Origin of the sequence: Paraflavitalea devenefica (genome assembly GCF_011759375.1) — a bacterium.
GTDB classification, from domain to species: Bacteria; Bacteroidota; Bacteroidia; order Chitinophagales; family Chitinophagaceae; genus Paraflavitalea; species Paraflavitalea devenefica.
Window position 1 is genome coordinate 1 of sequence record NZ_JAARML010000004.1, and the last position, 855,357, is coordinate 855,357.

Genomic DNA, 855,357 nt, shown 5'->3' on the forward strand with positions numbered 1-855,357 from the left:
TACTGGGGAATAGACTGAAGGTAATAATGGAGAGCCGTATACATGGAGACGTGTAAGTACGGTTCGGGGGCGAGCACAGGTAAACCTGTCATAGAAATATGGAAAGGCGACAGGTGCTTAGCCTACGGCACGGTGGCCGGGGCTGTGAGCCAGGCCGTGGTGGAGCGTGAAGAGGAATGATGTACCCGTTTTAGTCCTTATCCTTTGATCCAACAACCCCGCCCTCGCGGGCGGGGTTTTAAACATGAACTACCCTACCATCATTTTTTATATATTTATTTTATGACCGACAACTATCCTACTTTCTGGCAATGGTTTGCCAACAACCATGAACGTTGCCTTGGCCTGCTGACCAATGCCTGCCCTGCACCTACCCTTACTAAGGAAGAATTTGAAACGGTCTTCCATCAATATTGCGGCCAGGGCCTTTATGCCAACCTGGAATGGAACCAGGAAGACAACTTACCCCGCATTATTATTTCAGCACGGGGCGACTACCGGCATTTTGCCGGGGTAGAAGCACTGGCAGCCGCAGCGCCGCTTTCCCTGCCCTGGGAGGTGATGGCTTTTGAACCGCCCCGTAAGCCGGACTATTGCATCCACGAACGTTTCGGCCACCTGGCGTTTGATGTTGATGACCTTCTCTTTCTTCCGCTTGAATTGTATAAGGACATCGACAATGGACCACCGGTGATCACTATTTATACAGATATCGACAGGCCGGCCGGCAAAAAATACCAGGCAGCTACCGAACAAGTGATCTATAATGTACTGGGAGAAAAAAGCACTGTGCTTGACATTTCGGGTATTGTGGTGGAACGGCTCTCCAGGCTGACGGAAGAACAACAAGTAGAAACAGCCCCTATTGATCTGCTGTCTGAGTTTATCGTGGACCTTTCGCCACCGGTTTTGGGGGTTGATGAAGATGGGAAAATACACTATGTGGAGCAGGAGTAGTGAAGTCTTTTCTGTTCTTACAACCTACGCGGATAAAAATTGTTCTCATTATCAATCCAATGCATTTTTACCTTTATTTAAAAGTCTGCGATTTGTTTATTATCACTCAAACCCTTTATATTTGATCTTATTACGGTCCAAGGTAGTTGTAATGAACTCACAGAGATTAGCAGCAAGACCTTCCTTTTTATTTTTCTCACTCACCAACCATATCTCCCTTTCAGCGATGCCTTTTTAATCCTTTTGTGTATTTGTTGGATCAGCACCCAGCTCATTCGCTGAATAGTGATTGCTATCGTTATTGTTTTTTTGTTTTAATTATTAAATGGGTTAAGGCCTGGTTAGGAGCTTTTGTTTCTGGTGAATAGATGATGCAGATGCCGGTCGGAACAGCTCTTTCAAGAAAATCAATTCCGCCCCTCACTTATGCAAAAAACATAAATTTGCATCTAAGAGAGATGAAAATGAAGTTTCTGTTTATAATCGCACTTTTAATAAATACAGCTGTAAAGGTTCGTGCACAACAATATGAAGAACCAATTCACAAGGTAGTAACCTTGCATACCATTGCCTTTGCAGATACATATGACCCAGCTATTGGAAAGTTCTGCCAGCAGGACCTTAACAATATAAGCAGGGAGTTTGAATATATTGCTGTAGCAGCCAATTTAAAATATGAAGATCATAATAAACACATTCTCACAATCAATAACTTTTCTACAAAAGCCATCGACAGCATTCTAAAAACATCCTGGAAAGGTGAAACTTTCAGCCAATATGATGTGCTCATCGTGTATTTCTCAAGTCATGGCTATAGAGTTTCTGAAGACACCACCTTATTTCCCAACCTTGCCATAGAAAACGAAGCGTTTAAAGGAATTAACTCGTATTCACTCCACCAACACATTAGAAACCAAGTACGTTTTAACCTTCAAATAACTATTATTGATGCATGTAATAAAATAGCGCACGAAATCAAAGAAACAGTCAATTATATAAAGACACCAGGGTTGATTCAAAACCAACAACCACCTGAATCGACAATTCAACCTTCGAGCATTCCGATAATTGTAAATTCAATAGACAGAATTAATTATACCGAACTATTCAGAAATGTTTCCGGTGAGGTTATTATTACAAGCAGTCAGCCTGGTTATTATTCCTATCCAGATCCAAGAGGCGGAAGTTTCTTTACAAATTCTCTCATAAACTCTTTGCACCGGGAAAAAAGCCTTAAAAACAATACAAAAAACTGGCAAAACATATTTGAGGATGCCAAATCAGAAACAGTAAAAAACATCAAGGCCTTTAAGGGTTTCTCAAATTGGGCTGATTATAAACCTGTCTGGAATGACACAATAAGCCTTATTGATTATGTGCACCCCAATTACGGAGTATATATGACTGCAGGGAAGGAATTTGCAGAAAATGAAAAATACCAACTCAAAGTATCCTATGTAAAGGATAGTGCAAAGCGCGATACCATTGTTAACTGTTTTATAAATCCGAAAGGAGAATGGGGCAGATCTGCAGAAACTATGCTTTCTGAAATGCATTCTGTACAATATAAAATTTATTCTAAAAACGCTGATGGCAGCTATAGTTTGCAAACGATGAGTTCCAACAACAGGGACAATAATTTCAACATCCAGCTTAGAGGGAAGCAGGAAGATAAAATAATGGCAGTTATTAAATTTAATAGTGGCCTGCATTGCAGACTAAATATCATGCATTTTTAATTACAAAAAGCGCCCTCATATCAACCACAAACTCATTACTTCATGTATCCGGTTCAACCTTACTATATTTCCCAAACCAAAGCCAAACAATCCCGGCACCGGGGAATTCCTTAGAACGAACAAGGTCTTTTCGGCAAGCTACGCAATAGTAACATTGTTTGCTACTTTACAACTACTGCTACAATCACAAAAACTACCATCCTCATTATTTTAATGGGATACCTTCATAACACCATCATTCCTCATTAAAACTATCCCGGTTATGAAACTCGGCTCTATACAATTTTTGCGGGGCATGGCGGCGACGCTGGTGGTGTATGCGCATTCCATCGATCTGACGCAGCGGTATGGCAAGCCGTGGCAGGGACGCTTCCACTACCTAAGCGATGTGGGGTGCATCGGGGTAGACCTGTTTTTCGTAATCTCTGGCTTTATCATTACTTATGTAGCAGGTAAGTACACCGGCGCCAGCGAAGGCACCCAATTCCTGCAGAAACGCTTTTACCGCATCAATCCCATTTATTATATCGCCAGCATCGTCTACATTCTCAGTCTCATGATCAGATCCTGGATGGCCCATAAAACCTACCCTATCTGGTCGGAGAAGTTTATCAATTCCGCCTTAGATACCTTGATGGTCATTCCATTGGGCGATGGTTATTCGCCCCTGCTAATGATCGGCTGGACCCTGAGCTTTGAATGGCTGTTCTACATCCTGTTTTTCCTCACGATTCTCACCCGCGTTAAAAGGAAGATACTGTTATTGTCCGCCATTATCGGTGTGCTCATCTTGCTGCGCTATGTGCTGAGGCCCACCGACCTTCGGTTTGCTTTTATCACCAACCCCATCATGCTGGAGTTTTTAACGGGTGTACTGCTTTGCCAGCTTTACCTGCATCTAAAGAAAATTCCAGTGTGGATACCGGTGCTACTATTGGTGGTGGGTATTGCCGGATATGTAGTATTGGTATTTTATAATAACCCATTGATAGCCGCTATCATGCCTATTATGAATGGCAGCCTAAGCCTGGACAGATTCCTGTACTGGGGCCTGCCCAGCGGTTGCATTGCCGCCGGCTGTATTTTCCTGGACAAAGCCGGAAAGCTGAACAGACTTTGGAATAACCGCTTTTCCATGTTGTTGGGTGATGCCTCCTACTCTATTTACCTGGTACATTTCACTGCCTTCTCGCTGCTTGGTATTTTGTACCGGCAAGTGGGATTCTTTTTGCCACCGGACTTAAGTATCTTTTTCCAGGTATTGGTGGCCCTAGGCATCAGTATTGCCTTTTATTGGTGGGTGGAAAAGCCGTTGCTCAAATGGCTGCAGAAACCTTCTAGGAAAAACAAGCCGCTGGAAACCTTTCCTACTCCGTCTGCACAACCACAGGCGACCTAGAACCAGCAGCCCTGTTAACCTACAATTTTTCCTGTAATTTGATCAGTATAAAAACTGCTGTGACCGGTAATATCTGCTGCATAGTATTGGGTAGTATCATTAAAAATTGTCCATTTGTAGTGGTTAGGTGAACGTATCACACGTTCTATAGTGATTAACCTCGCTTTTTGTATCAAACCATCATTTTATCATGCGGTTATTTATAGTACTGATTGCAGCCATTGTACTTTACATTAATACACAGGGACAATCTCCCGAGCAATACCTTTACCGAGAACCTGTGGCTACCGGCAGCAAGACTCCTATTGATTTCAATGGCATCGAGCAATGGAAAGCAGTTTTGTCGGCAGTTGACTTCCGCAGTGCCACCCTCAGCCGCGATGGCCGCTATTGCAGTTATGCTACTAAGGAGGGCGTAGTAGTACAATCGACAGAAAATGACTGGCGGCACATAGTGCTGGGCATCAAACCGGGTTTCTTCGCAGGCAATAACCGGCAGTATATTTTCCAGTCAAAAGACAGCCTTTGCTTTCTGTCATTGGGCAGTGATGCAAAAACCGTGATAAGCGGCGTAATTGCTTACCAGTTGCCCCAAAATGATGACTGTAATGAGTGGATTGCCATTATGCTGAAGGATGGTTCCTGCATCCTAAAAAACCTCCTAAACGGTAAGGAGCGTCACTTTAACAACGCCGGGATACCAAGCTTCACCCATAAAGACTGGTTTGGCTACCTTAATAAAAACGGAAACTTGTCGGTAATGCAACTTGCCACTGGTAAAACAACATGGCACGATCATGTAAGCAGTTATGACTTTGATGAAAATGGGCGGGTATTGATTTTACTAGCACATGATGGTGAGAGAAGAAACTTGCAATGGGTAAACCCGACCTCTGGCCAATCAAAGGAAATATGGTCAACCTCCGACAAGCATATTGGAATAGGCGGGCACTTAGTAGATGCCTCCGGTAGCCGAATAGTATTTCTTGTGGAAGCAAAGCAATCTGGTAAATTGACGCCAACTATCTGGTATTATCAAAAAGGTATGGAACAAGCAGCGGAAATGGTCAATCATCGAACAGTTGTCAGCCTCAATGCTGACCTGGAGCTTGTTCCCCAGTTACCAAGATTTAGTGCGAATGGTAAATATATTGTATTCGATCTGAAAGAAACAGAAAATGATAACCAAAAAACCAGTCCAAATGCGGTGCAGTTGGATGTATGGCATTATAAAGACAAGTTTATGATGTCTGCACAACTTGAAGATATAAACATCTCATCTAAAAAGAAAAATAGGAAGTCACGAATATGGAAAGAAAAAATATACAGTGCGGCTATCGCAACCGAAGGAGCTAAAGAGACTTTATTATTGTCTACGCCCGAAGAACCATTACTCACGCTCCGAGGAGATTATGCTTTGACCATAAAAAATGAGAATACGAGCCGGCTTTGGGAAAAGTTGCCACCAAGTTATTTTGTTGTATCGTTGAAGAATGGCGGGCGCCGGCAACTTAAAAGGAGCATTACTCATATTTTTTACCCTCCTAATGATAATAGCTGGATTCTCTGTTTTGATGGAAGAGAGCGGCAGTACCTTTGTTATAATTTTTCCACAGACAGTTATCAAAACCTTTCTGCTGCTATTCCTTATAATTTAGCAGGAGGAGTTTTTGAATTTTTTAAATTTATCCAATCTAAAGTACCCGAAAGCCAGAATTTTTGGTGGTTAGAAGGAAGGAAGTCAGTATTGGTCAATGATTATTATGATATCTGGGAGCTGGATGTAACTGGCAAAAAGTCTCCTGTAAATATAACTGGGGAATATGGGCGCAAAAATAATATCCGATTTGATATCATTCCTTGCCAGGGAGAACGTGAACCTTATTCTCCCAATATTAAAGTTCGTCCTGATATCCGCTTGTTGTTGTCGGCTGTCAATATGACGACAAAGGAAACTGGTTTTTATGCGATCCGGCCGGACAGACCTGGCGATCCTGAGCCATTATCCATAGGTGCTCACGTGCAATATTTACCTGACAGGTTAGCATATGGAGATGTATCAAGAGGGCTATTGCCTTTAAAGGCTCATGATGCAGATGTATGGCTGGTGCAGCGGATGACCAACTCAGAGCCTCCTAATCTGTATGTGACCCGGGATTTGAAAACAATGAAGAAACTCACGAATGTATCCCCACCCCAAAGGTATAATTGGCTTACTACGGAACTGGTATCTTTTACTCAGCAGGATGGCAGCATAACCAAAGGATTACTTTACAAGCCTGAAAACTTTGATGAGAATAAGAAGTACCCTGTATTAATCTATTATTATAAACAGGAAACTCTGCGCCTGCATGATTACCTCGAGCCTGATTATACAAAGTCTGCTCATATTAATATTCCCTGGTTTGTAAGTCGCGGATATCTCGTATTTATACCTGATATTTATTTTAATAAGGCTTTAAAAGGAGCTGCTGCACTTAATGCCGTGGAAGGCGCGGCCACCTGGTTAGCCAGACGGCCGTTTGTGGACAGTACAAAAATGGCCATATCAGGCCATAGTGTAGGCGGTGCACTCACAATCTATATTCTTACTCATAGTACCCGGTTTGCTGCAGTATTTGAAGGAGCTGGGGCTAGTGATTTGGTAACGAATCAACTTCAACTTACCGATCTTGGAACCCCCAGAATGCAATCTCAAGTAAGTGAGGATTCAATACAAGGTTCCGATATCTGGACACATCGTGACAGGTATCTTGAAAATCCCATCCTGCATGTTGACAAGATAATGAGTCCGCTTTTGATGTTTCACAATAAAGTTGATGGAGCTGTACCTTTTCTGCAAGCGTTAGAATTATTCGTCTCTATGTGGCGGATGGGAAAAAAAGCTTGGTTATTGCAATATGACCAAGGCAACCATGGTGTGATCCTTAAAAAGGATGCCCAAGACCTCACGATACGTGTGACTCAATTCTTTGATCATTATCTGAAGGGAGCACCTGCTCCAGTATGGATGACTCGTGGTATTGATGCGCGGCTGAAAGGCATTGAAACGGGATTGGAACTGGATAAAGCAGACGTTCAGCCATAACACAACCTGAAACCCTAATACCAACCGCTCCGTTTTAAAAAACGCAACATAGGATCGAGCCATTCCTCTACCGGCAGGCGCTGGGTGAAACCATGATCGCCCCGGGGGTAAATGTGCAGTTCTGCGTTGACATTTTTTTGCCGCAAGGTCTGGTAAAAAACCACGCTGTTTTCCACCGTTACCACCCCGTCGTCGCCCGCATGGGTAATATAGGTAGGGGGCATTTGTGGAGTAACATTGGCTTCGGCGGAAAAATAACGTACCTGCTTATCTGTAGGTTCCTTACCCAATAGTTTTACCCGTGAGCCGCGATGCGTGAGCCCGGCTTCCATACTGATAACGGGATACACCAGAATCATGAAAGCGGGACGCAGCCCTGTATGCTCGGGATTAGGGATGTAACTGGTATCGTAATGTGTGCACAACATGGCCGCCAAGTGACCACCTGCCGAGTAGCCAATGATGCCCACTTTGTTGCTATCGATGTTCCATTCCTTGCTTTTGCTTTTTACCAGCCTGATAGCTTGCTGTGCATCCATGAGGGGCGCCAGGCTTTTATCGCGCATGGTAGCGTCTTTGGGCAAGCGGTATTTGACCACGAAGGCAGCAATGCCTTTTTGTACAAAGGCTTCTGCAATGGGCGTCCCTTCTGTATTGGTGGCCAGGAAGGTATAGGCCCCGCCGGGGAAAATGATCACAGCCGTGCCGGTAGTGGTAGCCGCAGAAGGGAGGTAAGCGGTAATGGCAGGCACTTCATTGGCTGCTACGATGCCGATACTATTGGGAATGCTATCGGTGTACAGGGGCAGCACCTGCTGCGCCTGGCCAGCACCCGCGAAAAAAAATACAATGATCCATAATGTGTTTATTCTGCGCATACAAAAACGGACAGACGTTTTATTGGCCTGTCCGTTTTAGAACGTATCAGGATATGGGACTAACTATTCCTTTTGTAAAGCTCCTATATTTTGTCCTCCAGCATTTTCTTTTCTTCGGGCTTTACGTATTGTCCGTATTTATCGAGGTATTCTTTGGCTACGGGCTTCAGGTTTTCCCAGTCTTTCTGGTTGAGCAGGTGGATGGATTTGGCACGTAGGAATATTTCATCACCCGGTGCACCATAGGGTTTTACTTTTTCGGCTATTTCATTCCAGTTGGGCTTTACCTGTGGATTGGGTACGTAGGGGGCAATCACATCCTGGTAAATGATGTTCATGAGTTTGGTATGCAGAGGGCGGTTGGGATTGCTTTGCAATTGCTGCTGCAAGATACCAAAACCAGGATCTGTTACTTTTTTGGTGCTGCCCTCAATGTATTCCTGGTCTTCAGGTGAGTACGGCGTTTTCAGAGAAGCGAAGAAAGCGATATTGAAGCGGTTCACGCCGGCACGGTCGCCAGTTTGTGCAGCGGCCAGGGCCAGTTCTTTGAGGAAGGCAGGATCGGTTTTGCCATTCATGTATTGGTCCAGCATGGCTGCATAGGCTTCGCCCGGCTCTGTGAGGTCGGCATCTGCGATGGTCACCTCCGGTAAAGAGCCTATTTGCGGATTGAGCGGCTGGTGTATTTTCCGCAACTCCTTCAAGGGTATTTTGATCACCCCGCGATCATAAGTCATGAGACCGTTTTGTTCCCCTTCCACATCATAAGGCTGGGTATAGATGCTGGCACTCAGACCTTCCTTTTGCAGTAACTGCAGGTGCTTGGTCATGATGCTGTACTTGGCTTTGAGACCGGCAGGTTTTTCATTGATATACCCCCAGGCACTGCTGCTGTTCCACTGGTGGTTGGGGATGAATACGCCGATGCCGCCAAACTCGCCCAGTACGCGGGCCTTGCCAGGCATGGAGATGCTGATCATGGGATCGGGATAACTGTGCACATCCGTCATATCCGCCGCAACATAGGCATTTGGACTGGGGCTACGTAGCTTTTCATTTACGTATAGGATCTCGCCGCTGTGACCGTTTACAAGACGGGATGGATCGGTAGCTTTTACCCATTTAGTAAGCCGTTCCTGGTCGTACTGCCCCCATTTTTCGTTGAACAATACCCAGGTGGTGATAGCAGGATGATTGCGCAGTTGCTCCATCATTTCCTTCCCCTGTTGTTCGAATATCTTTTTGGCCCCTTCGGGCAGGCGTGGATTGGGCTGTACAAAATCCTGCCATACCAATATGCCTAACTTATCGGCATGGTAGTACCAGCGGGCAGGCTCTATCTTGATGTGTTTGCGGATGGTATTAAAACCCATGGCCTTGATGGCTTCTATATCGAAACGCAGCGCAGCATCGGTGGGGGCGGTATGCAGTCCATCGGGCCAGAAACCTTGATCGAGGGTGCCGAGGTTGAAGTAAGGTTTGCCGTTGAGGAAGATGCGTTCTGTGCCTTCTTTATCTTTCTCCACACTTACCTGCCGCATGCCAACGTAAGACTTTACTTCATCAATCACTTTTCCACCTTTCTTCAGGCGTATTACCAGGTCGTGCAAGTAAGGGGTTGCGGGCGACCATAGTTGCGGCTGGTTGAAATTCAATGCGCCGGTATATTGACCACTTTGTCCCTGGCGAAGCGTAGCGGCCGTATTGGTTTGTGGTATAGACACTTCCAGTATACAGCCCTTGCATTCTCCCTTTATCTGACTACTGATGCTTAAACTTCCTTTCTCTAATGTAGTGCCAGACAGTTGTGGTGTCAGTTGTAGGCTGGCTATATAAGCTGTCGGCACCTGCTCCAGCCAAACTGTTTGCCAGATGCCGGAGCTGGGCGTGTAATAAATGCTTTGCGGTTTCAATACCTGCTTGCCGCACGGACCGATGCCGGCATCGGAGGGATCGTATACTTTCAACACCAGTTCGTTGGCGCCTTCTTTCAAGGTAGCCGTAATATCGAAGTTGAAGGCAGTATATCCTCCTTCATGTGTGCCTATTTCTTTTCCATTGAGGTATACCCAGCACTGATAATCCACGGCACCAAAGTGCAACAGCAGTTTCTCCCCTGCTTTCAATATCGGCTTATCGAAGCTTCGGCGATACCAAAGACGTTGCTCTGGCAGTAAAACTTTTTTTACACCGGAGAGTGCAGACTCCAGGGGGAAGGGAACCAAAATATGTCCCTGCCAGTTAGTTGGCGTGGCAGCATCCGCTGGCTGAACAGCATACTCCCACAGGCCATTGAGGTTGGTCCACTGTTGCCTTTCCATTTGCGGGCGGGGGTATTCATTGTGGGGCTTACCGGCCTTTACTTCTTTGGCCCAGCGGGTATGCAGGGCAACGGGTTGCATTTTCCAGGTTTGCGCGTTGGCGCCTATTGCTGCCAGCAGGCATAACGCTGTCCATCCATTTTTCATTTGGCTCATGCAGTTTAATAGTTTGTTTACAGATGGCTCATCAGCGGCCATCTAATTATAACGAATCAGCTAAAGGTTTAACCATTGGCCTTTCCGTATTCAATGTAGTATAGTTATTCAATGCAAAAGGGTGAGCCGCCCTATGAGGGCGACCCAACCTTTTAAAAAACTACCGCTTGCAGCACGTATCGTTCCAATCTCATTATTGCGCTACAGTACATTGCATACGATTCTACCGGTGAACGGTTTTTATACAGGAACTCTTCCAGGCAAATTATTGCTATACCATAGCCGGACCGTTATTCATTATTCAACCTAAACAGTACCATTCGAATTTCTTTTTACGCATAACTAATAACAACATTCAAGCTTTCTAACGAGCACCGTACCACTACTATTCATTCATGTATAGGACCGACTTTTTACGGGATGTGCACCAGCATATCCATGCAGGCGAACCTATATCATACCTCATCCTTATGCAAAAAAAAGCGATCATCATTGGCGCCGGACCAGCCGGCCTGACTGCTGCCTACGAATTATTAAAGCGAACTGACATTACGCCTATCATCCTGGAAAAAAGCGGCGATATCGGCGGCATTTCCAAAACGGTGAACTATAAGGGTAACCGCATGGACATTGGCGGGCATCGCTTCTTTTCCAAGAGCGACCGGGTGATGCAATGGTGGCTGAATATACTGCCGCTGCAAAACAGTGCCGACAAATCCATCAACCTTCAATACCAACATCAATCTGCCAGCTTTCAGCCTACAGCCGAACACGTGACTAATGATCAGGATAGTGATAAAGTAATGCTGGTACGCCGCCGGCTTTCACGCATTTATTTTCTACGTAAATTCTTTACCTATCCCATTACTTTATCCATCGACACCCTGAAAAAGCTGGGCCTGGTGCGTACACTGGCCATCCTCTTTTCGTACCTGCGGGCGCAGCTTCTTCCCCGCAGGCCGGAGCAAAACCTGGAGGACTTCATGATCAACCGCTTTGGCAAGGTGCTGTACCGGTTGTTCTTCCAGGAATATACCGAAAAGGTATGGGGCGTTCCCTGTAAGGACATCTCGGCCGAATGGGGGGCACAGCGCATCAAGGGCGTGAGCATCAGTAAGGCCATTGCCCATGCTGTGAAGGAGATCACCAAACGGAAAAAGAAAAGCAACGACGAAAACATTGCACAAAAGGACACCGAGACCAGTCTGATCGAGCAGTTCCTGTATCCCAAACTGGGGCCGGGACAATTGTGGGAAGAGGTGGCCCGACAGGTGCAGGCCATGGGTGGCATCATTCACATGCATCACGATGTAAAAGAAATCTATACCAATAATAACCAGGTAACTGCTATTGTAGCTGTGAATAACCAAAGCGGAGAATCGCTGTACCTGGAAGGAGATTATTTCTTCAGCACCATGCCGGTGAAGGAATTGATCGGCGGTATGCAGGGGGCCGTACCGGCCAACGTACGTGAAATAGCCAGCGGGCTGCTGTACCGCGACTTCATTACCGTGGGGATATTGTTGAAACGCATGGCTACGCAGCACCAACGAACCGGGACCTGGGAGCAACTTAACCTGAAGGATAACTGGATCTATATACAGGATGCGGGGGTAAAAGTGGGCAGGCTGCAACTGTTCCACAACTGGAGTCCACACATGGTGGCCAACCCTGACCACATGTGGATCGGCATGGAATTCTTCTGTAATGAAACGGATGCCTTTTGGCAACTGCCGGATGAACGCATCAAAGCCGTTGCCATAGCGGAACTGGAAAAAATAGGACTGATAGCAGTGGATGATGTACTGGATAGTACCGTGTTGCGCGTACCTAAAACTTATCCAGCTTATTTCGGCGCTTACGAGCGGTTTGATGAAATACGGGCCTATACCGATACGCTGCAAAATCTTTTTCTGGTAGGGCGTAATGGAATGCACAAGTACAATAATGCCGACCATAGCATGTTGACAGCGATGGTGGCTGTGGACCATATCTGCGCCGGTATCTCCAGCAAGGATAACTTATGGGCCATCAATACGGAGCAGGAGTACCATGAGGAAAATAAAGAACCTGACGAAACAACTGCAACACCAGCTAGCAGTGAGCCGATCCCTCCCCAAAAACGCCCCCCTATTAACCAGGAGTTGGCAACAACAGTAAGCTTCAAAGATTTTCTGTTTCACAACAAACTGAACCGCCGCTTCCTGTGGTTTGCGTTGATAGCGGTGATTGCGCAGTTTGCTATTTTCAAATACTTCTATCCCTTTGCCAGCTATATTCATGGCGATTCCTTTGGGTATATCCGTGCAGCAGCTAACAATGCAGATATCAATACGCATCCTATTGGGTATTCACGTTTCCTACGGTTGTTTAGTGTATTCAGTCGGTCGGACCTGGCATTGACAGCCTTTCAATACCTCCTGGCACAAGCCAGCGGTTTGTTCTTTTTATTTACGCTTTTTTTCTTTCACCAGATCAGCCGGGTGACGCAGTTTATCCTGGTAGGCGTACTGGTACTTAATCCCCTGTTCCTGTACATGGCTAACCTGGTGAGCAGCGACTGCCTGTTTATGAGCCTGAGCTTTACGTGGTTTTCCTTGCTGCTGTGGGTCGTGCACCGCCCCAGCAACCGCATACTCTTCTGGCATACCGTGGTGTTGGCCTTTGCTTTTACCGTTCGGTATAATGCGCTGGTGTATCCGACCATTGCGTTTATCGCTTTTTTACTGGCCAGGCTGGCCTGGTATAAGAAAGCTATTGGCATTGCCCTTCCCGCCTTGCTGATCGGTCTGTTCATCTTCTATACCGGCAATAAATACAAGGCACTTGCCGACACCTGGCAATTTTCACCATTTAGCGGGTGGCAGGCTGCCAACAATGCGCTGTACACTTACCGGTATGTAGACAGCGCCGACCGCAAACCCGTGCCTGCCAAATTCAAAGTACTGGACAGCATGGTGCGCCGTTACTTCGATACGCATCGTGATGTAAAAAAATATCCAGGCGAAAATATAAAAGCCAGTACGGTATATATGTGGACGAGGCATTTACCCTTGCACCGGTACCGGGACCAGGTAGCCCTAAAAAGGAAAGACACCGCCGCCACAGAATTAAAGAAATGGGCGCTGATGGGCCCGTATTTCCAGGAATATGGCACTTATATCCTGAAGCAATATCCCTTACAATATGCCGAACACTTTCTATGGCCCAACCTGATCAAGTATTATGCCCCGCCCACCGAGTTTCTCGAAAAGTATAATGACGGGAAAGATAGTGTAAGCTCGATTGCCAGTTCCTGGTTTGGATACAAAAGCAGGAAGGTGAGTAGCCGCATCGAGGACCCAAAAGCCTATATACTGGATGTATACCCCATACTTTCAGGTAGCATGAACGTGGTATTGCTGTGCTGCCTCATCTGCTTTGTTTGGCTCCGCGGATTCCGACATCAGGCTATTTACAGTAAACCACTGGTATTAGTGACCAGCTTTTGGCTGGTAAATGCCGCCTTTACCATCGTAGCTTCACCAGCAGCCATCCGATTGCAGGCTTTCCCCATGCTGCTGGAAACCAGCTTTGCCATCATCCTGGTGGCCTGGCTATGGAAACTGGCGGCGCAGGCAGAGCCCGCCATCCAGGTACCCAAGCCAATGATCACACCACAGCCATCCATTTAAAACATACCATTTATTACACCATAGCCTAAATATTATCCAGTTATGAAACTCGGCTCCATACAGTTCCTGCGCGCTATTGCCATCCTGCTGATCGTATATGCACAGTCTATCCATCTTTCCAAACAGACGGGGCCATCACATCAGCAAAATTTTTACTATCTTTCCCAGATAGGTTACATAGGCATTGATCTTTTCTTTGTGATCTGCGGATTCATCATCACTTATACAGCCCATCGTTACAGCGGCGCCCGGGAGGGTCTGCAATTTCTGCAAAGACGTTTTATCAGGATTAATCCCCTCTTCTATATAGCCAGTATACTATTCTTTGGTGTACAATGGTTCCAGGTATGGGCTACCAATAATCCTAATAGCTTTTTGCTAAATAATAAAATGATACCCGGCCTCGTAGACAGCCTGTGGATTATTCCCACTACTGATAAGCTATCTCGGTATAAACTTTACCTTCCAACGGGCTGGACTCTGGCTTTTGTATGGCTGTTTTACCTGGTTTTTTCCATTACTATTTTTGCTAACCTACGGAAGAAAGCTATCGCAGTTACCGTCACTATCTGCTTACTTGTAATTGCAGGTTCTCTATTCAAGCCAACCGATCTCCGGCTGACATTTGCCACTAATATCATACTTCTCGAGTTTCTATTGGGCATGCTCATTTGCCAGCTTTATATGAAAGCCGGTATGCTACCGAAATTCGTGCCCGTGACCTTTTTGCTTGCGGGGATAGCCTGGTGCATGGTACTTGTGTTTTATAATTACGGGCATATCAGCACCCCTAATCTCATCCTGAATGGGACTTTGAGCTTGCAACGGTTCCTTCTTTGGGGCCTACCTAGCAGCTTTTTATTGGCGGGGTGTGTTTTACTCGAAAAAAACAAGCAACTTCAACGCATATGGAACTATAAGCCTGCACGCCTGATCGGCAATGCCTCTTACTCTATTTACCTGGCGCATTCCATCATATTTACTTTACTTGCCACTTTATATAAAACAAACACCATACTGTTGCCAGACGTTAGCATTTTTGTGCATCTTGTCGTTGTTGTGATCACAGGCCTTGTTGTTTATCGCTACCTGGAAAAGCCTTTTATTCGGTGGCTTCAAAAGGTATCCCAGCATCCCAGTATAGAACATTCCACCACGCAACCACAATCCGCCTGATCTTAAAAATATTCTCTCATTGTTTACGGGAAGGATCCACCGAAGGTAATGAGAGCATGTGGCGAAGCCGAAAACCACTATAACAGAGTAGGCATTCATTACCAACCAAAGTTTAGCTTTTTACGCCTTAAAAAGCACCTTTATTATGAAAAAAGTAAGATTCATGCTGCTGGCCATTGCCGTTATCGCCATCGCCGGTGGAACGCTCGCTTTCAAAGCAAAGTTCAGTGAAGATATTTGTACAGGTGATGCCTTGGCATTAGGGGGAGGTGTCTTTACCTGCAAGATCCAAAACCATCCAGTATTACCTGATCAGACAGCAACCTGTGAAGACATTGACGCATACGAGTTAGTGCCTGATAATGAGCAAACTATTCCAGTTTGCACTACCGAGGTTGAGGCATGCGAAGAAGACAACACATTCTGTGCCCTAACTACACTTGACCTAATAGAAGATTAATTCGCCTTTGATGTTATGAAGCAGGGCTGTCCGCCAGCCCTGCTTTTTTTCTCAGCCACCAGCCAGGAGTATACTATCCAATGCGGTACAACAGATACTACCATACGCAGCAGATTTTATACTGATCAAATTACAACTGCAAAATACCTTGCATCCTGGCAGCAACGATAAGATGCTCAGCACCAACTAATGAAAAATGATCCGGCAACAAGCCATACCAAACCTATCCTTCCAACAATGGTTAATCCAGATAAAAGAAAACAGGCTATTGCTATGGCTGTCAACAACCATCATCATTCTGTCATTTACCTGTTTGAAAATCCTTTATCCCTATCCTAATTTCATTCCTCCCGATTCTCATTCCTATATAGAAGCAGCCTCTCAGAATAAAACTATCAATGTATGGCCCACCGGTTATTCCAAATTCCTGCGGCTGGCGAGTTGTTTTACCAACTCTCATTTTATCCTGGTGCTCCTTCAATACCTGTTGTTGCAAAGCAGCCTATTGTACCTGCTTTTTACCGTTCAGTATTGGCTTAGCCTGCACAAACGGGCGTTCCTGGTCATCCTTGTGTGCAGCCTGATCAATCCCCTATTGCCTCATATCAGCAATTTTGTATCCAGCGATTGCCTGTTCACCGCGCTTAGCCTGCTGTGGCTTACCCAACTGATCTGGATCATTTTCCGACCTGGCATGCTGCTATTAATCAGCCATGCATTCGTATTGTTATTGGCCCTCATGATACGCCATAACGCGCTCTACTATCCCGTTATCAGCCTGCTTGCCATCTGGCTTACCCAAGTTCCCCCTGCCCTTAAGCGTACAGGAGCCACCGCCATTGTTCTACTATTAAGTACCTATATCGGGTATACTCAATTTCAATACGAAAAATTATCGGGCAAAGTCCAGTACTCCCCCTTTGGCGGATGGCAATTGGCCGCCAATGCCCTGAATGGATACGCTTATGCCGAACCAGCCCCCAAACGTATTCCCTTTAAATTCCGGCCACTGCACACCATCACCAACCGGCATATTGACTCCCTGCGGCGGCTAAAAAAAAGACCGGATGCATCCATTGGCATCTATTACTTGTGGAATGATCAATCACCTTTACAACAATACCTACGGGAAAATAAACATAAACAGGATAGCGGTACCAGTCCCTTTAAACAGTGGGCAGCCCTTGGGCCCCTGTACGGTGCTTATGGCCGTTTCCTGATCGCTAAACACCCGGCCCCCTTTCTACGTCACTTTATATGGCCCAACCTGAAAAGCTATTATTCCCCCCCAACCGGCTTTATGGGCTATTACAACCTGGGAAGACGTACCGTACCACCTGTGGTAGTATCGTGGTTTGGCTGGAAAAACAACCAGCTACCCAGTTATTTCAACGACAAAAAAATCCAAACAGCCGAAGTATTTCCCCTTCTGCTACCAATCCTCCATTTAGCTTTTTTTATCGGTTTCCTTATTCTCCTTTTTGCAGCAGGATTCAGAACAAGTTTAAGGTATGCTCATGGCTTACTGTGGTGGATCTTTCTTATCTGGGGCGTCAATATGTGTTTCAGCGTATGTTCGGCTCCTATAGAACTCCGGTATCAACTATTTTCTATGATCATGACCCTTATCTTTTGTATTGTGCTCATCGAGCGTATTGTTTCAACGACAGGCTTAACAGTGAAAAGAAACTCCACTCCTATTCTAACCAACGCAATTTCTGAACCAGTAACACTTACGCCCATCAATATCAAACCATAAAAATAATACCATGAAAAAGATAATTGCCCTTGCGCTCATCACCGGTTTAGCCGGCTGCTTCAGCAGAGAACCAGCAAAAACAGGGCTGGAAGGAAAGCCATTGCCTTCCTTTAGCCTGCAATTGAGCGATAGTGTTGGTTTCGCTAATACCTCCGCTGCCCCCCTTGACAAACCAGTTGCCTTGTTTTATTTCGGGCCTCATTGCCCCTATTCGCGGGAACAGGCCAAAGAGATCGCTGAAGATATTGACCGGCTGAAAGACATCCAATTTTATTTTGTTACCACGGCTTCCTTAAAGGAGATGAAAAAATTCATTGATAGATATCAGCTTAGCCGATTCAAGAATGTGATAACAGGCAGAGATACATCTGGATTTGTAAAAGATTACTACGAAATAGTCGGTGTACCCTATATGGCCCTGTTCACCAAAGACAAAAAACTCAATAAGTCCTATTACGGAAAAATCTATACCAACCAAATTATCGAAGGGGTTAAAGAATAACTCCAACGAAGCATCGGGGCCGTCCGTATTTTCCCTACAAACAGCCCGATGCTTAACATACCAAGCACATACAATTCTAACTATCTACTTTTTTACCGGCCAAGTGGGTTTATCTGAACGCATTTTGGATAACACTGCTGCAAAATTGTTAACCTTAGCAGCGAAATATCTGTTACCTTGATCGGTGATCTGTTTTTCTTTTACCAGGCCCAGCGCCCTTTCTTCCCAATAAATGGCTTCCGTTTTTTTACCTGCTTTGTACAGCAGATTGGCATAAGTATCGTAAGCTTGAAAATCCGGCCTTGCCTTTACGGCCTTTTCCATATGATTGGCTGCACGCTCCAATACCCCTTGATCATTTATCCGCAAAAAAAACTGCCAGCAATAGTGATTCACTAGGGTGTAGGTGGTATTGCTTTTTGCACTGACCGTGTCCAATCCATATTTATCCAGCTTTTCCAGATAGAACTGGGCCAACAACGGATAATTGAAACGCTGCTCATACCACATGATCTTCGCCTCCAGGAAAGCCCTATCCACATATTTTTGGGGGAATTTGGCTGTCAATTTTTTATACAGGCCTGCCCAATCCGCTTCGGCCGTATCTCTTTTTCCTCCCAGCATATTAAATGATGCCTGAACCCCCAGGAAAGGAACTGCTATCTCCCTAACTATCGTCCTGCTAACGACATTATCGGCATAGCCTTTAAAACCTATTGCCTTATCTGCCTTTTTCCCATTGGGATAAAATACTTTAAACAATTGTGCCGTGCTGCTCCAGGACAGACTTCCGAGGTATTCGATATTCTCTTTCGTGTAAACCTGCCTTTTTTTTACACTTTTGAGATGAGCCATGTAATCACTGTGCAATTGTTTAAACAACTCAACCTGCCCCAGTTCCTGACTAACCCGGATCATGTACAACATGCGATTATAGTTCTTTTTACCTGCCTTGTATTCCTCTTCGAGCCTGTTAAATTCTTCATATTTATCGACGTACACCTGACCGGGCTGGACGGCTGTAGCGGCAGTTGCAATAAATTTCTCTACTCTCTGAAATCCTTTATCTATGTACACCACCTGCCCCTGCGGCGATAAAAAAATATAGGTAGGAAATGCCATTACCCGGTATTGATCTTGTATGGCCCGGGCATCTGCATACCAATTTTTCACCTCCTCGTTATCATTTTTGGTTTTATCCATCTGGACCTTTACGGCAATAAACCGCTCATTGATAAAGCTACCCACCGTATCGTTCACATACACCGATCTATCCATTTGCTTACAGGGACCGCACCAGGTAGCAAAACAATCCAGGAAAATATACTTATTTTCCTTACGGGCCTTTTCCTTTACCTCTTGCCAGCTAAGCCCATTTGTCCATTTGATCCCTCCACCAGGGAACTGCTGTGCAGCAGCACTGAAAAAAAACATCAACATCAAGAGCCATAAACCAAACCATCTTGTCATATACTTGTTTAAATTGGAACGTATACCCTCCTTATTTAACCACGTATTCAAAAAAACAGCTCCATTGCTCTAGTAGCTTCTTTCGATCAAATAAACTGATAATCAATCCTCAACCTGCTGAAAAATGCCATTTCGGCCCCAAGGCACAGTAAAACATTGTAAAAAAACTCGCCAACAATATAGTTGCCCTTTTCGAGTTGTTCGTTTTTATCTATAGTACCGGCTTCACAAAAAGATCACCTATCTGCGCCGGAAGTCACTTCACGGTATAGAAACCCGTTAAACCTTCTCAATCATTTGCGCTCATCCAGCCTATTAGCCATTGCTTATCCGTACGAAAAACCAAACTGCTAACAACATTAAGGTACTTAAAGGTTCATCTATGCTACGCTCTGCTTATGGTAAAGGCCCGGGCTGTTTTGTATGCTCTATCACAGCTCCGTTCAGGCGAACAATTAGATTTTGTTTGCTCATCTTGGTTAGTTTGCATCTACAATCGTTTTTTACCGGCGAATCGCAGGTAGTCTCCCTTTCCTTTAAGGAGGCTCCCTTACAAAAAGTATTTGCCGAGATCAGGAAACAAACCGGTTATTCTTTTGCTTATTTCGAGACAGACCTGGCCAGGGCCAAGCTGGTCAATGTCAATATCACCAATGCGCGTGTACAAGACGCACTCCGTACTATTTTCCAGGACCAGCCGCTTACCTATACTATCATCGAGAAGGTGGTGGTGGTAAAACAAAAAACTGTTGAAAAAAAAATAAACCAGGAGCAAAGCTCCCCGCCCCCATTTCTGCCCATTGAGGTAAGAGGACGGGTGCTGAATGAACGGGAAGATCCCGTAGCCGGTGTTACCGTACAGGTGAAGGGGACAAAAACCGGCACCGCTACCGATGGAGAAGGAGAATTTTTCCTAAAAAATGTGGAATCGAATGCCACCCTGGTTCTTACCGGCGTAAATATAGAACCAGTGGAAAAACCCATCAATGGTCAGCGTAACCTGGACTTACGGGTAAAAGGAAGATCGAGCAAACTGGATGAAGTGCAGGTGATTGCCTACGGCAGAACTTCTCAAAGATTCAGTACTGGTAACGTCACCACCATCAAAGCAGAAGATATTGAGAAACAGCCGGTCTCCAATCCCTTATTTGCCTTACAAGGCAGGGTACCAGGCCTATTGGTTACTCAAAATACCGGGCTTGCCAATGGAGCCTTCAAAGTCCGTATCCAGGGACAAAATAGTATAACAACTTCCAATAATTCTCCATTGATTGTGGTAGATGGTGTTCCATTATCCAATGACCTATTAATATCCTTATTGGCAGGACCTTTAGCCGTTGGTACTACCCCAGAGAGCCGAGGTAATAATCCCGTGGGTTTCATTAATCCTGGAGATATAGAATCCATCGACGTGCTCAAAGATGCCGATGCTACCGCCATATACGGTTCCAGAGCCGCCAACGGCGCGGTCCTAATTACTACCAAGCGCGGCAAAGCAGGCAAAACAAAAGTAACCGTAGGCGTTCAGCAAGGATGGAGTAAAGTAACCCGCAAACTTGACTTACTCAATACCCGGCAATACCTGGATATGCGCTATGAAGCCATCCGGAATGATGGTTTAACTATCGGTAATACAGCAGCTTACACTGACCTGGTATTGTGGGATACCACCCGCTATACCGACTGGCAGGAAGCATTGATTGGCGGAACAGCCAATTACACCAATATCAGCACCTCTGTTTCGGGCGGCAGCCCTACTACCCAATACCTTGTAGGAGGGACCTATAACAAGCAAACGACTGTTTTCCCAGGTGCCATGGCCAGTAAAAGTGGGACCCTACACTTTACTATCAACACCGCTTCTACCAACCAAAAATTCAAACTATCACTTACCGGTAACTATACAGTCAACGACAATGGCATACCTGGCGCAGACCTTACTTCTATAGCCCTTCAGTTGGCACCCAATGCCCCCCCCCTTTATAATGCGGACGGCACCCTGAACTGGGCCCTCAATGCAGCAGGTAATGCTACTTGGGAAAACCCGCTGATCAACTCCTTTTACAGGGATTATGAACATGTTTCCAAGCAATTGCTGAGTAATGCCCAGCTTAGCTATACCATTCTACCGGGTTTACTTATCAAGAGCAGCTTGGGCTATAACAGTACGTTGGTAAACTCCTTCTATGGCAGTACTGCAGAAGCTGTATCCCCTGCCAACCGACGGAATACAGCAAGATCATCTATTTTTGGTAATTCGACCGCCACTACCTGGCTTATAGAACCACAGCTAACGTATAATAAAAAGTGGGGGAAAGGAATACTTGATGTGCTTGCCGGTACCACCTTACAAAAAACTGTGAACGATATACAAACCATTTCGGCTTCCGGTTTTTCCAGCGATCTTCTGTTAAAAGACATTTCTTCAGCACTTGACGTCACCTCGGATTATCGTCAGTCAATTTACCTCTATAGCGCCCTGTTTGGAAGAATTAATCTCAATTGGGATAACCGGTATGTCATCAATGTAGCAGCCCGCCGTGACGGGAGCAGCCGTTTTGGGGCCAATAACCTCTTTAATAATTTCTGGAGTGTGGGTGCTGCCTGGATATTTACCGAGGAAAAGGGAATCAAAGAGCTTTTGCCGATGCTTAGTTTCGGTAAAATCAGGGCCAGCTATGGCACTACCGGCAGTGATGGTATTGGAGACTATCTATTTCTCAGCAGGTATGCCTCCACAACCTCGGGCATTCCTTACCAGGAGGTCTCCGGGCTTCAATCTACCGGCCTCGAAAACCCCTATATTCAGTGGGAGGAAGTGCGTAAACTGCAAGGCGGCATCGATCTTGTTTTTTTTAATGACCGTATTTTATTGAATGCCACTTTTGCCCGTAACAGAAGCTCCAATCAATTGGTCAATTATGCCTTGCCAGCCATTGCCGGCAGAACAAGTGTACGTATAAATCTTCCAGCTTTAATACAAAATACCAGTTGGGAGTTTTCGTTATCTGCCACCCCCCTCAAAACCAGCAAAATAACCTGGACAAGCAGCCTTAATCTTACTATTCCCCGTAACAAACTCATCGAATTTCCCGGTATCGAAAATACCAGCTATGCCACAGGCACCAGTGGGGTAATTATTGGACAACCGCTAGGAGCTACTTATTATTTCCACTATTTGGGTGTAGATCCTTTAACAGGTCGTTACCTGTTTGCAGATCAAAAGGGGAATCCTGTGGTAGTTCCTTCCGGCCAGGCACTTTCTGTTCTGTTATCCTTTCAACCACAGTATTATGGCGGTTGGATGAATACGATCACTTACAAAAGATTATCCCTGGACTTCCTCTTCCAGTTCATCAGACAACTAGGCAACAATTCCTTCTATCTTGGCCCCGGAGCAATCCCTGGGAATTTTAGTGTTGGACTGGGAAATCAGTCCGTGTCCGTATTAAACCGCTGGCAAAAGCCAGGCGATAATGCCCCTATAGGCCGATACAGCACATCATCCTTTGCAAAGACTATATCACTATCCGATGCCGGGTATTCGTACGATGCTTCTTATATACGGCTTAAAAACGTATCGCTTTCCTGGCAGCTTCCACCGGGTTTATTAAAGAAAGTGAGCTTGCAGAGTGGCGTTCTCTATTTCAGGGGGCAGAACCTGGCCACTATTACTCATTATACAGGACTTGATCCGGAATCGCAAGGAACATCTTTACCTCCCCTGCAAGTATGGACCCTGGGTTTCAATGTAAGTTTTTAGATTTTTAAAAAAGATGAAGCAAATGAATACATTTATATTACCCATCCATTATAAAAAAACAGGCAGATTCCCTTTCTCCCTGCTATTTTTTGTGTGCCTTGTACAGATCGGGATTTCCTGCAAAAAGCTGATAGAAATACCTGCACCCCTCGATTCCATTTCATCGGCCAATGTATTTACCAACGATGAAACAGCGATTGCCACTGTTATCGGCCTCTATACCAATATGAGTAAGGTTACCAACAGCAGCACGGGTGGTTTTGCCGGCCTCAACGGCCTATCGGTATCGGCAGGTTTATCGTCCGATGAATTAGTATTACATAATGGGCTGGTAAATACCTCAAAATATCAAGCTTATAATAATAATGCACTGGATGCAGTAGCAGCAGGAGGATTTGGCGCAGAACATTGGAATCCTTTATACAGTTACCTTTACGAATGCAATAGTGCTATAGAAGGTTTATCCGCTCCGGCCGCCGAAGTATTAACCCCCGCCATTCGAAAACAATTATTGGGTGAGGTCAAGTTCCTACGGGCTTTTTTTTATTTCCAACTGGTCAACTTGTATGGCGCTGTTCCCTTGGCGCTTACCAGAGACTACCAAGTGAATGCCCTATTGGCTAAAAGCCCTCCTCAACAAGTTTACCAACAGATCAAAAACGATCTGACGGAAGCTCAAAGCCTTTTGTCGGAGCATTACCCCAGCTCTAAAATACTGACAGAATCCGGAGAACGGGTACGACCTACCAAATGGGCTGCCGCTGCTTTACTGGCCAGGGTGCATCTTTATATCAAGGAATATCAACAGGCTGAGTCGGCCGCCTCCTTAGTAATTGATCATGCGGCCCTGTTCGAACTCCCCCCCCTTAATAATGTTTTCCTTAAAAACAGTAAAGAGGCCATCTGGCAACTACAACCTACCACCACTTATTTCAATACGGAAGAAGGACGTCTCTTTGTGATCCTTCCGGCTGGCCCCAGCAATACTCAACCTGTGTACCTGAGTGAACTACTGCTGAACACCTTTGAACCCGGTGACGAACGGGCTGTACCGGGTAACTGGATCGACAGCACCATTTATAAAGTAAGCGCCACCGTGAATGACACTGTTTATTATCCTTATAAATACAAAAAATCGACCCTTGACTCCGCCATCTCCGGCAGCACGGCCCTTTCCAAAATGACCGAATACCAGATGGCACTAAGGCTCGGGGAGCAATACCTGATCAGGGCGGAAGCCAGGGCACAGCTCAACAAACTGGAGGAAGCCAAGGCCGACCTGAATGCCATCCGGCTAAGAGCAGGTCTTGAAGAAACTACCGCCACCGACCAAACTTCGCTCCTCACCGCCATACAACACGAACGACAGGTAGAACTTTTCACAGAATGGGGGCATCGCTGGTTTGACCTGAAACGGACCGAAATGGTGGATGCGGTAATGACCATCGCAACACCCTACAAGTCCCAGGGGCTCACCACCTGGCAATCGTACCAGCAATTATACCCCATTCCGTTACAAGATATTAACAGAGCTCCCAACTTAGTTCAAAACCCCGGTTATTAAACAATGCCATTTACTACTATGAGAAATATACCTATTGGACTGCTGGTTGTCACCCTACTGGCTTATGCCTGTAAAAAAGAAACCTTTACCACCACTCCCGTGGCGTCACTAAAAATTATCAATACCGTTACCGGTGGCAGCATTGTCAAATTAGGCAGTTATCCCACTAATATCGCCAATAATGCCCATGCAGATTTCGGCTTATTCCCGGATAGTACTATATATGTGTATCCAAATGGAGATTCCTTACATCCCTGGTATAATCATGCCAGCAAGGACGTATTAATCGAAGAGAATCAATACTATTCTTTATTCCTTGGCGGCACTCCTACAGACGTTACTGCCAAACTGATCAAAGAAAATATACCAGTACGCGCCGACAGTACGGCAGGCATCCGCTTTATTCATTTATCGCCCAATAGCGGCCCTGTTAATGTGGTACTTTCTACCACTCCCCAGGTAAGCGAGTTCTTCAACATCGGCTATGGAGAAATCACCGATTTTAAATCTTTCCCGGCCACTGCTGCTAATACGAGCTACACTTTCCAAATAATCAATCCCAGCACTAACAAAGTCATCACTTCTATTACCATGACTGGCGCGACAGTAACTACTTATGTACCGAGGTTTAAGAATGTGACCCTGGTATTCAGGGGAAAGACAACAGGAACGCCAGCGGCGGGGATTACGCGGGTGAATCATTATTGAATAACCAAGAAAACCTTTTTAACCTACTTGAAATGATCTTCCATTTTTATACTACTCATCCGGAAACCAATAATAAATCCTTGCGGGTAAAAGAACGCCTACAAGCAAGAACACTAATACAATGATCATACTATACTCGACGACTCATTTTTCCCCGGCATAAATTACTATTGTTTTGCCGGGGTTTCATGATTAACATCCATACCATAAAGTAATAGCCGCTACTATAGTGTACAACAAGCCTTATTCATTTATTCTACGCATTATTATTCCCCATTCATGCATTGCTAATATGAGGGCATGTCGGCTTTTACCTGATTGCCATTGCATTTCTCAATCCCCCAGCATCCTTACCATCCAAACCGTAGTTACAGCTATCCATCAACTCCATTTCTTAACCATCAAATTCGTTAACTACATTCTACCATGAAAAAGCAAGAAAACTGCATCAGTAATACAAGAGAAAGAAACAAGCCTATCAACGGCCATCACTTAAAAGGAACAGTATTGATACGAAAAATGTGCCGCAAAATAAAAAGGACCATGCCGGTTAGACAAGTCAATTTCCTGTAATTAACCCAAAAGTCACAAGTGTAAAAATACAGACAATGAAAAATGAAAAGCGTTCTGCATCAGCGCTCTCACCACTTGGCAAACGAATGACAAGCCAGGTAATTACTTCTTTCACCAAAGAAGTGGAAACCTACTCCTATCACGTGAACAACCTGACAATAAAGAGGACTGTATTCCAGAACGAAATGAATGACTTTCACCGGCATTTCAACCTCTACTTCAAAACCTTTTTCAGTAAGAAAGAACAAATGGCTTATAAAAGTCTGGTCAAAGCTACCAATAAGCGTGGCCTGGCTGTACCCGAAGCTCACACACAGCGACTTGCTTACCTTACCGAACTATTGGATTGCCTCAAAAATCATAATGGCCATCCCTTTACCGGTGGACCAGGCCACCCAACCGGGAAAAAAATTAAGGCCCCAAAAACCATGAAACTAACCGGGAAATCCCGAAAACCAGGCGCCAGCAATACAGCTCCTTTTTTTCCGGGATTTCCCAGGCCCTCCAATGCACCTGCCCCTGTATTCATTATCACTTTTGTAAATCATATTATCCATTGCCTGCGGCAGTTGCAAACACAAAGCATCCGGCAGCCTGGTGTGCGTATGACCCAGGCAGGTAAAGGTAAAAGAGAAGAGCATATCCGTGACATTCTGCTCCTCTACCTGTCCGGTCATTATGCTCATGTATCCGTAGAAGTATTGAAGGGGAATGGGAGAATTGACATCGTTGCCTATGATAAAGTGCACAATATAGAGTTGAAATTGGAAGTGAAAGGATGGTGGAACCCGCGAAAGATCAAAATTATTACTCAAATACTGGGGTACCTGACAGAATTTGAAGATTACGCTTTTGTGATTGTGATCAACGACACTAAAAAAGATATCCGCTATTCTTACCAAAACATCGTGGTAAGGAAAAAGAACCAATTTATACCTGGCTCCTGGAAAAACCATGTTTACCCGGGAACCAGCTATACTTACTATAGTTCGGAACACGAGGTGGGCAGCAGTATCAAGAAAATATATCACTTTATTTTTTCGCTCTAGTAAGCGGGATTCTGCTGCCAGCCGACATTTGTGGAGTTGATGGTACGCCACCACCGAATTACAAACACATGGGAAGGCCAAGGCCACTTCCGACTGTACAAGCTGGGAAAGGAAAACGGGAAGCTACAGTGCGTGATTTTACAGGGACTTCTCTCGCAGGCAGTATGTAGTAGAGCAAAGCGAAGTATTAACAGCCTACTGCGGAGCCAGGGAATGCCTTTTTGAATGTTGGATTCTCTTTTCCCAACCGACGTTGGGACTGTCTTTTCGACAGGTGGCTTCAGACATTTTTCATAGCTACTGGTTCCCTGGCTTGCAGTTTGTTAGCTGGTTTAATGATTAATGGATTCAATCAGCAAAAAAATTAAGGTGGTTTAATGGTGTTATATCAAAAAAACATTGGGAATCGTAAACAAACGGAGGAGGGAAAGCTCCTCCGTTAGAAAAAAATAGCAATCTCTGTGATAGCGCATGCTTACACAATGCGGCTCCTATGTCTGGTTTGTATTCTCAACTACACGAATGCCGAACACGATCATGGTTTTGTTAAACCTGTTTCTGTACCAAAACGAATAAGAGAAAAAGGGCAACTATTGGTTGTAGAAGTTTTTTTAAGAATAATTGATTCCCAATATGGTTGGTGTAACAAGCTGTTAGCGGTTAGGCGTTTGTTTCGATAGCAGATTTCTCCGCTTCGCTACGAAATGACAAAAGAATGTGACGTTTCGCCTATCGGCCTCAGGGGGCATACTCAGTGAGGCTTCGACAGGCTCAGGGGGACAAAAGGCGAAAGCCCTCCCGGCGAGGCTGTAATAGCCTGCCGGTGAGGGCTTTTATGAAATAGAAATGGGGAATCAGAGACCTTTATTTGGTTACGATCACTGTTTTACCCTTGATCTCAAAATGCACCTTGCTTGTTTCCTGCAAAATAGTAAGCATAGTAGACAAAGGTACATTACGGGGTATACCCGCCGTAAATTGATCGTTAATAGGGGTTTTAATATCAACCGATTCAATACCTGCATACCAGCGCTTGATCTCCTTCATCACATCGGTAAAGCTGGCTGCTTTGAAGTCGAAATAGCCGTTCTTCCAGGCTATGACGCTTTCGACGTCAACCGTCTGGACCATGATTGAGGAGGATTTATTGGATTGAGAGGAAAGCCATGCCTGCTGTGTAGGTTTCAAGATAGTTCCGGGTTTCGCGTTTGGTGTTCCGGGTTGGCTGCCGCCGGCACTTACTTGCACACTACCTTCCAGCAACGTAGTTTTTATAGTTTCTTCATCACCATAGTTCCTCACGTTAAAATGGGTGCCCAGGACCCTTACTTCCGCATTGCCGGTGGATACGATGAACGGTTTTGAGGGGTCTTTGGCTACTTCAAAATAGGCTTCGCCCGTTACTTCCACCCGCCGTTCCTTGCCGGCAAATACGGTAGGATAACTGATGCGGGACTCTGCATTGAGCCATACCTTGCTTTTATCGGGCAGGGTAAGGGCATAAAATCCACCGGTAGGTGTGGTCACCGCATGATAGCGCACAGCCGCATTTTTACCGGCCTTCCGGCCGTTTTCTCCGGCCGGGTCATATACCAGGGCATCGCCCTTTTTATTGACAGCAGCCCCATCCTCTTTGGCCAATACGCCATCCTTTGCCTCATCGAGCGTAATGGTGCGTCCATCGCCCAAAGTAAGGGTAGCTTTATTGCTGCCGGGTTGAATATCATCGCCCTGGCGAACCACTACCTGATCTTCCTGCACCTGTTTATCGCCTTTGTTCAGGAACAGGTAGGCGCCCGTGGCTATAACACCGATAGTGATGGCTGCCACCATCCACCGCCAGGGCTTCCTGCGGATGGCGACCACCGGTGTATACTCAAAAACGTTTTTATCCAATAAGCGCTGCCAGGCTGCTTCTGCATCAATCTTATCTAACAACTCCAGGCTGGCCGCTACCTGCACCCGGTCCAGACACCGGTCCACAAACTGCCGGTTGGCTTCCGAGGCATTGGCCCAGGCATCCAGTTCCTCCTGCCCTGCTCCGGAAATCTCTCCCTTTTGCCGGGCCAGTATTAGTTGTATGATCCTGTTGACAGCGGCTTCTTGCATGGTATTGCTTGTTGATTTGTTAATGGTTATGGGTTGTTTAGTGCGGAAATAACCGACGCACCCTTTCAGGAACAACAGTATTTTTCCTAATATAAAACGGATAAGTCCACTAGGGCAACTATTGGGGGCGGTTAAAAGTTTGGTGGCGGTCCCGGATTGATGATTAATCCTCTACAGCGCAGAGTACGGCAAAGAAGTGCAGCAGGGTGGCTACGGGCAGGATGTCTTTTTTGAGCAGGGCTGATTTCAACATAGCTACCGCTTTTGTCTTTTGATTGCGCACTGTTTGTTCGCTCAAATTGAGCGCCAGGGCTATTTCGCGGGTAGAGAGGCGGTCGAAGAAATACATATTGAATACTTCCCGGCAGCGCTCGGGCAGTTGTTTCACCTGCACATATAATTGCTGAATGTATTCAGCATACATCATGTCATAATCATCCCGGTTCATTTCACTCACATAATCGGAGGTATAAAGGATCTCCTTATGGATGCGGGCATGAATCTCCTGGCTGCGGAGATGATCATAGCAGTTATTTCTCACGGTTACATACAGAAAAGAGCGGATGCTGGGGACATTGTCGAAGTTCTCGCGGAGCTTCCATAGTTTGACAAAGGTTTCAGACACGATGTCTTCTGACAGCAGGTTGTTGCGCACCAACTGATCGGCAAAATATACGAGGGCCTTATAATTGTTTTTCCAAAGCAGGTTCAACGCTGCCGTATCGCCATTTTTAAATGCAGCGGCTAACTCTACCTCATTTTTGATCTCAGAAGGAATCATAATGCTGGCTCAGCTATTAATCAAAACCATTAAAAAATGAATGACTGTACAGGAAATTCTGTACGCATCAAAGGATAATGTCCAAGGCTTTTTCACTGGTCAAAAAGGCAAAAAAGGTAATGGCCAATTCCTGTTATTTAAAATGAAGGGGGACCGGGTTCAGAGAATAATAGGTTTAACGGTATTAATGGGGTGACATTGACTGACAAGCAATGATAATCGAAAAACAGGTAATTTTAAAATCCCCGCTCACTTTTTTTGCCTGTGTGCCCTGGCCCAACTACCTCAAAATTACGGATTACCTGCAAAAACAATGCCCTTGATGCCTGCCTATCATGAAATTACGTATACCCTATGCCCGTGTGGTTTGCGGGATATTTCCAGCGGAATTATTCCACAAAATTCAACAAAATGACTACCCGATTTCTTGTAAAAGGAGTGAGACGCGCAAGGATGGTATTTCAAGCGTCATGTATTCACCTACACAGTGTACCCTGCACACAAAAAAATAATTGAACACAGCACCGGGACATTCCGCACCATTGCAGTACTACTATCAGTACTGCCGCCCCAAAAAAACTTCGACAACCTTGGTGACGAAATGATCATTTCCCAGTTGTACCTATAGAACATCACCTGTAACCATTACTGCTTAGCTGAGCGACCGTGGGATACACCTACCCAAACTTAGCCATAAACGATAACATATGACTGAAGAAGAGCTGATTAAACGATTGAAAGCCGGCGATGAACTTGCCCACAAGAAGATCTTTACCCTGTATTACGAGGTAATCCTTGTCTTCGTAACACGGTTTGTCCCGAACCCCATAGACGCCGCCAAAGACATCACCCAGGAAACATTTATAGCCCTGGCCCTTAATGCACCAACGCTGCCCAAACTGGCTACTTTATCGGATGTCCGCGCCTTTTTGTACGTGGTAGCCAGGAATAAGGCGATTGATCATTTAAAAGCGAAAATGAGATCCGATGAATTCCTCAGGGAATATTTTGCTTTCAATGGGTGCGTTGCCGATCCTAACGAGGCGGCCACGTTTGTACGCGAAAACGAGATACATGCTCAAATTACCCAATACCTGCAATCACTCTCCGACCAACAACAGGCCATCATAGATCTGCTGATCAGTGGCAATTATACGATTAAGCAGATCAGCGAAAAGCTGGAAACCAGTGAAGGGAATGTGCGGAATCAAAAACATAAGGTCGTTCAAAAGCTCCGGGAACTCATCAAAACCTATGAATCGAATACGAAAGTGGTTGATACGCTTATAAAAATTATCCTGTACATCTGGTCATTTATTCATGCCATTTTCTGATCAAATTTCACCATTCGCCATAAACCTTACTTAAACTTTCCTATAATGTCATACAACATAACTACTCCGAATCATGTGATCTCAGCCATCTGTCATTTAACAGATAACAGGGAACTGCCGGAAGAAGATCGCAAAGACTATATTGAATTTGAGAAAAACCACCCCCTCGACCATTTTACTATTAAAGGGGAAATTATCAGCAGGCTAACCACCACCAGTGACCTGGCAGAGCAGGATTGGCCGGATTACCAGGTTAAATTACGGCAGGCCCTTTCCGTGACAGCCCTGCCGGCCACCACCATTCCCAGGCGCCGGTATATAAAACCTATCATCTGGTCGTGCGCAGCCTGCCTGGCGCTGGTTGGTAGCCTGCTCCTGTATTACTATTTCAAGGTAAGCCTCCCACCAGGGAGCCAACCAGGTGATCAAAACCAGCAACTGGCTGCCCTTACTCCCAAGCCTCCCCGGGCCACGTTGATCTTAGGGGGTAATAAGACGATCAACTTAGAAGAAGTAAAAAATGGCTGGAGCAATCAACAAGGAGGTATCAATGTTATTAAACAGGCACCCGACTCCTTATCATACGAACCATTCAGCAACCCTGAAACCGGCGTGTACATGAACACCCTGGTGCTACAAAGGGCCGGTACGTATAAGGTACGACTATCCGACGGCACCCTTGTTCGCCTGAACGCACAAAGCAGTATCACTTTTCCGAGCAGTTTTACCGGCCCGGTACGGGAAGTAACTTTAACCGGGGAAGCCTACTTTGAAGTGGCCAAGACCAATAAGCCTTTTATCGTTAAACAAAATGACAATAAGATAGAAGTGTTGGGCACCAGGTTTAATATCAGCGCTTACCCGGAGGAAAACAAGGTAAAAACAACGCTCCTGGAAGGTAGTGTGCGGATCATCACCCCCGGGCAAACACCCCGTATGCTTATGCCAGGACAGCAGGCCATTATCCAGGAAAATGCAACAGGCATTGACATAAAGGAAATAGCCAATCCCGAGCAGGCAGTGTCGTGGGTAGATGGCAATTTTAGTTTTGAACGGTTACCCTTACGGGAGATCATGTACCAGGTACAACGCTGGTACGATGTGCAGGTGATCTATGAAGAAAAGCCCGATCCAAGTCCCATCACTGTTACCAAAATATCCAGGGGTTTGTCATTAACGGAGTTCCTGGATGCACTCAAAGAAGGAGACCGGTTCTCCTACCGTGTATCTGTGGATAATAAACATGTTTTCATTACTAAATAATTGTACCATTAGCCTTTTCCATTGATGTATTCCAATCCTACGAATGGCCGTGTCCTAAACAGTGCTATTCCAAATCCTTGGTAATTTCTCCCGCCTTTGCCAGGGAGGGCTGATGGTATTCACCCTCCCCGCAAAGCGGCCATTGATGAGCATCCAATATTTTATTCACCTGCAGCAATGGCTATTGGCTGCAGCTCCTGAAAAACCCCTATAGCCCTAACTAATCGTTTCCCACCTTTTATAATCTTTCCTGCAGACGACTGCATGCTGCATCATGCAACGTACTTCCGTGGCTTTATCCCATGATGTGCTGAACTATTTGCCTATTACCCCGACCGGAGTAACCATTACACCATCCTATTCATTCACCATAAACCAAATTCAATCCCAACATGTAACCATTAAAGTATTTAAATTATGTACAAATTATTGAAAACTACGTTTTGGTTAAGTATCGTGATTATTGGTAACGGGAAAATAGCTAGTGCTCAGCATCCAGTTCATCAGAAAAGCCATGCAGTATTTGAATACAGCGCCGTGAAGAAGCCATTCAGAAAGGTATTGAGCGATCTGCAACGCCAATTTAAAGTAGATTTCAGCTATACCGAGAATGATATTGCAGGAGCCAGGCCGGTGACCATCCACTACAAAGCGCCCAGCTTTGACAAACTGCTGGATAGCATTTTAGCAACCCAACCCATCAGGTACGAGTTCAAAAGGCAGCTTTACTATCTCATGCAAAAGAGCATTATCCGTGCGGCCAAACAAGGGGACATGGGTTACCTGGAAGAAATATCGGGTATTGTTCTTGATCCGGAAGAACGGCCTATCGAATTTGCCAGCATCGGATTTGAAGATAACAGGAGTGTAACCAAGACCAATGAGAAAGGCGAATTCTACCTGCGTACCAACGAAAGGCACCGGCATTTAAAGATCTCCTGCCAGGGGTATAGCGTTAAACTGGTATCGCTGCCCGTGGACCCCCGGCATAAGATCACCCTGACGCTGGAGTACCGGACGATGCCCTCCTTCACCAGCAATTATAAAACTTTCAAAAAACCGGTTACCACAGAAGGCGCCGATCACCTGGATGAAACGATGCTAGGCCCCGTAAGACCTAAAAACGTGGCGGTAGCCCTATCCGGTTTGGCGCCGGGGACGCGGGTACAACTTCAAAATGGCTCGCATGGCACCCACGCCCATATCAGCATCCGGAACAGCAGCAGGATCTATGATGGTTTACTGGCCAATAATACGGAAGTAAATGGCCCCCTGATCATCCTGGACCGTGTGCCGCTGCCCAATATGATCATCAGTCAACTGGATTATATCGGGGGCAGCCCCAATGCCACCGGTCCGGCCATGGGCGGTGTATCTATTTTACGGCTGATCAACCCCGATAATATAGAATCCATAGAAATATTGAAGGATGCGGACGCCACCGCCATTTACGGCAGCCGCGGAGCGAACGGCGTTATTGTTATCAATACGAAGAAAGCCAAAGCCGGTATGCCTTCCGTTACCGCCCATGCGCGTTATGGGTTTGGGCGGGTGAGACAGTATTATACTTTTTTGAATACCCCCCAGTTCCTGGCGGCCAGAAGAGAAGCGCTGGCCAATGATAGCTTACCGGCTACTGAATCGAACGCGCCGGACCTGACCTTGTGGGACAGCTTACGCTACCAGGATTATAACGATTTCTTTTTAGGGGGAAGCGCCTCGCATGTGAATGCTTCCGTATCGACCAGCGGCATTACCGACCATTTAAATTACCGTTTGGCACTCAGCTATTATAAAGAAGGCACTGTGTTACCCGACAAAAAGGTGAACCAGGATTTCTATGACCAGGACCTTCATGTACAAGGGAGGGTGGAACAAAAATCGAGAAACGGTAAACTTACCATTGGTCTGGATGGGCAATATTTCTCCGCCAAAACGGTGTCTATTGGTAATGACATCACACAGGCAGTGAGGCTGGCTCCCAATACGCCTGAATTAGTAGATGCGCGGGGTAACCTGCTATGGCCTAAAGGATTGTTGAACCCGATGGCTTATTTACTGAATAATTACACTATTTCCATCGAAAATCAATTGTGCCATGCGGGTATTGACTACCAGGTGAATCCCCATCTTAAGCTGATCTCCAACCTGGGGCTCAATATTATTAATACGGACGAGACCCTGAAGATCCCCATTAAAGCACAGGATTCTTCCACCAACCCCACCGGCACTGCTGAGTTTGGGTCCATATTCGTGAAAAATCAATTGCTGGAGCTGATGGCCGAGCATAAGTATAGCTGGAAGGCGCTCAACATCACTTCGCTGGCAGGCGCCACCGTGGTGAAACAAAAGTATGTGCGGGAAAAGATAGTGGGCACCGGGTATACCAATGACCAAACCCTGCCCACGCAGCAAGCTGCCGCCGTGATAAAAGCCAGTAATAAGATCACCGAGTATGGTTACCTGGGTTTCTTTGGCAATACAAAATTGGAATATGATCATAAGTACCTGTTGAATATCACTGTGCGAAGAGACGGCTCTTCCCGGTTTGGCGCCAACCGGAAGTATGGCCTGTTCTGGGCAACCGGCGCCGGCTGGGTGCTATCAAAAGCCAGGTTTTTGACATTACCTTCCTTCATCACGTTTGCTAAGATAAGAGGCAGTTACGGTGTAACGGGCAATGACCAAATTGGTGATTACGGGTTTAAAGATATTTATGCGCCGGTCTCTAATTCCAATCCCTATGCCGGGATACAAGGTTTTATGCCTACCCGGCATCCGAACGACAATTACGGTTATGAGGAATGCAAGAAGCTGGAACTGGCCGCAGAATTCACGATCAGGAATATGCTCAACGTTAGTTTCTGCTATTATAACAATACATCGGGCAAGCTGTTGCTTTCTGAAACGTTGCCCAATTTCACGGGAATTGGAAGTATGCTCATTAACTCTGATGCCAGGGTCAATAACCAGGGCTACGAGTTACAGCTCCAGTTGAAGGGAGACACTTCCCGGTCATTGTATGCCTTTTTTACGCTTTCAGCAACGTTGCCCCGTACCAAACTCACGGCTTTCCCCGGATTGGCCTTTTCGAATCATGCCCAAAAACTTGTATTGGGCAGGTCGCTGAGCGTTCAGCAAGGTTTTACGGCGCTTGGCGTTGACCCTGCCACAGGCGTCTATGACTTTGTAAACCAAAACAAGGACAGTACGCTGGATATTAATGATTATGTAGTGAATGGCGACCTGGACCCCAAACTGTATGGCGGACTCCAGGGCCTGATCGGTTACAAGCGGTTTGCCCTTGACTTTTGCTGGGAATTTGCCCTGCAAAAAGGCATTAATCAATTCCTGACCTTTTCGGCCATGAAACCGACTATCAATGGATATTCAAATGTTCCGGTTGAGTTCCTTGACCGCTGGCAGCGTCCCGGCGATGTTGCCCAATACCAACAGTATACTACCCAATCCGGATCACCGGCTTCGGCAGGCTGGGATAGAAACAGGAACAGCAACAACTACCTGGTCAATGCCCATTTTATCCGGTTAAAAACCATCAGCGTTTCTTATTCTTTCCAGGACCTACGCCTGCGGCGAAGCCTGGCAGCCTGCACCAAATTGTTTGTTGCTGCTGAAAATGCCCTTGTATTGACCAGGTATAAAGGCGCTGATCCCTCTTCGCAAAACTTTGCCGGCCTTCCGCCGCTGAAAAGGTACTCGCTCGGATTTCAAATTAATTTTAAATAACCCCTTTATGCAAAATAGGATTGTCCTACGATTTATTGTTTTGCTATTGTTGATGCTTCCCTTCCTGGGTTGCCGTAAGATTATTGATATGCAGCCCATCACGGAAGTGGATGCGAGTATGCTTTATGCAGATGACCAAACGGCTGTATCGGCTGTGGTAGGTTTGGAAAACCGTTTCATGACCAGCATATCGATGTTCAATGGCAATTTGTCGCGGTACCTGAGTTTGTATGGCGATGACCTGAAAAGGATCAGCAAATTAGCCAGCGATAGTTTATTTTATAACCATTTACTTTCGGCCGATAATGAACAGGTAGCGGAATTCTGGAATTCGGGCTATAGTTATATTTTTCATTGCAACGCCATTCTGACTTCCCTTCAACACAGTGAAAAGATCACCCCTGAGACCAAAAACCAGTTGCAGGGCGAAACGAAGTTTATCCGGTCGTTGGTGTATTTCTACCTGGTAAATCTCTTTGACAGCATTCCTCTTGTGCTGGTCACCGATCCACAGGTGACCAAACATTTACCCCGGGCAGCGCCTGCGGCCATTTATGCGCAACTGGTGGAAGACCTTCAGGACGCCCAGGCTTTGTTATCCAATGAATATCCTGCCAATCGCCTCCTGTTTGCACCCAGGACACGTGTGAACAAGGGAACTGCGGCGGCCCTGTTGGCAAGGGTTTATTTATATAGGAAAGATTACGCGCATGCAGATACGCAGAGTACGTGGGTGATCGGCTGCGGGCAATATACCCTCGAACCCGATCTCAATAAGGTATTTCTGAAAGACAGTCCCGAGACGATCTTTGCCTTACACCCTACCATTAACAATTATAATACCGTGGAGGGAAAGTTGTTTGGATTAAACCCCACTACCAACAAAGCCGCTTTTGAAATTACTCCGGCTTTATGGAACAGTTTTGAAGCTGCTGACCAACGTGCGGTTAAGTGGATCACCACTGCTACTATGAGTGGTAAAAAATATAAAATACCCTATAAGTATAAGGTGTACGAAGCGGCGGCTATTACAGAATACAATGTATTATTCAGGCTGGCCGACCTGTATTTGATCAGGGCTGAAGCAAGAGCGGCATTGGGCCATCCCACGGAGGCCGTTCAAGACTTAAACACGATCCGGGCCAGGGCAAATGCTACGCTGCTGTCCTCCTCCCTGACTGGTGCACCCTTAAAGGATGCGATAGAAGCTGAAAACCGGCGGGAGTATTTTACAGAATCGGGCCATCGCTGGCTGGACCTACGCCGGTGGGAAAGCCATGATGCCAACGCACCCCATAAAAGACGGGCAGACGATGTGATGGAAGAAATCAACCCCCAGCATTGGGCTTCTTACAAGATACATTTCCCGATACCGGGGGATGAATTGCTAAAATCCAAATTTCTTACGCAAAACCCGGGTTATTGATACTGTAGGACAGGATCACCTGTCGGACCAAATGATCGTTGTAGGATAGAAGAAGTGGTCACCCCACTCGTAAGGATAAAGTCCACTACTATGGACAGAAGCAAAGGTGTAGCCCGGAAAGAGCGCTTCGAGCCTGTCAATTTCAATGTAAATAGCAGAAGTGGTGCCGGTAGGATCTGTCAGCTCTTCATCCTTGTACCAGGTATAATCGGTGAATTCTTTGGAAGGAGGAGGAGGGGCTGATGGATGCTGCCTGGATGATACGTTGATTGCTAACAGTAAGGCAATGCAGACCGCAATGGCTGCGATACGATTCTTTTTCATAAAAAGCATTTGTTTAAATGAATAAAAAATAGATACGCTGCTAATCAGGCATACAATACACCGGGTAGTGAGTAAGTTAAAAAAAGGGAGGATGACTGCTGAACTTTTGCAGCCTGCGACAATCATTGCGGGATTCTGACAGCAAAGTTAGTATCCTAAACGAAAGGAATACCCTGCTGGCATGTAGAAAAGTGGTGTTGCGCTCCTGGTTTCGTTACAAACCGTACTTTTTTTGATTTCGGTCAAGCAAATTACCGACTGGATAACATTGGCAAATTTTTGATAATAGTCAACCCATTCCCGCCCGGCAAACCCCGGCTGAATAAACAATAAGGTGTACCTTGTATTCAACGCGATGATGGAGGGAAAAGCAATGATGAATAAGATCCCATAAGGAGCTTATTTATTCACACTGTAAAACCTCTATTATTATGAAACGAGTGATGCAACTGGTGACAATCACCCTGGTTATTTTTTTGTGCCTGGGTAATCCCTCCACCGCCCGGCACCAAGCGGCCAACAACACTTCTTCGGCCTTTTTCCCGTACACCTGGTATTATGACGTAGACATGAATGATCCTGTCGGCGCCGTTTCCTACGTTAACACCGAAATGGAGCGCCTGCGGGATATTTACCCGGGTAATGTATTCCAGAGCTCTCATTCTTCGGGATTGAGAGAGTATGAATACGGGTATTTTTATTATTACCCCGCGGCCATTATTTGGACTGACCTGCCCTATGCGCTTACGAATAGCCAGGGTTCTGGATCAACCCGCCGTTAAGTTTGAGCTGACTGGCAGGAATAGGCCAAAGTTCCAGGAAGGAACCCTGTGTGGGCTTATATCCTTTCATGACCTCCTGCCACCGGGAAGTGGCCGGGTTTTGTACACCCGGCCACCTCTTTAGATCTATGAACCGGTGTGACCATTCGGCAAAGAACTCCACCCGCCGCTCCTGTTCGATGGCGGCCATGACCTGCTGCCCATTCCATCCTGTGGGCAAAGGGGCCAATTGCGCCCGGGCGCGGACCTTGTTCAGATCGCTCAGGGCGCCATCCGGCCCTTGCAGCAGGTCCAGGCGGGCGCTTGCTTCGGCACGGATGAGGTATAGCTCGGCCAGGCGCAACACCACACTGTATTCTTTGACGGGCGTGCCCGACTTCACTTTGTATTTGTAAGGATACAAGAGGGTATCACTGCCCTCGGTATAAGCACCCATCCAGGCGCTTTTCCTGCCATCGCCGGGCTCCAGGCTATCCAGGAAGGTTTTGGTGGCGACATACGGCGGCATGCCGGTATTGGGCAGGAATAAAGCCCCTTCGGCACTGTTCACGCCCTCCACGACCGGCTGCAATTGGAAGATGGTTTCCGGACTATGGATCAAGAATGTGGTGGCCAGGTTGGCATTTAAGCTGAACGGTCCGGCTTCAATGATCTCCCCCGCGATTGCTTTGGCAGCCGCCCAATCGCCCTGGTATAGTAAGACTCTTGCCAGCATGGCTTTGGCGGCCCACCGGGTAATGCGGACATTGCCGGGCGTGGTGGTATCCGGCCGGAGACGGACCAATGGCAGCAAAGGGATAGCTGCCTGCAGGTCGGCCAGGATCTGTTGATAAACAACCGGCACCGGGCTGCGTGGCAGCCAACTGGTGGTATGGTAATCAGTGGCAAGCACCAGGGGGACATCGCCAAATAGGTTGATGAGGCAGCTATAACTCATTGCCCGCACACACCTCGCCTCTCCCATCATTTCCCGCCTCAATGAATCGGAAACAGCCGTAGCACCCGACAGCCCTTCCAGGATGGCGTTGGCCAGGTACAAGGTGGTATAGGAACGGGACCATAGGTTGTCTATCACCATGCTGGATGGCAGTATGGCATGGTTGTAGAAAGGAAGATCGATGACCGTAGCTTTAGTCGTTGGCCACAGCTCATCGGCATACAAAGCCGTTAGCTTGGTACCCTGCCCATTGGTGATGCTCACGCCCTGCGCCATGGACGCATACATACCCGCCCTTGCTGCCATGGCCGCTTCATCGCTGTTAAAGACCCGGGAACGCACGACCACGAAATCGGGATCTTTGACTTCCACAAATTTTTTGCAGCCTGTTATCGTCACCAACAGGCTTATGACCGGGATAAAAAGGAAGGTTTTATGTTTCATACAACTACATTGAACGGGTTAAAAACTGACCTGTACCCCTGCGGTAATGGCACGCAGGGAAGGTAAATTGAAGGGAAACTGCAGGGAGGGATCGCCACCACGGTAGCTGGTGAGCGTCCATAGATTGCGGCCCTGTAGGTAAATACGCGCTTCGGAAAATTTCACCTGCTTCACCCAACCCGCAGGAAGATCCCAGGACAGGTAAACCGACCGGAGGCGCCCGAAAGAAGCATCGGCCATGACCTCCTCCGATTCCCGGTAATATTGCGTGGCCTGTTTCACAGCCGCAGTATTCGCTACTGTCCATCGCTGCAAAGGCGACTTGTCGCCCGGCTGTTGCCAACGCTGCCATACCGCTACCGGCTGGTTGGTGAGCTGGGTGGCCGGCGCCCAACGGCCTGGTAATATTTCGGCATATACGTAATACAATGGATTCACGGCCTGCTGTTGCCTGGCTTCCAGGAAAACGGCGATGCGAAACTGCCCGAGCCTGCATTCATTGAACCAACTGGCATAGCCGATAGGCTCCCGGTGGCCGATGATGTCCTTCTTTGGGGTGGTGGCCGGTACTATAAACAATCCGGAATCGGGGTCAACCCCCAGGAAGGGATACCCCTGTTGCACACTCAAAGGTTGTCCCACCACCAACGTAGTATGGTAGGCTGTATTTTCAATGCCGGGAAAGTCGATCAGGCGGTTGCGCGGCAAGGTAAGCAGGAAGGTGCTGGTAAAGCTGTATTTCTTGTTCCATTGCCAGGTGGACCTTACCGTCAATTCCCAACCGGTGTTTAATACCCGGGCCGGCGAATTGATGATGATGGAACCCACAGGGCCAACCTGACCGGGCGTTTTAACGGAGATGAGCTGATCGGACGTAATATTGTGGTACCAGGCAGCATTCAAAAAGATCCTTTCCCCGAATTCCAACTCCAGGGCGATCTCCTTCTTCCGGTTCTTTTCCCAGCCCAGCCTGGGATTGGCCTGTTGGTTGGGGTAAAGCACCGAGGTGCCATCATAAGACAGGAGGTCGTCGGGGCGTTTCCAGGTTTCCAGGTAGCCATAATCCTGTATATGATCATTGCCGGCTGCGCCATAGCTGGCCCTTAGTTTTCCATGCGTGAGGAGCGGGATGGCCCGTTTGATGGCCAGCTCTTCTGAAAATATCCAGGCTGCGCCGAGGGCGCCAAAGAAAGCCATGTTACGTTCGGACCCAAAGCGGGAAGAGGCATCGAGCCTGCCCGTGGCATTGAGGAAGTACCGGTTGCGCCAATCCATGTTGAACCTGCCATAGACGCCATGGTACCGGTAAACAGCCGCGTATTGATTGACTGTTATGCCGGAAGCAGCCCCCGGCTGACCCAGCTCCGCATCGCTCTCATACCCTGTTCCCCAGAAGCTATTCCACTCATTCCGTTCTTCCTGGAAGGTAACGCCGAGGAGACCACCTACGGTCATGTGATCACTGGTATGGGAATACGCCAATTGGGGTTCTGCAATCCATCCTTTGAACTGGTTGCTGCCCGTGAATGCTTCCCCTTTGGGGTTTTCCAATGGGTCACGGCCTTCAATGGGCAATTTCAAATCTTCCTTTACGGGTAGCCACTGGTAGCCGAGCGTGGTGCGGAAAAGAAAGTTTTTCCACAAGCGATACTCTACCTGAAGACTGGCCGTAAATACGTTGATGCGGGTATGATTGATATTGCTGAACTGCCCCAGGGGATTTACAAAAGAGAAACCGTTCTTCACCCATACCAGTTTGCCCGCTTCATCCCTTAAACGTGGCAACAAGGGCACCAACTCTGCGCTGTACATCGGATCGGCCCCGATGGTTTTGTAATAGAGATTGCTATAGTGCAGGGACAGGCCTGCCTGCAAGCGGCGGTTGGGCGACCGGTATTGCAGATTGCCATAAGCAGCAAAGCGTTGCTGATACAGACCGGCCGGCATGATGCTGGTTTCCCGGTAGAAGTTAGTACTGCCATAATACCGCAGCAGGGTATCACCCCCACTCATGGAGCCGTTGATGTTGATGAGGTGGCCCGTACCACCCACCAACAGTTCCGGGATATTCTGGTAGTCGTTGGTATCGAGTAAATGCAGGTCGGGCGCATTGGCGGGCGTGGGTTGTACCCCGGCTGCGGCAATGGCTTCTTTCCGCATGGCTGTATATTGCCGGTTGTTGAGCAGCCGGGGCACCAGCGTGCTGACCACTGCCCCTTTTTCGATGTCGAAGTTGAAGGAAGGCTTGCCTATTTTCCCCTGCCGGGTAGTGAAGAGGATGGCTCCATGGGCTCCCCGTGAGCCATAGATGGCTGTTGCATCGGCATCTTTTAACACCTCCACACTTTCAATGTTTTTCGGGTTAATAGCCCCCTGTGCGCTGATGCCTCCTGCAGCCGTGCCGCCTGCCTGTGGATTGCCTGCGATGGAAGGCAATACCGTAACCGGCCTGTTGCCCGTGATGAGGGGTATTTTATTGAGTAATAATAAGGGATCGTTCAGCGGCTGGTTATCTATGCCGGGGATGGTGCCAATGCTTTGCCGGCCCCTGATCTGCACCCGTACAGCAGCGCCTGGCGCACCACTGGCCTCTGTGATCATTAATCCCGGCACCCTGCCTGATAGTTCTTTGATGGAATTGATGCCTCCCCGCTGCAGGTCTTTCCCCGGTACCCGGGATACCGAGGCCGTATTGTTGCGCTGCGCAATGTTGTGGTAGGCCATGACCACTACTTCATCCATCATTCCGAAAGATGGTTTTAGTGTTATCCGCGGGAAGGCAGCGGGATCTGTGACCCTGATGGACTTCTTTTCGTACTGTTTGTGGGAAAGATCAATATGCCCGCTGCCTGCGGGCCATGGTAATTCAAAGATGCCTTCGTGAGAGGTTAAGACATATATTCCCTTTTCCCTGTTGAGCACGGAAATGCCGCCCAGCGGTTCTCCCTTATCATCGGTCACTTTTCCCTGCAGGGTATCGGCCGTGTTGAACTGGTTCACCCGTTGTTCGTCTTTATACAGCCGGATAAATCCTTCTTTCTTGTCGAAGGTATAGCCTAGCCCCATCCGGCCCAACACCGTATCCAATATCCTGTACAGCTCAATATTTTTGCGCTGGTAAGTAATGGGCTTCGGATTACTGGTAAATGCTGTGCCGTAAATGAGCTTGAAGCCGGAATGCTTTTTAATGTAGATAAAGAAGGAATCAACAGACACGTTTCGTAGATCGGGCGAAAGCCTGATCGCCGTATCCTTCTGCGTGATCACTTTATCCTTCTGTGCTACTGACTCCCTTACCATAACCATGCATAAGAGCAAGGTCAGGAATAATCCCTTACGTGCATTTTCTTTCATCATTCACGGTTTAAGGTTGAATGTGATGGAAGTACAGGCCAGGCATACTTAGCCGCCTGTACCACTAGGTATATTTGCGTACAGTAAAAAGGATAAAACAGGACGCAGTGTGTGCCTCCCTGTGCGATGCACACCAACATAAGGTTTAAAGGCCACGATGACAGCGCGGCAGCGAATATGAAACGTTTAATGGGGGAAAACAACCACCGTTATGAAACTGGCGGGATAAACGAAGGCCAAATGGCCCGTTAACGGTGTGAGCCTTAACCAGTTTCAGGAGTTTCCCTATAGGATGAAAATTGTCTACTGTTTACTGACATAGATCTTCCTGCCCTTCACTTCAAAATGCACCAGCCTGGATGCTTCCAGGTTCTCCAGCAGGCTCGTTAGCGGAGCACTGCGCGGGAATTCGTCAATCACAAATTGCTCATCGTTCAATGGGTCTATGTATACCACCTCTTCCACATCGTACCACCTTTTCACCTGCATCATGATCACAGAAAGCCTTGTATTGTGGAAAGTGAAGTGTTTGTGTTTCCAGGCTGTAGCTTCTTCTATACTTATTACCGGTTGTATGGTAATACTTTTTGCATTGATCACTGCCTGCTGCCCCGGCTTTAACAGTTTTTGCCGTGCGCCATTGGTGAGGCTGACCGAACCTTCCACCAGGGTAGTGGTGACAGCGGGCTCTTCCTTATAGGCATTTACATTGAACTGCGTACCCAATACTTGTATCGTTTGTCCTTTGACGCGTACGATGAACGGCTGGGCTGGTGACTTTTTGGCTACTTCAAAGTAGGCCTCGCCTTCTTCGAGTTCAACGATCCTTTCCCCATTGCCAAAAGCTACCGGATACCGGATAGCTGTAGCTGCATTTAACCAGACGTTGGTGCCATCTGGCAGTTCTATACTGTATTCCCCTCCGGCAGGCACCCCTAACCTGTTCTGCCCATCGACAAGGGATAGCGTCGCTTTCCTGCTACCGGGTGAAATGACTGTAGCTGCTGCTGTTGGTGTGGATGTTTCTTCAAAGCCTTTGTTTTGCGACAGCAACCATCCTAACCCGGCCAGTATTACACCAATAAGAGAAGCAGCTACTGTCAGAAAGCGATAAGTTGGCCACCGACGCATGCTCTGAACAGTAGCTGATTGCTTCTCATCATCGGGAAAGGCAATGGGTAACGGTAAGTCAATATTGTATTTTTGTTTGAATTGCTCCCAGGGAAGCACCTGCCGCTCGGACCATGTTAACTGACACAAACTGAGCTCATCAAACGAAGCTTCCTGCTGCAGGGGGTGTAAGGTGCGCCATTGCTCCCACATCCGCTGTTCTCCCGCCGTGAGCTTTTTGTCTTCTTTGCGCTTTAGATAAATGCGCAACAAGCTGTATTGATGATTTTTCATTGTATAAGGTTTTTGGTCTGCAGGCAAATGCCTTTCCTATTACTACGTAAACAGCAGGATTTCATTAGCATCATAACAAAATTTTTTTTTGATCAGGCATTTGTGCTTATCCAAAACAATATCAATAAGGCGGCGCCGGGCGATATGGTTTGTTCTTTACCTTTTACCAGTTCGCGTAGCTTATTGAGTCCGCGGGTTTTATCAACCCGGACACTGTCGACAGGCCGGCCCAGGTATTCGGCTATCTCCTCTACACTTTTTCCTTCTATGTAATGCAACCGGATGATCTGCTGTAATTTAGAAGGCAGCTCCAGGATCAGCGCCTTTACGTGTAAGAGCGCATCCCGTTGTTCCAATAGCATTACCAATTCCTCCTCATCCACGACATCGTGCTCTGAAGCGTCTACCGGATTGCCCCCATTATTTTTTGATTTTCTCCAATGATCTGTGCAGGCGTTGATGGCAATGCGGTATAGGAATTTTTTCATCGAGAGTTTATCCCGCAGCTTTCCCGGTTCCTTCCGTACTGTTTCTAACAAACGCGCAAAGCTTTCAGAAGCAATTGCTTCGGCGTTTACTTCATGACGGGTCTTTTTCAGACAAATGAAGATCAATGCAGAAAGACATTCTCCGTATAATTCCATCCACCATGTTTCAGTATTGGGCGCAGGAGCGCCTTCATAATCAGGAGTGCTTTCCATATTATACTAGTTAAAGCTATTGTTACCCAACGGCCAGCATTCTGCGCAGATGAGCATCACATAGTATAAAACGATTAACCCGGCTATTTGTCCCGGTTTGGGAAAGATTAAAATTTAAAAATCTATTTGCAAACCAGCCGTGATGGTGCGCAGGGAAGGTAGTTTTTCCATACCACAAAGGAAGTGTTAGTTGTTCCGGCCTTCCAGCATGGGCACAAAAGAAAAGTTCTCGAAGATCTCCTGGGTAGCACTGCCATCGGCCTGCTTGGTGAGGCGTAGCATGCGTTGTACATGGCCTTCCCCTACGGGAATAACCATTTTGCCGCCGGTCTTGAGTTGCTGTACCAGCTTGGGAGGGATATACGGCGCGGCAGCGGTGACGATGACTTTATCGAAAGGCGCAAAGGTGGGCAGCCCTTCAAAGCCATCGCCATAGAAGTATTTGATGTTGGGGTATTTACTGCGGAGCACGAACTTACGGTGCTCATCAAAGAGCTTTTTCTGCCGCTCAATGGTATAGACCTGCGCCTGCATTTCGCCCAGCACAATGGCCTGGTAACCACTGCCGGTACCTATTTCCAATACTTTCTCATACGGCTTCACTTCCAGCAACTGGGTTTGGTAAGCCACGGTATACGGTTGCGAAATGGTTTGCCCTTCGGCAATGGGGAAAGCGCGGTCTTCATAAGCGATCTTATCAAACGCTGAATCCATGAAGTAGTGCCGGGGGATGTGTTGGATAGCGGACAGCACGCGCTCATCGGTAATGCCTTTGTCTTTTAGGATCTTTACCAGTTGCATGCGGAGGCCTTTGTGGCGGTATGAATCTTCGTAGGTTCTCATAAACGGCACAAAGATACGTTGTTATAACCTTCTTTTTATCTTGCTATGCCGGGGTTCTTGATTGGTTGTAGCTCGTTGTTAAAAAAACCTGGAGTGTATACAGGCTGAAGCCTGATACACCCACAGGTTTACTTGCTATATTCGAACTTAAAACTGAAGCTTCTAAATTGCTCATGAAAGCGGCTTCGGCAATCCTTACAACCCTTCGACAAGCTCAGGGTGACATGCTCTGACAATTCTATAAGCGTGTCAGCCTTGCTACGTAGCCGCCGCCTTTGGTGAGGGGCATGGTGAGTTTGGTGGTGTTGGTGACGGTGATGGTTTCCTGAGAAAAGTCTTTGGCATTGCGGTCGGCATTGGGGCCGTCTTTCCAGACCTGCATGCGGTATTGGCCTTCGGGCAGGAAAGAACAATCTAATTCCAGCTCGCGCGGGGTCCAGTCGGTCATGGCGCCCACAAACCAATCGCCATTCGCTGCCTGGCGGGCAATGGCCACATAATCGCCCACCTTTGCCTGCAGCGGAACGGTATTGGTCCACACCGCCGGCACGGCCTGCAGGAATTCCATGGCCTCCGGCTCGCGGTAGTAATGCGTAGGCATATCGCACAACATCTGGAGCGGACTTTCATAGATGACATACATGGCCAACTGGTTGCAACGGGTACCCAGCGTAAGCGGCTCGCCCGGCACCGCCGCCCAGGCATTTTTTTGTGCATTGAGCATGCCACCGGGCGTGAAGTCCATCGGCCCCGCCGCCATGCGCGTAAAAGGAATGGTGGTCGTATGCTCCGGATCAATAGAACCGGCAAATTTGCTGATCTCATTGCCCAGCACGCCTTCGGAAGTCATGACATTGGGGTAGGTGCGCAACCAGCCTGTTGGTTTATACGCGCCGTGGAAATCCACCAGCAGGTGATGCGCTGCGGCTGCCTTGGATACTTTCTCGTAGTAGTTGACCATGTCCTGGTCGTCGCGCTGCATAAAATCAACCTTAATGCCTTTGATGCCCCATTGCTGAAAAAGGGGCAGGATGGTATCGAGCTGCTTATCGAGCACCAGCCAGCTTGTCCACAGTAAGATATCTACTTTCCTGGCGCGGGCATAGGCCACCAGCTCTTCTACGTTGATACCGGGCGATTGCTTCAGCAGGTCGCGGGTGTCGCACCAGCCTTCATCGAGCAGCACGTATTCAATACCGTATTTGGCGGCAAAGTCGATGTAGTATTTGTAGGTATCATTGTTGATGCCGGCGCGGAAATTGACGCCATAAACGTTGTTGTAATGCCACCAGTCCCACTGCACTTTGCCGGGCTTCACCCAACTGTAATCGCCGGTAGCAGGACGGCCCAATTGATATGGCAACTGGTTGGTGAGCATATCTTTATCCGTGCGCGCGATCATGACGATGCGCCAGGGAAAGGCTTGCGGTCCGCTGATGCGGGCTATGAAATCTTCGCGACTGTTCACGCGCTCATCCCTATCGCTGGTAATCTTTTTCTCTTTGGGATAATGGGGGAATACGCCCTGTACTTGTCCATTGCCTTTGCCGCGCAGCCAAAGCCCGGCATAGTTGAACAAGTCAGCTTCTGTAATGAGCAACTTGGCGCCTTTCACGTCAAACAGCGCCGGCAGACTGGCCAGCTTTTTTTCATCGATGCTGTCAATGCGGTAGTTTTTATACTGCCGTTCATTGTGGCTGAAGAAACTTTCTTCCTGGGGGTACCAGGCACGGCCATCAGCATCCATGCCAAAGAGGGCTTGCTCATTTAATACCGTATACGCTGTTTTATGGTTGGCGATCCAGTGCCAGGCAATGCCATTGTTGTAGGCCCGCCATTCGAGGCTGAGGCCATTAGAGAAGTCAATGTGTAATTGGTTGTAGTGGTCGTGGAGTTCAGCTGACTTTTGTTGTACAACAGGTTTTAGAATTTCATCTTTAGCAGTTATTTGCGCTTTGCTCACTTTCCATTGGGCGTTTTTATCGGCAGTGGTGTGGAAGGTGATGGGAGCAGTCGTCATAAGCTCTTTGCCGTCGAGGGAGACGGCATATGTGATGCTGTCGGTGATGGATAGGTTTATTACAATGGTTTTGTCGGGAGAAGACAATGTGTACTTCTTTTGGGCAAAAGCGTGGCTTATGCAGCTTATTAAGCAGCTGCAGGCAATGATGTGTTTTAGCATGCGTGTATTTTTGTTATCCAGTATTAGGGCCGGTAAGACGGAAAGGCAGGAAGAAAAACCTTTGCGTCTTACCGCCTTCCTCCGAAGGAGTCCTTCGGACCGGCTATACCAATAATGCCGGTTTTTCTTTGTAGGTTTTCCAGAGGAATTCACCGAAGAGGGTGTTTGCCCAGGCGAACCATTTGCGGGTAAAGTTTTTGGGATCGTCTTTGTGGTAGGCCTCATGCATGAAACCCGTATCGCCATGCGTCTTTTGCAATAAGCTGATACAAGCCTTGATCTCTGCGGCATCATTGCTCGTCAGCCCACGCATAGTGATGGCCATGGGCCAGATCATGTCCTGTCCCACGTGCGGACCACCTATCCCCTCTCCCGCTGTTCCCTTGAAGAAGAAAGGATTCTCCGCACTCAATACCAACCGGCGCGTATTGCGATAGATCGGATCCGTATTTTTCACCGCCCCCAGGTAAGGCAGGGCCAACAGGCTGGGCACATTGGCATCGTCCATGAGGTTGTAGCTGCCAAAACCATTGACCTCATAGGCATATACTTTACCAAAGGTCTTGTGCTCTACAATAGCATGTTGCAGTAAAGCCTTCTCTACTTCCGCGGCCAGCGCTCTTAACTCCCCGGCTGTTTTGGTATCCTTCGCAATAGCCGTGATCATCTCCGCCGCCTGCCGCAGGCTGGTGACCGCAAAGAAATTGGACGGAATGAGAAAGGAATAGACCGTTGCATCATCGCTGGGACGGAAGGCAGAACAGATGAGCCCTACCGGCTTCACGGGATAACCATAACCATTCATGGGCAGGGTATCGGTAGCAAAAGGCGTGGTACGCTGGAATTTGTATTTGCCATTGCCCGTTTTCCGTTGCTGATCGCGGAAGGTATCATAGACCGCCTTGATGGCCTGCTGCCACTGGCTGTCGAACGGCGCCGTATCGCCGGTGAGCTTCCAGTAGTGATAGGCCAGACGGATGGGATAACATAAGGAATCAATTTCCCACTTGCGCTCATGCACACCGGGTTTCATATCGGTATGGTCTTTGGTCCACTCCCCTCTTTTTTCGGGATCATTGTAAAACGCATTGGCATAGGGATCTTTGAGGATGCAGGCCGTTTGGTGATTGATAACACCCGCCACCAGCAACTGCAACGGCTTATCTTCTTTCATGAACTGCAGGTAGGGCCATACCTGCGCGCTGCTGTCGCGCAGCCACATGGCATCAATATCGCCGGTGATGACGTAGGTATCGGGACGGCCGTCTTTGGTGGTATGGAAGACGGTGGTATCGAGAGTATTGGGGAAACAGTTCTCAAATAACCAGGCCAGTTCGGGCTGCTTTACTTTGGCTTTGAATTCGGTGATGGCTTTTTCCACCGCCGCACTGGAGAAGTTGCGTTTGCCGGCAGGGACGCGGACAGTGGGGAATTGATCCAATGCCGCAGCGTCCGTCGCCTCCGCTGAAGCTCCGGCGAGAGACACTGCGGGGAAGATGAATAAGCCGGCGCTGGCGAGGCTTGTTTGCTGTAAGAATGTTCTTCTTTTCATAATGCAAGGGTTGTATAGCTTACTAATTTTTTAACGGAATGGTTTATCTATACCGTTTTAGCTGCTAAGATAAGGATTCTTCTTTTCCTATTACTGGTTCGTGAGGACACGAACCAGGGCGGGTAGGACCACTCACTTCTCCAACAGCGCATAGACGCACCACAATACCGGGGCCTGGCCGTGCATGTCGCCGGTGATGCGGCGGCGGTCAAGGTAGTATTGGCGGTCGTTCTTTTTGTTGGTGCCCTCGCATACTTCCCGTACATCGCCCTGCTCATCGATGCAGGATACCAGCGCCAGCCATCCCTTGCGGGCTACGGGCTCGTATTCCTTTTTATCGAGCCAGCCCTTTTTTACTCCCGTAATGAGGGCATAGGTAAACATGCCTGTACAGGAACTCTCGGCCCAGGAACCGGGATCATCTACCAACTGACCCCACATCCCATCTGCCCGCTGGTACTGTTTGAGCGTAGTCATCATGGTACGGTAAGCCTGCAGGATGCGCGGGTAATGCGGATTGTCTTTAGGCAGTGAACGCAAGAGCTCCGTCATACCGGCGGCCATCCAGCCATTACCCCGTCCCCAAAAGAAAGGTACATCCTTCGCATGAAAGAAGAGCCCATTGGATTGCTGGATGCTATCGAGGTACAGTGCCATTTCCTGCGCGGCCCGGTCAATGTATTTCCGGTCGCCGGTAATACGGAAGGCCTGCGCCTGTATGGCCGTGATCATGTACATATCATCAATCCACAACCGCGTTTGCCAGGTATACCCTTTATCCAGTAGGGCACGGTATTCAGGCTTCTCGTTGGCCGGCATGTTCCATTGCTCATCGGCAAACCATTTGCCCATACTCCCGTAGATGGTATTGCCCGTTTGCCGGTATAGTTCCAATGGCAAGGTACCAAATACGGTATGATCTACATGATCGGGTTTCGGCTGCAACCTGTTCTTTTCATACAACAAGGGCAGGAAGCGGTCTTCCAGCTTTGCTGTTAATGCCTTGTCCTTTGTAAGGCCCGCCACGCGCAGCGCGCCATACCAGGTACAAACTTCCGAATAGGTGATAGCACCCGGCGGCCCCGGCATGCCGAAGTTGGTATGCGGCGTAACAAGATACCGATCGGTGATCCGCTTACCTACTTCCTGGGGCGCAGCACCTTTGGGCCAGCTCTTTAATCCGCCCCGCTCCTGTGAGACGGTCAACTCCGTGTGTACCGTTATGGGTGTACGGACAATTCTTTTGCCGCTGGTAAAATCAAGGACCAGTTCCTCCTTGTTGCGGCTGATGGTGAGCTGAGGCGCTGTAAAGGGAACACGGGAATATTGGTTTTCAAAGCGGGGATATTTATCCAGCGGGATGTGCGCTCCTTTGACGGTAAAGGGAGCCGACCAGCCAAATTGCACAGCGCCCAGCGAAGGAGAGGCATAGCTGACGGCCAATGAATCGCCTTGTACGGTAGCGGCACTGATGGCATTGATGAAGGCTGTAAAACTTTTCCACTGGCTTTGTGCTCCCATTTCACAGATCCAGGCATTATCAGGCGATGTAGTTCTTAACTCAACGGGTTGCCCTTCTTTGTTGTGCTCCCATTGCACCGGATGCTGGGAATATAAAGCGAGGTAGCCGTTGTTCTTCCGGGCAAAGACCCAATGGCCTTTTTCCACTACTTCATCAAAGGCGTGCTTCGGGAAGTAAGCATGCGAGAAAGGCAGGGCCGCATTGGGAGCAATATGATAGATACTGATGAGTACATTGTTGTATTGCGCGGCCCTGGGCAGGGTGGCATTGCCGGCCCAACAGTTGGGCGCTATGCCTTCGGGATCGCGCGAGCCGGGATGGTTGGTAAAGACGATGGCTTCTGCCCCCATGGTGGCCTGCCAGATGTGCTGCTGGTAACCCGCACTGCCCGGCCGGTAATCCTGTGTACAACTCAACATATAATCGGGCGTGCGCAGGGTTTCAATATTGGCTTCGGACAAGGCAAAGCGGTCGAGCCGGGGGTTGATGACCTTGCCATATTGCTGCACCTGCTTCTCATATTGCTGTAGGTAGTGCTGGTAGTTTTTATAGGGCCAGGTATTGTATTTCTCCGACAACTGTTTAGACATGTTAATGACCAGTGGATGGATAAATTCCTGCATGCCCCAGAAGAGGTGTGTATCCAGTTCATCGTCGTATTTGAGTCCGTAGCCGGCGGCTTCTTCCACGTTGATGCTTTGGCGTTGCCGCGTGCGGATGGTTTGGGTGTAATCCGTAGCGATGGACTGAATGAGCTCCGGACAACGGTAGGCACTGGTAGCGAGTGACACGGCGCCGAGCGATACCGGTGAATGGAAAACACCTACGCCAAAGAGCAACTTCATAGCGGAAGCCGTGGATTCCTGCGTGCCATGGCGGATGGGGATGGAATACGCGCGGCCATGCGTGGAACCAAATGTGCCCTGGTAGTTGTTGAGGCTCATATCATACATCAACACATCGAGCAATAAACCGGCGCGGGCGCGAATGGCGGCGTCTTCGGCAAAGTCGTATAGGTTGGCCAGGATCATGATGTCTACATCATAATAGGCATTGGACAGCCATTCACTGAAACCAAAGCGGCTGCGGAAATTAAGCCAGCGGTCCAATCGTTCTTTAGCATGTGCCGTATGTTGCCTGCCATCCATGCCATTGGTGAAAAGCTGGGTGGCCAGTAATTGTCCGGCCAGCAGTTCATTGCTGTGGTAGAGTCCCTGGTGGTTCTCGGTATGGTAACAACGGTATTGAATGTCTTGCCGCGGATCATCCCACCAGTATTTGAAATCGAGCAGGCATTTTTCGATGTCTTTTACCAGCGCCGGAGAAAGCTGCGGCTGACGCCGGTGCAGGTATAGTAACCGGGCGAGCCCGCCAATGGTGAAATCATTGCAGTCTTTCCCGGTATACACAAAGGCAATGCCTTCGCGGATGATGGATTCGTTGACCGGCAGTCCCAGCTCCAGCCGGGCGATCTGGCTGAATACGCCATCGCGTCCGCCGGTGTGGTCGTTGGCGGCGCAGTATTGGAGATAGGCGGTGCGGCGCTTGGACGCAGCGTCTTCTTGCTGTTGCGGGGCGACTGGTGGAGTTTGGGCCAAAGGCCCAGGAATAGAGTTGCGAGACTGCAAGTCTCGCAGAGCGGCGTCCTTTGCCGCAGTGTCCGTCGCCTCCGCTGAAGCTTCCCGCTGATGCGGGACAAGGTCGGCGAGAGACACTGCGGGGAATATCAATAAAAATAATAATTGTTTCATTGGGTATTTTCTTTTGCCGCAGCGTCCCTTTCAGGAGACGCTGCGGGGAATAGAATTCTGGATTCTGTATCCTGTATTCTATATTCTGTTTTCCCTACTTCCACACGCCCAGCCTTTTCAGTTCATCGATGGCTTCGAGGAGCATGAGGCCGCTGAGCTGGACGGAGCAGTCCAGTTTGGCGGTGGTGGGTTGGGCGCTCCAGTTGGGGTGAAAGATGAATTCTGGTAAACGGGTGGCCTTGCCCAGCAGGCTTTCGCCGTTGGTTTTCAGGTATTGCAGGTATTGCGATTTGGTGTAGTCATCGAGGTTACCCAGCAGGATGAGCTGCGTGAAGTAACGGATGAAGATACCTTTGAACAATCCGCCATCACCGGTATTCTCTCCTTTCAATACACCATTGGGCGAGAATTTCACCTGGTCGTTCATGACATAGTTGGCAGTGCGGATGGCATCTTTGCGTAGTTGCTCCTCGCCGGTAATGGTATAGAGTTCCAGCGCCCCACCCAGCCAGGTGCCCTGGTTGTAGGTGAGCACCATGCCTTCATTGAAGTTGCCATAACCATCCCATACAACGCCGCGGGCCGCTTCTACGAGGTTGGCCCTTTGCCAGGTATAGATCTTTTTGGCCCAGTTGAGGTCGTCCTGGTTATTGTTCAGTTTGTAGAGCCGCACTGCCAGTATGATGGCAGGGCCATTGGAGCAGGCATTTTTGGAAGCCGGTGAATTTTTCTCCCACATGATGCCGCCGCCATTGACGGTGGTCCAGCCACCTTTGATGGTGGTCCACAGGGATTCGGCGAGCGTTTTGTATTTACTATCATTGGTAGCGGCATAGGCCCGTAAGCAGGCCAGCGCCATCCATTCCATATCGTCATAGAAGTTGTTGGTCCACTTGTTGCCATTCTTTTTGTACATGCCTTCGAGGAGCGCATCCATCTTAGCCGTATAAGTGGCCTCTTTGGTACGGTTGTACCCATCTACCAATACATCCAGCGCATGGGCATTCCACCAGTAGTTGAAGCCGGTATGGCCATCATTGTTCTGGTTGTAATATTTTTCATTGACCGACCAGAACTGGGTGTTGAGGGATTGCTGGGCACTATCGGCAGATTTTGCGTAGTCGAACACCACTGGCTTTATTTCTGGCGGGGTGTTGGGTTTATCGGGATAGCGGTCTTTTTTTTCACAAGCCGTTGTTAATACAATGCCTGCTAATAGAAGTTTATATGGTAAATGCATATTGTTTTTTTAAAAGCTAGTGGTGAATGGCGAGTGGGCCTTAGTACGCAGCTCGCTGATTAAGCAGGTGCATCGAAGCAGATGCCCACTCGCCACTAGCTACTTACCACTTGCCTATTTATAAATTATCTGATGTGTATAATTATCACCCGTAAATTTCACGAGGATATCTGCCTTCGCTGCTTCTTTTTCAAACTTCCAGGTATAGTCCCACTGGGTAGCGTCGTTGGATTTGAAGTAGAAGTAGCTGGCGGCCGTGGAGCTGTTGGGTTTGCTGTTGTCTTTGGTAGCGCTGGCCTGGAATACGTTGGTGGTATTACCAGTCATGTCCTTTTCCACCACCCTGAATTTATAGCGCTCATCCTTACCCCAGCTTTCCTGTTTGAATACGATGGGTATGTCGGCCGCCTTCCAAATACCGCCGCCATCATAGGTCAGTACATTGGTGATCTTGTTGTGTGCCGCAAACCACAAGCCTACTTCCTGTATTTCGGTGAGCTGGGCCGTGGCGGTATTGAAGTTGAGGTTGAGGCGGTACGTTGTTTTGGCAGCAGCCGGGCTATTGGCTCCCTCCCCTTCTTTGATGAGCGTACCATCGAGCACAAAGCTCATGGTAGCGCCGGTGGTTTTATTGACCAGGCTATAGGACCCTGCATCGAGGGAAGTGTACAATTCAAATACGCCTTCGGATAGTTTTTTCAAGCGGATAGCTTTGGAGAGATCGGTACCGCCTTCGGTAGCGCTGCCGGTGAGGAAGAGCTCTGCCGGGTTCTCTGCAAAGCCGATGGGCCGCTGCAGTTCCAGCACTTTCGCGTCTTTGGCCGTATCGCTGGCCACTCCATTGGATGCTACGACGGTCCATTTCACTTTTCCTTTCTCCAGGGGTTTGATGCCTGCTTTGTTGGCCACCCGGTTCAGGTCGCGGTGGGATAAGCGCAAGGTGCTTTTGGCGCCGAGCGCATCGGGCGTAAATGCAAAGACCGGTGTGGAGAAATTGCCGTCTTCTTTATCGAATAAGACTTTGTAATAAACGGGGGTTTGGTTGCCTGTTTTAGCAGACGTCCATTCAAACGTGACGATGGCATTGCTGAGCGGGTCCAGCATGAGCGAAGTATGGCTGGCCGGCGCGGCCATCGTAATGGTGGTGATGGTGGTGTTTACTTCGGTGGTCCAGTAGTCTTTGGAGCAACCCGAAGCCAGGGTGGAGAAAACGAGAACTATATATAATATTCTTTTAAGCATGTTAATCATTTTTATGAATGTTTAGCTTGAGGCAAGTGGTAAGTGGCGAGTGGCTCCATTCACCACTAGCCTTTCTTCCCTACCAACCCGGGTTGCCTACTAAATTCTGGTCCTTGTTGAGCTCATCCTGTATGATGTTCCAGAGGTACATTTTGGGTTGGAAGATGCGTGTTTCAAAGACCATCCGTTTAGTGAAGTCGGTGGTATTGGTGGCATTGACATCCATGCCATAGAAAGGGCCACCATCTGTTTGCGTGGCGATCTTCCAGCGGCGGGTATCGAAGTACCGGAATTGTTCGAAGGCCAGCTCTACCCTTCTCTCCTTGTGGATAGCGGTGCGCCATTCGTCCTGACCAGCCGGTTCGGGTATTTGTCCGGCATCGGCGCCATAGAGCGGAATGCCGGCCCTTTCGCGGATACCGTTAATGTAGGTTTTGATATCCGGATGACCGGGGCTGTATTCATTCAAGGCTTCTGCATAGTTGAGGTAGATCTCGGCCAGGCGGAAGATGACCACCGTGCGGGCAGCGATCTTGATCTGATCGCCGGTGAGGCAATAGGAATTGGGGTTGATGAGCTTCCTGACGATGTAACCGGTACGGCTCCAGTTGCGCCCGGTATACTGGCCACTGTTACCGCCTTTATACATTTGCACGGTGATGGGTCCTGAGCCGGTGCCACCGGTGCTGTTGATGTAGTTGTTGATCCACTTACTCAGGTTGAAGGTGATGGCCACATAGAAGCGGGGCTCACGGCCTACGTACATGTTGGAAGCGCCGGCTGCATAGTAGCTGGTGGCGGTATTGGTGAAGCCGGTTTCGGTATAACCGGATAATGGATCCTCAATAGGCCTTCCATTGGCCATGAAGTAAGCATCCACTGCCTGCTGGGTAGGACCATGCGAGGACCAGCCGCCGATGCTATAGGGTGTGCCATATTTGTCGATGTTATAGAGTGCATCGCCATCTACTTTGGCCATGATGATCTCCGGATTCCAGTCTTTCAGGAATACGTTCTTGAGTGATTCATAAGGCTTGATCTTCCCCGTGCCATCCAATTCTTTGTAGAGGGTGTAATCGGGCATATCAATGACCGCTTTGGCTGCATCGGCTGCTCTTTTCCATTTGTTCACATCATAGGCCTGACTGATGAGCTGCGTGCCATCGGGATTTTTAAAACCGGCATAATCAGTATTGCCATTGAAGAGCGGACTGGCGGCATAGAGCAGCATCCTGGCTTTCATGGCAAGGGCCATGCCTTTTTTGATGCGGCCATATTCCTGGGAGCTTCCCTGGGTAAGGGGCAGGTTGGGAATGGCATCGTCTATTTCCTTTTCTATGAAATCGACGCAGGCATCGTAGGGACTGCGTGCAAAGTTGAAGTCTTTGATCGGTGCATCGGGCGGAACGGGCGCATCGGACAGGATAATGAACGGACCATACTGCGCCAGTATCCGCGAATAGAAATAGGCGCGTAGCGCTTTAGCTTCTGCTTTGTACTGCGTTTTGAGTTCGTCGCTGATCTCGGGGCATTCGTGTACCCGCTGCATAAAGTAGGAAGCCCTGCGGATGCCCTGGTAATAGTGTTTCCAGAAGTTAAAGCTGCCGCGGTTCCTGTCCCAGCTTCCGAGGTTCATGGAATAGGTATCGTCGTCGGTATAGGTAATGTCCAGCTCATCGGACAGTCCTTTCCAGGGATCATTTTCCCAGCGGATATAGGCGTATACGCCGGCGAGGTATTGCTCGGTAGACGCTTTTTTCTCGAATACATCATCAATGGTCTGCTTATCATCGGGCACCTGGTCCAGGAACTTTTTACAGGAGCTTACTCCGCCAATGATGAGCAGCAGCAATATAGTATAGCTAAATATTTTCATTCGCATAAGAATCTTTTTAACAGTTAGAAAGTGACATTGACGCCTACACTAAATGTTTTGATGTTGGGATAGCGGGAGCCGGAACCACCGCCCAGCTCAGGGTCCCACATTTTAAAGGGACTGATGGTAAAGAGGTTGTACCCGATGAAGTACACGCGCATGTTCTGCACGCCCAGCCGGCTGAGCGATCCCTTTTTCAAAGTATAACCCAGATCCAGCGTCTTTAACCGTAAGAACCGGCCATCCATTACCCAATGGCTGCTGGTGGCATAGTTCTGGTTGATATCGGTGCCATAAGACAGGCGGGGATAGAAGGCATTCTGGTTGGGATTCTCCGGCGTCCAACGGTCGTGGATATTGGAATACAAGCCGCCGGAAGTCAATCCGTTCCGGAAAGGCATGAAGTCGCTGTTGAAATAAAAATCCACCATACCGGTGCCCTGGAAGAAAGCGCCGAGCGACCATTGTTTCCAGGCGATGGTAGAGCCAAAGCCATAGATGATCTGCGGCAACTGGTCGTGCCCGATCTTCATTTTGTCATCGGGACCGATCACGCCATCCCCGTCCAGGTCTTTGAATTTGATATCGCCGGCCTGCACTACCCCTGTTGTGCGCGCCACTTTGGGATCGTCTATTTCTTCCTGTGTATAGTATCCTTCGGCTACATAGCCCATGCGGTGGAATACGGGCAGTCCTCTTGTTTCGAGCCAGGGATAAGGCTTGGACGGACTATCGTCTTCGATCACCTTATTTTGGTTAAAGGTGAAGGTGCCGCGTACAAAGATGCTGAAATCGCCCAGGCGTTTGTTGTAATCGGCAGTCATGTCAATGCCCTTGCTGTTCACGATACCGAGGTTACCGACGATCGGGTTCCTGATGCCGAGGAAATCGGGCACCACGCCGCGGGGGCGGAATATGTTTTCCCTTCTGCGGTTGAAGAGGTCTACCTGCAGGGACAGGGCATTGTTGAGCGTTTTTAATTCGAGGCCGAGGTTGAGGTCTTTCTCCGTTTCCCAGGTCACATCCACCGGGTATTTGTCGATATCAATCCCGCCGATGGAATTGCCTCTGTCCTGACCATACGCATAGCCGGTAGTTCCTATGACGGTACCTACATAACCAAAGCGCTGGTTGTTCACGTTAATATTACCATTACCGACCAGGCCGTAGGAAGCGCGCAGTTTAACGAGCTGGAATACTTCGGTCAGGTTGCCATAGAAGTTTTCGTTGGACAACACCCATCCCACAGCAAAGGAGGGGAAGAACCCATATCGTTTGTCGGGGTTGAATGCTTCAGAGCCGTTATAGCCGAAAGTAGCTTCGGCCAGGTAGCGATCGTCATACGAATACGTAAAGCGGCCTACGGAGCCCATGCTGCGGAAAGGAATGGAATTGAGCAGGTCGCCGGCGGTAGCGCTTACCCGGTCGCTTTGGTTGTATAATAACATGCCGCCTACCCGGTGACGTCCGAAGGTATTGGCATAGTTGAGGGCGCCTTCAAAGTAGAACTGGCGGCTGCCGCCATTGCTGCGGGAGAAAGACAGGTAATCCTGTCCCTGGCCGGATACCTCATATACGAGGTTACCATTTGCATCCCGGCTGCGGGCATAGAAGGTACTGGGTGTTTTGGTACGGCTGAGCGTATTGGAGTTGATGGCATCAAAGGCATAGAGTATGCGGGCCGAGAGACCTTTGGTGATAAAGCCCAGGTCCTGCTTCACCTGTATATCGGACATGGTTTGGTTCTCATAGGTGGTAGCATACCCGCGGTTGACCAGCATGCCATAAGGGCTGTTCAAGCCACCGCCGGTAGAAGTGAATGGCTCCTTGCCGTCGGGGTACATGGTAGGATATAAGATGGGATAGGTTTTGATGGCCATGTAAAAGATGTCGCTGGTATTGGAGCCCGGGTAGTTGCCATTGGAGATCCAGCCCTTGATGCCGAGGTCGAGCGTCGTGGTTTTGGTGGCTTTGAGCGTAAGGGCGGAGCTGAAGTTGAAGCGCGTGAATTTAATGGTAGAATTGTATTGCTGCAGGCCGTCTACTTTGAACAAACCTGTTTCATCGTAGTAACCGGCCGATACATAGAAGTTGGATTTTTCATTGCCACCCCGGATGGTGAGGTTGGCTTTGCGGTTCTTACCAAAGTCGTTGAATATTTCTTTGAACCAGTTTACGTTGGGATAGAGATAAGGATCTTCCTGCGTATAGGTTTTGCGGATCTGTTCTTCTGCATATTTGGGATCGCTGCCCCTGGTCATCAGTGCTTCATTGGCCAACTGCATGTAGGTAACGCCATCGGCTGTTTCGGGCAGGCGGGTGAATTTGGTAAAGCCCTGGTAGAGGTCGAGGCCGATCTCTGTGCGGCCGGCCTTGCCTCTTTTGGTGGTGATGAGTATAACGCCATTGGCGCCCCGCACTCCATATACGGAGGTGGAAGAAGCATCTTTTAAGATGGTGAAGCTTTCAATATCGTTGGGGTCGAGGTTACTGAACTGACGCTCTACCCCATCTACCAACACGAGTGGCGCATTGTTGCCCGAAGTGGCCACCCCACGTATGAAGAGTTCGGCGCCATCGCGACCCGGCTCTCCAGAGCGTTGTACGCCTACCAGTCCGGCAATACGGCCCGCCAGCACGGTACTGATATTGGCCACCGGTTGCTTCAGGTCTTTTACATCAAGGTTGGACTGCGCGCCGAGCGTTTCTATTTTACGTTGCCGCTGGCCGTAAGCTACCACCACCACATCGGTGAGGTCATTGGCGAGCGATTGCATGGTGACTGTTACCTGTGCTTTTTTATTCACTGGTATTTCTGTACTCTGGTAACCGATAAAGCTGAGTTGCAGGGTAACCGAATCATTCGCTACCAGGAGGGTAAACTCGCCCAGGCGGTTGGTCATGGTACCATTGGAAGTGCCTTTCTCGGTAACGGACACTCCATCGAGCGGGTCGCCTTTTTCGCTCAGCACTTTTCCCCGCACCACGGCCGAGCGCGGCGGCAGGTTTTTCGGTGTAGCTGCTGCAATTACAGACTCCACTTCCTGCTTCCTGATGATGATGTTTACATCCTGCTGGTAAAAGGTGAGCGACTGGTTTTGAAAGATGGTTTTGAGCACCTGCGCTACCGTTACCTGCCGGGCTTCATAGTTTACCTGGAGGGTATTGTCGAGATCGGCATCGCGGTAGGTGAAATGGAAGTCGGTTTTGGTCTCCAGTTGACGAAGCACCTGTTTGATCCCTACCCCTCTGAATTGTACATCCACCTTTACCTGGTCCATGCTTTGACCACTGCCGCTGCCGGCCATGAGCACCAGGCCTGCTACCAGGGGAATGGATAATAGAAAGATCCTCATAAGCAACCGTTTAATGACAAGTAGATGGTCCGTTGCTGCGGGTATGCTAAAAACGGCACCACTACCTGTGCATTTAGCTATTAAATGCATAGATTTACATCGTTTTATTTAATTCCACAATGAGTTTAATGAAACAGCAACCGTTGGCGGCGGCATCCGCTGACGGTTTTTTTATTACAAGAGATGACAGGCGCTAAGGCGCATTACATGGATTCATATAGCAATCGTTTTATTACTTCTTGTTAATGATGTAAATCCCGTTCTCTTTGGACAGTTTTGTATCGGTGGCCTTGCAGATGATGTCCAGCGCTTCTTCCACGCCGATATCCCGGCGGAAGGAAGTGGTGAAGATCTCGGCTCCCAGCGTGCTATCGGCCAATTCAATGCTGACATTGTAATTCCGCTCCAGGTCGTCCAGGATATCCTGCACGGGCCGGCTGGTATAGCTCAGTCGCCCGGTGGTCCAGGCAGCTACCATGCTTTCCTTCGTATTTCCAACAACAGCCTCCTGCACCGCCGTAGGTACTTTCACTTCCTGCCCTACCGTGAGGGTGGCCATTACTTTATCATTTTTGCTTACTTCCACTTTGCCCCGCTTGACCGACACCACCACATCCGGCTGACCGGGATAGGCTTTGATGTTGAAAGCAGTGCCCAATACTTTGGTGATGACGTTGCCGGTATGAATGAGGAAAGGATGATCTTCCGCATGTTTTACGTCAAAGAAGGCTTCGCCGGAGAGGTATACTTCCCGCTTCTCCCCGCTGAACGATTCCGGGAAATCGAGCGTGCTGGCCACATTGAGCCATACCTGTGTACTATCGGGCAAGAGCAGGTATTTCATCTCTCCCCGCTGGGTGATCTTGTGTACCGCATTGGCCGGCACCTGGGCTACTGAAGGCAGCGCTTGCTGGTTACGGAAGAACCACCAGCCCCCGGCCGACAATACCAGCATCGCTGCGGCAGCTATCGCCAACCTGCGGTACCGGTGACGCATGGGACGTATGATGCCTGGTTCTGCGGCGACCTCTTCGTTGGTACCTGTTTGCAACAGGCCCTGGTTGTCTACATAGGTAACTGACTTTAAGGAGCGCGCCGTAGACTGGTATACCTGCGCCAACATGTGGCGCACGGTTTCCTCGTGCTGGTTTTCCTGCAGGAGGTCCATGAGTTCCTGGTATTCCTGCTGCGTGCAGGTACCTGCAATGAATTTATTGAATAGTATTTCGATCCTGGCTGGCATTGTTTAGTTGACGTACGCGGGGAAAGAAAGTACTAGTGAGGGGGAAAGTTTTTTTGCCTGGTTCGTGAGGACACGAACCAAGGCGGGAGAGCCGCAGCGTCCTCCGCTGGCGCGCGGGTGCCTGGCGGGGAGAGACACTGCGGGGAATAAAGACGAACCAGGGCGGGCATAAAAAAGCCGGAAGGAGAAGTCCTTCCGGCGTGCTCTGAACCAAAAACCTGTTACATAGAAAAATTCTTATAACCCTTTTTGTATGATGAATTTCTTCAGCACCACTTCCCCACCGGCCGTTAAGACCCTGATGAAGTAGTTGCCATTGCTATAGCGTGAAACATCGGTGGTGAAGAGCTTTTTGCCGGCCGGCATGGTCAGCTTTTGCTGTTCGAGCACTTTGCCCGCAGCATCGGTGATGACCAGTTGGCCCTGTTGCCGGCTGGCGGCCGTTATTTCCACCTGCAGGGTAAGCTGCACCGGGTTGGGCATCACCCTTACCTGGATACCTGCGCCCTCCAGCGTAGCTGTTACTACTTTGGAATAGCTGCCGCGGCCATCGAGGTTGACCTGGCGGATGCGGTAACTGTAGTGTACGCCCGGCGCCACGTCCTGGTCATCCACGGCATAATGGGATACTGTATTGCTGTTGACTTTGCCGGGGACTTTGGCGATGGGCCGGTAGCTGCCGCCATCATCGCTTCTTTCCACTTCAAAGAAAGCATTGTTCATTTCCATGGCCGTGCTCCATTTGATATTGATCTTTTCGTTGTTCACGGGCGTAGCCTGTACGTTGAGCCAGGTAACCGGCAGCGCCTGCTGCAGGTTGACCAGCCAGATACCGCCAAAGGTGGAGAAGCTGTTGATGCCGGTGAAGTCGATATAATCCGTACCATCTACCAGTCCGGTAGGCAATACCCCGTCTGCCCATTCCTGGCCGCCGGCAGCAATGCCTCCGGCGGTGAGTCCGCTCACCACTTCTGCAGCAGTTTTGCCGGAAGCCTTGAACCATTTGAAGAAATGCGCATCGGTGAGGCCATTGGCGGTTTTAAGTGATTCCATGCTGTTGGTCTCCACGCTTTCTGCGCCGGCCTTTTCATCGGGCGCATAGAACATGCGGACGATAAAGCCCGGTGTGGGATTGGCCACTGCATCATAGCAGTTGCTGCAATCCACCTGCAGGAGGCGGCGCATGAGGCGGGCCGCTTTGACGGCATCTCCCTTGCCCAGGTCGGCAAACGCCGCATCCACATCTACCCTTGCCGTTATGAGTGTTCTGTTGATCAAACCGGTGGGGTCATAGATCGCAGCAATGTATTTGGAAGCATCTACAGGGTCCCTGAATAAGATCCAGCCATTGACATAACATTTATCCGGCGCTGCAATAGTTTCTGCATTGTAATTGGTGAGGAGGGCCTGCGTGGTAACGCATAGATCATTGGTGGCAAAGGTGAAGTAATCGCCACTGCTGAAATCATAGGTCGTTTCCCAATTAGTGCCGTTGAGGGTCATGGGCACTTCAATAGCACCGGTGGTGAAATCGGTGGTACTGTTCACCAGCAAGTATACAATACCATCTCTTTCCAATGGTAATTTGACTGCTTCCGCGCTGCTATTGGCCGGTACCTGTATGGTCACGGTACCGATGGTACCGGTTTCCTGTACTTTCCAGGTACGGGCAATACGTTCCCGGCCGGCAGGTGCACCGGTGGCGGTGAAGGTCGCCCGTGCGGCGTTGTCATCCCCCAACAGCAAGGCCGTATTGTTTTCCATGACGTTGGTATTGCCGGCATTGGTGGTGTTGATACCCAGGCCATGGCCTACTGTTACCAACGCTTCCGTTGCATTGACGCTCTTTGATTGTTTCTGGTGCAGGCCATTACAATCATCACGGCCGATACCGGTGATATTGAAACCATAGCCTGTATTGGTAGTGGTATTCCAAACAACCGTGCCAGCCGGATCAACATAATTCTGTGCTAGTGTGATGCCATATTTAATGGCCAGGTAGCTGATTATTTTCGCACGGTTGGGAGGGGTAACGGCTCCCATATAAATGACCGCTTCCGCCATCCGTCCTTTAAAGAACTGATCGGTAGCGCCTGCATATCTTCTGGCGCCTATGTTCAGATAATCCATTGTTGGAAAAGCAGGAACGGAACCGGATGCCACATTGGTACCGTTCATTTGCAGGACGGAAGATCCTAAAGCGGCACGGGAGACAGCGGCTATTTGTGGAATGCCATTGGAAGTAGTGGGGTTCGTAATTTCCGCATACGGCGCTCCTGCTCCAAACGCCAATTTGTTGGCCACAAACCTGAACTCAGTGCTATTCGTCGATGAAGCACTGGTTCCTAACCCAACAAAATTATGATTACCGGCCACTGCATCGGGCAATACCACGGCAAACATGGCATCGCTGGAGCTTCCACTATAGCTGATGGCATTATTATTCAGTACATCATTGGTTCCATCGAAGCTCAGTGTGGGATTGAAGTTGATGAGGTTGCTGGTGGTATTGTACACAGGTTGTGCACCAGTGGTAGCCTGTGTTGCATCTTTACCGGAAGCACTTTGATCGGTCCAGGCGCTTACACCGGTTCCCAGCGTAACGCCTTTATCGCCCCTGTACCAGGTGTAGAGATTGGTGGTCACACCACCCGGGGCCTGGTTGGTGAGGTCGGTAACGAGGGTGAAGTACTGACCATTGTTGAAGTTGGTATTGTCGAATGTCACCTGCTGCGTAGCCGCATCGTAGGTAGTGGCATCGATCACGGAGGTACCACCATTGCCGAAGTCGCCATCGTCATCGATGAGCAGTTTCAGGTCGCCGGACGTAGTGCTGGAAGGTACCTGTCCTGCGAGGAATAGCTTCAGTTGCAGGTCGTTCACCGTACCCGTTTTCTGCACTTTCCATTCGCGTTGCAGGCGCGTGATCCTGCTGCATCCGCTGGGGTTTAACAAGGTAACAGGATATTCGGTGGTTTGCGTATTGCTGAGCCCGTTATCGCCCCATACCAGGAAGCTCAGGTCATCGTCTAAAGTACTTGTGTTGTCTTTATTGGTAGTCGCTATGCTGGTTAATCCCATAGCCACCATATTGCCGTTGCTGGTGGTGTTCACACTGCGGCTTTGTTTCTGGTACAAATCAGTATTATCGTCGCGACCGATACCGGCTATATTGTTCAGGTAACCGGTATTATTCGCAGCCGTCCAGTACGACGTAGTGCCATCGGTAGCGATGTAATCGCCGCTCATGGTAATACCGTATTTGAGGGCCAGGTAAGCATTTACCTGCCGCAGTTCGGCGGCGGATAATGTCCGGTTGTATACTACCACCTCATTGATGTTACCATCAAAGGCCAGGTCGGCTGATGTAGCACGATTGCCCAGGCGAAGATTATTGGTGAGGAAAGTATAGGCCTGTGCAAGTGCTCCATCCGCATTTCCATTGTTATACAGACTGAACAGGTTACCTGCTGACCGGGTGATTCCCGTCAAATAAGGGATATTGGCTGTGCTGTAAGTGCCTGTACTCTGCACGGAGCCCACGTTTGAGTTTCCTGCAACATATTTGCCGGCACCGGTAAAAGAATTATAAAAAGCATTGGTTATAGCTCCCTGCTGTGCAATGATGGCATCCTGAGTTGTTGCCGTACCTCTTACCTGTACACTTGCCAGCGTAAAAAGGCTGGTACCACTGATACCGGCGTTGGTAGCAAAGTCCATATAATCATCCGTGCCGTCGAAATCAAAGGCAGGGTTATAGTTTACTGAATTCGTAACGGCTACTGGCTGACTGGCTGCTGTAGCCTGTGTGGCGTGGTTGTCATTGCCGCTGTAGTCGTTCCAGTTATCAACTGTGGAAACACCGTCATCGGCACGCAGCCAGAGTTGCACACCCACATTTACATAACCCGGACCGTTGAGTTCCTTGGCAAAGCTGAAGTAAGCGCCATCGGGTAGGTCGGCGCTGGACAACAGCACGGTACCGGTGGCATCCAGTTGATAAGCCACATCGGCGCCATCAAACACATTGTCGGTGGCACTCACGATAAGGTACACCTTATCATTGCCACCTGTGAGTTTGAAGCTGATATCGGTATCGGCAAAGTTGGTCTTGTCCACTTTCCAGGTACGGGGCATGCGGGTAGTGAGCGATGCCAGTCCGCTGATGGCAGTGGTATACTGTGTAGCACCACCATTATCGGCAAACACCAGGTAGGAATTGTCGTTGATAATGGTATTCGCGTTGTCGAAGTTGCTGGTGGCTACAGAATCGCCCATGGCAATGGCCACGATACCGGTATCTGTACTGAGACTTTGTTTCTGGTACAGGTTGGTGCAATCATCGCGGCCGATACCGGTGATGCGGATATTGTAACCGGTATTATCGGCAGCCGTCCACATACGGGTAGTGCCATCACTGGCGATATAATCAGTAGCTACTGTTTGATTGAGGGTGATGCCATATTTTAAGGCGAGGTACGAGTTGACACGTTGCAGTTCAGGTGCTGTGAGCTCCCTGTTGTATACGATGATCTCGCCTAATTTGCCATTCCAGTATTGGGAGTTGGTGGTAGCGCTCAATCCTACATACGCCGGCTGCGCAGCCGTTGTATTCCACGTGGTGGTGAGGGAAGTATTCAGCGCCCCGTTCACATCGAGACGGGCAACAGTGCCTGTATAACGGCCGCCGAGGATGCGGGTATTGTTTACAGGCAGTGAATTGGCGGTGCCCGTTATATTGTAGGTGGGCGAGTTATAGCCTCCAAACCCGGCCACGCTGGTGCCGCTTGCCTGACCCAGGTACAGACCTGTACCTCCACCATTGGAGCCATAGGCGAACATCATGCCATAGGTAGAGCTCACCACGCTGGTTGCCCCTACTCCAATGACGGTGCGCGCATTGGCGCCAAAGGAATATTTGCCTGTGATGGAAGCATTGGGTATAACCAGGTTATCCGTGGTTCCATTGAACGTTAAGGATGGGTGATAGTTGAGACCAGCCGTATTGAGGTCGGGCTGATTGGCGGTGGTGGCCTGTGCTGCATTGGTTTGGTTGCCGCTGAAGTCGACCCAGCTATTGGGAGCGGCTGCATAGTCGGCCCTGAGCCAGGTAGCAATGCCATTGTTCACACAACCGGGACCTACTATTTTGGTACCAATGGTAAAGAAAGCGCCATCGGGCAGGTCGGCCGTATTGATGGTAACGGTGCTGGACATGGTATTGATCGCATATTCTACCGTACCGGCGCCAAAAGCAGGATCGGTGGCATGTACCAGCAGGTAGCGTTCGCCGCCTGGTGTTAGTTTAACAGTAATGTCCTGGTCGTTCCAGTTGGTGCGGTCTACTTTCCATACACGGGCCATGCGGGAAGTGGCATTGGCCACACTGGTCACTGCTACTGAGAAGGTGGCAGCACCGCCATTATCGGCCCAGGTGAAGAAGGACAGGTCATTGATATCTGTTGTATTGGAGGCATTGTCGGCTGCTACTGTGCTTCCGGCCGCTATCGTAACCAATGTATCGCTGGCTGAGCGGGATTGCTTCTGGAATAAGGCAGTTTTGTCATCGCGACCGATACCCGCAATGTTATTGGTATATCCTGTATTCTTGCTCACTGTCCACATCTTGGTAATACCATCAGTAGCGACATAATCGGTGGCGCCATTGTTGAGCGTAATGCCGTATTTAAAGCCCAGGTAAGAATGGACCCGTTGTAATTCAGCAGCCGTCAACGCGCGGTTGTACACAACGACCTCCGGTATTTTACCGGCAAAGGCTACATCGGCCGAAGCAAGGCGGTTACCCAACCTTACATTAGCCACATTATAGCTGTGGGTGGAGGTAATAGTGCCGTCTGCCCCGCCATTGTTGTATAAAGCAAAGTTGTTGCCACTGCGGGTACCTGTTACCAGGTAAGGGAAGTTCGGTAGGTTATTGGTGGCCGTACCTGTTAAGGTGGTACCTGTTCCCGTACGGTGGATCTGGTTTTTGTTGACAGCATCTATGCCAAACAGGAAGCCGCCCGTAGTGGAACCTTGTTGCGATAAGAAACCGTCCCAGGTAGCAATGGTTTCGCGCAAACCTAACCCCACCACCGTAAACGGATTGGTGCCGGTAAGCGTGAGGTTGCTGGCGAAGTCCATATAATCATCTGTGCCATCGAACCGGAAGGCGGGGTTGAAGTTGGCCGCATTGCCGGTAAGGGCCGGTTGATTGGCCGCTGTAGCCTGCTGTGCATCGATGTCATTGCCGCTGTAATCGAACCAGGTGTTATTCACCGACGTACCATCATCTGCGCGCAACCATAGCTGTATGCCTGCATTTACAAAACCGGGGCCTTTCAATTCTTTGGCAAAGGTGAAGTAAGCGCCATCGGGCAGCAGGTCGCTGCCAATGGTAATGGTACTATCGGCATTGATGGGCAGTTCCTGATCAAAAGTAGCGAAGGTGGCATCGCTGTTACTGATCAACAGGTAGCCATTGGATATGCTGCCATGCAACTTAATGGTGATGTCCCTGTCGGCCCAATTGGTCTTGTCCACTTTCCATACCCTTGCCATCCGGAAGGTTACTTTCTCTCCTGTTACCGGCGTAGCATAGGTAACTGCGCCATTGTTATCGGCCCAGGTGAAGAATGATCTATCGTTGGTGATGGTATCTGTATTCTCCGCATTGCTGGCTGCCAGTTCACTGCCCACGGCAACAGTAACCAGGTTGCCGCTGGCAGCGGTATTGATGCTGCGGCTTTGTTTCTGCAGCAGGGTTCCGTTCTCATCACGGCCAATGCCGGCAATGTTATTCTTATAAGTGCCATTATCCGAAGCATCCCACATGGTAGTGACGCCATCGCTGGCGAGGTAATCGGTAGCCACTGTTTGATCCAGCGTGATACCATACCTCAATGCCATGTAGCTGTTGACCTGCTGGCGCTCGGTAGCATTCAATTTACGTTTGTACAGGATCACTTCTGAAACAGGTCCGTTGAAATAAGAACCGTACCCTACCCCAAGGGCATTGGAGGGACCTGTTTGAGCAAAACTGGTGGTATAGGCAGCCGGTCCGCTGTACACTTTTCCATCCAGTGAGGCGGTCCAGGAGTTGGCGGCGGTATTCACATTGAGGATGACCGGCAATGCCATGTTTTTACCTGTGAACGCAAAGTTCCTGCGGGCATTGGTACCAAAATGCAGGTACATGTTATCATTGGTATACCGGTACCAAACTACGGTTGTACCACTGTTGCCGCCCAGTTGCCAGGGGAAGCCTTCCACGTTATTGACCGCTGAAGATTGAACAGAGAATACTTCCCCCTGTGTGTAGGTGTTGGTGAACTGCGGGAAGTTAAAATAGTTTGCGTTCGTAGGTCCAGGGAATGTAATGACCGGGTTATAATTCATGGCCGCAGGACTCCAGGGAAGTGCGTTGGTATTAATCCTGTTCCATATACGCATGGAAGATCCCTGGTCTTCCCAACTGACGGCATTGGCGCCAGACAGGGTAACCCCGTTGTCGGCCTTTGCCCATACATCCAGGCTAGTAAGTACACCACCCGGACTTTTCTGCTGACGGCCGAAGGTGAAGTAAACACCATCGGTGAGCAAGGCAGAAGAAAGGGTTACGGTACCCTCATTGTTCAGGGGCAGCTCCTGGCTTACGGTGGCAAAAGTGGGATCGGTACTGATGAGCAGGTAATTGCCCAGCTTACCATTGGTGAGCTTCACGGTAATATCCTGATCGGCCCAGTTGGTCTTTTGCACTTTCCATTTGCGCACCATGCGGGTATTGGCAAAAGTGCCGGTAAAGGTTTGCGTGAAGGCAGTGGAAGCGCTATCATTGCCCCATATCAATACAGAAAGGTCGTTGGTGATCTCCCCTTCATTGTCTTTATTGGTGGCGGCAATGGACGAACCAATGCCAATGGTTGCTACTTCATCGGTATGAAAGGCTTTGGCCTGCTTTTGTTCCAGGATGGATACATCATCTTTCACCAGCGCTGCGATCTCTTTGCTGTACGCTGCATTGGCCGTTACATCCCATACGAGGGTGCCATTGCTCAACAGGTAATTTTGTTTCATGGCTATACCATATTTGAGCGCCATGTAGGACTGCACCTTTTGCAGCTCAGCGGCTGTGAGCGTACGATTGTACGTAAATACTTCGGCAAAATCTGTTTCACCCATGTAGTACCAGGTGTTGCCGGCAGCGCCGCTGGGATTGGGCCCATAGCCACCGCCTACAAACCACTGACTGATGGCAAAATTTCCTTTATTGTAAGCGCCGCTACCTAAACTGGCGCCATTATAATAGGCTGTATGGTTAGTAGCAGAAGTGAGCGACGTGAACACACCGGGCCTGTCGAACGCTTTTACGCCGGTAGTACCCGGCGTGGGAGGATTCAATACAGTATTACCCCTGTAGGATTGAATGTTGGTACCGTTGCGCCAGAATTCTATCTGTGCCGCATTGGTATTGTAATCAACACCGGACTGCGAGTACAATACAAAGAAACGATCGTTGGAGGCGGATATTGATTGGGGGTTGAATACACCTACCGACGTGATGGCGTTGCTGGTGATCCAGGATGGTGCAGCAGAAAGTACCCCTCTGATGAGATCCCCATCCATATCGGCTACCGGATTGAAGTTGATCCCATTGAGCTTGGTAAGCGGGTTGTTCACGATCGTAACAGCCGATGGCCCACCGCCACCGCTTAATTCATCCCAGCCGGAGATCAACTGACCGCTGGCCGAGGGCACTGTGCCGCCGGAGAGTATCTCATCGCCGCGCAGCCAAAGCTTGATGCCGGAGTTTACGCCGGCAGGGCCTACGACCTTCACGCGGATCTTGTTGCTGAATTCGGAAGTACCGCAGTTGTTATTCAACTTCAATGTAGCCGACCAGGTACCATACGGTGCAGCATTGATTTCGGGGAAGCTGCCGCTAACGCCGGTGAGCGTTTGGGTGCCGGAAGCCAGTCCGGTACGGGTAGTGACATAATGTTGCCCTCCTACCCCGGTTACTTTGGCGGCATTGGAAAATAGTTCCAATGAGCAGTTGCCCGATCCGCAAATGGCGGGCATTTTTACCGAGATGGTGTATACGCCAGGTGTTGTTTCGGTAGAAGAAAGTAGCTGGGGTGTATTGGCGCCTTCATAACTACAGTTGCCCCCGGACACCAGTTGGATGCCGAGGCCTACGTTGTTGTAAATGCTGTTTTGAGAGATCACTACTTTACTGACCTGCTGCACGTAGATGGCACCCAACGAAGATTGTGTACTATAAATGGTGTTTTTGCTGATGAGGAATTTTGCTACCGTAGAGGCTACATTGCTGGCGGCAAAAACGCCGATGGCCTCGCCGTTATTGGTATTGAACGTATTTTCTGTGATGCGGACTGAGTCGACATCAGATGTGGCATTCCGTACATAGATGCGCATACCACCTGTAGCAGTAGTTCCCTGGCCATTCCTGGTAAAGGTGTTGCCTTTGATGGTGAGGTTATCGGTATTGGCGGCATGGTTGGCGGCCACATGCAGGCCGGAACCATCGTGCTCTAAAAAGGTATTGTTGGTAATGTTGATATTCTGGTTGCTCACACTGCCCAGCACTATGCCATAATCGCCATCATTAGTGGTGTTGCGGAAGTCGGCATTGAATACGTTCTTGTCAATGGTAAGGGTATTGACATTGGTGGTGGTTTCAAACCGCAGCATCTGGGTGGTTTGTCCGCCATCGAGGTTATCGAAGGTGGAGTTCTTTACCGTGATATTGGTGAAGGTGGCGTTACCTTTAAAGTAAAGCGGGTAGATCTCCGCATCCCGGAAAGTGGAGCTGTCAATGGTGATGTTGCTCGCATTGCTATTGAAGATGACGGAATAGTCGCCATCATCGGTGGTAGCGGGGTCGTCCATATCCAGCAAACAATTCTTGATGGTGGCTCCATTCACCACCCCGAGGAACTGCAGGGCGCGGCCCGATCCGCCTCCCCCACCCGAGTGTTTATAACCATCGATCATCATATTGGTGACCGTGCTATTGAAAAGGATACCATAGTAATTATCCTGGGTACCGGTGATGGTCACATTCTTTATGGTCATGTTGGTTACCGCACCATTGGCCATGATGCCGTGGTTGGCATAATGGGTGCCGGTTTGGCTCAGCGTGAGCTTTTCGAGGGTAATGCCACTCAGGGCAGCAGTGAGCAGTACCGGCTCCAGTCCGGTATTGCGTAGCACTAAGTTTTTGATGGTACTGCCGCCGGAGCCTGCGCCCAGGGTGATCAGCCCGATGTAATTATCCCCACCGGGGCCACTGATGGTAATAGTATTACCGCCATCCATGGTAACCTGCCGGGTAATGGCAGGCAGGGTGGTAGTAATGTTGATCACGCCGGAGACGGAGAAGACGATGGTGTGCGGACCGGAGGCATCCGCATTGGCATTGAGGATGGCCTGCCGCAGTGAACCGGCCCCGGTATTGAGCAGGTTGGTAACTGTGTAGGTGGTAGCCATGGACTTCGACGCCACCAGCATACCCATTAATACGATCAGGAAAGCCCTGTACCACTTACGCGTGCGCGGTAAGGTGAGTTGTAGAGGTTTACGCATAGGTTATTGATTTGTAAAGGTTGATTGTTTACAATGGGATACAGATCAGAGCTACCAATGGAACCGGTAAACAGGTGGAGCGATCAGCAGGGGTTAACACTGCCAGATCAGGTTTACTCAGGCCAGCGAAAATAGAAGGGTTTCCGTTCCTGCTGTGTAGGCGTATTTGAAAAATCGTGTAGTAGGATTACTACAAATTATAAGCTGAGCAGGCTTTGCAGGTTCTTTTTTACGTAGTTCCGGATAGATTTAAAGGCTTCTGCGAGGTGGTTGCGTACGGTATGGGGGGATATTTGCAGTTCCCGGGCGATCTGTTGTTGTTTGAGGCCTTCCTGCTTGCTGAGGAGGTAAATGGTTTTACGCTGGGGCGGTAAGCGGTGGATGGCCTGCTGGATGAGGGTATGGTATTCTTTGGTCTCCAGTTGATCGGGCATAGCCTCTCCGGCCTGCCGGATGCGCAGCCATAACTCCTGGCGTGTTTTCTCGCGGGTGGCGGCCGCGCGCAGGTAGTCGTATACTTTATTTTCGGTGAGGCGGTAGAGGAAGGCGTCCATGTTCCCGATCTCGTGCAGTTGCTCGCGGATGGTCCACAGTTTCAGGAATACGTCCTGCACGATGTCTTTGGCCTGGGCGTCGGAGCGCAGGACTTTTACCACAAATGCATAGAGCTTGTGCTCATGTTCCCGGAACAACTCGTTGAAGAGTTGCTGGAGTACATCGTCATTTTGGTCGTGGTATGGCGAAGCGGGGCTCACGGTTTGCAGCAATTAACGACCGCAATATAATTTTATTTTGGAAGAAATGGTAGTGCTAAATCGGAATAGCTTGGGTATTTGGATCAATTGGCATGGCTATAGAATGGTGGATGATGATTTATTTGCATAGTTGGTGAATAATGCTTCCGGGAGGGCTGCCAGGGAAAGATGGGAAGGTTTCAGGATCAGGGGATTATGCCTTTGCTAAGGAGTTGATTTTCTTTAAGAAAGTACAATATATTTGTCTATATTTGCGGCTCGCAAAAAAGGTCCGGTAGCTCAGTTGGATAGAGCAACTGCCTTCTAAGCAGTAGGTCATTGGTTCGAATCCAATCCGGATCACAGATTCAGCATTAAAGGCGTCATTACCTGACGCCTTTTTTTATGCAAACACCCATCCCGCCTGCGTTTCTTAAAAACTTTTGAAGCAATTTTATTATTGAGCATTATCATCCCGCCCCATAACATCAGTCATGGTATTGCTATAACCGGGACAATATTTTTGTTCCAAATGCAAGATGTATGAAAGGGATTATCATTTATAAAGGCAAATACGGGGCAACCCGTGAATATGCAGACATGCTGTCAAAAGAACTGAACCTGCCAGTGTTTACGCCTACTATAACCGGCGGACAATTGATAGATGCCGATTATGTACTCATCGGCAGCGCTGTGTACATTGGTAAACTGCAGTTACAAAGCTGGCTTATCCGCAACCAGGAATGGCTGAAATCAAAGAAACTGTTCTTTTTTATTGTATGTGGCACCCCTGCAGCCGCCAAAGAAAAAACGGCTAAGATCATTGCCGATAACATCCCACGCTCTTTAAGGAACAATCCTGTTTTCTTCCTGAAAGGCCGGATGATCATGCGTAAACTGTCGTGGACAGACCGCCTGCTGTTGAAGCTGGGCGCCCGGCTGGCCAGGGACCCACAGGAAAAGAAAGCCATGCTGCAGGACTTCGACGGTGTGGAAGCCGCGCGTATCCAACCCCTGATACAGTCCCTGCAAACATGGGAGTCTGAAAAAAGGCAGGAAACCCTGCATACGCTTTATTGAGCATAATCAGATGGCGCGCTGATAGGCATCATGGAAATTGCCTCGCTTATTCCTGTACTTAGCTTAAAAATCCACTGTTATGTTTGGTAACTTATCTCCTGCAGAAATTGAAAATGTATTGAGCCGGCAAGTGGTAGGCCGTATTGGCTGCCATGCAGAAGGTATTACTTATGTAGTGCCCATCAGCTTTGCGTATGACGGGCAGTTTGTGTATTGCTACACGCAGGAAGGCATGAAGGTGACCCTGATGCGGCAGAACCCGCAGGTATGCTTCCAGACGGATGAACTGGAAAATATGGCCAACTGGAAAAGCGTGATCGCGTGGGGCAGTTTTGAAGAATTGCCGCAAGGCAGGGAACGCAGGGAGGCGCTGGATAAATTGCGGGACAGGGTATTGCCCATGGTCAGCAGTGAACGGGTACGCCAGTCGGCCGACTGGCCCTTTACGAACAATATTACGGAACCTGTACCCGGAGTAGTCTTCCGGATCCGGCTAACGAAAAAAACGGGCCGCTTTGAAAAGTCGACCCAATCGGCCCTGCTTGCTTAAGCAATTATTATAACTACTAAATCAGCCGTTATGAACCAGGTGTTACAATATCCCGCAGAATTTTTAAAAGAAACCGGGCATGCGCCTTCGGTTTGCCTTGTTTTGCCCTTTGAGCCTCAGCTCTATGACAAGAGCACGATCACCTGCCGTTTAAAAACTATGCTGGCCAAAGCGGAAGGGCGCCTGCTGCAATTTTATTCCACCCATAAGGCCATACCCGTACTTACCAAGGTACAACAACTAATTGCCGGCATCAATTATAGTAATTACAGGAAGAGCATTGCTATCCTTGCTACTCCTTTCGCATCCAGGCTTTTTTACCTGGATTTCCCGGTTACAGAAACCATCCAGACCGGTGAATATTTGAACATCCGGGAAGTGGTGAAGGCAAAAAGCAGGGAAACTCAATACCTGGTCATGGTATTGGGCAACCATTGGGCCAGGATGTATACAGGCACCTCTACCACCCTCACCTGCATTAAGCAAAACCGGGAAGCAGGTGATCCTGCCAGCGGCTATGGCAACCATTTTTTGCATAAGATGGACCAGGGACTTGGTTTTATGCTGAGCGCCTATCAACTGCCCGTGTTTATCCTGGGGCAGGAACAGGTACTTGAGCCATTCAAACACATCACCACCCATACAGAAAATATTATTGGCTACCTGCCAGGAAGCTTCGATACATCAAATGAAACAGCTATTCTTATGACTTTACAATCCGAACTGCATCACTGGAACAAACACAAACACCGGTACTTAATACAAAAACTGTACAAAGCCCATAAAGACGGGAAGCTATCCTGTGGCATCAAGGAAGTCTGGAACACAGCTACCCACCGGAGGGGGCAATTACTGGTAGTGGAAGAAAACTTTACGAGCCCTTGTCGCATGGAACGGGAAGGAGCTTCTGCCTTTACACGTTCTGCCGATGATCCTTATAATATGAAAGACCTGGTAGATGATATTATTGAAAAGGTATTAAAGGATGGCGGAGATGTGGAGTTTGTGGACCAGGGCACATTAAGCAGCTTTCAACAGATCGCATTGATCGAGTTTCGCCAAAGCGAATAACAACAGATGAAATCAAACTGAAGTATGAAAAAGATAATGGTTGCATTCGACAGCGCACATTACTCAGCAGGGGCCATGCAGTTTATTGCAGGTATGCACAGACTTGAACCTGTATCGCTTACCGGTATTTTCCTGCCACAGATAGAATATGCAGCACTATGGCAGTGAAGCTTCCACTTACGCTATTAAACAGTTTGTCTACCTGTTCCCTGCCTTATGCGACCGCAAAACGTTGGTCATTTATGTAGATGAGGATGTGGATGTAACCATGCCGGCTGAAAAAAAGATCAAAGACCTGGTATGCCAGCATTTTGAGCAATGCGCTTACCTGACCCTGCACCTCGATGCACGGCAATACCTCAGTACCTGGATCAGTGAGCAGCATGGCGGCATCCTGGTAAGTGGAGCGTTTGGCCGGTCTTCCCTGTCGCGGTTATTCAAACGCAGCTTTATACATGATGCTATCACCGAACATCAACTGCCGGTATTTATAGCCCATCACTGATGGCCACAAGCCAAGCCTGCCTGATAAAGACAGGCAAAAAACAGGAAGGATGCCTTGTTTGCAAAAGTTTGGTTTAACTTCCGGGAAATTTAAAGGGTTGTATGTTTACTGAGAAGCCTTTGAATGTACTGTTGTTCTGCTGTATCGTGATGATCACGTCGGCCGTATTGCAATACCTGAACCCCGGTGTAAGCTTTTACGATAGCGGACTGATCATTGCTGTATTGCTCACCGTATTCCTGAAGAACGACCGGTATACCCAGGTATTTGGCGCGCTGAGTATAGGGCTGGTAGTGATTTCCTTCTTTTATGACCATCCCGGCATGACTACCCAGCATGTGATGATGCAACATTTATTCTCTGCCATGATCATGATGATTACCACCATGGCTGTTTTGTATGTTAAGAAACTATACCGTTCCAAAGAATCCGACGAAAGACAGGTGAATGCTTTGTTTGAGCATGCTACAGAAGGCATCATTCTTACCAATTCCACGGGAAAGATCGTATTGATCAATCCCGCCGCCGCCCGGCTGTTTGAATATGAGCGGGATGAACTATTAGGTATTGCCATTGAAGCACTGATCCCTACCCGGTTCCACGACAAGCATGTACACTACCGGCAGGGTTTTTATAAAAATCCGGCCAACAGAACGATGGGACATGGACGTGATCTTTTTGCCAAAACCAAAACCGGCCGCGAATTCCCGGTAGAAGTGAGCCTCAGCCATTACCGCCAGAAGAACGAGAACTTCGTGATCGCCTTCCTGGTGGATATTACGGAACGTAAGAAATCGGAGCAGGAGTTATTGGACCAGAAGAAGCAACTGGAACAGATCACCGCCGACATGCGGAAGCTGAATACAGAGCTGGAATCCAAAGTGGAAGAAAGAACACTGATCTTAAGAGAAGCCCTGCAGGAACTGGAGCGCTCACAACGGGAGCTAAATGAAGCACTGAACAAGGAAAAAGAGCTGAACGAGATTAAGTCGCGCTTTGTATCCATGGCCTCCCATGAGTTCAGAACACCCTTAAGCACGGTATTGTCTTCCGCAGCCCTGATCGGCCGGTACACACAAAGCGATGAACAGGATAAACGCGACCGGCATATTAAACGCATTAAAGATTCAGTACGTCACCTGAACGTGTTGCTGGAAGACTTCTTATCACTGGGCAAACTGGAAGAAGGCAGGATCAGGTCAGAATGCGCCCCTTTTAATGTACGCGAGTTCCAGGCCGAAGTGGTGGATGAAATGAAAGCGATCCTGAAAGAAGGCCAGGTGATTGAACCCAGCTTTAGCGGAGCTGATGAGTTTGATACTGACAGCCGCCTGCTAAAAAATATCCTCATTAACCTGTTGAGCAATGCAGTCAAATTCTCCGGGGAGAACACCGTCATCAGGCTCAATATTGATAACCCGGGGCATTGTCTGCAGGTAGCCGTTGTTGACCAGGGCGTTGGTATTTCTGAAGAAGACCAGCAACACCTGTTCAGCACTTTCTTCCGGGGCAAGAACGTACTGAACATTGAAGGCACCGGACTGGGCCTGCACATTGTAAAACGGTATGTGGAATTATTACAGGGTAACATCGAGCTGACCAGCAAACTCCAGGAAGGCACCCACGTAACGATCACTATTCCTCAATGACAGGATACACCCCCGCCGGGAATTACCGGCAGCCGGGGACTGATAAAAGGAATATCAAGATTTAGCCCTCTTAGTATCAACAGCATACCCACCAACACCGTGAATACCGGCACCAGCTTTCGCAAATACAAGCGGACAGATTGGTTGAACCATACACTGAAGTATCCAATGCCTGTCATGGCCGGCAATGTACCCAATCCGAAACACACCATAAAGAGTGTGCTCATCGCACTATTACCGGTACTGATGGCCGCCGCTACCGCCAGGTAAACCATGCCACAGGGCAATAAGCCATTGGCCATGCCCAGCAGGTAAAAACCGGCCTTGCCTGCCCGCTTCCAGAGATAGAGGTTCAGCCTGGTCACTGCCTGTTGTAATACACGGGCAGGCCAAAAAGAAGTTTGTTTTCCTGACCTGGCAGCTAACCACCATAGGATGATCGTTATTCCCAACATAACAGAGAGCCATTGCTGCCAGCCTGCTACCTGCAACCTTCTGCCCGCCAAACCAAACAGGGCGCCCAGGATGCCATAAGTAGTAAGTCTTCCTGCGTTATAAGTGATAACAGCCAGCATCCGCCGGAAACCGGCCTGCTGTGGTAAAGGCAAAGCCATCACCAATGGCCCGCACATCCCTATGCAATGCAGGCTGCTCACCATACCCATGCCGACTCCCGCTATGACTACCGGTGCTGTCATCAGTGGATGGTTAAAGGTTCCTCGCTGTAGTAATTGGCCCCGTCTGTCTTCCAGGATATTTTTACCACATAACTGCCCGGCGCCAGCGTTTCTTTGCTCAATAACTGAGAAGCTGCGCTGTCTGTTTGCAGCACAAACTGCCGGTCGTACCGGGCATCAGCCGGACAATACAACACGATATTCCCTTCCACCTTCCTGTACTTCATTTCGGCAGGCAATGTGAGGCCAATAGCTTCCTTACTTTCCAACAGTATTACTTTGCCGCTGAGGGCATTGGTCTTTGCCCGGCTGTCGATCTCTTCCTGATAGGCGATCTCATCACGGTAGTATTCTTTAGACACGAGATTCACCGGCACTTTCATGCAACGGTATACCATGAATGACATCATGGCTCCAAAGCCTATAAATACCAGTATTAATTTATTTCCCCAGTTCATCATCGTAGTTTTATTATTGATCGCTTACCGGCCCCAGGAAGCTGGTATGTATTATGTCTATTCTTTTATTACCCTGGTAAAGGCCGATGTTCAGGGTTGATTTCCTTTCCTGTATTAATCGCTTTGGCAATACAATAAAAAAGGTACCGGCGCTTTCTTCCTCTTTCTTCACTGCTACCGTAGCGCCTCCTATGATTTCTATCCTACCGTTGCTTTCTTCCAGTTGCAGCCGCAATGGAATATCAGCAGTGGTTTTGTTGGCCACCTTAATGTTATAGAGATTGGATACACTATCAGTTCCCCTTTCCTGGTACAGCATACCGGGCGTGCGCATGACCGTTGCATCCACATCTTTGCGTGACATTAAGAGAATACCCAGCAAGATAATGAGCACTGATAAGAGGCCCGTGTAGAGCTTCATGCGGGTGGTGTAGTGGAGGGGTTCTTTGCCGGCAATACCACTTTCCGAAGCATACCGGATAAGCCCCTGCGGCTTTCCGGTCTTGTCCATAATGGCGTTACACGCATCTATACAGGCGGTGCAGCCTACACATTCCATCTGCGTGCCATTGCGGATGTCAATGCCGGTGGGACATACTTTTACACATTGAAAGCAGTCTATACAATCGCCTGCATCCAGCGTAGCTTTTTTGGTGAATTTGGCTCTTGGCTCTCCCCGCTTGTAATCGTATGCCACGAGCATGGAATTCTTATCCAGCAGTACGCCCTGCAATCGTCCATAAGGACAAACTACCGTACAGGCCTGCTCCCTGAAGAAAGCATATACGGCGAAGAATACGCCGGAGAACAATATTACGGATGTTAACCCTCCGATGTGCTGCGCCACCGGTTCTGTGATGATCTTGTATAATTCTTTTATGCCAATGATATACGCCAGGAAAAAGTTGGCAATGATGAATGACAGGAGATAGAATACTCCATATTTGATGGCCCGGCGGGTGATCTTTCCGGCTGTCCAGGGCTTCGTTTTATTCAATTTCTGTTGTGCAGCGCTTCCTTCAATAACATATTCAATTTTGCGGAACAGCATTTCCATGAATACTGTTTGTGGGCATACCCAGCCACAAAATAACCGGCCAAAGGCGGCTGTAAACAGGATGATAAAGATGACAAAGGTGATCATAGTAAGGCCGAAGATGAAAAAGTCCTGCGGCCAGAACACCTTGCCGAAAATAATAAACCGGGCGGAAGGGATATTGAACAGGAACAGGGGCCTGCCATTTATATGAACAAAAGGCAGGGCCACAAACAAACCAAAGAAACCAAGGCTCACCCAGGTACGCAGGTTGTACAACCTGCCGGCCGGCTTTTGGACATACACCCATTGGCGCCTGCCGCTGGCATCTACGGTAGCGATCCTGTCTCTGAACGATTCCTGTGTTGTTTCTTTTACTGCCGACATATTATTTTATTTACCCGATGCTGCTACCTTGGTTGAATCACCTGCTTTGGCGCCTTCTTCCTGGTAAATGGTACCCTGCGCGGCTTTGGCATTGGGCGGATTGGTGCCTTTGATCGATCTGATATAACTGGTAAGCTGTGCAAGCTGCACGGGTGAATAATCATCTTTCCAGCTCTTCATGCCCTTTTCCGGTACCCCATACTTGATGGTTTTAAAAATATCCTTTACGCTTCCACCATGCAGCCAGTAATCATCGGTGAGGTTGGGTCCTACTCCACCCTCTCCCTGCTTACCATGACAAGGAAAGCAGGTGGTGGCATAGATCTTCTGCCCTGCAGCAAGGTCGTCACTGGCGGGCAGGTATTCTACCGTGTTCTCATCTACGTTATTGGCTGCTTTTTTCAGGAATTCGGCGCGCTTTACTTCGGCCGCCTTTACCGCCAGTTGATACTCCTCACCACTTGAGGGCGCCGTATGCGATACATGGTACCGCCACAGGTAGATACCGGCAAAAATGATGGTGAGGTAGAACCCATAGAGCCACCAGGGCGGCAGGCGGTTGTCGAGCTCCCGGATACCATCGTATTCATGGCCGAGGTCGAGGCTGGATTCCTGTTCCACCGGCCTGAACTTGTTAAGTCTGGCCCACCAGTTCAACGCAGGTTTTACCGGGGCGCCAGCCAGGACTGCTTTCTTCTTTTTCCTGATCTCCAGCAACACGCGCAGGTTGTACAACAGTGCACCAATAACAATGAGTTCAAGGAAGATAACGCCTGCCATGGTATAAAAAGCAGTATCACTGATGTTGTGGGCCTTAACTACCACGCCGGCACCTGTTTCCTCAGCCTGCACAGCCAGGCTACCCAGTAATGCTGCAAGTACAGTGGCCGCAGCGGTTACAGGGTTGCTTTTTTTTTCTGCTGTGGCCTCTTCCTGTTTCGACTTTTCCAGGTAAACCTGTGCACTGCCCAACACTACCCAGGCCAGGAGACCAATAATGAGGGCCAGGAGGATCATGATAATGATCATCGTTACTACAAAAGGATCTTCTATCGCAGCAGGCGCCGGGGCCTGTGCAAATAAAAATGTATGGCAGCTTACAGTAATTGCCAATAAGCATATCTTTTTATAGAGAGACATAACGGTTCTTTTTCTGTTAAACGGTTGTATCGAGGGGAATTTTGCTCACTTCTTCTATCAGCTTCTTATCGGCTTTGAAAACCCATATAAGCATGATAAGGAAGAATAAACCAAATATGAGCAGCGAGCCGAGGCCATAAATGCTTACGCCGCTGATCTTTTCGAGGTAGTGAATGAATTTCATACTGCTATTGTTTTACGGTTTCTGCTGCGGGTGTGGCCTTGATATCTTTACCCAATCTTTGCAGGTAAGCGATGAGGGCCACGATCTCAGCATTTTTACTGGTCTGTATTTTATCGCCTTTGAGGCTGGCGCTGATGGCGCCTGCCTGCTCCATCAGTTCTTTGTTGGCCTGCTGGTCGTATCCCTGCGGATAAGGCACCCCCAGCGTTTGCATGGCGCGTATTTTGGCTGCCGTGCTGCCCGTATCTATCTTATTATCGAATAACCATCCATAGGACGGCATGATAGAGCCGGGTGACATGGACTGCGGATCGAGCATGTGGTTGTAATGCCAGCTATCCGGGTATTTGCCACCTTCCCGGGCGAGATCGGGACCGGTACGCTTAGACCCCCACTGGAAAGGGTGATCATACACAAACTCACCGGCTTTGGAATAGTCACCGTATCGCGCTACTTCATCCCGGAACGGGCGGATCATTTGCGAGTGGCAGGTATAGCAACCTTCCCGTACATAGATGTCACGGCCATGCAATTCCAGGGGCGTATATGGTTTCACACTACTGATGGTAGGTACATTCGATTTTACCAGGAAAGTGGGGATCATTTCGAGGATACCGCCGATGGCTACGACCACGAGGCTGAACACCAGTAATTGCATGGGTCTTTTTTCAATCCAGCGGTGCCAGTATTCTTTACCATGCGTAAGGATCTGTTTGGGTAAGGCGGGAGCTTCCGCCGCTTCGTTGGCCATAAAGTTGCCCTGCTGAATGGTTTTGCGCAGGTTATAGATCATGATAAAGGCACTGCCGATGTAGAGGGCGCCCCCCACACTACGGGTAATGTACATCGGTATGATATGCGTTACTGTTTCGAGGAACTGGAATTTCAGTTGTCCTTCTTCTGTAAAGGATTTCCACATCATGCTTTGGGCAAAGCCTGCCCAATATAAAGGCAGCGCGTATAGTATAATACCAATGGTGCCGATCCAGAAGTGTGTGCCGGCCAGTTTTTTGGAATAGAGCGTGGTATTCCACATTTTGGGTATGAGCCAGTACAATACACCAAAGGTGAGGAAGCCGTTCCAACCGAGCGCACCGATGTGCACATGGGCAATGGTCCAGTCGGTGAAATGGGATATGGCATTTACATTTTTTAAACTCAGCAACGGGCCTTCAAAAGTGGCCATGCCATAGCAGGTGATAGCTACTACCAGGAACTTCAGCACGGGATCTTCCCGTACTTTATCCCAGGCGCCCCTTAAAGTGAATAAACCATTCAGCATACCACCCCAACTGGGGGCAATGAGCATAACGGAAAATACCACTCCCAATGACTGCGCCCAATCGGGCAAGCTGGTGTATAGTAAGTGGTGAGGACCTGCCCAGATGTAGATAAAGATCAATGCCCAGAAGTGGATGATGGAAAGGCGGTAGGAATACACCGGCCTGTTGGCTGCCTTCGGGAGAAAGTAATACATGAGGCCAAGGTAGGGCGTGGTAAGGAAGAAGGCTACGGCGTTGTGCCCATACCACCACTGCACCAGCGCATCCTGCACCCCGGCATACCAGCTATAGCTTTTGAACAAAGAGACCGGCAGCTCAAAAGAGTTCACAATATGCAGCATGGCTACCGTAACCCAGGTGGCAATATAAAACCAGATAGCTACGTACAGGTGGCTTTCGCGGCGTTTGATGATGGTGCCGAATATGTTGATGCCGAATACCACCCATATAAGGGTAATCGCAATATCAATCGGCCATTCCAGCTCTGCATATTCCTTGCCGGTGGTGAACCCGGCCCACAGTGTAATGGCGCCGGCGACAATGATCAGTTGCCATCCCCAGAAGTGGATCTTACTGAGCAGGTCGCTGAACATTCTTGCTTTGCAGAGGCGCTGCAAAGAATAGTACACGCCCATGAAGATGCCATTGCCTACAAAAGCAAAGATCACTGCATTGGTGTGCACCGGGCGCATGCGGCCAAAGCTGGTGGCGGGAAGGCCAAGGTTGATTTTTGGATAATACAAGGCAATGGCTGCCCATAACCCGGCCAGCATCCCCACGATGCACCAGAACAGGACAGCATAAGCAAACCATTTTACAGTCTTATTGTCGTAATAGAATTTTTCTACCGGCATATTGTGATTGTTTACAGTGTTCTTTTCAGGAGTTTACAGAAGAGTTATCTGCTCCCGGTTTGTCGTCAAATAATATCCTGACAGGCGGAGAGAACTCATCATCATATTGCTTATTCTTTACGCTCCAGATAAACCCGGCGAGGAACAGGGCCGATACGGATATGCTGGCTCCCAGCAGGATGATAATTACTGTCATATACAACGAATTAACGGGGTCAAAACTATTCTGCAATGCGGGCAATAAGACTGACACAGCTTATTGCAGCACCTGATTTTAATCAGGTATCGTAAGGTGAGCCGCCCGGAAAGGGCGACCCACCTTATCACAATTCCAGCTCTTTCGCCACCAGCTTGCTGCTGCCGAAAGTGACCAGGAGAATACTGAGGCTACTGGCCGGCATGAGAATAGCTGCGATGAGCGGAGAGAGAGTCCCCTGTACAGCGAAATACAGTCCGATAGCATTGTATACGATGGACAGGAAAAAGCTGGCCATGATGATATAGCGGTTGGCTTTGCACAACCGGATCAACCTGTCGAGCTTCAGCAACTGTTTTGCCTCGAGGATGGCATCGCTGGCGGGCGTAAAGTTGTTGGTATCTTCTGCCAGCGCAATACCCGCATTGCTTTGCCGCAAAGCACCCGCATCGTTCAATCCATCTCCAATTACCATTACCCGCTTGCCGGCCTTTTGCAATTGTTCCACATGATGCAGTTTATCTTCCGGCTTCTGGTTGAACAACAGGACCGCTTCAGGACCAAACAGCCTGCGAAGGTTTTTCTCTTCCCGGTTATTATCGCCGCTTACGAGGGAGAGGGCGTACCGGTTACGCAGCTTTTTCAACAGTTGGGGCACTTCATGACGATAATGACTGGTAAATACAAAGCTCCCCTTGAATTGATAATTCCAGTTGATGAATACACGGGTGCCGCTGGTATTGGCTGCGTTACCTGCCTTTGCATAGAAGGCACTGCCCAATTGAATGAACGTATCGTTGACGATACCGGCCACCCCTTCGCCCGGCACTTCCTTAAATGCAGCCACCTGCAGGGAGGGATCGCCCGGCAACCAATTGCTCAATGCCCGGGTGAGTGGATGATTGGTTTGCGCGGCCACCGCCGCTATCATCTGCAATTGTTTTTGGGTCAGTCTTTCTCCTTCATAACTGACGTCCATTTCCTGTGCGGACGTAAGCGTACCTGTTTTATCAAATACAATATGATCGGCTTTGGCGATGTCTTCTATAGCCTGTGCATCGCGCAGGTAAAAATGGTTGCGGCCGAGGATGCGCAATATATTGCCATTGGTAAATGTGCCGGATAATAACAAGGCGCAGGGACAGGCTACGATCAGCATGGCTGTCACCGCATTGACTATCCTGGCGGGGTCATTGAACCACCAATAGAGGGCAGTAAGGGCGGCAAGGGTCAGCAGCACCCATGTAAAATACCGGCTGATGACATGCACAAAAGAGTCCTGGTCTTTATTTTTCTTCTGCCGGAGTGCGTCCTGGTTCCATAAGCGTGTTAAATAACTCTGGGCCACTTCCCTGGTTACCAGCACTTCAATGTTGCCTCCTTTCTGGCGTCCGCCTGCATACACGATCTCCCCCATTTCTTTGGGCACGGCCATGGATTCACCGGTAACAAAACTATAATCAATGGTGGCGCTGCCCCGCACGAGAATACCATCTGCAGGGATTAGCTCCTCACTGTGAATGCGCAGGGTATCGCCTGGTTTTACTGCGGGCAGGGCAACAGCCAGTTCCTTGTTTTCCTTCACAACAGTAACGGCCACGGGGAAATAAGAAGTATAATCGCGTTCAAAGGACAATTGACGGCAGGTTTTATCCTGCAATACTTTTCCTGCCAGCATAAAGAATACAATGCCTGTCATAGAATCAAAATAACCGCCGCCGGTGCCAGACAATATTTCATAAAGGCTTCTCCCGAAAGTGATGAAAATGGCCAGTACAATCGGTGCATCAATATTGAGGAAGCGGTGCCGCAGGCTCTTCCAGGCAGATGCATAAAATGGCTGGGCGCTGTACAGGAATACCGGCAGGGCCAGCGCCAGGTTGAGCATACGGAACAGACGTTGCAGGTGCTGTTCGGAAGCAGCCAATCCGAAGTATTCCGGGAAACTAAGCAACATGATATTGGCAAAGCAAAATCCCGCCACGCCCAGTTGGCGTATGTACTTTTTATGGTAACCAGGTTTTGCCTGGTTCAGGTCGGCCAGGCTGATATAAGGTTCATAACCGATCTGCGTCAGCAGTTCAGCGACCCTGCGCAGGGTGACTACCTGGTGGTTAAAATCTATTTCTACCTCTTTCCGGTTAAAATTGACCCGTGCCGCCAGGATACCAGGCTGCAATTTGTACAAGTGTTCCAGCAGGTACAAACAGGAGCTGCAATGAATATGGGGCAGGTAGAAGGTAACCCGGGTTTGTTCATCATTCTGAAAGCTAATGAGCTGCTGTGTGATGCGGCTGTCGTCCAGGAAAGCGAATTTATCTTTTCTTACCGGGATCTGCCGGGTAGCACCAGGCTGCCGGTTCAGTGTATAATAATCGCATAAGCCCTGCTGGTTGATCAACTGGTAAACGGATTTACAACCGGCACAACAGAAATGAATATTGCCCAGGCTATTTTTTTCACCTGAACATTCCTCTCCGCAATGGGCACACTGCAAGCCGGTATGGGATGTTTGTAACATATAATTAATAATGTTCGAAATTAGCTGCCACTGCGTGCCTGCTTGCTGAGACGGGTCAAAACCAGGTATGATTTTGGTCAGCTATGCGTTGGTTTAACGGAAAAGTGTTTACTATTGCAGGGCAAAATCATTCCGGCAAACCAAACATTCTTTATGCGCTCGCTGCTCATTATTGATGACCACGATGATATCCGAGAAAATATTGCAGAGATCCTTTCCCTGGCAGGCTATAAAACGTTCAGTGCCGAGAACGGTAAAAAGGGCGTGGAAAAAGCCTTGCAGGAAAAACCCGATCTCATTATTTGCGATATTATGATGCCGGAACTGGATGGCTATGGCGTGCTGCACCTGCTGCGCAGGAACCCGGAAACGGAGTTCATCCCTTTTATTTTCCTGACCGCTAAAACAGAAAGGGCTGATTTCCGCAAAGGTATGGAGATGGGCGCCGATGATTATATTACCAAACCCTTTGATGATATTGAACTGCTGAACGCTGTGGAAACAAGGCTGCGCAAAAGCGACATCCTGCACAAGAAATACGCCAGCGGTGAACGGGGCGCTACGGCGATGATCAATGACCTGCGCCAATCGGGCCTGCTGAATATGCAGCTTGACAACTATGAAGCTTATAACAGCGCCAAAAAAACAACCTTGTATACAGAAGGGAAAAGGCCCAAGTACCTGTTTTACCTGAAATCCGGAAAAGTAAAAGTGTTCAGGCAGCATGAAGATGGCAAAGAATACATTGTGAACCTGTATACTGCCGGCGACTTTATTGGCTACCTGCCTCTGCTGGAAAACAAGTCGTATGAAGATTCAGCCGAAATATTGGAAGAAGCAGAAATAGTACAAATACCGCGGGAAGATTTTTTACAGGCCGTGTACAACGATATGAGCATTGCAGGCCGCTTTATCAAACTAATTGCACAGAATGTACAGGAAAAAGAAGATCGCCTGCTGAACCTGGCCTATGGCTCCCTGCGCAAGCGTGTGGCCAAGGCATTGGTAGATATTCACCAGAAATTCAACAAGGAAGCCACGGATAAAAGCCCCATCAACATCTCCCGCGATGACCTGGCCCACTATGTGGGTACAGCCACCGAATCGCTGATCCGTACGCTGAGTGATTTTAAATCTGAAAAACTAATTGAGATCAAAGAAGGAAAGATCATTATCAGTAACCTGGAAAAGCTTAAAAACCTGTTGTACTGAATTTTACCCTGCTTATGATTCATCCCTCTTTATTGTAGCCGGATTCATTGATGCAGACGGCGCCAGGGAGATTTCCATTCCATGGTCATTCTGCTGCTTCAGCGTCCATCCGTCTGTCATAGTTGTTTCCAGCCACAGGTTGCCGCTCTTGCGAAATACCTGCAGGTGAAGGCCCAACTGGTCTTCAAACAATTTTTCCAGTTCCTGCACCGTCATACTTTCCGGTATATTGATCTGTTCAGGCAGTTGCCTGGCCAGGTCGCCCAGGTACAGAAAAGACGGTAATTTTTCCTGCCTGGGTGAAGCACCCTGGTATCCATGTTTATGTTTGAATAATTCGAGTTTTAAAAAAGGGAATAAGCCATTAAACTCCCGCTGTACATCACTCACCTGGCTCTTATTGTTGATACGCATGATCATATAGTTTCTTTTTAAAAATCAGCTACCTTTTCCGGCATACTGTTATAGCAAAATTACTGGTTGAATAACGCCGTATAGATGATGTGACCACGGCGGTCAACTGATTTTAGTCATGCCGGGGTGCCCCTGACAGGAATCATAATATTCTGTGACAGTAATCAATAGCCCCTGTCTTCACCACGGGTAATTTTATGCCTTTTAACAACCTTATTGTATATGAACCAGGGAAAATTTGTTACCGCATCAGAAGCCGTTGGATTGGTCGCCTCGGGCAACCGTGTTTTTATTCATGGAGGGGCCGCTACTCCTGTATGCCTTATGAAAGCATTACAGGAAAGGTATAGCGAGCTGGATGAAGTAGAACTGGTGAGCATCACTAATATGGGTGATATTGATTTCGACAAGCCGGAATTCAGCAGGCATTTCTTTTTCAACTCCCTCTTTGTATCGGCCAATACCCGGGATATTGTTAACAGCCATGATGGCGATTATGTGCCGGTGTTCCTGAGCCAGATACCCCAACTGTTCAGGAAAAACATATTGCCGATCGATGTGGCGCTGGTACAGGTGTCACCACCAGATAGTCACGGCTATTGTTCATTGGGAACTTCAGTAGACGTAGCCCGCGCAGCAGCAGATACGGCAAAAACAGTAATTGCCCAGGTAAATCCCCGGATGCCGCGCACCCATGGCGATGGTTTCATACACGTTGATAAGTTTGATGCGCTGGTATGGCATACGGACGAACTACCGGAAGTGAACTATGCCGCCAAAACCAATCCAGCAGTTAAGGAGATCGGTAAACGGGTAGCTGCCCTGGTAGAAGATGGCGCTACGTTACAGTTAGGTATCGGCGGTATACCCGACCAGGTGTTGCAGAACCTTACCAACCATCAAAACCTGGGACTGCATACAGAAATGCTTTCCGACGGTGTTATTCCATTGATCGAAAAAGGTGTTATTAATAATTCACAGAAAAGGCTGAACAAAGGCCGGTCGGTGACGGGCTTTGTATCGGGCACCCGGCAACTATATGATTTTGTGCATGACAACCCGGGCATCCGGGTGATGGACATTTCGTATGTGAATGATACCAGCATCATCCGCCAGAATCCGAAGGTGACCGCTATCAACAGCGCCATTGAAATAGACCTCACCGGGCAAGTGTGCGCCGATTCCATTGGCACCTTCCAGTTCTCCGGCATTGGCGGGCAAATGGATTTTATCCGCGGCGCTTCCCTGTCGGAAGAAGGCAAACCCATCATTGCCCTTCCCTCCACCACTTCAAAAGGCGAATCGCGCATTGTACCCTACCTGAAGCAAGGCGCCGGCGTGGTCACTACAAGAGGACATATTCATTGGGTAGTGACAGAATACGGGGCTGTAGACCTGTTTGGGAAAAACCTGAAACAAAGAGGTAAAGCACTTATCAATCTTGCCCATCCCAACCACCGGGAGGCGCTGGAGCGTAGTTTCTTTGAAAGGTATAAGTGCTGTTAGATTGCTTTACTGAATTGATGGCCGGTGGATACTGACCTGTTTCTTTGCAGGTAGAGGTCAAAGGCGCTGCAGGCATTGCGGATAAAATAATGGCCGGCAGCAGTAAGCTGCATGCCTTCGCGGTTAAATATTAATAAGCCGTCTGCTGCCATTTCCTGGAGAACCGGGAAACTCAACGATTCCAGGATAGTAAGATGTTCCGGGGCAAAGCGTGTGGTGCCGTTACAAGCCACTTCTTTGATGTATTGACGAAAAGCCAGGTCTTCTTCGTTGAGCAAAAAGCCCCGTTGAATAGCCAGCCTGCCACCATTAACAGCAGCATAATAATCATGTAACGACTTATTGTTTTGCGCAAACCCGTTGTTCAGGTCGCTGATAGCCGATACACCCAATCCCAACAACAGGCCACTGTGCTGCGTGGTATAACCCATGAAATTGCGGTGCAGCTTCCCGGCGACTTTGGCTTTGAACAACTCATCCTGCGGCAATGCAAAATGGTCCATACCAATATCTGCATAACCTGCTGCCGTTAAAAGGTCTTTCCCCTGCAGGTACAGGCCCAGCTTTGCTTCGGCGCCTGGCAGGTCCTCCTCACTGAACAAACGTTGGCCGCGGCTGGTCCAGGGCACATGGGCATAACTATAAAAGGCAATGCGATCGGGCCTTAAGGTAAGCACCTGGCTAATGGTTTGTTCAATACTGGCGGCAGTTTGCAAAGGCAGACCATAGATCAGGTCGAAGTTAACGGCCGTGAAACCGGCGGCCCTTGCCGCATCTGTGGCCTGTTGCACCTTTTCAAAAGGCTGGATGCGGTTGATGACCTGCTGTACCCGGGGATCGAGGTCCTGCACGCCATAGCTGATGCGCCTGAAACCCAGCCGGTATAACTGGTCCAGGTGTTCACGGGTGGTATTATTGGGATGACCTTCCAAACTGAATTGTGCATCGGGCGGCACATTGCCATTTACCAGGATACGTTCCAGCAGCCCGGCCAGCCGTACAGGTGAAAAGAAAGTAGGTGTACCACCACCCAGGTGTATTTCCCGGAGTTGCGGGCGCTCACCCATCCATTGCCTGTACAAGTCCCACTCCTTTAACAGTGCACTTATATACACTTCTTCTACTGCATGATTGGTAGTAATCTTCTTATTACAACCACAGTAGGTACAAAGCGATTCACAAAAAGGCAAATGGATGTACAGGCTGATGCCATTGGCAGTATTATGCACTGTAAATGCCTGCTTAAAGAGTTGCTGCCATTGTTGCGGATCGGTATCATTATTCCAGAATGGGACCGTTGGGTAGCTGGTATAGCGGGGCACCGGCTGGTTATACTTCCCGATCAGGGCAGGGGAAATGGTAACTGCGTTCAACATACTCCAAAAATAGATCAGCTTATTCCGCTATATCCTGACATATTTCATTACTTGTTGTGATCTAAGTCATATTTAAGGTTTCCCCCTGGTTATACTTTTGTCCGGTCAATTATACCACAGACACAGCAGTCACTGCTGATCTTTCTCTAAAGCCAAACATACTTGTATGAAACTCAAAATGATCACTGCTGCCACCATCATCTATGGAGCTTTGCTTTTCACCGCTTCCTGCGGTAATGAAGGAGTAAAGACGGAAACCACCGATCCGGCCGCTACCTCGCCCCAGGAGCTAGCCAACAACCAACCTGAAACACATGGTATTGAAATAAAAGAAGGAGATATCACTATTACCTCTCCTTTGCAAAAAGACCTCGTTAGCGCCGGCAAGAGTATATATGAATTAAAGTGCCAGGCCTGCCACAAACTCAACGAAGAAAAACTGGTAGGACCAGGATGGAAAGATGTTACTAAAAAAAGAAAGCCCGTCTGGATCATGAACATGATCACCAACACAGAAGCGATGCTGACCAGCGATCCAGAAGCGCAAAAGTTGCTGGAACAATGCCTGGTAAGAATGCCCAACCAGAACATCTCAAAGGATGAAGCAAGACAGATCCTTGAATTCATGCGCGAAAATGATGGTGAAAAATAACGCCGGCCTCATTTAGTAATAAAAAACTTACATACTTAAATACATCAATGATATGAAACATATTTTCCTGAAAAGGGTGTTACCAGTAGCGTTCCTGTCAGCCGGACTTACGGGGATGCAGGCTTGCAAACCCAAAGGGACACAGTCGGCCGTAACCGGCGACGCCGCTTCAAAAGCATACGTGGCGCCAGGCAAGTACGATGAGTTTTACAATTTTGTTTCCGGGGGCTTCAGCGGACAAATGTCTGTGTATGGCCTTCCATCAGGCCGCCTGTTGCGGGTAATCCCGGTTTTCTCCGTAGACCCTGAAAAAGGCTGGGGCTACAGTGAGGAAACAAAACCCATGCTCAATACTTCCAATGGCCTCATACCCTGGGATGATCTGCATCATATAGCCCTCTCAGTAACCAATGGTGTTCATGATGGTCGCTGGGCTTTTGGCAATGCCAATAATACGCCCCGTATAGCCCGTATTGATCTTACCACCTTCCGCGCCGCTGAGATCATTGAAATACCCAACAGCGCGGGTAACCACTCCTCCCCCTTCATTACCGAAAACTCTGAGTACGTAGTGGCCGGGACCCGGTTTAGTGTACCCATTGGCGACAATCAGGATGTGCCCATCAACTCCTATAAAGATAACTTCAAAGGCACCGTAAGTTTTATTGGCCTCAACAAGGACTCGGGTGATATGCACATCGCTTTCCAGATCCTTACACCGGGCATTAATTTCGACCTGGCGCGTGCCGGAAAGGGAAAATCAGCAGGCTGGGTTTTCTTTAGCTGTTACAATTCAGAAAAAGCCAATACCCTGCTGGAAGTAAATGCCTCCCAGAAAGATAAGGATTTCATTATGGCCGTTAACTGGAAAAAAGCAGAAGAATATGTGAAAGCCGGCAAAGGGGTGAAGAAAGCTGTGAGGTATGCCCATAACAAATACAATGAGCAAACCCATACTGCTATCTCTACCATTGAAAAAGAAGTGCTGACACTTGATCCAAAAGATTGCCCGGATATGGTTTATTTCATGCCCTGTCCCAAATCGCCCCACGGTTGTGATACCGACCCTTCCGGCGAATATATTGTAGGCAGTGGCAAACTGGCGGCCATTATACCGGTGTTCTCCTTTAGCAAAATACAACAGGCCATTACCGGCAAAAATTATGATGGTACGTTTGATGGCATCCCGGTGTTGAAATATGAAGCGGTATTGCACGGTGAAGTGCAAAAAACCGGTCTTGGCCCCCTGCACACAGAATTTGATGACAAAGGCAATGCCTATACTTCCTTCTTTGTTTCTTCTGAAATTATAAAGTGGAACATCAAAGACCTGAAGGTGCTTGACAGGGTACCCACTTATTATTCCATTGGTCACCTGTCGGTTCCCGGAGGACCTACTGCCAAACCTTATGGTAAATACGTAATAGCTTATAATAAGATAACGAAGGACCGTTACCTGCCTACAGGGCCTGAATTGACACAAAGCGCCCAGCTCTATGATATCAGCGGTGACAAAATGAAGTTGATATTAGATTTTCCCACCATTGGCGAGCCGCACTATGCGGAGGCCCTTCCCGCTGCGCTGATAGCAAAGAACAGCCGGAAAATATTCAAGATAGAAGAAAATAAGAACCCTTACGCCACACTGGGCGATAAAAACGCGCGCGTGGAACGCGTAGGAAAAGATATACACGTGTACATGACCTCCATTCGCTCTCACTTTACACCTGATAATATTGAAGGCGTAAAACTGGGAGAAACCGTGTACTTCCACGTTACTAACCTGGAGCAGGACTGGGATGTTCCCCATGGCTTTGCCGTGAAGGGGGCTAATAATGCAGAGTTGCTGATCATGCCGGGAGAAACCCAAACCCTGAAGTGGGTGCCGGAGAAGGCGGGCATCTTCCCCATGTATTGCACCGACTTCTGTTCTGCCCTTCACCAGGAAATGCAGGGTTATATACGGGTAAGTGCACCCGGCGCCAATGTGCCCCTCAGTTTCAGCACCGGCTCAACAGAACCGGCTGCAGCGCAACCGTCCAAAGATGGTTCAACAGTAAAAAATTAGGTTAAGGTTCTCTGAAGTCCCCCTCTCTTCCGGGGACCTGGTCCCCGGAAGTTCTTAAAGTTACGATCATGCAAAAACTGAGCATACTGTCCCGGATACTGGTGGCCTTTGCGGCAGGGGCGTTGGTGGCAGTGTTCTTCCTGCCCGCGTGGCGGATAGACCTCTTTGCCCCGCAGTATCCGGAAGGATTGACCATGCGTATCTGGATAAATGGCCTTTCGGGAGACGTGGATGTGATCAATGGCCTGAACCATTACATCGGCATGAAACATATTTCGGCAGACATGTTCCCGGAGTTTACATTCTTACCTTATGTAGTCGGGTTCTTTATGTTATTGGGCATCACCATAGCAGTGAGTGGCAGCAGGAAACTCCTTTTGGGTTACCTGGTTCTATCTGCTATAGGCGCTGCCCTGGCCATATTTGATTTTTACCAATGGGGATATGATTATGGCCACGACCTTGACCCCAAAGCCCCCATACAGGTGCCCGGCCTTTCTTACCAGCCGCCCCTGTTTGGACACAAAAGACTATTGAACTTCGATGCATATTCATTTCCGGATGTAGCCGGGTGGATCGTGATAGCAGCTTCTGCACTGGCCTTTGCCGTGTGGCTGGCAGAATGGTACCACGCCCGGAAAAAAGTACCTGCAACAGTACTTAAAGGTTCTCCCGCCATCCTTTTATTATTATGCTGGTTGTTACCTGCCTGCCAGGCAAAACCGCAGCCATTTACTGCCGGCAAAGATGTTTGTGATTTCTGCCGCATGGGCATCAGCGACCTCCGGTTTGGAGGTGAATTGCTGACGACCAAAGGCAAGGTCTATAAGTTCGATGACCTGCACTGTGTGGCGGCCTTCCTGCGATCAGGAAAAGTAACCGGAACAGATATTGACCAGCTATTGGTGATCAATTATGAAAAGCAGAACACTTTTCTCAACAACCGTCAGGCAAGCTTTGTGATCAGTTCTACCATCAATAGTCCTATGGACAGCCACACCGCCGCCTTTGAAAGCAGCCAGGCAGCCAGCGCTTTCTGCGAAGGAAAAGAAGCAGCCATACTAACCTGGCCATCACTGATCGAAAAACTCCAATAACCCATGCGACCGGTCCTTTCCATACTTGCGCTGCTGCTCTATCAAACCACTTTCAGCCATCTGATCGTAGCCGGCTATGGGCAGCCCATTGGCACCTTGAAGAAGGCTGTGGGTCTGGCCAGGGATGGTGACAGCATCCTGCTGAAGCAAGGTGTTTATAAAGAAGGGAATATCCTGCTCACCAGGCCGGTAACACTCATCGGTGAAGCCAATACTATCCTCGATGGAGAAAACAAGGTTGAATTGCTCACCATCAGCGGCCACAACATCACGGTAAGGGGGATCACTTTCCGGGATGCCGGCTATTCGGCCCTGAATGATTTTGCCGCCATCAAAGTAATCAACAGCAACCGCATCTTACTGGATAACAATAAAGTGCTGAATGCCTATTTCGCTATCCATGTTTCCAACACCATCCAGTGTACCATCCGGAACAACCAGGTTGCCGGCCGGCCCAGATCAGAACAACTGACGGGGAATGGTATTCACCTCTGGAAATGCCAGCAGGCCAGGATTGAAAACAACCAGGTACAGGGACACCGCGATGGCATCTATTTTGAATTTGTAACAGAGTCGGTCATCAGCAATAACCGCAGTGAAAGAAATATCCGCTATGGCCTGCATTTCATGTTCTCGCACAGTGACCGCTATACCGGCAATACGTTTAAAAACAACGGGGCCGGTGTGGCCGTGATGTATTCCAAAAAGGTGATCATGGAGGACAATCATTTTGAAGAGAACTGGGGGCCTTCCGCCTTCGGCATCCTGCTCAAGGAAATCACCGATAGCCATATTAGCCGCAATACCTTTAAAAAGAATACAGTCGGCATTTTCATGGAAGGCAGCAGCCGGATGGAAGTGAAGAAAAATGTCTTCAGTAGTAATGGTTGGGCAGTAAAAGTACAGGCCAGTTGCGATGACAATACCTTTCAACACAATAATTTTTTCGGCAACAGCTTCGATATCGCTACCAACGGCACCCTGGTGCTCAATACCTTCAACAATAATTACTGGGATAAATATGATGGGTATGATCTCAACAAGGATGATCTGGGCGATGTTCCCTATCACCCTGTAAGCATGTATGCCATGATAGTAGAACAAAATCCTACCACCCTGATCCTGATGCGCAGTTTCCTGGTTTCCCTGCTGGATAAAGCAGAAAAAGCCATTCCCAGCCTAACCCCGGAAAACCTGGTCGATTATCAACCCATGATAAAGCCCAATAAATTATGATACGGATAGAACACCTGAAGAAACGTTTTAAAAAGCTGCAGGCGCTGGATGATATCAACGCGCTTTTCCGGGAAGGTCAGGTGATCTCCCTGATCGGCCCCAACGGGTCGGGCAAGACCACCCTGATCAAAACCATCCTGGGCATGGTTACGCCCGATGAAGGCGATATTTTCGTTGATCAGCAATCCATTCGTAACAACCCCGTCTACCGCGTTCATATAGGGTATATGCCTCAGATAGGCCGTTACCCCGATAATATGAAGGTGGGACAGTTATTCGATATGATGAAGGCCATCCGCAGGATGCCGGATAGTGAACTGGATACTGACCTGCTGGTACGGTTTAACCTGGTTTCCATCTTCGATAAACCCATGCGCACCCTCAGCGGTGGTACCCGCCAAAAAGTAAGTGCGGCCCTTGCTTTCTATTTCAATCCCCGCATCCTGATCCTGGATGAACCCACAGCCGGCCTCGACCCTTTATCGTCAGAAATACTGAAAGAGAAGATCCTCGAAGAAAAGAAAAAGAACAAGCTGATCCTGATCACCTCACATATCCTCAGTGACCTGGATGATCTGACTACGCATGTCATGTATATGCAGGAGGGAAAAATGCGGTTTTTAAAAGATATAGACAGCCTGCGGGAGGAAACCGGCGAACACAGGCTGGGCAAGGCGATAGCCCGGGTCATGAAGGCAGCACAACCAGACGCGTTGTGGATCAATGAAGTGTTGGCCGTAAAACAAACCACCCGTAACCTGTAAAAAAGAAGTTATGCTCACATTAACACGGTATGTTTTGTACGATATTATACGCAGCAAGGTAGTTATAGCCTATACCCTGTTTTTATTCCTTGTATCCTTCAGTCTTTTCCAGCTCGAAGAAAACAACAGCAAGGCCATCCTGAGCCTCCTCAACATCGTGCTAATCGTAGTGCCGTTGATCGCCATGATCCTGACAACCATCCACTATTACAACTCCTATGAGTTTATAGAATTAATGTTATCCCAGCCTTTGAGCCGGAAAAAAATTATTGTCAGCGAATACGGCGGCGTGGCCTTGTCACTGCTGTGCGCTTTTATGATCGGCACCGGCATTCCCGTATTGCTGTTTTCAGCCGACAGCACGGGTCTGGCGCTCCTGGTTACCGGGAGCGCCCTTACGCTGGTGTTTACCTCACTGGCATTCCTGGCGGCTGTCCGGTCGCGCGACAAGGCCCGGGGTATTGGCGCCTCCCTGTTGCTCTGGTTCTATTTTGCCCTTATTTATGATGGGCTTGTATTGCTGATCTTGTTCACCTTCAGTGAATACCCGATGGAAAAATTTACCCTGGTGCTTTCATCTCTTAATCCCATTGATCTTGCCCGGATCTTTATCATGCTCAAGATGGATGTAAGCGCCTTAATGGGATATACCGGCGCGCTGTATAAGGATTTCTTTGGCAGCGGTATAGGTATCCTGTTTACCATGAGCATTTTATTGGCCTGGATTATACTGCCCTTTTTGTGGGCATTGCGGTTGTTCAGGAAAAAAGACCTATAAAATAATTCAGCTCCCTTAATATTAAACATATCCAAGTAATTTCTCTGTATGATCAACCATGAATAATGGAATATTAAGCACCCCATCATCCTTTTTTAAGTTTCTTAATGAATACCGGATACGGACAGAAGGGTGATACTGATTATGATAAATGGCAAGACTCTTGCTGCGTATATTTTCGTCTGATTTTACTTCTATGGGAATAATTTCATTCTTCGCCTGAATTAAAAAATCTACTTCTGCCTGATTTCCTGAAGTCCAATAACGTGGTATGCCTTCAAAATTCGCGATTAAATGTTGCAGTACATAATTTTCTGTCAATGCACCTTTAAATTCAGTAAATAACCTGTTCCCTTCTTTTATAGCTATAGGGTCTAATAGCGAATGCCTGCGCAGCAGGCCAACATCAATCAAATATAACTTGAATGCCGAAAGATCATCATAGGCCGAAAGAGGCAAACCAGGCTTTGAAATGCGGAAAATCCGGTGCACTAATCCTGCATGTGAAAGCCAAAGCAATGCATCTTCATATTCGCGGGCACGAGCACCACTCTTCACAGACTGATACAGGAATTTTTTATTATCCCTGGCCAGTTGGGAAGGGATAGAAGACCAAAGGTGATTGATCCTGGGAATATCCCTATTAGCTGCATGTTTTGAAAAATCCAACGCATAAGCATTGATTATATTCTGCAACACCCGCTGTGTTTTTTCCACGTCCTCTTTTTCCAACAATGCTACTACTGCTTCCGGCATTCCCCCGCAAATGAAAAACATTTTTAGTTTATCCACCAGTGGATGGAAGAAAATATCCGGAAGTGGTTCAATTTGATTAATACTTTCTAAAAAGGAAAATAACTTAGGATCAACAGTGGACAGGAATTCTGAAAAACAGATAGAGTTTAATTGTAAAAAATCTACTTTTCCTACCGGGAAAGAGTTTCCGCGTGACATAGCAACCCCCAGCAAGGAACCAGCACAGGCTATTGGGTATTCCGGAGCGTTTTCACAAAAGTATTTTAACGTGTTGAGCGCTTCATTACATTCCTGTATTTCATCGAATATAATAAGCGTTTTTTCCGGTTTTATAGCCTGTCCATGCACCAATGATAAATTTTGCAGAATACGCTTTACATCCTTGGTATTTTCAAAGAACTGCTTCAAATCCGGCTGCTCTTCGAAATTAAAATAGGCTACATTATCAAACTCCGATGCACCAAAATGCTTCAGTAACCATGTCTTCCCTACCTGCCTTGCACCCTGCAAAATGAGTGGCTTCCGGTCCGGGGCCTGCTTCCATGCGGATAATTGTCTTTGTATATTAGCTCTCTTTATTTCCATTTTCACTAATTAAGTGCCAATTTTGTGATAAAAAACACATAAATGGCACATAAAATGTGCAATATAGGAAATATTCATAATTTCAGCATAAAAACCTAATGCGTTTTCAACTCCGCCTTACCCCACTTCCAGCACTTTGGCGCTGCCCACATAAGGTGCGCGCTAAATTTAATTGTCGTCCCTGAGCAGGCCATACATGATACCCACCGCCACTACCATAGTAAAGTTAGTATCGGGCGGCAACACATCGCTGGTGATGGCTATTTCCAGGACAGGCGATCCTTTTAGCAAGGGGAAACACCTGGTATCTGTATATACGGCGTTGTTTACCGGGTATTTTACATGCTATGTACTGTTTCGGGCCGCGCCTGCACAATAAATAGTTCACCGCTATCGCCATCTTTGGCCCACTCGATATCCATCGGTTTACCGTAATGATCTTCTATCTGCAAAGCCCATCTGGCAAACGTGTCGATCTCAGCATCCGACAATACAAATTGTTTACGTTTATCCAACGGTGTATCTATATTGACGTGCCTGACAGGTAGATGACGCCTTTAAAACCCGATTCGGGTGCTGCATCAACTCGTCGAGCGGTCCATTCAACTTGTTGTGTTCAAGGAACAAGCGGAAAGCAGCAGCCGTGGTAGCAAATCCATCCGGCACATGAATGCCTGCCTTGCCAAGCCTTGAAAGCATTTCTCCGAGGGAGGCATTCTTTCCACCCACTGCAGCTACCTCCTGCATGGTAACCTCATTTAATTGCCTGATATAGGTGCTCATGATAACAGTCATTTTAGGAGATCAAACCATTTCTTCCCTGCTTTTGCCCACCAACGCCCGGAGAGCAGGGAAAAGCCCCAGGACACAGTATTGACCAATACTTTGTTGCTACTCTTCAACGCCTGCCATTGATGTTCCATTTTTTCTTCCAGCCTGATGCGCTTCTGCAGCAGCTTTTGCTGTTCTGCTTTGAGATGCCGGATATTTTTAATCTTCTTCATCGCCCGCGTCGTTTTTAAATAATTGATGAATGATCTTGTTCATGACCGGGATGCGTATCATCCTTTCTTTAGCTGTCCACGTGATAACGCCAATAAGCAGGTAAACACCGGCTACGATGAGGAAGCCACTCCAGGGCTTACCTATCCAGGCCGATAAGGCCAAAGCGCCTGCGATACTGGCAAAGACCAGTACAAATAAAAATACCACAGCAACGATAGCTCCGGCGACGAGATCAGAAATGATCAGCGATGTTGTTTCCGCGGCGCTTAGCTTCACCGAATCCACACGTGTATTCACATATTCTTTTACAGAAGCGGCCAATCCGCGGATACCTGTCGTTGATCCTTCCATAGTACTGTGCTTTAAGGTTCACCATTAAGCCAGCCCATTACCGGCTTCTTCCATTTCCTTTTTGATTTCATCGAACTGGTTGCCGGCTTCCTTGCATTTTCTCTTAAAGCCCTCTGCCAGTTTCTTTCCTTCTTCGCCAAGCTTACGCCGGGTTTCGGACCCCTTATCAGGTGCTAATAAGATACCGGCAATAGCGCCTGCTGCGGCGCCGATGGCAAATGCGGCGAGTATTTTGGAGGTATTGTTCATTTTTTATGCTTTTTAAGGTGGAATAATAGTGCTAAATTATCTACCGGTTGCCAATTGGCCTATGACAGGGATCAACGGGCGCACTGATCATCCTCAGCCAAAACCCTTTTACAGACATTTAGTTTTACCCAATATGGATACGTATCGTTTAACAAGCCGTTCATTCGGCAAGCTGCTGCAGGTCACCGTGTTCCTGCTGGTGATCCTGTACTTTGGGAGAACGCTGTTCATACCGATGTGCTACGGCCTCCTGATCGCCATTGTCTTGTACCCTATTTGCAGATGGCTGGAGCAAAAGGGCTGGCCGCGCAGCCTTGCCATTACGGCGGGGTTGCTGATCGTAGCAATATTGTTTGCCGCCCTGCTGACGCTATTGGTCATCCAACTTCAGGTTTTCTGGAAAGATTTCCCGGCACTGCTGGCCAAACTGAAGCCAGCCTTGTTACAGTTGCAGGCCTGGATCACCTCTTTTGGTATTTCCACGCCTGCCCAGCACCAGTGGTGGCAGCAAACCCTTCAACAGGCAGGCAGTAATATGGGTAGTTTTATTAAAGGGGCCTTGTCGGCCGGCATGGGCGGGATCGTGATCCTGTTCCTGGTACCAGTATACACCGCTTTATTCCTTTACAACAGGCGGGTATTTGTGCAATTCCTGTCCAGGCTGGCAGGAACTGAATACCGTGAACAATTACAGCATGTATTGAAAGAAGTGATCCATACTTACTTCAATTTTATCAAGGGCATGGTGATGGTATACATCATTGTGGGCATCCTCAATAGCATTGGTCTGTTGGCATTGGGTATTCCCCATGCCCTATTATTCGGCATGCTTACAGCGATCATGACCATTATTCCTTATGTAGGCATCTTTATCAGCGCTCTGCTGCCTATATCAGTTGCCTGGATCACCAGGGATTCTATTTGGTATCCTATGGGTGTGGTGGCCGTATTCGGCTTTGTACAATACCTCGAAGCAAATGTGATCTTCCCCCGCGTGGTGGCGGCACAGCTAAAAGTAAGCACCTGGGCCACCCTGGTGGCCATTATTGCCGGCGGCATTTTATGGGGTGTATCCGGCATGATCCTTTTCATCCCCTTTACCGGTATCCTCAAAATTATCAGCGATCATTTACCGGCTACTTTCCTGGGTCATCTGAATGTACTGCTGGACCGGAGTCCGAAAAAATAAATCTTTTTCATGACTGTTAATTCTTCTTTTCTACTAATGCTTTACCACATTTCGGGCATACGCCTTCTTTGGTGAGGGTCACTTCAGGGTGCATGGGGCATGTATATGCCTTTGTCACTTCGGCCTTCATCTGTTCTTTAGGCGAAAGTTGAAGCTTCCTTCCACATTGGGGGCACTTACCCGGATCATGCTTGGATACATTTACATGAACAGGGCAAATGTAATTTTTTGTTATTGCCTTTTTTATTCGTTCCTTACCAGACAATTTGAGGGCCATGCCGCATTGAGAGCATTTTCCAGGCTTATCACTCTTCACATCAGGATGCATAGAGCAGGTATAAAAGGTTTCATGTTTTGTAGTATCCGTCTTGCCCGCTTTTGTTTGTGCGAACAGGGACAGGGAAGTAAGAAAAAGCCCAATAATTAGAATAAGAATCTTTTTCATATTTTTTTATTTAAGGTTTTTAAGACAGGTTGTAAGAAGCACAGATTATTGCAAGAACTGGTAAATATCTGGCTCTGACGCTGATCGTATTGTCCATTACAGGTTATTTGTTGTGGGCAATGAAAAGGGGCATTTTCACTTCGGTCATCAACAGATCGGCCATGCTGGGCCGGAACCACCGGGATACCATGCCACGCCGGTAAGCGCCTAACACCAACAAGGCATTACCGCCATAAGTGCGCAGGTGACGCAGTATCTCTGTTTCGGGATCACCCTTTAACACAGTATACCTGGCAGCCGGCAAATGACGTTTCATGAATTCTTTCATGAGCCTGTTATCGGGCACATGGGAAGAATGCCCCGGTTTGTTGACAGTTAACACCTCTATTTCATCTATATTGAGGTCGGCCAATACATAACAGAACATCCGGGTGGCAAACACCGAAGAAGGCTCGCCATCGTACAGGATGCTTACTTTTTCGATGGGCTTATATTGGCCAGGCACAACCAGGACCGGGCACTGTACGCCTTCCAGCAATTCCCGTACAAACCGGGTGGGCAGGTCCTCCGCATAATGCGTTAAGGTTTCATGGCCCTCAATGATCAGCAGGTCGGCATAAATACTTTCATGCAGCAATTCCTGCAAAGCAATATTACGATCATGGTGAATGGAATAATTGATCGAAGCGTTATCACAAGCAACTTTGAAGTATGCTACCGCCTCTTCTCTTTTATTTACATCTCCCTCTTCCAGTATAGCTCTTTTATGCTCAGATACTCCTTCAGCCCCTGCCAATTCGTAAATTTTATAACTATGGTAAGTTACATCATCGAGGAAAACACCTACGAGGTGTGCCTGTTGCCGGGCTGCAATAGCAACTGCGTACTGTACAGCCGATTTCGCCAGTTTTAAGCCATCGAGGGCTACAATTATCTTTTTCATACCCTTTGGTTTATTGTAATAAAACATATAGGATAAAGACCAATTACACCTTGCTGCTGGTATTCACGGGCTGTTCATGATCATGCAGGGCCATCAAAGGAATATGGCTGTGCAATACGAACTGTTTGGTATGGCTTCTGTGGATGAGCGCATCCCATATGTTGTGCCGGTGTGGCAATACCACCAGTAAGTCCACCTCATTCCTTTCAGCGAAACTGAGGATCGCATCGTCTGTATTTCCTTCAATAAAATGAAAACTGGGCCTTACATTCCTTAGTTTTTTCCCCAGCCAGCCAGACATAAATACAGCCTGTGGATCATAGGTCTGTTCGCCGGTGTTAAGGATATGCAATGATGCATTAAAATCAGTAACCAACTGGTTGATCTCATCGAGCGGAACAGTTGCTTCCGGATCCTGCAGGTCGCAGGCCAGACCAATCTTCTTTACCGCTTTGAACTTCGCTTCCAAAGGGACCGTAATAACAGGCCAGGCCAGGTGTTTCATAGCGCTGATTGCATGGCTGCCAAACAGGAAACGCTCTGCAGCAGTAGTTCCTTTACAACCCATTATTACTGCATAAGGCTGTACGCGGTCGCATACCGTGCCGAGCTCTGTCAGGAAGTTGCCCATTCTTAGTTCTGTATTCACCTTTACCTGCCCACCGGTCCTTTGTTCCAGTTGTTTTTTAAACCCGGCCAGCCCGTCTTCTGTCCGCTTCTCCCAATCAACCAGGCCTGCAGGGACCGCTGTGTCGCCATAATTCACGGGCAATGGGTAGATATGCAACAATAGCACTTCTGCCTGCAACGCCTGGGCCATATCCATGGCATAGGAGGTGGCATTTTTTGCTGTTGACGAAAAGTCTGTAGCTATGATCAGGATTTTCATACACTTACTTTTTTGGTTGAGTATTTGATGATGGCTCTCCAAAACTACGGGAAGCAAAAGGCTGTTTACCTGACCTTGCGCTGGCTGCAGGATGATTTAATCAGTCATTGCAGGCTGATAATACTCATAACGGACCCTGACTACGGTCCTTGTCCGGTTATTGCTGTAGTATAGTATTACTTCGTACCAAAGCAGCTTCAAATGAGGGGGTTACGTTGGCTTTGCCAATGGCAAATAATAGCCGGGCATCCTTTAATGCATCCAGCACCTGGGAACTGTGCACTTCCGACAGGATGAGCTTTGTATGGCGCTGTTTCGAGGCTGTGTACACTTCCCGGATCGCCTTAACACCGGTTGCATCAATGATAGGAACTTTTCCCATGCGGATGATAAGCACTTTAGGCGGCTTTTCAATAACCCGCATAGCATCCTTGAATTTATAGGCCGCGCCGAAGAACAGTGGACCGGTGATCTCAAAAACTTCCACGCCTTTCGGAATATCGTATCCGCTAAAAACTCCGTTGCCTGTTTCCTGTTCATCCTGCCGGCCGGTGAGTATATTAACTCCAGAGGTTTGTATCATCTTTCGCATGAACAGGAAAGCGGCCAGCACGATACCGATCTCTATAGCTACAGTAAGGTCAATCAGTACCGTTAATAAAAAGGTAGTAAGCAGCACGGCAATATCACTGCGTGACCCTTTCAATACTGCCCGGAAACTATGCCATTCACTCATATTATACGCCACTACCACCAGGATGCCGGCCAGCGTAGGCATAGGGATCAGCGCCGCCCATTTACCGGCAAACAACATGATCAACAACAGGGTGATGGCATGTACAATGCCCGCCACCGGTGTACGCCCGCCATTTTTAATATTGGTGGCAGTACGCGCAATGGCGCCCGTGGCAGGAATGCCGCCAAATATGGATGAGCCTATATTGGCTGCACCTTGAGCCACCAGTTCCATATTGGACCGGTGCCGGCCGCCCATCATGCCATCGGCTACTACGGCCGACAGCAACGATTCAATACCTCCCAGCAGGGCAATAGTAAAAGCAGGTTGTACCATGTTTTTAATGGTAGTAAAATCAAGCGCTGGTATGGCGGGAGCCGGTAAGGAAGAAGGAATGTCGCCAAACCGGGCGCCAATCGTCTCTACCGGTAACCTCAACAGTGATACAGCCGCAGTAGTAGCTAATATAGCGATCAGTGAACCCGGTATCTTATGCGTGATCCGTGGCCATAACACCACAATCAAAACGGTAATACCCGCCACCAGGAAGGCATACCAGTTTACGGACGACAGGTGGAGCGCATAACCTTTCCACTTGTCTATAAAATCTGCCGGTACGGCACCCATCTGCAATCCGAAAAAATCCTTCATCTGTGAGGAAAAAATAAGCAGGGCAATACCACTGGTAAACCCAACGATCAGAGGATAAGGAATGTATTGAATTACCGTTCCCAGCCGGGCTATGCCCATTAGCACCAGTATAATACCGGCCATGAACGTTGCAATGATCAGCCCGTTGATTCCATACTGCTGTACAATACCATAAACGATTACAATAAAAGCGCCGGTAGGACCACCGATCTGTACGCGACTGCCGCCAAGGGCGGAAATGATAAAGCCGGCAATCACGGCGGTATACAACCCTTTTTCCGGCGAAACCCCGGAAGCAATGGCAAAGGCAATGGCCAATGGCAGGGCCACTATGCCTACAATTATGCCAGCCATCAGGTCCTTACCGAACTGTGCAGTACTGTAATGCTGGAGCGTATCAATCAGTTTGGGCCTGAACATGATCATTAATTTACAGGCTGGGTACCACTGTTAAAAGCACGTTTTAGTTGGTTAAACTGCAGGATGGCCATTTTAATATTGGTCCATTGCTGCGCATTAAAATCCATGGGGCTAAATTCCTTTAAATGCAGAAGTCCCTTGTCTACAAACCTCGCAATAATATGACCATTAACTTTATGCGTTTGCATGCTTTTGATAGCTGTATCTATATATCTTTTTACATCTTCCTGGGAATCTGCAAATAAGATCTTGTTAACAAGCTTGTAACAATAATCCTCCATAGTAGTGTTCATGACGTTCGTTTTTTTAGGTTCGTAACCGGCTATCTTTTTACCCAGCACTTTAATAAAGTGTCAAAATGTGCTTCCGCCAATGTATATCCCTTGGGTATTTCATCGCCCCAGCTACAGTAGGTTACGATGCGGGTGCCTGCCGGCATTTCTTCCAGTTGTTTATAGAGGTAATTACTATAGTAGGTGTAGAGCTCTCTTGAATAAGCAATGCTGTCATCTATCCTGTCGGTTGCGGAAAGGTTCTCAAAAAAGGAATTATAGAAATAAAAATGATCATATTGCTTCAGGTCCAGTTGGGTAAAATTGCTATGGATGAAATGCACATTGTTCAATCCAAGCCTGTCTCTTACAATGGCCGCCTGCATGACCAGGTCTTCACGCTGTTCTACGCCATAATAATGAGCGGCAGGCCGATAACAAGCGCCGGCCAGGCAAAACTTGCCAATACCACTTCCAATGTCCAACACATTGACCACCTCATCCTGTACCAGGAACTGAACAGCTTTGCTGATCACCGGTAAAGGCGACCAATGCAAAGCGTCCAGTTTTTGTATAGGGAGGGGAAAAAGGTGGCGGAAGCTTGATTCTTCCACAAAGTATTTGCTTAAAGCGTTTATATCAGGTATGGAAAGCATACAATACTATTTTGACACATTATTATACTATTTAACCCCGTTCCTGGTTGTCCGGCTTTTCCGTATCCCAGTTGGCATTATACCGGACAAAAAACGACAGCCAAATCGCTCTCGACAGCCGCTGCAAATAGGGCTGCAGCAGAACGAGCATCCCTATATTAATGCCCAGCCACCAGAAAAAACGGTTGTCATGTACCGAAAACCCTATCAATACCCACCAGGCTACAAAGGTGGTCACTGATAGTGCTACCGTGAGCGCATAACTCACGTAGCTGGTCCCGTAATAAAATCCAACTTCTATTTCCATCCGTTGGTTACAGACGGGGCAGTGGGTATGCATTTTCATAAACTGCTTCAGGTTGTAGGCATTCCTGGATTGAAACATATCGCCTTGCCTGCAACGGGCGCATTTATGATGTAGCAGGCTCCATAGGTAGCCTGGCTTCTTCCTTAGCAATACCGGAGCGCTATTTTCTTTTGTTGCCATATTTTAATAATACCTATAAAGACAGCATCCAGGTTTTCCAGGATGGCGTTCTTAGCAGTGTATGAATAAAGCCAATGACGAACCGGTGGTTCATCTGCACATTAGCGTTCTCCACCGATTCGATAGTATCTTCAAGATAAAAGATGACTGTTTTGAGATAATGCTCAATTCCGGTATCACTCAGGCCATTTTCTATATGCTTACGGATATGCCGGATAATTATCCTTTCACAATCGAGGTATCCGCTCACCTGCTTTAGCGCTGCTGAGATCAGACCGTTTTCATAATCAATATCTATATTGGCTGTTGTCATCTTGTTATTTTACGCAGTATATTATCCTCCCCATGGGTAAACGTCACGTTTTTACCCAAAATTTCAATAAGGTGCCAACATGTGATTCGGCCAGGCAAAAGCCGGGTGGCACCCTGTCTTCCATTGTGTGAAAGGTGGCCAGCCGCGTACCGGCCGGCATGGCATCCAGTTTTTTATAGAGATAGCGGGTATAATAGTTATACAGGGCCGTAGAAAAAGTGATATTGTTGTCTATTTTATCGGTATCCGTAAGATGCTCATAAAAGGAATTGTAAAAATAGAAGTGGTCATACTGGCTGAAATCAAGCTGTGTAAAGTTGCCGTGTATGAAATGTACGTTCTGTAATCCCAATATATCCCTGGCCGTGTTGGCATGTGCTACCAGGTCTTCCCGCTGTTCAATACCAAAAAAATGGGCCGAAGGTTGATGATAGGCACCTGTTAGACAGAACTTACCCACGCCACTGCCTATATCCAGTACCTTAACGCCCGGCGAAGGAGTAAGGAATTGCACCACTTTTTCGGCAATGGCCAGGGAAGTCCAGTGCCTGCGTGCCAGTTGTTGCATTGCCAGTGGATACAGATGGTGAAATTGCTCATCCGAACCAAACCAGGTTGCTTTGCGCAATGGCAGGTCGGTAATTGGATTCTTCATTCAGTATTTTCTTTTGATGTATTGCCTGTATTGATCCTGGAGCATCAATCCCTGCCGCTCATAAGGTTTATCCGGTACGATCAGTGCAACCCAGCCATTGTTTTCAGGCTCCTGCAATAACAGGTCCTGGCGGCCGGCCATCAGCGCATCATTAAGGCTGATCACTTTACCATCTACCGGCATCCGGATAGCAATCTGATAGTCATCATATTGAATTGTTGCAATTGTTTCCCCTTGCTTTTTCAAACCTTCGGCATCAACGAAAGAAAATTGCTCTACCTGGAGAATACCCTTTAGCTTAAACCCACATACGCCTACGTAGGCTACGGAGCCCTGGAAGTCAATCCATTCATGGTCATTCGTATAGTACAAGTCCCTTTTTTGCGCTTTTCCTATATCCATACAGCAAAGCTATCAGCTTTATTTCCAGTATGCAGTGCATCTTTATCACTCTAAAAAGTGACATTTATCAATTTTTTATCCGGTAACTTTGGATATTAATATGAGTATCAGTGGCATTTTCCCTATAGACAAGTGGGATTTCAAGAGTCAGTCGGTCCTGGCCGACCTGCCGGAAGAAGATTTGACCCTGCTCAGCGCACACCAAAGTGAGCACATGTACAGCAAAGGGGAAATCATCTTCCGGGAAGGCGCTTATCCTTCCGGCATCTTTTATATCAAAAAAGGTAAAGCTAAAAAATACAAGGTGGCCAAAGAAGGCAGCGAGCACATCATCTATGTAGCCAATACCGGTGAGTTGTTAGGCTTTCATGCCATATTGGAAGGCGACCGTTATCCCGATTCAGCGGCCTCTCTGGAAGACAGCAGTATCATATTTTTTCCCAAAGAAGATTTCCTGGAAGTATTACAGCGATCTTCCGTGTTAAGCAGGAGATTATTGAAAACCCTCAGTCATGAATTTGCTGTGATAGTCAATAGCCTTACCTTATTTACCCAACGCTCTGTACGGGAAAGGCTGGCGCTGCAGTTGGTAGTACTCCGGGAAAAATATAAAGTAGACTTTCAGCCCGGTATGCCTGTTGAGATCAACCTGTCACGTGAAGACCTGGCCAACCTGGTGGGCACTGCCCGGGAAAACATTGTCCGTATACTGAGCGAGTTTAAAGAAGCCGGTATCCTGGAAACGAAGGGCAGAAAGATTATTGTGAAAGATGTAGTTGCATTGATAAAGATCGCGGACTATAAGTAAATGTATTCCGTAAACGAAGAGGTTTACTGCCTGGTCATGCATTTACCTCACTCTACACCTCCTCCACAATCACAAAGCCCCATGCAGGCAGTTCTATAGAGTTGTTGGGTGTAATCTTTTTTCCCGTTAGCAGCAATACACCTGCCCCATAAGGATAGGTAACCGTTTGTGGCCGGGCAGCATAATTAAAGTAATAGTGGATCTTTTTACCGAGCTGGTTGGTGCCCGACTTTACAATTAAAGGAAACTTTAGTTCCTGGTCGGTGCTCCATAGTCCGGCGTTCTTCACTGCCTGTTCCAGTATCTTTTCCATCATGGGTTTGCTGGGCAGGCAGCCGACGTAAGTAGCCACGCCCTTTCCATAGTTGTTTTGTGTAACAGCCGCATACTTACTCCACACCGGATGGTCATAGTAAGCCAGCACTTTTGCGGTGACCGGCTCCAGTAACTCCATCCATTTTTCCACGTAGTTCTGGCTCTTCCCCACCTGGAAGGGATCGTCCTTCAGTGATACATTCTCCGGCGCAGTAAACAAGTTGTACCGAATGCCACAAGCCTCACTGATAATACCGGGCTGCCGTATAGACCGCACTTTCACATATTGATCGGAGAACCCACTCTTGAAAGTAAATACCACATGCCCTCCCCTTTCTATGTATTGATTAAGCCGGCGCAGTAAGCTGTCGGGTGCTGCATACAAGGCAGGCACAATAATCAGTTTGTAATCATCCCAGCTTTTAGACGAGGGATCTATAAAGTCTACGCCTACGTTCATTTTGTACAGCGCATCATACATGGGCCGCAGTATGCCATTATAATTCTCGCCTGGCTGAAAGGCATTGAAGCCGGTCAGCGCTTCATTGCTGAACAGCATCGCTACCTGATGTTTCTTCTTCAGGTTGACGAGGTGATCACTCAGCCTGGCAAAATCGGTGCCGATGGTAATGGCTTCCTCATACAGTTCATTGGGTTCCAAGTCATGGCTCAGCAATCCTTTCCAATAAGTTTCGGCCGAGTTGTGGATGGAATGCCAGTGCCAGTAAGACACCATATTGGCGCCGGACGCCAGGTGACTGAAAGCCTGTAATCGAAGCTGACCGGGAAAAGGTACCCACTGGGGAAAGCCTTGCGCTTCTGTTTCAATGACGAGGTAATTCTGTCCGCCCTTCATAGAGCGGGTAATATCGCCGCCAAAGGAAATCTCTGCGCCGGTCAGGCGGTCTTGCGAAGGATGGTAAATATCAATACCTGCTATGTCCAGTACTTTGGCTGCCGCGAAATGATCTACTTCAGGTTGTATACCGTAAGAATGTCCCCGCCAGTCCAGGTCGAAGTTTTGCGTAATAAACTGGGCCGGTTTCTTGTACTCCCGTACGATCCTGGCCTGCCAGCCCAGGAAGTTGGTGACCAGCAAACGTTGGAAGCGGGCGAATTCAGCGCTGAGGCTGGCATTGATGCTGCCATTGACAGAAGGGAAATCATTCCAGTTGTTGATGCGGTTGCTCCAGTAGTCCAACCCAAAGGCGCGGTTGATGCTGTCGAGCGTAACAAATTGCTGCTTCATGTACGCCACAAACTGTTGCTGTACATTGGGGCCGCTGGTGCCATAAGCTTTCGTTTCATTGTCTACCTGGTAACCGATAATGGCCGGATGGTCTTTCACATGCGCCAGCAGTTTGCGGATGGCGCTTTCTGCATGTTTCAGGTAATGGACATTGGTAATATCCATATTCTGCCGGGCGCCGTATTGGTTGGGACCCCGTGGCGTTATGGCCAGTACATCCGGATGTTTTTTGACCAGCCAGGTGGGCACTGCATAAGTAGGCGTGCCGATGATGACGCTGATCCCTGCTTTATGCATGGCGTTGAGCACCCGGTCTATGTGTTTAAAATTATAGACCCCTTCCTGCGGCTCCATCGTGCTCCAGGTAGATTCTGCAATACGCACCACATTGATACCGGCCTTTTTCATCATGTTCACATCCTTCTCCAGCCGGTCGTAAGGCATGTATTCATCGTAGTAGGCCACGCCAAATAATAACTTGTTCTGTTTGGGCTGGGCAAAGACAGCATAGCTATTGGCCAGGGCTACCAGTAGTATAATGGTTGCGTAAAGACTTCTTATTGGCATAAATGACACTAATTATAGTATACCGGATAAAGGTATCAAATAATTAGTGTCATTTTAACGCTTTATATCAATTCTTCACACAACGGCAGGGAACGCCATATCCCCGGATCATGGGACTGATGAATACATTATAGGCATTGTCGAAGAATAAATGGCTGGCCACATTGTTATTGGCTGCCTGACTGGTCCAGTAATAACCGCCTACAAAATTGGGCACCAATGTTCCGTTCTCATAGCTCCTGTAGCCTGATTCAGTCAGTTTCAACCGTGAACCAAAGGCGGAACTGGCATCGCTGATCAGTTCAGCATTCACCACATTGGTCCATTCGGCCGCAGAAGGCAGGTGCCAGCCTGTTCCGATAGCTGCACAGGGGTCTTTGCCATTGGTAGTGGAAGACACCGTGCCGCTCCAGGTATTGCCGGCCAGGCCGCCGGTGCCCCACCAGGTAGTAGCAGTGGTATTCCCTTTAATGAAATGAGGATTGCCGGCTGACAGTTGCGCCGGATTTTGAAGGGTAAGACTTCCCGTGATGGAGGGACTATTGGGCACCTGGTGCCCGTCGTCCCAACGGCCCCATTGAAAGTAATGGCCAAAGGAAGCAGCATCATTGCCATTAATCGCTACCTGGGGTGAACCAATGTTTTGTTGCAGCCATATTTTACCATCTGCTGCCCGTACGGTAGCATAATTCACCTGCTGGCCTCGATAGGTAAACGTTACACATCCGGTGGAGCCGGGCGCTGTGCCCGGATCTGCACAATTACCGGAAGGCGGTGCATTCAATACCGCAATCGGGAGATTACAGGTAATACTGCCGCCGATGCTTACAGGAATCGTCATATTGCCGGGACTGATGGGTGTGCCCGAAGCAGTAAGCACGATACTGCCGCTGCCCATGGCCAGTGTACCTGCCGGTGCGGTTAACTGAATGCCATTGACTGTACTGCTGGTAAAAGCCAGGTAATTGCCCCCGGGACTGTTGATGTAATTTAGTTTGATGGTAGCAGTGGTGGGTGTGCCTGCCACGAAATTACCGGTTACCGTCGGGTTACTGCAATTGCTGAAATAAAAATAAACCGGGGCAGGTGGAACAGGTCTTTTCCTGGCTGTGGTTTCCACCTCCTCTTTGCCGGAGGTAGTAACTGCTTTTTTACAGCCTGGCGGGATCATTAATACGCTCATCAATCCTATCAACGATACGACTGCTAAACGTACTACCCTTGCGGGGATCGTTGTGTTGGTATTATTACTCATAAAAAAAGGTTTTTAGATTAACTATTCCTGATAGTTAACCATGCTGATAAAAATGGCACAAAGGGATGTCCGGGAATGGTAGAAAGTAGCCCACAGTTTTGAAAGGGCCGGAAGTTGATTGGTTGCGTCTGTAGTATGGGTAAACGGTATATTGGTAAGGAAGGTTGCCTTACGGGTATGATTATACTGGTAAACCCCTACCCTCCCTTGCATTATAAAAGAATGCCCAGCAAAGTTTTGAAGATGCCGGCTACCTGTTGGTCAATATCAGTTTTGCCGCAAAAGCTGCCGGGATACAACTAAAGCGGTATGCCAACCAGTTGACGTATTAGCCTGACAACTCCTTCATTGAACGGCATTTAAGCCGTATCTAAGCTTTTATTTATTTAGGTTATAAAGAACAATTATTATTCAAATATTCCAGAGATATTCCAGATCACTTAGATGTGGGTTATCTCTGAAATATCTCTGGGTTATATGTGGATTATCTCTGGATTATCCTACTGTTTACCAGGAAACTAACATTGGCTATCAGGGACTTAGGATAATGCTTTACTTAACCGTAAAAGCAGCCCCAGGCTTTCCCTTTTTGTGCTATTTTCACCCGGTAAGGGGACACCGGTAAGTGGTATAAATGCCTTCATTTGTAAAAAGAAACCGTGGATATCAGGGTCGCCATATTTGAAGACAATAAGATGATGCGGGATGGCTTTGAAGCCATCTGTAATGGTACACAGGGGCTTACCTGTTGTGGTACCTATACAGACGGGAATGACCTGCTGTACAAAATAGAACGCAGCAACCCGGACGTCGTATTGATGGATATTCAAATGCCGGGACAGGATGGCATTGAGGCTACCCGGCAGGTGGTAGCCCGGTGGCCGGATATTAAGATACTGATCCAGACCGTCTTTGAAGATGATGACAAGATCTTTCATGCCATCTGCGCAGGCGCTTCGGGCTATATACTCAAATCAACATCGCCGGCACGACTGGTAGAAGCCATCCAGGAAGTGTATGCCGGTGGCTCGCCGATGAGCCCTTATATTGCCAGCCGGGTGCTAAAATTGTTTCAGCAATTTGCGCCTGCCGCCGCTACGGATGAGGAGAAGTATGTGCTCAGCAACCGGGAAAAAGAAATACTATCGCTGATGATTGACGGATATAGCTTCCACCGCATTGCCGAAAAGATCTTTGTGAGTTATGAAACCGTGCGTACCCATGTGAAGCGCATCTATAAAAAACTGCACGTAGCCTCTGCTTCCGAAGCAGTGGCCAAAGCCATCCGGCAAAGGTTGGTGTAACCGGTTGCCAGCCCTTTTTAAATTCACCCTCCGGGGGTATTGCACGCCCCTCCCACTCTTCCCAACTTTATCGCATCATTTCCGATGGATACCAACCGGGTTATTCCAATATCCCACACTTATGCTATGACAACAAATGATGCGCTATGAAGCAACTATATTCTACTATCGTCTTCTGCTTTCTCCTGTTATCTGGTCAATCCCTGGTAGCACAGTCAACAGGCGATTACCGCAGCGCCGGTTCCGGCAACTGGAATGCACTGGCCTGGGAAAGATACAATGGTACTGCCTGGGCAGGCGGCGCAGCAGCCCCTGACACCGCAGCCGGACAGATCAACATCCTCGCCGGGCATAGTGTTACGGTCAGTGCTCCTGCTACAGCCGATCAATTGGTGGTGGATGCAGGCGGAACCCTTGTTATAGAAGCCAACTCCGGACTCGCATTGGCCAATGGTGCAGGCGAAGACCTTGTTATCAGCGGGACTGTTCTCATTATCGATGGCAGCCTGGCCGACCGGGGCTCCACATTCGTAGCCACAGGCGGTCACCTGATTTTTTTCGACGCTTTCTCCAGCTCGGTAGGAGGCATGATCACCAATAATGGCACCATTGACTGGAATGGTGGAGATATTTTCTGCAGTGCCGACACGATGATGATTAATAATTCGGTGTTTAATATCAGGAGCAATCAAATCATGCGTTTCAGCAGCAGCTCTGCCGGCAGTGAGTTCATCAATAACGGGACCATTAATAAGGAAAGCAGTGATACCACGGAGTTTATACTGGGCGATGTTTTTACCAACACAGGAGTTATTAACCTGCATGCGGGAACACTGATTACACGGAATATTTTTACCAATACAGGCAATCTTGTCTTTAACAGCGGCTATTTTATTTTTGAACACACTTTTATCCATAATGGCGGCAACATAACAGGGATAGGGCATTTTACGAATTCAAGCAGGCTTGACCTGAATATAAACCAGGCATTCCCTGCCGCCCTTGAATTTACCATGCACCCGGGCAGCACCGTGGATGGCCCTGGTGATTTAACGCTCAACCAGGATTTTACCATAACGGGCAGCATTTTGGGGCCGGGTATATTGGTTGTTCATGGAAACACGGTGTGGAACAGCAATACACTTGGGCGCCGTTTCATGGTTGAAGGCGGACGGACCCTTACATTGGCAACTCCCTCCTCAAAAAGCTGCGCCAGCTTAATCACCAATAATGGTACCATCGAATGGCAGGATGGAACTATTTTCTGCAGCGCTGACACGGTGATCGTTAATAATTCCCTGTTTACTATCAGGGGCAACAATAGCATGCGTTTTAGCAGCAGCAGTGCAGGCAGTGAGTTCATCAATAACGGAACAATCAACAAAGAAAGTAATGACACCACTGAGTTTATGCTGGGCGATGCTTTTACCAACGGGCTGACCGGTATCATGAAAGGCAGTGGAACTATTCTTATGAATTATCCTGTTTTCATTAATAACGGGATGCTTGCTCCCGGCCACTCACCGGGATTATTATCCTTTAATAGTGCTCAGCCATTGTCGGACAACAGCACTTTACAAATTGAAATGCAGGATGGCAGCGGGGCCGGCACCGGCCACGACCAGTTGACCAGAAACAGCGATCTCATACTGGCAGGCACCCTGACCGTAACAGAATCAACTACAGTGCCCACTGGTACCTACACGATCATCCGTGTTACCACAGGTACCGTGAGCGGCGGTTTTGACCAGGTGAACCTGCCCATCGGTTATAGCCTGGTCATCAATACCGATAATGTACAACTGGTCAAACACCTGGTAGTAACACCGGTGAAGCTGGTTGCTTTTAAAGCAGCACCTCAAAACCACCAGGTATTGCTGCAATGGATCACCGAAAATGAAGTCAACAACCAATACTTTGACGTGGAGCGCAGCCATAATGGAGCCGACTTTATAGCCATTGGCCGTGTAAAGGCATCTACCGCTACTACCTATAGAAAAGAATATCCCTTCACCGACCAATTGCCTGTTACCGGCATCAATTATTACCGCTTAAAACAGGTAGACATAGACGGGCGGTTTGAGTATTCCCCCATCGTAACGGCTGTGATGGACCAGCAACAGGACTTTATTGTTCTCCACCCTACTATCGTGAAGGATATGCTGCACATCAGGCTTTCCACAGACAAAACGGTATTGATCTCCATCCTTGATCCCGGGGGCAGACAGGTCATTCACCAACAGGCAAAGAGGCAATCCCTGTTGCTGATACCTGTACAGCACTTGCCGGCGGGTATTTATTACCTGCAGGCAACAGATGGGGTAAGAAAAACGGTATTGCCCTTTCTGAAGCAATAAACATTTATACCAATCCATTCACTTTTCTATTTTATCTTAGTATCCTCATCCCGGAATCATTTCCTGTAACTGCTAAAACAACGATCAGAACCATACGATGAAAGGCTATTTCAGCATATTGCTGATTTTAGGCATGGCTGTCTGTCAGATCAGCGCCTACGCTCAATCGAATACAACAGATAGCCTGCTGAACCTGTTGCACAAAGCCAAAGAAGATACCAACAAGGTGAATATACTGTACCAGCTCAGCGAAATTTGTGAGGAAGCTGACATTTTAAAATACGCCGTGCCAGCGCTCGAACTGGCCGAAAAGATCAATTATAAAAAAGGCATTGCCAATGCGGCTACCAATGTCGGCTATGTATATAGTATTCAGAGTGACTATGCAAAAGCATTGAGCTATGCACAAAAAAGTTTAGCCATAAGAGAAGAGATCGGGGATAAAAAAGGTATTTCGGTCTCGTTGACCAATATTGGATATGTATATTATAACCAGGGAGCCATTCCAAAAGCACTGGAATATTTTATAAAAAGCCTGCAAATAAAAGAAACAACAGGCGACGAAAAAGGAGCTGCCAATGGCCTTAACAATGTGGCGCAGATATACAACTCACAAGGCGATACGGAGAAAGCCATAGAATACTGGCAGCAATGTATGGCATTAAGCACTAAAATTGATTATAAGTTTGGATTGGCCAATGCGCTCCTCGGCCTGGGTCATTGCTATCAAATGCAAGGTAACTACGCCCAATCATTGGCCTACTTTGAAAAATGCCTCACCATCAGGAACCAGATCAATAACAAAGAAGGGCAGGTAAATGTGCTGGCCAGTATCGGCTCCCATTATGCCAGGCAGGGAATGGACCAGAAGGCACTGGAGTACCTCCATAAAAGCTTACAAATAGCTAAGGAAATAAATGACCGCCAGGGCACTTCCATTGCCCTGATCAACATTGGCAATATACTGGCAAAGCAACAGCAATATACACCCGCAACGGTGTACCTGGAAGAAGCATTACAGATCGGCACAAAGACCGGTGAGCCGAAAAGTATGGCCCTGGCCAGCGAAGCGCTCAGCAAAGTCTATGCAGCTACCGGCAGCTATAAAAAGGCTTATGAGATGCAAGCATTGTTTAAAACAATGTCGGACAGCATCAGCAGTATAGAAACGAAGAAGGCAGTACTAAAAAAACAAATGGCCTACGAATTCGATAAAAGGGAAATGGCGCACCAGGCAGCGCAGGAGAAGAAAGACATCCTCAATAATGAAAAAATACAGCAGTATAAGATCATCCGCAATTTTTCCATCGGAGGGGCTGTACTGATATTGATCGCCGGCCTCTACCTCATTTACCGCTACCGGGAGAAAAACAGGACTGCCAAACACCAGGCGCTGCTACAGGAGCGGCTGCGCATCAGCCGGGAACTGCATGATGAAGTAGGCGCCACCTTAAGTGGTATTGTCATGTACAGTCACCTCACCAAACAACAGGTACAAGCTGACAACGCCGGGGCGGTTGAAAAGTCATTGACCATTATGCAACAGTCGTCAGAAGAAATGGTGGGCAAACTCAATGAGATCGTATGGCTGGTCAATCCTGAAAAAGATACCTTGCCCAAACTGGTGCAGCGCCTGGAAGAATATGCCCGGAACATCGCCACCGCCAAAAACATGAAAGTGGAATTTACCAGTCCGCCGGCCTTGCCGGAGGCGGGGCTGAGCTTTGAGCGGCGCAGGAATATTTACCTGATAGCCAAAGAAGCGATCAACAATGCGATCAAGTACAGCGGCGGCAACCTGCTTTCCCTGCTCGTGCAGGTACAGGCAGAAAAGCTGACCATCCTCATCAGCGATAATGGGAAGGGATTTGATACGTCGCCCGTTTACCCCGGGAATGGATTGGTCAATATGCGCAAAAGGGCGGAGGAATTAGGCGCCCGGCTGGTATTGACTTCCGCAGCCGGCAAAGGCACTACCATTGCCATTGAATGCCAGATAGGTTAAGAAATGATTATTGCTGGGTTATTTCTATTTAAAGTTTATCTGTTATTTACGGATAAAAATGATTTATTTGCAATATGTAGCAAGCAGCCTAAAGCCGTACGAAAATGGAGAGAATACCCCCTGGTCTGCATTGTTTGGCAAAACCAAGACTAACATTATTGCTTTTTCTCACTATTACCTTATTGGTAATAACAGGTATGGCCCAAAATAAGCCTGTTAAATACATTGGTATTGAAAACGGGCTCTCCAACAACTCCATCACCAGCATTTACCAGGACCGTTTTGGGTTTCTGTGGGTAGGCACCTACGACGGTATCAACCGGTATGACGGGTACGGTTTCAAAGTATACCGCCACCGCCTGAATGACTCCACGACCCTGGTCAATAACCGCATCACCAATATTGCAGAAGACGAAGAGAACCGGCTATGGATCGGCACCAAGAAAGGCGTGAGCACCTGGTGTAACCCTTCACAACGTTTCGCCCCCGCGTACTATTATCCGCATAACCAGGCCGGGCAGCGTACACCGCAGCTCATTGATATACCAGCCAATGAGTTGATTGCCGACGGCAAAGGCAATGTATTCATCGGCAGCAGCGGCAAAGGCCTCCTGCTGTACCAGCAAAAGACCGGCATCGTGAGCCAGGTGCCGGTGGTGAATGGCGAGCAGGAAGCGCTGTATGATTATAATGTACAAGGTATGCGCAAAGGGATGGATGGGACCGTTTGGGTTTTTGTCAATGGAAAGGGCCTTTGCCGGTACGATTACGGACAAAACCAGGTGGTGCTGGTGAGCAATTTCATTGGCACCTGTTCCTTACTGGAACCCGATAAAACCGGCCGGTTATGGCTGGCCTGGGGAAGGGACCTGTATGAATACCGGCCAGCTCAACATACGCATGCTTACCGGGGCAGGCCCTCCAATGATAACATCAGTTGCCTGCTGCCCAACGACGATGGCAGCATCTGGATAGGCACTGATGGCGGTGGTATTATGACCCTCGACACCGCGAAAAATGCGGCCTTCACCCCATTGACCAGTGAAGCATTCCAAACCAAATTAAGCAGCAACGCTATATCGGCTATCTACCAGGACAGGAAGGGCAACCGGTGGGTAGGCACCTTGCGGGGCGGGCTCAACTGCATCGGCACCGGCAAAAAGACCTTCACGGCCTTGAACCACGATCCCAATAATCCCAATAGCCTGCCCGGCAATTTTATAGCCGCCTTTGAACAGGACCATGAAGGACGGCTGTGGATTGGCACCGATGGCCATGGCATCAGCATCTGGGACCGGCGGCTGAACCGGTTCAACAACCTGAACCATGGCAACAGTTCACTGTCCAGTAACCTGATCACCTGCATCCGGAAAACCTATGATGGCGATATGTGGGTGGCTACTTATGGCAATGGTGTTGACCGGTACGATAAAAAGACAGGCAGGTTTGTTAACTATGGTTGTATTAATCATAAAGAGAGGCTCAGCGATCACAATGTATGGACCTTGTATGAAGATAAGGATAGCACCTTGTGGGCAGGTACCATAACCGGTAGCTTATACCGGCTGAACCGGCAGGCCAACCGCTTTGATCTATTCGATAACCAGTTGGGCGATATATTAAGCCTGACGGAAGACAGGCAAGGCAATCTATGGGGAGGCAACTTTGGGTGGCTGATCAAAATTGACCGGGTGAACAAACGCCATGAATATTTCCCCACGGAAAATCCGGTGCGTGTCATTCATGAAGACCGGAACGGTAACCTCTGGGTAGGCACTGAAGGAAGCGGTTTGTTGTTGTTTGACAGGGCAACCAAAAAGTTCAAAGCCTTTACAGAAGAAGAAGGGCTGGCCAATAACGCCGTACTGAATATGCTGGAAGACAAGAGCGGCTATCTCTGGCTCAGCACCTTCAATGGCCTTTCCAGCATGAACCTGGAGACCCGCCAGTTCAGGAACTTCTCCCAGTCCGACGGACTACTGTCCAACCAGTTCATCTACAACGCCGCCTTTGCCGCTCCTGATGGCCAATTCTTCTTTGGCGGCATCAAGGGCCTGAATTTCTTTCATCCCGACAGCGTAGCGCTGAGCTATACCCCACTCCAGTTGCTGGTAACCGACCTGCGCATTGACAATATACCGGTGGCGCAGGACAACAGTTTTACCAAAGGGCAGGTATTATACACTTTACAGACGCTTAGGTTACCTTATAATAAGGCAGTATTATCTATTGACTTTGCCTCGCCCGAATTCAACAATCCCGACCAGGTGTCGTATGCCTATTATATGGAAGGATGGGATAAAGGCTGGAATTATAGTGGCAAAATACGTACGGCCAACTACAGCCACCTCAACGAGGGACATTATAAACTACATATCAAGTCGACCAATGCAGGCGGCGTATGGAGCAATGAGGAACGGGTCATCGCCATTACCGTGCTGCCGCCCTGGTACCGTAGCTGGTGGGCCTTGTTATTGTACGCCGGTCTGGCAGTAGGGCTGATCACTATTTATGTAAGGTATAAGAGCAAGCAATCACAACTGGCTTATGAAGTAAAGCTGGCGCACCTGCAGGCCGAGCGGGAAAGTGAGCTCAACCGCCGCAAGCTCGACTTCTTCACCAATATCGCCCATGAGTTCCGTACGCCCATCACCCTTATCATCAATCCTATCAAAGACTTCTTATACAAGCCGGATGCCGGCGCAGGCCCGGCAGAAATGAAAATGGTATACCGCAACAGCAAGCGCCTGCTGAGCCTGGTAGACCAGTTGTTGTTGTTTAAAAAAGCGGAGAGTGGTGTGGATGACCTGCGGGTGGTAAAGCTGAACCTGGCCCATGTGTGCCGGGAAGTATTCCTTTGCTTTACCCAACAGGCCAAAACCCAGCAGATAGACTACCGGTTTGTAAGTGGGACTGAATACATAGAAGCGTATGCCGACCGGGAAAAGATAGAGATCGCCATTTTCAACCTGCTGTCCAACGCCATGAAATTTACCCCGCCAGGCGGTTCCATCCGTATGCAGTTGGAAGAGCAGGATAATGCCATTACCATCAGCGTGGAAGATACTGGTTGCGGTATACCCGATGAAGTAGGCGCCAGGTTGTTTGAACGGTTTTACCAGTCCCGGCACAACGAGTCGTCCTTAAAAGCAGGCTTTGGCATCGGGCTATTTCTGGCAAAGAGTTTTGTGGAAGCCCATAAAGGGCGCCTTACTTATACCACAAAGCTGGAAGAGGGCACTACCTTTTCCATCAGCCTGCTGAAAGGTCCCGCGCATTTTGAGGCCAGGCAGATAGCCGGTGTGCCGGCGCCCAAATCAGTAATGCTGGAAGAACTGAATGTACAGGATGCAACCCCATTGCCGGAAGTGCCCGCAACGACTCCCTTTCCGCAAAGGGATACCAGTATGGATACACTGATCACCAGTGGCCATACCATGTTGATCGTAGATGACAATGAAGGTATACGCGAATACCTGCACCAGGTATTCCAGGGAAGCTTCCGCCTGTTTGAAGCCAGCAATGGCAAGGAAGGGCTGGCGATGGCCAAGCAGCACCTGCCCGATATCATCATCAGCGATATTGTGATGAATGAGATGACGGGTATTGAGTTTTGTACGGCTATCAAGGAAGACCCGGCGCTCAGTCATATACAGGTGATCCTGCTTACCGGCAGTTCATCGGCCGAGATAAAACTGAAGGGCGTGGAGTGCGGCGCCGATGATTATATTACCAAGCCTTTTGAGCGGGATCTGCTGCTGGCCCGGGTGACCAGTCTGCTGAAAAGCCGCAATAACCTCCGGAAATACTTTTACAATGAGATCACCCTCCGCAAGAACGACCTGAATATTTCAGAAGATTATAAAGTATTCCTGGAAAGATGTATTGAAACCGTGGAGGCGCATATTGACCGGGATGATTTTTCCATCAAGCTCTTTGCCAAAGAAATGGGCATGAGCCATTCCAACTTGTACAAGCGGGTAAAGCAGGTATCCGGTCAGTCCATCAACAGCTTCATCCGGTTCATCCGGCTGCGCAGGGCGGCAGAGCTGTTGATCAGCACCGACTGCAATGTGAATGAAGCGGCCTTCCAGGTGGGAATCTCCGACAGCAAATACTTCCGCATCCAGTTTGCCAAGCTGTTTGGCATGAACCCGTCGGAATACAAGAAGAAATACCACCAGGCTTTCCAGAAAAATTATACGGTGCATGAAAAAGCCATCAAGACTAAACCGGACACTGAAGAGTCGTAACTCGGTGTCAGGCTGAGCTTGTCGAAGCCCTTCGACAGGCTCAGGGTGACAGCTCAGCTCATTTTACCAATCTGCCCCTGTTATTTGGTGATTCCTCCCCCATAATAGCGGCGATTCCGGCCCCATTTTGCAGGAAATATACATTAATGAAACCTGCTACCCCCCTTCCCTGCCTGGCGATGCTGCTATGGATGTCGTTGCTGGCCTGTAGTAAAGACAACAATACAACGGAGCCCCCGCCTGCCACCACCGAGGTAAAGCTGCCCACCCTGGTGGCCGATAGTGTGGGCAGTATCACCACCTCTACCGCCAGCTTTTTTGGCCGCATCACGGATAAAGGTGGCGGTGTGATCACCGACAGGGGCATTTATTGGGGCAAAACAGCCAATCCCACCCAAAACAAGCTGACCGCCAACCTCTATAAAAGCAATGGCGAGTTTATCGTCGATATCAAAAACCTGGAACCCAACACCACCTATTATGTGCGGGGTTATGCCATCAACAGCAAGGGCACGGCCTACACACCCGACGTACCCTTTAATACCACAGGCGTTCCGGTAGCGGAGATGTTTACCGATACGGCGTATGCGGCCGGGGCCACCACCCTGTTTGTGGCAGGCAAGGTAATAGATACCAAAGGCATCGGACTGAAAGAAACCGGTATCTGCCTCAGCAAGAACAACAATCCTACCATTGCCGATACCAAAGTGGCGGCCGGCAGCAATGAGCTATCGCTCTTTTTACGCTTCAATGGCCTGGAGCCCGCTACCGACTATTATATCAGGGCCTACAGCACCAATGTATATGGCGCCACCGCTTATGGCAGCCCTGTGAAAGTGGCCACCATCCAAAAAGGGAATGTGACCTATACCCTGGCGCAAAATGCCAATCCTACTGCTGAAGAAAGCGCCGCCTATGCGCGCATTAAAACAGCTTTTGACGAAGCGGTAGCTTACTACAATGAATTTACTTCCAATACCAAAACCCTCTCAGTCACCTATAATACCGGCGTAGCCACGGCCGATGCCAATTTTGCCGGCAATATCCGGGTAGGCCCCAATGCAGGTTACCAGCGCACCGGCACCGCCCTGCACGAGATAGCTCATACGATGGGTGTGGGACAGCACTGGTACTGGACCAGCAACCTGATCATAGGAGGTGTGTACCAGGGTGTACAGGCCAACAAGCTGCTTCGTTTTATGACCCGCAACCCGGCGGAATCCCTGAAGGGCGACAACCTGCATTTCTGGCCTTATGGCATCAATGGCGCCAGTGAAGATACCGGCCAGGAGATGCTCTACATCACCAATGTCCTTGTGATGCAGGGGATGAAGAAAGATGGCCTGCCCAGCAATTAGTTATGGGGGGAGATTAAAATTTCAAATTACGAGTCAGACCCTGCTATTTGGCGATTTACCCCCCATAAAGCGGCCATTTAAAGGGGCATTTTGCAGTTGCCACTACCCCATTATACCTGTCCTGACATTCAGCAATTCATCAAAACTTATTTCCAAAACAACCTGTTTATGACAAAAAAACACCGGTTAAGAAGGTTAGGAAGCTGTGGTCTTTTCTTCCTCCTCTTGCTCGTTTTTGCCCATTTGGACGCTTCGGCCCAGTCTGAGATCACGGTGTCGGGCAAGATCCGGAGCGATTCTGCCACGCTCGAAGGCGTATCCATATCCCTGAAAAACAATCCCGCCAAAAGCACCCAATCGGGTAAGGGAGGCCTTTATTCTATAAAAGTGCCTGCCAACGGCACGCTGGTATTCTCCTACGTAGGCTACCAAACGCTGGAACAGCCCATCGAAGGGAACAGTAAGATAGACGTGAAACTGATCGCTGATGACAAAGCCCTGGAAACAGTAGTGGTGAGCGTAGGCTTTGGCACCCAGAAAAAAACAAGCATGGTAAGCTCTATTACCAGCGTGGAGCCCAGGGAACTCAAAGGCCCTACCAGCAACCTGACCAGCATGATCGCCGGCCGGATATCCGGAGTAGTTGCTTATCAACGGAGCGGTGAGCCCGGTTCGGACAATGCTTCCTTCTTCATACGCGGCCTGGGTTCTTTCGGCGCCGGTAAAGTAGATCCCCTGATCCTGGTGGATGGTATCGAATCATCCAGTACCGACCTGGCCCGCCTGCAGCCTGATGATATTGCTACTTTCTCTGTACTGAAAGATGCCACTGCCGCGGCCGTATACGGAGCAAGGGGCGCTAATGGGGTGCTGATCATTACCACCAAATCGGGTGTGGCCGGCTCTACCTCGCTTACCGGCCGGATAGAAAATTCCGTATCTACCAATACCCGCAACTTCAAGCTGACCGATAATATTGCTTATATGGAGCTGGCCAATGAGGCCGCTTTGACCAGGAACTCTCCCGGCGGTTTGCCTTATTCACAGACCAAGATCAACCGTACCATTGCCGGCGACAATCCCCTGTTGTATCCCAACAACAACTGGATCAACATGCTCATCAAGGATTATTCAATGAACCAGCGCTACAACTTTGGTTTAAGCGGCGGCAGCCCCAAGGCGCGCTATTACCTGGCCGGTACCTATAATGTGGACAATGGTTTATTAAAAGAAAACTCGCTCAATGGGTTTGATAACAACATCAAGCTCCGCAACTATTCCATCCGGTCCAATATTGACCTCCGGTTTACCGCCACCACTACCGCCTCGGTAAGGTTGTACGGCCAGTTTGATGATTACAACGGGCCTATCGGCGACCGGCAGAATGATGGCAGGATGGCCAACGGCGGACAGAAAATATTCAACCAGGCTATCTGGTCCAACCCGGTCATGTTCCCGGCCATTTACCCGCAGGAATACCTGCCGCATATCAGGCACCCGTTGTTCGGCAACCAGATCATCCCGGGTACGATTAACACCATGTACACCAATCCTTATGCCTCCATGTTGAGCGGCTATGCGCAAATGAACTCCTCTACCCTGCAGGCGCAGGTAGAAGTAAAGCAGGACCTGGTGGCTATTACGCCGGGTCTGTCGGCCAGGGCCATGGCCTATACCAGGCGGTATGCTTACTTCGACATGCAGCGGAGTTACACCCCTTTCTACTATAGCGCACAGACCCTCGACGACAAAACCCTGTCGGGTCTGCGGGCGCTCAACGATGGCAGCACCGGTTCCGTTCCCCCTACCGGCACTGAATTCGTGACCTATAACCCGGACAACGAATTTAAAATGGTGAACAGCGTATTCTATACAGAAGCCGCCCTCAACTACAACCATACTTTCAACAATGTGCATGAAGTATCGGGCATGGTCATTGGCATCGTACGCAATTACCTCAACGGCAATGCCGGCAGCCTGGAAGCCAGTTTGCCTGCCCGCAACCTCGGCATATCAGGCCGTTTTACCTATGGCTATGATAACCGCTATATGGCCGAGTTTGATTTTGGTTACAATGGCTCTGAGCGGTTTGATGAAGCAAGCCGTTTTGGTTTCTTCCCTTCCTTTGGACTGGCCTGGAATGTTTCCAATGAAAAATTCTTTGAAAAGGCCAATAAGATCATCACCAACCTGAAGCTGAGAGGTACCTATGGATTGGTAGGTAACGACCAGATCGGACGCTCCACCGACCGTTTCTTCTACCTCTCCAGCGCCAATATGAGTAACGATGGCTATGGTTACAGGTTCGGCCTCGATTACAACTACTGGCGCCCGGGTATTTCACTCAACAGGTACGCCAATCCCGATATTACCTGGGAAAAATCAGAGCAGTTGAACGTTGGTATGGACCTCACTTTGTACAAGGCGCTGACCATTACCGTAGATGCTTACAGGAACATCCGTTCGCAAATATTGATGGCCCGTTCTTACATACCCACTACCATGGGCCTGCAGGCAGGCGTTTCGGCCAACGTAGGGAAAGCTCAGACACAGGGAGTGGATATCATGCTCAACTACGATAAAACCATCAACAAGGACTGGTGGCTACAGGCAAGGGGCAACTTCACCTATGCCACCAGCAAGATCCTGGTGTACGATGAACCTCCCTATTCCGGCGACCTCGCGCATTTGCTACATACAGGCAGTTCCACCTCGCAGGTTTATGGACTAATCGCCGAAAGACTGTTTTATGACCAGAAAGAAGTAGGCAACTCCCCCACCCAATCCTATGGTGATGTGATGGCCGGTGATATCAAATACCATGACATGGATGGCGACGGGCAGATCACCAACAATGATATGGTGCCGATTGGTTATCCCACTACGCCGGAGATCATTTATGGCTTTGGTTTTTCTGCCGGCTATAAAGGATTTGACCTGAGCACCTTCTTCCAGGGATCGGCCCGGTCTTCCTTCTTCATCAACCCGCAGAATATCTCCCCCTTCGTACGCAATGGCGGTTCACAGAACGGCCTCCTGCAGGTGGTTGCCAATGACCACTGGAGCGAAGACAACAGGAACAGTTATGCTTTCTGGCCGCGCCTCAGCAACTACTTCGTGGCCAACAACAACCAAACCTCCACCTGGTGGATGCGCAATGGCGCCTTCCTGCGATTGAAGACACTGGAACTGGGCTATACACTCCCTTCAACGTTCCTGAACCGCGTAGGCTTTAAAACAGCCAGGGCCTATATAAATGGCAGCAACCTGTTTGTATGGAGCCCGTTTGATATGTGGGACCCTGAAATGGGCGGCAATGGCCTTGGCTATCCTGTACAAAGAGTGTTCAACGTGGGCATCAATTTCAATCTCTAAAACTGTGAACATGTTCAAGCATAAATATATTTTCCTCCTTACTGTTTGTTCCACTTTCTTACTGCCTTCCTGTAAGAAATACCTGGACATCGTGCCCGATAATGCACCCACCCTCGATTACGCATTCACCCTGCGCAATGAGGCCCAGAAATTCCTGTTTACCTGCTATTCCTACCTGCCGGGCTCTACCGATCCGCAGGCAAGTGTGGGCTTCCTGGGCGGTGATGAAATATGGTTCCCGCTGGAGTATCGTGAGTTCGACGAAACCATCTGGAACTGGGAAATAGCCCGGGGCAACCAGAACAGCAATAGGCCCTACGTGAACTACTGGGATGGAGACCGCTACGGTATCAAGGGTTTTGAGGCCATCCGGCAATGCAACATCTTCATAGAAAATGTATCCGACCTCAGCAAGGTGCCCGACCTTCCACAACCTGAACGGGAAAGATGGCTGGCCGAAGTGAAATTCCTGAAAGCCTACTATCATTTCCTCCTGCTGCGTATGTATGGCGCCATACCATTGATAGATGTAAACATCCCTGTATCGGCCAAACCCGAAGATGTAAAAGTCAGCCGGGTACCATTTGACAGTTGTGTAAACTACATCGTAAAACTGCTGGATGAAGCGGCTGCTGTGCTCCCTTCTTTCATTGCCGACAGGAACAATGAACTGGGACGCATTACCAGTCCCATTGCCAAAGCCATCAAGGCCCGTGTGCTTGTTACAGCCGCCAGCCCCCTGTTCAACGGCAACAGCGATCTCGCTGCTTCCCAAAACACCAATGGCCAGGCCCTGTATGCTGCAGCAGCAGATGATACCAAATGGACAAGGGCGGCACAAGCTTGTAAAGAAGCCATCGATATAGCAGAACAAAATAATTTCGGGCTTTATTATTTCCCGCCCTCTTCGTTCAAGCTATCGCAGCAAACCATTACGCAGATGAATATCCGCCAGGCGGTGTGTGAAAGATGGAATATAGAAAAGATATGGGGCAACTCCGGCCGGCAGGCCAACAGGCTGCAAACTACCTGCATGGGGCGGGTACACGCCGATGTGGCTTCCAATACGAACCTGCGGGCCATGTTCAGCGCCACCATGAAAATGGCGGAACTCTTTTATACCCGCAATGGCGTACCCATTTCAGAAGACAAAACATTGAATTACGAGAACAGGTATTCCACCCGTATGGCGGTAGACAGCGAACGTTATGTGATGGAGCCGGGCTATATCACTGCCCGACTCAACTTCGACAGGGAAGCACGTTTCTATGCCAACCTCTGTTTCGATGGCGGTACCTGGTACCTCTACAGCAGTCCTACCCAGTCTGATTCCGGCACGTATGTATTGAAAGCAAAGGCCAACCAGTACGGTGGTACGGATATCGGCGGCGGCATCAACCAGACCGGTTACTTTATCAAGAAACTGGTGGACTGGAACTTTTCTTTCAGCGCCAGCGGAGTAACCGTAAGGCCTTATGAATGGCCGGAAGTGAGACTGGCCGATCTGTATCTTTTGTATGCGGAAGCGGTCAATGAAGCAGGCGGCAATACTGAAGAGGCTTACAACTATCTGAATAAGATACGCGCCCGTGCCGGCCTGCCCACCATACAGGATGCATGGACCAATTATTCTACCAACCCTACCAAATATACTACCAAAGCAGGCCTGCGTGAGATCATCAAGCGGGAAAGAGCCATTGAACTGGCTTTCGAAGGCAGCCGGTTCTGGGACCTGCGCCGGTGGAAGGATGCGGCTTATGAGCTGAACCAGCCTGTAAAAGGATGGACCATCTCAGGCACCAGCAATGATACTTACTACCAGGTAAGGACCTTGTTCCAGCAAAGGTTCATAGCGCCACGTGATTACCTCTGGCCTATCCGCCTGAGCAATCTCTCTGTAAACCCCAACCTTGTACAAAACCCGGGCTGGTAATAAACTATTTAGACCTGACAGGTTTTGGAAACCTGTCAGGTCTTATAAACCTAAAAGTTATGAAACAATATCTCAAACTATCGTTGCTCACTGTAAGCATAGGATGGCTTGTTTATTCCTGTGCCAAAGTAGACACCAATTCACCCCTCACGCCCAGTCTGGGTGCGCCGGGTGTTGTTACCAATGTAACCGTGAAAAATGACAGCGCCAAAGCCATCCTTACCTATACCCTGCCCAATGCGGCAGACATTGCTTATGTAAAAGCAGTGTACAGCCTCGCCACCGGCCATATAAGAGAAGTAAAGGCCAGTGTATACGACAACAATTTAGTGCTTGATGGTTTTGGAGATACCCTTCAACACGAAGTGAAGCTGTATGCCGTGAATAAAGCAGAAGTAGCCTCCGCCCCTGTTACGGTGACGGTGAAGCCCCTGGAGAATCCTATCTGGGGTGTTTTCAGGAATATGAAAGTATATCCCGACTTTGCAGGCATCAGGGTCATCACCAAAAACCCAACCCGGTTCAACATCGCCATTGAGATACTCCAGGACTCATTGGGTCAATGGTTCCCCTACAACGGTATCTATACGTCCACCGATTCTATCAACAGTGCGATCAGGGGCATGGACACTATACCCAAAAAGCTGGCCTTCTTTGTGCGGGACCGCTTCCTGAACCGTACCGATACCCTCTTTCAAACCCTTACCCCCTTCTATGAAACGGCCATTGCAAAAAGTAGTTACCGGGAGTATACCTTACCGGGAGATGCAGTTTCTGCCTGGGCCTCCAACAGGGTATCCAACCTTTGGGACGGGAACTGGGAACATTGGCCCGGATGCAATATCACCACAGATCAAGGCAAGCCTTCGGTGGTCACCTTTGAGATCGGCAAGCTTGCCCAACTCAGCCGGATCGTGATCTGGGACTATGCAGAGTATTTAAATTCCGGCAGGGGCTATTACTATGCCGGTAATCCACGGAAGTTTGAGATCTGGGCCAGCGCCAATCCTCCGCTGGACGGAAGCTGGGCCAACTGGACCCTCATGGCTACCTGCGAGGAAATAAAGCCTTCCGGTCTTCCCTATGGCCAATTAACCAATGAAGACCGTACAGCAGGTATGGCCGGATTCAATTGGGACCTGCGGTCTGATGTGTCTAAAATGCGGTATATAAGGATTAAAGTGAACCAAAACTGGGCAGGCTCCTACTTCCAGTCATTGAGCGAAGTGCAGGTGTATGGCGACCCACGATAACCTATAAACAATTAAACAGTCTTCCATGAAATATACATACAGGTATCCGGCAATGCTGCTTTGCATGATAGCAATCCTGCTCATGACAGGCGCTTGTTCCAAAATGGATGAATACAAAGAGAAATACGTACCCAAAGGAGAGATCACCTATACGGGTAAAGTAGACAGCATTCGTATGTTCTCCGGTAAGAACCGTGTTAAATTCAAAGCGCTCCTGAGCCCCGACCCGCGGGTAACACACTACCGGGTATACTGGGGCGGAAGAGCGGATTCCATTACCTTCCAGGTGACGCAATCCGGAGGAGCTATTGAACAGATCATCTCCAACATTCCCGAGAGTGAACAAACTTTTGAGTTCATCACCTTCGATGCGCAGGGCAACAGATCTATCTCTGCTTTCAAAAATGTTGCTTCCTATGGTAGCCGCTACCAGGAATCATTGTTGAACAGGCGGATCATCAACAGCGTATTGAACTCCAACCTTCAAACGGCTATTACATTGGTAGGTATGGATAAGGCGACCGGCGTTTTCAATACAGAAGTACGCTACCTGAAGACCACTGGCGACAGCGCCTCCTGCCAGGTACCTTTAACAACTACCGATACTTTCCTGCTTGACCATAAATATGGCAGCGAAGTAAACTTCCGCACCTGGTATCGTCCCGACAGCACCTGTATAGACACTTTCTTTACAGCTTATACCGCTTACCAGCCTATATCAGGCGCCGCCTGGATAGACCTGAGCTCTCAACTGGTAAAAAACTACGGGAGTCCCTTTCAGCGGGGAACCTGGGATGGCAGCCGGTGGGGCGTGTTGGCCGACTGGACTACCTCGCCTGATGTAAAAAATACCTCCAGCGGAACTTATGGAGGATACGAATTAAGAAGCGGTGTAGGCGTATTATCCATGGAAGGCGGATGGGGGCTCCCGGCTGTTCCCAATGGCAAGATATACCAGGTGGTGCACCTGCCTTATGCAGGAACATGGCGCTTTGGCGCCCATGTGGATGCGCTGGGCAGTGCAGGCACCAAGTATCTGGCCGTGAATGAAGGCACTACCATGCCCGACTTCGCCGATGTTACTACCGCCACTTACTACTATAATTTTTCTACGGTGGCAGGAGGTTCCAAACCCTACATAGAGTTTACCGCAGCAGCTCCTATGGATGTATGTATCGGGTTTGTGGCCAGCATGCCTAATACCGGCAGTTATTATAAAGTCAAGAGTGTTTCACTGAGCTATTATAAGCAATAGTACCTATGAACAATCCGTCACTATGATATGCTTCGTTCACGGGAGGGGGGTTAATGCAGTCCCCCCTCTTTTATAGAGCAGCCATAAAAAAATAAGTTACCTTCCGCTCAATGAAAGCAATAATACCTGGAATGAAACTTTTCTACGGGCTGTTGTTATGCATGCCTGCTGCGCTGCCGGCGCAACAGCCAACTGCTGTGCGCTTCACCATCCATACTGCTGACAAAGTGCAGACCATTGACAACATTGGCGCCTCCGGTTGCTGGTTCTCTGAAGGCATTGGCAAATACTGGCCTGCACAAAAAAAAGAACAGATTGCCGAATGGCTGTTCAGCAAGGAATTTGACGCGCAGGGCAATCCCAAAGGTATTGGCCTCTCAGCCTGGCGCTTTAACATTGGTGGCGGAACAACAGAACAAGGCGACAGTAGCGGTATCAAAGATTTCCGCAAACGGGTAGAATGTTTTCAGCATCCTGATGGAAGCTATGACTGGAGCAAGCAATCGGGTTATATATGGTTTGTAAAAAAGGCCAAAGAATATGGTGTGGAGAACCTGATCGCTTTTTCCAACACACCGCCGGTACAATTCACGAAGAACGGACGTGGCTTTAAAACTGAACGTGATTTTATTACCAACCTCAGGCCCGATAAATACGGCGCCTATGCAGGTTTCCTGGCCGATGTGTTGAAACACTTCGATGCAGAGGGATTACATTTCAATTACATTAGTCCGGTCAATGAACCACAATGGGACTGGAGTAATAAACCGGGCCAGGCCAGCCAGGAAGGAAGTCCCTGGCGCAATAGGGAGATCCATCAGGTAGTGACCGCATTGGATAGTGCCCTGACTGCCCAGAACCTGTCGTCCAAAATCATGATCACCGAAGCAGGTACGCTGGATTATTTATTCAGGAACAATAGCAGCGCCTCTACACAGATACAACAGTTCTATGGCCAGGGGAGCCCGCTGCAATTGTCGCAGTTAAAGCACATGACCGGGTTTGTGGGTGGACACAGCTATTTTACCGATGCCGGTGATACCAACCGCATCAAAGTGCGGCAAATGCTCAGAGACACCGCTAAAAAATACGGCATTGATTTCTGGCAAACGGAGTATTCCATGCTGGCCGATGGCTACAAGGAAGGCGCCAAAGGAAGACGCAGTGCTATAGATTGCGCATTGTTCCTGGCCAAAATGATCCATACCGATCTGGCCGTGGCCAATGCCTGCGCCTGGCAATTATGGAACAGTTACGAACCCGGCAGTGCAGCGTTTGATACCCGCTATTACCTGGTAGCCTTAAAGCCCAATGATACCCATACCGATGGTGAGTACGATCAAACAAAAGGGTTATGGGCCATGGGCAACTACAGCCGATTTATCAGGCCCGGCATGCAGCGCGTTCATATTGTACGCAGTGATAAAATGGATGACCTTACCGCTTCCCAAAACATCATGCTCTCCGCCTATACCAGCGAAAAGCAGCTCGTACTGGTGGCTATTAACTATACCATCACGGAGAAAAATATCCTGCTGGATATAAAAGATGTTGGCAAAGTAAAGTCTGTGCAGCGGTTCGTGACTTCGGCCGCAGCCGGTGATAACCTGAAGGCTTATCCGATTACAAAGCTCAAAGGCAATATCACTTTACCTGCCCGTTCCATCACCACTTTTGTAGTCAATAAATAGTTGGTTGCTTGTCCAACCACCCGTTAAGAAAAAACGTCCTTGCCAATGATGATATAACTGATAACTAAAATCAAGTATACACTAAGACTATGAAAAGAAAAATTGTCCTTGGCATGCTGACATATATCCTGGGCGCAGGTACTATGTATGCACAACCTCAACAACCTGTCCGTGAAAGTAAAAACGAACAACCATCTTCCTTCAGATCCAACGCGCTTTGGTATGATACCAATGGAGAGCCCATGAACGTGCATGGTGGCGGCATGCTGTATCAGGAGGGCACCTGGTATTGGTTTGGCGAAAAACGCGGCCGCAGCCGGTCGGAAGGCGTCAATGTATATTCCTCCAAAGACCTCTATAACTGGAAATATGAAGGTATAGCGCTGGCGCAGGTTACCGATACCACCAGCGATATTGCACAAGGTTGCCTGATGGAACGCCCCAAAGTGATCTACAATAAAAAGACCCGCCAGTACGTCATGTGGGTACACCTGGAATTGCGTGGCCAGGGATACGCAGCAGCACGGGCTGCCGTGGCCGTTAGCCCTACTCCGGTGGGACCTTATCAATTTCTCAAAAGCTTCCGCCCCAATGGCAACATGTCGAGGGATATGAATCTGTTTGTGGATGATGATGGCGCGGCCTATCATATCTATTCTTCCGATGAGAACATGGACCTGCGGATGGCCCGCCTTTCTGATGACTACCTCTCTCCCACCACGCAGGACAGTCTCCTCTTCAGGCGGCAGCGCGAAGCCCCGGCCTTATTCAAAAAAGACGGATTGTATTACCTCATCACCAGCGGTTGTACCGGCTGGGCGCCCAACCAGGCCAGCCTGCATACAGCCAGTTCCCTGTTTGGGCCCTGGCAACTGATCGGCGATCCTATGACAGGGCCGGGCGCCAATAAAACCTTTGGTGGCCAATCTACCTATGTACTACCCGTACCCGGCAAACAGCATGCTTTCATTTATATGGGCGACCGCTGGAATCCGCAAAACCTCAAGGATAGCCGTTATCAGTGGCTGCCCATACAGTTTAAAGAGGGCCAGGTGGTGATAGAATGGATGGACAACTGGGACCTGACCTGGTTTGATAAAATTAAATAACATTTTCATGAACATACACCGTAAAAGCCTGCTGCCCATGGTGGCATTGGCTAGCTTTGCCCTGCTTTCTTATGGACAATCGAGTCCCACGCTCAATGGTGAGGGCAATAAGGGAAAAAAACATTACGATACCACGTCGGCACAACCCGGCGTACCCTGGCTCGATGAACAGATCATAGAACAGAACCGCCTGCCCATGCACGCCTCTTTCTTTTCCTTCGAAACGGAAGCAACGGCCGCAACAGGTGACTGGACACAATCCGGCAATTACCAAAGCCTTAATGGCGACTGGAAGTTTAAGTGGGTGGAGCGGCCTGCCGACCTGCCCGCCAACTTTGAAAGGAAGGATTATGATGACAGCAACTGGTCTTTGTTCAAAGTGCCCGGCAACTGGGAGTTGAATGGCTATGGTTTTCCCCTCTATACCACATCGGGTTTTGAATTCAGGTACCTTATGCGCCGCCTGGAGCCGCCTGCCGTTCCTTTAAGTTTTGATCCCACCGCTATTTACCGGCGGGAGGTGATCATTCCCGATGGCTGGACAGGCAAGCAGGTGGTATTGCATATTGGCGCCGCTAAATCCAACCTTACTGTATGGGTGAACGGAAAGTATGTGGGTTATGGAGAAGACAGCAAGCTGCCCTCGGAGTTTGACATCACCCCTTACCTCGAAAAAGGCAGGAACCTCATTACCCTGAAAATAATGCGCTGGTGTGATGCCAACTATATTGAAGACCAGGATATGTGGCGGTTAAGCGGTATTACCCGCTCTTGCTACCTCGTAGCGCGCAACCCTGTGCACCTGTATGATGTGGAACTGCGGCCAGACCTTGACAAGGATTATAAAAACGCTACCCTGCAGGTAAGCCTGTTGCTGAATAAGCCGCCTGTTCATGCCGTAACAGCAGAACTAACATTGCTGAAAGACAACAAAGTGGTGGCCACGCAGTCGCACACATTTGACTCCGCCAAACTTGCATTTTCCCTACCGGTGACCACTCCCCTGCTATGGAGTGCAGAAGCGCCGGAACTATACCAGGCCATCATAAAAATAAAAGATGCCGGCAACCGGTTACTGGAAGTCACCCAACAACAGGTAGGTTTCCGGAAGATGGAGATCCGGCATGGCCTATTGCTGGTGAATGGACAACCGGTCCTCATCAAAGGCGTGAACCGCCACGAAACAGATCCCCGCACCGGCCATGTCATATCCCGCGAAGCCATGATCAGGGATATACAGTTGATGAAGCAATACAACATCAACTCAGTACGTACCAGCCATTATCCCAACAGTGAGTTATGGCTTGACCTCTGCGATCAGTATGGCCTGTATGTGGTGGATGAGGCCAATATAGAATCGCATGGCATGGGTTATGACATTACCTATACCATGGCCAACCGTCCTACCTGGATGAACGCACACTTGCTGAGGGTGCAGCGCATGGTAGAGCGGGATAAAAACCATCCCTCCATCATTCTCTGGAGCATGGGCAATGAAGCAGGCAACGGTTATAACTTCTACAATTGTTACTTATGGATGAAGCAGCGCGACAGCAGCCGGCCCATACAGTATGAAAGGGCGGTGGCCGATTACAGGAGATTTGTATGGGAATGGAACTCCGACATTATAGACCCTATGTATCCTACTCCCGGTGGTTTGCTGGAATATGCCAGGAACAACCCGCATCCAAAGCGTCCCTTCATCATGTGTGAATACGCTCATGCTATGGGCAATTCATTGGGCAACTTTACCGATTACTGGCAAGTGATACGTGCACACAAGAACATCTTCCAGGGAGGTTATATCTGGGATTTTGTGGACCAGTGTTTCCAACGCGTAAATACCAAAGGGGATACTGTGTATACTTATGGCGGCGACTATGAACCCCAGGAAGCCATCACCGAGTGGAACTATGCAGCCAAAGGTATTTTCTATGCCAACCGCACCCCTTATCCGCATGCCTGGGAAATGAAGAAAGTGTACCAGGACATCCATACCAAACTGGTGGGCCAGGATTCAGTGTCCATTTACAATGAAAAATTCTTCACCGATCTGTCCAACGTATCCCTGCAATGGGAAGTAGTGGTCAATGGGAAGCAACAGCAGTCTGGAGTAGTAACGGACATCAACGTATTGCCCCAGCAATCCAACACTTTCTATATCCCCTATAAAAAGCCAGCCACGGGCGAGGCATTCCTCAACCTTGTTTTCCGCAGTAAACAGGCACAGCCACTCGTGCCCGCAGGGCATGTGCTGGCTACAGAGCAGCTGGCCATCAGTCTGCCCTATCCCACCTCCATCGCCATCAACAACGAAGGCAGCATCATTAAAAAGGAGGATGCAGCTACTTTACAGATCAGTGGCGGTAAAACATCCGTACTATTTGATAAGGCCACCGGCTTTATCAAACAATACAGCCATAAAGGAATTGACCTGCTGGATACAGGCTTCCGCACCAGGCCCAACTTTTGGCGGGCGCCCAACGACAATGATTTTGGCGCCAATACACCACAAAAGCTCAAAGCCTGGAAAGATGCTACTGTAAAACAGGAGTTGATTGCCTTCAGCGATAGCATCAGCAATGGGTTGGCAGTGGTGAAAGTCAGTTACAGGCTACCCGGTGTATATGCTACTTTGCAAATAACCTATACCATCAATGCAGCCGGTAAAATACTGGTGCAGCAAAGTGTACAGGCCAATAATGACTCTATCGCGAAAGTAGCGGTCATGCCAAGGTTTGGCATGCAATGGATATTGCCGTCCGGCTTCAACCAGGTGGAATACTATGGACGAGGGCCGCACGAAAACTACCAGGACAGGAACTTCAGCGCCCATGTGGGTCTGTACAGACAAACAGTAGATGAACAGTTCTTTCCGTATGTAGTACCCCAGGAAACAGGCAATAAAACCGACCTGCGCTGGTATAAGATCAGCAATGCAAAAGGGAAAGGACTGCTCATTACTTCCGATTCCCTGCTTAGCATCAGCGCCCTGCATTATTTTGACAGCGACCTGGATGATGGTATGGAGCGCCACCAGCGCCATGCTACCGACCTGGTGAAAAGAAAACAAACACAACTGAATATTGACTGGAAGCAGATGGGCGTAGGCGGTATAGATAGCTGGCGCTCCATGCCCATGCAGCCCTACCTGTTGCCTTATGGCAATTACCATTTCAGCTACCTGCTACAGCCTTTCTGAGCAAACTGTTATTGCCGGTTGTTGCCCGTATAGATCTCTTTCCTGTTTACAGCCGCCTCCTTTACATAGGTGGCGGCTACTTTATGCAGGTCATTATTGAGAATGCTCACCTCCTTTACCCGGCCTTCGAACGACAGGAACGGAATGGGCACGGCATCTGGTTTACAACTGTATACAAACAGGTCCTCTACGTCTTTACACCGGATAAAAGCAGTTGCCCGGGCCGATAGCTGTGCTTTTACATTATCCATATGTACCTGCCGGGCATCCTCCAGGAAGATGGCGGGGCGGGCATCCTCCGCAAGGGTGGTTAATTGAACATCCTGCAGCAGCAGGTTGTTCACATGCCGCAGGTTGAGCCCATAGGCGGGCGTTACGCCAAAGTTGGTATATTCAGGATAGCTGTTGGGTTCATCCTTCATCACCGCTTTACTATCCTCCTGCGTTCCCCCGCCTGCAAACTGGAAACGTACATGGCTCAAAGTGATGTTCTCTATGAGGTATCCGGGTTGACCAACGATAGAGATGCCAATCTTAGGATTGGCCGCTACTTTATAATAAGGCGCCGTGGTATCGGGTTTCCATAACCCGATACTATCAGCAATGAGGTTGGAGATGGTCACATTCCGGAGAACGCCCGGCTTGTCCCCACTCCTTTTCCCCAGTTTGATAAAGAGACTGCCATTCACCTTTTGCATGGTGATATTGTTCATCACGATCCGGTCGATCATACCTCCATCTACCATTTCTATGGCAATCCCTGACAACCGCGTATCATAAATAACACAATTGGATATCGTCACATCCCGGAATCCACCCACGCCTTTGGTGCCAAACTTAATACCATTGGATTCACTTTTAATAATACAATTATTGATCACCAGGTTTTTAACGCTCCGGGCTGAATGGCTTTTAGGACAGATGGCATCATCCCCACAATCAAAATAGCTGTTGGAGATGGTTACGTGGTGACAATCGTCAATATCAATACCATCATTATTGGCCACTGCCCGGCTGATGACCTTAATATCATCTACCGTTACATAATCGCAGGCAATGAGGTGAATATTCCAGCGGGTACCATTCCTGAGTGTAAATTCTTTAAGCTTTACATCGGTGCATTGGTTGATGGCAATGGTATTGGGACGGCCGGGTAAGCCATTGGCAAAATCCTTGCTGTAAAAAGCCGGATCATCACCATTCCCATGGATCGTGCCGCGGCCATAGATGCCAATATGATGTTGTTCATTGGCAATGATGAGCGCATTGGCAGGTTGGGCATAGTCGCTTTTGTGGGTACTGCCGCTCAACACCGCAGAGGGGCTCAGGTACAACACCACATTGTTCTTTAAGAAAACAGAGCCGGTCCTGAAAACCCCGTTGGGGACTATTACCTGGCCTCCTCCATCCGAGGAACATTGATCAATGGCCTTTTGAATAGCTTGTGTATTGGTGGTCTTTCCATCTCCCACTGCCCCAAAATCCACTATATTATAATCTTTAGGGACAGGATCCGCTCCATAGGTGGTGCAGATACAAAACATTAATAATAGAAAAATGGCTCCTTGTTTCATGCGCTAAAGAAATTGTATGACAAATGCGTCCATAAAAAAAGTTGTGCTATTGAACCATGCACTGGTTCAATAGCACAACAGGATGCTTAATTATAACTTAATGATCTGTATAGAAGCCGGTGCAGACTTCCCTTCCAGGCGCAGCATATAATTGCCGCCGGGAAGATTACCCAGATTCCTGGTGAGTCTTGTATTACCTGCCGGTACTGTCCATTGACGGAGCAGACGGCCATTCATATCCAGCAGCTTCAGCGTATGAAAGTGATGGTTGCCGGTTTCAATGGTGACCGTTTCCTGTACCGGGTTGGGATAGACCCGTAGTGTCTGCTGCTTACTCACTTCATCGCCGGGTACAGTGGCCATCCTGGCTATGATAGAACTGTTGCTGTCCGGCGCAGGTGGTACAGCGCAATTGTCAATCGAGAACCAGTTGAACTTAAAGCTGCCCTGGTGCACAATTACATTGGCATAACTCATCGACGGCAGTGTCATCGTATCCGTAATGGTAGCCCATTGACCATTGGTGTTGGGCAGGCTGATGATACCGTACGTTATGCCGGTATTGGCCAGTTTCACTTTGGCCGGTGCAGTGGTCAGCACCCTGAAGCTCACATTGTACCTGCCTTTTACCGGTATGGCCAGCACACTATAACCAAACCAATGGTTATAGGCAAGACCGGTGAAATTCTGGCCCCCGCTGGTATCGGTAGTAGGTTCCAGTGTAGGCACGCCGGAGCGTGAGGTACTGATCTCTGCTTCATAGCGCTTGTTGAAAGTACATCCGTAACCGGTATAGAAGGTAGCCGTTCCGCTGATGCTGTCTTTCGTAGCAGTAACCGTAAAAGTACCCGGCTCAGTGCCTGCAGTCACCGCACCGGCCTGTGTAACGGTGTTGCCGCTTCCTGTTACCGACCAGGTAGAGCCGGTAAACGCGAAGGTGCTGCCATACTGGTCATATCCTTTAGCTGTATATTGCTGGGAAGCGCCAAACGGAACGGTAAGGCTATCCGGTACTACCTTGATGCTGGCCAGTTGCGGCGCAGCCAATACCTTCACTTTTGCATAGCCGCTCTTACTTTTATAGGATGCCTTTATTAAATAGCCACCGGGGGTATTACTTGCGGTGAACACGCCTTTGTAGTCCATCACACCGCCCGTTGCAGGCACAGACCAGGTAAATGGAACATCAAAACGGCTGCTGTCGCTGCCATAAGCCGCTGCCTTGAACGGTTTCTTTCCACCTACAAAAACACTGGTGCTGTCGGGCGTCACCACGATGCGTGACAGCGAAACATCCGTAGCCTTGATCACCTTCAGCCAGTTAAAATTCCAGCCGGAGGTGGTGGATTGTATCAGCAGGGTCTTTTTACCTCCCGGCATCTGGAAAGGTTCGGAAGTAACAGTAATCCAATTCTGCCAGCCTCCGCTGGCCGGCAGTTTCATGGTAGTAAGCAACGTATCACCCATCATCACTTTCACCGTACTGGCCGTATTAACAGCCACCCGAAGCTGGAGGCGGTAACTACCTGTCCAGGGCGCCTGAATATCATACTCCATGAAAGAGGACGAACCAATGAAACTTACGTTCAGCACGCCGCTGGTATCGAGCGCAGGTTCCGTACGGGTGGTATTGGAATAATCAAAAGCTTCTGCTTCAATCCTGGCCGGTACAGGCTTGTAATTCGCGGCCCTGATGGTAGCATTGGCGGTGGCGGATAAGGTGTCGCCATTATAGATAGCGGTGGCCTTTATAACACCCTCCGACTGGATAGTGGCCAATCCACCTGCGGTAATGCAATTACCTGCACCTGTAATGCTCCATACCGGCGTAAGGTTCATCGGAAAATCGTTCTGGTCAAAGATCTTTGCCGTGTATTGATATTTCCTGCCGGCTACAAAAGCGCGATTGGCGGGGCTTACCACGATACTGTCCAGCACCGGCGTACCCAGTCCTTTTTGATAAACACGTACATAATCTACCAGCATGCTGTCGGGCCAGTGGGCTTCTGTGATCGCTCCACCCATACCACCACCGATGGCTACATTGAGGATGATGTGGAACTTTTGATCGAAAGGCCAGTCTTTCCAGTCTGTTTTAGGATTCACATAAGTGTACACCTTAACGCCATCATACGTGAAGCGCAGGGAGTCTTCACTCCATTCCAGCGCATATACATGGAACACGGTATCCGCATCGGGGATGAGTTTTGACGCGGAGAGGTGGCCGCCATTGGTCCAGTTATTATTCTGTGTGTGAACGGTAGACAGCACGGTACCGAAATTATTCCCTACATGCTCCATAATATCAATCTCACCGCTCTTGGGCCAGGCGCCGTAGGTATCGACGGTAGGCATCAGCCAGATGGCCGGCCAGGAGCCCTTTGCACGGGGCAGGCGTGCCCGCACTTCCACCTTGCCATATTTGAAGTCTACTTTGTTGCGGGTAATGAGCCGGGCTGAAGACCAGGGCTCAGTCGTATTGTAATTGGGATAATCCTTTTTACCGGTGATCACCAGGCTACCATTGCGTACACGGGCATTGTCGTAAGAAGTATCCGTATACACCTGTTGCTCTCCGTTGATCCAGCCTTTGGGGCGCGGGTCTACCGTCCATTTGGTGAGGTCGGGCACGCCCGTGCCGTTGAATTGATCTTCGAAAATAAGGGTGTAATTGGGATTGCCTTCAAAAACTACATTGCCCAATGCTGTGTACTGTGCGGCGCCGGAGCCGCCCAGCTCCGATCCGGCAATGATAAGTTTGAAGGTGAAGCGGGAATAGTTGGCTGGTGAGTTACCAGCCAGTACAATATTCACCGTGGTATCATTCACCCGGTGGAGGCTGTCAATTGTAACGCCAGGCGGCAGTTGCTGCGCTACCCAGTTTGCCTGGTTCAATACCGTATCAAAAGTATTGTTATGCACCGTTGCCTGTATAACGGCGCCCTGTTCCTGTCCCATGGAAATCCTATTATCGGCCAGGGAGACATTTACCCGGTCGGGGCCTTGCACCAGGTCGAAATGCAGGATGCCGTTGGCTTTCCGGCCGTCTATGAATTGGACTACAAGGGTGTTAAAGTCGGTCCTGTTCTTAACGCTTTTAAAATCAAAGACGGCTTCTTCCCAGGTATTGACATTCTTGATGCGATAGGTCAGGAACACCGCTTTGCTATAATTGCTGCCGGGTTGCAGCTTGAACATAACATCTTCTATCACGTTGCTGTACACCATCATTTTGAAAACGCTGTTGGTGCTAAGATCAAAGGAATCGGGCAGACTGCAACTGGCCGACATCCATTCAAAGCTGGTAGTGTCTTTGGTAAATCTGGCTACCTGCGAGCTGGTGTTGAGTCCTGTCACAGCGGGATTGGGTATACTAAACTCTACTTTACCTGTAGTGGTATTGCCGGCATAATACGTCCACCTGCCCGAGCAGGGACCATGTCCTTCCATATCGTCCAGCAGCAGGAACTGGGCCTGTGCCTGGCCGCCCAGCAGCCAGCCAAGGAGCATGATCAGTGTGAGGAATGTTGTTCTTTTATGGGAAAGTAGAGACAATACTGTAGCCTTCCCCTGTACAGGGAGGTTGGTCATTATCGGTTTCATAATGGCAAATTTTTCGTTAAAACCTGTTATAAATTAGGATTGATCATCGCATCGGCGCCGGGTATAGGTAATACATAATCTTCTTTGGTGATGGGGCCGGTAGGCTGCAGGTCCTCCGCATGTTTATTGGCGTTGGCTGCTTCCACCCTTTCAAGCCGCACCAGGTCGAACCAGCGGTTCCATTCACCGGCAAACTCCCAGGCCCGTTCATCAATGACGGCATTGATAAAATCATTGTCAGCCAGGCCGGCAGGAAGATCGCTTAAACCAGCACGCTGGCGCACCGCATTAATGGCGCTATAGGCATCGGCATTCACGCCGCCGCTCCTGGCCTGTGCTTCGGCATAAATGAGCAGCACATGGGCATAGCGTAGCAGAAGAACCGGGCTATTGGACATATACGTGGCCTTGGTGCCGGACTGAATGGTGAACTTCTTGTAATAAGGATGTTTAGTGGTGGTCTCCTGCCAGGAGATGGTGTTGCCGCTCACGACAAAGCTGGTAGAAAAAGTAGCGTCTTTCCGGCTGCCTGCAGGGAAGTTATTGAAGAAATTCAGCTCCGGGAAGAAGTCGCTCCAGCCACCTTCATTTTCGGGCATGGTGCTGAGGCCATAGAATGAATTATAAGTAATCCATTGCCCCCTGGTGAACAAGGTGAATACATCTTCTGTAGTGCCGCCGGCAAATATCTTCAGAAAGCCACCCTGGTAAAGATCAAAATTGTAAGTAGCTTTCTTATCTATCACTTCTTTTGCCTTGGCGGCTGCCAGCGCATATTTAGCAGCATCTTTAATAGGCCATCCGCCCTGCGTAAGGTATACATCGGCCAGCAATGCTTTCACAGAACCTTTATTGGGGCGACCCTGCCCGCGTTTAGTATCAGGCACCCATTCTTCTGCTTTTTGCAGGTCGGCTTCTATTAACTTGTATATTTCTGCCGGCTCGCTTTTTTTAAGGTTAAGATAGGCCGACTGGTACTGTTCAGAAGGAATAATGGGCACAGCGCCCCAGAACCGGGTAAGCCAGTAATAACACAATCCACGTAAAAAGTACGCCTCTCCTACAATGGCTTTAATGGTTGCTTCTGTCCCGTCCTGTACTTTCGTATAGTTGTTAATGATATTGGTGGTAGACTGTATGGTTTTATAACAGCCGCGCCAGATGGGCACCATGCGGCTGTTGAGGTCAGCCACGCTGAAGCGGTCAAACTCGCGGAACTCTTCTTTATTGGAACCTGGATGGGTAGTAAGGTCATCCCCGCCCATCGACATGGCTATCTGCGCCACACTGGTAAAGCCGCTTTCCCAGGGCACCATCAGGCTGCCGTAAGCGCCGGTAAGCGCTGATTCCAGCCCCGCCTGGTTACTCAGGGCTATTGATCCTACTACTAATCCCTGCGGATCTTCCGTCAATTGTTTGGAACAACTACAGGTCAGGGATACTATTGCAATGAAACAGATCTTTTTCATACGTTCACGTTTTGATCGTTAAAAACTAAGGGTACAGCCGCCGGTAAAAGTGCGGGTATTGGGATAAGAGCCATAATCAATGCCCTGGCGGAAATCGCCGCCCGAAGAATTCGCTTCGGGATCAATACCCGTATAATTGGTCAATGTCCATACATTGGTAGCGCTCACAAAAACTTTCAATCCTGCTATACCACCCAGCGTTTTCTTAGGAATATTATACGACAGGCTGAGGTTCTTCAAACGCAGGAAATCAGCTTTTTCCAGGAAGCGGGTGGATTGGGTGAAGTTTTTGTTGGTAGTGCTGAAAGCCGGGATATCCGAAGTTTCGTTTACACCTGGTACATAGCGGTCCTTAATATCCACATGGGTGGCTTCACGTGCATCACCGCCCAGGTACATGGCAGCCGCTTTGTTATAATTCAGCTTATCAAAGCCCAGCATGGCGTGGAAAAAGATATTCAGTGAAAATCCTTTATACGCCACTGTATTATTCCAGCCCAAAGTAGTAGTGGGAACACCAAAGCCGATCACACCATAATCGCCGGCATCAATTACATTGTCATTGTTCTTGTCCAGGTACCGGGCATCACCGGGTTTGGCGCCAAAAGGTCCCGCCTTTGCTTCATCACCAGGCTTCCAGGTGCCCAGGTAAGTAAGTCCCCAGATAGCACCCAACGGCTGACCAGGCGTTACTACAAATTCTGATTGGGGCGACATACCACCACCGATCCGGCGGTTATTGGGATCGAATATGATCTTACTGTTGCCAACAGATACAACGCGGTTCTTAACCAACGTGGCATTGAACCAGGTGTGCCAGGTTACTGGTCCTTTGTCCAATACGGCCGCTTCTATACCCAGCTCAAAACCTTTATTCTGTACTTCGCCTACATTACGGGTAATCACATTACCACCCAAGTACATCGGCAGCTTTTCATCCAGCAACAGGTCGCGCGTATCTTTTGTAAAATAATCGGCGGTGAAGGAGATCCGTCCATCCAGTATGCCGGCATCAATACCAATATTCTTTTGCTCGGTGGTTTCCCACTGCAGGTCGGGATTGCCGATATTACCCAGTATAATACCGGTTTGCGAAGTACTGTTGGTAAAGGACGCCGTTCTGTTGGAATAGGAAGAAAAAGTGCTGTAGGCATCTACGCCCTGGTTGCCTGTAAGTCCCCAGCTACCACGGATCTTGAGGTTGCTGAATAGGGATATATCCTTCATGAAGGATTCCTCCGACAATACCCATCCTAATGCAACAGACGGGAAATAGCTGTACCGGTTATTCTCCCTGAACCTGGAAGTACCGTCTCTCCTGATAGCGGCCGATACCAGGTACTTATCTTTATAACCATAATTCACACGGCTGATCAGGGAAAACAACGCCGATTTGGAAGTGCCTGAAGAAGGCGTACCCGGCGTGCCCAATCCTAAATTATTCCATAGGAAGGGTTCGTAATTCAGGTTGGAGCTACCGGCATACTGGAAGTTGTAGGTAGACTGCTGGTATTCCATAACGGCCGTAACATCGAGGTTATGCACTTCCTTAAACACCTTGCGGTAGTTAAGGATATTGGAGTTCTGTAACCTGATCTCTTTGTTGGCGCGCAGGTTGGCAATGGAACTACCGGAGTTCACCACCTTGCCCGCAAAGTTCTTGTTTTCATATCCCAGGTAATTGGCGCCATACTGCAGGGTGAAAGCTAAACCGGGAATAATAGTATACTTAAATCCACCGGTCACATTGGCCAGCATCCTTTCAGTCACGGCCAGTTGCTCAGTAGTTAAGGCTACCGGATTAAAGAACACCGAACTTACGGGATCACTGATGGTATAGCCACCCAAAGGCGTACGTACCGGTACGGTAGGCGACCAGGTGCTGGCTTGCGCCAGCGGGCTATGGGCGCCATCTGCCGGAATCTCTGTATTCTGTGATGTACTGTAAGAACCGAGGATATTGAGGTAAGTGGATACCTTATCGCTCAATTTGGCATTGATATTGGAACGCAGGGTATACCGTTTGAAAGATGAATTGTTGATCACACCGTCCTGGTTATAATAATTGCCGGAAATGAAGTAACCGCTTTTGTCGGTACCTCCCGACAGGTTGAGCAGGTATTCCTGTCCGCCTGCACGGCGAAAAATTTCATCCTGCCAGTTGGTTCCTCCTTTTACCCTGAACTCCTCTATTTGCGCAGTAGTGAATGGAGCATTGGTGCCCACTGCCAGCGCATGCGCATTGGCTGTTTCGGCAAACTCAGCAGCATTCAGCAGGTCCTGCTTCTTCAGTACTTCCGAGGAGGAAAAGCGGGCTGTAAAATTCACTTTCAATCCCCCTTTAGTCCCTTTCTTGGTAGTAATAATGATCACCCCATTGGCGCCACGGCTGCCATAGAGTGCAGTAGCAGCCGCATCTTTCAGTATCTGTAAAGACTCTATATCTTCGGGGTTAAGGGAAGAAAAATCGGCGCCCACAAATCCATCTACTACATACAGGGGACCATTATCACTGTTAATAGAGTTGGAGCCGCGGATGCGAATACGCACGCCGCCGCCCGGCGAGCCGGCCACATTGGTCACCTGCACACCGGCTGCACGGCCCTGCAACACCTGGTCCAGCCGGCTTACCGGCTGCTCCCGGAAAGAAGCAGTGGAAACGGAGGTGATGGCATTGGTAAGGGCTCCTTTTTTCTGTTCGCCATACCCCACCACTACCATTTCCTTCATATTGGAAGGCGCCACTTCAAGCGTTACGGCAATAGAAGTCCTGCCCTTCACGGGTATCTCCTGTGCCGTAAAGCCAAGAGAAGACACCAACAGTACCGCATCGGCATTGGCCACGCTGATCTCGTACTCACCATTGTCATTGGTAACAACGCCTTTACCAGTGCCTTTTACCTGTATAGCAGCGCCGGCCACCGGATCGCCCTTACCATCGGTGATCCGGCCCTTTACGATGATATCCGTTGCTACCTCAAAAGTGTTCACAACAACAGGCTTGCGTTTTACAATAATGGTCTTATCGCTCATGGCATACGTAAGCGGCTGGTAGCGGAAGCATTGTTCCAGCACCTTGTCGAGCGGCTCATTACGCACCTGTAAGGTCACTGTTTTAGCAATGGATAACTGTTCATCGGTATACAGGAAAGTATAACCGGTTTGCTTCCTGATCTCCTTAAATACCTTGCTCAGCGGCGTATTGCGGAGTGAAAGGGAAACCGTTTGTGCAATGCCTTCGGCCTGCGCCTGTAGCATGACAATCGTTATCAAAAGCACGGTTAGTTTCATAATCAGTAACGGTTTGGCCAATAATCGTGGGTAGTTGGCCGTCCCGGCATAGCCGGGAGGCCCGCTTTGGGAAAAAAGCGTCAAATGCATACATTTGTTCTAATGAGGGTTAATAAATGGATTGTCAGTTTATGGACCCGAATCGTTACCGGGTCCCGCCCGCCAGCAGGATCCGGTTTTTTAGGCCCATGTAGCACCAGGAGTGTATTAAGGGCTCATAATATGGCAAGTTTTCAGGTGAATAGAATTTGATTTAAGGTGTTACGATGATCTTCCGGCCGCTGATCTCAAAATGTACTTCTTCTGTTTTTTCCATCATATCAAGCACCTGTGACACAGGTACGTTGCTGGGTATCGTTCCCCGGAAATGTGCATTGGGTACATTACCCCTGTATTCCACGGCCACATCGTACCAGCGGGCCAGCATGCGCATAGCAGCATGAATATCCTGGCCTTCAAACTGGATCAGTCCGTTCTTCCAGGCAATGGCTGCTTCTACGTCAACATCATTGATGATTGATAATTGATGATTGATTATTTGCGCTTGCTGACCCGGTTTTAAAAATGCAGAAGTCTGAGGTCTGAGGTCCGACTTCTGACTTCCGGTTTTCACCTTCACGCTTCCTTCCAGCAGGGTGGTCTTCATCATCGCTTCATCTCCATAAGCATGGATATTGAAATGAGTACCCAGCACCTCTACCTGCATGCCATTCAGGAGTACGTGGAAAGGCATCTTTGCATTTTTCTCCACTTCAAAATAGGCTTCACCGGTGATCTCCACCTTCCTTTCCTGACCGGTAAAAGCGGTGGGGTAACGGATAGAAGAAGCTGCATTCAGCCATACCTTACTCCCATCGGGTAATGTGAGGGTATATCGCCCGCCCCTTGGCGTAGCCAGTGTATTAAATCCGACTTCTGACTTCAGACTTCTCCGAAGGAGTCCTTCCGGACCGGCCTCCGACTTCCTGTATTCCAACTCTCCCTCTTTCGACTTCACCACCTGCATACTTCCCTGCTGTACCAACGTGCCATTGGCCGCTGAATCCAATACAATGGTAGAGCCATCTGCCAATGTTAGTATGGCTTTATTACCTCCTGGTTGTATGGCTGGTTGTGTTGATTGATTTTGTTGTACCACTACCGGTATAGTCTTATCACCACGGAACAACCACCAGGAGCCGGCGCCTATAGTGAGCACCACCACGGCAGCAGCGGCATACCTCCACCACCGGCGGCGGAACTGTCCGTATACTACCCCAGGTTCTGCGATTGTAGCAGGCGCCGGGGTCTGCAGCTTTGCCCATACTTCTTCAAAAGCTGCCTGGCTATTACTTTCTCCCATACCAGGCTCCTGTACCTCTTCCTCATAGAAGGATGCCAGTAACTGGTCCAGCAGCGCACGGTTGCGCTCGTCCTGTACAAGTGCCTGCAACTGCCTGATCTCTGCAGGCGTCATCTTCTTATCGTGCAGGAATTTTTCGAATAATTCCTGTAAAAGATCCTGTCTTGACATAATGGCCTTATTAATGTCCTCCGCGTGTGGGCGGGCTTTTTAGCAATGGACTATCAATAAGGACGTAAAAGAAAGCAGGGGGAGGACGTGCGCACTAAAAAAAATTATGACAGGCAGGAATAAAGCAGGAGGAGGAGGATAACCTGTTCATCGCCATACTTCGACAGGTATTTCCGGATGGCGTACAATGCCCGCACCATATAAGCTTTTGAAGTAATACGGGTAATATTCATTCGCAGGGCTATCTCCGCATGGCTCAGCCCCTCAAACCGGCTTAACCTGAACACCTGCTGCAGTTGCGGAGGCAGGTTATTAATGGCCCCGTTCAATAATTGCTCTAACTCTTTGTACTCTGCTTTTTCGTGGGGCGTGATGGCGTCATCGCTGAAATAAGCAACCAGGTAATCTTCGTTGCCGGTGGTAAATACTTTTTTCCGCAGGTGATCAATCGCCAGGTGACGGGAAACAGTGGAAAGGAAGGCGCTGAAATTGGTAAGGGCCGGCAGCTTATCGCGGTTATTCCAGATCTTGATGAAGGTTTCCTGCGCCAGGTCTTTGGCCAGTTCGGGCGACTTGGTCAGTCGTAGCCCTATTGCATATACTTTATCCCAGTACCGCTCAAATAATTGCCGGTAGGCCTGTTGGTCTCCGGAGGCAATAAGCAGCAATAGTTCCTGTTCGTTGTATGGTTCAACAAATGGCAAGTCGCAGATATAGCAAGTTAGGGTCTCAAAATAAGTAAAAAAACAATAGAACCGCGCTCCTGTATCTGCGTCTTCGTGATGGGAAGGTTCCCTTTTTAATTTATCTCCCTGTAACTACATTAAGCCGCAGGCTTTGCCAACTCTTCGTTCAGGCGGGATGTTTGCTTCGTGTCTTTCATGAACAGGTATACCAGTAAGGAGACCATGACACAGCCTGTTATATACCAATAAAAATAAGGTTCATGCCCACCCTTTTTCAGCCACAGGGCAATATACTCCGCACTGCCGCCAAAAATGGCTACCGTCAGCGCATAGGGTAACCCTACTCCCAATGCCCTCACTTCTGCCGGGAACAATTCCGCTTTTACCACCGCATTGATGCTGGTATACCCGCTGACAATCACAAGGGCTGCCATCAGCAATATAAAAGCGCCGCCCAGTGAGGAGGTATGGCTCAATGCCGTGAGCAGCGGCACCGTACATATCACCCCCAGTACGCCAAAGCCTATCAGCAAGGGCTTGCGGCCTATCCTGTCCGACAAACTGCCCAGCACAGGCTGCAGTAAAGCAAACAGTAATAACGTGATAAAGGAGAGCATGGTGGATTGCTCTTTGGTGAGGTGCACTGTATTCACCAGGAACTTTTGCATGTATGTGGTATATGTATAAAAGGCCAGCGTACCGCCTAATGTCAACCCAATTACCGTAAGCACAGCCCGGGGATGTTTCAGCAGTTCACGGATAGTACCCTTTTTCGACTGTTGCTGCTTTTCCTTTGATACAAAAGAAGGAGTTTCATGCAGGCTGCTGCGCAGGTACAAGGCTATTACTGATAAAATGGCGCCAATAATAAAAGGGATGCGCCAACCCCAGGCATGCAACTGCGCTTCTGTCAACAACCATTTCTGCAGTAGCAGTTGAATGCCGAGGGCTATCAACTGTCCGCCGATCAATGTAACATACTGAAAGCTGGAATAAAAGCCCCGCCGGTGGCGGGTAGCCATCTCACTTAGGTAAGTGGCCGATACGCCGTATTCACCGCCTACACTGAGTCCCTGCAGCAAACGCGCCACCAGTAGTATAACAGGTGCCAGTATACCAATAGTGGCATAGGTAGGGGTACAGGCAATGAGTAAAGAACCAAACGACATCAGTAATACCGACCCTGTCATGGCCCGTTTACGGCCCATTTTATCGGCTATCCGGCCAAATAGCCAACCGCCTATCGGGCGCATCAGAAAACCCAGCGCAAACACACCGGCTGTATTCAGCAATTGGGCCGTAGCGTTATCAGCCGGGAAAAAGGAAGCAGAAAAATACAAGGCAAAGGCCGAATAAGCATACCAGTCGTACCATTCCACCAAGTTGCCGATACTGCCGCCAATAATTGCTTTGAGCCTGTCGAGGGATATCTTTTCAGTAGCTGGACGCATAAATTTCATCTTGTTGATGGGCTGCCCGTTTTCCGGAAACGGCAAACGGCTATATAACAGCGGTAATGTACCTTACTTTCAGGTGTTTATACCTTTTTTCCGGTACATTTTTTTTCGTAAATATGCCAGATGAAGCATACCCCCGATCCTTCCGACTTTGACCAGCTCCGGAAACACGTCATCAGTTTATTCCCGGAACAGCCGGATTCACCGGTAGTATCCGTAGCACAACAGGAAGAAGAGATCCATTCCATCAGCCGTACCATCGGTGGTGAAAGGTTCTACTTTGTGGTGGACATGACCAGCTTTGAGATCAGTCAAAGCGGCGGCATACAGCGCTGGCTGGGGTACTATGAAAAAGAATTCACCCTGAAAAAATACTGGGGACTCGTACATCCCGGACTGCAAAAAGCAGCGCATGCCGTATTCCTGCAAATGGCCAATATACTCTGTATAGGTAAGTTTGACCTCGCATTCATGGTACAACGCTATAGCAGCCTTACGGCGATCAAACATGCGAAAGGCCATTACCTCCTCCTGAAAAGGACCGCTTCGGTATTCCAATACGATACAAAGAACCGCCTGACGGAATACCTCAATGAGTTTACCATCATCGGCCAATACAATGGCGAGCCCCTCTCCCCTTCTTTTTTTACCGACAAAGGCGAACAGGAAACCGAGCGGGGCGAGATCATCATGAAAAAAGTATTAGAAAACTTCCTCGGCATGAAGGTCTTTTCCGTCAATGAGCTGCAGGTGGCCCGTATGCTCGCTTATCAGCCAGGCATCAGTCAGCAGCAAATTGCCGATACCCTGGGTGTACTGCCCAGTACCATCGTCACGTATTACAAGCGTTTCCTCCAAAAAGCGCGGGAATACTTTCACCATGATTTTTCCTCCGCGCTGGAAGCAGCCATTTATCTCCAAAAGGCAGGATTACTGTAATATTTATTGTTTTGTCACCTCCGGGGGGACAACTTACCTGCACGGATTTTCCAAATTTTGAAGCCGGTCAGCATACACACCGCAGCCGGTAGCCGCATGCTGCCCATTCTTCCTTTCCCCTGTTGAAGGACCACGCAAACTATCCTTTTTATAAGACCGGTCATATTGTATACTGAAGCAATATGATGTAATCAATTTTTACACCCGTTAACTCATCAGATTATGAAAAGGTGCTTCACCCTAATCTTATTGGCCGTTGGCCACTACTGCACAATGGCCCAGACCTCCGTTACACTCGCTTCCCAAAGACCACCCGAACTGGATGTAAGCCAGTACAGGCAGGTAGCCGTTGGTGATATTGTGGGCCCCCTGGGCACCAAAACAGAATTGAGCCTGGACCTGACCGATGCCCTCTCTGCCCGGCTCTTCAATGCACAGGCACTGGAAGTAGTAGAGAAAAACACGCTGGATAAAATACTGGGTGATCAAAAATTCCGCGACCTGCAGGTGATTGACGAAAAAACAACCCGGGAGCTGAACAAAAAGCTGGGCAATGCCTTGCTCATCACCGGCAGGCTGCAAAGCAATAACCTGGAACAAAAACTCATTTACCAGGACCAGTCTATTATTGTAAACGGATGCAGCCGTAAATATTATTATGAAGTGAAAGGGACTGTAAGCATCCAACTGAAAATCTTTGACCTGAAGAATGGAAAGCTTATTTACAATGATGCAGTAACCAAACCGGTTGAGAAGCAGACCAAGGAAGACTGCTCCGTTCCCAACAAACTCGATGTGGGCGAAATAACCAGGCAGGCCACTAAAGACCTGGGCGAAGAAATTGCCCGGCTGATAGTGCCCTATGAGGTAAAAACAACCTTACAGTTCTCTGATCCCGGTCTTTTTAAAAGCCCTTTTAAAAAGCTAAGGGAAGCGGTAGGCTTCCTGCAGGACAGGAAGTATGATGCCGGCCTCAGCATCTTCAAAGAATATACAGAAGACAAAAGCCTGAAAGGTAAACACCAGGCGCCTGCTTTCTTTAACTATGGCCTGGCATTATTATATGCAGGAAAATATGAAGAGTCACGCAAAGCATTTGAGCAGGCAGCCAATGCCAATGCTACCTTCCGGGGTAATGTGCGGGAAGTACTGGTGCTGATAGACACCGAAGAACAGGCAGCCCGGAAAATGGCCCGGCTTACAGAAGAAAAACAGAAGATGGAACAGGCCGCTTTAGCAGAAGCCCAGAAGCCAAAGGAAACAGAAAAGCCCACTGCCAAACCTGCCGCCGCATCCAAAACACCCGCTAAGACAAAGCCCAAAGGTTTTTAATCTTATAACCCTACATCACCCACTTACTACACCTGTAAACCCCTCCTGATTTATGAAAAGAGCATTACTTATTATTCTTGCAGCCATACTGTTTATTCAATCAGCCCGGCCCAACACCTTCCGGGTAAACAATACCCTGACCACTGATCCGGCTCAGAAACTCTTTAAAACAATACCAGAAGCACATAACGCCGCTACTGTACTGGCAGGAGACACCTTGCTCATAGAAGGTACGGCTGTGGTGCATCCGGCATTTACAATGACCAAACGCCTGGTACTGATTGGCACCGGGTACCTGCTTACTGAAAATGCACAAACCCAATCAGCCGCCGCGCAATCCATCGTATCAAAGATCACCATTAAACCCTCAGCAGCCGGTACGATATTGATCGGGCTTAACTTTTCAGATTATTATACGGAGAATGCGCCCTTTATAGAAGCCAGCAATGTGATCATCATGCGCTGTTTTATTCCCAACTGGCTTTACCTCACAGGAGATATAAACAATGTACAAATACTGCAAAACTTTTTCCTGGAGGGTGGCATAGCCAACTATTATACAACAGACAAGTTTACCAATGTGGTACTGAAAAACAATTTCATTAGTGACCCCGTCAATATTACTTCCAATTCCTCTTATCAACGGACATTTGCGGCCGTGGAGTATAATATCTTCCAGAGCACTGTTATCCTCACCACTTCCCTCTTCCGGAGCAATATTATCACCGGCATCGGTGCCGTGGTTACGGTAAGTTCGGCCCAGGTACAGAACAACCTCGTCAGCAGCAACCAGCTTCCGGCCTCCAATGGCAACCAAACCTATAACGCCACGCAACTCTTTGCCGGGCCTACCGGTAACAGTACCGATGGGCAGTATAAAATAAAGACCAGCTCTCCCTACCTCACAGCCGGTTACAACAATTCCCAGCCGGGCATCTATGGTGGCAGCATGCCTTACGTCCTGTCGGGCATGCCGCCCATCCCTGCCATCTATGAACTGGTGGCCGATGGCTTTGGCAGCAAGCAAAACGGTTTACCCGTAACCATCAAAGCAAAAGTAAACCAGTAAGTATATGCGGTATCTATTTCTGTTATCCCTCTTACTGGGTATAGTACAACCTTTGATAGGCCAGGTAACCCGGCTGGAATACTTTATCGACCATGATCCAGGCTGGGGCAACGGTACTGCCATCAATATAACAGCCGGCAATGATATACAACAAAACTTTACAGCGCCGCTCACCAATGTGGAGGTGGGTTACCATACCCTGTACCTACGCGCCAGGGATGCCCAAGGCCGCTGGTCGCTTACTGCCTGGCATGCCTTTTATGTCTTGCCACCAGCCGGCAATACGGTTACAGGAGCCGAATACTTTTTTGATACGGATCCGGGTGCAGGTCAGGGTATTGCCCTTCCTGTAACAGGCAGCGCCAACACCACACTGAATTACACCATTCCCCTGGACAACCTGTCGTATGGATTTCATACACTGTTTGTACGTATGCGCGATAATGAAAGCCACTGGTCACTCACCCAGCAAAAACTGGTTTACCTCGATCAGTCGTCCGACACCACCCGCATTAAAGCATTTGATTATTACTTTGAGCGCAGCGGTGTACTGTCCAGCACCTATACCTATACCCTGCCCGCTCCTGCTCTTGCAGTCAGCCTGGACTTCACCGCCAACCTCAGTGAGCTGGAGCCTGAAAAAGAATATACCATGTATATATGGGCCGTTACCAATACCGGCCAGAAAAGCCTGGTACATAAAAAACAGGTGAAAGTATGTGCGGGCAATGTGGCAAAAGCCGGGTTTGATTTTATCACAGAAGGAACGCAGGTAAACTTTATAGATTCAGCAGCAGGAGTCACCCGCTACACATGGCACTTTGGCGATAAAAAATCAGATACAATAAGTACTCCCTTTCATATATACGATTCAGTAGGTAGCTATATTGTTAAACAAATTGTCTCTAATTTCTGCAATGCAGACTCTCTAACCAAACAGGTTGTCATCAGGGGGCTCAAAAGCATTAGCAGCGATAAAGGCGGCAATACGGGATTTGTAACAGTTGATATAAGAGGTGCAGGGTTTGCAAAGGACATGATCGTATACCTGCACAAAACAGGCGAACAAAACATAAAAGCAGATACCCCTGTTATACAGCATACCGGCCTGTTGTCTGCCGCCTTCAACTTAACAGGCAGCAAAAAAGGAATATGGGATGTCATTGCAGTATTCCCGGACGGTAAAAAAGATACCTTATTCCAGGCTTTCACCATCGAAGATGGAACAGAACCCAAATTAGCTGTAAAAATATCCGGCAATAGCATACTGCGCATCGGGTTTCAGCAGGTATACAATGTTACCTATACCAATACCAGCAATACCGACGCAGCCATTGTTCCTTTGTACATTGGTGGTTTGCCATTGGGTACTGACATTGAAGTCCTGAATCCATTGTTCAAACTTGACGGCATGCCGGGAGCCGATACGCTGCACTTATCAGATTATCCGGTGCCCCCTACCCATCATGATACATTATCCAATAGCAGCTACCGGCTATTTTTACTTGACCGTATACCAGCACATTCAACAGGCACACTACAATGCGTCTTCCATGTACCGGATACTACGCCGCTGCACATATTGCCCCAAATAAAGGTTAGTCTGGGCAAACCTTTAGCTGTACCTCCGGCCCCCAATAGCAGCGGACAGGCAGATCCGGCCCAAATGATCGCAGATATCAACTATTGCCTGGAGCAGGTAACAGGCATAGCGATGAAGAAAATACTGGAAAAAAGATTCGGGGCAGATAAAGACTTCACAGGTATCTACACCTGTTTCTCAGACACCGCCATCAAAAAGGTATTATCTTATTTCTATACAGCAAGCCCCAAAAGAACAGATCAAAAAACAATCGCCAAGGTCCTGGACTTCTCAGATCTAGCATTATCTATGACTGTACAGGGATTGGGCTGTGCAAGGGTAGTTGTATCTGCGATAGGCCTTGGCGCCCCCTATGTAGGTCAACCTCTGATTGTAATACCGGCCGTTGTCCTGAACCAAAGATTACAGGCTATTCAACACTATGTAGAATATGCAGCCACCGTGGCTGAAATAGCCAGGGTATCCAAAGACTGTGTCCCGGTATTTAAATATGATGCGGTGGACGTGCTCAATGTGATCATCGGAAACGCCTGGGACCCTAATGCTAAATATGGTCCCGGTGATGGCTCGCAAAATCATTTTACGACTTCCGGCAAAATGCACTACACCATCGGCTTTGAAAATGACCCGGCAGCCAACCTGAACGTACAAACTGTTACAGTGACAGACACGCTAAGCAGCCCGCTCTATAACCTGGGAAGTTTCGGATTTACAGGCGTCACTATTGGAGATTCTGTATATACATTAAGAACCCCTGTGCAATCTTTCTTCCACGATTTTGATTTCATTGCCCGGTATGGAGTAAAGGCCAGGGTAGTGGCGACCTTTAGTCCCGCAACAGGTATCATACAATGGAAATTCTATACCATTGACCCTTCTACTAACCAAATCACCACCCATGCATTGGATGGCTTCCTGCCGCCGGATAAAATTTCACCCAAGGGGCAGGGATATGTTTCCTTTGTAATAGATCCGGTTGGTGGTATACAATCGGGGGATGCCATCAGTAACAAGGCTTATATCAAGTTTGACTACAACCCTGTTATCATTACCAATACCTGGCTAAATGTTTTTGACCTGAACAGCCCGGCGAGCAGGATACAAAACCTTCCCGCCCAAACAACAGATACGACATTCACCGTGCGTTGGGACGGCACAGACGACAGGTCGGGCATAAGGAGTTACGATATTTATTATGCCATTAACAATGGGCCTTTTCAGTTATGGCTATATGACATAACAGCGAAAGAGGCCATCTTTACAGGCACTAAAGACAGCCTGTACAAATTCTACAGCATTGCCAAAGACTATGCCGGCAATATAGAAAATAGCAAAACCCAGGCAGAGGCAAGCATCCTGGTAACAGGCAAGGTAACGGGCATCAACGATCCGCCAGGGGATGGCTTTTATGTACGCTCCTACCCCAATCCTGCCACCACCACTACCTGGCTGGAGTTTAGCCTGCCGCAGCCACAACAAGTACGGATCGTGATCAGGGACCTGCAGGGTAAGGAGATCAGCGCCATAGCCAACCGCCTGTTTACTACCGGTACGCACAAGCTGAAATGGGACGTGCGGCACCTGCCGGCAGGTATCTATATCATTGAATTTGACAGCAAAAAATCCAGGAAAAGCAGTAAGCTGGTGAAACAGTAAGCGCTTTTATCCTAAATTAGTTATGTATATTTTATAAAACATTGAATCCCCGGACAACCACCTTCATCATAATTGTATTATACTTCTGCCTGACTGGCCTGTCCACGCAGGCAGAAATTTATTCTGATTCCTCAAAGGTTATAAAACTGCTGGCGCTGGCCGAAAAGGAAAAGGACCCTAAAAAAGCGGCTATTTATGCCTTGGAGAGCCTCTCTATCAGTACCCGGCTGAACAATCACCTGCTGATGGCCAAAAGCTACCGGCAACTGAGCTATCTATACAGGCCGGAAAGAAATGCCCGGCTTTTTGTAATGGACTCTCTCTTTATGCATTATGCCGGCCGCTCCGGTAATACTGCCCTGCTCTTTGATGCATTACAGCTATGCGCCAAAGACTACCTGAATACTAACCAGGTACCGCAGGCAGAGAAATACATCGCTGGATTGGATTCTCTGGCGCAGGAAGCCGACACTACCTTCCGGAAATGTATAGCAGCACAGGTAAAAGCGTTTTATCACTTTAAAAGGTTCAGGCCCGTAGAATCTCTTGCACAGGCAGAAAATGGCCTGCACTATGCTCAGCTCCTGCAAAACAAACGCTTAATAGGCCGCTCCTTTTGCCAGGTAGGCGATGGTTATTTATACCGGTTCAAACATGACAGTGCCGCCATGTACTACTTCAAAGCAGTAGAGGAATTGAAGAAACTTAACGAGGAAGAGGAACTGGCAAGGGTATACGGCCAACTGGCTTTCCTGTACCAAACCACCGGCAACTCCTCCAGGTCAGTCCCTTATTATGAAATGGCCTATGCTGTTTTTGAAAAAGCAGGTGCTCCCCTTGAGGCGGCCTACATTTCTTTAAAGATGAGCGACGTTTATTTTAACCAGCGCAAATATGACACTGCTTTCATTTGCATCAATAAAGCATTCCGTACTTTCCGGCAATACAATTACGGGCAAGGACTCGGTCTCTCTTATTCCTACCTGGGGCGCTATTATGCCAAGGCGGATCAAAAGGACAGCTCAGACTACTATACTACATTATCCAAAGAAACCCTGAAACAGTACAACAATTCCCTCCTGAACTTTTACGCTGCAGGATACGAGACTTCCAATGCGATAGATACCCGCAATTTTAAAAAAGCGGATACCCTGATCAAAAAAATGATGGGGCAATTATCTTCAACAGTACCCAAAGAACTTTTACAGGGAGCTATAGATATAGCGACTACTGAGGGTTATAGTCCTCCCGCTAAAGAAAAAATACAAAAGATGTTGCTTACGGGCGACACTACCCTGTTGATGGATGATACCATGACATTCAACCCGGCTACAGGCACCCAGCCTGTATTTGATAGCTTAATCACCCAGCAGCAACACCGGAAAATTGCTGAGGTAGAAGCCAGGTTCAAAGTAAGAGAAGCACAGGACAGCACCAAACTTGCTCAAAAGGAAAGCCTGTTGACAAAGCAACAGCTCAACCAACGCAACCTCATCCTGCTTTTTTCCTTCCTATTGCTGGCCGTATCGGGCCTGTTGCTGTATGTGCAGGTAAAGAACCGGAAAAGGGCCCTGGCCGATAAGCAGCGGGCCATCGAAGACAAAGCAACCATTGAACACCTGAAGGATGAACTGGACCACCGGGTAGGCAATACGCTGAATAATATTTCCTTTATCATCAGCCTTGTTAAGACCCGCTCCTCGGATAAACCTTCTTTTGAATTGCTGGAAGAAAAAGTAGACCCGCTCATGGTGCTTTACCGGATGCTCAGTGACAACAAAACAGAGGATGTAGCGCTGCAGGAATACTTTGAAAAGATCTGTAAGGGATTAAAAGCCTCCTATGACCATGAGGATAAAATAACCCTGTACATCAATGCCCCCGTAACCATGAGCGGCAGTAAAGCCGGTAAAGTGGGCCTGATATTAAATGAACTGGTCACCAACTCCTTTAAATATGCTTTCACAACACAGACTATGGGGTCCATTTCAGTGACATGCAGTATCAATAACGATGAGCAATATTACCTTTCCATAACCGATTCAGGACCCGGCATGCAGCAGTCGGCCAGCCACGGCACCCAAAAAGGACTACATTTGGTGAGAGCGCTGGCCTACCAGTTGAAAGCTACTATCCGCGAAAAGCAGGAAGCTGGTGTTGGCTTTGAATTTTTTTTCCTCTAATACCTTACAAATGGCTGCTAAAATAAAAATACTACTGGTAGAAGATGAAGCCTATAGCTACATGCATGTACAAAACATATTGGAAGCCGAAGGCTATGAAGTGCTGGCCTATCCGGGAAAACCATTCATTGACAACTATGAGGATGCAGTAGCGGTGACGCAAACCGACATTCCCCATATCGCCATTCTCGATATTGATCTTGGGAAAAATAAAAAGGACGGTATTGAAATAGGCCAGTTCATCCGGGATACCTACTATAGCCCGGTTATCTTCCTGAGTGCCCATAACAACGATGAAAACCTGCGGCGGTCGGGCATGATGCGTGCAGATGGGTTCGTGGTAAAACTGGGCAAGCCGCTTGAGTTGCAACAACTGAAGGCGGATATTAAGCGCTTATTACCATTGGCAGAAATAGCGGATCAAATACGAAAGGAAGGCGCTTCTTTCTATGTAAAAGAGCTGAAAGGAAGTAAAGACACAGGAATGGGATTTAGAAGGACCCGGATACTGTGGACTGAACTATCTTTCGTACGTACCACTACCATGGTGAAAAACAGCGTGGTGCTTTATCTGTCAAACGGCCGGGAGTTCCTGTACCACAAGTCGCTTACAGAATGCCAGGCAGAGCTGCCGCCACATTTCCTCCGTTTCAGCGGCCAGGAGATCATCAATGCTAAACTGTTTACGAGTCAGGGTAAAAGTGATTGGGTATACTACATTGGCGACAAGCGCTATGAAGTATCCGAGGCATACCGCACTCAAAAAACATTGGCCATACTCAAAGGCCTCTTCCTTTAACTACCTGTTTATCCCTTCAGTTCCCCTGTTTTTCCCTCCTGCTTGGCATCCCCCTGCCATCACTCCATTTTTACAGGGTAAATAACAATAACCGGTTATTATTTCTGAAACAAGACTGTACAGCATCATAAAGCTTCCGGAGGCTACGGAAAACAGCATTCTGTAACCTTAAAATTAGCGCCATGTATACGCTGAAAAATTATGACCTGAGCGATGTGAACTCCATCGGCTCCGTATCTGATTCGCTCTATGAGATCTTTAAACTGACCTTAAATCCCGACCTCACCATGCGGGAGTTCCGGCAATACCTGTTCGGACAGCACCCCGATAACCTGGAGATCAGTTTCATCTACAGCGAGGGTAACCTCGCTGGCTTTTGTACATCTGCCGCCTATCCCAGGAAAGTCAGGGGAAAGAAAGTGGTAGTTTTAAGATCGGCCTTTGGACTGCTGGATTGTTATAAAAAAGGCAGGTTCCCCCTGCATGGACTCTTCTACAAATACATGCGGTATAAACTGAAGCACCTCTTCACACCGGTATATGTAGCTGGTTTCATGGCCAATCCGCTCATGTATGCCATGATCTGTAAATATACCCTTACCTGCTATCCCAGGAGGAACAAGCCCGCTTCTCCGGATATCCTGGAATTTGCCGACGACCTGCTGGACTCTATGAACCTTAGCCGCAAAAAGGTAGCCCCCTTTGTATTGAAAATACATTTCCAGGTCAAGTTTAAGGAGTGTGATATTGAACGGTTTGAGGCCAGCACCGATGCAGATGTACAGCACTTTTTAACCATCAATCCCGGTTATAAAGAACAAATGGGCGTAATGGTGCTGGTACCCGTTACCATCCCCAATATGACCTATACATTTGTAAAGTATCTTTTCAGGAAGGTCAGGAAGCTGCTTAAAAAGAACGTTGTCAATACCGGAAAGGTGAAATGGGGAGTGAATTAACTCCCCGTTACCCGCCTTTTGTATACGCCTGCCGGCCGTTCGGCTCATTTTACCCCACCTGCCACTGAAAAGGGTTTAACTTAATCATAGAAACCGCTGCAGGCAGTAAGGGCTTTTTGCCGTTCATGTGTCTCAGTAATATGATACTGATCCTGCAAAACGAAGCCGTTACAAGTGCCGTTAAACAAAAACAGGCGTATACCCAGGTGGAAAACCACTACCAACAATGCTTTCATGCCTATTTCGAACGGTTGTTCGACTATGCCTTTGCCATAGTAAAAGACAATGCGGAAGCAAAAGACATTGTCCAGTCGGCCTTCATTAAACTATGGGAGAAGCGTACAGCGATCAACTTCCCTGCAGCAGCCCGCTCCTACCTGTATACCACTGTTTACCGCCTCGCATTAAACACCATACGCAACCGTAAGATCAGGGACGGCCATCATCAACAGATCGCTCCCACTCTCCTGACCAGCGGCACACCTACCGCTGAAGAAAAAGAAATACGAGCGCGAATTCAACAAGCCATTGATACCCTGCCACCAAAATGTAAAGAAGTATTCTCCCAAAGCCGGCTCGAAGGAAAAAGATATACTGTCATTGCCACGGAAATGAACATCTCTGTCAAAACAGTAGAAGCCCAGATGGGAAAAGCCCTCCGGTTACTCCGGGAACAATTGGCCGACCTCATTATTAGCTGGATCATCTGGCTGCTTATCTGAATGTATAACCCAATGCTTACACCATGAATGCAACAAATAAAAATACCATGATGGACCTCATCAGCAAATACCTGGCCGGTGAAGCAAACGCCGAAGAAGCCATGCAACTGGAGGACTGGCTGGCAAATCCGGAAAATGCCCGGGAATTCATACGGATCAGAGCGCTCTGGCATCAGCTTCCGGGTGCTGCCACACCTCAAACGCCGTCCACACAGCAGGCATGGTCCGAACTGGAAGCCATGCTGCCACCAGGCAAAAAACCGGCTGTAGTAAGGTTATTGTTCCACCGGTATGCAGCAGCAGCCATTATCGGTCTATTGATCATCCTGCCATTCGTTTGGTTCAACCACAGCAAAGAACCCCGGTCGCAGGCATCCAATGATCCCGTCTACATTACCCAGACAACCACAGGTGACATAAAAACAACTACCATGCCCGATGGCACCACCATCACCATCAATCAACATAGTGCAGTAAAGTATACTACTGGTTTCAACAAGTACGACCGCCAGGTGACCTTAAGGGGAGAAGCTTATTTCAATGTGATTCCCAATAAGGAGCATCCTTTTATGATCAGTATAGCCGACCTGACGATCAAAGTGGTGGGCACATCCTTTAATGTACGGGATATTACGCCGCCCGGGCTCATTGAAGTACAGGTGCAATCGGGCGTGGTAAAAATGTATACAACGCAAAAAGAGATCATAGTCCATAAAGGACAAACAGGCATCTACAATCAGCAGGCCCAGGAACTATATGTAACAGATACCCTTGACATCAACAGCATCGGTTATGCCACCAAAACATTTTCATTCAATGATATTGCTTTAACGGATGCGTGCCGGTACCTCGAAAAGGCATTCCATGTGACCATCGTGCCCGACGCACAAAAAATGGCCGCTTGCCGGCTTTCCGCCCGGTTCAACGACATGCCATTGGACTACATACTCAACGTTATCAATGCTACACTCAATACAACCAGCAGCCGGCAAGGCGATACCATCCACATCACCGGCAATGGTTGCCGCTAATACAAACTTAAAAACACCCATAAACATGTCTGCCCTCTTCGTCATCGCCATTACGGTATGCTTCCACCTTTCCGCTAGTACACAGGTAAGCCGTACCGCCTTCGATAAAAAAATCGTGATCACCACAAGATCAATACGCATCGACTCCTTACTAAAGGTCTTTTCCCGGCAAACCGGCGTGGAGTTTTCTTTCAATCCTACCCGGGTCAATCCATCAAAAACCCTGACCGTTTCCACACAACACCAAACACTATCACAATGGTTAACTACACTCAGGCAACGGGTAGGTGTACAGCATAAAGTGGTAGGCAATCATATTATCCTGTTTGACAACGGCCCTGCCACCGCTCCTGCCCAAAGTAAGCCCGCTCCCAGGCCTTCCACTACGCCGGTTAAACAAACAACTACAATCAAGCCGCCTCCGCAAAAAACAACGGTTGTCATAATAGACAGTAGTCGCACGCCTGCGCAGAATACAACCACTCGTCAGCCCAAAGCAGCCGCCACGGTTATTGATACCACCCATACAGTATCGCCTGTAAAACAGCAACCTGCTGTCAAAAATGCTGTCCCTCCCACTGCTCCCACTCCATTGACGAAGCCTGTGTCCAATAGCTCATCCAGAAAGCCAGCTGCGGCAATCAGACCAGATACACAACAACCTGCCACTTCCCGGAAAGAGGAACGCTCACTGCCCAACGATGATGGGTTTGAGCGGGAAGTCTTCCAGCTAATGGGAGGTTATAGTCACCATGGCAGCGGGGATATGAAAGGCATTGTATTCGGCGCCTCCTATACCAGGTACCTGAGCTATAAGTTTTCACTAAACCTTAATATACGGGGTACCATCAATCACAGGCAGGATAACTATTCTTATCCCGGTCCTACACCCGGTACCCGCACAGAGGGAGCTATACGGTTTACCACAGCCGGCGCTCAAATGGGTGTAGATGCACAACTAAGTGTGCTCAGGAGCCAGCGCCATGAGGTCATGTTTAGCCTGGGCGCATTTGGCAGGTACCAGTCTGCCTCACCTGATGGGTATAGTGTCACCCCGCCACAAACATCGGGCATCCCGGAAGTGTTATTTAGCCTGTACAACTGGAACAAACAGAATACCATAGCCGCAGGCGGGCTGCTGCAGCTCCATTATTACTTTACCTTCAATCACAATATTCTCTTTGGAATAGCAGGAGGCTTTCAAACAGACACCAATGGCGATGCCATCCCCCAGGCAGGCTTAACCATCGGCAAGCGGTTTTAAAGGGTATAAAAAAAGTCCCACCAACCTGGCGGGACTCACGACATATCTTACAACGGCAGCTTTAGCGCTGTTGTTGATTATTTTCAAAATCAAACTGGGGATTCTGTGCAGCCTGGAATGCCGCCGGATCGCCATAAGGACCAAGATAACGGGCATCGCCAAATCCAAGGATCGGATAAAATACAATACCCAGAAACAACAGTCCCACCGTAAATCCTTCATCTTTGCCAAAGCTTTTGGAAAGCATGTTTAATGCCCAGATAGCAAATATGAGATTCACTACCGGGATAATCATCATAATAAGCCACCAGCCTGGTTTACCTACAATCTTCAACAGAATGTAAATATTATAAATGGGAATGATACAGGCCCAGCCGGGCTGACCAGCCTTTTCATAAATTTTCCACTGGGCAGCAATAAGGAATACAACAAACGCAAGCCAGAGAATAATAAACATAGCCATAGTTATTGGGTTTAGTTGGAATGCTAATATAACAGTTAGCTGTAACTTATGCAAGATAACAATTCATTATTTCTTATTGCGTAGAAGAAAGCATATTGCCAACCCTCTAACAAAATGATTATCAGCCCACTTTACAACTCCCCCTTCCACTACCCCCCGGGTAATTACACCATCACATTCCCGAAATCCTGTATCTTGCCCTGTAGCAATACCTAAACATCCTGTATGAACTTTTTGAAAAAAATGCTGGGCGCCAAAGACAAAACAGTGATCACTGACAACAATAGCTTCTGGAACTGGTTCCTGCTCCATGAAAAATCGTTTTATGAAACCGTTAAAAGCAGGCACAATATTGAAAGTAACTTTCTGAATAAGATCATGGCCCAACTACAGCAGTTAAACCAGCAGTATTACTGCGCAGCGGGTATGTGTGATGAAAATACCGCAGAGCTCATCATCACACCGGAAGGAGATGTCAAAACATTCGTTTTTGTGGAAGAACTGGTGGCAGCGGCTCCTGCTATCACCGGCTGGAAGTTTACCGCTCTAAAACCCACCGTTGGATTGGACCAGATGAGCATCAGGATGGATGGATATGAATTTGACCAGCACAAAATTCATTTCTTCAGCAACGTACAGGAAGATTACCCGGATGAAATAGATATAACGCTCGTACATCCGGATTATAAGGAAGCCGATGAGCAGATATTCGCCAATGGGGCACTCATCTACCTTGATAATGCATTGGGGGAATTGAATGCCGTTACATTAATTGACAACATAGAGATCACCGGCGCCTGCCCGCCAGATAAGGAATTGATCCCTATGGAAAAATTAGAGGCATTTTTACAATGGCGGGAAAAAGAATTTGTAGAAAAATACAAAGGCAAAAGGTATAACACAGAAAATGATGAATACGCAGTCATAGAAGGCCAGGATAGCAAAGGACTACCCTTACTGGCCGTTGTAAACAACCGGTTATTGCATTGGGATGCTAAAGCCTCCCACCCCTGGATGATGGTCATTGAAATAACCTATAAGGCCGATAGTAGCGGTATGCCGGATGATGACACTTATTCTTTAATGACCGGATTTGAAGAGGAACTGATAGCCCTGCTTCCCGATTCAGCAGGCTACCTGAACCTGGGAAGACAGACCTACAACGGCACACGTAAAATTTACTATTCCTGCCACGAATTCAGGCATGTGTCAAAAACAACAGCGGCATTGCTCCATAAGTACCGGAGTGAATTATCCATCTCCTACAATATCTACAAAGACAAATACTGGAAGACCATGAACCGGTTCACCCAATAGCTAAAATAAATTATGCTTCTTCAGCAGGGCCGCCGCTCGCCTGGATCGTCATTTCCGTTACGTTGCCGGGTTTGTTTTTCCAGTAACTGCCAAACAACACCACCGGTTTCCGGTAAGCATTCGGTAGCCTATGCTCCCAAAGGTGTTAATTAGCCTGCCAACTTACCTTAATTTACAGCAGCGGCAACAATCAACCGTTGAACGCACTTATATTTGAATGCTGGGATGGCAATCCCATTTTTAACACTTAAAACTATATGACAAACTTTCTCCCGAAACAGCAATGGACAATGGCCGCCCTGTTGGCGGCAGGCACTTTTTCCAATTGTTTCAGCCAGGACAAGACCTTCCAGTCAGAAAAAACAAGCTTCCGCACTGAAATCATTGAAACAGGAATTGGCGTACCCTGGGGTATGGAATTCCTGCCAGATGGCGATATCCTGGTAACCGACGTATCTGGCAAGATCAGGACGATCCACGACAACAAGTTGCTTCCCGAACCTGTACAGGGCGTACCCGTTGTATACCATCGCGGACAGGGCGGTTTGTTCGACCTTGAATTGCACCCTGACTATAAGAACAATGGCTGGATCTATATTTCCTATGCAGCGCCCGACAATGCAGAAAAGCCCACAGGAGGTATCACCTATGTGATGCGCGCTAAACTGAAAAACAATACCCTGACCGATCAGCAGGTCCTGTTCAAAGGTGCCCCCTTCAGCCGCGGCGGTGTACACTTTGGCGGCAGACTTGAATTTGGAAAAGACGGTTACCTCTACTTTTCTATTGGAGAAAGAGGGGAAAAAGAAAAAGCCCAGTCGCTGGAAACCATCAACGGAAAAGTTTACCGTATTAAAGATGATGGCAGCATTCCTGCCGACAATCCGTATATCAACACACCCAAAGTAATAAGTCCGGCGGTATATTCCTGGGGACATCGCAACCCACAGGGACTGGCATTGAACCCGGTTACCGGTGAAATATGGGAAACAGAACATGGTCCGATGGGTGGCGACGAGCTCAACATCATTGGCAAAGGCAAGAACTATGGCTGGCCTGCCATTACTTATGGTATTGATTATAACGGTAAGCCCATCTCTGCCGATTCAGTGAAAGCAGGTATGGAACAGCCCGTTATCTTCTGGCGTCCTTCTATTGCTACCAGTAACCTCGTATTCATCAAAGGCGATAAATATCCTGCCTGGAAAAACAACCTGCTCGTATGCGGAATGAAATTTGAATACCTGGAACGCCTCGAGATAAAAGACAACAAAGTAACCCACCAGGAACCGCTGCTGAAAGGCATTGGCCGTGTACGCAACGTAGAGCAAAGTCCTGAAGGTTTTATCTATGTAGCAGTAGATGGGGGTAAAATTGTTAAACTCATACCTGTACAATAACTACGCATAGCATGTTTGCAAAACAAATAACCATTGCAGGGTCCATGCTGGTTGTCATAGCGACGCTGGCATGGGCGCCTGTGCAGGACAAAAAACTGGAAGAGAGCAAAGCCCGCGGTAAGGCCATCTATGAAGAGCTGTGCATCACCTGTCACCTGGCCGATGGCAAAGGCATGCCCGGCGCCATTCCACCACTTGTTAAATCCGATTACCTGCTGAAGACGCCGGCCAAAGCGATCTATGCCATTAAATATGGATTAACTGATCCTATCAAGGTTAATGGTGTTGAGTACACCACTCCTATGCCATCTCCCAACATCAGTGATGAAGAAGTAGCCGATGTGACTACCTACATCCTCAATAACTGGGGCAATAAAGGCAAGCCCATTACAGTAAAGGAGGTAGAGAAAGTGAAGAAATAAGAGTCCGGCATCCGTTTTTATACAACGGATGCTGCACTTATTTAATCACCTGTACAGGAGAACGGAAAACCAAAGAGATGGTATAGCGCTTCAGGATATACTTACTGGTAAAATTATTATCCTGTGCATAAAAAGCATCGGTGATCATCACTGCTCCGCCATAAACGGGACCGGTTTTGCTTGTAGGCCATTTGCTGAAAAAACAATTGGAAAGGGAGGCATTGACCTCTATCCTGGATATTTTTTTGAAAGACGCAGTACTCCGGTAAATAGCGGCCGAATCAAGCGCTTCCTCATAAAATTTGGTACTTACAATACCCGCTTGCCTTATCATGGCCCTGAAGCCACACAACATGGATTTTGGAAAGTAAGGTGTTCTGGAAACTGCCGTCAGCAAACAGGTATCCCCGTGTACTGCGGCCATCCCACTCATCATATCATATTCAGGCCGGCTGTTACCGGAATAGCCTGGATGAGCTACCACTGTCCCTACTTCCCTGCCATCCACTTTAATAACTGAATGATCAATAGGATCCTTTGGGGGAGGTAGTTTAATCAACTCATGCTTATTCAGCGTATCCACAATAATTTCTGTTACAATGAAAACACCCATGCGCGCGCTATCATCTGCAATAGCTTTACTTACAAATGCCGGCTGGTTAAGGAAGGCAGAAGAGAAATAATATTCAGCTTGCTTATCAATATTTTGACCCAGGGTGGTCAAAACGATAAAAACATTCAAAACAAATAACAACAGGTTTTTCATAGTAAACGGAATAGCGTTTCAGGATAAGTGAACCCTCAAACATACTCATTATTTTAGAAAAGTAAAAGCGGCTGCTATAACCCTGTTTTTTGCCGTGCCAGCAGCAATACAATCAAAACAATAAGGGATAAAAGTGTGCCCACAGGCAAGTACCAAAGTGTCAATAGGGAGATAACCAATCCCAACTTATACGCCCATGCCTGGCTGGTGAATACCCCGTACAGGAATATCAGCCACACAAGGCCATACGCCACAAATAAGGGACCTAGTTTAAATACATTCACATCCAGCTTATAGAAAAGATTAGCCCAGGGACCAGGCTTTTCAGGGCCAATGTATTTTCCTTTGAGCATTACAACAATGCCGTCGAGCAGCATAAAGCCGCCGTTAATGAAGGCTATAATAGCCAGGAGCACCTTCATAGCAATAGTTTTTTCCTGAATCCTGCCAATATTTTGTATACAATGAAAGATTCATAGGCAAATTTATGGTTCAATATTACTTAATCTACCATAAATTACCCCGGCATATACGGCCCGCCGGTTTCACCCCAGCCCCATTTGGGCATGGGCTCCTGTTGGCCTACAGGGTTTTCTGGCAATTGGGAATTGATCACGGCCAGCCTACTCCCCCACTCCAGGTAGCCTACAAAGGCCGACCTGAATTCAGGATCAGCCGCCAGGCCCATTTCATCTGCTGTTTCCAGCAACAGGTGCAGCCAGCGTTTTCTCAGCTCTTCTGTCAGCATTTTGCCAATATGATGTTGTACCATCCGGGCATGGCTACCGCCATCTCCTTCTGTATACAATTTGCCGCCGCCAAATACCTCTGCTATAAAATGCGCCACATGCTTTGCATGAGCCGGCGACATATGCCTGAATACTTCCGATAACTTTTCATCTGCCTGTACTTTAGCGTAAAACAGTTCTGTAAGCTGTTCAAACTTTTCCAGACCACCGGCCCATTCGTATAAAGTAGGTATCTGCTTCTCCATATAATTTACTTTGTCCAGACCGTAGCTATCTGGTCATAATGTTTCATTTCCTCAAAATTATTAAGAAAGATCAATAGATTATTAAAAGATCGGTGTTTGTACAAGAAGATCTTATCCTATCGCTATCCCCACACATAAGGATGCAATAACAAGTCCATGAACAATGGCAGAAAGTAAATACTCCTTTCCTTTTCTGACAGTTTGGAAAAAATTCCAGGCAAAAAGAAAGAGGCAAACGGGGAAGAATATAAAAAAGCCCAACATTATCCAAAGTGGTGGTACGCAAGGGCCACCCTTATCTACTATTGAAATAAGATAAAAACCAGTAAAAGATACTGCATAAAACAACAGGGTTTGCAATATTTTCCTTGAGAATACCATCTGCATTAATTAGTCCGTTTTTTAACTTCAGGATCAATCAGCTTCACCAATGTGCCATTATTTACAATTCCGTAATCTTCAAATAAAACTCATCTGCAGTATTTTCATGAGCAGTCCACTGGCCATTTCTCCTGATCAGGATCTGGTTGGATAAAGCAGTATTGTTATCATCATTAATAGCATTGATATACAAAGTACCTGCCGTAAGGCCCATCTGGCTCAGGGTCATCCTGTTCGACACAGGCGATAATAGTAGCACGTCTTTTCTCGGCGCCGCAAAGGCAATGACATCATCTTTGGCTACATCTTTCATCTTATCCAGGAAGTTGGCCCCCGCCAGCAGGCTCACATCATAGGTTCCATCAAGGATAATCCGGAAGAAGGGCAAACCATCCGGGTTGTTTTCATTGCTGGTCTGAATGGTCTGTATCTGCAAATTACCCTCAGTCTTACCAAATAAGTTCCTCAGCCCGGCCTTTTCAAGGTCTTCAAAACTGAGCCGGTATTTTTCAACCATCCCGTAATTAATATATTGAAATTCCTTATCAGCATCTATTACATATACCACCAGCAGGTCGCCTGCAATCGGCTTTGTACACAGCTCACTGCCTGCAGGCATCTGCAGGGTAAACTTTGACTCATTTTTATTCCTGACCAAAGGGAAAATACTCCGGCCAAGATTAATATACCCCTGTCGCTCCAGGACGGTATCATAGGGCACAGTCGGGTTTTCCTTTGCTGGTTTTTCAGAGTCCTTCTTCCCAAATAGTCTTTTGATAAAACTCATATAGGATATTTTTGAAGGTGGCTAAGGCCGAAAGATACCTGCAATCACCGGCATTTGCAAGGAAGCCGGAACAAAAGCTGGTCAAAGCTCTGCTCAAGAGAACTATGCATAACAAACGGATTACATAACCAGTGTAGTAAAGCCTGAGGTAGTATTATTCAATTGGCTTTATCATTCACACTTGGATCAAACCTGGATTTCAGTGCTGACAAACTCCATGTTTGTGATTGCCGGTCCTTACTGTCAATATCGCCTGAAGCTGTTTTTTGCGCAAAGTCCACTGTCAGCCAGTAGGCGCCGCAACTGCTGATCGTGTAATCTGTGGCCAGCTCATTTTGGTGCCCACCCTTGGTCCTGCCCGGAGAAAAGGCAATGACATAATACTGGTCTTCTTTGAATGCAGAAAGATAGGGTCTGCACAAATTACCCGGGTCTCCCCACACTATTATCTTTTTCCTGTTCTCGCTCCCCTTATAAACTTCTATGATCTCCACTTGCATTGACATAGGCGTTTTTACTGCATATATGTCTTGAAAAGTTAAATACTTCGTCACTTTAACAAGGGCCACCAATGGGGTTGCAGGCGCCATCTGTAAAAAGGGGCCTTGATAATTACAACTGCACGACCAGGCTTTTACCGTTAAAAGCAGCAGCACTACTGACAGGGAGATAAGATGCTTCTTCATGTCTTTATTTTGAAGGATGCAGCAAAGAAAGAAATTCCATAAAACGATCCTGCAGAGAAGCAGCCGCTGGCTTTTATTGTTTTCCAAACTTTGAATTCCTCCACGCCTCCAGCAACAATCGCTCCTTCTCCTTGTCTACAGCCATAATATTGATGGAGAAATCTTTTTTGCCAAAAAGCCGGCTGTACATCCAAACATTCAGTACCATCTTATTGGGAAGTGTAATAGCGATCTTAAATCGTTGGAATGTCAGTCCGCTGATCACTTCGGTAGAGAAAGCAGAATCAAGCTTGGCATTGGGCAATTGCGCCTCAAATGTTCCGTAGAGAATATCATTCACATTTTTCACGCTTTCGGGATAGTCACCGTCTTCCTTCACGTCATAAGACTGGTAATTAGATTCCAGGTAATGAAGCCGGTTGCTTCTGAAAACAAAAATGGTTTTGGCCCTGTTCTCAACTTTTTCGCCATAGGTCTTTTCAATAGCATCTGCGCCTTTATTCTCCAGCCTGGCCCATTCTTCTGCTGTTACAGATTCAAAACCTTCGGGAATAACAATCGTCCAGTTAAACTCCTTATTGTGGATTTCTTTTTTCGCGGTTTGTGCGGCTGCAGGGCAGCTCAATAAGATCGCAACAAGTCCTGATAGTAAAACGGTATTCAGTTTCATGGTTGGGTTGTTTTCACAAAATAGCTATCCCTGCGGTAAAAATATAGTCGTTTTTGAACATTTTAATCGTAGTGTCAGTAGTTGTCACCCATATGTTTCCCATATAGTTCCCATATCATTCCCATATGGTTCCCATATCAAGCCCATATGGAGGCCATATGACAGTCATATAGGGTCCATAGGAAGTCCAGGGTAAGCCGAAGGTAAGCCCAGGGTAAGTTCATGATAAAGCCATATCAGGGCTACAGCAGGACCCTATTAAACCAATATACGATTAAAGCGCATTACAGCCCCACTACGCCCCGATCGCCATTCTACCAATAAATGAGCCGCCACTCAACATCAACAAGCCGTAAACGCCCCGTAATTGCCTTTAACGCGAAGCCGTTCTTTTCCCGCACTAACAGGTAAGCGAATTGTCCCGGATTGGGAAAGATTGGTAGTGGAGTTGCCTGGTAGTGGTCAGAGAATGCTCTGAGATAGTACTGTGCATAGAGCTATCCCAGTACTATCTTAGTACTATTTCAGAGCACCCCACACCCTTTCCGGCTCCCCTCGCCTACCCTTTGTGCAGCAACTATATAGCCTATCGCGGGGTCTTTTCTTGCTTGCCCGTAAAATATCTTTTATATGATCATCGTTTAATAGCCGGCAGTATTTACCGGAAAACCCCTTTGGGCAATCCAGTGCAATACTTTAAACGGATCTTGTAGGGGGATCCGTTAGGGCCACTTTATAGCTAAACACATATACACAATAAACATTTATCAAATATCATTTTCGTTAGCCATTGATGAAATAATCATGTAAGGTTGTCTTTGTCAGCGGCACTAATTTGATGTTTCCTAATCCAAATCCATTTCTGGTTATGACAAACCTCTACAATCCTTTTACCCGACTCCTGCCCTTTTCCGTTAAATTATTGTTGTTGCCGGCAGGCTTCATTTTATGGGCAGGCTTTGCCAATGCCCAGGCGCCGGTGATTAGCTCGGTAAGCCCGGGCAGCGGCCCTTTAGGCAGCACTGTTACCATCACAGGTACAGATTTTGGCAGCACCATCGCCGATAACAAATTATTCTTCGGCCCGGTGCAGGCTACGATTACAGACGCCAATGCCAATACGATTACTGCCCAGGTGCCCGCAGGCGCCATCTACCGGAACCTCCGGTTGACCACCAATTACCTGACCACGCAGAGCACCGTTCCTTTTAAGGTTACCTTCCCCGGCGAAGACATTATCAACAGCACCTCCTTTGGCAGGCTTGCGGATGTCGATGCCCCCAATACCAGCGGCGCTACCGTAACTGCCGATTTTGACGGTGATGGAAAAACCGACCTTGTTACCGGTACCACTACGGCAACCCTGCTCACATTCAGGAATACCAGTGTAGGAGATAATATCTCTTTCCAGGCTGGCACCCAATCAGGATCAGGCTCCGTAAAATGGCTTTCTGCCGCAGATATCAATGGTGACGGGAAAACTGATATCGTTGCGATCAAACACGGGAACACTACCAATCCTTTGGTCGTATTCAGAAATACCAGTACGCCCGGCACGATCTCTTTTACAGTAGACAATACAGTCTCCTACCCGGGATATTCTCCTGCCGCCCTGGCCATAACAGATATTGATGGCGACGGAAAACCCGACATTATAGGCGTTAATGAATTGAACTCCTCTTTTTCAATAGTAAGGAATACAGGTGTTAACGGCAGCTTCGCTTATGCAGCGGTCCAACACTTTCCGCTTCAGAATAGTGCTGTCAGCCTCAGGATCGTAGCAGGCAGATTTAGCAATGACACAAATACCGACATTGTCATACTGACCAATCTTGGTATCAGCACATTCGTCAACAACAGTACGCCTGGCAATTTCCAGTTTGACGCCGAACAGGTGTATACTGCCGGCACTACCAACAGGAGCATGACTTCAGGAGATGTTAACAATGATGGTTTGCCCGATCTGGTGATTTCTTATGTAACCAGCAGCAGCCTGTATAAAGTAGGCGTATTAACCAGCTCATTCACAGCCGGCGGCTTTACTTTATCGTCCATATATGAACTGGGCGCCCTGAAAGACCCGGTAGACCTGGTGTTGGAAGATTTTAATGGAGATACCAAACCCGATATTGCTGTAGCCAACAAAAACACCAACGCGGTATCCGTTTACAAGAATACTTTTAATGGCACCACGGTTACTTTCGGTGCATTTGAGTACTATACGGTTGATGCCAGTCCTTTGGCAGTAACCATTGCAGACTTCGACGGTAATGGCAAGCCCGACATCAGTACTACCAACAGGCCCGGTACTTCTATTTCTATCCTGAAAAACCAAATAGGAGCGCCGGTCCTTGAAAACATAACGCCAACAACGGGTGGTCCCGGCACCGTCGTAACGCTTACCGGCTATAACTTTAGCAATATAACCGGTGTGTATTTTGGTAATACGCCGGCAGCTTCCTACACAGTTGTATCATCAGATACCATCCTGGCTGTTACAGGAGAAGGCTCAGACGGCCTGGTAACCATTACCACGCCTGTCATGCAAACCAGCATTAACGGATTTACTTTTGCTAAACCGTCCATCACCTCCTTCTCACCGGCTTTTGGTCCGGCCGGCTCAGCAGTGACCATCACGGGCATTGGTTTCAGTACAAACCCTGATAGCAATACCGTTTGGTTTGGCGCTGCTAAAGCCACCGTCACCAGTGCCACCCCTACCAGTCTCACCGTACTGGTACCGGCAGGAGCTACCTGGGCGCCGATGTCTGTTACCTGTTATGGCGCTACTGCTTATAGCAGCACGCCTTTCATCCTGGCATTTGGCGGGAGCGCAACACTGGACTCTACCTCCTTTTCAGCAAGGGTTCACCTGAAGATCAATAACTTTTCTACGGTTTCTATAGAAGGAGTTGCTATCGGCGACTTTAACGGAGATGGCAAATCAGACCTCGCCGCTAATGCAAACGGCGCAGTGTATGTTTTCACCAACAATGGCACGGTCGAAACTCCCTCCTGGTCCTCACCCATCCAGATCAATTCAACCGGCGGCCCGGCCATCCTGGTAGCCGACTTCAATGCGGATAGGAAACTGGACCTGGTGACAGGTGGTGCAGGTGGAACGGTATATATCTTACTGAACACCTCTACCGGTAGTACGATCTCCTTTAGTAAGCTCAGCTTTGCAACGGATGTGGTAGACGATTCCCGGTTGGCCGTGGGAGATTTTGACGGCGATGCCAGACCAGATATAGCCCTGGCGCCTATCTACTCGCCCAACATCATATTATTACGCAATACCAGCACTAACCAAGGTACCAGCTTCAGTACCCTGACAGGCCCTGCCTTAGCAGGAGAAAATCCCCAGGATATTGTTGCAGCCGACCTCAATGCAGATGGTAAACCAGAACTGGTGGTAACCGACTACAATGGTCTGCAGGCCGCTGTGTATAAAAACACCTCCACCAGTACCATTTCCTTTGCTGCGGCCTATCCGCTTGCACTGGATGGCTACTCAATCGCCTGCGCAGCGGGTGACCTGGATGCAGATGGCCTTCCTGACATCGTGGTATCCAAATTGAAACAAAACTCCCGCACAGCCTTCTCGGTATTTAAGAACAACAGTTCTACCGGAGGCGATATGTCCTTCACGCTCAGTGGTGAATATCCGTTGGAGTATGAAGCCTACGCCATGACCATTACAGATATCAATGGCGACAGCAAGCCTGAGGTGATTGCCGCCAATGGAACCTATAATTCCAAAGTTTCTATATTCAGGAACATCTCTACCAGCGGCACGATCACACTGGCCTCCGGCGTCAGCTATGCAACAGGCACCGAACCGCTGGCTGTATTGGCAGGAGACCTGAATGGAGACGGCAAGCCTGATCTTGTTACCGCCAACAGGTTATCTAACCTGTACACTTCTACAGGAGGTCTTTACATCCTGTACAACCTGATGCCGGGAGAAACACCCAATCCGGACAGGCAGGCTTCCCCATTGGCCATCAAAGCAGGTCCCAATCCATTTATCTCAGATATCACTGTACAAGTGGAAACGCAGCTTGATAAAGCCAAACTGCAATTGGTAGACATGAGTGGTACCATCCTGCAAACCTGGGAGTATAAAACATTACCGGCCGGCGCTTCTGTCCGCATATCAAAACCTGGCCTCAAACCTGGCTTCTATTACCTGGTGCTGGCAACACCCCAGGGAAGAAGAGTTCTTAGAATTGTAAAACAATAATGAATAAATAAATAGCAAAGAGGGTGTCTCAAAAATAAAGAGGCACCCTCTTTTGCTTTTATAATTTAATAAAAATTTTTGTCACAAAATCCCGCTAATGCACTCTATCCTGCAAAAGCATATTTCATGACAAAAGAAAGCAATCGGCAGACGGTTAAAACACTACACTATTTTTCCGGCATCACCCTTTCCCTATTTATTGGTATTCACCTGCTTAATCATTTGTTCTCATTCGCTGGGCCGGAAGCGCACATGGCGCTGATGGAGAAATTCAGAAAAGTATACCGGCATCCGGTGATTGAGACCGTATTGGTTTTGGTGGTGCTGGTCCAGGTTGTATCGGGTGTCAAATTATTATTTAACCGGAAGCCAAAGATATTGGCAGAAAAAATACAGATATATTCAGGGCTTTATCTTTCGCTTTTCCTGATAGGTCATGTAGGTGCTGTCATAGCCAGCAGGCAGATTGAGCATCTGGATACCAATTTCCATTATACGGCTGCAGGGTTCAATATGCATCCTGCCAGATTGTTCTTCATACCCTATTACTTTCTGGATGTTTGTGCTATAAGTCTGCATGTAGCATCCATACATTATTTGAAAACCAGGTCGAAGTGGAGTTCCTGGCTGATAGGAGGAACCGGTATACTGGTCTCAATGCTTATCGTTGCAGGATATACGAACTTCTTTCAATGGCGGGAGACGCCTCCAAAAGAACGGGCGTTTATAGAGAAATACTTTGGCAAAGGATAGCGATATCAGGTAAGGTATTTCATTTTATCGGGGTTTCTGATGCCGAACAACTGAGTGATCTGGTTATTCTGATCAAAAACTGGTATCAGGACTGTATCAAGATCGGCTGTCAGTGTGTTCTCAAACAGAACCCCGGTTTCCATATTCACTTCTTTTATCGTATATGACAAGTTCCCGCCAAATTTAAGGGCGCCCCTTGTCAGATATAGCATTACATTATCCAGCCCAGAGATGGGTCTGGTTGCTGTAGATGCTTTGCCACCACCGTCCATAAAGAGGGTGACCTCTTTTGACAGATAGGTTTCCAACTGTCTGACATCGCCGTTTAAACATGCCATAATAAATGCCCTGATCATTTCTTCCTTTTCCAGATTAGTGGGGCTATATTTTACTTTGCCGGTTTTCAGCTTTTCTTTAGCCCGGTGTAATTGTTGCCTGCAATTGGCCTCACTGATACCAACCAGGGACGCTACTTCATCGTAGTCGTAGTCAAAACTTTCGCGCAATAAAAAAACAGCTCTTTCCACAGCATTAAGTTTCTGAAGCAACACCAACAATGCATAGGAAATATCATTTTTTTGCAGATCCGGAAAACGTTCATAGGCCAATGGTTCGGGAAGATTGATCCCCGGATACACAACATTCTTTCTTTTATCAAGTATAGCGAAGCATCCATGAACCACTGAACGGACCAGGTATCTTTCGGGATCCCTTATCTGGTCAAAAGGCTGCCGCGAAAAAGAGATGTATACATCGTTTAAAACATCCTCAGCATCACTTGCGCTTTCGGTCATTTTATACGCCAATCCATGTAGTCTGGATCTCTGCTTTAGATAGAATGATAAATGAGCCTGGTTGTCTGACATTACAACACGAATAATGGAATAAAGCTCAAAAGTAATTCTAATTGTTTATACTGTTGGTGCAAAGAGGGAACTCCCACAGAGCCTGTCCTGCTCTGCGGGAGGACGCTGCGGTTTACTGCTGTATCACCAACTTTCTTGTCGCCGTTTGTTGATCATCACCCGTCACCCGTACCGTGTATACGCCCGGCTTCAGGTTATTCACCTGTAATGATGACTTAATGGCAGATTGATATACTGTACGGCCGGCTACATCAAAGATTGCCACCTTGCCCGGCGTCAGTGATTTGATCGCAACGCCGCCGCGCGAAGGATTGGGAAATACCTGTAGTGCAGCTACCTCGCTTTCACCATCTGTCAACTCTCCATGTAGAGCAACGCCACCTGCATTGGTAACCGTACCTACGGAAGTCCAGTTAAAGACTTCCCAGCCACTGATGGTAGCACGGTTACAGGTCATAGCCTGTGTACCATTTTCAGAACTGACGTACATATTATTATTGCCGCGCAGGGAAATGGTATTATCCGCATTCACTACCCAGGTAAAACGCTCCCAGCCGCCGGGCGTGGCACGATTACAGGTAATTGCAGCCGCGCCATTTTCAGATGATACATATTTGCTCATACTGCGCAACATAATCGTACCATTACCGCCATCCAATACAGAAAATCTTTCCCAATCGCCAACAGTGGCCCGGTTGCAACGCATGGCCTGTGTACCGTTCTCACCGGATACGTACATATTATTCGTACCACGCAAAGTAATGACCTGCCCAATGGGCGCCGGGGAAGAAGTGTTGGAAGTAATGCTGAACCAGTTGATATTAAACCCGCCTGCCGGGGCAGCAATACCCACTTCCTGCTGGCCGGCCGGCAACTGCACCGTATGGGAAATCGTTTGCCAGGTTTGCCAGCCACCAGTAGCAGGCACAGCAATGGTACCGAATACGGTGCTACCGCCAAAACGCTCGAACCGTATGCTGCCACCGCCATTCTGGCTTGCTACCCGGTATTGAATAGTATAAGTACCTGCTGCAGGAACATTGATGCGGTAACCCAGCCAGTCGTTGGCATCTATATAACCAACATCCAATCCACCACCGGCATCGGTACAGGTTTCTGTTTGTATGCCGCTCATGGCGCAAAATGCTTCCGCCTGTACAGTACCGGGCACTGCATTGTAATTACCGGTACAGGTAGTGGAACTGCCCCTGCGTGGATCAACGGCTGCCAGCGGCCCGCTGTTCACGACCGTATTGGCAAACTGTATATTGTTCAATACACCACTCATAGCCGAAACGCCATCGGTAAGATAAGGAGGGCCTATAATCCGTCGCAACGCAGCATTGGGACTGGAACTGGTCCTTTTATACGTCCAGTGACACCAGCCTATACCGGCAGCATTGAGCTTATCTACATTCTGCCGCAGCCAGGCATCAGAATTTTCACCGGTCTCCCCTACCCATACCGGCACATTCCAGCGGCTACGAAAATCCGTAAGGTTAATGAGGCGGTTGATCTGGTTAGGGTTGCCATCCCGTATATTGTCATCCGCTTCCGGTATCCAGTAGCGGTGGGCATTGTACACCAGGTTGCTTTGGTTGGTGAACTTATTAGGTTCCATCCAGTCATAGTTATTTCCAAAGCCATTACCTTCTATCATAATAAGGTGCGTATCGCCCAAAGTGCGGATGGCATTCACCAGCCTGTTGGTGAGGTTAAAAATAGTCTGTCCGCCACCGGGCACATTATTGGGCTCATTGATCAGGTCCCAGAAAGCCACCGTATTATTGTTAATATAACGGCTTACAATAGCCTGCCACAGGCGTACGGTGATATCCTGGTAAATGGACCTGTTCCACAGATCATTGCCCACCAGCGCATCGGATATATTGGCGTCCGTTCCCTGTGCGCCCGGTGCGGCATGCAGGTCTACTATTACGTACATATTCCGTGCAGCGCACCAGTTCAGGCAATTCTCCAAGGTCCTGAACCCTTCTGTATTGGGATCGGTGAACAATTGGTTGTTGTTGTACCAGGTGGTGAGGGAGTTCACGTAATTGGTGTAGTTCGCTGAATTACGCGCCACCGTATTCCGCACGGCTCTTTGTGAGGCGGTGAGAAACAATTCATAGTGCATAGGAATGCGTACACAATTAAAACCCTGGTCGGCAATCCAGTTAATATCAGCCTGCGTAATAAAATTGTCGCGCCAGCTTTGATAAAAAGCATCCACCTGCGCATCGGTTTGTCCCTGGTTATACAGGATACGCTTAAACGACCATTGGGTGCCGCCCGAGCCGGGATTCATCATATACCCTTCCTGTAAAAGCCAGCCGCCCAGGCCCACTCCTTTCAGGAGCACCTCCTGGTTGCCGGCATTTACAATCCGTTGTCCATCTGCCCGCAGCCGGGATAGCTGCGCAGTAGCAGTATGGCATACAATAAGCATCGTTAAAAGGCTGCTGCAGGTAAAGCGCAGCCAGGCTTTCCGTAGATTACAACTCATGATTTTTATTTTTTAGGATGAAGGAAAAAAAGTGGAAGCATTCAACCTGGAAAGGTAAATGTGTTCCACTTTCAAGTGATTGCTTGCGAAACGCGAAGCGTTATCTATCAATAACGCTAACTGCCTGTGTGAAAAAATTTACTTCGTACCGCCCCACTCTTTTATTTGTTCAATCTTCGTATTCTCTAATTCCAGTATAGGGATCGGCAGGTATTCATGTTTACCGGCCTGAAAACCCCTTGGGCCCAGTACAGCAGGCGCATCGCCCCAGCGCACCAGGTCCAGCCAGCGATGGCCTTCACCTGCCAGTTCCAGCCTTCTTTCCCCTTTAATATTATTCAGCGTCAGCGGCACACGGTGTAGGTTATCGCCGTAAGCGCGATCACGCACAGCATCGAGCAACGCAGCCGCCCTGGTAAGGTCGCCATTGCTCATGAGCAGCGCTTCTGCTTCCAGCAGGTAAATATCCGCCAGCCGCATATCATACATATTCTTGGGGAAGTTCAGCTCCATATTACCGGCGCCTGTCCATTTGAATGACTCACGGCCTGCTGTCTTTTCCAGGAAATACCCGGTATTCATATGTCCCTTCTGGTAAGTAACCTTACCATCGGCTTCCAGTTGTTTCAGGTTGGCAACGGTGGCAGTTACACGGGGGTCATCCTTGATCGCATCAAACAAGTTGTCCGTAATGGGCAAAAAGCTCCAGCCCGAAACATAGTCAGGCGCGGTAGCGTCTTTGCGGTTATAACCGCGGGGGCCGGTCATAATATTCAGTACATTCCCTTCTGTGCAGGATACACAACCCCAACCACCGGCTGAAGTATTGGTATAGGAGATCTCAAAAATAGACTCACTGTTAAACTCATTGGCCAACTGGAACAGGCCGGCAAAGGTGGTAAACAATTTATGCCCATAGGGACCCATACCACCCGGAGTTCCGGTTACACCGGCAAACTCAGCAGCCGCTGCTGCATATTTCTTTTGCCACAGGTATACCTTACCCAGCAAAGCCTGCGCAGCCGCCTTGGTAGCGCGGCCGGCCTGCGTAGTTAACGTAAGGGTGGCAGGCAGTTCAGGCAATGCTTCTTTAATATCCTTCTCTATTTGCGCATACACCGCTTCAGGCGCTACCTGCAGCACATCGTACATTTTTTCGGGCGCTACCGGTTCGGTGAGCAAAGGAATGGCTTTGAAGAAACGCACCAGGTCGAAATAGAAATAAGCCCTTAAGAACTTAGCTTCTGCTGTGAAGCGTTTTTTAAGGCTTTCATCCATCGGTACGCCGGGCATCTTTTGCAACAATACATTGGCCCTGAATACACCGGAAAATCCTTTGGCCCACAATTCTCCCTGCGGACCCACAGAAGGAGAAAGTGTATAGTTGGATATTACCTGGTAATTGGTAATATCATTGGGGCCGCCGCCACCGGCATAATGATCGTCCGAAGCGCAATCCATCGTGCCTATCTTGGTTACATAACCGCCGCCTTGCCAGCCCACCACATCATATACCGCCACCAGACCATTATACGCTTCTGATTCATTGCGGTAATATTGATCTTCGAGGAACTGTCCCCGGGGTTTGGCTTCCAGCCAGCTCTTGCCACAGGAGATGGTTACCACACCAGCGGCCAACAGGATACTATATGTTATTTGTTTTGTTTTCATTTTACTTGGTTTAAATAGGTTTAAAAGCCGAGGTTAATACCCATCATTAAAGAACGTGCCTGCGGATAAATGCCCCTGTCAATACTAAATACGTCACCGCCAATCTCAGGATCATAACCGGTGTACTTAGTAATGGTAAACAGGTTCTGGCTCATCACATACAGGCGTACTTTTTGTAAACCAGCTTTCCTGATAATATTGTCAGGCAATGAATAACCGATCTGCAAGGTTTTCAACCTGAAATAACCACCGTCTTCGAGGTAGAAGTCGGAAGGGTTATTAAAATTCTTATTGGGATCATCCACATTCAGACGGGGATAAGAATTGGTAGAGCCTTCTGCTGTCCAGCGGCCAAGCGTTTTGGCTTGCCAGTTGGCATTGCCGATATCCAGACGGCGCAGCCCCTGGAAGATCTTATTGCCGGCAGCACCTTGTCCGAAGATCACGGCATCAAATCCTTTATACGCAAGATTGATGGTAAATCCATAAGTCCAGGTAGGTATGGGATTGCCCAGGAATACACGGTCGGCCTCATCAATAACACCACTCTGGTCAGTATCCTGCCACCTGAAGTCGCCGGGCTTAGCATTGGGCTGTATCTTTTTACCGGTCTTATCTACATAACTATCTACCTGGGCCTGGGTTTGGAAAATGCCCAGGGTCTTAAGGCCATAGAAAGAACCGATCGGCTCTCCTACCTGTGTGCGGGTAATGGAACCAAAGTTCATAGACTGGAAGTTGGCGCCACCGGAAAGGAACTTGATATTATTACCCAGGAAGGTAACCTCGTTCTTCATATAAGATACGTTGCCATTGACAGAGAACTTCAGTTCTCCCAACCTGTTATTATAACCCAACTCCAGTTCCACACCACTGTTCTTCACACTGCCGATATTAGAGGCCGGGTTGCCAATAGCCCCCACATAACCGGGAATGCGCGGGTTTTGCAGGATGTCTATTGTTTTCTTACTGAACCAATCAAAGGTGACAGTAAACTTATCAAACACCACCGCATCAAAACCTACGTTGGCATTGCTGGTCTCTTCCCATTTCAGGTTGGGATTGGAAGGCGCGTTGGGACTATAGCCAATAGCATAGCTGCCGGAAGTACCAATGCTATAGTTACGGCCGCTGCCCACGGTAGACACATAGGCAAAGTCGCCGATATTATCATTACCTACCACGCCATAACCACCACGTATCTTCAGGAAGTTGATGCGGGCATTCACCGGGAAGAAGTTCTCTTTGGTAGCCACCCAGCCCACCATAAAGGAAGGGAACACACCATATTTATTATTGGGACCAAAGCGGGAAGAACCATCTCTTCTCACCAGTGCCTGGAACAGGTATTTTTCCTGGTAGTCATACGTCAACCGTCCAAAGAGTGAAGCAACCATATGATCTATTCCTTCCGAACCATCTGAGTTGCGCTGATCGGCAGGCACTTTGAAGTTCTGCGACGCTTCGTCAAAATTATCGGCCGGTACATTAAAGAAGGTGACGCTGGTCATCCGGGTCCGGTTGTCCAGGTAAGCACCCTGTCCCACCATCAGGGAGGCATTGTGATCGCCAAAACTGCGGGTATAGGAGATCGTGTTTTCCAGGTTGTAATCAAAACGCCTGTTATTCGTTCTCCGGAAATTGGTTTGCGTAGTGCTGTTGGTAGGGTTCAACCAGAAGACAGGCGTAAAGGCCTCATCGCCCCAGAAGGCCAGCTTCAGGCCAAAATTGGAGCGGATCTTCAGCCCCTTGATGGGCGATGCTTCGAGGTACATATTACCTACGATGTTATCGCTCCAGCTATAATTTCCCAGACGGGTTTGTATATACGCCAGCGGGTTGGTCATTTCCTGGCCTACTGTAGTAGAGATCCCAAAGGGATTGCCGTTGGCATCACGACGTACGCCTTTATTGGTATAAGGAGCAGCGGCAATGACAGCAGGATCGGTTACAATAGCCGGTGTAATGGGGTCCAGGTTGATGGCGGAAGACAAAGGGCCGCCAAACTCACTGTTGGTATTGCCCAGCCCGATGGATTTGTCATGGGCATAGCCAATATTCTCGCCAAACGTCAGCCATTTGGACAACTTATGGGTAGAGTTGATGCGAACGTTCAAACGTTTATACCGGGAAATATCCGTAGCCACAATACCTTCCTGGTCCAGGTAACCGAGCGATAGATAAAAGGTCGACTTATCACTGCCGCCACTAAGGCTCAGCTCATGGTTATGCCTTTTGGCGCTGTTGTTGAAAATAAGGTCCTGCCAATCGGTCCCTTTACCAAACGCTGAAGGATTGGCATAGGGCGCAGGCTTGCCTGCATTCACCGCCGCTTCATTACGCAGGGTCGCATATTGGGTGGCATCCAGCAGGTCCAGCTTTTTGGCCGGCGCCGATACACCATAAAAACCATTGTAATTAACAACGAGCTTACCGGCCTTCCCTTTTTTGGTAGTAATGAGGATAACACCTGCCGCAGCACGTGCTCCATAGATGGCCTGGGAAGCCGCATCTTTTAATACTTCAATAGACTCAATGTCGGACTGGTTCAGGTAACCGATGCCGCCATTGTCTACCACTACCCCATCAATCACCCACAGCGGATTATTATTATTGAGGGTGGTAATACCCCGCACCCGTACTGTAGCAGCCGATCCGGGCTGGCCGCTGTTGGCTGCGATGGTCACCCCGGAAGCCCTGCCCTGTAGGGCATCTTCCACCCGGTTGATGGGCATATTCTCCAGGTCGGAGGCCTTTACCCGGGAAATGGCGCCGGTGGTAACGCTTTTCTTCTGCGTACCGTAACCGATCACCACAATATCATCCAGGTCGGCGGCTTTGGGCGCCAGGAGGATGGTAGCAGGTACCTTATCCGCAGCATATTCCTGCTCCGAGAAGCCAATATGCCTGAACACCAGCACCTCTCCTTTGGAGACGCTGATACTAAACTGGCCATTAACATCTGTAAGTGTTCCGCGGGAAGTGCCTTTTACGGAGATGGAAGCGCCGGCAATGGGTGTGCCGTCTGTGGCGTTGATCTTACCGGACACCTGTTGTTGCTGTGCCCAGACGGTGGGCGAAAGTAACAGGCATAGGAGTAGCAATGCGCAAGCAATTGATTTAATCATACACAAGCAGTTTAAAGTCGGTGATAAGAAAATGAGTTCAATGCCCCCAAAGGGGTATCACCAAATTACTCTCCACACTGCCTGAAAATCGCATACTGACCTACGTCATTACTACTACAAAAAAATTTAAGCACCTGGTTATCAATATCTGCGTTTTACGCCACCCCTACTACATTACATTTTTCGCCTATTTTTACGGCAAACGACTGTTGCATGAGATTGCTGCTATTACCTCTTTTTGCCTTGCTTTTTTACCAGGCGCCTGCTCAAAACACCATCGGTTTTCCGGACATCATTAATTATGGCAAAGAAAAATACCAGGGAGGCGGACAGAACTGGGACCTGGCCATTGATCACCGTGGCCTGCTGTATTTTGCCAATACAGAAGGGCTGCTCACCTTCGACGGACAATTCTGGCAGTTGTATCCTATTGCCAATCATACCCGCCTGCGTTCGGTGAAAGTAGATAAGCGGGGATATATCTATGCCGGGGCACAGGATGAATTTGGTTATTATTTCCCCGATCAAACCGGCACACTCCGCTACCATTCCCTCAAGCACCTGTTGCCTTCCGGCCGCAAGGAAATAGCCGATGTATGGAATATTGAACTGTATGACGGCGCCGTCTTCTACCGGGCCTATGACATGATCCTGGAATACCGGAACAACCGCATCAAAGTGCATACAGCGCCCAAAGAGTGGCGGAAAATGTATAAAACCAATAAAGGATTGTACGTGCAGGATATGCAGGAAGGATTGATGAAGTATGAACAGGGACGGTGGAAAACAGTATGCACCCACCCGGCCCTGCAGCATATGCTCATCACCGCCGTACTGGAAGATCAGCCCGGCACCCTGCTGATCACCACGCATAAAAACGGACTGTTTACCATTACAGGCAACCAGTTGACCCCACGCAAAACAGAGGCCGACGGTATTTTTGCCGCCAGCCGTATCTATGATGCTATTTCCCTGGGCGGACAGGAAATAGCGGCAGGCACCACCTCCGACGGTTGTTACATTATCAATAAAACAAGCGGCAAGATCATCCAGCACTTCGGCATGGAAGAAGGTTTGCAGAATAACAATGTGCTGAAGCTCTTTGCCGATGAGCGGCAGAACATCTGGCTCGCACTGGACAATGGGATTGACTTCATCCGGTATAATACGTTCATTAAGCAGATCTATCCCGGCAAAAAGAACCTGCTCACCACCTATGCAGCGCAGGTATTCGACAACCAGCTCTTCGTTGGCACTTCTGATGGTTTGTACAGTACACCGCTGTGCAGGAATACCGACTTCAGCTTTTCCAAAAACCACTTCCGGCAGGTGAGTAACAGCAAGGGGCAGGTATGGAACCTTTCTGTGATCAATAATAGGCTGCTCATGGGCCATCATGAAGGCACTTTCCTGGTCAGCGGCAATATCGCTACCAAACTGACAACCGAAAAAGGATGCTGGCTGTATAAACCATTTAATACCTCCTCCTCTCCTTATAATGTACTGATCGGTGCTTACAATGGCCTGTATGGTGTGCGGACGGGTCAGCAGGGATTTATGTCGCCTGTTCATTTTGATGGATTAAATGAGTCGCTCCGCTTCCTGGCTATAGACAATGAGGATACCATCTGGGCATCGCATCCCTATCGTGGCGTGTATAAGATAACCTTGCCCAATGATGATGCTCTTCATTATACCTTATATACCGGTAAGCATGGACTACCCTCCGATTACGACAACTTTGTTTTCCGCATCCGTAACCGCGTGGTAGTGGCTACCCGCAATGGTATTTACGAATACGATCCCGGTATTAACCGTTTTAAAAGATCGGCCTTGCTCTATTCCATCCTGGGCAATGTGGCGGTACAATTCCTGGCAGAAGATGCTAACGGCAATATCTGGTTTACCTCCAACCGCCGGCCGGGTATCATTGATTACCATAAACCTTCCGGCAACCAGCCCTATTCCATCATCTACTTTCCCGAACTGCAGCGGAAGATCGTGCCCGGCTTTGAATTCATCTATCCTTATGATGAGGAGAATATTTTCCTGGCAGCAGAGAAAGGTTTGTACCATATCAATTACCGTAAATACATGCAGTCGGCCGCGGGGCCGGCCATTGCCATTGGCCGGATAAAAGCTACCGGCAAAACAGACAGCCTGCTCTTCGGTGGCTACTTTTCCAACGACAGTTCCTTATTATCGCATCAGTCCAGCGACCGGAAAGTGAGTCTGCCTCATGGCTTCAATGACTTTCATTTTGAATATGCGTCCCCGGCGTATGACCAGGGCAGTAATATTGAATACAGTTACCGGCTGAATGGCTTTAACACTACCTGGAGTGAGTGGACCGCCAAAACAGAAAAGGAATATACCAACCTTCCCTATGGCGATTACACTTTTGCCGTGAAAGCGCGCAATAACCTCGGCATAGAATCGGCCCCCATCCAATATAGTTTTACCATCCTGCCGGCTTTTTATCAAACCACCCTTGCCAAAGCCATCTACCTGTTGCTCTTTATCAGTTTGCTGTACCTGCTGTACAGAAGGCAAAAGCAAAAATTCATCCTGCAGCGGCAGAAATACCAGCAGCGGCAGGCACACCTCATCTCCCTGCACCAACTGGAACTGGAAAGGAATGAGAAGGAGCTGATCAAAGTGCAGAATGACAAGTTAGCCAGTGACGTAAACTTCAAGAACCGGGAGCTGGCCACCGTAACGATGCACCTCGTAGACCGTGGACGGGTACTGTCCAATATCAAGGAAGTACTCACCACCACCATTAAGAAGCTGGAGCCTGCGGTGGCGCAGGATCATTTTAAGCGGGTGATGCGGTTGTTTGAAGAAGCGGAGAACAATGAAGAAGACTGGGAACATTTCTCCCGTCACTTCGACCAGGTGCACAGCAACTTCCTGGCGCGGGTGAAGAAGCACTTCCCCACCCTCACCACTACCGATCTGAAGTTATGTGCTTACCTGCACATTGACCTTACCTCCAAAGAGATCGCCCAGTTGCTCGGCATCTCCGTCCGCGGCGTAGAAACCAGCCGCTACCGCCTCCGCCGCAAACTCGGCATCCCCGGCGAGGTATCCTTAAATGCTTATTTGCTGGAGGTGATTGAGAAGGGGTAGGATTTGCAACTGTACCGCTATGCGAGGCTTGCAGCCTCGCATTATTATTACATTGCTTTCAGCAATATCGTTGCCGAAGGCAACAAAATAGGCCTTCGAGGCTGCAAGCCTCGAAGAGCGTAAGGAGCGTAAGAACAAAATTCCGTTACCTAAAACAAGGCAAATACATAATAATATCATCATATATTTGCTGCCATAACCAATATCTAACATTGCCATGACTTATGAAAAAGCCGATGGGTATAAGATCCGTAACCAGACTGCCACCCATTTTCTAACATTCACTACCATGGGCTGGATTGACATTTTCAGCCGCCAGCGCTACAGAGATATTATCATTAACAGCTTCCAGTATTGTCGTCAAAACAAAGGCCTGCGCATAGGTGCTTTTGTGATCATGTCTAACCATGTTCACACCATCTGGACGGCAGACAAGGCTAACTTGAGTGATGTTGTCAGGGACTTTAAAACATTTACCAGCAAAGCTATTACACAGAGTATAGCAGATGAACCGGAGAGCAGAAGAGAATGGCTGTTGTACATGTTTAAATTCTATGCTGCGCCAGTAGCCTCAAATGATTATTATAAAATATGGACCAACAATAATCATCCGGAAGAAATACACAGTGGGGATTTTATGAGAGCCAAACTAAATTATACCCATAACAATCCTGTCCGTGCAGGTTTGGTAGCAGAACCACATGATTATCTGTATAGCAGTGCTCCCAATTACCAGGGTAAAAAAGGAGTTATGGAAATAGACTTCCTGTTTTAAGAAGCAGCGCTAATATTTGCGACGCTATGCGAGGCTTGCAGCCTCGCATCATTATTACATTGCTTTCAGCAATACTGTTGCCGAAGGCAACAAAATAGGCCTTCGAGGCTACAAGCCTCGAAGAGCGAAGCAGCAGAATTACCAATCATAAACCATTACAATGAAGTTAATAATTGATCTTAACAAGATTCAAGGCAATGCAAAGAAAGAATGGTTAATCTGTACCCTGAAATTAATGAGTATAGACTTTCATACATCCACAAAGCCACAGACTCTTGATGAATACAATCAAGATATTGAAGCAGGAAATATAGAAATAGAAAAAGAGAACTTTGTTACCGCGACCAACCTGAAAAAAGAAGCTGACAAGTGGTAGCAACTCTTTCCAAAACGGAAAGAGTTGCTCTTTTATACTACATTGGCTGTAGATTTCGTCCTCTTCAGTATGTGCATCTATTGCACATACTGGTTCAGCAACAAGGAAGGTTCATTACAGCGTCTTACGAAGAAACATCACTACGGCTACTGAACTTGTGCAAAAAATGCACAAGTTGCCCCCTTTTTTGACTTTCAAGAATTAGTTGGCAGCTGATCTTTTACCAGCTTCACATGATTGAGGCTATGCGAGGCTTGCAGCCTCGCATCATTATTATATTGCTTTCAGCAATACCGTTGCCGAAGGCAACAAAATAGGCCTTCGAGGCTGCAAGCCTCGAAGAGCGAAGAAGCGAAGAGCGAAACACAGTAGGAACCTCCTTCTCCGCATCATGCCGTATAATAATACGGTCGTCAACAACAGTATAGGAAAAGGAATAAGGAGTCAATAGCTTTTTCAGTAATACGCCTACCGGCTCATTGTTGGCGGTGATGCTGACTTTGCTTTTATCCAGCGCCTGGCTGTTGACATATACAAAGGATATATCGGCCACATCGCTGATCTTGTTCAGGGCACTGCGTAAAGTAACATCTTTGAGTGCGATAGAGATCTTTTTGGCACTTACATCCTGTTGTACAGCACCAGATACCCTGAAGCCGGAGACCATACACAGAAAAGGAAGAATAAAAACGGATAATCTCGTCGTATCCAGGAATACATTTTTGCAAGCAATGAGTTTATTTTTTTGCATAGAGTTTTGGGTTGATTGTTTTAAACGATAAAAAAGGGAGGGAAAGTAGACACAATCCCCCACGGACCTTAAAAACGGACATAATCAGGGTACGCCTTATTACCTATCAAGTATGAGAGCAAAAAGTAAAAAGTAAGTGGCGGGCTCCGCAGTTCACCACACATTCTTCGGGCATCCATCATAGAATTTGTTACCCAGCACAAAACCCACCATGATCTCATGGGTGCCTTTGGTAAAACTATTCAATCCCGAAATGGTATGATCATACGCATAGCCCACATTGAGCGTATTGGAAATATTCAGTCCCACCATACCGGCATAGCCATCCTCTGTCCGGTAACTGGCGCCGATCCACAACAGGTCGCGGTACTGTAATTTGGCATTGATATCTACCTGGGGCGGTAATGGATTAATGTATTTCACCAGCACAGAAGGAATGAAGTTGAAGTCCTCCCCCACCAGGAAACGGTAACCGGCGGTGGCAAATATATGCGGCACAATACGCCCGTCTTCCTTCTTCACGGCATTATCAGCAAATACCACCTTCTGCGGTATGATCTGCTGGGCAGATAAACCAATAAAGTAATCAGCCGAATAGAGGTACAGACCAGCCATGAAATCAGGCCGCAGTTGATTGATCACGCCACTGTTGTAAACAGCCGGATCTACCGGTACCTGGAATTGCAGCTTATCGGTATTTAAACTGATGTTCGAAATGCCTGCCCCGAAACCTGCCGCCAGGCTGGTACGCGGACTGATGCCAATATGATAAGCATAGGTGGCATAGGCAGAAAAATGGTTCAGTGGACCTGTACGGTCATTGATCACCTGCAGGCCAACACCGTGATGCGGTTCTGCCGCGGTATAGTTTTCCCAATAGGCCTGCCCCCGTGGGTTCTCGCCCGGCACGGCAAAGGAAGTGGCCGAAGTACGGTAGTCATCCTTGCCTATGGGTGTATGCAAGGTTAAATAAGTCGTAACGGGCGCATCCTGTATGCCAGCCCACTGGTGCCGGTGACTTATTTTAATATCCGTATAGTTCTCAATACCTGTAAGGGCAGGATTGATGATATACTGGTTCAGGATATACTGTGTGTAATGCGGCTTCTGCTGTGCGGAAACCGGTTTGTATAAGGATAGAGCCAACAACACGAATACTATCTTTCTCATACGCACTATTTTTATTATTTATTATTCATTATTGATTATTGCTTGCATTGTATCATGCTATATTATTGGTTGCTGTGCTGCGGCCAATAATTAATAATCAATAATCGTTAATTTTTTAACACCTTAAACTCTGTCCGCCTGTTCTGCTGCCTTCCTTCAGGGTTATCCTTGCCGTCCTCATGCTTATTAGGCGCCACAGGCATGGAAGCTCCGTAACCTTTGGACTGCAGGCGGTCCTTGTCAATTCCTTTACTGATCAGGTAAGCGACTACACTGGCGGCCCGCGCTTCGGACAGCTTCAGGTTATAGGCATCTGAACCTTTATCATCGGTATGGGCGCCGATCTCAATCACCATGGCAGGATGATCATTCAACATGGACACCACTTTATCCAAAGCCGGATAAGAAACTTCTTTTAAGACCGACTTGTCAAAATCATAATACACATTGTCTATGACGATCACGGCTTCCACAGGAGGTGCCTCTTTAATGAGACACAAAGCAGGATTGAGCAGATTGTCAGCTTCTTCGTTGAGCGGAGCATTAAAATGCAAGGCACCGGTATCATAACCATGCAGGGTAGCGATCGCTTTCAACGGCTGGAATTCTTCCATGGTAAAAGAATAGCTGCCATCGGCGCCGGTGGTTTTGGTAAATACTGTTGTATGGTTGATGGTATCCACAATTTGGATAACAGCGCCAGCCAGTGGCTCATTGTTATCACAGGTGACCACCAGCCCGTTTACCTGTTTCAATGGCTTGATCTTTCTGAGGCTGAACAATTCGAGGCAGCATTCAGCTGCACGGTCAGAGCTCAGGAATACATCTTCAAGGATATTCCGGGCGCTGCCACGGCTCACGAAATAGACATCGTCCTTTACAGAGTTGACCGGGTAACCAAAGTTCACCGGTGCGCCCAAACTGGCCAATGTGCCCTTGCTGTAAAAGAAATCATAACCACCCATGCCTATCCGGCCATTACCGGAAAAGACCAGTGTGCCGGAAGCAGCGTGATAATAAGGCGCCAGTTCATCATGGGCCGTATTGATCGCTTCACCCAGGTTAGTACTACTGACAGGCTTGCCTGTCGCATCCAACTCTGCATACCACAGATCAAAACCACCATGACCACCGGGCTTATCGCTGGCATACAATAAATACTTTCCTCCTTCCATTACATAAGGCTGTTGCGCATTAAAGCCGGGTGTATTGATCAGGCTGTCCAGCAATACCGGGCTGCTCCACCCATTGCCATTCCTGCTGCTGTGGTAAATGGCTGATTTCTTGACACCCTGCACAAGAGTCCAGCGGGTGATGAAGAGCGTATTCCCATCCGGTGTGATGCTTACCACCCCCTGGTGATAATCATTTGCCTGGGGCAGATCAGTTTTGGTAATAGTACCAATGGCACCTGCTGAATACAGCGCCTGGTAAAGGCGGTTGGTATATACCTGCTTTTTACCGCCTGCTGCACTATCAGCGCGGGTGGAAGTAAATAACAGGGTATTTTCATTCAGCCAGGCCGGTGCATAATTGGCGCCTTTCGTATTCAGCGGCTCATCAGCTTTGGTAAGCGTATACAACTTCAGGTCCTTCTTAGCCAGTTGCTCCTGTACAAAACGAAGGCTTAATATTTCCTTGCGGGCAGCTTCACTATACGCATCATCTGTTTTATACATATCCAGGAAATGGGTGAAGGCCTTCTCTGATTCTTCATATTGCCCCAACGCCCGCAGGGAAGTAGCATAATGATACCCTGCCAGCGGGAAGGCGCTCTCCCCTTCCTCCAGTGCCTGTTTATAATAGCCGGCTGCTTTGGAAGGATAATTCAGCCGGCGGTAGCTTTCTGCCAGGTAGAACACTGCCTGCTGCCGGCTGCTCACTGCCACCTTTTTAGTCGTAACTGTTGTTTGTGCGGTATAGGGATTAAAGCCTTCTTTTTTAACAGCCGGTTTGGAAGTGTTCAGGTACTTCTCGTAATACTCCGCTGCAGAATTATAGTCAGCCTTTTTATAATAGTTGTCCGCCGCCTTCAGATAGTCATAGGTAAACTGTGCTTTGGCAGCAATCATGCACAGAAGAACAGCAGATGTGAAATATATTTTTTTCATGGTCACTAATATTATTATTAATTATTGATTACTAATTATTGCGTTATTGATTATTGCTGCGTAAAAAGCGATCGGCGCAGAGGAATAATCAATAATAAATAATCAATAATCACTATAACCTCGGACATACAAATTCCACTTCCGGTGTTTTTGCTGACCGTTTTCCGGTAAAGGACAGTGATATTTCAAAACTGTTGGAGCCACCGGCCATACGGCCCAGGTCGGACGTATTCACATCATAGCTCACTCCCAGCACCATATTTTTCCAGGTAAAGCCGGCATACGGCGATAAGGCATCTTTAAAACGGTAGTTAGCGCCCAGCATCACATTTACATCCAGTTCAGGAAATGCCTTTAACTGTGCATACGCGCCAACCATTTTTTCCTGGGCCTTTCCCTGGAACATATACAAAAGATTGGGTGTAAGGCTCAGCACATCCGTTAAGATCAGCCGCACACCGCCATGCATGGTATAGCGCACCGGGATACGTGCATTGCCGGTTTCACTGAACTTGTCATCGGGCCTGTTGATATGGGACACTGCAAAGCCACCGAAGATATTGGCCTTCTTACCGGGTTGTGCGTCGAAATAAAGAATACCGGCGCCTGCATCGAAGGAAACGGCCGATGTACGACTGAAGGATTCCATAGAGGTATTGCCGGGATTATAACCTGTTATAGGATTCCACTGATCGCCAAAAGTGAGCTTGGAAGGATTGAAACGCCGGCTAATGATGCCCAACTGCATACCCATCACAATGCGGTGCTGTTCATTGGCGCCAAACCGCACACCGGTATAAGCATAACTGCCATAAGCCGTGGTATAATTATAGCCGCCGTCGCCGGCTTTCTGATTCAGGATACTGGCGCCGAAATTAGAGTTCTTGCTGGTCGTAAACTCTGCCGACAGTCCCGGCGTGGAGAAAGGACTGCTGAGGTTTCCCCACTGCGTACGGTAAATACCTGATACCCGGTAATCGCCATCAAACGATCCGGTCAAAGCAGGATTCAGCCAGGCAGGATATACATAATACTGCGAAAAGTGAGGATCTGTCTGGGCGCTCATTTCATGGCCTGAACATACTGCTATCAGGAACAGCCATAACATTTTTACAACACGTCTCATATCAGTTAAATTTTGGTATTGACATATATGGTTTACTATCTCAAAATGGTTACCGGCCCTGTCATAGGCTGGAATCCGTTCTTCAGATGAATGACATAATAATAGGTAGCTACCGGCAATGGTTTTCCGTTCATGGTCCCATTCCACGGATTGCTATAGCCACTGGCATAATGTACCCGCTGCCCATACCGGTTAAATATTTCTACGGTGCAGCCTGGATAATCGGCCAGGTTCTCAATAAACCAGGTATCATTCACGCCATCACCATTGGGCGAGAAAGCATTGGGAACCTTAACAGGCCGCAGGATCTTTACCATTAGCTCATCCGTTGCCGTACAATTGCCTTCACCGGTAGCGGTTAAGCGGTAAGTACGGTCTTGCTGCGCCACCATGACAGGCCTCAAGGTGTTGGCATCTGAAAGATCAGTGGGCGGAGACCATTGGAAGCTCACTACTGTAGAGTCATTAACCTTGGGATTGAACCTGATCTGGGTACCCTGTGCCACCACAAATGGACCTCCCGCATCAATAACCGGTTGCAGGTATACGGTAGCTTCATGGGTAACCGGATCAGAAGCGCATCCCGCTTCATTGGTTACCTGCAGCTTCACGGCATATTTACCCGGCAGTGCATATTCATAACGGGGGTTGCGGCTGGTGGCCACACGGCCATCACCAAACTCCCAGCTCCATCCCCTCACGGTACTGTTGGGCGCCGTGCTCAGATCGGTAAACCGGTGCTCATCACCCTGACACAGGGCTGCCGGTTCTATACGGAAGTCCGCTACCGGTTTATTCAGGAACTTATCGGGTGTAAGCAGTTTGGCAGCCGCATCGGTACAACCATACACAGATATGGCCGTCAGGTTTACATTGTAAGTGTTACTGACTGCATACGTATGTTCGGGGTGAGTAGTTGATCCTGTACCACCATCGCCGAAGGTCCATTGATAATTCAAGGCCGCATTATCAGCAATCGTGGTAAGGTTATTGAAGGTAGCTGTACCGCCGGGCACACATATTCCTGCAGGCAACTCAAAGTCGGCCACGGGTAAAGCATGTACCGCTACAGGAAGTGTAGCATTACCAGTACAACCATTGTTGCTGGTGGCGGTCAGCTTAACAGTATAGGTATTGTGGGCCGCCCATGACCTGGTGAAGGTATTCCCATTGGCGTAAGAAGCCGTATTGCCATCTCCAAAATCCCAGTCCCAGGTGGTAATACTTCCGGTGGGAATGGTAGAGTTATCATCAATGGTGGCTGCCTGGTTAAGACAGATATCACTGGTTGCTGTAAATACTACATTGGGCTTGGGATGCACCACCATGGTATTCGGATAAGTTGCCGTACATCCACCGGTAGAAGTAAAGGTATACGTAATGGCATGTGTACCGGGGCCTGCTAATGCAGGGGTGAAGCCACCGGCGGCAGTGGTGCCCGGACCGCTGTATATGCCCGTACCGGTAACACCATTGGTAACGCTGGCTGTAGCGACGGAAATGATACCCGGTGCATTTTCACAGATAGCTGCGAGTGCGAAATAAGCCAGTTGAGGCGTAACCCCCAGGGTTGCCACAACAGTGGTATCGTCTGTACAGCCGTTGGAGGATGTAGCAATAAGCGCAATATTGTAGGTACCATAGTCAGCATAATTATGTGTTGGGTTTTGTAAGGTGGAGGTATTGTTGCCCGGCGTAGAATTCGGATCGCCAAAATTCCAGGTATAACCTGTGATGGTTTCACCGGCAGAAGGGGTTGATATATTGGTAAACTGCGCCAGTCCATTCACCGGCAGACAAACGGCTGGCAACGTAAACTCAGCTTTGGGTTTGGCCATTACCACCATACTGTTGCTGGAATCTACCACCACACAACCACCGGCAGAAGTAAACGTATAATAGATCTTATGCGTGCCGGCGCCGGCTATGGAAGGACTGAAATTGCCGGCAGCATCAGTGCCTTTACCGCTGTACACACCGGTTCCGCCGACCCCGTTGGTAACACTGGCCGTAGCGATGGAAACAGTGCCGGTGGTGCTTTCACATACAGGCGGCAATGGCGGATAGGTTAACTGCGGCCGCACATTAAAGGCAGCCGGTACAGTAACGGTTTTGGTACAACCTTTGGCAGTAGTAGCGCTAAAGGTGATAGTATAAGTACCATAGCTGGTATAAGTATGCGCAGGATGCTGCAGGGTGGAAGTATTGGGGTTGGACGCCGTGGCATTGGGATCCCCAAAATTCCAAGCCCAGGTAGTGATAGGTTGCCCATCCGGCGTAGAGGATGTATCGGTAAACTGCGCCACGTCATTTGCAGGCAAACATCCCAGTGGGTAGGTAAAACCGGTATTGGGTTTGGCCAGTATGGTAATCACCTTCCTGATGGTATCGCCGGAACAATTACCGGCACCGGGTACAGAAGCCAGGTGCTTCACGGTGTAGGTGCCGTAGTCAGGATAATTGATGGTTTGTGGCGTATTGGAAGTAACCGTTGCCGTATTCCCATTACCGAAATCCCAATACCAGGAGGTAACGCCGGCAGTAGTAGATGTATCTGTGAAGGTGATACTTCCTCCTTCGCAGATAGAATCCTGTGCAGCTACAATGCTGGCATTCGCTATAATACCGGCCAGTGTAATGGGTTTCGTAGTATCGCCCACACAACCCTCGGGGGTAATTACTTTCAGGTAAATATTATGGGGGCCTGTACTTTGAAAATAATGACGGGGGTTTTGCACACTGTCTGTACCGCCATCAGGATAGATCCAGCGCCAGCGGTCAATGGTATAACCATTACCGGAAGTATTTAAGGCCGCAAAGATCACCGTATCCAGCCGGCAGCCACCCTGTGTAAACGTGAAATCAGCCGTAGGTTTTGTCTTTACGATAATCTCCAGCGAAAACTCTTCTGTACGGGTACAAATATCCACCGTGGGTGATGTAGCGATCAAAGGCAGGTAATGAGTACCGGCCTGGATGAATGTATATGGCTGCGGAAGTGTATACTTGTAATACCTGAAGCCATTGATGTCAACAGAATCCACCGGCATTGGACTATTGTCCGTTACATCTGCATTGGGTGTTACCACAGCAGCGCCCAGGCTGCTGAGCTTCCATTCCAGTTTAGTAGGTTTATAGGCTATCAGTGCAGATATCTCCACCGGTGTTTTGGTACAGGTAAAAACATTCGACTTCCTGGTACTGTCGTATACATTATGGATATCACTCACGCCATTCAGGTTGAGGATATTGGTGCCCGCATTGAAGGCATAGCTCTCTGCGCTACCCAATCCATAGGTAATGGCATTAAATCCCGAATCGCACTGAACGATACATTGCGCCTGCGCCGACGGCCAACCTTTGACCACCACGGTATACCCGGGATAGGAATGTGCATAGGTATGACTGAATACCGATGAATTATCAATCCTGAGTGATGATAGTCCCCCATTGGGTACAATCAGGGTAAGGAAGTTGGAGTAAATGACCTCTTTGTTGTTCCTGAAAAATCCTACCCGCTTACTCGCCTGCTCGGTAGGACTCAGGATCACCATTTCAGGATCGCCATCTGTACCCGGACCGGGATTACAGCCGCCGCCACCACCGCCGATAAACTGCGCCACCATGACCGGTTTATCGGAAGTGATATAATCAGCCGTGCTGCTGGAGAATTTATAATACTTATTATTAATGAGCCCTGTAAGTTGTGTACCGTTTACTTTAACCACTGTAGTAGGATCTTTCACTACCACTTTGTATACGCTGGTTTGGAACAGGCTGGCATACAAATTGGCGGAACCACCCGATTTCGAGAAAGGCGCCGTGAGGTATAACATACCCCATGCCTGCTCAGGAAACAATTGCTGCATGTCATTATCCCTGCCGGGACTGTTGCCGCAGGGAGTTGTTTCTCCGCCTGTGCGGCTGCTGCCGCCAAAAACAGCAATGGGATGACATAGTCCGTCGGGACCGGCAATTGATTTTACGGTGGTGCCGGTCAATTCAGGACCATTGCCGGTGGCACAGTCGGCCTGACCTACCAACTGGTATATCTCTCCTTTGTTCATGACCACTTCAAATGGAACATTCGCCGGCTTGCCCGCACGCGAAGGCGCCGAGGGGGTTATACGCACTCTTGTATTGTTGTCTTTTGCTACCACGTACATCCAGGAATAAGACTGGCTGGCATCGCCCTGCTCACTATTCACAGAGGTATAGGAATAACCCCAGGTATGCACCGGCATCAACATGGTAGCTCCTGATGAAACACTACCGTAAATATGTGCGTATGCCACAATGGGCACATTACTGACAATGTGAATACCTCTTTTCTGGAAGAGCCCCTCCCCTCCGGTACCACCGGGCGGTGGTTTGGTAAACAACCGGGCGTCATAAGCAGGATCACTGCCACTGTTTACTGCATCAGTAGCTCCTTTGGGAAGGTTTTCTGTAGCGATAACCGTATTGGCCGGTATATTATAGGTTCTTGTCCATTGAGGAGGAAATGGGGCGCCGCCGTTATCGATCGTTACGGTAACCACCGCAGCTTGCTCTGCACTGAGGTATAACACCATATTCATCGTGTTACCACCATCTCCCGAACCACCGCAGGGAGGTTCCATATATTGGTGATGGCCATAACCTACCCAGAACTCTTTACCCCTGTTGCTGAAAGGCTGGGCGCTGGCTATAAAGGGAACAATGCTCCCTAGCAATATGGCTAATACCCTGTTCATATTTTTACATCTACTCATAGGATTAGCGTTTTAGGATCATTATTGCTTAATGATCAATTTATTTTCCCATGTACCGTCTTTGTATTTTATCATTAACAGATAGGTGCCTTTCTGCAATTCCGTCAATGGAATAGTGGCCCTTACACCCGTTGCGCTGAATGATCTTATTTTTCTTCCGTCTATGCCTGTTACCTCAAGCTGTATGATATTTTTGGGTGCTAACACATTTACCACCGATGCAGCGGGATTGGGATATAACAGCAAAGTGTTCTTTGCAATGTCACTGCTTGTTTTACTACTCACCGAACCGGCCCTTGCGTATACAGCATTGCATTCATACAGGAAAGGAGAAATGGTAGCCTGTCTCATACGTTCACATCCATATTGACTCCCCACAGTTCTCACCGTAGCCGTGAATGAGCCGGAAAGAGAGGCAGGATCGAATTCGATGTTGGGATTGGTGGGCGAAGGCTGCTTATACCGGAAGCCACCTGGTGCATTGCTCATGTCCCATACATATTGTGTTGAAGGAATGGTATAATAGGAACTGATCAGCGTGGTTATCCAGCCGGAAGGCGAAGAAATGGTGGCGCAGGCAGTACCATTCATGATCGCTTGTGGCTTTAGTGTTATAAACAGGCTTTTTGTTTCATTTAAAATGGTATTGGTGAGCCTTATTTCAAAAGTAGTAGGAGCATTGAACCCGACAAATCCGATCACCGGATTATAGTCCTGCAAAGTATTATTGGGAACCGGTGCAACAATCGTTGTATTACCCGAAATGGTAGGCACCAATTGATGGTCCCTGTATATTTCCCAGATATTTCCATGTGGCTGATTTGAGCTCAAATCAAAAGCTATATTACCTTCATCGGTGAAACGGCAAGCGCTGAAGACATTGTACAAACTACAGGAAGCAGATGATAAGAAATCTGTCGTTAGCTTTCCTGGGCTAAAAATATTGATACCATCAGGGTGTACGTCGTATGTTGCAGTAGCCCTTGCCATTTGCAGTCTGCCTGTATTCAATGGAGTTAAATCAATCGATGCCGTTATCGTTGGGTTATTGTCGCTACACCCATTGTTCGATGAGCCTGGAGAAGGCGGAACGGTCATACTTGCAGTATAAATTCCTGGCCGGCCTCCAGGAACATTTATCTTACTTCCCTGCCCAAGAACATTTCCATATGGATCCCTCCACGTATATATGGCATTGATAATTCCGCATTTTACCGATAAGGTTACATCACAATCATTGGGATCATCCAGCTCAGTGGTTATGGCAAAATCACTGGCTGCCTTCAATTCAGGATATGCAAATGCTATAGCAGAAATATAGGTATCGGGATTAAAATTGTTGGGAAATGTTTGAAATGGACGGTACCCTACTGAAGGATAAATGAGTATCATATCATAATCATCATTGGGTGTAAACCCTACTGCATACTGCTCCCAGGAAGTATGGGCAATATAATTTAAACAAACTACCTGCTGGGAATTGGCAGGAATATTCGGCAGCTCGTAATCATTACGAAATGTAGCAGGTGCATCTTCGCAGTGCATTAAAATAATATTCAACTGGTCCATCGGCCCGGTTTCCCATCCTCCAAATCCGAGAAAATCGGCCTTCTGCAACAGGAAGCTCAATGTGTAATAATTTCCGGGCGTCACTTGGGGGATTTTCTGCGCAATGCCTTCGCCGCCTATTTCCTGCCGCACATAATTGGCCCTTGCTATCATCCATGCAAAATTGGCATTAGGCACCCCGGTGGGGTTAACTGTTGAAGTCCATGGCGGGTTAACATCAGGCGTTCCGTGAGAAGGAAGCCAGGAAGCCACATCCCCATCAAAAATAGTATAACAGGTACTACAGTTTGCTCCGGACGGAATAGAGAAAGTGTTATTGGAACTATGATTACAGGAGTTCGCGGCAACCGGCGTGCAATCTATTGTTGAACGCAGGTTCGCTGTTCCGGCATTCGCATTCTTCCTGCCGATAATTTTTGACAGTCCGGTAGTATCTTTCTTTTGGGCCAGACAGTTGTCCGTTATACTGATTGTAAGGATCACAAAAAGTAATCGTAAGCAGTTTTTTCTCATACTAATCCTTTTGGTGTTATGGTTAACTTATTCATCAAATAAACCACCGGGGATCATAGGAAATATATGATCACCCGGCAGTCTTATTCTAGCGGATCAGATTGATTGATCCTTTTCTATTGATAACCGTCCCATCTGTTAAAATCATTTTGCATACATACATATACACCCCTGATGGTTGTATCCTGCCCTTATAAGCACCATCCCATGCTACGGATTGATTCCTTGATTCAAAGATCTTTTCGCCCCACTGATTGAATACCATAAACTGCATTTCCTTGATCTTGTAGCTGTACACTTTCAATACATCATTGAGACCATCGCCATTGGGCGTAAATGAATTGGGAATGTAAATACCATCAGGCAGCACCTGTTGTGATAAGGGATTCGATACAGCCTCTTTACAACCTATTGCTTTCACCAGGAGGGTAATGGTTTGTAAGGGTTGCAAACCACCTACCGTATGGGTGAGGCCTGTAGCGCCCGATGTGGGTGTAGTCCAGGTATTGCCACCATCGAGTGAAACCTCGTAGCCGGATGCGCCCTGTACGGCATTCCACTTAAACCGCACGAGATCGGTAGCCACAGAGTCGGCGGTAACAATGGGTGCTATTGGTACCGGTGTAGCAGTCACCATCACTTTTGTCCTTCCGGAACTACAGCCTCCGGCAGAGGTTTGTTGTACATAGTAGGTAGCATTGGTGGTAACGTTGGTCGCTACGAAACTGGTGCCGGTTGCAATGGCCGTTCCACCTGTTGGAACATCATACCAGGTGTAGGTTGTTCCTGCCACCGGCGATTGTATGGTAAACGTTGCATCAAAGCCCGTACAGACCGTTAACGAATCATCTACCACCTGCACATCGGCATTGGTACAGGCATTTAACGGGGTCGACAGGCTATTCTGGCAGTTTAAAGCACCCACCGCCTGTACAACGATGCTTACGGATTGTAAGAGGTTTAAACCTGTAATGGTATGCGTGGTACCTGTTGGACCTGAACTGGGTATAGTGAACGGATCATTATTGACAGAAACAGTATAGGAAACAGCTCCCGGTACGGGCACCCAGTTAAAGGTAATGGAGCTGATACCGGACGCTCCTACTGTTACAATAGGTTGGGGCAGTAAGGATGCCGCTGATACCACCACCCGCTTACGATCAGTGCTGGCACAGCCTGCTGCCGATACACCTTCCACATAATAAACCGCCGTTGCTGTAACATTACTTACCGCTAAGGTGTCGCCTGTGTATATAGCCGAACCACCTGTTTGTGAAGTATACCAGTTATAAGTACTGCCAGGCTCGGGATTTTGAATAACAAATGCTGTATCACCACCCGGACATACATTTAAAGAATCGGCTGCCAGGTTCACCACAGGTCTTGGATTTACCAGAACGGTATCCTGGTTGCTTCCGATACAACCATCGGGTGTAGTAGCCTGCAGTTTTACAATAAAGGTATCTGCCGCATTGTAATTATAGCTGGCATGCTGGCCGGTGGCAGTGGTATTATCATGGAATGTCCATTTCCATTCGTCAATAACAATACCATTATCTGTCATATTTTTACCGGTAAACTGCGCCACATCATTTACACAACCGGAGTAATTGACCGTGAAGGTTGGTTTTGGCTGCGGCACCACCTGTACATAGAGGATATCCCGGCCGGTATGATCACAGGACTCAATATCAGGATGCTCATAAATAATCTCAACACCATATACACCAGGTCCGGCAAAAACATAATCCTGCCGTACCGGGAATACATAATAGCGGGTTCCATTCTTCACCACAGAATCGGTGGGGACAGGGTTGATAAACGTGCTGTCTGCATTGGGCAAAAGACCTGCCACCCTGCTAAACTTCCAGGTAAGTGACAATGGTTTCACCGGCAGGTAGGCAGTGAACCGGAATGGCGCACCATCACAGGTAAACTCATTCCTGTTGCTTGTTGAGTCTAATGTATTCTTAATATCACCCAACGCATGCAGTGTTTTCACCAGCGTTCCGGCATTATAACCGTAGCTTTCCACGCTTCCCAGGCCATAGGTGATCGCGGTAAAGGCGGAATCGCATGTTACCCTTACCTGTTGCTTGGCCGAAGTCCAGCGTTTTACCACTACCGTATAATTCACATTCAGTAAACCATTCTGCGGATGCGGATAGGTATAATCCGGCGTTACAGGCGTAGTACCGGCGATCATTGACAGAGAGCCTACTCCGTTGGTTGGAACAATAAGGGTCAAATAGTTGATGGTAATGGATTCCTCATCATTACGGTAGAAAGCGACCTTATCAATCCCCTGCTCAATAGGACTTAAGTAGATCATTTCCGGATCACCCACATCTCCGGTTACACAGGCGCCGGTCAGGTACTGCGCTACCATGATGGGCTTATCTGCTTCAATATAATCGGCTGTGGAACTAACATACTGGTAATAAAAATTATTCGTAAGCCCGGTTAATACTACGCCATTCTTCTTCACCACCGTGGTGGGGTCCTTCACCGCTACACGGAAAATATTGGGTTGCAAACCACTGGCATTGGAACTGGTAGAAGATGGAGCTGTAAGGTATCTTTTGCCCCAGGCTGTTGACGGGAAGTTTTGCTGCATATTAAAATCACCGCCGCCTGCACCACTGGTAGGACAGTCAATATAGGTACGGCTGGAGCCGCTGAAGGAAGCAATTGGGAAACATTTACCCTGATCATTGGGTATTGATTTAATAATGCTGCCACTAAGCTCGGCAGTAGTAGAGCTGGATATTACCTGGAACACCTGTCCTTTCATTAAGGTAACGGTGTAGGGCGTTCCCGGCGTCATACCTGCATTTTGCAGAGGCACACCCGGTACACTGGTAATTTCTACTTTAGTGCTATCATTATCAGCCACTACATAGAAATAAGAATAGCCGCCTGTTCCCCAGCTTTGGGTAATGCCTAGCATTCTATACTCATATCCCCATACGCCCACTGGCATCAGCATGCTGGCGCCCGAAGAGGTGCTACCAATAACATGCGCATACGCTACTATGGGTACATCGCTCACAATACTAATACCCCGGTCAGATTTTCCTGGTGTATTCAGGTAAGCGCTCATCACACCGGCCTTGGGCAGGTATTCTGTTGCCGTGACTGAATTGGCAGGCACAAAATAATTACGCACCCAGTTGGTTCCATTGATCCTCACCTGTACATTGGCAGCCTCCTGTGCACTCAGGTACAATACCATTTGTTGCGTTGTACCCGCATTGAGCTCGTTGATGGGATAAGCCACCCAGAACCTTCTGCCCCTATTGGAACTGTCTTTATCAGGCAGCACAGGTGGTGCATAGGGATTTACAAGGCCCGTGAATTTATCCAGGAAATTGACGCCTGACTGGGTGATCGTTTTCTTAAGCACATCAGTCCGGCTGTTGAAGCCTACTACCCAGAAATTGGAAGCCGTGGTTTTACCCAACCCGAGCATGTGCTGATCAGGGATAGACCCCTGCCAGGGATCAAGGTAAAACAGCTTCATATCATAATCATAATTACCCCCGCCGGCAATATCCACCTTGGTATAGAAATACATAGAGTCGGTGCCGGCTACAAGACCGGCAGGTACAACACCGGAGAACCTCCTGGCTTCCACAGCAGTGGAGGGAGCAGTTGGCCCCCAGGTGATTTTCATCACCGTATCTGTTCCGTACATAAATGTTTGTAACTGTCCTGCCACGGGAACAGCCGGTGTGGCAGTAAGTACGGTGGGTAATGCGGTGGGATAGAATTCATAAGCCCCCAGGTCGGGTACACCAGCCGTTAAAGTGGTGGGCCTTGTATTATTGTTAAAATCATAATTATTACCTGCGATCTGTACACCGCGGCCATGCATGGCCCATACATCGGGGTTGCCCAATGCTGGCTGCAGATCGGTATTGCTCACAAAGGCAGGCGCATACACAATGGAATTTACATCCCAGTACGAAGCGTTCTTCCAGTCGGCCAGGGTAGCAAAAGTACCTGCGGGACTACCCCTTTGCGCCAGAACGCTGCCTGTTGTATACAACATGTTATAATCACTCAGGTAAGAAGATTCGGTATTGGTCACAAACAATGCCTTACCGCCTCCTTTATGGGAGAAGATATTATTGCGTACCTGGAAGCTGCTGGTAGCTGAAGTCACGAAATAGGCCGCAAAGTTGTTGGTGGCGGAAGTGGCGTCGCTGTTTACGGTATTATTGAAATAATTGGCCGCATTGAAATTGTCGTGGTACAATCCATACGAGCTGGCCCCGCTTGTGTTGATCGAGATAACATTGTTCACGACATTAACGCCTGGTGAACTGGCCAGGTGCAAGCCATACAGGATGCCCCGGTTGTTTACAGCAGTTATTTTATTGTTGGTCACTTTACCCGGCGCTGCAAGCGCGGTATCGCTGTTTCTCACAGAAATACCATAGACCGTAGTGGAAATATTGTTGATGGTTACCTTGTTGCCGGTAATTGTATAGGAAGAATCGCAATCAGTAGCAAACAGGCCATAGGCTACGGTATTGGCCGTATCGGTCAGCGCAATGGTATTATTGCTCAGCCTGATCCTTTTGGCCGTAGCAGCATAAATACCATACTGGAAAGCACCGTTGACGGTATTGTTGTCTATTACGTGATCGGCCGTGAGGTTAACGCCTGTGCCCGTACCAGCCAGGTAGATACCGCTTGAACCGTTGCTGATATGATTGCCGCTGATAACATGGTTGCGGCCCTTCATGTTGTTGGCATAAATACCCACCACATTATTGGTGGCAGTGGTGGCTGCGGGCGCTACAATGTTACAGTTCACAATGCTATCATAAGAAGCGGTGTTGGCCAGCTCCACTACCCTTCCGTTAGCCACATCGGTACCGGTGATGGCAAGGTTTTTAAAGATGAAATATTTGGTGCTGTCTAATTTGAGCGTATAGTTGGCTGCAGCAGTGCCGGCATGAGTGAGGTTTACATCACTGGCAATGCCACTGGCACTCCGGAAGGTCACCGTATTGATGGCTGAAGTATTGGGAATATATGGTATTAAGATCTGCTCATTATAGGTACCGGAGGCCACGTCAAATATTACAGGCCCTGTAATACCACACAGCAGGGCACTTACCGCACTTTGGAAAGTGGGGAAGTTTTTGGGTCCTGCTGGTCCGCCGATTGTATAAATACCCGTCAGCAATACCGTATTCAAGGTCACCTGTGTCGTACTGGTATAAGTAGTAACGCCATTGCAGGTTACTGCTGCCCGGTACAATGTGCTGGTAGTAGTTACCGTATGGAATTCAGGGAAGTATTGAACCGGGCTGATCGAATCCCAGGTTACTCCATTATCGCCGGAAGAGAACCACTGGAAGGTGATGGACCCCAGCGGTGAATGTCCTGTTACATTCAGCACAATGGGTGCCTCCAGGCAAATACCGGAAGCAGGCGTTACTGAAGCAGCACCGGCCACAGGCGGATTGGCGCATGGCTGTGGTGCGAATTCATAAGCGCCCATATCGGGCGTAGTGGCATGACGGGTCACATCCAGGATATCTGTAGCAATACCCACAGGCATACCCTTATTATCAATAGCCGCCAGTTGGGGTTTCAGGTCACCTGCATCCGGGGCTGTATACAGCGGGTTAAGCTCAAAAGAACTGGAATCCTCGTTGGTGGCTGTTATCCAGTTGGCCAATGTTGGCTGGTTGGCGGAATAGTAACCTATATAAGCATTGGTGCCAGATACGTAGAAGTCATTGTGATCAGAGAGCACGTTGCTGGCCGTTGTATTCAGGTAGATAGCATGTTTAGTACCGGTACCTCCACGGGTAACAGATACCGTATTGTTCATGAACTGAATGCCACTGGCCGAAGTTGTTTGATAGAAGCCGGCGCTGGCCGAAGTAGTGGTACTGGTATCGTTATCTATAGAAATGGAATTGTGGTAATACAACACGTTATTGGAACCTGTGTTGTGCAAGGGGTAAATAACACCTTTGCCGTCCAGTGCATAGAACAGGTTATTGCTCACGGTATCCTCATTGCCCGAAGAAGCATCCACCGAGTTATGGGCTATACCATAGAGCCCGGCTGTAGCGGCAGGCGACCCGCCGAAGAACCTGGTAAACCTGTTTTTGGAAATGCTTAGTTTAAAGCTGGGCGCGCTGGTGAGGTAAATACCATAGACATTGGAGGCTGACCCGGTACGGGTTGGCCGCGTAAAGGTATTCCCTTCAATCAGCGTATTGATGGTACCTGCAGCATATAAACCATAGGCATAGAACTCTTGGATGGTATTGTTAGTGAACGTATTGCCCTTGATATAACTGGCAGTAGTTGTACTTCCTGCCAGCGTTACGCCATAGTAACCACCAATAATCGTATTGCGGTCGAAAAGATTAGCATCACATAAAGTATTGCCGGTTGCAGTGGGACTGCCGGCATTGGCGCTGATTGCCACAGCGGCAAAATCGGTGCTGGTAGCCGTAGTAGAAGCAATGACCGTACACCTGCGGAATATATTGGAGTCGGCATTGTTGATCAATTGTACACCATATCCGAAAGTAGCACCGCCACTGGCATCAATGATCAGGCTGTCGAAAATGATGTGATCGGCGCCGCTTAGTTTGATCACGGCTTTTTCATTGGCATCGGTGGCATTGAAAGTAATGGTATTGCCGTTGCCATTGAAGGTAATAGTATTGACAGTAGAAACGCCGGCAATGCTGTCGAGCCTGAGCTGTTCATTATAGGGACCTGTACCAGTTACGACATTAAAGACAACTGCTCCGCCAATACCACAACTCATAGCCGCTTTGGCATCAGCAAAGGAGTTGAAGTTACCAAAAGCATTACCAGGTACATAATTCGTAACTGTATCCTTGCTGATGGTATAGGTACCGGAAGGCAAGGCAGGGTTCACCACCAGTTTTACCGTATCACTGTATACCACAGAGCTACCGCAGGCAATGGCTGCCCGCAGGTACAAGGTAGTCATGGCTGTAATAGCAGTATCCGGCGTAAGTTTGGGTGCTCCGATGGAATTGAACGGCAGCGCCAGGGAACTGGTAGACTGCCACTGGAAGGTTTGGGCCGAACCGAAAGCACCGATGTTCAGGTTCAGGTAAACAGGATTATACTGGCAAATCGTATCCGGATTTACACTGGTGTATCCATTGACAGGCGGTGTGCTGCAAGGTGGCGGTGTAAACTCGTAGGCGCCAATATCCGGCGTGGAGGCATTCCGGGGTAAATGCAGGATATCATCCGGAATACCTATCCCTAATCCTTTATTGTCTATACCTGCATTGCCGGGTGCATAATTTTCGGCACTTCTGTTCACAAAAGCCGGGATGGCTGTTACAGAAAACAGGTCCCGGGCAGGAGAAGCTGAAACGGCAGCCCTCCAATTAATAATATTCAGGTAGCTGGCATTGCTGTAATAGCCAATATAGTTGTTACCGCCGGTTGCATTGATATAATAATCATTGTTATCAGCAAAAGGCAGGTTACCGTTCAGGTAGATACAATGTTTATCACCTGTTCCGCCCCTTGTTATGGAAATAAGGTTATTGTAGAAAGCCAGGCCGGTAGTAGTGCCGGTATTGTAGAATCCCCTGGTAGTGGCTGTAGACGTGGAAGTATCATCATCCAGCGAAACAGTATTGTGCAGGTAATAGATATGATTAGAGCCTGTATTGGCTATTCCATACACGGCGCCATTGCCATTTACATCGTAGATAAGGTTGTTGCTCACCGTATCTACATCAGCCACATCTGCATCAGAGTTATTAAAGTTGATACCGTAGAAATCAGCCGTGCTGGCAGGCGCCCCGCCAAACGGGTTCTTGATACGGTTCTTGGAAACCTTACAGGCCGTATTGTCCTGTGTAGTAAAGAAAATACCGGTAAAGCTACCTACGTCTGCACGGCTGGGCCTGCTGAAGGTATTGAGTTCTATTAAGGTTTTATAGCTGCCGGCTACATAGATGCCGTACCGGTAAAACTCTTTCACATCGTTTTTAGTGAAACTATTGCGTCCGTTACCGCCACCATTATAGGTAGCTACGAGTGTAATACCATAATAACCACCAACAATGGTATTGCCGGAGAAAATATTATCATCGCTCAACACCGTGCCTGTTGCTACAGGGCCAGCATCACTGCCATTGATAACAATACCCGCAAAATTCTCCGTAGTGGAAGTAAGTGAACTGTTAATGATACAGTTCCTAACGATGTTGGAATCTGTATTGCTCATCAGTTGCACACCATAGCCATAAGTGCCTGTATTGGCATTGATGACCAGGCTATCGAATATGATATGTCTTGTTCCTCTTAATTTGATAATGGCCCGTTCATTGGAATTGGCTGTAGCAAACCCAATGGCCGCTACCCCATTACCTTGGAAGGTAACCGTATTAACAGCGGAAGCGCCGGGTATGGGGTTCATGATCAGTTGCTCATTATAGGGATCATTGTTTACACCTGTCTTTACTGTAAAGAGTACGGGACCATTGATACCACACCTGATGAAATTATAGGCATCATTGAAGGAGTTGAAGTTCAGACCGCCTGTCGGGAAGTGATTGTCAATGGTATAAAACAGGCCGCTCACCGGTGTGGGAGATATTACCTGTACGGCAGCAGAAGTATCGGACAAACCAGACAAGCTACAGGTAGCAATGATACGATACCAGGTAGTACCGATCTGCGTAGTGGTCACAGACAGGCCGGTATCAGCAGCGCTGGTATTAGACCAGTTGGTATTATCGGTAGAACGTTGCCATTGGTAGGTAAGGCCATTACCGGTAGATATACCTGTTACGCTTACTTTGAACGGTTCTGTACATACGGTAGTAGCTGAACTGACCGCTGTGCCACCTTCTGGCTTACCGCTGCAATCGGCCCAGTCAATCACCACTATGTTATCCAACCCAATATCGGTAGTACTGGAAGCATCCACCGCTTCAAAACGAAGCACGGTGGTAGCAGAAGCCGAGGTAAAGAAAATAGCTTTGGTCTTCCAGGTGGCAATGGTCCGTACACTGTCTAATCGTATAAAGGAAGTACCGCCATTGGTTGACAGGTAAACAGACAGGCTGTCATTACCTGATGTGTTGATATAATCAAACGTCAACCGTTTGAGCGCAGAAGCAGTATTGGCATTAATATACAGGTCGAGTTGTGACTTGGTGGTATTGACAGCGCTGTAGGAATGGAAACGGGCAGAATGAGCGCCATCGGAAGCAACAGGCGTATAACCACCTAAGGTTAGATTGGTCCACCCTGCTGAAGCGCCCTCATCATCCCTGCGCCAGGCATTATTGCCGGAAATGAGATTATTACGCCAGTAATTATTGGGCACGTCCTTCACACCACAAACACTTGTCCACGTTTCAAAACTTTCTGTATAAGGAAGCGTAGCATAAGCCGGCGCAGTAAAGGTTATAAGTACTGAATCCGAAAAACTGCTGTTACCGGAACAGATGATCTGGCGCCTGAACCAGGTATTGGCGCTAATGCCTGCAGCGTTATAAGTAGCGCCGGTGCCATTGGTGGTGATATTATCCCAGGTAGTTCCATTGGTAGATTTCTGCCATTGATAGGTTAACCCGGCTGCAAAGGTGGCGCCGTTCACGCTGAGCGTAAAAGGCGTGGTGGCATTACAAACGCTGGTAAGCGTAGAAACCGTCACACCACCAACAGGCGTACCGCTACAGTTGGGGAAATCAACCAGCTTGATATTATCCAGGCCAATATCGGTAGTTCCAAAATCGGATGTGGCTTCAAACCTTACCACTGTAGTAGCGGATGAGGAATTGAAGAAGACAGTCTTGGTTCTCCATACGGTAGTCGCACGCGAACTGTCTACCCGCACAAAACTGGTGCCGCCATTGGTAGATATGTAAATGACCAGGCTATCACTGCCGGAAGTATTGATGTAGTCGAAGGTCAGCGCCTTAGTGGGAGCAGCCGTAGCACAATTCACAAAAAGATCAAACCGTCCTTTGGTGCCGTTGCTGGCATTGTAGGAATGGAAGCGTGCGGAATAGGTTCCCGCAGAACTTTCAGGTGTATAAGTGCCCAAAGTAGGGCCAGCCCACGCTCCCGATACACCATCATCATTCCTGCGCCAGGAGTTATTGCCGGTGGCCGGCGCGTTGCGCCAGAAGTTATTGGGTATATCCCGCGTATCGCACATATTGATCCAACTGCTTTCAAAGCTTTCCGTGAAAGGTAATGCTGTATAGGCCGGCGGCGTCAGGGTAACAAATACAACCGAGGAAATGCTGCTGCTGCCGGAACAGGTGATGATCCTGCGATACCAAGTATTGGCAGCAATGCCTGTGGGGGCATAAGTAGCCCCGGTAGCATTGGTAATATTTGCCCAGGCGCCGGAAGCCTGGGTGCTGTCCTGCCATTGATAAGTCAATGCCCCGGCAAAAGTGCCGCCATTCACACTGAGTGTAAAAGGAGTAGTAGGACTGCAAACACTGGCCAAAGAAGAAACAGCCGTACCGCCAACTGGTGTACCGCTACAATTGGGGAAATCAGCCAGTTTAACATTATCCAGGCCAATATCGTTGCCAAATGAATTGGTAGGGGTAGCCTCAAAACGCACGATCGTAGTAGCGGACGAGGAATTGAAGAACAAAGTTTTCGTTCTCCATACAGTAGTAGCACGCGCACTATCTATCCGTGTAAAGGTGGCGCCTCCATTGGTAGATACATACACGATCAGGCTGTCATTGCCTGATGCATTAATATAATCAAAGGTCAGTATTTTGGTAATGGCGGGCGTATTACAATTCACAAAAAACTCCAGCCGCCCATTTGTTCCACTGGCATTATAGGAGTGGAAGCGGGCGGAATAGGTTCCTGCTGAACTTTCCGGGGTATAAGCTCCAAATTCAGATGACCAGTTGGCGGAAATACCATCATCATTCCTGCGCCAGGAAGAATTGCCGGTAGCCGGTGTATTGCGCCAGAAATTATTGGGTACGTCTTTGGTGTTACAGGCGTTGATCCAGGTATTTTCAAAGCTTTCCGTAAAAGGCAGTGTAGCATACGCAGGTGGTGCCACTGTAACAAGTGCAACAGCAGAAAAACTGCTGTTACCGGCACAGGTAGTTCTTCTCCGGTACCAGGTGTTAACCCCTATGCCTGTAGATGAATAAAGATATCCCGTAGCACCCGGGATATTGGTCCAGGCGCCGGAGGCCTGGGTGCTGTCCTGCCACTGAAAGGTTAAACCGGTAGCTGAAGTAGCCCCGGTTACATTTACTGTAAAGGGTATGGTAGGGCTGCATACGCTTGCCAAAGAGGCAACAGCCGTACCGCCAACCGGTGTACCTGTACAGGCAGAAGCGATCGTCCAGCTAAAAGCGATATTGGGCCTGTTCGTAGTAGTATTGGTAATTGAAGAAGTCTCGGTACTACCACACAGGTTGCCTGAATTATCAAGGGCTATAGAATGTGATCCGTTGAAAGACAATCCTGTTGTCCAGGGAACAGTCACATTCTGGGTATAGTGTATCACGCCATCATTGGTATTGGTGGGAAGACCATTACAGATCTCTATGACAATATTCTCTGCGCCATTCCAATAATAAGGAATAGCGAAGTTGAAGGTATTGATACCGAGAGTGGGCGTATAATCAATGGGACCAAAAACAGTATTGGAGATATTTTCCCAGCCGGTGGCTGATGTGTTTAAAGTACCCACCACAGTACCGCCGATCTTGATGGTAAGCTCCTGGATTTCTCCTCCAAAAGTGTTGAGGTTGGTAACATCGAATTTAATGGCATTGATATTACCAGCCGTCATACCAGCGGCGTTTAACTCCGACGCCAGGTAGAGGAACTGGGCGCGCCCACCCTCAAACCAGTCCTGCAGGGGAGCCGGATAATTGGTCCCGGTATTGCCGGCAGTCCCTGTACCAATATTAATATCAGTCTGGGCATGCAGCCGTATGGCTGAGCATACGATCAATAACAGCAACAACAGTCTTCCGCGAAAAGCAGTTATGGAAAATTTTCTCATGTAGCTATTGTTTTGGCAATGATTATATGAATACACATGCTTGCGCATGTTTTTTATTTTCATAAGACACAGATAGGCACTCCTAATCCAACGCCTGCCACTTGATCCAGGAGCGTGCATCCCTGGCACACACCATATCATAAGTAGAAGGACTGGTTTGTATAAAGTAATACCCTTCAGCCTGCGTATATTCAGTCCCAACACTGCTCATGATGGAGATACTGCCGCTGGAAGGCGCTGCACCATAAGTACCCAGCAGGCTGAAGATGATGCGCCCATCGGGTGTAAACACCGGAGGCCGGAAGGCCGGTCCATAGGCAGCCAAAGCATTATTATTCACATAGGCAATACCGCCAAAGTCATAAGTAACACCGCCGCTTGTGCCAAACCGCGGGTAATACATCGTATAGTAATAGTTGGGAATGCTGAAAATGTTGAGGGCGTCCAGCTTCTTGCTTTTGGTAAAGCCCGTAACAGAGATCCAGTACGTACCCTCTAAGATAGCCGACTGCCTCCACCGGGTGGGCGCTGTAAGGTCTACTACGATAGGAGCAATAGCGGATGAGATAGATGCCGGTGCTCCATTTACCTGCAACCATAACTTATTATCAACACTGTCCCAATTCATGTGGGTAAATCCGGTAATCATCCCCGAACCTGTATTGAAAGGAGTAGTCAATTCTACACCGCTGGGGCTATAGGTAAAAAGAGTGGTAAATCCATGCCTGCTTCCGCTGCCGGAATAGGTGTAAAAAGTAATGCGGCGGCTGAGGGGATCAACATTCAGATCAAACTGCTGTCCACCTACCTCAAGCCGGGTAAAATAAGTAAGGAACTTACCCACATGTTGCAATGTCAAAGATTTTGCCCATGATTGGTTTTCCCATGCTGTCCGCTCAGCCCGTGTTGCTTTCTGCAAAATGAGTTTGGAACCATTAAACCTTCCTGTCATTTTAATACTGTCGGCAGTGACTGTATCAATAGCGAACTCAAAGTCATAATAAAGCCCGCCACCATAATCTCCCCCGTTCACAGAACCATCCGGGTCAGACAATAAATGCAGGTAAGAATAGGTATCGAAAATAAGGCAGGGTTGCTGCAACGCTTTCAGCCGGTAACTGCTCTGCCCTGTTACACTGGCAGAGGTAGTATCAAAATCGGCCTGCATAAATACCCGGTTGGAATCATTGAAGCGGAAGTAATAATGATAAGTAGCACCATTGGCTGGAACAATGGTGGCCTTCCAGCCGTCGGCTGCAGCCAAAAGGGCAGCCTGGTATTTATCGAGTGTTTCATTGATCCGCTCATCGGGCGATTTATCAAAAACCGGATCATCATCTTTGCTGCAGGATGATAGCCCAACCACTATGAACAGGAGATATAATAAATTATTTTTCATTCTTCTTATCACTTTATTAAATAAGGATTCCGGTTATTATCGGATCAAACTTTCAACAGAAGCCCTTGTACGCGTCTGCAGGCTATAAAAATCAATACCCCATACGTCTTTAAAATAGGTCACCGCGATTGCCTCTTTTTGCCGTAACCGGCTTTTGGCATCGGCCTGTGTGGTGCCATTGATGCTGGTGCCTGCAGGAATGCTGTTCACGATCCTGTCAAAGCCTGCTTTGCCTTCTACCAGCATCATGGCAATCATTTCCACAAAATCCTCGTCAGGAGCCGACATGGCATAATTTGTCACAAAACCATCTCTACGTGCCGCAGCATCGGACATATTGGTCCAATTGGCGGTGTACAACCCTGTTGTGATCCTTTTAAAATCCTGGGTATACATAATATTCTGGTGGAGAATATGGCCAAACTCATGTTCAATGGTGTGGAACATCATTTTTATATTGGCAGAATCAGCAGGTTGATAGCTGGGCATTGCCTTAGTCCTGAAATCATTCAATACATACAACACTACCTTACGTCCGCCTTCTGCGGTTCCCAGTGTTATGGTCCCATCCGTATTATAGCTGGCGCTGCCTGCCAATACAAAAAACTTAGGACAGTATTTCTTGATGAAAAGCTCCCCTGCTTCCGCCACATAGTTATCGATCCACACTTTTTTTACTGCTTCCATGACCGGAATGATCTTTTCCTCCTTAGGGGGCACCAATGTTTTATTCAGTTCCAGTTCAAACTGGTCCCACTTGTACTTAACAGCAATATTGTAGGGCTTTGTGAGGTTATCATAGATCCAGTAATCTATGGGGCCTTTCACCCAGGTATCCCCTCCCAGTCCGGGTATTTCATCAATATTATTCAGATCATCTTCCTTTTTGCAGGCTGTTATCACAGAAATGCAGGCAAGGAGTAAGAATACACGCCTGCTGTATCTTAACACATAAACACGTATTTTCCTCAGCATGCTTTTCACCGGATGCAACCAGCCTGCTGTATCGTCATTCTCTATATTATCCCAAAAAGCAGCCTCATGACGCCTGTATGCAGCATCATTCCGGAGTGCACCGGCCCTTACAGAGATCGGGATTATTTTAGCCTGCTGTTCCATATCATTGTTCGTTTACTTTTTGTAATTGCTTTCGTTTTAACGTGGGTTCAGGTCCAGACCGGAGAGCTTGGCCGATTCCGGGATCTGGAATACCCTGCGCTTATCATCAGGTTCCAATGTGAATGACTCACCTTTCCACACACTGTGCTTCACCGGCAGCTTATGCCGCAACAGATCGAACCAGCGCATGCCTTCCTGTACAAACTCGGCCCTTTTAAAATCAAGTACGCAAGCCACTACACCCGCCTGTGTACCGGAAGCGCCATAAAAATTCTGGATGCGGTAAGCCGTGAGGGTGTGGGATGAAGCATTATAATTGGCAATACGGGTGGAAGCATACGCATTCAGGTCATCAACAGCCTCTGTTATCTTATTCAGTTGTGCATTGGCCTCCGCCCTGTTAAACAATGCTTCCTCGGCAGTAAACAAAGGCACCATTACATAAGGATACCCTATCTCTGCATTGACAGATATCCTTACAAAATATTCATTCACTTTTGGCAACACATAGTTATTGGTGCCTCCCTCATAGAGCTGATAATTAAATGCCCAGGTGCCGCCTGTTACATTGCGGCCTAATATCACATCCGACAGGCTATCGTTCAAGCCATACCGTGTACGGTAATAAGTACGCGCCCATAAAGAACTGGTCTCTGCCAGCAGCAGGTTGGCAGGCTCCGTAGTTTTGGCATACCGCGCCCACAGTTCATTATAGGTGATTGTTCTGTAAGTAGTATTCCAAGGCCGCAGCAAGGGAGTGATATTATTACCCGGGAATACCAGGTTGGTATGTTCTACCACCTTTGCATAATCTTTCTTAAACAGGTAGAAGCGCGAAGCAAACACGTTCGCCGCTACTTTGGTAAAATGATAACGCGGTACCGAATACAGTTTATCATTGATCAGCGGTAACCCTTGTGTCAGGTCCTTCTCGATCATCTTATATACGTAGCTGACCGTTTTACGCTCATAGTCTTTGAACACAACATTCTCCGGCTTGGTTACATAAGGAATTCCGGGATCGCTATCAGCAGTAGACAGATCATACGCTTTTGAAAAGAAAGTGACCAGCATGAAATGGGCATAAGCCCTTGCCACCAGGGCCTCTCCCTTTTGTGCCGTATAATTCTCCGGATCGGGCGCTTGTAAACAGGCTTCCAATGCCTGATTAGCTGCAGCAATGGCCGCATAGCAGGCATTCCAGTAAAACTCCGGCGAGTCCTGCTGGTTATAAGTAACATCCCTGAAAAAGAAAAGATCTGTATTGGTCTGGTCCACGCCGCCAATCCCTTTATCGGCCACATTATCCGATATTGATTCACAAAATGCCATATAGTTGGCCTGCGGATAAGCAGTAGCCAACAACTGGGATACACTTTCGGGACTGGTTAAGGACGCTCTGTTATCCGGTGGATGGTCCAGGAACTTATTACAACCGGATAATATCAGCCCCAGGCAGGATGTTATTAATATGTTTCTTACGGTTCTCATGCGTTTATAGTACATTTTTACAGGCCTGCTTTTATGGATAGTGTCAATTGCTTCTGAACAGGTTGCGCCACCCCGCCTGAATTAAAGAACTCAGGGTCCTGTCCTTTCAGTTTTTTATCAGAATAGATCAGCCAGGGATTGGTGGCTACCAGTGTAAAAGAAAGATTGGTCAATCCTGCTTTTTTGATCAAAGCCCCTCCTGCATTCCAGGTCAGCGAAGCGGTCTTCAGCCGTATAAAATCGCCCCTTGCCACCCGCTCTGTTGAATAATTATAATTGTTATAGGGATAGGCGCCACTGGCACTAATGTAGTTGGCGGTGAATGCATCGAGGATAGAAGGTACATTGGTAACCTTTTCTTCGCCAGGCATGATCCACCGGTCATAGAACTCTTTGGGCATGGCATCCAGGTCGGAATAGGTAGTTTTGAAAGCAGGATACAACCTGATCTTATTACCGGCCTGGTAAGTAATGAAGATGTTTAAAGAAAATGCGTTATAGGTGAAAGTGTTGGAAAACCCGCCGGACATGGTAGGGTCAACAGGACCTTCATATACCAGGTATTTTGTTTCTTCATCCTGCAGGTACACATCTGCACTGCTTTTACCAGCCTGGTTAATAAACAATGGTATGCCGGTATGTGGATCTAACCCTTCATACTGAATAGAAAATAGCCCGCGCACCGGATAACCTTCCTTGGCACCGCCTTCTGCTACCACCAGGCTGAAAATATTGGGTATGTTTTTGACATTGGTGATCTTGGTAGTATTATAACCAAACGTGAAGTTGGATTTCCAGCTCCAGTTTCTGGCATTGAGCACGGTACCACCCACCAATACTTCAATACCACTTGATTTCATATCGGCATAGTTGGCTGCTTTGTATGCTTCACCGCCGATACCGGAGGTTTTGATAAGACTGATGAGGTCAAAACTTTCCCGCTGGTACGCATCCACACTTACGTTCAACCGCTTATTGAAGAAACCGGCATCTATACCCAGGTTGGTAGTATATAGCTTTTCCCAGGTAAGTTCAGAGTTCTCCAGGTTGGCCAATTGTATCACGGACTCTACTTCTGTGAGATAAGGACGTTTGGTATTAATATTCTTTAGTACAATATTGGAATTGGTAGCAGGCCCCATACTCGCTGTAAGGCCGTAGGCGCCTCTTACCGTGAGGTAATCCATCCACCGTACATCCTGCATAAAAGACTCACGGTCCACATTCCAGGAACCAGCTACACTCCACGTAGGCAGCCAGCGGGCCGTGCTTGACTGACCCAGCCGGTTAGATCCATCATAGCGCACGTTGCCGGTGACATTATACTTCGAATCATAAGAGTAAGAAGCCGAACCATAGAACGCAACAAAACGGTCATAGTCCTTACTCATTCCATAATAAGGGAAATTGTTCTCTATCGTTTGTTTCAGGATGCGGTAGTCGACAAAGGGAACGCCGCCATTGTCGTATTGATATCCATAGCCGGTACTGGAAAACTGTTGCCTGTCGGCATATTTCATTTGCTGACCACCAAATATGCTGACATTATGAACCCCTGCAAATGTTTTGCTATAATTAAGGCTGTTCCTGAAATCAAAGTTCAGCAACTGATCTTCTGCACGGTTATAGAAACCGCCAAAAGGCAATACCACTACTTTTTCTGCTTCGGGATTATCAGGGTCCTGGTATAAGAATTTATTTAACCGGCGGACGGTGGAAGTGCTGGCAGCACGGTATGCCTCGGCCATATTGGCGTTCTCCGTGATCTGGTGCTCACGGGAAGATTTTACAAAACGTACAGCGCCGACAAACTCATAACGCAGATTCCTGGTGAGCTTATACCCCAGATCGGCCTGTAACCGCAGGTCAATTACATTGAGGTCAATATAATTGTTCTTTAACTCATTGATGATATTAAAGGGAGCAAAATTGCGGCGGAAATACTCCAGGTTACCGTCTTCATCATAAGCTGTTAAAGTACGGCTGGTATTCAGTGCATAGCTGAAAGGGTTGATATCGAAATCACGGTCAAACTTCCCTTCTACCGGGTTGCTATTGCGCGCCAGGGCGCCGGGCGCTCTTTGCTGCCTCATAGAACCCACTACTGCAAAACCAGCAGTCAGCTTATCATTAAACTTGTAATTGTTACGGTAGTTCAGGGTATAGCGCCTTACCTTGTCGGCAATGGTCCATCCGTTATCACCATAAAAGCTGGTGGAAAAATAAGATTGCAACTTATCAGTACCCGAAGAAATACTCAGGGAATGCTCCTGCATAAAATTATTCCGGAACAACAGGTCGAACCAATCTGTGTTGGCCTTTGCGTATCGCTCTAAAAAGGCGGCTTTGGCTTCCGGCGTATTTTCGAGTGGGAAATTGCCATTATCATCAGCATGCAGCATTTCGTACATCTTACCATATACACCATTATCAGTTCTGTCCAGGATATTAGGCGTTAATGCTCCTTTACGCTCCAGTTCTGCCAGCACAGACATTTGCTGGGCAGAGTTCATGATATTATAGTCGGCGTAAACGGGCTTAAACTGGGTGCTTAAATTACCGGTATAATTGATAGAAGTTCTGCCAGCGCGGCCTTTTTTGGTGGTGATCACTACTACCCCATTCATGGCTCTGGCGCCGTACATGGCTGTTGCAGCAGCATCTTTCAATATATCGAACGATTCAATATCATTGGCATTCAGGCCCGCTACTGCCGAGCCAAGCAAGGTAGCAGGATCGCCGCTTGACAACTGGTCGTTGGAAATATTGACGATATCTTCCAGCACTACACCATCCACCACCCATAAGGGTTTATTATCGCCATTAATAGAAGTAGCCCCCCTTACACGCACTTTGGGAGCTGTTCCAAAAGTACCGGATACATTTTGTACAGTTACCCCTGCCGCCCGGCCTTCCAGCATCCGGCTCACATCTGTAGTACCATCCATTCTTACATCATCGGCCTTCAAACGCACTGCTGCTCCTCCAAATCTTTTCTTATCTACCTGCTGAAACCCAGTAACCACCACTTCCTGTAAGTTGGTGGCTTCCTCTTTTAATTGTATGCGCAGCGGCTTATTTTTAAAATGGCTAAGCTTTATTTCTTCTGTGCGATAGCCGGTTACACTAACCACCAGTATCGCATCATCGTTGATGTTCTTTAATTCAAATTCGCCTTTATCATTGGTAGCCACTCCTCTCGGAGAGCCTTTGACCGTAACCGACACACCAGCCAGCGGCAACCCTTTTTCAGAGGTTACCACACCCGACACATCTTTATTAACAGACGCCTCAACCGGTGCTGCTACCATTGGTACCGGCTTCGCCGGTTTACCAGACCGTATAATGATACGGTTGTCAACGACAGTATAATGTAATGAATAGGGCGTAAGCAATCTTTTCAATACATCGCCCACTTTCTGGTTACGGGCTACAATGCTCACTTTATTTTCATCCAGGGTGCTGTTGCTTACATATACAAAAGAAACCTCCGCCAGGTTACTGATCCTGTCAAGCGCCTCCTTCAATAACACATCTTTCAGTTCAATAGATATTTTTTTATCCAGTGCATTTTGTGCACTTACCCCTGAAGCCTTCAGATTGGCCATGGTGCAAAAAAGAATAGAAAGAACAAGCAGGGATGACTTCATAATGCTTCCGGTTAAACAGGCATCAACGAAAGGTATTTTAAATCGCATAGGGTTTATCTTGGTGGGTGATCCGGGCAATAAGCCGCCATGCCGGTAACTTACCGGCGCTGCCATGAGCGGTTGCCACATTCTAGTAAAAGGCTGATAGATTGATTATCGGGGCCCGGAGAATAAAGACATTCTAACCGGGATGAAAATGCCGGAGGTATCTTCTCATACAGTGACTTTTGGTTAACGCCTGATCAATTTATTCACAAAACAGGCTGCATTAATGGCGGGCCATTAAATGCAGACGGGTGGTTTCTTTCAATAGGAGCCATGATGATGGCCAGGACATTTTCTAATGCTTGCAACGTGACGGGATAAGAAATAAGTTACTCAACCATGCCCCCGTTATCATTCTACCGGGTAGCTATTCTAAATACAACGACCCTTAAAAATCGGGGGGTAACCTGCAGCGCTTTTTTTTGGAATGCCCATATTTACTTATTCATTATATACAGGAGGCGCACTTACAGGCAAAAAATTAAAACGCCTGCCGGATGGTTCAGGCAGGCGGATGAATATGGGTGCTGACTGGTTCCTGTCAATCATTGAGCAATGCAACAAAAAAAGCGATATAGATATGTGCTTTTTTACGTATGTAATCATTCAGGTTTACCATGGCCGCCTGCAGGTGTTCTTTCACTGTATTGCGGGAGATCTTTAATTCGCCGGCAGCCTCTTCATAGGTTTTTCCTTCCAGTTTGCACAGTGTCACTACTTTACGCTTCTGCGGGGACAATTGTTGAATGGCGCTTTCCAGAAGCTGGTATTGCTCTTCATACCGGATGATCCCGGCCGGCATGCCGCTGTCCGGCTCTATAGCAGCCAGCTTCTTTTGCAGTGTTTGTTCCCTCAGCCTTTTACGCGTATGGTTCACTGACAGGTTGAAGCTGATCACAAAAAGCCAGCCCGCTACCGATTGTTCAGTCTTAATAGTGTGTCTTTTTTCCCAGAGTTTAATGAATACCTCCTGCAGAATATCTTCGGCCGCTATTGCGTCTTTGGTGAATTTGAGGATGTTACGGTAAACTACTTCGTGGTATTGCCAGTATAAAGCATCAAAGGCGCCTACATCGTGCTGCTGTAGCCGCGCTATAAGTTCAGCGTTAGAGTTACTCATGCGTCAGTTTGGGTTTACTTACGTTACGTTTTCATGTTACACCTGCTATGATCCCGGTAGACATCAGAAAGGAATGTGCCTGGATACTAATTCATATAGCAACAAAAAACAGTTGAGATAACGTCTGGACTGTTGAGATAACTTAATTCTTATCAAATTCCCGGAAAGAATAGCAATATAATTATATTTTTTTTATTTTTCTATGCAGGGCATACGATTTAATTAAAATTCGTTACACAGCGTCTTTACTATCCTGTACCTGCATGCCCATCCCGCTTACACAGAACCACTCCACCACCCTACCGGCACAAAACCGCACGCTTCCTTCGGAAAATACGCTCTCCCCAACGTACCTATGCCCGTAAGCCGGGGCAGGCCTGGCCGGACCGGCTATACAGGCAAAGAAAAAGCTGTCCCGGACAAGGACAGCTTCACGGACGAACGCGGACATAAATGCTCTATTTTCCAGGGATATTGTTCATGGCTAATCTTTCAGCTCCAGGTATGCCTTTACCTGCTCATAATTGTTCCAGTCAATGGCACTGCGTGCGCCCACACCACCCGGCGCCAGCACATAACGGTATTGCCATTGTTTTACACCTGATGTATTGGTATAAGTAGAGGCATTATCGGTAGCATACAGGTTAATCTTGCCTGCTGTAAAATACAGGTTCAGGTTTAATAAGCCGGTCAGGGCAAAGAGGTCGGTTACCGGTAAAGGGAAAACCGCCGGCTGCGTAGGCGTGCCTGCATTCACATATACCTTAATGATACCGGATGTCAGTATCGCATTATCAATTTTTGGTGCGGCGATCTCAGCCTCCCAGGCCAGGGTATCGCCGGTGGTTGAACTGACGGCAGGGGTATAAGCAACGTCGAGCCAGCCTGAATAAATAACATTGGCGCTACCCGCCTCTCCTTTATCCCCTTTGTCGCCTTTACTTCCTGCCGGGCCGGCAGGACCTTCTTCCCCTTGCGGACCAGCATCGCCCTTTTTACAGGCAGTGAACAACAGGCCTACGGATAATACAAAAACAGCAAAATGCTTTAAAGTACAGTGTTTCATGTTTTACTATTTAGGTGTTGAGTTTTTTATAACAAATACTATATACAGCAGGCTTTACCGCAGACAAAAGATTGCCTGTTAGCAGACCTGACTATTCCTGCTACTACAATGAGTAATTTTTGTTGAATGATATGATCTCCCGTCGTGGTGTAAACTGACTCTATCCCTTAGTGACAAGCGCCACCGGTAATGATATATCTGTTGGCTAAGCTATCTTTTTTGACTTTTGCATTTAATGTTACTGTTACAAACCGCAATGCCTTTTCCAATTCGTCGCTGGTATAAAAACTACCATAGAAAATGCAATGCTTAACGTTGCCATTCAAAACGATGGAGGTATTATAAAACCGTTCCATGTCTTTTACCACTGTCGCCATCGCCACACCATCATAAATGAATTTACCGTTGTGCCTCCGTTCATAGAACAGGGCCTCTTCTGCCGCTTCTCTTTTTTCCAACTGGCCGGTAGCTTTATTGTACACAACGCTTTGGTTAACGGTCACTTCTATTTCGCCTGATCCTTTTCCCTGCGCTGCAGTCTGTACTTTTACACGGCCTGTTACCACTACTACCTGTGCTTCCTGCGCACCATAGGCCCGCACTGAAAAAGAAGTCCCCAGCACCGTGGTATGTATAAAGCGCGTATGAATAACAAAAGGGTGTTCCGGGTTCTTTGTCACTTCAAAGAATGCTTCCCCATCCAGCTTTACCACTCTTTCTTTCCCCTCAAAGGTTGCAGGATATTCCAACGTGCTACCCGGCTCCAGCGCTACTGCAGAGCCGTCGGGCAATTGCACCTTTTTCCGTTCCCGGGTCCCTGCTGCTACCTGCAGCATTTCTACCGGGTTGAAGAAGCTGTTCAGGTTGTCCTTAAAAAAATATACAGTACCTGCTATCAGGACAATTAAAGCAGCCGCAGCAATTTTTGAGCGGTACCAACGCACCACGCGGGTATGTACTGCCGGTGGTGTTTGTATCTGCTGGTGTATTTTATCCAATATATTTTCCGACAGTTTCCTGTCCAGTATATTCTTCACCGCATGGATATCTGTATTGAATTCTTCTGCAGCCACGGCCTCCAGTTCAGAAAGATCATTGGCATCCAGGTACCGAAGCATCCATTTTTTCTCTTCCTGCGTCCAATCTTTTGCGTTCAATAAGTATTTCAGATATTCCTTTGTATTCACAAAACGGGGGTATTTATTATAAAATACAATCAATCCAAAAGAGACAAAAGAGATAAGGGTGGTTATCAACAACTATTCTTTTTACCGGGATAGTTTAATTAAATACAATAAACTATCGCAAAAGGAGGGTAGCGTGCTTAAGTTTTTTTTAAAACAGTGCACTTTTAGCAAAGTAAAAATAAAAAACCAATCCAGCTACAACCGAAAATACCCAATAACCCTTTGTTTACCGCTTATTAATTAAGTATTTCTATTAATTATAGGGTTCCTGTCCTACGGTAGCAGCCGTTATACCACAGCTCCTTATTGATAATTATCAAATCATTATCTATTATTTATACAACAAAAGGGCCAAAGTAGCCAAATAGGTTTTATCTATCAACCAATAGAAAACGATGATCAGGCTCTATCAGTCCATGCCTTACATTTGCACCACTTTACAGCTACACGATTAGCCTGCCTGCGAAAAGTCTTATCCCCATTTTATTTATTGGTATATAAAATAAGCATAATTAATATGTCCAACAGAGTATTGTCAATTGGCAGCCCGTTCCCTGCCTTCAAAAAGAAAGCAGTAGTATCTATCGAAAAAGGAAAAGAGTTTACAGAATTAACCAATGAAAGCGCCAACGGACAATGGACCGTCATGTTCTGGTGGCCAAAGGATTTTACCTTTGTATGTCCTACAGAGATCGCTGAATTCAACAAGAAACACAGCGAATTTACAGATCGCGACACCGTGCTGATCGGCGCCTCTACCGACTCAGAGTTTGTACATGCTGCCTGGAGAAGGGATCATGCCGACCTGCGCGACCTGAAGTTCCCCATGCTGGCCGACACATCCAAATCACTGGCAGAAGAGCTGGGTATCCTGGACAATGAAGAAAAGATCGCTTACCGCGCTACTTTCATTATTGACCCGCAGGGTATCGTTCGCTGGGTAAGTGTTTATGACCTCAACGTAGGCCGCAGCGTACAGGAAGTACTTCGTGTACTGGATGCCTTACAAACAGATGAATTATGCCCCTGCAACTGGAATAAAGGACAGGAAACCCTGACCGCCCAGTTGAACATGAACTAAAATCCGAGGTCTGAAGGCTGAAGTCAGATACCGGACTTCAGACCTCAGACTTCAGACTTCAGACTTCAAATTATTACTATGAGCATTACCGCTACTATACAGAACGAAACATTTCAGAACCTCGTCAACGACCTGAACATCCCGCATTACGTTCCGGGTGCCAATGCACAGGCATTGCTGAATGTAAATGCCCGCTTTATTAAGGACCTTAAGATCAATACCGGCAATGTATTGAACAACAGCCAACACCTTAACCGTAAGGAAGCCCTGTTGCTCGCTTTGGCCGTTGCCGTGAATGAAAAGTATGAGCTGCTGAAGGAAAGCTTTACCAGCCTGGCCAGGGAAGCCGGCGCTACAGAAGAAGAGATAGCAGAAGTAGTGGCCTGTACTTCGTTGATGAATACCAACAATGTATTCTACCGTTTCCGCCATTTCATGAACAAGGAGTCTTACAATAACCAGCCCGCCGGCATCAAAATGAGCATTATGATGAACCCGGTACTGGGTAAGGAATTCTTTGAACTGCTCAGCCTGGTGGTATCCTCCATCAATGGTTGCGAAATGTGCGTTACCTCACACGAGCAATCCGTAATACAACACGGCAGCAGTGAATCACGTGTTTTTGAAGCCGTGAAGCTGGGTGCTGTGATCAAAGGACTGATCAGCGTATTGGCATAATCCCTCCTGCGTATAGAACCCGTAAAAAGGCGCTCACCCGGCGCCTTTTTCATTTATAAGGCCGGTTTTCGGTAAAAGCTATAGAGCTCTTATAGAGCTGCTATAGAGCAGTTATAGAGCTTATATAGTGGGTTACTTCCGGAGATCATCCGGTGGAGATCCGGAGGCGATCCGTAGGGTAAGGTAGGTAGCCGCAGGTTTCCCCCCTGTACTGAACACTTTCAGTACGTCGTTATTTACGCCGGCCACCACTACCCTGTCTCCGTTTTTCATTTTCACCACTGCCAGGTCTTTTACATCCCCGTTGAGTATAAAACCACTGGCAGCCGGTGGTACCGCTTTGAACTGCTTGTTCTTTTGCCCGCGCAGGTAACATCCCCAGGAAGCATCATACCGGCCTGTCATCACCTCCGCCTGGTATTCATTGCCTGCCAGCAACAGATCAAGGGTACCATCCCCGTCAATATCGTCGCAGATGATCGCATTAACAGGAGCAAACTGCGCCTCTGCCGGCAGGTAACGCTTTACAAATTTTCCATTGCCGATGTTTTCCAGCCAGCAACTGGCAGTTTCATCACACACCAGTTGTAGCAGGCTGTCTTTTGCTTTACCCGGAAAGATGGCCGCAAAGGAAGCCTGTGCATAATCCCTATGATAGAGAAACTGCTTTTTGATAGCAGGTACCTGGTCGGCAAACTGCCTGCGGTTAATGGCCGGGAAAGACGCCCGCTTACCCTTGTTGTCTTTGAAGTAATAAAAAGGTATCGGATCAATACTGCCATTGCCGTCCATATCTTTAGCATATAGGTGCATGGGTTCTTCCTTACTTACGCGGAAATCACAATTCAGCCCCATATTGCCGGCCACCAGGTCGGTATCTCCATCGCCGTCCACGTCAGCGGCTGCCAGGCTTCGCCACATGCCTTCCATCTGTTGTAAACCGGTAGCCTGAGTGACCTCCTGCAAACGTCCCCTGTTATTCTTAAAGAAACGTACAGGCATCCATTCGCCGGCTATTATCAGGTCGGTTTGCTGATCATTATCTATATCTGTCCACACAGCACCGGTGATCATCCCCGGTTGCTGCAGGGCAGCACAAACAGTAGCTGTTACATCACTGAATGAACCTTTGTTGTTGTGCAGTACAAAGCTTTTGGGCGATAAGGGATATTGCCGGGATACACGGCCACCAATAAACAGGTCGGGTAAGCCATCATGATCATAGTCACCGGCACTTATACAGCCGGCTATGGTACGTACATGAGCAGGAATAGCAGACGGGCTCACCTTAAAATTCCCCTTGCCATCATTCACATATAATGCAGGTTGGTTATACACCGACGTTTCTTCAAAGCGTACATCACCGGTACCGGTCAACAGGTCCTGGTCGCCATCTGCATCGGCATCAAAGAACAGGCAATCCAGGTCTTCCTGCATCTTCACACTATCTGTAAGGGCCCGTGAAGCAAAAGTGCCGTTGGCCTGCTGGATAAAGAGCCTGCCGGAGAAGTTAAAAGCGCCTCCCACGAAGAAATCGGCAAGGCCATCTTTGTTTACATCGGCTGTCGTAATAAAAGGACCTAACTGCGAATATTTTTGCGGCAGTAAACGTTGGCTGGCAAAATCATTGTAAATGCCTTCTGTGTGCTTATAAGCAATATGGGTAGCCAGCGAAGCCTCTTCAAAAACCGGCATAGGCTCCACCGGATGTGCCCCTGGCGCCTGCGCATTTTTTACAAATAGTGTCAGTGAAGTATCGGCCGGGACATTTCTCAACACCTGCCTTTTTTCATTTGGCCATATCACTTCAATGGAGTCTATGCTAACTATCGAAGGCTTCTGGCTACTGGATGCTGAATGCTGGATTCTTGCTGACTCTTTTCCCAATCCAAAAAACAATCGCTGATCTACTGAGGAGAAGTATCCCCTCACGGGGTTCTGTTCCTGCATTTGTACCTGCCCCTGGCTATGCAACAATACTTTGGCGCCAAAGCCATGCGGGTTGGTACTATCCCCTCTCAATACAATCCCCAGGTAGTGGGCATTAACAGGCCTGCCAGGTTGAATGGTATTGTTGATAAACACAAAGGCTGCTTTATTGATGTTATTCACTACCATGTCGAGATCGCCGTCATTGTCGAGGTCGGCCCACGCGGCCCCGTTAGACATGGAAGGTTCATCAATGCCCGCCTGGGCAGAAGCATCTGTAAACGTATAATTTCGGTTATTGAGGTAAAGGTAGTTGGGGAGGTTAATATGGTTCAGCGAAGCCAGTTTCGCATTGATGAGCTGGCGCTGTTCCTGCGGACTTCTCTTATTGGCAAATACGGTAGAACTGAACTCTATAAAATCGGCATTGATAAAATCCCGGCCAATGCCATTGGTGATATGCATGTCTTTCCACCCGTCATTGTCAAAGTCGGCCATCAGTACACTCCAGCTCCAGTCGGTAGTAGCGATCCCCGCCATTTGACCTATCTCACTAAAGAACGGTATACTGGTATCACCAGCCTTGTAGCAGCCATTATTCAGTTGGAGCATGTTGCGCATAAAACCCGGCTCATACCCCGCCGCCCGTTCGGCCTGGTAGCGTTCATAGTTCATAAAAGAGAAAGTGGTCTTACGCCGCTGATTGGTTTCCGGCATCATATCCAGTGTTACCAGGTCGGGCAGGCCATCATTATTGATATCGGCCGCATCAGATCCCATACTGGAATAACTCTGGTGATGCATACTGCGGGCAACAACATTGGTAAAGGTACCGTCATGGTTATTGAGCCATAGGATATCATCCGACAGGAAATCATTGGCCACATAGATATCCGGCCACTGATCATGGTTAAAATCGCTGACAGAAACGCCCAGTCCATACCCATCATCTTTGATACCAGCCGCCAGCGTAACATCCGTAAATACCGGATGGGTACCTCCTGCAGGTATACCGTCATTCCTGTATAGCTTATCATTGGCCGGAGAATGGCCGGTACGGTTACGGGGATAGATCGTATTGGCATTCGGGCCGTTCAGCAGGTAATTGGCCAGGTACATATCCAGGTCGCCATCCCGGTCATAGTCGGTAAAAACAGCCTGCGTGGAATAGCTGGTATCGGCCAGTCCATATTCCGCAGCCGATTCTGTAAAATGCCCGTTGCGTTGGTTAATGAACAGCAGGTTGGCGGCACGTTGTGAAAGGTTTTTGCCGAACACCGATACATAAATATCATCGTAACCATCATTGTTGATATCCACTACGCTCACACCGGTAGCCCATACCTGCGTATGCAGCCCGGCCTGTTCTGTAATATCTTCAAAATGATGATTTCCTTTATTGATATAGAGGCGGCAGCTTACCTGGTTGCCGGTAAAGAAAATATCGGGCAACCCGTCTTTATTAAAATCACCAATACCTACCCCACCTCCCATATAGCCAAATTCATTGATGAAGGATTGGGAGGAATCGTTCTCCTGCAGATCGTTGCTGAAATGAATACCGGTTTCCGATGCCGGCAACTGCGTGAAGAGGGCAGGCGTTTTTTCCTGCCTGCAGGCAAGAGCTGTTAATAACAGGATGTACAAGCAAGGAATTCTTAACATAGGTGGTCTTTTTCTTAAAAAACCAGGGGCTACTATTACATAACCCCTGGTAATGAATGCAAAATAAAGGCTCCCCGTTATCAATGAATACTCAATAGCCTGCATTTTGTTTGTCAATGCCACCGGCCGCCAGTTTCGGATTATTGTCTATTTCCGCCTGCGGTATCGGCAGGAACTCATCCCTTGCTTTGTAGTAAGAGATGGGGTCGGTAGTAAAGTATCCTTTCTTCCGCCAGCGCAGGATGTCACGATTGCGTATTTCCTCACCGCCCAGCTCCACTGTTTTCTCGTGAATAATGGCCCTGGCGATCTGTGTTTTGTTGCCGGTAGGATACTGTGTTGTAGGATAATGCGGCATCGCCACACTGGCCCGGTCGCGCACCTGGTTCAGGTAACCGATAGCCCCGGCAGGATTGTCCAGCTCATTCTCACATTCGGCCAGCATCAGTAACACTTCCGCATAACGGATGATGCGTTGATTAATGCCGCCGGGGTGGAAGCCATTGTTATCCTTATAGATGAGCATAAACTTACGCCAGCTTATTTTTTTGGTAACGCCATTCACCACCGAAGAATTACCATTCTGCTCAGCATCTGTCAGCGTATTCGCATTGTTATTGTATTTGTCGCCGGTCTGGTACACCGACATGGCAAAGCGGGGATCTGTTTTAGCAGCGCCGGTAGCGGTATTCTCAAACTCATTCAGGAATTTGTTGGAAGGGATCAGGTTGCGCCAGGCAATGGGAGAATATTCCTGGTTGCGTACGGTACTCTGGGGCTGCGCATTGGGTTGGTCATCGCCTGTATAGCCCCAGTTGAAGTTATTATCACCCCGGTCGAAGAACACGGCTTCAAAGATAGACTCACTGTTAAACTCATGTTCTTCATCAAAATTATCGAGGTAATTATCCCGCAGGCTATAGATGCTGTTACCAGGATTTACTGCCAGTAAAGCCGTTTTCGCATTGGCATAATCTCCCTTCTGCATGTAAGCCCTGCCCAGCACTGCATTCGCAGCTCCCCTGGTAGCCCGCCCGTTATCGGTAGTAGTGGCCGGAAGGCCGGCGGCGGCATCTTTCAGGTCCTGGAATATCTGTGTGTATACAGCATCTGCAGCGGCCCTTGGCTGAAACTGATCAGGAGCAGTTACCTGTTTTATATATAAGGGAACAGGGCCCCATTGGGATACCAGCTCAAAGTAAGCCCATCCACGGAAAAATTTTGCTTCGGCCACACAACGGTCGCGTAAGGCCGCATTATCCGTTACGTTAGGACCATTGTCAATGACCGTATTGGCCCGGTGAATAACTGTATACAGCCCGTTCCATACATTATTCATCACTGCATTGGAGGCCACTGTAGCGCCATTCAGGAGCTGTGCCCTGGGCAATTCCAGTTGACCGCCTCCGGCCGACACATCGTCACTGCGTGTATCATGCAGGAAAAACCATTCCCGGCCTATTAATGCAGCAGAGTGGAAAATGGAATAGATAGCATTAGTACCCCCCAATAGCTCTGTACTATTCTTAAAATAAGTATCTACTGTAGGGGAATTCGGGTTGCTTTTATCGAGTTCTCTGTTACAGGCAACCACCACGATCGCTGTAATGATACAGGCCAGGGTCGTTACTTTATATACAAGAGCATATTTCATATGAAGCTTTTTTTGAAATACTGTATTATTTTAAGTTTTCTATTACCGTCTAAAATCCGACCTGCACGCCAAACTGGAATGACCTGGCTGCCGGGTACTGACCATAATCAATACCATTGGTCAGCGTGGTATTCTTGGACCCAATCTCCGGGTCCCATCCATCATAACCGGTAATGGTCAGCAGATTCTGGGATGAAATATATACCCTGAAACTGCTGATAGCGCCTTTGGTAACAGACTGTAGTACACTGTTGGGAATAGTATATCCTACAATGATGTTCTTCAGGCGCAGGTAAGAGCCGTCTTCTATCCAGCGGTTGGAAGGCCGTACATTCTGGTTGGGGTCGCCGCTCACAGCACGGGGTATATTGGTATTGGTATTGGAAGGTGTCCATGCCCTCAGCACAGCCGTACCGGAACCAAATAAACGGGCCATCCCTTCACTGATAATGCGGGCAGCATTGAAAATCTTGTTGCCCTGTACGCCCTGCAGGAAAAGGGAGGCATCGAAGTTCTTGTATTTCGCGCCATAATTAAGTGCATAGGAAAACTTAGGCAGGTAACTGCCAAGGAACGTACGGTCGGCATCGGTAATCTTTTCATCGCCGTCAAGGTCTGCAAACTTCAGGTCGCCGGGAGCGGTGCCCGGAGCCTGTGTGGGGTTCTTGGTAACCTCATCGGCTGTTTGGAAAATGCCGGTCACTATATATCCGTAATACGATTGTATGGCCTGTCCTGCCTTTGTACGGGTAATAGCTGTACCACCACCAAAGTCCTGGTCGCCCCCCTGATCAATAGTCGCTGTTTCCGTATTCAGGCTAAGTACTTTATTCCGTATAAAGCTGATGTTACCGGTGATGTTCCAGGTAAATTCACCCTGTGTCTGGTTATACCCTGCCTGGAATTCCAGTCCATTATTTCTCATGGAAGCAACGTTGGCCAGTACCCCTACCCCATTAAAGCCAAAGGAAGGCGGTGTAGGTACATTCAGGATCAGGTTATCGGTTTTGCGGGTAAAATATTCGGCCGATAAAGTGATCCTGTTATTCAGTAATCCCAGGTCAAGGCCAATATTCAGTTGTTTGGTCTTTTCCCATTCGAGGTCGGCATTGCCCAGGGCATTGTAATAAGAGGCATTACCGGTGGAGTTCACGTTATTGAATGGATAGGTGGCCCCATTGGCAAATACGGTTACCTGCCAGGGATAGTCATTATTCAGGGCGGCCACTGCATTCAGACCTGTAACACCATAACCCGCCCGTACTTTTAACTCAGAAATATAAGGAGCCGTACGCATGAACTGTTCCTGGTCTATCCGCCATCCCACAGAGGCGGAGGGGAAATTGGCATATTTCTTACCCGGCGCCCACAGGGATAATCCATCCCGGCGGATAGCTGCGCTTAGCAGGTACTTACCGGCATATTCATAATTCACCCGGCCTACCATGGATTGCAGGAAGTTTTCACTGCGCGTGGAAACATAGCTCACATTGGTGGCGCCCCGCAATACTTCAATAGCATTGCTGTTCTGGTTACCGAAAGCGTTCTCTGTAGAACTCTTGGTACTCTGTACTTCAAATACGCCTACCGCATTGATATGGTGCTCACCAAAGGTTTTATCGAAAGTCAGCTGTTCTGTAAATAAGGTGGTAGTAGAGGAGTTGCGCATATCCCGGATAGTGGCTACAGCCGCATTACGCCCCTTGTCGTTGAAGATGGGACTAAACTGGTGCTGGAACAGGTTCACATAATCTACCCCGAAGGTAGAGCGGAATTTAAGCCAGGAAGTAAAGTTGATCTCCAGGAAAGCCGTACCCAGCACTTTCACTGTTTTATTGGTAGCATCGCCCAGCAGTTCCGCATCTTCTATGGGATTCGTGGGATCCGCACCGTCAACACTGTTTTCCGCGTTGCGGTATCCGCCCAAGGTGGTGGGATCATATACCGGCAGGTAAGGCAGGTTGCGGATAACATTTACCAGGCGGGTCCTGTTACCGGATGTATTGTCATAACGTTGTTGGGAGTAAGAAATGAACAGGTTCTCACCAAAGGTGAATACTTTACTAATGGCATGGTCGGAATTGATGCGGAAGTTGCCCCGTTCATAATTCACGCCCCGTGCAATACCATCCTGCTTAAAGTAACCGGCAGAAGCAAAGAAGCGGGAAACATTGTTACCGCCGCCCAAAGAGAGGTCATGCTGGGTAATAATACCGTTTTTAAAATAAGCATCCTGCCAGTCAGTATTCGTTTGCGCATAGGTTTGGGTAGTACCGTCATAAATAGGTTGGTTAAAGTTGGCTGCTTCTAGCCGGGGTGGTCTGCCGATACCGGCCGCTCCATTCAATGCCCGTTCATATTCCAGGTATTGAGCGGTATTCAGCAGGTCTATTTGTTTCCAGGCACTTTGGGTACCTATATACGAGTCCAGGTTAACACGTAGCTTGCCATCCCGTCTGCCCTTTTTGGTGGTGATGAGGATGACGCCATTGGTAGCCCTGGAGCCATAGATAGCAGCAGCGCTGGCATCTTTCAATACTTCTACCGATTCAATGTCCCGGCTGTTGAAGTTGCTGAGGTTGCCGGTAGGGAAACCATCAATCACATACAACGGATCAGAAGCAAAGCTGATGGAACTGATACCCCTGATGCGCACAATAGGCGTAGTGCCCGGTTCACCATTGTTGGTGACCGTAAGCCCTGCCACACGTCCCTGCAGGGCAGATTCCACACTGGCCACCGGCAGTTCGGCAATGGTTTTACCGCTTACAGAAGCAATGGCCCCTGTTAAAGAGCTGCGACGCTGTGTACCATAACCCACAATGATCACCTCATTCATATTGATCATTTCGGCTTGCAGCGTTACAGCCACCTCATTCTCCTGCCCTACTACCACGGAAAAGGACTTGTAACCCACCATAGAAAACAGGAGCGTCTCCCCTACGTCTGCATTGATAGAAAAAGTACCCTCCAAATTGGTAGAGGTACCCTTGGCAGTCCCTTTTACAACTACCGAAACCCCGGGCAATCCTTCCCCTTTCTCATTGGTTACTTTTCCCGTTATTATTTTAAAAGGTATTTCATGGGTAGCCTCCGGTCTATCCATGGATCCTTCCTCATAAAAAGCAATGTTTACACCCACACCATCGCCCTTACGCATCAGCACCACCTGGGTGCCGGATACCTGGTAACAAATATTCAGGGGCTGGAGTAATCCATCCAGCACCTCGCCCAGGCGGCGGTCACGGGCTACAACAGATACTTTTTGACGGGTTGGAATACGCTGGGCGCTGTAGACGAACTTGATCCCGGCGAGCTTACTGATCTCACCCAGGACAATTTTTACTTCCTTCTGCTCGGCAATAAGATTGATCTTTTTGTCCAATACCTCCTGCCCGTTGGTGGGGTTGGCATATATGACTACCTGGAGTGTGGTAATCATCAATAATGGCAGCAGTCCTATTCTCATAAACCCGTAAATTAACTGGTAAACGAGCTGTTTTTTCATATTTTTGCAGTGTTTGGTTAAAGCAAATCGGTTTAATCAAAACAGGTCCCCGCACGCATTCAGTGGCTGTGGGGCTAAGAATCGGGGCTGATATTGTTCGCAGCAATACCGGCCCTTTTTATTTTGAGCTATTAGCTGTTAGCCTTTAGCTGTTAGTGTAAACATCTATTGACATCCATTGGATTGGATCACCACCTGTCCGTCAATCACTTCATACGAAGCGCCGATGGCGCTGCATATCAGGTCCAGCTTGTGGTAAAAAGTTTCGTTCCTCAGATCGGCCGTCACCGTACATTTCTCAAACAGCTCACTATCGTACACAATACTGATGCCATAGGCCTTACTCAGTTCATTGAATACACCGATAAGACCGGCTTCCTCATATTCCATCTTCTGCTCCTTAACGCGGGGTATTATCAGCAGCGGATCATCCAGCAATACTTTCTGGAATTTCTGCGCTGTTTTTTCATACACCAGCTGCTGGTTGGGCGTTAAGATCACCTCGCCGGGTTTATGATCAGTAGCACTGCGGCGGGTATTGGTAACGGCCTGTGAATACACAGTGACCTTACCGGTACGCACAATAACCTGTATGGTAGTATCTTTTTCAAAGGAGCGTACGGTAAAGCTGGTGCCCAATACTTTGGTCACGATCTCATTGGCAAATACCCGGAAAGGGCGGTCAGGGTTTTTGGTTACTTCAAAGAACGCTTCACCCGACAAATACACATCACGGGTAGCCGAGCTGTCGAAGTGATTGGCATACCCTACCCGGCTTCCCGGCGCCAGGGAAATGGCACTTCCATCAGGCAATGCTATAGTAATGGGTTTATCAGAGGTATTTACATTCTCTATGAGCTGACGGGAGGCTGTCATTTTTTCCCAGGTAAAGGATGCTGCGGCAGTGCCCCTGCCGGAGAAAAAATACAAGCCACCTGTTACACAAGCCACTAACACGGCAGCCGCTACTGTATACCAGGTACGCCACTTTACCCGGTTTACGGTTCTCACCGGGGCTTCTGCAGGTTGCTGACGGATGGTTTGCAATAAGCGCGCTGTTTCCTGCTCTATTTCCGGCTCCGTAAGCACCGGCGGGGCGATGTATACAGATTCCAGTATGCTCCGCGCCTCCGCTACCAGCAGGTGTTTATCAGGATTCCTGGTAAGCCAGGCATGCCAGGCAGCTTCATCTTCCGGACGCCGTTCATACACCCAGCGTATAAAGTCCTCATCCATAACGAAGTCCGTAATATCGAACAAGCGATAATCTTTCATGCCTGGAGGTTGTTGTAATAAGAAGTTCCGCGGATGGAGAAAATCTACTGGGAAAATGGAAAGTTTTTTTGGAACTATTTCGTCAGGTACTCTGCGTGCCAGAGGCCATGCAGCTTTTGTAAGGCTTCGTGTAAGAGGTTGTATACTGATTGGCGGCTGATGTTCATGAGATCAGCGATCTGTCCATGGTCAAGACGTTGATAGAATTTCAGGTAGATGACCTCATGCTGCCGTTTGGAGAGTTGCTGCAGGATGTTACGGAGAGCCGCCGCCTTTTCCTCGGATACCTGTTTTTCAATGATGAAACGCTCCACGGAAAACTCCTGGTAGAAATCATAGCTCTCCTGCCCGTCAAGGGTATCCGTCTTATACACTTTCCGGTGCAACGATTTGAGTACCTTATTTTTAGCGGCCCGTAGAAGATAGTACCTCAGAGAAAGTATGGGTGCGGCAGTGTCCCTTCGCTGCCAGAGGCTGATAAAGACTTCCTGTATGCAATCCTTGATCAGTCCCTCATCTTTTGTAAAGCGGGAAGCGTAGCTATACAGGTCTGTATAGTACTTCTTCATCAGCGCGGCAAGAGCCTGCTCGTCGCTGCATTGCAAACGTTGCAGCCAGTCTTGGTCTGCTTGTGCATCATTCTCAGACATTAGCAATCACCTGGTTAGTGAGGACGTGGTATACAATATTAACACATAAACCATATACGAAATCCAGTCTATAGAATAACACTTATCAACTGCTGTTGCAAAAACAAGTTTTGTATGTCTGGCAGACAAGCAGTCTTTCATTAGGAAGCACGGTTTATTATATAATGACATTCGCATCCGGGCGCCTGCTCGACACATGTTAAAAAAACACCGATAAATGCTAAAAATGTATCAGTAGAAGGCGAGTGGCGAGTAGTAAATGGCGAGTGGACGTTTGCTTCGCTGGTCAAAGGCCCACTTGCCACTCGCCACTTACCACTAGCTTTTCTAACAACAAAAAAGGGTGAACTGCCATTGGAAGGCGATCCACCCTTTGTATTGAAAACGTTTGATTCTATTTTACATAGCCCAGGATCTTGAGCATGCTTTGAGCAGTTTGCTCTTTGGCATAGACCCAATCCACCAGCTTACCATTTTTATCGTGTCCCACGATAACGTGTTTGGGCGAAGGGATGAGGCAGTGCTTGATACCGCCGTAGCCGCTGATCTGGTCCTGGTAGGCGCCGGTATGGAAGAACCCTAAATACAAAGGTTCTCCGTTATTTATTTTGGGCAGGAACACTTCATTAACGTGCTCTTCAGAATCGTAATAATCGTGGCTGTCGCAGGTTATACCGCCCAGCACTACCCGCTGGTATTCCTGGTCCCATTTATTAATAGGCAGCATGAGGAACTTCTCTCCGATACCCCAGGTATCCGGTAGCGTGGTGATAAAAGAAGAATCGATCATATACCAGGTTTCCCGGTCATTCTGCATCTTCTGGCCAATCACACTGTAAATATGCGCCATGCTCTCTCCTACCGTATAACTGCCAAACTCTGTAAAGATGTGCGGCATCGGTACGTTGTTCTTCTTACAGGCTTTCTTGATATTGCCAATGATCTCGTTGATCATGAACTGGTAATCATATTCAAAGCCCAGGGAATGCTTGATAGGGAAACCACCGCCGATATTGATGGAGTCCAGTTCGGGGCAGATCTTCTTCAGTTGGCAGTACAGGTTGATGACTTTATTGAGCTCACTCCAGTAGTAGATATCATCTTTAATACCCTTGTTGAGGAAGATGTGGAGCATCTTTAACTGGAACCGGTCTTCATTGCCTTCAATCTTGTCTACATAGAACTCCAGTACGTCCCTGGCACGGAAACCCAGGCGGGAAGTATAGAACGGGAAAGTAGGTTCTTCTTCTGCAGCTATCCGTATACCCAGTTTGAAAGGTACCTTAACCGACTTTTTATATTGTTGCAGCTCATCCTTATTATCCAGGATGGGTACTACATTCTTAAACCCTGTATTCAATAAGCTGGCTATACGGCTGGTATAGGTCTTTTGCTTATAACCATTACAGATGATGAACGTGTCCTTGTTGATCTTTTTCTTCTCATACAGCTTCTTAATGATCTCTATGTCGTAAGCGTAAGAGGTTTCCAGGTGAATATCGTGCTTCAGGGCTTCTTCCACCACGAACGAGAAATGAGAACTCTTGGTACAATAACAATAATTGTACTCTCCCTCGTACCGGTGCTTTTTGATGGCATTGGCAAACATCTTCTTGGCCTTTCTGATCTGCATGCCGATCTTGGGCAGGTAGGTCAGCTTCATGGGCGTACCATACTTATCAATGAGCCCCTTCACATCAAGACCATTAAAAAAAAGATTGTTGTCTTTTGTTTCAAACCCTTCCTGTGGAAAGTTAAAGGTTTGCGTCACCAGGTCGGTGTACGAGTTGTTCATGAACTGATTCTGGCTGATGGCAGTGAATTTAAAAAGTTAGCAAAAAAACACACCGTTCAAAAAAAGTATACAAAAGTAATAGTTTGACTGATTTTACAAACAAAAACATTACCGGTTTGGAAGTTGGGACCTCGAACAGCCAAAAAAAAGCCGGGTGTTGTTGAACACCCGGCTTGTATGTTACGTAAACGTTAAGCGGCTTATTTTACAGAAGCAACCAACAGCTTGAAGGTCTCCGGCTCATTCATGGCCAGATCGGCCAGTACTTTACGGTCGAGGGTGATCCCTTTCTCGTTCAGCTTGTGAATGAAAACAGAGTAAGTAAGGCCTTCCGGACGAACGGCGGCGTTGATACGGGCGATCCACAGTGCGCGGTATTCCCTTTTCTTCAGCTTACGGCCTACATATCTGTATTGCAGACCTTTTTCCAATACGTTTTTGGCAACGGTATATACGTTTTTACGTTTGCCATAAAAGCCCTTGGCTTGTTTTAAAATCCTTTTGCGGCGTGCCCTGCTTGCTACAGCATTTACTGAACGTGGCATATCTTAATAAGTTTGAAGTTAAAGTTGATAGTTTAAACGGCCGGGTTCCTATTTCAGCCTCAGGAGACGTTTTACGAAATCCAGGTTGGCTTTGTGCACGATACCATCTTTACCCAGGGCACGTTTACGCTTGTTGGACTTTTTGGTCAGAATGTGGCGTTTGAAAGACTTCTGGTGAGTGATTTTACCGGTGCCGGTTACTTTGAACCTTTTCTTGGCACTGGAGTTTGTTTTAACTTTAGGCATTTTTACACCTTTAATTGTTACACCCTGCTGGCGCCCCCGATCCTCCGGGGAACTTTTTGGGCCTTGTGGGCAATATAGCTTCTACTCTCTCAAAAGAATAAAAACTGAAAATGGAGCGCAAAGGTACGGAAAGATGTGCTCTTAAAGAAGGAAAACAGGCAAAACTACCCAACTTTTCCCTATTTATTGATTCTCAGCCCTGAAGCCTCCTACTTTGAGACTTCTGGAATATATTGAAACCCTTATCTTTAACCCTCATATTTCCTGCACACATGAAAAATACACTGCGGTTCCTTGCTTTTGCTATTCTCCTGCTCCATCTGTTTAGTTGTAACAAAACCCGCTCCGGCAAACCCCGGATCCTGGTTTTCTCCAAAACCACCGGTTACCGGCATGCTTCCATCCCCCAGGGCGTTACTGCCATTATGAAACTGGGCCAGGAAAATGGTTTTGAGGTAGACACGACTGAAGATGCTGATCTTTTTACGGAAGACTCCCTGGCCAAGTATGCTGCTGTGGTGTTCCTCCATACCACCGGCGACCTGCTGAACCAATACCAGGAAGCCGATTTTGAACGCTATATCCAGTCTGGCGGCGGCTACGCAGGCATCCATGCTGCTGCCGACGCGGAGTACGACTGGGGCTGGTATGGCCGGCTGACCGGCGCTTATTTTGAGAGCCATCCCGAACAACAGGTGGCTAAGCTGCTGGTAAAAGACTCCACGAATATTGCCACCAAACACCTCCCCCACGTATGGGAAAGGAAAGATGAGTGGTACAATTTCAAAAACCTGAACCCTGATGTGCATGTACTGCTCACGATAGATGAAAAGAGCTACCAGGGTGGTAAAAACGGCGATCATCATCCCATGGCCTGGTACCATGACTTTGATGGCGGCCGCTCTTTTTATACCGAACTGGGCCATACAGACGAGTCCTTCGTGGAAGAGAATTTCCTCAAGCATCTCCTGGGCGGTATTCAATATGCCATCGGCAAGAATTATAAGCTGGATTACTCCAAAGCCAAATCACTCCGCACCCCGGATGAAGACCGGTTTACCAAAACGGTACTGGCGCAGGGTGAGTTCTTTGAGCCCACCGAAATGACCATCCTCCCCAACCTGGATATATTGATTGCCCAACGGCGCGGCGAACTGATGCTGTATAAGAACAAGGATTCTGGTTCCCATATAAAACAGGTTGGGTTCCTCAATGTATACCACAAGGCTGAGGTGCCTAATGTGAATGCCGAAGAAGGCTTCATGGGCTTACAGGCGGACCCTAATTTTGAAAAGAACCACTATATCTACGTATTCTATAGTCCCAAAGACACATCGGTCAACCGTCTCTCCCGTTTCAAATTTGAAAATGATACGCTCGATATGAAGTCGGAGCACATCATTCTCCAGTTCTATTCCCAACGGAATATATGCTGCCATACCGGCGGCTCTATCGCATTCGGACGGGAAGGCAATGAACTGTTCGTATCTACCGGCGACAACTCTACTCCCTTTGATGAGCCCAAACAGCCCTACGTGAATCATGGGTTTGGCCCATTGGACGATCGCGCCGGACATGAGCAATACGATGCCCGCCGCTCTTCCTCCAATACCAACGACCTGCGGGGCAAGATCCTGCGGATAAAGCTGAAAGAAGACGGCTCGTATGAAATACCGGAAGGCAACCTGTTTGCCAAAGGAACGCCCAACACCAAACCGGAGATCTATGTAATGGGCAACCGCAACCCTTACCGGATATCCGTAGACAAGAAAAATAATTACCTGTACTGGGGAGAAGTAGGTCCGGATGCCAATAACGACAGCCTGGACACACGCGGTCCCCGTGGTTATGATGAAGTGAACCAAGCCCGCAAAGCCGGTTATTTCGGCTGGCCATTGTTTGTAGGCAATAATTACCCTTACAGGGCTTATGATTATGCCACCGGCAGTTCCGGACAGCCTTATGATCCTGCCAAACCGGTGAATAATTCACGCAATAATACCGGTCTCCAGGAACTGCCGCCTGCTCAGCCTGCCTTTATCTGGTATCCTTATGGCAACTCCAAAGATTTTCCACAGGTAGGCACCGGCGGCCGTAATGCGATGGCAGGCCCTGCTTATTATACAGACATGTTCCCGGAAGCTACCCGCCTGCCTGCGTATTATGACAATAAGGTATTTGTGTATGACTGGATACGCGGATGGATAAAGGCCGTAACGCTGAAACCCAATGGCGACTTTGATAAGATGGAACCTTTCATGGAGCATACGAAGCTCAACTCGATGATCGATTTTGAGGTAGGCCCCGATGGCCGGTTGTATATGCTGGAATATGGTACCGGCTGGTTCAGCAAGAATGCTGATGCCGGCATTTCGCGTGTTGATTACAATGGCGGCAACAGGGCGCCTAAGATAGACAGCCTGCAGGTAAATAAAGTATCCGGCGCGCTGCCTTTGGCACTTACCGCTACCGTGAAAGCGACAGACCCGGAGAAAGATAAGCTGATCTATACCTGGCATATCGGCGACTCTACAAAAGAAACGACTGAGCCGAAGCTGGAATATACGATCACTAAACCCGGTGACTATGCTGTTTCAGTAGAAGTAAGTGATGACAAGCAGGCAACTGCCAAAAGCAGCGTGGAGAATGTGTATGCCGGCAATGAAGCCCCTTCAGTAAGTATCACCCTGCCGGGCAACAAGAGCTTCTATTTCCCCGGCAAACCTATACAGTATAGTGTTACCATTGCAGACAAGGATGATACTGCCCAGGCAAAAGACCTGAGTAACCTGATCGTTTCGGCCGACTACGTGGAAGGCAGCGACCGGGCGGGCGCCTCCCAGGGACACCAGGTGCTTACAGAAGCTACGATGGGCAAGAACCTGATGTTATCGCTGGATTGTAAAACCTGTCACAAGACAGATGAGAAGTCGATCGGTCCTTCTTTCCTGGATGTAGCCAAACGGTATGAAAAAGACCCCAACGCGGTGTCTTACCTGGTAGACAAGATCATTAAAGGTGGCGGAGGCGTATGGGGCGAAGTGGCGATGGCTGCGCATCCCAATCTGAAGGAAGCCGACGCCCGCCAGATCGTTACCTGGATACAGTCGCTCACGGCTACGACACAAAACAAAAAGTCCCTGCCTGCTACCGGCACTGTACAGCCTACACTGGGCAAACCGGAAAAAGATAATGGCGTTTTGTACCTCTCTGCCAGCTATACCGACAAAGGAGGTAATAATATCAAGCCGCTCTCGGGTAATGATGTGGTGACCCTGCGCAGTCCCAAAGTCACTTTCCGGCGAGTAAAGAAGATGGATAAGTACACGGGAGAAAATATGAATGGCACGCGCCTGATGATCGCGCCCAAAGCAGCAGGCTGGTTTGTATTGGAAAATATTGACCTTACCGGCATTACCGGCGCCACCCTCCAGTTGGTGTGGTCAAAGCCCGCTCAATCGGGTTACAGTTTTGAGCTGCGTCTTGACGCACCCGACGGCCAGCAACTGGGCTCCTTCACCTTGCCCGGCGGCGGACAGGCAGCCAATGAGAAAACACCATTTATCAGCAAAGCCCTGACCTCCCCCTTTGCAGCAGTAACAGATGGTAAAAAGCATAACCTGTACATTGTAAGCAAACCAACCGATGCCGCTGAGCCCAACCAGGTAGCTGTGCAGTGGATACAGTTTAAATAATTTCGGGTTTAGGGTTTAGGGTTCCGGGTTGCTCCGCGGTTCTAACTTTCTAACTAAAATACAAGCGGCTGTCTCTTTTGGGAGACAGCCGCTTTTTTGCAAGGACACCCGTAGTATCTCTTGTTGTTTATTGTTTCAATAGCCGGATGGTCTTGCCATTGACCAGCACCAGGTAAGTACCGGCTGAAAAGCCGCTGATGTCTATATCGGTAATGCCTGCCTGTATAGCTTGCGTTTTTACCAATTGTCCGGCCAGGCTGTACATACTTACCGTACCCGGGTTGTTGACACTGATCGTAATATGGCCCTTTGCAGGATTGGGATAGATCAATATGACTTCTACTTCTACCGACTGGGACAAGATGACAATACGGCTATGTTCATGCCTGCCATCCATATCCGTCATTCTCAAACGATAGTACGCCCGTTGTTGAGACTGCGGCAAGTTATAGGTGTAATAACTATTGCTTCCTTTGGCTGCCACTGTGGCTACTGCCTGGTAGCTGATGCCATCCGTACTTTTTTCTACCGTAAAGTATTGGAAGTTCACTTCGTCGGCTGTATGCCATTGCAGGTAGGCCATCCCCTCCTGCAGTTTACCCGTAAACGATACCAGTTTTACGGGCAGGGCGGCCGATACCCATTCCAATGCGCCTATATCAATGCGTGCTCCGAAAATACGCATATTGCCATAGCTGTCGGTACGCGGCAGGCCAAGGCCGGTAGTATCGGGTATACCTGCATCTATGATGGCGCTGGTTGCTTTCATGCGCATCCCATCGTCGCTGGTACCCCATAAGCCATCTGCGCCGGCAGGATCGGCACTATTTACAAAGGGATCGGTAGTGCTTTGTATGTTACCAGTACCGGTTATGAGGTCTTGCGTATAGTTATAAGAAAACAAAGGGACAGATGATCCGTAAACATAGCTGTCATTGCTGGTGGGGGCGGTATTATTCCAGCATATGGTGTTAATGATCTTCGTGTTGGAAGAGAAATGTGCTAATGCCCCACCAGCATTATTGGCCTGGTTGCCTGCAATGGTACAATTGATCAGCGCCACCGCACTGTTGTATTCATTGCATACGGCACCGCCCTCGTAGGCTATATTGCCGATGAAGGAACAGTTGCGCAGCACGGTGGACGAGTTACCGTTATTAACAGCACCTCCCCTACTACCCTTATTGCCTATGAAAATGCAGTTATTGACCGTAGGAGAAGAATTATAATTATACATACCTCCTCCCTCTGAATGATAATCTCCTCCTGTAATGATAAAGCCATCCAATACAGCAGCGGCTGTTAAATTATTACCCCAGTTCTCGATCACCTTGTAGTGGTTGCCTTTCAAAATACTGTTGTGCCCGGCTGCCAGGTTGCGTTGGGCAAGGCTGGTTTCTGTTCCGGCAAGGCCTCCATACATTTTCACGCCTTCCACCATCCTGAATGGAGTACCGATCGCAGGCTGATAGGTACCTGTTGCCACCCATATTTGTTTGATGGTATTATTCTGGCGCGCGGCTTGCAGGGCAATAGAAAGATCAGTCAAAGACGCATTCCAGCTTCTGCCATCATCGGTGGCAACACTGCTCCGGCCGGCGTTTACATATAACACACCCTGCACATCGGCTGTATAATCAAATGTTTCATAGACGCCGGCATCTATAGCGGCGCCGTAGATACGGGGAATGCCGAGGATATCAACAAGGGGCAATCCCAGTCCTGCAGTATCTGTTGTTCCTGCATTGATGGCGGTGCTTCCTGCTAACAGGCGCAGGCCATCATCGGTGGTTCTCCAGGTACCATCTGCTCCGGCCGGACTGGCACTGTTTACAAAGGGATTAGTGGCGCCTGTTATATTGCCGGCGAAAGAAGTTTGTGTATAACAATGCGTGATGGTATTGCCATCAGTGTTCATGATATTGATGTCGGCGCCTGCCGGCGCCGTATTATTCCAGAACACACAATTGGTAACTTTTGCTGCGGAGCCTGAGAGATGCAGGGCTCCTCCCATGGCGGTGGCAGCATTACCGGAAAAGGTGCAATTGGTAATGACGGGACTGGAACCGTCATTTTGTATGGCAGCTCCATAACCACCTGTGTTGTTGGCAAAAATACAGTTACGGATAACAGGATTACTTCCGCCATTGTACATACCGCCCCCAAAGTACATATCGTTGCCGGTGAATATACAGTTGCTCACAGTAGGCGACGAGGGGTGATTGCTCATTCCTCCGCCGGTTATGATAAAGCCGTCGAGCAAGGAGGCCATTGTGAGGTTGCTGGTATTGTCAATGACGCGGTTGGTGTTCCCTTTCAGAATGCTCTGTTGCAGTGCTGCCAGATTGCGTTGCGATAAAGCAGTTTCTGTAGCTGCAAAACCGCCGTATATTTTCAATCCTTCCACCATGCTGAAGGAAGTTCCGGCAAGGGGTTGATAGGTTCCTTTGGCTATCCAAAGTTGCTTGATGGCACTATTCTGACGCGCAGCCAACAGGGCCGCCGGCAGATCGGCCGTTGCGGTGCTCCAGCTTTTACCGTCTGCCACTGTGCTGTTGACCTTACTGCTGTCAATATAGATGATACCAGCCGCATCGGGATCGGGAATGGTATACTCATAAGCGCCCATATCGATGGCAATACCGCTTACCCGCGCTTTCTCCCTGATATCATTCGCTGGCAAACCAAGACCTGCTATGCTGGGCGTGCCTCCATTGATAGCTGTACTGACCACCAGTAAACTCAACCCATCATCTGCCGTTTGCCAAATGCCGTCTGCACCGGCAGGACTGACAGCATTGGAAAATGGATTGCCTGCGCCTTGTATATTACCAGCGCCGGCAAAAGCGTTTTGTGTATAACAATAAGTGATGGAATTGCCATCGGTGCTCATGATATTGATGTCGGCACCTGCCGGCGCCGTATTGTTCCAGAACACGCAGTTGGTGACTTTTGCTGCGGAGCCTGAAAGGTGCAGGGCCCCTCCCATAGCGGTGGCGTTATTGCCTGCAAAGGTGCAATTGGTAATGACGGGGCTGGAACCGTCATTTTGTATGGCAGCTCCATAGCCGCCTGTGTTGTTGGCAAAAATACAGTTACGGATAACAGGACTGCTCCCGCCATTGTACATACCGCCCCCAAAGTACATATCGTTGCCGGTGAATATACAGTTGCTGATGGTAGGCGACGAGGCGTTATTGCTCATTCCTCCACCGGTTATGATAAAGCCGTCGAGCAAGGAGGCCGTTGTGAGGGAATTGCTGCCGTTGTCAATAACGCGGCTATTGTTGCCTTTTAATATACTGTTCTTTTGCGCGGCCAGGTTACGCTGGGCCAGGGCCGTTTCCGTTCCGGCGAAGCCACCGACTATTTTCTTTCCCTCCACCATGCTGAAAGATTGGCCGCTCAGCGGCTGGTAGGTTCCTTTTGCTACCCATAGTTGTTGTACCGCCGGGTTGATGCGGGCTGCATACAAGGCGAGGGAGAGATCGGCGGTTGCGGTGCTCCAGCTTTTGCCATTTGCGATGGTGGTGTTTACCTGGCTGCTGTCGATATACACGATACCACCGGCATCCGGTTCGGGTAGGGGAAATTCATACGCACCAATATCAATCGTTCCGGCTGTTATACGTGTAAAATCCAACAAGTCTTTTTCCGGCAATAACCAGGACGAAATGTTTGTTGTTGAACCGGCATTAACGGCTGTACTTCCTATGGCCAGTCTGAGGCCGTCGTCGGAAGTTCCCGCTATGCCATCTGAACCAGCCGGATTGTCACTGTCCGCAAATGGATTATTGCTGCTCACGATGCAATTGGTTCCACCAATATTGGTGGAGGAATAACAGTTTTCGACGAAGTTCCAGTCATCATTGTTGTAGTTGAATATATCCTGCGATACCCCCTGGCTTTCATTTTGCCAGAATATACAGTTGATGATCGTGCCAAGGGACTCTTCGCAGTACAAGGCCCCGCCATTGACAGTACTGGTATTCTTAAGAAATGTACAGTTGTAAATACGGGGTTCCGCATAGTTGTCATTGTATAAGGCCCCGCCCTCAGCGGCGGAATTACTGCTGAAAACGCAATTGACGAGACTATACATAGCCCCCGCCGTACTATAGACAGCACCCCCATTAAGACCGGTATTGCTGTTGAAAATACAATTCCGGATCACCCCGGAGGAGTTGTCCATGTTAATAGCTCCTCCATTATACGAAGCGCCGCCTCCTGCTGTAAGGGTAAAGCCATCCAGCTCGGTAGAATTATCCAGGTTCTTACCCGTGTTGTTAATAATACTCCTGTTGTTGCCTTTTAATATGCTTTTATTGATCGTTGAAAGAATACGCTGTGCCAGGCTGGTTTCTGTACCGGCAAAACCGCCATATATTTTCACTCCATTCTTCATCACATAAGAAGTATTGGAAGCGGGTTGGTAGGTACCCTTCATGACGAACAGACTATCGCCGGAAGTGCAGGCATTGATCGCGGTCTGCAAATTGGTATAGGCGTTGGCCCAACTGGTGCCATTGTTTGCACCGGAACCGGTGGGTTTTACATATCTTTTTGTTTGTGCCTGTCCTGCAAGGTTAATACCGCAGCATAAAAGAATCAGGAATAGTATTCGCGCCTGGGTTGTAGTGCGCCTGCCTGCAGATGCCTGGCGCATTAGGGTGTAGGGAGTCATAAGTGGCGCAAATGTATTCCGGGCAATCCCCCGGAACGAATCCGGCAGGCATTCATTTGTCCCGGTTTATAATACAGGACAAAGTTTAGCAGATAGTACTTAGTAAGCGGTCATCGCCCAAAACCCTGCGCATACTCTACCGGACTTTTGCCGGTGAGTTTTTTGAAGGAGCTGTAGAAAGCGCTGCGGGAGGAGAACCCTGCATCGTAAGCCAGGGCCTCGATGGTATAGCTTTGCATATTCTCCGGCAATACCATCTGTTCTTTAATATGGTTGATACGATAGGTATTGATAAAATCTACAAAGTTGAGCTGGTAATGGCTGTTGAGCAGGGAAGATAATTTATGCGTAGTGATTTCCAGCGCAGCAGCGAGAGAAGCAAGGCTGATATTCTTTTCGGTGTAAGCCTGTGATTCCCGGAGATATTTTTCGAGTTGCCGGCAAAGCCTTTCTGTTCCTGCACTCTTCTGCACGGACAACGTATGCTGCCGGCGGATCTTTGCCAGGGTGTGGGGCTTTATATCGAGCAGAGAGGCTGCATTCTCCAGGGGGAGCCGGTCAATGTAACCCGGATTGGTTTGCATGAAATAGAGGAAACGTTCCTTCGCATTGCCTACCCGGATAATATGCGCCCGCTCCTGTGCATCCTGGTAGTATTTCTGTACAAAGACGCGGAATATGTAATTGAAATCGAAATGTTTTTCAAAGAGGGCAAGCATGACCTCATTGGCCAGCGCTACCAGGCGGGTAGGTTCAATGGCTACGATCCCTTCCCGTGTCGGTTGCAAGCCATACAAACCGGAAATGGAGCTCACAAATTCATTTTCTACCGAAATATAAGTAGTGATCTTTTTACCCTTATGGGTAGCATGCCCCATCAAAGCCCCTTCCAGGATGAAATACATATAGTGGCAACGATCGCCTTCTTCCACCAGCGTATCGCCTTTAGCGAGCTGCAAGGATACCAGGTGCGTATAGAATTCTTCGCGCAGCGCATCGCTGACAGGATAGGCACGGTTGAGCAGGTCAAGTACGATCTCCACATCTTTCCTGGCTGCTTTTCCATGGGTGGTTGGGTACATGGGACAAAATTCGGAATACAGGCTGAGATTTGAAGTCCGGGGGATATTTATTTTCCTGTTACTATAATTATTGGCGTCGCACCGGTGAGCTGCTGCGCCTTTTTGCATACCAATAATCTATTCCCAGTACAACGATGAGTATGACCAGCCCAAAGAATTCACGGGTATCTTCAATCCAGGGCTTCTGGGCTTTCATGGTCTGCGCAATGTTTTCCGCCTGGTGTTCCCTGATCCAATCCAATACCCCATCATCGGTAAAGAACAGGAACACCGCATAGATACTGTAGACCAGGATGCCAATGATATAGGCCCGGGGATAGTAATTGCCCCGGAAGGCCATCCAGCATAATACGGCGCCATAGCCGTAAATAGGGATCCATACATAAGGATCGGGGTCATTGTATTGGAGGGCGGCGCTGAAGACAAACAGTAAACAGAAAAGCAGGTTGAAGATTTTCATGCTGTTAATATACAAATGAAGAAACAAAAATACTCCGCAGGGTCCCTTGCAGGAGACCCTGCGGGGAAGGTTAGATTTTCATGCTGTAATATACAAAGCGGGTGGTAAATGGCGAAGGCCCTTTCCATAAACAATTTCCGGGAGAAAAACAACTACATGTAATACGACTAAAAGGGGCCTTGTACAGCCCTGGCAAGGCAATACTTTTACCCCGTCTAATCAAAAACCACACTCATGAAAAAGCTTTTTTTGCTGCTGCCGCTCCTGCTTACCCTACAGCTTACCCATGCCCAGATACTGAAGCGTATCGGCAGGAATGCACAACGAAAGGTAGAGCAAAAGATTGATCAGAAAGTAGACAAAGCCATTGATGATGCGGTGGATGGCAAGCCGAAAACCAAAAAAGAATCCGGCAAGTCCAATGACGATGCTGCTGGTACGGAAGGGACCGGCAACCAGAGCGGCGGCAATGGCAAGTCTGGCACCCTCAAAAGTTATAGCAAGTTTGATTTTATTCCCGGCGAAAAGATACTGGTGGAAGAAGACTTTTCCCAGGATGCCATTGGTGATTTTCCCGATAAATGGAATACAAACTCTACCGGTGAACTGGTGAATGTAGAAGGTAAAACCGGCAAGTGGCTATCACTGTCCAAAGACGGTGTATTTATGCCGGAATTCATCACTTCCCTGCCGGAGAATTTTACGCTGGAATTTGAAGTGATGTGCAACCCGGAATACAGTTATTATTCTACTCCCTTTCATCTATACATGGCGTCGCTTGCCAACCGGAAAGATTTTCAAGGATACAAGTTTTTAGGTCCTGCCAAAAAGGAAGCCGTGGAAGTATGGGTACACCCTAATGATGCAGGCGGCCAACGCGGGCATTCGGGGTTTGTGGTATGGAATGCCGGTAAAGAGAGTATGGAGAATGAAAGCAGCACGGCGCAGTTCCATAAAAGCAATAATTATGTAAAGGTATCGGTATGGCGGCAGAAACAACGGTTGCGGGTATACCTGAATGAAGAAAAGGTATGGGACGTACCCCGTGCTTTTGATGCAGAGAAGAAATACAATACCCTCCTGTTCATGACCGGCAGAACACATGATGCAAACGACCGCTACCTGGTCCATAACCTGCGGCTGGCTGTGGGCGCTCCTGACACACGTAATAAGCTCATTACAGAAGGGAAGTTTGTCACAAATGGTATTTTATTCGACGTGAACAGTGACCGCATTAAGCCGGAGTCCTATGGCGTGCTGAAAGATATTGCCGGTGTACTGGCAGAGAACAGTACCGTGAAGGTAAAGATCATCGGGCATACGGACAGTGACGGTGACGACAAGTCGAATATGGACCTGTCGAAGCGCCGGGCGGCAGCGGTGAAAACGGCCTTATCCAGGGAATTCAATATTGATGCTGCCCGTATGGAAGCCGATGGCAAAGGAGAGTCGCAACCGGCCGACAAGAACGAAACGCCTACCGGCAAAGCCAATAACAGGCGTGTGGAGTTTATAAAACTATAAATGCAGCAATAAAAAAAGCATCCTGCCCACGCAGCAGGATGCTTTTCGAATATGATCGCAGCGCTTATTGCGCCTCTTTCGTTTCTTTCTTCTTTTGCTTGCCCTTGGGGGAAAGGATCATCAACATACGCTTGCCTTCCAGTTTGGGCATGCCCTCGGGCTGCCCTACTTCGGCCAGGCGCTCAGCAAACTTCAACAGTACGAGCTCGCCCCTTTCCTTGAACATGATGGCGCGACCCTTGAACTGTACATAGGCTTTTACTTTATTGCCTTCCTTGAGAAAGCTTTCCGCATGGCGGGCTTTAAAGTCAAAGTCATGGTCATCTGTACCAGGCGTAAAACGGATCTCTTTTACTTCGGCCGTTTTACTATTGGCCTTCATCTCTTTTTCCTTCTTCTTCTTCTCGTACAGGAATTTATTGTAGTCGATGATTTTACATACTGGTGGATCAGCCTGTGGTGAAATCTCTACCAGGTCAAGTCCCTGCTCCTGTGCCATCTTCTGTGCTTCCTGGGTAGAATATACACCTACTGTTACATTGTCGCCCACCAACCGTACCTGCGGTACGCGGATCATGTGGTTGGTACGATGTTCTTGTTGTTGTTCTTTTCTAAAACGTGGATTGAAATTACCTCTCGGAGGTCTCGGTGGAAATGCCATTTACAATTTTTACGTGAACTAAATTTTTATTTATTGTTTTGTTTTATGGTACGGTTATTAAATATACTAATCTTTTACATATCACTTATTCTCCTTTCCGCGCTTTAATTTCCGCACTTATTTCGGTAATGAACTCTTCGATGCTCTTTACTCCTGCATCCCCTTTTCCCTGCCTGCGGATAGCTACTTTGCCTTCATTCATTTCCTTCTCTCCCACTACCAGCATGTAAGGTACTCTCATAAGCTCGGTATCCCGGATCTTCTTGCCAATCTTCTCGTTGCGGTCATCGACCTCTCCACGAATATCCGCATTTTTCAGGGATTCTAAAATAGAATTTGCATAGGGTAAAAACTTATCGCTGATGGGCAATACTTTCACCTGAACCGGCGCCAGCCAGGCCGGGAATTTGCCCGCATAATGCTCCAGCAGGAAGCCGATGAAGCGCTCATGGGTACCCAAGGGGGCCCGGTGGATGATGAGCGGGGTTTCCGGGGAATTGTCCTTATTGGTGAATTCCAGCTTGAACCGCCGTCCCTGGGCAAAATCCACCTGGTTGGTAGCCAGGGTAAACTCGCGCCCAATGGTGCTCCAGATCTGCACGTCAATTTTGGGGCCGTAAAAGGCGCCCTCATCCGGCACTTCTACATAGGGGATGTTCGATTCTTTCAGTACCTGCCGTACCATTTCCTCGGTTTCCAGCCACAGTTCCGGCTCATTGATGTACTTCTGTCCCAGTTTGGAAGGCTCGTGCAGCGAAAGGCGCATGACATATTTGTCAATGCCAAATATCTTGAAGTACTTGATATACATGTCATTAACAGCCCTGAACTCGTCGGCAAACTGCTCCCGGGTACAATAGATGTGGGCGTCGTTCATGTGCAGGCAACGTACCCGCATGAGGCCAAACAGCTCCCCGCTCTGCTCATAGCGGTAGCAGGTGCCATATTCCGCCAGGCGCAGGGGCAGTTCCTTGTAGCTCCTCGGCTCGGCCGCGAAGATCTTGTGGTGGTGCGGACAGTTCATCGCCTTCAGGTAGTATTTCTGCCCTTCCAGCTCCATCGGCGGGTACATACTGTCCTGGTAATAAGGCAGGTGCCCACTGGTCAGGTACATGCTTTCCTTGGCGATATGGGGCGTTACCACCCTTTTATAACCGCCTTTGAGCTCGGTTTCCTTGGCCAGTTTTTCCAGTTCTTCAATGATGATGGTGCCGTTGGGCAGCCACAGGGGCAGGCCCGGACCTACATCATCATCCATGGTGAAGATGCCTAATTCCTTGCCCAGCTTCCGGTGGTCCCGCTTTTTGGCTTCCTCCAGCAATTGCAGGTATTCATCCAGTTCCTTTTGGGAAGGGAAGGTAACCCCGTAAATGCGGGTCAGCATTTTATTGTTGGCATCGTTCTTCCAGTAAGCGCCGGCAATATTGGTGAGCCTGATCGCCTTGATAGGACCGGTGGTGGGGATATGTGGTCCCCGGCACAGATCGGTAAAGCTACCCTGTGTATAGAAGGTGATCTCTCCGTCGGTCAGGTTGCTCAGGAGGTCCAGCTTGTACTCATCCCCTTTCTCGGTGAAGTATTTAACCGCTTCTGCCTTGGGCATGGCTTTGCGTACGTAGCTGTTGTTCTGTTTGGCCAGCTCGTTCATTTTCTTTTCCAGCTTGCGCAGGTCTTCTTCAGCAATCTGGCGGCCGCCCAGGTCAATATCATAATAGAATCCTTTATCAATAGCGGGTCCTACCCAGAATTTGGCGCCGGGAAACATGTCTTCCACCGCTTCAGCCATGAGGTGGGCCGAAGAATGCCAGAAGGTGCTCTTACCACCATCATCATCCCAGGTGAGGAGTTTCAGCGCTGCATCCTCATAAATAGGCCGTGTGGCATCCCACACCTGTCCGTTCACACTGGCGGCCAGCACTTTTCTGGCCAGCCCTTCACTGATTGATTTGGCGATATCCAAAGCAGTCACCCCTGCTGCATACTCCCGTACTGCCCCGTCTGGTAATGTAATTTTGATCATTGTTATTTATTGCCGTTTCTGTTGTTTTTATAAACTGCGGTATGAGCTTTGCTGTTGATGCTGCCTCAATTAGATGCGTGGTAAACAATGGTATCGGTGAAACCCGTATATTGAGCCCGCATCCGGCTGTCCCATATCCGAAAGACCGCAAATTTAACGAACTTTTGCAGACGAGCACGTACGATATTTATCGTAATAAATTACAATTTTATTAATTTGCCTCCGTGAGGTTACCATTCATGAAGCGATTTCTACTTTTTGCGATTTGCTGCGTAAGTATTTCTGTGTCTGCCCAGGATTTAACGGGCATCTGGAGGGGGAGCTTCCGTTCAGCGGCCAAAAACCGCCTGATGGAAATGCTGGGACAGGAAGAACGATATAAGTTTGAAGTACAGGTTGATCAGCATGATAAACGTTTCAGCGGCGTTACCTACTCTTACCTTACCACTGTATTTTATGGCAAAGCCACCTGCCAGGGTACTGTAAATACCAAAAACGGAAAAGTATTACTGGAAGAGCTCAAGATCGTGGAACAACGCATGAGCAGCGGCAGCGATATTTGCATTATGACCCTCTTTCTTCAATATTCCAAGATCGGCGAAGAAGAGTTCCTGGAAGGTACGTATACCAGTATTAAAACCCGCGACTCCACCGATTGCGGCAAAGGCACTGTTTTCCTCCGTAAAGTAATCACCTCCGATTTTTATAAAGAACCTTTCCTGGCAGAACGGGAAAAGAAAGTGGAAAAGAAACAACCGGTCATTACCCCCAAAACCGACAGTGTGGTGGTGAAGAAAACCACGCCAGTCACCAAACCGTCGACCACTACTACCAAAAAACCGCTTGCCAATACACCGGCCGTGAAGAAGCCGGCCACCACGAAAACGCCCAACAGCAATACTACGGCAAAGAAGAACACACCGGTAACCAAACCACCAGTCAATAAACCTGCTACCACCACGCCCGCAGAGAAAAACCTGACCACCAAACCGGTGCTGATTGATTCTATGAAAAAGGTAGACAAACCAGTTGTAGTACCTCCGGTGGTAACACCGAAGATCTTGCTCACCCGGGAAAATGAGCTGGTAAAAACAATTATCACCAATGTCAACGAGATACAGATCAGGATTTACGATAATGGCAGCGTGGATAATGATACGATTTCCGTATACCTGGATAAAAAGCTGGTGCTTGCCAAACAACGCTTAACAGAAAGGGCACTCACGTTGAAAGTAAAACTCGACGATCAAAATAATTACCATGAGCTGGTGATGGTAGCAGAAAACCTGGGTGAAATACCACCCAATACTTCCCTGATGATCGTGGATGCCGGCAAGCAGCAATATGAAGTACGCATCACTTCTACAGAGCAGAAAAATGCAGTGGTGGTGTTTAAGTATAAGCCCTAGGAAAACCCTGAAGTCGGAGGTCGGATGTCAGGGTCAGCGGGTTCGTACAGGTACAGCCTGCTGCCCGGACAGCAGCTTCAGATTTCTGTTCTCAGACTTCGGGCTTTCACCGCTCACATAAAACAGGATGGCTGGTATTATAGTTGTTGCTAATTTCCCTTAAAATCCCCCGGATGCGTCGTTCTTTTCTCTTTGCATTATTGGTTATTGGCAGCAGCTCTTTAATGGCTCAATCTATTACCGGCATCTGGCGTGGGAAACGTACACAAGGCGCACAAGGGTGTTTTCCTGAATATTTCCTGGAATTGCATATTACCTGGGCCAATGATAATTCACTGATGGGTAATGCCTATAGTTACGTTGATACCAAACAATTCACCAAGATCAATTTTACGGGCCGCTATAACCCGTTGAATAAACGGATGGTGATCACAGAAAATGCCGTACTGCAATACAGTGTGCCGGCCAACTGTATCCCCTGTATTAAGACTTACGATCTTACCTGGTCAAAGAATGGCGCCCTCGAAGTCCTGCTGGGCGATTGGAAGGGCCATGAGATGGGCAATAACAATGTGTGCCCGCCCGGCAAGATCACCCTCAACCGTGAAAAAACACCCACATTCCCGGTTGATGTATATCAAAACGACACGCTGATGAACCTGCAGAAAAACCTGAAGCTGCAGGAACGCCAAAAAGAAGTGGTGCAAACCGTGGTGATTGATACGTCTGTTATCAAGATCGAATTGTATGACAATGCAGAGATAGATGATGATACGGTAAGTATTTTTCTCAACAATTCTTTATTGCTGCACAAGAAACGGCTTACCGACAGGCCGCTCACTTTTCAGTTCAATGCCTTCCCCAATACAGAATATGAGCTGATGATGTATGCCGAGAATTTAGGCCGCATACCGCCCAATACTTCGCTCATGGTCATTACCGCCGGCAAGAAACGTTATGAGGTCCGGTTATCCTCCAGTGAACAAAAGAGTGCGGTGGTGAAGTTTAAGTATACGCAATAGGTTACGGGTTTGGCGTTCCGGGTTTCGGGTTCTGCAACCTGGAATAATTGACTAATAGCTATTTTGCTGCAATTATTAATGGCAAGAACATGTTGTACTTGCAGTATGTTACACATAAAGAACCCGAAACGCCAAACACGAAACACTAAACTTAAAATCCTTGTCTTCCCTGTGTTGCTGGAGTGGCTGGTTTTCTTGGCAGCTTCTCATCGCGCTGGGCCGCATGGTACACAAAGGAAGCTATGATGGTGGCAGCCTGCTTCAGGTCGTCGGCCTGCAGGTGGTCATAGGAATCCATGTTAGTATGATGCGTACGGGTATTGTACTCAATTTCATCCTGGATGAACTGGAAGCCCGGCAAACCAATACCATCAAAAGCCAGGTGATCGGTACCGCCGGTATTTTGCAAGGTAACGGTAGCAGCGCCGAGGTCTTTGAATGGCTCCAGCCATTTGGCGAAGATGGTTTTCACGCCTTCATTGCCCTGCAGGTATACGCCCCTTACTTTACCGGTACCATTATCGAGGTTGAAATAAACCGACAGTTTATCACCGGCAGCATTGTAGCGGCGGGTAGTGGTATCTGTAAAATGATTGCGTACATAATTCCTGGAACCATGCAGGCCCTGCTCTTCCCCACCCCATAAGGCAATGCGAATGGTACGGCGTGGTTGTATGTTGAGCGCTTTGAGAATGCGGATCGCTTCCATCATGACGGCACAACCGGCTGCATTATCCGTAGCGCCTACTGATCCATGCCAGGAGTCGAGGTGCCCACCCAGCATGACCAACTCTTCTTTAAGCTTCGGATCAGTGCCCTTGATCTCTGCCACTACATTGTATCCTTTCAGGTCGTTGGTATAGAATTTTGATTTTACGTCTACATCTACTTTCACCGGGATGCCGGCATTCACCAGCCTTTGCAGCGACATATAATCTTCATACGCCAGCATGATATCGAGGAAGTTTTCAGGCGCTGTTCCTGCATAAGCGCCTCCACCCTGTACAAAGAGGGTACCATCGCGTCCGCGCGGACTGGTGCTCAGTAAAGCAACAGCACCTTCTGCTTTGGCCATCTCCCTGATTTTTGCCTGGAGCGCCATAGCAGTACCGAAGTTACCACGTGGACCACCACCGGCACGGCCACCACGATCCTGAACAGTCTTAGGATCGAAGGCGGCCATTTTGCCCAACTCTTCTTCATTCCGGCGACTGGCATCTGCCGCATAGGTTGGTTTTAATGTATCAGTACGGGACACCAGGATGAGCTTGCCTTTGAGTTTGCCTTTATAAGAAAGTAATTCTACAGAGTCTTTAGGGGAAAGGATGATCACTTCTGCATTCTTTAAGCCCCGGGTGCTGGAAGTCCATGTTTTGGGGAAAGCGATCAGGGGCCTGTAATACGGAGCAGTCATGGCTACATAGGAACGTTCGAGTTCCCAGCCTTTACCCCATTCGCCCCAGGCTTCCAGTTGGGCATCTGCTGCACCGTATTTGGTCAGCTCCGATTTGGCCCAATTGGCAGCGCGCATATAACCGGGTGAGTTGTTGAGCCGTGGACCACTCACTTCCGTGAGGTAGAAAACAATGTCCATTACTTTGGAGTTATTCAGGCCCTCGGCGCGGATCTTTTGGATCATATCTGTATCCAATTTTTCCTCCTGGGCCATAGCCAGGCAACTGGCAACAATAGCAGAACACGTGAACAGGAATTTTCTCATGTGCAATGAATTTAGCGATTAGACGGGTAAACTATCGTTTTCCTGCTGTAATGAAGACAGCAAACGTACAATTTGCTGAAATTAAGGATAAGCGGCGTAGGATAAATGCTAATGAATAGGTCACCAGAGACCCAGAGAAAAACATGTGTGTTGTATTTATAGATGACATCCAAACAGCTATAATATACGTTAATAGGATACTAAGCTGAAGGCATGAATTATGAAAAATATGAGCACATTATAGCTTCGCCAGATAAATTGGAATTCCAGTTTATTAGTGAAGGGCCAAAAGGGAAAATCACTAAAGTGATTCAATTTACACAAACGCTGCATGAAGAGATCTATAATCTCGCATTCGGAAACTTAAAAAGTGATGGTTGCGTTGATGATGAAACGACTAACGATAATGGAGACCGAAATAAGATATTGGCAACTGTTGCCGGAGCGGTATATGAATTTAGCTCCCATTACCCTGATAAATTTGTTTTCTTTTGTGGAACTACTCCACAAAGAACCAGACTTTACCGGATGGCCTTGACAATCAATATGGAAGCATTAAAGAATGATTTCCGGATTTATGGAGTGCTCAGGGGAATTGACACTTTTGAAAGGGTTGCCTTCCATAAAGGTGTAGATTATTTCGGGTTTATGGTTAAAAGAAAAAAGATGTAATTTTAGGGTTATGAAAAAGACCAAGAAAATGAAAGGAGCCGAAGCCATTGGCGTGAAGGTGAAAGTATCCAAATCGCTGGAGAAATTCTCCGGCAAGGTCTTGTTCCCAGAAAAATTGGAAAAGGCCAATAAAATAATCGGAAAGCTAAAAATGGGCTGATTTTTATATGGATAAATTATTATCTGCCACCTAAAAGGTGGCATTTTTATTTTCGCAATATTGGCAGCCTATGCTTTAATTTATAGCTTTATCCTATGAACCTGAAGCAATTCAAACCACTCCATTGGGTGTATAACCTGTTACACTATAAAGCGCTGCAGCACAATAAGGCAGCGTATAGCAGGTATGGCATCCGCAAACCGCTTACCGCTTCCATTTCCAGCAAAGACTTCCCCGACAAGGAATCCCGCGCCTGGCTGGATACCGGCGATTCGACCGTGCTGGCTCCCCAAAAAGAAGGGTTCTATCAATTCCAGCCCGCCATACGCGAAAAGATATTGCAATGGAGCGCCAATGGCTACCTGATCCTGGAACAGTTGATAGATACCGCCACCTGCGATGCCGTTAACCAGGAAATAAGTCTGTTGCAGGAAAAAGGCAAGCTGGGTTTTACATATGGCAACAAGCTGATGTTTGCCAATAAGAAATCAACACTGATCAAAGGCATTACGGTAAGCCCTGCCCTCACGAAGTTGTTGCAGTTCCTGTTGGATAAAGAAGTAGTGCCCTTCCAGACAATCAATTTTATTCATGGCAGCGGTCAGCGGGCGCATTCCGACAGCATCCACATGACCACTTACCCGCTTGGCTACCTGATTGCTGTATGGATAGCGCTGGAAGATGTGACGTATGAGAATGGCCCCCTGTTCTATTATCCCGGCAGCCACAAGCTGCCCTACCTGCTGAATAATGATTTCAATGAAGGTTCTACGCTGCTCACCCTCGGCAAAAAGGATTATCCCGATTATGAAGATGTACTGGAAGAGCTGGTAGCCACCAACCATTATGAGAAGAAAGAGTTCCTGGCCAAAAAGGGCGATGTACTGATATGGCATGCCAACCTGGTGCATGGCGGCGCGCCCATCCTCAATAAAGCACTCACCCGCAAAAGCATGGTGATCCACTATTACGCCAAAGATGTGATCAAGTACCACGAGATCACGGAAAGGCCGTCGTTGCTAGAAGAATAGCTCCATTACAATGGATTTGGGGCTTACGTGGCGGTTGACGCTTACAGTTTATCCTGAGGAAATTTTGAATCTGTTTTTGGATTCAGCGGCCTTTTTTGGTAAATTGTATGAACACTGATTTATCCGTTTATGATATGAGCAGGCGTATTACTTTTAACATCCTCATTTCGATCAAACCCTTACCGGGACTGGGTTTGCCAATCCAAAACAATATAAACCCGCGTTCCGCCTGCATTTGACCCTTGTTGTGTTACTTCTCCTTTACTACTCCTTTACTACTGGCTTACTGCTGGTTTACTTTTCCTTTGCCTTTACCCGGAGATTGCTATCAGATTGCCCGGGGACTGCCATGGAACTACTATTAGGATAGCTATTAGGAGTAATCAGGTAAAGCGGGCCAGAGGCCCGGGAATAGGGCTGCGAGGCTGCAAGCCCTCGCAGAGCAGGTTACCTGGGCAGACAGGTCAAATAAGACATACTAAAACGGACATTTGTTTCACTTTCGTGCAAAAAGACCGTTTTGGAACATGGGTGATTTGGAAACCGTTATGAGCAGTTGTAAATTAGAGAAAAACACATGTATGGCTAAAGTTATATCTCCTTTTAAGCTCAGCGGGTCACTCGGTGACCTTACCTATTTCGAGAATGAGTATGGCCCCCAGGTGAAGGAAAAGGGCGGCCCTACGAAATGGCAGGTAAAAAACCTGGACAGTATGGCCAATACCCGCCACAATGCGGCCGAGTGGAAGCGGGCCACGGCGGCCTCCAAACTCACACGGCTGGCCCTGGGCAGCCTGCGGCATTCGGTGAAGAATATAAAGCTCAGCGGCCGCATGATTGGCCGGTTACTGGCGGTCCTCAAGGCCGACCAGGTCCATGACCGGGGCGAGCGGGTGGTTGCCTCCGGCGACCTGTCGCTGTTAACCGGCTTTGAGTTCAACTATAAACTGTCGCTGGACGACGCCCTGCCCTTGAATATAGCCAATTGCATGGCCGTTCAGCCAGGCAAGGTAGCGGTGAATATCCCGGCATTCCGGCTGCGTAAGAAAAAAAGCTTGCCGGTGGATGCCACGCATTACCGGCTGGTATCGTGTATACTGACGATCGATTTCGAAAAACGGACCTTCCGGCAAGACAAACAGGAAGGGGCACTACAAGCGATGGGCCGGCAGACTGGAGAAGGTTTTTGTATTGAGCAGGTGGTACAACCCGACAATGAACAAGGTTGCTTCTGGCTGATGGGGATCGAGTTTTATAAAATGGTGAATGAGCAACCAGTAGTAGTAAAAGGTGGCGCCTTGCGGGTGATGGAGTGGATTGGGCAGGCGTGTGAAGAAGAGCCTGTTATGGTAGTTCAGGATGTTGCAGATGAGGTGGTATTGACTGAAGCGTATGCCGGGAAAGTAGAGCCTGTTGAGGCTGAGATGGAGGAGATTGGTGCAGCGTACAAGGAAGCCATGGAGGAGGTTTTAGCTGCGTGCCTGGAGAGAACAGGATTTGCTGAAGCGGATGCTACTATTACAGCGGTTGAGCAGTCAGCCCTGTTTCCGGAAACGGATGTGGTGGAAGTTGAAGCTACAGCAGCAGCACCTGTTGAATTTATTGCAGACGAAGTGGATACGGTATTGATTAGTGATGATGTGGAATTTGAGAAATCTTTGCGGGTGTTGTTGCCGGTAGAGGGTTATCAGCGGCGAAAAGCATCACGCAGTAGTTTGGCAGAGCCATTCTATGAACCCGTGTTGTGGACGGAAATGGAATATGCTCTTATTGCTGATATTATGGATGCTGCGGTGGACTAGCCTATTGTAATAAATTGTTCTAAACTATCTTTTAAAAACAAACACCCATTGTCTTATAAATTATTACAAATTGAATTTCAACTAGTTAATAATTTTAATAAATTTCTAACCTGTTACAATTTTTATAAATTAATAAAATTAATTTAATTTTGTAACATCCTTTAAAAATCGCTAACCGCAAATTATCTATGTCAAAAACTGGTTTAATAATGAAGTCCCTTAGGGAAAAGTTTGGGTATGTGCAGGAGAATGTAGCGGAGTTTCTGGGAGTTTCAAGAGAACTGGTAAGTATGTATGAAACTGAAGAAAGAGATGTACCAATTGAAGTCATCGAGAAACTAAGCAACCTTTTCTGCGTCGACCCGGAAGCCTTTTTCGCTGAGACAGTGGAAGAAGCAGTAGCCCAGGTGGCTTTTGCCTTCCGAAAAGATGAAATTGACTCAAAAGATCTGGAAGAAATCGCCGCCTTTGGCAAGATTGTAAAGAACTATCTAAAGATTAAAAAATTAAATGGTCAGCTTTAATGATAAGATACTGGAGGTAAGAGCCACTAAATTCAGGGACTCACTAGGAATCAGCAATGCTGACCCCATTGACCTATATAAAGTTCTGGCAGAGCTGAATGTAGTTACCAATTTTCGTCGCATGGGACCAGAATTTTCCGGCATGGCGTTGAAGATAGGAAAGGATAGCAAGTTTATCCTGGTAAATAGTGAACAGGCCAGATCAAGGCAGCATTTCACCATTGGCCATGAACTGTATCACTTGTTTGTACAACCTGACTTTAGCTTTATGTTGTGCAAAACAGGACGGTTTAACAAAAAAGACCGCGAAGAATACAATGCAGATGTTTTCAGTAGTTTCCTATTGATGCCAGAAGTTGGTGTGCTGAGTTGCATTCCCGAAGAGGAACTGGCAAGAGGAGGCCAGATTAGCCTGCCAACGATAGTGAAGCTTGAACAGCATTTTGGAGTTTCCCGCCGCGCGCTACTGGTCAGGCTGGACAAGCTTGGTCTGATAGACTATGAAGGTTATAGCACTCAATACCTGACTGGAATAAAAAGAAGTGCCAACCAACTGGGTTATAGTACCAGATTATATGAAGCTGGTAGTGACTATAATATGATTGGTGACTATGGTATGGTTTGCAAAAAGCTCTTTGAAGAGGAAAAGATTTCAGAAAGTCACTACTTCAACCTGATGTTCGACATTGGAGTGAACATTGATCAAAAATTTGAGGAAAATGACGACGAATGGTGAACCCCAGATACTGCTCGATTGCGACGTTGTGATTCACTTCCTGAAAGGTGGCAAGATACTGGAATTACCAACCATCTTTCCCGGCCGTTTCGTTATGCTGGATAAAGTGCACAATGAGCTACTGAAACGTAACAGCAATGTACTAGCCATAGGGGTATTTCTGGCGGCTGGCAGCGTACCGGTGATCGCCATGCCGACAGAACCTACAATCATAAAGGAATATTTGACGCTAAAAAAGTCGATGGGTGATGGAGAAGCTGCTTGTCTGGCTGTAGCAAGATTCAGAAAAGAATACGTGGCCAGCAGTAATATCAACGATATTGCTGCCTATTGCAAGACCAACAGGATAGTTTATTATACGACTATGGATCTTTTGCAAGAAGCAACTGTCAAAAAGATTATGACTGATACAGAGTGCAATCTATTTATAGCCGAAGTAAGAAGTAAAGGCAGCCGTATGCCGTTTAATACTATCGTTGACTACCGGAAATCAAAAGGCATTGGAATCCATAAATATTCATGATTTGGGAGCCTTGTGTTATTGTAAAACCCACTTAACCTAAAACTTAAAATTCCACGTCACTGCGGGGATAATCGGGAACAGGGATACCTGGCGGGCTTCTACTTTCAGGCTCCCATCGTAGGGGCTACCTTCCTGGTCGAAGTAGATGAAATAAGGATTGAGGCGGCTATACACATTGTAAATGCTGAACACCCAGTTTTGCTCCCATCGCTGGCCGGGCTTCTTCCGGGGCGTAAGGGTGGCCGATATATCCGCACGGTGATAGGCATCCAGCCGGTATTGGTTTACTTTGCTGTATTCCTGGGTAAGCACACCTCCTATCACGTAAAATCTTTCCGGCAAAGTGGTGGCATTGCCGGTGCCGTATACAAACACTCCCGATATTTTCCATTTTTCATTGAACTCATACATGGCCACTACCGACATATCATGCCGGCGGTCGTATTTGGCCGGGTATCGCTCCCCTTCATTAAGGCCGGCAAATTTTCTCCAGGTCCACGATAAGGTATAACCCACCCAGCCCGTAAGCTTCCCTTTTGTCTTATTCACAAAAAGTTCTGTGCCATAGCTCCATCCTTTTCCAAACGTAAATGTCTCTTCGGGATCTTTTAAAGAAGGCGTATATCCTTCCTGGTATTCAATCTGGTTATCCATGCTTTTATAGTACAGCTCCAGGGATGTTTCGTAGGTATTGTCCTTAAAGTTTTTAAAGATGCCTGCTGCATAGAGCCAGCTTTGCTGCGGCTTTACCCGATAGGTACTGGGCACCCACAGGTCGGTGGGCAAGGTAGAGCCCGCATTGCTCACCAGGTGAATGTATTGGTTGTTGCGGGTAACGGCCGCTTTCAGGGAGGTTGCATCATTGAGCGCATAGCGAATGGTAAACCGCGGTTCCAATCCGCCATAGGTCTTCACTGCACTGCCGCGGCCATAAACGGTACTGTCCAGCTTATTACCATCTGCATCCCGCTGAAAAATCTTGTACGGACCTACCTGTGTGAACCCGGTATAACGTAATCCCATATGCACTTTTATTTTTTCACTCAGCTCCCAGTCGTCCTGGATATAGATGCCCGACTCCAGCGCATATTTCTTACTCTCATTGTTGGGTTCAAAAACTGTAGAACCCTGGTTGCCACTCAATATATTGGGGGTAAACCGGTGATAGGTGTACAAGCCACCGAAACGCAGCTTGTGGCGCGGAGCCGGATAGAAATCTATGTCTACCTTTCCATTCAGGTCGCGGATGCCGGAAGAGAGCTTGATAGAAAAATCATTTTGCGCAGCACCGAAAGAAAACGCATAGTCATTGTATACAAGGGTGGTATTGGCAAAGAGTTTCCGGTTGAAGACATGGTTCCAGCGCAGCGTGGCCGTAGAATTGCCCCAGGGAATTCTTGCATTGAAGGAGCGCCGGGAATTGCGGAAGTCAAATACGTCCCTACCAAAGTAACCGCTGAGGTATAGCCGGTCTTTTTCAGAGAACTTATAGTTCACCTTCATGTTCACATCATAGAAGTAATAACCGGAGCCATAAAAGGCATTGCTCTTGCCAATGAATGGTTTTATCAGCAGGTCAATATAGGTTCTCCGGGCAGAGATGATGAAAGAGGCTTTGTCTTTTTTGATAGGTCCCTGTATAGACAAGCGGGAAGCAATAGCCCCTATCCCTCCTTCCACTTCCAATTTTTTCATGTTGCCTTCCTTCATGGCAATGTCGAGCACAGAAGATAAACGGCCGCCATATTGGGCAGGCATCCCGCCTTTGATGAGTGATATGTTTTTGATGGCATCGGCATTGAAGATGGAGAAGAAGCCAAAGAGGTGACCGGTATTGTACACAATGGCATCATCCAGCAGGATGAGGTTCTGATCGGGTCCACCGCCGCGTACATAGAGACCGGTATTACCTTCCCCGGCATTGCGTACGCCGGGCATAAGTTGTAATGTTTTGAGCAGGTCTACCTCCCCCAGCAATACCGGCACTGCCTTCACCTGGTTCATAGACAGGTCTATTTTTCCCATCTGCGCATTTTGCACGTTGCCATCGCGGCGGCGGGAAGATACCACGACTGATTCCAGCATTCCCTGTTGCAGCAAGGGGAAGTTGAAAGCAATATTCCTGTTGAGCGTAAGGGCCATCTGCACTGGCTGGTAGCCGGCAAAGGACACGAAGATGTTATAGTCGCCTTCCGGCAAGGTAATGGAATAGAAACCGTATTGGTTGCTGGTGATGCTTTTGCCCTGACCGTTCACCGCAATGGTAGCGCCGATGAGCGATTCGCCGGACAGGGAATCTTTTACATAACCGCTTAATGTGTATTTGGACTGCGCAAAAGCAGGAATGGTGATAAGGCAGATGAGTATGACTACAGCGCAATGCCGCATATATTTTCCAGCTATTAAGGTGAGCCGCCCTCCTGCGCTGCATTGCAGAACGGCAGGGCGACCCACCTTATAGCATTTATTTTTTCGCGTAATTCAGCGAGTCTTCTGTGCTGCCGCAATGCAGCATTTCATTCCCAAAATAAGGATTCATGATAATAGTATCATTACTCATCCAGTAAGCGCCCTTATCATTGAAAGCCATGGGACAATATTGCCAGTATACTTTTTCCCCATTGTATTTCACGGTACGGGTAAGGCTCCAGACGGCATCGGCGATCATTTCAAATTGTTTGCGTTTGTCGTCCAGGGTCTTGCTGTCTGCCAGCACTTTAGCGGTAGTGCTGAGGTTAGCGGTATAACTTTTAGCGGTTTCTTTGATCATGCCGGAGGTGTCGCCCTGGATCTCGCTCACTTTCAGGCTGTCGGAAGCCAGGATGAGCTGGTGGGCAGCAGCGGTAGCTTTGGCGGTATCACTGGCCACGAGTGCGTCTTTTACAGCATAATACGCCTGTAATAATTGGGCATATGACTGGTTAAAAGTCCCGGTATTCTCCGCAATGGATAAGGCTTTTTGCTTTTCACGGGGTTTCTCCTCTTTGCCACCCAATAGTTTCCAGGCAATTAGCCCCACTACAGCCAGCAACAGGATGCCAATGATCAGTTTCTTCATTGATGAAAAAGTTTTGCCAAAGTTAACAGATTTGGGGAAAGAATGTATGGTCTAAAGCCTGAGTTATGAGTGGTAAATTACCTGATAATTTGTAACTTGCGGGGTTTCTGAACCTATAAATTATTATATGCTGGCAGGATTTACGAATATGACGTTTGAGTTTGGGGCACGTGCCATTGTGGAAGATGCAACCTGGCATATTCAACCCAATGAAAGAATAGGCCTGATCGGGTACAATGGTACCGGTAAATCGACCCTGTTGAAGCTCCTGGTGGGCGAATACCTCCCTTCTGCAGGCACCGTAGAACGGAGCCGCGGCACTTCCATCGGGTACCTGCACCAGGACCTGCTGAGCTTTGATACGAACGATTCCATCCTGGAAGTAGCGCTGGGCGCCTTTGAACGCGTGCGGCAACTGGAAGTGGAGATCGAGGAAGTGGGTAAGGAACTGGAAAAGACCGGCGATGAAGACCTGCTGCACAAGTATACCGACCTGCTGCACGAGATGGAAACACTCGGCGGCTATAATATCCACCACAAAACAGAGGAAATATTGCAGGGCCTGGGCTTTGCCAATGCCGACCTGCAACGTCCCTATAAAGAGTTCAGCGGTGGCTGGCGTATGCGGGTACTGCTGGCCAAGATGATCCTGCAGGCGCCCGACCTGCTGCTGCTTGATGAGCCTACGAACCACCTTGACCTGCCCTCTATTGAATGGCTGGAAAAGTACCTGGTGCACTACCAGGGATCGGTGGTGATCATCAGCCACGATAAGTATTTCCTGAACCGGATGGTGACGAAGATCATTGAACTGTACCAACGCCGCCTGCATATTTATAACGGCAATTATTCTTTCTATGAAACAGAGAAGGAACAAAGGCTGGAACTGATGCAGCGGGCGTATGAGAACCAGCAGGATTATATCCGCCAGCAGGAAAGGTTTATTGAACGCTTTAAGGCCAAAGCCTCCAAAGCAGCGGCGGCGCAAAGCGCCATGAAGCGGCTGGACAAGCTGGACAGGCTGGAAGATATTGGCATCGAACGGCCCAGCCTGCGCATCAATTTCCAGGTAGATAAAACACCTGGCAAGGTATTGTGTGAGTTAAAACACATCGGCAAAAGTTTTGGCACGAATAAGATTATCGAGCATACCGGCGCAGAGATTAACCGGGGCGATAAGATTGCCCTGATCGGGGCCAATGGTAAAGGTAAATCCACCGTATTGCGCATTATTGCCGGCGTGGAATCTTTTACCGGCGACCGCCGCTGGGGTCATAATGTGGATGAAAGTTTTTATGCCCAGCACCAGTTGGAAGCCCTCAATGTAAATAACACGATCCTGGATGAGATGAAGGAGGCGGGCAGCCAGAAAACAGAACTGGAATTGCGCACGATCCTGGGTTGCTTCCTGTTTAGCGGCGATGATGCCGATAAGAAGATCAAGGTGCTGAGCGGTGGAGAAAAAGCACGGGTAGCACTGGCCAAAACGATTATCAGCAAAGCCAATTTCCTGATGCTCGATGAGCCTACGAACCACCTGGATATGCATACGGTAGACCTGCTGATCGAGGCCCTGAATAAGTATGAAGGCAGCCTGATACTGGTGAGCCACGACCGTTATTTTATTTCCAAAGTAGCTAATAAGATCTGGGAGATCGATAATTACCAGATCAAGGATTTTGATGGTGGTTATGAAGAATGGGTGGAATGGAAAGAGCGTATGAAGAAGAAGAAGGAGGAAGAAGCCAGAATTCAGCATTCAGAATCCAGAATGCAGAAGGCTGGCACCGGAAATCAGAAGTCGGAAGTCAGAAATCCGAAGTCTGAAGAGAAGCCGAATACGCAGCCATCATCCGACGTCAGACCTCAGACTTCAGCGCCAGTTCAGCCACCTGCCAAACAGGAGCCAATTAATAAAGAGGCTAAGAAGGAGCTGCAAAAAAAACAACGCCTTTTTAAAGAACTCGAAGAAAAAATAACTACCTTAACAACAAGAAAAAGCGAACTGGAAACATTATTGGCTTCTCCCGATGTGTTTTCAGACAAAAACAAGTTCCTCTCTGCAGAACGCGAGTATAAAAGCGTTACTGAAAATCTTAAAGAAGCCTCTGATCAGTACGAAAAAGTATTTGAAAGCATCATTGACCTGGAATCCCAATAACCCGGACTGAGCGTCTGTACAGTATTTATTCCCCGTTAACACTTTGCCGTGGATGCCTTGTTGTGTCCGCGCCATGAGATCCCCCCATGTTCCTGCGTGATCCCCTGCAGATGGGTGATTACACCGTAGCTGATTGGCTGCGCGTAGCATGTTATTGTTCACTAAAATCAGATAAAATAATGAAAACAATTCAAACGAAGCTTGCGTTGCTCTCCCTGGTGATGGCCGTAAGCAGCCTGGTATTGTATTCCTGTAAAGGCAAGGTGAAAGACAGTGATATACAGCAGGCCATTGCCGCCAAAGCCCAAACGATGACCGGCCTGGAAAAGGTAACGACTTCCGTGAAGGATGGTGTGGTTACGCTCAGCGGGGAGACTACTGATGAAACAGCCAAGGTAGCTTATGAATCGGCCATCAAAACGGTCCCGGGCGTAGAAAAAGTGAGCAATAATATTGTGGTAGTGGCTCCTCCCCCGGCGCCGGAACCTGTGGTGATCTCCCCCGACGAAACACTTAAAGCGGCCGTGAATGATGCCATCAAAGCCTATAGCGGCGTGAAAGCGGAGGTAAAGGATGGCGTGGTAACCCTTACCGGCGAAATCAGGAAAGCCGAGCTCACCGTGCTGATGCCTACACTGCATGCATTGAAGCCCAAGAAGATCGAGAATAAACTAACCGTTAAAAAATAAATGGAGGAACCAAACCATGGCACTGCAAGATAAATACAAAGAGCTGGTGGATGCTGCCAAAGCATCCGGTATTACAAACCTGCAGGTACGTGAGCAGGACAATGTGCTGTATATTGATGGCGAAGCACCTTCCTTCACGGTGAAAGATCAGCTATGGGCTATTTATGATAAGATAGATCCTGACTACCGCGCTGCCGATGTGGTGATGAATATAACTGTAGCCGCTTCTGCTGCACCGGAAGAATATGAAGTGGTGAAAGGAGATAACCTCACTAAAATAGGTAAAAAGTATGGGATTGGCTGGAAGGAGATCTATGAAGCCAATAAGGACCAGATCAAGAACCCTGACCTGATACAGGTGGGCTGGAAGCTGAAGATACCAAAGAAGGCATAGACTTCGCACTCGCTCGCCTCCGGCGAGTGAGGCTATTGGCAAGCCTCTGGCTTGCTACAACAAGCCAGAGGCTTGTAAATACCCGTCACCAGCGGGACGCTGGCGACTGAAAGCCAGACAGTATTTTAACTTTTCTTTCAAACAAAGCTGTTCCATTTAAACGGAACGGCTTTTATTTTGTTAATTGTAGCTGTAACTTACACTTCAACCTAATGCCGCCATGAAGTACAGTTTTGTGGGTATTCTTGTTTTGTTCACCCTGTTCTCCGGCGCACAGCCTACCCCTGCTGCCCGCCCCAGGATTGGCGTTACCCTCAGTGGCGGCGGCGCCAAAGGTCTGGCCCATATTGGTATCCTCAAAGCGATCGACTCTGCCGGCCTCCGGGTGGATTATGTTACCGGCACCAGCATGGGCAGCATTATCGGAAGTCTGTACGCAGTGGGCTATTCTGCTGATTCCATTGAAAGGATTGCCCGTACGATCGACTGGGACCTGCTGCTCAGCAATCAATCCTCCCTGCGCAGCATTTTCATGGAAGAGAAAGATGAGTATGCGAAGTATGTGATCGAGCTTCCCTGGGTTAACCACCGGTTCCGCTTACCCGGCGGCGTATTGCAGGGGCAGGAATTATGGCTGAAGTTTTCCGAACTGTTTTTCCCGGTATATAATGAAAAAGATTTCTCCAAATTCAGCATCCCCTTCCGGTGTATCGGCACGGATGTAGGTACCGGCGAAGCCGTAGTGATGAAGGAAGGAGAGATCATCAGCGCTGTTCGTTCCAGTATGGCCATCCCCTCCGTATTTACGGCTGTGGATTTTAATGGCCGCAAGCTGATTGACGGAGGCCTGGTGCGCAATTTCCCGGTGAAGGATGTAAAGGAAATGGGCGCCGATTTTGTGATCGGCAGCAATGTAGCCACCGGGCTGATGCCTTCAGACAAGGTGCGTAATGCCTTACAGGTATTGTTGCAGGTAGCTTTTTTCCGGGAAGCAGAAGACAATAAGAAGGAAGTGGCGCAATGCGATATTTATATCCCTTTCGATATGGAAAGGTTCAGCATGGGCAGCTTTGGCGATTCAAAGGAGCTGATGGAGCTGGGCCTGCAGGAAGGGCGTAAGTTATACCCGCGCTTTAAAAAGATCGCCGATTCACTGGAAGCATTGTATGGCCCTGTACCACCCAGGGTAAACCGCCTGCCCCAGGTACCTGCCGTGGTGATCTCCTCATTTGAGGTGCGCGGGGTTGACAAAACGTCGGCAGAGTTCTTTATCCATACCATGAATTTTGAGATCAATGAGTTTTATACTGCCCGTAAGCTGGCCAATATGGTGCGGCAGGCTTATGGCACCCGGTATTATAGCCGGGTTACTTATTCATTGGAACCTCAACCGGATGGCACCTCGAAGATTATTTTTGATGTGACAGAGTATCCTTTCACGTTTGCCAAGCTGGGCCTTCACTATAACCGCTTTACCGGTGTGGGCCTGATTGTCAACCTCACCTCGCGGAATTTCTTTACGACCAACTCCAGGAGCCTCGTATCAGTGAATATAGGTGAAACGTTCCGCATCCGTGGCGAGCACCTGCAATACCTCGGCAGGCTCAAGAACGTAGCGCTGCTACTGGAAACACAGTACGATAATTTCGATATCGGCACTTACAGCGAGTCGAAGCAGAACGGGTTGTATAACCTGAACTTTTTTAAGTTCGGCTCCAAACTCCAGTTCTCAGCCAAACGTCAGTTTACGGTGGGTGTGGGCAGCCGTTTTGAATGGGTGAAGTACAGTCCCAAGATCTCCACAGAACTGGAATTTAAAGGAAGCAAGAAGTTCTTCACCCCCTTTGCCTACCTGGCGCGTAATTCACTGGACAAAAGTATTTATCCCAGGCGGGGCTTTAAACTGGATATGGAAGTGGGCTGGGTAGCGCCGCAAAACTCCCATATCCGTTTTTATGAGAATGGCGCGGAGGTCCCCCCGGGCGTTATTTTTATCAGCGACCGCAGCTTTTACCGCTCCAGCCTTAACCTGGAAACTTATACCCCCCTCAGCAAGCGCACTACCCTGTTGTTCAATGTACAGGGCGGCGCCAATTTTGATTATGCCGATAATGTGCTGAATGAGTTTGTGATCGGCGGCCTGACGAGGACATTCCGCAACCAGATCACTTTTGCCGGCCTGCCGGAAGGCGCTGAATATAGTTCCAGCGCGGCAGCACTGCAGGGAGGATTAAGGGTGCAGGTGTTTAATAATACTTACCTGATGGGCCGCGCCAATGTGCTGTTCAATAATTTTATTGAAGACCCTGGTTTCTTTGTAACGCGTGATTTCTTCTCGGGCTATGCCCTTACCTTCTCCTATAATTTCGCGCTTGGTCCGCTGGAGATCAGCGCCATGTATTGTGACCAGACGGGGAAGATACAGTCGTATGTGAATTTGGGGATACCTTTCTGATCTACTGACTATGTGCTTTTACAAAATCGCTGACGAGGTAGCTGACGAGTTTGCCGGTGCTGTCGTCTTTGCGGCCATCGGTAAGCTGGGTGGCGCCTTCGCAAATGTGCAGGTAGGCGGCATTACAGTCGATACCGGTGAAGGTAAGGTATTGCCGGGCATGGAGCGGCAGGATGCCTGCCGGCGTGACGGCACTGGACAAGGTGTGCTCTATGCAATCCAGGTCGAGCTCAATGCCGGTATAGTTATCATCTGTAAAGCTGGCGGCATGGGCTACGGCCTGTATGAAGTTCCTTTTCTCATGTACAAAAATGTCTTCGTAAGTAATAAAGTCCAGGAAGGGGTTGTTGACAATATCAAGCCATACGTTCTGGGGCAGGTAGTTTTCATGCAGGCCTACCACACAATATTTTTGCAGGTAGCCATCTTCTTCTGCATACCGGAAACCGTTGCCGCTGTGCCGGCCTTCGGCCGGCCGGAAATCGGCATGGGCATCGAGGTTGATACAGTTGATCTGCGCCAGGGGCAGCAGCCCTGCTTTGTGTAATCCTTTGGCAGCGCCTTTGATGAGGGGATACGCATTGTTGTGTCCGCCGCCAATGACAATAGGTATCTTTTTATAAGACGTAATGATCTTGATCAGTTCTTCCACTTCTTCATCAATGGTGATGACAGCATGGCGGTAAGCATCTATTTTTTCGTCATGACCATGGGCATTCTGTTCTATCAGGTATTTAAGATCACCGAAGTCAAAATGCCCCAGCAGCAGTAATTCGTTGCCCACCAGGAAGTCATTGCTCTGGATGTTTAAGAAAGCAGCCAGAAAAGGTACCCAGATAGAATCGGTCCCCCCTACTCCATGATTGGCCCGCACACCAATGTCTTCCGGGATGCCCAACACTACATAGTCGGCTATTGATTGCGTGAGGGAAGTTTCCAGTTGATGCTTATCGGCCAGTACCTGTATACTTTCACCGAGCCTGGTTTCAAATTTCCGCAGCTTTGTGAGGGACAATACATCCTGCTTATCGTAAAATTTAAAATGCTTCATAAATGAATTGTTGGAAAATTATTGTATATCCAATCTTCTTCTCGGTCTGAAAAAGTCGAGGGGGCGGGAACGGAAGTATTTCCACAATATACCCAGGAATTCAGGATAATCGCGCAACTTGATACCCCTGGAGCGTACCGCTACAATGAACGCCAGTGAAAAGCTGACCAGGAAGTTCAGGAAGCCGATACCCAATACGCCGCTCACTACCACGGCCATGTAACTGAAAGATACATTATTCCAGCCTACGCCGTACAAGCCAATGGAAGTATTGGCGGCGGCAATGGTAATATGGCGGATGTCGAACCCGATACCGAATAAGTCGCCCGCTGTAGTGGCAAAGCCCAGGAAAAAGCCGAGCGAGATGTTACCGGCCAGGCCGCCTGCATGCGCATCGAGGTAATTGGCAATACGCTGCAGCCGTTTCCGTGAAGTATATTGACGCAGAAAAGGGTGTTCGGCCAGGCGGCGGCCCACGCGGCCATAGTTGACTTTGTTCTGTACATATCCCGCAATGATACCACTGAGGAACAGGAATACGCCCGTATTGCAGGCATACAGCAGGGAAAAGCTATGCCAGGGATGCTGTGCTTCCAATAGTTTCACCGCCTTTTCGCCTGCCACGAGCGGTACGCCAAAGCAAATATCATATAACCAGGCCAGCAGGAAGGTACCGGGAAACACTACGATGAGGTTACCCACAAAAGAAGCGATCTGGCTGCGGGATACTTTTGATACAGTAACAGCGAGGTTGTACAGGTTGGGCGTGTTATCGCCTTTCCTCGTATCGAGGGAGCTGGCTACTGCGCTGGCTGTAAAGGCAGGCTGTTTGGTAGCGAGCGTGGACTTTGTTTCTTCTATGACCACAAAGCCCAGGCTGTAGTTGATACTGTAGGCAAAGCCATGCCAGAACGGCGCCATGTGGACCTTTCCCAGCAATATTTTAACGATGGCCACAAAACATACAATGAACCCACCCCACATGGCGCTCACGATCATTTGCCAGTACTCGAGGGGCGAAGAAGTAATGTATTTATTGCCTTTCTTTCCCTTGTGCTCCGCTATCTGGTACGCCAGGTAACCGGTGGTTTGGGAAAGGAATTCCCACAAGCTGTTCTTACGGTTCTCATTGCGGATGGCCTTGATGAAGAGACTGGCCAGGCGGGAGGTATCCATTTTTTCATCGAGGTCTACAATATCCAGTACCAGTTGCATGCGGTCCAGCTTCTGTTCCAGTTGGAAAAGAATAAAGGTCTGTGACAGGCTGGCCCCTCTTTCGGCTGTCTGGTCACGGATGTGCTGTATTACCTGCATGCCTTCCGCAAATACGGCTTTAATACGCTCCAGCAATGGATGCAATTTTTCCCGCGAGCCATTATTGAGCAATAGTTCCTTTAACTCGTATACGAGGTATTGCTGTTCGGCAAATGGATTATCCGCCTGCGGGTGTTTGAAGGGAGCATTGCGCACAACGGCACTTTCCCATCCCAGTTGGGCCACGCCTGCCGAGAGTATTTGCAAAGCTGTCAATGCCTGTTGGGTAATCACCGGTGCACGTCCCTCAAAAGAAAATCCTATCGCATCAAAGAATTGCACCCACCTGTGGTGTCCGATTTCCTCCACCCATTCATAATCGTCTTTACGGTAGAATAGACGGTCCAGCACATACAGGAAATCATTGGGGTCCTGTAAGGCGGGCAGGAATTTATGCTTGAGGCGGGCATATAATTCACGGCCGGCGCCGCGTGACACGGTGATGCCGCTTTCTGTAAGCAGGGGCAGCAGGTTGCTGTTGATCAGTTGCGCGAGGATGGAAACGCGAAGTCCATTGAGTACAGCAGGATGCTCATACAATACATGCAGGGCTTTTCCAAAGTTCTCCACGGCTTCACCGGGCTTGCCGGTACGGGGACGAATCAGGTGCATGAAAGATACCAGGTAATCCAACCCGGCTTCCCGGTCTTTGATAGAGACGGTTGGCTTTTGCTCCAGGAACTGAACAAATGGATCGACTTTCTTTTTTCTGCGGATCATCATAACCACTCCCCTTTTATCATTACTTTATCAATCAGGTTAGCACCAAAAGCATAAGGATAATAGGCCAGTGAAGGAATGGGTTTTGTAATAATAAGGTTGGCTTTTTTACCTACGGTAATACTACCCAGCTCCTGGCCCAGTTCCATGGCGTAAGCTCCGTTGAGCGTGGCAGCATTGATGGCTTCCTGCGGCAGCATTTTCATTTGTATGCAGCTCATGGCCACCACGAGGTTCATGTTACCACTAGGCGATGAGCCCGGATTAAAGTCCGACGCCAGGGCAATGGCACAACCGGCATCTATTAAAGTCCGCGCAGGCTGAAAAGGCATGCGCAGGAAAAAGGCGGCGGTGGGCAATAAGGTACCGATGGTATTGGAATGGGCCAATGCCTGTATAGCAGCTTCATCCATCGTTTCGAGGTGGTCTACGCTGATGGCGCCCAGTTGCACCCCTACCTGTGTACCTCCAGAAAGGTGCAGTTGATTGGCATGGATCTTAGGTTTGAGCCCATGCGCCATGCCGGCGCGGCAAATGGTTTCCGTTTCTGCCGGGGAGAAGAACCCTTCTTCACAAAAAACATCAATATAATCGGCCAGCTTGTCCCGGGCAATGACCGGCAGCATATCCTGTATGATACTATCAATGTATCCCTGGTGGTTATTCTTGTATTCGGATGGGTAGGTATGTGCCCCGAGGAAGGTGGCCTTAATGGATAGCGGGGACTTTTCTTGTAGCTTTTTGATCACCCGCAGCATTTTCAATTCTGCTTCTACGGTTAGTCCATAACCACTCTTGATCTCAATAGCGCCTGTGCCGAGGCGGCTTACTTCTTCCAGGCGCTTCCAGGCCTGGTTAAACAGCTCCTCTTCTGAAGTATCATGGAGCTTACGGGCTGAGTTCAGGATACCGCCTCCTTTGGCAGCGATATCAGCATAGCTCATGCCCCTGATCTTATCTACAAACTCCTCTTCCCTGCTGGCGGCAAAGACGATATGCGTATGGCTGTCGCACCAGGCAGGCACGACGAAGGCGCCTATCGCGTCGACAACAGTTGCTGGTTGTTGGTTGCTGGCTGGTAAGTCTTCCATACGGCCATAGCCGGCAATGGTATCCTCTTCTATGAGCAGGTAAGCATTGTCTATACAGGGAAGATCGGCCAGCTCCCTGCCCCGCAGTACAGAAGTGTGTTCACGAACATTGACAAGTTGACGAATATTTGTAATGAGTAGTGAAGACATGGGGTAAAGATAACAAAGGCAGGCTACAGAAAATCCACCTTATCTACTTTCCGGGCAATACGAAAAGCGGCATTGATAAGGCCCACATGGCTGTAAGTTTGGGGGAAGTTGCCCCATTGTGATCCATCTATATGCACATCTTCACTAAAGATGCCCAGGTGGTTGCTGAAGCCTAAGAGCTTGTCCAATATACGGATGGCATCGTCTGTGCGGCCCACGCAGGCCAGCGCATCCACGTACCAGAAAGCGCATACCAGGAAGGTGGTTTCGGGAAAGCCAAAATCATCGTAGTGTTTGTAGCGATAGAAAAGACCATGATCGGCCAGCAGTTCTTTTTCAAGGGCGGCAATATGGTCGCGGGCCCTTTGTGAGTTATGGTCCAGGTAGTTCATGGTAACCATGGTAAGGGTACTGGCATCGAGGTTGGGCGTACCAATGGCCTGCGGGTATACTTTGCGTTCTTTATCATACGCTTCTTCCAGCAGTTTATTGGCGGCGGCGGCCAGGTCCTGCGCCTGCTGCATGAGCGGCATGTCATTGAAGACTGCGCCGATCTTATAGGCAGCCTTGGCGCCGGCCCAATGGAATAACAAGGTATAGGTATGTACCTGCACCTGGTTACGGAACTCCCACAGGCCAGAGTCGGGCATGGTGAGTGTACGTTCTATCTGGTTCAGCAACCAGGGTACAATGGTGCGGTAACTGTTCTTGCGCATGAAGGTAAGCCGCTTATCGGTGTACAGCGGCAGCAGGCTTACCAATACCTGTCCATATACATCATGCTGTACCTGCACATAGGCTTTATTGCCTACGCGCACCGGCTTATTGCCCATATAACCATGCAGGTCGATGGTGAGCTCTTCCAGGTCTTTCTCCCCGGCAATGGAATATAAAGGTTGCAGGGAACTGCCGGCATTGGCCAGAATGTTATGGATGAAGTCGAAGTATTTTTCCAGCTCTTCAAAGTGACCGATCTGGTTAAAGGCCCGCAAGGTATAGTGCGCATCGCGGAACCAGCAGAACCGGTAATCCCAGTTGCGGGTACTATCGTGAAATTCGGGCAGACTGGTAGTGCCGGAAGCAATGACGCCGCCTGTATCCTCATACTGGTGCAGTTTAAGCACCAGGGCCGAGCGGATGATCTCTTCCTGGTAGATATCCGGCAGGTAACAGCTCTTGATCCATTGCTGCCAGTGCTGGATGGTCTTGCGCAGGAACTCTTCACAGGTTTCTTTCAGGGGCGCTTCGAGGGGCGATCCATAGGTCAATACCACATAGCGGTCCTGGTCGAGCAGGAAAGGCCGCTTGTCCTGGATATAAGTAAGTGAAATATCAGTGGTAAGGCGTACGGGCTGTCCCAGGTTCATGTAACGGATATGGTTGCTGCCGGTAGTGGTTTCCGGCACTACCTGTCCGTAGTCGCCCCGCGGATCACAGGTGACCCGGATAGCGGGATCACCACTGATGAGCTCTATCTTACGCACCATCATGAGGGGCCTGAACTGCCGTTCATGAATGGTCATGCGCGGGGCACAATCTTTCACCACGAAGCTGCCATCAGCCGCGGTGAACTCCGTGCACAATACGTTGGTATTGGGAACATAATACTGCCGGCTGGTATATCCTTCCATAGCGGGCTGGATAGAAAAGTGTCCTCCCCTCCCTTCATCGAGCAGTGACCCAAAGAGGAAACTGCTGTCGAACCTCGGCAGGCACATCCACTTTACATCTGCTTTCGTATCAATATAGGCCAGGTAGGAGCAGTTACCTATGATGCCCATGTTGTATTTATGCACCGGCATATTCATTCTCGGTTAAAGGGGTCATCAAATGCTCCAGCAATGGCAATACTTTTCTTTGCGAGAATACGGTGTATTGCGCGGCGGTAATGCCATTGCTCACCTTGATACTATAGGCTTTGTTGCCCAGCGCCTTGAACATATCCTCGTCAGTCGTATCATCTCCTATGCACAAGGTAAAGTCGGGATTGAGGTCGTTCACGATCCGCAGGGCCATTACGCCTTTATCAAAGCCCGACATACGCACTTCAATGACTTTATTGCCATCAATGACCTGCAACATGGTATTTTGCACCAGTTGCGACAGGTTGTTGATGAGCTCACGGGAACGGCTGAAACCAAGATCGGGATGGGTATTCCTGTAATGCCAGGCAATGGTGTTGTTCTTTTCCTCAATGAAGGAACCCACACAGCGGCTTACAAACATTTGCATGATGGGGCGTATTTCATCTTTCCATTGATCCGACACGGGGATCGCCTGCTGCCACAACTCGTTCTTCATTTTTACGCTGGCGCCATGTTCTGCCACCAGGGTAACAGGCAAATGGCCCAGCCATTTTTCCAGCATCTCTGCATCACGTCCGCTGATGATAACCACATGGTTCTTTTCATCTTTTGCCAGCCGGTACAACAGGTCTTTTAGTTCTTTATCAGGTACGGCTTCCTGCGGCAAGCGGGTAAAGGATACCAGGGTACCATCATAATCCAGCAGCAGGCAACGTTTCTGCGCCTTCTGGTAGTGCTGGTGTATGCGTTTTAATATTTTATCGTCCAGCAGCTTGGTCTGCAGCTTCAGTTGTTCTTTCCGTACATTGACAAGCTGATCCAGGAAATCATTCACCCACTTGATGACGTCATAATCCATTAACCTTTTTTGCATAAGCGCCATGCGGTTCTTTTGTTCATGCAGCGGCATGTTCAATGCTTTTACAATGGCATTGGATACATCCACAATATCCGTTGGGTTTACCAGCAAGGCTTCATTCAGCTCACTCGCAGCGCCTGCCAGCTCACTCAGGATGAGCACGCCGCGCTGGGTAGAGCAACTGGCCACATATTCTTTGGCCACGAGGTTCATACCATCACGCAAAGGGGTAATGAGGGCCACGTCTGCCGCCTGGTATAAGGCGCAAAGCTCACTGAACGGAAGATGATTATACCGGTAGATGACCGGCTGCCAGCTTATGGAAGAGAATTTACCATTGAGCGTACCTATCTTTTCTTCGATCTGCCGTTTCCGTTCCAGGTAAGCCGGTATCTCATCCCTGGAGGGTACGATGTTCAGTACAAACACGACCTGTTCCAGCCATTCGGGATGTTGCTGGAGGAAGTATTCAAATCCATTCAGGCGGTCCATTAAGCCCTTGGTGTAATCCAGCCTGTCTACCGAGAAAATGATCTTCTTGCTTTCAAAGTTCCTTTTGATATCATTGCGCAGGTCCAATACTTCTGCATCATACGCAGCCTGGTGGAATTTCTTATAGTCAATCCCTATGGGGAACAGGTCGGCCTTTACCAGCCTGTCCTGGTATTGCATGGTATAGAAATAATTGTCTACCCCCAGCAGCATTTTTACGCTCTGCATGAAGTGCTGTACATAATCGTGAGTATGGAAACCGATCAGGTCGGCGCCCATCAGTCCGTGCATCAATGAAGTCTTCCATTCTGTGGGCATGAGCCGCAATATTTCATAGGAAGGGAAGGGAATATGAAGAAAGAAACCAATATTAATATTGGATTGTTGGGCGCGCAACATGTCGGGCAGCAGCATCAACTGGTAATCGTGTATCCATACGGTGTCGCCCGGTCTTACTACTTCACTTAGACGTTCTGCAAAAATGCGGTTCACTTGTACAAAAGCATCATAATACTGCGTTTGGTAATCCACCAATGAAGGGAAGTAATGGAACAGGGGCCATAATACGGAGTTGGCAAAGCCATTGTAATAATCTTTGTACAATGCTTTATCCACAAATAAGGGATAAGCTGTAAAATCATATTTGGCCATTCGGGGCGCTACTTCCGACTCCCAGTCTTCGCTGGAAAAATCGGCGACCCCCATCCATGCCTTTTCAGTGATCGTGCTATTGTCTGCCTGATCGCTCTCAAAATAACTTTTAATAGCGCTCACCAGTCCGCCAGAACTCTGCCGTATCGTCACCTGGTCACCATCATGATCTACCGAAAATGGCAATCTGTTTGAAACAATAATTAGTCTACCCATAAGAAAATGAATTAGGGGGTACGGATTAAATGATTAAGTTGTTCATAGTATGTTTTCAAAAAGGAGGCCAGTTTGGTCAATCGACACCACCAATCAATCAACCTATTGCTTAGTAAAGCATTACAAGGAGGTCCAACCTATTGATATCAGGCGGTCGCAGGCATGTGAAGAAAAGATTATGCTCCAGCAAAAGTAAAAGCAGGGCATTAGGGAGGACTTATAATGATAGTACAATGTCCTTAAAATGGGGAGGTTTTGGGACAAAAGACCGCAGTGTCCCCTTCGGGAGACACTGCGGGGAAAGAAAAGATTATGCTCCAGCAAAAGTAAAAGCAGGGCATTAGGGAGGGCTTATAATGATAGTACAATGTCCTTAAAATGGGGAGTTTTTTGGACAGAAATTTCCAGCTGCGAGCTATGAGCTGCGAGCCCTTACTTCAATCGGCTTTTCTGTATTTCGCTCGCTGCTCATAGCTCGTGGCTCGCAGCTTTTTTACTATTGAACATTATCTAACCTTATTTGTATGTCCAATCCAAACGTTGTAGCTGTCTTTTTGGCTGTTTCATACCCGGCATCAGCATGACGGATAACGCCCATGCCGGGATCATTACGCAATACACGGCTCAGGCGGGCAGCCGCTGCATCGGTACCATCGGCCACAATGACCATACCGGCATGGATACTATATCCCATGCCTACCCCGCCACCATGATGCAAGCTTACCCAGGAAGCGCCACCGGCTGTATTTACCAGTGCATTCAGCAGCGGCCAGTCGGCCACAGCGTCACTGCCATCCATCATCGCTTCTGTTTCCCGGTTGGGAGAAGCCACTGAACCGGTATCGAGGTGATCACGGCCAATGACAATGGGCGCTTTCACTTTGCCTGTTCGCACCAGTTCATTGAAAGCGAGTCCTGCCTTCTCCCGCTCTCCCTGTCCCAGCCAGCAAATACGTGCCGGCAATCCCTGGAAAGCGATCTTTTCTTTGGCCAGCTTCAGCCAGCGTTGTAAAGAGGTATTGGCCGGGAACATTTCACTGATGACCTGGTCTGTAACGGCAATATCAGCGGGATCACCACTGAGGGCTGCCCAGCGGAACGGGCCTTTGCCTTCACAGAACAGCGGCCGTATGTAAGCCGGTACAAAGCCGGGAAAGTCAAAAGCGTTTTGCAATCCTTTTTCCTGTGCTCTTGCCCGTATGTTGTTGCCATAATCGAAAGTAATGGCGCCCTGCTTTTGTAATTCCAGCATGAGCTGCACATGACGGTACATGGATTCGTAAGCCAGTTCGATGTATTGTTTGGGATTTTGTTCACGCAGCACTTTCGCCTGCTCATAGCTGATGCTATGCGGCCAGTAGCCAATGAGCGGATCATGTGCAGAGGTTTGGTCGGTCAATGTGTCCGGCACTACCTTGCGGGCTATCAATCTTTCCAGCAGCGTTACTGCATTACAGCATACGCCAATGGAAATGACCTCTCCCTGTTGTTTGGCCATGAGGGCGCGGTCAATGGCTTCATCAATATCCGCTACCTGTATATCGAGGTATTTTGTTTCGAGCCTTTTGTCTATGCGCCATTTTTCCACTTCGGCAATGAGGGCCACCCCTTCATTCATGGTGATGGCCAGGGGCTGTGCGCCGCCCATGCCACCGAGTCCGGCCGTTACATTCAGGGTGCCTTTCAGCGTGCCGCCAAAATGCTTGTTGGCGGCTGCAGCATAGGTTTCATAGGTGCCCTGCACAATACCTTGTGAACCGATATAGATCCAGGAGCCGGCCGTCATTTGCCCGTACATCATGAGCCCTTTCTTTTCCAGCTCATCAAAATGTTCCCAGGTGGCCCAGCGGGGCACCAGTTGTGAGTTGGAGATGAGTATGCGGGGTGTATCGGGATGTGTTTTAAGTATACCAACGGGCTTACCGCTTTGTATAAGGAGGGTTTCATCATTTTCCAGATCTTTCAGTCCTTTGATAATGCCGTCGAGCGCTTCGAAATTACGGGCGGCTTTACCACGGCCGCCATATACAATGAGGTCGTCGGGCCGTTCTGCCACGCGCGGGTCGAGGTTATTGAGCAACATGCGTAGGGCCGCTTCCTGTATCCATCCCTTGCAGGTTAATTGTGTACCCGTAGGTGTTTTGTATTTAACGGGATCGTATTGGCGGGTTGCTGTATTGTTCATAAAACAAGTTTTTTCATTAATAATAACGTAGCATCGGGCCGGGAAGACGGGAAGACGGAAAGAGTGACAAAATCAGATACTAAACCCTTCATAGCCTTTATTCAATTCTACACCCGCGAGGGAAGTATAGGTATTCACCGCATCCACAAACGAAAAGTCACTGATGATGTTCCTGATCTTGTTGATGTCTTCGGCAAAGATCCTGTCCTCTTCTGCAAAACCTACAAAACGGCGCACATAATCATGGGCAAATTCCAGGATGGCACTGCTCTTCAGCGGATGCCGGAACTCAATAGCCTGACAGGCGCTTAGCAATTCAATAGCCAATATGAATTCCAGGTTATCCAATACTTTATTGAGCTTCCTGCCACTGATACTGCCCATGCTCACATGGTCTTCCTGTCCGAGCGAGGTAGGGATGCTGTCGGCACTTGCCGGGAAACACAGGGTTTTGTTTTCTGTTACCAGTGCCGCCGTGGTGTATTGCGGGATCATGAATCCGCTATTGAGCCCTACATTCTTCATGAGCAACATAGGCAGTCCCCATTTGCCTTCCAGCAACAGGTAGCAGCGGCGGTCGGCAATGTTGCCGATCTCTGCTGCAGCAAAGCAGGCATAATCCAGGGGCAATGCCAGCGGCTGTCCATGGAAATTGCCGCCGCTGATGGTATCATCGGCCGCCAGGATGATGGGATTATCCGTAACGGCATTCAGTTCTATTTCTGTCAGCTCTTTCAAATGCAGCCAGGCATTGCGCGAAGCGCCATGCACCTGCGGCATACAGCGCAGGCTATAGGGGTCCTGCACACGGCCGCAATCCACATGACTTTGCATGATGGCCGAGTTGTGTAATAAGAGGCGTAAGCGCTGCGCCACCAACTGGGTGCCGGCAAAAGGACGCAACTGGTGCAGCCGCTCATCGAAGGGCGCCTGGGTACCGGTCAACGCTTCAAGACTCATGGCCCCGATGATATCTGCCGCTTCCAGGCAGTAGTGCATACGCTGTACGGCCTTCACCGCAAAGGATAGAATGAACTGGGTGCCGTTGATGAGCGCCAGGCCTTCTTTGGGACCTAACTGGATAGGCAGCAGGTTAAACTGCTGCAGGACCTCCTGCGCCTTGTACCGCGTGCCTTTGTAATACACTTCTCCCAACCCGATCAGCGGCAGGAATAAGTGTGCCAGTGGCGCCAGGTCGCCGGAAGCGCCCACACTCCCCTTTTCCGGCACTACGGGAATGATCTCCTGCTCTATATGCCAGTTGATGCGTTCCAGCGTTTGTAACTGTACACCGGAATAGCCTTTAGCCAGGGCCTGCATTTTGGTAATGAGCATGAGTTTGGCCATCTCCACCGGAATGGGATCGCCCACCCCTACACTGTGGCTTTGCAGTATTTTGTGCTGCAAGGTGCGGGTATCTTCGTCAGATATCCGGGCATTGGCCAGTATGCCGAAGCCGGTGGTAATACCATACACGGTTTTGTTGTCGTCTACGATCTGTTGCACCTGTTGCTGACTGGCCGTGATACGTTGGCGCGCTTCTTTACTCAGGATGCCTTTCAGTTCGCCCCTGGCAATGGCGAGCGCTTTACCAGTTGTCAATACATCAATACCGTATTCAAATATTTTATACATAGTCAATCGTTACAACGTTAAGCGTTCATAATGCGTTCTACCCGGTCGAAGACACTTTGGCTGGCCATGTGTTCCTCCACTTCCGCGATGGCCTTGAGCAATACTTTGCTGTGGCGGCCTTCCTGTACCAGTTCTTCCATCGCCTGCGTCAAAGCAGTCCATACCGGCGCTATCTGCTGTTGCAGCTTTTTTCCTTTGGCCGTGAACTCCACCACTTTCCTGCGGGCATCATCGGCGGCCGTGGTGGTTTTCACCAATCCCTTTTGCTGCAGGGCGCTGATGAGCTGGCTGACCGAGGAATGGGAGATGGCCAGTTCATCGGCAATATCCCTGATAGAGACAGACTCTTTCCGGGAAAGGATGTAGAATACGGGGAACCAGGCTGCATCGAATTTGAGCTTGTGGGCTTCATAGATGCGGTTCACATCACCCAGGAATGTTTCACTGAGCCGCCGCAGGCGGCTGCCAAAGACAAGGAAACCGAGGGATTCGTAGAAGTTCATAAATTGTATAAGTACTTATACAAATATAGGGATTTGGTGGAAATTACGTAGTGGAGCTATGCGAGGCTTGCAGCCTCGCATGGTTATTTCGTTGCTTTCAGCAACACGGTTGCCAAAGGCAACCAAATAAACCTTCGGAGCTGCAAGCTCCGAAGAGCGACCCCAAGCGCGCAAAATTGGTAAAAGAATGGTGAGCTTGTATGCGATTTGTTCGTAATTTCCGCCACGCTAATTCTACCAACTCAAATAGATCAAACTAAGACTGATGAAAACCAACACCGGCGTTTCGCTTGGATTAATGATGTTCCTGGAATATTTTATCTGGGGCTCATGGTATGTAACCATGGGCACGTACATGGGAGAGCATTTACAGTCATCGGGTTTACAGGTAGGCGCCGCCTATAGTGCGCTGGCAATTGCCACGATGATATCGCCCTTTTTTGTGGGACTGGTAGCTGACAGGTTCTTTGCCGCACAACGTATCATGGGCGTGTTGCATCTCCTCGGTGCAGCGCTGCTCTTCCTGGCTACCAAGGTTACCGGCAACAGCCCCTTTTACTGGGTAATACTGTTCTATTCGCTGCTGTATATGCCTACTATTGCCCTATCCAATAATATTGCTTTTTCCCAGATGACTGATCCCGGCAAACAGTTTCCCTGGATCCGCGTTTTCGGCACCATTGGCTGGATTGTGGCTGGTATTATCATCGGCCAGTTGGGCATCGAAAAAACAAACACTACGTTTATGATTGCAGCCGCTGCTTCGGCTGCATTGGGTTTATTTAGTTTTGCCTTACCCAATACACCGCCCAAAGCCAGCGCCAACGCTACCGTAGCCCAAACACTGGGCAAGGATGCTTTTGTACTGTTCAAAAGTAAATCCTACCTGATCTTCTTTATTGCCGCCATCCTGGTGTGTATACCACTTTCTTTCTATTATGGTTTTGCCAATCCTTTCCTGAATGAAATGGGCCTGGACAAACCCGCCAGTAAGATGATATTGGGGCAGGTATCTGAAGCGGTATTTATCCTGGCCATCCCCTTCCTGTTTAATAGCATTGGCGTAAAGAAGATGCTGCTGCTGGGCATGAGCGCCTGGATATTACGCTATGTGGCCTTCGCCTACGGTGATGCCGGCAGCAATACCTGGATGCTGTATGCCGGTATCATTTTACACGGTATCTGCTACGATTTCTTCTTTGTAACCGGTTATATGTACACCGAAAAGAAAGCCGGCGAAAAGATCAAGAATGCTGCCCAGGGCCTGTTCACTTTTGCTACTTATGGACTGGGTATGTTTATCGGTACCTGGTTCTCCGGCTTCATAGTAGACAACTACACTATTGCTGGTGATCCGGTGACCCACAACTGGAAGAGCATCTGGTTTGTTCCGGCCGGTATTGCCATAGTTGTGTTATTGTATTTCATCCTGTTCTTCCGCGAGAAGAAGGACATAACCCAGGCCGCTTAACACCACGACGGCAACCATCAAACAATCAACTAAAAACCATAAATATATTTTTATGCAACGCATTGCGATGTTAGGTTCCGGATTTATCGGCCGCTTTTATGCCGATTCCATTCAAGGCTATAGAAGCAAGGATAAGATCGTGAGCATTTATTCCCGCCGCGAGGAAAGCGCCAAAAAGTTTGCCGCCGATTATAAGGTGCCGCACTGGACTACCGATATGGAAGCCGCCATTGCCCACCCCGAAGTAGATATGGTGTGCATTTCCCTGCCCAATAACCTGCATGAGGCAGCCGTACTGCTTTGCTGCAAGCACAAGAAAGCGGTGATCACTACCAAACCACTGGGCCGCAATGGCGAAGAAGCCAAACGCATGTTGGAGGCTGTAGAGAAAGCCGGTATTTTCAACGGTTACCTGGAAGATCTTGTTTATACGCCCAAGTTCATCAAGGCTTTGGAGAGCGTTAAGAATGGCGCACTGGGCCGCATCCTCTGGGCCAAATCACGCGAAACGCACCCCGGCCCCCACAGTGAATGGTTCTGGGATATAGAACAGGCCGGAGGCGGTTGTATCCTCGACCTCGGCTGCCATTGCGTGGAGATCACCCGCAGCTATATAGGCAAAGACATTAAACCCGTAGAAGTGATGTGCTGGGCCGACACCCAGGTAAAACCCATTGATGCGGAAGACCATGCCATCGGACTGGTAAAGTATGAGAATGGCGCCATCGGCCAGTTTGAAGTAAGCTGGACTTTCCGTGGCGGTCTCGACCTGCGCGATGAAGTGATGGGATCAGAAGGCACGATCTGGATAAACAGCTTCCTGCGTACCGGATTTGATATGTTCACCACCGGTAAAGGGGCCGACTATGTGGCCGAAAAAGCAGAAAGCAATACCGGCTGGCTGTTCCCGGTAGGCGATGAACTGAATGAGCTGGGTTATAACCATATGTTCATGGATATGTTCAATGCCATAGAAGCAGGAACTGCACCCAAAGAATCTTTTTATGACGGCTATGTAGTGAACTGTATCCTTGATGCGGCCTACCGTTCGGCCAAGAGCAAACAATGGGAACCCGTAAAGCTCGACATCTGGCGCGGACGTACCGGCGTATCCAAGGACAGTCACCTCACGGAGTACGACGCCGACCATTACCTGGTGAAAGAAGAAATGACCCACTATGGCGCCAAGAAGGTGATCATTAAAAATAAGAAGACGGGCAAGATCAGTGAGAAGGTACTTGAGTAGCTGTTACTTTATGCCGCAGAGTCCCCTACGGGAGACTCTGCGGGGGATTAGTTGGAGTAAATTTATTAGTTTAGAGGTGGTGTCTTTTATAAAGCACCACCTTTATTATTAAACCGATTGTCCATGCCTGCCGCTAACCAAACCTTCCGATGGAATTTCATTGTTGTGCTACTTCTCATCATTTCGTGCAACACTCCTTCCGAAAAGCGCACTGGCTGGCCTGTATACGGCGGCAGCAAAGAAGCCATCCACTATTCTTCCTTAACAATCATTGACACCAACAATGTAACACAACTGCAACCCGCCTGGACTTATCGTACCGGTGATGCGGATACGGTACACCACTCACAGATACAATGTAATCCTATTGTAGTGAATGGTATTTTATACGGTACCTCTCCCACCCTGAAACTATTCGCCGTGGATGCCGCTACCGGAGCGCGCCGCTGGACTTTTGACCCCGCAGACTCCACCCTACAAAACAGTGTCATGCAGTTTATACTCAATAATAACCGTGGCGTCACGTATTGGTCGAAGGGCAATGACCAGCGCATCCTATATACAGCCGGCTCCTTCCTGTATGCTGTCAATGCCCTCACCGGCAAACTGATTGACTCCTTTGGCCATCAGGGAAGAGTAGACCTGCACGATGGCCTGGGCAGGAATGTGAAAGACCTGTTTGTCACCGCTACTTCACCAGGCATTGTTTATAAAAACCTGTATATACTGGGTTCACGGGTAGATGAAGGCGCTGCGGCTGCACCGGGACATATACGGGCTTATGATGTGCGTACCGGAAAACTGCAATGGATCTTTCATACGATCCCGCAGCCCGGCGAGTTTGGTTATGATACCTGGGAAGACCCTATTGCGTATAAACATATTGGCGGCGCCAATAGCTGGGGCGGTTTCTCACTGGATGAAAAAAGAGGTATCCTGTTTGCCCCTACCGGCTCTGCTTCTTTTGATTTTTATGGTGGCAGACGCCGGGGTGCTAACCTGTTTGCCAACTGCCTGCTGGCCCTGGATGCCGCCACCGGCACCCGCAAGTGGCATTTCCAGTTTGTGCACCATGATGTATGGGACCGTGATGTACCGGCCCCACCGGCACTGGTAACGGTCAACAAAGATGGAGTGAAAATTGACGCCGTAGCACAGGCCACGAAGCAGGGCATGATCTATGTGTTCGACCGGGAAACCGGCAGGCCCCTATATCCCATAGAAGAAAAAGCCATTGATACGAACACCACGCTGGTGCAGGAGAAGATATGGCCTACGCAACCCATTGTATCCACACCCAAACCTTTCGTACGGCAACGCTTCACCGCCGATGAATTGAACCCGTATTTGCCGGACAGTTCTATAGCCAGGCTGAAAAAGGAATTCTCGGGCTACCGCTATGGAGAAATGTATATGCCGCCCGGCAAACAAACGATGGTGCTGCTGCCAGGACTGGATGGCGGAGCAGAATGGGGCGGCCCTTCTTATGATCCGGAAACAGGCTACCTGTATTTGAATGCGAATGAAATGGCCTGGCTGCTCACAATACGGGATAATAAACCGGCCACTACACAGCGGGAGAACTACGGACAGGCCGGCAGGCGCCTGTATGAAACGCATTGCATGAGCTGCCATGGCGCCGACCGCAAGGGATCGGGCAATAATCCTTCCCTGCTGGATGCAGCATCCCGGTACAAAGAGCCCGATCTTCTTTCCCTCATCAATACCGGCCGGCGCATGATGCCTGCCTTTAATCAATTGGCAGAAGAAGAAAAAGAAGCGATCGTTTCTTTCATTGTGGAAGCGAAGGAACGGAAAAAGAAAGCATTCATGATGAAGGCAAAGTCTGTAGACAGTTTCCTCAACCTACCCTATGGTGTTACCGGCTATTATAAGTTCCTGAGCCCTGAAGGGTATCCCGCCATCAGGCCACCCTGGGGCACTTTAACCGCCATTAACCTGCATACGGGTGAACACGTATGGAAAACCACGCTGGGCGAATATCCTGAACTGAAAGCGAAAGGCGTACCTCCTACCGGCACCGAGAATTACGGCAGCTCAGTAGTCACCGCCGGCGGCTTGTTGTTTATCGCAGCCGCCCGTGATGGCAAACTGCGGGCATTCAATAAATATACTGGCAAACTATTATGGGAATATACCTTGCCTGCCCCGGGCTTTGCCACACCGGCTGTATATGAGGCAGGCGGACGGCAGTTTATCGTGATCGCCTGCGGCGGTGGTAAGTTGGGTACACCATCCGGTGATACGTATATAGCTTTTGCATTGCCAGCAATGAAATAAAAAATCCCGGCATCTGGTGTTGCCGGGACATGACGGACCATTAATCATAAACTATCTTATGGCTTGGAGCCTGCAGGCTTCGGCGCTGTTGTAGCCGGTGTTGTTCCTGCCGGTGCAGCCGGTTTAGTAAGGCTGATATTCAGTTTCTTCGCTACCAGTGGCAGCACATCATCGCCCGGAGGAAACGCGATCAGTTGCTCTTTGGAAAGAATATAAGTATAACCATTTTCTTTAGCTACGGTTTGCGTAGTGGTCACCGCTTTCTCCTGGATAGGGGCCAGCAACTCCTGCTCTCTTCTTTGTATCATTTGAGGCCCTTCCTGGTTAGTGAAGTTCACCGATTTCAGGTAAGCTTCATTCAGTTGCTTGCGCTTCACCTGTTTTTGAGCAGAAGTCCATTTGGCAGAGTCGGCCACAAAAATACTGTCCAGCCTTTGATAGGCTTCCTGGTATTCATTGGCTTGTTGCTGTATTGCTTTTTGATAGTCGGCCATATCCTCATTGGCTTTCTTGAATTCGGGCATGGCTACAATCAGTTCCTGCAGGCTGATATAGCCCACCTTCACCTGCGCATTCACCTTACCTGTAGTCAACAGCAGGGCCAGCGCAACAATTACGAAAGAAAAATGCTTTTGCATGAGAGTTGTTTGTTAGTTGTTTTATGTAAGTCATTAAAAACAGGTAATTCGCTGCCTGAAAACAGGGCAGTTTTCTTCCTGATACAATTTCAGCCTATTTCAATTGCATATCTTTTATAATACCATCAATGCGGGCATTGAGCTCAGTATGCACTTTATCAAAGTTGGCGGCATTGTCCAGCTTCGTATTGACACTGAAGTAGAACTTGATCTTGGGCTCTGTGCCACTGGGACGGGCTGAGATCTTACTGCCATCGGCCAGGATGAATTGCAACACATTCGATTTGGGCAATTTGATCTCCCACTCCTCTCCTGTTTGCAGGTTCTTCCCTTGGCGCAATTCATAATCCAGCAGCTTCACCACCGGAGAACCATTGATGGTTTGAGGCGGATTGCTGCGATAGGTTTCCATCATATCGGCAATCTCCTTCTGGCCATTCATGCCTTTTTTGGTAATGGAGATCAGGTGCTCTTTAAAGAAGCCATATTGCACGTACAGATCAATCAGCTTATCATATAGTGTGCGGCCTTTGTCTTTTTCATAAGCCGCCATCTCACAGAGGAAGGCTACGGCAGATACCGCATCCTTATCGCGCAACTGGGAACCGATCATTAATCCATAGCTTTCTTCACCGCCGATCACATAGTTCTCAGCCGCTTCTTTTTCCTTGATGAGCTCGGCAATCCATTTAAAGCCGGTGAGTACATTGTAACACTTGATGTTATTCTTAGCGGCAATATTGTCAATCATATCGGTGGTAACAATTGTTTTCACCACCATATCATTGGCCTGCGCAATGCCTTTTGCTTTGCGTGCTTCAATGAGGTAGTTGAAGGCCAGTACGGCGGTTTGGTTACCATTCATCAGCACCCAGTTGCCCTGCTTGTCCTTAATGGCAATACCTACACGGTCGGCATCGGGATCAGTACCCAGCAGGATATCGGCATCCAGCTCTTTGGCTTTCTTCAGACCAATGCTCATGGCTTCACTCTCTTCGGGATTGGGATATACTACCGTGGGGAAGTTCCCATCGGGCACTGCCTGTTCCTGTACGATGGTGACATTGGTAAATCCAAAACGCTTCAATACTTCGGGCACCAGGGTAATACCGGTGCCGTGTATGGGCGTGTACACGATCTTCAGGTCATGCTGCCGGGCAATCACTTCCGGATATACGCTCAGGCTTTTTACCATGTTGATGTAGGCCTCATCCAATTCTTTTCCAATGAGGGAGATGTTGGCTTTGCCGCCTTCCCATTGTACATCATCCACCGAAGCGATCTTTTCCACTTCAAGGATCACATTTTTATCATGGGGCGGCACCAATTGTCCGCCATCGCTCCAATAGGCTTTATAACCATTGTATTCTTTGGGATTGTGGGAAGCAGTACATACTACCCCGCCCTGGCATCCGAGGTGACGGATGGCAAAAGACAATTCAGGTGTAGGACGCAGCGCTTCAAAGAGGAATACTTTAATACCATTGGCGCCCATCACATTGGCTACGATCTCTGCAAAGAAGCGGCTGTTGTTGCGGCTATCATGTGCAATGGCGATGCGTATAACACCACCGGGATATGTTTTTTTGAGGTAATTGGCAAAACCTTGTGTGGCCATGCCCACCGTATATTTATTCATACGGTTGGTGCCTATGCCCATGATACCGCGCAAACCGCCGGTACCAAATTCAAGGCTCCGGTAAAAGCTTTCTGTCAGCTCATTGGGATTTTCCGCCTGTAACTTTTTGATCTCCTCTTTGGTGGCCTGATCGAAATTGCCGGTCAGCCAGGCGCTCACTTTGTCCTGTATTGCTACATCCATAATAACTCTTTTTTATGTTGTGGGGGACTAATATCGTTACAATTGGTAAGATTACAAAACAGGGCCGTATTTTTATTGTAAATTAGCCGCCAATAAGTTATCATTAATTTTGACAGTGCTTTCCCGCAAAATACCCATACTTAAAATACGAGCTGTCCTGATTGGTTTACTGATCACAGGAACGTTGGCGGCGCAAGAACCCTCTCTACCTCAAAAGACTCCTAATACTCCCCCACCTACTATTCCGTGGGAAGATACTACCACCAAAAGTATTGACGCTAACCTGGGGCCGATGCACCCTCCGCCTGTACAACATCCCAATAGAAAGTGGCTGGTAGCAGGCGCCCACGCAGCCCTCTGGGGCGGTTCTTATATAGCCCTGAACAAAGCCTGGTATGCTGATTATCCGAAAGAATCATTTCACTTCTTCAATGATAACCGGGAATGGAGTCAGATGGATAAAGCCGGCCATGTGTGGACAGCTTACCAGATGAGCCGGTTCTCGGGCGCCCTGTGGCAATGGGCAGGTCTGAACCCTAAAAAAAGCGCCTGGCTGGGCGGCATCAGCGGGGTGGCCTACCAAAGCATTATTGAGATACAGGATGGATTTTCCAGTGAATGGGGCTTTAGCTGGGGCGATATGGCAGCTAATGTAACCGGCTCTGCCCTCTATGTAGCCCAGGAGCTGTTATGGCAGGAACAACGGCTGCAGGTAAAGATGAGTTATTGGCCCTATGATTATAACAGCCCTGAACTCACTGCCCGCCGGAACCAGCTTTTTGGGAAAAGTATCCCGGAAAGGATGCTGAAAGATTATAATTCACAAACCTACTGGCTCAGCGCCAATCTCCATTCTTTTATGCCCGACAGCAGGCTACCCAAATGGCTCAACCTGGCCGTGGGGTATGCAGCCAAAGGTATGCTGGGCGGATACGACAACAAGTGGGTAGACAAAGCCGGCATAGTCCATAACAGGAATGATATAGCCCGTTGCAGGCATTTTTACCTGAGCCCCGATATAGACCTCACCAAAATAAGAACGAAGAGTAAATTCCTGCGCTCTGCCTTTTTTGTGCTTAATATGATCAAGATACCTGCCCCTGCGTTGGAGCTTAGTTCGAATGGGAAGTTCCGGGGACATTTAATTCACTTCTGACAGTATTAATCTACAATCAAAAGCTGGCAACCTGTTTGGGTAGAAGAACGGTGTGGCTCGCTATTATCGCCCACAAGATAGGTCATGCCTGCAGTGAGTTTGAAATGGCGGCCATCTTCCAGTTCTGTATCCATTTCTCCTTCCAGGCAATGGAGCACATGGCCTTTACTGCACCAGTGATCGGCTATATACCCGGCAGAATAAGCAACCCTGCGTACACGGATGTTACCCATAAACAGCACCTGCCGCACCACCGTACCTTGTTCACCAGGCAGCTCTTCGCGGGGAATAGCAGTCCAGTCAATGGTTTGGAAGTTGAACGGGGGTATCTCCATTACGGTTGTTTTACGCTTTCAGTTCTTCTGCCCATTTATCTCTGTCATCCGGACTGAATTTCCAGGGGGCAAAGTTGTTTTCGATATTGCCAAACATGCCATTCCATTCCTGGGGCGCATTGCTTTCTTCCATGATAAGGGAGCGGCGCAGTTCGAGGATGATTTCCAGTGGACTAATGCTGACAGGACATTCTTCCACACAGGCATTGCAGGTGGTGCAGGCCCTTAATTCTTCCGTGGTGATATAGTTGTGTAATAACGTTTTGCCGTCGTCTTTAAATTCCCCGTTGGTATTGATGTTCTGTCCTACTTCTTCCAGCCGGTCGCGGGTATCCATCATGATCTTACGGGGTGAAAGGGCTTTACCGGTCTGGGTGGCTGGGCAAGCACTGCTGCAGCGGCCGCATTCGGTACAGCTATAGGCATCCATCAGGTTGCGCCAGCTAAGGTCCATCACATCTTTAGCGCCGAATTTTTCAGGTGGTGTAGCGTTGGTAGGCGCCAGTTCAGGCTGCATGGCGTACAATACTTCATGCTGTATCTCCGGCATATTGCGCATCAGTCCCTTGGGTTCCAGACGGGTATAATAGGCATTGGGAAATGCCAGTAAGATGTGCAGGTGCTTGGAGTATGGCAGGTAATTCAGGAAAGCAAAGATGCCGAGGATGTGCAGCCACCAGCAGGCACGCTCTACTGCCACCAGTGCTTCATTGCTAAGCCCGTTCAGGAGAGGATGCAGCCATTGTGAAAAGGCAAAATTGCCGGTGATATGCTCTGCATAGTGCCCATAACCGCGGGATTGTAATAAGGTATCTGACGCATTGAGGGTAAGGAAGAGCGTCATGAGGATGATCTCGGTAATGAGGATGTAATTGGCATCACTCCGGGGCCATCCATCCAGGTCCTTACTGATGAAGCGTTTTAATTTAAGGATATTCCTGCGGGCCAGGAAAGCTACGCACACAGCAATCACTCCTATTGCCAGGAACTCAAAGGCATTAATGAGGAAGGTATAAAAACCTCCCAGCCAGCCGGCAAACAGGCGGTGTGTGCCAATGACGCCATCAATGAATATTTCCCCTACTTCGATATTGATAATGATAAAGCCTGCATAGATGATAAAGTGCATGAACGCCACCAGCGGCCTGCGGAACATTTTCTTTTGCCCTAAAGCCAGCAGGAATACGTTTCTCCACCGATCGGACGGATGGTCATTATAGGGCTCGTCTTTGCCCAATAGAATGTTCCTACGGATCTGAATGGCCTTACGGGAAAACAACCAAACGGCCACAACGGCCGCAATAACAAACAATATCTGCTGCAGGTATGACATGCCTTATAGATTGGACAGCGCGAAGATAAGCAAGGTTTCAGGATTTGCAGGTCTATAACCCGGATATTCCCCTATAAGTAGTTCACAGGCAACTCACAATGGTGCTTTTATGCGGGTTTCTACAAGAAACTTTCATGCCGCGGGATGGTACGGCCTGGGTAACTGCAAAATTGCTATTCCGTCGCAATTTGTATTTTAGCGTCCTGAAACTTTAAATGAATGGCAAAGAACTATATCCTGGATGCAGATACAGCCAACAGGAAGATGCAACGGATGGCGTATGAGATTGTAGAGAATAACCTGGAAGAGCGCCAGCTTATCCTGGCTGGTATCCGGGAGAGCGGCAGCGTGATAGCCCGCAACATACAGCAATTGTTGAAGCAGATCAGCGACCTCCCCACAGAGCTGATCACGATCGCGCTGGACAAAAAGAAACCTGCAGAAGTTATCGTAAGTCCTTCCCTCGATTTTAACGATAAAGTGGTGATCATTATTGATGATGTGGCCAATAGCGGCAAAACACTGCTCTATGCCATGAAGCCCCTCCTGGCCTTTCATCCGCGGAAGATCCAGACACTGGCGCTGGTAGAACGCACCCACAAAGCCTTCCCGGTAAGTACTGATTATGTGGGTCTCTCTGTAGCTACCACTTTACAGGAACATATTTTTGTAGAAACGGAAGGAGAACAAGTGAAAGGCGCTTATATGGAGTAGAAATGTCAGGCTGAGCCTGTCGAAGCCGTCTTAAGCACCCTTCGACAAGCTCAGGGCAACAATAATTATCTACAGCTTCTCCGCCGGGTCTTTATGCCGCCACATACGCCAGCCTTGGATAATAGCGGTAATGGCGAAGATGCCACCAATGATCCAGTTCACCACATTTTCGTTGGCATTCAACCGGTCTAGCATCAGGTGACCGCCATAGATGAAGATACAATTACCGATGAAGGTGCCGGTACCTATGCCCAATATATACATATTGTAATGATCACTCTGAGGCAGTAAGACTTTTTTGGTAAATAATACCGTACTCCATCCAAACCAGAAAGGTATCTGCATGGGGTTGACCGCGCTCATGGTGATGCCCAGGAAAAAACGGTGCATGGTGCTGCTGAGGATCACGTTCTTTCCGGAACCAGACGGATGAGCTGCCGCTACAAATGTGGTAATGGCCAGGGCAGTAATGATGAGCAGGGTAAGCCATTCCAGCCAGCGGAACAGCCTCTTTTGTTTGCGCACCCAATCCATGGCCACCAGTGATAGCCGTACATATACCATCTCTACCAGCAAAGCACCCAGGGCAAAATAGAGGGCGGGCCGTATGCCATCCGTGACCGAGATCTGCATAGCAGCCACATTCAGGGTACCCAGGGGTAAGGTCCCTAAAAAACTAATAAAAAGACCCGTACAAAGTATGCGTAACAGTTTCATGTTGTCGTAATCATTCAGTCATCGCCGCCAGCTTCTGCGACCATTCCTTGTCCTCCCGGAACATCTGCACGCCCTCTTTCCAGGTAAGGTACCGGTGCCCCCGCCGGTGGTTCATCCGGCTGATGCGTCCCAGAATAAACCAATGCCGCACGATCTCCTTCCACGCAAAAAAGATAGAATGCCGGGGATCATAGATATGGGTAGGCTCTGCACCGGCGCCATTCACTTCAATGATGGCAAAGTTGCGGGCCTGCTTTAACTCTTCCAGCGTATTGTAGCGCACATCCAGCCGGCCATAATAAAACTCCGGTATCTGTTTGCAAATGGTATCTATCGTAGCCTGCAGTTCCGCATCCACCAGGTGTGAATGGTCCAGGAACAGCGAGCCCCGGGAATGATTACCATACGGCGACACGATCCGCTTCTCCCCTGCCGGCAGCACTTCCTGCAAGCCTTCACCATGCATATTTTCCAGGCTGGCCATGTACATCAATGCCCGTTTATCCTGCTCCAGCAATTGCCGGATGGTATGCCGGCCATTGCCGGTTACCGATAAGAATTCCTTTTTTACGATACCTGAAATAACGCCACTGGCTTCACCGGGATACCGGTAATAGAAAATACCCACTTCATTTTTCCAGGGCACATATTCCTGGATATGGAAGTCCAGGCAGGCCTGCGCTGCATACGCTTTTACATCGGCCTCCTCTTTCAGCACCTTTACCCCACGGCCACGGCCACCTACATTGGGCTTGCCGATGAGTGGGAACGACAGCCCTTTACGTTGCAACTCTTTCCATACAATGTCCCCATTGGCAGGCAGGTCGAAAAAGGCTGTTTTAGGGTGGTATTGTTCCGGTATCAGGGCCACCAGGTCCTGTTTGGATTCATTGAGAAAACCGCCATTTTTAATGCGCGGATTGGCAGCAGCAAAGAAGAAGAAGGAACGGGCGCGCAGGCAAATCAATATCCAGCATGGATAGATCCACAGGTAAACGGCTGTAAAACTCCAGTATTCCCAGTTCAATAATCGAATGAAAAAAGGTCTGTGCAGGATGCTGCGTAAAACATTCATTATCGGCCTACCATTGATTTTTCAATTGCTAATTCCTGCGCAAAAGTCTGATTATTTTTTAAATCAAGGTAATGAATGTCTATAGCGTGGCCGGTAATAGCCAGGGAAGTAACGCTTACCGTGAATACTTTTCCATCGCGGTTCATCATAAGATCGTTGTGTTCATCACCATCACCGGTAAACTGGTGGAAATGCAGGATCTCTTCCTGCAGAGGGATCTCCTGTTCCCGCAGCCAGCTTTCAAACCAGCGGCGGCGCTTATTGATCACCTCCTCATTGTATAAAGTAACGGAGCTCCATATATGCGGTACGGTGGCATCCAGGTCCTTTTCGTATTTCTGTATTCCATCCCAGCGGCATTCATACAGGCGCCCGTCTTCCCAGATCACCGCCGTAAAAGGCTCTATATTGTCCAGTGACAGGGATAGGAAACAATGATAGGGCATAGCGCTGTTGATCAGGTCCAGCAGAATGAGTCCCCTGCTTTTGCGGTAAGGAGGTTGCGGCGTATGGCATATCCAGCCGCCATTGAGGAATACGATGGCATTGCCATTTTCATGGGCGGCTATCCAGGTACCACCGGCATCGGCATCTTTGGGAAATAATATTTTGCCCGAAGAACAATCATACACGGCGGGGGCCAGTGCGGGCGAGCGCCAATGTTTTTCATCCCGGTTAGAGGTAAGATATACCTTGTCTGCAGCCGGAATAAAGGTTACTGTGCACATTGCTGCTTTTTATACTTAACCGTAGAAGAAGCTACGCCGAAATTCTCCGGCAGGGTAATGGTCGTGACCTCGGTGAGCCCTACGCGGATGAGCGCCATATGATGGATGGTATGCTCCAGGTTGTAGGCTACCTCCCGGAAATAGTTGGTGTCAATAGTAATAGGTTCGGTAGAATGATCGTCATACGTGGCCTCCAGGATGAGTTCTTTGTTGGACCTGCCCAGTCCATTGTGAATCTCCAACAACAGGCGACTGGCCAGCGCTTTATCGGTTTCGATATCCAGGTCACGTTTTCTTTTTTCATAATTCACCACGCCATGCTCATACCCTTTCTCAAGACACTGGAACAATTCGATCACATGACGCACGTGCTGTCCAATGGTATTATTGAACAACGTTTTACATGGCTGAATATATTCTTGCTGAGAAATCTGTTCTAAAGACTCAGCAAGCTGTACAAATACTGTATTGACAGCTTGTTGTAATTGCATCGGTCGGTTCTGTTTAATTGCAAAATAGGATTATTTCAGCGTACCGTCAACGTTCTAACTGATTTTTAATCAACACCTCATGCACAAATTATGCCCTTTTGACAAGCACATTCAAGGAAACCGTCAGCTTATCGGATATAGTACTGGTTTTGCCGACAGTAAAAGGTTTTCTGCGTAGGCCCGCTGTTCCTTCCATCCTGTACCCGTCTGCAGTGGGTGTAACGGTAAAGGGGAAAGAAAGCGGCAAAGATCTGTCCTTGATAGTCAGAATACCTTCCATAAAAAATGTGCCAGCCCTTCCACCTGCTGTAACCTTTGTAGATACGAATTTTATTTTTGGATAGTTCTTAACATCGAAAAAGTCTTCCTGCCGCAGGTGTTCATCCCGTTTGGCATTGCCGGTATTCACGGAAGCAGCGTCAATTTCCACGTTAAAACGACTATTTTCCGGCTGGTTGGGATCGAAAGTGATGGTACCCTGCAAACCTGAAAAAGACCCATTGACCTTAATGCCCAGGTTTTTGATAGAGAAGGCGATCCGGGAGCTGTCGCCCAGGGGAACATAGGTCTGGGAATGGGCAACTGTAAAACAAACAATACCTGCCAGTAACACAACTATCTTTCTGATCATACAACCGTGCTTCTTTTGTTAAAAGTATTTATAAAAACTACGGTCTCCATACCTTTCGTCACAAAGCTGGATTCATTTCAGCTTCAATAACCGGACTACCTGTTGCCGGTAGATCACCAGCAGGATAAAACAGGCAACAAAAGTGATCACTGCGTAAATGAACAATACGGCATCCCCATCGAATACAATGCCCAGTTTGGTAAGATGGAAAAAGATAGCGCCGGCCATTAATCCAAGTCCCAGGCCTGCTCCATACAGGGTGGTGCGGGGAATCAACAACAGTATGGCGGCGATCAATTCCAATATCCCGGTGCCAATACGCCCCCATGGCTCCATACCCAGTATAGTGAATAGTTTTACTGATTGCTCATGCCCTGTAAATTTAAAATACAGGGTTTGCAGCATAATAAGAGCCGCCAACAAACGTAATATCCAGGTAAAAACAGACAAGCGTTTCATGTAGATGTTTTAATACATCAAAATTACCTGCACGTCCGGTGGCCGTTTGTCAACTACCCGACATTTGCCAGCTTTTGCAATTTTTTCACATCCGGGAAGCGGATCTCCTGCCTGCTGAATGTAAGAAGTCCCTCAGCAGCAAGTTCATTGATCAGGGTGGTAATGGTTTGCCGGCTGGCGCCAATCAGTTGAGCAATATCTTCATGTGTGAGGTAGTTGGGAATATGGACAGCGCCTGCCACTTGCCCATCAGGGTCCGGATGCTGCACCACCAGTTGCCACAGGAAATTCACCAGTCGCGTTTTAACGTCCTTATTCAGCAGGTTGATCAGCCTGTTTTCAATGGTGCGGAGTTTGGAGCCTACCTGCTTGCTGTATTTTAAGGCCAGTTCAGGTTTTTTGGCCAATAATTGCTCAAAAGCTTCGATCGTAAAAGCGCAAAGGCTCACATCCTGCTTATGGGCCTGAGCAAACTCGCCCTGCAGGTTATTGCGTTCGAGGGTAAGCTGACCGAATATTTCGCCTTTTTCTATAATCTCTTTGATCACCTCCTTGCCCTGCTCATCAATATACCCAATGCGTACATGCCCTTCCTTAATAAAATACAGCTTATTGTGGTGGAATGCTTCAAAATAAATGTACTCGCCTTTCTTTGCTTCCAGGAAATTATGCACCACATTCAATGCTTCATATTCCTCATCGGAAATATGCCGCCAGAGGTCGTAACGGCGTATCAGTATTAATTTATCATCAGACAGCATAACAATAGCATGAACAATTCTGTTTCAAATGTAGTGAATGTTCCGGGTTTGGTATTTTGTATTAGATTTACACCCAAATTTCGAATTGATGCAGGTACCAACAATGGCTGAGATGATGGCCAATGGAACAACACCGGATATATTGTTTTGGGTAGGATGCGCAGGAAGTTTTGATCAGCGTGCCCAGAAGATCACGAAGGCTTTTGCCACCATTCTCACAAAAGTAGGTATTAATTACGCCATTATGGGCAAGGAAGAAATGTGTACAGGCGACCCTGCCCGCCGCGCCGGCAATGAATTTATGTTCCAGATGATGGCCTACCAGAACATCCAGCTATTAAATGGCTATGGCATTAAAAAGATCGTTACAACCTGTCCCCACTGCTTCAATATATTCAAAAATGAATACCCTGTACTGGGTGGCAGCTATGAGGTGATCCACCACACTACCCTGCTGCAACAACTCATCAATGAAGGCAAGATCGTATTACAAGGCGGCGGCGCCTTCAAGGGTAAGCGCATCACTTATCATGACAGTTGCTACCTGGGCCGTGCCAATGATATCTATGAAGCTCCCCGCAAAGTGCTGGAAGCCCTTGATGCCGAACTGGTAGAGATGAAGCGTTGCCGCAGCAAAGGCCTGTGCTGTGGAGCCGGCGGCGCCCAGATGTTTAAAGAAGAAGAAAAAGGCACTACGCGCATCAACTTCGAACGCACCAATGAAGCCCTCGATACCGGCGCCAACATCATCGCCTCCGCCTGCCCCTTCTGCAATACCATGCTCACCGATGGCGTAAAGAACAAGGAACAGGAACAAAATGTACAGGTGATGGACGTGGCCGAGCTCATCGCCCAGTCGCTGTAGTTTTTCGTATCTTTGCCCGATGAACTGGAATTATCAATCTTTGTTACCCGCTGATTTTGCGCCCGACTCCAGGGTGTGGATATACCAGAGCAGCCGCCTCCTGGGTATGGGTGAAGCCCTGCAGATAGAAGACCTGCTCAATGAATTTGTGGCCAACTGGAAATCGCATGGCACTCCTGTAAAAGGTTTCGGCACCTTGTTTTTTGGACAGTTTATCGTACTGATGGCCGACGAAAATGCCACCGGTGTAAGCGGCTGCAGTACGGATAGTTCCGTACGCCTGATCAAACAAATAGAAGAGCTCTATAAAGTTCAGTTGTTTGACCGCCAGTTACTGGCCTTCCAGGTAAAGGAAAAGGTACAATTGCTGCCCCTCTCCCAGTTGCAGCATGCGGTTGACAATAACTTCATTTCCCCCGATACACTTTATTTCAACAACCTGGTACAAACCAAAGAAGAGCTGGAAAACAAGTGGATGATACCGGTGAAGGATAGCTGGCTTACCCGCCGGATTGCCATCAAAGCATAAGTAGTACGATATAATATTTGTTAAATTGTTACAGCTGTTAATCACCTTAACAGAACCTTTAAACGGGGCATAGTAGCTTTATGGAAACCCATCCATATGCTAAAATTCTACTTATTGCCGGTTACCGGTTTATTGTTGTTGATAGCTCCCTCCTGCCAAAAACGCCATGATCCCAACAATGGCACCATCCTCCGACAAACAGTGATTGACCGGCCAAGTGTCGGTATAGTAGCCACTAACTATGTGTACGATGAAGTGCATGACCTGGTGAGGTTACACATAGTGACCAACCCTGGTGAGCGGAACGCACGCACGGAGGCATTAATGATAGAAATGAGCCTGGAGGGCTACCTCCTTAGGTCTTACTATACAGAGTCAGGCAATAGCGCCTACAACATAGAAGAATATACTTACAGCAGGCAGCTCCCCGACACCGTCCAGTCGACCATTACTACCCACCGCAATCTGCCGCCTGCTTATACCCGGCAGGTGATACTGGACATTTATCAACGCGTGATCAGCGACAGTATACGCACAATTGCCAATGGAGATGTACACTTTACTGCTTATACCTGGGATGCAAACGGTAATATAGCTACCGAAAGGACCGGCCTACTGGTAAACGGGATCATCAGGGACAGCAGTAAGATCACTTACACCTACGATACCCGCCACAACCCCTTGCGGAGGTTCGGTGTACCTTATTACCTGGCTACCCGCGACGCTACGGTATTTAATACCAGCAATGTTCAGACCTGGGATGATGGTCAATTCCGTTATTCCTGGAAATACCGGTACAACACCAATGACCTGCCCCTGGAGCGGGTTCTACCCATTGCAAGTGGAGAAAGAAAACATCTTTTTTATTACCGGTAACGGAAAATTGCCTGGGATAGCACTTCAAGTAAAATTTATATTACCGGCAAACTGTGGCCCAATATTTACCAGATCGACTTCCCGCATTAAACCGCTGCTCCCTGCCGTACAACTTCTATTTTACTCATCTTATCTTGCCGCGACCGGGCAACCTTGTCAAAAACAATTCACCCCTCATATTTTGCCGATTGTACAAAATGCCCTAAATTGCCTAACCAACCAAAACCAACACATGAGACAACTCTTACCATCAGGGATCGCCATGACAGGGCGCTACCCACCTTAGCCATTTATTTATTGTTTTAGTTTTTACATCCTCATAAGCCGGGTCATTTCCAGTTGCCCGTCTGCAGGTTTTCTATGGTTACATCCTGCAAAAACCTGTTATTTCTTCCTGACGATTGCTGCTCTACTGAACATTGCTTTCACCTGCTTCTGTCGTATGAATGGCTGTTGCCATGATTAACAAATCACTCCCGTTGCATACGCGGAGCAATACCTTGTTTTGTCATTTCTGCACATCATTAACTTCTATCCTATTGGCCATGATTAACAGGTAACAGCCTGTAACAGGCAGGCTATGTATTGCATAGCCACTTCATCCCATAACCTACTGTCCTATTGCCATGATCAACACTGCAACAGCCCGGGCACCTGCCGGGCAGGATATTGTATTGCTATAACCGACCGGCATCATTCCTTATTATAAAATCAAATCAAGCATGAGAAAAACGCTTTCATTACTGACCTGCTTCATGGCCTGCTGTGCCATCGCCCTTGCACAGGGCACAAGAGTCACCGGTAAAGTAGTAGACTCTACCGGCGCACCGGTGGCATTCGCCTCCGTAACCGTAAAAGGAACCAAAACAGGCGCCACCACAGATATGGATGGCGCATTCAGCATTACCCTGCCGGAAAATAAAAAGATCCTTATTTTCTCGGCCATTGGCTACCAGTCGCAGGAGCTCACGCCAGGGTCAGGTCCGGTTATTATTAAGCTCACCCAATCATCTGTTGATGCTTTAAAAGATGTTATTGTGAGTGGCGTGGCAAGCGCCACCTCCCGGAAGAACATGACCGTTTCCGTAACCAAGATTGATGAAGACCGCCTCAATGTTGTTCCGGCCACCTCTGCCGCCAGCGCCCTTTCGGGAAAAGTAGCCGGGGTGCGGGTAAACTCTTCCGGCGGTACGCCCGGCGGTGGTTTGGACCTCCTGTTGCGTGGCGATAACAACCTGAACATTGGCTCCGGCCCCCTGATCATGCTGGACGGCGTGATCCTGAGCGGCTCGCTTACGGATATTAACGTGGATGATGTGGAATCCATGGAAGTGATCAAAGGCGCCTCTGCCTCCTCCCTGTACGGCTCCCGCGCAGGCAATGGTGTTATTGCCATTACTACTAAACGTGGTTCCAAACTGAATGCCAATACCTCCAAAATAACCATCCGCAATGAAATAGGCTTTCAGAGCCTGCAGAAATACATTGACCTCTCAGAAAGCCATCCTTTCACCCTGGCCAGCGACTGGGAAACCTATAAAGGGCAGTACACCAAATACAACGGTGTCACTTATCCGGATGGTTATATGGGCGGCTTCAACCCGGCTATTTCAGGCGCACGTAAGGTGGATGCAGATCATTATATGGACAATCCTTTCGGTGTAACCAAAGATCAGCAGAAGGAGTTTTTCAGCACAGGTATGAACTATACCAATTTTGTGGGCATTGCCACCAAATCAAGGCTCACCAACCTGTATGCTTCTTTTGAGAACAATGCGCAGGAAGGTATTATCCAATATACCAACGGTTACAAACGGCAGAACTTCCGGCTGAACCTGGACCACCAGGTAGCCCCCTGGCTTAAACTATCGGCCTCCAACCTGTACATCAATACCAACTCACAATCGCCCGGTGACGGTGGCGGTATTTTCTTCAACATCGTATTGGCCGAGCCCGACAATAACCTGAACCTGCCCCACCCCGATGGTCAGCCGTATTACATTCGCCACAACCATTGGAGCAATGAACGCAATCCCCTGTACTCTGTATGGAAAAATAAACGGGAAGACTATACCCGTCGCTGGATAGGTAATTATTCAGTAAACCTGAAGCTGACCAAATGGCTCAATATAGATGCCTCCCGTACCATTGAAATTGAGAACTACCGCTACACCAGCTACAATCCTTATGATACCTGGACCTTAGGCGCTGCCGGCGGCGACCTGGGCATCATCTACAGCAAAGGCAGCCTGTACAAATATTCCTATGAATCCAATACCCAGAATACGCAAGCGACCATCAACCTCACCCATAAAATAGGCGATCTGGCCATTAATGGCAAACTCTCTTACCTGTATGAAGACAGGCATGAAGAAGACTATAGTATAAATGGCTCACGGTTTAAACTTCGTGATCTGCCTACCCTCGAAAATTTTGATCCGGCCAACATTACAGACTACGGTTCTACCATGTACGATTACAAAGCGCAAAACTATTTTGCCATCCTCTCCCTTAATTATGACAACCGCTTTTTACTGGATGGCATGTACCGGTATGATGGTTCTTCCCTGTTTGGTAAAGATGAAAGATGGCATCCTTACTTCCGGGTATCAGGCGCCTATCGTATTTCACAGGATGTTACCATTCCTGGTATTGATGAATTGAAAATAAGGGCAGCGCATGGAACCGCCGGTCTTCGCCCCGGGTTCAACTGGCAGTATGATGTCTACTCCCTGAACAATGGAACGACCTCTTCTTACCAACGGGGAAATGATTCCCTGAAACCATCCAAAACAGCAGAAAGCGAAATAGGGCTCAACGTGGAATTCCTGAAGAAATTCTATTTTGAAGCTACCTATGCACAGTCAAAAACAACCGATCAATTCCTGAATGTCCCCCTCATACCTTTTTTGAATTACGGTTTTGTTGGCCAATGGCGGAACGCCGGCACCATCGAATCCAAAACCCTGGAAATTACGCTAGGAGCCAACTGGCTTAAAAAGAAAGATTTCACCTGGAATACCAACATCGTATTCTCAAAGATTAATCAAAAGATCACTGAACTGCCTATCCCTCCGTACCAGGGAGGAGCCGATGGATTGTTTTACATCAGACCAGATGAAGATTATGGGGCTATTTATGGCTATGACTGGGTAAGAAGCCTGGACCAAATGGCAAAGCAATTGCCCACTGGCAAAACGATCGCCGACTACGAAGTAAACTCCGATGGCTATGTAGTACCTGCCAAAAGTCAGGGTACCGTAACCGAAAAACCGGTTAAGCTGCTGGATGACAAAGGCAATCTGGCTTTTGTAAAGATCGGTAACGGAAATCCGGACTTTAATATGGGTATTTCCAATACCATCGGTTATAAAGGATTCCAGTTGTATGTACTGGTGGATATCAAGAAAGGCGGCGACGTGTACAACAGGAAATCCCAATGGCTTACCCGCGATAGCCGCAATGGCATCATGGACATGGCCGGCGTAGATGGTTCCAAAAAGAAAACCTACGACTATTTCCAGGCTTTTTATGATGTCAATACCAATAACTCCTATTGGGTGGAAGATGCCGGCTTTATCAAATTCAGGGAAGTGGCATTGGGCTATACCTTTTCACAAAAAACATTGGGTGTATTCAAGGGAATTGTAAAAGGCGCTTCTGCCCGTATCATCGGCAGGAACCTACTCACCATTACCGATTATTCCGGTTACGACCCCGAGGTAGGTTCTATCAGGAACCCGTATGACGGCACAGGCACTTATCCCAACTTCCGCAACCTCGCCTTTTCTTTATCCCTTGAATTTTAATTCCAAAAAAATAAAATTATTATGAATACACTCAAATATAGTATCGGACTTGCAGCCCTGCTTAGTATAGCAATGGGATGCAAAAAAGAACTGGATGTCAAAAACAACAATGAACCAAGTGCAATTGAAGTCTACGCCACTGGTGATGACGTAGAAAGTGTTGCCAGTACTTTGTTTAACAATGCTTATAAATCATCACACGCTTATGCCGGCGTTTATATGTTTTTAGCCACCTCGTCGGACAATACCACCTGTTCCTGGGGCAACCAGTCCATGCGCGATATGAGTTGGGAACCCCGCAATGCCTGGAACAATGCGCCTAATTATACCTACCAGGGTACTACGAAGACTTTTTTTGATGGCATCTATGAGGTAGCGGTCAAAGCCACTAATATTATGAACGCTATAAAAAGAGGTGTAGATATGGGCGACAATGAAAATATGGTCAAAGCCTTCTGCAAATTCGGCCAGGGAGTGGTATACGGCAACATGGCATTGGTTTTTGACAAGGGATTCATAGAAGATGAAAATATCACCAATCCCAATGCCACCCCCGCTACCGCCGCTACCTATAAGCAGGTAGCTGCCGCAGCCGTTGCTTACCTTGATACCGCCATTCTATTAAGCGCCACCCCCTTCACCATACCCAAAGACTGGATGGGAACTGCAGCTGATCTTTCCAATACAGATTTTATCAAGCTGTGCAATTCTATGGCTGCCCGCATACTGGCCAACGTACCACGTAATAAGACCCAGTTGGCCGAGGTAGACTGGGCTAAGGTAAAAGCCTATGCAGATGCAGGTATTACCGGTGATTTTACCATACAAATGGACGGCTACACCAAGTGGTATGCTGAAGCAGCCGACTACCTCACTTCACCAGGCTGGGGACAAACAGACATGTACGTTATACACCTCATGGACCCTGCCCAACCCCAGCATTGGGACGACTCCCCTTCTTTTCCCTGGCCTGCGGCATCTACCAACCCACCCGACAAAAGATTGCTTTCAGATTTTCAATACCTGAGCTCTACACCGCTCAACCCTACCCGCGGTTATTATCACTTTTCCAATTACAGAGCCAGCCGTTATGACGCCTCCTTTGCGCTGGGCGATGGCCCTATCCCGGAATTTATGAAAGCAGAAAATGACCTCTATAAGGCAGAAGCAAGGGTATACCTCAATGACCTTGCAGGTGCTGCTACCATCATTAATGCCGGCACACGGTCTACCCGCGGCCAACTGGCGGATGTAGCTGCCGTAAAAGAAGATCTTATTCAGGCCATTCACCATGAAAGGCACGTGGAGTTAATGAACACCGGATTGGGACTGTCTTTCTTTGAAATGCGCAAACTGAACCTGCTGCAGAAAGGCACGCCGCTGCACTGGCCTTTACCTGCCAAAACACTCGAAACCTTCCGGGAAACGCTTCCCTTCTATACGTTTGGAGGCGTGGCCAATGCCGATGGCACCAATACCTCCAACGGAGGCTGGCGATAAAGTTTTTCTCATGTGAGCAGTATAGGGGTTGACCGTAAAAGGTCGGCCCCTTTTTATTATATCTTTATGGTCAAAATCAATAGCCATGACCAGTCAACCATTCAGCGGTGGCATCAACATCGCCATTAAGATCCCCAAAAGTAAATATGAAGCAACGGTCGCTTTCTACAGGGACATCCTGCGGTTAGGGGTACAGGAAAAGCCTATTACTAATCCTACCGTGTCGAGAACACATGAAGTAAGATTTGGAGACAATATCGTTTGGCTCGATTGCGTAGACAACTATACCCATTCCGAAACCTGGTTGGAACTGGTGACGCCCGATGTACAGGAAGCCACCGAATACCTGAAAGCCATGAACGTTCATACCTGTGATGAGTTGGAACAGCTCCCGGACAACAATGCCCACTGGATCATGGACCCGGCCGGCACCGTACTGATCGTTAACCAGGAGCGCCCCACCGGTCAATAGCAGCTTATGGCATTCTACGATCTCTCCAAACAGGAGCGCGAACAATTGGTCACCACCATCAGCAATGACCTGTTGCAGGAGTTTAAGGCCGGCAAACTGAAAAAGACGATCCCCTATTTTGCAGATGAAGATACCTACATCAGAAAGTCGGCCTACCTGGCAACCGGGCGCATATATGCAGACAGCAAAAAGCATCAATCCAGGATCATAAAGCTCCTGGGTGAACTCTTGCAGCACGATGATTACAAAGTACGTCAGACGGTGATCAATGCTGCCGGGGAGATCGGCAAAAAAGATTTTGCCGCCGTACAATCCTTTTTCGATACCGGCTTATTTGATCAGCATCACTCACCCCGGAATGCGGTGATTGGCTCCATCAAAAAAATGGGTGAGGTAAACCCGAAGCCTGTATTGGCATGGGCAAAAAAATACCTCCATCATCCGGATAAGGAAATACGACGGGAAATATGTCACGGCATAGAACTGCGGGGCAGGAAGTACCCGCAGGACATCCTGCCCCTGCTGAAAGAACTGCAACACGATAAAACAGCCAGGGTGCGCGATACACTGGTGCACGTGATTGGCCAGATTGCTTACAAGAAAGGTTGCCTTGCTACAGTCATTGCGCACCTGAAAACCTGGGACAATGCCCCGCTGGTAGCAGACGCCCTCGAAGAGATCATAGACGTACACCACCGCTACCGCGACTTCGCCGTCCTGACCCAGGAGCAGGCGAAAGCGTATATTGCGGAGCATTACAGCCAATAACCCTTACCCCATGTTCCAGTTCAACAAACGGTATTTCCTTATTGCTATCCTACTTTTCATCATCGAGGTGCTAATAGCCCTATATGTTCAGGATGCTATTATACGTCCCTATGTGGGTGATTTTTTAGTAGTCATACTGTTGTACTGCCTCCTGAAAGCTTTCCTGAATATTTCACTGCTGCCGGCAGCCATCAGCGTATTACTGTTTGCTTACCTGATAGAAATCCTGCAATACTTCCACCTTGTTCACCGTCTTGGCCTTCAGCACTCAAAGCTGGCAACAACCGTCATCGGCAGCTCCTTTGAGTGGATTGACCTAATCGCCTATACAGCAGGAATCATCTTCACCATCATTGTTGAAAAAAGATACCGCCCGGCTGTTCAACGGTCTTCCTAACAAAAGACCAGGCACATTCTGTAATTCTGCCCTTAATAATATTTTTCTCCCCCTCTCCGCCTAATTTGGTCAGCCCTCCTTATATTTGCAACATTGTTGAATAAATACAGTGGCGACATCTCCTACATACAGGCACCTGATGGCAGCATTTTTACTGCTGCTGTATAGCTTTATCGCCACGCCTGTGCATTGGTGGCACCACCACCAGCAAGGCAAGGCCAATACACATATTACTGCTGCCGTCAATGATGACGCCACTACCCTCACACAAGATACCGGTACTTCGTATGCCAGTCATTGTAACGTTTGTTCGCACAGCTATTCCGTATATGCTGTAGCAGAAGCGTGCCAGTATACCCTGCCAAACCTCTCACACAACAGCCCCACCGGCGGCTATATCGAACACGCATTCACCATCCCGGTATTGCTGTTCTCCAATAAGGGACCTCCTGCTCCTCTTTCCTGATCACTATTGTTTAATCTTTTAACAATCCGGGCAACCCGTTGCCAGGGTAATGCGCCTGCCTGTATGCCGCTATAACTGCATACAGCCATTACTATTCATCAAATCATACAGCTATGTATACTTTAGAGGCCATCCACCTCACCAAACAGTACAATGGCCATACGGCATTGAATGGGTTAAACCTGTCACTGCAGGCAGGAGATATATTTTGTTTGCTGGGCCAGAATGGTGCCGGTAAAACCACTACCATCAATATTTTTCTTGGCTTCACCGCTGCCACCCAGGGTGAAGCAAGGATCAAGAACATTAGGGTAACACCCAATGGCAATGAAACCCGTAAGCACCTCGCGTATATCCCGGAAGTGGTGATGCTATATCCCAACCTCACCGGCGTAGAGAACCTCGACTTCTTCAGCAAGCTGGCCGGCTTTCAATACGCAAAGGAATTGTTACGGGGCTTTCTCACACGGGCCGGCCTACAGGAAGCTGCACAGGAGAAAAGGCTGCATACCTACAGCAAGGGCATGCGGCAGAAAGTAGGCATTGCCATTGCCCTGGCCAAAAACGCCGACATCATTTTTATGGATGAGCCTACCAGCGGCCTCGATCCCAAGGCCACCCAGGAGTTTACGAACATCGTAAAACAACTGGGCCAGCAGGGAAAGACCATCATGATGGCCACCCACGACATTTTCAATGCCGTGCATGCAGGAACTAAGATCGGCATCATGAAAGAAGGCACACTGGTACATACCGTTGAAACAGCCCACGTAACTGCCAATGAACTGCAGCAGCTATACCTCGAAACCATTTAACCCATTTAAGCACAAGCAACTCATACCATGAAATATTTATTAACTGCTCTCTTATTTGTTCTGCCTGGCATCGCCCTATCGCAGGTAAGCTTTTCGGGAAAGGTTATGGCCGCCGGCCAGCAACCGCTTGGCGGCGCTACCATCCTGCTAAAAAATAACCTGACCAGTAAGACTGCCATCAGCAATGAGGCAGGTCAATTCAGCTTCGAAGCAATAACGGCCGGCGAATACACCCTTACCGTAAGCGCTATCGGGCATGAAGGGTATACCCGTCTCATCCGGGTAGATGATACCCTTGCCCAAAAAGGTTACACAGTACTACTCACCGGGCAATCAAAAGAATTACAAACTGTGGAAGTGCTGGGACGCAGCAGTACCGGCTATAACAGCGCCTATTCTTTTTCCGCTACCAAAATAGCCGCACTGAACAAAGACATTCCTCAGTCCATCACCACCGTCACCAAAGAGCTGATCAATGACCGGCAGGCTTTCAACCTGGCAGATGCTGTTAAAACAGCCAGTGGTGTTACCCCGGCCAGCTACTATAACCAGTTCACCATACGGGGCATCAGCCAGAATGAAGAAGGCGTTATTCTAAATGGCATGCGCACCCGCCAATACTACTTTAATCAGCCATTAACAGCCAATATAGAACGGGTGGAAGTGATCAAAGGACCGGCCAGCGCCACCTTCTCCAGTGTTGACCCGGGCGGCAGCATCAACCTGGTGACCAAAAAACCGTTGACCGTTGACCGCAAAGAGATCAACCTCAGCGTAGGCAGCTTCAGCACCATCCGGGGTACGCTGGACTTTACAGGTCCGCTGAACCCCGAAAAAACATTATTGTACCGCATCAATGGCGCTTGCCAGGATGCCAAAAGCTTCCGTGACCTCCAATTCCAGAAAGCCTTGCTGATATCCCCTTCCTTCTCCTACGTCCCCAACAACCGCACGGCTGTCAATGCAGAACTGATCTATAGCAACATCAACAGCAGGCTCGACAGAGGCCAGCCCATCTTTGGCGCTGTTGACGGAAAGACCAACCTCAACAGTACGCCCATCAGCTTTAACCTTGGCGCGCCCAACGATTTTTTCAAATCGAAAGAAGTGATACTCACCGGCAGCCTCGCCCACCAATTCACCAGCCACATCAGCTTTAACACCACCTACATGAAGCAGACCTGGACAGAGGACCTGCAGGAACACCGCACCACCAATGCCTTTGCCGTTGATATTCATAACCAACCCATCCCTACCCTCGCCGCCATGCAAATGGTACAAAGACAACAATCCTGGAACACCGACAATGTGAACAGTTACTTCACCTTCGAAGTCAGCACAGGCACTGTAGCACACAACTTATTGATCGGCTATGACCTCCTCCGTACCCACAAACAAAAAGGCGGCGGACAGAATGCAGCAAGGGGATACTTATTGACCAATGGGAAAACGGTTAACACTTACAATCCCGCCAACCAGGACCAATACCAGTTCATCACCATTGACGGTATTCAAATGCCCCGTCCCAACGTAGACCACTTCAACCTGGCCAATCCCGTTTACACCATCCGCAATGTGAATGATTATATTTTTACCAAATCGCCGCTAGCCCCTGCGCTCATTCAGTCAGATGCCCTGTATATCCAGGAACAACTGAAATGGAACAGGTTCATCCTGCTGGTAAGCCTGCGGCACGACTGGTTTACCGATATCACCAATTACAAAGCAAACAATACCATTGAGGTAAAAAAATCAAGGATAGTGCCCCGGATTGGACTCACCTATGCCGTTACCACTAACATAAACGTGTATGCTACTTACCTGGAAGGTTTTCAGCCGCAGGCCAATACCGTCACCTTATTGCCGGTAGCTGCTCCCGCAGGCAGCACCTTCGATCCCATCACCAGCGACCTGAAAGAGCTGGGCGTGAAAGCCGCCCTGTTTAACAATTGCATACAGGTGAATGCAGCACTGTATGAGATCAACCAGCGCAACCTGTTGATGAATGCCAATGATCCCGCCAATCCCGATCTGCTGGTACCCCGTGGTGCGGAAAGAAGCCGTGGTTTTGAAATGGACGTCGCCGGTTATCTCCTGCCCAACTGGCAGCTCAATGCCTCCTACAGTTATATTGATGCGGAGATCAGGAATGACCGGGACAAATCACTGATCGGCGCCCGGAAACAAAATACACCGGAACATAGCGGCAGTGTGTGGACGCGGTACAACTTTAAGCAACAATCCGGGCTCAAAGACCTCGGCATTGGTATCGGCTTTCAATACAGCGGCGATAAAATACCCTGGTTTACCAGGGCCTTCACTGTGCCTGCCTATACCCTGCTGGATGCAGCCATTTACTATACGCCCAATAAGAGCAATATGCAGATTGCGTTAAATGTCAATAACCTCACCAACCAGGAATATTGGCTGGGGGCGCAAAACTACCTGCGCTTATTTCCCGGCGCACCCCGCAATGCTATGCTCACCGCTACTTATAAATTTTAAATGAATAATGTCAGGCTGAGCTTGTCGAAGCCCTTCGACAGGTTCAGGGTGACACTGGCTTTCTAAATAACACTGTATGCGAAAAACTGTGCTCCTGCTCATAGCCCGCCAACTATGGCGCCAGGCATTCAGGAATAAAGGCATCTTCATCCTGACCGTTATCATCGGTCTCCTGCTGGCCTATGCCGCTTTTACCGGCTGGAAAAACGTAGCCAGGCAGAATGCCATCCGGCAACAGTTCCAGGAAGAAGCAAGACATGACTGGGTAAACAACCCCGACAAACATCCGCACCGCATGGCGCACTATGGCCACTTTGCCTTCCGCCCCCAATCATCCCTCAGCTTCTTTGATTTTGGTATGGAAAGCTATATGGGCAGTACGATATTCCTCGAAGCGCATAAGCAGAACTCCGTCAACTTTTCGGAGGCAAGCTTTTCCACCGGCCTGCTGCGCTTTGGAGAGATCAGCATGGCCATGATCCTCCAGGTATTGGTACCCCTGCTCATCGTTTTTTTAGGGTTCAGCAGCATTGCCGCAGAGCGGGAAAACGGCACCTTGAAGATCTTGCTCAGCCAGGGAATAAGCTGGCAGGAACTCATCGCCGGGAAAGGCCTGGGCATCATCAGTATTGTATTGGTATTGTACCTGCCAGTGCTGCTGGTGTCTGTCCTGCTTTGGATGAGCTTCATCCAATTCCGGGTATCGGCCCATGAACTCATCAGCATAGGCTGCATAGCCGGCGCTTACTTCGGCTACTTTGTTGTTTATAGCCTCATAGCAGTGCTGGTATCGGCGACGAGTAAAACGGCCAAAGCAGCTTTGGTGAAATTAATCGGTATCTGGCTGCTCTTTACCATTGTATTGCCCAGGGCCACCCAATCGCTGGGTGCTTACGGCTACCCTGCTCCTTCTACCATTGCTTTCCAGGCAGCCATTGAAAAAGACATTTTAAAAGAAGGCGATAGCCATAATCCCGATGATGCGCATTACAAAGCCATCAAAGATTCATTGCTCAAAGTCCACCAGGTAGATTCTGTAGAAAAACTGCCCTTTAATTACAGCGGGTTCATCATAACCGAAGGGGAAAAGATCAGCGCCACCATCTACAACAGGCACCTGGCGCAGCTCCTGCAACGGTACGACCAGCAGAACAGCATCGCCCGGTATGCAGCCTTTGTCAATCCCTTCATGGCCATTAAATATTTCTCCATGGCTGTTACGGGAACAGATTACAATTCGTACATCCGCTTCCAGGACCAGGCGGAGCGCTATCGCTACTATATGGCGCAACGCATGAATGAGCTGCAAATAAAATACATCCCCAATAAAAAGCCTGGCCCCGCCGACCGGCCCTATACCATCAGCAGTCAGCATTGGGAAGAGCTGCTTGAATTCCATTACGAGCCGGCCTCTCTCGGGACTGTTATTGGCCATGAGCGTATTTGCATCGCAGCATTTATAGCCTGGTTCCTGCTGCTGCTTATTATCACCCGTGTACTGTCACAGCAACTAAAAGCCATTTAACATGATCTCCTTAGCTTTTAAAAACTTCATCAGGTCTGGCAGTGTTATCACCGGACTCACCTTCCTTTTTATTACCGGCCTCGTGAGCCTGTTCATTGGCAGGCAATTCCTGGCCAAACAGCAGGAACATATCGCCGATGTAAGCGCCTGGCAACAGGAGCATATCAACAGGCATACCCAATACTTTGACAAAGAAACCGGCTTGCTCCTCTATTACCTGCGTTTTGCCATTGCCAATAGAACGGAGCCTATCAATGCCTTGTCTATCGGGCAAAGGGATGTTAACCCTTCTGTAAAAAGCCTTACCATCCGTAACCTGGAAGCGCAGCAGTATGATACGGACCTGTACAATCCCGCCAGCCTGTCATTGGGCAATCTCGACTTCAGCTTTGTGGTCATTTACCTCTTCCCGCTGGTGATCATCGCACTTACCTATAACCTCTTATCGGGCGAAAAAGAGAACGGTACCTGGCCACTGCTTACGGTTCAATCAGGCAGTCCGGTGCGGATACTGGTCAAATTGCTGGCGATGCGGGGCGCTGCACTCTTTGCTGTTTTTATATTGCTTATGATAGCCGCCATTGGTCTCTTATCCCTGCCTTTTAATACGGTCCTGCTGGCCTTCTTTAGTGTGAGTGCCCTGTACCTGTTGTTCTGGCTGTCGGTAAGCTGTTGGGTAATATCCTGGCAAAAGGGTTCGGCGGTCAGTGCGGTCAGCCTGCTGACGGTGTGGGTGCTGCTCACCATTGTGGCGCCGGCCGTCATCAACAATTACCTCATTAACAAATACCCCGTACCAGAAGCCCTTGATACGGCGGTGAAGCAACGCAGGGGTTATCATGAAAAATGGGATATGGACAAGCGGGTGACCATGAATAAATTCTATGCGCATTATCCACAGTTCAACAAATATCGGTTGCCCGAAGGGCAATTTAGCTGGTTATGGTACTATGCCATGCAGCAAATGGGTGATGATGACGCGCAGCCCCAAAGCCGGGAACTACAAGATAAACTACGTCGCCGCGAATTAGCTGCCAACCAGGTTGCCAGGTTCATTCCCACCTTGCATGCCCAGTTACAAATGAACAACCTGGCCCAATCGGGCTTAGGTAACCATTTGCAGTTCCTGGACAGTGCAGGCCGATTCCATGAAAAAATGCGGTTGTACTTCTACCCGAAGATATTTGAGAACACTTCCGTTAAGCAGGAGAACTGGGATCAGTTCCAGGTGGAATGGTTTACTGCTGAACAGAAAACCAATTGGTGGACGCTGCTGCTACCGCTGATAATAAGCTCCCTCCTTTTATCCGCCTTCAGTGTCTTCCATTTCAAAAAACGCAGGGAATAAATGCTTTTATGCCTATCTTTATCACTCCAATAGTTCAACCTTCGCAAGTCCTGTAGTGTGCAGGCGAATACAGCCATCTATTTTATATTATTTCCGCCGTGGTTTGTGTCTCCACAAACCACTAAAACGTCATTAAAAACATGAAAAAGAACGTAACCATCCGTATTGCCTTTACTGTATTGTCAGTAGTCACCGGTACCCTTTCCCTGCACGCACAAAAAACACCCGGGGAACTAAGTAAGCTCATCCTGGAGAAAGACAGCATTTTCTGGACAAGTTATAACAAGTGTGATACAGCGCTGAACGCCCAATTCTTTTCGGAGGATGTGGAATTTTACCATGACAAAGGGGGCATCACCTACGGGCGCCATAACCTGGTAATGAGCCTTCAGAACAATCTCTGCAGCAATCCCAACTTCCGCATAAGAAGAGAGGCCGTACCAAACACCCTGAAAGTATATCCCCTGGAGAAGAACGGCGTCATCTACGGCGCTGTCATGACAGGTGAACATTATTTTTACATTACACAAAACGGGAAGCCGGAATCCCGGGAGGGCCATGCCAGTTTTACTCACCTGTGGCTGCTTAAAGATGGTGCCTGGAAAATGCATCGTATCATCAGTTATGATCACCATCCGGCCGCATCCAGATAACACAAGATAAAAAGCCTTGGCGTTTTATATCTATCTTAACACGTTATAGGTAATATTGACAGGAAGGCTTCGTTTCGGGAAGAACGAAGCCTTCTTCACATGAAAATACCGACCACCTATTTAACGCTATTCACCGCCTTGCTGTTTTCTCTTACCACCATAGCACAGCAAAAAGTGCGTGCACCCAACAGGAAAGCGCAAAGCGCCTCTCACCATAAAGGTGATACCATTTATTTTGCATTGCCCTTCCGTTATTCCTACAATGATTCAATACCAGGCATAGGGAGACCCCTCCTGCCCGACATTGGATATGTATTGGTCAGGTCGGGCAACAAAGTGGTAAGCTGGAAATACATATCGTATTGCAACGGTGATTGCACCAACTTTTTGTCGGCCACATCAGACTGGATTTACCTGGATAACGATACCCTTTTCTCCTGGCTCAGTAAGAACCTCGAAAGGATCAGGCAGGAAGAATTACATCCATTCATATACCAGACAAAGGAGCATAACCTTGTCTATTACGAACCGCTCCAGAGTAGCCACCAGGAAGCAGTCACTTTTTTTATTAGTATTGGCGGCTCCGGAAAAGAGATCAGGAAAAACATCAACCTTAGGCATGTAGAACAACACACGGGACAGGGGTACATGAAGAACATTAATTACGCTTACAATAGCAACACCAGGCTTTACCGATTATACCTCATGCTGGAACAGCGCTTTAAGGCATGGGACATGAAATACACTTTCTCCAGGGTAAAATAAGCGGGCAGCGGCGAGTCAACAAATACAAATAAATGCGTACCTTAAGCCCTGTTCCAAACGCATACCCTTTAACATGAGCTTCCTCAATAAATTGTTTAAATCCACGCCTGCCCCTCCACCACAACCGGAGATGCCGGTGGGCGAATCCTTCGACAGCTTTAAAGGCAAAATATATCCCTGGGTGAAAGTCATGTTTGACAAGGACAGCAGCAACAAAGGCACAGCAATTCCCGGTCTTAAGATTGATGTCGTCATGAAACCCTGGCTGGGCGATCTGGCTATTTTTTATGCAGTAGACAGGGGCAATATGTTTAGCCTGATGCAACAAAAAGACATGCCGCCTGGTATGTCGCTGGATGAACTACACAATATAGCGGTCGATAACCTGGAAAAGGATATTCAATTCAAACTAAGGGAAACCAACTTTGGCGGCTATGGCTTCACTGCCGGCGGGGACCATGAGGCGGGCGCCATTTGCGTGCCTGGCATCTGGAAATGGGTGGCGGGAGAATTAAACGACAGCCTCGTTGTAGCTGTTCCGGCCAAAGACCTCATTATGCTGGTACCGGCCGGCAACCCCGAAAAAGTAGAAACCTTGAAAAACCTGGTCGCCGAATTCCATAAAACCGGCCAGCGCTTACTCACCAAACAGCTTTATCATTACGATAGCGCCTCTGCTAACTGGACCCTTTATTATAAAGGGGAGTAACTACTTGTTCATTTTATATTCCTCTTAACACTCCCCGCAAAATAATGTTGGGAGAGCTGGCGTTTTCCTTCAAATCTCCTTTCCATACATGAAAATTCCTGCAGGCTACTTATACGTATAAAGTAATCAATTAGCTTCAGCTATTTCTTTCAGCGCTACCAGGATACCTTTAAGTGTTTGGGGAGCAAAAATATTGGGCCGGTTGTCTTCCTGTATAATTTCGATATGGGTAACCCCATTGGTATTTGTCAGCACATAAGTTGTAACACAGCGATTACCTATAGTATCTTCCAGGCCGGGCTTTGGTGTAAACAGATTATATTTTACCAATTCGTTTGTACGTACGTCTAAAACTGTTCCCCACTGTTCTAATGTTTTTCCTTCGTATTCGGCGCTGAAACGGATATCTCCCCCCACCTTCCAGTCTGTTGTCAGCACCTTCCCGTATTGCCAAAGTTTTACCAGTTCAGGTTTTGTAAGCGCATCAAACACTTGTTGCGTGGAGGCTTTTGTGCTAACGGATGAAGTGTATATTGCCATTGATTGGGTGATGTATTGTTTTTTTAATAATTTCAGGTCAAAACAAATAAACAACAAAGACATTGTTTTTGTTTTATGCTTATGCATCCCTGCTTACACCTGTACACTATTGGGCATTCCAACCATCCGGCCGGAATCTTTATACAATTGCTGCAACAGCATCATATTACCAGTCTCATAGATGTAAGGACCTCCCCTTATTCCAGGCACAACAGACAGTTCAACAGGGAAACCCTGCAATCCGCATTGGAAAAAGAAAACATCACCTATTTATGGATGGGAGAAACGCTTGGCGGCAAAAGGGAAGACCTCCAATCTTCCATGGGCATCCGGCAAGAAGAACTGTTCCACCAGGATGCTGCCTATCAAAAAGGGATTGAAGCACTTATTCGCCTCGCAGCGCAGCAACCTACCGCCATCATGTGCAGTGAAGAAGACCCGCGGCACTGCCATCGCCACCGCATCATCAGCACTACCCTGCTCTACCGTAAAACACCTGCCGCCCGGGAAGTGCCCGAAATACACATTCACCATATCCGGGGTAATGGCTCCATTGAAGATGCTGCAACAATCCCGGTAGTGTACCAGCCACCTTTATTCTAGTATTACCTTACTCTATTTCCACCTCACTTTCAGCCCCACTTCATACTGCTTGTTATAGCCGTACTTATTAGCGCCGTTGTAGAAAAAGTTCAGCTCACCATATTCTTTCAACAGGATACCTACTCCCCCTGCAGCATTGCCTGTACTTTGCCAGAATATACCCGCATGAAAGATATTTTCATATTCATATTGCATACCGGCAGTAAAAATATTGTCCTGCTTATAAAATAGCTTATACGCAACCATCGGCTGCAAGTTCGTTTTCCCGTCACATTCAAAACGGTAGGCTGCCTGTACCTGCGCTACAGAAAGATCAGCAGAACGTTTGTCTGCACTTTTTAGCACATTGCTCAGGTTCCAGGCAGCAGCCCCCAACTTCAGGCCAATTCCTTCATAAGCAATCCCAAAATCACCATCAAACTGAATTCCTTTTTCATTAAAGCTTTTAACGGCTTCATCCACCTGTCCGCCCTGGGCCAATGCACTATTGTCCAGCCTTTCTTTATAAAAGCCCACATTCAATCCCATGCTTAATTTGCTGGTTCCTGAAAAACTGATACCATAAGCATAGGACAGCGCACCCATATTGCGCTGCAGCATGCCGCTTTTATCAGCAATGAACCGGATACCCACTGCCGCCTTCTCGCCCATTTTCATGTCGCCGGCAAGGCTGATCTGCCGGGGAGCGCCTTCAAATCCTGCCCAGGATTTATGCAGTAAAGCATAGGCTCTTGAACCTTCCTGACCGGACAGTGCAGGATTCCACAGGTAACCATTCCGATAATATTGTGATAAGGGATTGTTGAAAAAACGCTGTGCTGTAACCCTGGTAGTATTCAGCAGGCTGAACATTGTCAGCATCACAGGGATAATATGCTTCAGGTCCTTTTTCATATCGCAGAATTTAACGCCTGGCAGCGTTCGGCTGCCAGACAAATGTTTTTTAGTGAACAATCGTTACTGAGCCTTTTACCTGCAGCTCATTATTTACCTTCAGCACAAAGAAATAAGTGCCATTTGCCAACGGAGTACCATTCATTCTTCCATCCCACTCGTTGTTATAGCCATTTTTCCGGTACACCAGTTTTCCCGCAGGATCAAATACCTGGAGCTGGTTATTGGGATAACCTGACAGGTTTTTGAACACCAGTTTATCGTTTACGCCATCTCCGTTGGGCGTAAGTACATGATTGTATTCAACAGTTAATTGATCAGTTACCGTTACCAGCACAGACTTTGCAGACTTACAGCCCCTGTTATTGGTGAGAGTAGCCGTATATCTGGTGGTGGTAACCGGCTGTACCATTACCTTGTTACCGGCAGCAGCACTGATATTAATAACCGGCAGCCAGGTGAAACTACCTGCCCCCGATGCTGTCAGCTCGGCAGAAGCGCCCCTGTTGATCGTAACATCTCCACTCAGGTTGATGGTGGTATCAGCATCATACCGTACGGTCACAGGCATAGAAGTGTCTGAAGGACAGGTTTGCGCGGATATAGCAATCAGCCTGTATACGCCCGCACTGCTTACTGTATAACTTACCTGTTTGGCATTGGCAGCAGCGCCCCCCTGGTAAAACCATTGATAGGATGCCGCCTGGTTAACTGCACCAGCCTGTAATGTAATTTTATCACCGTAGCAGATGGTGGTATCGGCAGCACTGGTAATTACAGGTTGTGCAGGCTTAACCCCATTTACAGTTACCTCAGCCGTTGCTGAAGCCTGGTTACCATGCTTATCTTTCACCGTCAGGGTTACCGTATTGGCTCCGATGTTGGCACAACCAAAACTGGTCCTGTTTAACTTCAGCGAATCGATACCATATTCATCATTACTGCCGTCATTGATACTGGCGGCGGTAATCGTGGCTACTCCTGAAGTGCTGAGATCAATACTGATACTTTTGGTAATTACTTTGGGAGGCGTAACATCTTTTCCTGTAATAAAGGACCACACATCACCTGTTATCCGCTGGGTGGCATTCGCTGCATCCACACGCCAGTAGTAAGTAGCGGATGGTATCAGCGTATCAAGGGACGCTTGCGGCTGGGTAAGCCCGGCCCTTTTCAACACCAGGCTATCAGGATGCTTGCCAACGTATACATCGTAGGTCAGTGCAGTACCGCTGTTATCTGCCCAACCAAGCACTACTTTTTCCGGACCTGCACCGGGCAATTGATTGGCCGGAACCGGTGAAGTTACTTTCTGCAGGAAAGGGGTGCCGTAGTACAGTTTACGTACCAGGGAATCGGATAGCGCATAGTTATACATCCGCAGGTCATCAATTTTATCGTGGTAAGATGCTGCAGCGGTATTGCTGCCTGCATCGCCACCGATATATAATACATCGTTGTCTTTACCTACCGCACCACCTGGTTCAGTTTTGGTACTTGCCAGTATTCCGTTGATGTATACTTTTATCTGTTTGCTTTCGGCATCACGAACACCTGTCACATGTATCCATCCTTTATTGAACAAGGCATAGGCGCCCGAGTTAACCGTGATATCAATATTGGTCTTAGCGCCGGAAGCACTGCCCCCGGTATCAATGGCAAACGTAAGTTTGGTATCATTTAACTGCAGCCCATACCACTTGCCTTCGGCCCTTGCACCAGCTGGCGGGTTGGTATTGCTGAAATTACCCTTGTGCACCAGGTAAGCATTGTATTTATTGGAGCTGCTGTAGGCAGCCATATTTACCCACAGGGAAATGGTGAAGGAACTTTCATCAAACTTTATCTGGGGTTGTGCAGGTACTGTAATGGCAGAGCGGGTGCCCCCTGCGGCTGTTCCGAAATCAAGCGCTCCCTGCCATTTACCGGAAGCGGCCCAGGTGGCATTGGTCATATTCACCAGTTCACCGTGATTGGCAAAACCACTGCTGTCGAAAGCAGTTGTACCGGCAGTTGCATCAAAGGCATACTGCGCTACCAGTCCTTTTGCATAGCCTGTTTTAAAGCTCCATACATCACCTGTAGTAGTTCCCAGCAGGCCAATGGCATCCACCCGCCAGTAATAGGTGGTCTGCGTTTTCAGGTTCTTAATGGTCCATGCGGCAGTGGCCAGGGAAACGCTGTCGCTCAGTTTGGTGAGTGAAGCAGCATCCGTTCCGAAATAGAAACGGTATTTGGAGGTATTGACCCCTCCTTTCCAGGTAAGCTTCAAGGTATCGGAAATGCCGTCTATGGTTTTATCATTGGCAGAAGGCGAGTAAGGTTTCTGCGCCACTGCACTTCCATAATACAAAGTAACAATCTCAGGATAGCTAAGCACATAGTTATAGATCTTCAGTTCGTCCAGCATGCCTTTGTAGGGTGCAGGCTTGTTGGTAGAAGCAAGGAATTCCAGTTCACCGATATTACCTATTACCAGTGCGCTGGCTTCACCGATGCCTGATAATGATTTGGAGATGGCGGACTCTTTTACCAGGGCTCCATTAAGATATACCTGCAGTTTCTTGTTCAGCGTATCGCGGATAGTCACCACGTGTACCCAATCGCCGGTGAAGAAGGGTACGCCATCCGTCTGTAATTCATCCTTTCCACCGCCCCCGGCATCGTTATCATCATCCAGGGCAAACCGGAATTGCTTATTCTTGAATTCAATATCAAAACGTTTACCGGTAGCACCGGTCGTTGTGTTTTTAGTGATCGATCCCTTGCACAACAGGTAAGCGCTGCTATTGTTATCCGGCGGCAACAGGGAAGGGCTTGCCTTCATCCAGAATGACAAGGAGAAAGGTCCCTTGTTCAAATAAAGCTGGTCCTGGTTGGGAATGCTTACCACATATTTATCGGGAGAAGCAGTTGCAAAATCCAGTGCATTGTTCCTTTTACCCGGTACACGAATGGAAACATTATCATCATCCAGCCCCAGTACCCCATGGTTCTGGTAAGAGGAAGAGTCGGTTACCTGTGTCCCCTCTCCTGTTTCATCAAAGCTCCAGTAACCCACCAGTCCTGCCGGTATTACTTTGGTAGTACGGAACGACCATACTTCCCCTTCCGCATTTCCTTTGGCATTACTGGCATCAATACGCCAGTAATAGGTTACCAGTTCATTAAGACCGGTTACTTCATAAGAGGGACTGGTGGTATAGACGATCTCTGCTTTTTTAACAAGATTGGCGGGATCGGTACCGAAATACACCGTATATTTTTCTGTATTGCTGCTGCCCGACCATTTTAAGGTAACTTTTCCGGAAACCAGCTCCGCAAATTGAAACCCGTTGACAGGTACAGGCCCCGATGCCAGTGAAGGTGCCGTTGGTACAGGCGGGGTTTTTACCGATACAGGTGTACTATAGGCTGAAGTGCCGGCCGTGGCCACTGCTTTGATACGATAATAATAGGTTGTATTGGGCGCCAGCCCGTTGTTATCAGTATAGGTTACTGAACCGGCAACCGGGTGGGTAATATCAGTATAATTTATACCATCCGTTGTACGTTCAATAACAAAATAATCTTCATTGCTGGCATTATCGGTCCATTGGACTATAATAGTGCTGCTAGGTACCGGTAATTCCGATGAAGTGGCGCTTAAGGTAACCCCTGATGGTGGTTTTACAAATACCGGAGCTGGTGTAACGATCAATGAGTTGATATAAACCTCAATATTCAGGTATTGCGGATAAGCGGTACTATAGGCAACAGCATCGCTCTTATTGTTTTTGTTCAAACCGTTGGCATCTTCCCACGCATCAGGCATGCCATCACCATCTGAGTCAAGCGGCGGATTGGCGCTGAAAACATCCCCCAGTCCGCCATTAGGGAGGGGCAGGTTGGTTTCACGATATACATACAAGCCCTGTGTACCTTTCGATCTCACTTCATTGACCATCAGGTCATCGACCTGGTCACGGCGGGGATAACAGGCGCCCACACTATCACAGATCCACTGATAAGCCTGTTCGGCGGTGAACATTACCGGTGCGGGATAATTATAGGGCGTGGCCTTAAAACCACTTGCTTCAATACCGGGATAGCCATTATTATCATAAGGCACCAATGTTCCGTCGAGTATCCCGTTTTTATCATTATCAAAATAGTTACCGGCCCCATACAGGTTGAACGTGCCTGTACCTCTTGAGAACGGCGTGGTTTTATTGGGTGGGGTTAAGGGACCGCCTACAAAATAGTTGTTGATAATATTGACTTCCGACACGCCGGAAGAACCTCCCATAATATAAGCATCGCCCGACCAGCCATAATTCATATTGGTATCTAACCGGTTGCCGTTGCCCCAGTCATACACCACGTTATTCACGAATTCATTGACGCCCTTTACTTTGGGATTCCGGGTTTTATTACTGATATACAGGTTCCTGATCAGGCTCACTTTTCCGCCATCGGGCGTTTGTATCAAACCTCCGGCAGAATGGTTTTCACGATGCAGCCCCTGTCCTATGATGGAGTTCTGGACCGTAATACTGTCGGGCGCTGTATTCTTGCCATCCCAGTTAATGGAAAAGACTTCGTCCATGCCCCAGGTAAAGGACATGTGATCGAAGATCATATTTTTACCATTGGCAAGACCAGAGGCATCATTGCCTGAGTTATTGGTAGCACCAAGGCGCACACGCAGGAAACGGCAGATGGTATTGGTGGCGCCGGTAAAAGTAATCCGCTTATTAAAAAATACGATCCCGTCCCCCGGCGCTGTTTGTCCGGCAATGGTAACATTGGCAGCTACGCTGACGTCAGACTGCAGCCTTACAATACCACCTACTGCAAATACCACAATACGGCCCGACTTACTCACTGCATCACGGAACGACCCTGTACCATTGTCGTTAAGATTGGTAACGATGTATACCTCCTGTGAAGCGGCACCGCGTGCTCCTTTTGCAAAGCGGCCAAAACCATCGGCTCCGGGAAAGGCCGGTGTCTGGGAAAATGCAGGGTACTGCATTAAAAGCATGATACTGCAAATACACAGCAACCTGTACCTGTTACAGGCAGCAATCGTTTTTCTCATAGCAAGAATGGTTAAAAAGATCAGTAATAAACAGCCGTTAGAAGTGTTCTTATTTATCCTTGGCCGCTGCCAGGCTATTCAGGTACACTTCTACATTGGTATAACTTTTATTAAGGGTGAAAAGATTTCCGTCTGCAGGATCCGAGGGCTTCAATCCTTGCTTTTTTTCCCATGCATCAGGCATACCATCGCCATCCTTATCGGCCGGCGCTGCAGCCGCAGTGATAGCCGGTTGACCGCCCGCCTCCTCTTCCGTCATAAATATTTTTCCCTGTGTGCCTTTTGACTGCAGGTAACCGATCAGCCTGCTGTCTACCGCATCGCGTTTCAGGGAAGCGCCTGCTGCTGCAGCCACTTTTTCGTAGGCAACTGCCGCAGCATGCCGGGTCACCTGCACGGAGGAATGCATAGTAGGCGATGTTACCAGGGTGGCAGTGGCTGCCACAAAATCAGTATCAATGACCGTTCTTCCGTTCAGTTTCCCATCCCGGTTATCATCAACATAATTACCGGTATGGTATACATGATCGGTGGCAGAAAACTGTCCCATAAATTTGCCCGAAGAGTTGGGGCCGGCGATAAAATAATTATTGATCATATCCTGGTAATGATCGCCGGCTGAATGTCCGCCAACGAAACCATTACTGCCCCAGTTGTAAACAATATTGTTGATATACTCTATTCCGGCTTTCGCTTTCGGATTACGGCTTTGGTTATCGATCCAGAGGTTATGATGTACGGTTACTTCTTTGGGGCCTTCAAACAAAGCGCCGAAACGCTGCGGCTCTATGCTTTCTCCTATCATACAGTACTGCAGTGTTACGCGCGAACTGTTTTTGATGTGCAGGTTATCCCACCTGCCCCACTGAATGGACACATGATCGAATATAATATCCTGCAAATTGTCGGCAACCACTGTACAGGACCCTCTGGACATTTTAATACTTCCCCTGAACCGGATATGACGTACAATGGTGTTGGAAGAAAAAGAAATTCCGTTCCCATATACCACTACCCCCTCACCCGGTGCCGATTGCCCGGCAATAGTAATATCGGAAGCGGCCTGGATCTTATTACCGATGCGGATCACACCGGCCACATCAAATACAATGATCCTGTGTGGGGCGCTTACAGCATCCCTGAAAGACCCTTTACCCGAATCCTGCAGGTTGGTGACGTGATATACCTTTCCTCCACGCCCGCCGGTTGCCTGCGCTCCAAAACCTTCGGCGCCCGGAAAAGCAACTGTTTGCGCCTTAGCCGTTGTTAAACCTGTTATACAGAGCAGGAGTAATAATCTATTTGTTTTCATTGTAAGGTAATGTTTCGGGTTTTGCTTCCGCTATTCCCATTTAAACGGTAAATACCAGTTTGCTTTATTCATCAGTTTTGTACGCACGGCCGATGCCTGCGGGTTATGCTCGCTCAGTAGTTTGTCATAAATTTTATCGGCCAGGAAAGCAGGATCATTTCTTCTCAAGGCAATACGCAACAGGTCGGGCCACCTTTTGCCTTCGTAAGCCAGTTCCAGCGCACTTTCATGGATGATGTTATCTTCCAGCGCCAGCGTACTGTCGCCCACCACTGGTGCATTGTACAGGTTAGCGCGTCCGCGGATGCCTGCATTCATACACCAGTCGGCGGCAATACGCGGATTATCGCTTTTACGTCCATCGAAATTGTAGGGAAAACTTTCGTTGTTATTCAGGTTGGTACCAATAAATCCCTGGTTCAGCAGCCTGTCGGCCAGGTAGTGATGGTCATCACGATTGGCAGCTTCTGCAAACTCCAAGTGCAGGGTTGCTGCCCGGTACAAGAACCATTTTCCTTTCTTTTCCAGCGTATTAACAGGGAAAAAGCCGGTACCGCTAAGATAGTTGTATAGATACTTCATCACCACAGGTCTTTCACCCAGTGTACGGTAACTGAATATGCCGCCTCTTGCATCGTAGGGAAAATCATTTTTCTGTACCTGGCTGTTCCATAGGCTCATGGCTGCCTGGGAGGGTTTCAGCAGGTACGCGCCGCCGCGTGGTGAGAAGAGGTTAATAAAAGGATTTTCGGGTTTGAATAAGGTATTGTCGTAAGGAAGGAACCAGATCCATTCATAATTAAATAAGGCATCCTGTCCGCGGGCAAACATAGAACGCCATCCCTGTGCATTGTTATCTACCAGCATATTCTCATCTTCCTCCCTGTACCGTATATACCCCACTGCCAGATCGTTGTTATCGGCCTTGGAAGAACCGGTAAGCCGCCATGTGTACAACTGCCCCGCGCCGCCCGTTTCCATCACACTTTTAAATGCCTGGGCTGCTTTCCGGTAATCGCCGGGCTGACTGCGCCACAGGTACAATTGCCCCAGTAATGCCTTTTTATTGATAAAGAAATTGCCGGTGTAATACCCGTCAACAGTAGTTATCAGGGTTGGGCTTGCTGTATAGGGCTCCAGGTAAGGCAATGATTCCATCGTTACAATCAGGTTGCTGATCAGCTCATTGAAGGTAATGCGTGGCATCAGACTGATATTGCGGATATCATCGTTGGTAGATAAAGGATCTGTTACATACGGCACATCGCCAAAATGTATGCCCAGTTGCAGGTATACCCAGCAACGTAACGCCGCAATATCCGCATACCGCATATTGTATTCTTCCTGTTTCAGCTTTTTATCCCGCAACATGTTATCAAAATTGTACAACACATCGTTGCAGTTCACGATCACTTCGTAAAAGGGACGCGGATTAGCGTAAGGATTACCGGTCTGTACATGGTGCTCGTTTAACTGCCGCAGGTATTCATCGGCATTCTCAGTGGTTGTCAGCAGGTCGGCCCGCAGTTCATTCAGTACGACATAATTACCGGCAAGCCCCATCAGCTTCCCATATGCGCCCATCACTGCTGCATTGGCATCATATATATTCTGGTAGGCGTTGTTGGCCTCCAGCACATCTTCTGGCGTTACTTCCACCAGTTTCTTGCAGGAGAACAAACCTGCTGATGTTATGGCCAGTGAAACAGTAATTATTGATAGCTTCCGGAACTTCATATCAGGTTACAATTGTGATATTTATTAATTACAGGCCCAGTTTTATACCTGCCTGCAGTGAGCGGTGCTGTGGCTCCAGCATTACATCTGTTCCCTGTGCAAAAGGACCAGCACCTGCGCTGAACTCAGGGTCATATCCCTTGTATTTGGTCAGGGTGAATAAGTTATTGCCGCTGGCGTAGATAACAAGATCTCTTAAAAAACCTTGTTTCAATGGCCATGCATAGGCTATTGACAGGGTACGCAATCGCAAATAGGAACCGTCTTCTATCCAGCGGTCACTGAAACGGCTGTTGCCGGATGGATCGCCCCAGGCTGCCTTTGGCATAGCTGTTACCTGTCCGTTCGTTCTCCACCGGTTGATCACCGCCCCTGTCTGGTTGGAATAATCACTCATGGATTCTAACTGACGGCGTGCGTAGTTGTAAATATCATTACCCTGTGAAAACGTGAACAGCAGGTTTAGTGTCCAGTTTTTCCAGGTAAGGGCAGAAGTAAAAGCCCCTGTATAATCAGGATTGGGATTACCAATGAGCTGGCGGTCATTTTCGTCGATCAGGTGATCGCTGTTCCGGTCTGTGAAGCGGATATCACCTCCGGTAAATGCGGTAGCTGTTCCATCGGCCTTTTTATTGGATAAACCGGATGCTGCAGCTGCTGCATCGGAACTGAAAACGCCATTGGTCTTATAACCATAAAATGCATTGGGCGCAGTACCAATAGCGGTAATCATGGTGCCCTCCGCATAACTGGTGATAATGCTTTCTACAGGCAGTTTGGTTACCACTGTTTTGTAATGACTTACCTGCACCCCCACATCCCATTTCAGGTCTTTGCGGTTCAGAATACGACCATTTGCAGACAATTCCCAACCGGTATTTTTTAGGGCGCCTGAATTCGTTACCGTGTAGTTGAAACCACTGGCGCCGGGCGCTGGCTGATACACGATCATATTATCCGTTTTATGACGGAATACGTCCACACTCAGGTTCAGCCGCTCATTCCATACAGCCATGTCTGCGCCTGCATTGAGTTTGGTAACAGTTTCCCATTGCAGGGCGGGATTACCGGGGTTGCCAACTACAAGCCCCTGTATGCCCAACAGGTTTTGTGAAGTATAATATTTACGGGCAGTGAAATTGCCGATATCTTCATTACCCGACTGACCAACAGAAGCCCTCAGTTTCAACAGGCTGAGCCAATCCTGGCCGGCCATGAATGATTCGGAAGACACCACCCAGGCAGCAGCCAGTGAAGACATCAGCGGGTAGCTGTTGTTTCCCCAACGTACCAGGCTACCGTTTGTAATATGATCGCCAAATTTGGATGAAGCATCCGAAGCCAGGTTCAGTGACAGGAAGTATTTACTGCGTAAGTTGTATTCCGCATTGAGATAGGTACTTACCCATCTTGATTGTCCCAGGCTGCCGCCAATTACGCGTAAACTATTTAAGCCATAGCCCACGCCGGTAAACTCATCTGTAGCAGAATTATAGCCTAATCCATAGTCTACTTCAGAAGAGACCGTGTTGTAGCGGAAACCCAGATTGGCAGCAAAACGATGAATACCATGATAGGTTTTATCGAACGACAAACGGGTATCGTTATAAAAACCATTGTAACGGATCACCTGGTTACCGGAGCGGTTTTTTACCACAGCATTGCTGAGCGTATCACGTATGATACCGTTTGCCGGAATAAAGAGCGCCTGCCTTGCTTCGTCTTTCACAAGGTTTAACAAGGTGCTTACAGAAAATTCATTGGTGAGCTTGTATTTAAAATGTACGCCTACTGACCAGCGATAGTTTTTGCTGGTAGCCTGTACGTTGCTTATAATGGCCATCGGGTTGCTCACATTAAAAGTATCCCTGTCGGCCAGTGCAGGCGACTCAATACCGTTATCGGCTACCTGATTAGCAGCAAAAAATGGTGCTTTTACCAGTGAGATATAAATGGGATTGGTGGCACTGTTGATACCCAGGTTTTTAAGCTTCTGTTCATTCCTGGTAACACTCAGGTTGGCGCCTGCTGTCAGCCTCGGGCTCAGGTTCAGGTCAGCATTAAAACGCATGTTGAGCCGTGTAAGCCCGGTATTGGAGATCACACCATTATTACCCAGGTATCCCATCGACAGGGCATATTTCGCAATATTGTCGCCACCTGTTATCTTCAGGTAAGCATTCTGAAAATAGCTGTTCTCAAATATTTTATCCTGCCAGTTGTTATCATAGTGGTTCCTGTAATAACTGGGATTGTTCTTATCATCATTCATGTAAGGCAGTGCATCAATATCTTTTGACTCCAGGCCCTTCAATTGCAGCATTTCAGAAAGATACGTCCGGTAATCAGCCGCATTCATGACCGGTAACCGGGAAGGCGCAAAATTGATACCGCCATACAGTCCTGCTTCAATACGTGTGGCTTCCTGGCGCGCTCTTGCTGTAGTGATAAGAATAACACCATTGGCGCCTCTTGTGCCATATAAGCTGCCGCCATCTTTAATAACAGTAATATTATCAACATCCTTCATGTCAATATAGGCCAGCGGGTTGGTATAAAAACCGGTCAGCATGGTATTGCCATAGCTGGCAATATCGAAGATGGCGCCATCTACCACCACCAAAGGTTGATTGGTTGCATAGAGTGAATTAAACCCGCGCATCAGCAATTCGGCGCCTGTATTGGGTGTTCCTGAACGGCGTATAGCCTGCAAACCAGCCACCTTTCCCTGCAACCAGGCATCCGGTGCATCAGCAATGGCGCTCCAGTTGCCGGCTGTTTGTACACTCCCTGCAGCACTGGTAAGCTGCCTGCCGGTAGTAATGTTCAATGGCATGATTATATCATCGCTGTAAGTATTATAGCCGTTGGAGTACAAAACAATATTGGCAACACCCCTACCCCTCAGTTCCTGTTCCTTTATTTCATATCCGTCTGCATCAATGCGTATTACAACATGGTAGTCGGGCACTTTCATGGAGAAGTTGCCGGCACTGTCGCTGATGGCCGCATACAATTTTCCATAGCTGATCCTGGCGCCCGTCATAGGTTTGCCGGTTGCGGCATCGCGCACATTGCCGGTAACTGTTTGTTCAGCCGGCAATTTTTGTTGTGCCTGTACCACCGTGGTCACCAGGAGCAGTGATATTACTGCCGGCAATGCTTTTATCCTGAACATGAAATTCTTTTTTATCCGCATTTTTAATAGTCGTAATTGTTCTGTCGATGCCATACACGTCTCTTTGATCAGAATACCGGTACCAGCTTTATATAATCCAGGGTAAGGTTATAGGGAATACCTGTCCCCACCGTAGCCGGCGCCAGCAAACGCAAACGCCGGGTTGCAGGTGTCAGTTCATTCTTATTATCGTTTAGGGAAGTGATCAGGGTATTGAAACTGGTATTGGTGTATTCTCCCAGGTATATCTCCGTATAGTTCAATGGTGACACCGCTTTTTGCACATTGAAGTCTACAGCCAGTGTATCACTTGCTATACGACCTATCTGCAATAGCTGCTGCAGGGTCGAATCCGTTCCGTAAGGGTCATCGCCCTGGCCTGAAAGTGTTTTATCGTTCAGCGCTACCCAGTACACCTTATATTTTGTGGTGTACAACTGGTTACAATTGTAATCAACATAAAACCTGGCGCCGCTGGATCCGAGGTTGAGGTAAATATCCTTAAAAGGAATACCGGTAGCCGGGTTCATCCTTTGCCGGTAGAATATTTTTGTAATGTATTTGTCTTCGGTTGATCTGAAAGCATAAGGCTCTTCGCCCTGGACCATCGTTACCGGTATCTTTTCTTCAATGGCCGTTGCTGCAGCATTTACAATATAAACGATACCATTGCTCATGGGGTAAGACGCCGTAACCGCTGCTGCTTCCAATGGAACATGTACATTGAATTTAGACAAAAGGGTGGCCGGCAGCTGCGCAGGCGTGTATACACCTTTTACAGTCAGGTCCTTTACTACATTCCACGATGCGTTGCCGGTAGTAACAGAAGCATCTGTACTCTGGAAATAAGGCTTCTGTTTAACTACCTCATCGGCAAAAGCAGTGTTGGTGAAAATAATATATGTATAAAGACTGTCTTCATTATCGAGGTTATACACTTTCTCCCGGTAATAATTGCTTTCTACCATGCCTGTTCCCGGTTTGTACACCGGCTCACCGGTTACCGGGTTAATACTATCCAGTTCGGCCTTGGTAACATCCTGGTAGGTGTATTGCAGGGAACTGACATAAGCGTTCTGCTCGTAAGTAGCGCTGGTAGACTGTATATACTGCCATATATTCTGTAATGGCGGAACTATTTTGTCAATTACGTTCAATACGCCGTTCTTAACATAAATATCGGCCTGGGTAATATTGGCATTTCCGAATTTTTTACCATAGCACCATATCTTTTTCCCGTTCAGTACAGGCACACGTACTGAATCTGCCGCCATACGCGTAAACATTAACTGCCCGGCAATGTACTGCTGTAAGAATGCACGCAGTTTGGCAGAATCATTGATGATGTCGCTGCCAATGTTTTGCAACGCTTCATTGGTAGGAGCCCATACGGTATAACTCCTGGATGATCCCATTAACGCATCAAGCCCTGTTTTTACCAGGTACTGGCTGAATGTACTCAGCTCAGCATGGCGGTTGATCTGCTGCATCAGGGTTTCATTCAGCGCCTCTTCATGGGCGGCAATATGATCATCCCACTTTTTGCAGGCCGGCCATATGGCAACCAGCAACAACAATAACCATAGAGAATTCTTCGTAAAGCGCATGCGTAAAATAATTTTTAATATTCTATCGTACCATCCGGATTAAACCTGGGACGGGTTTGGTTCATTCCAACAGGTATGAAATGCACCATATCAAGATTGCAGTCGGAGTTGCTTCCCGAAACCAATTGGAAACGTATTTTATGCCTGCCGGTGGCGGCCACATCAACCACGCCCACCATCCGGGCGGCGGTGGAACCTGATTTTTTGCTCGCACCGGCCCACCATTTCCAGCCCAGCGCCTCCAGGGTAGCTTCATCTGCTACATTCACGGAGGATATTTTCTGGTGGAATTGCACCAGCGCACTGGTTAACGGTACAGAATCGAAAAGTGTCTGTACGTTCACCACCTTACCGGTGTTCTGTGTAAAATACCCTACCCACACTTTGTATTTCCCTTTTACGAGCAAGGGGGTGGTAAATTCAATCCAACTGTTGCTGGAACAGGAGCCGAGGTTGTCGGTGTTACTACCACTGGTGCCCAGGCCGAGTTGCCAGTAATCACCCAGGTAGCCTGTTACGCCGTTGCGGTATTTTAAACAGCTTTTTTCCCATTTTACATCCGCCAGTGTATTGCCATCGCCGTAATCGAACAGGTAAGTTTTTTTGCGGTATATACTGCTGAGCCGGGTAAGTTCAGGAACAGTAGCGCACAGGTCCCAGTACACAGGAAAAGGCTTTCTGATCTTTAAAGGAATATGGGCCAGGGCGCGATGCACCACTCCGTTGGTGGCCGACATATCACTATTGGGCTGGTCCAGTTCAACGCCTTGTTCATGTACTGTACCATCAATAGTTGCATATTCATCATCATTGACCAGCAGCTTGCTGTTCACCAGTTTATTGGTAATTACTTCCAGCGGCGCCAGGGTAGCATGCGAGCCAGACATAACAATGTCGGCCAGGTATTTTACATCGGGCAGAATGTGATAGGCTACATATAAATGCAGGCTGTCGGCCGGATTTTTAGGATCACCGGTATTACAATATTTACTTTTCAGATTGGCATAAGTAGTAAACCCGGAATCACTGAGTGCACTATTGGTTTCAGCAATCAGCGTATACCATGATCCTGAAACGCCAGCATTGTTTTTGTTCAGTGTATCATACAAACCGGTCTCTTTTAACGCCTCGGCAAAAATGGAATAAGCAGCATCTTCTTCCACCAGTTGTGCAATGGTTTTGACAGTAGGGATCAATACCTGGTCAATGACCTGTATCACGCCATTACCCACCTGTATATTGGAGCTGGTAATGGTGGCCTGCCTGTTAACTACAAAATAGGAACTGCCGTCCCTGTTTACCACCCCGGTTACCAGGAATTGCCCGTACATGGTAATGGAATTGAGTTTACCATCGTTAAAATCGGCCGTCAATACCTTTTCTTCCAGTATATGAAAGTTCAGTATTGCCTTAATTTCTTCTGCTGATAACTGGTCAACAGATGATTTACCGATCTTCTGCAGATAAGCAGCGATCGCTGTATTGGTAGGCGCAAACAACGTGTAGGAGCCATAAGCATTCAGGAAGGAGCCGTACTTCACCTTATTGATCATAGTCACCAGGCTGGTAAAATTACCGGTACTATCCTTTTCCAGGTACTCTAGTATGTTGGGGTCTTCGCTGGTGGTTTCTTTAATACTCGTCTTATTGCAATGCGATGCCAGTAATGTTATTACAACCAGCATGCTTATTGTGGCAATTAATTTGTATACTTTCATAACAAACGCTTTTAATCGTTCTTATTTATAGAAAGGATTTTGGACCAGGTTCTTATTGGTTTGCAACTCGTATTGGAAAATGGGCAAATAGTTGCTGTTGGCATCCTTCAATTTTGCCTGCGCCGTTTTAATCATATTGGCCGGCACCACACTGGCGATCATGTCCATCAGGTAGCTGATACGTGCGTAGTTATTCCGTTTTACATAACGCAGTACATCAAACCATCTTTTTCCTTCAAACATGCATTCACGGGCCCTTTCTTCCAGCACAAAAAGCGCCACATCTTCCTTATTGGCAGGATCAGGATTGTTGTTGGTCGACGGCAAGGCATGTGCCCGTGTGCGGACCACATCGATCAGTGCCAATGCCTCGCTGCCCCGGTTCAGCTCTGCAAGAGCTTCCGCCTTCATCAGCAAAACATCGGGATAGCGGTAAATAAACCAGTGGGTGTAGGAATCGCCGGATGCAATCAGGTCGGTCCCGTTTTTACCAACATATTTCCAGATGAGGTTGTCTTCTGCCCGGACAGCAGAACCGGCGCCCCGTATATCTTTCAATACACCGGTATCATCAACACCATACACAAGGTCCATGACGCGATTGGCCGCCAGGAACCGCTTGTTACTGATGGCAAACAGGTTGTAAAAGGTGTTGAGCTTTTGCGAGCTGTATTGCACTTCAAAAATGCTCTCCGTGGAATTACCGGTACGGAACAGGTCGGTGAACCAGGCTGTACTGGCCGCCAACAGCCCGAATCTTTTGGAGTCGATAACCTTGTTGCAGGCTTTAAGACAATCCTCATACCTGTCCATCCACAGATAAACATCAGCCTGTATGACATTTACCGTGTAGCGGGTAATCCTTCCTTTATCGTATGCCTGTATGCCGTAGGTGAGCACAGCGCCGGATTCAGCTTCTGCCAGGTCTTTCAGTATCTGTTCCAGCACAACTTCCCGGGTGCTTTTGGCAATAGCTACCACTTCATTATCGTTGGTGGTAGAGGCCAGTTTCAAAGGCACTTCACCAAACGTGCGTACCAGGTAAAAGTACATGAGCGCCCGCAACGCCTTTGCTTCTGCCAGGTAGGCGTTCAATGCTTCCTGCGTAAAGGTGTTATCGCTTTCCAGAACTTTGGGAGCATAGTCTATTACAATATTGCAGTAGTTGATCGTACGGTATACCGGGCTCCAGTTGGTCAGCGTGTTGCTGGGTACAGCATTTACGCTCATAATAGCCATTTCATCTACCGTGGTGGCGGATGTACTGGCCAGCATATCGGCCCGGAGTTCACCCCACAGGAAGAAAAGTTCAGGAAGCGGCTTGCTGCTGCCAGCCGGATCGGCCAGCAAGGAGGCATAACAACCCACTACAGCAGCCTGTACCTGTTCTTTCGTTTTCCAGTAATTGTCGCCGATGATGCCATCCGCGGGTTTCAGATCGGCCCATTTTTTACAGGAGCTGCCCCCTGTTAACAGTAGCAGGCCCAGGAACAAATATGTATATATGGTACGCATGACGAATAAATACTTTATGCTTTAAAAGGAAGCTGTTATACCTAAAGTGATCGTTTTTACAGGAGGCGTCATTGACCTGTCGGTTGCTACACGGAAAGGATCGCTGCCACGTACGCTTACCTCGGGGTCCTGCCCGGTATAATTGGTCCATGTAATCAGGTTCTCTGCTGTTATATACGCGCTCATATTCTTGATCTTTAATTTATCGGCAAGCGCTTTATTGAACGTATACCGGAGCGTAACGGAACGGAAACGGAGGAAGGAAGCATCTTCCACATAGCGTGATGAACCCAGCCAGTTGTAACCTGTTTTGTACAGGGCCCTTGGAATATCGGTCACATCTCCTTCCTGGCGCCAGCGCTTCAATACTTCGGTGCTCTGGTTATCGTATCCGTACATATTGGTGGTATACATTTCAGTAGCATTAACCACTTCATACTTATAGCGGAAATTGAAGAAAGAGGAAAGCCGCAGGTTCTTATAGGCAACGTTCAACCCAAAGCCACCGTTAAAACGGGGGTTACTGTTACCGAGGTATACAATATCACGGTAATCAATATTACCGTCGTGGTTGATGTCATCATATATGGCATCACCGGCCTGAAATGTGTAATCGGTATTGGGGTAGTTGAACCGCATGTATACCGTGTTTCCTGTGGGTGTTACAATGGGATCGCCTTTCCCATCGCGGGCAATCGTTTCATTCTGGTCTTTATATACTCCCTTGTAGCGGAAACCATAGAATGAACCAAAAGGATTGTTTACCTGCATATAGGTTTTGTACTGGCCATTGTTGGTGATATTGCCTTTTTCGAGGGGATAGAACTCAGATATTTCACGGATCATGTTCACGTTGCGGGCAATATTTATATTGAAATCAATGGTCCAGGTTTTAGTTTTGTAAGGAGTGGTTAATACGGATACTTCCCAACCCTGGTTATCCATTACGCCTACATTCATGTTTACACTGCTATAGCCGTTGATACCGCCAACCTGCAGGCCATTAAAGAACAGGTCTTTGGTCCGGTTGCGGTATACTTCCACATCTACATTCAGCCTGTTCTTGAACATGATCAGGTTAAAACCGAGGTTAGTGCCGGTCACCGTTTCCCATTTCAATCGCTTTAAACCGAGATTGGCTGAATACACACCGGAAAGGTCCAGGTAGTTCCAGTCAAACGTCTGGTAAGTATTGTAGAAACTATAATCATTGCGGGGAGCATTACCGCTCTGCCCATAGCTTAAACGCAAACTGAAATCATCCACTTTACTTTTGAAGCGCTTCATAAATTTCTCGCCGGAGATCCTCCATCTTCCGGAAAAAGAAGGGAACAACCCATAACGGTTATCAGCGGCCAGCCTTGAATTACAATCACCTCTCAGACCAACGTTGACAATATAGCGGTCGTCGTAACCATATTGTGCACTGATGGTGGCAGCGGAAGTACGGGTCTGATTGGTACGTGCCGATAGGCCGGAACCAGAAGCGTTGTCGCGTGAATCAATACCAGGGTCCTGAAAATCAGAAGAGGCAGTATTGGATGTTCTGGCCTGGTACAGTATGTTTTTGCTATCGTAGGTCATTACATTCAGCAGCCCCATGAAGTCATGTTTTTCCCCCAGCATAGGGGTATACACCAGCCCGGTTTTTGTCTGCACGTTGTAATTGTCCACATCGCCGTCATATGCACTGTTCACTACGGTCTCAGTCCAGGGACGGCCGGTAGCGACCTGCGGCAGGAAGCTTTTACTTTTTGTATTGTTGATATCGAACTGTACGTCGGCAGTTGCTGTCAGTACGCCCGGCTTTAATACATACTGGATATTAAATTTGGGAATGACACGCTCATTCACAATTTTGTAAGTAGCTGTATTCGCCATGGCCACGGGGTTATAGGTGTCGGAGAACTGACCCTGTATATTCGACTCGGGCGAAAAATAATTCGGTGTAAGGTTACCATACTCATCGTATTCATAAATACCCATGTTGGGCATTTTGGTATAAGCCACATTCCTGATATCATCGTAGTAATTCCTGTTATTCAGTGTACGGGCATAGGAAAGGTCGGTCCTGATCCTTATTTTTTCTGATACGTTATAGTCGAGGTTGATCCTGGATGTGATCCTGTTGAGGTTGGTGCCAACGGTTACACCGGTTTGATTGTAATAGCCCAGTGACGCATAATAACGTGCTTTTTCACCGCCACCTGTCATTGAAATGTTATGGTCCTGTATGAAGCCCGTACGCGCAATGGCATCTACCCAGTTGGTATTGTTACTGTAGTTATAATACCAGTAAGGATCGTTGGGATCAAATTTAAACTCGTTTACATTTTGTGTATTTAAAGGGATACCATTCCTGTTCATAAACTCTTCGGGTATCAGGGTGGCATACTGGTAACCGTTCAACAAGGGGATGGCATTGGGTTTCAGTGATGCAGAGCCTTTAAAGGTATAGGTAAGCACGGGCTTGCCCCTCGCTCCCCTTTTGGTATTAATGATCAGCACACCGTTGGCGGCCCTGGAGCCCCATATAGCAGTGGCAGCAGCATCTTTTAAAATGGTAATGTCCTTGATATCGGTAGGTGCAATATTCAGCAGTGCAGCATATCCCTGTTCGTCGGCTGTACCGAAGTTAAAGTCGGCAGGTACCTCGGTTTCATAAGGCATACCATCCACCACGATCAGCGGAGTAGTAGAAGAATTGATGGAAGAGGTGCCGCGTATCCTGATCTGCATGCCGGCGCCGGGGTCACCGGAGTTGGCCGCGATGTCCACACCGGATACACGTCCCTGCAAGGCCTGGTCGATCGAGGCAGCCTGCATTTCTTCCATTTCCCTGGCATTGATCTTAGTGGCTGCAATGGTAAGGTTACGTTCTGCTACCGACATCATGCCATTGTCGAGCTTTTTTTGCCCCACCACCACCACTTCTTCTATATCCCTGGAACCCTGCTCCAGACTGATATTGAAAGTACGGCGCGTACCTATTGCCTGTTCTTCCACCCCTTTATAACCGATCATTGAAAAGGAAAGCTTGTGCCGCGTATCGGAAACCTTTATAGCAAAATTTCCATCCACATCGGTACTTACACCGCGCACAATCCTTTTATCGGCATCTATTTCTGTTACAGAAACTCCCTGTACAGGACGTTTTTTTTTATCTGTGATCTTCCCGGTGATCACCACGGCTGCTGTTTGTGCCCAGGCCCCTGTGCAAAACAGCAGCATACTGAAAAGGCAGGCAGTAAATCGGTTAAAAAAGAGTTGCATACAGTTTTTTATCGCTGTTTAGTTATCGTTATACTTCAGGTAATTGTCGAGCAGGTGAATGACTGACCGGTTCGACAGGTTATTGCTCTGCGCTGTTATTACATTGGCGGTTCTTCCATAATTATCTTTAATGGAAAGCACACCAGGTGTAGTAGTAACCGTAAACTTCAATGAAGTACCCAGTGCATTTTTGAGAAACGACTCATAATTCATCGGACTTTCTGTTTTTCCATCGGGCACCACGGTATGGCCATACAGGATATGGTATTGTATAAACTTGCGTACAAGGTCTTTACCCTGCTCATTAGAAGGATTGAAAGTGGGTACTTTGGAAGGAGCGGTACCGGTTCCCGGTAACAATCCATCATTCACCGCCTGTACAATGGCTGCATTGGAAGGGATAAAGAGCGTAGAGAATCCCGTTAAACCTATTATTTCGGCAGTGGTAGCACTGTAATAGGATGAATTGCTGAGATACTGCCAGAAATAATTGTAGTCAGAGGAAGTACTTTCACCCAGCTTTTTGATATGGAAGCCTATCCCTTTTTCGCTGAATACAGGAAGCTGGTTAATGAAATATACGTTACCATTAGCGGCTGTTTTAAAGCTGTCGACATTGGCTGTAATGCCTGCATCCAGTAAACCGCCTGTTTCAAGCTTATTATTATTGAACTTAATATAGTCGCCTTCATTTCCTGCGTCACCCGATTTCACAATGCCGCTGCCGGAAAGATTATCGGTAGACGCCTTATAAGGAGCAAAGAATACACAGGTTTTAACGATCCTGATCAGCTTATCGTATACGCCATTGGTGGTGGCCGATGAAGTGGGCGTAGCCCTGTATTCATACTGACTTTTGGTGGCATTGTAACTATACCCCGCAGTACTGAATACAGCATCCGGCACCAGCAACATGTTGACGGAAATATTTGATTTCGATACCAGCAGGTTCAATCCCGCTGATTTCAGCAACCTTGTCATCATGGTAAATTGGGGGTTGAGAAAGGCTTTACCATATACCGTGCTGAAAACATCCGCTTCCTCTACTTTAGAAGTACCATAAAGAAAACCATTGCTCAATATTTTCTTTTCCACCACATCCGCGTAGGGATCAAAGCGGGCAGGCTCACTGAAAATATTTTTGGTAACGTTGAACTTGCTGGGCCATACTGCTGTCGGGAACATATGCGCATTCAGGAAATCGGTGATCACTTCCAGCGGCAACTGGTCAACAGATGCGTAATACTCACAGAGCACATTGTTAACATAGTTATCTATTGCTGCATTGGTGGGAATGAACAGGGTCCAGCAATCTTTCTGACCATCGTTATCCTCCTCCTTCATGAAATTTTCATTGTTGGGAGAATAGGCGAGCAGATTGGAATAGACCTTTACAAATACCGAATCACTTTTACCGGTAAGCACCCGGTAACGCTGACTGGCAGTAGCATTATAAATAAAACTGATCGTATTATTGGTATATAAGCGGTTCAGGATGGCCCTGAAGCTGCTGTACTGGGGTTTGGTGCGGATATATTCATCAATGCTCATCAGCGGCGTGATCACTTTATCTACCTCATGCCATACGCCGTTTTCAGCCACCTGGTCTTTCGTGATCACTTTAGCTTCTCCAACATTAAAACCGGCGTATGCTGAATTCGGATAGAAATAGTTGTAATCTGCTGCGCTCAGGTTAAATGAGCTGAAATAAGAATTCGTGAAATACGTAATGTATTTATTGTTATCATCACCGGTAACATAGTTGCCATTGGCGCCCCCTTTATTATTGCGATTGGTGGCCAGTGCCACCACCGGCTTGTTATTCTTGGCTGTATCGGTATAGAAACCCGTGTAGTAAGCAGTACGTCTTCTGAAAGCGATAGAAGGTGTCCAGCCGGTATTATTGACTGTTGCCTGGTAATCATCCAGTCTGTCTTCTTTATAGGCATTATAAATAAGCATATACTGTACCATGGCCCTTGCTGTGACAGAGTCTATATCGTTTGCACTGCCAATACCTCTATCTGTAAAAAACTGTTTAAAGGCATCATCGTTGGGAGCAAACAGGGTCCAGTAGCCACCGGCTTCAAGGGTAGGCTTATAGCCTGATTTGTCAATCAGCTTAAGGAGACTGGTAAAGCGCCCTGCACTTTGCAATTGTTGGTAAAAAGGGGGTTGCAGGTTGTCGGGGCGATCGTATTTCTCATCAAACGCTTTCTTACGGCATTGAGCAAACAGTAATAGGGTGAGTACAGGCAAAAACAATCTTAACATGAACTTATTCATGATGATACCGGTTAAAAAAAAAGATACATAAACAAAAAGCATAATGGCTGCAGGCCATTATGCTTCCATTATATTTCCTTTATGATGTTGCCTGCATTGCTGCAAGCGCCAATCTTATTGATGTGTTGGTAAATAAAACAATATGACGTTTTATAAGTAATCGTCTTCGAAAAAGAACGCCACAGTATTAAAAAGAATGAGTCTGCAAGCGCAGGAGGAGAAAATACAGCAATGATCATGGCAAGAATCGTTTGGGTTTTAGGATTGCACATCTGCACTACCCTCTGTTCAGCAATTCGTTTATGCGATCGGTAAATCGCGTACTAAGTTAGCATGCGGAAAAAGCCAACCGTCCTGATGTATCCTGTTCTGCACCAAAAATTTACGCAATCGTTCCCGGTTGTTAATAAAAGTTATGATTTAGCCTATTGGGGTGAGTTATTATTTCTCGTGTAGGGATAGCGCAGCCAACTTGCCAGTGTATCTCGTACACAAAGCTCGTGTTAGCAGCATTGATCTGTCATACTATTACTGCTAACACTCAAATATACGCAGGCCCTTTCATCTATCGGCCGTCTTCGTTTTAAAGATTAGAGGTTTACTCAGGAAAAGACTAAGGAGCTGCCTGTGCCATCTCACGGATAGATACCCAACCTGTTGGACTATCCTTATAACGTACATAAACAACCATAGAACGGCCCCTGCCCACTGTGGGCTTGCCGCCATTTTTGGGTATGATATTAATAGCAAAAATGCTCGTTTCAATAGCAGTCTCCCCATTAAACAGCGTACTTTCTACCCGGTTTTCTATAAATTCCATGGTAGATGTGCGAAACATGTCGGTTAACCCTTTCTCTAAAGCAACACGCCCTTTTACAACATTATCGCCTCCAAAATATTTTATGACATCGGGATGGTGTAAGGCAACAATGGCCGGCACATCACCACGGCCAAAAGCATCCCGGATAGCTGCCGTTGTTTTTTCCAAAGACTTTTTATCATCATCAACCTTGTGAGCAGCACATCCGCCAGCCAGGAAAGCAATTATCATTAAATAGCTGATCATTTTCATAAGAGTCGACTTTTTCTGTTATATCCAACACGTCATTAAAAGTAAGAGAATTTTTAGCAATGTCAAGATTCTTGACATTGTCCCCTACCGGGAGTGAAGTGCGCTGAACATGGCCGGGGAATGCGCTGAAAAGCGCACTGGAATGCTCTAAATACATGCAGTTCTATAGTGTACCAGTGCAAGGTTCAGGCAATACTTAGACCATTCCCAGAGCAGTCCGGTACCATTCTTAGGCAAGTAGCCGCCCATTCTGGTAGCTTTCACCAGCAATAAACCGGCTATCGAAGCAAGCGTATTGCCGATTGCCGACTGCTGATTGCCGCCTAAAACTGCAGCACAAACGCTGTCCCCTCACCTTCAACGGATTGTACGTGGATATGTCCGCGGTGCAGCATCATGATCTGTTTACAAAGGCTGAGGCCAATACCGCTGCCGCTTTTCTTGGTACTGAAGAAAGGAATAAATATCTTATCAATCAACTCTTCGGGCATGCCAATACCGTTATCCGCTACCTTGATCACTGTCTTCCGGTTGGAAGCCAGGTAAGAAGATAAAATGATCCTGGGTTCCGCCTGGTCTTTCACCGCTTCCATGGCATTCACCACCAGGTTGATCAATACCTGCTCTACCAGGCTCGTATCTGCTTCCAGCATCAGGTCGGGATCTTTGAGAATGATCTCCATTTCAATATTCTTCTGCTCCAGCGTAGGCTCCATCAACTGGTGCAGGTTCTCAAACAGGTCGCGCACATACACCTTCTTCACATTGGGCGCCGTGATCTTATTGAGGTTACGGTAAGTCTCGGCAAACTTCAGCAGGCCCTCGCTCCGGCGCTTGATGGTATCAATGCCCAGCTCCAGGTCGTCGAGCTGACCACCCTGGTTGTCCAGCGAACCCACCGATTCCTGCAAACGCAATTTCAACGTGGCAGCCAGGGACGAAATGGGCGCAATGGAATTCATGATCTCATGCGTCATTACGCTCAGCAGCTTTTGCCAGGCTTTGGACTCCGTTTCATCCAGCGCTTCATTCACATTCTGGAAAGCGATCAGTTTATACTTAAGCCCTTCCGTTTGGAAAGCAGTGGCGGAGAGCAATACTTTAAAGGCATTCTTATCGGAATGTGCGGTAGCGATCTTGCTGTCGCCCGGCTTCAGGATCAGCACATGGCGGTACAGGTCGCCATCCCGTTTGGAAAGGGAGTGGATCGTTTTCAGGTAAGGCAACTGCAGCATCTTCTTCAGCGATTCATTCATCCATACCACTTCGCCCCCATCCTCTTTATACATCAGGATACCGGTATCTATCAGCTCCAGTATCTTCTGCAAATACTGGTACTGTGTTTCCTTCTCCTTGCTGATCACCTTAAACGTGGAGTTGATCTCATTAAAACCCTTGCGCAGCGGCTGTAATTCCACCGGCGCGTGCTTTACATCAAAATAGCGGGAAAAATCACGGTAATGTACAGACTCGACAAACTGGTCCAGTTCATCATGCGCCTTGCGCTGGAAACGATAGAACTCTACCACCTGGTACACGATCACCGGCAGCATGATCACGAGGTAAATGAACAATTGATTCACGATCAGGAAAGCAGTCGCCGTCAATGTTACCAGCAATAAAAATACCCGGCTCAGTATACGCCACTCTATATTTCTGAAATCCATCATAATAAAATCTAAATATCGTACTTGCTAAGCCTTCTGTACAAAGCTGTCCGCGTCAGTCCCAGTTCCTTCGCCGCTTTGGTAATATTGCCATTGTGTTTTTCAATCACCCGCAGGATCGTATTCTTTTCCACGGAGCTCAGCTTCAGTTCATCGGGTTCCGAATCTACCACCACCGAACTTTCAATGGGCGAAAAGATCAGGTCGGTAGCCTGCAGCACATTGCCATCGGCCATGATCACCGCCCTTTCGATGGTGTATTGCAGCTCACGGATATTGCCGGGATAATGGTATTGCAGCAGCTTCTCCATCGCCTTACTGTCAAACTCCAGTACCGGCTTCAGGTACTTATTACTGTACAGGCGGCTGAAATGTTTGGCCAATATAATAATATCGTTCTCGCGCTTGCGCAGCGGCGGCACCATGATCTCTACCGTATTGATCCGGTAAATCAGGTCTTTCCGGAAACGGCTTTCATTGGCCAGTTCGGCCAGCGGCACATTCGTAGCGCAGATCAGCCGGATATTAATGGGGATGGGATCATTGGTACCCAGCCTGATCACCTGCCGGTTCTGCAATACGCTCAGCAATTTGGCCTGCTGGTGCAGGGAAATATTGCCGATCTCATCCAGGAACAGGGTGCCGTTATTGGCGGCTTCAAAGCGGCCTATACGGTCTTCCCGTGCATCGGTAAAAGCCCCTTTCTTGTGGCCAAACAGCTCACTTTCAAAAAGACTTTCCGTCAGGGCGCCCACATCTACCTTAATAAACGCTTTATCGGTGCGCAGGGATTGCTGGTGGATGGCTTTTGCGATAAGGTCCTTACCGGTACCATTCTCACCCAGGATGAGGATATTGGCATCGGTAGGAGCTATCTTTTCGACCTTGTAAAAAATATCCTGCATGATCTCCGATTCGCCCAGCAGTTCGGTACCAATGATGGAATCCTTGCTGAGGGAGGGGCTGGCAGCCATCTTACCGTTGCCTTTCCGTTTCAGGGCCTCTTTGATGGTGGTGATCAGCTTTTCATTGTGCCAGGGCTTTACCACAAAATCGGCTGCCCCCTCTTTCAGGGAGCGTACGGCCAGGTCTATATCGCCATAAGCAGTGATCATGATCACGGCAGCTTCCGACTTGAACTCCTTGACCTTGTTCAGCCAGAAAAGCCCTTCATTGCCCGTATTAATGGAGCTGGTAAAATTCATGTCCAGCAGGATCACATCAAAAGCCTGTTTGGATAATAACCACCGCAGGTTTTCGGGGTTTTTCTCGGTCACCACTTCTTTGGCCTCCGTTTTCAGCAATAAACGCACGGCCGTCAGCACATCGGTATCATCATCGATGATTAAAACACTGGCATTTTTAAGTAACATAACTGGAAAAATAAATATTGAGTTGGATGCAACATAATCCAACTACAATTATACCATAATTACAAAGGCATGGCAAACAATTTTTTACGCAAAAACAGGGGTGAAAGCCAACTGTATCGAAAGCGGACAGTAGTTGTAGCGGTAACGAACAGATTCGTAGTCCACAACAGGATAAGGTTCTGGAAATCATAGAGGTTACATTCTGGCACGTTGTTGCTTTCTTATTCGGCGAATTAGTTATTCTCATGTGATTGTTATTCGGCCATCCGGCCATCAGCCAGCCGGATGGTTTTTTTAAAAAAAGCTGAATTCTAATACTAAAGATTTTATACCGTGGACAGAGTCATTGCCAAAAAGAAATGGACAACCAAGAAGTTACTAACCATCGGAGGTATCGTGGCCCTCGCAGGATTGATCTCCGCCAGTGTTTATTTCACTTCCGGCAAAAAACGCCTGAATGTAGATACAGAACGCATTACCATTAGTGAGGTGAGGAAAAGCCCCTTTCAGGAAACCATTCCCATTAATGGCGTGGTGCTCCCCATCACCACCATTTACATGGATGCCCAGGAAGGTGGCCGGGTGGAAGAAAAGTTTGTGGAAGACGGTACCGTGATGAAAAAAGGCCAGCCCATCCTGCGCCTCTCCAACCCCGATCTGGCGCTCAACCTGGTAAACCAGGAAACATCCGTGTACAACCTGCTCACCCAGATGCAGATCGCCAACAACAATGCCAAGCAGAACACAGTAGGCAAGCTCAACCAGATGACGGACGTGGAAAATACCCTGAAAGAAGCAGAGCGGGTATACAAGCTTAATAAAAAACTGTACGAGCAGAAAGTGATTGGCGAACAGGAATTCCGTCAGTCGGAGAATACCTACAACTACCAGTTGCAAAAGAAGAAACTGACCGCTGAGATCCTGCGGCAGGATTCTATCTCTACAGCGACCCAAATTGCACAGGATAAACTGACCTACAGGAACTCACAGAATGCCCTGGAGCTGACCCGCCAAAAGGTAGGCGACCTGATCGTACGGGCGCCGGTGGATGGGCAACTGACTTCCCTTGACGCCGAACTGGGACAGAATAAAAATAAAGGAGAACGCCTGGGGCAGATTGACGTACTCAGCGGCTTCAAGGTGCGCGCCGATATTGATGAACATTACCTCTCCCGCATTTATAATGAGCTGACCGGCACTTTCGACTTTGCCGGCAAAACGTATAAGCTCCGCATTACCAAAGTATACACACAGGTTATAGCGAGCCGCTTCCAGGTAGACATGCAGTTTGTAGGCGAAGTGCCCAAAGGCATCCGCCGCGGACAGACCCTGCAGATCAGGCTGGCGCTGAGCGATGAAACAGAAGCCATCCTCCTGGCCAAAGGCGGTTTCTACCAGCAAACCGGTGGTAACTGGATCTTTAAAGTGAGCGAAAGCGGCAATACGGCTTATAAGGTCAACATCAGCCTGGGCCGTCAAAGCCCCGACTATTATGAGGTACTGGATGGCCTGAAGCCCGGTGATAAGGTGGTAACCTCCAGCTATGAGAATTATGGAGACATGCAGGAACTGGTGCTGAAGAAGCCGTAGCTGTGTAACATAACAAAACCGTGAAACGTCATACGTAAAAATAAACGCCATGAAAATCAAAACCATTTACGCCATTTTGCTGCTGCTTTGCTGCACGCTGGGCGCTTCTCCCAACAGGCATTCGGCCTGCCCCGGAATGAAGAATGCCGCCGCCGAAAAGCCGGCACGGGAAGTGGTCACAGGTGCGGCAGAGGCGCTGGTCACCAGCTACCTGCCCGGTTACAGCATTATATTCATCAACTAATAACATACTTCAAAACCAAATAAACATGATCAAGATCACAGAACTCGAGAAAGTCTACCGTACGGAAGAAGTAGAAACTGTGGCGCTGAATAAACTCTCCCTGGAAGTGAAAGAAGGGGAATTTGTAGCGGTAATGGGCCCCTCCGGTTGCGGGAAGTCTACCTTACTCAACATCCTGGGCCTGCTCGATGATCCCGATGCCGGCAGCTTTATTTTCAATGGACAGGAGATTGCCCATTTCAACGAACGCAAGCGTGCCGACCTGCGCAAGCACAATATCGGTTTTGTGTTCCAGAGCTTTAACCTCATTGATGAGCTCACCGTATTTGAAAATGTGGAACTGCCATTGATCTACACAGGCGTTAAATCGGCCGACCGTAAAAAACGCGTAGAAGAGGCGCTGGATAAAATGCAGATCATGCACCGCCGCAACCACTACCCGCAACAACTTTCCGGTGGTCAACAGCAACGGGTAGCCGTAGCCCGCGCAGTGGTCAACAATCCCAAGCTGATCCTGGCGGATGAGCCTACCGGTAACCTCGACTCTTCCAATGGTAATGAAGTAATGGCATTGCTCACCGACCTCAATGAGCAGGGCACTACCATCGTGATGGTTACCCACTCCGAACATGATGCCCGCTACAGCCACCGCATCATCCGTATGCTGGATGGACAGGCTGTACTGGAAAATATTATGGTATAACCACGAAGTCAGAAGTCGGAAGTCTGAAAGCGAGACAGCTTATCGGATCGGAAGCTTCATCCGACTTCAGACCTCAGACTTCAGACCTCAAAACATAGCCATGATCTACAACTACCTGAAGATAGCATTCCGCAGCCTGCTCAAATACAGGTTTATCTTCTTCACCAACCTCTTTGGCCTGACGGTAGGGTTTACCTGCTGCCTGCTCATCTTTGTATACATTTTGCATGAGCTGAGCTATGATAAGTACAATAAAAATGCCGATCGCACTTACCGGGTCACCCGTTTATTCAGGAATGCTGAAACCGGCGCCACCAACCTTAACCTCGGCGCTGTAGCGCCTCCCTTTGCGCCTTTACTGGAAAATGATTTTAAGGAGATAGAGACAATAACCCGCCTGTTTCCCGTTGGCACCACTACCCTGCGGTATAATGACAAAGTGTTTAATGAACGGAACGTGTACATGGCCGACGAACATTTTCACGATATCTTTTCCATGCAGGTAACAAAAGGGAACCCCGCCACCGCGCTGAAAGATCCTTATACGGTGATGCTCACGGAAGAAATGGCGGAAAAGTATTTCGGTAAGGAAGACCCTATGAATAAGCTGATCGGGATGTACGATGATCAATCATTTAAGGTTACCGGTATCTTTAAACCTTTTCCCTCCAATGCACATTTCCATCCGTCTATTTTGGTTTCTTTCAATACCCTGAAGGATTCGGCCGTTTATGGCGAGCGTAACCTCCGCACCAACTGGGGCAACAATGCCTTTTATACGTACATGCTGCTGCCGGCCAATTATGACGCCCAAAAACTGGAAGCGCAATTCCCGGCTTTCCTGGACAGGCACCTGGATCCCGGGGCGCCGGTAAAGGCATCCCGCTGGACACAGCTCTCCCTGCAAAAGCTCACCGACATTCACCTGCACTCACACCTGGATTCCGAACTGGAAGAAAATGGCGATATCAAACGCGTTTATATCTTCTCGGCTATCGCTCTCTTCATCCTGCTCATCGCCTGTATCAATTACATGAACCTCTCTACAGCACGCTCTGTACTGAGGGCAAAAGAAATTGGCATCCGCAAAGTAGTAGGCGCAGAAAGAAGGGAGCTCATCTTTCAGTTCCTCAGTGAGTCTTCCCTCATTACCTGGATGGCCATGATACTGGCCTTCGGGCTCACCTGGCAGTTATTGCCCTTCCTGAACAACTTGTCGGGGCAAACACTTTCCATCAGCGCCTTGTTCCATTGGCAAATTATGTTGCCTGTATTGCTGGCCCCCTTCCTGGTAGGTTTAATAGCCGGCATCTACCCTGCCCTGTTCATGTCTTCCTTCAAACCCATCAAAGTATTAAAAGGGTTCATGAAAACAGGCGGGGCCAATATCTCTTTCCGCCAGGTATTGGTGACGACGCAGTTTGCCATCTCCATCATGCTCATTATCGCCACAGCGGTTGTCTTCCGTCAGTTGCGTTACATGCAGGAGAAATCACTGGGCTTCGACCGCGACCATATTGTAACCATGCGTTACAATGGTGGGCTGAATGAAAGATACGATGCTTTCCGGGCTGAACTGCTCGGGAATACCAATATTAAAAATACTGCCCGCTCTTCCCGTATCCCTACCGGCCGGCTGCTGGATGCCCAGGGCTCTTCCATACAACGGGGTGATAGCCTGGCCCCTACGCAAGCCGATATCAAGTATGTGGTAGTGGACCATGATTTTGTGCCCACCTATGGCGTAAAAATACTGGCAGGCCGGAACTTCTCACGCGACTATGGTCCCGATACGGCCGGCTTTATCATCAACCACGCAGCGGTAACTGTACTGGGACTAAAATCGGATGATGAAGCGGTGGGTAAGAACTTTACCTATGGCCGCCGGCGGGGAAAGATCATTGGGGTATTCAATGATTTCCATTTTGAGTCCATGCACCAGAGAATATTGCCCCTGGTATTGGTAACACCAACCCGGCCCGATTACAGAAGGATCTCCGTAAAGGTGGCCGGCAATAACATGACCAGCGCCCTGGCCCATATAGAGAGCACCTGGAAAAAGTTCTTACCCGAAACACCTTTCGAATACACCTTCATGGATGAGAACTTTGAAGATCTCTACAAATCCGAGCAAAGGCAGGGCGCCATCTTTACCATCTTTTCCTGTATTGCCATCGCTATTGCCTGCCTGGGTTTGTTTGGCTTGTCGGCCTTTGCCATCACCCAACGGATCAAAGAAATAGGTATCCGTAAAGTCATTGGCGCATCCGTTCCCAATATTGTTACCCTGCTGTCAAAAGACTTCCTGAAACTGGTAGCTGTTGCAACCATCATTGCATTCCCCGTTGCCTGGTATGCCATGAACAGTTGGTTACAGGATTTTGCGTATCGAAGCACTATATCCTGGTGGATCTTCGCAGGAGCGGGTATCATTGCAGTAGTCATTGCTTTATTCACCATCAGTTTTCAGGCTATTAAGGCCGCCACCGCCAATCCGGTGAAGAGCCTGAGGAGTGAATAACCTAAAGAACACTTAATACTTAACCATACAAAGCCATGAACAAAACAATCCTTTCCCTGATCACCGCCCTGACACTGATAGCAGCTATCGCCTGTGGGCGGGGCACCCATATTAAAAAATCCGTATCCTACCAGGGAGACATGATGCGTGTAAAAGTCTATGCTAAGGTCAATGGAAGGCAGGTGCATGACTATGACAAGGAGTTCAATGTAGCCGGGTTGAACAAAGCAGAAAGGGAAACCATGGCCAAACGTATCATGGATTCGCTCGACCTGCCGGATGACACCGGAAAATAATATCCAATAACCCTATGCCGGCCATACCACCCAAACAATAAGTTCTTTACTGATAATTAAACAGCGTTATGTTCAGCAACTACATCAAGATCGCGTGGCGCAACCTGTGGAAACACAAAGTGTTTGCCGTGATCCTTATCTTTGGTATGGCCATTGCTTTTACGGCAGCATTGCTGCTGTCGCTCACGGCGTATCATGAACTGTCGTACGACCAGTTCCACACGAATAAAAAGCACCTTTACCAGCTTTACTTTGATGAGCAAAAGGATGCCAGCTCTTCCATGGCCATTCCCGTTGCCCCGGCCTTAAAAGCGGAATATGCCGATGTTAAATACATTACCCGCTATGGCAGTACTGCGCATGGCATGGTGCGGTACAACAACAAAGAGATGGACCTGAATGTCCGTGCAGTTGATCCCGACTTCCTGCGGATGTTCACCTTTCCCATCACTGCGGGCAATGACAAAACACCCCTGCACGACCTGAACAATCTTGTGATCACGGAGCATTGCGCGCAGGTATTATTTGATAAAGAAGATCCCCTGGGCAAAACCGTTGAAATGAGAGCAGGTGATACCTGGGAACCCTTTACCGTAACAGCCGTTGCCAAAGACTTTCCCAACAACTCCAGCTTTACGTTCGACATCCTGGCCCGGTTTGAGCATTTCCCGGCTTACAAAGAATTGCAAAATGTATGGGATTCGGAAAACCATGAGGTGTTTGTACAACTGCAGGACAACGTACAACAGGCTGCTTTTGAAAAGCGGCTATTCCCTTTTATCAATAAGTATTACGCCGATAAGCTCAGCAGCATGAAACGGGATGGCGCCCAACCCGATAAAGAAGGGCAGCTCCTGCGACTGCGCACGATACCTTTTGCGGATATTCATTTCAGGGGAGAAAGCGGCACCGGCGCCGGCGTCAGCAAATTCTATCCTTACCTGCTGCTCATCATCAGCGGGTTTATCTTATTCATAGCCTGCGTCAACTTTGTGAACCTTTCCCTGGCCCGCTCCTTCACCCGCTCCAAAGAAATAGGTATCCGGAAGGTGATGGGCGCCCTGCGCTGGCAGCTCATTTCCCAGTTCTGGGGCGAAGCACTGATCGTAAGCGGGCTGGCATTGATCGCCGGGCTTGGTATGGCGTACCTGTTATTGCCTTATTACAAACAGGTCTTTTACCAGGCCATGTCGGCAGACATGCTGCGCTCTCCCAGGCTGATCGCTTATATATTGGGCGGCTTCCTGCTCATCACCTTATTTGCCGGCGGTTATCCTGCCTGGATGGTATCGGCCTTTAAGACCATTGAAACGGTAAAAGGGAAACTACCCGTCGGCCGGTCGAACCGCGTACGCAATACCCTCATGGTAGTACAGTTCGTACTCTCTTCTTTGCTTATCATTTGCACGCTCATCGTATGGCAGCAGATTAACTACCTGCGTACCAAACCGCTGGGCTATAATAAGCAACAGGTGATCAGCCTGCCCGTTGGCGCCACCATGGACCCGGAAAAAGCACTGTCCCTGATGCGTGACCGCCTGGCGGAAGAACCCCGCATTGTGAGCGTAACAGCTACCGATATGAATATGGGCCGCGGGCGCGATGGCTCCTCCTCTACTTCCATGATGGGATTTGACTATAAGAACAAAGGCATTAAAACTCACTGGCTGCGGATAGATTATGATTACCTGAAAACGATGGGCATTCAACTGCTGTCCGGCCGTGATTTCTCCCGCAGCTATGGCATGGATACAGCGGGTGTGCTCATCAATGAGACCATGGCAAAGCAACTGGGTGAGAAAGATCCGCTTACGGCAGTACTGCCTCTCGATGGCTCACAACTGCGGGTGCTGGGCGTGGTGAAAGACTTTCACTTCAAATCCCTGCACCGGGAGCTGGCCCCGCTCACCATGGTGGTGCGCCCCAACTGGCCGGTATCGTACCTCTTCATCCGTGTGCAGCCCGGTAACCTGCCGGCCTCTATGGAGGTAATTCAAAAAGCATGGAAGGAAGTAAACCCCAAAGCGCCCTTCCTCGCCTCTTTCCTCGATGAGAATACCGACCGCACTTATAACAAAGAAACGCGGTTGTCCAAAATATTTATGAGTGGCGCTATACTGGCCATCCTCATTTCCTGCATGGGCCTTTTTGCGATTGCCCTGCTGGCCATCCTGCAACGCACCAAGGAGATCGGCATCCGCAAAGTGCTGGGCGCAAGCGTGCCCCATATTGTGGGCCTGGTATCCAGGGATTTTCTGCTCCTGGTGCTGGTGGCCATTGTCATCGCATCGCCCATTGCCTGGTATGCCATGCATAACTGGCTGCAGTCATTCTACTACCGGATCGGTATTTCCTGGTGGGTATTTGTACTGGCAGGTGTGATCGCCGTATTGATTGCCTTCATTACACTGAGTTTCCAATCGGTAAAAGCTGCCCTGCGGAATCCGGTGAATAGCCTTAGAAGTGAATAACAAATAAAGAAAGGACAATAATGCTTAAGAACTACTTCAAGACTGCCTGGAGAAATTTGTGGAAGAACCGCTTCTACAGTTCCATCAACCTGCTGGGCCTTTCCGTAGGACTGGCAGTAGGTCTTATTATCCTGTTGTGGGTAAAGGACGAGCTGAGCTATGACCGCTTTCATGCCGATGCCCCCAACATTTACCGGGTGATCGCCCATCTTGGCACCGGCAGCTCCAAACAGTCCTGGGATGGTGTGCCCGCACCCATTGGCGCCTATGGCAAAACCCAGGTACCCGAAGTAAAAGAAACGGCGCGTGTAATAAGCAACTATGACTACTCTGTGTTCCAATATGGCGACAAGCAATTCAAAGAAAGCAGGACAGCTTATATTGACCCTTCTTTCTTTACCATTTTCGACTTTACCATCATCAGCGGCAACAAAGCCAAACTTTTTCCCGATAATAATTCCATCCTTATTACCACCAGCACTGCCCAAAAATACTTTGGCCAGGAAAATCCCATTGGCAAAGTGATCCGGGCCGATAATAAAGAAGACTTTACCGTACAGGGTGTAATAGCCGATTTCCCGGCCAACAGTACCCTGCAATATGATATGCTGTTTTCGATCGACCGCTTTGCAAAGCAATACACCGGTAAAGATTTCTGGAAATCCATGAATGAAGACTGGGGCAATTACTATAGCGCTACTTATTTGCAAATCAACCCCGGCGCTTCCACCGCAGCCGTTGAGAAAAAACTTACCCGGATACAACATACACACCACCCCGATTCAAAGAATACAAATTATGGATTGCAGCCGCTCAGCAAACTACACCTGTATGCGCCCGATGGCACCAGCAGCGCCATGCAAATGGTAAAGATATTTTTTATAGTGGCCGTCCTTCTGCTGCTCATCGCCTGCATTAACTATGTAAACCTTTCCACCGCCCGTTCCATGCTGCGCGCCAAAGAGGTAAGCGTACGCAAGATCATTGGCGCTGCCAAACTGCACTTGTTCCTTCAGTTCATTGTAGAAACCCTCATCCTGTTCACCCTGGCCACCCTGCTGGCTATCGTGATCATCTATGCCCTGCTGCCTTTTTACAATAGCCTGGCCGGCAAGAACAGTTCTTTCCGGTTACTGGATGCAGGTGTATGGACCACCATCGGCATTACCATTCTGGGTACCCTGATAGCCTCCTCGATCTACCCTGCTTTACTGCTAAGCTCCTTTAAACCGATCCTGGCCTTAAAGGGGAAATTAGGAATGGGCCTGGGCAATACCCGCTTCCGGCAGGTGCTGGTAGTAACACAGTTCTCCTTTTCGGTCATCCTTATTATCGGCACATTGGTTATCGGACGGCAGATGCGGTTCATCAGGGATAAAGAACTGGGATACGACAAGTCGCACGTATTTACCGTCAACATGCGGGATATGGAGCAGCACTTTGAAGCGGTAAAAGCAGAGCTGCTACAACAACCCGGCATTACCGGCATCGCATCGGCCAACCATACTATTGTGCAGTTGAGCAGCACCACCGGCGATACCGACTGGGAAGGCAAAGATCCCAATAGCAGCTTTATGATCCATCCCATGGCCATTGACGCACAATTCATCCCGCAGATGAAACTGGAATTTGCAGCGGGCCACAACTTCCGGGGTGATAACACCGATTCGGCCAAGATCATTCTCAACGAAACAGCCGTGCGGGAAGCGGGCATTAAAGATCCTATTGGGAAATGGTTCACACTGTGGGATACGAAGGCACAGATCGTTGGGGTGTTAAAAGACTTTCATGCAGCCTCCCTTAAAACCAAAATAGAGCCCATTGCTTTGTACTATAAACCCGCCAGCTACCTGATGTATGTACGGACCTCTGGTGAGGACGTGGCAAAGGCCGTTGCTGCCGTAGAGAAAAAATGGAAACAGTACAATGCAGGCTTTCCGTTTGAATACCGTTTCCTGGACGATACCTATGACCGCCTGTACAGGTCGGACCAGCAGACCGGTAAATTGTTCAATGTGTTTGCCGGCATTGCTATCATCATCTCCTGCCTGGGCCTGTTTGGACTGGCTACTTATACAGCGCAGGTAAAGACCCGCGAGATCGGCATCCGCAAAGTGCTGGGCGCCTCTGTAACTGCTATCACCAGTCTCCTGGCCAGGGACTTTGTGAAACTGGTGCTCATCGCCATTGTGATCGCCTCGCCCATTGCCTGGCTGGCAATGGACAAGTGGCTGCAAAACTTTGTATACCGTACCCATATTAGTCCGGTCCTGTTTATACTGGCCGGCATCATTGCATTGATCATCGCATTGGCTACCGTGAGCTCGCAGGCCATCAGGGCCGCGCTGACCAACCCGGTGAAGAGTTTGAAAAGCAGCGAGTAGCGAATGGCGAGTAGCAAGTGGGACGATGCGGGCACTAGCCACTAGCCATTTACAACTAGCTGTTTACTCATCAGGTAAGAATAACTGACAATAAAATAGCTAATCGTGATAAAGAACTATTTCAAAACCGCTTTCCGCAACCTGCTCAAAGGCAGGATGTATTCCGTGATCAACATCCTGGGCCTTGCCACCGGCATGGCCATTGCATTGCTGATCGGTTTATGGATATGGGATGAACTGTCGTACAACAAGTACCACCGCAACTATGACCGGCTGGCGCAGATCATGACCACCCAAACCTTCAATGGTGAAACGGGTACCGGCCCGGCCGTATCCATCGCCCTCGGTATGGAGTTGCGCAACAAGTACACGGACGACTTTAAAAAAGTATCGCTCGCTACGTGGAACTTCGGCCATATCCTGGCGGTAGGTGATAAAAAGATCACTAAAAACGGCATGTGGGTGCAGCCTGAATTTCCTGCCATGTTTGGCCTGAAGATGGTGAAAGGCAGTATCGATGGCTTAAAAGATCCTTCCTCGGCCCTGCTGGCAGAGTCGCTGGCCAAAGCGCTTTTTGGCAACACCGACCCGATAGGCAAAACAGTGAAGTTCGACAATAAGATCGACATGAAGGTAGCAGGCGTGTATGAAGACCTCCCACGCAATACATCGCTGTATGAAACCAGGCTGCTGATCCCCTGGGATAAATACATTACTTCAGAGTCGTGGCTGAAAGAAGCATCTACACAGTGGGGCAATCATTCCTGGCAGCTATTTGTACAGCTTAATGATAAGGCTGACATCAAAAAAGCAGCATCAAAGATCAGGGATATCGCCCGCCAGCACTTCAAGGAAGGTGATGAACGCGGTGTGATACATCCTATGAGCAATTGGCGGCTGTACGGCAAATTCACGAATGGCAAAACCGATGGCGGCCGTATCACCTTTGTTTGGCTGTTTGGCATCATTGGCGTATTTGTATTGCTGCTGGCCTGCATCAACTTCATGAACCTGTCTACTGCCAGAAGTGAAAAGCGCGCAAGAGAAGTGGGCATCCGCAAAACAATGGGTTCCCTGCGCAGCCAGCTCATCGGGCAGTTCCTCGGCGAATCCATCATCGTAGCCTTCGTCGCCTTTATCTTATCCATTGGCCTCGCATTGCTCTCCCTGTCCTTCTTCAATGGCCTGGCCGATAAAGAAGTCAGCCTGCCCTGGAGCAATCCCATCTTCTGGCTGATGGCCCTGGCCTTTACCGTATTTACTGGTATCATATCCGGCAGTTATCCGGCTTTCTACCTCTCCCGCTTTGACCCGGTGAAAGTGCTTAAGGGTACTTTCAAGGCCGGACGCTTTTCGGCCTTACCGCGCAAGATACTGGTCGTAGTACAGTTCACGGTATCCATCGCACTCATCATAGGCACCATCATTGTTTTCCGGCAGATACAATATGCCAAGAGTCGCCCCGTAGGATATACCCGCGAAGGGCTCATCACCGTTCGTATCAATACAGACCAACTTTATGGACACTATGACGCCCTCCGCGGCGACCTGCTGGCAACCGGTGTAGTAGAGAATATGGGCGAATCAAACAGTCCCTCCACTGATATCTATAGCAACCAGATCGGCTTTGAATGGAAGGGAAAAGATCCCAACGCCGTCCCCCTCTTTGGCATAGTGGCCGTAACCCACGATTTTGGAAAGACCATCGGTTGGCAGATCAGGGAAGGGCGCGATTTCTCCCGGAATTATTCTACCGATACCGGCCAGATCATCCTCAATGAGGCCGGCGTGAAACTCACCGGTTTCAAAGATCCTGTAGGACAGGTCATAAAATGGAACGACAAAGACCGTATGGTGATCGGTGTTGTAAAAGATATGGTCATGGAATCACCCTATGTTCCTGCAATGCCAACTGTTTTCTACCTCGATTACGGTTGGACCGGCGTGATCACCATACGCATCAAGCCTGCCATACCCATAAGGGAAGCAGTGAGCAAACTGGAGCCGGTATTTAAACAATACAATCCGGGCAGCCCGTTCGAATACGAGTTTACCGATGAAGAATACGCCAAAAAATTCTCAGATGAAGAAAGGATCGGAAACCTCGCCACCTTCTTTGCCATACTCGCCGTATTTATCTCCTGCCTCGGGCTGTTTGGACTGGCGTCCTTCGTAGCCGAACGCCGCACCAAGGAGATCGGTGTAAGGAAAGTGCTGGGTGCCTCGGTCATGAACATCTGGCAAATGCTGTCCAAAGACTTTGTGTCGCTGGTCATCATTTCCTGCATCATCGCCATTCCCATTGCCTGGTATGTGCTGCACCAGTGGCTACAACAATATGAGTACCGTACGCCTATATCCTGGTGGATATTTACCATCGCAGGGCTGGGCGCCATGGCCATCGCGTTGCTTACGGTGAGCTTCCAGGCAGTAAGGGCTGCATTGAGTAACCCGGTGAAGAGCCTGAGAAGTGAGTAGTGAAGAAGGCAAGTGGTGAGTGGCAAGTAGCGAGTGGGACGATGCAGGCACTAGCCACTAGCCATTTACCACTAGCCGCAGACCTATCAGGTAAGAATAACTGACAATAAAATAACTAATCGTGATAAAGAACTATTTCAAAACCGCTTTCCGCAACCTGCTCAAGGGCAGGATGTATTCCGTGATCAACATCCTGGGCCTTGCCACCGGCATGGCCATTGCCTTGCTCATTGGCTTATGGATATGGGATGAGCTATCCTTCAACAGGTACCACCGCAACCATGAACGGCTGGCGCAGGTGATGACCACCCAAACTTTTAATGGCGAAACGGGTACGGGCCGTGCCGTTTCCGTCCCGCTGGGTTATGAACTCCGCAACAAGTATACGGCCGACTTTAAATATGTGTCTATGGCCTCCTGGAATTTTGACCATATCCTGGCGGTGGGCGATAAAAAGATTACAGAAGGGGGCATGTGGGTACAACCGGAGTTCCCAAAAATGCTTTCCCTGAAAATGGTGAAAGGCAGCCAGGACGGTTTAAAAGACCCTTCTTCTGCCCTGCTGGCCCAATCAGTGGCCAAAGCATTGTTTGGCGATACCGATCCGATCGGTAAAACCGTGAAGTTCGACAACAATACTGACCTCAAAGTGGCGGGTGTGTACGAAGACCTGCCCCGTAATACAACACTGAACGAAACCAAACTCCTTATTCCCTGGGACAAATACGTTGCGAATGAAGAGTGGATGAAAAATGCCCAGACCCAGTGGGACAACCATTCCTGGCAGTTATTTGTACAGCTCAACGATAACGTTGACTTTGATAAAACAACCGCGAAGATCAAAGGCATCGCCAGGCAGCATGTAAAGGAAGGCGATGAATACGCCTTACTGCATCCGATGGACAAATGGCGGCTCTACAGCAAATTCACCAATGGGAAAGTGGATGGCGGCCGCATACAGTTTGTATGGCTCTTTGGCATCATCGGCATATTTGTATTGCTGCTGGCCTGTATCAACTTCATGAACCTGTCTACCGCCAGAAGTGAAAAACGTGCCCGTGAAGTAGGCATCCGCAAAACGATGGGTTCTCTACGCAGCCAGCTTATCGGGCAGTTCCTCGGTGAGTCCATCATTGTAGCTTTCATTGCTTTTGTCTTATCCATCGGCCTGGCATTGCTCTCCCTGTCCTTCTTCAATGGCCTGGCCGATAAGGAAGTCAGCCTGCCCTGGTCGAACCCCTTCTTCTGGGGGATGGCATTGGTTTTCATCCTATTTACCGGTCTCATATCGGGCAGCTATCCGGCTTTCTACCTCTCCCGCTTTGACCCGGTAAAAGTGCTTAAGGGTACTTTCCGGGCCGGCCGCTTTGCCGCTTTACCCCGGAAAATACTGGTCGTAGTACAGTTCACGGTATCCATCGCACTCATCATCGGCACCATCATTGTTTTCCGGCAGATACAATATGCCAAAAGCCGCCCGGTAGGTTATACGCGGGAAGGGCTTATTTCAATATCCATTAATACAAAGGAGCTGTATGGCCATTATGACGTTCTCCGGAACGACCTGCTGGCCACCGGTGTTGTAGCAGATATGGCTGAATCATCCAGCCCCACTACCAATGTTTGGAGCAACCAGATCGGCTTTGACTGGAAAGGCAAAGATCCTAATGCCGTACCGCTTTTCGGCACCATCGCAGTAACGCACGATTTCGGCCATACCATCGGCTGGCAGATCAAGGAAGGGCGCGATTTCTCCCGGAATTATACGACCGATACCGGTCAGATCATCCTCAATGAAGCCGGCGTGAAACTCACCGGTTTCAAAGATCCTGTAGGACAAATGATCAAATGGAACGATAAAGACCGCATGGTGATCGGTGTTGTTAAAGACATGGTGATGGAATCGCCCTATACGCCGGTGAAACCCACCGTCTTTTTTCTCGAATATGGATGGGCCAATATCATCACCATACGCATAAAACCGACCGTGCCTGTACGGGAAGCGCTGGCTAAACTGGAACCTGTATTTAAAAGCCACAATCCGGGCAGCCCGTTTGAATATAAGTTCACGGATGAGCAATATGCCCAAAAATTTTCTGATGAGGAACGTATCGGCAACCTCGCTACCTTCTTCGCCGTTCTGGCCGTCTTCATCTCCTGCCTCGGATTGTTTGGACTGGCTTCCTTTGTGGCGGAACGCCGCACCAAAGAGATCGGCGTACGCAAAGTACTGGGTGCCTCGGTCATGAATATCTGGCAAATGCTGTCCAAAGACTTTGTGTCGCTGGTCATCATTTCCTGCCTCATCGCTATTCCCATCGCCTGGTATGTACTGCACCAGTGGCTACAGCAATATGAATACCGTACCCCTATATCCTGGTGGATATTTACCATCGCGGGCGTGGGCGCCATGGCCATTGCTTTGCTTACGGTGAGCTTCCAAGCCATTAAAGCGGCCATCTCAAACCCTGTGAAGAGTTTGAGAAGTGAGTAGCGGAAGAAGGCAAGTGGTGAGTGGCAAGTAGCGAGTGGGACGATGCAGGCACTAGCCACTAGCCATTTACCACTAGCCGCTGGCTCGTCAGGAAAGAATAACTAACAATAAAACACAAATCGTGATAAAGAACTATCTAAAGATCGCTTTCAGGAACCTGTGGAAACACAAGGCTTTCTCCTTTATCAATATATTGGGGCTTACCGTAGGTATGACAGCCTGCTTCCTGATCTTTTTGTATGTACGGTTTGAACTTTCCTATGATGCCTTCAATACCAAAGCCGACCGCATTTACCGCATAGTAACCGACATTAAAACACCTTCTGAAGTGATTAAGGCCAATGGCCCCTCCTGGGCTGTGCCGCCCAACCTCAAAGATGAATTTCCGGAAGTAGAAGCTTTTGTTCGTATCAGCGGTAACAATATGCTGGTAAGAAAAGGGGATATCAAATACCAGGAAGAAAATGCAGCGTATGCAGATTCTGCTTTCTTCCAGGTATTTGACATTAAGCTGCTGCAGGGTAACCCTCAAAAGGCACTCAATGATCAGATGAGTGTGGTATTATCAGAAACCACCGCTAAAAAATATTTTGGCAGGAATAATCCAGTAGGTCAGACTTTATTACTTACAGGCGACGGCATTCCAGCCACGGTGACCGGCCTCATGCAGGATATGCCGGAGAATTCGCAGGTAAGAGCTGATATGCTGATTTCCATGAGTACCCTCAACCAAAGATTTAATCCAGGACAAGATCAACAGTGGGGAAGCTATGGCTCATCTGCTTACCTGTTATTAAAACCCGGTACTAATGCAAAGGCATTGGAAACCAAATTTCCGGCCTTCATCAAAAAGCGGAACGGGAAACAGGAACAGGAAAACCAGATGTACGCTACCCTGTTGCTGGAACCCCTACGGGAAGTATATCTTTATTCAACCCGTGGCGGCAGTACTACCGGTAATATCAACAACGTGTACATCTTTTCCATCGTTGCCGTCTTCATCCTGCTGATCGCCTGCATCAATTTTATCAACCTTACCACTGCCCGCTCTACAGAGCGCGCCAAAGAAGTTGGCATCCGCAAGGTAGTAGGCGCCATCAAAGGGCAGCTCACCTGGCAGTTCATTGGAGAATCGGTGATACTTTCCCTGCTGGCATTGCTGCTCACCATCGGACTTGCGGCTATATTATTGCCGCTGTTCAACCAGTTGGCCGGCAAGCAGGTCAGTGAAGGCATCTTCAGTAACTGGCAATACCTGGGCATCCTGTTCATCGCCGCTATCGGCATTGGGCTACTGGCGGGCGCCTATCCGGCACTTGTATTATCCTCGTTCAGGCCCATTACCGTATTGAAAGGCCGTTTTGCTACCGGCGTACGGGGTATTCTTTTAAGAAAAGGACTGGTTGTAGCACAGTTCAGTATTTCCATTGCCCTCATCATTGGCACCATCGTGGTATACCGGCAAATGAACTTCATGCGCAGCCGCGATCTTGGTTTCAATAAAGACCAGACGCTAGTCATTAATACCAATAATGACCCTGGCAAGGAAACATTCAAGCAGGCGCTTACCGGTATCCCTGCCGTGAAAGCCGTATCGCTCTCCTCCAGTGTGCCCGGCGGTCGTAATGCCGGCGCCTATTCAGAAATTGAGAATAACAAAGGGGATCTGCAGGTCGCGAATCTTGACGTGTACTTTGTTGACTTCGATTATATAAAACAGTATGATATGAAAGTGGTGGCGGGCCGGGCTTTCTCCCGCGACTTCCTTACTGATACCACCCAGGCCATGGTGATGAATGAAACGGCCGTAAAACTGTTTGGTTACTCCTCACCACAGCAGGCCATCGGCAGGCGCTTTAAGCAATGGGGCCGGGAAGGAAAGATCATCGGCGTGATCAAAGACTTTCATTTCCGTTCGCTGCAGCAGGATATCAAACCGCTTACCATGCGCATCGAACCCAATAGGTCCAGAATTGTCTCTGTTAAAATAGCAACAGCCAACCTGCCGGCTACCCTGGCAACTATAGAAAGCAAGTGGAAAACCACCATACCCAACAGGCCCTACAGCTACACTTTCCTCGACGAGTTATTTGATCAGCAATACCGCGCTGAAGAAAGGTTTGGCAAGCTGTTTCTGAACTTTGCCATACTGGCCATCTTCATTTCCTGTCTCGGCCTGCTGGGACTGGCAGCTTACAGCACCATGCAGCGCACCAAAGAAATAGGTATCCGTAAGGTGATGGGCGCTTCAGTAACTGGCATCGTGAACCTTTTATCCATAGATTTCCTGAAACTGGTATTGATATCGTTTTTCGTGGCAGCCCCCGTAGCCTGGTACTTCATGCACCAATGGCTGCAGGGATTTGCTTACAGAACGCCTATTGCCTGGTGGATCTTCGTAATAGCCGGGATAGCGGCCCTGGTCATCGCCATAGCCACCATCAGCTTTCAGGCCATTAAGGCGGCCATCATGAACCCGGTGAAGAGTTTAAGAAGTGAATAGTCAATAGTTAATAGTCAGCGGGGATTACAGCGACATTCCTCAAACTATTAATCTAAACAAACCATGTTCAAGAGTTTTTTAAAAACAGGTTGGAGAAGTCTTACCAGGAATAAGGCTTATACAGCTATTAATATCCTGGGACTGGCGCTGGGCATCAGTACCTGCCTGGTCATATTCCTGATTGCCAGCCATGAACTGAGCTATGACAAATTTCATCCCGGTAAAGAACGCATCTACCGCATTGTGGGCTCCATGCAATTTAAAAATGAGCCGCCCAGCCAGAAAGGTTATGTACCTTCTCCCCTGCCCATGCGCGTGCGGGAACAATTGACCGGCTTTGAACAGGTAACAGGCTTTTATAACTATTACGCCAAAGTAACGGTGCCACAAGCAGGCCGGGAAACTAAAGTATTTGAGTCACGGCCCGATCAGCCCTCTCCCATCATCGTGGCCGAAAGCCCTTACTTTTCCATCTTCCCATACCAATGGCTGGCAGGTAATGCAGCCACCGCTTTGCAGGAACCTTTTAAAGTAGTGCTGACTGAATCAGTTGCCAGGAACTACTTTGGTACAGTGCCGGCCGGTGACCTGATTGGACGGGAACTGGTCTATAACGATTCCCTGCACCTCACCGTGGCAGGCATTGTGAAAGACCGGGAAAAGAATACAGACTTTGGTTTTACCAACTTCATCTCCTTTCCTACTGTACAGCATAGCTTTTTAAAGAAAGATATTGATCTGAATAGCTGGGGCGTGTGGGACTATTATTCACAGGCGATGGTGAAGCTGGCGCCCGGCGTTACACCGGCACAGGTAGAAGCGCAGTTCCCCCGCTTTGTAAAAGATAATATGAGGGGCGAAGGCAATACGCTGCAACTGCAGCCACTGGCCGATATTCACTTCAATGCCGATTACCAGGATGGCTATGGCCGTAAGGTACACCTGCCCACCCTGTATGGATTAATGGGTATTGCCCTCTTTATTTTGCTCATTGCTGTGGTCAACTTTATCAACCTCTCAACAGCACAATCCATTAAAAGAGCCAAAGAGATCGGCATCCGCAAAGTACTGGGCAGTGGCCGCGGCAGCCTGCGCCTGCAGTTCTTCAGTGAAACCTTTATCCTTACCCTGACGGCTGTTATTCTTTCAGCCATCTTGCTGAAGCCTGTTCTCATAGCTTTTGAAACCTTCATTCCTGCCGGTGTGGTATTGCAACCTTTCCATACTTATACCTGGCTGTTCCTGCTGGTCATTGCCCTGGCCACTACCTTACTGGCCGGCTTTTATCCTGCCCGTGTATTATCTAATTATCGTCCGGTAACAACCTTAAAAGGACAGGCCATTTCACCAACGCCGCACAAAAATTATCTGCGTAAATCACTCATCGTATTCCAGTTTACTATTTCACTGGTATTCATCATAGGCACCCTCGTTGTTGGTAAGCAGATCCATTTCATGCTGAATACCGACATGGGATTCGACCGGGATGCCATTATCAACCTGCGGCCCGGCCGGGAACAAACACCGGATAAAAAGCTCCTGTTCGCCCAAAAGCTGCAACAGTTGCCCGGCGTTACAGCCGTGAGCCTCCATGCAGAAACACCAGCCGCCCAACGGCATGCTGGCACTTCCATCAAACGCATCGGCAGCAACCAGCCGGATAATGAGATCCTATCCTCCTTTGAGTTTGTAGACGATCAATACCTGCCCTTGTATGGCATTAAGCTACTCGCAGGACGCAACCTGCATCCTTCCGATACCCTGCGTGAGTTTGTGATCAATGCCATCTGCGCCCGGGCGCTTGGTTTTACAGATCCCCGCGAGGCAGTAGGGCAAATGGTACAGGTAGGCATTTCCGGTAAAAAAGGCCCGGTAGTGGGTGTGGTGGAAGATTTCTATGCCAAATCATTCCATGAAGCCATTCCCCCCTTTTTCATGACCACTACGGCGAAGGCGGCCCGCACCATCAGTGTAAAACTGGCTACCAGCGGTCAGCAATTGGGACAAATGAAATCCACCCTCGCAGCCATTGAACAAATATGGCCCTCCATCTATCCTGATAAACCCCTGGAGCTGGCATTCTTTGACGACAGCATCGCTGCCTTTTATGAAAAGGAAGAAAAAACAGCGCAACTGATGAATACGGCCATGGCCATCGCCATCTTCATTTCCTGTATGGGATTGTTTGGGCTGGCTGCCTTTACCATGCAGCAACGCGCCAAAGAGATCGGTATCCGGAAAGTGCTGGGCGCCAGTGTGGCCAATATCGCCTCTATGTTGTCGAAAGATTTCCTGCAACTGGTGCTCATCGCATTGGTCGTCGCCTCACCGGTGGCGTATTATTTCATGCACCAGTGGCTGGACAATTTTGCTTACCGCACGGCTATTAGTTGGTGGGTATTTATACTGGCAGGGCTGGCCGCCATTGTGATCACCGTATGCACCATCGGTTTCCAGGCCATTAAAGCAGCGGTGACAAACCCGGTGAAAAGTTTAAGAAGTGAGTAGTGGAAGAAAGCGAGTAGTGAGTGGCAAGTAGCGAGTGGGACGATGCAGGCACTAGCCACTAGCCATTTACCACTAGCCGCTGACTCATCAGGAAAGAGTAGCTAACAATAAAACACTAATTGTGATAAAGAATTATTTCAAAATCGCCTGGCGTAACCTGGTAAAGAACAAAACCTTTTCCTTTATCAACATCTTTGGCCTCTCCGTAGGCCTCACCTGCTTTATGCTCATTGCCGCTTTTATGTACGATGAGCTTAGCTATGACCGGTACGCCGATAAGGCAGAACAGCTATACCGCGTAGGCATACACCTGGACGCCAATGGAAGCGCTACCGACTTCCCCGCGGTAGATGGAGCTGTGGGACAGGGTATAAAAGAGGCTTTCCCGGAAGTGCTTTCTTTTACCCGTCTTCAGAAGACAGGCCGACTCTTTGCACGGTATAAAGACAGGCAGTTCAAAGAAGAACGGGTGGTCTTCCTCGATTCCAATTTCCTCCACACCTTCTCCATTCCCTTACTGGAAGGTGATCAGCAAACAGCCCTCATGGAACCTAACTCCATGGTGATCTCAAAGGCTACGGCTGTTAAATATTTCGACAAGGAACCTGCATTGGGAAAGCTCATCACCTTTGCCGGTGTGAGTTATAAGGTAACCGGTGTTTTTGATAAGGTGCCGGACAATTCCCACTTCCATTTTGACCTGGCCATGAGCCCATCCGCCGAAGAACGCAACCGGCAGGCCACCTGGAGCAATGTATCCCATGCCACCTACCTGATGCTAAAGCCCGGCGCCGATGCCAAACAACTGGAAGCCAAACTGCCTCAACTGGTAGCTAAATTTGTAGTACCCGAAGTACAACGGGATATGGGCATTTCGCTGGCGGAAGCACAAAAGTCGGTGAACACGTTCCGCTTTTACCTGCAACCCATCACCGATATCCACCTGCATTCCCATACCAAATATGAGCTGGAACCCAATGGAGATATCAATTACCTGTACATCTTTGGCGCCCTTGCCCTGTTCATCTTATTGCTGGCCTGTGTGAACTTCACCAACCTGTCTACCGCCAGCGCCGCCAAACGCGCCCGGGAAGTAGGCATCCGTAAAGTAATGGGCTCGCAGCGGGGGCAGCTCATTGCCCAATTCCTGGCAGAATCCGTTTTGCTGAGTAGCGTTGCTACACTCATCGCCCTCGGCATCGTCTATGCATTGCTTCCGACCTTCAACCAGTTGTCGGGCAAGCAGATCAGTATGGGCTTCTTCCTGCAATACCAATCATTGCTGGCCCTTCTTGGGGTGAGCCTGCTGGCAGGTATGCTGGCCGGTATTTATCCCTCCTTCTTCCTGTCGGCTTTCAGGCCCATCAAAGTATTAAAGGGTACGCTGTCTGCACAACCCCGCCGCAGTATGCTGCGCAGCAGCCTTGTCGTATTCCAGTTTGTGATCTCTACGGCGCTCATCATCGCTACCATCGTAGTATACCGGCAGCTTCATTTCATGCAAAACATTAAGCTGGGGTACAATAAAGAGCAGGTGCTTATTATACAGGACTCCTACGCGCTTGGTAATAATGAAGCAGCCTTCAAACAAAAACTATTACAGGACAGCCGCGTGGTCAATGCCACCCTCTCCTGGTCGGTACCGGCTTCCGGAATTATGGATGGCACCCAGATCTTTGTAAAGCCAATCCGGGACAATGATCCACATACAGAAATTCAAACGGGCATCTACCGTATTGACTATGATTACCTGCCAACCTTGGGCATGGAAGTAGCGGCAGGCAGGAATTTTTCAAAAGACTATCCTTCCGATTCAGCAGGTGTACTGATCAATGAAACGGCTGTACGGGAACTGGGCATTAAAGGCAATCCGCTGGGCCGGACCATTGTGCGTTCAGGTCAACGTGAATACAATATTGTAGGCGTAGTAAAAGACTTTCATTATACCTCTGCCAAACAAAAGATTGCGCCACTGATGATGCTACTGGGCAGGAACGGTGGATCGGTGATCGCCAAAATAAAGACCACCGATGTGCAGCACTTCCTGGCCGATGTAAAAAAGGATTGGGCTTCTTTTGGCGCGGATGCACCCTTCACCTACTCCTTCCTTGATGACCGCTTTGCAGCGCTGTTCGCAGCGGAAAAGAAGAGCGGGCAGGTCTTTACCCTCTTCGCCATCATTTCTATAGTCATTGCCAGCCTGGGATTGTTTGGACTGGTAGCTTATACCACCGAACAACGTACCAAGGAAATAGGCATCCGAAAAGTGTTGGGCGCTACGGTGCAGCAGGTATTGCTGCTGGTGACCAAAGAGTTCCTGTACCTGGTGCTGGTGGCCTTTGTGATTGCGATCCCGGCTACCTGGTGGGCCATGAACCTGTGGCTGCAGGATTTCGCTTATCGTACGGCTATCAGTTGGTGGATATTTGGTATGGCCGGTATCATCGCCCTGCTGATCGCAGCGCTTACGGTGAGCTTCCAGGCCATTAAAGCGGCGTTGATGAACCCGGTGAAAAGTCTAAGAAGTGAATAGACAGCGAAGCAAAAGCAATAATCAATAATTATTAATTAATAATTACTGATTATTGATTATTCGTTCGCGCAGAAAAAATAACCAATAAAAGAAATGCAGCATGTTTAAAAGTTATCTAAAGACCGCCTGGAGAAACTTATGGAAGAACAAAACCATGGCGTGTATCAATATACTGGGACTGGTAACGGGCATTACCTGTTGCCTGCTCATTGGTTTATACCTGCAGCATGAGTTCAGCTATGACCGCTTCCAGCAAAAGGGCGACCGCATTGCACGGGTATTGATGGATTACCGCTTCACCAGCGGTGATTTTAAGAAAGTACCGGTTACCAGCACCAAAGTGCTGCCGGTTCTGGCACGCACCTTTCCCGAAGTGGAAACAGGCGTACGGATGGCCAATTATGACCGGATCATTACCCTCGGCGATAAACAGTTCGAAGAAGAAGGCTTTATGTATGCCGACTCTACGTTCTTCGACGTTTTTTCTTTCAGGTTATTACAGGGGCATCCCAAAGCGTCGCTCTCCGGGCTCCATAAAGTAATATTGACGGCCTCTGCTGCTAAAAGATATTTTGGCGCTGAAAACCCGGTGGGCAAAATATTGAAAGCAGGCAGCGATGCCACGCCCTATGAGGTTACCGGTGTTATGGAAGATTGCCCTTCCAATTCGCAGATCAAATTTGATTTCCTCGCTTCTTTTTCTTCCCTGCAGGCCAACCAGGAAAAGACGTGGTGGAATGCCAACTATACCACCTTTTTGCTGCTGAAAGACAAACAGGCTTTTGCTCCTTTACAGGCCAACCTGTCCGCTTATATGAAAAAAGACATGGCCGGACAAAATGCCTTCATCAAATTTACGCTGGAGCATTTTGACCAGATACACCTGCACAGTGAGTTTGACAGCTTTGTGCCCAATACCCATATTGCCTACCTCTACATACTGACCGGTGTTGCCTTGCTGGTATTGACCATTGCCTGTTTTACTTACGTGAACCTGAGCACGGCCCGGTCTTTGGACCGCAGCAAGGAAGTAGGCATCCGTAAAGCCATCGGCGCCTTAAAGCAACAGATCTTCCGGCAATTCATCAGTGAGTCGCTCCTCTTATCGATGCTGGCGGTATTGATGAGCGCGGGATTGGTAATACTGTTATTACCCGCCTTCAACCAGTTGGCAGGTACCACCCTTTCCGCCCGCTCCTTACTATCCCCTGCTACGGTAGCTATTGTACTACTGATGATCGTGTGCATCAGCTTTCTGGCAGGCAGCTACCCGGCGCTGGTACTGGCCGCTTTCCGGCCGGTAAAAGTGTTGAAAGGCCCGGTAGGCAAAAACAGTTCAGGCGCCTGGCTGCGTAAAACACTCATCGTATTCCAGTTTGGCATTTCTGTTTTCCTTGTCATTGCCACCTTCATCATTCACCAGCAAATGCGGTACATACAGGAAAAAAAGCTGGGTTATGAGCGTGACCATGTACTGGTATTGCCCTACGATAATAAGATGAACAATATGGGCAGCACCATCAAACAGGAATTGCTGACGGTTCCCGGTATTACCAGCGTTGCCCGTACAGCCCACCTTCCTACTTCTATTGTTGGCGGCTATAACATGCGTACCGCCACTATGCCCGAAACGGATAACATGTCGGTAATCGCCAACCCGGTGGATGAAGACTTTATCAGAACAATGGGCATGCGCATCATTGCCGGCTCCGATCTCACCCGGCAGGATATGGCCGACCTGGACCAACCGGAAGGCAAGGAAGTTATCTATCATTATATCCTTAATGAATCGGCCGCCAAAGTACTAGGTTGGACACCCCAGGAAGCCGTTGGCCAAAAGATGTTCCTCGATGCCTCACGGCCCGGCATCGTAAGAGGCGTGGTCCAGGATTTTCATTTTCAGTCGCTGCACGCCCCCATCCAGCCCCTCGTACTGTTTCCTGAAAGATGGGGCAGGAACTTACTGGTGAAAATAACCGGCAACAATATTCCGCAAACGATCCAGGCATTACAGGCCAAATGGAAAAGCCTGGTGCCCCATCGTCCATTCGACTATCACTTTCTCGATGAGGATTACAATAAAATGTACAATGCCGAGATCCGCCTGGGCAAGATCATGAACCTGTTTGCAGGTATTGCGATCATATTGGCCTGCATGGGACTCTTTGGCCTCTCCTACCATGCCATTCAGCAACGCCAGAAGGAAATAGGTATCCGCAAAGTATTAGGAGCTTCCGTAACACAGCTATTGCTGCTGGTATCAAAAGGGTTCCTGGGCCTGGTGCTGCTGGCTTTTGTCATTACCGTACCGCTTACCTGGTGGGCCATGAACAAATGGCTGGAGGATTTCGCTTACCGCATCAGCATTGGCTGGCTGGTCTTTGGCGTAGCAGGCTTCATCGTACTGCTCATTGCGGCCTGTACCGTCAGCTTCCAGGCTGTAAAGGCGGCACTGATGAACCCGGTGAAGAGCTTACGTAGTGAGTAGCTTGTATCAAAAACGGACGACTCCTGTACTGTTAACGAACATGTTCGTAGTACTTTATGCATAAATAATTGATTTACAACTGAGGTAAAGACGGTATGCTTTCTGTTTTGTATGGATGCCAGTACCCGTAACCTGAAAGTTTAAAACAGTAACACTATGCTAAGGAACTATTTCAAAACTGCTTTACGCAACCTGCTGCGCAACAAAACCTACGCAGCCATCAATATTACGGGTATTGCCATCGGGTTAACGGCCTTTTGGATGATCGCCTTGTATGTGGCCGATGAACTGAGCTATGACCGGTTCCACGCCAATGCCAACCGTATTTACCGCGTGGCCCAGCATGCCAGTTGGGAAGGCGGCAATATCAGTCAGGCCTCTACCTCCGCGCCCTTTGCAGGCTCCCTGAAAGCGACCTATCCCGAAATACAGGAAACCACCCGCATCCTGCAGGAAGGCGGTGGTATCATCAGCTATAACAACAATCCTATCAAAGCAGATGATATCCTCTTTGCAGATGCCAATCTCTTTAAAGTATTCAGCTTCCCTTTCATCAGCGGGAACGCAGCAACAGCCCTCGCCCAACCCGAAAGCATTGTGCTGACGGAAAGCCTGGCCCGTAAATTATTTTCCGACCCGCAAAAGGCGCTCAACCAAACCGTCTATTTTGAGAACAACTACCCCAACCGGGTAACCGGCGTTATTAAAGATATCCCGGGCAATTCTCACATACAGTTCAGCGGTCTGCGCTCCTTGCCTGCCGGCTGGACAGAAGGCTGGCAGAATTTTAGTGTGTACACCTATCTCCTGCTGAAGCCGGGTACTGACTACAAAAAGCTGGAGGCCAAACTGCCCGACTGGGCCGGTCAAACCATTCAGAAGATGATGAACATAAAGGACTACCGGGTAGAGCTGCAGCCCCTCACTTCCATTCACCTGCATTCTAACCTGCAGGTGGAGATCGGCGCCAACAGCAGCATCACGCGGGTATATATCTTTATTGCTATCGCCGCCCTGGTACTGATCATTGCCGTTATCAATTACATCAATCTTTCCACCGCCCGTTCTTCCACCCGCATCAGGGAGGTAGGCGTACGCAAAGTGATCGGTTCGGGCCGGAGGCACCTGGTGGGCATGTTCATTACAGAAGCGCTGGTCATGACTGTTGTGGCAGCAGCAGCGGCCTTCTTTTTGATCACCATCTTACTGCCCTTGTTCAATTCCCTGGCAGATAAGAATTTAACCGTATGGCGCTTTGGTACTGCGGCTACCCTCACTGTCATTATTGGTTTTGCCCTGCTTACCGGCATCATCAGTGGCATCTACCCGGCCCTGTTCCTGTCGCGCTTTAAAACCATTCCTGCCCTGAAAGGACAAATGGGCAACCTGGCCAACAATATCCTGTTCAGGAAATCACTGGTGGTTTTCCAGTTCGTCATTACGGCTGTGATGATCGCCTGCTCCATGATCATTTACCAGCAAATGCAATACACTTCCCGTAAAGACCTTGGCTTTAATAAAAAGCAGGTGCTTACTTTTCATATCCATGACCGGACCGTGCGGAATCAGGTGGCAGCTATCAAAACACAGCTGTTGAAAAACCCATTGATAGAAGGTGTGGCCGCTGCCGGCAACCCCATCGGCAATAATAACCTCGGCACCCATGGCTTCCACTTTGAAAAGAATGACGGCTCTTTCTCCACCAGTAGTAAACTGGCGCAGGAACTGGTGGTGGATGCCGGTTACATTCCTGCCATGGAGATTAAAGTAAGCCAGGGCCGGAACTTCTCTACCGCCATTGAATCGGATAAATATGGCGCCGCCCTCATTAATGAAACCCTGGCGAAAGAGCTTGGCTGGACCGATCCCCTCAATAAACGGTTACGGTTCAAATACGGCGCCGGCGAGATCGGCGAAAGAACAGTAGTGGGCGTGATCAGGGACTTCCATACTTTTTCCCTGCAACACAAGGTAGAACCCATGGTGCTGATGATGCCTCCTGTAGCTTCTATGGAAGACAATCTCTATGTAAAGATCAACAACAGTCATACGAAGGAAGCATTGGCCTATATAGAAAATGTGTACAAACAATTTGATAAAAGCAACCCGGTAGAGTTCAGCTTCCTCGACCAGAACTTCGCCCGCCAGTATGCGGCTGAGCAGAAACAGGAAAAACTGTCGCTCATCTTCACGGTACTGGCTGTCTCCATTGCCTCGCTCGGCCTGTTCGGACTGGCGGCCTTTACTGCGCAACAACGGGTAAAGGAGATCGGCATCCGGAAAGTTTTGGGCGCTTCAATAAGTTCCATTATCACCATGCTGAGCAAGGATTTTATCAAACTGGTATTGATCGCCATTGTGATCGCCACGCCCATTGCCTGGATAGGCATGCACCAATGGTTGCAGGGTTTCGCCTACCGGGTAGATATCCACTGGTGGATCTTTGGCCTGGCTGGTATGCTGGCCCTGGTCATTACGTTGGCCACTATCAGTATCCATGCCGTGCGGGCGGCATTGGCGAACCCGGTGGATAGTTTGAGGAATGAGTAACAACAACCATAAACATGATTAGAAACTATTTAACAATTGCACTAAGAACACTCTGGAAGCACAGGGTGTTCACTGCTATTAACATGGCAGGACTGGCCATTGGCATCAGTGCCTCACTGGTCATCTACCTGCTGGTGCAATATGACTTCAGCTTCGATAAATTCCACAAAGACGGCGACCGCATCTACCGTATTGTATCCAGGTTCACCTCTCCCGATGGCCAGGTACACAAGAACCCCGGTGTGCCTGTTCCAATGGCCGATGCCGTACGCAACGAAGTGACCGGACTGCAGGTAGTAGCTCCCTTCCACACCTGGAGTGCAGAAAAGATCAGTGTGCCGGATAGCCGTAAGGCAAAGCCCGTTGTTCATAAATCGCCGGAAGGGATCATCTTTGCCGATCAGCATTACTTTGAGTTGCTGCAATATGAATGGGTGGCAGGGTCCGGTAAAACGGCTTTGCAACAACCCAACCAGGTAGTATTAAGCACGGCTGGCGCCGCCTTGTACTTCCCGGGAGTAAAACCCGAAGAGGTGGTGGGCCGTGAATTATATTTCGATGATAATATCCGTTGCACCATCACAGGTATTGTCAAAGACCTCACCGGGAATACTGATTTCACCTTTAAAACATTTATATCCTACAGTACACTTGACAAAGCAGGGATAATGTCGGGCGATCCGCTGTCATGGAACAATACCTCCGGCGACTCACAGTTGTTTATTAAACTCTCGCCGGGCGTTACTGCCGGCAAAATAGAAACAGCTATCCATACCCTGTTTAACAAACACCAAAAGCCGGGGAAAGACGATAATACTAAGACAGCACATCTGCTACAACCTTTGCAGGATCTTCATTTCAATACCGATTATCGCAACTTTGATCAGCGCACCGCCCATAAGCCCACACTCTATGGCCTGCTGGCCATTGCAGCCTTTTTGCTGTTACTGGGCATCATCAACTTTATCAACCTGGCCACCGCACAGTCGTCGCAGCGGGCCAAAGAAATAGGTATCCGGAAAACGCTGGGCAGCCTGAAAACACAACTGGTCCTTCAATTCCTTAGTGAAACCTTCCTGCTCACCCTGATGGCCACCATGCTGTCTGTAATAACAACACCGTTATTATTAAAGGCATTCTCCGGCTTCCTTCCTGCAGGCTTGCATTTCAACCTTGTACAACAGCCCGGCATCCTCTTATTCCTCCTGGCGCTGCTGATCGGCGTTAGCATACTGGCAGGCTTTTACCCTGCACTGATACTATCGGGCTATAAACCTATACTTGTACTCAAAAATCAGGCGTATGCCAATACCGGCAAAACACGCAATGCCTGGTTACGCAAATCACTTACCGTATCCCAGTTCGTGATCGCACAGGTATTTATTATGGCCACCATCCTCGTAAGCAAACAGATCCATTACGCTATCAATATGGATATGGGCTTCCGGAAAGATGCCATCGTTTATTTCAGTACCAACTACCGTGACACTGTACGCACCAATAAAAAGGTATTAATGAATAAACTGGCTGCCATCCCTGAAGTGGCCATGGTGAGCCTGTCCAACAACCCGCCTTCGGGTAATAGCGTATGGTCCACCACAATGATCTATAAAGACGGAAACAAACCCATTGAATCGAATGTGCAGCTCAAGTACGCCGACACCAATTACATCAAACTATTCCGGCTTACCTTATTAGCTGGTCAGAATATTATCCAAAGCGATACCGCCAGCCAGTTGCTCATCAATAAAACCTATGCCCATGTATTGGGTTTCCGGCAACCGCAGGATGCCGTTGGAAAATATATAGAATGGAATAATAAAAAACTACCCGTAGTCGGCGTAGTGGCCGACTTCCACCAGCGGTCCCTGCATGAAGCCATTAAACCGCTGGCCATCAGCAATGGCACCAACATAGCCCTTACGATCAACATGCTGCTGCACCCACAAAACGATGCCGGGACAGTATGGCCGGCAGCTATTAAAAAAATGGAGAAAGCCTGGAAAGAGTTCTACCCCGAAATGGACTTTTCGGCCAGCTTCTACGATGAACAGATAGCCCAGTTTTATGAAAATGAACAGCGGGTTTCTACATTATTGATATGGGCTACCGCACTCACCATCTTTATCAGTTGCCTGGGTCTGCTGGGCCTGGTGATGTATACCACTTCCGTACGGGTAAAAGAGATTGGCGTTCGCAAAGTATTGGGCGCCTCCGTTACACAACTGGTGGCCTTGTTATCCAGGGACTTTATGGCCCTGGTGCTTCTCGCGTTCGTGATTGCCACACCGGTTGCCTGGCTGGGTATGCATCAATGGTTGGAAAACTTCGCCTACCGTACCTCTGTGAGCGCCTGGGTATTTGTGCTGAGTGCTGCGATCATGATGATCATAACACTGTTCACACTGGGCTTTCAAACGGTGCGTGCAGCCCTGGCCAATCCGGTGAAGAGCCTGAGGAGTGAATAATTGAATAGTAACACAGTCACATATAAGTCTATAAACCATGTTCAGGAACTACTTCAAAACCGCCATCCGCAACCTCCTCCGTAACAAAAGTTACGCAGTCATCAATATTACCGGTCTCACGGTGGGTATAGCCGCCTGTCTGCTCATCTACCTCATCGTGAGCTATCACCTCAGCTTTGACACCTTCCATAGCAAGAAGGACCGTATATACAGGGCCGTATCAGAATTCAGGGGAGAGCATGAAGTAACCCATAGTTCAGGCGTACCTTTTCCGGTTCCCCGTGGATTGCGGGAAGACTTTCCCGAACTGGCTAAAGTGGCCGGCATACTGGGTAGTGGCAATGACCAGATTACCGTACTGGATGAACATAACCAGCCGGGAAAGAAATTTAAAGAAGCCAGAGGTTTCTTCTTTGCTGAACCGGAACTCTTTGAAATATTAGATTTCAACTGGCTGGCCGGCGATCCCAAAACAGCCTTATCGGATCCCAATACCGTAGTCCTTACACAGGAAATGGCAGAGAAGTATTTTGGCGACTGGCATGCAGCCATGGGACGTTCTATTAAATTTGAGAATGCAGATATATTGAAAGTGACCGGCATCCTGGAAAATCCGCCGCCCAATACTGATGTACCATTAAAGATAGTAGCCTCTTTTAAAACCTTTAAAAGCCCCAACCTCACCGATTGGGTAAGCATCTACAGCTCGCATAACTGCTTTGTGCTGCTGCCCGAAAATTACCCGGCTTCGAGGCTCAGCGCCTTATTGCCTGGCTTTGTGAAGAAACACAAACCGGCCGAGAATGCCGGAGATGGTATCCTCTTACAGCCGCTCAGCAATATGCACTTTGATACCCGCTTCAACACTTTATCACGCCAAACCTTTAGCCGGGAACTGATCACTGCCTTATCGATGGTGGGCCTGTTCCTGCTGATCGTTGCCTGTGTAAACTTCATTAACCTCGCTACTGCACAGGCAGTGAACCGCGCTAAAGAAGTAGGCGTTCGCAAAGTATTGGGCAGTGACCGGAAGCATCTTATCATCCAGTTCATGGGTGAAACCTTCCTCATCACTTTGCTGGCTGTTGTATTGGCTACCGGCGTTGCCTCGTTGGTGATCACATCGCTCAATGCCTTACTGCAAATACAACTATCCCTCTCCTTTTTCAATAACCTTACCATACCGGTCTTTCTGCTGGCAGTAACCTTGCTCGTAACGGTACTGGCAGGCTTTTATCCCGCCCTTGTATTATCAGGTTACAATCCGATCACAGCCCTTAAAAGCAAGATCGCTGCTACAACAACCGGTGGACTCACCCTCCGCAGGAGCCTGGTAGTATTCCAGTTTGCCATTGCACAGGTACTGATCATTGGTATGCTGGTGGTAGTAAGTCAGATGAACTATTTTAAAAATGCTTCCCTTGGCTTTACTAAAGACCACATACTGAATGTGCCTATCCCGGCCGATAGTGCCGGAAGGGCAAAGATTGACTATCTCCGCGCACAGCTACAGCAACAACCGGGTGTTGAAAACCTGAGCTTCCACTTTGCCAGCCCGGCAGACAATGGTAACTCGAGCAGTGATTTTAAGTTCGGTAATACAGACAAAAACTCCGGCTTTGAAGCCAACCTTAAATGGACCGATGTAGACTACTTTAAAACCTATGACATTGCCTTCGTGGCAGGCAAGCCTTTCCAGCCTAATGACACTGTCAGGGAATTTGTGGTCAATGAAACCTTGCTGAAAAAACTGGGCATTAAAGACCCACAGGAAGCCCTTGGTAAAAGGATTAACTTATGGGATGGGATACACGTAGGAAATATCTGTGGCGTAGTAAAGGATTTTCATGCACGCTCTCTGCGTACCCCCATTGATCCCATCATCCTGGCTCCCTCGAAAGCGTACTACCGGGCTTTCAGTGTAAAGATGCACCCGGATAAAGCCAAGGAGACGATGGCTTATATTGAAAAGTTATGGACCAGCACCTATCCCGACTTTGTATATGAATACCAGTTCCTGGATGAGAAGATTGACAACTTCTACCGCCGGGAAACCCAGCTATCACAGCTCTATACCATTTTTGCCGCCATTGCCATCTTCATTTCCTGTTTGGGCCTCTATGGCCTGGTATCCTTCATGGCCGCCCAGCGTGTAAAAGAAGTAGGCATCCGTAAAGTGCTGGGCGCATCGGTTGGCAATATTGTATACCTGTTCTCACGCGAGTTCACGTTGCTCATCATCATATCATTTGCCATTGCTGGTCCTTTGGCATGGTACCTTATGACCAAATGGTTGCAGGATTTTGAATACCGCATCCCGTTGGGCGCCGGTATCTTCCTGGTGGCCATTGCCGGCTCCATAGTCATTGCCTGGATCACGGTAGGCTACCGGGCTGTGCGGGCCGCATTGGCTAATCCGGTGAAGTCATTGAGAAGTGAGTAAAACGTATCAAAGGCAATAATCAATAATTATTAATTAATAATTATTGGTTCGTGTAGAACAAAGCACACACTAAAAATTTAACCATGTTCAAAACTTATTTCAAGATCGCCTGGCGTACTGCCATCAGGAACCGGAGCTTTACGCTTATTACCCTGGGAAGCCTGGTCCTGGGCATTACCTTATTCTTCCTCATCAGCCTTTGGGTGAAAGATGAGATGGCATTTGATGCTCCATTTGCCCACCAGGAACAGGTATGCCGGATAGAAAGTGACCTGATCACACCCGACGGACAATCCGACAAGATGGCTTCGGTAGGTTGGCCGATAGGTAAAACACTGAAAGCACAATACCCGGAAATTGAAAGCCTCACTTACCTCAGGAATTGGGCCCCTTTTGTACTCTTTAAAGAGGACCGCTTTTATGAAGCTGCTTTGTATGCAGATAATAACTTTTTTTCTGTATTCAACTACCCCTTGCAGGAAGGCATTCCGGCCACAGCACTGAATGAGCCCTATAGCCTCGTCATTACCCAGGCACTCAAGGAGAAATATTTTGGAAAGGGCGAAGCACTTGGAAAAGTATTGATGATCAATGATACCGTTCCCTACAAGATAACAGGCGTATTTGCCCCCCTGCCTGCTTCTTCCCACCTGCGGTTCGATATGATCGGCTCCTTTGCTACCTTCTGCTCCATGTATCCAAAGGCCTGCGAACAGGAATTTGCTTCGGGCTGGTTCGATATGAACGTGTACAATTATGTTCGTCTTGCTAAAAATGCAAACGCTGCAACCACCACAGCTAAGATCAATAACCTGGTACAGGTAGCAGGCAAAGAAGCGGTGGCCAAATACGGCTTTAAAACCTATCTCAGCCTGCGGCCCGTAAAAGATATTTACCTCTATTCCGGTATCTCTACTGCCAAAGGCCCCGTAGGTAATATCAAAAGCATCCGGCTCTTTATAGCCATCGGCATTTTCATTCTGCTTATTGCCTGTCTTAATTTCATCAACCTTTCCACAGCCCGCTCCATGGAAAGGGCCAAAGAGATCGGCATACAAAAAGTATTGGGTAATGGCCGTGGTAAACTGGTACTTCAATTTCTGACAGAGGCCGCTGTATTGTGTACTATCGCTGCTATCATCAGCATCCTGTTGATGGTAACCTTATTGCCCCTATTCAACACCTTTACCGGGAAAACATTTACCGTGGGCTCCCTGTTCACCATTAATAACCTCTTGCTCCTATCGGGCATTATCGTAGTGCTGGTGCCGCTGGCGGGCTTCTACCCTGCCTGGGTATTATCTGCTTTCAAACCGATCGCTGTTTTAAAAGGCAGTTTCGCCCACACCACCTCAGGCGCCTTACTGAGAAAGTCACTGGTAGTGCTGCAGTTCGTAATATCTGCCGGCTTCATCATGTGCACACTTATTATGTGGCAGCAAATGAAATTCATGCAACAGCAGGACCTTGGATTCAATAAAAGCCAGGTGGTGGTAGTAGATGCTGCCAGGGTGCCCTGGGTATTACTGCATGATAAAATGAATGTCTTCAAAAGTGAAATGCTCCGGCAAACAGGCACAAAAAATATAACAGCCACCTATGCAGTACCAGGCAGAACAGGTTGGGATGGGCAGTTTGCTTACCCGGAAGGGAAGACCGACGAGCAGGGCCTGATAGTCGAGTACATTGCAGCCGATGCAGACTATGTAAAAACAATTGGTCTTTCCCTGATAGCCGGACGTGATTTCATGGCCAACAGCCAAAAAGACGAAGAGGAATCTTTCCTGATCAATGAAACAGCCGTCAAAACTTTTGGCTGGGGCAGTGCGCAAAATGCATTGGGCAAAAAACTGTCCACCTCTGGTAAAGAGGGCGTGGTAGTGGGTGTACTAAAAGATTATCACCAGCATGGTCTGCAAATGAAGATCACTCCCATCGTATTAAGCCCTATTAAGTCCATTAGTCTTTTTGCTTTCCGCTATGAAGGTATTAGCTCTTCACAGGCTGTGACCAATCTTAAAACAGCCTGGAATAACGTATACAAAGGTTTTCCTTTTGAATACCGGTTCATGGATGAAGACTTTCAACGCCAGTATAGCAAGGAAGATAAGCTGCGCAGCTTCTTTGGCCTCGCAGCAGGGCTCTCTGTGATCATTGGATGCCTGGGCCTGCTGGGGTTGATCATTTATACTGCACAGAAGAGAGTACGGGAGATTGGTATCCGCAAAGTATTGGGCGCAGGTGTTGGTAATTTGGTTACACTGCTGTCTGTAGATCTGTTGAAGCTGGTGGGCATTGCCGTATTACTGGCCATCCCCATTGCCTGGTGGACGATGGACCAATGGCTGCAAAACTTTGCCTACCGCATCCATATCAGTTGGTGGGTATTTGCCCTCTCTGCTGCCGCAGCCATATTGATCGCCCTGTTCACCATCAGCTTCCAGGCTTTCAAGGCAGCATTGATGAATCCGGTGAAGAGTTTGAGGAGTGAATAGAAAACAGATCGCGATTGAAGAAATGACATTCTTAAAAATAGAACACTGTGTTTAGAAACAATATCATAGCCACCCTTCGCAGCCTGAAAAGAAACAGGACCTATACCCTCATCAATATGCTGGGCTTATCCCTCAGTATCGGTATAGCCATTGTTATATTCATGATCATACGTTTCGAAGGAAGTTTTGACGCCTGGCACAAAAATGCGCCACGCCTGTACCAGCTCCTTGCTTATGATAAGTTCGAAGGTATCAACTCCCATATCCCCCAGGGCGCCATCAATGCGCTGAAAGACAAAATATCCGGCGTTGAAAAAGCGGTAAACGTATATGGTTTCACCCCCTCTGTGATAAAAGTAAATGGCGAAAACCTGAAACAGGAGCGATCCTATTTTGTGCAGCCCGACTTTCTACAGATGATCGATATACAATGGGTGGAGGGATCACCAGCCACTGCTTTAAGCCAGCCTTACCAGGTAGTGCTGGATGAACCTACAGCCAAAAGGTTCTTTAAGCCTGGTGAATCAGCCATTGGCAAGACCATCCTGTACGACAATACCCTTAACCTGACCGTTTCCGGTATTATTAAAGAGATGCCTGCCAATACACAATTCCGTATGCCCATGATGATGTCCTATGCTTCCTTGCTCAAGTATATGGAGTGGTACAAAGACGAGAATTACTGGGGTGGCGGCGATTCCTGGTTCCAGGGTTTTGTATTGCTAAAGCCCGGGGTAAAGCCTGCTACTGTAGAACTAGCCCTCAACCAGTTGACAAAGCAGCGGGGTGAACATACCAACTATACCCGTTTTCAACTGGCCCATTTATCCGAACAACACCTGAACCCAAACCCTGAAATTGATTTCTTCAACTATGCCATCCCACGATGGCTGATGTATACCCTCACCAGTATCGGCATTTTCCTGTTATTGATAGCCTGTATCAATTTCATCAACATGGCTTCTGTACAGGCCATCCAACGCAACAAAGCCACTGGTATCCGGAAAATACTGGGCAGCAGCCGCGCCTGGCTCATTGGTCAATTCCTGTTGGAAACAGCGTTCATTGTGACCGGAGCCCTGGTGATCGGCTCATTGTTGGCCTATCTCCTGCTGCCCTACACCGGTCAGCTATTGCATACCCAGGTGGCCGAGGCCCGCAACTGGAATACCACCACTTTCTTATTCCTGGCCGTCATTGGCGGGGTGCTTACAGGCCTGTCTGGCCTATATCCTGCCATCATGCTCTCCGGGTTTCAGCCCACACAGATGCTTCGCTCCCGTTTTTTCTCCATACCCACCAAAGGATTTTCCCTGCGGCGCATGTTGGTAGTTACCCAGTTTACCATTGCATTGGTATTGGTCATTTGCACCCTCATTGGTGTAAAGCAGATCAATTATTTCTACCACAAAGAGCTGGGCTTTGACAAAGCAGCAGTTATTACCGTGAATATGCCAGATGACAGAAGCTCCGTCATCCGTGAAAGATTGCGGCGTAACCTATTGCAATCACCCGCCATCAGCGATGTTACCTTCGGACTTACCACCCCTTCCGGCACCACCAACTGGTGGTGGGCCAACGTCAAACACCATGGTCTCAAAGATGGGGAGCAACAATGGCGGCAGCAATTCATCGATACCAATTACCTGTCTTTTTTCAAAGTACCCCTGGTGGCAGGGCGCGGCTTCAACGCAGCAGACAGCACCAATGCCGTGGTACTCGTCAACGAACAGGCTACCCGTGATATGGGATACAGGAATGCTTCCCAGGCCCTGGGCCAGCAGCTATCCTTCGGCAATGAACAATACACCATTGGCGGCATTGTAAAAGATTACCAGTCCCAGAGCCTCAAATCGGGCAAAACGCCCCATGTATACATTTACAACAGGCGCTTTCAAACCGCCTGCATACGCGTAAACAACAAGCAGCAGGAAGCAGCCCTGCGCCTGGTTGAAAAGGAATGGAAGGCCATTTTCCCCGATTACTATTTTGAATACAGCTTCCTGGATGACGAACTGAAAACCTTTTATGGCGATGAAAGCAAATTAGCCAGCTTTCTGTCGCTATTCTCTATCATTGGCATCATCATCGGTTGCCTGGGTGTTTACGGCCTCGTAACCTTTGTATGCGTACGTAAAACAAAAGAGATCGGTATCCGCAAAGTATTGGGTGCCGGCTTCATCGATATCATGGCCATATTGAACGTGGAGTTCATCTGGCTCATCGTCATTGCTTTTATCATGGCAGCGCCCATAGCAGGATTTATCATGCACCACTTCCTGCAGGACTATTCCAATCGCATTCCGATGCCCTGGTGGATTTTCCTGGTGAGTGGTATAGGAGCCTTGTTGATCACCATGATCACCATCAGTTTCCAGGCCATCCGCGCGGCCCTGGTAAACCCTGTGAAGTCGTTAAGAAGTGAGTAGTAAGAAGGAATAACGAACAATAAAATATCAATCGTGATAAAGAACTATCTCAAAATCGCCTGGAGGAACTTGTACCGGAATAAGGCATATGCTTTTATCAACGTATTGGGTTTATCGTTGGGAACTGCCTGTGGCATACTCATTTTTATATTGATCACCTACCATCTCAGCTTCGATACCTTTCATACTCAGAAAGACAGGATACACCGCCTGGTTACTATAAGACAACAGGAAAGCATTACCTATACCGATGCAATACCTCAACCGCTGGGAAATGCTTTTCGGAACGATTTTACATTCGCCGAAAAAACAGCACGGGCAGTTGACTACAACAATCCGCTCATCTCTTTACCCAACGAAAAAGAAGTTAAAAAATTCCGTGAAGCAAGCGGTATTGTATTTGCCGAACCGGATTTCTTTGACATATTTAACTTCCCTTTGGTAAAAGGTGATCAAAAAACGGCTTTACGTCAACCGAATTCAGCCATCATTACGGAAAATATAGCTAAAAAATACTTTGGCAATGATGCTCCCATAGGTAAAACCATACGCCTGAATAACAACATTAATTTTGTTATTACAGGGATCCTGAAAGACCTGCCCCCGAATACAGACTTCAGGCAGGAGATTTACTTGTCATATGCCAATTTAAAGGACCACAATGCCCGGCATGCCAGCGATAGTCTCTGGGAAAACATTTACAGCGGCAGTCAATGTTACATCCTGCTAAAACCAACGATTACTGCCGGCCAGGTAAACAAGACATTACCGCTCCTCGTAAAGAAATATTACAGTGGCAGGGACCTCCAGACATGGCAGTTCAGGTTGCAGCCACTTTCCGACATTCACTTTAACCCGCTCTTTGACGGTTATGCCGAAAAAAGATACCTGTGGGCCTTGCTTTTCATTGGTCTATTCCTGCTTATCACCGCCTGTGTAAACTTCGTGAACCTCGCAACTGCCCAGGCACTTAACCGTTCGAAAGAAGTAGGCGTACGAAAAGTATTGGGTAGTTTGCGCTCCCAATTATTCTGGCAGTTTATTACAGAAACAACGCTCATCACCCTAATGGCTGTATTGTTGGCCTATGGTGCTGCCAAACTAGCCCTGCCTTACTTAAATCAGTTATTGGAATCCAATATGCAACTGGATATTTTCGGCAATTGGCGATTGCCTGTTTTTCTTTTGCTGATAGCAGGGATAGTCATCTTTTTATCCGGTTCTTATCCCGGCTTGGTATTAGCCCGCTTCCTGCCTGTACTGGCCCTTAAAGGTAAACTGTCACAAAAGCATATCGGTGGTATTTCCTTGCGCAGGCTATTGGTGATTACTCAATTTGCCATTTCCCAACTGCTGATAATCGGGACCATTGTTATAGCCAGCCAAATGCATTATTCAAAAACAACCGATCTCGGTTTTAGCAAGGATGCTGTTATTATGTTGCCTGTACCTGTGAACGACAAGGCAAAAATGAGCACGCTACATTCCAGGCTGGCCGGCATTCCAGGCGTGGAAAAAATCTCTTTGTGTTATCAGGCGCCTGCCTCAGGCAATAACTGGACTACTTCCATACACTTCGATAACCGTATAGAAGATGAATCCTGGGCCGTGAATGTAAAAAGTGCCGACGATCAATACCTCTCTACCTTTGGGTTACAACTGGTAGCCGGAAGGAATTTTTATTCGTCGGATACCTTGCGCGGATTTTTAGTGAATGAAACATTTGTAAAAAAGTTGAATCTTTTATCGCCACAGGACGTGATCGGCAAAAAAATAATCGTTGATGAGGGCTTTATAGCTCCTGTTGTTGGCGTGGTAAAAGATTTTCATAATTACTCTTTACACAATGAAATTACGCCTGTGTGCATCATGCCTGCTGTCGACAGATACGCCAACTGTGCTGTAAAAATTAAGGAAGGCCATACAAAAACCGCGCTGACAGCATTTGAAAAAGTATGGAATGAAACATATCCTGACCATTTATATACTTTTCAGTTTTTAGATGACCGCATGGCCAGGTTTTACAGGATAGATAATATCATGCTGAGGCTGATCGAAATATTTGCCTGCGTTGCTGTATTTATAGGCTGTCTGGGCCTATATGGACTGGTTTCTTTTATGGCCGTACGCAAAACAAAGGAAATAGGGGTCCGGAAAGTATTGGGAGCTTCTGTGCAACAAATAATATGGTTGTTTGGCAAAGAGCTTAGCCGGCTATTAATGATCGCGTTTATCATAGCGGCCCCATTCGCGTGGTGGGTCATGAACTTATATCTGGAGGATTTCAAATACCGCATACAAATAGGCGCAGGGGTTTTCCTGCTGGCTATTATATGCACCTTTACAATAGCTGTTATAACAGTTGGATACCGTTCTATGAGATCAGCACTGGCCAACCCGGTGAAGAGCTTACGCAGTGAGTAGTGAGTGGTCAGTTGTGAGTATAATCGCTGCTATTCACCACTCACAACTCACTACTGACAACTCGCAGTTCTTATCTCTATAAAGGAATAAAAACTAAAAATAATTGCCATAACATGTTTAGAAACTACTTTAAAACCGCCTGGCGTAACCTTTGGAAGAACAAAGCTTACTCTGCCATCAACATTGTTGGCCTGTCCATCGGCATGGCCGCCTGCATCATCATCATGCTGTTTGTGTTCTATGAAAGAAGCTTCGACCGGCAGCATACCAAAAATATTTACCGTCTTGATGAGGTGCAGAAGTTCCCGGGCATGGTGGCCCCGCAGAAGGTCGCTTTATCCATGTTTCCTATGGCTCCTACCCTGAAACAGGAGTTTCCGCAGATACAGCAGTTCACCCGCATCGATGATTTTAATAACCCTCCCCTGAACTACAAGGGTAAAAAAGTAACCCTGTCCAGGGTTTTCTGGGCCGATTCCACTTTCTTCGACATCTTCAATTATGAATTGCTTACGGGTAATAAACACACCATACTGCAAAAACCCAATAGCATGGTGCTCACCAAAACAAGTGCCGAAAAACTGTTTGGTAAAGAAGACCCGATCGGTAAAACGGTAGCCATCCAAAGCCGGGACACCATCAGCTATACGATAACCGGTATCCTGGCTGATATTCCTGGCAATTCACACCTGCAGTTTGAAGGATTACTTTCTTTCAATACACGCAATACAGCCGAACTGATGGGCAACTGGGGCGGCAACTGGCTCATCACCTATCTCGAATTAGCGCCCAACACAGATATAGCTGCGCTGGAAAAGAAATTTCCGGATTACCTGAAGCGCCACATGGCTGATCCCCGGCCCACCTTTTATGAGTTGTTCCTGCAGCCGCTGGCTGCCGTGCATGCCGGTTCAACAGACATTACCCATGACTACCTCAACTATCATAAGTTTGACGGCACCTATACCAGGCTGTTCTCTATTATTGCCATCATTGTACTGGTAATAGCCTGCATCAACTTTATGAACCTGTCTACCGCCCGCTCTGCCAGCAGGGCCAAAGAAGTGGGCGTGCGCAAATCAGTAGGCGCCCAACGGTTCCAGTTGAGCATACAGTTCATCGGTGAATCGGTGTTATTGTGCTTTATCGCCTTAATACTGGCATTGATATGGGCAAAGCTGGCCCTGCCCTGGGTGGCCGATCTGAGCCAGCGGGATATTGACCTGCCCATATTCACCAATGGCTGGTTGCTGTTAAGCACCTTGGGAGGCGCGCTGATCGTTGGTACACTGGCCGGCCTCTACCCTGCCGCCTACCTCTCGTCATTCCAGGCTGTCAAAGTATTGAAAGGCGCTATCCAAACAGGTAGGAACAAAAGCCTGTTCCGGAATATACTGGTGGTAGGCCAATTTTCCAGCGCCATTTTCCTGATCATCGCTACCCTGTTTGCCGTACGGCAGCTCAAATTCATGCAACAAAAAGATCCCGGTTTTAACAAAGACCAGGTTGTTACTATACCGCTCAACTTCAATACGAATCCCAAATACGATGCCCTTAAAAAGGAACTATTGAACAATACCCTGATTACCGGTGTCACCGCTTCCAACCAACGGCTGGGCAATAACCTGCACCAGACCGGTATCCGCTTTCACCCGGGCGATGCGCCTGCGCGGGAAATGGCCACTTCACAGGTAATAGTTGATCCCGATTACCTCACTGTTTATAAGATACCCATTGTAGCAGGCAGGAATTTTTCCAACGACTATGGCACCGACAATGCCAAAGCCTATATCGTCAATGAATCCATGGCCCGGGAATTACTCAAAGACAAACCCAAAGCTTCCTTTGAAACCCTGCTGGGTAAACGTTTTGGCTTTGGCGGCATGGACTCTGCCGGCAGCATTGTGGGCGTTGCCAAAGACTTTAACTTCAACTCCCTGCACCACAAGATAGAAACGCTCACCATCATGGACCAAAAGGACTGGGGCTTTGCAGAAGTATCCGTCCTCATTAATGGCGCCAAAGCCAAAGAAGCCATCGCTTACCTGCAAGCCTCCTGGAAGAGGATCAACCCGGGGCAGGACTTCGAATACAAATTCCTCGACGATCATTTCAAAGAGTTGTACCAGGCCGATTCACAGGTAAGTGAGATCGTGGGCATCCTTGCCGGGCTGGCCATTGTGATCTCCTGCCTTGGTTTATTTGGCCTGGCTTCCTATGCAGCAGAAAAACGGGTGAAAGAGATCGGCATCCGGAAAGTACTGGGCGCTTCAGTACAGAACATTGTACGGTTGCTGTCTAAAGACTTTTTGAAACTGGTACTCATCGCCAATCTCATTGCCTGGCCCATTGCCTGGCTGGTATTGTACAAGTGGCTACAGGATTTTGCTTACCGCATCAATATAAGCTGGTGGGTATTCCTGGCAGCCGGCGTAGTGGCCTTGCTGATCGCCCTATTGACCGTGAGCTTCCAGGCGATCAAAGCGGCGATTGCTAACCCTGTAAAAAGCTTACGCAGTGAGTAATAAATTATCAACGAAGCAAAGGCAATAATGATTAATTAATAATTATTGATTATTGTTCAGGATGCATATCAATCAAATAATAGTAGAACATTCATAAAAGATAAAACACATAACCATGAAACAAATATTCAGCCTTCTTCTCGTAACAGGCCTTGCCTGTCACGTGAATGCACAGAACGAAACACCTTTCTTAACAAAATCACTGGCCAATGAAGCCATTGAGCAGGTGCAGGCGGAAACATCCGGTGGCAATATCTCTATTACAGGAGGCGCCGGAGAAGCAAAGATCGAAGTGTATATCTGGTCCAACAATGGCAGGAAACTGCAATTGTCTAATGAAGAGATCCAGAAAAGACTGGATGAGGACTATGAGTTTTCCATCACTACGGCCAATCATAAACTAACGGCCATTGCCAAACCCAAAAAGTCGGGCAGATGGGATTGGAAAAGAGCGCTCTCCGTTTCCTTTAAAATATTTGTGCCCCGGAATGTCGCCACCACCCTTACCACCAGCGGCGGCAATATCGACCTGGCCCATTTAACCGGCACACAGGATTTCAGGACCAGTGGTGGCAACCTGCATATTGACGACCTGGCCGGGAAAATAAAAGGAACAACTTCCGGCGGTAATATCCAGCTCAAAAATTCCAAAGATGATATTACGCTCAGCACCAGCGGTGGCAATATTGATGCGGCAAACAGCAATGGTAAATTAAAGCTCACTACCTCCGGCGGCAATGTACACCTTCAGGCATTAAGCGGTGATATTGATGCCACTACCAGCGGAGGCAACGTACAGGCCAATACCATCTCCGGGGAACTGGCTGCCGTTACTTCCGGTGGCAATGTAACGCTGGACGACCTGTCCTGCAGCGTGGATGCCTCTACCAGTGGTGGCCATATGCGTGTGAACATAAAAGAATTGGGCAGCTATGTGAAGCTCACCAATTCCGGTGGTAATATAGACTTGGAGATACCCGGCAATAAAGGCGTTGACCTGAAACTGCTGGCAGATAAGATCAGCCTGGTCACCCCTATTACATTCAGCGGCACCAAAAAAGATGACCGCATGGAAGGCACCCTGAATGGTGGCGGCATCCCGGTTACTGTACGGGGAAGCAGTGGAAGAGTATCGCTGACAGTGAGGAAGTAAGTGGTGAGCAGGAAGAAAGCTAGTGGTAAATGGCGAGTAGCGAGTGGGACGATTCAGGCACTAGCCACTAGCCATTTACCACTAGCCGCGGATTCTTTAGGTAAGAATAACTGACAATAAAATACTAATCGTGATAAAGAACTACCTTAAAATCGCCTGGCGCAACCTGCTGAAGCAGAAAGCCTTTTCCTTTATCAATATCTTTGGCCTCTCTGCAGGCCTTACCTGCTTTTTATTGATAGCACTGTACCTGACAGACGAACTTACGTTTGATGTCTTTCATACAAAAGCCGGTTCCCTGTACCGGGTAATAGAAACGTCTACTACACCATCCGGAAAGGAGGCGACTGCAACAGCCGTGGCCTACAATGTTGGAGCAGCAGCACAAAAAGACCTGCCGGAAGTAGCCGGCTCCTGCTTTTTCACCGGCGGTAGCAGGACCAATGTATTGAACGACGATAACAGGAATGTATTCTATGAAACCTATCGGATCGCCAATGCCTCCTTCTTTGAGCTGTTCGACTTCCCGATATTACAAGGTAACCGCCAGGCGCTGTCGGCGCCTTATACAGTAGTACTGACAGAGGAAACAGCGCTTAAATATTTTGGCCGTAAGGACGTGCTGGGAAAAACCATCCGTACGGAGGCCGGTGGCCTTCCTTTCACCATTACGGGGGTGATCAAAATACCCGGCAACTCGCATATCCAATTCAACCTGCTGTTTTCCGAAGCTACCGACTTTGCCGATACCAGCTACAGGAAGGAGACCAGCAATGATTGGACCTCCAATGCCTACCCTACCTATATTCTGTTAAAAGAAGGGCAGGATGCAGCCGCCACAGCCGGTAAAATTGAAAAGCTGGTGATGCAGCACCGCACCGGTGAAGATGGCCGCAAAAGTCATTTCGGGCTCCAGCCATTAAGAGATATTCACTTCTATCCCAATGGATCAACAGATGAAAAATCAAACAGCCGCATCAGGTACCTGTACGTATTTGGCATTGTAGCACTGTTTGTATTGTTCATTGCCTGTATCAATTACATGAACCTTACGACGGCACGCTTTGCCGGCCGGTCAAAAGAAATTGCCGTACGTAAAGTAGCAGGCGCCCTCCGGCAAAGCCTCATTGTGCAGTTCCTGGCAGAAGCCTTGCTCATCACAGTTATATCCCTGCTGGTAGCGCTGGCCGCCGTTCAATTGTTATTGCCTGCCTTCAATGATTTCACCGGCAAGGAGCTGTCGCTTGGCTTCCACACCGATTACCGTATATGGCTTGGCGTGATAGCCATTACCGGTATAGCCGGACTGATGGCCGGCATTTACCCCGCCCTCTTCCAATCGGGCCTGAAGCCGCTCCTGCTGCTGAAGAACAAGTTGAGACTTACCCAGGGGCATTTGTCGTTCCGGCGGGTGCTGGTCGTATTCCAGTTCTCCATCTCCATCATCATGATGATCGCCACCGTGATCGTATTCCAGCAGTTGAAATACATTGACTCCAAAGACATGGGCTTCAATAAAGAACAATTGCTGGTAGTGGATATCAATAGCGGGCAGGTACGCCGGTCTGCCGCCACTATTAAAAATGAATACAGCAGACTGCCGGCCGTACAGGAGGTAACGATCACTTCCCGCGTGCCCGGCGAATGGAAAAACATTCCAATGGTAAAGGTGAAGCCGGCAGACAATGTGTCTACCATCCCGCAGGATATGTTTTACATTGGTGCCGATGAGGACTTTCTGAAGACCTATGCCATCAAACTGCAAAGCGGCAGCAATTTTGCAGCCGGCAGTCCCGACTCACAAGCCGTGCTGATCAATGCCACGGCGGCAAAAGCGCTGGGTATCACCGAAGCAAAAGGCCAATGGATGGAGATACCTGCTTCTGTATTTGGCGATGGCATCAACACCTTCGCTATTCCGTTTAAAGTACGGATCATAGGCATTGCTCAGGATTTCAACTTCCGGTCGCTACGGGAGAAAGTAATGCCCATGATCATTGGTAATACCCGGTTGCGCATTCATAATATTGACTACTTCACGGTACGGTTGAATACAACAGATATGGCCGGAACGCTGAAACAGATGGAAGGTATCCTGCACAGCATAGACGCCGACCATTTATTTGAATACAATTTCCTCGACAAGCAATGGGATCTCTTTTACCGGGAAGACAAGAAGCGGGAAGTTATTTTCCTGTGCGTGGCCTTCATGACCATACTCATTGCCTGCCTGGGCCTGTTTGGCCTGGCCACCTATGCGGCCGAACAGCGCATTAAAGAGATCGGCATCCGCAAGGTATTGGGCGCCAGCATCAGCAGCATCATTACCATGCTGTCTAAAGATTTCGTGAAGCTGGTATTGATAGCGGCCGTCATTGCTTTCCCCGTTGCCGGATGGGCCATGCACCAATGGCTGCAGGAGTTTGCTTACCAGGTGGGCCTGCAATGGTGGGTATTCCTGCTGGCAGGCTGTGCCGCCTTATTGATCGCCTTGTGCACCGTGAGCTTCCAGGCTATTAAGGCAGCCTTGATGAACCCGGTGAAATCATTAAGAAGCGAATAAGAAAGCACTGCTAATAATAAAACACTGATCGTGATAAAGAACTACTTCCAAACCGCCTGGCGCAACCTGTTTCGCCAAAAGACCTACAGCCTGTTCAATCTATTCGGACTCGCCATCGGCCTTTCCTGCGGCCTATTGCTTACCCTGCACATTAAGGAAGAGCTGAGCTATGAAAAAAGTTTTCCCAAACACAACCGCATTTACCGCGTTGTCAATACCGAATGGGCCAAGTCCTCTCCGCCTCTCGCCGGTGAAATGATGAAGTACTTCCCGGAGGCAGCCGGCATCACCCGCTTTTCCGACAGGGGTACGCGCGTAGTGAGTACGGAGGCCGACAAGCAGGGTAACAGCAAGGGTTACTTTGCGGATTCTTCTGTCATGGAAGTATTCGACCTGAAGGCACTGGCCGGGAAACCCGCAGCCGCTTTGCGTGAACCTGGTGCCATCGTGATCACCCGCAGCATGGCCAAACAATATTTTGGCAACCAGGACCCGATGAACCAAAAGATCACCTTCGACGACCAGGAAGAAATGTGGGTAAAAGGCGTGATTGAAGACCTCCCGGAAAACACGCACCTCCGGTTTGATTACCTCGCATCCATGCCTACCCTTTACAAAACACAATCACCCGATTGGATGAATGCCCGCGGCTGGATGTTTGGCTGGACCTATGTGGCCTTTAAGCAGGAACAGGACCTCACGAAGGCCAACGCTAAACTGAAAGACTTCTATAAAAAGTATTATGAAGGGTTTGGCACTCCGGAAGTGATCCGCCAGGAAGCAGACAAATGGCATTTCCAGCCGCTGACCGATATACACCTGCACTCGAACCTGATCCAGGAAATGGGCGCCAACAGCAGCATTATCTACGTGTATATTTTTATAGGGGTGGAAATATTGATATTGCTGATCGCCTGTGTGAATTTTATTAACCTCTTCACCACGCAAGCCCTGAAAAGGATGAAAGAGGTGGGTATCCGCAAGGTATTGGGAGCCGGCAAAGCCCAACTGGTGCTGCAATTTATGGGCGAGGCTTTTATCCTCACCTGCCTGGCCGCCCTGATCGCTTTGTGCCTGTACCAGGCTGCCCTTCCTTTCTACAACAATATTACCGGCAAAGACGTGTCGGCCTGGGAATTGTTCAGGCCTGTTAACCTGCTCATCATTGCCGGCATGGTCCTTTCTGTAGGGACATTATCGGGCCTGTTCCCTGCCCTCTTCATCACCCGCTTTGGCGCGGTGAGCTCCTTAAAGGCCAACCAGCTTCCCCGGTCATCCGCCTCCTGGTTGCGCAAAGGCCTGGTCGTATTCCAGTTTGTAGTATCCGGCCTGTTGATCATCTCTACGGTTATCATATACCAGCAAATGAAATTGTTCCATAATAAGGAACTGGGCTTTGACCGCAACAATGTGATCGTGGCCCGCCTGTATGGCAACTTTAAAGAACAGTCGGTAAAGCATCCGGAGGTACTGGAACAGGAGCTATTGAAGAACCCGGATATAGTGGGCATTGCCAAAGCTTCTAATGTTATTGGGGATGGACTGAGCGTGGAAGGCGTTCAGCCGCTCAATCCAGACCCTAAACGAGAATATGCATCGTCGAAAGTAATGCGGGTAGATGATCATTACCTCGATGTGATGAATATACCCCTGAAGGCCGGGCGTAACTTCTCCCGCGCCTTTCATGACTCGGCCACCTTTATCCTGAATGAAAAAGCGGTGGCCATGCTGGGCTTAAAAGACCCGGTAGGCGCTATGGTAGACAATACTGTCATGGGCGTACAAGGCAAAGTAGTGGGCGTGATCAGGGACTTCCATTTCGCTTCGCTGCACCAACAGATAGAGCCATTGGTGCTGGAATACAAACCTGAGTGGACAGGTAACCTGTTCATCAAAATCAAACCCGGCAATCCCGCTTCCGTCATCCGCTTCCTCGAAAGCAAGGTGAAAAAGATAGCGCCCAATACCCTGTTTAGCTATGGCTTCCTGGATGATCGTATCTCCGGGTTGTACAAGAAAGAAAATAACATGAGTGATATCCTGCAATTCTTTGCGGCGCTGGCCATCATCATTTCCTGCCTGGGCCTGTTTGGATTAACGGCCCATGCTGCTGAAGTACGCACCAAGGAAATTGGCATACGCAAGGTAATAGGCGCCAGCATGGCCAACCTGGTCACTTTGCTGTCGAAGGATTTCATGGTCCTCGTATTGGCAGGCAACCTGGTTGCGTGGCCTATCGCCTGGTATGTGGCCAATAAGTGGCTGCAGGAGTTTACTTACAAGATCAATATTTCCTGGGTGGTGTTTGTGGCATCGGCCATGGTTACATTGGCAATAGCTGTCCTTACGATCGGTTACCACTGCATCAGAACAGCCAGCGCCAACCCGGTGAAGAGTTTGAGGAGTGAATAGTGAATACACTCGCTCGCCTCTGGCGAGTGAGGCTATTGGCAAGCCTCTGGCTTGCTACAACAAGCCGGAGGCTTGTAAATACCCGTCACCAGCGGGACGCTGGCGACTGAGAGTACTGAGAGTGCGAGTGGGACGATGCAGGCACTAGCCACTAGCCATTTACCACTAGCCCCTGACTCGTCAGGAAAGAACAACTAACAATAAAACACCAACCGTGCTAAAGAACTACTTCAAAACAGCTTTCCGCAATATCTGGCGGCACAAGGTATTATCAGCCATCAATATCGGCGGATTGAGTATCGGCCTGGCCTGCGTTATGCTCATCCTGTTATTTGTGAATGACGAATACAGCTTTGACAGGAACCACGCCAATGGCAACCGCATTGTAAGACTCGTACATACGTTTACCGATACAGCCGGTAAAGAATTCCGCCAGGGTAACTCTGCTATACCGGCAGGCCCTGCTTTTGCCGCCTCCATACCTGAAATTGAATCTTTCTGCCGCGTCAAAGGCTGGCATATGACCGTTAAGAAAGGAACAGAAGGACTGGAAGAGCAGGTGTTGATGGCAGACAACTCCTTCTTCAATATCTTTTCCTGTAACGTACTAAAAGGCAACCGGGCCAAATTATTACAGGGACAAAACGCTGTAGTACTGACAGCGCCTGCTGCCCAAAAATACTTCGGCAAAGAAGACCCCATCGGCAAGGTGGTGGAAATTGACCTGGATGAGGGTTTCAAGTCCTTCATCGTTACCGGTATCGTGGAAGCAGCCCCGCAGAATGCTTCCATACAGTTCGACATGATGATCCCTTTTGAAAACGAACTCTCTGCCGACCCGGCCGAACGTACAACGCAACTAAATAACTGGGGCACGCTGAACCTGAATACTTTTTTCCTGCTGCATAAGGAAGCCGACCGCACAAAAGCGGAAGCCAAGCTCACTTCCGTTTACCTGCAGCACAATGGCAGTGAATGGGAGAAAACGAAACAGCGCATGGGCAGTAATATCAGCCTCCGGTTCTTCCTGCAACCTTTTTATACGATGCACCTGGATGATCAGTTCTTTGCTTCCAATGGATTACAGCACTGGAGTGATGCCACTTACTCCTATATTCTTTCCGGACTGGCCATTTTACTGCTGATCATTGCCTGCATTAACTTTATCAATATAGCCCTGGCGAGGTCTATCCGGCGTAATAAAGAGATCGGCATCCGCAAAGTATCCGGCGGTTCACGCACGCAGGTGATGATGCAGTTCCTGAGCGAATCATTCATCGTTACGGCATTGTCCTTTTTACCCGCCTTTGTATTGGTACAATTGTTCCTGCCCACTTTCAGCGCACTGGCGTACAAACATTTTGATATCTCCTACCTGTTCCAGCCACGCATACTCCTGTTTTTTGCAGGCCTCTGGGTACTGGTATCCCTGCTCGCAGGCGCCTGGCCGGCCTTCGTGGCATCGGGCTTTAAGCCGGTAGCTACCTTATACGGCCGCTTCCGGTTGTCGAACAAAAATGTATTGGGCAAATCACTGGTCGTAGTGCAGTTTGTGATCGCACTCGGACTGATCATCAGTATGACCGTGTTCAACCGGCAGTTCGCTTATATGACCCGGAATACCGGCCTTGGTTTCAATACGGACAATATCATACGGCTTCAATTTCCCTGGGGTAAGAAAAACGAAGCCAAAGTATTCAGGAATGAACTGGCCAACAATCCCGCTATCGTCATGGTTGGCGCCAAGGCCGGCGACCAGAATAAGACCAAGTTCTCGGTGAACAATAAAGAAACAGACTGGACTTATTATGAAAACATAGATGACCAGTATTTGCAAATACTCGGCATTCCCCTGGTGAAAGGCCGCTATTTAAGTTACAACAATACTATTGACACCATTTCCACCTGCCTCATTAACCAGGCTTTTGCGGATGAGCTGCTGGATAAAAGCAAGGACCCGCTGGGACAGGTAGTAAGCCGCCCCGGCAATAAAATAACCTATACGGTAGCAGGCGTAGTAAAGAACTATCATCTTGCTTCCTTTAAAGAAAAGATACAGCCTGTTGTTTACCTGCTCGATAAAAGAGGCAGCACCTTTAATACCTTTATCAAATACGCACCGGGCCAGGCAAAAACAGCTACCGCCGCTATTGAAAAAACATTCAGGTCCATCCTGCCCTATGCCACCTTCGATTACCAGTTTCTGGATGACTGGAACAAGCGGCGTTATGTAGCGGAGGAGCATTGGAAGCAGATTATTACCTATGCCGCCATTATTGCTATCCTCGTATCCTGTCTCGGCCTGTTTGCACTTACTACCCTGGCGGTAGAACAGCGGATAAAGGAGATCGGTATCCGCAAGGTATTGGGCGCTTCGGTGGTCAATATTACCGGGATGCTGTCGAAAGACTTCCTGAAGCTGGTATTGATCGCCTTTGTGATTGCCGCCCCTGTTGCCGGATGGTTCATGTACAACTGGCTGCAGGATTTTGCCTATCGTATTCCGCTCAGCGCCTGGATCTTTATTGGCACCGGGCTCATCACCGGGTTAATAGCCCTGGTTACGATCAGCTTCCATACCATCCGGGCAGCTATTGCTAATCCGGTGAAGAGTTTGAGAAGTGAGTAGCAGAAGAAGGTGAGTGGCAAATAGCGAGTGGGACGATGCAGGCACTAGCCACTAGCCATTTACCACTAGCCTCTGGCTCGTCAGGCAAAATCACTAACAATAAAACACCAATCGTGATAATAAACTACATCAAGATCGCCTTCCGTAACCTGCGCAAACGCAGGGGACATACTTTCTTAAACATCGCAGGCCTTACCATTGGCATGACCTGCTGCCTGCTCATCTTTCATTACGTATCGTATGAAAGAAGTTATGACGACTTTCATAAAGATGCCAATGACATCGTTCGCTTGCGAATAGACAGCTATAGAGGGGGTGAGCTAAGGTGGAAATCGGCTACCGTATACCCCGCTATTGCTCCCACTATGAAGAAGGACTTCCCGGAAGTGCAGGATTTCTGCCGGCTCATTGATGCTGACCTGCTTATTACGAATGAAATTACCCAGGCAAAATTCAGTGAGAAGAAAGGCTACTTTGCCGACCAGTCTACATTGAAAATGTTCAACATACCCCTGGTGCAGGGAAGCCCTGCTACAGCGCTTACCGGTCCTGATAAAATGATCATCTCTACAAGTATGGCCACCAAATACTTTGGGCGCCAGGACGCCCTGGGTAAACAATTAAAAGTACTTTATGATGGCTTTACGCAAAACTATGAGATCAGTGGGGTGTTCAAAGACTACCCGGTCAATTCACACCTTGACATTAAATATTTAGTCTCTTATGATGCTTTTAAGAAGACGCTTTTGATGTCTGGTGATAGCAGTGATCCAGCCGAAACCGCCTGGGGATGGTATGACTTTTACGCTTATATCCAATTAAAACCCGGCACTGATATCGATCAATTTGCAGCCAAGGTACCCGCCTTCAGTGACCGGCATATGAACAGCCGGGAAAGCGCCCGTAAGAACAATAACAAAACGGAAATACACCTGATGCCATTGAAGGACATCCACCTGTATTCCAATTTTAACCAGGAGGCTGAAGTGAATGGTAACGGGCAGGCAGTAGGCTTTTTATTCCTGGTGGCCATTTTCATTATTGGCATTGCCTGGATCAACTACATCAATCTCGCCACTGCACGCTCCGTAGAGCGGGCAAGAGAAGTAGGCGTACGCAAAGTATTGGGCGCCCTGCGTACTGACCTGATCAAACAATTCCTGACCGAGAGTCTGCTGCTGAATATTGTGTCCCTGGTACTGTCGATCGGTATATTCTATGCATTGATCATTCCTTTCGACCGGTTTACCGGTCATCCGGATACCCATATATCCTTGTCTCCTCATTACTGGCAGCTCTTTACCATCCTGTTTGTGGCAGGCACTTTTTTATCGGGCCTGTATCCTGCCTTTGTGCTCTCCGGCTTCCAGCCCATTAAGGTGCTCAAAGGCATGTTTAAGAATTCTGTCAGCGGCTTGTTATTGCGCAAAGGACTCATCGTACTACAATTCACCACATCGGTTGTACTCATTGCCGGCACCATCATCGTATACCGGCAGGTGAGCTTTATGCGCGATCAAAAACTGGGCGCCAATATTGATCAAACACTGGTGCTGGAAGGCTCCAAAGCGGCGGCAGACACTGCTTACAAGAATACCTTCCTGTCTTTCAAAACGGCGGTCACCCAACAAAGCGGTGTAAAAAAAATGGCAGCCTCTACCAATGTCATGGGACAGGAGATATACTGGACCAATACCCACAAACGCGTGGATGCAAGCGGAGAATCGGGCAATACCTTATATAGCCTCGGCATCGACGCTGAATTTATCCCCCTGTTTGATATGAAGCTGGTAGCAGGCAGGAACTTTGCCGATGATTTCGGCACGGAAAGAAAAAACATATTGTTGAATGAAACAGCTATAAAAATACTCGGCTTCCCCAATATTGAAGCTGCTATTGGCAAGAAGATCAACAGTGGCCGGGATACCAATACAGTAGTAGGTGTATTGGCCGATTATCACCACCAGGGATTGCAAAAAGCGATTGAACCGATGATCTTCCGGTTCAGGCCCGGCAACAGGAACTTTTATTCTATTAAGGTAGCCACGGGTAACCTGCCGGCCACTATCGCCACCATTAAAAATACCTGGGACAAACATTTCCCCGCTGACCCATTCAATTATACTTTCCTCGATGAAACCTTCAGCCAGCAGTATAAAGCAGACATTCTCTTTGGCAAAGTATTCGGCATCTTCGCCTTCCTGGCCATCCTCATCGCCTGCTTTGGCCTGTTGGGATTATCGGCCTATAACGTGATACAACGTACGAAAGAGATCGGCATCCGTAAGGTATTGGGAGCTTCGGCACAAAGCATCCTGGTGCTGTTGTCCAAAGACTTTATGAAGTTGATCATGGTGGCGCTGGTGCTGGCCATCCCGGTGGGCTGGTACATCATGCACCAATGGCTGCAGGATTTTGCTTACCGCATTTCCATCGGCTGGTGGATCTTTGCCACAGCCGGTATACTAGCCCTGCTGATAGCCTTGCTTACCATTTTGCTCCAGGCGGCAAGAGCAGTAGTGGAGAATCCCGTGAAGAGCTTAAGAAGTGAGTAGTGAAAGAAAGCGAGTGGTGAATGGCAAGTAGCGAGTGGGACGATGCAGGCACTGGCCACTAGCCATTTACCACTAGCCACTGGCTCATCAGGAAAGAATAGCTAACAATAAAACACTAATTGTGATAAATAAGTATTTCAAATCCGCCTGGCGCAAACTATGGAAGCATAAAACAGAAAGTGTTATCCACCTGGCAGGCTTGTCCATTGGTATGACGGCCGCTGTACTGATCATGCTGTGGGTACAAAATGAGTTGAGCTACGACAACTATCACCCGCAGGGTAAGCAGGTATACCGCATCACCAACCACGTACCCATTACCAAAGAAGAAACCTGGGTATGGGAGAATTCACCTTATTCCCTCACTCAAAAGGCCGCCGAAGAGATACCGGAGATAGAAGCGATGGGACTGCTGGCGCCCGCCTCCTATAACACGCCCATTATTAACATGAACGGGCGGCTATTGAAAGAAAAAAAAGCAGCTTATGTTTCCAGGGGCTGGTTCGATGTGTTCAAATATGACTTTATAGAAGGCTCGCCCGCTACTTTTTTCCAGCAGCCCTTTAGCCTGCTGTTGACAGAATCGGGAGCTAAAAAATACTTCGGCAAAAAAGATCCTGTGGGCCAGGTGATGCGTATTGACACCCTCAACTACCAGGTACAGGCCGTGGTGAAAGACGTTCCCACCAACTCCAGCTTTCAGTATGACATGCTCATCCCGCTGGACGCCCTGCAAAGCAACCCCAACAAAAAGAAGCAGGACCTGCAATGGGGCAATTTCAGCTATATTACTTTCATTCGCCTGCGTGCGGGAACATCACTTGCACAGGTAACCAATAAGCTCAATAGCCTGCTGGACAAAAACAGGAAAGACAACAAGATAACCACTTCCCTGTTGCCCCTGCAGCAACTGCATTTTGATAATACCGTGCAGTCTTCATCTTTTACAGCAGGCAACCGCCAATCAGTATACATCTTTGCCATCCTGGCCATCCTCTTGCTGATAGTAGCCTGTATCAACTATGTGAACCTCACCACTGCCCGGGCCAGCCTGCGCTCCAAAGAAGTGAGCATCCGCAAGATCGTAGGCGCAGCAAGAGGTTCCTTATTTGGCCAGTTCATGATAGAATCGGTACTTACCAGCCTGCTGGCCCTGCTGCTCACGATATGTTTTGTACAACTATGCTTACCCTTCTTCAACCGGCTTACCCAACAGCAATTCTCCCTGCCATTTGCCTCCGGCCGTTTTTGGGGGTTGATCACCGGTACACTGGCAACAGTAACTTTGCTCACCGGCATCTACCCTGCCCTGTTATTATCCTCCTTTAAACCCATCAGCCTGTTCAAGGGCAACAATATATTAAAGCTGAAAGATGTCACCCTCCGTAAAATATTGGTGACAACACAGTTTACGGTCTCTGTAATGTTAATAGCGGCCACGCTGATCATCTATGGCCAGCTCAATTATATCCGGGACCAGAACAGCCACTTTAACCGTTCGCAGGTATTCAGTTTTACCGTACCCTATAAAGTAATGGGTCCCTACCTGCGGGATGAAGGCAAAGTGAATAGCTTTCACAACGCCCTGAAGCAGGAATTGCTGACTACCCCTGGTGTGGAACAGGTATCGGTGGCGAATGAATCGGTGATTGATATACAAAGTTCTTCTTCCGGTAATGCAGACTGGGCAGGCCGGCCAACCGATTTTGAACCGGCCCTGGTACGGTTATCAGCCGATGCCAACTTCCCTTCCCTCTTTGGCCTGCAGTTAGTAACAGGACGCTGGTTCCGGCCCAATGATAAGTCCGATGCTATGAACAGTTTCATCCTGAATGAAACCGCTATTAAGCAATTAAAGATCCGTCAGCCCTACATTGGTCAGTTCTTCCGGTTCAACGGGGATTCGGGCCAGATCGTAGGTGTGGTGAAGGACTTTCATTTCCGCAGTCTGCATGAAGCAGTCACTCCCCTCGTATATCATACCGGTGATGACTGGTGCAGCAGTTATTTTATAAAAATAGCCCCTAAAAGTGCGGCCACTGTTCTGGCCAAAACAGAAAAAATATGGAACAGAACAGTTCCCGGCGAGCCCTTTGAATATACCTTCCTCGATGAGTCATTTGACAAATTATACCGCGCGGAAAATAAAATATCTATGCTCATGACGCTCTTTGCCGGCATTGCCATCTTTATTTCCTGCCTCGGCCTGCTGGGGTTGGCGGCCTTTACTACGGAGCGGCGCATGAAGGAGATCGGTATCCGGAAAGTATTAGGGGCCAGCATCCGGAGCATTATAACGTTATTATCAAAAGAGTTTTTCTTGCTGGTGCTCATTGCCATTGTAGTAGCCACACCTGTTGCCTGGTGGACGATGGACCTGTGGTTGCAGGATTTTGCTTACCGCATCCGTATCAGCGCCTGGACATTTTTATCCGCCGGTATGATCGTGGTACTGATCACCCTGATTATTGTTGGCCTGCATGGATTGCGCGCAGCGATTACGAATCCCGTGAAGAGCTTAAGAAGTGAGTAGTGGAAGAAAGCGAGTGGTGAGTGGCAAGTAGCGAGTGGGACGATGCAGGCACTAGCCACTAGCCATTTACCACTAGCCGCTGGCTCATCAGGAAAAAATAGCTAACACTAAAATACTAATTGTGATAAAGAATTACATCCTATTGGCATGGAGGAATCTCATACGGCACAAAACATTCTCCATTATCAATATCCTCGGGCTCTCCGCAGGCATTGCCTTCGTATTCCTGATCGGCGCCTATATCTGGGGTGAGCTGCGCGTAAACAATTCCATTCCCGATAATGACCGCGTGTTTATCCTGCAGAGCAAGTGGCAGAAGGCAGATATGGGCATGAGTCTTACCACGCCTGCCCCACTGGCAAAGGCGCTGCGGGAAAACTTTCCCGACCTCGTAGCTGATTATTATCACCATGATGGCATCAGTTCCATTGTATCCAAAGGCAATAAGTATTTCCGGGAAGGACTGCAACCAGGTGATGCCAGCTTCCTCACCATGACCGGCTTTCCCCTGTTGTATGGCGATGCCCGCACCGCCTTCAACAATCCCAATGCCGTGGTGCTCACGGCAGCCAAAGCACGCAAGTACTTTGGCCGTGCCGATGTGATCGGTGAAACCCTCACCTTCCAATCCTTCGCCGGCACCAAACAGGATTTTATCATTACCGGCGTATTGAAAGACCTGCCTTACAATACGGTCACCAATTTCACCAATACCTCCAATGAGATCTTCCTGCCCACCGAAAGCCTGCGCTTCTTTGGCCGCTATGATGGCTTCCAGGCCTGGCCCAACGTGTACATCGTAAACTATGTAAAATTGCAGGCAGGCGTACAACCTGCCGATCTGCAAAAGCCCATTCAGCAATTGTTGAAGCTGAATGCATCGCCGGAAATAGCCGCTAACCTGCAGGTACAATTGGTGCCGTTGAATGAATATTACCTGCAATTGAACAATGGCCTGGCCCGCAGAATGGTGTATACCTTGTCTTTTGTAGCCTTGTTTATCCTGCTGATGGCAGTGATCAATTTCATCAATATTACCGTAGGCAATTCCACCACAAGATTGAAGGAGATCGGCGTACGCAAAGTAATGGGTGGCAGCAGACAACAGCTCATCGGGCAATTCCTCATAGAATCCATTGTACTGGCCCTGATCAGTGTAATACTGGCCCTGGGCATTTACCAGTGGGCCATCCCCTTCTGCAGCAAAATGCTGGGCAGGCCGCTTCCTTCGCTGACGGCATTGCCGCTTCAGTTTATGCTCATCCCGGTATTGATGGCACTGGTAACCGGTACACTGGCAGGATTGTACCCCGCTTTTATCCTTTCCTTGCAACCTTCGGTAGACTCCCTGAAAGGGAAGCTGAAAACGGTGAAAGAGAAAGTAGCTTTCCGCCGGTCGCTGGTGGCTTTACAATTCACCACCGCCATTGTAGTATTTGTAGGCGCTATTGTGGTTGACAAGCAGCTCTCTTTTTCTTTCAACAGCAGCCTGGGCTACGACAAGGAGCAGGTGATCACAGCAGCCGTGCCGCGCGACTGGACTGTGAAAGGCGTGCAGCACATGGAGATGGTGCGCGATGAAATGGCCACCCTGCCGGCTGTGTCTTCAGCCAGCTTCTCTTATGAGATACCCGACGGTATGAGCGGCAATGACAATATGAAGCTGTACAAAGCAGCAGAAGATTCCAGCCGGGGTATTAATGTCACAGGCTTAAGTACAGATGATCAATATGCCACCACCTATAAATTGCAACTAGCAGCCGGCAAGTTCCTGGAAAGGGATACTACTGCCCTTGTGATCAATGAGAAAGCGGCCCGCGCATTGGGCTGGAACGATCCACATGCCGCCCTGGGACAAAACATGCGGTTCCAAGGCTCCCAACAACGCTATACCATTGCCGGCGTGGTAAAAGATTTCCATTTCACCAGCAAGCATGAAGCGATTGGTCCAATGGCATTCCTGCATGTGAAGAATACCCTGATGTACCGCTACCTCTCCTTCAAAGTTAAACCGGGCAATATGCCCGAAACGCTTGCTGCGCTGGAAAAGAAATGGGCCGCCGTAATGCCGGGAGCGCCATTTGATTATAAGTTCATAGATGATACGCTGGGCTTTATGTACCGTTCAGAGATACAACTGAAGAAGGCGGCGCAAATGGCCACCCTCCTGTCGCTGGTCATTGTATTGCTGGGTGTATTTGGTATTGTGGCGCTGAACATCAGCCGCCGTATGAAGGAAGTGGGCATCCGTAAAGTACTGGGCGCTTCGGGCTGGCAGATCATCACACTTTTCCTGAAGGAGTTTGCCTGGATGATCTTATTGGCCAACCTGATTGCCTGGCCATTGGCCTACCTGGTACTGGAAAACTGGCTCAGCAACTTTGTGTACCGTATCCACATCAACTGGATACCTTTTGCCACCGTAGCGCTGGTGATTGCGGCATTGATCACCGTTATGGTGACCATCCAAACTTTTGTGAGGGCATTGAATAATCCCGTGAGGAATCTGCGGAGTGAGTAAATAGAACCAATTGAATGACTTATATGTCTAATTCAGGAAAATGGATGTGTTTATCCTCGTAATCTTTAACCAGTACAAGCAATAAATCCAGTTCATCAGCTTCAGGTGTACCTTTTGCTGCCTGAAATATTTCCATAGTACGCTTAAGGGCTTTTTTATACTGGGCCTCGGTTTTAATTACTTTCCAGTTCATATTATTTTGTTCGACCTCAAGATTAACATCCATATTATTGAGTAACATAAGTGTTGTTATTCTATACTGTATAGCTACGGACGAATATGTAAATTTATATTAGTCCATAAGTATTAATGAAATATATTTGTGGACGACTATAAAAAAATAAATTTGTCCATAACTTATGGCAGAAACGATCCTGTTTCCTATTCACAACAATATTCAGTTCGCGGGCAAGCAGATAAAAATTGATCGTAGCTCGCTCGCGACCGTACTTACAAACGCACCATCAAAAGTGATCATACTGTCCGGCGACGGCGGTAGCGGTAAGACTGCACTGATAAAAGAGGCCGGCATTACCTATGCGCAGAGCGTTTCGCTCCTAGCTGTCGGCTAAATTATTACAAGAGGATCCCCGCCCTGGCGCGACCTGTCCCGCCCTGCGGAAAGCATCCAGCGCAGACAAGTGCATGAACGTGCTTGTGTCCCTCCTTCCAATCCAACAAATCCTTTAAGAGGTCTCATACGCTTAATCATTCCGAATCATTCAATTAATACTATATTTCTTCATACTCTCCTGTCTCATGGAAAAACTCAAACAACCTGTTTTGCAAAACAAAATCACTATCACGTTCTAAAATAAGATGAATAGAATCGCCGATACCATTCTCAGCTACAACAACCGATTTGTAGGTTTCAGGATGCCTGTCGGCATATTCATGCTGTATATAAAACTTTGAGACAGGCAGTAGCTTATACCCCTTTATACGAAGGCTTTTGTTCAAATAGTTATTCTTAAATAGCTTAGGGAAAATAACCCTTAACTCTATTTCCTTCTCCTTGAACTTGTCGTCCTCCAATACAGCAGCATCAAGCTCCGGGTCTTCCTGATCAAGCCGCACTGCTTTTGCATAATAAAATTTATCATCTTCTGACTCTTTGTAATGTAATCTTGAAGATAGCTTCATATTTATCTGCAGGCTTGCTTTACTAGCATACCTGCTCTGGTCAACTCTAATACGAAGCCATTGTGCCGAACCAAAAGCCATCTGGCCAGGAAGGTTCTTTTCCAAGGCATCTTTAAGATATTGATTGACGATGATATTCCCGTGAATAGAATAAGAATACATATCAAAATCAGTTATCATACTATAGCTGTCCGGTTGTATTCTTACACCATTTTCATCAGGAGAATATTTCTCCTCTAAAACATCTTTTACCCGTATTAGATCATCATAGCCTTTTATAACTTCTGTTACCTTCCCATGTCCACGGTTTTCAAAGTCTTTATAGGAATAATAAAACTGCCTGTTTGAATAATCCAGGTCTTTGGAAAGGGTATCCGTTTCAAGTTGAAGAATATAATACTTGGTGGATGTGGTAATCTTTTGGGGGTTAAGCCGCACCTCATGATAATAGTGCTTCGGCAATCTAAACTGATCAAGTATTGATCTTACATGCTCGCTTACCAATAAAATGGTGTAATAAGAAAAAGAGCTGAATCGGGGTACTTCATAAAGCCGGTCGGGACCTTCCTGTAAAGAACCATTGATCAATACCAGGGCTTCATTTAGCTCAAATATCCCTATTCCTTCCCGGTACAGTTGGAATGGATCATCTCCCTGAACTTTAAACTCGGGTGTCAATCCATATATATCATGCTGAATGGGCTCTAAAAAATAATATTGCTGACCATAATCAAACAGGTCTTTAAAGATCTTTTCTACGCCTTGCTCGTTAATTATCGGAAGGAATATTTTGTTATAAACTTCCTGTTGATTGTGATTAAAACGGAACTTATTTAACACTTCTTCAAAGTCAGACGCCGGTAAATTTTTTATCACCTGGGTGTCATGATTATTGGCAGGCAGGAGTTTCAATCGGTTTATTTTATCTTCTGTCCATAAGATCTTATCATTCCAGGCAAGTTCATGCCAAACAAATCTGTTCTCATACTTAGTAAGAAACTCAATATCCCAATCAATCACTTTATTCTTACTGATAGCTCCCCAGTCGAGCTCATACTCATATTGTGCAATAAAGGCTTTATCCAGTGGGTAAAACTCACACAGGTGAGACAAGAAAATATCCCAATAAGACTGAAGTATTGTTTCTGCTGTCATTATATCAGGCATTTGTCGAATAAAAATACGGCCTCGCAATCGTCGTTACCACATATCCTGGTGTATCACGAACGACCGCAACATCAGGTACTGGCGCAAGTATGTCGCCCGGTGCTGTGCGTGGCATACTTGTGCCTGTTTCAATCTTCTGCTCCACCTCCACCAACGGCACCTTATCTTCCACATACTGCCTGGTCAATGCAGCTTTCACTTCCTCTACCGTTTGGCCGTTTTTGATCATGCTGAATGCCATGCCCGACAACTTGCCGTATACGCCATGTTGCCGCTGGTCTTTCGGTATGGTATAGTAAATAAGCGTTACTGCTTTGGAGGCTTTGGCAAACATACGCGCGTATTCCATCGTGCGCTTACGCCGTGGATCACGCCTGAAACTGCGGCCCGTTTTGGAGCCGTTCTCACGTTCAATGTCTTCACCATGCTTATTTTTATACCCGATGGTTGCTCCCAGTTTGCCGGTAAATCGATGTGATCCACATTGCTTTGCCATAAAAATTGTTTTACAGTGTTCTTGTAATGATGAAATCACTTCTACACACAAACCTGCTCGCGTACTCACGTTACCCAAACTTACAGCATTCACTACTGAATTTCCAAATCACCATGACGCAAAATGCACCAAATGACGCATTTGACGTATTTGACGCATTTTGCACATTATGACGCTTCTACACACCTCGCTCGTTACCTCGCTGCCTCAATGCCTTGTTGCCATATTCACTCCCTATCCCTCCCATATCTATCCCAGGGTAAGCCTATAGTAAGCCCAAGGTAAGCCCAGGTATTGAGCGTACCTCAAGCGTATCATAAGCGTACCCTGAGCGTACCTGGAGGGTATATTAAGCGTCAGTAAAAATGGTAAAAGAAGACTGTCCGGTCAGCAGAAAGGCTTTCGGAGACAGACAGAAAGTGTCCCGGACCACAAAGAGAGAAAGTATAGTTGAAGCAACCTGCATAAAGAAAAAGAGAAATAGTGATCAGCAATAATACTGTAATCAGTGCTACCTAAAATTACCACAATCACTCATCATTACAATAAAAAACATAGCTGCTTTCCCCTCCGTTCCAACCAGTCAGCTTATGCCCCCGGTTTACTTATTAAAAAAGTATAACTGCCCGTTATGCTGTATATCATTGAAAATAGTATAAGGAGCACCTGCAATAATCGTATTACCGGCAATCACCAATGCCTTGCCAAGCGCGGGTCCATGTGTTCCTTCTATTGGATCGGATGAAGTCAGGATAGCCTGTTGCAGCCAGTTATTACCAGCCTTCTTAAACACATATACCTTTCCCGCATCATTAACGCCTGCAACACCGGCCGACTCAGCGCCTACTGCTATATAACCATTGTGCAGGTAAACACTGCTGCCAAAAGCATCGCTTTTTTTACCATCGGAAGCGGTGAGGGTAGTTTGATATACCCAGTTATTGCCATTCCGGATATATAGGTGTACCCGTCCGTTACCATTATCCGGCTGGTATACATATTGCGTGGCGCCTACCAGCAGGGTATCACCTTTAAGAAAAAGCGATTTGCCAAACATTTCCCGGCCAATATATTCCGGGGAAGTAAAGGAAGCAGTAAGATTCCAGGCATTGCCGTTCAACTGGTAAATAAAAACCTTTCCCCTGTTCTCTTGATAACCATTGAGCGTAGCTGTGGGAGCGGCAATGGCCACCAGGTTGCCAGACATGCTGATGCTCTCCCCAAATCGTTCCAAAACAGTAGCATCAGGCGATGTTACAGCAGGCAGCGGCAACCAAATATTCGCAGCTACATCCCGCCGGTAAAAATAGACTTTCCCCTGCTGCAGATTCCCATTAATACTTTTATAGGGAGCGCCTACAGCCGCATTATTGCCCGACAGCGCAGCAGCATAACCAAAATAGTCGTCATTCACAGCATCAGGCGCTATAAGGTTGGCCCGCAAAACAGCGGCGCCATTATTGTCTACCGAAAATATATAAGCCCGCCCCTGCAGTGCATTGGCGCCATGCTCTCCTGCCAGGAGAAAATTACCATCCATACTAACGCTGCGGCCAAACTGCCGTTCGCTACCCGGGTAAGGAGATATGATGTCGGACAGGTATTGCCAGCCTGCGGCCGTTTTTTTAAAAACACGCACTGACCCTGCCTCATGTACGCCGAGATTCGGATGTACATCAGCAGGCGCACCAGCCACCAGCAAATCACCGGACAAAGCCAGTGAGAAGCCCAATAAATGGCCGGATTGACGGTTCATATTTTCCATATAGGAAAATAGCTCAAGACCAATAACACTGCTTTCCGTTCCATAACTAAGCTGATTCCCCCAGTTGGCACGGCCACCGGTAAGACTCACCCACCTGGTGCCCGTATACCCTTCAAAATCATTTTTATCAGCATTCCATTGTAGGGTGCCAGCAGCAACATTGCCCGAACCGGCGCCCACCTTAATAGCACCGTTCACGTCCAGCTTCTGGGTAGGATTATTGGTGCCAATACCTACATTTTGCGCATGCGTTGTGCTGATATTTATAATGATCAACAGATACAGTAATAACTTTTTCATTGTTGGGTTTAAATGTGCAGCAAAGCTATTGCTATCGTAAAAGCACGCCGCTTCACATTGAGCAACCGGACGCTTTCAATTATTGAACAGTCAGCCATCCGCATTGTCCTGCTTTGCGGGACACCAACTCATGGTAAATGGTGAATACCTCGTGGTAACTGGGTATCGTTAAGCAGGCATAAGCGTAGTTTACACCTGGGTTGTTAGTAACAATCCGATTGCGTAAACCATCCTGCCCGGTTATTTTCGCCTGCCAATTATTCAATCATTAAATCAACAGATCCCATGAAAAAGCTCTTTACTTTTCTTGGCGGGTTCGCCTTATGCGTTACCATCAACGCACAAACCCGCTTCACCGAAAAATGGACAATCCCCAATACCACCCGTTTTTACTGGGGCATGACCTACCAGCCAGCCGGCTATAACAGTTCCGACTCCTCCTATCCCCTAATTATTTTCACCCATGGATATGGGGAAGGATATGGGAGTACAGGAGCGGATAGCATCAGCGTAGACTCATCCCTGTACAATACAGGATTGCCCAAGTACCTGAAAAATGGTAACAATATTCCCTTCCTGGTATTTGCCCCGCAAACACGAATAGGCGATATCAGCGGCGCTGAATTAAACAGGCTGATCAACCTCTTCAAAGCCAAATACAGGGTAGACCGTAACCGGGTGTATTTAACAGGCTTAAGCTTTGGAGGAAGAAGCGTGATGCGGTATTTCCTGGAAAATACCGGTTATGGCGACAGCATTACTGCCGCTGCCTCCCTCGCTACACACTATGAACAAGGAGATAGCGCCTGGCGGGTCAACTCAGACCGGTGGGCAGGAAAAGATATCTGGCTCGTATGCGGAACGGCAGATAACAACTCACCCTCTTTCCGCTATAACAATAGCATACGGTATGCAGATTCCATCAACGCCAACGGCGGTACCGCTTTATTGACGCCTGTAGCAGGAGGTGGACATAACGGAGGAGTATGGGACAATGTCTACAACAAGAGCATCAAATACAACGGGGCAACCGATATTTATGCCTGGTTCCTGCAACATTCACTCCAGCCGCCACCACCAGATACTACACCTGTATCCGGCAGCCAGCGTATTTTGATTGATCTGGGTGCCGCCGCCACGACTACTACCGACACGAATAATGTACAATGGAATAATATCACCAGCGGCGTTGCCGGCACCTGGCTGGCGACCGCGAAAGATACTGTAGGTGTAACAGTCAACCTGTCTATTGCGGCCGATAAGAAACCCAGCGGCACCTATACGACCGGTGATATTTCCGTTAACACCAATGGTTATGTAAGCCCTGTAGGCGATTATCCGGCCAGTGCCATACGTGATAATGTGTACTTCCATACTTCTTCCGGTATTACCAGTCTCACGTTCGCTATCCCTGCCGGCAAGAAAGCAACGATCTCTTTCTGGGGCAACCGGGAAGGTACTGGCCCACGGATATTACAGGTAAGAAAAGCAGGTGATAGTGCGTGGAAAGAATATGACGCCGCGTACAATCATACTTATACCAACCACGCGCAGTTTACCAATTGTTATGGCAGCCAGGTGATTGAGGCCCGCGTGAAAACCGGCAGCACCTTTGGCCATATCTCGGTAATAGATATACGGCTTAGCGATAGTACTGCATCATTGAGCCAGGCGCCCGCCGCCCTGGTAGCAACAGTAACCCGGGAAAGTATAGCCACTTTCGATGGCAGTATCAGCCTGCGCAATAACCCGGCTAAAGGAAATACAATATTGAGTGTGAATACAGCGGAGAAAGGAAAGATGACGGTACAATTATTCAATAACCGGGGACAACTGGCCAGGACCTACCAGTATGAAAAGCCTGCAGGGTATTTCCAGCAGTCTATAAGCCTCGCGGCCCTGCCAGCCGGATTGTATTATGTGCAAATAAGGACCGGCTATACAAGCACGACCAAAAAATTAGTGGTATTGCCATAGCCACTGAATAAGATTTCTATAACACCGGAGAAGTCCGAAAGGCTATTATCTTATTATTAATTGTAATAGGTAATAGCTCTTCGGGCTTTATCGTTCTTTTTAATTATAATTTAATAAATATATTTACGGCCTCATCTGACCCATGCCAGATAACGCCCACATAAAAAGGTTGCTTGACCAGATTGCACTGCAGGATAGCAAAGCCGCTTACAAAGAGCTGTTCCTCCTGCTGTACAAACAGTTGTGCCAATTTGCGTATGGCATCCTGAAATCACACAATGATGCCGAGGAAGTTGTTTCAGACACGTTTGCTTTTGTGTGGGAAAAAAGAGAAAAGCTGACCAATATTGAATCCCCCCTCTCCTACTTATACACTTCCATCAAAAACAGATCACTCAACAGGATCGAGCGCCAAAAACGCCAGCGGGCGCTGGATACAGGCGAATGGATCGTACCGCTCAACAGTGTTTACTTCGATCCGGAAAAATTACTGATGACAGAAGAACTGATACAAAAGATCAGGAAAGCCATTGAAGAATTGCCGGTCCGCTGCCAGCTTATTTTCAAACTGGTAAAGGAAGACGGACTTAAATACAAAGAAGTAGCCGACCTCTTGCAGATCTCCGTAAAAACAGTAGAAACCCAAATGGCTATCGCCATCCGCCGCCTGGGTAAGTGTATGTACCTGGACATTACCGCTCACCAGGGGCAAAAGACGCCTAAGAAATAATCCCAAAAAATATTTTATCCGCCTTTCAGGGTTTTCTTATCGCAGGAATGTCTTACTGGCATAACCCAATCCAACCGAATGAGCCAGGAGGACTTTTGGATCATCTTTTCAAAGAAATTAGCGGGAGAAGCCACCCCGCAGGAGCTACTGGAGCTGGAGCAATTGATCCGCCAGCATCCGGAATGGCAGTATGCTTTACAGAACCTGGAAGATATGTGGCATTCCAGGCAGCCTGCCGATACCCCGCAAGCAGAAGACGCTTACCTCCACCACCTGCAGCGCATGGCTGAAAACAATATTGCCTTTGACTATGATCAGGATATTGATACGCCGGATGCCGGCAACTCCTTTTCCGGGAAAAGGCATTGGCGGAAGATCTATGCCCTTACCGGGGTGGCGGCCTGCCTGGTATTGGTCTTTTTCCTCGTATCCCGCAAATCGCCCGGCATAAAAAACAACATGCCCGCCAGCCCCGCCATGAACGTGATCAGCGCCCGCCTGGGCGCTACCTCCAACGTTCAGCTTCCCGACGGATCGATGGTCCGGTTGAATGCAGGCAGTAAGCTCACCTACCATAAGGATTTCGGTAAAGGGAACCGGGAAGTGACCTTAACCGGTGAAGGTTTCTTTGATGTGGTAAAAGATGCAACCAGGCCATTTCTCATCCATGCCACCGGTTTTGATATCAAAGTACTGGGTACCGCTTTCAATGTAAGAGCTTACCCGGAAGACAAGACCTCAGCCATCAGCCTTATACGCGGACGTATTGAAGTATCCCTCAGGAGCCGCTCAAACGATAAGATCACCCTTTCTCCGCATGAGCAACTGATCGTAAACAACACCATAAAAGCCGGTAAAGACACCCTCCTGCTCCAGAGCCCCGGAAAACCGCTGGTATCTATCAACAAACTGCAATACAATCCGCTCGACAGTACAGTAGCGGAGATCGAGTGGATCAACAACAAACTTGTTTTCAATGAAGAACTTTTCGGAGAGCTCGCTGCCCGGATGGAACGGCGCTATGGCGTAGAGATTGTGATCAATGACCCTGTGCTGGCAGCCAAAAAGCTTACCGGGACCTTTACCCATGAAACCATTGAACAGGCTATGGAAGCACTGACCATCACCACCCCTTTTCATTTTGAAAGGCAGGGTAACAAAATAATTATTCACCGATAACGTAGCGCCATATGACGAATAGCAACAGTTCCTGAACCGCTTAAAAAAAATGCGGGAAATGCAGCAACATTCCCCGCCCAGGTTAACTTTTTTTCATCAGATCTCCCGCCAGGAGAACCTCAGTTATTAACCCTTCAATTGTAAATTATGAAAAAAATTGAAGCAAGGTCCTTTTTTTGCCCGGACCTGCTATCACCAAAGCTCTACCGTATTATGAAATTGACGATGCTGCTGCTCACCCTTGCCGGCCTGCAGGTCACAGCCAACACGTATTCACAGGAAAAAATAACACTGAAAATGCAGACAGCAGATATCAGGAAGGTGTTATTTGCCATTGAAAAAAGAAGCGGCTACCGTTTCCTTTTTGATGAAGATATTATCAAGGGAAAGCCTAAAGTAAATGTGGAAGCCGAGGAAGCAGGTATCAATGAACTGCTACAGGTTATTTTTGCCAATACTGGTATTACTTATACGATACTGCATACCAACCTGATCGTTTTAAAGCAATCGGATTCGCCGGGCAATAGCATTATACAGGAAATTAAAGTAACCGGCAGGGTCACCAGTCCCTCCGGCGAGCCTTTATCGGGTGTTTCTGTAACGATCAAAGGAAGCTCGATGGGCACCACCACCGATCAGAACGGGAACTACTCCCTCACTGTTCCTGATGACGCCGTATTGCTCTTCTCTTACGTGGGATTCATGCCCACAGAAGAAACCGTGGGCAGCAGGACGGCTATCAACGTTACGCTGCAACCCTCCACCCAAACGATGGATGAAGCCGTTGTAATAGGATATGGTACACAGCGGAGAAGCCAGATCACCGGCTCCGTAGTAAAGGTCAGCGGTAAAGAACTGGCCAAGCAGCCGCTGTTAACAGCCGCTCAGGCCTTACAAGGCAAAGCAGCGGGCGTACAGGTGATTGGCTCCGGCGCTCCCGGCTCACAACCCCAGGTAAGGATACGCGGCACCAGTACGGTGAGCGGTAACGCCAACCCGGTTTATATTGTGGACGGGGTTATTACAGATGACATCACCAACCTGAATACCGCCGACATTGAATCGGTAGAAGTGCTGAAAGATGCCTCTTCACAGGCTATCTATGGTAGCCGTGGCTCCAATGGGGTCATACTGGTCACTACCAAAACCGGTAAGAAAGGAAAAGTGAGAATAAGCGTTGATTCCTATGTGGGCTTCAGAACACCTACTTCGAAGATTAAAATGGCCGATGCCAAAACCTATGCCCAGTATACCAATGAAACAAGGTCCTACCAGGGACTGGCGCCGGCTTTTAACCTGGATACGTTGAAATACGATACAGACTGGTTTGATGAAATTACCCATAATGGCCTTGTGCAAAACCACGTACTGGGCCTGGGCGGAGGTACAGACAACACCTCCTACTACTTCAGTGCCGGCTTGTTTACCGACAAAGGCATTCAATTGGGGGCCGACTTTACCCGGGGCACTTTCCGGCTTAATAATGAGTACAGGCTCGCCCCCTTTTTAAAGCTGGGGCATAACATGACCGCCAATATTGCAAAAAGCAATAACAAAGGCAATCAATTCCAGAATGCTTACCGCAACTCGCCCACCGTGCCGGTGAAATTCGATAATGGCGCTTATGGCTATACCGACCTCATCACGGTAGGTAACCCCGTGGCGGCATTGGAATATACCAACAGCAATTTCAGCCAGGTACGGTTTGTAGGCAACGCCTATGCTGAACTGTCGCCTGTAAAAGGGCTCACCATCAGGAGCAGTTTCAATATTGACAAATACAACAACAAAGGGAGAAGCTTTACACCCAAATACTTTGTATGGAGCGCACAGCAGAACAGCGATACATCCTTAACGATTAGTCAGGGGGATGGATTTGGATGGATATTTGACAATTATGCTACCTACAGCAGGACCATCGGACGGGAGCATGAAATCAGCCTCACGGCAGGTTATACTTCCGAACGCAGGAAATATTATTCCCTGTCTGTTACCGGGAAAGGAGTGCCTTATGAAGACAACCTGTGGTATTTAAGCCAGGCAAGGGCCGGCTCCATCACCTTAACAGATGCAGGTGGACTTACAAAGAGGGCCTCTTATTATGGCAGGCTGAGCTATACCTTGATGGATAAGTATAACATCAACGGCGTATTGAGAAGGGACGGTTCCAGCAACTTCCCCGTGAATGAAAAATGGGGCACCTTCTATTCTGCCGGCGCTTCCTGGATCGTAACCCGCGAAGCATTTATGGATAACCAGGATATCTTTAATGAGCTCAAGGTTAGAGTGGGCTATGGAAAGATCGGCAATGACAGAAGCGTGGATGGTTCGGCCCTTAATCCTGTTACCCAAAATGCCTCAGCCTATTCATTCGATCAGGGCAACAATATAAGTTCACCCGGTATCACCTTTGCCACCCTCCCCAATGCAAAATATAGCTGGGAAACCACTTCGGGCATTGATGCCGGCGTGGAGTTCAGTGTACTGAACAGCCGGTTAACCGGTGATATCACCTATTATAATAAGCTCACCAATGCGTATGTACCCATCACCATTGGTCAAACCTTCGGCACCACCGGCACCGTTATTTCCCAGGCGGCCGATGTTCGTAACAAAGGCGTAGAGATCACCTTGCGGTATAGCGACAAGATCGGGGCCGACTTTACTTATTATATCGGGGGCAACATCACCCTGAATAAAAACAACGTGGAGAAAGTAAACGGCGTACTGAAGCTCACAGGCGGCAGCCTGGGTAATGGGCAAACGGTAACCTATACAGTAGAGGGACAACCCATTGGAAGCTTCTATGCCTATAACGTATTGGGCATTATCAAAGATGCAGCCGATGCCGCCAGTTATCCCGTCTATAGCGGGTACAAACCGGGCGACCTGAAGTTTGAAGACAGGAATAAGGACGGGGTGATAGATGATAAGGATAAAATGTTTGTAGGCGCTTACCAGCCCAAAACCTATTATGGCATCAACGGTGGATTTACCTGGAAAAGCATTGACTTTTCATTTGATTGCTATGGCAATGCCGGCAATAAAATATACAACGGCAAAAAAGCGGTACTGGTAGGCTATGACAATATTGAAATGTCAAGGACGGTCGACAGGTGGACTACTACCAATACAGACGCCAGCAATCCCAGGGCCAGCAGCACCGGTCCGCTGGTTTCTACCTACTACATTGAGTCAGGCAGTTTTTTCCGGATCAACAACATTACTGCCGGTTATACCTTTTCTTCCTTAAGTAAGAAAACAGGCATAGCTAGGCTGCGGGTATATGCTTCGGCACAAAACCCTGTCATCTTTAAACAATTCAGCGGTTATACACCGGAGTTGCCCGGAGGCCCGCTCGATTCGGGCATAGAATTAAACCTGTACCCGGTTAGCTCAACCTACCTGTTGGGCGTGAACATCTCCTTTTAATCCTTCAATCAGCACAAAATGAAAAAACGATCAGCATATCTCCTTCCCGGTCTGGCAGTACTGTTCCTGTTGCCGGCCTGTAAAAAAGACTGGTTAAGCCCCGCCAATGAAAATATCCTGGTGGCCACAGATTCCACCTTTCTGAAGCCCGAAAACGCCACCAGCTTTGTAACCATGGTATATAACCAGCTAACGGTGTGGAATACGGCTACCTTCTCCTGGATCGGCGTAAGCAGTATCACTTCTGACGATGCAGATAAAGGAAGCTCAGCCGGTGATAATGGAGGAGATAAAAACCTCATGGACGCCCTTACCTATACCCCCACCTCCGGGTCTGTAATTGAAGTGTGGACGGGCAACTACCAGGGCATCAAAAGGGCCAATGAAGCATTGGCCAATGTACCCAAATACCAGATTGATGCGGCCCTGAAAACAAGGTTACTGGCGGAAGCCCGTTTCCTGCGGGCTTACTTCTATTTTACACTGGTACGCACTTATGGCGGCGTACCCATTGTAGATACTGCGCTGGATGCCAACAACCCGGCCGACTTTGAAAGGGCCAACATAAGAAGAACAAAAGAGGAGGTTTATGCATTTATTGAAGAAGACCTTAATTATGCCTTAAGCATATTACCCACGAAACAGGAATATGGCGCCGCCAATATCGGTCGCGCGAGTAAAGGCGCCGCTGCTGCCTTGCTGGCCAAAGTAAGTATGTACCAGCAGAAATGGGACCAGGTGCTGAGCCTTACCAATGCTATTATTGCAGGTACGTATGGCACTTATGGACTGGAGCCCGACTTTACCAGGATATGGCGGGAAGTGGGTGAAAATGGTATGGAGTCTTTATTTGAAGTGCAAGGCAAGGGCACCGTTACATTGGCCGGCGTTCAGCAATACAGCCAGGTGCAGGCCATGCGGGGAGCTACTTTCAGCGGTGTCACCAATGCCTATTCCGGCTGGGGATTCAATACCCCTTCTGCCAACCTCGATTCGGCCTTTGAAGCGGGTGATGTAAGAAAAAATGCCACCATCATTCACATCGGTGATACCTTATGGGATGGCGTTATTTTGGTCAACGCTTCCAATCCCCGCTATAATAGGAAGGCGTATGTCAGTAAAACCCAGGAAACATACAGCAGTGACAGCTATACAAACAAAAATGTAAGGATATTGAGAATGGGGGAAGTGTACCTGATGAATGCAGAAGCCGCCAACGAAAAGGACCTGCCCAGCCAGGCACAAACCTCCCTGAATGCCGTACGCAACAGGGCTGGTCTGGCCAACACCACGGCGGCAGCCAAGGCCGATCTGAAAACAGCCATCTGGAATGAAAGGCGGGTGGAACTGGCTATGGAGCATGACCGTTTCTTTGACCTGGTGCGCCAGGGACGGGCAGGCACGCTCATGCGGGCACATGGAAAAGCATTCATAGACGGTAAGCATGAAGTATTTCCCATTCCCCAAACGCAAATTGATAATTCGGGAGGGATCATGAAACAGAACGATAAATACTAAGATCGTCCTTAAAGGCCCGTTTTCAGCCGTACCGGTCAATAGCTTGAAAAAGCCCCGCTCATCATTAATGAACGGGGCTTTTCATATAAGCATATAATCTACTACTGATGTCCTGGCGAAGCAAAGGCGCTAACAGCTAAAGGCTAAAAGCTAACACCTCTCCTATTGTTGGCTATGATCAAAATTCACCAGCCAGCTAATGCCAAACTTGTCTTTGAAACTACCAAAATAAGCGCCCCAGAAAGTATCCTGCAATGGCATTTCCACGGCGCCGCCGGCGCTCAGACCGTTGAATAAATGGTCTGCCTCTTCCCGGCTGGCGGGGTGCAGGGATATATGTACATTATTCCCTACCGTCAGTTGATGGCCCATGGAAGGCATCGTATCGGAGCCCATCAGCGTAGTATGTGCATCAATAGGCAATGCAATGTGCATGACCCTGTTCTTTTCATTCTCCGGCATATTCTCTGCACCTGGCATGGTACCAAACTTATGTACGCCGGTAAATTCACCGCCAAAAACAGACTTGTAAAAATTGAAGGCTTCTTCGGTATTACCGTCGAAGTTTAAATAAGGATTCATTTTAGCCATACTTGCAATGTTTTAATGGTATGTAATTAAGGAATCTACTATCAACTTAATGGGTTTTAAAGGTAAATATCTTATTAAATTAACCCGGTATAAGCAGGACGAGGCCGGAGAAATGGGGGATGAAGTTTGGAGGCAACAACGCCCACTAGCCACTCACCATTCACCACTAGCCTTTTCCATTGTATCAAAACCGGACAGTTTTTGTATCGGAAGCGAACTACCTCATAGGCTTATACCTGCATAGTACATTGCAAATCATACAGCTACGTTCTGGCATGTGTTTGCCATACTACCGGCAGGCTCCCAAACGGCCAGGGAAAGTATAGCCATGAAAATGTTACCCGAATGCAACAAACAGCCGTTACCGGAGCCTTTTAGTTTAATTATTTAAACTAAAACCATTACCGTATGATCAGGAATTATTTTATACTGGCATTTCGCAATTTCAGGAAACATAAGGTGTTCTCCCTTATCAACGTATTGGGGCTGGCTGTTGGCATCAGCGCCTCCCTGGTCATTTACCTGATTGTGCAGTATGAATTCAGTTTCGACCGCTTTCACAAGGATGGGGACCGCATTTACCGGGTGGTTTCCAACCTCAACTTCTCGGGAAAGACCTTTGACAATAGCGGCGTACCCGCTCCCCTGCGAACAGAAGCCGGCACGGCTATTCCCGGTATTGAAGTTGCTGCGGGCTTTTACACGATGTACCAACCCCGCGTGAGCATCCATAAAAGCGGTACAGAAAAGCCGGCGGTATTCAGGGAACGCAAAGGGGTGATCTTTGCCGACCAGCATTATTTCAACCTGTTTGCCTATCAGTGGCTGGCCGGCTCGCCGGATGTGCTGAAAGGACCTTCTGTAGTGGTATTGTCTGAAAGCCGTGCCAAAGAATATTTTCCGGTTGGGGATGCCACCAAAGCAGTAGGCCAGGTAATGATGTATGATGACAGCATTGCTGTTACTGTAGCCGGTATTGTGAAAGACCTGGACCAGGTCACTGATCTTACTTTTAAAGAGTTTATTGCCCTCTCTACCATCCCTGCCCGTAACCTGGGAAACAATTATAGCTGGGATGTATGGAATAACTACTATGGCTCTTCCCAGTTCTTTGTGAAGCTGAAAAAAGAGGTATCGCCTCAACAAACAGCGGCACAGATCACTGCCCTGATCACCAAACACGCGCCTAACAGCGCCCTATTTACAGCCAGCCATTCTTTACAACCCTTGTATGACCTGCACTTCAACAGCAAATATGAAATTTTTGGTCAGCGCAGGGCGGATAAACCCACCCTGTACGGCTTATTATTGGTAGCTGCTTTCCTGCTGATACTGGGCTGTATCAACTTTATTAACCTTACGACCGCCCAGGCTGCTCAGCGGGCCAGAGAAATAGGTATCCGCAAAACAATGGGTAGTACTAGACGCCAACTGGTCGCCCAGTTCCTGAATGAAACGCTGGCGCTTACTATTATTGCCACCCTGCTTTCCATAGCGCTTATGCCGCTCCTGCTAAAAGCATTTGCCGACTATATACCGGAAGGCGTTACGTTTAGCCGGATCATAGAACCCAATATCATTACCTTCATCATCGCATTGGTGGTCATAGTAAGCCTGCTGGCAGGGTTTTATCCTTCCCTCGTACTGTCGAAGTTTAAACCGGTACTGGTATTGAAGAACCAGACTTCCGGCAATACCGGTAAAACAAGAAGCGCCTGGCTGCGCAAAACGCTCACCGTATCCCAATTCATCATTGCACAATTCTTCATCATTGGCACCCTGATGGTATCCCAACAAATATATTATTCCCTGCATAAAGACCTGGGCTACCGGAAAGATGCCATCATCACTTTTACGATCCCCTGGCGGGAAGCAAGCACTGCTAAAAAACAGGTATTGCTCCAGAAGCTGCAAAACATACCGGAAATACAACAGGTAAGCCTCAGTGGTATTCCACCGGCTACGAAAGCCACTTCCTCCTCTACCCTCACCTTCGATGATGGCCAAAAGACCATCGACAGGCAGACGGAAATACGGATCGGGGATGCTGCCTACTTCGACCTATATAAGATAAAACTGGTAGCCGGCAAGATGTTGCTGCCCAGCGATACTGCCCGTAAAGAATACCTGGTGAATGAAGCCTATGCACGCGACATGGGCTATACCAATCCCGCGGATATTGTGGATAAGCATATCCATGGGCGCGACAAATCTATGCTGCCCATTGTGGGCGTAGTGGCCGATTTCCATACCAAATCACTGCATGAGGCCATTACACCGCTGGTATTTACCGCCAAAAGCAAAGAGGCCGGTTCCTTCCACATCCTGCTACAGCCTCGCGAAGCCGGCAGCGATACCTGGAAACGGGCCATTGACAAAATAGAGAAAGCCCTGAAAGAAGTGCATCCCGACCGCAGTTTTGATTATTCGTTTTTTGATGAGCAGATCGCGGAGTTCTATGAAGCTGAGCAGCGCACTTCCCGCCTGCTTACCTGGGCCAGCGGGCTGGCTATACTCATCAGTTGCCTCGGCTTATTGGGACTGGTAATGTATACCACGCACCAACGGGTAAAAGAAATTGGCGTTCGTAAAGTATTGGGCGCCTCTGTAACACAGATCGTATCCTTGTTGTCAAAAGATTTTATCGTACTGGTAATCCTGGCCTTTGTGATCACAGCGCCACTGGCCTGGTGGGCATCTAATGCCTGGTTACAAAATTTTGCTTACCGTACATCCATCCCCTGGTGGATATTTGCCATGGGCGGCGGTATGATGATCATGATCGCGTTGTTAACGCTCAGCATACAAACCATCCGCGCTGCACTGGCCAACCCGGTGAAAGCGCTGAGGAGCGAGTAATGAAAGAGCGAGTGGTAAGTGGCGAGTAGCAAGTGGGTGCTGAAGGCACTAGCCACTTGCCATTTACCACTAGCCTGTTTCACAAAAACTATAAACAATAAACTTTGTTTAAGAACTATCTCAAAATAGCGTTCCGGAATCTGATGAGGAATAAGACCTTTTCCTTCATCAACATCTTTGGCCTGGGCCTCAGCATGAGCGTATGCCTGCTGGTGATCATTCGTGTGAAAGACCAGTTGAGCTACGACAAATTTCATCCCCATGCCGACCAGCTATACCGCATTATTACCGATGTGACCAATAGAGAAGGCAGGGATTTTACATTGGCCAGTACGCCCCTGCCGCTGGCGGATAAATTGACTACCGACTTTGATCTCGTAGAAAGTTTCACCCGCATTTATCCCTGGAATGGTAATGCCAATAGTGGTGTTAAAGAACTGTCCGTACGCCAGGCATTTGTAGACAACCATTTCTTCCAACTGTTTGGTTTTACCCTCCGGTCGGGCGATACCCGTACAGCCTTAACAGCGCCCAATAGCATTGTATTGAGCGCAGCCACCGCAGAAAAGTTCTTTGGACAGGCAGATGCCATGGGACAGGTAATCTCGCTGGCCAACCTGGGCGATTTCCGGGTGACCGGTGTGCTGGATAAACCTGCCGGCAAATCGCACCTGGAGAAAGACGCCTATATGTCTATGAGTTCTGTACCGCAGCTTGAAAAAACGGGGAAACTGGCAGCCAACCTGCAGGGATGGAATAATGGCACCAGCGCCTATACTTACTTACTGCTGAAACCACAGGCCCGGAAACAACAACTGAGCCAGGCAGTAAGCACCATTGCCGACGGCCTGGTAAAGCACTCAAAGCTGGTAGGAAAAGAAAACTTCTCCTTTACCGTACAACCCTTCAATAAAATAATATTAAGCGAAGAAATGGGCTTTCCGCTGGGCAATACCGGTTCACGCGGCAAAGTACTGGCCGAAATAGTCATCGCCTTTATCATCCTGTTATCGGCCTGCTTTAACTATACCAACCTGTCTGTAGCCCGCTCATTGAAAAGAGGCAAGGAAGTAGGCATTCGCAAAGTATCGGGCGCGGTACGGACACAGGTATTTGTGCAGTTTATTATTGAATCGCTCATCACTGCATTTCTGGCACTGTTGCTGGGCTGGATTATGCTGCATATCATAACCGGTCAGGCATTCAGCCGGGATATGATATCGGCCGACGATCTTACACCGGATGCCTCCACTTTCTTATGGTTCTTCGGCTTTAGCCTCTTTGCCGGCTTGCTGGCAGGCGTATTACCGGCCTGGGCCTTATCCGCTTTCAAACCGGTAGAAGTATTAAAGAACCTCTCTACCGTAAAATTATTCCTGGGAAATAATTTCAGGAAGAGCCTGATTGTAACACAATTCTCGCTATCATTGATAGCGGCCGTGTTTACGCTTACCTTCTTCCGTCAGTTTGATTATATGGCCAATGCTGATCCCGGATTCAGAAAGGACCATATCATCACCATTCCTGTAACGGCAGCCGGTCAGCCCGTACTGAAGCATGAACTGGAACAACTGAGCGGCGTTACCAGTGTGGCAGCCATCTCTACCATTCCCGGTAAAGATGCTACCGGCGCTACCAGGGTAAGGCCGCGCCCCGGAACAGACCCCATCAGCATGGACTATTATTATGCAGATGCCGCCATTATCAATACCATGAACCTCACCCTGGTGGCAGGCAACAGTTTTCCCGTTGCGCCAGACAGCGTGCAGACCGAACAATATGTGATCCTGAATGAACTGGCCCTGCAGCCACTGCATATCACTTCGCCGCAGCAGGCTATTGGTAAAGCCATCTGGATCGACGACAGCGTACAGGTACAGATAGCCGGTGTGATCAAAAACTTTTCCCATCGCGGGCTGGATATTCCGTACATTCCACTGGTGATACGTAACAAACCATCTGCCTTCCATTACCTGGTGGTAAGCACTGCTACTTCCCTGCCGGCTACTTTCCTGAAAACAGTAGAAGGTGCCTGGAAAAAGCAATATCCCTACCAACCTTTTGAAGGCCGCTGGCTGCAGGAAGAATGGAAGAACCGGTACAGCGCCACCGGTACCGTGGGCATGCTGGGCTTCCTCACGTTCATTACCATCACCATTGCCTCGCTGGGCCTGCTGGGTATGGTAATGTATACCACAGAAACGCGCCGCAAGGAAATTGGCATCCGGAAAGTAATGGGGGCCAGTGTAGCAGCAGTGATGACCTTATTAAGCAGGAATTTTGGGAAGCTGTTGCTGATTGCGGGCTGTATAGCCTTACCCATCGGGTACCTGTTAAGTTTCTTTTTTTTAAACATATTTGCAAACCGTATTTCCATCGGCGTGGATATCCTGCTGATCAGCTTTATGGGTATGTTAGGAATAGCCCTGCTCACCATGATCATCCAGATATACCGGGTAGCAGTAGCCAATCCGGTGGAAAGCCTGCGAAGCGAATAATGAACCATAAACAACAAACAATAAACTAAAAACTATAGAATGTTAGAGCTAAAGCACATCTCCAAATGGGTTACGATAGGCGGCAAACCTACTTTCCTGTTAAAAGATATTAATCTCACGGTTAAGGCAGGTGAATTCGTATCCATCATGGGGCCTTCCGGTTCCGGTAAATCCACCCTGTTGCACATCATCGGCATGCTGGACGATGCCAATGAAGGCGAATATTATTTTAACGGGGAGGCAGTGCACAGCATGAAAGAGAAACAGCGCTCCCAGTTATACAAAAGACATATCGGCTTTGTATTCCAGGCTTATCACCTCATTGATGAGCTCACCGTATATGAGAATATTGAGACCCCGCTCATTTACCAGGATATCAAGGCTTCTGAACGTAAGGCAATGGTAGCCGATATACTGGACCGTTTCCAGATAGTAGGCAAGAAAGATCTCTTCCCTACCCAGCTTTCCGGCGGACAACAGCAACTGGTAGGTATTGCCCGCGCCCTGATTGCCAAACCACAGTTACTGCTGGCCGATGAGCCTACCGGTAACCTCAATTCCAAACAGGGGGAAGATATCATGGACCTGTTCAAACAACTGAACAATGAAGGCGTGACCATTATACAGGTAACCCACTCGGAAAAGAATGCAGGCTATGGCACGCATATTATTAACCTGCTGGATGGAAGGATTGACAACTAAGCATCCGGCATTCAGTATATAAAACCTAATCAAAAGGAGAAACAATAATGAAACCAGGTAAAGCCATGTTGACCTGTTATGCGGTAGCATTGATGTCGCTGAACAGTCTTGCGCAAACTACGCCCATAACACTGAAGCAGTGTGTAGAAACGGCTATTGCCAATAATATAGATGTGAAACAGCGCGACCTGCAGATGCAGCGTTCAGCCGTAGGCTGGAAGCAGGGCAAAGCCAACCTGTTGCCTTCCCTTAATGGCAGCGTGAACCACAACCTCAACCAGGGACGTAGTATTGATCCTACTACCAACAGTTATGTGAACCAGAGTTATACTTCTGCTACTTATAGCCTAAATGCCGACCTCACCCTGTTCAACGGCCTTCGCCTGATCAATAATTTAAAAGCAAGGCAATATGACTATGAAGCCAGCCGCCTGGAACTGCAACAGCAGAAAGATAACCTGACGCTGGATGTAATATTGGCCTACCTGGAGATACTGACCAATATAGACCTGCTGGAGCAGGCAAAAAAGCAGGAGTCGGTAAGCCGGCAACAGGTGGAGCGGCTGGAAATAATGCATAAAGAAGGCGCTATCAAACCATCGGACCTGTATGACCTGAAAGGACAACTGGCCGATAATAAACTGGCCATCATCAACAGCGGGAATAACCTGAATGCCGCCAAGCTCAGGCTGGCTCAATTGATGAATGTGCCCTATAATGACGCGCTGCAGGTGGAAAGACTGACAGCCGAACAGTTTGCCATGGATTATCAGGCTACTCCAGACAGCATATACCAGGTAGCTACGGAACAACTGGCACTGGTAAAAGCAGCCAACCTGCGGCAAAAAAGCGCCGAAAAAGATGTGAAAGCAGCCCGGGGCGCCTTATTCCCCACCATCGGCATCGGCGGTGGCATAGATACCCGCTTTTCCAGTACCGGTGTAGATACTTCGGGCGGCAAGGTATCCTATTACGACCAGCTTAGTAATAACTACAGCACTGGTGTAGGTATTGGTGTTAGTATTCCCATCCTGAACGGCTTGCAAAGGAGGAACCAGGTAGCGCTGGCTAAGATTGATCAAAAGCAGGCTGAATACACTGCCCAAACCACGCAGATACAGTTAAAACAGAACATTGAGCGGGACCATTTCAATATGGAAGCCTCCCTCAACAAGTACCAGGCACTGGTAGACCAGGTAGGTTCGTATACAGAAAATTTCCGGATAGCTGAAGTACGGTTCAATGAAGGCGCTTCTACTTCCGTAGAATACCTGCTTGCTAAAAACAACCTCGACAGGTCCAATACCAATTTAATTATTCAGCGGTATGATTATGTACTGCGTACAAAGATCCTGGACTATTACCAGGGAAAAATGATGTGGTAATACGATCAATTATTATATCAAGCGATACAGGGTAAGCCTGTATCGCTTTTTTATTATGCAATTAAAACCCGGTTCCTTTCAACTCACCCCTCCCCTGCCGGCACTTAATGCATAAGGCTTCCAGGCCCTCAAAATAACCCCTTCCGGCGCCCGTTAGATCAGGATATAATATCCATCCCTATGTATCCATTATTACGGAAAATGCTGTGGGGCTGCCTGGTATTGCTGATAAAGACCGCTGCGGCCCAATGCCCGCCGGCCACACCTTTACAAATTGATGGGGTGCTCACCACCGACAGCCGGTGCCAGTCATCAGGCACTGCTCAGGTGCAGGCATCAGGCGGCGCTGCTCCCTACACGTATTCCATCATTGCCGGACCGGTAACGGCGCCTCCCCAATCGGGCGACAAATTTGAAGCACTGGCCAATGGCACTTATACCTTACAGGTTACTGATAACTGTAACAATACAGTAACCCGCAACTTTACCATCGGTGGTACCTATACCACGCCCAATACATCTGAAACGCTTATCCCGCCTTCTTGTCAGGGTACTGCCGATGGTTCCATGACCATCCAGGTAACCGGCGGCAGGGCGCCGTTTACGTATTCACTCATAGCGCCATCGCCGGTGATTGTGACCAACCAGGCAGGCAATGTTTTCAGCAACCTGCCCGCAGGCGTATATACCTACCGGGTACAGGACAGTTGTGGTAATTTTCAAACAAGGACTGTGACCTTGCTGGAGAATACCAACAATACCTTCAACATTACTGCTATAAAATTGCAATGGGTAGCCTGCGACTCTTTCTATTATGCTTATCGCATCACTTCCCCTGCAAGCGCCAGCTTCAATGCCCCTTTCCGGGCCGAGCTTAGATTGCCCAATGGTATAGTGATCACGCATACCTTCCCGGTGCCCACCGCTATCATGAACGATACCTTCTGGTTCAGGTACAAACATACACCGCTGGTGAACCCCTGGCTTACACTCACGGTGTTCAATGCCTGCGGAACATCCAAAAGTGTATCCACCTATATGAGTCCTGACATGACGATTACAAGACTTCCGGCCGGCGGATGCAGCAGTCAATACAACTATACCTTTGACCTGGGCAGGGATAACAATCCCACCTACCCGCTTCCTATACCGGTACATTGCAGCACCATCACCTACACATTGGTCAATCCTACAGGCGTGGTGGTAGCCTCGCAGGTGAATAATTCTACTTTTTCAGGCTTTCCCGCGGGGAATGGTTATAAAGTAATCCGCGAAGATTGTTGTGCCAAAGACTCCCTGATCTTCAATTGGCAGGAAATTCCCCGGTTAACCCTGGACTATTCCCTGGAGCCCTCCTGTAAGGAAGGCACCGCCTTCGCCCAGATCCTGAATTCCAGCAAAGTACCCGGTACACTCATTGTGGCTTCGGGGCCTGCCGCTATTACCTTTGCCGATGGCTCGGTACACAACTATATTTATCCGGATACGTTGCATAACCTGTTTGGCAGTGCCGACATTATTAGCCTTGGCTACCTGACCGCAGGTACCTACACACTTTACTATGCAGATGCCTGCGGACAAAAAGACACAGTAGATATGGTGATCTCTCCCTCCATGGTTAAGCAGGTAACTTTTGACGCCAACCTGGTGAAAGGTTGTGTAAATGATAACAAGATCATTTACAACGGTACTGGCAACGTGGCCGATTTTGATTATATAACCATCAACGGAAGCATTACTGCCACGCAGCTTGTTACCCAAACTGATTTCAAAGACTCGGCTGTTAACCTGCAGCCCGGTCTTTACCAGGTAGATTATAATTATGGGGGCAGTCCCGCCAATTATTTATTACAGGGAATGGCAGATTTTGGTTGCGATGTCATCTCCCGCAACATCCATATCCCTGTTTACCAGCAGCCATGGTTGCAGCCTCAGACAGCCGTGAGCCATTGCGGAACGGACAGGATCGTGAGCCTGCAACCCGACAGCAACAGAGGCGTACTTCCTTTTCAATACCAGATCACTGCAGGACCAGGGGCCGCCCCTGCACAATCCAATCCTGTTTTCAATAATCTGCCCAAAGGAATGTATACGATACAAATGACAGATGCCTGCGGAAACAGTTATTCCAACAATATAGCTATTGACACCATGATCAATACAGGTTTATCACTCACCTATGAGTGTCAGTTTGATTATGTCCTGGGAGATGTTGCCTATAACCGTTTTTATACGCCAACCTGGCAATACCCCAACAGCACTGTTAGTAGCAATCCATTGTTGTATATCTCACCAATCACAAAGTTTGATACCGGCTATTACAAGCTGACCATCACCAGCAATATTAATGGCTGTGTTACTACCAGAGATACTACGATCCGTGTGGACCTGTGCATCCTATTAGCCGAAAGGCCAACCGGTAACAGGCCCGGTTCATCCGCGGGATCTAATGAAGGAAAGTTATGGGTATACCCGGTACCTGCTCCCCGCCAGGCGCCGGTGCGGGTTCAATATGCCCGCGCAGCGAAGCATGCCCGCTTACAGGTAATAGACCTGCAGGGCAGGACCGTGTTGCAACAAAATGTGGATTACAAATCCACACAAACCAGCTTAAACCTGGGCAAACTGCCCGCAGGCACTTACCTGCTGGTATATATCAATAAAGATCAAAGGGAGATCGCCAAAATGGTGTTACAATAGCAAAAGGGTGGGTCGCCTTCCTAAGGCGGCTCACCCTTTTGCTATTTATTCTCCGCAGAGTCTCCCGAAGGGGACTCTGCGGAAAAACATCTCTCCTTTCCTTATCTACAATTTGATCAACTTGATCAGCTTCCTGTTGCGGCCCTGCACTGCTTCGAGGATATAATGCCCTTTTGCATAATTACCACCCAGTGTGATCCTCGCGCCAATGGCAAGGTTCTCTCTTACTTCCACCAACCTGCCCACCTGGTCATATACGCGGATACGTATCTTTTCCAACGGTTCTCCCTGTTGCAGGTGCACAGTAAAGGTATAATAGCTGGGCACCGGCGATACCACTACATGGAACTCGCCTGCTGCTGCAATAGGGCTTTCAGGCGCCTGCTTGCCGGCACTTTCTCTGGCCCCCTGTGTGCTGGTGATCAGTTGCTCATCTACCTGACCGTTACAATTGTCGTCACGGCCGTTCTTTACTTCCGCAGCACCAGGGTTCACCGCAGCATCCCAGTCTTTGCAATCACCACCCACCAGTACGTGGCCAGCCAGCGGAATAGCGGATAGCTTGGAGTTCTCATTACGTCCATAACCATCACGGTCTACGTCCATATAATACCGCAACATAGGCAATCCTTCATCTACCTGACCATTACAGTTATCATCAAAACCATTGGCCTGTTCAGGAGCACCAGGATATACCGTAGCATCCCAATCTTTGCAATCACCATTCACCAGCACATGGCCGGCCAGCGGAATAGCTGATAGTTTCGAATTATCATTGCGGCCATAACCATCACGGTCTACATCCATATAATACCGGAGCATGGGCAATCCTTCATCTACCTGTCCATTACAGTTATCATCAAAACCATTGGCCTGTTCAGGAGCACCAGGATATACCGTAGCATCCCAATCTTTGCAATCACCATTCACCAGTACATGACCGGCCAGCGGAATAGCTGATAGTTTCGAATTATCATCACGGCCATATCCATCACGGTCTACGTCCATATAGTACCGCAGCATCGGCAATCCTTCGTCTACCTGGCCATTACAGTTGTCATCACGGCCATTGGCAGCTTCCGCAGCACCCGGATTCACCGTAGCGTCCCAATCGGCGCAGTCACCGCCTACCAGTACCCAGCCGGGTATCGGCTTATCAGACAAGCGGGCCCCCTGTTCACGGCCATAGCCATCCCGGTCAATGTCCTGGTAATACCAGCGGGTGATGCCGCAGTTCTCATCTACTTCGCCATTACAGTTATCATCCTTGTTATTATCACAGATCTCAGTAGCACCCGGGTTTACGGTATTATCATTATCATTGCAATCACCTTGTACAGTGGTATAACCTGCGGGCGCTGTAGTTTCACAAACAGTAATGGTTTGTGTTGACCCATAACCATCCCCATCAGTATCCCTGAAATACGTGTATTTCGTAAAGCCTTCATCCACTTCACCATCACAGTCGTCGTCCACACCATTACAGATCTCTGCCGGACAAGCGTCTTCTATTTTGATGGTAGCCTCTCCGGCATGCTTGATGCCTTCCAGGTTGCCCGTATTATCAGATGACAACGTAAAGAAGCTGTAGGTGCTGCCGGGCGTACCGCTGAAAGTGATCGCCGTATCGGTGGTGGCTGCTTGTACAGCCTTGAATGTGCCGCCATTCTCCGACACGTACAGCACATAATCACGCAGGCCCGAGCCACCTGCATCATCCTGTCCGCTCCAGCTTACGCGGAAATCGGTGTTCTTGCTGGTAGCAGGCAATGCTTTCACCCGGCTTACCGGCGGCAGGGCATCAATGGTATTGAAAATAACAGGGGTTTCAATGGCTGCGTTGACATCAAAAACAATACTGGCTTTGGCATGAATGCTGTCGCCTGTATTCGTATGATTGGCTGCTTTAATAGTATAAGTTACAAAGCCTTCTCCCCTGCCGGTGGAATCATTGATGGGCAGGAAGCCCAGCATAGCATTGGCAGGCGGCAGCCCGGTGGCCGGGTCTTTGGATTCAAAGATCCAGAACACTTCTTTCTTATTTACATCAATACCCGCCGTAACATCTACCACCACGCCCAAAGAATCCATCACATTGAGGCGCGTTGAATAATAAGTCTTGTCAGCAGGTACCGGGAAGGTCATGCCGGCAAAGCCAAAATCACCAAGGCGCAAAGAATACAGGTTCGCATTACTATCAATTGGGTGGTTGATCTTTACCACCTGTGCCGGGGCAGTAGCGAATTCCGGATCATTTTCAAAGCGCACCATATAAGTATGACGCTGAGATTTAGCCACCATCTTACCGGGACCATAACCCTCAGGCCCTACAATATCATTGGGGTCGCGGGAACATACAATAGGTACGAAAGTAACTTTACCGCCCTTTGTCCGTTTACAACCGGTTTGTTTATCCGTCACCGTTACCGTATAATAACCCGACCCGCTCACTGTCAGCACTCCACCCGGCCAGCTGTATTCATAATCGCCCGAACCGCCGTTGGCCGAGGCCGACAAAGTGATCGTAGGACGCTGGTCTTCACAGAACTCCACAGAACCAAAACCCGATACCTGTACCTCCAGGTTACCATCCTTCAGGTGAAAGTCCTGCGTGTACTCACAGTCAGTATCCTTTTTCCGAACGATGGCCTGGTGCCAGCCACCTGCCAGGTTTTTGAACACATTGGAAGACTGGAATTTTGAACCGTCTACACTATACTCAAAAGGTCCTTCATCGCCATATGCGTTGATCGTGGCTTGGCCATCTTTTTTACCACAGGAAGAAGCAGGCTTGGCTACCACATCGATGAGAATCACCAGCAGCTTAAACTCGTGGATATTATCTTTTTTTGCAGCATTGGGTAATACCCAACTTCCATCGATAAGACGTTTATCGACCATTTCGCCCGACCTGGGGCTTTTATCGGTAAAACCCTGTAGCGCATTACCGTTCATATCATGCCCGTCGATCTCCAGCTTATGCGGTCCCTCGGGTCCATCTTTCGTTAACTCTGCCGGTATCTCAAATTCAAATGTCTTTCCGTCGGATCCTCCTGAAGATGATTGTTCCTTATAACCCAGCGAAGGCACTTCCAGTATAACATCTTTCATTTCTTCACTCATCGTGATCTTGATCCGGATAACGCCGCAGGCCTTCTTGTCGTTCTTTTCTTCCTGCAATATCAGTTGATCGGCGCTGGCTTTCCAATTCCAGGTAGCCTTGTACTTGAAAGCACCACCTTCTATTTGCACGATCTTGGCATAAGGGCGGAAATTATCGACCCTGAATTCTTTGTATTTTATGGGCGCTTGTGTTAGCAGGTCTTTCAGTACAATACCCACCCGGTACTTCGCATCGGCAAATTTAGCTTCGTCGATACATCTTGCCAGCAGATAACCGTAGGTATAGCCATTGGGTTCCGACACTGTTTCCCGGGCATCGGTAGCAAAACATTCATTATCGTCGATCTCAGCGATCTGCCCCCCCTCTCCTTTGGTATTCGTGACTATATAAGAGAACCATTGCTCCCAGTCGTATCCATTCGGTGTGCTGGTGGGTTTCTTACTCTTTGTTTCTTCCCGGAAATCCATGATCTTGGATACAAATTCAGTGTTCTCATTGTCTGCATCTGATTTATAAAATATCTTCGAATCATATACCACATAAGGTTTTGCAGCCGTTTTGACAGCTTGTTTCCAGGCGCCTTTCTCATTCTTTTGGATGAAATATCCAACATAACCGGGACTGGTATAGGGCGCATCCGACGATTGCTGGTCTACTGCCTCTACTACGATGTCAACTCCGTTGTGTACTTTCTCCGGCTCAAAATATTTGATTTCACCCGGTGTTTTCAGGAAGCTGATATCCCTTCCGTCATCATTCACATCCAGTACGAACGGTGGAGACATTTGCGGATCTCTGTGTGCAGGCGCATTAAAGAAAGTAAAAGGGTTTTTCGTGCTGGCAAAAGGATCAACGAGATCATCGAAATAACCAAAGTGGGTATGAGAAGACATGATGGTCCAGCCGCCGCTGTATATAGTGCCCAGTACCTGACCCACCTCTACGGAGTGATCTTTTTTCACAGCGGGATCGATGGATTGCAAGTGGTTAAATTCATATGCCTGAAATGCACCATTGATCGATATAACGACGACAACGCCGATATCACTACCCTGGCCGCCGCTGATTGCCACGATGCCACCCGCAGGCGCCCGTACTGTTTCACCATGCACGGCGCTTTCCCCGTTCATATCTACTCCTTCATGAAAATATTTATCACCGCCCGCCTTGATCGCTTCACCGAACCCGTTCAACACTTCAAGGCTTTCGCCGGTGGTGCTACCAGGTTTCAGTACAGGCCATTTTTTAGTGAACCCGTTTCCCTTTTCATTGGAAGGGACGCTCCACACACCTCCTACCTTTTCCCGGAGCTGGTAATAATATGTTTTCGATTCAGACAAAGCAAAGTCTGTGAACCGGGTAAGCGTTCCTACGCTAACCCAGTTACTCCAGGGTTCGCTTCCTTCCCTGCGCCGTACTTGCGTTTCAGTAGCGCCGGGCGAGTTAGTCCATATCACTTCCATCGATGCTTTACCAATATGGGGCATCGTAGCCAATAACTCGAATTGTGCCGGCACCTGCGCCCACATCGGCAGGCTGCTCATCATGGCGCCCATGAACAGCAGGCAGATCATCAACCGAAGGCGTATAATATGTTTCATATATTCAGAATTGTATTGTGTTATTTCAACCTTAATGTTACTACTTCACTTTCTGTGCTAAGCTGTATATTTCCATCCTTGCCGATCTCCAGCTGCCGGTAAGGTTGCAGGTATCCTTTGCTGGCAAATTCACCTTGTGATAACAGCGCACCTGTCCGCGCATCATACGCCTGCAAGCTTACCTGTTGCTTAGAGGCGCTCAATGAAAGTGTCAGGAATATATCTGCAGAAGGATGAGCGATCACCGGAAACCGGCCAACCGTTACGCCAGGCAATGCGCCCACCTGTATTTGCCTGAAACCGGCACTCATATCATATATTACCCACGCCTGGTTGGTAGTAACGACCATTTTTTTAGAGGCAAGGAAAGCAACGCCCGAAACACTGCTGCGGAGTGTATGCAACAGTCTTCCCGTAGCATCATACACCAGTAATTTACTGGTATACTCTTCCGGGATGAATATGGACACTGCTATGTATTGATGATCGGGCGCAATGAATACCTCCGTAGGCCAGGCGCCGGGCAGGTTGGCGCTCCAGCGTTTATTACCGTTCAAATCATATAACGAAATGGTATAAACGGGCGGCCCGTCTTTAGCGGTATTACCGGCAAAAGCCATCGAACCATTATCCGCCACTGCCGCCACATAAGGCTTTTTGCCCAACAGGCCCAGTGATCTGATGAGAGTGCCGCTGGCATTATAAACACTTGCATAAGCAAAGGGGGCCGAATGCCTGAAAGCAGAATCGCCATACACCCATATCCTGCCGCCTGCTGTTGCCACATCTGCCTGGCTCAAAGCCGGCACCATGGCTTTCATGCCTTTGCCTTCAACACGGTATACCCGTTTTCCTGCACTGGTATCAGGTTTTACCCTTATTACATTGCTGCCTGCGTTTATCGCCATCCTGCCAGCTTCGCCACTGGCCATTGGCTGCCGGCTGATGACCTCAAAACCTGCCACCGGCTTTACCTGGGCCATCGACAACATGCCTGCCAGCATAAGCCCGCAGCAAACAATAGCACGCTTGCCGGCGGATGAGATAACCCTGGTTATAAGAATCGTTTTCATGACTGATCTTTTATTGAATGATGTTTAGATTGTTATTCTTCGTTGTCCACCAGCATGAAGCCCAGCACGGTAGTGGCTTTCGCATACACGATGATGGTACCCTTGGCACCGGGCCGCAGCCGACCGGCTGGTCCGCCTACTTCCTGCAGGGTCAGCGTCAGCTCTTTACCGGCATTGGTCAGGTCGGCCGGCTTCAGCGCAATGGGCGCTCCGCCCAGGCTGGTGAGCCGTACCACCGGATTGATAATATCTGTATTACCAGTATTAGCAAACTCAACCTGGATGCTTAATATATTGGAAGGCCTTGTATTAGGCGGAGTGAGCACATTGGTGCTCAGTTGAACAGCTCCTGCTACAACCGTGAACCCTTGTTCAAGAATAGCAGTATCACCGGCTTCATTCTCTGCGACAACATCATACACACCTACAGCAGCACCATTCAGATCAAAACGTGCATACAGGCTGGTAGGATCGATGGTCTCGATATGGTCTGCGATGATGCTACCCGCTGCATTGCGCAGGTGAAGCTTCGTTACACCACCCATCTTCGAGCCTTTCACCAGGATGGTGACCGCACCCGTATTGCCGCCTTCAGCCGCTTCTACCGACCTGATCTCAAAGTGAAGCACAGATGCTTTTACCTTCACGGGCTGCACTTCATTGGAGCGCATACGGCCGTTGATCATCAGGTAATAAGTGCCTACCTCCAGGGCAGGGATAATGATCTCCTGGTTGGCCTGGTAGGGTACTTCACTGGCAAAATCATGAATGGCCATATTTGGCACCTCGCCATGACGGATGTACAGCGCATTGTCGCCCTTTGTAGTATCGCCCTGCAGGGTAACCAGCAACGACTCACCGGCCAGCGAATCAGGGATCTCGATCCGGTAGTACAGGTCCCTGCCGACACGCAGTTCACCTTGTTTTTCCTTTTCAGGCTCTAATTCCTCCACTGTTACACGCAGTGGCAGCAGGGAAGCAGTAAGATTATTGGAATCATTCGTTTCAGCGATATTATTGAACACATCAGCTTGTACCAACGCATAATAATCACGCAGTGATACGCCTTTCAGACTGATCGTTTGCGATTGCTCAAGCACCGCATTGGGCGCCAGGTTGGTTTTCAGCGTAACAGTGGCTGCCAGTACATCCGAAATATCTTTGGAAGTATCCGTGGAGAGAAAAACACTTTGCTTGAAGAAACCCCTGGCCGGATTGACACCCACATTTTTCAGTTTCCATTTTACAACAGCTTCCCCACCGGCCATACCAGTTCCGGGCAGTTGCACATCGGTAATCACAAGGTCCGATAAATTGTCTTTTACGATGGTGATCAAAGCTGTAGCAAGATTCTCTTCTGCACCATGTTCATAAACATTGTCATTGATATCCGATCTGAAGATCAGTACATGATTACCGATGGCGGAGGAAGGAAGGGATATCTCCAGGCTGTCTTCATATTGCGCACCAGCAGGCAAAGCTTCCTTCCGGATGAAAGTACCCAGCACTTCGTCGCCATTATCCCAGTTAACGTCTTTAGACAGATAGGCCTTTTCTGTCCAGCTACCTTTATTGGTAATCCCAGCGCCATTATTCTTAACGGCCCATTTTACAACAACCGGTTGACCTGCAAAACCTTCATCGGGTGAGGTGAACTTTGTCACTACCAGGTCGGCAGGAGGCGTCAGTTCAATACCAATAGGTACAGGATCATTATTACCGCCACCCTGGGGCCGCACCAATCCATAATTGTTGGTAGTATCGGCATCATAATTCAGGTTTTGCTGATCGGTTGCCAACAGTAAATAATACTGGCCCGAAAGCCCATTGGGGATCATAATCTCCTGCTCATTCGTATAAGCAGTATTGGCAGGCAGTTGTCCACGGTGAGTAAATGATTTCACCAACTGGTCGTTGCTGTCCCATATCGTATCAACCGACAGGTAAACAGCATCATTCCATTGATTGGGAAGCGTAATGGCTTCACCGGCATTCTTTACAGCCCATTTTACTGTAACTAGCGTACCCGACTTGCCAGCCGCTGGCGCAGTTACCGAAGTCACCACCAGGTCAACCGGTAGATACTTCTTAATATATAGTTTATTACTCCTGCCGGTATTGTTGGTCGAATCACTATGTTCATACACCTGCTTACCTGCATTGGTAAGAACATACACATAGTAATCAGCACCACCGATATTACCAGGCAGCGCAACAGTAGTGGAAACCTTGTAAGAGCTATCCTTGCCAATATTGGCTTTTTGTATGATCTCGCGCACCATGACGCTGTTGGCTGGGTCCCACACAGACTTCACGGAAACAAATATCTTGTCGGTCCAGGTACTGTCATTCGTAGCCCGGTTGCCTTTATTGTAAACAGTGTAAGAAATGGACGCAAAATCAGCTGCTGCTGCCGTATCAGGCGCCTGCACAGTTCCTACCTGCAGATCGGCCCAGGGTCCGAGGGTGATCACAGCAGGAGAAGCACTGCGGCGGATATTATTATCGCCGCCCGATTCAAACACCGTGTCCTTATAATCTGATTGAACATATACGTAATAGCTACCTGCAATTCCCTCCGGCAAAACAACCACAGTTTTTTGCAAAGTGTCCCCGCCGGCCGGAATGCGCCCGGTCTGATAAGCCACCATCTTCACTACCTGGCTGTTGGCCTCGTCAAACGTAGGGCTTTTGCTGATCAGGATACGGTCGGTTACTTTGGTATTCTCCAGCACACCATCACCATTGTTCTTCACCCTCCACTCCATGTTCATCAACTGACCGGAGATACCCGCAGCAGGCGCCACCATGTTAGATATGACCAGGTCGGGCGTAGTGATCAGCAACGGCTGGGCAGGACGCCCCATATTATTATCTTCTGCATGGTGCTCATAGATGTCATTGAACGCATCTGTCTTCACGATCACGTAGTAGGAACCGGTAATATTGTTAGGTACTATAAACTCCCGTTCAACAAAATATTCATCGCCGGCGCCAAGGCCTGACGATCTTATAACTTCGGCCAAACGAATAGCAGTCTGTTTGTTCCATTCGGGTGTTGGGGAAAGATACACATCATCCTGCCAGTAAGTACCCCTGGTAGATGATCCGCCCGCATTTTCCACACGCCAGCTCATCGCCAGTTTACCACCCGTTTGGGCAGTACCAGGAATATCTACCCTGGTCACCACCAGGTCTGCAGGCGGCGCCATAATGATATTCACCAAGCCACTCCTGCCGGTATTGTTGTCTTCAGTAGCATGTTCATAGACCGAATTGTTCCAATCCGTCACCACATGAACATAATAGTTGCCGGAAATGGTATCAGGCAAACGGACAATGGTCCTTTGGGTATAAGAGCCGCCTGCATTTATATCACCGCTATGAAATGCAACTCCCAGTTGGGTTGCATTGCCTGTATTCAGTACCTCTTCTTTGGAAAGATAGATCACATCGTTCCAGCCAAAGCTACTGGCTTTGCCCGTGCCGGCATTGGTAACCGTCCAGATCACCTCCACCTGCTGGCCCGAAAAGGCATTATTGGGAGGCGTTACTGTACTCACCTGCAGATCGGGCGGCGGCGTCAGTTGAATATGGACAGTCGTGGCGCTCCTGGCAGTATTGTTTGACTTGTCTTTTTCAGGCAGTTGGCCATAATAGTCGGCCACCACAAAAACATAGTACTTGTTGTTGATACCATCAGGCAGCTTGAAAGTGGCCGAATTGAGATGACTTCCTCCACTGTTCAGCGCGCCTGGATTCAAACGGACAGTACCCTGGATGTCCCGTTCGTCCAATATTTCATCAATAGACAGATAGATCTTGTCGATCCATTCCCTGTCGAGCGTAGAGCCCGGACCTGTATTTTTCACCTGCCAACTGATGGTGATCGGCTGACCAGAGAAAGCATCAGCCGGTATTTGAATATTGTAAGGGACCAGGTCGGGCAGGAACCGCAATTGGAAAGTCTGTACCGGGCTTTCCAACAGGGCGCAATTGGCCCTGGCTACTACCCGCCATTGATAGGATTTACCATATTCCAGGTTGTCACTGCTATAAAGCGTGTAATTAATATTGGTGATATTGTCGATCATCGGCTCCTCAGGCTGTGCCTCACCCTCAGGCCATATATAAATGTCATAGGTGATCGCTTTTTCAATCGGGAACCACGAGAACGTAAGCGGAAAAGTAACATTGATATTACCATCGGAGGGAAGCATTTTGGTGAAAGATCCGGTAAGCGTATCGGTTATCACCTCTACAGCAAAAGTAGCGGATGGCGCTGCCGGACCACAATTAGTAGTATAGGAAACGGATACCTGGTGACTACCAAGCGATTTCCAGGTCACCGTGGCTTTATTATCAACAAACTCAATGATACCGCCATCCACCGACCAGTTATAGTTGAGCGCACCTTCAATTTTTGGTATTTCATAGACCGATTTGAAACCAAGGCATCCCCTGGTATCACCGGCAATCGGTCCCGGCTTTTTAGCCGGCACACAAACAAGCACATCTTTGAAAACATGAGTTTCGATACCTTCAACACTAGCACGAACATGGATATAACCAACCCCGGTTGCTACTAACGTATCGTCTTCTATGTACCCATAGCCTGACACCACCTCATAACCGATGGACTGTCCGCCGCTGGCAGTAGCCTTGAGCGGATAGCGGCCATCACCATCTTCATCAACAGGTGTGGGGAAATCGATCACCGGCACATCCTGCTTCACCCAGATGATCAGCGGGATGGTTGTACACTGTTGAGGATTGCCATTATCAGACGCGACCAGCCATAGGATATGAACACCTGCATTACACACGTCACCGATAATGCGGATCTTTACTTTGGAAATTGCCCCATTGGTCACCGAATGTTCGAGATTACATATTTCTTCACCATCGATCTGCACCAGCGTTGTCACGGTTTGGCCTGGCTCGGGAGCCGTGAAAGCAGGCTCCACCTCGATCGTATCACCTACATTGAGTTCGATGAGCCTTGTTGAATTGTTGAAATTTAACCGGGGCGGAATATTGGTGAGCGTGGTTACATCGTAAGCGAAGCATTTATTAGCGAGGTATCCAATACCATCACGCTGGCCACCAGGCCCGTCATAACTATTATCCGTTGTATCAAAGAGGCCGATCTGCCTGTAATTCGTATTGAAATCACCATTGATACCTACCAGTGCAGGAAAGTCGCCTTCAAAAGCCGTAGCCCATTGCATATCGGCGTAATTCATTTTCAGGTTCACGCCAGGCCCCAGGAGTTCATCGCCCGGCACCCCCATGATCAGTTGGAAAGTATTCACCGGACCATCGTAATCATAAGAATTACCCACATGGTCCCACGTAACGATCAGGTGCGTAGGAGTTACTTTATAATAGATCTGCCCACTGACAGGATTTTCGGTGTCAATATCGGCCCAGAAAGGGGCAATAACGGGTTCATAGGTAGGAAGAGGAAGCGCAATGCCCGCATCGATGGGATCAAGAAAAGACAGCACACCATTGGTATTGATGTAAACCTGGTTATACTGCACACCATACAGATTGAACGAAAATGGCAGGGTGATAGGCCCCGAACTGCCGTCATTATTCCTTGGCAAAGCAGTATAGGAAGAATCGACCGGAACGAAACAGGCCGGCGCAGCCAGCGAAGCCCCTTCGCGCATAGCAACAGACGCCATACGCCTGGCAGTCTTTTTTTGGGGCGCTTTACTTTTGATCTTTTCCCTGATCAGTGCCTTCCAGGCAGCACTGCCGGGTGAATAATCGGAAAGTTGTTTTCCGGTTTGGGCGCCTGCGTAAAGGTTGCTCAGGAAGAAAAGCAACAGGCCATACGTCACAAACCTCAGTGTAGTCTTCATTGTAAAAAAATTGTACAATATGTGTTTAGTTTATACATGAAAAATCCCGGGCAGGTAAAATACCCGCCTGCAATCAGCAGCACCTTCGCAGATCATTGGATTGAAAAGTACACAGTGACAGCCGTGAGCAGATGGGTGGTGCCCTGGCTGTCTATAGATATGAGGCCGTAAAGCTAATGAAATGTGGTAGGGAGAAAACTGCCCTGCGTACCAGTTGACATAAAAGATGGGCAGACTGACATTACCCGCCTCCGAACCGGTATTGTGGGATAATAATACAGGGAATCTTTTTATGCTGTATCTTTATAGCAATAAGCGGAAATAGCTCATTTGGTAGAGCGACGGCTTCCCAAGCCGTAGGTGGCGGGTTCGAGCCCCGTTTTCCGCTCCAGGCGTCACGCTTCTTGTACCCTTACAACCCCAAACTACTCTTATGAATAAAGGTATTTTACTGTCATCAGTAATAACTATCTCCCTCCTTTCCTGCCATGACAATAAGGTAAATACTGTTGGACAAAAAACAATACTCAACCATTTGACTGCCGCTTCCATTACAGGATCTATACCAACAGATCAGGATTGCGCAAAATTGAAAGCAGCCTATGCAAGCCTGGATTCTACCAAAAAAGAGCTCGAACTTATGTTCGATGTCGCTCTTACCCGTTTGGACTCAGTGCTCCTTTACAATATTGAATTAGAAACAAAATTAACTGAGCGCAACAGCGAAATTGAAAAATTAAGGCAACGGATCAAGACATTGCTTGCTAAAAAGGGGCAATAAGAATGGGAAGCTGTTTTCCGCCGCGCCCCTTCCCTACTACTCTCCAGCAGGTCACTTTTTAGGCAGCTTGCGCAGCCTGCCTGAAGTAGCTTAGAAAAATATTTGTAACCCTAAGGGTTACGACGTATATTTGCCAATGATTGCCTCCATAGCGCACAAAGGACTGAAACTCTTTTGGGAAAAAGACGACCCTTCCAAACTTCCGGCTGAACAGGTGGAAAAAATAAGACGAATCCTGATGGCGTTAGATACAGCCAAAACATTGGAGCCACTACGCCGGATCCCTGGCTATAAGCTCCATGCCTTATCAGGTAGCTTGAAGGGATTTTGGTCGGTAACTGTAACCGGAAATTATCGCATCATTTTCCGGTTTGAAAAAGAGGATGTACACCTGGTGAATTATGTTGATTATCATTAATGAGATCAAAACTACAAACCATGAAACGTAATATGAAACCTGTTCACCCTGGGGCAATCCTCCGGGAGGACATTTTAAAAGAAATGAATCTTACTATTACAAAGGCAGCTCAAGACTTAAAAGTCAGCCGCAAACAGCTTTCTGAAATAGTCAATGAAATTGCCAGCATTAGCGCAGAGATGGCCTTACGCCTTGAGAAAGGCTTTGGAGTAGAAGCCAGCTTTTGGTTGGATCTTCAAACCAAATATGATTTGTGGAAGGTACAGGAAAGTGGTAAGGTTCGTAATATCCACCGCATTGCAGCTATTACGGCCAAGAAAGCTGGGTAAATCACTCAACGTGCCCTTACAGTCATGTTGGCGGCAGACGCGCTACCAGCATTCACATTAAAGAACCTTCTCGCCCCTTCCCGCCCACTTTCCAGCAGGTCATTCACCACTTTCTTGGGCAGCTTACGCACCCGGCCGGAATAGTTGAGCGTACTGATGGTAATAGTACGGCGGTATTGATTATTTCCTTCTGCTTCCGGACTGGCCTTATCAATAAGCGTTACATACATAGCCTTCATGTAATCCTTAATACTCCTGATGGGAATGGGATACTTACCCGACCGTCTTTGATTGTAAGCGATCTGTTCAGGCGTTTCCATCATCAGGCCCAGCGTTTCCGGGTTTTCCCAATACTGGTTAGTCCTTTTGGCATCAGCCATAAAGTACCGGGTAGAGTCGAACATGAACAAGGGATAATTACTCAGTGCACCCCCATCCACCATCATGTGCAGGGTTTGCCCGGGCGCCGCTTTCTCATACACCTTGCCCCGGTCATCTATCAATACCGGTTTATAATACAGCGGGATGGACAAGGAAATACGCACCGCATCCTTAATACACATATCGGGGTATTGCTCCCAGGAAAATATGCGGATGGATTGATAGGTAAGATCCGTTCCCGTTATATATAAATCTTTATATCCTTTTGCTTTCCGTTGCTGGTGCAGTTGGGCAAAAGTAATACGGCCATTACCTGTCTTACGGCTTATCTGTTCTTCTATCCACACCGCAATCTTATCGCCTTTATAATAGCCAAATTCTTTGGTGAGCCTGCGCACACCCGATCCTATAAACCAGGACCCATCATTGAATTCCTGTGGTTTTATATAGGCCGTTAAATCCAGTATTTCTTTGGGTGTATAGCCTACCGCCAATAAGGTGGCCTGAATGGCTCCGGCAGAAGTACCACCCACTCTTTCTATGTTCGACAGGATCTGCAGACTGTCCAATACCTCAAAAGCGCCGGCATAGGCAAAGCCCCTGACACCGCCGCCTTCCAATACGAGGTTTTTATAATTTGTTTGCTGCGATAAGGCAGTCCCCATGGAGGTTAGGGTTACAACTGCATATACCAGTAAGTGCTTCATGTAATAAAAATATCCAGCGCCGGGCAGCCTTGCAAGCAGGTAGCACTATTTAACGATTTTTTACCGCTGCCTGAAAAAGGACATCAGGCGTATCAAAACCGGACGCTTTTAAAAAAGCATCTTATGTAATATATTGAACGCTAATTAGCTGGTAACTGGCACCTTATTGGAGCCATTGACCATACTATCCGGTTGCCTAAACCTCCCACTATGCTCAAAAACTACTTTACCATCGCCTTCCGCAACCTTGTCAAGAACAAGGTCCATTCGCTGATCAATATCGCCGGCTTAGCCGCCGGCATGTCGGTAGCCCTGCTGATCGGACTGTGGATATGGGATGAACTGTCCTTCAACAAATACCACCGTAATTATGACCGTATCGCACGGGTAATGAAGCATATGATGGAGGATGGAACCATCAACAGCAATTACTATTTACCCTACCCGTTGGCGATGGAATTGAAAACAACCTGGCGCCAGGAATTTAAGCAGGTAGTAACAGCCAGGCCACCGGAAGAGGTGAATCTGTCCGGCGGTGAAACACAACTCGCCGCTAAAGGACAGTTTATAGATGCCGGCGCTCCCGGAATGCTCACCTTGAATATGCTGAAAGGCAACTACCATGGCTTACAGGAGCCTCATTCCGTCTTGCTGGCAGCATCAACCGCTAAAGCACTTTTTGGTAAGGCAGATCCCATGGGTAAAGCGATCAAACTGAATAACAGCACATCCGTAAAAGTGACGGGTGTATACGAAGACCTGCCGCTGAATACCCATTTCCAGGAAGCAAAGTTCTTTGCCCCTTTCGACCTGTATATGATCATGAACCCCTGGGTAAAAGAACAGAGCTGGGATAACCAATTCCTGTTTGTATATGCTGAAATAAATCCGGGTGCTGATTTCGAAAAAGTATCGGACCATATTAAAGACGCAGAGATCAACATCACTAAAAACCTGGATAATTATAAAGAGCAGGCAGCCCGGAAACCACAGGTATTTCTATATCCCATGAGCAAATGGCATTTGTATGCTTCTTTTAAAGAAGGTATTATAGAAGGGGGGGCTATTCAATTTGTATGGCTGGTAGGCATCATCGGTGGTTTTGTATTATTGCTGGCCTGTATCAATTTTATGAACCTGAGCACGGCCCGTTCTGAAAAACGTGCAAAGGAAGTAGGCATCCGCAAAGCGGTGGGCTCGGTAAGACGTCAACTGATCATCCAGTTTTTCACAGAGTCGCTGCTCACCACGATACTGGCATTTCTGGTGGCCCTATTTATAGTTACCATTTCTTTACCCTGGTTCAATGAACTGGCGGCAAAAGAAATGACCATGCTTTGGTCTAACCCCGGTTTCTGGTTGTGCTGTAGCGCTTTTATACTGCTTACCGGCCTGTTGGCCGGCAGTTATCCTGCCCTGTATTTATCTTCCTTCAAACCAGTAAAAGTATTGAAAGGTACTTTCCGGGCAGGCCGTTTTGCCGCTATTCCCCGTAAAGCGCTGGTGGTAATGCAGTTTACCGTATCCGTTACTTTAATCATCTGCACCATGGTGGTCTATAAGCAGATCCTTTTTGCCAAAGACCGTCCGGTGGGTTATAACCGGGAAGGCTTGCTCATGGTATGGAAAAAATCGGCCGACTTTCGCGGGAAGTCCGTACTGCTCAGGAATGAACTCAAGAAAACAGGCACTATTGCGGAGTTAGCTGAATCCGGTGGGCGGGTTACCAGTATATGGCAATCGAATGGTGGGTTCGACTGGAAAGGCAGGCCCCCTTCTTTTGATCCCAGCTTTGGTACATTGGCCGTGAGCCAGGAATACGGCAAAACAGTAGGCTGGCAATTTGTAGCCGGCAGGGATTTCTCGGGAGAGCTGGCAGGAGATTCCGCTGCCATCGTATTGAATGAATCGGCGGTTAAGCTAATGGGATTAAAGGATCCCGTGGGAGAAGTTGTACGATGGGAAACAGCCTGGCGCAAAGCCCGTTACTATAAGATCATTGGCGTAATAAAAGACATGGTAATGGAATCGCCCTTTGAGCCGGTCCTGCCTACTGTATTTCGCATGGAGAAGGAGCTGCGCTGGATCAACATTAAGTTGGATCCCCAGGTAGCAGCCGGGAAAGCGCTGTCTGCCATAGAAGCCACTTTTAAAAAGATCATTCCCGGTGTTCCTTTCGATTACAAATTCGCGGATGTGGAATATGCGGCAAAATTCGCGGCGGAGGAACGCATCGGTAAGCTGGCTGCCTTCTTCGCCACACTGGCCATTTTCATTAGTTGCCTGGGGCTTTTTGGTTTGGCATCATTCACCGCAGAACAACGAACCAAAGAAATAGGTGTACGCAAGGTATTGGGTGCTTCTGCATTCAATGTATGGCGTTTGCTGTCGAAAGACTTTGTGGTGCTGGTGATGATCGCTTTAGGGATAGCTATTCCGGCAGCACATTATTTCATGCACAACTGGCTGGAGAACTATCAATACCGGAGCAACCTCCCATGGTGGCTCTTTGCCGTCACAGGCATCGGTGCCATATTGATCACTTTACTTACTGTAAGCTTCCATGCGGTTAAAGCCGCTTTCATGAACCCCGTAAAAAGCCTGAGAACAGAATAACTGCTTCTATCTCGTTATTGTTGCCTCAACGCCTCGTTGACTGCTTCACCGCAGGCTTACTGCTGCTTTGCTTACCCGGTAAAGTCTTTAATGCTGGCTGTTTAGAAGGCGCCGCCTTCTTCTTATTCCCCACCAGGTTGTTAAAGCTATAACTAACAGTAAGGCGGTAGCTAAGCGTACGGGCATTGCTGAAAGATTCCAGGTTATAGTTGGGACCAAATGTAAAGCTGGTATACTTCTGCTGGAAGATGGGATCAATGGCATTCAGCGTAAGCACCAGGCGTTTGTTGAACAGCTTATGCTGCAGGGCCAGGTTCATGCGGATATTGCTGCGCACCGTTCCCTGGGGATTGGCAAAGCGGTTGAGCGTGAAATTGCCATTAATATTCCACACGTCCTTGGGTGCATAATTGGTATTAAAGCTGGTGGTGAAAGTGCCGCCATCCCGGTACTTGTTCTTCTCCTTGTCGTACCGGCTATACTTATTATACGTATAGCTGGCGCTGAAATTCATACGGAACTGTTTGGATACCGTATAGCCGCTCCAGGTGCTCACTTCATACTCATGGCGGTCATCAATATTCTGCCAGGTAGTGACCGTTTTACCATCGGGCTGCAGGTTCCTGATCTGGCTGAAAATATGCTGCACAATATTATAACCGAAGCCCAGGTTGGTATAATAATTATCACCATTACGGCCCAGCACCAGGTCGAAATTATGGGAAGTAGAAGGCGCCAGTTCAGGATTGCCATAGCGGATATTATTGGGATCGCCATAGTCAATGCTGGGATTCAGGTTGCCGATGCCCGGACGGCGGATGGTTTTGCGATAGGCAACACTCAGGTTCAACACATCTTCCCAGCGTTTATTGAAATTGGCAAAAGGCAGCCAGGTGGTATAATCATTATTCACCTGTGTTTTATCTTTCAGGTCAAACTGAATATCCGTTAGCTCTGCCGTAATACCGGCCGTAACGCTCATTTGTTCTGAGATCACCTGTTTCATAGAGAAGCGGACGCTGTGTACCGATTGTTTAAATCCAAAATCATTACTCAACAGATCGTTTTTCACATACTCATTTTCCGGCTTCTTCATGTATTGCGTATTTAACACTACATGGCTGGCGTCGTTTACCGTAGCCACACCGGTAGAAAAGGAAGTGGTTTTATTGTCCAGCAGCTTGTCATAATTAATGCGCAGGCTATAGCCATGGTTCCAGCTATCATTCAGTTGCTGCTGTGTTGAATCCACACCGGTAGGCGTACGGTCGGGCTTCAGGAACTGCTGGAAAAAAGTACGGTCATTCTGGTTATACGAATAATTGGCCCCCGCAATCAGCCGTAAAGACTCTCCCGGCTTCTTACCCCTGCGCGTATAGGTGAGGTTCATGGCAGGGTTTACGTTCTGCCCTTCTGTTTCAATATACCGGTTGCTCAGCTTATAGATCTCTTCAAAACGGTTGAGGTTGGTATATTCATTTTCACTGCGGTTCCTGAAATCATTGTGGTTGAACAGCAACAGTACATTCACAATATTGTAACGGTCTATATCATAATCAATGCTCAGCCGTGCCCCCGGCCGGGTATTGCGGTTGCGGTAACTGTTGGTAGTATTGAAATAGTTGGTGGAGTCTTTATAAATATTCTCCCGTTTGGAATACCCGTAACCATTCACCCGGTTATCGCCGGTATTTACATTGAGGTTAATGGCCAGTCCTTTTTTACGGTAATTAATATTGCCGCTGATGCTGCGTTCGCCGTTGGTGCCGGCCATCACCGCTACCCGGGCGCCGGCCCCTACCCTGCCTTTGCGGGTAATAATATTGATCACGCCCCCCTGCTCATTGGCATATTGGGGTGGCGGGTTGGTCATTACTTCAATGCGCTCGATCATGCTGCCCGGCAGGGATTCCAGGAAGTCCTGCAACTGCTGGGCATTCAGCTCCACCGGTTTATCGTCAATCAATATTTTGGGTTCCTTGCCACGCACTACCACCTTTCCATCGGGATCATTGGCCACCAGGGGTACGCTCTTCAGCAGCTCGCTGGCGCTGGCGCCTGCACTTAAAGCTGACTCGCCTGCATTGAAAGTGATATTTCCATCTTTACTCTGGATGAGGGGCTTCTCGGCATAGACCACAATTTCCTGCAACTGGTCGCTGGTGCCGGCCTTCATCACCAGGTCGCTCATATTAAAATCGAACCGTTCTGTACGGAAATGCAGGCTGTCAATCACCAGGGGCTGAAATCCCACATAGGTGACCTTCAGCCGGTACCAGCCAAAAGCAATGGAGGAAATGGAGAAATTGCCGTTCTTATCGGTAATCGTGGCCTTTTTAGTGAGGGTATCGGCGAGGAACTGCAGCTCTACGGTGGCATCGCCTACCGGCTTCTGTTTTTCATCAAGGATATTGCCCGCTAAAATACCGGGGGCATCATTGGCGCCCTTTTCCTGCGCCTGCAAAGAAAAGGCTGTTATTATGAAAAATATCCATAAAAAGGTTCGGTATAATAGGGTCATGCAGGGATAAAGTTAACTTTTCATGAAAATTATCTACTGTCTATTTGGTCCAACCAGGGAATTTATGGTATGAACGGGCAGCAAATCCCTCCGGCACGTCCTATAAGACGCTTTTTCAGGCTAAGTCCTTCGGATGAACGCCCGGTTTGGGTTTTAGAGCTCCCTCCCTGCCATCCTGTCATTATTTCTCCCCCATTTTAGCTATCTTTGCAATTTCCAAATTTTGAATCATTAATGCCGGATCTGATTACCCATACCAAACAGGACGAAACTCGCCAGGGAGAGGCTTATAGCCCATTTGTGAATGCCCCTGTTGCCTACGGTAAGAAGTTTTACATTGAGAGCTATGGTTGCGCCATGAATTTCTCCGATAGTGAGATCGTTGCTTCCATATTGAATGAGAACGGGTTCGGCGCTACACGGAATTACGAGGAAGCCGACCTGATACTGATCAATACCTGTTCCATCCGGGAAAAAGCTGAACAAACGGTGCGCAAGCGGCTGAGCGACCTGCGGGTTGCCAAGGAGGCCAATCCCGGCGCCCTGATCGGCATACTGGGCTGTATGGCAGAACGCCTGAAGGCCAAGCTGCTGGAAGAAGAAAAGCTGGTAGACCTGGTAGTAGGTCCCGATGCCTACCGCACCCTGCCCGGCTTAATTGAAGAAGCGGCGGACGGTCAGAAAGCCGTCAATGTATTATTAAGCCGCGAGGAAACCTATGCTGATATTGCCCCTGTACGATTGAACAGCAATGGCATCAATGCCTTTGTGAGCATCATGCGGGGATGTAACAATATGTGCTCTTTTTGTGTAGTGCCCTTTACCCGGGGCCGGGAAAGGAGCCGCGATGCTGATTCCATCGTGCGCGAATGCCAGGACCTCTTTAACCAGGGCTATCGCGAAGTAACCCTGCTGGGCCAGAATGTGGACAGCTATTACTGGAACAGCGGCGATAGCGGGGCCGAATCGGTCGCCTTTGCCCAACTGCTGGAAAGAGTAGCAATGGTAAGTCCGCTGTTACGGGTGCGTTTCTCTACCTCTCATCCCAAGGACATCACAGATGATGTGTTGCATATGATCGCGAAATACGAGAACATCTGCAAATACATACACCTGCCGGTGCAAAGCGGATCAACCAGGATCCTGCAGCTCATGAACCGCACCTATACCCGGGAGTGGTACATGGCAAAGGTAGACCGCATCAAAGCCATCATACCCGATTGCAGCATCAGCGCCGATATCATTGCCGGCTTTTGTACAGAAACAGAGGAAGACCACCAGGATACGCTGAGCATCATGGAATACAGTGAGTACGATTACAGCTACATGTTCTTCTACAGCGAGCGGCCGGGCACCCTGGCAGCACGCCGTTACCAGGATGATATACCGGAACAGGTGAAAAAAAGAAGGCTGGATGAGATCATCAACCTGCAACGAAAGCTCAGCCACGAGAGTAATATGAAAGACATAGGCAGCACCGTGAAAGTATTAATTGAAGGAGATTCAAAGAAGAGTGAACACGACTGGATGGGCCGCACCAGCCAGTATAAAGTGGTTGTTTTTCCAAAAGCCGGACATTCACTGAACAAAGGTGATTATGCGATGGTTACAATAGACACTTGCACCGGCGGTACATTGCTGGGCAGGGTCGTTGAGTAACCCCGCTGCATATATAATGATGGCAGGAATTGAGAAACCAGATTAATTGAGTTAAAAGAATTGTGATTATGGATATCCAATCAATCAAAAACCGCTTTGGCATCATCGGCAACTCGCCTGCATTGAACTTTGCCCTGCAGGTGGCTGGCCAGGTAGCCAATACAGATCTTACCGTTTTAATTGCCGGTGAAAGCGGAGCCGGCAAAGAGGCCTTCTCGCAGATCATTCACGCTTTATCGAACCGCAAGCATAATCCCTTTATCGCCGTGAACTGCGGCGCCATTCCCGAAGGGACCATAGATTCTGAACTATTTGGTCACGAAAAAGGATCTTTCACCGGCGCAGTAGACTCCCGCAAAGGTTATTTTGAGACCGTTAATGGCGGCACCATTTTCCTGGATGAGATCGGCGAAATGCCCCTCGGCACGCAGGCACGCCTGCTGCGGGTACTGGAAACCGGTGAGTTCATCCGCGTAGGCTCGTCCAAAGTACAAAAAACAGATGTGCGGGTAATAGCCGCTACCAATAAAGACCTGCTGGAATTCACCCAGAATGGTAGGTTCCGGGAAGATCTCTATTACCGGTTAAGCACCGTACCCATCAGGGTACCCTCCCTGCGCGATCGCAAGGAAGATATTCCCCTCCTGTTCAGAAGGTTTGCAGTAGACTTTGCAGAGAAATACAAGGCAACACCAATCCAACTGGATGAGGAGGCGAAAGAAGTGTTAATTAACTATGGCTGGCCGGGTAATATTCGCGAATTGAAGAATATTGCAGAACAGATGTCTGTACTGGTCAGTGATAAACAGGTAACAGCACAGGAGCTAAGACGCTTTTTACCGGATAGGGATCTGTCCAATCGCTTACCTGTATTGGCGCATCCGGGGAACAGTGGTGTTAACGGTCATGAATTTGCCAATGAACGGGAGATCCTGTACAAGCTCTTCTTCGATATGAAGAAAGATGTGACAGAGCTGAAGAAGATGTTTGTGGAGATCTTACAAAATCCCGGTATGGCGGCAGCCCAGAACCAGGCGTTGATCAATGAACTCAAGAACAGTAAGGAGATCATGGCGCCCGCTATCATGCCCCAGCCGGCAGCAGGCAGTGCACAACCGGTCATGCTGCACCATGATGATGCCATCCACCACCATGAGGAAGTGGAAGATTCACTGAACATCATGGACATGGAGAAAGACCTGATCATGAAAGCCCTGAAAAAACACAAGGGAAAACGGAAAGATGCAGCTACCGACCTTGGTATTAGCGAAAGGACCTTATACCGTAAGCTTAAAGAATATGATATTAAAGAGTAAAAGAATACATGCGGCAATCGGCAATCGGCAATCGGCAATCAGTAAATTCCTGATTAGCGGTTGCCTGTTGTTTATTGTATTGCTGTTCGGTGGTTGCTATTCATTCAAAGATGTGAGCATTCCCCCGGAGGTGAAGACCTTCCGCGTAAACTATATTGAAAACAAAGCCCGTTACGTAAACCCGCAGCTAAGTCCGCAAATAACCGACAAGCTGCGCCAGAAGATCGTGAACCAGACAAGGCTTTCGCCCGTACAAACAGATAACGCCCATTACGAGATCGGCGGTAAGATCACCGAATACAACGTCTCCACCTCCGGTATTTCGGGACAGCAGGCCTCCATCAGCCGGTTGACTGTTGCCATAGAAGTGGAATTAAAAAATAACCTGAATCCCGAGGACCCGAAGACGAATTTTAAAGCCAGTGTTTCCCGTAATTTCGACTTTGATGCTAACTTAGCGCTGGCTCAGGCCGAACCGCAGTTGAATGAAAGCATCATCAAGAACATGGTTGATGAAGTGTTCAACCGCATTTTTTCAAACTGGTAATCTGTTTCATGCAACAACACATCCACACGATTGTAAAATACTTTTTCCAGAAAGATACCCTCCGGGAAGTGCCTGAACAGGTGCTGCAGCAGTTTACAGAAGAACATCCTTATTCGGCTGTTGGCCACTGGCTGCTGGCCAAAAAAATCCATGATACAGAGCCGGAGCGGGCAACCGCACAATCGGCCGGAGCAGTACCCTGGTTCCACAATCCTCTCTGGTTACACTGGACCTTGCAGGACCATGAACCCGTAGCAGAAACGGTGAGCATACCGGCAGCAGCCAACACTGCGCCACCGGTAACTGTATGGGAGCGGCCCCAGGTATCGCAGGAACCAGCACCGGCGCCTGCACAGGAACCTGAAGCAATAACTATTACAGCAACACCAGAAGCCGTTGCCGTCGAACCTGTTACAACAACACCGGCGATTGACGATACCGACTTTACCGAAACAGAAATATTGATCCCCGGCGTATCAGAACCGGTAAGCCTGATAGAAGAACCACCGGCTCCGCCACCCCCTGCTGTCGAAACAGCGCTGCCGGCAGCAGCCGAAGCATCCCCTGTCCCGGAAGCAGCATTACCAGGCTCCTTTAAACCGGTGATCAGTGAAAGTGAGGAACCCGTATTTGAACCTTACCACACGATCGACTACTTTGCATCCCAGGGTATTAAGCTGAGGCAGGAAGACCTGAAAGATAAACTGGGCATGCAATTGAAGAGCTTCACCGAATGGCTGCGCAGCATGAAACGGGTAGCACCGGTAATAGTAGAAACCCCGGTAGCCAATACATTTGACGAAACCCAGCAATCCATACAGGAAATTGCCGGGCATTCCGTGGAAGGCAAAGAGGTCGTTACAGAAGCCATGGCAGAGGTATGGGTAAAGCAGGGCAGCAAGGAAAAAGCCATTGCTATTTACGAGAAATTAAGTTTGCTCAATCCCGCCAAAAGACCTTATTTTGCAACTCGAATTGACCAAATAAAAGCTTTGTGATATGATTTTGTTCCTGATACTGATCATTATAGCGAGTGTAGCGATGGGCTTGTTCATCCTCATCCAAAACCCCAAAGGTGGTGGCCTGGCTGGTAATATCGCCGGTTTCAACACCCAGTTCATGGGTGTGAAACAAACAACCGATGTACTGGAAAAAGGTACCTGGATCATGGCGGTAGCCATTGCCCTGCTGAGCTTGTGTTCTGCCTTCTTTATCTCCGGCGGTTCTTCCGACGTAAAAGATTCAAACGTACGGCCCAACACACAACAACAGGCGCCCGCTGCCAACCCACCCGCACCCGGTGGCACAACCGTACCGCTGAATAAGTAAGCCGATACCAATCCAACATATTCAAACCCTGTCAATAACGGCAGGGTTTTTTCTTGTCGCCTGCTCCGGATCACGCGAAGCAAAAGCTTCTATATTCTGTATTCTGAATTCTGGATTCTTTCCCTATTTTACAGCGTCAATCTTAATACCTATGTGGAAGAAATTGATCCTTATACTTTTGGTCATCCTTTTGGCAGGCGCTGCTTTTACCGGCTGGAGATTCTTTATGTCCAACACCGCTTTTAGTGAAAAAAGCAAATACCTCTACATCCGTACCGGCCATGCTACCTATGATGAAGTATACCAAACCATCAAAGACAGCCAGTTCGTCAAAAACCCCGGTTCCTTTGATTTCCTGGCCCACCGGATGGACCTGCCGGAAAAGATCAGGGCCGGCCGTTATGAGATCCAAAAAGGCATGAGCCTGTCCGATATCATACGTATGCTGCGCAATGGCCGGCAGTCGCCGGTTAACCTCGTCATCACCAAGCTGCGCACCAAAGAAAGCCTGGCAGGGCTTATTGGCCGGAAATTCGAGTGCGACTCCGCCTCCGTAATGGCCTATATCAGCGATACGGATACCCTCAACGCCTATGGGTTTGATACCAATACCATCATGGCAACGGTATATCCCAACACCTATACCTACTTCTGGAATACCACCCCTTCTGCCATTTTCAGAAAACTGTTTGCAGCATACAAAACCGTATGGACACCCGAGCGCGTACAGCAGGCAACAGCGTTGGGCTTAACCCCGGTAAAAGCCTATACCCTCGCCTCTATCATTGAAGAAGAGACCCAGAATAACAGCGAAAAAGACACCATGGCAAGCGTTTACCTCAACCGTTATAACGCAGGTATGCCCTTGCAGGCCGACCCTACCGTAAAATTTGCGCTGCGCGACTTTAGCCTTAAACGCATTTATGAAAAACACCTGACGGTAGAATCGCCCTACAATACCTACCGCCATAAAGGGTTGCCCCCCGGCCCCATCTGCACCCCTTCGCTCACTACGCTGGATAAAGTATTACAATCACCGAAAACCAAATATTTGTATTTTGTTGTAAGTCCTGACCTTAGCCGGCATATTTTCACGGAGAAATATGAAGACCACATGATATATGCCCGGGAATTCCACAAATCGATGGATGAAAGGACAAGCAAACAGAAAAAAGCAAAAGAAGATACAGGAGAAGAACTGAAGAAGTAAGAAGTCGGAAAACACTGAAGCAGCAAGCCCAAAAGTAATGTGTACAGACAGCATCTTCAGACTTCAGACCTCAGGCTTCATATTAAAACAATGATCAAGCTGGAACGCATACTACTGAATTTGCCGCCCGTCCGTTTTGTAACGGAGAGAAGTAAACACATCGTATTACCCGGCTTTGATAGGGTGCCCTTGTATGATGTAGGCGCTTTCTTTATCCAGCAGGTCAACAAGGTAGGATTAACAGAGCGGGCATCGGCCGTATCCTACAACTTTATCATGGCCATTCCGCCCATGTGCCTGTTCCTGTTTACGCTCATTCCACAGTTGCCCTTCATTCGCCAACGTTCCATCCGCTGGCAGCTCAGGAACCTCATTACAGAAATGATCCCCGCTCCCGAATACAATGCCAGCATCATAGAATTTGTAGACAGCTTTTGGGCAAGCAGCCGGATAGGGCTTATTTCTGTTGGTTTCGTCATGCTTATCTTCTTCGCTTCCAATGGTATGATGGGACTGATGCGTTCTTTCAACAAAAACTACATTGGCTTTCAGCGAAGGACAGGCATTCAAACCCGCTGGACGGCCATTAAGCTCACCCTGCTCATGATGGGACTTATTTTTGCCTGTCTGCTGCTGCTTTCTCTGCAAGGGCAGGTATTACGCTGGCTGGGTATTAAAAGCGATTTTGTAAAAACAGTGATCCGTATACTACGTTGGATATTCTTAATTGCGTTAATCTTTTACGCATACGGTTTTATTTATAAATATGCCCCTGCCATCAAAAAACGCTGGAGAATCATATCCCCCGGCTCCATCCTCGCCACCTTCCTGAGCATCCTTTCTACCATAGGTTTCTCCTGGTTTGTAAGCATGTTTGGCAAATACAATGCACTCTATGGCTCAATTGGCACCATCATTGTGCTCATGATCGTGATATACATCAATTCACTGGTGCTACTGATCGGCTATGAACTCAATGTAAGTATCCATTCCCTCAAAGCCCTTGCTGACGAAAGGGTCAAACACGAGACAGGCGGTGAACTGGTGAAGTGATTTTTCGTTAACTTGTAAGTACTAAAACACTTTCACATGAAAAAGCTCGTAACCTGCCTGGTATTGCCGGTAGTCGCTTTACTGGCATTCACTGTCAACAATGATCCATTACCCATTGGTGCTGCACTGCCCAAGGCCGACAATAAACTCAAAGACATCACCGGAAAAGAACTCACACTCAAAAGCGCCATGAAAGAAAATGGCTTGCTCGTCATGTTCAGTTGCAACACCTGCCCCGTGGTGATCAACAACCAATCACGTACCAATGAAATATGCAAATATGCCCAGGATAAAAATGTAGGTGTGGTATTGCTGAATTCCAACGAGGCTAACCGAAGCAGTTCAGAATCTTTACAGGCCATGAAAGAATATGGCGATGGTCAGGGTTTTAAATGGTATTATGCAGAAGACAAGAACAATGAACTGGCCGATGCTTTTGGCGCCACCCGTACACCGGAATGCTTCCTGTTCGACAAAGCAGGTAAACTGGTCTATCATGGCGCCATAGACGATAATCCCAATAATGCAGACGCTGTAAGCCGTAAACACCTGCAGGAGGCCATCAATGAAGCGAGTACCGGCAAGGATGTGACAGTAAAGCAATCCCGCTCTGTAGGATGCAGCATTAAAAGACTAAAATCATAAGCACCCCGTTTTTAAAATCTTAAAGGGTGGGCATCTTAATCAGGCCCCACCCTTTTCTATTAAAAAGGTGAATCTGTACCGCCTTTGCATTGGTAATGCAGGGTATCCAGGCTGCCATAATAAAAACCGGCAAACTGGCCACCCTGGTCACTCAATCCCATGCTGGTGGGCAACCCGTTGTCATTCCACGCGGTAGCATAAGCATTATTCAGGCTATAATTCCTGTCGATAAACATCCATATCCTGTTGGTACGATGCACGCTCACTTTATTGTCATAGGTAACACCCGGAATAACGAGGTTGCCTTTGGCATCATAAGAATAATACGTATCCAGCGGAAAACCCGGACTGCTGAACCAATCCTGTGAAGTATGTATAATACGGCCATAGTGGTCATATTCATAAGTAATCACCGCCCCATCCAGGTACCAGTCAGGTTCATCATCAACCACGATTCCGAAAAAATAAGTGGTATCGCGTACCACGCGGCCTTTATCGTATACATACCGGTGCCAGAATTCAAAGCCACCACCACTGTACATACCAATATAATCCGTAAGGCGGCGTTTATTATCATACCGGAAAATACCATCCGGATGCCCGGTTCCGGGCTGGGTTTGTATCACACTTACAGGATCGCCATATTTATTATAGTTAATTGTAACACCGACGGGAGTAGAAGAAAAGGAATAGGTCATGTTGGTAACCTGACATTTATCTAAGGTAGCGAGAGGATCATCGTCCAACACATCCTCCAGTTTATTACAGCCCGCAAAAGCAATCATGATGCTGCCGGCGCAAAGCAGATAGTAAGGGTAGACTTTTTTCATACAGTAAGTAAGTTTAAGGATTAACGAATCAAATGTCAGGCCACGGGTAGTAGCGGCGTTTTATTGGGTATGGTGGAAACAGGATAGTGGAAATCGGGTAACAGAAGTACCGTATACGGTGTGATTAAATTAATAGGGTAAAGCTACTATAGTTCCCGGAAAGCGACAATCCCACTTTCGTGGTATAACAAACCACCAATACTTACACTACTTAGCGGCTGGCGGCTTTGGGTTCGGCCAGCATGGTTTTAATTTCCGGTTCTACCTGGCGGTCAGTTAAAGCGCGGTCGAAGAACCGGCGGTAACCGGTTTTATGATTCACAAATAAAGTGGCGGGAATACCACCTTCCCACCGGGCATTTATTTTGGGACAGAAATAATCGGCATTCGTTTCATCCAGCCAATAGAAGGTGGCGCTGAAGTTCTTCTTTTTAATGAAAGTATCAATACCTTTTGGGTAATCCCGCGGAAAGTCCAGGCTCACCAGTACCAGTTCTACTTTCTGGTTGGCAAACTTAGCCACCCCTTCCTGTAGCCAGGGGATCTCCTCCACGCAAGGGGCGCACCAGGTAGCCCAGAAACTGACCACCAGCGGATGATCGCTGTTCTGTATATGGGCTTCCAGGTCGGTGATCTTGATCTTCTTTACCTGTGCGAAAAGCAGGGAAGTCAGAAGTAGGAAGTATGAAGTCAGAATAGTACGTTTCATGGTTAATGCTTGATCATAGTTTTGAACCGGGTAGTTTTAGCAGTTCCAGTATTCGGACGGCAGATGTCAGACTTTAGACCTCAGACTTCAAACCTCCTTCTCCTCCCCATAAAATCCCCACTCATTCAATAACGCACCCAACAGGGGTTCCTGTATCTTCCGCTGCTCATAATGTCCTGCATTCTTTTTCTGCCGGTAAGCTTCATACAGCGTCACGGCGCAGGCCACGGAGATATTCAGCGATTGGATAATGCCCTGCTGGGGAATAATGAAATTCCCGTCGGCCATGGCCCTGATCTCGTCACTGACACCCGAATGCTCATTGCCAAAAACAAGGGCTACAGAGCCGGTAAAATCAATGCTATACAAATCTACAGCATCACTGCTGAGGTGGGTCGTTAAAATACGGGAATAGGCCGACCGCAGCCTGGTAAAGCATTCCTGTGCATCCGTGTATTGATGTATCGTGAGCCATTTGGCGGCGCTGCTGCTGCTTTTAGCCCCCCATTTCTTATGGCGGGCTATCCGGGTATTCAGCACATAGATCTCCTGTATACCAATAGCGTCGCAGGTACGCATCACCGCGGATATATTATGGGGGTCAAATACATTTTCCAGGACAATCGTAAGGTCATTTTGCCGTTTATTTAGCACTGACAACAACTTTTCCCGTCTTTCTGGCGTCATATTTGTAAAATATTGAAAGCTAAAGTACAATAAACTATTTTTGCAACCTCTAACCACAGCAAACCAATTACCTATGCTTAAAAAAGTCCTCAAGATCACCGGTATTACCCTACTGGCACTGATCGTGATCCTCTTTGCAGCGCCCTATATCTTCAAAGGCAAGATCGTTAAGATCGTAAAAGAACAAATAAACAAAAACATCAATGCGAAGACCGACTTCAAGGACGTCAGCCTGTCGTTCTTCCGCCATTTCCCCCGGGTATCCCTGGCCCTGGAAAACCTGCAGGTAGTCGGGCTTAATGAATTTGCCAAAGACACCCTCATCAGTGCCAAAGAAATTGATGTAGCGGTCAACCTCTTCAGCGTTTTCAACACCAAGGACATGAAAGTGTATTCCATCAGCATTGATGAGCCGCGCATTCATGCCCTGGTCAATAAAGAAGGCAAGGCCAACTGGGACATTGCTATGCCCGATACCAGTACCGCTACAACACCCGAAGAGCCGGCCAGTCCCTTTAAGCTGAACCTGCAAAAATACGCTATTAAGAATGGTTACGTGTACTATGAAGATGCCAGCGCCGGCATGAGCAGTGAGATCGTCAACCTCAACCATGAAGGCAGCGGTGACTTTACCTCCGACCTGTTTACCCTGCAAACAGCCACCACTACCGATGCCGTTACTTTCACCTATGGTGGTATCCCCTACCTGTCCAAAACAAAAACATCTATTGATGCCGATTTCGAGATAGACAACAAAAACAGTAAATACAGCTTTAAAACAGATGAGATCGCTGTCAATGATCTTAAGATCAGCACAGCCGGTTTCTTCCAGTTGGTGAATGACAGCACCTACAACATGGACGTTACCTTTAAAGCGCCCTCTACTGATTTTAAAAGCATCCTATCCCTGGTGCCTGCTGTATACCAGCAGGACTTTGCCAACATCAAAACCAGCGGAAAGGCCCTGTTCGATGGCTTCGTGAAAGGTACTTACAGCCCCACACAGATCCCTGCCTACAGCATCAACTTAGGCATACAGGATGGTTTCTTCCAGTATCCCGATCTGCCGCAGCCGGTCAAGAACATCAACCTCGAGCTGAAAGTCAACAACCCGGATGGCATAACCGATAATACGGTAGTCAACATTCCGAAAGCGCATATTGAATTTGGTAATGATCCTTTCGACTTCCACCTTCTCCTGAAAAAGCCGGTTACCGATCAATACATTGATGCAGCCGCCAAAGGCAAGCTGAACCTGGCCAGCATTACGCAATTTGTAAAACTGCCCGATACCAAACTGGCCGGACAAGTAAGCGCTGATGTACAGGCGAAAGGTAATATCGCCGTTATCAGTCAGCAAAAGCCCGGTGAATTCAGCGCCAAAGGATTTATAGACATTGCCAATCTTTTCTATTCTTCTAAAGATTTCCCGCAACCCATTCAAAATACCAGTGCAAAGATCCAGATTGATAACCCGGATGGCGTGCCCGATCATACCACTGTACAAATACCGGCTGCACACGTGGAAGTAGGTAAAGATGCCGCCGATCTCACCCTGTTGTTAAAGACGCCGGCTTCAGATCCTTTTTTCGATGGTACGGTGAAAGGCTCTTTGAACCTGGCCAATATAGCCCAGTTCTACACCTTTGAGCCGGGCACTTCACTGGCCGGCCTGGTCAATGCCGATGTGGCTTTCAAAGGCAAAAAATCATACATTGATAAAAGCCAGTACGATGCTTTTCAAACAGCCGGCACTGTCAAGGCTTCCAATGTGGTTTATAAATCCAAAGACTATCCGGATGGCGTAAGCATCAGCAACAGTGGTCTGACCTTTACGCCTAAGAATGTAACGCTGAACAACCTGGCGGGTAAATTCATGGAAACCAACTTCAATGCCAATGGCAGCTTCGATAACCTCATCGGTTATGCCATGAAAGATGAGCCGCTCACAGGTACCCTCCATGTATCTGCCGATAAAGTAGACCTCAACAAGCTCATGGGCGCTACCAGCGATGCACCGGATACTGCTACTGTAGCCGCCGGCACCACAGCCCCCTTTGCTGTTCCTAAAAACATACAGCTTACCCTGAATACAAAAGTAGACAATGTAAAATATGATAAGGTTGACTACAGCAACATCAACGGCGCCCTGCAACTGAAAGATGAAACAGTGGCTTTAAAAGATGTAAAAATGAATGCCCTCGGTGGCAGCATCGCTGTTAATGGCTCCTACTCTACCAAACTAAGCAAAACAAAGCCGGATATTTCCCTGGCCTATGATGTGCAGAACCTGGACGTACAGAAAACATTCATGGCCTTCAATACCGTGCAAAAGCTCATGCCCATTGGTAAATTCATTGCCGGCAAGCTCACTTCCAAAATGACCATGAAGGGTAAACTGGGCGAAGACATGATGCCCGATCTGAGCACCCTTACCGGTGATGGCACCCTGTTCCTGATAGAGGGATTCCTCAGCAAATTCCAGCCATTGGAAAAGCTGGCCTCCACCCTCAACATCAATGAACTGCAAGCCATCTCTATCAAAGACATTAAGAACTACTTTGAATTTGCCAATGGTAAAGTACTCGTAAAGCCTTTTAACGTAAAGGTGAAAGACATGGACATGGAAATAGGTGGTATGCACGGGCTGGACCAATCGCTGGACTATGTAATGAACCTCAAAGTACCAAGGGCGAAGCTGGGTGCAAAAGCCAACCAGTTTGTCGATAACCTTGCCTCACAAGCCAGCAGCAAAGGAGTACCGGTAAAGCTGAGCGATGTGGTGAACCTCAAAGTAAACATTGGTGGCAGCATCACCAGCCCGGCCATCAAAACCGATCTTAAAGATGCCGGCAGCAGCCTGGCCCAGGATATGAAAGCACAGGCCAACCAGTTTGTGGAAGCCAAGAAAGCCGCTGCCGACAGTGCAGTAGCTGCAGCCAAACAAGCAACAAAGGATTCCATTGCTTCTGCGAAAAGCCAGGTGGTGAAAGGGCTCAAAGATGAACTGGGCAAACAACTCTCCGGACAGAAAGACACTACGGGTACCGGTGGTACTAAAGATGCGAAGAAAGGGCTGGAAGAGACCGGCAAAGGGTTAATCAATAACATTTTCAAAAAGAAGAATAAGAATACGGATAGTACAAAGCACTAATGCAACTCACTCATCCGGTTATGCACTTGCTACAGGTTTAGTTCACAGCAATAACATTATACAATATCATTGCTGTGAACTAAACCCGTAATATGAAAAACCATTATGCCCCTGTACATACCGGTAACCTGTATGTACACATGATCATGTCGCTGCTGTTGTTTATCGCAGCCTGTAAAAAGAATGATCCGCCACCTACCCTCTCGGCCGATCAAACCACCTTCGACATACCAGCGGCCGGTGATCAGGTAAAACTGAAGATCAAGGCCAATGTAAACTGGAAGATCACACTCCCCGACTGGATCACCGCCGACAAATTAAGTGGTCTTAGCAATGACTCCCTGCAATTAACCATTGCGGAGAATACGACGGAAGCAGAACGGACAGCCACCGTGCGGGTGGAAGCCACCAACAATAGCACAGCGCCTGCCATTACCATCACCATCCGGCAAAAAAAATACGGTTATACCACTGAGTGGCAACAGCAATTTACGCTAAAAGCAATCCCCTGGGTAGTCGGCGCTATCGCTATGGACGATGGCTGTACCATCGTAGCAGGCGCCACCCATAACATGGAAACCCAGCATAGTGAATCGTTTGTATTGAAAATAAACGCCGATGGCACAGAAGCCTGGAGACGCTTTTATCCCGAGGCTTATTTCAGTAGTAAAAACACGCTGGCAGCAGGCCCGGACGGTGTATTGCTATTGTGGTATAACCAGGGCAACAAAGCTACCTATCTGCGCGCAAGCGATGGAGGTACCGCCTGGGAAGCATCCCTTACAGGTATTGATGCCGACTACGGTACAGCCGCTGTAAGAGCTGACGACGGCTATAAGATAGCAGGTATTGACAATAGCAATCACAGTAACCTGGTGGTGCAAAATCTAAGCAACAATGGCGTATTTACCGCCCGTAACACGTATGCGGGTTACGATGGCTGGTTCATTGGTATGGCCATAGCGCCAGATAAAAGCCTGGCCATATTAACCAGCGCCTCCCGGGCAGTGGAAATTACCACCATCAATGCCGCAGGGGTGCACATCAACAAACACAGGTATACCGGCGCAGACGGGGTTTATTATGAAGCGGCCGGTATAGCGGTGGCGCCTGATGGCAGTGTTTTGGTGGCCGGCTATGAGCATACAGCGGCTGCCAATGACAATAATATCCTCCTCATGAAGGTGAATGCCGATGGCACCCGCGCCTGGACGAAATCCATAGGCGGCGCTGGTTTTGATTGGGGTACTTCTGTAGTAGCCATGCCGGATGGATTTTGGGCCTCCGGCAGTATATACCCAACCAGTGCATGGACAGGCCAGTTTACCTATAGCGGTAACAAGCGCTGGGAACAAACATTTACCATACCCGGAGCGCAAGATAATAATGATACTTACCTGGCGCCCGTTGCCAATGGCGCCATCCTGGTGCACGGCACCGGTCCGGCCGTATGGATAGCACGGTTAAAAGCATTATAGAGAAATTAAAATCCCCTGACCTTCACCGGGTCAGGGATTTTTGCATGCTGAACACACCTCCTACCCTGATTGCCTGGGGATGCCACCGGACTGTAGTCTAATGGGCAGGGAATGCCCTAAGATAGTTCTAAGATAGTACTGGGATAGCCCTAAGATAGCACTATACATTAGGCCACTCTCAGGCCATTCCCAGGCAACTCTTAGACCACCCCCAGACAACTCAACCACTATAACACTACCTGTTGTCTCCACCTGCCTGTCACCCCGCCTACGGCCCACTCGCCATTTACCACTTACCACTCGCCTTTCCAAAAAAACACGCTCCCATATTGATCTTGAGGCATTTTACCCTATTTTTGCCCTCCCTAAAAACAATTCAAATAAGAATCAACTACTTATGGACAAATTGCTCTATCTCGTTCCTGTGATGGGAGTTATTGGCCTCCTGTACACCCTGGTGAAATTCAACTGGGTATCCAAACAAGATGCTGGTACAGACCGTATGAAGGAGATCAGCACCTACATCGCAGAGGGTGCCATGGCCTTCCTCAAAGCGGAATGGAAAATACTGGGCTATTTTGTAGTGATCGTGGGTATCCTGCTGGGTATTATGGCACAAGCCAATCCTCACTCACACTGGGCCATCGCGGTTGCCTTTGCCATTGGAGCCGTATTCAGCGCCACTGCCGGTTACATCGGTATGAAAGTGGCTACCAAAGCCAATGTGCGCACCGCACACGCTGCCAGAACAAGTTTAAGCAAAGCCCTCAATGTATCCTTCACCGGAGGCGCTGTTATGGGACTGGGTGTAGCCGGTCTGGCCGTACTTGGCCTCGGTGGCTTATTCATCTTATTAAAATCTTTCTTCGGCGCTACAGAAGTTTCTTCTGCAGAAATGCTGAAAACCATAGAAGTATTAACCGGTTTTTCACTGGGCGCTGAATCCATCGCCCTCTTTGCCCGTGTAGGCGGCGGTATTTATACCAAAGCGGCCGACGTAGGCGCCGACCTCGTAGGTAAAGTAGAAGCCGGCATCCCCGAAGATGACCCCCGCAACCCGGCCACCATTGCCGATAACGTGGGTGATAACGTAGGTGACGTAGCTGGTATGGGCGCCGACCTGTTTGGCTCCTACGTAGCTACCGTACTGGCTACCATGGTACTGGGACAGGAAACGATCTCCGGAGATGAATTTGGTGGCTTTGCCCCCATCCTGCTGCCCATGCTCATTGCCGGCGTAGGTATCATCTTCTCCATCATTGCCACCCTGTTTGTACGTATCAGCGACAGCGCGGGTATCAGCACCAACGTAGTCCAGAAAGCCCTCAACATGGGCAACTGGGGCTCTATCGTCTTAACAGCCGCCGCTTCTGTAGGGCTGGTATATTATATTCTTCCCGAAACCATGGAACTGCGCGGGGAAACATTCACCAAATGGGGTGTGCTCGGCGCTATTGGTGTGGGCCTCGCTGTAGGTACCCTTATGAGCATCATCACAGAATACTATACCGCTATGGGTAAAGGCCCGGTAAAGAGCATCATCCGCCAGTCTTCCACCGGTCATGCTACCAACGTTATTGGTGGCCTGGCAGTAGGTATGGAGTCTACCTTCCTGCCTATTATCGTTTTGGCTGCGGGTATCTATGGTTCTTTTTACTGCGCCGGCTTATATGGCGTGGCTATCGCCGCCGCCGGTATGATGGCTACCACCGCTATGCAACTGGCCATTGACGCTTTCGGCCCCATTGCCGATAATGCCGGTGGTATTGCCGAAATGAGCGAGCTCCCCAAAGAAGTGCGCGAAAAAACCGACGTACTGGATGCCGTAGGTAACACCACAGCAGCTACTGGTAAAGGTTTTGCCATCGCTTCTGCTGCCCTCACAGCATTAGCGCTGTTTGCTGCTTTTGTAGGCGTAGCCGGTATAACGGGAATAGACATTTATCATGCAGATGTACTGGCCTGTCTTTTCGTAGGTGGTATGATCCCCTTCATCTTCTCTTCCCTGGCCATCCGCGCTGTAGGACAGGCGGCCATGGCAATGGTAGAAGAAGTACGCCGTCAGTTCCGCACCATTCCTGGTATCATGGAAGGTACCGGTAAACCGGAATACGATAAGTGCGTAGCTATTTCTACCGGCGCTTCCATCAAAAAAATGATGCTGCCCGGCGCTATCGCTATCGTATCTCCCCTGGCAATTGGTTTCCTGTTCGGTCCCGAAGCATTGGGTGGCTTCCTGGCAGGCGCTACCGTAAGTGGCGTTCTCATGGGTATGTTCCAGAATAATGCCGGCGGCGCCTGGGACAATGCCAAGAAATCATTTGAAAAAGGTGTGGAGATCAATGGTCAGACTTATTATAAAAAATCTGAACCTCATAAAGCATCTGTTACCGGTGACACTGTAGGTGACCCCTTTAAAGATACTTCCGGCCCATCTATGAACATTCTTATTAAACTGATGTCCATTGTATCGCTGGTTATTGCACCTACCCTGAAAGAGATTTACAATCCTGAACCAGAAGTGTTTAAACCGGTTCAAAAGAGTGAACAGGTGATCGTGGTGAACGACCATGCCAGCAATATCACGGTAACGGAAAAATTCTAAGGAAATATTACGTGAAAACGCGTAGAATTTCACTCGCAGCAATTATCTTTGTTGCTCATAACTAAAGGCACTATATCATACCAAATACCAAAGTCCCCATGTTTCCACATGGGGTCTTTACTTTTTAGGACTATCCTGCCAACAAATACAAACTTTCACATATTTTTTCAGGAAGCGATACGTATCCGGCAACTGACATACCATCGGTGAAAGCTCAGCGTTGGAGAAACCGCCCGGCCCCTTTTTATCCCCACTCATTGATTAATGAGCGGTTAAAAAGCAGGAGTTCTTTACCTTCCTTTAACAATTCATTACGAAATATGTCGTATTTTTAAGGCAAATGTTGTTCCACTATGTCTACAACCAGGAGTATTAAACCTACTGAGAGTGAATTGGAGATCCTGCAGGTACTTTGGAATAAAGGTACTGCCAGTGTACGTGAAGTGCATGAAGAGCTGTTGAAGATCAAGGATGCTGGTTATACCACCACCCTGAAGCTGATGCAGATCATGTATGAAAAAGGACTGGTAAGACGTGATGATTCCATCAAAACGCACATCTACCAGGCCGCTGTCAGCCGGGAGAAAACACAAAAGCATTTGCTGGGAAAAATGATCGACACATTATTTGGAGGCTCACCCACTGAACTGGTCATTCAGGCCCTGGGTAATCACAAAGCATCCGCCGATGAATTGGAAGCGATCCAGAAAATGTTAGACAACCTAAAAAAACAGTAGCCGATGAATCTGGTCAACCAATCTGCTTTCCTTAAGGCATTGGGATGGTCATTATTAGACAGCTTGTGGCAAATGGGTGTTTTGTGGCTGATCTATGTTTTACTGACTGCCAATGGAAAAAAATTTAACGCCCGCCAACGTCATACACTGGCCCTCTTATCGCTGGCCGGAGGATCCCTGTGGTTCCTCGTAACACTTGTTATCAACTTTTACAAGGCAGCCGCCACACCGGAAACCGTTACACTCACTGTGAGAGCCGGGGAAACTGTTCTCCTGCCTGTCACTTCCACGGGCAGCATAGTTACCTGGCTGGAGCCGGTACTCCCCTTCCTGTCGGTGGCCTACCTGCTCATTACAGCCCTGCTGTTCGTTCGTTTCTACCGGCAATACCGCTTTACGCGCCAGCTCTTCCACCAGGGCCTGCAGAAAATAAATCCCGAACTACGGGTATTCCTGCAACAGGCTGTACAGCACATGAGCATCCACAAAAAAGTAAATATCTGGCTGTCTTCCCTCGTGGATACGCCCCTCACCATCGGCTTTTGGAAACCAGTGATCCTGCTGCCCATTGCCGCTGTGAACAACCTCACTATTGAACAAACAGAAGCCATCATATTGCATGAGCTCAATCACATCAGGCGCAATGACTACCTGGTGAACCTGCTCATTGCCTTTACCGACATTCTCCTGTTCTTTAATCCTTTTGCCCAACTGCTCTCCGGCATCATACGCCGCGAGCGGGAGCATAGCTGTGATGATATGGTATTGCAGTTCCGTTACGATGCTTCCCAATATGCCAGGGCCCTCTTAACGCTGGAGCAAAGCCGTTCGGCTGTTGCCCCCGCACTCGCAGTGGCCGCCACCGGCAAAAGCAATACTTTACTACTGAACCGGGTGAAACGCATGCTCACCCAAGAGCCTGTTACCATCGCCCTCAACCAGAAACTGGTAGCCTGGATGCTCTCAGCCCTTCTGATAGGGTTTATTGGCTGGTACAATCCCGGCAAGGCCATCGTTACCACCATCCAGGAAGTGACCGTTACAGTGCCTGAAAACACCGTAAACGACCTGCCTATGGACATCAGCACACCGGCAGCACCTTCCACAGCAGCAGCAGCCGGACCGGTTGCACCGGCTGACCAACCCGGCCAGGAAGATAAGGAAGATGCTATAGCACAGGAAGAAGCTGCTCAACACGCTGAACAAATGCTCAACGATGAAGCGGAATATGCTGCCATAAAGCTTCAACTGGCTGCAATGGCCCTGCAGCAAAAAGCACTGGCCAATGACGTGGTAGCCTTTGTCAGTTCGCCCGAAATGCGCGATTATTCCATGCAGGCTCAGCAGGCGCTCGAAGCAATAACCCCTGCCACCACACATCCTTACATTCCGGGCAACAGTTTCCTGGTCCAGACACTGGAAGATACCCTCCTGCCTAAAAAATACACCATGACCTTCTCCGAAAAGCAGGCCAAGGAGGCTATGGATAAAACCATGAAGGCTATCCAGGAAATTAACTGGGAAAAAGTACAAAAACAACTCAGCGCCGCAGCCGGCAATAAGGTAGATATAAAACAATTGCAAAACGAGATCAAAAAGGCACTGAAGGAAGTAGACTGGAAGAAGATCAACCAGGAAACAGAGACTGCCCTGCTCGAAGCCCGCAGGGAACTGGCAGAAGAACAGGCAGCTTTGAAACTACAAATGGAACGCTACAGCCAAACCCGCCGTCAACAACAGGAAAAGGCCAGCCAGTTGCAATACCAGATACTCATGGACCGCCTGGGCGAAAATGAAAAGCCCGCCGCCTGTGAAGCAGAAAAGAAATGCACCGAACAAAAAAATGTCAGGAAGAAAAAGATCGTCATCATCTGATAAAATAAAGAAAGGTCGCCACAAGCGACCTTTTCTAATTATGTTAAGCTCACTCCCCTATTTCACATCCAGTAACTCCACATCAAATATCAGTACAGAGTTGCCCGCCAGTACAACCCTGCCGGTATTGTCCTTAATATCCTCGCAGCCATAAGCCAAAGAGGGTGGAATAATCAGCTTGATCTTTCCTCCTTTCTGGATAAGTGGTATACCTATCTGCCAGCCGGGAATAAGTTGTTTCAGGGGATATTCCAGGTTATTGCTTTCATCAAATACCGTATTATTGGTCAGCTTGCCCGAATACTTCACTACCACCGTAGAATTGACCGTTGGCGTAGTACCGCTGCCGGGTTCAATGATCTGGTAATACATACCACTGCTGTGTTTTGTAGCAGTAATGCTATTGGCCGTAATATAAGCCTGCATTTTGGCATCATCTTCCGCAGCAGAAGTAGGTTTACAGCCGCCACTGTCTTTATTTTTACTACATCCTGCAATGGCCAGGGACAGGGCCATTACCACACTTAAACCGATACTGAATAAACGCATGTAAAAAAGTTTAGGCGCAAATATAATGCGGAGCAGGGTATTTTCAGAATGTATAGCCCTCCATATCTACTATCACCTTTTCCAGGGTCACATCGGGCCACCAGCCAGCTTCTTTATATTGTTTCAGCAGGATCTCAGCCAGGTCTTTTTTGGTGTATTGCTTACTTTTCTTCACAGCAGGGGGCACGATCTTCGACTCGTCAATATTGGCGATCTCTACCCGGGTGGCAAACCAGGTGGTATAATGGCGGGGGATGGCCAGTCCCAATATCATACCGGGCAGCCCGGAAAAGAACTCAGGCCCTCCCTGGGGAATGATCTCCGGGCAGTAAAAAGCCACCACATATATACTGTCCTGGACACGGCCTACTGCTTTACGGCACTCCCACCCGGCTATCTTCCGGGTTTCATTCTCAATCTTCCATTTAATGGGGAGCAGGCTATCTTCAAACACAAAATAATTATCCAGGAATTGCAGTTTTGCAATCCTTTCCTTTTTATCAAGGTCAATATAAGCCACGTTCTCATTAACGAAACGGGAGGCGGTTGAAGGCGCACGGCCGGGCTGGTATATCCAGCGGTTCCAGGAAAAGATCAATTCCCGGTACACCACATCAAACTCCGGCATAGCCATAGAAAAAGAATTGCTAGGCTCGTCGTTTTCGGCCATCATCCGTTTGACATTGCGCTTGATCTCATACTCTATCTTTCCCCGGGTCACAAAATCCTGTGCATGGGCCATTCCCGCTCCCAGCAATAACCACACACAGAAAACAATTGTCTGTTTCATATTATTCCACAGTTTTTTAAATCATACTTCTTACCTTCTCCCTCGTTGCCTTTTTGCCTCTATGCCTTGTTGCCTTCTATAAACTCTTCATAAAATTCCAGGCTACCGTCAGCAGCCAGTACCGCTTCAATACAAGCCGGTTGGACTCATACACATTATTGCCCGAAACACCGCGACGATAACCATTGTTATTATTCAGGATATCATTCACCGAAAACTTAACAATACCCTGCTCATTCTTCAGGAACTTCTTCTGCACATGCGCATTCCACTGCACATTATTAATGCTCGAATTAAAAGAGCTGTTCTTTGGCTGAAAATTGAAATTACAATCCGACACCAGTTCTATTTTCCACGGTAAGAAAAAAGTATTGTCCAGGCTATGCGTATGTGAGATCGTGCGGTTTGTTTTATTCGTGGCAACATTAGACCAGCCCACGTTATAATTAACAGAAGCTGAATAAGACGTGGTCATCACCTCCTTCCAATCGTGCGTGGCCGAAACACGCACACTGGAGTATATAGACTCATTCCTGATCTTTTGCCCGTTCTGCATAAAATTACCGCCTCCCTTACCAATACTGGCAGAAATGCCAGGCCGCAGGTGAAGCTTCTTATATTCCCAATTATACCCCATATAACCATTGAGATTGGCCACCCCGTCCAGGTTAATATACTGGCTTACCGTACTGTTCTGCGCATCTGTAGTGCTTTGCATGGTCATGGCATTATCAGTATAGTGGAAATAAAAATTACCATAAAAAGAGGTTCCTTTCACCCAGTTATACTTACTGAAATACAAGTTGGCCGAATGCTGGAAAGCCGGTTTCAGGTCAGGATTACCCACCTGCACATATAAGCGATTATTTGTTCTGCGCAGGGGTTGCAATTGCTCTATGGAAGGCTGCACGGTTTGTCCGGAGTAACCTGCGGTTAAGCTGGCATTCTTGGGCAGTTTAAAGGTCAGGTTCACCTGTGGGGCCACATTGATAAAGCGCCGGTTGGTGACGTCTTTCAGATCATTATTTACCTGGTCCAGGTTGGTGATAAATACCTTGCTCCCGGCCGAAATACTGATCTTCTTCGTAGCCCAGCCAACAGTAGCGCCGGTAATATGGGTATTCACTGTAAAGTCATAATCATTGCTGAGGCTGTCAACACGCGCTTCATACTTCCCGTTCAGGTTATTGAATGTATTGAATACATTGGCCGATTGCGCTGTTTTCCAGCCATATTCCACCGAAATGCTCACCGCTTTACCAAACTTCTCCGTATAAACGCCCTTGGCAGCATACGACTCCAGGGGCATCAACGTTTGCTGAAGTTGGTCGAGTGTATCCGCATTCTTAAAACTACCGGAAGCAGGATCATAATAATTGATCGCCGAAAAAGCATACGCATCCGAAAGCCGCCTGCTGTAATCCTGTTGAAACGTCAGCGAAAGCGTTCTTCCCTCCTTCCTGAATTTCCGCTGGTAAGTGATATTGCTGCCAAAGCGCCTGTTTTCCGACAGGCTCTTATTGGATTGCTCGCTGCTATTGACACGGAACCCTTTTTCATTGTTTGATCCGGAATTGGACCAGTTATAATTATTATTTTCACCAAAGCCCCCGTTGGCAGTGATCTTCAACGTGGCAAATGAATCAAGCTTGATGGCCAGGCTGCCGCTGGCCTTTTGGTTAAAACTGTAAGAACTTTCCCGGCTGTCATTTTTATTGAAAAAACCACTGCCATCAGGTAAAATATTCGTGTTGTTCGAATTACTCCAGCCATTGGCCTTTGTCTCGTTAATCCGGTAATTGGCAAACAGCTTTTGCTTATCGCCATTCCATTTATCCGAGAAATGCGCCCCGCCATACAATATGGATGGTAAGCCATTGCCGTAGTAGGTATCATTCTCATATTCACCATTATTGGTATAATAAGTAATGCCACCGGTACCATCATTGATCACTTCATAATCCTGCGAAACATACTTGCTCATATCTTCATGGGACAGCCCCGCCTTGCCTGTTTTGGCCGCCATACCAAAAACAGATATCTTTTGTGTTCCGCTAAACAAAGCGCCCATAGCCTCATGCTGGTAATAGTCCTTACCATCGGCACCTGCCGACAGCTTTCCAAAATAACCGTTCTTCTTATTCTTCTTCAGCTTCAGGTTGATCGTTTTATTACGGGTGCCATCATCTATGCCGGTAAATTCGGCCTGCTCGCTTTTCTGGTCAAATACCTGCACCTTATCCACCGCTCCTGCCTGCAGGTACTTCAGGGCCAGCCCGGGATCGTCGGAAAAAAACTCGTCGCCATCCACCAATACCTTCTTCACTTCCTGCCCCTGTGCGATGATCTTGCCATTCCGTTCCACCTGTATGCCCGGCAGGCGTTTCAGCAACTCTTCCACCGTTTGATTGGGCTTCAGGGCAAAACTATCAGCCGTATATTCGAGTGTATCGCCCCGCATACGGATGGGTACACCGGCCCGCACCACCACTTCTTCCAGCAGTTTGGCTTCCGTCACCATCGGTACATCGCCCAGGTTGATCTTGGAAGTGTCGGTAACAGTAAGGTCTTGCAGGAAATCAGCCATCTTGGGATAAGAGACCATCAGGGTATAACGCCCGGCCGGTATCTTGACCAGCTCAAACATCCCTTCTGCATCCGTCCGGATAGCGCGGTACAGCGTGCTGTCGGCCTTATCAATCAAACCTACAATAGCATAATGGAGCTTCTTCTTTTCGGCGGTGTCAATAACAGTTCCCTTGAGAGCATTCTTTTGTGCGTGTACAGTCAGGGCCAGAGACAGCAATGCCAGTATACACAGGTACGTTTTGGTTAGGCGGTGTAGAGCCGTCATGAAGGGTAAAAGGTTAGGTTTACCAAATGTAAGAATACCCTGCCGGCATCAATATATCGTATAAGCGATTAATGAATTATTTAACAAATGGAAGAAAACCACAAAGTGAGTTTACTGTCGGATAGACACTTAATCCTGCTATACCATCACCACACATTCTTCGGGCACCAGTCGCCGTATTTATTGCCAATGAGGAAGCCGATCATAATTTCGTGCGTGCCCTTACTTACTGTATTGAGGTTGGAAGTAGTATAATCATACGCATACCCCACATTCAGGGTATTGGAAATATTCATGCCCAGCATACCGGCAAAGCCCTCTCCTGTCCGGTACGAAACGCCCACCCAGGCCAGGTCCTGGTACTGTAGCTTCATATTCAGATCAACCTGTACCGGCAAAGGATTAATATACTTTACCATCGTGGAAGGGATCAGGTTAAAATCATCATCCAGTAAAAAACGGTACCCGGCAGTAGCAAACAGGTGGGGCACAAACTTGCCATCCTTCGACACCACGCTGCTGTTGGAAAAACTCACCTTCTGCGGAATGAGCTGCTGGGCTGATAAACCAACAAAATAGTCGGCAGAATAGAGATACAGACCGGCATTGAAATCCGGTTTAAAATTATTGATCTCACCACTCATATAAACAGCGGGGTCAACGGGGGCCTGTATACCCAGGAATACTTTATTTGTATTGAGGCTTAAATTGGTAAACCCGGCGCCAAAGCCTGCCGCCAGGCTGGTTCGGGCGCTGATGCCAATATGATAAGCATACGTAGCATAAGCGGAGAAATGATTGAGTGGCCCCGTACGGTCATTGATCACCTGCAGTCCGATACCATGATGGGGTTCTGCTGCTTCATAATTCTCCCAGTAGCTCCTGCCACGGGGATTTTCGCCGGGAACCCGGTAAGAGGTAGCCGAAGTACGAAAATCTTTCTTACCAATAGGCCCATGAATAGTAAAATAAGTAGTAACCGGCGCACCATCAAAGCCTACCCATTGATGCCGGTGGCTGGCCTTCACATCAATATAATTCTCAATGCCGGTAACAGCAGGGTTCAGTATATATTGGTTCAGTATATACTGCGTATAATGCGGTTTCTGTTGTGCCTGTACACATAAACACAGCATTACTCCACATAAGCAGGACATTAATCTATTCATGTCACAGGTTCTTTGGTTTAAAATTTATTTGGCCCCCTTGTTCTCTCAACGCCTCGTTGCCTATCTAACTATCGTTACCGACCCATTCATCTGCGGACGGCCATTCTTGGGATTGATGATCCAGTAATAAGTGCCTATTGGCAACGGATTGCCATTCACCGTACCATCCCATTCACGGCCATACCCTATTGAAGTAAATACCCGCTGCCCGTAACGGTTGTACACATCAACCGTACAACCCGGGTAAGATTCCAGGTACAATATCTTCCAGGTATCATTGATCTTATCGCCATTGGGCGTAAACGTATTGGGCACTACCAGGGCCTTCAGCACCCGCACAAATACATCATCACTGCCCGTGCAGCCATCACCCGAAACCACCGTGAGCGTATAAGTGATATCCTCAGTGGGGCTCACCCGTGGTGTGGGTTTCGTAACATCATCCATTGCCGTATTGGGTGTCCATTGGTATTGCAGACCGGATCCGGTAGCCCGCCCGTCGAGCAACACAAAACCACCTTCCAGTACCCCCTTATCAGCGCCCGCATTCACCACCGGTGTGGGATATACCCGGATCGTTTGTTCATTAAATGCCGTACAGCCATTATCGGCCGTAAAATCATACCGCAGCGTATGCAGGCCGGGTTTGGCCGCCCCGGGACTGAAAGTACCATCCGGACTCATACCCGGGCCACTGAAGCTGCCTGTGCCGCCAAAACCGAATATTTCACGCGCTGTATTAACAGGGAATGGGGCCACCTCCTCACAAACGGCCTGCAGGGCGGTAAATTCAACCACCGGGCTCGCCTTGAGGGTAAGGGTCTGTACATCCGTTTTAAAGCAATTTTCGCCCGAATAAGCGATATAACGCACCTGGTAGGCACGGGTAGCCGGCGTGCCAAAATCGGGGTATTTATGGGTATAGGATTTGCCTATAGCGGGATCGTCGTCAACCGTCTTCACCGTAGGGTCGCCGGTATAGTCCCAATAGATCTCCACCTTGACCAGTTTACCCGATACCACCTCCGAATTATCCCGGACCAGTACCTCCTTACTCACACAAAGGGAAGCTGCATTATCTACCGCAAAGGCGCTTCTCCGCACATCGCCATTTACTGTAAAGGGATGGGTAATACTTTTAGCGCATCCGTCTTTAGAGGTAATGGTAAGACTCACCTGGTAATCGCCCGCCGTGCCATAAGGATGCTGCGGACTGCTTTGGGTAGAAGTACCGCCATCGCCAAAATTCCAGCTATACCTGAACTGCGCCTCGCTGTTATCAGCAATAGTACTGGTACTGGTAAATTGGGCAGCATCGAGCAGGCACACTTCCGGCGATGTAAAATCAGGTACCGGCATGGGGTGAACAGCTATGGACTGGGACGCCGCCGGGCTCACGCATCCTTTGCTGCTTTCCACTACCAGGCTGGCTGTATACGTATTGACAGTGGCATAAGTAGTAGCCGGGTTTTGGGCAGCAGAAGTATTACCATTGCCAAACGACCATTGCCATTTGGCCAGTGTACCGGCATTGGGTGCAGAAGCATCTGTAAAATTCACGGCAGCCCCCTCACAGGTAGGCGCGGAAAAAGTAAAGGCAGCCACCGGCAGCGGATGAACAATCGCCTGTTTCGTTACTGTATCAGATATACAGCCTTTATCGGTGACGATTGACAACTGCACGTCAAAAGTATCGGCTGTAGCATAAGTTACTGTATTGTTTTGCTGGGTAGCCGTTTGGGTATTGCCAAAATCCCAACGCCATTGCGTAACAGTACTGCCTTTGCCATCGCTTTTATCCGTGAATTGGATAGGCGCTGCCAGGCAAACTTCACCGCTTACATCGAAATCAGCCTTCGGCCGCGGGTAGATCGTATTGACCGTTTTTACCCTGCTGCCGGCACATTGGTTATTCGATATTACCGTCAGCTTCACATCATAAGGCCCCACCCCTGTATACTGGTATACAGGATTGCTTACAGCAGCCGTTTGCCCATCTCCAAAATCCCACGCATAAGTAAACAGGTTTTGCGTGCCATCGGCAATGGTAGACAGGCTATTGAAGCTGGCAGTACCGGCAGGCAGGCAAACATTGCCGGGCAAACTGAAATCAACCACCGGTTTGGGATGAATCGTAATCGGTAATTGGAAAGCAGTGCTCTTGCAGCCAAAAGTGGTTTCCACCACCAGGCTGGCGGTATAAGTACCTGTATTGGCATAGGCATGCGTAAGCGGGTTGCCATTGGCCGTTGTTGAGACCGTATTATCGCCAAAGTCCCAGGTCCACTTGGCCAGGGTGCCTCCTACTACGGTAGATTGATTGGTAAACGTGATCAACGTATCCTCACAATGCACTGCAGAAATGCCGAACCCGGCAACCGGCAATTGCGACAGCTCCACATTTTTTTTAATCGTATCGCTCAGGCACCCCACGTCCGTGATACCCCAATGGGCCACTTCATAAATGCCGGCAGCCGCATAATTATGGGTCACGTTTTGGAGGGTGCTGGTATTGCCATCTTTCAGGTCCCAGAACCACTTGGTCACACTCCGTCCCAGGCCGTCAATTTTATCCGTAAAAGTCACCGGGTCGCCGAGGCATTTTGCCACGAAAGAAAAATCAGCTTTTGGCCGGTCAAATATTTCGAGGTCATAGTCTATCTGCTGCTCCCCATTACAACCATCGGCCGTAGGATTATTGGCCTTCACTATAATGGGATAAGTGCCGGGTAAATTGATGGAGTAAAAACCGGGCAGCCGGTAGCGGTACAAAGTACGGCCATCTACCACCCAGGTCGAATCGGCTACCGGGCTGGTGATAGTTACATCGGCTATCCCTGCGGCATTCAATACCGTCCCGAAGATCCACTTGATCTCCGTTGGCTGATACGGGAAGGTCATGGCCAACCGGAAGGGGGTGCTTTTACAACTGGCCGGAAAATGGACCACCGCATAAGGATTCTGAAGTGATACAAACTGGTAGAGGTCCTTCAGGTTGCTGCCTGCCGAATAGCCGTAAGATTCAAATCCGCCAAAACCATAAGCGGTCGCGTTAAAAGGAGTGTCGCAGGTGACCGTATGCGCCGAGGGGCCGCTCACCCCGATCTGGGCATAGGCATAAGCGGCATCTGTCGGATGCTGTATAAAACGGGTGGCATACGAAACGCCATCAATCCTGAATGAGTTGATAGCCCCGGGATTGTTTTTCACCACCGCATTAATAAAGTGCATATTCCGGGCAGAACTGATCAGCCGCATGGAAGCCACCGTCACCTTGTTCACTGTTTGCTCCACCGGGCTGAGATAGATCATTTCCGGATCACCATTGCTCGTTATCTCCGCACAATCCTGGGTAGTGAAATACTGGGCCACCAGGATCGGTTTATCAGATTCGATAACGTGGGGATTGGCATCGGAGAAGTCGAAATAAAAATTATTCGTAAAACTGCCGGCAGGAATAATGGCGCCGTCGCGTTTCACCACCGCCGAAGCATCGGGGCGGATGATGCGGTAATAATTCAACGGGCGGGTACTGCTGGGAACCGTCAGGTACTTTTTCCCCCAGGTGCTGTTCGGGTACATCTGCTGGAAGAGATTATCGGATGATCCCACGCCACCTGTTGGGCAACCGATCCCTATCCGGCCACTGCCACAGAACACCGCGATCTTTTTACAGCCAGTACCATTGTTCACCGACTTGATAACCGACCCCGTAAGGTCAGTGGCCGAAAGCACATTGAACACCTGTCCCTTTTGTAAAGTGCGGGTATACGTTTGTCCGGCCGTCATCGTGTGGGTATTGGCAGCCGGCGTTACTTCAATCTCCGTATTGTCTTCCGTGGCTACCACAAAAAACCAGGACCAGGCATTCGTGATATTGGCCTGGGCTTCCTGTTTGAAATTGACCGCATAATATTCCCTGCCAAGGGTAGCGACCGGCAGGCAGAGGGAAGCGCCGGAAACCGACGCGTAATAAATATGAGCGTACACCACCACCGGTTTCAGGGCGGTAATATGAATGCCTTTATTAAAAGTTCCCTCGGTATCGAGGAAGGCGCTGGAAGTAATGGTGATTTGCCGGAGCTGGTTGGCGAAAATCATATAGGTCTGCGAAATGCCTAAGCCGGGTAATTCAAGGGTGATTTCTGTGTCAACATCCGAAGTAACATAAACGTCCATGCCAGGTTGATTGGCACGGTTGGGATCATACATCTGCTGGTGGTTGCCATACCCCAGCCAGAACTCCTTGCCTTTGTTCGTAAAGTCTTGCGACCAGGATAAGGAGGCGACGCAGACCAGGCTCATAAGCAGAATAGATTTCCTCATTGCAGCCTCCTGTTTTTATCAGGAGTGGTTATCGCAATATAAGAAAATAACGGCAGGCAATAGTTGTTTCCAGCGGGTATTTTGAAGGCACAGGATCGCATTAAAAAAACCAACATACCATTTGAGGAACGATTATTTTTTAATATGATCAAGGGGGCTGGTTTTCGGGATCCACGATAACACCTGCTGCAATTGGCCGGTCGCTCAACCGGGTTCCCTGGCTAAAATGGACCGGGCATTTTTGCCCTCACAAAAAAGCAGGTCCAGGATCGAGCAGTGAGGAACAAAACCGGTGCGTTCTTCAAAAACCTGCCGGTAAGGAACCGGCCCGGGGAAATTTTGCATAATAGATTTTGGTAATAACTTATTCCGGAAATCAAGACATTCTGTCAGATCATATTCGGCCTGGTACGCTGTCGTTGTTCCCGTAAAAACCTCCATGCCTAATTTCCGGACCGACCAATCCCAACAGGCCAGGTTCCAGTCCACCAAAAAATTGACCGGCTTTTGAAAAAGGACAGCCAGCTCATCCCGGTAAAATTCGAACCAGGGTGAGCGGTTGTAACAGGACATAATTGTTTTCCAATGTTGGGATTGCCAGGGGTACCTGTTGGCGATCCGGACCTCCTTCATTAGCCTCCGTTGTCCCCGGCCTTCCTCCAGGGGGATGCTCAAAGTCACCGGCCCGCCGGCCCCCATAACCATGCATCTGTTCCGAAAACTCATTTTTTGATACCCTTCACATACATCAAATTCAACATTTAAAAATCTATTTACCGTTTTATACAAGGTAACAGGTGCAAAATATTGACTTTCAACAATCACTTTCATACAATAACACTTACTATACAGTCCGTTTAAGGTTGGCCGGAATTTCCGGGAAAATGAGCCTTTTAGGGTCGTTTTTGTTGGAATAAAAATTAAATATAGCTGGCCTTAAAATGTTTTAAACTAACTTAATAAACATAAAATTACAAGCTAAACAAATTAGCTACTGATTTTGAATGCTTTCGCCCATCCAGCGCTCAAAAATCTCTAAACTTTTTAGCAAAGATTTTCCTAAATGTACAACCCCGTTTTTGGCAGAAAAAATTTATCCCCTACTTTGTGTCCACAAAAAATAGACATGAATAAAAAGCTCTGGTGGGCCTTCTTCCCCATCCTGTTCGTCGCCTGCGCCAAGCCCACAGGGTTTGATTACCTGGGAATCAGGAACATAAAAGTGGTCAAATTCGACCTGAAGGAATCGACCATTTCGGCCGAGGTTGGATACTACAATCCGAACAAATATCCGGTCACCATGAAGCGGGCCGAGGTGGATGTATACGTGGATAACAACTTTTTTGGGCATAGTCTCCTGGACTCAACCATCCATATTCCGCGAAAAGACACCTTCTATTTACCGGTCCAGATGACTGTCAATATGTCAAATACAGCCATCGGACTTTTGCAAACCATGGGAGGTGGACGACAGGAAGTGACGATCAAATTGGAGGGAAAAGCCAGGATCGGGAGGGGCGGATTCTTTATCAACTACCCGATAAAATATGAGGGACCGCAGAAATTGGGGTTCTGAAAACACAAGCACGAGAGGTCAAAATTGACCTATTTTAAATAATAGAAAAAGAGCGGTTTGGGTAAAAAAGCCTCCCAAAAATTGCCTGGTCGTCCGGTATTATTATATATGTATATCGGTCACCGGCGGATATCGCTCGCCGGATTTTTGATGCAACCGGTCATTTTTCACCTACATCTTTTAAAAGCAGCATGGGTCATTTTACCAAAAATGATCCATTTTTTATGCCGGGAAAGGTTTCAAAAAAGGAGTGGTTCACGGTCATTTTTGACCTTTCCCAAAATTGATGGCTGCCCTCGCCGGCAGATTCGTTTCTTCACACCCCCAAAAAGTGGCGCGCTAAATTGCCCCGAACGAAGGTCATATTTGACCTTACCAGCTAACCATTCAGGCAGTCGATTCATGGTCATTTTTGACACATCCGACCAATCATTTTTATTCACTTAAAAGAGCGTTTTACATAATTCCGGATCTTCAAAAAGAGAGCGTCGGACGGTCTATTTTGACCTGCATTGAAAACAGGTCAGGAGCAATATTTTGCCCATACCAGGCTCCGGGAGGGAAGCCCAAAGGCGCTAAAAGCACCACCCGGGACGGGCAATTTTGACCTGTCTAAACTGGTTGCCGGACAGCCAGTTTGCGTTCCATTTTTACGTTTTCCGGGATCGCAACGGGCAATACAAGCAGGCAGGCCACGGTCATTTTTGACCATTCGGGGCCACTGAAAGGAAAGGCAAAAGAAGGTCAATTCTGACCTTGCCAAATCAGTTACCCGGGAGGCAAATAGAATTCTTTTTGTTCGTTTTCCGGAGTCCGGGGCGCTCAGAAACCGCCTGGACAGGAGGTCATTTTTGACCATCCTGACCTACCCAGGGCATAGCCAGACGACGGTCAATTTTGACTATGCGACCTCACTGGAATGCGGCCAATCGGCAGTCAATTTTGACCGCCCTGTTCCGGCTGGAATATAGCCGATAGCTGTCAACTTTGACCTCCATAAACCGGCTCAGAAGCCTCCATTTCCACGCAGAATTTCGTTTTTTAGCGCGCGCTGGTGCCTGAAAAAGCCGCTCTGACAAGGTCAATATTGACCTCCCCGACTTCGCTAAGGGCGCTCCTCGATAGCGTCTACTTTGACCAATTTTTAAAATCAGCAATCTTCCTCAAAACCTTGAAACCTCCCTGTTTTTTCGGCCAGAACAGCACCCAAATCGACGGTCTCAGGGAGTCAATTTTGCCCTGTCGAAGTCTCTGACACCGGTAGTTTTGAAGGTCTATTTTGACCAGCTTACTCACCTCCCGGGAGCCTCCTTTACTGCTCAAAAACCTCCTTTTTACCCTTCCTCTACGGCTGAAAAGGTCAGCCAAAGACGGTCAATATTGACTTCCCGGAAGCCGTCAGACAGCTCCTCAAACAACGTCTATTTTGTCCCGTTTTAAAAACCGGAAATCTGCCACGAAACCTTGGAACCTCCCTGTTTTTTCGGATTGAACAGCCCCCAAATCGACGGTCACAGGAAGTCAACTTTGCCCTGCCTAAACAGTCAAACCCGCCGCCCTTGCCAGGTCTATTTTGACCAGCCTATTCACCTCCCCGGAACCGCTTTACAGCAAGTGGTTATCCTAAATCCCTGGTAACTCTATATTAGTTCGCCAGTAAGAAGTAGGATAATCCAGAGATAATCCACATATACTCCAGAGATATTCCAGAGATATACCACCTTTAAAAGGTGTGGAATATCTCTGGAATATTAGAATAGTAATTATTTTTTATATCCTAAATAAATAGAAACTTAGGTACAGATTACTATAAAGTCTCCCTTGGAAAAGATGGCTACTTTGACCGGTCTGAGGTCTGCAAAAAGGAGGATTTAGCAGGTCTACTTTGACCAATTTTACAAACTGGAAATCTACCACACACGCTCCCATCCTCCTTGTTTTTCCTTCCTAAATGTCTCCAACAAAGCCTCCGAAAAAGGTCAATTTTGACAGTCTGCCGGCGGCCGCAACAAAACCTATCAGGTCTATTTCGACCAGAGCATAAGCGCTTCCCAGGCTTCCTGTCAACGTCTATTTTGACAGGCCAAAGCACCTAAAAGCAGCCCTCCTGAACCGCCTGAGATTTGCATAAAAGCATTCGTTCTTTCCCCTGGCCCTGAATATTTGATTCAAAACCGCCTGGAAAAACCGGCCTTAAAAGGGGCAATTTTGACCTCTCCAGCAGCGCCGGCAAGCAGCCCCGTTAAGGGCATATTTGACCCTCCCGGGAGACCCTTTCGAAAGGTCAATTTTGACCTCAAAAAACGCCTTAAAAACAGGGCTGTTTTATACGTCTATTTCGACCACCTCGTTCAGCCTTTCAGGCAGGTAACGACATGGTCAACTTTGACCGCTGAATAATTGATTAAGGGAAGGCAAAAAGAAGGACATTTAAGACTTACTAAAAGGGGGCATCCAGGGCATAAAAAAACGACCATTTTCGGGATGAAAATGGTCGTTTCGGGACGTTTATTTGCTTGTCTTATCGGCGCTGTTTTAGTGGTCACCGCCTCCCCCGTCTTCGGGTTTCTGGCAACACTTAGGCAGTTTTTTATACGCCTCTGTATCTGCGGTTACATCATCAGCATCATAACCGGCATTGGCAATGGCGGTCTTCACATTCTCTATATTGGTCCGGTCGGTAATAAAAGTCACCTTCGTAACCTTCTTCTTAAAGTCTACATTCACCTTTTGCACGCCATCTTCACGCTTCATGAAGTCTTCAATACGCTTTTTGCAGCTCTCGCACTGAACAGTGGGGGTCTTGATCGTGACTGTTTGAACAGCTTTCTTTACCTGTCCAAATCCTGTGGTCAGGATGCCGGTAATAGCTACAGCCAAAAGGAAAAGTTTCTTCATACAGACATAGTTTTCCCAAATATAACTAATTCCCGCTCCAGTTGCCAGGGTCCTCACGCCACTTTAACAAAACGGCTTGCTGATCGGCAGATACCAGTCCTTTTTCAATGGCCAGATCAATCAAAACGGGGTAATTCGTCAGGGAATGGTAGGTAACACCAGCTTTTTCAAAGGCGGCTGCAGCCACCGGAAAGCCATAGGTAAAAATAGATACCATACCGATCACATTCAATCCGGCTGCTTTCAGTACATCTACTACCTGGAGACTGCTTTTACCCGTAGAGATCAGGTCTTCAATCACCACTACAGGCTGACCGGGGGTATAAAACCCTTCAATCTGGTTGCCCATGCCATGTTCTTTGGGTTTAGGACGTACATATATATAAGGCAGCTTCAACTGATCGGCGGCCATCGCTCCCCAGGCAATGCCCGCAGTAGCTACCCCGGCCAGCAAACCTGCATCCGGGAACTTTTCAAAGACCACATTGCACATCTCCGATTTAATAAAATCACGGATATACGGAAAAGACAGCACCTTGCGGTTATCGCAATAAATCGGGCTTTTCCAACCCGAAGCCCATGTAAAAGGTTGCCCGGGATTTAATTTAATAGCATTAATTTGTAAAAGCTTTTCGGCTACCGCCTTTTCATTCTGGGACATAAAACGATTTTAGTCAGTCCGGCGAAATTGGCGGTTGAACCGGGAAAATGGAAAATTATTTATGCACATCAAGATCTACTTCAACGATAAACCTTTGTTCCTGACGGACGAAATCTCCGCCGATATTGAGCCTTACGCGCATCATGATGATGCAGTATTAATAGATGAATTCTCCACGCCAGGCGTTAATTCCATGATCCATGAAATGCGGCAGGAGAAAATACATGCCGGCATCTTCCTGCACCATAACCTCGCCGAACTGGAAAAGACCTTCCGCAGGAAATTTACCCTGGTACAGGCAGCAGGTGGTCTCGTATTGAACGACAAAGGGGAAATATTAATGATGCTGCGACGTGGTAAATGGGACCTTCCCAAAGGAAAACTGGACCCCGGAGAATCGCTGGAGCACTGCGCCGTACGGGAAGTACAGGAGGAAACAGGGCTTAAAAAAGTAACGTTGCAGAAGCCATTAGTCGTAACCTATCATACCTACGATGAGAGTGGCAAGCATATATTGAAAGAGTCGCACTGGTACGGCATGAAAGCACCCGGCAAACAGGAACTGGTACCCCAGTCGGAAGAGCAGATCACGCAAATAAAATGGGTAACTGCCGCCGAAGTGAAACAATACATCACCAACACCTTCCCTTCTATCATAGACGTATTAAAAGCAGGCGGCTTCCTGTAGATCATTTCTCCAGCCACTTCAGCAGATCATCAATCATCTCCTGCTTATGATTGACTACTTCCTCCTTGCCATTCACCAGCTTTACTTCATTAAAAAAATGGTCTGTAGGATATACCTTATACGTGAGGTTCTGCTTACCCAGCCGCAGGAATTCGAGCGGCACATAATCAAGTCCATAGATCGGTGAATTCTTATCATCACTGCCCACCGCCATAAAAACAGGGATCGTAAGTTGGGTTAACTGGTCCATGGGAACAGTGGTACAATAGCTGCCCCAGCGCAGGTAGGAATGCCCCTCCCACTCTTTATCCGTAGCTGCCGGATGACGGTAAATATCAGCAAAGACGGCCATCAGGGAATCTATTCTCCTTTGTGCTTCACGGTGAGTGATCTCTCCTTTGGCAGCCAGCACGCGTTGCGCTGTAAGCCAGTCGTACAACTGGTTTAAGCCGGCTCCTACAATACTGGCGCAATGTGTCACTCTCTTATTAATAACAGCCAGCCGGGGTACTACCTGTCCGCCTTCCGAATAGCCATACACCACTACCTGTTGTTTATTCACCGGGATCTTCTTACAGAGATAATTGATCACCCGGGAAGCCGCCTCCGACCGCCAGTACAGGCCGGCGCGCCTGGTATATTCAGCAGAAGGCTTCAGGCGCTCCGCGATGTCTCCAAAATGTACACTATCGGCATCAATATCCACGGTATCGCAGAAGGGCACACCCGGTTTGCTGATAAATACAACATGGAACCTGTCGGCCAGTTGCAATACATCATTATCAAATGAATTGTATACCAGCATTTGCTTCTTCAGGCGTATCAGCGTAGCCAGGGGAAAATGCCCCGAACCGTCCAAGGCCAGCAGTAAAGGTTTAGTGGAATCTATACCGGATGCAGATACATAAAAATTGATCGTGCCTAACTGTTTATCGGGTATGCTGAAAGCCTTCAGACCATAATCAGCAGGTTGGGTAGGCTGGGCAAAACAAATGCCTGCCATCATAAGTAGTGCCAGAAGGATAGAAGTTCTCATGAATAAGGCGGGTTATTTTTTGGGTAATATAGCTACGGTAAGCCGGCTGATGCACACCAGTTTCTCTTTATCATCCTGGATCCTGATATCCCATACATGGGTAGTGGCGCCGATATGGATGGGACTCGCCGTTCCTGTTACAAACCCGGTACGCACACCGCGTACATGATTGGCATTGATCTCCAGCCCTACACAAATAAACTTCGACTGATCAATGACCAATGCAGCAGCAACACTCCCCAAAGTCTCGGCCAGCACACAGGAAGCGCCGCCATGCAGCAGGCCATAAGGCTGGTGCGTACGATGATCAACAGGCATACGCCCTTGCAGAAAATCGGGGCCTATGGCTGTAAATTCAATGCCTATCTGTTCAGCAATGGTATTATTGCATAAAGGCTGAATATCGTGGGGCTGTATGGATTTGTTGAACCAGATCATGCAGGTTTCCGGATTCAGATTTCGTACTTCTTTCTTTGCTCCAGGGTTCTGGCTACTACATCGGGAAGGAACTTCATCACATCGCCGCCGTTCCTTAATACATCCCGTACCAGCGTGGAAGCTACCGAGGTGAATTGTGGCAGGCAGGTAAGAAATATCGTTTCTATATTATTGTCCAGGCTGCGGTTCATATCCGCGATCGCCTTTTCATATTCAAAGTCGTTCACGTAGCGGATACCCCGCACAATAAAATTAGCCCCTACCTTCTGACAGCATTCTACTGTCAGTCCTTCATACAATACAGCGCTTACCTTGGGCATATCTTTATAGATCTCCTCTATCCAACTGATCCGTTGTTCATCCGAAAACATGGGAGTCTTATTGATATTGCGGCCGATACCGATCACCAGCTTGTCAAACAAAGGCAATGCCCGGTTAATAATGTCTAGGTGACCAATAGTGATGGGGTCAAATGTACCGGGAAATAAGGCAATTCGTTGCATAAGTAGATTTTAAGGACCAGGTGGCTCAACGCTCCATATCCGGGGCACAGAACGCAATATACTTAATTCATGCTTCCCCTTCCGCCCGACAGCAGGTACAAAGCGGCCATGCGTACAGCAACGCCATTTTCCACCTGTTGCAGGATAATAGATTGCTTGCTGTCTGCCACATCACTGTCCAGCTCCACGCCGCGGTTAATAGGCCCGGGGTGCATTACCACCACTTCTTTATTAAGGCTGTCCAGCAGACGTTTATTAATACCATAAGCCAGGCTGTATTCACGCAGGGAAGAAAAGAGTACCTGGTTCTGCCGTTCCAGTTGTATGCGCAGCACATTGGCCACATCGCACCATTCCAGCGCCTTCTTCAGGTTATATTCCACCCGTACATCAAAGGCCTCTTTAATATATTTGGGGATCAGTGTGGGCGGACCTGCTACCATTACTTCTGCACCCATCTTTTTAAGCAGGTAAATATTGCTCATCGCCACACGGGAGTGCATAATATCGCCGATAATGGCCACCTTCAGTCCTTCCAGTTTGCCCAGCTTCTCCCGCATGGAAAAAGCGTCGAGCAGGCCTTGTGTAGGATGTTCATTAATACCATCGCCGGCATTGATAATGGCAGCGGGGATATGCCTGGCCAGGAAGTGGGGGGCGCCGCTGGCGCTATGCCGCATCACCACCATATCCACCTTCATGGATAATATATTATTCACGGTGTCCAGCAACGTTTCGCCTTTGGAAACAGAGGAGCCGCTCGCTGTAAAATTGATCGTATCTGCGCTGAGGCGTTTTTCTGCCAGTTCGAAGGAGATTCGGGTACGGGTAGAGTTCTCGTAAAATAAATTAACGATCGTCACATCCCGGAGGGAGGGAACTTTTTTGATGGGCCGCTGCAATACTTCTTTGAATTCCGTAGCGGTATCTAAGATAAGCTGGATGTCTTGCCGGGTAAGATCCCTGATGCCGAGCAGATGTTTAACTGAAAGTTGCATGTCGGGCAGCAAAATTAGGGCAAAATACAATAAGGTACAAAATAAGGTATCGCACAGGATACTAACATCTTATAACAACACAACTTCCTCTTTTCCATCCCTTTCCTTCCAGAATACTTTTACTTTCTGCGAAACAATGGAGTCAATGGATTTGCCCACATAATCGGCCTGTATGGGAAGCTGGCGGCTGAAACGGCGGTCAATTAGGATGCATAACTCTACCTTGGCAGGCCGTCCAAAACCAAGCAGGGCATCCAATGCCGCCCGGATCGTACGCCCGGTGTACAGTACATCATCAATAATCACCACGTTCCTGCCTTCTATGCTGAAGGGGATATCTGTATGGTTGGGGGCATGCAGGGAATTGCGGATATCATCCCGGTAAAAAGTAATGTCCAGTTTACCATACTTCACTACACCGGCAGGTACCAGCTCACGTATCTCCCGTACGATCTGATCAGAAACAAAAATCCCCCGGGGCTGAATACCGATCAACACCGTATTCTCAAGGTTTATGTGATTTTCCAGTATCTGGTGGCCCAGGCGCTTGATGGTAATAGCCAGTTGCTGTTCGTTCAATACCGTTTTCATGTCATAAATATTAATCTCTTCAAAGCCACCCGGATTACGGCAGGACCCTTAAAAAGAAAAATTTCCATAAAAATAAGAAACCACTGCCATTGGCAGTGGTTTTCTCTAAAAGAATATGTATAAGCTTTGGTAGCCTCTTTTTAATTCAACCTGTAAGCCACGCCTATCTGCAGTACCCTGTTGTGCCCAGTACCAGGATGATCCCATATGTCCGTCAGCCCCAGGTTCCAGCGGATACCTGCACTGGCCTGCTTCGTGAACTGGAATCCGGCGCCAAATGCCCAGGACAGGTCAAAGCCCTTATAATTATCGGTGACAGTATGTACCCTGCCATCTTCCTTCAACTTGGCATTGATCAAAAAACCAAATTGGGGGCCTGTTTCAGCATAGAACCCGGAAGGATGATTATACTGGCCCAGCACCGGTATATTGAGGTAATTAAGCCTGTACTTATGATCATCTCCCTCATCTTCTATCTTGGCACCCTGGCGGGAAAATACCAGCTCAGGCTGCACACTAAAATGATTGGCCAGGGGGAAATTTGCGAAAGCACCTGCATAAAAACTAAGCTTCATGTCATTGAAGTCATCCCCATCACCAACAATATTGGCAAAATTAAATCCGCTCTTTACACCAAACTTTACCTGCGCCTGCCCTGCCATAAAAGCAACCGCACATACGATCAATAAGAAAACCTTTTTCATGACTTTTTATTTATCCGGAGCACTATCTCCGGAATGGTTAAGAATTTGAGGCGCAAAACTATAGTAAAAAACCTACTGTATCATACAATAAGGTGATTTTACTAATGGCAAGCAAACAAACCGCCTCAATAACGGGAAACTAAGTAAAATATTATGGCAGGCAGGGCAAAATACCCGTATACGTGCGGGTTTCTGTTAGGATTCCCGACCAAATAATAACCCACTTGTTAAATATTGATCAGTAAGGCTCAATGTATTATATAAGCGTCCACCCCAACCTATACATGAAAAGTTCAACTATACATATACTGCATGAATTGAAGAATAATGAGTATAAACTACACAAACCACCCGGATATAATAGTATACCATGTTTCACCTACACTAACAATCCGGCATAGTTGTATAAAATAATTTGCAGCGTTTATACAATAAAAACTTATTTATTCCTTTTTTATATCAAACTGTTACAATTAGCTTTGCATTCAAATTCTTATTAACCTAAAAAACAAAAAATGAAAAAGGTTTTATTCGCAGCATTAATGACGATTGCAGTACAGGGAGTTTTCGCACAGGTAAACAAAGGCCAATGGCTGGTTGGCGGTAGCGCCGGCTTTGAATCACACAAGCAAGGTGAAGTTAAAGCTACGGAGTTTACGTTCAGCCCCAATGCTGGCTATTTCTTCATTGACAAGCTCGCAGGCGGTCTTCGTGTAGACCTGGCCAGTGTAAAGTACAAAGGTGCTGATGATGCTTCCAGCTCATTTTTAATTGCACCATTCGTACGTTATTATTTCCTGGACGCTGCACAAAAAGTAAATGTTTTTGCTGATGCCAGCTATGGGTTTGGCTCTGTGAAAGAAGATGGTGAAAGCGCAAGCCAAAATGGATTTGCCGTTTCTGCCGGTCCTGCAGTATTCTTAAGCCCTAACACTGCACTTGAATTCGCTCTGCAGTACCGTTCTATGGGCGGAGATGCTTACGGTGATGACAACCTGAACACTTTCGGCTTTAAAGTCGGCTTCCAGATCCACCTGGGTGGCGGAAAGAAGTAAGCTTCTGACAGAATAATACTCACATAATAAAACAGGCTACCGGTTCCGGTAGCCTGTTTTATTATCATTACCTCCGCAAAATATTCTTCCCTATTGCAATTGTGGCTGCCGCAACGCACGCATCTTTAAAAAGGCCTTCCAGTCCATAAAAAACCAACGCGCCCAAAAGATCGCCAGTGCAGGCAAGGCGATAAAGGACCACATATGCCAGGCAAATGCTTCTTCAAACTCCCCGTGAATAAGGTGCATACAGGCGCGGGTCAACCCACAGGCAAAGCATTCCACCTTAAACAACACCTTTGAGAGACAGATAGATTCGCCATGGTCAAAAAAATCAGCCGGCAATAATAGCAGAACAACCGGCGTAGCAACAATAAAGACCAGCCTGGCAATAGTAAAATAATAGCGGAACTGCATGGTACAGGAATTATAAAGTTACATCGTAGGGACCATTCTTAGGTTGCAGGCTGCCGGTGATGATACGGATGAAATCAATCAACGCCCAGATACCGCAACCACCTAAAGTGAGCAACTGAACAACACCTTGCCAGGTGTAACCCAGGTAAAACCTGTGAATACCCAGACAACCCAGGAAACCGCAAAGCAACAGGGCTACCAGTTGGGATTTTTCACCAGGCTGGGGAGCCGCAGCTTCCATCTTGTTGGCGATCTTCTTGCCGAAAAGCTTCAGGCCGATTTTCTCTTTTAAGGTCAGCTTACTGCCTTTTAATTCTGTAGCGATCGTCTTCAGCTCCTTGTTGGTAATATTACCATCTACGGCTGCTTTTTCCCAGGCCAGTGTCGCTTTCTGAACATTTGCCGGGTTAACAGTAGCCTTTTGGGCAGGCTTCTCACTGTAAGGAGTAGCAGCAGTAAATACTACCAGCGCAGCAGCAGCGACAGCCAGGAATGCAAAGGGTTTAAAAAACTTCATAAAAAAAGATGATTAGGTTTGCGCTTACTCTTTAGGATTTTCAGCTTCCTCCGCCTGACTTTCTCCGGATTTCGGCGTTGTCCCATAAAACGCTATATCAAAGCAGGCTTAGCCCGGTTTGAGTGGACATGCTTCCACCGGTAACAAGAGGAGGGTGATATTGCTACAGGCTGGAACATAAAAGTAGAACAGTTCACAGGCCTGTAAATCACCTATCGGATGTAAAGCCATAAATGAGGTAGGAATAGCTAAAAAAGGACCCTGAACTGTAATATACCCGGCATATAGGGACAAAAAAAGCTGTACTCATTAAAGTACAGCTCTCAGGTAAAATGCTTTATTGGAGTGCCTGGCTACTTATGCTTCTGCCAGGAATGGATAGCGATAATCGGTCGGGGGATTAAATGTTTCCTTAATGGTCCGGGCGCTCAGCCAGCGATACAGGTTAAGGATAGAACCCGCCTTATCATTGGTGCCGGAAGCACGGGCCCCGCCAAATGGCTGCTGGCCTACTACCGCGCCGGTAGGCTTATCATTAATATAAAAATTACCGGCCGCATTCCTCAACTGGTTAGTGGCCAGCTCTACCGCCGCCCTGTCCTGTGCAATAATAGAACCGGTCAGTGCATACGGAGAAGTATTGTTCACCAGCTCCAGGGTTTCGGGGAACTTTTCGGCATCATATACATACACCGTCAATACCGGCCCGAAGATCTCTTCGCACATGGTTACATACTGCGGGTCTTTGGCTTCTATCACGGTAGGCTGCACAAAATAACCTTTTGACTTATCGCAATCACCACCCACCCATATTTCGGCTTTCTTATCTGCTTTGGCATTATCAATATAGGATTTGATCTTATCAAAGCTCTTTTCGTCAATCACGGCATTAATAAAATTGCTGAAGTCCTCTACCGTTCCCATTTTAAAGCTCTTTACCCCTTCAATAAGCTTTTGCTTTACTTCAGCAGCGATATTGGAAGGGATATAAGCGCGGGAGGCAGCAGAACACTTCTGCCCCTGGAATTCAAAAGCGCCGCGCAGCAAGGCTGTTGCCACCACATCCGGAACAGCGCTCTTATGGGCTACCACAAAATCCTTTCCACCGGTCTCCCCTACGATCCTTGGGTATGACCTGTAAGAAGCCATATTCTTTCCGATCGTTTCCCACATATTATTGAATACGCCGGTAGAACCGGTAAAATGCACACCAGCAAACTCCCGGTGATTAAAGCATACCTTCCCCAGCGTAGGCCCGTCTACATACACCAGGTTGATCACCCCGTCGGGCAGGCCTGCTTCCTGCATAATGCGCATAAACATCTGGGCAGAATACACCTGGGTATTGGCTGGTTTCCATACCACCACATTACCGCACATCGCTGCCGAAGTGGGCAGGTTACCACCGATAGCCGTGAAATTGAAAGGTGTTACCGCCAGCACAAAACCTTCCAGCGGACGAAACTCCAGGCGGTTGTGAATGCCCGGGCTGCTGATAGGTTGTTGTTTATAGATCTCACTTAAATAGTGCACATTGAACCGCAGGAAATCTATGATCTCACAGGCGCTGTCAATCTCGGCCTGGTAAGCATTCTTGCTTTGCCCCAGCATCGTGGTACCGTTCATATAAGGACGGTATTTCGTGGCAATGAGGTCGGCTGCTTTTAAGAATATATTGGCCCGGTTTTCCCAGCTCATGGCAGCCCAGCTATCTTTAGCAGCCAGGGCCGCATCAATAGCCTGTTTAATATGCTGCTCTTCGCCATGATGAAAATATCCCAGTGTATGGGCTCTTTCATGCGGGGGATGTATGGCTACCTTATTACCCGTACGTACTTCCTTTCCACCTATGTACATGGGTATATCTGCTTCCTTACCCTTCAGTTCGGCCAGTACTTCTTTCAGCCTTTTCTTTTCGGGCGAACCCGGCGCATAAGCCAGCACCGGCTCATTGACAGGGATTGGATATGAAAAATAACCTAAGCTCATAGTTCATGTAGTTTATTATGTAGTAATTAACTCTGCGTTTCCTTTTCCATCATCAGGTAGGCCTTGATGAACCCATCCAGCTCACCATCCATTACCGGCTGCACATTGCCTACCTCAAAATCGGTACGGTGGTCCTTGATCATCTTGTACGGGTGGAACACATAGCTGCGTATCTGGCTGCCCCACTCTATCTTCTTCTTATTGGCATTGGCAGCATTCTTCAGGGCCTCCCGCTTGCGCATCTCTTCCTCGTACAACCGGCTCTTCAGCATCTGCAAAGCCATCTCCCGGTTTTCACCCTGCGTACGCGCTTTCTGGCATTCTACAATAATACCACTGGGTATATGCTTCAGCCGCACAGCCGTTTCTACCTTATTAACGTTCTGTCCGCCCTTACCACCACTGCGGTAAAACTCCCATTCCAGGTCGGCAGGGTTTACAGCCACTTCAATACTGTCATCTACCAGTGGGTATACATACACGGAAGCAAAGGAGGTATGACGGCGGGCATTACTGTCAAACGGGGAGATCCGCACCAGCCGGTGTACCCCGCTTTCCGCTTTCAGAAAGCCGTAGGCAAAAGGCCCGTCAAACTGCAGGGTAGCGCTCTTTACGCCGGCCCCATCCCCATCCTGCCAGTCCAGCTCCGTCACCGACCAGCTTTGCTTTTCACCATACATCCGGTACATCCGGGCCAGCATTTCTGCCCAGTCCTGGCTTTCCGTTCCCCCTGCCCCGCTATTGATCTGCAACACCGCCGGCAATTCATCTTCCGGCTGGTTCAGGGTACTCTTGAACTCAGCTTCTTCCAACTGTTGTAACGACCGCTCATAAGCTTCCCGGGTCTCTTCCTCAGAGGCTTCCCCGGCCTTCCAGAAATCGAAAAGCACGGCAAAATCCTCTACAGAAGCTTCCGATTGCTCATACAGCCTTACCCAGTATTCATTCAGCTTAATGTTCTTGAGAATCTCGGTAGCACGTTTATTATCATCCCAAAAGCCGGGAGATAAAGACAATTGTTTATCCTGGTTTATCTTATCACGCCTGTTATCGACGTCAAAGAAACCTCCTCAGGACCACCACACGGTCCCTCATAGCCTTAATTGATTCTTGTGTCATAAGGGCGCAAAGATAAGGATTAGTTTATTTGGCCCCACCCCGTTAAGCAAGGCATAATAATTATGGTTAACTACTGACTAATCCCGGATAAAGAATACGGAATGTTTCTCTTTTACCCGAACTTTGGGCCCCAATTGCAACCGATTGATATTAACCATCAAAATTCAGCAATACTATGAAGCATGCTCTTTTATTCCTGGCACTATTGACAGTAAACATACTGGTCATTACAAGCTGTAACAACCAGCCGGCCGGCACTGCCGACACCCCCAAAGGAGATACAGTCATTATTAAAGAAGAGACCGTTAATTACACCGCGGATACGGCCAAATGCATCGGGTTTGTGGCTTATAATGAAGCAGACTCCGCTAAAAGACCGGCCGTATTGGTAATACCGGAATGGTGGGGTCTGACCGATTACCCCAAAATGCGCGCCCGTGAACTGGCCAAACTGGGATACATTGCCCTCGCAGCCGATATGTATGGCAACGGAACAATAGCCGATAGTCCCTCCCTTGCTCAAAAGTATGCCACACCCTTTTACAGCAACTCAACCCTGGCAGCCACCCGTTTCATGGCGGCACTGAATAAACTGAAAACTTTTCCACAGGTTGATACTACCCGCATAGCAGCCATTGGTTACTGCTTTGGCGGTTCTATGGTGTTGAATGCCGCCAAAATGGGCGCCCCCCTCAATGGGGTGGTGAGCTTTCATGGCGACCTCCGCGGCGTACCGGCTGACAAGAACCTGCTGAAAGCCAAAATACTGGTATGCCACGGGGCAGCCGACAGCTTTGTGCCCCAGGAACAGGTAGATGCCTTCAAAAAACAAATGGACTCCATTGGAGCGGATTATACCTTTAAAGCGTATGCAGATGCTACCCATGCCTTTACCAATCCCAAAGCCACAGAAACAGGCCAGCGCTTTAGTATACCGATAAAATACAATGCGGCAGCCGATACAGCTTCCTGGAAAGACATGCAGGAGTTCTTCGGTCGGATATTCAAATAACAACGCCGGTATATATTTAATTTTTACCATAAGGCTGTGATGACAACCCAGGTTGTTATCACAGCCTTCTCTTTTTTATACAGCCAATTTTAACACTCCCGGCTTTGCATACCTGCCGGATTCACCTATCTTGCCATCCCAAACACCCCTAAAGCCATGAACGCTGCTACCAGACTATTGCTTTGCATAGCCGTATGCCTTTCCTGTAACGCTTATGCGCAAACTGATACTTCCAACTTCAACATCGGCAGGATAAAACTCAAAAAAGACTTTACCCAATCCATTACCATCAAAGGTGAAGAACTGGAAAGAATGCCTTTTACCAACCTGCATGAAGCCATCAATGCCTGGTCTTATGGTTATTATACCAACAAAAGCAGTATAGTTTATGTAATAGATGGCATCATCGTGAATGACGTAAATGCCTGGAGTGTATATGATATTAAAGAAGTGACCCTGGTACAAAATGCCCTGGTCCAGGTAAGCGGAGCTACCCGCCAGCAACAACTCGCAGTCATAACCACCCGGAAAGGTGGAACCGGCCAACAAGGCATCACCGTAGCAGGTCAAAGTTACCTGGTCAAAGCTACGCAGGTAACAGCCGTTCCTTCTTCTACCTCATCTGAGAATAATTTTTATCATCAATACCATGTTTCAGCCTGGAAGAATGACAAAAACCTCCAGTTTGGTCTATCGGCCAACTACCTGCGGGATGTGTTGCCAGCTATGAAAGAGCCTAAAGTGAGAACTATTACTCCCAATAATTATGACCGCTTCCGCCTAAACGGCTGGCTGACAGCCAGGCTGGGCCCTGCGCATGAGCTTTCCCTGCGGGTAAATGTAGTACCACAGGTGCTCGATAATGAAAGAGGTTATACAGAACAAACACCCGCCTATGATTATTCAACGCACAGTAAATACCGTAATAAACAAACTATTTTTAATCCCTCTATTAGTTTTAAATCAACATTAGCCCAGGGATTTAGTAATGAATTTACCGCCAGCTATGGCTTCTCAAAAGCGAAAGGCAACGGTGAAAGCGAGGTGACCTATACCAATCCAACAAGTGAATATAAACAGTTCATCAACTCTTCTATTACAGCCAAACAGGTACTGCTCATGGACCAGGTTAGCTATCATACTTCCCTGGGTAATAACTGGTCTCTTGAGCCAGCAATAAACTTTACATTCAGGTATTTGGATTACAAGACTGTCGCCAGCCAGGCAACTTTCAATAGCGGCAATGTAACAACTATCAGCCAATACACATCCGGCCAGGAAGGCAGACTATTTATACTAACGCCTTCCATTAATCTGTCCTATCAAAACAGCTTTAATGTGCAGGGCGGATTATTAGCTAATTTATCCAAGACCTACGGACAAAAAGTAAAAAAAGCATTCCCCTTTGTTACGACCAGTGTTGATGTACTACGGTTAGCCCGCCCTGATAATCCTACCAGCCTGAAATTTTTCGGTTCCTTCGCGCAGGCTGCCAATGCCGGGGATGTTACCCTTAGCTTCGCAGATTATAACAGCTCCGCAGTTTTTACAGGCGGCTTCACCACCGGTGGTGTACTGCTTCCCACCGGTACTTTCCTTGATAAGTCTTTCCAGGCATGGCAGGCAGGTACCCGGCTGGGCGTATTGAATGACCTGGTTTCTGTCAACTACCTGTTTGAGCGGCGGAATTTTACCACCGAAATGTATGTACCTGTAGCCATAGGTACCGGTGTTACTTACAGATTAATATATCCTGATCTCACTTCCAACTCCCATCATATAAGCATCAACGCTACTGTATTGAACAAAAAAGCGTTATACTGGCGTACCGGCATCAATGCCACCAGCTTAAAAAGTAAAAGCAAAGATTCGATCAGCTTTTACGCTATTCATACTGTGCTGGGCGATATTGACAGCGATAAAGCCTCCTGGACAGGCGGATGGGTAAACCGCTTTTCCTGGAAAAAATTCTCTGCCGGTGTAGACCTGGTGTATTATTTCAATCCTGACCAGATTCCCTCCATGCCCGGCAACAGCAAAATAAATGCAGTGTCATTATCGAATGTTTATGTAGGCTATCAACTCAACCTGAAAGGAACAAAGGGGCTGGAACTGTATGCAGACTGCAGGAACCTGGCACAGGACAAAGATTTTAAGATCACAGGTACCCGGAAGTATTATGGATTGGGGGTTAAAACTAACTTATAAACTTACGCTACCTGGTTATCATAACGCGGCAGGGTAAAGGAGAAGGTGCTTCCTTTACCCGGTTCGCTTTGTACAGTAATATGACCGCCATTCTTTTCCAGGAACTCCTTGCATAGTTTAAGACCAAGGCCGGTACCGGTTTCATGATTGGTGCCTTTGGTGGTAAAATAACTATCGCCAAAAATACGTTGCATATTTTCCCGGCTCATACCAACGCCGGTGTCCTGTATAAAAACCTCCACCTGCTTCGATTTTTCGGTGGCGCCCACATACACCGTTCCATGTTTGGGCGTAAACTTAATGGCATTGGACAGCAGGTTGCGCAACACCAGGTTCACCATCTCCCGGTCGGCATAACAATATACCGGCTCATCCAGCTTTGATTCAAGGTATACCTCTTTATTCTCTGCCTGAAGCTGCAAGAGTTGCAACACTTCCAGTACCATCCTTTGCACGTCCAGCACCTCGGGATTTACCGTGGCATGTTTCATCTGTGTCTTTGCCCACTGCAGCAGGTTTTCCATCAGGCTGGTAGTAAAATTCATTTCACTGGCTATGCCGGGCACCATGTTCATGATCTCCTTCGACGATAATTTATACCGCTGCATATTGTGGAACAGGTTGCGCAAAGCATACATAGGCGTTTTAAGGTCATGCGCAATAACGGAGAATAACTTATTCTTCACCTGGTTCAGCTCCGTCAGCTCACGCGTTTGCTGCTCCAGCAGCACCGCTTTTTCAGCAATCTCCTGTTTCTGCCTTTCTATTTCCAGGTTACGCCGGTGCAGCTCCCTTCCTTTGGCCAGGAGGCCGAACTGGTAATCTGTATTCTCTTTTTTGATCAGGAACAAGGTATAGAAGATAAAACCCAGTGCGGTAACATGATGGAATACATACAGCCAGTAATTCACGGTGGCCAGCCTGAAATAATAATCATGGGGCGCTACTACCGCCAGGATATAACAGGCGGCCGACCAGCAGAAAGCAAAAATGATACTGGTCACCTTTTGTAAAAAGAAAACGGCCATCACCCCATACAGGATGAAGAACAGCGATACACCGGCATCTACCTTACCCAGGTATACCAGGCAGGTAACAATAGGATATACACTGAAATAAATTAAGCGGGAAGCTTCATAATACTGCTCGTAAGTAAGCCACAGAATAATAACACCAATAGCAAGTGGAGAACATACAACATACCATACCAGCGGTGGCAAATGATCATTACTGAAAAGACCGGCCAGGGTTAATACCAGCCCGGCCACCATGCTGAAAATATTGAGTTGGTTAAAAATACTCAGCCTGCGCTTTTCATACTCCTCCATGGTACTGGTAACACCGATGGATTTGATAAAAACCCAGTAGTTCAGTAATGCCTGGCCTAACGGTTGCATTACGGGAAATTTCGCAGGATTGAATTTATACAAGCGTATCAGGGTTAGGAGTTTTGGTATATATAACGGAAGGTAGTTATAAAAGATTTGTTTTGCAAGCCCGTTAACGATTTCCTAATGCCATTTCCCGGTGGGTTTACCTCCCCCGTTATGCCCGGGCGCCCCTCCCATAACAGTAAAATCTATTTGGAAATCAAAATTTTATGTTAATTTCACGGCATTAAATGCCAAAATTAATCACTATGAAAAGACTTATTCTACACCTGTCAGCAACCTTGATCCTGATCAGTACAGTAGTTCCTGTTAGCATGGCGGCCACCGCGTCAGAACCTGTACCAGTTACAGCACCGTCTTCAGAACCCAATCCTGAAGCTGTAAAAGCTGCAATGAAAGATTTCAAAGCACTGCCCCGCAGTGAGAGAAAGTCCCGTCTTAAAGAAGCTAAAAAGCTGTTCAAACAGTACAAGGCCGACAAAAAAGCAGGCAAGAAAGCAGAAACCGACCAGGTATTACTGGCTATTCTGGCCATCTTACTGCCACCACTGGCTGTATACCTGAAAGAAGAAGAGATCAACAGTAAATTCTGGATCAGCCTTATTCTTACCCTGATCTTCTGGATTCCTGGTGTGATCTACGCTCTGCTGGTAGTATTTGACGCCGCTTAATTGATCCCACATCTTAAAATTATTGAGCGCTTCTGCCCTACCCTGTGCAGAAGCGCTTTTTCTTTAGCCCTGACAGGGTTCAAGGAAATGTTAAACCCTTTACCGTAGTATGTATAGGCTGTTATTACAGCATCTATTCATCAACAAAACATACACTATGCAAAAGGCTTTTTTATTCCTGGCGGTCCTTGGCATCCTGGCCGGCTGTGCACCTAAAACAATACCTGCAAAAGACGGAACAGCCAACAGTTCACTCACCAATACCCGGTGGAAACTGACAGCGCTGAGCAGTCTTCCCAACGGATTACCCAAATTATCCAAAGACGTATTCCTGCAACTGGATACCGGTCGTATCAAAGGCTTTGCCGGTTGTAACAGTTACTTTGGCAATTATATCACCAATGCGTCTACCCTTACCTTCACCGGCGTGGGCGGCACCAAAATGTATTGCGAAGGCGCCATGGAAACAGAGAGCAAGCTATACGAGGCACTCAATAACACCAATAAATACCGCATCACAGGCACTAAGCTGGAACTGCTGAAGGAAGAGGCAGTACTGGCTATCTTTGAAGCACTATACCTGCAATGATCAGCAGGTTTTATATTTTTGCTTCATGGTACAAGCATATAACTTCCTGGCCAGTTGGCAATTGTTTCCCGAGAAAGGCATCTATGAATTTGGCGACCGCCCCCGGTCGGGCATCTATAAAATGGAGGCTGTAGAGAATGAACGCTTACTGGCTGTGAGCATGAACTGGGTAACCCTGGAAAACCAGGCCTTTGAATCCAAATACATCCTGGTGCCGGATGGACAGGAGCACAGTTTTGACAATCCCGAGATCGCAGATACCAGCAAAGCTACTTTTATTGACGGCATTACTTTCGAAACACAGTTCTATAAGAAAGGCGCCCCTGTATTGCAGGTGCTGAATGAGTTAATGCCCAATGGTTACCTGAAGATAACACAGAAGGGATTGACGCCTGCACAGCGGGAATATACCAATGTGGAGTATTACCACAAACAAATGAGCGTGCTGCCCTATTCTGCTTCAGTGGCAGGCGCCTTGATCAAACCCACGGAAGAAGGGGTGATCCGTCATAAGGCGCTTACTGCTATGGAAGAGCAAACCAATATGCAATTGGGACAGATCCGCAAACAAATAGAACTGCTGGCGCTGCAGGCGCAGGAAATACAGAAGCGGAAAGAACTGTCCCTGCTGATCTATAATGCCAAACTCAATTTTGCACCGGTAATTGGCCAGACCTATTACTTGTATGAGAAAAATGATGGCAGCCACCTCTTATCCCTCGTAAGCCCGCGTGAATGGGGTGGCGGCGCTGGTCCTTACAAACGCTTTGTAGCTGCTGTAAAACTGCTGGCCGATCATACCTGGATGGAAGTGGTATAGCACCCGCATAAAAAAAGTTGCGAAGCCATTCGCATGGCCCCGCAACACTACAGCTGAACTTTTAAAGAGAAGTGGTTAGTTATTATTCTTTGCCGGAACTTCTTTCTTTTCTTCTTCCTGCGTAGGAATGGGAACTACAGGGGCCTTCTTAATGGCTTCCGGCTTTGGTTCTGCCACACCCTCCTGCAGGGGAACGACAGGAGCTTTAACAGGGGCCTGCTTTAATTCCCCGCTCTTCACATCACTGGGCAAAGCTACGTTGGCCGCCTGTGCCTTAGACGTACTACGGGATGCCTTCGCTTCCCCGCCGCCACCGGCAAAACGCATGCCTTTTAAGGCGCCTTTCCTGATCTGGTCAATCACGCCTTCCTTACCCTCATTCTTATCTGTTACCGCAGCCGGGGCTGTTTTAAGCGTAGCCGGTGCATATTTCAAGCCCGGCGTATGACCCTTTTTTAACTGGCTGCTGATGCTTTCATGGGTATTAAAGTCCTGCGCACGTACCTGCATCATACCCACCAATACAATCACCAGCATTGCTATTCCCTTATACTTACGGATATATTTCATAACAAGATTTTTAGGTTTAAATTATTTAATGCTTACCAATACATTGATCTTGCCAATACCCTGCCCATTGTAATCCTGCAGGGCCTTGCCAATAACCTGTCCTATTTTTACTTTATCAGGATCTGCTTTCATGGCTACGCCCGCCATAGAAGAAGTAACGATGAGATCGCCGCGTTTGATAGCGCCACCTTCTGAGCATACCTTGGTGGGGATAACACCTACAATACCCATTGGTACTTTACCGGCCAGATCGCTATCAATATGTTCTTCGGTTAATAATACACCAGGTTTGGTCGCATATACGCCGGCTACCAGTGTTGAATAAGGAGTGCCGGATTTTTCAACCGCCCTGTCTTTATCAGTGGCAATCACCAGCACATCGCCGGGTTCATATTGATTGGTATGGCCCTGTACATCGAAAGCCTCAGCAATATCCGCACCGCTGTTCTGCGTACCGTCGTTGAAAAATCCTCTGCCGGCTGCGTTGATCCTCGCCACATTCACAGTACCGGGATTACCGCTCTTAAAGAGGGCAATTGAACCATTGCTATGTTGCTCTACTGTAAGTACAGGATTCGTATTGCCAGTATTATAATTCACCATACGGGCAGCTCTGCCATCGCCAAAGTTGGGCACCCAGGCATAGAGCGCATTGCCGGTACCATCAGCCGTGGTTTCCACGCCATCACCGCCGTTGGATGCATTGGCGGTAATACCATTGCCATTACCATCAGCAAGGGCTATCAGCGCCGGACCATTACCGGCAGGATTGGAAGCATGGAACAGCCCCGCAAAACCGCCGGTACCGGAGGATATACCATAAATACCTGCGGTGCCGAAATTGGCAAACTGGGAATTCACTTCCCCCCTTACTGCGGGTGATGTTCCGGTCACCTTATCTACCGTGAAGTTCCCTGCTATACCATTACCTACGGTTTTAACGGTGATAACATCACTGGTGTTGCTTTCATTAAATATACTAAAACGGCCTGCCCTGCCGGTAGCGAAGGTAGGCACCCAGGCATACAGGGCATTGCCATCGCCATTAATATTCGTTTCTACACCATTGCCACTATTTTCTGCATTGGCAGTAATGGCATTACCATTACCATCATTCAGGGCCACCAGTGCAGGACCATTGCCGGCAGGATTGGAAGCATGGAATAAACCGGCAAAACCACCGGTACCGGAAGAAATACCGAATATACCTGCCGCGCCAAAATTGCCAAAGATCGTTTTCACTTCTCCTCTTACTGCAGCAGCTACACTATTAGTATTGTCCACCAGGAAAGAAGCGGCATTGCCTTGTGTATTATCGGGAATATTACCATTACCATTGGTCTCTACTTCCAGCGTATTACCATCTGTATTGGTATTATTGAGGTTTTCAAATCTTCCGGCACGCCCCGTTCCATTGTTAAGACCTACCTGTCCAAATACGCCTATTGCAGTACCCGTGTTATTGGTAGCCACAAATCCCCGTACACCATAACCGCCGCCATCATTACGCCCCACTACAGCGCCGGCTATATCACTGGTGGTACGGCCTACTACTGCTTCACCACTGCCATTGTTATCTCCTATGATCCCTGCAGAGGTCTGGGCAGAAGTAATTCCATGAACTGCAAAGCCGGCGCCCGTACTACTCCGTACGCCTGCACCATTACCGGTAGAAGTAACATTGATCACGGTACCATCACCTACCGTATTTGCCACCAGCACATTGTTATTGTTGGCATTATTGAAAATAGACATAGAAGCCGGTATACCATTGTTGGAAGTGGCTGTCAAACCGGTACCAGTATTACTATTGGCATATACGCCGATGCCATTGGCAGAGGCATTGCCATATACACCAAGCCCGTTGGGCGTAACACCATATACGCCCCAGCCGGAACCATCCTGTGAGCCATATACACCAACCCCAAGACCACCGGTACCACTATTGATACCTCTCACAGCCGATGAAAAACCACCGGGTGAAGTAGAAGAAACAATACCCCGTATAGCGCTCACACTACTGGTAGTTGAACTGGTAGTAGCCCAAATCGCATCCCCATCACTAATGGTGCTGGCAGATAGTGCAGGATTATTATTAGCGTTATTGTTGATCGCAAAGCTACCGGGCGTACCGTTATTGCTGGTGCCATATACACCTACACCGGTGGCGCTGTTGCCAAACACACCATAACCAGCGCCACTGGCGCTGCCATATACGCCAAGACCATTAGGCGTGGTGCCGTAAACGCCCCAGCCCGAACCATTCTGGGCGCCCCATACCCCAATGCCCAGGCCGCCGGTACCGTTGTTAATACCACGCACAGCAGAAGAGAAACCACCAGGTGTGGTAGATGATACCACCCCCCTTATGGCGCTAATACTACTGGAAACAGTATTATTAACGCCTTCCAGGGATGTGCCGTTTCCATTGTTGGTTATTGAAAATAAAGTAGCCGCATTATTTTCTGTAGCAGCATAAGGCAGTATCAGTCCACCGGCAATATTATTGGCCGGGGCCCAGTTAGCGCCATCATATCGCAGGATCTGTCCTGCTGCAGGCGCTGCCGCATCTATCCCTATTCCCCTGATCCCTGCTACAGTAGGATTGGGATAATTGGCTGTGAGATCACCACCGGCTGCCCCACTGGGAGGCAGGGTTACGCCGGCCGCTATTTTCGCCTGGGTTACTGAACCATCTGCCAGCTTATCGGTGATCACGGCACTATTGGCTATTTTGGCGGTGGTAACAGCATTCGCCGTTATCGTTGGATTGGGATAGGTACCTGTGAGATCTCCGGCGGCAGGCCCTATAGGCGGACTACCTGCAGCATTTAAAGCATACGGTACAGACAACAATTGTGTAGCACCAATAGCAATAAAAGCATTGCCATTATTAGGATCTACTTCCACCTGCATGAACTTGGCGCCGGTACTCCAGTTAACACCCTCAATAGTACCACTCACATTGGTAGCGCCCCCGCTTCCCATCTGTATATTGAACAGCCCGACAGGATTAGTAACCACCGATCTGGTTTCCGTATAAACGATGGCGCCGGCAGCCGATCCTTCCCGGATGCTTAACCGTAATTTAATTGTTTTGTTGGCCAGCACATTTCCTACAGAATTGCGGGCTACCCCCTGGTAATTCAACATGCCGGGAGCCTGCCCTATGGTGACCATAGCTATCAATTGCAATACGGACAGTATGCATAAAAATCGCTTCATAATTTGGTTTGTTTTATGGTTAGAGAGATGCTTTTTTTAGTTAGGCCTGCAGCGGCTGTAAGCTGATTATTTGTTGTCCATCTTGATTACCCGGAAACCACTGTGCCGTATCACTTCTTTATTATCACCGGCACGCCTTCTGTCGGGCGTTAAATGGGCAATCACATAATAAGTACCGGAAGGATAGCGCGACAGGTCGAAGTACTCGATACGGCAACAACCATCATAATCATATGCACGCCGCTCCAGTACTTTGCCATAATTATCTGTCAACTGCAACTCCATGCGCCCGGTTTCCCGCACAAAGAAGTCCAGCTCAAACCTGCCCGCTGTAGGATTGGGAAATAGCCGGTATTCACCGGGGGCAAACAACAGCGAGAGAAATGATTTATTGACAAATTCCGTACAGGGCTGTAGCAGGCCCTGCGTAAACAGGATAATACTATCAGGCGGAGCGAAGGCATTGATCAGCGTTAGCTCGCCGATACTCCATTCAAAATGATAGTAGGAAGAGGGATCATTATACGATCCGCCGGCAGCATTGAAGGCAAAAGGCTTTGCACTTTGTCCGGTCGCCTGCCAGGTACTACATACAAGTAGTAATAGGCAGCATGCTTTGTACAATTTATCCATAAGCAGGAGATATTTTAAAGGTTAAATAATACATAGAAGGCCCTATCCACTATGTACAGTCAGTGAATACAGGATGATCGTCAGGATAGGTGCAAACAAAACCTAAGCTGCATACAGGCATATGCAGGAACAGTCGTCATTCAGCCGGATACAATACAATATCCGCAAGGCTCCGGAACAATCCGGAACTATGGAAGGCAGGGAATCAACTACAACAGGCGTAAGCTTGATCTTTACAATGCCACTACGTATCGGCATCAGAGCAATGAGGACAGGTCGCTAACGGTTGGGATCACTAAGGGGTATCTTATAAGGTGATATAAAAATAGAGAGAATTTTAAATATAAAAAATTCCCTCTTTGTGGTATATTTTCTTGATAAGTGTCAACGGATGGCAGTATACGGAGCTATTTCATACCCTGAATGAGTGATATACAGGCATTAATTCATCCGCTTCACCCTGAAATTACAGACAATGTTCTGGATGCTATTGTCCGAAAATCCCAACATCAGTCCACTGAAACTGCCGGTAATAAACCCTCCGGCCTTACCAAACTCCGTAATGGTAACTGTTAATGGTACCGGCGCATAAGCACGGGCGCCCGGAAAGCTGGTAGAAAATACTTCAGTTAACTTATGGTCATTCCCGGCTACATCCGCGCCACTAAACTGAAAGTTCCAGTCAGGCACTGTATTCTGCCCTGCATCCAGCAATAATACGGTAGTCCAGCCAGTTTGCTGTGCTGTAAAAAAACCACCGATGGTATCAACAGGTGCCGTTAAGATCTTTGTAGCACCATTGTTAATAGTATAGCTGACGGTACTCACTGTACTGATCCCACAGGCATTTAACATGCCCAGGTCATTGACGCCTGGAATCAATGTAAGCGACTGCGGTGCAGTTTGCTGATTGGTGGCTTTATCAACAGCTACATAATTAACTTCTGTATTGGTACATGCCAGCCCTGTAAAGCTAAAACTACCATTAACGATGTTGATACGGTTATAAAACCCATTATCATAGGTTTGTATATAGCCATCGGTAACAGGCGCATTATCGCAATTGGAAACTGTACCGCTGATGGTCACCGTATTTTGGCCCAGGTTGCCGGTAAGTGTGCCCAGGTCTACATCGACATTGGTAGTTGTAAAAGGATGTGAATAGGCCGATGTAGCGCAAGGAGTCAATATGTCCAATACCAGGCCGGTATTAGACAATACAGCACCATAAACATAGCCATCTGCATCTGTGTAAGCAAATTTACTAAAGCCTGCATTCATTGGCTGGTTGGCAATGGTGATCATGACCGGAACATGGACCAATGGCTGCCCGGTACTGTTCACTACCCTGGCCGTGAAGTTAACCAGGGGATAACCTATGGCATCACTCCAATAAGAAAAATGGCTTACCGTGGCCCTGTAATTATTGCCGGTCTTGGTGGCCTGACCTTCCTGCTTCCATAATCCATTGGTTTCATTAAAAGACCATAATTCCAACGTAGTGGGCGCCAATGACAATAGAGCTGCGGAGACAGGCATATCTACTGTTGCCTGCTTACCCGGCGCTATTTGCAAACGCTCTCCCGCATTGCCAGTCAACTCTGCAGCAAAACTGCTATAGGACTTCAGTAGCTTAAGATATTCGTTGACATCAGTGCCCCTTTCATCGCCGGGCAATGTAAGTTGGACCTCCTCTGCATTAGAAGGATCTATTTTACGCACATTCACATGAACATCGCCGGTATAAACGGCCCCGTTATCAGCCTTTACCACACCATTAGCAGGCAAGGTCAGTTTAATACCATCCGTTGAAGTAACGGTACCTCCGGTAACAGCATCTACCACGCCTGCTTCCTTTTTAAGAAGCATTTTCGCACGTACAAAGGTCTCCTGATCTTTATTGACAAGGAATGTCCTGTAGTTATCAAAATAGCCGGCCTTCGCTATTTTCACAAAGCCGGCCACTTCGGACAGGGATACATCATTGATGGAGAAATAACCATACTCATCTGTAATGGTTTGCTTATTGCCTGCTTTTACCTGTGCTCCGGCCAGCGGAGCATTACTTTCATCTGTAATAAAACCAGCAATGGCGGCAGTTACTTTTATCGACAGGTCAGGTTTGCTAAGATTGGAAATGATACCAGCGTGGTCTCTCTTTTCACAGGAAGCTGAAAGAACAGTAATGATCACGCCAAGCAGAATGGGCAGCCGGGTTTTGTTCATAAGAAAAGGGTTGTGCATATGGGTTATTTTTGCAATCAGTTACAGGGCTATTCTGCGAAAGATAGATAGCCCTTTGTGTATTTCAAAGACATTAAAACATTTAAAATATCAAAGCCCCGCGCCACAGTGAGGAATTCACCCAACGATGATACCATTAAAATATTGCAGGAGTCAATTTATCAGGTATGGTGTGATTTATTTAAACAGGCAGAAGCCCTCCGGGGAAACGAGGGCTTCTGTGAATGATTAGTGCCTTTAAAGGAACCGGTTTAGCTTTCTTCATAGGTAAATGGAACCATTCAAAGGACTTATTATCTTATATATAGTTATTAATAGTAAAAGAGGTGGAGCGATGATGATGTCAATTCAGGTCCACATAATCCGTTTAATTCAACGCTAAAAAGCATGACGGAGGGCCCCACCAGCATTACAAAGAACTAATGCAAATGTGCTCCGGAAAGGCAACAAACCTGTTACGGTTTCAGTAAAAGGTGCTTACGCAAACAGGAAATAGTCGCTTCATTGTCTTCACTAAACGACGTTGGTCAATGCGTCTTTTTTCAGGAAGTTCTCCGGGATATTTTTAGGTTTCGGCGGGCTTTTTTAGTAAATTGTAAGAACACTGATCTTCTATTTATTACATGAGCAGGCATATCATTTTTGAAATCTCCTTTTCGATCAAACCCTTACGGGGACTGGGTTTACCAATCCAAAACAATACAAACCCGCGTCCCTACTGAATTTGATCCCTGTTGCCTTACTATTCCCTTACTATTCCCTTACTACTGGCTTACTTGTCCCTTACTTCTGCAGTGAGACTGCCTGGGGAGATCCGGGGGAGTACTACCGGAGTACTATGAGACTACTCAGACACAGGAGGCCGCAGGCCCGGGCATAAGGCTGCGAGGCGGCAACCCGCGCACAGCAAGCGTGGCAGGTGATTCATGATTCAAATGTTATGGTTATTATATTACCCTTGTCATTGCCCGGCACAATGTCAAGTGCCCCATGTAACCTGTCCAGTATCTCAATAATGATCTTGTAGCCCCAACCCCCGTGCAGGGAAGGATTATAACTTTTATCAAGAATACAGGCTACCAGTTCTTTATTCATGGGATTACCGCCATCAGTCATAATGATACGGGTGGTAAATGCATCCCGGATGCCTTCAATGGTTATAATTCCTTTGGAAGTATATTTATTGGCATTGTCGGCCAGGTTCCTCAAAACCAGGCTTAACAGGCTGGCATCTGTGTAAAGGGTAACGTCTTCAGGCACCAGGTTGCTAAAGGTGTTTTTTTGAACGTGGGCTCCCATTTCATAAAAGGAGATAATTTCAGCCACGATATTCCGCAGCGCTATTTTTTCCGGTTTAATGACAAAGCCCTCTTTTTGCATATTGGTGAACACAAAAAAGTCCTGCGTGAAATCGTATATTTCATTGGTTGCGTTATCGAATTGAAACAGGATCTGTGACAGTTCCTTATTTGCCGAACTCTTATGGTCATTGTACATTTGCCGGGCTAACATGTGCAGAAAGCGAAGTGGCGACCGAAGATCATGCAGGATAGCAGAGATCATCAATTCTTTTACCCGGTTGCTCTCGGATAATTGCGCTGTTCTCTCATCTACCTTTTGCTGCAGCAATTGTGCTCTTTGTACCTGGTAGTTATACCGCAACCGGAAAAACAATAAAAATGTGCCTATTGCCAGTCCGCCCAACAGGAATTTAAACCACCACTGTTCATACCAGTAAGGCAGTATGGTCAAAGAGAGATTATTATAGATATAGTGCGCACCAGGATTCTGACTTCTCACTGTAAGCGTGTAGGTACCGCTGTTCAGGACTGGTATTATGAATTTACCGTCATCATTCACCGGGTACCATTTATCGTTCAACTCCTTTATAGTGTATTCAAGGTGCAGGTTGAACCTGTTGCCGAAATAAGGTGAGGAAATTTCAAAGATCAATTGGCTGGAATCCCTTGTTAGCTCCAGTTTGTTTTTCACCAGCAACCTTTTATCGTCTGCGATTAAAAGCTCAATAAATATCGGTTTATCAGGCAAAGAGGTATGTACGCTATCGGGGTTAAACCGTACCAGGCCATCCAGAGAGGGTAACGAAAAATAATTATCACGTGTTACAATTCCGCAGGGTGTGCACCTGCCATTAAACTCATTGGTACTAAATCCATATGACTTGTCAACATAGTAATAATAAACGGATGACTGGCTACCGGCGGCATAATTATCCAATTCTTTTTTCGCCACCCTGAACAACCCCTTGTTAGTGGGGATCCAGAAATAACCTTGCCTGTCCTCCATGAAACAATGAGCGGCAACAAGGCTTTTCCTGGCGTCCAATGGCATTCTGATGACATGATCTTTATAGAATTTATAAAAGCCCTGGCCATAAGTACCAATCCATATACTGCTATCTTTTGCTATATGAATGACATTAATAGACATTTTTTCAAGGCCGCTTAGCCTGCTTAATCCCGCGCGGGACTTCGACAGATCATAAATAAATATACCTGCCGATGTTCCAATCCATAAATTATTTCTATCAACTTCCCTGAGAATATGTATCTCTGCATGCATCAGGTCGTTCTCATTTATTAAAATAGTATCTTCTGTTCCATGCCGCCTGAATACCTGGTGCTTATTGCTGTAGATAATATCTTTATTATCCCTTTCAATAATGCCGGTAAGATAATATCCCAGTGACTTTACGGTTTCAAAAGAACGAAGATGAATATCGGTTCTTTTTAAGGAATTAAATTCCGACAGCCAGATCGATCCATCGGAGGCTTGCAGCCAGGCCTGTTTGTCGAAATCGTGTGTACCCGAAAAAAAAGTATGATTGTAATTGGAGTAATTAAGAATGCCGGTGCTCGTAAGTATGTTCGAACCAGGTAACTCAATCTGCAACGACTGGCTATTGACCATGAACGTTGGATCATTAAAAAAAAGCCGTTCAAATTCATGTAGTTTCAGCACATAGAACCCATTGGTAATGGTACCTACATAAAGCGCCTGGTAGCCTTCGTCATAGATCATGCATTTGATATCCCTTATGGGAATATCAGCCGCTAGTATTTTATAATCTAATATGTTATTGACTACCCGAAGCAGCAGGATCGTATCGTTGCATAACATCAGGGTGTGGTTGCCATCGCGCCTTGTTTTTAATGAAGCTTGTACCGGATCGGTATTTGCGGCGGCGGCTCTAATGAAAATCTGTTGCAGGTTTTTGACATACCCGACATTTTTTTGCAATACCCCGTTTTTGTACGCATATACGTGATATTGATCATCAATAAAAAAATAAACGTCACCTGTTATGAATTGAAGCTTCAGTGTATGGCCGGTTATTTCACGAAGTTCCTTAATGCTGCGCGTGTTTTCATCAAGGAAGTAACAAAGGCCGTCGTCATAAAAGTAAGCCTGCCGTTCATTCAGCGTAACCGGCGCATAGGTGCCGTTAGCTAGCTTATCGAACAGTGATTTATAGGCATTGCTATAGGTGTTGTAAAGACCGTTATAAAAAAACAAATGGTTGTTTGATGTAATGAAATGCCGGCGTGGTGTAGCCGACCGAACACTATCCGTCACGATCTGGTAATCATCGTTTACCGTGAAAATATGCGTGCTGTCAAAAACCGATTTAAAAAATAACTTATTTGTCCCCGGCTCTCTTTGTGGGATCGAATAATAGTTCGATAATAAAGCAGGGCAATTCCCGCTATTATATTCCCTGAAATTTTTGCCATCAAACCTGACTATACCCATTCTTGTGGCCAACCACAGAAACCCATTTTTATCAAATGCCATTGCATTGATACTGTTCTGCGGAAGGCCATTATCGCTGTTGTAGTGGGTTATTGTATAACGGTTAGCGACAGACTGCTCTTTTGACTGCAGCCATTGCAACAGGCAATATACAATTAATAACAGTTGCCTTAACCGGTGGCTACTCATGGTGCTATTCAAGGTCAGTTAATGTTCTAAAGACGGTTCAATATTATAATTATTTATTTATAAAAAAGAACCCGGATGATATTTGTTAAAAGCTAATATGAAATATACACCTCTGCTACAAATACAAACGGATTTTGTATGCAAAAAGCAGTAGGGAGTAAGCTTAAAACGTTCTATAACTGGCTGAAATAGTTGGGGTAGTCAGTAATAATGCCATCTACGCCCAGCTTTACGAGGGCCTGCATTTCTTCTTTGGTATTGACAGTCCAGGGCACCAGCTTCATTTTATGTTGCTTGCAGGCAGCAGCCATATCAGCCGTTACCAGCTTATAATGCGGACTGTAAATGTCGGGGGTGAAACCAAGCAGGGCAAGGTTATTTTCCACAGAAGAGGTCTTGGAATCGGTGAGGAAACCAATGGCAACGCCGGGATATTTCTTATGCACTTCCTGCAACGGACGCATGTCAAACGACTGAATATAGAACCGTTTGCCGATCTTCTTACTGTTCACCACATCCATGACGGACTTGATCATTTCTTCAGGACCTGCGTTATAACCAAGACTATCAAAGCGGGGACTTGTCTTTACTTCTATATTGTAAATCACCGGAGGCAGCTTACGGGCAGCAGTAAACTCTTCCACAGAATCTATCAGTTCGCCCAGCAAGGGCATATAAGTCTTTATCTTCTCTTGCTGCGGCCAGCCGTTATAAGGTTTGGAGCCCACATCAAATTTGCGGATGTCGGCATAGTTCATCTGCCGCCATATATATTTCTTCGCATCTTCCTTGGCAATCTCCCGGCCATCTTCATACAGGGAATGGTTCACATTGACCATAGGGTCATGTGCGATCAGGACCTGCTTATCTTTTGTAATATAAATATCCACTTCAATAATATTAGCCCCTACTTCAATGGCTTTTTTCATGGAAGGGATCGTATTCTCGGGCATCAGTCCCCGGGTGCCGCGATGGCCTTCTTTATAAAATGCGGGAAACTGATCGGTGGAAGACAATTTTTGGGTTGTTTTGCAGGAAAACAGGCTAATTATTGCAATGATGATAGCAATAGACAGTAATGGCAACGTGTGTTTCATGGAGAACATGGTTATAGCTGTAAATATACAATGCGCCCTGTGATGGGGAGATTAATATTTACTTATTTCTCCGGTAATCAAAAGACGAATGATCTGTATCGTCAACCGCATTACTGTCCGTTGGTTTATTCACATCCACAACAGTACGTTGTTCCGCTTCATCTTTAGGAAAGGGAAGTTTTATTTCTTCCGGATCAGGCAGCACAGCGCCGGTAGATGATTCCGGCTCATTTTTAATCACTTCTTTCTTTTTATCTGTCATGATCAAACCTTTATGAATGTTCATGCAATAATGGTACTCCTTGCTACCATTTTACGCGCAGTGTAAAGCCCCAGGTTTTGGGATTGCCCAGGTGTACAGCGCCAAAATCATAGGCATAGCTGATATACTTGCTATCGTTCCAGTTACGTCCCCAGAAATACAGCTCTGCATATTTGGTAACAATGCCCACACGGCTGTTGAGCACGTTATAAGGTGATTGCCTGATATTATTGGCCAGGTCAAAATACTGCTCACCGAGGTACTGCCATTCACCGCGGGCCACCAGTTGAATCGCAGGCTTTCTCAACAGGTCAAACTGGTACTGCAGGGCCAGCATGGAAGTCATATCAGGGGTAAAGAGTTGCTTCTTGCCCGACAGGTCGGCCTCTCCCCCATTCTGGGATACCTTCAGAGTTTTATATTCCGCATTGGTAAAACCTGCCTGGTAATTGATTTCCAGTCCCCTTACCGGTAATGCTGCCAGTTCTATCTCCGCTCCTTTGCTTTCCAGTTTACCGGCATTCCGGGTAATGGTGATCGCATCGGGCAATACCAGTGTGGGTACCTGTGCATCTGTGATGGTGGCATAGAACAAGGCCACATTCACCCGCAGCCTGTTATTGAAGAAAGTATTCTTACTACCCACCTCTATATTATTGCTGTATTCCGGTTTAAAAGCATACAAGGGTGGTACAGAAGGATCAGAAGCCAGTGGTGTTAAACCACCTGCCCGGTAACCACGGCTATACGTGGCATACAGGTCATTATTGGCAGCAGCATGGAACAATAACCCCACTTTGGGAGAGAAAGCATTGAAGCTGGCTTTGGCGGAAGTATCGGGCTGATATTCGAAGATGGGACCGGGTGATCCATCCGGCTGGTATTCGCCTAATACCTGTTGCTTCTTGCGTTCATAGTCGTACCGGATACCGGCAATTACTTCCCATTGTTTATTGATGGCATAACCGGCTTCTCCGTACACCGCTAATCCAAAACCTTTAGCGGTAGTAGTACCGATGAGTGAATAATTCTTTTCGGGAGAATTGGTAATCAACTCCGCATCCTCTCCAAAATGAGTAGCCTGTTTCACCGGGTTATCAAGCACAAACAAATAAGAGCCGGCCGTCCATTTAAAGGGAGATGTAGAAGTAGTGGGAGAAGTAAACTTAAACTCCTGTGTAAACACCTTTACTTTATTCCAGTCATCACCATAATTATTGATAATGGTCACACCATCAATGGGTGAAAAGTCGCCATCAATAGGATTTGTATAATAACGGTGGTTGGACTGCCAGGATGTTTGAGAACTAAAGTTAAAGGCATGTCCTGTATGGTTAACAGACAAGGAGGTATTGAAAGTATTATCAATCATCTCCGTAACCGCATTCTGGTTTAATTCGAATGGCTTGGCAAATGCATCTTCTACGCCATTCACGAGGGGGAAAGTGCCATTGTTGCGATTGGCAATATGCTTCAGATTGAAAGTGATATGCCAGCGGGGATTCACGATGTACTTGAGGTAATAATTGCCGGAGAGGCTATGCTGGCGGTCGAAATCTGTATTATTAAAAACATTATGGTAAAAGCCATCGCGCTGGTCATATACACCGGCAACCCCTATATATAACTTATTCTTAACGACCGGCGCACGAAGCCCTACTGCATAACGCTGCTGGCCGTGATTGCCGATATTGCCTTCAGCAAATCCATTGATCGTATTGCCGGGTTGTTTGGTTATGATATTGATCACGCCCCCCATGGCATTGCGTCCATACAGGGTGCCTTGCGGGCCACGCAATACCTCGATGCGTTCAATATCGGAAAGCTGGGCAATGTAGGTATCCAGTCCAAACTGGTTTACCCCGTCTATATAAGTAGCCACCGCCGGATCGTAGGAAGTGGTGGTAATACCACGGATGGAGGTAACATTCCTGTTATCGCCGGGATCGGCTGAATACAGGTTGGGCACTACGGCAGTGATCTCACGGGTATTCCACAAACGGTAATCCAGCACCTTCTTTGCGGTGATGGCCGATACGCTTACCGGTATCTTTTGCAGCAGTTCTTCTTTCTTTTGGGCGGTTACCACAATGACTTCAAGACTGTCGACAGTTTGCGCCAGGGCGCCTGAACAGGATACTACACAGAGAAGGGAGTAAAAAAATTTCATATGCTTTGTTGAAAGTAAATGAGAGGGCAATATTACGCATTAATCCCTATCAGTTGGGCAGTTGCGGCCTGTCCATCTTATAAGGGATCTCTGTGATAGCCTCCAGGAAGGCAATAAGGGCCTTTTTCTCTTCCGGCGTCAGGTCCAGTTTTTTGATCAGGGGATCTGTTTTCGGGAACAGCGGATCATTCACCTGGTCGGGTTTAGGCTTGGGTTGTGGCATGCCCGCACTGTACATATTCATAATGCCATCTATATTATCAAAGAGGCCATTGTGCATCCAGGGCCGCGTGCGCATTACATCCCGCAGGGAGGGTGTGCGGAATTTCCCCACATCGGCGGCTTCTTTGGTAACATTATAGCGTCCCAGGTCCTGGTATTTACGGCCATAATAGGTAAGACCGATATTATGGAATTGGTTGTCGGTAAAATACGTCCCGTTGTGACAGTTCATACACCTTGCCTTGGTACGGAACAGGTGCAGCCCCTGTAATTCCACATCGGAAAGCTGCTTGTACTTACCGCCTACAAAATCATCAAACCGGCTCCTGCGGCTGGCGAGCGATCTTTCAAAGGCAGCAATGGCCTCCAATATGCGGTCGAGGTTAATGCGTTTATCGCCATACACTTTTTCAAACAAAGGCGGATAACCGGGAATAGTGGCCAGTTCAGACGGGATGGTAGGCGGTTCCTGGTTCATTTCATGCATGGTGGCCATGGGATTAATGGCCTGGTCTTCGAGGCTGGCAGCCCTGCCATCCCAGAACAGCTCTTTCACCTGCGCCACATTCAATAAAGAGGAAGTATTGCGGGTGCCCTGCAGGTGATTATTGCCCAGTGATACCGTGCGACCGTCGGTCCAGGCAAGGTCCGGATCATGACAACTGCTGCAGGATATCTGGTTGGAGCCCGATAAGCGGGGATCAAAGAACAATAACTTTCCCAGTTGGATCTTCGGGTCTTTTAACTTAACTACGATATTAGAATCCACCGGTAAGGCAGATAACTCTTTCCATTGTACGCCGGCGTCAATGAGCGGCTTGGGCCATTGATCAACCGGCCGTGCATATAAGGCACGCAGGCTATCGTTGAAGGTAAGGGGAACGGCCGCGGGATGATTACCGGTAAAAGATACCATGCCGGCTACTAATCCTGTCATCAGGGCAATGACCACTAATTTTTTCATACGTTACAAAGATATACCGATACTGGTTTGAATGTACCACCTGTTATTGCCGGGTTTGGCAATAGCCGGATAATCATGATCCTGTTTGATGGAAGCCTGCTGGTATTGGCCACTGAGCTTTAAGAAGGTATTCGTTTTCTTTACCGGGAAATTGTATTGCCATGCCGCGGTGGCTGTTACCGATGAGGCGCTGTAGTAATAATAATCAGGGTAGATTACCCCTTTTGCAAAAGTCGTTTGCTGGGAAGAAGTGGTCAATTCCGGCGACAGTGGCAACCGGGCGCCCACTTTAAGAAATGCTTTCCAGTATGTATCCGCAGCAGGCAGGTAATGATAATAAGCGCCTGATAGATCCGCATCGGCATACTGGTAGTTGATCTTCTGACTGGCAGAACCATCAGCCTGAAACAGGTTACTGACAGTTCCCTGCACACCCAGTTCGTATCGCACTTTACCATCACGCCTGCGGGTATACAGGGGTTCTATGCTCAACCTGTCGAATGTATACATGTAGTTATTACCATTCAGGATGGTATGCATATCCTGGCCGGTATGGTAGAGGTAATAGATACCGGTAGTCCAGGAATTATTGCCCTGACTATATTCTCCCAATATAGCTGCATTGATAATATCTTCGTAAAACTCACCATACTTAAATGCCAGGGAAGTACGCTCACCTCTTCTGGAGAAAACAGATGAGCGGGAGGCGTAACCGCCTTTAGCAGTAACATGCAACCGGTTAAATTGTCCATCATAGATACCTTGTATGTCCCACCCGGAGCCTTTACTGCGAACATACCGGCTACCGCTGATGAGTTGCGCAAAGCCATACCCATATTGCATATAGGTCTGAAATTGCTCATACAACAGGCTTTGCTCGTAATTATCATTCCTGAAATCAATTTCTGAATCGGTATTTTTACGGGCAATACCTCCAGCCACCCCAATAGTATGCCGGGGCAGCAAACAATAATGAATAGTAGCCTGTGCCTGCACATCGTAGAAGAAATAATCAGGGCGGGGATCATTGCTTCTCCAGGCATTGCCTGCATGGTAAGTACCTCCGGCGCCAACAGTTAATTTATCATCCAGTAAGGGGTGACTGATGATGCCCTGCAAACGGTACTCCCCTATCTCCCAGTTTCCTTTAGCGGCAGCATAAAAGTAATAAGGCGCCGCATCATGCAGCCCATAGCGCAGGGTATACCCTACACTATCCTGATTGGTATGTTGATAGGAAAAAGAACCGCTTACCAGGAACTTATTGATCCGTTTGGTCCCTTCCGTATAAAAAAATATATCCTGTTGTTTGGGTGCATCCTGGCTTAGTCTGTAATCGCCGGAAGTATAGCGATAGCCGCCTTCTACCCGGGCATATTGATGCAGTTGCAATAAGGGCTGGCTGATAACTTCCTTTGAATAGAAGTCATATTGCTGTCCAAAACGTTCTGTCAGGAAATTATACGAGGTATCCTGCGCGTGCAGGATACCCGTATAAAAAAACAAGCCTGTTATGATCATTACATTTCTTAGCATGCTGTATTCCCTCATGGTCCTTACTTAAACCCTTTTGGATTGGCCTTTTCGAAATAATCAAAATCATTGGTAGAGTTATTGGTATCCATCAGGATCTTTCTTCCACTCACTGTTTTGGCCGTTTTACGGATAGCTGATTGTGAAGAATACTGTCCGGCCGGCACATTATAAGCACCTGCATCCAGTGTACCTACCAGCCTTTTAGCTACCCGGCTGGATGGAGTGGCATGTTGCACTTCCATGGCGTCAATGATCAGGGTGTTGGGTATCTGATAATGGAAATCTGTATTCGCATCAATAGCTGTCACCGTGGGATTGGGATATTTTTTCCAGTCAGCAGGAATATCAGCGGCAGTTTTAAAGATGACAAAAGCATCCCGGCCGGGATTGTCCAATAACCAGTCTCTTCCAAAAATGGTGAGGGGCACCAGGTTAGGCACATTGGGATTATCAATATCAGAATTGAGTGGGTTAGAAATTACGTTCCCTACGTATACTTCAAACTCTGCCCCGCTCAGATCAACAGTAAGTGTTGGATCTTTGATACTGATCGTAGTACCGGTGCTGCTGGTATAAGGGGCTTTGTGATTGAGCGCTGTTTGTGCCATAACAAAGCTTTGCCCCGGTTGGATGGGATAGGTAGTTCCATTGCCGGGCACACGGTATAGCGATTTGGCATATACATAACTCTCTACTGCGTTGCTATTGGCAGGCATACCAATAGATTTACTCCAGTCATATTGTCCTTTGAATGGTCCATCATTGATAAAATACCCGGTAGCATAATTAGGATTAGCAGTGTTATTACCCATTACCTCTCCAATGTATAAGCTGTCTGCATATAAAACCGTATTGGAGTTATTGTATACTTCAATGAACTGATCACGGTACACCGCACCATTGGTAGTATGGCTACCTGCATAGTAAACCTGTTTGATTACCCAGTCACCAATCTTACCAAATTGCAATTTAAGTTCCAGTGTATTGTTGGTACTGTTATTCAACATGATATTGCTAAGGGAGGCATTGAACACCACACTGTCCCTGTCCAAAGGAAGACCGGTAATGGTTTCATACTGCGCTTTTTGAATCGAAATGGTGGCTTCAATATTATACACACCGGCACTTACACTGTTAAAAATAGCCAGGCCATTATTATCGGAACTTTGCGTAAGCTCTGAACTATTCAACTGATTTTTGATCTTTATGGTAATGCCATTCAGCGGGAAACTATAATTGCCGCTGGTCGTATCATATATTGCTTTAACAATGATATTGATAGGCTGTACAGAAGGGCCATCGTTTTTTTTACAACTGACGATTGCCAGTATACTTAATAAGACTATAATACCAGAAACCTTTTTCATGTATGTTTATTTGATAGTAAAAATTAATTCTGCACCAAAAGAAGGCTGCCCATTGTAATACTGGATCCCGGAAGAGTTGGTATGCTCAGGCCGGATATTGAATACGTTGTAGGCATTGAATGAGAACCGTAACAGATTACCGATCTCCTTACTCACCCGCATACTCACATTGGAATACACCATAGAAGGAGTATATACAACACTTTCCGACTGTGGCTTTTTGAGCAGATGAGCATACTCAGCCGACATGGCCTGCTCAACAGTAAGTGGAAAATACCGGCCTTCCCGGTTCAGGTATCCTACCGGATAAATATCTGAATACAGGTATTCCAAACGGTTCATCCAGAATAACTCACCGGAAAGCATAATAGCCATCCGTAAGGCTGGTATATGTGTGGTGGTAACAATGGTAGACTTAATGGTAGTAGCTTTGTTGGCCTGGTCCTTAAATACACCATACCAGGAAACTTTATTGGTATCAACAGTGCTTTGTCCGGTTGAGCCAAAATGCACTGCCGATGCCCCATTCAAAAAGTAACTATGATTGAATGAGGTACTGGCACTGAAAGATGTTTGCAATGCCCTGATCTTGCTGGTGCTCATCATAAGTTCCAATCCGTTGCTGCGGCTATAATTGTCGTTGCTGATCTTATTATAGGTAAGGTGGTAGATCTTATAAGTGCCATTGGGCTCATACAAAGGCTTTTGACCAGGCCTTGCTGTTACTGTGTAATTGGGTACAGTAACCGGCAATATTTGTGATGTGGTAGCAAATCCATTATTACTTACCCGGTTATAATAAAACAGGGACAGCTTTACAGGTTTGAGATCTACATTAAATCCGGTTTCGAAGGTATAACTCCGGTATGGGCGGAGATTGGGATTGTTGGGCTGTATTACTTGTGTATGTACCAGGTATACACTTTCTGCCGCGTAGCCATTGTAAGCATTCACAAGCGGGATATCCACATATACATTACCCGGACTGATCTGTGATAAGGCGGGTGCTTTGGTAGCTATTCCATACGCAACGTTCCAGGTAATGTTCTTTGATAATTTCCAGTTGCTGTTAATGCGTGGCGATAAGGTGAAATGCCTGTTTTGAATATCTCCCCTGATACCAGCATCGGTATTAAATACACGACCCAGCAACCTGGTAGTGAAATTATTCACTATGTAAACGCCTGCATTACTTTGCGCCGGTACTTTGTCGAAGGGACGTGGACGATCACTTTTATCCCCATCATCAGGCGCCGGACGGGAAGGGTCTACAATTACGCCAGGTCCTTTATTGGCACTGTAACTATAGTTGGCGCCGACAGTTAACTGATAATCTATTTTGTTGCCTTTGAATATACTGTGGGCTTCTATCCGGGCGCCGGCAGTAACAGGTTCCCCAATGATCTGCTGTGTGGAAAGGTAATAACCCGGAGCATAGTATCCTTCATTAATACCGGTTTCCAATGCATTGGATATACCAATCACTGCATTGCTGTTCACATATTGCTGATCATACGATTCCTGCCGGCCATAGCTATAGCTACCCTGAAGCGACACGTTGTACAACCAGGGCTTCTTTATTACCCATTCACTGCGGTTGCTGAGGCGAATAGTACGGTTACTGAATTTGGAAATAAACTCCCGCCCATCATCAGGATCACGTTTCGTTCTGTCCAGGGTGGTATTGAAATCAAGGCTTACCGTGTTCCTGAAGCGCACCGCTTTTTGTTGCTGATAGGTCCATAGTATACTACCACCAACACGTTGGAATGCCTTGATCTTATTACGGGGATCATCATTACTATTGAGGTAATCCAGGCTAATATTAATAACACCCAAAGACGGGCTGATGCTGAAACCTTTATTGATACCAATATTTTGTGTGCCCTCATTGGTACGCATGCTCACCCGCAAAGGGGTTAAACCAGCCTGCCGCTCCACATTTAAAACGCCATTCGTATAATCACCATAACGTGCAGAAGCTACCCCGGAGATCACTTCTATGCTTTCTATATTTTCCGCCGGTATCTGGCGCAGGTCAAGACCATTATTGGCTGCATCGCCTGTATAGTTACTGTACAACGTGCCATTTCGGTAAGCCCTGTCCCGGATAAAGCTGGTGTGTTGCGGATGCTCTATCTGAGCGCCGGAGAAAAAGCCCAGCCTGCCCGGATTCATGGCCTGCATATTGGCATCATTGGAAAGCGTATTGCCATCCACCATAATAGCAATACCAAAAGCCTGGTTAAGCGCCTGTTCGCTGTTCAGGGGCACAGCAGTACGCAGAGTGAGTACGGATGTGCTTTGTACGGTAATGCCGGGCTTAAGGATCGTTTGCCCGGGCAGGTAATTCAATACATTCGCCACACTAAGCGCCTGGGTTTGTTCGATGGCTTCCCGGTCAAATACGATGGAGGAATTGGAGGCGCTGGTTTTACGGCGTACCCCATTGACTTCTACTTCCGGCAGCTTGAGACTCAGGGATTGCATCCGCATGACCTGCAACTGTAGTAAGGCTTCTCCGGTAAAGGTGCGGGTAATGGTCTCTTTGCCTATATGGGTAATAACAAGGGTCAGCTCGGTAGCACCGGCAGGAAGGGTAATGGTAAAGGAGCCGTCTTTGCCGGCATAATAAATAATATCCTGCGTTTGTACTTTGATAGTAGCCAGTGAAAGCGGGGCGCCTGCCTCGTCTGTTATCTTTCCCCTGAATTCCTTTCCAGGTTGTGCATGCAAGTGCACATGCATATACAAAGCAAGTAATACCAGTAATGGTTTGGGCAGGGATGGGCTCATGCTTGAATGGATTGGGCCGCAAAGGTGCCCCTCACCGGGAGAAACAGGTTTCGAGAAAAGGAAAACAGCCTACGCAAAGAGGAATTAAAGGTGGGTGGGTATCAGGAGGTTGCAGCATTTTGCAGGCAGCATGGCTGTATAACGCTGCAGTATAAAAGAAAAGCGCAGAACACCGGATTAACCGGCATTGCTGCGCTTTACTATATATTAAGGTGAGTCGCCCTGCCGGGCAGCCTATTGCAGCACTGCAGGGCGGCCCACCTTTTAAGTATCTTACTTCAGCACCAATATCCCATTGGCCAGGAGACGGATCTCCTTTTTAGGCTCGGTAATGGCGTCTATTTCGGCCTGTGGCTTTTTAGCGTCTTCTGCATAGTGCTTCAGCTCATCTACAGAAGTGGTCTTCATCTTGGCTTCGGTATCCAGGACAACGGTTTTACCAATTACATCCAGGGGAACGAAGAAAGCATAATCTTTCATTTTCACGAAAGCGGTGGTGGAATCATTCACCTGTACTTTCATCCAGCAGCCTTTTTTAGGGCATACATCCAGTACTTTGGCAATGACCTTGGTTTGGAGGCTGTCTTTTTTAGCCAGTTTGGCTGGCAGGGTGGCAATATCAACAGCACCATTGGAAGTTGTTTTGGCGCCGTAAACGTCGCCAGGATTGGCCGGGCCTTTGGGAGGTTGGGCTTGCGCCAGGGATAAGGTAGTGGCAGCAACCACTAATAATAAAAGCTGTTTCATCTGTTATTTTTTAGTTTATTTTGGCCAGATGGAACTGGCGTGTCATATAGTTTTTCCTTCTTTAATTTTAGACTACAAAGGTGCATAAATCACACCAGATTAGGTTACGAAAGCGGAAAAACAATTGCTGTAGCCTTGATTTACAGGCCCATAGAGGGCTATCCAGATATGTGGGAATATTTTACGCCTTTTTTGTCCTTAGGGCTTAATCTTTAGTGGATTATCCCTACCTTTGCAAACTCTTTAAAAGGGATGCTCATGAGTAGCCGCAGGAATTTTGATATTGCATTCGTAGGGTTAAAGCCGGGAATTCATGAGTTTGAGTATGAAATCGACGATAAGTTCTTTGTAGACTACCAGGAGCAGGACTTCCGCAACTGCATCGCCCAGGTAAAGCTCACGCTCGATAAGAAAGTAGGCTTTATGCTGCTGAAGTTTGAAGTAGGCGGCAAACTGGAAGTAACCTGCGACCGTTGTGGCAATAACCTGCCTTTGCAACTCTGGGATGATTTCAACATCGTAGTAAAGATGGTGGAAAACCCGGAAGAAATGAATGAGCAGGAAGAAGATCCCGACGTATATTATATATCACGTGGAGAAAGCCACTTACGGGTATCAGACTGGATCTACGAGTTTATCAACCTGAGCATACCCATGCAGCGGATGTGTACAGAAGAAGAGATGGGAGGCCCGCACTGCAATAAAGAAGTGCTGGCCATGCTGAAAAAGCTGGATGCACAGAACAATGAACCCAAAAACCCTTTATGGAAAGGGTTGGAAAAGTTCAAAGATTTAGGAGACAATTGATTTTTAGTAGTATATAAATTTTGAGGTCATGCCAAATCCCAAACGCAGACATTCCCAACAAAGGGGTGCGAAGAGAAGAACTCACTATAAAGCTGAGAAAGTTACGCTGAGCAAGGATAGCACTACCGGTGAGATCCATGTTCGCCACCGTGCTCACGTAAGTGAGGGTAAATTGTATTATAAAGGTAAAGTGGTAGTAGAAAAAGCTCCCATTAAATAAACCCTTTTTAATACAAACGTACCTGCCGGATGATAATTGGTTTAGATATGATGGGTGGAGATTTTGCACCGCTGGAAGCGGTGAAAGGTATCCAGCTATATTTGTCGGAAACTGATAGTCCGGCAACATTGTTTCTAACCGGTGATGAAGCACAGATCAATCCCCTGCTGCAGGAATATAATATTCCTGCCGACCGGGTGAAAGTAGTGCATGCGCCACAGGTTATTGACATGCATGAACATCCCACCAAAGCGCTCAAGGAAAAGCAACAATCTTCTATCGCTGTAGGGTTTCACCTGCTCGCCTCAGGCAAAACAGAAGCATTTATCAGCGCCGGTAATACCGGGGCCATGCTGGTAGGCGCCATGTACAGCATCAAGGCCATAGAAGGTGTGCAGCGCCCCACCATTTCCACCATTATTCCCAAAGAAGACGGTAAAACCGGGTTATTACTGGATGTAGGGTTAAATGCCGACTGTAAGCCGGAAAACCTGAACCAGTTTGCCATCCTGGGCTCCCTGTATGCACAGCATATCCTGGGCATTACCAATCCGCGGGTAGCCCTGCTGAATATTGGTGAAGAAGAAGGCAAGGGCAATATCCTGGCGCAGAATACCTATCCCCTGCTGAAAGAAAACAGCCAGATCAACTTTACCGGCAACATAGAAGGCCGGGATGTACTGGAAGATAAAGCCGACGTAATGGTATGCGAAGGCTTTACCGGTAATGTGATCCTGAAAATGGCTGAATCCATCTACGACATTACCCACCGCAAAGAGATTAAGCACGAGTACTTCGACCGCTTCAATTTTGAGCTGTATGGCGGCACCCCCGTGCTGGGTGTAGCCAAGCCCGTGATCATTGGTCATGGCATCTCCCATGCCAAGGCATTTTCCAATATGATCAAAGTGGCACAGAAAATGATTGAAACAGACCTGATGAGTAAGATGAAGCAGAGCTTTGTAGGCTAATTCATTTCATTGCACGCTTTACATGATACCTATCCTCCGTTATTTACGGGAATACATTCGTGGGCTCAATGCCAAATTATGGGCATTGGTGAGCCTGTTGATGGCTATACTCATTTATATCAACTATACCAGTGGTATTGAAAGACACCTGATGACCCAGGGCGCCCTGCCCCGGCTGGCCGGTTTCTTTTTTCTCTACCTGTTTGTTTTTGGAGTTGCCTGGCTGTTGCAATACCTGTTTGCCCCCAGGGCCTATCCCCCGCCCCGTTTCTTCTATTTCCTCTTACTGGCCGCCCCCCTGATCTTTGCCATTAAGGTATCGGCCGATGATATTGCCGCCTGGCTCACCTCTGGCCTTACCATTCCCTGGGACCGGTACGGCTATATGGCCCTGAACTGGCCGGTAAAATGCGTACTGGTATTCCTGCTGGTAGCCCTTGTATGGCGGATGGGTAAATATGAAGGCCCGGTAGCCGGCATGCAACTAAAAGGCTTTGATGCGAAGCCTTATTTCCTCTTGTTGCTGTGTATGATTCCCCTGCTGGCATTAGCCGCCACACAAAGCGATTTCCAGCAAACCTATCCCAAAGTACAGCGCATTGCCTTTATTTCAGCGTATACTACCACTGCCGGGCCCTGGAAGCTCTTGTATGAACTTTCCTATGGCATCGATTTCCTCACCATAGAATTCTTTTTCCGCGGATTCCTGGTATTGGCATTTGTACGGTATGCCGGTAAGGGGGCCATCCTGCCCATGGCCGCTTTTTATTGCAGCATCCATTTTGGCAAGCCACTCTTTGAATGTATCAGCTCTTATTTTGGCGGTATGATCTTAGGCGTGGTGGTGTTTCATACCCGCAGCATCTGGGGAGGATTGATCGTTCACCTGGGTATTGCCTGGCTGATGGAACTGACCGGTTATATTACCGCCTGACTTCAGTAGAAAAAAATTAACTACAAACCTGTAAGCCGGATTCTGTTTCCCGCTGAAAGCGGAACGGTTATCATTTATCTGGGCCTGCCATTGCTGACAGGCTCTTGCTGCCTACCCACCCAGCGGATAATCCCGATGTACATCGGGAATAATCGGACGAGCAGCCCTCGGCCGCTGGTATACATGGCATTACAGCGTGTAAGGTTTACCCCTGCTATACATTGCTGTACAACACCGTAGGCTCTTACCCTACGTTTTCACCTTTTCCGCCGTGGTTCGTGTCGCCACGAACCACGGCAGGTAGTTATTTTCTGTGGCACTGTCTGTTTCGCCATGGTCCGTGTTGCCACGAACCATATTGAACCCGGCTCTTCACCGGTACATTGCTCTTCGCTGTCCGGACTTTCCTCCCTCCATAAATGGAGAGCGATAACCCGGTTTGTAGTTGGTACAAAGGTACGATTAATACTGGAAGTAGATCTCCGTGGCGCCGTAGCCGTAAGCAGGATGGTACTTGTTGAAGAAGCTCTTCACTTCTTTCCGCAAGCGCAATACCTCATGTATTTCATCCCGCAGTTTGCCACTGCCCACGCCATGAATGGCAATGAAAGCCGGCTTGTGGTGAAGAATGGCGAGGTCGAGGTATTTTTCAAAGGTCTTTAACTGCAGGTCCAGCTTCTCCAGGTTGTCCAGCGCATCCGGATCGGGGGTGAGCTTTTCAATGTGCAGGTCTATCTCATTTTTGGCAGGCTCCAGGTGCTGGCGCGTTTGGGACGCATCATATACTTTATAGCCTTTGGAGCTCAGTGCACTGATGTCAATACCCGGGTCTTCCATCCGGGGCGGATAAGTGTCAAATAATTTATAGGAGAAAGTAGCCTCTCCCTTTTTCTTCAACTCCTCAATACGTGAGAATACCTGTTTGGGCTTGAGCTTAACAGAAGCCTCATAATATTCCGCCTTATTTTTATCCGGGTTGATCAGGGAAAACTCAAAGGAAAACGTGGGACTGTCATTCAGGTTCTCAAAAGGTACATCATGCAGGTAAAAGTCTTCAAAAGGATGTACCTGGTGATTCACCAGGTCAAAGGAGGTGTCACCGAAATAATTGAGCTTATAGGTGAATTTATACCCCGTATGCGTTCTGTTGATCAGGTGCACTTTCAGATCCTCCACCACATCATCGCCAAACTCATCGGGCACCATCACGGGAATAAAGGTGAGCCATACTCCATCCACCACTTTATCTTTTACGATCTTCTTCTCGCGGGGGAGGTCATCTATGTATTTCTTTTCCTTTTTGGGCTTGTTGTCCGGAACCAGTTTCTTCTGTGTAAACTGTTTGAAATAAGGGAAATCCAACTGGTCGGTATAGGCCGGGAATTTTACGCCCCGTACGTCTACCAGCACCATTTTCTCGTTGATTATATCTACCACTTCCCCGTCATCATTGGAGTGCAGTACCACCACTTTATCGCCTATCTGAAACTTCATGGGGCAAAATTATTGCAAATAGGAGAAATCCGGAAATGTCTGTATGGGTAGCCCCCCGCAAAGCGGGGCAGGCTCTATGGGGCAGTAGCCAGTTTGCTTTTGCGATAGCCGTACATGAAATAAATGATAAGCCCTATTGCGAGCCAGCCCAGGAACCATACCCAGTTGCTCTTGGTCATGCCGGTAAGCAGGTACAGGCAGGTGGTGACGCCCATAAGCGGGATCAGGGAGTATTTTTTAACCACTGTCATGGCACTCAATATCAGGCAGGTGAGCCAGAAGATGATGAGTGATATTTTAGGAATGGCCAGGTCCATAAAGGTTACACTGCCTTCCTTATAATCTGCATTGGCAGAAAAATCATAATTGAACAGATCGGCGAAATAATTGTCGGCAAACACCAGCAGGATCACCAGCGCGCCCAGTACAATGACAGGATAGATAAACTGCCCGTTGATATAGGGCATATTAAACCTGCCGGGCTGTTTTTCCCTCCGGGGCAACAGCAGCACACCACCGCATACCAGTACAAAAGCAAACAGGGTAGCGATGCTGGTGAAATCGAGCACGAACGATTTGTCGGTAAATAAAATGGGAACACCTACTACCACACCGGTAAGAATGGTAGCAAAAGAGGGTGTTTTAAATTTGTGGTGGATACGCTGGAATACAGGTGGCAGCAGTCCGTCCCGGCTCATGCTCATCCAGATACGCGGTTGTCCCATCTGGAAAACGAGCATTACGCTGGTCATAGCAATAACGGCACAGGCTGCTACAAGCATTTGCATCCAACCCACGCCCTTTACTTCAAATATCTTAGCCAATGGGTCCCCTACCCCTTCAAACTGCCGGTAGTTCACAACACCGGTCAATACCAGGGCAAGCAGAATGTACACCACCGTACAAATGACCAGTGAATAAGACATGCCTTTAGGCAGGTCGCGCTGGGGATTTTTACTTTCCTCCGCCAGTACGCTCACGGCATCAAAACCAATGTAGGCAAAGAATACCCCCGATACTGCTGCCATCACCCCTCCAAAGCCGTTGGGCATGAAGGAAGGCACACCTGCATCGTTGGCCGGGAACCAGTTATCGGTATTGATATAAGCAGCCCCTACCAGGATCACCAGCGCTACTACCGCCAGTTTGAGGATCACCATCGCATTGCTGAAGTTGCGGGACTCCTTGATGCCGATGTATACCAGTATCGTAATAAGCCCATTGATAATAAGGGCAGGAAGGTCGAAAATGATACGCAGACCACCCATAACCGGCGCCGAATTCCAGGCATTGATCAACTCTGTATTGGAAGAGGCATTGGCCACCGCCTTTTTCGCTTCGAGGTAGCTGCAGGTGAGGTAGTCGGGTATGTGTACATTGATCTTATGCAGTAAGGAGGTGAAGTAATCACTCCAGGAAAAGGCTACATAAATGTTCCCGATAGAGTATTCCATGATGAGCGCCCAGCCAATGATCCAGGCAAAGAGCTCTCCAAAAGAAGCATAAGCATACGTATAGGCGCTGCCGGCCACCGGGATGCGACTGGCAAATTCAGAATAACAAAAGGCCGTAAATGCACAGGCAATACCGCAGATGATGAATAATACCACTACCCCGGGACCGCCTTTAAAACAGGCTTCCCCCAGGCTGCTAAAGCTACCGGCGCCAATGATGGCGGCAATACCAAAGAAAGTAAGGTCTTTTACACTGAGTACGCGCTTTAAGCCGGAGCCATGCTCACCATCGCCGCCTTCTGCCAGTATAGAATCAACTTTTTTGGTACGGAACAGTGAATTAGCCATGCAGGTGTTGGGTTTAAGGGACGGAAATTAGGGAAAAAATGGGAAAAGGAGCTGTTAGCCAGTAGGATTTAGCCATTAGCTGTCAGACGTTAGCAGTTAGCTATTAGCGGAAGCATCAATAATCCCGCTGCACCAGGAAGTGGGCCAGGTCTCTTAAGGGCTGTTTACGGCCCGACAATACAGCGATGTTGTCGAGGTGCCCGAAAGCACTGTTGATATATTGTTCTTTGAGGTCAAAAGCCCATTTATCAACCCCTCCTTCCCGGAAAAGGGTGAGTACCCGCTCCACCTTGTCGGAAGGGTTCTCCTGCATGAGCCGCCGGAGCTCTTTTACCTGTGCGGGCGTACCCGACTCCAGGGCTTTGATAACGAGGAAGGTTTTCTTATTGGCCATGATGTCTCCGCCTACCTGCTTGCCAAATTTGGCGGGATCGCCAAAGGCATCGAGGTAATCATCCTGTACCTGGAAGGCAATACCCAGTTCACGCCCAAAAGCGTATATATCCTCCTGGTTGCCTTTGGAAGCGCCGCCAAGAAGCGCGCCCATCTTCAAACTGCCGGCCAGTAACACGGAGGTTTTCAGGGCTATCATGTGAATGTACTCATCGAGGTGCACGCTCTCTTTTTGCTCAAAATCCATGTCCAGTTGCTGCCCCTCGCATACTTCTTTGGCTGTTTTATTGAAGAGGTTGATGATCTTTCGCTGGTGCTCAGATTTTATTTTATTGAGGTAATCATAGGCCACTACCAGCATCACGTCGCCGGCCAGCAGGGCAGTTGACTCCCCATATTTCTCATGCACCGTAGGCATATTCCTGCGCAACGGGGCTTTGTCCATGATATCATCATGAATAAGGGTAAAGTTGTGAAAGAGCTCAATGGCAGTGGCTACCAGCCAGGCATCGGGCACAATTTCATCAAAAAGCTCATTGCCCATGAGGCACAGGATGGGCCGCACCCTTTTGCCCCCCAGGCTCAGGAAGTATTCATTGGGATCATAGAGGGAGGCTGGCTGCTCCGGGAAATGACGGGTGCTGAATTTTTCCGTAAACTGTTTCGATAATTCCTCAAATGAATGCATGGCTATGAAGTAAGGAATGCAAGATAGGTGGAAAAGTTGAGCCGGGGAAGGGGGTTTTGGTTGATATGTTGAAAGGTTAACACGTTGAAAAGGTGATAGATTGAAAAGTTAGCAGAGCCGGAAGAGTAAAAAGAAATTCCAGACAGTGTCTGGAAAATTAAGTTCGAACCATGGAGCCAACTTATGCACTTTGTTGCTCATGTTTAAAGAAAATGCTAATTTAGTACAGTGACCAGATCATAAATCCCGTTCTATAAGCAAGTGTTTCTATCCTTTTCTCTACGCTTATTCAATAAATTTTTCCCAACCACAGTTTCATTGATTCACTTTATTATGCGATCTGATATCGTTGGTCAGTTATAGCATTTTGTTGAAGCAATATAAGTTATATCAACAGGATAAAATCTTGATAACTCTTTTTAATTTTTTAAAGCCAAAATGAATACAACTCCCTTCAATTTTAAAAATCATCAATCTAACTCGCTTGTATTTCTTTGGTGGTTTAAAGACTTTAAAATATCACAAGTAATCCCAACGGGGGAATCATCTGTAACTGTAACATTTCGTCCAAGATTCAAAATCATATATTCATTTTTAGGCCTATTTTATAAAAAAGGGTTTCCCATTTCGGGTTATAGTTCTTTTCGACTTGTATTCATTGCTGCAATAGTTGGAGCTGGTTATACTCTTAAAAAAGATAAAAAAGACGGAGAAGTCATTGTAAGGGACTTTCACATAGAATATGAGAAACCAGTTATGTATGATGCTAAGAGTAAAATAACAGTTAACGTTAAAATAAAAATTCTAAAAGAAACGGACAAATATCATTTATACGAAGCTTTGTTCTCAATCGGAGAAAATTCACAACACAATGGCATTACAAAGTTATACTATTGTAAGCCGAATTTAAAGCAATTTAGCTACCTCTAAATGAATGAGAATCCACAGATATTTCAGCTATTACCTAACTTCTCAATCCCTTGGTTAAGACTTGTTAATTCACCTACTCCGATATTTCAACTAAAGACAATTGGGAATGTAACCAATTGTAATAACCTTTGGTTAAAAAATGATGGGGAAACAGGAAATCTTTTTGGAGGGAACAAAATACGAAATTTAGAATTTTTAATTCCTGATGCCTTAAGAAAAAAAGCTTCTACATTAATAACATTTGGCTCTATTGAAAGTAATCATGCTATCGCTACTGCTTTATATGGTAAAGCATTCAACTTGAAAGTAAAATTATACTTATGCAACCTATCAAACTCACAAAATAAGGATTTGGAAAAGCATTTATCACTTTTGTCAAAAATTGGTGCAGAAGTGTTTATAGTTTCCAAAAGAAGGTGCTTTCTCGAGAGCCATCTTTCGAAACATCATATTACTTCACTCTACTCTCCATGCTCTAATTATATTATACCTATAGGCGGAGCTTCTCCCACTGGTTGCCTTGGGCATATTAATGCTGCAATTGAACTTTATACGCAAATACAGAATTGTGGTGCACAAAAACCATTTACAATCTTTCTTCCTGTCGGTTCAGGGGGAACTATTGCAGGACTTATTGCAGGTTTTACATTACTTCAATATCCAGTTCACATTGTCGGTGTTTATGTTTCTAAGGGCCCCTCTCGACGATCAATACTTAATTTAGCAAAACAAACTCTTAAACTTGTCCTAAAAAATAGCAAAAAAGAAACCATTTATAACTTATCAAACGTCTCATTTGAGTTGACAGGCAAATATAAAGGCCAAGGCTATCGTATTCCAACAGACAAATCAACAGATATCGAAAAATTATTTAGAGAGAGAGAAAGCATTTACTTAGACGATACTTATGCATCTAAAGCCGCTTGTGCGCTTTTAGATTATTCAAAGCTAAACCCTAACATAGGTTCTAATATATTTTGGCATACCTCAAATAACAAATCATTATGAACGTAGGATTCATGGATATTCTTATAGGATTTGTTACCAGCCTAATAATGTTTGGAATAGGGTTAACTCTAACTATTAAAGATTTCAAAAGTATTTTCATAAATCATAAGATTGTTGGCGTGCCATTATTCTTCCAAATGGTCGCATTGCCAATAATAGCATTCTACATTTGCTATTCTGCCCATATTAAACCAGAGTTCAAGGTGGGTTTAATTATTTTGGCTTGTAGTCCTGGTGGCTCAACGTCTGGTTTTATTACATATCTTCTGAAAGCTAATGTCGCATTGTCTATTTCGTTAACTGCAATAAACAGTCTATTAACTTTAATCTCAATCCCGTTGGTAGTTTCAATGGGCCTGAAAGCATTTATGGCTCAATCGGCCAATTTGAGCCTCCCAGTTCTACCGACAATTATTCAAATTATATCAGCAATACTTATACCGACGATGACTGGACTATTGATACGTCATTATAAAACCTCATTTGCCATTAAGACAGAGAAAATAGTAAAGGTAATAATGATAATTCTTCTGATTACAATATTCATAATCAAATTCTTTGCAAGTGAAGACAAAGGAGGAGCTAAAATCGAAAAAGCAGATTATATTTCTATACTACCTTATTGCGTAATATTTAATCTAACGTGCATTATATTGGGCTATATATTTATTAAATTTTTCCATTTAGACCACAAAACGGCCATTACTACATCTGTTGAGACAAGTGTTCATAATACACCTTTGGCTCTTCTCATTGCAGGAACAATAATAGGCAATCAAGAAATGGTTAAACCTATCCTTATTTATTCAATATTTTCATTTTGGACGCCATTGGCATTTGGGTATTTTGCAAATAAATTAGTTACAGTAAATGAAAGAAAGAGTGATGGAACAGGCAATCGAAAGAATAAATACAAATTACCAACACGAGATTGGAAAAGTGAAGAATGAAACATTTAAAAATGAAAATCATTTGAAACAATGGTGTAAAATTAAGATACACCTAACAACTTTTTTAAAGACACTTCAACAATTGTTGTCCAATTTTACTCAAATGGCTGCTGAACAGCCTCTAAAAATGAACATTATTTACCTCACGTCCTTGCAGAGTTATTAAAACCAAAAGCTTCGATAGCTTAGAGAGCAGTTTTAATCCTAAACGAGCTAATATCCAAAGATTCAAAAACTATTAGGAAAATTAAGGTGGAGTTATTATTTTTAGAAGGCGTCTTATTTTAGACAACACTTAAAAGAAAAGGCAAATGGATTTTGGATATGTGTTTACACCTCATATTTACTACTCGTGAAACTATTCATCTCTTCTATCTTCCTCCTTTCCTCCCTCCCCTGTCTTGCACAGTTATCTGACCGGGAAGTGATGGACCTGAAATCGGGCCGCAGGAAGGATGATACCAGTTATGTATACTGGTTGCCTTACGAAGAAAGCAAAAGCTTTCTGCTGATCCAGGCGTCGAATAGCAAGATGAGCCATAAAGAGGAGTTATCGCTGGACTTTAAGATGAAGAAAGGCAGTAAGATCTGTGCTGCCCGGGAAGGAATTGTGACACAGGCGCGGGGTGACAGTGACAAAGGCGGACTAAAAGAAGAAAACCTGGCCGATGGCAATTATATTATCATCCGGCATTATGATGGCAGCGTTGCCAAATACTGGCACCTGGAAAAAGAGGGTGTTTATGTGCAGGTAGGCGATACCGTTCAAAAAGGACAACTTATTGGTGCATCAGGTAATACCGGCTATACAGCCTTCCCCCATTTGCATTTTCAGATCAATGACGCCTCCGGCCGGCAGATATTAACACGTTTCTATACCCGAAGGGGTATACTTTACCTGCGACCAGGCAACTGGTATAGGTGTGTGCATGACTGATGTTCAAATTGCCAAGGCTTATTATTGAATACTGGTTTATCAGGCAGCTTTTTGTGGAGGCGCCAGTGCGGATGCCTGCATGATGCGCCATCGTTCCGCCTCCTTCGCCAACCACCTGCGCCGGGGCTTTGGAGGTCGGGGGACTGTGGCGGCCAGGTCTTGTTCTTTCCGCCGTTCTTTGAATTTTTGTTCTTCCATCCATGCCAGTTTTGCCTGGCGGGCGAGGTGCTTCTTTTCCTGTTCCAGGAGGCCGGCTGCATGATCGTAACTGCTTTTCCAGTGATTTTTGCCAAGTATCTTCCCATAACGCCGGCATTGGGAATTGGAGGTACGGTGCTTTAACCGGGTTTTGTAAGTTTTTCCGCGCCGGAACGGTTTGTCCTTCCTGCCGGTCTTGAGGGGAATGCCCGTTTTCTGCTGGCAGAGGACCCAGTACTCAACGTAAGTCTTCCACAGATTAGTATAGGCGTCCTGGGCTGTATAGCCTGTGTTGAGCATGGTGAGGGCTTCGCCGGTAAAGGAGCGGTACATCCAGAACTGCCGCCAATAGAGGGGCAGTTCTTTGTAAATAGAGGAAGCAATTTGGGAGGCACAGGCCAGTTGGCCGGCATAGAACCTGGTATTTTCAAAGGCGGGATGTTTCAGCACCTTTTCGCGGGTAAGGCGGCTCTTTTTGCGGGCATAGTATTTACCATCCATTTTATAGAAGGTAAGATCATCGAAGGTACATTCGAGGAATATGGGGCCAAGTTGTTTAGCCATACGAATTGGTTTGCCCATAAAGTTAGGGAGGGCTTACCGGGAAAAAAGTGCGGCATGGCCGGTAATGTCTTATAATGTCTGGTTATGACCGGTTTATTCTGTCTGAACCGCGATTTATTGGATTTTTGGGATTGGCAGGAAAGGTAGGTTTAACCTGTTATTTTTTTATGAAACTGCGCCTTTAGTATACCCCATCCATACAGCATCTATACATCATCCATACACTATCCATACACTATCTACCTGTCATCCACTGTTTTAGTTTATTGCCGGTGGCATCGTAAGTAAACTCCACCGTGGCTGATGCTTTGGAGAGCAGTCAATTTATTTCAAAAACCTAAAATCCTTTTCCCTATTCATAAAGAAGTGTAAAGAGTCTCATAAAGGTGGCATATTACGGTTTACGTATTGGCGATGGTGGGCATTTGAAAAACGTCAGCCCAACATTTGCACAAATGCCCAATGCTGATTGAAAATATATAGTTGAAATTAAGCATAAAGGTTGATAGATATTCGTCTGACCGAACCACAGCTTGGATTTGTAAATAGTTGATGTTACAATATCCTGCCCAACTTGCATAAAACCCAATGTTGGCAATAGTTATTCGTCACGCTTGATTTAATGCTCTTTCCAACACTTGTAAGTTGTCAATATATTCTTTTGAATGTTCCCATCCTTCTGAAAGTTCAGCCCAATTTTTTTGTCTGTCAATTGCAAGCTGAATAATGGACTTGTTTTGTTGCTCGATAATTCCTTCGTCAACTAATTGAGCTAAACCTGTTGCAATAACAGAGTTGTCTAACGTGTAAATATATTGTTGGTCGTCAAAATCGTCGTCTTCCAATTGGGATTTTATCAATTTCTTGTCTACTATTTTTTGATTGTAGTCGGCAAAGTTCATTTCTCCCACACTTTCAATAACCCATTTTAAACATTCTAATGTCGGTGTATTCGGATTTGCTTTTCGCCAATCCCTATATTCCGCCAAAGCTGTATCACCTTCGTCTGAACCAAAAGGTGCAAGTTCGTCAATACAACTCCAAAAAAATTCTTCAGGTATAAGTTCAATGGCTTTAGGATGTGCATTGTCTATATCTATACCATATTTTTCTTCTTGTTCCTCCATATTTAAATTATGATTTGTTTGAATAGTGTGGTCGTCAAAAAATGGCAGCCAACGTTAAAGCATTGGCGATGTGGCGGTATTCTGTGTTCTGTCAACCCGGTGCCGCTGCTGATTATAAATACAAAAGCTCATTGTTTATTCTGTTGCCCGGCGTTATTCGTCTGACGAAACTGAAGCTGAGTAGCGGACAAAAAGTTGAGAATAAATTTCGTCGCCCCGCCATATTGCCAATGCAATGTTATGTGCTGTATTTTAGTAAGACTCGTCATGACGCTTCACTACGTCACTTGGTGTCAAAGAGCATAAAGTCTGGTCATATAACTCAATAAGTTCTCTAGCCGATAGCGGATTATCTGGACTTCCAACTAAGAGGTCTTTCGATTCAATATTCCAGTCATCTGGGCTTCTGTTCGAATTTACAGGCTTCTTCCTTCCTTGCTCCTCCATTTTTGCGCTTGGCATTCTTACAATGCTTAACTGTTTTTTCAATATATTGATTTTGTCTAAGAACGTGGTAGAGAAACAATCTTTGGCTTGGCTAATTGTTCGAACAACTTCGTACGCACCTAATGACCAAAACCAAAAAGATGTTGAAGCCTCACCAATTAGATTGATGTTTAAATTTCTCGGATCCTTGAAACCTTCGTTTAGCTGTTCAATTATTGTGTCAGAAAGAGATAGGAGGATGTTGTTTTTGCCTGATAAGTAGAATGAAAATGCTAACAATGGTTCCCGCTCAAGTCGTTCCTCCTGTGTCGGATTAAAAAGGACTTTTAAACTGTGTCTATCTTTCATGATGTTGCTTTGTAATATAGCACATAACGTTCAAGCATTGGCGATGTGGCGGCATTCTGTGTTCCGTCCGCCCGGTGCCGCTGCTGATTAAAGATACAAAAGCTCATTATTTATTCTGTTGCTTGGCGTTATTCGTCTGCCGAAACTGAAGCTGATTAGCGAACAAAAAGCTGAGAATATATTCGTCGCCCGCCATATTGCCAATGCAATGTTATAAGCCGTTTTATTTCTTGCTACCAGTTAGAACTTTTATTAAGTCTGATATTTCTTTATCCTCTTTTGGTCTAACGTCAACGTGTGAAAAATAAGTTTGTGAGTTTGGCGCCCAGTCGAAGTATGTACCCGCAGATTTTACTTTCATCTCATCTGATTGTTCCTTTGTCAACTTTAGGGTTTGCTCAAAAATCTGTTGAGGATTAGAATTAACGGGTTCAATAAAAACTTGTAATAAATAGTCTCCCGCTAAAAATGGATAGTTGTCTTGGTCTTTTGGCAATAAAAAGTGATGGTTGCATGCAATACCCGTTTTGCTAATAAATAAACCACTGCCTCTTGCAAGACCTTTGTCATCATAGACCCACACGTTAAAATTTTGAACCGACTCACCTCTACTGAGGCGAATAAACATATTTTGAACATACTGACCTCTGTCGGAAGTGCTGTATAGCAAAGTCCGAATAAATACTTTATTGTGTCGCTCCCCGCCACCATCCGGTCCGAAAAAAATGATAGTCGGTTTAGTCATTTTAACCTGTCCATTTTTTATTCTGGTAAGCCAAAAGGTCCAAATGGAAACAATAAGAGAAGTCAGTGATAGCCCAATTGTTATGTAGTTGAAGGTTGTCATTAAAATGGCTTATAACATTGAGGGCTTTGCGCAGGCGGGGGATTAGTATTGCCGTCGCCCCACAACGTCAGCCCGTTAAAATTACAAATGTTGATGATTTTTCGAACGCTTCATATTATGTCGTCTGCCCAAGCCGATGCCGATTAGAATTACTGAAGCTGCAAGTTTGTTCGTCAGCCCCGCTTGCTGCAAAACCCATGTTGGCTGCTGTGCTGTTAAGGAATGATGTACGAGCCATCGCCATCGAACTCAGTTTGAGTGTCGACGCCTTCACTGAAAATGAGGGCCCAGCCCTTGTTGCCAATTATTTTATTTATAGCATCAAAATAAATATCTAGTTTGTCATACTGTTGTGCGGTTGTAATATCGTCGTATGTCAATATTTTTGTGAGTTTTTCAAAATTTTTCAGGTCAATGATAATAAATGAAGCGGAGTCAACTCCGATCGTGGTAATATCCTTCGATTTTGCTAGATCTCTATCAGATTCTTTACTTGGATCCCATTTTTTCAACGACGCTGGATTAAATTTAAATGAACCTTTCTTTTCACTCACATACTTATATCCCAAAAGTCCACCTCCACCGTATGGAAAAATATTGTCTTCTAGAAATCTTACGAATTCTTTTTCATTAGGAACTGAAGGCATATCGATACTCTGAAATTTGTCGATGATATCTTGAAAATATAGTGGATCAATAAGTAATAAATGTCCTGATACGAGTTGAATTTCAATCGGTGAACTATTTGTCGAGTATTGTAGCATATTAGGGTGTATGATTAGCATTGCAGCCAACGTTGAGGGCTTGCTGCAGGTGTGGAATTAGTATTCGTCTGCCAAGAACCGTTGCTGATTGAAAAACTGAGATTGAAGTTAAGAACTAAAGCCGAACATTGAACGTCAAGCCTGGACTGAAGCCCAACAGCGAACTGCTGCTGAAGCTAAGAACGTCCCGCCACACTTGCAGCAAACCCCATGTTGTATGCAGCCATTCATGTCGCCGAAATAGTCCAGCAATTATTAGTAGTCAAAATTTAAAACGAACTTGTAAAAGTCTTCTGCGTCTTCTTTATTGAACTTTTCATAATCACCATGTGCTGCGTCGTTTCTTATTTGTGCTAATGATGTTATTCTTTTTTGAACTTTCATGTCATAAATACCAGCTTTACCAACATTTTCATTTAATGGCTCTAATGTCAAATTTTTTCCTTTGTCTGTTTTTGTTGGTAAACCATTTTTCTCGGAAATGCTTCTCAATTCTTGTTCCAGCACACTGCCAACAATAACAGGTACGGAATGTATATACCCTTTGTCAAGCAAGTATTTAGCGTATTCTAAAAAATCAGAAAAGACTTCGGCTTCAATTAAATCTGATGTTTTAAAGAGAAGTCCATTCTCAAGTTCTTTTTTTAAAATACTAAGTCTTGCCTTGACTTCTATGAGAGCTTCGTCAATATGGTCAATACTGCTTTTGTTAAGTCCATTCATTAAGTGTCTAACATAAAGACCTTTTAAAGCTCCAATACATGACTTGTCATTGACAGCATTAAAAATATACTCTGCCCTTTTATGAAAGTATAGTATATCCTCTTTTAATTTCGGTGTAATTGTATGCTGTTCCTCGTAGTTATAGCGGTCTGTAAAACCATTGGCTTGTTCTAATAAACTACCTATTTCATCAGTGAGTTTTTTTACGATTGCTTTCATGTCTATTTTTTTTGTCAAACAGCTATACTGCGTAATTCTTGTTTAGAACGTAAGCTGTCTACTGGTTGCATACAACGTTCGAGTATTTGCGAAGGCAGGGAATTCATTGATTGTCCAGCCCGGTACAAGTGCCCAATTGAAATACGATGTTGAAGTTAAGAACTAAAGCTGAACATTGAACGTCGAGCCCGGACTATTGCTGATGCTTGCACATAGCTGATGTTACATTCTCCGGCCCTGCTTTTGCAAATACTTTTGTTGGCTGAAGTTTAGTCTTCTTCGTCCTCTGCAAATTCAGCCAATTCCTTCTTTGTGAAAGATTTTTTTAAGTTGCTAAAGTCTAGCCTCAGAAATCCGTTAAATGCACAATTAAGACAATAACCACCGTATGCTGCAGCAAACATTTTGACTAAGAAAAGAGTTATATTGTCATACTTTACAGCTTCTGTCAAAGGTGTAAAAGTTAGAGACAATAGTTCTTCTTTATGCTGATTGCCTTGCCTTTTAGTGCCATGGGTCACCTTCTTAATTTTATACTCAAAGCCCAAACCTGTAATGTTATTCAGCGTGGCTAATATGTCCTCTCTTGACATCTGGGTATGTCTTTCTAAAACTTTCATCTCTATGTGAATATCATTCGGTAGGTCGTGTTCGCAACCCTCGATTAGAATCTTTCCAATTACGAATTTTTCATCTTGGCTTAATAATTTAAGCTTAGTAAAAATATTATGACATATAAAGTCAATTTCTTCATCATCAAAATCCCACTCTTGCAAAGCCAAAAGTTGCTTCAGCCGTTTTGCATCTCTTGGTAAAACATTCTCAAGTTTATGTTTCTCTAATTTTTGAATAATTAATTTAGCCAATTCGCTTGGAGTATGTTCATTTAAATCAATATACCCAAGCGTTTTTCGAACTCCTGGGATTTCTGTGCTGTCAAACCTTGCTGGAAGTATGTATTCTTTACTTTCAGTAAAAGCTCTCGCCTGAGCCGATTTTAATTCATGACTTGTCCAAAGTTTTTTTGCATAGTTCTGAGAAATAAATATTACCACATATTTAGACGTATTTTGATATACGTTGTCAAGATGCTGATATAAGTCTTTACCCCATAAATTTGCCTTTTCATATTTGTCGTAAAAAACTTTTAGCCCGCTCTTCAATAAAAAAGAAGCAACTGCCTCAACATATTTTCTGTCTTCTCCGGCAAAGGAAAGAGCAACGTCAAATTCAAAGTCTCTACAGTTATGATTTTGCATGGTGGTCAAATAATTGCAGCCAACACTTAAATATATGCCGTTAACAGGCCTTAACCTAAAAAATCATTATTGATAATCAAAGTACTAGCATTCGCCTTTCTCATTGTTACGGCGCAAATACAAAATAAATATTGTTACCGGTCAACCCTTTCCTCTACGCCACAGATCATCCAAAGTACTTTCAATATTAATAAGCGCCTTCTTACTAACGTGCAAATACCGCCCGGTAGTTTTAATGTTAAAATGCCCCAACAAATCTCCCTGTTCCTTTTTCAAGTAAATGAGTGGCCAAACTATGTATGAGCGAGTGTACACCTACCTCTTTTTACCCCCGCCTTGTCTTTTGCTGTCTGAAATATTTTGAGTTGTCCGGCCATGGTATAAGGTGACTATGCCCTGTTCCTGTGAAAAATTGGTTTTAATACAACCGTATCCCTGTTCCTGTTTTTTTGTTTTTGGATGACGAAAAGTGTTTAGAACATAGCTTCGCCACATCAGTCACAGCATGGCAACTGATCATACCCTATGGAATATTATTAAAGTGAAGCTCTAACCTAACGATCTTCTGACACCGAGATTACTAAAATTTGAAGAAATAACTGAAGATGTTTTCTTTTTAAACAATTCCGGTATGCCCCAGGACTGCCTGAAAAAATAACAGGTAGCAATTATAATGCTAACAATCAACAATTTAAAGACATAAATTGATAAATCTGATGGGCGAAATCTTAACTGGCAGGAACTCAGATTCGTTGCAAACCAACATAGCAAAAGTTAAGCCTGGACTTTCTGTAATCCTTGCCTCATCCCCCCTACCATCCTGGTACCAAGGGGGTACGCTGCCTCAGCATGGACACAAAGCCTACCAAAAGGCTAGCGGACTACTCTGGAAAGCCTACAGAAACATATGCTTGCATGACCATTCCCAGACAAGTCTTAGACAACTCTTAGACCACTCCCAGACAATACCCAGGCAAGTAGACGCCCATCCGGCGCCAACTGTGTACCCATTCTCTGCCTATTGGGGGGGTAATAGCTCAATCAACCTCACCCCATCATTAAACCGCATTACAGCCCCATTACGCCCCGATCTCAATTTAACCGCACCAGAGACTCGCTCAAACAAAGCAAGCCGTAAAAGCGTCGCAAAGCCTTTTAACGCGAAGCCTGTCTCCGGAACCCATTTTCGCGCCACCGGCATCTTGCCGGGTTCACTAAGAGTCCACTAAGAGTTCACTGAGAGTCCACTGGAGACCCACTACGCGCAGTATGTTCCTGTAGGGTCCCGGGTATGTATCCCGTGGCTTCTCAGTGTATCCCGCATGAACCCTGCATGGCCATCACATAGACCCCAGGTATCCCACCCATTCCATGCCTGTTTCCAGGCAGCCTCTTTAGCATTTTACAGTCCGGCAGCCATTTTTGTTGCGCCATAGCCGGTTATTGTCGCATTACCCCCTACAGAATGCCGCGACCGCACCGCTTTCAGGTAAGTGCATGGCTGTAAGTTTGCATTACAAAACACAAAAACAAACAGCCATGAAACAAAACGCACAAAAACTGGCCACCTGTCTGTGGTTTAACAACAATGCTGAAGAAGCTGTTGATTGTTATGAATCTATTTTTAAAAACAATTTAAAAAGAAGCGATATCCTTCGTTGGGGTGATGCCGGTGGGGTTTCCAAAGGCTCTGTTTTGACTTCCTCCTTTTACCTGTACGGCCAGGAGTTCATTGCCCTGAATGGCGGCCCTGAATTCAAATTCACGGAGGCGGTTTCCATCTGTGTGAATTGCGATACACAGGAAGAAATTGATGAGTTGTGGGAGAAGCTGTCTGCAGGCGGAGAGAAAAGCATGTGCGGCTGGCTGAAAGACAAATTCGGTTTATCCTGGCAGGTCACACCTCCTGTACTGGTTGAAATGCTTCTGGACAAGGACCAGAAGAAAGCCGATAGTGTGATGAAAGCTATGATGCAGATGAATAAGATCGATATTAAAAAGTTGCAGGAAGCTTATAATGCGGCATAAATAAACAGGTCGTCTTGAATAAGCTATAACAAATAAGCAACCAGCTATTGATGTGAAAACCTGCCACTTCCTGCCGCAGCATTTTTAAAACTTTACCGATATGCTTCTCTACGGTACTTACGGAGATATTCATTCTTTCGGCAATGGCCTGATGCGACAAATTATTGGCGCGGCTTAAGATAAACACTTCCCTGCTTTTTTCCGGCAACTGTTCAATAACCGCCCTTATCTTTTCTTCCAGTAGCTTCCCATCCATATTGGCTTCAGGGGTTTCCTGTACTGCTACCGGCTGTGCCTGCTGCAGGTAATGATAATGTCTTTTACGGGATAACTGCTCCCGGAACCGGTCAATAATTTTATTCTTCAGCATCATTTGCAGGTAGCCGGGCAAATTCCAGGTATGCCCTACCTGCGTCCGCTTCAGGTATAATTGAACAAATATGTCCTGTACCATTTCCAAGGCATCTTCCCTGGAATGAATACGCTTATAGGAACTGTTCAACAGCCTTATGAAGTAGCGTTCGTAGATTTCCTCAAACGCCTGCATATCATCCTGCTTCAGCAACTGAAACAAGTCTGCATCAGTAAGGCTCCTATAATCAGTGATCATATAAGGATTAAATAAATAACACAAGATCGCTTAACCAATATTGAATTTAATCATTTTATCCTTACCATTTTTTACTCATAAAAATAAATATTAAAAAAGAATGGCGGTTCTGCTTCACAAATCCGTCAATATTATAAGAATACCGGGTAAATTAAAATATTATTAAACAATATAAGGTGATGCCATGATCACGGAAGAACTGTTGAAAAAGTATCTATCAGGAAACTGCACTGCAGCCGAACAGCAGCAGATAGCGGAATGGTATGCTTCCTTTGATAGTCAGCCACCTTATTTTGAGGATGATAAAAGCCCGGAAGCCAAAGCCCTAAAAGAGAGAACAAAAGCAACCATCCAATCAATCATTGCCAGCCATACTTTGCCCGATACAGATACGCCTGCAACGTTATCGGTTAATATTAGCAGCAGGGATAAGGTGCGTAAGAGCATGTTTATTTATGCGGGTATGGCAGCAGCCGTTCTTATTGTATTAATGGCCGGCATTTATTGGGTATTCTTCAACAGGGTATCCTCTCAAAAAGAGATTGCACAAAAGGCATCCTCCTCCAGTGAGGCCGTTGTTATAACACCAGGCGCCAATAAAGCCATGTTGACCCTGGCCGATGGATCGGTCATTGTGCTGGACAGTGCCCAAAATGGCGTATTGGTGGAACAGGGAAATACGAATGTTATCAAAAACAGTAATGGCGAGCTCGTTTATAAAACAGTAGGCAATAAACATCCTGGCAACTATCGGGACGCAGTTACCTATAATATGTTATCAACGCCAAGGGGCGGGCAATTTATGCTGACGTTACCCGACAAGAGCAAGGTATGGTTGAATGCGGCTTCCTCCATTAAGTACCCCACCGTATTTGCAGGCAATGAGAGAAGGGTGGAAATAACCGGCGAAGCATATTTTGAAATTGAGAAAGACCCGAATAAACCGTTCCGGGTGGATATTCTTTTGCCAACCGGCAAAGGAGGTAGCGTTGAAGTATTAGGCACACATTTTAATATCAATGCCTATAACGATGAATCATCCATAAAGACCACTTTATTAGAAGGAAAAGTGAAAGTAACGCCAACTATTGGCTCGCAGCTCGCAGCTCGTAGCTCAAAGCTTCTTTCTCCCGGGCAGCAGGCACAATTGAACAGCCATGACGAAATAAAGGTTGTAAACAACGCTGACATAGAAGCTACCATGGCCTGGAAAAACGGGTTGTTCCAATTCGATGACGTTACTATCCAGGCCGTTCTGAACCAGGTAGCCCGGTGGTACGATGTAGAAGTAGTTTATGAACGCGATGTATCAAAGGACCGTTTCAGAGGAAAGATCTATCGCAATACAGATATAGCCAAACTGCTTAAGATACTCGAATTAAGCGGCGCACATTTTAAGATAGAAGGCAAAAGAATTATTGTACAATAATATACGCTCCCGGTTCGTGTTGCCATAAGAAAAAATACAGGCACCTTATAGTTTCACAGGATTGCTGCCGGCACTAATGCCGGTAAGGTCAACGTTTTTATTGCATAAAAACAACCATACGGTATGATGTGCTGGTGACAACCGTGCAACATTTTGTGCACAACCAAATTGTCAAACGTTTAAAACCAGCAACGCAAATGAAGCAACTTCCAAAACTAATCACCTTGCTTTTGTGCTTATTCTTCCTGAGAGGGAGCGCCAGTGATACGGTGCAGAAGATCAGCTTATCCGTTACAGAAGAACCCCTGGAAAAGGTATTTCAGAAGATTGAAAAGCAAACAGAATTTGTTTTCTGGTACAAGATAGATAAACTAAAACGGGCTAAAAAAGTAAGTATTAAAGTAACCAATGCGGATGTAAACAAGGTATTGGACGAAATCTTCAGGGATCAGCCTTTCACCTACAACATTGTAGAAAAAACGATTGTAGTAACAGAAAAAAAAGCGCCCGAAGCATCATTTGCAGTAATGCGAACACCCTATGTTCCTGTACCTGTAACGATAAATGGTACCGTAACCAACCCTAAAAATGAGCCCCTCGAAGGCGTTACGGTAAAAGTAAAAAACGCAGCAGGCGCCACCACTACGGATGCCCGGGGAGCATTTACCATCAGATGCGCAGAAGATGCTATATTGACTTTTTCATTTGTAGGTTATAAAACCAGTGAAGTAGAGGTAAAAGGAAAAGCTTCTCCGCTGGCAATCGTATTGAACATGGCCACTGCTGCTTTAAGCGATGTGGTAGTGGTAGGATATGGCACACAGGGAAAAAGAGAGTTTACCGGGTCCATTGCTTCCATCAGTGAAGAAAAGGTAAAAGATATGCCGGTGCAAAGCTTTGACCAGGCTTTGGCAGGAAGGGCGCCGGGCGTAAATATTACCCAGCCCAACGGGGTATTGAATAATGCGCCGGTTATCCGCATCAGGGGCGTCAATTCCATTTCGCTCAGTTCCTATCCGCTGGTAGTAGTGGATGGCATTCCTATCAATACCGGTGAAGTTTCATCCAGCACGGTGGTCACCAATAATCCACTGGCCGATATCAATCCATCAGATATAGAAACGATCAGCGTATTAAAAGACGCCGCCTCTACTTCTATTTATGGATCAAGGGCTGCTGCAGGGGTATTGCTTATTACCACTAAAAAAGGTAAAACAGGAAAAGCAAAGGTGAGTTACCAGGGATGGGTAGGCGCCACCAAAGCAATACGGTTGCCGGAATTGCTGAACGCTCAGCAGTATATGGAAATTAAAAATGAAGCAGTGCTGAATGCCAAGATACTCTCCGGCAACGGCAATAATTCCAGTGTGGCGTCGGCATTGTTTTTCCCTACCTACCGGGAAGACAGCAGCATAGTAGATACAAAATGGTACGACGAAGTGTATCAAACCGCTGTATCACACAACCATACCGCCAATATATCAGGAGGTTCAGAAAACACTACCTATTATTTCTCGATGAACTATAGTGACCAGGACGGGTTTATTAAAACCAATAATTTCAAACGAAAGTCAGTACGGTTCAATATCAACCATAAGGTTACCGACTGGCTGAGCATGTCGGGTAATGTGAGCTTTAACAATAGCTTTAATGCATCCCCCAATACCGGTTCATTAACCGGCAATGCTTTCCAGATAACCGGCATTGCCCGCCTGGCCTTGTTATCATCGCCCAATGTATATGCACTCAATCCCAATGGGTCCTATAATCTAAGCACTACCAATTCACTGGGGATGGGCAATAATAAGGGCGTGGTCAGCAATTTTTATAACCCGCTGCCTTTGCTGGACCTGGACCGCTATACTTCTGAAAATGACCGGCTCATTGGTACTTTCAGCGCCACTGTAAGGCTTATGAAAGGGCTGGAATTTAAAACCAGCTATGCAATAGACCGGCTTAAGGTAGAAAATGAAACGTTTAATAACCCTGTACACGGGGCCGGATTTGCAGATAAGGGAACTGCCACGAATGCAAGCAGCCGGTTTGATAGCTGGAACTGGATCAATACCTTAAGCTGGCAGCAGAAACTCTTTAAACATCACAATGTATCATTGCTGCTGGGCTACGATGTACAAAAGTTTGACAATGCGCGGTGGGGCGCCACGCGTTCACAACTATCCGATCCGTTCTTCACTGATTTTCAAGGAAGCTATGGCCGTATTATTCCGATCACCAATAATTTGCTGAGTGAAAAGGCCTATGCTTCTATTTTCTCCCGTTTTACTTATGATTACGACAAGAAGTATTTCTTTACGATCAATTACCGGCGGGATGGGAATTCTGCGCTGGGAGCCGATAAAAAATATGGCAATTTTGGCGGGGTTTCCGGTGGATGGGCATTATCGGAAGAGAACTTCTTCAAGAACCTGTCTGTCTCCAGTATTATCAGCAATGCCAGGGTCCGGGCAAGCTGGGGAAGAGTAGGCAATGGCAACCTGCAGAACCTGTATGCCTCCTTAATGCTGTACAACGCTGCTTTGTATGGCAGCGCTCCTACCTGGAATTTTGCCCAGGCAGGTAATCCGGACCTTGGCTGGGAAACCAGCGATCAAACAAATATAGGATTGGATATAGGATTGTTGAAAGACCGGATACAGATAGAAGCTACGTATTTTAATAACAATATCAACGGGCTGATCTTAAATGCACCGCAAAGCCCGTCAAGAGGTATTCCCGGCAATGCCATCCTGCTGAATGTAGGCTCCATGTACAACCGCGGGATTGAATTTGCCATAAATGCTACCGTTATCAGGAAAAGCAAATATTCATGGACCACTTCATTTAATGTCACCTCTATTAAAAACAAGGTTACGTCGCTGGCAGAAGGCAACCTGGATATTGTGGGCACTACCAGTACGGCGGCAGAAACTTCCAATATTACCCGGGTAGGTTATTCCGTAGGCAGCCTGTACGGCGCGCTCACAGACGGTGTAAATCCTGCTACCGGTCAGCGGGTGTTCATTAATAAAAAAGGAGAGCGTGTTCAATATAGTCATGCAGTGCCTTCAGGCGGCAGCCGCTGGACGTATTTTGACGGAAGCGCAGCGCCTGCCATTACCGCGGAAGATTTTTATATACTGGGCAATGCATTGCCCACCTGGTATGGCGGCTTTAATAACACTTTCACTTATGACAATTTTGATTTGAATGTAGGCGTCACTTTCTCCGGCGGCAATTATGTACAGAACGGAACGAAAGCCACTTTGCGTGATCAGCGTTTCTGGAATAATTATACCGGTGTATTGGACCGGTGGACGAAAGCAGGCCAGGTAACCGATATTCCCCGTGTAGTGTATGGCGATCTGTTATCAAATGGTAACTCCTGGCCTATTTCGGCCAATGTGGAGAAAGGAGATTTTCTCAAACTGAAAACAGTGTCCTTAGGTTATAGGTTCCCTGCAACATGGCTGGGCAATTCCGGTATCAGCGGTTTACGGATGTATGCACAGGTATTGAATGTTTTTATCGTTACCCAATATACCGGGTCGGACCCTGAAATATCTTCCAACGGTAATTCCAATCTTACGCCTGGCGTAGATAAGAATTCAGCCCCCCAGGGCAGAACATTCACATTTGGTATCAACCTGGATTTCTAACTGTTTAAACTGACTTAATATGAAGATGCTTTTCCAACAAACAGGCCGCTCACTGCTGGGATGCCTGTTATTAATGGCGGGACTTGTTTCCTGCAAAAAGGAAGAAGACCTGTTGAACCCTGCTCCTCAAACATCTATTATTGATGCCAGCGCCTTTGACACGCCCGAACGGGTATTGGGCCTGGTGAATGGCATGTATGCCAGTATAAAAGATCCGCAGTTCCACGGAGGCAAGTATGTAATGTATGGCGACTTCAGGGGTGAAGAGTTCCTGAACCGCACCGCCAATATTTTCACCGGTTATGATACCTGGGGACATACATTAAACTCCAGCTCGAATGAAGTACAAAATTTATGGACAGCAGCTTATACGGCCATCAATAGCGCCAATGTATTCCTGAAGGGGCTGAACGATAATATTTCCAAGGTAGATGCCACGCTGGCCAAACAATACACAGCAGAAGCAAAGTTTGTACGCGCCTTCAGTTATTTCTGCCTGGTTACTTTATATGCAAAACCTTTTGTGGCAGATAACGGAGCTTCCAAAGCATTGCCGTTACGCTTACAGGCAGAAACTTCTACCGCGAACAATGACCTGGCCCGGAGCACGGTGGCAGAGGTATATACACAGATATTGAAAGACCTCAACGAAGCAGAGACCGGTCTGCCGTTGATGTATGCTACCGATCTGCTAAATACGACAAGAGCGCACAGAAACACGGCCATTGCACTGAAAACAAGGGTGTACCTGAATATGGGTCAATACGATAAGGTAATAGAAGAAGGATCAAAGATAGTGAGCGTCGCAGCTCCCTTTAAAGCCGGCAGTGGCGTACAACACCAATTACAAAGTGACATCGCTGTAGTATTTTCCTCTAATTATACGACTACGGAATCTGTTTTTTCTATGCCCATGACAGACCTGAATTCCTCCACCGGGCAAAATGCCCTGGGCTATATTTTTAATGCTGCGCCTACGGGCAATTCAGAATACAGCGTGAATCCTTCCGGAATTATGGGTAATGCAGAATGGAAGGCAACGGATAAACGAAAAAGCTTTTTAGGGGCTTCCGGAACGGCTACTTTTTTAAAGAAGTATAATAAGCCTTCGCCCTATACGGACTACGTGCCGGTAATAAGGTATAGCGAGGTGCTGTTGAATTATGCAGAGGCAGCCGCCAAAACCAACGACCTTCCAATGGCAGTAGCATTGTTATCGGCCGTACGAAACCGGTCGGACCCGTCGTATGTATTCACACCCGATAAGACAGGAACATCTGAAGCCCTGGTGAGTACGATATGGATCGAAAGAAGGATCGAGTTCCTGGGCGAAGGCTTCCGGTCGAACGACCTGCTGCGTAACCTGCTTACCATTCCCGCCAAAGGGAGCAGCAGCCTTACTTCGCCCGCAGTTTCCCCATCACAGGAAGCGTATATCTTTCCGCTTCCCAATTCTGAGATCCTCACGAATAAGTTATTGTTGAAGTAATACACCAAAAACCATACATTAACTGAAATTAATTCCCGAATGAATCATTATGCAGTAATAAAAAAGATTTTTTTATGGCTGGCAATACCACTGCTATGGCTGCCCGCATGGGCACAAACCTCCATTACAGCTACCACTACAGGTATGCAGCATTTGCCCGGCTTCCTCCCCTTGTACTGGGATGCCAAAAAAGGGAAGATATGGCTGGAGATCAACAAATGGGATACAGAGATCCTCTATTATGCTTCTCTCGCTACAGGAGTAGGCTCCAATGATATTGGACTGGACAGGGGTAGAATAGGGCCTTCCCATGTTATTGTTTTCCGGCGCTCCGGCAACAAGGTATTAATGACAGAACCCAACTACGATTACCGGGCCATTAGTGATAATAATATGGAAAGGCAGGCCGTGGAAGAATCCTTTGCGCAGTCAGTACACTGGGGATTTGATATAGTGGCAGAAGAAAACGACCGTGCACTGGTAGACGCTACTTCCTTTTTTATGCAGGATGTTGTGGGGGCTGCCCAGGCCATCACCCGGTTAAAACAGGGTAATTATAAAATAGACCCGCAGCGTAGCGCTTTTTACCTGCCACGCACCAAAAATTTCCCACTTAATACGGAAATTGAAGTGACCACTACCCTGGTGGGCGAAATGCCCGGCGATTACCTGCGCGAAGTAACGCCCAGCCCCCAAGCGGTTACCATCCGGCAGCATTATTCTTTTGTACAGTTGCCCGACAGCAATTACACACCAAGGGCTTTTGATCCGCGGGCCGGTGTAGGGTCGATTAGCTTCTTCGATTATGCTACTCCGGTAAGTGAGCCGATCATTAAACAGTTTATTCGCCGGCACCGCCTGGAAAAGAAAGATCCGTCTGCAGCCATCAGTGAAGCAGTAAAGCCCATTGTATATTATGTTGATGGCGGCGCTCCGGAACCTATCCGCACGGCATTAATGGAGGGCACCGCCTGGTGGGCGCAGGCTTTTGAAGCCGCAGGGTTTAAAAATGCCTTCCAGGTAAAAGTGTTACCCCCTGATGCAGACCCTATGGATATTCGCTACAATGTAGTTCAATGGGTACACCGTTCTACGAGAGGATGGTCGTATGGCGGGGGCATTACAGACCCCCGCACGGGTGAGATCATTAAAGGCAAAGTAACACTTGGCTCATTGCGTGTGCGGCAGGATTTTTTAATAGCGCAGGGTCTAATAGCCGATTTTGAAGAGGGAAAGCCTTTATCACCAGCCATTATGGACCTGTGCATGGCGCGTATGCGACAGCTCGCTGCACATGAAGTAGGACATACGCTTGGCCTGCCGCATAATTATATTGCCAGTGTGATCAACCGGGCCTCTGTTATGGATTATCCCCACCCGCTGGTAAAAACAGATAAAGACGGTCACCTGGACCTGTCGGATGCATACGCAAAAGGGATCGGAGAATGGGACAAGGTAGCTATCACCCTGGCATACCGGCAGTTTACACCCGGTTCGGATGAAGCAAAAGAACTGAACAAATTAGTAAAGGATTATATGGCTGCCGGGCTGCAATTTCTTACAGACCAGGATGCACGCCCGCCCGGCAGCGCGCATCCCGGTACGCACCTGTGGGATAATGGAACAAATGCAATAGACGAACTGAACCGGGTGATGAAGATACGCGCCACGGTACTGAACACCTTTTCGGAAAAGAAGATACCTGCAGGCGCCCCCCTGGCAACACTGGAAGAAGTGCTGGTACCGATGTACCTGTTTCACCGCTACCAGGCAGAGGCTACCGCAAAAGTATTAGGAGGCGTTAGTTATACTTATGCTTTGCGGGGCGATGGTCAGACGCCCAATAGTATTGTGCCCGCAAAAGAGCAATGGCGGGCGCTGGATGCCTTACTGGCCACCTTACAGCCTGCCTCATTGTCGCTGCCTCCGGGAGTGATCGCGTTAATTCCGCCCCGGCCATTTGGTTATGCCGCCAATCCACGGGAAACATTTAAGCGGTATACGGGAATGACCTTTGATCCCCTGAGCCCTGCCGAAGCAGTAGCCGCTATGACACTCGGCCTTATCCTTCATCCGGAACGGGCTGCACGTATCGTGGGGCATCATGCCCTTTATCCCGGATTGCCGGCATTGGACAAGGTAATAGATCAGGTCGTTAATGCGACCTGGAAAGCAACTGCACAACCAGGTTATGCCGGCGAAATACAACGGGTAGTGAATTACCAGGTGCTGCAGCAGCTCATGAAATTGTGTGCCAACAAAAATGCTGCAGGCCAGGTACGGGCCATCGCTGCATTGAAGATAAAAGAACTGCAGCAATGGATGACCAGTGTACCGGCTAAAGATATTGACTGGAAAGCGCATTACCTGTTTGCTTTAACACAAATAAAAAGCTTTGAAGAGAAGCCGGATGACCTCACACTGTTCGCGCCGTTAACTGCACCGGATGGCGCGCCTATCGGTTCAGCGGAAGAAGAAATAATACATTAAAACTATTTATATGAAATCAACCTCATTCAAATACACACTAACCTTTCTACTGCTTGGCGCATTATTGCCAGTGGTGCTACTGGGGCAAACCAAAATAACTGATAAAAAGCTGGAAGCACTTAAGAAGGAACTGATGGCTGAAATTGAAAAAGAAAAAGTGTTTACCCAACAAATGGTAGATATGGTGTTCAGCTTTGGTGAACTGGGTTTCCAGGAAACAGAAACGTCCCGGTACCTGACCGGTATTTTAAAGAAGAATGGATTTACGGTAGAAGAAGGCATTGCGGGGATTCCTACCGCCTGGACAGCGAAATGGGGTTCGGGCAAACCTGTGATCGCTATTGGCAGTGATATTGACTGTATCCCGAAGGCATCGCAAAAGCCCGGGGTAGCGTGGCATGATCCTATTATTGAAGGGGCGCCGGGACATGGAGAAGGACATAATGCCGGCGAACCGTTGAATATTACGGCAGTACTGGCGCTTAAAAAGATAATGGAACGGGAACATATTTCCGGCACACTGATGTTATGGCCCGGTGTTGCCGAAGAACAACTGGGTACGAAGGCATTTTATATCCGTGATGGATATTTTAAAAACGTGGATGCCTGCATCTTCACCCATGTGGCGAGCAATCTTGGCGTATCGTATGGTGATGGCGGCGGCAATGGCATGATCTCAGTTAAATTCAATTTTGATGGAGAATCGGCCCATTCGGCCGGCGCTCCCTGGCGCGGCAAAAGCGCCCTCGATGCCGTTGAATTGATGAATATAGCCTGGAATTATCACCGGGAACACCTGGAACCCACACAACGCTCGCATTATGTGGTGACCGATGGAGGCGATCAACCGAATGTAGTGCCCTCAAAAGCATCTGTATGGTATTATTTCCGCGAACGTACTTATCCAAAGATCAAGCAGATGTATGATGATGCGATCAATATGGCAAAAGGAGCAGAACTGATGACCGGTACCAAAATGTCGTATACTGTATTAGGCAGCGCCTGGCCAGGCCATTTCAATAAAGCCATCGCCGAGCGCATGTACGAAAATATTAAGCTGATAGGTTTACCGGAATGGAGTGCAGAAGATCAATTACTGGCAAGAGCGGTACAGAAAGAAGTGAATGCCCCTAAAACAGATCAGCGGATGAAGCCCATAGATGGCCTGGATACCCACCTGGATACATTGGGCATCCCTGCCAGGTTTTCCATGGGAGGTGGTTCGGACGATATTGCCGATATTTCATGGAATGTTCCTACAGTTGTATTGAGGTTCCCTTCCAATATACCGGGCCTGCCGGGACATCATTGGGCCAATGCTATTTCTATGGCCACTCCTATTGCCCATAAAGGAGTAACAGCCGGCGCCAAAGCAGAAGCACTGACATTGTTGGATATGCTGGTAAAACCACAACTACTGGATAGCGCCTGGAGTTATTTTAAAAATGTGCAAACCAAAGACACGAAATATATTCCGCTGATCTCTGCCACCGATAAGCCGGCTGTTGGGTTAAATAAAAAGATCATGGAGGAGTTCAGGCCCGAAATGAAGAAATATTATTATCGTCCCGAACAATTTAAAACATACCTGGAGCAGTTGGGTATTAAATATCCTACATTGAAAACAACCGAAACCACTTCAAAAACAGCAGCAGCCACCCCTACTGACAATAAATAAATTACCAGGCAGGTACCTGCGGATACAAGACATATTTGAAGAATGCCGGGGAGTTAGCCTAGCTTCCCGGCTATATTTTATGCCTGCTTCCGTTTTTTGCCTTTGCTTTTCCCTTTTGGTATGGGATAGGATGTTTTGGGCTTTGGCTGCTGCAGACCAGCTTCCACTTTATCATCGCCGGTAGTAGCCGTAATGACCCACTCATAATCCAACTGGCGTTTGGACAGGTTGGCTGCAATGACTTTGATACGTACTTTATCACCCATCCTGAATTTGCGGCCGCTACGCATGCCGGCGAGGCTATAATCACCTTCTATAAGACGGAAATCATCGTATTCCAGCAGGCTGTTGATGCTTACCAGCCCTTCGCATTTATGCTCGATGGTCTCTACCCAGAAACCGAAAGCAGCTACGCCGCTGATCACCCCTTCAAATTCATCGCCCAGGAAGTTCTGCATGTATTCTACCTGCTTGTATTTGTTGGCGGCCCTTTCCGATTCCATGGCGCTACGCTCCTTTTCACTGCAGTGCTTGCACTTCTGCTCCATCTTTTTATCGGGCTCCACTTTATCATTGAGAATATCAAATAATACGCGGTGCACCAGCACATCCGGGTAACGGCGGATGGGTGAGGTGAAATGACAATAGTGTTTAAAGCCCAGTCCGTAGTGGCCAATGTTCTCCGACGTATAGATCGCTTTGGCCATGGTGCGGATGCCCAGTTGTTCCAGCACATGCTGTTCGGGCTTGCCCTGCACATCTTTCAGCAATTGATTAAATGATGCGGCAATTCCTTCCGGCGATTTGGTATCAAAGGTGTGGCCAAATTTGCGGGCAAAGGCTGCAAAAGGCTCCAGTTTCACTTCATCCGGGGTATCATGTACGCGGTAAGGAAAGGGAATGTCTTTTTTATTGAACTTGATCTTGGCTACGCTCTCTGCCACTACCCGGTTGGCCAGCAACATGAATTCCTCAATAAGCTGGTGCGCTTCCTTGCTTTCCTTGATCATGATGCCAATGGGCTTTCCGGTTTCATCCAGCTTAAAACGCACTTCCTGGGACGAGAAGTTGATAGCGCCTTTTTTAAACCGCTGCTTACGGAATTTCTGGGCAAGGTTATTCAGGATCAATACTTCATCCTTGTACAAACCTTCCTGCTGCTCAATGATCTCCTGCACTTCTTCATAGGTAAACCGGTGATTGGAGTGAATGACGGTCTTCCCCAGCCAGTGTTGTTTTACTTCTCCTTTTTCAGTGATCTGGAAGATGGCCGAAAAGGTGAGCTTGTCTTCTTGGGGACGCAGGGAGCACAGTTCATTGGAGATGCGTTCCGGCAGCATGGGCAGCACCCTGTCGGGCAGGTATACAGAAGTAGCCCGTGTATAGGCTTCCTGGTCGAGGGCTGTGCCGGGCTCCACATAGTAACTTACATCAGCAATGTGTACACCGATCTCATAGTTGCCATTTTTCAATACCCGGAATGAGATGGCATCATCAAAATCTTTCGCATCTACCGGGTCTATGGTGAAAGTAAGGGTGTCCCGTACATCCTTACGGACCTTTATTTCTGATTGAGGAATGACATCGGGCATGCGGGCAGTTTCTTCCTGCACTTCTTCAGGGAAGAAGAGCGGGAAACCATTCTGCATGAGGATCTCCTTCATGGCCATGTCGTTGGCATCGCCCATTTGCATCACCTGCACTACTTCCCCTACCGGTTTTTTATTGGGTTGCCATTCCACGATGCGCACAATAACGCGTTCATTGTTCTGTGCACCATGCAAACTGGTGAGTGGCACAAAAATGTCGGGCATCGGTTTATCTACATCGGCAATAAAGAAAGCAAAGGTTTTACCCACCTCAATTTTACCCATGAACTCCGTTTGCTTACGCTGCACTACTTCCACCACTTTGCCCTGCTGGCGGCTGCTTTGCCGGCCGCCGCTATTGATGACCCTTACCCGCACGGTATCGCCATGCAGGGCGGTATTAAAATCGCCGGGACGAACCAGTATATCACTGGGATTGTCGGGAATGATCACATATCCCACGCCGGAGCGTGTTATATCCAGCACGCCTTTGAGGGTATCCTGATCAGTAAACCCTTTTTTCTTTTTGGATTTATTCTTATTCTTCTTTGATTGTTTCTTACTCATCGCAAGTGTTTAAGCCCTGAATGTAAATTCCTTGATGAATTTAGTGATTATATCACTAAAAGCCTGTTCTTCATTGAAAAGGAATTGCACTTCGATCGGAATTACATAGACAGGCAATTCTTTTAATTGTTGTTCAAATTTTACCAGCCGTACAGCATCTTTTTCGGTGGTGAGAATGATCTTATTGGCGGCCTGAATGTTTTCAAACCGTTTCACCATGTCTTTCAGATCATCAATGGAGAAAATGTGATGATCGCTGTACAGGATCTCATAGTAGGTTTTAGATACCTCCTGGAGGTATTTTTTTAAAGGTACGGGATTGGCAATACCGCTCACCAGCAATATTTCCATAGAACCCGCCAACGGCAGTTCATGGCGGTGAAGGATATGATAAGGTTTACCATACCGTATGGAAGAGAAGAAAACACGCTGGTGCGAAAGCGGTCTGATCTCTTCGAGGATGGTTGTCTTCTCGGGCTGGGACAGGTCGGCCCGGCATTTGGTGACCACCAGTATATCGGCCCGTTTATAACTGTTCTTTTCGTCCCGCAGGTCGCCGGTGGGCAGGAACCAGTCGCGGGTGAACAGGTTATTGTAATCGGTCAGTACAATGTTAAGGCCCGCTCTGACAGTACGGTGCTGAAAGGCATCATCCAGAATGATCACCTGGGTATCCGGCTTATCATGGAGCAACTGTGGGATAGCCACTACCCGCTCTTCGCCCACGGCAATGGTGACGGCCGGGAATTTAAGGTGGAACTGCATGGGCTCGTCCCCTATTTCCAGTGCCGTAGTACCGGCGCTGGCCAGGGCATAGCCCCTGGTCTTACGCTTATATCCCCTGCTTAATACCGCTACTTTCATATGGCTTTGCAGGATCCTCAGCAAAAACTCTACCATGGGCGATTTACCGGTGCCGCCTGCAGAAAGATTGCCTACACAAATGACCGGCAGGTTGAAGGAGGAGGATTTGAGCACATTCTTATCAAACAGCCTGTTGCGCAACCATATTACAGCGCCATATACCAGGGAGAAAGGAAACAGTAAGATCCGTATTGGCCGTAGCAGTGGAGCATTAAAATTCATAATTACGATACGGTGTGATACAAAAGTTTAAAGGTACATCAAATTGATGGAGGTCTTCTATCCCCTTTACCGCTTCAAAAAAGGAGAAGCCTACGCGTATGATATCGTGGCGGCAGCGGGCCAGGAAACGGTCATAATATCCTTTGCCATACCCTATCCGGAAGCCTTTTTCATCGAAGGCAACCAGCGGCACAAAGATGATGTCCAGCAGTTCGGGGGGCACTATGGGTCCGCTGATAGGCTCCAGTATATGGTACCGGTTCTTGATGAAGAGCCCGCCTCTTTGCACTACAGTGGCCTCCATATCAGTGGAGTGTTCTTCAATGCGGGGCCAGGTGGTTTGCATGGAAGGGTTTTGCTGCTTGAGCATGTCTTCACAAACAGATACGTCAAACTCCCGTGCTGAGGGCAACGGCGAATAAGACAGCAGGTATTTAACAGGAGGAAAGGTTAATTTCTTAAAGTTAAACGCCATGAGGGCGGTTTGCTGGTGGAAGTCTTCTTCGGGAATGTCCAACCTGCGTCGCAGGTAATCCTTTCTAACGGTTTTTTTTATCATAGAAATCCTTTCAGTTGCTTTTGAAGGGCAGCCGTCTGAGCCTCGATGAAATTCCCGTTTTCTGTTCTCATATATGGTACAGATGCTATCTGTGGATAGTTGCTCCAGTGTACGATCTCTTCTTCATAGTGAAGGTACTGGTCATTAAATATCCACCCTATTACCGGCAAATTCATCTCCCTGCACACACGGGCGGTTAATAATGAATGATTGATGCTCCCCAGGTAGTTGCGACTAATCAGTATGACTTTTGCCCCCAGGGCTTTTATCAGGTCTGCCACAAATTCCGATCCGTTTAACGGGACCAGTAATCCGCCGGCTCCTTCGATGATCAAATTACGATTTATTGCCGGAACCTGTTCACAAATTTTTTGAATGGAAATGGTGATGCCTTCCTCCCTGGCTGCAATATGCGGCGATGCAGGCATTTTGAGTTTGTATACTTCCGGATGGACGATAGAAGCAGTACCCGTTAGCGTATGCTGTACATACTCGCTGTCGGTGCCTCCCTCATACCCTGCCTGGATGGGCTTCCAGTAATCTGCCTCCAGCGCCCTGGCCAGCAGGGCAGAGATGAAGGTTTTGCCTATTCCTGTGCCTATTCCGGTAATAAAGATGGGAGCCATAGTAGTGAGTTGTGTTTAAGCATGAGCTAGTAGTAAGTGGCGAGTGGCTAGTGGGGCTTTATGTGTAACCCGCTAACTGATCATTCGCTATTTCACCACTTGCCACTTGCCATTCACCACTTGCTGTTTTCTACTTATTTACAAAGATGCTGAATATAGTAGTGCCATAGTTCCGGGCAGTGACAAAGAAAGGATAGCTTTCATAGTTATTGCGGGGGGTATGTTCCAGTACAAACCAACCGCCGGGTTTCAGCAACTGCTTTTCCGCGATCTTTTTGGGCAGCTCATCAATGGTGGTGAGCGCATAAGGCGGGCCGGCAAAGATGAAGTCAAACTGCTCCGTACATTGCTCCAGGAATTTGAATACCTCCATTTTGATAACCTTGAAGTTGGTCAGCTTCAGTTCCTGCGCCGTTTTTTTGATGAACTCATACATGGCTGTATCCTTCTCTACAATGGTACAGTCTTCCGCACCACGGGAGGCCAGCTCATAGCTGATGCTGCCGGTGCCGCCAAAGATATCCAGGGTTTTGAGCGTGGCTATGTCGAGGTTATTCTCAATGATGTTGAAGAGGCCTTCTTTGGCAATATCAGTCGTAGGCCGTGTATGCGGCATTTTTGCCGGCGGATTGATACGCCGTCCTCCCAGCTCACCACTGATTATACGCATAGAGCCATGTTCAGCAGGGGTGAAAAATAATGCGCCGGGTAAGCCCTGAATACTTCATGCAAACGGGATGTGCCCGTCATTTCCTCCCACTCCATTTTTAAGAAGTATTTGAACAGTTCCTGGTAAAGGATGGACTGCTCATCGAGCAGGCCCGATATCCTGAGTGTGACCTGCTCATTGTCCAGCCCGAACCGGTTACAAAGGGCCAGGAGGTGATACGACACATCATCCGGGGTATCGTATCCATAGGTTTGTATAAGCTGCAGCGCGTTGTTCTTAAACACAGCTACCACGATCCTGTCGGAAGCCACAATTACTTTGAACACGCCTTCGCCGGAAAACTCTTTGTCAATACCGGAAAGCATGATGGTATAGTAATGCCAGTATTTGCCGGCAGCAAATTTCTGCTGCAGGAGCGTATGGGCCTCACGGGGAATGCGATAGATATTATAAACATTCCACCCGGGTATTTTTTCACTGAGCAATAATCCTTTGTGTGCATTACCAAAGATCAGTTCCGTCACCGGCTTATTCAGTTCAATATGAAAAAGCTTTTCGGGCAGCAGGTTGCTATCGGTATAATGGTAGATCACAAATGCTTCGCGATAAGCCAACTGCAGTAGTTCATCGCCGGCCAATATTTCCTGCAATGCTTCCATTACCGGTTTGCCGGGCATGAAATCAAGGTTGTACTGCCGCAGCCCCATAAAGCGTTGCTGCTGCTTGTTGTACAATACATAGCTGAATACCTTTTCACCCACTTCCATGAGTAACAGGCTGTTCTGCATTTCTTCCTGCCGGGCCGTTTCCGGAATGATATCAAATGTAGCTTTGAGCATATTATTTGGAGGTGCAATAATACACGAATTATACCAATTACACGATTTACCGGCAATAAGCTATTTTTGCAGGTTCTACAACTCAAAACAGGGATCAGAAGGGAGGAGTAGTGTATTAAGTTATGGCCACAGTTATACCGAACGACTTACGGGTAGAAGTTTCAAACCGGAATATCCTGAAGATCGCCCTGCCGATCAGCTTTGCCTTGCTGGTACCTCAAATTAATTTTATTACCAATAATATTTTCCTGGGCGGGCTGGGCGAGCAGGAGTTGGGTACCGCAGGCCTTACCGGTGTTTATTACCTCATTTTTGCCGCCATTGGCTTTGGATTGAATAACGGGCTGCAGGCATTGATTGCCCGCAGGGCCGGAGAAAACCGGGTAGAAGAGATCGGTAAACTGTTTTCGCAAGGCGTACGGATCGCCCTCACGATTGCGGTGATTGGTATTGCTGTTACTTACCTGGTGGCGCCTATTGTGCTGCGCTATTCCCTGCATGATGAAAAGGTGCTGGAGCAATCTGTCAACTTCCTGTATATCCGCATCTGGGGACTCCCCTTCCTGTATATTTACCAGATGCGCAATGCCCTGCTGGTGGGCACCAATCAAAGTAAATACCTGGTGATAGGCACGATCGCAGAAACAGTGGCCAATATCTTTTTTGATTATACCCTGATCTATGGTAAACTGGGCTTCCCAACACTGGGCTTTAACGGCGCCGCTATCGCCTCTATTATAGCAGAGGCCACCGGCATGCTGGTGGTTTTTGCTGTGATCCACCGCAAGGGTATCAGCCAGCGCTTTGCCTTGTACAAGCATTTTGGTTACCAAAAGGATATTTCCAAACTGATACTGGTACAGTCTTCCCCGCTCATTTTTCAACATGCCATCAGTGTGATCAGTTGGATCTTCTTTTATATCCTGGTAGAACGTCATGGTTATTCACAGGGACATAGTAATCGCGACCTCGCTGTTTCCAATACCATGCGTAACCTCTTTGGTTTCTTTGGCGTGTTTACCTGGTCTTTTGCCGCTACTGCCAATACCATGGTGAGCAATATTATCGGGCAGGGAAGAAAAGACCTGGTGATCACGCTGGTACGGAAGATTGTACGCATCAGCTTCAGCATAGCCGTGGTGGTGGCTATACTGTTGAATGTATTCCCGCATGTATTGCTGTCTGTTTACGGACAGGGCGCCTCCTTTACAGCAGATGCCATTCCTGTGGTACGGGTGGTATCCAGTGCGCTGGTGCTGATGTCTTTTGCCACCGTATGGCTCAATGCGGTGACCGGCACCGGTAATTCTTCCGTGAACCTGGCCATAGAAGCGGCGGCCATTATCCTGTACAGCATCTATGTTTACTTCGTACTGGAAGTATTCAAATGGTCCATTGTCTGGGGCTGGATGTCGGAATGGCTGTACTGGAGTACGCTGTTCTCCCTTTCCTTCTGGTATATCAAGAGCGGGAAGTGGAAGAAGAAAGAGATCTAAACATCAAACTTCTTGTGCATGGTAACGCCCAGTTTGCCCTGTATGTTCTCGATGGGCGGCTCTAATTTGTAGATGGAGATAATGATCTCTGTGGCAAAGGGGTATTGGTGCTTGAGCTTTCGGATGATGCCTTCTGCTACTTTTTCGAGCAGTGGTGTAGCCACTTTCATCCGCTGTTTCACAATCTCAAAAACGTCTACATAATTAATGGTATTCTTCAGGTCGTCAAACTTCACATTGGCCTCGTCATACGATATTTTCAGGTTCACCTCATAAGGGCTCCCTGTTTTTTGCTCCCCTTCATAAAGACCATGATACGCCTGTAACCTAATGTTGTGCAGCTCAATAGTAACCATAAGTAAATTTGAACCCCGCCTTTGCAGGACGGGGCCAAATTAGAAAGAAGTAGGGAATTACAATGTTATTTTTTCTGTCCCGGAGAAAGCATTGGTACACAAGAGCAGTGCCCTGGTTATCAGACCAATCCTTTGGCCGACAGGTAGCGCTCCGCATCCAGTGCGGCCATACAGCCACTACCGGCAGCCGTTACCGCCTGGCGGTATATTTTATCCTGTACATCACCGGCTGCAAAGACGCCTTCCACATTGGTTTTAGAAGTACCGGGAATGGTTTTGATATAACCGGCTTCATCCATATCCAGGAAGTCTTTGAAGATAGCCGAATTGGGTTCATGCCCGATGGCCACAAAGAAGCCACTGATGGGAATGGTTTGCGCTTCGCCATTCCTGATATTCTTTATCCGTACAGAATCCACTTTATTTTCACCCAGCACCTCGTCGGTTTCTGTATTCCAGTATACTTTAATATTGGGCGTACGCTGTACCCTTTCCTGCATCACTTTGGAAGCACGCATGGTATCACGGCGCACAAACATGTGTACGTTGGTAGCCAGCTTGGAAAGATAGAGGGCTTCCTCAGCAGCCGTATCCCCTGCCCCTACAATGGCCACTTCCTTACCACGGAAGAAAAAGCCATCACAAACAGCACAGGCGCTCACGCCAAAGCCATTAAGGCGTTGCTCACTGTCGAGCCCCAGCCATTTGGCAGAAGCCCCGGTGGCAATGATGACGGCATCCGCCTCCAGGAGCTTTTCATCATCAATCCAGACTTTATAAGGTTGTTGCGAAAAATCAACTTTGGTAGCCAATCCAAAACGGATATCGGCGCCCATACGGGTAGCCTGCTTTTCAAAATCGATCATCATTTCCGGTCCCTGAATACCCTCGGGATAACCGGGATAGTTCTCCACCTCCGTAGTAATGGTCAACTGACCGCCTGGCTGAATGCCCTGGTATAATACCGGTTTCATGTTTGCCCGTGCTGCATAAATAGCCGCTGTATATCCTGCCGGTCCTGATCCTATAATCAAGCAATGTATTTTTTCACTTTCCATATTGTATTCTTAAAGAAAATTTGCCAAAAATAACGTCAAAAGGTTAACAAAGCGTCAAGGATGGCAAGACCTTAATTTACTGTGTATAACCTTGCGTATAGTATAACAGATAACGGGGCAACAAGTTTAAAGGGCTACCGGGGAATGACCAGGGTGGTGAACTGAACAGCATAGCCTCCAAAATAGCCCAGGCCCCCACCCTTTATATTGCTGAGCACTTTTACGGGCGAAGAAAAGGGATTACCTATACTGGAATAATTATATTCCATGGTACGCCAGAAATCGAAAGTGGCCTTATCAATATTGCTTAGCTTGATGGCTACTATATCGCCCCGGTGAAAGAAGGCATAATCTTCCAGGTCAATAGACATATTCCTGTCTATTCCGTTCTCGATCTGTATATCATAGGTTTTCCCATCCACGATCTGGTCATCAAATACGGAGTTCAGTCCGGGGTAAAAGAAGCCTGCATTGGATTGGGTAAAGTACCGGATATAGTTCCCAAAGCCGGGCGGGTCGGTGGTACGGCCCATAATGATGACTTTGGTAGTGTCGGGATTATTGGGTGCCGGCTCCCACCAGATGGAATCAAACTTTTTGGCCAGCGCTGGTATGGTAGTAACAGCCGTATACTCCTTTCCGTCCACTTTTACCTGCAGGGAGTACCTGGTATTGAATTCGCCTTCAAAGGCCGTAGCCAGGTTGGCGGAGTCTGTGGAGTAATAATAGACGGTATAGCCATTATTGGCCGGTAAAGCATATTCTTTGAGCCGGTGGGTGGTAGCACCATTGGACATGTAAACCTCAGCATTCCGGATAAAGGAGGCAGCCAGTGAATCGGGCGATATTTCACTAAAGTAATGGAGGCTGCGGGAAAGGATTACCATGGGTGGCTGGTCGCTCTCGATAGTGGCCTCTATGACCACGACGGGTTCCGCATTCCGGGGAGCAAAAGAAATGGCCTTTTCACAGGAGGCTAAGGCTACCAGGCTCATTATTATGATGCTGATGCGTGCGATCATACGTCATAAAGATAGATCAGAAGCAAGAAAAAGCCCGGCTGGTTTTCACCATACCGGGCTTTTATTTGATTAACGTACTATTACTAACCTAAATAGGCTTTCAATGCATTGCTGTAACGGGCTTTCTGTAAACGCTTGATAGCCCTTTCCTTGATCTGGCGGATACGCTCTTTGGTAAGATCGTACTTCTGACCGATCTGCTCGATGGTAACGCCATTTTCGCCATCCAGGCCAAAGTAAGCGTTCACGATCTCTGCTTCGCGGGGGCTGAGGGATTTCAGTACCCGGCGGATCTCATTGCGCAGGGAATCTTTCATCACATCATCATCGGTATCATCGCCACCTTCCAGCAGGTCGCCCATAGCCACATCTTCTGCTTCGTGCACAGGGGCATCGAGAGAGGTATGACGGGTATTGCTCTGGAAGATATTATTGATCTCGGTTTCGCTCATTTCAAGCAGCTCTGCCAGCTCTTCTGTGCTTGGTTCACGCTCGTGCTCCTGCTCAAAAGCCATGTAAGCTTTGTTGGCTTTGTTGTAGGTGCCGATCTTGTTCTGGGGCAGACGTACGAGACGGCCTTGCTCAGCCAAAGCCTGGAGGATAGACTGACGGATCCACCACACCGCGTAGGAAATGAATTTAAAACCCTTGGTTTCATCGAAACGTTGGGCAGCCTTGATCAAACCGAGGTTACCCTCATTGATCAGGTCACTGAGGGACAGGCCCTGGTGCTGGTACTGCTTGGCAACGGATACTACGAAACGAAGGTTCGCCTGCACTAACTTATCCAACGCTTTCTGATCCCCCATCTTGATCCGCTGGGCAAGTACAGTTTCCTCTTCAGGAGTGATCATCGGAATTTTAGAGATTTCCTGCAGATATTTCTCTACTGCCTGCGAGTCGCGATTAGTTATCTGGGTAGCAATTTTGAGCTGTCTCATATCAAATTTCTAAGTATAAAATATTACTTTTTGGGGGCAGGGTACAGTATCAACAATAAATAGACTGAGAATGTTCGGGGTAGGTTGCAAATCAACTGCAAATGAGCTGTTAATGATGCCGATCCGTCCAGAACCGTCTGCAAAAATAACACGCAATCCCGAAATCTCATAGCTTTTGTGGATAAAATCAAAGCTGTTAAAGGTAGACCTGGGGTTGACTGTCAGCGCAAACGTTTATACCAGCAGTTTACAGTTAAGCTGTAACCCGCATTGCAGCTAATTAGACGGCGTAACCATCCTTTTCCTGTGGTACTCAATAAATAGTCAAAAAAAATTGTGGATAACTCCTAAAATATATTTTGTAACTAAGAAAATAGTTATAGATTTGGCGGTACAACTAAAAACTTAGTTATGAAATCACTCACCAAAGCCGAAGAAGAGGTCATGCTGGTAGTATGGGACCTGGGCCGGGGATTCCTGAAGGATATTATGGAGCATATGCCCGACCCCAAGCCCCATTCCAACACGGTTGCCACTATTTTGAAGATCCTGGTGGAAAAGGGGTTTGTGGAATACGAGGTGCAGGGCCGCAATAACCTGTACAAGCCCAGGGTAAGCAAAGCCGATTATGGCCAAAAAAGTATTAATCAACTGGTTAAGGGGTATTTTGAAGGCTCCCCGGCCAAGCTGGTATCGCAGTTTGTGAACGATAATAAGTTAAGCCAGGAAGAACTGGAAAGCCTGCTCCAACAGATTAAGAACGCCCAAAACAACCAACAATGATATTTATAACCTACCTGGGAAAAATGGCGCTTTGTTCCGCCATCCTGCTGAGCTATTACTGGCTTTTCCTGCGCAACCGGCGCTTTCATCATTATAACCGCTTTTACCTGCTGGGTACCCTGGCGCTTTCCATAGTACTGCCCCTTTTCAAAATACCCATCTTTAACGAAGATACAGGCACGCTGAACCAGGTGGTATACCAAACGGCCCGGGTGGTTACCCTCCAGCCATTGTCACAGCAGGCGGCTTTGCCGGCACAGCAAACCGCCTCCTTGTTTACCTTTTCCAACTTACTGTGGGTGCTGTATAGCGCCGGTGTGTTGGTGTTTATGGTGATGCTGGGCCGTTCTTTATGGTATATCCGGAAAATATCGAACCGCTATCCCTATGAAGTAGTGGAGAACATGAAGTTTTACCAGACCCATGAGCCCGGCACCCCTTTTTCCTTTTTACGCTCTATCTTCTGGAATAAGGAACTGGACTTCAACAGTCAGCAGGGGCAACAGGTATTCCGCCATGAATTGTTCCATGTACAGCAAAAACACAGTGCCGATATATTACTGGCCGAATTGATTATGGTGGCAGTTTGGTTCAACCCATTCTTTCACCTCATCAAAAAGGAACTGAAGGCCATTCACGAATTCCTGGCGGATCAATATGCTGCATCTGACAGTAACCGCTACCAGTATGCCGAACTGCTGGTACAGCAGGTAATGACCAGCCGTAAGCTGTCTGTCACCCATTACTTTTTTCAAAACCAGTTAAAAAGACGCATTGTTATGATCACCCAACTCAATCAACCCCAATACGGATATTGGAGCCGGGTAATGGCATTGCCGATCCTGGTGATCCTTTTCTTTTCCGTGAGCCTGCATGCACAGGAACGGAAATCACATACAGTCAACACTGAACGGGCAGCAGCAGATGCAGCATCGCTGAACAACCAGTCACTAACCGATACGATCCCTAAGTATGGTAACCTCAAGGTTCCTTTGGATTTTGGTCCGTCCACGGTTCAACAGCAAAATGCAAAGCCGGAAGATCCGCTTACGCCTGAAGACTACGATGAAATCAAAAGGAAGGGCCAGGAGATAGTAGGTGAGGTATTGGGGTTACCTGTAGCCAAATTCAGAGAGCTCATTCATAAGGAAGGCAGCGAGCTCGATGTATCGCTGGTCACCAACTGGTGGGTCATTGAGGTGGAGAAAAGAGATGTAAAATACAAGACCTATGCGAAAAAGCCAGATGTACAGGCGGCATTCGCACGGGATCTGATTGAACATTCAGCCGAACAAAGGTATTTGCTGATCAAGAAGGTGAACCAGATGCAAAGACCTGATTACAAAAGCAGGTTGCCCCGGGAAGTAGAGGAGTTACTACTGCAGGAATATGCGAAGGCGTTAGGACAGGAAGAGTCTGAAAATCTGCAGCAGCAGATTAAAAATATCAAAAAGATTCAGCCATGATATTTATAACTTATCTGGGGAAAATGGTGCTTTGCTCCGGCATCCTGTTTGGTTATTACTGGCTTTTCCTGCGCAACAGGCGCTTTCACCATTATAACCGTTTTTACCTGCTGGGCGCCCTGGCACTTTCTATAGTATTGCCTTTGTTCAAAATACCCGTGTTTAATGAAGATACCGGCGTATTGAACCAGGTGGTATATCAAACGGCCCGGGTGATTACCCTGCAGCCATTAACGCATCAGCCGGCAGTACCGGCACAGCAAACCACCTCTTTGTTTACGTTTACCAATTTAATATGGGTATTGTATAGCGCCGGTATTTTGGTGTTACTGGCTACCCTGGGCCGCTCTTTATGGTATATCCGGCGGCTATCCCATCAATACCCGTATGAAATGGTAGAACGATTAAAGTTTTACCGCACACGGGAACCCGGTACGCCCTTCTCCTTCTTCCGCTCTATTTTCTGGAATGCTGAACTAAACCTCAACAGCCGGGAGGGGCAACAGGTGTTCCGCCATGAGTTATTCCATGTAGAGCAAAAACATTCCGCCGATATATTACTGGCGGAAGTTATTACGATCATGGGCTGGTTCAATCCCTTCTTCTACCTCATCAAGAAAGAACTGAAGGCCATTCATGAATTCCTGGCCGACCAGTATGCCGCTTCCGGCAGCAACCGCTACCAATACGCCGAGCTGCTGGTACAGCAGGTCATGAATGCCCGCCATTACCTCATCACCCATCACTTTTTTCAAAACCAATTAAAAAGACGCATTGCTATGATCACCCAACTTAATCAATCCAAGTACGGCTACTGGAGCCGGGTAATGGTATTGCCCGTTTCGGTCATCCTGTTCCTGTCTGTTACTTTATACGCAGCAGACAATAAAAACAAACAGCACCTGCAACAGGAGAAAATGTATGCACAAGCCAATACAGGTAATGAACTTCCCATTATTGACACCATTCCCGCCAGGAAGCTACAAACAGAAGAACAACTCAGGAAAGAAGCGGAGCTAAAAGTGCTCCGCGAAAAACAATTTGCCGATGAACAACAATTCCGCTATGAAAAGGAGTATAAAGGAAAAGAGCTGAAGCTTATACAGGAAAAACAACAGGTACTGGAAAAAATGTTGCGGGAGCAAGTAAAGACCGAACAGGAGATAATCATCAAAAAGGAAATACGGGAGCTGAAGCAACAGGAACTGGCGTTACAGGAAATAACGATTAATCATAATAACAATGGCAACCAGCATTTCAATTATGATGAAAGAACAAAACTGGAAAAGGAAAAGAATGACCTGTTGACAATGAGAAAAGATGTGGAACAACATAAAGATGGTCCTAAGGATCAGCTATTGGCTCAGATAGACCTTAAACTGAAGGCCCTGGAAGAAGTGCGGCAGCAGGAACTGAAAGAGATACGGCAGGATGAATTGAAAGAGAAACGACTGCATGAGTTGGCCGTACAGCAGCATTTTAATTATGCAGAAGATTCTACTCAAATAACGCTTCACCGCTTTTTCAATAGAAATTTTCGATATCCCCTGGAACTGATGGACCATGATGGAACGGGTTCTGTCTGGTATTCATTTTTACTGGATGAAGGAGGTAATCTGCGGGATTATGAAGTATATAACGAGCAGCCTGCAGCGGCAAAAGGCGTGGTGCAGGAAATCGTTATTGTAGGCTTTCGGGATGCTTCCAAACAACCGGGCAACTCCCTGGGCACTGAAAGAAATCAACAATTGCTAAAGGCTGAGGTTTCGAGGGTTTTAGCAAAAGGAGTCAACCTTTTTAAAGGGCGTAAAGTTACCCCCGCCCGTTATTATTATAAGGCCACTTTTAAGCTGGAGAAGTAGATAACGCGGGGAAACAACCGTAGTACAATATCCATCCAAACTTACCTTGACTATCAGGGTGACGTACGAAAATACGCACACTATGTATCAAAACCGGTCATTTCTGAAATACTATTTTCTTTAATAACTACTGATTATCAATACACAACAAAATGGCATAGGCCTTGAAACATTTGGAACCAGTTTACGTCTTTCTAACGTAGTTGTAACTAACTTTTTTTCTATACGCAAGTTAACTTTTGTTAACACGGGGCAGGTTTCCACCTGCCCCTCGTCTTTGTGTAATGTAACGAAAAAAAGCGATACTCCCGTTGGAAAGTATCGCGTCCTTGTATAACCGGGAATAGTCCCGGAACGATGTCTTAGTAAATAATCTCTTCGCCGGCAGTCTTCAGTATCAGTTCTTTCTTACTTCCTGCCTCTACCCTTCCTACGATCTTTGCTTCCATACCCAGCGTTGCTGCTGTTTGGATCATCGCAGCGGCAGATGCCTCGGGTGTAAATATTTCCAGCCGGTGGCCCATATTGAATACCTGGTACATTTCACGCAGGTCACTGCCCGAAGCCTGCTGTATGATCCGGAAGATAACCGGTGGCTCAAACAGGTTATCTTTCACGATGCGGAAGTTGCCCGGCAGGTATTTCATGCATTTGGTTTGCCCCCCGCCACTGCAATGGATCAAACCGTGAATGGCATCGAAGTGATGGTCAAATAACTGCTTCAGCAAGGGCGCATAAGTACGGGTGGGACTTAGCAGAAGCTGGCCGACAGCATAGCCATCAACCGTATCCGTCATTCTATGCGGTCCGATGTAAACAACTTCATCGCTTAAAGCGTTTTCGTAGGATTCTTTGAACTGCTGTGCATAGTATTTACCCAGCACATCATGCCGGGCGCTGGTAAGGCCATTACTGCCAATACCGCTGTTGTAAGCAGTTTCATACACCGTTTGCCCATAGCTGGCAAAGCCTACAATCACATCACCGGGCTGTATCTTGTCGTTGGTCACCAGCTTTTGTTTGGGCCAGCGGGCCGTCATGGTGCCATTGACCGCGATGGTACGTACCACATCGCCTACATCGGCCGTTTCCCCGCCCAGGAAGTGAATGTTCACCCCAAATTGCTTCAGTTCATCAAAGAATTCCTGGGTGCCGTTGATAATAACTTCCAGCACTTCACCGGGAATTAATTTTTTATTACGGTCAATCGTAGAAGAAAACAGCAGATTATCGTGGATGCCCACGCAAAGCAGGTCGTCCAGGTTCATCACAATGGCATCCTGGGCAATGCCCTTCCATACACTGATATCGCCGGTTTCTTTCCAGTACAGGTAAGCCAGGATGCTCTTGGTGCCTGCCCCGTCGGCATGCATCAGGTTCACCCAGTTGTCGTCGCCGGTAAGATAATCGGGATATATTTTACAAAAAGCAAAGGGATACAAGCCTTTATCCAGTTTTTCAGTGGCCTTGTGAACTTCTTCTTTCTGAGCTGAAACGCCCCGCTGTGAATATAAACTCATGCGGCAAAACTAAGAAAGAAGTCCGAAGTCTGAAGTCCGAAGTCTGATTTTGGCCGCTGATTTCTGATTTCGGGCGTCCGACTTCAGACTTCCCACTTCCGACTTCATATTGTATTTTCGCACCGCATTTATGAAAGTCTATTATTCAACAGATGATATGCCTGCCTTTAACCGGGCAGTGCTTACGATAGGGACGTTTGACGGGGTACACCTGGGTCATCAGCAAATACTGGAACAACTGAAGCAGGAAGCCGCCAGGATAGCAGGGGAAACGGTGATTATCACTTTCCATCCGCATCCGCGTAAAGTAGTGTCCGGCACCCAGCCGGCTTTCCACCTGCTCAATACCATTGAGGAAAGGATTGAATTACTGGATAAAAACGGGATTGACCACCTGGTAGTGGTGCCTTTTACGGCTGCCTTTGCGCAACAAACCCCGGAAGCCTATATAGAGCATTTCCTGATAGAAAAATTCCACCCCCACACCATCATTATCGGGTACGACCACCGCTTCGGACAGGGCAGAACAGGGAATTATAAGCTATTAGAGGCTTATAGCGACCGTTCCGGCTTCCGGCTGATGGAAATACCACCCCATGTAATTGATGAAAATACAGTGAGTTCTACCCGCATCAGGCAGGCTATCCTGGACGGGCGGATTGAACCCGCCAATACCTTGCTGGGATATGATTTCTTTTTTGAAGGAACGGTAGTGGAAGGGAATAAGCTGGGACGTGTTTTAGGTTATCCTACCGCCAACCTGCGCATGGAGAATGAAGAAAAGCTGGTTCCCGGCAATGGTATTTATGTGGTGGAAGCGGAACTTGGAGGTCAGAAGTCCGAAGTCGGAAGTCAGAAATCGAACCTGGAGTTTCAGACCTCAGACCTCAGACCTCAGATTTCAGTGCTCCGTGGCATGATGAGCATCGGCATACGCCCGACGATCACGGATAACAGGCGCACCATTGAAGTAAACCTGTTTGACTTTAATGCCGATATTTATGGCCGCACGCTGCGGGTATATGTAAAAAAATACCTCCGCCCGGAAGAAAAGTTCGACGGGCTGGAAGCGCTGAAAGTGCAACTGGCAAAAGACAAAGAAGATTCGCTTCGCTATTTCGGGCTTAACTCATCATCTTAGCCACCATTTCTTTCAATAAGGAGGCATCTGTAGTACCTACATCATTTACCCCGATGCTTTTGAGGTTGTATTGATGTAACAGCAACAGGGCGCCTTCGGTACCTTCATAGCCATAGTTTTTGGCCGTCAATAAATAGTCTTTTACAAACCATGCATTAACACCAATGTTGGTGGCGATTGTTTTCTCGTCCTTGCCACTCTGGCCAAAGATCATATAGGTTTTGCTGAAAAGGTTGTAGATAGTAGGCAATACAAGTTGTATGGGAGCAGCTTTGGGATTGGCTTCAAAGTACTGGATGATGCGCATGGCTTTTGCCAGGTCCCTGGAAGCTACAGCACTCTGCAATTCAAAAGGATTGTATTCCTTGCTTACCCCTACATATTTCTCAATATCATCTTCTGTAATATTCCTGCGTTCACCGAGGTTCACCAGCATTTTATCAATCTCATTATTGATCCGGCTGAGATCATTGCCTATATGATCTACCAGGAGCAATAAAGCTTTCTGTGATATGGAATAACCTTTTGATTGTACCAGGTCATTGGTCCAGTCGGGCAACTGGTTATCATACATTTTTTTGGTGGTCAGCATTTCCCCTTTTTCTTTCAGGGTTTTGGCCAGCTTACTGCGCCCATCCACCTTTTTTTCTTTATATGATACAACGAATATCGTTGACTTTAAAGGATTGTCAATGTAAGGCTCCAGCTTGTCAATATCCCGCATTTGCTGCGCTTCTTTCAGTAATACCACCTGCCTGTCGGAAAACATGGGATAACGGCGGCAGGCATTGATGACATCGGGCCAACTGGCATCCTTGCCATAAAATACGGTGAGGTTAAACCCCGCTTCCGCCTCACTCAGGATATGATGCTCCGCATAATTAACCACTTTATCAATAAAGAAATCTTCTTCTCCTTCCAGCCAATAGATCGGTTTAAATTGTTTTTTTTTCCAGTCGGACAATATTTTTTCAGCAGACATGTGTGGAGGTAAAATATTTGAAATTGGTGCAATATTACACCAAAAAAAGGGGCTGTTAAAGAGGATTTATACACAGCTAAAACACAATACTATACTACTTTTCAGCGTTTTAGACCCTGCCATGCGGATACCCCTAAACAAATTCTGGCATGGTTTTGGACTAACCCATTATCGAAAACCTGAACAAGGGGTTAGCACCCAAATTTTAAACTTTTGAAAACACATATTAATTATGAGCACAACCAATTATCCATCAGCCAGTCCACAAAATCAACCTCCCAAAAAGGATTCTAAGAATCTTATCATTGGCTTATTAGCCGTTGGTATCCTTGGAACCTGGGGCTATTTTCTGTGGGACAAAAACAAGTCTGATCAAACGATCACTAACCTGCAAACACAGTATGTTGCAGTAGACTCTTCCAAGAATGAATTGCAAAAGAGCTTTGATGCTGCTGTTATCCGCCTCGATTCACTGACCGGTTACAACAATGAACTGGAAGGTAAACTGAGCGAGCGCAACAGCGAGATCCAGAAAATGAAAAATCAGATCGCCGCTAAGCTGAAAAAAGAAAGGCTTACTGAAAGAGAGAAAAAGGAACTTGCTTCCCAGATCTCTGATCTGAACGCCAAGATCAACAACCTGGAGCAGGAAGTTGCCCGCTTAACACAGGAAAACCAAGTCCTGACCACTGAGAAAACTCAGTTGACAGCCGACAAGGAAAAACTGACTACAGACCTGGCAACTACCAATACCGCTAAGGTTGAGCTGGAAAAGAAAGTAGACATCGCTTCTACGCTGAATGCTTCTGCTATTGCTATCACTCCTATCGATGAAAGAAGTGGTGGTAAAGAAAAAGTAACTACTACTGCAAAACGCGTAGACAAGCTGGTTATCTCTTTCGATGTTGACAACCGTATCGCTCCTCCCGGTTCTACTGAAGTGTATGTTTCAGTAACTGATCCCGAAGGAAAACCAGTAACTGTTGAAGCACTGGGTTCCGGTACCTTCACTACCCGTGAAGAAGGCGATAAGTTCTACACTTTCAAAATGCCTGTTAACATTGAAACCGGTAAGAAAGTACACGTAGAATATCCCTGGAAACAAAACAGCGGATTCAAGAAAGGTAACTACAAGATTGAAGTTTATCACAATGGCTTCAAGATCGGAGAAAGTGTACGTGAACTGAAGAAAGGTGGCCTTTTCTCATAATTCTTTATAAGGATATTTTATCTGAAACCGTTCCGGCTTACCGGAACGGTTTTTTATTGCCCCTACAGCAAAGCTCTTATCGACGCACGGCCGATGTGTACCACCCGGGAAGTACCTGGCTTGCGCCCCTCATATTGGATGTTCATTTCAAGGCTATTGGAAAGCCGCCTGGTAAGGTCGAGGTTCCACAGGAAGTTCTTACCCGGCAAAAGGCCATCCAGTATGATGTAGGCAGCAGGTGAGTTGGTATTGGGCGTGGCTTCGAGTGAGGTGAAAGTAATATTGTTGTAGGTAAAGCGGGCCTGTATGGAAGTACTCTGCAGGATATTGTATTTCACTTCCGAAGTAATGGCATGTGATAATGATTTTTCTTCATAGCCTGTTTGGTTTTTCTTATCTGTGAATTTATACCCCACCATGGCCCGGAAGGTAGCGCCCCTGGTTAGCGTAATCCTCGGCTCTATGGCATATTGATCAATCTTAAAATTGCGGTTATCAAATTTAGGATTGGAACTAATGAGTTGATTGACCCCTGTTTTACCACTGAGCTCCAACATAAACGCCCGGGTAATATTCCACCGGCCCCGCAGGTTCCATTCATTCAGCTTGCGGCTCTCATATCCATAGGTAAGCAAGGATTTGCTGCTGTTGCGGGAGTTATTGAAATCGAATCCCCATTTGGGGCTAAAACGGTTATAAGAAAAGGTATTGATGAAAATAGAATTGAGCGTGATAAGCGAGGTATCACTCAGGGGGGCCTTGAAAGGATTAAACTGCACAATACCCCTGGCTATTTCCTTTTTATTGAGTTGCAGGGACGATTGCAGGTTTGCATTGGCCAGCAGTTTTATAAATCCCCTGGCCTTTGTAAGGTCGATCACCGACCTTGGGTTGAGCCCGACCGTGTAATTGAAGGTATTGTAGTTGGCTTTTACAAATTCGTTGGTAGGCGTAAAGATGCGGATGTATTTGGCCTGGTCCTGGAATAAGGCCACCTCAAATTCATTGAGCTGCTGTACGCCGTCATTGTTGTAATCATTCCAGGTATATTCCCCCTGCCCTGCAGGCACTTCCAGGTAGGCATAATCCCGTTTTTGCTCCTGCCCCGCCCCTACTTCATATAATACGTTACCGGTAAGCAATCCCTTCCATTCATTGACCAGGTACTCTGCCCTGCCCAACAGGCTGTTATCAGCTTTCTGCGTGGTTACTTTATCGTTCAGGATAGACAATGTTCTGTAGGTACCATTAAAACGAAACTGGTGCCGTTCATTTTTGAGCAACTCTGCAAAAACATTAATGTTATGACTGCGGTCAGCCGTAGCCAGCTCTTTACCCAAAGGATAGGCATTGGTACGGGTGAAGTAAATGATGCCCCAGCGGTTGGGTTTGGTAACATCCGATTTAACAGATGCCTGAAAGTTCTCAAAGGCGAAACTTTGCGCTAAAACACTATCTGATCGCTTATTATGGATCTCATTATATTCCAGGGAATAATTGAATCCCAGTGTATAGTTTTTCAACCGGGGAAAGGGGCGTGAGATATCAATGGTGGGCCGCCAAAAGTACCCTTTATCGGTCGTGGCATTCACATCCGAATACATAAATACATTATTGAGCCGCCAGCCTTTGATCACCTGGTAATGACTGATCGTATTGCGAATGCCGGTGAAACCAGTACCCCGGTTGTACCGGGTAAACTGGTATTTCAATGAATTGCCTTTAGCATCCACCAATCCGGCCGCACCGGTAATGATGGCTTCATTTTCCGGGGTGGTTTGCAGCGGCAATCCCCAGTCGCGCGTAAACTCTACATTCCTTAACCGCTCCAGTGGTTTGAATTTTGCTTCCACATATTCAAAGCCTCCCTCTGTTATGAGTTGCAGCCCGGCTTTTGAAGCTTTGAATGGCAGGGTATTTTTCAACTGTACCTTACCCGCGTATCCTTTATCATTGCCTTTGTCTTTGGTGGAAAAAGTATTGACATCGTAATTGCTCATGGCCACCTCGGTATTGAGGATGGTATTCTTTGTAACATTATAATCAATCCCAATGCTGATCAGTTGCTGCTTCTTGGGAGTTACCAGCAATACAGCCGGCTCATACTGTCCCTGTAGCTTGCCATCTACCGGCTCCACCCAGCGGTATACTTTTCCATTGGCGCCATTCAGGTCCGGGATGTAATTACCGTTCCCCACGCCCACATCAATAAAGGAAAGGCTGTAACGGGCGCTGTCCGGATGAGTACTGTACACAAAAATGGAGTCGCGGGCAGGCGCACCATTCCAGGTGGTATCAATCTTTTTATACAATATCTTACCGGCGGCAAAGGTATCAAGGGTGGCTGTAGGATAAAATGCTTTGGAGATGCTATCACCTATGGTATTCAGGAACAGCTTTTGTTGCGGGTCGAGCGATTGATTAATGGGTGAACTTTTGGCATCTGCATTGTTAAAAAAACCTACCCGTAGCTTCGCCTTTTCGCCCAGCTTCACTTCATCGGCCAGGTAAAGGTTTGAGTTCAGGTAATTCCTGTCGGCATATTCAAACTCTACCTGTATACGCCTGTCTTTGGTGATCATCCTTTTAGGCGTAAAAGCAATTTCGGCGGTGTTGTAATTGATCACGTAATCCTGGTCTTCCCCCCGCTGCAGCAGTTCGCCATCAATGTATACCCGCTCTGTATTGGCCAGCACCACAAAAAAGAACTCATTATTGGCGCCCGTGAGGCGGTAAGGCCCCTGGTTGCCTTCCTGGCCATTGAATACATTACGGGTAAATTTTCCTTTGGCGATAGAACCGCTCACAAGCAGGTTATTGCTGATGGAAGGTGTTATCTGCGTGGTGGTTTCAAAAGAGATCCCCTGCAGGCGCTTATAGAAGTTGAGGAAATAGCTTTGCTGTTGGCGGATATCAATATCCCCCAGGCTAAGCTGCCAGTTCTTTTTCCTGAATTGCAGGAAGATGCGGTCAAATTCATTCAACTCCTGCGTGGTACCATCCGGCTGGATAGGGATATTATTGTCGGTAATAGCGGCTACAATCTCGATACTATCGGCCAGGAACCCGCTCAACTGCAGGTTGAGGTTAGAAGTTACCACCGCATCCTGGCTATTGCCAAAGGAAATGCCACGCCCGAAACTACCATTGTAATTGATATTGCCGAAGTTGAAGAAGCTTTCTGATTGACTGATCCCTGCATAATTGGGATTAAAAGGTTGCCCGATGAAGTTGTTCATGATACTGTCATAAGGCATCCTGTTGGCCACTGCATTCAGGCGTGCAGGGAATACCCGGTACCAGACCACGAGGGTATCCAGTAAAGGCCTGGATTTCCAGGTGAGCCGGGCATTGACAAAATCCACTGTATACAGGCTATCCGGCGCCCCTAATATGAATACTGTTTTGGGAATAATGCTTACCGTGTCCAGTTGCACCACCGGCTGGTTGGACAATATGATCTTTTTGCGGAGATTAGACAGGGATTTCCCCTGCGGCGCCTGGGCAAAAGCCGGCTGCAGTAAGGGTAAACACAATAAGGCGAGTATCAGGATCCTCCCGACCAACAAAAAGATGCAGTTTCGTTTTTACAGAATCCCCTTCCGGAAAGTGGGCGCCATTTTCCCGGAAAGGCTACCATCACCAAGTCTGCTGATTTTCACTTGCTTAAGCAGTATCAGGCAGACCACCGCTTATAGCGTTTAAAATTAGGATTTTATTGCCTGAACGCAGGCTTTTATGCTGTTTACCAGCACCCGCGAAGTCCGTGCAACGCCGGGGCCGGCAATGCTGTCAACGCTTTACCTTACACACTACACCATGAGAAAAATTGTAACCTGCATCCTCCTTATCACCTTATTCACCAGTTGTGCCCGTTATGCCTATTATCAAAGTCCCCTGCATACCAATACCCATTCTTACAAAACAATACCACTTAAGAGCGAGAACAAGCCTGCGGCTACCTATGCAAGTGTAGCAGTAACTACCGGGGGTGCCAATGAAAAGCTCAAGGACGGTTATGTCGGGGTACTTGGCAGTGGATACAGGGCACATAATTTTGGAAGTTTCCAGGCATTTTATGGCATTTCAGGCTCCTGGGGCAATTATAAGGTTGATTCATTTTTCCGCCACAGCAGGGATAACCCCGGCGGCAACAGGTATGTGGCCAATACCGTCAATGATTCACTGATCAACAGAGAAGCTGGCCGGAAATCCTGGGGTTCTGTAGGCGGCTACGCCGGCATTAATCTTGTTAAATCGTTTCAATCAGGTGGAGAATGGAGGGTATTGGGCGCAGAGGTGTCCTGGACACATGAACTGGGTAATTATTTTGATTTCAGGAGAAAACTGCCCGATACGGCTGCCAACCTGATTGACCGCAGCCGGCATTTCCTGACATTTGCCGTCAGCACTGAGTTCATAGGCAAAATTGATGACGTATCACTTAGCTATAAGATAGCTTGTGGAGGCAGTCTCCGGAAAATGCCAGGATATGACAAACAAGGGAAGCCAACGAATTATACCTCCGACTTCTTATGTCAGACGCTGACGCTTACGTTCAATCGTACAACCTTTTTTGGCCAATGGAATATCGGCACCTATGCAATGGGGTTCCATATTGGGGCCAATATGCGGATCAGCCAATAAAAAAGGCCGGCAAAACGCCAGCCTGTATAGGTTAACAACTTAAAGTTTAACGAACTCCTACTCGCCATTTACCACTTGCCACTCGCGGCTTAAGCTACTTTCAGCTTCCGTGCCTGCTTTTCTTCGAGGTATTCATCGAAGGTCATGAGCTTATCAATAACGCCTGTAGGTGTTAATTCGATAATACGGTTGGCCACCGTTTGCAGGAAGGTATGGTCATGGGAAGTGATCAGCACGATGCCTTTGAAGTTTTCCATGCTTTCGTTGAACGATTGGATGGATTCCAGGTCAAGGTGGTTGGTAGGCTCATCGAGGATCACCACATTAGGGTCCTGCAGCATCATACGGCTGATCATGCAACGTACTTTTTCCCCTCCGCTCAATACAGTGGTTTTCTTCATGATCTCATCACCGCTGAACAGCATTTTACCCAGGAAACCACGCAGGAAAGGCTCATCCACATCTGTTACATGCGGCGGCACATACTGGCGCAGCCAATCCATGAGGTTGAAGTTGCTGGTGAAAAATTCAGAGTTATCATTGGGCAGGTAGGCTTTGGATACGGTGCTGCCCCATTCAAATTTGCCACTGGCAGCAGCCAGTTTGCCATTGATGATCTCGAAGAAAGCAGTTACCGCCATCTGGTCATCGGCCACTACAGCGATCTTATCTCCTTTATTGACCATGAAGTTCACATTGCTGAACAATACACGGCCATCTATTGACGCAGACAGCTTTTCTACATTCAATATCTGGTTACCTACTTCACGCAGTTGCTTAAAGATGATACCCGGATATTTACGGTTGGAAGCCGTAATTTCTTCAATGACCAGTTTCTCCAAAGCTTTCTTACGGGAAGTAGCCTGCTTGGATTTGGAAGCATTGGCACTGAATCGCGCAATGAACTCCATGAGGTCCTTACGCTTTTCCTCCATCTTCTTGTTCTTGTCCCCCTGCTGACGGGCAGCCAACTGGCTGCTCTCGTACCAGAAGGTATAGTTACCGGTATAGATCTTGATCTTTTGACGGTCTACATCCGCTACGTGTGTACATACTGAATCGAGGAAGTGACGGTCGTGCGATACCACGATCACGATGTTCTCGTATTCGGCCAGGAAATTCTCCAGCCAGGAAATGGTTACTACGTCCAGGTTGTTGGTAGGCTCATCGAGGATGAGGATATCCGGATTGCCAAACAACGCCTGCGCCAGCAATACCCGTACTTTGAGCGCACCGCTGATGTCTTTCATCAGGCTCTGGTGCAGTTCTTCTCCTACGCCCAGTTCACTCAGCAAAGTAGCGGCATCACTCTCGGCCGTATAACCACCCATTTCACCAAACTCGCCTTCCAGCTCACCGGCACGGATGCCATCTTCTTCTGTAAAGTCCTCTTTGGCATAAATAGCATCACGGTCCTGCATCACCTTCCACAGTTTGGTATGCCCCATCAGCACTGTATTCAGAACAGTGAAGTCATCAAATGCAAAATGGTTTTGATTTAAAACGGCCATCCGTTCACCGGGCGTGATATCGATTGTGCCTTTATTGGGCTCGATCTCGCCAGACAATATTTTCAGGAAAGTAGATTTCCCGGCGCCATTGGCGCCAATAACACCATAGCAATTGCCTTTAGTGAAAGAAAGGTTTACTTCATCAAACAAAACCCGCTTACCAAAAGAGAGCGTTACATTATTTACTGTGATCATATTTTACAACTGAATTTCAGGGCGCAAAGGTACGATAAAAATAGTTCCGGGTTACGAGTTTCTGGCTCCGGGTTGCTGCCGCGATTTAAACTCTCTGCCAACCTATAGTTGATTGAAAATCAACCTACTTAAAAGGAAAGAGCCGGCCATTGAGCCAGCTCTTTGCCAATTCAGTAAGTATACCAGGCGGAGCAACCCCAAACCCGGAACACGAAACCCGGAATTTTACTCCGTTTTCCCCTCCAGCGCCAACAGGAAGGCATACCGTAAGGCCACCTCTTTCAGGTAGTCAAAGCGGCCCGATGAGCCTCCATGACCGGCTTCCATATTGGTTTTGAGTAACACAATATTGCTATCCGTTTTCAATTCGCGCAGTTTGGCCACCCACTTGGCAGGTTCAAAGTATTGCACCTGGGAATCATGCAACCCTGTGGTGACCAGCAGGTTGGGATAAGCCTTCTTTTCTACATTATCGTAGGGAGAATAAGACTTGATATAGAAGTATTCCGCACTGTCGGCCGGGTTGCCCCATTCCTCATATTCGCCTGTTGTAAGCGGGATACTGGGATCGCTCATGGTAGTGATCACATCTACAAAGGGCACATCGGCCACTACCCCATGCCACAGATCAGGACGTATGTTGGTAATAGCGCCCATCAGCAAACCACCGGCGCTGCCGCCATTGGCATACAGGTGCTCTTTGGTGGTATATTTTTCATTGATCAGGAATTCCGCACAATCAATAAAATCGTAGAAGGTATTTTTCTTTTTAAATAAGTGACCGTCATCATACCACTGGCGTCCCATTTCCTGACCGCCACGTACATGCGCCACTGCATATACAAAGCCACGGTCCAGCAGGCTGATCACATTTCTGTTAAAAGCAGGGAATGAGCTGGAGCCATACGAACCATACGCATACAGCAACAAGGGGTTACCGGCATCTTTCTGCACACCTTTTTTGTACACGAGTGATACCGGCACTTTCACACCGTCGCGGGCAGTAGCCCATAAACGCTCTGAGGTATAGTCTTCTTTCTTAAAGCCACCCAGTATTTCAGTCTGTTTCTTGAGCTCCTTCTGTTGGGTATCCATATTATAATCATAGATGGAAGCAGGGGTAGTCATAGATGTGTAAGAAAGGCGCAGCACATTGGTATTGAAATCAGGATTTACATTCACAAATGCTGTATAAACAGGCTCATCAAATTTCACATAGAAATCCTTCTTGTCGGTCTGGTTAATAATACGCAACTGGTTCAACGCATCTTTCACTTCTCCCAGCACCAGGTGGTTTTTAAATACCGTCAGGCCAGACAGGTAAACATCTTTACGGTGTGGTATTACTTCTTTCCAGTTCTCTTTGCCCGTCTTCCCTTCCGGCGTTTCCATCAGCCTGAAGTTGGGCGCCTCCCAATCCGTAAGCACATAGAACTTATCGTTGAAATGCTCCACGCTGTATTGAAGCTTCTCCTGCCGGGGCTGGAATATTTTGAAGGCGCCGGTTGGTGCGGCAGCTTCCAGCAGGCGGTATTCTGTAGACACCTGGTTCATATCCGAAACAATACCTATATACTTTTTGGACTTGCTGCGGAATAGCCCCATATAGAAGCGGTTGTCTTTTTCTTCATATACCAGCACATCCTGTTTGGGATCGGTGCCCAGTACATGGCGCCAAACCTGGTAGCCCAATAAAGTGGTAAGGTCCTTTTTAATATAAAAGATCGTCTTGTTATCCGACGCCCAGGCAAGATCGCCGCCTTCTACATTGGGAATTATTTCGGGATAGATGCTGCCTGTTTGCAGGTTTTTGAATTGCAGGCCATATAAGCGACGGCTTACAGAGTCTACTGTAAACGCCAGCAATTCATTGTTATCACTTACCGACCTGCCGCCAATGGAATAGTATTTGAATCCTTCGGCCATCTTATTCTGGTCCAGTATGATCTCTTCCGGCGCTTCCAGGGTTTCTTTCTTCCGGCAATAGATGGGATATTGCTTCCCTTCTTCAAAACGGGAGTAATACCAGTAACCATTGTCCTTATACGGCAATGATTCATCTTTTTCCTTGATACGGCCTTTCAGTTCGGCAAAGAGCTTTTCCTGGAAAGCTTTGGTGCCCGACATCATGGTGTCCAGGTAAGCATTCTCCGCTTTCAGGTAATCCAGTACTTTCTGGTTCTCGCGCTGGTTCAGCCAGTAATAATCATCTACCCGGGTATCGCCATGCACTTTAAATTCTTTGGGGTTCTTTTCGGCAAGCGGCGTTTTAATATCCTTAGGCCATTGATATGGTTGCATAGTTGTTGAAGGTTGATTACAGGCTGTGAGCCATAGCGCTAACAGCAACAGACATAGATTTTTCATGCAGCGATTGTTTAATAGCCTTAAAATACTGATTCTGCCATCAAGTATTGCTGCCTTTGGTGTAAAGGGTAAAAATTCAAGGGAAATGGGTAAGATCAAGCGGTAGCCTCAGCCAGCAGGCTTTCTACATTGAGCCGCGCTGTTACCATCTGGAGATTCCCGGCCCCATCGAGCGGCCATTGTTCTTTTGGTTTATCCCAATACAGCTCTACCCCATTCCCATCCGGATCGTCCAGGTAAATAGCCTCGGATACGCCGTGATCCGACATACCGGTCAACGGATACCTGGCGGCTATCAATCTTTTGAGGATAATGGCCAGGTCTTTACGGGTGGGATACAGGATGGCCGTATGATATAAGCCGGGGGCATTTTGCGGCGCCGGAGGGGCATTACGACTATGCCAGGTATTCAGGCCAATATGGTGGTGGTAACCGCCCGCTGATATAAAAACAGCCTGGGCGCCATAACGTTGTATGACCTCAAATCCCAGCAGGTCACGATAAAAAGCAAGGGACTTATCTATATCAGACACTTTTAAATGCACGTGACCGATACGGGTTTGAGCAGGTACTTTGTATTCCATTAGCTAAAATAACAACAATCGACTATTAAAAGTTGAGGCACAAAAAAACCGGCCATAGGGCCGGTTTGCATCAATTTATACAGTGTGGACGCTTATTTATCAATAGTAAGGCCGGCCCGCAGGTACTCAGTGTTAAGACGGGCAATGTTGCTGATGGAGATCTCTTTGGGGCATACCGCTTCGCAGGCGCCGGTATTGGTACAACCACCAAATCCTTCTTTGTCCATCTGTGCAATCATATTAATGGCGCGGTCTTTACGCTCCGGATTACCCTGCGGCAATAAGGCGAGGTGGCTTACTTTGGCCGATACAAAGAGCATGGCAGAACTGTTCTTACAAGCTGCGACACAGGCGCCGCAACCGATACAGGCCGCATTCGCAAATGCCAGGTCGGCTTTATCCTTATCAATCGGAATAGCATTGGCGTCAACCGGGTTACCGGTATTCACGGAAATATAACCACCAGATTGAATGATGCGGTCAAAGGCACTACGGTCTACCATCAGGTCCTTGATCACCGGGAAAGCTTTGGCCCTCCAGGGTTCAACCACAATGGTATCGCCGTCTTTATAGGCCCGCATGTGCAACTGGCAGGTAGTATTGGCTTGCCAGGGACCATGTGGGCGGCCATCAATATACATGGAGCAGGCGCCACAAATACCTTCCCGGCAGTCATGGTCAAAAGTAATAGGGTCTTTTCCGTCACGGATAAGCTCTTCATTCAATACATCAAACATCTCCAGGAAAGACATTTCCGAAGAAATATTCTTTACCTGGTAGGTTTCAAATTGTCCCCTGTCATCTTTATTCTTCTGTCTCCAGACCTTGAGGGTCAGGTTCATGTTATAATGCTCCATAGTATTGTATTAAAATGCCGGGTATAAATGTCTTTCTTTTGATTATTTGTAGGAACGCTGACTTGGTTTAGCTACTTCAAACTCCAGCGACTCTTTATGCAATTGCCAGTCACTCTCCCCTTTGAATTCCCAGGCAGCAGCATACTGGAAGTTATTGTCATCCCGCTTAGCTTCGCCTTCTTCGGTTTGTGACTCTTCCCGGAAGTGACCGCCACAGCTTTCCCGGCGATTCAGTGCATCTTTACACATGAGCTCGCCCAGTTCAATAAAATCAGCCACACGGTTGGCCTTATCCAGTTCAGGATTCATTTCATTGACATTACCAGGTATGCGTACGTCACTCCAGAATTCTTTTTTCAGTTGTTGTATTTCTACAATGGCTTCCTGCAATCCTTTTTCATTACGGGCCATGCCACATTTGTCCCACATGATCTTTCCGAGGCGCTTATGGAAGCTCTCTACCGTTTGCTTTCCTTTAATACTCATCAGCTTTTCAATACGTGTTCTTACCTCTTTCTCTGCTTCTTCAAAACCTGCGTGGGTGGTAGGGATCGCTTTGGTACGGATCTCATCGGCCAGGTAATTACCAATGGTATAAGGAATAACAAAATAACCATCGGCCAGTCCCTGCATCAGGGCAGAAGCGCCCAGGCGGTTGGCGCCGTGATCACTGAAATTGGCTTCGCCCAAAGCATACAGCCCCGGTACAGTAGTCATCAGCTCATAATCCACCCACAGGCCACCCATGGTATAGTGAACGGCGGGATAGATACGCATCGGTACTTCATACGGGTTTTCACCGGTAATCTTTTCGTACATATCGAAGAGGTTACCATATTTTTCTTTTACTACTGCTACGCCCTGTTTACGCACTACCTCTGCGGATGGGTTCTCAATGCCCAGCTTACGGCACTCGATCTTTCCATAACGCTCAATGGCCGCTGCATAGTCAAGGTATACAGCCTGTTTGGAAGTACCTACACCATAACCGGCATCGCAACGTTCTTTGGCAGCCCTGGAGGCTACGTCACGCGGAACCAGGTTACCAAAGGCGGGATACCTTCTTTCGAGGTAGTAATCCCTTTCCTCTTCCGGTATCTCACTGGGTTTGCGGTTGTCCCCCTGTTTCTTGGGCACCCAGATACGGCCATCATTACGCAAGCTCTCCGACATGAGCGTGAGCTTGGACTGGTGATCGCCGCTCACCGGTATACAGGTGGGGTGAATTTGTGTATAGCAGGGATTACCGAAGAAAGCGCCCTTCCGGTGTGCTTTCCAGGCAGCCGTTACATTACTGCCCATGGCATTGGTAGAGAGATAGAAAACGTTGCCATAGCCACCGCTGCACAGCAATACAGCATGACCAAAGTGGCGTTCCAGCTCACCTGTTACCAGGTTCCTGGCAATAATACCCCTGGCCTTGCCGTCAATGGTTACCACTTCCAGCATTTCATGGCGGGAGTATTGTATCACATTACCCAATGCCACCTGGCGCTCCAGTGCCTGGTAGGCGCCTATCAATAATTGCTGACCGGTTTGCCCGGCAGCATAAAAAGTTCTTTGTACCTGTGTTCCACCGAAGGAACGGTTGCTCAGCAAACCACCATATTCACGGGCAAAAGGAACACCTTGTGCCACGCACTGGTCAATAATATTAGCGCTCACCTCTGCCAGGCGATGCACATTCCCTTCACGGGCGCGGTAGTCGCCACCTTTAATGGTATCATAAAATAAACGGAATACAGAGTCACCATCATTCTGATAGTTCTTGGCAGCATTGATACCACCCTGCGCGGCAATGGAGTGCGCCCGGCGGGGGGAATCCTGGAAACAGAATGTTTTCACCTTATAACCCAGCTCTCCGAGAGCTGCTGCTGCTGAAGCGCCCGCCAATCCGGTACCAATGATAATGATCTCAAGGCTGCGCTTATTGGCCGGGTTTACCAGCTTACAATGGCCTTTATAATCTGTCCACTTGAGCTCTAAAGGACCGGCTGGGATTTTTGAATTCAACATATAACCAGTTTATGGTTTTAAATGTATCCGGAGCAGAACTCCGGAGTAATTTTTTGTTTGCTTAGTTCTGTAAACCTATCCACTGAAAATGCATGCTGATGGGCATGAGGGCAAATACCAATGGTATCAGGATGGAAAATCCAAGGCCAACACCATGAAGCAGGGCCAGGTAACGCTTGTTGTATACACCCAGTGTCCTGAAAGCACTCTGGAAGCCATGTGCCAGGTGATAGGCCAGGGAAATACATCCCAATACATACAAAATAACATACAAAGGGTTCTCAAATGTCAGCATCATTCTGCCAAACATATCATGGTGCTCAGGATTATAAGAAGCTTCGGGCAAACCCGTAATACGGGAAGGCACCCAGAATTGAGAGATGTGCATAATGAGGAACAGCAATAACAAGGTGCCGAGCAAAGCCATGGAACGGCTATACCATTTGCTGCCTTTGTTGCCCATCGTCTTTTGATACCCTACCCCACGGCGACTGCGATTTTGTACCTCTACTAAATATCCCTGTACTATATGTAGGATGATAAACGCAAACAGACCAATTTCCGCAGCACGGATCACCCAGCTTGAGCCCATAAAGTGAGCTGCCCGGTTAAACATTTCTCCATCATCTGTAGGGTCGAACAGGTCGGCAAATATGCAGGCATTGATCCCCGCATGCACAACCAGGAATAGGATCAGAAAAATACCCGTTAAGCTCATTACCAGTTTCTTACCAATGGAGGACGTAAAGAGGGCAGACCATTTCATCTATTAGTATTTATTTCCTTTTAGCCAGATGGAACTGCGTTTCATCTGTTAATATTATTTAGTTGTCTGGCGAAGTCTCAGGATGCGATAAGGCTTCATCATGAGGCATATTGATCTATTTGACTGCAATTCGACCGCAAAAATAACGCAGCAAGGTGAAATATCATATTTCGGTAAAAAATTTCCTGATATTATATAAATCATGGCAATCATTTCGTTATGTCGGGTGGCGTTTACACATTTTATGATGTATATAATTTTTTCTACTGCAATAATGACACATTAACCAATGGGTAACAATAAGCTGTTCATTGCCGGTTTCCGCTTCACTTTTCCCCTGTACTTCTTGCACTTATTGTAAAATTGTTATCTTAGCCCCCTTAAAATTGACCTAATGAAGCAAGAAGAGGATTTTGAGGCCAATCTGGCAGGAGAAGAAGGGCAAAGTGAAGAGACAAAGAGCAGTTGGTTCAAAAGGATCAAGAAGGGAATTCTGACCAGTACCGCCGAAAAAAAAGAAACACCTGAAGGGCTCTGGAGTAAATGCCCGGAATGCGGGTATATATGTACCGTCACCGAGCTCCGGGAAAATATATTCGTTTGTCCCAAATGCAGTTACCACCACCGTATTGGCAGCTCCGAATACTTCGATGTCATTTTCGATGAAGACCAGTATGAGATCCTGTTTGAAAATATCCGCTCCAAAGACTTCCTGCACTTTACCGATCTGAAGTCATACGATAAACGCCTGCAGGAAACCTGGGCCAAGACCGATATTACCGATTCTATCCGCGTGGGCAAAGGCAAAGTGAAGTCGCTGGACCTGGTGATAGGCTGTATGGATTTTGAATTCATTGGCGGTTCGCTGGGCAGTGTAATGGGAGAACGGATCTCCCAGGCGGCAGACCTGTGCCTGAAACATCATATTCCACTAATGATTATCTGTAAATCGGGTGGCGCCCGTATGATGGAGAGTGCTTTCTCCCTGATGCAACTGGCCAAGGTATCGGGCAAGCTGTCGCAACTTACCGATGCCGGTATTCCTTATATCTCTTTACTGACCGATCCCTCTTTCGGAGGTATTTCGGCATCCTTTGGTATGCTGGGCGACCTGAATATTGCGGAGCCTGGTGCCCTCATCGGCTTTGCCGGCCCCCGTGTAATCAAGGAAACGATCAAGAAAGACCTGCCCGAAGGCTTCCAGCGCAGTGAATTCCTGCTGGAACATGGCTTCCTCGATTTCATCGTACATCGTAAGGAGCTAAGGGATAAACTGGCTACTGTACTTTCATTGTTTAAAAATTAGAAAAGAATATAGAATTCAGAATCCAGCATCCAGAATGCTGCTGTTCAGGCTTTCCTATTCTGGATGCTGAATTCTGGCTCCTGAATTCTTGTTTTCCCCATGTCAGAAATTCGCAATAAATCGGCCTATCATGAGTATTTCATCGAAGACAAGTACGATGCAGGACTTGTATTGATGGGTACAGAGGTGAAGTCATTACGGGAAGGCCGGGCCAGCTTCAACGACAGCTACTGTTATTTTCAGAAAGGTGAAATGTGGATCAAAAGTCTGCATATAGCCGAATATTCCCATGGAATAGGCAACAACCACAACCCCGTACGGGAAAGGAAATTATTATTACAGAAGAAGGAATTACGCAAGATCGAGGCAAAAGTAAAAGAGAAAGGATATACCATTGTTCCCCTTCGCATCTTCTTTAATGAGGGAGGATTGGCCAAGATGGAAATAGGCCTGGGCAAGGGTAAAAAACTGTATGATAAGCGGGAAACCATTAAACAGCGGGATACCGACCGTGAAATGAAACGGCACCTGAAGTAGGAAGCCGGACGTCTGAAGTCCGATACTTTATTGTCAGCACGTTTTACTTCCCGCAACAACCTTTTGACGTAAGCCCCCTTCTTCCACCAGCTTCAAACTTCAGGCCTCCGGCTTCAGCCCTCCGTTTCTGGCTTGATTTTTTCTCCTTAATTTCACGTATGCTGAAAAACACACTCCTCCTGTTATCACTTTTGGCTGCCCATGGCTTGGGTGCACAAACAGTTACCGGCTCCTGGTTTGGCAGGGCCGATGTAGTGGCGCAGGGCAATCAAAATAATTACCTCACAGAATTCATCCTTAAACAAAAAGGCAATGAGGTAGAAGGTATTTTCGGTTATTATTTCAAGGACAGCTACCAAAGCTTTTTTATACGCGGCACTTATAATAAAAGCACGCGGGCCGTGCATATTCCCAACCTGGCCATGTTTCATTACAGTTCCAATACACGTAATGGAGTGGAGTGCCCCATGAACTTTTCCGGTACACTGATGGTAAGCCAGGCGCAAAGCTCTTTGAAGGGCTCTTTCATAACAGAGCCCAGGTACAAGTATACCTGCCCGGAAATACGCGTAAATTTTACGTTGGACAATGAAGCGCCTCAGACGGATGTAGCCTTGGGCAATACCACCCCGGGCCGGAAGTTCTGGAAGCCCCAGCAGGAAGATGTGATCGTTTCCAACACGCCCGAAAACAAACCCGTAACCGCTACAGCCGTACTCACGCCCGACTCCCTGGTATTAAAACCAACTACCATAGAAGAAACGGCCAGCAATAGCCTGCTGGCAAAATTTGAAAGCAGGAAAAACATTTATAGCCAGGAGCTGGAGATAGAAGGTGATTCCATACGGGTGAGCTTTTACGATAATGGCGATGTTGACAATGATACCGTAAGCGTATTATTGAATAAATCACCCATACTGGTCAGCCAGGAATTAACCGCCAGGGCCCTGACCATTTATATTGCACTGGACGATAAGAAACCGGTAAGCGAACTGGGCATGATGGCTGAAAACTTAGGCAAATATCCCCCTAATACTGCCCTTATGGTAGTAACGGATGGCATTCATCGCTATGAAATGTATCTCTCCAGCAGCCTTACGCAAAATGCGGTAGTGCGGCTACGTAAAAAGAAGAAGAGTTAAGACCTCCGAAAGAATCTTATAATAAAACGAGCGGGGTACTTTTAGAAAGTACCCCGCTCGTTTTATGTAATTTATCAGAACTGTATTATGTGTTTAAAACAGCTCTGGCTGATCAGTATCTTTTTCTTTGATCTCCTTCATCGCCCATTCAAACTCGGTGCTCTTGGTGAAATCCGCCAGCTTATTACCCACAGCTTTCCAGCCCATCACTTCCACAAAACCATGGATCTTGATCTTCTGGGTACGTGCCTGTGCGCCACGGCCCGATTTAATGGTCACGATGGGTTCAGGGTGAGTGGTTACGGCTTCCAGGTAGTTCCCCTCTCCTTCCTTGATAAACATAAACCGGTTGTTCAGCGTGGTCGTTTCAATCTTGAAACGTTTTATATTGAACTGCTGCTTATCATTATCCAGGTAAATGGCCGTAACGATCTTCTCCGGATCAAATTTTTCAATTTCCACTACCTGCTCCACATCAAACTTCTTGGTAAGCTCCTGGTCGGTAATTTCATAAGTACCGTCGTGGTACATTACCAGCAACCTGTCGTCGGGCTGGAAGCTGCCGAGGTACTCCCCTTTGTTCTCTGTGCTTAAGCGGCCAAACTGATCATCGAACCAGAGCTTCTTACCACCCAGGGTAGAACGTCCGGCCTCTTTAAACTTAACGCTCTTGATAGGATACTTCGTCACCTGGTTGCCCATGCTGCTACGGTTCTTGATCTCCAGCTCTTCAAAGGCAAATTCAATCTCTTTATGGCGGGCAGAACTGTTGGGATTCAATGTAATTTTTACGATCTCTGCCTCTCCGTTGGGGTTGGCTGTGAAATAATGCACTTTGCTCTTTTCATCGCCTTTGGTAAGATCGTATTCTTTATCCCTGGTGATACCGGTTACATTAAAGCGCTTGGCATAGCTGACACCCGATTTACTATCTACATAGATCATGTTGTAGGTAGTGCGCTCATCGTTCTTCTGGAAGAGCGCCACATGGATAATATCTTTACCAATAAAGGCTTTATCCGCCACCTTCACGATCTTCATCTTACCGCTTTTGGTAAACACGATGATATCGTCCAGCGCCGAACAGTCAGCTACAAATTCATCTTTCTTCAAACCCGAACCCACAAATCCATCGGAACGGTTCACATAGAGCTTGATATTGGCAATGGCCACCTGTTTGGCCTGGATGGCTTCAAACAGCTTGATCTCTGTTTTACGCTCCCTGCCTTTACCATATTTCTTCTGCAGGTTTTCATAATAGGCCACCGTAAAATCAACCAGGTTATTCAGGTCATGTTTCACCTGTTTGATCTCTTTTTCCAATCCTTTGATCTGCTCATTCAGTTCATCAATATCCAATTTATAGATACGGCGTACCGGTTTCTCCGTGAGCTTCACAATATCTTCCCGGGTAATCTCACGCCGCAATTGCTTTTTGAAAGGCACAAAGGCTTTATCAATAGCCAGCAGTACTTTATCCCAGGTTTCATGTTTCTTCTCCAGCTCTTTATAGATCTTTTCTTCAAAGAAGATCTTTTCCAGCGACGTGTAATGCCATTTCTCCTGCAGTTCACCCAGCTTGATTTCCAGTTCCCGCTTCAGCAGGTCCTTGGTTTTGTCTACCGACAGGCGGAGGAGTTCATATATACCCAGAAACTGCGGTTTGTGATCCACAATCACACAGGCATTGGGTGAAATACTCACTTCACAGTCGGTGAAGGCATACAAGGCATCAATGGTAATATCGGGCGAAATGCCAGGCGCCAGGTCTACCTGTATCTCTACTTCAGCGGCTGTATTGTCTGTTACTTTTTTAATCTTGATCTTTCCCTGGTCGTTGGCCTTTACAATGGAGTCCATCAACTGGGCAGTGGTAACGCCATAAGGTACATCTCTGATAGCCAGGGTCTTTTTATCCAGCTCTTCAATATGCGCACGCACCCTTACTTTTCCGCCACGTTTGCCTTCATTGTAATTGGAGGCATCAATCATACCACCGGTCTGGAAGTCGGGCAACAGCTCAAACTTCTTTCCCCGCAGGTACTTAATGGCAGCATCTATCAGTTCATTGAAATTATGCGGCAATATTTTAGTAGCCAGTCCCACAGCGATACCTTCAGCACCTTGTGCCAGCAGCAGGGGAAACTTCATAGGCAGCGTTACCGGCTCATTCTTACGGCCATCATAGCTTAATGCCCAATCAGTAGTTTTGGCATTGAAAGCTACATCCAATGCAAATTTGCTGAGGCGCGCTTCAATATACCTGGCAGCCGCTGCATCATCACCGGTACGTACATCACCCCAGTTACCCTGGGTATCGATCAACAGGTCTTTTTGTCCCATATTAACCAGGGCATCACCAATACTGGCATCGCCATGCGGATGGTATTGCATGGCCTGCCCGATGATATTGGCCACTTTATTGTAACGGCCATCATCCATTTCTTTCATGGCGTGCAGGATACGCCGTTGTACGGGTTTCAACCCATCTTCTACCGCAGGTACCGCTCTTTCAAGGATCACATAAGATGCATAATCCAGGAACCAGGTCTTGTACTGACCGGTTAACCCACTGTCAAGATTAAATGCCTGTTCGTTTATTTTTGATTTTGCCATAGATAATGTTATTTAATTTTTTTACCGGCAGTTTCCCGGCCATTCTGGTAAAGGATCACTTTCTCTACTTTCCCTTCTGCTCCCTTTACAAATTCCAATTGTGCATCCACTACTTTCAAAAAGAATTTGGCAGGTGATTCCGCAAACAATTCCACTTCCTGCTGTCCCGTGGCCTGTGCTACGAGATTGCCATTCTTCAACCACACCACCAGTTTGAAAGTGGGCGCCAGTTCATATTCACCTACATATTGTTGCAGCACAGCCGTGTCTACTGTGATGACTTTTCTTTCTTTCGGCAATTCATAAGGCCTGTTGTTCAGGATAGATAAAATGGCCTTGTTGATATTGTCCAGCGTGCTGGTATTCATATTGCACAGCAATACCACACAGGCATCGTCGGACGGTATGCGGGCTAAATTGGTATTGAAGCCAAAGATGCCTCCTCCATGTTGCACCACTCTTTTACCAGATACGGTATCTATAAACCAGCCGTAACCGTAATTATTTTTGAAGGGTGTATAGGCTTTTTCCAGGGAAGCGGGTTTGAGGACCGTATTTTTCATCAACCCCTTATGCCACTGCCACAGATCGTTTACGGTTGAATAAATGGCCCCGGCAGCATAGGAGACGGATGAATCGACAATCCCCGCTGTTATTTTCGCCTTTTCGGTGTACATAGTGTAACCAGTGGCTTTATTCAGATCGGCCAGGTGGGCAAAGTCAAAGCCGCTATGCGTCATACCCAGTGGATTGAAAATACGTTCCCGTACCACCTGCTCATAGGGCTTGCCGGCCACCTTTTCAATAATATATCCCAGCAGCATATAGCCGGAATTACTGTAGTTCCATTTAGTGCCCGGTTCAAAATCCAGCGGCTTGTCTTTAAACAGCGCTATGATCTTTTCGGACGTGGCTGGTTTGACGGCCTCACTGCTCATAAACTTACCGTCATTGGTATAGTTGAAAATACCGGAGGTATGTGTTAACAGGTGCTCAATGGTGATCGTATCAGCCCCTGGCAGGCCCGGAAAGTATTTGCTCAGCTTATCCTGCACCGACAGCTTTTTCTGTTCCTGTAACTGCAGGATGATAGTAGCTGTAAACTGTTTGGTAACAGAGCCCAACTGGTAAATGGTGTTCACATCGTTGTAGGTACTATCCTTAACGCTTTTAAAACCGTATCCTTTACTGAACACTACCTGCCCTTTGTTAACCACCAGCACCGTTCCATTGAACTTGTACAGGCGTACATAGGTCGTTAGCAGCTCATTGATCTTATCGGCATCGGTTTGGGCGGAGGCTGTATGGCTACTGCAGGCAAACTGCAGTATCACCACGATGACCAGCCATACTTTCTGTTTCATGATATGCTTAAGCATTGGTTGTTTCTGCAGCTTGCGCTTGCGCCTGCTTGCCTTTCACTTCAAAATCCTTCATATTCTTTACCTCTCCCTGCACATCAAATTCGCCGGTAGCCAATAAGGTTTTCAGGCGCCATAATAAATAAGCATCGCCGGTGGTTTGCTTGTTCTTGTGCAGGAACTGATGAATGACTTTAGAGGCTTTCTGCCAGTCGCCGGTGATATATTTTTTCAGGTCGGCATCATAATAGCTATAATCCTGCTGCCCCAGTTTTTTACCCCCTTCCAGCAGGCGCACGCCTTTATCTTCCTGCTGAAGCTTAGCCCACTCATCCGGGTCTACTTCAAATTCACTGAGGGTAATGGGGCGGGCCAGTTTTTTGGCCTTCAGGAATTCTTTGGGTGGAATAACACTCAGCCACTCCGGATAGAAGATCAGCCCTTTTTCATTGATAAAAGGCAGGTTATTGAGATACAGGATATATATCCTGCCCTGAAACTCCTTTAACTGGCTCATAAGCCAGTAATAACCGCTTACATCATGTTTATTCTGGGCAGCCCAAACCCATACGATCTCAGCCGGTTCATTCCTCAACCGTTCTGTCAGTTCGGTTACCAGTTTATTATCGTCCACTTCTCCTGTATCCACTTTACCGGCATAATCGCCACCGGCCAGCACATCGCGCCACCATTGCCTGCGGGCTTCAATGCCTTCGGCTGTATAAATACCGGCCAGCGGCCCTACTGCATAGTCATCTTTTACCTGCCACACCTCTCCCTGCAGGGTTTCATCCAGCTCAATGGCCTTTTTCAGGACATCTACATCAGCTTCATTAAAAACTATATGGATCATTACTAGAATTTTTTATGCTGGTGACTACTACCCAATCCTTACGCCTTCTTTTCCTCTTCTTCTTCTACCAGGTCCAGTTCTACCTTCAGGTTGTCAATAATAAATTCCTGGCGCTCCTGGGTATTTTTGCCCATGTAGTATTCCAGCAGTTGCTGAATATGCTCACCTTGTTCAATGATCACCGGCTCCTTGCGCATTTCAGGACCAATAAAGCGGGCAAATTCGTCGGGCGATATTTCACCCAACCCTTTAAAGCGGGTGATCTCCGGTTTGCCGCCCAGCTTTTTAATGGCAGCCTGCTTCTCCCCTTCATCATAACAATAAATAGTTTCCTGTTTATTACGCACCCTGAACAAAGGCGTTTCCAGGATGTATACGTGCTGGTTCTTTACCAGGTCGGGGAAGAATTGCAGGAAGAAAGTCATCAGCAACAGGCGGATGTGCATACCATCCACATCGGCATCCGTAGCGATCACAATATTGTTATAACGCAACCCTTCATATCCTTCTTCAATGTTGAGGGCATGTTGCAACAGGTTGAACTCTTCATTCTCATACACCACTTTCTTGGTAAGTCCGAAACAGTTCAGGGGCTTACCACGTAAGCTAAATACCGCCTGCGTTTCTACCTGCCGGGCTTTGGTAATAGAACCGCTGGCCGAATCACCTTCCGTAATAAAGATGGTGCTTTCTTTCTGCTTTTCCGCAATGGTATCCTTGTCTTTACCTGTAGCTTCATCATTCAGGTGGAAACGGCAATCACGCAGCTTCCGGTTGTGCAGGTTGGCTTTCTTGGCACGCTCATTGGCCAGTTTCTTAATACCAGCCAGTTCCTTGCGCTCACGCTCACTCTGCTCAATACGTTTCTTCAATGCCTCGGCAGTAGTGGGATTACGGTGCAGGAAGTTATCCAGCTCTTTGGAGAGGAAATCTCCTATAAAGTTCCGCATGGTAGGACCGCCGTCATATACTACCTGGGAGCCCAGTTTTGTTTTGGTCTGGCTTTCAAATACAGGTTCCTGTACACGAACAGAGACTGCCGCACAGATACTGGCGCGGATATCCGCTGCATCATAATCTTTTTTAAAGAAGTCCCGGAGGGTTTTTACATATCCCTCCCGGAAAGCCGCCAGGTGCGTACCCCCTTGCGTGGTGTATTGGCCGTTGACGAATGAATAATATTCTTCGCCATATTGGTTTTCGTGGGTGATGGCCACTTCTATATCCTCTCCTTTGAGGTGGATAACGGGATAGCGCAGCTCATCTTCATTGGTTTTGCGTTGCAGTAGGTCCAGCAAACCGTTCTTACTCACATATTTTTTACCGTTCAGGTTAATTACCAGCCCGGCATTGAGGTAACAATAGTTCCAGAGCTGCCCATCGAGGTATTCATGAATAAAATGGAAGTTCTTGAATACGGTATCATCGGGAATAAAAGTGACCAGGGTGCCATTCTCTTCAGAAGACTTCACTTCCTTATGCTCTTTTACCAGTACGCCCCGTTCAAATTCAGCCGTTTTTTCCTTTCCTTCCCGGAAGGCAGTTACTTTGAAATAATGGCTAAGGGCATTCACCGCTTTGGTACCCACACCGTTCAACCCTACACTCTTCTGGAAAGCCTTACTGTCGTATTTGGCGCCTGTATTGATCTTGCTCACTACATCCACCACTTTACCCAGGGGAATACCACGACCATAATCGCGGATGGTAACGGTTTTACCTTCTATGGTAATCTCCACGTTCTTACCATATCCCATCGTGTGCTCGTCAATACAGTTATCAATAACTTCTTTTATTAATACATAGATCCCGTCATCCGGACTGCTGCCATCGCCCAGCTTACCGATATACATACCAGGGCGCAGGCGGATATGCTCCCGCCAGTCAAGACTACGTATCGATTCTTCGGTGTAATCAAAAAGATTGCTGTCTTTTTCTTTTGCCATATTTCCATTCCACCATCAGCGGCGGGGTCATTTTTTGGTTATCAACTTAGGTTTTCTATATAGTATTGGTTATAAACTACTTATGGTTTATACCATAGGTTCTGCCTGCCAAGTGTTCTATAATAAGGGGGCTGATTTTCAAGGCATAGCAAGCCTTAAACGATCATTTCCCCTCCCGTTGTATGACAGGCCGGGCTTTTTCCGGAACGGGCAAATATAGGAAAAGCGCTTCAGAAGGTGTTTGCGGGAAATATTAACGATTTGTGGAAAAAAGGGATTGATGATGAACAATTTGCGCAGTTACCGCCCATTATATGAGAAAACCCGGCTTCCGGGATCAATATTCCGGGGAAGCCGGGTTGTTCTCTATTTACAAGATAACCAATTACCTGTTTTTGATCACTTTCTGCGTAACCGTTTTATCCGTGTACACCACCCTTACCAGGTACAAGCCATTGGCAAAGGGGCTCAGGTCAAAGTCGTACCGGGTACCGCCACCGTTACCCACACGTCTTTCTGCCACCTTCTGACCAGCGGCATCAAAAATGGCGATCCCCCTCAGCTTGGTAGGATTGGGATAAAACTGAACGCTCAGCGCCCCTGTAGTAGGGTTGGGCGTTACCAGCAGTCCCTTTTCCCGCAGATTGGGATTAACCACCAGCGTATATAGATTAATATCATCGAGGTAGATATTATTCTCGAACTCCGAACTATTGAGGAAGGCAAGCATAATAGGCTGGTTGCCGATATAAGGCGTAAGATTAACAGAATCCTTACGCCATTCGCTGGCAAGCGGAACAAAGGAAGTAGTAATGGCCGTTTGCCGCGTAATGAGTGAGCCGCCCCATTTTTTATACAGGCTGGTATACGTATTACCGCAGTCGGTACTTACCAGCACCTGTAAAGTGTCCCATACATTATTGGCGGTGCCCGGTGCCGTTTGCACGGCCGCTGCTACCTGGAAGGTAAGGAAAGCAGAATCTGCTGCGCCAATGCTCACCTGCGGCAGCCGGAGATAATCCTTAGGACCATTCTGTTCATACTGCAGGTTGCGCATAACGACGGAAGCATTGCCCGTTTTGGCAACACCGGTTACCCGTTCCCAGGTAAAGTAATTGTCGGGATTTACAATATCCCAGCCCTGCGGCGGGAAAGTAGTGCCTTCAAAGCTTTCCGTGAGCGGTGGCGTTACCGGGGGATAATACTCAAAAGTGGAAGTGAGTGTATCATTCGTTAATTCGCCGTCTATTGAACCATTCGGATTGGTCACATATATTTTCAGGGTGTGTTTGCCGGCAGTTACTGTAATATTATTGAGCGTTATATCAGCAGTAGCACGGCTGACCAGCGATCCTGTCCATTGTGTAAGCACTGCCGTACCACCATCTACGCTGGCATAGATAGTAGCAGCAATGAGAGTCTGCACACCGAGGTTGCGCAAGGTAATGGACGGGGCAAAAGTGGCATCGCAAACACGGCTTGCCGGCTGATTGATACTCCGTAAAGAAGCATTTATGTCTTTCAGTACTACAGGATCGGCGCCATTGGAGGTAAGCAGGGATGCACGGAAAGTCGTAACAGCTTCTTCCATCCGGATAGCCTGTTCTTTGGTAAACATAATCATACAGGCATCATCTGTATAGTCCATATAGTTTTGATACATGAAACCGGGAGCAGCGGTGGCACAGGCGTCGGTAAGCACCACGCCATTGGGACAGCCGCCTGTCTGGTCAGCCTGGTTAGGCGTATCATCCACTTCATCACTGCCTGTGCAGGCGCCATCATCATCGCCCCAGATATGGTACAGGAAAAGGTAGTGGCCGGTTTCATGGGTAAGGGTACGTCCTTTATTATACGGTGCAGCGGTGCCACCTGGCATGCTGCGATATAATATGACGACTCCCTGTTCCTGCGCTACACTCCCACCGGGAAAAGTAGCATATCCCAGGATACCGCCGGAGATATTGGTAACCCATATATTCAGGTAGCGGGTAGGGTCCCAGGCATCAGCTCCGCCAGAGGCGCTGTATTTAAGGGTATTATCTGTATAGGCATAGGAACTGCGGGTGGTCACGTAACGGTTGATGCCTGTGGAAGGCTCATCGTCGGGCGTCCGCTGCGCCAGTTTGAACTGGATCTTTGCTTTGGCAAACAGCGCCTTGAAAGCGGCAGGGATTTTGACAGAGTCCGCATTGATCCCTCCAAAATCAATGTTGAGGGTATCAAGCTGTGCCTGCACCTGCGCGTCTGTCACCAGGTTGGGATTCTGGAGCACAATGTGAAAAACGACCGGGATAAACATCGTATCCGATTCTTCCCGTAAAGCGGGCCAGGTCTTGCGCAAGGCGACTACCTGCCGTAATTGCTGAACAGATTTTTCAAAATTGGCCTTTAAAGCGGGATTACGCTGTAATGCATCCTGTAATACAGCCACCGTTGCACAACGGTCGTTTTTTTGCTTTTGCTGTGCGATACCGGCGTAGGTCAGGAGCGTGAATACAATGAGCAGAAAGGATCGGTTGGCAGCCAACATGCTTGTATTGTTTAATAATATATGACTACGTAGGATGGCTCCAAACTGTTGGTTGCCGGACATGAAAATAGAGGAATTAACGATTTTTGTCTGCCAGCCTGCATTTTGAAGGCACCAATACCCCCTCAATTTACAGAATAAAAGGCCTCTTGCGCTAAAATGACGGTGAAGCGGCAAAATCTACCGGCAAAGGGAATTTTAACGGGCTATTCCTTCCGTAATGCCAGTATTTTATATGCCGGAATAAAAAAATAAAATTAAAATCGCTTTAATGATAAAAGGCACAGGACCCGCTGAATAAGTCTACCAATTTAATACACTTCATGAAGCTCATGACCATGACTTACTTTTATTCAAGACAATAGAGCAAGCTGCTAAAAAATAAATTATCAATAAGGCGGTGTAGATTTTTTTGCTCAGCATTATTATAACATAGACCGCTGCCCGCTAAAACAATCATGCCATGAAAGCCATCGCTATTCATAATAGCAGCAAAAGAGTTGTTAATTTATTTTGCCTCAATGAATAAAAATTTATGGCATAGTCCTTGTCTTCACTAACATGACTCCAAACAACTCACCCAACCGTAAGATCTTTCATTCATTAGGTAACCATTTTTATTAACCTATAATTTGTTAACTTTTATGAAAAGCATCAAGTCAAGATTGGTGGGATTGAGCATTGTTGCCGCCACTGCAGGATTATTCGCCTTCCAGGCTGTTCAAACAGGTTCAGTGAAAGGTACTGTATCACCCGCTGAAGGTGGTGTACGTGCATGGGCGCTGTCTGGCACGGATACGCTGAAAGCGACTATCGATAAGGGTGCATTTGAGATCACAGGTGCCAAAGCAGGTACCTATCGTTTGATTATTGAGGCCAAGCCGCCTTATAAGAATGCAGCCAAAGATGGTGTTACAGTAGTAGACGGACAACCTACAGATGTAGGCGAAATTAAACTGGAACAATAGTCTATCACGACATAGTTATTGATCCTATTCAGAGCACGCCATGGAGCGGGAGTAATATCCGGTAACCATGGTGTGCTCTTTCTTTTCAGCTTACAGTATCTTTGCACGAATTTTTAAGCAGGGATATTATGCAGGAGATATTATTACAACTGGAACAGGTGACTGTAAAGCTGGGCGCACAAAAGATACTGGACAATATTGATCTTACCATTCATCCCGGAGAGCACTGGGCTGTTACAGGCCAATCGGGCAGCGGCAAAACAGTGCTGGCCCATACCCTCGCCGGCAGGCATTTCTTCAGTGGTCATATTCACACCTCATTCGATGCGCCTGAAACGTTTCATCATTCCATTGTGGTGGTGGAACAACAACACCGCTTTAAGGACCTCACCAACCGGAGTGATTTTTATTACCAGCAACGTTTTAATTCCTTCGATGCAGAACAAACTGCCACCGTAGCACAGGAACTATCCAACTACATTACGCCGGCCAACGAAGCCGCCGCCGCACAATGGATATCCCTGCTGCAGATCAATAGCCTGATGGAGGAGCCCCTGATACAACTTTCCAACGGGGAGAATAAAAGATTGCAACTGACGATTGCTTTGTTGCAGGAACCCAGGCTGCTGGTGCTGGATAATCCTTTTGTAGGACTGGATGTAGATGGCCGGCAGATCCTGCACCAGATCCTTGGCAAGATCAGCACTACAGGCATTACCCTGTTGCTGATCACTACCCCCGATCAGCTATCGCCCTGCATTACGCATGTAGCCACTTTAGAAAAAGGCGTATTGATGAATGCGGTTCCGGCAGCACAATACAAAGCGCCGGAGCCGGAAACAATAGCTCTTCCGGTATCTTCAGCCACCTTGCAGTCAATCACCGGTGTAGCGGATGCCGATTTTATGACCGCTATTAAAATGGTGGATGTAACCATACAATACGAAGGGAAATACATTCTGCAGCACATTGACTGGCAAGTAAACCGCGGGGAGCGCTGGAGTGTATCAGGCGCCAATGGTGCGGGCAAGTCTACCCTGCTGAGCCTTATTACCGGCGATAACCCACAGGCTTATGCCAATGAGATCTATTTGTTCGACCGGCGTCGGGGCAGCGGGGAAAGCATCTGGGATATCAAGAAGAAGACAGGTTATGTATCGCCTGAGATGCATTTATATTTTGATTATACGGCTACCTGCTTCCAGGCTATTGCCTCGGGATTGTTTGACACCATTGGCCTGTTCAGGATATTGACTGCCGAACAGGAAGCGCTGGTGTATCAGTGGATCAGCCTGATGCAGCTGGATGCCAAGACGCATCATGGCCTTTCCAGGTTATCGGCAGGAGAACAAAGGCTGGCCTTACTGGCAAGGGCATTAATCAAGCATCCGGCGCTGCTCATACTGGATGAACCCTGTCAGGGCCTGGATGCCGCACATACGCAATTGTTCCGCCAACTGGTAGATGCCATCTGTGCGCATTCGCCCACTACCCTGGTGTATGTAAGTCATTACCGGTCCGAAATCCCGGCCTGTGTAGATAAGTTCCTGCACCTGGAGAAAGGGAAAGCGACCATTACGGCCTGATTTGCAATGGGTGGCCCACATTTTTTGGAAGAAGTTTGCATCATATCACTGTCTTTCCTTACTTTTGCAATCCCTTTTACGTTTTGCTGACAAATAGCGGATAGAAGAGGAGGAAAAATAGACTCCCTAGCTCAGTTGGTTAGAGCTACTGACTCTTAATCAGTAGGTCCTGGGTTCGAGTCCCAGGGGGGTCACCGAGTCGGACAGGTTTCCAGTTTTGGAAACCTGTTCTGTTTTTATCTCCGCAGAAGCCGTGCCCAGTACTGTTATAATTCAATCAAGTCGTTATACTTCCATCCTGGCGGGGATCATCAATCTCAAAAAACGATTCGGCTAACTTAGCCTTTCATGCAATCACCCTATTAAGTATGACAACTTGCTTGTTTTAAAAAGTTTTATCTTTATTTAATAGACTGCAATTTTACAGTCTAAAGTCTAATATATAGTTATGTAACCTTACGATTCGGAGGACCTATGGGCAGAAACATCATCATCTGTGCATCGTGGTTCGGCCTGATATCCCTGACGCTATGTTTGATCAATCCCGCAGCAGCCCAGGTCGATCAGCAACGTGCTGAAGCCTACTTCAAAGAGGCCGCGGCTATCTGTGAACGTGATAGCGGACGGCTTTGGGGCGTCTCTTTATGTGGGCCGATGGTGTTCGCAGACGCGCGGACGCGAACGCTCGCGACAAATCAACCTCGTCCGGCAGACAATTGGCCTCAGGTTCTTGGCTTCACGAATGCGCCGCTCGAGTGGGGTGGCTCGCGTTGGGTCGCCTACATGTGGGACTTCACAACGGCCCTGCCGACTCCGCGTGCACGGCGCGAGTTCATGTTGCACGAGCTGTTTCACCGCATTCAACCGGACCTCGGGCTGATTACCCTTTCCGGACAGAATGCGCATCTGGACACGGTCGAAGCACGAATATGGCTACAACTCGAGTGGCGCGCACTGGCGCGGGCGCTCGATCAGTCTGGTGAAGACCGTAAGCGCGCGGTAAGCGATGCGTTCGCCTTCCGGTCTGCACGCCGTTCCCAGTTTGCCAATGCTGCGGAGAACGAGCGCGTCGAAGAAATCCGGGAAGGTCTCGCTCAATACACCGGCATCGTCGCCACGGCCGACTCACGCGCTGAGGCAGTCGCCAGCACGATCGGGCACTTGGCCGCGGCTGAAGGGCACGAGACGTTTCTGCAACAAGCCTATGTAACCGGTACGGCGTACGGGGTTCTTCTTGATGACGCGTCAGAGGATTGGAGGCGCAGCGTGCACAGCAACTCAGATCTCGGGCAGATGCTGATGGCGGCTCTCGGGATCAGGCCAACTGCGGACGCGGTCGAAGCTTCGGCGCGGTACGGTGGCGTGGAGATCCGCTCCGCGGAACAGGCGCGCGAAAAGCAGCGAAAAGCCCGCATGCTCGAACTGCGGAACCGCTTTGTCGATGGCCCTGTGCTTCTCGTTCCGTCAGGTGGTGGCGCAACGTTTAACGCGGTAGGAGCCACGCCCATTCCTGGAGTCGGGACGGTGTTCGTCTTGCCGTATCGCACCAAGGGTGAATGGGGCACGTTGGAGGCAACAAACGGCGTCCTGATAAGCGACGACGGCAAGCGACGGCTGCCTGGACCGATTCGCATTGAAGGCGCCAATATCAGTGGCGACGGCTGGACGGTGACAGTTGCTTCAGGGTGGACCGTGCGTTCTGGACCTCGGTCCGGCGATTACCAGATCATTCGCGATCCGTAGTAGGTGAATCGGGAACACTATACAGGTACGCTGGCTAACACCACGTTGCGGCCGACGAGCCGCGTGCAATGAAAACCAAGTCTAAAGGGAGTTCTCGGGCTGCTCGTGGCTGAATGTGAAGCCGTTATTATATAATATCAAATCCATCTCTTTTAAAGTAATTAGGCATAATGGCTCGGGTATCGCCGAAGGCGGGGAATTTCAGTACTACCGCTCAATAGAATTACAACTGAGAGTATTCAATCAAGTGCGTCAAAGTGATGGCATTTCCTACCTGTCTGTATGCTAGGTTTGGTCGTCTAAACAAGTCTTTCCTCCAGAGCATCCTTCCATAAAACAAAGCCTTTACGTTCGTCAGAATAATCATGCAACACCCTACAGAAACCGACAGGATTAGTTTCAAGAAAGGCCTGCCGACCCTCATTACGGATTTGGTTGAGTTGTTTATCTATTTCCATAATACCCTGCTTTAGAGCTATGATATTTTTAGGCAAATGCCATATATAGGTAGCTTCATCAGTATCCAAGGTCTCCATAACAACATGGTATTGCTCATTTCCTGATAACAGAAAAACAAAGGCGAACGGGCTTAATATAAAACGAATCTTAAGTATACCTCCTTCGTGTTTTTCTGCCAGGTAATGTAATTGTTTCTGATGCCTATAGTTTCCTTTCGATAGCACATCTGAAAGCAACTCTTCGCCTGACTCATAGACGCTCTTTACTGTCCCGCTAAGGTTTTCGTTTAAGCCGTAATCCTGCGATATGAGCTTTTTACCAAAAAAGTTCTTATCAACAAAACGAAACCGTACACTTTCCACAACTTCCCTGTTAAGCTCTTCGAGATCAGAAGAGGTTGCAGACAAGGCTGTAATTGTATTTCGATTGTTTAGAACTACTGAAATATGTACTGCTACTGATCTGGCCTTAAAAAACTTTTCAAAATAAGGTTTGAGCACTTCAAACTCAGGGCGAATATTCAGGTTTTCTATATCGAAGCTTAATTCGCCGGCATATTCAGGTATCCTGTGCCGGAACTGAAAGCTGCCATAAAGAAACTCCAGGTCTTCTATTTTAACGTTAACAGTTCTTTCTATAATTATTTCTTCCTGTGTGGGTTGCTCTCCGCTAACATTTTCTTCACCAGGTAAATCAAATAATGTCCGTTGCTTTTCCAGTTTTCGGTAGTAGACATTCCTTTTCAGGAACATTCGGTTGAGGTAGTCAATCTTACTATCCCTGTAATCATAGATCGTTGGACTTATTTCCGAACGTTGTACCCTGCCTATATACTGAATCAGTTTGCCCTTAAAAGAAAAAGGATAAACCAGGAACAGGCACTGAACATTTTGCAGATCTGATCCTTCGCCGAAAAATTGTCCGGTAGTAATCAAAGCCTGAAAATTCCCTGTTTTCAACAGCTTACATTTAGCGTTCCTGTTGTTTTCTGAGTCATCTCCACAAAGCGTTATGGTTTCAAAAGACTGCTTGAGATATTGTTCAAGACTGTCAATATGCTCCTTCCTTCCTGTCAGGATCACAATCTTTCGTCCTTTGCTTAATTCGCTTACAACATCTTTTAATATCAGTTTATTTCGTTCCGAATCATGGATCAGTATTTTAGATAGGGTTTCAAATCTGTCGGTCTTTGCATTGAAAGGGACTTCCAGGGAAGTATTCCGAATAATAATTTCAGGGGAATTTGTGGTTGAGAGTTGTTCGGTACGAACTTCTGCAATTATTTCACCCAAATGGATAAATATCAGTTTGCCATCATTGTACTTCCTGAATGGCGTTGCTGTTAATCCATAGAGGTAACGTGAATTAAACTTGCCAATGGCATTACGGAATGTTTCAGCGGGGACATGGTGGCACTCATCTACTATTATTAATCCAAAAGCATCAGCCAGGCTTTGCAGATCAGCTTTTACCAGACTCTGTATGGTTGCGACAGTAACTCTTTCTCCAACTTTTATCTTTCCTTGCCCAATTTTCCCAATATCTTTTTGTGGGATGCCCAAAAAGGCTTCAATTCTTTCCATCCATTGCTGGGCCAGCTGCTTTCGATGAACAATGATAAGCGACGGCTGTTGCTTATCGGCTATCATTTTCAACGCCAACACTGTTTTACCTGAACCGGGTGGCGCAACAACAACTCCCATGTCCTTTTTGCTGATGGCTTCCATGCATTCCTGTTGATGAGGGCGTAAGGTTGCCTGAAATGAAAAGGGAACAAGTTGATGTGTCTTTCTTTGGTCAGCTAAATTATACGCAATACCATTGTCACGGCAAAATCGGATCAGTTTTCCTATAAATCCTTTAGGCAAAAGAATACTATTGCCTTGCTCTTCGATGAATCGAAAATATCGTTCTGTACCGAAAGTATTCCTCCCGCTATTCTTTTTGATAATAAATTCAGTATTCAGGAAATTCAGTTCTTCTTTGATAAAAATAAATAGAGCCGGGACTATAGCACTCCGGTTCAAATGAATATCATGCTTTAAAGCAATGGTAAGATTGCTTGTATAACTTTCAGAGTTATGATTGGATTCCAACCTCGAAAACAAAGCCTCAAGTTGCCTTACAGGTATTCTTTGTATTTGCCCGATAAATTGCCATTGGTCTGCATAAGGCTGCAAAGTAGAAGGATCAATAAAACAACTGTTTCCCTGCTGCAGGGAAACACCATTTAATGGTAATGCGATGAGATTGCCTAATCCCTTTCCCGAAAGATAATCCTGGTTTGGAAACAGCCTGTCAAAACTGGTATTTTTATCAAATGCTGATACTATACCGGATGATGTAAGTAATGACAGGACCAACTTCCGGCTTTTATATGCTGGAAATGGATGCTCAAAAAAGATCCAAACATGCCCACCGTTTCCCGATCGTGAACGTTCAAGATATGCAGGAATGCCAACTTCACTGCAAGCACGGATAAACTTATGTGCTGATTCTACCCAGCCTCCCTCATCAAAGTCTGCCGCAATAAACCATGAAGCATTATCAGGGAGAAGGGGATATAATCCGATGAGCTGCTCACCGTTGAGATGCTTGACAATCTGCTCATCCGTCAATTGGAGGTAAGATTTATCAGGATAGTTCTGAAAAGTACCGCCTTTCATTTTATGAGCACGAAAACGATAAGGATCAAAAAAGTAAGCAGGCATATAGCCACTCTTTTTATCTTTTTCCCACCGTATAGCAAAAACATCTTCCCGTCCTTTAAAAAGAGACTTGAATAAGGATATATTTTTAGCTAAGAATTGCATTGACCAATATTCGAAGTTTTTCTACAGCTTGATGATACGAAAGAAGATTGTGATCCGGGGCATAAGACATACCTCTCACAAACCTGTCATATTCTTGTACATACTCTTTTTCTCCTTCAAGAATCTCCATCATCAAGTTCAACTTTTGCACTATTGTCATACCCGCCGTTCTTACAGAACGCTGATCATCATTTTTGACGGTTTGAATAACTAATGTTTTAAACAAAGGATGTTTTACAGCCAGGTCACTCATAATAGCCAAATCATGTATATGGCGAACAACAGTAGGATCATCATTTTCCGAGCCGCGGACCCTGTTAGGAATACGCCAGGCTATAGCACTCAGTTTATCACAGGCATTCTCTGCAGGATCAGTGCAATCTATTTTGGCAACTTCCGGCGACTTTTTGGCTAACTCATTAACCAAAGAAGACACAGGTAACTGCAGGGCAGGAAGCTCCAGATTCATCACTGTAAATTCAATCAGGATATGAGGCCGAAGAGCATTTTCCGGTGGAAAATAAGAGGAATATTCAATTTCTATAGCTATAAAGCGATTACCGTTTCCTGCATATACTTTTTCATCTTCCAGTTGGAAGACCGTTTTAAAGCTGGAAATAATATTGCTTTTAAATGCTGAAAGTAATGCCCGTTGCTTGCTTTGGCTTAAAGTATTCAGCCCGGGAGCAACTACCCGGAAATCAGTATCCTCTGAAAAACGTTGCAACAACCTATGAGCCTTGGATAAAGCAGTTCCACCAGTAAAAATAATTTGGAAATCCTGGAAGGATATTCCTCCTGCTATTTTAATTACTTGAGTAACATACCAATCTTTTTCTACAAATGAAGGACTTATGCCTATTATTGAAGCGACCTCTTCAATAATACTTTTATCAGGAAGCACGTTCATAATAGACCGAGGCCCCCTTATAACCTATTTTACGGCTGATTCTATTACTAACTCCAATTAACCTGCCTGTTGGAACCTGGGTGGACCTGCCAGCCTGGTAGTCGATTTCTGCTTTGGTAGGACTTACCTTTATCCCCAGTCGCTTCATGGCTTCCCTTGCAAGGATAGGTAATGGTTCTACTGGCAGGGTTTCTCCCGTCAATGACGATATTTTAGCTTTCGCATAAAGCCCATAACCAATTTTAACGATTCTCCCCTTCCGGATTAATTGCAGCAATGCCCTCCCTACCTGGTCATATCCACCCAAATCAATGAAGTCCTCACGCAATAGGATATTAGACTTTTTCCGGGCGATCCGGCTAAGAATCCTGCTTTCTATCGTTTTGTTGTTATTCATTGATTGTCAGTAACTAAATTAAACAAAAATACGACAATTACTTTAAGCAAAAATACGACATATTTAAGATATTACCAATAGCTTAGGTCTTCTAATACCCAAACGATGAACATCTCATTTTCAACAGGTTATGGGCGAATTATTAGTCGATTTCACAGGCAGTTCATGTAGCATTAAATGAGTTTACTGTTCACTGCATGAGATAATGCGTCCGCAATGTTGCTTACCTCCAGGCGCTCGAATATTTGTCGGCGATAGTATTTAACGGTATCAGGCGCAACAAAGATCTTTTCTGCAATCTGGTTAATAGAGAGCCCTTGTGCATACAAGCGCAACACTTCTATTTCCCTGTCAGTGAGTACAGGTTTCGCTGATTTACGCCATATTTTCTTCCCGACGATTAGCTCCCACACTTCGTCGAAGCCCTGCTTATAAATACGAACATTGCCAGCTGTTTGATGATGCGAGAGCGATACGATACACATTGCCTTCCACATCCTTCCGTCCTGAGTAAGAAAAAGCGGTGTCAACTTATGATTGATCAGAATAGGCTTACCGTCTTTATTGACCAGGTGGAAGTCATACGTGATGCTGTAAAGCTTTCTTTCATTTTCAGGAACATTTGCATAAAAATCAAACCCCGCTTCGTTAATTAGCTCCAATAGTTCGAGGTCCTTTTCCGGAACGTGCCGAAAGTAAAATTCATAGCCCAGTTGCAGTACATCTTCAGCTGAAAGCCCGCATAGAAACAGGGGGTTCTCTGATACATACTCAAAAGACATATTGGTATAATCAATCAGGTATACACTTTCGTATGTTAAGCGGGCAAATGCCTTCACCACTTCCAGGTAATGCTGTTCATGCCGGTCGGTTTCCGGAATTTCTCCTAATTTATTCTTCGTCAGTAGGCTAGAACTCGATTTTTTTTCCAACTAAAGCATTTAAGTGGTTATAAATTTACACTCAAGTGTAGACTTTTGCAAGTACTTTGTTTTGATATTTGACAGAAATAGATGTTGTACTAATGAATTGCAGAAGCTGTCACCAGATCGTAAGTGAAAATTATTGTGGTAATTGCGGTATGCCTGTTGCTCTGAAAAGAGTTGACGGGCCTTACATCATCCATGAAATTCAGCATGTACTACACTTTGAAAAGGGAATCCTGTACACCATCAAGGCATTATTGTTGCAGCCTGGACAAAATATCAGGACATTTCTCACCGAAAACAGGAGCAGGCTTGTTAAACCGATCCTTTTTATCGTCGTTACTTCTTTGCTCTATACAAGCATTACTCATTTTTTCCATATTGAAAGACAGTATGCTGCATCCGGCAGGCTGGCACATTCAGCCACAATGGCAATCATGTCATGGATCGAAAGTAATTATGGTTACGCCAACATTATTATGGGAGTTTTTATCGGCCTTTGGCTGAAATTACTATGCCGGAAAAGTGGCTATAATTTCTTCGAAATATTGATTATGCTGTGTTTCGTAATGGGGATAGGTATGCTCCTATTCGCTGTGTTTGCCTTGATCGAAGGAGTAACCAGGGTTGACCTGCTCAAGGTAGCAGGAACTGTTACCTTTATTTATTGCTTATGGGCAATCGGTCAGTTTTTTGACGGAAAGAAGGGTGCCAGTTACTTATTTGCTTTTATAGCGTATCTGCTGGGAATGGTGTCATTTACAATGACAGCTATTTTGACCGGGTTTTTAATAGATTTATTTAACAATTCTTAGATAGGCTCTTTTACCATTCAACCGCCCGGTTGTAGTCTCGTTTTTCGCTTCAGACAGCGTATGCTGAATCCGATAAGTGAACGTTTTATACTTCGCATAATTTGTTTACAAAAACGTAGTGGTATCATTCGCCCCGTTCTTTACCAATCAGTTTTTCTATAATAGCTGCCATCTCCAAGCAACTGGCTTTTGAGTAGGGCCTGGCTAAAAAGCCAATATCACCTAAAGAAGTTTTTTTAAGGAATATATAAGATTGCTTGAAAATTTTTCTTAACTTAATAAAGGAATTTAAAGAACGATTGCACCGGAATTATTTCCTTCCACCCGGCTCACTTTTATATACTCCGCTCCCTTCGACTATAAAACTTGCCATATATGCAGTTTTCGGGGGAACATACTTTGAATGCAGCGCCGCCTATAATCTGGGCGATGTTGATGGATATAGATACCCTCGCTAAAGTAGTGCCCGGAATTTCCCATCTTGAAAAAACAGGAGACAATACTTATAAATCCACGCTTGACATTAAGCTTGGACCGGTAAATGGTTCCTTTACCGGCAACCTGCTGTTGGATGACTTAAACGAACCTGCTGGATTTACATTGAGGATGCAGCAGAACAGTAAAATAGGTAATGCCAACGCGACCATAAAGATCAACCTGCTGCCTGTTGATAATAATCAGACTAAAATTTCTTTTGATGGTGACGTGAAATTGTCCGGCCTGTTGGCAAGTATGGGGCAAAGAGTAATGGGCGGGGTTTCAAATACACTCGCCAAACAGTTTTTTGAAAATATAGAGAAAGAATTGGGAAAAGAACCTGTACACTAAAGAGATTAATATTCATAATAATTTTAAATAGAAACCCCATGAGCACCAGGATTAATGTAACGGTTAATGGTACAAAGTACGACCACCGCATTGAGCCAAGATTGCTACTGGTTCAATACCTGCGTGATGTGTTGCGGCTGACAGGCACACACGTGGGCTGCGACACCACTGGTTGCGGTGCATGCACCATACATGTCAACGGTAAAGCCACCAAGAGTTGCACGCTGTTGGCTGTGCAAGCCGATGGCTATGAAATAATGACTATTGAAGGACTATCTCAAAACGGTGAACTGCATCCGCTGCAGGAAGCCTTTAACGAATGCCATGGATTGCAATGCGGCTTTTGCACACCAGGTATGATCATGGCAGCGCTGAACCTGCTGCAATACAATCCACAACCAACGGAAGAAGAAATTCGGGTGGCATTGGAAGGCAATCTTTGTCGCTGCACCGGCTATCACAACATTATTAAATCAGTGCAGTATGCTGCCCAAAAAATGAAAAAGGAGGTAGCTGTATGAGTGCAACAAATGGATTGATCGGAAAATCCGTTAAACGGGTTGAAGATAAACGATTCACTACCGGAAGGGGTAATTATACAGATGATATAATACTACCGCATCAAACTTACGCATCATTTGTACGAAGCCCTTATGCGCATGCAAAAATTGTACATATTGATACGGCTGCTGCCAAAGAAATGCCTGGCGTGATAGCCATTTTCACTGGCGCTGACGTGGCTGATATAAATGGGGTTCCCTGCGGCTGGCAGGTGAATTTCAAAAACGGCAACGCGATGAAAGAGCCTAAACATCCGCTGCTGGTAGCTGATAAAGCGAAACATGCAGGAGATGCAGTTGCTATAGTGATCGCTGAAAGCCAGGAAGAAGCCACTGATGCTGCTGAAGCAGTGAATGTGGAATATGAAGAACTTCCCTGCGTAGTGGATGCTGCCAAAGCCGTACAACCAGATGCGCCGCTGGTGCATGATGAAGCGCCCAATAATGTTTGTTACGATTGGACGCTTGGTAACCCCATCGAAGAGGTGAATGATGCGATGAGCAAAGCTACACACATTACCAGTTTGGAATTTGTAAACCAGCGCCTCGTACCAAACGCCATTGAGCCACGCTGCTACAACAGTTCGTATGATCCCGCCACTGAAAAATATACTTTGTACACCAGCTCTCAAAACCCACATCTCATTCGCTTATTGATGTGCGCATTTGTACTGGGGATCCCGGAACATAAGGTCCGGGTGGTAAGCCCTGATGTAGGCGGTGGTTTTGGAAGTAAGATATTTCATTATACCGAGGAAGCACTGCTTACCTGGTGTACCAAAAAAATCGGGCGTCCTGTTAAATGGACTGCTGAACGAAGTGAAAGCTTTATGCTGGATGCACATGGCCGTGATCATATCACCAAAGCAGAGATGGGTTTCGATAAAGAAGGGAAGATTGTCGCCCTGCGCGTAAAAACCTTTGCCAATATCGGCGCTTATCTTTCCACTTTTGGCAGTTGTGTTCCCACTTATTTGCACGGCACCCTGCTGCAGGGTTTATACACAACACCAAAAATAAATGTAGATGTTACTGCCGTATTCACCAATACAACCCCGGTTGATGCTTATCGCGGCGCCGGACGCCCCGAAGCCACTTATTTGCTCGAAAGATTGATCGATCTGGCAGCATTGGAAATGAATACTGATCCCGCTGAGTTGCGGTTTAAAAATTTCATTCCACCTTTTGACGGCGTGAATCAGCCGGGTTATCAAACCCAGGTGGCATTGCAATATGATAGCGGGAATTATGAAGGCGTATTAAAGAAAGGCCTGGAGATGCTTGGCTACGCGGATGTACGCAAAGCACAGAAAGAAGCTGCTACCAATGGTAAATTGTTGGGCGTAGGTTTTTCAACTTATATTGAAGCATGTGGCATTGCGCCGTCTGCAGTAGTGGGTTCGTTAGGTGCAAGAGCCGGCTTATTCGAAGTTGGCCAGGTCCGGGTACAACCAACGGGGAAAGTAAGTGTTTACACGGGTGCCCATTCTCATGGACAAGGACATGAAACCACTTTTGCGCAGGTCGTCGCCGACAAGTTTGGTATTAGTATGGATGATGTGGAAATTATCCATGGCGATAGCGAAAGTGTTGCATTTGGCATGGGCACCTATGGTTCACGCAGTCTTGCCGTAGGTGGCAGCGCCATTGTAAAAAGCATTGAAAAAATTATAGAAAAAGGGAAAAAGATCGCCGCACACAAGCTGGAAGCCAGTGCGGATGACATAGATTTTGCAGGAGGAAAGTTTACAGTAAAAGGGACTGATAAGTCGGTTGGATTTGGTGAGATCGCGCTCACGGCTTATGTACCGCATATTTATCCCAAAGACCTGGAACCGGGCCTCGACTTCAGCAGCTTTTATGACCCGGCCAATTTCACGTATCCATTCGGTTGTCATATTGCTGTAGTAGAAGTTGACAAAGAAACCGGAAAGGTTGTATTGAAACGTTTTATTGCTGTGGATGATGTCGGTAATGTGATCAACCCAATGATTGTGGAAGGGCAAATACATGGCGGTCTGGCTCAGGGCATCGGGCAGGCGTTGTTTGAAGGCGCCGAGTATGATGACAACGGGCAGCTCACCAACGCCTCCTATATGGATTATTGCATGCCCCGTGCGGATGATTTCCCGATGTTTGAAACGGGCAGCCAGGTCACCCCTTGCCCGCACAACCCGCTTGGCGTTAAAGGCGCCGGCGAAGCGGGTACCATAGGCTCCACGCCGGCGGTAGTGAATGCGGTGATAGATGCGCTCTGGAGCGGTGGACACAAGGTGAAAGATATCCGCATGCCGTTAACACCGGAAAAAGTATGGAGAGCCATGCAGCACTAATTTTATCATCAAAAATCTTACATTATTATGATACCCGCCGCATTCGATTATCAAAAAGTAAGGACCGTTGAGGAGGCCATTGCTGCTTTGGCAGGTGGTGGAAAAATATTAGCCGGTGGCCATAGTTTGATCCCCGCCATGAAGCTTCGGCTGAACCGCCCCCCAAAACTGGTGGACATTGCAGGCATTTCCGATCTTAAAGGTATTAAAGAAGAAGATAGGGAAATCGTCATAGGCGCAACAGCAACGCATGCAGAGATTGCCAATGATAAGCACATTAAAGACAACTTTCCCTTTTTTGCAGAAGGCACTGCTTTAATTGGCGATATGCAGGTCCGCAATCACGGCACTATCGGTGGCAGTATCGCTCATGCCGATCCGGCAGCAGACTGGCCCGCCCTGGTATTGGCAGCCGATGCTGTTATTGAAGTACAGGGCAGCAAAGGCAAAAGGAGAATAAAATCAACGGACTTTTTTACCGGCCTTTTCTCAACGGCATTAGAGGATGACGAAATTATCACCGCTATTCGTATTCCGGTTCCTTCCAATGGGGCTAAGACAACTTATCAAAAGTTCGCGCAGCCTGCTTCAAGGTTTGCCATTGTAGGTTGTGCGGTAATGCGTTTTGCGGATGGCAAAACAAATATTGCATTCACCGGGGTATCGGAAAATGTATTTCGTGCAGGCCGGGCAGAGAAAGTTGTTTCCGGAAACCCATTAAATGATGCTTCCATTGCTGCAGCGGTTGGTGCCGCTCTCCAGGGTGTATCCATTTTGAGCGATCATTATGCATCGGAAGAATACCGCAGCCATCTCGCAAAAGTGTATTTGAAAAAAGCGTTGCTGGCTGTTGGATAAAACCAGGAAGATTGTCAGATGTCAAATCTCAGGACTACCCAATTACAGGATATCCAAAACATGTTGGAGCAGCAGGGATACATAACAGACAAGTCTGTTGCGATGTCTGTTTTTCTCTCCCTGCAATTGAATAAGCCTTTACTGGTAGAAGGACCGGCCGGGGTGGGCAAAACTGAAATTGCCAAAGTGATGGCCAACGCACTGAAGACTGATCTGATCCGGCTGCAATGCTATGAAGGTCTGGATGCAACGCATGCTTTATACGAATGGAATTATCAGCGGCAATTGCTGCACCTCAAGATGACGGAGCATGACTCCCATTCGGTCGATGAAAAGGAAAAAACGATATTCAGCGATGCCTTTTTGATGAAACGCCCCCTTTTGCAGGCTATTACCCATCACCAAAAACCAGTCTTACTCATCGATGAAATTGACAGGAGTGACGAGGAGTTTGAAAGCTTTTTACTGGAGATGCTGAGCGACTGGCAGATAACCATTCCGGAAATAGGCACCATGAAGGCCACATTTATTCCGCAGGTGATATTGACCAGCAATCGTACCAGAGAACTGAGCGAAGCCCTGCGCCGGCGGTGCTTGTATTTATACATTGACTATCCTGATTTTGAAAAAGAATGGCTGATCGTCAAAAACAGGGTGCCGGGTGTTGATGCAAAATTGGGTGCACAGATCACCCGGTTTATGCAGGAGCTGCGCCTGCTGAAGTTGGAAAAAACACCTGGCATTGCAGAAACAATTGACTGGGCAGTCGCCTTGTCGGTCCTGCACGTTGACCATCTTGATAAAACAACGATCGAACAAACACTGGGTGTCGTACTGAAGGAATGGCGGGATACGCGGCAGGTGCAAATGTCATTAAGCGAATTGATGGAGAAGACAAAGATCCATTCCAAATTTGATAGTCCATGATTGGCAGATTGACCTCACTTTCAAAGAACATTGTGCAGTTCTGTATATTTCTGCGCAGCAAGGGATTTGCTGTTGGCGTGGAAGAAGAGGCTATCATGCTCGAAGTATTACAGTTCCTGGATTATACAAGCTATGAGGCGTTTTTTATGTCTTTGAAAACGGTGCTTTGCCGCAGCAAAACGCAATGGGATGCGTTTGATAAGCTTTTCAGGGAGTACTGGGAGCAGGTTAGCCAGGCGGTGGATGCAAAGCTGAAAGCCGAAACGAAAAAAAAGAAACAGCCTGTTTCCCGGCAGCAACAATTCAGCTCATTAATGGCCTGGATGAAGGGTAATAAAAATAAGGAGGCGGAAGAAACGGCTGCCTATAGTATGAACGAAGCTCTATCCAGGAAAGATTTTTCGGCTGTACCTGAAAGCGAAGTGGATGAACTCATGAGATGCATCAGGAACTTGTCGAGACGGCTTGCCGCAAAAGCGAACCGGCGCTATGAATTTACCCGTAAAATTGACTTACCCGATTTACGAAAAACCCTGAGAAGAAATCTCCGCAGAGGCGGCGAACTGATCGATATTATCTATCGCCGGCCTAAACGCAACCGCCTAAAGCTACTGCTGCTTTGTGATGTAAGCAAATCCATGGAATTATATTCGGCATTTCTGCTTCAGTTCATGTACGCCTTTCAACAGGTGTATAACCGGATGGAAACATTTGTCTTCAGCACATCACTTAAAAGAATAACGCCTTTGTTGAAACAAAAAAACTTTCATGATACATTGGAGTTATTGAGTACCGAAAGTGATGGGTGGAGAGCGGGTACCAGGATCGGAGAGTCGCTACATGCATTTGTGGAAGACTACAGCAGGAAATTAGTCGATTCGGGAACTATTGTAATCATACTAAGCGACGGATGGGATATGGGTAATATTGATATGCTTCAAAAAAGTATGAAGATCATACAGGAGAAAACAAAAAAAGTGATATGGCTAAACCCACTGGCTGGATATGCTGCTTATCGTCCTGATGTCGCAGGAATGAAAGCTGCCATGCCTTATATTGATGTATTTGCACCTGTTTACAACGCAGAAAGTTTAAGGACACTAACAAAATGGTTATAACCATTTTCCGGGTTGTCTTTTTTCTTCCCTTCAATGAATTATTTGCAGAGCTGTTCAGGCAATATCAAAGCCGCGTACATCGAATGATTTACGCGGCTTTGTGTTTTTAAGAAATAGCATCAGGAATATTGTAATCAGGCATCCGGTATCTCAGGCTCTACTAACTTAGCCAGCTTTTCCAGCGACTCCTGCCAACCTAAATAGCACATTTCAACAGGTATAGCAGGAGGAATTCCTTCCTGTGTAATTTTTATTTCTGTACCCGCAATGGTTTTCCGGAGCGAGACAGTGACGGTCATTTCTCCCGGCAGGTTTGGATCATCAAACTTATCAGTGTATTTCAAAAACTCATTAGGTTTGATTTCCAGGTAGGTTCCACCGAATGAATGGCTATTCCCGGTTGAAAAGTTTTGGAATGACATCTTATGAGAACCACCAATCTCTACCTTCATTTGGTGAACGGTGCAAAGAAAACCATAAGGAGGCAACCATGACGCAATGGCGGAGGCTTCAGTAAATGCGCGGTATACTTTTTCCGGCGATGTTTTAAGAACTCTGTGCAGCGAAACAACATTGTTGGACATAAGCTATGTTTTTGATCCTACTCGTCTGGCTTTTCGGCTCCGCCCGTTTTTGAAGTGGTCACTGCTCCACTTACCATTTGTATTGGTTGAACAAAATTAAAACGGATGGGTTTCTCCTGGCATGGGCATTTGCGCCAATATGAAGGCAGTTTGCGACTATTTGCATGTGTGCAAAGTGAGGATAAGCATAATCGAAACAGGACTATCTTAAGGTATTGAAAAAACTAATACCCTGTTTGAAAGATTTTCCAGACCTTTGGCACTCCGCTCCGATCCCACCCTTCTTCCCGGAATTCACCAGGAAGAAACCCAATTTATTTACTTTTCATTGATTAGGATATGCCCAATCCATATATTTCTCTATTACGTACCGCCTGGCATTATGCACGCCATGAACGAAAGAAATACGTACTTATATATACGTTATTCGTTTTCGCCAATGTGATCTTCTCCCTGAACCCCATTCTTTTCGGATGGTTTATCGGGAAAATTCAACAGGATACCCAACGGGTCTTTTATTATGCCCTTCTCTACGCCCTTACTTATTTTGGATTGAAATTCGTGGAATGGAGCTTCCACGGGCCTGCCCGTATTATGGAGCGCCAACTGGCCTTCAACCTCAGCCGCAACTTCCTGATGGAACGCTATCACCAGGCACTGCACCTGCCGGTAAAATGGCACCAGGACCATCACAGCGGTTCTACCATCAACCGCATCCGGAAAGCCTATGAAGCACTGAAAGAGTTTTTCGACAAAGGATTCATGTACATCCATGCGCTGTCCAAGCTGGTGTTTTCTGTGATCGCCATGCTGTATTTCTCTCCGCTGTTTGGCAGCATCGGCATCCTGCTCGGCATCTTCACCATTTGGGTGATCATGAGATTCGACAAGCCCTTCATCAAAACACTCGATGAGGTGAATGAGCGGGAGCACGTTGTATCTTCTACGCTGTTCGACAGCTTGTCGAACATCATGACCGTCATCACGCTTCGCCTGGAGAAAAGCATGGAAGGTGGCTTGCTGAACAAAGTGCAGTTGATTGCACGGCCGTTCAGAAAGAATGCGGTGATCAATGAATGGAAATGGTTTGTGGCCGATATGCTGGTGACCCTCATTTATGTGGTGATCGCCGCAGGATTTGTATACCAAAACTGGGAATCCGGTAAGATGTTCCCCGTGGCCGGACTGGTTACCCTGCTGGGCTTTGTTACCCAGTTCACCACCGTATTCCACGACGTGGCCTGGCAATACACCGAAATTATACAGTCCAACACGCATGTAGAAACGGCCCGGAATATAGAAAAGGCCTACCAGGAACAGCATCGCCCCGACCAACCCACAGACTTGCCCGGTAACTGGCAAACCATTGAGCTTAAAAACCTCCATTTCTCACACCGTAATCAATACGACAGCGACCACGCCCCGCAAAGCCTGCATAACCTGCACCTCACGATCGGCCGGGGGAAAAAGATTGCCCTGATTGGTGAAAGCGGTAGTGGAAAGAGCACTTTGTTGTCTTTATTAAGAGGGCTGTACAATCCTGAGGCAGGCATACAGTTACTGGTAGATGGTAAACCCTTTGCGCTGGCCACGATCAATGAAACCGTCACGCTGTTCCCACAGGAGCCGGAGATCTTTGAAAATACCATTGCTTACAATATCACGCTCGGCCTTCCCTTTACCGACGAGGAGATCATGAAGGTTAGTGAAAGCGCTCATTTCACCGATGTGATTCACCAACTGCCCAAAGGATTGGAATCGGATATACGGGAAAAAGGCGTAAACCTGTCTGGTGGTCAGAAACAACGGCTGGCGCTGGCCCGTGGTATCCTGGCGGCCAGTGAAAGCGAAGTCGTGTTGCTGGATGAACCCACCAGCAGTGTTGATCCTAAAACGGAAGCCATGATCTACCAGAAAATGTTTACTGCTTTCAAGAACAAGGCGCTCATTTCCTCCATGCATCGCCTGCACCTGCTGTATCAGTTCGACTATATTTATGTGCTGAAGCAGGGAAGGATTGTAGCGGAAGGAACGTTTGACTACCTGCGCGAACACAACCCCCTCTTCCAGGAACTATGGAAACACCAGGAGGAAACTGCCAAATAACAGTAAGTCCGGGCAATACAACGGAGTCGCTTAAACAATAATTATCCTTACCGGAAACCCAATTGCCTGAAGAAAGATTCTTTATAGTTTTTGCCGATAGCAATTTCGTATTGGGCAATACATACCTGTTCCTTATTGAAGGATTGAATAGCATCTACATTGACTACGGAGGAACGATTGATGCGTGCAAACCTGCTGTAATTGATCCGCCGCATTACCTGCATCAGGGATAGCCGGATAGTAAACTTCTTATCCTTAATAACAATATGGACATAATTACCCTCTGCTTCCATGTATAGTATTTCACGGAGGTTTATTTTGACAAACTGGAAGTTGCGCTTCAGGAAAATATAATTCCCCTGCCGCAGAATAATCTCATTGTCTGTAACATCCTGCCCGTTCCTTTTCACAGCAGCCGGCAGCAGGGAATGTTCTTCTGTCATAATATCCTGCTCTCCGCAGGTGATGAAATTATGGATGGCCATCTCGGTGGTAATACATACCTTACTACTATTATAGGGCTGCGTAAGAAAAGCTACCGGGTATGTCTGTTTAATTCTGCTGATGGTGGCGTCGTCGGCAATCTCTATAAGATAAACAACCGGTACCCGCTTTATTTTCATTAATTCATGCACCGTATCAATACTGTCCCTATCACCCGGGATATGGATATTTATTAAAATAATGTCCACGTCATTTTCCCGGAAAAGCCGGCTTGCTTCTTCCCCCTGCTCCGCAATACCAGCTATTACATATCCATGTTGCTCCAGGCTGACTGATATCCCCAGGGCCAGCATGGGATCGGCTTCTACTATCAGGACTTTTACCAGTTCGGGCTCAATTTTCATAGAAACATCATTTCTGTGCACTGTAAAACATTAGCACATAAAACACTGCAGCAAAATTGAGCTATTAAATGCGGTAGTGTGGTAGTAATAGTTGGATTTTTGGCTGTACCAGTGGCCTCATAATATATTAAATTTTCACCATAGACCAAAGCTGTCTATTTGACAATTATCATCAATTGAAATATTAAATTATTATTACTTTGCTCCAGATATAACCAACTAAACACCTGCCTTTTGCGATCGATCCTACAATTCTTCGCTTGTCTATTACTGTTTCCGTCATCAAAAGGACAAACAGACCTTCGTGGATATAGCGTTATCAATTATAATAGCGATAACGCCCTGCCCCAAAACAGTATCAATGACATGGCCTTCGACAGCAATGGCTTTCTGTGGCTGGCAACCGAAATGGGCATGGTTCGTTTCGACGGAAAGAATTTCCGGGAATACAATATGGCTAATTCACCTGCCTTATATACCAACAGGTGTTTCCTGGTCAATGAAGTGAAGGGAAAGATAGTATTAGGACCTGGTTTTTCCGGCCACCGGATGCTAACAGTAACAGATGATTACCGTTTACAGGAAGACAGCCTTCTTTCTGCCAATCCTTATCAATGTAACCGGTGGAGCAATTGCCTGTTTTATTATGACCACATCTTTAAAAAATGGGGGCATGATTCTACCGCCTTCAAAGGACTGTTGCAAAGTCTGGACTTTAATGGCGACCTGGTTACGGTAAATGAACGACAGGCTTATGTAAGAAAAGATTCGAGCTGTTATTACCTTAATGACCATATAGCCGGTGTTGATCTGCTGACCGAAGTTGAGGGCCATGCACTAAAGATCCTGTTCATGGTAGGAGACATTTTCTTCTATGTTGACAGGCAGAATCGCATTTACGCTTATAAGGAGGGCCGCTGGCAAAAAAAAATCGGTTGCAGTGATAGGCTCAGGGAAATCTTCGGCCAGGCCGAATCAGGGGCGTACCCAAGTCAGTATACGGTAAATGCCATCAGGGATAGCAGCCATACATTTCTTATTTATAAAGGAAATATCCTGCTACTGAATGTACGGAACGGAGTCCTGGACTTCGAAGTACTGGCCTCCAATACTTCCATCAGAAATATCAACTGCCTGATATATGACGAGGTATACCGCACGCTATATATAGGCACGGCCACCAGCGGATTATATATTCTCAAAAAACACCAGTTCAGGCGGCTTTTTTTTACCAGCGATCACTATGCCGTCAATAGCTTGTATGCGCAGGTAGAAGTATCAGATGGCAGCATCCTCACTTCATCCGGCGTCCTGAACCGGAATAGTGAGATAAATGTCGCTACCCCGGGTTTGTACGACCGGCCCGCCCTGCTGCGATCGTCTGACGGTTATATCTGGTACTCTAACTATGACTCCTTTAAAAGGATTGACACCAGCCTGCACAATCCTGTTACCATTCAATACCTCGGGGGCTGGCTGATGGCGATCATCGAAGCCAGCAATAAAGACATCCTGTACTGCACATTGCATAAGTTATTCCGCCGGAGGGGAAAGGAGGTCATCACTTTACTGGATACACCTGCATTGATGCAGGGCGCGGATATACAGGTGATCCGTGAAATGCACCCCAATGAATTATGGATCGGCACTTCATCGGGATTATTTTCATATGATCTCGTAAAGGGTACGCTTCGCCGTTTAGCATTACAGGATGCTTCTGTAAGGGCTATCTACAAAGCGAAGGATGGAAGCGTGTGGATCGGCACTTACGGGCAGGGTTTCTATAAGTATAACAGAGGACGTTACCTCAAAATGCCCATAGATCCCAGGAACAACCTGGCCACCATTCATTGTTTCATGGAAGACAGACAGGGGAATTTCTGGCTGCCCACGAATAAAGGCCTGTACAGGGTGGCAAAAAAAGAACTGGATAGCTACGCAGCCGGCAATAATGAGAACGTCTTTTATTATTATTTCGACAAGTCATCCGGGTATACCACGAATGAATTCAATGGTGGCTGCACGCCCTGTGGTATTGTTATGCGCAATGGCCATTTTTCCCTTCCCTCCCTCGACGGGCTGATACAATTCAACCCCGACAGCATATCTATTGAGCCGCCTGACCATCCCATATTTATAGACCGGGTCATCACAGACGACAGGAAGGTTTCCTCCGGTGATCATTTTGAACAGCAGCAGGACTCCGGCCCATTGGTCTTTGCGATCGCCTCCCCTTATTTTGGCAATCCGGTCAACCTGCACCTGGAGTATTCTATACCGCAACTGGACAATAAATGGCGCCCAGTGAATGACGACGGGAAACTGGTGCTGACAGGTCTGGGTAAAGGCAATTATACGCTCATCATCCGGAAGCAGGAGTATTACGGGCGGTATAGCTATAAGACAACCGGGTGGACCATACTCCCCTACTGGTATGAGACGATCTGGTTCCGGCTCCTTGTGGCACTGGCAGCTACTGGTATCCTTTCTTTTATTTTTTGGCTCCGTTACGCCCGCCAGGTAAAAAGGGCAGAGCTGCTCGAATACAAGGTAGCAGAAAGGACGCAGGCACTGTCTGCAACCAACCAGGTAAAAGAAAAGATGATTGCCGTTATCCTGCACGACCTGCGTTCACCACTTCGCTTCCTGAATATGCTGGCCGTTCATATTTATGATAATAATCAAAAGGCTTCCCGTCCGGAGTTGGCCGACATGCTGTTGAAGTTCCGGAATGCGACCAATGACCTGAATGAATTTACGCAGGATTTCATGACCTGGGCCAATGCACAGAAAGAGGGGTTTGTTATAAACCAGGAAACTATCGTTCTTCGTGAGATCGCCGGCGGTATTGTTTCCTTGTATGAGCCGGGGGCTGATATGCGCAACAATACCATACTCAACCTGGTCCCTCCTGCTATTACGCTGGTTTCAGATCCCAATATATTAAAGCTGATCATCCGCAACCTTACAGATAATGCCAACAAATACACCCTGAATGGGGAAATACGGATCGAAGCCATGCAGGATGCTTCTGCCGTGCACATTATTATCACCGATACCGGCAAAAGCATGGAAAAGGAGTTGATAGCGGGACTCCTTAACAATACCTATCAGCCGGATAATAACGATCATGGGTTTGGCTATAAGATCATACTGGAATTATTAGCCAAAATACAGGGGAAGCTGGCCATAGATGCCCGCGAAACAGGCAACAGGATAACACTGACTTTCAGGACAGCTTAATCAGGCTATATCAAACCGCTTTACCATCCTGGTCAGTTCTATTACATTGCTGACTTTCAACTTTTGCAGAATGTTGGCCTTGTGCGTACTAACGGTAGAGATATGGATGGATAATATATCGCCGATCTCCGACACATTTTTCCCCTCCACCAGGTGCGTCATGACTTCGAGTTCACGGGCAGACAAGCTTTCAAACAAACTGCCGGCAGCCCCTTCCAGCGCATCACGGTTAATGATTTCCTGCAGTTTGGAACTCATGTATTTCCTGTTGTTCATGACGCTGGCAATAGCCTTGCGGATCTCAGCATTATCAGCTTCTTTATTAAGGAATCCCATGGCCCCCAATTGCAGGTATTTTTTAGCATAGATCTCCTCGCTGCTCATGGTAAGGATCAACACTTTCAGTTTCGGCTGATGGGTGAATATGTTTTTCAACAAACTGACCGAGTCGGTACCAGGCATGTTAATGTCCATTATAACGAGGTCGTATGGGGTAGATTGGATATGCTCCCAGGCGCTGTTGCCATCGTAGCACTCATCTATCTGTACATTTAAATATTCCGCTTTTATAAGAACACTGACCCCTGTTCTTACGATCGTGTGATCATCGGCGATTAATATCCTTTTCAATAAGTTAGGCTTTGGAGTTAGGAGAAAACGGTTGCTATCAATAGTAATATTACAATAATAGCAAATGTTTTTGAAGGAAAAGTACGAAACCGGTATCGTAATGAAGATATTCAACCGTTTAGCCGGTTTCACCGTTTTATTCCTATTCATTTTTCCAATTAATTCTACCTCATTTCCGGCAACAAATCACATACTTGCGCACAGAACATGTAATTGCCCTATAATTATACTTATTTGCCAGTTACACTTTTACAAATAAGAATAATGCATTACACCATCCCTAACCTTATGAACTTATTAATTACCCTGGTAAGCCTTATCCTGCATATGTCCGTTTAAAATCCAATATCACGCTCTGGTGTGATATTAAAAGTCCAAAGGCCCGTTGTATACGGGCCTTTGCTTTTATCTGGTCAGGATGGGTCAAGGCTTATTAGTCAGCCGCTTAGTGCCGGATGACCAACTTCGTACTTTCATAATTCGTTCCATCTCCCAGCTTCAACAGGTACATACCACCAGGTAATGCGTGCAAATCATGCAAATAAATGGTGTTCTTACCCTTGCGCGCCTGGTACTGCATGGAGAAAACAGTATTTCCCTGCAAACTCACCAATTGGACAGTCAGCTTCGTAGGGTGCGCTGCCAAAAAGCGTATACTGGCATCGGTATCAATAGGATTAGGTGTTACCGTTATCCGTTTGTCGTTCGCCACAGCCGTCAAAGCCGGAACCGGTGAGGGTGTAGTGGCAAGTATCGTACAGGTGAGCGGAAATGCCGGCGTCGCGACAACCTGCAGAATGCCTGCATTACCGCCAGTGGCTCCAAACGTGGCAGGCGCAATACCCTGCGTAGTGCCGGCAGCGCCGCCCGTCACCGAACTGGAAGCGTTGAGGGAGGCAGTGCTGTAAATAACACCACCACTGCCACCACCGCCGGGGCCATGCGGAGAGCCTCCTCCTGTGTTACTGGCCCCATTGCTCCCATTGGCATTTACAGTAACACCGCCAAGGCCACTCCCTGCAACGATCAATACGCTGCCGCCGGCGCCTCCCCCACCTCCACCATCATTTAACAGGGTCGTGTTAGGGGCTGCCCCATTAGCCGTAATAGTACCGGTCCCGAATATACTGCCGGCCCGGACTATAACGATTCCACCCCCGGGAGCGCCGCTGCTGGCCAAACCAAGGTTGGGGGTACCTGTACCACCATCGGTACTGCCTGCGCCACCACCGCCGCCCATCACCAGCCGTGTGGGACTTACCTCCGCAAATGCGGCGCCTCCCAGTCCGCCGGAAAAGAGTTGCGAAGACCAACTTCTGCCGCCTCCGCCCCCAATGCCGCCATTGCCACCACCACCGCCACCGGCATTATTGCTATTACTATTCGGATTGCCGTCGGTGGCTCCTCCTCCTGCATTACCCGGTGCGCCGCGTTGCCGGCAACCGTTCGGGTAACCTTCCAGTGCAGCCGTCAGATCTACCAGCGTGGTATTGCCGCTGGCGAAGAGATAACGGGGTGTTCCCGCGATCCCTTCTCCCTTGGTAGCGCAGGTATTCAAAGTGGAAGCCACCCTATAATCTGTAGCTGCGCCCCCGTTATTGGGATTACTATGTCTGAGTCCCCCTCCCCCACGAAATCCCCGGCCGGTAGCATTGATCAATTGCCCGTTCATATTAAGGACATTAACAGCGCACAGCAGTACAACGCCGCCCGTTGTTCCATTCCAGGCAGGAGCGGTTACAGTGCCTGTTAACGTAATATTATAATATACCGGCACGCGGATAACCTGGTAACGATATTGCCCATCGGCGCCATAATTCGAATTCTGGTAACTGTTTGTCAACCCCGATTGAAGGGTAAGCGTACCACCGCCTATACCAACAGCGTTGGTGGCCACTGCATATTCCATATTACCCGCCCTCAGCGATGCGTTGTTCCTATAGCCACGCCCAACACCGGTGCCACTGCCATAGTTAGCATTGTTGTTGGTAAATATCTGCGCTCCCTGCATTTGTATAATTAATACAATATCCGATGCGCTGATGGGGACAGTGCCGTAGGTAGCCGCCCCCAGTGTAATGCTGGTGCTCCCCGCAGATGCCACTGCGGTTGTGCCAGGATAGTACGTATTGGGAAAGGAGCTGATCGATGTAGCTACCGCAGGCGGGCAACTCTGTGCGCGTAAGATTTCACCAGGCAACAAGATAGCGGTTAGCAGCGCAGCAAATAAATAGATATTTGCATGCCCCGGGCGTACAAGTGGCTTCATAATATATTGGGATTTTCAATTATGAGCCAAAATAAATGATCTGCACTACCCTTTCGGGACATTGTATGTCAATGATCCCTTTATTGTATCTGAAGAGGGAAAACTCAATGATAAAGGTCCAGCCTGAAGTGGAAGCAAAAACAGTAAATCCCTACGGCTGCTTCCAATTGTTATTGCTCCTGTTATGGTCGGGAAATACATTGTCAGGATCTATTGTTACACTGGAAACAGGCTCCCTAATACCTGTTTTAAAAACATACCGGTAATCATATTGCCAGATCTCCACCGGGAATGTATGCCGTGTTTTCTTACCGCTTACAGTAGAGATTTCAACAACCAGTGGCATAGCTGCTTTTTCCAGGTTCTCAATAATGATCTCAGCGGCTTTGGATGCATCATACCGCACTGCAGCAACAGCCTGATCGAGCTTGTAATTTTCCATAAATGCCTCCTTCCAGAACCAGGTAAGGTCTTCGCCGGTAGCGCTGTTCATGCAGCGGAAAAAATCCCAGGGCGTGGGATGTTTAAAAGCCCATTGCCGGATGTAATGACGAAACGCATAATCGAATCGCTCTCCCCCTACAATATGGTTTCTCAGCAAACCAAGCAGGTAAGCTACTTTCAGGTATTGTGAGGAAAGGATCATATCTCCTTTTATCGCATCCGGCCTGGTAAGCATCGGCACTGCACTGTCGGCAAAATAAGCGGCCGCCGGTGGCGCCAAAGGAGCATATCCTGCAAACTCACCCTGGTTAAAATCCTCGCAGGCCAGGTAATCAATAAACATGTTGAACCCTTCATCCATCCAGGCGTACTTGCGTTCATTGCTGCCAACGATCATTGGGAACCAGGTATGTCCCAGTTCATGGTTTACTACACGCCAATAATCATTGCCGGTATCTTTGGCAGAACAAAATACAATACCGGGATATTCCATGCCATCCAGGTTGGAGGCAACATTGACCGCACAGGGATAAGGATAGGGATACCACTTTTTAGAAAAATACTCGATGGTATATTTGATATACTCCGATGATCTGTCCCAGCTTCCCGGCAGTTTGGAAGCTACGGGATATAAAGAAATCCCGAATGCTTTTTTCCCGCCGGGCAGGTTGATGCGAATACCTTCCCATACAAAAGCTTTTGAAGCGGTCCAGGCAAAATCACGGCTATCTTTGATCCGGAATTTCCAGGTACAGGTGGGCCGTGATGGTCTTGAAGCTGCACTCGTAACTTCTTCAGGCGTACGGATAAATACTTTGGTATCGCTGTTCTGGGCCTGTTGCCAGCGCTTTAACTGAAGGGGCGTTAATACGGCTGCCGGATTTAATAATTCACCGGAGGCCGATACAATGTAAGCAGACGGCAAGGTAATGTTGACGTTAAAATCGCCATACTCCAGGTAAAATTCGCCATTACCCAGGTAAGGCAGGGTATTCCAACCTTCTACATCATCCAATACACAAAGACGGGGATACCACTGTGCCATGGAATAAATATTCCCGTTTGGGGTGGGCATGATATCTGTTCTGTTCACATTAAAGTCGGCATTGTAGAAAAAGCGGGGAATGATATAGCTGTATACGATCTTAATGCTGATGGTACCTCCGGCAGCCAATGGCTGCGATAACCGCAATTGCAGCCGGGTATCATCCACCAGGTAGTCGGCATTCACCGTATCTGCTTTATTTTCCTTTTGGGGAATCAATTGAATGGCCTTAATAGCAAATCCACCTTCGAAAGTTTTCCCCAGTTTGGCGTTATTACTGTCCAGGAAAAGCTTTGCATCCAGCCCTTTTGAATGCGGCTTAAATACGTTCTGATCCAATTGCAGCCATAGGTAAGACAAGGAACGGGGACTATGATTGGTATAAGTAATGGTCTCAGTACCATGAATAATATTGCGCTCATCATCCAACAGGGCATCGATGGTATAGTTACAACGGTTTTGCCAGTAAGCCGGTCCGGGCTCGCCATGAGCGGTACGGTACATATTGCCGGCCGGCAAAACAGGCAGGGCAGGGAAAAGGTCCTGTGGATTGTAGGCAGAAGTTCTTTCGCTAAACTGAGCGGTTACGGAAATGTGGATGATTACCAGGAAAAAGAGTCCTATACCCTGTCTCATAAGCAACTGATTTGGATAAAATTAAATATACTAAAAGTCCAAAACTCTCAAAAAAGTTATAGAGCTCCTATAGAGCTTTTACAGAGCAACTATAGAGGTCTTATAGAGCTTGTCTTCCAGGGATGCTCCGGGGAACAGCCGGAGGCAATGGTAGGGTGAAGGTAGGCAGCCGTATGTTAACCGCGTTAACAAGTCATTTACAAAAGCAGGCTACCACCTTTTCACCTTTACTACTAATTTTACTACGCTTGCCATAGGATACAGATCATCCATTGAATGTTTCAACAATGTGGCAGGAGAAAACGATGCCTTTCCATTTAAAAAGAAAGGCTTTATTTTTTTTAGCGGCATTGATAGACTGTTATCATTTCTGAGGCCAGATGATGAGTTTTTTAATCAGATTTATTTTATCGCTGTGTTTTCTCTTCTGGGGAGGATATGCGCCTGCAAATCAGGGGCATTTGGGCTATTCCCGTAAAAGAATAGCACACAGCTCCGTACATGCCAGCTATTCCCGCCAGCTAGGCGGTGAAGTCACGGTGAGTAAGGCCGGGTCTTCAGATACCGGCAATAAGACCAATGAGATCATCATTGCTGTAGAAATTGAGGAAGATGACGAATCAGCATCCTCCAAAAAACAGGGAGGCACCAGTCATTATCCTATCTCCTATTTATACGCCCCGGAGCCGGGAGGCGATTATTGCAACGGCTGCAACCGCTTACCCTTCTGTGAACACTTCTCGAGAACCTCTTCTTATAAATTTATCCTGCACCGGGTAATCAGGATATGATGTTATATTCCCCGGCAGGCAACCGGAAGTTGCCTGACTTTTCTGCCATTCATTTTTTACGGTTTGGCCTCCATGGCACTTAGCTACAGGAGTCAGGTGTTGTACGCACCATTCAAAAAAGAATTATCAACCAACCCAGGGATAAGCCCCCATTAATTATTATGAAGAGAATTTTCATGCTCATGGGCTTGTGTGCTTTATTGTGTCATACAAGCTGCAAACCCAAGGAAGAAAAGAAAGAAGAAGCCACCAAATTTCTGGTTACCGGCCCCTTGAAGATGGACACCACCGTCACCAATCATTACGTGTGCCAGATACGGTCCATACGCAATATTGAACTGCGGGCCCAGGAAAAAGGTTACCTGGAGAATATTTATGTAGACGAAGGCCAGTTTGTAAAGAAAGGACAACTCCTGTTCAAGATCATGCCTAAGATCTATGAGGCTGAGCTGCAGAAAGCACAGGCGGAAGTGAACGCCGCAGAGATTGAAGTGCAGAATACCCAACCCCTGGCGGAGAAAAACATCGTGTCGAAAAATGAACTGGCCATGGCGCAGGCCAAGCTCGGCAAAGCAAAAGCTGAATTGGAACTGGCCAAAGTGCACCTGGAGTTTACGAATATAAGAGCCCCCTTTGATGGACTGGTAGACCGCCTCCATTTAAAGCTGGGCAGCCTTGTAGAAGAAGGTGAATTGCTCACCAGCCTGAGTGACAACAGCCAGATGTGGGTGTATTTCAATGTTTCCGAACCTGAATACCTCGACTTCCAGGCCCAGGCCAAAACAAAAGGGAAGCTGGCAGTAAACCTGTTAATGGCCAATAATGAAGTGTTCAAACATCCCGGTGTGGTGGAGACTATTGAAAGTGAGTTTAACAATGAAACCGGCAATATTGCCTTCAGGGCCACCTTTCCCAACCAGGAAGGATTGTTAAGGCATGGAGAAACCGGTAATATACTCCTGAAAGAGCAGTTTAAAGATGCCCTGATCATTCCGCAGAAAGCAACGCTTGAGATCATGGACAAGAAGTATGTGTATATCGTAGATAAAAACAACGTAGTGAAGTTAACGCCCATTACCATTGGCGCTGAAATGCCGGACTTATATGTAATCAAAGAAGGTATAGCTGAAAACGATAAGATATTGCTGGAAGGCATACGGAAAGTAAAGAACAATGATAAGATAGCTTTTGATTTCGAAGAGCCACAGTCGGTAATCACGCATTTAAAGTTGCCAACAGAATAATCCAAGTACCCAAAAAAGCAAGCGATGTTTAATATATTCATGAAACGGCCGGTCTTTGCGATAGTCATATCGGTTATGATTATCTTCATGGGCGTACTGGCCATTAACACCCTGCCCACCTCGCAGTTCCCTTCTATTGCGCCGCCCAGGGTGATCGTTAGTGTATCTTATCCCGGCGCCAGTGCTGATGTGCTGGTTAAGTCTGTGCTCATTCCGATGGAGAAAGCCGTTAACGGTGTGCCGGGTATGAAGTATATGACCTCTGACGCCACGAGTGCCGGCGAGGCCAATATACAGGTGGTTTTTGATCTTGGTACCGATCCCAACCAGGCCGTGGTAAACGTTAAGAACCGCATTGAGCAGGTAACAAACAGGTTGCCTGTACTGGTACAGCGTGAAGGTATCATCGTTAATATCTTACAGCCCAACATGCTGATGTATGTTAACGTGTATAGTAAAGATCCCAAAGCAGATGAAAAGTTTCTCTACAACTATGCCAACGTTAATATTTTAAATGAATTAAAACGGGTAACCGGTGTAGGTAACGCCCAGATCCTCGGTAGCCGGCAATATGCCATGCGGGTATGGCTGAAGCCCGACCGGATGCGTGCCTACAATGTATCTACAGACGAAGTGATGGAAGCGCTGGGCAGTCAAAGTATTATTGGTTCACCCGGCAGGTTGGGCAGAAGTGATGGTAAACGTTCAGAAGCGCTGGAATATGTGTTGACCTACCAGGGAAGGTATAACCAGCCGGAGCAATATAAGGATGTCATTATCCGCGCCAACTCCAACGGCGAAATGCTTCACCTGAAAGATGTAGCCGATGTGGAGCTGGGCAGTGAATATTATGATATTTATTCCAACCTCAACGGCCACCCTTCGGCAGCGATCGTATTGAAGCAAACGTATGGTAGTAATGCCAGTGATGTAATTAAAAGTCTCAAAGCAAAACTGGATGAGATCAAGGCCAGTTCTTTTCCTCCGGGCATGGATTACGAGATCAGTTATGACGTGTCTACCTTCCTGGATGCTTCTATTGAAAAGGTAGTGCATACACTGGGAGAGGCCTTCATACTGGTGGCCATCGTGGTATTCCTGTTCCTGGGCGACTGGCGCTCTACCCTTATCCCCACACTGGCCGTTCCGGTATCGCTGATAGGCTCCTTCTTTTTCATGCAGCTTTTCGGACTGAACATTAACCTCATCACTTTGTTCGCGCTGGTGCTGGCCATTGGTATCGTGGTAGACAATGCGATCGTGGTGATCGAGGCCGTACACGCCAAGATGCATGAAGAGAACCTCTCGCCGTACCAGGCTACTTATAAAGTGGTGCATGAGATCAGTGGCGCCATTGTGGCCATCACGTTCGTAATGACAGCGGTGTTTATCCCCGTTGCCTTTATGTCGGGCCCGGTAGGTATATTCTACAGGCAGTTCTCCATTACCATGGCCACGGCCATCGTACTGTCTGGCGTGGTAGCGTTGACCCTTACGCCGGTGCTCTGCGCCATCTTATTGAAGAATACACATGGAAAACCTAAGAAAAAGACACCGATCGATAAATTCCTTGACGCCTTCAACAGGGGCTTCGAAAAACTGACGGGCAGGTATGCAGGACTGTTAAAGCTGATTGCCAACCGCCGGTTGATCACTTTCGGCATGTTGCTGGCTTTTGGTTTCGGCATATTCGGCATTGGCAAAACGCTGCCCGCCGGCTTTATTCCCAACGAAGACCAGGGCATGATCTACGCCATCATCCAAACGCCTCCCGGCTCTACACTGGAAAGGACCAATCATTTGGCCCGGGAAGTGCAGGAGATAGCGGAGCATGTAGAAGGCATTCAATCTGTTTCCGCACTGGCAGGTTACGAGGTGTTAACGGAGGGCCGGGGTTCCAATGCCGGTACCTGTTTGATCAACCTGAAAAACTGGTCAGCGCGTAAGCACTCGGTAAATGAGATCATCCATGAACTGGAAGAAAAGACCAGGGAAATTCCCGGGGCAACGATCGAGTTCTTCGGACCTCCGGCCGTACCGGGTTACGGTGCTGCAGGCGGTTTCGCATTACGCCTCCTGGATAAGACAAACAGCGATGATTTCAAGGACATGGAAAAGGTGAACGATGATTTTATGGCAGCGTTGCGGGAACGTAAAGAGCTGACGGGCTTATTCACTTTTTTCAGTGCCAATTATCCTCAATACGAACTGGAGATAGACAACCAGGCAGCCATGCAAAAAGGCGTGTCCATTGGTAAAGCGATGGACAACCTGTCGGTGCTGATAGGCAGTAGCTATGAACTTGGTTTCATCCGGTTCGGTACTTATTTCAAAGTATTCGTTCAGGCATCCCCCGAATACAGGGCGCTGCCAGACGACCTGCTGAAGTTGTATGTAAAGAGTGAGCATGATGAGATGGTCCCTTATTCAGCGTTCATGAAGATCAAAAAGTCGCATGGATTAAATGAGATCACCCGGTACAATATGTACAACTCATCTGCTATCAGGGGCGAGCCTGCTCCGGGTTATAGCAGTGGTGAAGCCATCAAAGTGATCCAGGAGGTGGCAGAGAAAACACTGCCACGTGGTTATGCCATCGACTGGGAAGGTCTTTCCAAAGATGAAGCAGGACGTGGTAATGAAGCAATCGTTATTTTCCTGATCGTATTAGGGTTTGTGTACCTGATCCTGGCGGCACAATACGAAAGCTTCCTGCTGCCATTTGCGGTAATCCTTTCCCTGCCTGCAGGCGTTTTCGGATCGTTCTTATTGATCAAGGCCATGGGATTGGCCAATGATATTTATGCCCAGGTGGGGCTGGTAATGCTCGTGGGCCTGTTGGGTAAGAATGCCGTACTGATCGTGGAGTTTGCCGTTCAGAAACACCGGTCAGGCTCTACCGTACTGGAAGCCGCGATAGAAGGCGCCAAGGTGCGTTTCCGTCCGATCCTGATGACCTCCCTCGCCTTTATCGCCGGCCTGATCCCGCTGCTTTTCGCTACGGGCCCGGGCGCCATTGGTAACCGTACCATCGGCTCGTCCTCTGCAGGTGGTATGTTGCTCGGAACAGTATTCGGGGTGATCGTCATTCCGGGGTTGTACTACGTCTTCGGCAAAATGGCAGAAAAGCGGAAGCTCATTAAAGATGAAGAAGAAAATCCCTTAACAGAAGAAATTGACCACAATGTTTAGAAACAGATTATACAAGTATATAGGGATAAGCTGCATGGCCCTGGCCTATACAGCTTGCCAGGTTCCCGTGCTGGTTGGGAAAACGGAGAACAAAACAGTGCCTGCAGGTTATACCAGCTCACCCGATTCCACCAACTCAGCAACGGTGCAGTGGCGGTCCTATTTTACCGATCCCAGCCTGGTAGCCCTGATTGATACGGCTTTGAAAAATAACCAGGAACTCAATATCACGTTACAGGAAATTGAGGTTGCCCGGAATGAAATAAGGGCCCGGAAAGGAGAGTATTTACCCTTTGTAGGTGTAAAGGGGGCTGCCGGATTTGAAAAGGTAGGCAGGTACACCAGCCGGGGCGCCAGTGAAGCCAATATTGAAATTAAGCCGGGCAAAGAAACGCCGGACCCACTACCGGATTTCCTGTTGGGCGCCTACGCTACCTGGGAAGTGGATATCTGGCACAAGCTGCACAATGCAAAGAAAGCAGCCGTAAGCAGGTATTTGGCTACCGTGGAAGGCAGGAACTTCGTGGTGACTACCCTGATTGCCGAGATCGCTAATGCATACTATGAATTACTGGCGCTCGATAATCAACTGGAGATTGTAAAGCAGAATATTGAGATCCAGACGAATGCCCTGGAGATCGTAAAGGCGCAGAAAGAAGCTACGCGGGTTACGGAACTGGCGGTGCGTAAGTTTGAAGCCGAAGTACTCAATACCAGGAGCCTTCAGTATGACATTCAGCAAAGGATCACGGAAACCGAGAACAGGATCAATTTCCTGCTGGGACGGTATCCGCAACCTGTTGCCAGGAATGTGCAGGCTTTTAACAATGCGATGCCCGGCGCCATTCATGCCGGTCTTCCATCACAGTTACTGGCTAATCGTCCCGATATTAAACGGGCCGAACTGGAACTGGCGGCCGCGAGACTGGATATACAGGTGGCCAAAGCGCAGTTTTATCCTTCTTTAGGTATTTCAGCGTCCATCGGTTACCAGGCATTCAATCCGGCCTACCTGTTAAGAACGCCTCAATCCCTATTGTATTCCCTGGCGGGGGAATTAGTGGCGCCGCTGGTGAATAAGAATGCGATCAAGGCTACGTATTTCAATGCCAATGCGAAGCAGATACAGGCTGCTTACCATTACGAACGTACCATCCTGAACGCATACGTGGAAGTGGCCAACCAGTTGGCAAAGATCAATAACCTGGAAAAGAGTTATGACCTGAAATCGAAGCAGGTGGAGGCGCTGACCCAGTCCATTACTATTTCAAATGACCTTTTCAAATCGGCACGGGCAGATTATATGGAAGTGCTGATGACACAACGCGATGCGCTGGAATCGAAGTTTGAACTGATCGAAACCAAAAAGCAGCAGATGAATGCCATGGTGAACATTTACCAGGCATTGGGTGGAGGATGGAATCAGTAAAGTAATTGTTGTCTGTGTAATTATCAAAGGGTGCCAACAGTCAGCGGCACCCTTTTTTTTATTGTCATTTCTCAAAATGCCCCCCTTATTCTACCAATCAGACCTCGGTGTTGTGATTCGTTCCCCGGTAACTTCAGCTAACAGGTGACCGCTTCCAAAGAAGCAGGTCAGGCATGCCCTGTTCTACCCAACCAGGACGTGTAGCATGCGCATGTCCGGTCAATTAAATTAAACCTTTTATGGAAATCAGATCCACTATCTCACGCTTTTCAGGGTTACTGTTAGCAGGCGCCCTGTTATTTTCTGCAAGCTGTAAAAAAGAAGCGCCTGTTGCGCAGGAAGAAGCCGCAGTAAAAGAAGAAGTTCCGGGAAAAGTAAAGGGCGGTTCTCTGGCGGCCGCTAAAGTGCCCGCTACAGAACCATTGCAAACGGCCTCCAATGGCACCTTCCTCATTGTGAACCGCAAGAGCGGCAAACTGCTGGATGTGGCAGCGGGCAACACAGCCAATGGCGCCAATATCCTGCAGTGGGGCGGCAACGGCGGCACCAATCAACGATGGACGCTTACCCAGCTCTCCGGCGGGTACTACTCCATTATCGGTGTACCAAGCGGAAGAGCACTGGAAGTAGTGAACGCAGGAACGGCTGATGGAGATGATGTAAGCATCTACGACTACTCCGGCGCCAACAACCAGCAATGGCAATTTATTAGTATCGGTAGCGGGTACTATCGCATCGTGAACAGGAACAGCGGTAAGGACCTGGATGTAGCCGGACAATCCGTAGACGATGGCGCCAATGTTGCCCAATGGGGTTATTGGGGCGGGGAAAACCAGCAATGGGCTTTGCTGAAGGTTACTTTCAACGGACAATTATCGTGGACACTTACCAGTACCGGTGTGCCATCGGATGTGCAGACCCGGATTACCAACGCGATGAACGATGCGGTTGCCCGCTATAATGCCGGCGCCGATTGGCCTGCCCGTACACTGACCGTTGAATATAATACAGGGGTGGCCACTGCTGATGGCAGCACCAATGGCAATATCCGCTTTGGCCCCAATGCCAGCTACCAGGCGGTACGCACTGCTATGCATGAAATAGCCCATACGTATGGTGTTGGTTTATCTTCCGGATGGACTGCCAATATCTCGGGCGGAAATTTTGTCGGCACCAATGCAGTGGATGTAATAAAGACTTTTGATGGAGCGAGTGCTGTTATTAGCACCGGCGGCGGTCATTTCTGGCCTTATGGATTGAACTATGATAATGAATGGTCATCGGCCAACGCTTACCGGCATGTAAAGATCATCTGGGCCATGCGGGCGGATGGCATGTGATCAGGTGACAAATAATGATATTAAAAGGAAGGGAGCTTCATTGAAAAGCTCCCTTCTTTCATTATGGGGTACGCTCTCCTCATTTTTAGCAAGGATTTTGCATATAGAAAGGTATTGCTTCTCTAATGCAGCAATGCCCCTTTAAAATCAATTATTTATGAAAAAGATCGCCCTTATTGCTCTTTGCCTCACCACTACCCTTGCCTCGATGGCCCAGTTAAAAGTGAAAGTAACCTGTCCTGCCTTTGATGTGGATATCCTGGATGGAAAGGTAAATGGTCTGAAGGCCACCGTTACCGCCCATGACTTAAAAAGCAAGTTTCCCTGTTTTACCAGCACTACGAATGACAGCGCCAAATGTGGCGAAGGCGTGTATTATAAGGATAAAGATATTTCGTTCTATACAGGACGGGATTATGTAGAGATCGGCGAGAAGTACAAAGGCAAGATCAGCCTTCCCCTGATCGGGGCCAGCCGCAATAGCTTATTCAAATGGCTCGGCAACCCGCTCATGAAAGACGATACCTGGGAGGCTTTTCAAACAGCTTATGGCATACTGATATTACATTATAATAAAGCGAAGAAGGTGCGGCTGATCCAGTTCAGCACCCAAAGTACCAGTACAATAAAGCTGTGTGAATAAAAGCTGACAGTGATGCAGCACTATATTTAAAAAGGAACCCGGTGATTAAGCCGGGTTTCTTTTTTATTTTACTACGAGGTCCTATTTGTTGTTGGAGTAACTGGGGATATTTATTTTTTACCCTTTTGTTTCCTTCTGCCCGCAACCACACGTCCAATAGCCATACACGACTGAATGTGGGAAGCTATCTGCTGGTACTTACCAGTAACCTTCTCCGGACTTTACCGCCTCTTAAGCGCTCCATGATTAGTCACGACTGTGTTCTCCGCTCTAATGAAAAGTACCTGTCCTTTCATTTTCCCCGATCCATGCCCTGTAATGGATATCCCTGCATTGATTTGGCCTGACCAGTAGCTGGTAGCTATTGGTGACATAGTTGCACGCCCTGATGCGTCCGGCTGTTTCACCTGCAACTACCCTTGTGTCCAACGTTTTTTAAACAAACCCTTAATAACAAAGGAGGATACTACTATGAGTAAAGCGATTAACGGGCGTTACGCCATTGAAATACCGCTCGACGCGTCGTCGGTAGAAGACTTTAAACCCGACAAAGGCGTCAAGGTATTGGTCAAAGACAAAAAAGGAGCTATCCAATCGCAGGTAGCTAAATTAGATGGAAAGGGGCAGGGCGCCGCCACTTTCAGCTTTAGCGAGCATCCCGGCGCCTTACAGGTGGTGGTAGGTCCGGAAGATGCTACCGACCAGGAGATACAGGGATTACAGACGATCAGTTTCGCCGTATCTGCCCGCCAGTGGGTAGGCAAAGAGCGATTACAGCTCAGGCCCATTCTTATCTCCGCTTATTATTGGTGGTGGTGGTGGCGCTGGTGCCGCACTTTTACGATCACCGGCCGTGTGATCTGCGCCGATGGCAGTCCGGTACCGGGCGCCAAGGTATGCGCTTATGATGTAGACAGGTGGTGGATCTGGAGCAGCATACAACAGGTAGGCAATTGCGAGACTACCGATATTAATGGCGCATTTACTATAAAATTCCGCTGGTGCTGCGGCTGGTGGCCCTGGTGGTGGTGGAGGTACCGTACCTGGAATATTAACCCCTTACTGACGGACCGCATTAATACAGTACTTCAACAGGCGCCCAATGTAAGGTTGCAGCCATTGACCAGCAGTCAGCCCGGCTTATCCGCCTTCAAAGGATTGCTGGCTGAAGAAGGGCTGGACCTGGATAAACCGCTGACCGCAACCGATGCCGATAAGCTGGAGATAGTACGCACCCAATTGGTGAAGAAGTTGCCTGTTTCAGCAGAACTGGCGCAATTGCGCATCTGGCCCTGGTGGCCCTGGCGTCCCTGGTGGGATTGCACACCCGATATTATTTTCAAGGTTACCCAGGATTGTATCACGCCCGGCACCGTGATCGTAGATGAAGATGTATCAGATACCCGCTGGGATATTCCCAATCCGCTGAATGTAACCCTGATCGCCAATGAGAAAGCCTGTTGCCGGCCCATCTGTCCTCCCGGACAAGTATGCGATGAAGGAGAATGTTTGCTCATCACACAGGTATGCGGCGATCCCATTAATGAAATAGGCGGTAACCTGGGAGCACCCGCTGCCCCTGCAGGATACCTGCGCCCCGGTGGCGTAGTTCCCGGCAGCACCACGTATAATGGCGACCGGCCTTATGCTGATACGGTCACCATTACCAAGAATACGGGCGATATGATTGGTGTAGATTATTATGAAGTGGAGTTTTTCAACGGAGCAACCTGGGGCCCCGTACCACCGGGCGCTGCAGTAAGTTTCTCACGCCGGTGGATGTTGTTACCGGGCGCTACGACCGGAGATGAACCATTCCCGTTTGTTACTATGCCGGATGCAGCATCTGTTCCACACACCGTCGTAGAAAGCCGTGAGCATTTTGAAAATACCCATTATGGGGATTGGTGGCCAGGTTCCGGCTTCCGGTTCTGGATCGTGAACGAGACACTATTGTTGCCGCTTGACAGTACAAAGTTTGCAGACGGTACTTATCAATTCCGGGTAGTAGGCTGGCAGTTGGGTGGAAGCGGTGAACTGATTAACCCGAAGGTAATACCTGTTTGTGGCACAGAAAAAGACAATAACCTGGTGCTCACCTTTGATAACCGCGTGGTAACAGCAGTGGGCCATGACCCAAGCCATAACTGCGGAGGTGGCATACACACCTGTACGCTGGAGCCCGACACCCATATCAGTGAAGTACGCATCAATGGTGTAAAGGTGAATCCATGCGATACGGTGAATGCACAGGATGGTATACTGGAGATTGATTTCCTGGCGAATGATCCGGACAAGCACCTGGGCGGTTATTCGCTGGTGGCTACTTATGGACTGAGCAGCGTAGTGAACCTGCTGGACCAGCCCAGTTCATCCGTTACACCGCTGGTGGCTGGTATTCAAACCGGCTGGAATGCAGGCGATGCAAATGGTACGTATGGCGTAGCCCTTTCGCAGGGAGCAACTGCACCTCATTGGGGCGGTGGTAAATACACGTTAAGGATCAATGTGACAGAGGCATTCCCGATACCCTGTTGTTATCAATTCGAGCTCAGGGCCTGGAAGCGAACAGTTGTCGGTTGCTACCATGGATATGCGCATAACAACCTGACTGAGTATTCAATTGGCGTTGGTATCTGCTGATCATCCATGCTTAGTGTTGGAGTTGCCATAGAGGCAACTCCAACACTATCCTAATGCAGGCATTGCATTTATACTACTATGAATATAGATTGGTTTTATTTCATTGTATCAGCCCTGGTCGTTTGGCGGCTGACCCATTTACTGGCCAAAGAGGATGGGCCATTTGACATGATCTTTCTCCTGCGCAAGCAAGCGGGCAAGGGATTTTTTGGCAAGCTGCTGGATTGTTTTTATTGCGTGAGTATATGGGTAGCGCTGCCTTTCGGCATCTGGCTGGGCCCGCGCTGGTGGGAGAAGATATTACTATGGTTGGCCTTATCGGGCGCCGCCTGCCTGCTGGAACAGGCTACCACCAAAGGAAACAACAACAATAATACAGCCACCTGGCATGAAGATTAATCAACCCTTTCAACAATAATTGTTACCCATCATGTGTAATTGTGGCAATAAAAGAACGGAGTATGCACAACAAGCTACGCCGGGTACGCCCAGGCAGGCATTGAAGCTTCCTGTACAAACGTACAACTACGCAAGTTTTGAATACACCGGCAAGACAGCCCTGACAGTTACCGGTAATGTTACCGGACGGCAATACCGTTTTCAGGCAACCGGCGCCAGGCAGGATATTGATTACCGGGATATTGCGGGTATTGTGGGCATCCCGGTGCTGAGAAGAATTAAATAAGCAAGCCTCTCCATTTTTGCCTTATCTGAAAACAGACCCCGGGGTTCTGTTTTCAGATAAGGCATTTTTTGAATGGGATTCCGTATATTGTATTTTTGCGTATATGTTGATCCCCCCCCTCGCCCGACAACATGTAGTATGGTTACTGCTCTGTTGTCTGCCAGCTATTATATGCCAGGCAGACACGTTAACATTATATTCCCCTGCACAGATCACCCAAAAGATTAAACTCACTCCCTATTTGTCGGTTTGGGAAGACCCCACACAGACTTCCGATACAGCTATTGCGCACAACAACAGTAGCCGGTTTGTTCCGGTGGACCTGCTGCAGCGACAATCGCCGGTAAGTTTTTACTGGCTGCGTATGCCGGTGCGTAATGACATGGGATCGGTGGCCGATATGATGCTTTCCTTCAGCAGCCTTACTTTCGTGGATGTATATCTTTACCAGGGGCGGCAGTGCATACTGCATAAGCAGGCCGGCGCCTTCCGTGCGCGGAGCCACCTGGCCCCGAATGACGGCCGCCAGTATAGTTTATTGCCTTTGCAACCCGGGCAAACGTATGAGCTGTTACTAAAGGTGCACCATACCAAGCACTACCGGCCGGTATTCAATTTTACCCTGCGGCAAAAAGATGCCTTTATGCATCAGTTGCATCGCCTGGAACTGATTGACGCCTTTTCGCACGGCGCTGTATTCCTGTTCCTGGTGTATGCCATTTTATCCTGGCTGGTAAGCCGTTTCAGACCCTATTTATGGCTGCTGTGCTATATGACGGGCATAGGATTGTATGGCCTTGCCACAGGAGGCTACCTGATAGAATGGTTTTTCCCGGAAAATCCCTTCATTGGCTGGTTGTTCAACGTGAGCTTTGTGCACCTGGGCAGCTTTGGTATTTATATGCTGCTGATGGATTTCTGGAAGATGAAGCAATGCAACCCGGTGCTCTATAAAGTGGGGAAGATACTGATCGTGGAACTGGTGGTGCTCACCATTACCGGTCTGTGCATTGATTACTTCACCGGCAATTTTAACCTGGCCAATAATATTAACCTGTGCTCCTTTGCACTTCCCTTCAGCTTTATTATTGCCTCCCTGTGGATATGCTGGCGCCGGCTTACCCGTGCACAGCGGTATATGGCGTATGGCCTGTTGCTGTTCTTTGTAGCAGGCGCGTATATTGTACTTAGCTCAGCCATCCTGCGGGAAAGATCGTTAATAACAGCGCCTTATATTTCTAACTTCACTACCCTGGCCGTCTTTTTATTGTTTGCCACCGGGTTGAAAGAAGAGCTGCGGCAACATGAAATAGACAAACATGCAGCCCTGGCAGCACTTAACCGCCTGCAACAACATCAGAATGCCATACTGGAACAGAAGGTAGAAACCCGCACCTCAGAGTTGAGTATCTCCAACCGCAACCTGATGGAACAAAAGCTGCTGCTGGCCAATAAGCATACCAAGATCGAAACGCTGATCAATGAACTGAACCACCGGGTAAAGAACAACCTGCAATTGTTGTACAGCCTCAGCAGCCTCCAGGTGCCTGTAGTAAGCGATGAGGCATCGCGCGAGATATTAAGGGGCAATATGGGCAAGATAAAGGCCATGATGCTGGTGAATGAAAAACTGTTCCGGTTCGAAGAGCAATCCACGGTACACGTGAGTGAATTTACCAGGGAGCTCACTGATCACCTGCAGCGCATATACGACAGCAAGAAAAGGATCCATATTGTACAGGATGTCAGCGGCTCCATACAGTTGCAGGGAAAGCAGGCCTTGTCATTCGGCCTGATCCTGACCGAACTGCTGACCAATTCTTTCAAGTATGCATTTACCGATCACCACACCCCTGCCATTAATATAGCCGTAGCGTCCGCAGACGATCATAGCATACAGTTCCTGTATGCAGATAATGGTAAAGGGATGGCCCATGACGAAGCTGACAAAAAGGCCACGATGGGGGTTTCGCTGATCCATGACCTTACCCGGCAAATGAATGGAAAGATAACCGTTAAAAATGGCCAGGGATTAACTTATCAATTACTAATTCCAGTTTAATATGGTGCGCGTATTAATTATAGAAGACGAGATTATTATAGCCCGGTTCATTGAACAGCAATTGCTGTCGGGCTTTCAATGCACTACCCGCATTGCCGTATCAATAGAAGAAGCAAAAGCTGCTATGGCGGAAATGCGACCGCACCTGCTGCTGTGTGATATTAACCTGAACGATGAACGGTCGGGTATTGAGCTGATCACCGGACTGCGGCAACATTACCTGTTTGAAGTTATCTTTATTACCTCCTACCAGAACCGCAGCGTTATAGCACAGGCCGCCATCACGCATCCGGCCAATTATATTATTAAACCGGTAGATGAAGCCCAGCTTTTTGCCGGCATACAACTGGTAATGCAGCGGATCAATCCTACTATTACCAGCGGGGATAAAGTGGTACGCCATTCCGACCTGTTCAATGATACCGAGCGGAGCATCCTGCAACTGATACGCGACAAGAAGACCACCAAGGAGATTGCCAGCACCCTGTACCTGAGCCCCTACACGATTAAAAACCACCGCCATACTATTTGCCGGAAGTTACAACTGGATGAAGGCAATAATGCATTATTGAAATGGGTAATGCAAAACAGCAATTATATCTGATAGCGCAAAACTTTTTGCCCCTGTGTAAATAGCCGATATTTGCCAGCTAATGAGCCAGGCACCCGATCATCCCGCCACTATTTCCGGCCACCAGGGCTTTCCTTTTAAAAGATTTCCGGCAGAAAATCTTACGGAGATCCTTATTGCCCAACAGAGCCCGGGAAACGCTTATGTGGATGCCCGGGAATATCAGCAGATCGCGCCGCATAGCCTGGAAGTTAATCATGGCATTTTTACTGCTACCTATAGTACGCCGCCCTTTCCGCCTGTTACGGTGCTGGTACAGGAAGAACAACTGCTGATATCCTGTACGTGCAATGAAGACCCTCAAAAATTATGCACCCATGAGGCGCAGGTACTAACAGCAATTGTACGAAGGGAAGAGCTGGGCATTTTTTTCAATGCCCGCCTGCGGCAGGAGAAGCTCAAAAAGTTTGCTGCTGATTACGGACTATCGGCAGCCACCAACCTGGACCAGTATTTTACGATCACCCTGGAGCATAAAAAGGTAGTCATTACTTCCAGGCTCCCTACCTTGCTGGCTGTGAACCCCGATACGCTACAGGCAATGAACCAGGTGCTGTATCCCCTGCCGGAAGTGGCCCCCAAAGAAACGCCGGCCGCTGAAGGCAAAGCGGTCTGTGTAGTACTGCGGCAACATAAATACCACAAACACCTGCTGATTGAATTGTACAGCGGAGCGGTCACTAAAGAAGGAAAGATCAAGAACCCGCTGACGGCTGTTCCTCCCCTTGACCTTGCCTGGACATCTGACGACCCTGATCATTTAAAGTTTTATACCGGTATCCATAAGTTCCAAGGTCATCCCACTGCCAAAAGATCGCCCTCCGACCTCACGGCCTTGAAGGCGATTGTTAAGAATCCTGCCGGGTACCGTTTTTATTATCACAACCCGGAAGTATCGGACAATGTAACGGCCACTTCGATCGTGCCTGTAAAAGCGGCGGTGCTGCCTGGTAGTATCACGCTCACTGTACAACAGGAAGGCGATTTTTATACAGTAGGTGGCAGCCTTACCCTGCAAGGTGTGGAATATGCCCTGGGCGACCTGAGCCCGCGGTTTACTTATTTCCTGCAGGCAGGTGATACGTTGTACCTGGTAGATCAGTTCCAGGCATTGGGCGTGATCGAACTGCTGAAGAAAAAGAACCAGCTATTGGTACATACCAACAAGTATGCAGATTTTAAATCGCAGGTGCTGGATAAGCTGGAAGACAGCATTTCTATTAACCATCCCTATATCCCTGTTGCCACGTCGGCACAACTGGAAGAACAGGGCTTTCATGCGGCGGAGCAGCGGATCATTTACCTGTCTGATTTTGGCAATTATATCATGATCATACCGGTAGTAAGGTACAGCGATGTAGAGATCCCCATCCGCACCAAGAAACAGATCTATGCCACCGATGAGCGGGGAAAGCAATTTCTGGTAAGACGGGATGAACCCCTGGAAGCAGCCTTTACTTCGCAATTACTAAAACAGCATCCCCACTTTGATGAACAACTGGAAAATGACCTGCACTACTGGTACCTGCACCGCGACCGGTTCTTATCAGAAGACTGGTTCCTGAACGCTTTTGAAGAATGGGATCAACAAGGCATTACGGTATTGGGATTTAATGAACTGGAAGGCAATAAGCTCAATCCCTATAAGGTAAAGGTTGACATTAAGGTGCTGAGCGGCATTAACTGGTTCAATGCCGATGTACAGGTAAAGTTTGGCAAGAAGAAAGCCTCTTTAAAAGAAGTGTATAAATCCATCCGGAACCAGCACAAGTATGTACAATTGGATGACGGCACCAAAGGCATTTTGCCGGCGGAGTGGATAGAGAAGTTTAAGGACTATTTCAATAATGCGGAGATCATTGATGAATCTACCCTGCGGATCAGTAAGATCAATTTTTCGGCTATTGATCAGTTGTATGATCAGTCCATGCTGGATGTGGAAGTAGCAGCAGAGGTAAGCGCCTACCGGGAGAAGCTGCGGGACGTGCATGCTATCCAACCCATTGAAGCGCCCGGCGACCTGCAGGCTATCCTGCGCCCTTACCAGCAGGAAGGCCTGAACTGGCTTAATTTCCTGGATGAGCTGAACTTCGGCGGTGTACTGGCCGATGACATGGGATTGGGTAAATCCATGCAGGTGCTTGCCTTTATCCTTTCCCAGCGGACTAAGGTACAGCGGAACTGTAACCTGCTGGTGGTGCCTTCCACCCTTATTTTTAACTGGCAGCAGGAAGTGGCACGCTTTGCGCCTTCTATCAAATTGCTGACGGTGCATGGGGCTGCCCGGATGAAAAGCACAGAAGCGTTTGAACGCTATGAGATCATTCTCACCTCCTACGGCACCCTATTGTCGGATATCCCTTTCCTGAAAGACTATGTATTCAATTATGTCTTCCTCGATGAATCGCACAATATCAAGAATCCAGAGACACAACGGTACAGGGCTGTACGGTTGTTGCAATCGCGCAATAAGATAGCCATTACGGGTACACCGGTAGAGAACAATACCTTCGACCTGTTCAGCCAGTTGTCCTTTGCCTGTCCCGGGCTGCTGGGCAGCAAGCAATATTTCAGAGATGTATATTCTGTACCGGTAGATACGTTCAAGAGCAGTAAGCGGGCGGCTGAACTGCACCAAAAGGTAAAGCCCTTTATACTGAGGAGAACGAAGTCGGCAGTAGCGCCTGAACTGCCCGACAAAACAGAGATGGTGGTGTATTGTGAAATGCCCGAAGAGCAACGGAAGATCTATGATGCTTATGAGAAAGAGTTCAGGGAGTATATTTCCGCCACTACCGATGAAGAACTGAAGAAAAGCCCGATGAATGTATTAAAGGGGCTTACCAAGTTAAGGCAGATCTGTGATTCCCCTGCCCTGCTGGGCGAAGATGACCTGCATGGTGATGCTTCTGCCAAGATCGATACGCTGCTGGAACAGATCGAAACCAAGGCCCCGCAGCACAAGATATTGGTATTCTCCCAGTTTGTGTCTATGCTCAACCTGATCAAAGAAGCACTAACCAATCGGGGTATCGGCTTCGAGCTACTTACCGGTAGTACCCGGGACAGGGGCACTGTCGTGAACTCCTTCCAGCAGGATCCCGACAAGCGCGTATTCCTCATCAGCCTGAAGGCCGGCGGTACGGGATTGAATCTTACAGCAGCCGACTATGTATACCTGGTAGACCCGTGGTGGAACCCTGCTGTAGAGAACCAGGCCATTGACCGTATTCACCGCATCGGGCAGGATAAAACGGTGATCGCGGTAAGGCTTATCTGTCCCGGCACGGTGGAAGAAAAGATGATGACGATGCAGGCCAATAAGAAGACACTGGCCGATGAGCTGATCAAAACGGGCACTTCTTTGCTGCCTTCCTTATCCAAAGACGATCTATTGCAGTTGTTAACGTATCAGCCGTCATAATCATTCACCATACATTAAAAAGCCCGGTAGAGAATTACCGGGCTAAAAGGCGTGAAAGGTTAAGGTTAATGGTCCAAAGGGACTCCTTCGGAGCTACGGTTAGGGGTTACCTAAGATAACAGGGGTTTTACCGTCTGTTATAATCACTTTGTTGCTGGTATTGCGTATGGCTTCAATCCATTGCTCCTGCAATACGCGGGGTTCCAGGCCGGAGGCCTTTACTTTGTTGGCTTCGGCTTCAATTTTTGCTTTCTCCAGTTGCATGCGGGATACTTCCAGTTCATTCCTCACCTGTTCGGCCTGCTGGATGGCGTTGTTACGCTTTTCAATAGCTTCTACCATGGAAGCAGGCGGTTTCAGGCCGGAAGTAAGGGTAAGCAGGTTAAAGTATTTCCCGCCAAACTCATCCCGCAATCTTTTCTCTACGGCCTTCTCAAAGGAGTTGAGGTTATTCATGAGGCTGTCGGTACTGTAGTTACGGCCTTCTTCGCGGTAAGCGTTTACGACCATCTGGTTGAGTACGTTGGCTTCGATGTTGTCCATCATGATGCCGGGGTCTTCCACGCCGAGGTGTTTGTAGTGGAAAATAATGTCTACTCCCTTCCCTCTGATAGCGGAATAGGTGTACGTGGGGTCAACACTGAAAGAGCCCGCATCCTTCGCCGTTATAGCTACTTCTGAAGGGTCGGCTTTTTGTTCCCACATCGGCACCTGGAAGAGTTCTGTACCGGGTCCGAGGATACCTTGTGCACCGGTTACTGCTTTAAAGTTTTCCCGGCCATTACGTCCGTAGCCTTCCATTTTAACGCCTTCAAAGTTGGGTAATACCCGGTTACAGGTACAGGCGGTAATACTGATCAGGGAGAAAAAGAGTACAATGTGTAGAAGTCTGCTAAGTCTCATGTTTATGGGTTGTTTTTTGTTTTAAAGATCCTCCTATAGGGAAAAGCTGCCAGCAGGATGGCATGTACGATCATGCTTAACCAGCTCAGCTTGGGTGTATCTGACTGATAGAGAGATATATGGCTGAGGATGATAAAGAAGTTCACCACCCCAAAGAGTAATATGAATAGAATTGTCTTTTGCATAATCATTGGTAGGGGGCAGGGGGAATTTATTACAGGGTTGGGAAAAAAATCAACAATTAATCTATTTATTAAAATTTTATTTCAATAAATGAAATTTTATTACCTTTGTTGTAATTCCATTATTCTTGATTAACCAAAGCTGCGCTAAATGGTCGTTATAAGTTACCGGACGATCCGGGAATTCAGTGACAGGCATAATGATTCAGCAGACGCCTTAAATAACTGGTACAGAATTATTGAGAAAGCTGATTTCGGGAATTTTAATGAATTAAGATCAATTTTCAATTCCTGTGACGCTGTTGGCAATGACAGGTATGTTTTCAACATAAAAGGGAATAATTACAGATTGATAGCCTTAATTCAGTTTAATGTAAGGACGGTATACATATTATTCGTAGGCACACATGCAGAATATGACAAGATAAGTGCCCCAACCATAAAGTTCAAAAAATAGAGACATGAAAACGATCAAAACAGAAGCCCAATATAAAAAGACAATGTCAGAAATACTCACCTTAATGAATAAAGGTGAAGGTAATCTGTCCAAAGCCGAAACAACTAAGCTGCGGGAAATGGCTATAGCCGCACAAGCTTATGAAAAAAGCATATATACCATTCCCCCTCCTCAAACAATTGAGGGTATGATAGAGCTAAAGATGTATGAGAAGAAGCTAAAACAAAAAGAGCTTGCCAAATTAATGGGACTTAGTGAACCTAAGCTTTCACAAATACTTACCGGCAAGAGGCAACCAGATGTTCCCTTCCTGAAGGCTGCGCATATAAAACTCGGCATTGATGCGTCGTTTTTGCTTACGCATGTGTAATTGTGCAGCAGCTTGCTGCACAAATTGAGGATGATCATTTATTTAAACTCCCCACTATTACTCACAAAAGCGATCCGCTTGCTGTCGGGGCTCCAGGAGGGGGTGTTGATGGTGCCCTGGCCGCCATAGAGGTAGGCGATGACTTTGGGCGTGCCGCCACTTGCCGGCATTAAACGCAGAAGCACTCTTTTGTAGAATGGATGATCGCCGGGATCAACCGTAAGCGGAAAAGAAAGGATGACGATCCACTTCCCATCGGGCGATATATGCGGGAACCAGTTGTTGTATTCATCAGTGGTCACCTGCTCCTGCGCACTGCCATCAGGTTTCATACGCCATATTTGCATGGAACCCGAATGATTGGCATTGTAATAGATGTATTTTCCATCAGGAGCATATTCAGGCCCATCGGCCAAACCAGTCGTATGCGTGGTAAGTGGCACCTCCGGTCCTCCGTTGATGTTTTTCTTATAGATGTTATACGCCGGACTTTTAGTAACCCGCAAAGCTGTGTATACGACTTCTTTACCATCCACACTCCAGCCATGCAAATAAGAAGGCGTACTGTCGGTAACGATCTTCGGTTCACCACCTGATAACGGCAAGTAGTATACGGTAGAACCTCCGGCTGGCATACCACTCCGGTGATGACTGATGCCCAGCATTTTCCCATCAAAGGAGATGACATGGTCATTGTTGTTGCGGTTGGCAAAACCGGTAGACAGTTGTTGCGGCACTCCACCTTCCACCGGAATGGTATATAACAATCCACCTTTGTTGAATAATAACTTCTTTCCATCGGGCATCCAGTTGGGCGCTTCCAACCGGCCCGCATCTTCCTGTATGATGATGCGTTTTCCGTCAAAGACGTTCATGGTTTCCAGCCGACTGGCCAATATTCCATCCCGGTACCCATTGAAGGTATCGGGCACTGTTTTCTCTATCCGTACATTCCACGCCATTCCTTCTTCCGACACATTGGGATCATGACTACAAATGAATAAGCCCGCCAGTGCTTGATCGGGCATGTCAATGCTATCTGTACGACCTACTTCCTGCAAGGGCTCACCGGGATCGGCCACCCGCATGATGAAGGTTTTGCCGATGCGTTCCAGTTGTATGATCTCCGCATTCTTTTTCTTCGCCAATAGTTGATCCCGGGGATCGCGCATGGGGGCTCCCTTTGAACGCCGCCACTGCAGTACCGTCAATCCATCGCCATGTACCACCGCACTCATGTGGGCCGCCTCCTCGTGCTCACCAGCACGGACCATCCAGCCTATTTTCCGGTGCGCGTCTTTCCCCGTGCCCAGGAGCTTTACATTGGCGGTGAGTATGAAATCGCCGTTGACCTTGCGCCAGGCATAATGAAACTCATCCCGGCTGAACCAGATATTGTATCCCCCACCCTTCAGTTGGTAGGATTGGGTATTGACATTATAGCTGGTGGCTCCTTTGATGGCAGGGTTCCCGATGTCTGCACGGTGTTGAAAGATACCAATGGGATTGGGCTGGGCCATGAGCAGGCTGCTGCTCAGCAGGATGGCGAAGATCATAGGCAGTTTCATAGTATTAAATATACCAAACCCTTTCTGATGTTGGTAAGGCGTGTTAGGCATTGGGGGACTAATAAATAAAATAGCGACCTGGACAAAAGTGCCAACTGCTGCACTTTATTGTATTTATAAATACTTGACAATTATCAATTAACATAGGCCCGGGAGCAGGCCAAAATTACGGACAAGGTTCATTAATTATCCGTAATTTAAGTGATGAAATTTGGAGATCTTTGGGGCATACTCATCCAGGCTGTTTCTTTTATTCAATTACTCCCGGTGTTAAGGGATACCAATCCCTATATACAAATCGTTCTGCTGGGGGCGGGGGCTATTCTATCCATCTACTTAAATTACAAAGTCATTACTATGAAAACAAAGCGAGTCGGGGCACTGGTTTCTGAAACCGGTGAAACGATGGAATTTTTAGTTTATGCCCACTCGTTCCGCGCCAGGCTCAGGGCGTGGGTGATTATCGCATTGTCTATACTACTTTCTTCTTTTTCGATATTTCGTATCCTGCACGACGATCCACCCAGGGCATCTGCAGTGGTTATTAATCATAACAGGCATTTTGACTATGGCTGCTTTTTACTGAAGAATCCTGTGTGGTCAGGAGCAGGCGCAGGCGCACAATTGAAGTCAGGCGCTCAAATTCCACTGGCCCATATCCGTAATCCGTCTAACCTGGTCAGCATGACACGTTTTAATGGCACAGATTGCGCCCTTGAATTTCAGCTTGAACCAAAACAAGATTATGACAATATCAGGATCAAAGATATTTATGTAGAGGTAGCGTCCTATGAACCCAAACCCGGCTACGAACCTATTATAGCTGCGCCATTCGGAGAGAAAAATGTTTTGTACGTTGAGATAGATAAGCCCTATCCCAACAAAAAGAAGTTCTCTGTTTCAAAGATCATCAAAACAGACAGCACCAGCAGCGATCCAAGGAATGCAGATTTCATTATCACCCGGGCCAGGCCGGAAGTGTTGGTTGTTCGTATCAATGCCAGAAAGCCGGGCATATACCGGTTTGACTGCTATTGTGAAGTGTACTGCGACAATAATGAAATCCAGAAAGTCCGGTTAAATGAAAAGCAGGCCCAATGGTTGTTTGATGGGCCTACGCTTCAATGAGCTGAAATAAGTACGAAGTCATTATCTATATTGTTATGCCTGAAAGCCGGCTTTGGTTTCAGATTCCCTTTTTCATACTGCACTTCATTTTGTATATAGTTCAACAGCTCTGAAATCCTTATCTGCCCGTCATGATCAATATCTGCATTATTATTGGAAATGGCCTTTAACAGGGTAGCTATCAGGGGCGTATTTTTCTCGCTTAATGGCCCTTCCTGGATCGCAAGATTGGCCGATGTGGCAGAAATGACGATGGTACCTGTATTATCACTCAGATCTTCAAAGGTGGCCTCCATCTCTTCAAATAATAAGGGGGTTTTGTTGCCCAGGTCCCTATCAATTTTTCCGCTTGCGCAGGTATTGATCACCATTAGTTTATTCCTCGTAGGAAGGCTGTCTACCAGCCATTCGATAAGATCAGATGTAATGGTAGTTGCCGACAGTTGCGTGCCGGGAGCCCATGTTTTTACAGTAGCAAAGTAATATTTTCCATCTTCGCTCACCGACGCCCCATGTCCCTGTAACAAGACCACCAGGTTATCTTCTGGTTGCAGTGTATGCAGCAACTCATTTTTGAGCTGAACAATGTTTTCGCGGGTGACGTTTTTGTCAAAAAAGTTCCTGACAATAATAGCCGAGTATTTTTGCGCATTGTTTTTTTCTTTCAACTTATTCTGCAGGGCTATGGCATCAATAACCGACTTACGCATGGCCGGCAATTGGCCTTCGTATTGATTAATGGATAAGGCTACAAAGAACAGCTTACCTTTTTTGGCAATCTTTTGTTGTTGCCGGCAATGAATGACGACGGTTTCCCTGAACCCTTCCCGTCCTGCTTCATTTATACAAAAAAGATCGATCTTATTTTTGCCATTATCCAATGGCACATATATTTCCATCAGGGTATCACGGGTATGTACCGGCAAGCCACGGACCCCATGTAATGGCGATCCGTTTACTTTTATTTGCAGGTTGGTGATCGCATGATCATACCCCGACAATTTCAACTTCAGTAAGATGCGATTTCCGGAAGTAAACTGGTTTTTTAGCAGGTAATCGTAATTCACAATATCTACCTGCGGAGGAAACATGTAAAGCAGTTCCGGTTTTGCCCACATAGGCTGCCTTTCATAGTTCAGCACCCTTTTTTTAACCAGTTCTGCATACCTGTTGACCAGTTCCATTCTCTTTAAAGAATCGGCCCGGCCGGTATGAAAGAAATGGGTAAAGTAATAGGTTATGAAATCGGGTCTGTTTAAGATAAAATCAAACTGGCTCACCGGATATGTCTTTCCTATAAGAGCAAAAGATATTTTTTTGTAAGCGGCTTTGCCACAGGTATAGAAATTCCGGGGAGACGGAATGTAGTAGTCGCTTTCCTTCGTTCCAAAATACATTTTAAGATAGGTACTCCTGCTCTCTATACCGTACATCTCCATGCTACCGTTCTGAAGGCCGGCCAGGAGATATTTGTTGTCCCGTGTAAATTTCAGGGAAGTTATTTTTGACAAGGTATATATTTCGGGCGGGGCCGGATAAACCAACCCTCCTTCGGGATTGTGCAGGTCATGAATCTCAATGTTGTTTGACTCATAAGCAATGGCCACATACCGGTTATCATCACTGATCTCAAACTCATTGATCAGAATAGTTTTGTCTATACTATTCAGGTCATCTCCTGTTATACCCGATAAGGTGGTATGTATTTTCATGGAATCCAACTGCCATACCATTAATTCTGATTGATTTGCGGGATTCACCGTTAACAATAACCTGGAATCCCGGCTGAATTTTATTGGCAAAGGCTCTTTGTGGTATATGCCTTCAAAATATGTCAAAGCAGGAAGCTCGGTCCATCCTGTAGTAGCCTTTTTCCACAATTTGATCTCTCCGGGAATGAATTCTTTGACCAGACTCTGCAGTTTCGCTATGAACTTGAGTTCCGAACCGGCAGTGAGGGAATCGCCATTCCCCAGCTTAGCAAACAGGTCTGATAAGAGCCCGGCCAATTTATCATAGTCTGTCTGCCCGTTGATATATGCTGCCAGGTACTGTCCATCGGGTGAAATATCGAAATTATGCACATAATAGTCGGTTGTGCTATTGCGCACAGTGCTTGTTTTATGATATTTAACCGTAGCCGCATCCTGTCCGCCATTGCCCATCAGCCCCTGTGTCACAAAACCCATCGGATCTTTGACCTCTCCACCTGGCGTATAGTTAATAGTACGGAGTTGCCTAGTGGCCTTATTCAGCATTTTTAGCCCGCTATGCGTTTTCCGGTCAAAGAGGTTATCGCTAAGAGAAGTAAAATACAAGTTGGCAACCTGTGGATCCTGTGCAATAAGTTTTACTTTGCCCGCCGGTATTTTCATGGCCTGCACTTCATTATTGCGGTTCACAGTTACCAGATTGTTCAGGGTATCCTGAAAGTAAACAGCCGCAGACAGGGGATTTTGTTTGATTTTACCGGCGGCTGCCAATTGAACGAATTTGTCCTGCTTCAATGTTCTGATGTTAAATACCCTGTAAGAAGCCGGAGATCCCGTAAAAAGGGAGTCGCCTTTAACGTCGAGATAGCTGATCGCATTCCTGTCTGTTACTGTATATATGGCATTGGATTGCCAGGTAGCCGTATTGAGGTTGCTTACAAACTGACCAGATTGAATGTAAACTCCCTTTTCATTGGCCATCATGTTATCAGGAGAAACTTTTCCTTCCGGCGTGATGGTTTTGATATTTCCTATGGTATCTATCGCGTAGATAAGCGAGGAGCTATCTTTATTACCGGTATCAACTGGTAATACTTTGTTCTTCCGGAGACTTTGGAACAGGAAATTGAGCGCCGGTTCATTCTCTATTGTTTTCGCTGTTTTAAAGTATACATATAAATATTTCCTGTCATTGTCATAGTAATATCCGGGAATACGCTCACTTATACTGAAGGAAAATACAGCCCTAGATGTGCCATTGCTCAGATTTGATATATGAATAGTCGTTGCTTCAATACCCACATCAGTAGTATACCCGATCACCTGCCCATCATTGCCCATGAAAATAATGTCGACAGATGACGCCAGTGGCTTTTGCCGGATCAGCTTACGGTTGACCACATCCCATATTTCCAGGTAATACTGCTTCCCGTTATTTTTTACGACGAGTGCACAGTAGTTAAAGTCGTTGCTATAGCAAAGCTTATTGATCTCTCCCCCTTTAATCCACTTCAATACCCAGGGAGCAGGAGCTTTACTATAATATTTTATGGGCGGTTCATTTACAACCTGCAACCGGCTGCTTGTAAAGTTGGAATCTATTTCCTGCATTGCTTTATCCGACAATGAAAACCTGATCACCTCGAAAGGAGTAAAATATTCATAGGTATAATTGGACCTGAATATTGCCCCCGCGCTGTGCTTACCAGTATATAAAAACCTATTTTCCTGTCTATACCTGTTGAAGGTATCCCGGTACCAGTTCATGCCCCTACGCATGTCCTCAACACTTTTAACCACAGGCATTGTCATATAACGGCTCAATCTATCGGTAAGAATAGGCGCGCCGGAGTACAGATCCCTTAACTGAATATAGTTATTGCTTCCGCCAATAGCAATGAGCGAATCATTCGGACTGAATTCAATATCGGTTACAGGGCTTTTGTATCCCAGCGTAAAAGGGAAAAGGATCTTTTGTGACAGGACATCCATTACATATACTCCTCTTCTTTCTCCGGACACACAGATGTATTTCCCATTTTTGGATACGCCGAAAGCACCAATTTCCCCGTAGGCTGTTTCTTCGTAATTCACCATGAGGCTATCCAGTATAGTTTCCTGGGCCATGGTTTGCCAGGAAAAAGACAGGCATAGGCATAGGTGTAAAATTGTCCTGAAACAGGTTGCTAATTTCATTGTGTTGTTATTGGAAGATGATGAAAAGGCAGGTTTACAAGAGTACTGAGGCCTTTTGATAGGGGATGGAGAAAGTGAAGATGTAAGATATTAACGCAGGACAAGTTTACCAATACCCTATAAATGGTATTTAATGAGCATTTTTTTCCTCATCCGGCCGGGCATAATTTTCGTATCTAAGGGTAGTACCTGTCTGCAAACCAACTACCTCATAATATGAGTACTTACCGCTTCCTCACCACCAGGCTGCTAATCCTGTCATTACTGGCGGCATCCTGCAATAAAGAAAAATCTGACAACACCCCACCACCTGTTGAAACCCAGCCTGCCACGTTAACGCCTGTTACACAAAATATAGGCACTAATATAGGTGGCTATTATGAAGCATTGCCCACACTGTATGGACAGAACCGGTCCCGGTATCCCCTGCTAATTTTCCTGCCTGGCGCAGCCCAATATGGGAATGGCGGCAGTACCGACCTGGGCAAGGTGCTGACAGATGGCACTCCCCTGCTGTTGAAACAACAGCAATTCCCGCCCAACTTTGGGGTGAAGGGACAAAACTTTTCTTTCATTGTGCTGGTGCCGCAGTTTAAACAAGAGCCGGTATATCCTGATTTACGGGCCTTTGTAGATTATGCTTTCAGCAAGTACCGGGTAAATGCCGCCCGTTTTTATCTTACCGGCTTTAGCCTGGGTGCCCGGCAAACGGCTGAGTTTGCTACCTTGTATCCCAGGGAACTGGCCGCCATTGTCACTATGTCCGGAGCTTATTCCTATAACCTGCCCACCTCGGTAAAAAGTATTGCCGATAATAAGGTACCTGTATGGAGCTTTCACAATGAAGAGGACCTGATCATCCCCTCACAGGAAACCAAATCATTTATAACGGCCATCAATGGTTACTCACCAGCCATACCAGCCAGGCAAACCATTTTCCCTACTTCTGATGCTGTCCAAAAGCATGATTGCTGGACGAAGGTTTCCAACCCGGCTTATAAAGAAAATGATGTGAATATTTATGAGTGGATGCTGGGGTATACCCGGTAAAATCAGTATCTTTAAAGTATCCTATTTACGCTCATGAAGCTGCATTACTATAAACGCTTTTTATATAGCAAACCCGGCCAAGATGCCGGGTTTGTCCTTTCTACAACCAGCCGCCCGGCTACTTGTCAGCTACTGTTATGCTACTATTCAGCTACTATTAAGCTGCTGTTTACCTGCCCTTACCCTGGGTTTACGGGCCGTTTAACCCGGAGTTACTATGGACTTACCGGCTTCTCCCCCGCGCTTTCCCTCCCTTTAGGGTAGCTTATTCCTCGTGGTATGCTACTGTTTCCCTGCAAATACTGTAGCGGTATCCTATCCGTATTGTCTAAACATCCTCTTGCGGCAAGTATTGACTGGTGCAGGAGGCAGGCGAATGCAGTGTTGATGCAGGCTTTAGATCAGGGTGAGCCGCCCCTGGAGGGCGGCCCACCCTTCGACAAGTTCAGGGTGACAACCCAATTTAAAAAAATGAAGCAAGGAGGCATTTTATCCTGATCAATCGCTTGCATTAATGTATTTCATTAGCATACATCTACCATTTTATATGCTTCATTAAACAATATCAAACATCCTTCCCTATCAAAGTAAACAGGCGTTCACCCTGATATGGACGTCCTTTCAATGTTTTCGAAATCAATGAATACGTGGTGCTATGGAGGTTAGATATTGTAAATTTGGTTAAATCATTTTTTATGGCACAGCAAGTTGGTCCCCTGTTCTACACAGGGTCAATGGGTGGTACTACCGGTTATAAAAGGAACGGTAAGTATTTCGTCAAAACAAAGAACATGATCACCCGCGATACGGTGCTCCATAGTCCGCGTTTTGTCCGCACCCGGGAGAATGCAAAGGAATGGCGACGGGCCGTGCGGGCCGGCATGCTGGTACGTCATAGCCTCCGGCATTTGATCAAGAACCTGCAACTGGCCGATACCCCTATCTCGGGCAGACTGAGTGCCTGGATGAACCGGATCGTGAAGTCGGACCCCGTGAGTGACCGTGGGGCAAGGAGGATCACCAACGGACAACTGGAACTGCTGGAAGATTTTGCTTTCCGGAAAGGCGCTACCTTCAGCAGTGTATGCGCTGCCGGTCCGGTGAGTTCTATTGATACTGCTACTGGCCGGATGAAGATAGAACTGCGTTCTTTTGATCCGAGACAACGCATACAGCTACCTGAAGAAGTCAGAGCCACCCATTTCAAGATCGTGCTGAATGGCGCCGCCATTGATTTTGAGCGGGAACAGTTTCAATGTGGCTATCAGGAAACCGATTATCTTTCAATGGAAGAAGTTACCGCTCCCATCTGCCTGGAACAACTGCTGGCGCCTACGCCAGGACAAGCGCTGCTGGTGGCTATTGGTGTGGTATTTTATGTGCAGGGTGAAGGCGGGCGGTATGAAAGGGTGAGTGGTGGCGGGATGAGGGTGTTACAGGTGTCTGAACCAGGATTTGGGGAGATTGAAAGGATAAGGAGGAAAGAGGTAACTGCGGATACAGAGGCAATCGCTGGTGTGGAGGTGGAGGGTTACTCTGTGGAGGGACTTGCTGATGAAATTGTAGAATCAGAAGCGAAAGGAGTTATGGGTTGCTTCGGGAAAAAATACGATGATCAGGCAATACAATATTCCAACTTATTGCCGGAAGTGAATTTCGGTGAAGAAGAGCAGGAACCTGCCATGGAATTAATAAATACAAGTTAGGCATAACGTGCCAACTGAATCAGTATTACAGCAAATAATGACAATTCTTAATTCGCAAATTGCGAATTGGCTATTCTTTTAAGTTGGGTGCATGCTCTTTGTAGTATATCACCCAGGTTATGATACACATCCAGGTAATGACGAACAGGAAGGTGCATTTTTGCACTACTGGTAAAGTATGTAACCAGTGGCCGGTATAGTAAATGTAGTTATTAACGCCAACCAGTAAAAGGCAACACGCTCCCATTACCAATAACTTATGCCACCGGTATTTGTACAAGGCAATGAAGGTGACGATCAGTGCTATTATGCCCGGAATACTGGCCAGATTGAGGACGAGGTCGTGATATCTGGTAGACATAAAAGGAGCAATGACCATGGAGGTTATACCTGCAAAGGAGATAAATATCCTATACCAGCGGTTGGGCTTAAAAAGCCGGGGCAACAGCCACCAGAAAACAGCCAGCGCCACACAAAGTACACCCATCGCCCAAACGGCCACGCGAGAACCCGGATTGTATTCACCATTCTTTGCCACGCTGCTCAACAATTCACACCAGTAATTGTGCTGTATGCTAAAACCCTTCGCTGTTGTGTCCATATTGGAACCTCCGGGATAGAAGAAAGCTGCTATGATGTATAAGAGGATGAAAAGGCAACATCCGAAGAACGGCGTTAAGAGCCAGATAGACTTGGGAAGGGGTTGTTTCAATAGTGCCTGATTTAGGAAAACGGCTGGATGCCCGTTTCCCTAAATTAGGTTTTTAATCCATAACTCTTATGGTATTATTTTTTAGGAATATGCAGAGAACTTTACCGATCTTTTCCAATTGTGAACGCAGTGCGTTCACAATTGGAAGGTAGCTTTTATAGCATTTCTTCTCTTTTGATAAGCTAAGCCGTTACGATGAATTGTTTTTGGGCCAGTTCCTGGCCGTTGATGACGATGGAGAGTGCATGCTGACCCGCATAGTGTTTGCGGGTAGTGAGGTTGCGGAAAGACTGGGTACGTTTGAAGGTATAGGTCTGTCCCGGCTGATAGGTATTCTCCGTGATCTTGAACAATTTCCTGTTGGCCTTGCCATTGGATTTCATGTAATCAATACCATACTCCACCCGCAGCTTTAGCGGTTTAGTGCCGGTATTGGTCAGGTTAAAAGAAAAGTGCAACGCTTCTCCAATGCCAATGCTTTTATACGCCAGCTTTAGTTTGTCCACTACTATTTTATCCGATACGGTCAGGCCAAATATTTTCAGGGCCTGCGGGTGGGCTTGCCGGAGGAGGGTGCGACTGCCATGTTTGATGATCCAATCGGTACGGGAAGAATGGCCCTGCCATTTTTGGACGATCTCCAATACAGTATCCGGGTTGTCTTTGGCAATGTCATTGAGGTTATTGGCCACACTCTTGCGTACAAACTCCGACGTATCATCTTTCAGGTTTTCCAAGATGGGTAAGATGGGCGCGGGATCTTTTTTCAGGGCCGGCAATGCCATGGCCCAGGGTAACCGCGGTCTGCACCCCTCACTGGAAAAACGGCGCACATGCAGGCTCTCATGCTTTGACCATTGCTGCATCTGGCGCATAGCCTTTTCCGGATAGCGCAGGATGAACGGACGGATGGCATATTCACAACTGATGAACTGGGTGATGAATTCCATGGCCTCCATAGAAGTATTGTAATGCTCCAGGCCAAAGTTCTCCACGTACTCTGTGAAGATCATGTATTCCAGGCCACCTTTTATGTCATTTTTACGGAGAGCCGTGATAAGGCTGTATATTTTCTCTATACTTTGATCGTATTGCCCGGGCAGGAATTGGTGCAACACGAGCGCAATGTGCTTCATGCGCTGTTTTAGTTCCCGCGCTTCCCAGGCATCATCCCGCACCTGTTGCAGGAATTGCCTTTTATCGAATCCCTGCAGGGTCTTGGCAAGTACCCCTGTAAATTGATGGAAGAAGATATCGTTATAGATGTTTTTGAAAGGCTCCACGATGAGGTCGTTTGGGATGCAATATACGGAACAAAGCCGCAGCGTCCATCTGAGAGACGCTGCGGCGTATAGAGCCGGTCACTCAATGTATATCGTCCTTGCATTCGTAATAATAGTAGCTTACCCCGGCGGTTTCGTGCACGGTAGGGTCATTGGGGGTATGCCGGAGGAAACGCGCTGTACGTTTTACCGGGTATACATCATCATACTGGTAGGTATAGAGGGACTCCCTGAATTTGAACCAGGTCCCGTCCCCATTCCTTCCCTGTACCCCTTCATACACAAAGTTGTTTTGTGGTATGGGCTCAAACTGCTGATGGATATCAGTAATGGGAAAGTAAAAAGGATTGAGCGTGGTATTGGGCCAGGTACTCAGGGGATTCACTTTGTGGTCATACTGGTATTCATAGATCAATGCCGGATTGATGAGATCGGTAAGATCGAAATAGAGGCGCCGTTTAAAGTTGGTGGATGGTCCGTCATACTCCCAACGAAGTACCTGGGAAGCGCCGGTACGCTCAATGACCCTGCCTCGCCCATCCAGCACATAGGTGTACAGGGTTTGGAACTGGTTATTCCGGAATTCATCAACGCGTATGATGCGCCCGGCCTGGTACACGTATTTGAAAGGTCCATACTGACTGTCCCTCACGATCACCGGCCGGTGCAGATTATCATATTCCATTTTCATGATCACGATGGGGTTGGGATTGAACATAGGCCGGGCATATAAGGAATCCAATAACCGCTTCTGCGTATAGCGGTAGCGGTATTCAACGCCATAGTTTTCCACGGAGTCAATAACAGTGGCGATCTGGCAAAGTTTTTTGTAGGGGAAATCGGGTTTGTGGCAGGCAGCAGTGATGCACAGCCAGGCAGCCAATAAAAGGAATAAGGGGTTGATCTTTTTCATACAAAAGATTAAATGGTTAAGAAATGTTGCTGAAAACAGTTTACAGTTTCGAGTTCGTATTATTATCTGCACAGTTATAGGTGAAAATGGTGGTGCCCCTGGTAGTATCTACATTAGAGATGAACGGATTGCGGGTTAAGAGCAACAGATCATATTTTACCGGGTATACATCATCATATTGATAGGTATACAGGTATTCCCGGAATGGTAGCAGGATGCCGCGGAGGGGGAGCAATACATTCAGGCGTGTCCAGTTGTTTTGGGGAATGGGTTCGAACTGATGACCTGCCTGCGCAACGATATCCAGGTAAAAAGGAATCAGTTTCATATTAGGCCAGGTAGTCATAGGGTTTACTTTATCGTCGTACTCATATTCGAAGGCCATATAGACCTCCATAGGCTCGCCGGGACGCATAAACTGCATGTCCAGCTTGCGTTTGGGATTGACGGAGGCACCTTCATATTCCCAACGCAGGGCGCTGCTTTCTGCCTGGCGTTCTATGATGCGGCCCTGTGCATCGTATATAAAAGTGTACAGGGGATGGTACTGGTTATCGGCACCCAGCAAGTCAATCCTTACTATGCGGCCGCTTTGGTAGATGAATTTGTAATTACGGTTCTGGTTGTCCCTGAGCCCTACCGGCTTGCCCTGGTTGTTGTAGGTGATCTTCACATTGATGGGCGCTTCTGAACCGGTTACCGCGCGCACGGTCAATGAATCAAGTAAATGATAGTTGTTGTAGGCATACCTGGTAATGCGATCAGTAGTGGAGAAAGGGCTGGGATGGTAGGTGTCCTGAATACTTTTGATCTGGCAATATTCCTTACAGGGAATATCCGGCTTGTGACAGGAAACAAACAGGTAGCTGCCTGCAGCCATCCATAGCAAGGCAATGGTCATTTTTTTCATAATGAAGGTTAAATGGTGAAGAAAAAAATATCAGGTCCGCAGCGTCCCCTACGGGAGACACTACGGGGAAAAGTACAGAAAGGCCCATAGAAGATTGGTTGACTATTTGATAGCCAAAATGGTATGTGCTACTGTCAGAGGGAACAGATAACCAGGCAGGGAATGAACTTTACAGGAAGGATTGTATTGGAATGGGTATCGTGAATAGAGTACTAAGATAGGGAATTTTATGGATTGGCGAGTAGGCTTTTAATACTGGACTGGCGGCAGATGACTTCGGGTTCGAGCGTGAGTTTGCGGGGAGGGGCTTTGAGGGATATTTTTTTATGGAGGAGGTCAAAGAACAGACTGGCGGCCTCTTCCCCCATACGCACCGTATGTTGGTTTACGGTAGATAAGGAAGGTGTGAGGTATTCACTAAACATTTCATTGGCAAAACCAATGATGGCAATATCCTCCGGTATCCGGGCACCCGCTTCTTTGATGGCCTGCATGGCGCCCAGTGCCGTGAAGTCTTCCACTGCAAAGACCGCATCGGGTTTGCCTGACAGCAGTTGTTTCATGCACTCCCGTCCGGATTCGATGCTTACTTTTCCATATACGATCAGGTCGTCATTAACTGCAATGTTGTGCACGTTGAGTGCATCTATGTATCCACGCAGGCGCTGGTTGAAGTTGGTTACATGCTGTTGCCCGCCAATATGCGCAATACGGGAGCAACCCTGCTCAATAAGATGACGGGTAGCATTAAAAGCGCCCTGGTAATCATTGACCACTACTGCCGGCACCCCCAAAGCATCATTGGCCCGGTCGAATAGTACGAGGGGAACGCCTTTTGTTTTGAGGTCGGCATAGTGCTTCAGGTTGATGGTTTCCTTGGAGATGGAAGCCAGTACACCATCTACCCGCGAGCGGAGAAATGTTTGTACGGCTTTCTTCTCCAATTCATATAGTTCATTGGACTGGTAGATGATCACATTGTAATCATTCCTGCTGGCTATTTTTTCAATACCGTGAATGACTGAGCCAAAGAAGTTGATCTCTGCACTCGGAATGATCACCCCAATGATCTTTGACTTTCCCGACCGGAGCGAGGAAGCAATTTTATTGGGCTGATAGTTCATCCTTTTAGCAACCTGCTTCACAGCCTCCCGCGTAGCATCGCTGATAGCAGGATGATCATTCAAGGCCCGCGATACGGTGGCGGCAGCTACGTTCAATTCACGCGCTATGTCCAGAAGGGTTGTAGCCATGCTTTATTGGAGGACAAGGTTCAATGTTCAAAGATGGTGAGCCACCCTGCCTGGCTTTTTGGCACTGCTGCAGGGTGACCCACCATGGTTATTTGTCTAACAGTTTGATAAAGTACCCGCCTACTACACTGCGTGCCTGGAAACCTACCTGCTTGCCGTCGGTGGTCTCGTGCCAATCGCTCAGGGGCACCCGGCTGGAAGATTCAGCAGCAAATTTGTACAGGGGCTGTACGAAAGCATTCCAGTCCTGCTGGTTATCGGCCAGCGCGGCTGTCCACATGATCCAGTCGGATTTGGTATAGGTCTTCCGGCTGTCGAGCGGCAGGCCATAGGTTTGTTGTTTGGTGAGATAGTATTTTACTTCTTTCTCATATACTTCTTTTGGAAAGACATTCAGGTGCAGCAGCTTATCCCATACGAGGTTGTATTTCTGGCTCCAGGTACCTTTCTTTTCAAAGGCCAGTGTATAGTGATCGCCATCTGCAGCCAGTTGCATCCATCTTTTTGCCATGGCCACTGCTGTATCGTGGTATTTTTTAGCGGTAGCCTGCTCGCCCAGTTGCTCCGCCAGCATCGCATACCCTGCAATACCCATGATGGCTTTTACAGAGAGGTTGGCATTGCGGGCGAGGTGACCGGCAAAGTCATCGGTACACAATTGGTTGGCAGGATCAAAGCCATCCCGTACGAGGTACCCTACCCAGGTAGTTAAGGTGTTCCAGTGTTTCTTTGCATAGTTGGCGTTGCCTTCTGCTTTCGCAATAGCAGCCGTCAGGATGATCATGTTGCCTGCTTCTTCCACCGGCATGTCTTCTCCGTATAACTGACCATTGGCGAGCGGATAGGTGCCCAGGTCATGCGCCGGGAAAGGTTTTGTCCATTTACCGCTTTCACTGTAGTAGAAGATGCCATTGAGCATACCTTTTAACAGCTCCGGATTGTAAGCGAGGTATAAAGGTGCAGACGGATAGGTCACATCTACGGTATTGATACAACCATTGCTGTAGTTCTCTTTGGATAAGAAGAGAATATCACCTTGTGGGTCTTTCAATACTTTATGGGCTGCCACACTCTGGCGATAGGCCAGCTCGCACAGTTGTGCATATTGTTCGCCGCCTGCCTTGAGGGTTTCATTGTATAAGCGTTTGTTGAACTGATCGCATTGGGCCATGATGGTTGTATAGCCGGCCGAAGCTTTTGCCAGTTCATCTTCTATGGTAGTGCCCTGGTGTGTCCACCAGGCTTTGAGGTTCTGACCAAAATACTGAATGGAATAGCCATCGTCATAACCTACCAGGATGACTTTCGTCATGTTAGTATTATACCCTACTGTACCGGAGAGGATGGTATTCAGCATGAGTTGCTGACCTTCCAGTTTGGTAGCCCTTTTGTATTTAACCGGACTGAATGCGTTCATGGCTTCTCTGGCCGTAGATACGTATTGCAGGGGGATCTCTTTTTCAGGAACCGCTACATAGAGGTAACCCCAGTCAATGCGCAGGTCGTCCCCTTTCTTTTTGAGCACCGGCTGCTCCAGGGTACCGGTTTTCAGGATGGATAAACCTTTTGCATTGTACAGCTCTGCCTTTACTTCCTGCGCCGGTGTATTGGTAGCCAGCGTGGAAGCGGCGCCGAAGTATAGTTGCACGTTGTGCTTAGCGCCATCCGTTGAGCTGATGTTGGCGGTGATGTAGGTAACCGGCCTTGACAGCAGATCGAGGTTATCGGGCAGCAGCGGCGAGGTGAAGGTAAGCGATAGTTTGGCCTTGCCTGCTGTAAACTGGTAGATTGTTTGGGTAGCGTTGACCGTTACCTTGTCCTGCGTGGCCAGTTTGATATTGCCACCGGGCTGTTCTTTGGGTTCGTTCACAATACCGGCATCCAGCCAGGCGCCGCCGGCCGTATTGGCCACATGGATGGCCAATATGTTCTTTCCTTTTACGAGCTTGCGCCGCGCAGCTTCGGGTATGGGGAAGTAGTGGAATTTGTTGAGCCAGCCTACATAGCTGTAGATCTTTTCCCCGTTGAGGTATACTTCTGCATTATCATCGTGGTTGATCTTGAGGAAAAGGTTGTTGAAGCTGGTTTGGTCCAGGGTAAATTCCCGGCGCACCCAGAGGTTCCTGCTTCTCCATACCGTCTTCGCACTGCTGTTGTTATCGGTGAAAGGCGCTTCTCCTTTTTTCCATTGTGCATCATTAAAGGAAGCGTTCATCCAACCGGTAGCCGGTTCACTTTCTGTATAGGCTACTGCATATGATTTTTCATCGGAGGCAGGTACTACTGTGTTGTACAGTTTCTCCGCTGCTCCCATAAAACGGTATACGGTGCCATCTACTTTGATCATTCCCAGCAGGGACTGATCGGCGCCGGTCCAGTGTTTGGTAGGAGTGGTGTTTAACTTGTCGGAAACAGACCATACGCTGAAGTATGGGTCGTGTGTGATCAAGGGGTATGCAGGAGCACGCATCTCCTGTGCTGTTGCGAACCCTAATTGCATGGTGGCTAAACTGACTGCCAACACTTTTTTCATTGTATTCATTCCTGTTTTTTATTATTTACTTTCTGTTGGTACCTGGAGGGGTATGCCCGTCTGCACAGGCTCTCCGAATTGGGGCATACCATCGTTGCTCCAGGTAAATGGTTGCGCCCTGGGCGAGCGTTGACTGCCGCAACCCTGCCCCGGTGCATCATTCGCATGGTACAGGATCCAGTCCTGCTTACCATCCGGTGATTTAAAAAATGAATTATGGCCCGGTGCATATACACCGTTCTGTTTTGATTGCTTAAAGAAAGGCTGCGGATGTTTTTTCCAGCTACCGGCATCCAGCAGGTCCTGCTTACCGGTGAAGCTCAATACACCCAGCGCATAGAAATCGGTCCAGCAACCACTGGCAGAAAAGACAATGAATAGTTTGTCTTTATGCATGAGCGCCTGCGGCCCTTCATTGACGTTCACATGCGGGGGATTGCCGGCATCATTCAGATCACCATGCTTTTCCCATTCAAATTGCGGCGCTGCGATCTTTACGCGGTTGCCTTCTATGGTCCACGGGTTTTTCATTTTAGCGATGTAGATGTTCTGCTGACCATTGGTATCACCCTCCCACCCTGACCAGATCATGTATAGCTGGTTTTTCCAGGTGAACACATCACCGTCAATGGCCCATTTGTCTGTCGGGTCGGCTATTTTTCCTTTGAAGGTCCACTCCCCTTCCATAGGATCAGCGGCCGCATTTTCCAATACATACATGCGGTGGTTTTCATTGCGGCCGTCATCAGCAGCAAAGTATACGTACCATTTGCCCCGGAGAAAATGAATTTCCGGCGCCCAGAGCTCTTTGGAATACGCTGTATTGGGTGGTGGTGTAAAGATGGTCTTGCGTTGCGCAGTCTTCAGGTCGGCAAGATTTTTCGTTTTCCAGATGCCAATACGGTTACCCATGCTGTGGGTGTAGTAGTAATAACCATCTTTATAAAAGGAAAAAGGATCGGCGCCTGATGGCAATAAAGGATTGGTAAAGGTAGCGCCGGCGGATTGGGCCAGCGCACTTTTACCTGCGACGTTCAACAATATATATAGCACAATGATCGTGTTCCTCATTATAACCAGGTTTATTGTACTACCGGGAAAGAAGCTATGCGCAAACGGCCGGCACCCATTGGTACGAGGGTGAGCTCAGTTACCGGTTCAGTAGTCGTTACCGGGCTTTGTGGCAATAGGCCGCAAAGTCCATATTGATCAATGGTCCAGGCAGGGATCTGCTTCCCTTTTACTTTTAGTGCAATGGGTGCTGCTGCCTGTGTGAAGGGATTGTTGTCCTTTGGCCAGCTCTTTTTTACTACAGTAACTATTTTTTCCAGTGGCTGCCCGTTCAAGAGCAGACCATAGTTCCAGGGGGTAGCAGGATAGATCTCCCAGGAAGGCCATTTGGCAGGGTCTGCATTCTCCTGCCATTTGGAATCGCCAATGGCCGTTTCCTTACTGTCTTTTTGCTCGTACTGCTCTTTGATGAGCAGGGAATAGGTAAGCGGACCACGGTTGATGCTCACGCTGTTCTTGTTCCTGTCCCAGGTACGCAGCTTCAGCTCCATCGGGAAGTCCAATGTAATACGGTCATTGTTTTTCCATTGGTTGCTGAGCTTTACATAACCACCCGGTGCAGGTATTGCTGTAATGGCTTTACCATTGATTTTTATGACCGGCTTGTTACACCATTCCGGCATGCGGAGGTATAAAGGAAAAGAAGTTGCTGTTGCCGCTTTCACCGTGAGGCTTACTGATTCTTCAAAAGGATACCGTGTATTTTCAATAATGGTCACGGTATTGCCATTGCCCACCTGTGCTGTTACTTCACCTTCCACATAGAGTTGAGCAGCGAGACCGTTATCAGGCGTTGCCATCCAGGCATTTTCTGCATAGTATACCCAGCCGGCAGCATGGTTGTGCTGACAGCAGCGGCTGCTGAAGGGATTCATCATGAGGAAGGGCCCATTGTTGTCAATGCCCGGTGAGTGGTTCCTGCTGTCGCTCACCACCTGGTTGGGCGCTGTTAAGTAACGAAGCGCTTTGTAGTCGGGCATGAAGGCGGCAGGGAAGGTATTGAAGGCAATGTCTTCACAGTTCTCTGCCCATTTGGTATCGCCGGTGTACCAAAGCAACATCTGATCGGAGGTCATTTGTTCTACCATGCCACAGGTTTCCACCAACTGGCGCGGATCATCATATCCCTTGCGGGCATTTTCATCGGCACCAAATAAACCACCGGGCACTTGTCCGTAGATATCACGTATGAGTTTAAAGTTGTCGTAAGTAGCTTGTATGTCGCCCTGGTTGTGACTGAGCATGGCATATTGCGCTGGTTCACGGAAGCACTGGGCCACATTTACGTTGTGCCAGTTGGGCAGGTTGTTTTGCTGTGTCCAGTCGGCGGTATTCTTGTGTAGTTTCTTCACCAGGTCCAGCAGCCAGGCTTCACCGGTACGGTTGTATAACCAGTACACACTGTAGATATTGTCGCCACCACGGCTGTTTTCCCAGTAGTCCTCCAGCAACTGGTCATCGGGCAGGGACAATTCCCATTTGAAGTATTTGGTCATGAGGGCCAGCACCCGCTTGTCCTTTGCATGTTCATAGTAAGACTGCAGGCACCAGAGCATAGGCATGTTGGTCCAGAGGTCTCTTTTGCCCTGGCGTGTTACGAACGGACCGAAGTCGCCATTCTCCCGTTGGTTGTCGAGTGCCGCATCGAGCCAGAACTTTGCTTCGTTGATCATTTTCTGATCGCGGAGCATGTAGCCAATGTTGGCATATCCCTTCAGCCAGTAGGGCAGTTCTTCCCATCCGTATTTGCCTTTGCCATCTTTGTGCAGCCAGGCATTGTCCTGCCGGGATAACCAGATGCTGATCTCTCCGAGGTGACCGGTAAGACCATCGCGCTGCAGCTCCAGCATTTTCTTCAGCCAGCCGCCGGGCCTGATGGCTGTTACGGGCAGCTTGATGAAGTATTGTTGTTGCAAAGGCGCTTTGTTGCTAACGTAGTATTTGTTGACGGCGGTATTATCGGGACGGTTAACGGTGGTGGCCTGCAGGCCTGTTTGTGCCTGTACGGTAGCACCTACGATACCCAGCAGGGAGATGCCCAGTGCAAGTTGGCGTTTATATTTGACTATGGATGGTTTCAAGATTTCTGGTTTCTTGTTTTTTTGTCCGCAGAGTCCCCTTTGGGAGACTCTGCGGGGAAATCTAAGCGGGCCAAAGGCCCGGGAATAGGGCTGCGAGGCTGCAAGCCTCGCAGAGCTTACTTCATGCTCACGAGGTTCACATCATAGAGTTTGTTGTGCACCCGCTTCAGGCTTTCCACGGGTATTTTAAATACTTTTCGGTCATAGGTCATGAGGCCGTTGACTTCCACTTCCACGTCGGTGGTTTGTGTATATACAGCGGCCGACAATCCCTTTTTGATGAGCGCCGGGAATCTCTCTATGAGCTGCGCATAGTTGGTAAACAGGTCTTCCTTGTTCTTATAGCTGCGGTATCCCCAGTTGTTCTTGTCCTGCCAGGTATGGCCTTCAATGGGCAATCCCAATCCGCCGAACTCACCCAACACGATGACGTAGTTAGCGCCAAACAGTTCTGCTTTGGGCATGGCAGGCTGCGGATAGTTGTGCAGGTCTATGATATGTCCCACGGAATGGAAGTTACCTCCACTGGCTGTGTTCACTAACCTGGAAGGATCTTTCTGCATGGTCCAGTTAACGATCTCTTTGGTCTTGAACTGTCCCCAGGCTTCATTAAAGGGCACCCATACAACGATACTGGGAAAGTTGTGCAGGCTTTCCATGATGGCCGACCATTCGGTGCGGTAGATGTTTTCTGATTCGGGGCTGCGGTCCATGTCATGACCAATGCCTTCCACGCCGGGGCGTGTTTCCCAGCGGGCGCCGCGATCGCCGCTGGGCATGTCCTGCCATACGAGGATGCCCAACTGATCACAATGATAGTACCAGCGTGCAGGCTCTACTTTTACGTGTTTGCGGATCATGTTGAAGCCCATGTCTTTTGTTTGTACGATGTCAAACTTCAGGGCTTCGTCGGTAGGAGCGGTGTATAAACCATCGGGCCACCAACCCTGGTCGAGCGGGCCATACTGGAATACAAAGCGGTTGTTGAGCAACATACGCTGCACGCCATTGCCATCAATGCCCATGGATATTTTGCGCATGGCAAAGTAGCTGCCTGCCTCATCTACTACTTTACCGGCACGGAGCACTTCCACCTTCAGTGTATAGAGAAATGGTTTTTCAGGTGTCCATAATTTGGGATTGTCAATTGCCAGTTTGATATCATCACCGGCAGTAACGCTTTGCTCGGTGAGCTTCGTTGTACCGTCATACGCCGTTACCTTCACCAGGTCGCCGGTTTGTACATTGGCAACTTTGGTTTGAACGGTGAGTATTTTGGTATCAATGTCCGGTGTTTGCCGGGTAGATACAATGTAGGTATTGGCCACTGTTTCCAGCCATACTGTTTGCCAGATGCCGGTTACCGGTGTGTACCAGATGCCTTCGGGATTTTTTACCTGCTTGCCGCGTGGCTGAGGGCCCTGGTCGGAAGGGTCCCATACTGATACGGTTATTTCCTGTTCCTTTCCTTTTTTCAGCGCGGCTGTAATGTCAAAAGAGAAAGGATCATATCCGCCCTGGTGCGTACCTACTTTTTTACCATTCACGTATACGGAACAGCGCCAGTCTACCGCACCAAAGTGCAGGATTACCTGCTGACCTTTTTTAACGGCCGGCGTTGCAATGACTTTTTTATACCAAAGTACACTGTCTTTTCCTACTGTTTTTCCTACACCCGACAGCGCTGACTCCACGGCATACGGCACGAGTATGTTACCAGCCAGAGAAGCGGGCATGGTTTCTTCCTGTGCTTTTGGCAGGATGGCATATTGCCAGAGGCCATTGAGGTTTTGCCAGTTCTTACGCACGAGTTGCGGACGCGGGTATTCGGGCAATGGATTGGCCGGGTTTACATTGGCCGACCATTGGGTAGTGATACGCCCGGGCACGATTTGCCAGGATGGCTGCGCCTGTGCAACACCTAAGAGGAGTAACGATAGAAAAAGAATGGGTACTCTACGCATGATGAAATGAGATTAGAATTTGTTTTGAGTTCCGGGTTTGGAGTTTCGGGTTCTTTATGTGTAGCTTGCTGATTAATTTTAAAAACTTAGCGTGCTATGTTTTGGCAAGTTACTAAAAACGCGGTAGCAACCCGAAACACGAAACCCCAAACCCGGAATTGTTAAAAGGTGATTTTTTGTACCGGAGAATACAGCCTGTCTTCCACGCCGGTGATCTTCACCCCTACCCGCGCGAATACATAGTTCTGCGTGGGGGTAATAGCGGGGATGTTCACACTCAGTTGCAGGTTATTCAGGTCTGTAGCGGCATTCACGGTAGAATCCTTCCGTTGAATCTGCATGTTGCCATTGGCGCCTACATAAGTTGTTTTGTTAATGTACAGGGATACGGATTCAATGTTCTTCGCATTGGCATCGGTAATGATCTTTTCGATCTTAACTGTAGCCGCTACTTTTCCGCCGGCCTGGGAAAACTGGGCATTCCTGATCATGTAATAGGGCATCACTTCTATGTCGAAGTCCTGGCTGCCCTGCAGGTTGATCATGATGGTATCCTTGGCGGGGCTGCCGGTGGATTTGGTCATGAAAGGTCCTTCGTTTTTGGGAATGATCAGTTTGTAGTTGCCATTAAACAATACAGCGGAGTACGATCCATCCTGGTCAATGGCTACATCTATAGCGCCATTGAGTCCCCAGCCGGGCTCCCAGAGCTGGAAGCGCACCTGGTTCTGTTCTACCATGATGGGCTCGCCTTCATAAATGATGCGACCTTTGAAGGTAGAACCGGGAGGATCGAAGTTATCTTTCTTGCAGGAGGCGAATGCCATCAGTCCTGCCAGTAGTATGAGGAGATTGTGTTTACGTTTCATGATCTGCATTTTAAGTGATTCGCTTTACTGATTTGGGTTCCTGACGATCTGCGGGTTGTTGTTGATGATATCATCCCCGATGTAGGAATAATAGTTACCAAAACGGAACCTGTCTGAAGCCAGTACCCGGTTGGGCAGCACTTCCTTAAATATCCATTTACCATTGTTGGGACTGGTGGGATCAAATACTTTATAAGGCCACAAACCCCAGGGCTGGGTATTCCTTTTGGTAGCGCTGCCGATGTTGCTTACCAGGTCGGCAGCCGTCATGGCATTACCATCCCAAACGATATGGGCCAGTCGCCAACGCTTCATGTCGAAAAGGTAATGGCCTTCAAAAGCGAGTTCCACCCTTCTTTCATGAACGATCCTGTCGAACGTGATGTCAGCAGCCGTGAGCGGTGTAGTAAGACCCGCCCTTGTGCGCAGGGTATTGAGGTAGTCTTTGGCAGTTTCCTTGTCGTTCAATTCAAAAGCGGCTTCAGCAGCGATGAGCAGCATTTCACCGAAGCGGTAACGGATAAACCACACATCGCTTTGAACGCCGCGCTGACCAGACCCTACTGTAGGATCGAGGTATTTACGTACATAGAATCCTGTTTGTGCTATAAATTCATACCCATTGATAGGGCCATCATATCCTACTACCTGCATTTCGGTGCCATTCACTACTTTCCGGGCGCCGGGAATATCGCCTGTTACTACCGAGCCATCACCCAGTTGCAAACCAGCCCATATATCAACGGGTTTTCCTTTGAACAGGGTGCCGGGCAATAATACAGTACCACCGAGACGGGCATCCCTGCCGGCGAAGATCTCTGTTGGTGTATTGTAGTAGATGTAATTACTGCCGCTTTGGGTAGCCAGTGGTGCAAAGGTATTGTCCAGCTTCTCGAACTGCTCTACGAGGTTGAGCGCAGGATTGAGGCGTCCGCCCTCCTGCTCTTCTGCTGTGCTGCGTGGCTGGTTGCGCAGGGTATAGCTGTGCGTTTTACCGCTTTGCAGTTTATAGTCTTCCACGAAGATGGCTTCCGGGTTATTGGCCTTATCGGTGAAGAGGCTGGCAAAGTTGTCGGAGAGATCGGGCTTTTTCGTGTAGAGACCATAAGCGCCTGCCTGTCCGTCAATGATGTCTTTAGCCGCTTTTAATGCTTTGGTATAGTAGTCGTTTGCTTTTTCGGCAGGGATGCCCACTTCCTGGCCGGGCAATGTAACCTGTGGTGTGTTAACGCCGTATTTGGCAATTGACCCTGCATAGATGGCGGCCCGTGCTTCCATGGCCAGCGCCGCTGCTTTGGTAGCTCTTGATTTCTCATTGACATTCGCCGGCAACACCTCCTTGATGGCTTCCGCTTCGCTGATCACGAAGTCGTATATCTCCCCTTCTTTAGCTCTCGGATGTTGCAGGTAAGTGGGATTACCACTGAAGTCATACTGCTCTGGTTCCAGGATGAGCGGTACGCCACCCATGCGTTTGGCCAATTCAAAGTAATAGGAGGCACGGAGAAAACGGGCTTCGGCCAGGAACCTGTTGCGAACCCCTTCTTCCAGTTTATCGGCTGCTGCACATTTTTTAATGAACAGGTTCATGTCGCGGATATAACCGTAATCCCAGGTGCCCCAATCTCCATAACCCCAATCTACATTCTGCACACGTCCGTAAGCACCATTCTCGGAAGGGAAGGCATCATTCAGGTTGGCAAAGGAGGCCCAGTCTTCCACCGTTTCTATGTCATAGTAGCGGTTGTACAGGTTACCGAGCAGGGACAATACCAGACCCGGATCTTTCCACATTTGCTCTTCCCCGATCAGGTTGGTAGGTTGCTTACTGAGAAATTCGTCGTCTTTCAAACAACCGGACAACGAGGCGGTTATTATGATGGATGTTATTGCAAGTATCTTTTTCATTACACTGGATTAAGATGGTTATAAAGAAAGATTGATCCCTACGTTGATGAACTTGCTCTGCGGGTATTGAAGACCATTGTCGTCAATCACCTCGGGATCTATACCATATTGATTCAGGTTATCGAGCGAGAAGAGGTTATAGGCATTCACATAGAACCTGGCCCTTTGTATCCTGGCTTTGCTCAATATTGATTTGGGAATGGAATAACCCAGTTCCAGCGTTCTGGCGCGGAGGTAGGTAACGTTGTGCAGCCAGAAGGTAGAGTTCCTGTAGTTGCTGTGGCCACCATTGTTATAACGGAAAGCAGGATATTTACCGGCAATCCATTTACTGTTGAGGTCAAACGGGTCCTCGCGGTGCCACCTGTCCAGCAGCCTGTTATTCAATCCTCCTTCATTCTGGAAAGGTACTTTTGTTTCCCAGTTCTGGTTCCAGGCATACATGCCACCGCCGGAGAAGTCGGCTGTGAAGTCGAAGTTCCTGTATTGCAATCCGATGCTGAAACCAAAGGTAATATTGGGCTGTCCGCCGGTGGTATAACCAATGGGTCTTTCATCCCAACCATTGATCCTGCCATCGCCGTTAACGTCTGCGTAAATGATATCACCCGGTAACAATGTTTTGTTGCCCTGTCCATCTATATCAACAGGGTGATTGTTGATCTCTTCCTGGCTCTGGAACTGACCGGTGGCTGTGAGGCCCCAGAAGATATCGCGGTACCTGTCGGGGCTCGTATTGCCGGAGTTGCGGTAGTGGTCCCAGGAGTTGTTCCACCGTGGTTTGTACGACTTCACGAATTTACCGCGTGCGATCATGCCATTACCGCTTACGTTGTAGTTGAGGCTACCAATTTTACCACTGTAGGCCAGTGACCCTTCAAAGCCAAACTGCGATTCATCCCGCACATTCTCATCGGGCAGGCCATATCCCAGCTCATTGGGCAGCAGGATATCGTATTTACGGCCCCGTAAGCCGGAACGCAACCGGTAGAAGTAGTCCACGGTACCTCTCAGCTTGCCGTTAAACAGGCTGAAGTCGGCCCCGATATCTGTGATCTTACTCTTGTACCAGGAGATATTCTTAATGGGCTCACCCCTGTTGACAGAAGTAACGACGGCCGATCCGCTGAGGATGGCGATACCTGCATTGTAGTTGTAACCACTGAGGTAATCAAAAGCGCCGATGCCCACATCATCATCACCCATGATACCATAAGAGGCGCGTATTTTAAGATCAGAGAGTACGGTACTGCCACCCATCATCCGCTGGAAGAAATTCTCTTCGGATATTCTCCAGCCGCCGGATATGTTGGGGAAGTAGCCTACCCGCTTGTCGGGTGCAAATTTCCAGGAAGCATCACGCCGTACAGAAGCCTCAAAGAAGTATTTATTGGCATAGCTATAGTTAAAGCGGCCGATGTAGCCGATCCTTGCTTCGCGGTCGTCCCGGTCGTCATACTGGTCCATGGTGGCAAAGTAGATCAGCGGCAGCGCATTGGTCTTGGGCACGGCATGCAGGTATTGCTCTACATTGCGGAAATCCTGCTTTTCAGCTACTGCAACAGCCCCTACGGTATGCTCACCAAAAGTACGGTTGTAGTTGAGCTGCCATTGCCAGATGTTGCGCATGACTTTGCGGGTGCCCCGTTCGCGCCAGGGATTGGTAACGGAGGCTGTCACGATGTATTTATCGGTGGGTACATCATAACGGTAAGCATCATAAGTGTATTCATGGCCATTCATGACGCGGTCGGCCAGGTAGTAGGAGAATTGCGCGCGGGCCGACAATCCTTTTATATAGGGCACCTGGTACTCTGCATTGAAGTTGGTTTGCAATACGCGCCAGTCTTCCCGCCAGTAACCCGATCTTGCTTTGGTCAATAACCCCCAGTTGGTTTCATTGTGGCCAATGTCCTGCAGGTACTCGGGATTGTCATTGGCGAAAGGACGGTCCATGGGCCTGTTGCGCAATAAGGCAAAGCGGGGCGCCCAGTAGTCGTCCCCACCAGGTACACCGGGCTGGTCGCGGGTCTCAATACGTCCGTTGATCTGAACGCCTACTTTGAGCCCTTCGGCAATCTTCGCATCCACATTGCTCTGGATATTGGTCCTGCCGAAAGTGAATTCACGTCCCAGTACCGATGTTTGGTCAAACCGGGTAACAGACAGGTAGTAGTTGATCCTGTCGGACCCGCCGGAAGCACTGGCATTGATGGATGACATGGGTGCATTGTCCTGTATGATGAAGTCGTACCAGTCAAAACTTTGATAGCCATATTCTGTGCCGGCTTTGTATTTGTCAAGCTCAGCCTGTGTGATGCTGGTACTGCCAAACTGGTTCATTTCTGCATCTGCTTTTCCCAGCATCCAATCATAAGAACTGCTGATTGCCCTGGGAAAGCGGGTCCAGGATTGCCAGCCGGTATAAGCATCTACGCTCACGGTATTGCGTGTACCTGTTCTGCCGCGTTTGGTAGTGACTACTACCACACCGTTGGCAGCGCGTACGCCATAGATGGCGGCAGACGCATCTTTGAGCACAGTGATGCTTTCTATATCGTTGGGGGAAAGGTTGTTGAATTGCCCTGCATCCTGCTGGATGCCGTCTATTACAAAGAGCGGGTTACCCATGTTACGGATCTGGATATTGGCGCTGGCACCGGGACGGCCATCGGGCATCCGGAAACTCACACCCGGAATTTTACCGGCCAGGCCGGAACTCACTGTGGAGCCGCCATGCACTTTCTCGATGTCTTTGGAGGTAATGGTAGAGATGGCGCCGGTCAACGATTCTTTCTTGCGCGAACCATAACCGATTATCACTACTTCTCCGAGGTCTTTGTTCGTGCTTTCCAGCGACACTTCAATGTTGGTTTGTGTGCCTACTTTTACTTCCCGGGGACTATAACCAATGGAAGTAAAAACCAACACCGCCTTGTTATTGGCCACGCTGATGGAAAAGAGTCCATCAGGACCTGTAATAACCGAATTTTGAGTACCCTTTTCAGTAACCGATACATTGGGAATACCTATACCGGCGCTGTCTTTGGCAGCGCCTTTTACGGATATCCTGGCTTCATCCTGTGCCAGGGAGGTGTTGAAGAAAGCGGAAAGGAGGAAGCACAATAGAAGGAGTCTTCCTTTTTTGAGCCAGGCCATGCGATCATCCGGCATACCCGGCAGATGCTTGTTGAAAAATTCCATACGGCAGTTAATTGTTAGTGAAGAAACAGTGTAATCGTTTGCATTGACAGGCGCAACAGGCAGGATATTATCCCGCGCGCCATCCGTTTGTAAAATTTGAACTATTCTTTTTGATGGAGGAGCCTATTCGTCTCATTGTTTCGCTAAAATGTCTCAAATCTGAAAAAGGGAGCCTCCAGAATACCAGTGCTAATACGAATTTGCAGTGATGCCGGGCCGGGAAGGCGGTAAGGCGGGAAGCTATTTATTAGTATGCAAACTGGTCTTATATCTTGTTATATTTGTGCAAACTCAACTGCCTTTGCTTGAAAAGTAGTGCCATTTGCATAATGATTGCGTTGCTTGTTGCCTGTACATCCTCCCTGTATGGGCAGGGCTATTATTTCAGGCACTACCAGGTAGAGAACGGACTTTCCCACAATACGGTGTTTTCCTGTGTGCAGGACCGGAAAGGTTTTTTATGGTTCGGCACGAAGGACGGTATTAACCGGTTTGACGGTATTACGTTCAAGGTATTCCGGCCTGATCCTTCAGACAGTAACAGCCTTGGTAATAATTTTGTACTCAGCCTGCATGAAGATGCCGGCGGTGTTTTATGGGCAGGCACCCGCGAGGGCCTGTACCGGTATAATGCCTCTACAGAAAGTTTCCGCCTTATAAAAGGTACTGCCTGGTCGGATGTGCGCGATATAGATTCGGACTCATCCGGCAATTTATGGTTTATAGTGGGATTGAAGTTGTACAGGTATCATGCATCGCACGACAGTGCGCCTGTGCTGATCAATCGTGACAACAGCATGATCACTTCCCTTTGTACTACGGCCGATGGTACAGTATGGATTTCCACGGTGGAAGGCTGGGTACAGCAGTATGATCCCGTTACCGGCCAGTTCTCGGGTTTTGATGTGTTTGATCAATCGCCTCCTACTGCTTCCCGGTGGATAGATGATATTTTTGATACCCGCCAGGGATATATATTGATCGGCACTTCCAACCAGGGCATTAAGCGCTTTCATATTGCCAGCAAAACTTATAAGGATATCCTCACTTATAATGCCGATCATACGGAAGTATATGGCCGCGGGTTTATTCATTATGCCGGCGATGAATACTGGATAGCTACTGAATCGGGCATTTATATTTATCATCTTAAAGACGAAAGCCTGAAGAACCTGCGCAAGAAGTATAATGACCCCTACTCCATTTCTGATAATGCGGTTTATTCCCTTTGCAAGGATAAGGAAGGCGGTATCTGGGCAGGGACTTTTTTCGGGGGCGTCAATTATTATCCCCGCCAGTATACTTCTTTCCAGAAGTATTTCCCGGATAACACACAGCATACGATCAGTGGCAATGCGGTACGGGAAATATGCGAAGACCAATATGGCAATCTCTGGATCGGTACAGAAGATGGCGGCCTGAATAAACTGGAGCAGGCCACCGGAAAGATCACACATTACCTGCCGGGCGGCAACCGCTCCACGATCTCTTATTCGAATATACATGGCATACTGGCTGTGGGTAATGAATTGTGGATAGGCACTTTTGAGCATGGCCTGGATGTGCTGGATATTCCCAGCGGGAAGGTAGTACGTCATTATTCAGGTGGCGGCGGCACTACTTCCTTCCGGGGAAATTTTATTCTTACACTGTACCAGACAAGGGCCGGTGAAATACTGGCCGGAACACCGCTGGGATTGTTCAGGTATGAAAAGGCCACAGACCGTTTTACGGCGGTGAAAGAGGTGCCCGACAATCTTTTTATTTACAGCATCCTGGAAGATCATAGCGGTACGATCTGGCTGGGCACGCTTGGCAGTGGCGTAGTGTATTATAACACAGCCACCGGTGAGCGGGGCAGCCTGCATCATGATCCCAAAAACACCAACAGCCTCAGCAATAACCTGGTGAATAGTGTGTTTGAGGACAGCTATCATCATTTATGGTTTGCCACGGAGGGCGGCGGTCTATGCCAGTACTCTCCTACCCGTAAGACACTGAAACGGTATACTACCCAGCATGGCCTGCCCAGCGATTTTGTATTCAAGGTACTGGAAGATGGCCGGCACAACCTGTGGATCAGTACCACGCGCGGCCTTACCTGTTTTAATCCGGCTACCGGAAAGATGAAGGTATATACGAAGAACAACGGGTTGCTGAGCGACCAGTTTAATTATAATTCCGGCTATAAGGACAAGAAAGGACGTATGTATTTTGGCAGTGTGAAAGGCCTGATCAGCTTTAACCCGGATGAGTTTACCCAAAATGAGTTTATGCCGCCGGTATATATTACCGGTTTCCAGGTGAATAATAAGGAGCTGAGCGTTAACCAGCAAGGCTCATCGCTTTCGCAGTCTATTATCCAAACCAATTATATTACGCTTTCCCCTTCCGCTTCTACTTTCAGCATTGATTTTGCCGCATTGAGTTATACGGCTCCTGAGCGGACCGAATATATGTATAAGATGGAAGGGCTGGATAAAGACTGGACTTACCTGAAAGCAAACCGCAAGGTATATTTTACCGGCCTGGCGCCCGGTACGTACCGTTTCATTGTTAAAGCGGCTAACAGCAGCGGCCAGTGGAATAGTCAGCCTGCACAGTTGGAGATCCGTCTGCTCCCCCCTTTCTGGGCCAGTAGCTGGGCTTATGGCCTGTATATTTTGCTGGCTACCGGTATTGTACTTTATCTTATCCGGCATTATCACCGCCGAACAGAAGAGAAGAACGAACGCAGGATAGAGTTGATGGAGCATGAGAAGGAGAAAGAGCTGTACCAGGCCAAGATCGAGTTCTTTACGAATGTGGCCCATGAGATCAAAACACCCCTTACGTTGATCAAAGGCCCCCTGGAAAAGGTGATGAAGAAATCGGGAGAAGCGCCTGAGCTGCGCAACAGCCTGCAGATCATGGAACGTAATACGAACCGCCTTATTGACCTTACGAATCAGTTGCTCGACTTCAGGCAAACCGAAACGAAAGGGTTCAGCCTTAGTTTTACGCCTGTCAATATCCCGGAACTGCTGGAAGAAATGTATACGAATTTTAAGCCGCTGGCAGAACAACGTAACCTGCAGTTCACCCAGGAAATGCCATCCACGCCTCTCTATACGATGGCCGACCCCGAAGCCCTGCAAAAGATCTTCAGTAATCTTTTCAGCAATGCCATTAAGTATGCAGGCAGCAAAGTGCATGTGCAGGTATTGCCCTTCCGGCCCGAAGATCCCCTATTTACGATCACCCTGGAAAACGACGGTTACCTGATCCCTTATGAGATGAAAGAAAAGATATTTGAGCCCTTTTTCAGGCTGAAGCGAACAGAGAAGCAAAAAGGCACTGGCATCGGCCTGGCGCTTGCCCGTTCACTCACGCAATTGCACAAAGGCGATCTGTACCTGCAGGAAACCCATAACGGGCTGAACAGGTTTGTGATCAGCCTGCCCTTGCAGCCTATAGATAATAATGCTGTAAACAGGGCGCCTAATGATGACACGATTTTCACCGTAAGCTAATGACTGCTATGACACCTACGATATTACTGGTTGACGACAATGAAGAGATTATTGATTTCCTGGCGGAAGAGCTGGGTACAGCCTATACGGTATTGACTGCTTCCGATGGCCAGGAAGCGTTGGGCATACTGGAAAAGGAAGCCGTGCACCTGGTGATCAGTGATGTGATGATGCCGGTGATGGATGGTTTTGAATTGTGCCGGACGATCAAGACGAATTTCGATTACAGCCATATACCGGTGATCCTGCTGACAGCGCAGAATACGCTGCAATCAAAAATCGAAGGACTGAAGCTGGGTGCGGACGCTTATATAGAAAAACCATTCTCTCCGGAACACCTGCTGGTGCAGATCGCCAACCTGCTCAGCAACCGCCATAAGATACGCGAGTATTTTGCCAACTCACCGCTGGTGCATATTAAGAGTATGGCTTATTCCACGGCAGATGAACAATTCCTGGAATCGCTGAATGAGATGATACGCCAACACCTGGAAGATGCAGAACTGGATGTGGAGAAGCTGGCCAGGGTGATGAATATGAGCCGCCCTACCCTTTACCGGAAGATCAAGGCCATTTGCAATCTTACGCCCAATGAGCTGATCAATATTACCCGCCTGAAGAAAGCGGCTGAAATACTGGCTACCGGTCAGCATAAAATATATGAAGTGGCTGATATGGTAGGCTATAATTCACAGAATAATTTTGGCCGCAATTTCCTGAAACAGTTTGGGATAACGCCTACGGAGTATATGAGTATGAAGAGGAGTGAATAGAATACAGAAGACAGAATACAGAATGCTACCGCGCTTAGGTTTTTCCTGATTAAATGCAGCAACCTGAAATTCATTAAAAAAGGCCTGACAGGTTTTGCTTGTAGCACAAACAAATCTGTCAGGTCCTTCAAATTCTATCTTCTGTATTCTGTCTCCTGTATTCTGTATTCTATTCTTTCAGTATCCTAATAGTTTGTCCATTCTTCAATTTCAACGTATACACTCCGGCGCTGTACTCCAGCATCGGTATGGTGATGATGCTTTGCGTTATTTGTATCCGCAGCAATTCCCTGCCTGTTCCATCATACAGGTAAGCAGGCGTATTCAACAGTTCTTTATCGGTGACATTCAAGGTAGCGGTCTTTTTAACCGGGTTGGGATAGAAGATCACCCATCCCTTGCGATCGCTCTTCAGCAGGAGGGTCCTGCTATAGGTTGACCGTCCGTCGAGATCAGTTTGTTTGATCCGGTAGGATGCGTTGCCTGTTAAGGCCTGTGTTTCCTGGTAGCTATAGGTATTTTCACCACTTCCTTTTGATAACAGACTGGTCATGGCCACAAATGGCTGTCCGCCTATCGATTTCTCGATGGTATAGGAAGCCACCTGGCTTTCTTCCACTTTCCAGGTAATGACCGGCTGCTCCTGCGCATTCAGTACCCCGTTCACAGAACGCCAGGTAACGGGCAGCAGTGTTTGGGAAGTTTGCAGGAAGAAACCGCTAAAGCCGGTTACGTTAAAGCTGATCTCCCAGCGGTTCTGTGTAGCATTCCATACAATGTCACTATCCACGGGATCAATTACTACGCCGGGACCGGGATAAGTGCCAGGCAGGCCGGTAACGTTGCTGCTGACGCCTATCTGTTTAGAGAAGCGTACATTGGCTTTACCGCCACCATCTGAGGGACCTGTGGGCAGTTTCAGCGGGGTGTTGGGCGCTGCGTTAAATGCATCGAATTCCGGCTGTGTAAAGTAGAGGGTTACACGCGCTGTAGCAGTAGCTGCCCCGGAAGCCGGCATGATCTCATAATGCCGTGCCACATAAGGACGGTTTAAATAGGTGGGCACACCCGCTTCGAACCATATACGGGCAGCCACCGTACCACTTACCGGGGCGCCGCCATTGGGTACGAGGGTGGCTATGAAGTTACAGCTTGCATCATAAATATTGTTGTTGGTAGCCGATACAGTAAAGGAGGTATTGGAAGTATTGGCTGATGCCAGTTGGCTGGCAGGCGTAATCGTATAATTCTTGCTAACCGTGTTGCCGATAGCGTCTGTTACGGTTACACTTAATGTGGCGCCGGGACACAGACCGGTGGCAGTATTGGTAGTACTTACATTGGGCGTCCAGGCGTAGGTATAAGGCGTTACTCCACCGGATGGTGTAACTGTAGCAGTTCCATTACAGCCTACGTTACAGGTGGCGGGCGTTTGCGACTGGGTAGCGGTAAGCGGCAGGGGATCATCGTACCTGGCCAGTATTACATCGGATGTTGAGGTACCGGGAGGGGCCAATACCGGCAATGGAGAAAGGGTTAAGTTACTGCCAAAGCTGCCGGTGATCCATATAATACCGGGAGCGCCGGCAGCGACTGCCAGGCCCTGGTTGGATATAACAGTAGTATTGTCTCCCGCACCATGCCCCAGTAATTGTCCGTTCCCGTCTGTTGCGTTGACACGCGCCAGGAATATATCATCCCCATTGGTCCGTGTGTTGGTGATGGTAACAGGCGATGCGAGGTTGGTAGGCAGGCTAAGCGTTCCGCGGAAGGCCCCTACGATAAGAATGCCACCGCCCCCATCAGAGGTAATACCATTACCCCTGTCAACACCGGCGCTGCTGCCGGCCGCTTTTGACCAGGCAAAGGAATTATCATCCGGGCTATACCTTGCATAAAAAGCATCATTGGTGGCGCTGGCATTGGTCAATGCGGGATTGGAGCCAAAGGTGATGCTTGAGCTGGCAAAAAAACCCGTGAGCACCACATCCTGTGTAAAGGCGTCATAGGCAATTCCCAATCCATCATCAGCAAGTGTACCGCCTACTCCAATACCGCTGATGAAGGCGCCATTGGCAGCATTGACTTCCAACAGACAGATATCCGTTGATCCGGCATTGGTGAGTATAACAGATGATGCAGGCGTAGTAGTAGTATAAGTAGCGGAGGCACTGTTGTAACTACCGGTAACGATGACCTCATTCAATGCAGCCACGTAAGTAATGCTGCTCCCTTGTCCGTTATCAGTATTACCTAATGCACCACCCGTACTCACCCAATTAAACGCACCGGATGTGGGGTCTAACTGCGCCACAAAAAGATCAGAGGAAGTACCCCCATTTACATTGCGCGTAAAGGGACCAAAGGTAGAGCTGGTAAAGAAATTCCCGGATACGTACACATTTCCCGATCCGTCCAGGCAAAGCGCCTGCGCATTGTCCACACTGCCGCCGCCAAAATCGGTGACCCATATACCAGCACCGGTGGCAGCACTCAGTTTGGCAACAAACCCCTCTATACCGGTGCCTGTTACCGGGGCCAGCGGGGGCACTGTTAAGGTACCGTTATAGCTTCCGGCCACATATACGGAAGTGCCATCAGTAACGATGGCATTTCCTACATCATTGCCGGTACCTGCCGGGAAACCAACGGCCCACTGGCACGCACCGGCAGCATTAAATTTAGCTACATAGCATTCATTGGCCGTAGCTGCAGGCAAAGGCCCTGTACCAAAATCAATGCTACCCACATAGCTGCCGGTGATATACACATTACCGGATGCATCGGTAGCAATGGCAAGCCCCCTGTCGGTCCCTGGTGAATTGGTGCCAAAGCCGTCCCGGAAGGCCCAGGTTTGGGCTACAGTGGTCATTGACCCCAACAAACATATCGTTAGTAATAATACAGATAGTACAGCGTACAGTTTTGATTTCATATAAAGGTTTTAAGTGTTTATTGTTTAGGTAAGTTGGTGTCCTTTTTGTAATCCGAAGGCAGCCAGTTTATGACCGGGATAAAATCCCTCTTCACAATAGACCACTTCGGCTTTAATAGCTTTTCCGCCTTTGCAGGCGATGGTAAACCCTTCTTCCGTATTGATGGAAATAACAGTACCGGGCAGCTTTTCACCGCCTGTTTGATTGACCACAGCCGCATGGCTGATGCCAAACATCCAATCATTCCAGCGGGTAGCAGCGCCTTTGTTCCAGGGATTGCAGGCATTCACCAGGGCGTTGACCTCAGCGGCCTCCATGGTAGCCCAGTTGATGAACAGATCAGCCGGGGCCGGCCTGGCATACCAGCGGGCTTTGGTATGGTCCTGTTCTGTTTTTTGCAGGGTACCGGTAAGCAATCCATTGAGCAACATGCCGGAAACATGTACGCCGGCATAAGCAAGCTGTGTATAGAAAAGTCCAAAGTTGACGTCTGGCGTAAGCGGTACCGGCTGTTGCAATAGTATAGGACCGGCATCGAAGGCTTCGTTCATTTCATGCACCGTAACAGCGCCTGCGGTTGCCCGGTTACGTATCATCCAGAATAAGGGATTGGCGCCCCGCCATTCCGGCAGCGGCGCGTAATGAAAGTTGATGAACCCGAATTTTGGCATACGGATAGCTTCACCCGGAATGAGGAAGGGAAATGTTTTTACCAATACTACATCGGGCCTGTAGCGCGTAAGCCAAAGGAACAGGTCTGTATCTATGGTACGCTTGTGAAAACCTTGTATAGGTACATTAGCCCGTGTACAGGGTTGTTCTATCAACAGGCGTATTTCCTGGTTGCGTTGCGGTACGCCCACCGCCACCACCAACCCGGTGGCCAGCAACTGGTCCAATGCCGGCAACGCAATCCTGTCATTACAAAGTATCGCAATACGCATAGGCTATATACATAAGTAGTTGTTCTTCCAACCAGATCCCATTTCCGGTTTATCATGGTGCACCAATTCATGATCGGCGGCCGAAACAAGCAGGGTTTCCCTGGTGTGCAAGGCACACTTACCCTGTTCACCGGCCATGATCACGCCTTTGTATAAAGGCGCATAAGTAAATTGTGTTTGCGGGTGGATGGTAACAATGCCACGCGGACTGTTGTATGAAAACCCGTTCAATGTATCCACCCCTTTTTCCAGGGCCTGCAGCAATACGCTGCCTGCTTCCCAGCCGAGCAGGTGAAAGATGTTTGGTTTTTTCTTTTTCTCCCGGCTGATGGTAGTTGTAAACAGTTGCTGTTCTTCACCCTGGATGTCGGAAGCCCAGGGTACGATGGCATAGAAGGTACCACCCGGAAAATCACATTTGGATAAGAGTTGCTCTTCGGCCATGAAAGGAGAGCAATAAAAAGGCAATGCAATGGCAGCGGGATATTTTTCTTTCAGTGCTTTTATAAAGAGATCGGCCAGGTAGGCACTGAAGCAGGCAGCCACTGATTGGGCGCCCGAACTATGCAACAGTTCCAGGTAGTTATCTATACTGAATTCGGCTTCTTTATAACCGCTGACATAGTTGCCGCAGATACTGCCGCCGGCTTCCTCCAGGCCACGGGAATATTCCCATGGTCCGCGGTAACCGCCATCATAAAAGGAGGTGGCCATTAATACTTTCCGGTTCTTTTCACCAGCCATGTAACCAGCTATCCGGCAGGCATGGACACCCTGCAGGGAGATATGATAGCAATAAGGATGTGCTGCTGCTTCGGGCAACTGCATGCCGGGATCAACAAAGATGAATGGCTTACCGGCGGCTGCAGCCAATGCATAAATCGGCTCGGCATTGGATACATTACAATAAGCAATGACTGCCTCCACATTATCCTGTAATAATAGCTTCTCCGCCTTTGCATAGTTGAGGGCATGGTCTTCGCCATACCCTATGTTCTCCGCAATAAACCGTATGTCTTCCCGCTGGTGGTGGGCAAGGTGATACCGGAGACCATCCAGTATATCAAAACCCAGTGATGGATAATCGGTGGAACGTGGTAATAAAAGTCCGACAGCTATGGACATAGTATCTTTTTAATAATGAATGCCGGTTAATGCTATTAGTTCCTGGAAGGGAATACACCCGATGTACAAATGAGATAATTGAGCGCCATTACCGGATGCAGGTTCGAAAAAGGTGTTGAGTTACCGACAGGCTGCATGGTCAGGTTACCCGGGTAAGCCTGCATCTGGGCAGTCGGTGCAGATCCGTAAAAGGGTTCACCGGAAGCGGAGGTGGCATATACGTTGCCTGCCGGTCCGGTAGCATCAGACGTAGCTGCCGCCGCAGGTATGATCTGCAAGGTGGCAGGATGATTATGAACTGCCAACTGGGTGCTGATGAGTGTGGTATTTTCTGTTCCGTCCACCTGTCCCAGGTCGTACGGTGAAAGTCCCGGTCCCTGGCCCTGGCCCACTACAGCGCGTCCGCGCAGGTCGGGTAAGGCAAAGGTGGTTTGACCATTGCCACCATAGGTGGTGCCCAGTATGGAAAAAAGGGCTGTATTTTGTGCAATGGATAATATTTGTCCACTACAAAGCGCAAATGACCTGGGCGCGAAGTTGCCGGCAAAGATGGTTACAGATCCAAGAATATAGTCCATAATAAGTTTGTTTAGTAGTGCAGGTAATAGTTTATAACTGGTTAATTGCGCGATGGGAAGATGCCCTCTAGTGCAATCACATAGTTCATGGCCAGGTAGGGCGATATAATAGATATTGGCTGGCTCTGCCCGGCAGGCGCCGTAAAGGTGGAGCAGGTAACTGTTGCCATTACATTGCCGGTAGGGGCCGTAGCATACACGCTATTGGTAAACACTAAGGCAGGCACTGCGTTGGTGGGATCGGCTACCGTTCCGGCAGTGCCATGGCACGCAGGCTGGCCGGTAGCGGTTAGAAGCGTATGTGGGTGCGGCGGAAGATTGGCAGCCAGCATGGTAACGTTTTCCGTGCCACCCACTTGTCCCAGCTCATAGGAGCTCATACCGGGCGCCTGCCCCGCATGGATGGCTACGCGACCGCGCAGGTCGGGCAATGCAAAAGTGTTTACCCCATCGCCTCCGAAGGTGGTGCCCAATAAGGCAAAAAGGGCTTCATTTTGTGAAATGGCCATCAGTTGTCCCTGGCAAAGGGCCCAGCTCCTGGGCGCAAAATTGCCGGCAAAGATGGTAATAGTGGCTAAGTATGGTTGTGCAAACATAGTTGACGACTTTTAGAATGATCAGATAGATGGTGTAATGCATTAATTACGGCTGGGGAATAGTCCCTGCAGGCAAATGATATAATTGACGCCGAGATAAGGGCTGAGCATGGGAAGCGGCTGACCGCCTCCGGCACTACCGATGGTCCCTGTATAAGTGGGCGCGTGCATGGCAATACCGTTGGTAGGCGTAGGTGCGTAGGCATTGATAAAATTGCCCGGATAGTTAAAATCGGGCGCCGGATCGGTACCCGGATTGACATCAGCATCGAGCTTGAAATTAGCAGGTCCGTTGTGGGTATGCGAGGGCATGTTGTTCAACAAGAGCGTAACGGCTTCGGAACCGATCTTTTCTCCTAATGTATAGGGTGATAGACCAGGTCCCTGTCCTGCACTAACAACCGTACGGCCACGCAGGTCGGGCAAAGCAAAAGTAGTGGTTCCATTCCCCCCATAGGTTGTCCCCAATAGGGAGAACAATGCCTGATTTTGACTAATCGGCAGAATTTGCCCGCTGCAAAATGCCCAACCACGGGGAGCGAAGTTTCCTCCAAAGCAGGTTACAAATGCAAGAATTCCTTCCATAAATGATTATTTAGGTTTACGTGATACAATAACATACTTGAGCTAAAAAAGCAGCGCTTCTTTAACAGGGACAATGAAGTACGTAAACAGGAGCATTAACCGTGTATAAGGGATCGGATAAGGCTAATAACTACAATACATTAGCCCTCAGGGTTAGGGATAGTTGCTACAAAGAAGTCAATGGGTGTGTTACCGGGACGGATTAATGTGGTGGAGAGTCATCATAAAGAGGCGTTATAAAAGTAGGCAAATTTGATAACATACTATCAACGCATAAAGTTTTTTAACGTAGGCTGGAAAACATACGATCATCACAGTAAGCTATTATACTTCAACATCTTCTGCCCTTAGAGTGATAATTAATGCGAACAGTAGCCGACCTAAGCGAATAAGATTGCGTAGTACTACGGTGCCCTCTGCTGCCCTTATCGTCCCCCTGTTCCTTTTTAATTAACTTGCCGCCAAAACAACAGGATGGCAACGGATATAAAATGTCCCAAATGCGGGCATCAGTTTGATATTGAAGACGCTGTATCGGAAGAATACAAGAAGGAACTGCGGGAACAGATGGTCGCTTATAAAAAGCAACGGGAAGAAGAATTTGCCAAAAAGGAGAAGGAGCAGGCTGAACAGTTCAGCCGCCGGGAAAAGGAATTACAGCAACAGGCACAGGCCAGGGAAACAGCCTACACCCAAAGGTTCCAGGAAGAGAAAGCAAAACTGCAGCAGTCGCTGGAAGAAAACCTGCGCAAAAGCATCAGCGCCGATTATGAGAACCAACTACACCTGCTGGCACAAAATAATAAAGACAATGAGGAGAAATTGAAACTGGCCCGGCAAAAGGAGCTGGAATTCCTGCAAAAGGAACAGGCCCTGCAAACCCGGGAAGCCGAGCTGGAACTGTCGGTACAACGCAAACTGCAGGAAGAACGGGGCAAGCTATCAGAAGAGCTAAGAAAACTGGAAGAAGAGAAGACGGCTGCCAAAGATATTGAACATCAACTGCGGCAGAAAGAACTGGAAAAACAACTGGAAGACCAGAAACGGCTGATCGAAGAGATGAAACGCAAGGCAGAGCAGGGCTCCACCCAATTACAGGGAGAGATCCAGGAACTGGCACTGGAAGAGATGTTGAAAGTGGCTTTCCCCTTTGATATGATCAGCGAGGTAGGTAAAGGTATCCGCGGGGCCGACTGCATACAAACCGTCCGCAACCAGTTTGGCCAGGAATGTGGGCGTATTATTTATGAAAGTAAGCGCACGAAACATTTTGACAAGGCCTGGATAGAAAAGCTGAAGACCGATATGCGTAGCACGACGGCCGATGTGGCAGTGATTGTAAGTCAGGCTTTGCCGGAACAATTGAGCAAGTTTGGGCAGGTGGAAGGTATCTGGATCTGTTCTTTTGCCGAGGTAACCGCCCTGGCGCATGTACTGCGGGACGGTATTGTTAAGATCTTCAATGCTGCCAAATCGCAGGAGAACCGCGGCGATAAGATGCACCTGCTGTATGATTACCTCACCAGCAATGAGTTTGGTGAACAGTGGAAGGCCATCCGGGAAGGTTTCCAGGCGATGAAGTTATCTATCCAGCGGGAAAGGGATGCGATGGAAAAATTGTGGAAGGCCCGGGAGAAACAACTGGAGAAGGTATTGCTGAATGCCGCTCATATTAAGGGCTCCATTGAAGGCATTGCCGGCAGTGATCATATTCAGTTGAATTTACTGGATGAACCTGATCTGTTGGAGGAATAAACGTATACTTGCGGCCGATTTAAGGCTTTGATATGAAATATGTATTTGCTTTCGTACTGGTTGTAAATAGTTTATTGGCTGCTGCACAAAGTTACCGGTATCCGCCCCGTAATGAGGTGAGTAAGGACAGTTCCCTGAAGGTATTTGTCGACACGCTGAAAGCAGTGGTGGCACGCAAGGATGCTCCTGCCCTGCTGAAGTTGTTGAGTCCCACTGTACAGGTAACTTTTGAAGATACAGAGCGTAAGGAAGATTCGCACAATAATGTCAAGGGATTTAAGGAAATGTATGCGCCACAGTATCCCTCATCACAGGTATGGAAGAACCTGCATACCGTGATCTCCCTGGGAGGTGTGTTTGGAGGAGATCAAAATGGGTTTGTCTTTCCTTATGCCTCCCAAATGGAGATCAGGGGTAAAGAGGATTATTGTAGCGGTTGTGGCGAATGCCTCACTATTATAGCGCCGGACGTGAACGTACGCAAGAGTCCTGACAGGCTATCGGCTGCCCTGGGGAGGTTGAATTATGATGTCGTGAAAGTGATAGAGGAGCCTGTTTCAAAAGTGTTTGGCGGTAAGTCCGACAACTGGGTGTATATCCAAACCTTCGACGGTAAATTAACCGGCTGGGTAAGAAATGACCTTACCTGGGATATATGCGATTACAGGCTACTACTCGAAAAGAAAAAGGGGAAATGGCAGATCGCCGCCTTTATTGCGGGAGATTAGGGCATCAGGTCACCACCCAGGCCAGGCCCAACTGATCAAACAGGCGGGCCGTGACGGTCATAGGAACAACGGTATGTTTCCGGAACTCAAAAGGCATGATGATCCATTCGTTGGCGCCCGACACAACAGGGCCACAAAGCCGGATATGTTCCCTGAAATCAACCATCCCATCCCCATACCACTTATAAATGGCCTCTTTGGCGCTCCATAGCAAGGTGGTCAGTTCCAGGTGTAGTTGCGACAGTGGCTCCCAATCCTGCAGGAAAAGCGCCTCCTCCTTATGTAGAAATTTCTCTGAAATACCCCGCAAACGGGGAGTCACCAGCTCAATATCCACCCCTACCCGGCGGGTACTACTCACGATGGCAGCGGCAAAGTTGCCACAATGGGAAATGGAAAAGTGATAGCGCTCATTTTCCAGGAAAGGCTTGCGGGTATCGGCCACCAGTATTTCAGACAATGGGAAATCCCCGAATAAAGCAGGCAGCAGGTACCGGCCTGCCAGGTGCTGCAAACGCTTGTACGGGTGCGACACATCCCGCTTGAGCGGTACTTTCTCCAGGAAGAATGATTCCGGCTCTTCTATTCGCCAAATCCCCACTTTTGTATTGTCGTTAATATTATGTTGATAAAACAGCGCCACTGTATAATTTTAGCATTTACTTTCGCTTCCTGAGCTAAATTCACCTCAAATATAAAATAAGCATACCACATGATCTTGTCGGACAAGCGCATATTGGAAGAAATAGAGAAGGGAACCATAAAGATAGAGCCTTACCAGCGAGAATGCCTTGGCAGTAATTCCTATGATGTGCACCTCGGCAAGGTACTGGCTACCTACCGGGAGCATATACTGGATGCCAAAAAACACAATACCATTGAGTCTTTCGAGATCCCCGAAGAAGGATTTGTATTATATCCCCATGTTTTTTACCTGGGTGTTACGATGGAATACACAGAAACCCATGCCCATGTGCCTTTCCTGGAAGGAAAGTCCTCCACAGGCCGGTTGGGTATTGATATCCACGCCACTGCGGGAAAAGGGGATGTGGGCTTTTGTGGCAACTGGACGCTGGAGATCTCGGTAAAACAGCCGGTAAAGGTGTATGCAGGTATGCCGGTAGGTCAATTGATCTACTTCCCCGTAGAAGGGGAGATTGAGGTGAAATACAACCAGAAGCAAAATGCCAAATACAGCGGCCAGCCCAACAGGCCCGTGGAAAGCATGATGTGGAAGAATAAGTTTTAAATAGCTGCTGCCCCATACTTTTTATAGTAGGCAATGAGCCATGCTATCACTTCATTATAACTCAGCTTGCCGGACGGCTGTTCATTGGCTTTAAGGTATTGCGCATATAATTTATCAATCACGGCTTCCACCGGGTTGCGATGGCGGCGCAGGAAGTCCCTCAGTTCCGCATAATCTTTCTGCACCCCTACCGGCAGGGCCAGGGTGAACTGCTTCGCCAGTATAGAATCCTGCCGGTACAGGTAATACCAGGAATAAGAATACAGGTCAAAATAAACAGAATAGCGGAAGGCGGGATCGGCAGAAGATTTGGCAGCCAGGTAACCGGCAAAGTTGGCTTCATTCTCTTTCGCATATCCCAACTGATGACCTATTTCATGACAGGTAGTAAAAGGCAGTACAAATACCGGCATGGTGGTGTTGACCTGCGCTTCTCCTGAAAAGGGATTATAATACCCCGAAAACCCCAGGTAATTACCCAGGTAACTATACAAGGAAGGTTTTACTGACTGAAAAGAATAACTGATGCCTTTGTAATGCAGGTTAAGACTATCGTAGGCATTGACCGCGCCTTTAAACAAGGTACGTTTTTTATACAGGGCTTCCCGGTTGAGCCGCCCCGTTGAGTCCAGCGCATACAACCTCTCGGTAATCGTTTGTATAACGGCCACCAGGTCGTTCCTGGAATAAGGGTGCACCTGCAAGCCCATATCAGCCGCAATACCATGACGGTTATAGTTAAGTCCCCACAGGAGATTGAAGGAGATATAGACCCAGCAAAAGATAACTAACGCTAACCGGGCGCCCTTTGCCCAGTATTGGCGGTCGGCTTTCCTTCTGTATAAGCGTTTGATCAGGTCAATCAATTTGCGCAGGAGGAAGAGGATCGCTATACCGTAGAAAAGATCGCCGATGCTGAAAGGTATCCAGCCGAAAAGGGCGCGCTGTACGGCCGAAGTAAAGCGATACAATCCATGGGTATAATACCGCTCTACCGCATTGGGGAAAAGGGAGAATAATTTGATGATGAATGCCACTGCCAATAATATAACCAGGGTCTTGTTTTTCTTCCACATAGCCTTTAAAAATAGTAAAATCTTTCCGGGTCGTTAAGACAAGTGCGTTAAACTTGTATAAACCTCCCCGGTTTCAGCGAAAAGCTTATTTTGTGCTATCTAAACGCTTGCATCATGAATATGGAATTTAACAAGAATGAAGATGTAATGAAACTATCCCTGAGTCAGTTGCGCCAGCGGTTTGACCAGGTGGCATTGGGAGGCGGCAAGAAGGCTATTGAGAAACAGCGCGAGAAGAATAAGCTTACTGCCCGTGAACGCATTGAATATTTACGCGACCAGGATAAACCTTTTACAGAGATAGGCGCTTTTGCAGGCTGGGAGATGTATGCCGATCAGGGCGGTTGCCCATCGGGCGGTACGGTAGCGGGCCTCGGCTATATCAGTGGCCGGCAGTGCGTTATTGTTGCCAATGATCAAACCGTGAAGGCAGGCGCCTGGTTTCCCATCACCGGCAAAAAAAACCTGCGCATGCAGGAGATCGCTATGGAGAACAACCTGCCGGTAGTGTACCTGGTAGACAGTGCAGGCGTTTTCCTGCCCATGCAGGATGAGATCTTTCCCGATAAAGAACATTTTGGACGCATTTTCCGCAATAATGCGCGCATGAGCGCCATGGGTATTCCACAAATAGCAGCCGTGATGGGTTCTTGTGTAGCCGGGGGCGCTTACCTGCCCATTATGAGCGATGAAACGCTGATGGTGGAAGGCAATGGCTCTATTTTCCTGGCTGGCCCCTACCTGGTAAAAGCCGCCATTGGAGAAGAGGTAGACAGTGAAACCCTCGGCGGCGCCGTAACCCATACCGCCATTAGCGGCATTGCCGATTATAAGTTTGATACCGAACAGGAATGCCTTGACCAGGTAAAGAAGATCATTGGCAAGCTGGGCCACCATAGCCAGGCAGCCGGCTTTGACCGCATAGCACCTGCTGAGCCGAAGAAACCGGCCACAGAGCTATATGGTATTATCCCATCAGATGCTACCCGGCCGTATGATATGCTGGATGTTATTGAACGGCTGGTAGACGATTCCGAATTTGAACAATTCAAACAGGATTATGGCAAAACGATCCTGTGTGGTTATGCCCGGATTGACGGATGGGCAGTAGGCATTGTAGCCAACCAGCGTAAGATGGTGAAAAGCAAAAAAGGCGAGATGCAAATGGGAGGTGTGATCTATAATGACAGTTCGGATAAGGCAGCCCGGTTTATCATGAACTGCAATCAAAAGAAGATACCGCTGGTATTTTTACAGGATGTAACCGGCTTTATGGTAGGCTCACGCAGTGAACAGGCCGGTATTATTAAAGATGGCGCCAAGATGGTGAATGCCGTAGCCAACTCTGTTGTGCCCAAGATCACGATTGTAGTAGGCAATTCTTATGGCGCCGGTAATTATGCCATGTGCGGAAAAGCCTATGATCCCCGGTTCATTTATGCCTGGCCGGGCGCCAAGATAGCAGTTATGGGAGGCGACCAGGCCGCTAAAACTTTATTACAGATACAGGTAGCCGGTATGAAAGCCAAAGGCAAGGAAGTATCAGCAGAAGAGGAACAACAATTACTGAACGCCATCAAAGGACGGTATGATCAGCAAACCACCCCTTATTATGCCGCTGCCCGTTTATGGGTAGATGGTATTATTGATCCGCTGCAAACCCGTCGTGTTATTTCGGAAGGACTGACTGCTGCCAATCATCAACCCTATATGCCACCCTTTAATACAGGCGTGATACAGGTGTAAGAAGCCATATCCACACTACCCACTCTCCATGAGTGTTTGCGCTCATTCTAACCCCATTTAGTAACCGGCCTTACACACTTTAGGAAAAGATATCATAATTGCAACAGGTGGCTAAGTAGTTTTTGAGATTTTATCAAAAAATGATTATTTTCACTGTAATCATTTACCAAACTATCTGTTCATGAGAAAATTTACCCTGACCAGGATCATTCTGTTCATGTGTGTCATTGTTACAGGAGTAACTGCCTGTAAAAAAGATGATCCGGCAACCCTTATCCCTCCCCCACTACCAGACCAATCATTTGTAGAAGAATTTGATACGGTGGCCAGTGCTTATCACCGTGGCTGGATGCCCATTAATAACAGCAGTCCCCGGGGCTACAGTTTATGGTCACAGGGAGGCGGACCGCAACCTTACTTTGCCCCCTATTCTTCAAAAGGTTCCTATGCGGGCTTTATTGCCTGTGATGCATTGGTTACTGAAGCGGATGCTGCGGTGGCCAGTAACTGGCTTATCTCCCCGCCTGTATGGATGAAGAACGGCGATAAAATTGTGTTCTACACCCGCGCGGTCCTGTTCCTCGATGGCTCTTTCTCCCAGGACTATGGCAATAACCTCGAAGTTTGTATTAATCGTAAGAATGATGGCACCAATGTAGGGGCAGCAGTGGATCCCCGCTCACCGGGTTTTGACTATGCTGCCGACAGGGGCGATTTTGAGTTGATACACTCTATTAATCCTCCTACTTACAGCAATGCCGACGACTGGTTTTATTACCGCATCTCTACCGACGATCCGGCGGCCTATGATCCGAAAGCCTACCCTGCCAACTGGACAAGGTTTGAGATCACACTGGCTGGCTTCAGCAAGCCACACAAGGGACGGTTTGCCTTCCGCTACTATACCCTTGATGCCGGCTATACCGGCAATGGCAGTGCTGTAGGCATTGACAGTGTAGCGTTTGTAAGTAAACAATAATTCCCGCGCTCCAAAAAAACATTCTTATGAATAAGCAATTATTCCTTTCCTTAACAGGGCTGTCAGCACTCGTACTGCTGGTCATTTCCTGCGAAAAAGATTTTAAAGCAGAAGAAAAACAGGCCCCGCCGCCCGTTGTTTCCAAATCATATAAAGAATCCTTTGATACGGTAGGCAATCTTACCAAAAAAGGATGGCTGATCGTTAATAACAGTGAGCCGCTAGGGCCTATCGGATGGCGGCAGGGACGCTATGAGCTGGGCGGCAAACTGGGCGATGAAATCGTAGGATTCCCGGCCTATTACGGCGTTTACAGCCAGAATGAATATGCGAGCGTGGACATGAACTGCGGACAGGGAGCGGCCATCCTCAGCGCCTGGCTGATCACCCCACCCACAGACATGAAGAATGGTGATGAAATTATTTTTTACAGCCGTACCAAAGGAGATTATGCAGACCGCATGCAGGTATGGCTGAACAAAACCACCAGCAATCCCAACCCGGGCAAGGGAGCTATGACCACCGGCGATTTCACCGTGAAGCTGCTGGACATTAACGAAAGCATGGGAGCCGATTATCCCGTTGAATGGACAAAATATACGCTTACGCTGAGTGGTATTTCCGGCACAGTAAAAGGCCGTATCGCGTTTCGTTATTATGTAGAGGACGGCGGCCCCGGTGGCTCTTTTGGCGACCAGGTCGGTGTTGATGAATTTGAATTTGTAAGCAAATAAATACAACTTACTTTTTGCTATTGCGATCGTTCCCGCCAATAACGGGAACGATTTTTTTTATTGTTCATTTTTGCCGATCATTGTCCCTATGTTACCAGCCTTATAATGCGTGTATTACTATTCATATCCGCTTTGTTCATCGGGCTATGGCCTGCCCTTACCGGCTGCCAGGGCACGGAAGAAACTGCCGCCCATCCCCCCGATGAGGTAGCAATGGAAATACAGCAGATGAAGAAAGCCAATGATTCGATGATACAGGATGCCCGAAGGGTCATTCAGCCTGGCGACCTGGTACTCCGCACCGGCACCGATTATGCCAGTGAGCAGGTGAAAGCATTATCAAAGCAGGACCGCACCTATTCGCACGGAGGCATTGCGGTTGTTGACAGCGGCAAAATATTCATTTATCATGTAGAACCGGATAATCACCATGTACATGATAAGGTACGGAAGGAGTTGCTGGACAGCTTTTGCAATCCGGCCAAAAACCTGGGCTTTGCGGTAGCACGGTATACCCTTGCTGATGAACAGAAAACAAAGCTCCTGGCTTATATGGACAAGCAATACCGGCAGCAGGTGGTTTTTGATATGCATTTTGACCTGAAAACAGATGATAAACTGTATTGCTCTGAGATGATCAAAAAGGGACTGGCGCAAGCTACCGGCAACCACATCGTGGTGGCAACTGATCGCATCACAGACCGTAATAAGTTTAAACTGATCAAACGATATTTCAAGTTAACCGAAAAGCAGATTGTGACGCATGACCTTGTTCCCATTGACCACCTCTACCTGAACCCATGGTGCACTGTTTTAAAACGATACCCTTTTCAAACGCTTTAATCCATTTCCATTTTGACGAATAATAAAGAACTGATTGTTTATACCGATGGCTCTTCCCGTGGGAATCCCGGTCCCGGCGGCTATGGCGCTATTTTAATGTATGGCGGTAAAAGCAAGGAACTGTCTGCCGGTTATCGCCGTACTACCAATAACCGTATGGAATTGCTGGCCGTAATAGCTGCCCTGGAAGCATTGAACCGGGAAAGCTTAACGATCACGATCTATTCCGACAGCCAGTATGTGGTAAAAGCCGTAAAAGAAGGCTGGCTGAAGAAATGGATCGCTACCAACTTCAGCGGCGGCAAGAAAAATAAGGACCTCTGGCTGCGCTACCATGCACTATCACAAAAGCACAATATCCGTTTTGTGTGGGTGAAAGGACATGCGGAGAATGTATACAATAACCGCTGTGATGTGCTGGCCACTACAGCAGCAGATGGGAAGCACCTGTTGATAGATCAGGGATATGAAGCGGAAGGGTGAGGAGGAGCGGTTAGCTTTTAGCGGTTGACAAGTTGATCGCAGACACAAAAGATAATATTCATAAGAAAGCCCGGCATCCATTGGTGAATGCCGGGCTTTTGTATGTTAAACAGTTTAAATAATTAATCTGCGAAGGCTGCTGTGGCAGGCGCCTTGTGTTTTACCGGCCTGCTCCTGTTCACAAAATAATATACGCCAAAGAAGATAGCGCTGAAGAAGAAGGTGCCTATAACAGATCCCTTGAAGAAAGGAAGGGCACCGGTAAAACAGGCAACCAATCCATCCCAGGTTAAGGGATAAAGGTCTACCCCTACACCCAGCCATACCATCAGGTTGGACACTATGAAAAAGTAAGTGGGTGCTATGAGCGATCCCAATACAATATTCTTAATGTTTACCTTTTGCAAGGCAATACCTACCAGGGTAACAGATGCCATGATGAGGTAATTCACCAATTGGCCATCATAGAATCCCCTGATGGGTGTCAGCCCTTTGGTGTACAGTATTTCATAAATAACGTCAGAAATAAAGAGCGAAAAGAGTGGCAAGGCAAAAGCCCATGCCTTGTTGCGGATGGCCAGGCCACCAAATAAAGCCATGGCAATTTGTGGCGCAAACCCCAGCATACGGTTGTCAAAAGCACGGTACACCGAAGCCGCCGCAATGAGCACGATACAATAAATGACAGTTGATCTGTTAAGTTTCATACGCGAAATTAATAATGCAAAATTAGCTTATTTTTCTCAAAGGTGGTAGCCTACTTACGCAGGCACTGTAGCCGTGAAAATGACGGTATTGTCCGTGCTTTTAAACTGCACGCCGGTTCCCGCTTTGGCCAGCATGGCCTCTCCTTTTTTGAGGGGCAGGTGCTCACTGCCCGCTGTAGCTTCTGCGCTGCCCTGGTACACAAAATAGATATCGGCTGTGGTGGCTGTTACCGTGGTTTGTTCGCCCGCTTTCAGGGATATCCGGTGCAGTTCAAAATCATTGACCGGTGTAGGGAATATCTCCTCTCCTTTTGCTTTGCCGGGTACGCCCGTAATAACCTGGGGCACCACCGGCTCAAACCGCACATGCTTCATCAGCTCACTGACGTCAATATGCTTATTGGTCAATCCGCCCCGCAATACGTTGTCCGAATTGGCCATGATCTCCATATTCTGCCCTTCGAGGTAAGCATGCAGGATACCCGCGTCCTGGAAAATGGCTTCACCGGGATGCAGGTTTACTACGTTGAACAGGTAGATGGAAAAAATACCACGGTCTGTTCTACCCGGCTCACAAAAAGTGTTGAAGGCGCGGGCTGCCCAGAAATCTTCCTGCTCTTTTTTCAACGCTCCTTTTTCATACAGGGGCAGGATGCGATCCAGCAAAGGCTGCAGGTGATCATTAACGGCCTGCTGGTCCATTTCCATCACCGTCTTATACAGGGCGGCATAGTTACCTTCGCCAAAAACAGGCAGCAGGAATTGCAATTCCGGTGTTTGCTGCAATACCTGTTTGAGCTGGTGGGCCGGTTTAAATCCATGCAATAGCCAGAAATCGCTGAGCGCCAGCATCAGTTCGGGCTTGTGGTTGTCGTCCTTATAATTCCTGTTGGGTGCTGTAAGGGCCACTCCCTGTTTATTTTCTGCCGCAAAGGCTTCCACCGCCGCCGTTTTCTCAGGATGCACCTGGATAGACAGCATATCTTTTACGTCCAGCACCTTGAACAGGTACGGGAGCCTGCCAAAACGGTCATTCACTGTTTTCCCCAATATCGTGACAGGGTCCTGCGCCACCAAGGCATTTAATGGCTGTTTCTGGCCATTGGCAGTGATGATATCCGCAGGCGCATTATCATGGGCGCCCATCCAGTATTCAGCCGCTGGTTTATTATCCGGATTACCCTGTTGCAACAAAGCAGGGATAAATTGTGATCCTCCCCATGCATACGGTTGAACCTTTCCCTGAAGCTTACTTATTTTTGTACTATTGTCCATAATCCTGTTTAAGGGCACAATAATACAAAAAGCTTGTCATGGCCCGACACAATGAAACCGGTAAAAAGGGAGAAGCATTAGCCGCCAGCTACCTACAGCAACAGGGATTTACTGTACTGCACAGCAATTGGCGCTACGAGCGTTATGAAATAGATATTATTGCCACCCGGGAAGAGGTATTGCATTTCATTGAAGTCAAAACCCGTCAGTCCCTCAGCTTTGGCCTTCCCGAAGAAAGCGTTACCTACCAAAAGATCAGGCATATTGTTACGGCAGGCGTGGCATTTCAATACCAGTACCCCTCCTGGAAACGGGTACAATACGATGTACTGTCCATTCTGCTCATCGATGAGCAGCCACCGGAATACCTGTTTATTGAGGATGTGTATTTGTTGTAGAAGCCAGAACCCGGATTCTCTTTATATTGCACTTATTTATACATCTAACCCAGGTATTAAGATGGCCTTCAATCTTCGTTCATTCAAAAAGATCATGCTCAGCAACCGTTCTATGTTCAGACGGTTCCTTACCAAACTGGAAAACAATCCACCCCGTGGCCTGGACCAACTGGCTGCCCGTACAGATATAGAAGTATGGAAAGAGATGGATTGCCTGGCCTGCGCCAACTGTTGCAAAACCATGAGCCCTACGTTTACACAAGTGGATATTAAACGGATCTCCCGCCACCTGGGTATGAAAGACGATGAGTTCCGCAAGAAGTGGCTGTACAAAGACCGCAATGGGGACTGGATCAATAAACAACAGCCCTGCCAGTTCCTGAACCTGAAAGACAATAAGTGCTCCATCTATGAAGTGCGCCCGCGCGATTGTTCCGGCTTTCCGCACCACACCAAGCGCCACATGACCGAGTATATGCATGTGTTTAAACAGAACGTAGAATATTGTCCCGCTACCTATAAACTGGTGGAGAAGATGATGGATAAGGTGAACGCAAAATAGTTCCGGGTTTGGCGTTCCGCGTTCCGGGTCCTTCACGTGTAACTTACTGCTGCTATGGTAAAATCGCTGTCACTGTAAAGTCAAGCTGATCAAGAGGCGGAGCAACCCGAAACTAAAAACCCGAAACCCGAAACATCTTATGTGGGAACCATATAAAAAAGGATTCAGGGCTTTCCTCCAACTGGAGAAATCACTGTCCGACAACTCCGTGGAAGCTTATGGCCGCGATATTGAAAAGCTCACCCAGTTCCTGCAGCAACAGGGCATAGAGAAAAATCCGGCTGCACTGGAACTGAACGACCTCCAGCAATTCATCCGGTGGGTAGCAGAGTTGGGCATGACCTCCACCTCCCAGGCAAGGATCATCTCCGGCATCAGGGCCTTCTACAAATATTGCTCCCTTGAGCAGATCGTTACCAATGACCCGACCGTATTACTGGAAGCACCCAAACTAAAACGGGCCTTGCCGGATGTGTTGAGCGTGGATGAAATAGAAAGTATCATCAGCCAGATAGACCTCAGCAAACCGGAAGGCGGGCGTAATAAGGCCATCCTTGAAACAATGTACAGTTGCGGACTGCGTGTAAGTGAGGTGGTGAACCTCCGTATTTCCCAGTTATACCTCGATGTAGGTTTTATCCGCGTTATTGGCAAAGGCGATAAAGAACGGCTGGTGCCCATTGGCACTTCTGCCACCAAATACATCACTATTTACCGGAACGATATACGGGTGCATGTACCCATTAAAAAGGGACAGGAAGATATTTTATTCCTCAACCGCCGTGGCAGCAAGCTCACCCGCGTCATGATCTTCCTGATGCTGAAAGACCTGGTAAAGAAAGCCGGCATTACCAAGCAGATCTCGCCCCATACTTTCCGCCATTCCTTTGCCACACACCTCGTAGAAGGCGGCGCCGACCTGCGCGCTGTACAGGAAATGCTGGGCCATGAAAGCATTACCACCACCGAAATATATACCCACCTCGACCGGGATTTCCTGCGCGATACTTTGCAAAGGTTCCATCCGGCGTTTAAATAGTATTTGCACGGCGCCAGGGCCGTCCTCGTTACTGCCGGTGAACCTGTCAATACCGGGGGTGAAATGTGTTATGATTGATTAAACGTTCCCTGTATCTTGCCGGTCAAACGTCCTATATTCATGAAAAAGATACCCATGCTGATTCACGCTGCAGGCCGGTGCGCCCTGCTCATCCTGGTTGCCCTTGCTTCCTTTACGCAAAACGCCCATGCCCAGTATGATTTTTCCAAAGTTGACGACTGGCTGGCCGATAATGTATCGAAGATGGGAGGCCGCACTATCCTTCTCGTATACAAAGATGGAAAGATCATTCATACCGAAGCCGTTAATGAAATGAGCAGGCGGCAGAAAATGGTAGGAAAGTTCATCGCAAAGCGCCAGGGGAAAACGGCCAACACAGACGACTTTACGCCCACTACCCGCCAGTTGATAGCCAGTTGCAGCAAATGGTACAGCGCTGCGCTCGTGATGACCTTTGTAGACGAAGGCAGGCTGAAATTGGAAGATACCGTGGGCAAATGGTTGCCGGCGCTTGCCCGGAGTGGTAAGGGCCATATCACCATCAGCCAGTGTCTTTCACACATGACTGCCATCAAAGCGCCCGACCTTAAAGAAAGCCTGCAGGAAATGCGAAAATTCAACAGCATGGACGAAGTCATTGAGAAAATAGCCTCCTACCCGATGGAAGGACAACCCGGCAAGGTGTTCCGGTACAGCAATACAGGCCTACAGATAGCCGGCGCTGTTATAGAAAAGATCAGTGGCAAAAACTTTGAGACCTTGTTTGCCGAACGTATAGCTCGTCCGCTCGATATGAAGAACTCCGATTTTGGCAAAGGCAAAGTAGCGCTTCCTGCCGGTGGGGCCAGCAGTACGCCCAATGACTATATGAACTTTCTCATCATGCTGCTCAACAAAGGTGTCTTCAACGGGAAACGCATCCTCAGCGAAAAAAGCGTGGCCGATATGCAGGTGAACCGTGTTACTAACGATGTTAAAGTAGCCTATGCGCCTGCGGAAGCAGGCAACTTTGGCTATGGCTTTGGCGGATGGGTGATGCGGTCGCATGCCGCCGGTGCCACGCAGGGGCCCGTTACCAGTCCCGGTCTCTTTGGCAGCTATCCCTGGATTGATAACCAGCAAGGTTACTGCGCCTTCCTGATGTGTTTCTATCTTAAAAACGATGGCCGCCACGAACGCTACGTACAACTGAAAAAGCTGGTGGATGAGGCGGTGCGATAGGCATCATTGAAGAGAGGCTAGTGGGGTGATGGGATCTCCTTCACCTCTCCTTCGCTATTGCTTCATACCATGTTCGCTCCCCTGCCCTATAAGTGCGCTTTAAACACGGCTATGGTACGAAGCAATCCCAAAGCAAAAGCAAGGAACCTACCAATATCCGGACAATAATCCCTAACCGGGAGAAAGCTGGTCCGTGATTACAAAACTGATTGATCCTAAGTCCATTGCCTGGCCCCATCCTTGTCCAATCCTTCTTTTACCCTTGTACCAACCATGTGCTGGGTGCGCTTTAACCTACAAGGATCACACAAGGATTGCACAAGGTTTGCACTTCCCTGCCATTATACCCATTTCAGGGTATTGCCCTGACGGTCAACATCTATTAATTTTTAAGTAGCATATAATCCTTCCCAGCAGAGTCTCCCGAAGGGACTCTGCGTCCACCCGAAGGCATTTTTACCCACTTCACGGTATTGTCCTGACAGCCAACATCCATTAATTTTAAGTAGCATATATTATATGGCTAAATTCACCGGCATACCGCCCATTACGGGAACTATTGGTCCCGTTTGCATCTACCAGATGTACGGGCAGTATTTTATGCGTACCCGCAGTTCCCTCACTGGTGAGCGGGTGAAGAAAGACCCGGCCTTCCGCAAGACCATGGAATATGCCTCCCTGCTGGCCAAAGCCTCACGTATTGGTTCAGTAGTATATGCTGCCCTGCCAGCCGACAAAAAGCAACACAGCCTTTACCGGAAACTTACCGGCGAAGCCATGTTCTGGCTGAAGCATGAGTGGTCAGTAGAAGATGTACTGTCTTTTCTGCTCAAAGTATATGGCGGGCAGGAAGTGCTTACGGAAACGCCGCCTGCCCAGGAAGCTGAAACAGTTTCCATAAAAGGATCCATCCTCGACAAAACGCAGCGGTTGAAAAGAAAAAACCGCAGCGCTCTTCCTTATACGGCATTGATAAGAAGCTACATTGCGGATAGCGGTTAATGACACACGTCGGAATATCAAGATTTCTTAACGATTATCTCTGTATTGACAGGCATATGGGCAAAATAAAGGATGCCTGCGGCATGGTTTTGCTACCCATTTGATAGATAGAGTTCCGATGTAACGAGGATACAAAAACTAACCTAAGTTGTATTTGCGGCACACGGAATACCGCCATATCGAAAATGCTTTAACGTCATACGCAATAAAAACTCCTTAACACAAACTTCCCTTTATGAATCTTCTTCACTACGAATTTATTGATGGCCCAGACGATTCAATTAACGGCATGCTACGAAAACTCGTAACAGATGTCAGATATAATCGATCAATGGTATCTATCGAAGAGTTCAGAGCTACATTGCCTAGTCTGAAAAAAATTGAACAACAAGTTCAACATTCAGACACGCAAATTGGGCGACCTTACCGTAATTATATAGAAGAAATAATGCAAGAACTGGAACAGGAATCTGAAAATGAAATAAATATTGAAGATGACCTAAGAAGAGCTACAGTTGCAACGATTACCTCCATTTTAGGTCAGCAACTCAATTTTGAGAGTTTATCATTTTCGATTGGAAAGGCAGAACATTATCCTTGGCTAAGATTCTCAGGATACCTTGATGAAAGTCCAGCTGACGCCAATATTGTAATAGCCCGGGAAGTATTTCGATCCATATGTAATAAGTATAACTATATTTTTATTGATTTATCATAAAACACAATGCATATAACAACATGGCATTGCCGCAATTGGGGCTAACAAACAAATTTCAACGGTTGTGGCATTATGGAACTTTAGTGCTAAATTCAACAGACGATTTTCAAATTTCCCCGCTACAGAAATACCCAAACCGTTAGCTGCAACCCCTTCAACATAAAACCAATACAATGAAAAAAAAATTCCATACTCCTTTATCAGCAGTGGATCGGACAGGCGAAATTCTAATCAACTTCTTTCTTATCTTCAGTAATTCTATTGGGCTTCTGTTCCGGCTAACGGATCACAGAATACCAGCACAGCAGCAAGCCCTGTACGTCGAAGGCAATTCAGCCAAGATTGTCAAACTAAAATAGGAGATGAGGATTACCTAAGAGCATATATATTGTCAGAAAAGAATAAACCATGGTTTATCCACAATTTGGGGTTTTGATTTGGAGAACCCAGGAGAACCAATATTCTACGACTTGAATAGTGCTGTCGAACACATTAATAACAAAATGAATGAATGATAAAACTAAGACAAATAAACTGTATATAGTCCCATGCATGAAACCATAACATCAAATGCAAGTACTCTACATAATTCTTACAGCCTTAATTTTTATCATACTTATCAGGCTATTATTCCGAAAAGTATTAGACTTACCGGCTTATTCCGGTAAACTCCTGACAGACAATTCAAGTGTTGACAATCTAATGCCAGAGGGTAAATTTTGGGAAATAATACATGAGACAAAAAAAAGCAGCAACCGGCGTTATCAAATCCAATGTCAGCTATTGACAGAACACCTCAATAATTTAAGCGGAGAAGAAATTATTCAGTTTGACAGGACTTTTAGTTTTCTGATGGCAAAGTCGTACAGTTACAAATTATGGGAGCCTGCCTATGCATTAAACGGTGGGTGTTCCGACGATTGCTTTGAATATTTTCGTTCATGGCTTATTGGACAGGGAAAGAATACATTTTATTGGACCACAAAATATCCCCGGGTTTTATTTCTCGTTGGAGTAAAAGAGTTAATAGAAAATTATGAAGGTATTGCTTATTGTGCATACGAAGCTTATCAATACAAGACGGGACAGGATTTACCTGAAAGACAAGACATACAATATTCAGATGGCGGAGAGGTGTTTAAAGAAGGAGAAGCTTTTCTACGTTATCCTGAGCTTGCGTTATTAGCTTGGTGACGAATGGTTATATACAACATCCGGGTTGTTGGTATGCATTAACTTTGGCTTGTAAGCAGACAGAAAAAAATTGGGAATGATAGAGATCAGAAAAGCCACACCGGAAGACCACGACCAAATCTGGAATATTATCAGGCAAGTAATTGCCGGAGGCGACACGTATGTTTTTAGCCCGGACAGTTCGAAAGAAAAGATGTTGGCCTATTGGTGTGGGCAGGATAAGCATACTTATGTTGCGACCATTGACAGCCAGGTTGTCGGCACTTTTGTTATTAAAGACAACCAACCTGACCTTGGTTCCCACATTGCCAATGCATCTTATATGACATCGCCTGCTGCAACAGGACAAGGTGTTGGAAAAGCGATGGGGGAATTTTCGTTAGCAGAAGCAAAGCAACTGGGTTATAAAGCAATGCAGTTTAACATTGTTGTTTCAAGCAACCAGAGAGCAGTACGTTTGTGGGAGAAACTGGGATTTAAAATAATCGGAGAAATTCCAGAAGCATTTAACCATAAGCAATATGGACTTACGAATGCTTTTATCATGTATCGTAAGCTTTAATCGGGAAGAAGAAGAGCGCTTCGTTAGCAGCTATTTTTCAGGACATCTAAACAAAAAAGCAAGGTGACGGAAAAGGATATTCTCATACGGAATTTAATTGTGGAAACCGGGACGAAAGACAATCAGCCCACCAGTTTTATCCCAGGATGGGTTTTCAACCAAAATCAACAGGATATGTTAAACGGTTAGACTAAAGTCACTTCAGGACTTATTTTACTCTCTCCATAGCTATTTTAGAACGAAACATAGCCGCATATTGGACGGGTTTGGAAAATTTGGAGAGACTACCACATTTTCGGTCTTATCTGTTCCTGTCGCGCATAAGCCTATCCAGTTGGCTTCCAGGCCAGCGCAAAAACATCGATAGCTGCGGCGGCATGAATACAAGATCATTATGGCAAGACTATTTCTACTGTCCACGCAATCGTTTGTCAATATGAAGTTAAAAACGCAAAACCTCCGCTATCGCGGAGGCTGTGCTGATCTTGGTTTGTCGGGACGGCTGGACAATTGTCGAACCAATATTTGGATGATTTGATAGATATTCAGCAACTTAAATATTTAATAATAAGTAATTACAGTAGTCGTGGTGGTTTCCCCTAATTCGATAGGTCGAAAAGTGAAGTTTAGCATTCTCTCAACAGTAATCGAACTAATTTTGAGAAACCTCTGCCGTCATGAAAATTCTCCCGCTCATAGCCCTATTCCTGATCAGCCAGCTTAAGGCTGCAGCCAGCGATATTTTTTACTGGAACTGGTGCATTGTCGATGAGAAGCTTCATGTGTCAGGCAGACTCGATAATCAGCAAGAAATAACCATTACCCTCGATGCACAAACTACGATTTACCGGTTTACCCACTTGTATGTGGCCATTGAGGAAAAAAATCATTCCGGGCTTTCACAGTTCCTGAAGACTGTCGACGCTTTAAGCAACGAGCTTGTCAAACCTTTCATAGGAGCTTTACGGCAAAGCAAAGCCATTGTACTTACAATTGATTGGCGACTGTTGTTTTCGCCCATTGAAGTGCTGATGACAGATTCAATGCAACTGGCGCTTTACCGGCCAATGCTATTCCAGATGGGAAACAAGCCTGCAGATATCGAAGGAGATACAATCCGGATCAGTAAGGGACTTATACTACGGGACACCACTGCGGACACCGACAATAACTGCCAGCAGATTCTCAGTAGGTATCCTCAATCTGAACTAAAGTATATTCATACCCTTAGTGAAAAGGACCTGGCAAGCAATTATAATATTGATTTTCTTTTCGTGAGTTCTCATGGGCAGATCGATGGCGCTACCCTTTCTGGTGGAATAAAAATTAATGACACTACCATTGTCAGTGAAAATATTCTACGGCACAATAATCCCAAACTTATTTACATGGATGCTTGCGCACTAGGCCTTAGCGTTCCTTACCTCTACACATTGTCTCAGACCAAAGAGATCAATTACTATATCGGATCACTCATAACAGTAGATATAAGTGATGCAGCTACTTATACTATAAACAGGTTCTTTTATCTCCTCGAAAAAAACCACAACCCGGTCATCTCACTCTGGAAGACTAAGCAAGCTTGCTTTCATAATTATGGCCCGGAGTATGTTAAGTCGATGCTTACGACGATCAACAAGTCGTTAATGTTCAGAGTTTATAAATTGTAATAAATCGGGATGATTTATGAGGTAAGGCTTATACTTTTTAAGGGCAGGATAAAGCACCCGTTTAGCTAAGTGATAAAAAATAGCCTGTAAAAATTGTTTACAACTAAAACTATTGTTTTAGTTCCCCGCCACTCACCTCCTACTGCAACAACACTTTCGCCTGGTACACCTTTTTATCGGTAGCATTGGATAAGCGCATCCAATACACGCCCCGGCTCCAGGAAGATTGTGTAGGCATGTTGGCAACCTGTGATTTTTGTGCCACCTGTATTGCCTGCACCCATACCAACTTACCGGAAGCATCCATCAACTCCAGTTTATATTCGCCTGTTCCTTTTAGGTTCATACTAATATTAATGCTGCTGCCGGGTACTACCGGATTGGGATAAATGCGCACATCCTTTTTGATGAGCAACCATTCTTTGACCTGACGTTGTACTTTTTCTACCACAGAATCTTTCCTGATTACTACCAACTCGCCTACCTTGCCCTCCAGGGAAAAAACAGCATTATCTTTTTGGACCGGAGGCGCTACTGAAACCTTGCCAATTGTACGTCCGTAACATATTACCTCTACCGGTTTTAATTCATCTGCTTCGGGTGTTAAATATATTTCAGGCGCCTTCGAGCCATATACTTCCACTTCATATTCGCGGGTAGTATACCCCACTGCACTGACTACAAGCGTAACCTTATTCCTGTCGCCGGCTGTGGTCAATTCAAACCGGCCGGCTTCATTGGCTGAAACGCCTGTTTCAGCACCCTTGATACGGACAGAAGCAAAACTTACCGGATTACCTGTACTGTCCTCCCTGACCACACCGCTTATGGTCCTGTCGGGTACTACTACAGCCACTGTTCCAACCACCAACGGGGGTTTCAGCGGTATCAATTTTTTCTTGTTAGCAACTACATGCCGCTTTACGGGAGTCTTTGATTGCGCTGTGGCGGCACCGGCTGTCAACAGGAATGCAGCCGTTATCATATTCCAGGCATAACGGAACGTAAAAGACGGCTTGATCTTCTTCTCCACATAGGTTTTATTCAACTGGTCATTATTGAAACGGCCGCAAACAGCCGAGGAAGCCCGCGAAATATGATCCAGTATTTCCTGGTCGCTCATGAGTGTAAAATCTACTACTGTTTTCTGGCAGGCCATACAATGGCGGCCTTGTTCATTAGGCGTCATTTGTTGCCAGTTCTCATGGCATGGCTCCGGGATGGTTACGTGTATGGGTGTAGGCATAAACGCTGGTTTTTATACCAGATGCGGGAATGAAAAGAATTACATAAAAGAGAGGAATTAATCAGATTTGACTGTTAGCTATTGCAACAACACCTTCGCCTGGTATACTTTTTTATCCGTGCCACTGGATATTCGCACCCAATATATGCCCCGGCTCCAGGAGGATTGTGTAGGCATTTTGGCAACCTGCGATGGCTGCGCTACCTGCAAAGCCTGTACATATACCACCCTGCCAGCGGCATCCATCAATTCCAGCTTATATTCTCCTGTTTTACCGAAGTCCAGGTTAATATTTACGGTATTGCCAGGTATTACCGGGTTGGGATAAACACGTAGCGCTTTTTTGAAGGGCAACCATTCCTTCACCTCACGCTTTATTTTTTCTGCAACAGTCACTTCATGACTGACCGTTATCCCGCCTGCTATGGCTACCATGCTGTCTTCTATTATGACTACCGTATCATCTACCGGTAGCACAACTAAATCCGTTTCCTCATTAGGAATTGGTACTTTCATGGAAGGCATCGCTATGGTATCAGTCATTTTACCGGTTGTTTCCTGTACGGCAGGGTCTGCTGTACCGCATTTTATTGGCTCAATTTTGTCAATAATAGGTTCGGTAGTATCAAGTAGTATAATAGCAACAGACCCCAGTGTAGCATAGGTAGTATCAAATTGTATTTCTTCTTCTACCGGTGGGGCCACTTTTCCCATCACTACCCCTTTTATTGTACCAAAATCGTCATCCTCCACCGTTATAGATGGAGGTTCGCTGAAACGGGAACGTTCTTTCGGGGGAGTAATAATACCAAGGGTAACATACTCTCGTGCGGCACCCGGTTCCACTTCCCGACTGCTGTTAATAGCCCGTTTTTTCTTACCTGTTTTCCTTAGTTGCGTGTCGGCAGTGCCACCTATCAGCAAGAAAGCAGCCGTAATCATATTCCATGCATAGCGGAAGGTAAAAGACGGTTTGATCTTCCTCTCCGCATAGGTTTTATTCAACTGGTCATTATTGAAACGACCACAAACAGAAGAGGAGGCCCGGGAAATATGATTTAGTATTTCCTGGTCGCTCATGAGGGTGAAATCAACCACAGTCTTCTGGCACGACATACAATGGCGGCCTTGCTCATTGGGCGTCATTTGTTGCCAGTTTTCATGGCACGGCTCAGGGATGGTTACGTGTATAGGTGTAGGCATAAACAGCAGTTTTTTATATGAGATGCAGAGATGAAAGAAATTGCATAAAACAAGCTGCGAGCAGCGGGCTTCGAGCTACGAGGGTTCTTTAAAGCGCAGGCTCGCAGCTCGAAGCTCACAGCTCGTAGCTTACTTACTACTTCGTCTTGATCAAAAACTCTATATCCTTATCAATAGACAAGATCAACAAACAGGTGGCGGTACAAAATACCGGACTTGTAATACAGTGATGGCCGTTCCAGCTTCCGTCATTATTCTGGATCTGTACCAGCCGGCCGCTCATTTTCTCATACCAGCTTTTCCAGTCATTATTACCGCCAATGATCAGCGACTCGCCGGTCATGAGGTAACTGAGGAATTCCTCTCCGCCATTATTGCCAAAGCCTGTGATCACATCTCCATCCTGTGCACGTGATGCGGCTGCGCCTTTTATCTTATATGCCGTAGCGTACTTCTGTGCGGCTGTTTTACTCAATCCTGCCTTTTCCAGGTTCGCTTCATTTACTTCCGCCTTACTGTCCAGCACACCTTTCTTTTGCGCTTCCTTTATGGCAGTTTTTGCCTGCCTCGCCTCTTTGGCGCTGGCCCTGGCAGAGCCGCTTACGGAGTACAACATGACGCCGGCCGCTTTGCCGGTCACTGCCGAATTGGTTTTCACATCATAGTTCTGCTTCTGGTAATTCCTGGACCTTTCCAGTACTTTATCATCCACTTTAGCCCCCATATCCTTTGCCCCTTCCAGCGCATTATTGGCAAGCGCCGATTGAAGTACCGGCGCCCAGCCGCCATCTTTCCAGCCGCCGTCATGGTCCTGCGCCTGTTGTATCTTACTTACACATTTTTGCAGGGCACTTTCTACGGCCTTCTTTAATTCATGGTTACTGCCAAGGTGGTGAAGGGCATTGCTGAAAAACTGGGCAGTAAGGATCACATCAATATTTTTACCCAGCTTGGTTTGCGGTTGGGTATTGGTAAGTGTAGTGATGTTCACCTGCTGGGCCGGCGTATTGTCTACCGCCTTTAACAAATACGTGGTTGCTTTTTTCAACTGTGCCGCCTGTTTTCCTTCAAATGGTTTCTCTTCCGTACGTAACAAAGCCATCCCTACCAGGGCGGTGGTGGCGGGGTCGGACTGCACGGCATGCGGGTCGTGTATATCCTGGTGCTGGTGACTCCCGGCTCCCCAGCCCCCATTTTGCTGCTGCGCTTTCATCAGCCAGCTCATACCGCTGCGCACAGAAGCGTCAATGAGTTTACTATTGACCATTACCTGGCTGGTATCGAAAGGGGCCAGGCCGGTAAGCGTGAGGAAAACGCAGGCCTTTTCCGGCGTAGCGCAAGCCACTACCGGCTTGCTTATTGCTGCTTGTTCATAACGGGGAACAAAAGCCACCAGGGCTATACAGGCGATTACTGTACAAAACAGTAAGCGCGCCATTGGTTTGTGATCTTGTGTCATGGCCACTTGTATTTAGTGAAGAAATAAAGAGGTATAAATCCTGAGATGTGGCCGGCTTAATATTTACATATTCCGTTTAAACTATCTTTTGTTAATTTTATCGGTCAGTGGCCTTCATTAAAAACATACACGATAACGCTCTGCCGGACAAGCAACTGGTAGAAATGTTTCAATCCTCCGGCGACCTGGAGGTGCTGGCCATTCTGTTTCAACGGTATATGGACCTTTTATACGGGGTTTGCCTGAAATACCTGAAAGAGCCGGAAACGGCCAAAGATGCTGTTATGCAGGTATTTGAGGAACTGGTGCAAAAGCTGCCAAAGCACCAGGTAGATAATTTTAAGAGCTGGCTGTACACACTGGCTAAAAACTACTGCCTCATGCAGTTAAGGACCCCCAAAAACCTGAAAACCACGGAATTTAAGCCGGACAGTATGCAATCCGGCGAAGAAATGCATCTGAATGGTGTGATGCTGAAGGAGGAAAACCTGGAGAAGATGGAACGTTGTTTGCAAACCCTTTCGGCAGAACAAAAGGTAAGCGTGGAGCTCTTTTACCTGCAGAATAAATGTTATAAAGAAATTGCAGATATAACCGGTCTGGATTGGAATAAAGTACGCAGCTATATCCAAAATGGCCGTAGAAATCTGAAGATCTGTATGGAAAAAGGGGAAGAAGTTGATAAGTTAATCAAGTTAAAAAATTAAGTGATCCGTTCATGTCCGCCAACGATCATATAAAGCAATATTCAGCAGCAGATATCCAACTATATCTGGGAGGCAAAATGTCGCCTGCTGAAATGCATGCGCTCGAACAGGCAGCGCTGGATGATCCATTCCTCGCCGATGCCATAGAAGGCATGCAGCAAACACTGGCGCAACACGATGCTTCGGTGATAGATGCCCATCTGCAGGACCTCCAACGGCAGGTATATGAAAGGACCCGCAAGCAATCGAAGCAGGCGCCGGTAGTAGCTTTCCGCTGGTGGCAGGCCGCCGCTGCTGCAGCGGTAATCGTCATTATAGGTGGTATATGGGGATATAACTATTTTCAGCAAACGGAAAATAAAGAACCTGCGTCACAACTGGCAGTAGTAAAGCAGGGAGAAAAACAGGATAGTGTAACCCCTTCATTGGCACCCGCCCAGCCGGAAACCACTGCTACTGTTGCCGACGGAACAATCGTTGGGCTTGATTCACCTGCCATTGCTGCCAATAAAACTGTAGCTGTCCCGGCAGATAAACAGGTAACAGCGTCTCTGGCTACACCGCAAAAGGCTGAAGCAAATGATGATGTAGTTGCCTATAACTACACCACGGAAGAGAAAAAATTGGAACTTACAACTCCCAACGCCAGGCAGATCTTTTCCAAAGACACTAAGCCCGATAGCGCCCTTGTAGCCTATTATAAGGATCAGGCGCTCAGGAGAAGCAATACCGCCAAAACCTATCAGGACTTCCAACAAGCGAAGCCCGTTGATTACGAGCAGATCGTGATTGCCAAACAGGCCAGGGATACCACCCTGGCAGGAGCTTATACGAAACCACGGGAACGCGAAATGAATCTTTCCCGCAAAGAATTGTCAGAGCGGCAGGCAAAAAAGAATCCCAATGCATTGCTGAGCGGCTTCATCGTTGGGCGGGTAACCGATCAGGCCAATAACCCGCTTTCCAATGCGTTGCTGCGGGTAAACGATAACCGGGACTTCTTCACCGACCACAAAGGCAATTTCAAAATACCGGCCAATGACTCGGTAGTGAACGTTGCCGTTGGAGTAACAGGTTATTATACCCAGAACTTACAGTTATTGAATAATACGTATGACAACTATATTGCCCTGAACCAACTGGGTGTAAAAGCGCCTAATCCCCGGTTGAATAGCGAATCCACGCAAGTAGTGCGCATAAGAGGCATTAGTTCATTAGGTGCTGTAAAGAGCAAAGAAGAGTATCGTAACAACTATCCCGAAGTAAGGGTGCAGGATGCACAACCGGTGTATGGATGGATGGCCTACCAGCAATACCTGGAGAAGAACAGGAAAGTCCCGGCCGTCAGTGAGGAACTGACCGGCACAGTGGTCGTTACCTTCCAGGTGAACCGGAAAGGCGCCCTGTCGGATTTTAAGATTGAGCAATCACTTGGTAAAGAATACGATGAGGAAGCCATCCGCCTTATCAAAGAAGGTCCCTCCTGGCAACTGCTCAAAGGACGCAAGACAAAAGCCACCGTGCTGGTACGATTTTAACCTTTTGTGTAACTAAACTTTCTCTACTACAATTATCGTTTACCTTTGCGCAAATTTATTGTCATGCGCAAACTCATCAACGTATTTGCTTTCACACTGGTGATGGTATATGCCGGTCACGCACAGTTAAAAACACCGGCGCCTTCTCCTACACAATTCATTAAACAGGACTTTGGCCTGGGCACTATTGAACTGTCCTATTCCCGCCCTGCCATGAAAGGCCGTAAGATCATGGGCGACCTGGTGCCTTATGGCAAGGTATGGCGTACTGGCGCCAACCAGCCTACCACACTTACCTTTACGGATACGGTAATCATCGGGGGTACAAAAATTCCCGCCGGTAAATACGGGCTGGTAAGCATCCCTGATGCCGCCAACTGGACCTTGATCATCACCAAACAACTGGATGTTAACTCTCCCGCTAACTACAAAGCAGAAAATGATGTGGTGCGTGTAAAGGCTAAATCACGCCTCGTGCCCACTACTGCGCAATCCTTTACCATGCAGTTTGTAAATATTTCAAATACCAAATGCGAGCTGCAACTTCAATGGGACAAAACGGTAGTAGGTCTGCCTATTACAACTGATATTGACGCCAGGATAATGGCCCAGATCGATGAGCAGATCAATGGCAATACCGACGAATCCAAAAAGCCCTATTTCACGGCAGCCCTGTATTACATGGACAATGGCAAAGACCTGAACCAAGCCCTGGAATGGTTTAGGAAAGCTGCCGCACAAAATACCAAAGCTTTCTGGGTATTGCACCAAAAGGCCAATTGCGAAGCAAAAATGGGTAAAAAGAAGGAAGCGATCGCTTCTGCCAACGAGTCCATTAAACTGGCTACAGAAGCTAAAAATGACGATTACGTAGCACTGAATAAGAAGTTGCTGGCAAAGCTGGCGGCGAAGGGATAAGAAGCCGGAAGTCAGAGGTCTGAAGTCCGACAAAATGCGAAGTCCGTAAGTACCTCGATACTTACGGACTTCGCATTTATCCGCTATTATAAACTACACGCTCCTTGATTCTTTATTCTGAATACTGGATTCTGTATTCTGGATTCTTTCCTCACACTTCCGGCTCCTGCTGGCTCAGACAATGGAAGCTGCCCAGTCCCCAGATGATCTCTGTGGAGTCAATGCCCACCACCTTCCTATCAGGGAAACATCCCTGGATGATCTGTAAAGCCTTATCATCCTTATCGCAACGGAAAGTGGGCACGATCACCGATTTATTGGCAATATAGAAATTGGCATAAGAAGCCGGCAGGCGCTGGTCTTCATATACTACTTCATCGGGCATGGGAAGTTCTACAATATTCAACTGCTTGCCATTCAGCAGGCGCATGGCTTTCAACTGCTTCAGGTTGTGTTGCAGCAATCCATAATTCTCATCCTGCTTATTCTCCTCTACCACGGTCAATACGGTGTCTTCATTCACGAAGCGGACCGTATCATCAATATGGCCGTCGGTATCATCGCCCACAATGCCTTCATCTACCCACAACACCTGTTCCATGCCATAATAATTGATGAGGTATTCCTCTATCTGCTGCTGGTTCAGGTGTGGGTTGCGGTTGGGGTTGAGCAGGCAGGCGGTAGAGGTCATTACAGTGCCTTTACCGTTGAATTCTACAGAGCCGCCTTCCATCACAATACCAGGATGATACACTGGCAGGTTAAACTGTTTGCCAATGAGTGTGGGTATCACATCATCAAGGTCGTAAGGAGGATATTTATCGCCCCAGGCATTGTAGCCCCAGTCTACGATCACCTTCTTTACAGCCGCTTCCGGATTGATCAGGAATGCAGGACCATGGTCCCGGCACCAGGCATCATTGGTAGGATGTATAAAAAACTCCACTTTATCCAGGTCGGCCCCGGCTTCCCGGATATACTTCAGCGCGAAGGCCTGCATGGCCTCGTTCACTACGTTAATGCGCACCTTTTCGCTCAGCGTCAGTTCCCTGATGAACATACTATAATACGGATAGATGGCATCAATTTTTCCGGGCCAGGAAGCCTCCTTGTGCGGCCAGCTAAGCCAGGTAGCAACATGGGGAGCAAATTCAGCGGGAAAGTAATATCCTAAACTTTTCGGCGTAGTTAATTCCATTGTTATGCTTCCTCGTCAATAAAACGTTTGGTAATTGGCTGATAAGAATCTATACGGCGGTCACGCAGGAAAGGCCAGTGCGTGCGGTAACGATCGGTCTTTTGCAGGTCCAGCTCCACCACTTCCACTTCTTCCTGGTCATGGGTGGCTTTATAAATAAGACTGCCAAAAGGATTGGACACAAATGAGCCTCCCCAGAATTTCATAGCGCCGTTTTGCTCCATCCCTACCCTGTTTACACTCACCACATGCACGCCGTTGGCCACGGCATGGCTGCGCTGAATGGTTTGCCAGGCATTGTATTGTTCTGTATTGGTGGCTTCATCCTGAGAGGTAGCCCAACCGATAGCGGTAGGATAAAACAGTATTTCGGCGCCCATCAGGGAAGTAATGCGGGCAGCTTCGGGGTACCATTGGTCCCAGCAAATGAGCACGCCAAAAGTGGCAAACTTAGTCTTGAATACCTTATAACCGAGATCGCCCGGTGTGAAGTAGAACTTCTCATAATAGGACGGATCATCGGGTATATGCATTTTGCGGTACTTGCCAAGGTAAGTACCGTCCGCATCCAGTACGGCGGTCGTATTGTGATAAATACCCTGTGTTCTCTTTTCAAATAAAGAAGCAATGATCACTACGCCTGCTTCCCCCGCTACCTTGCCCAGCGCTTCGGTAGAAGGTCCGGGTATGGGCTCCGCCAGCTTGAAGTTGTCATAATCTTCCACATCACAGAAATAGAGTGAAGTGAACAGTTCCTGCAGGCATACGATCTGCGCACCTTTGGCGGCCGCTTCTTTTACCTTTACGATCGCCTTCTGCAGGTTTTCTTCCTTGTTAGCGGTGCAGTTCATCTGCACCAGCCCTACTTTTACTTTTGACATGATAGCTCCGTTAAAAAATGAAGTGCAAAAATAGTTTTTTAACCGGGAACAAGACGCAAAATGACCGGCAATAGTTGCGTTGAAAAGAAGTCTGAAGTCAGAGGCCTGAAGTCCGATAAATGTAAAGTCCGCAAGTAACCTGGTACTTACGGACTTTTGTATCTTAATTATCTTTACAGGCTTATCTTTTTTCCGACTTCCGGCTACGCCGCTCTTCCCATCTGCTTTAAAAAAGCCACGTGGGAGGCAACAGCATACCGTACCCGGGGATATTCAATGTAGGCAATACCATACTCCTGGCAAGCCTGCCGGATGATCTTGCTGATAGCCGGGTAATGTACGTGTGATATCTTGGGAAATAAGTGGTGTTCTATCTGGAAATTCAATCCGCCCACCAGCCAGCTTACCAGCTTGTTATGAGTAGCAAAATTGGCTGTCGTTTTAATCTGGTGTACGGCCCATTCATCTTCCATTTTACCGGTAGCTTCGTTTGGCATAGGGAAAGCTGTATGCTCTACCGTGTGCGCCAACTGGAATACGAGGCTTAATACAAGACCCGCTACCAAAGTGAAGATGATAAAGCTGATGAGCCAGGAAGTAAAGCCTACCATGTAAATAGGCAGCCCTACAAAAAGGAACAGGTGGAATACCTTGAAACCCCAGAATACGAGGTGGTCAGATAACTTCATTTTCTTCAGGGGCATGTTACCGACCTTGCTTTTGAAGTACTTCTGGTAATCCAGTACAAAGATCCAGAACAGGTACAACAAAGAATACAGGAACCAGAAATAGATGTGCTGGTATTTATGCAGGCGGTACTTTTTCTGCGTAGCGCTCATACGCATCCAGGGTTGGATGTCAATATCATCATCCACACCATCTACGTTGGTAAAGGCATGGTGAATCACATTGTGCTTCATATTCCACATAAAGCTGTTGCCACCAAGGATATTGAGCGAAAAAGCGGCAAATGAATTTATCCATTTGTATTTACTGAAGCTGCCATGCGCGCCATCATGCATCACATTAAAACCAATAGCGGCCACTACGCCACCCAGCAGTACACTCTCCAGTACCTGCCAGATAACAGCAGGCGTAAAAAATATAAGGTGGATATAAATAAGCACAAAGCTCACCATCAGGATCACCGCCTTTATGAAAATAGGATAATCGCCGGTTTGAGATTTTCCCACTTCTTCAAAATACGAACTGATACGCCGCTTTAACTCGGTATGGAAGGAATGTTGAACGTTCGCAAACTTGGGCACTGACATGAGCTTCTCTTTTTAAATATAAATGGTTGGCAAAGTTACGCTTAACCTGCTAATAAACGTCGAAAAATGTGCAATAGATGTGCCGGATTCGGGAATTTTAGCGAGACGCTAACTTATGTGACAGTTTGGGGACAAAACTGATCAGGTTTCCACCTGCACCAGCGCATCCAGGTTCCGGATACCGATCTTCTTTTCGCTGATAAATCCTTCCGCATATTTAACACCGATGCGCTTGCCCAACATACGTGCCCGCGCAATCACACTGTCCAGGAAATCAGGGGAGGAAATATAGGTTTGCGGCTCTGTATTATCAGGGCCGCCGTTGAAGAACTGTGTCGAATAAGCCTCGATCGATTTCATGCGCTGCTCAAACACATCACTGATATCAATCAATATATCCGGCTCATGAAACCAATCCTGCATATAATGCAGTACATATTTGGGCCGCCAGCGGGCTTGTGGATTCCCGGTCCCATCCTTTGTTTCAATCTTGATCAGTCCGGAAAGAAAACAGGCATCTGCGATCAGGTGCCCTGCACGGCCATGGTCCGGATGACGGTCATTCAGGATATTGGCAATCACGATTTCGGGTTGATACGTGCGGATGGCCTGTATCAGCTTGAGCTGGTGCTCCTCATCATTGCGGAAAAAACCATCCCGCATGTGCAGGTTGTCCCGCAGGTGCACACCTAGTACGCGGGCAGCCTCGGCCGCTTCGGCATACCGCGTTTCCACGGTGCCGCGGGTACCCAGCTCTCCCTGTGTAAGATCAAGGATGCCTACCTTCTTACCCAACCTGATTTCATTGAGAATAGTGCCGGAGCAACCCAGTTCCACATCGTCCGGATGTACCCCGATAGCGAGAATGTCTAATTTCATACCTGATTGAATTGCAATTAAGCGCGACAAAAGTAGTAAAACACTAAAAGAGTTAAAAAGTTCGTCCCCACCTTATTAAAGCATCCACTTCGGCCGGGGCGCCATTGATCCGGATGGGAGAGCGCTTCTTGCCCAACCGTACTATTACCAGTTGTTTATCGGGAATTACGATAATATACTGCCCCAATATGCCACGGGCATAAAATATTTCCGGTGCATTGGGCACGATCCACCACTGGTAACCATAATAATCGCAGGGATGGCCCGATTCATCAGGAATGCCACAGGGCTTTACAGAAGCCGCATAATAATCCGGTGTTATGATCTCGTTACCTTTCCAGCGGCCGCTATCCAGCATCAACTGTCCCAGCCGGGCAAAATCCCGGGCGTTGGAATTAAAGCAGCAATAAGCCTTCTCATGACCGCCTGTATGGTCGGTGCTCCAAAGCGCCGGATGCTCGGCCCCCAATGGTTGCCACAGCTTTTCGGCTGCATAAGCGCTTAATGACTTACCGGTAGCCTTTTCCAACACCAGGCCAAGCAGTTGCGTATCACCCGATTTATAGCGGTGCAGCGTTCCCGGGATGGCTGTAATAGTAACCCCAATAGCGGCTTTATAAATATCACTGCCATAATAAGCTTCGGTAGTCACAGAAAGCGGGTTGGAATAGGATTCATCCCAGTCACTGCCACTGCTCATCGTAAGCAGGTCAATGATCTTTACAGCGGCTTTTTTACCGGATGCGAATTCCGGGAGGTAATTGCCCACGGGATCCTGGAGGGAATGGATCTTCCCTTCTTTCAAAGCAGCGCCAATGAGCAGGCTGGTAATACTTTTGGCCACAGAAAAAGAACCCGACCAGGAAGAGTCATTATAGCCTTCTCCATATTGCTCAAACAGCAGGGAGTCGTGCTTCACAACAAGTACGGCAACAGTGCCCAGTTCCTGCAGCATTTGCCCGAGGCTGTCGGGCATCTTCTCTTTATTATAAGCTGCCGCCAGGTTCCAGGGCTGGTGTACATCGGTGGTGACGGTATTATTGCTGAACTTCTCGTAATCATCAATATCTGCAAAATTGTACCATACAGCCCTGAAGAGATAGGTCCTTCCGCTGGCAAAAGCATAGATGGAAAAAGTGGCTATCAGCAGGAGAATAAAATAGAGAATATAACGTGCTATTTTTTTCATGAAACGGCAGCTTTGGCAAGGAAGTTACTGAATAAACAGTTGACTGCCATCTGCTGTTATACATAGCGCTCATTTGGCTTTTTTAGCATTTTCGAGTAGCTTCGCTGGTCTTTTGAGCAGTAAAGCATTCATATTCAGCAATCAGAAATCTAAAATCGTACATCAAATATGGCATACGACGTAGTAGTTCTCGGTAGCGGCCCCGGCGGATACGTGGCAGCTATCCGCGCCGCACAGCTTGGGTTTAAGACCGCAATTATTGAAAAAGAAAGCCTGGGAGGTATCTGTCTCAACTGGGGTTGTATCCCCACCAAGGCCCTCCTCAAGAGCGCCCAGGTAATGGAATATATTAACCATTCAAAGGATTTTGGTATTGAAGCTTCCGGCCAGGCCGACTTTGCAGCCGTTATCAAACGCAGCCGCGGAGCCGCCGATAAAATGAGCAAGGGCGTTCAGTTCCTCATGAAGAAAAATAAAATTGATGTGGTGATGGGCTTTGGTAAACTGAAAGCCAAAGGCCAGATAGAAGTAACTGCCGCTGATGGCAGCAAACAGGTGGTGGAAGGAAAACACATCATCCTGGCTACCGGCGGCCGCAGCCGTGAACTGCCCAACCTCAAGCAGGATGGCAAAAAGGTAATTGGTTACCGTGAAGCGATGGTATTGCCCCAGCAACCCAAAAGCATTATTGTGGTAGGCAGTGGCGCCATTGGCGTTGAATTTGGCTACTTCTACAGCAGCCTGGGTAGCAAAGTGACCATCGTTGAATTCATGCCAAGGATAGTGCCGGTGGAAGATGAGGACATTTCAAAAGAACTGGAAAAGAACTTCAAGAAAAAAGGCATTGATGTATTAACCAGCGCCGAGGTAACCAGTGTGGATACCAGTGGTAATGGCGTTAAAGCAAAAGTAAAAACTGCTAATGGTGAAATAACCCTCGAAGCCGATATCTTGTTGAGCGCCGTAGGTGTTGCTGCCAACATTGAAGGTATTGGCCTGGAAGAAACAGGTGTTAAGACCGACAAAGGCAGGATCGCTGTTGACAAGTATTACCAAACCAATGTTCCCGGCATTTATGCCATTGGCGACTGCGTACCTGGCCAGGCCCTGGCGCATGTAGCTTCCAAAGAAGGCATCATCTGCGTAGAGAACATCGGCTACAATGAAAAGAAATATAACCACCAGCCCGAGCCGCTGGATTATGGCAACGTTCCGGGTTGTACTTATTGCACGCCTGAAGTAGCCTCTGTAGGCTTCACCGAAAAGCAGGCCAAAGAAGCCGGTTATGAAGTGAAGGTGGGTAAATTCCCCCTGAGCGCTTCGGGTAAAGCAGTAGGCGCCGGTCATACCGAAGGTTTCGTGAAAGTGATCTTCGATGCCAAATACGGTGAATGGTTAGGTACCCACATGATCGGTTACAATGTAACTGAAGTAATCGTGGAAACAGTAGTGGCCCGCAAGCTGGAAACTACCCACCATGAAGTATTGAACAGCATCCACCCCCACCCCACCATCAGCGAAAGCATTAAAGACGCTATCGAAGCAGCGTATGGTGAGGCGATACACTTGTAAGAAACGAGTAGTAACAAAATATAAAAGCGATCCTCTTTGGAGGATCGCTTTTTTTATGGTTGAAGTTGGAACGAAAACAATTAACTCCCCTGCGCCTGCTTGCTGCCAAATACCTTCTTCAATATTTCAGTAGTGCGCGCAACAGGATCTTTGCGGATCTTCTGTTCTTCCAGTCCTACCTGGTAAAAAATACCGTCCATAGCTTTACCAGTAACAAAGGAAGCCAGGTCGGGATTGATTTTATTGGTGGCAAAACGATTGTAATTCGTAAATACATCCGACCAGTATTTGGTAGCGCCTACCTTACTGAGCGATTGCTCTATCACGGGGCGGAAGGCTTCTGTTAACTGTGCTGTTGTCTTTTGCTTCAGGTAACTGGTAGCAGCAAAATCACCGCCTTTAAGAATGCCTAATGCATCCTGGATGCTCATGCTTTTTACGGCATTGATAAAAATAGGTGCGGCTGATTTGGCAGCATCTTCAGCAGCCCTGTTCACAGAAAGGATTGCTTTATCTACCAGGCTGCCCAGTCCCACATCACGTAGTGTTTTTTCTACCTTTTGTGCTTCCTCCGGTAATAGTATCTTTATAGCAGCATTCTTAAAGAACCCGTCCAGCGCGGAGAGTTGATTGGAAGATTGCTGGGCGCCTACAGACAGCGCTTCCTTCAGGCCCGACACAATGTCGGCATTCGTCAGTCCACCGGAAGTTTGTCCGTAATCTTTCAGGATTTGATGCGCAGTTTCGCAACTGTTTAGTAAAAAAACACTAAGGATTAAAGCGTAGATAGATTTTTTCATAAGGAAATAATTTGGAGTCGTAGTGATTACTTATATTTTTGTTTTATGTCAAGCACAAACGTACAATATTCTGGTCGCTTTTACCGTATGTGTCTGGGCTTTTTAATGGCGTTCAAAATTAATACCAGTATTCTATAAAAAACTTTTATGCAGATCTCCATTTGGGAAAAAGAGAGTTTTTATGCGCCAAAGGATGTGATCATTGTAGGCAGCGGACTGGTAGGATTATGGAGCGCTTATTACCTGAAAAAACAAAATCCCCGGTGTTCCGTAGCTATTGTAGACAGGGGCGTCATTCCTACCGGAGCCAGCACCCGCAATGCCGGGTTTGCCTGCTTTGGCAGTGTTACAGAACTACAGGAAGACTTTACAAAAATGGGCGAAGACAAAACCCTCGAACTGGTCAGTATGCGCTACCAGGGTTTACAGCGTATGCGCAAGATCCTGGATGAAAAGCTGATTGACTTTGAACTATGCGGCGGCTATGAGCTGATCGCTGCGGATAGTGATCCCGGCATGGAAGCGCTGGAAGAACAGATAGCAACCATGAACAAGAAACTGAAACAAGCCATCAAAACAAGCCAGACTTTTAAATTATCCGATAAAAAGATCAGTGAATTCGGCTTTCAGCATGTAGCGCATCTGCTGGAGAATAAACTGGAAGGCTACCTGCATTCCGGCAAACTCTGCCAGGCTTTGCTTCAACTGGTACAATCCATGGGTGTTATTGTATTCAACGGCGTAGAGATCACCCATTTTGAAAAGATTGTAGACAAGATGGTCTTATACACCAAACAGCAACTGCGTTTTACTGCTTCAAAAATACTGGTATGTACCAATGCTTTCGCTAAAGAGCTATTGCCTGCACTGGATATTATACCTGCCCGTGGGCAAGTGCTGGTGACTTCCACCATACACGGATTAAAGCTCAATGGCACCTTTCATTATGATGAAGGGTATTATTACTTTCGCAACATCGGCAACCGCGTATTATTGGGAGGGGCCCGTAATAAGGCTTTTGAGGAAGAACGCACCACAGAAATGAATACCACCGATACCATACAAAAGGAGCTGGAACATTTCCTGGCGCATTACATCTTGCCCGGCAAAGAATACGCCATCACCGACCGGTGGAGCGGTATCATGGGCATGGGATCGGAGAAAATGCCCATCATGCAGGAAGTATCCCCCCAGGTATATTGCGCCGTACGCATGAGTGGTATGGGCGTTGCCCTGGCGCCTGTTATCGGAGAGAAGGTAGCCGAAATGCTGAAGGACTGAAGACAAGAATACAGCAATCAGAAGCCAGCATACAGAAGCCTGTGTCGTCGCAAATGCATTGCCGACTGCCGGCTCACTTACTAATTAAAACTTTAATCACTTTGGAAGTACCTTCTACACGAAGATAATACACACCATCCGCCAGGTGCCGGATATTCAGCCCCATCGTGCCTTTGGTGATCTTCACCTGCATGGACAGTTGCCCCAGGTGATTACGCAGGGTAATCGTCTTACCTATCAATTCTCCTTCCTTACCTGCTTCTACAGTAATAAAATTAGCCGACGGATTGGGATATACTTTGGCAACCACTTCAGTAATCACAGCAGGCTCTTCTGTGGGAGTTGCTACAGGCCCTGTTACCGGTGTACCTGTAAGGGCTTTTGAAAACAACAAGGAATAGCGGGCTGAGCCGGACTGAAAGAGGCTTCTCATCTTATTACGCTGCCCCAGGGTGAAGAGGTTAAGGCAGGCGTCGTCCGTAAAGTCCATATAATTCGTATACATATTGCCATACGGATTATTATCGCAGCTAACCACCACACCGGTAGGACAACTACGGGTAGCACTTCGCTGGGGAGGCGTATCGTCCACATGATCATCGCCGCAATAAGAATCACCCCATATATGACGAAGCCCCAGCCAGTGACCGATTTCATGAGTAGCCGTACGTCCTTTGTTATAAGGAGCCGCGGCAGTACCCATCGTTCCAAAAGCGGAAGGAGAGATGGCTACACCATCTATTGCTTTGGCGCAGCCAATAGTGCTGGCATAGCCGAGCAGTCCGCCTGCCAGGTTACCAATCCATATATTAAGATAACTGTCGGCATCCCAGGCATTCTCACCGCCACTGCCTGAATACTTAATGCGGTCATCCAGGCCAAACATCAGGATCGACGTCTTCTTCCGCGTAATTCCTGTAGTAGCCCTGCCGGAAGGATCAATCTTAGCCAGTTCAAATTCCAACTGGCAGTCAGCCGCCAGGTGTCTGAACACAGCCGGTATGTTTACCGTATCCCCATTGAGCTTCCTGAAGTCTTTATTCAATGCGGCTATTTGTGATCGTATTTGTTCATCGCTGATATTCTGGGAAGCAGTATTATACAACACGTGTACAACTACAGGTATTTTAATAACCTGTGGCGTAGGCGACACCGTTCCGTTGAGCATAACTTCGCTGGTGCGGGGCGCTTCAAAAGCAGCGATCCGCTGGGCCAGCAAAGGATCGGCCTGTAACTGTTGCTGCAGGTATTCATGCGAAGCACAATTGCGCTGAGCGGGAACAACCTGGTAAGCCCATAAAAGTAAAAACGCGAGTACAAAATGTTTCATGGTAACGACTTTCTTTGTGGTCGTCACATAGGCGCTGGAAGTCGTCTTCCTAAAGGATTTGTGCGTAACAGGCGATTACTCAGCAGGAGATTGGAAAATACAGGTTGAACCAATAACAATATTGCACAACTGATCCCTGCCTACAACAGGGTCATGCCAAAACAATTACTGTAGATGATATTGGAGTAAAGCAATAAACAAACAACAGGAAAATAAAGACTAACGGGTCCACAGAGTTACCTATTCATTGAGCCACTCTGCTTAAAGCAGGAAATTGAGAAAGGAGGTACGTTGTTGAGTGGTATTCAGACGATAAGCTGATGTAAAGCAAATAAAAGTTTTCAATAATTCAAAGCACTTTACCAAAATTTTCAAGGGCGTTCTCCCTTAACTTAGGGGGCGTATTGTATTTTTGGCTCCTAAGAATAACAATTTGTATTTTTAGCGTTATTGAGGATAACCTATTATGAAGAAAGTCAGCTACATAGCATTTGCGATGGCCATTACAACCTGGTCTTGCGGAGGTCCTGACACCAACGCTCCCGACACTCCCAATCCGGGAACGTCCGACGTCCCGCCTCCTGTAATCCCTTTTTCAGTGGTCAACAAGCATCCGCACGATACCACCTATTTCACAGAAGGGCTGGAATTCTACAAAGGCCAGTTGCTGGAAAGTTCGGGCGGTAATGACGACAGCAGTCCCTACCCTTCAGAATTTGGCGTGGTAAACCGGGAAACAGGCAAAGTAATGACGAAAGCCAAACTGGATAAATCAAAGCATTTCGGCGAAGGCATTACCGTTTTTAAGGATAAGCTCTACCAGTTGACCTGGCAGAGCGGAGCAGCCTTTATTTATGATGCCAATACCTTTAAGCTCATCAGGGAATTTAAGCTGCCTACCCGTGAAGGATGGGGCTTAACGCATGACACCGCCTCCCTCATCATGAGCGATGGCAGCAGCAACCTGTATTACCTGGACCCGGATTCCTTACGGGTAAAATATACGGTGACCGTCATCCACAATGGCAGCCCCGTCAACAACATCAATGAACTGGAGTATGTCAATGGCGTGATCTATGCCAATAAATGGGGAGCGAATGTCGTTTTTAAAATTGACCCGCAAACCGGTAAAATATTGGGACAACTCAACCTGGATAGCCTTGACCGGGAAGCGAAAACACTGTATCCCGCCGCTGCAGAATTAAATGGTATTGCCTTCGACAGCAGCACCGGAAAAATCTTTGTTACCGGGAAAAAATGGCCTACGATGTACGAACTGCAGGTGCAGTAATCTATTTGGTGATAACATAAATCAGGGAACTGCATTGCTCCTTATTCCGGAGCGCTTTTCCGTTGGAAACAAAGCCACGGAAGAAGCCTTTTACCACGCTGGCTTTTCCTGTTTTATACTTTTCACTCAACAGGCTCACATAGAAACTATCAAACCACATCGGTTTTATTGCTTTTACGGTAAGGCCATGCTGTTGCAACAGTACCCGCATGGAAGCCGGTGAAAAATGATACAGGTGCCTGGGAACATCATAAGCAGCCCAGTGTGATGCATAAAAGGTGGCATCCGCTGCTGTATAATTGGGCACCGCAACCAACAATACCCCGCCGGGTTTTAATAATGTCTTAAGCTGGTCTAGGCAGGCATGCAGGCGGTGTACGTGCTCCAGCACATGCCATAAAGTGATGGCGTCAAAATGACCCGCCGGCAACTTAAACAAATCACTTGTATCCTGTAAAGTAATACGGTGTTGCTCCAATGCCCGTTTACGGGTTTCAGCATCAGGCTCCAATCCTGTTACCTGCCATCCCTGCTGACGCATAAAGCCCGCAAAGGCTCCTACCCCCGCTCCCACATCCAGCAATGTGCCGGTCGTTTTTTGGGTAAACGCCTGCACAAGCCTTTTTTTGCTGCCCAGTGTATAATTCCGGACGATATGATAAAGCCGGTTAACAAGCCCTTTGCTGGTATTGGTATGGGAAATATAGTTTTCCGACTGGTAGTATTGGCCTATAGCATCTTCTGCCGGCACATCCTGCGTAAAACGTAAAGTACAGGCATCGCAATGCCATACTTCAAAAGATTGCTGCGATACGGTATAATCCTTTACAGCCAGTACCTGGTGTATGGCAGTGGCATTACAGCCCGGGCAATGCGTGTGATGAATAATTGCTGACTTTTCCACGGTTGCAAAGAAAGGGAAAGAATGCGGAATACAGAAGTCACGTCGTTGAATTGTCACCCTGAGTATTGTCACCCTGAGCTTGTCGAAGGGTTGTCGAAGCCTTCTTACCGGCCTACACCAATACGCTGCTGGTTACCTGTACCGGAGGTAGAAAAGCCATTTTTATAGAAATTAAAGAAGATAATACTTAATGCAATGGCGGCAATGATCAGTGCATAGATCCACCAGGTATTCCTGACGGCCTCTTCCTCTTCCGGGAAAGGATTATCTACCTCGGCGGTATTGATCTCACGGGTTACTTCATGATCGCCCACCAGCATCGTATGCTGGGTATGGCTGTGGATCACCCGCGTAGCAGGAGCAGGCTGCTGGGCAGAAGGAATGGCCCCGGAAGCTTCAAAAACAATATCGCCCGAAATATCTTTCTTCAGTAAACCCACGCCTTTCCATTCCACTACTTCATCCGTGCGCAGGCGGTTGCGCAGTTCATACGCCCACTCATTGTACCATTTGATGGCTTCATAGTCGGCAATATCCTTTTGCTGGGCCAGGTAAGTAAAAAACTCCTTGTCCGGCGCATCGAAATACTTGTCAAAACGGAAATGATAAGAAGGCGGCAGTATCTGCTTATTCACAAAATCAGTTTGAGCCGGGATCCGTTCAATATAGACGGTCCCCAGGCCCGGAATACTTATACTTTTATGTTGCAGTAAGTAACTGGTCAGCGCTTCTATCATGTTCCACAGGTTTTAGCGTTGCGAAGCAACAGTATTTTACGGGAAAAACAAAGAAAACTTACAGTCTTCCCGCCTTTCCGGCTCCCGGTCTTCAGCTTCAGACTTCGCTATTTCTGATTAAAAGAATACGTTATCCCGCCCAGTATATTAAACCCGAATACCTCATACTGATTCCAGCGTTCGTACTTATTATTGAGGATATTGTTCATCTGCAACCACAGATTAAAGTTTTTGGTAATCCGGAACTCAGCACCTGCATTCAGGTCAAAGCCCCCATCCCCTTTGTACGACAGTCCATCTTTACCACGCCAGCGCGGGGAATTCCAGGCCCAGAGGTCGGTATGAAACCAGAGGTCTTTCATCATCTGCCAGCGCAGGCCTACATTCAGCTCCACAGGAATAAGCCCCCAGGCTTTTAATTCCCGCTCTACTTTGGTAAACCAGTTTAAGTTAACAGCGGCTGTTGCATTAAACTTTTCCCCTATATTATAACCTACTTCCGTATGCAGGTTCACCGCCTTTATCTTAGGCTCATAAATCGTTTTGAATGTTTTACCATCCACGGTATCATTCGTAAACAAGGCCATATCGGTAAACGTCTGCAGCCCTATTTTAGCCGAATAACTGAAGTGGCCTGCCAGTGATCCCTTGAAACCGGCATACCGTTCTTCTACCCGGGTATTTCGTAATGAATCCGGCTGCGCCAGCCAGGGATTGATGGAAGCAAAACGCTGGTAAGAACCTTTCAGGTAATAGCCGATCCAGCCCAGTTGCAGGGTAAGTTGCTTATCATTGGTGGAGATATCGGCCATCAGGTTGGGCAGCAGGTTAAAGCGGTCACTCTGCCAGGTTGGTATCACTCCGCCATGAATATACAGGTTGGGCGTTTTGTACAATACAGCCGCCGATACCTGGTACAGGTTATTATTATCAGTAAACTTATTGCTGCCGCTATCCATCTGGTAATTGGTAAGATCGGCAGTTACACCCAGCTTAAAGGCAAACTCATCGCCAAATGATTTTTCCAGCGGCAGGTTCAACACCGTATTGGCTTCACGGCCTTTCACATCATGGTTATCGCCAAACACACTTACCCGCAAACTGGGGTGATAACTGAGCCCGAACTCTGTAGGCTCTATGTTACGGAAATGTACCTTCCCTTCAATCGTCTGGAAACGCTGGCGCAGGTCGCGCTTGGTAAATTGCAGGGTTTCCGGGCGAAAGCCATACAAATAATAGTCGTCACTGCTAAAGCCGAGCGTACCATTCCATTCCAGGTTTTTAGGCGTTTTATACGTAACTGCCGCGCCTACACTGGCAAGGCTGTTCTTTTGAAACTCCTTATCGCCTTTTGAATTATAATAATTGGCAAATACATTAAAGAACGTATTCTTATTATCGCCAAAGCTGAAGCCCGCTTTCACATAAGGCTGGTGCACATTACCAATGCCTACTTTAATATAATTATTGTACAGCCAGCTATTAATAGAGTCCATTTGCAGGGCCACCGGCTTCAGTTCTGCAGGCTGGTAAGTGAAATATAAATTCTGTACAGGTATATTATAATTAAGTGCAGGCCGGGATGTATCTACCAAAGGAGGCGCCGCATTGAAATTGATCTTCGATGCCTCCCGCAGTACCGGTTTAAAAGTGGAAGTAATATCAATCGTTTTGCGTTTCGTAGTATCCTGCGCCAGGGCAGCCATTCCCGCTCCTATCAAACAGGCGCTCATGGTTACCACTTTAATAACTGCTATATTATTCATCTGCAAAATTGATTCTGGTTTGTGTTTGATTGTAAAACGGCTCGTTGCCTTATTCCACCTTACTATTCTTCTTCTCTGCCTCCGCGGTCTCCTTCAATTTCCTTTCTGCTTCCATCCGCAATTCTTCTATCTTGGCATTGTCTACCACGCTCTGGTAAGTGGCTTTGGCATTGAAATAATCATTCTCTTTAAAATACACATCGCCAAGCAGGATATACGCTTTCGTTACCCAGTTCTCATAAGAACCTGCTTTATTGATCACTTCAAAAGCTGCTTTCTCTGCATCGTTCAGGCGGTTTTGCGCCAGGAAACTATTAGCTATCTCATACCGGGCCTCAGCACCATAAGCCGATTTGCTCAGTGATACCACCGAACGGTAAGCAGTGATTGCCTGCTCGTAGGCTTTGGCATTCTGGTGCGATTTGGCAATGGCCATATTGGCCAATACCTTATCATCTGTACCAATACCTTTTTGACTCAGCAGGTCTTTGGCATTGGTCACCGCATCATCCCATTTCTGCAACTGGTACTGGCTGCGCAGCAAGCCACGCATAGCCTCCAGCTTATTCTCCTGTGAGGAAGCAAAATCTTTCAGCTTCTGGAAATACTTTTCCGCTTTGGGGTAATCTTTCAGATCAAAGAAATTAAGGCGGGCCGCATTCACCAGCGCCTTTTCACCAAACTTATGCGGCACCCTGTCGGCCAGTATCTCATAACCGGCAACCGCTTTGGCCCAGTCCTTCTGGTTGAAATAAATTTCGCTCTTATAATAAAGCGCTTCGAGGGAATACTTGCCTTCCGGGAACTTCGTGAGGTACTCTTCGAACTTCTTGGCAGCAGCGGGGAAATTACCATTGTTAAACTGTACTTCCGCTTCCTGGTAAGCCAGCTCATCTTCCTGTGTACCAGAAATCTCCTTACCCATTGTACGGGCAAAATTCACATACTCGCTCGTCTTACCCTGTTCTATATAAATGATCCGGGCATTTTCCAATGCTGCATCAGCTTCGGGGGAGTTGGGAAACTGTTTCAGGATCGCCGTATATTGATTTAATGCTTCTGTATTGTTATCCAGGTTATAATACGCAATGCCCATCTTAAGGTGTGCTTTGGGCTTGAGCGAGGAATTGGGATCACTCACTACATTCTTCAGATAAGGGATCGCTTCCCGGAATTGCTCATTGGCCAGGAGCGTTACCGCCACTTCCATATTGGCATCGGCCACCAGTCCCGAAGTAGGATACTTGCGGCTGATGGAAGACAACAGGTTGATCTTTTCCTTTCCATTATTAACCCCGGCGATCATCGCTTTCTGGAAAGTAGCATAATCGCTGGCCGGCCAGGAATAATCTAATACCTTATTGTACATGGACTCCGCTTTCTTATAATCGCGGTTCATATAATAACAGTCGGCCACACGCACATAAGCATCCTGTTCAATGGGAGCAGCATTGATCTTTGGTGAAGCAGGGGCTACCTGTTCAAAAAAGCCCTGGGCCTGCTTATAATTTTCCTTCTTCAGAAAGCAGTAACCAAGGTTATACTTCGCATTTACCGGGTTCACTTCTCCATTCACCACCCCGCTTTTCAGGTATTCGAAATAATACCGGATCGCATCATCCAGCTTATTCAGGCGGTAGGAGATCTCTCCTTTCCAGAACTGCACATATGGCAATACAGCCGTATTATTGGGGTCAATTTCGGCCCGCGTAAGCAATTCCATGGCTGTTACCAGCATGCCATCATTGGCCAGCTCTGTAGCGCGGCCATACAATATCTTGGGGTATAGTCTCCTCGCATTAGGAGAAGGCGACTTCACACTTTCCAGCAGCGCCAAAGCATCTTTATAATTATTGGTATTGGCCAGCACGCTTACCATCAGCTCCCGCGCTTCATTCGTATATTCAGATTGCGGGTATGCCTGGGTAAACTTCTGCAGTTCGGTCAGGGCCACATCCTGGTAGCCAAGCTCATAAGAGAGTTTGGCGTAATTGTACATGGATATCTCCTTTTGCTTCGCATTGCTGTTATTGGAAGCGCCAATAAGGAAGGCATTGCGGGCATTGGCCTTCTGGTTCGTTTTAAGATAAGCATCCCCCAACAGGTACATGGAATTCTGCCCCAGCGAATCTTCTTTTCCGCTTATCTGCTTGAAACCATCTATCGCTTTATTCCAGTTTTTAGCCTTGTAATAACAATAAGAAAGCTCATACACATCTTCCCGGCGCACCTTATCCGATTTGGTGACATAAGTCTCCAGGTAAGGCAATGCTTTCTCATATTGCTGCTTTTCAAAATATGCATGGCCTACTATCTGGCGCATTTCAAGATCATAATGCAGGTTGCCCCTTTTCAGCTTATTCTCCGCATACTCAAGCGCTTTGTCTTTCTGACCCAGGGAGTAATAAATATTGGCCACATAATAGGGCACTACCTTACCATAATTCTCATGGTCTTCCACCACGGTAAATGCATCGAGCGCATCGCGGTATTTCTTGTCATAGAACGACAGGAAGCCATAATAATAATTGGCATCAATGTAATTGGGATCATCCTTCATTTGCCGGATGGCATCGAATAAAGGTTTGGCCTGGCTGAATTGCTTATTGGTAAAATAAGCATACCCCAGGTGAAACTTCATGTCCGCAATCTCCCGGTTGGTAAGATTAGAAATGTCCGCCTTTTCGTATAAAGGAATAGCTTCTGTATAATTTTGCTGGCGGAAATAATACTCTGCAAGGTGGAAGCCCATCATCTGGGTGCGGGCCTCATTATCTTCAAGGTCTATAAAATTCTTTGCCTTTTCTACTGCGCCTTGCTCATTTTGTTTGAGCGCGCATACGACGGTATAATACTTTAACTCCTGGTAAGGGATGGCCTGGTTGGTAATATCCGGCTCACGTTGTTTCAACTGCAGGTCTTTGAGTAAAGGATAGGCCAGACTGTATTGTTCACGCTGAAAATATTCCTTTGCCTGCTTATAGGAAGCCTGGGGGTCGTTGAGAAAACGTGTTTGCTGGGCAATAGCGAATTGGGAAAGACCAAGAAGACCAATGATAACTGTCGTTTTTTTCATTCCCTGCTTTTTTTATTCAATATCTTTTTGGAGAGGGAGAGCAAAAAAAATACGAATAGCGAATCGGATTTCAGCATATAACCGTAGGTCCTTTCCGGCATTCGTAATACATCTGTTTGACCGTCCCATCCGGGTTTTTAACGTCGTAAAGTTTCTAATTATTTCATCTTAAACCAAAGATCGTTCCTAACACTGTGGATAAGTGCAAGGATTAACAATTCTTTTTCATTATGAAATGCAAAAGCAAATCCATTATTTTTGAGAAAACATCCTATCGATGAGTAAACTATTATCAACCAACTACACCAGTGGCGCCTTCAATTTTGGTGCCCTGCTGCTTCGCCTTGCTGTGGGTGGATTATTGTTGCCACATGGCTACGATAAGCTCGTTCATTTTGCGGCTAATAAAGCACACATGATTAACTTTATGGGAATCGGCGTAACAACTTCACTGGCGCTCCTCGTATTTGCCGAATTCTTTTGTTCCCTGTTTGTGATACTGGGGCTTGCTACCCGTTTGGCTGCCATACCACCTGCCTTTGCCATGTTTGTAGCACTGTGGAAAGGACATAACCTCGATATATTTGGCAAGGGTGAACATGCAGCCTTATTCATGTTTGGTTTCCTTGTAATCCTCATCATTGGCCCCGGTAAAGCCAGCGTGGACGGCGCTATGGGAAAATAACATGTTTATCGCAGAAACACACATACGCGTACGTTATGCAGAGACGGACCAGATGGACGTGGTCTACTATGGTAACTATGCCCAGTATTTTGAAGTAGGCCGCGCCGAATCTATCCGCCGGTTGGGATTTACCTACAAGGATATGGAAGCAAATGGCGTAATGATGCCTGTCGTGGAGTTGCACAGCAAATACCTGCGACCGGCACATTATGACGACCTGCTCACCATCAAAACTACCCTGCGGGAATTACCGGCCAATCACCGCATCGAATTTCACCAGGAAGTATACAATGAGCAGAAAAAGCTGCTCACCGTCGGCCGGGTGGTGCTCTACTTCCTGGATATAAAGACCAGGGCCAAAACCACTATGCCGGCCGGCCTGCGGGACGCCCTGGCCCCTTTTTTCCTTAATGATTCCTTAACGGCCAAAATTGAGTAGAATCTATTTAAAACCATTTCTTTGTGCCCGCTAACCTATGGAAAACCACCGGTCCTGTATCACTGAAAAACCAATAGTCCAAAATCCGGAAAAACCAGTCCAAATCCATTGAAGGAAAACCAATTTCCCGTCCAGAAAGTCCTTTGAAAAACATCCCCCCGCGGATGTTTTTCTCTTTTTAGCCCACACGCTATAAAACAGGCCCCCCACCCACTCAATCGGCACCAAGCAAATACTCGTCCCATTTGGGGAACACCCTTCAACGGGTACGCCTGCACCAGGACAATTACCTACCGGGGGTATCCTACTGGGAGCGGAATGCACTAAACATGGCCAGGGAATGCCCTGAAAAGCGCACTGGAGTGCTCTAAATACGGCTCTCTTCATAGTGTACCAGTGCAAGGTTCAGGCAATACTTAGGCCATTCCCTGAGCATTTCACCCCCAGTAGTATAGCTCCCTGGTAGCTTCCTGCTAAAGCCTCATTAACTCCTACCTGGATCTACTCCAAAGGTCAGGTAAAGGCACAACGCAGGCAGGACAGCCCATTCTGATTAAACAACTGAAAATCAATGCATAATCTATTGCCCTACCCTTGTTTATGCAGTTGCTCCTGCTTTTTGAACTCAATAAAAGAGAATACGATGGGAATAGCTACAATAATGAGGAATATTGCTCCCGCCGCAATAAGCAGGGCCGTGTTCTTGTGTATCAGGAAAGAAAGGATAATCATAAGCAAACCGCCGGCCACCCACAGGCGCGCCCCGAGATAATGTGTTTTCTTCCAAACCTCTTCATTTTCCAGTGTCCAGGGCGTACGGATACCCACAAAATAATTGGGCCGCAATGCCTGGAAATAATTCCCCAGCATGGCCACCATAAGGCCAATAAGGGCAATAAGCCATTGGGGATTGGCCATCCTGCCTTCCCTGGTGATGTACAGCATATAAATAGCCAGGCCCGACATAAACACAACCAGCATCAACCGTAAACTATGGTATTTATCCCCCATTTGCTGTAGCCTCTTTTTAGGATCAAGCGCAGGAAGCAACAATAGCAACAGGTAAATGCCAGCCGGCAAAATACAGGGCAGAAAAAACAGGATGGTCCTATGCGACCAATCATCGGCTTCCCCCTCTATATTAAAATGCGTAGGCACCCGCTCCGGCAGTTCGTGCCAGCTATAAGCGAGGTATGCATACGGCAATACTATCACTACCCATAACAGCAATTCCCTTATGTACTTATTCATGATTCACTTTTTAAGGGTGAGTATATACTGGATCAGATCGTCTACAACAGTAGTATTGATAGAATAGTGGATGAATTGCCCCTCCCGCACCGTCGTCACCAGCCCGGCACGTTTTAATTTATCCAGGTGATGCGAAATGCTGGGTGCGGTCATGTCAAACTTGGCGGCTATCTCACCGGCCGTCATATCCCGCTTCCTTAACAACTTAAGGATCTCCCTGCGCGCAGGATCATTGAGGGCCTTGAAAACTTCGTTCATGCTGCTACCTGCGTATTTGTATATTTAGACAAATGTCTAAATATTATCCGGAATAAACAAATCTATCTTGGGATGAAAAAATCAGGGGCCCTGTAGCGGCCCCTGTATAATCTATTGTTTGTCTTTAAAAAGTATACCGGATTATCTCCCATTGATTACCGTAACAAATACAGGCCATAGCTACTCACCGGGTCCGGCGTTCAACACCTTTTCAAAGTCCGTTCTTCCAATAAACGTACTTGTGGGCTCAAGCTTTGAAAGCCCAAACCTGGCAAATTGCTTTGCCCTGGCCACATCCCGCTTCTCGTATATTTTTGTTAATGCCCAGGCAAGCCGGATGTCAGTTGTCATCAGGTCCATTCCTCCTAATTTGGAACTGACATTTTTATAGATATTATCGAGATCTGAAACTTCAATTTTGTCAAAAATATAGTCTTTATTTTTGAAGAGATCCATAATTGGAACAGCCTGATTAACAACAATACTGAACATTTCATTTGCGACCTGAATGTTCTTTTCCGGGTCATCCGAATATTGCCACCATTGATCAGACTTGTTATTATTCGTAAGTCGCGTCCTAAACTCACACTCACTATATTTCAGTTTCCTGAAATCAATTTTATATTCGCCTATCCCATCAATAGCCTTCGGCTGAATGCCAAACTCCGCGCAGCATTGCCCACCCCATTGGCTGGCCTGAACACCAATGGTAAAAACAAAGTCATCCGTATCCATCAAATAATTAAACCCTGAACCTTTAAAACCCAACGTTCTTAAATGTCCGGCTAATGTTTTTGAGATGTGTTTTTTAAAGTCTGATGCAGCAATCATAGGCTTCCAATATAATTATTCATAACAATCTGAAGGCTGATGTAAGTTAATCCTTCCTGGGCAATTCAGCTATAACAATTGTTACAGGGATTTTAACAGCCAGGCGTTAACCTGTTAATCTTTTCCCGGATGGTATGCTTATCTGTTTGCGTCCTGGCCAATGCATAGGCTTTTTCAAGGTTTGCGATGGCATTGGAGAGGTCATTGTTCTTATACAACTCACCCAGCAGGATAAAGTAGAAATGATTATCGTGCAGGTTGAGCTTTTCCGCTTCTGCCATGGCTGTCTCCCATCCTTTCGCCTTATACAGGGCAAACAACCTGTTCAGTGCAACGCCTGGTGAATAATTGGTTTGTAGCAGCAGGTCATACAATTGCAGGATGCCATTCCATTTTTCGGGAGTGTCTTCCTTTTGGCAATGCCACTGGGCAATGCCCGCTTCGAGGTGATAAGAAGACACTTCACTCCCTTGTGCCGACTGGCTTAAAAAATAATCGCCCTGCCGCATCAGGTCTTTATCCCACAATGCAGCATCCTGCTGCTCATATAAAATGGGCGAGCCAGAGCTATCCTGCCGGGCAGTAAAACGGGAGGAATGATAACACATCAAAGCGATTAGCGCATTCGTTTTGGGCTGGTTGGTGATAGCAAATTCAGTAAGCAATACACCCAGGCGTAATGCTTCAATGCAGAAGTCTTTCCGCAATACCTCATTCTGGGTTTTGGAATAATACCCTTCGCTGAACAGCAGGTAAATAACGTGTAAAACATTGTCGAGCCGGTTGGCTATTTCATCTTCCGGGGGCAATTCCATCTTTACCTTTTCGATCCGCAGTTTATCCTTTGCCCTGAACAGCCGCTTATTGATCGTTTCTTTATTGGTAAAAAAGGCTTCGGCAATCTCATCAATACCAAAGCCGCAGAGAATACGCAAGGCCAGCCCGATCTGTGCTTCACTGGCAATGGCGGGATTACAAACGGCAAATAGCATCTGCAACTGACTATCCCTGATATGTTGCGGTGAAAAATCAAGGTCTTCCATCTCCTGCTCTTTTTCCTGGCTGCTTGTTATGGCAGGAATTACTTTCTTTTGCAGTATCTTATTGCGCCGGAAATAATACAGCGTTTTTTGTTTGGCTACTACATACAGCCAGGCAACAGGATTTTCGGGCGTGCCTTTCATTCCCCATGATTCGGTAGCTGATAAAAAAGTTTCGCTCACGATATCCTCTGCGATCTCAATATGCTGCAATCCAAACTGCTTGCTGATCACAGCCACCATTTTGGCAAACTCCTGCTGGAATAACTGTTTTAAAGAATCGTATGGCTTTTCCATAATCATGTCAAAACCTGCTTTCCGGGGAAAGCAGGTTTTATTGGTTTATACTCATCTTATTGATATACGGGCCTGATCTCCACGCTGCCGCCGCTATCCAGGGCCGGGCAACCGTGGGCCAATGTGGTCGCATCTTCCAGGCTTTCCGCTTTAATCACCATAAAACTCCCCAGCCGCTCCCTGATCTCTACAAAGGGGCCATCAGTAACAACGCCACCGGCTTTCAGTACCTTGCCTTCATCGGCCAGCCGGATACCAGTCTGCACCAGCTTTCCCTGTGCAGCAATACCCCCTACCCAATCCTGCCATTTCTTATACAGGTTTTGCATCTCGGCAGGTGATGTTTGGCTATAATCATAACTCGGCTGGCGGAATAGAAACATGAACTCTTTCATCTTGTGCTTATTTTATTAGTTATTGAAGTGTGTTTACACCTCAATAATGACCGGAACGACAGCAATTGGACAGATCAGGGGAAATATTTTCTAAGGTCGTTATAAAAAACTAAAAATCAAGATCACTCTGCGAGGCTTGCAGCTTTATTTTGATATTAGCAACATTGTAGTTCAAATAAGGAATTATTCCGGCTTTCATTTAAGTGGTCAAATTCGACCACTTAAAGATTGGGGTTATTCAATTGTCGTAACAGTGTCACAACAATCAGCTTACCATAATCAGCTCTTTTATTTTGCAGGAGGTAGTCCTGCCATAACAATATAGTAAGTGTCCCATTTACTGCAGAGGCCACCTGGCATAATAAATCCTGGCTGTTTTGTGATAAAAACCGCTGATTTTCGTGAAATGGGTCAACTATAGCTTTGGTATAGCGTAGGTATAGCTTAGGTATAGAGTTCCCATAGTCCAGGTATAGAGTATCTATAGAGTATCTTTAGCTGACCTATAGTGAACCCTACCCTTTGCTCCTTTATTCCGATACGATGTTTCAATTTTTCCTGGTCTCTTTTTTGTCCATTTTTCGTTTGTCTGCCAACTTCCACGCAAAGTAGCTAATCCTGCAACGATTCCCCATGCGGATGATGATATATGCAAAAAATGATTACAAATGATAACAAATACCTGCCGCTTACCAATCACAACCATAATATTCTACTTCAGCACATCCAACACCTTATACATCTTCTTTACCGCCTCTCCTGCGGAGCCGTCATAATTATTTACGATAATAGCATAAGCATATTCGTTGCCGTCTTTGGCAGTATGATACCCCGCAAAGGAACGGGCGCCCCCAACAGAGCCGCTCTTCATCTTCATGCCATTGTATTCCGGCAGACAATTATAGAAGGAAGTATACCAGGGCCTCGTTTTCGCATATTGCAGCACCTGCACCAGGGCGCCAGTGGTAACCCGGTTCTGTGGCGATAATCCGCTACCATCCATGATATGAATGGCCGCTTTATCAATGCCCTGCTGCTGCCAGAAATTGCGTACCTGCTCTACGCCACGCTCCGTAGTAGCGCCAGGACCCTCTTTTTCATAGGCCAGCGTTTTAATCAGCGCTTCTCCATACAGGTTAATACTCCGGCGCAGGAACCAGTAATTAATACTGTCCAGTGGCGGCGACAACAATACCCCTAATGATTGCTGCATGGCAGGCCAGTTCCTGTTGTTGGCCTTTTTCTCTATATACAATTTGGAAGGCCCCTCTACTTTCAGTTTTTGTGTTGTCAATGCAACCTCCAGTTCCCGTGAAAACTGCAAAGGAGGATTGGTGAGTGAACCGGAAATAGTAAACGTATCGCCCAGGGGAACGGTCCCTTGTGTAAATCCGTAAGTAGCGTAAGGTGGATTGTAGATATAGCCATTGTCACCACTTCCTCTTTTACCGGTGGTGATGAGGTTCACCAGGCCTTCTGCCTGGAAGGCAGGACGGGTACCGGCTATTGTCGTTGCCTCCCCTTCTGCCTTACCGGGTTTAAGTAAGAGATCATATTGATTCTCCCGCCAGTTAATACCCCAGCAACCGGCTCCGTAATAATTGCCAATATCATCCCAGATCCAGCCGCCGGGCAGGGGCTGAATAGAAAAGATGGAATCATTCAACAATATCCTTCCTTCCACCTTAGTGATCTTATGAGCCTTCAGCATAGCAATAATCCTGTTGAGTACCGTATCAGGTTTGGTGGCAGACCAGCGCCAGCTACCCAGTGTAGGATCGCCGGAACCATTCACCTGCAGGTTGCCTTTTAATAGGCCTTTCTCTATCTTACCAGTATATCCTATTTCTGTTTTGTACCGGTAGCCCTGGCCCAGCAGTTCAAAAGCTGCCGCACTGGTAAAAAGCTTTTGGGTGCTGGCAGGCGCCAGGCCCACATTCCTGTTGTGGTCATATACGGGCTTCCCGGTTTTTATATCCACCACATACAAACTGACAATGGCATACTTCATTTGAGCATCGGCTTCAAATTGTTGTACTGCTGCTGCCAGTTTCTGCGGCAGCGACTGTGCCATAACAATAGCAGTATTGACCAAACAGGCAAAAAGAAAGAAGATTCGCTTCATAAGCGGGTTCATTAATATAATTACCCAACGTAAGCAAAAATCATGAACCAGCCAATCACAACTGGCGCAAGTATGCAGCCATGCCTTGTGCGAAAGGGTACTTGTGCCTTCCATCCCCTACCTTTGTTCCCCCAATTAATAAATCATGGAGCAGGTCTTTGCATCAATCATAACCATTGGCGATGAATTACTGATCGGACAGGTAGTAGATACCAACAGCGCCTGGATGGCGCAGGAACTCAATAAAGCAGGCATCTGGCTCAAACGCCGGGTAGCAGTAGGCGATAACAAACAGGAGATCCTCAACGCCCTCGACGACCAAAGCCGCGACACACAGATCATCCTCATCACCGGTGGACTCGGCCCAACGGCTGATGATATTACCAAACCCGTTTTGTGTGATTACTTCGGCGGCAAAATGGTCGTAGATCAAAATACCCTGGCCCATGTAAAATACCTGTTTGAGCAGGTATTCCGCCGTCCCATCACAGAGCGGAACCTGAAACAGGCAGAAGTACCTGATGTATGTACCGTACTGCACAATACCCGCGGAAGCGCTCCCGGTATGTGGTTCGAAAAGAACGGCCGGGTATTCGTATCCCTGCCGGGCGTACCGCATGAAATGAAAGGATTAATGACCAATGAGGTATTGCCCAGGCTGCAACAACATTTTACCATGCCGTTCATTTCCCACCGTACCTTGCTGACGGCCGGGATTGGAGAAAGCTACCTGGCCGATAAGATCCAGACCTGGGAGGAAAAACTGCCCGCCCACTTCAAACTTGCGTATCTCCCCAACTATGGTATGGTTCGCCTGCGCATTACAGGATCAGGCCCTGATAAACAACAACTGGAAGAAGCGCTCGATACAGAATTCAGCAAAGTAAAAGCACTCGTAAAAGAATGGATGGTGGTGGATGAGGACCTGCCCCTCCATGTGGTCATTGGCAACCTGCTCAAACAACAGGGTAAAACCATGTCTACAGCAGAAAGCTGCACCGGTGGCTATATTGCCCACCTGATCACATCAGTGTCGGGGTCCAGCGCTTATTATAAGGGCAGTATTGTATCTTACGCCAATGAAATAAAGGAAAAGGTGCTGAATGTATCGCCCGAAACCATGAAAGCCGGAGGCGCTGTAAGTGAAGCCACCGTAAAAGAGATGGTACTGGGCGCCGTGGCCGCACTCAATACCGACTATGCGCTGGCTACTTCCGGCATCATGGGACCGGATGGCGGATCGCCCGAAAAGCCGGTAGGAATGGTGTGGGTGGCAGTAGGTAACCGGAACAAAGTGGTGACCCAGTTGTTTAATTTCCGGTTCGATCGTATGCGGAACATTGAAATGACCGCTATCAATGCCCTCAACCTGCTGAGAAAATTTATAGCAGAACAGGCATGATGCGAACGATTGTTAGCAAAATCATTACCTTTGCCCCTTTGGACATAAAAACTAATCATAAAAAACCAGAAACTCATTATGGCAGTTGTTGACCTGGTCATGCCTAAGCTGGGAGAAAGCATCATGGAAGCCACTGTTTTAAAGTGGCACAAGCAACCCGGCGATTCTGTGAAGATGGATGAAACCGTACTGGAAATAGCTACGGACAAGGTGGATAGTGAAGTACCCTCAACGGCCGAAGGCGTTATAGAAGAGATACTGTTCAAGGTGAATGATGTGGTGCCTATCGGTACCGTAATAGCCCGTATACGTACAGGTGCCGCCGAGCCCGTTAGCCCGGCCCCGAAGCCACAACCGGTTACCAGTCATCAACAACCACTCGCCACTCACCACTCGCCACTCACCACTCACCAGCCGCAGGCATCTGTGAATGGCAGCGGAGGCCGCTTCTACTCCCCGCTGGTACTCAACATTGCCGCCAGCGAAGGCGTAAGCATGAGTGAGCTGGAGAACATTCCCGGCACGGGCAATGAAGGCCGCGTAACAAAGAAAGATATCTTACAATATATAGAAAACAAAAAGCCCGGAAAAACGTCGGTCTACGAATCCAAAGCCATACCAACCCAACCTCAGCAACAGGCCCAGGTAATAAGCGTGCAGGAATCAAAGCAGCTCGCCGCTCAAGGCTCGCAGCTCACAGCTTATTCGGGCAACGTTGAGATCATTGAAATGGACCGTATGCGCAAAGCTATTGCCAGTCACATGGTAAACAGCAAACAAACAAGCGCACACGTTACCAGCTTTACGGAGGCCGATGTGACCAACATGGTATTGTGGAGAGAGCGGGTGAAAAAGGAATTTGAAAAACGGGAAGGAGAAAAACTGACCTTCACGCCCCTCTTCATTGAAGCAGTCATACGCTGTATCAAAAAATATCCCTGGCTGAACAGCAGCGTGGATGGCGATAAGATCATCATCAAAAAGGACATCAATATAGGCATGGCAGCCGCCTTGCCAACCGGCAACCTCATTGTGCCGGTAATTAAGAATGCAGACCAGTTAAACCTGGTAGGGCTCACGAAACAGGTAAATACCCTGGCCAATAATGCGCGTAATGCGAAGCTGAAACCCGACGATACCCAGGGCGGCACATTCACCCTCACCAATGTGGGTACCTTTGGCAGCCTCATGGGTACACCTATCATTAACCAGCCGCAGGTAGCGATCCTCGCTGTAGGAGCCATTAAGAAAAGGCCGGTAGTGATTGAAACAGAACAGGGCGACTCCATCGCTATCCGCCACATGATGTACCTATCCATGTCATACGATCACCGTATTATAGACGGCGCACTGGGAGCTACCTTCCTCAATGCCGTTGCGAAAGAACTCGAACATTTTAACCCGGAAAGGGAAATTTAGTGTTGTGTTGCTGCTACTTTAAGCAAGGCCTGGGCGCAAGCCCGGGCTTTCGTTTTATTGACTTTTATCAATTGGAAGGAGCACCATACTTGAGGCGCTTGTATTTGATCTTCGTTCCCAAAAAACGCTTGTAAGTAACTACAAACAGGTTATCATACTCATTATCCTGCAGGTCAGCAGGTATGGTAGTGGCATTGGTTAATCCGTTCACAATATTGTCCACCGTATTGCTATGCCCCACGATCAGGGTGCTGTATTTGATCGCTTTCAGGTCCTTAAAAAAAGCCGAATCGGGCAGGGGGCCATACGTCCGGATATCAAGGGCCCGGTAACTACGCAGGGGTTCTGCGGTGGCCCTGGTGCGTATTGTATTGGTGGAATAGATATATTCTATCTTTTTATCCCGTAAAACCTCTTTCAGCGCCTGGGCCCGCTGCTCTCCCGCTGCACTGAGGGGTGGATCATTGGGGGTAGACATAGTGAGACCAGGAGATGGAACCGCTTTTTCTGCGTGGCGGACCACATAATAAGTATGGCTACAAGACGTTAGCAATAAGGATAAGGTTAAAACAGTGAGTAGGGATCGCATGGTAGGGTTTTTAACATTTTAAAATTAAACGTCATTTTTTATCACCCGTCAATTTTCGTAAATTCATTTTACCGCTAAACCAAATTACGTGATGAATGACAATGCTATCGCCCGGTTGTTGCACCATATATGTTAAAAAGGCTTAGCAGTACCTGGTAGCATTGAAAGCATCACAGGATCTTAAATAATCACCAGATGAAGACACTCTCCGAAACCTGGTTTGCCGATGGCTACATTGACTTCGAACTGAAAAAGTACACCCTGCTGGCCTACTTACAGGAAGTTCACAAGTACTTTGACGCCAACAAACTCTACCCCCAACTGGCAGATGTTATTTTCCACTACAACAACCTCGTTGCCTTCCGGGAGAATAAAAAATACCTGCAGGAACAATTCCCTAAAAAACTGACAGGCATACAGCTTGAAAAACTGCAGTTATTATATGAACAGATCATTGAAGATGATGAAATGATGCAGGAACTGGAAGATATCATCAACTACTCTACCGGCAAAATGCAGAAGGCCATCAGCAATGGCACTGAGATCTATGAATTCGTAGAGAACAAGCTCACCATTTTCCCCGTTGGCCTCATACCGCTGGATGTCCGGGAGGGCTACTTCTTCTTAAGTGAAGGCAATTACCGCAATACGCGCGTATACCAGTACCGCCTGAGCTTCTTTGAAAAGCACGACGAGAAATACCGCGCCATTAAAACCGAGTACATTGACCAGTGGGAAAGGAATATGGTGAATTCGTATGAGAACATCAAGGCAGAACTCATACGCAATAAAAAAGACCTGCCCAACCCGGCTGTTTATTCCATTGAAACACCGTTGACCTTCCCGGTAGATGAAACCTTACTGCCCGTAGCCAAGCGCAGCCTGGTAAGGTATATTACCGCAGCATAGTCAAAACGCTTTCTTCTCCTCTACCTGTGTTCCCCAGTCAATTCCCTTATCCAGGGCAGGCACACCTTCTGCAATCCATTTGGCGGCAGGCGCCCCTTTAAGGAAATGATCAAAGAACTGTCCCAGGCGGATGCTGAGGTCTTTGCGGTTCCTTCTTTCCACCAGGTTATGGTCTTCCCCATTATACTGCAGCAGCCATGTTTTTTTACCGAGACGGCGCATGGCAGTAAAAAACTCAATGCCCTGGTACCAGGGTACAGCCCCATCCGCATCATTGTGCATGATCAATACAGGCGTAGTGATCTTATCGGCCTTGAATAAAGGAGAGTTCTTGATATACAGCTCAGGCTTTTGCCAAAGGGTAGCGCCAATACGGCTCTGGCTGCGTTCATACTGGAACTGGCGGTTCAGGCCTGTACCCCAGCGTATGCCGCCATAAGCGCTGGTCATATTGGCCACAGGAGCACCCGCACCGGCAGCAGCAAACATTTTGGTACGCGTAACAAGATAAGCCACCTGGTAGCCTCCCCAGCTTTGCCCCTGTATCGCCATCTTCGTAGAATCCACCCAGGGCATCTTAGCCATATACTTCGCAGCCGATACCACAGAATTATAGGCGCTTTCACCCGGCTCTCCGTTCTTATAATAAATATTGGGATCAAATACCAGGTAACCATTGCTTACAAAATAAGCGATATTAATCGTAGAGGCGCTGGGCGCAGGCGTACGGTAATTATACAAACCATCGGCATCCTGTTCGTAGAAATAAAAGATCACAGGATATTTTTTCTTAGGATCAAAATCCTCAGGCTTGAACAGCAGTCCTTCCGCTTCCTTACCATCAAACATCTTCCACTTCACCAGCTCAGACGTGAGCCAGTTATACTCCTTCTGTTGTGGATTAATAGCGCTCAGGCGGGTAAAGCTTTTAAAGTCGGTAGTAGTAAACACATTCGCAGCTTCCTGCACATTCATACGCCCCACCATGAAAACATCCGCCTGCCTGGCCTTCACCGGCATTACATGCGTGTTAGGTCCCATGGTCAGTTGAATAGGATCACCGGCAATGTTGAGTTTCTTGGTATAAAAACCATCATACTTATTGGTACGGTTAAACGCATCCAGCAGTAACTGCTCATCGGCCTTTATGAAACGCGCTTCACGGTCCGTACGTACATAACGCAATACCGTCCTGTTCTTCTTGCCATACCCACTCGTTACGTTCACGGGCAGCTTTTCTCCATTGGGGTCTACCTGCCATACATCATAACGGTCATAGATCAGTACAGCCGCATCATTTTCCAGCCAGCCGGCAGTACCAAAGGAAAAAGGATCATCCGGATGATCATCTTCATCATCATACAAGTGAGCCGTGATCTTCTGCGTAATATTCTTAATGGCCCCTGTACTTACCTGGTAGGTGAAATAATTTTTGGTAGACATATCGTACCAAAGTACATACTGTGCTTTGGGCGACAGCGCAAAGAAACCTCTTTGCTTCTCTTTTACAAGTTTGCGTGAGCCATCTATCGTAGAAATAATATAAGCGTTTTGACGGGTGAAGCCCTCCCACTGGGCAGATATACGGCTCCCCTTACTGGATACAGCAAGTACGAAATCAGCATTACCTTCATCGGCCAGTATAATATTTTCAGCACTGTCCGATCCCAGTTGAACCACCTTACCAGCCGGTATACTTAACACTGAAGTATAGCTCCTGCGCAGGTTGGCATTCAGTTGCACCAGTTGCTGGGGCTGCAGGTAATCATCCTTATAATGCCAGATGTCAAGGCGGGCTGTCTCAAAATCTACCAACGTAGTATCTTTTGGTTTCCTGATCTCTGCCAATCCGAAAAACAGCTTTTGCCCGTCTTTACTGAAAGTGAGCAAATAATTCTCGCTCACACTAAGTCCTTTGCCAACGCCGGCTGTAGAACGGTCTACCTGCAGGCGGGCGCTATCCATAGCCGGTTTATAATACCAAAGCTTATAGAACTTTTGCAAGGCTTTGGCCACACTGTCGCGCTCTGCTACAAAAGCAAGCTGGCTGCCCTGCTCATCGAACGCAATATTCTTTACATCATTGAATCCTTTCATCACCGTATCAACCTTGCCGGCTGGCAAACCGGTCCATAACAAGGCAGCAGCAGAAGCAGTATTACCAGTGGCACGGGTGGTTCTTACAACCAGCGCATTACCCGGCTCAGGGAAATAATATTCACTGACAAGCTTATAGCTCTTCTCTTCACCGGTATACAAATTGCGCAATACAAGCTCAGTTCCTTCTTCCCCATCATTAGCTGCTGCCGTAGCAGCCCCGGCGCCGGCACGTCCTCCTCCCCTGCCTGCCACCGTCGCGGAAACAGGCGCATTGCCACTATTGCCTGTATTACCGCCCTCGCCCCTCGGTGCAGGCTGCAATACAGCCATCCCTTTCGTTTTGGCTTCATTGGCTTTATTACGAATGCTGTCAGCTACGCGCACCAGGCTATCGGCCATACGCATCATACGCTCCAGCCTGGCCACTGAATCGGGCGTACCGCCGCCACGGGTGCTGGCAGGTAAAGGCTTTTCCAGGAGATAGGCCATCCATTGACCAGTACCCTTTTCTGGCGTCTTGAAAGACTTGACACGGGCTATTTTAGTCACACTGTCTTTACCCAGTTCCACAATACCCAGGCTGTCTTTGGGCATATCATTGGGCGTCTTCTTCTTGACCCTGGCCTCACGGGTATCTTTAAACAGTGCCCGGATCTTAAAAACAACAAAGCGGTTGTCTGCTGTAATCGAAGCGCCATAACCGCGGGGCACTTCTTTCTTCCAGGAATTATCAGCAGCCTGGATCACCAGGGCGCCATCCCCTTCCTGGGGTGTTATGGCATACACTACATATTTACCATTATTACTGATCGTCCGCTCGCTGATGCTTTGCCAGCTATCGTATACGGAGTGATCGAGGGGCTTTTTTTGCGCAAGGGCTATTCCGGAACTGAGCAGCGCCAGTAGCAGGTAGACAAATCTTCTCATTGTACGCGTTGGTTTGGGATAAAATTAATCTAAAGTTCTATTGGACGATTTTTGTCATCCCGCTTTGCGGCCACTTATAAAAGAAAAGGGCCAGGCCATAAAGAAAAAAGAGTGAGCCGTCCCGACTAAAGTACGGGACGGCCCACTCTTTTCTCAATATTATGATTTAAACTTATTACTGTGCTTTGCGCGCAAACATATACCCTATGGATATACCAACATTGGTGTTTTTGAATTTGATATCGCTGGCGCCGGCTACTACATCTGCGCCGTCATAAATGTTGGCAAGGCCCGGTGTGAAATTAATACTAAAGGTAAGGCCCGATTCTAACTCAAGGCCTGCCAGCACGTTAAAGCCAAAGTCGAAACGCTTGTAACCACCGTCCTGGAATACATCATCACTGGCCCCGCCGGATTTGCCCTTGCCAAATATGCCGTACCCTATAGAAGGTCCAAAACCGCCAAAGAATTGTAACTGCGTGGGAAAAGTGTGGCGGTAAACAAAGTTTAAAGGCACTTCGAGGTAGTAAGGACGGATCTCGGCTTCTGTACGGTTGCCGTCATCATCTGTACCGTTGAATTTACTGCCCTTGCCGCTTAAGAGCAGTTCGGGACGGAAGCTGAATTGGGGAGATAAAGGGATATCCGCCACGCCGCCGATATGAAAACCAACAATGGCGTCGCCATTCTGATCGGCCGACATTCCCATGTAGGTCAATTTTACATTTTGATTGGCAATGTTGATACCTGCCTTAATACCAAAGCGGGGGGTCTGTGCCGAAACAAGAGCAATAGAGCTAACAGCAAGCAATAGAAGTAATATTTTTTTCATGGCTTTTTGGGGGGTTATATTTAGGAACAAATAAAACAATTATAACCATAAATAAAAGTTAAGTATTGGCCAGGACAGCGCCTTTCTTATGCGCCCGGTAAAAAAGCCAGGTTTGTAACAATACAGAGATTACGATCAATAACAGGCCCCCGTAAAACGAGCCGGTCAGCAGCTTATCTTCCCGGTACACCGCAAAAGCCAGCGCGATACCATATAAAGGTTCAAGATTATAAGTAAGGTTCACCGTAAAAGCAGATATCTTCTTAAGCGCATTCATGGAAAGGCGAAACGCCCATACGGTACATAACCAGGCCAGCACCAGCAGCCAGCCAAGATCGCTTACAGTGGGCAATACATGATCGGGCGGGAAATACTGCAGGTAAAAAGGCAGCAAGGCAGACAGAAAAAGAAAACCTCCGCTCAGTTCATACAACGTTACTGTTTCGGATGTATGTACTTGTAACAACTGCCGGTTAAACACCGGGAACAAACTGCCCAGCAAGGCAGATATAAGTCCAACAACAATACCTGTTTTATATTGAGGATCGAAATGAAAGATCAGTGAAATACCCACAATGGCGATAAGACCCAGCAGGAGCTCTGTCCAATTCATCTTTTTACGGGTAATAAGGGGCTCAAAAACAGCGGTAAAAAAGCCAATAGCAGAAAAGCAAACAAGCGCTACGGAAACATTGGCATACTTGATACTGCCATAAAAACTAACCCAATGCAGGGCCGCTATAGCGCCCACACCGGTAATCTTCACTATTTCCCGGAAGGAGATGCCTTGTAACTTTTTACTGAAGAAGTAAAGTACCCATAAAGTAACGGCAGTAATAAGCAGGCGGTACCATACCAGCAAACCTTCATTGAGGGTGATCAGACGACCAAGAATACCAGTAAATCCAGCTAAAAGAACAGCTCCATGCAGTTGAAAGAATGCTTTGCGCATACAGGCAAGATAAGACGGAATGGTTTATTTAACCCATTTCACTTTTTGATCATCTCTTTGCATAGAGGGGAATACAGAAGCGGAGTTCGCGTTCTTAACACGATTGCGGTAATCCTTGAAGAGGCTGTACCAACGGAGTTTGAGTACGCCAAGGATACCTTCTTTTACAATGCCTTTGTGCATCTTGGAAGCGCCAAACTTGCGGTCTTCAAATACGATAGGCACTTCTTTTATCTTGAAGCCCAGCTTCCAGGTGGCAAACTTCATTTCGATCTGGAAGGCATAACCCAGGAACCTGATCTGGTCAAGGTTAATGGCTTCCAGCACCTCGGCACGGTAACATACAAAACCTGCCGTGGTATCCTTTACCGGTATCCAGGTGATGAGGCGGGTATACAGGGAGCCCCCTTTGGAAAGCAGGATCCGGTTCTTTGGCCAGTTGACCGTACCGCCACCAGCCACATAGCGCGACCCGATAGCCATATCGGCCCCATTCTTACAGGCTTCATATAAACGTTGAAGGTCCACGGGGTTGTGGGAGAAATCGGCATCCATTTCAAAAATAAAGCGATAACCGCGCGCCAGTGACCATTTAAACCCGTGGATATAGGCAGTGCCAAGCCCTAATTTACCGGTACGTTGCTCCAGGAAGAGCTGACCGGCATATTTTGATTGTAATTCCTTTACAATGACCGCCGTACCGTCGGGCGAACCATCGTCAATAACGAGTACGTGAAAGCCCTGCCGCAATGCAAAAATGGCATCCAGTATGAGGGCAATGTTTTCCCGCTCATTATAGGTGGGTATGATTACTATCTTTTCCAAATCGGGCAATCAATGAGATTCACAAAATTACGGGTTTTCAGGCGCTGGTTTTTGCCCAAATTCCCCACAAACGGATTTAACCCTTCTTTAACAGGGTCCTGTTGAATATTTCCGTGAGTTTCTGCTTGGTATGCATAGGGAAATCCCCTTTCATCATCCAATCATAATATTGGGGCTCGGCCTTTAGCACATCCGCCACAGATCTTCCCTTATGCTTTCCAAAGTTAAATACCTCAACACCATTTTCCAGTACCATGCGCCGGGCAAAATCAACGGTATTATCCTCCCCAATCAGCTTCAGGATACTTTCAATGGTGGTACCCAGTTGCGGATACTTGGCCACCTGTGCTACCAGCACTTCCCAGGTAGCGGTAGCATCAACTTCTGCACCATGCGCCCCTTCGAGGGTCTTATTGCAATAAAACTTATAGGCGGCACTGAGCGTACGCTGCTCCATCAGGTGAAACACCTTTTGTACATCAACAAGGCGCCGGCCCTTGAAGTCGAAATCCAGTCCTACCCGCAGAAATTCTTCTGCCAGCATGGGAATATCAAAACGGTTGGAGTTATAACCGGCAAGGTCACAATTGTCCAGGAACTGTTTGATCTCATTGGCGGCCTGCTTAAAGGTAGGCGCATCCTTCACCATTTCATTGGTAATTCCATGCAGATCGCTCGAAACGGTGGAAATGGGTATTTCAGGGTTCAGCAGTTTACGCTTTACCAGCTTACTTCCGTCGGGCTGAATCTTCACGATGGCAATTTCAACAATACGGTCAGTGCTAAGGTTGATGCCGGTAGTTTCCAGGTCAATGATTGCTAATGGTCTTGCTAATTGTAACATCAAATTTTGATATTGGGTTAATTGGTCACCTTTTTTGCAAATGTAAGCATATCTATCCCATCATAATTACCCGAGCTCATCAAAAGCAAATTGGCGTTTTGGTATGCCTGTGACTGCAACCATTGTACCAGTTCCTCTTTTTGATTTAATACTGCAAGGTCTTTTTTTCCAAACCCTTCCACTACCTTCTCTTTGGGCAAAGGAGGCATTCGTTTCAATTCCAATGCATGGCCCGAATAAAATACCGCAGCCGCATCCGCTTTATCCATGGCCCCCTTATACTCTTTCATGAACTGTTCATTCAGGCTGCTGTAAGTATGCAGTTCCAGCAGGGCAATAAGCCGGCGGCCGGGGTATTGCTGCCTCACCGCTTCCATAGTAGCTTTTACCTTGGAAGGGGCATGTGCAAAATCGCGGTAAACAATGGTATGGTCATTCTTCGCCAGCAATTCCAGCCGTTTGGCAGCGCCGGTAAACGAAGCTATTGCCTGTACAAAAGCAGCTTCTGTAACACCCAGTTCGCGGCAGGCAAACCAGGCTGCATACAGGTTCATAAGATTATGGTCGCCGAAAACCTGGAGTGTGCCTGTATGTTCGCCAATGGCAACGCTTGTAATACCCTGCTGAATGGTGTGTGCCGGAACGTTATAGGGCTGGTAACGTATATCATCACGTTTATTATCCTCCACCAGCTTCTTCAATACCGGATCTGTATCATTATAAATAAGCAGTCCGCCTGGTTCTATCTTATGAATGAATATAATGAACTGCTCCAGGTAGAAACCAAAAGTGGGGAATACATTAATATGGTCCCAGGCAATACCCGTAAGGATAGCTATATGAGGAAACAGGAAATGGAATTTGGGTCTTTTTTCCAGGGCGCTGGCCGGGTATTCATCCCCCTCACAAACGATAACAGGCGCATTGGTAATATTCACCGACTGATCGAACCCTTCCAGCCTGGCCCCTACCAGGTAGTCAAAAGCCTTTCCGGTGTTTTTGAGTACATGCATGATCATGGAAGTCGTCGTCGTTTTACCATGACTACCGCCTACCACTACCCTTGTTTTTTGCTGGCTCTCCTGGTAAATATATTCAGGAAACGAATAGATCTTTAGTCCAAGTTCACGGGCCCGCTGTAACTCAGGATTGTCGCCCTTGGCATGCATACCTAAAATAATGGCATCTATACCCGGAGTGATCTTTTCAGGAAACCAGCCATCGGCTTCGGGCAAGAGCCCTGCATGAGCAAGATTAGACCGGGCAGGTTCAAATATTTCATCATCACTGCCGGTAACAATATATCCTTTTCTACTGAGTGCAAGGGCCAGTTGGTGCATCACACTGCCTCCGATCGCTATAAAATGTACTTTCATATGCAAAGCCGAAAGATAAGATTTTAATTGTTCTATGCCTTAATCAGTGTCTTTACTACCTCTGTAGCAATAATTTATGTCAGTTTCCGGTCCTTTTATTGTGCTGTTTGCCCACATTTTTTTACGGTCCCCTATTGCAAGAACCGAATTTAGTTTGTTTCTTTGACCCATCAAACGCTACAACGCTTACCCACTCCAATCCTATCAATTTCCGTACTCATCCTCTCCTCTGAAGTAGCCTAATCCGCTCCTCTGAATTTCCTGATGATCATTGTGTTTACCGCCTCTTTAATTTCCAATTCCCCATTCATCAGGCTTATTCTCAAACCTAAATACCACAAAAAATGAAACGGATTTTGACTATTCTCGCATTGATTATTGCTATTAGCGCTACCATTACTTCTTGCACAGCTTCCAGAGGTGGCTGCAGGTCTACACAAGGAATGTCTGGCTACCGCTAAGCAATCACTTCATAGATAACTTTTCTGGACGGCATCACAGTTTGTGGTGCCTTTTTTATTCTCTACTTACTGGTTCGTGTCCCCACGAACCAGTAAGTATCGCCACAAACGAAAAAAGCCCTCCTGGGAACAGGACGGCCTCTAACGATTGCTTGCCATATGAAAAAAAACTTATTTCTTCGTTGTGTCAGGAGCTGCAGTGGCAGTAGAATCTGCAGGCTTTGCAGTAGAATCAGGAGTAACAGAAGAAGAATCAGCAGGAGCAGGAGCTGCAGTGCTGTCTGCTTTAGGTTCTGTACCAGTTCCACCATCATTGCAAGATGCTACGAATGCGCCAATTGCTAAAACTAACAGGAGCTTTTTCATTTGTACCGTTTTTTGTTTTGTTAACAGATGATTTAAGGGTTAATACCCCAAAGTGGAAAAGGTAACCTCTCCTTTTAAAAAAAATCCCAAATATTTTTTCCCGGCCCGGGAAGACTGTACTTTGCGCGGAAAATCAACCCCTTTTTCCGGTATTTTAACTGGATTTTTGGGTTACTTCTCATTAAATTGGGTATTAATAATACGGCATAAGTGAAAACAGACTCCCGGGAAATAGCTTTATTGGAAGGACTGGCAAAAAACGACCGGCAAGCCATTGAAACCATTTATAAACAGCATTATAATATGGTTCAGGCATTGATAATCAACAACAATGGTTCTGCAGATGATGCACGGGACGTTTTCCAGGAAGCCATGATCGTACTCTATGAAAAGTCCAGGTCAGGCACCTTTGAACTGAATTGTCAGCTAAAGACCTATGTTTATTCCGTTTGCCGGCGCTTGTGGCTGAAAAGGCTGCAGCAACAGCAAAAATTCGTTCCCGACCTGGATGGCATCAGCGATACGGTGCCGGTGGAAGAAGAACTGGAGGCACATGGCCAGCGGAATACAGAGTTCCAGATGATGGAGAAAGCCATGCTACACCTCGGCGAGCCCTGCCGCAGCCTGCTGGAAGCTTTCTACATCCAGAAAAGGAACATGGTAGACATTGCCAGCCATTTTGGGTACACGAATGCCGATAACGCCAAGAACCAGAAATACAAATGTTTAATGCGGTTAAAGAAACTATTCTTTGCCGCCTATAAAAACAATACACCGTAATGGAAGAGATGCAATTACTGGACGCTGTGGAACGCTACCTGGCCAATGAAATGCCTGCCGAAGAACGGGCATTCTTTGAACAGTTGCGTAAAACCAATCCGGAGGTAGACCAACTGGTGGTGGAACACTCTATGTTCCTCCAGCAGATGGACCGTTTCAGCGACTGGAAACAATATAAATCCACCCTGGGTGAAGTGCACGCTCAATTGGTAGAAACAGGTTCCATTAAAGAAAAAGCACCCAGGGCCACTGTCGTACAGCTTTGGAAGAAATACCAGCGTGTGGTAGCCGTTGCGGCCTGTATTGCCGGTATTACAGCCCTTTCCATCAGTTCTATTGTCTATTACTTCGCCCCCCAACCGGCTTCAGAGATCCGCCAGCTTTCCCAACAGTTTAAAGAGTTTAAAAACTACCAGCAACAAACCAACCAGAAGATCAATGAGGCTTTGGCAAAATCAACCTCAAGACCTGCTGCCAACCCTAAAAGCGGAGGTACTGGTTTCCTGATTGACGGCAAAGGCTACCTGGTTACCAGCGCCCATACCGTTGCTGATGCAGATTCAGTATATATACAAAATACCAAAGGCAATTATTTCAAGGTCAACACCATCTATCTAAACAAGCAAACCGATATAGCAGTACTCAAGATCGTTGACAACCGCTATCAATCCATTAAATCATTGCCCTACGCTTTGCAAAAAAATATGGCAGATCTTGGAGAAGAGGTCTTTACCATGGGTTTCCCCCGGCCTACTTCTGACATCGTATACAATAAAGGCTATTTAAGCGCCCAGACAGGTTATAATGGAGATACCACCTCTTATCAATTGGCCATTTCTGCCAATCCAGGTAACTCCGGCGGCCCTATCTTCAACCACAGCGGCGAAGTGATCGGTATCTTAAGTGGTAAACAAACCACTGCCGAAGGAGTTGTTTTCTCCAGCCGTACACAGAACATCCTGACCGCCCTGCATGAGATCAGGAAAGACAGCACCAATGAAGACCGTATTAAGTTACTGCTGCCTTCTTCCATTAAAGGACTTGACCGCGTACAGCAGATCAAGAAAATTGAAAGCTGCATGTTCATGGTTTACCGTTATTGATCAGCAACTACTTCTTGCATTTCTATAAAAAAAGAAAGCTCCGCTATTATCAGCGGAGCTTTTTTTGGGGCTTAACTATTTTATTTAACTTTTTTTAACTCCACAAAGCGGGAGGATACTCGCCGGCAGTTACCAGTTTCTCCAGGTTGGCCTTTACTTCGGGTGCATCTTCCTTATAAGTAACACCAAACCATTCAGAAGAAGTGGGGATTACCTTAATAACACCTACTTTATCCTTGATAAACTGGTCGGCAACGATAGGAATAAAGAACTCAGATTTTAACTGGGTACCACTTTCTTTCAGGAACGTCCTGAAAAGATCAAGTGAGTAAGTAAACACTTCAGGATCAAAACACCAGAAATTCATAGACACACTGGAATCCCTGGGCAGTTCTTTAGGCACAAATGAGTCATCGGTCATGATCTTGCCATCCTGCATCACAATATTCAGGCGCTCAGCAATGGAAGTAAGATTGCCCTGCGCATCTACCTGGCATACACCGCGGTTTACAGTGCCATTGTCAGACAGGGTCTTCAATAACTCATAGCCGATAATAGACCATACATGGGGCTTCACATCGGCAGTAAGGAACTTATAGGCTTTCTCAAAAGCATCGCGGCCATAGAAATCATCGGCATTAATAACAGCAAAGGGTTCTTTGACCGCGTCTTTGGCGCACAGTACCGCATGGGCTGTACCCCAGGGCTTGGCACGGTCAGCAGGTATCTCAAAGCCTTCTGTAAATGCCTTGAGGTCCTGGTACACATAATCAATTTCTATACGACCTTTGAGCCTGGGTTCCACAATGGCTTTAAAATCTTCTGCAAAATCCTTGCGTATGATAAATACCACTTTTTTGAAGCCGGCACGGATGGCATCATAAATAGAATAGTCCATAATCGTTTCACCACCGGGACCAAATGATTGGATCTGTTTCATACTTCCATAGCGGGAGGCCATACCGGCAGCTAATATCAACAAGGTTGGTTGCATTATCGTATTTTTAAAGATTCGGGCACGAAAATATAAAAATAAGCGATCAAAAGAAATCTTGTCAGTGATAAATACATATACATACGAACCTGTTGACGCTACGAAAGCGATTGCGCAGACATTGGATGATAAAACCTGGCATGAAAAAGGTGTCGGGGTAGATGTGCTCCGACTGGATCTTATTCATCCTGTGCTATCGGGCAATAAATGGTTTAAGCTGAAATATCACCTGCAGCAGGCAATACAGCAGCAAAAAGGTATACTCACCTTTGGTGGCGCTTATTCCAATCACCTCGTGGCAACAGCCATTGCCTGTAAGCAGGAAAACATTCCGGCCATCGGAATTGTCCGGGGTGAGCCCGCAACCACCGGCTCTCCTACACTACAGGAAGCGCAGGCGTATGGCATGCAATTGCACTTTGTATCCCGCACCGCTTTTAATGATGAACAGCTCTTGATGGCAGAGATGGCATTAGTCTACCCGGATTACCTGGTAGTACCGCCCGGTGGTCAAAGTAATGCAGGCGTACAGGGCGCCAGGGAAATACTGTCCCTGGTCGAGTATGAAACTTACACACATATAGCCTGTGCGGTGGGTACCGGCACCATGCTGGCAGGGCTTGTGCAGCGTCTTTTGCCCCATCAGCAGGCGCTGGGCTTCAGCAGCCTTAAAATAGCCGACCGGACAGAAAACAGCCTCCTGAGCTTCCTGAACACCTATGCCCAGCCAACCACCTTTTCCCTGGTATACGATTATCATTTTGGAGGCTATGCCCGTAAAAACGACGCCCTTATTGCTTTTATGAATACCCTCTATCAAACCCACAGACTACCAACTGATTTTGTATACACCGGGAAGTTAATGTTTGGAATTAACGACCTCATATATAACAATTATTTCTATCCTGATAGCCGTATCCTGACCATTCATAGCGGAGGGCTGCAGGGCAATAGGTCCCTGCCCGCTGGTACATTGCACTTCTGATCAGGTCATTTTTAGGGCTGCCTTGCCATCAGGCGAATAAACGGTATAAAATTAGCTATGCATTACCCCGTAGCGCATCAAGCCCTATCTTTGCGACGCTAAAATAGAACCATCGACTAATTCGTTATAGGCCCATGACAAGGATCGTATCAGTTGTTTTGCTATTGCTTTCTATCAATACCCTTGCACAGGATACCTTGCCTAAATTCACCGCTTACATAAGAGGGAGTGATAAAGTGATCATCAGTTGGACGAACGCGTACCCCAAAGTAACCCAGATCAGTATTCAACGGTCTACCGATAGCTTAAAATTATTCAAGACCATCTTAACGGTACCAGACCCTACCGTTCCACAAAATGGCTACCTGGATGCCAAAGGCGCCAGTGCTGCCATGTTTTACCGCCTTTTTATTGTACTGGACAGTGGCAAATATGTATTTACCCGCTCCCAGCGCCCATTCCGGGATACAGCCGTTAAAACAGATGCACAAAGACCAGACATCATGCCCGAGAACAATGCACGGCAGCGGGTAGTGATCCCTGAAAACATGGCCCCCGGGGAAGCTGAATTACTGAAGGAAAAAATACAGGAGGCCATGAAAAAGGCCGATCCCAAAGCGCTGATGCCGGCAGAAAAAGTAGAAAAGGTAGAAAAGACCAAACCGGCGCCAACTCCTGAACCCGAACGCTTCTTCGTGATCAAGCGGCGGGATACAGTCATCATGCAGGTTTCAGAAAAAGCATTCAAAAAATTCCGCGATTCCATCGTATTGAAAACAAAGGATACCATGACATTCAGGGCGCTGGATACCATCGTTATCAAACCCTTTGTGCCCAAAGAAGTCTACAGACCCTCCAAATATGTTTTCACGGAAAGCGGCGGCAATGTGGTGATCATACTGCCTGATGTGAAAAGCAATAACTACGGTGTGAAATTTTATGAGGAGGATAAGACCTTCCTCTTTGAAGTAAAGCATGTAAAAGAATCCTATCTCGTAGTAGATAAAACCAATTTCCTGCATGCAGGCTGGTTCCGGTTTGAACTATATGAAGACGGGAAAATAAAGGAGCAGCACAAATTCTTTATTCCGAAAGACTGATATTAAAGACCTTCTCAAAATTAGCTTTCACTTTAGCTTTCACTTCCTCCATATCAAGGGTGTAACCCAATTCCTTTTGCAGGGAGGTTACCTGTTTATTGCGGATGCCACAGGGAATGATATAGTCAAAATAGCTGAGGTCGGTATTTACATTAAAGGCGAAACCATGCATCGTAACCCAGCGGCTACAACGGATGCCCATGGCGCAGATCTTACGGGCCGCGCCGGGTATGGCAGCATCCATCCACACACCGGTTTCACCGGAAGAACGCTCGCCTTTAAGGCCATACTCAGCCATCGTTAAAATAAATACCTCTTCCAGGTTGCGCAGGTACTTACCAATATCTGTATAAAACCTTTCCAGGTCGAATATGGGATAACCTACCAGTTGCCGGGGACCATGAAAAGTAATATCGCCTCCCCGGTTGCTGGCAAAGAATTCAATATTCCGGGCCACCCGCTCTTCTTCAGAGATCAGCACATTGGCCATATCCCCGCTCTTCCCAAGCGTATATACAGGAGGATGCTCTACGAATAGTAAATGGTGAGTAGTGAGTGGTAAGTGATGAGCCGCCCCCTCCCCTGGCTCTACGCTTCCGGCTTCTGTATTCTGTATTCTATATTCCGTCTTCCTCCTCACATTCTCCTTCAGAAGCCGTTCCTGGTAATCCCAGGCTGCCTGGTACGGCATAGCGCCCAGATCTTCGAATAATACCGCCTGTTTATCAATATTGGCCATAGCAACAGCAAATTTACAGCTTTATGACTACTCATCCCGATATCTTACCTTTGCGCCAAACGCAGTGGCAGTCATGACTAAAAAAGACATTGACCCGGATATTGAGCTGGACGATAGTTCAGAAGGTTCCGAGGAACTATATGAGCGTATGAACCTGGTGGTAGACCGCGGACAGGAGCCTATGCGCCTGGATAAATTCCTGGTGCAACGCATTGAAAATGCCTCCCGCAACAAGGTGCAACACGCCATTGAAAGCGGCCGGGTGCTCATTAATGGCAAGCAGGTACAATCCAACTACAAGATCAAACCGGGCGAAGAGATCATCGTGTATTCCGATAAGGAAGTACAGGGGGAAGACATCGTGCCCGAAAAAATGCCCCTGAACATTGAGTACGAGGATGATGATATCCTGATTATCAACAAACCGGTAGGCCTGGTGGTTCACCCCGCCAGCGGCAACCCCAATGGCACCCTCATCAATGGAGTGGCCTGGCACCTGCTGCAACAGAACAGTGAACTGAATACGGAAGTACTTCCCCGTTTTGGGCTGGTACACCGTATTGATAAAAATACCAGTGGACTGATGGTATTGGCCAAGACAGAAAAAGCAGTCAGCAGCTTAGCCAAGGAGTTTTTCAATCACACCATCCACCGGCAGTATGTGGCGCTGGTATGGGGCGATGTGGCAGAAGACAGCGGCACAGTGAATGCCCATATTGGCCGGCACCAGCGTTTCCGCAAGATCTTTGATGCCTATCCCGATGGAGAGCATGGCAAGGAAGCCATTACCCATTACAAAGTGCTGGAACGCTTTGGCTACGTAACCCTGGTACAGTGTGAACTGGAAACAGGCCGCACCCACCAGATACGCGTACACATGAAGCACATTGGTCATCCCCTCTTCAATGATGAAGTATATGGCGGCAACAGGATTGTAAAAGGAACAGTATTCAGCAAGTATAAACAGTTTGTAGAAAACTGCTTTGCCATTTGCCCGCGCCATGCATTGCACGCCAAAACAATTGGGTTTATACATCCCCGCACCCGTAAGGAGGTAGTCTTTAACAGTGAGATACCCAATGATATGCAGCAGCTCATCACCAAGTGGAGGAACTATGTGCAGGTAAAGAACATTATTTAGTAAAATCAAATAAAGTGGCGGTGAATACCGCCTTTTCTTTTTTCTTCAATACCACACCCCAGTTGCCATTATAGCGCAGCACCTTTGGTACCAGATAATCTTCAAACGTTGTCATTTCCACTTCCATGTTCACATCAAAACTATATACACCTGCATTATAACTGAGATCATAATTACGGGCTACAATATCCCAGGTATCTATATTGAACCAGGTGGTCATTTCATTGATCACGATCTTGTCTTTCTCCCCGGCCGTGAGGTCTGCACGGGGCACCAGTTTGAAAATGTAACACATTTGCCCGTTGAACGTGTTCATGTCAATAATATAGTCATACAGTTTGCCTGCATCCTCATCAAACACGGCTATCTTATTACCAATGAAAGGTATGCCCGGTATCTTCTTGCCAGGGTTAAAGAACAACATTTTGAGCTGTTCCTTATGCTTTTCAATACCGCTTTTATTTTGGGTACTGAACTCATGCCCTTTCACAATATTCGTTTCGCCACAGATCGTGTCATGGGCAAAAAACAACCCGGCATACAGGTTGGCCGTGTAATAATTAAAATTGCGCTTTCTATCATACATGTCGCCTGTAGTCTTCTCCTCCAGTACCTTCATCCACCGGCAACCATCGTGCACCACCTGTTGGGTACGGCTATTGAGAGATGCCTTCATAGCGGAGCTCTTCTTTTCCAGCATGCGGATATCGTTGAGGGCTGTATAACCCAGCACCTTCAGGTTACGAAAGGCTTTATAAAAAGTGGTATCTTCTTTTACGCGGTCAATAAAGGCGGGAACATTCAGGTTGCTGCGCACGACCACCTCTTTCAGGGTAATCGCTTTCTTATTCACCGTGACTGCTGTATCCTTTTGACCCGAAGCACTATAACCAAGAAAGAGTACAGATAAAAAACCCATTACTTTCATGCCTGCAATGTAACTATTCTGCACAAAATGTCATCCGGGCCGGCACCTTTCTTAGGCAATCTTTTACTAATATTCTTAATGTTTTGTTATTTAATGCTTACCAATATATTGATCTTGCCAATGCCCTGGCCATTATAATCCTGCAGGGCTTTGCCAATGACCTGTCCTACTTTTACTTTATCCGGATCAGCTTTCATAGCTACACCCGTAATAGAAGAAGTTACGATGAGGTCGCCACGCTTAATGGCGCCTCCTTCTGTACATACCTTGGTGGGGATCACACCAATAACGCCCATAGGCACCTGATCATCAAGATTGGTATCTATATGTGCTTCTGTAAGCAATACACCGGGGCGTGTAGCATATACGCCGGCCACCAGTGTAGAGTAGGCGCCGGCAGATTTTTCTACTGTTCTGTCAGCATCCTGTGCAATGACCAGCACGTCACCGGGCTCATAGGATTGAACAGGGCCTGTTACACTAAAGTATTCAGCCACGTCGGCGCCACCAACCTGCGTACCACCGTTAAAGAACCCCCTGCCGGCCGAATTGATCCTGGCTACGTTGACTGTACCAGGATCACCACTTTTAAAAAGCGCCAGCGAACCGTTGCTATGTGTTTCTACTGTAAGTACCGGATTAACATTAGCGTCATTATAATTGATAAGGCGGGCGGCCCGGCCATTGCTGAAATTGGGTATATAGGCATAGAGGGCACTACCGGTGCCTTCGGCGGTGGTTTCCACGCCATCCCCGGTATTATCAGCACTGGCAGTAATACCGTTGCCATTGCCATTAGCTATGGCAAGCAGGGCCGGACCATTACCAGCGGGATTGGAAGCATGGAACACACCTGCAAAACCGCCGGTACCGGATGATACGCCATAAATACCGGCAGTACCAAAATTGGAAAACTGGGAAATCACCTCTCCCCTGACGGCGGCTTTTGTTCCGGTCACCCTATCAACTTTGAAGTTACCTGCTATGCCATTACCCACCGTGGTAACCGTTACCACATCATTGTTATTATCGTCATTAAGTATCTCAAACCGCCCCGCCCGCCCGGTACCAGAAGAAGGTACTCTCGCATACAAAGCATTGCCGGTGCCATTGGTACTGGTTTCAATACTATTGCCATTCTTGGTAGTACTGGCTGTAATGGCATTGCCATTGCCATGAGTAACGGCTGACAGGGCAGGGCCATTTCCGGAAGTATTGGAGGCATAGAATAAACCGCCAAAACCGCCTGTACCAGAAGAAATGCCAAATACACCTGCCGCTCCAAAATTGCCGAAGATGGTTTTCACTTCTCCCCTCACGGCAGCACTCACACTATTGGTATTATCTACTAGGAAAGAAGCGGCATTGCCTCCTGTGTTATCAGGAATATTGCCATTGCTGTGGGTAATTACTTCAAACGTATTGGAAAGATTGGCAGCATTGGTATTCACGAGTTTACCAGCAGTTTTTGTATTGCTGATGGCATACAGCGCAGTATCCGTATTGGCGACAATATGCAGTTTATGGACAGGCGCATTGGTGCCAATGCCTACGTTTTGCCCGGCCACCGGGAGAGTATGGAATAATAAAAGGATTGCTGCGGGCAGACAGGTGGTAATAAATCGGTTCATAACAAACAGCTTTATAAGGTTGAACACAATGTTCAGCAAACTGTCTGTTATGATGGTCTCTTTCCTACTAACCGGTCGTTCTTATTTAGGCAATGGTATAATAATGTATCAGCCTGCCAAACGCTTACTTTGCAAACACCATTTTATAATCCACCTTCACTTTACCTTTCGTAATGTCATCCAGTTTGCCTTTCAGCAGCTTGCGCTTGAGGGGCTTGAGGTAGTCAATAAATAGCTTTCCCTCAATATGGTCATATTCGTGCAGTATAACGCGGGCGGTTATGCCATTGAATGTTTTGGTGTGGGGAACGAAATTCTCATCTACATATTCAAGCGTTACCTCCTCATGGCGGGTCACATCTTCCCGTATTTTAGGAATGCTCAGGCATCCCTCATTATAAGCCCACTCCTTACCATTGAGCGCTTTTACATGAGCATTGATGAATACCTGTTTGATACCCGGCTCATCAGGATATTTTCCCGCCTCATCTTCATCCTGGTTGGCAAAGATCTGGGCGCTGTCTACCACAAAAAGACGGATATCGCGGTTGATCTGCGGAGCAGCCAATCCTACCCCATTACTGGCGTACATGGTTTCCCACATATCTTCTATCAATTTGGGAAGACCGGGATAATCCGGCGTAATATCCTTGCTTACAACACGTAATACAGGTGTTCCGTAGGCTACTATGGGAAGGATCATGCGTTAATTACTTAAATGCTTGATTATTCGACTATTAAATTCTAGTTATAACGGCAAATATACGCCAAATAAGCCATTTTGCCAGCAGGCGGGCGTGTCGCCAGACCGCTTTTTAACCCATTCTTTGCAGGTATTCCTGCAGCATAATGGTGGCGGCAATTTCGTCCACCAGGGCTTTATTCTGGCGCTGTTTCTTTTTAAGCCCCATCTCAATCATGGCCTGGGAGGCCATTTTGGAGGTATAGCGCTCATCCACCGTTTTAATGGGCATGGCCGGGAACTCCTTTTTGAGCTTTTCGATGATCTTCTTTACCAGGGGGGTAGCATGGGTATCTGTATCATCCCAGTTCTTGGGTTCACCTATAATAATAAGCTCCACCGTTTCCTTGGAAAAATAATCCTTCAGGAAAGGGATCAGCTTGGGAGATTCGACAGTAGTAAGCCCGGACGCAATGATCTGGAACGGATCAGTTACTGCGATGCCGGTTCTTTTAAGGCCATAATCTATAGAGAGTATACGGGGCATGGAAAAATTTAGAGTTGTTATGCAAGAAACAGATCAGCTATCACAAACACTGCAAATACTACACTGGCAATACCATTAGCCGTCATAAAAGCCAGGTTCACCCGGCGCAGGTCATTGGGCTTTACAATAGAATGCTGATAAATAAGCATTCCCACAAAAACTGCTATGCCTATCCAATACAACCAGTGAAAACCACCGTAAATACCGGCAGCAATCACACAGGCAGCACTTAATACATGCAATCCTTCAGATACCCTTAACGCTTTTGCTTTGCCCAGCCAAGCAGGTATGGAATGAAGCTGTTGCGACTTATCAAACTCTTCATCCTGCAAAGCATAAATAATATCAAAACCACTTACCCAGAAGATCACTGCCAGGGAAAACAGTATCGGTAATAAGGCAAAATGACCGGTCACGGCCAGGAAAGCGCCTATAGGCGCCAGCGACAACCCCACCCCCAACACCAGGTGGCAGAGCGGCGTGAACCGTTTCGTATAACTATAAAAAAGAATTACAAATAAGGCTACCGGAGAAAGGAAAAAGCACAGCCGGTTAATAAACCAGCAACAAACCATGAACAACAGACTGCTTACAATAGTAAACAGCAATACGCGATCAGCTTTCAGAATGCCGGCAGGAATTTCCCGGATGGCAGTGCGCGGGTTCTTTGCATCAAACTGCCGGTCGAGGTAGCGGTTGAATGCCATAGCGGCGCTGCGGGCGAAAACCATACAGAGAATAACAAGAGCAAACTTGATCAGTATATTTTCATGTGCAGCAGCTTGTTGCCCCCATCCGATTGTTATATTTAAGTTCCATTGTTCCGTTGAAAACAAAGACAAAGATGAATTACTTACCCCCAGGGAAAACCCGATCAGCGCAAAAGGCATCGCAAAGATGGTGTGGGAGAACTTGATCAGCGAAAGATAATTCTTAACGGTTGACATGGCGTGAATTTCAGGGTTCAATATTCAGTTTAGTCCGCACCAGTTCCCACAATACAATGCCGGCAGCTACGGAAATATTCAGGGAATGCTTCATACCCAACTGGGGTATTTCTATACAACCATCACAGGCTTTGATCACCTCCGCATCCACGCCGGTTACCTCATTCCCAAATACAACAGCCAGGGGGGCTGGTTGGTTGGCATCAAACTGGTTTAGGGGAATACTATTTTCTACCTGCTCCACCGCCCAAAGCTGGTACCCCGCTTCCCGCAATGCCTGCACCGCTTCCTGCGTGGAAGTAAAATACTTCCAGTGCACGGTTTCTGTAGCGCCCAGGGCTGTTTTATGGATGTCACGGTGCGGCGGCTGTGGCGTATAGCCGCAGAGGTAAATGCCTTGCAGTAAAAAAGCATCGGCGGTCCGGAAAACACTGCCCACATTGTGCATACTCCGGATATTGTCCAGCACCACGATCACCGGTATTTTGTCCGATTCCTTGAACTCTGTCACCGTTTTACGGTTCAGTTCGTCCATGCTCAATTTACGCATCCCGCAAAGGTAATAAACAAGGCAGAAGGTACCTATCTTTGCGCCGCATGAAACCAACTACAGTTATTTTCGATATGGACGGCCTGCTCATTGATTCCGAACCCTTATGGGAGGAGGCCGGTAAAGAGACCCTGGCACAATTTGGCGTTAGCCTCACCGATGAACAGTATCATTTCAGCACCGGATTGCGTACAAAGGAGTGGGTCGACTGGTGGTTCACCTGGTTTAATATAGACAAGCAGCACTCCCTGGCAGCAGAACTTACCATTGTACAAAAGGCCATTGAAAAGATCGCTGAGCGGGGCGTTGCCATGCCGGGCGCCAAACAGGCATTTACCTTCTTCCAGGAAAAAGGATTCAAGATAGGGCTCGCTACCTCTTCTCCCCTGGCCCTGGTAAAAGTAGTGGCAGAGAAATTACAGATCAATGATTACCTGCAGGCCATTGCCTCCGCAGAAGAATTGCCCTATGGTAAACCACATCCACAGGTATACCTGGATTGTGCCCGGGCACTGGAAGTATCGCCGCTGGAATGTATTTGCTTTGAAGACTCCTTTAATGGGATGATTGCCGTAAAAGCCGCCCGCATGAAGTGTATAGTCATACCAGCACAGCATCAGCAACACCAGACAAGATGGGATGCCGCTGATATAAAGCTGCCTTCCCTGCTTCACCTGGATGAGCAGGTATTGGATGCACTGTAAAAGGTGTTATTATTAGGCACTGCAGTGGAAGAAACAAATAAGCATAAGGATTACCATCAATAAATAGAGCGGTTGCATTTTTTCGTTTTTCATACAGAAAAAATTGAATAATGAATAATCTGCCTTCTATCGGGGGAAGGCCTATGCTACCGGGGACTACTAATAATCAGAGGGGGGATGGAAATCGTAAGGCTTACCGAAAAACGGATAATTAAGGTACGAAATTCCTCCATATAAAGATCACGTATATAGCAACTTATTTTAAAAATACACCGCCTCCCCGGTTGCAGGCAATAAAAAAAGCGTTCCGGGGTAACCGGAACGCTTATATCAGGTACTAACTAACGGTATTAGTTATTCTTTGGTTTCGCCACCTTGCTTCTCTTCCTGCTTCAGCTTTTCTTTGATCTCAGCTAAAGCACCCAGATCGCCCAGTGTAGCTTTTTCCACTTTACCTTGTATGTTCTTCACCGCTTTCTTGGTCTTATCAGCTTCAGCTCTTGCTTCCTTGCGGGCAGCTTCTTTCTCTTCTACCTTGGATTGTTCCCAGATGCGTGTGTGTGATACAACAATGCGTTTTTCATTGCGATCGAACTCGATCACCATGAACTGCGATGTTTCATCAGCACCCATGCTCTTACCATCTTCCTTGGAGAGGTGACGGTTAGGAGCAAATCCTTCCAGACCATAAGGCAGTTGAACGATACCACCTTTGTCGTCACGGCGGATCACTGTTCCTTCATGCACTGTTCCAACAGCAAATGTGTCTTGCAGTGCATTCCAGGGATCTTCTTCCAGTTGTTTGTGACCAAGCTGGAGCTTGCGGTTTTCTTTATCAATACCGAGGATCACTACGTCAATGTTGGAACCAACTTTAGTGTACTCAGAAGGATGGTTGAAGCGTTTCAGCCAGCTCAGGTCGCTGATGTGGATCATACCACCGATACCAGGAGCCAGTTCAACAAACACACCGTAAGGAGTGATGTTCTTCACCAGGCCGGTATGACGGCTTCCTTCAGGGAACTTGGTTTCGATAGTGCTCCAGGGATCTTCGCTCATTTGCTTGATAGACAAGCTCATTTTGCGGCTGCCCTTATCGAGGGTAACGATCTTGGCTTCATACTCATCGCCCAGTTTGAAGAACTCTTTGGCGTTGATGGGTGTATTGGCCCAGGTAATTTCACTCACGTGAACCAGACCTTCCACACCCGGCATGATTTCCAGGAATGCACCGTAATCTTCGATATTCACCACCTTACCTTTCACTACAGAACCTTCATGCACATTCTCGGGCAGGATATCCCATGGGTGAGGAGTAAGTTGTTTCAGACCAAGGCTGATACGTTTCTTCTCGTCGTCGAAATCCAGTACCACCACTTTCAGCTTCTGGTCCAGCTTCAGCACCTCGCTTGGGTGGCTGATACGTCCCCAACTGATATCCGTGATATACAGCAGACCGTCCAGACCGCCGAGGTCCATGAATGCACCGAAGTCGGTAATATTCTTGATAGTACCTTCCAATACCTGACCTCTTTCGAGCTTGCTCATGATCTCTGCACGTTGTGCTTCGATATCGCTCTCGATAAGGGCCTTGTGAGATACTACAGCGTTCTTGATAGCTTCGTTGATCTTCACTACTTTGAACTCCATGGTCTTACCCACAAACTGATCGTAATCAGTTACAGGCTTAACGTCAATTTGTGAACCCGGTAAGAAAGTTTCCATACCGAATACATCCACAATAAGACCGCCCTTGGTTTTAGAGGTAACAGTACCGGTAATAACTTCGCCGGTCTTGTGTACTTCCACGATACGCTCCCAGGCACGTGTAATACGGGCTTGTTTGCGGCTCAGGTTCAGGTGACCTTCCCTGTCTTCCTTCTCTACTACCATCACTTCTACCTCATCACCTGTTTTCAGGTTGACCAGGTCGCGGAATTCGTTGAGGGAAACCAGACCATCACTTTTGAAACCAATGTTGATAACCACGTCTGTTTTAGTCATAGCAACCACCAAACCTTTTACTAATTCACCATCAGTAACAGCTTTGAAAGTACCCTCATAAACAGCATCGTACTTCAGTTTCTCTTCTTTGGTGTAAGAAGCAACATTGCGTTTGTCAATGCTCCAGTCAAAATCATCATGAGCTCCCGGATCTTCTACGGGAACCTCCACAGGTGCAGTTGGTGTCGCTGTAGCTTCCTCAGCGGGGGCAGAAGAAGACTCCTGTGCATCAGCGTTTAGTTGTTTAACAATTAAATTCTCAAACATGATTAAATCCCGAAGGGTTTTGATTTCGGGGATGCAAAGATACACCAAAATGCTGAACAGCAGTGGGTTTTTAGGGTTTTTTCCACCTCAGTAAAGGGCTCAGGGGCAAGCTATTATAATCCATCTTGCGGAATTTATTGCCCATTCATCCGGTTAAACCCCTATAACATGGCTTTACCGGGTATTATATCCTGTATTTCTTCATTATTTTTCTGCAAAACATTTCATACAAGTCAGTTTTCTGCTATTTTTGAAACCTTTTTCAACCAACCGTTTACAATGATCACACCGGTTTTAATTCAGCTGTTCGAGCAGGGTTTGAACAAATTAACAGAAGAAATCAATGCTTACCCCGATGATGCAAGCCTTTGGGTAGTTAAGGAAGGAATCAACAACAGCGGCGGCAACCTGTGCATGCACCTCGCCGGCAACCTTCAACATTTTTTAGGCGCCGTACTCAATGACTCTGGTTATGTACGCAACCGTGAGGGCGAATTTAAAGTGAAGAACATTGCAAAAGCCAAACTGCTCAATGAAATAGAAAATACAAAAACAGCCGTAAAAGATACGCTGGAGCAGGTAAGCAGAAAACAACTGGATAAAAACTATCCACTGCCCATCAATGGAGAAATGGTAAATACCGAATATTTCCTGGTCCATTTGCTGGCGCATCTCAACTACCATATTGGACAGATCAATTACCACAGAAGGTTACTGACTGTCGCCCAACATGCATAGCTGTCACCCTGAGCCTGTCGAAGGGTCTCTTAAAACTTCAGGAGGCTTCGGCAGGCTCAGTCTGACACTTTACAATAGCAGTAGCGGCAATAAATCCGCTCGTCCAGGCATGTTGAAAATTGAATCCTCCTGTAATACCATCCACGTCCAGTATTTCACCGGCAAAGAAAAGCCGTGGTAGTAACTTACTCTGCATGGTATTGGCATCAATTTCCGTTAGCCTGATACCGCCTGCCGTTACAAACTCTTCTTTAAAAGTCGTTTTCCCCCGTACGGCAAACTCCTGCACACAACAATTTTTGATCAGTTTATTTTGGGCTGCAGCCGGCAGGTCCGCCCAGCGGATATCTCCGTTAATGCCCGACTGTTCCAGTAAATAATCCCACAGCCTTTGCGGCAAACCAAAAGGATTTCTGTTACTGATCTTTTGTGTAGCCAGTTCAAATCGTAGCTCCTGCAAATACTCCCGCAGGCTGTTTTCATTATACGCAGCCAGCCAGTTCACCTGAATGGTAAACTGGTAATTGCCGGCCGCCAGCTCCCGGGCTCCCCAGGCCGATAACCGCAATATGGCAGGCCCGCTCATACCCCAATGGGTGATCAATAAAGGCCCGCTGGAACTGAGCTTACTACCCGTGATCCGCACCTGTGCATCCGGCACCGATACGCCCATCAACCGGGTAATAGGATTGCCAGGCATATTAAAAGTGAACAAAGAAGGTACAGGTACTTCAATACTATGCCCCAACTGCTTTAACCAATCGAACATCGCAGCTTTCGGATAACCGCCACAGGCGATGCACACGAAATCCGAAGTCAGCGGTCGGAGGTCGGATAGTTCGATGATGAATCTACCCGTTGCCAATTCCTGACTCCCTACTCCAGACTCTGACACCTGACTTCCTGCTTCATACTTCAGACTTCTGACTTCTGACTTCATCCTCACTTCTATCCCATACCTGTTCACCTCCCGCATGAGGCAGTCAATAATCGTTTGCGAAGAATCTGTTACAGGAAACATACGGCCATCCGCCTCCGTTTTGAGCGCTATGCCCCGCTCCTTAAACCACGCTATCGTATCGGTCGTAAAAAAATGATGAAATGTCTTCTTCAGGAAATTGGCTCCCCGTGGATACTTACAGACCATTTCAGCAATGGAAAAACAGGCATGGGTAACATTACAGCGTCCCCCACCCGATACTTTTACCTTAGATAAAATCTTATTGCTTTTTTCCAGGATGATCACTTCCAGTGCAGGGTCCAGCCTTGCTGCATTAATGGCGCAGAAAAAACCGGCAGCGCCGCCGCCAATAACCACTAACCTTTTCTTTTTGTGTAACATACTGAACTATTAAACCAATCCGGTAAAAGAAAACCCTCCGGGAAGAGGGTTTATACAATCAATTTATCATTACTTGCCAGCTTCAATGTTAACTAACCAGCTCTGCCTGGTCCACAACAAGGTGGGCATTTGCTTTCTCCGCCGCTTCAATAATACTGTAATCAGATAAAATATCAGCCTTGTTCTTTTGCACAGCCACATCATGCTCAAAATGCACAGAAGGTGAATGGTCTACCGTACGTACGGTCCAGCCATCAGACTCGGTATACACTTCTTTCTTCCCCATATTGATCATAGGTTCAATAGCCAGTGCCATGCCTTCTTTCAGTTTGGCGCCGGTACCACGCTTGCCATAATTAGGTACTTGCGGGTCTTCATGCAGACTTTTACCCAGGCCATGCCCTACCAGTTCACGCACTACCCCATACCCATATTTCTTTTCGGTATGTTCCTGTATAGCAGCCCCTATATCCCCGATACGATTACCAGTTACAGCCTTTTCGATGCCTTTATACAGTGATTCTTTGGTAACGCGGATCAGCTTCAATACTTCAGGTTTTACGTCCCCTATCGCAAACGTATAGGCATGGTCGCCATGCCAGCCGTTCTTAATAATGCCAATATCCACGGAAATAATATCGCCGTCCTTTAACTCTCCGCTGTTGGGAAAACCATGCACCACCACATCATTTACCGATATACAGGAGTTGAACGGATAGCCATGAAAACCAAGGAAAGAAGGTACGCCACCATGATCGCGGATCATTTCACCGATGGTCTTATCCAATGACAGCGTGGTAATTCCCGGACGGAGTAACTTAGCTATTTCAGCCAAAGTAGCGCTCACCAGTAAGGCGCTTTGCCGCATAAGCTCTACTTCAGCCGCTGTTTTAATATAGATCATTCGCTGGTATCTTTTGTTTAAAACAAAACCTGACAACTACTATAACAGTTGCCAGGTTTTAAAGTTGTATAATGAGGTATTACAGGGAGGCGGGCGATACTGCCTGACGACCCTGTACGCGTCCACTCTTCATCAAACCATCGTATTGACGCATCAAAAGTTGAGTTTCAATTTGTTGCAGTGTATCCAGGACAACACCCACCATGATCAGCAGGGAAGTTCCTCCAAAAAAGGAAGAAAAAGACTGTGAAATGCCCAAACGTTGCGCAAATCCGGGCAGGATACCTACTACAGCCAGTAATACAGCGCCTGGCAACGTGATCTTATCCATTACAGAGCCAATATAATCGGCTGTAGGCTGGCCGGGTTTCACACCGGGAATGAACCCATTGTTACGTTTAAGATCATCAGCAATTTGCTTGGGATTAAAGATCAGCGCTGTATACAGGAAGGTAAAACCAATCACCATTACAGCATAGATTAGCATATACCAGAAGTTGCTGTGATCGCCAAATATTCTGGCCAATCCACGGGTAGAGTCAAAGTTGGACAACAAAGTAGGCAGGAACATAATGGCCTGTGCAAAGATGATAGGCATTACACCAGCACTGTTCACCTTGATGGGCAGGAACTGGCGGGCGCCACCAAACTGGCGGTTACCTACAATTTGTTTGGCATACTGTACAGGTATCTTACGAACCCCCTGGATGAGGATGATCAGTCCCATAATAATGGCTACCAGTACAGCGATCTCTATCACAAAAAGCAATATACCACGGCCGCTTCCGGTAGTGGTTTTGGCTGACCATTCCTGCATCAATGATTGCGGAAGGCGAGCCAGGATACCCACCATGATGATTACGGAGCTACCGTTACCCAGCCCTTTATCAGTGATCTTTTCACCCAGCCACATCACGAATAATGTGCCGGCGCTGAGAATAACAGTGGTAGAGAGCCAGAAATAAGAAGAATAGGCTTGTACCATGGCATCCTTGTTCGTCTGGTGCAGGTAAGCCACATAGGCGCTGGCCTGCAGGATAGCAACGGCTACAGTAAGATAGCGAGTGTATTGGTTGATCTTTTTACGACCACTCTCTCCTTCTTTTTGCATCTTCTGGAAGGGGGGATAGAGGATGGTCATCAACTGCATGAAGATCGAAGCGGAGATATAAGGCATGATACCCAATGCCAGGATGGAAGCCTGTGAAAAGGCGCCGCCGGCAAAAGCATCAATCAGGCCCAGGATACCACCGCCGGATGCGGCCGTATTGATCTTGGTAGGATCAATACCGGGCAGTACGATGTGTGTACCGAGGCGATATACAGCTATCAGGGTAATGGTCACCAGGATCTTACTCTTCAGCTCCTCAATACTCCAGATATTCTTCAGGGTTTGTATGAATTTTTTCACGGAATCCAGAAATTTATTATGATGGCCTCTGTCGTTAACAAAAAAAGACGCATTCGGAGATGCGTCTATGCAAGTTACGTAAAATTACTTTACAATTTCCACAGTACCGCCGGCTGCTTCAATGGCAGCTTTGGCTTTTTCGCTGATCGCATTCACCTTGAAGGCTACCTTGCTTTTCAGCTCGCCATTACCCAATATTTTCACCAGGTCGGTACGGCTAACCAGGCCATTGATATACAGGTTCTCCAGGGAGAATTCTTTCAGTTCATACTTTTCAACGAGGTGATCTACTTGGCCGAGGTTAAACACCTTGTACTCAACCCTGTTTATATTAGTAAAACCACGTTTTGGCAAACGGCGCTGGATAGGCATCTGACCACCTTCATGCGCGTTCTTACGTTGGTAACCGGCACGGCTCTGACCACCTTTGTTACCTTTGGTAGAGGTACCACCCTTTCCGGATGCTTCACCACGACCTAATCTTTTTTCTCTATGCGTTGCGCCTTCTGCGGGCTTAATGCTGTGTAATTTCATGTTTTTTGATTTTTACTCAACGGGGAATCTCCCCTCGCTTTTTAATTTGATAATTACTTAACCTCTTCTACTGTTACCAGGTGGGTTACTTTACGCACCATACCCAGTATTTGCGGAGTTGCTTCCACTTCTTTGGTAGAATTCAGCTTATTCAAGCCCAATGCCTGAAGCGTTAACTTCTGACGTTCAGGTCTGTCAATTCCACTTTTTACTAAAGTGATCTTAATCTTGCTCATGATTTAATCATTATGATCAACCATCTGTCAGGTAACGGTCGCCATCCGGCTACCGCCTCCCGACTCCCGGCTGATAGTTATCCGTTAAATACTTTCTTCAGGTTCAGTTTACGTTGCTTGGCGATGGTAACCGGCTCACGCAGCAGCGCCAGCGCACCAAAAGTAGCTTTCACCACGTTGTGCGGGTTAGCAGAACCAAGAGATTTAGCCAGTACGTCGGTAATACCAACGCTTTCCAATACAGCACGCATGCTACCTCCGGCAATTACACCGGTACCATGAGCGGCTGGCTTGATCAATACCTTGGCAGCACCTACTTTCGCCCACTGATCGTGAGGGATAGTACCGTGCATGATAGGCACTTTTATGAGGTTCTTCTTGGCATCTTCAATGCCTTTGGTAATAGCTTCCTGTACTTCTTTGGCTTTACCGAGACCATGACCAACCACACCATTTTCATTACCCACAACTACGAGGGCAGAAAAACTGAAGGCACGACCACCTTTAGTGGTTTTTACCACCCGGTTGATGGCTACCACTTTTTCTTTCAGCTCAAGATCGCCGGCTTTAACTCTGTTTAAATTAACTTTTGCCATTATTTCGATTTGACGATTTTATTTGTAAATACGCTAAGGAATTAGAATTGCAAACCACCTTCACGGGCGCCATCAGCTACACTCTTTACCCGGCCATGATACAGGTTACCACCACGATCAAAAATGATGATGTTAATGCCTAATTCAGTAGCCTTACGGGCAATTGCCAGACCTACCAGCTTGCTCTTTTCGATCCTGGTCCCTTTCTGGGCAGCAATATCCTTGTCCTTAGAAGAAGCCGCGGCCAAAGTTTTACCGGAAACGTCGTCAATCAGTTGCACATAAATATCTGTATTGCTCCTGAAAACAGACAGCCTTGGTTTTTGGCTGGTGCCGGATACTTTCTTACGGATCCGGTAGCGGATTTTCTGTCTTTTAACTAATTTATTCATTGCTCTTTATTTTATACCGCCCGATACTGCCGGGCGGTTAATTTTCAAATTATTTACCAGCAGCCTTACCAGCTTTACGACGGATAACCTCACCAGCATACTTAACACCTTTTCCTTTGTAGGGCTCTGGCTTACGCAGGCTGCGCAGTTTGGCAGCAACCTGACCAATCAGTTGCTTGTCGATACCTTCCAGGCTGATCTTCGGATTCTCCCCTTTTTCCTGGGAAGTAGTCAGTTTCAATTCCTTGGGTATTTCAAAAATGATATTGTGAGAGTAACCGAGTGACAGGTCAAGCAGGTTACCCTGGTTGGAGGCTTTATAACCTACACCCACCAGCTCCAGGTTTCTTTTATAACCTTCTGTTACGCCTTTAACCAGGTTGGCAACCAACGCACGGTATAAACCATGCATAGCGCGGTGGCGGATCTGGTCAGTAGGACGTGCAAAAGTGATCGTATTATCTTTCACTTCTACAGTAATATCACGATCAATGGCTTGCTTCAGCTCACCTTTAGGGCCTTTTACGGTCAGCACATTGTCTTTTCCTATGGTAGCAGTAACACCAGCGGGCACTACTACGGGTTGTTTACCTATACGAGACATAAAAATCAGTTTAATGTTTTCTGTTTATTGTTTCTTGTTACCAACCGATCAGCCTGGTATAGGACCGGCTTAATGTATCGGTAACTTCCATGAATCAGGCCGAAGCTCAAAGCCTGCAGCTCTTAATAGATATAGCAAAGCACTTCGCCACCTACGTTCTGCACTTTAGCTTGCTTATCGGTCATCACTCCTTTCGAAGTGCTGATGATGGCAACGCCTAAACCATTCTTCACACGTTTGAATTCAGCAGGGCTGGCATACTGACGTAAACCCGGACGGCTTACCCTTTCCAGTGACCTGATAGCAGGCTCTTTGGATTGGGGATCGTACTTCAGGGCGATCTTGATCACGCCTTGCTTGTTATCATCCTCAAATTTGTATTTCAGGATGTAGCCTTGATCATACAGAATCTCTGTGATACGCTTTTTAAGGTTAGAAGCCGGAATTTCTACAATCCGGTGACCGGCCAGTTGCGCATTACGAACTCTGGTCAGAAAATCTGCTATAGGATCTGTTACCATTATTATATAAGTTATTGTATCAGTTCAGAATATGTTTGAATCTCTTACACACAGGATGGACCGATACGGGACTGATAATTACCATATCTCATATCCTGCAATGCGTTTATTACCAGGAAGCCTTACGCACACCCGGGATCTTGCCGTTAAGGGCCATCTCACGGAAGGTAACACGGGAGAGGCCGAAGTAACGGATATATCCCTTGGGACGACCAGTTAACTGACAGCGGTTCTTCAGACGAACTTTAGAAGAATTCTTCGGCAGTTCATCCAATGCCTGCCATTCTCCGGCAGCCTTTAAAGCAGCACGCTTTTCAGCATACTGAGCTACCATGCGTTCTCTTTTCCTTTGTCTGGCTTTTACTGACTCTTTTGCCATAATAATTACAAATTCGAATTTAAAATGTCGAAACCCCAAGCTTTGCTCCGGATTCCGGATTTGTATTTTATATTTCGTGTCCGATTTCAGGCTTCTGACTTCGGACCTCCGACTTCAGATTAGTCTTTCTTCTTGAACGGCATACCCATTTCTTTCAGCAGCTCAAATGCTTCTTCGTTGGTACCAGCCGTAGTTACGAAAGTAATATCAAGACCAGTGATCTTATTTACTTTATCAATATCGATCTCCGGGAAAATGATTTGTTCAGTAACACCGAGGGTGTAGTTACCGCGACCATCAAATGCTTTTTCATTGATCCCCTTGAAGTCACGTACACGGGGTAAAGCAGTAGAGATCAGTCTGTCCAGGAACTCATACATCTTCACACCACGCAAAGTAACACGGGCGCCGATAGGCATGTTCTTACGCAGTTTGAAGTTAGAGATATCCTTCTTGGACATGGTAGTAACCGCTTTCTGACCGGTGATCTGTGTAAGTTCATCAACAGCCACATCTACCAGCTTCTTATCAGTTACGGCTCCATTTACACCACGGTTCAGGCAGATCTTTTCCAGACGGGGAACCTGCATAACGCTGTCGTAGTTAAAACGCTTCATCAGGGCAGGTACAACGTCTTTCTTGTACTTGTCTGCTAATCTCGGAGAATATTTTGTTGTGCTCATTGTTATAGAGTTTGTACTTTACTATAATCACTCCTCTCACCCCGCCGGCCTGCATGACCTGTGGAGCAATGGGCCGGTTATTTTATAACTTCACCGGATTTTTTGGAAACACGTACCAGTTTACCATTTTCGCGGGTACGTTTTGCCTTGGTAGCTTCACCTTTCTTCGCATCCCACAGCATCACATTGGAAATGTGAATAGCGGCTTCCTTCTTTACAATACCACCTTTGGTATCGCGGGCGGAAGGCTTGGTGTGACGGGTAACGATGTTCACTCCTTCTACCAGTACTCTTTCCTTGTCGGGAAATACTTCCAGTACCTTGCGGGGCTTCTTTACATCTTTATCGTCACCGGTAATCACCACCACGGTGTCACCTTTTTTAATATTGAACTTCGGTTTAAATCTATTGCTCATTTTCGTATGCTTTATCTCTTAAAGAGAATTATTGACTTAAGCTTGTTTTGTGAGTTGTTAATTGTCAGTGGTGAGTTAGTTTCTCACAATTCACCACTCACTACTCACTACAGTACTTCCGGGGCCAGGGATATAATCTTCATATAACCCTTATCACGCAGTTCACGCGCAACAGGTCCGAAGATACGGGTACCACGGGGCTCATCAGAAGCGTTCAACAGCACCACTGCATTGTCGTCAAAACGGATATAAGATCCGTCTTTACGGCGCAGCTTGTTCTTGGTACGAACGATGACAGCTTTTGTAACGGTACCTTTCTTAATACCACCGGCAGGAATAGCATCCTTTACGGTAACAACAATCTTATCGCCGATCTTCGCGTAATCCTGGCCACTGTTACCCAGCACGCGGATACACAATACTTCTTTGGCACCACTATTATCAGCTACGTTTAATCTGCTTTCTTGCTGAATCATTTTGTTAAGCTTTGAGCTCTTAGCTTCGAGCTTCGAGCATTGATACAATTATATTTGATACTTGGCTCGTAGCTCGGGGCTCGTAGCACAGCTTCTTCTGATTACTTCGCTTTTTCTACCACCTCTACCAGTCTCCAGCGCTTTGTTTTGCTGAGCGGACGGGTTTCCATGATCTTTACCACATCACCTACAGTGCACTCATTCTTTTCATCATGAGCATGGAACTTGGTGGTCTTCTTTACGAACTTACCATAGATCGGGTGTTTTACTTTTCTTTCTACCGCAACCGTAATGGTTTTAGCCATTTTGTTGCTGGTTACAACACCAGTTCTTGTTTTACGCAAATTTCTATCTAACATGTTATTTAGCTTTTTAGCTACCAGCTTTGAGCTTGAACTCTCGGCTTATAATTTAATTATCAACTTCTGTTTTATGCTCGCAGCTCGTAGCTCACTGCTCGTAGCTTGCTGCTGTATTATACAGCCTGTTGTTTCTGCTTCAGCTCAGTTTTCAGGCGAGCCAGGTCTTTACGAAGACCGCGGATGCTCATCGGGTTCTCCAGGGGGGAGATAGCATGAGCGAACTCCAGCTTCTTCAAGCGCAGTTCATCTTCCTGGATCCTGGCCTTCAGGTCAGCTTCGGAAAGATCTTTCAGGCTTTTTACAAAATCAATTCTCTTAGACATGATATACAATTTGAATATTTTCAAATACTCACCTTAGCTCCCTGGCTTACGCCTGGTAATCCCGGCGAACGATGAATTTAGTCTTGATCGGCAGCTTTTGTGCAGCCAGCTCAAGCGCTTGCTTTGCTGTTGCTTCGCTTACACCATCGCATTCGAAAATGATGCGACCTGGTTCCACTACAGCAGCCCAGAACTCGGGGTTACCTTTACCTTTACCCATCCGCACTTCCTGAGGCTTGCGGGTAACTGGTTTATCAGGGAAAATGCGTATCCACACATTACCTTCACGTTTCATGGAACGGGTGAGCGCCTGACGGGCAGCTTCGATCTGACGGTTGGTTAACCATATTGGTTCCAGGGCTTTCAGACCGAAAGAACCAAAAGAAATGGTAGTACCACGTTTTGCTACTTCCCGGATGCGGCCTTTCTGCGCTTTCCTGTGTTTCGTTCTTTTAGGCTGTAACATCTATTAACAATTTGAAAATTTGATAATTTTTGAAGAGTCCTGACGGGCTGGGGTATTGTTCCCACTACCCTGCTATCCTCTTCTGTTGTTTCCACCGCGGAATCCACCGCCACCACCGCCTCTGCGGTCACCACCACGACCACGGTCGCCACCGCCCCTGCGGTCACCGCCACGATCGCCACCTCTTCTTTCACCACCTCTCTGGTCATCACCTTCCCGGCGGTCCCTGCGGTCGCTTACGTCACTCTTACCACCCACGAAATTGGGGTTCAGGTCACGTTTGCCAAGGATTTCACCTTTACAGATCCATACCTTGATACCTATTTTACCATATACAGTCAGTGCAAACACGTTGGCGTAATCAATATCCATACGCAGTGTGTGCAATGGTGTACGACCTTGTTTAATTTCTTCCGTACGGGCAATTTCAGCACCACCCAAACGGCCGCTTACCTTGATCTTGATACCTTCAGCACCCATACGGAGGGCAGAAGCGATCGCCATCTTGATAGCGCGTTTGTAGTTAATACGGTTTTCGATCTGGCGGGCAATAGTATCACCTACGATCATCGCATCCAGTTCAGGACGGCGGATCTCCAGGATGTTGATCTGCACATCATCTTTACCAGTCAGCTTCTTCAGCTCTTCCTTAATACGGTCTACTTCGCCACCACCTTTACCTATGATGATACCGGGCTTGGAGGTATGAATGGTAACGATCAGTTTATTCAGCGTACGCTCAATAACGATCTTGGAGATACCACCTTTATTGATACGGGCATTCAGGTAAGTCCTGATCTTGTTATCCTCGATCAACTTGGTAGAAAAATCTTTTTTGTTACCATACCAGTTAGATTCCCAACCGCGGATAATCCCTAACCTGGCACCAATAGGATTTGTTTTCTGACCCATTTATTCTAATTTGAAAATTTTATAATTAAGCTTTTGCGTCTACAATGATCGTTACGTGATTGCTGCGCTTACGTAAGCGATACGCTCTTCCCTGTGGAGCGGGCAACATCCTTTTCAGGGTGCGGGCACCGTCTACAAAGATTGTTTTTACCACCAGTGCAGCATCAGCAGCACTCTTGCCTTCATTCTTCTGCTCCCAGTTGTTAATAGCGCTTTTCAACAGCTTGTACAAAGGAGTGGCGGAATGTTGCGGATGGTGTTCCAGCAAAGCCAGGGCTTTCTCCACTTCTACACCGCGGATCTCATCAGCCAGCAAACGCATTCTGCGGGGTGATGTGGGATAATTTCTAAGTTTAGCTACTGCTTCCATTTTATAATGTTTGTGGTCTGTAGTTTTAGTTTATGGTTATAGAACTACAAACCATAAACAGTAAACTATAAACTAATTAAGCTACTTTTTTACTTGAGTGTCCTTTAAAGTTGCGCGTAGGTGCAAACTCACCCAGCTTATGGCCAACCATAAATTCAGTCACGTAAACCGGGATGAATTTATTACCGTTGTGCACGGCGAAGGTATGACCTACAAAGTCCGGAGTAATGGTAGAACGACGGCTCCAGGTTTTGATAACACCTTTCTTGGCTTTGCCTTCGTTTACAGACAATACTCTTTGTTCCAGCTTCGCGGCTACATAAGGACCTTTTTTTATCGAACGAGCCATATATACTTAAGTTTGAAAATTTGAAGATTTAAAATCAGCGCTTGATTATTTAGCTAATTTTTTACCATTCTTACGTTGGATGATCAGCTTATCGCTTCCCTTACCCCTTGTACGTGTCTTTTCACCTTTAGCGTACTTACCAGTCCTTGAACGTGGGTGACCACCGGAAGCTTTACCTTCACCACCACCCATCGGGTGATCTACAGGGTTCATCGCTACACCACGGTTGCGGGGGCGGATACCTTTCCAACGGTTACGACCGGCCTTACCTGCCATTTCCAGGTTATGATCACCATTGCTTACGATACCTACAGTAGCATAGCAATTGATCAATACTTTTCTCAACTCACCGGAAGGCATTTTCAATATCGCGTATCTTTCTTCCTTGTTGGTCAGTTGGGCAGAAGTACCGGCACTGCGTACCAGCTTACCACCCTGACCAGGTTGCATTTCGATGTTGTGAACGTTGGTACCCAGCGGCATGTTCTTCATCTGAAGGGCATTACCGATTTCAGGGGCAACGGCATCACCGGCAATTACGGTAGTACCTACCTGTAAGCCCTGGGGAGCCAGGATATATCTTTTTTCACCGTCTGCATAGTTCAGCAGCGCGATGAAAGCAGTACGGTTCGGATCATATTCAATAGAAACCACAGTTCCTGCGATATCTTTCTTATTTCTCTTGAAGTCGATGATACGGTACATCTTTTTGTGACCGCCACCGATATAGCGCATAGCGCGGCGTCCCTGTACGTTACGGCCACCAGTAGACTTTACTTTTTCTACCAGGCTTTTCTCAGGAACATTCGTTGTCACTTCTTCATATGCATTGCCAATTCTCCAGCGTGTTCCGGCGGTAATTGGTTTATACTTTTTCAGTGCCATGTTTTAATACTTATTCTGTGTTAAAAATCGTTTGTCAATACTTTGCGGCGTTTGACGCGCCATTCTTTCCTGCCTCCGCAGAGGCGGGTGGATTAGATGTTAGCGTACAGGTCAATAGCTTCACCTTCAGCTACGGTTACATACGCTTTCTTGTAAGCCGGCTTAACTCCGGAAATGAATCCGGCCTTGGTGAAACGGCTCTTAGCCTTACCGGGAACCACTACGGTGTTCACATCAATTACATTCACACTGTAAAAACCTTCTACCGCTTTCTTGATTTCCAGTTTATTGGCTTTGCGACTAACACGGAAAGCATAAGTCCTGCTCTTATCGGAGAGCTTATTGCTTTTCTCAGTTACAATCGGCTTTATCAATACTTCTGCGAGTTTCATATAACTCTAATTTGATAATTTAAGAATGATTATGCGCTTACTTCAGCTTCGTCATCAACGAATATCTTAGCTGCGCTTTCAGTCAATACCAGTACATCGGCATTTACGATATCGTACGTATTCATGTCGGCGATCAGTGCTCCGTTTACAGAAGGCACGTTACGCAGGCTCAGGTACAGGTTGTCGTTGTACTCGGGCAGAATAACCAGAGATTTTTTATTGTCGATGTTCAATGCTTTCAGTGCACCAACAAATGTCTTTGTCTTAGGTGTATCCAGGTTGAGGTCTTCAATGATTACGATAGCATTTTCCTTAGCCTTATAAGAAAGGGCGCTGATCTTGGCCAGGTCCTTCACTTTACGGTTCAGTTTGAAATCATAACCATGAGGCTTAGGTCCGAAGATGGTACCACCACCTTTAAAGATAGGGGCACGCAGGTTACCTTTACGGGAACCACCGGTACCCTTTTGACGGTGCAGCTTTTTGCTGGAACCATGTACTTCCGCACGGGTTTTCACTTTGTGTGTACCCTGACGTTGTGCAGCCAGAAATTGCTTAACAGCCAGGTAGATCACGTGATCATTTGGCTCAGCACCAAAGATCTCATCGGGCAACTCTACTGAGCGACCTGTTTTCTTACCGCTTATATTTAATACATCTACTTGCATCGTACGCTATTTTTCAGTTCAGAAAGAAGACTTCTTGTTACAGTTGTCAATTTCCTGACGTTGTTATTTTTGAATTAATACAATTGATCCGTTGTGTCCGGGAACAGAGCCGCTTACCAGGATATAGTTCTTCTCAGGGAAGATCTTCACCACTTTCAATCCTTTTACTTTCACGCGGTCCTGACCCATCCGGCCGGCCATGCGCATACCTTTGAATACGCGGGAAGCATCGGATGAGTTACCGATAGAACCCGGGGCACGCTGACGGTCGTGCTGACCGTGAGACTGCTCACCTACCCCACTGAATCCATGGCGTTTTACAACACCCTGGAAACCTTTACCCTTGGTAGTACCTACTACTTCAACTTTTTCACCTTCAGTGAAAATGTCAACAGTAATAGATTCTCCCAGAGCTTTCTCTATGGAATAATCACGGAACTCTTTTACAAATTTTTTGGCGGCTGTATTGGCCTTTGCGAAGTGATTCTTTTCTGAAGCGAGTGTGTGCTTTTCTTTCTTGTCGCCGAATGCTAACTGCACAGCGCTGTAACCATCAGTGTCTTTTGTTTTGACCTGGGTCACAACACAGGGACCGGCCTCGATGATGGTGCAGCTTGTTTGCTTACCATCAGGGCTGAAGATGCTGGTCATCCCGATTTTTTTGCCAATAATTCCTTTCATCGTTGTTCGTTTTTGCCTTCTCGGTTTAAGAGACATTTGCGGTATGATTGTCACAACCTTGCTGTCCGGGCGGACAGAGAAGGCACAACCATGGCAACTTCAATCCCCGTTTGCTACCGACCTTTTCTTTTATTGCCTGCTTTATTTCACCTTGAATGAAAACCGCAGACTTCGAAGTACCGGTAGTAAACTAACCTCGAAGGGTCAGTTCATATTTAATGTTTATAAAACCTGCAGGCTTTACGCCCGTCAGACTATCTGTTTATATTACCCAGCGCTGCTTTATCTGTTACCACCGGTAACAAAGTTTGCAGATGGGTTTGAAAGAACTTTACTACGCAGGGTAGTATTATCATGAAAAAACCCTGTCAGGATTTTAGAACCCTGACAGGGTTCATCAAATGCTTTATCAGGCTTTGATCTCAACTTCCACACCACTGGGTAAGTCCAGCTTACTCAGGGCATCCACCGTACGGCTGGAAGAAGTATAGATGTCCAGTAAACGCTTATGCGTGCACAACTGGAACTGCTCACGGCTCTTTTTATTCACGTGCGGTGAACGCAAAACGGTAAAGATCTTCTTACGGGTAGGTAAAGGAATAGGACCTGTTACTACCGCTCCGGTGCTACGCACTGTCTTCACGATTTTCTCAGCAGATTTGTCTACCAGGTTGTGATCGTAAGACTGTAATTTGATTCTGATTCGTTGAGACATAGTTCAATCCCATTTTTCTAATGGGGATGCAAAGGTAAGGGCTGTTTACTTACTTACAAAAGAATTAACCAAAAATTTTCCCTTCCGGAGGAATAATTTGATGGCCCGCAGTCCTTTCCGGCTACCTGCGGGCAGGGAGAAAGGCACCTGCCGGCTTCCGGGGCAATACTGGGTTGGACAACATGGCTCTACCATTAACTATCACATAACCAGTCTGATAGATCTTTTTTACCTCACTGTATTCAGCCACAAAGAACCTGTTGGCGATCGTATCTACCATCAGGATGCCCCTTTCCGGCGCATTTTTGATCAATTCCGATACAAAGAAATGCTGCTGGTATTCCCGGGCCTCTTTGGCCGGATCTTCGCCCAGCAAGGTAAGATAGCTGGTAAAAACAAGCGGGGAATTGTCGGCCGAAAACCGGGCTGTTTTAACCCGGCGGGGGAAGGCACCTTTAAAAGCCATTTTGGAGTCGGTAAACTGTTTGGCGGGTATCTCGGTAATGGCCTGGTTGGTGATGTAAAATAAACTTCATAGAGGAGGGGTTTTGCAGCTAATTTATCCTACACAGACACGTGTTGACGTTAAGAAAAACTAAATTGAGAACATTTTAATAACCGGATGACCAATATGGGAATAACTCTTCAGAAAAGACAGGCTTTATTCATTGTTCTACTGACGTTCATCCTTAGTGTATTGGTACGCGTTCCCAATCTCAATCGCCCCGTTTCCAAGCACCATGAGTTTATAACAGCACTCATACTCATCAACCTTGAATCCTGGCGCCAGGCCGGTGGCGGGGAAAAATTTCACTATACCCCGGTAATGAACTATCAAAATACCGGTGATAAGCACGCGGAGAAAGCAGTATACATTGATAGTGCAGGTAACCAGCTATACCTTTCCCTGGGGCCTGCCTGGTATATGATCCCCTATTTTGTTTATGAAATTTTTGATCTGCCGGTCGAGCCGGTTTACCTGCGTATCCTTAACCTGTTCTTCAACCTTATAACCCTCCTGCTGGCCTTTTACTTTTTCCGGCAACTCATCCCGCCCGGCGCATCCGGCCGTTATCTTTTTGTAGTAGCAGGCTGTTTACTGCTCCAGTTTACACCAGGCATGTTGTGGTATTCCGGAAACGGGTACGTGCATACGGCCATTATCCTTCCTGTTGTAATGGCTACGCTCATGGTATTACTGCCCATGCTGCAATCACCTCAAAAAATTACCTTCCTGCGTTTGCTGGGGCTGGGCCTGCTGGTCATATTGTTGGTGTACATGGACTGGTTGCCCGTATTTATTTGCTTTTGTACCACCCTATGGATACTATTCAGGCGCAGGCGGGATAAACAATACCTGCTGCTGGCATCGGTGCTGTTCATAGCCACGCTTACAGGCATGGCGCTTGTGTTTGGGCAATTTGCCTCGTATGCCGGCTGGCCGGCTGTATCCCGGTATTGGCAATTGCGTTTCGGGGATCGCAGCATTGCCAATGGTGAAACGCCTTTATGGCAAATGCTGGCCTGGCTGCTTGGGCATTTCATAACCAGTTACCTGCCGCTGGTTGTGCTGATCATTGCCAGCGCTTTCGGGTTGAAGCTGCAAAAAGTCCGTCTACTGCTCTCAGACCAGGAAAAGCGCTTCCTGTATATCTATGGCGCTGCAGTAATAATATATGAAGTGGTATTGATCAGTTGGTCTTCCGCACATGATTTTGCGCTTATCCCGGCAGGCATATTGCTCGCTTATATAGGCGGCCGCCTGTTCTTAACAGCTTTTAAAGGCAGGGCGGCTTATGTAATAGGCGGACTGTTCCTGCTGTTCTCAACGGCGCAATACTATTACATCAACAGACCGGGTCCCCGCTCGCGGGATGGTATGGCTTATAATACCTTTGAAGTATTGGGCAGGGAATTAAAACAAGTCCCGGCCGACCACAAGATCTTTATGTATTTGGGAGAGACCACCTACCCTATGATCGAATACTATGCCGGCCGCAACATCACGAATGCGGAAAACAGGACAAAGGCCCAACAACTGATGCAGCAATGGGGAATCACCAAAGCCGTATGGATTGAGCATGATAATTTTCAATTCCGCCACATAGTGGAGCTAAAATAAAAACGGTGGGTCACCTTCCAAAGGTGGCTCACCGTTTTTATAACCAGGTAACTATATACTACCTGCCGCCCGGAGGGCAATGTTGTTTGAGGTAATTGGTATATAAGGTAGACAGGTGCTGGTAAGTGCCTGGCCCTTCCGAAATACTATGCGTACGGTTGGGATAAGACATCACCTGGAACTGCCTGTTGTATTTTACCAGTTCATTAATGAGCATTTCGGCATTGTTATAATGCACATTATCATCGCCCGTACCATGAATATACAGCAGGTTACCCCTCAGGTTCTTTGCATAAGTAACAGGTGACCCTTTTACAAAATCCTCCCTGTTCTCCTGTGGCAATCCCATATAGCGTTCCTGGTAAATATTGTCATACGTAAGCTGATTGCCTACTGCTGCCACGGAAATACCGGTTTTATAGATCTCCGGGAACTGGAACATCAGGTTGAGGGTGGCAGAACCGCCGCCACTCCATCCCCACACAGCCACCCGGCTGGTATCCACAAAAGTCCATTTCAGGATCTCGGCAGCCGCCAACGCCTGGTCTTTAATATTCACCAGCCCGATCTTACGGTACACGATCTTGCGCCAGTTCCTTCCTTTGGGAACAGGTGTTCCCCTGTTATCAATGGAAATATAGATATAGCCATCTTTGGCCATACTACCCTGGTACAGGAAATTGTTTTCCACGCCATACTGGTCCTTTACATTCTGTCCCCAGGGCTCGGTATACACATAAAATACCACGGGATACTTCTTCTTCTCATCAAAATTCTCCGGCTTCACCATCCAGGCATCCATCTCCACCCCTTCGGAAGTCTTTACTTTAAAGAACTCCACTTTCGCTTTTGATTTATCGACCTTGGCCACCGCATCAGCTACTTTATTCTCTCCGTTTACGCCCTTATGGTCGGCCAGGGAAATCAGTTCAGTCGTATAACCGGTGTAGTAATTGGAAAATACATGCTGGGCAAACTTCGCATTGGGCGATACATCATAATCGTGCGTGCCCTGCTGACTGGCTGGGGACACCCGTTCAGCCTTGCCCTTACCATCCAGCTTGGTGCGATACAAATACTTCTGGGTAGCATTATCAGGTGATGCCATGAAATATACATACCCGCCTTTCTCATCAATACAGGTAATCTCCATCACATCGTAATTGCCTGCTGTGATCAGCGTTTCCTTTTTGCCGTCGCGGCTTACCCGGTATAAATGGCGCCAGCCGTCTTTTTCAGAAGCCCATACAAATTCCTTTCCGCCATTCAGCCAATCCCAGCCTCCCCAGATATAATCATTGTCCCATAAAGGCAGGATATCTATCCAGGCAGAATCTTTCTCGGTATAAATGGTTTGCGCCGCACCGCTCTGCACATTGCACAGCATCAACTGGCTTTGGTTCTGTTTACGGTTCAGGTGCTGAATGATCAGCTCTGTACTGTTGGCTGCCCACTCTGCCCGGGGCACATAACTTTGCCATACCGGATCGGTAGGAATGGCCATCCATTTGGTTTGCGCAGTGGCAATATTTACTACACCCACCTTGAAGGGAGAGGGCGCCTCGCCTGCACTGGGGTACTCCACCGGCACGGCAAAGGGGTAAATGGAATCTGTATTATTTACCATCAGGTAATCCTTGGTATTCTTGGCATCTATCTGCCAGTAGGCGATCTGCTTGCTATCGGGGCTCCAGCGGAAACCATCACGGCAGAAAAACTCTTCTTCATACACCCAATCAAAAGTACCGTTGATGAGCTTGCGGTTGCCATCAGTAGTCAGTTGTGTCACAGCGCCACTGGCCAGGTCTTCCACGTACAGGTTGTACTCACTTACGTAAGCCACTTTGGAAGCATCGGGAGAGAACTTGGCAAACATCAGTGAGGAAGCAGGACGGCCTTTGCCCACCTGTTTCAAAGTATTGGCACTCCGGTCATATACCCAATAGTCGCCCCGGGTGTTCAGGCGCCATACCTTCTTGGTATTGGTAAACAGCAGGACCTTTTTATCATCTTCTGAAAAAGAAAAGCTCCTGAACGTTAAAGGCTTCTGCCCCTGTGGGGTAAGTTGTTCCTTGGTAAGCAATACCGTTTTGGTATTTTGGGGCAGTACAAACTGTACCAGTTCCCCGCCCTGTGCACTATAATAACTATTGCCATCTTTGGCCCATTTGACAGCTCCCTGGGCTTGTACCAGGTACATGGAAAAGAGGCCCAGACATACACCAACCAGCCTTGTAAAGAAGGTGGACTTACTATTCATGCGTAAAAATTTAGGGCGGGAAATTAAAGTAAAAGTCTGAATCCGGCTTAACCGGGATTAACCAAATAAAAAAATCCCGGCCAACTGCCGGGACTCTGCTAACCATAGCTTCCTTTTCACAGGGAGCGTGTGTGTATCCTTTGACCAAAGAAGAATCTATTGTACTGAACCCTACGGGGTTTGCTTGTTACCGGTTGTTTGAATCCCGGCGAAAGAGGAAGTTTAATGCCCCTGAGGGTTTTAATAACTCTTTAATAAAGGGAGCCAATAAAAAAGCCCCTCCGGAGAGAGGCCCTTTAAGTGCGTTCATCATTGCTATTGAACGATCACTTTGGGGAGAGTTGCTGCCCAATAAAGGGCTGCACTAATCAAAAGCCATGTAGTTTAGGGGCTACGGTGCAATATATGAAAGGAACGCTGCATTTCGCCACACAAACCACTAACTGTGCAGAATAATGGGGTAACTGTGCTGTTTTGGCTAATAAGTGCGAAGGCAGGTAACGTTAGGCAGCTATAAGAATCCGGGAGGCACCCCTTTTTTACTAATTTGTTTAGCCTGGAATAAAATTTTTATTATATAAATTTATGTTATAATTTCAGTTATCCTTCTTTCCTATTTTAAACTCCCCCATTTCATCGCCCAATACTCCTCTTTTATAATCTCTGTTTTTAAACGCAAAACTTCCATTATGAAAAAATTACTTTCCATTAATGGCGTATTGGCCATTATGCTGCTTTTCATTTGCTGCCAGAAAGATGTCAACCAACAAAAAACACAGGAAGAAACCGGCCCTGTCGAATCTGTAGCCCTTAATTCAAGTACCACCAACTGCGGAGATCCGTTAGTAAAAGACATGATGGATATGGGAGGTGTTATTGATTGGGGAGATATTGTCATCAGCAATGATGCCAACAATATCATTGTACAATTAAACAGTGGTATTCAGGGTATGTACCTGGCCAAGGTTACGGCGGTATTCGGATCGCAACAGCATGTAACGGATTACCTCAGCAACCAGATCAACTGGTCAGCCTGCGATGGCCCCTTCCTGTTCGACCGCCAAAAGACTTATGCACCGCAGACAAAAAGTACGGATACCATTCAGATCCCCGTCAGCAATTTCCAGTCTGATGATTGTATCTGGATGAGCCTCAGTATACAACTGATCGGTGAATACGGTACCTGGGGTTGCGCATTCGCCTACCCATATGATGGTGAGATCATCGGCAGCGCCGAATGGCAAAGCGCCTTCAGGTATTGCAGGCAGGATTGTCCGCCACCACCACCTGGCGATTGCGGCCAGTTAAGGACTCAAACACCCGGTGGCTGGGGCGCAGAACCCAATGGCAATAATGCCGGCACCTATTTACACGCCAATTTTGCAGCCGCATTTCCCAATGGCTTAACAGTAGGATGCACGCCTGATTATAATGTAATGCTGACCACCGCCCAGGCCATTACTGACCTGTTGCCTACAGGCGGACAGGCTGCCGTGCTCACACAAAACTATACCAACCCGGCTGCCATTAAGAATGTATTGGTAGGGCATCTCGTAGCCCTGACATTAAGCACCGGCTTTGATGTATATGATGCCAATTTCGGGCAGGCAGGCATACAGTTGGGACAGATGCAGATCGGAAGCGGCACTTTCGCCGGATGGACAGTCAATGATTTCCTGGCCGAAGCGAATAAAACACTGGGCGGCTGTGGCACCTATACGTTGCAGCAAGTGCTTACAACAGCTACCAGTATTAATGAAAATTATGTTGATGGGCTTATAGATAAAGAATTCCTGGTATGCCCCAGGATACAGGATTAGCATTGGTTATTATGGTTACAAGAAAAAGCCCCGCTTGTTGGCGGGGCTTTTTTATAAGGATGCGCTTTAAAACTTAGTCACTCACTTTCATTTTTCCTTTCACCTTGGCAATCACTTCTTCAGCGATGTTGTTGGGGGCAGGAGAATAGTGGCTGAACTCCATGGTAGAAGTAGCACGGCCGGAGCTTAAGCTACGCAATTGTGTTACGTAACCAAACATTTCACTCAGGGGCACTTTGGCTTTGATAACCTGGGCGCCTGCGCGGCTGTCCATACCTTCCAGCATACCACGGCGACGGTTAAGGTCACCGGTTACGTCACCCATGTATTGGTCAGGAGTGATTACTTCTACTTTCATGATGGGCTCCAGCAATACAGGCTGCGCTTTACGGCCTGCCTCACGGAAACCTTGCTTGGCGCAAAGCTCGAAAGACATGGCGTCGGAGTCAACCTGGTGGAAGCTACCATCAAATACGCGGACCTTCACATTCTCCACAGGATAGCTGGCTAATACACCAGTGCCCAGGGAGTTCTGGAATCCTTTCTGGATAGCAGGAACGAATTCACGGGGGATAGATCCACCGAAGATATCATTCACAAACTGCAGGTTCTCTTTCGGATTTGCTTCCAGCCACTCTGCATCAGCGGGCCCGAGTTCGAAAATGATGTCCGCAAACTTACCACGACCACCGGTTTGTTTCTTGAGGATCTCACGGTGTTCAACAGATTTACGGAACGCTTCTTTATAAGCCACCTGGGGAGCACCCTGGTTAACTTCTACTTTGAACTCGCGTTTCATACGGTCGATGATGATCTCCAGGTGCAGCTCACCCATACCACGCAGGATGGTTTGACCGGTATCTTCATCGGTATTTACACGCAGGGTAGGATCTTCTTCTACCAGCTTGGCAATGGCCATACCCATTTTATCTACGTCGGCCTGTGTTTTAGGCTCAACAGCGATCGCGATTACAGGCTCTGGAATAAACATGTTTTCCAGGGTGATCGGATGGTTCTCATCGCACAGGGTATCACCGGTCTTGATTTCCTTAAAACCAACTGCCGCGCCGATATCACCAGCTTCGATGAAATCGATCGGGTTTTGTTTGTTGGCAAACATCTTCATGATACGGCTGATACGCTCTTTCTTACCACTTCTTACGTTCAATACATAAGAACCGGCATCGAGGTGACCGCTATAGCAACGGAAGAACGCCAAACGACCTACGAAAGGATCGGTCATGATCTTAAAGGCCAATGCAGCGAAAGGCGCTTTAGGATCGGGCTTGCGCGTGATCTGCTCGCCGGTATCAGGATCAGTACCTACTGTATCTTCAATATCAATAGGAGAAGGCAGGTAACGACAAACGGCATCCAGGGCTGTTTGTACACCTTTGTTCTTGAATGAAGAACCACACATCATCGGAACGATGCTCAGATCGATGGTAGCTTTACGGATAGCTTCATGTACTTCGTCTTCAGAGATAGATGCCGGATTGTCGAAGAATTTCTCCAACAGTTTGTCATCATATTCAGCTACTGCTTCAATCAGGTTTTGTCTCCACTCTTCAGCTTCAGCCTGCATATCAGCAGGAACAGGGATCTCTTCAAAGGTCATACCTTCAGTAGCCATATCCCAGATAACACCTTTCATGGTGATCAGGTCAACCACACCTTTGAAATCATCTTCTGCACCGATGGGTAATTGCAGGGGAACGGCTTTAGCACCGAGCATTTCCTTTACCTGCTTAACCACCATCAGGAAGTCGGCGCCGGAACGGTCCATTTTGTTAACGAAACCGATACGGGGAACTTTATAACGGTTAGCCTGGCGCCATACAGTCTCAGACTGAGGCTCTACGCCGTCAACGGCAGAGAACAGGGCGATCAGACCATCCAGTACACGCATAGAACGCTCTACTTCTACAGTAAAGTCCACGTGGCCCGGAGTATCAATGATGTTGAAATAATATTTTTTGGTGTTAGCATCGGCCTTACCTTTTACGGTAGGGAAATTCCATTGGCAGCTAACAGCAGCAGAGGTAATGGTGATACCTCTTTCTTTTTCCTGCTCCATCCAGTCAGTGGTAGCTGCACCATCATGCACCTCCCCTATTTTATGGATCATACCGGTATAGCGCAGGATACGCTCCGTAGTAGTGGTTTTACCGGCATCAATGTGTGCCGCAATACCAAAGTTTCTCTGTAATCGTAAGTCTGCCATGACTTTGTTGTTGTTTTCTGTTTAATTGTAGTGCAGGGAACTCCCTGAAAATAAGTGCGCAAAGGTAAGCAAAATCTCTGTCAAAAAGCAGATTCCACAAGATCAAATGATTAAATGTGGAAAACCAAAAAAGTACGCCCTGTCGGCTGACAAGGCGTACTTTTTGTGCAGTAGCACAATGTATATCAATTACTTGTACAGGAAGTCCAGTGCTGTTTTATCATTATTGTTGAAAGGGCGGTTCTGTCCGGAACCAATACAGGCCAGCATCCAGGAGTTGGGATCGGGACCGGTAGCGGTGCCCGGGATGTAGACAGCCCCTACTGTGGAAGCCCCTTCATTAACCGGTTGGCCGCCGCAGCTATAACTGCGATCCAAATAATCGGTGTGACGGAAACCAATGCAGTGCCCTATTTCATGGGCCAGGATAGTAGCTACTGTGCTTTGCGGCTGATTGCCGATCGCCCTCGAGTTCACTTTGACCTGTCCATACGGATTACCGGCATTGGTAGGAAACCCGGCAGAAGCGAGGTAATTGCCATTCCCTCTCACAATGCTGATGGTGGCACCGGATGATACACGCTGAAAGGTAATACGCAGCCCCTGCGCATTATACCGGCTGAGGGCCTCGTCCAGCGCAGCCGCATAAGAGGAAGGCAATTGTGAGGCAAGACTCACGGTAATGGTACGGGGCAAACCTGTTACGAGGTTATTGGTGCGGTATTGTTCTTCCGTACCAACCCGTAAAAACCGTGTATCCGGTGTAGCAGTAAGGTCCTTCGCCGTAAGCAAAATATCACCCTCCACGATATAATTACCTTCTTCATCCAGCGAGACATTTTTGTTACTGAAACCAAGCTGATAGATCTTATCCAGCGTAGTCTGGGAGATCTCCTGCGTGGCATCTGTGGAAGCATTCTTCTTACAGGCAGGTACCAGGCAAACCAGCGCGGTAATACCGGCAACGGATAATAGTAGTTTTCTCATAAACGAATGTGCGTTTTGTAGTTAACAATCAGGTGGGTACAAAGGCAATGGTTACAACCAACAGCCTTTTACATAGAAACTTTTTCTAATGTACTATAAATATTAATAAATCTTATCAAGAGAATAGCAACCTTATTGCAGAATTAGGGAACGTTGGGCCATGGTTTGAGGATGTTACTGGGCATACTATGGCTGAGGCCACTACCTGTGAAGCCGTCAGTAAAGAGCAGGATAATCCAGAGATAATCCACATATAATCCAGAGATATTCCAGAGATAAGTCACTCCTATTGTATCTGGAATATCTCTTAAATATCTCTACATTAATTGTTTTATATATTTAAAATAATTAGATAGTCAGGTACGGGCAACTATTACTGTCCCTGGGGCCGGACTTGGCTTAACCCCGACGAATGGCAGCCCCGGGATAAGCAATAATTGGTTACATTTAAATACTATTAGCCTTCGGTCCCATGAGATACAGTATCCTGCTGTTCCTTTACTGCTGCTATTGCCTGGCTGTCAATGCACAAGAGCCGGACAGCACCACCCTGCGCAAAAAACTTTCACCTCTTTTACTATCGCCCAAAGCCAGGGTTGACAACAATACCATCACCACCTGGTGGATTACCGTTACTGATATTGAACGTTTTAAATCTTTTGTGGCAGCCAATAAACTACCGGTGGAAGTGATGGGGACCTATGCCCTTACCCGGTTACTGGTTATCAAAACCACCCGTAAGGTATTGTTAAACAATCTATTGAAAAGCCCCTGGGTAGTATTTGCCGATGCGCCCCGGGTACCCCGGGAAGAACAGGTGATCAGCAGTTTTGACAATACCGCCAACCAGGTCAATACCGTTCACAGTCTGCTACCTGCCCTGAATGGCAATGGCCTGGTCGTATCTGTAAAGGAAAATAAGCCCGATACGACGGATATTGATTTTACGGGCAGGTATCTTCCTACTCCATTGAGTTCGTCCACTGTTACGCAACATGCAGGCATTATGGGCACTATTATCGGAGGAGGTGGTAACAGTGATTATACCGGTAAGGGAGCCGCCTGGAGCGTAACGCTCAGCTCTTCGAGTTTTGCTACCCTACTGCCGGATGCCAACAGCGCCTACCAGCAATACAATATTTCGGTCCAGAACCACTCCTATGGCACCGGTATAGAAAATTATTACGGGGCTGATGCGGCGGCTTATGACGCCAGCAGCATCGCCAACGCCCACCTGCTGCATAGTTTTTCCGCCGGTAATTCCGGTAATCAAACCAGCACGCAGGGCCCTTATACCGGCCTTCCCAACTATGCCAATATCACCGGGAGTTTTAAGATGGGCAAGAACATCACCACCACAGGCGCTATTAACAGCTTGTATCAGCCCGAAGCACTGAGCTCAAGAGGCCCGGCCTATGATGGGCGCATCAAACCCGAACTGGCAGCTTTTGGGGAAGATGGCAGTTCCGGCGCCGCGGCCATTACTTCGGGTATTGGCCTGTTGGTGCAACAGGCTTATAAGGAGCATACCGGCCAACTGCCGCCTGCCGCCCTTGTAAAGGCTATCCTCCTGAATACAGCCGATGATGTGGCAGCGCCGGGCATTGATTTCCAAACCGGCTATGGTAGTGTGAATGCCTTTAAAGCCGTTAGTACGGTACAACAGGGCCTGTATGCTGCCGGCAGTATTGCCCAGGCACAAACACAAACCTCCACCCTCTCCATTCCTGCCGGCATACGGCAGGTAAAGGTGACGCTTTGCTGGTATGACCCACCAGCCACTCCCAATGCCCTCAAGGCGTTAGTGAATGACCTTGACCTGGAACTTATCAATACCAGTACCGGCGAACACTGGCAGCCCTGGGTATTGAGTCATTTTCCGCATGCAGATTCCCTGCAAAAGCTGCCGGTACGCAAAAGGGATAGTCTGAACAACAATGAGCAGATCACGCTGGACAATCCCTTGCCCGGCACGTACACGATACAGGTAAAGGGCTATGCCATTCCATCCGGCGCCCAGGCTTATTATCTTTCCTGGCGGCTGGATACTGCCGACCGGTTTCAATGGTATTATCCTGCCAAAGGAGATGATGTGCAGGGTGGCCAGAATAATATCCTCCGCTGGGCTTCTTCTTTTACGGATAACAATCCCGGCCATATCGAATATTCCACCGATGATGGCAATCACTGGCAATCCATCACCCATACTGCCAACCTTGCCCAGGGCTTTTATACGTGGCAGGCGCCTGATACTTTTACCACAGCCCGGCTGCGAATAACAGCCGGCGCTCATTCTTTTCTGTCCGACACTTTTACTGTTTCGGCAAGGCTGGATATGAATACCGGTTTCAACTGTGCCGACTCCTTTTTGCTTACCTGGCATAAACCCGTTGGCATTGATGCCTGTATCGTGTATGTACTGGGTGAAAAATACCTTCAGCCTTTACTCACTACCGGCGACACCATGCTAGTGCTGAGCAAGGCCACCAATCCCGCTTTACATTATACCGTAGCTCCTGTACTGGCAGACGGTTATACCGGGATGAAAGCCTTTACTTTCAACTATACCACACAGGGAATAGGTTGCTATGTTAAAAGCTTCCTGGCCGACTTTGTGAATGCTACTACTGCCCGCTTATTGATCGAATTAGGAACGCGGTATGCCATACAAAAGATAACGGTTGAAAAACTGGACATTTCCGGTTACAAGGACATACAAACAATAGAGCCGGTTAATGCACTGCAATATGTTGTTACAGATAATGCATTGCACCGGGGCGTTAATACGTATCGCCTGAAGATCTACCGCACTGATGGCGTCATTATTTACAGTCAGCCGGAAACGGTGTATAATTTTAAGGACGCCGGTTATATTGTTTACCCGAATCCTGTCAGTGCAGCAACAACACTTCATATTCTTACAGCAGATCCCGGCAACAGTACCATTACCTTCTTTAATGCAGCCGGCCAGCAGGTATTGCACCGCCAGTTGACAGATGTACATGAGCAACTACCGCTGCATGGATTACAAAAAGGCCTGTATTTCTATATTATCCGGAAAGCGGGGAATAAGGAGCAAACGGGAAGTGTGTTGATCTATTGATTATAGGCCGCAGCGTCCCCTCCGGGAGACACTGCGGGGAAAGTAAGTGTGCTTGTGTATTAAAACAAAAACCCCGCTTTCGCAGGGTTTATTGTTCTTAAACCTTCAAAAAACATTATTCAAAGATGACCTTGTAGGTGAATGTTTCCCGGCTGCCGAGCGCCGTGATGCGCAGCATGTACACCCCGCTCTTCACAGACGCATCCCGGTGCCAGGTGATTTTCGCCTGCTGCACCTTTTGTACTACCTGCTCATGCACCACCTGTCCGGTAATGGTGAACAGTGACAGTTTATAGCTATCCTGCTGCTTCGCTGTAAGCGCTATGTTCAATGTACGCTTAACCGGGTTGGGATACAGCGTAATGGAACTTACCGTGGCGATCTTTACCGGAATGATATTGCTGTAAGTGATCTTATTATCCTTGCTTACCATACGCAGGCGGTAATTATTGGTACCTGTCACCGGCGCTTCATCGGTAAAGGCATACATACTACGTCCTGACAACTGACGGGAATTGACGGCGCCAATAGCCATGTACTGTCCGTTGCCTGCACTGCGCTCAACAATGTATTCTTTGGTATCCATGTCCTGCTGTGCCACCCAATTGAGTTGTACAGCACCATTGATCGCTTTGCCGGATAGTTTAACCTGTCCCGGCAATATGCCACCACACATCCCTGTTACCTCGAAGTAGGAGATCTTGGTAAGACATCCGCCGTTTACAGACATATGGCATACATACATACCAATATCGGAAGGCAACAGGTAAGGTATCCTGTAAGAGGTGGTTGTACTCACCAGGACACTATCTGTTTCACTTGTTTTCTTGTACCAGTTATAAGTGGCATTGGCTGTAGAATCCACATGGAGGTTTACATCCTGGTAATAGCAATCTGAGCTGGCATAGATGAGCGTATTGGCCAGCGGCAGGATGTTTACGTCGTTCAGGGTAGCGTTGCCACAGGCATCCACCGCACGCAGACGTATCAGTGAATACTGTACGCCATTGGTGATGCTGAATACCGGGCTGGTTTGACCGGATGAGATGATACTGGGTGAATCAGGGATACTGCCAATAACTTCATAACTGAAGGGCGAGCATCCGCCTGTAACCACCGCACCCACACTGAAGTTGTTGTTATCACACTGGTAAGCGGCCGATTGCTGCAGGCCCGGGAAAGCATAGGGCGCCACAACGACGGTATCATATATTTTGCCGGTACAGCTCGGTACGCTGTACTGCACAATGTAGGTAGAAGGTTCAAGGTCTACAAACTTGTAGGTAGAACCCACATTGGAGGTAAAGTTGATGGTAACCGTATTGCCGTTCTTCCTGATGATCACCGGGGTCACTACGCCCATGTTGGAACTAACATCAATATCAATATCGGTGGCGCCGTTTTCCCATACACCGGAAGGGCATTTCGATTTTACAAATTTCGTTTTGTTGATGATGCTCGGGCTGGGTGTTACCAGTGCAGTATCCCGCACGTTACAGTTGTCTATACCTATAACGGTATACTGCTGTCCGCCGGTCAGTGGCTGCAGGGCATTGACCATAATGGGGCTGGTTGCCGATGTAACCGAGGTCACCAATACGCCTACCGGGTTCAGTACTTCAATGCGGTAAGGCGCATTGCCGGTGTTAAAGGTCACCTTCACATCGGTGGTGCCAAAGGTGCAGGACTCCTTCGCTGTTACAGCAATATCAATAGGTACAGGCGCCGCATTGATACGGCGGGTAATGACAGTATCATAGCAGGGATCTTTCACCTTCACATCATACCAGCCGTACAGCAGGTTATTGAAGGTACCGTTGCTGCTGCCGGTAGCTACGAAGTTGCCCAAGGTATCATAGATGTTGTACTGAGGGTTCTGCAGGTTGTTTTGCCCGTTCACCTTAGCGGTAAAGGTAGAGCAGGCCTTGTTGCTGATCGCCACACTGCCTATCGAAGGCACGTTCCGCTTTGCATCAAAACATCTTTCCATCAGGGTATCGTAACAGGGAGGCCGCACCCTGATACAATGATAACCATACGGCACGTTGTTGAACGTACCATTGGTATTACTGTCTATCGCTACATTAGCGGCGTTGTACAATACATATTTAGCATTGGCAATATTGGAACCTGATATCTTGGCGACAACGGTAGAACAACCTTTGTTGCTGATATTCACGGAGGAAGAAAGCGAAGGTTTGGACCTTAACACTTCAAAGCACCTTTTGAACACCGTATCGTAACAGCTCGCACTGTTGGTCACCCGGATACAGTAACTGCCATAAGGCAGGTTGGGAAATATCCCATCAGGGGTACAGGTGATCAGTACATCATTCACATCGTATAAACAATAGGTCGGATTATTCAGGTTTTGCTGCCCTGTTATTGAGGCTGTGAACGTACTACAGCTTTTATTAATATCCACAGTAGTTCCCAGGCCCGGCACCAGTTTTTGGATGTTAAAGCACCGCACGATGGTGGTATCATAGCAATCATCATTCTCAATGCGGATGCAATAAGGTGTATTATATAGCAGGTTGTCAAAGCTGCCGGTAGTATTACAACCAATGAGCACATTGCTGCCGTTGTACAGACAGAACTGCGGATTGGTAAGATTCGTTTGCCCGCTTATGCTGGCTGTAAAACTGTTACACCCAATGCCGGAAGGGTTGATATTGGCATCTACCGAAGGCAGCGGGGTATTGACTGTAAAGCATTTGGTAATGGTGGTATCATAACAGCCATCTTTTACTTTGATGCAATAGTAGCCATACTTAATGTTATTGAACACGCCATCGGTGCTGGTACCGATGAGGGTATTGCTGCCATTATACAGTTCATATACAGGATTGGTCAGGTTGGTTTGCCCGGTAATGGAAGCTGTAAAAGTGGAACAGGCTTTATTGCTGATGCTTACTGTATTGCTGATAGCCGGTTTAGGCTGGCTGGCCGAGAAACAACGTGTAATGGTTGTATCATAACAGTTATCTTTTACGCGTATGCAATAGCCACCATACGCCAGGTTGGTGAAAGAGCCGGTGTTATTGGTGGCAATGACAATATTGTTGTTGAGCAGTTCGTAGGTTGGATTGGTGAGGTTGCCTTGCCCGGAAACCGTTGCAGTGAACGTATTACAGGTAAAATCGGAAGTAGTGACATTGGCATTGACCGTAGGACGGTTGGGATCAACCCAGGTGCTAACCTGCATGGTGCCGCAAGGGTCTTTCACCACTAATTTTACAAAGCGTTTGGTGCCGATGTAAAAACGGAAAGGGCTGGTGGAAGACCATACCGTATCGCCTGCACTTCTAACCACGCCATATTGAAAGCCGGGAAAACTACTGGTATTGCCCTTGCTGTCTTTGATCTTGATGGTTACCTGGGCACTGTCGCAACCTATTTTGGCAACGGTGACCCCATCTATCCACCACTGGTAATTGAGGATGGTGATGCGCCTGGTTTGCTGTCCGCCGCAGGAGTCTTTCAACTGGATGGCATACTCACCAGCCACCAGGTTGGTAAAATAGCCGGTAGCATTGGTAGTACCTACCCCGGAAGGAGAAGGTGCTACGATGGAATAAACAAAGGGAGATCTTCCGCCCAACTGGTTTGATACCGTAACCGTTCCATCAGTGCCATTCATACAGGTTACGTCGGTCTTGGTAAGTACAAAGCGGGGCTCGGCATAAGAGCCGGGAACAATTACATCGTATTTATCGGTAACACAACCCGTATTGATGTCTTTTACACTGACTACATAGGAGCCGGCAGCAAGGCCGGTGATGTTGGTGGAAGAAGTGTAAGCAGTAGTAATGGGCCCCGTGACTTTAATATTGTAGCTACCTGAGCCACCGGTAATATTCACTTTGATACCTCCCGTGGCCATACATCGCGATTCTTTGGTAGTAACCGTGAAGTTAAGCGTGGTACAGTCCTGGGCCAACCCTATCAGGGGGTGCAGGTAAAGCAGGGACAGGATAAACCCTGCGCGCGTCAGTTTCATCAGGCTCTTCATTAGGGTACGATTTCGGATTTCGGATTTTTCCTCTACAGGATATTGGACCAATGAATACGAGAATAAAGTAAGCAGGTTTTAATCATTAATGCAAGCCTGTCTGGATAACTTATCACAAAAACCTATATCCATTTGAGTTATCGCAAACACATGCTTATTTTTAAGATGTTCAATATGTCTGATTTACACGATGTTTAACCTGTTGAGGTGGTCAAAAAAGCCTCACATTAAAATTTTGATAACCAGCCGGATAAATCTGGATAAATTGATGCAAGCGTATCGTGTGGGCACTGTAGTAAATAAAAAAGACCGTTCACGTATATGTGAACGGTCCCGAATATGATGCCTTTACAGGTAGCTGTAGATTATACTTTGAAGTGAGCGAAAGCCTTGTTGGCTTCAGCCATACGGTGTGTATCTTCTTTCTTTTTGAAAGCACCACCTTCACCTTTGGCAGCGGCTACTACTTCGTTGGCCAGTTTCTCTGCCATGCTACGGCCATTTCTTTCGCGGCTGTAGCGGATGAGCCATTTAATGCTCAGTGATATCTTCCTGTCTGCACGTACTTCAGCAGGAATCTGGAAAGTAGCACCACCGATACGACGGCTGCGTACTTCAACGGCCGGAGTAACGTTGGATAAAGCTTTTTTCCATATTTCATAGCCATTTTCACCAGTTACTTTGGATACACGATCCATTGCATCATAGAAAATAGTGAATGCCGTATTCTTTTTACCCTGCCACATCAGGTTATTCACAAAACGTGTTACCAGCGCATCACTGTATTTTGCATCTGGCGCCGGGGCAATTTTTTTGGCTTTAGTCTTCCTCATTGTTATCGCTTGTTATTAAGTTAGACCGATCCTGCCGGTCCAGTTTTATCTTACTTTAGTTGTTATCCACGGAATGCGGTGAGTTACGTAAACCGTGACGGCTTTATTTCTTAGCCTTTTCACGTTTAGTACCGTATTTGGAACGGCTCTTCTTACGATCCTTCACACCGGCAGTATCCAGGCTACCGCGTACGATATGGTAACGTACACCTGGTAAGTCCTTCACACGACCGCCACGAACCAACACAATGGAGTGCTCCTGCAGGTTATGACCTTCACCGGGTATATAGGCAATCACCTCTACTTTATTCGTTAAACGTACCTTGGCTACTTTACGCAAAGCCGAGTTAGGCTTTTTGGGAGTAGTTGTATATACACGGGTGCATACACCGCGACGGAACGGACAGCTATCCAAAGCCCTTGATTTGCTCTTGGCCTTGATGATCTCTCTTCCTTTTCTAACCAATTGTTGAATTGTAGGCATTCTGAACCTTTTATTTTTGGGACGGCAAAGGTAAACCTCAGCCGGTTAAATACCAAATCTTAATCAGGGATTTTGAGGATTTCTCCCATTTCCTGTGGATAAGTCCTTTATATCTTAAACATCCAGCCATGCGTATCGGCCGTTTTGCCCTCCCGGATATCGTCCAGGCGGCGTTTCATTTCAGGGGCTGCTTTCCACTCATCGACATTAAAAGTCATCACAAAGTCTTTGTATTTCAGCTCCTTAATGGGAGAAATGGTGGCGGCTGTACCGGTGCCGAATACTTCCTGCAACTGGCCGGCCTTATAAGCCTCGATCATTTCTTCAATGTTAACAGGCCGTTCTTCCACCGTCAGTCCCATTTCCCGTAAAATGGTGATGGCGCTGTCGCGGGTAATACCGGCCAGGATGGTACCGGCGCTGAGGTCGGGGGTAACCGCCTTATTGCCCAGGATGAAGAATACGTTCATGGTGCCTATCTCCTGCACATATTTGTGCTCGGCTGCGTCTGTCCACAACACCTGGTCATACCCTTTGCTTTTAGCTTCGGCAGTCACCATCATGCTGGCGCCATAGTTACCGGCTACCTTGGCAAAGCCTACGCCACCGGGAGCGGCACGGGTATATTTTTCTTCCACATAGATCCGCGCAGGAGCCGCATAATAGGGGCCTGTGGGACTGAGGATGATCATAAACTTATAGCTGTCAGACGCTTTTACACCAATCACCTCATCCGAAGAAAACATAAAAGGACGGATGTAGAGGGAGTGGTTTTCTTTGGCCGGGATCCAGTTCTTATCCACAGCGATCAACTGGCGCATGCCTTCGATGAACAGTTCTTCCGGCACTTCGGGCATTTGCATGCGGGTGGCTGATATGTTAAAACGCTTGTAATTGTCGTAAGGACGGAAGATAAAAGCCTCTCCATCTTTATTACGATAAGCCTTAATACCTTCAAAAATAGCCTGTCCGTAGTGCAGGGAGGCCAGGGCCGGGCTTAATACCAGGGGTTGGTAGGGCTTGATCTCCACGTTCTTCCATTCGCCGTTCTCATAGTCGGCTTCCAGCATGTGGTCGGTAAAATACTTACCAAAAGGAATGTTTTCCAATGGAATATCATTCAATTTGCTCCGCTCAATTTTTGTCACAGGTATGCTATATGCATCGATCATAATCCAGTATTTTTGGACCACAAAGAAACAATTAAACTTTTTGCCTGCAAAAAATCCAGGCATCTTTTACTAACAAATGTTAGCGTAAAGAAGAAGTCTGAGGTCGGAAGTCTGAAGTCAGCGCTTCAGCGGCGAAAAGAAATAAATAACTCTATGTCAGCATATAATGTTCAGTTACCAGGTGTTGTGATTGCAGGCCTCTACAAAAGGTTGGTGATACAGGGTACGGGAGAAGTGGTGGAAACGGCGCCTGCCACGTCGGGAAGGCAGGATTCGAACCTGCGCCCCCCGGTAGATGAAACGCCGGTAAAAGCGGCCCCGGCGGCTGTGCAAGAAGCGCCCCAACCAGTGACGCCTGCATCGCCGGTTACGGGCAAAGCTGATACGGCAGCAATTCCTGCCGTACAGGAAGAAGCCGTACCAGCAAGTGCCTCCCCTGCTTATAAATTCCTGGGCAATAACCGGCAGCGTGTTGCGGTTATCGTGCGGTTTGCGGGAGAAGCCTTTTTGCCGGAACAGCATTTACAGATGCTGACCAAGATGCTGGGAGCCTGTAAGCTGAACCTGGGCGATGTGGCCATTGTAAATGATGCCACCCTGCCAGTGAACATGAATACGTTGAAGGAACAATTGTCGCCCCAACGGGTGTTACTGTTTGGTATAGCGCCTGACGAGACAGGCCTGCCGCTCAACTTCCCCTACTTCAAGGACCAGGAGTATGCCGGCACAACGTACCTGTACACCCCCTCACTGGAAGAACTGAATCAGGAAACAGAGGAAGGGAAATTGTTGAAAAGAAGACTGTGGGAATGTTTGAAGAAAATCTTTGGCGTATGATTACATTAATATTTGCGACTAACAATGCCCATAAAGTGCAGGAGATCCAGGCAGCCATTGGCGACCAGATCAGGGTGATCAGCCTGCAGGAAGCCGGTATTGATGTGGACATTCCCGAACCACATGATACACTGGAAGAGAATGCCACGGAGAAATCACGTACCATCCGGCAAATGACAGGCGAAAACTGTTTCAGCGAAGATACAGGGCTGGAAGTAGACGCCTTAGCGGGTGAGCCCGGCGTTAAAAGCGCCCGCTATGCAGGAGAAGATAAGTCTTTCGACAAGAATATAGAGAAACTGCTCACCAAACTGGGCAATAATCCCAACCGCAGGGCAAGATTCCGTACGGTGGTATCGTTATTCTGGGAAGGACGGGAATACCTTTTTGAGGGTATTTGCGAGGGCACTATTATTGGGGAGAAAAAGGGTACAGCAGGGTTTGGCTATGACCCGGTTTTTGTTCCGGAAGGAAGTACCCGTACTTTTGCCGAGATGAGCCTGGAAGAGAAGGGAGTATTCAGTCACCGGAAAAAAGCCGCCACAAAGCTGGTTTCCTTTTTGCAGGGTATGGTGCAACAAGCTAAAACCTGACAGGTTTAAACCATCTGCCCTGTAAAATTCATATTATTTAATAAAAAATTTGGACTCGAAAAGCAACTATAACATTTCTGAATCCGACTTGATAAAGGGCTGTATTGCGGGAGACAGGCGTATGCAGGAAGAGCTGTATCGCAGGTTTGCACCAAAAATGTATGCTGTGTGTCTGCGCTATGCCAATAATACCAATGATGCCCAGGACCTGTTACAGGAAGGATTTATCAAGGTGTATAAGAATCTGCATCGTTTCCGCGCAGAGGGGTCATTTGAAGGATGGGTAAGAAGGGTATTTGTCAACACTTCTATAGAACACTTCCGCAAAAAGTCGGCCCAGTTATCCAGCGTCAGCGAACGGGAAGAGAACACGATCGAAGACGCGGATATAACAGCACTGGACAGCCTGGCAGAAAAGGATATCATTAATATTGTACAGGAACTTTCACCCGGCTACCGCACTGTATTTAACCTGTATGTGGTAGAAGGGTATTCACATAAAGAGATCGGACAGCTGTTGGGCATCAGTGAGGGAACGAGCAAGTCACAATTGGCCAGGGCCAAGTCTATTTTGCAAAAGAAAATAACCCAGTATTTAAACGATACTAAAAAGTCCTTTACCCGTTAATATGTCTTCTAACGCGCCAAATATTCTCTTCCACCACGAAACCCCACCACCTCCCGGTGTATGGGACGCTATCAGCGCCCGGCTGGATGCAGAGTTTGATGCACAGGAAATAAAGATCGCCGATAAGTTATACGATTGGGAAACACCTCCCCCACCCGGCGCCTGGGAAAATATTATGCAGGCTTTACCGGTAATCCCTTCAACCACCGAAGCACCTGCCAAAGTAGTTCGTCTCCCTTTTCGTAAAGTAGCCATTGCTGCAGCCATACTGGCTATTGTAGGCTTCCTTACCTGGAATTTCCTGAACAGCACGATGAGCGACCCGGTAGTACAGCATAACCAGGCAACACCCGCTTCCAACGATCCTGCTGATAACACTAATGATATTACGGTACAGCCTTCCCTGCCGGCTATTGACGCTTCCATTGGCGGCCGCCGCAGGCGCACCACCTTCAATGTGGCACGCCGGGTCAATGCCTCCACGGTGCTCGCTGCCAATTATGTTGACAGGCATGTACCGGAAGAGGTAACGGATGATATTCATTATGCCGGCGTGCAGGACCTGCGAGCAGCAGCCACCACTTCCCGTAATGGCATTAAGGCCCCCCCTATCAAGGATGCGAATGGCAATATTATCCTGGATTACAGCCTTATTACTTCACGCGATGGTAATTATATCACGATCACCTGTCCCAATGGTGAACAGGCGCGCCTTTCCACCAAGTTCCTTCCCCTGCTGACTTACCTGAATGCCGCTACAGAGCCGGCTGGGTATTTTGATGCGATCATCCGGGAGAACGATGTGTGGAAGGACCGTTTCAGCCAGTGGCGCTATAAGCTGATGCAACAGGAATCTTTTGTTCCGGGCGCAACCAATTTCCTGGACATTATGGCATTGAAGGACCTGATTGAGGAGAATTAGGCAACGAGGCATAGAGGCAGCAAGGCAACGAGGAAATACAAGTTACATTACGATAGCACACGCATAAACGAATACACGAATATTATTCATGGCACGCATTAAAGTAGAGCTACCTGATACCTTTTCTTTCTCCACTATTATCCCTGTACGTATTACCGACGTCAATTATGGCGGGCATGTAGGCAATGACACCCTGCTCTCTATTATACATGAAGCGCGGGTACAGTTCCTCCAGCATTATGGCTATGAAGAGTTGAATATAGCCGGCATTGGCCTTATTATGAGTGATGTGGCCATTGAATTCAAACAGGAGCTCTTTTATCCCGATCAGATAAAGGCGTCTGTTACCGCCAACGATTTTACCAAAGTTTCCTTCGACCTCTGTTATAAGCTGGAAAAAGAAATGGAAGGCAAAACGGTATTGGTAGCTGCTGCGAAGACGGGCATGGTGTGTTATGACTATGATAAAAAGAAGGTGACTGCCGTGCCGGAAGGATTGAAATTCCGGTCTTAACTATTCCATATTCTCCAACTCTCTTCCGCCTGGATCACCAGCATATCAGCACCATTCTTGATCACTGCGCCCTGCTCCTCCCCTTTTTGCAGGAATAATGTTTTGGCAGGATTGTATACCAGGTCAAACAGGTAGTGTTGGGGAGTAAGCGCTGTATAAGGCAAAGGAGGGCATTCTTCTGTTTTGGGGTACATGCCCAGCGGGGTGGTATTCACAATGAGCGTGTATTGCTGCAGGAGCTCAGGCGTTACCTGCTCATAGCTGATCTGCCGCCCGGAGAAAGGATTGCGCGACACTTCCCGGAAGATGATACCAAGTTTTTCCAACACATAATGGATGGCTTTGGCGGCGCCGCCGGTTCCCAATACAAGGGCTTTCCGGTGATGCGATTCCAGCAAAGGCCGGAGTGATTGTTCAAATCCTGTTACATCGGTATTGTAACCATGCAGGAGCCCGCCTGTGATCTTAATACAATTGCAGGCGCCGATCTTTTTTACCACATCGTCCTGGTCGTGCAGGAAAGGGATGACCTTTTCTTTATACGGAATGGTAACGTTCAGGCCGGCCAGGTTGGGATTTTGTTCCAGCACTGACCTGAGCCCGTCAATATTTTCCAGGGGAAAGTTCTGGTATACGCAATCAGCAATATGTTCTTCCCTGAATTTATCCATAAAGAATTTCTGGGAAAAAGAGTGGCTCAACGGGTAACCGATTAGCCCGAACTGTCTCATCAGGCTTCTTCTTTGTTGAGGAATAAATCGAATGTATCGCCCCTGAGGCCAATCCGCATGGCTTCGAGGGAGATCATTTCAGTAGGCGCAATGTTACCAAGGTTCACATTGCATCCCAGGAGCTCAATAAAATATAATTGCTGGGCTTTCTGCGGCGCTTCCCACAGTATTTTCTCACCGGGGATCTGGGTGAGTATTTCCTGTACAAGGCCTTCCCGCACTTCACCACTGCCACGGTAGATACCCACATTACCGGCCTCACGGGCTTCGGCAATAACATAAGTAGCACCGGCATTGAGTTCGGCCCGCATGAGCTCGATCCATTTATAAGGTGGGATGATGTGTGCAGCATCTTTGCTGCCTACTTCACTGAGGATGGTGCCATGCTTGGTAAGCTTTTCGATGTAGCCACATTTTTCTGCATGGGGAATGGTGATGGACCCATCACTTACTTCCATGTACTCTATGCCATAGTCCTTGCAAACGGCAATGTAGTCATTGAACTGGTTGCGCACCAGGAATGCTTCAAATAAGGTACCGCCGAAATAGATGGGTATATTATACGATTGATAAACTTGTATTTTCTCACGCAGGTTGGGCGTTACGAAGGAAGTCCCAAATCCCAGTTTTACGATATCTACATGTGGCCCTGACACGCTCAGGAAATTATGTACTTCAGGAATACTGAGGCCTTTATCCATTACCATGGTAATGCCGTTGGTACGGGGCTTAAGGTTTCTATCAGGAATCTGTGTGAGGTTGAAATTCATTCGCTGGATTTTACTATTACGATTTTCTGAAGCCGCAAAAATAGGGAAGAAATGGATACAAGGGCACAGGAAAGACCAACAGGTCCCGTGACAGGACAACTGATATAGCATTAGCGATCAGCAAAACCCGGAATTACTGTGGTTTGTTTTTCTTGTAGCGGGCTACCACATCCACTACCATCTGGTGCTGGAGGATAGCAGGATTGAGCTGTACGAGTTTTTTAACCATCTTGGGCGCTACGTTCATAGCGTTTTCCAGTTGCAGCAGGGCTTCCTTGACCTTGCCCAATGCGAAGTAAACACCGCAGAGGTAAAAGAGGAAGATGGGTTTACCTTCTGTCATTTTAATGGCCGCTTTCACCTGTTCAAGCGCCTCTTCGTAGAACTCTCCATTATAGAGGCAGCGGATAAGCGCTTCCCAACTGGATATGTTACGGGGCCGCTGGCGCACCACATTGGAAAAATATTGTATAGCTTCCCTGAACTCTCCCATCTGCATTTTGCATTCTCCCATGGCCATATTGTATTCCGGCTGCATGCGGTGGATCTGCAGGGCTGTTTCCAGGTGCTTGATGGCGGTGGTCCACTGGGCTTCGTTGATATAGGTGCAGGCTACTTTATAATGGAGCTTGCTGTCTTCTACGTTGAGGTGCGATGCCTTACGGTAATAGAACCTTGCCTGTGCAAAGTTCTTCATACGGTCGTAACAATGGCCGATGGCTTCGTAGATGACATCTTCCGGACGTGAAAGCTCCAGCACTTTTTCCAGTACTTCAATGGCATCTTTATACTTGCGCATCCTGATATATGCATCACCCATATTGCGGTATGCATAATCAAATTTCTCATCTATAACGATGGCGTATTTATAAGCATCTATGGCTTTCTCATAGAGCTTGAGACCCTGGTAGGCAGCAGCGAGGTTGAACCAGGCCAGCTCACTGTAAGGATATTCTTCAATGATCTGCTGGTGCAGGCGGATGCTCTCTTCATTGCGGCCGGTAAAGTCGGTCCAGAAACAGATCTTATAGAGCGCCTCTTCATTATTGGGCTCCTGCTCCAGGATGAGCTTCAGGCAATCAAATATTTTATCGAATTCTTCGTAATCGTCGTATACATCAGCCAGTTCAAACAGCAGCTCTATACGCTCCTGCCCTTCGAATAACTGCAGGGCATTTTCCAGCAATTGCACGGCTTTTTCCTGCTGATCGAGGGCCAGGTAGGCATCGGTCTTTAATATGTACAGGTTGATATCGTTGCTGTCCAGCAGCTCGGCATGCTCCAGGATCCTTAATGCTTCATGGTAATGCCGGGTGGCGATGAGCAGGTCGGCCTTTTTGATGAGCAACATGGCCGAATAAGGATATTGCTCAATACCTAATTCAGCGGCTTCCAATGCCTGCTGCAGGTCTTCCCGGTCATCAAAATAATCTATAATACGTTCAAAGGCTTCCTCATCCAGAAAGGAATGGCTGCGGCCCGATTTGAGGTTTTGAAACTGCTTTACCAATTCCCTAAGTTCCTCGTTATCATTGCGTGATGGATTGTCTCTCATGTAATTCAGTAAAGGTTTATGTAAAATACTTTTTTCAGGAATGGATACCAATTTTTTCTTATTGACAGGATGTTAATAAGTGTTTTGCAAAGAGGTGATTCAGAATATTTTAACAGTAGGGTGCAACATTCCCGAAAAAAGTGGTGTCATTTTTTATGGATTCTGTAACATTTCAGCATCCTTAATCGTATAACAGTTAAAGAGACCTTAAACTTTTTGGATAATCGGTTAAAGGTTTCTAAAATTTTTTCAATATTTTTGCGTTAATTATGAAGGCAAACTCTACTCTTAAATTTAACCACATGCTTAAAAAGACCCTCATCAGTTGTGCGATGATTGGGGCGGTTGCACTTGCTGCTGTAGCCAGCAGCGGTGGTGGTAAAAAGAAGTCTGAGGCGCCGCTTAAGCCCATCTACACACCTATCAGAACCACTAATGGTTTTACGCTCAAGGCTGGTCCTTCCTACACAGGAAGCCATATCCTGAGTGCTGAACGTAACCGGAATTTCATCACCTACAGTACTGTAGTTACCTACCAGAAAGGCAATACTGTTTACATTATGCCGCAGCAGGTAAGGATGAACACGAAACCGGCGTTCAGGAATAATCTCAATCTGTTAGACCTTAAAATAAAGCTTCATAAGTAGGCTTTACTGATTAAAAGGTCATAAAATTCACGCTAGTTCATCTTCTTGCTCTCATCGTAGGTCATCTCACGATAGCCGCTTTTAGGTATGTCAAACTTGGAGGCAGGCACCGGGTTGAGGTTGATCTTGGACACGGTGTATTTGATGGTAAGCTTGCCCTGCACCAGTTCATATTCCAGGGGTAACCCATTGAGGTTCCTGAACTGGGAGTCATAATCCTTATTTTCGGGGATAATATCTGTTGTATAATATACGGTAAAGGAAGTTCCATCGGCCAGTTTTGCTTCGGCCTTGGTACAGTTATAACCCGCTATTACTTTGGTCTCCTTGGTATCGGTAAATGTCATGCCGTTGTACCGCTTGTTCTTTTCGGTCCAGTTCTCGGCCGTCATCCTGATCAACAATTTCTGCCCGCTTACTTCCCGCAATACGACGGCTGTACTTGTTTTTGAATCATGAATCGTAGTAGAAGAGAAAAGGGCGCTCACCATTTCCACCCGGCTCATGGGGCCTTTGAGGTAAACGGTGGCAGTAGCCCCATCCAGCGCATCGGCCATTTTAGGTTCTTTGCTGCCAGAGGATATAGAAGCATCATATACGAGGGTCAGCTCAGAAACTTTCTTCTGCCCGGCCGCTGTAAGCAGCAGGAGCAGGTTCAGCGTGAAGAGACCTATGCACTTTTTCATGTTGTTCAGGTTGATGAGTTGTCCTAAAGACGAGACAGATGATCGAAACCGTTGCCTAAAATAGCAACAAGCAGCCAATTTAAGATAGTATTGGCCTGGTTTTTAACGAAATACTTGGGGAAATAGTGTTGAAGAAGAAGCCAGAATTCAGAATCCAGAATCCAGGAGCCGAAAACTGTATAGGCAGGATATAAAAAAACCGGCTGGAATATCGCTCCAACCGGTTATTAATATTTTACTCGCAATTCTGGATTCTGGATTCTTACTTCTTCCCTTGTTGCTTGGTCTTCGCTTCCTGCATCTTCTTTTGCTGTTCCTGCATTTGCTCCAGGCGTTCGGCCCATTTGGACTTTGTTTTGGGCTTCTTACGGGCCGCTTCAATCTTACCTACCAGTTTATCATGGTTAATGATGTAGTTCTGTATCACAAACTGCAGGATGAGCGTAATGATGTTGGACACGGTATAGTACCAGGTTAAGGCCGCCGGCAACTTATTGAATACAAACAAGAGGATGAAAGGGAAGATATAAGGCATGTACTTCAAAGCCGGGTTGCCCTGATCGGGTGTTGAAGACATGTTATAGAACGAGATCAGGAAGCTGGTGATACAGGCAGTCAGCGTAAATAAACTGATGTGATTGCCTAAGCCCCATATCTCAAAAGGGAACTGGAATAATATGTCATAAGAAGCCAGGTTCTTTGCCCACAGGAACTCTTCACCGCGCAGGGAGATGTTGGAGTTAAAGAAACTATACAAGGCGAAGAAGATGGGGATCTGCAATAAGCTGGGTAAGCAGCCGGCAAACTGGTTCACACCTGCTTCCCGGAGGAATTTCATTTGCTCCATGGCAAACTGCTGCTGATCGGGGTATTTCTCTTTCAGCTTGGCTATATCAGGCTTTAAGATCTTCATTTTAGCGCTGGTAAGGTAGCCGGGATACATTAATGGTGAAGTAGCCAACCTGATGAAGAGGGTGAGTAACAGGATAACCATACCCATGCTGCCTATGAAGCTGTTGAAGAAGTTGAACACCGGCATTACAATGTATTTGTTAATGGGGCGTACAAAGGCATACATGTCCCGGCCGAGGTTGATGACCTTATCCATTTCCGGCACCGGCTGATTTCTCAGGATGCGGTAGTCATTGGGACCGAAATAGAGTTGCATCGGGAAAAGGGCATCAGCCCCTAATGGCAGCTTTGCCTGTAAAGTAGTGGTTACATCAGCAATTTTACCAGTCGTATCGCTATCGCCATGCCTTGACCACCTTATCTCTCCTGCTGTAAAAGCATTAGCATTCTTAGCAGACAGCGTAGTATTAAAGAACTGCTGGGATACGCCCACCCATTGCACCGGCTTCTCAAATTTCTTTTCTGTTTTTGACATGATGTAGTCGAAATCATTGTCGCTGTAAAAACAGATATTGGTTTGCAGGCGCTCATATTTCACATCACTCTCATGACGCATCGGGCGCGACTGCCAGGTAAGGTTGAAAGCACCTTGCGACAGCAATTTGTCGGCACCGCCGATCTGTACATTCCAGTCAACGAGGTAATCGTTGGGCCTGAGCGTGAATTTATGTACCAATGTACCTGTGGGGAGCGGCAACTGGAAGGTTATCGTTTGGCTATTATCAGCATTTTTTACTACCTGCCCCACATTGAAATAAAGATCAGATACCTGCGCAGGGAGATTAGGACCTGCATTGACGGGATAGGAGATCTTATCAAAGGAAGTACCATTGAGTACCACCAGGCTGCTGTCGAATGATTTGTAGTTCTTGAGCTGTACTTTACCGGGTTGGCCGCCTTTATTGGTAAAGGTGATCTTTATGACCTCATTCTCTACAGTTACCAGGTTTTCCACGCCCTGATTGCGCTGGGCAATGGAATCATTACCAAAAATAGCTTTGATGGTAGTATCCTTCTTAGCTATGGCAGCCACAGAATCCAACCCCCTTTGTACCCTGGCAACAGAATCTTCATAATGTTGCCGCTGAGACTGCAACTCATGAGAGTTCCTGGTAGAGATAAACAGGTAAACAAATAGTAGCCCTGCCAATAAAACAAAGCCAATGATCGTATTGCGATCCATGTTCATTAGTACAAAAGTTTAAGGAGGTGCAAAGATAGGGGAATCTGAGTTCCGGGTTTCGGGTTTAGCGTTTCGGGTTTGGGGTCCTGTGCCTCAAAGGGGCTCATAAACCGGTAATAAGTCGTCTGTGAGGTATGAAATATTACAGGCACCTTGAATAATGGTAAATTTCCATTCTTCAAGGTGCCTGTAGCGCGGAGCAACCCGGAATCCGAAACCCGGAACCCGAAATTGCTATATCATTTCACTTTGCAGCAAAGGGTTTTTGACTGCATTTTTCTGATCGGCGTATTCTTTGGCGGCCTTTATAAAGTGTACGAATAAAGGATGCGGATTCTCCACCGTACTCTTTAATTCAGGATGGTATTGAACCCCAATGAAGAAAGGATGCCTGGGCAGTTCAACGATCTCTACCAGGCCGCTCTCCGGGTTCTTACCGCTGGCTACCATACCGGCCTCTTCAAAGCGCGTAAGGTATTGGTTATTAAACTCCCAGCGATGCCTGTGACGCTCTGTGATGTTTTCCTTACCATAGATACGGCGGGCAAGGCTGCCTTCGAGTGTTTGGCAGGTATAGGAACCGAGCCGCATGGTGCCTCCTTTGGCGGTGATCTTCTTCTGTTCTTCCATGAGGTCAATGACCGGATCGGGCGTTTGGAGGTCCATTTCAGTGGAATGGGCATTTTTTAATCCGAGCACGTCGCGGGCATATTCGATCACCGACATCTGCATACCAAGGCAGATACCGAAGAAAGGCAGGTTGTTTTCCCGGGCATATTTAACGGCAATGATCTTACCTTCCACACCCCGGTGGCCAAAACCAGGTGCCACGAGCAAACCATCCAGGTTAGCCAGCTTTTCTGCTACGTTATCATCGGTGATAAACTCACTGTGTACGTTGACAACCTGTACTTTACATTCATTGATGGCGCCGGCATGCACAAATGCTTCAAGGATGGATTTGTAGGCATCCTGCAGCTCTATGTATTTACCAATAAGGCCAATGGTCACCTGGCTCTTGGGGTATTTCAGTTTGTCGAGGAATTCTTTCCAGCGGTGAAGATCGGGCTCATTCTGCAGGCCGATGTTGAGCTTTTTCATACAGATGAGGTCCAGCTTTTCCCGCATCATGGCCAGCGGCACTTCATAGATGGTAGGCGCATCGGCTGCCTCTATCACGGCTTCCTGCTTCACATTACAGAAGAGCGCTATTTTACGGCGCAGGTCGGGCGAGAGGGGCCTTTCTGTTCTGCAAACGATGATATCGGGATGGACGCCTTCCTGGCTCAGCATTTTCACGCTGTGCTGTGTTGGCTTGGTTTTCAGCTCTTTAGCAGCTTTTAAGTAAGGGATGAGGGTGAGGTGTACCACTACCGTATCTTCTTCCGGAAGCTCCCACTGTAACTGACGCAGGGCCTCTATGAAGGGCAGGCTCTCGATATCCCCTACCGTTCCACCCAGTTCAGTGATGATGACATCGTATTCATTGTTTTTACCCAGCAGCAGCATCCTGCGTTTGATCTCATCAGTAATGTGGGGGATGACCTGCACGGTTTTCCCGAGGAAGGCCCCTTCCCGTTCCTTGTTGATGACTGTCTGGTAAATACGGCCGGTGGTAACGTTATTGGCCTGTGTGGTAAAGATGTTCAGGAAACGCTCATAGTGACCCAGGTCAAGGTCAGTTTCTGCCCCATCTTCGGTTACATAACATTCCCCATGCTCGTAGGGATTGAGTGTACCGGGGTCTACGTTGATGTAGGGATCAAATTTCTGAATGGTGACCCTTAATCCTCTTGCCTGCAATAGCTTGGCTAATGATGCGGCAATGATCCCTTTACCCAATGAAGAAGTTACGCCTCCCGTAACAAAAATGTACTTGGCCATAATATATAGTCTTAATCAGTTTACAATGCTATTGTTAACAGTCACTATAGGACAGGTACAAAACAATAAGCCACACACACATCGCCGGTGCTCCCTGTAAAATTGACGCACAGGGGTTATTACGATGTCTGCATTATCTGGCGTACTACTTTTTCTTTGATTATTAAACCAGTCCGGTTATTGACCAGCGGAAAACCACGATAGGGGAATATATTTCCTGAAGGTCATGCAAAGATACAGCAATTTTCCGGCTGAATAAAATCACAAAATGGTAATGTGGAAAACCCGGGAGCAAATTACTTAAGGCGGATAAGGGTAAAATTGTTATTCCATTGCCAGGTGGTAGTGGCAGGGGTTGCGACTGAAGCCGGTAGGGGCTTTTGCACTGCCGTAACCGTGGTTTGCGGGGGGGCTGCCTGCGACCTGCCAGTTTTTTCACTATGCAGGAAGCCTATAGCCAGAATTTCCACCAGTAAGACGAATAAAGTAAACCTCTCACTTTTCATAAAAAATTGGATCAGGGGATTAAAGTAAATCCAAAACGAAGGTTGGTATTTTTTATTTCATATGCAAGGGTTGGAGCGAGTTTTATTGATCTATTCGTAGTAATACTAAGCTGGGAATCTACTTTTTACGAATGACAACTGGCTGTCATGGGCGTGTTTTGCGGTATACCACAGATATCATTCCTAACCATCATATTTAATACTTTGAGGGAGGATTTTTTTGAGTTTTGGCCGGGAAGACGGAAAGGCGGGAAGCGTTCCTGCCCATTCCTCGATTGAGTGCCACCGGCCAGCATTGACATTTAATTAATTTGTTTGTACTTTAGGCGCTCGCTTCGCTTTAAGGGTTTGCTTACACCCGCTGCTGTTGATCCTTTTATCCTTTCTTTATTGCGTCAAAATCATAACCTGTGAATGAGCCGTGTACTCATTTGTTAACTGCTTAATTTTTTTTGATGAACAGGTGGCTTTTCTTTTTTGCCGGATGTGTACTCGCATCAACAGGCAGCCTGGCGCAGGCCAAAGTTTCCGTTGAGCTTTCTCCTTCCAATAAGAGCTTGTATAAGGTTATTTATCCCGGCACTCCCCCTTCGTATGATGGCGCTGCCCTTCCTTTTTCGGCTATTGAGGTGCGGGATATCCGTCCGGATACGACGAAACTGGGATTTTACCGCTCTACCAAAGACCGGCGTTCGTACAAGTACCGTTTTGCCACGAATACGGCAGCCGCCCTTACGGCTTTCCTGCAAGACCATTACGGGGACCATCTTACACCCGGTTCCCCTAACCGGCTGGTGATCTATGTAAAAAAGTTATGGCTCTCCGAATTTGACTCTACCGAACTGAACCTGCACAGCACCCATATACGGAATGCCTGGTTATACCTGAAAGCAGAAATGTATTTGCAATCCAGGGATGCATATTATCCTATTTACCGGTTCGACTCTGTGGTGTATGCCCGGAAGAACAACCAGTATAGTTCGGGCGGATTTATTACGGCCACTTTATTGGAAAGCCTGTATACACTGCACAACGTGGATTTTACCCAATTGCTCCATAAAAGAAGCCTGCAACAGGCGCAGATAGATACTTATAATAATGCGTATGTACCCGCTCCCGCAGACAAACCTGTAAAGGGCGTTTACCTGTCTTATAACGAGTTTAAAAATGGTACGCCTTCCTGCACCGATTTTGAGGTACGGTTTGAATCGCTGGCCGATGTGGTGTATGTGAAGGATGCCGATGGCAGGCTGTATCCCCGGAAACATGTATGGGGCTTCAGCAATGGGGAAACTGTTTTTATCAGGATGGGCGCGAATTACTTTCCCTTATATAACCAGGAAAAGACCTGGGAGTTTTATGGCACCAATGTGATGGAAGCCCGCGGCTTCCGTATGCCGGTGATATTGGGTGCTGGCCTGCCACTGGCCTTATTAACGGCCGGCGCTGCCGAATTCTCGCAGTATGAAAAGAAGCTGGTGCATTTGCGCGCCTTCCAGGTGGATGTGGAGAATGGGAAGTTTTATTAGGGCAGCAAGGCATAGGGGCAACGAGATTGTTTCATAAAACAGGTGAATATACGGTTGTTGATACCTGCACTTTTCCTTTGCTTTGTGCCGCAAACAATTTCACCTTAACCCCAAATCAAGCTTATGAAGTTTTCTATGGTAAGGGCAAGCTGGGTAATCCTGGTCTGCCTTTTTATTTTTAGCTGCGGAGAAAATACACAACAACAAGATAAGACAGTTCCTGGTACTGTTGCTGATACCATTCCGGATACAGCCAGTGCGAAAAGGGACGATGACTGCGATAAATACCTTATTCCCTTATTCGAAAGGCTAACCAGCGAGGACACGCTTAATAAGCTCACTGATTACGAAAGAGAAATAACTGACATCAATGACATAAAAAGTATCAATAGCGAGTTCTATAAATACACAAAACCGCTTCTTAAGATAGATACCACTGAGAGATCCAAGCCGAGGCTATCACTGGCAGTAGATTTTAATGGAAAGACCCTATTGGAATGGATGAAAAAAATGGACGCTGCCGGCGCCAACAGGTTAAGGATTCAATTTGGTGTGTATACTGATTCATTTTTGGGTAAGTATTTAACGGGCGACGCCAACAAGCCTGAACGCGACAAAAGAGTGGGGCGTTTGACTACTATATTAGTTGCTTATAAGATCAGCAAGAACAAGGATAAAGAAGACCCCATAGGCGGCTATAACCTCGGAGGAATGCAACCATAGTATGACTATCGAATGGTTTCAATATTTTCAACTGCTCAGCCTCCTGCTGGCTATTGTTAGCAGCAGGGGGCTTATGGCATGGCATATCAGGGGATTTATTCCGCTGCTGGTGATTATTAATGTTATTGAGATAACCGGCGTCAATTATAAGCTGTTTGGATGGCGTAATAATTACTTTCTGTACAATATTTATTTATTGGTAAATGAAATCTTCCTGCTGTACTTTTTTTACCGCATGCTGGTGATGGACAAAAGGATGCGGGAAGTGTACCAGATCATTGGCTTCCTGGTAATCGCCTTCCTGTTGCTGAATATTACTTTGCTGGAAGGGTTCTGGAAGTTCAATACTTATTCGCTGATCCTTACCCAACTGATCAATGTTGTGATCAGTTGTATTGTGCTGTTCCAGTTGGTGTACAGCGATGACGACAGCAGGATCCTTTTTAAGGAGCCCTTTTTCTGGATCAATGCGGGCACGCTGTTTTTCAGCCTGGGCACGATCGTACTTTTTGGCCTTCACCGGTATATCATCAGCAATAATATTCAGATCGACCATAAATCCCTTTACCGTGCCCTATCGCCGATATTAAATGTGATCTTATATACCGCCTGGGGCTACGGCTTTTTTCAATGCAGCAGGAAATTATCATAGTAATCGCCTCCGTGATCATTATCTTATTGTTCATGGGCGTCATGTTTTTACTGGCGCTCCTGTATTTTAATAATAGGAAACGGACCATGCTGGCCGAAAAAAAGCGCCTGGAGTCCGCCTATACAGAAGAGCTTCTTAAAACAAAGCTGGAAATACAGGAAGAGACTTTCCGCACGATCAGCCAGGAGATCCATGATAATATCGGGCAAAACCTCACCCTCCTGAAGCTTACGATTGTTACGGTAGACCCGCAAAACCCTGAGCAGGTAACCCAGTCCATTGACAGTTGCAAACAAATGGTGAGCAATGCTATTAAAGATGTGCGAAACCTGGCACATAGCCTCAACCCCGATTTTCTTGATCATATAGGATTGCCGGGCGCCATTAAGCAACAACTGGAACAACTGGAGAAAACAAACAGTTATACAACGTCCTTTGAGCTGGCAGGCTACCCGGAAAAGCAGCCTTCACAAAAAGAGCTGGTCTTGCTGCGGGTGGTGCAGGAACTGCTGAATAATACGTTGAAACATGCGGAAGCTACCACCGTAGCCATTCACATGCAGTATGAAGAGGCGCTTTTGACGATCGCTGTATCCGATAATGGTAAGGGCTTTGATATGGAAAGTATGCCGGCCGGTACTACCAAAGGGATCGGCCTGCTCAATATACAAAACCGGGTGAAGATGATCGGCGGAAAGCTGACCCTTACCTCCGCTCCCGGAAAAGGTACCCGCGCCATGATAGAAATTCCGACCGCTTAATCCTTAGCGATCTTATCGTAGCTGGCAACGATGCCCTTGATGAGCGAAGAGCTGAATCCCTGGTGTTCCATTTCATTGAGACCAGCAATGGTGCATCCCTTCGGCGTGGTTACTTTATCAATTTCCTGCTCGGGGTGCGATCCTTTTTTCAATAATAGTTCTGCAGCGCCTTTAACGGTTTGTGCAGCAATGAGCGTAGCAGTAGCAGCATCAAAGCCAATTTCTATCCCCCCCTGTATGTTGGCACGGATATAACGCATGGCATAGGCTGTACCACAAGCGCCTAATACGGTAGCCGCATCCATCAGCTTTTCATCTATCCACACTACCCTGCCCAGTTGATTGAACAGGTCTTCGGTATAATTCACCAGCTCGCTGCTCACTTCATGCGCTGCCATGCAGGTCATGCTTTCCTGAATCGCAATGGCCGTATTGGGCATAGCCCGGATGACCGGCACTTTCTTTCCGGCAGCCTTGAGCAGGTGCTGAATGGTAATACCCGTTACCACAGAGATCAGTACATGCTTTGCGGGGTCGAGGATATCTTTCAGTTTGCCTACCACATCATCTACCTGGAAGGGCTTTACAGCCAGTATGATCAGGTCGGCAAAGCGGACAGCTTCTGCATTATCATCACTGATGAATACGCCTTTCTGCTGCAAGGGTTGCAGTGTTTTTACATTACGCTTGGTAATGAGTATATGTTCAGGTTTGGAGAACCCGCTGTTGATCAATCCTTCTGCGATCGCAGTGCCTAAGTTGCCTCCGCCAATGATGGCGATCTTTTTGCTCATGGAAATACATTTAAGAATTCAGAATTCAGCATACAGAATCCAGTATAAATACAGCGTTACAAGAAGCCGGCATCCGGGAAATAGTGTATCAAATAATGCCAGACAAATCTCAGTAATACTTTCTGGGCGCCAGGTAATTGCGTACATAGTCGTCCACGCCTTGTTCCAGTGAATAGAAATGTTCGGAATAGCCGGCATTAATGAGTTTGCTCATATTGGCCTCTGTGAAGTATTGGTATTTATCACGGATGTCCTCCGGCATGTCGATGTACTGGATATTGGATGCTTTGTCCAGCCCTGCAAAAGTAGCTTTCACGAGGTCTTCAAAACTCCGGGCTTTACCGGTACCGAGGTTGTATAAACCATTGGCGCCTGGCTTCCAGTTGTTATTGATGGCTTGTCCCATTAACCAGTAACATACTTTGAGCACATCCTTCACATACACAAAATCACGTAATTGCTGGCCGTCTTTGAAATCGGGACGATGGGACTTGAACAGTTTCACTACACCATCTTTCCCGATCTGGTTGAATGAATGCCAGATTACGCTGGCCATACGTGCCTTGTGGTATTCATTGGGGCCGTATACATTAAAGAATTTGAGCCCGGCCCAGCAGGGCGGTTGTGCGGGCTGCTGCAAAGCCCATTTGTCAAACTCATTTTTTGATACCCCATAAGGGTTCAGTGGCTTGAGCTTGTACGGTACTTCATGGTCATCATTGTATCCCAGTTCACCGGCGCCATAGGTCGCTGCAGAAGATGCATATACCAGTGGCACCTGGTGCTGCACGCAGTAGTTCCATACTTTTTTGGAATATTCCACATTGAGGCGCTCATGTACGGAATAATCAAACTCCGTGGTATCTGTACGGGCGCCTATGTGAAAGATGAAGTCAACCGGTTGGGATTGTTTGTCCAGCCATTGGAAGAACTGGTCCCGGTCTACCTTCTCTGTAAACTGCTTGCCTTGCAGGTTCGGATATTTATCCTGCCGCTCAAATTCGTCTACTACGATGAGGTTGTTGAACCCTTTTTCGTTGAGAAAACCTACCAGGCAACTGCCGATGAATCCTGCCGCACCCGTTACTACTATCTTTTTACTTGAGTGATCCATGTTTAGTAATTATAACGCGCTCAGCGCCTGTTCAGATTCAGTGTCTGCCAGCAGGTTTTCGATGGCGGTATCGTATTTTTCTTTCCAGGTGATGATGTTGCCCCAGTTCATACCATCTATTTCAATGGAACCATTGGTTACAAAACCCAATTCCTGGAAAGGATAATCGCCCAGCAATTTACGCAAGGCTGCTACCTGTGCCGGTTTTACACTCACCACTACCCTGCTCTGGGCCTCGCCAAACCAGTAACCGTCTTTACGGATATCGCTATCAGTGGCCACTACATCTACCCCCAGGTTGCTGTGGAAGCAGGATTCGAGCAAGGTGATGAATAAACCACCTTCACTGACATCGTGGGCCGATTGCAGGATGCCGGCCTTGATGAGGGCAGCTATTTTTTGCTGCAGGGCAAATTCTTCTTCCAGGTCAAAGTGCGGAGCAGGGCTGAATTCTACTCCTTTTATTTTATGCAGGTATTCAGAAGAGTTGATGTCGCCACGCGCCTCGCCTACCAGGAAGATGACATCGCCTTCCTCTTTGAAGTACATGGTCATTTTATCATTTACGCTATCTAACAGTCCCACCATACCAATGGTTGGTGTAGGATATACCGCGCCATCAGGGTTCTGGTTGTAGAAGCTTACGTTACCACCTGTTACCGGTGTATCGAATTTGCGGCAGGCTTCGCCCATACCTTTGATGGCATGTACGAACTGGTAGTATATCTCCGGATCGTAAGGATTACCGAAGTTGAGACAGTTGGTAACACCCAATGGCTGACCGCCACTGCATACGATGTTCCGGGAAGCTTCGGCCACAGCGATCATAGCCCCTTTGTAAGGATCGGCAAATACATACCGGCTGTTACAATCGGTGGTTAAGGCCAATCCTTTACCGGTAGGTTTACCAATAACAATGGCCGCATCGCTTGGCTGGTTGGTAGAAGCATTGCCGGCGCCTACCATGCTATCGTATTGTACATATACCCAACGCTTGGAAGCGATGTTGGGAATGGTAACGAGTTCTTCTGCCACCGCTTTAAGATCTGCAGGCACTTCGATGGCTGCTGCATCAAATGCTTTGATCTTTTCGAGGTAAGCAGGTTCTTTGTATTCGCGGGTGTATTGGGGAGCGCCGCCACCGAGTACGAGTTCTTCAGCCGGCAGTTCTGCTTCCAGTTCACCATGCATGTAGAATTTCAGGATACCGTCGCCGGTCACTTCACCGATGTTGGAGCAGGGAAGGTCCCACTTTTCAAATACTTTCTTTACCAGCTCTTCTTTTCCTTTTTCCACCACCATGAGCATGCGTTCCTGGCTTTCGCTCAGGAGCAGCTCCCATGTTTTCATGTTGGCCTGACGGGTAGGCACTTTATCAAGGTCAATGCGCATACCTACACCACCCTTGGCGCTCATTTCGGCCGTAGAACAGATGATGCCGGCAGCACCCATGTCCTGCATACCTACTACAGCGCCGGTTTGTATTACTTCGAGACAGGCTTCCAGCAGTTTCTTTTCCTGGAAGGGATCGCCCACCTGCACGGCTGGCAGTTCCTGGGTACTCTCCGCAGTAATATCGGCAGAAGCGAAGGAAGCGCCTCCGATACCGTCTTTACCGGTGGCTGAACCTACAAAGAATACGGGGTTACCAATGCCTTCAGCAGTAGCGGAGATGGTTTCACCGTTCTTTACAATACCTACGCTCATGGCATTCACGAGCGGATTGGTATGGTAGCGGCCTTCAAAGTAGATCTCGCCGCCTACAGTAGGTACGCCAAAGCAGTTGCCATAATGGCCAATGCCATGTACTACGCCACTGAGCAGGTGTTGGGTTTTGGCATCTTTCAGGTTGCCAAAACGGAGGGAGTTGAGAGATGCCACAGGACGGGCGCCCATGGTAAAGATATCGCGGTGAATACCTCCCACCCCGGTAGCCGCACCCTGGAAGGGTTCGATGGCAGAGGGGTGATTGTGGGATTCTATTTTAAATACTACGCCGTAGCCGTCGCCAATGTCCATAAGACCGGCATTTTCTTCACCGGCCTTTACGAGCATTTTTTTGCCTTCACGGGGCAGTGTTTTTAACCATTTGATGGAGTTCTTGTAACTACAGTGTTCGCTCCACATGCCACTGAAGGCACAGAGTTCGTTGAAGTTGGGTGTACGTCCAAGTTTCTGTTTGATCAGCTCAAATTCTTCGGGAGTAAGGCGTAACTGCTGCGCCGTTTTTACTGTTATTTCCATGGTGCCGCAAAAGTACTATTGATTTCGGATTCAGCCTTCCGGATTTAGGATTCTTTTGTGCAGAGGGCTGATAAAAAATTAGCTTAACTAAAGTACAAGGAACTGATTGACAGGCTACTTGCTTTTGTTTTATACAAGTTTTGAACAGTGATGAGTGAAGAGAAAGAAGTACATTTATCGCTGTTTTATATAATTGGATGATCATCGCATTCGTACATAACAACAAGGCTTTCCTGCCAGAGCTCGACGCTTACCAGCGTTTTTTTGCGGGCTATGGTATTACCTGTATTACCACCACCCCGGCTAAGCTGGGTGGAGACAGGGATGTAGACTGGTGGCTGATGGGTACCGATCTCTATAAGCCCCAGCCGGGTATTTACCGCATCCATGAGTATGCCTCGGGCTCCGTACCGCCGGCAAGGCAATGGAAGGACCTGGCCAAACGTTTTTTGAACACCCGTCCGCATTACCGGCTTTTCCTGAATGCTTATGTGAAGGATATTTTTTCTTTCCGGGACAATGTGCCCTACGGATTCCGGGATATGGGCTTATGGCCCGAACAGCTATCCACTGCCCCTCCCTCTACAGAGAAGCTGTATGATTTTATTTATGTAGGATCGGTAAGGCGGGACACTCAAATTGAAAGACTGCTGGACCATTTTGCAGCCCGCGCCCCGCTGGCGGGCCGTTCCCTGCTGGTGGTGAGCCGGGAGTATGAACACCTGCGCAGCAAGTACAGCTCATCGGCCAATATAGTTTTCAAGGGGCCGGTAGCTCAATCTTCCGTGCTGGAACTGATACAACAGGCCCGCTTCGCGATTAATTATAAACCGGATATAGCGCCCCATAACCGGCAAACTTCTACCAAGCTGCTGGAATACGCGGCCTGCCGCACCCCCATTGTTACCACGCATTTTGCCTGGATGCGGGATTTCCAGGCCCGGTCGGGCGGCCATTATTTTTACCTGGAGCCTGACTTGTCCAATTTCACCTGGGAAAAGGTGCAGGCGTTTGATTATTCTTTTCCGGATCTGACGGAGTGGATGTGGGAGAAACAAATACGGGGGTCGGGGGTAGTAGCGTTCCTGCAGGAAAAATTTCCCGAAGCGTTTAGGTAAATCGTCAACAGGCCTTGTGAGCAATACAGCCATTTACTCACAACTGACAACTCACCACTCTCGACCTCAATCAGGCAGGTCGTTTTGCAGGGTATCTGTATATTCATCAATAACAGTGGTGATGTTGAATTTGCGTACCACGAGGGCGCGGCCGTTCTTGCCCATGCGGGCACGCTCTTCTGCGGAGAGGTTGATCATTTTCTCCATTTTATCGGCCAGGTCAAAAGGATCATGACGGTTGCAAATGTAACCGGTCGAATTGTTGAGCACCACTTCTTTACAGCCCCGGTTGAGCGAAGTGATGATGGGCAGCTCCATGGCTGCCGCCTCCATGAGGCAACGGGGAATGCCTTCATTGTAGAAGGAAGGGAATACAAAACAATCGGCTTTTGTAAGAAAGGGACGTACATCATTGGCAAATCCGCCATAGTGTATAAGTCCCTCCCGCTCCCAGCGGGCCAGCTCTTCCTGCGTAATAGAATCCGGGTGATGGTTTTCAAAGAAGCCTATTAATTCAAAGCGTACGTCGTAGTTTTTCTTTTTGAGGATACGGGCTGCATCGGCGTAGAGACCAATGCCTTTGCTTTTGAGCAGGCGGGTGCTCATGAGGAAGGTGAAGGTATGGTGTACTTCCTGCGCAGGCTTATAAGGGGAGAAGTGACTGGTATTGATCCCCTCTCCCGGCAATACTTTTACTTTTTCAATGTTGACTATTTTTTCATCAATGAAAACCCGGGCATCTTCATTGTTGAGGAACCATACTTCTTTTGCCACACGCAGTGACCTTTTGTACAGCAGCCTGATGACCTGGTATAGCCAGTTCTTTTTGTCAAATGCATATCCCAGCCCTGTAATGACAGCCACAGAAGGGATGCCATTGGCCGCCGCCGCCAGCGTACCATAGATGTTGGGTTTGGCTACATAATGAAAGATAAAATCGGGCTTGTGGGTACGGTATAACCGCTTTAACTGCCAATAAAAGGAGATGTCCCGGAAAGGGTTTTTCGTTTTGTTATCAAAGCTGATAGGAATGAAATGACAACCATTTTCCCGGAGCAACGGAGAGTAGGGATCATCCGGCGCCAGCACGATCACTTGATATCCTTGCCTTATAAGGTTATTGATGACATCCAGGCGGAAGTTGTATACCGACCAGGCGCTGTTGGATACGAAAGCGATGGAAGTTTTATGTGAGGCAACAATACCGGACATTGGCAAATATTGCATCAAATGTATAGATTTGATCGCAATTGCAATAACCAGGCAATGGTTACCATGGTGATTACACTTTTTTTGTTTGTATTGTTTGCTTTCCTCCTACGGTTGATGACGCGCCACCCGGATACCCGGCTTACCATCCCGGAGCTGGTGGCTGCCTTTGGTTTCAAGGTGTTGATGGCTTGCGCCTATGGTTATGTTTTCCTGCATTATTATGGCGGGGATGATACCTGGGCGCTGCATAAGGTGTCACTGCAGGAATGGCAATTATTGTTTAATGACCCCGGGCAATTTTTTGGGGATTTAACGCCCGCACATGCCTGGCAGGTGGCACAGGGAGATACCGGGTTCGCCCTTCGTCATTACCTGGACAAGCTGGAGCTGCACCTGCCGGCCAAAGCACTGGGTATTTTCAATGTGATCAGCCGGGGAAATTATTATGCCAATGCTGTTTTTTTCAGCTTCCTTACTTTCTGGGGGCATTACTGGTTGTTTAAACTGGTAACCGGCGCTTTTCCTCACAAGAGAAGGTTGTGGTTTTTACTGATCTTCTTTTATCCTCCGGTGATCTTCTGGTTAAGCGGTATGCGGTCGGATGGGTTGTTGTTCCTGTTCGTGTCGTTATTGCTGTTGCATGCCTGCCGCTGGATACAGGACCATAAAAAAAGCTCCCTGTTGTACCTACTATTGGGAATAGCTGGTGTCATTATTTTCAGGGATGTGGTGATCTTGTTACTGGCGCCTGCCCTGGCAGCCTGGTTTATTGCGGTGCGGTATGATCGCCGCCCGCTGCCAGTTTTCCTTATTGCGTACGGCGTATCGGTCCTGTTATTTTTTGGCAGCACCCTGTTTCCGGGCGCCTTCAATTTCCCCTCGTTTATTGTAGCCCGGCAACAGGAGTTCTTAGCCCTGCATGGTAATACGCGCTTACCCCTGGATAACCTGGAGCCCACTGCCGGCAGCTTTTTGCGCATACTCCCCCAGGCGATCAGTAACACTTTCCTGCGCCCCTTTTTGTGGGAAGCAAGAGGCCTGCTGCAGGTGATGACAGCACTGGATATGCTGCTGTTCTGGTTACTGGTGGCACTGGCTGTTGTGTGGCGTAAAAAGGACAACTCTTCCGGCGTACCTCCCCTGTTATGGCTCCTGCTGTTCTTCGGCGTTAGCCTGTATATTTTTATTGGTTACGTGATCCCTTTTCCGGGAGCTATTGTGCGGTATAAGGTTATACCTGAGTTGTTTTTGTTGATTGTAGTGGGAAGGCAATTACGGGTTTAGCATTTCCGGGCGCCGGGTGGCCCGTTATGCAATTGTTAACCGGTGGTTAAACAGTTAAATTAATAAAAAGAAAAATATTTAATTTCCTGCCGTTTTTAATCAGGATTCTATCATTTCATTCAATAACACGGCAGCTTTTCCCACATTTTGTTTAAAAAAACGCACATTGGACCCAAAAAGTTTTTTATCCACTCCATTTATTGTTTATTTGCACAACACGCAAAAAATTAAGAAATGGAATCATTACGCTTTAAAGCTATCAATGACCTGACGCATTCCAACGGTACTGCCGTGGAAGGGTCACCCAAAATTACCGGTATCTTCGGGGAGAATGTATTTACACTTAAGACGGCCCGTGAATTTTTAAGTGATGAGGCTTATAAGAGCCTGCTGACCTCTATTAAAGGCGGCAAGAAGATTGACAGGGCGATGGCGAACCAGATATCTGCCGGTTTGCGTCAATGGGCTGAAACAAAAGGTGTTACACACTATACACACTGGTTCCAACCACTGACTGGCACCACTGCTGAAAAACATGATTCTTTCTTCACCCTGAAAAGCGATGGCAGTGCCCTCGAAACTTTTGATGGTGATGCACTTATACAACAAGAGCCCGATGCTTCCTCTTTCCCCAGCGGCGGTATCCGCGCTACTTTCGAAGCCCGTGGTTATACAGCCTGGGACCCTTCTTCTCCTCCCTTCATCATGGAGATCGGCGAAGGTAAAACACTGTGTATCCCTACGATCTTCGTTTCCTATACCGGTGAAACACTGGACTATAAAGCACCGTTGCTGAAATCACTGGAAGCCCTGAACAAAGCGGCTGTAGAAGTGTGCAACTATTTCGATAAGAATGTAAATAAGGTAACAGCTACTTTGGGTTGGGAGCAAGAGTACTTCGTAGTTGACGAAGCTATGTTCAATGCCCGTCCTGACCTGGTGATGAGCGGCCGTACCGTATTTGGTCACGCTCCTGCGAAAGGCCAACAGTTGGAAGATCACTATTTCGGTTCTATTCCTGAAAGAGTGTACGCTTTTATGCGTGATTACGAAACAGAATCTTACAAGCTGGGTATTCCTTTACGCACGCGTCACAATGAGGTAGCGCCTTCACAGTTTGAGTGCGCTCCTATCTTTGAAGAAGTGAGCGTTGCGGTTGACCACAACACCCTGCTGATGGACATCATGGACCGTGTTGCCCGCCGTCATAAACTGCGCGCCCTGTTGCATGAGAAACCATTTGCTGGCATCAACGGTAGCGGTAAGCACAATAACTGGAGCATGGCTACTGATACAGGTGTAAACCTGCTGGCTCCCGGTAAAACGCCGAAGACGAACCTGATGTTCCTGACCTTCTTTGTAAATACCATTAAGGCAGTACATGATTATTCTGATGTTTTAAGGTCTTCTATCGCTTCTGCGGGTAATGATCACCGCCTGGGTGCCAATGAAGCTCCTCCTGCTATTATCTCTGTATTTATTGGTCAATACCTGAGCAAGGTGCTGGCTGATGTGAAGGAAAGAGTAGGCGGCAAGTTCGACGAGCAGGATGAAGCCATCCTGAAGCTGGACCTGCACCGCAGCATTCCTGAACTGTTGCTGGACAATACTGACCGTAACCGTACTTCTCCTTTTGCCTTCACCGGTAACAAGTTTGAGTTCCGTGCGGTAGGTTCCGGCGCCAATTGCGCCAATGCAATGACTGCGCTGAACAGCATCATGGCCGAAACCCTGAAGCAATTCAAGAAGGATGTAGATACGCTGATCGAAAAAGGTGAGAAGAAAGAGATCGCTATCATGCACGTTATCCGCGAGTATATCGTTGCCAGCGAAAAAGTACTGTTCGAAGGCGATGGTTACAGCGACGAATGGCACCAGGAAGCTGCAAAACGTGGCTTACCTAATATCCCCACTACTCCGCTGGCGCTGGATGCTATGGTGACTGAAAAGGCCAAGCACCTGTTTGAGCACAACAATGTACTGAGCCATGTAGAGCTGGAAGCCCGTCATGAAATTGAGCTGGAAAAGTACATTAAGCACGTACAAATTGAAGCCCGCATTATGGGTGAGCTTTGCACGAGCCATGTATTGCCTGCCGCTGTCAAGTATCAGAATATCCTGATCGACAATATCAAGGGTCTGAAAGAAATTGGCCTGAAAGAAGGGTCTTATGCCAATCAAAAACAGATCGTAGAGAAGATCTCCGAGCACATCAGCAAGGTGAGTGAGCTGGTAGAAAAGATGATCGAGGCACGTAAGGTAGTTAATGCTATGACTGATACACGTACGAAAGCCATCGCTTACCAAAGCCAGGTGAAGGATGCTTTCTTCGATGCTATCCGTTACAGTGTTGATAAGCTGGAACTGCTGGTAGCCGATGAGTATTGGGCACTGCCTAAGTACCGTGAAATGTTGTTTCTTAGATAATGTCTCATCAGCCACCTTTCTCTTTTCTCTCAGAAGGAGGGGTTGGAGGAGGCTGGTACACTGACATGACAAGCAAAGGAGCCCTTCTGCGTAAGCAGAGGGGTTCTTTATTTAGGCACATAACCCATAAACATCCAGCGATACCCGAATAGGATCAGAACCCTAAAAAAGATGTGGATTACTATAGTCGAATACACAATTAATGCACAAACTGCATATTTTATACATTTCTGAAATCTTTATATCATAATAGTCCGTAGATTTATTAAGGATAAGGTTTAATGGTTAACGCATATGAATGGGAGCGCCCCGCTTTTACAAGCGGGGCTTTTTTATGCTCCTCATTTTTATTGGTGGTATGTTTAACCAGTCTTGTTAATGACGACCATATATAGGGCTGTTGGTAGCCGGATAATTGGGATCACTGTTAGGGCTACTACCACTATTAGGGGTACTTCTATTATTGTAAGTAGCATCTTTCTTAAATTCCGCCAGTGCAGCCTTGCCTAATGAACTAACGGTTTTCAAGGCATTCTCGAAAGTACGGTAGGCGTGTGCAAAGTTGAAATCGAATCCACCCTTAACGGCTTTAAAGAACTTGACATCTGCTCCTATCTTTATATCATCCTCTGTAATCGTCATTCCCGTTGTTCCCTCAGACCAGGAAGAATTTCTGTCCAACGCCTTTACATCACCATCCAACCCATTTTGTTTTGAATAACTCAGGCCGCCAGTGAGCGCTTTTACAGACCCGCTTACTTTGGTATCTTTTACAGCAGCTTCCACTTTAACTTCTCCTAGAGTGCCTGTTACTGACCCTTTCGTATCGCCTCCTTCTTTCTTGACATCGCCTTTTATGCTGGCGGCACTTACTTCCGCCTTAATGGTGGCAGGGCCTGCTGTGAACCGGATGGCACCACCTACCCCGCCTTCCAGCTTCACCTCAATACTACCAGAAAAAACCTTTCCGGCGCTTGTTTTGGTAGCTGCCATGTTCTTTTGTACTTCGGGATTTTGGGCAGCTCTTGTGAAGACACTTAGCAGCCCATTAAAGATGGGATCGTCGGGCCAGAGGCCGTCGGGATCCGTGAAACGTATCGGATTATCAAAAGCATAGTTATAAGGACTCCAGCGCCGGCCCTTTTCGCCCTGCGGATCAGGTGAATGCCAGCGGCCGATCTGTGGATCGTACATACGGGCGCCAAAGTCGAGCCATTCCAATCCGTCCGGCTCGCCGTCCGTACTGCTGAATTCCTTGTTCTGTAGTTCCTTGCCGCCAAACTGGTATTTGTTGGGCGTTTTGCCAAAGGCCCTGCTGCAAATACCTTCCATGCGGCCACCAAAGGGATAGTAGTGGGTTTCTTCGAGTATGCGTCCCCGCTCCTGTGTTACCTGAAAGTTGTCAAAGTAAACAGACTCGTTGGTCTCATTGCTGAAGTAGATGTAGGCGTATCCGTTTTTCACTACCGGGATGGCATTGGCCATGAACCTGTCGATGGTACGCCTGAGCTTATCCCCGATGTAAGCAACCGGATATACCCTGCTGTTGACATTGTCAAACTTAAATTGTTCATCAAAGAATACAATGTTGAGATAGGCTTTGGGCGCCTGGTTGCTGCCACTGGTGGAAGCAGGTGCGTTGAGGAAAGACAGCAAGTCGGCATCATTGCTGAGTGTGCCGGTCACTGTACTTACAGCGCCTTTGATAATTGCTGATGGTTTGTTGCTGAGACCCAAGGCCGCCAGCAGACTGGATACGATGCTTTGTCTTCCATCGGCGCCGGTATTGTTGGCATTGACTACATCATACCAGTAATCTACCCGGGCATGGATACGGTCACCGCTCATTACTTTGAGCAGTTTGGCCGCCCCGATAGCGCCGGTGCTTTTCTTCACCAGCATGCTATAGTTGTTCGTATCGCCGGCAGCAGGAGGATTGTAGGTTTTGTAAGCAGCAGGCCAGGCGGTCCTGGCAGTGGTAACAGCTATGGAGCCGCCTGTTCTGTTCTCATACTGGGCGTCCTGGTTTTGCACCGGGGCTGTGCCTGCCGTTCCTTCAAAGCTGAGTAAAGTGTATGGATCGGCCTGCACTTCTTCCGTAAGCACCATGCGGGTGTTGCCAAGGTGATCCTGTATGAAGTAATCATACTCATATTTACCGGTAGCGGCGGTGGGAGACTTATTAAGCCGCACGCGGCCTTCCTCATGGGTAATGAACTGCAGGGTGTCATTTTCATAAACAACTCCCCCGATGTATACCCAAATTTTCTGTGGCTTGCCTGTTTCTGCTACATACTTCTGGATTTTTGTACCGGCAGCATCGTATTCATATTCAATTACCCCTTTTGTGCCACCCGTACTGTTGAGGAAAGTAATCTTTTGGGGAAGATCAAGGTAGTTATAGACAATGCTGCTGATGCGCTTGTTTTTATCGGCTATCAGGTTTCCATTATCATCATAGCTGTAGTCATTGTTGGCAGTATTAATATCGGTGAAATCGCCGAGCTTGTTGGCAGTCTGGCCAATGGAGGCATCCTCTGTAACAGCCGACAACCTGTTGCTCAGGTTACTGTTGAGGTAGGTATAACGGAGTTTATCAACCGGCGCCGAGCTGGTGAGGAATAAGCCATTCTGGAACAGGCTGAGCAGGTTGCCATTGGCATCATAACCAATGTTGCCGCCATGTTCGGGCGCGCCATATACACTAAAGTCTACGGTACTGTTGTTCCACGTTGTGCCGCTGGTGTTCTGGATAAAATCGGCTTTGATGAGCCTGTCGGAAATATCATAGGTGAAATCAAACTTACGGGCAATGGCATCGCCTTTGCTTCTCCAGGTGGTGCCGCTGATGTTACCGTTGTATTGCAAACGCTGATAAGTGATGCCGGACGGGGCGGCCGCTGCTTTATCATAACCATGTTCAAGACCGAAGTAACGGGCAGTAGTGGCGCCACTGACATAATCTTTGTTAATACTGGTTAGCCATCCCCGTACGTTGTACAGGTAATCCAACGTTTCTACCGGACTTGTGGCCACTCCCAGTTTTTTCGTCTTGCGCTGTCCCAGGTCATTGTACTCATACACAGCAATGGTTTGCCGTGGTTTGGTTTCGGCCATCGTACTGATGAGTTGTTTTTCGGTTTTGGTCACCAGTCCGGCGTGATTATACGTATGGAAGGTCAGCACCTCATGTTCCTGCGCATTGGGCCATGTTTTCTGGTGGCGCAGGTGGGTAGCCAGTACTTTGCCGGCGAAATCATACTGGGTGGTAAGGATATCAATACCTCCGGCAAAATGTTGTGTTTGTATCTGGATGATACGTCCGTTTTCATCATAGAAGTTAACGACCGAATTGAAAACTCCCGAACCACCCTTTGCGGGGAAGATCCTTGTACCTGTTACCAGTCCTCTTGTACGGGTGCTTTGCGTAAGGGGCTGTGCATAGGGCCAGGTTGTGTTGGAGGGCGTCAATAGCTTACTGTCGAAACTGTTGTTCTTGGTGGTGGCCACGGGCGCCCAGGCATAGTCATCAAAAAAGGTCATGGACAGGTATTCCGGTGTTGTAGTAGACGGGAAACTGCGATCGGTAGTATAGCCATTGTTATACCTGACTTCAAACCGGCTTAAGGACGGTACTATGTTATCTACAAAAGCCTGCATCTGTGCACGGGTGAGGCGTGTGTTATCCACATAAAAGCCGGTTACTATTAATCTGTCTTGCGCGTCGTACTTCGTATAGATCCATTTATTCTGTTTGCGCAGCTCACCATGTTGCGTCAGCACTGCCCTGTCCCAACGGTCATAGACTGTATAGGTTACTTTTTCGCCAGGGCTTCTTTTTTCAACGACCCTGTTGCGCCGGTCGTATTTGTATTCAAAGCAATACTCGGGAATGATGGCTGCATTGTAATACAGGTTCCAGGCATTTCCCTGCAGCAGCTCTACTGCTTTGGGCGGTATGACGAGGCAGAGGTTGTCGTACACATCATATACATAATAGGAGCACAACCAGCCGGTGTGGGCGCCGCCGGGTGTATTGCCGAGTTGTACTTTGCGGAGGATGAGTTTTCCTTCCTTGTCCTTGTATTCAATGATCTGCTTACCATTTTCATTGGTGGTAATGAGTTTGAACACGGTGTTGATAGAATAGGTACCCGGACTGGCATAGGTACCATCGGTGTTCACATTCCAGACACGCAATGTATCGGTTACTTTGTTGGTAAGGTATTGTGTTTCCACGCCTCTGTTGCTGCCAGCCCAATTGGCGCCGGGCGGGGAGGTTTTCATATCCCGGTTTAATGGAGACGCTTCAAACTGTGTTTGTGTATAGAAAGCTGATTCTCCCGGGAACTGGGTCGTATTAAAGGATTGTTGTTCAGTTAAGGGATTTAGTTTAAGGTTTCCGTCGGTGGAGGCAGCCACATAAGGCATATACTTGAATGCTTCCCTTCCAAACCGGTCGTATTGCACCGGCTGCACCAGGTCTTTGGGAGTAGTGCCGGCGCCTTTTTGCCTGGATACGGTTTGTACGAGGCGCGCCAGTCCGTCAAAATAGCTGGTCACCTGGCTTACGTCGTTGGGTGCGGTCAGGATATCGGCCACTCCTTTATCAGTGATGGCAGGTCTTGTGAAAGACCTGGTGCGGATATAGTTGTTATTGAATACCGCAGCGGTCACGTTATGTACGAGGATGGTGACCACATTACTGAATCCGGATTCTGTACCGCAAATGATTTTCCGGCGGTAGGCCGTATTGGCGGTTAAGGCGCCGGGGGTATAATTGGCGGCGGTAGCGCCGGCAATGGTGGTGAAGGTAATACCATCGGCCGACCGCTGCCACTCGTAGCTGTAAGCGCTACAGTTACCGCCGGATGGAGCTGTATTGACAGTGATAGCACCGGGCGCTGTATTGTACAGGATGTTGAGTACAGAAGCTTTGATAGAACCAGGTAGTAAGGGGCTTTTGATAGCAATAAAGATTTCATTGGCAGTTTTTGTTTCTGTGCCGCAGGTCACTTTACGCCGATAGTGGGTATTGTACAGGAGGTTACCGGGTGTATAGTTGGTATCGGTGGCGCCGGGAATATCTACCCAGGAAAAGTAAATGTTCATGTGCTGCCACTGGTAGGAGTAGTTGCCACCACATTTTCCGCCGGTAGCTGCACGGCCTGTAATGGTGCCGGGACTGGTGTTGTAGGTAATGGTATCATCTGCTGCCTGGAGGGTGCCGGCATTGAGTGGAGGCACTACCGCTATGTAAGCTGTATTGGAGTAAAGTGTATCTGCTCCGCAGATCACCCGGCGGCGATAATACCGGGAGGCCGTTAAAGCGGGCGGTGCATAGGTTACACTGGTAGCGCCGGTGATATTGGTAAAGGTGGTTGCAGTAGTACCGGATTGCCACTGGTAGGCATAAGTACCTGTGCAGTTACCACCAGAGGCCCCGGTACCGGTGAAGGCAACAGGTACTGTATTGGTGTAGATGCTTTGGGCAGCAGGTTCAATGTTTCCCGGTTGGAGCGTGGAAATAATGTATACAGCAGCCCTGGTGGAATAAGCGTATTTAGTGCCAATGGTCACTTTTCTACGGTAATACATGGTTTGTGTGAGACCAACGGAAAAGGAATGACTGACGCCGGTGTCTGCAGCAATATCCGTCCAGGTGGTTGTATCTGCTGATTGTTGCCACTGGAACCTGTAGTTGGTAGAAGTACAGCTACCACCGGAAGGCGCCGAACAGGTAATGGTGGCCGGTATGCTATTATAGGTTACCTGCTGTGCAGCAGGCGCTGTGGCGCCACCGTTCAGGCTGTTGGTAAAGTCAATATCCAGGCTGGCGCTGCCTATGGAGCTCCAGAGTGATACGGTACCGCCGGCGCCATTGCCCCAGACGACCGAGATGGAATGAACAGGCGTTCCTGATTTGCAGGAACCGGATGTACCCACAATGGTACCGCCGGTAATACACCATTCCATATTAGTGGAAGGCGTCCAGTTGCCGGTAATACTATAAGACTGGACCGAGCCGCGTATTACGCAGGATTCGCCATAAATACCGGCCTGGCCATAACTGTTTTGCAGGATGAAAACAGTGAGGAGGGTGAGCAAGAGTTTTATCGTTTTCATCACTAATTTTTATAGTTGTATTCAATGGTTTTGAGGATATTATTATTATGGTCCCGGATAACCCTCAGCCGGTTCAGTTCATCATATTCATACGTGGTCACCTGGTTCCGTTCATCGCAGCGGGAAATCATGCCTACACCCGGCTGCCAGGTGTAGGTGGTCATTTTGGCATACCTGGGATAAAGACGTACTTCATCAATGAGTACATCGCCCCCTGTGCCCATACCAAAGTTGGTATTATCATTGGCAGCTATCGTAAGCAGTTGTTCATTGTATACCCAATTTCCACCGGTACCTGGTTTTTCCCACCATGATACGATGTATTCGCCCGGAGGCCTTCTGTTAGAAAGCAAGTAAACACCCTTGTAGCATTTTTTACCGGTACGGCCATCCATAACAAAGTTGGTCGTCAGTTCTTCAAAGCTGGTGTGGAAATAGCTGTAGTAGCTGTATGTTTTCTTGTAAGAAGAAGTGATATCAAGGCGGATATTGGTGGTATTGGTACCTGCCTGTGGTACGGCTACACTGAAGTAGTAGGTACCTGTTCCGCTGGGCAGGGTTACAGATTCGGCAAAGGTATTGTTGCTATAGTAATATCCTTCAAAGAGTGGAAGCTGGCTACCTACCTTCATTAAGCGCAGGGTGATACGGCCGTTGAAGGAGCCATTGTTCGCCACCAACGGCACTACGCGCACAGAGAAGCTGTAGGTTTGTGCATAGTTGGTGCTGAAGGATTCAAAATCCTGGAAGGCGGAAGACCCCAGGTTCAGGAACTGGCCCACATTGTGCGGATTGGTGGTAATCTCTGTTACAGGCAACGGATCGGCATTGGTGATCTCTGCAATGGGATACTGATCGCCATAAGCCCATATATAGGATAATGCACTACCGGCCTCTTTGGATTGCGCCACTACGTCCCCGCTTTCATTATAGGCATGGTAGCGCACACTGATGTACGGGCTATCACTTCCTTTTTGCAACTGTATGGTTTCGGGCAGGAGTATTTTGCCATTGTTGTACCAATCCCTGTATTGGGTAGTGCTTTTGGAGACCGGGAGGCCATCCCTGGTTTTTTCCTGGTCAACCAGTATGCTGATCATATTTTTATTGAGCATGGTGGTGTATATGCCGCCCTGCTGCGTGGATTTTTGCTTCACATAGGTGTTGGTAGTAAGCACCGGCTTGCCCTTACTATCGGTAGTGAGCAAGGTGCGGGTGGGTAAAGCATTGCCGGCATCATCATAATAGAACTGGGTGGTATAGGAAACCGGGTTGGCGCCATTGAGCTCATAATTGTATACTACCTGCGAGGTTGGACGCACCCATTCGGTGGTAATGGTATAAGTCCAATCGCATTTGTCAAAAGCATAACGCCTGGCCGTAGTGTTCATGGCGTCGGTTGAGTTGTAGATGTACCGGAGGAAATGTACGGGCACGAATGCGCCATTGTTATTCCTGTATTGGTATTGTTCTTTCAGCAATCCGTTCTTAACGGAGGTATTAAGGGGAACGGGAACCGGATATCGCCCCTGGTGGTAATCAGGATCGGCGGGGGCGGTGTTCTCAAAGAAGGATTCTATTTTACCGTTCTCCCCGTTTTCTCCCAGCCAGGTGATCACCTGGTCGTAGCCTACAATGTAGCCATTGATGGTTTCGGACAGGGAGGAAAAATCGGTATAGAGCTTTTGTTCCCTTTCAATGGTAGCATTGGCTGTAGAGCCGCAACAATCTGTAATGAGCATCCGCTGGGTATAGGTAAAGTATAAGCCCTGCATGATCTTGCCCATCACCTTTCCACCGATGTATTCAAAGCGTCTTACATCAAGGCTATCAGTGGGATCTCTGGCGTAGATTTTCTGGATCCTTGCACCGGCCAGCGGGCCTGCCACCGAATGAGGCTCAAAGAGGAATACCACAGAGCCCCCGGTTGGATATACAATGGATTGTAAGAGGCCGGCCGTTCCGAGGTAGTTGCTAAAGCCACTGGTTTTATCTGGCAGGTAATTGCCCGGATAACTGATGGTAAAAGGTTTGAAAGCCGCCTGCGGTGTTTTTTCGCGTATGCTTAATAGCCTTAACCGGGTTGACAGATCGGCTGTGTTACCACTGCCGGAAGAATAGTAATCGTAGGTAAGGGCAAATGTGTTCAGCAGGCTCAGGTTGTCACCCACACCGGCATAGAGCTGTACGCTATCCAGTTTTTTTGCCGGGGAGGTACCTGCTACTATTTTCAGGTCGGTACGTGAAGAGGTATAGAACTGTACGGCCCCATTGGGAAAATCAATCCTTGAAAGGATGACCTCATTGGTTTGGAGCGTAGTGGTACTCCTGTTGGAATCGGGGAGTACGGCGTCGTAACCTGCAGCGCAGCAACTCTGGTTCAATTGCGTGGGTGAATAGGACAACGTTTTTTCATCATCACCCGATACAATGGACTTGCTGATCTTAGTATTGTTATTTGCCAGGTAAGTAAAGTTGATCCGGGTACCATTGACCAGTTCAATGCTGCTGAGGAACCAGGTAGATATGAAGGTTTCTGTTTCCGTTGGTTTGGCTGTAGCTACCGTCGTTTCCGTGGTACGCTCAACGGTTTCAAAACGGTAGATGATGCCTTCACCGGTGGTGATGGTAAAGGTTGCCCGGAGGTTGTTGTATTCTATTTTCAGGTTGTCTCTCGTAAAGGTGCGCACTTTGTAAGTGGCCGATGGACCGAGGATGATGAATTTACCGGCTTTACCGTTGAAGTTGTAGTAAAACATATCGGGCTCCTGGTCTACGTCTTCCCCGCAGGGGCGGCTGGAAGTGGTACTGAAAAAGCCATCGTTACCAAAGTCGTCTTTATGCCGTTTGCTGCGGGTAATTACACCACCCGTTTGGAGCGACCATCCCAGGCCTGTCCAGGAGGCCTCATCCGACCGCCTGAAACCACCGGCATGGTAGGATAATGAAAGTGGAAGGGTAAACCCGTTTACATCGATGCTATCAAGCGGAATTTTTATTTCGGGAATACCGCTGTACTCACTTACCGGCACCTGGCCATACTGGCCAAGGCTGGCGGCATTGGGAGAAGGGGGAATGTAGGATTTAACATACTGCGCCTGCAGGATATGGGCAAGGCATAGCAGTAAGAGGCAAAACAAGGATCTCATGTTAATGGTTGATTGTTTAAAAGGTGTACCCCATGCGGAACTTAACCGGCTCCGTAGCGGGGAGTTTATATTGATACAGGAAGTCATAGTATACTTGCAGGCGGTATTTTTTAAAGGTTTTCATTTTAACAGGAACAATCTTAGTGAGGCCCAGGAGGCCAGCCTGTTTCCAGTGATCTATTTTTTGTAGTTCCCTGACAACTACGACAGGTTGCTGGTAATGGTATTCCCAGCCGCCGGACAGCCACCAGTTGCCTTTTATTTTATAATCGAGGAAGGAGCGCAAGGAGATACCCTGCCCTGTTACGTCTATATTGTTCCAACCCTTACCCCAGCCTATTTTACCACCAGCGCCGATGCCAACGATGCTTTTATCATTGAGGCGATAGCCTGCACTCAACGCTATATCAGAGGTGGCCGGAAAGAGGTAGCTGGATTTTGTAGTTTGTATGTTGGTACCGAGTTCTATTCTTTTCAGGAATGACTTTACTTTCTGGTGATTGGGTTTGAAGCCGGGTAGGGCCTCCCCCCCACCCTCCCGCTGTTGCGGGACAAGCTCTCCGGTGGAGGGGGAATTAAGCAGACTTTCATTCAATGAATTTAACTGGGTCGGAGCAGGCAGGTTATTTTGCAACTGTGCCTGCAGGTTGAGGTTGCCGCTGTTGTTGGCCTGGAGGAATTGGTTTAAGGCGTCTCTTGTTTGCAGGCTGCTGTTGGCCGCCATGGGATTGGTATTGCCGGGCAACTGGAATACGGCGCCGAGGCCGGAGTACTGATCAAAGAACTGCCTGAACTGTGGTATTTTACAAAGGAGGCTGGCCAGTTTTTGCTCAAGGACGGAAGGATCTTCCCATAGTTGCTTGCAGGCGTCCATCTGCGCCTGGTAATAGTATAGGTGCTTTCGTAGTTGTTGTAAACCGGGCAATTGCCATTGCTGTAATTGTTGCTGCAGCATTTGCTGTCTTTCGGCGAGCAGTTGCTTAACAACATCTGCATTGTTAAGCACCCCTTGCAATTCGCTGTATTTGGTAAGCAGCTCTTTTACCTGCTGTGCGCTTTGGGCAGACTGGCCAATGACGCCGGTCTTGTCCAGGAATTGTACGGCTGTTGTTAAGGAGTCGAGCCGCGGGCTATAGTTATTTGTGAATGCGTTGTTGTTATTACCAGCGCTTTGCTGTATCCTGTTGCTGAACTGTTGGTATATACTGTCTGTGTTACCAAATATCTTATTGGCAGCGGCACTATCTTTGCGGGCCAATTTCTTTTTCAGGGCCTTTTCGCTACGGGCGAGTTGCCGGCAATATTTTTCTGTTTGCTTCAGTATGTTTTGCTGCACTTTATTTACGCGGCCCGTCAACCCATCGAGGAGTTTACCCGGCAGGCGGTACACGCGATCGTATACCGATGGCTGGCTTTCCTGTGCATACGTTGCCGTGAAGCATAAGAGCAGCAAACAAGCTATGTAATAGGCTTTGGTGTTCACAGTTAGTTTTGGTTGGTCACTTTATGTTATTGACACGGATGGTGATGGATAGTACCATCTTATGGGTGTTAAGAAAATATTACGCCCTGTTCTTATTGTTATTGCTCATAAACGCAGGCAGGCATAGGCAAACGAATCCCTGCGGAGCGGTATGGCTCCGAAAAAGAAAGCGTTATGATATAACCCCTGTTATATCATCCTGTATTGATCATGCATTGATCAATATACAATAAGCTTTGGGGGAAATATAGTACTGACTGATGGAGGTCCACAAGTAAAGCGGACAAGGCTTGCAGGACAAGGCATGTGTGTTGGTTTTGGTTGGTTGTTCAATAATACCTGTAAAGATTATTGTGCCGAAAGTTTAGCAGCAGTATTCAAGGGTTAAAGATAATAGTGAATGTGATCGTATTTTAAATGTACAATGTTCTTTGCGAGAATTTAAACTTATCAAGCATTAATTGTAAAAATTACAGGTATTTGGGTAAAATGGGAGGGGAATGGATTCCTGTTTCTCCAAGTGCAGCAGCGTGATGAATGACAGCAAAGTTTTCTCCAGTATAGAGCGTTCCTTCAGCGGTTATGTGCCAGGTGCTGAGGGTTGCTGGTTTCAGGTTACTGGTTGCTGGTTCTTTAGGTGTAACGGCGTGATTGATTCCCGGTTCTTCCCGTGCAACAGTAATACTGTCAGCAGGCTTCTCCGAAGAGCAGGAGGAGAGTTCGGTTGCTAATCTTTTCTTTTCTTCGAGCTTTTTGATCCAGGCTTCTTTTGCTTCACAGGCTTTGCGTTCTTTTTCTGCTTTGATGAGTTCCGGATATTTGGGTTTGCCGTATTTATCACGCTTGCGCATCATGGCTTCGAGGGATACTACCCTTCTCTTCCTGATCTTTTTTGGTTTGGGCTGGAAGATGGGATTGTTGGGATCAACTGCTTTTATTTGTTCCCAGTATTCCACGTAACATTTCCAAAGTATCTGTTTTACCTGTTCATCCGTATAAGGATTCTTTTTCAAGAGTGTAAATGCTTCACCGGTAAAGGAGCGGTACATCCAGAACTGGCGCCAGCCGGGTGGCAGGGCTTTGTAGATCTGTGAGCCGATCTTTGAGGCGCGGGCCAGCAGGCTGGCATAGGCCATCGTCCACTTGAATTCATCACTGGTTTTGACCCGCTCACTGGTGAGGGAGCTTTGGGCACGGGCGTAATACTGCCCGTCCATTTTATAGAAGGTGATGCCATGCATGGTGCCTTCAAAGCGGCAGAGTCCGGCGATTTGTTTTGCCATAGATTTGGATTATATGTATAAATTTATGCATATTTATTGTCCGAACCAAGATTTGGGGGATTAATGGGATTTATGGGATTGGGAGGAGAGACCGGGCGCGGTTTTGGGGCTAAAAGCCCCGTAATAGGCCTTCGAGGCTAAAAGCCTCGAAGAGCTGCGGCACTAAGGGTTTGGAGGGCACAAGTACTCTTCCGCACAGCGCCAGGCGGCCTACTTGCGCCAGTTTGAAGAATAGTAAAGTAATTGATTGTAAAACAGTTGAACGTTTACCCAGATGTTTATGCGGGAGATGTGACGAGGTTGCGATTTTAGTAAAATGCGCCTTTAATATATCGTTGGGTTAAGGTTGGTATAGCTTTGCTATTTAGTACCCATTTAGTATCCCCTTACTATCCCAGGCGGAGGAGCGGGAAAGGACGCCATGCTGTATTTACTAAATTATTATATCTGAAAAGTAATATTGCCGGACCGGAAAGCTTGTGCAACTTTATTTTACCTAAGTGGTTATACAGGAAATCCTTTATTGCATTTTCCCGTATATCCTTATAGGGCTATAAAAATGCTCAGCGGCATGGAAGCGTATATTACTTACCTTTTGGCAGACATCCTGGAAGCCGAACGTCAGGGGCAACCCGCCTCCCCTTCTATTTACCCGGAGGTGGTAGAAGATTATGCGGAAGATGCTGAGCGATGGCCGGAGAGTGATCCTGTTTATACTTTTGGATATTATTGCGGATTATCGCCGGAGCAATTCCCTCCTGCTCATTTATTGTCCAGCCAGCAAATGGAAAAGCTGTGCGACGCTTTCGGCAAGATGATGTTCACCTGGAACCTGGATACAGATATCCCGGATGATGTGCCGGTCAGCAAAAAATATCAACTGCTGGTAAGTACACTGGATATTAAAACGGATATTAACAATAGTAGTCTGACCACTTTTGAGCTATGCAGTTATGATCCTCCCTCCTGCCCCATGGGCGAATACTGCACGTGTAAGGAGTTCCTGACTGATGATGCCCTGGAAAATATTGATGATTATTTGTATGGTGAGTAATGGGATCTTCTGCTGAGCGCCACCTATCTTATTGAATAAACAAATTTAGCTTTAAAGAAGTAGCTCCGTTAATCAACTCCGGCTCAAGCGCCACGTTATGGAAGCGCAACCCCGGCAGGGTTATCTTAAAGGTAACTTTGTCAAAGAATTCACTGTTTCTTTGCACCAGGTATCCAATGGCTACACTGTTTGAAATGGCCAGGCGTGAAGGATCCGTCTTCGACGAAGTCCCAAATGTATACCGCCCACAAATAAAGGTGTTGCTCTCTATCAACCCCTTACCGGTGGCAACGTTCCGCGTGTACAAAGGATAGGCATCCACATACAGTGCTACGGACCACCATTTCCGTTGATTCATCATTCGCCTCATCTCCACCCCACCTGCAACAGAAGGTATCCAGCTATCATACACATATTGAAGGCCAAAAGTAGAATAAAGCGAAAGGAAGGTGCCATTCCCTGTTAGCAGGCCCTCCTTCTTCTGAGGAGCAACCCGTTTCTGCTCTTTCAGATTATACCAGGCATCCATGCGCAGGGCAGGATTGGTATTTTTTGCATAGCCAGACTTCCGCACATCCTCCCACACGAGGCTGGTAGCTGCCTGCAACTCACCATCCGGCAGGGATTCTATATCTGTAATGTTATTCAATACCAGCATAATAAAATAAGGTATGGCTGTAGTATCTCCTTTCCTGCGCCTGGCCGGTGGCGGGGTTAGCTGCTTAATCCGTAAAGTGTCCTGTGCCGTTTTGAGTTGCAGAATTTCATTGCCTGTTATGCTGTACATGCTTCCGTTTTGATGATATTCGGTTATTCTTATCCGCTCATCTAACCCGGTGGTGTAATAGTCTACCCGGCGGCTTACCAGTGGTTTGGAAAGACTGTCGCGGAAGGGAGCCAACGCGGTCCAAATAGCTTTTACGAGCGAATCGGTGTTGGGCACAGCAGCCACCTGTGCAAGATTGGTAAACTCAAATATGATCTTGTTCCCCGCTTTCAGGTCAATTACAGCACGCAGGGGCAGTTCACCTGGGGGAGGCGTGTTGAAGTGTGCTTCCATGTTTGATTTAGTGGTCTGGGCATAGAGATCCTGTGTGGCGCTTGCCAGTGCAAGCACCATGATCCATACAATTTGTTTCATATTTACTCTTTGGTGATTTGAACGGATTTTAAAAAACTTCGTGGCGGAGCTCCTACGAAAAGTGTGTTTTCGTTGAGTATTATATCGTTTGCAGCATTTTTGGGCGAAAACCGGAAGGAAGACAGCAGTGGCTTTTTCTTCACCACCTGTTGCGCTGTTATGGCATCATTCCTGTTATTATCCAGTTCATTGATATGCGCAATACCAAACCTCGGCTTCCTTACTGTTTTTGTCACCAGCAAACTGTCTACAGCCAGTGGCATAGCAGTAAGCTGTTGGTTATTGCTATCCGTTACAGCAGCCATAGCCTTGTTGGCGCTAATAAGCTCTACCACCATACTGTCCTGCTTCACCGGATTACCGGTTGTGGTATGAGCAGCACCGGGCCGTTTTACAACAGTGTTTGCAGACTGCTGTACCGGAGTTTCTGGCAGGATGGCTTTTTGCGTGGTATCGCGACCTATTGTTGTGCTACTTTGGTTCGAAACAGGCATCTTTTTCTCTGATACCGGGGGTTCCACTTTTTTATCATTCAGCCACCACCAGCCAGCCAAGAGTAATAATACAGCCGCAGCAGCCCCATACAGCCAGCCCATGGGCTTGCGTTTCTTTTGCTTTTCCTTTAAACGGGTTTCTACCTGCTCCCATACGAGGGCCTGGCGGAACCGGAAGCTATCGGGCACCTGGCACAATTTATCGAGCTGCTCCCGTATACTGCTATCTTGCTTTCCGGGTTCCATAAGCGGCATTGTTTTTAATAAGCAATTGTTGTAATACTAACCTGGCCTTGCTCAACTGTGATTTGGAAGTTCCCTCGCTGATGCCCAGTAGTGCGGCAATTTCGCGGTGTGTCATCTCTTCCAGTACGAACAGGTTAAACACTGTTCGATAGCCCACCGGTAGTTCTGTTATCAATTGTATGATCTCTGCGGCCTCCAGGCGATCCAGCATGTTATCATCGCCGGCTATCTCGGGTATTTCATCCATGGTCACCTGCAAAAAGCTATTGGCGCTACGCAGTTCCATCAGGCATTCATTGATCACAATCTTTTTAAGCCAGGCAAAGGTGGCCCTTTCATTCACATAGGTAAACTGGTGTAGCGACCGGAAGAATTTCAGAAAACCGTTCATGAGCATTTCCTCGGCCAGTTCGTCGGTCTTTACATAACGCCTGCATACCAGGAAAAGCCGTGCGGCATATTGCTCGTACAGGGCCTGCTGGGCAGTACGGTTATTCTGTTGGCATTTCCTGAGCAGTGTTTCCAGTTCCATGTTTAGGCGTGGCTTACGAATATAAATGCAATCCACGACGAAAGGGTTGCCCGGAGGAAAAAGAAGTTTATTATAGGTATGTTGTCGAGATTTACTGTTCTTCCGTAGTAGTATACCTGAAGTTTATTCTTTATGTGTGTGGAAGCCGGAGCCGGATAACAAAAGGATGAGCAACCTACTGCTATTGGTCTGCACAGGTTGCTCACCCCAATTATAGTGGTTTTTCAATATTATTTTATTTGTTAATCATCAAAATCCTGGTTGTCTTCCCTGCGTTTTTGATTGCGCTGCTGTGTAGCAGGTTGTTTTTTCATCTATCGATAAATGGCTAAAAAACGATGCCAGGAAACGCTTCTGTTTATGCGCTTTGTGGCATAGGATAATTTTCCACACTGTGGAGGGGATATTTTATACATTAAAAAAAACCGGAAGCCATGCTTAGCGGCTCCCGGTTCCTGTAACCCGGCGTATTATCACCGGCGTTGTTCATAGGAGTATTGTGTACCGCTTTTAAGAGCGGGAACCGGCCAGATGGTCATCGATGGCTTGTCCCACGATGCGGCTTAATTCACTTTCTTTTTGTGTATCCATGTGAACCCATACTTTTTCACCCTGCATTTCACGTTGCTGAATTTTTATTTCAGGCAGTGCATCCCGTGGTTGATCGGAATGAGTGGTGAAGCGTATGTTGCTGACGGTATAGTAAGGGGAAGATTGATGAAGGGTTGCATCTCCTGTGAGTTCAATAGAGAAACTTTTCCCTTTGAACGGATACTTAAAGTTAATCCTAAATGATTGGTTCATAGCCATGCTTTTGGTTAATAATGCTGTTCTCTCGAAAAGACACTATTCAATGCCCGTGCCAATAGTGACGTGCGGTATGTAGGAAGGGCCACTTTATCATTGACTACCAGGAGGTTGGAGGGATGTTATTTTTGCAAGTTGTTAACAAGTTGACGATACGGGTTCCCGTAAAAAAGCCGGTTGGAGGGGGGCTATTTTTGAAGTGTCAAAAGAGGTGGGTGGCCATTTTTCTTGCCATTCAATGACATTATCAAAGAAATCGTCTCGCCTCATTAAAAAAATTTAAAGACTGGCCGGGACAAATGGCCTTTAAATCCGTTCCTATAAGTGGGGAATACCCGTATCCGGTCAAAATGTACAGTGTTGTTGGAAGTCTGGTGTATTATTTATTATTTTATGTAGTCTCACATTTTTAACCCTTAACGACTGCTTATGCTAACGCTTGCTAAGAAAAGCAGGATGCTGCTTGCTTTGAAATCCTACAAAAAACAATTTCTTAACCGCGACCTTACTGAATTAGATGAATCCGGTACCCGTTTAATGATCAACAGCTTCCTTTGTGATGTGCTGGGCTACCTCCCTATTGAAGAGATTAAGACCGAGTACATGATCAAAGGCACCTATGCAGATTATGTGATCCAGATAGGCGGTATCCGTCATTTCCTGGTGGAGGTAAAGGCTTTGTCTTTACAGTTATCGGAAAAGCACCTGCGTCAGACCATTAATTATGGCGCTAATGAAGGTATTGAATGGGCCTTGCTGACCAATGGTAAGCATTTCGACTTTTATAAGATCCTTTTTAATAAACCGATTGAGTCCAGGAAGATATTTTCCGTAGACCTGACCGATGCTTCCACCCTGAAACATGATATTGAGCACCTGCAGTACCTGCATAAGGAAGCGATTATGAAGAAGGGCCTGAAGCAGTTATGGAATAAATGTGAAGCGCTTGACCCGCTGAATGTGGCTGGCATTATTTATAGTAAGGAAGTGGTGGGTGTGCTGAAGAAACTCATCCGGAATAAGTATGGCGAGAAGTGCGAAGAGGCTGATATTATCAAGTCGCTGAACAGGATCGTCCTGGAAAAGATTGATCCAGCACTGATTAAGGTGCACCGGAGTGGTAAACCCGATCGGAAAGGTAAGAAAGTGGCAGCAGTGGTTGAGGAGCCATTGGTGGAGGTGCCGGGGGGTGTTAATAATGGACAGGAGGCAGTGCTGGAGTGAGCAATAAAAAGCCCCACGTTGTGCGCGGGGCTTAAGAAATTCTTCGGCTTATAGCCTTGTTGTGATTTGCGATACAATAATATAATTTAATACTTAACTCCCCAAATAAGATGACAAATATTTTAGGGATAGATTTAGGAACAAACTCAATTGGTTGGGCAATAAGAGACTTAAATAGCGATACTGATGATCAAATCGTAGATTATGGTGTCATCGTTTTCAAAAAAGGAGTTGGGGAAGGAAAATCGGGAGAATTTTCTTTAGCAGCAGAAAGAAGGGTTAACAGGAGCAAACGCAGGCTATATAATGCTAAAAGATATCGTAAGTGGGCCACTTTATTGGAATTGTTAAGAAATGGAATGTGTCCTATTACTGAAGAAGAATTAAGGCTTTGGAGTATTGGCAACTGGCAGAATGGAAAAAACAAGGGAAGAATCTATCCAACTTCTCCGGATTTTACCGCTTGGCTGGCAATGGATTTTGAACGAATTGGAAAAAATATTGATCCAGATGTAAAACTTAAGCCAGCATATGCTAACACCTATATGTTACGATCAGATTTAATAGAGAATGTCAATGAATCTGATCCCTTAAGATTATATAAAATCGGGCGCTCCTTTTATCATTTGGTTCAGCGAAGAGGATTTAAAACCAGTAGGAAAAGTGGGACCACTTCTTATGCCAATAATGAGTTGTTTAAGAAATTCAAAGAAACATATCCTGATAAGTCTGATTGGAAACCATCTCAAATCTATTTATATATTCAATCAGGAAAAGATCCCGATCCCGAATTAAGAAAGAACAGGATCCGGAACAATGCAGTTATTCAAAGAGGTCTAAATGAAGATGAGTTCTTTAGCATTTGCAAAAAACAAAATATCGGTCAGGACTTAGCCAACAAAATACATAAAGCAATTTATTTTGTACGGCCATTACGTTCTCAAAAAGGATTGGTGGGCAAATGTACCCTGGAGAAAGATAAAACTCGGATTCCCCTAAGCCATCCTGCTTTTGAGGAGTTCAGAGCATTGGCTTTCATCAATAACCTGCATTGGCGGGAAGCACATACAAGAAAACACTTTGAGCCTATTCCCATTAGCGTAAAGAAACAAATTTTAGAGCAACTATTCTTTAGAAGATTGGAGAAAGGCAAGAATAAAGGTAAGGTAAGCGAAAGTGGCACTTTATCTTTTGATGACATTATTAACGCTTTTTCGGGAAATGGCAAATGGGAATTTAATTTTAAAAATAAGCCTATTATCTCAACCTGTCCTTTTATTGCGGGTCTGATGAATCTATTCGACAACGAATGGAAAACCAAGTTCATTACAGATGAAGACAGGTTCGGCATTGATTGGAGCGGTTTGTCATTGGCTTATAATCTAAAATATAATGGTGAAATTGTAAAAGAAAGAAAGTTAAACTATGAGGGAATATGGCACCTGCTTTATGACTTCATACAAACAAAAGATGATGAAAAAGGGTTAGCCGATTTCTGCAAAGGGGTTCTAGGCTGGGACGAAGAAAGATCAAGTAATTTTATTGAAATAACTGTTGAACAAGGCTATAGCTCCCTTAGTAAGAACTCGATTGATAAAATAATTCCGTTCCTACAACAGGGTTTTATTTACTCAGAAGCAGTATCATTTGCCAATCTCTCAAAAGTATTGGGTAAAGAATTCTTTCAGGCCAACCAAACAGATATTACATCAAAGGTTGCAGCGACAATTAAAAAGGCAGATACCATTAAAGAAAAATTGAATATTGTAAACAGTTTAATACAGGAATACTTCGCAGATAATAATTCAACCAGAGCAAAAGGCGTAGATGATCACATAAAGGAAATGGCTTATGAGGAAGTAGAGAAAAAATTAAGTAACTATTTTGGTAAAAGTAACTGGAATGATAAAACAGAGGATGAAAAGAAAGAATATTTTGATTTCATTTTGAATAAATATTTAACCTTCCTCGATGGAAATCAAATAAAAGACGAAAAGGCCTCAGCCGGAATAAATAAGAATCCCGAAATTGATTATTACAAAATCCCACGTTTAGATGAAGCTATCAAACAAGTACTCCGGGAAAAGTTTAATGCAACTGAAATTGGGTTAAAAAAAATGTACCATCCATCTGACATTGATATCTATCCAAAAGCAAAGGGTAACCGTTTAGGGGATCCCAATCCTCCAAGTAAGGGTTGGAAAAATCCAATGGCAATGCGTACGATGTATGAATTACGCAAACTCGTTAATTATCTTTTAGAAGCGGGCAAGATAAGTAGTGAAACAAAGATTGTAATAGAAATGTCGCGGGAACTAAATGATGCAAACAAGCGCTGGGCAATACAAACCCATCAACGATACAGAGAAGAAGAAAACAAAGAATTTGCTAAAGCGATTATTGGAGTAGCCAAAGACAAGTATCCTAATCTGAATGAAAATGATGCAACTAATATTGATAAAGTAAGGTTATGGTGGGAACAGTTGGACAATGGCGAGGAAGTTTATAAAACGATTAAAACACTAAAGGAGGATGTAGAAAAATATCGTCTTTGGAAAGAACAAGGTTGTCAATGTCTTTATACTGGAAAGATCATAAGGTTAACAGATCTGTTTGATGGAACTTCGTATGATTTTGAACATACTTTACCTTTGAGCCAATCATTCGATAATTCTTTAGCAAACCTCACAATATGCGATGCCGAATATAATAGGAAGGTAAAGAAAAATAGGATGCCCACTCAATTACCCAACTATGAAGTTGATAGCAACGGATATAAAGCAATTGCACCCATGATTGAAAGCTGGATCAAAAAAGTGGACTCACTTAAGGAAAGAATTGAGAAAAATAAATCCGATACAAAAAAAGCGATAAGGGCAGGCAATATCGAATATAAAAACGATTTGGTTAAAAAAAGACATTTATTACAATTTGATCATGACTATTGGGATAAGAAAGTAAAAACATTCACCCTAACGGAAATGCCAAATTGGTGGAAGAACAGCCAATTAGTAGATACTCAAATCATTTCAAAATATGCAAGGGCCTATTTAAAGAGTTTGTTTTATAAAGTAGAGGTACAAAAAGGAATCATCACCGCAGAATTTAGAAAAATATACGGTATCATGGGTGAAGAAAAGAAGGACAGAAGCAAACATAGCCACCATGCAAAAGACGCTGCCGTACTTACGTTAATACCCGGTTCTGCCAAAAAAGAAGATATTTTAAAAAGATATTATTCAGCAATTGAAAAAAGAGTACAATATCAAGAAAAGCCATATCCAAATTATGAGATGAGCCATGTGCAAAAAATAGAACAAGCTATTTTGATTAATCATGTTACAAAAGACCAGGCACTCACAAAAACCATAAAGAATGTCAGGCAAAGAGGAAAAATAATTCTTACGAAAGACAAAAATGGTAAAAAAATAACGATGGTTGCCCAGGGGGATAGCATAAGAGGTCAGCTACACGAAGAAACATTTCTCGGCGCTATTAAGGTCCCTGAAAGAAACAAGGACGGTTTTGCTCTTAAAGAAAATGGGCATTATTTGTTAAAACAAAAAAATGATCAGGATGAAATTTGGATAGTGGCCAGGAAAGCTATTGAAAAAATAAATATTGAAAAAGATATAATTGTAGATGAGCTCTTACAAAAATATATAAAAAAGCAAATCGAAAACGGAATAAGGATAAATGAAATTACGGATTTTAACAACAAAATAATTAGGCATATCCGATGCCGGGTCAAGGTTGGAGTAGGTTTTATGTCAAAAGAAAAAGCTATTGAACTAAAAAAGCATTCGCATCCTTCAAAGCATCTGCATAAACAGTCAATACTTGCAAAAAATGATTCAAATTACCTATATCTAGTTTACGAGTTACAAAAAGGCAATAAACTGATGCGTGCAGACAGAATTATCAATTTATTCGAGATAGCTTCGCTTAAGTCATTTGTTAATTTAAACTCCCACCTCGACATTTATAAAGAGAAAGAATTTAATATACTCCTGAAAGGCAAAGATGAACTTACATTAAAATACATTATACGAGTTGGAGACAGGATAATTTTTTTTAACGAAACTAAAAATGAATTAAAAGATTTATCGACTATTGAAATTAATTCCAGAATATTTAAGGTTAATAAATTCAATGAGCAAGGTACCGCTTACCTATATGTGCAGAATCATTTGGAAGCCAGGCCAGATAGCGAATTAGAGGAGGAGGAAGTAATTTTTAACATGACTAAATACCAATCAAGACTAAAACTTAAGGTAAACAAACTTAATTGTGTTGTGGAAAACTATGACTTTAAAATAAAAGGAGATGGTAAAATAGAATGGCTTTTTTAAAATCAATCTTTGCCGCATCCTTTTTAAATAAAGAGTTACACAATAAATCGCAGACCTTTTTGTTTATATATGTTCTAAACCAATACCCATGATAAAGCGAACGCTTTATTTCGGTAATCCTGCATACCTCAAAACAGCCAATGAACAGTTGGTAATTGAGATGCACGATAGCGGAGAGACCAAAGCAGCGCCTATAGAAGATATTGGTATTTTGATACTTGACCACCAACAGATAACCATTACCCAAGCATTACTAGCCAAACTATTAGCCAACAATACAGCCGTTATTACCTGCGACCATACCCACCACCCTACCGGCTTGATGCTGAACCTCGACGGCAATACTTTGCAAAGCCAGCATTTCCAGGCACAACTGGAAGCATCTGCCCCTCTTAAAAAACAGCTTTGGCAACAAACCGTGGCTGCCAAAATACAGAACCAGGCAGCTATACTGGCTATACAAAGAGAAGAAAATAAGCTGCTGCTAAACTATGCTGCCAACGTAAAAAGTGGTGACAGTGAAAACCATGAAGCCCAAGCAGCCGCCTATTACTGGAAACGGATCTTCCCGGACTTCCTAGAATTCAGGCGGGAACGGCATGGTCCGCCGCCCAATAACCTGCTGAATTATGGTTATGCCATTCTCCGGGCGTTGGTAGCTCGTAACCTTGTTGCATCCGGTTTATTGCCCACTTTCGGCATCCATCACCGTAATCAATATAACGCTTATTGCCTGGCCGATGATATTATGGAACCTTACCGGCCCTATGTAGATAAGGTAGTATGCCATATTATCCGCGGCAATGGCCGGTTCCTGGAAATGACGCCCACGATGAAAAAGGATCTCTTAGCCATTCCGGCCATGGATGTGATCATTGATGAACAGAAAAGTCCGCTCATGAATGCCGTACAACGCACTACGGCCAGCCTGGTGAAATGTTTTGAAGGAAAAGCACGCAAGCTATTGTATCCTGTATTACAATGAATATACGCTTCTTACGCTCACCCATAGGAGGAGCGGGAGGAGGCTTTGAACGCCTAAATGCCTACCGCATCATGTGGGTTTTAGTATTTTTCGACCTGCCTACCGACACCAAGAAAGACAGGAAGAACTATGCCCTGTTCCGTAAAAAGATACAGGCCGATGGCTTCCAGATGTTCCAGTTCAGCATATACCTGCGGCACTGCAGCAGCAGGGAAAACGCCGACGTGCATATCAAACGGGTAAAAAGCATCCTTCCGCCCAAAGGGCATGTAGGCATTATGTGTGTGACCGACAAGCAATTCGGCATGATGGAAATATTCCGGGGGCATGAATTGGTACAAAACCCGGACACAGTACAGCAGTTGGAGCTATTCTGAAATAACAAGACATCAAAAACAGCAGCCGTACTTTATCGGGGGATCACCCGTACATGAGCCGGGGATAAGCCGGGGATCAACCGTATTAAAGGCGCACTTTCATAAAAATGCTTTACACATAAAATGTCCGCCCTCAATAATCTATTGTAAATCAAACGGACAACCGGCTGAAGCCGACCATCCCACCCACCAAAATCACTCCAACCCTTAGTGCTGGCGCGACCTGTCCTGTTCCGCGAGAAGCATGCAGTTCAGGCAATGTGCGAGAGCGTGCTTGTGCCTTTCCCTTCAATCCCAAAAATCCAATAAATCCCGGTCCAGACAAATTAGACCTGTCATTACCTGTCATTTCCTGACATTTCGGTCATGCTTATACTGTTTACAGTATAAGCCTCCCTAACTTTACCGGTAAATCTGATAACATGGCAAAGCAAGTCGGACCCATATTCCTCGAATGCACCTGGGACGACCTTACCTTCTACAAAATGGATGGGAAATATTATGCCCGTAAAAAGAGCCGCCTCACCCGCGAAAAGGTGCTGAAACATCCCCGTTTTGCGAAGACCAGGCATTATGCTACCCTGTTGGCCTGCGCCTCAAAAATTGCTTCTTCCATTTACAAAGACCTGCCCCTTCACTGGCGGCAGTTCTGGATGTTCCGCGGTTTTACCGGTGAAGCGCTCACCATGCTACATGAATGCTTCACAGCCCAGGACGCCTATGATTACCTGTGGGAGACTTATGTTGAGTACTGGGTCCTTTATCAACAGAAAACTGGCATTCAGCTAAGAACCGGCAGGAAGGACAAACCATTCAGGCGCGGGAAAACCTACAAAACCCGTTTAAAACACCTCACCGAGAACTCAAAATGCCGGCGCTACCTGAAAATACTGGGCAAAAACCACTGGAAGAGCAGCTACGACCATACAGCCGACCGACTGCAGCAGGAAAGAAAACGCCTCGCCCGCCAGGCGCACCTGGAATGGATTGAAGAACAAAGGCTCAAAGGACGATGGAAAGAACAAGAGGAACGATGGCGCATCATGCAGGCATCCAATAAGTTAGTAGCCTGATAGACAAAAATCTCCGGAATCCGCTCCGGAATGCCGCGGCAGCCAAAAGCGGGATAATAGAATTCAAAAAATACCCGGCCAAACGGGATTTTCAATCCTATAAAACGGCTCAAAATCACAACAGGACTGGGTTTTAGCCAATCCTGTTGTGTGTAGCCCTAAGCTACTGATAATTTGAAAGCAAATCACAACTATGCGCTTCCTACGGTAATATCCGAGCAGGTTGTGTGTAGCCCTAAGCTACTGATAATTTGAAAGCAAATCACAACCTGACTATCTCCTGTTTTACGATGAATGGCGTTGTGTGTAGCCCTAAGCTACTGATAATTTGAAAGCAAATCACAACACGGCACGCCCTACATAAATCGGTATGTCAGTTGTGTGTAGCCCTAAGCTACTGATAATTTGAAAGCAAATCACAACACGAAGAGTATTATAACTCCTGCAAAAGAAGTTGTGTGTAGCCCTAAGCTACTGATAATTTGAAAGCAAATCACAACCACAAGGCACGCTGGTGCCAACAGTGATCGGGTTGTGTGTAGCCCTAAGCTACTGATAATTTGAAAGCAAATCACAACTGATCTGCCTTTGGCTCCCCAGGCCGTCACGTTGTGTGTAGCCCTAAGCTACTGATAATTTGAAAGCAAATCACAACATCAGGAGGTGGACAAGCTCTGACCCTTGAGTTGTGTGTAGCCCTAAGCTACTGATAATTTGAAAGCAAATCACAACTGGTCAAGCGACATCTGCTCACTTATTAGGGTTGTGTGTAGCCCTAAGCTACTGATAATTTGAAAGCAAATCACAACAGGGATAATTGCGGAAAGAAATAGAATATAGTTGTGTGTAGCCCTAAGCTACTGATAATTTGAAAGCAAATCACAACCGTCCACACCCTGCCCAGGCTGATTTTATGGTTGTGTGTAGCCCTAAGCTACTGATAATTTGAAAGCAAATCACAACCCCTGGTAGATGACAACTGATCACCATTAGGTTGTGTGTAGCCCTAAGTGTAAATTCTTGGCATGTTGACCCATCATTCCTCGATGTTGACCCACCCCTGATGGTAGGCAATAAAAGAAAGAGCTTGATGCGTGTTAAAAATACAAAGGGTTATTGATTGGCTTTTGATTTTTTTC

614 protein-coding genes, 3 tRNA genes, 1 other RNA gene and 1 CRISPR repeat array are annotated in these 855,357 nt (G+C 47.5%); of the genes, 282 read left to right on the forward strand and 336 right to left on the reverse strand.

The features are described from left to right. The first annotated feature begins 282 nt into the window (after positions 1 to 282). The 4 genes from HB364_RS21915 (at position 283) to HB364_RS21930 (ending at position 7,183) form a co-directional block, all read left to right on the forward strand. On the forward strand, positions 283 to 957 hold the full coding sequence (locus HB364_RS21915) for a hypothetical protein (protein ID WP_167290479.1): 675 nt from the start codon (positions 283 to 285) through the stop codon (positions 955 to 957). Between the two features lie 377 nt (positions 958 to 1,334). Continuing rightward, positions 1,335 to 2,696 carry a caspase family protein gene (locus HB364_RS21920; RefSeq protein ID WP_167290480.1) on the forward strand — a complete coding sequence of 454 codons (1,362 nt, stop codon included), beginning with the start codon at positions 1,335 to 1,337 and terminating at the stop codon, positions 2,694 to 2,696. Positions 2,697 to 2,958: 262 nt separating this feature from the next. Further along, positions 2,959 to 4,095 carry an acyltransferase family protein gene (locus HB364_RS21925; RefSeq protein ID WP_167290481.1) on the forward strand — a complete coding sequence of 379 codons (1,137 nt, stop codon included), beginning with the start codon at positions 2,959 to 2,961 and terminating at the stop codon, positions 4,093 to 4,095. Between the two features lie 190 nt (positions 4,096 to 4,285). Next, on the forward strand, positions 4,286 to 7,183 hold the full coding sequence (locus HB364_RS21930; RefSeq protein ID WP_167290482.1) for an alpha/beta hydrolase family protein: 2,898 nt from the start codon (positions 4,286 to 4,288) through the stop codon (positions 7,181 to 7,183). A 14-nt stretch (positions 7,184 to 7,197) separates the two neighbouring features. Here the strand turns inward: HB364_RS21930 and HB364_RS21935 are convergent, their stop codons facing one another. Together HB364_RS21935 and HB364_RS21940 are read right to left on the reverse strand one after the other, a co-directional pair. Continuing rightward, complete coding sequence (locus HB364_RS21935) at positions 7,198 to 8,061, reverse strand: alpha/beta hydrolase (protein ID WP_167290483.1); 864 nt, start codon at positions 8,059 to 8,061, stop codon at positions 7,198 to 7,200. 83 nt (positions 8,062 to 8,144) lie between these two features. Continuing rightward, positions 8,145 to 10,538 (reverse strand): glycoside hydrolase family 2 protein, encoded by a 2,394-nt coding sequence (locus HB364_RS21940; RefSeq protein WP_208420052.1) that lies wholly within the window; start codon positions 10,536 to 10,538, stop codon positions 8,145 to 8,147. Between the two features lie 470 nt (positions 10,539 to 11,008). Here HB364_RS21940 and HB364_RS21945 point away from each other — a divergent pair, with 470 nt between their 5' ends. The 5 genes from HB364_RS21945 to HB364_RS21965 all read left to right on the forward strand — a co-directional run bounded on the left by HB364_RS21945 (position 11,009) and on the right by HB364_RS21965 (position 18,109). Next, positions 11,009 to 14,212, forward strand: a complete 3,204-nt coding sequence (locus HB364_RS21945) for an NAD(P)/FAD-dependent oxidoreductase (protein WP_167290484.1) — start codon at positions 11,009 to 11,011, stop codon at positions 14,210 to 14,212. Positions 14,213 to 14,254: 42 nt separating this feature from the next. Next, on the forward strand, positions 14,255 to 15,388 hold the full coding sequence (locus HB364_RS21950; protein WP_167290485.1) for an acyltransferase family protein: 1,134 nt from the start codon (positions 14,255 to 14,257) through the stop codon (positions 15,386 to 15,388). Between the two features lie 145 nt (positions 15,389 to 15,533). Beyond that, entirely contained in the window at positions 15,534 to 15,848 is a 315-nt protein-coding gene (locus HB364_RS21955; protein ID WP_167290486.1) for a hypothetical protein, read from the forward strand. Positions 15,849 to 16,044: 196 nt separating this feature from the next. Next, complete coding sequence (locus HB364_RS21960; RefSeq protein ID WP_167290487.1) at positions 16,045 to 17,607, forward strand: hypothetical protein; 1,563 nt, start codon at positions 16,045 to 16,047, stop codon at positions 17,605 to 17,607. A gap of 10 nt (positions 17,608 to 17,617) precedes the next feature. Next, positions 17,618 to 18,109, forward strand: a complete 492-nt coding sequence (locus HB364_RS21965) for a TlpA family protein disulfide reductase (protein ID WP_167290488.1) — start codon at positions 17,618 to 17,620, stop codon at positions 18,107 to 18,109. Between the two features lie 84 nt (positions 18,110 to 18,193). Here HB364_RS21965 and HB364_RS21970 read toward each other — a convergent pair whose 3' ends face one another. After that, positions 18,194 to 19,579: a DUF255 domain-containing protein gene (locus HB364_RS21970; protein ID WP_167290489.1), complete on the reverse strand. Its 1,386-nt coding sequence runs from the start codon at positions 19,577 to 19,579 to the stop codon at positions 18,194 to 18,196. A gap of 484 nt (positions 19,580 to 20,063) precedes the next feature. Between HB364_RS21970 and HB364_RS21975 the strand changes: the two genes are divergently transcribed. The 4 genes from HB364_RS21975 to HB364_RS21990 all read left to right on the forward strand — a co-directional run bounded on the left by HB364_RS21975 (position 20,064) and on the right by HB364_RS21990 (position 27,236). Continuing rightward, positions 20,064 to 23,342: a SusC/RagA family TonB-linked outer membrane protein gene (locus HB364_RS21975; RefSeq protein ID WP_167290490.1), complete on the forward strand. Its 3,279-nt coding sequence runs from the start codon at positions 20,064 to 20,066 to the stop codon at positions 23,340 to 23,342. Between the two features lie 22 nt (positions 23,343 to 23,364). Beyond that, entirely contained in the window at positions 23,365 to 24,906 is a 1,542-nt protein-coding gene (locus HB364_RS21980; RefSeq protein WP_167290491.1) for a RagB/SusD family nutrient uptake outer membrane protein, read from the forward strand. An 18-nt stretch (positions 24,907 to 24,924) separates the two neighbouring features. After that, positions 24,925 to 25,614, forward strand: a complete 690-nt coding sequence (locus tag HB364_RS21985; protein WP_167290492.1) for a DUF4397 domain-containing protein — start codon at positions 24,925 to 24,927, stop codon at positions 25,612 to 25,614. A gap of 608 nt (positions 25,615 to 26,222) precedes the next feature. Further along, entirely contained in the window at positions 26,223 to 27,236 is a 1,014-nt protein-coding gene (locus tag HB364_RS21990) for a PDDEXK family nuclease (protein ID WP_167290493.1), read from the forward strand. Positions 27,237 to 28,100: 864 nt separating this feature from the next. On the opposite strand, the gene HB364_RS21995 is transcribed toward HB364_RS21990, so the two are convergent. Beyond that, positions 28,101 to 29,345 (reverse strand): FecR family protein, encoded by a 1,245-nt coding sequence (locus tag HB364_RS21995; protein ID WP_167290494.1) that lies wholly within the window; start codon positions 29,343 to 29,345, stop codon positions 28,101 to 28,103. Positions 29,346 to 29,508: 163 nt separating this feature from the next. Continuing rightward, positions 29,509 to 30,126 (reverse strand): RNA polymerase sigma factor, encoded by a 618-nt coding sequence (locus tag HB364_RS22000; protein WP_167290495.1) that lies wholly within the window; start codon positions 30,124 to 30,126, stop codon positions 29,509 to 29,511. A gap of 707 nt (positions 30,127 to 30,833) precedes the next feature. Here HB364_RS22000 and HB364_RS22005 point away from each other — a divergent pair. The 4 genes from HB364_RS22005 to HB364_RS22020 all read left to right on the forward strand — a co-directional run bounded on the left by HB364_RS22005 (position 30,834) and on the right by HB364_RS22020 (position 37,896). Beyond that, positions 30,834 to 31,460, forward strand: a complete 627-nt coding sequence (locus tag HB364_RS22005) for an RNA polymerase sigma factor (protein WP_167290496.1) — start codon at positions 30,834 to 30,836, stop codon at positions 31,458 to 31,460. 45 nt (positions 31,461 to 31,505) lie between these two features. After that, positions 31,506 to 32,723: a FecR family protein gene (locus HB364_RS22010; RefSeq protein WP_167290497.1), complete on the forward strand. Its 1,218-nt coding sequence runs from the start codon at positions 31,506 to 31,508 to the stop codon at positions 32,721 to 32,723. Between the two features lie 417 nt (positions 32,724 to 33,140). Further along, entirely contained in the window at positions 33,141 to 36,470 is a 3,330-nt protein-coding gene (locus HB364_RS22015; RefSeq protein ID WP_167290498.1) for a SusC/RagA family TonB-linked outer membrane protein, read from the forward strand. Between the two features lie 7 nt (positions 36,471 to 36,477). Then, entirely contained in the window at positions 36,478 to 37,896 is a 1,419-nt protein-coding gene (locus HB364_RS22020; protein WP_167290499.1) for a RagB/SusD family nutrient uptake outer membrane protein, read from the forward strand. Between the two features lie 15 nt (positions 37,897 to 37,911). Here the strand turns inward: HB364_RS22020 and HB364_RS22025 are convergent, their stop codons facing one another. After that, positions 37,912 to 38,220, reverse strand: a complete 309-nt coding sequence (locus HB364_RS22025; RefSeq protein ID WP_167290500.1) for a hypothetical protein — start codon at positions 38,218 to 38,220, stop codon at positions 37,912 to 37,914. Positions 38,221 to 38,651: 431 nt separating this feature from the next. Between HB364_RS22025 and HB364_RS22030 the strand changes: the two genes are divergently transcribed. Next, a complete protein-coding gene (locus HB364_RS22030; protein WP_167290501.1) occupies positions 38,652 to 39,002 on the forward strand; it encodes a hypothetical protein in 351 nt (116 codons plus the stop codon). Here HB364_RS22030 and HB364_RS22035 read toward each other — a convergent pair. The 15 genes from HB364_RS22035 to HB364_RS22105 all read right to left on the reverse strand — a co-directional run bounded on the left by HB364_RS22035 (position 38,965) and on the right by HB364_RS22105 (position 74,012). Next, on the reverse strand, positions 38,965 to 40,383 hold the full coding sequence (locus HB364_RS22035; protein ID WP_167290502.1) for a RagB/SusD family nutrient uptake outer membrane protein: 1,419 nt from the start codon (positions 40,381 to 40,383) through the stop codon (positions 38,965 to 38,967). The two genes, HB364_RS22030 and HB364_RS22035, sit on opposite strands and share 38 nt — an antisense overlap. Positions 40,384 to 40,401: 18 nt before the next feature. Beyond that, positions 40,402 to 43,737: a SusC/RagA family TonB-linked outer membrane protein gene (locus HB364_RS22040; RefSeq protein WP_167290503.1), complete on the reverse strand. Its 3,336-nt coding sequence runs from the start codon at positions 43,735 to 43,737 to the stop codon at positions 40,402 to 40,404. Positions 43,738 to 44,040: 303 nt separating this feature from the next. Then, complete coding sequence (locus HB364_RS22045) at positions 44,041 to 45,141, reverse strand: FecR family protein (RefSeq protein WP_167290504.1); 1,101 nt, start codon at positions 45,139 to 45,141, stop codon at positions 44,041 to 44,043. A 92-nt stretch (positions 45,142 to 45,233) separates the two neighbouring features. Then, the gene (locus tag HB364_RS22050) at positions 45,234 to 45,842 is read right to left on the reverse strand and encodes an RNA polymerase sigma factor (RefSeq protein ID WP_167290505.1); all 609 of its coding nucleotides are present in this window, start codon (positions 45,840 to 45,842) and stop codon (positions 45,234 to 45,236) included. Positions 45,843 to 46,028: 186 nt separating this feature from the next. After that, the gene (locus HB364_RS22055; RefSeq protein WP_167290506.1) at positions 46,029 to 46,685 is read right to left on the reverse strand and encodes a protein-L-isoaspartate(D-aspartate) O-methyltransferase; all 657 of its coding nucleotides are present in this window, start codon (positions 46,683 to 46,685) and stop codon (positions 46,029 to 46,031) included. A 238-nt stretch (positions 46,686 to 46,923) separates the two neighbouring features. Then, positions 46,924 to 48,867: a glycoside hydrolase family 97 protein gene (locus tag HB364_RS22060; RefSeq protein WP_167290507.1), complete on the reverse strand. Its 1,944-nt coding sequence runs from the start codon at positions 48,865 to 48,867 to the stop codon at positions 46,924 to 46,926. A 103-nt stretch (positions 48,868 to 48,970) separates the two neighbouring features. Next, positions 48,971 to 50,419 (reverse strand): glycoside hydrolase family 125 protein, encoded by a 1,449-nt coding sequence (locus HB364_RS22065; RefSeq protein WP_167290508.1) that lies wholly within the window; start codon positions 50,417 to 50,419, stop codon positions 48,971 to 48,973. A gap of 132 nt (positions 50,420 to 50,551) precedes the next feature. Continuing rightward, positions 50,552 to 53,539 carry a glycoside hydrolase family 88/105 protein gene (locus HB364_RS33225; RefSeq protein WP_246228584.1) on the reverse strand — a complete coding sequence of 996 codons (2,988 nt, stop codon included), beginning with the start codon at positions 53,537 to 53,539 and terminating at the stop codon, positions 50,552 to 50,554. Positions 53,540 to 53,786: 247 nt separating this feature from the next. Further along, positions 53,787 to 54,932: a glycoside hydrolase family 76 protein gene (locus tag HB364_RS22075; protein WP_167290509.1), complete on the reverse strand. Its 1,146-nt coding sequence runs from the start codon at positions 54,930 to 54,932 to the stop codon at positions 53,787 to 53,789. A gap of 114 nt (positions 54,933 to 55,046) precedes the next feature. After that, entirely contained in the window at positions 55,047 to 56,174 is a 1,128-nt protein-coding gene (locus tag HB364_RS22080; RefSeq protein ID WP_167290510.1) for a SusE domain-containing protein, read from the reverse strand. 79 nt (positions 56,175 to 56,253) lie between these two features. Beyond that, positions 56,254 to 58,056 carry a RagB/SusD family nutrient uptake outer membrane protein gene (locus HB364_RS22085; protein ID WP_167290511.1) on the reverse strand — a complete coding sequence of 601 codons (1,803 nt, stop codon included), beginning with the start codon at positions 58,054 to 58,056 and terminating at the stop codon, positions 56,254 to 56,256. Between the two features lie 17 nt (positions 58,057 to 58,073). Continuing rightward, positions 58,074 to 61,406, reverse strand: coding sequence for a SusC/RagA family TonB-linked outer membrane protein (locus tag HB364_RS22090; protein WP_167290512.1), 3,333 nt, complete (start codon positions 61,404 to 61,406; stop codon positions 58,074 to 58,076). A gap of 232 nt (positions 61,407 to 61,638) precedes the next feature. After that, a complete protein-coding gene (locus HB364_RS22095) occupies positions 61,639 to 62,649 on the reverse strand; it encodes a FecR family protein (RefSeq protein WP_167290513.1) in 1,011 nt (336 codons plus the stop codon). Positions 62,650 to 62,886: 237 nt separating this feature from the next. After that, positions 62,887 to 73,257, reverse strand: a complete 10,371-nt coding sequence (locus HB364_RS22100) for a LamG-like jellyroll fold domain-containing protein (RefSeq protein WP_167290514.1) — start codon at positions 73,255 to 73,257, stop codon at positions 62,887 to 62,889. Positions 73,258 to 73,454: 197 nt separating this feature from the next. After that, positions 73,455 to 74,012 carry an RNA polymerase sigma-70 factor gene (locus tag HB364_RS22105; protein WP_167290515.1) on the reverse strand — a complete coding sequence of 186 codons (558 nt, stop codon included), beginning with the start codon at positions 74,010 to 74,012 and terminating at the stop codon, positions 73,455 to 73,457. A gap of 268 nt (positions 74,013 to 74,280) precedes the next feature. Here HB364_RS22105 and HB364_RS22110 point away from each other — a divergent pair. From HB364_RS22110 to HB364_RS22140, 7 genes are all read left to right on the forward strand, one after another. Continuing rightward, positions 74,281 to 74,354 (forward strand) — tRNA-Arg (locus HB364_RS22110). Between the two features lie 180 nt (positions 74,355 to 74,534). After that, positions 74,535 to 75,071, forward strand: a complete 537-nt coding sequence (locus HB364_RS22115) for a flavodoxin domain-containing protein (protein WP_167290516.1) — start codon at positions 74,535 to 74,537, stop codon at positions 75,069 to 75,071. Positions 75,072 to 75,150: 79 nt separating this feature from the next. Beyond that, complete coding sequence (locus HB364_RS22120) at positions 75,151 to 75,621, forward strand: pyridoxamine 5'-phosphate oxidase family protein (protein ID WP_167290517.1); 471 nt, start codon at positions 75,151 to 75,153, stop codon at positions 75,619 to 75,621. A 30-nt stretch (positions 75,622 to 75,651) separates the two neighbouring features. Continuing rightward, entirely contained in the window at positions 75,652 to 76,692 is a 1,041-nt protein-coding gene (locus HB364_RS22125; RefSeq protein WP_167290518.1) for a baeRF3 domain-containing protein, read from the forward strand. 24 nt (positions 76,693 to 76,716) lie between these two features. Continuing rightward, positions 76,717 to 76,860 (forward strand): hypothetical protein, encoded by a 144-nt coding sequence (locus HB364_RS22130; RefSeq protein ID WP_167290519.1) that lies wholly within the window; start codon positions 76,717 to 76,719, stop codon positions 76,858 to 76,860. Beyond that, the gene (locus HB364_RS22135) at positions 76,841 to 77,197 is read left to right on the forward strand and encodes a hypothetical protein (protein WP_167290520.1); all 357 of its coding nucleotides are present in this window, start codon (positions 76,841 to 76,843) and stop codon (positions 77,195 to 77,197) included. The genes HB364_RS22130 and HB364_RS22135 overlap by 20 nt, the downstream gene beginning before the upstream one ends. Before the next feature lie 101 nt (positions 77,198 to 77,298). Next, positions 77,299 to 78,846: a sensor histidine kinase gene (locus HB364_RS22140; protein WP_246228585.1), complete on the forward strand. Its 1,548-nt coding sequence runs from the start codon at positions 77,299 to 77,301 to the stop codon at positions 78,844 to 78,846. On the opposite strand, the gene HB364_RS22145 is transcribed toward HB364_RS22140, so the two are convergent. The 8 genes from HB364_RS22145 to HB364_RS22180 form a co-directional block, all read right to left on the reverse strand. Then, positions 78,840 to 79,544 (reverse strand): sulfite exporter TauE/SafE family protein, encoded by a 705-nt coding sequence (locus tag HB364_RS22145; protein WP_167290521.1) that lies wholly within the window; start codon positions 79,542 to 79,544, stop codon positions 78,840 to 78,842. The two genes, HB364_RS22140 and HB364_RS22145, sit on opposite strands and share 7 nt — an antisense overlap. Next, complete coding sequence (locus HB364_RS22150; protein ID WP_167290522.1) at positions 79,544 to 79,981, reverse strand: FixH family protein; 438 nt, start codon at positions 79,979 to 79,981, stop codon at positions 79,544 to 79,546. Before HB364_RS22150 ends, HB364_RS22145 begins: the two co-directional genes overlap by 1 nt. A 13-nt stretch (positions 79,982 to 79,994) precedes the next feature. Then, on the reverse strand, positions 79,995 to 81,404 hold the full coding sequence (gene ccoG / locus HB364_RS22155; protein WP_167290523.1) for a cytochrome c oxidase accessory protein CcoG: 1,410 nt from the start codon (positions 81,402 to 81,404) through the stop codon (positions 79,995 to 79,997). 6 nt (positions 81,405 to 81,410) lie between these two features. Then, on the reverse strand, positions 81,411 to 82,544 hold the full coding sequence (locus HB364_RS22160; RefSeq protein WP_167290524.1) for a cbb3-type cytochrome c oxidase N-terminal domain-containing protein: 1,134 nt from the start codon (positions 82,542 to 82,544) through the stop codon (positions 81,411 to 81,413). Positions 82,545 to 82,560: 16 nt separating this feature from the next. Next, a complete protein-coding gene (locus tag HB364_RS22165; protein WP_167290525.1) occupies positions 82,561 to 82,728 on the reverse strand; it encodes a CcoQ/FixQ family Cbb3-type cytochrome c oxidase assembly chaperone in 168 nt (55 codons plus the stop codon). Positions 82,729 to 82,732: 4 nt separating this feature from the next. After that, positions 82,733 to 84,865: a cytochrome-c oxidase, cbb3-type subunit I gene (gene ccoN / locus HB364_RS22170; protein ID WP_167290526.1), complete on the reverse strand. Its 2,133-nt coding sequence runs from the start codon at positions 84,863 to 84,865 to the stop codon at positions 82,733 to 82,735. Positions 84,866 to 84,890: 25 nt separating this feature from the next. Further along, complete coding sequence (gene ccoS, locus HB364_RS22175) at positions 84,891 to 85,061, reverse strand: cbb3-type cytochrome oxidase assembly protein CcoS (protein WP_167290527.1); 171 nt, start codon at positions 85,059 to 85,061, stop codon at positions 84,891 to 84,893. Between the two features lie 127 nt (positions 85,062 to 85,188). After that, on the reverse strand, positions 85,189 to 87,582 hold the full coding sequence (locus tag HB364_RS22180) for a heavy metal translocating P-type ATPase (RefSeq protein WP_167290528.1): 2,394 nt from the start codon (positions 87,580 to 87,582) through the stop codon (positions 85,189 to 85,191). A 153-nt stretch (positions 87,583 to 87,735) separates the two neighbouring features. Here HB364_RS22180 and HB364_RS22185 point away from each other — a divergent pair, with 153 nt between their 5' ends. Beyond that, the gene (locus HB364_RS22185; protein WP_167290529.1) at positions 87,736 to 88,794 is read left to right on the forward strand and encodes a response regulator; all 1,059 of its coding nucleotides are present in this window, start codon (positions 87,736 to 87,738) and stop codon (positions 88,792 to 88,794) included. Between the two features lie 12 nt (positions 88,795 to 88,806). Here HB364_RS22185 and HB364_RS22190 read toward each other — a convergent pair whose 3' ends face one another. Next, the gene (locus HB364_RS22190) at positions 88,807 to 89,214 is read right to left on the reverse strand and encodes a hypothetical protein (protein ID WP_167290530.1); all 408 of its coding nucleotides are present in this window, start codon (positions 89,212 to 89,214) and stop codon (positions 88,807 to 88,809) included. A gap of 216 nt (positions 89,215 to 89,430) precedes the next feature. Here HB364_RS22190 and HB364_RS22195 point away from each other — a divergent pair, with 216 nt between their 5' ends. Continuing rightward, on the forward strand, positions 89,431 to 90,714 hold the full coding sequence (locus HB364_RS22195) for an acetyl-CoA hydrolase/transferase family protein (protein ID WP_167290531.1): 1,284 nt from the start codon (positions 89,431 to 89,433) through the stop codon (positions 90,712 to 90,714). Here the strand turns inward: HB364_RS22195 and hemN are convergent. Beyond that, a complete protein-coding gene (hemN, locus tag HB364_RS22200; RefSeq protein ID WP_167290532.1) occupies positions 90,711 to 92,090 on the reverse strand; it encodes an oxygen-independent coproporphyrinogen III oxidase in 1,380 nt (459 codons plus the stop codon). The genes HB364_RS22195 and hemN overlap by 4 nt on opposite strands. Positions 92,091 to 92,256: 166 nt before the next feature. On the opposite strand from hemN, the gene HB364_RS22205 reads away from it, so the two are divergent. The 6 genes from HB364_RS22205 (at position 92,257) to HB364_RS22230 (ending at position 98,685) form a co-directional block, all read left to right on the forward strand. Then, a complete protein-coding gene (locus tag HB364_RS22205) occupies positions 92,257 to 92,742 on the forward strand; it encodes a c-type cytochrome (protein ID WP_167290533.1) in 486 nt (161 codons plus the stop codon). Between the two features lie 52 nt (positions 92,743 to 92,794). Next, complete coding sequence (gene nosZ, locus HB364_RS22210; protein ID WP_167290534.1) at positions 92,795 to 94,810, forward strand: Sec-dependent nitrous-oxide reductase; 2,016 nt, start codon at positions 92,795 to 92,797, stop codon at positions 94,808 to 94,810. Positions 94,811 to 94,878: 68 nt separating this feature from the next. Then, positions 94,879 to 95,907, forward strand: coding sequence for a nitrous oxide reductase accessory protein NosL (locus HB364_RS22215; RefSeq protein ID WP_167290535.1), 1,029 nt, complete (start codon positions 94,879 to 94,881; stop codon positions 95,905 to 95,907). Between the two features lie 3 nt (positions 95,908 to 95,910). Further along, a complete protein-coding gene (locus HB364_RS22220; RefSeq protein ID WP_167290536.1) occupies positions 95,911 to 97,143 on the forward strand; it encodes a nitrous oxide reductase family maturation protein NosD in 1,233 nt (410 codons plus the stop codon). Next, on the forward strand, positions 97,140 to 97,907 hold the full coding sequence (locus HB364_RS22225) for an ABC transporter ATP-binding protein (protein ID WP_167290537.1): 768 nt from the start codon (positions 97,140 to 97,142) through the stop codon (positions 97,905 to 97,907). Before HB364_RS22220 ends, HB364_RS22225 begins: the two co-directional genes overlap by 4 nt. 10 nt (positions 97,908 to 97,917) lie before the next feature. Beyond that, positions 97,918 to 98,685, forward strand: a complete 768-nt coding sequence (locus HB364_RS22230) for an ABC transporter permease subunit (RefSeq protein ID WP_167290538.1) — start codon at positions 97,918 to 97,920, stop codon at positions 98,683 to 98,685. Positions 98,686 to 98,706: 21 nt separating this feature from the next. On the opposite strand, the gene HB364_RS22235 is transcribed toward HB364_RS22230, so the two are convergent. The 7 genes from HB364_RS22235 to HB364_RS22260 all read right to left on the reverse strand — a co-directional run bounded on the left by HB364_RS22235 (position 98,707) and on the right by HB364_RS22260 (position 101,631). Next, positions 98,707 to 100,026: an ATP-binding protein gene (locus HB364_RS22235; protein WP_167290539.1), complete on the reverse strand. Its 1,320-nt coding sequence runs from the start codon at positions 100,024 to 100,026 to the stop codon at positions 98,707 to 98,709. 168 nt (positions 100,027 to 100,194) lie between these two features. Next, on the reverse strand, positions 100,195 to 100,317 hold the full coding sequence (locus HB364_RS33405) for a hypothetical protein (RefSeq protein WP_262889828.1): 123 nt from the start codon (positions 100,315 to 100,317) through the stop codon (positions 100,195 to 100,197). A 47-nt stretch (positions 100,318 to 100,364) separates the two neighbouring features. Continuing rightward, the gene (locus HB364_RS22240; RefSeq protein WP_208420053.1) at positions 100,365 to 100,541 is read right to left on the reverse strand and encodes a PEP/pyruvate-binding domain-containing protein; all 177 of its coding nucleotides are present in this window, start codon (positions 100,539 to 100,541) and stop codon (positions 100,365 to 100,367) included. Continuing rightward, positions 100,534 to 100,809 (reverse strand): PEP/pyruvate-binding domain-containing protein, encoded by a 276-nt coding sequence (locus HB364_RS22245; protein WP_208420054.1) that lies wholly within the window; start codon positions 100,807 to 100,809, stop codon positions 100,534 to 100,536. Before HB364_RS22245 ends, HB364_RS22240 begins: the two co-directional genes overlap by 8 nt. A gap of 8 nt (positions 100,810 to 100,817) precedes the next feature. Continuing rightward, on the reverse strand, positions 100,818 to 101,030 hold the full coding sequence (locus HB364_RS22250; protein WP_167290541.1) for a hypothetical protein: 213 nt from the start codon (positions 101,028 to 101,030) through the stop codon (positions 100,818 to 100,820). Further along, positions 101,017 to 101,382 (reverse strand): phage holin family protein, encoded by a 366-nt coding sequence (locus HB364_RS22255; RefSeq protein WP_167290542.1) that lies wholly within the window; start codon positions 101,380 to 101,382, stop codon positions 101,017 to 101,019. The genes HB364_RS22250 and HB364_RS22255 overlap by 14 nt, the downstream gene beginning before the upstream one ends. A gap of 24 nt (positions 101,383 to 101,406) precedes the next feature. Continuing rightward, positions 101,407 to 101,631, reverse strand: coding sequence for a YtxH domain-containing protein (locus HB364_RS22260; RefSeq protein ID WP_167290543.1), 225 nt, complete (start codon positions 101,629 to 101,631; stop codon positions 101,407 to 101,409). Positions 101,632 to 101,764: 133 nt separating this feature from the next. Here HB364_RS22260 and HB364_RS22265 point away from each other — a divergent pair, with 133 nt between their 5' ends. Further along, complete coding sequence (locus HB364_RS22265) at positions 101,765 to 102,820, forward strand: AI-2E family transporter (RefSeq protein WP_167290544.1); 1,056 nt, start codon at positions 101,765 to 101,767, stop codon at positions 102,818 to 102,820. Between the two features lie 16 nt (positions 102,821 to 102,836). Here HB364_RS22265 and HB364_RS22270 read toward each other — a convergent pair whose 3' ends face one another. The 10 genes from HB364_RS22270 to HB364_RS22315 all read right to left on the reverse strand — a co-directional run bounded on the left by HB364_RS22270 (position 102,837) and on the right by HB364_RS22315 (position 109,689). Further along, positions 102,837 to 103,265 carry a heavy metal-binding domain-containing protein gene (locus tag HB364_RS22270; RefSeq protein ID WP_167290545.1) on the reverse strand — a complete coding sequence of 143 codons (429 nt, stop codon included), beginning with the start codon at positions 103,263 to 103,265 and terminating at the stop codon, positions 102,837 to 102,839. A gap of 103 nt (positions 103,266 to 103,368) precedes the next feature. Then, positions 103,369 to 104,208: a universal stress protein gene (locus tag HB364_RS22275; RefSeq protein WP_167290546.1), complete on the reverse strand. Its 840-nt coding sequence runs from the start codon at positions 104,206 to 104,208 to the stop codon at positions 103,369 to 103,371. Positions 104,209 to 104,251: 43 nt separating this feature from the next. Beyond that, a complete protein-coding gene (locus HB364_RS22280) occupies positions 104,252 to 105,097 on the reverse strand; it encodes a universal stress protein (protein WP_167290547.1) in 846 nt (281 codons plus the stop codon). Positions 105,098 to 105,254: 157 nt separating this feature from the next. Further along, complete coding sequence (locus tag HB364_RS22285) at positions 105,255 to 106,904, reverse strand: SulP family inorganic anion transporter (RefSeq protein ID WP_167290548.1); 1,650 nt, start codon at positions 106,902 to 106,904, stop codon at positions 105,255 to 105,257. Positions 106,905 to 106,909: 5 nt separating this feature from the next. Next, the gene (locus HB364_RS22290) at positions 106,910 to 107,197 is read right to left on the reverse strand and encodes a hypothetical protein (protein ID WP_167290549.1); all 288 of its coding nucleotides are present in this window, start codon (positions 107,195 to 107,197) and stop codon (positions 106,910 to 106,912) included. 29 nt (positions 107,198 to 107,226) lie between these two features. Next, positions 107,227 to 107,832, reverse strand: a complete 606-nt coding sequence (locus HB364_RS22295; protein WP_167290550.1) for a methyltransferase domain-containing protein — start codon at positions 107,830 to 107,832, stop codon at positions 107,227 to 107,229. Positions 107,833 to 107,863: 31 nt separating this feature from the next. Beyond that, positions 107,864 to 108,319 carry a DUF983 domain-containing protein gene (locus HB364_RS22300; RefSeq protein WP_167290551.1) on the reverse strand — a complete coding sequence of 152 codons (456 nt, stop codon included), beginning with the start codon at positions 108,317 to 108,319 and terminating at the stop codon, positions 107,864 to 107,866. A 13-nt stretch (positions 108,320 to 108,332) separates the two neighbouring features. After that, complete coding sequence (locus tag HB364_RS22305) at positions 108,333 to 108,632, reverse strand: hypothetical protein (protein WP_167290552.1); 300 nt, start codon at positions 108,630 to 108,632, stop codon at positions 108,333 to 108,335. Between the two features lie 43 nt (positions 108,633 to 108,675). Beyond that, positions 108,676 to 109,287 (reverse strand): methyltransferase domain-containing protein, encoded by a 612-nt coding sequence (locus tag HB364_RS22310; RefSeq protein WP_167290553.1) that lies wholly within the window; start codon positions 109,285 to 109,287, stop codon positions 108,676 to 108,678. Beyond that, positions 109,288 to 109,689 carry a glycine cleavage system protein H gene (locus HB364_RS22315; protein WP_167290554.1) on the reverse strand — a complete coding sequence of 134 codons (402 nt, stop codon included), beginning with the start codon at positions 109,687 to 109,689 and terminating at the stop codon, positions 109,288 to 109,290. It abuts the gene before it with no gap. Between the two features lie 100 nt (positions 109,690 to 109,789). Here HB364_RS22315 and HB364_RS22320 point away from each other — a divergent pair, with 100 nt between their 5' ends. Further along, entirely contained in the window at positions 109,790 to 110,497 is a 708-nt protein-coding gene (locus HB364_RS22320; RefSeq protein ID WP_167290555.1) for a Crp/Fnr family transcriptional regulator, read from the forward strand. Between the two features lie 52 nt (positions 110,498 to 110,549). On the opposite strand, the gene HB364_RS22325 is transcribed toward HB364_RS22320, so the two are convergent. Then, positions 110,550 to 112,628 (reverse strand): beta-galactosidase, encoded by a 2,079-nt coding sequence (locus HB364_RS22325; RefSeq protein ID WP_246228586.1) that lies wholly within the window; start codon positions 112,626 to 112,628, stop codon positions 110,550 to 110,552. Positions 112,629 to 112,695: 67 nt separating this feature from the next. Beyond that, positions 112,696 to 113,883 carry a fibrobacter succinogenes major paralogous domain-containing protein gene (locus HB364_RS22330; protein WP_167290556.1) on the reverse strand — a complete coding sequence of 396 codons (1,188 nt, stop codon included), beginning with the start codon at positions 113,881 to 113,883 and terminating at the stop codon, positions 112,696 to 112,698. Between the two features lie 659 nt (positions 113,884 to 114,542). Between HB364_RS22330 and HB364_RS33575 the strand changes: the two genes are divergently transcribed. The 12 genes from HB364_RS33575 to HB364_RS22390 all read left to right on the forward strand — a co-directional run bounded on the left by HB364_RS33575 (position 114,543) and on the right by HB364_RS22390 (position 138,978). After that, positions 114,543 to 115,187 carry a response regulator gene (locus HB364_RS33575; RefSeq protein ID WP_167290557.1) on the forward strand — a complete coding sequence of 215 codons (645 nt, stop codon included), beginning with the start codon at positions 114,543 to 114,545 and terminating at the stop codon, positions 115,185 to 115,187. Between the two features lie 146 nt (positions 115,188 to 115,333). Then, positions 115,334 to 117,544, forward strand: coding sequence for an autotransporter outer membrane beta-barrel domain-containing protein (locus HB364_RS22340; protein ID WP_167290558.1), 2,211 nt, complete (start codon positions 115,334 to 115,336; stop codon positions 117,542 to 117,544). A 97-nt stretch (positions 117,545 to 117,641) separates the two neighbouring features. Further along, on the forward strand, positions 117,642 to 119,549 hold the full coding sequence (locus HB364_RS22345; RefSeq protein ID WP_167290559.1) for a tetratricopeptide repeat-containing sensor histidine kinase: 1,908 nt from the start codon (positions 117,642 to 117,644) through the stop codon (positions 119,547 to 119,549). A 197-nt stretch (positions 119,550 to 119,746) separates the two neighbouring features. Then, entirely contained in the window at positions 119,747 to 123,802 is a 4,056-nt protein-coding gene (locus HB364_RS22350; protein ID WP_167290560.1) for a two-component regulator propeller domain-containing protein, read from the forward strand. A 146-nt stretch (positions 123,803 to 123,948) separates the two neighbouring features. Further along, positions 123,949 to 125,160 carry a hypothetical protein gene (locus HB364_RS22355; protein ID WP_167290561.1) on the forward strand — a complete coding sequence of 404 codons (1,212 nt, stop codon included), beginning with the start codon at positions 123,949 to 123,951 and terminating at the stop codon, positions 125,158 to 125,160. A gap of 168 nt (positions 125,161 to 125,328) precedes the next feature. Further along, positions 125,329 to 128,535 (forward strand): SusC/RagA family TonB-linked outer membrane protein, encoded by a 3,207-nt coding sequence (locus HB364_RS22360; RefSeq protein ID WP_167290562.1) that lies wholly within the window; start codon positions 125,329 to 125,331, stop codon positions 128,533 to 128,535. A 10-nt stretch (positions 128,536 to 128,545) separates the two neighbouring features. Beyond that, positions 128,546 to 130,468 (forward strand): RagB/SusD family nutrient uptake outer membrane protein, encoded by a 1,923-nt coding sequence (locus tag HB364_RS22365; RefSeq protein WP_167290563.1) that lies wholly within the window; start codon positions 128,546 to 128,548, stop codon positions 130,466 to 130,468. 59 nt (positions 130,469 to 130,527) lie between these two features. Beyond that, entirely contained in the window at positions 130,528 to 131,721 is a 1,194-nt protein-coding gene (locus HB364_RS22370; protein WP_167290564.1) for a DUF5000 domain-containing lipoprotein, read from the forward strand. 25 nt (positions 131,722 to 131,746) lie between these two features. Beyond that, positions 131,747 to 132,976 (forward strand): DUF4998 domain-containing protein, encoded by a 1,230-nt coding sequence (locus tag HB364_RS22375; protein WP_167290565.1) that lies wholly within the window; start codon positions 131,747 to 131,749, stop codon positions 132,974 to 132,976. 131 nt (positions 132,977 to 133,107) lie between these two features. After that, a complete protein-coding gene (locus HB364_RS22380; RefSeq protein ID WP_167290566.1) occupies positions 133,108 to 134,667 on the forward strand; it encodes a glycoside hydrolase in 1,560 nt (519 codons plus the stop codon). A gap of 89 nt (positions 134,668 to 134,756) precedes the next feature. Next, entirely contained in the window at positions 134,757 to 135,776 is a 1,020-nt protein-coding gene (locus HB364_RS22385; protein WP_208420056.1) for a glycoside hydrolase family 43 protein, read from the forward strand. Positions 135,777 to 135,783: 7 nt separating this feature from the next. Continuing rightward, positions 135,784 to 138,978, forward strand: coding sequence for a glycoside hydrolase family 2 TIM barrel-domain containing protein (locus HB364_RS22390; protein ID WP_208420057.1), 3,195 nt, complete (start codon positions 135,784 to 135,786; stop codon positions 138,976 to 138,978). An 8-nt stretch (positions 138,979 to 138,986) separates the two neighbouring features. Here HB364_RS22390 and HB364_RS22395 read toward each other — a convergent pair whose 3' ends face one another. From HB364_RS22395 to HB364_RS22425, 7 genes are all read right to left on the reverse strand, one after another. Further along, positions 138,987 to 140,552, reverse strand: coding sequence for a glycoside hydrolase family 28 protein (locus HB364_RS22395; protein ID WP_167290567.1), 1,566 nt, complete (start codon positions 140,550 to 140,552; stop codon positions 138,987 to 138,989). Positions 140,553 to 140,642: 90 nt separating this feature from the next. Further along, on the reverse strand, positions 140,643 to 144,155 hold the full coding sequence (locus HB364_RS22400; RefSeq protein WP_167290568.1) for a family 16 glycosylhydrolase: 3,513 nt from the start codon (positions 144,153 to 144,155) through the stop codon (positions 140,643 to 140,645). 26 nt (positions 144,156 to 144,181) lie between these two features. After that, positions 144,182 to 145,624, reverse strand: a complete 1,443-nt coding sequence (locus HB364_RS22405) for a RagB/SusD family nutrient uptake outer membrane protein (RefSeq protein WP_167290569.1) — start codon at positions 145,622 to 145,624, stop codon at positions 144,182 to 144,184. 18 nt (positions 145,625 to 145,642) lie between these two features. Continuing rightward, a complete protein-coding gene (locus HB364_RS22410; protein WP_167290570.1) occupies positions 145,643 to 148,915 on the reverse strand; it encodes a TonB-dependent receptor in 3,273 nt (1,090 codons plus the stop codon). Between the two features lie 253 nt (positions 148,916 to 149,168). Further along, positions 149,169 to 150,428 carry a FecR family protein gene (locus HB364_RS22415; protein ID WP_167290571.1) on the reverse strand — a complete coding sequence of 420 codons (1,260 nt, stop codon included), beginning with the start codon at positions 150,426 to 150,428 and terminating at the stop codon, positions 149,169 to 149,171. A gap of 104 nt (positions 150,429 to 150,532) precedes the next feature. Then, the gene (locus HB364_RS22420) at positions 150,533 to 151,132 is read right to left on the reverse strand and encodes an RNA polymerase sigma factor (protein WP_167290572.1); all 600 of its coding nucleotides are present in this window, start codon (positions 151,130 to 151,132) and stop codon (positions 150,533 to 150,535) included. A gap of 119 nt (positions 151,133 to 151,251) precedes the next feature. Further along, complete coding sequence (locus HB364_RS22425; RefSeq protein ID WP_167290573.1) at positions 151,252 to 152,565, reverse strand: MFS transporter; 1,314 nt, start codon at positions 152,563 to 152,565, stop codon at positions 151,252 to 151,254. 129 nt (positions 152,566 to 152,694) lie between these two features. Here HB364_RS22425 and HB364_RS22430 point away from each other — a divergent pair, with 129 nt between their 5' ends. The 10 genes from HB364_RS22430 to HB364_RS22475 all read left to right on the forward strand — a co-directional run bounded on the left by HB364_RS22430 (position 152,695) and on the right by HB364_RS22475 (position 166,128). After that, positions 152,695 to 153,510: a helix-turn-helix domain-containing protein gene (locus HB364_RS22430; protein ID WP_167290574.1), complete on the forward strand. Its 816-nt coding sequence runs from the start codon at positions 152,695 to 152,697 to the stop codon at positions 153,508 to 153,510. 222 nt (positions 153,511 to 153,732) lie between these two features. Continuing rightward, the gene (locus HB364_RS22435) at positions 153,733 to 154,842 is read left to right on the forward strand and encodes a CsgG/HfaB family protein (RefSeq protein ID WP_167290575.1); all 1,110 of its coding nucleotides are present in this window, start codon (positions 153,733 to 153,735) and stop codon (positions 154,840 to 154,842) included. Positions 154,843 to 154,894: 52 nt separating this feature from the next. After that, a complete protein-coding gene (locus HB364_RS22440) occupies positions 154,895 to 155,911 on the forward strand; it encodes a hypothetical protein (protein WP_167290576.1) in 1,017 nt (338 codons plus the stop codon). Between the two features lie 4 nt (positions 155,912 to 155,915). Then, positions 155,916 to 159,170 carry a DUF7619 domain-containing protein gene (locus HB364_RS22445; protein WP_167290577.1) on the forward strand — a complete coding sequence of 1,085 codons (3,255 nt, stop codon included), beginning with the start codon at positions 155,916 to 155,918 and terminating at the stop codon, positions 159,168 to 159,170. A 41-nt stretch (positions 159,171 to 159,211) separates the two neighbouring features. Beyond that, a complete protein-coding gene (locus HB364_RS22450; RefSeq protein ID WP_167290578.1) occupies positions 159,212 to 161,353 on the forward strand; it encodes a sensor histidine kinase in 2,142 nt (713 codons plus the stop codon). Positions 161,354 to 161,363: 10 nt separating this feature from the next. Continuing rightward, positions 161,364 to 162,152, forward strand: a complete 789-nt coding sequence (locus HB364_RS22455; RefSeq protein WP_167290579.1) for a response regulator — start codon at positions 161,364 to 161,366, stop codon at positions 162,150 to 162,152. A gap of 182 nt (positions 162,153 to 162,334) precedes the next feature. Then, positions 162,335 to 163,111: a hypothetical protein gene (locus tag HB364_RS22460; RefSeq protein ID WP_167290580.1), complete on the forward strand. Its 777-nt coding sequence runs from the start codon at positions 162,335 to 162,337 to the stop codon at positions 163,109 to 163,111. Between the two features lie 125 nt (positions 163,112 to 163,236). Next, the gene (locus tag HB364_RS22465; RefSeq protein ID WP_167290581.1) at positions 163,237 to 163,833 is read left to right on the forward strand and encodes an RNA polymerase sigma-70 factor; all 597 of its coding nucleotides are present in this window, start codon (positions 163,237 to 163,239) and stop codon (positions 163,831 to 163,833) included. Between the two features lie 23 nt (positions 163,834 to 163,856). Continuing rightward, positions 163,857 to 164,864, forward strand: a complete 1,008-nt coding sequence (locus HB364_RS22470; protein WP_167290582.1) for a FecR domain-containing protein — start codon at positions 163,857 to 163,859, stop codon at positions 164,862 to 164,864. A 25-nt stretch (positions 164,865 to 164,889) separates the two neighbouring features. Then, on the forward strand, positions 164,890 to 166,128 hold the full coding sequence (locus tag HB364_RS22475) for a hypothetical protein (RefSeq protein WP_167290583.1): 1,239 nt from the start codon (positions 164,890 to 164,892) through the stop codon (positions 166,126 to 166,128). 61 nt (positions 166,129 to 166,189) lie between these two features. Here the strand turns inward: HB364_RS22475 and HB364_RS22480 are convergent, their stop codons facing one another. Continuing rightward, positions 166,190 to 166,591, reverse strand: coding sequence for a DUF5684 domain-containing protein (locus HB364_RS22480; protein WP_167290584.1), 402 nt, complete (start codon positions 166,589 to 166,591; stop codon positions 166,190 to 166,192). A 225-nt stretch (positions 166,592 to 166,816) separates the two neighbouring features. Here HB364_RS22480 and HB364_RS22485 point away from each other — a divergent pair, with 225 nt between their 5' ends. The 3 genes from HB364_RS22485 (at position 166,817) to HB364_RS22495 (ending at position 169,730) form a co-directional block, all read left to right on the forward strand. Then, on the forward strand, positions 166,817 to 167,908 hold the full coding sequence (locus HB364_RS22485) for a DUF695 domain-containing protein (RefSeq protein WP_167290585.1): 1,092 nt from the start codon (positions 166,817 to 166,819) through the stop codon (positions 167,906 to 167,908). 257 nt (positions 167,909 to 168,165) lie between these two features. After that, positions 168,166 to 169,308 (forward strand): PQQ-dependent sugar dehydrogenase, encoded by a 1,143-nt coding sequence (locus tag HB364_RS22490; RefSeq protein WP_167290586.1) that lies wholly within the window; start codon positions 168,166 to 168,168, stop codon positions 169,306 to 169,308. A gap of 11 nt (positions 169,309 to 169,319) precedes the next feature. Beyond that, the gene (locus HB364_RS22495; RefSeq protein ID WP_208420059.1) at positions 169,320 to 169,730 is read left to right on the forward strand and encodes a c-type cytochrome; all 411 of its coding nucleotides are present in this window, start codon (positions 169,320 to 169,322) and stop codon (positions 169,728 to 169,730) included. A gap of 37 nt (positions 169,731 to 169,767) precedes the next feature. On the opposite strand, the gene HB364_RS22500 is transcribed toward HB364_RS22495, so the two are convergent. The 6 genes from HB364_RS22500 to HB364_RS22525 all read right to left on the reverse strand — a co-directional run bounded on the left by HB364_RS22500 (position 169,768) and on the right by HB364_RS22525 (position 174,014). Next, the gene (locus tag HB364_RS22500; protein ID WP_167290587.1) at positions 169,768 to 170,496 is read right to left on the reverse strand and encodes a hypothetical protein; all 729 of its coding nucleotides are present in this window, start codon (positions 170,494 to 170,496) and stop codon (positions 169,768 to 169,770) included. A 74-nt stretch (positions 170,497 to 170,570) separates the two neighbouring features. Then, a complete protein-coding gene (locus HB364_RS22505; RefSeq protein ID WP_167290588.1) occupies positions 170,571 to 170,918 on the reverse strand; it encodes a hypothetical protein in 348 nt (115 codons plus the stop codon). Positions 170,919 to 171,013: 95 nt separating this feature from the next. Further along, on the reverse strand, positions 171,014 to 171,490 hold the full coding sequence (locus tag HB364_RS22510; protein WP_167290589.1) for a group II truncated hemoglobin: 477 nt from the start codon (positions 171,488 to 171,490) through the stop codon (positions 171,014 to 171,016). A gap of 442 nt (positions 171,491 to 171,932) precedes the next feature. Beyond that, the gene (locus HB364_RS22515) at positions 171,933 to 172,658 is read right to left on the reverse strand and encodes a DUF1444 family protein (RefSeq protein WP_167290590.1); all 726 of its coding nucleotides are present in this window, start codon (positions 172,656 to 172,658) and stop codon (positions 171,933 to 171,935) included. A gap of 158 nt (positions 172,659 to 172,816) precedes the next feature. Next, positions 172,817 to 173,344: a hypothetical protein gene (locus tag HB364_RS22520; protein WP_167290591.1), complete on the reverse strand. Its 528-nt coding sequence runs from the start codon at positions 173,342 to 173,344 to the stop codon at positions 172,817 to 172,819. Positions 173,345 to 173,417: 73 nt separating this feature from the next. Then, on the reverse strand, positions 173,418 to 174,014 hold the full coding sequence (locus tag HB364_RS22525; RefSeq protein WP_167290592.1) for a hypothetical protein: 597 nt from the start codon (positions 174,012 to 174,014) through the stop codon (positions 173,418 to 173,420). Positions 174,015 to 174,882: 868 nt separating this feature from the next. Here HB364_RS22525 and HB364_RS22530 point away from each other — a divergent pair. Together HB364_RS22530 and HB364_RS22535 are read left to right on the forward strand one after the other, a co-directional pair. Then, on the forward strand, positions 174,883 to 178,260 hold the full coding sequence (locus HB364_RS22530) for an FG-GAP-like repeat-containing protein (protein ID WP_167290593.1): 3,378 nt from the start codon (positions 174,883 to 174,885) through the stop codon (positions 178,258 to 178,260). Between the two features lie 126 nt (positions 178,261 to 178,386). Beyond that, a complete protein-coding gene (locus HB364_RS22535) occupies positions 178,387 to 179,013 on the forward strand; it encodes a hypothetical protein (RefSeq protein ID WP_167290594.1) in 627 nt (208 codons plus the stop codon). Positions 179,014 to 179,018: 5 nt separating this feature from the next. Here the strand turns inward: HB364_RS22535 and HB364_RS22540 are convergent, their stop codons facing one another. From HB364_RS22540 to HB364_RS22555, 4 genes are all read right to left on the reverse strand, one after another. Beyond that, positions 179,019 to 179,879, reverse strand: a complete 861-nt coding sequence (locus tag HB364_RS22540; protein WP_167290595.1) for a sigma-70 family RNA polymerase sigma factor — start codon at positions 179,877 to 179,879, stop codon at positions 179,019 to 179,021. A gap of 112 nt (positions 179,880 to 179,991) precedes the next feature. Next, entirely contained in the window at positions 179,992 to 182,385 is a 2,394-nt protein-coding gene (locus HB364_RS22545) for a carbohydrate-binding protein (protein WP_167290596.1), read from the reverse strand. 138 nt (positions 182,386 to 182,523) lie between these two features. Then, positions 182,524 to 184,056: a RagB/SusD family nutrient uptake outer membrane protein gene (locus HB364_RS22550; RefSeq protein WP_167290597.1), complete on the reverse strand. Its 1,533-nt coding sequence runs from the start codon at positions 184,054 to 184,056 to the stop codon at positions 182,524 to 182,526. Positions 184,057 to 184,076: 20 nt separating this feature from the next. Next, positions 184,077 to 187,184, reverse strand: coding sequence for a SusC/RagA family TonB-linked outer membrane protein (locus tag HB364_RS22555; RefSeq protein ID WP_167290598.1), 3,108 nt, complete (start codon positions 187,182 to 187,184; stop codon positions 184,077 to 184,079). 213 nt (positions 187,185 to 187,397) lie between these two features. Here HB364_RS22555 and HB364_RS22560 point away from each other — a divergent pair, with 213 nt between their 5' ends. The 3 genes from HB364_RS22560 to HB364_RS22570 all read left to right on the forward strand — a co-directional run bounded on the left by HB364_RS22560 (position 187,398) and on the right by HB364_RS22570 (position 191,467). Further along, entirely contained in the window at positions 187,398 to 190,316 is a 2,919-nt protein-coding gene (locus tag HB364_RS22560) for a ligand-binding sensor domain-containing protein (RefSeq protein WP_167290599.1), read from the forward strand. A gap of 217 nt (positions 190,317 to 190,533) precedes the next feature. Further along, positions 190,534 to 191,091, forward strand: coding sequence for an REP-associated tyrosine transposase (locus HB364_RS22565; RefSeq protein ID WP_167290600.1), 558 nt, complete (start codon positions 190,534 to 190,536; stop codon positions 191,089 to 191,091). A 160-nt stretch (positions 191,092 to 191,251) separates the two neighbouring features. After that, positions 191,252 to 191,467, forward strand: coding sequence for a hypothetical protein (locus tag HB364_RS22570; protein ID WP_167290601.1), 216 nt, complete (start codon positions 191,252 to 191,254; stop codon positions 191,465 to 191,467). Between the two features lie 229 nt (positions 191,468 to 191,696). Here the strand turns inward: HB364_RS22570 and HB364_RS22575 are convergent, their stop codons facing one another. The 15 genes from HB364_RS22575 to HB364_RS22645 form a co-directional block, all read right to left on the reverse strand. After that, positions 191,697 to 192,218: a hypothetical protein gene (locus tag HB364_RS22575; RefSeq protein WP_167290602.1), complete on the reverse strand. Its 522-nt coding sequence runs from the start codon at positions 192,216 to 192,218 to the stop codon at positions 191,697 to 191,699. A gap of 153 nt (positions 192,219 to 192,371) precedes the next feature. Continuing rightward, complete coding sequence (locus tag HB364_RS22580) at positions 192,372 to 193,388, reverse strand: PorP/SprF family type IX secretion system membrane protein (protein WP_167290603.1); 1,017 nt, start codon at positions 193,386 to 193,388, stop codon at positions 192,372 to 192,374. 107 nt (positions 193,389 to 193,495) lie between these two features. Continuing rightward, entirely contained in the window at positions 193,496 to 195,499 is a 2,004-nt protein-coding gene (locus HB364_RS22585; RefSeq protein WP_167290604.1) for an OmpA family protein, read from the reverse strand. Positions 195,500 to 195,611: 112 nt separating this feature from the next. Next, entirely contained in the window at positions 195,612 to 196,625 is a 1,014-nt protein-coding gene (locus tag HB364_RS22590; protein ID WP_167290605.1) for a PorP/SprF family type IX secretion system membrane protein, read from the reverse strand. Between the two features lie 35 nt (positions 196,626 to 196,660). Further along, complete coding sequence (locus HB364_RS22595; protein WP_167290606.1) at positions 196,661 to 201,379, reverse strand: PKD domain-containing protein; 4,719 nt, start codon at positions 201,377 to 201,379, stop codon at positions 196,661 to 196,663. 21 nt (positions 201,380 to 201,400) lie between these two features. Continuing rightward, positions 201,401 to 203,461, reverse strand: coding sequence for a T9SS type A sorting domain-containing protein (locus HB364_RS22600; RefSeq protein WP_167290607.1), 2,061 nt, complete (start codon positions 203,459 to 203,461; stop codon positions 201,401 to 201,403). A gap of 88 nt (positions 203,462 to 203,549) precedes the next feature. Next, positions 203,550 to 215,510 carry an Ig-like domain-containing protein gene (locus HB364_RS22605; RefSeq protein ID WP_167290608.1) on the reverse strand — a complete coding sequence of 3,987 codons (11,961 nt, stop codon included), beginning with the start codon at positions 215,508 to 215,510 and terminating at the stop codon, positions 203,550 to 203,552. An 82-nt stretch (positions 215,511 to 215,592) separates the two neighbouring features. Beyond that, positions 215,593 to 216,909, reverse strand: a complete 1,317-nt coding sequence (locus HB364_RS22610) for a DUF4302 domain-containing protein (protein ID WP_167290609.1) — start codon at positions 216,907 to 216,909, stop codon at positions 215,593 to 215,595. Positions 216,910 to 216,945: 36 nt separating this feature from the next. Continuing rightward, positions 216,946 to 218,028: a zinc-binding metallopeptidase gene (locus HB364_RS22615; RefSeq protein WP_246228587.1), complete on the reverse strand. Its 1,083-nt coding sequence runs from the start codon at positions 218,026 to 218,028 to the stop codon at positions 216,946 to 216,948. Positions 218,029 to 218,064: 36 nt separating this feature from the next. Then, on the reverse strand, positions 218,065 to 219,519 hold the full coding sequence (locus HB364_RS22620; RefSeq protein ID WP_167290610.1) for a RagB/SusD family nutrient uptake outer membrane protein: 1,455 nt from the start codon (positions 219,517 to 219,519) through the stop codon (positions 218,065 to 218,067). 17 nt (positions 219,520 to 219,536) lie between these two features. Further along, entirely contained in the window at positions 219,537 to 223,169 is a 3,633-nt protein-coding gene (locus HB364_RS22625; RefSeq protein ID WP_208420060.1) for a SusC/RagA family TonB-linked outer membrane protein, read from the reverse strand. Positions 223,170 to 223,755: 586 nt separating this feature from the next. Next, entirely contained in the window at positions 223,756 to 224,334 is a 579-nt protein-coding gene (locus HB364_RS22630) for an RNA polymerase sigma factor (protein WP_167290611.1), read from the reverse strand. A 232-nt stretch (positions 224,335 to 224,566) separates the two neighbouring features. Beyond that, complete coding sequence (locus HB364_RS22635) at positions 224,567 to 224,785, reverse strand: hypothetical protein (RefSeq protein WP_167290612.1); 219 nt, start codon at positions 224,783 to 224,785, stop codon at positions 224,567 to 224,569. A gap of 33 nt (positions 224,786 to 224,818) precedes the next feature. Continuing rightward, positions 224,819 to 225,400 carry a collagen-like protein gene (locus HB364_RS22640; RefSeq protein ID WP_167290613.1) on the reverse strand — a complete coding sequence of 194 codons (582 nt, stop codon included), beginning with the start codon at positions 225,398 to 225,400 and terminating at the stop codon, positions 224,819 to 224,821. Between the two features lie 167 nt (positions 225,401 to 225,567). Next, on the reverse strand, positions 225,568 to 226,587 hold the full coding sequence (locus HB364_RS22645) for a FecR family protein (RefSeq protein ID WP_167290614.1): 1,020 nt from the start codon (positions 226,585 to 226,587) through the stop codon (positions 225,568 to 225,570). A gap of 517 nt (positions 226,588 to 227,104) precedes the next feature. Between HB364_RS22645 and HB364_RS22650 the strand changes: the two genes are divergently transcribed. Both HB364_RS22650 and HB364_RS22655 read left to right on the forward strand, forming a co-directional pair. After that, entirely contained in the window at positions 227,105 to 227,668 is a 564-nt protein-coding gene (locus HB364_RS22650) for a peroxiredoxin (RefSeq protein ID WP_167290615.1), read from the forward strand. Positions 227,669 to 227,746: 78 nt separating this feature from the next. Then, complete coding sequence (locus tag HB364_RS22655) at positions 227,747 to 228,346, forward strand: carboxymuconolactone decarboxylase family protein (protein ID WP_167290616.1); 600 nt, start codon at positions 227,747 to 227,749, stop codon at positions 228,344 to 228,346. 132 nt (positions 228,347 to 228,478) lie between these two features. Here HB364_RS22655 and HB364_RS22660 read toward each other — a convergent pair whose 3' ends face one another. The 8 genes from HB364_RS22660 to rpmI form a co-directional block, all read right to left on the reverse strand. Then, entirely contained in the window at positions 228,479 to 231,940 is a 3,462-nt protein-coding gene (locus tag HB364_RS22660) for a VCBS repeat-containing protein (RefSeq protein ID WP_167290617.1), read from the reverse strand. 91 nt (positions 231,941 to 232,031) lie between these two features. Next, positions 232,032 to 233,594 (reverse strand): RagB/SusD family nutrient uptake outer membrane protein, encoded by a 1,563-nt coding sequence (locus HB364_RS22665; protein WP_167290618.1) that lies wholly within the window; start codon positions 233,592 to 233,594, stop codon positions 232,032 to 232,034. A 49-nt stretch (positions 233,595 to 233,643) separates the two neighbouring features. After that, positions 233,644 to 237,063, reverse strand: coding sequence for a TonB-dependent receptor (locus tag HB364_RS22670; protein ID WP_246228588.1), 3,420 nt, complete (start codon positions 237,061 to 237,063; stop codon positions 233,644 to 233,646). A gap of 204 nt (positions 237,064 to 237,267) precedes the next feature. After that, positions 237,268 to 238,377: a FecR family protein gene (locus tag HB364_RS22675; RefSeq protein WP_167290620.1), complete on the reverse strand. Its 1,110-nt coding sequence runs from the start codon at positions 238,375 to 238,377 to the stop codon at positions 237,268 to 237,270. A 74-nt stretch (positions 238,378 to 238,451) separates the two neighbouring features. Further along, entirely contained in the window at positions 238,452 to 239,027 is a 576-nt protein-coding gene (locus HB364_RS22680; protein ID WP_167290621.1) for an RNA polymerase sigma factor, read from the reverse strand. A 394-nt stretch (positions 239,028 to 239,421) separates the two neighbouring features. Beyond that, complete coding sequence (locus tag HB364_RS22685) at positions 239,422 to 240,822, reverse strand: type III PLP-dependent enzyme domain-containing protein (RefSeq protein ID WP_167290622.1); 1,401 nt, start codon at positions 240,820 to 240,822, stop codon at positions 239,422 to 239,424. A gap of 200 nt (positions 240,823 to 241,022) precedes the next feature. After that, entirely contained in the window at positions 241,023 to 241,367 is a 345-nt protein-coding gene (gene rplT, locus HB364_RS22690) for a 50S ribosomal protein L20 (protein ID WP_167290623.1), read from the reverse strand. 48 nt (positions 241,368 to 241,415) lie between these two features. After that, positions 241,416 to 241,613: a 50S ribosomal protein L35 gene (rpmI, locus tag HB364_RS22695; protein WP_167290624.1), complete on the reverse strand. Its 198-nt coding sequence runs from the start codon at positions 241,611 to 241,613 to the stop codon at positions 241,416 to 241,418. A 272-nt stretch (positions 241,614 to 241,885) separates the two neighbouring features. On the opposite strand from rpmI, the gene HB364_RS22700 reads away from it, so the two are divergent. Continuing rightward, positions 241,886 to 245,308 (forward strand): ThuA domain-containing protein, encoded by a 3,423-nt coding sequence (locus tag HB364_RS22700; RefSeq protein ID WP_167290625.1) that lies wholly within the window; start codon positions 241,886 to 241,888, stop codon positions 245,306 to 245,308. Positions 245,309 to 245,435: 127 nt separating this feature from the next. Here HB364_RS22700 and HB364_RS22705 read toward each other — a convergent pair whose 3' ends face one another. The 3 genes from HB364_RS22705 to HB364_RS22715 form a co-directional block, all read right to left on the reverse strand. Continuing rightward, positions 245,436 to 249,992 carry a choice-of-anchor Q domain-containing protein gene (locus HB364_RS22705; protein ID WP_167290626.1) on the reverse strand — a complete coding sequence of 1,519 codons (4,557 nt, stop codon included), beginning with the start codon at positions 249,990 to 249,992 and terminating at the stop codon, positions 245,436 to 245,438. Between the two features lie 110 nt (positions 249,993 to 250,102). Beyond that, positions 250,103 to 251,074, reverse strand: a complete 972-nt coding sequence (locus tag HB364_RS22710) for a helix-turn-helix domain-containing protein (protein WP_167290627.1) — start codon at positions 251,072 to 251,074, stop codon at positions 250,103 to 250,105. A gap of 67 nt (positions 251,075 to 251,141) precedes the next feature. Continuing rightward, positions 251,142 to 251,534 carry a transmembrane 220 family protein gene (locus HB364_RS22715; protein ID WP_167290628.1) on the reverse strand — a complete coding sequence of 131 codons (393 nt, stop codon included), beginning with the start codon at positions 251,532 to 251,534 and terminating at the stop codon, positions 251,142 to 251,144. A 234-nt stretch (positions 251,535 to 251,768) separates the two neighbouring features. Here HB364_RS22715 and HB364_RS22720 point away from each other — a divergent pair, with 234 nt between their 5' ends. Then, a complete protein-coding gene (locus HB364_RS22720; RefSeq protein WP_167290629.1) occupies positions 251,769 to 253,058 on the forward strand; it encodes an OmpA family protein in 1,290 nt (429 codons plus the stop codon). A gap of 64 nt (positions 253,059 to 253,122) precedes the next feature. Here HB364_RS22720 and infC read toward each other — a convergent pair whose 3' ends face one another. Both infC and thrS read right to left on the reverse strand, forming a co-directional pair. Further along, the gene (gene infC, locus HB364_RS22725) at positions 253,123 to 253,719 is read right to left on the reverse strand and encodes a translation initiation factor IF-3 (protein WP_167290630.1); all 597 of its coding nucleotides are present in this window, start codon (positions 253,717 to 253,719) and stop codon (positions 253,123 to 253,125) included. Between the two features lie 85 nt (positions 253,720 to 253,804). Then, a complete protein-coding gene (gene thrS, locus HB364_RS22730) occupies positions 253,805 to 255,739 on the reverse strand; it encodes a threonine--tRNA ligase (protein WP_167290631.1) in 1,935 nt (644 codons plus the stop codon). Positions 255,740 to 255,978: 239 nt separating this feature from the next. On the opposite strand from thrS, the gene HB364_RS22735 reads away from it, so the two are divergent. Both HB364_RS22735 and HB364_RS22740 read left to right on the forward strand, forming a co-directional pair. Then, positions 255,979 to 257,148, forward strand: coding sequence for a hypothetical protein (locus tag HB364_RS22735; protein ID WP_167290632.1), 1,170 nt, complete (start codon positions 255,979 to 255,981; stop codon positions 257,146 to 257,148). A 173-nt stretch (positions 257,149 to 257,321) separates the two neighbouring features. After that, entirely contained in the window at positions 257,322 to 258,170 is an 849-nt protein-coding gene (locus HB364_RS22740) for a hypothetical protein (RefSeq protein ID WP_167290633.1), read from the forward strand. 151 nt (positions 258,171 to 258,321) lie between these two features. On the opposite strand, the gene HB364_RS22745 is transcribed toward HB364_RS22740, so the two are convergent. Continuing rightward, complete coding sequence (locus tag HB364_RS22745) at positions 258,322 to 259,890, reverse strand: M20/M25/M40 family metallo-hydrolase (RefSeq protein ID WP_167290634.1); 1,569 nt, start codon at positions 259,888 to 259,890, stop codon at positions 258,322 to 258,324. Positions 259,891 to 260,103: 213 nt separating this feature from the next. Between HB364_RS22745 and HB364_RS22750 the strand changes: the two genes are divergently transcribed. The 7 genes from HB364_RS22750 to HB364_RS22780 all read left to right on the forward strand — a co-directional run bounded on the left by HB364_RS22750 (position 260,104) and on the right by HB364_RS22780 (position 265,338). Further along, positions 260,104 to 260,562 carry a DUF6934 family protein gene (locus HB364_RS22750; protein ID WP_167290635.1) on the forward strand — a complete coding sequence of 153 codons (459 nt, stop codon included), beginning with the start codon at positions 260,104 to 260,106 and terminating at the stop codon, positions 260,560 to 260,562. Positions 260,563 to 260,572: 10 nt separating this feature from the next. Further along, entirely contained in the window at positions 260,573 to 260,722 is a 150-nt protein-coding gene (locus tag HB364_RS22755; protein WP_167290636.1) for a hypothetical protein, read from the forward strand. A gap of 95 nt (positions 260,723 to 260,817) precedes the next feature. Beyond that, a complete protein-coding gene (locus tag HB364_RS22760) occupies positions 260,818 to 261,753 on the forward strand; it encodes a phytanoyl-CoA dioxygenase family protein (RefSeq protein WP_167290637.1) in 936 nt (311 codons plus the stop codon). A 581-nt stretch (positions 261,754 to 262,334) separates the two neighbouring features. Then, positions 262,335 to 263,555 carry a hypothetical protein gene (locus HB364_RS22765; protein WP_167290638.1) on the forward strand — a complete coding sequence of 407 codons (1,221 nt, stop codon included), beginning with the start codon at positions 262,335 to 262,337 and terminating at the stop codon, positions 263,553 to 263,555. Positions 263,556 to 263,743: 188 nt separating this feature from the next. After that, complete coding sequence (locus HB364_RS22770; protein WP_167290639.1) at positions 263,744 to 264,079, forward strand: helix-turn-helix domain-containing protein; 336 nt, start codon at positions 263,744 to 263,746, stop codon at positions 264,077 to 264,079. After that, positions 264,066 to 264,815 carry an ImmA/IrrE family metallo-endopeptidase gene (locus tag HB364_RS22775; RefSeq protein WP_167290640.1) on the forward strand — a complete coding sequence of 250 codons (750 nt, stop codon included), beginning with the start codon at positions 264,066 to 264,068 and terminating at the stop codon, positions 264,813 to 264,815. Before HB364_RS22770 ends, HB364_RS22775 begins: the two co-directional genes overlap by 14 nt. Next, complete coding sequence (locus HB364_RS22780; protein WP_167290641.1) at positions 264,799 to 265,338, forward strand: hypothetical protein; 540 nt, start codon at positions 264,799 to 264,801, stop codon at positions 265,336 to 265,338. Before HB364_RS22775 ends, HB364_RS22780 begins: the two co-directional genes overlap by 17 nt. Before the next feature lie 36 nt (positions 265,339 to 265,374). Here the strand turns inward: HB364_RS22780 and HB364_RS22785 are convergent, their stop codons facing one another. Together HB364_RS22785 and HB364_RS22790 are read right to left on the reverse strand one after the other, a co-directional pair. Further along, a complete protein-coding gene (locus tag HB364_RS22785) occupies positions 265,375 to 267,726 on the reverse strand; it encodes a TonB-dependent receptor (protein ID WP_167290642.1) in 2,352 nt (783 codons plus the stop codon). A gap of 76 nt (positions 267,727 to 267,802) precedes the next feature. Then, the gene (locus HB364_RS22790) at positions 267,803 to 268,396 is read right to left on the reverse strand and encodes a DUF3347 domain-containing protein (protein WP_167290643.1); all 594 of its coding nucleotides are present in this window, start codon (positions 268,394 to 268,396) and stop codon (positions 267,803 to 267,805) included. A 127-nt stretch (positions 268,397 to 268,523) separates the two neighbouring features. Here HB364_RS22790 and HB364_RS22795 point away from each other — a divergent pair, with 127 nt between their 5' ends. The 4 genes from HB364_RS22795 (at position 268,524) to HB364_RS22810 (ending at position 274,095) form a co-directional block, all read left to right on the forward strand. Further along, positions 268,524 to 270,557, forward strand: coding sequence for an ABC-F family ATP-binding cassette domain-containing protein (locus HB364_RS22795; RefSeq protein WP_167290644.1), 2,034 nt, complete (start codon positions 268,524 to 268,526; stop codon positions 270,555 to 270,557). 179 nt (positions 270,558 to 270,736) lie between these two features. Then, positions 270,737 to 271,246, forward strand: coding sequence for a BON domain-containing protein (locus HB364_RS22800; RefSeq protein ID WP_167290645.1), 510 nt, complete (start codon positions 270,737 to 270,739; stop codon positions 271,244 to 271,246). A gap of 16 nt (positions 271,247 to 271,262) precedes the next feature. Further along, complete coding sequence (locus HB364_RS22805) at positions 271,263 to 271,640, forward strand: LysM peptidoglycan-binding domain-containing protein (RefSeq protein ID WP_167290646.1); 378 nt, start codon at positions 271,263 to 271,265, stop codon at positions 271,638 to 271,640. A 220-nt stretch (positions 271,641 to 271,860) separates the two neighbouring features. Continuing rightward, complete coding sequence (locus tag HB364_RS22810; protein WP_167290647.1) at positions 271,861 to 274,095, forward strand: patatin-like phospholipase family protein; 2,235 nt, start codon at positions 271,861 to 271,863, stop codon at positions 274,093 to 274,095. A 1-nt stretch (position 274,096) separates the two neighbouring features. Here HB364_RS22810 and HB364_RS22815 read toward each other — a convergent pair whose 3' ends face one another. The 8 genes from HB364_RS22815 to HB364_RS22850 form a co-directional block, all read right to left on the reverse strand. Next, positions 274,097 to 275,146, reverse strand: coding sequence for a formimidoylglutamase (locus HB364_RS22815; protein ID WP_167290648.1), 1,050 nt, complete (start codon positions 275,144 to 275,146; stop codon positions 274,097 to 274,099). A gap of 18 nt (positions 275,147 to 275,164) precedes the next feature. Next, positions 275,165 to 277,183: a site-specific recombinase gene (locus HB364_RS22820; protein WP_167290649.1), complete on the reverse strand. Its 2,019-nt coding sequence runs from the start codon at positions 277,181 to 277,183 to the stop codon at positions 275,165 to 275,167. Beyond that, the gene (gene hutI / locus HB364_RS22825; RefSeq protein WP_167290650.1) at positions 277,180 to 278,421 is read right to left on the reverse strand and encodes an imidazolonepropionase; all 1,242 of its coding nucleotides are present in this window, start codon (positions 278,419 to 278,421) and stop codon (positions 277,180 to 277,182) included. Before hutI ends, HB364_RS22820 begins: the two co-directional genes overlap by 4 nt. Before the next feature lie 23 nt (positions 278,422 to 278,444). Continuing rightward, a complete protein-coding gene (locus HB364_RS22830; RefSeq protein ID WP_167290651.1) occupies positions 278,445 to 280,223 on the reverse strand; it encodes a glycoside hydrolase family 15 protein in 1,779 nt (592 codons plus the stop codon). Continuing rightward, on the reverse strand, positions 280,210 to 282,444 hold the full coding sequence (locus HB364_RS22835; protein WP_167290652.1) for a bifunctional alpha,alpha-trehalose-phosphate synthase (UDP-forming)/trehalose-phosphatase: 2,235 nt from the start codon (positions 282,442 to 282,444) through the stop codon (positions 280,210 to 280,212). The genes HB364_RS22830 and HB364_RS22835 overlap by 14 nt, the downstream gene beginning before the upstream one ends. A gap of 496 nt (positions 282,445 to 282,940) precedes the next feature. Further along, on the reverse strand, positions 282,941 to 284,629 hold the full coding sequence (gene hutU, locus HB364_RS22840) for a urocanate hydratase (RefSeq protein ID WP_167290653.1): 1,689 nt from the start codon (positions 284,627 to 284,629) through the stop codon (positions 282,941 to 282,943). 72 nt (positions 284,630 to 284,701) lie between these two features. After that, positions 284,702 to 286,264: a histidine ammonia-lyase gene (gene hutH / locus HB364_RS22845; protein ID WP_167290654.1), complete on the reverse strand. Its 1,563-nt coding sequence runs from the start codon at positions 286,262 to 286,264 to the stop codon at positions 284,702 to 284,704. A 17-nt stretch (positions 286,265 to 286,281) separates the two neighbouring features. Further along, positions 286,282 to 286,767: a MarR family winged helix-turn-helix transcriptional regulator gene (locus HB364_RS22850; protein ID WP_167290655.1), complete on the reverse strand. Its 486-nt coding sequence runs from the start codon at positions 286,765 to 286,767 to the stop codon at positions 286,282 to 286,284. A 265-nt stretch (positions 286,768 to 287,032) separates the two neighbouring features. Between HB364_RS22850 and HB364_RS22855 the strand changes: the two genes are divergently transcribed. From HB364_RS22855 to HB364_RS22865, 3 genes are all read left to right on the forward strand, one after another. Then, entirely contained in the window at positions 287,033 to 288,238 is a 1,206-nt protein-coding gene (locus HB364_RS22855) for a nucleoside permease (RefSeq protein ID WP_167290656.1), read from the forward strand. 52 nt (positions 288,239 to 288,290) lie between these two features. Continuing rightward, positions 288,291 to 289,484 (forward strand): Gfo/Idh/MocA family protein, encoded by a 1,194-nt coding sequence (locus HB364_RS22860; protein ID WP_167290657.1) that lies wholly within the window; start codon positions 288,291 to 288,293, stop codon positions 289,482 to 289,484. Between the two features lie 123 nt (positions 289,485 to 289,607). Further along, positions 289,608 to 291,785 carry an outer membrane protein assembly factor BamB family protein gene (locus HB364_RS22865; RefSeq protein ID WP_167290658.1) on the forward strand — a complete coding sequence of 726 codons (2,178 nt, stop codon included), beginning with the start codon at positions 289,608 to 289,610 and terminating at the stop codon, positions 291,783 to 291,785. Between the two features lie 56 nt (positions 291,786 to 291,841). Here the strand turns inward: HB364_RS22865 and HB364_RS22870 are convergent, their stop codons facing one another. Both HB364_RS22870 and HB364_RS22875 read right to left on the reverse strand, forming a co-directional pair. Next, positions 291,842 to 292,423, reverse strand: a complete 582-nt coding sequence (locus HB364_RS22870; RefSeq protein ID WP_167290659.1) for an OmpH family outer membrane protein — start codon at positions 292,421 to 292,423, stop codon at positions 291,842 to 291,844. Between the two features lie 94 nt (positions 292,424 to 292,517). Continuing rightward, positions 292,518 to 294,245, reverse strand: a complete 1,728-nt coding sequence (locus HB364_RS22875; RefSeq protein ID WP_167290660.1) for a phospho-sugar mutase — start codon at positions 294,243 to 294,245, stop codon at positions 292,518 to 292,520. A 292-nt stretch (positions 294,246 to 294,537) separates the two neighbouring features. Here HB364_RS22875 and HB364_RS22880 point away from each other — a divergent pair, with 292 nt between their 5' ends. Then, complete coding sequence (locus HB364_RS22880; protein ID WP_167290661.1) at positions 294,538 to 295,401, forward strand: DUF2279 domain-containing protein; 864 nt, start codon at positions 294,538 to 294,540, stop codon at positions 295,399 to 295,401. 5 nt (positions 295,402 to 295,406) lie between these two features. On the opposite strand, the gene HB364_RS22885 is transcribed toward HB364_RS22880, so the two are convergent. Both HB364_RS22885 and HB364_RS22890 read right to left on the reverse strand, forming a co-directional pair. After that, entirely contained in the window at positions 295,407 to 295,736 is a 330-nt protein-coding gene (locus tag HB364_RS22885; RefSeq protein ID WP_167290662.1) for a DHCW motif cupin fold protein, read from the reverse strand. A 10-nt stretch (positions 295,737 to 295,746) separates the two neighbouring features. Beyond that, the gene (locus HB364_RS22890) at positions 295,747 to 297,069 is read right to left on the reverse strand and encodes a (Fe-S)-binding protein (RefSeq protein ID WP_167290663.1); all 1,323 of its coding nucleotides are present in this window, start codon (positions 297,067 to 297,069) and stop codon (positions 295,747 to 295,749) included. Positions 297,070 to 297,288: 219 nt separating this feature from the next. Between HB364_RS22890 and HB364_RS22895 the strand changes: the two genes are divergently transcribed. Further along, positions 297,289 to 297,783: a phosphoribosyltransferase family protein gene (locus tag HB364_RS22895; protein WP_167290664.1), complete on the forward strand. Its 495-nt coding sequence runs from the start codon at positions 297,289 to 297,291 to the stop codon at positions 297,781 to 297,783. A 69-nt stretch (positions 297,784 to 297,852) separates the two neighbouring features. Here HB364_RS22895 and HB364_RS22900 read toward each other — a convergent pair whose 3' ends face one another. From HB364_RS22900 to HB364_RS22930, 7 genes are all read right to left on the reverse strand, one after another. Next, on the reverse strand, positions 297,853 to 298,500 hold the full coding sequence (locus tag HB364_RS22900) for a LysE family translocator (protein ID WP_167290665.1): 648 nt from the start codon (positions 298,498 to 298,500) through the stop codon (positions 297,853 to 297,855). Positions 298,501 to 298,510: 10 nt separating this feature from the next. Next, positions 298,511 to 299,575, reverse strand: a complete 1,065-nt coding sequence (locus HB364_RS22905; RefSeq protein WP_167290666.1) for a D-alanine--D-alanine ligase — start codon at positions 299,573 to 299,575, stop codon at positions 298,511 to 298,513. Beyond that, positions 299,575 to 300,303 carry an NRDE family protein gene (locus tag HB364_RS22910; protein ID WP_167290667.1) on the reverse strand — a complete coding sequence of 243 codons (729 nt, stop codon included), beginning with the start codon at positions 300,301 to 300,303 and terminating at the stop codon, positions 299,575 to 299,577. Before HB364_RS22910 ends, HB364_RS22905 begins: the two co-directional genes overlap by 1 nt. Continuing rightward, entirely contained in the window at positions 300,291 to 300,794 is a 504-nt protein-coding gene (locus HB364_RS22915) for a DinB family protein (RefSeq protein ID WP_167290668.1), read from the reverse strand. The genes HB364_RS22910 and HB364_RS22915 overlap by 13 nt, the downstream gene beginning before the upstream one ends. A gap of 88 nt (positions 300,795 to 300,882) precedes the next feature. Then, positions 300,883 to 301,425, reverse strand: coding sequence for a YceI family protein (locus tag HB364_RS22920; protein WP_167290669.1), 543 nt, complete (start codon positions 301,423 to 301,425; stop codon positions 300,883 to 300,885). Positions 301,426 to 301,497: 72 nt separating this feature from the next. Next, on the reverse strand, positions 301,498 to 301,884 hold the full coding sequence (locus HB364_RS22925; RefSeq protein ID WP_167290670.1) for a DoxX family protein: 387 nt from the start codon (positions 301,882 to 301,884) through the stop codon (positions 301,498 to 301,500). A 53-nt stretch (positions 301,885 to 301,937) separates the two neighbouring features. After that, entirely contained in the window at positions 301,938 to 302,645 is a 708-nt protein-coding gene (locus HB364_RS22930; RefSeq protein ID WP_167290671.1) for a Crp/Fnr family transcriptional regulator, read from the reverse strand. 88 nt (positions 302,646 to 302,733) lie between these two features. On the opposite strand from HB364_RS22930, the gene HB364_RS22935 reads away from it, so the two are divergent. The 17 genes from HB364_RS22935 to HB364_RS23015 all read left to right on the forward strand — a co-directional run bounded on the left by HB364_RS22935 (position 302,734) and on the right by HB364_RS23015 (position 320,647). Next, positions 302,734 to 303,510: a (Fe-S)-binding protein gene (locus HB364_RS22935; protein WP_167290672.1), complete on the forward strand. Its 777-nt coding sequence runs from the start codon at positions 302,734 to 302,736 to the stop codon at positions 303,508 to 303,510. Positions 303,511 to 303,529: 19 nt separating this feature from the next. Beyond that, entirely contained in the window at positions 303,530 to 304,039 is a 510-nt protein-coding gene (locus tag HB364_RS22940; RefSeq protein ID WP_167290673.1) for a hypothetical protein, read from the forward strand. 96 nt (positions 304,040 to 304,135) lie between these two features. Then, positions 304,136 to 304,915, forward strand: coding sequence for a hypothetical protein (locus tag HB364_RS22945; protein ID WP_167290674.1), 780 nt, complete (start codon positions 304,136 to 304,138; stop codon positions 304,913 to 304,915). A 6-nt stretch (positions 304,916 to 304,921) separates the two neighbouring features. Next, the gene (locus HB364_RS33675; RefSeq protein ID WP_167291065.1) at positions 304,922 to 305,005 is read left to right on the forward strand and encodes a glutaminyl-peptide cyclotransferase; all 84 of its coding nucleotides are present in this window, start codon (positions 304,922 to 304,924) and stop codon (positions 305,003 to 305,005) included. Positions 305,006 to 305,637: 632 nt separating this feature from the next. Beyond that, the gene (locus HB364_RS22955) at positions 305,638 to 308,724 is read left to right on the forward strand and encodes a SusC/RagA family TonB-linked outer membrane protein (protein ID WP_167290675.1); all 3,087 of its coding nucleotides are present in this window, start codon (positions 305,638 to 305,640) and stop codon (positions 308,722 to 308,724) included. A gap of 21 nt (positions 308,725 to 308,745) precedes the next feature. Beyond that, positions 308,746 to 310,224: a RagB/SusD family nutrient uptake outer membrane protein gene (locus HB364_RS22960; protein ID WP_167290676.1), complete on the forward strand. Its 1,479-nt coding sequence runs from the start codon at positions 308,746 to 308,748 to the stop codon at positions 310,222 to 310,224. Between the two features lie 85 nt (positions 310,225 to 310,309). Further along, positions 310,310 to 310,696, forward strand: coding sequence for a VOC family protein (locus tag HB364_RS22965; protein ID WP_167290677.1), 387 nt, complete (start codon positions 310,310 to 310,312; stop codon positions 310,694 to 310,696). Between the two features lie 6 nt (positions 310,697 to 310,702). Beyond that, the gene (locus HB364_RS22970) at positions 310,703 to 311,464 is read left to right on the forward strand and encodes a HEAT repeat domain-containing protein (protein WP_167290678.1); all 762 of its coding nucleotides are present in this window, start codon (positions 310,703 to 310,705) and stop codon (positions 311,462 to 311,464) included. 10 nt (positions 311,465 to 311,474) lie between these two features. Further along, positions 311,475 to 311,861, forward strand: a complete 387-nt coding sequence (locus tag HB364_RS22975; protein WP_167290679.1) for a ribosomal maturation YjgA family protein — start codon at positions 311,475 to 311,477, stop codon at positions 311,859 to 311,861. 139 nt (positions 311,862 to 312,000) lie between these two features. Continuing rightward, a complete protein-coding gene (locus HB364_RS22980; protein WP_167290680.1) occupies positions 312,001 to 312,327 on the forward strand; it encodes a hypothetical protein in 327 nt (108 codons plus the stop codon). 113 nt (positions 312,328 to 312,440) lie between these two features. Next, positions 312,441 to 313,142 carry an ABC transporter ATP-binding protein gene (locus tag HB364_RS22985; protein WP_167290681.1) on the forward strand — a complete coding sequence of 234 codons (702 nt, stop codon included), beginning with the start codon at positions 312,441 to 312,443 and terminating at the stop codon, positions 313,140 to 313,142. Positions 313,143 to 313,169: 27 nt separating this feature from the next. Next, the gene (locus HB364_RS22990) at positions 313,170 to 315,647 is read left to right on the forward strand and encodes a TonB-dependent receptor (RefSeq protein WP_167290682.1); all 2,478 of its coding nucleotides are present in this window, start codon (positions 313,170 to 313,172) and stop codon (positions 315,645 to 315,647) included. Positions 315,648 to 315,723: 76 nt separating this feature from the next. Beyond that, positions 315,724 to 317,172: an ABC transporter permease gene (locus HB364_RS22995; RefSeq protein WP_167290683.1), complete on the forward strand. Its 1,449-nt coding sequence runs from the start codon at positions 315,724 to 315,726 to the stop codon at positions 317,170 to 317,172. A gap of 1 nt (position 317,173) precedes the next feature. Further along, the gene (locus HB364_RS23000; protein ID WP_167290684.1) at positions 317,174 to 318,520 is read left to right on the forward strand and encodes a DUF3526 domain-containing protein; all 1,347 of its coding nucleotides are present in this window, start codon (positions 317,174 to 317,176) and stop codon (positions 318,518 to 318,520) included. 140 nt (positions 318,521 to 318,660) lie between these two features. Next, positions 318,661 to 319,173 (forward strand): nuclear transport factor 2 family protein, encoded by a 513-nt coding sequence (locus tag HB364_RS23005; RefSeq protein WP_167290685.1) that lies wholly within the window; start codon positions 318,661 to 318,663, stop codon positions 319,171 to 319,173. Positions 319,174 to 319,272: 99 nt separating this feature from the next. Further along, positions 319,273 to 319,938: a hypothetical protein gene (locus HB364_RS23010; RefSeq protein ID WP_167290686.1), complete on the forward strand. Its 666-nt coding sequence runs from the start codon at positions 319,273 to 319,275 to the stop codon at positions 319,936 to 319,938. A 73-nt stretch (positions 319,939 to 320,011) separates the two neighbouring features. Then, positions 320,012 to 320,647, forward strand: coding sequence for a DUF1444 family protein (locus HB364_RS23015; protein ID WP_167290687.1), 636 nt, complete (start codon positions 320,012 to 320,014; stop codon positions 320,645 to 320,647). A 126-nt stretch (positions 320,648 to 320,773) separates the two neighbouring features. Here HB364_RS23015 and HB364_RS23020 read toward each other — a convergent pair whose 3' ends face one another. Then, complete coding sequence (locus tag HB364_RS23020; RefSeq protein WP_167290688.1) at positions 320,774 to 321,250, reverse strand: SRPBCC family protein; 477 nt, start codon at positions 321,248 to 321,250, stop codon at positions 320,774 to 320,776. Positions 321,251 to 321,268: 18 nt separating this feature from the next. Between HB364_RS23020 and HB364_RS23025 the strand changes: the two genes are divergently transcribed. Continuing rightward, positions 321,269 to 321,790 carry a DUF488 domain-containing protein gene (locus tag HB364_RS23025; RefSeq protein ID WP_167290689.1) on the forward strand — a complete coding sequence of 174 codons (522 nt, stop codon included), beginning with the start codon at positions 321,269 to 321,271 and terminating at the stop codon, positions 321,788 to 321,790. Positions 321,791 to 321,802: 12 nt separating this feature from the next. Here HB364_RS23025 and HB364_RS23030 read toward each other — a convergent pair whose 3' ends face one another. The 13 genes from HB364_RS23030 to HB364_RS23090 form a co-directional block, all read right to left on the reverse strand. Next, positions 321,803 to 322,684 carry a PorP/SprF family type IX secretion system membrane protein gene (locus tag HB364_RS23030; protein ID WP_167290690.1) on the reverse strand — a complete coding sequence of 294 codons (882 nt, stop codon included), beginning with the start codon at positions 322,682 to 322,684 and terminating at the stop codon, positions 321,803 to 321,805. Positions 322,685 to 322,733: 49 nt separating this feature from the next. Continuing rightward, the gene (locus HB364_RS23035; protein ID WP_167290691.1) at positions 322,734 to 327,767 is read right to left on the reverse strand and encodes a LamG-like jellyroll fold domain-containing protein; all 5,034 of its coding nucleotides are present in this window, start codon (positions 327,765 to 327,767) and stop codon (positions 322,734 to 322,736) included. Between the two features lie 49 nt (positions 327,768 to 327,816). Continuing rightward, the gene (locus HB364_RS23040; RefSeq protein ID WP_167290692.1) at positions 327,817 to 329,079 is read right to left on the reverse strand and encodes a pectate lyase family protein; all 1,263 of its coding nucleotides are present in this window, start codon (positions 329,077 to 329,079) and stop codon (positions 327,817 to 327,819) included. A gap of 30 nt (positions 329,080 to 329,109) precedes the next feature. Then, positions 329,110 to 330,816 (reverse strand): RagB/SusD family nutrient uptake outer membrane protein, encoded by a 1,707-nt coding sequence (locus HB364_RS23045; RefSeq protein WP_167290693.1) that lies wholly within the window; start codon positions 330,814 to 330,816, stop codon positions 329,110 to 329,112. 28 nt (positions 330,817 to 330,844) lie between these two features. Further along, a complete protein-coding gene (locus HB364_RS23050) occupies positions 330,845 to 333,994 on the reverse strand; it encodes a SusC/RagA family TonB-linked outer membrane protein (RefSeq protein ID WP_246228589.1) in 3,150 nt (1,049 codons plus the stop codon). A gap of 68 nt (positions 333,995 to 334,062) precedes the next feature. Further along, entirely contained in the window at positions 334,063 to 335,601 is a 1,539-nt protein-coding gene (locus tag HB364_RS23055) for a fasciclin domain-containing protein (protein WP_167290694.1), read from the reverse strand. A gap of 14 nt (positions 335,602 to 335,615) precedes the next feature. Continuing rightward, a complete protein-coding gene (locus HB364_RS23060) occupies positions 335,616 to 337,319 on the reverse strand; it encodes a fasciclin domain-containing protein (RefSeq protein WP_167290695.1) in 1,704 nt (567 codons plus the stop codon). Between the two features lie 21 nt (positions 337,320 to 337,340). Beyond that, the gene (locus tag HB364_RS23065) at positions 337,341 to 338,834 is read right to left on the reverse strand and encodes a RagB/SusD family nutrient uptake outer membrane protein (protein WP_167290696.1); all 1,494 of its coding nucleotides are present in this window, start codon (positions 338,832 to 338,834) and stop codon (positions 337,341 to 337,343) included. 21 nt (positions 338,835 to 338,855) lie between these two features. Then, a complete protein-coding gene (locus tag HB364_RS23070; RefSeq protein WP_167290697.1) occupies positions 338,856 to 342,107 on the reverse strand; it encodes a SusC/RagA family TonB-linked outer membrane protein in 3,252 nt (1,083 codons plus the stop codon). Positions 342,108 to 342,125: 18 nt separating this feature from the next. After that, on the reverse strand, positions 342,126 to 344,393 hold the full coding sequence (locus tag HB364_RS23075; protein WP_167290698.1) for a fasciclin domain-containing protein: 2,268 nt from the start codon (positions 344,391 to 344,393) through the stop codon (positions 342,126 to 342,128). 613 nt (positions 344,394 to 345,006) lie between these two features. Continuing rightward, positions 345,007 to 345,465 carry a YybH family protein gene (locus tag HB364_RS23080; RefSeq protein ID WP_167290699.1) on the reverse strand — a complete coding sequence of 153 codons (459 nt, stop codon included), beginning with the start codon at positions 345,463 to 345,465 and terminating at the stop codon, positions 345,007 to 345,009. Between the two features lie 323 nt (positions 345,466 to 345,788). Next, positions 345,789 to 347,135, reverse strand: coding sequence for a sensor histidine kinase (locus tag HB364_RS23085; RefSeq protein WP_246228590.1), 1,347 nt, complete (start codon positions 347,133 to 347,135; stop codon positions 345,789 to 345,791). Positions 347,136 to 347,143: 8 nt separating this feature from the next. Beyond that, complete coding sequence (locus HB364_RS23090) at positions 347,144 to 348,505, reverse strand: sigma-54-dependent transcriptional regulator (protein WP_167290700.1); 1,362 nt, start codon at positions 348,503 to 348,505, stop codon at positions 347,144 to 347,146. Positions 348,506 to 348,838: 333 nt separating this feature from the next. On the opposite strand from HB364_RS23090, the gene HB364_RS23095 reads away from it, so the two are divergent. The 27 genes from HB364_RS23095 (at position 348,839) to HB364_RS23225 (ending at position 407,418) form a co-directional block, all read left to right on the forward strand. Then, the gene (locus HB364_RS23095; RefSeq protein ID WP_167290701.1) at positions 348,839 to 350,095 is read left to right on the forward strand and encodes an efflux RND transporter periplasmic adaptor subunit; all 1,257 of its coding nucleotides are present in this window, start codon (positions 348,839 to 348,841) and stop codon (positions 350,093 to 350,095) included. A gap of 49 nt (positions 350,096 to 350,144) precedes the next feature. Beyond that, positions 350,145 to 350,339 (forward strand): hypothetical protein, encoded by a 195-nt coding sequence (locus tag HB364_RS23100; protein ID WP_167290702.1) that lies wholly within the window; start codon positions 350,145 to 350,147, stop codon positions 350,337 to 350,339. Positions 350,340 to 350,364: 25 nt separating this feature from the next. Beyond that, entirely contained in the window at positions 350,365 to 351,042 is a 678-nt protein-coding gene (locus HB364_RS23105; RefSeq protein ID WP_167290703.1) for an ABC transporter ATP-binding protein, read from the forward strand. A gap of 100 nt (positions 351,043 to 351,142) precedes the next feature. Beyond that, positions 351,143 to 353,563: an ABC transporter permease gene (locus HB364_RS23110; protein ID WP_167290704.1), complete on the forward strand. Its 2,421-nt coding sequence runs from the start codon at positions 351,143 to 351,145 to the stop codon at positions 353,561 to 353,563. Between the two features lie 35 nt (positions 353,564 to 353,598). Beyond that, entirely contained in the window at positions 353,599 to 353,859 is a 261-nt protein-coding gene (locus HB364_RS23115) for a hypothetical protein (protein ID WP_167290705.1), read from the forward strand. A gap of 68 nt (positions 353,860 to 353,927) precedes the next feature. After that, positions 353,928 to 356,330 carry an ABC transporter permease gene (locus HB364_RS23120; RefSeq protein WP_167290706.1) on the forward strand — a complete coding sequence of 801 codons (2,403 nt, stop codon included), beginning with the start codon at positions 353,928 to 353,930 and terminating at the stop codon, positions 356,328 to 356,330. 20 nt (positions 356,331 to 356,350) lie between these two features. Beyond that, a complete protein-coding gene (locus HB364_RS23125) occupies positions 356,351 to 358,714 on the forward strand; it encodes an ABC transporter permease (protein ID WP_167290707.1) in 2,364 nt (787 codons plus the stop codon). 105 nt (positions 358,715 to 358,819) lie between these two features. Further along, positions 358,820 to 361,192 (forward strand): ABC transporter permease, encoded by a 2,373-nt coding sequence (locus HB364_RS23130; protein ID WP_167290708.1) that lies wholly within the window; start codon positions 358,820 to 358,822, stop codon positions 361,190 to 361,192. Positions 361,193 to 361,313: 121 nt separating this feature from the next. Further along, complete coding sequence (locus HB364_RS23135; protein WP_167290709.1) at positions 361,314 to 363,686, forward strand: ABC transporter permease; 2,373 nt, start codon at positions 361,314 to 361,316, stop codon at positions 363,684 to 363,686. Between the two features lie 121 nt (positions 363,687 to 363,807). Continuing rightward, positions 363,808 to 366,189, forward strand: coding sequence for an ABC transporter permease (locus HB364_RS23140; RefSeq protein ID WP_167290710.1), 2,382 nt, complete (start codon positions 363,808 to 363,810; stop codon positions 366,187 to 366,189). Positions 366,190 to 366,252: 63 nt separating this feature from the next. Continuing rightward, the gene (locus HB364_RS23145; RefSeq protein ID WP_167290711.1) at positions 366,253 to 368,697 is read left to right on the forward strand and encodes an ABC transporter permease; all 2,445 of its coding nucleotides are present in this window, start codon (positions 366,253 to 366,255) and stop codon (positions 368,695 to 368,697) included. A gap of 121 nt (positions 368,698 to 368,818) precedes the next feature. Beyond that, positions 368,819 to 371,230 (forward strand): ABC transporter permease, encoded by a 2,412-nt coding sequence (locus HB364_RS23150; RefSeq protein WP_167290712.1) that lies wholly within the window; start codon positions 368,819 to 368,821, stop codon positions 371,228 to 371,230. 100 nt (positions 371,231 to 371,330) lie between these two features. Further along, positions 371,331 to 373,718 (forward strand): ABC transporter permease, encoded by a 2,388-nt coding sequence (locus HB364_RS23155; RefSeq protein WP_167290713.1) that lies wholly within the window; start codon positions 371,331 to 371,333, stop codon positions 373,716 to 373,718. A gap of 156 nt (positions 373,719 to 373,874) precedes the next feature. Continuing rightward, entirely contained in the window at positions 373,875 to 376,268 is a 2,394-nt protein-coding gene (locus HB364_RS23160; RefSeq protein ID WP_167290714.1) for an ABC transporter permease, read from the forward strand. A gap of 14 nt (positions 376,269 to 376,282) precedes the next feature. Further along, a complete protein-coding gene (locus tag HB364_RS23165) occupies positions 376,283 to 378,736 on the forward strand; it encodes an ABC transporter permease (protein ID WP_167290715.1) in 2,454 nt (817 codons plus the stop codon). Between the two features lie 37 nt (positions 378,737 to 378,773). Next, the gene (locus tag HB364_RS23170; protein ID WP_167290716.1) at positions 378,774 to 381,179 is read left to right on the forward strand and encodes an ABC transporter permease; all 2,406 of its coding nucleotides are present in this window, start codon (positions 378,774 to 378,776) and stop codon (positions 381,177 to 381,179) included. Between the two features lie 83 nt (positions 381,180 to 381,262). Further along, the gene (locus HB364_RS23175) at positions 381,263 to 383,674 is read left to right on the forward strand and encodes an ABC transporter permease (protein ID WP_167290717.1); all 2,412 of its coding nucleotides are present in this window, start codon (positions 381,263 to 381,265) and stop codon (positions 383,672 to 383,674) included. Between the two features lie 47 nt (positions 383,675 to 383,721). Next, the gene (locus tag HB364_RS23180; protein WP_208420061.1) at positions 383,722 to 386,103 is read left to right on the forward strand and encodes an ABC transporter permease; all 2,382 of its coding nucleotides are present in this window, start codon (positions 383,722 to 383,724) and stop codon (positions 386,101 to 386,103) included. A gap of 33 nt (positions 386,104 to 386,136) precedes the next feature. Further along, entirely contained in the window at positions 386,137 to 388,527 is a 2,391-nt protein-coding gene (locus tag HB364_RS23185; protein WP_167290718.1) for an ABC transporter permease, read from the forward strand. Positions 388,528 to 388,640: 113 nt separating this feature from the next. Beyond that, positions 388,641 to 391,052 (forward strand): ABC transporter permease, encoded by a 2,412-nt coding sequence (locus HB364_RS23190; RefSeq protein WP_167290719.1) that lies wholly within the window; start codon positions 388,641 to 388,643, stop codon positions 391,050 to 391,052. 115 nt (positions 391,053 to 391,167) lie between these two features. Then, complete coding sequence (locus HB364_RS23195) at positions 391,168 to 392,205, forward strand: DUF4097 family beta strand repeat-containing protein (protein WP_167290720.1); 1,038 nt, start codon at positions 391,168 to 391,170, stop codon at positions 392,203 to 392,205. A gap of 130 nt (positions 392,206 to 392,335) precedes the next feature. Continuing rightward, positions 392,336 to 394,768: an ABC transporter permease gene (locus tag HB364_RS23200; protein ID WP_167290721.1), complete on the forward strand. Its 2,433-nt coding sequence runs from the start codon at positions 392,336 to 392,338 to the stop codon at positions 394,766 to 394,768. Positions 394,769 to 394,798: 30 nt separating this feature from the next. Continuing rightward, positions 394,799 to 397,180: an ABC transporter permease gene (locus tag HB364_RS23205; protein WP_167290722.1), complete on the forward strand. Its 2,382-nt coding sequence runs from the start codon at positions 394,799 to 394,801 to the stop codon at positions 397,178 to 397,180. Positions 397,181 to 397,394: 214 nt separating this feature from the next. Beyond that, positions 397,395 to 399,809, forward strand: a complete 2,415-nt coding sequence (locus tag HB364_RS23210) for an ABC transporter permease (RefSeq protein WP_167290723.1) — start codon at positions 397,395 to 397,397, stop codon at positions 399,807 to 399,809. Between the two features lie 113 nt (positions 399,810 to 399,922). Beyond that, positions 399,923 to 402,364: an ABC transporter permease gene (locus tag HB364_RS23215; protein WP_167290724.1), complete on the forward strand. Its 2,442-nt coding sequence runs from the start codon at positions 399,923 to 399,925 to the stop codon at positions 402,362 to 402,364. A gap of 121 nt (positions 402,365 to 402,485) precedes the next feature. Next, entirely contained in the window at positions 402,486 to 404,897 is a 2,412-nt protein-coding gene (locus HB364_RS23220) for an ABC transporter permease (RefSeq protein WP_167290725.1), read from the forward strand. Positions 404,898 to 405,018: 121 nt separating this feature from the next. Continuing rightward, positions 405,019 to 407,418, forward strand: a complete 2,400-nt coding sequence (locus HB364_RS23225) for an ABC transporter permease (RefSeq protein WP_167290726.1) — start codon at positions 405,019 to 405,021, stop codon at positions 407,416 to 407,418. A 19-nt stretch (positions 407,419 to 407,437) separates the two neighbouring features. Here HB364_RS23225 and HB364_RS23230 read toward each other — a convergent pair whose 3' ends face one another. Beyond that, positions 407,438 to 407,659, reverse strand: a complete 222-nt coding sequence (locus tag HB364_RS23230) for a hypothetical protein (RefSeq protein ID WP_167290727.1) — start codon at positions 407,657 to 407,659, stop codon at positions 407,438 to 407,440. A 118-nt stretch (positions 407,660 to 407,777) separates the two neighbouring features. Between HB364_RS23230 and HB364_RS23235 the strand changes: the two genes are divergently transcribed. After that, entirely contained in the window at positions 407,778 to 407,990 is a 213-nt protein-coding gene (locus HB364_RS23235; RefSeq protein ID WP_167290728.1) for a tRNA (adenosine(37)-N6)-threonylcarbamoyltransferase complex ATPase subunit type 1 TsaE, read from the forward strand. 160 nt (positions 407,991 to 408,150) lie between these two features. Here the strand turns inward: HB364_RS23235 and HB364_RS23240 are convergent, their stop codons facing one another. The 3 genes from HB364_RS23240 to HB364_RS23250 form a co-directional block, all read right to left on the reverse strand. Continuing rightward, entirely contained in the window at positions 408,151 to 409,716 is a 1,566-nt protein-coding gene (locus HB364_RS23240; protein WP_167290729.1) for a hypothetical protein, read from the reverse strand. A 4-nt stretch (positions 409,717 to 409,720) separates the two neighbouring features. Continuing rightward, positions 409,721 to 410,224, reverse strand: coding sequence for a hypothetical protein (locus tag HB364_RS23245; protein ID WP_167290730.1), 504 nt, complete (start codon positions 410,222 to 410,224; stop codon positions 409,721 to 409,723). 601 nt (positions 410,225 to 410,825) lie between these two features. Then, the gene (locus tag HB364_RS23250) at positions 410,826 to 412,289 is read right to left on the reverse strand and encodes an FG-GAP repeat protein (protein WP_167290731.1); all 1,464 of its coding nucleotides are present in this window, start codon (positions 412,287 to 412,289) and stop codon (positions 410,826 to 410,828) included. A 285-nt stretch (positions 412,290 to 412,574) separates the two neighbouring features. Between HB364_RS23250 and HB364_RS23255 the strand changes: the two genes are divergently transcribed. From HB364_RS23255 to HB364_RS23275, 5 genes are all read left to right on the forward strand, one after another. Then, positions 412,575 to 414,266, forward strand: coding sequence for a T9SS type A sorting domain-containing protein (locus tag HB364_RS23255; protein WP_167290732.1), 1,692 nt, complete (start codon positions 412,575 to 412,577; stop codon positions 414,264 to 414,266). Positions 414,267 to 414,408: 142 nt separating this feature from the next. Beyond that, a complete protein-coding gene (locus HB364_RS23260; RefSeq protein ID WP_167290733.1) occupies positions 414,409 to 414,996 on the forward strand; it encodes an RNA polymerase sigma-70 factor in 588 nt (195 codons plus the stop codon). A gap of 78 nt (positions 414,997 to 415,074) precedes the next feature. Further along, complete coding sequence (locus HB364_RS23265) at positions 415,075 to 416,175, forward strand: FecR domain-containing protein (RefSeq protein WP_167290734.1); 1,101 nt, start codon at positions 415,075 to 415,077, stop codon at positions 416,173 to 416,175. A gap of 213 nt (positions 416,176 to 416,388) precedes the next feature. Beyond that, entirely contained in the window at positions 416,389 to 419,607 is a 3,219-nt protein-coding gene (locus tag HB364_RS23270; RefSeq protein WP_167290735.1) for a TonB-dependent receptor, read from the forward strand. Between the two features lie 18 nt (positions 419,608 to 419,625). Further along, positions 419,626 to 421,125: a RagB/SusD family nutrient uptake outer membrane protein gene (locus tag HB364_RS23275; RefSeq protein WP_167290736.1), complete on the forward strand. Its 1,500-nt coding sequence runs from the start codon at positions 419,626 to 419,628 to the stop codon at positions 421,123 to 421,125. Positions 421,126 to 421,287: 162 nt separating this feature from the next. Here the strand turns inward: HB364_RS23275 and HB364_RS23280 are convergent, their stop codons facing one another. Continuing rightward, the gene (locus tag HB364_RS23280; RefSeq protein WP_167290737.1) at positions 421,288 to 421,716 is read right to left on the reverse strand and encodes a VOC family protein; all 429 of its coding nucleotides are present in this window, start codon (positions 421,714 to 421,716) and stop codon (positions 421,288 to 421,290) included. A 408-nt stretch (positions 421,717 to 422,124) separates the two neighbouring features. Here HB364_RS23280 and HB364_RS23285 point away from each other — a divergent pair, with 408 nt between their 5' ends. From HB364_RS23285 to HB364_RS23305, 5 genes are all read left to right on the forward strand, one after another. Next, positions 422,125 to 424,575, forward strand: coding sequence for an ABC transporter permease (locus HB364_RS23285; protein ID WP_167290738.1), 2,451 nt, complete (start codon positions 422,125 to 422,127; stop codon positions 424,573 to 424,575). Between the two features lie 104 nt (positions 424,576 to 424,679). Further along, on the forward strand, positions 424,680 to 427,073 hold the full coding sequence (locus HB364_RS23290) for an ABC transporter permease (protein WP_167290739.1): 2,394 nt from the start codon (positions 424,680 to 424,682) through the stop codon (positions 427,071 to 427,073). Between the two features lie 39 nt (positions 427,074 to 427,112). Then, entirely contained in the window at positions 427,113 to 427,775 is a 663-nt protein-coding gene (locus HB364_RS23295; RefSeq protein WP_167290740.1) for an ABC transporter ATP-binding protein, read from the forward strand. Positions 427,776 to 427,822: 47 nt separating this feature from the next. Next, positions 427,823 to 429,160, forward strand: a complete 1,338-nt coding sequence (locus tag HB364_RS23300) for a TolC family protein (protein WP_167290741.1) — start codon at positions 427,823 to 427,825, stop codon at positions 429,158 to 429,160. 180 nt (positions 429,161 to 429,340) lie between these two features. Continuing rightward, positions 429,341 to 431,860, forward strand: coding sequence for a T9SS type A sorting domain-containing protein (locus tag HB364_RS23305; protein WP_167290742.1), 2,520 nt, complete (start codon positions 429,341 to 429,343; stop codon positions 431,858 to 431,860). Between the two features lie 105 nt (positions 431,861 to 431,965). On the opposite strand, the gene HB364_RS23310 is transcribed toward HB364_RS23305, so the two are convergent. Genes HB364_RS23310 through HB364_RS23320 form a run of 3 tightly spaced genes read right to left on the reverse strand, consistent with a single transcriptional unit; the run spans position 431,966 to position 443,531 of the window. Then, on the reverse strand, positions 431,966 to 436,585 hold the full coding sequence (locus HB364_RS23310; protein ID WP_167290743.1) for a MopE-related protein: 4,620 nt from the start codon (positions 436,583 to 436,585) through the stop codon (positions 431,966 to 431,968). Positions 436,586 to 436,605: 20 nt separating this feature from the next. After that, on the reverse strand, positions 436,606 to 437,658 hold the full coding sequence (locus HB364_RS23315) for a YncE family protein (RefSeq protein WP_167290744.1): 1,053 nt from the start codon (positions 437,656 to 437,658) through the stop codon (positions 436,606 to 436,608). A gap of 32 nt (positions 437,659 to 437,690) precedes the next feature. After that, the gene (locus HB364_RS23320) at positions 437,691 to 443,531 is read right to left on the reverse strand and encodes a CARDB domain-containing protein (protein ID WP_167290745.1); all 5,841 of its coding nucleotides are present in this window, start codon (positions 443,529 to 443,531) and stop codon (positions 437,691 to 437,693) included. 315 nt (positions 443,532 to 443,846) lie between these two features. On the opposite strand from HB364_RS23320, the gene HB364_RS23325 reads away from it, so the two are divergent. The 4 genes from HB364_RS23325 (at position 443,847) to HB364_RS23340 (ending at position 445,059) form a co-directional block, all read left to right on the forward strand. Beyond that, a tRNA-Gly gene (locus tag HB364_RS23325) sits at positions 443,847 to 443,922 on the forward strand. Positions 443,923 to 443,964: 42 nt separating this feature from the next. Further along, positions 443,965 to 444,312 carry a hypothetical protein gene (locus tag HB364_RS23330; protein WP_167290746.1) on the forward strand — a complete coding sequence of 116 codons (348 nt, stop codon included), beginning with the start codon at positions 443,965 to 443,967 and terminating at the stop codon, positions 444,310 to 444,312. A 136-nt stretch (positions 444,313 to 444,448) separates the two neighbouring features. Continuing rightward, entirely contained in the window at positions 444,449 to 444,730 is a 282-nt protein-coding gene (locus HB364_RS23335; RefSeq protein ID WP_167290747.1) for a type II toxin-antitoxin system RelE/ParE family toxin, read from the forward strand. A 20-nt stretch (positions 444,731 to 444,750) separates the two neighbouring features. Then, complete coding sequence (locus tag HB364_RS23340; RefSeq protein ID WP_167290748.1) at positions 444,751 to 445,059, forward strand: HigA family addiction module antitoxin; 309 nt, start codon at positions 444,751 to 444,753, stop codon at positions 445,057 to 445,059. Between the two features lie 5 nt (positions 445,060 to 445,064). On the opposite strand, the gene HB364_RS23345 is transcribed toward HB364_RS23340, so the two are convergent. Beyond that, positions 445,065 to 446,147, reverse strand: a complete 1,083-nt coding sequence (locus HB364_RS23345; RefSeq protein WP_167290749.1) for a patatin-like phospholipase family protein — start codon at positions 446,145 to 446,147, stop codon at positions 445,065 to 445,067. A 210-nt stretch (positions 446,148 to 446,357) separates the two neighbouring features. On the opposite strand from HB364_RS23345, the gene HB364_RS23350 reads away from it, so the two are divergent. After that, on the forward strand, positions 446,358 to 448,763 hold the full coding sequence (locus HB364_RS23350) for an ABC transporter permease (RefSeq protein ID WP_167290750.1): 2,406 nt from the start codon (positions 446,358 to 446,360) through the stop codon (positions 448,761 to 448,763). Positions 448,764 to 448,788: 25 nt separating this feature from the next. Here HB364_RS23350 and HB364_RS23355 read toward each other — a convergent pair whose 3' ends face one another. After that, positions 448,789 to 451,284, reverse strand: coding sequence for an outer membrane beta-barrel protein (locus HB364_RS23355; protein WP_167290751.1), 2,496 nt, complete (start codon positions 451,282 to 451,284; stop codon positions 448,789 to 448,791). Positions 451,285 to 451,518: 234 nt separating this feature from the next. On the opposite strand from HB364_RS23355, the gene miaB reads away from it, so the two are divergent. The 8 genes from miaB to HB364_RS23395 all read left to right on the forward strand — a co-directional run bounded on the left by miaB (position 451,519) and on the right by HB364_RS23395 (position 459,043). Further along, positions 451,519 to 452,943 carry a tRNA (N6-isopentenyl adenosine(37)-C2)-methylthiotransferase MiaB gene (miaB, locus tag HB364_RS23360; RefSeq protein WP_167290752.1) on the forward strand — a complete coding sequence of 475 codons (1,425 nt, stop codon included), beginning with the start codon at positions 451,519 to 451,521 and terminating at the stop codon, positions 452,941 to 452,943. A gap of 68 nt (positions 452,944 to 453,011) precedes the next feature. Further along, a complete protein-coding gene (locus HB364_RS23365; protein WP_167290753.1) occupies positions 453,012 to 454,259 on the forward strand; it encodes a sigma-54 interaction domain-containing protein in 1,248 nt (415 codons plus the stop codon). Further along, positions 454,243 to 454,806 (forward strand): LPS assembly lipoprotein LptE, encoded by a 564-nt coding sequence (gene lptE, locus HB364_RS23370; protein ID WP_167290754.1) that lies wholly within the window; start codon positions 454,243 to 454,245, stop codon positions 454,804 to 454,806. Before HB364_RS23365 ends, lptE begins: the two co-directional genes overlap by 17 nt. 8 nt (positions 454,807 to 454,814) lie before the next feature. Further along, positions 454,815 to 455,804 carry a hypothetical protein gene (locus HB364_RS23375; protein ID WP_167290755.1) on the forward strand — a complete coding sequence of 330 codons (990 nt, stop codon included), beginning with the start codon at positions 454,815 to 454,817 and terminating at the stop codon, positions 455,802 to 455,804. A gap of 1 nt (position 455,805) precedes the next feature. Then, on the forward strand, positions 455,806 to 456,135 hold the full coding sequence (gene secG, locus HB364_RS23380; RefSeq protein WP_167290756.1) for a preprotein translocase subunit SecG: 330 nt from the start codon (positions 455,806 to 455,808) through the stop codon (positions 456,133 to 456,135). 151 nt (positions 456,136 to 456,286) lie between these two features. Then, positions 456,287 to 457,345, forward strand: coding sequence for an endolytic transglycosylase MltG (gene mltG / locus HB364_RS23385; RefSeq protein ID WP_167290757.1), 1,059 nt, complete (start codon positions 456,287 to 456,289; stop codon positions 457,343 to 457,345). Positions 457,346 to 457,435: 90 nt separating this feature from the next. Beyond that, the gene (locus HB364_RS23390; protein WP_167290758.1) at positions 457,436 to 458,398 is read left to right on the forward strand and encodes a YihY/virulence factor BrkB family protein; all 963 of its coding nucleotides are present in this window, start codon (positions 457,436 to 457,438) and stop codon (positions 458,396 to 458,398) included. Between the two features lie 36 nt (positions 458,399 to 458,434). Then, complete coding sequence (locus HB364_RS23395; RefSeq protein WP_167290759.1) at positions 458,435 to 459,043, forward strand: thioredoxin family protein; 609 nt, start codon at positions 458,435 to 458,437, stop codon at positions 459,041 to 459,043. 59 nt (positions 459,044 to 459,102) lie between these two features. Here HB364_RS23395 and HB364_RS23400 read toward each other — a convergent pair whose 3' ends face one another. The 3 genes from HB364_RS23400 to HB364_RS23410 all read right to left on the reverse strand — a co-directional run bounded on the left by HB364_RS23400 (position 459,103) and on the right by HB364_RS23410 (position 461,269). Beyond that, a complete protein-coding gene (locus HB364_RS23400) occupies positions 459,103 to 459,873 on the reverse strand; it encodes a hypothetical protein (RefSeq protein ID WP_167290760.1) in 771 nt (256 codons plus the stop codon). 211 nt (positions 459,874 to 460,084) lie between these two features. Further along, a complete protein-coding gene (locus tag HB364_RS23405) occupies positions 460,085 to 460,582 on the reverse strand; it encodes a TlpA disulfide reductase family protein (RefSeq protein WP_167290761.1) in 498 nt (165 codons plus the stop codon). Between the two features lie 87 nt (positions 460,583 to 460,669). Next, complete coding sequence (locus HB364_RS23410) at positions 460,670 to 461,269, reverse strand: TrmH family RNA methyltransferase (RefSeq protein WP_167290762.1); 600 nt, start codon at positions 461,267 to 461,269, stop codon at positions 460,670 to 460,672. Positions 461,270 to 461,342: 73 nt separating this feature from the next. Between HB364_RS23410 and HB364_RS23415 the strand changes: the two genes are divergently transcribed. The 5 genes from HB364_RS23415 to HB364_RS23435 all read left to right on the forward strand — a co-directional run bounded on the left by HB364_RS23415 (position 461,343) and on the right by HB364_RS23435 (position 471,118). Beyond that, positions 461,343 to 464,423: an AsmA family protein gene (locus HB364_RS23415; RefSeq protein ID WP_167290763.1), complete on the forward strand. Its 3,081-nt coding sequence runs from the start codon at positions 461,343 to 461,345 to the stop codon at positions 464,421 to 464,423. Positions 464,424 to 464,515: 92 nt separating this feature from the next. Beyond that, on the forward strand, positions 464,516 to 465,901 hold the full coding sequence (locus HB364_RS23420; protein WP_167290764.1) for a BACON domain-containing protein: 1,386 nt from the start codon (positions 464,516 to 464,518) through the stop codon (positions 465,899 to 465,901). A gap of 397 nt (positions 465,902 to 466,298) precedes the next feature. Beyond that, a complete protein-coding gene (locus HB364_RS23425; RefSeq protein ID WP_167290765.1) occupies positions 466,299 to 468,506 on the forward strand; it encodes a sodium-translocating pyrophosphatase in 2,208 nt (735 codons plus the stop codon). 353 nt (positions 468,507 to 468,859) lie between these two features. Then, on the forward strand, positions 468,860 to 469,243 hold the full coding sequence (locus HB364_RS23430) for a BlaI/MecI/CopY family transcriptional regulator (RefSeq protein ID WP_167290766.1): 384 nt from the start codon (positions 468,860 to 468,862) through the stop codon (positions 469,241 to 469,243). Positions 469,244 to 469,246: 3 nt separating this feature from the next. Next, the gene (locus HB364_RS23435) at positions 469,247 to 471,118 is read left to right on the forward strand and encodes a M56 family metallopeptidase (RefSeq protein WP_167290767.1); all 1,872 of its coding nucleotides are present in this window, start codon (positions 469,247 to 469,249) and stop codon (positions 471,116 to 471,118) included. A 57-nt stretch (positions 471,119 to 471,175) separates the two neighbouring features. On the opposite strand, the gene HB364_RS23440 is transcribed toward HB364_RS23435, so the two are convergent. From HB364_RS23440 to HB364_RS33680, 6 genes are all read right to left on the reverse strand, one after another. Further along, positions 471,176 to 471,667, reverse strand: a complete 492-nt coding sequence (locus HB364_RS23440) for an FKBP-type peptidyl-prolyl cis-trans isomerase (RefSeq protein ID WP_167290768.1) — start codon at positions 471,665 to 471,667, stop codon at positions 471,176 to 471,178. 43 nt (positions 471,668 to 471,710) lie between these two features. After that, the gene (locus HB364_RS23445) at positions 471,711 to 472,457 is read right to left on the reverse strand and encodes a GLPGLI family protein (protein ID WP_167290769.1); all 747 of its coding nucleotides are present in this window, start codon (positions 472,455 to 472,457) and stop codon (positions 471,711 to 471,713) included. 76 nt (positions 472,458 to 472,533) lie between these two features. Beyond that, positions 472,534 to 475,311 carry an outer membrane beta-barrel protein gene (locus HB364_RS23450; RefSeq protein ID WP_167290770.1) on the reverse strand — a complete coding sequence of 926 codons (2,778 nt, stop codon included), beginning with the start codon at positions 475,309 to 475,311 and terminating at the stop codon, positions 472,534 to 472,536. A 146-nt stretch (positions 475,312 to 475,457) separates the two neighbouring features. Continuing rightward, positions 475,458 to 476,480 (reverse strand): PorP/SprF family type IX secretion system membrane protein, encoded by a 1,023-nt coding sequence (locus HB364_RS23455; protein WP_167290771.1) that lies wholly within the window; start codon positions 476,478 to 476,480, stop codon positions 475,458 to 475,460. 60 nt (positions 476,481 to 476,540) lie between these two features. Further along, positions 476,541 to 480,806, reverse strand: a complete 4,266-nt coding sequence (locus tag HB364_RS23460) for a PKD domain-containing protein (RefSeq protein WP_167290772.1) — start codon at positions 480,804 to 480,806, stop codon at positions 476,541 to 476,543. Positions 480,807 to 481,010: 204 nt separating this feature from the next. Beyond that, positions 481,011 to 481,637, reverse strand: coding sequence for a WbqC family protein (locus tag HB364_RS33680; RefSeq protein WP_394353242.1), 627 nt, complete (start codon positions 481,635 to 481,637; stop codon positions 481,011 to 481,013). 295 nt (positions 481,638 to 481,932) lie between these two features. Here HB364_RS33680 and HB364_RS23470 point away from each other — a divergent pair, with 295 nt between their 5' ends. Beyond that, a complete protein-coding gene (locus HB364_RS23470; RefSeq protein ID WP_167290774.1) occupies positions 481,933 to 482,382 on the forward strand; it encodes an LEA type 2 family protein in 450 nt (149 codons plus the stop codon). Between the two features lie 2,535 nt (positions 482,383 to 484,917). Here HB364_RS23470 and HB364_RS23475 read toward each other — a convergent pair. Together HB364_RS23475 and pyrE are read right to left on the reverse strand one after the other, a co-directional pair. After that, a complete protein-coding gene (locus tag HB364_RS23475) occupies positions 484,918 to 485,280 on the reverse strand; it encodes a heavy-metal-associated domain-containing protein (RefSeq protein ID WP_167290775.1) in 363 nt (120 codons plus the stop codon). Between the two features lie 25 nt (positions 485,281 to 485,305). Then, positions 485,306 to 485,941 carry an orotate phosphoribosyltransferase gene (gene pyrE, locus HB364_RS23480; RefSeq protein ID WP_167290776.1) on the reverse strand — a complete coding sequence of 212 codons (636 nt, stop codon included), beginning with the start codon at positions 485,939 to 485,941 and terminating at the stop codon, positions 485,306 to 485,308. Between the two features lie 61 nt (positions 485,942 to 486,002). Between pyrE and HB364_RS23485 the strand changes: the two genes are divergently transcribed. After that, a complete protein-coding gene (locus HB364_RS23485; protein WP_167290777.1) occupies positions 486,003 to 486,629 on the forward strand; it encodes an NUDIX hydrolase in 627 nt (208 codons plus the stop codon). A 1-nt stretch (position 486,630) separates the two neighbouring features. Here HB364_RS23485 and HB364_RS23490 read toward each other — a convergent pair whose 3' ends face one another. The 6 genes from HB364_RS23490 to HB364_RS23515 form a co-directional block, all read right to left on the reverse strand. Further along, on the reverse strand, positions 486,631 to 487,665 hold the full coding sequence (locus tag HB364_RS23490; protein ID WP_167290778.1) for an alpha/beta hydrolase family protein: 1,035 nt from the start codon (positions 487,663 to 487,665) through the stop codon (positions 486,631 to 486,633). Between the two features lie 12 nt (positions 487,666 to 487,677). Next, the gene (locus tag HB364_RS23495) at positions 487,678 to 488,103 is read right to left on the reverse strand and encodes a hotdog fold thioesterase (protein WP_167290779.1); all 426 of its coding nucleotides are present in this window, start codon (positions 488,101 to 488,103) and stop codon (positions 487,678 to 487,680) included. A gap of 14 nt (positions 488,104 to 488,117) precedes the next feature. Next, positions 488,118 to 488,606, reverse strand: coding sequence for a pantetheine-phosphate adenylyltransferase (gene coaD / locus HB364_RS23500; protein ID WP_167290780.1), 489 nt, complete (start codon positions 488,604 to 488,606; stop codon positions 488,118 to 488,120). Positions 488,607 to 488,668: 62 nt separating this feature from the next. After that, a complete protein-coding gene (locus HB364_RS23505; protein ID WP_167290781.1) occupies positions 488,669 to 489,604 on the reverse strand; it encodes an aspartate carbamoyltransferase catalytic subunit in 936 nt (311 codons plus the stop codon). A gap of 69 nt (positions 489,605 to 489,673) precedes the next feature. Further along, positions 489,674 to 490,195 (reverse strand): bifunctional pyr operon transcriptional regulator/uracil phosphoribosyltransferase PyrR, encoded by a 522-nt coding sequence (gene pyrR / locus HB364_RS23510; RefSeq protein ID WP_167290782.1) that lies wholly within the window; start codon positions 490,193 to 490,195, stop codon positions 489,674 to 489,676. Positions 490,196 to 490,335: 140 nt separating this feature from the next. Further along, positions 490,336 to 490,899: a porin family protein gene (locus HB364_RS23515; RefSeq protein WP_167290783.1), complete on the reverse strand. Its 564-nt coding sequence runs from the start codon at positions 490,897 to 490,899 to the stop codon at positions 490,336 to 490,338. 515 nt (positions 490,900 to 491,414) lie between these two features. Here HB364_RS23515 and HB364_RS23520 point away from each other — a divergent pair. Then, positions 491,415 to 491,954, forward strand: a complete 540-nt coding sequence (locus HB364_RS23520) for an outer membrane beta-barrel protein (RefSeq protein ID WP_167290784.1) — start codon at positions 491,415 to 491,417, stop codon at positions 491,952 to 491,954. Between the two features lie 90 nt (positions 491,955 to 492,044). Here HB364_RS23520 and HB364_RS23525 read toward each other — a convergent pair whose 3' ends face one another. The 4 genes from HB364_RS23525 to prfB form a co-directional block, all read right to left on the reverse strand. Beyond that, complete coding sequence (locus HB364_RS23525; protein ID WP_167290785.1) at positions 492,045 to 492,371, reverse strand: DUF2752 domain-containing protein; 327 nt, start codon at positions 492,369 to 492,371, stop codon at positions 492,045 to 492,047. A gap of 10 nt (positions 492,372 to 492,381) precedes the next feature. Next, entirely contained in the window at positions 492,382 to 492,888 is a 507-nt protein-coding gene (locus HB364_RS33230) for a TM2 domain-containing protein (RefSeq protein WP_167290786.1), read from the reverse strand. A gap of 357 nt (positions 492,889 to 493,245) precedes the next feature. Continuing rightward, the gene (gene pruA, locus HB364_RS23535; RefSeq protein WP_167290787.1) at positions 493,246 to 494,877 is read right to left on the reverse strand and encodes an L-glutamate gamma-semialdehyde dehydrogenase; all 1,632 of its coding nucleotides are present in this window, start codon (positions 494,875 to 494,877) and stop codon (positions 493,246 to 493,248) included. A 26-nt stretch (positions 494,878 to 494,903) separates the two neighbouring features. Continuing rightward, positions 494,904 to 495,996 (reverse strand): peptide chain release factor 2 gene (prfB, locus tag HB364_RS23540; protein ID WP_394353243.1). Its coding sequence is split into 2 segments (ribosomal slippage): positions 494,904 to 495,935 and positions 495,937 to 495,996, totalling 1,092 coding nucleotides; the frame shifts between segments, so codons are not numbered across the junction. Positions 495,997 to 496,171: 175 nt separating this feature from the next. On the opposite strand from prfB, the gene HB364_RS23545 reads away from it, so the two are divergent. Both HB364_RS23545 and HB364_RS23550 read left to right on the forward strand, forming a co-directional pair. Then, positions 496,172 to 497,008 carry a dienelactone hydrolase family protein gene (locus HB364_RS23545; RefSeq protein ID WP_167290789.1) on the forward strand — a complete coding sequence of 279 codons (837 nt, stop codon included), beginning with the start codon at positions 496,172 to 496,174 and terminating at the stop codon, positions 497,006 to 497,008. A 156-nt stretch (positions 497,009 to 497,164) separates the two neighbouring features. After that, positions 497,165 to 499,216, forward strand: coding sequence for a hypothetical protein (locus HB364_RS23550; protein ID WP_167290790.1), 2,052 nt, complete (start codon positions 497,165 to 497,167; stop codon positions 499,214 to 499,216). A 2-nt stretch (positions 499,217 to 499,218) separates the two neighbouring features. On the opposite strand, the gene HB364_RS23555 is transcribed toward HB364_RS23550, so the two are convergent. Continuing rightward, positions 499,219 to 500,613: a sensor histidine kinase gene (locus HB364_RS23555; RefSeq protein WP_167290791.1), complete on the reverse strand. Its 1,395-nt coding sequence runs from the start codon at positions 500,611 to 500,613 to the stop codon at positions 499,219 to 499,221. 242 nt (positions 500,614 to 500,855) lie between these two features. Here HB364_RS23555 and HB364_RS23560 point away from each other — a divergent pair, with 242 nt between their 5' ends. From HB364_RS23560 to HB364_RS32955, 3 genes are all read left to right on the forward strand, one after another. Then, the gene (locus HB364_RS23560) at positions 500,856 to 501,278 is read left to right on the forward strand and encodes a YqaE/Pmp3 family membrane protein (protein WP_208420062.1); all 423 of its coding nucleotides are present in this window, start codon (positions 500,856 to 500,858) and stop codon (positions 501,276 to 501,278) included. Between the two features lie 157 nt (positions 501,279 to 501,435). Next, positions 501,436 to 501,867, forward strand: coding sequence for an META domain-containing protein (locus tag HB364_RS23565; RefSeq protein ID WP_167290792.1), 432 nt, complete (start codon positions 501,436 to 501,438; stop codon positions 501,865 to 501,867). Positions 501,868 to 501,892: 25 nt separating this feature from the next. Continuing rightward, complete coding sequence (locus HB364_RS32955; protein WP_208420063.1) at positions 501,893 to 502,687, forward strand: DUF2452 domain-containing protein; 795 nt, start codon at positions 501,893 to 501,895, stop codon at positions 502,685 to 502,687. Between the two features lie 75 nt (positions 502,688 to 502,762). On the opposite strand, the gene HB364_RS23575 is transcribed toward HB364_RS32955, so the two are convergent. From HB364_RS23575 to HB364_RS23635, 13 genes are all read right to left on the reverse strand, one after another. Beyond that, positions 502,763 to 503,257: a hypothetical protein gene (locus tag HB364_RS23575; protein ID WP_167290793.1), complete on the reverse strand. Its 495-nt coding sequence runs from the start codon at positions 503,255 to 503,257 to the stop codon at positions 502,763 to 502,765. Positions 503,258 to 503,278: 21 nt separating this feature from the next. Then, the gene (locus HB364_RS32960; RefSeq protein ID WP_208420064.1) at positions 503,279 to 506,482 is read right to left on the reverse strand and encodes a beta strand repeat-containing protein; all 3,204 of its coding nucleotides are present in this window, start codon (positions 506,480 to 506,482) and stop codon (positions 503,279 to 503,281) included. A gap of 66 nt (positions 506,483 to 506,548) precedes the next feature. Beyond that, on the reverse strand, positions 506,549 to 507,115 hold the full coding sequence (locus HB364_RS23585) for a T9SS type A sorting domain-containing protein (protein ID WP_167290794.1): 567 nt from the start codon (positions 507,113 to 507,115) through the stop codon (positions 506,549 to 506,551). A gap of 441 nt (positions 507,116 to 507,556) precedes the next feature. After that, a complete protein-coding gene (locus HB364_RS23590) occupies positions 507,557 to 509,341 on the reverse strand; it encodes a carboxypeptidase-like regulatory domain-containing protein (RefSeq protein WP_167290795.1) in 1,785 nt (594 codons plus the stop codon). Positions 509,342 to 510,283: 942 nt separating this feature from the next. Further along, complete coding sequence (locus tag HB364_RS23595) at positions 510,284 to 513,334, reverse strand: ligand-binding sensor domain-containing protein (protein WP_167290796.1); 3,051 nt, start codon at positions 513,332 to 513,334, stop codon at positions 510,284 to 510,286. Positions 513,335 to 513,495: 161 nt separating this feature from the next. Next, entirely contained in the window at positions 513,496 to 514,419 is a 924-nt protein-coding gene (locus tag HB364_RS23600) for a glycerophosphodiester phosphodiesterase family protein (protein WP_167290797.1), read from the reverse strand. Between the two features lie 58 nt (positions 514,420 to 514,477). Next, entirely contained in the window at positions 514,478 to 514,705 is a 228-nt protein-coding gene (locus HB364_RS23605) for a hypothetical protein (RefSeq protein ID WP_167290798.1), read from the reverse strand. Between the two features lie 19 nt (positions 514,706 to 514,724). Next, positions 514,725 to 516,851, reverse strand: coding sequence for a TonB-dependent receptor (locus HB364_RS23610; RefSeq protein ID WP_167290799.1), 2,127 nt, complete (start codon positions 516,849 to 516,851; stop codon positions 514,725 to 514,727). A 49-nt stretch (positions 516,852 to 516,900) separates the two neighbouring features. Continuing rightward, positions 516,901 to 518,037 carry a cytochrome-c peroxidase gene (locus tag HB364_RS23615; RefSeq protein WP_167290800.1) on the reverse strand — a complete coding sequence of 379 codons (1,137 nt, stop codon included), beginning with the start codon at positions 518,035 to 518,037 and terminating at the stop codon, positions 516,901 to 516,903. A gap of 3 nt (positions 518,038 to 518,040) precedes the next feature. Beyond that, complete coding sequence (locus HB364_RS23620; RefSeq protein ID WP_167290801.1) at positions 518,041 to 519,588, reverse strand: DUF6850 family outer membrane beta-barrel protein; 1,548 nt, start codon at positions 519,586 to 519,588, stop codon at positions 518,041 to 518,043. Positions 519,589 to 519,593: 5 nt separating this feature from the next. Beyond that, positions 519,594 to 520,940, reverse strand: a complete 1,347-nt coding sequence (locus tag HB364_RS23625) for a DUF4876 domain-containing protein (protein ID WP_167290802.1) — start codon at positions 520,938 to 520,940, stop codon at positions 519,594 to 519,596. 6 nt (positions 520,941 to 520,946) lie between these two features. After that, positions 520,947 to 523,736, reverse strand: coding sequence for a TonB-dependent receptor (locus tag HB364_RS23630; RefSeq protein WP_167290803.1), 2,790 nt, complete (start codon positions 523,734 to 523,736; stop codon positions 520,947 to 520,949). A gap of 273 nt (positions 523,737 to 524,009) precedes the next feature. Further along, positions 524,010 to 524,483, reverse strand: a complete 474-nt coding sequence (locus tag HB364_RS23635) for a DUF4920 domain-containing protein (RefSeq protein WP_167290804.1) — start codon at positions 524,481 to 524,483, stop codon at positions 524,010 to 524,012. Between the two features lie 258 nt (positions 524,484 to 524,741). Between HB364_RS23635 and HB364_RS23640 the strand changes: the two genes are divergently transcribed. From HB364_RS23640 to HB364_RS23655, 4 genes are read left to right on the forward strand one after another with little or no spacing between them, the layout of a single operon-like run. Next, complete coding sequence (locus tag HB364_RS23640; RefSeq protein WP_167290805.1) at positions 524,742 to 525,290, forward strand: YceD family protein; 549 nt, start codon at positions 524,742 to 524,744, stop codon at positions 525,288 to 525,290. Between the two features lie 28 nt (positions 525,291 to 525,318). Further along, positions 525,319 to 525,510 carry a 50S ribosomal protein L32 gene (gene rpmF, locus HB364_RS23645; protein WP_167290806.1) on the forward strand — a complete coding sequence of 64 codons (192 nt, stop codon included), beginning with the start codon at positions 525,319 to 525,321 and terminating at the stop codon, positions 525,508 to 525,510. 29 nt (positions 525,511 to 525,539) lie between these two features. Then, positions 525,540 to 526,481, forward strand: coding sequence for a phosphate acyltransferase PlsX (plsX, locus tag HB364_RS23650; RefSeq protein ID WP_167290807.1), 942 nt, complete (start codon positions 525,540 to 525,542; stop codon positions 526,479 to 526,481). A gap of 22 nt (positions 526,482 to 526,503) precedes the next feature. Further along, positions 526,504 to 527,415: a CPBP family intramembrane glutamic endopeptidase gene (locus tag HB364_RS23655; RefSeq protein WP_167290808.1), complete on the forward strand. Its 912-nt coding sequence runs from the start codon at positions 526,504 to 526,506 to the stop codon at positions 527,413 to 527,415. Positions 527,416 to 527,430: 15 nt separating this feature from the next. On the opposite strand, the gene rnpB is transcribed toward HB364_RS23655, so the two are convergent. The 4 genes from rnpB to HB364_RS23675 form a co-directional block, all read right to left on the reverse strand. Further along, positions 527,431 to 527,861: RNase P RNA component class A (rnpB, locus tag HB364_RS23660), an RNA gene on the reverse strand. Positions 527,862 to 527,877: 16 nt separating this feature from the next. Beyond that, positions 527,878 to 528,909 (reverse strand): Smr/MutS family protein, encoded by a 1,032-nt coding sequence (locus HB364_RS23665; protein WP_167290809.1) that lies wholly within the window; start codon positions 528,907 to 528,909, stop codon positions 527,878 to 527,880. 74 nt (positions 528,910 to 528,983) lie between these two features. Beyond that, a complete protein-coding gene (locus HB364_RS23670) occupies positions 528,984 to 530,711 on the reverse strand; it encodes an amino acid permease (RefSeq protein ID WP_167290810.1) in 1,728 nt (575 codons plus the stop codon). Between the two features lie 115 nt (positions 530,712 to 530,826). Further along, positions 530,827 to 531,792, reverse strand: coding sequence for a polyprenyl synthetase family protein (locus HB364_RS23675; protein WP_167290811.1), 966 nt, complete (start codon positions 531,790 to 531,792; stop codon positions 530,827 to 530,829). Positions 531,793 to 532,230: 438 nt separating this feature from the next. On the opposite strand from HB364_RS23675, the gene HB364_RS23680 reads away from it, so the two are divergent. From HB364_RS23680 to HB364_RS33235, 4 genes are all read left to right on the forward strand, one after another. Next, positions 532,231 to 532,722, forward strand: a complete 492-nt coding sequence (locus tag HB364_RS23680) for a hypothetical protein (RefSeq protein WP_167290812.1) — start codon at positions 532,231 to 532,233, stop codon at positions 532,720 to 532,722. Further along, complete coding sequence (locus tag HB364_RS23685) at positions 532,723 to 533,730, forward strand: 1-aminocyclopropane-1-carboxylate deaminase/D-cysteine desulfhydrase (protein WP_167290813.1); 1,008 nt, start codon at positions 532,723 to 532,725, stop codon at positions 533,728 to 533,730. It abuts the gene before it with no gap. Continuing rightward, on the forward strand, positions 533,727 to 534,680 hold the full coding sequence (locus HB364_RS23690; RefSeq protein ID WP_167290814.1) for a bile acid:sodium symporter family protein: 954 nt from the start codon (positions 533,727 to 533,729) through the stop codon (positions 534,678 to 534,680). Before HB364_RS23685 ends, HB364_RS23690 begins: the two co-directional genes overlap by 4 nt. A gap of 352 nt (positions 534,681 to 535,032) precedes the next feature. Then, positions 535,033 to 535,617, forward strand: a complete 585-nt coding sequence (locus tag HB364_RS33235) for a M23 family metallopeptidase (RefSeq protein ID WP_167290815.1) — start codon at positions 535,033 to 535,035, stop codon at positions 535,615 to 535,617. Between the two features lie 39 nt (positions 535,618 to 535,656). Here the strand turns inward: HB364_RS33235 and HB364_RS23700 are convergent, their stop codons facing one another. The 7 genes from HB364_RS23700 to HB364_RS23730 form a co-directional block, all read right to left on the reverse strand. Next, complete coding sequence (locus HB364_RS23700) at positions 535,657 to 536,379, reverse strand: hypothetical protein (RefSeq protein ID WP_167290816.1); 723 nt, start codon at positions 536,377 to 536,379, stop codon at positions 535,657 to 535,659. 608 nt (positions 536,380 to 536,987) lie between these two features. Further along, positions 536,988 to 537,506 carry a hypothetical protein gene (locus tag HB364_RS23705; protein ID WP_167290817.1) on the reverse strand — a complete coding sequence of 173 codons (519 nt, stop codon included), beginning with the start codon at positions 537,504 to 537,506 and terminating at the stop codon, positions 536,988 to 536,990. Positions 537,507 to 537,758: 252 nt separating this feature from the next. Then, positions 537,759 to 538,301, reverse strand: a complete 543-nt coding sequence (locus tag HB364_RS23710; protein ID WP_167290818.1) for a hypothetical protein — start codon at positions 538,299 to 538,301, stop codon at positions 537,759 to 537,761. 223 nt (positions 538,302 to 538,524) lie between these two features. After that, positions 538,525 to 539,148 carry a hypothetical protein gene (locus tag HB364_RS23715; protein ID WP_208420065.1) on the reverse strand — a complete coding sequence of 208 codons (624 nt, stop codon included), beginning with the start codon at positions 539,146 to 539,148 and terminating at the stop codon, positions 538,525 to 538,527. A gap of 215 nt (positions 539,149 to 539,363) precedes the next feature. Beyond that, a complete protein-coding gene (locus tag HB364_RS23720; RefSeq protein WP_167290819.1) occupies positions 539,364 to 539,912 on the reverse strand; it encodes a hypothetical protein in 549 nt (182 codons plus the stop codon). Between the two features lie 255 nt (positions 539,913 to 540,167). Continuing rightward, positions 540,168 to 540,854, reverse strand: a complete 687-nt coding sequence (locus HB364_RS23725) for a hypothetical protein (protein ID WP_167290820.1) — start codon at positions 540,852 to 540,854, stop codon at positions 540,168 to 540,170. A gap of 269 nt (positions 540,855 to 541,123) precedes the next feature. Next, on the reverse strand, positions 541,124 to 542,113 hold the full coding sequence (locus HB364_RS23730; protein WP_167290821.1) for a toll/interleukin-1 receptor domain-containing protein: 990 nt from the start codon (positions 542,111 to 542,113) through the stop codon (positions 541,124 to 541,126). Positions 542,114 to 543,652: 1,539 nt separating this feature from the next. Here HB364_RS23730 and HB364_RS23735 point away from each other — a divergent pair. Next, positions 543,653 to 544,141, forward strand: a complete 489-nt coding sequence (locus HB364_RS23735) for a VOC family protein (protein ID WP_167290822.1) — start codon at positions 543,653 to 543,655, stop codon at positions 544,139 to 544,141. Here the strand turns inward: HB364_RS23735 and HB364_RS23740 are convergent. After that, positions 544,107 to 544,751, reverse strand: a complete 645-nt coding sequence (locus HB364_RS23740) for an RNA polymerase sigma factor (protein WP_167290823.1) — start codon at positions 544,749 to 544,751, stop codon at positions 544,107 to 544,109. The genes HB364_RS23735 and HB364_RS23740 overlap by 35 nt on opposite strands. Positions 544,752 to 544,935: 184 nt before the next feature. Here HB364_RS23740 and HB364_RS23745 point away from each other — a divergent pair, with 184 nt between their 5' ends. The 5 genes from HB364_RS23745 (at position 544,936) to HB364_RS23765 (ending at position 555,493) form a co-directional block, all read left to right on the forward strand. Beyond that, positions 544,936 to 546,180 carry a FecR family protein gene (locus HB364_RS23745; protein WP_167290824.1) on the forward strand — a complete coding sequence of 415 codons (1,245 nt, stop codon included), beginning with the start codon at positions 544,936 to 544,938 and terminating at the stop codon, positions 546,178 to 546,180. Positions 546,181 to 546,377: 197 nt separating this feature from the next. Next, on the forward strand, positions 546,378 to 549,836 hold the full coding sequence (locus HB364_RS23750) for a TonB-dependent receptor (protein ID WP_167290825.1): 3,459 nt from the start codon (positions 546,378 to 546,380) through the stop codon (positions 549,834 to 549,836). Positions 549,837 to 549,855: 19 nt separating this feature from the next. Further along, entirely contained in the window at positions 549,856 to 551,325 is a 1,470-nt protein-coding gene (locus HB364_RS23755; RefSeq protein ID WP_167290826.1) for a RagB/SusD family nutrient uptake outer membrane protein, read from the forward strand. A 39-nt stretch (positions 551,326 to 551,364) separates the two neighbouring features. Next, a complete protein-coding gene (locus HB364_RS23760) occupies positions 551,365 to 553,815 on the forward strand; it encodes a zinc-dependent metalloprotease (RefSeq protein WP_208420066.1) in 2,451 nt (816 codons plus the stop codon). Positions 553,816 to 553,825: 10 nt separating this feature from the next. After that, positions 553,826 to 555,493 carry a peptidase dimerization domain-containing protein gene (locus tag HB364_RS23765; RefSeq protein ID WP_167290827.1) on the forward strand — a complete coding sequence of 556 codons (1,668 nt, stop codon included), beginning with the start codon at positions 553,826 to 553,828 and terminating at the stop codon, positions 555,491 to 555,493. A 77-nt stretch (positions 555,494 to 555,570) separates the two neighbouring features. Here the strand turns inward: HB364_RS23765 and rnr are convergent, their stop codons facing one another. The 6 genes from rnr to HB364_RS23795 form a co-directional block, all read right to left on the reverse strand. Beyond that, complete coding sequence (gene rnr, locus HB364_RS23770; protein WP_167290828.1) at positions 555,571 to 557,649, reverse strand: ribonuclease R; 2,079 nt, start codon at positions 557,647 to 557,649, stop codon at positions 555,571 to 555,573. A 9-nt stretch (positions 557,650 to 557,658) separates the two neighbouring features. After that, complete coding sequence (gene lpxK / locus HB364_RS23775) at positions 557,659 to 558,735, reverse strand: tetraacyldisaccharide 4'-kinase (protein WP_167290829.1); 1,077 nt, start codon at positions 558,733 to 558,735, stop codon at positions 557,659 to 557,661. Beyond that, complete coding sequence (locus HB364_RS23780) at positions 558,725 to 559,294, reverse strand: 5-formyltetrahydrofolate cyclo-ligase (RefSeq protein WP_167290830.1); 570 nt, start codon at positions 559,292 to 559,294, stop codon at positions 558,725 to 558,727. The genes lpxK and HB364_RS23780 overlap by 11 nt, the downstream gene beginning before the upstream one ends. Further along, complete coding sequence (gene bioD / locus HB364_RS23785) at positions 559,291 to 559,920, reverse strand: dethiobiotin synthase (RefSeq protein WP_167290831.1); 630 nt, start codon at positions 559,918 to 559,920, stop codon at positions 559,291 to 559,293. The genes HB364_RS23780 and bioD overlap by 4 nt, the downstream gene beginning before the upstream one ends. Before the next feature lie 130 nt (positions 559,921 to 560,050). Beyond that, a complete protein-coding gene (locus tag HB364_RS23790) occupies positions 560,051 to 560,590 on the reverse strand; it encodes an RsmD family RNA methyltransferase (RefSeq protein WP_167290832.1) in 540 nt (179 codons plus the stop codon). Continuing rightward, on the reverse strand, positions 560,581 to 561,429 hold the full coding sequence (locus tag HB364_RS23795) for a DUF3822 family protein (RefSeq protein WP_167290833.1): 849 nt from the start codon (positions 561,427 to 561,429) through the stop codon (positions 560,581 to 560,583). Before HB364_RS23795 ends, HB364_RS23790 begins: the two co-directional genes overlap by 10 nt. 122 nt (positions 561,430 to 561,551) lie before the next feature. Between HB364_RS23795 and HB364_RS23800 the strand changes: the two genes are divergently transcribed. Then, entirely contained in the window at positions 561,552 to 562,925 is a 1,374-nt protein-coding gene (locus HB364_RS23800; RefSeq protein WP_167290834.1) for an MATE family efflux transporter, read from the forward strand. Here the strand turns inward: HB364_RS23800 and HB364_RS23805 are convergent. From HB364_RS23805 to HB364_RS23820, 4 genes are all read right to left on the reverse strand, one after another. Then, on the reverse strand, positions 562,922 to 563,281 hold the full coding sequence (locus tag HB364_RS23805) for a dihydroneopterin aldolase (RefSeq protein WP_167290835.1): 360 nt from the start codon (positions 563,279 to 563,281) through the stop codon (positions 562,922 to 562,924). The genes HB364_RS23800 and HB364_RS23805 overlap by 4 nt on opposite strands. A 119-nt stretch (positions 563,282 to 563,400) precedes the next feature. After that, complete coding sequence (gene trxB / locus HB364_RS23810; protein WP_167290836.1) at positions 563,401 to 564,339, reverse strand: thioredoxin-disulfide reductase; 939 nt, start codon at positions 564,337 to 564,339, stop codon at positions 563,401 to 563,403. Positions 564,340 to 564,473: 134 nt separating this feature from the next. Continuing rightward, positions 564,474 to 565,361, reverse strand: coding sequence for a DUF4249 domain-containing protein (locus HB364_RS23815; protein WP_167290837.1), 888 nt, complete (start codon positions 565,359 to 565,361; stop codon positions 564,474 to 564,476). 83 nt (positions 565,362 to 565,444) lie between these two features. Further along, positions 565,445 to 566,302, reverse strand: a complete 858-nt coding sequence (locus tag HB364_RS23820) for a sigma-70 family RNA polymerase sigma factor (protein WP_014217201.1) — start codon at positions 566,300 to 566,302, stop codon at positions 565,445 to 565,447. Positions 566,303 to 566,713: 411 nt separating this feature from the next. Between HB364_RS23820 and HB364_RS23825 the strand changes: the two genes are divergently transcribed. Genes HB364_RS23825 through HB364_RS23835 form a run of 3 tightly spaced genes read left to right on the forward strand, consistent with a single transcriptional unit; the run spans position 566,714 to position 570,413 of the window. Next, a complete protein-coding gene (locus HB364_RS23825) occupies positions 566,714 to 567,085 on the forward strand; it encodes a BlaI/MecI/CopY family transcriptional regulator (protein ID WP_167290838.1) in 372 nt (123 codons plus the stop codon). After that, positions 567,082 to 568,551 carry a M56 family metallopeptidase gene (locus HB364_RS23830; protein ID WP_167290839.1) on the forward strand — a complete coding sequence of 490 codons (1,470 nt, stop codon included), beginning with the start codon at positions 567,082 to 567,084 and terminating at the stop codon, positions 568,549 to 568,551. Before HB364_RS23825 ends, HB364_RS23830 begins: the two co-directional genes overlap by 4 nt. Beyond that, complete coding sequence (locus tag HB364_RS23835; RefSeq protein WP_167290840.1) at positions 568,548 to 570,413, forward strand: M56 family metallopeptidase; 1,866 nt, start codon at positions 568,548 to 568,550, stop codon at positions 570,411 to 570,413. Before HB364_RS23830 ends, HB364_RS23835 begins: the two co-directional genes overlap by 4 nt. 362 nt (positions 570,414 to 570,775) lie before the next feature. On the opposite strand, the gene HB364_RS23840 is transcribed toward HB364_RS23835, so the two are convergent. Continuing rightward, positions 570,776 to 571,933, reverse strand: coding sequence for an AIR synthase related protein (locus tag HB364_RS23840; protein WP_167290841.1), 1,158 nt, complete (start codon positions 571,931 to 571,933; stop codon positions 570,776 to 570,778). Between the two features lie 130 nt (positions 571,934 to 572,063). Between HB364_RS23840 and HB364_RS23845 the strand changes: the two genes are divergently transcribed. Next, positions 572,064 to 573,074, forward strand: coding sequence for a bifunctional riboflavin kinase/FAD synthetase (locus tag HB364_RS23845; RefSeq protein ID WP_167290842.1), 1,011 nt, complete (start codon positions 572,064 to 572,066; stop codon positions 573,072 to 573,074). On the opposite strand, the gene holA is transcribed toward HB364_RS23845, so the two are convergent. Then, a complete protein-coding gene (gene holA / locus HB364_RS23850) occupies positions 573,058 to 574,056 on the reverse strand; it encodes a DNA polymerase III subunit delta (RefSeq protein ID WP_167290843.1) in 999 nt (332 codons plus the stop codon). The genes HB364_RS23845 and holA overlap by 17 nt on opposite strands. A 232-nt stretch (positions 574,057 to 574,288) precedes the next feature. On the opposite strand from holA, the gene HB364_RS23855 reads away from it, so the two are divergent. After that, complete coding sequence (locus HB364_RS23855) at positions 574,289 to 575,266, forward strand: coiled-coil domain-containing protein (protein ID WP_167290844.1); 978 nt, start codon at positions 574,289 to 574,291, stop codon at positions 575,264 to 575,266. A gap of 62 nt (positions 575,267 to 575,328) precedes the next feature. Here the strand turns inward: HB364_RS23855 and HB364_RS23860 are convergent, their stop codons facing one another. Beyond that, positions 575,329 to 578,835, reverse strand: a complete 3,507-nt coding sequence (locus HB364_RS23860; protein ID WP_246228591.1) for a hypothetical protein — start codon at positions 578,833 to 578,835, stop codon at positions 575,329 to 575,331. Positions 578,836 to 579,085: 250 nt separating this feature from the next. Between HB364_RS23860 and HB364_RS23865 the strand changes: the two genes are divergently transcribed. After that, entirely contained in the window at positions 579,086 to 579,913 is an 828-nt protein-coding gene (locus HB364_RS23865; RefSeq protein WP_167290845.1) for a hypothetical protein, read from the forward strand. 89 nt (positions 579,914 to 580,002) lie between these two features. Here HB364_RS23865 and HB364_RS23870 read toward each other — a convergent pair whose 3' ends face one another. The 6 genes from HB364_RS23870 to HB364_RS23895 all read right to left on the reverse strand — a co-directional run bounded on the left by HB364_RS23870 (position 580,003) and on the right by HB364_RS23895 (position 588,209). Then, on the reverse strand, positions 580,003 to 581,619 hold the full coding sequence (locus HB364_RS23870; protein WP_167290846.1) for an ABC-F family ATP-binding cassette domain-containing protein: 1,617 nt from the start codon (positions 581,617 to 581,619) through the stop codon (positions 580,003 to 580,005). Positions 581,620 to 581,844: 225 nt separating this feature from the next. Then, a complete protein-coding gene (locus tag HB364_RS23875; RefSeq protein WP_167290847.1) occupies positions 581,845 to 583,986 on the reverse strand; it encodes a S9 family peptidase in 2,142 nt (713 codons plus the stop codon). 95 nt (positions 583,987 to 584,081) lie between these two features. After that, positions 584,082 to 584,570: a VOC family protein gene (locus HB364_RS23880; RefSeq protein WP_167290848.1), complete on the reverse strand. Its 489-nt coding sequence runs from the start codon at positions 584,568 to 584,570 to the stop codon at positions 584,082 to 584,084. Between the two features lie 92 nt (positions 584,571 to 584,662). Beyond that, entirely contained in the window at positions 584,663 to 585,427 is a 765-nt protein-coding gene (locus tag HB364_RS23885; protein ID WP_167290849.1) for a succinate dehydrogenase/fumarate reductase iron-sulfur subunit, read from the reverse strand. 42 nt (positions 585,428 to 585,469) lie between these two features. After that, positions 585,470 to 587,443 carry a fumarate reductase/succinate dehydrogenase flavoprotein subunit gene (locus HB364_RS23890; RefSeq protein ID WP_167290850.1) on the reverse strand — a complete coding sequence of 658 codons (1,974 nt, stop codon included), beginning with the start codon at positions 587,441 to 587,443 and terminating at the stop codon, positions 585,470 to 585,472. Positions 587,444 to 587,504: 61 nt separating this feature from the next. After that, the gene (locus tag HB364_RS23895) at positions 587,505 to 588,209 is read right to left on the reverse strand and encodes a succinate dehydrogenase cytochrome b subunit (protein WP_167290851.1); all 705 of its coding nucleotides are present in this window, start codon (positions 588,207 to 588,209) and stop codon (positions 587,505 to 587,507) included. A 394-nt stretch (positions 588,210 to 588,603) separates the two neighbouring features. Here HB364_RS23895 and accD point away from each other — a divergent pair, with 394 nt between their 5' ends. The 3 genes from accD to HB364_RS23910 all read left to right on the forward strand — a co-directional run bounded on the left by accD (position 588,604) and on the right by HB364_RS23910 (position 591,194). Next, positions 588,604 to 589,515, forward strand: a complete 912-nt coding sequence (gene accD / locus HB364_RS23900) for an acetyl-CoA carboxylase, carboxyltransferase subunit beta (RefSeq protein WP_167290852.1) — start codon at positions 588,604 to 588,606, stop codon at positions 589,513 to 589,515. Between the two features lie 99 nt (positions 589,516 to 589,614). Further along, positions 589,615 to 590,052, forward strand: coding sequence for an SsrA-binding protein SmpB (gene smpB / locus HB364_RS23905; protein ID WP_167290853.1), 438 nt, complete (start codon positions 589,615 to 589,617; stop codon positions 590,050 to 590,052). Between the two features lie 158 nt (positions 590,053 to 590,210). Beyond that, positions 590,211 to 591,194: a hypothetical protein gene (locus HB364_RS23910; RefSeq protein WP_167290854.1), complete on the forward strand. Its 984-nt coding sequence runs from the start codon at positions 590,211 to 590,213 to the stop codon at positions 591,192 to 591,194. A 93-nt stretch (positions 591,195 to 591,287) separates the two neighbouring features. Here HB364_RS23910 and HB364_RS23915 read toward each other — a convergent pair whose 3' ends face one another. The 5 genes from HB364_RS23915 to HB364_RS23935 all read right to left on the reverse strand — a co-directional run bounded on the left by HB364_RS23915 (position 591,288) and on the right by HB364_RS23935 (position 600,503). Then, positions 591,288 to 593,810 (reverse strand): DNA gyrase/topoisomerase IV subunit A, encoded by a 2,523-nt coding sequence (locus tag HB364_RS23915; protein WP_167290855.1) that lies wholly within the window; start codon positions 593,808 to 593,810, stop codon positions 591,288 to 591,290. A gap of 8 nt (positions 593,811 to 593,818) precedes the next feature. Beyond that, the gene (locus HB364_RS23920) at positions 593,819 to 595,174 is read right to left on the reverse strand and encodes a serine hydrolase (RefSeq protein ID WP_167290856.1); all 1,356 of its coding nucleotides are present in this window, start codon (positions 595,172 to 595,174) and stop codon (positions 593,819 to 593,821) included. A gap of 7 nt (positions 595,175 to 595,181) precedes the next feature. Further along, on the reverse strand, positions 595,182 to 596,024 hold the full coding sequence (locus HB364_RS23925; protein WP_167290857.1) for a DUF1835 domain-containing protein: 843 nt from the start codon (positions 596,022 to 596,024) through the stop codon (positions 595,182 to 595,184). Positions 596,025 to 596,062: 38 nt separating this feature from the next. Beyond that, positions 596,063 to 597,970: a DNA topoisomerase IV subunit B gene (locus HB364_RS23930; protein ID WP_167290858.1), complete on the reverse strand. Its 1,908-nt coding sequence runs from the start codon at positions 597,968 to 597,970 to the stop codon at positions 596,063 to 596,065. Between the two features lie 385 nt (positions 597,971 to 598,355). Then, positions 598,356 to 600,503, reverse strand: coding sequence for a M43 family zinc metalloprotease (locus HB364_RS23935; RefSeq protein ID WP_167290859.1), 2,148 nt, complete (start codon positions 600,501 to 600,503; stop codon positions 598,356 to 598,358). A gap of 644 nt (positions 600,504 to 601,147) precedes the next feature. Here HB364_RS23935 and HB364_RS23940 point away from each other — a divergent pair. The 4 genes from HB364_RS23940 to HB364_RS23955 all read left to right on the forward strand — a co-directional run bounded on the left by HB364_RS23940 (position 601,148) and on the right by HB364_RS23955 (position 604,800). After that, positions 601,148 to 601,471 carry a carboxypeptidase regulatory-like domain-containing protein gene (locus HB364_RS23940; protein WP_167290860.1) on the forward strand — a complete coding sequence of 108 codons (324 nt, stop codon included), beginning with the start codon at positions 601,148 to 601,150 and terminating at the stop codon, positions 601,469 to 601,471. Positions 601,472 to 601,599: 128 nt separating this feature from the next. Then, a complete protein-coding gene (locus HB364_RS23945; protein WP_167290861.1) occupies positions 601,600 to 603,057 on the forward strand; it encodes an ATP-binding cassette domain-containing protein in 1,458 nt (485 codons plus the stop codon). Positions 603,058 to 603,177: 120 nt separating this feature from the next. Next, positions 603,178 to 603,251, forward strand: a tRNA-Lys gene (locus tag HB364_RS23950). A gap of 280 nt (positions 603,252 to 603,531) precedes the next feature. Further along, positions 603,532 to 604,800: a hypothetical protein gene (locus HB364_RS23955; RefSeq protein WP_167290862.1), complete on the forward strand. Its 1,269-nt coding sequence runs from the start codon at positions 603,532 to 603,534 to the stop codon at positions 604,798 to 604,800. A gap of 299 nt (positions 604,801 to 605,099) precedes the next feature. Here the strand turns inward: HB364_RS23955 and HB364_RS23960 are convergent, their stop codons facing one another. The 4 genes from HB364_RS23960 to HB364_RS23975 all read right to left on the reverse strand — a co-directional run bounded on the left by HB364_RS23960 (position 605,100) and on the right by HB364_RS23975 (position 610,311). Next, positions 605,100 to 608,072, reverse strand: coding sequence for a DEAD/DEAH box helicase (locus HB364_RS23960; RefSeq protein ID WP_208420067.1), 2,973 nt, complete (start codon positions 608,070 to 608,072; stop codon positions 605,100 to 605,102). Further along, a complete protein-coding gene (locus HB364_RS23965) occupies positions 608,056 to 608,982 on the reverse strand; it encodes a nucleotidyl transferase AbiEii/AbiGii toxin family protein (RefSeq protein WP_167290863.1) in 927 nt (308 codons plus the stop codon). The genes HB364_RS23960 and HB364_RS23965 overlap by 17 nt, the downstream gene beginning before the upstream one ends. Next, positions 608,966 to 609,379 (reverse strand): DUF6088 family protein, encoded by a 414-nt coding sequence (locus HB364_RS23970; protein WP_167290864.1) that lies wholly within the window; start codon positions 609,377 to 609,379, stop codon positions 608,966 to 608,968. The genes HB364_RS23965 and HB364_RS23970 overlap by 17 nt, the downstream gene beginning before the upstream one ends. A gap of 173 nt (positions 609,380 to 609,552) precedes the next feature. Next, the gene (locus HB364_RS23975) at positions 609,553 to 610,311 is read right to left on the reverse strand and encodes a response regulator transcription factor (protein ID WP_167290865.1); all 759 of its coding nucleotides are present in this window, start codon (positions 610,309 to 610,311) and stop codon (positions 609,553 to 609,555) included. A 149-nt stretch (positions 610,312 to 610,460) separates the two neighbouring features. Here HB364_RS23975 and HB364_RS23980 point away from each other — a divergent pair, with 149 nt between their 5' ends. The 7 genes from HB364_RS23980 to HB364_RS24010 all read left to right on the forward strand — a co-directional run bounded on the left by HB364_RS23980 (position 610,461) and on the right by HB364_RS24010 (position 617,744). After that, positions 610,461 to 611,120 (forward strand): DUF3667 domain-containing protein, encoded by a 660-nt coding sequence (locus HB364_RS23980; RefSeq protein ID WP_246228592.1) that lies wholly within the window; start codon positions 610,461 to 610,463, stop codon positions 611,118 to 611,120. A gap of 375 nt (positions 611,121 to 611,495) precedes the next feature. Beyond that, positions 611,496 to 611,948: a CoxG family protein gene (locus HB364_RS23985; protein WP_167290866.1), complete on the forward strand. Its 453-nt coding sequence runs from the start codon at positions 611,496 to 611,498 to the stop codon at positions 611,946 to 611,948. Between the two features lie 38 nt (positions 611,949 to 611,986). Next, entirely contained in the window at positions 611,987 to 612,469 is a 483-nt protein-coding gene (locus tag HB364_RS23990; RefSeq protein WP_167290867.1) for a (2Fe-2S)-binding protein, read from the forward strand. Beyond that, entirely contained in the window at positions 612,466 to 614,841 is a 2,376-nt protein-coding gene (locus tag HB364_RS23995; RefSeq protein ID WP_167290868.1) for a xanthine dehydrogenase family protein molybdopterin-binding subunit, read from the forward strand. Before HB364_RS23990 ends, HB364_RS23995 begins: the two co-directional genes overlap by 4 nt. Before the next feature lie 27 nt (positions 614,842 to 614,868). Beyond that, positions 614,869 to 615,699, forward strand: coding sequence for an FAD binding domain-containing protein (locus HB364_RS24000; RefSeq protein WP_167290869.1), 831 nt, complete (start codon positions 614,869 to 614,871; stop codon positions 615,697 to 615,699). A gap of 18 nt (positions 615,700 to 615,717) precedes the next feature. Continuing rightward, positions 615,718 to 616,626: an AAA family ATPase gene (locus tag HB364_RS24005; protein ID WP_167290870.1), complete on the forward strand. Its 909-nt coding sequence runs from the start codon at positions 615,718 to 615,720 to the stop codon at positions 616,624 to 616,626. Continuing rightward, entirely contained in the window at positions 616,623 to 617,744 is a 1,122-nt protein-coding gene (locus tag HB364_RS24010) for a vWA domain-containing protein (RefSeq protein WP_167290871.1), read from the forward strand. The genes HB364_RS24005 and HB364_RS24010 overlap by 4 nt, the downstream gene beginning before the upstream one ends. 134 nt (positions 617,745 to 617,878) lie before the next feature. Here HB364_RS24010 and HB364_RS24015 read toward each other — a convergent pair whose 3' ends face one another. Then, positions 617,879 to 618,328: an SRPBCC family protein gene (locus HB364_RS24015; RefSeq protein ID WP_167290872.1), complete on the reverse strand. Its 450-nt coding sequence runs from the start codon at positions 618,326 to 618,328 to the stop codon at positions 617,879 to 617,881. A gap of 339 nt (positions 618,329 to 618,667) precedes the next feature. Between HB364_RS24015 and HB364_RS24020 the strand changes: the two genes are divergently transcribed. Next, positions 618,668 to 620,434, forward strand: coding sequence for an ABC transporter ATP-binding protein (locus tag HB364_RS24020; protein WP_167290873.1), 1,767 nt, complete (start codon positions 618,668 to 618,670; stop codon positions 620,432 to 620,434). Positions 620,435 to 620,481: 47 nt separating this feature from the next. Here HB364_RS24020 and HB364_RS24025 read toward each other — a convergent pair whose 3' ends face one another. Further along, a complete protein-coding gene (locus tag HB364_RS24025) occupies positions 620,482 to 621,282 on the reverse strand; it encodes a response regulator transcription factor (protein WP_167290874.1) in 801 nt (266 codons plus the stop codon). Positions 621,283 to 621,516: 234 nt separating this feature from the next. Here HB364_RS24025 and HB364_RS24030 point away from each other — a divergent pair, with 234 nt between their 5' ends. Next, positions 621,517 to 624,525, forward strand: a complete 3,009-nt coding sequence (locus tag HB364_RS24030; RefSeq protein ID WP_167290875.1) for a ligand-binding sensor domain-containing protein — start codon at positions 621,517 to 621,519, stop codon at positions 624,523 to 624,525. Here HB364_RS24030 and HB364_RS24035 read toward each other — a convergent pair whose 3' ends face one another. The 3 genes from HB364_RS24035 to HB364_RS24045 all read right to left on the reverse strand — a co-directional run bounded on the left by HB364_RS24035 (position 624,526) and on the right by HB364_RS24045 (position 629,549). Then, positions 624,526 to 625,155 (reverse strand): response regulator, encoded by a 630-nt coding sequence (locus HB364_RS24035; RefSeq protein ID WP_167290876.1) that lies wholly within the window; start codon positions 625,153 to 625,155, stop codon positions 624,526 to 624,528. It abuts the gene before it with no gap. A gap of 445 nt (positions 625,156 to 625,600) precedes the next feature. Next, the gene (locus tag HB364_RS33420) at positions 625,601 to 627,424 is read right to left on the reverse strand and encodes a T9SS type A sorting domain-containing protein (RefSeq protein ID WP_167290877.1); all 1,824 of its coding nucleotides are present in this window, start codon (positions 627,422 to 627,424) and stop codon (positions 625,601 to 625,603) included. A gap of 151 nt (positions 627,425 to 627,575) precedes the next feature. Beyond that, a complete protein-coding gene (locus tag HB364_RS24045) occupies positions 627,576 to 629,549 on the reverse strand; it encodes a M1 family metallopeptidase (protein ID WP_167290878.1) in 1,974 nt (657 codons plus the stop codon). A gap of 461 nt (positions 629,550 to 630,010) precedes the next feature. Between HB364_RS24045 and HB364_RS24050 the strand changes: the two genes are divergently transcribed. The 12 genes from HB364_RS24050 to HB364_RS24105 all read left to right on the forward strand — a co-directional run bounded on the left by HB364_RS24050 (position 630,011) and on the right by HB364_RS24105 (position 647,633). Then, a complete protein-coding gene (locus HB364_RS24050) occupies positions 630,011 to 630,340 on the forward strand; it encodes a hypothetical protein (protein ID WP_167290879.1) in 330 nt (109 codons plus the stop codon). A gap of 161 nt (positions 630,341 to 630,501) precedes the next feature. Continuing rightward, complete coding sequence (locus HB364_RS24055; protein ID WP_167290880.1) at positions 630,502 to 631,584, forward strand: efflux RND transporter periplasmic adaptor subunit; 1,083 nt, start codon at positions 630,502 to 630,504, stop codon at positions 631,582 to 631,584. Positions 631,585 to 631,608: 24 nt separating this feature from the next. Next, the gene (locus HB364_RS24060) at positions 631,609 to 634,776 is read left to right on the forward strand and encodes an efflux RND transporter permease subunit (protein WP_167290881.1); all 3,168 of its coding nucleotides are present in this window, start codon (positions 631,609 to 631,611) and stop codon (positions 634,774 to 634,776) included. Beyond that, a complete protein-coding gene (locus HB364_RS24065; protein ID WP_167290882.1) occupies positions 634,769 to 636,205 on the forward strand; it encodes a TolC family protein in 1,437 nt (478 codons plus the stop codon). The genes HB364_RS24060 and HB364_RS24065 overlap by 8 nt, the downstream gene beginning before the upstream one ends. A 239-nt stretch (positions 636,206 to 636,444) precedes the next feature. Further along, on the forward strand, positions 636,445 to 637,545 hold the full coding sequence (locus HB364_RS24070) for an RICIN domain-containing protein (protein ID WP_167290883.1): 1,101 nt from the start codon (positions 636,445 to 636,447) through the stop codon (positions 637,543 to 637,545). A 157-nt stretch (positions 637,546 to 637,702) separates the two neighbouring features. Next, positions 637,703 to 638,188, forward strand: coding sequence for a hypothetical protein (locus HB364_RS24075; RefSeq protein ID WP_167290884.1), 486 nt, complete (start codon positions 637,703 to 637,705; stop codon positions 638,186 to 638,188). Between the two features lie 471 nt (positions 638,189 to 638,659). Continuing rightward, a complete protein-coding gene (locus HB364_RS24080) occupies positions 638,660 to 640,831 on the forward strand; it encodes a transthyretin-like family protein (protein ID WP_167290885.1) in 2,172 nt (723 codons plus the stop codon). Positions 640,832 to 640,909: 78 nt separating this feature from the next. Next, complete coding sequence (locus HB364_RS24085) at positions 640,910 to 641,230, forward strand: DUF1360 domain-containing protein (RefSeq protein WP_167290886.1); 321 nt, start codon at positions 640,910 to 640,912, stop codon at positions 641,228 to 641,230. Positions 641,231 to 641,261: 31 nt separating this feature from the next. Further along, positions 641,262 to 641,516 (forward strand): hypothetical protein, encoded by a 255-nt coding sequence (locus HB364_RS24090; protein WP_167290887.1) that lies wholly within the window; start codon positions 641,262 to 641,264, stop codon positions 641,514 to 641,516. Positions 641,517 to 641,757: 241 nt separating this feature from the next. Next, on the forward strand, positions 641,758 to 643,578 hold the full coding sequence (locus HB364_RS24095) for a histidine kinase dimerization/phosphoacceptor domain -containing protein (RefSeq protein WP_167290888.1): 1,821 nt from the start codon (positions 641,758 to 641,760) through the stop codon (positions 643,576 to 643,578). Between the two features lies 1 nt (position 643,579). Beyond that, positions 643,580 to 644,182 (forward strand): response regulator transcription factor, encoded by a 603-nt coding sequence (locus HB364_RS24100; protein WP_208420068.1) that lies wholly within the window; start codon positions 643,580 to 643,582, stop codon positions 644,180 to 644,182. A 49-nt stretch (positions 644,183 to 644,231) separates the two neighbouring features. Beyond that, complete coding sequence (locus tag HB364_RS24105; RefSeq protein WP_167290889.1) at positions 644,232 to 647,633, forward strand: DEAD/DEAH box helicase; 3,402 nt, start codon at positions 644,232 to 644,234, stop codon at positions 647,631 to 647,633. A gap of 99 nt (positions 647,634 to 647,732) precedes the next feature. Here HB364_RS24105 and HB364_RS24110 read toward each other — a convergent pair whose 3' ends face one another. Beyond that, positions 647,733 to 648,536, reverse strand: a complete 804-nt coding sequence (locus HB364_RS24110) for an SPFH domain-containing protein (RefSeq protein ID WP_167290890.1) — start codon at positions 648,534 to 648,536, stop codon at positions 647,733 to 647,735. A gap of 2 nt (positions 648,537 to 648,538) precedes the next feature. After that, the gene (locus HB364_RS24115) at positions 648,539 to 648,721 is read right to left on the reverse strand and encodes a hypothetical protein (protein ID WP_167290891.1); all 183 of its coding nucleotides are present in this window, start codon (positions 648,719 to 648,721) and stop codon (positions 648,539 to 648,541) included. A gap of 148 nt (positions 648,722 to 648,869) precedes the next feature. Here HB364_RS24115 and HB364_RS24120 point away from each other — a divergent pair, with 148 nt between their 5' ends. Beyond that, positions 648,870 to 649,175: a type II toxin-antitoxin system HigB family toxin gene (locus tag HB364_RS24120; protein WP_167290892.1), complete on the forward strand. Its 306-nt coding sequence runs from the start codon at positions 648,870 to 648,872 to the stop codon at positions 649,173 to 649,175. A 4-nt stretch (positions 649,176 to 649,179) separates the two neighbouring features. Continuing rightward, positions 649,180 to 649,545 (forward strand): helix-turn-helix domain-containing protein, encoded by a 366-nt coding sequence (locus tag HB364_RS24125; protein WP_167290893.1) that lies wholly within the window; start codon positions 649,180 to 649,182, stop codon positions 649,543 to 649,545. Positions 649,546 to 649,583: 38 nt separating this feature from the next. Here HB364_RS24125 and HB364_RS24130 read toward each other — a convergent pair whose 3' ends face one another. Beyond that, the gene (locus tag HB364_RS24130; protein ID WP_167290894.1) at positions 649,584 to 651,113 is read right to left on the reverse strand and encodes a TolB family protein; all 1,530 of its coding nucleotides are present in this window, start codon (positions 651,111 to 651,113) and stop codon (positions 649,584 to 649,586) included. Between the two features lie 357 nt (positions 651,114 to 651,470). Between HB364_RS24130 and HB364_RS24135 the strand changes: the two genes are divergently transcribed. Next, positions 651,471 to 652,241 (forward strand): hypothetical protein, encoded by a 771-nt coding sequence (locus HB364_RS24135; protein ID WP_167290895.1) that lies wholly within the window; start codon positions 651,471 to 651,473, stop codon positions 652,239 to 652,241. Here HB364_RS24135 and HB364_RS24140 read toward each other — a convergent pair. Then, a complete protein-coding gene (locus HB364_RS24140; protein WP_167290896.1) occupies positions 652,235 to 656,080 on the reverse strand; it encodes a caspase family protein in 3,846 nt (1,281 codons plus the stop codon). The two genes, HB364_RS24135 and HB364_RS24140, sit on opposite strands and share 7 nt — an antisense overlap. 285 nt (positions 656,081 to 656,365) lie before the next feature. Here HB364_RS24140 and HB364_RS24145 point away from each other — a divergent pair, with 285 nt between their 5' ends. Both HB364_RS24145 and HB364_RS24150 read left to right on the forward strand, forming a co-directional pair. Beyond that, a complete protein-coding gene (locus tag HB364_RS24145) occupies positions 656,366 to 657,199 on the forward strand; it encodes a carboxylesterase family protein (protein ID WP_167290897.1) in 834 nt (277 codons plus the stop codon). Positions 657,200 to 657,894: 695 nt separating this feature from the next. Beyond that, positions 657,895 to 658,905 (forward strand): hypothetical protein, encoded by a 1,011-nt coding sequence (locus HB364_RS24150; RefSeq protein WP_167290898.1) that lies wholly within the window; start codon positions 657,895 to 657,897, stop codon positions 658,903 to 658,905. 70 nt (positions 658,906 to 658,975) lie between these two features. On the opposite strand, the gene HB364_RS24155 is transcribed toward HB364_RS24150, so the two are convergent. From HB364_RS24155 to HB364_RS24210, 12 genes are all read right to left on the reverse strand, one after another. Next, positions 658,976 to 659,617, reverse strand: coding sequence for a hypothetical protein (locus HB364_RS24155; RefSeq protein ID WP_167290899.1), 642 nt, complete (start codon positions 659,615 to 659,617; stop codon positions 658,976 to 658,978). A gap of 182 nt (positions 659,618 to 659,799) precedes the next feature. Then, a complete protein-coding gene (locus HB364_RS33245; protein ID WP_208420069.1) occupies positions 659,800 to 660,900 on the reverse strand; it encodes a DNA alkylation repair protein in 1,101 nt (366 codons plus the stop codon). 82 nt (positions 660,901 to 660,982) lie between these two features. Then, positions 660,983 to 661,813, reverse strand: coding sequence for a hypothetical protein (locus tag HB364_RS24165; RefSeq protein ID WP_167290900.1), 831 nt, complete (start codon positions 661,811 to 661,813; stop codon positions 660,983 to 660,985). A gap of 40 nt (positions 661,814 to 661,853) precedes the next feature. Then, positions 661,854 to 662,723, reverse strand: a complete 870-nt coding sequence (locus tag HB364_RS24170) for a hypothetical protein (RefSeq protein ID WP_167290901.1) — start codon at positions 662,721 to 662,723, stop codon at positions 661,854 to 661,856. Positions 662,724 to 662,950: 227 nt separating this feature from the next. Then, a complete protein-coding gene (locus tag HB364_RS24175) occupies positions 662,951 to 663,976 on the reverse strand; it encodes a LacI family DNA-binding transcriptional regulator (protein ID WP_167290902.1) in 1,026 nt (341 codons plus the stop codon). Positions 663,977 to 664,064: 88 nt separating this feature from the next. Continuing rightward, complete coding sequence (locus tag HB364_RS24180; RefSeq protein WP_208420087.1) at positions 664,065 to 666,509, reverse strand: glutaminase domain-containing protein; 2,445 nt, start codon at positions 666,507 to 666,509, stop codon at positions 664,065 to 664,067. Positions 666,510 to 666,530: 21 nt separating this feature from the next. After that, positions 666,531 to 667,580, reverse strand: a complete 1,050-nt coding sequence (locus HB364_RS24185) for a glycoside hydrolase family 43 protein (RefSeq protein WP_167290904.1) — start codon at positions 667,578 to 667,580, stop codon at positions 666,531 to 666,533. 11 nt (positions 667,581 to 667,591) lie between these two features. Further along, positions 667,592 to 669,661 (reverse strand): beta-L-arabinofuranosidase domain-containing protein, encoded by a 2,070-nt coding sequence (locus HB364_RS24190; RefSeq protein ID WP_246228593.1) that lies wholly within the window; start codon positions 669,659 to 669,661, stop codon positions 667,592 to 667,594. 116 nt (positions 669,662 to 669,777) lie between these two features. Then, the gene (locus HB364_RS24195; RefSeq protein WP_167290905.1) at positions 669,778 to 671,625 is read right to left on the reverse strand and encodes a glycoside hydrolase family 2 protein; all 1,848 of its coding nucleotides are present in this window, start codon (positions 671,623 to 671,625) and stop codon (positions 669,778 to 669,780) included. A 161-nt stretch (positions 671,626 to 671,786) separates the two neighbouring features. Further along, a complete protein-coding gene (locus HB364_RS24200; RefSeq protein ID WP_167290906.1) occupies positions 671,787 to 672,494 on the reverse strand; it encodes a DUF3823 domain-containing protein in 708 nt (235 codons plus the stop codon). A gap of 24 nt (positions 672,495 to 672,518) precedes the next feature. After that, positions 672,519 to 674,402 (reverse strand): RagB/SusD family nutrient uptake outer membrane protein, encoded by a 1,884-nt coding sequence (locus tag HB364_RS24205; protein ID WP_167290907.1) that lies wholly within the window; start codon positions 674,400 to 674,402, stop codon positions 672,519 to 672,521. Between the two features lie 18 nt (positions 674,403 to 674,420). Further along, the gene (locus tag HB364_RS24210; protein ID WP_246228594.1) at positions 674,421 to 677,606 is read right to left on the reverse strand and encodes a SusC/RagA family TonB-linked outer membrane protein; all 3,186 of its coding nucleotides are present in this window, start codon (positions 677,604 to 677,606) and stop codon (positions 674,421 to 674,423) included. A gap of 329 nt (positions 677,607 to 677,935) precedes the next feature. On the opposite strand from HB364_RS24210, the gene HB364_RS24215 reads away from it, so the two are divergent. Both HB364_RS24215 and HB364_RS24220 read left to right on the forward strand, forming a co-directional pair. Further along, positions 677,936 to 681,118, forward strand: coding sequence for a ligand-binding sensor domain-containing protein (locus HB364_RS24215; protein ID WP_167290908.1), 3,183 nt, complete (start codon positions 677,936 to 677,938; stop codon positions 681,116 to 681,118). 8 nt (positions 681,119 to 681,126) lie between these two features. Further along, on the forward strand, positions 681,127 to 681,891 hold the full coding sequence (locus HB364_RS24220; RefSeq protein WP_208420070.1) for a response regulator transcription factor: 765 nt from the start codon (positions 681,127 to 681,129) through the stop codon (positions 681,889 to 681,891). Positions 681,892 to 682,060: 169 nt separating this feature from the next. Here the strand turns inward: HB364_RS24220 and HB364_RS24225 are convergent, their stop codons facing one another. The 6 genes from HB364_RS24225 to HB364_RS24250 are packed head-to-tail and all read right to left on the reverse strand — an operon-like array spanning position 682,061 to position 688,655. Next, positions 682,061 to 684,826, reverse strand: coding sequence for a T9SS type A sorting domain-containing protein (locus tag HB364_RS24225; protein WP_167290910.1), 2,766 nt, complete (start codon positions 684,824 to 684,826; stop codon positions 682,061 to 682,063). A 24-nt stretch (positions 684,827 to 684,850) separates the two neighbouring features. Continuing rightward, a complete protein-coding gene (locus tag HB364_RS24230) occupies positions 684,851 to 685,771 on the reverse strand; it encodes a methionyl-tRNA formyltransferase (RefSeq protein ID WP_167290911.1) in 921 nt (306 codons plus the stop codon). Positions 685,772 to 685,774: 3 nt separating this feature from the next. After that, a complete protein-coding gene (locus HB364_RS24235; RefSeq protein ID WP_167290912.1) occupies positions 685,775 to 686,896 on the reverse strand; it encodes an ABC transporter substrate-binding protein in 1,122 nt (373 codons plus the stop codon). 35 nt (positions 686,897 to 686,931) lie between these two features. Then, positions 686,932 to 687,474: a phage tail protein gene (locus HB364_RS24240; protein WP_208420071.1), complete on the reverse strand. Its 543-nt coding sequence runs from the start codon at positions 687,472 to 687,474 to the stop codon at positions 686,932 to 686,934. A gap of 41 nt (positions 687,475 to 687,515) precedes the next feature. Next, complete coding sequence (locus tag HB364_RS24245) at positions 687,516 to 688,070, reverse strand: phage tail protein (RefSeq protein WP_167290913.1); 555 nt, start codon at positions 688,068 to 688,070, stop codon at positions 687,516 to 687,518. Positions 688,071 to 688,112: 42 nt separating this feature from the next. Next, positions 688,113 to 688,655 carry a phage tail protein gene (locus HB364_RS24250; RefSeq protein ID WP_167290914.1) on the reverse strand — a complete coding sequence of 181 codons (543 nt, stop codon included), beginning with the start codon at positions 688,653 to 688,655 and terminating at the stop codon, positions 688,113 to 688,115. Positions 688,656 to 689,129: 474 nt separating this feature from the next. Between HB364_RS24250 and HB364_RS24255 the strand changes: the two genes are divergently transcribed. Further along, entirely contained in the window at positions 689,130 to 690,410 is a 1,281-nt protein-coding gene (locus tag HB364_RS24255) for a DUF2130 domain-containing protein (protein WP_167290915.1), read from the forward strand. A gap of 32 nt (positions 690,411 to 690,442) precedes the next feature. Next, the gene (locus HB364_RS24260) at positions 690,443 to 691,138 is read left to right on the forward strand and encodes an SH3 domain-containing protein (RefSeq protein WP_167290916.1); all 696 of its coding nucleotides are present in this window, start codon (positions 690,443 to 690,445) and stop codon (positions 691,136 to 691,138) included. 4 nt (positions 691,139 to 691,142) lie between these two features. On the opposite strand, the gene HB364_RS24265 is transcribed toward HB364_RS24260, so the two are convergent. Continuing rightward, positions 691,143 to 691,781, reverse strand: a complete 639-nt coding sequence (locus HB364_RS24265) for a 4'-phosphopantetheinyl transferase family protein (protein ID WP_167290917.1) — start codon at positions 691,779 to 691,781, stop codon at positions 691,143 to 691,145. Positions 691,782 to 691,850: 69 nt separating this feature from the next. On the opposite strand from HB364_RS24265, the gene dcd reads away from it, so the two are divergent. Then, complete coding sequence (dcd, locus tag HB364_RS24270) at positions 691,851 to 692,387, forward strand: dCTP deaminase (RefSeq protein WP_167290918.1); 537 nt, start codon at positions 691,851 to 691,853, stop codon at positions 692,385 to 692,387. Here the strand turns inward: dcd and HB364_RS24275 are convergent. Further along, positions 692,384 to 693,463 carry a DUF3810 domain-containing protein gene (locus HB364_RS24275; RefSeq protein ID WP_167290919.1) on the reverse strand — a complete coding sequence of 360 codons (1,080 nt, stop codon included), beginning with the start codon at positions 693,461 to 693,463 and terminating at the stop codon, positions 692,384 to 692,386. The genes dcd and HB364_RS24275 overlap by 4 nt on opposite strands. 114 nt (positions 693,464 to 693,577) lie before the next feature. Here HB364_RS24275 and HB364_RS24280 point away from each other — a divergent pair, with 114 nt between their 5' ends. The 5 genes from HB364_RS24280 to rnhA all read left to right on the forward strand — a co-directional run bounded on the left by HB364_RS24280 (position 693,578) and on the right by rnhA (position 698,248). Beyond that, positions 693,578 to 695,209 carry an acyl-CoA carboxylase subunit beta gene (locus HB364_RS24280; protein WP_167290920.1) on the forward strand — a complete coding sequence of 544 codons (1,632 nt, stop codon included), beginning with the start codon at positions 693,578 to 693,580 and terminating at the stop codon, positions 695,207 to 695,209. Positions 695,210 to 695,390: 181 nt separating this feature from the next. Further along, a complete protein-coding gene (locus HB364_RS24285; RefSeq protein WP_167290921.1) occupies positions 695,391 to 696,188 on the forward strand; it encodes a choice-of-anchor J domain-containing protein in 798 nt (265 codons plus the stop codon). Positions 696,189 to 696,214: 26 nt separating this feature from the next. Beyond that, complete coding sequence (locus HB364_RS24290; RefSeq protein WP_167290922.1) at positions 696,215 to 696,922, forward strand: choice-of-anchor J domain-containing protein; 708 nt, start codon at positions 696,215 to 696,217, stop codon at positions 696,920 to 696,922. Positions 696,923 to 697,027: 105 nt separating this feature from the next. Beyond that, entirely contained in the window at positions 697,028 to 697,765 is a 738-nt protein-coding gene (locus HB364_RS24295; protein WP_167290923.1) for a YiiX/YebB-like N1pC/P60 family cysteine hydrolase, read from the forward strand. 12 nt (positions 697,766 to 697,777) lie between these two features. Continuing rightward, positions 697,778 to 698,248: a ribonuclease HI gene (gene rnhA, locus HB364_RS24300; RefSeq protein WP_208420072.1), complete on the forward strand. Its 471-nt coding sequence runs from the start codon at positions 697,778 to 697,780 to the stop codon at positions 698,246 to 698,248. A 122-nt stretch (positions 698,249 to 698,370) separates the two neighbouring features. Here the strand turns inward: rnhA and HB364_RS24305 are convergent, their stop codons facing one another. Continuing rightward, positions 698,371 to 698,955, reverse strand: coding sequence for a DUF6580 family putative transport protein (locus HB364_RS24305; protein WP_167290924.1), 585 nt, complete (start codon positions 698,953 to 698,955; stop codon positions 698,371 to 698,373). A gap of 54 nt (positions 698,956 to 699,009) precedes the next feature. After that, on the reverse strand, positions 699,010 to 700,230 hold the full coding sequence (manA, locus tag HB364_RS24310; protein WP_167290925.1) for a mannose-6-phosphate isomerase, class I: 1,221 nt from the start codon (positions 700,228 to 700,230) through the stop codon (positions 699,010 to 699,012). 38 nt (positions 700,231 to 700,268) lie between these two features. Between manA and HB364_RS24315 the strand changes: the two genes are divergently transcribed. The 9 genes from HB364_RS24315 to HB364_RS24355 all read left to right on the forward strand — a co-directional run bounded on the left by HB364_RS24315 (position 700,269) and on the right by HB364_RS24355 (position 708,617). Beyond that, positions 700,269 to 700,628, forward strand: coding sequence for a YraN family protein (locus tag HB364_RS24315; RefSeq protein ID WP_167290926.1), 360 nt, complete (start codon positions 700,269 to 700,271; stop codon positions 700,626 to 700,628). 61 nt (positions 700,629 to 700,689) lie between these two features. Next, entirely contained in the window at positions 700,690 to 701,190 is a 501-nt protein-coding gene (locus HB364_RS24320) for a YkgJ family cysteine cluster protein (protein ID WP_167290927.1), read from the forward strand. A 139-nt stretch (positions 701,191 to 701,329) separates the two neighbouring features. Continuing rightward, the gene (xerD, locus tag HB364_RS24325; protein ID WP_167290928.1) at positions 701,330 to 702,229 is read left to right on the forward strand and encodes a site-specific tyrosine recombinase XerD; all 900 of its coding nucleotides are present in this window, start codon (positions 701,330 to 701,332) and stop codon (positions 702,227 to 702,229) included. A gap of 120 nt (positions 702,230 to 702,349) precedes the next feature. Beyond that, a complete protein-coding gene (locus HB364_RS24330; RefSeq protein ID WP_208420073.1) occupies positions 702,350 to 703,471 on the forward strand; it encodes a serine hydrolase domain-containing protein in 1,122 nt (373 codons plus the stop codon). A 519-nt stretch (positions 703,472 to 703,990) separates the two neighbouring features. Next, complete coding sequence (locus HB364_RS24335; RefSeq protein WP_167290929.1) at positions 703,991 to 704,473, forward strand: hypothetical protein; 483 nt, start codon at positions 703,991 to 703,993, stop codon at positions 704,471 to 704,473. Positions 704,474 to 704,708: 235 nt separating this feature from the next. Further along, on the forward strand, positions 704,709 to 705,191 hold the full coding sequence (locus tag HB364_RS24340) for a hypothetical protein (protein ID WP_167290930.1): 483 nt from the start codon (positions 704,709 to 704,711) through the stop codon (positions 705,189 to 705,191). Between the two features lie 570 nt (positions 705,192 to 705,761). Beyond that, positions 705,762 to 706,385, forward strand: a complete 624-nt coding sequence (locus HB364_RS24345) for a DUF4240 domain-containing protein (protein ID WP_167290931.1) — start codon at positions 705,762 to 705,764, stop codon at positions 706,383 to 706,385. Positions 706,386 to 706,461: 76 nt separating this feature from the next. Beyond that, on the forward strand, positions 706,462 to 706,947 hold the full coding sequence (locus tag HB364_RS24350; RefSeq protein ID WP_167290932.1) for a GNAT family N-acetyltransferase: 486 nt from the start codon (positions 706,462 to 706,464) through the stop codon (positions 706,945 to 706,947). Between the two features lie 677 nt (positions 706,948 to 707,624). Next, entirely contained in the window at positions 707,625 to 708,617 is a 993-nt protein-coding gene (locus HB364_RS24355) for a hypothetical protein (RefSeq protein ID WP_167290933.1), read from the forward strand. A gap of 139 nt (positions 708,618 to 708,756) precedes the next feature. Here the strand turns inward: HB364_RS24355 and HB364_RS24360 are convergent, their stop codons facing one another. The 3 genes from HB364_RS24360 to HB364_RS24370 form a co-directional block, all read right to left on the reverse strand. Further along, the gene (locus HB364_RS24360) at positions 708,757 to 709,863 is read right to left on the reverse strand and encodes a carboxypeptidase-like regulatory domain-containing protein (protein ID WP_167290934.1); all 1,107 of its coding nucleotides are present in this window, start codon (positions 709,861 to 709,863) and stop codon (positions 708,757 to 708,759) included. A 78-nt stretch (positions 709,864 to 709,941) separates the two neighbouring features. Beyond that, positions 709,942 to 711,066, reverse strand: a complete 1,125-nt coding sequence (locus tag HB364_RS24365; RefSeq protein ID WP_167290935.1) for a T9SS type A sorting domain-containing protein — start codon at positions 711,064 to 711,066, stop codon at positions 709,942 to 709,944. 136 nt (positions 711,067 to 711,202) lie between these two features. Further along, the gene (locus tag HB364_RS24370; protein ID WP_167290936.1) at positions 711,203 to 712,525 is read right to left on the reverse strand and encodes a prenyltransferase/squalene oxidase repeat-containing protein; all 1,323 of its coding nucleotides are present in this window, start codon (positions 712,523 to 712,525) and stop codon (positions 711,203 to 711,205) included. A gap of 107 nt (positions 712,526 to 712,632) precedes the next feature. On the opposite strand from HB364_RS24370, the gene HB364_RS24375 reads away from it, so the two are divergent. From HB364_RS24375 to HB364_RS24385, 3 genes are all read left to right on the forward strand, one after another. After that, positions 712,633 to 713,232 (forward strand): RNA polymerase sigma factor, encoded by a 600-nt coding sequence (locus tag HB364_RS24375; protein ID WP_317170724.1) that lies wholly within the window; start codon positions 712,633 to 712,635, stop codon positions 713,230 to 713,232. 11 nt (positions 713,233 to 713,243) lie between these two features. After that, the gene (locus tag HB364_RS24380) at positions 713,244 to 714,770 is read left to right on the forward strand and encodes an energy transducer TonB (RefSeq protein WP_167290937.1); all 1,527 of its coding nucleotides are present in this window, start codon (positions 713,244 to 713,246) and stop codon (positions 714,768 to 714,770) included. A gap of 63 nt (positions 714,771 to 714,833) precedes the next feature. Next, the gene (locus HB364_RS24385; RefSeq protein WP_167290938.1) at positions 714,834 to 715,688 is read left to right on the forward strand and encodes a DUF2911 domain-containing protein; all 855 of its coding nucleotides are present in this window, start codon (positions 714,834 to 714,836) and stop codon (positions 715,686 to 715,688) included. 151 nt (positions 715,689 to 715,839) lie between these two features. On the opposite strand, the gene HB364_RS24390 is transcribed toward HB364_RS24385, so the two are convergent. From HB364_RS24390 to HB364_RS24410, 5 genes are all read right to left on the reverse strand, one after another. Continuing rightward, positions 715,840 to 716,886: an agmatine deiminase family protein gene (locus HB364_RS24390; RefSeq protein ID WP_167290939.1), complete on the reverse strand. Its 1,047-nt coding sequence runs from the start codon at positions 716,884 to 716,886 to the stop codon at positions 715,840 to 715,842. Between the two features lie 2 nt (positions 716,887 to 716,888). Further along, positions 716,889 to 717,767 (reverse strand): carbon-nitrogen hydrolase, encoded by an 879-nt coding sequence (locus HB364_RS24395; protein WP_167290940.1) that lies wholly within the window; start codon positions 717,765 to 717,767, stop codon positions 716,889 to 716,891. Between the two features lie 203 nt (positions 717,768 to 717,970). Next, positions 717,971 to 719,041, reverse strand: a complete 1,071-nt coding sequence (locus HB364_RS24400; RefSeq protein WP_167290941.1) for a fatty acid desaturase family protein — start codon at positions 719,039 to 719,041, stop codon at positions 717,971 to 717,973. 141 nt (positions 719,042 to 719,182) lie between these two features. Next, the gene (bshB1, locus tag HB364_RS24405; RefSeq protein ID WP_167290942.1) at positions 719,183 to 719,920 is read right to left on the reverse strand and encodes a bacillithiol biosynthesis deacetylase BshB1; all 738 of its coding nucleotides are present in this window, start codon (positions 719,918 to 719,920) and stop codon (positions 719,183 to 719,185) included. Between the two features lie 52 nt (positions 719,921 to 719,972). Then, entirely contained in the window at positions 719,973 to 721,109 is a 1,137-nt protein-coding gene (locus HB364_RS24410; protein WP_167290943.1) for a serine hydrolase domain-containing protein, read from the reverse strand. A 168-nt stretch (positions 721,110 to 721,277) separates the two neighbouring features. Here HB364_RS24410 and lpdA point away from each other — a divergent pair, with 168 nt between their 5' ends. Then, a complete protein-coding gene (gene lpdA / locus HB364_RS24415; protein WP_167290944.1) occupies positions 721,278 to 722,681 on the forward strand; it encodes a dihydrolipoyl dehydrogenase in 1,404 nt (467 codons plus the stop codon). Positions 722,682 to 722,761: 80 nt separating this feature from the next. Here lpdA and HB364_RS24420 read toward each other — a convergent pair whose 3' ends face one another. Continuing rightward, a complete protein-coding gene (locus tag HB364_RS24420) occupies positions 722,762 to 723,481 on the reverse strand; it encodes a DUF4197 domain-containing protein (RefSeq protein WP_167290945.1) in 720 nt (239 codons plus the stop codon). 147 nt (positions 723,482 to 723,628) lie between these two features. Between HB364_RS24420 and HB364_RS24425 the strand changes: the two genes are divergently transcribed. Further along, entirely contained in the window at positions 723,629 to 724,762 is a 1,134-nt protein-coding gene (locus HB364_RS24425; RefSeq protein ID WP_167290946.1) for an NAD(P)/FAD-dependent oxidoreductase, read from the forward strand. Between the two features lie 73 nt (positions 724,763 to 724,835). Here the strand turns inward: HB364_RS24425 and HB364_RS24430 are convergent, their stop codons facing one another. Continuing rightward, on the reverse strand, positions 724,836 to 726,092 hold the full coding sequence (locus HB364_RS24430; RefSeq protein WP_167290947.1) for a M43 family zinc metalloprotease: 1,257 nt from the start codon (positions 726,090 to 726,092) through the stop codon (positions 724,836 to 724,838). 466 nt (positions 726,093 to 726,558) lie between these two features. Between HB364_RS24430 and HB364_RS24435 the strand changes: the two genes are divergently transcribed. Then, positions 726,559 to 727,383, forward strand: a complete 825-nt coding sequence (locus HB364_RS24435) for a glutaminyl-peptide cyclotransferase (protein ID WP_167290948.1) — start codon at positions 726,559 to 726,561, stop codon at positions 727,381 to 727,383. Position 727,384: 1 nt separating this feature from the next. On the opposite strand, the gene HB364_RS24440 is transcribed toward HB364_RS24435, so the two are convergent. The 4 genes from HB364_RS24440 to HB364_RS24455 all read right to left on the reverse strand — a co-directional run bounded on the left by HB364_RS24440 (position 727,385) and on the right by HB364_RS24455 (position 733,866). After that, the gene (locus tag HB364_RS24440) at positions 727,385 to 728,287 is read right to left on the reverse strand and encodes a class I SAM-dependent methyltransferase (RefSeq protein ID WP_167290949.1); all 903 of its coding nucleotides are present in this window, start codon (positions 728,285 to 728,287) and stop codon (positions 727,385 to 727,387) included. A 104-nt stretch (positions 728,288 to 728,391) separates the two neighbouring features. Beyond that, positions 728,392 to 729,024 (reverse strand): hypothetical protein, encoded by a 633-nt coding sequence (locus HB364_RS24445; RefSeq protein WP_167290950.1) that lies wholly within the window; start codon positions 729,022 to 729,024, stop codon positions 728,392 to 728,394. Positions 729,025 to 729,131: 107 nt separating this feature from the next. Continuing rightward, complete coding sequence (locus tag HB364_RS24450; protein ID WP_167290951.1) at positions 729,132 to 730,790, reverse strand: TonB-dependent receptor; 1,659 nt, start codon at positions 730,788 to 730,790, stop codon at positions 729,132 to 729,134. 49 nt (positions 730,791 to 730,839) lie between these two features. Then, the gene (locus tag HB364_RS24455; RefSeq protein ID WP_167290952.1) at positions 730,840 to 733,866 is read right to left on the reverse strand and encodes a tetratricopeptide repeat protein; all 3,027 of its coding nucleotides are present in this window, start codon (positions 733,864 to 733,866) and stop codon (positions 730,840 to 730,842) included. Between the two features lie 277 nt (positions 733,867 to 734,143). On the opposite strand from HB364_RS24455, the gene HB364_RS24460 reads away from it, so the two are divergent. Together HB364_RS24460 and HB364_RS24465 are read left to right on the forward strand one after the other, a co-directional pair. After that, on the forward strand, positions 734,144 to 734,551 hold the full coding sequence (locus HB364_RS24460; RefSeq protein ID WP_167290953.1) for a DoxX family protein: 408 nt from the start codon (positions 734,144 to 734,146) through the stop codon (positions 734,549 to 734,551). 1 nt (position 734,552) lies between these two features. Further along, a complete protein-coding gene (locus HB364_RS24465) occupies positions 734,553 to 734,990 on the forward strand; it encodes an acyl-CoA thioesterase (RefSeq protein WP_167290954.1) in 438 nt (145 codons plus the stop codon). 588 nt (positions 734,991 to 735,578) lie between these two features. Here HB364_RS24465 and HB364_RS24470 read toward each other — a convergent pair. The 6 genes from HB364_RS24470 to dacB all read right to left on the reverse strand — a co-directional run bounded on the left by HB364_RS24470 (position 735,579) and on the right by dacB (position 741,187). Then, complete coding sequence (locus HB364_RS24470; protein WP_167290955.1) at positions 735,579 to 736,241, reverse strand: SdpI family protein; 663 nt, start codon at positions 736,239 to 736,241, stop codon at positions 735,579 to 735,581. Between the two features lie 3 nt (positions 736,242 to 736,244). Then, positions 736,245 to 736,499 carry an autorepressor SdpR family transcription factor gene (locus HB364_RS24475; protein WP_167290956.1) on the reverse strand — a complete coding sequence of 85 codons (255 nt, stop codon included), beginning with the start codon at positions 736,497 to 736,499 and terminating at the stop codon, positions 736,245 to 736,247. A 180-nt stretch (positions 736,500 to 736,679) separates the two neighbouring features. Further along, positions 736,680 to 737,330 (reverse strand): DUF4304 domain-containing protein, encoded by a 651-nt coding sequence (locus tag HB364_RS24480; RefSeq protein WP_167290957.1) that lies wholly within the window; start codon positions 737,328 to 737,330, stop codon positions 736,680 to 736,682. A 92-nt stretch (positions 737,331 to 737,422) separates the two neighbouring features. Further along, the gene (locus HB364_RS24485; RefSeq protein ID WP_246228595.1) at positions 737,423 to 738,673 is read right to left on the reverse strand and encodes an RNA polymerase sigma factor; all 1,251 of its coding nucleotides are present in this window, start codon (positions 738,671 to 738,673) and stop codon (positions 737,423 to 737,425) included. Between the two features lie 50 nt (positions 738,674 to 738,723). After that, positions 738,724 to 739,062, reverse strand: a complete 339-nt coding sequence (locus tag HB364_RS24490; protein WP_167290958.1) for a YciI family protein — start codon at positions 739,060 to 739,062, stop codon at positions 738,724 to 738,726. A 712-nt stretch (positions 739,063 to 739,774) separates the two neighbouring features. Further along, entirely contained in the window at positions 739,775 to 741,187 is a 1,413-nt protein-coding gene (gene dacB / locus HB364_RS24495) for a D-alanyl-D-alanine carboxypeptidase/D-alanyl-D-alanine endopeptidase (protein WP_167290959.1), read from the reverse strand. Positions 741,188 to 741,332: 145 nt separating this feature from the next. Between dacB and HB364_RS24500 the strand changes: the two genes are divergently transcribed. After that, positions 741,333 to 742,589 carry a CinA family nicotinamide mononucleotide deamidase-related protein gene (locus HB364_RS24500; protein ID WP_167290960.1) on the forward strand — a complete coding sequence of 419 codons (1,257 nt, stop codon included), beginning with the start codon at positions 741,333 to 741,335 and terminating at the stop codon, positions 742,587 to 742,589. Positions 742,590 to 742,667: 78 nt separating this feature from the next. Further along, complete coding sequence (locus HB364_RS24505; RefSeq protein ID WP_167290961.1) at positions 742,668 to 744,008, forward strand: dihydrolipoamide acetyltransferase family protein; 1,341 nt, start codon at positions 742,668 to 742,670, stop codon at positions 744,006 to 744,008. 67 nt (positions 744,009 to 744,075) lie between these two features. Here the strand turns inward: HB364_RS24505 and HB364_RS24510 are convergent, their stop codons facing one another. Further along, positions 744,076 to 744,597 (reverse strand): histidine phosphatase family protein, encoded by a 522-nt coding sequence (locus HB364_RS24510; protein WP_167290962.1) that lies wholly within the window; start codon positions 744,595 to 744,597, stop codon positions 744,076 to 744,078. Between the two features lie 195 nt (positions 744,598 to 744,792). Here HB364_RS24510 and HB364_RS24515 point away from each other — a divergent pair, with 195 nt between their 5' ends. Continuing rightward, on the forward strand, positions 744,793 to 745,506 hold the full coding sequence (locus tag HB364_RS24515; RefSeq protein ID WP_167290963.1) for a hypothetical protein: 714 nt from the start codon (positions 744,793 to 744,795) through the stop codon (positions 745,504 to 745,506). Here HB364_RS24515 and HB364_RS24520 read toward each other — a convergent pair whose 3' ends face one another. The 7 genes from HB364_RS24520 to HB364_RS24550 all read right to left on the reverse strand — a co-directional run bounded on the left by HB364_RS24520 (position 745,507) and on the right by HB364_RS24550 (position 754,189). Further along, a complete protein-coding gene (locus HB364_RS24520; protein ID WP_167290964.1) occupies positions 745,507 to 748,533 on the reverse strand; it encodes an alpha/beta hydrolase family protein in 3,027 nt (1,008 codons plus the stop codon). It abuts the gene before it with no gap. A gap of 175 nt (positions 748,534 to 748,708) precedes the next feature. Beyond that, positions 748,709 to 749,365 carry a porin family protein gene (locus HB364_RS24525; protein WP_167290965.1) on the reverse strand — a complete coding sequence of 219 codons (657 nt, stop codon included), beginning with the start codon at positions 749,363 to 749,365 and terminating at the stop codon, positions 748,709 to 748,711. A 58-nt stretch (positions 749,366 to 749,423) separates the two neighbouring features. Beyond that, a complete protein-coding gene (locus HB364_RS24530) occupies positions 749,424 to 750,317 on the reverse strand; it encodes a DMT family transporter (RefSeq protein WP_167290966.1) in 894 nt (297 codons plus the stop codon). A gap of 24 nt (positions 750,318 to 750,341) precedes the next feature. After that, positions 750,342 to 751,142 carry a polyprenol monophosphomannose synthase gene (locus HB364_RS24535; RefSeq protein ID WP_208420074.1) on the reverse strand — a complete coding sequence of 267 codons (801 nt, stop codon included), beginning with the start codon at positions 751,140 to 751,142 and terminating at the stop codon, positions 750,342 to 750,344. Positions 751,143 to 751,218: 76 nt separating this feature from the next. Continuing rightward, positions 751,219 to 751,986: a 3'-5' exonuclease gene (locus tag HB364_RS24540; protein WP_167290968.1), complete on the reverse strand. Its 768-nt coding sequence runs from the start codon at positions 751,984 to 751,986 to the stop codon at positions 751,219 to 751,221. Between the two features lie 17 nt (positions 751,987 to 752,003). Next, a complete protein-coding gene (locus HB364_RS24545) occupies positions 752,004 to 753,362 on the reverse strand; it encodes a UDP-N-acetylmuramate--L-alanine ligase (protein ID WP_167290969.1) in 1,359 nt (452 codons plus the stop codon). 632 nt (positions 753,363 to 753,994) lie between these two features. Then, positions 753,995 to 754,189, reverse strand: coding sequence for a hypothetical protein (locus HB364_RS24550; protein WP_167290970.1), 195 nt, complete (start codon positions 754,187 to 754,189; stop codon positions 753,995 to 753,997). 210 nt (positions 754,190 to 754,399) lie between these two features. Between HB364_RS24550 and HB364_RS24555 the strand changes: the two genes are divergently transcribed. Both HB364_RS24555 and HB364_RS24560 read left to right on the forward strand, forming a co-directional pair. Continuing rightward, positions 754,400 to 754,969 carry an RNA polymerase sigma factor gene (locus HB364_RS24555; RefSeq protein WP_167290971.1) on the forward strand — a complete coding sequence of 190 codons (570 nt, stop codon included), beginning with the start codon at positions 754,400 to 754,402 and terminating at the stop codon, positions 754,967 to 754,969. Continuing rightward, positions 754,969 to 756,072 carry a S1 family peptidase gene (locus HB364_RS24560; protein WP_167290972.1) on the forward strand — a complete coding sequence of 368 codons (1,104 nt, stop codon included), beginning with the start codon at positions 754,969 to 754,971 and terminating at the stop codon, positions 756,070 to 756,072. The genes HB364_RS24555 and HB364_RS24560 overlap by 1 nt, the downstream gene beginning before the upstream one ends. A 94-nt stretch (positions 756,073 to 756,166) precedes the next feature. Here HB364_RS24560 and HB364_RS24565 read toward each other — a convergent pair whose 3' ends face one another. Further along, a complete protein-coding gene (locus HB364_RS24565; protein ID WP_167290973.1) occupies positions 756,167 to 757,066 on the reverse strand; it encodes a nucleotidyltransferase family protein in 900 nt (299 codons plus the stop codon). A 64-nt stretch (positions 757,067 to 757,130) separates the two neighbouring features. Between HB364_RS24565 and HB364_RS24570 the strand changes: the two genes are divergently transcribed. Both HB364_RS24570 and HB364_RS24575 read left to right on the forward strand, forming a co-directional pair. Beyond that, positions 757,131 to 758,051: a 1-aminocyclopropane-1-carboxylate deaminase/D-cysteine desulfhydrase gene (locus HB364_RS24570; protein ID WP_167290974.1), complete on the forward strand. Its 921-nt coding sequence runs from the start codon at positions 757,131 to 757,133 to the stop codon at positions 758,049 to 758,051. Between the two features lie 134 nt (positions 758,052 to 758,185). Beyond that, positions 758,186 to 759,151: a hypothetical protein gene (locus HB364_RS24575; protein WP_167290975.1), complete on the forward strand. Its 966-nt coding sequence runs from the start codon at positions 758,186 to 758,188 to the stop codon at positions 759,149 to 759,151. On the opposite strand, the gene lipB is transcribed toward HB364_RS24575, so the two are convergent. Next, positions 759,135 to 759,890, reverse strand: coding sequence for a lipoyl(octanoyl) transferase LipB (gene lipB / locus HB364_RS24580; RefSeq protein WP_208420075.1), 756 nt, complete (start codon positions 759,888 to 759,890; stop codon positions 759,135 to 759,137). The two genes, HB364_RS24575 and lipB, sit on opposite strands and share 17 nt — an antisense overlap. Before the next feature lie 73 nt (positions 759,891 to 759,963). Here lipB and HB364_RS24585 point away from each other — a divergent pair, with 73 nt between their 5' ends. Continuing rightward, positions 759,964 to 761,031 (forward strand): RluA family pseudouridine synthase, encoded by a 1,068-nt coding sequence (locus tag HB364_RS24585; protein ID WP_167290976.1) that lies wholly within the window; start codon positions 759,964 to 759,966, stop codon positions 761,029 to 761,031. Here the strand turns inward: HB364_RS24585 and HB364_RS24590 are convergent. The 6 genes from HB364_RS24590 to HB364_RS24615 all read right to left on the reverse strand — a co-directional run bounded on the left by HB364_RS24590 (position 761,024) and on the right by HB364_RS24615 (position 766,316). Next, positions 761,024 to 761,959, reverse strand: a complete 936-nt coding sequence (locus HB364_RS24590; protein ID WP_208420076.1) for a hypothetical protein — start codon at positions 761,957 to 761,959, stop codon at positions 761,024 to 761,026. The two genes, HB364_RS24585 and HB364_RS24590, sit on opposite strands and share 8 nt — an antisense overlap. A gap of 86 nt (positions 761,960 to 762,045) precedes the next feature. Then, a complete protein-coding gene (locus HB364_RS24595) occupies positions 762,046 to 763,590 on the reverse strand; it encodes a hypothetical protein (protein ID WP_208420077.1) in 1,545 nt (514 codons plus the stop codon). 124 nt (positions 763,591 to 763,714) lie between these two features. Beyond that, complete coding sequence (gene def, locus HB364_RS24600) at positions 763,715 to 764,293, reverse strand: peptide deformylase (RefSeq protein WP_167290977.1); 579 nt, start codon at positions 764,291 to 764,293, stop codon at positions 763,715 to 763,717. Between the two features lie 112 nt (positions 764,294 to 764,405). Then, complete coding sequence (ruvX, locus tag HB364_RS24605) at positions 764,406 to 764,819, reverse strand: Holliday junction resolvase RuvX (RefSeq protein ID WP_167290978.1); 414 nt, start codon at positions 764,817 to 764,819, stop codon at positions 764,406 to 764,408. Positions 764,820 to 764,836: 17 nt separating this feature from the next. Then, on the reverse strand, positions 764,837 to 765,766 hold the full coding sequence (locus HB364_RS24610; protein ID WP_167290979.1) for a UbiA-like polyprenyltransferase: 930 nt from the start codon (positions 765,764 to 765,766) through the stop codon (positions 764,837 to 764,839). Positions 765,767 to 765,776: 10 nt separating this feature from the next. Next, a complete protein-coding gene (locus HB364_RS24615; protein WP_167290980.1) occupies positions 765,777 to 766,316 on the reverse strand; it encodes an RNA methyltransferase in 540 nt (179 codons plus the stop codon). 47 nt (positions 766,317 to 766,363) lie between these two features. Between HB364_RS24615 and hxpB the strand changes: the two genes are divergently transcribed. Beyond that, a complete protein-coding gene (hxpB, locus tag HB364_RS24620; RefSeq protein WP_167290981.1) occupies positions 766,364 to 767,020 on the forward strand; it encodes a hexitol phosphatase HxpB in 657 nt (218 codons plus the stop codon). A 354-nt stretch (positions 767,021 to 767,374) separates the two neighbouring features. Here hxpB and rpsA read toward each other — a convergent pair whose 3' ends face one another. Then, the gene (gene rpsA / locus HB364_RS24625; protein ID WP_167290982.1) at positions 767,375 to 769,291 is read right to left on the reverse strand and encodes a 30S ribosomal protein S1; all 1,917 of its coding nucleotides are present in this window, start codon (positions 769,289 to 769,291) and stop codon (positions 767,375 to 767,377) included. A 279-nt stretch (positions 769,292 to 769,570) separates the two neighbouring features. Between rpsA and HB364_RS24630 the strand changes: the two genes are divergently transcribed. Beyond that, the gene (locus HB364_RS24630) at positions 769,571 to 770,029 is read left to right on the forward strand and encodes a DinB family protein (RefSeq protein ID WP_167290983.1); all 459 of its coding nucleotides are present in this window, start codon (positions 769,571 to 769,573) and stop codon (positions 770,027 to 770,029) included. Between the two features lie 37 nt (positions 770,030 to 770,066). Here the strand turns inward: HB364_RS24630 and HB364_RS24635 are convergent, their stop codons facing one another. The 25 genes from HB364_RS24635 to HB364_RS24755 all read right to left on the reverse strand — a co-directional run bounded on the left by HB364_RS24635 (position 770,067) and on the right by HB364_RS24755 (position 785,112). Continuing rightward, positions 770,067 to 771,371: a BaiN/RdsA family NAD(P)/FAD-dependent oxidoreductase gene (locus tag HB364_RS24635; protein ID WP_167290984.1), complete on the reverse strand. Its 1,305-nt coding sequence runs from the start codon at positions 771,369 to 771,371 to the stop codon at positions 770,067 to 770,069. An 88-nt stretch (positions 771,372 to 771,459) separates the two neighbouring features. After that, entirely contained in the window at positions 771,460 to 772,275 is an 816-nt protein-coding gene (gene map / locus HB364_RS24640; RefSeq protein ID WP_167290985.1) for a type I methionyl aminopeptidase, read from the reverse strand. Between the two features lie 79 nt (positions 772,276 to 772,354). Continuing rightward, on the reverse strand, positions 772,355 to 773,686 hold the full coding sequence (secY, locus tag HB364_RS24645) for a preprotein translocase subunit SecY (protein ID WP_167290986.1): 1,332 nt from the start codon (positions 773,684 to 773,686) through the stop codon (positions 772,355 to 772,357). An 84-nt stretch (positions 773,687 to 773,770) separates the two neighbouring features. Continuing rightward, positions 773,771 to 774,220, reverse strand: coding sequence for a 50S ribosomal protein L15 (gene rplO, locus HB364_RS24650; RefSeq protein ID WP_167290987.1), 450 nt, complete (start codon positions 774,218 to 774,220; stop codon positions 773,771 to 773,773). A gap of 53 nt (positions 774,221 to 774,273) precedes the next feature. Beyond that, positions 774,274 to 774,456: a 50S ribosomal protein L30 gene (gene rpmD / locus HB364_RS24655; protein ID WP_167290988.1), complete on the reverse strand. Its 183-nt coding sequence runs from the start codon at positions 774,454 to 774,456 to the stop codon at positions 774,274 to 774,276. Positions 774,457 to 774,533: 77 nt separating this feature from the next. Next, entirely contained in the window at positions 774,534 to 775,052 is a 519-nt protein-coding gene (gene rpsE / locus HB364_RS24660) for a 30S ribosomal protein S5 (protein ID WP_167290989.1), read from the reverse strand. Positions 775,053 to 775,093: 41 nt separating this feature from the next. Beyond that, complete coding sequence (gene rplR / locus HB364_RS24665) at positions 775,094 to 775,444, reverse strand: 50S ribosomal protein L18 (protein WP_167290990.1); 351 nt, start codon at positions 775,442 to 775,444, stop codon at positions 775,094 to 775,096. A gap of 49 nt (positions 775,445 to 775,493) precedes the next feature. Next, positions 775,494 to 776,048 carry a 50S ribosomal protein L6 gene (rplF, locus tag HB364_RS24670; RefSeq protein ID WP_167290991.1) on the reverse strand — a complete coding sequence of 185 codons (555 nt, stop codon included), beginning with the start codon at positions 776,046 to 776,048 and terminating at the stop codon, positions 775,494 to 775,496. Positions 776,049 to 776,170: 122 nt separating this feature from the next. Next, positions 776,171 to 776,569, reverse strand: a complete 399-nt coding sequence (gene rpsH, locus HB364_RS24675) for a 30S ribosomal protein S8 (protein ID WP_167290992.1) — start codon at positions 776,567 to 776,569, stop codon at positions 776,171 to 776,173. Positions 776,570 to 776,678: 109 nt separating this feature from the next. Further along, on the reverse strand, positions 776,679 to 776,948 hold the full coding sequence (rpsN, locus tag HB364_RS24680) for a 30S ribosomal protein S14 (protein WP_167290993.1): 270 nt from the start codon (positions 776,946 to 776,948) through the stop codon (positions 776,679 to 776,681). A gap of 119 nt (positions 776,949 to 777,067) precedes the next feature. Next, on the reverse strand, positions 777,068 to 777,631 hold the full coding sequence (gene rplE / locus HB364_RS24685; protein ID WP_167290994.1) for a 50S ribosomal protein L5: 564 nt from the start codon (positions 777,629 to 777,631) through the stop codon (positions 777,068 to 777,070). A 77-nt stretch (positions 777,632 to 777,708) separates the two neighbouring features. Further along, positions 777,709 to 778,047 carry a 50S ribosomal protein L24 gene (gene rplX / locus HB364_RS24690; RefSeq protein WP_167290995.1) on the reverse strand — a complete coding sequence of 113 codons (339 nt, stop codon included), beginning with the start codon at positions 778,045 to 778,047 and terminating at the stop codon, positions 777,709 to 777,711. A gap of 107 nt (positions 778,048 to 778,154) precedes the next feature. Next, positions 778,155 to 778,523 (reverse strand): 50S ribosomal protein L14, encoded by a 369-nt coding sequence (gene rplN, locus HB364_RS24695; protein ID WP_167290996.1) that lies wholly within the window; start codon positions 778,521 to 778,523, stop codon positions 778,155 to 778,157. A 101-nt stretch (positions 778,524 to 778,624) separates the two neighbouring features. After that, positions 778,625 to 778,882 (reverse strand): 30S ribosomal protein S17, encoded by a 258-nt coding sequence (gene rpsQ / locus HB364_RS24700; RefSeq protein WP_167290997.1) that lies wholly within the window; start codon positions 778,880 to 778,882, stop codon positions 778,625 to 778,627. A 116-nt stretch (positions 778,883 to 778,998) separates the two neighbouring features. After that, a complete protein-coding gene (gene rpmC, locus HB364_RS24705) occupies positions 778,999 to 779,208 on the reverse strand; it encodes a 50S ribosomal protein L29 (protein ID WP_167290998.1) in 210 nt (69 codons plus the stop codon). Positions 779,209 to 779,254: 46 nt separating this feature from the next. Further along, a complete protein-coding gene (rplP, locus tag HB364_RS24710; protein ID WP_167290999.1) occupies positions 779,255 to 779,674 on the reverse strand; it encodes a 50S ribosomal protein L16 in 420 nt (139 codons plus the stop codon). Between the two features lie 72 nt (positions 779,675 to 779,746). Beyond that, on the reverse strand, positions 779,747 to 780,586 hold the full coding sequence (rpsC, locus tag HB364_RS24715; protein ID WP_167291000.1) for a 30S ribosomal protein S3: 840 nt from the start codon (positions 780,584 to 780,586) through the stop codon (positions 779,747 to 779,749). Between the two features lie 25 nt (positions 780,587 to 780,611). After that, positions 780,612 to 780,956: a 50S ribosomal protein L22 gene (gene rplV, locus HB364_RS24720; RefSeq protein ID WP_167291001.1), complete on the reverse strand. Its 345-nt coding sequence runs from the start codon at positions 780,954 to 780,956 to the stop codon at positions 780,612 to 780,614. A 76-nt stretch (positions 780,957 to 781,032) separates the two neighbouring features. Continuing rightward, positions 781,033 to 781,305, reverse strand: a complete 273-nt coding sequence (gene rpsS / locus HB364_RS24725) for a 30S ribosomal protein S19 (RefSeq protein ID WP_167291002.1) — start codon at positions 781,303 to 781,305, stop codon at positions 781,033 to 781,035. A 45-nt stretch (positions 781,306 to 781,350) separates the two neighbouring features. After that, positions 781,351 to 782,190, reverse strand: coding sequence for a 50S ribosomal protein L2 (rplB, locus tag HB364_RS24730; RefSeq protein ID WP_167291003.1), 840 nt, complete (start codon positions 782,188 to 782,190; stop codon positions 781,351 to 781,353). A 92-nt stretch (positions 782,191 to 782,282) separates the two neighbouring features. After that, positions 782,283 to 782,582 (reverse strand): 50S ribosomal protein L23, encoded by a 300-nt coding sequence (gene rplW / locus HB364_RS24735; RefSeq protein ID WP_167291004.1) that lies wholly within the window; start codon positions 782,580 to 782,582, stop codon positions 782,283 to 782,285. A gap of 29 nt (positions 782,583 to 782,611) precedes the next feature. Then, positions 782,612 to 783,250: a 50S ribosomal protein L4 gene (rplD, locus tag HB364_RS24740; protein WP_167291005.1), complete on the reverse strand. Its 639-nt coding sequence runs from the start codon at positions 783,248 to 783,250 to the stop codon at positions 782,612 to 782,614. Between the two features lie 63 nt (positions 783,251 to 783,313). Then, on the reverse strand, positions 783,314 to 783,931 hold the full coding sequence (rplC, locus tag HB364_RS24745; RefSeq protein ID WP_167291006.1) for a 50S ribosomal protein L3: 618 nt from the start codon (positions 783,929 to 783,931) through the stop codon (positions 783,314 to 783,316). Positions 783,932 to 784,340: 409 nt separating this feature from the next. Beyond that, positions 784,341 to 784,646 carry a 30S ribosomal protein S10 gene (gene rpsJ, locus HB364_RS24750; protein ID WP_014220852.1) on the reverse strand — a complete coding sequence of 102 codons (306 nt, stop codon included), beginning with the start codon at positions 784,644 to 784,646 and terminating at the stop codon, positions 784,341 to 784,343. Between the two features lie 121 nt (positions 784,647 to 784,767). Continuing rightward, entirely contained in the window at positions 784,768 to 785,112 is a 345-nt protein-coding gene (locus HB364_RS24755) for a hypothetical protein (protein WP_167291007.1), read from the reverse strand. Between the two features lie 165 nt (positions 785,113 to 785,277). Between HB364_RS24755 and HB364_RS24760 the strand changes: the two genes are divergently transcribed. Beyond that, complete coding sequence (locus HB364_RS24760; RefSeq protein ID WP_167291008.1) at positions 785,278 to 786,768, forward strand: hypothetical protein; 1,491 nt, start codon at positions 785,278 to 785,280, stop codon at positions 786,766 to 786,768. Positions 786,769 to 786,826: 58 nt separating this feature from the next. Here the strand turns inward: HB364_RS24760 and HB364_RS24765 are convergent, their stop codons facing one another. Next, positions 786,827 to 789,028, reverse strand: a complete 2,202-nt coding sequence (locus tag HB364_RS24765; protein WP_167291009.1) for a S9 family peptidase — start codon at positions 789,026 to 789,028, stop codon at positions 786,827 to 786,829. Positions 789,029 to 789,717: 689 nt separating this feature from the next. On the opposite strand from HB364_RS24765, the gene HB364_RS24770 reads away from it, so the two are divergent. Continuing rightward, positions 789,718 to 790,848, forward strand: coding sequence for a hypothetical protein (locus HB364_RS24770; RefSeq protein ID WP_167291010.1), 1,131 nt, complete (start codon positions 789,718 to 789,720; stop codon positions 790,846 to 790,848). A gap of 73 nt (positions 790,849 to 790,921) precedes the next feature. On the opposite strand, the gene fusA is transcribed toward HB364_RS24770, so the two are convergent. Beyond that, complete coding sequence (gene fusA, locus HB364_RS24775; RefSeq protein ID WP_167291011.1) at positions 790,922 to 793,072, reverse strand: elongation factor G; 2,151 nt, start codon at positions 793,070 to 793,072, stop codon at positions 790,922 to 790,924. A 189-nt stretch (positions 793,073 to 793,261) separates the two neighbouring features. Then, positions 793,262 to 794,059, reverse strand: coding sequence for a M57 family metalloprotease (locus HB364_RS24780; RefSeq protein ID WP_167291012.1), 798 nt, complete (start codon positions 794,057 to 794,059; stop codon positions 793,262 to 793,264). 472 nt (positions 794,060 to 794,531) lie between these two features. Here HB364_RS24780 and HB364_RS24785 point away from each other — a divergent pair, with 472 nt between their 5' ends. After that, complete coding sequence (locus HB364_RS24785) at positions 794,532 to 797,162, forward strand: S8 family serine peptidase (RefSeq protein WP_167291013.1); 2,631 nt, start codon at positions 794,532 to 794,534, stop codon at positions 797,160 to 797,162. A gap of 115 nt (positions 797,163 to 797,277) precedes the next feature. Here HB364_RS24785 and HB364_RS24790 read toward each other — a convergent pair whose 3' ends face one another. From HB364_RS24790 to HB364_RS24805, 4 genes are all read right to left on the reverse strand, one after another. After that, complete coding sequence (locus HB364_RS24790) at positions 797,278 to 801,177, reverse strand: T9SS type A sorting domain-containing protein (protein ID WP_167291014.1); 3,900 nt, start codon at positions 801,175 to 801,177, stop codon at positions 797,278 to 797,280. 365 nt (positions 801,178 to 801,542) lie between these two features. Beyond that, positions 801,543 to 802,010 (reverse strand): 30S ribosomal protein S7, encoded by a 468-nt coding sequence (gene rpsG / locus HB364_RS24795; protein WP_167291015.1) that lies wholly within the window; start codon positions 802,008 to 802,010, stop codon positions 801,543 to 801,545. Positions 802,011 to 802,113: 103 nt separating this feature from the next. Beyond that, on the reverse strand, positions 802,114 to 802,494 hold the full coding sequence (gene rpsL, locus HB364_RS24800) for a 30S ribosomal protein S12 (protein WP_054281116.1): 381 nt from the start codon (positions 802,492 to 802,494) through the stop codon (positions 802,114 to 802,116). Between the two features lie 107 nt (positions 802,495 to 802,601). Further along, complete coding sequence (locus tag HB364_RS24805; protein WP_167291016.1) at positions 802,602 to 803,666, reverse strand: branched-chain amino acid aminotransferase; 1,065 nt, start codon at positions 803,664 to 803,666, stop codon at positions 802,602 to 802,604. A gap of 153 nt (positions 803,667 to 803,819) precedes the next feature. Between HB364_RS24805 and HB364_RS24810 the strand changes: the two genes are divergently transcribed. The 5 genes from HB364_RS24810 to HB364_RS24830 all read left to right on the forward strand — a co-directional run bounded on the left by HB364_RS24810 (position 803,820) and on the right by HB364_RS24830 (position 807,160). Further along, positions 803,820 to 804,503: a hypothetical protein gene (locus tag HB364_RS24810; RefSeq protein WP_167291017.1), complete on the forward strand. Its 684-nt coding sequence runs from the start codon at positions 803,820 to 803,822 to the stop codon at positions 804,501 to 804,503. Next, positions 804,500 to 805,096, forward strand: a complete 597-nt coding sequence (rdgB, locus tag HB364_RS24815) for an RdgB/HAM1 family non-canonical purine NTP pyrophosphatase (RefSeq protein WP_167291018.1) — start codon at positions 804,500 to 804,502, stop codon at positions 805,094 to 805,096. Before HB364_RS24810 ends, rdgB begins: the two co-directional genes overlap by 4 nt. Positions 805,097 to 805,217: 121 nt before the next feature. Then, a complete protein-coding gene (locus HB364_RS24820; protein ID WP_262889838.1) occupies positions 805,218 to 805,724 on the forward strand; it encodes an RNA polymerase sigma factor in 507 nt (168 codons plus the stop codon). Between the two features lies 1 nt (position 805,725). Beyond that, positions 805,726 to 806,646: a hypothetical protein gene (locus HB364_RS24825; RefSeq protein WP_167291020.1), complete on the forward strand. Its 921-nt coding sequence runs from the start codon at positions 805,726 to 805,728 to the stop codon at positions 806,644 to 806,646. Positions 806,647 to 806,734: 88 nt separating this feature from the next. Beyond that, positions 806,735 to 807,160: an acyl-CoA thioesterase gene (locus HB364_RS24830; protein ID WP_167291021.1), complete on the forward strand. Its 426-nt coding sequence runs from the start codon at positions 806,735 to 806,737 to the stop codon at positions 807,158 to 807,160. Here the strand turns inward: HB364_RS24830 and HB364_RS24835 are convergent. From HB364_RS24835 to HB364_RS24845, 3 genes are all read right to left on the reverse strand, one after another. Then, positions 807,157 to 807,891, reverse strand: a complete 735-nt coding sequence (locus tag HB364_RS24835) for a shikimate dehydrogenase family protein (protein WP_167291022.1) — start codon at positions 807,889 to 807,891, stop codon at positions 807,157 to 807,159. The genes HB364_RS24830 and HB364_RS24835 overlap by 4 nt on opposite strands. Further along, positions 807,891 to 808,661: a phosphosulfolactate synthase gene (locus tag HB364_RS24840; RefSeq protein ID WP_167291023.1), complete on the reverse strand. Its 771-nt coding sequence runs from the start codon at positions 808,659 to 808,661 to the stop codon at positions 807,891 to 807,893. Before HB364_RS24840 ends, HB364_RS24835 begins: the two co-directional genes overlap by 1 nt. Positions 808,662 to 808,794: 133 nt before the next feature. Then, positions 808,795 to 810,216, reverse strand: coding sequence for a tetratricopeptide repeat protein (locus HB364_RS24845; protein ID WP_167291024.1), 1,422 nt, complete (start codon positions 810,214 to 810,216; stop codon positions 808,795 to 808,797). Between the two features lie 302 nt (positions 810,217 to 810,518). Here HB364_RS24845 and HB364_RS24850 point away from each other — a divergent pair, with 302 nt between their 5' ends. Then, a complete protein-coding gene (locus HB364_RS24850; protein ID WP_167291025.1) occupies positions 810,519 to 810,863 on the forward strand; it encodes a hypothetical protein in 345 nt (114 codons plus the stop codon). 32 nt (positions 810,864 to 810,895) lie between these two features. Here HB364_RS24850 and HB364_RS24855 read toward each other — a convergent pair whose 3' ends face one another. The 4 genes from HB364_RS24855 to HB364_RS24870 all read right to left on the reverse strand — a co-directional run bounded on the left by HB364_RS24855 (position 810,896) and on the right by HB364_RS24870 (position 816,034). Continuing rightward, the gene (locus tag HB364_RS24855; protein WP_167291026.1) at positions 810,896 to 811,549 is read right to left on the reverse strand and encodes a hypothetical protein; all 654 of its coding nucleotides are present in this window, start codon (positions 811,547 to 811,549) and stop codon (positions 810,896 to 810,898) included. A gap of 262 nt (positions 811,550 to 811,811) precedes the next feature. Then, positions 811,812 to 813,650, reverse strand: coding sequence for a membrane protein insertase YidC (gene yidC, locus HB364_RS24860; RefSeq protein ID WP_167291027.1), 1,839 nt, complete (start codon positions 813,648 to 813,650; stop codon positions 811,812 to 811,814). 228 nt (positions 813,651 to 813,878) lie between these two features. Then, positions 813,879 to 815,528 (reverse strand): CTP synthase, encoded by a 1,650-nt coding sequence (locus HB364_RS24865; protein ID WP_167291028.1) that lies wholly within the window; start codon positions 815,526 to 815,528, stop codon positions 813,879 to 813,881. Positions 815,529 to 815,824: 296 nt separating this feature from the next. Then, a complete protein-coding gene (locus HB364_RS24870) occupies positions 815,825 to 816,034 on the reverse strand; it encodes a hypothetical protein (protein ID WP_167291029.1) in 210 nt (69 codons plus the stop codon). A 455-nt stretch (positions 816,035 to 816,489) separates the two neighbouring features. Here HB364_RS24870 and HB364_RS24875 point away from each other — a divergent pair, with 455 nt between their 5' ends. The 4 genes from HB364_RS24875 (at position 816,490) to HB364_RS24890 (ending at position 819,699) form a co-directional block, all read left to right on the forward strand. Further along, positions 816,490 to 817,563 (forward strand): hypothetical protein, encoded by a 1,074-nt coding sequence (locus HB364_RS24875; RefSeq protein WP_167291030.1) that lies wholly within the window; start codon positions 816,490 to 816,492, stop codon positions 817,561 to 817,563. A 123-nt stretch (positions 817,564 to 817,686) separates the two neighbouring features. Beyond that, positions 817,687 to 818,286 carry a hypothetical protein gene (locus HB364_RS24880; RefSeq protein ID WP_167291031.1) on the forward strand — a complete coding sequence of 200 codons (600 nt, stop codon included), beginning with the start codon at positions 817,687 to 817,689 and terminating at the stop codon, positions 818,284 to 818,286. A gap of 1 nt (position 818,287) precedes the next feature. Continuing rightward, complete coding sequence (locus tag HB364_RS24885) at positions 818,288 to 818,938, forward strand: hypothetical protein (RefSeq protein ID WP_167291032.1); 651 nt, start codon at positions 818,288 to 818,290, stop codon at positions 818,936 to 818,938. Then, on the forward strand, positions 818,917 to 819,699 hold the full coding sequence (locus tag HB364_RS24890) for a sensor histidine kinase (RefSeq protein WP_167291033.1): 783 nt from the start codon (positions 818,917 to 818,919) through the stop codon (positions 819,697 to 819,699). The genes HB364_RS24885 and HB364_RS24890 overlap by 22 nt, the downstream gene beginning before the upstream one ends. Here HB364_RS24890 and proC read toward each other — a convergent pair. The 3 genes from proC to purL all read right to left on the reverse strand — a co-directional run bounded on the left by proC (position 819,696) and on the right by purL (position 823,851). Continuing rightward, positions 819,696 to 820,493, reverse strand: coding sequence for a pyrroline-5-carboxylate reductase (gene proC / locus HB364_RS24895; RefSeq protein ID WP_167291034.1), 798 nt, complete (start codon positions 820,491 to 820,493; stop codon positions 819,696 to 819,698). The two genes, HB364_RS24890 and proC, sit on opposite strands and share 4 nt — an antisense overlap. Positions 820,494 to 820,602: 109 nt before the next feature. Then, positions 820,603 to 821,607 carry an ADP-glyceromanno-heptose 6-epimerase gene (gene rfaD / locus HB364_RS24900; protein WP_167291035.1) on the reverse strand — a complete coding sequence of 335 codons (1,005 nt, stop codon included), beginning with the start codon at positions 821,605 to 821,607 and terminating at the stop codon, positions 820,603 to 820,605. A gap of 9 nt (positions 821,608 to 821,616) precedes the next feature. After that, the gene (purL, locus tag HB364_RS24905; protein ID WP_167291036.1) at positions 821,617 to 823,851 is read right to left on the reverse strand and encodes a phosphoribosylformylglycinamidine synthase subunit PurL; all 2,235 of its coding nucleotides are present in this window, start codon (positions 823,849 to 823,851) and stop codon (positions 821,617 to 821,619) included. A gap of 197 nt (positions 823,852 to 824,048) precedes the next feature. Here purL and HB364_RS24910 point away from each other — a divergent pair, with 197 nt between their 5' ends. Next, positions 824,049 to 824,969, forward strand: coding sequence for a glycosyltransferase family protein (locus tag HB364_RS24910; RefSeq protein ID WP_167291037.1), 921 nt, complete (start codon positions 824,049 to 824,051; stop codon positions 824,967 to 824,969). Positions 824,970 to 825,035: 66 nt separating this feature from the next. On the opposite strand, the gene HB364_RS24915 is transcribed toward HB364_RS24910, so the two are convergent. After that, positions 825,036 to 826,181 carry a glycosyltransferase family 4 protein gene (locus HB364_RS24915; protein ID WP_167291038.1) on the reverse strand — a complete coding sequence of 382 codons (1,146 nt, stop codon included), beginning with the start codon at positions 826,179 to 826,181 and terminating at the stop codon, positions 825,036 to 825,038. 18 nt (positions 826,182 to 826,199) lie between these two features. Between HB364_RS24915 and HB364_RS24920 the strand changes: the two genes are divergently transcribed. Further along, positions 826,200 to 827,465, forward strand: a complete 1,266-nt coding sequence (locus HB364_RS24920) for a hypothetical protein (protein ID WP_167291039.1) — start codon at positions 826,200 to 826,202, stop codon at positions 827,463 to 827,465. A gap of 234 nt (positions 827,466 to 827,699) precedes the next feature. Beyond that, a complete protein-coding gene (locus HB364_RS24925) occupies positions 827,700 to 829,892 on the forward strand; it encodes a glutamine synthetase III family protein (RefSeq protein WP_167291040.1) in 2,193 nt (730 codons plus the stop codon). Positions 829,893 to 830,267: 375 nt separating this feature from the next. On the opposite strand, the gene HB364_RS24930 is transcribed toward HB364_RS24925, so the two are convergent. The 4 genes from HB364_RS24930 to HB364_RS24945 form a co-directional block, all read right to left on the reverse strand. Next, positions 830,268 to 836,018 carry a DUF6443 domain-containing protein gene (locus HB364_RS24930; protein WP_167291041.1) on the reverse strand — a complete coding sequence of 1,917 codons (5,751 nt, stop codon included), beginning with the start codon at positions 836,016 to 836,018 and terminating at the stop codon, positions 830,268 to 830,270. Positions 836,019 to 836,020: 2 nt separating this feature from the next. Further along, a complete protein-coding gene (locus HB364_RS24935) occupies positions 836,021 to 839,167 on the reverse strand; it encodes a hypothetical protein (RefSeq protein ID WP_167291042.1) in 3,147 nt (1,048 codons plus the stop codon). A 16-nt stretch (positions 839,168 to 839,183) separates the two neighbouring features. Continuing rightward, positions 839,184 to 840,650 (reverse strand): hypothetical protein, encoded by a 1,467-nt coding sequence (locus tag HB364_RS24940; RefSeq protein ID WP_167291043.1) that lies wholly within the window; start codon positions 840,648 to 840,650, stop codon positions 839,184 to 839,186. Between the two features lie 470 nt (positions 840,651 to 841,120). Beyond that, on the reverse strand, positions 841,121 to 841,933 hold the full coding sequence (locus HB364_RS24945; protein ID WP_167291044.1) for a hypothetical protein: 813 nt from the start codon (positions 841,931 to 841,933) through the stop codon (positions 841,121 to 841,123). A gap of 571 nt (positions 841,934 to 842,504) precedes the next feature. Here HB364_RS24945 and HB364_RS24950 point away from each other — a divergent pair. Continuing rightward, complete coding sequence (locus tag HB364_RS24950) at positions 842,505 to 842,987, forward strand: hypothetical protein (protein ID WP_167291045.1); 483 nt, start codon at positions 842,505 to 842,507, stop codon at positions 842,985 to 842,987. 28 nt (positions 842,988 to 843,015) lie between these two features. Here the strand turns inward: HB364_RS24950 and HB364_RS24955 are convergent, their stop codons facing one another. The 4 genes from HB364_RS24955 to HB364_RS24970 form a co-directional block, all read right to left on the reverse strand. Beyond that, a complete protein-coding gene (locus HB364_RS24955; protein WP_167291046.1) occupies positions 843,016 to 844,128 on the reverse strand; it encodes a hypothetical protein in 1,113 nt (370 codons plus the stop codon). A gap of 2 nt (positions 844,129 to 844,130) precedes the next feature. Then, positions 844,131 to 844,868: a hypothetical protein gene (locus HB364_RS24960; RefSeq protein ID WP_167291047.1), complete on the reverse strand. Its 738-nt coding sequence runs from the start codon at positions 844,866 to 844,868 to the stop codon at positions 844,131 to 844,133. After that, positions 844,846 to 845,400 (reverse strand): RNA polymerase sigma factor, encoded by a 555-nt coding sequence (locus HB364_RS24965; RefSeq protein WP_167291048.1) that lies wholly within the window; start codon positions 845,398 to 845,400, stop codon positions 844,846 to 844,848. Before HB364_RS24965 ends, HB364_RS24960 begins: the two co-directional genes overlap by 23 nt. Before the next feature lie 510 nt (positions 845,401 to 845,910). Then, positions 845,911 to 846,204, reverse strand: coding sequence for a hypothetical protein (locus HB364_RS24970; RefSeq protein WP_167291049.1), 294 nt, complete (start codon positions 846,202 to 846,204; stop codon positions 845,911 to 845,913). A 432-nt stretch (positions 846,205 to 846,636) separates the two neighbouring features. On the opposite strand from HB364_RS24970, the gene HB364_RS24975 reads away from it, so the two are divergent. From HB364_RS24975 to HB364_RS24995, 5 genes are all read left to right on the forward strand, one after another. Beyond that, positions 846,637 to 847,431, forward strand: coding sequence for a type I restriction enzyme HsdR N-terminal domain-containing protein (locus HB364_RS24975; protein ID WP_167291050.1), 795 nt, complete (start codon positions 846,637 to 846,639; stop codon positions 847,429 to 847,431). 110 nt (positions 847,432 to 847,541) lie between these two features. Then, the gene (gene cas9 / locus HB364_RS24980; protein WP_167291051.1) at positions 847,542 to 851,783 is read left to right on the forward strand and encodes a type II CRISPR RNA-guided endonuclease Cas9; all 4,242 of its coding nucleotides are present in this window, start codon (positions 847,542 to 847,544) and stop codon (positions 851,781 to 851,783) included. A gap of 88 nt (positions 851,784 to 851,871) precedes the next feature. Continuing rightward, positions 851,872 to 852,768 (forward strand): type II CRISPR-associated endonuclease Cas1, encoded by an 897-nt coding sequence (cas1, locus tag HB364_RS24985; RefSeq protein ID WP_167291052.1) that lies wholly within the window; start codon positions 851,872 to 851,874, stop codon positions 852,766 to 852,768. Continuing rightward, positions 852,765 to 853,145, forward strand: a complete 381-nt coding sequence (gene cas2 / locus HB364_RS24990; protein ID WP_167291053.1) for a CRISPR-associated endonuclease Cas2 — start codon at positions 852,765 to 852,767, stop codon at positions 853,143 to 853,145. The genes cas1 and cas2 overlap by 4 nt, the downstream gene beginning before the upstream one ends. 422 nt (positions 853,146 to 853,567) lie before the next feature. Further along, complete coding sequence (locus tag HB364_RS24995) at positions 853,568 to 854,218, forward strand: hypothetical protein (RefSeq protein WP_167291054.1); 651 nt, start codon at positions 853,568 to 853,570, stop codon at positions 854,216 to 854,218. Positions 854,219 to 854,363: 145 nt separating this feature from the next. Next, positions 854,364 to 855,181: direct repeats of the CRISPR family, unit length 47 nt; unit sequence GTTGTGTGTAGCCCTAAGCTACTGATAATTTGAAAGCAAATCACAAC. Positions 855,182 to 855,357: the final 176 nt, after the last annotated feature.

Coding starts and splice junctions, on each gene's coding strand:
- HB364_RS22360 (WP_167290562.1), top strand. CDS start 125,329: ATGACAAAAAAACACCGGTTAAGAAGGTTAGGAAGCTGTGGTCTTTTC.
- HB364_RS22855 (WP_167290656.1), top strand. CDS start 287,033: ATGAAAACCAACACCGGCGTTTCGCTTGGATTAATGATGTTCCTGGAA.
- HB364_RS24565 (WP_167290973.1), bottom strand. CDS start 757,066: ATGCAACCAACCTTGTTGATATTAGCTGCCGGTATGGCCTCCCGCTAT.
- ccoG (WP_167290523.1), bottom strand. CDS start 81,404: ATGTCGGCAGTAAAAGAAACAACACAGGAATCGTTCAGAGACAGGATC.
- HB364_RS23980 (WP_246228592.1), top strand. CDS start 610,461: ATGCCTGTTGCTCTGAAAAGAGTTGACGGGCCTTACATCATCCATGAA.
- HB364_RS22305 (WP_167290552.1), bottom strand. CDS start 108,632: ATGACAACAGCCAATATAGATATTGATTATGAAAACGGTCTGATCTCA.
- HB364_RS23615 (WP_167290800.1), bottom strand. CDS start 518,037: ATGAAAAAATTAGTGGTCATTGCCCTGATGACAGGATTAGTAGCCGGC.
- HB364_RS23060 (WP_167290695.1), bottom strand. CDS start 337,319: ATGAAAGTATACAAATTAATTGCCACAATAAGCATGCTGGTTGTAATA.
- HB364_RS23685 (WP_167290813.1), top strand. CDS start 532,723: ATGAATGAGAATCCACAGATATTTCAGCTATTACCTAACTTCTCAATC.
- HB364_RS24490 (WP_167290958.1), bottom strand. CDS start 739,062: ATGAAAGAGTTCATGTTTCTATTCCGCCAGCCGAGTTATGATTATAGC.
- HB364_RS21950 (WP_167290485.1), top strand. CDS start 14,255: ATGAAACTCGGCTCCATACAGTTCCTGCGCGCTATTGCCATCCTGCTG.
- HB364_RS22805 (WP_167290646.1), top strand. CDS start 271,263: ATGGCACTGCAAGATAAATACAAAGAGCTGGTGGATGCTGCCAAAGCA.
- HB364_RS24175 (WP_167290902.1), bottom strand. CDS start 663,976: ATGGCTACAACCCTTCTGGACATAGCGCGTGAATTGAACGTAGCTGCC.
- HB364_RS23375 (WP_167290755.1), top strand. CDS start 454,815: ATGCAACAACACATCCACACGATTGTAAAATACTTTTTCCAGAAAGAT.
- HB364_RS22945 (WP_167290674.1), top strand. CDS start 304,136: ATGCTAAAATTCTACTTATTGCCGGTTACCGGTTTATTGTTGTTGATA.
- HB364_RS22320 (WP_167290555.1), top strand. CDS start 109,790: ATGAGTATCAGTGGCATTTTCCCTATAGACAAGTGGGATTTCAAGAGT.
- HB364_RS23575 (WP_167290793.1), bottom strand. CDS start 503,257: ATGAAATATATCCGTAAGTATAAGGGAATAGCAATGCTGGTGATTGTA.
- purL (WP_167291036.1), bottom strand. CDS start 823,851: ATGGAAATAACAGTAAAAACGGCGCAGCAGTTACGCCTTACTCCCGAA.
- HB364_RS23195 (WP_167290720.1), top strand. CDS start 391,168: ATGAAACAAATATTCAGCCTTCTTCTCGTAACAGGCCTTGCCTGTCAC.
- HB364_RS21920 (WP_167290480.1), top strand. CDS start 1,335: ATGCCGGTCGGAACAGCTCTTTCAAGAAAATCAATTCCGCCCCTCACT.
- HB364_RS22530 (WP_167290593.1), top strand. CDS start 174,883: ATGACAAACCTCTACAATCCTTTTACCCGACTCCTGCCCTTTTCCGTT.
- HB364_RS24885 (WP_167291032.1), top strand. CDS start 818,288: ATGACTATCGAATGGTTTCAATATTTTCAACTGCTCAGCCTCCTGCTG.
- HB364_RS22735 (WP_167290632.1), top strand. CDS start 255,979: ATGAAGCGATTTCTACTTTTTGCGATTTGCTGCGTAAGTATTTCTGTG.
- HB364_RS24305 (WP_167290924.1), bottom strand. CDS start 698,955: ATGAAACTTAACAGATCAACTGTCATTTATTGTATCGTGCTCATTGCG.
- HB364_RS22885 (WP_167290662.1), bottom strand. CDS start 295,736: ATGGAGATACCCCCGTTCAACTTCCAAACCATTGACTGGACTGCTATT.
- HB364_RS21960 (WP_167290487.1), top strand. CDS start 16,045: ATGATCCGGCAACAAGCCATACCAAACCTATCCTTCCAACAATGGTTA.
- HB364_RS24230 (WP_167290911.1), bottom strand. CDS start 685,771: ATGCGTATTGCGATACTTTGTAATGACAGGATTGCGTTGCCGGCATTG.
- HB364_RS22005 (WP_167290496.1), top strand. CDS start 30,834: ATGACTGAAGAAGAGCTGATTAAACGATTGAAAGCCGGCGATGAACTT.
- HB364_RS22680 (WP_167290621.1), bottom strand. CDS start 239,027: ATGTCTGAGAATGATGCACAAGCAGACCAAGACTGGCTGCAACGTTTG.
- HB364_RS22145 (WP_167290521.1), bottom strand. CDS start 79,544: ATGACAGCACCGGTAGTCATAGCGGGAGTCGGCATGGGTATGGTGAGC.
- HB364_RS22750 (WP_167290635.1), top strand. CDS start 260,104: ATGAATTATGAAAAATATGAGCACATTATAGCTTCGCCAGATAAATTG.
- HB364_RS23890 (WP_167290850.1), bottom strand. CDS start 587,443: ATGTTGAATTCAAAAATCCCAGCCGGTCCTTTAGAGCTCAAGTGGACA.
- HB364_RS22925 (WP_167290670.1), bottom strand. CDS start 301,884: ATGAAACGCTTGTCTGTTTTTACCTGGATATTACGTTTGTTGGCGGCT.
- HB364_RS23995 (WP_167290868.1), top strand. CDS start 612,466: ATGAGTGCAACAAATGGATTGATCGGAAAATCCGTTAAACGGGTTGAA.
- HB364_RS23675 (WP_167290811.1), bottom strand. CDS start 531,792: ATGCATTCATTTGAGGAATTATCGAAACAGTTTACGGAAAAATTCAGC.
- HB364_RS23800 (WP_167290834.1), top strand. CDS start 561,552: ATGGCCACAGTTATACCGAACGACTTACGGGTAGAAGTTTCAAACCGG.
- HB364_RS22165 (WP_167290525.1), bottom strand. CDS start 82,728: ATGAAATTCATTCACTACCTCGAAAAGATCAGCGGCGTAAGCATTTAT.
- rpsS (WP_167291002.1), bottom strand. CDS start 781,305: ATGGCTCGTTCGATAAAAAAAGGTCCTTATGTAGCCGCGAAGCTGGAA.
- HB364_RS22955 (WP_167290675.1), top strand. CDS start 305,638: ATGAGAAAAACGCTTTCATTACTGACCTGCTTCATGGCCTGCTGTGCC.
- HB364_RS24430 (WP_167290947.1), bottom strand. CDS start 726,092: ATGAAACATTTTGTACTCGCGTTTTTACTTTTATGGGCTTACCAGGTT.
- HB364_RS23075 (WP_167290698.1), bottom strand. CDS start 344,393: ATGAATAAGTTCATGTTAAGATTGTTTTTGCCTGTACTCACCCTATTA.
- HB364_RS23555 (WP_167290791.1), bottom strand. CDS start 500,613: ATGCAACCGTTAGGCCAGGCATTACTGAACTACTGGGTTTTTATCAAA.
- HB364_RS22700 (WP_167290625.1), top strand. CDS start 241,886: ATGAAAAATACACTGCGGTTCCTTGCTTTTGCTATTCTCCTGCTCCAT.
- HB364_RS22565 (WP_167290600.1), top strand. CDS start 190,534: ATGACTTATGAAAAAGCCGATGGGTATAAGATCCGTAACCAGACTGCC.
- HB364_RS23495 (WP_167290779.1), bottom strand. CDS start 488,103: ATGATCTGGTTCAACAAATCCATACAGCCCCACGATATTCAGCCTTTA.
- HB364_RS22590 (WP_167290605.1), bottom strand. CDS start 196,625: ATGAGACGTGTTGTAAAAATGTTATGGCTGTTCCTGATAGCAGTATGT.
- HB364_RS23925 (WP_167290857.1), bottom strand. CDS start 596,024: ATGATCCATATAGTTTTTAATGAAGCTGATGTAGATGTCCTGAAAAAG.
- HB364_RS24525 (WP_167290965.1), bottom strand. CDS start 749,365: ATGAAAAAAATATTACTTCTATTGCTTGCTGTTAGCTCTATTGCTCTT.
- HB364_RS23585 (WP_167290794.1), bottom strand. CDS start 507,115: ATGGATAAATTGTACAAAGCATGCTGCCTATTACTACTTGTATGTAGT.
- HB364_RS24110 (WP_167290890.1), bottom strand. CDS start 648,536: ATGAGACTTAGCAGACTTCTACACATTGTACTCTTTTTCTCCCTGATC.
- HB364_RS24520 (WP_167290964.1), bottom strand. CDS start 748,533: ATGAGAAGATTTGTCTACCTGCTACTGGCGCTGCTCAGTTCCGGAATA.
- HB364_RS23550 (WP_167290790.1), top strand. CDS start 497,165: ATGAACGCTGCTACCAGACTATTGCTTTGCATAGCCGTATGCCTTTCC.
- HB364_RS22290 (WP_167290549.1), bottom strand. CDS start 107,197: ATGAACACTACTATGGAGGATTATTGTTACAAGCTTGTTAACAAGATC.
- HB364_RS23190 (WP_167290719.1), top strand. CDS start 388,641: ATGTTTAGAAACTACTTTAAAACCGCCTGGCGTAACCTTTGGAAGAAC.
- HB364_RS23475 (WP_167290775.1), bottom strand. CDS start 485,280: ATGAAGAAACTTTTCCTTTTGGCTGTAGCTATTACCGGCATCCTGACC.
- HB364_RS33230 (WP_167290786.1), bottom strand. CDS start 492,888: ATGAAGTTTTTTAAACCCTTTGCATTCCTGGCTGTCGCTGCTGCTGCG.
- HB364_RS22260 (WP_167290543.1), bottom strand. CDS start 101,631: ATGAACAATACCTCCAAAATACTCGCCGCATTTGCCATCGGCGCCGCA.
- HB364_RS22180 (WP_167290528.1), bottom strand. CDS start 87,582: ATGTTACAAACATCCCATACCGGCTTGCAGTGTGCCCATTGCGGAGAG.
- rpsN (WP_167290993.1), bottom strand. CDS start 776,948: ATGGCAAAAGAGTCAGTAAAAGCCAGACAAAGGAAAAGAGAACGCATG.
- HB364_RS23165 (WP_167290715.1), top strand. CDS start 376,283: ATGATTAGAAACTATTTAACAATTGCACTAAGAACACTCTGGAAGCAC.
- HB364_RS22755 (WP_167290636.1), top strand. CDS start 260,573: ATGAAAAAGACCAAGAAAATGAAAGGAGCCGAAGCCATTGGCGTGAAG.
- HB364_RS22555 (WP_167290598.1), bottom strand. CDS start 187,184: ATGATTAAATCAATTGCTTGCGCATTGCTACTCCTATGCCTGTTACTT.
- HB364_RS24335 (WP_167290929.1), top strand. CDS start 703,991: ATGGCTAAATTCACCGGCATACCGCCCATTACGGGAACTATTGGTCCC.
- HB364_RS23780 (WP_167290830.1), bottom strand. CDS start 559,294: ATGATAAAAAAAACCGTTAGAAAGGATTACCTGCGACGCAGGTTGGAC.
- HB364_RS22705 (WP_167290626.1), bottom strand. CDS start 249,992: ATGACTCCCTACACCCTAATGCGCCAGGCATCTGCAGGCAGGCGCACT.
- HB364_RS22790 (WP_167290643.1), bottom strand. CDS start 268,396: ATGAAGAAACTGATCATTGGCATCCTGTTGCTGGCTGTAGTGGGGCTA.
- HB364_RS23590 (WP_167290795.1), bottom strand. CDS start 509,341: ATGAACAAAACCCGGCTGCCCATTCTGCTTGGCGTGATCATTACTGTT.
- HB364_RS24480 (WP_167290957.1), bottom strand. CDS start 737,330: ATGATTGCTGCATCAGACTTTAAAAAACACATCTCAAAAACATTAGCC.
- HB364_RS33680 (WP_394353242.1), bottom strand. CDS start 481,637: ATGAAAGTGATTGTTGAAAGTCAATATTTTGCACCTGTTACCTTGTAT.
- HB364_RS23115 (WP_167290705.1), top strand. CDS start 353,599: ATGAACAAAACAATCCTTTCCCTGATCACCGCCCTGACACTGATAGCA.
- HB364_RS23255 (WP_167290732.1), top strand. CDS start 412,575: ATGAAAAAGCTCTTTACTTTTCTTGGCGGGTTCGCCTTATGCGTTACC.
- HB364_RS22550 (WP_167290597.1), bottom strand. CDS start 184,056: ATGAAAACAAAACAAATAACATATAGTATCCTGTTGGCCGCTGGTGTG.
- HB364_RS22230 (WP_167290538.1), top strand. CDS start 97,918: ATGCTCACATTAACACGGTATGTTTTGTACGATATTATACGCAGCAAG.
- HB364_RS23960 (WP_208420067.1), bottom strand. CDS start 608,072: ATGCAATTCTTAGCTAAAAATATATCCTTATTCAAGTCTCTTTTTAAA.
- HB364_RS23425 (WP_167290765.1), top strand. CDS start 466,299: ATGGACAAATTGCTCTATCTCGTTCCTGTGATGGGAGTTATTGGCCTC.
- HB364_RS22850 (WP_167290655.1), bottom strand. CDS start 286,767: ATGAACTTCTACGAATCCCTCGGTTTCCTTGTCTTTGGCAGCCGCCTG.
- HB364_RS23260 (WP_167290733.1), top strand. CDS start 414,409: ATGCCAGATAACGCCCACATAAAAAGGTTGCTTGACCAGATTGCACTG.
- HB364_RS22990 (WP_167290682.1), top strand. CDS start 313,170: ATGAAATATTTATTAACTGCTCTCTTATTTGTTCTGCCTGGCATCGCC.
- hutH (WP_167290654.1), bottom strand. CDS start 286,264: ATGTATAAAATATTTGAATACGGTATTGATGTATTGACAACTGGTAAA.
- HB364_RS22715 (WP_167290628.1), bottom strand. CDS start 251,534: ATGAAAATCTTCAACCTGCTTTTCTGTTTACTGTTTGTCTTCAGCGCC.
- HB364_RS21970 (WP_167290489.1), bottom strand. CDS start 19,579: ATGACAAGATGGTTTGGTTTATGGCTCTTGATGTTGATGTTTTTTTTC.
- HB364_RS22050 (WP_167290505.1), bottom strand. CDS start 45,842: ATGGAAAGCACTCCTGATTATGAAGGCGCTCCTGCGCCCAATACTGAA.
- HB364_RS22980 (WP_167290680.1), top strand. CDS start 312,001: ATGGCAGCATTTTTACTGCTGCTGTATAGCTTTATCGCCACGCCTGTG.
- HB364_RS23815 (WP_167290837.1), bottom strand. CDS start 565,361: ATGATCGCACGCATCAGCATCATAATAATGAGCCTGGTAGCCTTAGCC.
- HB364_RS22870 (WP_167290659.1), bottom strand. CDS start 292,423: ATGCAAAAGCATTTTTCTTTCGTAATTGTTGCGCTGGCCCTGCTGTTG.
- HB364_RS23460 (WP_167290772.1), bottom strand. CDS start 480,806: ATGAGGAAATCTATTCTGCTTATGAGCCTGGTCTGCGTCGCCTCCTTA.
- HB364_RS23305 (WP_167290742.1), top strand. CDS start 429,341: ATGTATCCATTATTACGGAAAATGCTGTGGGGCTGCCTGGTATTGCTG.
- HB364_RS21990 (WP_167290493.1), top strand. CDS start 26,223: ATGAAAAATGAAAAGCGTTCTGCATCAGCGCTCTCACCACTTGGCAAA.
- HB364_RS22395 (WP_167290567.1), bottom strand. CDS start 140,552: ATGAAACAAGGAGCCATTTTTCTATTATTAATGTTTTGTATCTGCACC.
- HB364_RS24865 (WP_167291028.1), bottom strand. CDS start 815,528: ATGGCCAAGTACATTTTTGTTACGGGAGGCGTAACTTCTTCATTGGGT.
- HB364_RS22640 (WP_167290613.1), bottom strand. CDS start 225,400: ATGAAACACTGTACTTTAAAGCATTTTGCTGTTTTTGTATTATCCGTA.
- HB364_RS24445 (WP_167290950.1), bottom strand. CDS start 729,024: ATGATAGAAGCGCTGACCAGTTACTTACTGCAACATAAAAGTATAAGT.
- HB364_RS22470 (WP_167290582.1), top strand. CDS start 163,857: ATGAATGCAACAAATAAAAATACCATGATGGACCTCATCAGCAAATAC.
- hutI (WP_167290650.1), bottom strand. CDS start 278,421: ATGTCTTCACTACTCATTACAAATATTCGTCAACTTGTCAATGTTCGT.
- bioD (WP_167290831.1), bottom strand. CDS start 559,920: ATGGCTCCCATCTTTATTACCGGAATAGGCACAGGAATAGGCAAAACC.
- HB364_RS23050 (WP_246228589.1), bottom strand. CDS start 333,994: ATGTTCAGGATAAAAGCATTGCCGGCAGTAATATCACTGCTCCTGGTG.
- HB364_RS22185 (WP_167290529.1), top strand. CDS start 87,736: ATGCGCTCGCTGCTCATTATTGATGACCACGATGATATCCGAGAAAAT.
- HB364_RS22220 (WP_167290536.1), top strand. CDS start 95,911: ATGCGACCGGTCCTTTCCATACTTGCGCTGCTGCTCTATCAAACCACT.
- HB364_RS22585 (WP_167290604.1), bottom strand. CDS start 195,499: ATGAAAAAAATATATTTCACATCTGCTGTTCTTCTGTGCATGATTGCT.
- HB364_RS23030 (WP_167290690.1), bottom strand. CDS start 322,684: ATGAAAAAGGACCTGAAGCATATTATCCCTGTGATGCTGACAATGTTC.
- HB364_RS22835 (WP_167290652.1), bottom strand. CDS start 282,444: ATGGGTAGACTAATTATTGTTTCAAACAGATTGCCATTTTCGGTAGAT.
- HB364_RS23415 (WP_167290763.1), top strand. CDS start 461,343: ATGCTTAAAAAAGTCCTCAAGATCACCGGTATTACCCTACTGGCACTG.
- HB364_RS22620 (WP_167290610.1), bottom strand. CDS start 219,519: ATGAGAACCGTAAGAAACATATTAATAACATCCTGCCTGGGGCTGATA.
- HB364_RS23420 (WP_167290764.1), top strand. CDS start 464,516: ATGAAAAACCATTATGCCCCTGTACATACCGGTAACCTGTATGTACAC.
- HB364_RS23670 (WP_167290810.1), bottom strand. CDS start 530,711: ATGGCTAATTCACTGTTCCGTACCAAAAAAGTTGATTCTATACTGGCA.
- HB364_RS24245 (WP_167290913.1), bottom strand. CDS start 688,070: ATGTTTGCACAACCATACTTAGCCACTATTACCATCTTTGCCGGCAAT.
- HB364_RS22015 (WP_167290498.1), top strand. CDS start 33,141: ATGTACAAATTATTGAAAACTACGTTTTGGTTAAGTATCGTGATTATT.
- HB364_RS24540 (WP_167290968.1), bottom strand. CDS start 751,986: ATGTTACAATTAGCAAGACCATTAGCAATCATTGACCTGGAAACTACC.
- HB364_RS24260 (WP_167290916.1), top strand. CDS start 690,443: ATGAAATATGTATTTGCTTTCGTACTGGTTGTAAATAGTTTATTGGCT.
- HB364_RS24765 (WP_167291009.1), bottom strand. CDS start 789,028: ATGAATAGTAAGTCCACCTTCTTTACAAGGCTGGTTGGTGTATGTCTG.
- HB364_RS24000 (WP_167290869.1), top strand. CDS start 614,869: ATGATACCCGCCGCATTCGATTATCAAAAAGTAAGGACCGTTGAGGAG.
- HB364_RS24115 (WP_167290891.1), bottom strand. CDS start 648,721: ATGCAAAAGACAATTCTATTCATATTACTCTTTGGGGTGGTGAACTTC.
- def (WP_167290977.1), bottom strand. CDS start 764,293: ATGATCCTTCCCATAGTAGCCTACGGAACACCTGTATTACGTGTTGTA.
- rpmD (WP_167290988.1), bottom strand. CDS start 774,456: ATGAGCAAGATTAAGATCACTTTAGTAAAAAGTGGAATTGACAGACCT.
- mltG (WP_167290757.1), top strand. CDS start 456,287: ATGTGGAAGAAATTGATCCTTATACTTTTGGTCATCCTTTTGGCAGGC.
- HB364_RS24610 (WP_167290979.1), bottom strand. CDS start 765,766: ATGTCAACCGTTAAGAATTATCTTTCGCTGATCAAGTTCTCCCACACC.
- HB364_RS23440 (WP_167290768.1), bottom strand. CDS start 471,667: ATGCGTTTATTCAGTATCGGTTTAAGTGTGGTAATGGCCCTGTCCCTG.
- HB364_RS24200 (WP_167290906.1), bottom strand. CDS start 672,494: ATGAAACGTAAACACAATCTCCTCATACTACTGGCAGGACTGATGGCA.
- HB364_RS23805 (WP_167290835.1), bottom strand. CDS start 563,281: ATGGTTACTATTGAGCTGCACAACATTAGGTTACAGGCGTATCATGGT.
- HB364_RS23790 (WP_167290832.1), bottom strand. CDS start 560,590: ATGCGTATAATCAGTGGTGAGCTGGGAGGACGGCGTATCAATCCGCCG.
- rpsG (WP_167291015.1), bottom strand. CDS start 802,010: ATGAGGAAGACTAAAGCCAAAAAAATTGCCCCGGCGCCAGATGCAAAA.
- HB364_RS23885 (WP_167290849.1), bottom strand. CDS start 585,427: ATGGAGCATTATAACATGAACCTGACCCTCAAGGTCTGGAGACAGAAG.
- HB364_RS24945 (WP_167291044.1), bottom strand. CDS start 841,933: ATGGCAAAACAAATCGCCGGACTCTGCCGCTTTGAAGGCACCATGCAT.
- HB364_RS24295 (WP_167290923.1), top strand. CDS start 697,028: ATGCGTGTATTACTATTCATATCCGCTTTGTTCATCGGGCTATGGCCT.
- HB364_RS24125 (WP_167290893.1), top strand. CDS start 649,180: ATGAAAACGATCAAAACAGAAGCCCAATATAAAAAGACAATGTCAGAA.
- HB364_RS22880 (WP_167290661.1), top strand. CDS start 294,538: ATGCACCCTCCGCCTGTACAACATCCCAATAGAAAGTGGCTGGTAGCA.
- HB364_RS24835 (WP_167291022.1), bottom strand. CDS start 807,891: ATGAGACAGTTCGGGCTAATCGGTTACCCGTTGAGCCACTCTTTTTCC.
- HB364_RS23820 (WP_014217201.1), bottom strand. CDS start 566,302: ATGAGACAGCTCAAAATTGCTACCCAGATAACTAATCGCGACTCGCAG.
- rplV (WP_167291001.1), bottom strand. CDS start 780,956: ATGGAAGCAGTAGCTAAACTTAGAAATTATCCCACATCACCCCGCAGA.
- HB364_RS24845 (WP_167291024.1), bottom strand. CDS start 810,216: ATGAGAGACAATCCATCACGCAATGATAACGAGGAACTTAGGGAATTG.
- HB364_RS24595 (WP_208420077.1), bottom strand. CDS start 763,590: ATGAACCGATTTATTACCACCTGTCTGCCCGCAGCAATCCTTTTATTA.
- HB364_RS24630 (WP_167290983.1), top strand. CDS start 769,571: ATGATCACACCGGTTTTAATTCAGCTGTTCGAGCAGGGTTTGAACAAA.
- HB364_RS24280 (WP_167290920.1), top strand. CDS start 693,578: ATGAATATGGAATTTAACAAGAATGAAGATGTAATGAAACTATCCCTG.
- HB364_RS23310 (WP_167290743.1), bottom strand. CDS start 436,585: ATGAAACATATTATACGCCTTCGGTTGATGATCTGCCTGCTGTTCATG.
- HB364_RS22120 (WP_167290517.1), top strand. CDS start 75,151: ATGTTTGGTAACTTATCTCCTGCAGAAATTGAAAATGTATTGAGCCGG.
- HB364_RS23930 (WP_167290858.1), bottom strand. CDS start 597,970: ATGGCAAAAGAAAAAGACAGCAATCTTTTTGATTACACCGAAGAATCG.
- HB364_RS21935 (WP_167290483.1), bottom strand. CDS start 8,061: ATGCGCAGAATAAACACATTATGGATCATTGTATTTTTTTTCGCGGGT.
- HB364_RS22895 (WP_167290664.1), top strand. CDS start 297,289: ATGGCAAAGAACTATATCCTGGATGCAGATACAGCCAACAGGAAGATG.
- HB364_RS22480 (WP_167290584.1), bottom strand. CDS start 166,591: ATGGCTATGTTTATTATTCTCTGGCTTGCGTTTGTTGTATTCCTTATT.
- HB364_RS23105 (WP_167290703.1), top strand. CDS start 350,365: ATGATCAAGATCACAGAACTCGAGAAAGTCTACCGTACGGAAGAAGTA.
- HB364_RS22100 (WP_167290514.1), bottom strand. CDS start 73,257: ATGCGTAAACCTCTACAACTCACCTTACCGCGCACGCGTAAGTGGTAC.
- HB364_RS22560 (WP_167290599.1), top strand. CDS start 187,398: ATGAGATTGCTGCTATTACCTCTTTTTGCCTTGCTTTTTTACCAGGCG.
- HB364_RS23700 (WP_167290816.1), bottom strand. CDS start 536,379: ATGGCTAAACAACTTGGCCCCATATTCCTCGAATGTACCTTCGATGAT.
- HB364_RS21940 (WP_208420052.1), bottom strand. CDS start 10,538: ATGAGCCAAATGAAAAATGGATGGACAGCGTTATGCCTGCTGGCAGCA.
- HB364_RS24760 (WP_167291008.1), top strand. CDS start 785,278: ATGGGAATAACTCTTCAGAAAAGACAGGCTTTATTCATTGTTCTACTG.
- HB364_RS21995 (WP_167290494.1), bottom strand. CDS start 29,345: ATGCAAGAAGCCGCTGTCAACAGGATCATACAACTAATACTGGCCCGG.
- HB364_RS22445 (WP_167290577.1), top strand. CDS start 155,916: ATGCGGTATCTATTTCTGTTATCCCTCTTACTGGGTATAGTACAACCT.
- HB364_RS22625 (WP_208420060.1), bottom strand. CDS start 223,169: ATGAAGTCATCCCTGCTTGTTCTTTCTATTCTTTTTTGCACCATGGCC.
- HB364_RS23710 (WP_167290818.1), bottom strand. CDS start 538,301: ATGAAAGATAGACACAGTTTAAAAGTCCTTTTTAATCCGACACAGGAG.
- HB364_RS24950 (WP_167291045.1), top strand. CDS start 842,505: ATGGAAGCGTATATTACTTACCTTTTGGCAGACATCCTGGAAGCCGAA.
- rpsQ (WP_167290997.1), bottom strand. CDS start 778,882: ATGTTAGATAGAAATTTGCGTAAAACAAGAACTGGTGTTGTAACCAGC.
- HB364_RS22670 (WP_246228588.1), bottom strand. CDS start 237,063: ATGAGAATAGGACTGCTGCCATTATTGATGATTACCACACTCCAGGTA.
- HB364_RS22310 (WP_167290553.1), bottom strand. CDS start 109,287: ATGAAGAATCCAATTACCGACCTGCCATTGCGCAAAGCAACCTGGTTT.
- HB364_RS23390 (WP_167290758.1), top strand. CDS start 457,436: ATGATCAAGCTGGAACGCATACTACTGAATTTGCCGCCCGTCCGTTTT.
- HB364_RS24075 (WP_167290884.1), top strand. CDS start 637,703: ATGAAAAAGATCGCCCTTATTGCTCTTTGCCTCACCACTACCCTTGCC.
- HB364_RS22770 (WP_167290639.1), top strand. CDS start 263,744: ATGTCAAAAACTGGTTTAATAATGAAGTCCCTTAGGGAAAAGTTTGGG.
- HB364_RS22125 (WP_167290518.1), top strand. CDS start 75,652: ATGAACCAGGTGTTACAATATCCCGCAGAATTTTTAAAAGAAACCGGG.
- HB364_RS24960 (WP_167291047.1), bottom strand. CDS start 844,868: ATGGAACCCGGAAAGCAAGATAGCAGTATACGGGAGCAGCTCGATAAA.
- HB364_RS23295 (WP_167290740.1), top strand. CDS start 427,113: ATGTTAGAGCTAAAGCACATCTCCAAATGGGTTACGATAGGCGGCAAA.
- HB364_RS22060 (WP_167290507.1), bottom strand. CDS start 48,867: ATGCTAAAACACATCATTGCCTGCAGCTGCTTAATAAGCTGCATAAGC.
- rpsC (WP_167291000.1), bottom strand. CDS start 780,586: ATGGGTCAGAAAACAAATCCTATTGGTGCCAGGTTAGGGATTATCCGC.
- HB364_RS23895 (WP_167290851.1), bottom strand. CDS start 588,209: ATGAAATGGTCTGCCCTCTTTACGTCCTCCATTGGTAAGAAACTGGTA.
- HB364_RS22965 (WP_167290677.1), top strand. CDS start 310,310: ATGACCAGTCAACCATTCAGCGGTGGCATCAACATCGCCATTAAGATC.
- HB364_RS22615 (WP_246228587.1), bottom strand. CDS start 218,028: ATGGAACAGCAGGCTAAAATAATCCCGATCTCTGTAAGGGCCGGTGCA.
- HB364_RS22250 (WP_167290541.1), bottom strand. CDS start 101,030: ATGAAGAAGATTAAAAATATCCGGCATCTCAAAGCAGAACAGCAAAAG.
- HB364_RS23335 (WP_167290747.1), top strand. CDS start 444,449: ATGATTGCCTCCATAGCGCACAAAGGACTGAAACTCTTTTGGGAAAAA.
- HB364_RS24915 (WP_167291038.1), bottom strand. CDS start 826,181: ATGTCCGGTATTGTTGCCTCACATAAAACTTCCATCGCTTTCGTATCC.
- thrS (WP_167290631.1), bottom strand. CDS start 255,739: ATGATCAAAATTACATTACCAGACGGGGCAGTACGGGAGTATGCAGCA.
- rfaD (WP_167291035.1), bottom strand. CDS start 821,607: ATGGATCACTCAAGTAAAAAGATAGTAGTAACGGGTGCGGCAGGATTC.
- HB364_RS24410 (WP_167290943.1), bottom strand. CDS start 721,109: ATGAAAAAAATAGCACGTTATATTCTCTATTTTATTCTCCTGCTGATA.
- HB364_RS23045 (WP_167290693.1), bottom strand. CDS start 330,816: ATGAAGTTCCGGAAGCTATCAATAATTACTGTTTCACTGGCCATAACA.
- HB364_RS22655 (WP_167290616.1), top strand. CDS start 227,747: ATGAGCATTACCGCTACTATACAGAACGAAACATTTCAGAACCTCGTC.
- miaB (WP_167290752.1), top strand. CDS start 451,519: ATGCCGGATCTGATTACCCATACCAAACAGGACGAAACTCGCCAGGGA.
- HB364_RS23275 (WP_167290736.1), top strand. CDS start 419,626: ATGAAAAAACGATCAGCATATCTCCTTCCCGGTCTGGCAGTACTGTTC.
- lpxK (WP_167290829.1), bottom strand. CDS start 558,735: ATGAATTTTAATGCTCCACTGCTACGGCCAATACGGATCTTACTGTTT.
- HB364_RS23485 (WP_167290777.1), top strand. CDS start 486,003: ATGCACATCAAGATCTACTTCAACGATAAACCTTTGTTCCTGACGGAC.
- HB364_RS22330 (WP_167290556.1), bottom strand. CDS start 113,883: ATGAGTAATAATACCAACACAACGATCCCCGCAAGGGTAGTACGTTTA.
- HB364_RS22280 (WP_167290547.1), bottom strand. CDS start 105,097: ATGAAAATCCTGATCATAGCTACAGACTTTTCGTCAACAGCAAAAAAT.
- HB364_RS23100 (WP_167290702.1), top strand. CDS start 350,145: ATGAAAATCAAAACCATTTACGCCATTTTGCTGCTGCTTTGCTGCACG.
- HB364_RS24225 (WP_167290910.1), bottom strand. CDS start 684,826: ATGAAATCAAAACTGTACGCTGTACTATCTGTATTATTACTAACGATA.
- HB364_RS22800 (WP_167290645.1), top strand. CDS start 270,737: ATGAAAACAATTCAAACGAAGCTTGCGTTGCTCTCCCTGGTGATGGCC.
- HB364_RS23920 (WP_167290856.1), bottom strand. CDS start 595,174: ATGAAACAGAAAGTATGGCTGGTCATCGTGGTGATACTGCAGTTTGCC.
- rnr (WP_167290828.1), bottom strand. CDS start 557,649: ATGAGTAAGAAACAATCAAAGAAGAATAAGAATAAATCCAAAAAGAAA.
- HB364_RS22415 (WP_167290571.1), bottom strand. CDS start 150,428: ATGTCAAGACAGGATCTTTTACAGGAATTATTCGAAAAATTCCTGCAC.
- HB364_RS22635 (WP_167290612.1), bottom strand. CDS start 224,785: ATGTCCGCGTTCGTCCGTGAAGCTGTCCTTGTCCGGGACAGCTTTTTC.
- lptE (WP_167290754.1), top strand. CDS start 454,243: ATGATATTAAAGAGTAAAAGAATACATGCGGCAATCGGCAATCGGCAA.
- yidC (WP_167291027.1), bottom strand. CDS start 813,650: ATGAACATGGATCGCAATACGATCATTGGCTTTGTTTTATTGGCAGGG.
- HB364_RS23915 (WP_167290855.1), bottom strand. CDS start 593,810: ATGGCAAAATCAAAAATAAACGAACAGGCATTTAATCTTGACAGTGGG.
- HB364_RS23855 (WP_167290844.1), top strand. CDS start 574,289: ATGAGCACAACCAATTATCCATCAGCCAGTCCACAAAATCAACCTCCC.
- rpsH (WP_167290992.1), bottom strand. CDS start 776,569: ATGGTAACAGATCCTATAGCAGATTTTCTGACCAGAGTTCGTAATGCG.
- HB364_RS24810 (WP_167291017.1), top strand. CDS start 803,820: ATGTCAGCATATAATGTTCAGTTACCAGGTGTTGTGATTGCAGGCCTC.
- HB364_RS24530 (WP_167290966.1), bottom strand. CDS start 750,317: ATGCGCAAAGCATTCTTTCAACTGCATGGAGCTGTTCTTTTAGCTGGA.
- HB364_RS22780 (WP_167290641.1), top strand. CDS start 264,799: ATGACGACGAATGGTGAACCCCAGATACTGCTCGATTGCGACGTTGTG.
- HB364_RS22910 (WP_167290667.1), bottom strand. CDS start 300,303: ATGTGCACAGTAACCTTTATTCCGGCTGCAGACAAGGTATATCTTACC.
- HB364_RS23955 (WP_167290862.1), top strand. CDS start 603,532: ATGGGCAGAAACATCATCATCTGTGCATCGTGGTTCGGCCTGATATCC.
- HB364_RS22810 (WP_167290647.1), top strand. CDS start 271,861: ATGAAGTACAGTTTTGTGGGTATTCTTGTTTTGTTCACCCTGTTCTCC.
- HB364_RS23445 (WP_167290769.1), bottom strand. CDS start 472,457: ATGAAACAGACAATTGTTTTCTGTGTGTGGTTATTGCTGGGAGCGGGA.
- bshB1 (WP_167290942.1), bottom strand. CDS start 719,920: ATGAAATTAGACATTCTCGCTATCGGGGTACATCCGGACGATGTGGAA.
- rpmF (WP_167290806.1), top strand. CDS start 525,319: ATGCCAAATCCCAAACGCAGACATTCCCAACAAAGGGGTGCGAAGAGA.
- rplN (WP_167290996.1), bottom strand. CDS start 778,523: ATGATTCAGCAAGAAAGCAGATTAAACGTAGCTGATAATAGTGGTGCC.
- rdgB (WP_167291018.1), top strand. CDS start 804,500: ATGATTACATTAATATTTGCGACTAACAATGCCCATAAAGTGCAGGAG.
- HB364_RS23625 (WP_167290802.1), bottom strand. CDS start 520,940: ATGAAAAAGGTTTCTGGTATTATAGTCTTATTAAGTATACTGGCAATC.
- HB364_RS22440 (WP_167290576.1), top strand. CDS start 154,895: ATGAAAAGAGCATTACTTATTATTCTTGCAGCCATACTGTTTATTCAA.
- HB364_RS24400 (WP_167290941.1), bottom strand. CDS start 719,041: ATGTCAGTGCCCAAGTTTGCGAACGTTCAACATTCCTTCCATACCGAG.
- HB364_RS23845 (WP_167290842.1), top strand. CDS start 572,064: ATGAAAGTCTATTATTCAACAGATGATATGCCTGCCTTTAACCGGGCA.
- holA (WP_167290843.1), bottom strand. CDS start 574,056: ATGTCTGCTGAAAAAATATTGTCCGACTGGAAAAAAAAACAATTTAAA.
- HB364_RS23840 (WP_167290841.1), bottom strand. CDS start 571,933: ATGAGTTTATATTCACAGCGGGGCGTTTCAGCTCAGAAAGAAGAAGTT.
- HB364_RS23520 (WP_167290784.1), top strand. CDS start 491,415: ATGAAAAAGGTTTTATTCGCAGCATTAATGACGATTGCAGTACAGGGA.
- manA (WP_167290925.1), bottom strand. CDS start 700,230: ATGGACAATAGTACAAAAATAAGTAAGCTTCAGGGAAAGGTTCAACCG.
- HB364_RS22355 (WP_167290561.1), top strand. CDS start 123,949: ATGAAACCTGCTACCCCCCTTCCCTGCCTGGCGATGCTGCTATGGATG.
- rplO (WP_167290987.1), bottom strand. CDS start 774,220: ATGAAATTACACAGCATTAAGCCCGCAGAAGGCGCAACGCATAGAGAA.
- HB364_RS24070 (WP_167290883.1), top strand. CDS start 636,445: ATGGAAATCAGATCCACTATCTCACGCTTTTCAGGGTTACTGTTAGCA.
- HB364_RS22255 (WP_167290542.1), bottom strand. CDS start 101,382: ATGGAAGGATCAACGACAGGTATCCGCGGATTGGCCGCTTCTGTAAAA.
- HB364_RS23795 (WP_167290833.1), bottom strand. CDS start 561,429: ATGCTCAAAGCTACATTTGATATCATTCCGGAAACGGCCCGGCAGGAA.
- HB364_RS22515 (WP_167290590.1), bottom strand. CDS start 172,658: ATGAGTTTTATCAAAAGACTATTTGGGAAGAAGGACTCTGAAAAACCA.
- HB364_RS23455 (WP_167290771.1), bottom strand. CDS start 476,480: ATGAATAGATTAATGTCCTGCTTATGTGGAGTAATGCTGTGTTTATGT.
- HB364_RS23725 (WP_167290820.1), bottom strand. CDS start 540,854: ATGAAAGCAATCGTAAAAAAACTCACTGATGAAATAGGTAGTTTATTA.
- HB364_RS24010 (WP_167290871.1), top strand. CDS start 616,623: ATGATTGGCAGATTGACCTCACTTTCAAAGAACATTGTGCAGTTCTGT.
- HB364_RS24880 (WP_167291031.1), top strand. CDS start 817,687: ATGAAGTTTTCTATGGTAAGGGCAAGCTGGGTAATCCTGGTCTGCCTT.
- HB364_RS22940 (WP_167290673.1), top strand. CDS start 303,530: ATGAACTGGAATTATCAATCTTTGTTACCCGCTGATTTTGCGCCCGAC.
- HB364_RS24145 (WP_167290897.1), top strand. CDS start 656,366: ATGAGTACTTACCGCTTCCTCACCACCAGGCTGCTAATCCTGTCATTA.
- HB364_RS22055 (WP_167290506.1), bottom strand. CDS start 46,685: ATGAGAACCTACGAAGATTCATACCGCCACAAAGGCCTCCGCATGCAA.
- HB364_RS22435 (WP_167290575.1), top strand. CDS start 153,733: ATGAAAAGGTGCTTCACCCTAATCTTATTGGCCGTTGGCCACTACTGC.
- HB364_RS24500 (WP_167290960.1), top strand. CDS start 741,333: ATGGAGCAGGTCTTTGCATCAATCATAACCATTGGCGATGAATTACTG.
- HB364_RS24105 (WP_167290889.1), top strand. CDS start 644,232: ATGAGCCAGGCACCCGATCATCCCGCCACTATTTCCGGCCACCAGGGC.
- HB364_RS23690 (WP_167290814.1), top strand. CDS start 533,727: ATGAACGTAGGATTCATGGATATTCTTATAGGATTTGTTACCAGCCTA.
- HB364_RS21980 (WP_167290491.1), top strand. CDS start 23,365: ATGAATACATTTATATTACCCATCCATTATAAAAAAACAGGCAGATTC.
- HB364_RS22085 (WP_167290511.1), bottom strand. CDS start 58,056: ATGCGAATGAAAATATTTAGCTATACTATATTGCTGCTGCTCATCATT.
- rplD (WP_167291005.1), bottom strand. CDS start 783,250: ATGCAAGTAGATGTATTAAATATAAGCGGTAAGAAAACAGGTCGCTCA.
- HB364_RS22235 (WP_167290539.1), bottom strand. CDS start 100,026: ATGGAAATAAAGAGAGCTAATATACAAAGACAATTATCCGCATGGAAG.
- fusA (WP_167291011.1), bottom strand. CDS start 793,072: ATGGCAGACTTACGATTACAGAGAAACTTTGGTATTGCGGCACACATT.
- HB364_RS23065 (WP_167290696.1), bottom strand. CDS start 338,834: ATGCGTACCATATATACATATTTGTTCCTGGGCCTGCTACTGTTAACA.
- HB364_RS22095 (WP_167290513.1), bottom strand. CDS start 62,649: ATGCCAGCCAGGATCGAAATACTATTCAATAAATTCATTGCAGGTACC.
- HB364_RS24770 (WP_167291010.1), top strand. CDS start 789,718: ATGAAAAAATTACTTTCCATTAATGGCGTATTGGCCATTATGCTGCTT.
- HB364_RS22985 (WP_167290681.1), top strand. CDS start 312,441: ATGTATACTTTAGAGGCCATCCACCTCACCAAACAGTACAATGGCCAT.
- HB364_RS21945 (WP_167290484.1), top strand. CDS start 11,009: ATGCAAAAAAAAGCGATCATCATTGGCGCCGGACCAGCCGGCCTGACT.
- pruA (WP_167290787.1), bottom strand. CDS start 494,877: ATGAGCTTAGGTTATTTTTCATATCCAATCCCTGTCAATGAGCCGGTG.
- HB364_RS21955 (WP_167290486.1), top strand. CDS start 15,534: ATGAAAAAAGTAAGATTCATGCTGCTGGCCATTGCCGTTATCGCCATC.
- HB364_RS22340 (WP_167290558.1), top strand. CDS start 115,334: ATGAAGCAACTATATTCTACTATCGTCTTCTGCTTTCTCCTGTTATCT.
- HB364_RS22300 (WP_167290551.1), bottom strand. CDS start 108,319: ATGGCAACAAAAGAAAATAGCGCTCCGGTATTGCTAAGGAAGAAGCCA.
- rpsA (WP_167290982.1), bottom strand. CDS start 769,291: ATGTTTGAGAATTTAATTGTTAAACAACTAAACGCTGATGCACAGGAG.
- HB364_RS24615 (WP_167290980.1), bottom strand. CDS start 766,316: ATGCGTAAATTGAGCATGGACGAACTGAACCGTAAAACGGTGACAGAG.
- HB364_RS24830 (WP_167291021.1), top strand. CDS start 806,735: ATGGCACGCATTAAAGTAGAGCTACCTGATACCTTTTCTTTCTCCACT.
- rpsJ (WP_014220852.1), bottom strand. CDS start 784,646: ATGTCTCAACGAATCAGAATCAAATTACAGTCTTACGATCACAACCTG.
- HB364_RS23655 (WP_167290808.1), top strand. CDS start 526,504: ATGATACCTATCCTCCGTTATTTACGGGAATACATTCGTGGGCTCAAT.
- HB364_RS23515 (WP_167290783.1), bottom strand. CDS start 490,899: ATGAAAAAGGTTTTCTTATTGATCGTATGTGCGGTTGCTTTTATGGCA.
- HB364_RS24790 (WP_167291014.1), bottom strand. CDS start 801,177: ATGAAGAGCCTGATGAAACTGACGCGCGCAGGGTTTATCCTGTCCCTG.
- HB364_RS24100 (WP_208420068.1), top strand. CDS start 643,580: ATGGTGCGCGTATTAATTATAGAAGACGAGATTATTATAGCCCGGTTC.
- HB364_RS22775 (WP_167290640.1), top strand. CDS start 264,066: ATGGTCAGCTTTAATGATAAGATACTGGAGGTAAGAGCCACTAAATTC.
- HB364_RS22225 (WP_167290537.1), top strand. CDS start 97,140: ATGATACGGATAGAACACCTGAAGAAACGTTTTAAAAAGCTGCAGGCG.
- HB364_RS22205 (WP_167290533.1), top strand. CDS start 92,257: ATGAAACTCAAAATGATCACTGCTGCCACCATCATCTATGGAGCTTTG.
- HB364_RS24935 (WP_167291042.1), bottom strand. CDS start 839,167: ATGAGATCCTTGTTTTGCCTCTTACTGCTATGCCTTGCCCATATCCTG.
- HB364_RS23040 (WP_167290692.1), bottom strand. CDS start 329,079: ATGAAAACAAATAGATTATTACTCCTGCTCTGTATAACAGGTTTAACA.
- rplC (WP_167291006.1), bottom strand. CDS start 783,931: ATGAAAGGAATTATTGGCAAAAAAATCGGGATGACCAGCATCTTCAGC.
- hutU (WP_167290653.1), bottom strand. CDS start 284,629: ATGAACAATACAGCAACCCGCCAATACGATCCCGTTAAATACAAAACA.
- HB364_RS24330 (WP_208420073.1), top strand. CDS start 702,350: ATGAAAAAGATACCCATGCTGATTCACGCTGCAGGCCGGTGCGCCCTG.
- HB364_RS24920 (WP_167291039.1), top strand. CDS start 826,200: ATGTATAGATTTGATCGCAATTGCAATAACCAGGCAATGGTTACCATG.
- HB364_RS21930 (WP_167290482.1), top strand. CDS start 4,286: ATGCGGTTATTTATAGTACTGATTGCAGCCATTGTACTTTACATTAAT.
- HB364_RS22065 (WP_167290508.1), bottom strand. CDS start 50,419: ATGAAAAGAAGAACATTCTTACAGCAAACAAGCCTCGCCAGCGCCGGC.
- HB364_RS23110 (WP_167290704.1), top strand. CDS start 351,143: ATGATCTACAACTACCTGAAGATAGCATTCCGCAGCCTGCTCAAATAC.
- HB364_RS23830 (WP_167290839.1), top strand. CDS start 567,082: ATGATATTTATAACCTACCTGGGAAAAATGGCGCTTTGTTCCGCCATC.
- HB364_RS22650 (WP_167290615.1), top strand. CDS start 227,105: ATGTCCAACAGAGTATTGTCAATTGGCAGCCCGTTCCCTGCCTTCAAA.
- HB364_RS23620 (WP_167290801.1), bottom strand. CDS start 519,588: ATGAGGGAATACAGCATGCTAAGAAATGTAATGATCATAACAGGCTTG.
- HB364_RS24875 (WP_167291030.1), top strand. CDS start 816,490: ATGAACAGGTGGCTTTTCTTTTTTGCCGGATGTGTACTCGCATCAACA.
- HB364_RS23330 (WP_167290746.1), top strand. CDS start 443,965: ATGAATAAAGGTATTTTACTGTCATCAGTAATAACTATCTCCCTCCTT.
- HB364_RS24215 (WP_167290908.1), top strand. CDS start 677,936: ATGATTGCGTTGCTTGTTGCCTGTACATCCTCCCTGTATGGGCAGGGC.
- HB364_RS23835 (WP_167290840.1), top strand. CDS start 568,548: ATGATATTTATAACTTATCTGGGGAAAATGGTGCTTTGCTCCGGCATC.
- HB364_RS24805 (WP_167291016.1), bottom strand. CDS start 803,666: ATGATCGATGCATATAGCATACCTGTGACAAAAATTGAGCGGAGCAAA.
- HB364_RS22150 (WP_167290522.1), bottom strand. CDS start 79,981: ATGAACTGGGGAAATAAATTAATACTGGTATTTATAGGCTTTGGAGCC.
- HB364_RS23160 (WP_167290714.1), top strand. CDS start 373,875: ATGCTAAGGAACTATTTCAAAACTGCTTTACGCAACCTGCTGCGCAAC.
- HB364_RS23315 (WP_167290744.1), bottom strand. CDS start 437,658: ATGAAAACGATTCTTATAACCAGGGTTATCTCATCCGCCGGCAAGCGT.
- infC (WP_167290630.1), bottom strand. CDS start 253,719: ATGGCATTTCCACCGAGACCTCCGAGAGGTAATTTCAATCCACGTTTT.
- HB364_RS22630 (WP_167290611.1), bottom strand. CDS start 224,334: ATGAGTAACTCTAACGCTGAACTTATAGCGCGGCTACAGCAGCACGAT.
- HB364_RS24550 (WP_167290970.1), bottom strand. CDS start 754,189: ATGAAAAAGCTCCTGTTAGTTTTAGCAATTGGCGCATTCGTAGCATCT.
- HB364_RS22785 (WP_167290642.1), bottom strand. CDS start 267,726: ATGCGGCATTGCGCTGTAGTCATACTCATCTGCCTTATCACCATTCCT.
- HB364_RS24470 (WP_167290955.1), bottom strand. CDS start 736,241: ATGAATAAGTACATAAGGGAATTGCTGTTATGGGTAGTGATAGTATTG.
- HB364_RS23450 (WP_167290770.1), bottom strand. CDS start 475,311: ATGACGGCTCTACACCGCCTAACCAAAACGTACCTGTGTATACTGGCA.
- cas9 (WP_167291051.1), top strand. CDS start 847,542: ATGACAAATATTTTAGGGATAGATTTAGGAACAAACTCAATTGGTTGG.
- trxB (WP_167290836.1), bottom strand. CDS start 564,339: ATGGAAAGTGAAAAAATACATTGCTTGATTATAGGATCAGGACCGGCA.
- plsX (WP_167290807.1), top strand. CDS start 525,540: ATGATAATTGGTTTAGATATGATGGGTGGAGATTTTGCACCGCTGGAA.
- HB364_RS24460 (WP_167290953.1), top strand. CDS start 734,144: ATGAGTAAACTATTATCAACCAACTACACCAGTGGCGCCTTCAATTTT.
- HB364_RS24025 (WP_167290874.1), bottom strand. CDS start 621,282: ATGAAAATTGAGCCCGAACTGGTAAAAGTCCTGATAGTAGAAGCCGAT.
- HB364_RS23630 (WP_167290803.1), bottom strand. CDS start 523,736: ATGAGCCCATCCCTGCCCAAACCATTACTGGTATTACTTGCTTTGTAT.
- HB364_RS24965 (WP_167291048.1), bottom strand. CDS start 845,400: ATGGAACTGGAAACACTGCTCAGGAAATGCCAACAGAATAACCGTACT.
- HB364_RS23230 (WP_167290727.1), bottom strand. CDS start 407,659: ATGTTACTCAATAATATGGATGTTAATCTTGAGGTCGAACAAAATAAT.
- HB364_RS23020 (WP_167290688.1), bottom strand. CDS start 321,250: ATGTCTTTGTTGTTTATTTGTTTTGACCTGAAATTATTAAAAAAACAA.
- HB364_RS23560 (WP_208420062.1), top strand. CDS start 500,856: ATGAAAAGACTTATTCTACACCTGTCAGCAACCTTGATCCTGATCAGT.
- HB364_RS24955 (WP_167291046.1), bottom strand. CDS start 844,128: ATGAAACAAATTGTATGGATCATGGTGCTTGCACTGGCAAGCGCCACA.
- HB364_RS24130 (WP_167290894.1), bottom strand. CDS start 651,113: ATGAAACTGCCTATGATCTTCGCCATCCTGCTGAGCAGCAGCCTGCTC.
- HB364_RS22875 (WP_167290660.1), bottom strand. CDS start 294,245: ATGGATGTAGCAATACAGGACAAAGTGAGCGCCTGGCTGACCGGCAAT.
- HB364_RS24780 (WP_167291012.1), bottom strand. CDS start 794,059: ATGAGAAAACTACTATTATCCGTTGCCGGTATTACCGCGCTGGTTTGC.
- HB364_RS24465 (WP_167290954.1), top strand. CDS start 734,553: ATGTTTATCGCAGAAACACACATACGCGTACGTTATGCAGAGACGGAC.
- HB364_RS23760 (WP_208420066.1), top strand. CDS start 551,365: ATGAATCATTATGCAGTAATAAAAAAGATTTTTTTATGGCTGGCAATA.
- HB364_RS24890 (WP_167291033.1), top strand. CDS start 818,917: ATGCAGCAGGAAATTATCATAGTAATCGCCTCCGTGATCATTATCTTA.
- cas2 (WP_167291053.1), top strand. CDS start 852,765: ATGAATATACGCTTCTTACGCTCACCCATAGGAGGAGCGGGAGGAGGC.
- HB364_RS23155 (WP_167290713.1), top strand. CDS start 371,331: ATGTTTAAAAGTTATCTAAAGACCGCCTGGAGAAACTTATGGAAGAAC.
- map (WP_167290985.1), bottom strand. CDS start 772,275: ATGATCTATATTAAAACAGCGGCTGAAGTAGAGCTTATGCGGCAAAGC.
- HB364_RS24315 (WP_167290926.1), top strand. CDS start 700,269: ATGGCCCGACACAATGAAACCGGTAAAAAGGGAGAAGCATTAGCCGCC.
- HB364_RS23825 (WP_167290838.1), top strand. CDS start 566,714: ATGAAATCACTCACCAAAGCCGAAGAAGAGGTCATGCTGGTAGTATGG.
- HB364_RS24395 (WP_167290940.1), bottom strand. CDS start 717,767: ATGTCAAAAGTAAAAGTAGGGCTGGTGCAGATGAACTGCACCGCTAAC.
- HB364_RS23910 (WP_167290854.1), top strand. CDS start 590,211: ATGCTGAAAAACACACTCCTCCTGTTATCACTTTTGGCTGCCCATGGC.
- HB364_RS23985 (WP_167290866.1), top strand. CDS start 611,496: ATGCAGTTTTCGGGGGAACATACTTTGAATGCAGCGCCGCCTATAATC.
- HB364_RS23245 (WP_167290730.1), bottom strand. CDS start 410,224: ATGGCAAAGCAATGTGGATCACATCGATTTACCGGCAAACTGGGAGCA.
- HB364_RS24080 (WP_167290885.1), top strand. CDS start 638,660: ATGAGTAAAGCGATTAACGGGCGTTACGCCATTGAAATACCGCTCGAC.
- HB364_RS22795 (WP_167290644.1), top strand. CDS start 268,524: ATGCTGGCAGGATTTACGAATATGACGTTTGAGTTTGGGGCACGTGCC.
- pyrE (WP_167290776.1), bottom strand. CDS start 485,941: ATGTCCCAGAATGAAAAGGCGGTAGCCGAAAAGCTTTTACAAATTAAT.
- HB364_RS22475 (WP_167290583.1), top strand. CDS start 164,890: ATGTCTGCCCTCTTCGTCATCGCCATTACGGTATGCTTCCACCTTTCC.
- HB364_RS23600 (WP_167290797.1), bottom strand. CDS start 514,419: ATGAAACACACGTTGCCATTACTGTCTATTGCTATCATCATTGCAATA.
- HB364_RS23055 (WP_167290694.1), bottom strand. CDS start 335,601: ATGCGCTTTACGAAGAATTCTCTATGGTTATTGTTGTTGCTGGTTGCC.
- HB364_RS22080 (WP_167290510.1), bottom strand. CDS start 56,174: ATGCTTAAAAGAATATTATATATAGTTCTCGTTTTCTCCACCCTGGCT.
- HB364_RS23750 (WP_167290825.1), top strand. CDS start 546,378: ATGAAGCAACTTCCAAAACTAATCACCTTGCTTTTGTGCTTATTCTTC.
- HB364_RS24970 (WP_167291049.1), bottom strand. CDS start 846,204: ATGAACCAATCATTTAGGATTAACTTTAAGTATCCGTTCAAAGGGAAA.
- HB364_RS24840 (WP_167291023.1), bottom strand. CDS start 808,661: ATGAATTTCAACCTCACACAGATTCCTGATAGAAACCTTAAGCCCCGT.
- HB364_RS22745 (WP_167290634.1), bottom strand. CDS start 259,890: ATGAGAAAATTCCTGTTCACGTGTTCTGCTATTGTTGCCAGTTGCCTG.
- HB364_RS23435 (WP_167290767.1), top strand. CDS start 469,247: ATGAATCTGGTCAACCAATCTGCTTTCCTTAAGGCATTGGGATGGTCA.
- HB364_RS22430 (WP_167290574.1), top strand. CDS start 152,695: ATGAAGCATACCCCCGATCCTTCCGACTTTGACCAGCTCCGGAAACAC.
- HB364_RS24390 (WP_167290939.1), bottom strand. CDS start 716,886: ATGGAATTAACTACGCCGAAAAGTTTAGGATATTACTTTCCCGCTGAA.
- HB364_RS22400 (WP_167290568.1), bottom strand. CDS start 144,155: ATGAAACCGATAATGACCAACCTCCCTGTACAGGGGAAGGCTACAGTA.
- HB364_RS23125 (WP_167290707.1), top strand. CDS start 356,351: ATGCTTAAGAACTACTTCAAGACTGCCTGGAGAAATTTGTGGAAGAAC.
- HB364_RS22540 (WP_167290595.1), bottom strand. CDS start 179,879: ATGTCAGACAACCAGGCTCATTTATCATTCTATCTAAAGCAGAGATCC.
- rplB (WP_167291003.1), bottom strand. CDS start 782,190: ATGGCACTGAAAAAGTATAAACCAATTACCGCCGGAACACGCTGGAGA.
- rplX (WP_167290995.1), bottom strand. CDS start 778,047: ATGAGCAATAGATTTAAACCGAAGTTCAATATTAAAAAAGGTGACACC.
- HB364_RS23490 (WP_167290778.1), bottom strand. CDS start 487,665: ATGAGAACTTCTATCCTTCTGGCACTACTTATGATGGCAGGCATTTGT.
- HB364_RS23755 (WP_167290826.1), top strand. CDS start 549,856: ATGAAGATGCTTTTCCAACAAACAGGCCGCTCACTGCTGGGATGCCTG.
- HB364_RS22285 (WP_167290548.1), bottom strand. CDS start 106,904: ATGTTCAGGCCCAAACTGATTGATACGCTCCAGCATTACAGTACTGCA.
- HB364_RS23320 (WP_167290745.1), bottom strand. CDS start 443,531: ATGAAGACTACACTGAGGTTTGTGACGTATGGCCTGTTGCTTTTCTTC.
- HB364_RS22025 (WP_167290500.1), bottom strand. CDS start 38,220: ATGAAAAAGAATCGTATCGCAGCCATTGCGGTCTGCATTGCCTTACTG.
- HB364_RS24180 (WP_208420087.1), bottom strand. CDS start 666,509: ATGAAAAAAGTGTTGGCAGTCAGTTTAGCCACCATGCAATTAGGGTTC.
- HB364_RS22765 (WP_167290638.1), top strand. CDS start 262,335: ATGGCTAAAGTTATATCTCCTTTTAAGCTCAGCGGGTCACTCGGTGAC.
- HB364_RS23990 (WP_167290867.1), top strand. CDS start 611,987: ATGAGCACCAGGATTAATGTAACGGTTAATGGTACAAAGTACGACCAC.
- secG (WP_167290756.1), top strand. CDS start 455,806: ATGATTTTGTTCCTGATACTGATCATTATAGCGAGTGTAGCGATGGGC.
- HB364_RS22675 (WP_167290620.1), bottom strand. CDS start 238,377: ATGAAAGATTATCGCTTGTTCGATATTACGGACTTCGTTATGGATGAG.
- HB364_RS24220 (WP_208420070.1), top strand. CDS start 681,127: ATGACACCTACGATATTACTGGTTGACGACAATGAAGAGATTATTGAT.
- rplT (WP_167290623.1), bottom strand. CDS start 241,367: ATGCCACGTTCAGTAAATGCTGTAGCAAGCAGGGCACGCCGCAAAAGG.
- HB364_RS24855 (WP_167291026.1), bottom strand. CDS start 811,549: ATGAAAAAGTGCATAGGTCTCTTCACGCTGAACCTGCTCCTGCTGCTT.
- HB364_RS22685 (WP_167290622.1), bottom strand. CDS start 240,822: ATGAACAACTCGTACACCGACCTGGTGACGCAAACCTTTAACTTTCCA.
- HB364_RS22030 (WP_167290501.1), top strand. CDS start 38,652: ATGAAACGAGTGATGCAACTGGTGACAATCACCCTGGTTATTTTTTTG.
- HB364_RS24255 (WP_167290915.1), top strand. CDS start 689,130: ATGGCAACGGATATAAAATGTCCCAAATGCGGGCATCAGTTTGATATT.
- HB364_RS22610 (WP_167290609.1), bottom strand. CDS start 216,909: ATGAAAAATAATTTATTATATCTCCTGTTCATAGTGGTTGGGCTATCA.
- HB364_RS23000 (WP_167290684.1), top strand. CDS start 317,174: ATGATCTCCTTAGCTTTTAAAAACTTCATCAGGTCTGGCAGTGTTATC.
- HB364_RS24250 (WP_167290914.1), bottom strand. CDS start 688,655: ATGGAAGGAATTCTTGCATTTGTAACCTGCTTTGGAGGAAACTTCGCT.
- HB364_RS21925 (WP_167290481.1), top strand. CDS start 2,959: ATGAAACTCGGCTCTATACAATTTTTGCGGGGCATGGCGGCGACGCTG.
- HB364_RS23175 (WP_167290717.1), top strand. CDS start 381,263: ATGTTCAAAACTTATTTCAAGATCGCCTGGCGTACTGCCATCAGGAAC.
- HB364_RS24275 (WP_167290919.1), bottom strand. CDS start 693,463: ATGTGGAAGAAAAACAAGACCCTGGTTATATTATTGGCAGTGGCATTC.
- HB364_RS22045 (WP_167290504.1), bottom strand. CDS start 45,141: ATGAAAAATCATCAATACAGCTTGTTGCGCATTTATCTAAAGCGCAAA.
- HB364_RS22405 (WP_167290569.1), bottom strand. CDS start 145,624: ATGAAAAAGATCTGTTTCATTGCAATAGTATCCCTGACCTGTAGTTGT.
- HB364_RS24545 (WP_167290969.1), bottom strand. CDS start 753,362: ATGAAAGTACATTTTATAGCGATCGGAGGCAGTGTGATGCACCAACTG.
- HB364_RS23405 (WP_167290761.1), bottom strand. CDS start 460,582: ATGAAACGTACTATTCTGACTTCATACTTCCTACTTCTGACTTCCCTG.
- HB364_RS22090 (WP_167290512.1), bottom strand. CDS start 61,406: ATGAGGATCTTTCTATTATCCATTCCCCTGGTAGCAGGCCTGGTGCTC.
- HB364_RS24425 (WP_167290946.1), top strand. CDS start 723,629: ATGCAGATCTCCATTTGGGAAAAAGAGAGTTTTTATGCGCCAAAGGAT.
- HB364_RS22525 (WP_167290592.1), bottom strand. CDS start 174,014: ATGAAACTGAATACCGTTTTACTATCAGGACTTGTTGCGATCTTATTG.
- HB364_RS23395 (WP_167290759.1), top strand. CDS start 458,435: ATGAAAAAGCTCGTAACCTGCCTGGTATTGCCGGTAGTCGCTTTACTG.
- HB364_RS22570 (WP_167290601.1), top strand. CDS start 191,252: ATGAAGTTAATAATTGATCTTAACAAGATTCAAGGCAATGCAAAGAAA.
- HB364_RS22425 (WP_167290573.1), bottom strand. CDS start 152,565: ATGCGTCCAGCTACTGAAAAGATATCCCTCGACAGGCTCAAAGCAATT.
- rpmC (WP_167290998.1), bottom strand. CDS start 779,208: ATGTCTAAGAGAATTGATTTTGTAAAAAGCCTGAAAGATCTTTCCGAA.
- HB364_RS23705 (WP_167290817.1), bottom strand. CDS start 537,506: ATGGAGGAACAAGAAGAAAAATATGGTATAGATATAGACAATGCACAT.
- HB364_RS22385 (WP_208420056.1), top strand. CDS start 134,757: ATGAAAAGAAAAATTGTCCTTGGCATGCTGACATATATCCTGGGCGCA.
- HB364_RS22930 (WP_167290671.1), bottom strand. CDS start 302,645: ATGCTGTCTGATGATAAATTAATACTGATACGCCGTTACGACCTCTGG.
- HB364_RS22495 (WP_208420059.1), top strand. CDS start 169,320: ATGTTTGCAAAACAAATAACCATTGCAGGGTCCATGCTGGTTGTCATA.
- HB364_RS23720 (WP_167290819.1), bottom strand. CDS start 539,912: ATGCTACAATACTCGACAAATAGTTCACCGATTGAAATTCAACTCGTA.
- HB364_RS22660 (WP_167290617.1), bottom strand. CDS start 231,940: ATGTTAAGAATTCCTTGCTTGTACATCCTGTTATTAACAGCTCTTGCC.
- HB364_RS23250 (WP_167290731.1), bottom strand. CDS start 412,289: ATGAAAAAGTTATTACTGTATCTGTTGATCATTATAAATATCAGCACA.
- lpdA (WP_167290944.1), top strand. CDS start 721,278: ATGGCATACGACGTAGTAGTTCTCGGTAGCGGCCCCGGCGGATACGTG.
- HB364_RS22380 (WP_167290566.1), top strand. CDS start 133,108: ATGAAACTTTTCTACGGGCTGTTGTTATGCATGCCTGCTGCGCTGCCG.
- HB364_RS23935 (WP_167290859.1), bottom strand. CDS start 600,503: ATGTTGGCTGCCAACCGATCCTTTCTGCTCATTGTATTCACGCTCCTG.
- HB364_RS23640 (WP_167290805.1), top strand. CDS start 524,742: ATGAGTAGCCGCAGGAATTTTGATATTGCATTCGTAGGGTTAAAGCCG.
- HB364_RS23365 (WP_167290753.1), top strand. CDS start 453,012: ATGGATATCCAATCAATCAAAAACCGCTTTGGCATCATCGGCAACTCG.
- HB364_RS22710 (WP_167290627.1), bottom strand. CDS start 251,074: ATGTACCCAACCACCCATGGAAAAGCAGCCAGGAAAGATGTGGAGATC.
- HB364_RS21985 (WP_167290492.1), top strand. CDS start 24,925: ATGAGAAATATACCTATTGGACTGCTGGTTGTCACCCTACTGGCTTAT.
- rpmI (WP_167290624.1), bottom strand. CDS start 241,613: ATGCCTAAAGTTAAAACAAACTCCAGTGCCAAGAAAAGGTTCAAAGTA.
- HB364_RS23035 (WP_167290691.1), bottom strand. CDS start 327,767: ATGAGAAAAACGATTGCTGCCTGTAACAGGTACAGGTTGCTGTGTATT.
- HB364_RS24510 (WP_167290962.1), bottom strand. CDS start 744,597: ATGCGATCCCTACTCACTGTTTTAACCTTATCCTTATTGCTAACGTCT.
- HB364_RS24350 (WP_167290932.1), top strand. CDS start 706,462: ATGATAGAGATCAGAAAAGCCACACCGGAAGACCACGACCAAATCTGG.
- HB364_RS24450 (WP_167290951.1), bottom strand. CDS start 730,790: ATGAATAATATAGCAGTTATTAAAGTGGTAACCATGAGCGCCTGTTTG.
- hemN (WP_167290532.1), bottom strand. CDS start 92,090: ATGTTGAACGCAGTTACCATTTCCCCTGCCCTGATCGGGAAGTATAAC.
- HB364_RS23085 (WP_246228590.1), bottom strand. CDS start 347,135: ATGATGGATTTCAGAAATATAGAGTGGCGTATACTGAGCCGGGTATTT.
- HB364_RS22265 (WP_167290544.1), top strand. CDS start 101,765: ATGGATACGTATCGTTTAACAAGCCGTTCATTCGGCAAGCTGCTGCAG.
- HB364_RS23240 (WP_167290729.1), bottom strand. CDS start 409,716: ATGACAGCAGAAACAATACTTCAGTCTTATTGGGATATTTTCTTGTCT.
- HB364_RS23680 (WP_167290812.1), top strand. CDS start 532,231: ATGAATACAACTCCCTTCAATTTTAAAAATCATCAATCTAACTCGCTT.
- HB364_RS22035 (WP_167290502.1), bottom strand. CDS start 40,383: ATGAAACATAAAACCTTCCTTTTTATCCCGGTCATAAGCCTGTTGGTG.
- rplW (WP_167291004.1), bottom strand. CDS start 782,582: ATGAAACTCGCAGAAGTATTGATAAAGCCGATTGTAACTGAGAAAAGC.
- HB364_RS24150 (WP_167290898.1), top strand. CDS start 657,895: ATGGCACAGCAAGTTGGTCCCCTGTTCTACACAGGGTCAATGGGTGGT.
- coaD (WP_167290780.1), bottom strand. CDS start 488,606: ATGCAACGAATTGCCTTATTTCCCGGTACATTTGACCCCATCACTATT.
- HB364_RS23280 (WP_167290737.1), bottom strand. CDS start 421,716: ATGGCTAAAATGAATCCTTATTTAAACTTCGACGGTAATACCGAAGAA.
- HB364_RS22140 (WP_246228585.1), top strand. CDS start 77,299: ATGTTTACTGAGAAGCCTTTGAATGTACTGTTGTTCTGCTGTATCGTG.
- pyrR (WP_167290782.1), bottom strand. CDS start 490,195: ATGAAAACGGTATTGAACGAACAGCAACTGGCTATTACCATCAAGCGC.
- HB364_RS24485 (WP_246228595.1), bottom strand. CDS start 738,673: ATGATTATGGAAAAGCCATACGATTCTTTAAAACAGTTATTCCAGCAG.
- HB364_RS24850 (WP_167291025.1), top strand. CDS start 810,519: ATGCTTAAAAAGACCCTCATCAGTTGTGCGATGATTGGGGCGGTTGCA.
- HB364_RS24205 (WP_167290907.1), bottom strand. CDS start 674,402: ATGAAAAAGATACTTGCAATAACATCCATCATAATAACCGCCTCGTTG.
- HB364_RS22365 (WP_167290563.1), top strand. CDS start 128,546: ATGTTCAAGCATAAATATATTTTCCTCCTTACTGTTTGTTCCACTTTC.
- HB364_RS24210 (WP_246228594.1), bottom strand. CDS start 677,606: ATGGAATTTTTCAACAAGCATCTGCCGGGTATGCCGGATGATCGCATG.
- HB364_RS22665 (WP_167290618.1), bottom strand. CDS start 233,594: ATGAAATATGCTCTTGTATATAAAGTAACGACCCTGGCCTGTATCATT.
- HB364_RS22905 (WP_167290666.1), bottom strand. CDS start 299,575: ATGAATGTTTTACGCAGCATCCTGCACAGACCTTTTTTCATTCGATTA.
- HB364_RS22575 (WP_167290602.1), bottom strand. CDS start 192,218: ATGCAAAAAAATAAACTCATTGCTTGCAAAAATGTATTCCTGGATACG.
- HB364_RS24320 (WP_167290927.1), top strand. CDS start 700,690: ATGGCCTTCAATCTTCGTTCATTCAAAAAGATCATGCTCAGCAACCGT.
- HB364_RS23745 (WP_167290824.1), top strand. CDS start 544,936: ATGATCACGGAAGAACTGTTGAAAAAGTATCTATCAGGAAACTGCACT.
- HB364_RS24515 (WP_167290963.1), top strand. CDS start 744,793: ATGAAGACACTCTCCGAAACCTGGTTTGCCGATGGCTACATTGACTTC.
- HB364_RS24420 (WP_167290945.1), bottom strand. CDS start 723,481: ATGAAAAAATCTATCTACGCTTTAATCCTTAGTGTTTTTTTACTAAAC.
- HB364_RS23015 (WP_167290687.1), top strand. CDS start 320,012: ATGAGCTTCCTCAATAAATTGTTTAAATCCACGCCTGCCCCTCCACCA.
- HB364_RS22970 (WP_167290678.1), top strand. CDS start 310,703: ATGGCATTCTACGATCTCTCCAAACAGGAGCGCGAACAATTGGTCACC.
- HB364_RS24435 (WP_167290948.1), top strand. CDS start 726,559: ATGAAGAAAGTCAGCTACATAGCATTTGCGATGGCCATTACAACCTGG.
- HB364_RS23285 (WP_167290738.1), top strand. CDS start 422,125: ATGATCAGGAATTATTTTATACTGGCATTTCGCAATTTCAGGAAACAT.
- HB364_RS22500 (WP_167290587.1), bottom strand. CDS start 170,496: ATGAAAAACCTGTTGTTATTTGTTTTGAATGTTTTTATCGTTTTGACC.
- HB364_RS22215 (WP_167290535.1), top strand. CDS start 94,879: ATGCAAAAACTGAGCATACTGTCCCGGATACTGGTGGCCTTTGCGGCA.
- HB364_RS22190 (WP_167290530.1), bottom strand. CDS start 89,214: ATGATCATGCGTATCAACAATAAGAGCCAGGTGAGTGATGTACAGCGG.
- HB364_RS24785 (WP_167291013.1), top strand. CDS start 794,532: ATGAGATACAGTATCCTGCTGTTCCTTTACTGCTGCTATTGCCTGGCT.
- HB364_RS24975 (WP_167291050.1), top strand. CDS start 846,637: ATGCTAACGCTTGCTAAGAAAAGCAGGATGCTGCTTGCTTTGAAATCC.
- HB364_RS22545 (WP_167290596.1), bottom strand. CDS start 182,385: ATGAGTTGTAATCTACGGAAAGCCTGGCTGCGCTTTACCTGCAGCAGC.
- HB364_RS22040 (WP_167290503.1), bottom strand. CDS start 43,737: ATGAAAGAAAATGCACGTAAGGGATTATTCCTGACCTTGCTCTTATGC.
- HB364_RS24385 (WP_167290938.1), top strand. CDS start 714,834: ATGCGCAAACTCATCAACGTATTTGCTTTCACACTGGTGATGGTATAT.
- HB364_RS22275 (WP_167290546.1), bottom strand. CDS start 104,208: ATGAAAAAGATAATTGTAGCCCTCGATGGCTTAAAACTGGCGAAATCG.
- HB364_RS23080 (WP_167290699.1), bottom strand. CDS start 345,465: ATGAAAATGATCAGCTATTTAATGATAATTGCTTTCCTGGCTGGCGGA.
- HB364_RS22195 (WP_167290531.1), top strand. CDS start 89,431: ATGAACCAGGGAAAATTTGTTACCGCATCAGAAGCCGTTGGATTGGTC.
- HB364_RS24365 (WP_167290935.1), bottom strand. CDS start 711,066: ATGCCTACACCTATACACGTAACCATCCCTGAGCCGTGCCATGAAAAC.
- HB364_RS24090 (WP_167290887.1), top strand. CDS start 641,262: ATGTGTAATTGTGGCAATAAAAGAACGGAGTATGCACAACAAGCTACG.
- HB364_RS22370 (WP_167290564.1), top strand. CDS start 130,528: ATGAAACAATATCTCAAACTATCGTTGCTCACTGTAAGCATAGGATGG.
- HB364_RS24925 (WP_167291040.1), top strand. CDS start 827,700: ATGGAATCATTACGCTTTAAAGCTATCAATGACCTGACGCATTCCAAC.
- HB364_RS23945 (WP_167290861.1), top strand. CDS start 601,600: ATGCAGGAGATATTATTACAACTGGAACAGGTGACTGTAAAGCTGGGC.
- HB364_RS22720 (WP_167290629.1), top strand. CDS start 251,769: ATGAAAAAGCTTTTTTTGCTGCTGCCGCTCCTGCTTACCCTACAGCTT.
- HB364_RS24020 (WP_167290873.1), top strand. CDS start 618,668: ATGCCCAATCCATATATTTCTCTATTACGTACCGCCTGGCATTATGCA.
- HB364_RS23740 (WP_167290823.1), bottom strand. CDS start 544,751: ATGATCACTGATTATAGGAGCCTTACTGATGCAGACTTGTTTCAGTTG.
- HB364_RS22390 (WP_208420057.1), top strand. CDS start 135,784: ATGAACATACACCGTAAAAGCCTGCTGCCCATGGTGGCATTGGCTAGC.
- HB364_RS23265 (WP_167290734.1), top strand. CDS start 415,075: ATGAGCCAGGAGGACTTTTGGATCATCTTTTCAAAGAAATTAGCGGGA.
- HB364_RS24585 (WP_167290976.1), top strand. CDS start 759,964: ATGACTAAAAAAGACATTGACCCGGATATTGAGCTGGACGATAGTTCA.
- xerD (WP_167290928.1), top strand. CDS start 701,330: ATGTGGGAACCATATAAAAAAGGATTCAGGGCTTTCCTCCAACTGGAG.
- HB364_RS24135 (WP_167290895.1), top strand. CDS start 651,471: ATGAAAACAAAGCGAGTCGGGGCACTGGTTTCTGAAACCGGTGAAACG.
- HB364_RS23610 (WP_167290799.1), bottom strand. CDS start 516,851: ATGAAATTTTTTTACTCCCTTCTCTGTGTAGTATCCTGTTCAGGCGCC.
- HB364_RS22860 (WP_167290657.1), top strand. CDS start 288,291: ATGCAACGCATTGCGATGTTAGGTTCCGGATTTATCGGCCGCTTTTAT.
- cas1 (WP_167291052.1), top strand. CDS start 851,872: ATGATAAAGCGAACGCTTTATTTCGGTAATCCTGCATACCTCAAAACA.
- HB364_RS24285 (WP_167290921.1), top strand. CDS start 695,391: ATGAGAAAATTTACCCTGACCAGGATCATTCTGTTCATGTGTGTCATT.
- HB364_RS23145 (WP_167290711.1), top strand. CDS start 366,253: ATGTTCAAGAGTTTTTTAAAAACAGGTTGGAGAAGTCTTACCAGGAAT.
- HB364_RS22270 (WP_167290545.1), bottom strand. CDS start 103,265: ATGAAAAAGATTCTTATTCTAATTATTGGGCTTTTTCTTACTTCCCTG.
- HB364_RS22465 (WP_167290581.1), top strand. CDS start 163,237: ATGTGTCTCAGTAATATGATACTGATCCTGCAAAACGAAGCCGTTACA.
- HB364_RS22935 (WP_167290672.1), top strand. CDS start 302,734: ATGCAGGTACCAACAATGGCTGAGATGATGGCCAATGGAACAACACCG.
- HB364_RS22020 (WP_167290499.1), top strand. CDS start 36,478: ATGCAAAATAGGATTGTCCTACGATTTATTGTTTTGCTATTGTTGATG.
- HB364_RS23605 (WP_167290798.1), bottom strand. CDS start 514,705: ATGAACATTCATAAAGGTTTGATCATGACAGATAAAAAGAAAGAAGTG.
- rplR (WP_167290990.1), bottom strand. CDS start 775,444: ATGAATAAATTAGTTAAAAGACAGAAAATCCGCTACCGGATCCGTAAG.
- smpB (WP_167290853.1), top strand. CDS start 589,615: ATGTCAGAAATTCGCAATAAATCGGCCTATCATGAGTATTTCATCGAA.
- HB364_RS22075 (WP_167290509.1), bottom strand. CDS start 54,932: ATGCATTTACCATATAAACTTCTATTAGCAGGCATTGTATTAACAACG.
- HB364_RS22740 (WP_167290633.1), top strand. CDS start 257,322: ATGCGTCGTTCTTTTCTCTTTGCATTATTGGTTATTGGCAGCAGCTCT.
- HB364_RS22325 (WP_246228586.1), bottom strand. CDS start 112,628: ATGCCAATAAGAAGTCTTTACGCAACCATTATACTACTGGTAGCCCTG.
- HB364_RS23070 (WP_167290697.1), bottom strand. CDS start 342,107: ATGCAACTCTTTTTTAACCGATTTACTGCCTGCCTTTTCAGTATGCTG.
- HB364_RS23505 (WP_167290781.1), bottom strand. CDS start 489,604: ATGCAACTTTCAGTTAAACATCTGCTCGGCATCAGGGATCTTACCCGG.
- HB364_RS23730 (WP_167290821.1), bottom strand. CDS start 542,113: ATGCAAAATCATAACTGTAGAGACTTTGAATTTGACGTTGCTCTTTCC.
- HB364_RS22130 (WP_167290519.1), top strand. CDS start 76,717: ATGAAAAAGATAATGGTTGCATTCGACAGCGCACATTACTCAGCAGGG.
- HB364_RS23880 (WP_167290848.1), bottom strand. CDS start 584,570: ATGGAATACAAAGTACCTGCTCAAACCCGTATCGGTCACGTGCATTTA.
- HB364_RS22520 (WP_167290591.1), bottom strand. CDS start 173,344: ATGAAGAAGCATCTTATCTCCCTGTCAGTAGTGCTGCTGCTTTTAACG.
- HB364_RS23270 (WP_167290735.1), top strand. CDS start 416,389: ATGAAATTGACGATGCTGCTGCTCACCCTTGCCGGCCTGCAGGTCACA.
- HB364_RS24165 (WP_167290900.1), bottom strand. CDS start 661,813: ATGAAAAAGATCAACCCCTTATTCCTTTTATTGGCTGCCTGGCTGTGC.
- ccoS (WP_167290527.1), bottom strand. CDS start 85,061: ATGACAGTAATTATCATCCTGCTGGGAGCCAGCATATCCGTATCGGCC.
- hxpB (WP_167290981.1), top strand. CDS start 766,364: ATGAAACCAACTACAGTTATTTTCGATATGGACGGCCTGCTCATTGAT.
- HB364_RS21915 (WP_167290479.1), top strand. CDS start 283: ATGACCGACAACTATCCTACTTTCTGGCAATGGTTTGCCAACAACCAT.
- HB364_RS23870 (WP_167290846.1), bottom strand. CDS start 581,619: ATGATCACAGTAAATAATGTAACGCTCTCTTTTGGTAAGCGGGTTTTG.
- HB364_RS22485 (WP_167290585.1), top strand. CDS start 166,817: ATGAACTTTTTGAAAAAAATGCTGGGCGCCAAAGACAAAACAGTGATC.
- HB364_RS22605 (WP_167290608.1), bottom strand. CDS start 215,510: ATGAGAAAATTTTCCATAACTGCTTTTCGCGGAAGACTGTTGTTGCTG.
- HB364_RS22830 (WP_167290651.1), bottom strand. CDS start 280,223: ATGCCGGTGCATAAATACAACATGGGCATCATAGGTAACTGCTCCTAC.
- HB364_RS24560 (WP_167290972.1), top strand. CDS start 754,969: ATGGAAGAGATGCAATTACTGGACGCTGTGGAACGCTACCTGGCCAAT.
- HB364_RS24065 (WP_167290882.1), top strand. CDS start 634,769: ATGTTTAGAAACAGATTATACAAGTATATAGGGATAAGCTGCATGGCC.
- HB364_RS22920 (WP_167290669.1), bottom strand. CDS start 301,425: ATGATCAGAAAGATAGTTGTGTTACTGGCAGGTATTGTTTGTTTTACA.
- HB364_RS23355 (WP_167290751.1), bottom strand. CDS start 451,284: ATGACCCTATTATACCGAACCTTTTTATGGATATTTTTCATAATAACA.
- HB364_RS24870 (WP_167291029.1), bottom strand. CDS start 816,034: ATGAAAAGTGAGAGGTTTACTTTATTCGTCTTACTGGTGGAAATTCTG.
- HB364_RS24380 (WP_167290937.1), top strand. CDS start 713,244: ATGTCCGCCAACGATCATATAAAGCAATATTCAGCAGCAGATATCCAA.
- rplF (WP_167290991.1), bottom strand. CDS start 776,048: ATGTCTCGTATAGGTAAACAACCCGTAGTAGTGCCCGCTGGTGTTACT.
- HB364_RS24240 (WP_208420071.1), bottom strand. CDS start 687,474: ATGGACTATATTCTTGGATCTGTAACCATCTTTGCCGGCAACTTCGCG.
- HB364_RS22580 (WP_167290603.1), bottom strand. CDS start 193,388: ATGAGAAAGATAGTATTCGTGTTGTTGGCTCTATCCTTATACAAACCG.
- HB364_RS24755 (WP_167291007.1), bottom strand. CDS start 785,112: ATGGCTTTTAAAGGTGCCTTCCCCCGCCGGGTTAAAACAGCCCGGTTT.
- HB364_RS23300 (WP_167290741.1), top strand. CDS start 427,823: ATGAAACCAGGTAAAGCCATGTTGACCTGTTATGCGGTAGCATTGATG.
- HB364_RS23025 (WP_167290689.1), top strand. CDS start 321,269: ATGCATCCCTGCTTACACCTGTACACTATTGGGCATTCCAACCATCCG.
- nosZ (WP_167290534.1), top strand. CDS start 92,795: ATGAAACATATTTTCCTGAAAAGGGTGTTACCAGTAGCGTTCCTGTCA.
- accD (WP_167290852.1), top strand. CDS start 588,604: ATGAAGCAAGAAGAGGATTTTGAGGCCAATCTGGCAGGAGAAGAAGGG.
- HB364_RS22900 (WP_167290665.1), bottom strand. CDS start 298,500: ATGAAACTGTTACGCATACTTTGTACGGGTCTTTTTATTAGTTTTTTA.
- HB364_RS22815 (WP_167290648.1), bottom strand. CDS start 275,146: ATGAAGCATTTTAAATTTTACGATAAGCAGGATGTATTGTCCCTCACA.
- HB364_RS24910 (WP_167291037.1), top strand. CDS start 824,049: ATGATCATCGCATTCGTACATAACAACAAGGCTTTCCTGCCAGAGCTC.
- HB364_RS21965 (WP_167290488.1), top strand. CDS start 17,618: ATGAAAAAGATAATTGCCCTTGCGCTCATCACCGGTTTAGCCGGCTGC.
- HB364_RS23965 (WP_167290863.1), bottom strand. CDS start 608,982: ATGAACGTGCTTCCTGATAAAAGTATTATTGAAGAGGTCGCTTCAATA.
- HB364_RS24575 (WP_167290975.1), top strand. CDS start 758,186: ATGACAAGGATCGTATCAGTTGTTTTGCTATTGCTTTCTATCAATACC.
- rplP (WP_167290999.1), bottom strand. CDS start 779,674: ATGTTACAGCCTAAAAGAACGAAACACAGGAAAGCGCAGAAAGGCCGC.
- HB364_RS24370 (WP_167290936.1), bottom strand. CDS start 712,525: ATGACACAAGATCACAAACCAATGGCGCGCTTACTGTTTTGTACAGTA.
- HB364_RS23940 (WP_167290860.1), top strand. CDS start 601,148: ATGAAAAGCATCAAGTCAAGATTGGTGGGATTGAGCATTGTTGCCGCC.
- lipB (WP_208420075.1), bottom strand. CDS start 759,890: ATGGCCAATATTGATAAACAGGCGGTATTATTCGAAGATCTGGGCGCT.
- HB364_RS24455 (WP_167290952.1), bottom strand. CDS start 733,866: ATGAAAAAAACGACAGTTATCATTGGTCTTCTTGGTCTTTCCCAATTC.
- HB364_RS22375 (WP_167290565.1), top strand. CDS start 131,747: ATGAAATATACATACAGGTATCCGGCAATGCTGCTTTGCATGATAGCA.
- HB364_RS22245 (WP_208420054.1), bottom strand. CDS start 100,809: ATGAGCACCTATATCAGGCAATTAAATGAGGTTACCATGCAGGAGGTA.
- HB364_RS23765 (WP_167290827.1), top strand. CDS start 553,826: ATGAAATCAACCTCATTCAAATACACACTAACCTTTCTACTGCTTGGC.
- HB364_RS24635 (WP_167290984.1), bottom strand. CDS start 771,371: ATGTTACACAAAAAGAAAAGGTTAGTGGTTATTGGCGGCGGCGCTGCC.
- HB364_RS22410 (WP_167290570.1), bottom strand. CDS start 148,915: ATGAAACTAACCGTGCTTTTGATAACGATTGTCATGCTACAGGCGCAG.
- proC (WP_167291034.1), bottom strand. CDS start 820,493: ATGAGCAAAAAGATCGCCATCATTGGCGGAGGCAACTTAGGCACTGCG.
- HB364_RS23010 (WP_167290686.1), top strand. CDS start 319,273: ATGAAAATACCGACCACCTATTTAACGCTATTCACCGCCTTGCTGTTT.
- HB364_RS23875 (WP_167290847.1), bottom strand. CDS start 583,986: ATGAAAAATCTATGTCTGTTGCTGTTAGCGCTATGGCTCACAGCCTGT.
- HB364_RS23545 (WP_167290789.1), top strand. CDS start 496,172: ATGAAGCATGCTCTTTTATTCCTGGCACTATTGACAGTAAACATACTG.
- HB364_RS24195 (WP_167290905.1), bottom strand. CDS start 671,625: ATGCGTAGAGTACCCATTCTTTTTCTATCGTTACTCCTCTTAGGTGTT.
- HB364_RS22315 (WP_167290554.1), bottom strand. CDS start 109,689: ATGGATATAGGAAAAGCGCAAAAAAGGGACTTGTACTATACGAATGAC.
- HB364_RS23430 (WP_167290766.1), top strand. CDS start 468,860: ATGTCTACAACCAGGAGTATTAAACCTACTGAGAGTGAATTGGAGATC.
- HB364_RS23410 (WP_167290762.1), bottom strand. CDS start 461,269: ATGACGCCAGAAAGACGGGAAAAGTTGTTGTCAGTGCTAAATAAACGG.
- HB364_RS23865 (WP_167290845.1), top strand. CDS start 579,086: ATGAGAAAAATTGTAACCTGCATCCTCCTTATCACCTTATTCACCAGT.
- HB364_RS22010 (WP_167290497.1), top strand. CDS start 31,506: ATGTCATACAACATAACTACTCCGAATCATGTGATCTCAGCCATCTGT.
- HB364_RS24045 (WP_167290878.1), bottom strand. CDS start 629,549: ATGAGACAGGGTATAGGACTCTTTTTCCTGGTAATCATCCACATTTCC.
- HB364_RS23090 (WP_167290700.1), bottom strand. CDS start 348,505: ATGTTACTTAAAAATGCCAGTGTTTTAATCATCGATGATGATACCGAT.
- HB364_RS23235 (WP_167290728.1), top strand. CDS start 407,778: ATGGCAGAAACGATCCTGTTTCCTATTCACAACAATATTCAGTTCGCG.
- HB364_RS22455 (WP_167290579.1), top strand. CDS start 161,364: ATGGCTGCTAAAATAAAAATACTACTGGTAGAAGATGAAGCCTATAGC.
- HB364_RS22135 (WP_167290520.1), top strand. CDS start 76,841: ATGCAGCACTATGGCAGTGAAGCTTCCACTTACGCTATTAAACAGTTT.
- HB364_RS22600 (WP_167290607.1), bottom strand. CDS start 203,461: ATGAGAAAAAACTGCTTACGATTACTTTTTGTGATCCTTACAATCAGT.
- HB364_RS22535 (WP_167290594.1), top strand. CDS start 178,387: ATGACAAAAGAAAGCAATCGGCAGACGGTTAAAACACTACACTATTTT.
- HB364_RS24085 (WP_167290886.1), top strand. CDS start 640,910: ATGAATATAGATTGGTTTTATTTCATTGTATCAGCCCTGGTCGTTTGG.
- HB364_RS24185 (WP_167290904.1), bottom strand. CDS start 667,580: ATGAGGAACACGATCATTGTGCTATATATATTGTTGAACGTCGCAGGT.
- HB364_RS22975 (WP_167290679.1), top strand. CDS start 311,475: ATGTTCCAGTTCAACAAACGGTATTTCCTTATTGCTATCCTACTTTTC.
- HB364_RS23350 (WP_167290750.1), top strand. CDS start 446,358: ATGCTCAAAAACTACTTTACCATCGCCTTCCGCAACCTTGTCAAGAAC.
- HB364_RS24120 (WP_167290892.1), top strand. CDS start 648,870: ATGGTCGTTATAAGTTACCGGACGATCCGGGAATTCAGTGACAGGCAT.
- HB364_RS22115 (WP_167290516.1), top strand. CDS start 74,535: ATGAAAGGGATTATCATTTATAAAGGCAAATACGGGGCAACCCGTGAA.
- HB364_RS22160 (WP_167290524.1), bottom strand. CDS start 82,544: ATGTCTCTCTATAAAAAGATATGCTTATTGGCAATTACTGTAAGCTGC.
- HB364_RS23005 (WP_167290685.1), top strand. CDS start 318,661: ATGAAAAAGAACGTAACCATCCGTATTGCCTTTACTGTATTGTCAGTA.
- HB364_RS24340 (WP_167290930.1), top strand. CDS start 704,709: ATGAATCTTCTTCACTACGAATTTATTGATGGCCCAGACGATTCAATT.
- HB364_RS24360 (WP_167290934.1), bottom strand. CDS start 709,863: ATGCCTACACCCATACACGTAACCATCCCGGAGCCATGCCATGAGAAC.
- HB364_RS23970 (WP_167290864.1), bottom strand. CDS start 609,379: ATGAATAACAACAAAACGATAGAAAGCAGGATTCTTAGCCGGATCGCC.
- HB364_RS32955 (WP_208420063.1), top strand. CDS start 501,893: ATGGTACAAGCATATAACTTCCTGGCCAGTTGGCAATTGTTTCCCGAG.
- ccoN (WP_167290526.1), bottom strand. CDS start 84,865: ATGCCGGTAGAAAAATTCTATTACGACAATAAGACTGTAAAATGGTTT.
- HB364_RS23340 (WP_167290748.1), top strand. CDS start 444,751: ATGAAACGTAATATGAAACCTGTTCACCCTGGGGCAATCCTCCGGGAG.
- rpsL (WP_054281116.1), bottom strand. CDS start 802,494: ATGCCTACAATTCAACAATTGGTTAGAAAAGGAAGAGAGATCATCAAG.
- HB364_RS24005 (WP_167290870.1), top strand. CDS start 615,718: ATGTCAAATCTCAGGACTACCCAATTACAGGATATCCAAAACATGTTG.
- HB364_RS33420 (WP_167290877.1), bottom strand. CDS start 627,424: ATGAAGCCACTTGTACGCCCGGGGCATGCAAATATCTATTTATTTGCT.
- HB364_RS22295 (WP_167290550.1), bottom strand. CDS start 107,832: ATGCTTTCCATACCTGATATAAACGCTTTAAGCAAATACTTTGTGGAA.
- rplE (WP_167290994.1), bottom strand. CDS start 777,631: ATGAGCACAACAAAATATTCTCCGAGATTAGCAGACAAGTACAAGAAA.
- HB364_RS24140 (WP_167290896.1), bottom strand. CDS start 656,080: ATGGCCCAGGAAACTATACTGGATAGCCTCATGGTGAATTACGAAGAA.
- ruvX (WP_167290978.1), bottom strand. CDS start 764,819: ATGCCCCGTATACTCTCTATAGATTATGGCCTTAAAAGAACCGGCATC.
- HB364_RS24475 (WP_167290956.1), bottom strand. CDS start 736,499: ATGAACGAAGTTTTCAAGGCCCTCAATGATCCTGCGCGCAGGGAGATC.
- HB364_RS23525 (WP_167290785.1), bottom strand. CDS start 492,371: ATGCAGTTCCGCTATTATTTTACTATTGCCAGGCTGGTCTTTATTGTT.
- HB364_RS24820 (WP_262889838.1), top strand. CDS start 805,218: ATGCAGGAAGAGCTGTATCGCAGGTTTGCACCAAAAATGTATGCTGTG.
- HB364_RS32960 (WP_208420064.1), bottom strand. CDS start 506,482: ATGAAGCGATTTTTATGCATACTGTCCGTATTGCAATTGATAGCTATG.
- HB364_RS22890 (WP_167290663.1), bottom strand. CDS start 297,069: ATGTCATACCTGCAGCAGATATTGTTTGTTATTGCGGCCGTTGTGGCC.
- HB364_RS22350 (WP_167290560.1), top strand. CDS start 119,747: ATGGCCCAAAATAAGCCTGTTAAATACATTGGTATTGAAAACGGGCTC.
- HB364_RS22460 (WP_167290580.1), top strand. CDS start 162,335: ATGTATACGCTGAAAAATTATGACCTGAGCGATGTGAACTCCATCGGC.
- HB364_RS24055 (WP_167290880.1), top strand. CDS start 630,502: ATGAAGAGAATTTTCATGCTCATGGGCTTGTGTGCTTTATTGTGTCAT.
- HB364_RS22915 (WP_167290668.1), bottom strand. CDS start 300,794: ATGCAATTACAACAAGCTGTCAATACAGTATTTGTACAGCTTGCTGAG.
- HB364_RS24995 (WP_167291054.1), top strand. CDS start 853,568: ATGGCAAAGCAAGTCGGACCCATATTCCTCGAATGCACCTGGGACGAC.
- HB364_RS24015 (WP_167290872.1), bottom strand. CDS start 618,328: ATGTCCAACAATGTTGTTTCGCTGCACAGAGTTCTTAAAACATCGCCG.
- HB364_RS23170 (WP_167290716.1), top strand. CDS start 378,774: ATGTTCAGGAACTACTTCAAAACCGCCATCCGCAACCTCCTCCGTAAC.
- HB364_RS22820 (WP_167290649.1), bottom strand. CDS start 277,183: ATGATGATCCGCAGAAAAAAGAAAGTCGATCCATTTGTTCAGTTCCTG.
- HB364_RS23635 (WP_167290804.1), bottom strand. CDS start 524,483: ATGAAACAGCTTTTATTATTAGTGGTTGCTGCCACTACCTTATCCCTG.
- HB364_RS22505 (WP_167290588.1), bottom strand. CDS start 170,918: ATGAAGGTGCTCCTGGCTATTATAGCCTTCATTAACGGCGGCTTTATG.
- HB364_RS24345 (WP_167290931.1), top strand. CDS start 705,762: ATGCAAGTACTCTACATAATTCTTACAGCCTTAATTTTTATCATACTT.
- HB364_RS23735 (WP_167290822.1), top strand. CDS start 543,653: ATGAAACAAAACGCACAAAAACTGGCCACCTGTCTGTGGTTTAACAAC.
- HB364_RS24505 (WP_167290961.1), top strand. CDS start 742,668: ATGGCAGTTGTTGACCTGGTCATGCCTAAGCTGGGAGAAAGCATCATG.
- HB364_RS24590 (WP_208420076.1), bottom strand. CDS start 761,959: ATGAAAGTAATGGGTTTTTTATCTGTACTCTTTCTTGGTTATAGTGCT.
- HB364_RS24170 (WP_167290901.1), bottom strand. CDS start 662,723: ATGAAAAAAATGACCATTGCCTTGCTATGGATGGCTGCAGGCAGCTAC.
- HB364_RS23345 (WP_167290749.1), bottom strand. CDS start 446,147: ATGAAGCACTTACTGGTATATGCAGTTGTAACCCTAACCTCCATGGGG.
- HB364_RS23665 (WP_167290809.1), bottom strand. CDS start 528,909: ATGAAGTTTCAGATAGGCGATAAAGTGGTGGTACTGCACTCCAATGAT.
- HB364_RS22345 (WP_167290559.1), top strand. CDS start 117,642: ATGAAAGGCTATTTCAGCATATTGCTGATTTTAGGCATGGCTGTCTGT.
- HB364_RS22490 (WP_167290586.1), top strand. CDS start 168,166: ATGACAAACTTTCTCCCGAAACAGCAATGGACAATGGCCGCCCTGTTG.
- dcd (WP_167290918.1), top strand. CDS start 691,851: ATGATCTTGTCGGACAAGCGCATATTGGAAGAAATAGAGAAGGGAACC.
- dacB (WP_167290959.1), bottom strand. CDS start 741,187: ATGAAGCGAATCTTCTTTCTTTTTGCCTGTTTGGTCAATACTGCTATT.
- HB364_RS24235 (WP_167290912.1), bottom strand. CDS start 686,896: ATGTCCATAGCTGTCGGACTTTTATTACCACGTTCCACCGATTATCCA.
- HB364_RS23400 (WP_167290760.1), bottom strand. CDS start 459,873: ATGAAAAAAGTCTACCCTTACTATCTGCTTTGCGCCGGCAGCATCATG.
- HB364_RS24060 (WP_167290881.1), top strand. CDS start 631,609: ATGTTTAATATATTCATGAAACGGCCGGTCTTTGCGATAGTCATATCG.
- HB364_RS24930 (WP_167291041.1), bottom strand. CDS start 836,018: ATGAAAACGATAAAACTCTTGCTCACCCTCCTCACTGTTTTCATCCTG.
- HB364_RS24290 (WP_167290922.1), top strand. CDS start 696,215: ATGAATAAGCAATTATTCCTTTCCTTAACAGGGCTGTCAGCACTCGTA.
- HB364_RS23565 (WP_167290792.1), top strand. CDS start 501,436: ATGCAAAAGGCTTTTTTATTCCTGGCGGTCCTTGGCATCCTGGCCGGC.
- HB364_RS22000 (WP_167290495.1), bottom strand. CDS start 30,126: ATGATTCCTTCTGAGATCAAAAATGAGGTAGAGTTAGCCGCTGCATTT.
- HB364_RS23470 (WP_167290774.1), top strand. CDS start 481,933: ATGAATAAAAAGCTCTGGTGGGCCTTCTTCCCCATCCTGTTCGTCGCC.
- HB364_RS24355 (WP_167290933.1), top strand. CDS start 707,625: ATGAAAATTCTCCCGCTCATAGCCCTATTCCTGATCAGCCAGCTTAAG.
- HB364_RS22960 (WP_167290676.1), top strand. CDS start 308,746: ATGAATACACTCAAATATAGTATCGGACTTGCAGCCCTGCTTAGTATA.
- HB364_RS22510 (WP_167290589.1), bottom strand. CDS start 171,490: ATGGAGAAGCAGATACCTACTTTATACGAATGGGCCGGTGGTCTGGAA.
- HB364_RS23120 (WP_167290706.1), top strand. CDS start 353,928: ATGTTCAGCAACTACATCAAGATCGCGTGGCGCAACCTGTGGAAACAC.
- HB364_RS22865 (WP_167290658.1), top strand. CDS start 289,608: ATGCCTGCCGCTAACCAAACCTTCCGATGGAATTTCATTGTTGTGCTA.
- HB364_RS22760 (WP_167290637.1), top strand. CDS start 260,818: ATGAACCTGAAGCAATTCAAACCACTCCATTGGGTGTATAACCTGTTA.
- HB364_RS22595 (WP_167290606.1), bottom strand. CDS start 201,379: ATGAGTAGATGTAAAAATATGAACAGGGTATTAGCCATATTGCTAGGG.
- rpsE (WP_167290989.1), bottom strand. CDS start 775,052: ATGGCAAAAGTTAATTTAAACAGAGTTAAAGCCGGCGATCTTGAGCTG.
- HB364_RS24825 (WP_167291020.1), top strand. CDS start 805,726: ATGTCTTCTAACGCGCCAAATATTCTCTTCCACCACGAAACCCCACCA.
- HB364_RS23715 (WP_208420065.1), bottom strand. CDS start 539,148: ATGACAACCTTCAACTACATAACAATTGGGCTATCACTGACTTCTCTT.
- HB364_RS22995 (WP_167290683.1), top strand. CDS start 315,724: ATGCGAAAAACTGTGCTCCTGCTCATAGCCCGCCAACTATGGCGCCAG.